Source organism: Pseudomonas sp. 8BK (assembly GCF_902506475.1).
In the GTDB taxonomy this organism is placed as follows: domain Bacteria; phylum Pseudomonadota; class Gammaproteobacteria; order Pseudomonadales; family Pseudomonadaceae; genus Aquipseudomonas; species Aquipseudomonas anguilliseptica.
The window spans coordinates 1190617-2092077 of sequence record NZ_LR733252.1 but is presented as its reverse complement, the minus strand read 5'-3'; the positions used below and the strand labels follow the sequence as shown (position 1 = coordinate 2092077).

General features: G+C 60.6%; 819 protein-coding genes, 8 tRNA genes, 12 pseudogenes and 3 riboswitches (2 of these 842 cut by a window edge). Of the genes and pseudogenes, 430 read left to right on the top strand and 409 right to left on the bottom strand.

Annotation, left to right across the window (positions count from 1 at the left end):
* The 14 genes and pseudogenes from ACIN8IBEIGE_RS09565 to ACIN8IBEIGE_RS09500 form a co-directional block, all read left to right on the top strand.
* Window positions 1-1171 carry the 3' portion of an AMP-binding protein gene (locus ACIN8IBEIGE_RS09565; protein WP_160014432.1) on the top strand. 497 nt of this gene lie to the left of the window's left edge, so the window shows 1171 of its 1668 coding nt (coding positions 498-1668); its start codon lies off the left edge, out of view; the stop codon is at window positions 1169-1171.
* Between the two features lie 68 nt (window positions 1172-1239).
* On the top strand, window positions 1240-1686 hold the full coding sequence (locus ACIN8IBEIGE_RS09560) for a hotdog fold thioesterase (RefSeq protein WP_160014431.1): 447 nt from the start codon (window positions 1240-1242) through the stop codon (window positions 1684-1686).
* 137 nt (window positions 1687-1823) lie between these two features.
* Window positions 1824-2623 (top strand): annotated as a pseudogene (locus tag ACIN8IBEIGE_RS09555) (alpha/beta fold hydrolase); the annotation flags it as partial.
* Window positions 2624-2629: 6 nt separating this feature from the next.
* The gene (locus ACIN8IBEIGE_RS09550; RefSeq protein ID WP_160014429.1) at window positions 2630-3493 is read left to right on the top strand and encodes an alpha/beta fold hydrolase; all 864 of its coding nucleotides are present in this window, start codon (window positions 2630-2632) and stop codon (window positions 3491-3493) included.
* A gap of 51 nt (window positions 3494-3544) precedes the next feature.
* Window positions 3545-4207: a glutathione S-transferase family protein gene (locus ACIN8IBEIGE_RS09545; protein WP_160014428.1), complete on the top strand. Its 663-nt coding sequence runs from the start codon at window positions 3545-3547 to the stop codon at window positions 4205-4207.
* The gene (locus tag ACIN8IBEIGE_RS09540; protein WP_160014427.1) at window positions 4204-5016 is read left to right on the top strand and encodes a DUF4892 domain-containing protein; all 813 of its coding nucleotides are present in this window, start codon (window positions 4204-4206) and stop codon (window positions 5014-5016) included. Before ACIN8IBEIGE_RS09545 ends, ACIN8IBEIGE_RS09540 begins: the two co-directional genes overlap by 4 nt.
* A 91-nt stretch (window positions 5017-5107) precedes the next feature.
* Window positions 5108-6187, top strand: a complete 1080-nt coding sequence (locus ACIN8IBEIGE_RS09535; protein WP_160014426.1) for an AI-2E family transporter — start codon at window positions 5108-5110, stop codon at window positions 6185-6187.
* A gap of 231 nt (window positions 6188-6418) precedes the next feature.
* The gene (locus ACIN8IBEIGE_RS09530) at window positions 6419-7963 is read left to right on the top strand and encodes a YdgA family protein (RefSeq protein WP_160014425.1); all 1545 of its coding nucleotides are present in this window, start codon (window positions 6419-6421) and stop codon (window positions 7961-7963) included.
* 208 nt (window positions 7964-8171) lie between these two features.
* Entirely contained in the window at window positions 8172-8261 is a 90-nt protein-coding gene (kdpF, locus tag ACIN8IBEIGE_RS09525; protein ID WP_090253391.1) for a K(+)-transporting ATPase subunit F, read from the top strand.
* Window positions 8262-8269: 8 nt separating this feature from the next.
* Window positions 8270-9970, top strand: coding sequence for a potassium-transporting ATPase subunit KdpA (gene kdpA, locus ACIN8IBEIGE_RS09520; protein ID WP_160014424.1), 1701 nt, complete (start codon window positions 8270-8272; stop codon window positions 9968-9970).
* Between the two features lie 12 nt (window positions 9971-9982).
* A complete protein-coding gene (gene kdpB, locus ACIN8IBEIGE_RS09515) occupies window positions 9983-12034 on the top strand; it encodes a potassium-transporting ATPase subunit KdpB (protein ID WP_160014423.1) in 2052 nt (683 codons plus the stop codon).
* Window positions 12035-12078: 44 nt separating this feature from the next.
* Window positions 12079-12645 carry a potassium-transporting ATPase subunit KdpC gene (gene kdpC, locus ACIN8IBEIGE_RS09510; protein WP_160014422.1) on the top strand — a complete coding sequence of 189 codons (567 nt, stop codon included), beginning with the start codon at window positions 12079-12081 and terminating at the stop codon, window positions 12643-12645.
* Between the two features lie 5 nt (window positions 12646-12650).
* Window positions 12651-15305 (top strand): sensor histidine kinase KdpD, encoded by a 2655-nt coding sequence (locus ACIN8IBEIGE_RS09505; RefSeq protein ID WP_160014421.1) that lies wholly within the window; start codon window positions 12651-12653, stop codon window positions 15303-15305.
* A gap of 10 nt (window positions 15306-15315) precedes the next feature.
* Window positions 15316-16011: a response regulator gene (locus ACIN8IBEIGE_RS09500; RefSeq protein ID WP_160014420.1), complete on the top strand. Its 696-nt coding sequence runs from the start codon at window positions 15316-15318 to the stop codon at window positions 16009-16011.
* A 234-nt stretch (window positions 16012-16245) separates the two neighbouring features.
* Here the strand turns inward: ACIN8IBEIGE_RS09500 and ACIN8IBEIGE_RS09495 are convergent, their stop codons facing one another.
* Complete coding sequence (locus ACIN8IBEIGE_RS09495) at window positions 16246-17271, bottom strand: patatin-like phospholipase family protein (RefSeq protein WP_090387806.1); 1026 nt, start codon at window positions 17269-17271, stop codon at window positions 16246-16248.
* Window positions 17272-17515: 244 nt separating this feature from the next.
* Here ACIN8IBEIGE_RS09495 and ACIN8IBEIGE_RS09490 point away from each other — a divergent pair, with 244 nt between their 5' ends.
* From ACIN8IBEIGE_RS09490 to ACIN8IBEIGE_RS09455, 8 genes are all read left to right on the top strand, one after another.
* A complete protein-coding gene (locus ACIN8IBEIGE_RS09490; protein WP_090386246.1) occupies window positions 17516-17794 on the top strand; it encodes a hypothetical protein in 279 nt (92 codons plus the stop codon).
* Window positions 17794-18402 carry a flavin reductase family protein gene (locus ACIN8IBEIGE_RS09485; RefSeq protein ID WP_160014419.1) on the top strand — a complete coding sequence of 203 codons (609 nt, stop codon included), beginning with the start codon at window positions 17794-17796 and terminating at the stop codon, window positions 18400-18402. Before ACIN8IBEIGE_RS09490 ends, ACIN8IBEIGE_RS09485 begins: the two co-directional genes overlap by 1 nt.
* A gap of 187 nt (window positions 18403-18589) precedes the next feature.
* Window positions 18590-20554: a methyl-accepting chemotaxis protein gene (locus ACIN8IBEIGE_RS09480; RefSeq protein ID WP_160014418.1), complete on the top strand. Its 1965-nt coding sequence runs from the start codon at window positions 18590-18592 to the stop codon at window positions 20552-20554.
* 117 nt (window positions 20555-20671) lie between these two features.
* Window positions 20672-21589, top strand: a complete 918-nt coding sequence (locus ACIN8IBEIGE_RS09475) for a MoxR family ATPase (protein WP_090386423.1) — start codon at window positions 20672-20674, stop codon at window positions 21587-21589.
* Window positions 21586-22542 carry a DUF58 domain-containing protein gene (locus ACIN8IBEIGE_RS09470; protein WP_160014417.1) on the top strand — a complete coding sequence of 319 codons (957 nt, stop codon included), beginning with the start codon at window positions 21586-21588 and terminating at the stop codon, window positions 22540-22542. The genes ACIN8IBEIGE_RS09475 and ACIN8IBEIGE_RS09470 overlap by 4 nt, the downstream gene beginning before the upstream one ends.
* A complete protein-coding gene (locus ACIN8IBEIGE_RS09465) occupies window positions 22539-24533 on the top strand; it encodes a DUF3488 and transglutaminase-like domain-containing protein (RefSeq protein WP_160014416.1) in 1995 nt (664 codons plus the stop codon). The genes ACIN8IBEIGE_RS09470 and ACIN8IBEIGE_RS09465 overlap by 4 nt, the downstream gene beginning before the upstream one ends.
* A gap of 73 nt (window positions 24534-24606) precedes the next feature.
* On the top strand, window positions 24607-25380 hold the full coding sequence (locus tag ACIN8IBEIGE_RS09460; protein ID WP_160014415.1) for a CHAD domain-containing protein: 774 nt from the start codon (window positions 24607-24609) through the stop codon (window positions 25378-25380).
* A gap of 107 nt (window positions 25381-25487) precedes the next feature.
* Complete coding sequence (locus ACIN8IBEIGE_RS09455; RefSeq protein WP_160016351.1) at window positions 25488-26285, top strand: acyl-CoA thioesterase II; 798 nt, start codon at window positions 25488-25490, stop codon at window positions 26283-26285.
* Between the two features lie 19 nt (window positions 26286-26304).
* Here ACIN8IBEIGE_RS09455 and ACIN8IBEIGE_RS21175 read toward each other — a convergent pair whose 3' ends face one another.
* The 3 genes and pseudogenes from ACIN8IBEIGE_RS21175 to ACIN8IBEIGE_RS09445 form a co-directional block, all read right to left on the bottom strand.
* Window positions 26305-27060 (bottom strand): methyl-accepting chemotaxis protein, encoded by a 756-nt coding sequence (locus tag ACIN8IBEIGE_RS21175; RefSeq protein WP_372240009.1) that lies wholly within the window; start codon window positions 27058-27060, stop codon window positions 26305-26307.
* Window positions 27061-27174: 114 nt separating this feature from the next.
* Window positions 27175-27336 (bottom strand): annotated as a pseudogene (locus ACIN8IBEIGE_RS21170) (HAMP domain-containing protein); the annotation flags it as partial.
* A 550-nt stretch (window positions 27337-27886) separates the two neighbouring features.
* Window positions 27887-28705, bottom strand: coding sequence for a TatD family hydrolase (locus ACIN8IBEIGE_RS09445; RefSeq protein ID WP_160014413.1), 819 nt, complete (start codon window positions 28703-28705; stop codon window positions 27887-27889).
* A 235-nt stretch (window positions 28706-28940) separates the two neighbouring features.
* On the opposite strand from ACIN8IBEIGE_RS09445, the gene ACIN8IBEIGE_RS09440 reads away from it, so the two are divergent.
* Both ACIN8IBEIGE_RS09440 and ACIN8IBEIGE_RS09435 read left to right on the top strand, forming a co-directional pair.
* Window positions 28941-30326 carry a transglycosylase SLT domain-containing protein gene (locus tag ACIN8IBEIGE_RS09440; protein WP_160014412.1) on the top strand — a complete coding sequence of 462 codons (1386 nt, stop codon included), beginning with the start codon at window positions 28941-28943 and terminating at the stop codon, window positions 30324-30326.
* A gap of 126 nt (window positions 30327-30452) precedes the next feature.
* A complete protein-coding gene (locus tag ACIN8IBEIGE_RS09435; RefSeq protein WP_090253443.1) occupies window positions 30453-30887 on the top strand; it encodes a DoxX family protein in 435 nt (144 codons plus the stop codon).
* 51 nt (window positions 30888-30938) lie between these two features.
* On the opposite strand, the gene ACIN8IBEIGE_RS09430 is transcribed toward ACIN8IBEIGE_RS09435, so the two are convergent.
* Together ACIN8IBEIGE_RS09430 and ACIN8IBEIGE_RS09425 are read right to left on the bottom strand one after the other, a co-directional pair.
* Complete coding sequence (locus ACIN8IBEIGE_RS09430; protein ID WP_160014411.1) at window positions 30939-31961, bottom strand: lipase secretion chaperone; 1023 nt, start codon at window positions 31959-31961, stop codon at window positions 30939-30941.
* Between the two features lie 80 nt (window positions 31962-32041).
* Window positions 32042-32986: a triacylglycerol lipase gene (locus ACIN8IBEIGE_RS09425; protein ID WP_160014410.1), complete on the bottom strand. Its 945-nt coding sequence runs from the start codon at window positions 32984-32986 to the stop codon at window positions 32042-32044.
* Window positions 32987-33530: 544 nt separating this feature from the next.
* Here ACIN8IBEIGE_RS09425 and ACIN8IBEIGE_RS09420 point away from each other — a divergent pair.
* From ACIN8IBEIGE_RS09420 to ACIN8IBEIGE_RS09410, 3 genes are all read left to right on the top strand, one after another.
* Window positions 33531-33839, top strand: coding sequence for a hypothetical protein (locus ACIN8IBEIGE_RS09420; protein WP_090253450.1), 309 nt, complete (start codon window positions 33531-33533; stop codon window positions 33837-33839).
* Between the two features lie 74 nt (window positions 33840-33913).
* Window positions 33914-35401, top strand: a complete 1488-nt coding sequence (pap, locus tag ACIN8IBEIGE_RS09415; RefSeq protein ID WP_160014409.1) for a polyphosphate:AMP phosphotransferase — start codon at window positions 33914-33916, stop codon at window positions 35399-35401.
* Between the two features lie 113 nt (window positions 35402-35514).
* Entirely contained in the window at window positions 35515-36699 is a 1185-nt protein-coding gene (locus ACIN8IBEIGE_RS09410; protein ID WP_160014408.1) for a thiolase family protein, read from the top strand.
* A 62-nt stretch (window positions 36700-36761) separates the two neighbouring features.
* Here ACIN8IBEIGE_RS09410 and ACIN8IBEIGE_RS09405 read toward each other — a convergent pair whose 3' ends face one another.
* On the bottom strand, window positions 36762-36971 hold the full coding sequence (locus ACIN8IBEIGE_RS09405) for a DUF6316 family protein (protein WP_090386402.1): 210 nt from the start codon (window positions 36969-36971) through the stop codon (window positions 36762-36764).
* 297 nt (window positions 36972-37268) lie between these two features.
* Here ACIN8IBEIGE_RS09405 and ACIN8IBEIGE_RS09400 point away from each other — a divergent pair, with 297 nt between their 5' ends.
* Window positions 37269-38240, top strand: a complete 972-nt coding sequence (locus ACIN8IBEIGE_RS09400; RefSeq protein ID WP_160014407.1) for a DMT family transporter — start codon at window positions 37269-37271, stop codon at window positions 38238-38240.
* On the top strand, window positions 38237-38545 hold the full coding sequence (locus ACIN8IBEIGE_RS09395; RefSeq protein ID WP_090386397.1) for a hypothetical protein: 309 nt from the start codon (window positions 38237-38239) through the stop codon (window positions 38543-38545). Before ACIN8IBEIGE_RS09400 ends, ACIN8IBEIGE_RS09395 begins: the two co-directional genes overlap by 4 nt.
* Here the strand turns inward: ACIN8IBEIGE_RS09395 and ACIN8IBEIGE_RS09390 are convergent.
* The 3 genes from ACIN8IBEIGE_RS09390 to ACIN8IBEIGE_RS09380 all read right to left on the bottom strand — a co-directional run bounded on the left by ACIN8IBEIGE_RS09390 (window position 38542) and on the right by ACIN8IBEIGE_RS09380 (window position 41689).
* A complete protein-coding gene (locus ACIN8IBEIGE_RS09390) occupies window positions 38542-39162 on the bottom strand; it encodes an NAD(P)H-dependent oxidoreductase (protein ID WP_090386395.1) in 621 nt (206 codons plus the stop codon). The genes ACIN8IBEIGE_RS09395 and ACIN8IBEIGE_RS09390 overlap by 4 nt on opposite strands.
* Window positions 39155-40549 (bottom strand): class II fumarate hydratase, encoded by a 1395-nt coding sequence (locus ACIN8IBEIGE_RS09385; protein WP_160014406.1) that lies wholly within the window; start codon window positions 40547-40549, stop codon window positions 39155-39157. Before ACIN8IBEIGE_RS09385 ends, ACIN8IBEIGE_RS09390 begins: the two co-directional genes overlap by 8 nt.
* A gap of 129 nt (window positions 40550-40678) precedes the next feature.
* Window positions 40679-41689: a DUF2804 domain-containing protein gene (locus tag ACIN8IBEIGE_RS09380; RefSeq protein WP_160014405.1), complete on the bottom strand. Its 1011-nt coding sequence runs from the start codon at window positions 41687-41689 to the stop codon at window positions 40679-40681.
* Window positions 41690-41953: 264 nt separating this feature from the next.
* Between ACIN8IBEIGE_RS09380 and ACIN8IBEIGE_RS09375 the strand changes: the two genes are divergently transcribed.
* The 12 genes and pseudogenes from ACIN8IBEIGE_RS09375 (at window position 41954) to ACIN8IBEIGE_RS21160 (ending at window position 54563) form a co-directional block, all read left to right on the top strand.
* Window positions 41954-42454 (top strand): DUF2059 domain-containing protein, encoded by a 501-nt coding sequence (locus tag ACIN8IBEIGE_RS09375; protein ID WP_160014404.1) that lies wholly within the window; start codon window positions 41954-41956, stop codon window positions 42452-42454.
* A 12-nt stretch (window positions 42455-42466) separates the two neighbouring features.
* Window positions 42467-42760, top strand: a complete 294-nt coding sequence (locus tag ACIN8IBEIGE_RS09370) for a BolA family transcriptional regulator (protein WP_090386387.1) — start codon at window positions 42467-42469, stop codon at window positions 42758-42760.
* Window positions 42761-42919: 159 nt separating this feature from the next.
* Window positions 42920-43858 (top strand): rhodanese-related sulfurtransferase, encoded by a 939-nt coding sequence (locus ACIN8IBEIGE_RS09365; protein ID WP_160014403.1) that lies wholly within the window; start codon window positions 42920-42922, stop codon window positions 43856-43858.
* A 2-nt stretch (window positions 43859-43860) separates the two neighbouring features.
* Complete coding sequence (locus ACIN8IBEIGE_RS09360; protein ID WP_160014402.1) at window positions 43861-44493, top strand: DsbA family protein; 633 nt, start codon at window positions 43861-43863, stop codon at window positions 44491-44493.
* Window positions 44486-46264 carry an ABC transporter ATP-binding protein gene (locus tag ACIN8IBEIGE_RS09355; RefSeq protein ID WP_160014401.1) on the top strand — a complete coding sequence of 593 codons (1779 nt, stop codon included), beginning with the start codon at window positions 44486-44488 and terminating at the stop codon, window positions 46262-46264. The genes ACIN8IBEIGE_RS09360 and ACIN8IBEIGE_RS09355 overlap by 8 nt, the downstream gene beginning before the upstream one ends.
* Before the next feature lie 388 nt (window positions 46265-46652).
* Window positions 46653-47735 carry a 4-hydroxyphenylpyruvate dioxygenase gene (gene hppD / locus ACIN8IBEIGE_RS09350; protein ID WP_160014400.1) on the top strand — a complete coding sequence of 361 codons (1083 nt, stop codon included), beginning with the start codon at window positions 46653-46655 and terminating at the stop codon, window positions 47733-47735.
* A 4-nt stretch (window positions 47736-47739) separates the two neighbouring features.
* Window positions 47740-48879, top strand: coding sequence for a homogentisate 1,2-dioxygenase (locus tag ACIN8IBEIGE_RS09345; RefSeq protein ID WP_160014399.1), 1140 nt, complete (start codon window positions 47740-47742; stop codon window positions 48877-48879).
* Window positions 48879-49862: a fumarylacetoacetate hydrolase family protein gene (locus ACIN8IBEIGE_RS09340; RefSeq protein ID WP_160014398.1), complete on the top strand. Its 984-nt coding sequence runs from the start codon at window positions 48879-48881 to the stop codon at window positions 49860-49862. The genes ACIN8IBEIGE_RS09345 and ACIN8IBEIGE_RS09340 overlap by 1 nt, the downstream gene beginning before the upstream one ends.
* Window positions 49852-50511, top strand: a complete 660-nt coding sequence (gene maiA, locus ACIN8IBEIGE_RS09335; RefSeq protein WP_160014397.1) for a maleylacetoacetate isomerase — start codon at window positions 49852-49854, stop codon at window positions 50509-50511. Before ACIN8IBEIGE_RS09340 ends, maiA begins: the two co-directional genes overlap by 11 nt.
* Before the next feature lie 162 nt (window positions 50512-50673).
* Window positions 50674-52134, top strand: a complete 1461-nt coding sequence (locus ACIN8IBEIGE_RS09330) for a sodium-dependent transporter (protein WP_160014396.1) — start codon at window positions 50674-50676, stop codon at window positions 52132-52134.
* A 410-nt stretch (window positions 52135-52544) separates the two neighbouring features.
* Window positions 52545-53705: pseudogene (locus tag ACIN8IBEIGE_RS21165) on the top strand (HAMP domain-containing protein); the annotation flags it as partial.
* Entirely contained in the window at window positions 53682-54563 is an 882-nt protein-coding gene (locus ACIN8IBEIGE_RS21160) for a methyl-accepting chemotaxis protein (RefSeq protein ID WP_372240008.1), read from the top strand. The pseudogene ACIN8IBEIGE_RS21165 and the gene ACIN8IBEIGE_RS21160, both read left to right, overlap by 24 nt.
* 13 nt (window positions 54564-54576) lie before the next feature.
* Here ACIN8IBEIGE_RS21160 and ACIN8IBEIGE_RS09320 read toward each other — a convergent pair whose 3' ends face one another.
* The 6 genes from ACIN8IBEIGE_RS09320 to ACIN8IBEIGE_RS09295 form a co-directional block, all read right to left on the bottom strand.
* Window positions 54577-56184, bottom strand: a complete 1608-nt coding sequence (locus ACIN8IBEIGE_RS09320) for a methyl-accepting chemotaxis protein (RefSeq protein ID WP_160014394.1) — start codon at window positions 56182-56184, stop codon at window positions 54577-54579.
* Window positions 56185-56274: 90 nt separating this feature from the next.
* Window positions 56275-57354, bottom strand: coding sequence for a metal-dependent hydrolase (locus tag ACIN8IBEIGE_RS09315; RefSeq protein WP_160014393.1), 1080 nt, complete (start codon window positions 57352-57354; stop codon window positions 56275-56277).
* Between the two features lie 126 nt (window positions 57355-57480).
* Window positions 57481-58890 (bottom strand): GntR family transcriptional regulator MpaR, encoded by a 1410-nt coding sequence (gene mapR, locus ACIN8IBEIGE_RS09310; protein WP_160016350.1) that lies wholly within the window; start codon window positions 58888-58890, stop codon window positions 57481-57483.
* 64 nt (window positions 58891-58954) lie between these two features.
* Window positions 58955-60370 (bottom strand): cytochrome c oxidase accessory protein CcoG, encoded by a 1416-nt coding sequence (ccoG, locus tag ACIN8IBEIGE_RS09305; protein ID WP_160014392.1) that lies wholly within the window; start codon window positions 60368-60370, stop codon window positions 58955-58957.
* A gap of 361 nt (window positions 60371-60731) precedes the next feature.
* Entirely contained in the window at window positions 60732-60965 is a 234-nt protein-coding gene (locus tag ACIN8IBEIGE_RS09300; protein WP_160014391.1) for a hypothetical protein, read from the bottom strand.
* Between the two features lie 214 nt (window positions 60966-61179).
* Window positions 61180-61836, bottom strand: coding sequence for a DsbA family oxidoreductase (locus ACIN8IBEIGE_RS09295; RefSeq protein WP_160014390.1), 657 nt, complete (start codon window positions 61834-61836; stop codon window positions 61180-61182).
* A gap of 221 nt (window positions 61837-62057) precedes the next feature.
* Here ACIN8IBEIGE_RS09295 and ACIN8IBEIGE_RS09290 point away from each other — a divergent pair, with 221 nt between their 5' ends.
* The 9 genes from ACIN8IBEIGE_RS09290 (at window position 62058) to ACIN8IBEIGE_RS09250 (ending at window position 69434) form a co-directional block, all read left to right on the top strand.
* Window positions 62058-63728 carry a nitrite/sulfite reductase gene (locus ACIN8IBEIGE_RS09290; RefSeq protein ID WP_160014389.1) on the top strand — a complete coding sequence of 557 codons (1671 nt, stop codon included), beginning with the start codon at window positions 62058-62060 and terminating at the stop codon, window positions 63726-63728.
* Window positions 63725-64252, top strand: coding sequence for a DUF934 domain-containing protein (locus ACIN8IBEIGE_RS09285; RefSeq protein WP_160014388.1), 528 nt, complete (start codon window positions 63725-63727; stop codon window positions 64250-64252). Before ACIN8IBEIGE_RS09290 ends, ACIN8IBEIGE_RS09285 begins: the two co-directional genes overlap by 4 nt.
* Window positions 64249-64617 (top strand): CidA/LrgA family protein, encoded by a 369-nt coding sequence (locus tag ACIN8IBEIGE_RS09280; RefSeq protein WP_160014387.1) that lies wholly within the window; start codon window positions 64249-64251, stop codon window positions 64615-64617. Before ACIN8IBEIGE_RS09285 ends, ACIN8IBEIGE_RS09280 begins: the two co-directional genes overlap by 4 nt.
* Window positions 64610-65338: an LrgB family protein gene (locus ACIN8IBEIGE_RS09275; protein ID WP_160014386.1), complete on the top strand. Its 729-nt coding sequence runs from the start codon at window positions 64610-64612 to the stop codon at window positions 65336-65338. Before ACIN8IBEIGE_RS09280 ends, ACIN8IBEIGE_RS09275 begins: the two co-directional genes overlap by 8 nt.
* 428 nt (window positions 65339-65766) lie before the next feature.
* The gene (locus tag ACIN8IBEIGE_RS09270) at window positions 65767-66612 is read left to right on the top strand and encodes a PilZ domain-containing protein (RefSeq protein WP_160014385.1); all 846 of its coding nucleotides are present in this window, start codon (window positions 65767-65769) and stop codon (window positions 66610-66612) included.
* Between the two features lie 294 nt (window positions 66613-66906).
* Window positions 66907-67320: an alternative ribosome rescue aminoacyl-tRNA hydrolase ArfB gene (arfB, locus tag ACIN8IBEIGE_RS09265; RefSeq protein ID WP_160014384.1), complete on the top strand. Its 414-nt coding sequence runs from the start codon at window positions 66907-66909 to the stop codon at window positions 67318-67320.
* A gap of 85 nt (window positions 67321-67405) precedes the next feature.
* On the top strand, window positions 67406-68308 hold the full coding sequence (locus tag ACIN8IBEIGE_RS09260) for a LysR family transcriptional regulator (RefSeq protein WP_160014383.1): 903 nt from the start codon (window positions 67406-67408) through the stop codon (window positions 68306-68308).
* 255 nt (window positions 68309-68563) lie between these two features.
* Entirely contained in the window at window positions 68564-68983 is a 420-nt protein-coding gene (locus ACIN8IBEIGE_RS09255; RefSeq protein ID WP_160014382.1) for a YciI family protein, read from the top strand.
* A gap of 31 nt (window positions 68984-69014) precedes the next feature.
* A complete protein-coding gene (locus ACIN8IBEIGE_RS09250) occupies window positions 69015-69434 on the top strand; it encodes a VOC family protein (protein WP_160014381.1) in 420 nt (139 codons plus the stop codon).
* A 52-nt stretch (window positions 69435-69486) separates the two neighbouring features.
* Here ACIN8IBEIGE_RS09250 and ggpS read toward each other — a convergent pair whose 3' ends face one another.
* The 6 genes from ggpS to phhA all read right to left on the bottom strand — a co-directional run bounded on the left by ggpS (window position 69487) and on the right by phhA (window position 77258).
* Window positions 69487-71754: a glucosylglycerol-phosphate synthase gene (gene ggpS / locus ACIN8IBEIGE_RS09245; protein ID WP_160014380.1), complete on the bottom strand. Its 2268-nt coding sequence runs from the start codon at window positions 71752-71754 to the stop codon at window positions 69487-69489.
* Window positions 71755-71850: 96 nt separating this feature from the next.
* Window positions 71851-73137 (bottom strand): MFS transporter, encoded by a 1287-nt coding sequence (locus tag ACIN8IBEIGE_RS09240; RefSeq protein WP_160014379.1) that lies wholly within the window; start codon window positions 73135-73137, stop codon window positions 71851-71853.
* Window positions 73138-73396: 259 nt separating this feature from the next.
* Complete coding sequence (locus ACIN8IBEIGE_RS09235; RefSeq protein WP_160014378.1) at window positions 73397-74731, bottom strand: DUF2254 domain-containing protein; 1335 nt, start codon at window positions 74729-74731, stop codon at window positions 73397-73399.
* Between the two features lie 100 nt (window positions 74732-74831).
* Window positions 74832-76028, bottom strand: a complete 1197-nt coding sequence (locus ACIN8IBEIGE_RS09230) for an amino acid aminotransferase (RefSeq protein WP_160014377.1) — start codon at window positions 76026-76028, stop codon at window positions 74832-74834.
* Window positions 76025-76378 carry a 4a-hydroxytetrahydrobiopterin dehydratase gene (locus ACIN8IBEIGE_RS09225; RefSeq protein WP_160014376.1) on the bottom strand — a complete coding sequence of 118 codons (354 nt, stop codon included), beginning with the start codon at window positions 76376-76378 and terminating at the stop codon, window positions 76025-76027. Before ACIN8IBEIGE_RS09225 ends, ACIN8IBEIGE_RS09230 begins: the two co-directional genes overlap by 4 nt.
* A gap of 94 nt (window positions 76379-76472) precedes the next feature.
* Window positions 76473-77258: a phenylalanine 4-monooxygenase gene (gene phhA, locus ACIN8IBEIGE_RS09220; protein ID WP_160014375.1), complete on the bottom strand. Its 786-nt coding sequence runs from the start codon at window positions 77256-77258 to the stop codon at window positions 76473-76475.
* A gap of 258 nt (window positions 77259-77516) precedes the next feature.
* On the opposite strand from phhA, the gene ACIN8IBEIGE_RS09215 reads away from it, so the two are divergent.
* The 11 genes from ACIN8IBEIGE_RS09215 (at window position 77517) to ACIN8IBEIGE_RS09165 (ending at window position 90205) form a co-directional block, all read left to right on the top strand.
* Entirely contained in the window at window positions 77517-79070 is a 1554-nt protein-coding gene (locus tag ACIN8IBEIGE_RS09215) for a sigma-54-dependent transcriptional regulator (protein WP_090386612.1), read from the top strand.
* Between the two features lie 125 nt (window positions 79071-79195).
* Complete coding sequence (locus ACIN8IBEIGE_RS09210) at window positions 79196-80269, top strand: DUF2157 domain-containing protein (RefSeq protein ID WP_160014374.1); 1074 nt, start codon at window positions 79196-79198, stop codon at window positions 80267-80269.
* Window positions 80266-81183 carry a DUF4824 family protein gene (locus ACIN8IBEIGE_RS09205; RefSeq protein ID WP_160014373.1) on the top strand — a complete coding sequence of 306 codons (918 nt, stop codon included), beginning with the start codon at window positions 80266-80268 and terminating at the stop codon, window positions 81181-81183. Before ACIN8IBEIGE_RS09210 ends, ACIN8IBEIGE_RS09205 begins: the two co-directional genes overlap by 4 nt.
* A gap of 246 nt (window positions 81184-81429) precedes the next feature.
* Complete coding sequence (gene acs / locus ACIN8IBEIGE_RS09200; RefSeq protein WP_160014372.1) at window positions 81430-83385, top strand: acetate--CoA ligase; 1956 nt, start codon at window positions 81430-81432, stop codon at window positions 83383-83385.
* 526 nt (window positions 83386-83911) lie between these two features.
* The gene (locus ACIN8IBEIGE_RS09195) at window positions 83912-84691 is read left to right on the top strand and encodes an ABC transporter substrate-binding protein (protein ID WP_160014371.1); all 780 of its coding nucleotides are present in this window, start codon (window positions 83912-83914) and stop codon (window positions 84689-84691) included.
* Between the two features lie 119 nt (window positions 84692-84810).
* Window positions 84811-85500 (top strand): ABC transporter permease, encoded by a 690-nt coding sequence (locus ACIN8IBEIGE_RS09190; RefSeq protein ID WP_090386600.1) that lies wholly within the window; start codon window positions 84811-84813, stop codon window positions 85498-85500.
* A gap of 15 nt (window positions 85501-85515) precedes the next feature.
* Window positions 85516-86214 (top strand): ABC transporter permease, encoded by a 699-nt coding sequence (locus ACIN8IBEIGE_RS09185; RefSeq protein ID WP_160014370.1) that lies wholly within the window; start codon window positions 85516-85518, stop codon window positions 86212-86214.
* Between the two features lie 10 nt (window positions 86215-86224).
* Window positions 86225-87337, top strand: coding sequence for a succinylglutamate desuccinylase/aspartoacylase family protein (locus tag ACIN8IBEIGE_RS09180; RefSeq protein WP_160014369.1), 1113 nt, complete (start codon window positions 86225-86227; stop codon window positions 87335-87337).
* Between the two features lie 18 nt (window positions 87338-87355).
* Window positions 87356-88120 (top strand): ABC transporter ATP-binding protein, encoded by a 765-nt coding sequence (locus ACIN8IBEIGE_RS09175; protein WP_160014368.1) that lies wholly within the window; start codon window positions 87356-87358, stop codon window positions 88118-88120.
* Window positions 88121-88187: 67 nt separating this feature from the next.
* Window positions 88188-89168 carry a transcriptional regulator ArgR gene (gene argR, locus ACIN8IBEIGE_RS09170; RefSeq protein WP_160014367.1) on the top strand — a complete coding sequence of 327 codons (981 nt, stop codon included), beginning with the start codon at window positions 88188-88190 and terminating at the stop codon, window positions 89166-89168.
* A gap of 167 nt (window positions 89169-89335) precedes the next feature.
* Complete coding sequence (locus ACIN8IBEIGE_RS09165; protein WP_160014366.1) at window positions 89336-90205, top strand: lipopolysaccharide kinase InaA family protein; 870 nt, start codon at window positions 89336-89338, stop codon at window positions 90203-90205.
* A gap of 75 nt (window positions 90206-90280) precedes the next feature.
* Here ACIN8IBEIGE_RS09165 and ACIN8IBEIGE_RS09160 read toward each other — a convergent pair whose 3' ends face one another.
* The 7 genes from ACIN8IBEIGE_RS09160 to gcl all read right to left on the bottom strand — a co-directional run bounded on the left by ACIN8IBEIGE_RS09160 (window position 90281) and on the right by gcl (window position 98686).
* Window positions 90281-91120 carry an ion transporter gene (locus ACIN8IBEIGE_RS09160; protein WP_160014365.1) on the bottom strand — a complete coding sequence of 280 codons (840 nt, stop codon included), beginning with the start codon at window positions 91118-91120 and terminating at the stop codon, window positions 90281-90283.
* A gap of 52 nt (window positions 91121-91172) precedes the next feature.
* A complete protein-coding gene (locus ACIN8IBEIGE_RS09155) occupies window positions 91173-92126 on the bottom strand; it encodes an urea transporter (protein WP_160014364.1) in 954 nt (317 codons plus the stop codon).
* Window positions 92127-92268: 142 nt separating this feature from the next.
* Window positions 92269-93684 carry a pyruvate kinase gene (pyk, locus tag ACIN8IBEIGE_RS09150; RefSeq protein ID WP_160014363.1) on the bottom strand — a complete coding sequence of 472 codons (1416 nt, stop codon included), beginning with the start codon at window positions 93682-93684 and terminating at the stop codon, window positions 92269-92271.
* Window positions 93681-94967, bottom strand: coding sequence for a glycerate kinase (locus tag ACIN8IBEIGE_RS09145; protein WP_160014362.1), 1287 nt, complete (start codon window positions 94965-94967; stop codon window positions 93681-93683). The genes pyk and ACIN8IBEIGE_RS09145 overlap by 4 nt, the downstream gene beginning before the upstream one ends.
* 190 nt (window positions 94968-95157) lie before the next feature.
* Window positions 95158-96048 (bottom strand): 2-hydroxy-3-oxopropionate reductase, encoded by an 891-nt coding sequence (locus ACIN8IBEIGE_RS09140; protein ID WP_160014361.1) that lies wholly within the window; start codon window positions 96046-96048, stop codon window positions 95158-95160.
* 17 nt (window positions 96049-96065) lie between these two features.
* Window positions 96066-96848 carry a hydroxypyruvate isomerase gene (gene hyi, locus ACIN8IBEIGE_RS09135; protein WP_160014360.1) on the bottom strand — a complete coding sequence of 261 codons (783 nt, stop codon included), beginning with the start codon at window positions 96846-96848 and terminating at the stop codon, window positions 96066-96068.
* Between the two features lie 62 nt (window positions 96849-96910).
* Complete coding sequence (gene gcl / locus ACIN8IBEIGE_RS09130) at window positions 96911-98686, bottom strand: glyoxylate carboligase (RefSeq protein ID WP_090253555.1); 1776 nt, start codon at window positions 98684-98686, stop codon at window positions 96911-96913.
* A gap of 338 nt (window positions 98687-99024) precedes the next feature.
* Here gcl and ACIN8IBEIGE_RS09125 point away from each other — a divergent pair, with 338 nt between their 5' ends.
* Entirely contained in the window at window positions 99025-99465 is a 441-nt protein-coding gene (locus ACIN8IBEIGE_RS09125) for a heme-binding protein (RefSeq protein ID WP_090386575.1), read from the top strand.
* Window positions 99466-99630: 165 nt separating this feature from the next.
* Here ACIN8IBEIGE_RS09125 and ACIN8IBEIGE_RS09120 read toward each other — a convergent pair whose 3' ends face one another.
* A complete protein-coding gene (locus ACIN8IBEIGE_RS09120; RefSeq protein WP_160014359.1) occupies window positions 99631-100275 on the bottom strand; it encodes a TetR/AcrR family transcriptional regulator in 645 nt (214 codons plus the stop codon).
* Window positions 100276-100490: 215 nt separating this feature from the next.
* On the opposite strand from ACIN8IBEIGE_RS09120, the gene moaA reads away from it, so the two are divergent.
* Window positions 100491-101483: a GTP 3',8-cyclase MoaA gene (gene moaA / locus ACIN8IBEIGE_RS09115; RefSeq protein ID WP_372239982.1), complete on the top strand. Its 993-nt coding sequence runs from the start codon at window positions 100491-100493 to the stop codon at window positions 101481-101483.
* 73 nt (window positions 101484-101556) lie between these two features.
* Window positions 101557-102378 (top strand): transporter substrate-binding domain-containing protein, encoded by an 822-nt coding sequence (locus ACIN8IBEIGE_RS09110; RefSeq protein ID WP_160014357.1) that lies wholly within the window; start codon window positions 101557-101559, stop codon window positions 102376-102378.
* Window positions 102379-102720: 342 nt separating this feature from the next.
* Here the strand turns inward: ACIN8IBEIGE_RS09110 and ACIN8IBEIGE_RS09105 are convergent, their stop codons facing one another.
* The 7 genes from ACIN8IBEIGE_RS09105 to puuE form a co-directional block, all read right to left on the bottom strand.
* Window positions 102721-103593, bottom strand: coding sequence for an outer membrane protein OmpK (locus ACIN8IBEIGE_RS09105; RefSeq protein WP_160014356.1), 873 nt, complete (start codon window positions 103591-103593; stop codon window positions 102721-102723).
* A gap of 82 nt (window positions 103594-103675) precedes the next feature.
* A complete protein-coding gene (locus ACIN8IBEIGE_RS09100; RefSeq protein ID WP_256665080.1) occupies window positions 103676-105172 on the bottom strand; it encodes a nucleobase:cation symporter-2 family protein in 1497 nt (498 codons plus the stop codon).
* Between the two features lie 380 nt (window positions 105173-105552).
* The gene (locus tag ACIN8IBEIGE_RS09095) at window positions 105553-106884 is read right to left on the bottom strand and encodes a urate hydroxylase PuuD (protein WP_160014355.1); all 1332 of its coding nucleotides are present in this window, start codon (window positions 106882-106884) and stop codon (window positions 105553-105555) included.
* Between the two features lie 47 nt (window positions 106885-106931).
* Window positions 106932-107435, bottom strand: coding sequence for an ureidoglycolate lyase (locus tag ACIN8IBEIGE_RS09090; RefSeq protein WP_160014354.1), 504 nt, complete (start codon window positions 107433-107435; stop codon window positions 106932-106934).
* Between the two features lie 59 nt (window positions 107436-107494).
* Complete coding sequence (gene alc / locus ACIN8IBEIGE_RS09085) at window positions 107495-108490, bottom strand: allantoicase (RefSeq protein WP_160014353.1); 996 nt, start codon at window positions 108488-108490, stop codon at window positions 107495-107497.
* A gap of 50 nt (window positions 108491-108540) precedes the next feature.
* The gene (gene uraD, locus ACIN8IBEIGE_RS09080; RefSeq protein ID WP_160014352.1) at window positions 108541-109071 is read right to left on the bottom strand and encodes a 2-oxo-4-hydroxy-4-carboxy-5-ureidoimidazoline decarboxylase; all 531 of its coding nucleotides are present in this window, start codon (window positions 109069-109071) and stop codon (window positions 108541-108543) included.
* Complete coding sequence (puuE, locus tag ACIN8IBEIGE_RS09075; protein WP_160014351.1) at window positions 109068-110009, bottom strand: allantoinase PuuE; 942 nt, start codon at window positions 110007-110009, stop codon at window positions 109068-109070. The genes uraD and puuE overlap by 4 nt, the downstream gene beginning before the upstream one ends.
* Before the next feature lie 413 nt (window positions 110010-110422).
* Here puuE and uraH point away from each other — a divergent pair, with 413 nt between their 5' ends.
* Window positions 110423-110776 carry a hydroxyisourate hydrolase gene (gene uraH, locus ACIN8IBEIGE_RS09070; protein ID WP_090253575.1) on the top strand — a complete coding sequence of 118 codons (354 nt, stop codon included), beginning with the start codon at window positions 110423-110425 and terminating at the stop codon, window positions 110774-110776.
* Between the two features lie 295 nt (window positions 110777-111071).
* On the opposite strand, the gene ACIN8IBEIGE_RS09065 is transcribed toward uraH, so the two are convergent.
* Both ACIN8IBEIGE_RS09065 and ACIN8IBEIGE_RS09060 read right to left on the bottom strand, forming a co-directional pair.
* Window positions 111072-111698: a LysE family translocator gene (locus ACIN8IBEIGE_RS09065; RefSeq protein ID WP_160014350.1), complete on the bottom strand. Its 627-nt coding sequence runs from the start codon at window positions 111696-111698 to the stop codon at window positions 111072-111074.
* A gap of 67 nt (window positions 111699-111765) precedes the next feature.
* On the bottom strand, window positions 111766-113115 hold the full coding sequence (locus tag ACIN8IBEIGE_RS09060; RefSeq protein WP_372239981.1) for an NCS2 family permease: 1350 nt from the start codon (window positions 113113-113115) through the stop codon (window positions 111766-111768).
* Window positions 113116-113283: 168 nt separating this feature from the next.
* Here ACIN8IBEIGE_RS09060 and ACIN8IBEIGE_RS09055 point away from each other — a divergent pair, with 168 nt between their 5' ends.
* Both ACIN8IBEIGE_RS09055 and ACIN8IBEIGE_RS09050 read left to right on the top strand, forming a co-directional pair.
* Complete coding sequence (locus ACIN8IBEIGE_RS09055; RefSeq protein ID WP_160014348.1) at window positions 113284-113508, top strand: hypothetical protein; 225 nt, start codon at window positions 113284-113286, stop codon at window positions 113506-113508.
* 235 nt (window positions 113509-113743) lie between these two features.
* Window positions 113744-114502 carry a GntR family transcriptional regulator gene (locus ACIN8IBEIGE_RS09050; RefSeq protein ID WP_090253579.1) on the top strand — a complete coding sequence of 253 codons (759 nt, stop codon included), beginning with the start codon at window positions 113744-113746 and terminating at the stop codon, window positions 114500-114502.
* A gap of 74 nt (window positions 114503-114576) precedes the next feature.
* Here ACIN8IBEIGE_RS09050 and guaD read toward each other — a convergent pair whose 3' ends face one another.
* The 5 genes from guaD to ACIN8IBEIGE_RS09025 form a co-directional block, all read right to left on the bottom strand.
* A complete protein-coding gene (gene guaD, locus ACIN8IBEIGE_RS09045; protein WP_160014347.1) occupies window positions 114577-115881 on the bottom strand; it encodes a guanine deaminase in 1305 nt (434 codons plus the stop codon).
* 61 nt (window positions 115882-115942) lie between these two features.
* Complete coding sequence (gene xdhC / locus ACIN8IBEIGE_RS09040) at window positions 115943-116779, bottom strand: xanthine dehydrogenase accessory protein XdhC (protein ID WP_160014346.1); 837 nt, start codon at window positions 116777-116779, stop codon at window positions 115943-115945.
* A gap of 184 nt (window positions 116780-116963) precedes the next feature.
* Window positions 116964-119360 (bottom strand): xanthine dehydrogenase molybdopterin binding subunit, encoded by a 2397-nt coding sequence (xdhB, locus tag ACIN8IBEIGE_RS09035; protein ID WP_160014345.1) that lies wholly within the window; start codon window positions 119358-119360, stop codon window positions 116964-116966.
* Complete coding sequence (xdhA, locus tag ACIN8IBEIGE_RS09030; RefSeq protein WP_160014344.1) at window positions 119353-120792, bottom strand: xanthine dehydrogenase small subunit; 1440 nt, start codon at window positions 120790-120792, stop codon at window positions 119353-119355. The genes xdhB and xdhA overlap by 8 nt, the downstream gene beginning before the upstream one ends.
* A gap of 307 nt (window positions 120793-121099) precedes the next feature.
* Window positions 121100-122239, bottom strand: a complete 1140-nt coding sequence (locus ACIN8IBEIGE_RS09025; RefSeq protein ID WP_160014343.1) for an alkane 1-monooxygenase — start codon at window positions 122237-122239, stop codon at window positions 121100-121102.
* A gap of 240 nt (window positions 122240-122479) precedes the next feature.
* Here ACIN8IBEIGE_RS09025 and ACIN8IBEIGE_RS09020 point away from each other — a divergent pair, with 240 nt between their 5' ends.
* The 4 genes from ACIN8IBEIGE_RS09020 to ligA all read left to right on the top strand — a co-directional run bounded on the left by ACIN8IBEIGE_RS09020 (window position 122480) and on the right by ligA (window position 130077).
* Complete coding sequence (locus tag ACIN8IBEIGE_RS09020; protein ID WP_160014342.1) at window positions 122480-123139, top strand: GntR family transcriptional regulator; 660 nt, start codon at window positions 122480-122482, stop codon at window positions 123137-123139.
* A gap of 12 nt (window positions 123140-123151) precedes the next feature.
* Window positions 123152-126640 (top strand): chromosome segregation protein SMC, encoded by a 3489-nt coding sequence (gene smc, locus ACIN8IBEIGE_RS09015; protein WP_160014341.1) that lies wholly within the window; start codon window positions 123152-123154, stop codon window positions 126638-126640.
* A gap of 181 nt (window positions 126641-126821) precedes the next feature.
* Entirely contained in the window at window positions 126822-127646 is an 825-nt protein-coding gene (gene zipA / locus ACIN8IBEIGE_RS09010) for a cell division protein ZipA (RefSeq protein ID WP_090386550.1), read from the top strand.
* Between the two features lie 61 nt (window positions 127647-127707).
* Window positions 127708-130077, top strand: coding sequence for an NAD-dependent DNA ligase LigA (gene ligA, locus ACIN8IBEIGE_RS09005; protein WP_160014340.1), 2370 nt, complete (start codon window positions 127708-127710; stop codon window positions 130075-130077).
* Between the two features lie 54 nt (window positions 130078-130131).
* Here ligA and ACIN8IBEIGE_RS09000 read toward each other — a convergent pair whose 3' ends face one another.
* From ACIN8IBEIGE_RS09000 to ACIN8IBEIGE_RS08985, 4 genes are all read right to left on the bottom strand, one after another.
* On the bottom strand, window positions 130132-130440 hold the full coding sequence (locus ACIN8IBEIGE_RS09000) for a TRL-like family protein (RefSeq protein ID WP_090253600.1): 309 nt from the start codon (window positions 130438-130440) through the stop codon (window positions 130132-130134).
* 252 nt (window positions 130441-130692) lie between these two features.
* A complete protein-coding gene (queD, locus tag ACIN8IBEIGE_RS08995) occupies window positions 130693-131049 on the bottom strand; it encodes a 6-carboxytetrahydropterin synthase QueD (protein ID WP_090241991.1) in 357 nt (118 codons plus the stop codon).
* A 105-nt stretch (window positions 131050-131154) separates the two neighbouring features.
* Complete coding sequence (locus tag ACIN8IBEIGE_RS08990; RefSeq protein WP_160014339.1) at window positions 131155-132288, bottom strand: catalase family protein; 1134 nt, start codon at window positions 132286-132288, stop codon at window positions 131155-131157.
* A 53-nt stretch (window positions 132289-132341) separates the two neighbouring features.
* On the bottom strand, window positions 132342-134216 hold the full coding sequence (locus tag ACIN8IBEIGE_RS08985; protein ID WP_160014338.1) for a di-heme-cytochrome C peroxidase: 1875 nt from the start codon (window positions 134214-134216) through the stop codon (window positions 132342-132344).
* Here ACIN8IBEIGE_RS08985 and ACIN8IBEIGE_RS08980 point away from each other — a divergent pair.
* Window positions 134215-134352, top strand: a complete 138-nt coding sequence (locus ACIN8IBEIGE_RS08980) for a hypothetical protein (RefSeq protein WP_160014337.1) — start codon at window positions 134215-134217, stop codon at window positions 134350-134352. The two genes, ACIN8IBEIGE_RS08985 and ACIN8IBEIGE_RS08980, sit on opposite strands and share 2 nt — an antisense overlap.
* Before the next feature lie 25 nt (window positions 134353-134377).
* Window positions 134378-134845, top strand: coding sequence for a DUF3429 domain-containing protein (locus ACIN8IBEIGE_RS08975; RefSeq protein WP_160014336.1), 468 nt, complete (start codon window positions 134378-134380; stop codon window positions 134843-134845).
* Here the strand turns inward: ACIN8IBEIGE_RS08975 and ACIN8IBEIGE_RS08970 are convergent.
* Both ACIN8IBEIGE_RS08970 and pnuC read right to left on the bottom strand, forming a co-directional pair.
* Entirely contained in the window at window positions 134813-135364 is a 552-nt protein-coding gene (locus ACIN8IBEIGE_RS08970) for an AAA family ATPase (RefSeq protein ID WP_160014335.1), read from the bottom strand. The genes ACIN8IBEIGE_RS08975 and ACIN8IBEIGE_RS08970 overlap by 33 nt on opposite strands.
* Window positions 135361-135927 carry a nicotinamide riboside transporter PnuC gene (gene pnuC, locus ACIN8IBEIGE_RS08965; protein ID WP_160014334.1) on the bottom strand — a complete coding sequence of 189 codons (567 nt, stop codon included), beginning with the start codon at window positions 135925-135927 and terminating at the stop codon, window positions 135361-135363. Before pnuC ends, ACIN8IBEIGE_RS08970 begins: the two co-directional genes overlap by 4 nt.
* A gap of 189 nt (window positions 135928-136116) precedes the next feature.
* Between pnuC and ACIN8IBEIGE_RS08960 the strand changes: the two genes are divergently transcribed.
* Window positions 136117-137187, top strand: a complete 1071-nt coding sequence (locus tag ACIN8IBEIGE_RS08960; protein WP_256665078.1) for an ABC transporter substrate-binding protein — start codon at window positions 136117-136119, stop codon at window positions 137185-137187.
* Window position 137188: 1 nt separating this feature from the next.
* On the opposite strand, the gene ACIN8IBEIGE_RS08955 is transcribed toward ACIN8IBEIGE_RS08960, so the two are convergent.
* The 5 genes from ACIN8IBEIGE_RS08955 to ACIN8IBEIGE_RS08935 all read right to left on the bottom strand — a co-directional run bounded on the left by ACIN8IBEIGE_RS08955 (window position 137189) and on the right by ACIN8IBEIGE_RS08935 (window position 140265).
* Window positions 137189-137404, bottom strand: a complete 216-nt coding sequence (locus ACIN8IBEIGE_RS08955; protein WP_160014332.1) for a DUF2970 domain-containing protein — start codon at window positions 137402-137404, stop codon at window positions 137189-137191.
* Window positions 137405-137826: 422 nt separating this feature from the next.
* Window positions 137827-138426: a hypothetical protein gene (locus tag ACIN8IBEIGE_RS08950; RefSeq protein ID WP_160014331.1), complete on the bottom strand. Its 600-nt coding sequence runs from the start codon at window positions 138424-138426 to the stop codon at window positions 137827-137829.
* A gap of 80 nt (window positions 138427-138506) precedes the next feature.
* Window positions 138507-139079, bottom strand: a complete 573-nt coding sequence (locus ACIN8IBEIGE_RS08945) for a DUF2589 domain-containing protein (protein WP_160014330.1) — start codon at window positions 139077-139079, stop codon at window positions 138507-138509.
* A 60-nt stretch (window positions 139080-139139) separates the two neighbouring features.
* Complete coding sequence (locus ACIN8IBEIGE_RS08940; RefSeq protein ID WP_160014329.1) at window positions 139140-139802, bottom strand: DUF2589 domain-containing protein; 663 nt, start codon at window positions 139800-139802, stop codon at window positions 139140-139142.
* Window positions 139803-139881: 79 nt separating this feature from the next.
* Entirely contained in the window at window positions 139882-140265 is a 384-nt protein-coding gene (locus tag ACIN8IBEIGE_RS08935) for a Mor transcription activator family protein (RefSeq protein ID WP_160014328.1), read from the bottom strand.
* Window positions 140266-140429: 164 nt separating this feature from the next.
* Here ACIN8IBEIGE_RS08935 and ACIN8IBEIGE_RS08930 point away from each other — a divergent pair, with 164 nt between their 5' ends.
* Entirely contained in the window at window positions 140430-140984 is a 555-nt protein-coding gene (locus ACIN8IBEIGE_RS08930) for a pesticin C-terminus-like muramidase (protein ID WP_160014327.1), read from the top strand.
* Between the two features lie 59 nt (window positions 140985-141043).
* Here the strand turns inward: ACIN8IBEIGE_RS08930 and ACIN8IBEIGE_RS08925 are convergent, their stop codons facing one another.
* Window positions 141044-141502: a hypothetical protein gene (locus ACIN8IBEIGE_RS08925; RefSeq protein ID WP_160014326.1), complete on the bottom strand. Its 459-nt coding sequence runs from the start codon at window positions 141500-141502 to the stop codon at window positions 141044-141046.
* A gap of 187 nt (window positions 141503-141689) precedes the next feature.
* Between ACIN8IBEIGE_RS08925 and ACIN8IBEIGE_RS08920 the strand changes: the two genes are divergently transcribed.
* On the top strand, window positions 141690-142073 hold the full coding sequence (locus ACIN8IBEIGE_RS08920; RefSeq protein ID WP_090386520.1) for a hypothetical protein: 384 nt from the start codon (window positions 141690-141692) through the stop codon (window positions 142071-142073).
* Between the two features lie 51 nt (window positions 142074-142124).
* Here the strand turns inward: ACIN8IBEIGE_RS08920 and ACIN8IBEIGE_RS08915 are convergent.
* The 5 genes and pseudogenes from ACIN8IBEIGE_RS08915 to ACIN8IBEIGE_RS08895 form a co-directional block, all read right to left on the bottom strand.
* A pseudogene (locus tag ACIN8IBEIGE_RS08915) lies at window positions 142125-142295 on the bottom strand (DUF1272 domain-containing protein); the annotation flags it as partial.
* A 22-nt stretch (window positions 142296-142317) separates the two neighbouring features.
* Window positions 142318-143313 carry a GlxA family transcriptional regulator gene (locus tag ACIN8IBEIGE_RS08910; RefSeq protein WP_160014324.1) on the bottom strand — a complete coding sequence of 332 codons (996 nt, stop codon included), beginning with the start codon at window positions 143311-143313 and terminating at the stop codon, window positions 142318-142320.
* Between the two features lie 176 nt (window positions 143314-143489).
* Window positions 143490-143759: a hypothetical protein gene (locus tag ACIN8IBEIGE_RS08905; RefSeq protein WP_108487995.1), complete on the bottom strand. Its 270-nt coding sequence runs from the start codon at window positions 143757-143759 to the stop codon at window positions 143490-143492.
* Window positions 143760-143948: 189 nt separating this feature from the next.
* Window positions 143949-144788: a hypothetical protein gene (locus ACIN8IBEIGE_RS08900; protein ID WP_160014323.1), complete on the bottom strand. Its 840-nt coding sequence runs from the start codon at window positions 144786-144788 to the stop codon at window positions 143949-143951.
* Between the two features lie 49 nt (window positions 144789-144837).
* Window positions 144838-145917 (bottom strand): patatin-like phospholipase family protein, encoded by a 1080-nt coding sequence (locus ACIN8IBEIGE_RS08895; protein ID WP_160014322.1) that lies wholly within the window; start codon window positions 145915-145917, stop codon window positions 144838-144840.
* A 196-nt stretch (window positions 145918-146113) separates the two neighbouring features.
* Between ACIN8IBEIGE_RS08895 and ACIN8IBEIGE_RS08890 the strand changes: the two genes are divergently transcribed.
* Genes ACIN8IBEIGE_RS08890 through ACIN8IBEIGE_RS08875 form a run of 4 tightly spaced genes read left to right on the top strand, consistent with a single transcriptional unit; the run spans window position 146114 to window position 148724 of the window.
* Window positions 146114-146422 (top strand): PepSY domain-containing protein, encoded by a 309-nt coding sequence (locus ACIN8IBEIGE_RS08890; RefSeq protein ID WP_160014321.1) that lies wholly within the window; start codon window positions 146114-146116, stop codon window positions 146420-146422.
* Complete coding sequence (locus ACIN8IBEIGE_RS08885; RefSeq protein WP_160014320.1) at window positions 146422-146739, top strand: PepSY domain-containing protein; 318 nt, start codon at window positions 146422-146424, stop codon at window positions 146737-146739. Before ACIN8IBEIGE_RS08890 ends, ACIN8IBEIGE_RS08885 begins: the two co-directional genes overlap by 1 nt.
* Complete coding sequence (locus tag ACIN8IBEIGE_RS08880; RefSeq protein WP_160014319.1) at window positions 146740-147408, top strand: response regulator transcription factor; 669 nt, start codon at window positions 146740-146742, stop codon at window positions 147406-147408. It begins immediately after the preceding gene.
* Window positions 147405-148724: a sensor histidine kinase gene (locus tag ACIN8IBEIGE_RS08875; RefSeq protein WP_160014318.1), complete on the top strand. Its 1320-nt coding sequence runs from the start codon at window positions 147405-147407 to the stop codon at window positions 148722-148724. The genes ACIN8IBEIGE_RS08880 and ACIN8IBEIGE_RS08875 overlap by 4 nt, the downstream gene beginning before the upstream one ends.
* A gap of 27 nt (window positions 148725-148751) precedes the next feature.
* On the opposite strand, the gene ACIN8IBEIGE_RS08870 is transcribed toward ACIN8IBEIGE_RS08875, so the two are convergent.
* From ACIN8IBEIGE_RS08870 to ACIN8IBEIGE_RS21150, 3 genes and pseudogenes are all read right to left on the bottom strand, one after another.
* On the bottom strand, window positions 148752-149348 hold the full coding sequence (locus tag ACIN8IBEIGE_RS08870) for an NADPH-dependent FMN reductase (RefSeq protein ID WP_160014317.1): 597 nt from the start codon (window positions 149346-149348) through the stop codon (window positions 148752-148754).
* 115 nt (window positions 149349-149463) lie between these two features.
* A pseudogene (locus ACIN8IBEIGE_RS21155) lies at window positions 149464-149976 on the bottom strand (methyl-accepting chemotaxis protein); the annotation flags it as partial.
* Window positions 149977-150321: 345 nt separating this feature from the next.
* A pseudogene (locus tag ACIN8IBEIGE_RS21150) lies at window positions 150322-151389 on the bottom strand (HAMP domain-containing protein); the annotation flags it as partial.
* A 497-nt stretch (window positions 151390-151886) separates the two neighbouring features.
* Between ACIN8IBEIGE_RS21150 and ACIN8IBEIGE_RS08860 the strand changes: the two are divergent.
* The 4 genes and pseudogenes from ACIN8IBEIGE_RS08860 to ACIN8IBEIGE_RS08850 all read left to right on the top strand — a co-directional run bounded on the left by ACIN8IBEIGE_RS08860 (window position 151887) and on the right by ACIN8IBEIGE_RS08850 (window position 156765).
* Window positions 151887-153206: a Na+/H+ antiporter family protein gene (locus ACIN8IBEIGE_RS08860; protein ID WP_160014315.1), complete on the top strand. Its 1320-nt coding sequence runs from the start codon at window positions 151887-151889 to the stop codon at window positions 153204-153206.
* Between the two features lie 119 nt (window positions 153207-153325).
* A pseudogene (locus ACIN8IBEIGE_RS21145) lies at window positions 153326-154102 on the top strand (cache domain-containing protein); the annotation flags it as partial.
* An 84-nt stretch (window positions 154103-154186) separates the two neighbouring features.
* Window positions 154187-155008, top strand: a complete 822-nt coding sequence (locus ACIN8IBEIGE_RS21140) for a methyl-accepting chemotaxis protein (protein WP_372240007.1) — start codon at window positions 154187-154189, stop codon at window positions 155006-155008.
* Window positions 155009-155370: 362 nt separating this feature from the next.
* Window positions 155371-156765 (top strand): pectin acetylesterase-family hydrolase, encoded by a 1395-nt coding sequence (locus tag ACIN8IBEIGE_RS08850; protein ID WP_160014313.1) that lies wholly within the window; start codon window positions 155371-155373, stop codon window positions 156763-156765.
* 36 nt (window positions 156766-156801) lie between these two features.
* Here the strand turns inward: ACIN8IBEIGE_RS08850 and ACIN8IBEIGE_RS08845 are convergent, their stop codons facing one another.
* From ACIN8IBEIGE_RS08845 to ACIN8IBEIGE_RS08780, 14 genes are all read right to left on the bottom strand, one after another.
* Window positions 156802-157440, bottom strand: a complete 639-nt coding sequence (locus ACIN8IBEIGE_RS08845) for a hypothetical protein (protein WP_160014312.1) — start codon at window positions 157438-157440, stop codon at window positions 156802-156804.
* A gap of 75 nt (window positions 157441-157515) precedes the next feature.
* The gene (locus ACIN8IBEIGE_RS08840; protein ID WP_160014311.1) at window positions 157516-158004 is read right to left on the bottom strand and encodes a DUF4442 domain-containing protein; all 489 of its coding nucleotides are present in this window, start codon (window positions 158002-158004) and stop codon (window positions 157516-157518) included.
* Window positions 158005-158095: 91 nt separating this feature from the next.
* Window positions 158096-160096 carry a PhoX family phosphatase gene (locus tag ACIN8IBEIGE_RS08835; protein WP_160014310.1) on the bottom strand — a complete coding sequence of 667 codons (2001 nt, stop codon included), beginning with the start codon at window positions 160094-160096 and terminating at the stop codon, window positions 158096-158098.
* 269 nt (window positions 160097-160365) lie between these two features.
* A complete protein-coding gene (locus ACIN8IBEIGE_RS08830) occupies window positions 160366-161961 on the bottom strand; it encodes an isocitrate lyase (RefSeq protein WP_160014309.1) in 1596 nt (531 codons plus the stop codon).
* A gap of 632 nt (window positions 161962-162593) precedes the next feature.
* Entirely contained in the window at window positions 162594-163403 is an 810-nt protein-coding gene (locus ACIN8IBEIGE_RS08825; protein ID WP_160014308.1) for a secretin N-terminal domain-containing protein, read from the bottom strand.
* Window positions 163400-164041 (bottom strand): histone acetyltransferase HPA2, encoded by a 642-nt coding sequence (locus ACIN8IBEIGE_RS08820; protein ID WP_160014307.1) that lies wholly within the window; start codon window positions 164039-164041, stop codon window positions 163400-163402. The genes ACIN8IBEIGE_RS08825 and ACIN8IBEIGE_RS08820 overlap by 4 nt, the downstream gene beginning before the upstream one ends.
* An 8-nt stretch (window positions 164042-164049) precedes the next feature.
* Window positions 164050-164475: a GNAT family N-acetyltransferase gene (locus ACIN8IBEIGE_RS08815; RefSeq protein WP_090386480.1), complete on the bottom strand. Its 426-nt coding sequence runs from the start codon at window positions 164473-164475 to the stop codon at window positions 164050-164052.
* On the bottom strand, window positions 164468-165634 hold the full coding sequence (locus tag ACIN8IBEIGE_RS08810; RefSeq protein WP_160014306.1) for a cupin domain-containing protein: 1167 nt from the start codon (window positions 165632-165634) through the stop codon (window positions 164468-164470). Before ACIN8IBEIGE_RS08810 ends, ACIN8IBEIGE_RS08815 begins: the two co-directional genes overlap by 8 nt.
* A 78-nt stretch (window positions 165635-165712) precedes the next feature.
* Window positions 165713-167083: an adenylosuccinate lyase gene (gene purB / locus ACIN8IBEIGE_RS08805; protein ID WP_160014305.1), complete on the bottom strand. Its 1371-nt coding sequence runs from the start codon at window positions 167081-167083 to the stop codon at window positions 165713-165715.
* Window positions 167084-167169: 86 nt separating this feature from the next.
* Window positions 167170-168030 (bottom strand): DMT family transporter, encoded by an 861-nt coding sequence (locus ACIN8IBEIGE_RS08800; RefSeq protein WP_256665077.1) that lies wholly within the window; start codon window positions 168028-168030, stop codon window positions 167170-167172.
* A gap of 5 nt (window positions 168031-168035) precedes the next feature.
* Window positions 168036-168656 (bottom strand): high frequency lysogenization protein HflD, encoded by a 621-nt coding sequence (gene hflD, locus ACIN8IBEIGE_RS08795; RefSeq protein WP_090253665.1) that lies wholly within the window; start codon window positions 168654-168656, stop codon window positions 168036-168038.
* Window positions 168653-169771 carry a tRNA 2-thiouridine(34) synthase MnmA gene (gene mnmA / locus ACIN8IBEIGE_RS08790; RefSeq protein ID WP_160014304.1) on the bottom strand — a complete coding sequence of 373 codons (1119 nt, stop codon included), beginning with the start codon at window positions 169769-169771 and terminating at the stop codon, window positions 168653-168655. The genes hflD and mnmA overlap by 4 nt, the downstream gene beginning before the upstream one ends.
* A gap of 60 nt (window positions 169772-169831) precedes the next feature.
* Window positions 169832-170272, bottom strand: a complete 441-nt coding sequence (locus ACIN8IBEIGE_RS08785; protein ID WP_160014303.1) for an NUDIX hydrolase — start codon at window positions 170270-170272, stop codon at window positions 169832-169834.
* Between the two features lie 125 nt (window positions 170273-170397).
* On the bottom strand, window positions 170398-172623 hold the full coding sequence (locus ACIN8IBEIGE_RS08780) for an NADP-dependent isocitrate dehydrogenase (protein WP_160014302.1): 2226 nt from the start codon (window positions 172621-172623) through the stop codon (window positions 170398-170400).
* A gap of 362 nt (window positions 172624-172985) precedes the next feature.
* Between ACIN8IBEIGE_RS08780 and icd the strand changes: the two genes are divergently transcribed.
* Window positions 172986-174242, top strand: coding sequence for an NADP-dependent isocitrate dehydrogenase (gene icd, locus ACIN8IBEIGE_RS08775; RefSeq protein WP_160014301.1), 1257 nt, complete (start codon window positions 172986-172988; stop codon window positions 174240-174242).
* Window positions 174243-174393: 151 nt separating this feature from the next.
* Here the strand turns inward: icd and cspD are convergent, their stop codons facing one another.
* Window positions 174394-174657, bottom strand: a complete 264-nt coding sequence (gene cspD, locus ACIN8IBEIGE_RS08770) for a cold shock domain-containing protein CspD (protein WP_090386463.1) — start codon at window positions 174655-174657, stop codon at window positions 174394-174396.
* Window positions 174658-174885: 228 nt separating this feature from the next.
* Between cspD and clpS the strand changes: the two genes are divergently transcribed.
* Together clpS and clpA are read left to right on the top strand one after the other, a co-directional pair.
* Window positions 174886-175248: an ATP-dependent Clp protease adapter ClpS gene (gene clpS, locus ACIN8IBEIGE_RS08765; RefSeq protein WP_090253676.1), complete on the top strand. Its 363-nt coding sequence runs from the start codon at window positions 174886-174888 to the stop codon at window positions 175246-175248.
* A gap of 29 nt (window positions 175249-175277) precedes the next feature.
* Window positions 175278-177548 carry an ATP-dependent Clp protease ATP-binding subunit ClpA gene (gene clpA, locus ACIN8IBEIGE_RS08760; RefSeq protein ID WP_160014300.1) on the top strand — a complete coding sequence of 757 codons (2271 nt, stop codon included), beginning with the start codon at window positions 175278-175280 and terminating at the stop codon, window positions 177546-177548.
* Between the two features lie 100 nt (window positions 177549-177648).
* Here the strand turns inward: clpA and infA are convergent, their stop codons facing one another.
* From infA to trxB, 4 genes are all read right to left on the bottom strand, one after another.
* Complete coding sequence (gene infA, locus ACIN8IBEIGE_RS08755; RefSeq protein WP_002553999.1) at window positions 177649-177867, bottom strand: translation initiation factor IF-1; 219 nt, start codon at window positions 177865-177867, stop codon at window positions 177649-177651.
* Between the two features lie 100 nt (window positions 177868-177967).
* Complete coding sequence (locus ACIN8IBEIGE_RS08750; RefSeq protein WP_160014299.1) at window positions 177968-178675, bottom strand: arginyltransferase; 708 nt, start codon at window positions 178673-178675, stop codon at window positions 177968-177970.
* 55 nt (window positions 178676-178730) lie between these two features.
* Window positions 178731-179411 (bottom strand): leucyl/phenylalanyl-tRNA--protein transferase, encoded by a 681-nt coding sequence (aat, locus tag ACIN8IBEIGE_RS08745; RefSeq protein WP_160014298.1) that lies wholly within the window; start codon window positions 179409-179411, stop codon window positions 178731-178733.
* A 60-nt stretch (window positions 179412-179471) separates the two neighbouring features.
* Complete coding sequence (trxB, locus tag ACIN8IBEIGE_RS08740; RefSeq protein WP_160014297.1) at window positions 179472-180422, bottom strand: thioredoxin-disulfide reductase; 951 nt, start codon at window positions 180420-180422, stop codon at window positions 179472-179474.
* Between trxB and ACIN8IBEIGE_RS08735 the strand changes: the two genes are divergently transcribed.
* From ACIN8IBEIGE_RS08735 to cysG, 7 genes are all read left to right on the top strand, one after another.
* Window positions 180391-180666 (top strand): hypothetical protein, encoded by a 276-nt coding sequence (locus ACIN8IBEIGE_RS08735; RefSeq protein ID WP_160014296.1) that lies wholly within the window; start codon window positions 180391-180393, stop codon window positions 180664-180666. The two genes, trxB and ACIN8IBEIGE_RS08735, sit on opposite strands and share 32 nt — an antisense overlap.
* Complete coding sequence (ftsK, locus tag ACIN8IBEIGE_RS08730; RefSeq protein ID WP_090386453.1) at window positions 180653-183058, top strand: DNA translocase FtsK; 2406 nt, start codon at window positions 180653-180655, stop codon at window positions 183056-183058. The genes ACIN8IBEIGE_RS08735 and ftsK overlap by 14 nt, the downstream gene beginning before the upstream one ends.
* Before the next feature lie 28 nt (window positions 183059-183086).
* Entirely contained in the window at window positions 183087-183713 is a 627-nt protein-coding gene (gene lolA, locus ACIN8IBEIGE_RS08725; protein ID WP_160014295.1) for an outer membrane lipoprotein chaperone LolA, read from the top strand.
* Between the two features lie 34 nt (window positions 183714-183747).
* A complete protein-coding gene (locus tag ACIN8IBEIGE_RS08720) occupies window positions 183748-185073 on the top strand; it encodes a replication-associated recombination protein A (protein WP_160014294.1) in 1326 nt (441 codons plus the stop codon).
* Window positions 185070-185450, top strand: a complete 381-nt coding sequence (crcB, locus tag ACIN8IBEIGE_RS08715; protein ID WP_160014293.1) for a fluoride efflux transporter CrcB — start codon at window positions 185070-185072, stop codon at window positions 185448-185450. The genes ACIN8IBEIGE_RS08720 and crcB overlap by 4 nt, the downstream gene beginning before the upstream one ends.
* A gap of 107 nt (window positions 185451-185557) precedes the next feature.
* Entirely contained in the window at window positions 185558-186838 is a 1281-nt protein-coding gene (gene serS / locus ACIN8IBEIGE_RS08710; protein ID WP_160014292.1) for a serine--tRNA ligase, read from the top strand.
* A gap of 73 nt (window positions 186839-186911) precedes the next feature.
* On the top strand, window positions 186912-188306 hold the full coding sequence (gene cysG / locus ACIN8IBEIGE_RS08705; protein WP_160014291.1) for a siroheme synthase CysG: 1395 nt from the start codon (window positions 186912-186914) through the stop codon (window positions 188304-188306).
* On the opposite strand, the gene ACIN8IBEIGE_RS08700 is transcribed toward cysG, so the two are convergent.
* The 6 genes from ACIN8IBEIGE_RS08700 to ACIN8IBEIGE_RS08675 all read right to left on the bottom strand — a co-directional run bounded on the left by ACIN8IBEIGE_RS08700 (window position 188291) and on the right by ACIN8IBEIGE_RS08675 (window position 191435).
* A complete protein-coding gene (locus ACIN8IBEIGE_RS08700) occupies window positions 188291-189277 on the bottom strand; it encodes a glycosyl transferase family protein (protein WP_160014290.1) in 987 nt (328 codons plus the stop codon). The two genes, cysG and ACIN8IBEIGE_RS08700, sit on opposite strands and share 16 nt — an antisense overlap.
* Window positions 189274-189609 carry a TusE/DsrC/DsvC family sulfur relay protein gene (locus ACIN8IBEIGE_RS08695; protein WP_090386440.1) on the bottom strand — a complete coding sequence of 112 codons (336 nt, stop codon included), beginning with the start codon at window positions 189607-189609 and terminating at the stop codon, window positions 189274-189276. Before ACIN8IBEIGE_RS08695 ends, ACIN8IBEIGE_RS08700 begins: the two co-directional genes overlap by 4 nt.
* Complete coding sequence (gene tusB, locus ACIN8IBEIGE_RS08690) at window positions 189606-189905, bottom strand: sulfurtransferase complex subunit TusB (protein WP_160014289.1); 300 nt, start codon at window positions 189903-189905, stop codon at window positions 189606-189608. Before tusB ends, ACIN8IBEIGE_RS08695 begins: the two co-directional genes overlap by 4 nt.
* Window positions 189905-190264: a sulfurtransferase complex subunit TusC gene (gene tusC, locus ACIN8IBEIGE_RS08685; RefSeq protein WP_160014288.1), complete on the bottom strand. Its 360-nt coding sequence runs from the start codon at window positions 190262-190264 to the stop codon at window positions 189905-189907. The genes tusB and tusC overlap by 1 nt, the downstream gene beginning before the upstream one ends.
* A gap of 1 nt (window position 190265) precedes the next feature.
* Window positions 190266-190658: a sulfurtransferase complex subunit TusD gene (tusD, locus tag ACIN8IBEIGE_RS08680; protein ID WP_160014287.1), complete on the bottom strand. Its 393-nt coding sequence runs from the start codon at window positions 190656-190658 to the stop codon at window positions 190266-190268.
* A gap of 108 nt (window positions 190659-190766) precedes the next feature.
* Window positions 190767-191435 (bottom strand): Bax inhibitor-1/YccA family protein, encoded by a 669-nt coding sequence (locus ACIN8IBEIGE_RS08675; RefSeq protein ID WP_160014286.1) that lies wholly within the window; start codon window positions 191433-191435, stop codon window positions 190767-190769.
* Window positions 191436-191567: 132 nt separating this feature from the next.
* Between ACIN8IBEIGE_RS08675 and ACIN8IBEIGE_RS08670 the strand changes: the two genes are divergently transcribed.
* The 9 genes from ACIN8IBEIGE_RS08670 to galU all read left to right on the top strand — a co-directional run bounded on the left by ACIN8IBEIGE_RS08670 (window position 191568) and on the right by galU (window position 197754).
* A tRNA-Ser gene (locus ACIN8IBEIGE_RS08670) sits at window positions 191568-191657 on the top strand.
* A 138-nt stretch (window positions 191658-191795) separates the two neighbouring features.
* Window positions 191796-192440, top strand: coding sequence for a UvrY/SirA/GacA family response regulator transcription factor (gene uvrY, locus ACIN8IBEIGE_RS08665; protein ID WP_160014285.1), 645 nt, complete (start codon window positions 191796-191798; stop codon window positions 192438-192440).
* Complete coding sequence (uvrC, locus tag ACIN8IBEIGE_RS08660; RefSeq protein WP_160014284.1) at window positions 192427-194268, top strand: excinuclease ABC subunit UvrC; 1842 nt, start codon at window positions 192427-192429, stop codon at window positions 194266-194268. The genes uvrY and uvrC overlap by 14 nt, the downstream gene beginning before the upstream one ends.
* A 33-nt stretch (window positions 194269-194301) precedes the next feature.
* A complete protein-coding gene (pgsA, locus tag ACIN8IBEIGE_RS08655) occupies window positions 194302-194862 on the top strand; it encodes a CDP-diacylglycerol--glycerol-3-phosphate 3-phosphatidyltransferase (RefSeq protein WP_090386427.1) in 561 nt (186 codons plus the stop codon).
* A 67-nt stretch (window positions 194863-194929) separates the two neighbouring features.
* Window positions 194930-195005, top strand: a tRNA-Gly gene (locus ACIN8IBEIGE_RS08650).
* 39 nt (window positions 195006-195044) lie between these two features.
* A tRNA-Cys gene (locus ACIN8IBEIGE_RS08645) sits at window positions 195045-195118 on the top strand.
* 112 nt (window positions 195119-195230) lie between these two features.
* A tRNA-Leu gene (locus ACIN8IBEIGE_RS08640) sits at window positions 195231-195317 on the top strand.
* Window positions 195318-195507: 190 nt separating this feature from the next.
* The gene (locus ACIN8IBEIGE_RS08635) at window positions 195508-196869 is read left to right on the top strand and encodes a UDP-glucose/GDP-mannose dehydrogenase family protein (RefSeq protein WP_160014283.1); all 1362 of its coding nucleotides are present in this window, start codon (window positions 195508-195510) and stop codon (window positions 196867-196869) included.
* Between the two features lie 45 nt (window positions 196870-196914).
* A complete protein-coding gene (gene galU, locus ACIN8IBEIGE_RS08630; RefSeq protein WP_160014282.1) occupies window positions 196915-197754 on the top strand; it encodes a UTP--glucose-1-phosphate uridylyltransferase GalU in 840 nt (279 codons plus the stop codon).
* 51 nt (window positions 197755-197805) lie between these two features.
* On the opposite strand, the gene ACIN8IBEIGE_RS08625 is transcribed toward galU, so the two are convergent.
* Window positions 197806-198228 carry a VOC family protein gene (locus ACIN8IBEIGE_RS08625; RefSeq protein ID WP_160014281.1) on the bottom strand — a complete coding sequence of 141 codons (423 nt, stop codon included), beginning with the start codon at window positions 198226-198228 and terminating at the stop codon, window positions 197806-197808.
* 83 nt (window positions 198229-198311) lie between these two features.
* On the opposite strand from ACIN8IBEIGE_RS08625, the gene gorA reads away from it, so the two are divergent.
* Both gorA and ACIN8IBEIGE_RS08615 read left to right on the top strand, forming a co-directional pair.
* Window positions 198312-199670: a glutathione-disulfide reductase gene (gene gorA, locus ACIN8IBEIGE_RS08620; protein WP_160014280.1), complete on the top strand. Its 1359-nt coding sequence runs from the start codon at window positions 198312-198314 to the stop codon at window positions 199668-199670.
* Window positions 199671-199677: 7 nt separating this feature from the next.
* Window positions 199678-200301, top strand: a complete 624-nt coding sequence (locus tag ACIN8IBEIGE_RS08615) for a trimeric intracellular cation channel family protein (RefSeq protein ID WP_160014279.1) — start codon at window positions 199678-199680, stop codon at window positions 200299-200301.
* Window positions 200302-200496: 195 nt separating this feature from the next.
* Here ACIN8IBEIGE_RS08615 and ACIN8IBEIGE_RS08610 read toward each other — a convergent pair whose 3' ends face one another.
* The 3 genes from ACIN8IBEIGE_RS08610 to ACIN8IBEIGE_RS08600 are packed head-to-tail and all read right to left on the bottom strand — an operon-like array spanning window position 200497 to window position 202796.
* Window positions 200497-200991, bottom strand: a complete 495-nt coding sequence (locus ACIN8IBEIGE_RS08610; protein WP_218579702.1) for a VOC family protein — start codon at window positions 200989-200991, stop codon at window positions 200497-200499.
* Window positions 200988-202106: an alkene reductase gene (locus ACIN8IBEIGE_RS08605; protein ID WP_160014278.1), complete on the bottom strand. Its 1119-nt coding sequence runs from the start codon at window positions 202104-202106 to the stop codon at window positions 200988-200990. The genes ACIN8IBEIGE_RS08610 and ACIN8IBEIGE_RS08605 overlap by 4 nt, the downstream gene beginning before the upstream one ends.
* A gap of 18 nt (window positions 202107-202124) precedes the next feature.
* Entirely contained in the window at window positions 202125-202796 is a 672-nt protein-coding gene (locus ACIN8IBEIGE_RS08600; protein ID WP_160014277.1) for an SDR family oxidoreductase, read from the bottom strand.
* Between the two features lie 96 nt (window positions 202797-202892).
* On the opposite strand from ACIN8IBEIGE_RS08600, the pseudogene ACIN8IBEIGE_RS08595 reads away from it, so the two are divergent.
* The 3 genes and pseudogenes from ACIN8IBEIGE_RS08595 to ACIN8IBEIGE_RS08585 all read left to right on the top strand — a co-directional run bounded on the left by ACIN8IBEIGE_RS08595 (window position 202893) and on the right by ACIN8IBEIGE_RS08585 (window position 205443).
* Window positions 202893-203789: pseudogene (locus ACIN8IBEIGE_RS08595) on the top strand (LysR substrate-binding domain-containing protein).
* A gap of 205 nt (window positions 203790-203994) precedes the next feature.
* Window positions 203995-204828 (top strand): AraC family transcriptional regulator, encoded by an 834-nt coding sequence (locus tag ACIN8IBEIGE_RS08590; RefSeq protein WP_160014276.1) that lies wholly within the window; start codon window positions 203995-203997, stop codon window positions 204826-204828.
* Between the two features lie 60 nt (window positions 204829-204888).
* Window positions 204889-205443 (top strand): YbhB/YbcL family Raf kinase inhibitor-like protein, encoded by a 555-nt coding sequence (locus tag ACIN8IBEIGE_RS08585; RefSeq protein ID WP_306109727.1) that lies wholly within the window; start codon window positions 204889-204891, stop codon window positions 205441-205443.
* Window positions 205444-205537: 94 nt separating this feature from the next.
* Here the strand turns inward: ACIN8IBEIGE_RS08585 and ACIN8IBEIGE_RS08580 are convergent, their stop codons facing one another.
* The 5 genes from ACIN8IBEIGE_RS08580 to ACIN8IBEIGE_RS08560 form a co-directional block, all read right to left on the bottom strand.
* Window positions 205538-206356, bottom strand: coding sequence for a hypothetical protein (locus ACIN8IBEIGE_RS08580; protein WP_160014275.1), 819 nt, complete (start codon window positions 206354-206356; stop codon window positions 205538-205540).
* 31 nt (window positions 206357-206387) lie between these two features.
* The gene (locus ACIN8IBEIGE_RS08575) at window positions 206388-207974 is read right to left on the bottom strand and encodes an asparaginase domain-containing protein (protein WP_160014274.1); all 1587 of its coding nucleotides are present in this window, start codon (window positions 207972-207974) and stop codon (window positions 206388-206390) included.
* Between the two features lie 31 nt (window positions 207975-208005).
* On the bottom strand, window positions 208006-208893 hold the full coding sequence (locus ACIN8IBEIGE_RS08570) for a hypothetical protein (RefSeq protein WP_160014273.1): 888 nt from the start codon (window positions 208891-208893) through the stop codon (window positions 208006-208008).
* On the bottom strand, window positions 208890-209711 hold the full coding sequence (locus ACIN8IBEIGE_RS08565; RefSeq protein ID WP_160014272.1) for a hypothetical protein: 822 nt from the start codon (window positions 209709-209711) through the stop codon (window positions 208890-208892). The genes ACIN8IBEIGE_RS08570 and ACIN8IBEIGE_RS08565 overlap by 4 nt, the downstream gene beginning before the upstream one ends.
* A 466-nt stretch (window positions 209712-210177) precedes the next feature.
* Window positions 210178-211200, bottom strand: a complete 1023-nt coding sequence (locus ACIN8IBEIGE_RS08560) for a zinc-dependent alcohol dehydrogenase family protein (protein WP_160014271.1) — start codon at window positions 211198-211200, stop codon at window positions 210178-210180.
* Window positions 211201-211461: 261 nt separating this feature from the next.
* Between ACIN8IBEIGE_RS08560 and ACIN8IBEIGE_RS08555 the strand changes: the two genes are divergently transcribed.
* From ACIN8IBEIGE_RS08555 to ACIN8IBEIGE_RS08540, 4 genes are all read left to right on the top strand, one after another.
* Window positions 211462-212379, top strand: coding sequence for a LysR family transcriptional regulator (locus ACIN8IBEIGE_RS08555; protein WP_160014270.1), 918 nt, complete (start codon window positions 211462-211464; stop codon window positions 212377-212379).
* A 174-nt stretch (window positions 212380-212553) separates the two neighbouring features.
* On the top strand, window positions 212554-213792 hold the full coding sequence (gene mexE, locus ACIN8IBEIGE_RS08550; RefSeq protein WP_160014269.1) for a multidrug efflux RND transporter periplasmic adaptor subunit MexE: 1239 nt from the start codon (window positions 212554-212556) through the stop codon (window positions 213790-213792).
* Window positions 213793-213892: 100 nt separating this feature from the next.
* On the top strand, window positions 213893-217072 hold the full coding sequence (locus ACIN8IBEIGE_RS08545; protein WP_160014268.1) for an efflux RND transporter permease subunit: 3180 nt from the start codon (window positions 213893-213895) through the stop codon (window positions 217070-217072).
* Complete coding sequence (locus ACIN8IBEIGE_RS08540) at window positions 217069-218472, top strand: efflux transporter outer membrane subunit (protein WP_160014267.1); 1404 nt, start codon at window positions 217069-217071, stop codon at window positions 218470-218472. Before ACIN8IBEIGE_RS08545 ends, ACIN8IBEIGE_RS08540 begins: the two co-directional genes overlap by 4 nt.
* Window positions 218473-218601: 129 nt before the next feature.
* On the opposite strand, the gene ACIN8IBEIGE_RS08535 is transcribed toward ACIN8IBEIGE_RS08540, so the two are convergent.
* From ACIN8IBEIGE_RS08535 to ACIN8IBEIGE_RS21135, 4 genes are all read right to left on the bottom strand, one after another.
* Entirely contained in the window at window positions 218602-219051 is a 450-nt protein-coding gene (locus tag ACIN8IBEIGE_RS08535) for a hypothetical protein (RefSeq protein ID WP_160014266.1), read from the bottom strand.
* Window positions 219052-219137: 86 nt separating this feature from the next.
* Window positions 219138-219608 carry a GNAT family N-acetyltransferase gene (locus tag ACIN8IBEIGE_RS08530; RefSeq protein WP_160014265.1) on the bottom strand — a complete coding sequence of 157 codons (471 nt, stop codon included), beginning with the start codon at window positions 219606-219608 and terminating at the stop codon, window positions 219138-219140.
* Between the two features lie 75 nt (window positions 219609-219683).
* On the bottom strand, window positions 219684-220268 hold the full coding sequence (locus tag ACIN8IBEIGE_RS08525) for a DUF6151 family protein (RefSeq protein WP_218579701.1): 585 nt from the start codon (window positions 220266-220268) through the stop codon (window positions 219684-219686).
* A 168-nt stretch (window positions 220269-220436) separates the two neighbouring features.
* Window positions 220437-220688, bottom strand: a complete 252-nt coding sequence (locus tag ACIN8IBEIGE_RS21135) for an MAPEG family protein (protein ID WP_372240006.1) — start codon at window positions 220686-220688, stop codon at window positions 220437-220439.
* 552 nt (window positions 220689-221240) lie between these two features.
* Between ACIN8IBEIGE_RS21135 and ACIN8IBEIGE_RS08515 the strand changes: the two genes are divergently transcribed.
* The 3 genes from ACIN8IBEIGE_RS08515 to ACIN8IBEIGE_RS08505 all read left to right on the top strand — a co-directional run bounded on the left by ACIN8IBEIGE_RS08515 (window position 221241) and on the right by ACIN8IBEIGE_RS08505 (window position 223989).
* Window positions 221241-221765 carry a transporter suffix domain-containing protein gene (locus ACIN8IBEIGE_RS08515; protein ID WP_160014263.1) on the top strand — a complete coding sequence of 175 codons (525 nt, stop codon included), beginning with the start codon at window positions 221241-221243 and terminating at the stop codon, window positions 221763-221765.
* Between the two features lie 60 nt (window positions 221766-221825).
* Window positions 221826-222956 carry an HlyD family secretion protein gene (locus tag ACIN8IBEIGE_RS08510; protein WP_160014262.1) on the top strand — a complete coding sequence of 377 codons (1131 nt, stop codon included), beginning with the start codon at window positions 221826-221828 and terminating at the stop codon, window positions 222954-222956.
* A 61-nt stretch (window positions 222957-223017) separates the two neighbouring features.
* Complete coding sequence (locus tag ACIN8IBEIGE_RS08505) at window positions 223018-223989, top strand: FUSC family protein (protein ID WP_256665275.1); 972 nt, start codon at window positions 223018-223020, stop codon at window positions 223987-223989.
* 133 nt (window positions 223990-224122) lie between these two features.
* On the opposite strand, the gene ACIN8IBEIGE_RS08500 is transcribed toward ACIN8IBEIGE_RS08505, so the two are convergent.
* Both ACIN8IBEIGE_RS08500 and ACIN8IBEIGE_RS08495 read right to left on the bottom strand, forming a co-directional pair.
* Window positions 224123-225451 (bottom strand): sensor histidine kinase, encoded by a 1329-nt coding sequence (locus ACIN8IBEIGE_RS08500; protein WP_160014260.1) that lies wholly within the window; start codon window positions 225449-225451, stop codon window positions 224123-224125.
* Window positions 225448-226143: a response regulator transcription factor gene (locus ACIN8IBEIGE_RS08495; protein ID WP_160014259.1), complete on the bottom strand. Its 696-nt coding sequence runs from the start codon at window positions 226141-226143 to the stop codon at window positions 225448-225450. The genes ACIN8IBEIGE_RS08500 and ACIN8IBEIGE_RS08495 overlap by 4 nt, the downstream gene beginning before the upstream one ends.
* A 174-nt stretch (window positions 226144-226317) precedes the next feature.
* Between ACIN8IBEIGE_RS08495 and dsbD the strand changes: the two genes are divergently transcribed.
* The 4 genes from dsbD to ACIN8IBEIGE_RS08475 all read left to right on the top strand — a co-directional run bounded on the left by dsbD (window position 226318) and on the right by ACIN8IBEIGE_RS08475 (window position 230528).
* The gene (gene dsbD / locus ACIN8IBEIGE_RS08490) at window positions 226318-228078 is read left to right on the top strand and encodes a protein-disulfide reductase DsbD (RefSeq protein WP_160014258.1); all 1761 of its coding nucleotides are present in this window, start codon (window positions 226318-226320) and stop codon (window positions 228076-228078) included.
* A complete protein-coding gene (locus tag ACIN8IBEIGE_RS08485; RefSeq protein ID WP_160014257.1) occupies window positions 228078-228887 on the top strand; it encodes a TlpA disulfide reductase family protein in 810 nt (269 codons plus the stop codon). Before dsbD ends, ACIN8IBEIGE_RS08485 begins: the two co-directional genes overlap by 1 nt.
* Window positions 228888-228916: 29 nt before the next feature.
* Entirely contained in the window at window positions 228917-229660 is a 744-nt protein-coding gene (gene dsbG, locus ACIN8IBEIGE_RS08480) for a thiol:disulfide interchange protein DsbG (protein ID WP_160016344.1), read from the top strand.
* Between the two features lie 118 nt (window positions 229661-229778).
* Window positions 229779-230528, top strand: coding sequence for a 3-oxoacyl-ACP reductase family protein (locus tag ACIN8IBEIGE_RS08475; RefSeq protein WP_160014256.1), 750 nt, complete (start codon window positions 229779-229781; stop codon window positions 230526-230528).
* A gap of 85 nt (window positions 230529-230613) precedes the next feature.
* On the opposite strand, the gene ACIN8IBEIGE_RS08470 is transcribed toward ACIN8IBEIGE_RS08475, so the two are convergent.
* Both ACIN8IBEIGE_RS08470 and katG read right to left on the bottom strand, forming a co-directional pair.
* Window positions 230614-231165, bottom strand: coding sequence for an ATP-dependent zinc protease (locus ACIN8IBEIGE_RS08470; RefSeq protein ID WP_160014255.1), 552 nt, complete (start codon window positions 231163-231165; stop codon window positions 230614-230616).
* A 156-nt stretch (window positions 231166-231321) separates the two neighbouring features.
* Window positions 231322-233532, bottom strand: coding sequence for a catalase/peroxidase HPI (gene katG, locus ACIN8IBEIGE_RS08465; protein WP_160014254.1), 2211 nt, complete (start codon window positions 233530-233532; stop codon window positions 231322-231324).
* A 220-nt stretch (window positions 233533-233752) separates the two neighbouring features.
* Here katG and ACIN8IBEIGE_RS08460 point away from each other — a divergent pair, with 220 nt between their 5' ends.
* From ACIN8IBEIGE_RS08460 to ACIN8IBEIGE_RS08435, 6 genes are all read left to right on the top strand, one after another.
* On the top strand, window positions 233753-233944 hold the full coding sequence (locus ACIN8IBEIGE_RS08460; protein WP_178124344.1) for a hypothetical protein: 192 nt from the start codon (window positions 233753-233755) through the stop codon (window positions 233942-233944).
* A 25-nt stretch (window positions 233945-233969) separates the two neighbouring features.
* Window positions 233970-234368: a cupin domain-containing protein gene (locus ACIN8IBEIGE_RS08455; RefSeq protein ID WP_160014252.1), complete on the top strand. Its 399-nt coding sequence runs from the start codon at window positions 233970-233972 to the stop codon at window positions 234366-234368.
* A gap of 423 nt (window positions 234369-234791) precedes the next feature.
* The gene (locus ACIN8IBEIGE_RS08450) at window positions 234792-235196 is read left to right on the top strand and encodes a hypothetical protein (RefSeq protein ID WP_160014251.1); all 405 of its coding nucleotides are present in this window, start codon (window positions 234792-234794) and stop codon (window positions 235194-235196) included.
* Between the two features lie 73 nt (window positions 235197-235269).
* Entirely contained in the window at window positions 235270-235770 is a 501-nt protein-coding gene (locus ACIN8IBEIGE_RS08445; RefSeq protein ID WP_160014250.1) for a disulfide bond formation protein B, read from the top strand.
* A gap of 317 nt (window positions 235771-236087) precedes the next feature.
* Entirely contained in the window at window positions 236088-237092 is a 1005-nt protein-coding gene (locus tag ACIN8IBEIGE_RS08440; protein WP_160014249.1) for a TRAP transporter substrate-binding protein, read from the top strand.
* A gap of 273 nt (window positions 237093-237365) precedes the next feature.
* Complete coding sequence (locus ACIN8IBEIGE_RS08435; protein WP_160014248.1) at window positions 237366-238373, top strand: DctP family TRAP transporter solute-binding subunit; 1008 nt, start codon at window positions 237366-237368, stop codon at window positions 238371-238373.
* 59 nt (window positions 238374-238432) lie between these two features.
* Here ACIN8IBEIGE_RS08435 and ACIN8IBEIGE_RS08430 read toward each other — a convergent pair whose 3' ends face one another.
* The 9 genes from ACIN8IBEIGE_RS08430 to ACIN8IBEIGE_RS08390 form a co-directional block, all read right to left on the bottom strand.
* Window positions 238433-239878 carry an efflux transporter outer membrane subunit gene (locus ACIN8IBEIGE_RS08430; RefSeq protein ID WP_160014247.1) on the bottom strand — a complete coding sequence of 482 codons (1446 nt, stop codon included), beginning with the start codon at window positions 239876-239878 and terminating at the stop codon, window positions 238433-238435.
* The gene (locus tag ACIN8IBEIGE_RS08425; RefSeq protein WP_160014246.1) at window positions 239875-242982 is read right to left on the bottom strand and encodes an efflux RND transporter permease subunit; all 3108 of its coding nucleotides are present in this window, start codon (window positions 242980-242982) and stop codon (window positions 239875-239877) included. Before ACIN8IBEIGE_RS08425 ends, ACIN8IBEIGE_RS08430 begins: the two co-directional genes overlap by 4 nt.
* Window positions 242979-246077, bottom strand: a complete 3099-nt coding sequence (locus ACIN8IBEIGE_RS08420; protein WP_160014245.1) for an MdtB/MuxB family multidrug efflux RND transporter permease subunit — start codon at window positions 246075-246077, stop codon at window positions 242979-242981. Before ACIN8IBEIGE_RS08420 ends, ACIN8IBEIGE_RS08425 begins: the two co-directional genes overlap by 4 nt.
* Window positions 246074-247300 (bottom strand): MdtA/MuxA family multidrug efflux RND transporter periplasmic adaptor subunit, encoded by a 1227-nt coding sequence (locus tag ACIN8IBEIGE_RS08415; protein WP_160014244.1) that lies wholly within the window; start codon window positions 247298-247300, stop codon window positions 246074-246076. The genes ACIN8IBEIGE_RS08420 and ACIN8IBEIGE_RS08415 overlap by 4 nt, the downstream gene beginning before the upstream one ends.
* Window positions 247301-247461: 161 nt before the next feature.
* Window positions 247462-247962: a thiol peroxidase gene (tpx, locus tag ACIN8IBEIGE_RS08410; RefSeq protein ID WP_160014243.1), complete on the bottom strand. Its 501-nt coding sequence runs from the start codon at window positions 247960-247962 to the stop codon at window positions 247462-247464.
* Window positions 247963-248104: 142 nt separating this feature from the next.
* Window positions 248105-249448, bottom strand: coding sequence for a sodium:alanine symporter family protein (locus tag ACIN8IBEIGE_RS08405; RefSeq protein ID WP_160014242.1), 1344 nt, complete (start codon window positions 249446-249448; stop codon window positions 248105-248107).
* Window positions 249449-249742: 294 nt separating this feature from the next.
* Window positions 249743-253411: a translocation/assembly module TamB domain-containing protein gene (locus ACIN8IBEIGE_RS08400; RefSeq protein ID WP_160014241.1), complete on the bottom strand. Its 3669-nt coding sequence runs from the start codon at window positions 253409-253411 to the stop codon at window positions 249743-249745.
* Window positions 253408-255135 (bottom strand): autotransporter assembly complex family protein, encoded by a 1728-nt coding sequence (locus ACIN8IBEIGE_RS08395; RefSeq protein ID WP_160014240.1) that lies wholly within the window; start codon window positions 255133-255135, stop codon window positions 253408-253410. Before ACIN8IBEIGE_RS08395 ends, ACIN8IBEIGE_RS08400 begins: the two co-directional genes overlap by 4 nt.
* Window positions 255136-255234: 99 nt before the next feature.
* Complete coding sequence (locus ACIN8IBEIGE_RS08390) at window positions 255235-255876, bottom strand: N-acetyltransferase (protein ID WP_160014239.1); 642 nt, start codon at window positions 255874-255876, stop codon at window positions 255235-255237.
* 143 nt (window positions 255877-256019) lie between these two features.
* Here ACIN8IBEIGE_RS08390 and xthA point away from each other — a divergent pair, with 143 nt between their 5' ends.
* The 5 genes from xthA (at window position 256020) to ACIN8IBEIGE_RS08365 (ending at window position 260533) form a co-directional block, all read left to right on the top strand.
* Entirely contained in the window at window positions 256020-256835 is an 816-nt protein-coding gene (gene xthA / locus ACIN8IBEIGE_RS08385) for an exodeoxyribonuclease III (protein ID WP_160014238.1), read from the top strand.
* A 104-nt stretch (window positions 256836-256939) separates the two neighbouring features.
* Complete coding sequence (locus tag ACIN8IBEIGE_RS08380; RefSeq protein ID WP_160014237.1) at window positions 256940-258322, top strand: substrate-binding domain-containing protein; 1383 nt, start codon at window positions 256940-256942, stop codon at window positions 258320-258322.
* Window positions 258323-258444: 122 nt separating this feature from the next.
* Window positions 258445-259194 (top strand): ABC transporter substrate-binding protein, encoded by a 750-nt coding sequence (locus tag ACIN8IBEIGE_RS08375; protein WP_160014236.1) that lies wholly within the window; start codon window positions 258445-258447, stop codon window positions 259192-259194.
* Window positions 259195-259341: 147 nt separating this feature from the next.
* Window positions 259342-260325, top strand: coding sequence for a TerC family protein (locus ACIN8IBEIGE_RS08370; RefSeq protein WP_160014235.1), 984 nt, complete (start codon window positions 259342-259344; stop codon window positions 260323-260325).
* Window positions 260326-260329: 4 nt separating this feature from the next.
* Window positions 260330-260533, top strand: coding sequence for a hypothetical protein (locus ACIN8IBEIGE_RS08365; RefSeq protein ID WP_160014234.1), 204 nt, complete (start codon window positions 260330-260332; stop codon window positions 260531-260533).
* A 54-nt stretch (window positions 260534-260587) separates the two neighbouring features.
* On the opposite strand, the gene ACIN8IBEIGE_RS08360 is transcribed toward ACIN8IBEIGE_RS08365, so the two are convergent.
* On the bottom strand, window positions 260588-261817 hold the full coding sequence (locus ACIN8IBEIGE_RS08360; protein ID WP_160014233.1) for an acyl-CoA dehydrogenase: 1230 nt from the start codon (window positions 261815-261817) through the stop codon (window positions 260588-260590).
* 425 nt (window positions 261818-262242) lie between these two features.
* On the opposite strand from ACIN8IBEIGE_RS08360, the gene ACIN8IBEIGE_RS08355 reads away from it, so the two are divergent.
* The 10 genes from ACIN8IBEIGE_RS08355 (at window position 262243) to ACIN8IBEIGE_RS08310 (ending at window position 273940) form a co-directional block, all read left to right on the top strand.
* Window positions 262243-263175 carry a LysR family transcriptional regulator gene (locus tag ACIN8IBEIGE_RS08355; protein ID WP_090386339.1) on the top strand — a complete coding sequence of 311 codons (933 nt, stop codon included), beginning with the start codon at window positions 262243-262245 and terminating at the stop codon, window positions 263173-263175.
* A gap of 18 nt (window positions 263176-263193) precedes the next feature.
* On the top strand, window positions 263194-263523 hold the full coding sequence (locus ACIN8IBEIGE_RS08350; protein ID WP_160014232.1) for a low molecular weight protein tyrosine phosphatase family protein: 330 nt from the start codon (window positions 263194-263196) through the stop codon (window positions 263521-263523).
* A gap of 145 nt (window positions 263524-263668) precedes the next feature.
* Complete coding sequence (locus ACIN8IBEIGE_RS08345) at window positions 263669-264070, top strand: MerR family DNA-binding transcriptional regulator (protein WP_090253868.1); 402 nt, start codon at window positions 263669-263671, stop codon at window positions 264068-264070.
* A 29-nt stretch (window positions 264071-264099) separates the two neighbouring features.
* Window positions 264100-265263, top strand: coding sequence for an isovaleryl-CoA dehydrogenase (locus tag ACIN8IBEIGE_RS08340; RefSeq protein ID WP_160014231.1), 1164 nt, complete (start codon window positions 264100-264102; stop codon window positions 265261-265263).
* Between the two features lie 103 nt (window positions 265264-265366).
* Window positions 265367-266974 carry a carboxyl transferase domain-containing protein gene (locus tag ACIN8IBEIGE_RS08335; protein WP_160014230.1) on the top strand — a complete coding sequence of 536 codons (1608 nt, stop codon included), beginning with the start codon at window positions 265367-265369 and terminating at the stop codon, window positions 266972-266974.
* A 91-nt stretch (window positions 266975-267065) separates the two neighbouring features.
* Entirely contained in the window at window positions 267066-267866 is an 801-nt protein-coding gene (locus ACIN8IBEIGE_RS08330) for a gamma-carboxygeranoyl-CoA hydratase (protein ID WP_160014229.1), read from the top strand.
* On the top strand, window positions 267863-269824 hold the full coding sequence (locus tag ACIN8IBEIGE_RS08325) for an acetyl/propionyl/methylcrotonyl-CoA carboxylase subunit alpha (protein ID WP_160014228.1): 1962 nt from the start codon (window positions 267863-267865) through the stop codon (window positions 269822-269824). The genes ACIN8IBEIGE_RS08330 and ACIN8IBEIGE_RS08325 overlap by 4 nt, the downstream gene beginning before the upstream one ends.
* A 242-nt stretch (window positions 269825-270066) precedes the next feature.
* Window positions 270067-270969: a hydroxymethylglutaryl-CoA lyase gene (locus ACIN8IBEIGE_RS08320; RefSeq protein ID WP_160014227.1), complete on the top strand. Its 903-nt coding sequence runs from the start codon at window positions 270067-270069 to the stop codon at window positions 270967-270969.
* A gap of 217 nt (window positions 270970-271186) precedes the next feature.
* Window positions 271187-273142, top strand: coding sequence for an acetoacetate--CoA ligase (locus ACIN8IBEIGE_RS08315; RefSeq protein ID WP_160014226.1), 1956 nt, complete (start codon window positions 271187-271189; stop codon window positions 273140-273142).
* 63 nt (window positions 273143-273205) lie between these two features.
* Window positions 273206-273940, top strand: coding sequence for a substrate-binding periplasmic protein (locus ACIN8IBEIGE_RS08310; protein WP_372240005.1), 735 nt, complete (start codon window positions 273206-273208; stop codon window positions 273938-273940).
* A gap of 28 nt (window positions 273941-273968) precedes the next feature.
* Here the strand turns inward: ACIN8IBEIGE_RS08310 and ACIN8IBEIGE_RS08305 are convergent, their stop codons facing one another.
* Entirely contained in the window at window positions 273969-275189 is a 1221-nt protein-coding gene (locus ACIN8IBEIGE_RS08305; protein WP_178124343.1) for a PilT/PilU family type 4a pilus ATPase, read from the bottom strand.
* Between the two features lie 143 nt (window positions 275190-275332).
* Here ACIN8IBEIGE_RS08305 and ACIN8IBEIGE_RS08300 point away from each other — a divergent pair, with 143 nt between their 5' ends.
* The 6 genes from ACIN8IBEIGE_RS08300 to ACIN8IBEIGE_RS08275 all read left to right on the top strand — a co-directional run bounded on the left by ACIN8IBEIGE_RS08300 (window position 275333) and on the right by ACIN8IBEIGE_RS08275 (window position 280864).
* Window positions 275333-275611: a peptidylprolyl isomerase gene (locus tag ACIN8IBEIGE_RS08300; protein ID WP_160014225.1), complete on the top strand. Its 279-nt coding sequence runs from the start codon at window positions 275333-275335 to the stop codon at window positions 275609-275611.
* A gap of 6 nt (window positions 275612-275617) precedes the next feature.
* A complete protein-coding gene (locus ACIN8IBEIGE_RS08295) occupies window positions 275618-275986 on the top strand; it encodes an MmcQ/YjbR family DNA-binding protein (protein ID WP_160014224.1) in 369 nt (122 codons plus the stop codon).
* A 133-nt stretch (window positions 275987-276119) separates the two neighbouring features.
* Window positions 276120-277634 (top strand): sphingomyelin phosphodiesterase, encoded by a 1515-nt coding sequence (gene sph / locus ACIN8IBEIGE_RS08290; protein WP_160014223.1) that lies wholly within the window; start codon window positions 276120-276122, stop codon window positions 277632-277634.
* A 361-nt stretch (window positions 277635-277995) separates the two neighbouring features.
* A complete protein-coding gene (locus tag ACIN8IBEIGE_RS08285) occupies window positions 277996-278706 on the top strand; it encodes an AzlC family ABC transporter permease (RefSeq protein WP_090386647.1) in 711 nt (236 codons plus the stop codon).
* A complete protein-coding gene (locus ACIN8IBEIGE_RS08280) occupies window positions 278703-279011 on the top strand; it encodes an AzlD family protein (protein ID WP_090386649.1) in 309 nt (102 codons plus the stop codon). The genes ACIN8IBEIGE_RS08285 and ACIN8IBEIGE_RS08280 overlap by 4 nt, the downstream gene beginning before the upstream one ends.
* Before the next feature lie 266 nt (window positions 279012-279277).
* Complete coding sequence (locus ACIN8IBEIGE_RS08275) at window positions 279278-280864, top strand: ABC-F family ATPase (RefSeq protein WP_160014222.1); 1587 nt, start codon at window positions 279278-279280, stop codon at window positions 280862-280864.
* Window positions 280865-280933: 69 nt separating this feature from the next.
* Here the strand turns inward: ACIN8IBEIGE_RS08275 and ACIN8IBEIGE_RS08270 are convergent, their stop codons facing one another.
* Window positions 280934-281542: an FMN-dependent NADH-azoreductase gene (locus ACIN8IBEIGE_RS08270; protein WP_160014221.1), complete on the bottom strand. Its 609-nt coding sequence runs from the start codon at window positions 281540-281542 to the stop codon at window positions 280934-280936.
* A 123-nt stretch (window positions 281543-281665) separates the two neighbouring features.
* Here ACIN8IBEIGE_RS08270 and ACIN8IBEIGE_RS08265 point away from each other — a divergent pair, with 123 nt between their 5' ends.
* Window positions 281666-282565, top strand: a complete 900-nt coding sequence (locus ACIN8IBEIGE_RS08265; RefSeq protein ID WP_160014220.1) for a LysR substrate-binding domain-containing protein — start codon at window positions 281666-281668, stop codon at window positions 282563-282565.
* A 2-nt stretch (window positions 282566-282567) separates the two neighbouring features.
* On the opposite strand, the gene ACIN8IBEIGE_RS08260 is transcribed toward ACIN8IBEIGE_RS08265, so the two are convergent.
* The gene (locus tag ACIN8IBEIGE_RS08260) at window positions 282568-283536 is read right to left on the bottom strand and encodes an alpha/beta fold hydrolase (RefSeq protein ID WP_160014219.1); all 969 of its coding nucleotides are present in this window, start codon (window positions 283534-283536) and stop codon (window positions 282568-282570) included.
* Between the two features lie 86 nt (window positions 283537-283622).
* On the bottom strand, window positions 283623-284453 hold the full coding sequence (locus ACIN8IBEIGE_RS08255) for an undecaprenyl-diphosphate phosphatase (RefSeq protein ID WP_160014218.1): 831 nt from the start codon (window positions 284451-284453) through the stop codon (window positions 283623-283625).
* A 339-nt stretch (window positions 284454-284792) separates the two neighbouring features.
* Between ACIN8IBEIGE_RS08255 and ACIN8IBEIGE_RS08250 the strand changes: the two genes are divergently transcribed.
* The 4 genes from ACIN8IBEIGE_RS08250 (at window position 284793) to ACIN8IBEIGE_RS08235 (ending at window position 289823) form a co-directional block, all read left to right on the top strand.
* Complete coding sequence (locus ACIN8IBEIGE_RS08250) at window positions 284793-286427, top strand: methyl-accepting chemotaxis protein (protein WP_160014217.1); 1635 nt, start codon at window positions 284793-284795, stop codon at window positions 286425-286427.
* A gap of 7 nt (window positions 286428-286434) precedes the next feature.
* Complete coding sequence (locus ACIN8IBEIGE_RS08245) at window positions 286435-287052, top strand: hypothetical protein (RefSeq protein WP_090386664.1); 618 nt, start codon at window positions 286435-286437, stop codon at window positions 287050-287052.
* A 631-nt stretch (window positions 287053-287683) separates the two neighbouring features.
* A complete protein-coding gene (locus ACIN8IBEIGE_RS08240; protein WP_160014216.1) occupies window positions 287684-289342 on the top strand; it encodes a nitrite/sulfite reductase in 1659 nt (552 codons plus the stop codon).
* Entirely contained in the window at window positions 289326-289823 is a 498-nt protein-coding gene (locus tag ACIN8IBEIGE_RS08235; protein ID WP_160014215.1) for a DUF934 domain-containing protein, read from the top strand. The genes ACIN8IBEIGE_RS08240 and ACIN8IBEIGE_RS08235 overlap by 17 nt, the downstream gene beginning before the upstream one ends.
* 57 nt (window positions 289824-289880) lie before the next feature.
* Here the strand turns inward: ACIN8IBEIGE_RS08235 and ACIN8IBEIGE_RS08230 are convergent, their stop codons facing one another.
* Together ACIN8IBEIGE_RS08230 and sohB are read right to left on the bottom strand one after the other, a co-directional pair.
* Complete coding sequence (locus ACIN8IBEIGE_RS08230) at window positions 289881-290870, bottom strand: YhdH/YhfP family quinone oxidoreductase (protein ID WP_160014214.1); 990 nt, start codon at window positions 290868-290870, stop codon at window positions 289881-289883.
* Window positions 290871-290895: 25 nt separating this feature from the next.
* Window positions 290896-291915 (bottom strand): protease SohB, encoded by a 1020-nt coding sequence (sohB, locus tag ACIN8IBEIGE_RS08225; protein ID WP_160014213.1) that lies wholly within the window; start codon window positions 291913-291915, stop codon window positions 290896-290898.
* Between the two features lie 210 nt (window positions 291916-292125).
* On the opposite strand from sohB, the gene ACIN8IBEIGE_RS08220 reads away from it, so the two are divergent.
* The 4 genes from ACIN8IBEIGE_RS08220 (at window position 292126) to ACIN8IBEIGE_RS08205 (ending at window position 295289) form a co-directional block, all read left to right on the top strand.
* Window positions 292126-292836 carry a histidine phosphatase family protein gene (locus ACIN8IBEIGE_RS08220; RefSeq protein ID WP_160014212.1) on the top strand — a complete coding sequence of 237 codons (711 nt, stop codon included), beginning with the start codon at window positions 292126-292128 and terminating at the stop codon, window positions 292834-292836.
* Between the two features lie 60 nt (window positions 292837-292896).
* A complete protein-coding gene (locus ACIN8IBEIGE_RS08215; protein ID WP_090255840.1) occupies window positions 292897-293208 on the top strand; it encodes an SCP2 sterol-binding domain-containing protein in 312 nt (103 codons plus the stop codon).
* Between the two features lie 208 nt (window positions 293209-293416).
* A complete protein-coding gene (locus ACIN8IBEIGE_RS08210; protein ID WP_160014211.1) occupies window positions 293417-294484 on the top strand; it encodes a phosphotransferase family protein in 1068 nt (355 codons plus the stop codon).
* A 37-nt stretch (window positions 294485-294521) separates the two neighbouring features.
* The gene (locus ACIN8IBEIGE_RS08205; RefSeq protein ID WP_160014210.1) at window positions 294522-295289 is read left to right on the top strand and encodes an SDR family oxidoreductase; all 768 of its coding nucleotides are present in this window, start codon (window positions 294522-294524) and stop codon (window positions 295287-295289) included.
* 54 nt (window positions 295290-295343) lie between these two features.
* On the opposite strand, the gene ACIN8IBEIGE_RS08200 is transcribed toward ACIN8IBEIGE_RS08205, so the two are convergent.
* Window positions 295344-295991, bottom strand: coding sequence for a hypothetical protein (locus ACIN8IBEIGE_RS08200; RefSeq protein ID WP_090255843.1), 648 nt, complete (start codon window positions 295989-295991; stop codon window positions 295344-295346).
* A 102-nt stretch (window positions 295992-296093) separates the two neighbouring features.
* Here ACIN8IBEIGE_RS08200 and ACIN8IBEIGE_RS08195 point away from each other — a divergent pair, with 102 nt between their 5' ends.
* A complete protein-coding gene (locus ACIN8IBEIGE_RS08195; protein ID WP_160014209.1) occupies window positions 296094-296879 on the top strand; it encodes a TSUP family transporter in 786 nt (261 codons plus the stop codon).
* On the opposite strand, the gene nudC is transcribed toward ACIN8IBEIGE_RS08195, so the two are convergent.
* The 7 genes from nudC to ACIN8IBEIGE_RS08160 form a co-directional block, all read right to left on the bottom strand.
* Window positions 296847-297674: an NAD(+) diphosphatase gene (gene nudC, locus ACIN8IBEIGE_RS08190; RefSeq protein ID WP_160014208.1), complete on the bottom strand. Its 828-nt coding sequence runs from the start codon at window positions 297672-297674 to the stop codon at window positions 296847-296849. The two genes, ACIN8IBEIGE_RS08195 and nudC, sit on opposite strands and share 33 nt — an antisense overlap.
* A 2-nt stretch (window positions 297675-297676) precedes the next feature.
* Window positions 297677-299356 carry a ferrous iron transporter B gene (locus ACIN8IBEIGE_RS08185; RefSeq protein ID WP_160014207.1) on the bottom strand — a complete coding sequence of 560 codons (1680 nt, stop codon included), beginning with the start codon at window positions 299354-299356 and terminating at the stop codon, window positions 297677-297679.
* 50 nt (window positions 299357-299406) lie between these two features.
* On the bottom strand, window positions 299407-300219 hold the full coding sequence (locus tag ACIN8IBEIGE_RS08180; protein ID WP_160014206.1) for a crotonase/enoyl-CoA hydratase family protein: 813 nt from the start codon (window positions 300217-300219) through the stop codon (window positions 299407-299409).
* Between the two features lie 239 nt (window positions 300220-300458).
* Window positions 300459-302717 carry an Orn/Lys/Arg decarboxylase N-terminal domain-containing protein gene (locus ACIN8IBEIGE_RS08175; RefSeq protein WP_160014205.1) on the bottom strand — a complete coding sequence of 753 codons (2259 nt, stop codon included), beginning with the start codon at window positions 302715-302717 and terminating at the stop codon, window positions 300459-300461.
* A gap of 128 nt (window positions 302718-302845) precedes the next feature.
* Complete coding sequence (gene dnaQ / locus ACIN8IBEIGE_RS08170) at window positions 302846-303589, bottom strand: DNA polymerase III subunit epsilon (protein WP_160014204.1); 744 nt, start codon at window positions 303587-303589, stop codon at window positions 302846-302848.
* Complete coding sequence (gene rnhA / locus ACIN8IBEIGE_RS08165; RefSeq protein ID WP_090386696.1) at window positions 303582-304034, bottom strand: ribonuclease HI; 453 nt, start codon at window positions 304032-304034, stop codon at window positions 303582-303584. The genes dnaQ and rnhA overlap by 8 nt, the downstream gene beginning before the upstream one ends.
* Window positions 304035-304071: 37 nt before the next feature.
* A complete protein-coding gene (locus tag ACIN8IBEIGE_RS08160) occupies window positions 304072-304833 on the bottom strand; it encodes a class I SAM-dependent methyltransferase (protein ID WP_160014203.1) in 762 nt (253 codons plus the stop codon).
* Between the two features lie 74 nt (window positions 304834-304907).
* Here ACIN8IBEIGE_RS08160 and gloB point away from each other — a divergent pair, with 74 nt between their 5' ends.
* Window positions 304908-305681 (top strand): hydroxyacylglutathione hydrolase, encoded by a 774-nt coding sequence (gene gloB / locus ACIN8IBEIGE_RS08155; RefSeq protein WP_160014202.1) that lies wholly within the window; start codon window positions 304908-304910, stop codon window positions 305679-305681.
* Between the two features lie 98 nt (window positions 305682-305779).
* The gene (locus tag ACIN8IBEIGE_RS08150) at window positions 305780-307366 is read left to right on the top strand and encodes a lytic transglycosylase domain-containing protein (RefSeq protein ID WP_160014201.1); all 1587 of its coding nucleotides are present in this window, start codon (window positions 305780-305782) and stop codon (window positions 307364-307366) included.
* On the opposite strand, the gene ACIN8IBEIGE_RS08145 is transcribed toward ACIN8IBEIGE_RS08150, so the two are convergent.
* Entirely contained in the window at window positions 307367-308791 is a 1425-nt protein-coding gene (locus ACIN8IBEIGE_RS08145; protein ID WP_160014200.1) for an HDOD domain-containing protein, read from the bottom strand.
* 168 nt (window positions 308792-308959) lie between these two features.
* On the opposite strand from ACIN8IBEIGE_RS08145, the gene ACIN8IBEIGE_RS08140 reads away from it, so the two are divergent.
* The 6 genes from ACIN8IBEIGE_RS08140 to fabI all read left to right on the top strand — a co-directional run bounded on the left by ACIN8IBEIGE_RS08140 (window position 308960) and on the right by fabI (window position 317255).
* Window positions 308960-310789, top strand: a complete 1830-nt coding sequence (locus ACIN8IBEIGE_RS08140) for an extracellular solute-binding protein (RefSeq protein WP_160016341.1) — start codon at window positions 308960-308962, stop codon at window positions 310787-310789.
* Complete coding sequence (locus ACIN8IBEIGE_RS08135; protein ID WP_160014199.1) at window positions 310786-312639, top strand: extracellular solute-binding protein; 1854 nt, start codon at window positions 310786-310788, stop codon at window positions 312637-312639. The genes ACIN8IBEIGE_RS08140 and ACIN8IBEIGE_RS08135 overlap by 4 nt, the downstream gene beginning before the upstream one ends.
* Before the next feature lies 1 nt (window position 312640).
* Window positions 312641-313714 (top strand): microcin C ABC transporter permease YejB, encoded by a 1074-nt coding sequence (locus ACIN8IBEIGE_RS08130; protein WP_160014198.1) that lies wholly within the window; start codon window positions 312641-312643, stop codon window positions 313712-313714.
* Between the two features lies 1 nt (window position 313715).
* Window positions 313716-314735 (top strand): ABC transporter permease, encoded by a 1020-nt coding sequence (locus ACIN8IBEIGE_RS08125; protein ID WP_090255856.1) that lies wholly within the window; start codon window positions 313716-313718, stop codon window positions 314733-314735.
* 1 nt (window position 314736) lies between these two features.
* Window positions 314737-316344, top strand: a complete 1608-nt coding sequence (locus tag ACIN8IBEIGE_RS08120; protein ID WP_160014197.1) for an ABC transporter ATP-binding protein — start codon at window positions 314737-314739, stop codon at window positions 316342-316344.
* A 116-nt stretch (window positions 316345-316460) separates the two neighbouring features.
* Complete coding sequence (gene fabI / locus ACIN8IBEIGE_RS08115) at window positions 316461-317255, top strand: enoyl-ACP reductase FabI (RefSeq protein WP_090255858.1); 795 nt, start codon at window positions 316461-316463, stop codon at window positions 317253-317255.
* Window positions 317256-317372: 117 nt separating this feature from the next.
* On the opposite strand, the gene ACIN8IBEIGE_RS08110 is transcribed toward fabI, so the two are convergent.
* From ACIN8IBEIGE_RS08110 to ACIN8IBEIGE_RS08070, 9 genes are all read right to left on the bottom strand, one after another.
* The gene (locus ACIN8IBEIGE_RS08110) at window positions 317373-319250 is read right to left on the bottom strand and encodes a SurA N-terminal domain-containing protein (RefSeq protein WP_160014196.1); all 1878 of its coding nucleotides are present in this window, start codon (window positions 319248-319250) and stop codon (window positions 317373-317375) included.
* 220 nt (window positions 319251-319470) lie between these two features.
* The gene (hupB, locus tag ACIN8IBEIGE_RS08105; protein WP_010490206.1) at window positions 319471-319743 is read right to left on the bottom strand and encodes a nucleoid-associated protein HU-beta; all 273 of its coding nucleotides are present in this window, start codon (window positions 319741-319743) and stop codon (window positions 319471-319473) included.
* Between the two features lie 136 nt (window positions 319744-319879).
* Window positions 319880-322273, bottom strand: a complete 2394-nt coding sequence (gene lon / locus ACIN8IBEIGE_RS08100) for an endopeptidase La (RefSeq protein WP_160014195.1) — start codon at window positions 322271-322273, stop codon at window positions 319880-319882.
* Window positions 322274-322422: 149 nt separating this feature from the next.
* The gene (gene clpX, locus ACIN8IBEIGE_RS08095) at window positions 322423-323703 is read right to left on the bottom strand and encodes an ATP-dependent Clp protease ATP-binding subunit ClpX (RefSeq protein ID WP_160014194.1); all 1281 of its coding nucleotides are present in this window, start codon (window positions 323701-323703) and stop codon (window positions 322423-322425) included.
* Window positions 323704-323815: 112 nt separating this feature from the next.
* Entirely contained in the window at window positions 323816-324451 is a 636-nt protein-coding gene (clpP, locus tag ACIN8IBEIGE_RS08090) for an ATP-dependent Clp endopeptidase proteolytic subunit ClpP (RefSeq protein ID WP_160014193.1), read from the bottom strand.
* 90 nt (window positions 324452-324541) lie between these two features.
* A complete protein-coding gene (gene tig / locus ACIN8IBEIGE_RS08085; protein WP_160014192.1) occupies window positions 324542-325852 on the bottom strand; it encodes a trigger factor in 1311 nt (436 codons plus the stop codon).
* A 127-nt stretch (window positions 325853-325979) separates the two neighbouring features.
* Window positions 325980-326064, bottom strand: a tRNA-Leu gene (locus ACIN8IBEIGE_RS08080).
* A 52-nt stretch (window positions 326065-326116) separates the two neighbouring features.
* Window positions 326117-326192: transfer RNA gene (locus ACIN8IBEIGE_RS08075), tRNA-His, on the bottom strand.
* Window positions 326193-326226: 34 nt separating this feature from the next.
* Window positions 326227-326303, bottom strand: a tRNA-Arg gene (locus ACIN8IBEIGE_RS08070).
* Window positions 326304-326574: 271 nt separating this feature from the next.
* On the opposite strand from ACIN8IBEIGE_RS08070, the gene folD reads away from it, so the two are divergent.
* Window positions 326575-327429, top strand: coding sequence for a bifunctional methylenetetrahydrofolate dehydrogenase/methenyltetrahydrofolate cyclohydrolase FolD (gene folD / locus ACIN8IBEIGE_RS08065; protein WP_160014191.1), 855 nt, complete (start codon window positions 326575-326577; stop codon window positions 327427-327429).
* A 70-nt stretch (window positions 327430-327499) separates the two neighbouring features.
* Here folD and ACIN8IBEIGE_RS08060 read toward each other — a convergent pair whose 3' ends face one another.
* From ACIN8IBEIGE_RS08060 to ACIN8IBEIGE_RS08035, 6 genes are all read right to left on the bottom strand, one after another.
* Window positions 327500-329242, bottom strand: a complete 1743-nt coding sequence (locus ACIN8IBEIGE_RS08060) for an ABC transporter substrate-binding protein (protein ID WP_160014190.1) — start codon at window positions 329240-329242, stop codon at window positions 327500-327502.
* 83 nt (window positions 329243-329325) lie between these two features.
* Window positions 329326-329598 (bottom strand): DUF2160 domain-containing protein, encoded by a 273-nt coding sequence (locus ACIN8IBEIGE_RS08055; RefSeq protein WP_160014189.1) that lies wholly within the window; start codon window positions 329596-329598, stop codon window positions 329326-329328.
* Window positions 329599-329609: 11 nt separating this feature from the next.
* The gene (locus ACIN8IBEIGE_RS08050; RefSeq protein ID WP_160014188.1) at window positions 329610-330410 is read right to left on the bottom strand and encodes a carbohydrate ABC transporter permease; all 801 of its coding nucleotides are present in this window, start codon (window positions 330408-330410) and stop codon (window positions 329610-329612) included.
* An 8-nt stretch (window positions 330411-330418) separates the two neighbouring features.
* Window positions 330419-331282 (bottom strand): carbohydrate ABC transporter permease, encoded by an 864-nt coding sequence (locus ACIN8IBEIGE_RS08045; RefSeq protein ID WP_160014187.1) that lies wholly within the window; start codon window positions 331280-331282, stop codon window positions 330419-330421.
* Window positions 331279-332391: an ABC transporter ATP-binding protein gene (locus ACIN8IBEIGE_RS08040; RefSeq protein ID WP_160014186.1), complete on the bottom strand. Its 1113-nt coding sequence runs from the start codon at window positions 332389-332391 to the stop codon at window positions 331279-331281. The genes ACIN8IBEIGE_RS08045 and ACIN8IBEIGE_RS08040 overlap by 4 nt, the downstream gene beginning before the upstream one ends.
* Window positions 332391-333485 (bottom strand): ABC transporter ATP-binding protein, encoded by a 1095-nt coding sequence (locus ACIN8IBEIGE_RS08035; protein WP_160014185.1) that lies wholly within the window; start codon window positions 333483-333485, stop codon window positions 332391-332393. The genes ACIN8IBEIGE_RS08040 and ACIN8IBEIGE_RS08035 overlap by 1 nt, the downstream gene beginning before the upstream one ends.
* 259 nt (window positions 333486-333744) lie before the next feature.
* Between ACIN8IBEIGE_RS08035 and ACIN8IBEIGE_RS08030 the strand changes: the two genes are divergently transcribed.
* Window positions 333745-335610, top strand: coding sequence for a sigma-54-dependent Fis family transcriptional regulator (locus tag ACIN8IBEIGE_RS08030; protein WP_160014184.1), 1866 nt, complete (start codon window positions 333745-333747; stop codon window positions 335608-335610).
* 347 nt (window positions 335611-335957) lie between these two features.
* Here ACIN8IBEIGE_RS08030 and ACIN8IBEIGE_RS08025 read toward each other — a convergent pair whose 3' ends face one another.
* The 3 genes from ACIN8IBEIGE_RS08025 to ACIN8IBEIGE_RS08015 form a co-directional block, all read right to left on the bottom strand.
* Complete coding sequence (locus tag ACIN8IBEIGE_RS08025; RefSeq protein WP_160014183.1) at window positions 335958-336746, bottom strand: alpha/beta hydrolase; 789 nt, start codon at window positions 336744-336746, stop codon at window positions 335958-335960.
* A gap of 75 nt (window positions 336747-336821) precedes the next feature.
* A complete protein-coding gene (cysS, locus tag ACIN8IBEIGE_RS08020) occupies window positions 336822-338204 on the bottom strand; it encodes a cysteine--tRNA ligase (protein ID WP_160014182.1) in 1383 nt (460 codons plus the stop codon).
* Window positions 338205-338266: 62 nt separating this feature from the next.
* Window positions 338267-339931, bottom strand: a complete 1665-nt coding sequence (locus ACIN8IBEIGE_RS08015) for a glutamine--tRNA ligase/YqeY domain fusion protein (protein WP_160014181.1) — start codon at window positions 339929-339931, stop codon at window positions 338267-338269.
* A gap of 306 nt (window positions 339932-340237) precedes the next feature.
* Here ACIN8IBEIGE_RS08015 and ACIN8IBEIGE_RS08010 point away from each other — a divergent pair, with 306 nt between their 5' ends.
* From ACIN8IBEIGE_RS08010 to ACIN8IBEIGE_RS08000, 3 genes are all read left to right on the top strand, one after another.
* Window positions 340238-340732: a peptidylprolyl isomerase gene (locus ACIN8IBEIGE_RS08010; protein WP_160014180.1), complete on the top strand. Its 495-nt coding sequence runs from the start codon at window positions 340238-340240 to the stop codon at window positions 340730-340732.
* Window positions 340729-341457 (top strand): UDP-2,3-diacylglucosamine diphosphatase, encoded by a 729-nt coding sequence (gene lpxH, locus ACIN8IBEIGE_RS08005; protein ID WP_160014179.1) that lies wholly within the window; start codon window positions 340729-340731, stop codon window positions 341455-341457. The genes ACIN8IBEIGE_RS08010 and lpxH overlap by 4 nt, the downstream gene beginning before the upstream one ends.
* Before the next feature lie 99 nt (window positions 341458-341556).
* Entirely contained in the window at window positions 341557-342891 is a 1335-nt protein-coding gene (locus tag ACIN8IBEIGE_RS08000) for an SPFH domain-containing protein (protein ID WP_160014178.1), read from the top strand.
* Window positions 342892-342941: 50 nt separating this feature from the next.
* On the opposite strand, the gene ACIN8IBEIGE_RS07995 is transcribed toward ACIN8IBEIGE_RS08000, so the two are convergent.
* Window positions 342942-343547: a tRNA-(ms[2]io[6]A)-hydroxylase gene (locus ACIN8IBEIGE_RS07995; protein WP_160014177.1), complete on the bottom strand. Its 606-nt coding sequence runs from the start codon at window positions 343545-343547 to the stop codon at window positions 342942-342944.
* 243 nt (window positions 343548-343790) lie between these two features.
* Here ACIN8IBEIGE_RS07995 and ACIN8IBEIGE_RS07990 point away from each other — a divergent pair, with 243 nt between their 5' ends.
* Entirely contained in the window at window positions 343791-344654 is an 864-nt protein-coding gene (locus ACIN8IBEIGE_RS07990) for a universal stress protein (RefSeq protein ID WP_160014176.1), read from the top strand.
* A gap of 61 nt (window positions 344655-344715) precedes the next feature.
* Here ACIN8IBEIGE_RS07990 and ACIN8IBEIGE_RS07985 read toward each other — a convergent pair whose 3' ends face one another.
* Window positions 344716-345192: a DUF1289 domain-containing protein gene (locus ACIN8IBEIGE_RS07985; protein ID WP_160014175.1), complete on the bottom strand. Its 477-nt coding sequence runs from the start codon at window positions 345190-345192 to the stop codon at window positions 344716-344718.
* Window positions 345193-345598: 406 nt separating this feature from the next.
* Here ACIN8IBEIGE_RS07985 and acnB point away from each other — a divergent pair, with 406 nt between their 5' ends.
* The 4 genes from acnB to alaC all read left to right on the top strand — a co-directional run bounded on the left by acnB (window position 345599) and on the right by alaC (window position 351564).
* A complete protein-coding gene (gene acnB, locus ACIN8IBEIGE_RS07980) occupies window positions 345599-348208 on the top strand; it encodes a bifunctional aconitate hydratase 2/2-methylisocitrate dehydratase (RefSeq protein ID WP_160016340.1) in 2610 nt (869 codons plus the stop codon).
* A 214-nt stretch (window positions 348209-348422) separates the two neighbouring features.
* Complete coding sequence (locus tag ACIN8IBEIGE_RS07975; RefSeq protein WP_160014174.1) at window positions 348423-349619, top strand: CmpA/NrtA family ABC transporter substrate-binding protein; 1197 nt, start codon at window positions 348423-348425, stop codon at window positions 349617-349619.
* 1 nt (window position 349620) lies between these two features.
* Window positions 349621-350199, top strand: a complete 579-nt coding sequence (locus ACIN8IBEIGE_RS07970; protein ID WP_160014173.1) for an ANTAR domain-containing response regulator — start codon at window positions 349621-349623, stop codon at window positions 350197-350199.
* Between the two features lie 138 nt (window positions 350200-350337).
* Window positions 350338-351564 (top strand): alanine transaminase, encoded by a 1227-nt coding sequence (alaC, locus tag ACIN8IBEIGE_RS07965; protein WP_160014172.1) that lies wholly within the window; start codon window positions 350338-350340, stop codon window positions 351562-351564.
* A gap of 35 nt (window positions 351565-351599) precedes the next feature.
* On the opposite strand, the gene ACIN8IBEIGE_RS07960 is transcribed toward alaC, so the two are convergent.
* Window positions 351600-351992 carry a hypothetical protein gene (locus ACIN8IBEIGE_RS07960; RefSeq protein ID WP_160014171.1) on the bottom strand — a complete coding sequence of 131 codons (393 nt, stop codon included), beginning with the start codon at window positions 351990-351992 and terminating at the stop codon, window positions 351600-351602.
* Between the two features lie 211 nt (window positions 351993-352203).
* Between ACIN8IBEIGE_RS07960 and ACIN8IBEIGE_RS07955 the strand changes: the two genes are divergently transcribed.
* The 4 genes from ACIN8IBEIGE_RS07955 to ACIN8IBEIGE_RS07940 all read left to right on the top strand — a co-directional run bounded on the left by ACIN8IBEIGE_RS07955 (window position 352204) and on the right by ACIN8IBEIGE_RS07940 (window position 356210).
* The gene (locus tag ACIN8IBEIGE_RS07955) at window positions 352204-352521 is read left to right on the top strand and encodes a transcriptional regulator (RefSeq protein ID WP_090386771.1); all 318 of its coding nucleotides are present in this window, start codon (window positions 352204-352206) and stop codon (window positions 352519-352521) included.
* A gap of 512 nt (window positions 352522-353033) precedes the next feature.
* A complete protein-coding gene (locus ACIN8IBEIGE_RS07950; RefSeq protein ID WP_256665068.1) occupies window positions 353034-354353 on the top strand; it encodes a CmpA/NrtA family ABC transporter substrate-binding protein in 1320 nt (439 codons plus the stop codon).
* 55 nt (window positions 354354-354408) lie between these two features.
* Entirely contained in the window at window positions 354409-355401 is a 993-nt protein-coding gene (locus ACIN8IBEIGE_RS07945; protein ID WP_160014169.1) for an ABC transporter permease, read from the top strand.
* A 14-nt stretch (window positions 355402-355415) separates the two neighbouring features.
* A complete protein-coding gene (locus ACIN8IBEIGE_RS07940) occupies window positions 355416-356210 on the top strand; it encodes an ABC transporter ATP-binding protein (RefSeq protein WP_090386778.1) in 795 nt (264 codons plus the stop codon).
* 84 nt (window positions 356211-356294) lie between these two features.
* On the opposite strand, the gene ACIN8IBEIGE_RS07935 is transcribed toward ACIN8IBEIGE_RS07940, so the two are convergent.
* Complete coding sequence (locus ACIN8IBEIGE_RS07935) at window positions 356295-356531, bottom strand: integrase core domain-containing protein (RefSeq protein ID WP_160014168.1); 237 nt, start codon at window positions 356529-356531, stop codon at window positions 356295-356297.
* Window positions 356532-356646: 115 nt separating this feature from the next.
* Here ACIN8IBEIGE_RS07935 and ACIN8IBEIGE_RS07930 point away from each other — a divergent pair, with 115 nt between their 5' ends.
* Complete coding sequence (locus ACIN8IBEIGE_RS07930) at window positions 356647-356916, top strand: hypothetical protein (RefSeq protein ID WP_160014167.1); 270 nt, start codon at window positions 356647-356649, stop codon at window positions 356914-356916.
* Between the two features lie 118 nt (window positions 356917-357034).
* Here ACIN8IBEIGE_RS07930 and ACIN8IBEIGE_RS07925 read toward each other — a convergent pair whose 3' ends face one another.
* Complete coding sequence (locus ACIN8IBEIGE_RS07925; protein WP_160014166.1) at window positions 357035-357325, bottom strand: hypothetical protein; 291 nt, start codon at window positions 357323-357325, stop codon at window positions 357035-357037.
* Window positions 357322-358803 carry a site-specific integrase gene (locus ACIN8IBEIGE_RS07920; RefSeq protein WP_160014165.1) on the bottom strand — a complete coding sequence of 494 codons (1482 nt, stop codon included), beginning with the start codon at window positions 358801-358803 and terminating at the stop codon, window positions 357322-357324. The genes ACIN8IBEIGE_RS07925 and ACIN8IBEIGE_RS07920 overlap by 4 nt, the downstream gene beginning before the upstream one ends.
* Before the next feature lie 46 nt (window positions 358804-358849).
* Here ACIN8IBEIGE_RS07920 and ACIN8IBEIGE_RS07915 point away from each other — a divergent pair.
* From ACIN8IBEIGE_RS07915 to ACIN8IBEIGE_RS07905, 3 genes and pseudogenes are all read left to right on the top strand, one after another.
* Window positions 358850-359137: pseudogene (locus ACIN8IBEIGE_RS07915) on the top strand (arylesterase); the annotation flags it as partial.
* Between the two features lie 58 nt (window positions 359138-359195).
* Entirely contained in the window at window positions 359196-359477 is a 282-nt protein-coding gene (locus tag ACIN8IBEIGE_RS07910) for a hypothetical protein (protein WP_090386831.1), read from the top strand.
* A 75-nt stretch (window positions 359478-359552) separates the two neighbouring features.
* A complete protein-coding gene (locus ACIN8IBEIGE_RS07905; protein ID WP_160016339.1) occupies window positions 359553-360506 on the top strand; it encodes a L,D-transpeptidase family protein in 954 nt (317 codons plus the stop codon).
* Window positions 360507-360643: 137 nt separating this feature from the next.
* Here ACIN8IBEIGE_RS07905 and oprI read toward each other — a convergent pair whose 3' ends face one another.
* The gene (gene oprI, locus ACIN8IBEIGE_RS07900; protein ID WP_090242095.1) at window positions 360644-360895 is read right to left on the bottom strand and encodes an outer membrane lipoprotei OprI; all 252 of its coding nucleotides are present in this window, start codon (window positions 360893-360895) and stop codon (window positions 360644-360646) included.
* A gap of 518 nt (window positions 360896-361413) precedes the next feature.
* On the opposite strand from oprI, the gene ACIN8IBEIGE_RS07895 reads away from it, so the two are divergent.
* Window positions 361414-361695, top strand: a complete 282-nt coding sequence (locus tag ACIN8IBEIGE_RS07895; protein ID WP_090386827.1) for a GNAT family N-acetyltransferase — start codon at window positions 361414-361416, stop codon at window positions 361693-361695.
* Between the two features lie 68 nt (window positions 361696-361763).
* Here the strand turns inward: ACIN8IBEIGE_RS07895 and ACIN8IBEIGE_RS07890 are convergent, their stop codons facing one another.
* A complete protein-coding gene (locus tag ACIN8IBEIGE_RS07890) occupies window positions 361764-362498 on the bottom strand; it encodes a phosphoadenylyl-sulfate reductase (RefSeq protein ID WP_160014164.1) in 735 nt (244 codons plus the stop codon).
* 188 nt (window positions 362499-362686) lie between these two features.
* On the opposite strand from ACIN8IBEIGE_RS07890, the gene thrH reads away from it, so the two are divergent.
* The gene (gene thrH / locus ACIN8IBEIGE_RS07885) at window positions 362687-363304 is read left to right on the top strand and encodes a bifunctional phosphoserine phosphatase/homoserine phosphotransferase ThrH (RefSeq protein ID WP_160014163.1); all 618 of its coding nucleotides are present in this window, start codon (window positions 362687-362689) and stop codon (window positions 363302-363304) included.
* Between the two features lie 129 nt (window positions 363305-363433).
* Here the strand turns inward: thrH and pabB are convergent, their stop codons facing one another.
* Entirely contained in the window at window positions 363434-364783 is a 1350-nt protein-coding gene (gene pabB, locus ACIN8IBEIGE_RS07880; protein ID WP_160014162.1) for an aminodeoxychorismate synthase component I, read from the bottom strand.
* A gap of 163 nt (window positions 364784-364946) precedes the next feature.
* Here pabB and ACIN8IBEIGE_RS07875 point away from each other — a divergent pair, with 163 nt between their 5' ends.
* The 7 genes from ACIN8IBEIGE_RS07875 to ACIN8IBEIGE_RS07845 all read left to right on the top strand — a co-directional run bounded on the left by ACIN8IBEIGE_RS07875 (window position 364947) and on the right by ACIN8IBEIGE_RS07845 (window position 375727).
* A complete protein-coding gene (locus ACIN8IBEIGE_RS07875) occupies window positions 364947-367661 on the top strand; it encodes a LuxR C-terminal-related transcriptional regulator (RefSeq protein ID WP_178124342.1) in 2715 nt (904 codons plus the stop codon).
* Complete coding sequence (locus tag ACIN8IBEIGE_RS07870) at window positions 367658-370381, top strand: LuxR C-terminal-related transcriptional regulator (RefSeq protein ID WP_160014161.1); 2724 nt, start codon at window positions 367658-367660, stop codon at window positions 370379-370381. Before ACIN8IBEIGE_RS07875 ends, ACIN8IBEIGE_RS07870 begins: the two co-directional genes overlap by 4 nt.
* A gap of 244 nt (window positions 370382-370625) precedes the next feature.
* On the top strand, window positions 370626-371060 hold the full coding sequence (locus ACIN8IBEIGE_RS07865) for a DUF6160 family protein (RefSeq protein WP_160014160.1): 435 nt from the start codon (window positions 370626-370628) through the stop codon (window positions 371058-371060).
* A gap of 88 nt (window positions 371061-371148) precedes the next feature.
* Window positions 371149-371910, top strand: coding sequence for a C39 family peptidase (locus ACIN8IBEIGE_RS07860; protein ID WP_160014159.1), 762 nt, complete (start codon window positions 371149-371151; stop codon window positions 371908-371910).
* A gap of 38 nt (window positions 371911-371948) precedes the next feature.
* Window positions 371949-372956: a transporter gene (locus ACIN8IBEIGE_RS07855; RefSeq protein ID WP_160014158.1), complete on the top strand. Its 1008-nt coding sequence runs from the start codon at window positions 371949-371951 to the stop codon at window positions 372954-372956.
* Window positions 372957-372973: 17 nt separating this feature from the next.
* A complete protein-coding gene (locus tag ACIN8IBEIGE_RS07850) occupies window positions 372974-374566 on the top strand; it encodes an outer membrane protein transport protein (protein WP_372239980.1) in 1593 nt (530 codons plus the stop codon).
* A 9-nt stretch (window positions 374567-374575) separates the two neighbouring features.
* Window positions 374576-375727: a MalM family protein gene (locus ACIN8IBEIGE_RS07845; protein ID WP_160014157.1), complete on the top strand. Its 1152-nt coding sequence runs from the start codon at window positions 374576-374578 to the stop codon at window positions 375725-375727.
* 61 nt (window positions 375728-375788) lie between these two features.
* Here ACIN8IBEIGE_RS07845 and ACIN8IBEIGE_RS07840 read toward each other — a convergent pair whose 3' ends face one another.
* The 3 genes from ACIN8IBEIGE_RS07840 to ACIN8IBEIGE_RS07830 are packed head-to-tail and all read right to left on the bottom strand — an operon-like array spanning window position 375789 to window position 378848.
* The gene (locus ACIN8IBEIGE_RS07840; RefSeq protein WP_160014156.1) at window positions 375789-376775 is read right to left on the bottom strand and encodes an alpha-L-glutamate ligase-like protein; all 987 of its coding nucleotides are present in this window, start codon (window positions 376773-376775) and stop codon (window positions 375789-375791) included.
* 4 nt (window positions 376776-376779) lie between these two features.
* On the bottom strand, window positions 376780-378306 hold the full coding sequence (locus ACIN8IBEIGE_RS07835; protein WP_160014155.1) for an inactive transglutaminase family protein: 1527 nt from the start codon (window positions 378304-378306) through the stop codon (window positions 376780-376782).
* 5 nt (window positions 378307-378311) lie between these two features.
* Entirely contained in the window at window positions 378312-378848 is a 537-nt protein-coding gene (locus ACIN8IBEIGE_RS07830; RefSeq protein ID WP_160014154.1) for an ATP-dependent zinc protease, read from the bottom strand.
* Window positions 378849-379150: 302 nt separating this feature from the next.
* Here ACIN8IBEIGE_RS07830 and ACIN8IBEIGE_RS07825 point away from each other — a divergent pair, with 302 nt between their 5' ends.
* From ACIN8IBEIGE_RS07825 to prpF, 5 genes are all read left to right on the top strand, one after another.
* Complete coding sequence (locus ACIN8IBEIGE_RS07825) at window positions 379151-379882, top strand: GntR family transcriptional regulator (protein WP_160014153.1); 732 nt, start codon at window positions 379151-379153, stop codon at window positions 379880-379882.
* The gene (prpB, locus tag ACIN8IBEIGE_RS07820) at window positions 379879-380763 is read left to right on the top strand and encodes a methylisocitrate lyase (RefSeq protein WP_160014152.1); all 885 of its coding nucleotides are present in this window, start codon (window positions 379879-379881) and stop codon (window positions 380761-380763) included. Before ACIN8IBEIGE_RS07825 ends, prpB begins: the two co-directional genes overlap by 4 nt.
* Window positions 380764-380794: 31 nt before the next feature.
* On the top strand, window positions 380795-381955 hold the full coding sequence (gene prpC / locus ACIN8IBEIGE_RS07815) for a 2-methylcitrate synthase (RefSeq protein ID WP_160014151.1): 1161 nt from the start codon (window positions 380795-380797) through the stop codon (window positions 381953-381955).
* Window positions 381956-381966: 11 nt separating this feature from the next.
* Window positions 381967-384576 (top strand): Fe/S-dependent 2-methylisocitrate dehydratase AcnD, encoded by a 2610-nt coding sequence (gene acnD / locus ACIN8IBEIGE_RS07810; RefSeq protein WP_160016336.1) that lies wholly within the window; start codon window positions 381967-381969, stop codon window positions 384574-384576.
* Window positions 384577-384686: 110 nt separating this feature from the next.
* On the top strand, window positions 384687-385874 hold the full coding sequence (gene prpF, locus ACIN8IBEIGE_RS07805; RefSeq protein WP_160014150.1) for a 2-methylaconitate cis-trans isomerase PrpF: 1188 nt from the start codon (window positions 384687-384689) through the stop codon (window positions 385872-385874).
* Between the two features lie 67 nt (window positions 385875-385941).
* Here prpF and ACIN8IBEIGE_RS07800 read toward each other — a convergent pair whose 3' ends face one another.
* The gene (locus ACIN8IBEIGE_RS07800; RefSeq protein ID WP_090387827.1) at window positions 385942-386760 is read right to left on the bottom strand and encodes a pyruvate, water dikinase regulatory protein; all 819 of its coding nucleotides are present in this window, start codon (window positions 386758-386760) and stop codon (window positions 385942-385944) included.
* 180 nt (window positions 386761-386940) lie between these two features.
* Here ACIN8IBEIGE_RS07800 and ppsA point away from each other — a divergent pair, with 180 nt between their 5' ends.
* From ppsA to ACIN8IBEIGE_RS07755, 9 genes are all read left to right on the top strand, one after another.
* Window positions 386941-389316, top strand: a complete 2376-nt coding sequence (ppsA, locus tag ACIN8IBEIGE_RS07795; RefSeq protein WP_160014149.1) for a phosphoenolpyruvate synthase — start codon at window positions 386941-386943, stop codon at window positions 389314-389316.
* 141 nt (window positions 389317-389457) lie between these two features.
* Window positions 389458-390465: an alpha/beta fold hydrolase gene (locus tag ACIN8IBEIGE_RS07790; RefSeq protein ID WP_160014148.1), complete on the top strand. Its 1008-nt coding sequence runs from the start codon at window positions 389458-389460 to the stop codon at window positions 390463-390465.
* A 155-nt stretch (window positions 390466-390620) separates the two neighbouring features.
* Window positions 390621-390812, top strand: coding sequence for a Rieske (2Fe-2S) protein (locus ACIN8IBEIGE_RS20915; protein ID WP_306109735.1), 192 nt, complete (start codon window positions 390621-390623; stop codon window positions 390810-390812).
* 30 nt (window positions 390813-390842) lie between these two features.
* Window positions 390843-391331, top strand: a complete 489-nt coding sequence (rraA, locus tag ACIN8IBEIGE_RS07780) for a ribonuclease E activity regulator RraA (protein ID WP_090255901.1) — start codon at window positions 390843-390845, stop codon at window positions 391329-391331.
* Window positions 391332-391351: 20 nt separating this feature from the next.
* A complete protein-coding gene (locus tag ACIN8IBEIGE_RS07775; RefSeq protein ID WP_160014147.1) occupies window positions 391352-392347 on the top strand; it encodes a CorA family divalent cation transporter in 996 nt (331 codons plus the stop codon).
* A 54-nt stretch (window positions 392348-392401) separates the two neighbouring features.
* Window positions 392402-392647 (top strand): CrfX protein, encoded by a 246-nt coding sequence (locus ACIN8IBEIGE_RS07770; RefSeq protein ID WP_160014146.1) that lies wholly within the window; start codon window positions 392402-392404, stop codon window positions 392645-392647.
* Between the two features lie 2 nt (window positions 392648-392649).
* The gene (locus ACIN8IBEIGE_RS07765; RefSeq protein WP_160014145.1) at window positions 392650-393465 is read left to right on the top strand and encodes a mechanosensitive ion channel domain-containing protein; all 816 of its coding nucleotides are present in this window, start codon (window positions 392650-392652) and stop codon (window positions 393463-393465) included.
* Window positions 393466-393553: 88 nt separating this feature from the next.
* Window positions 393554-394153: an RNA polymerase sigma factor SigX gene (sigX, locus tag ACIN8IBEIGE_RS07760; RefSeq protein WP_090386790.1), complete on the top strand. Its 600-nt coding sequence runs from the start codon at window positions 393554-393556 to the stop codon at window positions 394151-394153.
* 99 nt (window positions 394154-394252) lie between these two features.
* On the top strand, window positions 394253-395218 hold the full coding sequence (locus ACIN8IBEIGE_RS07755; RefSeq protein ID WP_160014144.1) for an OmpA family protein: 966 nt from the start codon (window positions 394253-394255) through the stop codon (window positions 395216-395218).
* 191 nt (window positions 395219-395409) lie between these two features.
* On the opposite strand, the gene cobA is transcribed toward ACIN8IBEIGE_RS07755, so the two are convergent.
* The 5 genes from cobA to ACIN8IBEIGE_RS07730 form a co-directional block, all read right to left on the bottom strand.
* Entirely contained in the window at window positions 395410-396147 is a 738-nt protein-coding gene (gene cobA, locus ACIN8IBEIGE_RS07750) for a uroporphyrinogen-III C-methyltransferase (RefSeq protein WP_160014143.1), read from the bottom strand.
* 284 nt (window positions 396148-396431) lie between these two features.
* Window positions 396432-398099: a bifunctional protein-serine/threonine kinase/phosphatase gene (locus ACIN8IBEIGE_RS07745; protein WP_160014142.1), complete on the bottom strand. Its 1668-nt coding sequence runs from the start codon at window positions 398097-398099 to the stop codon at window positions 396432-396434.
* Between the two features lie 239 nt (window positions 398100-398338).
* The gene (locus ACIN8IBEIGE_RS07740; RefSeq protein WP_160014141.1) at window positions 398339-399550 is read right to left on the bottom strand and encodes a NarK/NasA family nitrate transporter; all 1212 of its coding nucleotides are present in this window, start codon (window positions 399548-399550) and stop codon (window positions 398339-398341) included.
* Between the two features lie 860 nt (window positions 399551-400410).
* Window positions 400411-400857 (bottom strand): thioesterase family protein, encoded by a 447-nt coding sequence (locus tag ACIN8IBEIGE_RS07735; RefSeq protein WP_160014140.1) that lies wholly within the window; start codon window positions 400855-400857, stop codon window positions 400411-400413.
* 508 nt (window positions 400858-401365) lie between these two features.
* Window positions 401366-402055 (bottom strand): polysaccharide lyase family 7 protein, encoded by a 690-nt coding sequence (locus ACIN8IBEIGE_RS07730; protein ID WP_160014139.1) that lies wholly within the window; start codon window positions 402053-402055, stop codon window positions 401366-401368.
* Between the two features lie 428 nt (window positions 402056-402483).
* On the opposite strand from ACIN8IBEIGE_RS07730, the pseudogene ACIN8IBEIGE_RS07725 reads away from it, so the two are divergent.
* Window positions 402484-403149 (top strand): annotated as a pseudogene (locus tag ACIN8IBEIGE_RS07725) (ATP-binding protein); the annotation flags it as partial.
* A gap of 57 nt (window positions 403150-403206) precedes the next feature.
* On the opposite strand, the gene ACIN8IBEIGE_RS07720 reads toward ACIN8IBEIGE_RS07725, so the two are convergent.
* Window positions 403207-403995, bottom strand: coding sequence for a gamma-glutamyl-gamma-aminobutyrate hydrolase family protein (locus ACIN8IBEIGE_RS07720; protein WP_090378132.1), 789 nt, complete (start codon window positions 403993-403995; stop codon window positions 403207-403209).
* A gap of 325 nt (window positions 403996-404320) precedes the next feature.
* Complete coding sequence (locus ACIN8IBEIGE_RS07715) at window positions 404321-405265, bottom strand: LysR substrate-binding domain-containing protein (protein ID WP_160014138.1); 945 nt, start codon at window positions 405263-405265, stop codon at window positions 404321-404323.
* Between the two features lie 138 nt (window positions 405266-405403).
* Between ACIN8IBEIGE_RS07715 and ACIN8IBEIGE_RS07710 the strand changes: the two genes are divergently transcribed.
* Entirely contained in the window at window positions 405404-406801 is a 1398-nt protein-coding gene (locus tag ACIN8IBEIGE_RS07710) for a NorM family multidrug efflux MATE transporter (RefSeq protein ID WP_160014137.1), read from the top strand.
* On the opposite strand, the gene ACIN8IBEIGE_RS07705 is transcribed toward ACIN8IBEIGE_RS07710, so the two are convergent.
* The 5 genes from ACIN8IBEIGE_RS07705 to ACIN8IBEIGE_RS07685 all read right to left on the bottom strand — a co-directional run bounded on the left by ACIN8IBEIGE_RS07705 (window position 406782) and on the right by ACIN8IBEIGE_RS07685 (window position 411513).
* Entirely contained in the window at window positions 406782-407702 is a 921-nt protein-coding gene (locus ACIN8IBEIGE_RS07705) for an SdiA-regulated domain-containing protein (RefSeq protein ID WP_160014136.1), read from the bottom strand. The two genes, ACIN8IBEIGE_RS07710 and ACIN8IBEIGE_RS07705, sit on opposite strands and share 20 nt — an antisense overlap.
* 88 nt (window positions 407703-407790) lie before the next feature.
* A complete protein-coding gene (locus tag ACIN8IBEIGE_RS07700; RefSeq protein ID WP_090378143.1) occupies window positions 407791-408138 on the bottom strand; it encodes a NirD/YgiW/YdeI family stress tolerance protein in 348 nt (115 codons plus the stop codon).
* An 83-nt stretch (window positions 408139-408221) separates the two neighbouring features.
* Window positions 408222-409142, bottom strand: a complete 921-nt coding sequence (locus ACIN8IBEIGE_RS07695; RefSeq protein ID WP_160014135.1) for an SdiA-regulated domain-containing protein — start codon at window positions 409140-409142, stop codon at window positions 408222-408224.
* Between the two features lie 150 nt (window positions 409143-409292).
* Complete coding sequence (locus tag ACIN8IBEIGE_RS07690; RefSeq protein ID WP_160014134.1) at window positions 409293-409958, bottom strand: fumarylacetoacetate hydrolase family protein; 666 nt, start codon at window positions 409956-409958, stop codon at window positions 409293-409295.
* A 160-nt stretch (window positions 409959-410118) separates the two neighbouring features.
* Window positions 410119-411513, bottom strand: a complete 1395-nt coding sequence (locus ACIN8IBEIGE_RS07685) for an FAD-binding oxidoreductase (RefSeq protein ID WP_160014133.1) — start codon at window positions 411511-411513, stop codon at window positions 410119-410121.
* 185 nt (window positions 411514-411698) lie between these two features.
* On the opposite strand from ACIN8IBEIGE_RS07685, the gene serA reads away from it, so the two are divergent.
* Complete coding sequence (gene serA / locus ACIN8IBEIGE_RS07680) at window positions 411699-412928, top strand: phosphoglycerate dehydrogenase (protein WP_108486783.1); 1230 nt, start codon at window positions 411699-411701, stop codon at window positions 412926-412928.
* A 134-nt stretch (window positions 412929-413062) separates the two neighbouring features.
* Here the strand turns inward: serA and ACIN8IBEIGE_RS07675 are convergent, their stop codons facing one another.
* Window positions 413063-413551 (bottom strand): DUF523 domain-containing protein, encoded by a 489-nt coding sequence (locus tag ACIN8IBEIGE_RS07675; protein WP_160014132.1) that lies wholly within the window; start codon window positions 413549-413551, stop codon window positions 413063-413065.
* Between the two features lie 221 nt (window positions 413552-413772).
* Here ACIN8IBEIGE_RS07675 and ACIN8IBEIGE_RS07670 point away from each other — a divergent pair, with 221 nt between their 5' ends.
* A complete protein-coding gene (locus ACIN8IBEIGE_RS07670; RefSeq protein WP_160014131.1) occupies window positions 413773-414330 on the top strand; it encodes a DUF6160 family protein in 558 nt (185 codons plus the stop codon).
* A 20-nt stretch (window positions 414331-414350) separates the two neighbouring features.
* On the opposite strand, the gene ACIN8IBEIGE_RS07665 is transcribed toward ACIN8IBEIGE_RS07670, so the two are convergent.
* The gene (locus tag ACIN8IBEIGE_RS07665; RefSeq protein ID WP_160014130.1) at window positions 414351-414974 is read right to left on the bottom strand and encodes a 2OG-Fe(II) oxygenase; all 624 of its coding nucleotides are present in this window, start codon (window positions 414972-414974) and stop codon (window positions 414351-414353) included.
* Between the two features lie 104 nt (window positions 414975-415078).
* Here ACIN8IBEIGE_RS07665 and ACIN8IBEIGE_RS07660 point away from each other — a divergent pair, with 104 nt between their 5' ends.
* Window positions 415079-415846, top strand: coding sequence for a hypothetical protein (locus tag ACIN8IBEIGE_RS07660; RefSeq protein WP_160014129.1), 768 nt, complete (start codon window positions 415079-415081; stop codon window positions 415844-415846).
* 101 nt (window positions 415847-415947) lie between these two features.
* Here the strand turns inward: ACIN8IBEIGE_RS07660 and ACIN8IBEIGE_RS07655 are convergent, their stop codons facing one another.
* Complete coding sequence (locus tag ACIN8IBEIGE_RS07655) at window positions 415948-416880, bottom strand: alpha/beta hydrolase (protein ID WP_160014128.1); 933 nt, start codon at window positions 416878-416880, stop codon at window positions 415948-415950.
* An 85-nt stretch (window positions 416881-416965) separates the two neighbouring features.
* On the opposite strand from ACIN8IBEIGE_RS07655, the gene ACIN8IBEIGE_RS07650 reads away from it, so the two are divergent.
* Complete coding sequence (locus ACIN8IBEIGE_RS07650; protein WP_160014127.1) at window positions 416966-417574, top strand: DUF6436 domain-containing protein; 609 nt, start codon at window positions 416966-416968, stop codon at window positions 417572-417574.
* Here the strand turns inward: ACIN8IBEIGE_RS07650 and ACIN8IBEIGE_RS07645 are convergent, their stop codons facing one another.
* Window positions 417575-418360, bottom strand: coding sequence for an ABC transporter substrate-binding protein (locus ACIN8IBEIGE_RS07645; protein ID WP_178124341.1), 786 nt, complete (start codon window positions 418358-418360; stop codon window positions 417575-417577).
* Between the two features lie 34 nt (window positions 418361-418394).
* Entirely contained in the window at window positions 418395-419447 is a 1053-nt protein-coding gene (locus ACIN8IBEIGE_RS07640) for an AraC family transcriptional regulator (protein ID WP_160014126.1), read from the bottom strand.
* A 115-nt stretch (window positions 419448-419562) separates the two neighbouring features.
* On the opposite strand from ACIN8IBEIGE_RS07640, the gene ACIN8IBEIGE_RS07635 reads away from it, so the two are divergent.
* Window positions 419563-421938: a penicillin acylase family protein gene (locus ACIN8IBEIGE_RS07635; protein ID WP_160014125.1), complete on the top strand. Its 2376-nt coding sequence runs from the start codon at window positions 419563-419565 to the stop codon at window positions 421936-421938.
* 16 nt (window positions 421939-421954) lie between these two features.
* Entirely contained in the window at window positions 421955-423439 is a 1485-nt protein-coding gene (locus ACIN8IBEIGE_RS07630; protein ID WP_160014124.1) for a M20 family peptidase, read from the top strand.
* Between the two features lie 100 nt (window positions 423440-423539).
* Here ACIN8IBEIGE_RS07630 and ACIN8IBEIGE_RS07625 read toward each other — a convergent pair whose 3' ends face one another.
* The 4 genes from ACIN8IBEIGE_RS07625 to ACIN8IBEIGE_RS07610 all read right to left on the bottom strand — a co-directional run bounded on the left by ACIN8IBEIGE_RS07625 (window position 423540) and on the right by ACIN8IBEIGE_RS07610 (window position 426342).
* Window positions 423540-424133 (bottom strand): SCO family protein, encoded by a 594-nt coding sequence (locus ACIN8IBEIGE_RS07625; protein WP_160014123.1) that lies wholly within the window; start codon window positions 424131-424133, stop codon window positions 423540-423542.
* Complete coding sequence (locus ACIN8IBEIGE_RS07620; protein WP_218579699.1) at window positions 424126-424527, bottom strand: hypothetical protein; 402 nt, start codon at window positions 424525-424527, stop codon at window positions 424126-424128. Before ACIN8IBEIGE_RS07620 ends, ACIN8IBEIGE_RS07625 begins: the two co-directional genes overlap by 8 nt.
* On the bottom strand, window positions 424520-425089 hold the full coding sequence (locus tag ACIN8IBEIGE_RS07615; protein WP_160014122.1) for a hypothetical protein: 570 nt from the start codon (window positions 425087-425089) through the stop codon (window positions 424520-424522). Before ACIN8IBEIGE_RS07615 ends, ACIN8IBEIGE_RS07620 begins: the two co-directional genes overlap by 8 nt.
* A 62-nt stretch (window positions 425090-425151) precedes the next feature.
* Window positions 425152-426342, bottom strand: a complete 1191-nt coding sequence (locus tag ACIN8IBEIGE_RS07610) for an MFS transporter (RefSeq protein WP_160014121.1) — start codon at window positions 426340-426342, stop codon at window positions 425152-425154.
* Window positions 426343-426501: 159 nt separating this feature from the next.
* Here ACIN8IBEIGE_RS07610 and ACIN8IBEIGE_RS07605 point away from each other — a divergent pair, with 159 nt between their 5' ends.
* The 18 genes from ACIN8IBEIGE_RS07605 to ACIN8IBEIGE_RS07525 all read left to right on the top strand — a co-directional run bounded on the left by ACIN8IBEIGE_RS07605 (window position 426502) and on the right by ACIN8IBEIGE_RS07525 (window position 439905).
* Entirely contained in the window at window positions 426502-427467 is a 966-nt protein-coding gene (locus ACIN8IBEIGE_RS07605) for a LysR family transcriptional regulator (protein ID WP_160014120.1), read from the top strand.
* Between the two features lie 166 nt (window positions 427468-427633).
* Window positions 427634-427984 carry a hypothetical protein gene (locus ACIN8IBEIGE_RS07600; RefSeq protein WP_160014119.1) on the top strand — a complete coding sequence of 117 codons (351 nt, stop codon included), beginning with the start codon at window positions 427634-427636 and terminating at the stop codon, window positions 427982-427984.
* A 576-nt stretch (window positions 427985-428560) separates the two neighbouring features.
* The gene (locus ACIN8IBEIGE_RS07595) at window positions 428561-429235 is read left to right on the top strand and encodes a hypothetical protein (protein WP_160014118.1); all 675 of its coding nucleotides are present in this window, start codon (window positions 428561-428563) and stop codon (window positions 429233-429235) included.
* A gap of 86 nt (window positions 429236-429321) precedes the next feature.
* Complete coding sequence (locus ACIN8IBEIGE_RS07590; RefSeq protein WP_160014117.1) at window positions 429322-429849, top strand: hypothetical protein; 528 nt, start codon at window positions 429322-429324, stop codon at window positions 429847-429849.
* Between the two features lie 104 nt (window positions 429850-429953).
* Window positions 429954-430250, top strand: a complete 297-nt coding sequence (locus ACIN8IBEIGE_RS07585) for a hypothetical protein (protein WP_160014116.1) — start codon at window positions 429954-429956, stop codon at window positions 430248-430250.
* Between the two features lie 92 nt (window positions 430251-430342).
* Complete coding sequence (locus ACIN8IBEIGE_RS07580; RefSeq protein WP_160014115.1) at window positions 430343-430813, top strand: tetratricopeptide repeat protein; 471 nt, start codon at window positions 430343-430345, stop codon at window positions 430811-430813.
* 622 nt (window positions 430814-431435) lie between these two features.
* Window positions 431436-431801, top strand: coding sequence for a hypothetical protein (locus tag ACIN8IBEIGE_RS07575; RefSeq protein WP_160014114.1), 366 nt, complete (start codon window positions 431436-431438; stop codon window positions 431799-431801).
* A gap of 88 nt (window positions 431802-431889) precedes the next feature.
* Window positions 431890-432108, top strand: a complete 219-nt coding sequence (locus ACIN8IBEIGE_RS20910; protein WP_256665063.1) for a DUF6500 family protein — start codon at window positions 431890-431892, stop codon at window positions 432106-432108.
* A gap of 250 nt (window positions 432109-432358) precedes the next feature.
* Entirely contained in the window at window positions 432359-432811 is a 453-nt protein-coding gene (locus ACIN8IBEIGE_RS07570) for a hypothetical protein (protein ID WP_160014113.1), read from the top strand.
* A 182-nt stretch (window positions 432812-432993) separates the two neighbouring features.
* Window positions 432994-433305 (top strand): hypothetical protein, encoded by a 312-nt coding sequence (locus ACIN8IBEIGE_RS07565; protein WP_160014112.1) that lies wholly within the window; start codon window positions 432994-432996, stop codon window positions 433303-433305.
* Window positions 433306-433727: 422 nt separating this feature from the next.
* The gene (locus ACIN8IBEIGE_RS07560) at window positions 433728-434252 is read left to right on the top strand and encodes a demethoxyubiquinone hydroxylase family protein (protein WP_256665062.1); all 525 of its coding nucleotides are present in this window, start codon (window positions 433728-433730) and stop codon (window positions 434250-434252) included.
* 71 nt (window positions 434253-434323) lie between these two features.
* A complete protein-coding gene (locus ACIN8IBEIGE_RS07555; RefSeq protein ID WP_160014111.1) occupies window positions 434324-434797 on the top strand; it encodes an AAA family ATPase in 474 nt (157 codons plus the stop codon).
* Between the two features lie 98 nt (window positions 434798-434895).
* On the top strand, window positions 434896-435261 hold the full coding sequence (locus tag ACIN8IBEIGE_RS07550; protein WP_160014110.1) for a lysozyme inhibitor LprI family protein: 366 nt from the start codon (window positions 434896-434898) through the stop codon (window positions 435259-435261).
* A gap of 113 nt (window positions 435262-435374) precedes the next feature.
* The gene (locus ACIN8IBEIGE_RS07545; protein WP_160014109.1) at window positions 435375-435926 is read left to right on the top strand and encodes a YdeI/OmpD-associated family protein; all 552 of its coding nucleotides are present in this window, start codon (window positions 435375-435377) and stop codon (window positions 435924-435926) included.
* 125 nt (window positions 435927-436051) lie between these two features.
* The gene (locus tag ACIN8IBEIGE_RS07540; RefSeq protein WP_160014108.1) at window positions 436052-436456 is read left to right on the top strand and encodes a DUF1801 domain-containing protein; all 405 of its coding nucleotides are present in this window, start codon (window positions 436052-436054) and stop codon (window positions 436454-436456) included.
* A gap of 96 nt (window positions 436457-436552) precedes the next feature.
* Window positions 436553-437002 (top strand): NUDIX hydrolase, encoded by a 450-nt coding sequence (locus tag ACIN8IBEIGE_RS07535; RefSeq protein WP_160014107.1) that lies wholly within the window; start codon window positions 436553-436555, stop codon window positions 437000-437002.
* 234 nt (window positions 437003-437236) lie between these two features.
* Window positions 437237-439435: an OsmC domain/YcaO domain-containing protein gene (locus tag ACIN8IBEIGE_RS07530; RefSeq protein ID WP_160014106.1), complete on the top strand. Its 2199-nt coding sequence runs from the start codon at window positions 437237-437239 to the stop codon at window positions 439433-439435.
* 83 nt (window positions 439436-439518) lie between these two features.
* A complete protein-coding gene (locus ACIN8IBEIGE_RS07525; protein WP_160014105.1) occupies window positions 439519-439905 on the top strand; it encodes a hypothetical protein in 387 nt (128 codons plus the stop codon).
* A gap of 82 nt (window positions 439906-439987) precedes the next feature.
* On the opposite strand, the gene ACIN8IBEIGE_RS07520 is transcribed toward ACIN8IBEIGE_RS07525, so the two are convergent.
* The 9 genes from ACIN8IBEIGE_RS07520 to ACIN8IBEIGE_RS07480 form a co-directional block, all read right to left on the bottom strand.
* Complete coding sequence (locus ACIN8IBEIGE_RS07520; RefSeq protein WP_160014104.1) at window positions 439988-440926, bottom strand: sensor domain-containing diguanylate cyclase; 939 nt, start codon at window positions 440924-440926, stop codon at window positions 439988-439990.
* 166 nt (window positions 440927-441092) lie between these two features.
* Window positions 441093-441986: an ABC transporter permease subunit gene (locus tag ACIN8IBEIGE_RS07515; protein WP_090379180.1), complete on the bottom strand. Its 894-nt coding sequence runs from the start codon at window positions 441984-441986 to the stop codon at window positions 441093-441095.
* Window positions 441983-442864: an ABC transporter permease subunit gene (locus tag ACIN8IBEIGE_RS07510; RefSeq protein WP_178124390.1), complete on the bottom strand. Its 882-nt coding sequence runs from the start codon at window positions 442862-442864 to the stop codon at window positions 441983-441985. Before ACIN8IBEIGE_RS07510 ends, ACIN8IBEIGE_RS07515 begins: the two co-directional genes overlap by 4 nt.
* 26 nt (window positions 442865-442890) lie before the next feature.
* Window positions 442891-444033, bottom strand: a complete 1143-nt coding sequence (gene potA / locus ACIN8IBEIGE_RS07505) for a polyamine ABC transporter ATP-binding protein (RefSeq protein WP_160014102.1) — start codon at window positions 444031-444033, stop codon at window positions 442891-442893.
* Between the two features lie 112 nt (window positions 444034-444145).
* Window positions 444146-445237, bottom strand: a complete 1092-nt coding sequence (locus tag ACIN8IBEIGE_RS07500) for a polyamine ABC transporter substrate-binding protein (protein ID WP_160014101.1) — start codon at window positions 445235-445237, stop codon at window positions 444146-444148.
* Window positions 445238-445305: 68 nt separating this feature from the next.
* On the bottom strand, window positions 445306-446403 hold the full coding sequence (locus ACIN8IBEIGE_RS07495; protein WP_160014100.1) for an extracellular solute-binding protein: 1098 nt from the start codon (window positions 446401-446403) through the stop codon (window positions 445306-445308).
* Between the two features lie 158 nt (window positions 446404-446561).
* Window positions 446562-447935 (bottom strand): aspartate aminotransferase family protein, encoded by a 1374-nt coding sequence (locus ACIN8IBEIGE_RS07490; protein ID WP_160014099.1) that lies wholly within the window; start codon window positions 447933-447935, stop codon window positions 446562-446564.
* A gap of 95 nt (window positions 447936-448030) precedes the next feature.
* The gene (locus ACIN8IBEIGE_RS07485; protein WP_160014098.1) at window positions 448031-449389 is read right to left on the bottom strand and encodes a glutamine synthetase family protein; all 1359 of its coding nucleotides are present in this window, start codon (window positions 449387-449389) and stop codon (window positions 448031-448033) included.
* Window positions 449390-449432: 43 nt separating this feature from the next.
* Window positions 449433-450185, bottom strand: a complete 753-nt coding sequence (locus ACIN8IBEIGE_RS07480) for a gamma-glutamyl-gamma-aminobutyrate hydrolase family protein (RefSeq protein WP_160014097.1) — start codon at window positions 450183-450185, stop codon at window positions 449433-449435.
* Between the two features lie 276 nt (window positions 450186-450461).
* Here ACIN8IBEIGE_RS07480 and ACIN8IBEIGE_RS07475 point away from each other — a divergent pair, with 276 nt between their 5' ends.
* Window positions 450462-451838 (top strand): glutamine synthetase family protein, encoded by a 1377-nt coding sequence (locus ACIN8IBEIGE_RS07475; RefSeq protein WP_160014096.1) that lies wholly within the window; start codon window positions 450462-450464, stop codon window positions 451836-451838.
* A gap of 190 nt (window positions 451839-452028) precedes the next feature.
* A complete protein-coding gene (locus ACIN8IBEIGE_RS07470) occupies window positions 452029-453087 on the top strand; it encodes an extracellular solute-binding protein (protein ID WP_160016333.1) in 1059 nt (352 codons plus the stop codon).
* 140 nt (window positions 453088-453227) lie between these two features.
* On the opposite strand, the gene ACIN8IBEIGE_RS07465 is transcribed toward ACIN8IBEIGE_RS07470, so the two are convergent.
* On the bottom strand, window positions 453228-454592 hold the full coding sequence (locus ACIN8IBEIGE_RS07465) for an inorganic triphosphatase (protein WP_160014095.1): 1365 nt from the start codon (window positions 454590-454592) through the stop codon (window positions 453228-453230).
* 112 nt (window positions 454593-454704) lie between these two features.
* Here ACIN8IBEIGE_RS07465 and ACIN8IBEIGE_RS07460 point away from each other — a divergent pair, with 112 nt between their 5' ends.
* The 4 genes from ACIN8IBEIGE_RS07460 (at window position 454705) to argA (ending at window position 459337) form a co-directional block, all read left to right on the top strand.
* Window positions 454705-455382: a TIGR00153 family protein gene (locus ACIN8IBEIGE_RS07460; RefSeq protein WP_160014094.1), complete on the top strand. Its 678-nt coding sequence runs from the start codon at window positions 454705-454707 to the stop codon at window positions 455380-455382.
* Window positions 455383-455421: 39 nt separating this feature from the next.
* Window positions 455422-456687 carry an inorganic phosphate transporter gene (locus ACIN8IBEIGE_RS07455; protein WP_160014093.1) on the top strand — a complete coding sequence of 422 codons (1266 nt, stop codon included), beginning with the start codon at window positions 455422-455424 and terminating at the stop codon, window positions 456685-456687.
* Between the two features lie 69 nt (window positions 456688-456756).
* Complete coding sequence (gene argE, locus ACIN8IBEIGE_RS07450; protein WP_160014092.1) at window positions 456757-457935, top strand: acetylornithine deacetylase; 1179 nt, start codon at window positions 456757-456759, stop codon at window positions 457933-457935.
* Window positions 457936-458038: 103 nt separating this feature from the next.
* Window positions 458039-459337, top strand: coding sequence for an amino-acid N-acetyltransferase (argA, locus tag ACIN8IBEIGE_RS07445; protein WP_160014091.1), 1299 nt, complete (start codon window positions 458039-458041; stop codon window positions 459335-459337).
* A 201-nt stretch (window positions 459338-459538) separates the two neighbouring features.
* Here argA and ACIN8IBEIGE_RS07440 read toward each other — a convergent pair whose 3' ends face one another.
* The 3 genes from ACIN8IBEIGE_RS07440 to trpB form a co-directional block, all read right to left on the bottom strand.
* Complete coding sequence (locus ACIN8IBEIGE_RS07440) at window positions 459539-460171, bottom strand: TetR/AcrR family transcriptional regulator (protein ID WP_160014090.1); 633 nt, start codon at window positions 460169-460171, stop codon at window positions 459539-459541.
* 175 nt (window positions 460172-460346) lie between these two features.
* A complete protein-coding gene (trpA, locus tag ACIN8IBEIGE_RS07435) occupies window positions 460347-461156 on the bottom strand; it encodes a tryptophan synthase subunit alpha (RefSeq protein WP_160014089.1) in 810 nt (269 codons plus the stop codon).
* On the bottom strand, window positions 461156-462370 hold the full coding sequence (gene trpB, locus ACIN8IBEIGE_RS07430) for a tryptophan synthase subunit beta (protein WP_160014088.1): 1215 nt from the start codon (window positions 462368-462370) through the stop codon (window positions 461156-461158). The genes trpA and trpB overlap by 1 nt, the downstream gene beginning before the upstream one ends.
* Before the next feature lie 135 nt (window positions 462371-462505).
* Between trpB and ACIN8IBEIGE_RS07425 the strand changes: the two genes are divergently transcribed.
* The 3 genes from ACIN8IBEIGE_RS07425 (at window position 462506) to ACIN8IBEIGE_RS07415 (ending at window position 464821) form a co-directional block, all read left to right on the top strand.
* Window positions 462506-463393: a LysR family transcriptional regulator gene (locus ACIN8IBEIGE_RS07425; RefSeq protein ID WP_160014087.1), complete on the top strand. Its 888-nt coding sequence runs from the start codon at window positions 462506-462508 to the stop codon at window positions 463391-463393.
* Window positions 463394-463458: 65 nt separating this feature from the next.
* Window positions 463459-463674 (top strand): dodecin, encoded by a 216-nt coding sequence (locus tag ACIN8IBEIGE_RS07420; RefSeq protein WP_160014086.1) that lies wholly within the window; start codon window positions 463459-463461, stop codon window positions 463672-463674.
* Between the two features lie 148 nt (window positions 463675-463822).
* Window positions 463823-464821, top strand: a complete 999-nt coding sequence (locus tag ACIN8IBEIGE_RS07415; protein WP_160014085.1) for an LLM class flavin-dependent oxidoreductase — start codon at window positions 463823-463825, stop codon at window positions 464819-464821.
* A gap of 9 nt (window positions 464822-464830) precedes the next feature.
* Here the strand turns inward: ACIN8IBEIGE_RS07415 and ACIN8IBEIGE_RS07410 are convergent, their stop codons facing one another.
* A complete protein-coding gene (locus tag ACIN8IBEIGE_RS07410; protein ID WP_160014084.1) occupies window positions 464831-465250 on the bottom strand; it encodes a hypothetical protein in 420 nt (139 codons plus the stop codon).
* 109 nt (window positions 465251-465359) lie between these two features.
* Here ACIN8IBEIGE_RS07410 and ACIN8IBEIGE_RS07405 point away from each other — a divergent pair, with 109 nt between their 5' ends.
* Window positions 465360-466412: an aminopeptidase gene (locus ACIN8IBEIGE_RS07405; RefSeq protein WP_160014083.1), complete on the top strand. Its 1053-nt coding sequence runs from the start codon at window positions 465360-465362 to the stop codon at window positions 466410-466412.
* 63 nt (window positions 466413-466475) lie between these two features.
* Window positions 466476-466706: a DUF1161 domain-containing protein gene (locus ACIN8IBEIGE_RS07400; RefSeq protein WP_090379109.1), complete on the top strand. Its 231-nt coding sequence runs from the start codon at window positions 466476-466478 to the stop codon at window positions 466704-466706.
* A 64-nt stretch (window positions 466707-466770) separates the two neighbouring features.
* Here the strand turns inward: ACIN8IBEIGE_RS07400 and ACIN8IBEIGE_RS07395 are convergent, their stop codons facing one another.
* Both ACIN8IBEIGE_RS07395 and ACIN8IBEIGE_RS07390 read right to left on the bottom strand, forming a co-directional pair.
* Entirely contained in the window at window positions 466771-467418 is a 648-nt protein-coding gene (locus ACIN8IBEIGE_RS07395) for an HAD family hydrolase (RefSeq protein ID WP_160016332.1), read from the bottom strand.
* 14 nt (window positions 467419-467432) lie between these two features.
* Window positions 467433-467975: a gamma carbonic anhydrase family protein gene (locus ACIN8IBEIGE_RS07390; protein WP_090379106.1), complete on the bottom strand. Its 543-nt coding sequence runs from the start codon at window positions 467973-467975 to the stop codon at window positions 467433-467435.
* Window positions 467976-468147: 172 nt separating this feature from the next.
* Between ACIN8IBEIGE_RS07390 and prlC the strand changes: the two genes are divergently transcribed.
* On the top strand, window positions 468148-470196 hold the full coding sequence (gene prlC / locus ACIN8IBEIGE_RS07385; protein ID WP_160014082.1) for an oligopeptidase A: 2049 nt from the start codon (window positions 468148-468150) through the stop codon (window positions 470194-470196).
* Entirely contained in the window at window positions 470193-470468 is a 276-nt protein-coding gene (locus ACIN8IBEIGE_RS07380; RefSeq protein ID WP_160014081.1) for a YheV family putative zinc ribbon protein, read from the top strand. Before prlC ends, ACIN8IBEIGE_RS07380 begins: the two co-directional genes overlap by 4 nt.
* A gap of 67 nt (window positions 470469-470535) precedes the next feature.
* On the opposite strand, the gene ACIN8IBEIGE_RS07375 is transcribed toward ACIN8IBEIGE_RS07380, so the two are convergent.
* The 7 genes from ACIN8IBEIGE_RS07375 to recC all read right to left on the bottom strand — a co-directional run bounded on the left by ACIN8IBEIGE_RS07375 (window position 470536) and on the right by recC (window position 483420).
* The gene (locus ACIN8IBEIGE_RS07375; protein WP_160014080.1) at window positions 470536-471306 is read right to left on the bottom strand and encodes an ABC transporter substrate-binding protein; all 771 of its coding nucleotides are present in this window, start codon (window positions 471304-471306) and stop codon (window positions 470536-470538) included.
* A 209-nt stretch (window positions 471307-471515) separates the two neighbouring features.
* Window positions 471516-472130 (bottom strand): peptide chain release factor H, encoded by a 615-nt coding sequence (gene prfH / locus ACIN8IBEIGE_RS07370; protein WP_160014079.1) that lies wholly within the window; start codon window positions 472128-472130, stop codon window positions 471516-471518.
* Window positions 472130-473266: an RNA ligase RtcB family protein gene (locus ACIN8IBEIGE_RS07365; protein ID WP_160014078.1), complete on the bottom strand. Its 1137-nt coding sequence runs from the start codon at window positions 473264-473266 to the stop codon at window positions 472130-472132. Before ACIN8IBEIGE_RS07365 ends, prfH begins: the two co-directional genes overlap by 1 nt.
* 208 nt (window positions 473267-473474) lie before the next feature.
* A complete protein-coding gene (locus ACIN8IBEIGE_RS07360) occupies window positions 473475-474659 on the bottom strand; it encodes an RsiV family protein (RefSeq protein ID WP_218579698.1) in 1185 nt (394 codons plus the stop codon).
* Between the two features lie 13 nt (window positions 474660-474672).
* Entirely contained in the window at window positions 474673-476511 is a 1839-nt protein-coding gene (gene recD, locus ACIN8IBEIGE_RS07355) for an exodeoxyribonuclease V subunit alpha (protein ID WP_160014077.1), read from the bottom strand.
* 112 nt (window positions 476512-476623) lie between these two features.
* Window positions 476624-480169: an exodeoxyribonuclease V subunit beta gene (gene recB / locus ACIN8IBEIGE_RS07350; protein WP_160014076.1), complete on the bottom strand. Its 3546-nt coding sequence runs from the start codon at window positions 480167-480169 to the stop codon at window positions 476624-476626.
* Window positions 480166-483420, bottom strand: coding sequence for an exodeoxyribonuclease V subunit gamma (gene recC / locus ACIN8IBEIGE_RS07345; protein WP_160014075.1), 3255 nt, complete (start codon window positions 483418-483420; stop codon window positions 480166-480168). The genes recB and recC overlap by 4 nt, the downstream gene beginning before the upstream one ends.
* Before the next feature lie 212 nt (window positions 483421-483632).
* On the opposite strand from recC, the gene ACIN8IBEIGE_RS07340 reads away from it, so the two are divergent.
* Window positions 483633-485279, top strand: a complete 1647-nt coding sequence (locus ACIN8IBEIGE_RS07340) for a Na/Pi cotransporter family protein (RefSeq protein WP_160014074.1) — start codon at window positions 483633-483635, stop codon at window positions 485277-485279.
* 35 nt (window positions 485280-485314) lie between these two features.
* Here the strand turns inward: ACIN8IBEIGE_RS07340 and ACIN8IBEIGE_RS07335 are convergent, their stop codons facing one another.
* Entirely contained in the window at window positions 485315-485716 is a 402-nt protein-coding gene (locus tag ACIN8IBEIGE_RS07335) for a lysozyme inhibitor LprI family protein (RefSeq protein WP_160014073.1), read from the bottom strand.
* Window positions 485717-485763: 47 nt separating this feature from the next.
* Window positions 485764-486516 carry a M48 family metallopeptidase gene (locus tag ACIN8IBEIGE_RS07330; protein WP_160014072.1) on the bottom strand — a complete coding sequence of 251 codons (753 nt, stop codon included), beginning with the start codon at window positions 486514-486516 and terminating at the stop codon, window positions 485764-485766.
* A gap of 341 nt (window positions 486517-486857) precedes the next feature.
* Between ACIN8IBEIGE_RS07330 and ACIN8IBEIGE_RS07325 the strand changes: the two genes are divergently transcribed.
* From ACIN8IBEIGE_RS07325 to ACIN8IBEIGE_RS07315, 3 genes are read left to right on the top strand one after another with little or no spacing between them, the layout of a single operon-like run.
* Window positions 486858-487847, top strand: a complete 990-nt coding sequence (locus ACIN8IBEIGE_RS07325; RefSeq protein ID WP_178124340.1) for a phospholipase — start codon at window positions 486858-486860, stop codon at window positions 487845-487847.
* Between the two features lies 1 nt (window position 487848).
* Entirely contained in the window at window positions 487849-489099 is a 1251-nt protein-coding gene (locus ACIN8IBEIGE_RS07320; RefSeq protein WP_178124339.1) for a peptidyl-prolyl cis-trans isomerase, read from the top strand.
* Window positions 489096-489686, top strand: coding sequence for a hypothetical protein (locus ACIN8IBEIGE_RS07315; RefSeq protein WP_160014070.1), 591 nt, complete (start codon window positions 489096-489098; stop codon window positions 489684-489686). The genes ACIN8IBEIGE_RS07320 and ACIN8IBEIGE_RS07315 overlap by 4 nt, the downstream gene beginning before the upstream one ends.
* A gap of 102 nt (window positions 489687-489788) precedes the next feature.
* Here ACIN8IBEIGE_RS07315 and ACIN8IBEIGE_RS07310 read toward each other — a convergent pair whose 3' ends face one another.
* From ACIN8IBEIGE_RS07310 to ACIN8IBEIGE_RS07250, 13 genes and pseudogenes are all read right to left on the bottom strand, one after another.
* A complete protein-coding gene (locus ACIN8IBEIGE_RS07310; RefSeq protein WP_160014069.1) occupies window positions 489789-490814 on the bottom strand; it encodes a hypothetical protein in 1026 nt (341 codons plus the stop codon).
* 467 nt (window positions 490815-491281) lie between these two features.
* Window positions 491282-492199, bottom strand: coding sequence for an ADP-ribosylglycohydrolase family protein (locus ACIN8IBEIGE_RS07305; protein WP_160014068.1), 918 nt, complete (start codon window positions 492197-492199; stop codon window positions 491282-491284).
* 158 nt (window positions 492200-492357) lie between these two features.
* Window positions 492358-492690 (bottom strand): hypothetical protein, encoded by a 333-nt coding sequence (locus tag ACIN8IBEIGE_RS07300; RefSeq protein WP_160014067.1) that lies wholly within the window; start codon window positions 492688-492690, stop codon window positions 492358-492360.
* A 369-nt stretch (window positions 492691-493059) separates the two neighbouring features.
* The gene (locus ACIN8IBEIGE_RS07295) at window positions 493060-493482 is read right to left on the bottom strand and encodes a HEAT repeat domain-containing protein (RefSeq protein ID WP_160014066.1); all 423 of its coding nucleotides are present in this window, start codon (window positions 493480-493482) and stop codon (window positions 493060-493062) included.
* A 123-nt stretch (window positions 493483-493605) separates the two neighbouring features.
* Complete coding sequence (locus ACIN8IBEIGE_RS07290; RefSeq protein ID WP_160014065.1) at window positions 493606-493938, bottom strand: hypothetical protein; 333 nt, start codon at window positions 493936-493938, stop codon at window positions 493606-493608.
* 83 nt (window positions 493939-494021) lie between these two features.
* Window positions 494022-494453, bottom strand: a complete 432-nt coding sequence (locus tag ACIN8IBEIGE_RS07285) for a hypothetical protein (RefSeq protein WP_160014064.1) — start codon at window positions 494451-494453, stop codon at window positions 494022-494024.
* A pseudogene (locus tag ACIN8IBEIGE_RS07280) lies at window positions 494450-496000 on the bottom strand (RHS repeat-associated core domain-containing protein); the annotation flags it as partial. The pseudogene ACIN8IBEIGE_RS07280 and the gene ACIN8IBEIGE_RS07285, both read right to left, overlap by 4 nt.
* Window positions 496001-496027: 27 nt before the next feature.
* Window positions 496028-497248: a hypothetical protein gene (locus ACIN8IBEIGE_RS20905; RefSeq protein ID WP_256665061.1), complete on the bottom strand. Its 1221-nt coding sequence runs from the start codon at window positions 497246-497248 to the stop codon at window positions 496028-496030.
* Window positions 497245-500010, bottom strand: coding sequence for a hypothetical protein (locus ACIN8IBEIGE_RS07270; RefSeq protein ID WP_160014062.1), 2766 nt, complete (start codon window positions 500008-500010; stop codon window positions 497245-497247). The genes ACIN8IBEIGE_RS20905 and ACIN8IBEIGE_RS07270 overlap by 4 nt, the downstream gene beginning before the upstream one ends.
* A gap of 467 nt (window positions 500011-500477) precedes the next feature.
* On the bottom strand, window positions 500478-502568 hold the full coding sequence (gene tssI / locus ACIN8IBEIGE_RS07265; protein ID WP_160014061.1) for a type VI secretion system tip protein TssI/VgrG: 2091 nt from the start codon (window positions 502566-502568) through the stop codon (window positions 500478-500480).
* 189 nt (window positions 502569-502757) lie between these two features.
* Window positions 502758-503276, bottom strand: coding sequence for an Hcp family type VI secretion system effector (locus tag ACIN8IBEIGE_RS07260; protein WP_090443843.1), 519 nt, complete (start codon window positions 503274-503276; stop codon window positions 502758-502760).
* A gap of 302 nt (window positions 503277-503578) precedes the next feature.
* Window positions 503579-506137 carry a TRAP transporter permease gene (locus ACIN8IBEIGE_RS07255; protein WP_160014060.1) on the bottom strand — a complete coding sequence of 853 codons (2559 nt, stop codon included), beginning with the start codon at window positions 506135-506137 and terminating at the stop codon, window positions 503579-503581.
* 109 nt (window positions 506138-506246) lie between these two features.
* Entirely contained in the window at window positions 506247-507218 is a 972-nt protein-coding gene (locus ACIN8IBEIGE_RS07250) for a TAXI family TRAP transporter solute-binding subunit (protein WP_160014059.1), read from the bottom strand.
* A gap of 182 nt (window positions 507219-507400) precedes the next feature.
* Between ACIN8IBEIGE_RS07250 and ACIN8IBEIGE_RS07245 the strand changes: the two genes are divergently transcribed.
* The gene (locus ACIN8IBEIGE_RS07245) at window positions 507401-508426 is read left to right on the top strand and encodes an AraC family transcriptional regulator (RefSeq protein WP_160014058.1); all 1026 of its coding nucleotides are present in this window, start codon (window positions 507401-507403) and stop codon (window positions 508424-508426) included.
* A 30-nt stretch (window positions 508427-508456) separates the two neighbouring features.
* Entirely contained in the window at window positions 508457-508939 is a 483-nt protein-coding gene (locus ACIN8IBEIGE_RS07240; protein WP_160014057.1) for a hypothetical protein, read from the top strand.
* A gap of 25 nt (window positions 508940-508964) precedes the next feature.
* Here ACIN8IBEIGE_RS07240 and ACIN8IBEIGE_RS07235 read toward each other — a convergent pair whose 3' ends face one another.
* On the bottom strand, window positions 508965-509927 hold the full coding sequence (locus tag ACIN8IBEIGE_RS07235; protein WP_160014056.1) for an SDR family oxidoreductase: 963 nt from the start codon (window positions 509925-509927) through the stop codon (window positions 508965-508967).
* A 206-nt stretch (window positions 509928-510133) separates the two neighbouring features.
* On the opposite strand from ACIN8IBEIGE_RS07235, the gene ACIN8IBEIGE_RS07230 reads away from it, so the two are divergent.
* Both ACIN8IBEIGE_RS07230 and ACIN8IBEIGE_RS07225 read left to right on the top strand, forming a co-directional pair.
* Complete coding sequence (locus ACIN8IBEIGE_RS07230; protein WP_178124338.1) at window positions 510134-510481, top strand: VOC family protein; 348 nt, start codon at window positions 510134-510136, stop codon at window positions 510479-510481.
* Between the two features lie 11 nt (window positions 510482-510492).
* Complete coding sequence (locus ACIN8IBEIGE_RS07225; RefSeq protein ID WP_160014055.1) at window positions 510493-511506, top strand: DUF5924 family protein; 1014 nt, start codon at window positions 510493-510495, stop codon at window positions 511504-511506.
* Window positions 511507-511653: 147 nt separating this feature from the next.
* On the opposite strand, the gene ACIN8IBEIGE_RS07220 is transcribed toward ACIN8IBEIGE_RS07225, so the two are convergent.
* The 7 genes from ACIN8IBEIGE_RS07220 to ACIN8IBEIGE_RS07190 form a co-directional block, all read right to left on the bottom strand.
* Window positions 511654-512883, bottom strand: coding sequence for a nucleoside recognition domain-containing protein (locus tag ACIN8IBEIGE_RS07220; protein WP_160014054.1), 1230 nt, complete (start codon window positions 512881-512883; stop codon window positions 511654-511656).
* 157 nt (window positions 512884-513040) lie between these two features.
* Window positions 513041-514417 (bottom strand): exosortase Q, encoded by a 1377-nt coding sequence (gene xrtQ / locus ACIN8IBEIGE_RS07215; protein ID WP_160014053.1) that lies wholly within the window; start codon window positions 514415-514417, stop codon window positions 513041-513043.
* Window positions 514418-516442, bottom strand: coding sequence for a VIT domain-containing protein (locus ACIN8IBEIGE_RS07210; RefSeq protein WP_160014052.1), 2025 nt, complete (start codon window positions 516440-516442; stop codon window positions 514418-514420).
* A gap of 216 nt (window positions 516443-516658) precedes the next feature.
* On the bottom strand, window positions 516659-517117 hold the full coding sequence (locus ACIN8IBEIGE_RS07205; protein ID WP_160014051.1) for an inhibitor of vertebrate lysozyme family protein: 459 nt from the start codon (window positions 517115-517117) through the stop codon (window positions 516659-516661).
* Window positions 517118-517127: 10 nt separating this feature from the next.
* Window positions 517128-517292: a DUF1328 domain-containing protein gene (locus ACIN8IBEIGE_RS07200; protein ID WP_090379030.1), complete on the bottom strand. Its 165-nt coding sequence runs from the start codon at window positions 517290-517292 to the stop codon at window positions 517128-517130.
* A gap of 78 nt (window positions 517293-517370) precedes the next feature.
* Window positions 517371-517805 carry a PA2169 family four-helix-bundle protein gene (locus ACIN8IBEIGE_RS07195; protein ID WP_160014050.1) on the bottom strand — a complete coding sequence of 145 codons (435 nt, stop codon included), beginning with the start codon at window positions 517803-517805 and terminating at the stop codon, window positions 517371-517373.
* 90 nt (window positions 517806-517895) lie between these two features.
* Window positions 517896-518732 carry a BON domain-containing protein gene (locus tag ACIN8IBEIGE_RS07190; protein WP_160014049.1) on the bottom strand — a complete coding sequence of 279 codons (837 nt, stop codon included), beginning with the start codon at window positions 518730-518732 and terminating at the stop codon, window positions 517896-517898.
* Between the two features lie 252 nt (window positions 518733-518984).
* On the opposite strand from ACIN8IBEIGE_RS07190, the gene algB reads away from it, so the two are divergent.
* From algB to ACIN8IBEIGE_RS07175, 3 genes are all read left to right on the top strand, one after another.
* Window positions 518985-520337, top strand: coding sequence for a sigma-54-dependent response regulator transcription factor AlgB (gene algB, locus ACIN8IBEIGE_RS07185; protein WP_160014048.1), 1353 nt, complete (start codon window positions 518985-518987; stop codon window positions 520335-520337).
* Window positions 520334-522109, top strand: a complete 1776-nt coding sequence (locus ACIN8IBEIGE_RS07180; protein WP_160014047.1) for a KinB sensor domain-containing domain — start codon at window positions 520334-520336, stop codon at window positions 522107-522109. Before algB ends, ACIN8IBEIGE_RS07180 begins: the two co-directional genes overlap by 4 nt.
* 94 nt (window positions 522110-522203) lie before the next feature.
* A complete protein-coding gene (locus ACIN8IBEIGE_RS07175) occupies window positions 522204-522611 on the top strand; it encodes a DUF1330 domain-containing protein (RefSeq protein ID WP_160014046.1) in 408 nt (135 codons plus the stop codon).
* Window positions 522612-522628: 17 nt separating this feature from the next.
* On the opposite strand, the gene ACIN8IBEIGE_RS07170 is transcribed toward ACIN8IBEIGE_RS07175, so the two are convergent.
* From ACIN8IBEIGE_RS07170 to ACIN8IBEIGE_RS07160, 3 genes are all read right to left on the bottom strand, one after another.
* A complete protein-coding gene (locus ACIN8IBEIGE_RS07170; RefSeq protein ID WP_160014045.1) occupies window positions 522629-524113 on the bottom strand; it encodes a nucleobase:cation symporter-2 family protein in 1485 nt (494 codons plus the stop codon).
* 207 nt (window positions 524114-524320) lie between these two features.
* Window positions 524321-525097, bottom strand: coding sequence for an N-acetylmuramoyl-L-alanine amidase (locus ACIN8IBEIGE_RS07165; RefSeq protein ID WP_160014044.1), 777 nt, complete (start codon window positions 525095-525097; stop codon window positions 524321-524323).
* The gene (locus ACIN8IBEIGE_RS07160) at window positions 525094-525687 is read right to left on the bottom strand and encodes a MarC family protein (RefSeq protein WP_160014043.1); all 594 of its coding nucleotides are present in this window, start codon (window positions 525685-525687) and stop codon (window positions 525094-525096) included. Before ACIN8IBEIGE_RS07160 ends, ACIN8IBEIGE_RS07165 begins: the two co-directional genes overlap by 4 nt.
* A 180-nt stretch (window positions 525688-525867) precedes the next feature.
* Here ACIN8IBEIGE_RS07160 and ACIN8IBEIGE_RS07155 point away from each other — a divergent pair, with 180 nt between their 5' ends.
* Window positions 525868-527286 (top strand): DASH family cryptochrome, encoded by a 1419-nt coding sequence (locus ACIN8IBEIGE_RS07155; RefSeq protein ID WP_160014042.1) that lies wholly within the window; start codon window positions 525868-525870, stop codon window positions 527284-527286.
* A gap of 6 nt (window positions 527287-527292) precedes the next feature.
* Here ACIN8IBEIGE_RS07155 and ACIN8IBEIGE_RS07150 read toward each other — a convergent pair whose 3' ends face one another.
* The 5 genes from ACIN8IBEIGE_RS07150 to ACIN8IBEIGE_RS07130 all read right to left on the bottom strand — a co-directional run bounded on the left by ACIN8IBEIGE_RS07150 (window position 527293) and on the right by ACIN8IBEIGE_RS07130 (window position 531932).
* The gene (locus tag ACIN8IBEIGE_RS07150; RefSeq protein ID WP_160014041.1) at window positions 527293-529161 is read right to left on the bottom strand and encodes a GGDEF domain-containing protein; all 1869 of its coding nucleotides are present in this window, start codon (window positions 529159-529161) and stop codon (window positions 527293-527295) included.
* A 158-nt stretch (window positions 529162-529319) separates the two neighbouring features.
* Window positions 529320-530183 carry an endonuclease/exonuclease/phosphatase family protein gene (locus tag ACIN8IBEIGE_RS07145; protein ID WP_160014040.1) on the bottom strand — a complete coding sequence of 288 codons (864 nt, stop codon included), beginning with the start codon at window positions 530181-530183 and terminating at the stop codon, window positions 529320-529322.
* A gap of 23 nt (window positions 530184-530206) precedes the next feature.
* On the bottom strand, window positions 530207-530836 hold the full coding sequence (locus ACIN8IBEIGE_RS07140; RefSeq protein WP_160014039.1) for a thiol:disulfide interchange protein DsbA/DsbL: 630 nt from the start codon (window positions 530834-530836) through the stop codon (window positions 530207-530209).
* A gap of 153 nt (window positions 530837-530989) precedes the next feature.
* The gene (locus ACIN8IBEIGE_RS07135) at window positions 530990-531595 is read right to left on the bottom strand and encodes a cytochrome c (RefSeq protein ID WP_090378999.1); all 606 of its coding nucleotides are present in this window, start codon (window positions 531593-531595) and stop codon (window positions 530990-530992) included.
* A 46-nt stretch (window positions 531596-531641) separates the two neighbouring features.
* The gene (locus tag ACIN8IBEIGE_RS07130; RefSeq protein ID WP_090378996.1) at window positions 531642-531932 is read right to left on the bottom strand and encodes a cytochrome c5 family protein; all 291 of its coding nucleotides are present in this window, start codon (window positions 531930-531932) and stop codon (window positions 531642-531644) included.
* A gap of 247 nt (window positions 531933-532179) precedes the next feature.
* Here ACIN8IBEIGE_RS07130 and yihA point away from each other — a divergent pair, with 247 nt between their 5' ends.
* On the top strand, window positions 532180-532833 hold the full coding sequence (gene yihA, locus ACIN8IBEIGE_RS07125) for a ribosome biogenesis GTP-binding protein YihA/YsxC (protein ID WP_160014038.1): 654 nt from the start codon (window positions 532180-532182) through the stop codon (window positions 532831-532833).
* A gap of 293 nt (window positions 532834-533126) precedes the next feature.
* Here yihA and polA read toward each other — a convergent pair whose 3' ends face one another.
* Window positions 533127-535970 (bottom strand): DNA polymerase I, encoded by a 2844-nt coding sequence (polA, locus tag ACIN8IBEIGE_RS07120; RefSeq protein WP_160014037.1) that lies wholly within the window; start codon window positions 535968-535970, stop codon window positions 533127-533129.
* A gap of 217 nt (window positions 535971-536187) precedes the next feature.
* Here polA and ACIN8IBEIGE_RS07115 point away from each other — a divergent pair, with 217 nt between their 5' ends.
* Window positions 536188-536472, top strand: coding sequence for a DUF2782 domain-containing protein (locus ACIN8IBEIGE_RS07115; RefSeq protein WP_090254419.1), 285 nt, complete (start codon window positions 536188-536190; stop codon window positions 536470-536472).
* Between the two features lie 15 nt (window positions 536473-536487).
* Entirely contained in the window at window positions 536488-537438 is a 951-nt protein-coding gene (locus ACIN8IBEIGE_RS07110; RefSeq protein WP_160014036.1) for a homoserine kinase, read from the top strand.
* Between the two features lie 76 nt (window positions 537439-537514).
* Here ACIN8IBEIGE_RS07110 and ACIN8IBEIGE_RS07105 read toward each other — a convergent pair whose 3' ends face one another.
* Window positions 537515-538432, bottom strand: coding sequence for a zinc ABC transporter substrate-binding protein (locus ACIN8IBEIGE_RS07105; RefSeq protein ID WP_372240004.1), 918 nt, complete (start codon window positions 538430-538432; stop codon window positions 537515-537517).
* Between the two features lie 87 nt (window positions 538433-538519).
* Between ACIN8IBEIGE_RS07105 and ACIN8IBEIGE_RS07100 the strand changes: the two genes are divergently transcribed.
* From ACIN8IBEIGE_RS07100 to ACIN8IBEIGE_RS07070, 7 genes are all read left to right on the top strand, one after another.
* Window positions 538520-539005 (top strand): Fur family transcriptional regulator, encoded by a 486-nt coding sequence (locus tag ACIN8IBEIGE_RS07100; protein ID WP_160014034.1) that lies wholly within the window; start codon window positions 538520-538522, stop codon window positions 539003-539005.
* Window positions 539002-539808 carry a zinc ABC transporter ATP-binding protein ZnuC gene (gene znuC, locus ACIN8IBEIGE_RS07095; RefSeq protein WP_160014033.1) on the top strand — a complete coding sequence of 269 codons (807 nt, stop codon included), beginning with the start codon at window positions 539002-539004 and terminating at the stop codon, window positions 539806-539808. Before ACIN8IBEIGE_RS07100 ends, znuC begins: the two co-directional genes overlap by 4 nt.
* On the top strand, window positions 539801-540589 hold the full coding sequence (gene znuB, locus ACIN8IBEIGE_RS07090; protein ID WP_090378972.1) for a zinc ABC transporter permease subunit ZnuB: 789 nt from the start codon (window positions 539801-539803) through the stop codon (window positions 540587-540589). Before znuC ends, znuB begins: the two co-directional genes overlap by 8 nt.
* A gap of 68 nt (window positions 540590-540657) precedes the next feature.
* A complete protein-coding gene (locus tag ACIN8IBEIGE_RS07085; protein ID WP_160014032.1) occupies window positions 540658-541509 on the top strand; it encodes a PA5502 family lipoprotein in 852 nt (283 codons plus the stop codon).
* A gap of 201 nt (window positions 541510-541710) precedes the next feature.
* Window positions 541711-542718 carry a methionine ABC transporter ATP-binding protein gene (locus ACIN8IBEIGE_RS07080; protein WP_160014031.1) on the top strand — a complete coding sequence of 336 codons (1008 nt, stop codon included), beginning with the start codon at window positions 541711-541713 and terminating at the stop codon, window positions 542716-542718.
* Entirely contained in the window at window positions 542718-543395 is a 678-nt protein-coding gene (locus ACIN8IBEIGE_RS07075; RefSeq protein WP_090254404.1) for a methionine ABC transporter permease, read from the top strand. The genes ACIN8IBEIGE_RS07080 and ACIN8IBEIGE_RS07075 overlap by 1 nt, the downstream gene beginning before the upstream one ends.
* Window positions 543396-543444: 49 nt before the next feature.
* Entirely contained in the window at window positions 543445-544215 is a 771-nt protein-coding gene (locus ACIN8IBEIGE_RS07070) for a MetQ/NlpA family ABC transporter substrate-binding protein (RefSeq protein ID WP_160014030.1), read from the top strand.
* Between the two features lie 55 nt (window positions 544216-544270).
* Here the strand turns inward: ACIN8IBEIGE_RS07070 and ACIN8IBEIGE_RS07065 are convergent, their stop codons facing one another.
* On the bottom strand, window positions 544271-545140 hold the full coding sequence (locus ACIN8IBEIGE_RS07065; protein ID WP_160014029.1) for a LysR substrate-binding domain-containing protein: 870 nt from the start codon (window positions 545138-545140) through the stop codon (window positions 544271-544273).
* A gap of 110 nt (window positions 545141-545250) precedes the next feature.
* Here ACIN8IBEIGE_RS07065 and ACIN8IBEIGE_RS07060 point away from each other — a divergent pair, with 110 nt between their 5' ends.
* Window positions 545251-545676 carry a VOC family protein gene (locus ACIN8IBEIGE_RS07060; RefSeq protein ID WP_160014028.1) on the top strand — a complete coding sequence of 142 codons (426 nt, stop codon included), beginning with the start codon at window positions 545251-545253 and terminating at the stop codon, window positions 545674-545676.
* Between the two features lie 4 nt (window positions 545677-545680).
* On the opposite strand, the gene ACIN8IBEIGE_RS07055 is transcribed toward ACIN8IBEIGE_RS07060, so the two are convergent.
* The 5 genes from ACIN8IBEIGE_RS07055 to ACIN8IBEIGE_RS07035 are packed head-to-tail and all read right to left on the bottom strand — an operon-like array spanning window position 545681 to window position 549605.
* Complete coding sequence (locus ACIN8IBEIGE_RS07055; RefSeq protein WP_160014027.1) at window positions 545681-546313, bottom strand: SCO family protein; 633 nt, start codon at window positions 546311-546313, stop codon at window positions 545681-545683.
* An 11-nt stretch (window positions 546314-546324) separates the two neighbouring features.
* Entirely contained in the window at window positions 546325-547224 is a 900-nt protein-coding gene (cyoE, locus tag ACIN8IBEIGE_RS07050; protein ID WP_160014026.1) for a heme o synthase, read from the bottom strand.
* Between the two features lie 24 nt (window positions 547225-547248).
* Window positions 547249-548289: a heme A synthase gene (locus tag ACIN8IBEIGE_RS07045; protein ID WP_160014025.1), complete on the bottom strand. Its 1041-nt coding sequence runs from the start codon at window positions 548287-548289 to the stop codon at window positions 547249-547251.
* 25 nt (window positions 548290-548314) lie between these two features.
* Window positions 548315-548899 carry a hypothetical protein gene (locus ACIN8IBEIGE_RS07040; RefSeq protein ID WP_160014024.1) on the bottom strand — a complete coding sequence of 195 codons (585 nt, stop codon included), beginning with the start codon at window positions 548897-548899 and terminating at the stop codon, window positions 548315-548317.
* A complete protein-coding gene (locus ACIN8IBEIGE_RS07035; protein WP_160014023.1) occupies window positions 548874-549605 on the bottom strand; it encodes an SURF1 family protein in 732 nt (243 codons plus the stop codon). Before ACIN8IBEIGE_RS07035 ends, ACIN8IBEIGE_RS07040 begins: the two co-directional genes overlap by 26 nt.
* Window positions 549606-549693: 88 nt before the next feature.
* On the opposite strand from ACIN8IBEIGE_RS07035, the gene ACIN8IBEIGE_RS07030 reads away from it, so the two are divergent.
* A complete protein-coding gene (locus tag ACIN8IBEIGE_RS07030; protein WP_090378939.1) occupies window positions 549694-549897 on the top strand; it encodes a twin transmembrane helix small protein in 204 nt (67 codons plus the stop codon).
* A gap of 5 nt (window positions 549898-549902) precedes the next feature.
* On the opposite strand, the gene ACIN8IBEIGE_RS07025 is transcribed toward ACIN8IBEIGE_RS07030, so the two are convergent.
* From ACIN8IBEIGE_RS07025 to coxB, 4 genes are read right to left on the bottom strand one after another with little or no spacing between them, the layout of a single operon-like run.
* Window positions 549903-550799, bottom strand: coding sequence for a cytochrome c oxidase subunit 3 (locus tag ACIN8IBEIGE_RS07025; protein WP_160014022.1), 897 nt, complete (start codon window positions 550797-550799; stop codon window positions 549903-549905).
* A 12-nt stretch (window positions 550800-550811) separates the two neighbouring features.
* On the bottom strand, window positions 550812-551366 hold the full coding sequence (locus tag ACIN8IBEIGE_RS07020; protein ID WP_090378933.1) for a cytochrome c oxidase assembly protein: 555 nt from the start codon (window positions 551364-551366) through the stop codon (window positions 550812-550814).
* Between the two features lie 11 nt (window positions 551367-551377).
* Window positions 551378-552982, bottom strand: coding sequence for a cytochrome c oxidase subunit I (gene ctaD / locus ACIN8IBEIGE_RS07015; protein ID WP_160014021.1), 1605 nt, complete (start codon window positions 552980-552982; stop codon window positions 551378-551380).
* Window positions 552983-552986: 4 nt separating this feature from the next.
* Entirely contained in the window at window positions 552987-554111 is a 1125-nt protein-coding gene (gene coxB / locus ACIN8IBEIGE_RS07010; protein ID WP_160014020.1) for a cytochrome c oxidase subunit II, read from the bottom strand.
* Window positions 554112-554472: 361 nt separating this feature from the next.
* Between coxB and ACIN8IBEIGE_RS07005 the strand changes: the two genes are divergently transcribed.
* Window positions 554473-555129 carry a hypothetical protein gene (locus ACIN8IBEIGE_RS07005; protein ID WP_160014019.1) on the top strand — a complete coding sequence of 219 codons (657 nt, stop codon included), beginning with the start codon at window positions 554473-554475 and terminating at the stop codon, window positions 555127-555129.
* A 29-nt stretch (window positions 555130-555158) separates the two neighbouring features.
* Here the strand turns inward: ACIN8IBEIGE_RS07005 and ACIN8IBEIGE_RS07000 are convergent, their stop codons facing one another.
* From ACIN8IBEIGE_RS07000 to ACIN8IBEIGE_RS06990, 3 genes are all read right to left on the bottom strand, one after another.
* Window positions 555159-555887 carry a carbonic anhydrase gene (locus ACIN8IBEIGE_RS07000; RefSeq protein WP_160014018.1) on the bottom strand — a complete coding sequence of 243 codons (729 nt, stop codon included), beginning with the start codon at window positions 555885-555887 and terminating at the stop codon, window positions 555159-555161.
* Window positions 555888-556005: 118 nt separating this feature from the next.
* Window positions 556006-557064 (bottom strand): PA0069 family radical SAM protein, encoded by a 1059-nt coding sequence (locus ACIN8IBEIGE_RS06995; RefSeq protein WP_160014017.1) that lies wholly within the window; start codon window positions 557062-557064, stop codon window positions 556006-556008.
* 102 nt (window positions 557065-557166) lie between these two features.
* Window positions 557167-558105, bottom strand: coding sequence for an AEC family transporter (locus tag ACIN8IBEIGE_RS06990; protein ID WP_178124387.1), 939 nt, complete (start codon window positions 558103-558105; stop codon window positions 557167-557169).
* An 80-nt stretch (window positions 558106-558185) separates the two neighbouring features.
* Between ACIN8IBEIGE_RS06990 and ACIN8IBEIGE_RS06985 the strand changes: the two genes are divergently transcribed.
* Complete coding sequence (locus tag ACIN8IBEIGE_RS06985; RefSeq protein ID WP_160014016.1) at window positions 558186-558590, top strand: GFA family protein; 405 nt, start codon at window positions 558186-558188, stop codon at window positions 558588-558590.
* Here ACIN8IBEIGE_RS06985 and ACIN8IBEIGE_RS06980 read toward each other — a convergent pair.
* The 9 genes from ACIN8IBEIGE_RS06980 to ACIN8IBEIGE_RS06940 form a co-directional block, all read right to left on the bottom strand.
* The gene (locus ACIN8IBEIGE_RS06980; protein WP_160014015.1) at window positions 558587-560539 is read right to left on the bottom strand and encodes a DUF4105 domain-containing protein; all 1953 of its coding nucleotides are present in this window, start codon (window positions 560537-560539) and stop codon (window positions 558587-558589) included. The two genes, ACIN8IBEIGE_RS06985 and ACIN8IBEIGE_RS06980, sit on opposite strands and share 4 nt — an antisense overlap.
* The gene (locus tag ACIN8IBEIGE_RS06975; RefSeq protein WP_090378908.1) at window positions 560536-560856 is read right to left on the bottom strand and encodes a DUF2388 domain-containing protein; all 321 of its coding nucleotides are present in this window, start codon (window positions 560854-560856) and stop codon (window positions 560536-560538) included. Before ACIN8IBEIGE_RS06975 ends, ACIN8IBEIGE_RS06980 begins: the two co-directional genes overlap by 4 nt.
* Before the next feature lie 103 nt (window positions 560857-560959).
* A complete protein-coding gene (locus tag ACIN8IBEIGE_RS06970) occupies window positions 560960-561277 on the bottom strand; it encodes a DUF2388 domain-containing protein (protein ID WP_160014014.1) in 318 nt (105 codons plus the stop codon).
* An 80-nt stretch (window positions 561278-561357) separates the two neighbouring features.
* Window positions 561358-561564 (bottom strand): DUF1127 domain-containing protein, encoded by a 207-nt coding sequence (locus ACIN8IBEIGE_RS06965; RefSeq protein ID WP_160014013.1) that lies wholly within the window; start codon window positions 561562-561564, stop codon window positions 561358-561360.
* A 265-nt stretch (window positions 561565-561829) separates the two neighbouring features.
* Entirely contained in the window at window positions 561830-562045 is a 216-nt protein-coding gene (locus tag ACIN8IBEIGE_RS06960; RefSeq protein ID WP_090378900.1) for a DUF1127 domain-containing protein, read from the bottom strand.
* A gap of 381 nt (window positions 562046-562426) precedes the next feature.
* A complete protein-coding gene (locus ACIN8IBEIGE_RS06955; RefSeq protein WP_160014012.1) occupies window positions 562427-563863 on the bottom strand; it encodes an NAD(P)(+) transhydrogenase (Re/Si-specific) subunit beta in 1437 nt (478 codons plus the stop codon).
* Window positions 563863-564180 carry an NAD(P) transhydrogenase subunit alpha gene (locus ACIN8IBEIGE_RS06950; RefSeq protein WP_090378897.1) on the bottom strand — a complete coding sequence of 106 codons (318 nt, stop codon included), beginning with the start codon at window positions 564178-564180 and terminating at the stop codon, window positions 563863-563865. Before ACIN8IBEIGE_RS06950 ends, ACIN8IBEIGE_RS06955 begins: the two co-directional genes overlap by 1 nt.
* Before the next feature lie 14 nt (window positions 564181-564194).
* On the bottom strand, window positions 564195-565316 hold the full coding sequence (locus ACIN8IBEIGE_RS06945; RefSeq protein WP_160014011.1) for a Re/Si-specific NAD(P)(+) transhydrogenase subunit alpha: 1122 nt from the start codon (window positions 565314-565316) through the stop codon (window positions 564195-564197).
* 554 nt (window positions 565317-565870) lie between these two features.
* Entirely contained in the window at window positions 565871-566779 is a 909-nt protein-coding gene (locus ACIN8IBEIGE_RS06940; protein WP_160014010.1) for a LysR family transcriptional regulator, read from the bottom strand.
* A gap of 196 nt (window positions 566780-566975) precedes the next feature.
* Between ACIN8IBEIGE_RS06940 and ACIN8IBEIGE_RS06935 the strand changes: the two genes are divergently transcribed.
* Window positions 566976-568154, top strand: a complete 1179-nt coding sequence (locus ACIN8IBEIGE_RS06935; protein WP_160014009.1) for an acyl-CoA dehydrogenase — start codon at window positions 566976-566978, stop codon at window positions 568152-568154.
* 111 nt (window positions 568155-568265) lie between these two features.
* Window positions 568266-569489 (top strand): CaiB/BaiF CoA-transferase family protein, encoded by a 1224-nt coding sequence (locus ACIN8IBEIGE_RS06930; RefSeq protein WP_160014008.1) that lies wholly within the window; start codon window positions 568266-568268, stop codon window positions 569487-569489.
* A gap of 110 nt (window positions 569490-569599) precedes the next feature.
* Here the strand turns inward: ACIN8IBEIGE_RS06930 and ACIN8IBEIGE_RS06925 are convergent, their stop codons facing one another.
* Genes ACIN8IBEIGE_RS06925 through hmpA form a run of 3 tightly spaced genes read right to left on the bottom strand, consistent with a single transcriptional unit; the run spans window position 569600 to window position 572243 of the window.
* Window positions 569600-570790, bottom strand: a complete 1191-nt coding sequence (locus tag ACIN8IBEIGE_RS06925) for an NnrS family protein (protein ID WP_160014007.1) — start codon at window positions 570788-570790, stop codon at window positions 569600-569602.
* A complete protein-coding gene (locus ACIN8IBEIGE_RS06920) occupies window positions 570777-571031 on the bottom strand; it encodes a transmembrane sensor/regulator PpyR (protein ID WP_160014006.1) in 255 nt (84 codons plus the stop codon). The genes ACIN8IBEIGE_RS06925 and ACIN8IBEIGE_RS06920 overlap by 14 nt, the downstream gene beginning before the upstream one ends.
* 30 nt (window positions 571032-571061) lie before the next feature.
* Window positions 571062-572243: an NO-inducible flavohemoprotein gene (gene hmpA / locus ACIN8IBEIGE_RS06915; protein WP_160014005.1), complete on the bottom strand. Its 1182-nt coding sequence runs from the start codon at window positions 572241-572243 to the stop codon at window positions 571062-571064.
* A 174-nt stretch (window positions 572244-572417) separates the two neighbouring features.
* Between hmpA and norR the strand changes: the two genes are divergently transcribed.
* Together norR and ACIN8IBEIGE_RS06905 are read left to right on the top strand one after the other, a co-directional pair.
* Window positions 572418-573971, top strand: coding sequence for a nitric oxide reductase transcriptional regulator NorR (gene norR, locus ACIN8IBEIGE_RS06910; protein WP_160014004.1), 1554 nt, complete (start codon window positions 572418-572420; stop codon window positions 573969-573971).
* A 183-nt stretch (window positions 573972-574154) separates the two neighbouring features.
* Window positions 574155-575390 (top strand): HD-GYP domain-containing protein, encoded by a 1236-nt coding sequence (locus tag ACIN8IBEIGE_RS06905; protein ID WP_160014003.1) that lies wholly within the window; start codon window positions 574155-574157, stop codon window positions 575388-575390.
* A gap of 8 nt (window positions 575391-575398) precedes the next feature.
* Here ACIN8IBEIGE_RS06905 and ACIN8IBEIGE_RS06900 read toward each other — a convergent pair whose 3' ends face one another.
* The 3 genes from ACIN8IBEIGE_RS06900 to ACIN8IBEIGE_RS06890 all read right to left on the bottom strand — a co-directional run bounded on the left by ACIN8IBEIGE_RS06900 (window position 575399) and on the right by ACIN8IBEIGE_RS06890 (window position 579354).
* Entirely contained in the window at window positions 575399-575872 is a 474-nt protein-coding gene (locus ACIN8IBEIGE_RS06900) for a hypothetical protein (protein ID WP_160014002.1), read from the bottom strand.
* Window positions 575873-575910: 38 nt separating this feature from the next.
* Window positions 575911-578706 carry a M66 family metalloprotease gene (locus ACIN8IBEIGE_RS06895; protein WP_160014001.1) on the bottom strand — a complete coding sequence of 932 codons (2796 nt, stop codon included), beginning with the start codon at window positions 578704-578706 and terminating at the stop codon, window positions 575911-575913.
* A gap of 571 nt (window positions 578707-579277) precedes the next feature.
* A tRNA-Arg gene (locus ACIN8IBEIGE_RS06890) sits at window positions 579278-579354 on the bottom strand.
* Between the two features lie 336 nt (window positions 579355-579690).
* Between ACIN8IBEIGE_RS06890 and gabD the strand changes: the two genes are divergently transcribed.
* The 3 genes from gabD to ACIN8IBEIGE_RS06875 all read left to right on the top strand — a co-directional run bounded on the left by gabD (window position 579691) and on the right by ACIN8IBEIGE_RS06875 (window position 584142).
* Window positions 579691-581139: an NADP-dependent succinate-semialdehyde dehydrogenase gene (gabD, locus tag ACIN8IBEIGE_RS06885; protein ID WP_160014000.1), complete on the top strand. Its 1449-nt coding sequence runs from the start codon at window positions 579691-579693 to the stop codon at window positions 581137-581139.
* Window positions 581140-581315: 176 nt separating this feature from the next.
* Entirely contained in the window at window positions 581316-582596 is a 1281-nt protein-coding gene (gabT, locus tag ACIN8IBEIGE_RS06880) for a 4-aminobutyrate--2-oxoglutarate transaminase (protein ID WP_160013999.1), read from the top strand.
* A gap of 340 nt (window positions 582597-582936) precedes the next feature.
* Complete coding sequence (locus ACIN8IBEIGE_RS06875; protein ID WP_160013998.1) at window positions 582937-584142, top strand: HDOD domain-containing protein; 1206 nt, start codon at window positions 582937-582939, stop codon at window positions 584140-584142.
* Window positions 584143-584164: 22 nt separating this feature from the next.
* Here ACIN8IBEIGE_RS06875 and ACIN8IBEIGE_RS06870 read toward each other — a convergent pair whose 3' ends face one another.
* Window positions 584165-585037: a LysR family transcriptional regulator gene (locus tag ACIN8IBEIGE_RS06870; RefSeq protein ID WP_160013997.1), complete on the bottom strand. Its 873-nt coding sequence runs from the start codon at window positions 585035-585037 to the stop codon at window positions 584165-584167.
* Between the two features lie 112 nt (window positions 585038-585149).
* Between ACIN8IBEIGE_RS06870 and ACIN8IBEIGE_RS06865 the strand changes: the two genes are divergently transcribed.
* Window positions 585150-585863, top strand: coding sequence for a class I SAM-dependent methyltransferase (locus ACIN8IBEIGE_RS06865; RefSeq protein WP_160013996.1), 714 nt, complete (start codon window positions 585150-585152; stop codon window positions 585861-585863).
* Window positions 585864-585967: 104 nt separating this feature from the next.
* Here the strand turns inward: ACIN8IBEIGE_RS06865 and ACIN8IBEIGE_RS06860 are convergent, their stop codons facing one another.
* On the bottom strand, window positions 585968-588859 hold the full coding sequence (locus ACIN8IBEIGE_RS06860) for an EAL domain-containing protein (protein WP_160013995.1): 2892 nt from the start codon (window positions 588857-588859) through the stop codon (window positions 585968-585970).
* A 289-nt stretch (window positions 588860-589148) separates the two neighbouring features.
* On the opposite strand from ACIN8IBEIGE_RS06860, the gene arsS reads away from it, so the two are divergent.
* The 5 genes from arsS (at window position 589149) to ACIN8IBEIGE_RS06835 (ending at window position 595382) form a co-directional block, all read left to right on the top strand.
* Window positions 589149-590114: an arsenosugar biosynthesis radical SAM (seleno)protein ArsS gene (gene arsS, locus ACIN8IBEIGE_RS06855; protein WP_218579718.1), complete on the top strand. Its 966-nt coding sequence runs from the start codon at window positions 589149-589151 to the stop codon at window positions 590112-590114.
* Between the two features lie 61 nt (window positions 590115-590175).
* Complete coding sequence (locus ACIN8IBEIGE_RS06850; RefSeq protein WP_160013993.1) at window positions 590176-591567, top strand: sodium:solute symporter; 1392 nt, start codon at window positions 590176-590178, stop codon at window positions 591565-591567.
* Window positions 591567-592535, top strand: coding sequence for a hypothetical protein (locus ACIN8IBEIGE_RS06845; protein WP_160013992.1), 969 nt, complete (start codon window positions 591567-591569; stop codon window positions 592533-592535). The genes ACIN8IBEIGE_RS06850 and ACIN8IBEIGE_RS06845 overlap by 1 nt, the downstream gene beginning before the upstream one ends.
* On the top strand, window positions 592528-594669 hold the full coding sequence (locus tag ACIN8IBEIGE_RS06840) for an FAD-dependent oxidoreductase (RefSeq protein WP_160013991.1): 2142 nt from the start codon (window positions 592528-592530) through the stop codon (window positions 594667-594669). The genes ACIN8IBEIGE_RS06845 and ACIN8IBEIGE_RS06840 overlap by 8 nt, the downstream gene beginning before the upstream one ends.
* Complete coding sequence (locus ACIN8IBEIGE_RS06835) at window positions 594669-595382, top strand: DUF3047 domain-containing protein (RefSeq protein ID WP_160013990.1); 714 nt, start codon at window positions 594669-594671, stop codon at window positions 595380-595382. Before ACIN8IBEIGE_RS06840 ends, ACIN8IBEIGE_RS06835 begins: the two co-directional genes overlap by 1 nt.
* Window positions 595383-595420: 38 nt before the next feature.
* Here ACIN8IBEIGE_RS06835 and ACIN8IBEIGE_RS06830 read toward each other — a convergent pair whose 3' ends face one another.
* Window positions 595421-596314: a LysR family transcriptional regulator gene (locus tag ACIN8IBEIGE_RS06830; protein WP_160013989.1), complete on the bottom strand. Its 894-nt coding sequence runs from the start codon at window positions 596312-596314 to the stop codon at window positions 595421-595423.
* 236 nt (window positions 596315-596550) lie between these two features.
* Here ACIN8IBEIGE_RS06830 and speB point away from each other — a divergent pair, with 236 nt between their 5' ends.
* The 6 genes from speB (at window position 596551) to ACIN8IBEIGE_RS06800 (ending at window position 605196) form a co-directional block, all read left to right on the top strand.
* Window positions 596551-597510, top strand: a complete 960-nt coding sequence (speB, locus tag ACIN8IBEIGE_RS06825; RefSeq protein WP_160013988.1) for an agmatinase — start codon at window positions 596551-596553, stop codon at window positions 597508-597510.
* 66 nt (window positions 597511-597576) lie between these two features.
* Window positions 597577-598971 (top strand): YjiH family protein, encoded by a 1395-nt coding sequence (locus tag ACIN8IBEIGE_RS06820; RefSeq protein WP_160013987.1) that lies wholly within the window; start codon window positions 597577-597579, stop codon window positions 598969-598971.
* A gap of 68 nt (window positions 598972-599039) precedes the next feature.
* Window positions 599040-600641, top strand: coding sequence for a 5-guanidino-2-oxopentanoate decarboxylase (locus ACIN8IBEIGE_RS06815; protein WP_160013986.1), 1602 nt, complete (start codon window positions 599040-599042; stop codon window positions 600639-600641).
* A 125-nt stretch (window positions 600642-600766) separates the two neighbouring features.
* Window positions 600767-602206, top strand: coding sequence for an aldehyde dehydrogenase family protein (locus tag ACIN8IBEIGE_RS06810; protein WP_160013985.1), 1440 nt, complete (start codon window positions 600767-600769; stop codon window positions 602204-602206).
* Window positions 602207-602291: 85 nt separating this feature from the next.
* The gene (locus tag ACIN8IBEIGE_RS06805; protein WP_256665049.1) at window positions 602292-603365 is read left to right on the top strand and encodes an FAD-dependent oxidoreductase; all 1074 of its coding nucleotides are present in this window, start codon (window positions 602292-602294) and stop codon (window positions 603363-603365) included.
* Between the two features lie 28 nt (window positions 603366-603393).
* Window positions 603394-605196, top strand: coding sequence for a methyl-accepting chemotaxis protein (locus ACIN8IBEIGE_RS06800; RefSeq protein WP_372239979.1), 1803 nt, complete (start codon window positions 603394-603396; stop codon window positions 605194-605196).
* A 12-nt stretch (window positions 605197-605208) separates the two neighbouring features.
* Here ACIN8IBEIGE_RS06800 and ACIN8IBEIGE_RS06795 read toward each other — a convergent pair whose 3' ends face one another.
* Entirely contained in the window at window positions 605209-606435 is a 1227-nt protein-coding gene (locus ACIN8IBEIGE_RS06795) for an NADH:flavin oxidoreductase/NADH oxidase family protein (RefSeq protein ID WP_160013983.1), read from the bottom strand.
* A gap of 77 nt (window positions 606436-606512) precedes the next feature.
* Here ACIN8IBEIGE_RS06795 and ACIN8IBEIGE_RS06790 point away from each other — a divergent pair, with 77 nt between their 5' ends.
* The 4 genes from ACIN8IBEIGE_RS06790 to ACIN8IBEIGE_RS06775 all read left to right on the top strand — a co-directional run bounded on the left by ACIN8IBEIGE_RS06790 (window position 606513) and on the right by ACIN8IBEIGE_RS06775 (window position 609702).
* Window positions 606513-606929 (top strand): MerR family transcriptional regulator, encoded by a 417-nt coding sequence (locus ACIN8IBEIGE_RS06790; protein ID WP_090378815.1) that lies wholly within the window; start codon window positions 606513-606515, stop codon window positions 606927-606929.
* 124 nt (window positions 606930-607053) lie between these two features.
* A complete protein-coding gene (locus ACIN8IBEIGE_RS06785) occupies window positions 607054-608025 on the top strand; it encodes a hypothetical protein (RefSeq protein ID WP_160013982.1) in 972 nt (323 codons plus the stop codon).
* A 94-nt stretch (window positions 608026-608119) separates the two neighbouring features.
* Window positions 608120-608293, top strand: a complete 174-nt coding sequence (locus ACIN8IBEIGE_RS06780; RefSeq protein ID WP_167360343.1) for a hypothetical protein — start codon at window positions 608120-608122, stop codon at window positions 608291-608293.
* 95 nt (window positions 608294-608388) lie between these two features.
* On the top strand, window positions 608389-609702 hold the full coding sequence (locus ACIN8IBEIGE_RS06775; protein ID WP_160013981.1) for an FAD-binding oxidoreductase: 1314 nt from the start codon (window positions 608389-608391) through the stop codon (window positions 609700-609702).
* A gap of 188 nt (window positions 609703-609890) precedes the next feature.
* Here ACIN8IBEIGE_RS06775 and ACIN8IBEIGE_RS06770 read toward each other — a convergent pair whose 3' ends face one another.
* Both ACIN8IBEIGE_RS06770 and ACIN8IBEIGE_RS06765 read right to left on the bottom strand, forming a co-directional pair.
* The gene (locus tag ACIN8IBEIGE_RS06770; protein WP_160013980.1) at window positions 609891-611873 is read right to left on the bottom strand and encodes an alkaline phosphatase D family protein; all 1983 of its coding nucleotides are present in this window, start codon (window positions 611871-611873) and stop codon (window positions 609891-609893) included.
* An 80-nt stretch (window positions 611874-611953) separates the two neighbouring features.
* Window positions 611954-612637: a Crp/Fnr family transcriptional regulator gene (locus ACIN8IBEIGE_RS06765; RefSeq protein ID WP_160013979.1), complete on the bottom strand. Its 684-nt coding sequence runs from the start codon at window positions 612635-612637 to the stop codon at window positions 611954-611956.
* A gap of 89 nt (window positions 612638-612726) precedes the next feature.
* Between ACIN8IBEIGE_RS06765 and ACIN8IBEIGE_RS06760 the strand changes: the two genes are divergently transcribed.
* Window positions 612727-613251 (top strand): DUF962 domain-containing protein, encoded by a 525-nt coding sequence (locus tag ACIN8IBEIGE_RS06760; RefSeq protein ID WP_160013978.1) that lies wholly within the window; start codon window positions 612727-612729, stop codon window positions 613249-613251.
* Window positions 613252-613417: 166 nt separating this feature from the next.
* Here ACIN8IBEIGE_RS06760 and ACIN8IBEIGE_RS06755 read toward each other — a convergent pair whose 3' ends face one another.
* Complete coding sequence (locus tag ACIN8IBEIGE_RS06755; RefSeq protein ID WP_160013977.1) at window positions 613418-614161, bottom strand: hypothetical protein; 744 nt, start codon at window positions 614159-614161, stop codon at window positions 613418-613420.
* A 102-nt stretch (window positions 614162-614263) separates the two neighbouring features.
* The gene (locus ACIN8IBEIGE_RS06750; protein ID WP_090378798.1) at window positions 614264-615076 is read right to left on the bottom strand and encodes a helix-turn-helix domain-containing protein; all 813 of its coding nucleotides are present in this window, start codon (window positions 615074-615076) and stop codon (window positions 614264-614266) included.
* 126 nt (window positions 615077-615202) lie between these two features.
* On the opposite strand from ACIN8IBEIGE_RS06750, the gene ACIN8IBEIGE_RS06745 reads away from it, so the two are divergent.
* Window positions 615203-615631 (top strand): hypothetical protein, encoded by a 429-nt coding sequence (locus ACIN8IBEIGE_RS06745; RefSeq protein ID WP_160013976.1) that lies wholly within the window; start codon window positions 615203-615205, stop codon window positions 615629-615631.
* Here the strand turns inward: ACIN8IBEIGE_RS06745 and modC are convergent.
* The 5 genes from modC to nirB all read right to left on the bottom strand — a co-directional run bounded on the left by modC (window position 615617) and on the right by nirB (window position 621571).
* Window positions 615617-616759, bottom strand: a complete 1143-nt coding sequence (modC, locus tag ACIN8IBEIGE_RS06740) for a molybdenum ABC transporter ATP-binding protein (protein WP_160013975.1) — start codon at window positions 616757-616759, stop codon at window positions 615617-615619. The genes ACIN8IBEIGE_RS06745 and modC overlap by 15 nt on opposite strands.
* Window positions 616756-617448 carry a molybdate ABC transporter permease subunit gene (modB, locus tag ACIN8IBEIGE_RS06735; protein WP_160013974.1) on the bottom strand — a complete coding sequence of 231 codons (693 nt, stop codon included), beginning with the start codon at window positions 617446-617448 and terminating at the stop codon, window positions 616756-616758. Before modB ends, modC begins: the two co-directional genes overlap by 4 nt.
* A gap of 157 nt (window positions 617449-617605) precedes the next feature.
* Window positions 617606-618352: a molybdate ABC transporter substrate-binding protein gene (gene modA, locus ACIN8IBEIGE_RS06730; RefSeq protein WP_160013973.1), complete on the bottom strand. Its 747-nt coding sequence runs from the start codon at window positions 618350-618352 to the stop codon at window positions 617606-617608.
* 286 nt (window positions 618353-618638) lie between these two features.
* Window positions 618639-619016 carry a nitrite reductase small subunit NirD gene (gene nirD, locus ACIN8IBEIGE_RS06725; protein WP_160013972.1) on the bottom strand — a complete coding sequence of 126 codons (378 nt, stop codon included), beginning with the start codon at window positions 619014-619016 and terminating at the stop codon, window positions 618639-618641.
* Complete coding sequence (gene nirB, locus ACIN8IBEIGE_RS06720; protein WP_160013971.1) at window positions 619016-621571, bottom strand: nitrite reductase large subunit NirB; 2556 nt, start codon at window positions 621569-621571, stop codon at window positions 619016-619018. The genes nirD and nirB overlap by 1 nt, the downstream gene beginning before the upstream one ends.
* Window positions 621572-622117: 546 nt before the next feature.
* Here nirB and ACIN8IBEIGE_RS06715 point away from each other — a divergent pair.
* Window positions 622118-626182 carry a bifunctional nitrate reductase/sulfite reductase flavoprotein subunit alpha gene (locus ACIN8IBEIGE_RS06715; RefSeq protein ID WP_160013970.1) on the top strand — a complete coding sequence of 1355 codons (4065 nt, stop codon included), beginning with the start codon at window positions 622118-622120 and terminating at the stop codon, window positions 626180-626182.
* Between the two features lie 188 nt (window positions 626183-626370).
* On the opposite strand, the gene ACIN8IBEIGE_RS06710 is transcribed toward ACIN8IBEIGE_RS06715, so the two are convergent.
* The 3 genes from ACIN8IBEIGE_RS06710 to hemF form a co-directional block, all read right to left on the bottom strand.
* Entirely contained in the window at window positions 626371-626997 is a 627-nt protein-coding gene (locus ACIN8IBEIGE_RS06710; protein WP_160013969.1) for a bifunctional 2-polyprenyl-6-hydroxyphenol methylase/3-demethylubiquinol 3-O-methyltransferase UbiG, read from the bottom strand.
* 6 nt (window positions 626998-627003) lie between these two features.
* Window positions 627004-627828, bottom strand: coding sequence for a shikimate dehydrogenase (aroE, locus tag ACIN8IBEIGE_RS06705; RefSeq protein WP_160013968.1), 825 nt, complete (start codon window positions 627826-627828; stop codon window positions 627004-627006).
* A gap of 144 nt (window positions 627829-627972) precedes the next feature.
* Window positions 627973-628890: an oxygen-dependent coproporphyrinogen oxidase gene (gene hemF / locus ACIN8IBEIGE_RS06700; RefSeq protein ID WP_160013967.1), complete on the bottom strand. Its 918-nt coding sequence runs from the start codon at window positions 628888-628890 to the stop codon at window positions 627973-627975.
* A 182-nt stretch (window positions 628891-629072) separates the two neighbouring features.
* Between hemF and ACIN8IBEIGE_RS06695 the strand changes: the two genes are divergently transcribed.
* The gene (locus tag ACIN8IBEIGE_RS06695; protein WP_160013966.1) at window positions 629073-630050 is read left to right on the top strand and encodes an NADPH:quinone reductase; all 978 of its coding nucleotides are present in this window, start codon (window positions 629073-629075) and stop codon (window positions 630048-630050) included.
* Window positions 630051-630062: 12 nt separating this feature from the next.
* Here ACIN8IBEIGE_RS06695 and ACIN8IBEIGE_RS06690 read toward each other — a convergent pair whose 3' ends face one another.
* The 3 genes from ACIN8IBEIGE_RS06690 to ACIN8IBEIGE_RS06680 form a co-directional block, all read right to left on the bottom strand.
* Window positions 630063-630620 carry an L-threonylcarbamoyladenylate synthase gene (locus tag ACIN8IBEIGE_RS06690; RefSeq protein WP_160013965.1) on the bottom strand — a complete coding sequence of 186 codons (558 nt, stop codon included), beginning with the start codon at window positions 630618-630620 and terminating at the stop codon, window positions 630063-630065.
* Window positions 630621-630662: 42 nt separating this feature from the next.
* Window positions 630663-631778 (bottom strand): DNA-processing protein DprA, encoded by a 1116-nt coding sequence (dprA, locus tag ACIN8IBEIGE_RS06685; RefSeq protein ID WP_160013964.1) that lies wholly within the window; start codon window positions 631776-631778, stop codon window positions 630663-630665.
* Window positions 631779-631874: 96 nt separating this feature from the next.
* Window positions 631875-632900: a LysM peptidoglycan-binding domain-containing protein gene (locus ACIN8IBEIGE_RS06680; protein WP_160013963.1), complete on the bottom strand. Its 1026-nt coding sequence runs from the start codon at window positions 632898-632900 to the stop codon at window positions 631875-631877.
* A 152-nt stretch (window positions 632901-633052) separates the two neighbouring features.
* Here ACIN8IBEIGE_RS06680 and def point away from each other — a divergent pair, with 152 nt between their 5' ends.
* The 5 genes from def to ACIN8IBEIGE_RS06655 are packed head-to-tail and all read left to right on the top strand — an operon-like array spanning window position 633053 to window position 637585.
* Window positions 633053-633559, top strand: a complete 507-nt coding sequence (gene def / locus ACIN8IBEIGE_RS06675) for a peptide deformylase (RefSeq protein ID WP_090378757.1) — start codon at window positions 633053-633055, stop codon at window positions 633557-633559.
* A 58-nt stretch (window positions 633560-633617) separates the two neighbouring features.
* Window positions 633618-634562: a methionyl-tRNA formyltransferase gene (fmt, locus tag ACIN8IBEIGE_RS06670; RefSeq protein WP_160013962.1), complete on the top strand. Its 945-nt coding sequence runs from the start codon at window positions 633618-633620 to the stop codon at window positions 634560-634562.
* Window positions 634559-635872 (top strand): 16S rRNA (cytosine(967)-C(5))-methyltransferase RsmB, encoded by a 1314-nt coding sequence (rsmB, locus tag ACIN8IBEIGE_RS06665; RefSeq protein WP_160013961.1) that lies wholly within the window; start codon window positions 634559-634561, stop codon window positions 635870-635872. The genes fmt and rsmB overlap by 4 nt, the downstream gene beginning before the upstream one ends.
* 12 nt (window positions 635873-635884) lie before the next feature.
* Window positions 635885-637258, top strand: coding sequence for a Trk system potassium transporter TrkA (trkA, locus tag ACIN8IBEIGE_RS06660; RefSeq protein WP_160013960.1), 1374 nt, complete (start codon window positions 635885-635887; stop codon window positions 637256-637258).
* 9 nt (window positions 637259-637267) lie between these two features.
* Window positions 637268-637585, top strand: coding sequence for a hypothetical protein (locus ACIN8IBEIGE_RS06655; RefSeq protein ID WP_090378743.1), 318 nt, complete (start codon window positions 637268-637270; stop codon window positions 637583-637585).
* A gap of 19 nt (window positions 637586-637604) precedes the next feature.
* Here the strand turns inward: ACIN8IBEIGE_RS06655 and ACIN8IBEIGE_RS06650 are convergent, their stop codons facing one another.
* From ACIN8IBEIGE_RS06650 to ACIN8IBEIGE_RS06640, 3 genes are all read right to left on the bottom strand, one after another.
* The gene (locus ACIN8IBEIGE_RS06650) at window positions 637605-637877 is read right to left on the bottom strand and encodes a PilZ domain-containing protein (RefSeq protein WP_160013959.1); all 273 of its coding nucleotides are present in this window, start codon (window positions 637875-637877) and stop codon (window positions 637605-637607) included.
* Between the two features lie 68 nt (window positions 637878-637945).
* Window positions 637946-638833: a lysophospholipid acyltransferase gene (locus ACIN8IBEIGE_RS06645; RefSeq protein ID WP_160013958.1), complete on the bottom strand. Its 888-nt coding sequence runs from the start codon at window positions 638831-638833 to the stop codon at window positions 637946-637948.
* A 45-nt stretch (window positions 638834-638878) separates the two neighbouring features.
* Window positions 638879-639436 carry a DNA-3-methyladenine glycosylase I gene (locus tag ACIN8IBEIGE_RS06640; protein ID WP_160013957.1) on the bottom strand — a complete coding sequence of 186 codons (558 nt, stop codon included), beginning with the start codon at window positions 639434-639436 and terminating at the stop codon, window positions 638879-638881.
* 66 nt (window positions 639437-639502) lie between these two features.
* Between ACIN8IBEIGE_RS06640 and glyQ the strand changes: the two genes are divergently transcribed.
* The 10 genes from glyQ (at window position 639503) to ACIN8IBEIGE_RS06590 (ending at window position 649944) form a co-directional block, all read left to right on the top strand.
* Window positions 639503-640450: a glycine--tRNA ligase subunit alpha gene (gene glyQ, locus ACIN8IBEIGE_RS06635; RefSeq protein ID WP_090255151.1), complete on the top strand. Its 948-nt coding sequence runs from the start codon at window positions 639503-639505 to the stop codon at window positions 640448-640450.
* Window positions 640447-642501 carry a glycine--tRNA ligase subunit beta gene (gene glyS, locus ACIN8IBEIGE_RS06630; protein ID WP_160013956.1) on the top strand — a complete coding sequence of 685 codons (2055 nt, stop codon included), beginning with the start codon at window positions 640447-640449 and terminating at the stop codon, window positions 642499-642501. The genes glyQ and glyS overlap by 4 nt, the downstream gene beginning before the upstream one ends.
* Window positions 642502-642591: 90 nt before the next feature.
* Window positions 642592-643125 carry a D-glycero-beta-D-manno-heptose 1,7-bisphosphate 7-phosphatase gene (gene gmhB, locus ACIN8IBEIGE_RS06625; protein WP_160013955.1) on the top strand — a complete coding sequence of 178 codons (534 nt, stop codon included), beginning with the start codon at window positions 642592-642594 and terminating at the stop codon, window positions 643123-643125.
* 32 nt (window positions 643126-643157) lie between these two features.
* Window positions 643158-643931 carry a 1-acyl-sn-glycerol-3-phosphate acyltransferase gene (locus ACIN8IBEIGE_RS06620; RefSeq protein ID WP_160013954.1) on the top strand — a complete coding sequence of 258 codons (774 nt, stop codon included), beginning with the start codon at window positions 643158-643160 and terminating at the stop codon, window positions 643929-643931.
* Window positions 643932-644178: 247 nt separating this feature from the next.
* Complete coding sequence (locus ACIN8IBEIGE_RS06615) at window positions 644179-644802, top strand: CDP-alcohol phosphatidyltransferase family protein (protein WP_160013953.1); 624 nt, start codon at window positions 644179-644181, stop codon at window positions 644800-644802.
* Window positions 644803-644812: 10 nt separating this feature from the next.
* Window positions 644813-646570: a bifunctional alpha/beta hydrolase/class I SAM-dependent methyltransferase gene (locus tag ACIN8IBEIGE_RS06610; RefSeq protein ID WP_160013952.1), complete on the top strand. Its 1758-nt coding sequence runs from the start codon at window positions 644813-644815 to the stop codon at window positions 646568-646570.
* Window positions 646570-647925, top strand: coding sequence for a phosphatase PAP2/dual specificity phosphatase family protein (locus ACIN8IBEIGE_RS06605; protein ID WP_160013951.1), 1356 nt, complete (start codon window positions 646570-646572; stop codon window positions 647923-647925). Before ACIN8IBEIGE_RS06610 ends, ACIN8IBEIGE_RS06605 begins: the two co-directional genes overlap by 1 nt.
* Window positions 647915-648370, top strand: coding sequence for a hypothetical protein (locus ACIN8IBEIGE_RS06600; RefSeq protein WP_160013950.1), 456 nt, complete (start codon window positions 647915-647917; stop codon window positions 648368-648370). The genes ACIN8IBEIGE_RS06605 and ACIN8IBEIGE_RS06600 overlap by 11 nt, the downstream gene beginning before the upstream one ends.
* Before the next feature lie 10 nt (window positions 648371-648380).
* Window positions 648381-649001, top strand: a complete 621-nt coding sequence (locus tag ACIN8IBEIGE_RS06595) for a 1-acyl-sn-glycerol-3-phosphate acyltransferase (RefSeq protein WP_160013949.1) — start codon at window positions 648381-648383, stop codon at window positions 648999-649001.
* A 1-nt stretch (window position 649002) separates the two neighbouring features.
* A complete protein-coding gene (locus tag ACIN8IBEIGE_RS06590) occupies window positions 649003-649944 on the top strand; it encodes a phosphatidate cytidylyltransferase (protein WP_160013948.1) in 942 nt (313 codons plus the stop codon).
* A gap of 66 nt (window positions 649945-650010) precedes the next feature.
* Here ACIN8IBEIGE_RS06590 and gyrB read toward each other — a convergent pair whose 3' ends face one another.
* From gyrB to dnaA, 4 genes are read right to left on the bottom strand one after another with little or no spacing between them, the layout of a single operon-like run.
* Window positions 650011-652428, bottom strand: a complete 2418-nt coding sequence (gene gyrB / locus ACIN8IBEIGE_RS06585; protein WP_160013947.1) for a DNA topoisomerase (ATP-hydrolyzing) subunit B — start codon at window positions 652426-652428, stop codon at window positions 650011-650013.
* 4 nt (window positions 652429-652432) lie between these two features.
* Window positions 652433-653536: a DNA replication/repair protein RecF gene (recF, locus tag ACIN8IBEIGE_RS06580; RefSeq protein WP_160013946.1), complete on the bottom strand. Its 1104-nt coding sequence runs from the start codon at window positions 653534-653536 to the stop codon at window positions 652433-652435.
* Window positions 653537-653543: 7 nt separating this feature from the next.
* A complete protein-coding gene (dnaN, locus tag ACIN8IBEIGE_RS06575) occupies window positions 653544-654647 on the bottom strand; it encodes a DNA polymerase III subunit beta (RefSeq protein WP_090378695.1) in 1104 nt (367 codons plus the stop codon).
* A gap of 30 nt (window positions 654648-654677) precedes the next feature.
* Window positions 654678-656147, bottom strand: coding sequence for a chromosomal replication initiator protein DnaA (gene dnaA / locus ACIN8IBEIGE_RS06570; protein ID WP_160013945.1), 1470 nt, complete (start codon window positions 656145-656147; stop codon window positions 654678-654680).
* Window positions 656148-656669: 522 nt separating this feature from the next.
* Between dnaA and rpmH the strand changes: the two genes are divergently transcribed.
* The 23 genes from rpmH (at window position 656670) to ACIN8IBEIGE_RS06455 (ending at window position 677785) form a co-directional block, all read left to right on the top strand.
* Entirely contained in the window at window positions 656670-656804 is a 135-nt protein-coding gene (gene rpmH / locus ACIN8IBEIGE_RS06565; RefSeq protein ID WP_002551315.1) for a 50S ribosomal protein L34, read from the top strand.
* Between the two features lie 14 nt (window positions 656805-656818).
* Window positions 656819-657220 carry a ribonuclease P protein component gene (gene rnpA / locus ACIN8IBEIGE_RS06560; protein WP_218579697.1) on the top strand — a complete coding sequence of 134 codons (402 nt, stop codon included), beginning with the start codon at window positions 656819-656821 and terminating at the stop codon, window positions 657218-657220.
* Complete coding sequence (gene yidD / locus ACIN8IBEIGE_RS06555; RefSeq protein WP_090254202.1) at window positions 657213-657458, top strand: membrane protein insertion efficiency factor YidD; 246 nt, start codon at window positions 657213-657215, stop codon at window positions 657456-657458. The genes rnpA and yidD overlap by 8 nt, the downstream gene beginning before the upstream one ends.
* 2 nt (window positions 657459-657460) lie before the next feature.
* Entirely contained in the window at window positions 657461-659212 is a 1752-nt protein-coding gene (gene yidC / locus ACIN8IBEIGE_RS06550; protein WP_160013943.1) for a membrane protein insertase YidC, read from the top strand.
* A gap of 74 nt (window positions 659213-659286) precedes the next feature.
* Window positions 659287-660654: a tRNA uridine-5-carboxymethylaminomethyl(34) synthesis GTPase MnmE gene (gene mnmE, locus ACIN8IBEIGE_RS06545; protein WP_160013942.1), complete on the top strand. Its 1368-nt coding sequence runs from the start codon at window positions 659287-659289 to the stop codon at window positions 660652-660654.
* A gap of 625 nt (window positions 660655-661279) precedes the next feature.
* A complete protein-coding gene (gene mnmG / locus ACIN8IBEIGE_RS06540) occupies window positions 661280-663172 on the top strand; it encodes a tRNA uridine-5-carboxymethylaminomethyl(34) synthesis enzyme MnmG (protein ID WP_160013941.1) in 1893 nt (630 codons plus the stop codon).
* Window positions 663172-663819: a 16S rRNA (guanine(527)-N(7))-methyltransferase RsmG gene (rsmG, locus tag ACIN8IBEIGE_RS06535; RefSeq protein ID WP_160013940.1), complete on the top strand. Its 648-nt coding sequence runs from the start codon at window positions 663172-663174 to the stop codon at window positions 663817-663819. The genes mnmG and rsmG overlap by 1 nt, the downstream gene beginning before the upstream one ends.
* 12 nt (window positions 663820-663831) lie before the next feature.
* Entirely contained in the window at window positions 663832-664620 is a 789-nt protein-coding gene (locus tag ACIN8IBEIGE_RS06530; RefSeq protein WP_090378681.1) for a ParA family protein, read from the top strand.
* A 10-nt stretch (window positions 664621-664630) separates the two neighbouring features.
* Window positions 664631-665503 (top strand): ParB/RepB/Spo0J family partition protein, encoded by an 873-nt coding sequence (locus ACIN8IBEIGE_RS06525; protein ID WP_160013939.1) that lies wholly within the window; start codon window positions 664631-664633, stop codon window positions 665501-665503.
* A gap of 157 nt (window positions 665504-665660) precedes the next feature.
* Entirely contained in the window at window positions 665661-666068 is a 408-nt protein-coding gene (locus tag ACIN8IBEIGE_RS06520) for a F0F1 ATP synthase subunit I (RefSeq protein ID WP_160013938.1), read from the top strand.
* Window positions 666069-666082: 14 nt separating this feature from the next.
* The gene (atpB, locus tag ACIN8IBEIGE_RS06515) at window positions 666083-666952 is read left to right on the top strand and encodes a F0F1 ATP synthase subunit A (protein ID WP_160013937.1); all 870 of its coding nucleotides are present in this window, start codon (window positions 666083-666085) and stop codon (window positions 666950-666952) included.
* 115 nt (window positions 666953-667067) lie between these two features.
* Window positions 667068-667325: a F0F1 ATP synthase subunit C gene (gene atpE, locus ACIN8IBEIGE_RS06510; protein ID WP_003097235.1), complete on the top strand. Its 258-nt coding sequence runs from the start codon at window positions 667068-667070 to the stop codon at window positions 667323-667325.
* Between the two features lie 56 nt (window positions 667326-667381).
* Entirely contained in the window at window positions 667382-667852 is a 471-nt protein-coding gene (locus ACIN8IBEIGE_RS06505; RefSeq protein WP_108486385.1) for a F0F1 ATP synthase subunit B, read from the top strand.
* A gap of 15 nt (window positions 667853-667867) precedes the next feature.
* Window positions 667868-668404, top strand: coding sequence for a F0F1 ATP synthase subunit delta (locus ACIN8IBEIGE_RS06500; protein WP_160013936.1), 537 nt, complete (start codon window positions 667868-667870; stop codon window positions 668402-668404).
* A gap of 21 nt (window positions 668405-668425) precedes the next feature.
* Window positions 668426-669970, top strand: a complete 1545-nt coding sequence (gene atpA / locus ACIN8IBEIGE_RS06495) for a F0F1 ATP synthase subunit alpha (protein WP_160013935.1) — start codon at window positions 668426-668428, stop codon at window positions 669968-669970.
* A gap of 50 nt (window positions 669971-670020) precedes the next feature.
* Window positions 670021-670881: a F0F1 ATP synthase subunit gamma gene (gene atpG, locus ACIN8IBEIGE_RS06490; RefSeq protein ID WP_160013934.1), complete on the top strand. Its 861-nt coding sequence runs from the start codon at window positions 670021-670023 to the stop codon at window positions 670879-670881.
* A 30-nt stretch (window positions 670882-670911) separates the two neighbouring features.
* Entirely contained in the window at window positions 670912-672288 is a 1377-nt protein-coding gene (gene atpD, locus ACIN8IBEIGE_RS06485) for a F0F1 ATP synthase subunit beta (RefSeq protein WP_160013933.1), read from the top strand.
* A gap of 83 nt (window positions 672289-672371) precedes the next feature.
* On the top strand, window positions 672372-672797 hold the full coding sequence (locus ACIN8IBEIGE_RS06480) for a F0F1 ATP synthase subunit epsilon (RefSeq protein WP_160013932.1): 426 nt from the start codon (window positions 672372-672374) through the stop codon (window positions 672795-672797).
* Window positions 672798-672927: 130 nt separating this feature from the next.
* Entirely contained in the window at window positions 672928-674289 is a 1362-nt protein-coding gene (glmU, locus tag ACIN8IBEIGE_RS06475) for a bifunctional UDP-N-acetylglucosamine diphosphorylase/glucosamine-1-phosphate N-acetyltransferase GlmU (protein ID WP_160013931.1), read from the top strand.
* 14 nt (window positions 674290-674303) lie between these two features.
* Window positions 674304-674813: a M23 family metallopeptidase gene (locus ACIN8IBEIGE_RS06470; protein ID WP_160013930.1), complete on the top strand. Its 510-nt coding sequence runs from the start codon at window positions 674304-674306 to the stop codon at window positions 674811-674813.
* Between the two features lie 98 nt (window positions 674814-674911).
* Window positions 674912-675679 (top strand): DeoR/GlpR family DNA-binding transcription regulator, encoded by a 768-nt coding sequence (locus ACIN8IBEIGE_RS06465; protein WP_160013929.1) that lies wholly within the window; start codon window positions 674912-674914, stop codon window positions 675677-675679.
* A gap of 10 nt (window positions 675680-675689) precedes the next feature.
* A complete protein-coding gene (gene glmS, locus ACIN8IBEIGE_RS06460; RefSeq protein WP_160013928.1) occupies window positions 675690-677540 on the top strand; it encodes a glutamine--fructose-6-phosphate transaminase (isomerizing) in 1851 nt (616 codons plus the stop codon).
* Window positions 677541-677554: 14 nt separating this feature from the next.
* Window positions 677555-677785 (top strand): hypothetical protein, encoded by a 231-nt coding sequence (locus ACIN8IBEIGE_RS06455; RefSeq protein ID WP_160013927.1) that lies wholly within the window; start codon window positions 677555-677557, stop codon window positions 677783-677785.
* Window position 677786: 1 nt separating this feature from the next.
* Here the strand turns inward: ACIN8IBEIGE_RS06455 and cobM are convergent, their stop codons facing one another.
* On the bottom strand, window positions 677787-678542 hold the full coding sequence (cobM, locus tag ACIN8IBEIGE_RS06450) for a precorrin-4 C(11)-methyltransferase (RefSeq protein WP_160013926.1): 756 nt from the start codon (window positions 678540-678542) through the stop codon (window positions 677787-677789).
* Window positions 678539-678982, bottom strand: a complete 444-nt coding sequence (locus ACIN8IBEIGE_RS06445; RefSeq protein ID WP_178124336.1) for a cobalamin biosynthesis protein — start codon at window positions 678980-678982, stop codon at window positions 678539-678541. The genes cobM and ACIN8IBEIGE_RS06445 overlap by 4 nt, the downstream gene beginning before the upstream one ends.
* Window positions 678983-679069: 87 nt before the next feature.
* Window positions 679070-679267: riboswitch (cobalamin riboswitch) on the top strand.
* A 99-nt stretch (window positions 679268-679366) separates the two neighbouring features.
* Here ACIN8IBEIGE_RS06445 and cobW point away from each other — a divergent pair.
* The 8 genes from cobW (at window position 679367) to ACIN8IBEIGE_RS06405 (ending at window position 688312) form a co-directional block, all read left to right on the top strand.
* Window positions 679367-680419, top strand: a complete 1053-nt coding sequence (gene cobW / locus ACIN8IBEIGE_RS06440; protein ID WP_160013925.1) for a cobalamin biosynthesis protein CobW — start codon at window positions 679367-679369, stop codon at window positions 680417-680419.
* A 74-nt stretch (window positions 680420-680493) separates the two neighbouring features.
* The gene (gene cobN / locus ACIN8IBEIGE_RS06435) at window positions 680494-684231 is read left to right on the top strand and encodes a cobaltochelatase subunit CobN (RefSeq protein ID WP_160013924.1); all 3738 of its coding nucleotides are present in this window, start codon (window positions 680494-680496) and stop codon (window positions 684229-684231) included.
* Entirely contained in the window at window positions 684228-684497 is a 270-nt protein-coding gene (locus ACIN8IBEIGE_RS06430; RefSeq protein ID WP_160013923.1) for a hypothetical protein, read from the top strand. The genes cobN and ACIN8IBEIGE_RS06430 overlap by 4 nt, the downstream gene beginning before the upstream one ends.
* A gap of 292 nt (window positions 684498-684789) precedes the next feature.
* Window positions 684790-685803, top strand: coding sequence for an ATP-binding protein (locus ACIN8IBEIGE_RS06425; RefSeq protein ID WP_160013922.1), 1014 nt, complete (start codon window positions 684790-684792; stop codon window positions 685801-685803).
* Between the two features lie 2 nt (window positions 685804-685805).
* Window positions 685806-686492 carry a VWA domain-containing protein gene (locus tag ACIN8IBEIGE_RS06420; protein WP_160016325.1) on the top strand — a complete coding sequence of 229 codons (687 nt, stop codon included), beginning with the start codon at window positions 685806-685808 and terminating at the stop codon, window positions 686490-686492.
* Window positions 686489-687262, top strand: coding sequence for a precorrin-6A synthase (deacetylating) (cobF, locus tag ACIN8IBEIGE_RS06415; protein ID WP_160013921.1), 774 nt, complete (start codon window positions 686489-686491; stop codon window positions 687260-687262). The genes ACIN8IBEIGE_RS06420 and cobF overlap by 4 nt, the downstream gene beginning before the upstream one ends.
* A 249-nt stretch (window positions 687263-687511) precedes the next feature.
* Entirely contained in the window at window positions 687512-688072 is a 561-nt protein-coding gene (locus ACIN8IBEIGE_RS06410) for a DUF2975 domain-containing protein (RefSeq protein ID WP_160013920.1), read from the top strand.
* Window positions 688073-688081: 9 nt separating this feature from the next.
* The gene (locus ACIN8IBEIGE_RS06405; RefSeq protein ID WP_160013919.1) at window positions 688082-688312 is read left to right on the top strand and encodes a helix-turn-helix transcriptional regulator; all 231 of its coding nucleotides are present in this window, start codon (window positions 688082-688084) and stop codon (window positions 688310-688312) included.
* A 106-nt stretch (window positions 688313-688418) separates the two neighbouring features.
* On the opposite strand, the gene ACIN8IBEIGE_RS06400 is transcribed toward ACIN8IBEIGE_RS06405, so the two are convergent.
* From ACIN8IBEIGE_RS06400 to cobG, 6 genes are all read right to left on the bottom strand, one after another.
* Complete coding sequence (locus ACIN8IBEIGE_RS06400) at window positions 688419-688898, bottom strand: YegJ family protein (protein ID WP_160013918.1); 480 nt, start codon at window positions 688896-688898, stop codon at window positions 688419-688421.
* 14 nt (window positions 688899-688912) lie between these two features.
* Window positions 688913-689782, bottom strand: coding sequence for a tetratricopeptide repeat protein (locus ACIN8IBEIGE_RS06395; RefSeq protein ID WP_160013917.1), 870 nt, complete (start codon window positions 689780-689782; stop codon window positions 688913-688915).
* 159 nt (window positions 689783-689941) lie between these two features.
* Window positions 689942-691603: a precorrin-3B C(17)-methyltransferase gene (gene cobJ / locus ACIN8IBEIGE_RS06390; RefSeq protein ID WP_160013916.1), complete on the bottom strand. Its 1662-nt coding sequence runs from the start codon at window positions 691601-691603 to the stop codon at window positions 689942-689944.
* Between the two features lie 171 nt (window positions 691604-691774).
* The gene (locus tag ACIN8IBEIGE_RS06385; RefSeq protein ID WP_160013915.1) at window positions 691775-692527 is read right to left on the bottom strand and encodes a precorrin-2 C(20)-methyltransferase; all 753 of its coding nucleotides are present in this window, start codon (window positions 692525-692527) and stop codon (window positions 691775-691777) included.
* Window positions 692524-693150 carry a precorrin-8X methylmutase gene (locus ACIN8IBEIGE_RS06380; RefSeq protein WP_160013914.1) on the bottom strand — a complete coding sequence of 209 codons (627 nt, stop codon included), beginning with the start codon at window positions 693148-693150 and terminating at the stop codon, window positions 692524-692526. Before ACIN8IBEIGE_RS06380 ends, ACIN8IBEIGE_RS06385 begins: the two co-directional genes overlap by 4 nt.
* Entirely contained in the window at window positions 693143-694486 is a 1344-nt protein-coding gene (gene cobG, locus ACIN8IBEIGE_RS06375; protein WP_256665046.1) for a precorrin-3B synthase, read from the bottom strand. Before cobG ends, ACIN8IBEIGE_RS06380 begins: the two co-directional genes overlap by 8 nt.
* Before the next feature lie 94 nt (window positions 694487-694580).
* Window positions 694581-694782, bottom strand: a riboswitch (cobalamin riboswitch).
* A 69-nt stretch (window positions 694783-694851) separates the two neighbouring features.
* Here cobG and cbiE point away from each other — a divergent pair.
* The 12 genes from cbiE (at window position 694852) to ACIN8IBEIGE_RS06315 (ending at window position 708471) form a co-directional block, all read left to right on the top strand.
* A complete protein-coding gene (gene cbiE / locus ACIN8IBEIGE_RS06370; RefSeq protein ID WP_160013913.1) occupies window positions 694852-696054 on the top strand; it encodes a precorrin-6y C5,15-methyltransferase (decarboxylating) subunit CbiE in 1203 nt (400 codons plus the stop codon).
* On the top strand, window positions 696051-696770 hold the full coding sequence (locus ACIN8IBEIGE_RS06365) for a cobalt-precorrin-6A reductase (protein WP_160013912.1): 720 nt from the start codon (window positions 696051-696053) through the stop codon (window positions 696768-696770). Before cbiE ends, ACIN8IBEIGE_RS06365 begins: the two co-directional genes overlap by 4 nt.
* A 78-nt stretch (window positions 696771-696848) precedes the next feature.
* Entirely contained in the window at window positions 696849-697565 is a 717-nt protein-coding gene (locus ACIN8IBEIGE_RS06360) for a ferredoxin (RefSeq protein WP_160013911.1), read from the top strand.
* 62 nt (window positions 697566-697627) lie between these two features.
* A riboswitch (cobalamin riboswitch) is annotated at window positions 697628-697833 on the top strand.
* A gap of 297 nt (window positions 697834-698130) precedes the next feature.
* A complete protein-coding gene (locus ACIN8IBEIGE_RS06355; RefSeq protein WP_160013910.1) occupies window positions 698131-700242 on the top strand; it encodes a TonB-dependent siderophore receptor in 2112 nt (703 codons plus the stop codon).
* On the top strand, window positions 700242-701009 hold the full coding sequence (locus ACIN8IBEIGE_RS06350; protein ID WP_160013909.1) for an ABC transporter ATP-binding protein: 768 nt from the start codon (window positions 700242-700244) through the stop codon (window positions 701007-701009). Before ACIN8IBEIGE_RS06355 ends, ACIN8IBEIGE_RS06350 begins: the two co-directional genes overlap by 1 nt.
* 122 nt (window positions 701010-701131) lie before the next feature.
* Entirely contained in the window at window positions 701132-702121 is a 990-nt protein-coding gene (locus ACIN8IBEIGE_RS06345) for an ABC transporter substrate-binding protein (protein ID WP_160013908.1), read from the top strand.
* A complete protein-coding gene (locus ACIN8IBEIGE_RS06340; protein WP_160013907.1) occupies window positions 702118-703137 on the top strand; it encodes an iron ABC transporter permease in 1020 nt (339 codons plus the stop codon). Before ACIN8IBEIGE_RS06345 ends, ACIN8IBEIGE_RS06340 begins: the two co-directional genes overlap by 4 nt.
* A gap of 117 nt (window positions 703138-703254) precedes the next feature.
* Window positions 703255-703512 carry a hypothetical protein gene (locus tag ACIN8IBEIGE_RS06335; protein ID WP_160013906.1) on the top strand — a complete coding sequence of 86 codons (258 nt, stop codon included), beginning with the start codon at window positions 703255-703257 and terminating at the stop codon, window positions 703510-703512.
* Between the two features lie 55 nt (window positions 703513-703567).
* Window positions 703568-704413: a DUF692 domain-containing protein gene (locus tag ACIN8IBEIGE_RS06330; protein ID WP_160013905.1), complete on the top strand. Its 846-nt coding sequence runs from the start codon at window positions 703568-703570 to the stop codon at window positions 704411-704413.
* Complete coding sequence (locus ACIN8IBEIGE_RS06325; protein WP_160013904.1) at window positions 704404-705192, top strand: DUF2063 domain-containing protein; 789 nt, start codon at window positions 704404-704406, stop codon at window positions 705190-705192. Before ACIN8IBEIGE_RS06330 ends, ACIN8IBEIGE_RS06325 begins: the two co-directional genes overlap by 10 nt.
* A 54-nt stretch (window positions 705193-705246) precedes the next feature.
* Window positions 705247-707001: an ATP-binding protein gene (locus ACIN8IBEIGE_RS06320; RefSeq protein ID WP_160013903.1), complete on the top strand. Its 1755-nt coding sequence runs from the start codon at window positions 705247-705249 to the stop codon at window positions 706999-707001.
* Window positions 707002-707118: 117 nt separating this feature from the next.
* On the top strand, window positions 707119-708471 hold the full coding sequence (locus ACIN8IBEIGE_RS06315) for a sigma-54 dependent transcriptional regulator (protein ID WP_160013902.1): 1353 nt from the start codon (window positions 707119-707121) through the stop codon (window positions 708469-708471).
* Between the two features lie 3 nt (window positions 708472-708474).
* Here the strand turns inward: ACIN8IBEIGE_RS06315 and ACIN8IBEIGE_RS06310 are convergent, their stop codons facing one another.
* Window positions 708475-710166 (bottom strand): amidohydrolase, encoded by a 1692-nt coding sequence (locus ACIN8IBEIGE_RS06310; RefSeq protein WP_160013901.1) that lies wholly within the window; start codon window positions 710164-710166, stop codon window positions 708475-708477.
* A 600-nt stretch (window positions 710167-710766) separates the two neighbouring features.
* Here ACIN8IBEIGE_RS06310 and ACIN8IBEIGE_RS06305 point away from each other — a divergent pair.
* The 5 genes from ACIN8IBEIGE_RS06305 to ACIN8IBEIGE_RS06285 all read left to right on the top strand — a co-directional run bounded on the left by ACIN8IBEIGE_RS06305 (window position 710767) and on the right by ACIN8IBEIGE_RS06285 (window position 715630).
* Complete coding sequence (locus ACIN8IBEIGE_RS06305; RefSeq protein ID WP_160013900.1) at window positions 710767-711720, top strand: TAXI family TRAP transporter solute-binding subunit; 954 nt, start codon at window positions 710767-710769, stop codon at window positions 711718-711720.
* A gap of 155 nt (window positions 711721-711875) precedes the next feature.
* Entirely contained in the window at window positions 711876-713903 is a 2028-nt protein-coding gene (locus ACIN8IBEIGE_RS06300) for a TRAP transporter permease (protein WP_160013899.1), read from the top strand.
* Window positions 713900-714322 carry a DUF1850 domain-containing protein gene (locus ACIN8IBEIGE_RS06295; protein ID WP_160013898.1) on the top strand — a complete coding sequence of 141 codons (423 nt, stop codon included), beginning with the start codon at window positions 713900-713902 and terminating at the stop codon, window positions 714320-714322. The genes ACIN8IBEIGE_RS06300 and ACIN8IBEIGE_RS06295 overlap by 4 nt, the downstream gene beginning before the upstream one ends.
* 245 nt (window positions 714323-714567) lie before the next feature.
* Window positions 714568-715068 (top strand): GNAT family N-acetyltransferase, encoded by a 501-nt coding sequence (locus ACIN8IBEIGE_RS06290; RefSeq protein WP_160013897.1) that lies wholly within the window; start codon window positions 714568-714570, stop codon window positions 715066-715068.
* Between the two features lie 46 nt (window positions 715069-715114).
* Window positions 715115-715630: a DUF3617 domain-containing protein gene (locus ACIN8IBEIGE_RS06285; protein WP_160013896.1), complete on the top strand. Its 516-nt coding sequence runs from the start codon at window positions 715115-715117 to the stop codon at window positions 715628-715630.
* Window positions 715631-715644: 14 nt separating this feature from the next.
* On the opposite strand, the gene ACIN8IBEIGE_RS06280 is transcribed toward ACIN8IBEIGE_RS06285, so the two are convergent.
* Entirely contained in the window at window positions 715645-716391 is a 747-nt protein-coding gene (locus ACIN8IBEIGE_RS06280) for an ABC transporter substrate-binding protein (RefSeq protein ID WP_160013895.1), read from the bottom strand.
* Window positions 716392-716665: 274 nt separating this feature from the next.
* Here ACIN8IBEIGE_RS06280 and ACIN8IBEIGE_RS06275 point away from each other — a divergent pair, with 274 nt between their 5' ends.
* A complete protein-coding gene (locus ACIN8IBEIGE_RS06275) occupies window positions 716666-718333 on the top strand; it encodes a BCCT family transporter (RefSeq protein ID WP_160013894.1) in 1668 nt (555 codons plus the stop codon).
* 557 nt (window positions 718334-718890) lie between these two features.
* On the opposite strand, the gene ACIN8IBEIGE_RS21130 is transcribed toward ACIN8IBEIGE_RS06275, so the two are convergent.
* From ACIN8IBEIGE_RS21130 to ACIN8IBEIGE_RS06245, 6 genes are all read right to left on the bottom strand, one after another.
* Complete coding sequence (locus ACIN8IBEIGE_RS21130) at window positions 718891-719139, bottom strand: pentapeptide repeat-containing protein (protein WP_160013893.1); 249 nt, start codon at window positions 719137-719139, stop codon at window positions 718891-718893.
* 76 nt (window positions 719140-719215) lie between these two features.
* A complete protein-coding gene (locus ACIN8IBEIGE_RS06265; protein WP_160013892.1) occupies window positions 719216-719863 on the bottom strand; it encodes a hypothetical protein in 648 nt (215 codons plus the stop codon).
* 87 nt (window positions 719864-719950) lie between these two features.
* Entirely contained in the window at window positions 719951-720634 is a 684-nt protein-coding gene (locus ACIN8IBEIGE_RS06260) for a hypothetical protein (protein ID WP_256665044.1), read from the bottom strand.
* 79 nt (window positions 720635-720713) lie between these two features.
* Window positions 720714-721319 carry a DUF4145 domain-containing protein gene (locus ACIN8IBEIGE_RS06255; RefSeq protein WP_160013891.1) on the bottom strand — a complete coding sequence of 202 codons (606 nt, stop codon included), beginning with the start codon at window positions 721317-721319 and terminating at the stop codon, window positions 720714-720716.
* Between the two features lie 691 nt (window positions 721320-722010).
* Complete coding sequence (locus ACIN8IBEIGE_RS06250; protein ID WP_160013890.1) at window positions 722011-722721, bottom strand: 3'-5' exonuclease; 711 nt, start codon at window positions 722719-722721, stop codon at window positions 722011-722013.
* The gene (locus ACIN8IBEIGE_RS06245) at window positions 722718-724592 is read right to left on the bottom strand and encodes a DUF294 nucleotidyltransferase-like domain-containing protein (RefSeq protein WP_160013889.1); all 1875 of its coding nucleotides are present in this window, start codon (window positions 724590-724592) and stop codon (window positions 722718-722720) included. The genes ACIN8IBEIGE_RS06250 and ACIN8IBEIGE_RS06245 overlap by 4 nt, the downstream gene beginning before the upstream one ends.
* A gap of 361 nt (window positions 724593-724953) precedes the next feature.
* Here ACIN8IBEIGE_RS06245 and ACIN8IBEIGE_RS06240 point away from each other — a divergent pair, with 361 nt between their 5' ends.
* Window positions 724954-725520 carry a LemA family protein gene (locus ACIN8IBEIGE_RS06240; protein ID WP_160013888.1) on the top strand — a complete coding sequence of 189 codons (567 nt, stop codon included), beginning with the start codon at window positions 724954-724956 and terminating at the stop codon, window positions 725518-725520.
* A gap of 1 nt (window position 725521) precedes the next feature.
* On the top strand, window positions 725522-727450 hold the full coding sequence (locus ACIN8IBEIGE_RS06235; protein ID WP_160013887.1) for a DUF2207 domain-containing protein: 1929 nt from the start codon (window positions 725522-725524) through the stop codon (window positions 727448-727450).
* 179 nt (window positions 727451-727629) lie between these two features.
* Here the strand turns inward: ACIN8IBEIGE_RS06235 and ACIN8IBEIGE_RS06230 are convergent, their stop codons facing one another.
* The 3 genes from ACIN8IBEIGE_RS06230 to folE2 all read right to left on the bottom strand — a co-directional run bounded on the left by ACIN8IBEIGE_RS06230 (window position 727630) and on the right by folE2 (window position 729311).
* Window positions 727630-727866 (bottom strand): hypothetical protein, encoded by a 237-nt coding sequence (locus ACIN8IBEIGE_RS06230; protein ID WP_090378522.1) that lies wholly within the window; start codon window positions 727864-727866, stop codon window positions 727630-727632.
* Window positions 727863-728357, bottom strand: a complete 495-nt coding sequence (locus tag ACIN8IBEIGE_RS06225) for a GNAT family N-acetyltransferase (protein ID WP_160013886.1) — start codon at window positions 728355-728357, stop codon at window positions 727863-727865. Before ACIN8IBEIGE_RS06225 ends, ACIN8IBEIGE_RS06230 begins: the two co-directional genes overlap by 4 nt.
* A gap of 63 nt (window positions 728358-728420) precedes the next feature.
* Window positions 728421-729311, bottom strand: coding sequence for a GTP cyclohydrolase FolE2 (gene folE2, locus ACIN8IBEIGE_RS06220; protein WP_160013885.1), 891 nt, complete (start codon window positions 729309-729311; stop codon window positions 728421-728423).
* Between the two features lie 76 nt (window positions 729312-729387).
* Between folE2 and dksA the strand changes: the two genes are divergently transcribed.
* From dksA to ACIN8IBEIGE_RS06205, 3 genes are read left to right on the top strand one after another with little or no spacing between them, the layout of a single operon-like run.
* On the top strand, window positions 729388-729816 hold the full coding sequence (gene dksA / locus ACIN8IBEIGE_RS06215) for an RNA polymerase-binding protein DksA (RefSeq protein ID WP_160016322.1): 429 nt from the start codon (window positions 729388-729390) through the stop codon (window positions 729814-729816).
* Between the two features lie 4 nt (window positions 729817-729820).
* Window positions 729821-731026, top strand: coding sequence for a zinc metallochaperone GTPase ZigA (zigA, locus tag ACIN8IBEIGE_RS06210; RefSeq protein WP_160013884.1), 1206 nt, complete (start codon window positions 729821-729823; stop codon window positions 731024-731026).
* Window positions 731026-731670 carry a DUF1826 domain-containing protein gene (locus ACIN8IBEIGE_RS06205; protein WP_160013883.1) on the top strand — a complete coding sequence of 215 codons (645 nt, stop codon included), beginning with the start codon at window positions 731026-731028 and terminating at the stop codon, window positions 731668-731670. The genes zigA and ACIN8IBEIGE_RS06205 overlap by 1 nt, the downstream gene beginning before the upstream one ends.
* A gap of 133 nt (window positions 731671-731803) precedes the next feature.
* Here ACIN8IBEIGE_RS06205 and ACIN8IBEIGE_RS06200 read toward each other — a convergent pair whose 3' ends face one another.
* Window positions 731804-732157 carry an NADH:ubiquinone oxidoreductase gene (locus ACIN8IBEIGE_RS06200; RefSeq protein ID WP_160013882.1) on the bottom strand — a complete coding sequence of 118 codons (354 nt, stop codon included), beginning with the start codon at window positions 732155-732157 and terminating at the stop codon, window positions 731804-731806.
* 143 nt (window positions 732158-732300) lie between these two features.
* On the opposite strand from ACIN8IBEIGE_RS06200, the gene ACIN8IBEIGE_RS06195 reads away from it, so the two are divergent.
* On the top strand, window positions 732301-733293 hold the full coding sequence (locus ACIN8IBEIGE_RS06195) for a GTP-binding protein (protein WP_160016321.1): 993 nt from the start codon (window positions 732301-732303) through the stop codon (window positions 733291-733293).
* Here the strand turns inward: ACIN8IBEIGE_RS06195 and ACIN8IBEIGE_RS06190 are convergent.
* The gene (locus tag ACIN8IBEIGE_RS06190; protein WP_160013881.1) at window positions 733258-733617 is read right to left on the bottom strand and encodes a hypothetical protein; all 360 of its coding nucleotides are present in this window, start codon (window positions 733615-733617) and stop codon (window positions 733258-733260) included. The genes ACIN8IBEIGE_RS06195 and ACIN8IBEIGE_RS06190 overlap by 36 nt on opposite strands.
* 112 nt (window positions 733618-733729) lie before the next feature.
* On the opposite strand from ACIN8IBEIGE_RS06190, the gene ACIN8IBEIGE_RS06185 reads away from it, so the two are divergent.
* Both ACIN8IBEIGE_RS06185 and ACIN8IBEIGE_RS06180 read left to right on the top strand, forming a co-directional pair.
* Window positions 733730-734608, top strand: coding sequence for an alpha/beta fold hydrolase (locus ACIN8IBEIGE_RS06185; RefSeq protein WP_160013880.1), 879 nt, complete (start codon window positions 733730-733732; stop codon window positions 734606-734608).
* A 35-nt stretch (window positions 734609-734643) separates the two neighbouring features.
* Entirely contained in the window at window positions 734644-734985 is a 342-nt protein-coding gene (locus ACIN8IBEIGE_RS06180; RefSeq protein WP_256665043.1) for a hypothetical protein, read from the top strand.
* Between the two features lie 39 nt (window positions 734986-735024).
* On the opposite strand, the gene ACIN8IBEIGE_RS06175 is transcribed toward ACIN8IBEIGE_RS06180, so the two are convergent.
* The gene (locus tag ACIN8IBEIGE_RS06175; RefSeq protein WP_160013878.1) at window positions 735025-735429 is read right to left on the bottom strand and encodes a DUF3301 domain-containing protein; all 405 of its coding nucleotides are present in this window, start codon (window positions 735427-735429) and stop codon (window positions 735025-735027) included.
* A 121-nt stretch (window positions 735430-735550) separates the two neighbouring features.
* Here ACIN8IBEIGE_RS06175 and ACIN8IBEIGE_RS06170 point away from each other — a divergent pair, with 121 nt between their 5' ends.
* Window positions 735551-736084: a zf-TFIIB domain-containing protein gene (locus tag ACIN8IBEIGE_RS06170; RefSeq protein ID WP_160013877.1), complete on the top strand. Its 534-nt coding sequence runs from the start codon at window positions 735551-735553 to the stop codon at window positions 736082-736084.
* A gap of 3 nt (window positions 736085-736087) precedes the next feature.
* On the opposite strand, the gene ACIN8IBEIGE_RS06165 is transcribed toward ACIN8IBEIGE_RS06170, so the two are convergent.
* The 5 genes from ACIN8IBEIGE_RS06165 to ACIN8IBEIGE_RS06145 all read right to left on the bottom strand — a co-directional run bounded on the left by ACIN8IBEIGE_RS06165 (window position 736088) and on the right by ACIN8IBEIGE_RS06145 (window position 741945).
* On the bottom strand, window positions 736088-737626 hold the full coding sequence (locus ACIN8IBEIGE_RS06165; RefSeq protein WP_160013876.1) for a sensor domain-containing diguanylate cyclase: 1539 nt from the start codon (window positions 737624-737626) through the stop codon (window positions 736088-736090).
* A gap of 64 nt (window positions 737627-737690) precedes the next feature.
* Window positions 737691-738176 carry an acyl-CoA thioesterase gene (locus ACIN8IBEIGE_RS06160; protein ID WP_160013875.1) on the bottom strand — a complete coding sequence of 162 codons (486 nt, stop codon included), beginning with the start codon at window positions 738174-738176 and terminating at the stop codon, window positions 737691-737693.
* A gap of 81 nt (window positions 738177-738257) precedes the next feature.
* Complete coding sequence (locus ACIN8IBEIGE_RS06155; RefSeq protein WP_160013874.1) at window positions 738258-738989, bottom strand: ABC transporter substrate-binding protein; 732 nt, start codon at window positions 738987-738989, stop codon at window positions 738258-738260.
* 55 nt (window positions 738990-739044) lie between these two features.
* Window positions 739045-740424 carry a glutamine synthetase family protein gene (locus tag ACIN8IBEIGE_RS06150; RefSeq protein ID WP_160013873.1) on the bottom strand — a complete coding sequence of 460 codons (1380 nt, stop codon included), beginning with the start codon at window positions 740422-740424 and terminating at the stop codon, window positions 739045-739047.
* A 129-nt stretch (window positions 740425-740553) separates the two neighbouring features.
* Window positions 740554-741945 (bottom strand): aspartate aminotransferase family protein, encoded by a 1392-nt coding sequence (locus ACIN8IBEIGE_RS06145; protein ID WP_160013872.1) that lies wholly within the window; start codon window positions 741943-741945, stop codon window positions 740554-740556.
* A gap of 122 nt (window positions 741946-742067) precedes the next feature.
* Between ACIN8IBEIGE_RS06145 and ACIN8IBEIGE_RS06140 the strand changes: the two genes are divergently transcribed.
* From ACIN8IBEIGE_RS06140 to ACIN8IBEIGE_RS06125, 4 genes are all read left to right on the top strand, one after another.
* On the top strand, window positions 742068-742838 hold the full coding sequence (locus ACIN8IBEIGE_RS06140; protein ID WP_160013871.1) for an SDR family NAD(P)-dependent oxidoreductase: 771 nt from the start codon (window positions 742068-742070) through the stop codon (window positions 742836-742838).
* A gap of 207 nt (window positions 742839-743045) precedes the next feature.
* Complete coding sequence (locus ACIN8IBEIGE_RS06135; RefSeq protein WP_160013870.1) at window positions 743046-743699, top strand: GntR family transcriptional regulator; 654 nt, start codon at window positions 743046-743048, stop codon at window positions 743697-743699.
* A gap of 81 nt (window positions 743700-743780) precedes the next feature.
* A complete protein-coding gene (locus ACIN8IBEIGE_RS06130) occupies window positions 743781-745385 on the top strand; it encodes a tetratricopeptide repeat-containing response regulator (protein ID WP_160013869.1) in 1605 nt (534 codons plus the stop codon).
* Window positions 745382-746074, top strand: a complete 693-nt coding sequence (locus ACIN8IBEIGE_RS06125; RefSeq protein WP_160013868.1) for a sensor histidine kinase KdpD — start codon at window positions 745382-745384, stop codon at window positions 746072-746074. Before ACIN8IBEIGE_RS06130 ends, ACIN8IBEIGE_RS06125 begins: the two co-directional genes overlap by 4 nt.
* 72 nt (window positions 746075-746146) lie before the next feature.
* Here the strand turns inward: ACIN8IBEIGE_RS06125 and ACIN8IBEIGE_RS06120 are convergent, their stop codons facing one another.
* Window positions 746147-746557: an SMI1/KNR4 family protein gene (locus tag ACIN8IBEIGE_RS06120; RefSeq protein ID WP_160013867.1), complete on the bottom strand. Its 411-nt coding sequence runs from the start codon at window positions 746555-746557 to the stop codon at window positions 746147-746149.
* A gap of 134 nt (window positions 746558-746691) precedes the next feature.
* Between ACIN8IBEIGE_RS06120 and ACIN8IBEIGE_RS06115 the strand changes: the two genes are divergently transcribed.
* Entirely contained in the window at window positions 746692-747279 is a 588-nt protein-coding gene (locus ACIN8IBEIGE_RS06115) for a hypothetical protein (RefSeq protein WP_160013866.1), read from the top strand.
* On the opposite strand, the gene ACIN8IBEIGE_RS06110 is transcribed toward ACIN8IBEIGE_RS06115, so the two are convergent.
* From ACIN8IBEIGE_RS06110 to uvrD, 5 genes are all read right to left on the bottom strand, one after another.
* Entirely contained in the window at window positions 747276-747644 is a 369-nt protein-coding gene (locus ACIN8IBEIGE_RS06110; protein WP_090387646.1) for a VOC family protein, read from the bottom strand. The genes ACIN8IBEIGE_RS06115 and ACIN8IBEIGE_RS06110 overlap by 4 nt on opposite strands.
* A gap of 135 nt (window positions 747645-747779) precedes the next feature.
* The gene (locus tag ACIN8IBEIGE_RS06105) at window positions 747780-748625 is read right to left on the bottom strand and encodes a Tim44 domain-containing protein (RefSeq protein WP_160013865.1); all 846 of its coding nucleotides are present in this window, start codon (window positions 748623-748625) and stop codon (window positions 747780-747782) included.
* A gap of 104 nt (window positions 748626-748729) precedes the next feature.
* Window positions 748730-749308 (bottom strand): TetR/AcrR family transcriptional regulator, encoded by a 579-nt coding sequence (locus ACIN8IBEIGE_RS06100; protein ID WP_160013864.1) that lies wholly within the window; start codon window positions 749306-749308, stop codon window positions 748730-748732.
* A gap of 102 nt (window positions 749309-749410) precedes the next feature.
* On the bottom strand, window positions 749411-750505 hold the full coding sequence (locus tag ACIN8IBEIGE_RS06095; protein WP_160013863.1) for a TRAP transporter substrate-binding protein: 1095 nt from the start codon (window positions 750503-750505) through the stop codon (window positions 749411-749413).
* A gap of 32 nt (window positions 750506-750537) precedes the next feature.
* On the bottom strand, window positions 750538-752742 hold the full coding sequence (gene uvrD / locus ACIN8IBEIGE_RS06090) for a DNA helicase II (protein WP_160013862.1): 2205 nt from the start codon (window positions 752740-752742) through the stop codon (window positions 750538-750540).
* A 233-nt stretch (window positions 752743-752975) separates the two neighbouring features.
* Between uvrD and ACIN8IBEIGE_RS06085 the strand changes: the two genes are divergently transcribed.
* The 3 genes from ACIN8IBEIGE_RS06085 to ACIN8IBEIGE_RS06075 all read left to right on the top strand — a co-directional run bounded on the left by ACIN8IBEIGE_RS06085 (window position 752976) and on the right by ACIN8IBEIGE_RS06075 (window position 758020).
* Window positions 752976-755858 carry a bifunctional diguanylate cyclase/phosphodiesterase gene (locus ACIN8IBEIGE_RS06085; protein WP_160013861.1) on the top strand — a complete coding sequence of 961 codons (2883 nt, stop codon included), beginning with the start codon at window positions 752976-752978 and terminating at the stop codon, window positions 755856-755858.
* A gap of 74 nt (window positions 755859-755932) precedes the next feature.
* Window positions 755933-757201, top strand: a complete 1269-nt coding sequence (locus ACIN8IBEIGE_RS06080; protein ID WP_160013860.1) for an MFS transporter — start codon at window positions 755933-755935, stop codon at window positions 757199-757201.
* 144 nt (window positions 757202-757345) lie between these two features.
* Window positions 757346-758020: a hypothetical protein gene (locus ACIN8IBEIGE_RS06075; protein WP_160013859.1), complete on the top strand. Its 675-nt coding sequence runs from the start codon at window positions 757346-757348 to the stop codon at window positions 758018-758020.
* Here the strand turns inward: ACIN8IBEIGE_RS06075 and zwf are convergent, their stop codons facing one another.
* Entirely contained in the window at window positions 758021-759508 is a 1488-nt protein-coding gene (gene zwf, locus ACIN8IBEIGE_RS06070) for a glucose-6-phosphate dehydrogenase (RefSeq protein ID WP_178124335.1), read from the bottom strand.
* A gap of 111 nt (window positions 759509-759619) precedes the next feature.
* Here zwf and hexR point away from each other — a divergent pair, with 111 nt between their 5' ends.
* Complete coding sequence (gene hexR, locus ACIN8IBEIGE_RS06065) at window positions 759620-760486, top strand: transcriptional regulator HexR (RefSeq protein ID WP_090377877.1); 867 nt, start codon at window positions 759620-759622, stop codon at window positions 760484-760486.
* Window positions 760487-760576: 90 nt separating this feature from the next.
* Window positions 760577-760804: a PA3496 family putative envelope integrity protein gene (locus tag ACIN8IBEIGE_RS06060; RefSeq protein WP_160013857.1), complete on the top strand. Its 228-nt coding sequence runs from the start codon at window positions 760577-760579 to the stop codon at window positions 760802-760804.
* Window positions 760805-760863: 59 nt separating this feature from the next.
* On the opposite strand, the gene ACIN8IBEIGE_RS06055 is transcribed toward ACIN8IBEIGE_RS06060, so the two are convergent.
* A complete protein-coding gene (locus ACIN8IBEIGE_RS06055; protein WP_160013856.1) occupies window positions 760864-763053 on the bottom strand; it encodes a M14 family zinc carboxypeptidase in 2190 nt (729 codons plus the stop codon).
* Between the two features lie 330 nt (window positions 763054-763383).
* On the opposite strand from ACIN8IBEIGE_RS06055, the gene ACIN8IBEIGE_RS06050 reads away from it, so the two are divergent.
* Complete coding sequence (locus ACIN8IBEIGE_RS06050) at window positions 763384-763854, top strand: hypothetical protein (RefSeq protein ID WP_160013855.1); 471 nt, start codon at window positions 763384-763386, stop codon at window positions 763852-763854.
* 173 nt (window positions 763855-764027) lie between these two features.
* A complete protein-coding gene (locus ACIN8IBEIGE_RS06045; protein ID WP_160013854.1) occupies window positions 764028-765035 on the top strand; it encodes an Ldh family oxidoreductase in 1008 nt (335 codons plus the stop codon).
* Window positions 765036-765107: 72 nt separating this feature from the next.
* On the opposite strand, the gene ACIN8IBEIGE_RS06040 is transcribed toward ACIN8IBEIGE_RS06045, so the two are convergent.
* The 20 genes from ACIN8IBEIGE_RS06040 to ACIN8IBEIGE_RS05945 all read right to left on the bottom strand — a co-directional run bounded on the left by ACIN8IBEIGE_RS06040 (window position 765108) and on the right by ACIN8IBEIGE_RS05945 (window position 784491).
* The gene (locus ACIN8IBEIGE_RS06040) at window positions 765108-766691 is read right to left on the bottom strand and encodes an aldehyde dehydrogenase (NADP(+)) (RefSeq protein WP_160013853.1); all 1584 of its coding nucleotides are present in this window, start codon (window positions 766689-766691) and stop codon (window positions 765108-765110) included.
* 81 nt (window positions 766692-766772) lie between these two features.
* Entirely contained in the window at window positions 766773-767720 is a 948-nt protein-coding gene (locus tag ACIN8IBEIGE_RS06035; protein ID WP_160013852.1) for a dihydrodipicolinate synthase family protein, read from the bottom strand.
* Between the two features lie 139 nt (window positions 767721-767859).
* The gene (locus ACIN8IBEIGE_RS06030; protein ID WP_160013851.1) at window positions 767860-768897 is read right to left on the bottom strand and encodes a proline racemase family protein; all 1038 of its coding nucleotides are present in this window, start codon (window positions 768895-768897) and stop codon (window positions 767860-767862) included.
* A gap of 1 nt (window position 768898) precedes the next feature.
* A complete protein-coding gene (locus tag ACIN8IBEIGE_RS06025) occupies window positions 768899-769621 on the bottom strand; it encodes an amino acid ABC transporter ATP-binding protein (protein ID WP_160013850.1) in 723 nt (240 codons plus the stop codon).
* On the bottom strand, window positions 769614-770264 hold the full coding sequence (locus ACIN8IBEIGE_RS06020) for an amino acid ABC transporter permease (RefSeq protein ID WP_160013849.1): 651 nt from the start codon (window positions 770262-770264) through the stop codon (window positions 769614-769616). The genes ACIN8IBEIGE_RS06025 and ACIN8IBEIGE_RS06020 overlap by 8 nt, the downstream gene beginning before the upstream one ends.
* 10 nt (window positions 770265-770274) lie before the next feature.
* Complete coding sequence (locus ACIN8IBEIGE_RS06015) at window positions 770275-770940, bottom strand: amino acid ABC transporter permease (protein ID WP_160013848.1); 666 nt, start codon at window positions 770938-770940, stop codon at window positions 770275-770277.
* Window positions 770940-772706, bottom strand: a complete 1767-nt coding sequence (locus ACIN8IBEIGE_RS06010) for an aconitase X (protein ID WP_160013847.1) — start codon at window positions 772704-772706, stop codon at window positions 770940-770942. The genes ACIN8IBEIGE_RS06015 and ACIN8IBEIGE_RS06010 overlap by 1 nt, the downstream gene beginning before the upstream one ends.
* A gap of 25 nt (window positions 772707-772731) precedes the next feature.
* On the bottom strand, window positions 772732-773550 hold the full coding sequence (locus tag ACIN8IBEIGE_RS06005) for a transporter substrate-binding domain-containing protein (protein WP_160013846.1): 819 nt from the start codon (window positions 773548-773550) through the stop codon (window positions 772732-772734).
* Window positions 773551-773815: 265 nt separating this feature from the next.
* Window positions 773816-774580: an AraC family transcriptional regulator gene (locus tag ACIN8IBEIGE_RS06000; protein WP_160013845.1), complete on the bottom strand. Its 765-nt coding sequence runs from the start codon at window positions 774578-774580 to the stop codon at window positions 773816-773818.
* Between the two features lie 65 nt (window positions 774581-774645).
* Window positions 774646-775890: an FAD/NAD(P)-binding oxidoreductase gene (locus ACIN8IBEIGE_RS05995; protein WP_160013844.1), complete on the bottom strand. Its 1245-nt coding sequence runs from the start codon at window positions 775888-775890 to the stop codon at window positions 774646-774648.
* A complete protein-coding gene (locus ACIN8IBEIGE_RS05990) occupies window positions 775887-776123 on the bottom strand; it encodes a (2Fe-2S)-binding protein (protein ID WP_160013843.1) in 237 nt (78 codons plus the stop codon). Before ACIN8IBEIGE_RS05990 ends, ACIN8IBEIGE_RS05995 begins: the two co-directional genes overlap by 4 nt.
* A complete protein-coding gene (locus ACIN8IBEIGE_RS05985; protein ID WP_160013842.1) occupies window positions 776116-777225 on the bottom strand; it encodes an FAD-binding oxidoreductase in 1110 nt (369 codons plus the stop codon). Before ACIN8IBEIGE_RS05985 ends, ACIN8IBEIGE_RS05990 begins: the two co-directional genes overlap by 8 nt.
* Window positions 777222-778157, bottom strand: a complete 936-nt coding sequence (locus ACIN8IBEIGE_RS05980; RefSeq protein ID WP_160013841.1) for a 4-hydroxyproline epimerase — start codon at window positions 778155-778157, stop codon at window positions 777222-777224. Before ACIN8IBEIGE_RS05980 ends, ACIN8IBEIGE_RS05985 begins: the two co-directional genes overlap by 4 nt.
* Before the next feature lie 296 nt (window positions 778158-778453).
* A complete protein-coding gene (locus tag ACIN8IBEIGE_RS05975; RefSeq protein WP_160013840.1) occupies window positions 778454-778780 on the bottom strand; it encodes a hypothetical protein in 327 nt (108 codons plus the stop codon).
* Between the two features lie 182 nt (window positions 778781-778962).
* Entirely contained in the window at window positions 778963-779463 is a 501-nt protein-coding gene (locus tag ACIN8IBEIGE_RS05970) for a nuclear transport factor 2 family protein (RefSeq protein ID WP_256665041.1), read from the bottom strand.
* Window positions 779460-779771 (bottom strand): cupin, encoded by a 312-nt coding sequence (locus tag ACIN8IBEIGE_RS05965; RefSeq protein ID WP_160013838.1) that lies wholly within the window; start codon window positions 779769-779771, stop codon window positions 779460-779462. Before ACIN8IBEIGE_RS05965 ends, ACIN8IBEIGE_RS05970 begins: the two co-directional genes overlap by 4 nt.
* 11 nt (window positions 779772-779782) lie before the next feature.
* Window positions 779783-781846, bottom strand: a complete 2064-nt coding sequence (locus tag ACIN8IBEIGE_RS05960; RefSeq protein ID WP_160013837.1) for a pyridoxamine 5'-phosphate oxidase family protein — start codon at window positions 781844-781846, stop codon at window positions 779783-779785.
* A gap of 57 nt (window positions 781847-781903) precedes the next feature.
* Window positions 781904-782533, bottom strand: coding sequence for a glutathione S-transferase family protein (locus ACIN8IBEIGE_RS05955; protein WP_160013836.1), 630 nt, complete (start codon window positions 782531-782533; stop codon window positions 781904-781906).
* Between the two features lie 140 nt (window positions 782534-782673).
* The gene (locus ACIN8IBEIGE_RS05950; RefSeq protein ID WP_160013835.1) at window positions 782674-783573 is read right to left on the bottom strand and encodes a LysR substrate-binding domain-containing protein; all 900 of its coding nucleotides are present in this window, start codon (window positions 783571-783573) and stop codon (window positions 782674-782676) included.
* Window positions 783574-783576: 3 nt separating this feature from the next.
* On the bottom strand, window positions 783577-784491 hold the full coding sequence (locus ACIN8IBEIGE_RS05945; protein WP_160013834.1) for a LysR family transcriptional regulator: 915 nt from the start codon (window positions 784489-784491) through the stop codon (window positions 783577-783579).
* Window positions 784492-784667: 176 nt separating this feature from the next.
* Here ACIN8IBEIGE_RS05945 and ACIN8IBEIGE_RS05940 point away from each other — a divergent pair, with 176 nt between their 5' ends.
* From ACIN8IBEIGE_RS05940 to ACIN8IBEIGE_RS05915, 6 genes are read left to right on the top strand one after another with little or no spacing between them, the layout of a single operon-like run.
* Complete coding sequence (locus ACIN8IBEIGE_RS05940; protein ID WP_160013833.1) at window positions 784668-785168, top strand: YHS domain-containing (seleno)protein; 501 nt, start codon at window positions 784668-784670, stop codon at window positions 785166-785168.
* Between the two features lie 54 nt (window positions 785169-785222).
* Complete coding sequence (locus tag ACIN8IBEIGE_RS05935) at window positions 785223-785720, top strand: DoxX family membrane protein (RefSeq protein WP_160013832.1); 498 nt, start codon at window positions 785223-785225, stop codon at window positions 785718-785720.
* Window positions 785717-786340 (top strand): glutathione S-transferase family protein, encoded by a 624-nt coding sequence (locus ACIN8IBEIGE_RS05930; protein ID WP_160013831.1) that lies wholly within the window; start codon window positions 785717-785719, stop codon window positions 786338-786340. Before ACIN8IBEIGE_RS05935 ends, ACIN8IBEIGE_RS05930 begins: the two co-directional genes overlap by 4 nt.
* Before the next feature lie 20 nt (window positions 786341-786360).
* Window positions 786361-786648: a DUF2282 domain-containing protein gene (locus tag ACIN8IBEIGE_RS05925; RefSeq protein WP_160013830.1), complete on the top strand. Its 288-nt coding sequence runs from the start codon at window positions 786361-786363 to the stop codon at window positions 786646-786648.
* A 3-nt stretch (window positions 786649-786651) separates the two neighbouring features.
* The gene (locus ACIN8IBEIGE_RS05920) at window positions 786652-787521 is read left to right on the top strand and encodes a DUF692 family multinuclear iron-containing protein (protein WP_160013829.1); all 870 of its coding nucleotides are present in this window, start codon (window positions 786652-786654) and stop codon (window positions 787519-787521) included.
* Window positions 787518-788249 (top strand): putative DNA-binding domain-containing protein, encoded by a 732-nt coding sequence (locus ACIN8IBEIGE_RS05915; protein ID WP_160013828.1) that lies wholly within the window; start codon window positions 787518-787520, stop codon window positions 788247-788249. The genes ACIN8IBEIGE_RS05920 and ACIN8IBEIGE_RS05915 overlap by 4 nt, the downstream gene beginning before the upstream one ends.
* Before the next feature lie 164 nt (window positions 788250-788413).
* On the opposite strand, the gene ACIN8IBEIGE_RS05910 is transcribed toward ACIN8IBEIGE_RS05915, so the two are convergent.
* Complete coding sequence (locus ACIN8IBEIGE_RS05910) at window positions 788414-788671, bottom strand: hypothetical protein (RefSeq protein WP_160013827.1); 258 nt, start codon at window positions 788669-788671, stop codon at window positions 788414-788416.
* 639 nt (window positions 788672-789310) lie between these two features.
* On the opposite strand from ACIN8IBEIGE_RS05910, the gene ACIN8IBEIGE_RS05905 reads away from it, so the two are divergent.
* Together ACIN8IBEIGE_RS05905 and ACIN8IBEIGE_RS05900 are read left to right on the top strand one after the other, a co-directional pair.
* Window positions 789311-789880 carry a TetR/AcrR family transcriptional regulator gene (locus tag ACIN8IBEIGE_RS05905; RefSeq protein ID WP_160013826.1) on the top strand — a complete coding sequence of 190 codons (570 nt, stop codon included), beginning with the start codon at window positions 789311-789313 and terminating at the stop codon, window positions 789878-789880.
* A 61-nt stretch (window positions 789881-789941) separates the two neighbouring features.
* The gene (locus tag ACIN8IBEIGE_RS05900) at window positions 789942-790418 is read left to right on the top strand and encodes a nuclear transport factor 2 family protein (protein ID WP_160013825.1); all 477 of its coding nucleotides are present in this window, start codon (window positions 789942-789944) and stop codon (window positions 790416-790418) included.
* 92 nt (window positions 790419-790510) lie between these two features.
* Here the strand turns inward: ACIN8IBEIGE_RS05900 and ACIN8IBEIGE_RS05895 are convergent, their stop codons facing one another.
* Together ACIN8IBEIGE_RS05895 and ACIN8IBEIGE_RS05890 are read right to left on the bottom strand one after the other, a co-directional pair.
* On the bottom strand, window positions 790511-791191 hold the full coding sequence (locus tag ACIN8IBEIGE_RS05895; protein ID WP_256665039.1) for a GntR family transcriptional regulator: 681 nt from the start codon (window positions 791189-791191) through the stop codon (window positions 790511-790513).
* 69 nt (window positions 791192-791260) lie between these two features.
* A complete protein-coding gene (locus ACIN8IBEIGE_RS05890) occupies window positions 791261-792208 on the bottom strand; it encodes a LysR family transcriptional regulator (protein WP_160013823.1) in 948 nt (315 codons plus the stop codon).
* Window positions 792209-792397: 189 nt separating this feature from the next.
* Between ACIN8IBEIGE_RS05890 and ACIN8IBEIGE_RS05885 the strand changes: the two genes are divergently transcribed.
* The 5 genes from ACIN8IBEIGE_RS05885 (at window position 792398) to glsB (ending at window position 798329) form a co-directional block, all read left to right on the top strand.
* The gene (locus tag ACIN8IBEIGE_RS05885) at window positions 792398-793813 is read left to right on the top strand and encodes an acetyl-CoA carboxylase biotin carboxylase subunit (RefSeq protein ID WP_160013822.1); all 1416 of its coding nucleotides are present in this window, start codon (window positions 792398-792400) and stop codon (window positions 793811-793813) included.
* Window positions 793814-793829: 16 nt separating this feature from the next.
* On the top strand, window positions 793830-795638 hold the full coding sequence (oadA, locus tag ACIN8IBEIGE_RS05880; protein ID WP_160013821.1) for a sodium-extruding oxaloacetate decarboxylase subunit alpha: 1809 nt from the start codon (window positions 793830-793832) through the stop codon (window positions 795636-795638).
* Between the two features lie 321 nt (window positions 795639-795959).
* Window positions 795960-796901, top strand: coding sequence for a sodium-dependent bicarbonate transport family permease (locus ACIN8IBEIGE_RS05875; protein ID WP_160013820.1), 942 nt, complete (start codon window positions 795960-795962; stop codon window positions 796899-796901).
* A gap of 1 nt (window position 796902) precedes the next feature.
* Window positions 796903-797205, top strand: a complete 303-nt coding sequence (locus tag ACIN8IBEIGE_RS05870) for a DUF3240 family protein (RefSeq protein WP_090377816.1) — start codon at window positions 796903-796905, stop codon at window positions 797203-797205.
* A gap of 215 nt (window positions 797206-797420) precedes the next feature.
* Window positions 797421-798329, top strand: a complete 909-nt coding sequence (gene glsB / locus ACIN8IBEIGE_RS05865) for a glutaminase B (protein WP_160013819.1) — start codon at window positions 797421-797423, stop codon at window positions 798327-798329.
* 79 nt (window positions 798330-798408) lie between these two features.
* On the opposite strand, the gene ACIN8IBEIGE_RS05860 is transcribed toward glsB, so the two are convergent.
* The 6 genes from ACIN8IBEIGE_RS05860 to ACIN8IBEIGE_RS05835 form a co-directional block, all read right to left on the bottom strand.
* Window positions 798409-798747 carry a hypothetical protein gene (locus ACIN8IBEIGE_RS05860; protein WP_160013818.1) on the bottom strand — a complete coding sequence of 113 codons (339 nt, stop codon included), beginning with the start codon at window positions 798745-798747 and terminating at the stop codon, window positions 798409-798411.
* A gap of 130 nt (window positions 798748-798877) precedes the next feature.
* Window positions 798878-800233, bottom strand: a complete 1356-nt coding sequence (locus ACIN8IBEIGE_RS05855) for an 8-oxoguanine deaminase (RefSeq protein WP_160013817.1) — start codon at window positions 800231-800233, stop codon at window positions 798878-798880.
* A gap of 169 nt (window positions 800234-800402) precedes the next feature.
* Window positions 800403-800858 (bottom strand): GNAT family N-acetyltransferase, encoded by a 456-nt coding sequence (locus ACIN8IBEIGE_RS05850; protein ID WP_178124334.1) that lies wholly within the window; start codon window positions 800856-800858, stop codon window positions 800403-800405.
* A gap of 88 nt (window positions 800859-800946) precedes the next feature.
* Window positions 800947-801342: a hypothetical protein gene (locus tag ACIN8IBEIGE_RS05845; protein ID WP_160013816.1), complete on the bottom strand. Its 396-nt coding sequence runs from the start codon at window positions 801340-801342 to the stop codon at window positions 800947-800949.
* A 101-nt stretch (window positions 801343-801443) separates the two neighbouring features.
* Window positions 801444-802430: an asparaginase gene (locus ACIN8IBEIGE_RS05840; RefSeq protein ID WP_160013815.1), complete on the bottom strand. Its 987-nt coding sequence runs from the start codon at window positions 802428-802430 to the stop codon at window positions 801444-801446.
* 88 nt (window positions 802431-802518) lie between these two features.
* On the bottom strand, window positions 802519-803961 hold the full coding sequence (locus tag ACIN8IBEIGE_RS05835; protein ID WP_090377789.1) for a sodium:alanine symporter family protein: 1443 nt from the start codon (window positions 803959-803961) through the stop codon (window positions 802519-802521).
* 152 nt (window positions 803962-804113) lie between these two features.
* Here ACIN8IBEIGE_RS05835 and ACIN8IBEIGE_RS05830 point away from each other — a divergent pair, with 152 nt between their 5' ends.
* Window positions 804114-804932, top strand: a complete 819-nt coding sequence (locus ACIN8IBEIGE_RS05830; protein WP_160013814.1) for a helix-turn-helix transcriptional regulator — start codon at window positions 804114-804116, stop codon at window positions 804930-804932.
* Window positions 804933-804941: 9 nt separating this feature from the next.
* Here the strand turns inward: ACIN8IBEIGE_RS05830 and ACIN8IBEIGE_RS05825 are convergent, their stop codons facing one another.
* Genes ACIN8IBEIGE_RS05825 through ACIN8IBEIGE_RS05815 form a run of 3 tightly spaced genes read right to left on the bottom strand, consistent with a single transcriptional unit; the run spans window position 804942 to window position 806729 of the window.
* Window positions 804942-805622 carry a GNAT family N-acetyltransferase gene (locus ACIN8IBEIGE_RS05825; RefSeq protein WP_160013813.1) on the bottom strand — a complete coding sequence of 227 codons (681 nt, stop codon included), beginning with the start codon at window positions 805620-805622 and terminating at the stop codon, window positions 804942-804944.
* Between the two features lie 14 nt (window positions 805623-805636).
* Entirely contained in the window at window positions 805637-806080 is a 444-nt protein-coding gene (locus ACIN8IBEIGE_RS05820) for a GNAT family N-acetyltransferase (RefSeq protein ID WP_160013812.1), read from the bottom strand.
* A gap of 16 nt (window positions 806081-806096) precedes the next feature.
* Window positions 806097-806729 (bottom strand): FMN-binding negative transcriptional regulator, encoded by a 633-nt coding sequence (locus ACIN8IBEIGE_RS05815; protein ID WP_160013811.1) that lies wholly within the window; start codon window positions 806727-806729, stop codon window positions 806097-806099.
* A gap of 103 nt (window positions 806730-806832) precedes the next feature.
* Here ACIN8IBEIGE_RS05815 and ACIN8IBEIGE_RS05810 point away from each other — a divergent pair, with 103 nt between their 5' ends.
* On the top strand, window positions 806833-808314 hold the full coding sequence (locus tag ACIN8IBEIGE_RS05810; protein ID WP_178124333.1) for a PLP-dependent aminotransferase family protein: 1482 nt from the start codon (window positions 806833-806835) through the stop codon (window positions 808312-808314).
* 19 nt (window positions 808315-808333) lie between these two features.
* Here the strand turns inward: ACIN8IBEIGE_RS05810 and ACIN8IBEIGE_RS05805 are convergent, their stop codons facing one another.
* From ACIN8IBEIGE_RS05805 to ACIN8IBEIGE_RS05795, 3 genes are all read right to left on the bottom strand, one after another.
* On the bottom strand, window positions 808334-809119 hold the full coding sequence (locus ACIN8IBEIGE_RS05805; RefSeq protein WP_160013810.1) for an ABC transporter substrate-binding protein: 786 nt from the start codon (window positions 809117-809119) through the stop codon (window positions 808334-808336).
* A 242-nt stretch (window positions 809120-809361) separates the two neighbouring features.
* A complete protein-coding gene (locus ACIN8IBEIGE_RS05800; RefSeq protein WP_160013809.1) occupies window positions 809362-810615 on the bottom strand; it encodes a dicarboxylate/amino acid:cation symporter in 1254 nt (417 codons plus the stop codon).
* A gap of 158 nt (window positions 810616-810773) precedes the next feature.
* Window positions 810774-812201 (bottom strand): aspartate ammonia-lyase, encoded by a 1428-nt coding sequence (locus ACIN8IBEIGE_RS05795; protein WP_160016318.1) that lies wholly within the window; start codon window positions 812199-812201, stop codon window positions 810774-810776.
* 354 nt (window positions 812202-812555) lie between these two features.
* Between ACIN8IBEIGE_RS05795 and ACIN8IBEIGE_RS05790 the strand changes: the two genes are divergently transcribed.
* Window positions 812556-813461: a LysR substrate-binding domain-containing protein gene (locus ACIN8IBEIGE_RS05790; RefSeq protein WP_160013808.1), complete on the top strand. Its 906-nt coding sequence runs from the start codon at window positions 812556-812558 to the stop codon at window positions 813459-813461.
* 117 nt (window positions 813462-813578) lie between these two features.
* Here ACIN8IBEIGE_RS05790 and ACIN8IBEIGE_RS05785 read toward each other — a convergent pair whose 3' ends face one another.
* The 4 genes from ACIN8IBEIGE_RS05785 to ACIN8IBEIGE_RS05770 all read right to left on the bottom strand — a co-directional run bounded on the left by ACIN8IBEIGE_RS05785 (window position 813579) and on the right by ACIN8IBEIGE_RS05770 (window position 818009).
* Window positions 813579-814685 (bottom strand): polyamine ABC transporter substrate-binding protein, encoded by a 1107-nt coding sequence (locus ACIN8IBEIGE_RS05785; protein WP_160013807.1) that lies wholly within the window; start codon window positions 814683-814685, stop codon window positions 813579-813581.
* Window positions 814686-814794: 109 nt separating this feature from the next.
* Window positions 814795-815823 carry a histone deacetylase family protein gene (locus ACIN8IBEIGE_RS05780; protein WP_160013806.1) on the bottom strand — a complete coding sequence of 343 codons (1029 nt, stop codon included), beginning with the start codon at window positions 815821-815823 and terminating at the stop codon, window positions 814795-814797.
* Between the two features lie 297 nt (window positions 815824-816120).
* Window positions 816121-817113 (bottom strand): AraC family transcriptional regulator, encoded by a 993-nt coding sequence (locus ACIN8IBEIGE_RS05775; RefSeq protein WP_160013805.1) that lies wholly within the window; start codon window positions 817111-817113, stop codon window positions 816121-816123.
* Window positions 817114-817214: 101 nt separating this feature from the next.
* Window positions 817215-818009, bottom strand: coding sequence for a hypothetical protein (locus ACIN8IBEIGE_RS05770; protein ID WP_160013804.1), 795 nt, complete (start codon window positions 818007-818009; stop codon window positions 817215-817217).
* Between the two features lie 305 nt (window positions 818010-818314).
* Here ACIN8IBEIGE_RS05770 and purE point away from each other — a divergent pair, with 305 nt between their 5' ends.
* From purE to ACIN8IBEIGE_RS05745, 5 genes are all read left to right on the top strand, one after another.
* Window positions 818315-818806, top strand: coding sequence for a 5-(carboxyamino)imidazole ribonucleotide mutase (purE, locus tag ACIN8IBEIGE_RS05765; protein WP_090377747.1), 492 nt, complete (start codon window positions 818315-818317; stop codon window positions 818804-818806).
* A 3-nt stretch (window positions 818807-818809) separates the two neighbouring features.
* Window positions 818810-819895 carry a 5-(carboxyamino)imidazole ribonucleotide synthase gene (locus ACIN8IBEIGE_RS05760; RefSeq protein ID WP_160013803.1) on the top strand — a complete coding sequence of 362 codons (1086 nt, stop codon included), beginning with the start codon at window positions 818810-818812 and terminating at the stop codon, window positions 819893-819895.
* 53 nt (window positions 819896-819948) lie between these two features.
* Window positions 819949-820707, top strand: a complete 759-nt coding sequence (locus ACIN8IBEIGE_RS05755) for an ABC transporter substrate-binding protein (protein WP_160013802.1) — start codon at window positions 819949-819951, stop codon at window positions 820705-820707.
* A gap of 68 nt (window positions 820708-820775) precedes the next feature.
* Entirely contained in the window at window positions 820776-821021 is a 246-nt protein-coding gene (locus ACIN8IBEIGE_RS05750; RefSeq protein WP_090250808.1) for a GlsB/YeaQ/YmgE family stress response membrane protein, read from the top strand.
* Between the two features lie 34 nt (window positions 821022-821055).
* Complete coding sequence (locus ACIN8IBEIGE_RS05745; RefSeq protein ID WP_160013801.1) at window positions 821056-821589, top strand: DUF3299 domain-containing protein; 534 nt, start codon at window positions 821056-821058, stop codon at window positions 821587-821589.
* A gap of 53 nt (window positions 821590-821642) precedes the next feature.
* On the opposite strand, the gene ACIN8IBEIGE_RS05740 is transcribed toward ACIN8IBEIGE_RS05745, so the two are convergent.
* The 33 genes and pseudogenes from ACIN8IBEIGE_RS05740 to ACIN8IBEIGE_RS05585 form a co-directional block, all read right to left on the bottom strand.
* Window positions 821643-822455 carry a hypothetical protein gene (locus ACIN8IBEIGE_RS05740; RefSeq protein WP_160013800.1) on the bottom strand — a complete coding sequence of 271 codons (813 nt, stop codon included), beginning with the start codon at window positions 822453-822455 and terminating at the stop codon, window positions 821643-821645.
* On the bottom strand, window positions 822440-822832 hold the full coding sequence (locus tag ACIN8IBEIGE_RS05735) for a hypothetical protein (RefSeq protein WP_160013799.1): 393 nt from the start codon (window positions 822830-822832) through the stop codon (window positions 822440-822442). The genes ACIN8IBEIGE_RS05740 and ACIN8IBEIGE_RS05735 overlap by 16 nt, the downstream gene beginning before the upstream one ends.
* Before the next feature lie 260 nt (window positions 822833-823092).
* The gene (locus ACIN8IBEIGE_RS05730; protein WP_160013798.1) at window positions 823093-823659 is read right to left on the bottom strand and encodes a hypothetical protein; all 567 of its coding nucleotides are present in this window, start codon (window positions 823657-823659) and stop codon (window positions 823093-823095) included.
* Window positions 823631-826885: a cell wall hydrolase gene (locus ACIN8IBEIGE_RS05725; protein WP_160013797.1), complete on the bottom strand. Its 3255-nt coding sequence runs from the start codon at window positions 826883-826885 to the stop codon at window positions 823631-823633. Before ACIN8IBEIGE_RS05725 ends, ACIN8IBEIGE_RS05730 begins: the two co-directional genes overlap by 29 nt.
* A 45-nt stretch (window positions 826886-826930) precedes the next feature.
* Window positions 826931-827434: a hypothetical protein gene (locus tag ACIN8IBEIGE_RS05720; protein ID WP_160013796.1), complete on the bottom strand. Its 504-nt coding sequence runs from the start codon at window positions 827432-827434 to the stop codon at window positions 826931-826933.
* A gap of 42 nt (window positions 827435-827476) precedes the next feature.
* A complete protein-coding gene (gene tssI / locus ACIN8IBEIGE_RS05715) occupies window positions 827477-829525 on the bottom strand; it encodes a type VI secretion system tip protein TssI/VgrG (RefSeq protein ID WP_160013795.1) in 2049 nt (682 codons plus the stop codon).
* A 72-nt stretch (window positions 829526-829597) separates the two neighbouring features.
* Complete coding sequence (locus ACIN8IBEIGE_RS05710) at window positions 829598-830596, bottom strand: serine/threonine-protein kinase (protein ID WP_178124332.1); 999 nt, start codon at window positions 830594-830596, stop codon at window positions 829598-829600.
* Window positions 830597-830606: 10 nt separating this feature from the next.
* Window positions 830607-831335, bottom strand: a complete 729-nt coding sequence (locus tag ACIN8IBEIGE_RS05705; RefSeq protein WP_160013794.1) for a PP2C family serine/threonine-protein phosphatase — start codon at window positions 831333-831335, stop codon at window positions 830607-830609.
* Complete coding sequence (tssM, locus tag ACIN8IBEIGE_RS05700; protein WP_160013793.1) at window positions 831335-834874, bottom strand: type VI secretion system membrane subunit TssM; 3540 nt, start codon at window positions 834872-834874, stop codon at window positions 831335-831337. Before tssM ends, ACIN8IBEIGE_RS05705 begins: the two co-directional genes overlap by 1 nt.
* On the bottom strand, window positions 834871-835752 hold the full coding sequence (icmH, locus tag ACIN8IBEIGE_RS05695) for a type IVB secretion system protein IcmH/DotU (protein ID WP_090379577.1): 882 nt from the start codon (window positions 835750-835752) through the stop codon (window positions 834871-834873). Before icmH ends, tssM begins: the two co-directional genes overlap by 4 nt.
* A 2-nt stretch (window positions 835753-835754) precedes the next feature.
* Window positions 835755-837086: a type VI secretion system baseplate subunit TssK gene (gene tssK / locus ACIN8IBEIGE_RS05690; protein WP_090240817.1), complete on the bottom strand. Its 1332-nt coding sequence runs from the start codon at window positions 837084-837086 to the stop codon at window positions 835755-835757.
* 3 nt (window positions 837087-837089) lie between these two features.
* Window positions 837090-837572 carry a type VI secretion system lipoprotein TssJ gene (gene tssJ / locus ACIN8IBEIGE_RS05685; RefSeq protein WP_160013792.1) on the bottom strand — a complete coding sequence of 161 codons (483 nt, stop codon included), beginning with the start codon at window positions 837570-837572 and terminating at the stop codon, window positions 837090-837092.
* Between the two features lie 5 nt (window positions 837573-837577).
* The gene (tagH, locus tag ACIN8IBEIGE_RS05680) at window positions 837578-838774 is read right to left on the bottom strand and encodes a type VI secretion system-associated FHA domain protein TagH (RefSeq protein WP_160013791.1); all 1197 of its coding nucleotides are present in this window, start codon (window positions 838772-838774) and stop codon (window positions 837578-837580) included.
* Between the two features lie 19 nt (window positions 838775-838793).
* Complete coding sequence (locus ACIN8IBEIGE_RS05675) at window positions 838794-838925, bottom strand: type VI secretion protein (RefSeq protein WP_160016316.1); 132 nt, start codon at window positions 838923-838925, stop codon at window positions 838794-838796.
* Between the two features lie 434 nt (window positions 838926-839359).
* Complete coding sequence (locus ACIN8IBEIGE_RS05670; protein WP_160013790.1) at window positions 839360-840316, bottom strand: tetratricopeptide repeat protein; 957 nt, start codon at window positions 840314-840316, stop codon at window positions 839360-839362.
* Window positions 840306-843482, bottom strand: a complete 3177-nt coding sequence (locus ACIN8IBEIGE_RS05665; protein WP_160013789.1) for a hypothetical protein — start codon at window positions 843480-843482, stop codon at window positions 840306-840308. Before ACIN8IBEIGE_RS05665 ends, ACIN8IBEIGE_RS05670 begins: the two co-directional genes overlap by 11 nt.
* Window positions 843479-844321, bottom strand: coding sequence for a DUF4123 domain-containing protein (locus ACIN8IBEIGE_RS05660; RefSeq protein ID WP_160013788.1), 843 nt, complete (start codon window positions 844319-844321; stop codon window positions 843479-843481). The genes ACIN8IBEIGE_RS05665 and ACIN8IBEIGE_RS05660 overlap by 4 nt, the downstream gene beginning before the upstream one ends.
* Window positions 844306-846372 carry a type VI secretion system tip protein VgrG gene (locus ACIN8IBEIGE_RS05655; protein ID WP_160016315.1) on the bottom strand — a complete coding sequence of 689 codons (2067 nt, stop codon included), beginning with the start codon at window positions 846370-846372 and terminating at the stop codon, window positions 844306-844308. The genes ACIN8IBEIGE_RS05660 and ACIN8IBEIGE_RS05655 overlap by 16 nt, the downstream gene beginning before the upstream one ends.
* Before the next feature lie 168 nt (window positions 846373-846540).
* Window positions 846541-846999: pseudogene (locus ACIN8IBEIGE_RS21125) on the bottom strand (putative adhesin); the annotation flags it as partial.
* 103 nt (window positions 847000-847102) lie between these two features.
* On the bottom strand, window positions 847103-848614 hold the full coding sequence (locus ACIN8IBEIGE_RS05650) for a sigma-54-dependent Fis family transcriptional regulator (RefSeq protein WP_160016314.1): 1512 nt from the start codon (window positions 848612-848614) through the stop codon (window positions 847103-847105).
* A 10-nt stretch (window positions 848615-848624) separates the two neighbouring features.
* Window positions 848625-851246, bottom strand: a complete 2622-nt coding sequence (tssH, locus tag ACIN8IBEIGE_RS05645; protein ID WP_178124331.1) for a type VI secretion system ATPase TssH — start codon at window positions 851244-851246, stop codon at window positions 848625-848627.
* A gap of 6 nt (window positions 851247-851252) precedes the next feature.
* Window positions 851253-852260: a type VI secretion system baseplate subunit TssG gene (gene tssG / locus ACIN8IBEIGE_RS05640; RefSeq protein WP_160013786.1), complete on the bottom strand. Its 1008-nt coding sequence runs from the start codon at window positions 852258-852260 to the stop codon at window positions 851253-851255.
* Window positions 852224-854014 carry a type VI secretion system baseplate subunit TssF gene (tssF, locus tag ACIN8IBEIGE_RS05635; protein ID WP_160013785.1) on the bottom strand — a complete coding sequence of 597 codons (1791 nt, stop codon included), beginning with the start codon at window positions 854012-854014 and terminating at the stop codon, window positions 852224-852226. The genes tssG and tssF overlap by 37 nt, the downstream gene beginning before the upstream one ends.
* 41 nt (window positions 854015-854055) lie before the next feature.
* Complete coding sequence (locus ACIN8IBEIGE_RS05630; protein ID WP_160013784.1) at window positions 854056-854424, bottom strand: hypothetical protein; 369 nt, start codon at window positions 854422-854424, stop codon at window positions 854056-854058.
* On the bottom strand, window positions 854421-855269 hold the full coding sequence (locus ACIN8IBEIGE_RS05625; protein ID WP_160013783.1) for a hypothetical protein: 849 nt from the start codon (window positions 855267-855269) through the stop codon (window positions 854421-854423). Before ACIN8IBEIGE_RS05625 ends, ACIN8IBEIGE_RS05630 begins: the two co-directional genes overlap by 4 nt.
* A complete protein-coding gene (locus ACIN8IBEIGE_RS05620; protein WP_160013782.1) occupies window positions 855269-855778 on the bottom strand; it encodes a PAAR domain-containing protein in 510 nt (169 codons plus the stop codon). Before ACIN8IBEIGE_RS05620 ends, ACIN8IBEIGE_RS05625 begins: the two co-directional genes overlap by 1 nt.
* A gap of 9 nt (window positions 855779-855787) precedes the next feature.
* Window positions 855788-856195 carry a type VI secretion system baseplate subunit TssE gene (gene tssE, locus ACIN8IBEIGE_RS05615; RefSeq protein ID WP_160013781.1) on the bottom strand — a complete coding sequence of 136 codons (408 nt, stop codon included), beginning with the start codon at window positions 856193-856195 and terminating at the stop codon, window positions 855788-855790.
* Between the two features lie 8 nt (window positions 856196-856203).
* Window positions 856204-857679 (bottom strand): type VI secretion system contractile sheath large subunit, encoded by a 1476-nt coding sequence (gene tssC / locus ACIN8IBEIGE_RS05610; protein WP_160013780.1) that lies wholly within the window; start codon window positions 857677-857679, stop codon window positions 856204-856206.
* A gap of 24 nt (window positions 857680-857703) precedes the next feature.
* Window positions 857704-858210: a type VI secretion system contractile sheath small subunit gene (gene tssB / locus ACIN8IBEIGE_RS05605; RefSeq protein ID WP_090379617.1), complete on the bottom strand. Its 507-nt coding sequence runs from the start codon at window positions 858208-858210 to the stop codon at window positions 857704-857706.
* Window positions 858211-858243: 33 nt separating this feature from the next.
* Entirely contained in the window at window positions 858244-859806 is a 1563-nt protein-coding gene (gene tssA, locus ACIN8IBEIGE_RS05600) for a type VI secretion system protein TssA (protein ID WP_160013779.1), read from the bottom strand.
* A gap of 468 nt (window positions 859807-860274) precedes the next feature.
* Window positions 860275-861180 carry a D-hexose-6-phosphate mutarotase gene (locus ACIN8IBEIGE_RS05595; RefSeq protein ID WP_160013778.1) on the bottom strand — a complete coding sequence of 302 codons (906 nt, stop codon included), beginning with the start codon at window positions 861178-861180 and terminating at the stop codon, window positions 860275-860277.
* Between the two features lie 105 nt (window positions 861181-861285).
* Window positions 861286-862662: a TRAP transporter large permease subunit gene (locus ACIN8IBEIGE_RS05590; protein ID WP_160013777.1), complete on the bottom strand. Its 1377-nt coding sequence runs from the start codon at window positions 862660-862662 to the stop codon at window positions 861286-861288.
* Window positions 862655-863200: a TRAP transporter small permease subunit gene (locus tag ACIN8IBEIGE_RS05585; RefSeq protein WP_160013776.1), complete on the bottom strand. Its 546-nt coding sequence runs from the start codon at window positions 863198-863200 to the stop codon at window positions 862655-862657. Before ACIN8IBEIGE_RS05585 ends, ACIN8IBEIGE_RS05590 begins: the two co-directional genes overlap by 8 nt.
* 196 nt (window positions 863201-863396) lie before the next feature.
* Between ACIN8IBEIGE_RS05585 and ACIN8IBEIGE_RS05580 the strand changes: the two genes are divergently transcribed.
* Together ACIN8IBEIGE_RS05580 and ACIN8IBEIGE_RS05575 are read left to right on the top strand one after the other, a co-directional pair.
* Entirely contained in the window at window positions 863397-864497 is a 1101-nt protein-coding gene (locus ACIN8IBEIGE_RS05580; RefSeq protein ID WP_160013775.1) for a TRAP transporter substrate-binding protein, read from the top strand.
* A gap of 141 nt (window positions 864498-864638) precedes the next feature.
* Window positions 864639-865493, top strand: a complete 855-nt coding sequence (locus ACIN8IBEIGE_RS05575; protein ID WP_160013774.1) for a GyrI-like domain-containing protein — start codon at window positions 864639-864641, stop codon at window positions 865491-865493.
* A gap of 60 nt (window positions 865494-865553) precedes the next feature.
* On the opposite strand, the gene ACIN8IBEIGE_RS05570 is transcribed toward ACIN8IBEIGE_RS05575, so the two are convergent.
* Window positions 865554-865955 carry an acyl-CoA thioesterase gene (locus ACIN8IBEIGE_RS05570; RefSeq protein ID WP_090379640.1) on the bottom strand — a complete coding sequence of 134 codons (402 nt, stop codon included), beginning with the start codon at window positions 865953-865955 and terminating at the stop codon, window positions 865554-865556.
* A gap of 310 nt (window positions 865956-866265) precedes the next feature.
* Between ACIN8IBEIGE_RS05570 and ACIN8IBEIGE_RS05565 the strand changes: the two genes are divergently transcribed.
* From ACIN8IBEIGE_RS05565 to ACIN8IBEIGE_RS05535, 7 genes are all read left to right on the top strand, one after another.
* Window positions 866266-867237, top strand: coding sequence for a PstS family phosphate ABC transporter substrate-binding protein (locus ACIN8IBEIGE_RS05565; RefSeq protein ID WP_160013773.1), 972 nt, complete (start codon window positions 866266-866268; stop codon window positions 867235-867237).
* A gap of 179 nt (window positions 867238-867416) precedes the next feature.
* Window positions 867417-869702, top strand: a complete 2286-nt coding sequence (locus ACIN8IBEIGE_RS05560) for an ABC transporter permease subunit (protein WP_160013772.1) — start codon at window positions 867417-867419, stop codon at window positions 869700-869702.
* A gap of 15 nt (window positions 869703-869717) precedes the next feature.
* On the top strand, window positions 869718-871394 hold the full coding sequence (gene pstA / locus ACIN8IBEIGE_RS05555) for a phosphate ABC transporter permease PstA (protein WP_178124330.1): 1677 nt from the start codon (window positions 869718-869720) through the stop codon (window positions 871392-871394).
* Window positions 871395-871457: 63 nt separating this feature from the next.
* A complete protein-coding gene (gene pstB, locus ACIN8IBEIGE_RS05550; protein WP_160013771.1) occupies window positions 871458-872291 on the top strand; it encodes a phosphate ABC transporter ATP-binding protein PstB in 834 nt (277 codons plus the stop codon).
* 144 nt (window positions 872292-872435) lie between these two features.
* Window positions 872436-873167: a phosphate signaling complex protein PhoU gene (phoU, locus tag ACIN8IBEIGE_RS05545; RefSeq protein WP_090379653.1), complete on the top strand. Its 732-nt coding sequence runs from the start codon at window positions 872436-872438 to the stop codon at window positions 873165-873167.
* Between the two features lie 146 nt (window positions 873168-873313).
* On the top strand, window positions 873314-874225 hold the full coding sequence (locus ACIN8IBEIGE_RS05540; protein WP_090379656.1) for a response regulator: 912 nt from the start codon (window positions 873314-873316) through the stop codon (window positions 874223-874225).
* Window positions 874226-874438: 213 nt separating this feature from the next.
* Window positions 874439-875335: a peptidoglycan DD-metalloendopeptidase family protein gene (locus tag ACIN8IBEIGE_RS05535; protein ID WP_160013770.1), complete on the top strand. Its 897-nt coding sequence runs from the start codon at window positions 874439-874441 to the stop codon at window positions 875333-875335.
* Between the two features lie 140 nt (window positions 875336-875475).
* On the opposite strand, the gene ACIN8IBEIGE_RS05530 is transcribed toward ACIN8IBEIGE_RS05535, so the two are convergent.
* The 5 genes from ACIN8IBEIGE_RS05530 to ACIN8IBEIGE_RS05510 all read right to left on the bottom strand — a co-directional run bounded on the left by ACIN8IBEIGE_RS05530 (window position 875476) and on the right by ACIN8IBEIGE_RS05510 (window position 880584).
* Window positions 875476-876816, bottom strand: coding sequence for a hemolysin family protein (locus ACIN8IBEIGE_RS05530; protein WP_160013769.1), 1341 nt, complete (start codon window positions 876814-876816; stop codon window positions 875476-875478).
* A 69-nt stretch (window positions 876817-876885) separates the two neighbouring features.
* Window positions 876886-878193 carry a phosphate regulon sensor histidine kinase PhoR gene (gene phoR, locus ACIN8IBEIGE_RS05525; protein WP_160013768.1) on the bottom strand — a complete coding sequence of 436 codons (1308 nt, stop codon included), beginning with the start codon at window positions 878191-878193 and terminating at the stop codon, window positions 876886-876888.
* 53 nt (window positions 878194-878246) lie between these two features.
* Window positions 878247-878936 carry a phosphate regulon transcriptional regulator PhoB gene (gene phoB / locus ACIN8IBEIGE_RS05520; protein WP_160013767.1) on the bottom strand — a complete coding sequence of 230 codons (690 nt, stop codon included), beginning with the start codon at window positions 878934-878936 and terminating at the stop codon, window positions 878247-878249.
* 91 nt (window positions 878937-879027) lie between these two features.
* Window positions 879028-879921 carry a 4-hydroxybenzoate octaprenyltransferase gene (gene ubiA, locus ACIN8IBEIGE_RS05515; RefSeq protein WP_160013766.1) on the bottom strand — a complete coding sequence of 298 codons (894 nt, stop codon included), beginning with the start codon at window positions 879919-879921 and terminating at the stop codon, window positions 879028-879030.
* A 111-nt stretch (window positions 879922-880032) separates the two neighbouring features.
* Window positions 880033-880584, bottom strand: coding sequence for a chorismate lyase (locus ACIN8IBEIGE_RS05510; RefSeq protein ID WP_160013765.1), 552 nt, complete (start codon window positions 880582-880584; stop codon window positions 880033-880035).
* 215 nt (window positions 880585-880799) lie between these two features.
* On the opposite strand from ACIN8IBEIGE_RS05510, the gene ACIN8IBEIGE_RS05505 reads away from it, so the two are divergent.
* From ACIN8IBEIGE_RS05505 to ACIN8IBEIGE_RS05480, 6 genes are all read left to right on the top strand, one after another.
* A complete protein-coding gene (locus tag ACIN8IBEIGE_RS05505) occupies window positions 880800-880967 on the top strand; it encodes a rubredoxin (protein ID WP_090240746.1) in 168 nt (55 codons plus the stop codon).
* A 297-nt stretch (window positions 880968-881264) separates the two neighbouring features.
* A complete protein-coding gene (locus tag ACIN8IBEIGE_RS05500; protein WP_090379673.1) occupies window positions 881265-881432 on the top strand; it encodes a rubredoxin in 168 nt (55 codons plus the stop codon).
* 56 nt (window positions 881433-881488) lie between these two features.
* Complete coding sequence (locus ACIN8IBEIGE_RS05495; RefSeq protein WP_178124329.1) at window positions 881489-882643, top strand: NAD(P)/FAD-dependent oxidoreductase; 1155 nt, start codon at window positions 881489-881491, stop codon at window positions 882641-882643.
* A gap of 186 nt (window positions 882644-882829) precedes the next feature.
* Window positions 882830-883102, top strand: a complete 273-nt coding sequence (locus tag ACIN8IBEIGE_RS05490; protein ID WP_090250753.1) for an HU family DNA-binding protein — start codon at window positions 882830-882832, stop codon at window positions 883100-883102.
* A gap of 140 nt (window positions 883103-883242) precedes the next feature.
* Window positions 883243-883635 (top strand): helicase, encoded by a 393-nt coding sequence (locus ACIN8IBEIGE_RS05485; protein ID WP_160013763.1) that lies wholly within the window; start codon window positions 883243-883245, stop codon window positions 883633-883635.
* Between the two features lie 79 nt (window positions 883636-883714).
* A complete protein-coding gene (locus ACIN8IBEIGE_RS05480) occupies window positions 883715-884452 on the top strand; it encodes a hypothetical protein (RefSeq protein ID WP_160013762.1) in 738 nt (245 codons plus the stop codon).
* Between the two features lie 199 nt (window positions 884453-884651).
* Here ACIN8IBEIGE_RS05480 and ACIN8IBEIGE_RS05475 read toward each other — a convergent pair whose 3' ends face one another.
* From ACIN8IBEIGE_RS05475 to ACIN8IBEIGE_RS05465, 3 genes are all read right to left on the bottom strand, one after another.
* Window positions 884652-886058 (bottom strand): aminoacyl-tRNA deacylase and HDOD domain-containing protein, encoded by a 1407-nt coding sequence (locus tag ACIN8IBEIGE_RS05475; RefSeq protein WP_160013761.1) that lies wholly within the window; start codon window positions 886056-886058, stop codon window positions 884652-884654.
* Window positions 886059-886148: 90 nt separating this feature from the next.
* Window positions 886149-888224: an ATP-dependent DNA helicase RecG gene (gene recG / locus ACIN8IBEIGE_RS05470; RefSeq protein ID WP_178124328.1), complete on the bottom strand. Its 2076-nt coding sequence runs from the start codon at window positions 888222-888224 to the stop codon at window positions 886149-886151.
* Between the two features lie 8 nt (window positions 888225-888232).
* Window positions 888233-889159, bottom strand: a complete 927-nt coding sequence (locus ACIN8IBEIGE_RS05465; protein WP_090379691.1) for a hydrogen peroxide-inducible genes activator — start codon at window positions 889157-889159, stop codon at window positions 888233-888235.
* Between the two features lie 268 nt (window positions 889160-889427).
* On the opposite strand from ACIN8IBEIGE_RS05465, the gene ACIN8IBEIGE_RS05460 reads away from it, so the two are divergent.
* From ACIN8IBEIGE_RS05460 to nuoM, 12 genes are all read left to right on the top strand, one after another.
* The gene (locus ACIN8IBEIGE_RS05460; RefSeq protein ID WP_090379694.1) at window positions 889428-889841 is read left to right on the top strand and encodes an NADH-quinone oxidoreductase subunit A; all 414 of its coding nucleotides are present in this window, start codon (window positions 889428-889430) and stop codon (window positions 889839-889841) included.
* A gap of 10 nt (window positions 889842-889851) precedes the next feature.
* Window positions 889852-890529: an NADH-quinone oxidoreductase subunit B family protein gene (locus ACIN8IBEIGE_RS05455; protein WP_090379697.1), complete on the top strand. Its 678-nt coding sequence runs from the start codon at window positions 889852-889854 to the stop codon at window positions 890527-890529.
* A gap of 56 nt (window positions 890530-890585) precedes the next feature.
* Window positions 890586-892367, top strand: a complete 1782-nt coding sequence (gene nuoC / locus ACIN8IBEIGE_RS05450; protein ID WP_160013759.1) for an NADH-quinone oxidoreductase subunit C/D — start codon at window positions 890586-890588, stop codon at window positions 892365-892367.
* A gap of 1 nt (window position 892368) precedes the next feature.
* Window positions 892369-892869, top strand: coding sequence for an NADH-quinone oxidoreductase subunit NuoE (gene nuoE / locus ACIN8IBEIGE_RS05445; RefSeq protein WP_160013758.1), 501 nt, complete (start codon window positions 892369-892371; stop codon window positions 892867-892869).
* Window positions 892870-892874: 5 nt separating this feature from the next.
* Window positions 892875-894224: an NADH-quinone oxidoreductase subunit NuoF gene (gene nuoF / locus ACIN8IBEIGE_RS05440; RefSeq protein WP_160016312.1), complete on the top strand. Its 1350-nt coding sequence runs from the start codon at window positions 892875-892877 to the stop codon at window positions 894222-894224.
* 96 nt (window positions 894225-894320) lie between these two features.
* Entirely contained in the window at window positions 894321-897056 is a 2736-nt protein-coding gene (nuoG, locus tag ACIN8IBEIGE_RS05435) for an NADH-quinone oxidoreductase subunit NuoG (protein WP_160013757.1), read from the top strand.
* Window positions 897053-898045, top strand: coding sequence for an NADH-quinone oxidoreductase subunit NuoH (gene nuoH / locus ACIN8IBEIGE_RS05430; RefSeq protein ID WP_160013756.1), 993 nt, complete (start codon window positions 897053-897055; stop codon window positions 898043-898045). The genes nuoG and nuoH overlap by 4 nt, the downstream gene beginning before the upstream one ends.
* A 13-nt stretch (window positions 898046-898058) precedes the next feature.
* A complete protein-coding gene (nuoI, locus tag ACIN8IBEIGE_RS05425) occupies window positions 898059-898607 on the top strand; it encodes an NADH-quinone oxidoreductase subunit NuoI (protein ID WP_090379713.1) in 549 nt (182 codons plus the stop codon).
* A 9-nt stretch (window positions 898608-898616) separates the two neighbouring features.
* Window positions 898617-899126: an NADH-quinone oxidoreductase subunit J gene (nuoJ, locus tag ACIN8IBEIGE_RS05420; RefSeq protein ID WP_160013755.1), complete on the top strand. Its 510-nt coding sequence runs from the start codon at window positions 898617-898619 to the stop codon at window positions 899124-899126.
* Window positions 899123-899431 (top strand): NADH-quinone oxidoreductase subunit NuoK, encoded by a 309-nt coding sequence (nuoK, locus tag ACIN8IBEIGE_RS05415; RefSeq protein WP_160013754.1) that lies wholly within the window; start codon window positions 899123-899125, stop codon window positions 899429-899431. Before nuoJ ends, nuoK begins: the two co-directional genes overlap by 4 nt.
* Window positions 899428-901278 (top strand): NADH-quinone oxidoreductase subunit L, encoded by a 1851-nt coding sequence (gene nuoL / locus ACIN8IBEIGE_RS05410; protein ID WP_160013753.1) that lies wholly within the window; start codon window positions 899428-899430, stop codon window positions 901276-901278. Before nuoK ends, nuoL begins: the two co-directional genes overlap by 4 nt.
* 15 nt (window positions 901279-901293) lie before the next feature.
* Window positions 901294-901461, top strand: the beginning of a protein-coding gene (nuoM, locus tag ACIN8IBEIGE_RS05405; protein WP_160013752.1) for an NADH-quinone oxidoreductase subunit M. Its footprint extends 1362 nt past the window's final position; only the first 168 of its 1530 coding nucleotides appear in the window; it begins with the start codon at window positions 901294-901296; its stop codon lies off the right edge, out of view.

Genomic DNA, 901461 nt, shown 5'->3' with positions numbered 1-901461 from the left:
CCAGCTTGCCACCATCATCTATACCTCCGGTACCACTGGCACGCCGAAAGGGGTGATGCATCACTTCAGCAATTTCGGCTTCGCCGCCAGCCACGCCACTGAGCTGTTTGGCGTTGGCGAGAATGACCGGGTGCTGTCCTACCTGCCGCTGTGCCATGTGGCCGAGCGTATGTTTGTCGAACTTGCGTCGATCTACGCCGGACAGACGATCTTCTTTGCCGAGAGCCTGGACACCTTCCTCGAAGACCTCAAGCGCGCGCGGCCAACGGTGATGTTTGGCGTGCCACGGATCTGGACCAAGTTCCAGATGGGCGTCTACAGCAAGATGCCGGCCGAGAAACTGGACTTCCTGCTCAAGTTGCCGATTATCGGGCGCATCGTCGGCAAAAAGGTACTGGTCGGCTTGGGTCTGGAGGCTGTGCGCTATGCACTGTCTGGCGCGGCGCCGGTGCCTGAGGCACTGCTCAACTGGTACAAGCGCCTGGGCCTGGATGTGCTGGAGGTCTATGGTATGACCGAGAACTGCGGTTACTCGCACGTATGCCGGCCAGGCAAGTTCAAACAGGGCTGGATCGGCCAGAATAGTCCCGGCGTCGAGGTGCGGATTGCTGAGGATGGCGAAGTGCAGGTGCGCAGCGGTGCGACCATGCAGGGCTACTACAAGGACCCGGAAAAGACTGCAGAAACCATCACCCCGGATGGCTTCCTGCGCACTGGCGACAAGGGCGAACAGGATGCCGAGGGTAACCTGCGCCTGACCGGGCGGATCAAGGAAATCTTCAAGACCAGCAAGGGCAAATACGTTGCTCCGGCACCCATTGAAAACCGCCTGGGCGAGCACTCGCGTATTGAACAGGTGTGTGTGGTCGGCGATGGCATGGCCCAGCCGATGGCACTCTGTGTGCTTTCTGATGTAGGCCGCAGCGAAGCCCTCAACGGCGCGCGTGGCGAGCTGGAAAGCAGCCTGAAAAAACTGCTGGAAGAGGTCAATCAGAATCTCGACAAGCATGAGCGCCTGCAACGTCTGGTGCTGATCAAAGAGGTGTGGGCGGTGGATAACGGCTTCCTCACCCCGACTCTGAAGATCAAACGCGCGGTGGTTGAAGGCACCTATGGTGAACGCTTCGACGAGTGGACCACTCGCAGCGAAGCGGTGCTCTGGCACGAGTGATCAAGAACGTGGCCGGCATACTTGGATGCCGGCCACGTTCTGGCTGAATCGACCTTAAAGGACTGACTATGGCCCTCTGGCAGCAAACCCCGAACCTGGCTCAGCTCAATGGCTTTCTGAAAAACACCATCGGCGAGCAACTGGATATCCGCTTTGACGCCTTCGACGACGAGTCGCTGACCGCCAGCATGGTGGTCGACTCACGTACTCACCAACCCTACGGCCTGCTGCATGGCGGCGCGTCGGTGGTGCTGGCGGAAACCCTTGGCTCCACCGCCAGCCATCTGTGCATCGATAGCAGCAAGTTCTACTGCGTTGGCCTGGAAGTAAACGCCAATCACCTGCGCGGCTTGCGCAGCGGCCGGGTGACTGCGGTCGCCCGCGCGGTGCATCTGGGGCGTACCACCCATGTATGGGATATCCGCCTGAGTGGCGAGGATGGCAAGGCCAGCTGCATTTCCCGGCTGACCATGGCCATTGTGCCGTTGGGTGAGAACGGCCCGGCGCAACGCTGAGGGCCGCCCGCGCTATTCGTTGGCGGGCCTCCCATCAGCTTTGGCTATAGTGCCGTTATTCACTGGCCGTTTTGTCATTGCTGCATCTCAAGCACTGCCGGACAATCGTTGGCAACTTCCCTGATAAGCCCGCCGCCATGACCCAGTCCGTATTCTTCGCCCATGCCAACGGCTTCCCCTCGGCCACCTACGGCAAGCTGTTTGCCGCGCTGGCGCCTGACTACTCGGTGCAGCACCTGGAGCAGCATGGGCATGACCCGCGTTTCCCGGTGAATGACAACTGGAGCAATCTGGTCGATGAGCTGATCCACCACCTCGAAGCCAGCCAGCAACCGGTATGGGGTGTTGGTCATTCCTTGGGGGGTGTGCTGCATTACCATGCCGCCTTGTTGCGTCCCGAGCTGTATCTGGGCGTGGTGATGCTCGACTCGCCAGTGCTGACCCTGGCCGACAAGATGGTGATTCGCGCAGCCAAACGCTTTGGCTTTATCGACCGCATCACCCCGGCAGGGCGCACGCTGGGCCGGCGTGAGGAGTTTGTCGACCTGGCCGAAGCACGCGGCTATTTCGCCGGCAAGGGCCTGTTCCGCCGTTTCGATCCCGAATGCCTGGATGCCTATGTGCAACACGGTCTGCAAGCGGCGGGTAGTAACCTGCGCCTGCGCTTTGATCCGGCTACGGAAATCAGCATCTACCGCAGCGTGCCGCACACCAGCCCGGGCCGGCCGCAGCAGTTGAAGGTGCCGCTGGCCATGGTGCGTGGCCGCCATAGCCGGGTGGTACTGCCGCATCACGCCCATCTGGTGCGCCGCGTGCCGAAGGGCGAATACCTGACCCTGCCCGGCGGGCATATGTTTCCTCTGGAACGCCCGCAAGATACGGCGGAGTTGCTGAAAAAGCTGTTCCATCGCTGGGCCGGGCAACCCGCGAGCGAGCAAAGCGCATGAGCCTGAATTTTGAAGAAGTCCGTCTGCGCCTGCCGCATATCGAGCTGGCTGCCCATCTGTATGGCCCGGAAGACGGCGTGCCGGTGATTGCTCTGCACGGCTGGCTGGACAATGCCGCCAGCTTTTCCCGCCTGGCGCCGCTGTTACCGGGGCTGCGCATTGTGGCCCTGGATTTTGCCGGCCACGGCCATTCTGAGCATCGTCCGCCAGGCGCCGGTTACGCCATCTGGGACTATGCCCACGATGTGCTGCAGGTCGCCGAACAGTTCGGCTGGCAGCGCTTTTCTCTGCTCGGGCATTCCATGGGCGCGATCGTTTCGGTGTTGCTGGCCGGGGCGATGCCGGAGCGGATCGAACGCCTGGCGCTGATTGACGGGCTGATTCCCTACACCGGTGAGTCGGACACGGCGCCACAGAAACTCGGCGAGGCGCTCAAGGCGCAGTTGGCCCTGGCTGGCAAGAGCAAGCCGGTGTATGCCGAGTTCGACCGGGCGGTGCAAGCGCGTATGCGCGGGGTAGGGGCAGTCAGCCGTGAGGCCGCAGAATTACTTGCTCAGCGTGGCCTGATGCCGGTGCCCGGTGGTTATACCTGGCGCACCGACAGCCGCCTGACGCTGCCATCGCCGCTACGCCTGACCCAGGCCCATGCGTTGGCATTCGTGCGCAGCCTGCAATGCCCGGCCAAACTGGTGATGGCGCAGCGGGGCATGTTGCTTGCTCAGCCGAGCATCACTCAGCTGGTCGAGGGCCTGGCCATCGAGGTGGCGCAGCTGCCTGGTGGCCATCATTTGCATCTGGATGACGACGCGGGGGCGGGCTTGGTAGCAGACTGTTTCAAAGCTTTCCTGGGCGCGCCTTGACTTGGTAAAGGCAACTGGGGAAAGGTGTGGGCGATAGCCACGGAGATTCGCATGATCGACCTGTATACCGCCGCCACCCCCAACGGCCATAAAGCGTCCATCGCACTGGAAGAGTTACAGCTGCCGTACACCGTGCAGGCTTTGAGTTTCGACAAGCAGGAACAGAAGGCTGCGGCCTTTCTCAAGATCAATCCCAATGGCCGCATTCCGGCGATTGTTGACTGCGCCAATGATGATTTCGCCGTGTTCGAGTCCGGTGCCATTCTGCTGTATCTCGCCGAGAAAACCGGGCAGCTGCTGCCCAGCGACGCCAAGGGGCGCTCGCGGGTGATCCAGTGGTTGATGTTCCAGATGGGCGGGATCGGCCCGATGCAGGGGCAGGCCAATGTGTTTTTTCGCTATTTTCCGGAAAAACTGCAGGGCCCGATCGACCGTTATCAGCACGAAACCCGCCGTCTGTATGAAGTGCTCGATACGCGCCTAGGCGAGTCGCAGTACCTGGCCGATGACTACAGCATCGCCGATATCGCCACCTATCCCTGGGTGCGCATCCACGATTGGGCCGGCGTCTCAATCGACGGCCTGGAGCATCTGCAGCGCTGGATGGCTGAGCTGGCTGATCGCCCTGCAGTGCAGCGCGGCTTGCTGGTGCCGCAGCGTGAAGCAGACGGCGACAAAATCGTTAAAGCGGCGCAAGCGATGCTGATCAAATGAGCCGCCTTAATCGTTATTGCCTCGCTCTGAGTCTGCTGCTGGGCAGCGCCGTTGTCTGGGCAGATGCTGCCGGTAGCCAGGATCTGGACGTGCTGCCGCGTTTCGCCGGGAGCAAGATTGTCAGCTTCAAGGATGTTGCCGAACAGGAGCGCATTTACCCGCAAGGGGCGATTCGCCGCATCAGCGGCACTCTGCGTTACGAGCGCGAAGTGGCTGCCCAGGGCCAGTTGACCGCCGTGACCTATGAGCTGCCGCGCACTCACACGGCCAATGAGGTGTTCGCCAAGGCCCGCGGCGATCTGCAAGTCCAGGACGCCGAGTTGCTTTACTGGTGCGTGGGCCGTGAGTGCGGCTCCAGCAGCCTGTGGGCCAATGCGGTATTTGCCAATGCCACCCTGACCGGCTCGGATGATCAGCAGACCTATGCACTGCTGCGCCTGGCCGAGCCGCGTCAGGACAGCCTTCTGGCTCTGTACAGCATCACCCGTGGCAACAAGCGCGCTTACCTGCATGCCGAGTTGCTGAACGCCAATGCGCCGTTGGGGGAAGTCTTGCCGACCCCAGCCACTCTGCAGCGGCAGCTGAAAAGTACTGGAGAACTGCGCTTGGCCAAACAGGTCGAACCCAGCGCTGCCTGGGTCGAACTGCTTGCGCGCAGCCTCAAGCTCGACAGCACCCTGCGCATCGTCATCAGCGGCGCACAGGCTGAAGCCTGGCGCGATGCGCTGGTAGAACAGCGGGTGCGTGCCAGCCGTCTGGAGCTGGGTGATGCTGATGTGAGCGGCGTACAACTCAACGTGCTGCGCTAAGACGCTACTGTCGGTACTCTTGCGGTGATTAATTGATCCGGCTCTGTCCCTTGCGGCAGAGCCTTTTTGCGTTGTGCAGGGAGCTGGTTGAATGGCCAATAACGATCGTTTGCTGGTGCAGATTCTCCTACTGGTCCTGTTGGGTGCCAGCCTGTGGGTATTGGCACCGTTCTGGTCGGCGCTGTTCTGGGCTGCGGTGTTGTCGTTTGCCAGCTGGCCGGTGATGCGCGTGCTGACACGCCTGCTCGGTGGCCGTCAGGCGCTGGCTGCGGGGCTGCTAACCCTGGTTTGGACCGTGGTGGTGGCCGTGCCATTGGTGATGCTGGGCTTCAACCTTGCGGATCACATCAAGGATGTCACCGCCTTGCTCAAGGACTTTCAGGTCGAAGGGCTGCCACCGGCACCCACCTGGTTGGCTGGCGTGCCGCTGGTGGGTGAGCGCCTGGTGGGCTTCTGGATGACCATCGACCAGCAGGGCGCGGCGTTTTTCGCCACAGTGCGGCCGTACCTGGGGCAGGTTGGCAACTGGCTGCTGGCGCGCAGTGCGCAGATCGGTGGCGGCATGCTGGAATTGGCCCTGAGCCTGATTCTGGTGTTCTTTTTCTACCGCGACGGGCCGCGCCTGGCGGCGTTTGCCGAAAGCCTGTTGCAGCGCCTGATCGGCGATCGCGCCGAGCATTACCTGGAGCTGGTGGCCGGCACCGTGCAGCGGGTGGTCAACGGGGTGATCGGTACTGCCGCAGCGCAGGCGATCCTGGCCTGGATCGGTTTCACCATCGCAGGCATACCCGGTGCGCTGGTGCTTGGGATTCTGACGTTTGGCTTCAGCCTGATCATGGTTCCACCGCTGATCTGGGGCCCAGCTGTAGCCTGGTTGTTCTGGCAGGGCGAAGTCGGTATGGGTGTGTTCCTGCTGATCTGGGGTTTCCTGGTAATCAGCGGCGTCGATAACATCCTCAAGCCGTACCTGATCAGTCGTGGCGGTAACCTGCCATTGATCGTGGTGCTGCTCGGGGTGTTTGGCGGCATCCTGGCGTTCGGCTTTATGGGCTTGTTCCTCGGCCCAACCCTGTTGGCCGTGGCGTATAGCCTGCTCAGTGATTGGGTTGGTAGCCCTGTTGTAAACACCGCTGCGAGCAGCGCGGAGCCGGCGGACAAACCGCTCAGCTGAGTTCGCAGTGCAACCGTGCTGGTGTTCGAGCAGGTTGGCATTCTCGGTAAATTTCCCCCGCGGCGCCTTGGTCGCCTGTAGCCAGGGTGGTAGCCTTGCTGCGCTTCGCCGGCTGATACACGGCTTGCGCAGTCTGGCGTTGTGCGCAAGCCCGACGCCGCGCCTCAAACCGCAACAGGCGGTAGCAGGGAAGCCCCACACCTATAACGGACACGCAGGATTACTCCTCCCATGAAGAAAATTGCAGGCAGCGCCCTTGGCGCAGTTGTCGTTCTCGGCGCATTGAGCACCGCAGGCGCCTGGTACACCGGTCAGCAGCTTCCAGCGGTGCTTGAAACCTCGATTCAGCAAGCCAACCAGGATATGGGCAAAACCCTGCCGGCCCTGGGCCTCAGCGCCAGCATCGAGTTGGTTTCTCTAGAGCGCCAGCTGTTCAGCAGCAACGCGCGCTATCGCATTCAGTTTGCCGGCAGCCTGGATGGCGAATCGCCGAGCAACTTCGAGTGGTTTGTCACCGACCGCATCGAACATGGGCCTTTCCCGCTTTCGCGGTTGCAAAGCCTGAAGTTGCTGCCCGTTATGGCCACCAGCAACTATGCGCTGGAGCGCAGCCCGGAGCTGGAGAAGTGGTTCGCCGGTAGCCAGGGCGGTGCGCCGCTGCAGGGCCAGGTCAGCCTCGGTTATGACCGTTCGATGAGCGGCAACCTGCGTGTGCAGCCGCTGCAGATGGCGCTGGATGAACAGAGCCAGATTGATTTCAGCGGCCTGGAGATCGACTTCGACAGCAGCGCGAATGTCGAGAAAATCAGCGCCAGTGGCGTGATGGACAGTTTCAAGGTCACCTCAACCCTGTCCACCGATGAAAGCATGCGCCTTGAGTTCAAGGGCATGAACCTCACCAGCAACACCCGCAAGGGCACCAGCGACTTCTACCTGGGACAGAACGAGGTGCGTCTGCAGCAGATCGAGCTGCAGATTGGCGAGAGCGCGCCCATCCTGTTCAAGGATTTCGTCCAGCGTGATGAGACCAGCGAGGCCAACCAGCAGCTGTCAGCACGTTACAGCTATGACGTCGGCATGATCAGCTATCAGGGCACTGATATCGGTTCCTCGCAAATGCTCTGGACCGTGAAAAACCTCGACGCGGCGGCTCTGCAGTCGATGATCGAGCTGTACGGCAGCCTGCTGCAGAGCGGCAAGGTCGACAGTGAAAGCGGTATGCCGCAGCTGACCGACGAGCAGACTGCGCTGTTCAAGACCGATCTGGAAAAACTGCTGGCCGGCAAACCGGGCCTGGCCCTGGAAAAACTGGCGTTCAAAACCACCAACGGCGAGAGCAGCTTCAGCTTCGGCTTGGACCTGAACAAGCCGGCATCATTCGACCTGCCGGCGCCTGAGCTGGCCAAGCAGCTGATCGCTCAGCTGGATGCAAAACTGCTGGTGTCCAAGGCGATGATTGCCGATGTAATTGGCGTGCAGGCCACTCTGGCCGGTGAAACCGACAAGGAAGCGATTGCCCAGCAGGCTGCGATGGTAGGTGACATGGCCAGTGGCATGGCGGTGGCCAGCGAACTGGCGGTGGTGCAGGGCGAGGACATCAGCTCCAGCCTGCAGTACGCCAACGACCAGGTGACTTTCAACGGCAAGCAGATGACCGTAGAGCAGTTCGTCGCACTGGCCATGAGCAGCGGCGGCGGTTTGGCGGGCATGGCCCCTGAAACCCCGGCTGAGGAAATGCTGCTGGAAGAAAGCGAGGCTGAAAGCACCCTTCAGTAGCGCTTTCAGCGCTACGCCCTCAGCGTAGCCAGCGCGTCACATACGGCCAGACGACCTGTAGAGCAGGGCGCCTGGCCGTTTTTTTGCCCATGGCCTGCGATCTTTACGCTTTCTTTATGCCGGGCGGCACCGCCCGCACTCGTTCCTTTACGCCCTGTCTGCCGACAATTTGCCCCACGCGGTAGCCACCGTAACAAGGAGCAAACACATGAGCATTCTCGACGGGGTGTCCCTCGGCCTGGCCTTGGGACTTTTCATCTATTTGTTGGTTGCGCTGCTGCGCGCTGATCAGGCGTAGGAGTGCATATGCACAGTTACGATTTCACTTTGATCCTGGCGTTCTTCGTCCTGGTTCTGCTGCCGGCGCCCTTTATCGGGCGTTACCTGTACCGCGTGATGGAGGGCGAGCGAACCTGGCTCAGCCCCGTGCTGCAACCGGTTGAGCGGCTGTGCTATCGGATCGCTGGGGTCGACAGCAGCCGCGAGCAGGACTGGAAAACCTACAGCCTGGCGTTGCTGGCCTTCACCCTGATCAGCCTGCTGACGCTGTTCACCATCCTGATGCTGCAAGGCCGTTTGCCGCTCAATCCACAACAATTGCCAGGGCTGGATTGGACGCTGGCGTTCAACACCGCCGTGAGTTTCGTCACCAATACCAACTGGCAGGCGTATAGCGGCGAAGCGCAGATGAGCTACTTCAGCCAGATGGTCGGCCTGGGCGTGCAGAACTTCGTCAGCCCGGCAGTTGGCCTGGCCGTGCTGGTGGTGTTCTGTCGCGGCATCGCCCGGCGTTCGAGTAACAGCGTCGGCAATTTCTGGGTCGACCTGACCCGCGCCACGCTCTACGGCCTGCTGCCGTTCTGCCTGGTACTGGCGCTGCTGCTGGTGTGGCAGGGCGTGCCGCAGACCTTCCTCGCATACATCACCGCGCACACCATCGGTGGCACCGATCAGGTTGTGCCACTCGGGCCTGCAGCCAGCCAGATTGCCATCAAGCAGCTGGGTACCAACGGCGGCGGTTTCTTCGGCGTCAACTCGGCGCATCCGTTCGAGAACCCCACGGCCTTGAGCAACCTGTTCGAGGTGGCCTCGATCATCCTGATTCCGGCTGCGCTGCTGTTTACCTTCGGCCATTACGTCAAAGACTTGCGCCAGAGCCGCGCGCTGCTGGCCTGCATGCTGATTCTGTTCAGTGTCGGTCTGGGCGGCACGCTGTATGCCGAGCATCAGCCGAACCCGGCGTTGGCCGCATTGCCGATTGAGCAAAGCGGTTCGCTGGAAGGCAAGGAAAGCCGCTTCGGCACCACAGCCTCGGCACTGTGGGCGGTGACCACCACGGCCGCCTCCAACGGCTCGGTGAATGCCATGCACGACAGCTTCAGCGCGCTGGGCGGGATGATCCCGCTGTTCAACATGATGCTCGGTGAAGTGATCTTCGGCGGCGTCGGTGCGGGTCTCTACGGCATGCTGCTGTTTGTGCTGATTGCGGTGTTTCTCGCTGGCCTGATGATCGGCCGCACCCCGGAATACCTCGGCAAAAAGCTCGAAGCTCGCGAAGTTCGCCTGCTGGTGGCCACCTTGCTGGTAATGCCGATTGGCGTGCTGCTATTCGGCGCCCTGGCGGCCAGCCTGCTGGGCCCTGCGGCCTCGGTCACCAACCCAGGCGCCCATGGCTTTAGCCAAATTCTCTATGCCTACACCTCGGGCACCGCCAACAACGGTTCGGCCTTTGCCGGCTTTGGCGCGGGCACCCCGTACCACAACCTGATGATTGGCCTGGCCATGCTGATCGGTCGATTCGGCTACATCCTGCCGATTCTTGCGATTGCCGGCAGCCTTGCCGCGAAGAAGCGCGCACCGCTGGGCAGCAACAGCTTCCCGACCCACGGCCCGCTGTTTGTCACCTTGCTGACCCTGACCATTCTGCTGGTCGGCGGCCTGACCTTCCTGCCGGCACTGGCCCTCGGCCCGATTGCCGAGCACATGACTCTGTTTCAGGGCTTCTAAGGGAGAACCATGATGAATGCCCGTATTGAACCGGCGCTGAACAGCGCCCAGCAACACCCGAAAACCTCGATCTCCGCGTTGTGGAAGCCGGCGCTGCGCCAGGCTTTCGTCAAGCTTGATCCACGTCAGCTGCTGCGTTCACCAGTGATGCTGGTGGTCGAGCTGACGGCCGTGGTGACCACCGTGCTGTGCTTTATTCCCAGCCCACAAGTCTCCACCGGCCTGGCCGTGCAGATCGCTCTGTGGCTGTGGTTTACCGTGCTGTTTGCCAACTTCGCCGAAGCGCTTGCCGAAGGTCGTGGCAAGGCCCGTGCCGACAGTCTCAAGGCCGGCAGTCAGGGGCTGAATGCGCGCCGGCAGAAAGGCCAGCAATTCGAGACCGTGGCGGCAAGCAGCCTGTGCCGGGGCGATATCGTGCGCGTCGAGGCCGGCGAACTGATTCCCGGTGACGGCGAGGTCATCGAAGGGATTGCGGCGGTCAACGAAGCGGCGATTACCGGTGAGTCTGCACCGGTGATCCGTGAGTCTGGCGGCGACCGCTCGGCGGTGACGGGTAATACCCGAGTGGTCTCCGACTGGTTGCTGGTCAAGATCACCAGTAACCCCGGTGAGTCGACCCTGGACCGGATGATCGCCCTGGTCGAAGGCGCCAAGCGGCAGAAGACGCCTAACGAAGTGGCGCTGGATATTCTGCTGATCGGCCTGACCCTGATCTTCCTGCTGGTGGTGGCGACGCTGCAGCCGTTCGCTCGTTTTGCCGACGGCGACCTGCCGCTGGTGTACCTGGTGGCGCTGCTGGTGACGCTGATTCCGACCACCATTGGCGGGCTGCTCTCGGCCATCGGCATCGCCGGCATGGACCGCCTGGTGCGCCTGAACGTGATCGCCAAGTCCGGTCGTGCGGTGGAAGCGGCGGGGGACGTGCACGTACTGTTGCTCGACAAGACTGGCACCATCACCTTCGGTAACCGCCGTTGCAGCGCGCTGTTTAAAGCACCGGGTATCTCCGGCAAGCAGCTTAGCGATGCCGCACTGCTGGCGTCGCTGGCGGACGACACCGCCGAAGGCAAGTCGATTGTCGAATACCTGCGTGCCCTGAGCACCCTGGTGGAGCCTGAGCGCGGTGCGATCAAGTCGATTGCCTTCAGCGCTGAAACACGGCTGTCCGGCGCCGACTACAACGGCCACAGCTACCGCAAGGGTGCGGTGGATGCGGTGCTGCTGTATCTGGGGATCGAGCGCAGTGACGTACCGCCGGTATTGGCCCGTGAGATCGAGAAGATCGCCCAGAGCGGCGGCACGCCCTTGCTGGTAGCCGGTGACGGGCAGTTGCTCGGCGCCATTCACCTCAAGGACGTGGTCAAGCCGGGTATTCGTGAGCGTTTCGCCGAGCTGCGCGCCATGGGCATCCGCACCGTGATGGTAACCGGTGACAACCCGCTGACCGCTGCAGCGATTGCCGCTGAAGCGGGAGTTGATGACCTGATCGCCGAAGCCACCCCGGAGAAGAAGCTGCAGCGTATCCGCAGCGAGCAGGCCGAAGGCAAGATGGTCGCCATGTGCGGCGACGGTGCCAACGATGCGCCGGCCCTGGCCCAGGCCGATGTGGGCCTGGCGATGAATGATGGCACCCAGGCGGCGCGTGAGGCGGCCAATCTGGTCGACCTGGACAGTGATCCGACCAAATTGCTCGACGTGGTGCAGGTGGGCAAGGAGCTGCTGGTGACTCGCGGCGCGCTGACCACCTTCTCGGTGGCCAACGATGTGGCCAAGTATTTCGCCATCCTCCCGGCGCTGTTCGCCGGCATCTACCCGCAGCTTGGCGCACTCAACCTGATGCAGCTGCATAGCCCGCAGAGCGCGATTCTCTCGGCCATCGTGTTCAACGCACTGATCATCGTCGCGCTGATTCCACTGGCCCTGCGCGGGGTACGCGTGCAGGCCGCCGATGCTGCCAGCCTGCTGCGGCGCAACCTGCTGATCTACGGCCTGGGCGGCCTGCTGGCGCCCTTTGTCGGGATCAAGCTGATTGATCTGCTGTTGGTGGCCGTCGGCCTCGTTTAAGCAACCGTGGGGTGACCATCCACCCCACAAACTGGAGAATCATCATGTTTAAGCAGATCCGCCCAGCCATTAGCCTGCTGGCGTTTATGACCTTGGTCACCGGTGTGGTTTATCCCCTGACCGTTACCGGCGTGGCGCAACTGGCGTTCCCGGCGCAGGCCAATGGCAGCCTGCTGCACAATCCACAAGGCGAAGTGCTCGGTAGCGCGTTATTGGCGCAACCCTTCGAGGGCGCGCAGTGGTTTCAGCCGCGCCTTTCAGCCGCTGGTTATGCCACCGTGGCCAGCGGTGCGAGCAACCTGGCACCGAGTAACCCGGCGTTGGCCGAGCGTATCGCTGCCGATGCGCAGCGCTTGCAGGTTGAAGCTCACGGCCCAGTGCCCATGCAACTGGTGACCACCTCCGGCAGCGGTCTTGATCCGCATCTGTCACCCGAGGCTGCCCGTTATCAGGTCGCGCGGATTGCCGCCGCGCGGGGAATTCCGGCCAGCCGTCTAGAACGACTGATCCAGCAGCATGTGCAAAGCCCGCTGGTGGGGCCGCCGGTGGTCAATGTGCTGGCGCTGAACCTGGCGCTGGCCGACAATTCGCCTCCCGCACAAGCTGAGTAACCTGCATGAGTGATGCCGTACGTGCCGATGCCCTGCTCGATGAAATGCCGCGAGAAGGGCGTGGCCGACTAAAGGTCTTTCTCGGAGCGGCGCCCGGCGTAGGTAAAACCTACGCCATGTTGCAGGCGGCGCAGGCGCAGTTGCGCCAGGGCGTCGACCTGCGCGTGGGTGTGGTGGAAACCCACGGCCGTGCGGAAACCGAGGCGATGCTCACCGGCTTGCCGCAACAGCCGCAGCAGCAGTTGGAATACCGTGGCGTGACGCTGAGCGAGATGGACCTCGACGGCATTCTGGCCAAGCCGCCAAAGCTGCTGCTGGTCGATGAGCTGGCGCACAGCAATGCTCCCGGCAGCCGTCACAGCAAACGCTGGCAGGATGTACAGGAACTGCTGGATGCCGGCATCGACGTGTACACCACGGTCAACGTGCAGCACCTCGAAGCACTGAATGATCAGGTGCGCGATATCACTGGGGTGCAGGTGCGCGAAACCCTGCCGGACTGGGTGCTGCAGGAAGCCGACGAGATTCTGCTGATCGACCTGCCGCCGCGTGAGCTGCTGGAGCGCCTGCGTGAGGGCAAGGTGTATGTGCCGGAGCAGGCACGTGCGGCTATCGATGCGTTTTTCAGCCAGACCAACCTCACCGCCCTGCGTGAGTTGGCGATGCAGACTGCCGCGGCGCGGGTCGATGCCGACCTCAGTCAACGTTACCGTCAGCAAGGCCAGCAGGCACCGGCAGTGCGTGGCCGCTTGCTGGTCGGTATCGATGGCGATGAGCAGGCCGAACGCCTGGTCCGGCATGCCTGTCGGGTGGCCGAGCGGCGTCATCTGCCCTGGTCGGTGGTCTATGTGGATACCGGCGGTGAGCGCGATGAAACCCGCCTGAGTTACCTGCAAGGCGCGCAGCAGCTGGCCGAACGCCTGGGCGGCGAGGTGGTCAGTCTGCGCGGCAGCGAGGTGGCGAAAACCCTGATCGAGCATGCCCGTGAACGCCGCGCCAGCCTGATTCTGGTGGGCCGCAGTCGACAACGCTTGAGGCGTATCTGGCGCCTGGGCCGTGGCCTAGCCGAGCGTTTGCTGCAACTGGGAAAGGGCCTGGAAATCAGCGTGCTGGACACTCAGGTAAGTCATGCGCCGGCATTGTCGCAGGCGCGGCAACCGCTGGTCTGGCGTCATTACCTGCTGGCGTTGCTGGCAACTGTGTTGGCGTCCGTTGTGGCGTTGGGTCTGTCCCGCGTGCTGGAACTGCCGAACATCTCGCTGATCATGCTTGCAGCAGTGCTGATGGTGGCCGTACGCAGCAGCTTTGGGCCGGCCATGGCCTGCGCCGGTCTTTCGTTTCTGGCGTACAACTTTCTGTTTATCCCGCCAACCTTGACCCTGACCATTGACCGTCAGCAGGACGTGCTGACCCTGCTGTTCTTTCTGCTGATGGCTGGCCTCACCGGTAACCTGGCCAGCCGTCAGCGTCGGCAGTTGCAAGCCTTGCGTGAGGCGCAGCGTGAGACCAGTGCGCTGCTGGAATTGTCACGCAAACTCACCGCCGCCACTGACCGGCAGGCGGTATTGGCCGCTGCGACGCAGCAACTGGAACTCTGGCAGGACGTGGAAGTTGGCCTGTTGTCGCGTAGCCAGGATGGCCTGTGGAAAGTCGAGGCGGGCGTACAGCGCTTGCTCACTGACCAGGAACGGGCGGCGGCGGACTGGTCGTGGCAACACGATCAACCGGCCGGGCTGGGCACCGGCACCTTGCCGGATGGGCGCTGGTGGTGGTTGCCGCTATCCGGTGAAGACGGGCCGTTGTTGCTGCTCGGTATCAGCCCTAAGGATGGCAGGGCCTTGTCGGCTGAACGACGGCGGCTGCTCACAGCGCTGGGCCAGCCCCTGGCCCAGGCGCTGGAGCGCGCGCAGTTGGCCGAAGACCTGGAGGCCGCACGCCTGCACGGCCAAACCGAGGAGTTGCGCAGCGCGCTGCTGGCCTCGGTGTCCCATGATCTGCGCACGCCGCTGACCGCCATGCGTGGCTCGATCGATAGTCTGTTGGCGCTGGGTGAGCAGATTCCCCTGAGTGATCGCCGCGAGCTGCTGGAAGGCACCCGCGATGAAGCCGAGCGCCTTGATCGCTATATCCAGAACCTGCTGGACATGACCCGCCTGGGCCATGGCGGGCTGAAACTGGCGCGTGACTGGGTGGCGCCGGCAGACATTGTTGCCAGCGCACTGCAGCGCCTGCGTCCCGTGCTGGCGCCGCTGCAGGTGCAATTGCAGGTGCCGCAGCAGTTGCCACTGCTCTATGTGCATGCGGCGCTGATCGAGCAGGCGCTGGTCAATGTGCTGGAGAACGCCGCACGCTTCTCTCCGGCGCAAGGGCGGCTGGCGGTGGCCGTTGCAGCGGATGCCACGGAACTGCGCTTTAGTGTCAGTGATCAGGGGCCGGGTATTCCCGAGCATGAGCGCACGAAGATTTTCGACATGTTCTACACCGCTGCTCGGGGTGATCGCGGCGGGCAGGGTACCGGCCTGGGGCTGGCGATCTGTCAGGGCATGCTCGGTGCTCACGGCGGTCGGGTGACGGTCGGTGAGGGCCTCGACGGCCTGGGCACAAGTCTGGTCCTGCACCTGCCATTGCACACTCAGCCGCAGATGGAAGAAGAACAGTGATGGATAGCCGATGAGCCAAAACCCCGCGACCATTCTGGTCATCGATGACGAGGCGCAGATTCGTAAATTCCTGCGCATCAGCCTCACGGCCCAGGGCTACAAGGTGCTGGAAGGCGCTACGGGCCAGGAAGGCCTGGCCCAGGCTGCACTGGGCAAGCCGGACCTGGTGGTGCTCGACCTCGGCCTGCCGGATATGGACGGCCAACAGGTGCTGCGCGAGCTGCGCGCCTGGTCGCCCGTACCGGTACTGGTGCTGTCGGTGCGCGCCAGTGAGGGCGAAAAGGTCCTGGCGCTGGATGGCGGCGCCAATGACTACGTGACCAAACCGTTCGGTATTCAGGAATTCCTCGCCCGCGTGCGCGTGCTGCTGCGCTTGTCCGGCGGTGTGGAGCAGGCCAGCGCGGCGGTCAGCAGCGGCCCGCTGCAGGTAGATTTCGCCTACCGCCGGGTCAGCCTGGATGGTGTGGAAGTCAGCCTGACCCGTAAGGAATATGCCGTGCTGGCGCAACTGGCCAAGCATATCGGCCGGGTGGTGACCCAGCAGCAACTGCTCAAGGACATCTGGGGTCCGACCCACGGCGAAGACAGCCACTACCTGCGCGTGGTGGTCGGCCACCTGCGGCAGAAGCTCGGCGACGACCCCACCGCACCGCGTTTTATTGTCACCGAGGCCGGGGTTGGCTATCGCCTGCGTGAATCGGCGTAAGGCTTACGATCTGCTGCGCGTCGGCCCTGCTGCGTTAAAAGCAGGCTCGGAATGCTCATGTACAAAAGTACAGTCCGCGTGATTCGCTACGCTCACCCTTCGGGCCAGGCTGCGGCTGTTACTTCGCTTCGCTGCGTTTCTCGCCTGTTTTGACCAGCCGAAGGCTGTTACTGGCGTAGCGCCTTGCAGGGCTCTAGCTCGCGAGATCTCAAACAGTTTTGTTTAGAGCAACCCTTAACGGTCGCCGCGCTCGTACTTATCCAGCGTATCGCTGGCGATCTGCCGGCCAAGCATGATCAGCTCCGGGGCCTTGTAGAACTCGAAGAAGCGGCACACGCGCTTGGGCACGTTGATCAGGATATCTGGCGGGTAGCCGGCGATCTTGTACTGCGCCAATGAGGTCTGCATCACTTCGAAGCTCTGGTTGATCAGCTCCAGTAGGGATGCCGGGCCGCTAAGGTCGGCCACCCGCGAGCCGCTTGCAGATTTCGGCGCGGCAGGTTTGTCCAGACTGCTGCGGGTGTTCTGCTGCCAGGGGTTGATGGCTTCTGGCTGTAGTGCAGGGCTCTGGTCTTCCAGTAAAAGCAGTTCGTCATCTTCCCCTGGCTTGCGTTTGAATGAGGGCAGGCGCGAGCCGAGCGAACTCATCAGCAGGTCGAAGCGGCCCTTGAGCGCGGGTGCGCGTTCAATAGTCGGCAGTTCGTAGTGTTGCTGATGGGCCGAGTTGAGGTTGACCGCAATAATCAGGTCGCAGTGCGCGGACACTACCGGGACGATGGGCAGGGGGTTGAGCAGGCCGCCGTCGACGAGCATGCGCTTGCCTTGCACCACCGGGGTGAACAGGCTGGGGATCGCCGCCGAGGCGCGCATGGCCTGGTGCAGGCAGCCTTCCTGGAACCAGATTTCCTGCTGGTTGGTCAGGTCGGTGGCCACGGCGGTGAAGGGGATGGGTAGCTCTTCAATATTGATCTCGCCGACTATTTCGCGAATTTTGCCGAAGACCTTTTCACCGCGAATCGCTCCTAGACGAAAGCTCACATCAAGCAGGCGCAATACGTCCAGATAATCCAGGCTCTGTGTCCATTCGCGGTATTCATTGAGTTTGCCGGCTGCGTAGATGCCGCCGACCACCGCGCCCATGGAGCAACCGGCGATGCAGGCGATTTCATAACCACGGGCTTCCAGCTCCTCGATTACGCCGATGTGCGCATAACCGCGCGCACCTCCGGAGCCCAATACCAGCGCAATGCGCTTACTCATCCTGACGTCCCCCATCACTATTTATCTAGCGAACATACGCGCCGTGTCGTACGCCGCCAAGGCGCGATTTGCTAGTATCCAGCACATTCGAGTTTACCCGCTGTGGCTTGCTAGAGCGGTTGCAAGGGTGTTGGCACTTTTACCTGTTCTACGCGTCTTAGTGGCTGTATTGATGCATCGCGAATATTGACGGCGATGCGTTGTGATGCCGAGTCAATCGTCTGTCTATTGCAGGAGTCACCTGATGAAACTGTGGATCGTGTTGCCCATGCTGCTGTTGGTGCTGAGCGGTTGTGCGGGGAAAACGGCTTATCGTAACAGCTGCGCCAATCAGCTGGACGCCGCCTGGCGCGAGCTGGACCTGGCCAAGGCTGAGGGTTTCGCCGGTACGGTGAGTTACTCCAAGGCGCTGTCGCTGCTGACAGCGGCGAAAACCCAGCAGCAGTTCGAGGGGTACAAAGGCTGTACGGCGAAGTCCGAGCGCGCCCGTTTCTATATCCGTGAGTCGCGAGCAGGCCGCTGATGCAACTGGACTTCAGCACACTGCAGCCGCTAGAACGCTACCGCTGGCTGGCGTCGACCATCACCCCGCGGCCGATTGCCTGGGTTTCCACGCAATCGGCTGAGGGTGTCAGCAACCTGGCGCCGTTCAGCTTCTTCCAGGTGATCAGTGATGACCCGCCGGCCCTGATGGTCAATATCAATCACCGCGCCGATGGCGGCCTGAAAGACACTCTGCTGAACGTACAGGCCAATGGCGAACTGGTGATTCAACTGGTGTCCTTTGCCCAGGCCGAGGCGATGAATGCCAGTGCGGCAGTTTTGCCTCATGGCATCAGTGAGTTCGAGCAATGTGGCATCGCCAGCCAGCCATCGCAGCGGGTTGCGCCGCCTCGGGTGGCTGGCGCAGCTGTGGCTTTTGAGTGTCGGGTGGCGCAGGTTCAGGCTTACCCGGCAGAAAAGCCCAATTGCCATCTGATCTTCGCCGAAGTGCTGTTGGCGCATATCGACGATGCGGTGCTCAATGAGCAGGGCCGTATCGATGCGCACAAACTCGATCTGGTCGGGCGTCTGGGTGGCATGGCCTATAGCCGCACCCGCGATACGTTCGAGATGCAGCGTCCCAGCTAGCTCTGATCGCGGCTGACTCCTGTTGGGAGCGGTCGGCGTGGCAATCAAGCCAAAAGCGACCTCTGTTTAGCTGTTAGCACCACGCACCAGCCTGCTGGCTTGTCGCCAGCACGGCTGTGCTCCTATGTTGCCAACCTTGAATGCAGGCAGCGCCGGGCTGTCTTGTGGTCGTTCGGCAGGGGGAGCTATGTGGACTATGGTGCAGCGGCAGGTCGCCAGTTTGAGCACGGCGAGCAAACTGGCCTCGGGCTTTGGCATCGTTCTGGCGCTCACCGCTCTGGTGGCGGCCACCGGGTTTCTGGCACTGCGTGATGTCAGCGCGCGTTCGACGCTGCTGGAACGCATGAGCGCGATCAATAGCCAGGTCATGCAGATTCGCCGCAGCGAGCAGGATTTTGTTCTCAGTAGCGACAAGCAGCACGCCACTCGGCTGCACGAACAGGCGCAGCAGATTCTCGACGTCAGTGCTGCGCTGCAGGCGTTGTTGCCGGAGGCCGAGCGGGCCGGGCTGGATCAGGTGGCCGAGGCTATGACAGCCTATCGTGCTGCCTTCGATCGCTATGTTGAGCAGAGCGACAATATGCATCTGTCGCTGGAGGCCGCGACCTGGTTGGTAGTCAGCGCGTCCAACAGCCTTGATCTGCTCAAAGACGGTTTGGCTGAAGACGGCGTCGATCTGCTCAAAAGCAGCCAGGGCCAGCAAGGCGGTGAATCCGTGTTGCAGGCGGGGCAGATCAGTCAGGTGCATCAGCTGTTGCTGCGTGCGCTGGATCAGGCTCGTGTGTTGCTGGAACAGAGCCGCAGCAGTGGCGAAGCGATTCCGACCCGTATTCAGGAAGCCGTCGACGCCCAGCAGTTGGCCGGTGAGCTGCGCGATGCCATGGCGGACCCCGGTTATGCGGCGGTATTGGCCGAGGTGATCGGCAACGTCAACTCCTTCAATGACCGGCTGGGCGAATACACCGGATTGTTGCAGCAGCAAAAACGCGAATACCAGAGCCTGGTGCAACAGGCCGAACGCATCCTCAGCCTGGTTGATCAGGCCCACGGGCGGCAGAAGGCAAGCCTGCATGGGCAGCTGCAGGCCAGTACCTGGTTGATTGTGCTGGCCACGGCGTTGGCGCTGCTGATCGGTCTGCTGGCAACGCTGACCATCACCCTGCTGATCGTGCGCCCGCTCAAACAGGTGATCGAGCAGGCGCGGCGCATTGCCGAGGGTGACCTCAGCGTCCAGGTCGAGGTGCAGCGCGGCGACGAGATTGGCCAGTTGCAGGCGGCCATGCAGGGTATGTCCAGCAATCTGCGCGAGATGGTGGGGCGGCTGCAGGGTGGGGTGCTGCAGATATCCGCGTCTGCGCAGTCGCTGTCAGCCAGTACCGAGCAAACGCGTCTGGGCGTGAATGGGCAGAAGGTGGAAACCGATCAGGTCGCCACCGCCATGAGTGAAATGACCGCCACCGTGCACGAGGTGGCACGCAATGCCGAGGCTGCGGCGTCGTCCACCGAACAGGCTGATCACCGCGTCAATAGTGGCGTAGCGGTGGTGCAGCAGACCCTGGAGCGAATCAACCAGCTGGCCAGTGCCATGCAGATCACCACCCAGAGCATTGAGCGGCTCAGCCAGGACACCCAGCGCATCGACTCGGTGCTGGATGTGATCAAGAGCGTGGCCGAACAGACCAACCTACTGGCACTCAACGCGGCTATCGAAGCCGCACGGGCGGGTGAGCAGGGCCGTGGTTTTGCCGTGGTGGCCGATGAGGTGCGCGCCCTGGCGCGGCGTACCCAGCAGTCCACGGCGGAAATCGAAGGGCTGATCGCCACCCTGCGCGAGGGCACTCGGCGCTCTGTAGAGGACATGCGTCAGAGCGGCGCATTGGTGACGCAGACCGTGGCAGATGCCAACCAGACCGAAGGCGCGTTGGCGGAAATCGCCGCTGCAGTCAGCCAGATCTTCGAGATGAACCAACAGATTGCCGCAGCGGCCGAACAGCAGACGGCGGTGGCGGAAGAAATCAGCCGCAGCGTTACCTCGATCCGCGATATTGCCGATCAGTCCGCGTTGGCCATGGATGAGTCCGCCAACTCCAGTATTGAGCTGGCTGAGCTGGGCCGCGAGCTGCAGGGTATGGCTGGGCGTTTCCGCCTGTAGCTGTGCCTGCGATGTATGTCGCAGATGAGGTAAAAGATTCGTGAGCAAAGGTTACTTTGCTCTTTGCCGACCCCGTGCAGCCCAGTAGCATCGGTTCACTTGCATAAGGAGTGAGCGATGCGCACGAAATTAGATACCTGCCTGGAATCGATCAATCAGGTGGTACTGGGCAAGGAGGCGCAGGTTCGCCTGGCCATGACCTGCCTGCTGGCGCGCGGCCACCTGCTGATCGAGGATTTGCCCGGCATGGGTAAAACCACCCTCAGCCATGCCCTGGCCAAAGTGCTGGGCCTGAGTTTCCAGCGGATCCAGTTCACCTCTGACCTCTTGCCGGGTGACATCCTCGGCACCTCGGTTTTCGACAAGGACACCGGGCAATTTATCTTCCATCCGGGGCCAATCTTCGCCGAGCTGGTGCTCGCCGATGAGATCAACCGCGCCACACCGAAAAGCCAGAGTGCGCTGCTTGAAGCCATGGAGGAGGGCCAGGTGACCATCGAAGGCGCGACCCGGCCGCTGCCTGAACCCTTCTTTGTAATTGCCACGCAGAACCCGGTCAGTCAGGGCGGCACTTTCGCCTTGCCCGAGTCGCAACTGGACCGTTTTCTGATGCGTCTATCGCTCGGCTATCCCGGCAAGGCGGCGGAAAAGGCCTTGCTGCTGGGCGACTCGCGGCGCTCCGTGCTGCCAACCCTGCCAGCACTGCTGGATCATGCTGAACTGGCCCTGCTGCAGGCCGAAGTACCGAAGGTGCGCGCCAGCGATGCACTGATCGACTATGTGCTGCGCCTGGTCGATGCCACGCGCACCCAGCCGCAGTTCGCCTGGGGCCTGTCACCACGGGCTAGCCTGGCCCTGCTGGCAGCGGCACGAGCCTGGGCTTTCCTCGCCGGGCGTGACTACGTGATTCCCGAGGACGTACAGGCCGTACTGCCTTCGGTGGTCGGTCATCGCCTGCGTGAGCGCGCCGACCCGGCTGGGCATGGCGCCGGCAGCCTGGTGCAGTGGTTGTTGCGTGAGGTGCCGGCGCTTTGATCGCCCAGCTCAGGCCGCGCTGGAACCGCTGGCTGGCGCGGCGCATTCCGGCTGCGGCCAGCGTGCGCCTGAACCAGCGGCGGATCTTTATCATCCCCAGCCGGGTCGGCGCGGCTTTTATGCTGGCGCTGCTGTTGATGCTGCTGGCGGCGATCAACTACCAGAACAGCCTGGCCTATGGCCTGACCTTCCTGCTGGCCTCGGTATTTATCGTTGCGATTCTGCATACCTACCGCAACCTGGCTGGCTTGATCCTCAAGGCCGGCAGTGCGCCGGCAGTATTCGTCGGCGAGCCAGCTGGTTTTCGCGTGCGTCTTGAAAGCAGCCAGCGGGCGCATCAGGCTGTCAGCCTGGGCTGGCCTCCGGCTGATTTGCAGACCCAGGATGTGCCCGCGCAAGGTGTGAGCGAATGTCAGCTAAACCTGCCGGCGCTGCAGCGCGGCTGGCTGCGGCCTGGTCGTCTGCGGGTTGAGAGCCGTTTCCCCCTGGGAATTCTGGTGGCTTGGAGCTGGGTCGATCTGGATCAGCAGGTGCTGGTCTACCCACGGCCATTGCCGGGTGATCTGCCGTTGTCTGCTGGTGCCAGTGAGGATCAGGACGAAGAGGGCAGTCGGCCCCATGGTCAGGGCGTGGATGATTATCAGGGGCTGAAGACCTACCAGCCAGGCGACTCCAAGCGGCGTCTGCACTGGAAAGCCTATTCCCGTGGTCAGGGGCTGCTGGTCAAGGATTTTGCCTCGATTACCGGACGTGACCTGTATCTGGATTTCGACGCCTTGGCCGGTGATGTGGAAACGCGCCTGTCGCTGCTCTGCCATTGGGTGTTGCAGCTGTCCGAGCGGCAGCAGCCGTTTGCCCTGAGCCTGCCGGGTCAGGTGCTGGGCGCCGACAGTGGCGAGCTGCACCGCGATGCCTGCCTGCGCGCCCTGGCGCTGTTCGGGCGTGCGCCATGAGTCGGGTTACCGCGATTCCGCGCATCAGCCTGACCTGGCTGCTGGTTGCGCAGGTACTGGTGATCATTCCTCATCTGACGCACTTACCGCTGTGGATTATCGGCCTGTGGCTGGGTAGCGCAGCCTGGCGCATCCAGATTTTCCGCATGCGCGCGCGTTACCCGAATGCCTGGGCCAAGGGCGGTCTGATGTTGGCCGCAGCGCTTGGGGTGTTTCTCTCCCGTGGCAGCCTGATTGGCCTGGATGCCGGAGTGGTGCTGCTGGTCGCCGCTTTTGTGCTGAAGCTGCTGGAGATGCGCACGCGACGTGATGCACTGGTGCTGATCTTTCTCGGCTTCTTTGTGGTGGTCACCGCCTACCTGTTCGATGACAGCATGCTGATGGCGTTTTACAGCCTGCTCCCGGTAACCGCCTTGCTTGCAGCCTTGATTGGCCTGCAGCAGAGCAGCCTGGCCGCGCAACCCTGGCCGACCGCACGCCTGGCCGGCGGGCTGCTGCTGCAGGCGTTGCCGGTGATGTTGCTGCTGTTTGTCTTTTTCCCGCGTATGGGCCCGCTGTGGTCGCTGCCAGTGCCGAATGACAAGGCCACGACCGGGCTGTCGGACAGCATGGCCCCGGCGGATATCGCCGACCTTAGCCGTTCTGCAGCGCTGGCGTTTCGCGCCAGTTTCAACGGTGAAACACCGCCGCGCAGTGAGTTGTACTGGCGTGCGCTGACCCTGGATCGCTTCGATGGGCGGCGCTGGTCGCAATCCAATTACGCCGAGTTTGGCCCCGGCGCACAGTGGCAGAAACGCGGCGAGGCGCTGAGTTACAGCATCGTTATGCAGCCGAGTTCACAGCGCTGGCTGTTTGCTCTGGATGTGGCGGAGACCACGTTGGAGCAGACCCGGCAGATGAGTGATTTCCGCCTGCAGCGGCGGCAGCCAGTGGACCGCTCGCTGATCTATCAGGCCACCTCCTGGCCGCAGGCGCTACGCGAGTCGCAACCGCCTCGGGAAACCTTGCGTCGCGCCTTGCAGTTGCCGGATCAGGGCGAGCCGCGCAGCCGCGCCTGGGCTGAACAGCTCAAACGTGAGTATGCGCAGCCCGAACAGCTGGTGCAGGCGCTGCTTAGTCATTTCAACCGCGAGCCCTTTGCCTACACCCTGCGCCCGCCTGCGCTGGGGCAGAACAATATCGATGATTTCCTGTTTGAAACCCGCAGCGGCTTCTGCGCGCATTACGCCGGAGCCATGACCTATGTGCTGCGCGCGGCGGGCATTCCGGCGCGGGTGGTGGCCGGTTATCAGGGCGGCGAATACAATCCGGCGGGCAACTATGTGCAGGTGCGCCAGTTTGATGCTCATGCCTGGGTTGAGTACTGGCAGGAGGGACGGGGTTGGGTCAGTGTCGATCCGACCTTCCAGGTGGCACCTGAGCGGGTTGAAATGGGCCTGGAGGAGGCCCTGGCAGGTGAGCAGAGTTTTCTCGAAGATTCACCCTTCTCCCCGCTGCGCTACCGCAACCTCAGTTGGCTGAATGAGTTGCGCCTAGCCTGGGACAATATCAATTACGGTTGGCAGCGCTGGGTGTTGGGCTACCAGAGTCAGCAGCAACTGGAGTTTCTTCAGCGTTGGCTGGGGCGGGTGGATGCCCAGGCGCTGGTGATCGGTTTGGTCGGTGGCGGGGCGCTGCTGCTTGGTTTGCTAGCACTCTGGCTGTTCAAGCCCTGGCAGCGTGAACGTGATGTGCAGCAGCGGCTGTTTCGCCGCTTTGAGGGTCTGCTGGCGCGCCATGGCGTGCCACGTAGAACCGGAGAAGGGCCGCGTGACTATGCCGTGCGGGCATCCCAGCAGCTGCCAGCTCAGGCGCAAGCGATTAGCAATTTTGCGGCGGCCTTCGAGGCGCAGCGTTATGCCGGGCAAGAACCCTCTACCGTGCAGCTGCGCCTGCACCTGAAGACTCTCAGACGCGCGCTGCCTTGGCGGTTTACTCGTCTGGAGCCGTAGTGCCGCGACCATTGGCCACTTGTGGCTAATCATCAAGCGCATAAGCTGGGGGCGATTTCACAGGAGTGAGGCGATGCAAGGCTTGATTTATGAGGTGCCACGGCACGTACTGCGCATTCAGATGCGCTTGTTTGCCTGTCGTGAACGGTTGCGGGTGGCCACCGATGACGAGGCCCTGCACGATCTGCGTATTGCCTTGCGCCAGTTGCGCAGTCTGCTGCGGCCGTTATCTTCGGTCGCCGTCTGTGAGACCTTGCAGCTGCGTGCGGCCGAGCTGGGTCGCCTGACCGGCCCGCTACGCGACCTTGAAGTGCTGCAGAGCTATCTGCAACAGCAAGGGCTCGATAGCGCCGCACAATCCCGTTTGCCTCTGTTACATCAGGGCTATCTGCAGCTGTTGGACAGTGCACCGTTGGCTCATCTGCTCGATGCATTGGATGACTGGCCGCAGCAGTGGCGTCAGGCCGCCAGCAACGGGCAACTGCGTGGCCTGCATAAACTGGTCAGGCAGGGCTTGCGCAAGGATCGCAAGCGTCTGGCGCAGGCGCTGCTTGACCCCGCCCATGATCGTCATCGCCTGCGCTTGCTGATCAAGCGTCTGCGTTATGTCGTCGAGGCCTATCCGCAGTTGGCTGATTTGTCCGGGCGTATGCGCATGCAGCTGAAACAGGCGCAGTCAGCGTTGGGTGATTGGCACGACCATTGGCAGTGGCTGCAGCGCGCTGAAACAGAAGTGGATCTGCAGCCCTGTGTGCCTGTTTGGCGTGACGCAATACTGAGTGCCGAGCAGCAGGCTGATCTGGTCCTGCAGGCATTGACCGCAAGTTTTGCTCGTAGCAGCGGCTGAGTTGGCGGAAAAGTCGTTATACCTTCGGCGTGTTTGGCCGAAATGTCGTGTCATCTGTGCTCGCCTTTGCCCTAAGATCAGCGGCATCTTCAGTGTTCGAGGTGGTTATGGGCTTTTCCGAATTACTCCAGGCGGTGCGTGAAAACCCTCAGGCGGTGCTGATTCCTGCACAGTGGGGGCAGGGCCGCGCCAGTTTTGGTGGTCTGGTGGCGGCGCTGGTTTATGAGGCCATGCGCGCCCAGGTACCGAGCGGGCGACCGCCGCGTTCACTGGCGATTACCTTTGTCGGCCCAGCCGCGCCTGATGTGCCAGTACGCTTTGAAGTGGAAGTGCTGCGCGAAGGCAAGGCTGTCAGCCAGGTGCTGGGGCGGGCGATACAGGATGGCCAGGTGGTGACCCTGGTGCAGGGTAGCTTCGGCGCCGGGCGTGAGTCGCGCATCGCCGTGCCGGCCGATCCCGCGCCGCAAGCCAAGGCGGTGGAGGAGTGCCAGGAGCTGCCATATATCCCCAATGTCACCCCAGAGTTCACGCGTTTTCTGGCCATGCGCTGGGCGTTTGGTGGCATGCCATTTACCAATAATCCGTCGCGGGACATGGGGGGGTGGGTACGCTTGCGTGATCAAGGCAGTGCCGAACCGGCGAATGAGGCCCATCTGCTGGCTCTGGTCGACGCTTGGCCACCCGCGGTGTTGCCACACCTCAGCGCGCCGGCGCCGGGCAGCTCGCTGACCTGGACCATCGAGTTTGTCCAGCCGATGAGCGAGCTGAATACTCTCGATTGGTGCCTGTATCGTGCGCAGATCGAACATGCCCGTGATGGCTATGGCCACATCGCCGCCGCACTCTGGTCGCCAGCCGGTGAGCTGCTGGCGATTAGCCGGCAGACAGTCGTCGTGTTCGATTAATAAGCCTGTTGCGCCGGCTCTATAACTTGAGCTGGCGAATCGCCTTGTTCAGCTCGCCGGCGAGGCTGGCCAGGTCGGCACTGGTTGTCGCCGACTGACCAGTCTGGCCGACGGTCTGCTCGGTGACATCGCGGATGCGCATCACCGCGCGGTTCATCTCTTCGGCCACCTGGCTCTGCTGTTCCGCTGCCACGGCGATCTGCGTATTGCTTTCACGCATATGCGCCACGGACTCGGTGATGGCGACCAGCGCCTGACCGGCCTCACCGGCCTGTTTGACGCATTCATCGGCCTTGATCGAGCTGTCCTGCATAAAGTCCACGGCATCGCGGGTACCGCTTTGCAGGGTGTTGATCATCTGGGTGATCACGTCGGTGGAGTCCTGCACGCGTTTGGCCAGGTTGCGCACTTCATCGGCGACCACGGCAAAGCCACGGCCCATTTCGCCGGCGCGGGCAGCTTCGATGGCAGCGTTCAGAGCGAGCAGGTTGGTCTGCTCGGCTATGCCGTGAATTTCACTGACCACGCCACCGATCTTCTGGCTGTCGATCGCCAGCTGCTCGATCATCTGTGCGGTCTGCTGCACGCCGCTGGACAGCCCGGAAATCGACAGGCTCACCCGGTTGACCGCCTGTTGACCGCTGCGCGCCAGGTGCTCGGCGTTTTGTGACTGGTCGCGGGTGTCGGCCGTATGCTCGGCAATATGGTGCACGGTGGCGGACATCTCATTGATCGCCGTGGCCGCCTGTTCGGTTTCGCTCTGTTGTTCGAGCATGCCCTGGCGTACATCGCGCATATTGCCGGCCAGATGCTCGGCACCTTCATCCAGTTGCGCGGCTGACTGGGCGACGATGCCAACTACGCGCTGGTAACCGGCCTGCATGGCATTAAAGGCGCTGGCCATCTGGCCCACTTCATCCTTGCTGTCGAGCGGTACGCGGGCGCGGAGGTCACCGCTTTTTTCCACCTGCAGCATCACATCCTTGAGGGTGTTGAGGTGGCTGAGCAGAAAGCGAATCAGCAACTGCGAGGCCGCCAGCAACAGCAGCATCAATAGCGCGACGACCAGGGCGTAACTAGGGGCACGGTCGAAAAACACCTCGGGCAGGCTTGGCGCCGAGGCGGTGATGGCCAGGCGCTGACCGTCTTCGCGGACGATGACTTCGGCGCCGATCAGCCCCGCGCTGCCATTTAAATCGACCCAGCCGAGTGCGTTGGCCAGGGCGCTGCCCTGATTGTCCGGCAGGCGCGGAGCCTGGCCCGTGGCAAAGCTCAACAGGTTGCTCGCGCTTGGCAGGGACTGCTCCTGTGGCCATTGGCTTAACAGTCGGGCTTGCTGCTGCGCGGCCTGCTTGGCGGCGGCGTGATGCACCTGTTGCTCCAGATGCAGTGCGTAGAGCACCAATAGCAGTGTGGTGAAGAAGGCCACGGCATTTACGGCCCAGAATTTGTACTTCAGGGAAAGGTCGCTGATCCAATGGCCCATGCAGGTGTCTCTGTGTGAGGTGAATACTTGGCAAAGTGCCAGTAGTGTCGCTCAGCCTCACGGTGGATCTATTGATCCTTATCAACAAGCCAGCCGGCACCGCGCTACTGGACGATTAGCTGGCGACACCCTTGAACGCGGGCAGTCTGAAGAAAGCCTGCGCTGCTGCGCTGGTATGGATCGCCACCACCTGCTCGGTTTCACCACGATGCAGCGCCACTTCACGCAACACTTCAACCAGAAAGGCGGGCTCGTTACGGCCGTTCTTCGGTTTCGGCCGCAGGCTGCGCGGCAGCAGGAAGGGGGCATCACTTTCCAGCATCAGGCGGCCACGGGGTATTTCCTTGACCAGTGGGTGCAGATGGCTGCCGCGGCGCTCGTCGCAGATCCAGCCGGTGATGCCGATGTGCAGGTCCATGTCCAGGTAGTTGAACAACGCACGCTTCTCCCCGGTAAAGCAGTGCACCACGGCCGCCGGCAACTGGTCGCGGAAATGCCGCAGGATGGCCAGCAGCCGCTCGTCGGCATCGCGTTCATGTAGAAACACCGGCAGTTGCAGTTCTACCGCCAGGGCCAGTTGTTGCTCCAGCACCTGCTCCTGTTGTGGCCGTGGTGAAAAATCGCGATTGAAGTCAAGCCCGCATTCGCCCACCGCGCGCACTCTGGGATCGGCCAGCAAGGCCTTGAGCTGCGCATGGCTGTCGCTGTTCCAGCTGCTGGCATCGTGGGGGTGGATACCGGCGGTACTGAACAAATGTTCTGCGCTGTTATCCAACTGCCGGCACAGTTCCAGGGCGTGCTGGCTTTCCGTCATGCTGGTGCCGGTTAGCAGCATTTGCTGGACGCCTGCCGCATAGGCGCGAGCGAGGAGTGCTTCGCGTTGTTCGGCAAAGCTTGGATGAGTCAGATTGACGCCGATGTCGATGAGTTGCATGGTGCTACCTGCTGAATTGATTGGGCAGCATAACAGAGCTTTTTTAATAGATTAAAAGTCAATAAATACAGCCAGTTAATGCCTATATGTGATGTTGCATATGATTGCTGGCTGGCGTCCGGAGGCGGGCTGTGCGAACCTCCGCGCCCCGCGCGAGGGGTCAGTTGCCTTGTCTGCAGCCTGTTTAGCCGGGTGGCGGTGCTGATCTGTCGGACGATTCTGCCCTGGAGCCTTGATGTCGCGAGTGCTGCTCACCTGCTGCCTATTGCTGCTGTCTTGCACAGCGGTAGCGCGCGTGGCTGGCCCGCTGGAAATCGAGCAACCCAAGGCAGCCCGTGACCTGGCAAGCATTCGCAGCAGTGGTGAATTGCGCGTGCTGGTCAACCAGAGCCGCAACAGCTCGGGTGAGGTCAGAGGCCAGAGCATTGGCGTCGAATATCAGCGCGTGCGCGCTTTCGAGCAGTATCTCAATCGCAACGCGGGCGATGGCCGCACGCTCAAACTGAAGATCATCCCGCGTGCCAAGGATCAACTGCTGGCCGCCTTGCAGCGTGGCGAGGGTGACCTGGTCGCCCCCGGTGAGCTGCTGAATATGCCGCGTGGCAGCAAACTCAGCGCCAGTGCGGCGATCCGCAACAACGTGCCGCTGATCATCGTCGCCAAACAGGGTAATCGGCGTTACCAGAACCTCGAACAGCTGTCGGGGCGCAGTTTGGCGTTGCCAGCAGGCAGTGTGGCGGGTGAGGCGGTGCGGGCGCTCAATCAACGGCTGATCGACAGCAAACGCTCACCGATTGTCGTCGAGTGGGTCGACCCGAGCCTGGCGGTCGAGGATGTGCTGGAAATGGTCCAGGCCGGCATCTTCAGCGTTACGGCGGTCGAGCAGCCGATTGCCGAGCGTTGGGCCAAGGTGATGTCCAAGCTGCGCCTGGACCGTCACCTGCAATTGGCCAGTGACGGTGATATGCGCTGGTATGTGCGCCGCGACACCCCCATGCTTGGCGCGAGCATCGACCGCTTCCTCAAGGGGTATCGTGACCCGGCAGATCAGGACGCGGCGTTCCAACGTGTCTACCGGCGCCTGTACAAGGTGCATTACCCGCTGGGCCGTACCGAGCGTCAGCGCCTGGAAAAAGTCCGCCCGGTACTGCAGCGCTATGCGACTCAGCATGATTTCGATTGGCTGGCGCTGGCTGCCGTGGCCTTCAAGGAATCCACTCTTAACCCGGCCGCGCGCGGGGCCGGTGGCGCGACCGGACTGATGCAGATCACCCCGGCGGCGGCGCGCAGCGTTGGCGTGAGCAATATCGGCGTGCTGGATAACAATGTGCAGGCTAGCGCCAAGTACCTGGCGATGATTCGTCGCAACTACTTCAACAGCCCACAGCTCAACGAGCGTGAGCGCATGGCCTTTATTCTGGCCGGCTACAACATGGGCCCGCAACGAGTGCAGAGCTTGCGGGCAGAAGCGCGTCGGCGTGGTTTGAACCCCAACCAGTGGTTCTTTCAGGTTGAGCGGGTGGCGATGGAGCAGATGGGTATGGGCGTGGTCAGCTATGTGAATAGTGTGAATAAGTACTACCTTGCTTATGACCGCGAGCGCTATCTGTTGGAGCCCTAGCGCGTAGGTTGAGAATGTCGATTTATTAATTTATTCGATACTTTAAAGCGATTTTATCCGCTTTAAATATTGGTTAATTGGTTTAATCTTCGTTCCATCAACTCCCCACTACAAGGACTGCTGCATATGAACGCTCTGATCAAATCTGTTGTTGCAACTCAAGCTGGCTATGGCCTTACCGTGCTGCGGATCATCGCCGGCATTACCTTTGCCGCCCACGGTGCGCAGAAGCTGTTTGGCTGGTTTGGCGGTTACGGTCTGGAAGGTGTAGGCCAGTGGATGGAAAGTATCGGCCTGGCGCCGGGCTACTTGTTGGCACTGATGGCCGGTAGCGCCGAGTTCTTTGGTGGCATTGCCTTGATTATCGGTCTGCTGGCGCGCCCAGCTGCAGCGGTGTTGGCAGTGACCATGGTGGTGGCGATTGCCACTGTGCACCTGGCTAACGGCTTCTTTATGAGCAACAACGGTTATGAATTTGCCCTGGCACTCCTGGCGATCAGCGTCGCGATCCTGATTGAAGGTGCTGGCAAGCTGTCGCTGGACAAGCGCATCGCCGGTTAATCGACACGGCAGCAGCCAGTAAAAAGCCCACTTCGGTGGGCTTTTTACGTTTCAGGGTTGGGGCTTGTTCTGCGTCGCCAGCTGTTCGGCGGCTTCCAGGCGCAGTTGTTCGCGCTCATCGAAGTTCTCTGCGGCCAGCTGGGCAATGGCGGCGCGTTTGTCGCTGGCGCTCATGCCTGGGTTGTTCTCGATGGCGGCTTTTTCAGTGCTGTACTGGGCAATGCGTTTTTTCCAGGTTTGCCGCTGCTGATCGAGCACTTCGAGGCGCTGGGTGGCTTCGGCGCCGACCAGTTGTTGACGCAGTTGGCGGATCTGTTCCGGTTTGGCGCCGGCCGCCTGCAGTTGCGCAGTCTGTTGGCGCAGCTCGTTCTGCAGTTGCGGCAGCACGGTGTCCTGCATCTCTGCAGGCAGACTGTTGCGCAGTTGGTCAACGGCGGCGGCTTTGCCGGCATCGTCCAGCTGGCTGTTCTGCAGAATCGCCAGACGTTGCAGAGTGAACTGGTTGTAGGCCTCTTCACGGGCAAAGAATGCCTGCTGCGTTTCACTGTCGAAAATCCGCGCACGCAGTGCCTGAACGGCGGTCTCACGCTGGCGCAGGGCATCCAGATTGGTCATCTGCGGCAGGTCACGTTCGAGCAGCACCAGCTCGCGTTTGTAGTCGAGGTATTGGTTGAGCAGGACCAGGGCCTGTTCGCGGGCATTGGCCGGCAGCTCTGCGGCGATATAGGCGCGCAGCCGTTCGACGCTGGCACGCAGCGGTTCTTCACCGGCTGCGGCAAGGAAATAATCGAAGATCCGCCGGATGTCTTCGCTGATCAGCAGGTTGCCGTTGGCGTCCAGGCGAAAGATGCCATCCACCGTGGTGCCGCCAAATGAAGCGGGCAGGGGTTTTAGTGGCTCTACCTTGGCCTGCATGCCGGTCTGGATTGGTATGGCGGCCGGCTTATCAGTGCGGTGAATCGGCTGTGGCGCATCGCCGCTGAGCTGCGCGGGAATATCCACAGGTTGCAGGTACAGCGCGAGAGCCAGGCAAGCGGCGAACAACAGCGGGGACAACAGCAGAATTTTTTTCACAGGCACTCTTCAGACGGACAGACGAATTCGGCGAGGCGGGCAGAAACGCCAGGGGCTGAGGGTAGCCCCTGGCGAAGCTGTTACAGGCCGTCGTTTTTCAGGCGGTTGGCGTGCTGGCGATAGACCGTGACCGGGTCAGTCTCGAACAGGCTGGTCAGCCCCAGCGTCTGGTTGACCTCATCAAGGTGGTTCATCCGGTAGTTATCGCGGATCACCTTGCCCATGCGTGAGCTGCAGCGACCAACCAGGCCATCGTTGGCTTCGCCCTTGAACGTCAGGGCAGTGGCGCCCAGCAGCAGGTCGCTCGGGTCGATGATATTGGTCACCGGGCTGGTGCCGCTCCAGGAGTAGTAACGCACGCCATTGACGCTGTAAGCGCCTTCACCGCAGGCGCTGGTCGGAATACCCTGCGGGAACTTGGCGTTGAAGCGCGCCGCGCCCTCGCTGTTGAGCGATTCCAGCGAGCCCAGAGCGTTCTGCGGGCTGGTGCTGGAGCTGCCGGAGAGAAAGTTGATCAGCGTGCCGAGGCCATTGACGATGCCGGCCAGCAGGGTTTCCCCGGCCGAACCTGGCGGTACCTGGCGGATAAAGTCGGCTGTGGCCGAGCCTTTGTGCGGTGCACCGACGCTGGTGGCCGAGGCAATCAGGTTGGGGCTGACGGCGGCGACATAGCGGATGGTCGGGCCGCCATGGCTATGGCCGATCAGGTTGACCTTGGGTTTGCCGCTGATGGCGACAATGTCTTCTACCTGGGCCAGCAGTTCTTCGCCGCGGGCTTCCGAGGTATTCAGCTGACTAACTTCGGTGATGTACACGCTGGCACCGTCGCGGCGCAGCGCCGCCGGAATGCCGTACCAGTAGTCGACCCCGAGGATGCTGTCGAAACCGAGCATGCCGTGGGCCAGTACGACCGGGTATTTGGTTTGGGTGTAGCCGGAGGAGCCGAACCAGAAGGCATGAGTGTTGCCGGAGGCCAGTAAACCGGCGCCCAGGCAGAGGGCGAGCAGGGTTTTATTGTTGTTCATTGGTGCTCTCGCTAGGGGTTATCGGGCAGTTCAAGGCAATCCATGCAGCCAAAACGCCCATCCCGTGGCGTGTACATCAGCCTAGGGGTATTGGCAGGAAGCATGCCAGTAGCTGTAAACAGCCGTGTAGCCCTCTGCTGCGGGCGCTACATCGAAGTTGTGCGCAACCCGCAGCAGGCGCAGTGCTGCGGGTTTGTTACGGGGTGAAACGGCGCGAACCTGGATTCAGGCCCCAGATGATGGAGCAGCGGCCTGCGCGCCGGCGGCAAAAAGCCAGGCTGACAGGCTGATAAGAAGTGCTACCAATCAAAGGTTGGGGTAGTTGGGTATGGCCGCAGCCGAGCGCCTTGACAGTGTTGCGCGGGCTTCTCTAGGATGCCGACCCATGCGCCGATTTAAACAGCTACTTGCGGGGCGCCGGGTTAACTGCTGATTGCAGTGCCCTGAGAAGTACTCTTCGGAGGCTTTGAAATTCCGCTAAAGCGCTGGTTCGGTGTCGCCTCTCACCGCTGCCCAGCGGACTCAATGAGGCGGAGACATATCGATGCACTGTCCCCAACCGCTTATTCGTCTAGCCCCGATCACGTCCGGGCTGACCCTGCACAATCCGAAAATCCTCCTTGGCGGCAGCCACCAGCCGACCCTGTTGCGCTACCTTGATGGCTGGCCCAAGCGCTGGCCGGGGCCGCGTACCTTCCTGATCAACTTTGTGCATGACGGCGAATCCCTGGCGCGCTTTGCCAGCAATCATTTCGATATGGCGGTGATCCAGGCGCCAACGGCCGCGCAGCTGGATGAAACCGTGCGTCAGTTGACGCGCGTAGCCAAGCAGGGGCTGATTACCCGGCGCTGAGCGAATCCCACAACGGCTTGGCCACAGCCACTGCCGATCCGCTAGGCTCAAACGATATTGTCAGGGAGTGGGCTATGTTCGAATCCGCCGAGATCGGCCGCAGCATTGATAAAGAAACCTTTGAGGCCGAGGCCCCCGCGCTGCGCGAAGCGCTGCTGGAGGCGCAGTACGAACTGCAGCAGCAAGGGCGTTTTGCCGTGCTTATTCTGATCAACGGCATCGAAGGTGCGGGTAAGGGCGAGACGGTCAAGCTGCTCAATGAGTGGATGGATGCGCGACTGATTCAGGTCAGTACCTTCGATCAGCAGACTGATGAAGAACTGGCGCGGCCGCCGGCCTGGCGCTACTGGCGGCAACTGCCACCCAAGGGGCGCATCGGTATCTTCTTCGGCAACTGGTACAGCCAGATGCTGCAGGGGCGGGTGCATGGGCGGATCAAGAACGCCGTGCTCGATCAAGCCATCGACACTACGTTGGGGCTGGAGCGCATGCTCTGTGATGAGGGCACGCTGATCTTCAAGTTCTGGTTCCATCTGTCCAAGCAGCAGATGAAGGCGCGGCTCAAGGCACTTCAGGATGACCCCTTGCACAGCTGGCGGATCAGCCCGCTTGACTGGCAGCAGTCAAAAACCTACGACAAATTTGTACGCGTCGGTGAGCGTGTGCTGCGCCGCACCAGTCGCGATTATGCGCCCTGGTATGTGGTGGAAGGTGTGGATGAGTATTACCGCAGCCTGACAGTCGGACGCATCCTGCTCGATGGCTTGCAAGCCGCGTTGAAGGCCAAGGCGCGCCCCGTGCCCCATCCGCATGCCGCGCCGCTGACCTCCAGCCTGGATGAACGTGGGCTGATCGACAGCCTGGACATGACTCAGGCGCTGGACAAGGACAGCTACAACGAGCAACTGGTGCTTGAGCAGGCGCGGTTGTCCAGCCTGATGCGCGACAAACGTATGCGTCGCCATTCGTTGATTGCGGTGTTCGAAGGCAATGATGCAGCCGGTAAGGGCGGGGCAATTCGCCGGGTGATTGGCGCGCTCGATCCGCGCCAGTACCGCATTGTTCCGGTTGCCGCGCCGACCGAGGAAGAGCGTGCGCAGCCTTACCTGTGGCGCTTCTGGCGGCATATTCCACCCCGCGGGAAGTTCACCGTGTTTGATCGCTCCTGGTATGGCCGGGTGCTGGTGGAACGGGTCGAGGGATTCTGCAGCACTGGCGACTGGCTGCGCGCCTATGGCGAGATCAATGACTTCGAAGAGCAGCTCAGCGAAGCCGGCGTGGTGCTGGTGAAGTTTTGGCTGTCGATCGATCAGCAAACCCAGCTGGAACGCTTCAAGGCGCGTGAGCAGATCCCCTTCAAACGTTTCAAGATCACCGAAGAAGATTGGCGTAACCGTGATAAGTGGCCGCTGTACCGCGATGCAGTGGGCGATATGGTCGACCGTACCAGTACGGAAATTGCCCCCTGGACGTTGGTGGAAGCCAATGACAAACGCTTTGCCCGAATCAAGGTACTGCGCACCATCAATGAGGCGCTTGAGGCCGCATTCGCAAAAGACTGAGGCACATGGACAACAGGATGGTCGCGCATACGGCTGATGAATGATCATCGCTGAGTGAGATTGTCCGGCTTTATTCTTGTTGGCAACTCAACCCAATAACAATGAGGTGCGACATGCGTGAAGTGGTGATCGTTGACAGCGTACGGACTGGCTTGGCCAAGTCCTTCCGTGGCAAGTTCAATCTGACCCGTCCAGACGACATGGCGGCTCATTGCGTCAATGCACTGCTGGCGCGCAGCGGTATCGACCCGGCGCTGGTGGATGACTGTATTGTTGGCGCCGGCTCCAACGAAGGTGCCCAGGGCATGAACATCGGCCGTAACGTGGCCGTGCTGTCCGGCCTGGGCACCAACGTGGCCGGCATGACCCTAAACCGTTTCTGCTCCTCGGGTCTGCAGGCCATCGCGATTGCTGCCAACCAGGTGGCGTCGGGCTGCAGCGATGTCATCGTGGCAGGCGGTGTCGAGTCGATCACCATGACTCTGAAAAGCATGAACACGCAGAACCTGTTCAACCCACTGCTGCAGAAAGAGCTGCCGGGTATCTATTACCCGATGGGCCAGACCGCTGAGATCGTTGCGCGCCGCTACAATGTCAGCCGCGAAGCCCAGGACGCTTACGCCCTGCAGAGCCAGCAACGCACTGCGCGAGCGCAGGCCGAAGGCTTGTTCGACGATGAAATCGTGCCGATGCACGTGAAGTATCAAGTCGAAGACAAAGCCAGCGGCGAGAAGAGCATCGTCGACGGCATCGTCGCTCACGACGACTGCAACCGTGCTGACACCACCTTGGAAAGCCTCGCAGCGCTCAAACCGGTATTTGCCGACGACGGTTCGGTCACCGCTGGCAATGCCTCGCAGCTCTCCGATGGCGCGTCGATGACCCTGGTAATGAGTCTGGAAAAAGCCATCGAGCTGGGGCTCAAGCCGCTGGCGTTCTTCCGCGGCTTTGTTGCCGCTGGCTGCGAACCGGACGAGATGGGCATTGGCCCGGTGTTCTCGGTGCCCAAGCTGCTCAAGGCCAAGGGCCTGAGCATTGCCGATATCGACCTGTGGGAGCTTAACGAAGCCTTTGCTTCGCAGTGCCTGTATGCCCGCGACCGTCTGGAAATCGATAACGCTAAGTACAACGTCAATGGCGGCTCGATTTCCATCGGCCACCCGTTCGGCATGACCGGTTCGCGTCAGGTCGGTCATCTGGTGCGTGAGCTGCAGCGGCGCCAGCTGCGCTACGGCATCGTCACCATGTGTGTGGGCGGCGGCATGGGCGCAACCGGGTTGTTTGAAGCGGTGCGCTGATCGTCCTGCGCTAAATAAAAAACCGCGACGTGTCGCGGTTTTTTATTGGCTGGTCTTTGTGTTCAGAATGCGCGGCTTTCGATGATCTCGTTGGCCTGGATCATCCTGCGGATATAGAAGGCGATCTCGCGTTCGGCATCCGTTCGGTTGAAATAGGGACCTTCCAGAGTGCCCTCGCGGGTGGAGAAGAAGAACTGGCCGTTGACCGCGCTAACGCGTTCGCTGCGGTAGTGGGTGCCGGGGTTATGGTCGATATGGCGTTGACCGAACATAAATGAACCTCCCGCAAAGTGAGCTTCTGAGCTTCTGAGGTCAGTCTAAACGGGGTTTTTCTGGTTGCATCAAATAGCGACAAATGGTCGTTTTTGCCGAAAATCGGCATGATTTCCACGGGTTTTATATTTTTTGACGCCAGAACTTCGGCTTGATCTTGTACGGCTATCAGTACAGTTACCGTGAATAGCCGTTCATGGCTGTGGCTGTGCCGGTCTACAGGCGCGACCTAGAATGCTGCATGACCGCTCCAACTTGCATCGGGCAAAGGTTGCGGTGCTGGTTGTGAGGCGTTTATGCATATTTCTTCCGGTCGCTGGCTCTATGGTCTTTTTCTCGCGCTGCTGACTGCGGTGTTGTGGGGCGTGCTGCCGATCAAACTCAAGCAAGTGCTGCAGGTGATGGATCCGGTTACGGTGACCTGGTTTCGCCTGCTGGTTTCCGGCTCCATCCTGCTGGCCTACCTGGCGGCCAGCAAGCGTCTGCCGGCGTTCCGCCCATTAGGCAAGAAGGGCGCCTGGCTCCTGCTGCTGGCGATAGCCGGGTTGACCGCCAATTATGTGCTGTATCTGGTCGGCCTCAACCTGCTCAGCCCCGGCACGACCCAGCTGGTGATTCAGGTGGCGCCGATTCTGCTGCTGGTCAGTAGCATCTTTATCTTCCGCGAGCGCTTCAGCCTCGGTCAGGGGCTGGGTTTGCTGGTACTGCTGATTGGCTTTGCCCTGTTCTTCAACAAGCGTCTTGGCGAGCTGCTGACTTCGCTGACGGCCTACACCACGGGTGTGCTGGTCGTGCTATTGGCCGCTTTTGTCTGGGCCTTTTATGGCTTGGCGCAGAAGCAGTTGCTGACGGTATGGAATTCACTGCAGGTGATGATGGTGATCTACCTGGCCTGTGCTCTATTGCTGACACCCTGGGCACATCCGCTACAGGCGTTTGAGCTGAGCCCGCTGCAGGGCTGGCTGCTGTTTGCCTGCTGCCTGAATACGTTGGTGGCCTACGGCGCGTTTGCCGAAGCGCTGGCGCATTGGGAGGCTTCGCGGGTCAGCGCAGCATTGGCGATTACCCCGTTGGTAACCTTTACCTCGGTGGCGCTGGCTGCCAGCTGGTGGCCTGATCATGTGCAGCCTGAGCAGATCAATTGGCTGGCCTATGGCGGAGCGGTGCTGGTGGTGTTGGGGTCAGCGCTGACGGCACTTGGCCCATCGCTGCTCGCCAGTTGGAAAGCCCGTAGGAGTAGCGTGATGCCTGTAGGAGCCCTGAAATGAGCCAAGATGAACTGGCGCGAATCAACGCCAAGATACTTGCTGTCGGAGAACAATCTTTGCCGGCGGTGACCCTGCGTGATGGCAGTCGTGTCCAGACGGGCACGGTGGCCACCATGCTGCACAACATCGAACTGTATAACCAGGGTGAGCGCGGCGAGGTCGAGCGTGAGCTGGAACTGGCCGTACCTACACTTTGCCGCATTGGCCTGTTCCAGCTGTTTTCCCCGGAGGAGTGGAGCGCCAGTGAAGATAATCCCGGCCGTCGCTATGTCGGCCTGAAAGCCCGTGAGTACCTCGGCGACTAGGCTTTTACGCCCAGACTTTCCGCACGGCGCAACCAGCTCTGGCGTTGTTCTTCGCTGGAGGGGCGCACGGGAGCGAACTCGGCCAGGCGGCGGGTTTTGATGCCGCTGAAGCCGAGGATGGTACGAGTCATCTGTCGGTGCCCGGGTGCGCCGTAGATCCAGCGGAAGTACCAGGGCGGCGTATCCATGGTCACCAGCAGGTCGGCGGTGCGTCCGGTCAGCAGCTTGTCCCAGAGTTGCGAGCGGTTGCGGTACTTGAAGGCAAAGCCGGGCAGAAAGGTGCGGTCAAAAAAGCCTTTGAGCAGCGCAGGAATACCGCCCCACCAGACCGGATAGACGAATACTAGGTGTTCGGCCCAGTGGATCTGCCGCTGTGCTTCCAGCAGATCGGGTTCCAGTTGCTGGCTTTGCTCGTAGCCATCACGCAGCACTGGGTCATAGCTCATCTCTCCCAGCTTCAACTGGCGTACCACATGGCCCTTGCTGCGGGCACCCTGGGCATAGGCTTCGCCGAGGGCATGGCAGAAGCTGGTGCCCTTCGGTGTGCCGAGAATCATCAGGATGCGTTTGCCATCACCTTCCAGTGGTGTTGCGCCGCTCTTTGCCGCTTCACTCATGTTGACCCGCCTCCAGCATGTTTTCGGGACGCACCCAGGCGTCGAATTGTTCATTGCTCAGGTAACCCAGCTGCAGCGCCGCTTCTCGCAAGGTGGTGCCATCCTGGTAGGCCTGCTTGGCAATCTGAGCGGCTTTGTCATAGCCGATATGCGGGTTCAGCGCGGTTACCAGCATCAGGCCGCGCTCCAGGTGATCGGCCATTTTCACTGCGTCCGGTTGCAGGCCAGCGACGCAGTGCTGCTGGAAGTTATGGCAGCCGTCCGCCAGTAGACGTATCGATTGCAACAGGTTGTGAATGATCACCGGCTTGAACACGTTAAGTTGCAGATGGCCCTGGCTTGCGGCAAAGGCAATCGTGGTGTCGTTACCAAGAACTTGGCAAGCCAGCATCGACAGCGCCTCGCATTGGGTTGGATTGACCTTGCCCGGCATGATCGAGCTGCCCGGCTCATTGGCGGGCAAACGCACCTCGGCAAAGCCAGCGCGTGGGCCGGAGCCCAGCAACCGCAGATCGTTAGCCAGTTTCATAAGGGCCACTGCCAGGGTTTTCAAGGCGCCCGATAGCGCCACCAGCGGTTCGTGGCCGGAGAGGGCCGCAAATTTATTCGGCGCGCTGACCAGCGGCAGCCCGATCAATGCGGCCAGTTCGGCGGCCATGGCATCGGCAAAGCCCTGCGGCGAGTTCAAACCAGTGCCGACTGCCGTGCCGCCCTGGGCCAGTTCACAGGCAGCCGGCAGAGTGGCCTGGATGGCGCGTTCGGCATAGCCCAGCTGCGCGACAAAGGCCGATAGCTCCTGGCCGAAGGTCATCGGTGTGGCGTCCATCATGTGTGTGCGCCCGGTCTTGACCAGCCGCGCATGCTGTTCAGCTTGTTCCTGCAGTCCATCACGCAGTTCACGCACGGCGGGCAGCAGCTGCTGCTGCACGGCTTGCACGGCGGCGATATGCATGGCGGTGGGGAAGCTGTCGTTGGAGCTTTGCGCGCGGTTGACATGGTCGTTGGGGTGCACCGGCGTCTTGCCGCCACGGCCGTTGCCTGCCAGTTCGTTGGCCCGCCCGGCAATCACCTCGTTGACGTTCATGTTGCTTTGCGTGCCGCTGCCGGTCTGCCAGACCACCAGGGGAAATTGCTCATCATGCTGACCGGCCAACACTTCATTGGCGGCCTGCTCGATCAGCCGGGCCAGGTCTGCCGGCAACTCACCGATACGCTGATTAACCCGTGCGGCGGCTTTCTTGATCAGCGCCAGGGCATGCACCACCGGCAAGGGCATGCGTTCCTGACCGATAGCGAAGTTGATCAGCGAGCGTTGGGTCTGCGCGCCCCAATAGGCTTCATCAGGTACTTCGATGGGGCCCAGGCTGTCAGTTTCAGTGCGGCTCATGGCGGCTCTCCTGATGGTTGCGCGTGCAGCAAAGGAATTGCCAGGCCAGCAGCTGCCGCCTGGGCGTATCTCAGCTTAGGTCGCTGTGCATCAGCAGAGGTTCAACTGCCACAGGTAACTAACAGGTAACTACCAGCGGGCGCGGGTTTCACCGAGCCAGCCAAGGGCGTTGTTGACGGGTACGCGCTCACCTTCCGGGCCGCGTAAAACCCCCTCGAAATGCCCAAACCACTGCTGTGTGTCAGCATAGAACGGCCCAAGCCGACGGTAGGCCTGGTGACGCTGGCGTGGGGTGAAGGTCAGGTTGACGCTGTCAGTCGTGCTGCGCAGCTGCCAGGGTGCCAGCGGGTTGTGCGGCGCCTGGGTAATGGCAATGGGAGAGTCCATATGCTGCAGCTCGCCACCAAACCACAGGGTGTTTTCCGACAGGCCGCTGTGATCTGTCCAGCCAGCGCCGAAGTTGCCGGCGATTCCACCCGGCGCGGCAAAAGCGGCGCGGGTCCAGTGGCTGTTGAGCGGCCAGACGCCACGGCCGAAATCCAGCGAGGCAAAGCTTTGCCCGGTTACGCAGCTGTAATGCTGTTTACCCAGTTGCACGCTGCCGCTGCAGGGCAGGCCCAGCTGACGACTGGTGGCGTGAAAGCTATGTGGGCCAAGCGGAGCGACCAGGTTGACCGAGTCCAGGTGGGCAGGGCGTTGAATGTCCAGGGCGACTTGTAGCGGTTGCCCGCCAATATCCGGTGCATTGATGGTGATGCGCGTGCGCCCGGTATGTTCAGCCACGCGCAGTTGCAGGCGTGGGTGGTTGAATTCGTGGCTGGCCTGTGGCTGATCTGGCAGCTCGCAACCACGGCCGAATAGGCGGTACTGGCTGTAGGCGACGGCTTGGCCGCTTTGCAGATCAAGGAAGTAGGCGGCGGCGTAGCCCAGGTAGTCGAGGTCGGCCTGGGTGAAGGAGAGCATCCACTGCGGAGTGGTGATGCACCAATGGTTCCAGCGTTTGCGCCGGCCAAAGTGCCCGGGTATGGCGCAATCGATCATCGGCCTGGGCGACCAGCCGATGGCCTGCGGGTTGAGCAGGCCGCGGCTGTCGCATAGCGCGATGGCGGCCAAAGGCTCTGGGTGAGTGAAACTGTTCATCGACACGTCCATGTGTGTGCTGGCGCCTACCCTGTGGGCTAAAGGCGCGCTGAAGCAGAAGATGGCTTATCTCGCCGAGCATGCACACGCATTGGCCAGCTCGGCAAGTGCTGGCATTTTGGCCTTTATGCAGGCAGTGCGCCAGTGCACAGTTGTAGCGTGAGTTGATCGACGCTCTTACTGACTTGAGTGTGACCAGCGCTTGGGCACAAAATGCCGGCAATTGAGTCCAACAGCACTCATTACCTTCCTCAGGAGTAGTACATGTCACGTTTACCTGCCTTTTGCGCTGCCTTAATACTGACGTGCGGTAGTGCTCAGGTACTTGCCGATACCAAAAGCCACGCCGCCGATGCCGAGCGTTTCCTGCTGCTGGCTCGCGCCGACAAGCTGGCGGTCCCGGTCTATGCCCAGGTGCAGCAGATGTTTGCCCAGCGCTTTGCCGAGAGCAATGCGCCGCAGAGCGAGAAAGCTGTGCTGGAAACCTACCAGGCCCAGGCCAATGCAGCCCTTGAACAGGCTGTGGGTTGGGACAAGCTCAAGCCGGATATGGTCAAGCTCTACACCAGCAACTTCGACGAGCAGGAAATGAAAGACCTGATTCGTTTCTATGAATCGCCGCTGGGCAAGAAAGTCCTGGAGAAAATGCCGACACTGACCGCGCAGTCCGCGCAGCTGACCCAGGGCAAGCTGGAAGCCGCCGTACCCAAGGTCAATCAGCTATTGGCGGAAATGACCACCAAACTGACTCCAAAGAAGCCCTGAGTGACAGTCCCCATGCCGAAGATCGATTTATTGCAGGCTGCTCTGGCGAGTCTGCAGCCCCAGCAGCTTGAGGTGCTGGATGAAAGCCATATGCACAGCCGGGGGCTGGAAACCCATTACAAGGCGGTGATCGTCAGCGAGCAGTTTGCTGGCCTGAATGCGGTCAAGCGTCATCAGAAGGTCTACGCCGCTGTAGGCGAGCTGATGGGCCAGATCCATGCCCTAGCGCTGCATACCTATACACCCGATGAGTGGTCACACCAGGGCGTGGCTCCGGACTCGCCGACCTGCAAGGGCGGCCACTAACCGCATTTGCGCTGATTCTGTGGCAATTCGCCTCTACACGGCGCTTCTCAAGGACAGTAAACTGCCGCCCCCGCCGGCTCTAGGTGAACAACCTGGGCCGGCGTATTTTTTTGTATCCCGGTCCGCCCTTTACGTGGGCGACTACTGAAGGACATGCATATGACAGACAAGATCGTTGTCGCCGCGCTGTATAAATTCGTTTCCCTGCCTGACTTCCATGATCTGCGTGAGCCACTGCTGCAATGCATGCTGGATAACGCGATAAAGGGCACCTTGCTGCTGGCCGAAGAGGGCATCAATGGCACCGTCTCCGGTTCGCGCGCTGGCATCGACGGGCTGATGGCCTGGTTTGACCTGGACCCGCGCTTGGCCGATATCGACCACAAGGAATCCTATTGCGACGAGCAGCCGTTCTACCGCACCAAGGTCAAGCTGAAGAAGGAAATCGTCACCCTGGGCGTTCCCGGTGTTGACCCGAACCAGAAAGTTGGCACCTACGTCGAGCCCAAGGACTGGAATGCGCTGATCAGTGACCCTGAGGTACTGCTGATCGATACGCGCAACGATTACGAAGTGTCGATTGGCACCTTCGAGGGCGCGGTAGACCCGAAAACCAAGTCGTTCCGCGAGTTTCCCGACTACATCAAGGCGCACTTCGATCCAGCCAAGCACAAGAAAGTTGCGATGTTCTGCACCGGTGGCATCCGTTGTGAGAAGGCTTCCAGCTATATGCTCGGTGAAGGTTTTGAGGAGGTTTTCCACCTCAAGGGCGGCATCCTCAAATACCTCGAAGAAGTACCGCAGGAAGAGACCAAGTGGCAGGGCGACTGCTTCGTCTTCGACAACCGGGTGACCGTGCGTCATGACCTCAGCGAAGGCGACTACGATCAGTGCCATGCCTGCCGTACCCCGGTTTCGGTGGAAGATCGTCAGTCCGAGTTCTACACCCCAGGTGTCAGCTGCCCGCATTGCTGGGATTCGCTGCCGGAGAAAACCCGCGCCGGCGCCCGCGAGCGTCAACGGCAGATTGAGTTGGCCAAGGCCCGCAATCAGCCGCACCCGCTGGGCTACAACCCCCGACAAAACCGCGAGGCTTAAGCATGCACGCACGCCTGCTCTATGTGATGGACCCGATGTGTTCATGGTGCTGGGGCTTTGCCCCGGTGCTGGAGTCCCTCGCTGAGCAGGCTGCTGCCGCAGGTGTGGGGTTGGAACTGGTGCTGGGCGGCCTGCGCCGTGATGGCGTGGCCATTGATGCCGCCGCGCGAGTGCGTTACCTGGGTTACTGGCAGGCGGTCAATGCCAGCACCGGACAGTTGTTCAACTTCACTGCCGGTTTGCCTGAGGGGTTGGTCTATGACACCGAGCCGGCCTGCCGCGCGCTGGTGACTGCGCGCAACCTGGCCCCCGAACTGGTCTGGCCACTGGCCCAACTGATTCAGCGGGCGTTCTACACCGAAGGGGTGGATGTCACCCGCGCCATCGTGCTGGTGGAATTGGCCGAGCGCGCCGGGATTCCGCGCATCGTGTTTGCCGAAGCCTTCGACAGCGCCGCACAACGCGCCGCCACTGCCGCCGATTTCAGCTGGACCCAGGATCTGGGCATTGCCGGCTTTCCCACGCTGCTTGCTGAATGCAACGGCCAACTGGCCTTGCTGACCAACGGTTATCAACCCCTGGACGTGTTGCAGCCCTTGCTGGCGCGCTGGCTGGAGCGGGTTGCCCATGCCTGATCGGTTGAGTTGGGCGGAAGTTCGTCGGCTGGCCCTGAAGCACAAGAAGGCGTTGATCTGGGCCAACCTGGTTGCCGTGCTGGCGACCCTGTGCAGCGTGCCGATTCCGCTGTTGCTGCCGTTGCTGGTCGATGAGGTGCTGCTTAACGACGGTGATGCTGCGCTCAAGGTGATGGATAACTTTCTGCCGGCTCATTGGGAAACCGCCGCCGGCTATATCGGCCTGATGCTGGTGCTGACCCTGTTTCTGCGCGGTGGTGCGCTGATCTTCAACGTGCTGCAGGCGCGGCTGTTCGCCCGCTTGTCGAAGGACATCGTCTACCGCATCCGCATTCGCCTGATCGAGCGGCTCAAGCGGATTTCCCTCGGCGAGTATGAAAGCCTCGGCGGCGGCACCGTGACCACGCACCTGGTCACCGATCTCGATACCCTGGATAAGTTTGTCGGCGAAACCCTCAGCCGCTTTCTGGTGGCCATGCTTACCCTGGCTGGTACCTCGGCGATCCTGATCTGGATGCACTGGCAGCTGGCACTGCTGATCCTGTTGTTCAACCCACTGGTGATCTACGCCACGGTGCAGCTGGGCAAGCGCGTCAAACACCTGAAGAAGCTGGAGAACGACAGCACTTCGCGCTTTACCCAGGCGCTGACCGAGACCCTCGAAGCGATTCAGGAAATCCGCGCTGGTAATCGCCAGGGTTTCTTCCTCGGGCGTCTCGGTGGTCGGGCCAAGGAAGTGCGCGACTACGCCGTGGCCTCACAGTGGAAAACCGATGCCTCGAACCGTGCCAGCGGTCTGCTGTTCCAGTTCGGTATCGACGTGTTTCGCGCTGCGGCCATGCTCACCGTGCTGTTCTCTGATCTGTCGATCGGCCAGATGCTCGCGGTGTTCAGCTACCTGTGGTTTATGATCGGCCCGGTCGAGCAACTGCTCAGCCTGCAATACGCCTTCTACGCCGCCGGCGGCGCTTTGAGTCGGATCAACGAGCTGCTGGCGCGCAAGGACGAGCCGCAGTACCCCGGTCGCGTCGATCCGTTCAAGGGGCGCGAGACCGTGGGCATTGAAGTCAGCGGACTGACCTTCGCCTATAACGACGAACCGGTACTGGACCATCTCAACCTGAGCATCGCGCCGGGGGAGAAGGTCGCCATCGTCGGGGCCAGTGGCGGCGGCAAGAGCACCCTGGTGCAGCTGCTGCTCGGGTTGTATACGCCGCAGGCTGGAACCATCCGCTTCGGCGGCAGCAGCCAGGAAGAAATTGGCCTGGAAGTCGTGCGTGAGCATGTGGCAGTGGTGCTGCAGCATCCGGCGCTGTTCAACGACAGCGTGCGCGCCAACCTGTGCATGGGCCGCGAACGCAGTGACGAAGTCTGTTGGCAAGCCCTGCAGATTGCTCAGCTGGCCGATACCATTCGCGGCTTGCCGCAAGGCCTGGATAGCATCGTCGGCCGCTCCGGCGTGCGCCTCTCCGGTGGCCAGCGTCAGCGTCTGGCGATTGCCCGCATGGTGCTGGCCGAGCCAAAAGTGGTGATCCTCGATGAGGCCACCTCGGCCCTGGATGCTGCCACCGAATACGCCCTGCACCAGGCGCTCAACCAGTTCCTGCATGGCCGCACCACGCTGATCATCGCTCACCGCCTGAGCGCGGTTAAGCAGGCGGATCGGGTGCTGGTGTTTGACGGCGGCAGCATCGCCGAAGACGGCGGTCATCAGCAGCTGATCGCCGACGGCGGGCTCTACGCCAAGCTCTACGGTCATCTGCAGCACTGATAGCGGCAGTAGGGGGGATGACGCTTTTTTCATCCACCACTAGGCCGCGCGGTGCATGGGTGAAGCGTCATCCCCCTGCGCTCCCTGATAGAATCACACTTTTTCGCGGGTCATACCCCGGGATTTGCTGTGGGTTTCAGATAGACCAAGGCACACCTGGCAGTTAAATCGACCGCTTTGTAAATCTTTCGTTACGCGGTGCGGGTGGTTGTAGTCAGCAGGCACGCTGTTTTCCTGAGTGTATTAAAAACTTGCCGAAAGCCATGGCCAGGCCTGGAGCAGGCCGCTCTGGGCCCGCTTGTGAGCAGGGCTGCGCTCGGTTGTTATGAGGTCAGTCCGCGCCGTTGCATCGCGCAGTGGCTGATCAAAACAACAACGAGGAGGCGCAATGAACGCCGTGAACAAGATCGAACAGCACAACCCTATTGGTACCGACGGCTTCGAGTTCGTCGAGTACACCGCGCCGACCCCGGAAGGCATCCAGCAGCTGCGTGAGCTGTTCACCGCCATGGGCTTTACCGAAACCGCCAAGCACCGCTCGAAAGAGGTCTGGCTGTTCCAGCAGAACGACATCAACTTCGTCCTCAATGGCAGCCCCACCGGGCATGTGCGCGAATTCGGCCTAAAGCACGGTCCGAGTGCCTGCGCCATGGCATTCCGCGTGCAGAACGCCGCCCAGGCCGCCGCTTATGTGGAATCCCAGGGCGCCAAACTGGTCGGCAGCCACGCCAACTTCGGCGAGCTGAACATTCCTTGCGTTGAGGGTATCGGTGGTTCGCTGCTGTACCTGGTGGATCGCTATGGCGATAAGACCATCTACGACGTCGACTTCGAGTACATCGAAGGCCGCACGCCGAACGACAACGCGGTCGGCCTGAAAGAGCTGGATCACCTGACTCATAACGTCAAACGCGGGCAAATGGACGTGTGGTCGGGCTTCTACGAGCGCATCGCCAATTTCCGCGAAATCCGTTACTTCGACATCGAAGGCAAGCTTACCGGCCTGCTGTCGCGCGCCATGACCGCGCCGTGCGGCAAGATCCGCATCCCGATCAACGAGTCGGCCGACGACAAGTCGCAGATCGAGGAATTTATCCGCGAGTACCAGGGCGAAGGCATCCAGCATATCGCCCTGAGCACCGAGGATATCTACGCCACCGTGCGCCAGCTGCGGGCCAATGGCGTGCAGTTTATGGTCACGCCGGGCACTTACTACGACAAGGTCGATACCCGTGTGGCCGGGCATGGCGAGCCGACCGATGTGCTGCGTGAATTGAGCATTCTGATCGATGGTGCACCGGGTGATGACGGCATTCTGCTGCAGATTTTCACCAATACGGTGATTGGTCCGATCTTCTTCGAGATCATCCAGCGCAAGGGCAACCAGGGCTTTGGCGAGGGCAATTTCAAGGCACTGTTCGAGTCGATTGAAGAAGACCAGATCAAGCGCGGCGTGATCTCCGAGGAGTGATGCCATGAGCCGTAACTGGATCAGCTTTCCCCTGCGTGAAGGCGAGTGTTCGCGTCAGGCGCACTGCGACTTTCCTGAAGGCACCTATGAACGCGAGATGGGCCGCGAGGGTTTTTTCGGCCCTACGGCGCACCTGCACCACAAACATCCGCCGACTGGCTGGATCGACTGGCAGGGGTCGCTGCGCCCGCATGCGTTCAACTTCAATGATATTTCCAGCGAGCGTGACTGCCCGCTGGCTGCGCCGCTGACCCTGCATAACAGCGATGTGAAGCTGCGCGTGTGGAAAACCCACGGCGCCATGCGCCATCTGGTGCGCAACGCCGATGGCGATGACCTGCTGTTTATTCACGAGGGAGCTGGGGAGTTTTACTGCGACTTCGGTCACCTGAGCTACCGCGACGGTGATTACCTGCTGATCCCGCGTGGTACCGCCTGGCGCATCGAGGCCCTTGAACCGACCTTTATGCTGCTGATCGAAAGCACCGACGGCGCCTATCAGCTGCCGGACAAGGGGCTGCTCGGCCCGCAGGCGATCTTCGACCCGGCGGTGCTCGATCATCCGCGCATCGATGACGCCTTCAAGGCCCAGCAGGACGAGAACACCTGGCAGATTCGCATCAAGCGCCGCGGCCAGATCAGCACGGTGACTTACCCGTACAACCCGCTGGATGTGGTCGGCTGGCATGGCGACAACACCGTGGTGCGCCTCAACTGGCGCGATATCCGCCCGCTGATGAGCCACCGCTATCACCTGCCACCCTCGGCGCACACCACCTTCGTCGCCAATGGTTTTGTGATCTGCACCTTCACCCCGCGTCCGGTGGAGAGCGACCCCGGCGCGTTGAAGGTGCCGTTCTATCACAACAACGACGACTACGATGAAGTGCTGTTCTACCACCGGGGCAACTTCTTCAGCCGCGACAATATCGAGCAGGGCATGGTCACCCTGCACCCGTGCGGTTTCCCCCACGGCCCGCACCCCAAGGCGCTGAAGAAGGCGCAAGTCGACCCGGCGACCTTTATCGATGAGGTGGCGGTGATGATCGATACCCGCCGCGCCCTGGAAGTCGGCGAAGCCGCTGCTGGGGTGGATGTTCCCGAATACGTGAATTCCTGGCGTGCGCCGGGCAAGGACTCCTAATGAAACTCGCATCACTGAACCAAGGCCGCGACGGTGTGCTCGTCGTGGTATCGCGCGACCTCAGCCGCGCCACCAGCGTGCCGACCATCGCCGCCACCCTGCAGGCCGCTCTGGATAACTGGGCGGTGGCCAAGCCCAAGCTGGAGGCGGTGTATCAGCGCCTCAACGATGGGCTGGAAGAGGGCGCGTTTGCCTTCGATCAGGCCGCCTGCCACAGCCCGTTGCCGCGCGCCTACCACTGGGCCGATGGTAGCGCTTACGTCAATCATGTGGAGCTGGTGCGCAAGGCGCGCGGCGCCGAGATTCCGGAAAGCTTCTGGCACGATCCATTGATGTACCAGGGCGGCGCCGACTGTTTTATTCCGCCGCACAGCCCGATTCAGATGGCCGATGAGGCCTGGGGTATCGATTTGGAAGCCGAGATAGCGGTGATCACCGATGACGTGCCGATGGGCGCAACCGCTGCCGAAGCGGCTGAGCATATCCAGTTGCTGATGCTGGTCAACGATGTATCGCTGCGTAATTTGATTCCCGGCGAGCTGGCCAAGGGCTTTGGCTTCTACCAGAGCAAGCCGTCGTCGAGCTTCTCGCCCGTGGCCATCACCCCAGACGAACTGGGCGACACCTGGCGCGATGGCAAGGTGCATCGGCCGCTGGTGTCGCATATCAATGGCGCGCTGTTCGGTCAGCCCAACGCTGGCGTGGACATGACCTTCAACTTCCCGACGCTGGTGGCTCACGCCGCCAAGACTCGTCCGCTGGGCTGCGGCACCATCATCGGTTCTGGCACCGTGTCGAACTACGACCGCAGCGCGGGTTCTTCCTGCCTGGCCGAGAAGCGCATGCTGGAAGTCATCGAGAGCGGGGAGGCGAAAACTCCGTTCCTCAAGTTCGGTGATCGCGTGCGCATCGAGATGTTCGATGCCGCTGGCCATAGCCTGTTCGGCGCGATCGATCAGGCGGTGGAGCGCTATGAACACTGAGTTGACGCTCCACGGCTACTGGCGCTCCAGCGCCGCCTACCGGGTGCGTATTGCGCTGAACCTCAAGGGCCTGGCCTATCAGCAAGTGCCTGTGCACCTGGTCAAGGACGGCGGCCAGCAGCATTCGGCCGAGTATCAGGCGCTAAATCCGCAGGAGCTGCTGCCGTTGCTGGTAGACCGGGGCAACGGCGGGGTACGCATCGCCCAGTCGCTGGCGATTCTCGAATACCTCGACGAGGTGTTCCCCACGCCGGCGTTGCTGCCCAGTGATGCGGCACAACGCGCCCAGGTACGTGCCCTGGCCCTGCATATCGCCTGCGATCTGCACCCTCTGAACAATCTGCGGGTGCTGCAGTACCTGAGCGGTGAGCTGGGCGTTGGCGAGAATGCCAAGGACCTTTGGTATCGCCATTGGCTGCACAAGGGCCTGGCGGCGGTCGAGACGGGGCTGGCGGTGTTCAATGATCGCCTGTCGCTCGGTGAGCGGCCTGGATATCTGGAAGCCTGTCTGGTTCCACAGCTGTATAATGCGCGCCGTTTTAACTGTGACCTTGATGCGTACCCGCGCATCCTCGCCATGGCGGCGCGTTGTGAATCCCTGGAGGCCTTTAAACAGGCTGCGCCGGAGGTGCAACCCGACGCCCAGTGATCCTGCCGGCTTCGCCGCCGTCAGGCACAGGCGAATCCGGTTTTGCAGAGCGAGTCAGGTGGCCAGATCGGCTGCCTTCACACTCTGTGTGCCTTGCCACTCCGCCGCGCCACAAGCGCTGCGGGTTCTATTTCGTCACAGATAAAAACAAACAGGTGACGCATGACCCGTGAAAAACCGAAGAACCTCTGGCTCTCGCGCTGGGGCTTTATTCTTGCTGCAACCGGCTCCGCTGTGGGGCTGGGCAATATCTGGAAATTCCCCTACATCACCGGCGAATACGGCGGCGGCGCGTTTGTGCTGATGTACCTGGCCTGCATCCTGGCCATTGGTATCCCGGTGATGATGACCGAGATCGCCATTGGCCGCCGCGGCCGTGGCAGCCCCATCGATGCGATCGGTCGGGTGGTCAAGGAAAACAACGGCAACCCGCTGTGGAAGGCGGTCGGCGGCATGGCCATGCTGGCCGGCTTTATGATCCTGTGTTTCTACGTGGTGGTGGCCGGTTGGGCCTTTGCCTACACGGTGAAAATGCTCGACGGCTCCCTGGCAGCTACCAGCGTGGAAGCCCTTGGTGGGGTATTCGAAGCGCATAACGCCAACCCCTGGCAGCTCGGCGGCTGGAGCGTGCTGGTGGCGCTGCTGACCTTGTGGATCGTCGCCAAGGGCGTGCAGAAGGGCATCGAGAATGCCGTGCGCTGGATGATGCCGGGTCTGGCCTTGATGCTGCTAATTCTGGTGGGCTACGCCTTTACCAGTGGCGGCTTCAGCGCTGGCTTCGATTTTCTGTTTACCTTCGATGCTTCGAAAATTACCGGTGAAGCGTTGCTGGCCGCGCTGGGCCATGCCTTCTTTACCCTGAGTCTGGCCTCCGGGGCAATTCTCACCTACGGCTCCTACCTGCCGGACGGCCAGTCGGTGGCGCGCACCACCTTTGTTGTGGCCATCTGCGACACCTGCGTGGCGCTGCTGGCGGGGCTGGCGATTTTCCCGATTATCTTCGCCAACGGCATGAGCCCGAGCGCCGGGCCGGGGTTGATCTTTATGAGCCTGCCGCTGGCCTTCCAGCAGATGCCGTTCGGCACAGCATTCGGCGTGCTGTTCTTCGCCATGGTGTCGATTGCCGCGCTGACTTCGGCGATCTCCATGATCGAAGCCACGGTGGCCTACCTGAATGAGAAGTACGGTATCAGCCGCTTCAAGGCTGCAGCCACTTCCGGTGCGGTGCTGCTGGTGATCAGCCTGCTGGCGATGCTCTCGTTCAACCTGCTGGCCGGTTGGACGCCGCTGGGCAAGAACTTCTTCGACTGGCTGGATTACCTGACTTCACGCTGGATGATGCCGCTGGGCGGTATCTTCATGGTGTTGCTGGCCGGTTACGCCCTGCGCAGCGAGATCATGCGTGATGAGCTGAATCTGCCGCCGCTGGGCTATGCCCTGTGGCTGTTTATGGTGCGCTACGTCAGCCCGGTGCTGATCATGGTGGTGTTCCTGCACGCTCTGGGCTGGTTGATGTTTGACCCGATTGCCCAGTGGTACTGGATTGCTGGCGCCATCGGCCTGCTCGCTGTGCTCGGTGAAGTGCTCAGGCCACGAGTCGTACCGGTGCTCGCCGGGCGTTAATCACGCCACGTTGAGCCGCAGTAGAGAAGGGCGCACAGGCAAAAGCCGTGCGCCCTTTTTATTGGCGATGCCTGAATACCTTCTGCCTAAAGATATGCCGCTGCCTGCTGGGCTTTGTTCAACGCCAGCCTGCGATTTTTCGTCTCGCAACATGTGATGGGCTCATGGCCTTTCTTATGCTCGTCATATCCTTGGCGTGGACTTTCTGGCGATAACTCGCCATTCGCGATAAAGGATCAGCGGAAACCTGCCGATAAACCGGGTTGTCCGCAGTATTCGGCTTTTGGCTTTATCGCCCTGGTCCGCCGTCAACGGCTCTGGCTCGGGCCTTTGCGTTGTTGCCTAAACCCAGCTCAGGCCTCTGGCGCAAGGGTTGCAATAAAGCGGAGCTAAACTGCCATCAGTTGTTTATGTGCTTGCCTGGGCCGCCATCGTGCAGCCTTGCTGCGCTCGATAATAAAAACGGAGTTGTTATGTCCTCTTCTGCCGCGCGTCTGTTCGCCGATCTGTCTGTCGGAAAAAAGCTTATGTGTGGCTTCGGCCTGGTGCTGTTGCTTACAGTTGCCGTTACCGGCAGTGGCTTTCTGGCGGTGCAAGCCGTATTGGACGGGCATACCAGTACCAGTGGCTTATCGGCGATCGATGCGCAGGTGTTGCAGGCCCGCCGTGCCGAGCGTGATTTTGCTCTGCGGCAAACCAGCGAGGCTGCCGCCCAGGTGCATGAGCAACTGAACCGGGTCGGCGCGACACTTGTCCAGCAGTTGGCGGCCGCATCCCGTGCCGATCAGGCGCGTCTGAAAAGCATGCAGCAGGCCATCGACGACTATCGCCGGCAGTTCGACAGTTTTGTCGAGCAGCAGAACAATGCCCGCGCGGCGCGCACGCAGATGCGTGAAGCGGCTGGTGAGGCGCGTGATCAGTTCGATGTGATTGAGTTGGACATGTACGACGCGGTGCGTGAACTGCGCCTGGAAGGTGACAAATTGCGCGGCAGTGACCCGCTGACCCTGGCGGAAACCGCTTCGGGCCTGAGCAAACGCATGCTCGACCTGCGCGGCCATGAAAGTCAGTACATCATCGATGGCTCGGCCGAAGCCCTGGAAGAGTGGACCTATATCAACGACGACCTGCAAACCGTGGCGCGCAGCCTGATGGTCTGGCTGGACGACGATCAGAAAGGCGCCATTGAAACTGCCTTGAAGGCGCTGACCCTGTATCAGCAGGCATTCACTAATTACCAGCAGGTGCGTGGACAGAGCCAGCAGAGCGAAGTGGCCATGGTTGAACGTGCCCAGGCCGTGCTGGCGTTGGTGGATGAAGCCAAAGTTCAGCAAGAGCAGGCCATGGCCGCGGACAGCCGCCAGGCCATGCTGTTGCTCGGCGCGATGGGCATTGCTGCGGTGATTATTGGCATGTTGGCGGCGCTGATTATCTCCCGCCTGATTGTCGCGCCCCTGCAGCAGACCGTGGTGTTTGCCCAGCGCATTGCGGCTGGCGACCTGACCCACGACCTGCCGCAGGATCGCCGTGACGAGCCCGGTCAATTGATGGCTGCCATGCAGGTGATGAGCGTGAGTCTGCGCACCCTGGTTGGGCGTATTGGCGGTGGCGTCAGCCAAATTGCCGCCGCTGCCGAGCAGCTTTCGGCGATCACCGCGCAAACCAGCGCGGGCGTGCAGAACCAGAAGATGGAAACTGAACAGACCGCCACCGCCATGCATGAAATGGCCGCAACCGTGCAGGAAGTGGCGCAGAACGCCGAGCAGGCTTCTCTGGCTGCCCGCGCGGCTGATCAGGAAGCGCAGCAGGGCAATCAGGTGGTGCAGCAGGCAGTCAGCCAGATTGGTCACCTGGCCACTGAAGTTGAAGAATCCGCCGAGGCCATCGCCGCGCTGAATCAGGAAAGCGCGCGGATTGGTGGGGTGCTGGAGGTGATTCGCAATGTTGCCGAACAGACCAACCTGCTCGCGCTGAACGCCGCCATCGAAGCTGCACGGGCTGGCGAGCAGGGGCGCGGCTTTGCCGTCGTGGCCGATGAAGTGCGAGCCCTGGCCAAGCGCGCGCAGGATTCCACCGAAGAAATCGAAGGGCTGATCGCCAGTCTGCAACGCCTGGCCAAGGGTGCGGTGGAGAAGATGGACAGCAGCCGCAGCCTGACTCAGCGCACCGTAACGCTGGCGGGTGAAGCCGGCGCCGCGTTGGGTCGTATTACCCAGGCGGTAAGCACCATCGAGCAGATGAACCAGCAGATTGCCGCCGCCGCCGAAGAGCAGAGCGCAGTGGCGGAAACCATCAGTGAAAGCGTGACGCGGGTGCGTGATATCGGCGAGCAAAGCGCCAGCGCCAGCCAGCAGACCGCAGCATCCAGCGCGGAGCTGGCGCGCCTGGGGGTTGAACTGCAGGGGCTCGTGGCGCAGTTCCGCAGCTAGTCAGGAGTCACGCTCAAGTCTGAAATTGCAGCACTGCGCTCTGCATGCTGCGCGCCACGCGGTCGAGGCTTTGCGCAGCGTCGGCCAGTTCATGCACGGTGCGGCTGTTTTGCTGCGACATCTGCGCGATATGTTCGACCTGCTGCGCCACCTCGCTGCTGGCGCGGCTCTGTTCGTCGATGGTCTGCGATATCTCCTCCACCACCTCGGCCGCACGTTGTGCGCCGCCGCGGATTTCACTGATCGACTCGCCGGCCTGACGCGCCAGGGACACGCCATCGTTCACCCGAGTAACGCCGGTCTGCATACTGTTGACTGCCTGCTCGGTGCTGGTGCGGATGCGTTCTATCATCCCGGTGATTTCCTGGGTCGATTGCGCGGTGCGCGCGGCCAGGTTGCGTACCTCATCGGCCACCACGGCAAAGCCACGGCCGGCCTCACCCGCGCGCGCGGCCTCGATGGCGGCGTTCAGCGCGAGCAGGTTGGTCTGTTCGGCGATGCTTTTGATTACCTGGATAATCGAGTGAATTTCTTCCGATGATTCGCCCAGTACGGTGATGGTGGCGCTGGATTCGTTAACCGCTTCGGCAATCCGGCTCATGCCGTCAACCACACCCATGATCACCTGACCGCCGTTGCTGGCCAGGTGTTCGGAATGCGAGGAAATTTCCTGGGCATTGCGCGCGTGGCCGGCGATCTGTTCGATGTTCTGCATCATCTGCTCCATGGCCCCGGCCATGCTGCTGGCACTCTGCGACTCTTCTGTGGTGCTGCGTACGATGCTCTGCGAGGCGCCGTTAAGGCTGCGCGCGGTTTGCTGCAGCTGTTCACCTTCTTGGCGGATGCCGTCGATCATCTGCCGCAGATTGCTCTGCATGTCCGCCAGTGCCTGCTGCAGCTGCCCGGCTTCATCGTTGCTGTCGACACTGATGGTGCTGCGCAGGTTGCCCTGAGCAATGTTGCGCGCCACCCCGATGATCTTCTCCAGTGGGCGCAAGACGGCTTTCATCAACTGGGTGGTGAGCAGACAGAGCAGGCAGCAGACCAGCAGAATGCCGCCAATCAGCAACCAGGCTGCCTGTTGCACGGCAGCTTCGCCGTCGCTACGGGTTTTTGCCGAGTGCGCTTCGATCAGGCCGCTGAGGGCTTCGTTCTTTTCTTCCAGATCACCGAAGCTGGCATCGAAGGCGGCCATCTGTTGGCGTGCGGCCTGCGGGTCAGTCAGGGCCAGGTTGACGATGCCCTCGGCCTGCTGGATGTAACTGGCCAGGGCTGGCTGAGACTGGCTGATGGCCTGGCGAATATCCGCGCTGAGCGGCAGTTTGGCGTTGTCGTTGAGGGTGCGGGTAAACCATTCGCTGTGCTCGCGCAGGTCATCGCGTACCTGGGTTACCGCCGCGTTGTCGGCAGGGTCGATATAGAAGGCTGCGAGTACATCGGCGCGTAGGGCGTCATGCATCATGTCGCCTTCCAGGTGGTTGCGCAGAGCGCTGACACTCAGCTGATTTTCGTTAAGGGCGCTGGCCAGGCGGGTTTGCCCCCAGAAACCGATGCTACCCAGCAGGGTGGCTGCCAGTACGCTGATCGCGCCACAGGCGATCATTTTCTGCCGGATATTCATGGCTAGACTCCAACGGAGATAGGTTGGAATTCAGCCTAGACCATGCGCAGCATCGCTGTAGGGCCGGCCCATGCAGGTCGGCAGGTGTGGTTATGGCAAGTCGCTGCTGGCCAGCGGCACTTTACGTAACTCATCAGCCCAGGCCAGAAGCGGTACTTGCACCTCGGGCTGCCATATACGCGCCCACAGCAGCTGCAGGCGCGATACATCACCGCGTTCTATCGGCAGGCGCTGGATGTTGTCATGCACGTGCCACTCGCCGTCTTTCAGGGTGGCGAAGTCGAAGCGGAAGGGGTGGAAACCGGTCATGCCCAGGCGGATGTCGGTGACCACCAGCTGCTCGCCCAGTTGGTCATAGCGCAGCACGCCATTGGTAAACCAGGCCAGCCGCGCGTGCGCCGGCGAGTCGGCCAGGGCTGCAGCCAGGTGTGTGCCACGCGGGATGCGCGCGAGCTGCGGCGGTGCATCGTCAAACCAGCTGACCAGCGCCTCGTGGTAATCCTCACCATCGAGCACTATCACCCGCCACAGCAGACTGTTGAACGGCGTGGTGGTGCTGAAGATTTGCTGAGCTTCGATGCCCTGACGCGCCAGTTCGGTTTCCACGCGCTGCTCGGCCATGTATTTGCCGCCCAGGGTAGAGCCCAGGTACAAGGAGGAAATCAGCAAGGCTAGAGCCGGAGCCCTGGCCGCCTTGTTTTGCAGATTGTGGTCGCGCAGGCCATAAAGCAGCCCAAGGGCCACGGCGACGCAAAGAGGAATGGTGTAGAGCGGGTCGATGATAAAGATGCTCGACCAGGCGGTAGGTATGGGCGTCAGCGGCCAGAGCAGCTGGGTGCCGTAGCTGGTGAAACTGTCGAGCAGCGGATGGGTAATCAGCACCAGCCACAGGGTGATAAATAACCGCTGTGCTGAATAACCGGGGTTATGCCGGAAGCGTCGGGTCAGCCAGGTCAGAAACAGCGCAAGGCCGGTGAGAACAAACAGCGAGTGGCTGAAACCACGGTGATAGGTCATATCGGCCACGGCGTCGCCGTAATCGATGACCACATCCAGATCCGGCAATGTGCCGAGCATGGCGCCGTAAAGCAGTGCCTTGCGTCCTTGCCAGCGGCCGAGCAGTGCGCCCTGAATAGTGGCACCAAGTACCGCTTGGGTTATCGAATCCATGACTGATCTCTGAATTGAACAGGCGGCTAAATTAGCCGAGCTGCCGGCCGTTTGCTGCGAAAAATATCGAAGAAAGATTTCAGCCCATGCACCGCAAAGGCGGAGTTGGCTGAACGTAACAAGGCTCTAGAAGGAGGAAATAATCCGCCCCAGCACGGCCATGGCCTGTTCGCTCTGCGCATCCCAGGGGTGGCCGTAGTTAAGCCGTGCGCAATTGCCGAAGCGCCGGGTGGCCGAGAAGATCGGTCCTGGTGCCAGGCTGATGCCCTGGGCCAGAGCCAGTTGGAACAGGCGCAAGGCATCGACCTGTTCAGGGAACTCGAACCAGAGAAAGTAGCCGCCGCTGGGACGGGTGACCTTGGTGCTGGCCGGGAAATGCCGCGCAGCCGAGGCGAGCATCGATGCCTGCTGCGCCTCCAGGGCGTGGCGCAGCTTGCGCAGGTGGCGGTCGTAGCCGCCGTGCTGCAGGTACTCGGCCAGGGCGGCCTGGGCCGGCACGGAGGGCGAGATGGTGGTCATCAGCTTGAGCCGGCTGATCTGCTCGGCATAGCGCCCGCCAGCCACCCAGCCAACCCGATAACCCGGCGCCAGGCATTTGGAAAACGAGCCGCAGTGCATCACCAGGCCGTCGCGGTCGAAGCTTTTCACCGGTTTGGGCGGCTGGCTGCCGAAATACAGCTCGGCGTACACGTCATCCTCGATCAGCGGCACCTGATGGCGCAGCAGCAGTTCATACAGCGCGTGCTTCTTGTCATCGCTCATGCTCGCGCCGAGTGGGTTCTGCAGGCTGCTCATAAACCAGCAGGCCTTGATCGGCAGGCTGGCCAGACGCTCGCTGAGCACCTCCAGGTCGATGCCTTCACGGGGGTTGACCGGGATTTCCACCGCCTTGAGCTTTAACCGCTCCAGCACCTGCAACGTGGCGTAGAAGGCCGGTGCCTCGATGGCCACCAGATCGCCGGGTTGGGTCACCGTCTGTAGACACAGATTGAGTGCTTCCATGGCGCCGCTGGTGATCACCAGTTCTTCCAGGGGCAACATCACGCCGCTGACCATATAACGCAGGGCAATCTGCCGGCGCAGGTTGGGGTTGCCCTCGGTCATATCGGCGATCACCGCTTGCGGCGGCATATCACGCAGGCTGTGCGCCATAGCGCGGGCCAGGCGCGCCAGAGGAAACAACTGCGGGCTGGGGAAGGCCGAGCCGAATGGCACGGTGCCTGGGTCTTTGAGTGAGGCGAGGACCGAGAACACCAGCTCGCTGACATCCACTTCGGTGGTTTGCGTCGGCTGTTGGCTGGTTTCCGGTTCGGCCAGGGAATGCCGCGCCAACTCGCGGACGAAGTAGCCGGAGCGCGCGCGGGCCTGGATCAGGCCGCGGTCTTCCAGCAGGTAATAGGCTTGGAACACCGTGGATGGGCTGACCCCATAGGTACGGCTGGCGTGGCGCACCGAGGGCACCTTTTCGCCGGGAGCGAGCATGCCCGTGCGGATCAGTTCGGCAATCTGGTCGGCGAATTTCTCGTAGCGTTTCATCGTGTCCGTAGGGGCGGCCAGTGGATGACCGCACTCTACGTGGAGTTGCTTGGCCATGCGACTGTCAGCGCCCGCGCGGTGACAGAAAAACGCTCTGCGTCTGTGCCTGCTCGCTGCTATCGGCCAGGTTATGGATCGCGAAGCGCACGGGTAGGGTGCTGGTGGCGGCCTCTTCACGCTCCAGCACCACGGTCACTGGGACATCGAGGATTTCTCCGGGGTTGAGCTGCAACTGCTGCGGCGCATCCAGGCGCAGGCCGGGGCTGTCGACCAGCGCCAGAGCATAACGCTGCGGCTGCTGGGTCTTGTTGATCACCTTGAGCAGGTAGGTGTTCTCGATCTGCCCCAGTTGGTTCTCGCGGAACATGCTGCGGTCCTTGGCCGAGTCGATGGACAACATCGAACGCGCGCTCAAGGCCCAGACAAAGGCGGCAAGCATCAGCACCAGGGCTATGCCGTAGCCAACCAGCCGTGGCCGCAGCCAGTGGGTCTTGCCACCTTGCAGTTCGCGCTCGGAGTGATAGCCGACAAGGCCTCGGGCATAACCCATCTTGTCCATGATCGAATCGCAGGCGTCGATACAGGCGCCGCAGCTGATGCAGTCGATCTGCAGGCCATCGCGGATATCGATACCGGTTGGGCAGACCTGCACGCACATATGACAGTCGATGCAGTCGCCCAGGCCTTCGGCTTTGTGGTCGCTGTCTTTCCTGCGCGGGCCACGGCCTTCACCGCGCTTGGCGTCGTAGGCCACCAGCAGGGTGTCGTCATCGAACATTGCACTCTGGAAGCGCGAGTACGGGCACATGTGTACGCAGACCTTCTCGCGCAGCCAGCCGGCGTTAAGGTAGGTGGCGGCCATAAAGAACAGCAGCCACACCAGCGTACTGCCGTCCAGTTGCAGGTGCAGCAGGTCGCTGGCCAATGGGCGGATTGGCGTGAAATATCCGATAAAGGTCAGCGCCGTGAGCAGGCTGACGCCTAGCCAGATCGCGTGTTTGGCGCTGCGCCGCGCCAGTTTTTTCAGTGACCAGGGCGCAGCATCGAGCTTGATGCGCTGATTACGCTCGCCCTCGGTGACTTTCTCTGCCCACATAAATACCCAGGTCCACACACTCTGCGGGCAGGTATAGCCACACCACACCCGTCCGGCCACCACGGTGATGGTGAACAGGCCAAAGGCGGCAATGATCAGCAGCGCCGAGAGCAGGGTGAAGTCCTGCGGCCAGAAGGTCGCGCCGAAGATGTAGTAGCGGTGCTCGGCCAGGTTCCACAGCACCGCCTGACGGCCGCCCCAGTCGAGCCAGGCGGTGCCAAAGAAGATCAGAAACAACAAGCCCGCACCGTACAGGCGCAGGTTGCGATAAAGGCCAGTGAAGCTGCGGGTGTGGATCGGGCCGCCAGCCTGCGAAGGCGTCAGGCGGATAGGCTGGCGCGGGTCGATGGTCTCGATGATCTGCGCGGGAATACGTTCGCTCATTACGGGCCTCGTCGGGCTTTATCAGGCGAGGCGAATGATGCGAGCGCAGCTGTTTGGATAACAGACTCAGGTTTTCCAATAAAAAGCGGATCAGATGCTCTGAAAATTCATGGTGTGGGGGAGGCTGTGCTGAATGTTGCAGCAGGTGCATTGCCGACAGCAGTCAAGCAGCAGCCTCTGTAACGTGCTTTCTCGCTGATTTTGAGGCCGTCGTGTTTAGTGTCTACGCGGCAACGGCATGCGGCATAGAACGTTTGGCTAAGGGGCTGGCTTTAGCCAGTCCCAGTGAGCGCAACGAACGAATTGAACCACTAGTTAGGTGCTATGCACACACATATCAACTTGCTTTGAATGCGATTTTTCATTTCAAAGCCTCGTTGATCAGGCCTAACCCAAAACCTGTAGCAATTAGCAAGACGAAGTAACCAGTTGCCCTGAGGAATTTTGCACGGTGAACATTACCAGTTTCAGTAAAGAAAGTTGGCATGAACAATGAGAGCGGAATGAATCTTCCCCATTCTTTTTCGGACTTGAAATTGTTAGTTGTTTTGAATAAATGGTAAGCCGCAAATATCCAAACAACAAAAGCGGACATGCAGCATGCTAAAAACAATATTACGAATATGAGTCCGACACCGTCAGTATTCATATGCACCTAACTATTAGCTCGCGGGAGTAGCACTGGCACCGGTGGTACCAGACGAATAATCAATCCGGCTCCTGAAAGGCAGGAGTCGTTGCGCAGTAATCGATCAATTCTGCAGTTTCGCTGGTCAGCAGCTGCGATTCAGCATGCAGAGTCGCGCTACTCAGTCTTCCAGTGTTGCCAACTGTTCCAGGATGCGTGTGTAGTTTTCGACACCTTGCGCGCCGGTCACAAGGTGGCGGCGGTTGAAGATCACGGCTGGGACACCACTGATACCTTGGCTTATCCACGACTGTTCAGTCGCGCGCACTTCGTTGGCGAAGCGTTGGTCTGCAAGAACGGCCAGCGCGCCGTCACGATTTAGCCCAATCTCTGCGGCCACATCGGCCAGTACGTTGTTATCCGAGAGATTGCGGCGATGGGTGAAGTGCGCGACGAAAAACGCCTGTTTCAAGTCGTGCATGCGGCCCTGTTGATCGGCCCAATGCAGAAGCTGATGAACGTTGAAGGTGTTGTGCATGCGCATGTCGTCGGTAAAACTGAACTCGAAGCCCAGCTCTGCGCCGGCCTGCGTTATCCGTAGACGGTTCTCATGCGACTGCTCTTTGCTCGCCCCATATTTCTCCGCGAGGTGTTCGCGCAGGTTTTGTCCTTCGGGCACCATGTCGGGGTTTAGCTCAAACGGCTGCCAATGCAGCTCATAGTCGGTGCCGCTGGCTTGCAGGGCCTTTTCCAGCTGCCGGTAACCGACGATGCACCACGGGCAAACCACATCAGAAACGATGTCGATGTGCAGTTTTTTTGAGTTGAGAGTGGTCATGGACGCTTCCTCCGCGTGAATTCAATGCGTCGTAGGATAGCCCGGTGATAGGTTTCTCAGCGACCGCGTCGGGCTGAAAATAACCGATATGAATTTCCGTGCTGCGGCGTCCTGAGAGATTGACCGCAGCATCTGCTCCGTATTTTTTCGCTGAATCTGCCGCTGTTTCGGTATCAGAGCCACGGGCATAGTGCGGCCATCGACAATAGCCGAGGCCGCCGATGTACCAATACGATGAATACGACCACGCGCTGGTGCATGAGCGTGTGGCGCAGTTTCGCGATCAGGTTGAGCGCCGTATCAGTGGCGAACTGAGCGAGGAAGAGTTTCTACCACTGCGCCTGCAGAATGGTCTGTACCTGCAGAAGCATGCCTACATGCTGCGGGTGGCGATCCCCTACGGGACGTTGGCGGCACGGCAGATGCGTGCATTGGCCAATATCGCGCAGCAATACGACCGGGGTTATGGGCACTTCACTACCCGGCAGAACATCCAGTTCAACTGGATCGAGCTTGAGCAGGTGCCGGATATTCTCGAACACCTGGCCGAGGTGGAGATGCATGCGATCCAGACCTCCGGCAACTGTGTGCGCAATATCACCACTGAAGCCTTCGCCGGGGTCGCTGCCGATGAGCTGCTGGACCCGCGTCCGTTGGCGGAAATCTTGCGACAGTGGTCGACTATCAACCCAGAGTTTCTCTATCTGCCGCGCAAGTTCAAGATCGCTCTGTGCGCGGCTGAGCAAGACCGCGCGGCGGTGATGATGCATGACATCGGCCTGTACCTGTACCGCGACGAGGCAGGGGAGTTGTTGTTGCGGGTGATGGTGGGCGGCGGCTTGGGGCGTACGCCAATCCTCAGTCAGCAGATTCGCGAGGCGTTGCCCTGGCGGCATCTGCTGTCCTATGTCGAGGCGGTGCTGCGTGTGTACAACCGCCATGGCCGCCGCGACAACAAGTACAAGGCGCGTATCAAGATTCTGGTCAAAGCCCTGGGGATCGAGGCGTTCGCACGCGAGGTTGAGGCTGAGTGGCAGCACATCAAAGATGGCCCGGCCGAATTGACCCAGGAAGAGTATCAGCGCGTGGCCGATGCCTTCGTCGCGCCGGCCTATGAGCAATTACCTGAGGTTGACCTGGGCTTCGGTACTGCCATGGCGCAGAACGCTGAGTTTGCCCGTTGGGTGTCGCGCAATACCCTGGCGCACAAGGTGCCGGGTTATACCGCCGTGGTGTTGTCGACCAAACCGGGCATTAGCGCGCCGCCCGGTGATGTGACCGCGCAGCAGATGGACGTGCTTGCCGATCTGGCTGAGCGCTTTGGCTTCGCCGAGTTGCGCATTGCCCATGAGCAGAATGTTGTGCTGCCCGACATCCGTAAGACGGATTTGTATGCCTTGTGGCAAGCGGCGGGAGAGGCTGGCCTAGCAACGCCAAATATCGGCTTGCTCACGGATGTGATTGCCTGCCCGGGTGGCGACTTCTGCGCCCTGGCCAACGCCAAGTCGATCCCAATCGCTCAGGCTATTCAACAGCGCTTCGACGACCTCGATTACCTGCATGACCTGGGCGATATCAGCCTGAATATCTCCGGTTGCATGAATGCCTGCGGTCATCACCACATTGGCAACATCGGTATTCTCGGTGTCGATAAAAACGGCAGCGAGTGGTACCAGGTGACCATCGGTGGCTCGCAAGGCAAGAGCAGTGCGTTGGGTAAGGTGATTGGTCCGGCGTTCAGTGCTGAGCAGATTCCTGAGGTGATCGATGGGCTAGTGCGAACCTTCACCGATTACCGTGAAGCCGAGGAGCGCTTTGTCGATACCGTGCAGCGAATCGGCCTGGAACCGTTCAAGGAACAGGTTTATCGCAAGCAGCAGGTGAGCGCATGAACAATTTGATCAGGCTGATTGATGGTGTGCCGAGCATCGTCGAGAACGACCCTTGGTGCTTATTGGCTGACAACCTCGCGGCTTATTCTGCCACGCCGCTGATCTTGCCGCTGAGTACTTGGTTTGAACGGCAGGACGAGAGCATTTTACGGGGGGAGCGTTTCAGTCTAGAGGGCGTTTGCCTCGCGCCGGATGATGACGTGGAGAGCCTGCAAACTCATCTGCCGATCGTGCCGTTGATCGCTATCGACTTCCCCAGCTTTCGTGACGGCCGTGGCTACAGTCAGGCTTACTTGTTGCGCACGCGACTGGGGTGGCAGGGTGAGTTGCGCGCGGTAGGCGATGTACTGCGAGACCAGCTCAGCCATATGCGCCAATGCGGTTTCGATGCGTTCGCCGTGCGCGAGGATAAGTCGGTCGAGGAGGCGCTTAAAGGCTTGGCGGGCATGAGTGTGTTGTACGGTCGTTCAGCGATAGAGCCACGTCCTTTGTTTCGTCGGCGAGCTGATGGCAGCCAAGGATGATGCTCAAAGGCCTTACCTGGCTGGTCCTCCTGCAAATACTCGGAAGTCTTGTCAGTGAGCTGTTGCTACCCGCGCTGCCGGGTAGCGTGATTGGCCTACTGCTGTTGTTTGCCTATCTGCTGCTGCGCGGGCAGGTCAGTGAGCCGCTGAGCCAGGCAAGCAGCATCCTGTTGCAGTACCTGCCGTTGCTGTTTGTCGTGCCCGCTGCGGGAATCATGCTGGCCAGCGATGCACTGCTTGCTGACCTGCCGGCCATTCTCACTGCGTTGTGTCTGTCGTTACTGGTCACGTTGCCGTTGTGCGGCTGGATGATGCAGCGCCGGGCCACTCGTGTTGAGCAGCGGGAGGAGGGCCACCATGAGTGAGTGGTCGTGGTTGGCTGTGGGGCGATTGGTGGTTGATCATCCGCTATTCCCTGTTGGGCTGACGCTGCTGGCGTTTCAGTTTGCCCTATGGCTGTACCGGCGCAGCGGTTGGTTGGTGTTGCAGCCGGTGATGGTAGCCATGTTGCTGGTTGTGAGCGCGTTATTGGCCTGCGGCATGGATTACCCCACCTACCGTCAAGGGGCTGCGCCCATTGCCTTTCTCCTCGGTCCGGTGACCATCGCCCTGGCCGTCCCCTTGTACAACAACATCAAACGCATCCGCCTGCTGGCCTGGCCGGTGCTGCTGACTGTACTGGTCGGCGGCTCGTTGACGGTTACGCTGACGCTGCTGATTGCCCATGCAATGGGTGCACAACTGCCAGTATTGGCGAGCCTATCGGGTAAGTCGGTGACCATGCCCATTGCCATGCTGGCGGCGGAGCAACTCGGCGGCCTTGCTTCCCTGGCAGCGGTGTTCGTTATGCTGACCGGGGTTATTGGTACGGCATTGGGGCCTTGGTTGCTGGGCGTGTTCAAGGTGACTCACCCGGCGGCGCGTGGGTTGAGCTACGGCATCAATGCTCACGCAATTGGCACCGCACGGGCGCTGGAGGAGGGCTCCGAGTGTGGTGCCTTTGCCGCTCTAGGCATGAGTCTGCTCGGAGTAATCAGCGCCGTACTCTTGCCATTGCTGGCCGGCTGGGCGCTCGCCGGCTTGTGACATACAGTTTTAAGGTTTGGCGGAGTTGTGCGCCTGTCAGCCTTGCAAGGTACTTAGCTGGGCAGCGACCAAGCTCAATACAGCTCCAGCGCCAAGGGCAGGTTGATCCGGCTCATCGCTGGCTTCGAAGTCTTGTTCTTGGTTTTTGTGGAAAGACTTTATAGCGATTTGCTTGTTTATATGTAGACGGCCGATGACTGTTTTGGCCGTTTCCAGCTGCTTTCCACTGGCTGTGATGGGGCGACGACTGCCGGACGAGATCGGACCCGGCCAGAGGCATCCCCCATCGAGTGGTTACGAAACCTGGTGCAACTCCAGCTAAGAACACCTACTGAAGTTTTTAGTTCATGTGTTGCGTCAACGCGGTTGCGTTTCCAGCTCAAAAGGTATACTCGGAAAGCATGGACTGAATGTATGGTGTTGATTCTATGACCACCGAACGCTCCGCAGCCAACACAACAAAAGCTTTGCGACTTGAACAGATCCGAGTCGAACTTAATCAACGCTGGATTGAGCAGGAGCTCGAACGCGTTAATGAGGTTTTCTTCTCTGCACTCAAAGAGGCCGTAGAGTACTGTGAACAATTGCGTAGTGAACTTGCAAGCCAGCAACTGCTGGAGCAAGAGACCAAAGCCAAACTAACCATTGCTGACAAGTTACGCTTTAAGCTCGGTATTCCTTTTTCGTCTGCAAGTATGTCGGCAGCAGCACAACAACTATCGATAATTAGTGAGCGCATCGAGCAGCTGCAAAATGACATTCTGCTGAACAGCCCAGGCGCTAAAGCCTCCTCACCTGACACCAGTTCAAAGTTGCTCACAGCAATAGCGCAAAACGATAGGGCATTACGCCTAGCTAAAGCCAATAACAACAGCGCACGATCCGCCTGGGTAGAGGAACAACTGCAAAACCAACTCATTGATGAGCGTGTCCAATTAGACGCCCGACGTAAGCAGGTGTCTCAAACCAAAGCCGACCGCAAGGCATTGCGTTCTAACGTTGAGCTGATAGTCACAATCGAAGGCCAGCGTGGCATGTCGACAGGCGTGACCAGAGACATCTCCGATACGGGCGTATTCATTGAGTTAAAAGATGCCGACAAGATGTTCATTGAAGGTGAATTGCTTACCGTACAGGTCAAAGACCTACCTGTTGAATCGACGGCTGTTCGTGGGGTGGCGGTGCGCGTTAGCAGTAATGGTTTGGGCGTGCGCTTGATCTCCGCTAAGAACACCTTGCGCACGCATATTGAAAACCAAGATCACTCGCAGTAATCAATCCTTGCCTGTAGGTCACCCAGAACGAGAGTTCCACGTTCTGATTGCAGCTGACGACTGAAATGGCCGTTCTCAATCATTCACGACTGGCTGAAAACTACCCGTTAGAAGCTGCCGATAGCATTTGCTTTTCTGCGTCAGAGAAATTGAGCACATCAGTTGATCTGAGACTCTGCGGCGCAACGGCTAGCTCTGTTAAAAATTCTTAGGACGACTGGTAATGCGATCAGGCAACGGTCCTACGTTAGCGTTATCCTGACCCCCCCCCCTTTGCCGCACTGAAGCCCATCCATGCTGGCTATATCCAACAGCGTTCATCTGCCTGACGATGAAGTCGAACTAACCGCTATCCGTGCTCAGGGCGCGGGCGGGCAGAACGTCAATAAAGTCTCCAGCGCGATACATCTGCGCTTCGACATCCAGGCTTCCAGTTTGCCGCCGTTCTACAAGGAGCGGCTCTTGGTCTTGCGCGACAGCCGTATCACCGCTGAAGGCGTAGTAATTATCAAAGCCCAGCAGTACCGCACCCAGGAGCAGAACCGTGCCGATGCCCTGGAACGTCTGGCCGAGCTGATTCGCAGCGCCGTCAAAATCGAAAAAGCCCGCCGCCCGACCAAGCCAACCCTGGGCTCGAAAAAGCGCCGTCTGCAAGGCAAGAGCATTCGCGGCACGATCAAGGCGGGGCGCGGCAAGGTTGATTTTTAACAGCTGCTGTTGGGCTGTTCTGGGTGTTGGTTATTCATGAGGTAAATAGAGTTTTCTGAGTGGCATATTTGACTACTATGCACGAATGAAAACGACCCTTGATGAACTGCTGGCCTTTGTCAGCGTGGTGGACAGCGGCTCGATCAGCGCCGCTGCAGAGCAACTGACGCAGACTGCCTCAGGCGTCAGTCGCGCGCTTAGTCGATTGGAAGAAAAGCTCGATGTCACGCTGCTGCGCCGCACCACGCGGCGGCTGGAGCTGACGGAAGAGGGCCAGGCCTTCCTGGTTCAGGCGCGCAAGATTCTCGAGGCAGTGGAAAGCGCCGAAGAGCAGATGAAGGTGCGCCGGCAAAAGCCAGCAGGGCGTTTGCGGGTGAATGCCGCCGCGCCCTTTATGTTGCATGCAGTGGTGCCGCTGGTGGCGGGGTTTCGGGCGCAATACCCGGATATTCAGCTGGAGCTGCACAGCAGCGACCAGATCATCGACCTGCTGGAGCAGCGTACCGACGTGGCCATCCGTATCGGTGCGCTGCGCGACTCCACCCTGCATGCGCGACCGCTGGGCAGCAATCGCCTGCGTATTCTCGCCAGCCCGACCTACCTCAAGGCGCATGGCACGCCAAAAAGCGTCGAGCAGCTGAGCGGGCATAGCCTGCTCGGCTTTACCCAGCCAGACAGCCTTAACCAGTGGCCGCTGCGCCATGCGCAGGGGGATACCTACAGCATCACTCCGAGTCTTAGCGCCTCCAGCGGCGAAACCTTGCGTCAACTGGCGTTGAGTGGTGCAGGGATCGTTTGCCTGGCGGATTTTATGACTGCCGCCGACCGCGCCAGCGGCGAGCTTGTGCAGCTATTGTTGCGCGACACTGTCGAGGTGCGCCAGCCGATTCATGCGGTGTATTACCGCAACACCGCGTTGGCGTCGCGCATCACCTGTTTTCTTGATTACCTGAGCAGTCAGCTGGTTGAGTCTGTACAGACGGGCTAAGCGCTTTGCTGTTTGGGTAGCGGAGGGCTGGCCCGCGCATTGACTCAGCTAGCGCAATAGCCAAGACCGCTCCTGCCTTGTCACTGCAATCACTCGATCTGGATTTAATCCGATATTTTTTCGGGCGCCTGTCGATTTGCCATTCTGCCGTTCGACTACTTTATAGAACCCAGCTTTGGGTTTGCGGTCTGCCATTACATACCCGGACAACCCCCTGGCGGCAGGCTGATCAATCAATTACGCGAGGACAGCGGCATGCGTTTTATGGTGATAGTCAAGGCAACTGCAGATTCCGAAGCCGGCTTTATGCCCAGCGAGGAGCTGCTGACGGCGATGGGGCGTTACAACGAAGAGCTGGTTGAAGCGGGCGTGATGCTCGCCGGCGAAGGCCTGCAGCCCAGCAGCAAAGGCGCACGGGTGAAGTTCTCCGGCAGCCAGCGCAGCGTTACAGATGGGCCATTTATAGAAACCAAGGAGCTGATCGCCGGCTTCTGGATTTTCCAGGTGGCGTCTCTGGCGGAGTGTATCGAGTGGGTCAAGCGTTGCCCCAATCCGATGCCCGGCGACAGCGAAATCGAGATCCGGCAGATTTTCGAAGCCGAGGATTTTGGCGATGAATTCACCCCCGAGTTGCGCGAGCAGGAAGAACGCCTGCGTACGCGGCTTGAATCGTAAACCCCAGAAAACCGTACTAAGGAGAGTGCAAATGAAGATCCATGCCTATTTGATATTCGATGGTCAGTGCGAAGCGGCCTTTAATTACTACGCCGAGTGCCTGGGTGGCAGTCTGGGACTGATGCGTTTTGGCGAAAGCCCGGAAGCTGGCAATGTACCGGAGCAGTTTCACGACCGCGTAATGCATGTTTGCCTGACCATGGGCGACCAACTGCTGATGGCGTCCGACACCTTCCCGGGTATGCCGTATGAGGGCATCAAGGGCTGCTCGATATCCCTGCAGGTGGACAACGTGCCGGAGGCCGAGCGCCTGTACAAAGCGCTGTCGGCGGGCGGTTCGGTGCAGATGGAGTTGCAGCAGACCTTCTGGGCCACGCGCTTTGCCATGCTTACTGACCGTTTCGGCGTGAGCTGGATGATCAACTGCGATATTGACGCGCAGATGGGTTAGATGTGCAGGCTTGGCTCGGCGCAGCTGGCCTATGCAGCTGCGCCGTTGCCGCCTAGCCGACCAGCCCGAGGGCGCGGTCCAGTTGATCCTGCGGGTCGCTGACGGCGGTGAGAAATTCATCACCCCAGCGGCGGATGTCGTTGTAGTTGACGATATCGAACAGCTCACGCAGGCGTGCCTGGGCCTCCGCTTTGGGCATATTCAGCGCCACATAGCAGGTTTGCGTCATATCCACCGGGTCATGCGGGTTGGTCAGTAGCGCGCCTTTGAGCTCGGCGGCAGCGCCGGCAAACTCCGAAAGCACCAGCACGCCACGGCCATCCAGCAGGCCTTGAGCCGCGACAAACTCCTTGGCCACCAGGTTGAGGCCGTCGCGCAGTGGGGTAATCCACATCACGTCGGCCATGGCGTACCAGGCGCTGACTTCCTCAAATGGCAGGCTGCGGAAGAAGAACTGCAGCGGCGTCCAGCCAATGCGGGCAAAGCGGCCGTTGATGCGGCCCACGGCCTGTTCGATCTGCCCTTGCAGCTCGTCATAGATGGTCATTTCCTTGGCCGCCGGCACACAGACGGTGACCAGGGTGACCTTGCCCAGCAGCTCGGGGTTTTCTTCCAGCAGGCGCTCATAGGCGTTGAGCTTTTCCAGAATGCCCTTGGTGTAGTCGAGGCGTTCCACCGAGAGAATCAGTTTGACCCCAGCAAGTTCGCTACGCAGACGTTCCATCATTTCCCTGATCTTCGGTGCGGCCAGGGCGCTGCGTACTCGCTCGATATCCAGGCCCACCGGGTGGGCGCCGAGTTTGACCACGCGGTTGCCGGTATCCACGGCGGTGGTCATGCGCTCCAGGCCTACGGCGCAGCCATAGGTGATAAAGCGTGGCGCGCAGTTCTGCCTGCTGACGGTTTGCAGCGGCATCACGCCACGCGCGGCATCGACGAAGTTTTCCACCTGGCGCGGGATATGAAAGCCGATGTAGTCGCACTGCAGCAGGCTGCCGATGATCTGCCGGCGCCAGGGCAATACGTTGAACACATCCGCCGAGGGGAAGTAGGTGTGGTGAAAGAAGGCGATGCGCAGGTCCGGGCGCAGTTCGCGCAGGTAGCCGGGCACCATCCACAGGTTGTAGTCATGCAGCCAGACCGTGGCACCTTCAGCCGCTTCCAGGGCGGTGCGTTCGGCAAAGGCACGGTTGACCTTGAGGAACACCTGCCAGTCGTCCTCACGGAACTGCGCGCGCTCCCAGAAGGTGTGCAGGGTCGGCCAGAAGGCTTCCTTGGAGAAGCGCTTGTAGAAGATGTCGACCTCTTCCTTGCTCAGCGCCACGCGTGCGGCGGTCAGCTTTGGGTAGCGCTCGGCATCCACCGTGGTGTGGCTGTCGAAGGTCTCGCCGTTGTTAACGTCATGCTCGGCCCAGGCGACCCAGGAGCCGGCGCGACCGTCGCCGAAGAAACTCAATAGTGTGGGGATAATGCCGTTGGGTGAAGTCGGGCGGCGGCGTTGTAGCTTGCCATCTGCGCCACGGAACTCTTCATAGGGCAGGCGGTGGTAGACCATCACCAGATCGGCCTTGCCCGGGTCGGCGACTTGCTTGCCTTCGGCGGCGATGCCCTGTTTGCCGAGAAAGCCAAAGTGCACAAAGGCCTCAAGAATGCCGCCACACCCGGCGCGCTCGGCATGCAATACCCGCGAATATTGGCGGGTGGCCTGCAGCAGGCCGTCTTCGGATGCGCCTACACACACGCCCTTGAACTGGCCGTTGAGCATGGACAGGTCGTTGAGCGTGTCGCCAGCGGTCAGCACCTGGTCGTTGTCCAGTTCCAGCCAGTCGATCAGCGCCTGCAGGCTGCTGCCCTTGTTGACGCCCTTGGGCAGAAAATCCAGGTAGCGCTCGGCCGAATAGAGCAGATCGCAGCCCAGACTCTCTGCGACTTCCTGTAGCTCCGGGCTGGCCGCCTGTTCCGGGCTACAGAAGTACGAGCAGCGGCGCACCTGCGGTACGTCCTGGCGCTCCAGAGCAAAGCGTTCGATGGCGCTGGCAACCTGGCTGTCGCCGGGCCAGAGGGCGTCCACCGCGCTTTGCAGGGGCTGGATCGGCTGCAAGGTGTCGCCATGCACCAGGCTGGCGCCGACATCGGAGATGATGAAATCCGGTTGTGGCAGGGTCGGGTCTGCCAGCAGTGGCAGCACTGATTCCAGGCTGCGGCCAGTGACGTAAGCCAGGCGGATTTCCGGGTGGGCGGCGATGGTCTGATAGAGGCTCAGGCGATCCTTGGGATCGCCGCCGAGAAAGGTTCCATCGAGATCGGTGGCAAGTAACATGCGCTGTCTTCCTGTCCAGTTAAGTGGGTGCAGTGACGCGCCGACAAAGGCCGACGAGCTATGGGCGATTGCGCCATGGGGCGTTCGCCTCTTGGTTTACCCAGGCGTCTGCGGCGCCGGGTTGGGCGGGTCCTCATGTGAGTCAGGGGAGTCTGGGTCGTCTGTGGGCGGTGCATCGGGCATCAGTTCAAGCACCGTGTGGCTGGTACGCAGCATGGGCATAAAGTGCCCGGCGGGTGCACTGATCAGGTCACTGACATGGCGCAGGCGATACAGCGTGTAGGCCGCGAGCAGGCCGAGGGTGGCGGCGAAATACAAAGGCAGCGCCTGGGCGCCAAGGTGTTGCATCAGCAGACCGGCGAGCAGCGGGCCGCATACCGAGCCGATGCCATTGACCATCAGCAGGCTGCTGGAACCGGCGAGGACTTCATCGCTGTGCAGTTGGTCGATCAGCTGCGCCACGGCAATCGGGTAGATGGCAAAGGCCAAACCGCCCCAGATAAATATCAGCCCAAGCAGCAGGCGACCGGCCGGCAACAGGCTCATCAGCACGGCAACCACGACGGCCAACGCGACGACCCAGAACAGCACCAGGCGGCGGTCGTGTCTATCCGAATAGATACCAATCGGCCATTGCAGCAATGCGCCGCCGAGAATCGTGCTGCTCATCAGCAAACCCACGCCGGTGGCATCGAAGCCTTTCAGGCTGGCGTATACCGGCGCCATACCCCAGAACGCGCCGAGGGCCAGGCCGGATAAGCCCGCGGCGGCAATGGCCAGTGGTGCGATACCGACAATCTGGCGCAGGTTGGTGTGCAGGGTATCCGGCACACTGGGTTGAAGTTGGCGAGTCAGGGTAATGGGCATCAAGGCCGCGCTGATCAGAATCGCCGACAGCACGAACAACACGAAGTCACTTGGCGAGGCCAAGTTGAGCAGTTGCTGCGCGGCGGCCAGCGCACCGAGGTTGACTGCCATATACACGGCAAACACCTGGCCGCGCTTGTCGTTGGGTACCTGGGCGTTAAGCCAGCTCTCGATCACCATATACAGGCTGACCAACGCCAGGCCGTAGAGCACGCGCAGGCCCAACCAGACCCAAGGGTCGACGATCAGTACATGCAGCAGGGCGGTGATGGCGGCGAGGGCGGCGCAAAAGGCAAACGCACGAATATGCCCAACGCGGCGGACCAGCGGAATCGCCAGCCAGGTGCCAAGGAGAAAACCGACAAAGTACCCGGACATGATCAGGCCGAGCATCGAGGTGGAGTAGCCTTCGGCGACGCCACGCAGGGTCAGTAGAGTGTTGAGCAGACCATTGCCGAGGAGGAGTAACGCAACCCCACCGAGCAACGAGCTGATAGGGGCAATCAGGGACCACATGGCGACCTACCCTAGGGAACTATGCCGCTGAGTGCAAGCATGAAGGGTGCCAGTGCTTAGCCAGGTAACTAATTAAGTTATTGTTTTTAAATGGTTAATTTTATAGATAAACGGTCTTTTGATTTTTTCAGGTAGCGCTTGTGTGGGCACAAAGGGCGCTGAAAAGCCGTGTTGCACCAATACTGTTCGCGGCCAACGTCTAATTCTTCGCCGCTTTGCCAGGCTATCGCGAGCCGTTTGAGGGTTGCTTGTTGCTGTTTCAAGCGCTCGGTATGGCAAGCAGTGCGACAGGCTCCTGAGTTGAACCAGTCTGGTTGATCCGTTCCAGTAGTTGATTGATGGCTTGGCGATCACGGCTGTTGCTCAGATGCTGATCGGCAGTTTCCTGCACGCTGCGCACATGCCGCAGCAGATCGGTTTTCTGCGCTGCACGCAGTGGCTGGTAGAGCAGGTTCTTGAAGGCCTGCAGCAAACCGAGCAGCACACTGACATCACTGCAACCGTAGTGGCGAATGGGCCCGAACACCTGTTGCAGTAGCTCATCCAGCGAGAGTTCGTAATGCAGCAGGCGAGGCAGGTTATCGTCTGCCAGGGTGACATCCAGGTCCGGCAACGCCAGGCGCTTGCTGAACAACACGCTGAGCAGGTCGATGGCGGTAATCGCCGTGCCGGGGTCGTTGATGCCGGGACTGAGCGCCTTGACGGCGATTTCCGACATCTGTGTGCAGCCAAACAGGTAGTGGGTATGGGCGTATTCCTCTAGAAAGAAATCGAAGCAGTCGAGTAGCGCATCGCTGACTGTTGAATCGACCTCACGGTCGAGCTTGAACAGCGGCCGGCCACTCATCACGAAGAAACCGCGGTGGATCAGCACGGTCATGCGCAGATCGTGCTCGCACAGGATGCTGTTGATCGTGTTGACGTTGAGCTCTTTGAAATAACCGCTGCGTTGCGCGCAGACCTCCTGCCAGTTTTGTTCATCTGGCCAGTTGGGCAGATTGTCGATGGCGGCCAGCTTGGTTTCGCGCGCGGCGAGTTTGGCCAGGGTGGTGTGGTACAGATTGTTGAGGATGTACTCCACCTGAATCGAGCGGGAAATCGAGTGGATGAAATGCACAAACAGGCCGAGGCAGGCGATGCCCATCGCCAATGCCATCAGCACGCCGAGGCTGGGCACCTGGGTCGAGTGGTTCTGTTCAATTGTGGTGATCAGCAGCAGCGAGAAGAGGATGGTGCCGAGGTAGAAGCCCAGGGTCTTCTGATGGCTCTTGTCGCTGATCAGGCCTGGCACCACGCGTGGTGATAGCGCGGCGGCGGCATTATTGAGCACCACCATGACCATTGAGAAGCTGAACACCATCAGCGACAGGATGCCGCCGACCAGGGTGCCGAGAATCAAGCGAGCATTATCGGCATTGCGCACCAGGCCGACATCAATCTCAGCTTTGAGCGACATCATCCAGGGCTGGTACTCGATGCTCATGCTCAGCAGGCACAGAACGAAGAAGCCCGATGCGATCAGCGTCGGGTAGAGGGCCAGGCTGTGCAAGATGCGCTGGTACAGGCGAAAGGCGAAATTCAACAAGCGGGGCACGGTCGTCTCGGCGCGATGGGCGTGTGGCGACTATAGCAAGCTTGTCGGCACATGCTGCTACCTGAGCCCTGGAGCTACCGCTGCAGGGCTCAGGTAGGCGTCAGTCGCTACAAACGCGCGAAATGGCGCTGGCCAGCTGATCCAGGCGCTCGGCGTCCAACCCGGCCATATTCGCCCGGCCTGAGCCGACCATATACACACTGAACTCATCGCGCAGGCGCTGCACCTGAACCGGCGAGAGGCCGGTATAGGAAAACATCCCACGTTGCACTGCGATATGCGCAAAGCGCTCACTCAGGCCATACGGTTGCAGGGCTTCAATCAGGCCGGCGCGCAGGCTGGCGACACGCTGGCGCATGGCGTCCAGCTCGCTGACCCAAAGACTGTGCAGTTCACTGTCAGCCAGGATGTTGGCAACCACTGCCGCGCCGTGGGCTGGCGGGGTGGACCAGAGGTTTCGCGCGATAAACGCCAGCTGGCTGCGTACGTCCTGCAGCTTTGTCGCAGTCTCGGCGCAGACGATCAGTGCGCCAGTGCGCTCGCGGTACAGGCCGAAATTCTTCGAGCAGGAACTGGTGATCAGCAGTTCGGGCAGCTCGGCGGCAAACAGGCGCACGGCAAAGGCGTCCTGCTCCAGGCCGTCACCAAAACCCTGGTAGGCAAAATCGATCAGCGGCAGCAGCTCGCGAGCTTTGACCACTTCCAGCACGCGCTTCCAGTCTCGCGGGGTGAGGTCGAAACCGGTCGGGTTGTGGCAGCAGGCGTGCAGCAGCACCACGTCGCCTTTGGGTACGTGGGCGAGGGCGGCAATCATCGCTTCGACATTCAGCTGGTTGTCCGCGCCGACATAGGGGTAATGGCCAACCCGCAGGCCAGCGGCAGCAAAGATGCTTTCGTGGATTGGCCAGGTCGGGTCACTCAGCCAGATGCCACGGCCCGGCAGGCACTGAGCGATAAAGTCCGCGCACAGGCGCAGTGCACCGGTGCCGCCAGGTGTCTGGGTGGCACCCGCTCGTTCGGCCAGCAGCGGGCTGTCCACACCCAGCACCAGCTGGCTGAGCAGGCTGGCAAACAGTGGGTCGCCATGGCCGCCGATATAACTCTTGGTGGTTTCGCTTTCCACCAGCCGCTGTTCGGCGAGCTTTACCGCGCGCGGAATTGGGGTCAGGCCTTGGGCGTCCTTGTACACACCCACGCCGAGGTCGAGCTTGGCTGGGTTGCGGTCAGCGCGGTAGGCGTCCATCAGACCGAGAATCGGGTCGCCGGGTACGCTGCTGATGCTCTGGAAATGGCTCACTTGCGGCCCTCGGCATCAGCGGCCAGCACATCGGTGCGTGCGGCCATGATGAAGTCGTTACGGTGCAGGCCGCGCATCTCATGACTCCACCAGGTCACAGTGACTTTGCCCCACTCGGTGAGCAGTGCCGGATGGTGGCCGACTTCCTCGGCAATTGCTCCGACCGCGTTGGTAAAGGCCAGGGCATGACGGAAGGTGCGGAACAGGTACACCCGCTCCAGCTCCATATGGTCGCCGCGCACTTCGATATTCCAGTCCGGGATTTCGCTGATCAGTTCGGCCAGCTCTTCATCGCTGACTTTTGGTGCATCGGCGCGGCAGGCTTCGCATTGGGCTTGGGCAAGGCTCATGGGGTTCTCCTGAATATAAGATCTTGTAGGGTGGACATGCGTAGCTTGTCCACCGTGTGTGGGCGTGATGAGTGTGCCCTGCGGCATGTCCACGTTACGCCGCTTTCGGCGGAAACTTCGGCGCATGTAAACCCAGGCGCATGGCTTGCTGCGCCATGGCCATGATGTCTTCGTGGGCCAGTTCGAACAGGCGCTTGAGTTCGGGCAGTACGAAATACAGTGGCTGCAGGATGTCGATGCGATACGGCGTGCGCATGGCCTCGATCGGATCGAAAGCCAGGTGCTGCGGCGTATCGGACAGGCAGTAGAGGGTTTCTTTCGGTGAGGAGAGGATGCCGCCGCCGTAGATCCGCTGACCCTGGCTGGTGTCGAGCAGACCGAACTCGATGGTCAGCCAGTACAGGCGCGCCAGGTACACGCGCTCTTCCTTGCTCGCCGCTAAGCCGAGTTTGCCGTAGGTGTGGGTGAATTCGGCGAACCAGGGGTTGGTCAGCAGCGGACAGTGGCCAAAGATCTCGTGGAAGATGTCCGGTTCCTGCAGGTAGTCCAGCTCCTCAGGCGTGCGGATAAAGGTCGCGACCGGGAATTGCTTGCTGGCCAGCAGTTCGAAGAAGGTCTGGAAGGGAATCAGCGCCGGCACCCGGGCCACGCGCCAGCCGGTGGTGGCTTGCAGTACCTGGTTGATCTCACCGAGCTGCGGAATACGCTCATGGGGCAGGCCGAGCTGCTCGATGCCATCCAGGTATTCCTGGCAGGCGCGACCCTCGATCACCTTGAGCTGGCGAGTGATCAGGGTATTCCACACCTGATGCTCGGCCTCCGGGTAATGGATAAAGCCACTGTCATCCGGTTCGCGAGCCAGGTATTGCGTGCTCTTCATCGCTGCCTCCTGCTGGGGCTTTGTTGTTTTATTTGATTCAGAAATACGCCAGCCCGTGCGGTTATGCAGCCCAGGCCTGGATCAGATGCGGGAGGAAAGGGTCGTTATTTCGTAAAGAAATGGTTACGTGGTCGGCGGCGCGGCGAACTATCGTCTTGCTGCTGCGCTAATCTGTCACATATTCTTGACGAATAATCCGCCGCCAGTGTCGATTTTTTCGCGCAACGGCCCAATAAGAAGCCTGATCAGAGCCCTGCCATGCGTATCAAAGTCCACTGCCAGAACCGAATTGGCATCCTGCGCGACATCCTCAACCTGCTGGTCGAATACGGCATCAACGTCGCCCGTGGCGAGGTCGGTGGCGAGCAGGGCAACGCCATCTACCTGCACTGCCCGAACCTGATCAACCTGCAGTTCCAATCGCTGCGGCCCAAGTTCGAGGCGATTTCCGGGGTGTTCGGCGTCAAACGTGTCGGCCTGATGCCCAGTGAGCGCCGCCATCTGGAACTGAATGCGCTGCTCGGCGCGCTGGATTTCCCGGTGCTGTCGATCGATATGGGCGGTAGCATCGTTGCAGCCAACCGCAGCGCGGCGCAGCTGCTTGGTGTGCGGGTGGATGAAGTACCGGGGATTCCGCTGTCGCGTTATGCCGAGGATTTCGACCTGCCCGAGCTGGTGCGTGCCAACAAATCGCGGATCAATGGCTTGCGGGTGAAAGTGAAAGGCGATGTGTTTCTCGCTGATATCGCGCCGCTGCAAACCGAGCATGAAGAGAGTGATGCCATGGCCGGTGCGGTGTTGACCTTGCACCGCGCGGATCGTGTGGGTGAGCGCATCTACAACGTGCGCAAGCAGGAGCTGCGCGGCTTTGATTCGATCTTCCAGAGCTCCAAGGTGATGGCCGCCGTGGTGCGCGAAGCGCGGCGCATGGCCCCTCTGGATGCGCCATTGCTGATCGAAGGCGAAACTGGCACCGGCAAGGAGTTGCTGGCGCGCGCCTGTCACCTGGCCAGCCCGCGCGGGCAGTCGCCGTTTATGGCGCTGAACTGCGCCGGTTTGCCGGAATCCATGGCCGAAACCGAGCTGTTTGGCTACGGCCCTGGTGCCTTCGAAGGCGCGCGCCCGGAGGGCAAACTCGGCCTGCTGGAACTGACGGCCGGCGGCACGCTGTTTCTCGATGGTGTCGGCGAGATGAGCCCGCGCCTGCAGGCCAAGCTGCTGCGTTTTCTCCAGGATGGCTGCTTCCGCCGCGTGGGCAGTGACGAGGAGGTTTACCTGGATGTGCGGGTGATCTGCGCCACTCAGGTGGATCTGTCCGAGCTGTGTGCCAAGGGCGAGTTTCGTCAGGATCTGTACCACCGCCTCAACGTACTCAGTCTGCATATTCCGCCTTTGCGCGAATGCCTGGATGGCTTGCCGCCGCTGGTAGAACATTTTCTCGATCAAGCCAGCCGGCAGATTGGTTGCCCGCTGCCCAAACTCGCGCCGCAGGTGCTGGACAAACTTGGCCATTACCACTGGCCGGGTAACGTGCGTCAGTTGGAAAACGTGCTGTTTCAGGCCGTTTCCCTGTGCGATGGCGGGTTGGTCAAGGGCGAACATATCCGCCTGCCTGACTACGGCGCGCCACAGCCGCTGGGCGAGTTTTCCGTGGAAGGCGGGCTGGATGAAATTCTCGGGCGTTTCGAAAAGGCCGTGCTGGAGCGCCTGTTCCACGACCACCCGAGCAGCCGTCAGCTGGGCAAGCGCCTCGGTGTGTCGCACACCACCATCGCCAACAAGCTGCGCCAACATGGCCTTGGGAAGGAGTAGGGGCTTTAGCCGCAAGGGCTGTTCGCAGTTTCCAACCCTCTACTGGGTCAGCCCGCTGCCGAAAATTTAGCGCTAGAGTGTGCTGAAGCAGCCCCTGACCCGATGGACCCGCAGCAAGGATTGCCATGCCCAGCATAAACCGCAGTGATGCCCAGCAACGTGCCGATGAGATCGGCGTTTTCAACCGCGAATTGGCGCGCCTTGAGGCCGAGCAGGTGTTGCGCCTGAGTGACAGCCAGCGCGCCAGTCTGCATGGCTACCAGCAACGGCTGCTCAACAGCTACCTGGCGGCCTTCGATATTGATCACGACATCCAGGCCCGGCAGCTGTCATTGGGCATGCGTATCGCCTCGTTTCTTGGCGCGCTGGCGTTGGCGGCCAGTGTGTTTTTTCTGTTCTATCAATTCTGGGGTTTGTTCGGTGCCCGGAGCCAGGTGGCGATTCTGCTGACCGCGAGCATCGCCTCGTTCGGTTTGACGCTGTGGGTGCAACGCCTCGATAGCTCGGGCTACTTCAGCAAGTTGGCGGCGCTGGTGGCCTTTACCTGCTTTGTGCTGAACATCGTCATGCTTGGGCAGATCTTCAATATCACTCCCTCGAACAACGCCTTGCTGCCCTGGGCGCTCTACGCGCTGTTGCTGGCCTATGCCTGTGGTGCGCGCTTGCTACTGGCGGCCGGGCTTAGCTGTTTGCTGGCTTTTGTCGCGGCGCGAATTGGTAGCTGGGATGGTATCTACTGGCTGGGGTTTGCTCAGCGGCCGGAAAACTTCATCCTGCCGGCACTGCTGATCTTTACACTGCCACTGCTGATTGATCAGCGCCGTTTCGATGGCTTTGCCGTGATCTACCGGATATTTGGCCTGCTCGGGGTGTTTGTGCCGGTACTGGTGCTGGCGCACTGGGGGGCCGGCAGTTACTTCGACTATCCGCCTGAATACCTCGAGAATGCCTACCATATCGGCGGCTTTATCCTCGCGGCGCTGGTGATCTGGCTAGGCGTGCGCCGTGGCTGGGCGGATGTGGTGAACACCGGGCTGAGTTTCTTTGTGATTTTTCTCTACACCAAGCTGTTCGACTGGTGGTGGGAGAGCATGCCCAAGTACCTGTTCTTCCTGGTGCTGGGCCTGAGTGCAGTGCTGATTCTGCTGGTGCTGCGGCGTCTGCGTAGCCGCCATGGCTTGCTGGGAGGTGGGCAATGAACGGGGTGCGTGCACGTTATCTGGTTGCCGGCCTGGCGCTGATTGGCGTGGTCAACGCCATCGCCCTGGCGGGTGTGGCCTGGAATCGCCAGCCGCCTGAAGACAGCCGCCTGCAACTGTCCGAGCGCGAGCTTGCCGCGACCTACGCCTATTGGCGCAAGGACAACAGCAGCCTGGCGCTGCGTCTGGATTACCGCTGGCCGAGTCAAGCGGATGATGATCACTACTACCTGTCGATCAGTGCCGAGAAGATGGCGGAGCTGGGCTTCCACGTACCTACTGAACTGAACGAGCAGACAGTGCGGCGCTATCGTCGTCAGCTGGACCGTGATGCGTTGCTGGTGTTGGAACTCGATGGCCCAGCCTATCAGCGTGAAGTCGCGCTGCTGGTTGCCGCTCATGCCGAGGCTTTGCGCCTGCAGAAGTCGGTGCCGGACAGCAAAGAGCTGCGCGAGGCGGCCCAGCATGCTGCTAATGCGCTGGACTATGAGCGGCGGCGCGCCAGTCGCTTGCTGGTGGTCGATGTCGGAATGGATCAGCAGGTACTGCGCGCGCGTTACCCGGATCGTACGCGCTACGCCATTGTGCGCAGCATCATCGAGGTGCAGGCCAGCAGCGTGGCGACTGACTGGGATGGAAAGGGCGATGACCCGCGCCCGAATAACCAGCGCTGGACATGGCAGCTCGGCGGTTCGGCCGAAACCCCTGGGGTGCAGAGTCTGAATCTGCCGCAGCGCTGGCATGCGACGTTCGACAGCCTGCCGCAGCAGAATGAGCAGCTCGCAGTTGATTATCTGAGTGATCAGAAACTGTTTACTGCTGATGTTGCCTTCGGCCGGAGGCTGGAGCCCTGGTTTGTTGATTTAAGTGCTCGGCAGGTGAGCGCGCCGCAGCCTACGACCAAGGTGCAATAGCTCAACATAGTGTGATGGGCGAGAGTGGCGGCGTTCCAATCCTGCGTGGTTTGGATGCAAGCGTTTCTCCATTCCTCTCCCTGGAATGATTTGGGTGGGCGGTCAGATGACCGCCTTTTTTTTGCGTGCGATTTACCTCTGCAACCATGGTCGTAGAGCGTTAAGACCATGGTCGAATGGCTCAAAGGTGGGGGCCTGGCTACAAAATGGCGCATAGAACAACAACTACCCACTGAGGTGTTTCTGATGAGTGCTGCGTCCTTGTATCCCGTGCGCCCTGAGGTGGCGGCCCAGTCGCTGACTGATGAAGCCACCTATAAAGCCATGTACCAGCAGTCGGTGATCAACCCTGACGGCTTCTGGCGTGAGCAGGCTCAGCGCCTGGACTGGATCAAGCCGTTCACCAAGGTCAAACAGACCTCTTTCGACGATCACCACGTCGATATCAAATGGTTTGCCGACGGCACCCTCAACGTTTCCTACAACTGCCTGGACCGTCACCTGGAAGAGCGTGGCGATCAGGTGGCGATCATCTGGGAAGGCGATGACCCGTCCGAGCATGAGGAAATCACCTACCGCCAGCTGCACGAACAAGTCTGCAAGTTCGCCAACGCCCTGCGTGGCCAGGACGTGCACCGTGGCGATGTGGTGACCATCTATATGCCGATGATTCCGCAGGCGGTGGTGGCGATGTTGGCCTGTACCCGTATCGGCGCGATTCACTCGGTGGTGTTCGGTGGTTTCTCCCCGGAAGCACTGGCCGGCCGTATCATCGACTGCCAGTCCAAGGTGGTGATCACCGCCGATGAAGGCCTGCGCGGCGGCAAGAAAACCCCACTGAAAGCCAACGTTGATGACGCTCTGACCAACCCGGAAACCAGCAGCGTGCAGAAAGTCATCGTCTGCAAGCGCACCGCCAGCCCGATCAAGTGGAACCAGCACCGCGACATCTGGTACGAAGACCTGATGGCCGTGGCGTCCAGCCATTGCGCGCCGAAAGAAATGGGCGCCGAAGAGGCGCTGTTTATCCTTTACACCTCAGGGTCCACCGGTAAGCCGAAAGGCGTGCAGCACACCACTGGCGGGTACCTGGTGTATGCCGCGCTGACCCATGAGCGGGTGTTTGACTACAAGCCAGGCGATATCTACTGGTGCACCGCCGATGTGGGCTGGGTTACCGGCCACAGCTATATCGTTTACGGCCCGCTGGCCAATGGTGCGACCACGCTGCTGTTCGAGGGCATCCCGAACTACCCGGATATCACCCGTGTGTCGAAGATCATCGACAAGCACAAGGTCAATATCCTCTACACCGCACCGACCGCGATCCGCGCCATGATGGCCCAGGGTGATGCGGCGGTGGCCGGTGCCGATGGTTCCAGCCTGCGCCTGCTTGGCTCTGTCGGTGAGCCGATCAACCCGGAAGCCTGGAGCTGGTACTACAAGACTGTCGGTAAAGAGCGTTGCCCGATTGTCGATACCTGGTGGCAGACCGAAACCGGCGGCATTCTGATCAGCCCGCTGCCGGGCGCTACGGCGCTCAAGCCAGGTTCGGCGACCCGCCCGTTCTTCGGCGTGCAACCGGCGCTGGTGGACAACCTGGGTAACCTGATCGAGGGTGCGGCCGAAGGCAACCTGGTGATCATCGATTCCTGGCCGGGTCAGGCGCGTACTTTGTACGGCGATCACGACCGTTTCGTTGATACCTACTTCAAGACTTTCAAGGGTATGTACTTCACCGGTGACGGTGCGCGCCGCGATGAAGACGGTTACTACTGGATTACCGGTCGGGTTGACGATGTACTCAACGTGTCGGGCCACCGTATGGGCACCGCCGAGATCGAAAGCGCCATGGTTGCTCATCCGAGAGTTGCCGAGGCCGCCGTGGTTGGTGTGCCGCATGACATCAAAGGGCAGGGCATCTATGTCTATGTCACCTTGAATGGCGGCGAGCAGCCATCCGAGCAATTGCGCCAGGAGTTGAAAAACTGGGTGCGCAAGGAAATCGGTCCGATTGCCTCACCGGACGTGATTCAGTGGGCCCCAGGCCTGCCGAAAACCCGCTCGGGCAAGATCATGCGCCGTATCCTGCGCAAGATCGCAACCGCCGAATACGATGCACTCGGCGACATCTCCACGCTGGCCGATCCTGGCGTGGTGCAGCACCTTATCGACACTCACCGCGAGATGCAGGCTGCCTGACTTCGGTTGAAGCGCCTGTAAGCAACGCCCTGTCCGGCCACAAGCCGGGCAGGGCGTTGTGCTTTGTGTGGTGTTATCGATTTTCATCTGGGTATTTACTTGTCACTTAGGCGTAACAACGCGCACTTTTATGGGGTGTGCGGGAACGTTTTGCGCCAGGATGGCGCATTGTTCGGTGTAGCTGTGAAAATAAAAACCACCATCAGGCCGCGAAAATAAAGGCTTTGTTAAAGATGGGCGCGTTAATTGCTTTAACCAATGGTTAACTGTCTTTTCTGTCTCTGCATAAAACCCAGGGGCTGTCAATATCCTCGCTATACCCGTCCGGGCCTTTTGTAATTACTTGTCGCATTGAAGAAATATCGACTTTCGAGCTGTCGCTAGAATGCCGCTCACCCGGCTGGGGCCGTCTGGCTTCTGCGCAGCGCGCAGCTTGGCGGTGACTCACTACAATTCATGCAAGGCTGGATGCATACCCGAACAATCTCTGCCAACCGATGCCATTCCCATTCGAAGGAGTCACAAAATGAAGAAGATTGCACTTCTCGGCGCACTGGCGCTGTCCATGCTGTCGCCGCTGGCCATGGCTGAAGAGGCTAAGCCTCTGCGTATCGGTATCGAAGCGGCTTACCCGCCGTTCGCCTTCAAAACCCCTGAAGGTGCTATCAGCGGTTTTGACTACGACATCGGCGTCGCTCTGTGCGAAGAGATGAAAGTGGAATGCAAATGGATCGAGCAGGAATTCGACGGCCTGATCCCAGCCCTGAAAGTGCGCAAGTTCGACGCCGTGCTGTCGTCCATGAGCATCACCGAAGACCGCTTGAAGTCGGTCGATTTCACCAAGAAGTACTACCACACTCCGGGCAAGCTGGCGATGAAGGCCGGCACCGTGATCAACGATCCATTGGTCGACCTCAAGGGCAAGAAAGTCGGTGTGCAGCGCTCGTCGATCTACGATCGTCATGCCAGTGATGAGTTCGAGCCAGCAGGCGTTGAAGTCGTGCGTTACAGCTCGCAGAACGAAGCTTTCCTCGACCTAGCTTCCGGTCGTATAGACGCGACCCTGGCCGACGTGGTCAATATCGACGAAGGCTTTATCAAGACTGACGCAGGCAAAGGCTTCGCCCTGGTAGGCCCGGACTTCACCCAAGAGAAGTACTACGGCCATGGCGCCGGTATCGCCGTGCGCAAGGGCGACAAGGAACTGGCGGACAAGATCAGCAGCGCCATTGATGCCATTCGCGCCAACGGCAAGTACAAGGAACTGCAAGACAAGTACTTCGACTTCAACGTCTACGGCGACTGATTGAGTTCGCTCAGTCGCTTTCACTGAAAGTGGCGCAAGCTGGCTATACCCTGAAGCTTGCGCCACTTTCCCGTTGTACTCCCAGGCGCCGCCCGGCGTTTGCATGAGGTAAGCAGAGCATGCTCAACGGCTACGGCTCGACCATTCTAGAGGGTGCCTGGCTCACCCTGATTCTGGCGTTGACGTCGATGGCAGTGGCCATCGTGTTAGGGCTTCTGGGTGCGGCGTTTCGCCTGTCGCCGATCAAGTGGCTGGCGCTGCTGGGTGAAACCTACGCCACGGTCATCCGCGGGATTCCCGACCTGGTGCTGATCCTGCTGATCTTCTACGGCGGTCAGGACATGGTTAACCGTCTGGCGCCGATGCTCGGCTATGACGACTACATCGACATCAACCCCTTTATTGCCGGCGTGTTCACCATGGGTTTCATCTTTGGTGCTTACCTGTCGGAGACCTTTCGCGGGGCTTTTATGGCCATCCCCAAAGGTCAGGCCGAAGCCGGTGCGGCTTACGGTATGAGTGGTATACAGGTGTTCTTCCGCATCCTGGTGCCGCAGATGATTCGCTTCGCCATTCCTGGGTTCACCAACAACTGGCTGGTGCTGACCAAGGCTACCGCGCTGATTTCCGTGGTCGGTCTGCAGGACATGATGTTCAAGGCAAAAAGTGCTGCCGATGCCACCCGTGAGCCATTCACCTTCTACCTGGCCGTTGCGGCCCTGTATCTGGTGCTGACCAGCGTGTCGCTGCTGGCTTTGCGTTACCTAGAAAAACGTTACTCGGTCGGCATCAAAGCCGCTGATCTGTAAGCGGGGAGCGCAGCGATGATTTTTGACTACAACGTAATTCTGGAGAACCTGCCGCTGTACTTTGGCGGCGTACTGGTCACCCTGAAAATTCTGCTGATTTCCCTGGCGTGCGGTCTGGCCCTGGCCATCCCTCTGGGTTTGATGCGTGTCTCCAAGTCGGCCCTGGTCAACTTTCCGGCCTGGCTTTACACCTATGTGATTCGCGGCACACCGATGTTGGTGCAGCTGTTTCTCATCTATTACGGCTTGGCGCAGTTCGAAACCGTGCGTGAGAGCGTGCTGTGGCCCTATTTCTCCAGCGCTACCTTCTGCGCCTGCCTGGCATTTGCCATCAACACCAGCGCCTATAGCGCGGAGATTCTCGCCGGCAGCCTCAAGGCCACGCCGCATGGTGAGATCGAGGCAGCCAAGGCCATGGGTATGTCGCGCTTCAAACTGTATCGCCGCATCCTGCTGCCCTCGGCGCTGCGCCGCGCACTGCCGCAGTACAGCAACGAAGTGATCATGATGCTGCACACTACATCGCTGGCCTCGATCGTCACCCTGATCGATATCACTGGCGCAGCACGTACCGTCAGCTCGCAGTACTACCTGCCGTTCGAGGCGTTTATCACTGCCGGCCTGTTCTACCTGTGCCTGACCTTTATCCTCGTACGCCTGTTCAAACTGGCCGAACGCCGCTGGCTGGCCTACCTGGCCCCGCGCAAGGCCTGAGGAACAGAGCATGCAGCGTATCGATCATCCACTGCCCTGGGGCTGCCCCGGCACCGAACGCCGCTTGAGTGTCTTCCGCTTCGGCCAGGGGCCGTGCAAGGCTTATATCCAGGCCTCGCTGCATGCTGATGAGTTGCCGGGCATGCGCGTGGCGGTTGAACTCAAGCGCCGCTTGCGCCAGCTGGAAGCCCAGGGGCGTTTGACTGGGGTGATCGAGCTGGTGCCCGTGGCCAACCCGATTGGCCTGGGGCAGATGTTCCAGGCGACTCATCAGGGCCGTTTTGAGATGGGCAGCGGGAAGAACTTCAACCGCGATTTCTTTGACCTGGCTGCCGCCATCGTGCCGGCGCTGGAAGGCTGCCTGGGCAGTGACGGCCCGAGTAATGTGCGACTGATTCGCACGGCCATGCTCGCTGCACTGGAGGCCTTGCCTCCCGCAGGTTCGGAGCTGCAAGGCATGCAGCGCCTGTTGCTGAAACATGCCTGCGATGCCGATGTGGTGCTCGATCTGCACTGTGATTTTGATGCTGCAGTGCACCTGTACCTGCTGCCACAGCAGTGGCCGCAACTGCGCTCGCTGGCTGCACGGATGCAGGCCGGTGCGGCGCTGACCGTCGAGGATTCCGGCGGCAGCTCATTCGATGAAGCCTGTGCTTTGCCCTGGGTGCATCTGGCCCGGCAATTTCCTCAGGCGGCTGTGCCGTTGGCCTGCCTGGCAGTAACAGTCGAGCTGGGCGGCATGGCCGATACCGGCAAACCCGACGCCGAGGTCAGTGCCGAAAGCATTCTGGCGTTCCTCGCCGAACAGGGGCTGATTGCCGGTGACTGGCCCCCCGCGCCCGCCGACAGCTGCGAGGCCACGCCGTTTGATGGCGCGCAATACGCCTATGCCCCGCATGTCGGGGTGGTGAGTTTTCTGCAGCCGGTGGGTGCGCAAGTTAAGGCCGGCGACCCCTTGTTTGAAGTGATCGATCCTCTGGATGATCGCCACACAACTGTCTGTGCCGCTACAGATGGTGTGCTCTATGCGCGCGAGCGGTTGCGTTTTGCTCAGCCCGGTTTGTGGCTGGCCAAGGTGGCCGGTCGTACCCCAATTCGCCAGGGTCGCTTGCTCAGCGACTGATTCAAGAGAGTGGAAACCATGTACAAACTTGAAGTTCAGGATCTGCACAAGCGCTACGGCAGCCACGAAGTATTGAAAGGCGTGTCGCTGGCGGCCAAGGCCGGCGATGTGATCAGCATCATCGGCTCCAGCGGCTCGGGCAAGAGTACCTTCCTGCGTTGCATTAACTTGCTGGAGCAGCCTCACGGAGGCAAGATTCTGCTCAACAACGAAGAGCTGAAACTGGTGGCCAACAAGGACGGCGGCCTGAAAGCCGCTGATCCCAAGCAGCTACAGCGCATGCGCTCGCGCCTGTCCATGGTGTTTCAGCACTTCAACCTGTGGTCGCACATGAGCGTACTGGAAAACGTCATGGAAGCTCCGGTACACGTGCTCGGTATGAGTAAAAAGGACGCTCTGGAAAAAGCCGAGTACTACCTGAACAAGGTTGGCGTGGCCCATCGTAAAGACGCCTACCCGGCGCACATGAGCGGCGGCGAGCAGCAGCGTGTGGCGATTGCCCGTGCCCTGGCCATGGAGCCTGAGGTGATGCTGTTTGACGAACCGACCTCGGCGCTGGACCCGGAGTTGGTCGGTGAAGTACTGAAAGTCATGCAGGACCTGGCGCAGGAAGGCCGCACCATGGTGGTGGTGACCCATGAAATGGGCTTTGCCCGTGAAGTGTCCAACCAGTTGGTGTTCCTCCATAAAGGCGTGGTGGAAGAGCGTGGCTGCCCGAAAGAAGTGCTGGCCAATCCGCAATCCGAACGTCTGCAACAGTTTCTCTCTGGCAGTCTCAAATAACCCGCGGCAACATCTGCACGCACCCGCGCTATGCCCATAATCGCCAACAGAGCCTAAACTGCCCCCCATGAATGCCCACCGAATTGGCTTCCTGCTTTGGCCCACCACCAAGCCCCTGACCCTGGCCTTGGCGGAAGAAGCGCTGCGTGTAGCCCAGCGCGTCCACCCCGAGGTGGTCTACGAGCTGCTGTTTCTGCAGGCTGAAGCACCGCTTGAAGGTGCATGGCGGCTTCCGGGGGAGTCCTGGGTGGGCAAGCTGGAAGGCTGCCAGAAGCTCTTTCTGCTCGCCGACGAGCCACCAGGACCGATGCCAGCGGCACTCTCCGCCGCGCTCAAGCAACTGGTGCGTGGCGGTTGCGTGATCGGTGCGATTGCCGCCGGAGTCTATCCGCTGGCGCAGCTGGGCTTGCTCGATGGCTACCGTGCTTCGGTGCACTGGCGCTGGCAGGATGATTTCAGTGAGCGTTTCCCCAAGGTGATCGCCACCAGCCATCTATTTGACTGGGACCGTGATCGCCTGAGCGCCTGTGGCGGTATGGCCGTGCTTGATCTTCTGCTGGCCTTGCTGGCCCGTGACCACGGCGCCGAACTGGCCGGTGCGGTGAGTGAAGAGCTGGTGGTCGAGCGTATTCGCGAAGGCGGCGAACGTCAGCGTATTCCGCTGCAAAATCGTCTGGGCTCCAGCCATCCGAAGCTGACCCAGGCCGTGCTGCTGATGGAAGCCAATATCGAAGAGCCGCTGACCACCGACGAAATTGCTCAACACGTGTGTGTCTCGCGCCGTCAACTGGAACGCATCTTCAAGCAATACCTCAACCGCGTACCCAGCCAGTACTACCTGGAACTGCGTCTGAACAAGGCGCGCCAGTTGCTGATGCAAACCAGCAAATCGATTATCCAGATCGGCCTGTCCTGCGGTTTTTCCTCCGGCCCCCATTTCTCCAGCGCCTACCGCAACTTCTTCGGCGCCACGCCACGCGAAGACCGCAACCAGCGGCGCAGCAACAGCCCATTCGAGCTGACTTCTACGCCAATCGAACGTGGCTAGTGATCGAGCGTAAGCAGAATGCTTGTGCTAACCACTGCGCAATTGATCTTTGATGCGTCTCGTGTGGGCGGCCATTACTGGCCTGTCGCCATGTGTTCTAATGCGCGCTGAATTTCGATTCTCAGTGCGTGTTATCCAACGTAATAAACTTCTCACAAGGACGTTGCATGTTTCATCTCAAGTCGATCAGCAAAGAGTTTGTTCGGACTAAATTGCAGCGTAATCAGTTTCTGATCGCACGTGATCAGTTCTCCGGTGTCCAGGCCGCATTGCGGCGTTTCTTCGACGCACCGCAAGACTGCAAAACCCTCGATCCGCTGGAGGAAACTCGCGGCGTTTACCTGCTTGAAGGTACACAGCAGTGGGTACTCAAGTACAACCACCTGACCAGTTGGAAGAAGCAGCTAACCAATTTCTTCGGCAGAAAGAAGACTTACGGTCTGCACGACCTGACCAACGAATTTATCAATCTGCAGCGAATCAACCCTGCCGCCGACTTCGTGCCACGAGTAGCAGCCTATGGCTACCGCACGCGTAGGCTGATTTTCCTCAAAGAGGAATATTTGCTGGTGAACTTCTTCGCTGACCATTGCGATGTCGACAAGCGTTTGCAAAGTAATCCAGAGCAGGCCGAACAGCTACTGGAACAGATTTTCGAGTTGTTTAGCCGCATGCTGGCTTTGGGGTTCTGTCACCTCGACCCACACCCGAAGAATATTTTGATCGGGCCAGACCAGCAGTTGCGTCTGATTGATTTCGAGTGCTGCGCTCATCAAGTGCTGGAGCAGAATTTCGCGCTGGGTTTTCTCCATGGCTATTTCTACACCTACTGGTTTCAGCGTTTTATCAGCAAGGAACGTTATCACCACGTCAGTGATAACTACTTGCGCAGAGCCCACCCGGCGTTAAATCGCAGTGTGTTTGATCCTGTTTACCTGCGTTTTCGTGACCATAAAGTTGGACGTACTACGCGTTATTCAGTGATGACGTCGCAGCCCGCACAGCAGGCGTTCTGTGAAAGGTTGCAGGGCCGTTAGCCATTACTAAGAGTTGACTCAACGATATTTTCCCAATAAAAACCGCAGCTCGCTGCGGTTTTTATTGGCTTGGTATTACTCGGATTTATCGGCTTGCCGCGGAAACAGTGGGTTACCACAGCGGGTACAGAAGGCGGCGCCGTGTTCGTGGGTGTTTTTGGCGCAGCTTGGGCAGTCATGAATCAGCTGATCGCCGCCGCGCATGGCGTTGGCCAGTTCGGCGGTGAAGATGCCAGTGGGTACGGCGATAATCGAGTAGCCGGTGATCATCACCAGGGTCGACAGCGCCTGGCCCAGTGGGGTTCTCGGCACGATATCGCCAAAGCCGACGGTGGTCAGCGTGACTACGGCCCAGTAGATGCCCTTGGGGATACTGGTAAAGCCGTGTACGGGGCCTTCAATCACATACATCAGCGTGCCGAACACCGTGACCAGAATGGCGATACAGGCAAAGAACACAATGATCTTCTGTTTGCTGCCGCGCAGTGCTGTCAGCAGGAAATTGGCCTGGCGCAGGTAGGGGCTGAGCTTGAGTACGCGAAAGACCCGCAGCATGCGGATCACCCGGATGATCAGCAGGTATTGGGCGTCGGCATAGAAGAGGGCAAGGATGCCCGGCAGGATCGCCAGCAGGTCAATCAGGCCGAAGAAGCTGAAAGCGTAGCGCAGTGGTTTTGGTGAGCAGTACAGGCGCACCAGGTACTCGATGGCGAACAACGCGGTAAAGCCCCATTCAATACTCGCCAGCAGCCCCGCGTACTGGCTGTGCACGCTGTCGATGCTGTCGAGCATCACCACCACCAGGCTGGCCATAATGGTTAGCAGCAGATAACGGTCGAAGCGCTGCCCGCTTGGCGTATCAGTGTGGAAGATGATGCTGTACAGCTGCTGACGCAGGTTCTGCGGCGTATCCATGATGCTCTGGCTGCTCCGTGTGCGGTGTTCGCTGATAACGTGAGGAGGCAGCCTAGGGAGTTTTGTCGCGGTGATGCAAGCCTTTACCTCTGTTGGGTCGCGGCGGTGTGCAGTCGGCCGCGGCTTTGCGCAGCAGACGCTGAGTGGCACTGACCAGCCAGCAGGTGAGAATAAACGGCATGGTCAGGGCTGGCAGGCCCAGTGCACTAAAGCCGGGTTGCAGCACCAGCGCCAGGGCGATACTGAGAGCCGGTAACCAGGGGCGGCGATGCACCTGGCTGAGCGCGATGGCCGCCAGGGCGGCGTTATAGCCATACAGGCCGGTCAGCGCGCTGTGCTGCGGCAACCCCTGATACAGTGCCAGCGCCAGTCCGCCTGTTGAGCCGAGCAGTGCCCAGCAGGCGGCGCGTCTATCTGCCAGCAATAGACCAAGCAGCAGACAAACGCCGGCCAACGGCTGATCGAGAAAAATTACCTGACCCAAGCCGCGCGCCATGGCGATCAGGCTGGCCCACCAGTCGAGCGGCTGCGCCTGGCTTGGGATGACCGGTGCCAACTCAAGCTGCAGAACGGGTGCCAGCCATAACAGCAGCCAACTCAAACCAACAAAGGGGAAGGTGAAGGCAGGCAGCCACTGACGCTCGCGCATGCGCTGCATCCAGGCGGCCAGCAACAGGCTGGATGTGCCGGCGCTGACGATGATCAGCAGCGGCAGCAACACCGACCAGGCGAACTGCAGGCTGATCAGCATGCCCAGCAGCACCCCGTTATAGCCATACAGGCCAATTTCAATATCCGCCTTGGCATAACCGCGACGCTGTGCCGTCAGGGTGCTGCTCAGGCAGCCGAGCAGGGCGCCGCCAAGCAATTGCGGCGCGCCGATGGCAATCGCCAAGAGCACCAGCAAGCCGCAGGCGGGGTTGGCTTGCAGAAATATCTGGCTAAAGCCGTTGAGTAGTGCGCGAAAGCCTTGCAGGGCGTGGGTGGGGAGCGGTAATGGCGACATACAGACGAACCTGAATAAACAATCACCGGGGCGGGAATAAAAAGAGGCACCCACTGCGGGAACAGTGAGTGCCTTCAAACTGGCAAAGCCAGCGTGGGAGTGGTGTTCTGCGGCGGGTCTTGCAACCTGCCGTAGAACCGGGTCAGTGCAGAATTTCGATACGCAGGCTGTTGGTGCTGCCGGGTTGGCCAAACGGCTCGCCGGCCGTAATCACCACGGTGTCACCGGTGTTCGCCAGCCCAGCCGAGCGGGCAGTTTCCAGAGCGGTGCGGGTGACTTCCTCAACCTTGTGCAGGCGCTCGTTGACCACCGAGTACACACCCCAGGCCACGCTCAGGCGCCGTGCGGTATCCAGGCTCGGGGTCAGGCTCAAGATTGGCGCTTTCGGCCGCTCGCGCGAGGCGCGCAGGCTGGAGTTGCCCGACTCGGTGTAGTTGACCAGCGCCGCTACCGGCAGGATGGTGCTGATGCGGCGGATCGCGCAGCTGATTGCATCCGAGGCGGTGGCTTCGGCCTGCGGGCGGCTGACGTCGAGCTGGGCCTGGAAGTCCGGGCCGTTTTCCACCTGGCGGATGATCTTGCTCATCATCTGCACGGCTTCCAGTGGGTAGTCACCGGAGGCGGTTTCCGCCGAGAGCATCACCGCATCGGCGCCTTCGGCCACGGCGTTGGCCACGTCGGTGACCTCGGCGCGGGTCGGCGCAGGGGAGAAGCGCATGGACTCGAGCATCTGCGTGGCCACTACCACCGGCTTACCGAGCTGGCGGCAGGTGCGGATGATGTCGCGCTGGATGCGCGGCACGTTCTCGGCCGGTACTTCCACGCCCAGGTCACCACGGGCGACCATGATCGCGTCGCACAGTTTGGTGATCTCTTCCAGGTGAATCACCGCAGACGGTTTCTCGATCTTGGCCATCAGAAAGGCGCGATCACCGATCAGCTGGCGGGCTTCGATAATGTCTTCCGGGCGCTGCACAAAAGACAGCGCCACCCAGTCCACGCCCAGCTCCAGGCCGAAGCTCAGGTCGCGGCGATCTTTCTCGGTCAGCGGGCTGAGTTGCAGCACCGCTTCCGGCACGTTGACGCCTTTGCGGTCGGACAGCTCGCCACCGGCGATCACTTCGGTAATCACCGCGTCGCTGTGCTTGGCGGTGACCTGCAGACGCAGGCGACCATCGTCGAGCAGCAGGCTCATGCCCGGCTGCAGCGCTTCGATGATTTCCGGGTGCGGCAGGTTGACTCGATTGACGTCACCTGGGGTGCTGTCCAGATCCAGACGCAGGGTCTGACCGCGTTGCAGGTTGACCTTGCCCTCGGCAAAACGGCCAACGCGCAGCTTCGGCCCTTGCAGGTCCATGAGGATGCCGATTGGAGTGTTCAGTTGCTGCTCGACTTCACGCACCCAGTCGTAGCGCTGGGCGTGGTCGGCGTGTTCGCCGTGGCTGAAATTGAGGCGGAACAGGTTGACCCCGGCCTCCACCAGCTGGCGGATGTCATCGATGGTTTTGATCGCTGGGCCAAGGGTGGCGAGGATTTTTACTTTCTTGTCGGCGTTCATTTGGCAGGGTTCTCAAGGATCAGAATGGCGCGAAAATCGTTGACGTTGGTACGCGTCGGCCCGGTGACGATCAGTTGATCGAGGGCGGCGAAGTAGCCGTAGCCGTTGTTGTTATCCAGTTCATCGCTGCTGCTCAGGCCCAGGGCGTGGGCGCGGGCATAGCTGTCGGGGGTCATAAGGGCCCCGGCGTTGTCTTCCGAGCCGTCGATGCCGTCGGTGTCGCCAGCCAGGGCGTAGACGCCAGGCAGGCCCTTGAGGCTGTCAGTCAGGCTGAGGAGAAATTCGGCGTTGCGCCCGCCACGGCCATTGCCGCGCACGGTCACGGTGGTTTCACCGCCGGAGAGAATCACGCAGGGTGCCTTGATCGGCTGACCATGCAACACCACCTGCTTGGCGATGCCGGCATGCACCTTGGCGACGTCTCGCGACTCGCCCTCCAAATCACCGAGAATCAGCGTCGGCAAACCGGCGGCATGCGCCTTGGCCGCGGCAGCGTCGAGGGATTGTTGCGGGCGGGCGATCAGCTGGAAGTGGCTGCGGGCCAGGCACGGGTCGCCTGGTTTGACGGTTTCCGAGGCCGGGTTCTGCAGCCAGGCGCGCACGTTGGCCGGGATATCGATGCTGTAGCGGGCGAGGATTGCCAGTGCCTCGGCCGAAGTGGTCGGGTCGGCCACGGTCGGGCCGGAGGCGATCACCGTGGCTTCATCGCCCGGTACATCGGAAATCGCATAGGTGTAAACGCTGGCCGGCCAGCTGGCTTTGGCCAGGCGGCCGCCTTTGATGGCGGAAAGGTGCTTGCGCACGCAGTTCATTTCGCCAATCGAGGCGCCGGATTTCAGCAGCGCCTTGTTGACCGCTTGTTTGTCTTTCAGGCTGATGCCTGCAGCGGGCAGGGCGAGTAGGGAAGAGCCGCCACCGGACAGCAGAAAGATCACCTTGTCGGCTTCGCTGAGGTTGCTCACCAGCTCCAGAACGCGACGCGCCACGCTCTCGCCGGCGTCATCCGGAACCGGGTGGGCGGCTTCGACCACTTCGATCTTTTGGCAGTTGGCGCCGTGCTCGTAGCGGGTAACTACCAGGCCGGAGACCTCGCCTTGCCATTCCTGCTCGATCACTTCGGCCATGGCTGCAGCGGCTTTACCGGCGCCGATGACAATCACGCGGCCGCTGCGATCTTCCGGCAGGTAATCCGCCAGCACCTGGCGCGGGTGGGCGGCGTCGATGGCGCTGGCGAACAGCTCGCGCAGCAGGGACGTTGGATTGAAAGACGGATCGATGGACATGGCGATCTCTCTTGATAGGGCCGGAGCCACTTTTTATTACTGAAGCACGTTCGATTCTAGTGCGCAGCGCCCTGGGCCAAGGCGCTGCGCACTAGAATCGACCCACCCGGCAGGCAGGCCGTGACACCGCCTGCCGGACAGATCGAAAGGGTTGTTTCAGAGCGGCTGACCCCGCTCTGAAACCTGTTGCTTACTCGCCGCGGATGTTGAAGTTGGCCATGTGTTCCAGGCCTTTGATCAACGCCGAGTGGTCCCAGTTGCTGCCACCGATGGCCGCACAGGTGCTGAACACTTGCTGGGCGTTGGCGGTGTTGGGCAGGTTGAGGCCCAGCTCGCGCGCACCGGCCAGGGCCAGGTTGAGGTCTTTCTGGTGCAGGCTGATGCGGAAGCCTGGGTCGAAGGTGCCCTTGATCATGCGCTCACCGTGCACTTCAAGGATCTTCGAGCCGGCGAAACCGCCCATCAGCGCTTCACGCACCTTGGCTGGATCGGCGCCGTTTTTGGCGGCGAACAGCAGGGCCTCGGCCACCGCCTGGATGTTCAGGGCAACGATGATCTGGTTGGCGACCTTGGCCGTCTGGCCGTCACCGTTACCGCCGACGCGGGTGATGTTCTTACCCATGGCCTGGAACAGCGGCAGGGCGCGTTCGAAGGCATTCGGGCAACCGCCGACCATGATCGACAGGGTGGCCGCTTTGGCACCGACTTCACCGCCGGATACCGGGGCGTCCAGGTAAGCCGCGCCAGTGGCTTTGATTTTTTCGGAGAAGACTTTGGTGGCGGTCGGCGAGATCGAGCTCATGTCGATCACTACTTTGCCAGCGCCCACGCCTGCGGCAACGCCGTCGGCGCGGAACAGAACGTCCTCAACCTGTGGGGTGTCCGGCACCATGATGATGATGAACTCGGCTTCCTGCGCCACTTCGCGCGGGTTGGCCAGGCCGATGCCGTTGTTGCCCAGCAGGTCAGCCGGAGCCTTGTCGAAGTGCTCGGAGAAGAACAGGGTGTGCCCGGCATTCTGCAGGTTCTGCGCCATAGGCTTGCCCATGATGCCGGTGCCGATAAATCCGATTTTTGCCATGAGAAATATCCTCTGATTCAGATTGCGTTATGCGCTTTCATCCAGCCGAGGCCGGCAGCGGTGGTGGTTGCCGGCTTGTATTCACAGCCGATCCAGCCCTGGTAGCCGATGCGGTCCAGGTGCTCGAAGAGGAAGCGGTAGTTGATCTCGCCAGTGCCCGGCTCGTTGCGGCCCGGGTTGTCAGCCAACTGCACATGGTTGATCACAGACAGGTTGGCCTCGACGGTACGCGCCAGGTCACCTTCCATGATTTGCATGTGGTAGATGTCGTATTGCAGGAACAGGTTGCTGCTTGCGACCTTGTCGCGAATCACCAGGGCCTGCTGGGTGGTGTTCAGGTAGAAGCCCGGGATGTCGCGGGTATTGATCATTTCCATGACCAGCTTGATGCCCGCTGCTTGCAGTTTTTCGGCGGCAAACTTGAGGTTGTCGACAAAGGTCTGCTCGACGGTGGCGCAATCCAGACCTTGCGGGCGGATACCGGCCAGGCAGTTGATCTGCGTGTTGCCCAATACCTTGGCATAGGCGATGGCTTTGTCCACGCCAGCGCGGAATTCTTCAACGCGGTTGGGGTGGCAGGCGATACCGCGCTCACCCTTGGCCCAGTCACCGGCTGGCAGGTTGAACAGCACCTGCTCGAGTTTGTTGGCATCGAGGCGCGCTTTGATTTCTTCGGCGCTGAAATCGTAGGGGAACAGGTATTCAACACCGCTAAAGCCAGCATCGGCGGCAGCGGCGAAACGGTCCATGAAGTCCACTTCGGTGAACAGCATCGACAGGTTGGCGGCAAAACGGGGCATGGTGTGCTCCTTGTCTTGCGCAGCCCGGATAACCTATCCGGGCTACTGGTTCAGAAAGCGATTTAGTCGAGCAGCGAGATGGCAGTCGGGGCGTCAACGCCGCGCTCGGCCAGTTCTTCGAACTCGTTGACGGCGTTGATTTCGGTACCCATGGAGATGTTGGTGACACGCTCCAGGATAATTTCCACCACCACCGGTACGCGGTGCTCGGCCATCAGGCGCTTGGCTTCGGCGAAGGCGTTCTGCAGTTCGTTCGGGTCGAACACGCGGATTGCCTTACAGCCCAGGCCTTCCACCACGGCAACGTGGTCAACACCGTAGCCGTTGATTTCCGGCGCGTTGATGTTCTCGAACGCCAGTTGCACGCAGTAGTCGATCTCGAAGCCGCGCTGCGCCTGACGGATCAGACCCAGGTAGGAGTTGTTCACCAGCACGTGGATGTACGGCAGGTTGAACTGCGCGCCCACCGCCAGTTCTTCGATCATGAACTGGAAGTCGTAGTCGCCGGACAGCGCCACCACCTTGCGGCTCGGGTCGGCTTTGACCACACCCAGCGCTGCTGGAATGGTCCAGCCCAGCGGGCCGGCCTGACCACAGTTGATCCAGTGACGCGGCTTGTAAACGTGGAGGAACTGCGCGCCGGCGATCTGCGACAGACCAATGGTGGTGACGTAGCAAGTGTCCTTGCCGAACGCTTCGTTCATCTCTTCGTACACGCGCTGCGGCTTGGCCGGCACGTTGTCGAAGTGTGTCTTGCGCTGCAGGGTGCGCTTACGCTCGCGGCAGCTGTCCAGCCAGGCGCTGCGATCTTTCAGCTTGCCAGCGGCTTTCCACTCGCGGGCCACTTCCAGGAAGGCGTCCAGCGCCGAACCCGCATCGGAAACGATGCCCAGGTCCGGGTTGAATACACGGCCTATCTGCGTCGGTTCGATGTCGACGTGGATGAACTTGCGGCCTTCGGTGTAGACGTCGACCGAGCCGGTGTGACGGTTGGCCCAGCGGTTACCGATACCGAACACCAGGTCGGACGCCAGCAGGGTGGCGTTGCCGTAACGGTGCGAAGTCTGCAGGCCAACCATGCCGACCATCAGCTTGTGGTCATCCGGGATCACGCCCCAGCCCATCAGGGTCGGTACAACCGGCACGCCGGTCAGTTCGGCGAATTCCACCAGTTTGTCGGCGGCGTCGGCATTGAAGATACCGCCACCGGCAACCAGCAACGGACGCTCGGCGTCGTTGAGCATAGCGATGGCTTTTTCCGCCTGCACGCGGTTGGTGGCCGGTTTGGCCAGTGGCAGCGGCTCGTAGGCGTCGATGTCGAATTCAATCTCGGCCATCTGCACGTCGAACGGCAGGTCGATCAGCACCGGGCCAGGGCGGCCGCTACGCATTTCATAGAAGGCCTTCTGGAAGGCGCGCGGCACTTGGCCTGGTTCCATCACGGTAGTCGCCCACTTGGTCACCGGCTTGACGATGCTGGTGATGTCGACGGCCTGGAAGTCTTCCTTGTGCATGCGGGCACGCGGTGCTTGACCGGTGATGCACAGAATTGGAATGGAGTCGGCCGATGCCGAGTACAGCCCGGTCACCATGTCGGTACCTGCAGGGCCGGAAGTGCCGATGCACACACCGATGTTGCCGGCATTGGTGCGGGTGTAACCCTCAGCCATGTGCGAGGCACCTTCGACGTGGCGAGCCAGGACGTGGTCGATACCACCGACTTTTTTCAGTGCAGCGTACAGGGGGTTGATGGCGGCGCCGGGAATGCCGAACGCAGTGTCAACGCCTTCGCGGCGCATCACCAGTACGGCGGCCTCGATTGCTCTCATTTTGGCCATTGTCTTGTGCCTCGTTTGTTATCAGATTGTATACAAAACAGCTGGCTTGGATTCTATTCATGGCCTGACCTTCTGGTCAACACGTTTTGTCGCCAAGCCGCCGTCTGGCAAAAAATCTTTTAAAACAACCGTTTTAGCTGAGGTGCTTGATCTGATGCGGAAAGTGATACGCGCAACTGTATACAAAGGCTATTTATATTGTATTCGACTATTGAGTTTTTTGTTTCTGGTGGGATAGTGGTGGCGAGCTTTGGATTGCCCGGCAGCTGTCAATCGCCCTCTAGGCGGCGCAGCGCTGGGTGTTTCGTTGGATTTATTAGCCTTGAGGAAGACCCAAGATGAGTACGTTGAATCTGCAAATCGCCACCACCATCAGTAACCGCGCCCTGGCTGTCGGCCGGGAAATCTCTGCAGCACCGCTGACTGTTGCCGTACTGGATGCCGGCGGTCACCTGATCAGCCTGCAGCGCGAAGACGGCGCCAGCCTGCTACGCCCGCAAATCGCCATCGGCAAGGCTTGGGGTGCGTTGGCGCTGGGCAAGGGCTCGCGCCTGATTGCGGCCGACGCACAGCAGCGTCCGGCATTTATCGGCGCGGTTAACAACCTGGCAGACGGTCAACTGGTGCCGGCGCCGGGTGGTGTGCTGATTCGTGATGAGCGCGGCGAGGTGATCGGCGCCGTGGGTATCACCGGTGATACCTCGGATATCGATGAGCAGTGCGCGGTGAGTGCTGTGGAGTCGGTCGGCCTGAAACCAGACGCGGGTATCGCTGCCTGATAATGCGCGATTTGTGGGAGGGGCTTTAGCCGCGATATCTGCGATTAACGGCTCGCCGCTAAAGCGCCTCCTACAGGTTGCGCAGGTAATAAAAAACGGTGAATGCTTTGCGGCATTCACCGTTTTTTATTACCTCAATGGCGAAGGGCAGAGCGCTAACCCGGCTTATGCGTTGGTGACCTGCTCGGAAGGGCTGGGCTGGATTTCGTCGATCTCGCAGCCCTTGATCACCAGGCGGATGATGGTCTGCGCTGCGGCTTCGTAGTCGGCTTCATCCAGGCTGGCTTTGCCGGTAACGGTAGAAATCTGCCAGTCGAAGTCGGCGTAGGTCTGGGTTGCGGCCCAGATGCTAAACAGCAGGTGGTGCGGGTCAACCTTGGCCATCAGACCCTGGTCGATCCAACCCTGGATGCAGGAAATATTGTGTTTGGCCTGGGCGTTGAGCTGTTCGGTCTGGTCGGCAGAGAGGTGCGGCGCACCGTGCATGATTTCGCTGGCGAACACCTTGGAAGCGAAAGGCAGTTCGCGGGAGATGCGGATCTTCGAGCGGATATAGGCGCGCAGCACGTCGGCAGGCTTGCCGGGCTGGTTGAACGGCGCGGAGGCTTCCAGCAACGGTTCAATAATGCTTTCCAGCACTTCGCGGTAGAGATTTTCTTTCGACTTGAAGTAGTAGTAGACGTTGGGCTTGGGCACCCCGGCCTTGGCGGCGATATCGCTGGTTTTGCTGGCAGCAAAGCCTTTGTCGGCGAACTCCTCACTGGCTGCGCGTAAAATCAGCTCTCTGTTACGCTCGCGAATACTGGTCATAAGCCTCTTTGCTTCTGTCGAACGCCCGTCGCTGGGCAGCGCCGGGATGGTAGCACCGGCTTTACGCGGCGCTCAAGGCTTGTGGCCTGGGCTCTGGCGGGCTATCTGACTTGCAGGTCAGGTTGTTGTGTACAAAATTTAATTTTTCTGTTTTTATCTCGCCATATGCATTCATAACAAAAAGTCTCGGCTCGATGAGCTCCAGGAGACACGTAGTGAACAATCAGCTGGTTGACCCCTTCGGTCGGCGCATCACCTATCTACGGCTATCGGTTACCGATCGCTGTGATTTCCGCTGCACCTACTGCATGAGTGAGGACATGGTGTTCGCCCCACGCGAGCAGATCCTTAGCCTTGAAGAGCTCTATGCAGTGGCCGACGCCTTTATCGGCTTAGGGGTCAAACGCATCCGCATCACCGGTGGCGAGCCGCTGGTGCGCAAGAACCTGCTCAGCTTGCTGAATCGCCTGGGCCAGCGTCCTGAGTTGGACGACCTGGCCATCACCACCAATGGCTCGCAACTGGTCGAGCTGGCGCCGCAACTGCGCGCGGCCGGGGTCAAGCGCCTGAACGTCAGCCTGGATTCGCTGCAACGCGAGCGCTTTGCTGCGTTTACCCGTCGGGACAAACTCGATCAGGTGCTGGAAGGCATCGAGGTGGCGCGCGCGGCGGGTTTTCGCAAGATCAAACTCAACGCCGTGGTGCAGAAAAACCGTAACGATGACGAAGTGCTCGACTTGGTCGAGTTCGCCATGGCGCGCGGCCTGGACATCAGTTTTATCGAAGAAATGCCGCTGGGCAGTATTTCCAGCCATCAGCGCGAGCAGACCTTCTGCTCCAGCGATGAGGTGCGTGAACGCATCGAACAGCGTTATGCCCTGGTGCGTAGCAGCAAGCTGACCGGTGGACCGTCGCGCTACTGGCAGGTGGTTGGCAGCGACACCCAGGTCGGTTTTATCTCGCCCCATAGCCATAACTTCTGCGGCGACTGCAACCGCGTGCGGGTGACCGCTGAAGGCAAGCTGGTGCTCTGCCTGGGTCATGAGAATGCCCTGGACCTGAAAAGTCTGATGCGTGCCCACCCAGGTGATAGTCAGCGTCTGCGTGAGGCTCTGATGCAGGCTTTACAGTTGAAGCCTGAGCGTCATCACTTCGAGAGCGATGCCCAGGTGCAGGTGATTCGCTTTATGAGCATGACCGGTGGCTAGCCCTTAGCCGTTTCTTCACCGCCTTGGGCGGTTTCATTCGTTTCACTCTCACAATCTAAACAGGAGGTTTGCTGTGAAGCCCTTGCACGTCTGCAGTTTGTTCGCCGTTGTCTGTTCCAGCGCGGTCAGCGCTGAAAGTTATGTGATTGGTGTAGAGAAGCTGGCCTTTGCGCCGCACTACAGCATCGACGCACAAGGCCAGTATCAGGGCTTTGCCCGTGATCTGTTCGACCTGTTCGCGCAGACCAGTGGGGTGGAGCTGAGCTACAAGGTGTTGCCTGTTGAGCAGCTCTTGCCTGCGCTGCTCAGTGGCCAGGTGGATTTCAAATACCCCGACAGCGAAACCTGGGCGCAGGAGCAGAAGGCCGGCAAGACCCTGAGCTACAGTCAAGGCGTGGTCGAGTATGTCGATGGCGTGCTGGTTGCGCCGCAGCGCCATGGTCAGCCCATTGAGCAGATCAAGCGCCTGGCCATGGTCAATGGCTGGACGCCCTGGGGCTATCAGGAGCGGATTGATGCTGGGCAGATCGAACTGACCTACAGCGATGATCTGCGCCAGATGATCCGTCAGGCGCTGAAGAAGGATACTGACGGCGCTTACTTCAACGTGGTGGTGGCCACCCATTATCTGGACAACATCCGCGCGCGACCGGGCGCGCTGATCTTTGACGCGCAGTTGCCGCACAACCGTGGCAGCTTCAAGCTGTCGACCGTCAAACACGCGGCTTTTATGCAGCGGTTTGACCGCTTCCTGGTCGACCAACAGAGCGAAATTGCCGCGCTGAAAAGCCAGTACAAGGTCGAGGCCAATCTGGATGCCGAGCGCATCGGCCTGGAACAGTGGAAGCTGGATTTTATCGAGCGCAAAAAGCTCAAGGACGCCCATTCGCAGTGATGCGTTAAGACAACAAAAGCCGCTCCATGTGAGCGGTTTTTTTCTGCGTGTAGAAAGAGGCGAGACGCAATAAGAAAGGGGATGGCAACAATGCCATCCCCTTTTTGTCACAGGTTGCCGCCTACACGGCAACCCGCATCAAGCGCTTAGAACCTGTTTACGATCTCGCGAGCTAGAGCCCGGCAAGGCAAAAACAGGCAAGGAAGCGGAATGTACTGTTGTACTTGAGCAATACTCGCTTCGCTCGCCCTTCGGGTCGCGCTAAAGCGCGTTAGCCGCAAGCGGCTTCCGAGTCTGTTTTTAACGCAGCAGGGCCGACGCACAGCAGATCGTAAATGGTTCTTAGAAGTGATACTTCACCAGCGCTTGTACTGCAGTCTGATCGAAGCCATCGGTGGAGCCGTCGATTGGGCGGATGCCGTATTTGTTGTGCCACATGTTCAGCTCGGTACCGACATACAACTTACGACCTTCACCGAACAGCGCCTTGCCCGCATCCCATTTGATCTGGATCGAGGAGCCGACCGACGTCTGGGTGCCGGCATCGCTGGACGGGGCGCGCCAGTCGATATAGCCGTCGACCACAAAGTCCTGCTCGCCAATGGCGAACGGATAGGCGCCGCTTACGGTCAGCTGATAGGTGTGGCCGTTGCCCTTGTCCGATGCCTTGAAGTCATGATCGAAGAAGATGTGGTTATTGACCTTCACCGCATACAGATTGGCATTCAGGTAGGCGAAGCCTGGAGCGTTCCAGGCAGTGCCGATGCCATACAGGTAGTTTTCGGTGCCTGGGCCGCCGTTGCCTTTTTCATAGGTAAAGGCGGCGTAGACATCCTTCAGTGGACCTACGGACAGATCCTGGCCGGTCAGCCAGCTGAGGCTGACGCGTGGCGAGAACTCCATGTAGTAGAAGCTGCTTTTCTCTTTGACCTTGAGGTTGCCAAAGTTGCTGCCACGCGCCTGGCTGTTGTCGGCATCGATGTAGTCGAGGAAGAAGAAGGTGTCGCCCCAGGTCCAGCCGCTGGCGTTTTCCAGGGTGAAGGTACTTTGCGAGCGCTGCTCTTCAGCGTTGTTGTTCAGGCGCTGGAAGTTGCTGCCGTAGAGGTAGGAGAGGCTGGTGTCTTGCCAGAGGAAGGCATCGCTGGCCAAGGCTTGTTGACCGGAAAACAGTCCGGCCGCGAGGGCGATGCTATAGGGCAGGTGCTTCAGTTTCATCATGGGTTCCTTATTATTGGACTTACAAGGTTTCTTGAGCCTGCGGCGAACCGCAGGCTCAGTGAGGCAAAGAGGTGGTGGTTCAGCTGGTGCGCGGTGCCACGTTTAGTGCGTTGCGGCTGTTGTCCGGCGTATCGGTGTCACTGCCGTCCTGCGGGTTTTGCAGCACGGTGTGCAGATGGGCTTCGGGGTCGTAGTCGTTTTCTTCCAGCTGCAGGTGCTCTTCTGGCAAGAAGATGTTCAGCACAATGGCGCTGAAGGCACCGATGGTGATGGGCGAGCCGAAGATGTTCTTCAGTGCATCGGGCATCTGCGAGAGCACTTCCGGCACGGCTGCAACACCCAGGCCCAGACCCAGAGAGATGGCCACGATCAGCACGTTACGCCGGTGCAGGCCGGCCTCGGTGAGAATCTTGATGCCGGCGACGGCCACAGTGCCGAACATGATCAGGGTGGCACCACCGAGTACCGGTTTCGGCATCAGCTGCAATACCGCACCCACCGCCGGGAACAGGCCCAGCAGCACCAGGATGCCAGCGATATAGAAGGCCACGTGGCGGCTGGCCACGCCGGTCAGCTGGATCACGCCATTGTTCTGGCTGAAGGTGGTCATCGGCAGGCTGTTGAACATTGCCGCCATGGCTGAGTTGCAACCGTCGGCGAGTACCCCGGATTTGATCCGGCGCATATACAGCGGCCCTTTGACCGGCTGCTTGGAGATGATCGAGTTGGCCGTCAGATCGCCTGCAGTCTCCAACGGGGTGATCAGGAAGATCACGGCAATCGGTACAAACGCCACCCAGTCAAAATTGAAGCCGTATTTGAACGGCACCGGCACGCTGATCAGCGGCACCTGGGCCATGTTGGCGAAGTCCACCTTGCCGGTGAACCAGGCCACGGCAAAGCCCAGCGCCAGGCCGATGATCACGGCCGACAGGCGCACGACCTGCGATGGGAAACGGTTGAGGATCACAATGGTGACCAGCACCAGGCCACCTAGACCCAGGTGGTGCAGGGCGCCGAGATCCGCAGCGCCGTAGCCGCCAGCGATATCGGTCATGGCCACCTTGATCAGCGACAAGCCCATCAGGCAGATGATGGTACCGGTGACGACTGGGGTGATGACACGGCGCAGTTTGTTGATGAACTGGCTGAAGGCGATCTCGACAAAGGCTGCGCAGAAGCACACGCCAAAGATCGTCGAGAGAATTTCCTCCTCGCTGCCGCCACGGCCCTTGACGATAAACCCGGCGCTGAGAATCACGCTGAGAAAACCGAAGCTGGTGCCCTGCAGGCACAGCAAGCCGGAGCCGACCGGACCGATGCGCTTAGCCTGGATAAAGGTGCCGAGGCCGGATACGAACAACGCCATGCTGACCAGATACGGCACATGGGCGCCGAGGCCGAGGACGCCGCCGACAATCAGGGTAGGGGTGATGATGCCGACGAAGCTGGCCAGTACATGCTGCAGCGCGGCGAAGATCGCCGGGGCAAAGGCCGGGGTGTCATGCAGTTGGTAGATCAGGTCGTTGTTTGCCACAGGCGCAGCTGTGGTATCGGTGCTGTGAGTCGTGGTCATATCAGAGCCTGCCAGTTGTTTTTATACGGTCATGGGCTTGGCGAGGCTTCACGGCGCCTCTGTTCTGTACCTGGCGAGAAGTTGTCCGGCTGGTCAGAATGATTCTGACTATAGCAACTTGTTCACATCTATAAAAACAATTTATTTTAAAATTGTGCACAAAAAATGAACCGTCAGTCAGGTAGCTGAACCTGCCGTTCTGGGTTGAGATGCCCGGTTGGTTTTGAGGCTGAAAGCCAAGGGATTAGAGGCGGTTTGCATCACTGGCAGTCGCGTGCAGCGGGCTGTGGATGGCAATCAAGAAGGACGAATTGCAGCGCGGACGCTGGCGGGGGAGTCGACAGGAAAATGCCGCGCCCATGGCGCGGCATTTGGGTGGATCAGTTGAGCTGTGCGCCCTGGTCGATCCATGAGCCGATCAGCTCACGTTCTTCCTGGGTCATCTGGGTGATGTTACCCAGCGGCATGATCTGCGAAGCAACGCTTTGCGCATGGATCTTCGCGGCTTGCGCCTTGATCTGCTCTGGTGTGTCGAGGATAAAGCCGGCCGGCGGTGCGCTGAACATTGGGCTGCTGGGCGTAGCCGAGTGGCACACGCTGCAGCGTTCCTGAATCACGCTGTTGACCTGGGCAAAGTCGCCAGCGCCAGCTGCGGCTTTTGCTGGAACACTGGCCTCAGGAGCCGCTGCGGCTTCTGCCGATTTGCTGGCGGCTTCGGCCGCCTTGGCAGCAACTTCCGGATGACCGCTGATGCCCGTAGCCGGAACCGGAGCGTACTTGATCACTGCGGCTTGCGACTCCTGTGGTGCAGTAGCCTTCATGCTCGGGCCGGTGACAAAGGCCAGGCAGATCATTCCCAGTGCTGCGGCAGGCAGAGTCCAGACGTACTTGCTGCTGTCATGACGGGTGTTGAAGTAGTGGCGCACCAGTACCGCCAGCATCGCGATACCCGCCAGAATCAGCCAGTTGTACTGGCTGCCGTAGGTGCTCGGGAAGTGGTTGCTGATCATGATGAACAGCACCGGCAGGGTGAAGTAGTTGTTGTGGCGCGAACGCAGCAGGCCTTTGGCCGGCAGGGTTGGGTCCGGCGTGGTGTTGTCTTCGATGGCCTTAACCAGTGCGCGCTGCGCCGGCATGATGGTGAAGAACACGTTGCCGACCATGATGGTGCCGATGATCGCGCCAACATGGATATAGGCTGCGCGGCCGCTGAAGATCTGGCTGAAGCCGTAGGCGGCAGCGATGATCAGCACGAACAGCACGGCGCCGAGCAGAGCAGGCTGCTTGCCCAGCGGCGAATCGCAGAGGAAGTGATAGGCGATATAACCGGCAATCATCGAACCAAAGCCGATGACAATGGCCATTTCCGGGGCCAGATCAACGCCGGGCTTGACCAGGTACAGGCTCGGGTTGAGGTAGTAGACCACCAGCATCAGCGCCACGCCCGACAGCCAGGTGGCATAGGCCTCCCATTTGAACCAATGCAGGTTCTCCGGCATTTTTGGCGGGGCTAGCTTGTATTTTTCCAGGTGGTAGATACCGCCACCGTGAATCGCCCATAGGTCACCCGACAGACCTTCGCGGGGATTGCTGCGGTTGAGGTTGTTTTCCAGCCAGACGAAATAGAAGGATGCGCCGATCCAGGCGATGCCGGTGATCATATGGATCCAGCGGATACCCAGGTTCAGCCATTCAGTAAAATGCGCTTCCACAATCAGTACCTCTTTCCCAGTGCCGGCACGCCGGTGCTGGGCTTCTCTTATTGGTGGGGGGCGAGGAGCAGTTGCTCGTCGTCGGTAAAGAAATGCTCATCGCAGTTGTTGCCAGTACCACTGCGATCAACCACCAGGAAGTCATCCCGCTTTTCGATCGTCAGCACCGGGTGGTGCCAGACGCCGCGATGGTAATTAATGCCCTGCCTGCCGTTGCTGCGGAAGGCGCGGACCAACTCTGATTCAGGTGCATCGCCAACTGGCGCGACCACGATCAGAAAGGGGTTGCCGAGCAGTGGAATAAACGCCTGACTGCCCTGCGGATGGCGCTCCAGCATGCGAATGGTCAGCGGCATATCCAGGGCCTCGGCACTGAAGATGCTGATGATCGCCTTATCCTCTGGCTGTGCCGTTTCGACCGTGGCCAGTTTGTGATAGCGGCGAGTGGAGCCATTGTTGATCATGAAGAATTCGCTGCCATCGGTTTCGATAACGTCACCAAAGGGGGCGAAAGCTTCTTTGCTCAGCGGCTCGATGATCAATTTGCGCATGTTGGTCTTCTTGTTCGTTCGTTTATGCCCCTCTCCCAATGGGAGAGGGGTTTATTGGCTTACTTGGCGACTTTGCCGAACAGGCGCAGGCGGCTGATACCACCGTCCGGGAACACGTTCACCCGTACGTGAGTGATCGGGCCAAGTGCGTTGATCTGCTCGCTGAACTCATGTTCGGCGTGCATTTGCAGCTTCTGGCTCGGCAGCAGGTCGCGCCAGAACAGGCTCTGGGTTTCGATCTGGCTGTCGGTGCCGCCTTTGACGAAGGCGCCCTGAATCGAGCAGCTGTCCGGGTAGTTGCCTTTGAAGTGCAGGGTGTCGACGACGATGCGTTCGATCTCGCCCGGATGGCCGAGGGCGACGATTACCCAGTCATTGCCCGGTGTACGACGACGTGCGGTTTCCCAGCCGTCGCCCATGTTGATGCCACGGCCCGGGTTGAGGATGTTGCTCATGCGGCCGAAGTGTTCGTCCGAGCAGGCCAGGGCGCGACCGCCATTCAGTGCGGCTGCCAGGTCGATCTGCTCGTTGTCGCCAACGTTGCTCCAGTCGCGGAACGGTACGCCGTACACGCGCAGACGGGCGACGCCGCCGTCCGGGTAGATGTTGAAGCGCAGGTGGGTGAAGGCCTGGGCGTTATTGATTTCATGGTAGTGGTGGCTGTTGCCCTGCAGTTCGACGGCGCCCAGCACTTCAGTCCACTGGGTGGCGTCGGTCGGGTCGCCTTCAGCGACGAAGCAGCCTTCCAGGGACGCCGACGGCGGGAAGTTACCGGTGAAGAAGCTGGTGTCGATGTCCACCCCCTTGATCGAGCCCGGTACGCCCAGGCGGATGACCGCGCTGTCGTAACCTTCGAAGCGCTTGCGGCGCGACTCCCAGCCATCCATCCACTTGCCGTTGTCATCGAACACGCCCTCTTTCCAGACGGCCGGAGTCGGTTGGAACAGACGGTTAACGTCGGCGAACCAGTCGTCGGTGACCGAAATGGCCTTGGTGCCCAGGCGTGCGTCGGCGAGGTTGACGTATTTCTCAAAGGGTACGGCGTAAGCTTTCATGAAATGTCTGCCTTAGATGATGGCGTTGGGGAGAGCGGAGTGCTTGCGCCTTACAGCTGCTGCAAGCGGAACAGTGCGATCTTGTTGATCTCGGCCAGGGCACAGGCGAATTCCTGCTCCGGGGAGTTGTGAATCCGCTCCTCGAAGGCCGCCAGGATCTGGTGCCGATTGCTGCCTTTCACCGCCATGATGAAGGGGAAGCCGAACTTGGCCTTGTAGGCATCGTTCAGTTCGGTAAAGCGGGCGAACTCTTCTGCGGTGCATTCATGAATGCCCGCACCGGCCTGCTCCGAAGTCGAAGAGGCGGTCAACTCACCACGTACGGCTGCCTTGCCGGCCAGGTCCGGGTGAGCATTGATCAGTGCCAGCTGTGCAGCGTGGCTGGCACTGAGCAACAGATCGGCCATGCGCTGATGCAGGCCGTTAATTTCGTCGATGCTGGCGTCCGGGCTTCCGGCGTCCTGGCCCAGGTTGAAGGCCTTCTCCGCGACCCAGGGCGAGTGCTCGTAGATGTCGGCAAAGACCTTTACGAAGTCTTCACGGCTTAGGCGGGACGGAGTCAGGGTTTGAAAACGGCTCATTTCGAGCTCTCCTTGGATGGCTCTTGCAGCGGATGGGTCGCGTGCCAGTGTTTGGCGATGTCGACGCGGCGGGCGCACCAGACTTTTTCGTGGCTCTGCACGTATTCAAGGAAGCGCGCCAATGACGCCAGGCGTGCCGGGCGTCCGAGCAGGCGGCAGTGCATACCAATCGAAAGCATTTTCGGCGCGCCGGCCACACCTTCGGCATAGAGCACATCGAAGGCGTCTTTCAGGTATTCGAAGAAGTCATCACCCTTGTTGAAGCCCTGCACCTGGGTGAAGCGCATGTCGTTGGTGTCGAGTGTGTAAGGGATCACGAGGTGCGGTTTGTCCACGGTGCTGGCCGGATCCCAGTACGGCAGGTCGTCGTCGTAGGTGTCGCTGTCATACAGGAAGCCACCTTCTTCACGTACCAGGCGGCGGGTGTTCGGGCCGAGGCGGCCGGTGTACCAGCCCACCGGGTGTTCGCCGGTCAGTTCAGTGAGGATGCGAATGGCTTCGAGCATATGCTCGCGCTCTTCGGCTTCGCTCATGTTCTGGTAGTCAATCCAGCGATAGCCGTGGCTGCAGATCTCGTGGCCGGCGTCGGCCATCGCCTTGATCGCGTCCGGATGACGCTGCGCAGCCATGGCCACAGCAAAAATGGTCAGCGGGATGTTGTGTTTCTGGAACAGGTTGAGCAAACGCCAGACGCCAGCACGGCTGCCATACTCGTAGAGCGATTCCATGCACAGATTGCGCTGGCCCTGCAGCGGTTGGGCTGCGACCATTTCGGAGAGAAACGCCTCGGACTCCTTGTCACCGTGCAGGATGTTGCGTTCGCCACCTTCCTCGTAATTGAGCACAAAGGACAAAGCGATGCGTGCATCGTTCGGCCAGTGCGGGTGGGGCGGGTTGTTGGCGTAACCGATCAGGTCGCGTGGGTAGTCAGCGCTCACTGCAGTCTTCCTTCTTGCTGTTTGTGGCGGTCATTGGGCAGGCATGAATGCGTTGCACGACCGTGATGGGCTAATTGTATACAAAGTGCTTTGCATCTTGTAAATCTAAAATTCACTTATTTTGTGAAATTTTGCCTTAATGCTGAATCTGTCCGAATCGTCAGCTGTTTCTGTGCAAAAGCAGTGTTCGCAAGCACTTATGGCAAATTTATTGCCCGCTTATGGTGCGCAAAGCGGGCTTAATGAGCGGGTTATTGTGTACACTTTTTTGTAAAAGTGTCTTATTTTTGAGTTTCAACATGCTATGCTTGAGCTCAGTCGAGGCTGCTTAGCCTGATAAATCTGCCGAATTCAATAAAAGTAGAGGAGGTGCGGTGCCTGCGTTGGCTTATCTGCGTAGGTGCCCATAAGCGATGGGACGATTGACCACACACGTACTGGATGCCGCCCATGGTTGCCCGGGCAGCGAATTGAAGATTGAGTTGTACCGCGTTGAAGGGGCTCAGATGGAGCTGCTCAACAGCGTTGTCACCAACCATGACGGCCGCTGTGATGCGCCGGTGCTGCAGGGGGACGATTACCGCAGCGGGGTGTACCAGCTGCATTTCCATGCCGGCGATTACTACCGCGCACGCGGCGTCAAATTGCCAGAGCAGGCGTTTCTGGATGTCGTGGTGCTGCGCTTCGGCATCGATGCCGGGCAGGAGCATTACCACGTGCCGCTGTTGATTTCCCCTTACAGCTACTCCACCTACCGCGGTAGCTGAACCGGATGCTTGTCACCCTCTGACTCAATTTAAGAGTCCCTAGCCCGTCCACACTGCGGGCTTTTTTTTGCCTGCGATTCGGGTTGCGGCCATACACCTGGATGCAGAACGCTTTTTGTAGCCTGGAGGCATTCCGGAGAGATGTAGCGAGTGGTGAGCTACGTCTGGATCTACCTACGGACCGTGCGTCTGGGGTCAGCGTTGAGCTTCGCAGGCTCAGCGCCAACCTACTGTGCGTGGAATGCTTTTGTAGGTTGGTGCTGAGCGTAGCGAAGCCCAACAAATAAGACCCGGTCTACCTGCTTAGCAACGAAGCTGCACCTGCACCGCCGAACAAGCCCGCGCTGATGCGGTTGAACCACACCTGGCCCTTGCCCGAGCGCAGGTAGCGCGCGGCGCCCTGGGCGCTGAGGCCGTAAAACAGCTTGCAACACAGATCGAGCACCGCCCAGGTGGCGATCATCACCAGCAGCTGGCCCAGCATGGGCCGTTCAGCGCTGATGAACTGCGGCAGGAAGGCGGCAAAGAACAGAATGTCCTTGGGGTTGCTGGCGCCCAGGCCGAAGGCCTTCCAGAACATGGCGCGAAAGCTCGGATTGACTGGCTGCTCTTCGGCCGTCACCGGTTTGGCGGCCTTGCGTGATTCCTGCCAGCTCTGCCAGGCGAGGTAGAACAGGTACAGCGCGCCGACCAGCTTCAGCAGGCCGAACAGCTGCTCCGAAGCCAGTAGCAGTGCGCCAAGGCCAAGGGCTGAAGCACTCAATAAACAGATAGAAGCAGACACTCCGCCAATAAAGGCCGGGGCCGAGCGGCGCAGGTCGTAGTTGAGGCTGTTGCTGACCATCAACAGTGACAGTGGCCCCGGGATCAGAATCACCACCAGTGCAGCGCTTGCGAACAACAGCCAGGTTTCCAGGCTCATGAGCGATTCTCCAGATGCGCAAAAGCCCCGACGCGCGCGCCGGGGCTTGGTTACTCGCCGGCCAACCTTACAGGAAGGCGAACTTGGCAATAAAAATGATGCACAGAACGTACAGGCTTACCGATACCTTGTCGCGCTGACCGGTCAGCAGTTTCAGCGTCGCATAGGTCAGGAAGCCCAGGGCAATACCGTTGGCGATGGAGAAAGTCAGCGGCATCATGACCACGGTGACGATCGCCGGGATGGTGTCGGTGTGATCTTTCCAGTCGATATGCGCCATGCCGCTCATCATCAGCATCGCTACATAGATCAGTGCTCCAGCGGTGGCATAGGCGGGGATCATGCCGGCCAGCGGGGCAAAGAACATCGCGCAGAGAAACAGCACGCCCACAGCAACAGCGGTCAGGCCGGTACGGCCACCGGCAGCAACGCCTGCAGCACTTTCCACATAGCTGGTTACCGGTGGGCAACCGACCATGGCACCAACCACGCTGGAGGTACTGTCAGCCTTGAGGGCCTTGGACAGGTTCTGGATCTTGCCGTCTTCATCCACCAGGTTGGCGCGATGGGCAACGCCCATCAGGGTGCCAGCGGTGTCGAACATGTTGACGAAGAGGAAGGCCAGAATCACGCTGACCATGGCAACGTTGAAGGCACCTGCGATGTCCATGGCCATAAAGGTCGGAGCAAGGCTCGGTGGCATGGAAACCAGGCCGTTGTATTCAACCAGGCCCAGTGCCCAGCCCAGAGCGGTGACGCCGAGCATGCTGAACAGAATGGCGCCAAACACGTTGCGGTGACTCAGCACGGCAATCAGCAGAAAGCATATGGCCGCCAGGATCGCGCTCGGTTCACCGAACGAGCCCATGGTCAGCAGCGTTGCTGGGCTGTCGACAACGATGCCAGCAGTCTTCAGACCGATCAGCCCGAGGAACAGACCCACCCCCGCACCCATGGCAAAACGCAGGCTCATGGGAATGCTGTTGAGCAGCCATTCGCGGATCTTCGACAGGCTCATGATCATAAACAGCACGCCGGAGATGAATACCGCGCCGAGGGCGATCTGCCAGCTGTAACCCATTTCGCCGACCACGGTGTAGGTAAAGAAGGCATTGAGGCCCATTCCGGGTGCCAGGCCAACTGGCCAGTTGGCATACAGCCCCATCAGGAAGCAACCGATAGCTGCGCCAATACAGGTGGCGACAAAGGCTGCGCCATGGTCGACGCCGGCCGAAGCCATGATGTTGGGGTTAACGAAGATGATGTAAGCCATGGTGACGAAAGTCGTCAGGCCCGCCAGCAGCTCGGTTTTGATTGTGGTGCGGTGTTCGGTCAGCTTGAAGAAGCGGTCAAGCAGACCGGGTTTGATCAGGTCTTGCATCTGCGTCGCCTGTTGTTCTTGTTTAGCGCTTTCCACAGGGGTACTCCTCATCTCTTGTTGTGTGCCACCCAGAGCCTGTGCTGCGCACTGCTCGACTCTTGAGGTAGGTGGTGTTTTTTTGCCTTGCTGGCGTGCTTAGCTGACCTATCGGTCAAGAAATAACACTGAGGCCGATTATGATGTTGTATACAAAAAAAGCAAATAATGTTTCTGGTTAAAATTCGGTATGCACACGGTTTTTTCACCTATGGATTAGCCATGCTTTCTACGCTGTGTATCGGAGTGTTCACCAATGCAGTCAGGCAAAGCGCTTACAGCACCGTGATTGGCGGCGGTTCAGCATTATTTGCCGCTGCGTTGGTGCAGAAATGGCGAGCCGTCTTGAGCGTTGCTAAGCAGATTCTCGAACAAGAAAAAGGCTGCATATAAGCAATTATTCTGGCCACTTCGGATGAGGCGGCCGAGGAGTGCGCCTGGAAAGCGCGTGCAAATACACGTTTGCACGACCGTTATGCATTGGTAGCGGTGTACGCATTGATCACATTGTGTACAATGCAAGGGCTTTTTATTTGTGACTTTTTACTGATGTGCTGCTTGCCAGAAGGCGGGGGAGACACAGTAGAGTTGCATCAGCAACCGCCGAATCCAGATCACGCGAGCCACAATGAACGAACAATTGCAGCCCCTTAAGAAGCAGACGCGCGAAGGCAAGAGCACTCGCAGCGGGACTCAGGACGATGTCGTTTACGCCCATATCTTCGATGCCATTCTCGAGCAGCGTCTAGCTCCTGGCACCAAGCTCAGTGAAGAGGCGCTCGGTGAAATCTTCGGCGTCAGTCGCACCATTATTCGTCGTGCATTGTCACGCCTGGCCCATGAAGGCGTGGTTCTGCTGCGCCCGAACCGTGGCGCGGTGGTGGCCAGCCCGGGGGCCGAAGAAGCCCGGCAAATCTTCTATGTGCGCCGCATGATCGAGCGGGCGATTACCGAATTGGCCTGCAAGAATGCCAAGCCGGAGCAGATTGCCGCGCTGCGCCAGATGGTGATCGATGAGCGCGACTGTTTTGCCCGTGGTGACCGTGGCATGGGTATTCGCCTATCCGGTGAGTTCCACTTGAAACTGGCGGAAGCGGCCGGCAACCTGACCCTGCTGGGCTTTCTGCGCAGCCTGATTTCGCAGACCTCGCTGATCATCGCCCTGTACGAAAGCAACAGCCGCACCCATTGCTCGGATGCCGAGCATGATCAGGTGATTGATGCCATCGAAGCAGGCAATGTTGAAGTGGCCGTGGACCTGATGATGCGCCATATGGACAGCGTTGACGCCAAGCTCAATCTGGATGGCGAAACCGCCTCTGATGACCTGCACGCGGTGTTCTCGCACCTGTTGCCAGGCAGCAAGAAGAAAGCTGCAAGTCGCTAAGCAGCGTAACCACCACCACAAAAAAGCCCGCTTAATCAGCGGGCTTTTTTGTGGTGGTGGTTTATCAACCAGGCTTAGTCGCGGCGATGCACTGACTGGCCGGCGGCGAAGGTTTCCTTCACTGCGCGGTCGTCGCCTAGCATGGTCAGGGCGAAGAGTTTTTCGTCCAGGGTTTTGGCCTGTTGCATGCGGTAGCTGATCAGCGGTGTGGCGTTGTAATCGAGCACCACGAAGTCGGCGTCTTTGCCGCTTGCGAAGTTGCCAATCTTGTCGTCCAGGTACAGCGCATTGGCACCGCCGAGGGTCGCCAGGTACAGCGACTTGAACGGGTCGAGCTTCTTGCCCTGCAGCTGCATGACCTTGTAGGCCTCGTTCAGCGATTGCAGCTGGCTGAAGCTGGTGCCCGCGCCGACATCGGTGCCCAGGCCGACGCGCACGCCGTGCTCTTCGAGCTTGTTGAGGTCGAACAGGCCGCTGCCGAGGAACAGGTTGGAGGTCGGGCAGAAGGCCACGGCCGAGCCGGTTTCGGCCAGGCGTTTGCACTCGTCGTCGCAGAGATGCACACCGTGGGCGAATACCGAGCGGGCGCCGATCAACTTGTAGTGGTCGTACACATCCAGGTAGCCCTTGCGCTCGGGGAACAGCGCCTTGACCCATTCGATCTCCTTGTGGTTCTCGGACAGGTGGGTGTGCATATACAGGTCCGGGTACTCGCCCAGCAACTTGCCAGCCAGGGTCAGTTGCTCCGGGGTGCTGGTCGGGGCGAAGCGTGGGGTCACGGCGTAGTGCAGGCGGCCCTTGCCGTGCCAACGTTCGATCAGCTCCTTGCTGTCGGCGTAGCCGGATTCCGGGGTGTCGGTGAGGTAGTCCGGGGCGTTGCGGTCCATCAGCACCTTGCCAGCGATCATGCGCAAATTGAGTGCCTGAGCAGCCTCGAAGAAGGCGCCTACCGACTGCTTGTGCACGGTGCCGAACACCAGCGCGGTGGTGGTGCCGTTGCGCAGCAGCTCTTTCAGGAAAATACCGGCCACATCCGCAGCATGGGCCTTGTCGGCAAACTGCTGTTCGGTGGGGAAGGTATAAGTGTTCAGCCAATCCAGCAGCTGTTCGCCGTAGGAGGCGATCATCCCGGTTTGCGGGTAGTGGATATGGGTGTCGATAAAGCCGGGGGTGATCAGCGCGTCGCGGTATTCGGTGATTTCCACGCCCTTGAGCGTTGGCAGCAGGTCGGCGGCATGGCCGACTTTGGCCACCTGACCGTTATCGACGACCAGCACACCGTCTTCGAAATACTCATAGGATTGCTCAACGCCCACCACGGCAGGGTCGGCAATGCTGTGCAGGATGGCGGCGCGGTAGGCTTTCACTGGGCTAGTCATGTAACGCTGATCTCAATCTATGGAGTTGGTCGCTCAGGCGCGCGGGCACCTGGGCAGATAGTCAGGCCTGGCTTCGGCGAGAGGCGGGCAGCAGCTTGGCGACGCTGGGCTGGCCCTTTTTGCTCTCTTGGCCAAAGGCCGCGTTGTAAGTGGCGATTACTTCGCCGGCGATGGATACGGCTATTTCCACCGGTAACTTGCCTTTCACCTCGGCAATGCCCATGGGGCAACGCATGCGCGCGACAATGCCTGGGTCGAAACCGCGATCACGAAGGCGGTGTTCGAATTTGGCGCGTTTGGTCTGCGAGCCGATCAGGCCGTAGTAGGCAAAGTCGTTGCGCTTGAGGATTGCGGCGGTCAGCTCCAGGTCGAGCTGGTGGTTGTGGGTCATGACGATAAAGTAGCTGCCGGCGGGCATGCGTTCGATCTCGTCGATCACCTCTTCATTGACCACTTTTTCCACACCTGCAGGGATCTGCTCAGGAAACTCGCTTTCCCGCGAGTCGATCCAGCGCACCTTGCATGGCAGGCTGGCGAGCAGCGGTACCAGGGCTCGGCCAACATGGCCGGCACCGAATACGGCAATTTGCGCCTGCGGTTGGCCCATCGGTTCAAACAACAGCACGGTGGCACCGCCACAGCACTGGCCAAGGCTGGCGCCGAGGCTGAAACGCTCCAGGCGGGTGTCCTGGCTGCGGGTGCTGAGCATTTCGCGGGCCAGCTCCATCGCCTTGAATTCCAGGTGACCTCCACCGATGGTCTCGAAGATGCGGTCAGCGGTGACCACCATTTTCGAGCCGGCATTGCGCGGGGTTGAGCCGCGCTCTTCGATGATGGTTACCAGCACGCAGGGTTCGCCGCGTTGCTGCAGGTCGGCGAGGGCGCTGATCCAGCTCATTTGCTCAGCCTCCAGGAAGGCGTGGTCTGTCCGGGGCGCGGCAAGCGCCAGTTGCTCGGTGACGGATCCAGTATGGGAACGGGTATCGGTCGGGGTGTCTGGGTTTTTGGCTCGGTGTGTTTTGTCATTGTTGTACACCTGTATGTGCAGTGCCTGGGTGGGTGACCACCCAGGCGGTTTGGCATTACGCCGGTTCAACCTCTGCGGCGGCCGCCGACTTGGCGGTCTGCTGCAGTTTCTTCATTTGCTCCACCCCCCAGAGCACACGCTCAGGCGTGGCCGGGGCGTCGATCTGCGGTTGTACGCGGTAGTCAGCCAGGCTGGCCACGGCGTCCTTGATGGCACACCACACGGCGATGCCGAGCATAAACGGCGGCTCGCCGACGGCTTTGGAGTGGAACACGGTGTCTTCCGGGTTCTTGCGGTTTTCCACCAGGTTGACACGCAGGTCCAGCGGCATGTCGGCAATGGCCGGGATCTTGTAGCTGGCCGGACCATTGGTCATCAGCTTGCCCTTGCCGTTCCACACCAGCTCTTCCATGGTCAGCCAACCCATGCCCTGCACGAAGGCACCTTCGACCTGACCGATATCGATGGCCGGATTCAGCGATGCGCCGACGTCATGCAGGATGTCGGTGCGCAGCATCTTGTACTCGCCCGTCAGGGTGTCGACGATCACCTCGGAGCAGGCGGCGCCGTAGGCGAAGTAGTAGAACGGGCGGCCGGCGGCCTTGTCGCGGTCGTAGTAGATCTTCGGCGTGCGATAAAAACCGGTGCTGGAGAGCGATACCTGGCCGAAATAGGCCTTCTGGATCACTTCCTCGAAGCTCAGGAACAGGTCGCGTACGCGCACCTGGCTGTTGCGGAACTCCACGTCTTCCGGGGTGACCTTGTATTCGCGCACCAGGAAATCAACCAGGCGCTGCTTGAGGGTTTCGGCGGCGTTCTGCGCGGCCTTGCCGTTCAGGTCGGCACCCGAGGAGGCGGCTGTCGGCGAGGTGTTCGGCACCTTGTCGGTGTTGGTCGCGGTGATCTGGATGCGCGAGATGTCCACCTGCAGCACTTCGGCGACGATCTGCGCGACCTTGGTGTTGAGACCCTGGCCCATCTCGGTGCCGCCGTGGTTCAGGTGGATCGAACCGTCGGTGTAGATATGGATCAGCGCGCCAGCCTGGTTGAGAAAGGTGGCGGTAAAGCTGATGCCGAATTTCACCGGGGTCAGCGCCAGGCCTTTCTTCAATACCGGGCTCTTGGCGTTGAACGCGCGGATTTCTTCGCGGCGCTTGGCGTAGTCACTGCTGGCTTCCAGCTCGGCGGTCATCTCGTGGATAACGTTGTGCTCGACGGTCTGGTGGTAGTGGGTGACGTTGCGCTCGGTCTTGCCGTAGTAGTTGAGCTTGCGTACTTCCAGCGGGTCTTTGCCCAGGCTGCGCGCGACCGCATCCATGATCTCCTCGATGGCGACCATGCCCTGCGGGCCGCCGAAGCCGCGGTAGGCGGTGTTCGACGCGGTGTTGGTCTTGCAGCGGTGGCCATTGATGGTGGCGTTGCCGAGGAAGTAGGCGTTGTCGGAGTGGAACATTGCACGGTCGACGATCGAGCCGGACAGGTCCGGCGAATAACCGCAGTTGCCGGCCAGTTCAATCTCGATACCGTGCAGCAGGCCGTTATCGTCAAAGCCGACGTCGTACTCGACGTAGAACGGATGACGTTTGCCGGTGATCTGCATGTCTTCGACGCGCGGCAGGCGCATCTTGGTCGGCCGGCCGGTGAGGTGGGCGATCACCGCACACAGGCACGCCGGGCCGGCGGCCTGGGTTTCCTTGCCGCCGAAGCCGCCACCCATGCGGCGCATGTCGATGACGATCTTGTGCATCGGAACGCCGAGCACTTCAGCCACCAGCTTCTGCACTTCGGTGGCGTTCTGCGTCGAGGTGTAGATGATCATGCCGCCGTCTTCGGTGGGCATAACCGAAGAAATCTGGGTTTCCAGGTAGAAGTGCTCCTGGCCGCCGATATGCAGGCTGCCTTGCAGGCGACGTGGCGCAGTGGCCAGTTCGGCGCTGGAATTGCCGATCTTGTGCTGGTGGCTGTCGAGGACGAAATGCTTCTTGCGCAGCGCATCGACCACATCCAGCACCGGCTCAAGGTCTTCGTACTCGATGATTGCCGCCATGGCCGCCTTGCGTGCGGTTTCCAGGCTATCGGCACCTACGGCCAATACCACCTGACCAACGTATTCAACCTTGCCGTCCGCCAGCAGCGGGTCACCAGCCACGACCGGGCCGATGTCCAACTGGCCAGGTACGTCATCCTTGGTGATGGCAATCGCCACGCCCGGAATGGCGTAGCAGGGGCTGGTATCGATGCTGACGATACGCGCGTGGGCGCGGTCGCTCATGCGGGCATAGACGTGCAGCTGATTGGGGAACTCCAGGCGGTCGTCGACGTAGATGGCTTCGCCGGAGACGTGCTTGTCCGCGCTTTCATGTTTGACGCTCTTGCCGACGCCTGTGGTGATGTCGGCGCGGAACAGTTCGGCCAGTTCGGCCTGGCTTTTAATTACATGATGATTAGACATACGCGGTCACCCGGGTTTCGACTTCGGGAGCTTGCAGCTCGAGGAAGAATTTACGCAGCAGATTCTGTGCAGTGAGCAGGCGGTATTCCTTGCTGGCGCGGAAGTCACTGAGCGGGGTGAAATCCTCGGCCAATGCAGCGCAGGCGCGTTCGATCACGCCCGGGTACCAGGCTGCGCCTTGCAGTGCGGCTTCACAGGCAGCAGCGCGTTTCGGGATTGCGGCCATGCCACCGAAGGCGATGCGGGCGCTTTGCACCACGCCATCTTCGACGACCAGGTTAAAGGCCGCGCATACGGCGGAAATATCATCGTCCAGACGCTTGGACACCTTGTAGGCGCGGAACGCCTGATTGGCCTGATGGCGCGGCACAATGATCTTCTCGATAAATTCGGCTTCCTGACGGGCAGTTACCTTGTAATCGAGGAAGTAATCTTCAAGCGGCAGGGTGCGGCTGCTGTTGCCTTTGCGCAGGACGATCTGCGCGCCGAGGGCGATCAGCAGCGGCGGGGTGTCGCCAATTGGCGAGGCGTTGCCGATATTGCCGCCCAGGGTGCCCTGGTTGCGGATTTGCAGGGAGGCAAAACGGTGCAGCAGCTCGCCGAAGTCCGGGTAGTCCTGGGCCAGAGCAGCGTAGCAATCGGAGAGGGCAGTGGCGGCGCCGATTTCGATGCTCTCGGCGGTCACTTCGACGCGCTTCATCGCTTCGATATGGCCAACGTAGATCATCACCGGCAGTTCGCGGTGGAACTGGGTGACTTCTAGCGCCAGGTCAGTGCCGCCAGCCAGCAAGCGCGCTTCCGGGTTGGCTGCGTAGATATCGGCGAGGTCCGCCACAGTCAGCGGCAACAGGCAGCGTTTGTCGCCACTGTTAAGTTCGGCAGTATCCTGCGGGGCAATGGCTTTCAGTTGCGCGACGGTTTGCGCTTCGGCAGCGTCGAACTGGTCTGGCTGCATCTGGCAGCAGGCCTGTTCGGCGGCATCGATAATCGGGCGGTAGCCGGTGCAGCGGCACAGGTTGCCGGCCAGGGCTTCCATGGTGTCGGCCTTGTCGAAGCCGCTGCTGTTCTTCTGCAGGGCGAACAGCGACATGACGAAGCCCGGGGTGCAGAAGCCGCATTGCGAGCCGTGGCAGTCGACCATGGCCTGTTGCACACTGTGCAGTTTGCCCTGGTGCTTGAGGTCTTCAACCGTGATCAGCTGTTTGCCGTGCAGGCTGGAAACGAAGGTCAGGCAGGAGTTGAGGGTGCGATAACGCACGCGTTCGCCATCCAGCTCACCGACCACCACGGTGCAGGCACCGCAGTCGCCAGAGGCGCAGCCTTCTTTGGTTCCGGATTTGCCGACATGCTCACGCAGGTAATTGAGCACGGTGACGTTTGGGTCGAGGGCATGCTCAGTACGCAGCTCCCGGTTGAGTAAAAACTGGATCAAGGACGACCTCCAGGCACTTTATTGTTCTCGTATCAGGCTCTGCTGAAACGACTGAGCACAATGGCAAAGCGTTTCCACACGGCTTGGCATGAGGCGAATCTAGAGTTTTCTGACTTTAGGGTCAACAAATATTTGACTCTTTGGTCAGGCGATTGTCATACGATTCAGTTATGAGCGCGAAAAGCCCTGCAGCTCGGTTAAACGCTAGCCGCTTTTATGCCAAGCAGGCGCTGTAGAAAAAAAGTACAGGACATAAAAAACGCCAAGGGTGTGAGCCCTTGGCGTTTTCTTGTTGCAGTAACTGCTTTTAGGAATGGGTCAGCTGCGAATCAGTCAGTTGGTGCTCTTCACCGGCGTAGTAAGCACGTACGCGAGGGTCCATCACCGCACGCCACAGCGGTGGAAACAGCGCCAGGACAATCATCCCGGCATAGCCGTTGGGCAATTGCGGACTGTCGTCGAAATGGCGCAGCACCTGGTAGCGGCGTTTGGCATAGGCGTGGTGGTCGGAATGGCGCTGCAGATGGAACAGGAACAGGTTGGTCAGGAGGAAGTTGCTGTTCCATGAGTGCGTCGGATTGGTGCGCTCATAGCGGCCATTCTCCAGTTTGCGACGGTGCAGGCCGTAATGCTCCACGTAATTGACGATTTCCAGCAGGGTAAAGGCGATCACCGACTGCGCGACAAAGAACAGTGCGCCGAGCCAGCCGAAAGCCAGACTGAAGCCGAGCAGGAACAGAGCACTGATGGCGTACCAGGCAATCAGCTCATTGCGCCAGTGCAGGGCAGGTAGGTTCTTGCGTTTCAGCCGTTCAGCCTCAAGTTTCCAGGCGTTGAGGAAGTTGTGCTTGTAGGCATGCGGCAAAAAAGCATACAGACTCTGACCGTAGCGTGAGGAGCTGGCGTCTTCCGGGGTCGACACATGCACGTGGTGACCGCGCACATGTTCGATCTTGAAGCCGCCATAGCACACGGCAGCGAGCAGCAAACCGCCGGCGTTCTGCTCCAGCTGTGGGTCCTTGTGGATGAACTCATGGGCCACAGTAATACCGATCGCCCCGGTGACGGTGCCAACCGACAACACCCAGCCCAGCTGGCCCACCCAGCTCCAGGCTTCGTGGTTGACGAAGACCCAGCCGGCCCAGCCGAGCATGCCCAGCAGCGCGGGTACGGTGGCCAGGCTCAATAGGCGGTAGTAGCCCTGCTGCTCCATTTGCGGTACCTGTACGGTTTCATCCGGGTTAGCCGGGTCGCGGCCAATAATGAAGTCCAGCAGCGGGATAACCCCAAAGACCACCACGATGACCAGCCAGGGCCAGGCGTTAGCGTATTGGCTATTTAATGACCAGTAATAGCTCAATGGGATACCCAATACCGGGATCAACCAGAACCAGTAGCCGATGCTTTTAATGGCAAGCATCCAGTTTGAGGGCAGGCGTTCGAACATGGTGGCTCCGTACTTGTTATTGTTGGAATGGGGTGCTGGTAGGATTGTAGGACAATCTGTTTCTGTGGCCATCCCCCGGTAGCCCACCTTTTGGTTTGAAAGCAGGGCACAGGCGGCCTTGGCCCGGTAACACCCTGTGTTACACTCGCGCCCTGCGCTGTACCGCCCAAGCCAAGCCTGGCCTGGGGTTGAGACCCTTGTTTGCCCCCCCAATAGGTCAGATAGAGCCTAAGGATTATCATGACGTTCAAGGCACCGGATAGCCTCGCTGAGCAGATCGCCCATCACCTTGCTGAACGCATCATTCGTGGTGAGTTGAAGGCGCGTGAGCGGATTCAGGAACAGAAAGTCACCCAGGCGCTGAATGTCAGCCGGGGGTCGGTGCGCGAAGCATTGCTGATTCTGGAGCGCCGGCACCTGATCGTGATTCCGCCGCGCCGTGGCGCGCAGGTGGCTGAACTGACCCCGCATAACGTCAAGAGCCTGTACGCCCTGGTCATGGAGCTGTACATCCTGTTGGGCAAGGCGGTGGCGGATAGCTGGCAGGCCGAGACGGATCTCGGGCCGTTTCTGGTGATTCAGCAGCGGCTGCAGGACAGTCTGCAGCGTGAGGATATTGACGGCTTTGTCGAGAGCAGCTTTGACATCATGCGAGCTGCCTTCCCGTTCTCCAATAATCCCTATTTGCAGGAAACCGTGGAGAACCTGCTGCCGGCCATCAGTCGCACCTATCACCTGGCGCTGGAGCGGCGCAAAGGCGAGATGGGCCAGTTCCTCAATACCTTTGCTGCCTTGCTGCAGGCGATCATCGGCCGTGATCATCAGGCCATTCGTGAGGTGTTGCTGGGTTACGGTGAGCACAATTGCCAGCTGGTGCTGGCCGCACTGGCCGACGCTTAAGGAAGCCTGTCTATGCGGCTTAAGTGCATCAAACTGGCCGGTTTCAAGTCCTTCGTCGACCCAACCACAGTGACCTTCCCCAGTAATATGGCGGCAGTGGTTGGGCCCAACGGCTGCGGCAAGTCGAATATCATCGACGCCGTGCGCTGGGTGATGGGCGAGAGTTCGGCGAAGAACCTGCGTGGCGAGTCGATGACCGACGTCATCTTCAATGGCTCCAATACCCGCAAACCGGTGACCCAGGCCTCCATCGAGCTGGTCTTCGACAACTCCGACGGCACCTTGACCGGCGAATACGCCGGCTATAACGAAATCTCGATCCGCCGCAGGGTCACCCGCGACAGTCAGAACACCTATTTCCTCAACGGCACCAAGTGCCGTCGCCGTGACATTACCGATATCTTCCTCGGCACCGGCCTGGGGCCGCGCAGCTATTCGATCATCGAGCAGGGCATGATCAGCAAGTTGATCGAGGCCAAGCCGGAAGATCTGCGCAACTTTATCGAAGAAGCTGCCGGCATCTCCAAGTACAAGGAGCGCCGCCGCGAGACCGAGAATCGCATCCGCCGCACCCATGAAAACCTGGCACGTCTTACCGACCTGCGCGAAGAGCTTGAGCGTCAACTCGACCGCCTGCATCGTCAGGCCCAGTCGGCGGAGAAATACCAGGAGTACAAGGCCGAGGAACGTCAGCTCAAAGCTCAGCTCACCGCCTTGCGCTGGCAGGCGCTGAACGAGCAGGTGGGCAGCCGTGAGGCGGTGATCAGCAACCAGGAAATCAGCTTCGAAGCGCTGGTCGCCGAGCAGCGCAACGCCGACGCGAGCATTGAGCGCCTGCGCGATGGCCATCACGAGCTGAGCGAGCGTTTCAACCTGGTGCAGGGCCGTTTCTACTCGGTGGGCGGCGATATCGCGCGTATCGAGCAGAGCATCCAGCACGGCCAGCAGCGTCTGCGTCAGTTGCAGGACGACCTCAACGAAGCCGAGCGCGCGCGCCTGGAAACTGAATCACACCTGGGCCACGACCGCACATTGCTAGCGACCCTGGGCGAAGAGTTGGAAATGCTGCTGCCTGAGCAGGAGCTGACGGCTGCTGCCGCCGAAGAGTTCGCCGCAGGGTTGGAAGAGTCTGAAGCAGCCATGCAGGGCTGGCAGGAGCAGTGGGACAGCTTCAACCAGCGCAGTGCCGAGCCGCGTCGTCAGGCCGAGGTGCAGCAATCGCGCATTGCCCAGCTGGAACAGAGTCTGGAACGCCTGGCTGAGCGTCAGCGCCGTCTCACCGAGGAGCTGCAGCAACTGGCGGCTGACCCGGAAGATGCGGCGATTATCGAACTGAGCGAGCAGATTGCCGCCGGTGAAATCAGCCTGGAAGACCTGCAGCTGGAAGAAGAGCAGCAGGGCGAGCGTCTGCAGCAAATGCGCAATGACCTGCAGCACAGCGGTCAGGCCCAGCAGCAGGCACAAGGTGAACTGCAGCGTTTGAATGGCCGCCTGGCTTCGTTGGAAGCGCTGCAGCAAGCGGCGCTGGACCCAGGCAAAGGTGCCGGCGAGTGGCTGCGTGAACAGCAGCTGAGCGAACGTCCACGACTGGCTGAAGGCCTGCGCGTTGAAGCCGGATGGGAGCTGGCGGTGGAAACCGTGTTGGGTGCCGATCTGCAGGCCGTGCTGTTGGATGATTTCCAAGGCCTGGATTTTGCTGGCCTGACCCAGGGCGATCTGCGCCTGGCCAGTCCAAGCAAGGGCGGCGCGCGGGTGGCTGGCAGTTTGCTGGATAAGGTCGAAGCCAGTGTCGATCTGGCGCCCTGGTTGGCCAAGGTCAAGCCGGTGCAGAGCCTGGATGCGGCGCTGGCCGCCCGCTTGAGCCTGGCCGAAGGCGAAAGCCTGATCAGCCGCGATGGTTACTGGGTCGGCCGGCATTTCCTGCGCGTGCGCCGCGCCAGTGAAGCGGAAAGCGGCGTACTGGCCCGTGGTCAGGAGATCGAACGGCTGACACTGGAGCGCGATGAGCGCGAAGCCGCATTGGCCTTGCTGGATGAGCGCCTGACTCATCTGCGGGAAAACCAGCGGGCTCAGGAAGAACAGCGCGAGCAGCAACGCCGCCAGGCCCAAGACCTGGCCCGTCGGCTCGGCGAGCTGAAAGCCCAGCTGTCCGCCGGGCAGGCCAAGGTTGAGCAACTGATACTGCGCCGTACCCGCTTGGACAGCGAGCTGCTGGAGCTGGCCGAGCAGCGCGAAATCGAACACGAGCAGCTGGGTGAGTCGCGTTTGCAGCTGCAGGACGCCCTGGATGCCATGGCGACCGACAACGAACAGCGCGAAAGCCTGTTGGCTCGCCGCGACAGCCTGCGAGAACGGCTTGATCGCGTGCGCCAGGAGGCTCGCCAGCACAAGGATCACGCCCATCAACTGGCCGTGCGCCTGGGCTCGCTGAAAGCTCAGCATGATTCCACCCGTCAGGCCCTGGAACGCCTGGAATTGCAGGCCGAACGCCTGCACGAGAAGCGTGAGCAGCTCAACCTTAACCTGGAGGAGGGTGAAGCGCCGCTGGAAGAGCTGCGGATGAAGCTCGAAGAACAGCTCGACAAGCGCATGGCGGTGGAAGACGAACTCAAACTGGCGCGCCTGGCCCTGGAAGATGCCGATCGCGAACTGCGTGATGCGGAAAAGCGCCGCACTCAGGCCGAGCAACAGGCGCAGTTGTTGCGCGGCCAATTGGAACAGCAGCGTATGGACTGGCAGTCGCTGACCGTGCGGCGCAAGGCGCTGCAGGATCAGTTGCTGGAAGACAACTACGATCTGCATGGCGTGCTGGCGACTTTGCCAGCCGAAGCCAGCGAGAAAGCCTGGGAAGAAGAGCTGGAACGCCTGGCCGCACGTATTCAGCGCTTAGGACCGATTAACCTGGCGGCGATCGACGAATACCAGCAACAATCCGAGCGCAAGCGTTACCTGGACGCACAGAACGCTGATCTGGTGGAGGCGCTGGAAACCCTGGAAAACGTGATTCGCAAGATCGACAAGGAAACCCGTAACCGCTTCAAGGAAACCTTCGATCAAATCAACGGCGGCTTGCAGGCGCTCTTCCCGAAAGTATTCGGTGGCGGCAACGCTTATCTGGAGCTGACCGGTGAAGACTTGCTGGATACCGGCGTAACCATCATGGCGCGCCCACCTGGCAAGAAGAACAGCACCATTCATTTATTGTCCGGCGGGGAAAAAGCGCTGACGGCCCTGGCCCTGGTTTTTGCCATCTTCAAACTCAATCCGGCGCCATTCTGCATGCTCGATGAGGTGGATGCGCCGCTGGATGATGCCAACGTCGGGCGCTATGCACGGCTGGTAAAAGAGATGTCGGAAACCGTGCAGTTTATCTATATCACCCATAATAAAATCGCTATGGAAATGGCCGATCAGTTGATGGGCGTAACCATGCACGAGCCCGGTTGTTCGCGGTTGGTGGCTGTGGATGTGGAGGAAGCGTTGGCCTTGGTTGAATCATGATGGCCAGGGCGGTGTAAAGTTATCTTTCGTCGTGCTAGCTTAATGCGCATTGTTATTAGACGTGGCGTTATAACGCAGGGAAAGGCCTGATAGAACATAGGCTTGGCGTCGCGTAAAAGAATTAGCAACATGGCCGGGAAGGCCTTTTTCATCACATTTTTATCAGGGGTTAAGGTATTTCATGGAATTCGGTCTGCGCGAGTGGCTGATTGTCATCGGCATTATTGTGATTGCCGGCATCCTGTTTGATGGCTGGCGGCGGATGCGCGGTGGTAAGGGCAAACTCAAGTTCAAACTTGACCGCAGTTTTGCCAACCTGCCGGATGATGACAGTGATCCCGATCTGCTCAGCCCTCCGCGGGTTATTGATCGCAGTAATGAACCCGCTTTTGATGAGGAAGACCTGCCGTCGCTGAGCGCGCGTGAGTTAAATCGTCGCCGCAGCGGTGAGCCGCAACAAGGCGACCTTAATCTGGGTCTTGAAGAACCAGTGCCGACGCTGCTTAACCCGGTTGATGACGATGTGGTCAAACCCGTCAGTCAAAACCAGAGCAGCAATAAGGAATTGCCACCGGTTGAAGAAGTATTGGTGATCAACGTGATTGCCCGCGACGAAGAAGGCTTTAAAGGCCCGGCTCTGTTGCAGAATATTCTCGAAAGTGGTCTGCGTTTTGGCGAGATGGACATCTTCCATCGTCACGAAAGCATGGCGGGTAATGGTGAAGTGCTGTTTTCCATGGCCAATGCGTTGAAACCTGGCACTTTTGATCTCGACGATATTGAAGGCTTCAGCACCCGTGCCGTAAGTTTCTTTCTTGGCTTGCCAGGCCCGCGTCACCCCAAACAGGCGTTTGATGTAATGGTGGCTGCAGCACGCAAACTGGCCCACGAGCTGGGTGGTGAGTTGAAGGATGACCAGCGCAGCGTGATGACCGCGCAAACTATCGAGCACTACCGCCAGCGCATCGTCGAATATGAACGCAAGCAACTGACCAATAAGCGCTGATTTAACCGATGAAATACCAAGAGCAGCCACGGCTGCTCTTTTCGTTTGAGAGCACACTGCAATGACCGATGCTTCTATTGCCGCCCAGCGCATAGTGCAACTGCGCGCCGAACTGGATGGGCATAACTACCGCTATCACGTACTCGATGAGCCGAGTATTCCCGACGCCGAATATGATCGCCTGTTTCATGAGCTCAAGGCCCTGGAGATAGAGCACCCAGAACTGGTCACGGCCGACTCACCGACCCAGCGCGTCGGTAGCCTGGCGCTTTCGGCCTTCGGTGAGGTGAGGCATGAGGTGCCGATGCTTAGCCTGGGCAACGCCTTCGAAGAATCCGACCTGCTGGATTTCGATCGCCGGGTGCGTGAAGGGCTGGATTTTCCAGCAGGCGATCTGTTTGGTGGCGGTACTGAGGTTGAATACAGCTGCGAGCCCAAGCTTGATGGTCTGGCGGTCAGCCTGTTGTACCGCGATGGCCTGCTGGTGCGTGGCGCTACGCGTGGCGATGGCAGCACGGGCGAGGATATCAGCGTCAACGTACGCACCATTCGTAATGTGCCATTAAAGCTGCAAGGCGAGGGTTGGCCGTCTGTGTTGGAAGTGCGTGGCGAAGTCTTTATGTCCAAGGCCGGTTTTGAGGCATTGAATGCTCGGCAGCTGGAGCAGGGCGGTAAGACTTTCGCCAATCCGCGTAATGCGGCGGCGGGCAGCCTGCGCCAGCTGGATTCGAAAATTACCGCCAGCCGTCCTCTGGAGTTCTGCTGCTACGGTATCGGTCAGGTGCAGGGCGAGCTGCCACAAACGCATTTCGGCATTCTTGAAGCCCTGAAACAGTGGGGTATGCCGATTAGTCGCGAGCTGAAGCTGGCCAAGGGCGCCGATGAATGCCTGGCGTATTACCACAGCATTGGTGAGCGCCGCGAGTCGTTGGCTTATGAGATCGACGGGGTAGTGTTCAAGGTCAACAGCCTGGCCTATCAGCGCGAACTCGGCTTCCGCGCCCGTGAGCCGCGCTGGGCGATTGCCCACAAGTTCCCGGCGACGGAAGAGCTGACCGAGCTGCTGGATGTGGAGTTCCAGGTTGGCCGTACGGGTGCGGTTACCCCGGTGGCACGCCTGAAACCGGTCAAGGTGGCCGGCGTTAGAGTGTCTAATGCCACGCTGCATAACATGGATGAAGTGGCGCGTCTGGGGGTGATGATCGGCGATACGGTGATCATCCGCCGCGCCGGCGATGTGATTCCACAAGTGGTGCAGGTCGTGCCTGAGCGGCGCCCACTGGATGCCAGGCCCGTTCAAATCCCCGAGAGCTGCCCGGTGTGCGGCTCTCACGTTGAACGGACCCAACTGGTCAAGCGCAGCAAGGGCAAGGAAACCTTCAGCGAAGGTTCGGTATACCGTTGTGTCGGTCGCCTGGCCTGCGCTGCGCAGCTCAAGCAGGCGATCATTCACTTTGTCTCACGGCGGGCCATGGACATCGAAGGGCTGGGCGACAAGACCATTGAACAACTGGTTGATGAGCAGCTGATCGCCTCGCCGGCCGATCTCTACACGCTGAAATATGAACAGATCATCAACCTGGAAGGCTTTGCCGAGGTTTCCAGCAACAAGCTGCTGCAGGCCATTGCCGACAGCAAGCAACCGAGTTTGGCGCGTTTTATCTACGCTCTCGGTATACCCGATGTGGGCGAGGAAACCGCCAAGGTGCTGGCCCGTTCACTGGCATCTCTAGAGCGCGTACAGCAGGCCTTGCCGGAAGTGCTGACCTACCTGCCGGATATCGGTTTAGAGGTCGCACATGAGATCCACAGCTTTTTTGCCGATAGCCATAACCAGCAGGTGATTGCGGCCTTGTTGGCCAGTGATCAATGCGGTTTTCAACTGCAGGAGCAAGGCGAGCTGAGTGCCGAATTCAGTGCCAGCGCTACCCTGGCCGGGATGCTCGACAAGTTGAATATTCCATCTGTAGGCCCCGGTGGCGCGCAGAAGCTGGCGGATAAGTTTCTCAGCCTGGAGGCTGTACTGGCGGCTGACTGGCTGGATATGCGCCAGACTCTGCCCGAGAAGCAAGCCAAGGCGGTACGCGAGTTCTTCGATGTGCCAGCCAATGCACAACGTGCGCGGGCCATTGAAGCGCAGCTAAAAGCCTTTGGCATGCACTGGCACAGCGAGAAAAGAGTTATCGAAGGTTTGCCGCTAGCTGGGCAAACCTGGGTACTGACCGGCACGCTGGAAGTGATGAGTCGCGATGTGGCCAAGGAAAAGCTGGAAAGCCTGGGCGCCAAGGTGGCAGGGTCGGTTTCGGCAAAAACCAGCTGTGTGGTCGCAGGGCCAGGGGCGGGCTCGAAGCTGACAAAAGCCAGTGAACTTGGTGTGCGGGTGATTGACGAGGCGCAGTTCTTGTCAGCCTTGGCAGGCTACGGCCTCTAGAGGAGCGGGTTTTCTGTACTGCCCCCAAACAGGGTTTGGGGGCAGTCGGGCAACTTAGTTACCGGTTACGTTCACGCAGGTTTCGCCGAAGAACGGGTAGAAGCCTTTGGTGTGGTAATCAGCGGTAGCGATGGTGCCGATGTTGCCATTGGCCTTGGCGGCAGCAATGGAAGCGTCGCCTTTGTTGATCAGACCAATGATGGTGGTGGCGCAAGCAGTACCGGTTTTGTTACCGGAAGCGGTGGTGGCAGTGATCGGACCTTTGACGTCGGTGATCAGGCCAACGCTAACTGGCGACAGGCCAGAGGCGCAACCGCTGAGCAGGGTAACCAGGCCGGCAGCCAGAGCAATTTTCTTCAACATGTCGTGATTCCTTTTCGCTTATCCATAAGAAGCTTTACCCATCCAGGTAAAGTGCACCGCACCCTAAAGCAGTGCCTGGCTAATAACAAGTTCGCCTGCTTTTTTTCGAACCGGTTTCAAATTTATGAAATCTTCCGGTGGATTTTTTGCCAATCGTTGTTCTTGCGCTCAGCACAATTGGTTTGGCAATCCAATGGTGGACGGTGAGGAGCAGGGAGCTGCCTGGCGTATCGAGCAGGAGCCAGGCGAGGGTCAATCGCCGCGGTACTCGCAACCGCTGGTGCAGGTTTCGTGGATACGGATACGCGACAGCTCAGGCAGCAGCGGCTTGAGTTGCTGCCAGATCCATTTGGCCAGCACTTCACTGGTAGGGTTTTCCAGGCCGGGAATATCGTTCAGGTAGTTATGATCAAGCTGCTCATAGAGTGGCTTGAAGATCGCCTTGATCTCGGAGAAGTCACGAATCCAGCCGGTATAAGGATCGACCTCACCTTCGATATACACCGCGACCTTGAAGGAGTGGCCGTGCAGGCGTCCGCATTTGTGGCCTTCGGGGACGTGAGGCAGGCGGTGGGCGGCCTCGAACATAAACTCTTTGAACAATTCCACGGTCTTTCTCTCAGGTGGTACGCGGCTAACAGCGTGTTTAGCAAGGCGCGAATATTACCAGCTCAGCAGCTGTTAACCGAGTAGCACAGAGAATTGGATACAGTTTTATGGTTGATTACGCTCCAACCGGTAGATGCTGACAGCCTCGTAGACCGCCTTGCGCAGGCGGTTGATGCCGCCAATCGGGCGATGTTCAGGCAGCGCATGCCAGGGGTTGAAGGACAGGTTGTCACAGAACAGGTTCTGCTCGCGGCTATCAAAGTCCTGTGCCGGCACCTTGATGGTGGCGACGGTTTCGAACGGCGAAATGGCTTCGCTCCATTCAACACTGGGGTCTTCGATGGGCATGTAGTACTCCGCGTTCTGCCGCTGAACCTGCAGGGCAAAACAGGCGGGTATGCGATCCAGCGACAACTGCTGGTACAGCGCATTGCGCAGGAAATTCGGCAGGTCCTGGTTCTGTTCAGGCAGCTGGTACTCCGGGCAGGCTTCTGGTTGAGGAATAACCCGGTACTTGATGTTGTGCTCGCCCAGTTTGAATGGGGCAATGGAGTTGTAAGTGGTTGCCACCGGTGTTTCCGGGGCAGGGGACAGCGTTTTCAGGGCGATGATCAGATGGCGGATTTCCCAGGTACTGGGGTTCCAGCTGGGGAAGAAGGCCATGGCCTTTTTACCGTCGGCCTGGGCAGCGAAATTGCTTTTGTACTCGGCCACGTCACGCACGAAAAACGCTGGGTGATTAAACATCACAAAGTCCTGCTCGCTGGCGTGCTGCGGGCTTTGCGTAAGTTTTTCTCCAGGCACATCCAGCAGCTTGATCGCCATGCCGCGGGCATCGCGAGCTCGGTCGAATTGCGGGTAGGCATTACCGTTGGACAGGCGCATCCAGGCTTGCCAGGTTTTCCCTGGCTCGCTGAGCACACCGCGTTGCAAGCTGCTATCGATATCAGCACTGACGGTGACTTCGGCCTTCACGCAGCCATGAGCCTTGGCGTGAGCATCACGCAGTACCCGTGTGTTGTCACGGTGCTGTTCGACCACGCGAATGGCATCTTCGATGATGCCTTGGGTGAGCGCGGCTTCATCGGCCGGGACCTGCTCTTCAGTGGATACTGGACCGGAGAACTTCCAGCCGTAATAGGCCGCGCCGATGGCCCAGCCGCCAATAGCAATGGTCAATACGAGGGCCAGTAATTTGCCCAGTACGCGGCCAAGCCAGAGCCAGAATCGTTTAAACATGCAGTCAATTCCTTTTAATTATTCTCAGTGTGCGGTCACAGGCTACGTGCGCTTCAGTTCTGGCAAGACGGGCCGGGCGTCCACTCTTTGGCGGCCACAGGCTGTAGTTGCTGTTCCAGCGCGGGATTACCGAGAACCTTGAGGTACTCGATCAGTGCCCAGCGCTCTTCCGGTTGCAGGGCCCGGCCGATTACGCCGTCTTCACGGCATCCCGCGCGGAATTCATGGCCGCGATTGCTGTTGCCGGTGACCTGGGTATCGAAGTGGAAACCACCGGTGAATTTTTCGCTGTTGTAGCCAATCTGTTTCGGGTTGAACTCGAAATTGCCTACCCAGAACTGGGTCTGCCGCTCAGAAACCGGCGAGAGTAGCTGGAACAGGGTTGGCACCGACCCGTTATGCAGGAACGGTGGGGTGGCCCAGATGCCATCCAGCGGACGCGCCTTGTAGCCGCGTTTTTCCTGCACGCCAATCGGTAGGCCGAAACCGTCCATGCGCCAGCGTTCACGCTCGGAAATGCCAGCATCCTGATAGGCGCGGTTTTCCACATAGGCGGTGACATAGGCCAGGGCCTTGGCGCTGGAGATACTGCGCATGTCGATATCGTCCAGCGTGGCGCCAAACAGGCGCACATCCAGCTTGCTCAGCTCGGCCTTGGTCCAGCCCAGTTTGCTGATATCGAAGCGATGGTCGGCGATATTGTCCGCTGTGGTCGGGTCGGTGCCGACGATGGAGGTCGGTACCACGCGCATGCGCCACTCGGGATCGCGAGCGGGGGCAAAACGCTCATCCGGTTTCTTCGGATCAGGCGCATGGCAGTAGGCACAATTCTCGGTAAATAACGCGCGGCCACGGCTGGCCAGCAGCAGATCGACCTTGCCGAACACCTCTTCCGGCCAGGTGGGCGGCTGCAGTTGCTTGAGGGTTTCTTCCAGGGTGAACAGGTCACGCAGGCGTACGCTTGAGGGATAGCGTTCGGCTTCGGCAACCGGGTGGCCGTCGGTATTCAGCAGGCGCAGCGTGGCACCAACGCCCAGCGCTTCGCCAACGTTGCGGGCCATGGGCTGCATGGCTGAGCCGTTCCACTGGACCCAGTCGAATTTCCAGATATCCCAGACCTGCGGATAGCTCACTGGCGCATCGGCGACTCGGTAGTTGCTCGGGTCTATCGCATCACCAAAGACGCTGTTGGCAATGCGGCCGAAGGCATCGGTGCGGCCAAAGCCTTCTTCGGTTGGGTAGAGACCGCGATGCCAGTCATTGAACGCGGTGCCGAGAAGGCGATCGAGCACTACCTTGAAGTCGCGACGCAGCTGGGACTTGTGGCTGGCGTATTCATCACCGAGTACCTGTTGGGCGAAGCGGCGGAATTTAAGTGGGTTGTAGTAGGTAAAAGCCATGCTCATGCCCAGCGCCTGGCCAAAGCTGCCGCCACGCACTGTGGGTACGGTGGACGCCAGCGAATGCAGTGCCGCGCCGCCGTCGATGCGCACGGCCTGGCCCTTATAGCGCAGCTCGCCGGTGTGGCAGGCGGCGCAGCTGATATCCAGGAAATGCTCGCCACTTTCCGCATCAGCATGGCGGGCAAAGCCGACTGGCAGGTTGCCGGGGTTCAGCTGCGTGGGTTGTTGGGCGGGGTCGACGAGGAAACCGAAACGCGCAAGGTAATCCGGGGTGGCGAACTTGCTGCTGCTGAATGGCAGCTCCAGCGCGCTGAACCATTCATAACGCAGACCTTTCACCTGGGTACCCTGAGGGGTGTAGTAGTAGGTCTGGCGTTCTTCTGCGGACCATTGATCGAGGTAGTGCAGTTTGTCGGGCTGCTGATAGATCGGAAGGTTGGGGTTGGCGATGAAGTACAGGGCGACCAGCAGCCCTACCACCAGCAACAAAAGAAGCCCATACAGGGCTCGACGGAGAATGCGCATGGATACTTCCTTGTGGCGTTTTTTATTTGTTGTTTTTATGCCTATTGCCGCAGCCGATGGCAAGCAGCCATTACTACGAAACCCAGGAAATAGTCTTCTTTTAGGTCCGAAGATGGTTTTACAGTGCGGTTTATGACGAATTAATCCGCTGGAGTGAGTTCATGCATCCATTCGACGCATCGCAACCGCCTAAATTGGCGTTATTACTGGGCTATGCAGGGCTGGTGCCTTTCGTCACCGGGGCATTGGGCATCTGGGTGACGCCAGAGGGTTGGCGGGTGGTGGTTCTGGCGGCCTTGCTGGACTATGCCGCGGTGATCCTGGCCTTTATGGGGGCTATTCACTGGGGGCTGGCCATGCGCGCGGAAAATGCCGGTGAGCCCGCGCAGATTCAGCTGGGCTTATCTGTGGTGCCGCCATTGCTGGGGTGGCTGGCAATCAGTGGCGGCATGCCCACCAGCCTGGCTTTGCCTCTGTGTTTGCTGGCGTTTGGTGGGTTGTATGCCGCCGACTTGCGGGCGGTGAAACTGGGCCTGGCGCCGCAGTGGTATCCCAGCCTGCGCCGGCCGCTGACGATTATCGTCTGCCTGAGCCTGCTACTGGCCTGGGCCAGTGTGCTGCTGCGTTGAATTGAGCCAATGCGCCACTGTCGTCAGCGTCTGCTCACGGCGCTGCGCCCAGTCGCCCTGAATGCACTGCAACGGCTGTCGGTGGAGCCGCAACCAGTGCTCGCACTGTTGGTAGAACGTGAGGCGCTGGGCCAGTTCTGGCTGGCAACGCTGACCATCATCGACCCAGGGCACACCCACCGGGTTTAGTAGTAGATGCAGGTGGTAGTCGCGCTCGAGTAAGGCTTGCTCAATCCAGGCGGGGCAATCACCAAACAGCTGCTGACTCCAGAGCATATTGCTCAGCAGATGAGTATCGAGAATCAGCAGCTCGGGGCGCGTCGCTCTGGCCTGGTCTTCCCAGACCAGTTGGCCCTGGGCGATCGCGCTGATGTCGGAGTAGCAGGTGTCGCGCTGCTCACGCTCGATAAAATGCCGCACGTACTCGCCAACCAGCACCCCACCAAAAGTCGCCTGAATATGCTCGGCCAGCCAGCTTTTGCCACTGGATTCAGGGCCCGTGAGTACCAGTACCTTCATGCGCTGACCAGCGCGCGATCACGTCGCCAGGTTAGCCAGCCATTGAGCGCCAGCAGGGTAAACAGCCCATAGAGTGCTGCAGTCGGATACAGGCCTTGTTGTACAAACAGCGCCACGAAAAGCAGGTCGAGAACTATCCAGAGTGGCCAGCATTCAACGCGTTTCTGCGCCATCCAGACCTGGGCGACCAGGCTGAAGGCACTCAGTGCTGCATCCTGCCAGGGCGCGGCAGCGTCGGTGAAGGTGGCCATCAGGTAACCGAGAATAACTGTGCCAACGGCACCTATTGCTAAGCTGATCGATATGCCTTGCGGGCTAAGTCGGTTGACCTGCACGCCACTGTGGCTGCTGCCGCCACGGGTCCATTGCCACCAGCCGTAGCCCTGCAATACCGCATACACGCCTTGCAGCAGCATGTTTGAGTACAGTTTGCCGTCATAGAAGATCCAGGCGTACATCAGCACCATCAGCAAACCCAGCGGCCAGCACCAGCGGTTTTGCCGCACGGTCAGCCAGACGGCCCACACACCAAGGGCTGAAGCGATGATTTCCAGAGGCGACATAGAACACCGATGAACGAGGGCAAGAGTGGCAGCGATTGTAACGATTGTGCTGGGCGTCGTCTTGGTTGCACAGCCACGCCTCTCGCACTGGATGGCAAGTTGCTATGGCTTTGCCGATATACTCTGCGCCCCCTCAGGAGGCATGCTGTGTTCAGGTCCCTTTTAATTGCTATTAGCGCAGTATGCTTATTGACGTTTGGCCTGATAGCCCAGGCCCTTGCCGAAAACCCGCGGGTTGCAGCTAAGGCACCGGCATCGGTGGTATTTCTCAATCCGGGCTTTTCCGACGAGCCATTCTGGGTGGGCTACAGCGATTTTATGCAGGCCGCGGCCGACGACTTGGGCATGCAGCTGGAAGTTATCTATGGCGAGCGCAACCCGCCCCAGTTGCTGGAAAAAGCCCGCAGCGTATTAGCCCGCGACAAGCAGCCGGACTACCTGATATTCGTCAACGAGATGTATACCGCGCCGGAGTTGCTCAGGCTGTTTGCCGATAGTCCGATCAAGCTGTTTTCCCTGCATAGCACCTTAACGCCAGAACAGCAGCAGATAATTGGTGGCTCGCGTGGGCATTACCGTAACTGGATAGGCAGCCTGATTCCCAATGACGAGCAAGCCGGTTACTGGATGGCGAAAGCCTTGATCGCCAAGCTGAAAGGTAAACCGGGTAGCCTGCTGGCGTTTGCTGGTGTTCGGTTAACACCGTCTTCCAGCCTGCGCGAAGATGGCTTGCACCGCGCCTTACGCGAACACCCTGAGATCAAACTGCAGCAGATGCTGCAGGGCGAGTGGAAACGTCAGCGCGCCTATGAGCAAGCGCAGTTGATGCTGCCGCGCCATCCCGAAGTGCAGCTGGTGTGGTCGGCTAACGATGAAATGGCATTTGGAGTTATGCAGGCCGCAGAGGAACTGGGCAGGCAACCAGGGAAGGATATTTACCTGTCGGCGCTGAATAATTCAGATGAGGTACTGCAGGCGCGCATAGACGGCAAGCTTTGCGTCCTGGTTGGTGGACATTTCACCCTCGGTGGCTGGGCCATGGTAATGCTGCATGACTACCATGCCGGGCTGGATTTTGCCGCACGCGGCGGTAAGGATCGGGTTGATCAGCTGTTCAGCCTGCTGGATGCCAAACAGGCTGCTTACTTGAAACAGCGCCTCAAGGTACCCGGCTATGGTCTTGATTTTCGCCAGTTCAGCGCGGTGTACCATCCGCAGATCAAGGACTACGGCTTCTCCATCAAACCGTTGTTGCCATAAGTCAGACGCCTGCCAGGTGCAGCACCAGTTTGACGATGCCGAAGATCGCCAGCACAAACACGACCGTGAACAATGCGCCGAGAATGATGAAGTGGCTGGGCTTGCCGCGTGAGAAATCACGGCTACGGTTTTTTCCGCTTTGCACGCCGATCGCTGCACTCAGCACGCTTTGCAACATCTCCCATAGCGTCAGCGGTTTGTTTTCCTCTTCGCTCATGTGTTTCTCCATTACTCAGACTGACTGCTTGCTCAGTAAAGCCTAGCCGGAAGCAGGATGTTTGCCGTGGAAACGACTCCTGCTGAAGTTGCTTGAGTCCCGACCCCTAGGCTGAGATTCCATACCTAGCAAGGGGTTTCATCATGAGCAAGTCGGTAATTATCAACACCAGCGAGCAGGGTTGGCTGGATAAGGCTATCCGTATGCGCCTGGTATTTGGCGCAGTGGAATTGGTCGATGACGCGAACACTGGCGTACAGCCGGAGGATATCGAGGAGCTGCTGGAGCTGATCCAGAAACATCAAGGTCATCACAGCAGCCGACTGCGCACATTGCTGGGTGTCAGTGTCGGTCTGTGCCTGTCGTTGATGGGCCTGTGGATGATCCACGCTGCCGCCACTGATGCTGTCCCAACCAGTGAGCTATGGGTGCTGCTGGCCGGCGGCGTGTTTATGGCGTTCTTCGGTGGGTTGGGGGTGTTCTACGCTCTGGGCCAGCGCTGGAGAATCAGCGCTAGTAGCGGTGACCGGAACATGACCCTGGGCTCCGACTAAGGGTTCGGTGCCGTGGCCGCTGGTTACGGCGCTGTTTTCGTTACGCATCAGGTCTTCGAGCAAGGTTATCAAACCTGCGCAGACCAATAGCAGACCCCAGTTAAAGGCTGCTGTCTGTATATGCCGCAGCAGGCGCATCCACTCGGTCTGAGTTTGCGGTATCCAGACTATCGGCAGCATAAAACCCAATAGCGCCACCATGGCGTAAGACATCAGCCGGATAAAGGTCTGTGGTGGTGGCGATTGCTGTTGCATACCGTAGACCACTGTGGCGACCACCAGAATGCTGGCTGAGGCGGAGAGCACGAGGTCTGCGCGCGCGTGCAGCACATCGAACAGCACGGCTTCAAACTCCTTGCCTGCCGATGTATCAGGATGTAGCACCAGCGCGGCGCCGACCAGCTGCACCAGAGCGCCGCCCAACCAGGGGGCCAGCAACAGCGGATAGCGCTGCAGCAGTGCTGGCATCGCGAGACTGCGACGCCAGAACATCAGCCAGGCTATCGCGCTAAGGCTGTACACCAGGCTTATCGCCACGCTGTGCATGATCAGGGCGTGGCAGGTTGAGGCGCTGCAGGCTCGCTTTCAATCACTGCGGGGGAGGGGTTGGCCATACGAATTGGGCTGATCAGGTTGGTGTACTCCTCAATCAGCCTATGCACGGCCTCCGGAGGCTCGCAGGCCTTGAACTCCATGCTGATGGTGATTTCATCCGGATCACGTTCCTGACCCTGACGTTTTTCACGGCCAAAAGTGACAAAGAACCGCTCGCTCTGCAGCTCGCCATTCTCCAGGGCGTGGCTGGCTTTCTCGAGTTCGGTGCCGTGCATCTTGACCGAGAGGTCGACCTTCATGCTTTCCAGCCCTAGTCCACGTGGGGCGACCAGGGCGATCAGCGGAATATTCATGGTGTGTTGCTCATCCAGGCCAACCTCCACCATTTTCGCTTTCATGGGCGTGCCAAGGTCGTCCGGGTTGTAGTCAAAAAACTGATCAAACAACTTGATGTACTGCTGGGCGACCAGGTTGTGGGTCGCCGCCGCGGCTTGATGCAGGCCACGGGTGATGTGGCTCAAATCACTGGCGCTCATCGGTTCTTTTTTGCTGGAAAACAGTGCCATGGGTGAACTCCTCGCTTACTGATCTAAGGAAGACCCCGCCGAAGCGGGGTCAGGTGGTTGTTACGGAGGGGTAGTGCCGCCTTTGGCCGGAGCGGGCTTCGGCGATTCCAGCACGGCGTCAGTGGGTAGCGGATCAGTTGCCGCCGTGGCTTTCTGGGCCGGCAGCAATACGGGCTTGGTCGCCGCGTCAGTGAGGAAGTCGATCACTCGCATCAGCGCCTCAGGTGGGTCCTGGCGGGCGATCTTGGTGCTGATGGCATAACGCGCGCGGGTGTCGGTTTTGCGCGTTTGAGTCGACTTGTGGCTGACCGAACCTTTCACCGTGACACTGAATGGGCCCCAGCCGAGCTTGGCTTCGAAGCTGCCTTGACCGGCCGTTTCGCTGGTGTCCTCGGCCTGCTGGCTGATGGTCAGTTCGAAGTCGATGGAGCCTTCTTCGATGGTGATGTTGGGGTGGCTGATGGCCGCCAGCAGAGGGATGCGCATCTTTTTGGTAACGGTGCCCTTGTACACACCGTTCTCGTCGACCAGGGTTTCGTCGTAGTCGAACTGCACGGACACCGCTTTGCCATCCTTGATGCACACCGCCATCAGGAAGTCGGCATAGGCTTTGCTCGCCTGCACCTGAGCCGTGATCATGGCCTGTAATGGCCCTGAAATCATGCGGTCAAGTGGCAATGCGTTGATGACGGAACCGATCAGGCCGGTATCAATCTGGGACATAGTCAATCTCCTTATCGTATGCGCGAAATGCGCAGTCTCAGGCTATGGAGCCTCGCAGTTGAGGTTCAGCAGGAACTACTTACCTATGAGTTTCATGCTCTTGACGGCGGATGTTGCCGATCTGGCGCAGGCTCAAACCGTATTTGTCAGCCAGGGCGCTGCGTGACAGACCATCCGAGCTTTGTTGGACGATCTGCAGGTTGCGTATCTGTCGACAGAAGTGGTCGGCTTTGGGGATCTCGATAGCGATTCCGGCGTAACGCTCGATCAGAGCGTCCAGCGCTTGCGGCGGCAGGAGCAGGGCTAGCGAAGAGCGGGCAGGGTATTTGGGAATGTACTTGGGGCGGCCACCGAAGGCGCAGGTCAATCGGTATGCGCTTTCCAGACCGATACACTCGATCAGTTCCTGCAATGAGTGGGGCAATAGCTTGATGTCGACCTGTTGTAGGTCATTCTCGTCCATGGGGTCCTCCTTGTTGTCTCGTGGACTGCCAAGGATGCTAGGAATAGGACGGGTTGTTTTTTCAGCAGGAAATATCCCCCCTGAATGCGCTGGGAAATGCTTCAAGCTGATATGTATTTGCGGGCGGTGATCGACTGCCAATCCCCATCAACGGAGGATTGACCATGTCTCACTACTCGATTTACTTCAGCTTTATCGCCAACCTGGAAGGCGGCCCGGCGACCAAGGGTTATGTTCCCGACGCCGGCAATAGCCGCAGCGGGGTCACCATTGCAACGGGGTTTGACCTCGGGCAGCGTAAGCTGGCTGATCTGCAGGCGCTGGATCTGCCGGATACCTTGCTTGAGCGTTTACGTCCCTACCTTGGCCTGACTGGACAGGCGGCAGTAACGCAGCTGGCCACGCAGCCGCTGAATATCACAGCGGCAGAGGCAGAGCAGATTGATGAGGCGTACAAGGAGCCCTTTATCAATCGTCTGGCGGCGAGTTATGCCAAGTCCGGCGGCGGCGATTTTGCCCAGTTGCCAGCGCAGATGCAGACCGTGATCGCCTCAGTGGCCTTTCAGTACGGTGATCTTGCTTCGCGCACCCCTAATTTCTGGAAACAGGTGGTGGCGCATGACTGGAGTGCCGCCCATAGCAATCTGCTGAACTTTGGCGATCGCTACACCAGTCGGCGGCGTCAGGAAGCCGAACTGCTGTCCCAGGCAATGTCCTGAGCAGCACACTGCCCAGCCGTAAGGCTGGGCAGTTATGGCGTTAATTGCAGGGGTAATGATTACTGGCAGGGCTGGGCCAGCAACAGGCTGACACTGCCCATCTGGGCACTATCGGTCACCTGCGTGTGATCGGGCAGGCTGCGCCAATCCACTTTCAAGCAGATCGCTGTCAGCGGCTGTGGACCTTCAGTGCCAACCACACGTGGAGCAAAGTCGCGGCGGTACAGCGCCTGTGTGCCTTTGTCTGGCTGCACGCTGTGGGCGTCACGCAGGGTGCTGCTGACCAGCTCGGGAATCTCCTTCATGGGCAGCGTGAAGCGTGCTTGCGCACCGTCCTGATTGAAATAACCCGCGGCTCGGGTGCGCTGCCAAAGCTGTTGCCATTGGCTGCTTCCAGCCCCGCTAGCAAGGGACTGGCCATAGGCTTTGAGAGTGTCTTCAGGCAGGTTTTCCGTACTCATGGCATGGCTCAAGCCGCTGGCCAGGATCAGCAGGAAAGACAGGTTACGTATCAACATGATCAAGCTCCGGTGGGTAGTGGAGCTGGCAAAGTGCCCGGGTCACTGGCAGCTGTTCAGCGGGAAATACTGCCCATTACGGTTGACCGCCAGATCGCTGCGGAAGTATTTCCTGCTGCAGCGGAGGGTGGCAGGGCGCTGAGATAGGTCTGCCAATTGGCAGCTATTTCACAAGGAGAGACCTGATATGCCCACTCTGAATCCAGCCATCACGCTTGCAGGCAACCTGGACGACTTCAACCATGACGGTTTTGAAATCGAGGCGATGAACTTCCTTTTTGATCGTCTTGATCGCGGCAACCTGACAGTTGACGGCGATGCCCTGTACATCGGCCAGCAAGCAGTGCGCCACTACACCTGGCGCGACAAGGGGCGCAATCGCACCTGTTCGATGTTTTTCACCTACGGCAATAGCCCCAGCCATTTAACGGTCTACGGCCTGGGCAAGCACTGCGGCGACAGTGACAAGGAGTACAAGCTGTACACCTGGGTCGACAAGAAGGAGCAGCTGTATACCCTGACGCCGACGCGCAGTGACTCGCGTTTTCGCTCATTGCTAGAGCCAAACTGAAGCTGGCTAAGCGCTCCTCTGGAGCGCTTTCTATTTCGCCTCGGCAACGATGCGTCGTGGTCGCTGCAGCAATTCTCCGCTGCAGTTCGGACAGCGCCCATGCAATGTGCTGTCGACGCAGTCGCGGCAAAATGTGCACTCGTATGAGCAGATAAATGCGTCCTGACTGTCAGCCGCAAGGGCACGGTTACAGCACTCGCATTGGGCACGTAACTCCAGCATGTTGGTCTCCTGATTGTGCGGTTTAAGCGAATCGCTCGGCATATTCCTGAGGACTGACACCAAGGTGCTTGTGAAAGGTGCGGCGCAGATTTTCCGGGTGGTTGAAACCGCTCAAACGCGCCACCGTACTGATCGATGCCTGGGCGTTCTGCAGCAGGCTGCGTGCGGCTTCCAGACGTACGATTTCCACATAGCGACCTGGCCCCATTCCCAACTCCTGATTAAAAGTTCTCGATAAAGTGCGCGGCGTCATATTGGCTTGCGCGGCCAGCGCAGCCAACGACAGGTCCTCATGCAGGTGCAGCGGTATCCATTCCAGCAGGCTGGCCAGGCGTGGCACTCGGTTCGGTTCCGGAGTCAGCAGCGCACTGAACTGCGCTTGCCCGCCGGGGCGGCGTAGAAACAGCACCAGACGTTTGGCCACGGCCAAGGCAAGCGGACGACCGAGATCGGCTTCGACCAGTGCCAGCGCCAGATCAATTCCTGCGGTTACGCCCGCCGAGGTGAATATATGGCCATTACCGGCGGGGTCTTGTGGGTTATAGGTGTGCAGGCAGTCGTCACTGATCTCTACCTGAGGATGTTCTTGACGCAGGCAGTCGAGATCGGCCCAGTGCGTGGTGACGCGGCGGCCATCGAGCAGGCCGGCGGCAGCGAGAATCAGCGCACCGGAACAGACCGAGCCCACGCGCCTGATCTGCGATGTGGCGCCGCGCAGCCAGGCCAGTAGCTCAGGGTTCTGGCGCTGCGCCTTTTCCCCCCGGCCACCGGGAACCAGCAAGGTATCGATATGCGCAGGATCTACGGCGCTCCAGGCCTGTTCGGCAACCAGCTGAAAGCCGGCGGAGGTGGGCATTGCCACCGCCTGCTGGCCGAGCACCAGCAGGCGATAAGCGGCGGGCAGGCCCTGACGCTGGCGTTCGTCATTGGCGGAGGCAAACACCTGTAATGGGCCGGTCAGGTCCAGGCTCATGACATGCGGATAAAGCAGGCAGGCAATGGTTCGTGGAGCATCCATGGCGGCGTCTCGATAAGCGATGGATGCAGTCTGCGCTTAACGAGTAATTGGCAACAAGGACAATAAACCCACAGATATTGCCATTAGAGCGTCGCCAGAATGGCGAAATGGAAGGAGAGAAGGGCTCTGACAAGAGGGGCCAGTCGGCAGCTCAGAGCCCTTGTTGCAGCAGCCGATTACTCCGGCATGCTCCATGGCTCCAGGGTGAAACCTTGCTGACTGAGCTGCTCACGGGACTGCTTGAGCACGTCGGCAAATTGCACTGGATCGCTGTAGATGGTGCTGGACAGTTGCGTGCGGCCGAGCAGGCGAGTGCTGGTACGGTCGATCACACTGAGGCTGAGGTTACCAGTGCCATCTTGCGGGGCCCAGGCGACGCATTGAAAAGGTTGAAAGGCGCGGTCGGCAATCAGCAAAGCTTCGTTAAAACGCAGCGGTGCGTTCATGGGGTCGGTTTCTCCGAGGTGATCCCAAATACACAAAGGGGCAAACGGTAGATTCACGCTTGCCAGTCATATGCGTTGATGACCGAAGCTGACCGCCAAGTCACATGCTGGCGAAAAAATGCACGAAATTGTCCGATAAATCACAGTTTTAATTGTGCAAGCCGAGAAATTGGGTGAGGAAGAGGGTGGTTAGGCCTTCTCTGAGCCTTTGCAGACCGCCAGTAACTGCTGCAGATAACGAGCGACATAACGCTGAAAGCCTCGGTCATCCCAATAGCCCAAGTGGCTCAACGGGGTATGGCGCTTGTACCAGGGGCCCACTGGCATGGCGCGATCTTCGGCGACCACGGCGGCGTAATTGGGTAATGGGCGCAGCGGATAACCCAGCGGGTCTGCGGGAGCGTAGAGATTTAGCCAGCGCGCCTGCTCGGTCACCGCCTCCGTCAGGCAGTGGCCGGGGAAGCGGATCGGCACGACCGGGTCATAGGCAAAGGTAAACAGCGGGATATTGCAGCCGAAGGTGATCAGACCGCTCAGGGTTTCCAAGGCCAGAAAGGGATCCAGCGGGCATTCCTCCGCGCTATTGATGCGCTGCTGATCCCAGACGAAATTGGAGAAGATATGCCCGCCCAGTGAGTGCGCCAGCACCACCAGCGGCGTATCGGCATCGACCTTGGCACGCAAGGCGTTGAGGCCGCTGCGCAGGCACTGATGGACTTCTTCATAGGTGGTGTCGTATGCCTGGCTGACTTTGCGATAGCCACTGGCATCACCGAGAAACAGCGTGACGATACGGCGTAACCAGCGCCAGCGCACGGGTTGGTCGCGCAGTTTGTCGAGAAAAGCCAGTTGCCGCTTGTCCAGCACGCTGGCCCAGTACAGCGTCTGAAAGGCGACCTGATCGGCCTCGGCGCCGAGACGTTGACGCAATCCGGCGATCAGGCTGTGGGCGAAGACGTGCTGGCCTTCGTCGTTACGCAGGTCGGGCTGCGTGCCGATGCCGTGGATAATGGCGACTGCGAGTTTCATCCTGCCCATCCTTGGTCATGCTGCTTGGGTGTTCGGTCGGCTGTTGTCGTTAAAGGGGTTGCAGACGTTCGCCGAGGCGGCCGCTGTCGACCAGTTCGAGAAACTCGTCGCCAAGCCGCTGGCTTTCGCTCATGGCCTTACGCCAATAGCGCTCGCGGCCGGCATCATCGCCCAGATAACGACTGAAGTCCTTGCGGTCGGGGAGTTTGCCATGGGGCAGGCGCGCCAGGTAGTCGCGTGAGGGCGCCAGCAGCAACACATCCTGTAGGCGCCCGCCATCACCGCAGCGCCAGGGCATGCCCTTGTCGAACCAGCCTGGGATGACCTTGTCGGTGAAGTGCGGGTAGAGCACGATATCGTCGCCGCTGTACGGCAAGTCGAGGTGGTAGTCGAGCAGACCGCCATCGCGATAGGTGCCAGGGCCGGCACCGGGGATATCGCGGACCCCTTGCATGATCATCGGGATGGAGCCTGAGGCCAGCAATGCATGACGCAGATTGCCGCTGTCGAGTTGCAGATAGCGCGAGGGGAAGTCGCTCAGCGTCCCCAAGGGCGGTGCCAGGCGGGCATCGTGCAGAATCACTCGTTCGAAGTGCTTGGCCAGGCGCGGGCGGCCCAGCAGGTTGCTGCCAATCACCGAAGACAGCCCCAAACCGAGTGCGCCGCGATGGTCGTGTTGCAGCAAGCCATGGCTTTTCACCACAACGATATTCAAGCGGTAATGCGGGTTGCTGAGGATGTTGGCGTCGTCGTTGCCTAGCAGTTGATCAAGCATCAGGCTGCAGCTGTTCGACACCTGCGCCATGCTCACGCCTTTAGCAAAACGCTGCGAGGTATACAGCTCGCCGAGGCGACGCAGGCCCGCCGCCGCATCTGGCAAACAGGCGCTGGCGAAACGCCAGGAACCGATGGACGCACCGATCAGCGAACGCTCGCGAGGTGCGCGCTGCAACCAGTCGCCAAACAGAGCCAGATCCAGCCCTTGAATCCCCAACGCCTTCGGGCCACCCGCTGCGCCGGGCAGAATGCCGACATCAGCCGGTTGCAGGCCGTGCTCGCGAACCCGCGCTAGGGCGCGTTTTCCGGCCTTGATTGTCAAAGCAGGGGACTTGATTAATATCGCACTCATGCTGGCCTCCATCGCGCAAGGCAGCGATTATAGAGCGCTGGATTGCCAGGCCAAGCGACTTCAGCGCGTGAATGATGCGCGCGTGGGTTGGGATAAATCAGTGCCTGAGCAATGCCTTAAGCAAATTCAGCTTGAGTTAAGTCGTGTGCAGTAACTTGGACTGCGTCGAAAGCCAACTCCATGAAGGAACCTGAACATGAAAACACTGACTGCCGTATTTGCCGCTGCTGCCCTGACTCTGACTGCTGGTTTGGCTCAAGCCCGTGACCTGGGCCCGGATGAAGCACTCAAGCTGCGTGACGCCGGCACCATCCAATCCTTCGAAAAACTCAACGCTGCAGCGCTGGCGCTGCACCCAGGCAGCACGACTGAAGACACCGAGCTGGAAGAAGAGTACGGCCGCTACATCTATCAGGTTGAAGTTCGCGACGCCCAAGGCGTGCAGTGGGACGTCGAGCTGGATGCCACTAACGCACAAGTTCTGAAGAACCAACGAGACGATTGATGAACACCACTGCTTGGCTTGCACGCGCACTCCTGGCCTGCCTGCTGCTGACGTTGACGTTCAGCAGCAACGCGCGCGACCTGGATCAGGATGAAGCATTACGCCTGCGCCGCGAGGGGTTGATCATGCCCCTCGAACAGTTGTTGCAAATGGCCTTGCAGCGTCATCCCGGTGCGGTTTTGCTGGAAGTCGAGCTGGAGGAAGAGGACGGTGTACTGGTTTACGAAGTCGAACTGGTGACCGAGCAGGGCATCGTGCGCGAACTGGAACTGCACGCCAGCTCTGGTGAAGTACTCAAGGACGAGGTGGAAGACTGAATGCGCCTGCTGCTGGTTGAAGACCATGTTCCCCTGGCTGATGAGCTGCTCGCCGGTTTGACCCGTCAGGGGTATGCGGTGGACTGGTTGGCCGATGGCCGTGATGCCGCCTATCAGGGCGCGACCGAGCCCTATGATCTGATCATCCTTGACCTCGGTTTGCCTGGCAAACCGGGGCTTGAGGTGTTGCATGAATGGCGAACTGGCGGCCTTACCACTCCGGTATTGATCCTTACTGCGCGCGGCTCCTGGGCCGAACGTATTGAAGGGCTCAAGGCCGGCGCCGATGATTACCTGAGCAAACCCTTTCACCCGGAAGAGCTGCAGCTGCGCATCCAGTCCCTGCTGCGACGCGCCCATGGTCTGGCCAACCAGCCGCAACTGGAGGCGGCGGGCTTACAGCTGGATGAAAGTAGGCAGTCGGTGCAACGCAATGGCGAAGAGGTACAGCTGACTGCCGCCGAGTTCCGTCTGCTGCGCTATTTCATGCTGCATGCCGGGCAATTACTGTCCAAGAGCCACCTGGCTGAGCACCTGTATGACGGTGAAAGCGAACGCGATTCGAATGTTATCGAAGTGCATGTCAATCACCTGCGACGCAAGCTGGGACGCGAGATCATCGAAACCCGTCGTGGTCAGGGTTATCGCTTCAGCGGGGATGTTGCTTGAGGTCGATTCAACGGCGTCTGAGCCTGGGGCTGATCAGCGTATTGCTGGTTATTGGCCTGCTGTTGGCGCAAAGCAGCCTCTGGCTGTTCGATCGCAGCCTACGCGGTTATCTACAGACCACTCTGCAGGATGAAACCCAGACCCTGCTCGGCGCGATTGTACGTGGCCCCAATGGCCTGCAACTGGATGAGCGGCGCCTCAGTGCTGCGTTCAAGCGGCCTTATTCCGGCCTGTATTTCCGTATCGACCTTGACGAGCAGACCTGGCGTTCGCGCTCACTCTGGGATCGCAATCTGCATCCGGTTGCAGAAGCCGGTTTACAGGACGCGCTGGGTGACGGGCCACAAGGCCAGCAGTGGTTGGTATACCGCGCTGACTACCAGCGCTATGGCCAGCCCATCGTGATTCATGTGGCGCGCGATTACACACCGATACTCAACAGCTTCAGCCAGGTACAGAAGATTGTTCTGGGCCTGGGGATTACCGCCCTGGTGCTGATTCTGTTGCTGCAGCGCTTGATCGTCAGCCGCGCGTTGCGCCCCCTGGAACAGACCCGCCGGCAGCTGATACAGCTGCAGCAGGGCCAGCGTAGCCAGCTGGACCAACAGGTACCGCTGGAACTGGAGCCGCTGGTGGCTCAAATCAACCACTTGCTGACGCACACCGAAGACATCCTCAAACGCTCGCGTAACGCCCTGGGCAACCTCGGCCATGCGCTAAAAACGCCGTTGGCGGTGTTGGTCAGCCTGGCCACCCGTGAAGAGCTCAAGCAGTTACCGCAACTGCGCGAGAGCCTCAATGGCCAGCTGCAACAGATCGAGCAGCGTATTGCCCGCGAGCTGGGCCGTGCACGCTTAGCTGGGGAAGCCTTGCCGGGAGCGCATTTCGACTGCGCCAATGAACTGCCCGAGCTGTTTTCGACCCTGGCGATGATCCATGGCAACCACCTGGAACTGGACTGGCAGTCCGAGCCTGGGCTGCGGTTGCCCTGGGATCGTGAAGACCTGCTGGAACTGCTCGGCAACCTACTGGACAACGCCTGTAAATGGGCTGACAGCCAGGTACAGCTGCAAATCAGCAGGGTAGGAGAGGACTATCAACTGGCGATTGATGACGACGGGCCGGGGATCGACGCTGCGCAGCGCGACGAAGTGCTCAGCCGTGGCAGCCGTCTGGATGAACAGGTGGCCGGTCATGGGCTAGGTTTGGGCATCGTGCGCGATATTGTTGATGCCTGGGCCGGGAGATTGCAGCTGGCTGAAAGCCCGCTGGGTGGCTTGCGCGTAACGGTCAGCTTGCCAGTGAAGCGCACCTGAGTTCATCAGGTACGCTCAAACCAAGGCTTACATGCCGTTGGCAAATGCCGGGGTGCTCATATCGATACTGGCGCGTACCGGGCCCAAGGCCTGCGCGTACTTGACCAGAATATCCAGCTCGTAATCGATGCGTGCATGCAGACGCTGGTCGTCTTCGCTGCTTGGCTCTGGCGTGTTCAGCACCTTCTCGACGCTGCGCACGATCAGATGCTCAGGCAGGTAGCAGAGGCGGCAGTTCTTGTAGCTGGACGCGCGCAACTCGCTGATCGGATAAGCCCCGCCCACTCCCGACGAGACGCCTACCAGCAGCCCGGGTTTGTGCGCCAGCTCAGCCTTGCTGGCATAGATAAAGAAGTTCTTGATGGCCGGACAGGCCATGCCATTCCATTCAGGGGAAATGATCACCACGGCGTCGGCCGCTGCCAGTTGCTTGCTGTAAAGCCCCCATGGGCCGGTATCGTCAGCGGGCCAGAGCGGCAGCGGGGCGAGGCCCAAGTCAATCACATTGCTCTGCGCATCATCGGTGTGGCCCAACTGAATCAGACGCTGGCGCAAGAAGCGGGCGACCTTGCCCGATTGACTGTTACTGCGGCTGGAACCGGCCACCAGAGCGATATTGAGCATCGTGAACCTCGTTAATTGATAAGTCAGAAATGAAAAACGCAGGCTAACGATTGCTAGCCTGCGTCACAAGGAAACAGCCGCCAGAGTGGCGGTCCGATGGTGCCATGCCCGGTGTTTAGACGCGGAACTGGTCCATCAGACTCTGTTGATGATTGGCCAGTTTGTTCAGACCCTGGCTGATTTTTGCCGACTCATCGGCCTGGGCGGAGATCGATTCGGTGACATCCCGGATCGAGGCCACGTTGCGGTTGATTTCCTCGGCCACCGAGCTTTGCTCTTCGGCGGCGCTGGCAATCTGCAGGTTCATGTCGGTAATCACACTGACCGCCTGGCTGATACGCTGTAGCACGGCGACGGCCTGTTCCACCTGTTCGACACTGCCCTGGGCCTGGCGATGGCTGCTGTGCATGGTGCTGACCACCTCTTTGGTACCGCTTTGCAGGCCTTCGATCACCTGGCGGATTTCCTCCACCGAGTCCTGGGTGCGTTTGGCCAGATTGCGCACTTCATCTGCCACCACGGCAAAACCACGACCGGCTTCACCGGCCCGCGCCGCTTCGATCGCCGCATTGAGGGCAAGGAGGTTGGTCTGCTCGGCAATTGAGCGGATCACCTCGAGTACCGAGCCGATCTTTTCGCTGCTATTGGCCAGGCCTTCGACTTCCTGCATGGCCACGTTCATCTCATTGGCCAGCAGTTCGATGGTCGAGGTGGTTTTGCCGATCACGCTCATACCTTCACGGCTGGCATGGTCGGCGGTGCGTGCCGCTTCGGCGGCCTGGGCGGCGTTATGCGCCACATCCTGCGCCGTAGCGCTCATTTCCTGGAACGCGGTGGCCACCTGATCCACCTCACGGTATTGCTGCTGCATGCCGTCGCTGGTCTGGCTGGCGATCAGGGCGGACTGATCGGCCGTGCTGCGGGCGTCCTGCACGCTGCGTTTAACGTCAGCGATGATCGGTTGCAGCTTGTCGAGGAAACGGTTGAACCAGCTGGCCAGTTCGCCCAGTTCATCTTGCTTGGCGTATTCCAGACGGCGGGTCAGGTCGCCTTCACCGCTGGCGATATTTTTCAGCATTGCCGCTACGCCGAGAATCGGCCGGGTAACGCCCAGTGCCGTCAGCCAGATCAGCAGAATACCCACCACCCCGGCAGCCAGACCAAGCCCCAGGGACACCGCCGTACTGCGCGTGCCCATTTCATCCATTTGCGTTTCCAGGCGAGTGGCCGGTTCCAGCAGAACTTTCTCAGGCACCTCCATCAACACGCCCCATGGCTGGGACTCAGGAATCGGCAGCAGCGGTTGCAACACTTGTAGCGAACCGTCGTGGTGCAAAACTTCCGGGCGGTTGCTGGCCACTAAACTGGTCATTTCGCGGTGTTGGTCTGCGAAGGCTTTTTCCAGTTTGCCGCCCAGCAGGCTGCTGTCACGGCTGTGGCCGGCAAGCAGGCCCGCAGGGCTGATGATACTGACATGCCCGGCGCCGTCGAACAGGCCCTGATGTGCGCTGGTGCTGAGTTCCTGCAGGCTGGCCAGGCTGATATCCACACCGAGCACGCCGATCACCTTGCCGCCTTGTTCAAGCGGAAAGGCGATGCTGGTCATTAGGGTTTTTACTCCGTCAGCTTCGTCGATATAGGGATCGAGCAGGCACACCTTCTTCTGCTGCAACGGACAGCTGTACCAGGCGTTATAGGGCGCGCCGCTGATACCTGGCGTGGCGTCATTAAGGTCTGCTTCTTTCATCGCCTCTGCGCTGAGTTCGCCGTTATCGCCTTGTGCCCAGTAGATCGAGAAGCGGCCCTTGTCGTTGCTGCCGAGGTTTTCCTGATCGGCGAATAGATCATCCTTGCCGTCCAGTGCGTTGGGCTCGAACGCCACATAGATACCCAACAGGCTGCGGTTGGCCTCCAGGGCGCTGCGTACCTGACGGGTCAGGTCTTCGCGCAGGTCGAAGGCATCCAGAAAGCGTTTTTCCGCCTGTTCGCGGATAAACAGCACCTGGGTGGCGGCGCCGCGCCCGTACTGGTAGGCGTCCATAAAGTAGCGCTGCATCTGCAGTGCCTGGGACTCGCCGCGCGCCGACATGCGTAATTGCGCGGACTCCTGCAGCATGGCCGAGCTGGCCTGCTTGACCAGGTTGGCGCTGCGCGAGGCCTGGATGACCGAAGCGGAAACCAGCACCGCAACAATGGCCAGCAAGCACAGGCCGGCCAGTAGGGTGATCTTCAACTGGATGGAAAGTCGGCTGAACAGCATTTTCAGGACCTTTTTATGGCAGAGGCTTAGAGCGCCTATCGGCGCTTAGGCGCTTTTCTTTAAGTTTCACGTCAAGTAAAGCAGAGCAAGTTGCAGGCCAGCGGCAGCTTTGAAATGGCAGAGTAATCGAAATTAGCAACGCCTTGTACAGAATAATTTACGGGCGTTTTGACAGGTCAGTCCGCATTGTGCAGAGTACGCGCCCTTCGCCGAGCCGGCGCAGTATCCAGAGAAGGTCGAAACCTTCGCGGACCTATTTAAATTGCGGGAGTAAATCGATGAACGCAGTCGTTGCGGCAGTGGGGATCATGCTGATTCTCAGCTTGTGCCGTGTGCACGTGGTGGTAGCTCTGATCGTCGGCGCATTGGCCGGTGGTCTGCTTGGCGGCCTGGGTATTGAGGGTTCGCTGGCGGCCTTTAATAAAGGACTGGGCGGCGGGGCGACAGTGGCCCTGTCCTATGCCTTGTTGGGTGCCTTTGCCGTGGCGATTGCCAAATCCGGTCTGGCCCACGCCCTGGCGGACAAGGCCTTGGCCATGGTCGGCAAACAGGACGCCAAAGGCGCCGGTCTGCTCAAGTGGCTGCTGATTGCGCTGCTGTTGGCGGTGGCGATTTCCTCGCAGAACATTCTGCCGATTCATATCGCCTTTATCCCGCTGCTGGTGCCGCCACTGCTGTATGTATTGAGCAAGCTGCAGCTTGACCGCCGCCTGATCGCTTGTGTGCTGACCTTCGGTCTGATTACCCCGTACATGTTTCTGCCGGTGGGTTTTGGCGGGATTTTCCTCAATGACATTCTGTTGGCCAATGTTGCCAGCGGCGGTGTCGACACCAGCGGCCTGGACGTGACCAAGGCCATGGCGATTCCGGCCCTGGGCATGCTGTGCGGCTTGCTGGTGGCAGTGCTGTTCAGCTACCGCAAAAAACGTGTGTATGACCTGAGCAAGATCGAGCAGGCCGAGCGCGTGGATGTTGCCTACAACCCCTTGAGCCTGTTGGTTGCGGGCGTGGCGATTGTCGCGGCGTTTGTCGTGCAGCTGTGGCTGGACTCGATGATCATCGGCGCCCTGGTCGGCTTTATCATCTTCTCGGTGTCTGGTGTGGTGCGTTGGAAAGAGGCCGATGGCTTGTTTACCGAAGGCATGAAAATGATGGCGATGATCGGCTTTATCATGATTGCTGCTGCCGGTTTTGCCGAAGTGATGAAGGCCACCGGCGAAGTGAAAAGCCTGGTCGACAGCTCCGCCGAATTGATTGGCCATGACAAGGCCCTGGGTGCGCTGCTGATGCTGCTGGTCGGCCTGCTGGTGACCATGGGCATCGGTTCGTCGTTCTCCACCGTGCCCATCATTGCGGCGATTTTCGTACCGCTGGGGCTGCAACTGGGCTTTAGTCCGCTGGCCATTCTGTGCATCGTCGGCACTGCCGGTGCACTGGGCGATGCCGGTTCACCTGCCTCCGATTCGACCCTCGGGCCAACCGCCGGGCTTAACGTTGATGGCCAACACAACCACATCTGGGACAGCGTGGTACCGACCTTCCTGCACTACAACCTGCCGTTGCTGGTATTCGGTTGGGCAGCAGCTATGGTGATCTGACCGGGGCATTGCTCGTTTGCCGCGCGATAGCGCCAGACGACTCAACCTTTCAGCGGGGCTACCGATAAACCGGTAGCCCCGTTTTTATTCCGCTGTACTGCCATGCAAGGATCTGCCCGATGCGCCTTACCTTGAAATCAAAAGTCGTGCTGTTGGCACTGATACCGGTGGTGCTGTTTGCCCTGGTACTCAGTGGTGCCGCCGCCAAGGTGTTACAAAACCTGGCCGCCCAGGAAGTTGAAGAAACCCGCGAGCGCTTGCTGCAGGAAAGCCGCAACGAACTGCAGCACTATGTGCAGATCGCTCTGGGTTCGGTACAGACTCTGTATGACGGCGCCGCGCAGGGTGATATGGCCAGCCGTGAGCAGGCCGTGGCGATCCTGTCGAAGATCAAGTTCGGCAAGGACGGCTACTTCTTCGGCCACGACTCCAATGTAGTGCGCCTGTTCCGCGGCGACAGCCCGGTAGACGTCGGCAAAAGCCTGGCCGATCGCCGCGACCCGAATGGCGTGTACATCAACCGCGAACTGGTGAATGTCGCCAAGAACAACAGCTACTACGTCAATTACAGCTCGCCACTGCCGACGGATGATTCGGTGCTGGTGCCGAAAATGGCTTACAGCTATTACCTGCCGAAATGGGATATGGCCCTGGGCACGGCGATCAACCTCGACGGCGTCGAGGCGCAGATTGCCCAGGTACAAGTTGAAATCGACGAGCGAATCAGCACCATCATCACCAGCATCATGGTGATTGCTGCCGTGCTGCTGGTGATATTCGGCATTGTCGGGGTGGTGCTGAGCAACACCTTCCTGCGCCCGCTGCAGCAGATCAAGGACAACCTCGATGACATCGCCGCCGGTGAAGGCGACCTGACGCGTCGCCTGCCGATCAATGGCGACGATGAGCTTGGCCAGCTGGCAGGCTCGTTCAACCGCTTTGTCGAGAAGATCCACGGCCTGGTACGGCAGATCGTCGACATGACAGGCCAGCTGACCGAACTGGTCGGCCAGGTGTCGGCCCAGGCGCAGCGCTCGGAAGCGGCCATGGAGCGTCAGCGCCATGAGACCGATCAGGTGGCGACCGCAATCAATGAAATGTCTGCTGCCGCCCATGAAGTGGCGCAAAGCGCTCAGGGCGCAGCTGAAGCGGCGCAGAAGACCGACACCGAAGGCCAGGCAGCGAAAAAGGTGGTCGATGGCAGCATCGAGCGCATTCACACCCTGGTGCAGGACATCCGCGACAGCGGCGTATCGCTCGACACTCTCCAAAAAGACGTATCGTCGATTGTCAGCGTGCTCGATGTGATTCGCTCCATCGCCGAGCAGACCAACCTGCTGGCCCTCAACGCCGCTATCGAAGCGGCACGTGCGGGTGAAGCGGGGCGCGGCTTTGCCGTGGTGGCCGACGAGGTGCGCGCGCTGGCCAGCCGTACGCAGCAGAGCACCCAGGAAATTCAGGGCATGATCGACCGTCTGCAAAAGGGCACCCAGGATGCGGTGACCGCAATGCGCCGCTCTAGTGATGCCGGTGATGTCACCAGCGAGCAGGCCAACCGCGCCGGCACATCTCTGGATGCCATCGCGCAACTGATCGGCACCATCAACGCGATGAACGCGCAGATTGCCAGCGCTGCCGAAGAGCAAACCGCCGTGGCCGAAGAGATCAACCGCAGCGTGCACAAGATTGCCGTGGCGGTGGACAGCGTGGCCGACGAAACCCAGCAGGGCGCGCAGACCGCGCGCAACCTGGCCGGGCTGGGCGAACGCCTGGGCGCACTGGTGCGTCAGTTCCGCATCTAGCACCAGATGCAGGCACATAAAAAAGGGAAGCCTGGCTTCCCTTTTTTATTGTCACGAGCAGTGTTCTGTCGGAGCAGGCCGCAGATAACCGCAACAGCTTAAAACCCACCGCGCTATATCCAATAAATATGTAGCTCTGTGGTTGGCGAGAGTTTCTTGGACTAGCGTGCATGAATCGCCAGGCTCGCTTGAACCTTGAGCAGCGGCGACACGTTTGGGTGCGCGCAGTTACTGCTGCTTCGGCGCGGTGTATGAGCAGTCTCCAGTGGGTTCTGGGCTGATTTCGGGTGACAGCTGGAGGGGATTTGTACAACGGCTCGGGTATGTGGACCCATCGATAACAACAAGATGAGGGACTCACCATGTCTGTAGCGATAACACTTCGGCGCTGTGCTGCGCCACTGATGGTTTCGGCCCTGGTCATGCCAGTGCAGGCCGAGCAGGGCGATTACAACTTCTGGCAAACCCTGAGCAACCTGGTGGTGGCGCCGGCGGCAGATAACAAGGTCACCCCGGCGCAACGCCTTGGGCCGTACCCGCTGCTGGCCAACCCGAGCGGTTTCAACAGTGGCTTCAAACCGGCCAACTACTACGCCTGGCAAACCGTGCAGATGGCCCCGCAAACCGGCGCCGTGTGCGGCAATGGCTCGCCGTACAAATTCTTCGTCAACCGTGTGCCCAATACCCGCAACACCATCATCTATCTGGAGGGCGGCGGCGCCTGTTGGGACTACGCCAGTTGCACCGGCCAGAGCGGCATTCGCGGTGCACGCAACCCCGACGGCATTCCCAATGACTACATGAGCCTGCTCAACCCAGGTGCCAGTCTGGTCAGCCCCTTCGTGGTGCGCCTGCATCCCTGGACGCGAGTGAAAACCCAGAACTGGAATATGGTCTATGTGCCGTATTGCACCGGCGACATCTACTCCGGCGACAAGGTCGCGGTCTATGAAGATCCACAAAGCCAGCAGGCGCCGCTGATCTGGCACCACAACGGCCTGCGCAATATGCGGGCGGTGGTGGGCTGGCTGAAAGACAACCTGCCGCGCCCCACGCAAATGCTGACCACCGGTTGCAGCGCTGGCGGTGCCGGCAGCCTGACCAACTACGCACCAACCCGGCAGGACATTGCGCCGACGCGCAGCTTCCTGATCAACGACTCCGGACCGGTGTTCTCGGCCATCAGTGGCGGGGGTAACGAGGCCTATCCGTCCTTGCCATTGCAGGGTTTCATCCGCAATGCCTGGGGGCTGGATGCCGGGCCCTTGCCGTACCTGCAGTCGCGTTTGCCGGGGCTTAACCTGAACAACCTGGGCAGCATCTACCCGGCGTTGTCGAGCAACCTGGCGGCTGATCGCATGGGCCATACGCACTTTTGGAAGGATTTGAATTACTCGTCCTATTCCTATGAGCGTTTCTACCCGGAAATCATCAACGCACCGAACCAGGCCGCCAAGGAGGCGCTGATCCACGCCAAGTGGGATGTGGACACCAGCAGGCTGCGTAATGAGCTGGCCAACCTGCCGAATGTCGGCGGTTACTTTCCGCAGTACCGCGCGGTCAATGAAAGCCACTGCACCAGCATCATCGAGTTTGCCAACGCGGATATTCAGGAGCAGAACCTGCAGCTGGATGACTTCGTCAATAACGTGATGAATGGCAGCGGCCCGGTACTGGATGCCTCTGAGCAGAGCGATACCGCCGACCGCAACAAACCCTTCAACTTGCTGTACTACGCGCTCGACCAGCTGTTGTGACGCGCTGCCCGACCTGAGCAGGCGGCTCAGGTCGGGCTATTGATAATGCTGTTCACGCGCCTGCTGCAGGCGTTGGCGCAGGTATTCATCACGGCTCAAACCATCGGGGAAGCTGTTCATGCTCAGGACTTCCTCGACGATACGCTTCTCATCGGTCTTGTAACGCCGAAACTCGGCGCTGGGTGTCGCGGCCTTGGCTTCGCGCTCGGCGCTAATCGCCTTGTAGCGGGCGACCAAGGCGGCGGCCTGATCTTTCTGCGCTTGTTCATCGCCAGTGGTGAGCTGAATCAGCCCCAGCTGCAGTAACAGCGACTCACTCATGGCCAGTTCGTTGCGCTGCTCGTAAGTCTCGATCTGCTCACGCAAAGCCTCTGCCTGGCTTTCACGTTGTGCGGGGGACAGCTCGGAAGCGCCGCTGACAAAGTCGCGGTAGGCCTGATGGAACGCCAGGCGTTGCTCCTGGCTTTTCACAGCTGGGTTTTGCAGCAGCTCCTGCAACTGCGCTTCAGTAGGCATCGGTGTCGCCGGGCTAACGTCCGAGAGCACGCTTGTGACGTTGTCGGCCTGACTGGCCTGCGCAACGACCTGCGGCTCGCTCTGTAGGCGCCAATACAGCGTGCCGAGCACGGCAATCAGCACCAACCCACCACAGACTAGAAGAGGTTTTCCCTGCACTGCTATCTCCTGAATGACGCCGCACCATGCGGCGTTTTCAGCTTAGCAGGGGGTTGAAAAACCTAGGCGAGGCATTCAGTGCTTCTTGCTGACCCAGGCCCAGAGCATTTCACACTGGATCGGCTGGATGCCGGCTTCATCGGTCACGGTCACGGCAACTAGTACTTCGCCTTTCTCCTGGGTGTGGATGGCTTGAATCTGCTCGGGTGTCAGGCTGGCCACGGCGCGCAGGCTGCCGGTGGCGCGCTTGAGGTAGTCGACCTTGAGGCTCTTGATCAGCGGCAGTTTGTCATCGGGTATATTCATGCCGACCAGAAAGCCCGTGGCGGACTCAGCCAGCAGCGCCATGGCTGCGGCGTGTACACCCTTGATGTGGTTCTGCACCTTGCGCTTGTTGGCGATGCTCATCACCGCCTGCTGTTGGGTCAGCGTATGCACGCGCACCTTGGCGGTGCCGGCGAACTTCACCTGGGAGCCAAACAGCAGCGACAGCGCCGGGCTTTGCAGGGCGCTGGGCAGTTGCTGGATTTTGCCGACGATACGACTCAAGCGGTTGCTGGACATGCTGATGCTCTTTGCACAAAGGGAAGGGCATGAGTCTGTCACAGCGAAATGTGACCGGCCAGGGCTGACCGGTCACATTATTACCCGTCGATTAGAGCAACCGACGGCCGTCTTCGCGGGTGATGATCACGGTAGCCGAGCGCGGACGCTGACCGGGGCCATCAGGCCAGGTACTGAGCAGGTTGGTCGCCGTTGAGCCTTCGCCCGGGTGCTGGATATTGACGAACAGGGTGCGGAAGTCAGGGGTTGCAGTAATGCCGGTCACCTCGGCGCCCACAGGCCCGACCAGGAACCGCTTGAGTTCACCGGTACGCGGCTCGGCCACCAGCATCTGGTTATTGCCGAACGGCCCGCTGCTCAATTGGCCGCCACTCATGTCGGTCTGAATCCACAGCCGGCCTTCTTCGTCGAACCACAGTCCGTCGGGGCTGGCCAGGCGGTTATCCGCTGTCAGTGGTTTGCCGTTCGGGCCGATACTGTCGGTCTCCGGGCCTGCAAGCATAAACAGGCTCCAGGTAAACTGGCGACCGGCGTAATCCTTGCTCAGCTCACGCCAACGGATGATATGGCCGAACGCGTTGGCTGGGCGCGGGTTGGCAGCATCGGGGCTGGTCCGGGCACTGTTGTTGGTCAGAGTAAAGTACACCTCGCCATTGTCCGGGTTGACCGCGCCCCATTCCGGGCGGTCCATCTTGGTGGCGCCAACCACGTCAGCCGCCAGACGGGTATTGATCAATACTTCGCCCTGGTCGGCAAAACTCACCCCGGCTGCCTTGCAGGCTTTCTGGAATTTCTTGTCGTGTATATCCAGCGCCAGCCATTCACCCTTGCCGCTGGCAGCGAAGCGCGCGACATACAGCGTGCCTTCGTCGAGCAAACGGCCATTGCTGCGCCCTGGGCGGTATTTGTCACGGCTGACATATTTGTAGATGTACTCGTTCTGTGAATCGTCGCCGGAGTAGCACACCACCGGGCGGCCTGATTTCACCGGGGCGAACACCAGACCTTCGTGGGCGAAGCGACCGAGCGCCGTGCGCTTGATGGGCACAGACTCCGGCGCAAATGGGTCAATTTCGACGATCCAGCCAAAGTGGTTGGGCTCGTTGCGATAGTCCGCGCTGGCCGTGGTGGTCATGCGCGTGGCATCGAAACGCTCGAACTCATCGCCCTTGAGGTGATCCCAGCCGTAGCGGCTGCTGCCGCGCAGGCCGTAGCGGCTCAGTTCGCGTGGCAAGTCGGTATCGCGGCTAGCAAAGTAGCCAGCCCAATTCTCTTCGCAGGTCAGGTAGGTGCCCCACGGGGTAAAACCGTTAGAGCAATTATTCAGGGTGCCGCGGGTGGCCGTGCCTTTGGGGCTGTAGCGGGTTTTCAGCAGCACATGGCCACGCGCCGGACCGCTGATCTGCATAGGCGTGGCACCGGTAATTCGGCGGTTTCTGGCGCTCGGCAACACCGTCCATTCGCCATTCAGGCCACGGCGTACTTCCACCACTGAAACGCCGTGGGCATTGATTTCCTTACGCACTTCTTCGGCGTTGCTACGTTTGCCGGCTACCAGCGTCGGGCCATTCGCGTGCAGCAGCGGCGCGTCGATGTATTCGTGGTTGAGCACCAGCAGGCCGTGATCGCTTTTCTTGCCGCCGCGCTGGGCGTCGATCGGGAAGAAATGCATGCCGTCATGGTGCATGCCCAGTTGCTCGGCCTGATCCTGGGCGCTGTTGCTACCGTCACTCAGATAAGCCGGATAATTACCGGTAATCGGCGTACCCCAGGGGATAAAGGTGGTGGCGCGGTAACCGGCCGGTACACTGATGCTGTCTAAGCGGTTGGTCGCGATAGCCGTGAAGGGCAGCTTGCTGCGCGGTCTAAAGTGCAGCTTGTCCAGGCCTTTGGCGGTTGGCTCTGCCGCAACCGCGGCGCCAGGCATGACACTGCCGAGAAAGGCCAGGGTGCCAAGCGCTGCACCGGCGGCCAACACCTGCCGACGGCCTACGCCGTCGATCAGCTGATTGATATGCGGGTTATCGGACGCATTGCTGGGCAATTCATCGCCATTGCCGAACAGCACTGAGTTTTCATTATTGTGGCTCATGCAGGCTCCTTGGATTAATCGACGGGTGCCTGACGCTATCCAAGAAAATTGACGTAAACATGACAGCGGCTGTGCGAAAGCGCACAAAACCAGAAAAGGGGGGATTTCAGGCAAAAAAATGGCCGAGAGCCATTTTTAACGTCGCACAGCGACGGTCAGAAGAAGGGGGCCCTCATGGATGGCCGGGCATAAAAAAATCCCAGCATTTCTGCTGGGATTTTCTCAACACCCTCAACCTTGATCGTGGCCTCGGTTGAGTGAGCCGGTTCTTAGCTGAACTGGTTCATGGTGTTGTCTTTGCCGCCGGCTTTCAGGGCCGCTTCACCAGCGAAGTACTCTTTGTGAGCGTCGCCGATGTCGGAACCGGACATGTTCTGGTGCTTAACGCAGGCGATACCTTGACGGATTTCCTGACGCTGAACGCCTTTCACGTAGGCCAGCATGCCTTGCTCTGCGAAGTAACCTTTGGCCAGGTTGTCGGTGGACAGCGCGGCGGTGTGGTAGGTCGGCAGAGTGATCAGGTGGTGGAAGATGCCGGCGTTGGCCGAACCATCGCGCTGGAAGGTACGGATCTTCTCGTCAGCAACCTGAGCCAGTTCGGTTTCGTCGTACTCGACGCTCATCAGCTTGGCGCGGTCGTAAGCGGAAACATCCTTGCCTTCGGCTACGAATGCATCGTAAGCCTGCTGACGGAAGTTCAGGGTCCAGTTGAACGATGGGCTGTTGTTGTAAACCAGCTTGGCGTTTGGGATGACCTTGCGGATTTCATCAACCATGCCTTTGATCTGACCGACGTGTGGCTTCTCGGTTTCGATCCACAGCATGTCGGCGCCGTTCTGCAGCGAGGTGATGCTGTCCAGTACGCAGCGCGCTTCACCGGTGCCAGCACGGAACTGGAACAGGTTGGACGGCAGACGCTTAGGACGCAGCAGCTTGCCTTCGCGGTTCAGAACCACGTCGCCATTCTTCAGGTCGGCAGGGGACACTTCTTCGCAATCCAGGAAGGAGTTGTACTGGTCGCCCAGGTCGCCTGGCTGGTTGGTAACAGCGATCTGCTTGGTCAGGCCAGCACCCAGGGAGTCGGTACGCGCAACGATCACGCCGTTGTCGATGCCCAGCTCGAGGAATGCGTAGCGAACAGCGTTGATCTTGGCCAGGAAGTCGGCGTGAGGAACGGTCACTTTACCGTCCTGGTGGCCGCACTGCTTCTCGTCGGAAACCTGGTTTTCGATCTGGATGCAGCAAGCACCCGCTTCGATCATCTTCTTAGCCAGCAGGTAGGTGGCTTCCGGGTTACCGAAGCCAGCATCGATGTCGGCGATGATTGGTACTACGTGAGTTTCGTAGTTGTCGATCTGCGCCTGGATTTCAGCAGCCTTGGCGTTGTCATCGGCAGCGCGAGCGGCGTCCAGAGCGGTGAACAGCAGGTCCAGCTCACGGGCATCAGCCTGGCGCAGGAAGGTGTACAGTTCTTCGATCAGACCGGAAACCGAGGTTTTCTCGTGCATGGACTGATCCGGCAGCGGACCGAAATCCGAACGCAGAGCAGCAACCATCCAACCCGACAGGTAGAGGTAGCGCTTGTTAGTGGTCTTCAGGTGCTTCTTGATCGAAATCAGCTTCTGCTGACCGATGAAACCATGCCAGCAGCCCAGGGACTGGGTGTAGACGGAGGAGTCAGCATCGTACTCGGCCATGTCTTTGCGCATGATGTCGGCAGTGTACTGAGCAATTTCCAGACCGGTTTTGAAGCGGTTCTGGGCGCGCATGCGGGCCACGGACTCAGGGTCGATAGCGCTCCAGCTGCTGCCTGCAGCGGCTTTAAGGGCGGCAACGGCTTTGATGTCGTTTTGATAAGCTGACATGGTCAATCCTTCAAAGTATGTGTTTGGTTGAGCACCGACTTCCCCACTGAACACCTGTGTTGCTGGAGGTTGTTGTAGCCAACTGCAGAACGCCGAGACATCGACTTGAGACGGAATTGATCCGGGAGGAGGGTGACGAGCTAAACAGTTCGCGGGCTTCAGTTGCTGCAAATGACTGGGTCATTTGGCGTTCAGCGGATCAAAGATACCGTTGGACGACTCAACGTGCTGTGCTCGATGCGTGCTGTTGCTAAACGCTTCCCCGTCCCTCAGGACAACTTCGTTCCAGTCGCAATCTCATCGAACGGCCTTGTGGGCTTTACAACGCAAATCGGCTCTGACGGTAAGTTGGAGCGCGATCCGGAGGGCCTTTCAGCACCTCTGATTAGCGGGAGCGGGGCCATCATGCCTCTGCCAAAAGTGTTCGTCAATTATTTTGTAGTGCTTTTCGTATGACTACTACATAAATCCGAAAGCGACCGGCAAGTCAGCTTTTACGGCTCTACCCGGCGGGTTGCGGGGCTGGCCAATGGTTGCGAGGTATTTGCTTGGCGGCGGTGGTAAAGACCAGCCGACGAGTGGTTATCGACGCTGGGCCTTGGCGGCCCAGTGTGACGGATGGGCGGCAGTGGCTAGTTCACTACCTCAACTTTGACGCGCATGCTCATGTCTTCACGGCCCTGGGTCGAGCGGTGCTGCAAGAAGTCGCCTTGCTCGCCCTGGCTCTGCTCGCTGACACCGCCGATGCTGATCCACTCGCCTAAGCGTCCACTGACCCGTGTATCGGTGCTTTGTACATCGATAGCGCCGGGCTGCGACTGGCTGAGGCGGTCACGGTTGCTGCTGATATTGATATGCACCCGTTCACCGCTAAGGCTGGCGGTGACGTAGAAGCCGCGGGTGACATTGCGATACTGGGTATTGCTGTAGGGCTGGCCATAGGCATCACGCCCGCGCGTAGTCAGCGGCACGCTCTGGCCGACCTGAATCAGCGCCGGGTAGCCCTCGGTGGCCTGTACCTGCTGGGTGCCGCCGCTGCGGCTATCGGTGCTGCGGCGGATGATGCGTATTTGGTCGCGACCATTGATTTCGCCCTGGCCGATCTGCACTTCGGCATCGCCCGCGCTGATCGTGCCATCGGCGCGGTAGCCGCGATCCGACTGAAATCCCGACTCATTGGTGTCGACGCTGATCAGCAGGCGGCGCGGTTCGGTATCGAGTTGCTGCAGCAGGGCGCGCACCTCGGCAATCTTCGCCGGTTCGGCATTGACGATCAGCTGATTGCCATAGGCGTTGACCTTGCCCTCGTGACCGAGCACCGATTGCACCACGCTGAGTACCTCATCAGCCGTGCGGAAATTCAGCGGAATCACTTCGGTAGCGGCGCTGAGCGACAGACTACAACTCAACAGCGCGGCGGCGAGCAGGGCACGAACCTTCATAGCAGAAAACTCCGTAAATCAGCGTCGGTGATGCTGGTGTCCCAGGCTTGATCAAACTGTGCGCGGCGCTGGCGATTGCGGCCTGGATCCTGGTAAAGGGCATAGCCGCTGGCCTGGCCAATTTCCGGCAGGAACAGCAAGCCGCGGTCATCGGCCAGAAGAAACGCCAGCTCCTCACTAGGGTAGTCCGGGTGTAGCTTGCGGATCTGCAGGTTGGAGGACAGCCGGCGCGAAAGGCTGAGCAGGCGGTGGCCTTCTTTAACCGCACGGCTGGGGTCGCGCAGCAGAATGCGCAGTTGGTTACGTGGGCTGGCCAGCAGAAAACGCGTACAGGCATCTTGCACGCTGCTGTGGTGGTAGAGCCAGGGTTCCAGGTCGTGACTGTAGATGCACAGGCTGCGTTGCGCTTGTTGCAACAGCGCGAGGGCATGAGCACGGGCCTGTTCAGGCTGGCTGAAACGTTCCAGTGTTGCATGTGCGCCGAGGGTAAACGGCGCCGGCTCCACCTGCGGGCTATCTGGGCCGGGGTTGCCCGGATTGTGCACAGCAAAACGCCCCGGCGATTGAAACTCGATGGCGGGAAGCTCTGTAGGCTCCAGCGGCTCGGTTGCATCACTCGGGGCGTTTTCGTCATTCATCTTGGCCTCTAGGCGCTATGACGCACCATGTCTACGTGGGGGATGCCGGCGTCGAGGTATTCCCCGCTGACGATGGCAAACCCGAGCTTTTCATAGAAGGCCGTGGCATGCACCTGGGCGCTGAGCATTTGTTGCGTCAGGCCGCGTTTTTCCGCTTCCGCGATCACCGCCTGAATCAGCGCTACACCTACGTTCAGGCCGCGCCAGTCCTTGAGTACCGAGACCCGGCCAATATGCCCGTCGGGCAGCAGCCGAGCTGTGCCGATCGGGTAGTCGCCTTCCAGGGCGAGAAAATGCACAGCATCGGCGTCTTCGGCATCCCATTCAAGCTCCGGTGGCACCGCTTGTTCCGCAATAAACACGGTTTCGCGAATGCGCCGCAGATCAGCATTGTCCTTCTGCCAGTCGGCCAGACGAACGTGTACTTCACTCATCAGCAAACTCCAGGCTGCCTTGTTTGACCAGTTCAACCAACAGGTTACGCCCTTCGTCATCGGCGAGCCACGCGCCGAGGTTTTCGATATGCAGGGCATCGGCGGAGCAGACCAGTTTCAGCAGCTCACGCAGGCTGGCCGAAAGCAGGCGGCTCTGGCCACTGGCGAACAGCACCAGGTCTTCGCCAACTTCCGACCAAGCCATGCGCGCGCTGGGGTTGCGGATCAGGATCGCGCCATTTTCCAGGCCGGCGAGGAAGCCTTCTTCGTCGATCTCGATGCCGGCAATCAGCTCCGGATATTTGGGTTCGGTCATGAATTGGCCGAACCAGGTCATCAGCAGACGCTCATCGCTCATGTGTTCGGCGAGCAGAGCCTTGAGGCGATCCAGGGCGTCGCGCTGAATCTGCGTCGGGTCGCTGGTCGGCTGCGCGTCGGCGTCGCTGTAGCGCTCTTCGTCAGGCAGGAACTGGCCGAGAAAGTCGGTGAAATGGGTCAGGACTTCAGCGGCGCTTGGCGCCCGGAAGCCTACGGAATACGTCATACAGTCATCCTCAGCGGTACCACAGTGGGCCAGAAGCGGCGGCAGATAGAGCATGTCGCCGGGTTCCAGAACCCATTCTTCAGTTTTAACGAATTCGGCGAGGATCTTCAGATCCGCGTGTTGCAGCGTCGGGCTATCGGTATTGCACTGCTGGCCAACTTGCCAGCGGCGTTTGCCGTAACCCTGCAGGAGGAACACATCGTAGTTGTCGTAATGCGGGCCCACGCCGCCGCCCGGTACGGCGAAGCTGACCATCACGTCATCGATGCGCCACTTGGGCAGAAACTTGAACTCTTCCAGCAGCTCGGCCACTTCCGGAACAAACTGGTCGACCGCCTGCACCAGCAGGGTCCAGTCGCGCTCGGGTAGATCGGCAAAGGCGTCTTCGGCGAACGGGCCGCGGCGCAGTTCCCAGGGATGTGCGCCATGTTCGATGACCAGGCGCGATTCGATTTCTTCTTCCAGCGCCAGACCAGCCAGCTCGTCGGGCGAAATCGGACTCTCGAAGCCAGGGATGGCCTGGCGTACCAGCAAGGGTTTCTTCTGCCAGTAATCACGCATGAACTCACGAGCTGTCAGGCCACCCAAAAGTTGCAGCGGAGTATCAGGATTCATCGCTAAGCCCTTGAAGTCAGTAAATACCCATAAATAAAAACGCCCGGCGCAGCCGGGCGTCTGGGAGGCTGTTGCCGCTTAGATGCGCTTGGCCTGGGCGACCGCGTTGCCGATGTAACTGGCTGGGGTCAGGAGTTTCAGCTCGGCTTTGGCTTCTGCTGGCATGTCCAGGCCGTCGATAAAGCTCAGTAGCGCTTCGGGGCTGATGCCCTTGCCGCGAGTCAGCTCCTTGAGCTTCTCGTAGGGGTTTTCGATGGCGTAGCGGCGCATCACGGTCTGGATCGGCTCTGCGAGTACTTCCCAGCAGGCGTCCAGATCTTCAGCAATACGCCCCGCATTGAGCTCCAACTTGCTGATTCCTTTAAGGCTGGCTTCGTAAGCGATAACGCTGTGAGCGAAGCCGACACCGAGGTTGCGCAGCACGGTGGAGTCGGTCAGGTCGCGCTGCCAGCGTGAAATTGGCAGTTTGCTGGCCAGGTGCTGGAGCAGTGCGTTGGCGATACCCAGGTTGCCTTCGGAGTTCTCGAAGTCGATCGGGTTGACCTTGTGCGGCATGGTCGAGGAACCGATTTCGCCAGCGATGGTGCGCTGCTTGAAATAACCCAGGGAGATATAGCCCCAGATATCGCGATCGAAGTCGATCAGGATGGTGTTGAAGCGGGCAATCGCGTCGAACAGCTCGGCAATGTAGTCGTGCGGCTCGATCTGCGTGGTGTAGGGGTTGAACTGCAGACCCAGGTCACCTTCGATGAACTGCTTGGCGTTGGCTTCCCAGTCTATCTGCGGGTAGGCCGACAGGTGGGCGTTGTAGTTGCCCACGGCGCCATTGATCTTGCCCAGCAGCGGCACGGCAGCAACCTGGGCGATCTGACGCTCCAGGCGGTAGACCACGTTGGCCAGTTCCTTGCCCAGGGTGGTCGGCGACGCCGGTTGACCGTGGGTGCGCGAGAGCATCGGCACGTCGGCGAATCTGATCGCCAACTCGCGGATGGCTTCGGCTGTCTGGCGCATCAGTGGCAGCAGCACGCCGTCGCGGCCTTCACGCAGCATCAGGGCGTGGGACAGGTTATTGATGTCCTCGCTGGTGCAGGCGAAGTGGATAAATTCGCTGACCTTGTCCAGCTCAGGCAGCTTGGCGGCTTGTTCCTTGAGCAGGTATTCCACGGCTTTGACGTCGTGGTTGGTGGTGCGCTCGATTTCCTTGACGCGCTCGGCGTGCTCAACGGCGAAGTTGTCTGCCAGTTCATTGAGCACCGCGTTGGCTTCGGCTGAGAAGGGTGCGACTTCGGCAACACCTTCATGGGCGGCCAGGCGCTGTAGCCAGCGCACTTCAACCAGTACGCGGAAACGGATCAGGCCGTATTCGCTGAAAATTGGGCGCAGTGCGCTGGTTTTGCCGGCATAGCGGCCATCAACGGGGGAAACCGCGGTGAGCGAGGAAAGCTGCATGGGAGGCGTTCTCGGACAATCGGGCATTGAAAAGGGCGCATATCATACATGAAATCGGCAGCTGGATCGCGATTGGCTGCGACCGTTCAGCCGTGCTTGCTTCGAACTATCGACAGCAGGCTGGCGCTGAAAATCAGCGCCGCACCGATCAGCGAGGTCAGGTCAGGGGTTTCACCCCAGCGCAGCCAGGCAATCAGCCCGGCAAACACAATCGCCAGGTAGGCGAAGGGGCCGATCAGCCCAGGTGGTGCCAGGCTATAGGCTTTGGACATGATGATCTGGCTGGCGGTGGCCAGCAGGCCGATCACCAGCAGCAAGCCCAGTTCGTACTGAGTCATCGGTTGCCAGGCCCAGGTCAATGGGATGGCCGAGATCAGGGCGCTGAACAAGGAGAAATAGAACACGATGCGAAAAGCCGGCTCGGTGTCGCTCATCTCGCGGATCGAGACAAAGGCGAATGCAGCCAGCACGCTGGCTGCGAGGCCGATCAGGGCCTGACTGTCGAGCAGCGCCTCGCTGGGCTTGGCCACCAACAGCACACCGACCAGGCCGATGGCGGTAGTGAGCAGCATGCGCCTGGTCAGCGGCTCCTTCAGCCACCACCAGGCGATCAGCGGGGTGAGCACTGGCGCCGAATAGGTGAACAGCATGGCGTCAGCCAGCGGCAGGTGGGCAATGGCGTAGAAGAAGCAGTACATCGCCGCCAGGCCATAGGTGGTGCGCCACAGGTGAGACTTCAAGCGGTTGGTCTTGAGTGGCCCAACTCCCTTGAGCAAAACCAGAGGCATAAAGAACAGCACACCGACCAGGTTGCGAAAGAACACCACCGACTCGTTGTTAACGCTGACCGATACTTCGCGGATGCCCACGCCCATCAGGGAAAACAGCAAGGCGGAAAGCGCCAGCAAGGCAGCGCCCTGCAGTGGCTTGACCGCGCGCGTGGTCATGGGCTTCAGGACCGCAGCAGCGGGTAGAGTTCCTTGAGCAGCTTGCTGCGGCTGAACACCATCTGCCAGCGATGGCCGCCCAGCTGGCGCCACAGGCGCGCCGAACGAATGCCGGCGAGCAGCAATGCACGGATCTTCGCAGCGTTGTTGGTTTGTTGCAGATGGCGCATATCGCCTTGCACCTGAATGCGCTGGCGGAAGGTGCTGATGGTGTCCTGATACAGGCTGGCGCAGTTGGATATTACGTTTTCATGGGTGGGGCCGAAGTGCTCAACCTGCTGTTGCACCTGATCAAGGCGGCTGCCCATGACTTGCAGCATGTCGCCGCGCTTATCCAACTGACGCTCCAGTGCGAGCAGGGCCAGGGCATAACGCAGCGGATCACGCTGCAAGCTGGCTGGGTCGCGCTCCAGGGCGCTGACCAGCGCACGGTAGCCGTCACGCAGATTGAGGTCGTCACCACCGTAAACGTCCAGCGTGTCCTTCGGATCGCGCACCAGCAGACTGTTGATCATGCAGGCTACGGCCGGCTCGCCGATCTGGCCGGTACGCGCCAGCTTGTCGACCAGCACTGCCGATTCGAATACCGCGCCGAGGGCGATCAGTTGTTCTCGAATTGGATTCACGCCTGCTGCTCCCGCGCGGCCCAGGGCTCGGCGGTTTCAATCACACCGCCGCCCAGGCAGATGTCACCGTCGTAGAACACCACGGACTGGCCCGGGGTCACGGCGCGCTGCGGCTCGTTGAATACAGCGCGATAGCCGCTGGCGGTTTTCTCCAGCGTGCAGGTTTGATCGCTCTGGCGGTAACGTACCTTGGCGGTCAACTCGCGCGGCGCGCTCAGGTCAATCGGGTTGACCCAGTAAATCTCCGAGGCGAGCAGGGCGCGACTGAACAGCCAGGGGTGTTCATTACCCTGACCAACCACCAGCACATTGCGGCTCAGATCCTTGTGCAGGACGTACCAAGGCTCGTCACTGGCGTCTTTCAAGCCGCCGATGCCCAACCCCTGGCGCTGACCAATGGTGTGATACATCAGGCCGTGATGGCGGCCGATGATTTCGCCTTCAGTGGTTTCGATATTGCCGGGCTGAGCTGGCAGGTACTGCTTGAGGAAATCGCTGAAACGCCGCTCGCCGATAAAGCAGATGCCGGTGGAGTCCTTCTTCTTCGCCGTGGCCAGCTGGTACTTCTCGGCAATCGCGCGTACCGCTGGTTTTTCCAGCTCGCCCACGGGGAACAGGGTCTTGGCGATCTGCTCGCCGCCTACCGCATGCAAGAAATAGCTCTGATCCTTGTTCGGATCGAGGCCCTTGAGCAGCTCGGTGCGCCCGTCGATATCCCGGCGGCGCACGTAGTGACCAGTGGCAATCAGGTCAGCACCGAGCATCAGCGCGTAGTCGAGGAAGGCTTTGAACTTGATCTCGCGGTTGCACAGGATGTCCGGGTTCGGCGTGCGCCCGGCCTTGTATTCGGCGAGGAAGTGCTCGAACACGTTGTCCCAGTATTCGGCGGCAAAATTGGCGGTGTGCAGCTTGATGCCGATCTTGTCGCACACGGCCTGGGCATCGGCCAGATCGTCCATGGCAGTGCAATATTCGGTGCCGTCGTCCTCGTCCCAGTTCTTCATAAACAGGCCTTCGACCTGATACCCCTGCTCAAGCAGGAGCAGGGCGGAAACGGAGGAGTCGACGCCGCCGGACATGCCGACGATTAAGCGCTGAGTAGTTGGATCTGACATGGGGATACTGGGCACGGGCTTAAAAAGAGAGCGATTCTAGCAGGCGCGGAGGTGTGGCCGTTAATCGCGGATCAGGCTCAGGGGAAAACACTGGCCGTTCAGGTAGTCATCAATGCAGCGCAATACCAATTCGCTGCGCCAACGTTCGGGTTGAGCTGCCAGCTCGTCGCGGCTCAGCCAACGTGGGCCGATGATGCCGTCATCCAACGGGTGATTGGGCCGCTGCTGCAAGGGTTTGGCGGCAAAACACACGCGCTGGTAGGTGATCCCGTTACTGGGGGCGGTGTACAGGTAAATGCCGGTAACGCCAGTCAGCTCGATATCCCAGCCAGTTTCTTCGAGGGTTTCGCGCAGTGCGGCCTGCAGCAGGCTTTCGTTGGCTTCCAGGTGGCCAGCAGGCTGGTTGAACACGGCGCGGCCTTCGGCCATTTCTTCGACCAACAGAAAACGGCCCTGGTCTTCGATGACCGTGGCCACGGTGATGTGCGGCTGCCACTGCATGAAAATGCTACCTGTTATGAGAAAGGGCGATCTTACCCTGATTCTCTTTGCTCTGAATGCACAAACCCCGGCACGGGGCCGGGGCTTGTGGTGGTGCTGTGCCCGAGGGCACAGGGCGCTACGTTTTAGTTCAGCGCAGCGAGTGCAGCATTGAAAGTCTCGCTCGGGCGCATGACCTGGCTGGTCAGTTGCGGGTTGGAGCGGTAGTAGCCGCCGATGTCCACGGGCTTGCCCTGAACGGCGCTGAGTTCGGCAACGATGGTTGCTTCATTCTCAGTCAGCGTTTTGGCCAGTGGCGCGAACTGCGCTTTCAGTTCGGCATCATCGTCCTGTGCGGCCAATTCCTGAGCCCAGTAGAGCGCCAGGTAGAAGTGGCTACCACGGTTGTCCAGCTCGCCGGTTTTGCGCGATGGCGACTTGTTGTTGTCGAGCAACTTACCGGTGGCCGCATCGAGGGTTTTGCCCAGCAGTTTGGCTTTCGGGTTGTTGGTCTTGATCCCGGTTTCTTCCAGGGAAACCGCCAGGGCCAGGAACTCGCCGAGCGAATCCCAACGCAGGTGGTTTTCTTCAATCAGCTGCTGCACGTGCTTGGGTGCCGAGCCGCCGGCGCCGGTTTCGTACATGCCGCCACCGGCCATCAGTGGGACGATGGAGAGCATCTTGGCCGAGGTGCCCAGCTCCATGATCGGGAACAGGTCGGTCAGGTAGTCGCGCAGTACGTTGCCGGTCACCGAAATGGTGTCCTGACCACGAATCAGGCGCTCCATGCTCACACGAATGGCCTGGTTGTAGTCCATTACACGGATGTCCAGACCGGTCAGATCGTGTTCCTGCAGGTAGGCTTCAACCTTCTTCTGCAGTTCGCGGTCGTGGGCGCGCTCTGGATCGAGCCAGAAAATTGCCGGGGTATTGGACTGGCGAGCACGGGTTACGGCCAGCTTGACCCAATCACGGATCGGCGCATCTTTGGTCTGGCAAGCACGCCAGATATCACCGGCTTCGACTTCATGCTGCATCAGCACGGTGCCATCGGCCAACACCACGCGCATGGTGCCATCTGCATTCATTTCGAAGGTCTTGTCGTGGGAGCCGTACTCTTCGGCCTTCTGTGCCATCAGGCCAACGTTCGGCACGCTGCCCATGGTGGTGGGGTTGAACGCACCGTTGGTTTTGCAGAAATTGATCATTTCCTGATAGATGCGGGCGTAGGTGCTTTCTGGCATCACCGCTTTGGTGTCCTTGAGCTTGCCGTCCTTGCCCCACATTTGCCCGGAGCTGCGAATCATCGCTGGCATCGAGGCGTCGACGATTACGTCGCTTGGGATGTGCAGGTTGGTGATGCCCTTGACCGAGTCAACCATGGCCATTTCCGGGCGGTGGCTGTAGCAGGCGTGGATGTCATCGAGAATTTCTTCCTGCTGCGACGCTGGCAGGGATTTGATCTTGTCGTAAACGCTACTGATGCCGTTGTTCGGGTTGACGCCCAGTTCTTCGAACAGCTTGCCGTATTTGTCGAACACATCCTTGTAGTAGACGCTGACAGCGTGGCCGAACACGATCGGATGGGAGACCTTCATCATGGTCGCCTTGACGTGCAGGGACCACATCACGCCGTTTTCCTTGCAGTCCTGCAGGGTGCGCTCGAAGAAATCGCGCAGCTTGCGGCAGCTCATAAACATGCTGTCGAAGACCTCGCCTTCCTGCAGGGCGAGCTGTTTCTTGACTTCGACCTTGCCATCCTTGCCGATGAACTCGATACGCACGTCACCAGCTTTGGCCATGGTGATCGACTGCTCGCTGGAGAAGAAATCGCCGCCGCGCATGTAATCGGCGTGGGACTGTGAAGTCATGCTCCACTTACCCATGGAGTGCGGATGCTTACGTACGAAGGCTTTTACTGCGGCAGGCGCGCGGCGGTCGGAGTTGCCCTCACGCAATACCGGGTTGACTGCACTACCCAGTACTTTGCTGTAGCGGGCACTGGCGTCTTTTTCGGCGTCAGTTTGCGGGTCTTCCGGGAAATTCGGGATGTTAAAGCCTTGGGCTTGCAGCTCGGCGATTGCGCCTTTGAGCTGCGGCACCGAGGCACTGATGTTTGGCAGTTTGATGATGTTGGCGTCTGGCGAAGTGGCCAGTACGGCCAGCTTGGCGAGGTCGTCGGCGATTTGCTTGTCAGCATCCAACTGGTCGGCAAAGCTTGCAAGGATGCGCCCTGCAAGAGAGATGTCGCGTGTTTCGACGGCAATCTCAGCAGAGGCTGCGAAGGCTTCTACAATAGGCAGAAGCGAATAGGTCGCAAGGGCTGGGGCTTCGTCGGTGAAGGTATAGATGATCTTCGAGGGGGTGGACATTCTGAGTGAACTCTCTTCTTTGCTGAGCGTGCATAGCCACTCGACATGCGCAGGTAAGCGCTGAGGCCCATATGGATGAGCCAAAAGTCGAGGACTTGCCGCGGTGATGTTGGATGCACCAGTAGAGTGTTGAGCGTTTCGAGCCGTTGAAGCGCTGTAGCAGTTCGACGGTTTCAAGAGGCGGACAAGCTGTTTGAACGATCCGCGCCTTATGACCTGTTAGTCATCTGTGAAGTATACCACCGCGCTAACGCGTCGCAGAATGCCTTGGCGCATAAGACCAACGAACATATGGTTTCGCCCGATTCAAGTGGGTTACTCTGGGGCGATCTGACTGTTTTAACCACAAGACGGAGTCCAGCATGGGATACCAAAAGATCCAGGTGCCTGCCACCGGTGACAAAATCACCGTCAATGCCGATACATCCCTGAACGTACCGAACAATCCAATCATCCCTTTTATCGAAGGTGATGGTATCGGTGTCGATATCAGCCCGGTGATGATCAAAGTCGTTGATGCAGCCGTACAGAAAGCCTACGGCGGCGAACGCAAGATCTCCTGGATGGAAGTTTACGCAGGCGAGAAAGCCACTCAGGTTTACGATCAGGATACCTGGCTGCCTCAGGAAACTCTGGATGCGGTCAAAGATTACGTCGTTTCCATCAAGGGCCCACTGACCACTCCAGTCGGTGGCGGCATCCGCTCCCTGAACGTTGCCCTGCGTCAGCAGCTCGACCTGTACGTCTGCCTGCGCCCAGTGCGCTGGTTCGAAGGTGTGCCAAGCCCGGTGAAGAAACCAGGCGATGTCGACATGACCATCTTCCGTGAGAACTCGGAAGACATCTATGCCGGTATTGAGTGGAAAGCAGGCTCGCCTGAAGCAACCAAGGTCATCAAGTTCCTTAAGGAGGAAATGGGTGTCACCAAGATTCGCTTCGACCAGGACTGCGGTATCGGCGTCAAGCCGGTTTCCAAAGAGGGCACCAAGCGCCTGGCACGTAAAGCGTTGCAGTACGTCGTCGATAACGACCGCGGCTCGCTGACCATCGTGCATAAAGGCAACATCATGAAGTTCACCGAAGGTGCCTTCAAAGAGTGGGCCTACGAAATTGCCGCTGAAGAGTTCGGCGCAACCTTGCTCGATGGCGGTCCTTGGATGCAGTTCAAGAATCCGAAAACCGGCAAAAACGTCATTGTTAAAGACGCCATCGCCGATGCCATGCTGCAGCAGATCCTACTGCGCCCGGCCGAGTACGACGTAATCGCCACCCTCAACCTCAACGGTGACTACCTGTCCGACGCCCTGGCTGCAGAAGTCGGCGGTATCGGTATCGCTCCAGGTGCCAACCTGTCTGATACCGTGGCCATGTTCGAAGCCACCCACGGCACTGCACCGAAGTACGCTGGCAAGGATCAGGTGAACCCCGGTTCGCTGATCCTCTCCGCCGAAATGATGCTGCGCCACATGGGCTGGACCGAAGCGGCTGATCTGATCATCAAGGGTACAAATGGCGCCATCGGTGCCAAAACAGTGACCTATGACTTCGAGCGCCTGATGGACGGTGCCAAGTTGCTGTCCTGCTCGGCATTCGGTGATGCACTGATTTCGCACATGTAAGCAAATCAGTTACCAAAAATTGCTCGGAGCAATTTTTAACGTCGCGTAGCGACGGGCCGTAGTGTAGTCGCCATGGATGGCAGACCATAAAGAAAGGCCGGTCATATGACCGGCCTTTTTTGTGGGCGATTAACTGCCCAGGTGACTCTAATCAGACTTCAACCGTTGAGCCCTGGTGTTGCTTGACAGCGGCGGGCGCTTCACTGGCGGCAGTAGCCGCACTGATGTTTACGGCGTGGAGTCCTTTTGGACCTTGAATAATATCGAAGCTTACCGGCTGGCCAGCCTTCAGCGTTTTATAGCCGTCCATCTGGATAGCCGAGTAGTGGGCGAACAGGTCCTCATCTCGACCATCGGCCAGGATGAACCCGTAGCCTTTGGCGTTGTTGAACCACTTGACCTTACCGCTAACCATGCTGATATCCCTCTGCAAAGGACTCCATCACTGGAGTATCATCCACTTCAATTCCACGCTTTGCTTGACGGGAGTCGACAAAGCTGTGAAACCCCTTAATACCCACGCTGGGTATTCATTGTTTGTAACACCGTTTTGCCGATAGTCAAGGCAATGCTGTAACTGGCTGAGAAGCCGTTCAAACTCTGTCTAGCACAGACTATTCGCCCATCAACGAAGCTATTCAGCATGCATGCACGTAGCCAGATTCGACTAACATTCAATCAGGATCGCCCCGCAGAGCATGAGGACGATTCCTTCGGCTTAGCCGTTCAGGAATCCAAGCCTGCCCTGCAAGCGCCTCCTATGTATAAAGTGATTTTGTTTAACGACGACTACACGCCCATGGATTTCGTGGTCGAGATTCTCGAGGTGTTTTTCAACCTGAATCGAGAGATGGCGACCAAAATCATGCTGACCGTCCATACAGAGGGGCGGGCAGTGTGTGGAGTGTTTACCCGCGATATTGCTGAAACCAAAGCGACACAGGTGAATCAATATGCGAGAGAGAGCCAGCATCCGCTACTCTGTGAAATAGAGAAGGACGGTTAACGCCGGCCACTTGGGCATGAGGTGAAGCTATGTTAAATCGAGAGCTCGAAGTCACCCTCAATCTGGCTTTCAAGGAGGCTCGTACCAAGCGTCATGAATTTATGACGGTTGAGCATTTGTTGCTGGCCCTCCTAGATAACGAGGCCGCTGCCAGCGTACTACGCGCGTGCGGGGCCAACCTGGACAAGCTGCGGCATGATCTACAGGAGTTTATCGACTCCACCACACCACTGATCCCTCAGCACGATGAAGAACGCGAGACGCAGCCTACCTTGGGCTTCCAGCGCGTCCTGCAGCGCGCGGTTTTTCACGTGCAGAGTTCCGGCAAGCGTGAAGTGACCGGGGCCAACGTACTGGTGGCAATTTTCAGCGAGCAGGAAAGTCAGGCGGTATTTCTGCTCAAGCAGCAGAGCGTCGCGCGTATCGATGTGGTCAACTTTATTGCCCACGGCATCTCCAAAGTGCCGGGCCATGGCGGCCATTCGGAAACCGAACAGGAAATGCAGGATGACGAGGGCGGCGAGTCCTCTAGCTCAAGCAATCCGCTGGACGCTTATGCCAGCAACCTGAACGAACTAGCTCGTCAGGGCCGCATTGATCCGCTCGTCGGCCGCGAGTCGGAAGTCGAGCGTGTGGCGCAGATTCTTGCGCGTCGGCGTAAGAACAATCCGCTATTGGTAGGTGAAGCAGGTGTTGGTAAAACCGCGATTGCTGAAGGCCTAGCCAAGCGCATTGTCGATAATCAGGTACCTGACCTGCTGGCGGACAGCGTGGTCTACTCCTTGGATCTCGGCGCTTTACTGGCCGGCACCAAGTACCGCGGGGATTTCGAGAAGCGCCTGAAGGCGCTACTGAATGAGCTGCGCAAACGCCCACACGCCATCCTGTTTATTGATGAAATCCACACCATCATTGGCGCGGGTGCTGCCTCTGGCGGGGTAATGGATGCCTCCAACCTGCTCAAGCCCATGCTTTCTTCGGGTGAGATTCGCTGCATCGGCTCGACGACCTTCCAAGAGTTTCGCGGCATCTTCGAGAAAGACCGCGCCCTGGCGCGGCGCTTCCAGAAGGTCGATGTGGTCGAGCCTTCGGTAGAAGACACCATCGGCATTCTGCGTGGCCTGAAAGGCCGCTTCGAGCAGCATCACAGCATCGAATACAGTGATGAAGCACTGCGTGCAGCGGCCGAGCTGGCCTCGCGCTATATCAATGATCGGCATATGCCGGACAAGGCCATTGATGTAATTGATGAGGCCGGTGCCTATCAGCGCTTGCAGCCTCTGGAAAAACGCCTGACCCGTATCGACGTAGCGCAGGTCGAAGACATTGTGGCGAAAATCGCGCGGATTCCGCCTAAGCACGTCAGCAGCTCGGACAAGGAACTGCTGCGCAATCTTGAACGCGATCTCAAGCTCACGGTGTTTGGTCAGGATGCCGCGATTGATTCGCTGTCGACCGCGATCAAACTGTCACGTGCAGGTCTCAAGGCTCCGGACAAACCGGTGGGTTCCTTCCTGTTTGCCGGCCCGACGGGGGTCGGTAAGACCGAAGCCGCTCGCCAGCTGGCCAAGGCGCTAGGGGTCGAGCTGATTCGCTTCGATATGTCCGAGTACATGGAGCGCCATACCGTGTCACGCCTGATTGGTGCGCCGCCTGGCTATGTCGGCTTTGATCAAGGCGGCCTGCTGACGGAGGCGATCACCAAAACGCCGCATTGCGTATTGCTGCTTGATGAGATCGAAAAGGCTCATCCGGAAGTCTTTAACCTACTCCTGCAGGTTATGGATCACGGCACCCTGACCGACAACAATGGACGCAAAGCCGATTTCCGCAATGTGATCGTGATCATGACCACCAACGCCGGTGCTGAAACAGCGGCGCGGGCATCCATTGGCTTCACCCATCAGGACCACTCGTCTGATGCCATGGAAGTGATCAAGAAAAGCTTCACCCCGGAGTTCCGCAATCGTCTGGACACCATCATCCAGTTCGGCCGCTTGAGTCACGAGGTGATCAAAAGCATTGTCGACAAGTTCCTTACCGAACTGCAGGCGCAGCTTGAGGATAAGCGTGTCACGCTGGAAGTCAGCGATGCTGCACGTAGTTGGCTGGCCGAGAGCGGTTATGACGTGCAGATGGGTGCTCGACCGATGGCGCGCCTGATTCAGGACAAGATCAAGCGTCCGCTGGCCGAAGAGATCCTGTTTGGCGAGCTGGCTGAGCACGGCGGTGTGGTGCATATCGATATTGAAGGTGGTGAGTTGACCTTCGATTTCGAAACCACGGCGGAAATGGCCTAGGCGTAGTTTTCTTGCGCGCACAAAAACGCCCGGCATTGCCGGGCGTTTTTACTGGAACTTGATGTAACAGATGCCGGAAAACTGAGTTTTCGCTGGACTGTTAACGGGCGCGATAAGTAATGCGGCCTTTGCTCAAGTCATAAGGCGTAAGTTCAACGCGAACTTTGTCGCCAGTCAGAATGCGGATGTAATTTTTGCGCATCTTTCCGGAGATGTGCGCAGTAACGACGTGCCCATTTTCCAACTCCACACGGAACATGGTGTTGGGCAGGGTGTCGACGACAGTGCCTTCCATTTCGAAGCTGTCTTCTTTCGACATGCAGTAAAGCCCTCGGTATCCAATGAATGGCCCGGTGCAACTGGCGCCAGGCAAAAGCGGCGTGCATTGTGCCCGAAATTTGGGGTTTGCGCCAAGGGCTTCAGTTAAGACTGACCCAGCGCTGATTGACGAACAGCTCTATTGGCCTGTACTGGGTCTTGTAATTCATCTTGCGGCAGTTCTTGATCCAGTAGCCTAGATAGACCGCATGCAGCCCCAGTCGCGCCGCTTCGGCAATTTGCCAAAGGATTGCAAAGCGCCCGAGGCTGCGCCGTTCCTCGTTCGGCTCATAAAAGGTGTAAACCGCTGACAGCCCATTGGGCAGTACATCGGTCACCGCAATTGCCAGCAGGCGGTTGTTCTGACGAAACTCATAGAAGCGCGAGAAGGCCAGATCACGTACCAGAAAGGTCGAGAACTGCTCACGATTGGGCGGGTACATATCGCCATCGGCATGCCGCTGCTCAATGTAGCGCACGTACAGTGCGTAATATTCTTCGGTAAAAGCCGGGCGTACTAGGCGGACCTGGATGTCCTGATTACGTTTGAAAATGCGCCGTTGCTGGCGATTCGGACTGAACTGTGCGGCTGGGATACGTGCCGGTACGCAAGCGGTGCAACGCTGACAATGCGGGCGATAGAGGTGGTCGCCACTGCGGCGAAAGCCCATTTCTGAAAGCTCAGCGTAAACATCCGCATCCATGGGCTGACTGGGGTCGAGGAACAGGGTTGTGGCCTGCTCGTCGGGCAGATAGCTGCATGGGTGCGGTTGAGTGGCGTAAAACTTCAGGCGGGCCAGCTCAGTCATGATCGACTCTCAGGGTCGGGCTTGAGTCAAGTGTAAGCCAGGCTGGCAAACTCGCCTAGGCGACCCAGTCGGCCTGGCTCGATTGATCAAGATGCTTACTCAGGTAGCCGGCAAACTCGTCGCGGGAAATCGTCTGAGCACCGAAGCTGAGCAGGTGCTCGGTCGGCATCTGGCAATCGATCAACACAAAGCCCCAGCCTTTCAAGTGTTCAACCAGCGTGACAAAGCCCACCTTGGAGGCATTGTCTGCGCGGCTGAACATCGACTCGCCAAAGAACAGTTGCCCCATGGCCAGACCATAGAGCCCTCCAACCAGCTCGTCATCACGCCAGACCTCAACCGAATGAGCGATACCGCGTCTGTGCAGCTCCAAATAGGCATCCTGCATAGGGCTGGTTATCCAGGTTTCAGTCGCATAGCGGCGCGGCGCGGCGCAGGCGCGGATGACATCGGCGAAAGCTTGGTCGAAGGTCACCCGATAACGGCTCTGGCGCAGCACTTTGGCGAGACTGCGCGAGGTGTGCAGCTGGTCAGGCAGCAGTACAGTGCGCGGATCCGGCGACCACCAGAGAATAGGCTGGCCATCCTGAAACCAGGGGAAGCAACCATGACGATAAGCCTGGATCAAGCGTTCTGGACGCAGATCGCCACCTGCCGCTAGCAAACCATTGGGCTCGCGCAGGGCTTTATTGAGGGGTGGGAAATCCAGTGAGTCGCGTTGCAGCCACGTCAGCATGTGCAGGGCCGGGGTTGGACGGAGGAGGGCAGGGCGAACTGAGCGTCCGCCCTGAGTGAATCAATTGTCGTCGAGGAATTTCTCGACATCCAGTGCGGCCATGCAGCCGGCACCGGCGGAGGTAATGGCCTGGCGGTAAACGTGGTCGGCCACGTCGCCTGCAGCAAATACACCTTCAATGCTAGTGGCGGTGGCATTGCCTTCACTACCGCCCTTGATCAGCAGATAGCCGTCACGCATTTCCAGCTGGCCGTGGAATAGTTCGGTATTGGGTTTATGGCCGATGGCGATAAACACGCCGGCTAGCGGCAGATCTTTGCTCACACCGCTCTGCGTATCTTTCAGGCGCGCGCCGGTAACGCCCGTGTTGTCGCCTAGCACTTCTTCCAGCGCGTGGTTCCAGTGCAGCACCACGTTGCCGTTGGCCGCTTTGTCGAACAGCTTGTCCTGAAGAATCTTTTCCGAGCGCAGCTTGTCGCGGCGATGCACCAGGTGCACTTCCTTGGCGATATTCGACAGATACAGCGCCTCTTCGACAGCGGTATTGCCGCCGCCAATCACCGCTACTACCTGGTTGCGATAGAAGAAGCCATCGCAGGTGGCGCACGCCGATACACCCTTGCCGGAAAACGCTTCTTCGGACGGCAGGCCCAGGTACTGCGCCGATGCGCCCGTGGCGATGATCAGTGCGTCACAGGTGTAGGTACCACTGTCGCCTTTCAAAGTGAAAGGGCGCGACTGCAACTCGGCGGTGTGGATGTGGTCGTAGACGATCTCGGTTTCAAAGCGCTCGGCGTGCTTTTGCATACGTTCCATCAGCGCCGGGCCGGTCAGACCTTCAACATCACCAGGCCAGTTGTCCACTTCGGTGGTGGTCGTCAGCTGACCGCCGGGCTGGATACCGGTAATGATCACAGGCTTGAGGTTGGCGCGGGCAGCGTAAACGGCAGCGCTATAACCGGCAGGGCCGGAGCCCAGGATGATCAAGCGTGAATGCTTGACTTCGCTCATAAAAACACCTCATAAGCCTTTGTCACAAAAGAGAATGCATGCTCCAATTGAGCCGCACGGAAGATATTGGCGGATATGCTACACCGAAGCGGGCGAAGAGCGGGAGTCAACTGCCGTAGCTGTTTATGCATACAGCTCGGTCTGGTATCGTGCGGTTAAACCCGTACAATCGCAGCATATTTTGCCGTTAACCAATTATTCGGCGCCTCTGGCGCAGGAACAGATGCGTTTTGAAGAAATCTAGCCCAACCGCACAAGCCCCTATCTGGCGTCAGCAGCTGCCTTATCGACTCAAAGAAGGCGCGCTGATTGGCCTGGGCGCTCTTTGCCTTTATCTATGGATGGCCCTGCTGACCTACGATGCGGCTGATCCGGGCTGGACCCACACCAGCAATGTTGAGCAGGTGCAAAACGCCGCCGGCCGCGCCGGTGCCTGGTTTGCCGACATCCTGTTTATGGCGTTGGGCTATTTCGCTTATCTATTCCCGCTGCTGTTGGCGGTAAAAACCCTGCAAGTGTTCCGCGCCCGCCATCAGCCCTGGCAGTGGAGTGGCTGGCTGTTCTCCTGGCGGCTGATTGGCCTGGTCTTTCTGGTGCTGTCCGGTGCCGCGCTGGCGTATATCCATTTTCAAGCCAGTTCGAGCATGCCGGCCTCCGCAGGTGGCGCGCTGGGCGAAAGCCTGGGGGCGCTGGCGATCAACGCGCTGAATGTGCAGGGCAGCACGTTGCTGCTGATCGCACTATTTCTCTTCGGTTTGACAGTCTTCACCGACCTGTCCTGGTTCAAGGTGATGGACCTGACCGGGAAGATCACCCTCGACCTGATCGAGCTGATCCAGAGCCTGGCCAACCGCTGGTGGAGTGCGCGGGCTGAACGTAAGCAGTTGGTGGCGCAGTTACGTGAAGTTGATGAGCGCGTCAGTGAAGTTTCCGCGCCAATCGTTCTGGATCGCCGTGAGCAGGCCAAGGTCAAAGAACGCCTGATCGAGCGAGAAGAGTCGCTGAACAAACACATGAGCGAGCGGGTGAACCGCCCAGCCCCAGTGATCACGCCGCCGGCCGCCCCGAAAGCGCCTGAGCCGAGCAAGCGCGTGCTCAAAGAGAAACAGGTCAATCTGTTTGAAGACAGCGCCCTAGCCGGCAGCCTGCCGCCGATTTCGATCCTCGATGTGGCAGAGAAGGTTCAGAAGAAATATTCGCCTGAACACCTGGAAGCCATGTCGCGCCTGCTTGAGATCAAACTCAAGGAGTTTGGTGTCGAGGTTATCGTCGAGTCCGTGCATCCTGGTCCGGTAATTACCCGTTTCGAGATCCAGCCGGCGGCAGGGATCAAGGTCAGCCGTATTTCTGGCCTGGCCAAGGATCTTGCGCGCTCGATGGCGATTATCAGCGTACGCGTGGTGGAAGTGATTCCGGGCAAGACCACTGTCGGCATCGAAATCCCCAACGAAGACCGGCAGATCGTGCGCTTCTCCGAAGTGCTGTCGTCGCCTGAGTATGACGAAGCCAAGTCGCCCGTTACCTTGGCCCTGGGCCATGATATTGGCGGCAAACCGGTGATTACCGACCTGGCGAAAATGCCCCACCTGCTGGTGGCCGGTACTACCGGCTCGGGTAAGTCGGTTGGGGTTAACGCAATGATCCTGTCGATTCTGTTCAAGTCCACGCCAGAAGAGGCGCGCTTGATCATGATCGACCCGAAAATGCTTGAGCTGTCGATCTACGAAGGCATCCCGCACCTGCTGTGCCCGGTAGTGACCGACATGAAGGAAGCCGCCAACGCCCTACGCTGGTCGGTAGCCGAAATGGAGCGTCGCTACAAGCTGATGTCGAAGATGGGTGTGCGCAACCTGGCCGGCTTCAACCGCAAGGTCAAGGACGCCGAAGAGGCCGGCGAGCCATTGAGCGATCCGCTGTACAAGCGCGAAAGCATGCACGACGAAGCACCGCTGTTGAAAACTCTGCCGACCATTGTGGTAGTGGTCGACGAGTTCGCCGACATGATGATGATCGTCGGCAAGAAGGTTGAAGAGCTGATTGCGCGTATCGCGCAGAAGGCTCGTGCAGCGGGGATTCACCTGATTCTCGCAACCCAGCGCCCCTCGGTGGATGTAATCACCGGCCTGATCAAGGCCAATATCCCGACTCGCATGGCGTTTCAGGTGTCGAGCAAGATCGATTCGCGCACCATCATCGATCAGGGCGGCGCAGAGCAGCTCCTCGGCCATGGTGACATGCTCTATATGCCGCCCGGCACCAGCCTGCCCATTCGCGTACACGGCGCCTTCGTTTCTGATGATGAAGTGCACCGGGTGGTCGAGGCCTGGAAACAGCGTGGCACGCCTGACTATATCGATGACATTCTCAATGGCGTCGAGGAGTCCGGTAGTGGCTTTGAGGGCGGTAGCGGCGAGGGCAGTGGTGAAGGCAGTGAGTCCGACCCTCTTTATGATGAAGCGGTCAATTTCGTGCTGGAAAGTCGCCGTGCGTCTATTTCTGCCGTTCAGCGCAAGCTGAAGATCGGCTACAACCGTGCTGCGCGGATGATTGAAGCCATGGAAATGGCTGGCGTCGTCACCTCAATGAACACCAATGGCTCTCGCGAGGTCATAGCACCAAGTCCCGTTCGCGATTAACGCCTAGCCCGACCTTATAAGGAGTCCCATGCGCCTGATTCGCATGCTGTTGCTGACCGTACTGAGTTTTACCAACGTTGCCGCAATGGCCGACGACGAAGTGGCCGTGCAACGTCTGACCGAGTTGCTCAACCAGGCGCAGACCATTAATGCACGTTTTTCCCAGCTGACTCTCGACGGCAGCGGTACCCAGCTGCAGGAAACCGCCGGCCAGCTCGCACTGAAGCGCCCGGGTCTGTTTCGCTGGCACACCGATGCGCCGATGGAGCAGCTGCTGGTCTCCAATGGCGAAAAGGTCTGGCTGTATGACCCGGATCTGCAACAGGTGACCATTCAGACCCTCGATCAGCGTCTGACCCACACTCCGGCGCTGCTGCTGTCCGGCGACGTGTCGAAGATCCGTGAGAACTTCGACATCAGCCACAACGAGGGCGGCAATGTGGTCGATTTCATCCTCAAGCCAAAATCCAAGGACACCCTGTTCGACAGCCTGCGTCTGTCGTTCCGCAACAAGGTGCTCAACGATATGCAGCTGATCGACAGCATCGGCCAGCGCACCAATATTCTGTTCCTCAACGTGAAAATGAATGAGCCGCAGGACGATGCGCAGTTCACCTTCGATATTCCGGCCGGCGCGGATGTGATTCAAGAGTAGAAGGCTCAAGGGCAAGAGGCGTTAAACCGCAGTCATGGATCTGTTTCGCAAGGCTCCCGTTGCTCAACCCCTGGCTGCCCGGTTACGCGCAGCCAGCCTGGATGAGTACGTCGGCCAGGAGCACTTGCTGGCCCGTGGCAAACCCTTGCGTGAAGCGCTGGAGCAGGGCGCGCTGCATTCGATGATCTTCTGGGGCCCGCCAGGTGTCGGCAAGACCACCCTGGCGCGGCTGCTGGCACAGGTGTCCGATGCGCACTTCGAGACGATTTCTGCAGTACTCTCCGGGGTCAAGGAGATTCGCCTGGCCGTGGAAGTCGCGCAGCAACATGCTGCGCAATATGGCCGCCAGACCATCCTGTTTGTTGATGAGGTACACCGTTTCAACAAGTCGCAGCAGGATGCCTTTCTGCCTTACGTGGAAGACGGCACGCTGATCTTTATCGGCGCCACCACGGAAAACCCGTCATTCGAGCTAAATAACGCCTTGCTCTCACGGGCTCGAGTCTATGTGCTGAAAAGCCTGGATGAGGCCGCGCTGCGCAAGCTGGTCGATCGCGCCCTGAGCGACCCGAAGGGCCTGGGGGAACGCCAGCTGAGTCTGCCGGAAGAAAGCTTCAAGATTCTTCAGGCCGCAGCCGATGGCGACGGCCGGCGTTTGCTCAATTTTTTGGAAAACGCCGCCGACCTGGCCGAAGACGGCAGCGAGATCGGCAGCGAACTGCTGTTCAATCTGCTTGGTGATACCCGTCGGCGCTTCGATAAAGGCGGCGAAGCCTTTTACGACCAAATATCTGCGCTGCACAAATCCGTACGCGGCTCCAGCCCGAACGGCGCGCTGTACTGGTTTGCGCGCATGCTTGATGGCGGTTGTGATCCGCTGTATATCGCCCGCCGTGTGGTGCGCATGGCCAGCGAAGACATCGGCAATGCCGACCCACGCGCCCTGACCCTGTGCCTCAACGCATGGGACGTGCAGGAGCGTCTGGGTAGCCCTGAGGGTGAGCTGGCCGTGGCTCAGGCGATTGTCTACCTGGCCTGTGCGCCAAAAAGCAACGCGGTCTACAACGCCTTCAACGCCGCCATGCGTGATGCCGCCGAACATGGCTCGCAGGAAGTTCCGCTGCACCTGCGCAATGCCCCGACCAAGCTTATGAAAGAGTTGGGTTATGGCGACGAATACCGCTACGCCCACGATGAGCCTGATGCCTATGCCGCTGGTGAGGATTACTTTCCGGACACCTTCGAGCCGCGTGAGTACTATCAACCGGTGCCGCGTGGCCTGGAGCTGAAGATTCGCGACAAGCTGCAACACTTGAAAAGCCAGGATCGCAACAGCCCTCGGCAACGGAGAAAGCCATGATTCGCGTCGCCATGGCCGTTGCCCTCGGTGGTGCAGTGGGCTCTGTGCTGCGCTTTCTGGCTGCCAGCTGGGTAGTGGCGCAGTGGCCGCGGCATTTCTACCTGGGCACCTTCACCGTAAATGTCCTCGGCTGCCTGCTGATCGGTCTGTTGTCCGGCCTGTTTCTGTTGCGCAGCGACCTGCCTATTGAATTGCGCAGCGGCTTGATCATCGGCCTGCTCGGCGGTTTCACCACCTTTTCCTCATTCAGCCTCGAGCTGCTCAAGCTATTTGAAAGTGGCCGCCACAATGAGGCGTTTGCCTACCTGCTGTGCAGCGTGGTCGGCGGTGTGCTCGCGGTCTGGGGCGGTTTTGCCCTGGCACGCCTCTCTCAGTAGCCGCTAACGCCCGGTGTGGCACCCAACCCGGTTAAAGCCTTAAACTGCGCGGCATGCGCGTCATGGCCAAGGCCATGCAAACCCTTGTGATGTGTTGAGACCAGAACATGCTCGATTCCAAACTCGTTCGTACCCAGCTCCATGAAGTGGCCGAGCGCCTGGCCGCCCGTGGTTTTGTCCTTGATGTTGCCCGCTTTGAAGCGCTTGAGGCTCAGCGCAAGACGCTGCAGACCCGCACCGAGCAGCTGCAAGCCGAACGTAACAGTCGCTCCAAATCCATTGGCCAGGCCAAGCAGCGCGGTGAAGACATTGCGCCGCTGCTGGCAGAAGTGGATCAGATGGGCAGCGACCTGGAGCAGGGCAAACGTGACCTTGACAGCATTCAGACTGAACTCGACGGCCTGCTGTTGAATATCCCCAACCTGCCACACGAATCGGTGCCGGTCGGTGAAGACGAAGAGGGCAACGTGGAAGTCTCCCGCTGGGGCACGCCGCGCAGCTTCGATTTCCCGATTCAGGATCACGTTGCCCTCGGCGAGCAGCACGGCTGGCTGGATTTCGAGACCGCTGCCAAGCTGTCCGGCGCACGTTTTGCTTTATTGCGCGGGCCGATTGCGCGCATGCACCGTGCTCTGGCGCAGTTCATGATCAATTTGCACACCGGCGAGCACGGCTACGAAGAAGCCTATACGCCTTACCTGGTGCAGGCTCCGGCGCTGCAAGGCACTGGCCAGCTGCCGAAGTTTGAGGAAGACCTGTTCAAGATCAGTCGCGAAGGCGAAGCCGATCTGTACCTGATCCCGACTGCCGAGGTTTCGCTGACCAACATCGTTGCTGGCGAAATTCTTGATGCCAAGCAACTGCCGCTTAAACTGGTTGCGCACACCCCGTGCTTCCGCAGTGAGGCCGGTGCTTCCGGCCGTGATACCCGCGGTATGATCCGTCAGCACCAGTTCGACAAGGTCGAGATGGTGCAGATCGTCGAGCCGAGCAAATCCTTTGAGGCGCTGGAAAGCCTGACCGCCAACGCCGAGCGCGTGCTGCAGTTGCTTGAATTGCCATACCGCAAACTGGCGCTGTGCACCGGTGATATGGGCTTCGGCGCGGTGAAAACCTATGACCTGGAAGTCTGGGTGCCGAGCCAGGACAAGTACCGCGAGATTTCTTCGTGCTCCAACTGCGGCGACTTCCAGGCGCGCCGTATGCAGGCGCGCTACCGCAACCCGGAAACCGGCAAGCCCGAACTGGTACACACCCTCAACGGCTCCGGCCTGGCTGTGGGGCGCACCCTGGTTGCTGTGCTGGAAAATTACCAGCAGGCCGATGGCAGCATCCGCGTGCCGGATGTGCTGAAGCCCTATATGGGTGGTATCGAAATTATCGGTTAATCCGGATTTCAGTTACCTGTGACGGGGCGGCCAGTGCCGCCCCGTTTTGTTTACCCGATTGAGAGCGTGTGTCATGGATTTTCTGCCCCTGTTCCACAAACTGCAGGATCGCCCGGTACTGGTGGTCGGTGGTGGTGAAGTTGCCGTGCGCAAGGCGCGCTTGCTCAGTGATGCCGGCGCGACGCTGCGGGTAGTAGCGCCGGAGATTCGTGACGAACTGCGTGAGATGGCCAGTGCGCGTAGTGGCGAGGTGCGGCTACGTGATTATCAGTCGGCTGATCTGCAGGGTGTGGCCCTGATCATTGCCGCCACCGATGACGAGCCGCTGAATGCGCAAATCTCGGCCGAGGCCCAGGCATTGGGTATTCCGGTCAACGTGGTGGATGCACCGAAGCTGTGTAGCGTGATTTTCCCCGCCATTGTCGATCGCTCGCCTTTGATTGTGGCGATTACCAGTGGCGGTGATGCACCGGTGCTGGCACGGCTGATTCGCGCCAAGATCGAAACCTGGATTCCTGCAACCTATGGTCAGCTAGCCGGTTTGGCCAAGCGTTTTCGTGCCCAGGTCAAAGCGCTCTTTCCCGATGTGCAGCAGCGCCGGGTGTTCTGGGAGGATGTGTTTCAGGGCCCGGTGGCCGAAAGCGTCTTCGCCGGTAAACTGCAGGAAGGGCAGCGCCAACTGGAAGAGAAAATCGCCGGGATAGCCCCGCGCACCCTTGGCGAGGTGTATCTGGTTGGTGCCGGGCCGGGTGACCCTGATCTGCTGACCTTCCGTGCCCTGCGCCTGATGCAGCAAGCCGATGTGGTGCTCTACGACCGCCTGGTGGCCCCGGCCATCATCGAGCTGTGCCGTCGCGATGCCGAGCGCATCTATGTTGGCAAACAGCGTGCAGAGCACGCTGTGCCGCAGGAGCAGATCAATCAGCGCCTGGTCAGCTTGGCCAAAGAAGGTAAACGGGTATTGCGCCTGAAAGGCGGCGATCCGTTTATCTTCGGTCGTGGTGGTGAGGAAATCGAAGAGCTGGCTGCCCACGGCATTCCGTTTCAGGTGGTACCGGGCATCACCGCCGCCTCAGGCTGCGCGGCTTATGCGGGAATTCCGCTGACCCATCGTGACCATGCGCAATCTGTGCGCTTTGTTACCGGTCACCTGAAAGATGGCAGCAGCAATCTGCCCTGGAACGAGCTGACAGCCAGCAGCCAGACCCTGGTGTTCTATATGGGCCTGGTGGGGTTGCCGATCATCTGTCAGCAACTGATTGCCCATGGCCGCGCAGCGACAACGCCGGCGGCATTGATCCAGCAGGGCACCACGCAGAATCAGCGGGTGTTTACCGGTACATTGGCCAATCTGGCCGAGCTGGTGGCGGAACATGAGGTGCACGCGCCGACTCTGGTAATCGTCGGCGAAGTGGTGCAGCTACGGGAGAAACTGGCCTGGTTTGAAGGCGCTCAAGCCAGCGTCTGATTACGCGCCGCCCACAGCTGGGCGGCGCGCTCCAGGGCTTTTTCACGCGATTCGCCGAGGGCGCGCAAGGCCAAAGCCATGGTGCTGATCACGGCAAGCTGGCCGTAATCATCGGCCACTTCACCGCGCCAGAAGGCGACAAGATGGGCCGGTTCCAGCGTTTCAGGCTTGACGTGACGCAGCGGCGAAAGCGCCGGCCATTCTTCGTCCCAGTTGTCGCCATTGGCCGTGCCGTACAGGTGGCTGGTGGCGTCCGGGTTGATCTCGATTTCGCCGCCTTCACCCTTGATTACTACCGCGCTATCGCCGAGCAACTGGCTGGCTTCACGGTGCACCGCCTGATAACCCGGATGAAAGATGCTCTGCAGACCGCAACGCGCGCCCAGCGGGTTGAGAATGCGCGCCAGCGAATGAATCGGTGAACGCAGGCCGAGGGTGTTGCGCAGGTCGATCATCCCTTGCAGCTGCGGCATCCAGTCGCCCAGCGGGATAAATGCCAGCTGTTGTTGCGCCAGTGCCAGCTCAACGCCATCCCAGCTGCGGCATAGCGGAATGTGCAGGATTTCGAGTAGCTGTTCGCTGTACATGCGCCCGGCTGTGTGCGGGCCGCCGCCATGCAACAGGATGCGAATACCGCTATTCGCTAGCGCCTTGGCCGCCAGCAGAAACCACGGCAGGTGGCGCTTCTTGCCGGCATAGCTGGGCCAATCCAGATCTACCTGGATAGCAGGCGCCTGTAAGCGCGCACGCACAGCCTCGGCAAAACCGGCCATTTCCTCGGCACTTTCCTCCTTGTGCCGCAACAGCATCAGAAAGGCACCCAGCTGACTTTCTTCGGCTTGGCCGTCGAGCAGCATGCCCATGGCGTCACGGGCCTCCTCGCGGGTCAGGTTGCGCGCACCACGCTTGCCTTTACCGAGGATGCGTACAAATTGAGCGAAAGGGTGTTCCGGCGGGGTCACAAGATTCATAGACAATTGGTCGGCTTGGGCAGGCCCGCCAGCTTGGCGGCAAGTTTGGCAGGAGCGCCATTGAACAGGCGATTGAGGTTCAGGCTATTGCCTTTCTCGGGGCCGAGTTTGACGGCAATAAACTTGATCAGCGGACGGTTGGCTGGGGACAACTGAAACTCGTCGTAAAAGCTGCGCACCAGCCAGAGGATTTCCCAGTGCTCGGCACTCAGGTTGATGCCTTCACGTTGCGCCAGGGCATGCGCGCTGGCTTCGGACCAATCCGCCAGATCGACCAGATAGCCATCTTTGTCCAGCGCCAAGCTGCGACCTTCAACATTCAGCGTGCTCATAGCCAAGTGTTTACCTTGTCGTATTGGCAGCTCAGCACAACGAACGCAGGGTAATCGACCAGTACGAGGCGGGCAGGGTAAGCAAGGCCGCGCGCCTGCACATCTTCATCCAGAGCATACAGTGCGATGGCTTCTGGCATCAGTTCCAGCGCCTGACGCTGTGCGCTACCGTCCTGTAAGGCATATACCGCATCACCACAAAGCAGTAGGGCATCCTGGCAGCCGAGAATACGCAAGCAACTACTCAGACTGCTATCGGTAAAGGGCGAGTGCGAGAGTACGTGCAAGGTAGCCATCAGAGCGTAATCACCTGGTTGTAGCGGTCAATCAAAGCACTTATCGAGGAGTCATCGAGACGCTCGACAACCAGACTGCTGGAGTAATCACCCAGGCCACGCTCATCCAGGCTGCGCTGCGAGGCATACAGCGACTCGACCCCGAACATTGGCAAGGCCTGCAGATTGGCGCTGAGGTCTTTCTGCTGCAGATTGGCCGGTTGTTGCGCACCACTCAGCTGAAATACCCCGTCATCAAGAAACAGCAGGCCAATCGGCAAATCGAAGGCGCCGCCGGCCAGCGCGATATCCAGTGCTTCCCGCGCACCAGGACCGGACCACGGGGCTTGGCGGCTGATGATCAGCAGCGACTTACTCATTTCAAGGGCCTCCAAAACACACCAAGCGATCCGCCAGCTGCGTCGCTTCGTGCAGTTGGCCTAGCCCGGAAAGCTCCCAAGGCGCGCCCAGATTGGCGGCTGAGCGTGAATAACGCTGTGCTTCATCGTCATTCAACACGCCACGGCGCAAGGCTGCGGCGATACACACGACGCCATCCAGCTGCTGCGTTTGCACTAACTCACGCCATTCACGTGGCAGATCCACTTCATCCTGCGCGCAGACCACATTGCTCGAGGCGCTGTGTACGCCGTCCTGATAAAAGAACAGCCGCACGATCTCATGCCCACCTGCCAATGCCGCCTGAGCAAAGCGCAGCGCGCGGCGCGAGGAAGGTGCATGAGGAGCAGAGAACAGAGCGATGGCAAACTTCATAGCAAACCCGGCAAGCCAATTTGCCGGAATGATAAAGCCTGAGCCACCAAGATGCGCGTGGTAGGCATAAAAAAGCCCGCCGAAGCGGGCTTTTCACAGCAGCGTAAATCAGTCGTCGCTGCCCATGATGCCGAAAATCTGCAGCAGGCTGACGAACAGGTTGTAGATCGATACATACAGGCTGATGGTCGCCATGATGTAGTTACGCTCACCACCGTGAATGATTTCGCTGGTCTGATACAGAATGCAGACCGAAGAAAACAGCACAAAACCTGCGCTGATCGCCAGCTGCAGACCGCTGATCTCGAAGAAGAAGCCGGCAACCATCGCGCCCAGCAGAACAAAGAAACCTGCAGTGATAAACCCACTGAGGAAGCTCATGTCTTTGCGGGTGGTCAGTACGTAAGCCGACAGACCGCAGAACACCAGGGCTGTCATGGCGAAAGCGGAACTGACAACTTCAGCACCGTTGGCCATGCCCATATAGCGATTGAGGATCGGGCCGAGGGCATAGCCCATAAACCCGGTCAGAGCGAGGGTCGAAACCAGACCCCAGGCCGAGTTACGCAGTTTGGCAGTGAGGAAGAACAGGCCGTAAAAGCCGATCAGCACCACGAAGATATTCGGATAAGGCACATTGGCGCGCTGTGCGATGTACGCCACCAGGCCGCTGAAAGCCAGGGTGATGGCCAGCAGGCCATAGGTGTTGCGCAGGACGCGGCTGACTTCTTGCTGCTCAACCTGCGTATGGTCAAGTGCATAATTGTGTTCGTTCATGGCGACACTCCTGAAATGGCTGATGGTTCCGTGACCAAGGTCAGGCCCGATCATAGCAGAGGCAGATAGAGAGCCAATACGTAGAGTTTGACAGCGTGTTGCGTTCGGGTAAGATTGCCGCCCGCAATCGCCGGAAGCGTGGCAGAGCGGTTGAATGCAACGGTCTTGAAAACCGTCGAAGGGGAAACTCTTCCGTGAGTTCGAATCTCACCGCTTCCGCCATATTCCTCTGGCCGTCACTCTTGCGCAGCTTTATTGGCGCTTGCATTTTGACGGTTATGCGTCAAGCTGGGGTTAACAAATCTCCAGCCTTCCAACCCAACCAGCTGCTCTTGGCGGCTGATGCAAACGGGGTGTCGCTTGATCAGGGTGCTAGTTGTTGATGACCACGACCTGGTACGTACCGGCATCACCCGCATGCTGGCTGATATCGACGGTTTGCATGTAGTTGGTCAAGCCGAGTCTGGCGAAGAATCCCTGAAGAAAGCCCGCGAGCTGAAGCCCGATGTTGTCCTGATGGACATCAAGATGCCGGGCATTGGCGGCCTTGAGGCCACGCGCAAGCTGATTCGCAGCCACCCTGATCTCAAAGTCGTTGCAGTTACCGTCTGCGAAGAAGATCCGTTCCCTACGCGCCTGCTGCAGGCCGGCGCTGCTGGTTACCTGACCAAGGGCGCGGCCCTGGAAGAAATGGTTCAAGCCATCCGCATGGTATTCAGCGGTCAGCGCTATATCAGCCCGCAGATTGCCCAGCAACTGGCTCTCAAGTCGTTCCAGCCACAAAGCAGCAATTCGCCGTTCGATCTGCTCTCCGAGCGTGAAATCCAGATCGCGCTGATGATCGCCGGCTGCCAGAAGGTTCAGGCCATCTCAGACAAGCTCTGCCTGTCGCCGAAAACCGTAAACACCTACCGCTATCGCATCTTCGAAAAGCTGTCGATCACCAGCGATGTCGAGCTGGCCCTGCTGGCCGTACGCCACGGCATGATTGATGCCAGCAGCTGACGACAGTCGCGCAGCTTTCGATTCCAGCGCGTTTCTCTCCACCTGCAGCGGTCGCCCTGGCGTGTACCGCATGTTCGATGTCGACGCCAAGCTGCTCTATGTCGGTAAAGCCAAGAACCTGAAAAAGCGCCTGGCCAGCTACTTCCGCCAAAACGGGTTAGCGCCTAAGACCGCCGCGTTAGTGGGCCGCATCGCGCAGATAGAAACCACCATCACCGCCAATGAAACCGAAGCGTTGCTGCTTGAACAGACGCTGATCAAGGAATGGCGGCCGCCCTACAACATTCTGCTGCGCGACGATAAGTCGTACCCCTATGTGCTTCTATCCGATGGTGATTTCCCGCGCCTGAGCATCCACCGCGGGGCGAAAAAGCAGAAAGGCCGTTACTTTGGCCCATATCCCAGCGCCGGCGCCATCCGCGAGAGCCTCAACCTGTTGCAAAAGACCTTTCTGGTGCGCCAGTGCGAGGACAGCTTCTACAAAAATCGCACGCGGCCCTGCCTGCAGTACCAGATCAAGCGCTGCAAAGGCCCCTGTGTCGGCCTGGTAGAACCCGCTGAGTATGCTGACGACGTACGCCATTCGGTGATGTTTCTTGAGGGGCGCAGCAATGCCCTGACTGATGAGCTGTCCAGTGGCATGCAGGCTGCCGCCATGGCCCTCGATTTCGAGCGGGCGGCTGGATTGCGTGATCAGATATCACTGCTGCGCCGCGTGCAGGATCAGCAGAGCATGGAAGGCGGCACCGGTGATGTGGACGTGGTCGCGGCCATGGTCAATCCAGGCGGTGCATGTGTGCATTTGATCAGCGTGCGCGGCGGCCGGGTGCTTGGCAGTAAAAATTTTTTCCCGCAGGTGGCCATTGAGGAGGAGGGCAGTGGTGTACTGCTGGCCTTCCTTGCGCAGTACTACCTGAGCAGCCAGGAACGCGACCTGCCGAGCGAGCTGATCGTCAATGCACAACACGAAGATTTCGCCACGCTGATCGCCGCCATTGATGAGCTACGCGGCCGTGAGCTGAGTATCAGCTACCGCGTACGCGGTACCCGCGCGCGCTGGCAACAGCTGGCCGTGACGAATGCCGAGCAAGCCCTGGCGGCGCGCCTAGCTAATCGGCAACACGTTGCCGCGCGCTTTGATGCCCTGGCTCAGGCGCTGGACATGGATGAAGTACCGCAACGCCTGGAGTGCTTCGATATCAGCCACTCCAGCGGCGAGGCGACGGTTGCTTCCTGCGTGGTATTTGGCCCGGAAGGTCCGCTGAAATCCGATTACCGCCGCTACAACATCGAAGGCGTGACGCCCGGTGACGATTACGCCGCCATGCACCAGGCGCTGACTCGGCGCTTCAGCAAGATCAAGGATGGCGAAGGCAAGCTGCCGGATATCCTGCTGGTGGACGGCGGTAAAGGCCAACTGGCGATGGCCCGCGAAGTGCTCGAAGAGCTGGCGGTACCAGACTTGATTCTGCTTGGCGTTGCTAAAGGCACTACGCGCAAACCGGGCTTGGAAACCCTGTATCTGAATGACGCCGCCCATGAATTTACTTTGCCGGGCAATTCACCGGCACTGCATCTGATTCAGCAGATTCGCGATGAATCGCACCGCTTTGCCATTACTGGACACCGCGCCCGTCGTGGCAAAACTCGACGAACCTCCACTCTTGAGGAAGTTGCTGGCGTAGGCCCCAAGCGCCGGCGTGAGCTGCTCAACCACTTCGGCGGGCTACAGGAACTGTCCCGCGCCAGCATCGAAGAAATTGCCAAAGCACCAGGGATCAGTAAAAAACTCGCCGAGTTGATTTATGCGACCCTGCACAGTGAGTAGAATGCTGGCTCTCTTTACCGCCAAGTCGTGTCGATGAATATCCCCAACCTGCTGACCGTGCTCCGTGTATTGCTGATCCCGGTGTTTATTCTGCTGTTCTATCTGCCCTTCAGCTGGAGCTATTGGGCCGCTAGCGCGGTGTTTTCAGTCGCAGCGGCAACGGACTGGCTGGATGGTTATCTGGCCCGGCGTTGGGAACAGAGCACACCTTTTGGTGCTTTCCTCGACCCGGTTGCCGACAAGCTGATGGTGGCGGTTGCTCTGGTGTTGCTGGTGGCTGAGCACGCCAATCTCTGGTTGACGCTGCCTGCGGCCATCATCATCGGTCGCGAAATTGTGGTTTCGGCGCTGCGTGAATGGATGGCAGAGATAGGTGCCCGTGCGCATGTTGCCGTATCCAAATTGGCAAAATGGAAAACCGCCGCACAGATGGTTGCCCTGGTAATTTTGCTGGCCAATCCACCGACCTTTACTGCTTGGGTTGTGCTCGGTTACGCGCTGCTGATCATTGCTGCGGTACTTACCTTGTGGTCGATGGCGCAGTACCTGCTGGCCGCATGGCCACACCTGCGAATTACCGCGGAAAAGAAATAAGCTTTTTTGAATCAAGGGGTTGACGGGCCGTTCTGAAGCTATAGAATGGCGGCCGTCAGCACGACAAGCGGGAATAGCTCAGTTGGTAGAGCACGACCTTGCCAAGGTCGGGGTCGCGAGTTCGAGTCTCGTTTCCCGCTCCAATTTCAACGGACCGTTTTACACGGTCCGTTTAGTTTCAAGGCTGAGTAGCAGAGTGGTTATGCACCGGATTGCAAATCCGTGAACGCCGGTTCGATTCCGACCTCAGCCTCCAATTAGAAAAGCCTCGTAGATCACTGATTTACGAGGCTTTTTCATTTAAACTTGAAACCTTGCGAGGTATCCAAGGGCTGTATATAGTCCAAGCCTCGCAATGCAGCGCTACCGCCCGAATGGCGAAATCGGTAGACGCAAGGGACTTAAAATCCCTCGAGGGTAACCTCGTGCCGGTTCGACCCCGGCTTCGGGCACCATGTACATGATTTCAGATGTTCTTGTATGAACCTGAAATCCTCTAAAACCGGTCTTCGTGGCCGGTTTTTTTATGCCTGATTTTTGTACGCATATCTTTATTTAGGCTTGTCATCTGGATGTCGCGCGCATGTCATAACCCTGCCATCTGCTTTAGCTGCAATCGCGGTAACTCAGTGAGGAGTGCAGGCGATGCGGATTTGTGTGATCGGAGCAGGGTATGTAGGGCTGGTATCGGCGGCCTGTTTTGCCGAGATGGGCAATCGGGTGATCTGCATTGAGCGTGATGCGCAGCGTGTGGTACGGCTTGCCCGTGGCCAGTCGCCGATTTACGAGCCGGGGCTGGAGGCCATGCTGCAAACTCATTTGAGCAGCGGTCAGCTGAGCTTCAGTCGGCATCTGCATGAAGGTATCAAACAGGCCGAGATTATCTTTATCGCAGTCGGCACGCCGAGTGGGGAGGACGGCTCAGCGGACTTGTCGCATGTCCTGGCCGTGGCCGATGAACTGGGCGACCTGCTTGAGCAGAACTGCGTGGTGGTGAATAAATCAACGGTACCCGTAGGCACGGCTGAGCGTGTTGCACAGCGCATCAACGGCCGATTGAGCAAACGCGGCAAACGCTTTGCGGTGACGCTGGCGAGTAACCCGGAGTTTCTCAAGGAAGGTTCGGCGATTGACGACTTTATGCGTCCCGACCGGGTGATTGTCGGCTGCGATGAACCCGCGGGGCATGAGTTGTTACGTCGTCTGTATGCACCATTCCTGCGCAATCATGAGCGTTTGTTATGCATGGGGCTGCGGGCGGCTGAATTCAGCAAATATGCCGCCAACGCCTTTCTGGCTACCAAGATTTCCTTTATCAATGAAATGGCCAGCCTCTGCGCACGCCTGGATGTCGACATCGAGGATGTGCGGCGTGGCATCGGCAGCGATAAACGCATTGGTACCCACTTTATCTACGCCGGTTGCGGTTATGGTGGTTCCTGTTTTCCCAAGGATGTGCGGGCGCTGATTCGCTGCGCAGAGCAAGAAGGCATTGAACCGGGCATTTTGCGCGCAGTCGAAGCCCGTAACGCGCTGCAGAAAACCCTGTTGTTTCAGGCATTACGTGAGCACTTTTCCGGTTATTGGCAAGGGCGGGTGGTGGCGCTGTGGGGCCTAGCGTTCAAGCCAGGTACCGATGATCTGCGCGAAGCACCCAGCCTGGTTCTGCTTGATGCCTTGCTGGCTGTCGGCGTCACCGTTCAGGCGTGTGATCCGGTCGCGACAACAGCTCTTGCAGAGCGCTACAGCCAGGCGATTGATAGCGGTCAACTGCGTTTGAGCACGTCGCCATATAGCGTTGTTGAAGGTGCAGATGCGCTGGTGCTCGTTACCGAATGGAAGCAGTTTCGCCAGCCCGACTTCGCCCGCATTCGTGGTTTGATGCGCATGCCTGTGCTGTTTGACGGGCGTAATATCTACGATGCCATGCAGTTGGCAGAGCTGGGTTTTCTTTACCGAGGCATTGGCCGGCCCGCGCAGGGGCATTGTAAGGCCAGTGCAGCCTGATAAACTGCGCACGCAATTTTCACCCCCATTTCCTCAAGGTTTCCCATGATCAAGAAATGCTTGTTCCCTGCAGCCGGTTACGGCACCCGCTTTCTGCCAGCCACCAAGGCCATGCCCAAGGAAATGCTGCCGATCGTGAACAAGCCGCTGATCCAGTACGGTGTCGAAGAGGCGTTGGAAGCTGGGCTGACGGAAATTGCCATGATCACCGGCCGCGGCAAACGCGCGCTGGAAGATCACTTCGATATCAGCTACGAGCTTGAGCACCAGATTCGTGACACCGACAAGGAAAAATACTTGGTTGGCATCCGCCGCCTGATCGATGAATGCACCTTCTCCTACACCCGCCAGGTGGAAATGAAAGGCCTGGGCCACGCGATTCTCTGTGGCCGCCCGCTGGTTGGTGATGAGCCATTTGCCGTGGTGCTGGCTGACGACCTGTGCCTGAACCTGGAAGGCGATGCGGTGCTGACGCAGATGGTCAAGCTGTACAACCAGTTCCGCTGCTCGATCGTCGCCATTCAGGAAGTGCCGCCGGAAGAAACCCATAAATATGGGGTGATCGCCGGCGAGATGATTCGCGATGACATCTACCGGGTTAACAGCATGGTCGAGAAGCCCAAGCCGGAAGACGCGCCGTCGAACCTGGCGATCATCGGTCGCTATATCCTGACTCCGGACATCTTCGAGCTGATTGAGCAAACCGAACCTGGCAAGGGCGGTGAAATCCAGATCACCGACGCACTGATGAAGCAGGCACAGAATGGCTGCGTGATGGCCTACAAGTTCAAGGGCAAACGTTTCGATTGCGGCGGTGCAGAAGGCTATATCGAAGCCACCAACTTCTGCTTCGAAAACCTCTACAAAACCGGCAAGGCCTATTGATTAGGCACTTGACGCGGTAATACACAGCCACCTTCGGGTGGCTGTGTGCATTCAGGGCAAGGGTATCTGCTCAGCGCCAGGCCCTAACGGCTGGCCGTAGCTGAACTCCACATAGTTGCCTGCGGGGTCGCGCAGGCCGCAGTAGTAACCAACGGGGTAGGGTTCGTCACGCGGCTCCCAGACCAGACACCCTGCCACTCGTGCTCGCGCCGCGATGCGATCAACCTGTTCTCGACTTCCCAGGGCAAAGCCCAAGTGGCTGTAGTCATCCGCAGCCAATTGGCGATCTTGCCCCCCCGGCATGATCACAAAAATAAAGCTGTGTTCCTTACCCTGTTCGGCCATCCAGACAATCCGTGAGCCTTTGCCAGCGCGCTGGTGAATCACCTGCATCGCGCAGAACTGCTCGTAAAAGCTTACGCAGGCATCGAGGTCAGGCACGTGCAAGGCCAGATGAGTAAGAGTAGGGCGCATAACGACTCTCCTGTTCTGCATGGCATCAAGTTTAGGCACTGGAGCGCCTTGGGGTATGCTGGCGGCTTGTTCTGGAGGCTGAAATGACCTACGACTTCGACCTGTTTGTAATTGGCGCCGGTTCCGGCGGTGTGCGGGCTGCGCGATTTGCTGCCGGCTATGGCGCGCGCGTGGCGGTTGCCGAAAGCCGCTACCTCGGCGGTACCTGCGTCAATGTTGGCTGCGTACCGAAGAAGCTGCTGGTTTATGGTGCACACTTCGCCGACGACTTCGAACAGGCGCAAGGCTTTGGCTGGGAACTGGGGGCGAGCAAGTTCGACTGGTCGACCCTGATCAGTAACAAAAACCGTGAAATCGACCGACTCAATGGCATCTATCGCAACCTGTTGGTTAGTAGTGGTGTGACCTTGCTCGAAGGCCACGCGCGGATTGTCGATGAACACAGTGTTGAACTGGGCGGACAGCGTTACAGCGCCAAGCACATCCTGATTGCTACCGGCGGTTGGCCGCAGATTCCTGAAGTGCCTGGACATGAACATGCCATTGGCTCGAATGAGGTTTTCTTTCTTGAGCAGCTGCCCAAGCGTGTGCTGGTGGTGGGCGGCGGTTATATCGCCGTGGAATTCGCTTCGATCTTCAACGGACTGGGCGCATGCACCTCGCTGCTTTATCGCGGAGAGCTGTTCCTGCGTGGCTTCGACAAGGCCGTGCGCTTGCACCTAGAGGAAGAGTTGAGCAAGCGTGGTGTGGATCTGCAATTCAACAGCGATATCGCCCGCATCGACAAACAGACCGATGGCAGCCTGCGCGCCACCCTCAAGGATGGCCGCGTGCTTGAAACCGACTGTGTTTTCTATGCCACCGGACGCCGGCCGATGCTGGATAACCTGGGCCTGGAAAATACCCATGTGCAGCTCGATGAGCGCGGTTTTATCAAGGTCGACGAGCAATACCAGACTACGACACCGTCAATCCTCGCCATCGGCGATGTGATCGGTCGCGTACAGCTGACGCCCGTAGCACTGGCCGAAGGCATGGCGGTAGCACGACGCCTGTTCAAGCCTGAGGAATACCGCAAGGTCGACTACCGGCTGATCCCTACGGCCGTATTCAGCCTGCCGAATATAGGCACAGTCGGGTTCAGTGAAGAGCAGGCGAAGGAGGAGGGCTACAACGTCACGGTCTTCGAAAGTCGCTTCCGTCCGATGAAGCTGACCATGACCGAAAGCCCGGAGCGCACCCTGATGAAACTGGTGGTAGACGCTGCCACAGACCGCGTATTGGGCTGTCATATGGTTGGCCCGGACGCCGGTGAAATTGTCCAGGGACTGGCAGTGGCGCTTAAAGCAGGCGCAACCAAGCAGGTGTTCGATGAAACCATCGGCGTGCATCCAACGGCCGCCGAAGAGTTCGTCACCATGCGTACCCCTGTGTCCTCCTGAGGTCAGCATGGCGCAACTGTTCTATCTGGCAGATCTGTTCGGCGTTGCGGTCTTTGCCATCACCGGCGCACTGATGGCCGGGCGCAAGTCCATGGACCTGTTCGGTGTACTGGTGATTGCCATCGTTACTGCGCTTGGCGGTGGCACACTGCGTGATGTGATTCTGGACAACCATCCGGTTAGCTGGATTCGCAACGACCTGTATATCGTTGTCGCATCGCTGGCAGCCATCGCTACGGTCCTATGGGTACGTCTGACACAGCCAATCCACGAGAAAGGCCTGTTACTGGCGGATGCTTTCGGGCTGGCGGTATTTACCGTGATCGGAACCGAGGTCGCCATGCAACACAACGTGCCACACAGCACGGCAGTGATCATGGGTGTGATGACCGGTGTAGCAGGTGGGGTCATGCGCGATGTGATCTGCAATGAGATCCCGCTGATCTTCCAGAAAGAAATCTATGCAACAGCCTGCATTGCCGGTGCCCTGATGTTTATCGGCATGCGTGCGCTGGACACACCACACTGGCTAGATACCGGGGTGGCCATGCTGACTGTGCTGCTGATTCGCCTGGCGGCCATTCGCTGGCATGTTGCGCTGCCCAGCTTCCATTTATTGGATCGCGATTAGTTGCCCAGCTCGGGCTGCATCCTTCATGCGCGGCGCTTGAGACGTTCTTAATAATCCCTAGCTAGCCCGTGTAACACGATATACCAGGGCGGGTAGTTGCCGAGCGCCGACGTGGGCTCGGGCAGTTGCAGGCCGAGTGTGGTTAGGCGTGTTTCGGGAGTGTCGCGCATGGGGGCGTGCCTCTGCCGGGATGGCTCAGCCGATGTCCGGTCGCGGCATGGCTTCGCCCAGCACGATGTTCTCCGGGCGGTAGGGAACGATCAGCTCGATGGTCACGCCGTTTGGATCTTCAAGAAACAGTTGGTGCTCGCCGATCTGCGGCACGATGCGCTCGCGAAACGTCTGGCCGAGGCTAAGCAGGTGCTGCTGCGTCTCGGCCAGGTGCGTGCCGCGCAGCGAGATATGGTCGACGCAGCCACTGCCGTCGGCACTTTCCTGCTCGCCCAGGTAGGCGTGAAGCTGGCGGTCGTCGGTAGTCACGGCGACAAGGTGCAACACCGGATGGGCGCCGATGTATAGCCAACGCCCGGGGAAGCGAAAAGCCGGTCGCGGACCGTCGCTCAAGCCGATCACCCGGGTGAAGAACTCCGCCGTTTCCTCCAGGCGGGCGGTACGCAGCGTGAAGTGGTCGAGCCCCAGGATGTTGCCCGTCGGCAGGCCGGCGTCCTGGTTCTGGGCCTGCCGGCTCACAGTGCCAGCTCCTTGACCGGGAGCGCGGGATAGTCGGTATAGCCACGCGCATCGCCGCCGAACAGGCTGCTTGGCGCGAAGTCCGCCAGCGGCAGATTCTCGGCATAGCGGCGGGGCAGGTCGGGGTTGGCGATGAACGGCCGGCCGAAGGCCACCAGGTCGGCATAGCCCTTGCCCAACACCCATTCGGCGCGTGCCTGATCGTACTTGCCGGCGACGATGATCGGGCCGCGGAAACGCAGGCGGATGTCCTGGCGAAACGCCTCGGTGAACTCGGGGGCATCGTCCCAATCAGCCTCAACCAGATGCAAGTAGGCGATCTGTTTGTCGTCCAGGTAGCTGGCCGCATCGAGGATGGTCGGCAGGATATCCGGGCAGGCCATGCCACGCGCGGTGAGGAACGGTGCCAGGCGAATGGCCGTGCGCTCGGCGCCGACTTCGTCGGCCACTGCGTCGATCACCTGACGCAGGAAGCGCAGACGATTTTCCCGCGAACCGCCGTACTCATCGCTGCGCAGGTTGGAGGTGGTGCGCAGGAACTGGTCGATCAGGTAGCCATTGGCCGCGTGCACCTCGACACCGTCGAAGCCGGCGGCAATGGCCTGCCTGGCGGCGACTCGGTAGTCCTCGACGATTGCCTGTATTTCCTCGCGCTCGAGTGCTCGCGGGGTGGGGCAGGGGTGCATACCGCCCTCGCCGGTGACCGGGTCGACTTTCCAGATCGCGCCGTCGAAGGCGACGGACGAGGGCGCGACCGGAAGCTGCCCGTCATGAAAGTCCGGGTGCGACATGCGCCCGACGTGCCAGAGCTGCAGGTAGATGCGCCCCCCGGCCTGGTGCACGGCGCGGGTCACCAGGCGCCAGCCTTCCGCCTGCTCGGCACTGTGGATGCCGGGGGTGAACGAGTAGCCCTTGCCCTGTGGCGAGATCTGCGTGGCCTCCGAGACGATCAGCCCCGCGCTGGCACGCTGCGCGTAGTAGCTGGCATTGAGGGCGTTGGGCACGTCACCGGGTTGCGTGCTGCGCGCGCGTGTCATCGGTGCCATCACCAGGCGGTTGGTCAGTTCCAGGTTGCCAACGCGGACCGGGTTGAAAAGTTTGCGAGAGTCAGACATGAAGGTTTCTCCGAGGGATCAGTTGATGAGTGCGCCGCCATCGATATCGATGACCGCACCTGTCATGAAAGGGTTGTCGATGGCCAGCAGGTAGCCCTGGGCCAGGTCTTGCGGCCTGCCGACGCGGCCGACCGGCAGGTTGTTGGCTGCGCGTTGCAGCATGGCCAGGCGTGCGTCCTCTGCCATGCCGGCATAGGCTTCGCTGTCGGTCAGGCCAGGGCTGACGACGTTCACCCGCAGTGGCGCCAGCTCACGTGCCAGCACCTTGGCGACGGCTTCGAGCGCTGCGTTCATCGCCGTCTTGACGAAGGTGCCGGGCACGGCGCGGCGCGCCAGGAAGCCGCTCGTCAGCGTCAGGCTGCCACCGGCGCGCAGGTGCCGTGCGCCTACCTTGGCCACGGCCAGGCTGCCCCAGAACTTGGTGTCGAAGGCGGCCCTCGCCGTGCTCAGATCCATATCGAGCAGTTGCCCGCCCGGCGCTTGTGATCCCGCGGTGAAGATCAGGTGGTCGATAGTGCCGATGGCCTCGAAGTAGCGCTCCACGGCGCTCGGGTCGGTGACATCCAGGCCGCGGCGCCGGCTGGCCACCAGCACCCGACCCGGGCGCTCACGGAGTGCATCCGCAAGTGCCCGACCGATACCCGTATGGCCGCCGACGATGACGCTGGTGCTTTGCTCGGTGAAGTTCACGGTGCTTCCCCTTCGATGAACGATGGGGGTACCTTATGCTTTGCGCTGAAGGCTTAAAATCCAGCAATAATCAAAAAGATATTTCGGATATTACGAATGATGCTCGACCACCTGGAGCTGTTCCTGCTGATCATCGAGAAGGGTGGGCTTTCTGCAGCCGGGCGTGAGCTGGGGCTCTCTCCCGCCTCGGTGTCCGAGCGGCTGGCCGCACTGGAGTCGCACTATGGCGTGGCGTTGCTGACCCGAACCACGCGCTCGATCAGCCTGACAGATGAAGGCCGGACGCTGGCCGAGGGCGCCCGCCGCCTGCTGGCCGAAGCGGAGGAACTGGACAGCCGGGTGCGTCTTGGTGCGCAAAGCCTGAGTGGGCCGGTGCGCTTGAGTGCTCCGGTCGATCTGGGGCAGGCGCGCATCGTGCCGATTGTCGATCGCTTTCTCGACCAGCACCGCGAGGTCAGCGTCGAGCTCAACCTCACCGACGGCTTCGTCGACCTGGTCAGCCAGGGCCTCGATTTTGCCGTGCGCTACGGAACGCTGGCCGACAGCAGTCTGAAGGTCAAACCCATCGGTGAGAACCGGCGCGTCGTATGCGCCGCGCCTGGCTACCTCGAGCGCATGGGCATGCCGTTGCACCCCGATGAACTGCACGGGCATGACTGCATCGTCATGCGTTTCGGCATCAACAGTGATCACCAGTGGTCGTTTCTCGTCGACGGCAAGCCGTACTAGGTCGCCGTCCGCAGCCGGCGCATGGCCAACCATGGCGAATTGGTCAGGCGCTGGGCCCTGCAGGGCCATGGTCTGTGCCTGAAATCGGTATGGGACGTGCAGGCCGACCTTGATGGCGGACGGCTGATCGAAGTCCTGGCGCCATACAGTGCAGCACGCACGGCCCTGCAGATCGTCTACCCGGGGATGCGCAGCCAACCGCGCCGCGTACGCGCGCTGATCGAGGCGATCGCCACGGAGCTTTCCGCCGATGACAGAACCTAGCTAGAGCGAGCCATTGCCGGAGTAGGTAAGTGCCCAGGCTTGGCTTTCCGATGGCTCACCCAGTAGATTGGCAGCGCGGATAGCGTTGCAGACGGGCCCTGGTCCGCACGTCCTGCGTGATGTGCATGTGACCACTGCCTTCCGAGGCACTGCGCGGCTGCGACAGCCAATGGTGGCGAAACAAACCGAAAAGGAACTGTCCCTCGTGTCCACTCCCGTTACTGACATCGCTTCTGCGCCGGCTCAGGTCATTCGCATTTCCAGCAGCGCCAGGCATCGTGTGAGAACCCTGTCGATCCGTGAGGACCTTCTGGTGCTGGTGCGCCGTGGTCGCAAGGCGCTCATCGCACCGACCGGGACTCTCAGCGTATCGAAGAACGAAGTGGTGGTGCTGGCACGGGGAACCCAGTGGGACGTGCTCAACGATCCCGCTGACGAGTCGTGTTACGAGGCGCTGGCCTTGGCCTTTTCCGACGAACCTGTCAGGGCGGTTGCGGCGATCCTGCCGCCGGTGCAGGACGAGCTGTCCGCAGCCAGGACCATGGACCTTGACGGTGAACTGAGCGAGGTCATCGAGCGCACTGCGCTGGCCCTGGAGGCAGCGACGGTTTCTCCTTTGCTGCAGCGTCACCGGGTGATCGAGCTGTTGCTTGTCCTGGGTGAGCGTGGCGTGCGTCTCAAGCCCGTCGAGCAGATTTCCTGGGCAGAGCGTATCCGCCGGCTCATCGCTCTGCGGCCTGAAGATGACTGGAGAATCGAACGTCTCGCCGAGGTTTTCCATACCAGCGCCTCGACGCTGCGCCGACGCCTCGCTGGGTCGGGCTTTACCCTCGCCGGACTGGTCCGCGAGGTGCGCCTGGAAACCGCTCTGGTCCTGCTGCAGAGTACCCAGCGTTCCATCAACGACATCGCCCTGCATTGTGGTTGGGAGTCACACAGCCGCTTCAGTGCGGCTTTCCAGGCACGTTGGGGGTTCGCGCCTTCGGTGATGCGCCAGCGCTTGGCGCAGAATGGCTCGCATCTGGAGCGTTTGGCGTAGCGGGGCAGGTTACGCGGCGGGATCATTGCCGCCGTCGAATACTGTCAAGGAATCTCTCTGATGCGCCCTGTGATCGCTGTCGCTCTTGCTTTCGTCTGCCTGCCTGCATTGGTCAGGGCTGCAGACTTCACGCTTACCAGTTCGTCGTTCGCGGATGGGGGAACCCTGTCCGAACGGCACGTATACAGCGGCTTCGGCTGTAGTGGTGACAATCTTTCGCCGGCGTTGTCATGGAGTGGCGCGCCAGCCGGGACGAAAAGCTTCGTGGTTACCGCTTACGACCCGGATGCACCCACAGGATCGGGATGGTGGCATTGGGTCCTCTATGACCTGCCGGCAAGCACCTCGTCGCTACCTGAGGGCGTTGGCCAGAAGGCTGGCCAAGCGCTGCCGGAGGGGGCGGTACAGGGGGTCAGCGACTACGGCACGGCCGGTTTTGGCGGCGCCTGCCCGCCGCAGGGGGACAAACCGCACCGCTATGTTTTCACCGTGCACGCGTTGAAGGTGGAAAAGCTGGAGCCGCCATTGGCGAACGCCTCGCCGGCGCTGATCGGCTTCCTCGTGCATTTCAACAAGCTGGCCAGCGCAAGCGTGACGGCCACTTACGGACGTTGAGCAAAGGCCTGCACGGAATCTGTGTCCGGGATTACGCAGAGCGGTAATGGCCCAGCGACCTTTGGTCACTGGGCTTTTTGCCATGGGTGTTGGATTAAATAATCGTCACACCGGTTTCTGGGACAAACATAAAGCAGTAAAAACCGTACTCCACCAACAGCTCACGGCTATCGGTGCTGGAGACCGGCCCCTGGTTGACTTGCCAATTGGCAGTCATGGGGTTGCTGATCGGGTTGCCGGCAAAGTCGAAGTTGGTCACCTGGTCTGAACCGTCTTTCTGTGACCAACTGTCGCAAGCGCCGGATGAGTTGTCACAGCGCGCCCAGTGGTAGTCGCCCGGCCAGTTCGCATCACCTGCCGTTGAGACCATCAGCGCGACGAAGTGCCCGCCGAGGTAGCCGGCCCTTAGGCTGCCTGGCGGCTGTAGATTAGTGCCCTGCTTGCTGGACTTGAACGCAAACAGTTCTTCGAGGCTGGTGCCGACTAATTCCAGCCCGTCCTTGACTGCGTAGCTGCTGACCAGAGCCCCCAGATCGGAGAAGGGCTGTTGAAAGTTTGCGGCGGTGAGCAGGTAGCCGCTCTGCCGTCCTGGCTGAGGAAAGGTGTTTGGTGTGATGTTGCAGCCGTAGGCATAACAATTGTTATTGGGCTGGAACCGGAAAGACATGAAGTTGCCCTGGCAGTCGCCTGCGGGGTCGTAGCGACCGGCTGCCTCTCCGTATACGGTGGCAGAGTATTGGGGTACGCCAATGGTCTTCTGCTCGGGCACGCTGATTTGTACCGAAATGACCGTAGGGGCGATGTAGTGCTCGTCCGGTACCGCGCCCAGCGCTGGGGCAAGGGTGGCTTGGTGAAAGAAGTCCTGGGGCGCAATAACACCGCTGAATTTGAAAGGCCGTGCTGAGCTGTTCATGGCGTATTCCTTTTCGCTGGGTGGAGTGGGATTAAGGGTAGAGCTGGCTGGCGATGACCATGCTGGAGTAGTTGTAGACCTGCATGGTTAGGCTGTTACTTGGCGCAGAGCTCGCGTAATGGCCGCTGATAACCAGCCGCGAAGACGCACCACCGAACTGGCCGGTATCACTGGCCCAGATGGCCTGGTTGTTGCGGTTGTAGAACACCAAGTTACCGTCATCCTGCATGCGCAGGCGACCTGGCAAATCACTCGACTGGATTGTGATGGGTAGGCGCCACAGCGGCGTGTCCTGGCCGCTGGCTAGCAGTACCGGACCTTGGTCTGGGGTGTTAGTCAGGCTGGCGCTGCCATCCAGGGCGCTGATGCTCTGGTTGGGCAGCAGTTCGGCGTTGATCCGGCTGTCCAGGTAATTGACGCTGAGCATTTCGCCGGCCAGGTTGGATTGCAGCAGGGTCTGCACCTGCTGACGCGTCCAGCCATTGGTTGCGGCGGCTGCCATCAGAATCATCAACTTGGCCAGGGCGGCCATGGGCGTCATGTCCGCTGGCGCCAAGGCGCCCACCTGGGGTAACCAGGCGCCAGAGGCATAGGCGCTGTTGTTCACCGTACCAGCCAAGACCTGGGTGCAATCGACCAGGTTGACGCCACTCTGGTTGGCCTGACTCAGCGCCTGGTAGATGGCCCCGGCGCTGGGTGTGTCCGGGTTGCCAGAGGGGTAATTACCTTCGCCGTAGGACTCCAGAATGATGCCGCGCGCCCCGGCCGAAACCACAGCGTCTATCAGCGTGGCGAGAAAGGCGCTGGGTGGCGAGATGCTGTAGGGCGCGGGGAATGCGTTCAACTGAATAACCGGAAAGTTATTGATGCAGGCCGTTATCTGGTTGAGCTGGTTTTGCTGGCCGGCCAGCACGCTTGGATTCTCCAGGCTCAGACTCGCGTGCACGGGGCCGGGCAGGCAGGCGGCGTTATTGAGCGTCAGACTGATGCCATATTCGGCCAGGGCCGGGTAGTTGGGGGAGGAGAAGGCGTCGAACTGGCTAGCGTTGGTTTTAACCACGCGGTTGCCGCGATAGAGGTGGTTGTGAAAGTACACGCCCACCTCGGCAATACCGCTTTGTGCGGCCGCGACTGCGCCACAGACGTTCTGATAAGCGTCGGTGTTGAAGTTCAGGCTTAAGGCCTGGTCGCTGCTGGCCTGGTAATACAACGGCACCTGCGAGCCGGTGATGATCACCGGCTTGTTCAGCACAGCGGTGGCATAGCCATTGGCGTCGAAGCTGTTGAGCAGAAACGCCAGCGCGGCACCCGAGAAGTCCATGCTGTCGGTACCGTGGAGAATCACGAAGCCGTCGTAGGCGGCGTAATTGTCCAAGATGCCCTGGGCCATGATGCACCAATCGGTGGGTTGCAGATTGGTGCTGTCCAGAGTTTTGCTGGCCGACTCGGGGAAACTGATTTGGGTCAGATAGCCGATGCTGAGGTCAGGGAATTGCTGCTGCAGGATTGGGTTGAGCAACTGCTCACTGGCCGCAGCAAAGGCCGCGGCGCTCATAGGTGCTAACGGGTTGCCGACGCAGCTAATAGTCCCGCCGGTATTGATAATCGCGATACGCATAGGGTGCCTCCTGGCAAGTCTCGGTCGTGGCTTAACGTTGGGTCAGCAGGACCTGGCGTAGCCGCCCGAAACTGGGCGCAGTGGTGCGTTTCAGGTGCTGAGCGCTGAGACTGACCACGGGGGCCATGGCGATGGCGAAGGCAGCACCGAGCTTGAGTTGGTCGGAGAACCAGGGGGCCTCGTAAGCCGGGGTGGTCGACCAGTTCTGCCGGATTTCTTCGCTTTGCAGGTTGACGATGTTGCTGAAGGCCGTGCTGGGGTCTTGCGGGTCTTTGCGAAACTGCAGGGCGATTTCCGCCAGTTCGACCAGTTCAGCATGGGTAAAGGGCAGGCCGCCGTCACGAATCTGCACGGGGGGCTGCTCCTGGCGACGCATGATGCAGTACACCGTTTGCCCGCCGCAGGTTGGATCGCGCTGGTACAGCTGCAGGTCATAGGGTTGGTTGGTGGCCACGGCGCTGCCATCGCCGGAGTAACTCACGCCGAAATCGCCACGGTTGTCCTGCCGAGGGTCGCCCTGCAAAAGCGCCAGTTCGCACTTCACAACACGGCTGCCGAGTTGGTCGATGCGGGCTTGTAACTGGCTGGCATTGTCCTGGGCGGTGCTGTTGTCAGGAGGGTTGGCACCTTGGGCGAATACTTGCCAGCTATTGGCGTGCTGGGCGGCGATTAGGTCGAAGAAGGCGTCGATGCAGGCGGGGCTGTCGAGGTGGGCCAGGGTCAGACTGTTGCGGTCATCGAAGTTACTGACCACGGCGGTGATGATGCAGGACGTGGCACTGTCGGAGTAGGCCGTCAGCGGGGTGTCGGCCAGCATGAAGGTCTGGTAATTACCCTGGTCGACATAGAAGAACCCTTGCACGGGTGGGGCAATAGGGTTTTGGTTGGCGAGTTTGAGGCTGATGTCGACGGGGCTCATGACAGGATCTCCGGAAACAGGCTGAGGGGGTTGGTCTTCGGGTTGCCGTTGATCTGGTACTCACACTGCGCGCTGCCGGCACTGGCACTGAACAGCGCTGTGGCCTGAGTGTGAAATTCGATGCCCAGATAGTCGGTTTCACGGCAAATCGATAGCTCTGTTTCTCCGTAGTACTGGTCGCTGAGCAAGGTCTTAATGCCTTGATGGCTGGGATCGACTTGCAGAATGGTTTCGGCGCGCTGCAGGCGCAGGTAGGTGCTGTGATTGGCCGAGTAATCCACGGCATTGGGTTGTAGACGAAAATTGTTGGTTGAAACGAAAAAACCGCCCGTTCGCGTGATCAGGCGCACCGAGTCCTGGTTAAACGGGTTGGGCATGTACTCAATCAGAATGCTGATCGGCTGCGTCTTCTGGGGATCTGCCCAGCCGCTGATCAAGGAAATGTCCGGTGCCGGAAATGGCGTGTTGCCGCCTGTGTTGCGATAGAAGTCAATCAGGCTTTGCGCCGCCTCTGTGGCGCTGGTATGGCTGCTGATGCTGGCCTCGTAAGCGGCAAACAGGGCCTCGGCTTGGGCACTACTGGCGTAATAGTTGGCCGCGGTGGTGGTGTAGGTGTCGGCGGCGACAAACGCTACCCCATGGTCGTTGACACCGGCCCAGATCCCCGCGCTGCCCTGACGGGTCATGGCTATATAGCTATTTACGCCATTGCTGCCGGCCCGCACATCAGGCGGGTTGAAGGTGGTGATGGGGATCAGGTCGCATTGTTTGAAGGTGTGGATGCTGCCACCGTCAAAGACGGTTCCGATAGTGCACATAGGGAGTTCCTTTCCTGTTTGCGAGATAGGGACGAGCGCGCGCAATCGTTCTCACGCAGAGGGTGAGCCGATAAAGCGCCAGGGGTGATTTCTTACGGCGGAAATGGCTTTGGCGGTAAAGAACCGCCAAGTGGGAGCGAGAAGCAGAGGCGCGGCCTTGCGCATGGGGGACATAGCTCGAACTCCTTTTCAAGGTGCCTTGAGCGTAGTCCAGTCTGTCCGGATGCCAAGTGTTGTGTGTTGTACCTCAATGATTCTGGGCACTCCAGTGAATCAGTTTCCGCTGGCGTCCTGTATCCGTTGTAGCGGTGTGGTCGTTGATGGTTGTAGTAATTCGTTATGACATGGCCTGTCGTTTAACATAATATACATTATACGAACCACTAAGCTGCGAGCAGTGAACCCAGGATCACTCAGGATTCACCGCTCTCGCCCTAATCCGGGCTTCGTACAATGTGAGTTATGTTTAACGCGCGCCAAGATCCAGCAACACGCGGCCACGGCTTGGGCAGGTTTCCATGTAACGATGCGCTTCGACTACCTCATCGAAGCTGTACACCTTGTCGATCAACGGCTTGAGCAAACCGTCTGCCGTCAACTGATTTATGCCTTGCACAGCCTTGGCCACGGCCACTGCATCCTGCGGGATATTTAGCTCTTCCTTGCCGGTGAAGTTACCGATGCAATGCACGAAGAACTGAATGTTCTTCTGAAACGCTGCGCAGGCTGGGAATGGCGTTTCATTGCCGCCTTGCAGATCGAACAGAATCAGTCGGCCGCGCGGCGCGATAGCGTCACCCAGCAGGCACATCTGCGGGCCACCAAGCGCGTCCATCACCACATTCACACCACGGCCATCGGTCAGCTTGCTGACGCGGCTAACCAGATCCTGTTCCTCGGTGAGAATGATGTGATCCGCCCCCAGCTGCTTGAGAAAATCGCGGTCCTCGGCAAAGGCTGTCGCTGCAATGACAGTTGCGCCCAGAGCTTTACCCATTTGCACGATGTACGGGCCCCAGCAGCGGCTTGCGGCCGTTACCAACACGGTTTCGCCGGGCTGCAAACGCGCCAGCTCGCTGAAACCGAACCAACCGACCATCGACGGCAAATAGTGCACGGCGGCCTGTTGTGCGGTCAGATTGTCCGGATAACGCGCCAAGGAACTGCGTGGCAATACCACGTGTTCGGCGTAACAGGGATAACGGTTGGCACTGTGCCCCGGGAAGCTGGCTACCCGGTCACCCACGGCCAGATCGGTAATGCCATCGCCGATGGCCAGCACCACGCCGGCCAGTTCGTGGCCCAGACCTGCTGGCAATTGCGTTGGGGTATTGGCCAGGTTCTGTCGCCAGAGCACGTCGTACCAGCTGACGCCTACGGCCTCAACACCGACCAGCACTTCACCTGCGGCGGGCGCCGGTGCTTGACGCTCTTCGATCCTGAGGACATCGGCCTCACCAAATTCGTGGAAACGCACTATGCGGGACATCGCAAACCTCTTTGGTTGACCCATTCAGGTCGCGGCAACTGTTCAGCATTTCTGCGCGATACAGCGATGGCGACCTCTTATGGCCACGGACTTTATCCGGGCTTTGCCAGCAATTCCACCGCTCAGGGCTGATATTCACCATGCTTGTCGATGATGATGAGTCACCCACACATCATTTTGCCGTGCATATTGCCTGGCGACAGCATTCGGCATTAGCCTGATTCGCGCGCAAAAACGCAACCACTCCAGAATGGACACCGGATGAACCGTAACGATCTTCGCCGCGTCGATCTCAACCTGTTGATCGTCTTTGAAACACTGATGCATGAACGCAGCGTGACCCGTGCGGCGGAAAAGCTGTTTCTGGGCCAGCCGGCCATCAGTGCTGCCCTCGCCCGTTTGCGCAGCTTGTTCGATGACCCGCTGTTTGTACGCACGGGCCGTAGCATGGAGCCTACCGCCCGCGCCATGGAGATTGCCACCCTGCTCTCGCCGGCGCTGGATTCGATTTCCACGGCGGTCAGCCGTGCGGCCGACTTCCACCCAGCCACCAGCACCGCAGTGTTTCGCATCGGCCTGTCGGATGACGTCGAATTCGGTCTCCTGCCACCGCTGATCAAGCGCCTGCGCGCCGAAGCACCCGGCGTGGTGCTGGTGATTCGTCGCACCAATTATCTGCTGATGCCGGCCTTGCTGGCCTCTGGTGAGATTTCCGTGGGCGTTGCCTACACCGAAGAGTTGCCGGCCAACGCCAAGCGCAAGGTGCTGCGCCGTAGCAAACCGAAGCTACTGCGTGCCGATACCGCGCCAGGTGCACTGAGCCTGGATGATTTCTGCGCAAGACCGCACGCGCTGGTGTCCTTTGCGGGTGATCTGGGTGGTTTTATCGATACTGAACTGGAAAAGCTGGGGCGCAAGCGTCGCGTTGTACTCGCCCTGCCCCAGTTCAATGGCCTGGGCACCCTGCTTGCCGGCACCGATATTATTGCTACCGTACCGGACTACACCGCTGCTGCCTTGACCTCAGCAGGCGGCGTGCGCGCCGAAGAGTTGCCACTTCCGTCGCAAACCTTCGAGCTGCATATGGCTTGGCGCGGCGCCCAGGACAACGATCCGGCGGAACGCTGGTTGCGTTCGCGCATCCAGATGTTCTGCGGTGACCCGGACAGCCTGGAATAAACCCCGCCCTGCAACCAAAGTACGTTCAGGGCACCTTGTTCACATAGTTGAAATCGATAAAAGTCCCTTCATCATCATTCGCGATGATAGTCACCTTCGCAGCATTCGATTCGTTCCACGCCAGAGCACGCAGCAGACTCCGCCCCATCACAACACCCTAGGGCGGATACACACATGGAACAGTCCAATAACAACCGCTGGCATTTCCCCTTGGCCCTTGCCGCAGTGCTGGTCTTGAGTGCATGCGGTAAAGCGCCGGAAACTGCACAGCAGATGCCTGCTGCAAAAGTCAGCGTGGCAGCAGTCATCGAACAACCAATCAACGAATGGGATGAATTCACCGGGCGCCTTGAAGCGCCTGAATCGGTCGAGATCCGCCCACGGGTGTCCGGTTTCGTCGATCGCGTTGCCTTTGCCGAAGGCAGCCTGGTGAAGAAAGGCGATCTGCTGTTCCAGATTGATCCACGACCATTCCAGGCTGATGTCAAACGCCTGGAAGCTCAGCTGCAACAGGCCCGTGCCAGCCAGGCGCGCACGCAGAGTGAAGCCAATCGCGGCGAGCGCCTGCGCCAGAGCAACGCTATCTCCGCCGAGCTGGCGGATGCCCGCGCCAGCGCCGCCGCCGAAGCCAGAGCTGCGGTGGCCGGCATCCAGGCCGAACTGGATAACGCCCGTCTTAACCTGAGCTTCACCCGCGTTACCGCCCCGATTGATGGCCGCGTCAGTCGCGCGGAGATCACCGAAGGCAACCTGGTGAATGCCGGTCAGAGCCTGCTGACTACTCTGGTCAGCACCGACAAGGTGTACGCCTATTTTGATGCCGATGAGCGCGTGTTCCTCAAGTACGTCGAATTGGCGCGTCAGGCCGGCGGTCAGGCGCGCGATGCCAGCCCGGTGTACCTGGGCCTGTCCAGCGAAGATGGCCACCCGCACCTGGGTGAGCTGGATTTCCTCGACAACCAGGTCAACCCGCAGACCGGCACCATCCGTGGCCGCGCGGTGTTCGATAACCGTGATGGTCGCTTCACCCCGGGCCTGTATGCACGGCTGAAGCTGGTTGGCAGTGGTCAGTACGCCGCCGCGCTGATCAAGGATGAAGCGGTCGGCACCGACCTGGGCAAGAAGTTTGTCTTGGTGCTCGACAAGGACAATGCCGTGCAATACCGCGCCATTGAGCTGGGGCCGAAGCTGGAAGGCCTGCGCATCGTGCGCCAGGGCCTGGCCAAAGGCGAGAAGATCGTGGTCAACGGTCTGCAACGTGCCTTCCCCGGTGCAACTGTTGATCCGCAGAGCGTGCCGATGGCCGATGAAGCCACTCTCGCCCAACTGCTGCGCCTGCGCCAGTCGGTCGACGAGCGCGATGCGCCACGGGTCGCCAAACAGGACATCAACAACGGCAAGCCGCGCGGCTGACATGACGCCTGGGGTGCACTGCGCCCCCTACCCGACAACCTGATTCGTAGGGTGCGCGTGGCCGTTCGGGCCTGGCGCACCAGCGTCCGAGGACTTTCTGATGAACTTCTCGCAATTCTTTATCCAGCGGCCGATCTTCGCCGCTGTGCTATCACTGCTGATCCTGATCGGCGGGGCCATCTCACTGTTCCAGTTGCCGATCAGCGAATACCCGGAAGTCGTGCCGCCGACCGTGGTGGTGCGCGCCACCTTCCCCGGCGCCAACCCCAAGGTGATCGGTGAAACCGTCGCCTCGCCGCTGGAACAGGCAATCACTGGGGTGGAGGGCATGCTCTATATGTCTTCCCAGGGCACGGCCGACGGCAAGATGACCCTGACCCTGACCTTCGCCCTCGGCACCGACTTGGACAAAGCCCAGGTGCAGGTGCAGAACCGCGTGACGCGGACCATGCCGACCCTGCCCACCGAAGTGCAGCGTCTCGGCGTGACCGTCGACAAGGCCTCGCCCGACCTGACCATGGTGGTGCACCTGACCTCGCCGGACGACCGCTATGACATGCTCTATCTGTCCAACTACGCCGCGCTCAACGTCAAGGACGAGCTGGCGCGTCTGGATGGTGTGGGTGATGTACAGCTGTTCGGCCTGGGCAACTACTCGCTGCGCGTATGGCTCGACCCGAACAAGGTGGCCTCGCGCAATCTGACTGCCAGCGATGTGGTTAACGCCATCCGCGAACAGAACCGCCAGGTCGCGGCCGGTTCGCTCGGTGCGCCGCCCTCGGATGCCGGCAATAGCTTTCAGTTGTCGATCAACACCCAGGGCCGCCTAGTCAGCGAAGAGGAGTTCGAGAACATCATTATCCGCGCCGGTGAAAACGGTGAAATCACCCGTTTGAAAGACATCGCGCGCATTGAACTGGGCTCCAGTCAGTACGCCCTGCGTTCCTTGCTCAACAACAAACCCGCCGTTGCCATTCCAGTGTTCCAGCGCCCCGGCTCCAACGCTATCGAGATTTCCGATGCGGTGCGTGCACGCATGGCCGAACTGAAGCAGAGCTTCCCGCAGGGTGTGGATTTTGAGATCGTCTACGACCCGACCATCTTCGTGCGCGGCTCCATCGAGGCGGTGGTGCACACCCTGCTCGAAGCCATCATCCTAGTGGTGCTGGTGGTGATCCTGTTCCTGCAGACCTGGCGCGCCTCGATCATCCCGCTGGCTGCCGTGCCGGTGTCATTGATCGGCACCTTCGCCGTGATGCACATGTTCGGCTTCTCGCTCAACGCGCTGTCGCTGTTCGGCCTGGTGCTGGCCATTGGCATCGTGGTGGACGACGCCATCGTCGTGGTGGAGAACGTCGAACGTAATATCGGCCTGGGCAAAACCCCGGTAGAGGCCACCAAACAGGCGATGAAGGAAGTCACCGGCCCGATCGTCGCCACGGCCCTGGTGCTGTGCGCGGTGTTTATTCCCACGGCGTTTATTTCCGGGCTTACCGGGCAGTTCTACCAGCAGTTCGCCCTGACCATCGCCATTTCCACGGTGATCTCGGCCTTCAACTCGCTGACTCTGTCCCCTGCCCTGGCTGCCGTGCTGCTGAAAAGCCACGACGCGCCGAAGGACCGCTTCTCCAAGGTACTCGACAAGCTGTTTGGCGGCTGGTTGTTCACCCCGTTCAACCGCGTATTCGACCGCGCCAGCCATGGCTATGTCGGCACCGTAAAACGTGTACTGCGCGGCAGCGGCATCGCCCTCTTCGTCTACGCCGGCTTGATGGGCCTGACCTATCTGGGCTTTGCCACTACGCCCACAGGCTTTGTGCCGGCGCAGGACAAGCAGTACCTGGTCGCTTTCGCCCAGCTGCCGGATGCGGCGACCCTGGACCGCACCGAAGACGTGATCAAGAAGATGTCGGAAATTGCCGGTAAGCACCCCGGTGTGGAAAACACCGTGGCCTTCCCCGGCCTGTCGATCAACGGCTTCACCAACAGCCCGAACAGCGGCATCGTCTTCACCCCACTAAAGCCCTTTGATGAGCGCACGGATCCGTCGATGAGCGCCACGGCTATCGCGGCCGAGCTGAACGCGCAGTTCAGCGAGATTCAGGACGCCTATATCGCCATCTTCCCGCCACCCCCGGTGCAGGGCCTGGGCACCATCGGCGGCTTCCGCCTGCAGGTGCAGGACCGTGGCAACCTCGGCTATGACGAGTTGTACGTGCAAACCCAGAACGTCATCGCCAAGGCCCGCCAACTGCCGGAGCTGGACCCGATGTCGGTGTTCACCAGCTATCAGGTGAATGTGCCGCAGATCGATGCCGCCATCGACCGCGAGAAGGCCAAGACCCACGGCGTGGCGATCAGCGACATCTTCGATACCATGCAGATCTACCTGGGTTCGCTGTACGCCAACGACTTCAACCGTTTTGGCCGTACCTATCAGGTCAACGTGCAGGCCGAGCAGCAGTTCCGCCTGGAGCCGGAGCAGATCGGCCAGCTCAAGGTGCGCAATAATCGCGGGGAAATGGTGCCGCTGTCGGCCTTCCTCAAGGTCGATGCCAGCTCCGGGCCGGATCGGGTGATGCACTACAACGGCTTCCTCACCGCCGAAATCAACGGCGCGGCAGCGCCCGGTTACAGCTCCGGCCAGGCCGAGGCGGCAATCGCCAAGCTGCTTAAGGAAGAACTGCCCAACGGCATGAGCTTCGAGTGGACCGACCTGACCTACCAGCAGATTCTCGCCGGTAACAGCGCAATCTTCGTCTTCCCGCTCTGCGTGCTGCTGGCCTTCCTGGTGCTGGCCGCTCAGTACGAAAGCTGGAGCCTGCCGCTGGCAGTGATCCTTATCGTGCCGATGACCCTGCTGTCGGCCATCACCGGGGTGATCCTGGCGGGGGGCGACAACAACATCTTCACCCAGATCGGCTTGATCGTACTGGTGGGATTGGCCTGCAAGAACGCCATCCTCATCGTCGAATTCGCCAAGGAGAAACAGGAAGAAGGCATGGACCGCATCGCTGCGGTGCTGGAAGCCTGCCGCCTGCGTCTGCGGCCGATTCTGATGACCAGCTTCGCCTTTATCATGGGTGTGGTGCCCCTGGTACTGTCCTCCGGTGCCGGCGCAGAGATGCGTCATGCCATGGGCGTTGCGGTGTTCAGCGGCATGCTCGGTGTAACCTTCTTCGGCCTGCTGCTGACCCCGGTGTTCTATGTACTGATCCGCGCCTTTGTGGAGAAACGCGAAGCGCAGAAAGTGGCCCGTTTGCAGGAGGTGCAGGCATGAAGGCCCTTAACGCCAAGCCGCTGGCCCTCAGCCTGTTAACCCTGGCGCTGACAGCCTGCGCCGTCGGCCCGGACTACCAGGCCCCACAGACTGCAGATGCCCAGCTGAGCAGCGCGCAAAGCACTAGCTACGACCGTTCGCGCTTTGAAAGCAGCTGGTGGCAGCAGTTCGACGACCCGGTGCTCAACCAGTTGGTCGAGCAGTCACTCAAGGAAAACCGCCAGCTGCGCGTGGCCTTTGCCCGCCTGCGGGCGGCCCAGGCCATTCGTGATGACCTTGGCAACGATCAGTTGCCGACCATCACCAGCCGCGCCAGCGGTGAATTCGGCAAGGCCCAGCAACCCGGTGTCACCGAACAACGCGTGCGCAGCGAGCGTTACGACCTCGGCCTGGACATGCTTTGGGAGCTGGATCTGTTTGGCCGCATCCAGCGCCAACTGGAAGCCAGCGACGCCGAGCTGGACGTGGCCGCAGCGGATTACCAGCAACTGCAGGTCAGCCTGATCGCCGAACTGGTGGATGCCTACGGCAACCTGCGCGGCGCACAACTGCGTGAACGCATTGCCCGCGCCAACCTGAAAAACCAGCAGGAATCGCGCGCCATCACCGAGCAACTGCGTGAAGCTGGCGTCGGCAGCCAGCTGGATGTGCTGCGCAGCGACGCACGCCTGGCCGGCACCGAAGCCAGTCTGCCGCAACTGCAGGCGCAGCAGCAGCGTGCCAAGCACCGCATCGCCACCCTGCTCGGCCAGCGCCCGGAGCAACTCAGCGTGGACCTCTCGTCCCAGGATCTGCCCGCCATCGCCAAGGCCCTGCCGGTGGGCGATCCCGGTGAGTTGCTGCGTCGCCGCCCGGATATCCGCGCGGCCGAACGGCAACTGGCGGCTGCCACCGCCAATATCGGCGTGGCTACGGCGGATCTGTTTCCACGGGTGAGTCTGTCCGGCTTCCTTGGTTTTACCGCCGGGCGGGGCTCGCAGCTGGGTGCTTCACACGCGCAAGCCTGGGGCCTGGCGCCAACCATCAGCTGGGCGGCGTTTGATCTGGGCAGCGTGCGCGCGCGCCTGCGCGGGGCTGAAGCCGAAGCCGATGGCGCGCTGGCTAACTATGAACAGCAGGTGCTGCTGGCCCTGGAGGAATCGGCCAACGCCTTTAGTGACTACGGCAAACGCCAGCAGCGCCTGCTGGCCCTGCTGCGCCAATCTGACGCCAGCCGCGCCGCTGCCGAGCAAGCCCGGGTGCGCTACCGCGAAGGTGAAGTGGACTTTCTGGTACTGCTCGACGCCGAGCGTGAACGCCTGAGCGCCGAAGACGCCCAGGCCCAAGCGGAAGTCGAGCTGTATCGCGGCATCGTCGCCATCTACAAGGCCCTTGGCGGTGGGTGGCAGCCTGACGCCTGACTTGCTTAACGACTCTCCCCCAGGTTGGCTTGCCAACCCCTTCCCGCCCCACGGTAGTTGCTCCTTGCCGTGGGGCTTTTTTATGAATCAAACGGTCGCATCTCACCCGGGTAAACAAGGTGAACGCGCTCAATACCTTGTCATAGGGGCTTGCCTCGTGAATGAGCGTAGGCCGCTAAGCGCAATTGCAAACAGCAGCGCAAATCCGACATTGAGTAGCGCGTTTTGCCAGAAACCAGATAACAGCGAATAGGCTGTGTCGGGGATAAACCAGGCAAGCAATGACACAACGAACATCCACCATGCCTCTTTGTTGCCTCTACGCACGGGACCAAGTGCAAGAAACATCAGCACAGCGCCCCAGCCGAACATCACCGAACCCAGCACAGCATGTACCAGGCTGATATAGGCCAACGCATCAGGCCCGAATGTATTGAGGTGTGCCGCCGATGCGTAAACCAACAGACTGAATGCTTGCAGGGTAAAACCTGGCATGACCACCAGCACAAGCCCAAACAACATAAGCCCTGCGGTAGCAGCAACGAGTAAACGCCAGCAAAAAAGCTGAATACGATTCAAGGTTTCTCCAGATAGCTAATGCCCATACCGAGGCCGTAAACCCTGGTTTGTACCCAGGTAGTACAAGTATCAACTTACATGCTTAGCTAACCAGCCGCGCAGATACCACTGAGCCTCTTTTGCATAAACACGCTCAGCGGATGTTCAGGATAGTCACCGAATGCGCCGCAGGTCTGGAAGCCATGCTTTTGGTAAAACGCCAGCGCCTCCACTTGGTAAGGACCAGTTTCAAGTTGCAGCAACCGACAACCGCGCTTTATCGACTCAACTTCGAGCTGTAGCAGCACTTGGGCAGCTGCACCTTGTGCGCGGTTGGCTGGGCGTACAAACATACGCTTTAACTCTCCTGCTCCATTGCCAAGCACCACCGCAGCGCAAGCAATAGCTGCTCCGTCATTGCCTCTGGCGACCGCAAATAACACGTTGTCCTGCTCCAGTGTGGTCAGGTCCAGCGCGTAGCGGGCCTCGGCCGGATACAAAGTGTCCTGATATGCGTCCAATTCCGCGATAAGCGCAATAACTTCAGGCTGGTTTGGAGGCTCTAACTGCACGCGCATGCTGATATTCTCTGCGGTTTGAATTTGGTTAATCGCTGGATTTAGGTAACGGGAACTGGCGAGATGAGGCGTGTGCTACACGGCACTTTTCAAACGTTCTAATTCGTCAGGCTCTAATATTTTTGGAATAACCCGAGGCACACCTGAAGAATTGAACAGGGGAGATTTCTTGTATCGTCCGCTGATACGGTTTGCGGCCACGATCCAGATAAAGCGCACAATTATGCCAAAGAGCCCGCGTTGCTTTGGTTTCGGCTGACCCAATGCGGTTTCAGTATTTAGAACTGCGATATTGGCACCAAAGTCTTTATCCATTTTCTGGCGATCCAGGCAAGTATGGATAAGTCCAATAAATGATGTTTTACGGTTGGCCATCGTATTACCAATCGGCGTTGCACAGCATGCGGCATACCAGCGGAGCATACCGGCTTCACTGAGGCGGACTGCCGCCAGAAACTCTTCGCCTTGGCAGAAGCGCAGATGCTGCTGAGCTACTTGAACAATCTCGGTTCCGCCTTGGTTATCCAGTACAAAAGGTGCTTTGCCAAGAAAATGTGCAAATGCTCGGCAATCCGGGCAATAGCAGATAAGACGATTGTAAATACCAATGCTGTCGACCTGCCCTCTAACAGCACCGCATTGACATTGAATTGGATGCATAAGTATCACCACTCCTTGGCTGAGTCACAGGCCATTAGTCATTACTGATGGATCGTTCATGCTCTTGTCGTAAGTATGTCCAACTCGCAGCACTTCCCTTCGTGCTCTGAATATATCATGACCATTTAAAGCTTGACTAAATTACCTTTATACAACCCCGACTGGGTCTTATTCTTTAAAGGCAAAAATCACAAGCCCCCACAAACCGAGAGTGGCAAGAAAATTTATAGTGAACACCAAGCCGCGAATTCGTACGTTTGTGGTGAATATCTGTACACAGCTATGAGCTACACGACCCAAAATGAAAATCCACGCCAACCCGGCTGCAACAGCCGAGTCTGATTGGTTTTGAATTAATAAAATGCACGCAGCATAGAAAAATACGGGCCATTCAAACTGATTTGAAAGGTTCGCACTAATGCGTGGCTCTACAGCTGCCCAAGGGTTAGTTCCATCTGGTTTTTTACCTATTCCCTACACCTTGGGTGCACGTGCGATAGTGAGTAGCACGTAAAGAAAAGACGCGAGTGCGATGTGAGTTGCCATAGGCAGTATGAGTGGATTCAATTTATGAGCCTCTCCGGCAATACGACTAAAAATAAACAATCCAACTGTTTACTGGTGCTTTTTTTGCAGCAAGTCAAGATCATTTCGCACAATCCGCCGACTTAAAAGACTCATATGGCTAGTGAGAATAGCGACATATCCTGAATGCGGCAGAACCTACGTCTTTGCCGCCTTACTGTCTAGCCGTCCTCAAACAATTCTTCAGTAGCGCCAGCTCAACGCCAAACCTCAGTTTCGCCAAGCGCTCGGCCCTTAAAAGGTGTACCTGCCTGGCGACGCGCTGAGGCTGAGCAGTCATAGCCTGATAACGCTCTGCCACGCTGGTTTTGTGCTAGATATTTAGCTGATGGCGTTAGCCATTTTTAGAAGAGCAAAAACAATAATGGCAATGGACGGTACCCACACATGAATACAGAGCAGCACATAGCCCAGCCTAAGTCCGCCCATTGGCGCTTTAAGTTAGGTATCGCGATTATCTGTTTGATTCCGCTTTTGTGGCTTCTGGTGCCACTGGCAGCGGCAGCGGATGTGCCAGGATCCAAGGTAGCTGCGCTTTCGGGGGCGCTGTTTATCCTCAACAAGATTCTCTTGCTGCTGGTTATCGCCATCATGGGCAAGGCGGGTTTCCAGGAGCTGAAGCAGCATATCTACGGCTATATGTCTTCGATGGTGCCGAGCACTGAGGATGAGATCAGCCCGATGCGCCATCGCATTGGCTTGGTGATGTTCTGCCTGCCGTTGATTTCATCCTTTCTTGAGCCTTATATCGATGCTATCGCGCCCGGTCTGCGCCCCAATAGCTGGGCGTTGCAGATGCTTGGCGATGCGTTGCTGATTGGCAGCTTCTTCGTTCTGGGCGGCAATTTCTGGGAGAAGCTGCGCGCGCTGTTTATTCGCAGCGCGCGGGTTAGCAGCCCCGACGCTGCATGATCGACCCCGCACTACCGAGCCAACCTTGGCGCTTGCTCCATTTGTCTTACGGGAACCCTTATGTCTGATGCATTAGAAAAGCCTGACAGCCCTCCACCGGCCGATACGCCGGTTACCGCCGAAAACTCCGCACCGCCAACCAACCCGCTGCGACGTATTGCGTTGATCGTGGTGTCAGTTGCCGCCACGCTCTTTGTGCTGTCCATCCTGATGGAGCGCAGCACCCCTTCTACCTCGCAGGCGGTGGTACAGGGTTATGTGGTGCAGATGGCTTCCGAAGTGAGTGGCCGTGTGGTGGAAATTGCGGTGCTCGACAATGCTCGGGTGGAGGCTGGGCAGTTGCTGTTTCGCATTGATCCACAGCCTTACAAAATCGCCATTGCCGAAGCCGAGGCGCGCCTTGAGCAAACGGGCCAGTCGTTGGGGGCCAACACCGCATCGGTGGACGCGGCCCAGGCTCAGGTCGTGTCTGCCCGCGCTCAACGCGACAATGTGCGTGAACAAACGCGCCGGGTGATGCAGTTGGTTGAGCGCGGCGTCTATGCGCGGGCGCGCCTGGATGAAGCCACCGCGTCGCTGAATACCGCAGAGGCTGCAGTGGCCAAGGCACAGGCCGATTTGCAGCGTGCACGTCAGGAGCTGGGCCCCACAGGTACGGATAATCCTCAGTTCAAGCAGGCCCTCGCGCAATTGGAGAAGGCTCGGCTTGATCTGGTACGTACGGAGATTAGGGCACCCGCAGATGGTGTGATCACCAATCTGCAGCTCGCTGTTGGCCAGGTGGTCAACGCCGGCCAGCCCGCGCTGACCTTCATCGACGCCGGCACAGTATGGGTTTCCGCTGCCTTTAAAGAAAACAGCCTGGAGCATGTGCAAGCCGATGATACGGCCGAGCTGGTCTTCGATGTGTTGCCAGGGCGCGTGTTCAATGCGCGGGTCGAGAGCGTCGGCTGGGGCGTTGCAACGGAGGGCAGCAGCTCTTCTGCCCTGCCCTCGGTACGCAACCAGAGCGGTTGGGTACGTGACCCGCAACGCTTCCCCGTGCGCCTAGTGGTGATGGAACCTTACCCGAAAGGCCTGCGCTATGGCTCACAGGTTACGGTGGTGATTTACACCGGCGATAACCCGCTGGCGAACATGTTTGGCGTAATCACCGCGCGGCTTGTGGCGCTACTGACCTATGTCAGCTGAGGCCTTGGCAGGGCCCTCCCCGTCAATCGATCTGGCGCGTGCCAAGCGACAGGGCTTGCGTGTGGTCTTGGCCGTAACGGTGGGATTTAGCCTGAGCTTGATCCACGGCAGTGTGCTGCCCTTTCTCGCGCCGTTATTTGCCACTCAGTTTCTTCTGGCCAGCTACAACCCTCCCGGTTTACGTCAGGGCCTGGGTACTGTGTTGCTGATCTTGATGGTTGGCGCGCTGCTGATCTTCCTCACCGGCTTGCTCGGTGACCGGCCGCTGGTACTGCTGCCATTGCTCTGGCTGTGCTACTTCAGCTGCTTTTTCGCCCAGGGGCGCCAGGTAGGCGGCGCGGGACCGGCGTTGATGCTGGTGATCGCGATTGTGGTGCCGCTGCTCGACATCCTCCAACGCGACCTCGGTGAGTCGATTGTGCTGATTCTGGCCAAGGCAGTCAGCCTCGCTCTGCTACTTACCTGGGGCGCTCACGCGGCATTCCCCGATGTGGGCCAAACACAGGTAAACCCTGCAGCTGTGTCGCGCCCTGAACTGGAACGCGTAACGCGCCAGGCCATGGTCAGTGGCGTCATTCTGCTGAGCATGGTGACGCTGTGCCTGATCGACTCACGCTTGGCTACGGCGATGGTCATACCAATTACTGTCGCCTCGCTGCTCAGCCAGTTCGAACTGGGGATGAGCACCCGAACTGCTGCCGCACTGATCGTGATCAACCTGCTTGGCGGGGTTGCTGCATCCCTGGCATTTACCGTGGTCGAACTGCGGCCCAGTCTGCTGTGGGTCATCCTCAGCCTGCTGCTGGTCAGTCTGCTGTTTGCCGGCCGGGCCGTATTGGGTGCAGTGACGGGCAAAGTGTTTGGCGGCGGGCTGACGACCTTTCTGATTCTCTTTGGCCTTGGCGTTTCGCCATTGCCCGGCGAGACACCAGAGCTGTTCTCCACGCGAATTGCCTATGTGCTGTTCGCGGTTGTGTATGCCTTGTGCATGGCCAGCCTGTTATGGCCCCAGCCACGCAATACCAATTGCTAGTTGCTGTACTGCTGCTGTCAGGTGTCGCCTATACGTATGCTCTGTAGCGACGGCCTACTGCGGCTGTCTGTCGGCGGCACCGACGCGTGGTGTACTGATCCTCAAATTTTAACGGGCTCTTGGACTCCGCCTCTTAGGCAGCAACCGAGCGGGTAACCACCAGCAAATTCACACAGAGCCCATTGCCCGTGTTTACAAATTCAAGCTCGCAACCACAGCGTTCAGCAATTGCTTTAACGATAGACAGCCCAAGGCCGCTGCCCTCGCCGGTGGAATTGCGCCAGAAGCGTTCGGTCAACTGAGCGAGCTTGTCCGGGGCAACTCCAGGCCCGGAGTCGCGCACGCTGAAGCAGACCTTATCGCCGCGCAGTTGCACGCTCAAACTGACGACAGTACCGAGCGGGGTGTGGCGCTGGGCGTTGTCCAGCAGGTTGCGCAAGGCGGCAATCGCCAGAGTTGGCGGCATCGCCAAAAGGCGCTGCGCACTGGCATCGAGTAGCTGCAGTTCGATGGGCGGCTGGCCCGACTGCTGGGCGTCACCGATAGCCAACTGCACCACTTGCTCGGCGCTGTACTGCAGGTTCTCGTCAAACGGCAGCCGCCCCTCGACCCGAGCCAGCAACAGCAACTGCTCCAGGGTCTGGTGCAGGCGGTCGGCGCCGGCTTCGGCGTTGGCCAGTGCCTGGCGGGCGGTTTCGCCTTCGGTCATGCCGGCCACCTGCAGGTGGGTTTTGATCGCGGTCAGTGGGCTACGCAGTTCATGGGCAGCATCGTCGGTTAGCCGGCGCTCGCGTTCGATGGCCTGGGCGATACGTTGAAACAGCTGATTCTGGGTTGCCACCAGCGGTTGCAGCTCTTGCGGCAGACCTTCGATTTGCAGAGGCTCGATGCAGTCGGCACGACGCTGGGCCAGCGCTTGGCGGATGCGCTGCAGAGGCGACAACTCACGGCTGAGGCCAAACCAGAGCACCAGCAGGCTGCCAACCAAGGCCACCAGTACTGGAGCGGCGGCGGCCAGCAGAATGGAGCGTTTGAGCGTGTCGCGCTCATCCAGGCGGTCTGCCGTGGTTACGCGCATATCGCCTTCCACCAGGGTGAAGGTGCGCCAGGTGAGATCACCAATGGTGCGCTCATGGAAACCGCCTCCTACCGCGCCCAACGAGCTGTCCGGTGCGGCGCGGCTGCTGGCGAGGATCTCGCCACGTACCGAGCTGATCTGGCAGGCGATGCCTTCGGGAATGCCTAGCTGCTCGGTGCTGAGTGGTGTACCGCCCTCCCCCTGCTGCGGTGGCGGCAGCTGGGCGAGCAATCCCGCAACCATGCGCGCGGAAGACGCCAAGCGCTGATCGAGTGAAAGGGTCAACTGATTACGCAGATCGAACAGCATCCACACAGCGGCCAGCGACCAGAGCAGCACAAAGGCGGAACCGAGGATAAGGGTCAGGCGTAGACGCAAACTCATGAACTGTTGCTCTCGTCAGAAGTGGTTGCATGCCCGGCTGGCCCCAAGCGGTAGCCCAGGCCGCGTACCGTCTCGACAATACCGTTGCCCAGCTTGCGGCGCAGGTGGTGGATATGCACGTTGAGCGCGTTGCTCTCGACCTCACCGTCGAGGCCGTAGACCGCATCCTTCAGCTGTTCGCCGCTGAGCACTCGGCCTGGGCTCTGCAACAGCGCCTGCAGCAGCACTTGCTCACGGCGCGACAGGTCGACCGGTTGCTCGTGCAAAAACGCCTGGCAGGCCACTGGGTCGAAACGCAGCGGGCCGTGCTCGACCTGCGGGCTGGCGCGTCCGGCGGCGCGACGCAACAAAGCATGCAGGCGTGCGGCGAGTTCACGCAGGTCGAAGGGTTTGACCAAGTAATCGTCGGCGCCGTCCTGCAGCCCAGACACGCGGTCGGCGACTGAGTCGCGCGCGGTCAGCAGCAACACAGGCAGCGCCACACCGCGCTGGCGCAGGCGGCGCAGCAGGCTTAAACCGTCTTCGTCCGGCAGGCCCAGGTCCAGCACCAGTGCGTCGAACTCCACCGTGCGCAGCAGCGCCTCCGCATCGGCCGCAGTCGCGGCGTGCATCACGCGAAAGCCCTGGGCGGTAAGCCCGGCCACCACGCCGCTGGCAATCAGGGCGTTATCTTCAGTCAGCAATATGTACATGGAACCGATCCGTGGAGGAGTTTGAAGTATCCATTGTCAGGATTAAGCCGAGGTTATGCGAAGCGAGAAATGATAACCGGCGACTGCAATTTGCGCCGATTATCACATCGTTAATCCTGACTTAACCGCCAACTGCGATGCTCTGCGCCTCGACATTCACAGACGTGGTTATGCATGCGGACGTTACTACTGTTCTCTCTGATGTGGGCCTGGCTACTGCAGCCGGTACAGGCCTCCAGCTTTTCAACCAGCCCATTGCTGACGGGTAACAGCCCGCAGGCGGACTTCCTCCCTGCCGAGCAGGCGTTCGAACTTAGCGTCGAGCCGCAGGCTAATGGTGAAACCCTGCTGCGCTGGGATATCGCTCCCGGCTACTACCTCTACCAGCACCGCCTGCAATTCAACGGTCTACCCGCCGGGGTTAAGCCCGAGCTGCCGCCTGGGCTGCCGTATAGCGATGAGTTTTTCGGCGACTCGCAAATCTATCGTGAGCGCCTTGAGCTGATTCTGCCTGCCGGCAACACCGGCAGCATTCAGATTGGCTGGCAAGGCTGCGCCGATGCAGGGCTTTGTTACCCACCGCAGACCCAGCAGATTGATCTGTCCGGTAATGGCGCATTGAGCGAACCGGGCACATCCCTGGCTGAAGACCAGGCTCTGGTGGGCGGCCTGCAGAACCAGACGCTGGCCTTGAGCCTGCTGGTGTTCTTCGGCTTGGGCCTGTTGCTGGCCTTTGCGCCCTGCTCCTTGCCGATGCTGCCGATTCTCGCCGGTATTGTGGTTGGCAGCGGTGCCTCGCCGCGTCGCGGTTTGGCACTGGCCTCGGCCTACGTGGTGAGCATGGCGCTGGTGTATGCCGCGCTGGGCGTGGTCGCTGCACTGATGGGCGCCAACCTGCAAGGCCTGCTGCAGCAGCCCTGGTTGCTGGCCAGCTTTGCCGCGCTGTTCGTGCTGCTGGCCTTGCCGATGTTCGGCCTGTTCGAGTTGCAGCTGCCGGCAGCCCTGCGTGACCGCCTGGAAAACGCCGGCCGCAAGCAGCAAGGTGGCAGCCTGATGGGTGCCAGCATGCTCGGCCTGTTCTCCGGCCTGCTGGTCGGCCCGTGCATGACCGCGCCGCTGGCCGCCGCCCTGCTGTATATCGCGCAGAGTGGCGACGCGCTGCACGGTGGTCTGGTGCTGTTTGCTCTGGGCCTGGGTATCGGTACGCCGCTGGTGTTGCTGGTCACCTTGGGTAACCGCTTCCTGCCCAAGCCGGGCGCTTGGATGGACCGGGTCAAGGTGGTGTTTGGTTTCCTGTTCCTGGTGACTGCGTTGCTGGTGATCCGCCCGCTGCTGGACGAGTCGGTCTGGTTGGGCCTGTGGGGTGCCTTGCTAATTCTGCTGGCCAGTGCCCTGCTGCAACTGGCACGTCAGGTGCAGCAACACACCAGCCTGAGCAAGGCCGCTGGCGCGCTGCTGGGTCTCTGGGGCATGGCGATGCTGTTGGGTGCCGCCGGCGGTGCCAGCGATCCGCTGCAGCCGCTCAAGATCTTCACCGGCACCGCCGTTGCCGCCGCCCCGAGCGAGCAACACTTTATCGACCTAAACGAGCCGACCGCGCTGGAGCGCGAGCTGGCCGCCGCCAAGGCTGAGGGCCAGTGGGTACTGGTGGATTACTACGCGGACTGGTGTGTGTCGTGCAAAGTCATGGAGAAAACCGTGTTCGGCAACCCCGAGGTGCAGGCCAGCCTGCAGGGCGTGCGCGTGCTGCGCCCCGACGTGACCGAGAGCAACGCGGCAAGCCGCGCGCTACTCAGCCGCTTTGACGTCATGGGCCCGCCCACCCTGCTGTGGATCGGCCCGAATGGTGAGGAGCGCCGCTCACAGCGCATCACCGGCGCGGTGGATGCCGAGCAGTTTCTGCAGATATGGACGACTACCAAGGAGCGTGGTTGATGTTAACGATCAATATCGGACCGCTGGCACTCAGCACCGCCCATGTACTGTTGCTGCTCAGCCTGCTGCTGGCGACTTTTACCGGCTGGTACGTCGGTCGGCGCAGCGCGGTAAACCCCGAGAAACAGCTGTTTCGCCTGTTGCTGGTGGCCATGCTGGTCGCCCGAGTGGCGTTCGTGGCGGTGTATTTCGAGCATTACCGCGAGCAGCCCTGGCAGATGCTGGATATCCGTGACGGCGGCTTTATCGCCTGGCCTGGTTTGCTGGCCGCCCTGCTGCTGGGTGCCTGGCAGGCCTGGCGCAGGCCGGCCATCAGAAACGCACTGGCCAGCGCACTAGCCGTCGGTGTGCTGAGCTGGGGCCTGGGCAGCCTGACCCTGCACGGCCTGGAGCAAGGCACGCGCCTGCCAGAGCTTTCATTCCGCGACAGCAAGGGTGCCACGGTGGCGCTGGAGGACTATGCCGGCAAACCATTGGTGGTCAACCTCTGGGCCACCTGGTGCCCACCGTGCCGCCGCGAAATGCCGGTACTGGCCGAAGCACAGCGCAACCATCCTGAGCTGACCATCCTCTTCGTCAACCAGGGCGAAGGCCAGGGTGTGGTCAACCAGTACCTAGCGGCAGAAGCCCTGGGGCTGGACAACGTCCTGCTAGACAGCGGCGGCCGCCTCGGCCAACACGTCGGCTCCATGGCCCTGCCCAGCACCCTGTTCTACGACGCCGAAGGTCGCCAGGTCGGCAGCCACCTGGGTGAGCTATCCCGCGCCAGCCTGGCTCGCGCGCTTGAAGTATTTAACAAGGAACAGTAACCGTGAAAAAACTGCTCAATCTCCCCGTCATGCTTTCAGCATTAACCCTGCTGACCGTGCCCTTGTTGCACGCCGAAGAGTGGCCCGAGCCGATCAAAGTCGTCGAAGCACGCGGCGCCGAAATCATCCAGCGCTTCGATGCCCCGAGCGGCTTGCAAGGCTATGCCGCCCGCTACAACGGCCAGGGCGTCGCCCTTTATCTGACGGAGGATGGCCAGCACGTAGTGGTCGGCAGCCTGCTCAATGCCCAGGGTGAAGACCTCTCGCAGCAGCCGCTAGACAAGCTGGTGTACGAACCGCTGGCCAAGGAAATGCTCCGCAAGCTGGAGCGCAGCACCTGGATCGCCGATGGCAGCGCCAAGGCGCCGCGCATCCTCTATATGTTCTCCGACCCCAATTGCCCCTACTGCAACATGTTCTGGAAACAGGCGCGGCCCTGGGTCGAAGCCGGTGATGTGCAGATTCGCCACGTGATGGTCGGCATGTTGCGCCAGGACAGCGTCGAGAAGGCCGCTGCCCTGCTCAATGCCAAAGATCAGCAGGCGGCGCTGCATGAGCATGAGTCCGCCGGCAAAGCCAGCAAGCTGAAAGGTTTGAAGAAGATTCCAGTGACGATCCAGCAGCAGCTCGATAACAACCTTGGCCTGATGGCGGAGATGGGCGTAGCGGCTACGCCGGCGATTTTCTACCCGGACGAAAGCGGTCAGCTGCGCCAGCAGCGGGGGGCGCCAAGTCCCGATGTCCTCAAACAGATCATGGGGCCGCGCTCCTGATCGCAACATCGCACGCTGAGCGGTTTCGGTCGATAATCCGAGCCCCAGGCGCGTGGCAATAGATTGCTCACACCTTAGTCAGACCGACTGACTTAATTTTTTGTAAAGGAGATACACCATGACAACTACCCAAACCCTGCAAGGCAAAGTGGCTTTCATCCAGGGCGGTTCGCGCGGTATCGGCGCGGCCATCGTCAAGCGTCTGGCCGCTGAAGGCGCGGCAGTGGCATTCACCTTTGTGTCATCCGCCGAGCGGGCCAATGCCCTGGCCAGTGAAGTCACTAGCGCTGGCGGCAAGGCCCTCGCACTCAAGGCCGACAGTGCCGACGCAGCAGCCGTGCAACAGGCCATTCGCAGTGCGGTCGAGAACTTCGGCGGTCTTGACATCCTGGTCAACAACGCCGGCGTGTTAGCCTGGGGCAGCACCGAAGAACTGACTCTGGAACAGCTGGATCACACTCTGGCGGTCAACGTGCGCAGCGTGTTCGTCGCCAGCCAGGAAGCCGCCAAGCACATGGTCGATGGTGGGCGCATCATCAACATCGGCAGCACCAACGCCGACCGCATCCCGGTGGCGGGTGGCGCGATCTACGCCATGAGCAAATCGGCGCTGGTCGGCCTGGCCAAAGGCATGGCCCGCGACCTGGGCCCACGCAACATCACCGTGAACAACGTACAGCCAGGCCCAGTGGACACCGAAATGAACCCGGCCGATGGCGAAGGTGCCGAGTTCCTGAAAGGCCTGATGGCGCTGGATCGCTTCGGTAAGGCAGGTGAAATCGCCGGTTTTGTTGCCTACCTGGCCGGTCCGGAAGCGGGTTACATCACCGGGGCCAGCCTGATGATCGATGGTGGTTTCTCGGCCTAACCCCTGACTGAAACAAGGGCATGTGCAACTCGCCACATGCCCCGATCAGCTGGCAAGGCCTTCGGTAAACTCGATCAATTGCGCATCAGCTGGTCTGGGTGCAACTTGGCTGCCCTGCCGAATAGCGCACACCGGGGCTGACTGCAGCGTTGAATTCTTTCAGGGCAGATGAGCCGATCAGCAGTGGGTACTCAAAAGCGCTGCGGTCGGTCAGATTGACTTCGATGCTCTTCAGCTCATTGCCTACGCAGATGTCCATCTCGATCACCGGGCGGGCGCTGTACAGCTGTTTGTCGCCGGGCTTGCGGTCATCGGCGCGGCGTTTGATATAGCTCATGCGTGCCAGCGGCTTTTCAATGATCTGCGCCTCTTCGGCGTCTTTCATTCCCAGTTGGAAGCGCACCCACTCACCGCCATCACGTTTGAACACCTGAATATTCTTGGCGCTGAGCGAAGCGGTTTCGGCACCGGTATCGAGCTTGGCGGGCAGTTCCAGAGCCAGTTCATGCAGCGAAACCTTTTCGTGCAGGCCGTATATCTGTGGCTGGTTGGCCATCGCGCCGGTGGCGAACAGTGCGGTGCAGAGTGCAAAGGCGGTCGCTACCTGTTTGAACGGTACGCAGGCGAGGTTCGACATCAGGTGGCTCCAATAGCATTTAGAAAGTCAGGCTAAGCTAACGGCTCTGGCTGAATTCAAGCTTAATCAGGCAGTTATAAAAAACTTCGCCCTGCCATGAATGACCATGGCAGGGCGAAGTGGTTTCATCTGAGGCTGGTTAAGCCTCTGTGCGGATCACTTGAGATCGAAGCGATCCAGGTTCATCACCTTGGTCCAGGCGGCGACGAAGTCCTGCACAAACTTCGCGGGTGCATCGCTGGTGGCATAAACCTCCGCCTGAGCGCGCAGCTGCGAGTTGGAGCCGAACACCAGGTCGACCTGGGTGGCGGTCCATTTCAGGTCGCCGGTTTTGCGATCACGGCCTTCCAGCACACCTTCGCTGGCAGACTTCTGCCACTTGGTGCCCATGTCGAGCAGGTTGACGAAGAAGTCATTGCTCAGGGTTTCCGGGCGTTTGGTGAACACACCATGCTGGGCTTTGCCGGCATTGGCATTCAGCGCGCGCAGGCCGCCGATCAGTACGGTCATTTCCGGCGAGGTCAGCTCCAGCAGCTGCGCCTTGTCTACCAACAACTCGGCGACAACGCTTTCGTAACCCTTGCGGGCATAGTTGCGGAAGCCATCGGCCTTGGGCTCCAGTACCGCGAAGGAGTCGACGTCAGTCTGCTCCTGAGTAGCGTCAGTGCGGCCTGGCGCGAACGGTACCACTACATCCACACCACCCTTCTTCGCGGCCGCTTCCACCGCAGCAGAACCGGCGAGAACGATCAGGTCGGCCAGGGAGATTTTCTTGCCGCCACTTGCCGATGCGTTGAAGTCCTTCTGGATGGCTTCCAGCGCTGCCAATACCTTGGCCAGTTCGGCAGGTTGGTTAACTTCCCAGTCCTTCTGCGGAGCGAGACGAATACGCGCGCCGTTGGCACCACCGCGCTTGTCGCTGCCACGGAAGGTAGACGCAGAGGCCCAAGCGGTGTTGACCAGCTGCGCAATCGACAGGCCGGATGCCAGCACCTTGGCCTTGAGGCCTGCGATATCCTGCGCATCCACCAGGGCATGGTTGACGGCCGGAACCGGGTCTTGCCAGATCAGCTCCTCCTGCGGCACCAGCGGACCGAGGTAACGAGCACGCGGGCCCATGTCACGGTGAGTCAGCTTGAACCAGGCGCGGGCGAACGCATCGGCAAAGGCTTGCGGGTTCTGGTGGAAGTGGCGCGAAATCTTCTCGTAGGCCGGGTCCATACGCAGCGACATATCGGCGGTGGTCATCATCGGCGGATGTTTCTTCGCCGGGTCATGCGCGTCAGGGATCAAGTGCTCGGGTTTGACGTTCTTCGGCGTCCACTGGTGAGCACCTGCCGGGCTCTTGCTCAGTTCCCACTCGTAGCCGAACAGCATGTCGAAATAGCCGTTATCCCAGGTGGTGGGGTTGGGTTTCCAGGCGCCTTCAATACCGCTGGTGGTGGTGTGCACGCCTTTGCCGGTGCCGAGCTTGTTGATCCAGCCCAGGCCCTGTTCTTCCAGCGGTGCGGCTTCCGGCTCAGGACCGACCAGCGATGGGTCACCCGCACCGTGAGCTTTACCGAAGGTGTGGCCGCCCGCGACCAGGGCCACGGTCTCTTCATCATTCATGGCCATGCGGGCGAAGGTTTCACGCACGTCACGCCCCGAGGCGACGGGATCAGGGTTGCCATCCGGGCCTTCCGGGTTGACGTAGATCAGGCCCATCTGCACGGCGGCCAGCGGGTTTTCCAGCTCACGATTGCCGGTGTAACGGCTGTGCGGTTTGTCGCTGGTGGCCAGCCACTCGGTTTCCGAACCCCAGTAGGTGTCTTCTTCCGGTTCCCAGATATCCGGACGGCCGCCGGCAAAACCGAAGGTCTTGAAGCCCATGGACTCCAGGGCGACGTTACCAGCCAGGACGAACAGGTCAGCCCAGGACAGTTTGCGGCCGTACTTCTGTTTGATTGGCCAGAGCAGTCGACGGGCCTTGTCCAGGTTGCCGTTGTCCGGCCAGCTGTTGAGCGGGGCGAAACGCTGGTTGCCAGTACCAGCGCCACCACGGCCATCGTGAATACGGTAAGTGCCCGCGGCGTGCCAGGCCATGCGGATCATCAGGCCGCCGTAGTGGCCCCAGTCTGCGGGCCACCAGTCCTGAGAGTCGGTCATCAGGGCGGTGAGGTCCTTGATCACGGCATGCAGATCAAGGCTCTTGAATTCGTCGGCGTAGTTGAAGCCCGCCCCCATGGGGTCTGACTTGGCAGAATGCTGGTGCAGAATCTTCAGGTTGAGCTGATTGGGCCACCAGTCGGCGTTCTTCGGGGCGCCTCCAGTCAAGGTGTTCTTGCCGGCACCACCCGAGAACGGGCACTTCGCTTCATTGGACATGATTCTCTCCTGTTGTATTCACCTAACGGGGTGGATTCAGCTTGGTAGCTGGACTGCAAACGAGCCAATAGGATTTGGGTATGACCTTTATAGTAGTCCGGGCATATGACTCAGTGACTATAGAGTCACTGCCGTAAAACAGCTGATAAAGTGACGGGCATTGGCGTCTATTCGCGTCGAAATTCACCGTTCTAATTCACCCCTGATGAGCGCATGCACCGTGGAAAAGAACCACCAAACACCACCTGCCAGTGACGCCGACGTACTGGCCTATATGCAGCGTCAGCTGCGCTCCGGCCGAGTCAAAACCAGCGTACTGGTGAGCCTGACGCAAAAGGAATTTGCCGATGTCAGTCATGAGCGCATCGTGCAGTGCTTCAATCAGCTGGATTCTTCCCTACTCAAACGTTGAGCCTGGACAATACGAGGAGCACAGGATGAGCGCCGAGCAGTCTGAAAACATTCTGCACACCTACCTGCATGTGCAAGACGGCGGAAAAACCGAGCAAGTTGCCGTTACCGAGCAGTTCTGGAGAGACCTGGTCAGCGGCGCCAGACCTGAGTTGGATCTGGGCAGGTTGATGTCCGCCTTCAGCTTTTCGGCAAACTGGCCCAGCTGGGAGCGCCATCCAGCTGGTGAAGAGCTGGTCATGCTGCTAAGTGGCAGTGCAGTGTTGCTGCTTGAAGAAGCAGACGGCGAGCGCGAGCTACTGCTTGATACGGTTGGCAGCTACGTTCTGGTACCACAGGGTGTTTGGCATACGGCCAGAACCACACAGCCCACCACCCTGCTGTTTCTTACACCCGGTGCCGGCACTGAACATCGTCCTGCCTGACCTAGCAGGCACTGGCGCGTTCTACCCGGCACTGGAAGTAATTGAATTTGGAGCGGATGTGCACGTAGACCACGCTGGAGTCGCTGCAGTTAGCGCACGTCCTGACACTACCTGGCCGGTGCCGTAGCGAATCCAGTCATCACTGCCGTAACCGCGGACACTGGCCATTGGCATCCTACCCGCCCTGCCAGATATGCATGGCCTCGGCACTGGCTATGCCGCGAACGCGCAACGCAATGCGTGCTGCATTGGTGGATGGGTTCATCGCCAAACTCCTTTTGTACAGGGTGTGCAACAGACCCTAACCAGCTGAAATTCTGCCCGCTATGCACTTCTGGCTTTCAAACTTCAGGGCTTTTGCTCAATGCCTGGTGTGCCGTTATGCTCGCGCCACCTAATGCCTTGTGAGAGGGCGCATTACTTATGCTTGGCAAATTACTGGTGACCCTTGGCATCGTGTTTTATGCCGCGGTGGTGCCGATCTTCGAGTTGAACGATTCGCATGTCTTCAACCCCAGTTGGACGGCGCATGCGCGGTTGCATGAGGTCTGGCAGCTGGCGACCAATTGTGCAATTGGTCTGTACTCGTTCTGGTTGGTGTGGTGTAGGGGCAACCTGCGCTTGAGCAGCCTGATGACCCTCTTCGTCACCGGCGGCTTTCTCTTGGCCTATGCCTTACGTGACCTCTATGGCGGTTCAATGGTGTTATCCGATGGTTCGGAAAAAATGATCCTGGGCATCAATCTGGGCTTGTTTGCCTATTCGCTGGCGATCATCCTTGCGCTGCTGGCCCTGTATCTGGATCGTTCAAACAGGTCTGCAACTTAACTCTGTGCCACGCATCTGATACGTCGACACAGTACTGCCCTAACCAACGCGCCAGGCCCTTTCGGAGATTCAGATGTCCCGCGCCACCTCGCTCAAGCCCCTGCTCACCCTGATTACGCTCGCCTGTTTTGCCATGCTCGGCGGGGCCTTGCTGCTGCAGCATTTAGCCGGTTGGGAGCCCTGCACCCTGTGCATTCAGATTCGCCTATGGCTGCTCTGTGGTGGCGTTGTCAGCCTGCTGATTCTGGCGCTAGAAGCCCTCGGTCTGCGCTGGCTGACCTTGCCGCTATGGCCCTTGCTGTTGGCCGCTGCGGGTATGGCGGTGTATGACAACACACACCTGGTGTTGATCGAAAACGGTGTACTGGAAAGTTCCAGCTGCTCGCCGTTTCCTTTCTACGCCTTTTATCTGCCGCTGCATGACTGGCTACCCAGCGTATTTATGAGCGCTGGTGTGTGCGGGCAGAACGACTACAGCATTCTCGGTCTGTCGTTTACCCACTGGACCCTGCTCAGCGTCGCCCTTCTCTTGGCCCTATGTCTGTTTGCTGCCTGGCGCGCCGTGCGCCGCTGATCTCCGGCCGTACTCCCTCCTGCAGGTGGCGGTAAAACGCCACCCTTGCCTTCAATAAGCGGTTATTTGCCGATTTTTAACTGAAAATGGCGGCTTCTCGCCAGCCACTGTGCGTTCAATCACGGCCATTTCGCGGCTGTTACGGCCCTGCAGACAAATGGCCACTCTGGCATAGGCATTGCGATATAGCCGGAGCACTGCGCACGGCAACCCATCGTGCTGCCGCGCCAACCTGACAGCCTGCATCAGCCAGCCTGCTGAAACTTATCCTGGCACGCCGTCAACACAACAACATAAGAACAATCAGGAACAACGCTATGTTCAAGTCGATCTGCGCTATCGCCGCTGGCAGCCTGCTGCTGGCGTCTACCACGCTTCACGCGGCAACCGACAAGGGGCCAATCGTGATCAAGTTTGCCCATGTGGTTGCAGACAACACCCCAAAAGGCCAAGGCGCATTGCTGTTCAAGAAACTGGCCGAGGAGCGTCTGGGCGATAAGGTAAAAGTTGAGGTCTACCCCAACTCCAGCCTGTACGGCGATGCCAACGAGCTCGACGCATTGGCTAATAACGAGGTGCAACTACTGGCGCCGTCGCTGGCCAAGTTCGAGAAATACACCAAGCAACTGCAGGTGTTCGACTTGCCCTTCCTGTTCGATGACCTGGACGCCGTCAACCGCTTCCAGAAACGCGCCAAGGGCCGCCAATTGCTGCGTTCCATGGAAGACCACAACATCGTCGGCCTGGCCTATTGGCACAATGGCATGAAGCAGCTCTCGGCGACCCAAGCACTATTGGTGCCGGGCGACGCAGCGGGTTTGAAGTTCCGAATCCAGCCTTCTTCGGTGCTTGAGGCGCAGTTCAACCAGCTTGGCGCAACGCCGATGATCATGCCGTTTGCCGAAGTCTTCGACGCGCTGAAAAGTGGCAAGGTGCAGGGCGCGGAAAACCCCTGGTCGAACATCTACAGCAAGCAACTGCATAGCGTTCAGCCGTTTATCACCGAGACCAACCACGGTGTACTCGACTACATGCTGGTGAGTAACCCACGCTTCTGGTACGCCATCCCGCACCAGATCCGCATGCAACTGGAAGGCATCATCGACGAGGTCACCTACGAGGTAAATCGCCAGGCCGAAGCCGCCAACCAGGTCGACCGCGACCGTATCGCCGCTGCCACCGGTACCCAAGTGATCGCCCTTGACGATGAACAACGCGACGCCTGGCGTAAAGCCATGCAACCGGTATGGCAACAGTTCGAAGGCGTGATTGGTGCTGACGTGATAAAGGCCGCGCAAACGGTGAATCGCAACAAGCGTTAAGAACCTGCCCACGCTTTCACGCGCTAGAGCCCTGCTTTCAACGCAGTAGGGCCTAGGCGCAGCAGTTCGTGAGCTGGTTCTAAGACGTGCGCCATCGCACTCCACGGCTGCGCCAAGTGCAGTAACCTCCGCGCAGCTCAAACTAACCCCTTCTATCGCCCCAGGCTAATCACCCGGAGCGCTGGCAAAAAGCCGCTACGCTGAAAGTGCGTATAGCGTCTGATGATCCCGATTATTCAAGACTGCTCACCTGCCTCAACCAAGGACTCTCCTATGTTCAAGTCGATTGCTGCTATAGCCGTTGGCACCCTGCTGTTCAGTGCATTCAACCTTTGCCACGCTCAAGAACAGGAGCCCATCCTGATCAAGTTTGCCCATGTCGCCGATGAGCATACGCCCAAGGGCCAGGGTGCCTTACTGTTCAAACAGTTGGTCGATCAGCGCCTGGCAGGCAAAGTCAATGTCGAGGTTTACCCGACATCCAGCCTATTTGGCGATGACAACGAATTGCAGGCCTTGGTGAACAACGAGGTGCAACTGCTAGCACCCTCGCTGGCCAAGTTTGAGAAATACACCAAACAGTTGCAGGTATTCGACCTGCCCTTCCTGTTCGATGACCTGGAAGCCGTCACACGCTTCCAGAAGCGTGCCAAAGGCCGTCAACTGCTGCGCTCTATGGAAGCGCACAACATCATTGGCCTGGCGTATTGGCATAACGGTATGAAGCAGCTCTCGGCGACCAAGGCGCTGCAGGTGCCCAGTGATGCGGCAGGTTTGAAGTTCCGCATTCAACCCTCCAGCGTGCTGGAAGCGCAGTTCTATCAGATCGGTGCAGCGCCTCTGGCCATGCCCTTTGCCGAGGTCTTCGCTGCACTGCAGAGCGGCAAGGTGCAAGGCACAGAGAACGCCTGGTCGAACATCTACACCAAGCAGCTGCATACCTTGCAGCCGTTTATCACCGAGACCAACCACGGCGCACTTGACTACATGCTGGTCAGCAACCAGCGCTTCTGGTTTTCCATTCCTCACCAGATTCGCAGCGAGCTGGAAGCCATCATCGATGAGGTGAGTTTCGCGGTGAACCGTCAATCCGAAGAAGCCAACAGTGCAGACCGTCAGCGTATCGAGGCGTCCGGCAGCAGCCAGATCATTACCCTCACTGACGAACAACGCGCTGCCTGGCGTACCGCCATGCAACCGGTTTGGCAGCAGTTTGAGGCCGAGGTTGGCGCAGACATACTCAAAGCCGCGCAAACGGTTAACCGCAAATCCCGCGACTAATCCTCCCCTAAACCTCAAGCGTCAGTTCGGTGGTTATCCGTACTGACGCTTGAGTTCGCTTAGCGCTCTGCTTGCTCTGGCATCTCTAACTCACCCTGCCAACCACCACCCAATGCAGCGATCAGCTGCACGCTGGCGGTCAGACGGCTGCCCAGTAGGCTGAGGTTGCTGCGTTCGTTGTTCAGCGCGGTGGCCTGTACATTGACCACGCTGTTGAAGTCCACGGTACCGGCGCGGTACTGGTTCTCGATCAGGCGCAGAGACTCGCGTGCGGCATCCAGCGCTTCCTGCTGGAAAACGGCTTCCTGCTGCAGTACGCGCAGTTGCACCAGGTAGTCCTCCACCTCACGAAAGCTGTCGAGCACCGCCTGGCGGTATTGCGCCACAGTCTGATCGTAGGCCGCTTCGCTGCGTTCCAGCTCGGCACTGCGCGCGCCACCATCGAACAGGGTCAGCGCCAGCTGCGGGCCGAGCGACCAGAAATGGTTGGGCAGATCAATCCAGTCGGCAAAGCTGCTGCCACGGTAACCGCCGCTGGCAGAAATGCTCAGATCCGGATACCAGGCGGCTTCCGCAACGCCGATTTCGGCGTTGGCGGCAATAACCCGGCGCTCGGCGGCGGCGACATCCGGGCGACGCTCCAGCAATTGCGACGGCAAGGCCACAGGTATCTCGGGTAGCGCGGGTAATTGCTCGCGCACGGTAATGCTCAGTTCGCTGGGCGGTACGCCGACCAGTACGGCAATCGCATGCTCCAGCTGCGCGCGCTGCCATTTCAGGTCGATGGCCTGGGCCTGGGTGCTTTTCAGCTGGGTCAGGGCCTGGCTGACATCGGATTTCGGCACGATGCCGGCGTTGTACTGATTTTCCGTAAGTTTCAGCGAGCGGGCATAGGCCTCGACTGTGGCATCGAGCAGGCGCTGCTGATCATCCAGCACGCGCAATTGCAGGTAGTTCTGCACCAGTTCGGCCTGCAGGCTGAGTTTTAGTGCGGCCAGGTCGGCGGCGCTGGCCTCGAAGCCGGCGCGGCTGGATTCCAGCGAGCGGCGCAGCTTGCCCCAGATATCCAGCTCCCAGGCGGCATTCAGGCCCAGCTCATAACTCTTGCTGATGCCACCCGCGCTGCTCGTGGTACTGCCGCTGTTGTTGCCGCTGCCCTGACTGCTGCGAGTGGCCCCAGCGCTGCCCGACAGGCTCGGATAGAACGCCGCTCGCGCGCCGCGCACCAGGGCGCGGGCCTGGCGATACTGCGCCTCGCTGGCGGCCAGGTTCTGGTTGGAGACATTCAGTCGCTCGACCAGGGCATTCAGCTCGGAATCGCCATACAGCTGCCACCAGTTGCCACGCGCCAGCGCATCACCGGGCTGGGCCTGAGTCCAGCCTTCGATCTGTTTGAACTGCGCCGGGGTTTGCAGCTGCGGGCGCTGATAGTCCGGGCCGAGGGCACAGGCGCTTAGCGCCAGGCTCAGTGCCAACAGAGTGGGTAAGGCAACTAGTGCTTTCATAACGGGTTTTCCAGGGCAGCGTCAGTGCGCACTCCGCGCCAGCGGTTGACCCGGTGGCGCAGGCGGTCGAAGTACAGGTAAATCACCGGAGTGGTGTAGAGGGTCAACAGCTGGCTCAATACCAGCCCGCCGACAATGGTGATGCCCAGCGGCTGGCGCATTTCCGAGCCTTCGGCGCTGCCCAGCATCAGTGGTAATGCCCCGAGGATGGCGGCCAGGGTGGTCATCATGATCGGCCTGAAGCGCAGCAGGCAGGCCTGGCGAATCGATTCCTCCGGGCTCAGGTACTGCTGGCGTTCCAGCTGCAAAGCCAGGTCGATCATCAGAATGGCGTTCTTCTTGACGATGCCGATCAGCAAAAACAAACCGAGCAGTGAAATCAGGCTGAATTCGATGCTCATCAGCTGTAACGCCAGCAGTGCGCCAACCCCGGCCGAGGGCAAGGTGGAGAGAATGGTCAGCGGGTGGATATAGCTCTCGTACAGCACGCCGAGGACGATATACACCACCACCAGGGCCAGCAGGATCATCCACGGCTGGTTCTGCTGGGTTTGCTGGAAGGCCCCGCCGGTACCACCGAGCATACCCTGCACTTCGGTCGGTAAACCGACCCGGGCAACCGCGTTGTTGATCGCCGCGCTGGCCTGATCCAGGCTGACCCCTTCGGCCAGGGCGAAGCCGATATTCTCTGCGGCGAACTGGCCCTGGTGATGCACGCGATCCTCTTCCAGGCTGCGCTCCCAGCGGGCGAAGCTGGACAGCGGCACCCGCGCGCCCTCGGCGGTGATCAGCTGAATCTGGTCGAGGGTTTCCGGGTACTGGGCGAACTGCGGGTTGATTTCCATCACCACGCTGTACTGATTGAGGCTGTCGTAGATGGTCGACACCTGACGCTGACTAAACGCGTTATTCAGTACCGCGGTGATCATATTCATGTCCACGCCCAGGCGCTTGGCCATGTCACGATCGACCACCAGGCGGATCTGCTGGGTGCCTTCGGCCTCCTTGGCGTCGATATCGGTGAGCTCCGGCAGCGCGCGCAGTGCTTCGCGCACCGGCGGCAACCATTTGCGCAACTCATCGAGGTCGCCGGACAGCAACATGTATTCGGTTTCCGAGCTGCGCCCTTCCCGCCCGCCGATCTGCAGGTCCTGATCAGACATCAGAAACATCCGCCCACCCGGCACTTTCGGCACCGATTGACGCAGGCGGTTGATCACCTCCTGGCCGCTGACCTTGCGCTCGGTAACAGGCTTGAGGCGCACGATCATAAAGGCGTTGTTGATCCCGCCACTGCCACCAATAAAGCCCGCCACACTCTCCACAGCAGGGTCTTCCAGCACCGCACGGCGGTAGATTTCCATTTTCGGTTGCATGACCTGAAAGGAAAGACCGTCATCACCGCGAATAAAGCCAATCAGCTGGCCGGTGTCCTGCTGCGGCATAAAGGTTTTCGGCACGCTGACAAATAGAAAGATATTCAGCGCAATGGTCGCCAGCAGGCTGAACAGCATCAACAGCGAATGGCGCAACGCCCAGTCCAGGCTGCGCCGGTAGAACGCCAATACGCGCGTCTGCACGGCCCCGCCCCAACGCTGCATGGCGCTGGGCTTATGCTCGGCGGTTTCGACCTTGAGCCAGCGTGCGCAGAGCATCGGCGTCAGGGTCAGCGACACCAGCAGGGAAATCACGATGGCCACGGCCAGGGTGATGGAAAACTCGCGGAATAGCCGCTCGACAATGCCGCCCATAAACAGGATCGAGATAAACACCGCGACCAGCGACAGGTTCATCGCCAGCAAGGTGAAGCCCACCTCGCGCGCGCCCTTGAACGCGGCCGTCATCGGCGTTTCACCGGCTTCGATATGCCGCGAGATGTTTTCCAACACCACGATGGCGTCGTCCACCACCAGGCCAGTGGCGATAATCAGCGCCATCAGCGACAGGTTGTTCAGGGAGAAATCCAGCAGGTACATCACCGCAAAGGTGCCGACCAGCGATACCGGCACCGCCAGGGCCGGTATCAGCGCGGCGCGCCAACGGCCGAGAAAGGCGAATACCACCAGAATCACCAGCACCACGGCGATCAGCAGGGTCTGCTCGGCCTCATGCAGGGTGGCGCGAATCACCGGCGAGCGGTCCATCGCCACTTCCAGCTCGATGCTGGCGGGAATCACCGCACGCAAGGCCGGCAGTTGCTCACGAATGCCGGCGATAGTTTCGATGATATTGGCCCCGGTCTGCCGGTTGATCACCAACAGCACCGCCTGTTTATCGTTGAAGAAGCCGCTGTTGTAACGGTCCTCGACGCCATCGGTGACGCTCGCCACATCGCCCAGGCGCACGGCCGCGCCGTCCTGATAGCGAATGATCAGCGGCAGGTAATCGGCGGCTTTTTCCAGCTGATCGCTGGCCTGCACCTGCCAGTGCCGCTCGGCATCTTCCACCGCGCCTTTCGGCCGTTTGGCGTTGGCGGCACTGATGCTCTGACGCACTTCATCCAAGGCAATGCCGTACTGATCGAGCAAACGCGGCTCCAGGGCGACGCGCACGGCGGGCAAGGAGCTGCCGCCGATCTGCACTTCACCGACGCCGGTTACCTGGGCCAGCTTCTGCGCCAGGATGGTCGAGGCTACGTCGTACAGCTGGCCCTTGTTGAGCACATCACTGGTCAGCGACAGCACCATGATCGGCGCCTGCGACGGGTTGACCTTGGCGTAGGTAGGCATGCTACGCATACCGCTGGGCAGCAGCTCGCGTGAGGCATTGATCGCCGCCTGCACCTCGCGGGCGGCGGCGTTAATGTCCCGGTCCAAGTCGAACTGGATCATGATCCGCGTATTGCCCTGGCTGCTGCGGCTGTTCATCTGGCTGATGCCGGCGATGGTGCCGAGCGAGCGCTCCAGCGGCGTGGCCACGCTCGAGGCCATGATCTGCGGGCTGGCCCCCGGCAGACTGGCCTGCACGGTGATGGTGGGGAAATCCATCTGCGGCAGCGGCGCCACCGGCAGCAGGCCGAAGCTGACGCCGCCGAGTAGCAGAATCGCCAGGCTTAGCAGCAGGGTTGCCACCGGCCGACGGATAAAGGGGGCGGAGAGATTCATGGGTTGACCACAAGCCCGGCCGCGCTACGGCCGCTGATGCGCCGCGACAGACGATCGAAGTACAGGTAGATCACCGGCGTAGTGAACAGCGTGAGGATCTGGCTCAGCAGCAGCCCGCCAACCATCACCAGGCCCAACGGTTGACGCAGTTCAGCACCGGAGCCAGTGGCCAGCATCAGCGGGATCGCGCCAAACAGCGCGGCCAGGGTGGTCATCAGAATTGGGCGAAAACGCAACAGCGCTGCCTGGTAGATCGCCGCTTCCGGCTGCATGCCCTGGTTGCGTTCGGCGTCGAGGGCGAAGTCGATCATCATGATCGCGTTCTTCTTGACGATGCCAATCAGCAAGATGATGCCGATGATCGCAATCAACCCCAACTCGTTGCCGCTGATCAGCAACGCCAGCAGCGCGCCAACGCCCGCCGAGGGCAAGGTGGAGAGGATGGTGATGGGGTGGATATAGCTCTCGTAGAGCACGCCGAGCACGATATACATGGTGACGATGGCCGCCAGAATCAGCAGCAAGGTGCTCGACAGCGAGGCGCGGAAGGCTTCTGACGCGCCCTGGAAGCGCGTCTGCACCGCCGGCGGAATACCGATCTCCTGTTCGATGCGCTCAATCACCGCCACCGCCTCACCCAGCGATACGCCGCTGGCCAGGTTGAATGACAGAGTGGCCGCCGGGAATTGACCGATATGGTTGATCAGCAGGCTGGCGGCGCGTTCCTCGACCTGGGCCAGGGTCGACAGCGCGACCTGCTGACCATCGGCGGCCTTGACGTGAATCTGCCGCAGCGCCGCCGGACCGATGCTGCCGGCATTCTCGCTTTCCAGCACCACGCGGTACTGGCTGGCCTGGGTGTAGATGGTGGAAATCTGTCGCTGGCCGAAGGCGTCGTATAGCGCGTTGTCGATATCGGCAATGCTTACGCCGAGGCGCCCGGCCATGTCGCGGTCGATCTGCAGAAACACCTGCAAGCCACGGTTTTGCAGGTCGCTGGCCACGTCACGCAGCTCCGGCTGCTCGCGCAGCGCGCTGACCAGCTTGGGCACCCACTCTTCGAGCAGGCTGATATCCGGCGACTCCAGGCTGAACTGGAACTGCGTGCGGCTGACCCGATCCTCGATGGACAGATCCTGCACCGGCTGCAGGTACAGTTCGATACCGGGAATCCGCGCCAGCTGCGGGCGCAGCCGCTCAATCACTTCACCAGCGCTGCTATCGCGCTCGGCCCGTGGCGTCAGGTTGATCAGCAGGCGACCACTGTTCAGTGTCGGGTTGTCACCGTCCACGCCGATATAGGACGACAGGCTGGCCACGGCCGGATCCTGCAGTATCACCTCGGCTAGGCGCTGTTGGCGCTCGCTCATGGCGCGGAAGGAAATCGACTGCGGTGCTTCGGAAATGCCCTGAATCACACCGGTGTCCTGCACCGGGAAGAAGCCCTTTGGCACCGCCAGGTACAGCACTACAGTCAGCGCAAGGGTGCCGATGGCCACCAACAGAGTCAGTGGCTGATGCTTGAGCACCCAGGTCAGCCATACGCCGTAACGGGCGATCATGCCGTCGATCACTGCCCCGGCGGCGCGGTAGAAGCGCCCTTCTGCCTCGGGCTTTTCCGCCTTGAGCAGGCGCGCGCACATCATCGGCGTCAGGGTCAGCGACACCACCAGGGAAATCAGAATCGCCACTGCCAGGGTGATGGCAAATTCGCGGAACAGCCTTCCGACCACGTCGGCCATAAACAGCAGCGGAATCAGCACGGCAATCAACGAGATGGTCAGCGACACCAGGGTAAAGCCGATCTGCTTTGCGCCTTTCAGCGCCGCATTCAGCGGGGTTTCGCCCTCCTCCAGATGACGGGCGATGTTCTCCAGCATGACGATGGCATCGTCCACCACAAAGCCGGTGGCAATAGTCAGGGCCATCAGCGTCAAGTTGTTGATGGTGAAGCCGGCCAGGTACATCACGCCGAATGTGCCGATCAGCGACAGCGGCACGACGATGGAGGGGATGATGGTGGCCGACACCTTGCGCAGAAACAGGAAGGTCACCAGCACCACCAGGGCGATGGCCAGCAGCAGCTCATGCTGCACGCCCCTGACCGCAGCGCGAATGGTTTCGGTGCGATCAGTCAGCACGCTGACCTCGACGCTGGCCGGCAGGCCCTGGGTCAGGTTGGGCAGCAACGTCTGAATACTGTCGACCACATCGATGACGTTGGCCCCGGGTTGGCGCTGCACATTGACCAGCACCGCTTCGCTGCGGTTTGCCCAGGCCGCCAGGCGCTGGTTTTCCGCGCCGTCGATGATTTCGGCGACATCTTTCAGGCGCAGCGTGGCGCCATCCTTGTAGCCGAGAATCAGCTCGCGGTATTCGTCGACGGACTTCAGCTGGTCATTGGCATCCAGTTGCGACACCCGCGTCGGGCCGTCGAAGTTGCCCTTCGGCTGGTTGACGTTGCTGGCGGTGATCAGCGTGCGCACATCGCTGAGGTTCAAACCATAGGACGCCAGGGCCTCCGGATTGACCCGCAAACGCACGGCCGGGCGCTGCCCGCCGGCCAGGGTCACCAGGCCGACGCCGCTGGTTTGCGCGAGTTTCTGCGCCAGGCGGGTATCGACCAGATCGAACACCTGCGGCAGCGGCATGGTTTTCGAGCTGATGGCCAGAGTCAGCACCGGGGTGTCTGCCGGGTTGACCTTGTTGTACACCGGCGGCGCCGGCAGATCATTGGGCAGCAGGTTGCTCGCGCCGTTGATCGCGGCCTGCACTTCCTGCTCGGCGACATCCAGCTGCACCTCCAGGTGAAAACGCAGGGTAATCACCGAGGCGCCGCCCGAGCTGGTTGAGGACATCTGTTTCAACCCGGCCATCTGGCCGAACTGGCGTTCCAGGGGCGCGGTGACTGCACTGGTCATCACGTCCGGGCTGGCGCCGGGATACAGGGTCATCACCCGAATGGTCGGGTAATCCACTTCCGGCAGCGCCGAGACGGGCAGCAGGCGGTAAGCGATCAAGCCGCTCAGGAAGATCGCCAGCATGATCAGCGTGGTGGCGACCGGGCGCAGGATAAACAGGCGAGAGGCGTTCATTGGACGCGCGGCGCTCGTTTGCCTTCAGGCTTTGCCACTTGCGTCTGAGCGGCAACCGGCTTGTCGCCTATCACCTCGACCTTGTTGCCGGAGCGCAAACGATCAGTACCTTCCAGCACCAGACGATCACCGGCCTTGAGGCCCTGCTCGACCACACTGAGCTGGCCATCGCTGGCGCCGACACTGACCGGTGTCAGCTGTACCTTGTCTTCAGCGTCCACTACATAAGCGAAGGTGCCGCTGGCGCCGAATTGCAGTGCAGCGGCCGGCATCAGGGTGACGTTCTGCAGGGTTTTCACCCGCAGGCGCACGTTGACGAACTGGTTGGGAAAGAGCATTTCTTCGGCGTTGGCGAAGCGCGCCTTGAGCTTGACCGTGCCAGTGGCGGTGTCGATCAGGTTATCGACGCTCTCCAGCTCGCCGTCGGCCAATTTGAGCTTTTCACTGCGGTCCCAGGCCTCGACGGTTAGGGTCGCACCACTTCTCAGTTGCTGCACCACTGCCGGCAGTTCGGCTTCGGGCAGGGTAAACATCACAGCAATCGGCAGAGTCTGGGTAATTACCACCAGCGGCAACGCATCGCCGGAGCTGACCAGGTTGCCAACATCGGCCTGACGAATACCCAGGCGGCCGGTAATAGGCGCGCGAATCTGGGTGAAATCGAGGTTGAGCCGCGCAGTGGCGACATTCGCTTGTAGGCTCTTGATCCCGCCACGGTACTGATTGACCAGCGCTTCCTGGGTATCGAGGGTCTGCTTGGCAATCGACTCTTCGGTGTACAGACCGCGGTAACGCGCCAGGTCCAGTTCGGCATTGCGCAGCTGCGCCTGACTTTCCTGCAGGGCGCCCTGGGCCTGCTGTAGGGCGATTTCGTAAGGGCGTGGGTCGATCACTGCGAGCAGATCGCCAGCCTTGACCTGTTGGCCATCCTTGAACAGCAACTTGACCAGCTCACCCTCCACCCGGCCGCGCACATTCACCGTGTTATAGGCGGTGACGGTACCCAGGGCCTTGAGTTCAACCGGGAAATCGCCCTGGCTGACAGTCGCCACGCGCACCGGCACCGGGCCGCCATCACGCCAAGGTCCGCCACGCTGCGGCGCTTCCGGCGGGCTGGGCCAGAACCACCACAGCAATACGGCAAGAACAGCCAGCGCGATTGAGCCGAGCAGCCATTGGCGCGACAGATTGCGAGGACGGTTGGTGAACTGTGTATCAGACATGGCGACGATCACTTCCTTGGGGAGCGTGAACGATATGCAGTATCAGCCGGCCTGCAAAGCCTCTTTACCGCCTATTTACCTTTTCCTTACGTAACTAAATGTCTGATCCACATATGAAAACGGCCTGCAGAGCAGGCCGTTGGACACGCACTGAGCAGGTGTTACTTGAGCGCAGCAATCGCGGCGTCGTAGTTCGGCTCGTCAGCAATTTCACCGACCAGCTCGCTGTGCAGCACTTTGTCGTTTTCATCCAGCACCACGACCGCACGGGCAGCCACACCCACCAGCGGGCCGCTGGCAATGGCCACGCCGTAGTTCTGCAGGAAGTCGGCGCCACGCATGGTCGACAGGTTGATCACGTTTTCCAGACCTTCGGCACCGCAGAAACGCGCCTGGGCGAACGGCAGGTCAGTGGAAATGCACAGCACCACGGTGTTGGCCAGCTTGCTGGCACTGGCGTTGAAGGTACGCACGGAGGTGGCGCAGGTTGGGGTATCAACACTTGGGAAAATATTCAGGACTTTGCGCTTGCCGGCCAGGCTGGCCAGGCTCACGTCACTGAGGTCACCGGCAACCAGGCTAAACGCCGGCGCTTGCTGACCAATCTGCGGCAGTTGACCGGTGACTTCAACCGGGGAACCTTTGAGGGTGACTTGTGCCATGGAGACGATCCTTTTCAACGAGATTGGAGAGGGTTAACAAGTAAGGGCGCGAACCCGCCAAATGGCAAGCCCGCGCCCTCTTGAAGGGAGGCAAGCATAGCTGACCAGAAAGTCAGACTACCCTGCCTGCCCAGGCGACACATCAATTTTTTGCGAAGTGATCCTTGGTCAGCTTGACCACGATCGGGCTAAGCAACAGCAGCGACAGCAAGTTAGGAATCGCCATCAGACCGTTGAGGGTATCGGCCACCAACCAGGCGAAGTCCAGCTGGGCAATCGCACCAAACGGCACGGCTACTACCCAGAGGATGCGGAACGGCAGGATCGATTTGGTCCCGACCATATATTCCCAGCACTTCTCGCCGAAGTAGCTCCAGCCGAGGATGGTGGTAAAGGCAAACACCACCAGGGCAATGGTCAGAATATAACCACCAACGCCCGGCATCGCCTGTTCGAAGGCTGCCGCCGACAGCGCTGCACCGCTGGCACCGCTGGTCCACACGCCGGAGGTGATGATCGCCAAGCCAGTCATCGAGCAGATGATGATGGTGTCGATAAAGGTCCCGAGCATACCAATCATCCCCGAACGTACCGGGCTGTTGGTGGTGCCGGCCGCCTGAGCGATACCTGCAGTACCCAGGCCTGCTTCGTTGGAGAAGATACCGCGCGCCACACCAAAACGAATCGCCGCCATCACCGCCGCACCGGCAAAACCACCGGTAGCAGCAATCGGGGTAAAGGCGTAGGTGAAGATCATTTCAAAGGCTTTCGGGATTTCCGCAGCATTGACCACCAGCACCACGAACGCGGCAATGATGTAAGCCACGCACATAAAGGGCACCAGGGTCGCGGCAACTTTACCGATACGCTTGATGCCGCCGAGGATCACCATACCGACAAACAGCATGGTCACCACACCGGTCACCCACAGCGGAATATTGAAGGTGGTGTGCAGGGCTGCGGCCATGCTGTTGACCTGCACCATGTTGCCGATACCGAAGCCGGCAAAGCCGCCGAAGATGGCGAACGCGGTACCCAGCCACAGCCACTTCTTGCCCAGGCCGTTCTTGATCGCGTACATCGGACCGCCGACGTGTTCGCCGCGCTCATCCTTCTCGCGGTAATGCACCGCCAGCACCACTTCGCAGTACTTGGTGGCCATACCGACCAGTGCGGTACACCACATCCAGAACAATGCACCCGGACCGCCGAGGAAGATCGCGGTGGCCACACCGGCGATATTACCGGTACCGACGGTGGCGGCCAGGCAGGTCATCAGCGCCTGGAACGGGCTAATCTCGCCGCTCTCGGCATCGCCTTTCTGGCGGCCTTGCCACATCAGTTTGAAGCCTGCGCCGATCTTGCTCAGCGGCATGAATTTCAGGCGAAACATGAGGAACAGACCGGTGCCGAGAATCAGCACCAGCATGGGCGGGCCCCAGACCACGCCATTGAGTTGATTGACCAGGGTGTTGACGAATTCCATGCTCATTTCCTTATTCTTGTAGTGAACGCGAGGTGGGTAGCCTTCGCTTGTCCGATTGCCGGGTAGGCCTGGCTGTTACACAGAACGCGAGCCGGGTTGGCACGCCTGCAAACAACGGATCGGGCTATACCAGTCAGCACAACGACTGCCCGGTGATCAGCGGCGGTCAGTATATGAAGACTGTGATAGTGGTTTTCACTGTTTAGATTTCAACGCTCAGCCGTTTTGAGCGAGGCGCGCAATTTAAACGCGAATTTAATGGCTTAATCCAGCATTAACCCGCACAAACAGCCCCTAAAAATCGCGCCGGTAGAACAAATCCAGAGAACTGGCCAACCCGCTGGCAGCCTCAAGGTAGAGCCTGCGGCTCAGTTCGTAGCGCAACGCGATGGTATTCGCCGGCTCGAATACCCCCACGCCATAGCGCAGGCTCAAACGCTCGGACAGATTGCCGCTGGCCACCACGCTGGTGGTTACCCCAGAGCCTTGGGTGTCGAGCTGAAAGTCACTGATACCCAGGCCCTGCACGAGGCTATTAACCAGCGGTGCACTGCTGGCCATGCCCAGGGCCAACGCCGCTTGCGCAAGCATATTGTTGTCACCGCCGCCCTGCCCCAGCGGCCGCCCCATAACCAGGTAGGACAATGCCTGTTCCTGGCTCATCGCTGGCTCGGAAAACACCGTGCTGGTCGGTTGCGCCGCATTGCCGCTCAAGCGCAGACCGGCGGTGACATCATCCACCTGACGCACCGCCTCGATATCGAGAAAAGGCTGATCGATGGGCCCGGCAAACAACAGCCGCGCGCGGCGCACATTCAAGCGCTGGCCATAGGCGCGGAAGCGGCCCTTGTTCAGGCTCAGCTCGCCACGAGTGTCCAGATCATTGCCGATATGCACTCGACCAAGCAGCTCGGCGTCCAGGCCAAAGCCGCTAAAGGTCAGGCGCTGTTGACCAACCTCGACATCGATATCCATGGCAATCGCCGTGGCCTGTGGTTCCGTTCTATCGCGACCAATAACCTGAGCGTCACTGGAAACCTGCACGGTTGAGGGCGGCAACTCGCGCACCTCAATCTTGCCGCTGGGGATCAGCACCTTGCCGGCCAGCGACAGCTGCTCATCACGCAGGCTCAAGCGCAGATCCGGCTCGACCTCCAGCGCAGCATAGGGCTCTACCGTGACTGGTAGTCGGTTTCCCCGCAGCTGCATATCGGCCAAGAGCCCAGCGGCCCAGCTCAGCTCGCCATTCAGGCTGCCCTGCCCTTGCTCACCACTGCGCCAGTCGCCTTCCAACTGCAGCTGCTCACCCTCGATGCGCGCCTGCAGTTGCAGCTGCTCGATATTCATCGGCAGCTCAGTGCCGCTTATTTCGCCATTGACCACGCGCAGGTCGCCGTTGATCTGCGGCGCCAACAGCCCACCCGACAAGGTGCCCGTGCCATTCAGCTGCCCGGCGATACGCTCGACCATCGGCACAAACGGGCGAGCCAGCGCCAGGTCCAGGCCATTCAGGCGAAAGTTGCCGGACAGTGGCTTGCTCGCCGGGCGCGGATCAAGCTGAGCCTGCAGCGACAGTTCGCCAATGGCCGGGCCATGTAGTTCCAGCAGGCTATCGATGCGCTGCGGGCGTAACTGCGTACTCAGGCGCAGGCTGTCGTAGGCAAACTCCAGCCACTGCTGCTGATCACGAATGCGCCAGATGCCGCTACCAGCATCCAGCTCCAGGCTGCCATTCGGCCCGCTGGCCGGCAGATCCAGCTGCAGCCGACCATTCAACTCGCCTTGCCAGGCGAAATCCTTGGGCCACAGGGCCGCCAGGCTGTCCATGGGGAAGTTGCTCAGCTGGTAGTTCAGTTTGGGCTGCGGCAGCAGGCGCTGCTCTGTACCACACAGACTGGCATCGCCAGAACGCCAGCAATGCGCGCCTAGGCTGAGCTGCCCGCTGGCCAGCCGCACCAGCGTGGCCGGCTGTTGCAGGCGCCAATCCTGACCGCTGCTTTGTACCTCGCCATGGCTCAGGCTGCCGCGCCAGTTGCCCTTGTCCAGCTTGCCGGCCAGGGCCAGTTGGCTATTCAGCAGCGGGCCTTGCAGTTGCAACTCAAGGCTTTGCTGTTGCTGATCACCGGCGGCCGTGGCATCCAGGCGACCCAGTTGGGTTTCACCCAGCGCAATGCCCACTGCCTGCAGAGTGACCCGGCCGCGCTGGGCGCTGTTCAAACCGGCATCGAGTTTGAGTTGTTGTATGCGTTGTTCTGCAAAGGCCAGGCGCTGGCCTTGCAGTTGCAGCTGGCCTTGCGGTGCTTGCAGATTGCCAGCCAGATCCAGCTGGCCATTGAGCTGCCCCTGCAAACCCGGCCATAGCTGGCCCAGCCGTGGCATCGCCAGGAGCAGCTGACCGCTCAGCTGTTGCTGCAAGGCGGCCTTGCCGCTGATGCTGTTATCCCCCATGCGGATATCCAATGCACTTAGCTCGCCCTGCTCCAGGCCGCCAACGAACTTCGCCAGCAGCTTGGCCGATTGGCCGCGCAAACGACCGCTGAGATCGATATCAGCGGTAAGGTTGAGCTGCTGATTGATCAATCTTCCCGAGCTGTTGAGTGGGCCTGCCAGGCTGCCGGGCAACTCGGCCAGCCAGTAGGCCGGATCGAACTGACTCAACTGCAAACGCACATCCCAGCTCAGCTGCTCGGCAAAACCCAGGCTGACCTGGCCTTCGGCGCGGCCCTGACCGGCGTGCAGGCGCAGCTCGGGCAGATAGAGCTTCTGCAGATCGCCACTGAGCGGGCTTTGCAAGCTAAACGCGCCGGCTGGGCCATCCAGCTCGGCAGCGAAATGCCCGAGGTAGTTGCCATCCTGATAGGCCAGCTCACCCTTTAGCATCCGCAGCGCCACAGGCGCTGGTTCCTCCAGCGGATAGAGGCGCTGCCAAGGGAAGTTCTGCCAGTTGAAGCGGCTGTCCAGGCTCAGGCCCTGCTGCCAGTTCAACTCACCGCTGAGCTGTATCTGCTGTTCAGGTTCGGCGGCCAGGCTCAGATTGCTGATGGTCGCGCCGTCAGCCTTGAGCAGCCCCGCCAACGCCAGGGCAATCGGCCCCTCGGCTGCCGGCAAGCTGGCACTGCCCGTGATCTGATAACCCTCCTGCAGATCGCCTTGGGCATTCAGTTCAAGCTGCTCAAGATCCAAGGTGTCCGGCAACTCAGCGCTGGCCTTGAAGGTCGCTACCTGTATACGCAGTTGCGCCGGCAGGTGCTCCGCCAAAGGCTGCAGCCAACCGCTCAGTTCTCCGGTCAGATAGCCACTGCTGCTGGCCGAGACTTGCACCCGCTCGCGCAGTTCACCTTTGAGCTGCAGAGCCAGCGGCCAGGCCTGCTGCTCGGGCGCTGGTAATTGCAGCTGTCCGCTCAGGTGCAGCGGCCAGCTGCTCGAAGTTTGCAGCTGCCCCTGCAACGCCAGCTGCAGATCGGCAGTGTGCAGGCTGAGGTTATCAACCTGAATACCCTGGGCAGTCCAGCGCGCGGCCAGCTGCAAGCTTTGCATCTGCTCGACACCATTAAGCTGCAGGCTGTCGATCTGCACCTCATTCAGTTGCAGCGCTAGCGGCAGGCTCAGGTCCGGCAGGCTGAACGGCTCGCTGCTGGGCTGCTGATCAGCCGGGAAGACCAGGCTGATCGGCCCGCTGCGCAGTTGCTCGACACATAGGGTCAGGCGCAGCAGACATACAGGCGACCACACCAGGCGAGGCGCCATCACCTGCACGCTGTCATCGCCCTGCTGCCAGCGCAGCTGTGTCGCACTCCAGCTACCGCCCAGACGGCCAGCGAAGTCGTCGACCTGCAAACCCGGCACCTGCGCCAACAACCAGCGGCTGCCACCTTGGGTGCCCAGCAGCAGACTCAGGCTGATGGCCAACACCAGCAGCAGCCCCAGCAGGCTGAACAGACCATAACGCAGCCCGCGCTTCACAGTTCCGGCCCCATGGAGAAATGCAGGCGCACGCCGCCCTGATCATCCAGCGGATGCGCCAGGTCAAGGCGCAGCGGCCCCAATGGCGACACCCAGCGCACACCAAGGCCCACCGCGCTTTTCAGCGAGGGAATCTGCAGCGAATCGAAGGTATTGCCTTGATCGAAGAAACTCGCCAGGCGCCAGCGCTCAGTCAGGCTGTATTGGTATTCCAGGCTGCTGGTAAACAGATAACGCCCGCCAATTTTGTCGCCGGCACGGTTTTCCGGCGACAGGCTCTGGTAGTCATAACCGCGTACGCTCTGATCGCCACCGGCAAAGAAACGCAGCGACGGCGGCACCTTGGAAAACCCGTCGGATTCGGTGCCGCCCACTTGCACCCGGCCCAGCACGCGGTGACGCTGAAAGAGCGTGGTCAGGCCTTTGAGCTGAAGATTGCCGTGCAGCACATTGGCATCAGACAGCAACCCCTTGGCCGCGCCGGACAGATCGAGCTGCAGGCGATAGCCATGGTTGGGGTCGATCTGGTTATCGCTGTGCAGGTAGGAATAGCTCAGGCCCGGCATCAACAGCGTACTGCTGCCGGCATCGTCGCCCAGATCGTACTGTTCGTGCTGCCACTTCAGCGACAGCACGCGCTGCCAACCGCTGTCGAGTTTGCTGTGCCATTCCGGGCCGAAGGTCAGCAGGCGGCTGCTGCTGTCGGTATTGGCCAGGTCTTCGGCCTGATAGCCGCCGGCCACCCGCAGTTTGTCGGTCAATGGCGGATCGAGCGGCACGTCGTACCACAGGCCGACATTCTGCCGCGGCGCCGACAGCTCGAACTCCGCGCCATAGCTATGCCCTTGCGGGTTAGCCCAGTGCCGCGTCCAGTTGGCCCTGCCACGCGGGCCAACGTCAGTGGAAAAACCCAAGCCCAGGCCCATACTGCGCGGTTTGCGCGCCTGCAATTGGACCTGCACCGGAATCTGCTCAGCCACGGCACTGCCAGGGTTGGCGTCCACCTGTACCGACTCGAAATAACCACTGGAGCGCAGCGCCTGATACAGCTCGGCAATCAGCGCCGAGTCATAGGGGGTATCCGCTGGGAACGGCACCATGCGCTGCAGCAATTGCTCATCGAAGGGCGCATCGCCGACAAAACTCACGTCGCCCAGCTGATAACGCGGCCCGCTGAGATAGATCAGCTCGATATCGGCAACCCCGGCCTCGGGGTCAATTGTCAGTCGCTGACGGCTAAAGCGCCCGGCGAAGAAACCATAACGCGAGGCCTGATTCTGAATTTCGCGCTTGGCCGCATCGTAATGCCCGTGATTAAGCTGCGCACCGCGATGCAATTGCGGGTCATTGGGCGTACGAAAGGCGCGCAGTTGCGCAGCGGGCCCTTCGACGCGCACCACCACATCACGCAGACGCACCGGTTCACCTGGCTGAATGCGCACGGTCAGGCGCGGTGTTGCGCCCTCGCTTACCTCGGTGGTGATGTGCGCCTGGTAGTAACCGAGGGCCTGGGCGGCTTTTTCCGCCTGGTTTTCGGCGACCCGACGATAGCGTTGCAAGGCCTCGGCATCGCGCTCGCCCAGACTGCCGATATAGCCCTTGATATTGCCTTTCAGCGCACTGTTGGCCGGTTCAACCCGCACACGCAGCTGTGCTTCGGCCAGGGCCGTAGCGCTCAGTAGCAGAAGAAATAGCCCTGCGAGAAGGTTGGGGAAAACAGGCATGGGGGCGATGCTAGCACGAGCTCAGGGCCGACTTAGAGCACCAGCGCGGGCAAATAGTTGCGACTCGATGTGTCGGCAGACACACCGAGCAGACCGTTTTCAGGCACTGGCCTTGATCGTCAGTTGCGGGCTTGGATGGAAGAACACGTGCTCGATAATCGGGCCGATGGCCACCTCGCCGATTTCTTCGTAACCCTGACGCTTATAGAACTCCAGGTAATGTCCATTACCGGTATCCAGCACCATACCCTGGGAACTGGCGTCTTCGGCGCACCAGTTGTGCAGTGCTTCAAGCAGTTGCTCGCCAAGGTGCTTGCCCTGGTACTGCGGGTGAATGCCCAGTAGCGGCAACACGTGGTACGGCCCTGGCGGCAGGCAAGCGATCACTGCATCGTGATATTCCAGATAGCGCTTGGTGCAGCGAAACCCGGTGGTTAGCAGCATACGCATGCGCCAGCCCCAGCTTTCGGTGATGTCCATGCGTCGCTGCGGCGGGGCGATCAGCGCCATGCCGATCAGGCGGTCGTCGATCAGCAGGCCAATCGCCGGCAGATCCTCGGCAAAGTGCTGCTGCACCAGCTCACGCACCGTGGCGCGTACGCGCTGGTCATAGCCCGGCCGCTCGGCTTCAAACAGGTAGGCAAAGGTGGGGTCGTGGCGGTAGGCGTGATACAGCAGCGAGCGTGCTTCGCGGGCATAGCCACCATCGAGCATACGTACTTCGGCGAGACTGTCAGGCATCTGCGTGACCTCTGTTGTTCTTGATTTACTGGGCCTGCAGCCACGTTAGCACCGCGCACCCAGTGCCGCCACAGGCTGGCCGGCAGGGCCGCTAATCGGCTAGCATCGCGGGCTTTCCAGAGCCACAGCCAGGACTGCCGCCCATGAAGATCGTCTCCTTCAATATCAATGGCCTGCGTGCACGCCCGCATCAACTGGCCGCATTAATCGAGAAACACCAGCCGGATGTTATCGGTCTGCAGGAAACCAAGGTGGCCGACGAGCAGTTCCCCGAGGCGGATATCCGCCAGCTCGGCTACCACGTGCACTACCACGGCCAGAAAGGCCACTACGGCGTCGCCCTGCTCTCGCGCCAGGAACCGCTGAGCCTGCACAAGGGCTTTCCCGGTGATGCCGAAGACGCGCAGCGACGCTTTATCTACGGCACCTTCGCCGATGCCCAGGGCAACCCGGTAACAGTGATGAATGGCTACTTCCCGCAAGGTGAAAGCCGCGACCACCCGACCAAGTTCCCGGCAAAACAGCGCTTCTACGCCGACTTGCAGCAATTGCTGCTCAACCAGTTCAGCCCCGAACAGGCGCTGGTGGTAATGGGCGATATCAATATTTCGCCGGAAGATTGCGACATCGGTATTGGCGAGCCGAACCGCCTGCGTTGGCTGAAAACCGGCAAATGCAGCTTCCTGCCGGAAGAGCGCGAATGGCTGGTCACCCTGAAGAGCTGGGGCCTGGTCGACAGCTTCCGCCACCTCAACCCTACGGTGAATGACCGTTTCAGCTGGTTCGATTACCGCAGCCGCGGTTTCGAGGACGAACCCAAGCGCGGCCTGCGCATCGATGTGATTCTCGCCTCTCAGGCGTTGCAGGCGCGGATCAAGGATGCCGGCGTTGACTACGACCTGCGTGGCATGGAAAAGCCATCGGACCACGCCCCCATCTGGCTTGAACTGGCGCATTAAGCCTGCAATAGAGCCTTCACATAGATAAGTGACTGTCATATTACAGTCACTTTTTTGTCTTATCTTCGCGGCACTTTCACTCACCCATATAAGGTGTTTGCCGCATGCCGCGCGCCTCCTCTGCCTTCGAACGTGATACCTGGATTCGCACCGTCAGCTTTCTGCTGCTCGGCTCCATCTGCTACGCCCTGCCCTGGTCGGTATTCGCCGCCCTGCCCATCCCCAGCGATAGCAGCAGCGTGCTGCGCATTCAGGGCTCCAACACCATCGGCGCGAGGCTTGGCCCTGCACTGGTCATAGGCCTATTCGAAGAACAGGGGCTGAGCGCCATTCGCATCGAAGCTGGCGCGGCGGAAAACGAGCAGAAGATCACCGGTAAAACCGCCGATGGCCGCAGTGTGAGCATTGAAGTGGCGGCCCATGGTTCGGGCACCGGGTTTACCTCATTGGCCGACGGCAGCGCCGAACTGGCCGCTTCGTCCAGGCCGATCAAGGACAGCGAAGCCACCAGTCTGCTGAGCCTGGGCGACCTGAAAAGCGCCAGCGCCGAACAGATCATCGCTCTCGATGGCCTGGCCATTATTCTGCACCCGAGCAACCCGCTCGCCGCACTCAACACCACGCAACTGGCACAGGTATTCGCCGGGGAGATCAACAACTGGGCGCAACTCGGTGCCCCGGCCGGGGCCATCACCTTGTACGCCCGTGATGACAAGTCAGGCACCTTCGACACCTTCAAGGAACTGGTGCTCAGCGCCAACGGCAAAGCCCTGGCCGCCAACGCCAAGCGCTTCGAGTCCAGCGAAAAGCTTTCCGACTCGGTCAGCCAGGATCCTAGCGGCATCGGCTTTATCGGCCTGCCTTATATCCGCCAGGCCAAGGCGGTGGCAATTGCCGCCGGTGACTCACAACCGATGCAACCGAGTCTGACCCTGATCGCCACTGAGGATTACCCGCTGTCGCGTCGACTGTTTCTGTATAACCAGCCGGAGCTGAGCAACCCATGGGGACGGGCACTGGTGAAGTTCGCCCACAGCACGCGCGGCCAGGCGATTGTTGATCAGAACGGTTTTATCGCGCAGACCGTACAGGCGGTGAAAATCCCCGCCAACGTGCAAATGCCGGCGAACTACCAGAATCTAGCGAAGAACGCTCAACGCCTGTCGGTGAACTTCCGCTTTCAGGAAGGCAGCGCCAACCTCGACAACAAGGCCCTGCGTGACCTCAAGCGGTTGATGACCTACCTGCGCGAGCAGGACAAGCTGCGCGACAAGGTGGTGCTGGTGGGCTTCGGCGATGCCAAGGCCGACCCCGCCCGCGCCGAGCTGCTATCGAAACTGCGCGCGATGGCCGTGCGCCGTGAACTGAACAAGGGCGGCGTGATCTTTCGCGACATCATCGGCATGGGTGATGAACTGCCGGTAGCCGCCAACAGCGGCGATGACGGACGGATCAAGAACCGCCGGGTTGAAGTCTGGGTGTACTAAGCCTGCAATCAACCTCACAGAAAACCCGGCGTTGTTTACAGTAATTGCTGCATCAGGCAGTGATTAACAGCGCCGAGTGGCTAAGCTGAACAGACTTTCTCGCCTCTGTTTGAGGTTCTGCCATGCCCGCTATACCTCTGCGGCTGCTCCTGCTGCTGGCTCTGTTGCTCGTACAAAGCGCCCAGGCCGAGGTATTCCACGTGTTTGGTTCACACGATGGCTTCCCCAAGTACTTTGAGGAAGATGGAGAGGCCAAGGGCATTGTCGTCGACATCAGCAAACACTGCCTGAACCAGATGCAGGTGCCCTATCAAATCCAGCTGCTGCCATGGAAACGCGCCTACACCATGGCCGAGCGCAGCGAAGGCGGTGTCATCGGCCTGTCGATCAGTGATGAACGCCTAACTCTGTTCGACTTTTCCGAACCGATCTTCACCGAACATATCGTGCTGGTGGTGCAAAAAGGCCGCGAATTTCCCTACCAGAACATTACCGACCTGAAAGACAAGCTGATCGGCGCCACTATCGGCACCAGCTATGGCACGGCCTATGACGAAGCCGTGGCCAACGGCACCCTGACCATCGTCGGGTTCAACGACACCCGCAGCGGCCTGGGTATGCTGCAGCGTGGTCGAATCGATGCGATCCTGCTCGGTTCAAGCATCGACATCCGCAGGCTCGCCCAGAGCTGGCCTGGCTTGCATCCGGATGCCTTTACCACCTTGCCGGTGCCGTTCAAGAGCGACAGCAAGCACATGGGCATCGCCAAAGCGCTGAAAATGGGCTGGTTTCTGGAGCAGTTCAATCAGTGCCTGAAAAATGGCCACGACACCGGGATTTTTGCCCCGATCATCTACCAGTACAGCAACTGAATCCCCCGCTCCTGCGCTTGCCAAGTTCGCCAGCAAAGCCTATTGCTTAATCAGCGTGACGCCGGGCCCCTCTGGCGGCGAGCCTTCACCGTGATGTCGGAGTCACTGAGTTGATTCTCAACTTAGGCAGACATTCGAGGTGGCTCCATGGATAGCCTGGCAAGCATGCTCACCACTCCATTATTCGGCACCCCTGGCTGGTTCTGGCTGGCCTTTCTACTGATCATCCTCGGTTTGCTGATACTTGACCTCGGCGTGCTGCACCGCGACCAGCATGAAATCGAGATGCGCGAAAGCCTGTTGCTGTACAGCGGCTACTTCGGTGTTGGCATGGCCTTTGGCGGCTGGATCTGGTGGCAGCTGGGGGCAACCAAGGCGCTGGAGTTCTACACCGGTTTTCTGGTTGAGCAATCGCTGTCGATGGACAACGTGTTCGTTATGGCGGTAATTCTCAACTTCTTCGCCATCCCCCGGCGCTACCAGCACCGCGTGCTGTTCTGGGGCATTCTCGGGGTGATCGTGCTGCGCGCAACGATGATTGGCCTGGGCACGGCGCTGGTGCAGAGCTTCGAATGGGTGCTGTACCTGTTTGGCGCGTTTCTGCTGTTTACCGGGGTACGCATGCTTTCTGCTCAGGAAGAACATCACCCTGACCTCGCCCAGAACCGCTTACTGCAATTCCTGCGCAGGCATATCCGGGTGACCGAAGATATGCACGGCGGACGCTTCCTGGTGCGTCAGCCGGATAGAACGTCGGGCAAGCACCTGCTGCATGCCACGCCGCTGCTGCTGGCGCTGGTAGTGATCGAGCTGGCCGACCTGGTTTTTGCCGTGGACAGTGTGCCAGCAGTGCTGGCCATCTCTCAGGACCCTTTTATCGTCTACACCTCGAACATCTTCGCGATTCTCGGCCTGCGCGCGCTCTACTTTGCTCTGGCCGCATTGATGCACCGCTTTATCTACTTGAAGTACGCCCTGGCTCTGGTACTGATGTTTATCGGTGGCAAGATCTTTCTCCACGAAATCATCAAGGTGCCCGCCCTGCTCTCGCTGTGCATGACTCTCGGCTTGCTGGCGGGCGGAGTGATACTGTCTCTGCTGAAAACTCGTACACCCAGGCAGGAGCATTGATCGTTTGAGCTCACCGAGCATCGTTATCGAACCGCTGCTGCAGCGCGGCAAGCTACGCTGGCAAGTGCGCATGGGCAGACGCAGCCTGATTTTTCATCAGGAACAAGCCGCCCGCGCCTTCGCCGCGCAACTGCATATGCGCCTGCTTTGGCTGCAACAGAGCGCCAGTCCGGATGATGAATTTGCCCCGCCGGGAACACCTCATTAGCCACAACGCACAAGGCCCGCATTTGCGGGCCTTGTGCGTTTTCAGTGACGCGTTTTAGCGGCTGGCTTTCATCATTTCTTTCGATACGTACTTGCCGATCTCGAACTTGCCAACGGCCGCGCGATGCACTTCGTCCGGGCCGTCGGCCAGGCGCAGGGTGCGCTGCATGGCATACCAGTAGGCCAGCGGGAAGTCGTTGGACACCCCGGCGCCGCCGTGGATCTGGATCGCGCGGTCGATCACCTTCAGCGCCACGTTCGGTGCAACCACCTTGATCTGGGCGATCTCGCTGGCGGCGATCTTGTTGCCCACGGTGTCCATCATATAAGCCGCATTCAGGGTCAGCAGACGGGCCATATTGATCTCCATGCGCGAGTCGGCGATGTGATCGATATTGCCGCCCAGACGGGCCAGCGGCTTGCCGAAGGCAGTACGGTTGATCGAGCGCTCGCACATCAGCTTCAGCGCGCGCTCAGCCATGCCGATGGAACGCATGCAGTGGTGGATACGGCCTGGGCCAAGACGGCCCTGAGCAATCTCGAATCCACGGCCCTCACCCAGCAGCACGTTCTCGTACGGTACGCGGACGTTTTCGAACAGTACTTCGGCATGGCCGTGTGGCGCGTCGTCGTAGCCAAATACCGGCAGCGGGCGCAGCACTTTCACCCCCGGCGCGTCCATCGGCACCAGAATCATCGAATGCTGAGCATGGCGCGGGCCATCCGGGTTGGTCAGGCCCATGAAAATCATGATCTTGCAGCGTGGATCGCAGGCACCGGATGTCCACCACTTGCGGCCGTTGATCACCCACTCATCGCCCTGGCGTACGGCGCTGGCCTGCATATTGGTGGCATCGGAGGACGCCACGCCTGGCTCGGTCATGGCGAAGGCGGAACGAATGGTGCCGTCCAGCAGCGGCTTGAGCCACTGCTCTTTCTGCGCTTCGTTGGCGTAGCGCACCAGTACTTCCATATTGCCGGTGTCCGGCGCGGCACAGTTGAATGGCTCAGCACCGATCAACGAGCTGCCCATGATTTCCGCCAGCGGCGCATATTCGGTGTTGGTCAGGCCTGCGCCCAACTCGGACTCCGGCAAAAACAGGTTCCACAGGCCTTCGGCTTTGGCCTTGGTTTTCAACTCTTCCATGATCGCAGTGGGCTGCCAGCGGTCGCCTTGATTGACCTGTTGCTCGAACACGGCTTCGGCTGGATAGACATGGGTCTCCATAAACGCGGTGACGCGTTCACGCAGCTGCTGAACCTTGGGGGAGTAGGCGAAATCCATGATGGCTACCTTCTGACGCTGATTTTGGAGGAGTTCGGTGAAGTGGAAATGATGCTAGAACAGGGCTTAGGATTTATCTAATCTATTCTCACCGTGTATAAACATTCATCACCGATATATGATTGATTAGGGTCTGTTGCCGTTTCTTCGCGAGCTGCGTTGCTGCGCAAAATCTCGCCAGGCTAGGCGGAGGACGTAGGTAATGGTTGTTCCCTTGCCAAGTCCTCCAACAACGCATGGCGCGATTTTGCGCGCAACCCGAAGGGCCGGGCCTGTTTTAGCGCGATACTGCGTTTCTCGACACTCATTTGGAACAACCAAACTTCGTGTCTCGTGCCTTGCCTCGCGCTAAAACAGGCTCCGGCGCGGCCGCGAACGAAACGGCAACAGACCCTAATACCGACAACCTGCGGAGCGAGCGTGTAATGAATCTGAACAAGGTCGACCTCAACCTCTTTGTCGTCTTCGATGCCATCTACACCGAGGCCAATCTAACCCGCGCCGGACAGATCGTCGGTATTACCCAGCCAGCCGTTTCCAACGCACTGGCGCGCCTACGGGAAACCTTCAATGACCCACTGTTCGTGCGCACTGCCCAGGGCATGGTGCCCACGCCAATGGCGCAGAACATCATCGGCCCGGTGCGCAACGCGCTGCAGCAGCTGCGTATCTCTGTGCAGGAAAGCCGCATCTTCAACCCGGCCCAGGCCAACAAAACCTTCCGCATCAGCATGACCGACCTCACCGAGGCCATCGTCCTGCCGCCGCTGTTCCAGCGCCTGCGCCGTATGGCGCCCAATGTGAATATCGAAAGCATGCTGGCCCGACGCCGTGAAACCACCAAGGAGCTGGCCGCCGGCCGCCTGGACTTCGCTGTGGACGCGCCGTTGAATACCGACCCGCAGGTGCGCCACGTCAAACTGATGGAAGACCGCTATGTCTGCGCAATGCGCCGCGGCCATCCGCTGGCCAAGGACAAGATCACTCTGGATGAATACATGGGCCTGACCCACATCCATATCTCCAGCCGCCGCAGCGGTCTCGGTCACGTTGATCTGGCCCTCGGCCGTATGGGTATTCAGCGCAAGATCGCCCTGCGCTCGCAGCATTACCTGATGGCCACCACCGTGCTGCAAGGCACCGACATGGCCATGACCGTACCGGAGCGCTTTGCCCGCCGTAATGACCTGCATTTTGTTGAACTGCCAGTCAAAGACATGACTCCATTGGAGACCCATCTCTACTGGCACGAAAGCACCGACCAAGACCCGGCCAACCGCTGGATGCGCGAACAGATCATCGAGATTTCCCAGCAGGCCACGGCCCAGGAAAAGAAAACCCTGAAAACCCAGGCCTGAGCCTTCGGATAGCACAACATGTCACTCAAGGTTCTATTCATCTGCGCCAAGAACCGCCTGCGCAGCCCCACCGCCGAACAGGTTTTCGCCAATTGGCCTGGGGTTGAAACAGCCTCGGCCGGGGTCAACCGCGATGCCGACAACCCAGTCAACCCGGAACTGCTGGAGTGGGCCGAGTTGATCCTGGTGATGGAAAGCCGCCATCGGCGCAAGCTGGCCGAGAAATTCCGCCGCCAGCTTGGCAACAAGCCTATCTACAGCCTGAATATCCCCGACGATTACGCGTTTATGGACCCCGCGCTGGTGCAAGTGCTGCAACAGCGTGTACCTCCCTACCTTTCTAGATAAGCGCTGCAAGCCTTTATCGGATAACAGTTTTCAGCTCATAAACCCCTATCAGGTTTGATCAGCCTGATAACGCTGCACGCGCTCTGGTTGACTACAGGCTCCGGCAAGCTTACGTTAACGTAAAGGTAAACAAGAGCGCTGCCGTATGTCCGCCACCACCTATTCCATTTCCGAACTGGCCCGCGAGCTGGATATCACCACCCGCGCCATTCGCTTTTACGAAGAACAGCAGATGCTCAGCCCCGAGCGCCGCGGCCAGGAGCGTATCTACACCGCCAAGGACAAGGTCACCCTCAAGCTGATCCTGCGCGGCAAGCGCATCGGTTTCTCGCTCGCCGAGTGCAAGGAACTGATCGAGCTGTACGACCCGGTGCACGGTAATCACAAGCAGCTGCACACCTTTATGGCCAAGATCGCCGAGCGTCGCGCCCAGTTGCAGCAACAACTGCTGGACATCGAACAGATGCAACTTGAGCTGGATACCGCCGAAGAGCGCTGCCTAGCGGCTTTAGCTGAAACCGATAAAAAACAAACTGTTATCTCCTGAACTTAATTCGAACAATTACAGGTGGAACCATGAGCTATCCAACCCTCAACTTCGGTCTCGGCGAGACCATCGACATGCTGCGCGACTCGGTCTACCAGTTCGCCCAGGCCGAGCTGGCACCGCGTGCGGCGCAGATCGACCGTGATAACGAGTTCCCCATGGACATGTGGCGCAAGTTTGGCGACATGGGCCTGCTCGGCATGACCGTGGAAGAGGAATACGGCGGCACCAACATGGGTTACTTGGCCCACGTGGTGGCCATGGAAGAGATCAGCCGTGCCTCGGCTTCGGTCGGTCTGTCCTACGGCGCCCACTCCAACCTGTGTCTGAACCAGATTCGCAAGAACGGCAGCCACGAACAGAAAGCCAAGTACCTGCCCAAGCTGTGCTCCGGCGAGCATGTCGGCGCCCTGGCCATGAGCGAGCCGAATGCCGGCTCCGACGTGGTGTCGATGAAGCTGCGCGCCGAGAAGCGCGGTGACCGCTACGTTCTCAACGGCAACAAGATGTGGATCACCAACGGCCCGGATGCCAACACCTACGTGATCTACGCCAAGACCGACATCAACGCCGGTTCGCGCGGCATGACCGCGTTTATCGTCGAGCGTGACTACAAGGGCTTCTCCCGCCACCAGAAGCTGGACAAGCTGGGCATGCGCGGCTCCAACACCTGCGAGCTGGTGTTCGAGGACTGCGAAGTGCCGGAGGAGAACATCCTCGGCGCAGAAGGCGCTGGCGTGCGCGTGCTGATGAGCGGCCTGGACTACGAGCGCACCGTGCTCTCCGGCGGCCCGACCGGGATCATGAGCGCCTGCATGGACGTGGTGCTGCCTTACGTGCACGAACGTCAGCAGTTCAAGCAGTCGATCGGCGAGTTCCAGCTAGTGCAGGGCAAGCTGGCCGACATGTACGCCGGCATGAACGCCTCCAAGTCCTACCTGTACACCGTGGCCAAGGCCTGCGACCGCGGCGAGGAATCGCGTAAAGATGCCGCTGCAGTGATCCTCTACACCGCCGAAATGGCCACCAAGATGGCCCTCGACACCATCCAGCTGCTCGGTGGTAACGGCTACACCAACGAGTACCCGGCCGGCCGCCTGCTGCGCGACGCCAAGCTCTATGAGATCGGCGCCGGCACCAGCGAAATCCGCCGCATGCTGATCGGCCGCGAGCTGTTTAACGAAACCAAATAAGGCGTTTGCCTACGTAGGGTGGAAAACCGCGAAGCGTTTTCCACCAATGCCGGTGGATGGATAAAGCGCCATCCACCCTACGGATTGAACCGGAGCCAACTCGATGGCCATTCTGCACACCCATATCAACACCCGTTCGCCGGAGTTCGCTGCTAATAGCGCGGCCATGCTGAGCCAAGTGAACGACCTGCGCGCCCTACTCGCCCGTGTTCATGAAGGCGGCGGCGCCAAGGCCCAGGAACGCCATATATCGCGCGGCAAACTGCTGCCCCGTGAACGGATCAATCGCCTGCTGGATCTCGGCTCGCCGTTTCTCGAAATCGGCCAGTTGGCTGCCTATGAGGTATACGGTGAAGAGGTACCGGCGGCTGGCGTGGTGGCCGGTATCGGCCGGGTCGAGGGTGTGGAATGCATGATCGTGGCCAACGACGCCACGGTCAAAGGCGGCAGCTACTACCCGCTGACCGTGAAGAAGCACCTGCGCGCGCAAACCATCGCCCAGCAGAACCGCCTGCCGTGCATCTACCTGGTCGACTCCGGCGGTGCCAACCTGCCGCGCCAGGATGAGGTATTCCCGGATCGCGAGCATTTCGGCCGAATCTTCTTCAACCAGGCCAATATGAGCGCCATGGGCATCCCGCAGATCGCCGTGGTCATGGGTTCCTGCACCGCTGGCGGGGCCTATGTGCCCGCTATGGCCGATGAAGCCATCATGGTGCGCAACCAGGCGACTATCTTTCTCGCCGGGCCACCGCTGGTAAAAGCCGCCACCGGTGAGGTGGTCAGCGCCGAGGAATTGGGCGGGGCCGATGTGCACTGCAAAACCAGCGGCGTGGCCGACCATTACGCCGACAACGACGAACACGCCCTGGCCCTGGCCCGCCGCTCGATCGCCAACCTCAACTGGCGCAAGCTGGGCGTGCTGAACAGCCTGGCGCCAATCAACCCGCTGTATAGCGGCGAAGAGCTGTACGGGGTGATCCCGGCGGACGCCAAGCAGCCCTTTGATGTGCGCGAAGTGATCGCTCGTATCGTCGATGGCAGCGTATTCGATGAGTTCAAGGCGCTGTTTGGCACCACCCTGATCTGCGGCTTTGCGCATATCCACGGTTATCCGGTGGCGATCCTCGCCAATAACGGGATTTTGTTCGCTGAATCGGCGCAGAAAGGCGCGCACTTTATCGAACTGGCCTGCCAGCGCGGCATTCCGCTGCTGTTCCTGCAGAACATCACCGGCTTTATGGTCGGGCAGAAGTACGAAGCCGGCGGCATCGCCAAGCATGGGGCCAAACTGGTCAACGCCGTGGCCTGCGCCAAGGTGCCGAAATTCACCGTAATCATCGGCGGCAGCTTCGGCGCCGGTAACTACGGCATGTGCGGCCGCGCCTACGACCCACGTTTCCTGTGGATGTGGCCAAACGCACGGATCGGCGTAATGGGTGCCGAACAGGCCGCAGGCGTACTGGTGCAGGTCAAACACGAACAGGCCGCCCGCGTCGGGCAGAGTTTTTCGGCTGAAGATGAAGCTGCACTCAAGCAGCCAATCCTCGAACAGTACGAGCGCCAGGGCCACCCCTACTACTCCAGTGCGCGGCTGTGGGACGACGGCGTCATCGACCCGGCGCAAACCCGAGACGTACTGGGCCTGGCGCTGTCCGCCAGCCTTAACGCGCCGATCGAGCCAAGCACTTTTGGCGTGTTCCGCATGTGATTCGTGGGAGGGGCTTTAGCCGCGATGCTTTTCGCCTTGTCGCGGCTAAAGCCCCTCCCACAGAGCTAACTCATTTTTCGAGTCGAACACCATGACCGACTTCAACACCCTCGAACTGCAAACAGACCCACGCGGCTTTGCCACCCTCTGGCTTAACCGCGCGGACAAGAACAACGCCTTTAACGCCGAAATGATCCGCGAGCTGATTCTCGCCCTCGACGAGGTGATGGCCGACAAAAGCCTGCGCTTCCTGCTGCTACGCGGCCGTGGCAAGCACTTTTCTGCTGGCGCCGATCTGGCCTGGATGCAGCATGCGGCGACCCTGGACTACACCGCCAACCTCGCTGATTCACGTGAGTTGGCCGAGCTGATGCACAACCTCTATCAGCTGAAGATCCCCACCCTGGCCGTGGTGCAAGGCGCCGCTTTCGGTGGAGCACTGGGCCTGATCAGCTGCTGCGATATGGCCATCGGCGCCGTTGATGCCCAACTGTGCCTGTCCGAAGTGCGCATCGGCCTGGCACCAGCGGTGATCAGCCCCTTTGTCGTGCAGGCCATCGGTGAACGCGCGGCGCGGCGCTATGCCCTGACGGCCGAGCGCTTTAGCGGCGAACGCGCCCAGGAGCTGGGGCTGTTCGCCGAATGCTACCCGGCAGAGCAACTCGATGGCGCGGTAAACACCTGGGTCGACAACCTGCTGCTCAATAGCCCGCAAGCCATGCTGGCGAGCAAGGATCTGTTGCGCGAAGTCGGCAGCGGCGTACTCACGCCGGCGCTGCGTCGTTATACCGAGAACGCCATCGCCCGTATCCGCGTCAGCCCCGAAGGTCAGGAAGGTCTGCGGGCATTCCTGGACAAACGTCAGCCCGCCTGGCAGGAGCCACAAGCATGAGCCTTAAGCCTATCGACACCCTGCTGGTGGCCAACCGTGGCGAGATCGCCTGCCGGGTGATGCGCACAGCCAAGACCATGGGTATCCAGACCGTTGCGGTACACAGCGCTATCGACGCTGGCGCGCGCCATGTGCGCGAAGCCGATCTGGCGGTGAATCTCGGCGGCGCCAAGCCGGCGGACAGTTACCTGCGGATCGACGCGCTGATCGCTGCGGCCAAGGCCAGCGGCGCCCAGGCCATCCACCCAGGCTATGGCTTTCTCTCGGAAAACGCCGGCTTTGCCCGTGCCATCGAAGCCGCCGGATTGATCTTTCTCGGCCCGCCCGCCTCGGCCATCGACGCCATGGGCAGCAAATCCGCCGCCAAAGCACTGATGGAAGCGGCCGGCGTGCCACTGGTGCCGGGTTATCACGGCGAAGCACAGGATGTGGAAACCTTTCGTAGCGCCTCAAACACAATCGGCTACCCGGTGCTGCTCAAGGCGGCGGCCGGCGGTGGCGGCAAGGGCATGAAGGTGGTCGAGGTTGAGGGCGAACTGGCCGAGGCCCTGGCCAGCGCCCAGCGCGAGGCGCAGTCGTCGTTCGGCGACTCACGCATGCTGGTAGAAAAGTACGTACTCAAGCCGCGCCATGTGGAAATCCAGGTGTTCGCCGACCAGCATGGCAATTGCCTGTACCTGAATGAGCGCGACTGCTCGATCCAGCGTCGCCACCAGAAGGTCGTCGAAGAAGCCCCTGCGCCGGGCCTGTCGCCAGAGCTGCGCCGCGCCATGGGCGAGTCAGCGGTCAAGGCCGCCCAGGCTATCGGTTATGTCGGCGCCGGCACCGTGGAGTTTCTGCTGGATGATCGCGGCGACTTCTTCTTTATGGAGATGAACACCCGCCTGCAGGTCGAACACCCGGTTACCGAGCTGATCACCGGACTGGATCTGGTCGCCTGGCAGATCCGCGTTGCCCGTGGCGAGCCACTGCCGTTGACACAAGATCAGGTGCCGCTTATCGGCCACGCTATCGAGGTGCGCCTGTATGCAGAAGACCCGGACAACGACTTTCTGCCGGCCACCGGCACCCTGGCGCTGTACCGCGAAGCCACTCCCGGCCCGGGTCGCCGAGTCGATAGCGGCGTAGCAGAAAGCGATGAAGTCTCGCCCTTCTATGACCCGATGCTCGGCAAGCTGATTGCCTGGGGCGAAAACCGCGAAGAGGCGCGTCTGCGCCTGCTGGCCATGCTTAAGGAAACCTGCGTGGGCGGCGTTAAAACCAACCTGGCCTTTCTCAGCCGTGTTTTAGCCCACCCGGCCTTTGCCAATGCCGAGCTGGATACCGGCTTTATTCCGCGTCACGAAGCTCAGTTGCTGCCTCCGGAAACCGATTTACCGACCGAATTCTGGCACCTGGCTGCCGAGGCTTTTGTGCAAAGCGAGGCAACCCAGCCGCGCCCTGATGACCGGCATTCCCCCTGGGCTATCAATAATGGCCTGCGCCTGGGGCTACCAGCGGAGACCGACCTGCACCTGGCCTGCCACGGCGAGCGCCAGGTGGTACTTCTGCGCCCAAGTGCCCAATCGACTGTACAACTACATGGCGAATGCCTGCTGATTGAACACAACGGGCTACGCCAGCAGCATCTAGCGATTCGCCGGGGAGACAGCCTCTATCTGCACTATGCCGGCGAGCTGCGCAGCATTCAGCGCGTGGACCCTATTGCCGAAGTCGAAGCCAGCCATCAGCATCATGGCGGCCTGACCGCCCCCATGAACGGCAGTATCGTCCGGGTGCTAGTCGAGACCGGCCAGCCGGTCGAAGCCGGCACTACGCTGGTGGTACTGGAGGCGATGAAGATGGAGCACAGCATCCGCGCGCCGCAGGCCGGAACGGTCAAGGCCTTGTATTGCCGCGAGGGCGAGATGGTCAGCGAAGGTACAGTGCTGGTGGAGCTGGAAGAAGCCAGCGCATAGATGGATGACCTCTGTGGGAGGGGCTTTAGCCGCGATAACAGCGACAAAACGCTAGCCGCTAAAGCGCCCCCACAGAATAGCCACGTGTAGGGTGGACATCGCTTTTATGTCCACCAGGGCATGCACAGCGAAGGGACTTGGTGGGTGTATAAAGCGACATCCATCCTACAACCACCGCACCTCAAGCAACGCAGGATTGGGTGAGTAGCGCGATACCCATCGAAATAAACAACGAGGCAACGATGAACCTACCCAAACAAGTCCGGCTGGTCGAAGTCGGCCCGCGCGACGGTTTGCAGAATGAGAAACAGCCGATCAGCGTGGCCGACAAGGTACGCCTGGTCGATGATCTGTCTGTCGCTGGCCTCAGCTATATCGAAGTAGGCAGCTTTGTCTCACCCAAGTGGGTGCCGCAGATGGCCGGCAGCGCTGAGGTGTTTGCGCAGATTCAGCAGCTGCCAGGTATTACCTACGCCGCCCTGGCACCTAACCTGAAAGGTTTCGAAGGTGCGCTGCAAGCGGGAGTGCGCGAAGTGGCGGTGTTTGCCGCCGCTTCGGAAGCCTTCTCGCAGAAAAACATCAACTGCTCGATCAGCGAGAGCCTTGAGCGTTTTGTCCCGGTAATGGACGCAGCCAAGCAGCATGGCATTCGCGTGCGCGGTTATGTGTCCTGCGTGCTGGGCTGCCCGTATGACGGCTTTGTGCCGCCCGAACAGGTCGCCAGCGTGGCCCGCGAGCTTTACGCCATGGGCTGCTACGAGGTGTCCCTGGGCGACACCATCGGGGCCGGTACCGCTGGGGCCACTCGCCACCTGTTCAACGTGGTCGGCCGCGAGGTACCACGCAACCTGCTGGCCGGGCACTTCCATGACACCTATGGACAGGCACTGGCGAATATCTACGCCAGTCTGCTGGAAGGCATCAGCGTATTCGACAGCTCGGTCGCCGGGCTGGGCGGTTGCCCTTACGCCAAAGGGGCCACCGGCAATGTCGCAACCGAAGATGTGCTGTACCTACTTGAGGGCCTGGGCATCGAAACCGGCATTGATATGAACAAGCTGATCGCAGCCGGCCAGCGCATTTGTGCGGTACTGGACAAACCCAATGGTTCGCGAGTGGCGCGGGCCAGACTGGCCAGTGCCTAGCGGCAGGCAGTGCGTAAGGTTTTGTTTACGCACTGTAAAGTACACGCCTCAGGCTGACGGCCTATTGCCTGAGGGCGGTGCAAAGTGACTACAGCTACAGCTGATACTGATCAAAACAGCGCAGCAACTGCTCGACGCAAGCCCGCCGCCAGTCAGTAGGCTTGCCGCACCAAGCCGGCTAACAATGTCGGCATAACAAGAATGATGAGGAAGCACGATGCAACAGCCCCTGTGGACGCCTTCTGCCGAACGTATTGCGGCGACACGAATGGACAGCTTTCGCCGCTTCGTCAATCAGCGCCACAGCCTGCAGCTGGTCGACTACCCCGCCCTGCACGCCTGGAGCGTGACGCAACGTGAAGCCTTCTGGCAGGCGGTGGTCGAGTTCTTCGAGGTGCGTTTCAGTGCACAACCCGACGCCGTATTGCAGGAAGGCACGGCCATGCCCAGCGCCCACTGGTTTCCTGGCGCAACCCTGAATTTTGCCGAACACCTGCTGCGCCGCCGTGATAACCACCCGGCCCTGATCGCCATTGGCGAAGATGGCTCGCGCGAGCAACTGAGCTATGCCGAGCTGGCTGCCCATGTCGCGGGCCTGCAACGCAGCCTGCGTGATGCCGGCGTGGGTATCGGCGACCGCGTTGCTGCCTTTATGCCCAACACCTGGCAAACCCTGGTCGGCATGCTCGCCGCGACCAGCCTGGGCGCCACCTGGTCAAGCTGCTCGCCGGACTTCGGCACCCAGGGGGTAATCGACCGCTTCGGCCAGATCGAGCCCAAGGTACTGATCGCCGCCGCCGGTTACCGCTATGCGGGCAAGAACCTCGATCTGGCCAGCAAGCTCAATGAAATCCTCGAACGCTTGCCCTCGCTTGAACAACTGATTGTGGTGCCCTATTCCAATGTCCAGGCCAAAGTCGCCGACTTCCATTCGGCGGCCAAGGTGGCGTTGTGGCAGGACTTCTACCAGGCCGGCGGCGAACCCGAGTTCACTCAGGTCCCGTTCGACCACCCGCTGTATATCCTCTATTCCAGCGGCACCACCGGCGTGCCCAAGTGCATCGTGCATGGCGTCGGCGGCACTTTGCTGCAGCACGCCAAGGAGCTCGGCCTGCACACCGACCTGCACGCCGACGATACGCTGTTCTACTACACCACCTGCGGCTGGATGATGTGGAACTGGCTGGTCTCAGGCCTGGCCCTGGGCGCCACCCTGGTGCTGTTCGACGGCTCGCCCTTCCACCCTGGGGCCGAGCGCCTGATCGACCTGATCGATGCGGAAAACATCAGCATCTTCGGCACCAGCGCCAAATTTCTCGCTGCCCTGGAGAAAGCCGGTGCCAAGCCCGGCAGCACGCACAAACTGCAGCGCCTGAAAGCCATTCTCTCCACCGGCTCGCCGCTGTCCCACGAGAGCTTCGAGTACGTCTACCGCGAGATCAAAGCTGATCTCTGCCTGTCGTCGATCTCCGGCGGCACCGATATCGTCTCCTGCTTTGCCCTGGGTAACCCGGTGCTGCCGGTATGGCGAGGCGAATTGCAGTGCAAAGGCCTGGGCATGGATGTGCAGGTGTGGAGCGACGCCGGCATGCCGGTTACAGGCGAAAAAGGCGAGCTGGTCTGCGCGCAGCATTTCCCCTCGATGCCGATTGGCTTCTGGAAGGATGCCGATGGCAGCAAATTCCAGGCAGCCTACTTCGACACCTTCCCCGGCATCTGGGCCCATGGCGATTACGCCGAAATCACTGCCCACGGCGGCCTGGTGATTCACGGCCGCAGTGACGCCGTACTTAACCCCGGCGGCGTACGCATCGGTACAGCCGAAATCTACCGCCAGGTGGAAAAGGTCGAAGCCGTGCTGGAATCCATCGCCATCGGTCAGGAGTGGGACGATGACGTGCGTGTGGTGCTGTTTGTCCGCCTGCGCGATGGCATCGAACTGAGCGACGCGCTGCAAACGCAGATTCGCCAGGTCATCCGCGCCAACACCACACCGCGCCATGTCCCGACCAAGATCATCGCCGTGGCGGATATCCCGCGCACCATCAGCGGCAAGATCGTCGAACTAGCGGTACGCAACGTGGTGCACGGCAAACCGGTAAAAAACACAGACGCCCTGGCCAATCCGCAGGCGCTGGAGCTGTACCGCGATCTAGCAGAACTGCGGGACTGAAGCCGCAGAAACCCAGCCAGTACCCCTGCTGTGTCTATACTCCGAGCCAGTCGCTGCTGGAGTATTGATGTGGCTGTGCGCTGGCTCTTTTTCGCAATATTGCTGACCTCGCTGAGCCTGAGCGCAACAGCACGGGAGCCCCTGGTGCTGCATATGCCGGATGCGCCGCCGCTGACCTTCGTCAGTTTTCAGGGCGGCTACGGCATGGTCGGTGATGTGGCATTGGCCGCGATTGCCCGCGCGGGGTATCTCAGCCATATCCATGTAACCCCTTGGGCCCGTGCCCAGCAGCGGGTCAGTCGCGGGAAAAACCTGCTGATCATCCCGCTTTCGCGCACCCCGGAGCGCGAAGCGCTGTATACCTGGATCGCCCCCATTTCGCCACTTGAGCGCGCCTTCTTCAGCCTCGACGCGCCGGTGGCCAACTTTGCCGAGGCGCGTCAGCGTTACCGGCGTATTGCCGTCGGTCACGGCACTGCACAAATGGAAATACTCAAGAGCGAAGGCTTTAGCGAAACGCAGATTGTCAGCCTCAAGCTTGGCGATAATCCCGCCCGCATGCTTGAACTGGATCGTGTCGATGCCTGGTTTACCGGGGTGCCGGAAGGATTGTATCTGTGGCCACACAGCGACAATCGCTTGCAGATGAGCCCTGTGCTGGCCAGCACCGACATGTACCTAGCCTGCTCGAAAGACTGTGATGCGCAGTTGCAGGAAGATCTGCGCAAGGCCGTTGAAGCGCTACGTGCCGAAGGCATGATCCAGCGTATTCAGGACGCCTACCGGCCCGTGCATTAATGGCAGACATCCCTGTCGCCACCGGTGCTCAAATGCCTTTGCGGCCAGGGTCCTCGGGCAGTTGCTCTTCTTCAATATCTTCCAGCTTCAATTCCAGCCCCCACTCACCCGCCGACGCGGCCGGTGCCGCAGGAGTCGGAGCTGCGGCCACTGGCGCGGGGGCTGCGGCCGGCACGGAGGCTCCTGGATTGTCACGGTAGAGTTTGAGCTTGAGGCGCACGTTGTTCGCCGAATCGGCGTTTTTTACCGCTTCTTCTTCATCAATCGAGCCATCGTTGACCAGGTCGATCAGCGCCTGATCGAAGGTCTGCATGCCGAGATTTTTCGACTTTTCCATGATCTCCTTGATCTCGGAAAACTCGTTGCGCTTGATCAGGTCACGGATGGTCGGCGTGCCGAGCAGCACCTCTACCGCTGCCCGGCGCTTGCCGTCGATGGTCTTGACCAGCCGCTGCGAGACAAACGCCTTGAGGTTGTTACCCAGGTCATTGAGCAGCTGCGGACGGCGGTCTTCCGGGAAGAAGTTGATGATGCGGTCCAGCGCCTGGTTGGCGTTGTTCGCGTGTAGCGTGGAGATCGCCAAGTGGCCGGTGTCGGCAAAGGCCAGGGCATGCTCCATGGTCTCGCGGTCACGGATCTCGCCGATCAGGATTACGTCCGGCGCCTGACGCAAGGTGTTCTTCAGTGCGGCATGGAAGCTGCGGGTATCCACCCCCACCTCACGCTGATTGATGATCGACTTCTTGTGCTTATGCACGTACTCCACCGGGTCCTCAATGGTGATGATATGGCCACCGCTGTTGCGGTTGCGGTAGTCGATCAGCGCCGCCAGGGAGGTCGATTTGCCCGAACCGGTACCACCGACAAACAACACCAGACCGCGTTTCTCCATCACGGTTTTAAGTAGCACTTCCGGCAATTTAAGGTCTTCGAACTTGGGAATGTCCATCTTGATATTGCGCGCGACGATCGACACTTCGTTGCGCTGCTTGAAGATATTGATGCGAAAACGCCCGACGCTGGCAATCGAGATGGCCAGGTTCATTTCCAGCTCACGTTCAAACTCCTCGCGCTGCGCACTATCCATCACCGAGTCGGCAATAGCCGCCACCTCGCCGGCCTTTAGCGGCTCGGCGCTAAGCGCCTTGAGCACGCCATTGAACTTGGCACAGGGCGGCGCCCCGGTGGAAAGATAAAGGTCGGACCCGTCCTGGCTGGACAGGATTTTCAGCATGGCATTGAGGTCCATAACGAGATTTCCCGCAGGTTGGATTTATTACGTTAGGCCAAGATTACGCTTCGCTCTCGAGAAATTCGGCGCAAGCCAGGCTCAAGCGTTAAGCGGCTGAGAATGCTGGCACAATACGCTCATCCAAATCCGAGGAGCCCGTCATGCCGAAGGCAATGGCCCGCCATATTCTGGTGAAAACCGAAGCAGAAGCCGCCGCACTGAAAAAACGTATTGCCGCCGGCGAGGCGTTTGACGTGCTGGCGCGCAAGTACTCAACCTGCCCCTCTGGCAAGAAAGGCGGCGATCTGGGTGAGGTGCGCCCCGGACAGATGGTGCGCGCCATCGATCAGGTGATCTTCAAAAAGCCGGTACGTGAAGTCCACGGCCCAGTGAAAAGCCAGTTTGGCTATCATCTGGTGCAGGTTTTCTACCGCGAGTGATCTGTTATGACGCCCGAACATGTTGCTGCTTTCTGCCTGAATCTGCCGGGTGCCCGTGAGGACATCAAATGGGGCGGCGTAAGGGTGTTCTCGGTTGCCGAGAGCAAGATGTTCGCCCTCTTCCACCTGGGCAGCCATGACGGCTTGGCCTTCAAGGTTGATGCAGATCTATTCCTCGGCTACTGCGACCGCCCGGGCATCCGCCCCGCGCCTTATCTGGCCCGCGCACACTGGATCAGCATGGCCGCGCCTTACCCGCTCAGCGATACCGAACTGCGCGAGCTGCTGACGCGCTCCCATCAGCTGGTGGTGGCCAAACTGCCCAAACGCCTCAAGCTGGCCCTGCTGCTCGACCCGCCAGCAGCGGATTCGTAACAGCCGCGTCATGCCGCTGTAACCCGCTCAATGCAGACTGCGCTGGCGCTGGTCTAGCCCACCCACCTTTCGATCATTTTCGCGGTTAACGGTGACTGGAAGACTGGCCATTACCCTACCCGGAGGCCACCCCATGCATCGCTGCCTGTTACCACTGCTGTGTTTCAGTACGTTTGCCCTATCTGCCCCGACCTTTTCCCAGGCAAGCCCGGATGAGCAATTCAAACTGCTAGCGCATAACGTGTTCCTGCTGCCCAGCACGATAAAACCGGGCTGGGGCCAGCAACAGCGCGCGGCGCTGATCGCAGAGGCGGCGTATATCCAGGGCCAGGATGCAGTCATTCTCAACGAGCTGTTCGATAACCCGGCGTCGAATATTCTGCTCAATGGTTTGCAAAGCCAGTATCCGTTCCAAACCCCCGTGCTCGGTCGCAGCCGCACAGGCTGGGATGCGACCCTAGGCGCCTACTCGGACACTACACCGGAAGACGGCGGCGTAGCCATCGTCAGCCGCTGGCCCATCGAACAACGCGTGCAATATGTCTACAGCCAGGGTTGCGGGGCGGATTACCTGTCCAACAAGGGCTTCGTCTACGTCAAACTCAATCGCAATGGCCAGGCCGTGCATATCATCGGCACCCATGCACAGGCGGCAGATACCGGCTGCCCGGATGGCAAAGGCACAGCGGTACGTGCCAGCCAGTTTGATGAGCTGCAAAACTTCATCAACGCGCGAGGCATTAGCCTCGATGAGCTGGTGTTTATTGGCGGCGACTTCAACGTCATCAAGGACAGTAGCGAGTACCACGACATGCTCGCGCGTCTGCAGGTCAACGCCCCTGACAGCTATGCCGGCAGCGACACTACCTTTGATACCCAGCGCAACGGCATCGCCAACTACCAATACCCCAACCATGCCCCGGAATACCTGGATTACATCTTCGTCTCGCGCAACCACCGGCAACTGCCGTTCTGGCATAACCAGGCCTTGGATACCCCAGCGCCGCGCTGGACAGTCAACCTGGCGGGTGCGACCTGGCAATTTCAGGACTACTCCGATCACTCACCGGTCGCCGGCTTTACCCGCGCCGACAGCGCGACGCCAACCCGCGCCAGCAAACCGCAACAGAACCTCTATGACGAGGTGGTCTTGCAAAGCACCACCACCGGCAAAACCCTGCGCGCCGGCAGCAGCAAGGCCAACGACTGGGTGAAGATCAACGGTAACGGGCTGGAGCCGGAAAGCCTGTTCAGCCTGCGCAACTGGTACCACCCGGAGAGCTTCTGCATTCGCAGTGGCGACTACATCGAAGTCGAATCACGTCGCCACCCCGGCTATTGGCTCAACTGGTGGCTAGGCGGTGGCGGCGGTAACTACGCCTATTACATGAAGGCAGGTGACTCATCCAACCAGCTGCGCATTGAACTGCCCAACAACAGCGGCTGCCTCAAGGATGGCGATACCATTCGCCTGCGCGACCGCGACACTTTGCGCGGCAGTGATTACTACCTGCAGAACTGGGCTTCAGGCAGCTGGAAAGAGCACCTGTACCTGTGGAGCAGCTCACCCGTCAACGCCGAACAGTTCCGCGTGCACCTCAAACGCCCTGCGCACTACCCGGACTGGAGCAGCAAGCTGCACTACTGATCAACACAAGGCGGCTGCAATAGCCGCCTTTTTCATACCCCCTCCAGGCACAACCGGCTTAGTGACCAATCACCCAGCCGTCGCTTTTGCCAATCCACACTGTGCCAAGCACGACATTTGGCTATGGTCCCAGCGGCTGCACAGTCTGCCACCCTCACACAAAGGGTTTAATAAACCGCTGAGCGCTTGCCGAATCACGGCTGTCACCTTGAGTGGCTTGCTCGCAGAGCGCAAGAAAGCCGCTGCTGAATTCTGTGTTTTCCTTCACAAGGCGCCTAGGTGCATAGTTCTGCCCTGCTGCCCATTCACCCGTGAGGAACGCAGTGCATAAACAGACTAGAAACGAAGTAGAGGCTGCAAGATGTCGGACAACACCAGGCAGTTGCATGAATTCAGCCGCCAGGATGTCTGGGCGGGTTTCAAGCAACTCGTCCCTCTTTCCATTTTCGTTATCGCCTTCGGCGCAGCTTTTGGCCTGGCGGCAGTACAGACTGGATTAAATAACCCCTCGACCGTGTTGATGAGCACCCTGGTTTTCGCCGGTGCCTCACAGTTCGCCGCGCTGGAGTTGTGGGGTGTGCACATCGCCCTCATTCCGCTGGCCCTCACCGTATTTGCCATCAATGCGCGTCACCTGCTGATGGGCGCATCGCTGTATCCCTGGCTGCGCCATTTATCCCCGGCAAAACGCTATGGCGTGATGCTGGTTGCCTCCGATGCCAACTGGGCCCTGGCCATACAGGCCTTCAATCGCGGTAAACCGGGCTTCGGCCTGCTGCTCGGTGGCGGCCTTGCGCTCTGGTCATTCTGGATTTTCGGCACCTGGCTGGGCATCTATTTCGGCGGTGCCATTCATGATCCCAAAAGCTTCGGCCTGGACATGGTGATGGGGTGCTTCCTGCTGGCGATGGCCGTGGGCGGCGAGAAGAACCTGCGCCTGTTGCTTATCTGGACAATCGCCGCTGGTTCCTCGCTGCTGGCCTACTGGTATCTACCGGACAATAGCCATGTGGTTGTCGGTGCACTGGCAGGCGGCGTCCTGGGTGCTCTGTGGATGGAGAAGAAGAAATGAGTATTGCAACAACGGGGTTTGGCACGCTGATCATCGTCCTGATCATGGCGGCCGTAACACTGGCGACCCGCTGGGGTGGCGTGTTCGTGATGTCGTATGTGCCAATCAGCTACAGGGTTCAGCAGTTCATCAGCGCGATGTCCGGCTCGGTGCTGGTGGCCATTCTTACCCCCATGGCAATTGATGGCGATATGAGCGCACGACTGGCCTTGCTGACTACCGCAATTGTCATGCTGCTGGTAAAGAAACCTCTGCCTGCAATCGCAGCCGGCATACTGGTTGCGGCTATCAGCAGGCAATTCTGAAGATCGTAGCCTGCTTGCCGCGCAGAACTCGGCCGATTACGGCTGCCTCCTAGGCCGATAACCAGCCTTGGCGAACTGCCGACAAGCCGATTGGGCTTTCGGCATTGACAGGTCATTCGCCAGGGCAGCCCCTGACATGTCCTGCGGCACGGCCAAACAGCTCGAATAGACATTCCGCCCGTCCCATCTGCTGCCTTTTGTGGCCGTAAACCGCTACAATCGCGCCCCTTTCGCGCACGTGCGCCCGTTTATCTGGACCAAGATTCGTGATCTCCACCGCCAACATCACCATGCAATTCGGGGCCAAGCCCCTGTTCGAGAACGTTTCCGTGAAGTTCAACAACGGCAACCGTTACGGCCTGATCGGGGCCAACGGCTGCGGTAAGTCGACCTTTATGAAGATTCTTGGCAGCGATCTGGAGCCGAGCGCTGGCCAGGTGATGCTGGAGCCAAACGTACGCCTGGGTAAGCTGCGCCAGGACCAGTTCGCCTACGAAGAATTCAGCGTGATCGACACCGTGATCATGGGTCACGAAGAGCTGTGGAAGGTCAAAGCCGAACGCGACCGCATCTACTCCCTGGCGGAGATGAGTGAAGAAGACGGCATGAAGGTCGGTGAGCTGGAGGGTGAGTTTGCCGAAATGGACGGCTACACCGCCGAATCCCGCGCTGGCGAGCTGTTGCTCGGCCTGGGCATTCCGCTGGAGCAACACTTTGGTCCGATGAGCGAAGTCGCTCCCGGCTGGAAGCTGCGCGTGCTGTTGGCCCAGGCGCTGTTCTCCGACCCGGAAGTGCTGCTGCTCGACGAGCCGACCAACCACCTGGATATCAACACCATCCGCTGGCTGGAAAACATCCTGGTGCAGCGCAACAGCACCATGATCATCATTTCCCACGACCGTCACTTCCTCAACTCGGTCTGCACCCATATGGCCGACCTGGACTACGGCGAGCTGCGCCTGTTCCCCGGCAACTATGACGAGTACATGACTGCAGCGACCCAGTCGCGCGAGCAGTTGCTGGCCGACAACGCCAAGAAGAAAGCGCAGATTTCCGAACTGCAGAGCTTCGTCAGCCGCTTCTCGGCCAACGCTTCGAAAGCCAAGCAGGCTACCAGCCGCGCCAAACAGATCGACAAGATCCAACTGGCCGAGGTCAAGCCGTCAAGCCGCGTCAGCCCGTTTATCCGCTTCGAGCAGAACAAGAAGCTGCACCGCCAGGCCGTGATGATCGACAAAGTGGCCAAGGGTTTCGACGGCAAGGCACTGTTCAAGAACTTCAGCTTCCAGGTTGAAGCCGGCGAGCGAGTGGCGATTATCGGTCCGAACGGTATCGGTAAGACCACCCTGCTGCGCACCTTGATGGGCGAACTGACCCCGGATGCAGGTACGGTGAAATGGACCGACAGCGCGGAGCTCGGCTACTACGCCCAGGACCACGCCCACGATTTTGAAGACGATGTCAGCCTGTTCGACTGGATGGGCCAGTGGACCACCGGCGAGCAGATGATCCGCGGCACGCTGGGTCGCATGCTGTTCTCCAACGATGAAATCCTCAAATCGGTAAAAGTCATCTCTGGTGGTGAGCAAGGCCGCATGCTGTTCGGCAAGCTGATCCTGCAAAAGCCCAACGTGCTGGTGATGGACGAACCAACCAACCACCTGGACATGGAATCCATCGAGGCGCTCAACCTAGCGCTGGAGAACTACCCGGGCACGCTGATCTTTGTCAGTCATGACCGTGAGTTCGTTGGTTCCCTGGCAACCCGCATTATCGAGCTGTCGCCCAACGGCATCACCGATTTCAGCGGCACCTACGATGACTACCTGCGTAGCCAGGGCGTGATCGTCTAAACCGGCAGTAACCTGCGCCCAAGAAAAAGCCCGCTCAATTGAGCGGGCTTTTTGCTTTATGCAGTGCCATCAGGCAGTGGCGAACAGCTCTGCAACTTTCGCCTGCGCCGCCGCGAAAGCGTTGGCACGTGGCTCGTCACCGTAGGCCAGGCCTTCGGCGCGGACGATTTCGATATCGGTAATGCCAAGGAAACGCAGCACCAGCAGCAGGTAGTCTTCGTGGGCCTGACCACTTGGCTGGCCGGCGTGAATGCCGCCAGCGGTGGAAACGATCACCACCTTCTTGCCGCCCGCCAGGCCCTTGGGGCCGTTTTCATCGTAGGCGAAGGTCTTGCCGGCTACCGCCACACGGTCAATCCAGGCCTTGAGTTGAGTTGGTACGGTGAAGTTGTACATCGGCGCGCCAATCACTATGGCATCGGCCGCAAGAAACTCATTGAGGGTGCTTTCAGCCAGCTCGACCTCATGCTTCTGCGCTGCATCACGTAGCTCGGCTGGAGTACCGCCTGCCACCAGGCTGGCTGCCGACAGATGGCTCAGCGCATCGCTGGCCAAGTCGCGATAGCTCACCTGCGCTTCAGGTTCAGCCACAAGCCAGGCGTCAACTACGGCACGGCTGAGTTGGCGGGAAGCGGACGAGTCGCCAAGGATGCTGGAATCGAGGTGCAGTAATTTCATGACAATCTCCAAATTGAGATCGCCCCACGGCGATCAAGATGCTGGAGATACTATCAATGAAAGCAATAGCCGATTAGTCGGCAAAAATGCGATAGTTCGTCCTACTAATAGGACGATAAAGCCATGCACGACCTCAATGACCTGCTCTACTTTGCCAAGGTTGTGGAAGCCGGCGGCTTCGCTGCAGCCGGGCGCACCCTTGGCATCCCCAAATCACGCCTGTCGCGGCGGATTGCCGAACTGGAAAACCGTCTGGGCGCGCGCCTGCTGCAACGCACCACGCGCAAGCTGGCGCTGACCGATATCGGCGAGCGCTACCTGCGCCATTGCCAGGCCATGCTGCAGGAGGCCGAACAAGCCGAGGAAACCGTGGCCAGTCTGACCAGCGAACCGCGCGGCCGCCTGCGGGTCAGCGCACCAGGCGGTATCGCCCTGCTCTCGGAGCTGGTGGTGAGTTTTCTCGCGGCCTACCCCAAGGTGCAACTGGAGTTGATTCAAACCAACCGGCGCATCGACCTGCTCAACGAGGGCGTTGACGTCGCCTTGCGTGTGCGCAGCGCCGAGGATGAAGACCCAACGCTGATCACTCGCCGCCTGCGTCCAGCACAGGCCTTTATGGTTGCCGCACCTGCCTTGCTGCTGGAGGCCAAGATCAGCACGCCTGACGACCTATCCGCACTACCGGCCCTGGGAGCCCTGGAAGCGGACCGCAGAATTCACCTGCGTTTGCAGCATGACAGCGGACGCGTACAGGAAGTTGTGCTGGAAGCGCGCCTGGCCATTGAGGACTTCAACGTGCGCAAACACGCCGCCATAAGCGGCCTGGGGTTTACCATGCTGCCCGCGCCCCTGTGCCTGGATGAACTGGCTGTTGGCCGACTGATCCGCCTACTGCCTGACTGGACGCTGCCCGCCGCCAATCTGCAAGCGGTGTACACCCACAGACGCGGCATGCTGCCAGCCGTACGGGCGTGGATCGAACATATCAGCGAAGCCTTCAGCCGCTGGGATCAGCCGATCTAGGTTTAACGGGGAAAATGCCGAGCGAGAAACGCCAGCAGCAGCTGATTGACCCGCTCGGCCTGCTCGTTCTGAATCCAGTGTCCGCACTCACTCAGCACATGCTGCTCCAACTGGGGCACACGTTTGGGCATCTGCTTGAGAGTGTAAGCCTCCAAGGTGCCGACCGGATCCTGATCACCGAGTAGAAACAGCGCTGGCTGCTCGATCTGCCGATCCGCCAGGACCTCAGTGCGTAACCAGTTGCGCTCGAAATTGCGGTACCAGTTCAGTGCCCCGTAAAAACCGCGACCCTCGAAGGTTTTCAGGTAGTGCTCGAATGCCGCGTTGTCACACCAGACAGGCAGCGTGCCGGAGTCAAGCATGCCATCAAACAGCCCTGCCCCGGCCGGCTTTTCCTGCAGAAAGTGATCCTTGGGCACGGCCGCCGAAGTGTTGTACATCATCATGCGCAGGGTGCGAGGAATATCGGCATCCATTTCCGCCTCGGCTACGCCTGGCTGCTGAAAATGCAGGATGTAGTGAAAGCGCTCAGCGTACAGTTGACGCATGATCTCGATGGCCGGCTGCCTGGGTCGCCCACCAAACGGCACTGCCATACCGACCACAGCCTGCACCCGTTGCGGCTCAAGCAAGGCCAGGTGCCAGGCAATCGGTGCGCCCCAGTCGTGGCCGACCACACAGACCTGCTGCTGACCCAGCTGATCCATGGCCGCCTGAATATCACCGCAGATCGTCAGCACATCGTAGGCAGCCGGGTCACGCGGTGCACTGCTCTGGCCATAACCGCGCATTTCCGGGATCAGCACGCGATAGCCGGCAGCCGTCAGCGGCGCAATCTGCTGGCGCCAGGAATGCCAGCACTCGGGAAAGCCGTGCAGCAACCAGACCGGCCGCCCAGTCGCGGGGCCGGCACTGTATAGACTCAGATCAATGCCGTTGACCTGAAGGATGTGCTGCTCGATCTGATGCATATGCGCCTCCATTACCCGAGGCCACTATGACAAAAGCGCACCCGAGGGTGCGCCCTTAATCCATCTGCCGAATACAGCCTAAGCAATCAAAGCTGCGCCGTGCTCCAGTCAATCCACTGCAGCTGCCAGGTCGCCAGAATCAGCAAGCCGAAACCAATGCGGTACCAGGCAAACGCCGCATAGCTGTGCTTGCCAATAAAGCTGAGCAGCGCCCGCACCGCGATCATCGCGAAGATAAAGGAGGTGACAAAGCCAATGGCAAATACCGGCAGATCACTGACCTGGAACAGATCTCGGTACTTATAACCGGAGTACACCGCGGCACCGACCATGGTCGGCATGGCGAGAAAGAAGGAAAACTCGGTCGCAGCCTTGCGCGACAAACCGAACAGCAGGCCGCCGATAATCGTCGCACCGGAGCGTGAAGTACCCGGAATCATCGCCAGGCACTGGGCGCAACCGATCTTCAGTGCATCCTTCCAGGTCATGTCATCCACGCTCTCGGCGTGAACCAGATGCGTGCGCCGCTCAGCCCAGAGCATGATCACCCCTCCCACCACCAACGCCAGGGCTACGGTGATCGGGTTGAACAGATAATGGTGAATCAGGTCGGCAAACAGTACGCCCAGCGCCACGGCCGGCAGAAAGGCAATTAGCAGATTGGCCGTGAAGCGTTGCGCTTGTGGCTTTTTAGGCAGGCCGACAACGATGGCGAGGACCTTGCGCCGGTACTCCCATACCACTGCGAGAATCGCCCCCAGCTGGATGATGATATTGAAAGCCATCGCCCGCTCGCCGCCAAAATCAATCAGGTCGGCAACTATGATCTGGTGGCCGGTGCTGGATATCGGCAGAAATTCGGTCACGCCTTCCACAATGCCCAGTATCAGTGCCTGTACGACAACCCAAAGATCCATCCCCGCTCCTAAATACGTGCGTTATCGGGCACGAACAACAAATATGCTGATGAACTTGTGAGGGCGTCCGACCAAGCCATTCACAAAAGGTTCCTGCTGACAGAAAAAAATAATCAAATCACACACTTAACCCGCAATAGCGCAAATCCTAACAGAGAACCTGCGTATTTAATGCACGTGACACTCCCTACGAATGCACTCCACGCCTGAAAGCCCTATGTAATAGCTCGCCTACACTCTGCTTATCTGCCAATTAGCCTAAGGTCTAACGCAACCAGGTAATACTCCTGGCCTATAAGAGGCGACCCCGCGCCTAAAACAACAAGGGAGAACAACTCCATGAATAGCCTGCGCAGCCTGCCCATTAACCGTCGCCTATGGCTGATCCTGGTGGTCGCCATCGTTATGCTGATTATTCAGGGCGCATTGTTGCTCAAGCAGATCCACAGCGATCTGTACGCCGCCAAAGCCGAAAAAACTCAGCACGTGGTACAGAGCGCAGCCGGTATTCTGCAGCACTATCACGCTCTTGAAGCTGCCGGCAGCATGCCTCGCGAAGATGCACAGAAGCAGGCGATGGAGACCATCCGCGGCCTGCGCTACGCCGGCCAGGAATACTTCTGGATCAATGACCAAACCCCGGTGATGGTCATGCACCCGACCAACCCCAAACTTGAAGGCCAGGACCTCTCGGGCTTCAAGGATCCTGATGGTAAGGCGCTGTTCAATGAAATGGTCGCCATCAGCAAACGCCAGGGCGCCGGCCATGTCGATTACCGCTGGCCAAAACCGGGCGCCAGCGATCCCGTGCCCAAGGTGTCTTATGTGCAACTGTTCCAGCCCTGGGGCTGGATCATCGGTTCAGGCGTCTATGTCGACGATGTGCAGGCCGAGTTCCAGGCCCAGGCGCTAAAAGCCATGCTGATCGGCCTGGTGATTGCCGCGCTGGTCGCCCTGCTGATTGTGTTGATCGTACGCAGCATCACCCAGCCCCTGCAGCACGCCGTCAGCGCCATGGCCAATATCGCCAGCGGCGACGGTGACCTGACACGCAACCTCGACACCCATGGCAACGATGAGCTGTCTGCCCTGTCCCGTCACTTCAATGCCTTTACCGACAAGCTACGCCTGGTGATCAAGCAGTCCCTCGATTCCGCCGGCCAACTGGATACCGCCGCACGCAACCTCGGCGAGGTTTCCGGCCAGGCGCAGCAGCACAGTGAACAGCAATCGCAACAGATGGAACTGGTAGCCACCGCGATAAATGAGGTGACCTATGGCGTGCAGGATGTGGCAAAAAACGCCGAGCACGCTTCCTCCGAAGTGCACGCCGCCGAAGAGCAAGCCCTGCAAGGCCAGCAGAGCATTGAAGCAAGCCTACGGCAGATCAACGAACTGTCCGGCACCATCGACCAGGCCGTTACGGTGATTCAAGCCCTGGCCCAGGAAAGCACGCAGATTGGCAGCGTCTTGGAGGTGATCCGCTCGATTGCCGAACAGACCAACCTGCTGGCGCTCAATGCCGCCATCGAAGCCGCGCGAGCCGGCGAACAAGGCCGTGGGTTTGCTGTGGTTGCCGATGAGGTACGCTTGCTGGCGCAGCGCACGCAAAAATCCACGGCGGAAATCCAGGTGATGATCGAGCGCCTGCAAGGCAACTCGGAAGCCGCGGTCAAGGTGATCAACGACAGCAGCAAAGCCTCGCAGCTGACCATCGAGCAAGCCAGCCAAGCCGGCGCCAGTCTGACATCGATCGCCAGCGGCCTGCGCAATCTCACCGGTCTGAACGCTTCCATCGCCAGCGCGACACTGCAACAATCGCACGTGGTCGAAGACATCAACCAGAACGTCACCCAGGCAGCCAGCCTGGCCCATAACAATGCCCTGGCGGCGCAACAGTCCAGTGATGCCGGGCAACACCTAGGTCAGTTGGCCGAGCAGCTCAACCGGCTGCTTGGACAGTTCAGGGTATGAGAACGCAATGAGCGATATGGAGCACCAGGAAGTCGACCTGAGCAAACCGCAGAATCAGGACCTGATCTGGGATCTGGACAGCATCGCCCGGCGCGAGCTGGCGGAACGCTTTATCAAGCTGTTCGAGAACCGCCTGTGCGTGTACTCGGAGTCGACGCGCCAGCTGTACACCAACTACGACCTGCACTTCCCCAGCGATATGGGCCGCAAGATGGTGGTGCTGCCCAACCCCTACGCCTTCCATGACACCCTGCATGGCATTGAAGCGCATGCCGTGCGTAAAACCGGGCTATGCGTGCTGCCCGGCGTAGTTCTGCGCAAGCCTGGCTTACTGCTGACTACGATGATCAAGGAAGGCGGCCCGGCACCGAAAACCATGCCGTTCAAACCGGCGTTGGCGCAAATCATCAGCAACCAGAAGAAGGCCGGCGATATCTTCCTGCCGATCATGATGAAGGGCGACCTGCGCGAGTTCGATCAGCAGATGCCCTACATTCACCTGCACCGCCTGCAGGTCAGCCGCCTGACCCGGTTATCGACCTTCGAGCGTGACGATATTCAGCAGTCCATTACACGCAAGTTGCTTATGCTATATCGCCAAGCCGACAGCCTTAGCTGCCACTGACTACCAACCCTGCTCTGCGGACAATAAAAAAGCGGGATCAGTTGACTGATCCCGCTTTGTGCTTTAGCCGCTGCTAGGTCTTATTGCTGACTGACCCAGAACACCGCGGTGACAACGAAAATCACAATCAAGGCGAATATGGCCTTGGCATCGACCACGCTGTCAGCATTATCCGGTTCACTGTGTTCGCTCATGGACTACCCCCTCTTGTTGTGCTTATGGGTGAATCGTCTTGTGCAGTTAAGACCAGCATGGCCGCTTACTCAAGCCGTGGGGCTATGTTCAACGGCCGCCTTATCCCTTTAAGTTCTTTCCATATACTCAAACATCACTTTTGCGCATAACCCTGAGCTGGTATCTTCCTCCGGCTCCGCAGGGAGTGCGCGGCCGTGCGCGCTGATTAGCTGTGAGAGCCGGTTTACGATATAGCGAGCTAGAGCCATGCCAGGCAAAAACAGGCGAGAAAGCGCAGTGTACGAGCTGTACATGAGCATTACTCGTTTCACTCGCCCCTTCGGGGTCGCGCTGAAACGCGTTAGCCGCAAGCGGCTTCCGAACCTGTTTTTAACGCCGCAGGGCCGACGCGCAGCAGATCGGAAACGGGTTCTAAAGCCTGATAACAGGACACCCCATGTACGTATACGACCAGTACGACCAAAAAATCGTCGAAGACCGCGTCAAGCAGTACCGCGATCAAACCCGCCGTTACCTCGCCGGTGAACTGAGCGGTGAAGAGTTCCGCCCGCTGCGCCTGCAGAATGGCCTGTACATCCAGCGCTTTGCGCCCATGCTGCGCGTTGCCGTGCCGTACGGTCTGATGTCGTCCACCCAGGTGCGCATGATGGCCAAGATTGCCCGTGACTATGACAAAGGTTACGCGCATATCAGCACCCGTCAGAACGTGCAGTTCAACTGGCCGGATCTGGAAGATGTGCCTGACATTCTCGCCGAGCTGGCCACCGTGCAGATGCACGCCATCCAGACCAGCGGCAACTGCATCCGTAACACCACCACCGACCAGTTCGCCGGCGTGGCCAAGGATGAAATCATCGACCCACGCCCGTGGTGCGAGATCATCCGTCAGTGGTCGACCTTCCACCCCGAGTTCACCCACCTGCCGCGCAAGTTCAAGATTGCCGTCAACGGTGCCGTGAGCGACCGTGCCGCGATCGAGGTGCACGACATCGGCCTGGAAGCGGTACAGAATGACGCCGGCGAGCTGGGCTTCCGCGTCTCCGTCGGTGGCGGTCTCGGTCGTACGCCGATCGTTGGTAGCTTTATCAACGAGTTCCTACCGTGGCAGCACCTGATCAGTTACCTCGACGCCATCCTGCGTGTGTACAACCGCTATGGCCGTCGTGATAACAAGTACAAGGCGCGCATCAAGATTCTGGTCAAGGCGTTGACGCCTGAAGTCTTCGCCGAGCGCGTCAATGCTGAGTGGGCTCACCTGAAAGATGGCCCGACTACCCTGACCGAAGCCGAAGTCGCCCGCGTTGCAGCGCACTTTATCGACCCAAGCTACAAAGCCCTCGACGATCAGGATACCGCGCTGGCGGCCCTGGATGCCGAACACCCAGGCTTTGCCCGCTGGCGTCAGCGCAACACCTTCGCCCACAAGAAGCCGGGCTATGTCGCCGTTACTCTGTCGCTCAAGCCGACCGGCGTGGCGCCAGGCGATGTCACCGACAAGCAGCTCGACGTGATCGCCGACCTGGCCGACCGCTACAGCTTTGGCGAAGTGCGCAACAGCCACAACCAGAACATCATCCTCGCGGATGTCGAGCAGGCACAGCTGTTCACCCTGTGGGGCGAGCTGCGTGAAAACGGTTTTGCTACGCCGAACGTCGGCCTGCTGACCGATATCATCTGCTGCCCGGGCGGCGACTTCTGCTCGCTGGCCAACGCCAAGTCGATCCCGATTGCCGAAGCCATCCAGCGTCGTTTCGACGACCTGGATTACCTGTTCGACATCGGCAATATCGACCTGAACATCTCCGGTTGCATGAACGCCTGCGGTCACCACCACGTTGGCCATATCGGCATCCTCGGGGTGGACAAGAAAGGTCAGGAGTTCTATCAGGTGTCCCTCGGCGGCAGCGCCGGTCGTGACGCCAGCCTGGCGCAGATCCTCGGCCCCTCCTTCGCCGAAGCGGACATGGCCGATGTGATCGACAAGATCATCAAGGTCTATGTCGAGCGCCGTACCGAAGAAGAGAGTTTCCTCGACACCTTCCGCCGTATCGGCGTCGACCCGTTCAAGGAGCGCGTATATGCAGCGAATCATTAAGAACGGCCAGCTGGTAGACGAAAGCTGGCACCTGCTGCCCAAAGACGCCACGCTGGATGGTATTTCCAACTGCGACGACCTGATTGTGCCGCTGGCACTTTGGGTCGAGCACAGCACCGCACTCAAGGCCCGCGATGGCGGCCTGGGTGTGTGGCTGGATGCCGGTGAGGAAATCGAAGAAATCGCCGATCAGCTGGATAACTTCCAGGTTATCGCGCTGAACTTCCCGGCGTTCACCGATGGCCGCCACTGCTCCACCGCCTACCTGCTGCGCAACCGCTACAGCTACAAAGGTGAAGTGCGCGCCATCGGCGATGTACTGCGCGATCAGTTGTTCTCCTACCTGCGCGTAGGCTTTGATGCCTTCGCCCTGCGTGAGGACAAAGACCCGCTGGATGCCTTGAAAGCCTTCGAGGAGTTCAGCGAGGTCTATCAGGCTTCCACGGATCAGCCCTTGCCGCTGTTCCGCCGCCGCGCCTGATCTTGCTGGCAATGCAAAAGGCCACCCCGAAAGGTGGCCTTTTTTGTTTCTCGCGACTCAACCCAGGTTGACCAGCACCCGACCGACCTGCTTACCCGTGAGGATCTGCGCAAGCGCATCTGGCAGCTGCTCGAGCGGCACCTCGGTAACCAGTGCATCGAGGTTGACCTTCCATTGCAACGACAGCTTGTCCCACATCGACGCCTTGACAACCAGCGGTAACTCCACCGAATCGACCCCCAGCAGGTTCACTCCGCGCAGAATAAAAGGCAGCACACTGCCCTTGAAACCGACGCCAGCCGTCAGGCCGCAGCAGGCAACACTGGAACCGTAGCGCAGCGATTTGACCACGTTGAACAGGATATCCCCGCCCACGCAATCCACCGCGCCAGCCCACTGCTCCTTGAGCATCGGCTTATCGGTGCCTTCCTGTAACTCTGAACGCAGCACAATTTGCTGCGCACCTAGCGCCTTGAGGTAATCCGCCTGCTCGGCCTTGCCGGTCGATGCCGCCACGCGGTAACCCAGGGTAGTCAACAAAGCCACCGCGACACTGCCAACACCACCTGTGGCACCCGTCACCAGTACGGTGCCGGCATCCGGCGTCAGCCCGCTTTGTTCCAGCTTGTCGACACACAGTGCTGCGGTCAGCCCGGCGGTACCAAGCACCATGGCCTCGCGCAGCGACAAGCCCTTGGGCCGCTTCAGTGCCCAGCTGGCAGGAATACGAATGTATTGAGCAAAACCGCCCGAGGTGTTCATGCCTAAGTCGTAACCGGTGACGATTACCTCATCACCGACGCTGAATTCGGCCACGCTAGAGGCCTCTACCACGCCTGCAGCATCAATACCAGGGGTGTGCGGAAAGTTTCTGGTCACGCCGCGGTTACCACTGGCCGACAACGCATCCTTGTAGTTGAGCGAGGAGTATTTGACTCGAATCAGCAACTCGCCAGCGGGCAAGTCATCGATATCGCGCTGCACAATCACCTGTTCGAAATCGCCCGCTGCGCTTTCACGGGCTTGCAATGCACTGAACTTGCTCATGTTCTTCCTCTGTATGACGGATCGATTACCAGAAACGCTGCTGATTCAAACGACTCAGCCAGCTCAGAACGAAACGATCCAGCGCTACGCTGCCCGCCAGTCCAACGCGCTCCTGCAGGGTTTTCTTCTCGGCATAGTGCAAATGAAACAGCTCGGCGCTCTTGGCGCGCTCTGCCAGGTATTCGTCACTGGTCTTCAACTCATCAACCAGTTGTTTCTCCAGCGCCGCCAGGCCAAGCCAGACTTCACCCGTAGCAATCTGGTCGATGTCCAGCTGCGGCCGGTAGCGGGCAACAAAGCCTTTGAACAACTCGTGGGTGGTTTCCAGGTCTTCCTGGAACTTCTCCCGGCCCTTCTCAGTGTTCTCGCCGAACACGGTCAGGGTGCGCTTGTACTCACCGGCAGTAAGTACTTCAAAATCGATGTCATGCTTCTTCAGCAGGCGGTGCACATTAGGCAGCTGAGCAACCACGCCAATCGAGCCAAGAATGGCGAACGGCGCGGAAATGATCTTCTCGCCAATGCAAGCCATCATATAGCCGCCACTGGCAGCGACCTTGTCGATACAGACGGTCAGCGGTACACCTGCCTGCCGAATGCGCGCCAGCTGCGAAGAGGCCAAGCCATAGCTGTGCACCATGCCGCCGCCACTTTCCAAACGCAGCACCACTTCATCCTGCGGCGTTGCCATAGTCAGTAAAGCAGTGATTTCGTGGCGCAGGCTGTCGGTGGCCGACGCTTTGATATCGCCATCGAAGTCCAGCACGTAGACGCGCGGCTTGTGGATGCCAGCCTTTTTCTCCTGCTTAGCGGCCTTGGCTTCGGCCTTGCTCGCGGCTTTCAGTTGCTCCTTATCGAGCACCGCGTGCTCCATTCGCTGATGCAACTGCTTGAAGAAGTCATTGAGCTTATTTACCTGCAGCTGACCAGTGCTCTGCCGGCCCTTGCTGCGCAGTGCGGCAATCGATACCAGCACCACCAGAATGGCCACAACCAGGGTCACTGTCTTGGCCAGAAAGCCGATGTACTCTGCAAAAAACTCCACGAATTCCCCCTTGCTCCAATGGCAGCGCGCGCTCATCGGCCGCGCTGAATAGTGCCCAAGCATACCGAGGCCATGGATTGGCGGCCAGCAAACAGACCACCGCTATTCAGCGCACTCATGCAATTCAAACAAGCGTATGTTTTTACGTTGACAGCTCCTGAGCTTCCTCATACCCTCGCGAAACTTTCAACGTACCGGAATCGAGCGGACGTGGGCAGCATCTACCTGATTCGACATGGCCAAGCCTCCTTCGGTGCAGACGATTACGATGTGCTATCGCCCATCGGAATTCGCCAGGCCGAAGTGCTGGGCGCGCACCTCGCACAACTCGGCACGCGGATTGATCGCAGTGTCAGTGGTGATCTGCGCCGCCAGCAACACACCGCTAACAGCGCCTTACAGCAACTGCACGATGCCGGCATTGCCATACCGCAACTGGACATTGACCCTGCCTTTAATGAGTTCGACGCAGACGCAGTGATCCGTAGCCTGCTGCCGGGCATGCTTGGCGAAGAACCTGAAGCCCTGCATATCCTGCGTAACGGCGCGAGCAACCGTGCCGAATTTCAGCGCTTGTTCGCCAAGCTGATTGGCCGCTGGATTTCTGGCGAACACGACATGCCGGAACTGCAAAGCTGGCAAGGCTTCGTCGAGCAGGTCCAGGGCGGCCTCACCCGCCTGCTTGAGCAGGCTGACAGCAAACAGAACATTGCCGTATTCACCTCGGGCGGCACTATTACCGCGCTGCTGCACCTGATTACCGGTATCGCGCCTGCGCAGGCTTTCGAGCTGAACTGGCAGATTGTTAACACCTCACTAAGCTGCCTGAAGTTTCGCGGCAGCCAAGTGAGCCTGGCTTCCTTCAACAGCCATGTGCATTTGCAGCTGTTGAAGGCGCCGGAGCTCATCACTTATCGATGAGCTGCGGCCCACTGCACCCATCACGGGCGCTAGAAAAAACCTGAGAAAAAGGAAGAAACCATGAGCGTTGCAGACATCGTCAATACCATGCAGTCCAAATTCAACGCCGGTGCCGCTGCAGGCCTGGACCTGGTGTTCCAATTCAACATCGAAGACGGCGAAAACTACGCCCTGATCGTCAAAGACGGCACCTGCGCCGTTGAGAAAGGCGACAATGCCAACGCCAACGTGACCCTGATCATGGACACCGAAACCCTGAAAGGCATCACCAGCGGCGAAACCGACGGTATGCAAGCCTTCATGTCCGGCAAACTGCGCGCCGAAGGCGACATGATGCTGGCCATGAAACTGGGCGAGCTGTTCCCAGTTTAAGCGGCAAGGCAACTACGCTACAGAACAAACCGGAGTCCTCGACTCCGGTTTTTTTATGACTAAAAACCGAGCTTTAATGGCCAATCAGGCAGCTTGATTGGGCAGCAACACGCCCACCTATAACGGCGTGTAATCCTTGTGAGCCACAGGTTGCAGCATTAGATTAGCTAATTATCTTAGGCACCCATCATAAGCAGAAGGGATAAACATGGCGCTTACTGACCAGTCCACCCGTATCCGCGAAGGCGAAGAACTCGACGCCGCGGTCATCGACCAGTACCTCAAGGCGCATATCCCCGGTCTGACGGGCGAGCCACACATCAGCCAATTTCCGGGCGGCGCCTCGAACCTGACCTACCTGCTGGAATACCCGGACAAAGAATTCGTCCTGCGCCGCCCGCCCTTTGGCCACAAGGCCAAATCCGCCCACGACATGGGCCGTGAGTACCGCATCCTCAATCAGCTCAACGCCGGCTTCCCCTACTGCCCGAAAGCCTACGTGCACTGCACCGACGAATCGGTAATCGGTGCCGAGTTCTACGTGATGGAGCGGGTCAACGGCATCATCCTGCGTTCGGACATGCCGGCTGAACTGAACTTCAGCGCCGAGCAAACCCGCGAGCTGTGCAAAAGCTTTATCGACAAGATGGTCGAGCTGCACAACGTCGACTATCAGGCCTGCGGCCTGGGCGACCTGGGCAAGCCCGAAGGGTATGTGCAACGGCAGATCGGCGGCTGGAGTGATCGCTACGATAAGGCCCTGACCCCCGACGCCCCGTTGTGGGAACCGGTCAAAGCCTGGCTGCGCGACAAGATGCCAGCAGACCACCACAAGCCCGGCATCGTACACAACGATTACCGCTTCGATAACGTGATTCTCAACCCACAGAACCCAAGCCAGATCATTGGCGTGCTGGACTGGGAGTTGACCACCATCGGCGACCCGCTGATGGACCTGGGCAACACCCTCGCCTATTGGATCGAAGCCGGCGACTCGGCGCCGATCCAGATGATGCGCCGACAGCCGAGCAATGCACCAGGCATGCTCACCCGTCAGCAGTTTGCCGATTACTACGCCGAACGCTCGGGCATCGAAATCAAGAGCATCGACTTCTACTACACCTACGGCCTGTTCCGCCTGGCCGGCATCGTGCAGCAGATCTACTACCGCTACTTCCATGGCCAGACTCAGGACAAGCGCTTCGCGCAGTTCATTCACATGAACAAGCTGCTGGAGCAGATGAGCCTGCAGGTCATCAATAAATCGCAGCTGTAAACGGCCGAACAGGCCTCTCATAAGAAAGGAAAATCCCATGTCCAAAACCCATCTGTTCGACCTCGACGGCAAGATCGCTTTCGTCTCCGGCGCCAGCCGTGGCATCGGCGAGGCCATTGCCAAACTGCTGGCCCAGCAAGGCGCTCACGTAATCGTTTCGAGCCGCAAGATCGACGATTGCCAGAAAGTCGCTGACGCGATCATCGCCGACGGCGGCAAGGCCACTGCGATTGCCTGTCACATTGGCGAAATGGAGCAGATCAGCAGTGTCTTCGCGCAGATCAAAGAGCAATTCGGCCGTCTCGACGTACTGGTCAACAACGCCGCCACCAACCCGCAGTTCTGCAACGTGCTGGATACCGATCTGGGCGCGTTCCAGAAGACCGTCGATGTAAACATCCGTGGTTACTACTTCATGTCCATCGAAGGCGGCAAGCTGATGAAGGCCAACGGTGGTGGCAGCATCATCAACGTGGCCTCGATCAACGGCGTCTCGCCGGGAGAGTTCCAGGGCATCTACTCGGTGACCAAGGCTGCCGTGATCAGCATGACCAAGGTCTTCGCCAAGGAGTGCGCGCAGTTCGGCATTCGTTGCAACGCCCTGCTGCCAGGCCTGACCGACACCAAGTTCGCTTCGGCGCTGACCAAGAACGACGCCATTCTCAAAGTCGCCTTGCAGCGCATCCCGCTCAAGCGCGTGGCCGATCCGAGTGAAATGGCCGGCACCGTGCTGTACCTGGCCAGCGACGCCTCCAGCTACACCACGGGCGTGGCACTGAATGTGGACGGTGGCTTCCTCTCCTGAGATAGGCCATCCAATAAAAAAGGGACCCTCGGGTCCCTTTTTACTTCCTGGAATTTACTGCCAGTCTTTCAGCGCCTGCTTGGCCGCCGGATTCATCGGCTCGGCGAGCAAGCCTGCAGGTGTCAGGTTGATGCTGTACACCGCCTCATCGGCCAACGGCAGGTAAGTTACCCGGCGCGCCTGTGGGTCGAAGATAAACAGATCATGCTGGCCCAATCGCAGCCAGCGCCACAGATCAATGCCATACGGGCTGTGCGCCAGCTCGACACGGGTATGCTGGGCCAGGCTCTGCTGTTCGATGGAAAGAAAACGCCCCGAGAGTTTTTCCAGGCGATAACCTGGCTGCAAACCAATCAATTCGGCCAGGCCTTTCCACTGCAGGAAGCGCGCATCCAGCTGCCAGAGGTCGCCCTCCATGGTCAGCGTGCGTTCACGACCGCCCTCCAGCACGCTGACGCGATACAACGGGCCGTCAGCCTTGAAGCTCAATGTGGCCAGCGGTTTACCTTCAGGAATGGCTGCGTAGCTGCGCAAATCGTTGGCCAGCAGACCAATCAGCGCCGCCAGGGCGAGAAATGCTAGGCCGCAGGTACCACGCAACCAACCGAGAAACCAGTGCCGATTGAACAGGATGCGCGCCGCAACAAACGCCGCCAGTAACCCCAGCAATGCCGTTGCCCATGCCAGTCCGCCATATTGCATCGCCATGCATTCCTTATGCTTGAAATTGCCGGCATTATGCGCAGCTACCTAGCTGTAGAACAGCAAGAGAACACCACAATTAGACACAGGACGTGTTTTTCAATGGCTTTCCCGTTTGAACTCAGTGTTGACCTGACCACCCTGGCGATTCTCGCCCTGGTCGCGTTTATTGCCGGCTTTATCGATGCAATTGCCGGTGGCGGCGGCTTGCTGACCATCCCCGCGCTACTCACTGCCGGCTTGCCGCCGCACCTGGCCCTGGGCACCAATAAACTCAGCTCGACCTTTGGCTCTGCCGCCGCCAGTTACACCTTCTACCGGCGCAAACTGTTTGACCCCGGCCAATGGCGCAATGCATTGATCGGCACGGCCGTCGGCGCGCTGCTAGGCGCGGCCATGGCGCAATGGCTGCCCTCGGAGTGGTTGAATCAGCTGTTACCTGCCGTGGTGTTTGGCTGCGGACTGTACCTGCTGTTCGGCAAGACCCCGGATGCACCGCTGCTCGCCGAGGCACCAATTGCCAGAGGCCGACAGTGGCCGCAAAGCCTCAGCCTGGGTTTCTATGATGGGGTCGCGGGGCCCGGCACTGGCGCCTTCTGGACGGTCAGCAGTCTGCTGCTCTACCCGCTCGACCTGGTCAAGGCCAGCGGCGTGGCCCGCAGCATGAACTTCGTCAGCAATATCTGCGCCCTGACTGTATTTATAATCAGCGGGCAAGTGGCCTGGCTGCTAGGTGTCTGCATGGGGATGGCGCTGATGGTCGGCGCGTTTCTCGGGGCACGCACAGCGATCAAGGGCGGTTCGAAGTTTATCCGCCCGGTATTTATTCTGGTGGTACTGGCGTTGACCGCACGCCTAGCCTGGCAGCACTGGTTCGGCCTGGCCTAGACGGCGAGCCACATAGACGTCAATCAGATAACGGGCAATCGAACGCGAAGCCGGTAGTGGCGGCAGGTCATGCACACTGAACCACTGCGCATCCTCGATTTCATCGACCTGCATGACGATATCGCCACCGGCGTATTCGGCATGGAAGCCCAGCATCAGCGAATGCGGAAACGGCCAACCCTGGCTACCCAGGTACTGCAGGTTGCTGATCTCGACCCCAACCTCTTCACGAACTTCACGGGCCACGCAGTGCTCGACCGACTCCCCCGCTTCCACGAAGCCTGCCAGGGTGCTGTAGACCCCGGAAACAAAGCGCGGCGAGCGCGCCAGCAGAATCTCATCGCCGCGAGTAACCAGCACGATCATGCTTGGTGAAAGCCGTGGATAATGCTGCAGCTCACAGCGCACGCAGTGCATCGCGCGTTCGCCCGGCACATGTTGCATCGCTCCACCACAGCTGCCACAGAAACGATGCTGGCTGGCCCAGGTGCCAATCTGGGTGGCATAGCTGAGCAACTTGAAGGTATCGGCATCGCCCTGCAGCATAAATTGGCGCAGGCTTTGCCAGGCGCAGCCCGGCATGTCGAAAGGCTGGCCAAGCTCCAACAGATAGACCGCATCACCATCAAAATGGCCAAGGCCATGTTCGGCGATAATCGGCAAATCCTGTTTTTTCAGCCATTCGCGGGGAAACAGCACACCGTTGCTGTCCGCGAGAAAGTGCTGCTTGCAGTGCACGACCACCCAGCCACCGGATTGCTGATTATCGAGCAGACTGGGTTGCCAGCGTTGCATGCTCAAGCCTCCAGCGGCATGCCCAGGGCCCGCACGCTTTCTGCGGCGAGATCAAGCACGCTCGGCTGCGTTTCCGGCCGCATCACCGCACCGGCCTCGAGGTAGTACTCCAGGCTACTCAGCGCGTCGGCGAGGGTTTCCAGCATCTGCTCGGACGGCATCTGCGATGCGTCGAACATATGCTGCTGGATGTAATCGGCGCAGGCACCCACCAGCAGTGCAGCACGCTCCTGACCGAGGAACCACAATCCACCACGCACGGCTTGCAGACTGAATGGTACGTTGGAGAGGTGCATGCGCTCGCCACCCGACTCCAGGTACGCGGTAATTGCACGCTTGGCCAGAGCCAGACCGGCCTGAGCCTCATCGACCACGACGATGCGTGCTTCATTAAGCTGATGCAGGGCAAAGGACTCGGCCTCGTCACCCGGCTGCGCCTGCGCAGGCCGCGTTTCACGGCGCTCGCCGCGCTCCAGACTGGCAACCATGCCTTCAACGTACAGCACGGCATCGGCCAGCTTATGCAGCTCCTGAGGTGCTGGCGCGTGCTCCTCGCTCCAACTGGCAACGGTTTGCAGTTGGGCATTAAGGGAGTTGCCCGCCGAACTCAGGCCAACCATGCCGAGGGTCTTGCTCAGTTTGCCAAGCAAGGTATGCAGGCTATTGAGGCTGTCGCTTTGCAGGGTGCCGCGCTCAATCAGGTCGAGCATATCCTTGACGCTGTTGAGTTCTTCGCGAATCGCCGAGCTCAGCGAGCGCATGACCGCCTGACCCGGACCTGACAGGCGCTGGTATTCCTCTTCCAGCAAATGATCGGTAAAGGGCAGCGGCGTCAGGCCGAAGACTTCACTGAGAACTGCCGCTTGCGGCCCACGGGTATCCGCCAGGGCCACCAGATAGAGCAACTCCTTGAGCAGGCCCCGCGGCGCCTCGTACTGCCCATTGGCGAGCATCTGCTTGAGCTCGCGGTCAATCCGCGAGAACAGCTGCTTACGCGACTTACGCGCCAGCAGCTGACCATCGACCTGCGCCTCAACGGCGGCAGCACCGACCCAACACAGGCGACCACGTGGCTCATTGGCAAACAGGCTATCGAGCCGCGTCAGTGCACGGCCCATCAGCTTGAGACTGGCCTGCGGGTTCTGCTCGCGGATAAAACCCAGCAGCCCTACCTGATACATATGCCGCAGACGGCGCCCTTCACTTTCACGCGCGGCACCATCAACCGATGGCGGAGCGGTACGTGGGCGAGCATGGTCGAGGCGCACACTGAAAAAGAAACTTTCCGGCAAGGCAGGCTGACCACCGGCCTGACGCAGATCGTTGATTGCCGGCAGCAGGAGTTCCGGCATTTCCTGGCGATGGGCTTCAACGTTTTCCAGATAACGGCGCAGCACGTGCAATGCGTTACTCAGGGCGGAAAGCTGCACATCGCGCTCTTCACCGGCGCCGGCGGGAATATCGGTAGCCTGATCCAGCACTTCCTGGGCCAGCAACTCGGCGCCGGCCAGTTCGATCAGGTTCAGCGTGCCGCGCACCTGATGCAGGTTTTCCACGGCCTGTTGCAGCAGGCTGCCATTGTGGCGGTCGGCGATAAAGTGTTCGAGGCTCGACTCAGCCTCCTCCATGGTGGTGAACAGTTCATCGCGCACCAGATTAAGCGACGTGGCTCCAGAAACCATGAGCTATTGCGCCTCCCGCGTCGGTGATAAGAACAGATGGAAGGGCAACATCAGTCAGCGAACTCCGGTTTCTGCTTGCTCATATGAGCCGTCATGGCCACCCGTAGATCTGCCGATTGCAGCATGGCGGCATTCCAGGTGGCGATATATTCCAGGCCGTCATCGACCCGGTGATCACGCATGTAGCGAATCATTTCCTTGGTACCACGAATTGCCACCGGCGACTTACTGGCGATCTCGCGGGCGATGCCCATCACGCCATCAAGCAAGGCATCAACATCGGCATAGGTACGATTGACCAGGCCAATGCTGCATGCCTCTTCACCACCAATGGTGCGACCGGTAAAGGCCAACTCACGCATCATGCCGTCACCGATAATGCGCGGCAGACGCTGCAGGGTGCCAACGTCAGCGGCCATGCCGATATCGATTTCCTTGATCGAGAACTGCGCATCGGTCGTCGAATAACGCATGTCGCAGGCCGAGATCAGATCGATCGCACCGCCCAGGCAATAGCCTTGAACGGCTGCGAGCACTGGCTTGCGGCAATTGTCCACGGCATTGAACGAGGCTTGCAGTTCGAGAATCTTGCGCCGCAGTTTTTCGGCATTACGGCCAACATCCGGACCCAGCTGGCTACCCACCGAAGCCAGCATCATCAAGTCGATGCCTGAGGAGAAATGTTTTCCTGCACCGGAGATCACCACTGCGCGCACCTCATCGGTGTCATCGACCCAGCGGAAAATCTCGATGATTTCGCGCCAGAAGTCTGCGTTCATCGCGTTGACTTTTTCCGGGCGATTGATCACCACATGGGCGACCTTATCTGCCAACACGACATTAAAGGCTTTGTAGTCGGACACGGCAGTCATCCTCAGCTGGGGCGCAAGCGCACAATGAAAATCTTCTTATGCTAAAAATCGAGCAACTATAACAACCAACCGACAAATGTCGATGCTAGCCACTGTGACGCAGAACACGTCATCAAAGTTAAGCTCATTTTTTACTTATCGGCGATAAGCGCTTGATCTACTGAGGAAGACTGGCGGCAGCCAACGAATAACGCCGACGCCGCCAAGCAAAGCTGCAATCCAGAGCAGGATCAGACCTTGATGCAATCCACGGTGTAGACGCCTTCCTCACGTTGCAGGCCATGCACATCTGCATCGAAACCGGGGAAGCTGCGATCAAAGGTGCGGGCAAATGCCAGGTAATCGATGATCGAGCGGGTCTGCGCTGTAAAACGCTCACCCGGCATGATCAGTGGAATACCTGGCGGATAGGGCACCAGCATCACCGCAGCAATGCGGCCTTCCAACTGCTCAATCGGTACCGCCTCGACTTCACCACGCACCAACTGGTTATAGGCATCAGCCGGCTTGATCGCCACTTCCGGCAGCACCGTGTACATGCGTTTAAGCGCCTTGGCCGTAGCATTTTCACGGTAACAGGCATGCAGAGCATCGCACAGGTCGCGCAAGTCCATGCCCTGATAAAAAGTCTTACCGGCCTGGGCAATCGATGGCAACACATCACTTAATGGCAGGTTGGCGTCGTAGCTGCGTTTGAACTCCAGCAGTTCGGTCAGCAGCGTGCTCCACTTGCCCTTGGTAATGCCCATGGAGAACAGCACCAGGAAGGAATACAGCCCGGTCTTTTCCACCACTAGGCCGCGCTCCCAAAGAAACTTGCTGACCACCGCAGCCGGAATACCGCGCGCGTCCAGCTTACCGTCGGCAGTCAACCCTGGCGTCACCAGGGTCACCTTGATCGGATCGAGCAGCACGTAATCCTCGGCTACATCGCCAAAGCCGTGCCAGTCGGCTTGCGGTTGCAGCAGCCAGTCCTGGGTGACTACATCATCGGCGCCTTCGGCCTTGGCCGGCTGCCAGATGCTGAACCACCAGTCATCGCTACTGAGGTTCTGCCGCAGATTGGCCAGGGCACGGCGGAAGCTCAGCGCTTCATCGAAGGTTTCCTGAATCAGCGAGCGCCCGGCCGGGCCTTCCATCATCGCCGAAGCCACATCCAGCGAGGCGATAATGCCGTACTGCGGCGAGGTGGAGATGTGCATCATAAAAGCTTCGTTGAAGCGATCCCGATCCAGCTGACGCACACCGCCATCCTGCACATGGATCATCGAGGCCTGACTGAAAGCCGCCAGCAGTTTGTGCGTCGAGTGGGTGGTAAACACCAGCGGCGCATCTTCAGTGCGAGCAGTACCCATGCCATAACGCCCGGCATAAAACTCATGAAATGCCGCATAGGCGTACCAGGCTTCATCGAAATGCAGTACCTCAACGCTGTTGCCTAAGGTCTGTTTGATCAGCTCGGCGTTGTAGCACAGGCCGTCGTAGGTCGAGTTGGTCACCACCACCAGCTTGACCATCGCCCCGCTGCTGCTCGGCACACGCCCTCTGGCCAGCGGGCTGGCATCGATCTTGGCCTGAATCGATTCACGGCTGAATTCGCTCAGCGGAATCGGCCCGATAATCCCTAGCTCGTTGCGTTCCGGGCACAAGTAGAGCGGGATCGCGCCAGTCATGATGATCGAATGCAGGATCGACTTGTGGCAGTTGCGATCCACCAGCACCAGATCATCGCGGCCGACCATGGAATGCCAGACAATCTTGTTCGCCGTTGAGGTGCCGTTGATCACAAAATAGGTGTGATCCGCGCCGAAATTGCGCGCCGCGCGTGCCTCAGCCTCGGCCAAGGGGCCGGTGTGATCAAGCAGCGAGCCCAGTTCGGGCACCGATACCGAAAGATCCGAACGTAAGGTGTTCTCGCCAAAGAACTGGTGAAACGCCTGCCCCACTGGGCTTTTGCGATAGGCCACGCCGCCGCCATGGCCGGGCGTGTGCCAGGAATAGTTGGATTGTGCGGTGTGCTGCACCAGTGCCTTGAAAAATGGCGGCAGCAGGCAATCCAGGTAATTGCGTGCGGCGCGGGCCACCTGGCGCGCGAGGAACGGCACGGTGTCTTCGAACAGATAGAGAATGCCGCGCAACTGGTTGAGATCGACCATGGCTTCGGCCGGCGCGTTCTCGATGGTCACCTGCTCGCCCAGGGCGAAAATCGGCAACTGTGGCGCACGACGGCGAGCGATGCGGATCAGCTCGACCATGTCCTGAAGCAGGTTTTGGTTTTCACCCGCACCTTCGGCGGCGACCAGAATGCAGGCCAAGCCGTGGTGCGTGGAGGCCACGATGCGCCCCTCAGCGGAGCTGGCGGTGGAAAGAATGCTGAAGCCGTCCTGCTCCAGTTCTTGGGCGATGGCGCGTACCCGGTCACCGGCCACGGTATCGGCCTTGATGTCACGGTGCACGATCAGGACGGGGAACTTTAGGTCTTTATACATTGTGGCGTCCCTGAGAGTGACAGGCTGAACCTGCCTATCGCCTCAGGGTAGAGGCTGGCTCCGCCAGGCGGAACCCCCTTTGCGTGACGCTGTACGAAAAGGTCGCGAGTGGATAACTCGCGACGCTATCAAACCTCAGCTTTGGGCTGTTCCATCTGCACCCAGAGCGGCGGCGCGCCTGCGGATTTTTCGATAATCGCCAGACGCGCGGCATGCTCGGCAAGCTCAGCAGCACTGGCCTGGATCACCCGTGTACGCACGCGCTCGGCGGGTAGACGGCGGATCGCACTGGGCTGCTGACGGCCATTACCGTCGCCTTCCGAGCCATCGCCAGCCAGGGACAGATTGGTCTGCCCGCCGGTCATGGTTAGGTAGACGTCGGCAAGAATCTCGGCGTCGAGCAAGGCGCCGTGCAGATCACGGCCAGAGTTGTCGACGCCATAGCGTTTGCACAGGGCATCGAGGTTATTGCGCTGCCCTGGGTGGCGCTCGCGGGCCATCATCAGGGTATCGAGGATCGAGCAGTGCTCGCTGATATCAGCGCGGTCGTCCTGCTTGATCAGAGCGAACTCGTTGTTGATAAAGCCAACGTCGAACGCCGCGTTGTGGATGATCAGCTGCGCGCCCTTGATGAATTCGAAGAACTCATCGGCGACTTCCTTGAAGCGCGGCTTGTCTTTGACAAAGTCGTTGGTGATGCCGTGCACCGCAATCGCGCCTTCGTCAATCTCGCGATCAGGCTGCAGATAAACGTGAAAATGCCGCCCGGTCAGGCGCCGGCCGATCAGTTCGACACAACCGATTTCGATAATCCGATGGCCATCAGCCACCGGCATACCCGTGGTTTCTGTATCGAGCACCACACTACGCATGCTTCAACCCTCTTACTTCATCCACACCGCGATTGGCCAATTGGTCGGCACGCTCATTACCCGGATGGCCGGTATGGCCGCGCACCCATTGCCACGTCACCTGGTGGCGATTGACCTGTTCGTCCAGCGCCTGCCATAGATCGGCGTTCTTCACTGGTTCTTTGGCGGCGGTTTTCCAGCCGCGTTTCTTCCAATTCGGCATCCACTCCTGGATACCCTTCATCACATACTGCGAGTCGGTAATCAGGCGCACCGAACAGGGCCGAGTCAGCGCAATCAAGGCACAAATCGCCGCCATCAGCTCCATGCGGTTATTGGTGGTGTTGGGCTCACCGCCCCACAGCTCCTTCTCCACACCTTTGCAAACCAACAACGCGCCCCAGCCACCAATGCCAGGATTGCCCTTGCAGGCGCCGTCGGTATAGATCTCGACCTGTTCACTCATGTATCTGCAATCTCTCGCTCAATTATTCCGGCCGATGCTATTTCTGAGGTGTTTCGCGGCGACTGACTTTGGCCACCGGCATCGGCAGCAGCTTGCCCACCGGTTGCCGATTGGGCTGGCGCAATGGCCGCAGCCCCACGACCAGCTTGCGGGCCACCAGCACGTAAAAACCGCCGCCGGGAGGCTGCCAGGCCACGCCCAGTCGCTCCAGCCCAGCCAGCCGCGCCTGCCAGGCCGGCGCAGAAAGCGGCGGACGATAGCACCCGAAGCGGCGTTTCTCCAGCGCGAAGCCCAGCAGGTGCAGCCAGTCACTGACCCGATTGGGCGCAATGCAACGGGCCTGACGCAGTGCGTCGCGGGTAAATAGGCGGCGCACGCCCCAGCTACTCATCGGGTTGATTCCGACGATCAGCAGATGCCCTCCCGGCCGCACGCTGCGCGCCGCCTCACGGAGCAAACCGTGGGGCGACAGACTGAAATCCAAGCCGTGCTGCAACACCACCACATCGGCGGCATGCTCGGTGAGCGGCCAGGATTGCTCCTCACAAACAATCTCCACACCCTTGAACGGCGCGCCCAGGCGCACACTGCGCTGAATCTGCTGAGCGTCCGGCGGCATGTCGGCGGCTGGGCCGTAATGCACCAGGTAGCCACCAAAGAAGCGCGCCAGCTCTTCTTCGAGCAATTGCCGCTCCTGCTCCAACAGCAACTGCCCGAGCGGGCCTCTCAGCCAGGTGCGCGCTGCGGCGATCAGATCGAGCCATTCACTGTCTGCGTGGGCAAAAGGGTGATCGGACATAAGAAATACCTGCGTAGCCAGCACCGCCATTGCACCCTAAGATGCACCTTTGTGCCCTGCTTAGCGACCAACTGATGATAAAAATCGACGCCTTGCCTGCATTCTCCGACAACTATATATGGCTGCTCCAAGACCTGAAGCAGCGTCGCTGCGCGGTTGTTGACCCCGGTGACGCCGCGCCGGTCGAGGCCTGGCTGGCGGCCAACCCCGGCTGGCAGCTGAGCGACATTCTGATCACCCACCATCATTTCGATCACGTCGGTGGTATTGAACGACTGAAGACGGCAACCGGTGCTCGGGTATTGGGTCCGGCCAACGAAAAGATCCCAGGGCGCGACCTGGCGCTGCGCGACGGCGATCAGGCTGAAGTGCTGGGCCAGCGATTCGACATATATGAAGTACCGGGGCACACGCTCGGACATATCGCCTATATCCAGCCCGAGCAGTACTGGCTGTTCTGTGGCGACACGCTGTTTGCTGGTGGCTGTGGTCGCCTGTTCGAAGGTAACCCTGAACAGATGCACCATTCGCTCAGCCGCCTGGCTGCCCTCCCCGAACAGACTCAGGTGTTCTGTACCCATGAATACACCCTGAGCAACTTGCGCTTTGCCGCGGCTGTTGAGCCCGATAATCCGCAAATCCAGCAACGTCTGGCACAGGTCAGCCAATGGCGCGAAGCCGGACAAATCAGCCTGCCGTCATCAATTGGCCTGGAGCGTGCCACCAATCCTTTTTTACGCAGCGCACAACCGTCGGTCGGCGCCCGTATTAGCGAGCGTGAAGGGGCTGCAAGCCGCTCACCAGTGCAGGTTTTCGCTGCCTTACGTGCCTGGAAGGACCATTTCTAAACCTCGACAACCACACAAAAGACTGGTTAAAACTTGACCAACGCCATGCTGCTTCCTAGAATCGCCCGACCTTTTCGCCGGGAAGTACATCGCCGCCAATGCCTTTATCACCACGCAAGACCTTGAATTTAAAGGCATTGACACAAAGCGCTCGGACGTTTGTGGTGATCATGTGCATAACCCTGGCCGGTTGCCAGACCAGCAACCAATACCGCCCAGACAGTGACCGCGATACCGATCGCGCGGTCGGTCTCGAGCAAGAGCCGGAATGGCTCAGCAGCGGCGTGGCACCAGCCCCCGAAGAACCCAAGGACATCTGGGAACGGGTGCGCAACGGCTACCAGCTGCAAGACACCATCACCCTCAACCCGCGTATCGAGCAACAACGTCTGTGGTTCGTCAGCAACCCTACGTTTATCGAAAAAGCCGGCGAGCGCAGCAGCCCTTATATCCACTTCATCGTTGAGCGCCTGGAGCAGCGCAATATGCCGATGGAGCTGGCACTGCTGCCGATGATCGAAAGCTCGTACAACCCGCTGGCTTACTCCCATGCCAATGCAGTTGGGCTGTGGCAGTTCATCCCGTCCACCGGCCGAAACTTCAACCTACGCCAAACCAACTGGTATGACGGTCGCCGCGATGTGATGGCCTCAACCGATGCGGCAATCAGCTACCTGACTCGCCTCAAGGAAATGTTCAACGGCGACTGGCTGCTGGCCCTGGCCGCTTACAACGCTGGCGAAGGCCGCGTCAGCCGGGCGATTGAGCGCAACCAGAAGCTCGGCCTGCCGACGGACTACTGGAACCTCTCGCTGCCGGTGGAAACCCAGAATTACGTACCCAAGCTGCTGGCCCTTTCGCAAGTGGTGATGACGCCGCAAGCCTATGGTGTCAGCCTCGCTCCGATTGCCAACGAACCGTATTTCGAGAAGGTTGTGTTCACCCAGCGCATGGATCTCGCGCGCGTCGCCGCCATGGCCGACCTGGATGAAGACGAGCTGTACCTGCTCAACCCCGCATTCAAGAAAGGCATAACCCTCGACGGCCCGAAGCATCTGCTGGTACCAACCGACAAGGCCGAGCTGCTGACCGCCAACCTGTCATTGATGAAACCTCAGGAATTGGTGGACTGGCAGCAGTACCGGGTGCGCTCAGGCGACAGCCTGCACAGCATCGCCAACCGTCATCAGCTGACCGTGAACACCCTGAAGGACATCAACAAGCTCTCCAGCAACAACCTGCGTATTGGCCAGGTGTTGAGCATTCCCGCACAACCCGGTGTAGCGGCACGCGAACCGGTATTCCAGCGCAGCGTTGCACACAGCCCCCCGAGCCTGACTTATCGGGTAAAAAGCGGCGACAACCTCTGGCAGATCGCCAAGAACCACAAGGTTGCGGTCAAGGATGTGCAGCGCTGGAACAAGCTGTCCGGCAACAGCTTGCGGGTCGGTCAGGTGCTCACCTTGCAAGCCGGCAGACCCAGCAGCGGTGCAAGCGGCAGCAGCGGCAGCAGCGGCAGTGCGCCACGCCAGAGTGCGACCTATTACAAGGTGCGCCAGGGTGACTCGCTGTACCTGATCGCCAAGCGCTTCAAGGTGCCGATGAAGAGCCTACAGAACTGGAACCCCAAAGCCGGTAAGGCGCTCAAGCCAGGGCAGACCCTGACTTTGTACAGCGTCAACTGATCAGGCCTTCTTGCTCATCGCTTCCAGACAGCGCCCGGTCAACTGGGTAAAGCGCTGAAAGGCAACAAACTGCTCATGTTTCAACGCCCGCCCCGATACCCGACTGTCGGCATACAGCAGGCCGATTTCCCGAGTACCGGCCAATAGCGGTGCGATAAAGAACATGCCCTGCCCCAGGCGCTGACGAATGGGCTGAGTGACCAGCTCATTAAGGTTGTAACTGGCCGGCACGCCCATCCAGAGCGCTTCTTTATTACGCAGTGCATAACTGAAAATATGCGGCTGCTCTTGCTGCGCCACGGGCAGAACGAAGTCATGGCTCCAGCCCTCAGTGCCCTCGCCAATCACCCGCTTGGCGCGGAAACAGCTCTGCCCGTCCGCCAGCACCACCAGCATGATGCGCTCCAGCCCCGCACCCTGATGCAACCCCTTGAACAAGGTGTCGAGTACCAGGCCGAGATCGCCACGACGCGAAACCATCAGGCCGAGGTCCTGCAAGGCCTGCTGCAAAACCAGCAGATTGGGCTGCAACAGACGCGCCTTGCGCTGTTCCTGCTGTAAACGAATCTGTTCCGGGTCGGTATTGGGGATCAGCTTGCACAGCTGGCTGGCGCCGAAGGTCGCTGCCATCTTCACGGTTTCCTCGGCGCTGGCCAGCACTTGCTGCATGGCTTCCTGCGGGGTCACCCCGATAAAACTGGCCAACTGCCCTACCAGCGCCTCCATTACTGGAGTATCCCAGCCATCCAGCGCCGCCTGACTGATCTTTGCCCCCAGGGTCACAGCCTTGACGGCCGGATAATTCTGGCTGGTTGACTGATGCGCGAGGCTGACGGTGTCGCCCAGGTTCCAGCTTTTCACCAGCGCCAAACTCAGCTGGCGGAAACTGGTGCCCAGCAGCTGCATCACTACCTCATCTTCATCGACACCCGGCTGAGCCAGAGCACTGGCCAGATCATCCGCCGCATCCCCGGCACAACCCCAGAACGCCAACTCACCGACGTTATGCAGCAAGGCGGCGATAAACACTTCCTCATCATTTTTCGTCAGCACATAGCCGGCGATATTGCGCGCCTGCACGGCGGCATGAAACGAGCGTGCCAATAGTTCGGCAAGCTGATCGCGTGAGCTGCGCGCCAACAGGCCATCAATCAGACTGACCGACAGACCGATCTGCCGCACATTATCGAAACCGATCAGCACGATGGCCCGAGAAATGGTGCGGATAGGCTCTTGGGACGGGTTGTAATACACACTATTGCCGATACGCAGCACCTTGGTGGTTAAGGCCGCATCACGTAGCAGCACGTCTGCCAGTTGCTGCACAGACGATTTGTCACCCAGGGTCAAACGGTGCAGATCCTGCACCACTGAGGCCAGGGCGGGTAGTTCGGCTTGGTTGAAGCGATCGATCCATGACTGCAAACCATGGCAAGCTGTTACCAAAGTGACACCCTCATATTTTCGTGATTTCAGTGTAGTCAAAGTGCCGCTATCGGCTGCTGTCGAGCCTACCCTTTTTCCAGCCCATACAAGCTGTTAATGTGCCTGACCAGCAGCCCACAAGACGCCACGGATCGGATATTTCACTTGATACGTCCCCTCCTCTCGTTACTTCTCTGCATGGCCATCAGTTCATCTGCTTGGGCCACACTGTATAAAAGCCACGGTTACGCCCAGTTTGGCGAGTTGAAGTATCCCGCGAGTTTCACCCATTTTGCCTGGGTCAACCCGGAAGCCCCCAAGGGCGGCACGCTGCGGATGATGGCCAACGGCACCTTCGACACCCTCAACCCATACACCCTCAAGGGCAGCAGCCCGATCAGCACCGCCAACTTCCTGCAGTACGGCGTTAACGAGCTCAACGCACCGCTGATGGTCGGCACCGGCGCCTATGACCCTTCCGGTGACGAACCCGCCTCCAGCTATGGCTTGATCGCCGAATCGGTGGAATACAGCGATGACCGCAGCTGGGTGGTATTCAACCTGCGCCCCGAAGCACGCTTCCACGACGGCAAGCCGATCACCGCCTATGACGTCGCCTTCTCCTACCGTCTGCTGCTCAAAGAAGGCCACCCGCAATACCGCACCAATCTTCAAGAAGTAAAACGGGTCGATATTCTCAATCGTCACAGCATCCGTTTTGTGCTCAAGCGTGCCGGCAACTCCCTGCTGATCCTGCGCCTGGGCGAATTGCCGGTGCTGCCACAGCATTACTGGAAAGACCGCGACTTCAAGGCCACCACCTATGAGCCGCCACTGGGCAGCGGGCCCTACCGCATTACTCAGGTCAGCCCTGGACGCAGCCTGAGGTTCGAGCGAGTCAAGGACTGGTGGGGCACGAAACTGCCGGTCAACCGCGGCAAATACAATTTCGACCGGGTCGACGTGGAGTTCTACCGCGACAGCCATGTGGCTTTCGAAGCGTTCAAGGCCGGCGAATTCGACATTTATATCGAACAGCAGGCGAAGAACTGGGCCAATGGCTATCGCTTCCCGGCATTGAGCCGTGGCGAAGTGGTCCGCGCCGAGATCCCCCACCAGATCCCGACCCAGACCCAGGCACTGTTTATGAACACTCGCCGCGCGGTGTTTGCCGACCGCCAGGTGCGTGAAGCGCTTGGCCTGATGTTCGACTTCGAGTGGGCAAACCGCGCACTGTTCAACAGCTCCTACACTCGCGCTAAAAGCTACTACCCCAACAGCGAGTTTTCAGCGCGAGGCAAACCGGAAGGTGCCGAATGGCTGTTGCTTTCGCCCTACCGCAAGCAGTTGCAAGCACGCCTGTTCAGTGAGCCGTTCAGCATGCCGCAGACCGACGGCCGCGGCATCCCGCGGGAAACCTTGCGCCGCGCCCTCGGTCTATTGGCCGAAGCCGGCTGGAAGCCCTCCGGCCAACGCCTGCTCAACAGCGAGGGGCAGCCGCTGCGCTTTGAAATATTGCTGGTCAACCCGAACCTTGAACGCATTCTCCAACCCTTTACCGAGAACCTTGCCAGCATTGGCATCCAGGCCAACCTGCGCACCGTCGACCGCGCCCAATACAAGCAGCGCCTCGACCAGTACGACTTCGACATGATTCTGCTCACCCTGCCGCAAACCCTCAGCCCCGGCCTGGAACAGTCGCTGTATTTCCATTCCTCCCAGGCCAAGATCAAAGGCGGCAGGAACTACGCCGGGGTCACCCACCCGGTGGTCGACGCACTTATTGAAAAACTGCTCTCGGCACAGAGCCGCGACGAGCAAGTCGCCGCCACCCGCGCCCTTGACCGGGTACTGTTGTGGCAGCACTACAGCATTCCGAACTGGTATATCGATTACCACCGCCTGGCTTACCGCAACCGATTTGCCTTCGTCACCACGCCGCCCTACACCCTGGGCCTGCGCACCTGGTGGCTGAAATCCATGGAGAACGCTGAATGACCCATGCATTGCGCGCCCTGTTTATCCACGCCAGCAGCATTGCTCTGCTTGGTATTGCCAGCCTGGCCCTGGCCAGCCCCAAGCACGCTCAAACCTTGTATGACGAACCGCCCAAGTACCCGGCTGACTTCAAGCACTTCGAGTACGTCAATCCGGATGCGCCCAAAGGCGGCACGCTGCGCCAAGCCGGTTTTGGTGGCTTCGATAGCCTCAACCCCTTCATTTCCAAGGGCGTATCTGAAGAAAATATAGGCATCATCTACGACAGCCTGACGCGCCCCAGCCTGGATGAACCCTTCACCGTTTACGGCCTGCTCGCGGAAAAAATCGAAAAAGCGCCGGACAATGCATGGGTTCGGTTTTACCTGCGCCCCGAAGCGCGCTTCCATGATGGCCAGCCGGTCACCGCAGAGGACGTCAAGTTCAGCTTCGATACCCTGATGAGCAAAGGAGCGCCGATGTACCGTGGTTACTACGCCGATGTCGACAAGGTTGAGGTCGAAAGCCCGCAACGCGTGCGTTTTGTCTTCAAGCATGCCGGTAACCGTGAACTGCCGCTGATCGTAGGCCAACTGCCAGTGCTGCCAAAACACTGGTGGGCCAAACGCGACTTCAGCAAAAGCAATCTCGATATCCCCGTCGGCAGCGGCCCTTACAAGGTGGCTGATGTTCAAGCGGGGCGTTCAATCCGTTATGAGCGGGTCAAGGAGTGGTGGGGCCAGAACCTGCCGGTCAACCGTGGGTTCTATAATTTCGACACCCTGCAGTTTGACTACTACCGCGACAATACCGTCGCCCTGGAAGCACTCAAAGCCGGACAGTTTGATTACTGGCTGGAAACCAGCGCAAAGAACTGGGCCACCGCCTATAACACCGCCGCAGTGGCCAATGGGCAGCTGATCAAGGAAGAGATCGCCAATCGCAACCCCACAGGCATGCAGGGCTTTATCTTCAACACCCGACGTCCGTTGTTCAGTGACCGCCGTGTACGAGAAGCCCTAGGTCTGCTGTTTGATTACGAGTGGACCAATCGGCAGCTGTTCAACGGCGCCTACACGCGCACCCGCAGCTACTTCGACAATTCCGAACTGGCCTCGGCCGGCCTACCCTCCGCGGATGAGTTGAAGCTGCTGGAGCCATTGCGTGCACAGATTCCGCCTCAGGTATTTACCGACGAATATCAGCCCTCGGTTACCGATGGCAGCGGCATCATTCGTGAGCAGCAGCGCCGCGCCTATCAATTGCTGCAGGAAGCCGGCTGGCGCGTCGATGGCGACAGGATGCTCGACAGCACAGGCAAACCGGTCACCATCGAATTCCTGCTGGCGCAAGCCGAATTCGAGCGCGTTCTACTACCGTTTAAACGCAATCTGGCCGACCTGGGCATTGAACTGGTGATCCGCCGCGTCGATGTATCCCAGTACGTCAATCGGGAGCGCTCGCGTGACTATGATCTGATTGTAAGAGGCTTTGGTCAGTCCAACTCCCCAGGTAACGAGCAGCGCGAATACTGGCACTCCAGCAGCGCCGACAATCCCGGCAGCCGCAACTTTATCGGCCTGAAAGACCCGGCCGTGGACAGCCTGGTCGAGGGCCTGATCAATGCCGACTCGCGCCAGAGCCTGATCACCCATACGCGCGCCCTCGACCGCGTACTACTGTGGGGCCATTACGTGGTGCCCAACTGGCATATCAAGACCTGGCGCGTGGCCTACTGGAACCGCTTCGAGCACCCCAAAGTCAGTCCGCAATACGACATAGGCCTCTACACCTGGTGGGCCCGGGCGAAATCCCCTGAAGCGGCGGCCGACGAAGCTGCCACACAGAACACTGCCGACGTGGAGCAATAACATGCTGGCGTATATCGTTCGTCGGCTGCTGCTGATCATTCCCACGTTGTTCGGCATTCTGCTGATCAACTTCATCATCATCCAGGCCGCCCCCGGTGGCCCGGTCGAGCAGATGATCGCCAAACTGGAAGGTTTTGACGGTGCCACCAGCCGGATTGCCGGCGGCGGCGCCGAAGTCTCGGTGGCGGGTTCCAACTACCGTGGCGCCCAGGGGCTGGACCCGGAGCTGGTGGCGGAAATCGAACGCATGTACGGCTTCGATAAATCCGCCCCGGAACGCTTCTGGCTGATGCTCAGGAGCTACGCGCAACTGGACTTCGGCTCGAGCTTCTTTCGCGATGCCGAGGTTATCGACCTGATCATCGAGAAGATGCCGGTGTCGATCTCCCTGGGGCTTTGGAGCACGCTGATCATGTACCTGGTGTCGATCCCGCTAGGCATCGCCAAGGCCACCCGCCACGGCAGCGCCTTCGACGTCTGGACCAGCTCAATGATCATCGTCGGTTATGCCATCCCCGCCTTCCTCTTCGCCATTCTGCTGATCGTGCTGTTTGCCGGCGGCAGCTACTGGGACTGGTTCCCGCTGCGCGGGCTGACGTCGAACAATTTCGATGAGCTGAGCTTTACCGGCAAGCTACTCGACTACTTCTGGCACCTGGCGCTGCCCGTCACCGCCCTGGTGATCGGCAACTTCGCCACCCTGACGCTGCTAACCAAGAACAGCTTTCTCGATGAGATCAACAAACAATACGTGGTCACTGCCCGCGCCAAGGGCTTGAGCAACAACCGCGTGCTCTATGGCCATGTGTTCCGAAACGCCATGCTGATCATCATCGCCGGCTTTCCGGCGGCCTTTATCGGCATCTTCTTTACCGGCTCCTTGCTGATCGAGGTGATCTTCTCCCTCGACGGCCTTGGCCTGATGAGTTTTGAGGCCGCCATAAACCGCGATTACCCGGTGGTGTTCGGCACCCTGTTTATCTTCACGTTGCTGGGCCTGGTGGTGAAATTGATCGGCGACATTACCTACACCTTGGTCGATCCGCGTATCGACTTCGAAAGCCGGGAGGGTTGAGATGAAACTGTCGCCAATCAATCAACGCCGCTTCCAGCTGTTCAAGGCGCACAAACGCGGCTGGTGGTCGCTGTGGGTGTTCCTCGCACTGTTTTTCGTCACCCTCGGCGCCGAACTGATCGCCAACGACAAACCATTGGTGGTGGGCTACGACAACGAGCTGTATTTCCCGGTATTCAAACGCTACCCGGAAACCACCTTCGGCGGCGAATTCCCGCTGCAGGCCAACTACAAAAGCCCCTACATCCAAGAGCTGATCAAGGAAAAGGACGGCTGGATGATCTGGCCGCCGATCCGCTACAGCTACTCCAGCATCAATTACGACCTGCAAGTGCCCGCCCCCGCGCCACCCTCGGCGGAAAACCTGCTGGGCACTGATGACCAAGGCCGCGATGTACTGGCGCGGGTGATTTATGGCTTCCGCATCTCGGTGCTGTTTGCCCTGATCCTGACTCTGGCCAGTTCGGTGATAGGCGTATTTGCCGGCGCCCTGCAAGGCTTCTATGGCGGCTGGGTCGACCTGGCTGGGCAGCGCTTTCTGGAGATCTGGTCCGGGCTGCCAGTGCTCTACCTGCTGATCATCCTCGCCAGCTTCGTGCAACCGAACTTCTGGTGGCTGCTGGGCATCATGCTGCTGTTTTCCTGGATGAGCCTGGTGGATGTGGTGCGTGCCGAGTTCCTGCGTGGGCGCAACCTGGAATACGTGCGCGCAGCCCGTGCGCTGGGCATGCAGAACGGCTCGATCATGTTCCGCCATATCCTGCCCAACGCGATGATTTCCACCATGACCTTTATGCCGTTTATCCTCACCGGCGCGATCGGCACCCTCACCGCGCTGGATTTCCTCGGTTTCGGCCTGCCGCCTGGCGCGCCGTCACTCGGCGAACTGGTGGCCCAGGGCAAATCCAACCTGCAGGCGCCCTGGCTCGGTATCAGCGCCTTTGCCGTGCTCGCCCTGATGCTCAGCCTGCTGGTGTTTATCGGCGAAGCGGCACGCGATGCCTTCGATCCGAGGAAATGACATGACCGATTCCAACACCCTCATCGAAGTCCGCGACCTGGCTGTCGAATTCGTCACCGGCAGCCTGAAACAGCGTGTGCTGGAAGGCGTCAGCTTCGACATCAAACGCGGTGAAACCCTGGCCCTGGTGGGCGAAAGCGGCTCGGGCAAATCGGTCACCGCGCATTCCATCCTGCGTCTACTGCCCTACCCCCTGGCTCAACACCCCAGCGGCAGCATTCAGTACGCCGGGCAAGACCTGCTCAAACTGAACGAGAACAAACTGCGCGGCATTCGCGGCAACCGCATCGCCATGGTCTTTCAGGAGCCCATGACCTCGCTGAATCCGCTGCACAGCATCGAAAAGCAGATCAACGAGGTGCTGGCCCTTCATAAAGGCCTGCGCGGCAAAGCCGCCACCGCACGCACCTTAGAGCTGCTTGAGCTGGTCGGTATTCCCGAGCCGCATAAGCGCCTCAAGGCCTACCCACACGAGCTGTCGGGCGGCCAACGCCAGCGCGTGGTGATTGCCATGGCCCTGGCCAACGAGCCGGAGCTGCTTATCGCCGATGAGCCCACCACCGCCCTGGACGTCACCGTGCAATTGAAGATCCTTGAGCTGCTCAAGGATCTGCAGGCGCGCCTGGGCATGGCGATTCTGCTGATTAGCCACGATCTCAACCTGGTGCGGCGCATTGCCCATCGCGTCTGCGTAATGCAACGCGGGCATATCGTCGAGCAAGCCGAATGCGAAACGCTGTTTAAAGACCCGCAGCACCCTTACACACGCGAACTGCTGGGCGCCGAGCCCACGGGTGGCCCGGTCGCTCAGGCGCCTGGCAAAACCATGCTGGAAATCGACAACCTGCGCGTCTGGTTCCCGATCAAGAAGGGCTTGCTGCGCCGCACCGTCGACCATGTCAAAGCCGTGGACGGCATCAACTTCAGCCTGCCGCAGGGGCATACCCTGGGCATCGTTGGCGAAAGTGGTTCAGGCAAATCCACCCTGGGTCTGGCAATCCTGCGCCTGCTTGGCAGCCAGGGAGGTATCCGTTTCCAGGACCAAGCCATCGACCAGCTCTCGCAACACGACGTGCGCCCGCTGCGCCGGCAGATGCAGGTGGTGTTTCAGGACCCGTTTGGCAGCCTCAGCCCGCGTATGTGCGTTGGCCAGATTGTCGGCGAGGGCTTGCAGATCCACCGCATGGGCAGCGAAGCCGAGCAAGAACAGGCGATTATCGACGCACTGGTGGAGGTAGGACTGGATCCAGAAACCCGTCACCGCTATCCCCACGAGTTCTCCGGTGGCCAGCGTCAACGTATCGCCATCGCCCGCGCTCTGGTGCTGAAACCTGCGTTAATACTGCTCGATGAGCCGACCTCGGCCCTCGACCGCACCGTACAGCGCCAGGTAGTCGAGCTGCTACGCTCGCTGCAGGCCAAATACAACCTTACCTACCTGTTTATCAGCCACGACCTGGCGGTAGTCAGGGCCTTGAGCCATCAGGTGATGGTGGTCAAACAGGGCAAAGTGGTCGAACAAGGTCCGGCGGCACGTGTCTTTGCTGCGCCACAGGACATCTATACACAGCAGTTGCTGGAAGCAGCCTTTATGGCCCCAGCTGATTAACCGGCTATTGAAAAGCGTTGGCGAGGTAGCCAGCGCAAGGTAAATACAGTGATGGCCACGCAGGTAGTTCTTCAACTGCCTGCCAATCCTTGTAGACAGGAAGAGGAACAACACAAATGGGTTTTCTAAGCGGCAAGCGCGTACTGATCGTTGGCGTCGCCAGCAAACTGTCCATCGCCTCTGGCATCGCGGCAGCCATGCACCGTGAAGGCGCCGAACTGGCTTTCACCTACCAGAACGAAAAACTCAAGGGTCGCGTCGAAGGTTTTGCCGCTGATTGGGGCTCGAACGCTGATCTGTGCTTCCCTTGCGATGTGGCCAACGATGAGGAAATCGCCTCGGTATTTGAAGCCCTGAGCAAGAAGTGGGACGGCCTGGATTGCATCGTTCACTCCGTTGGTTTCGCCCCTGGTGATCAACTGGATGGCGACTTCACCGACGTCACCACCCGTGAAGGTTTCCGCATCGCTCACGATATCAGCGCCTACAGCTTCGTCGCCCTGGCCAAAGCTGGCCGCGAGATGATGAAAGGCCGCAATGGCAGCCTACTGACCCTGTCGTACCTGGGCGCCGAGCGCACCATGCCCAACTACAACGTCATGGGTATGGCCAAAGCCAGCCTGGAAGCCGGTGTGCGCTACCTGGCCGGCAGCCTCGGCCCAGAAGGCACCCGCGTCAACGCCATCTCCGCTGGCCCGATCCGCACCCTGGCCGCATCTGGCATCAAGAGCTTCCGCAAGATGCTCGCTGCCAATGAGAAGCAGACCCCACTGCGTCGCAACGTGACCATCGAAGAAGTCGGTAACGCCGGTGCCTTCCTCTGCTCCGATCTGGCCTCGGGCGTCAGCGGCGAGATCATGTACGTCGACGGCGGTTTCAACACCACCGCCATGGGCGCCATGGAAGAGTAGGATTGTCCGCGCAGGGGGATCAGCTCTTCCTGCGCCACCAGCACAGTTGCTGCCACGGATGGCAGACATAAAAAAGGCCGCTTGAATAAGCGGCCTTTTTACATTCAGCAGTATCGATCAGAAGCGCTCGATATCCGCTGTCTCTTCCAGCTGCTTGCGGAACGCAGCAAAGTCCTGCTGACCGACACGCGAGGCGAGGAAGCGGCTGTACATGGCCTTATCCTCATCCGACAGGGCTTGCTCCGGCTGGCTCACGCCATTGAGACGGATGATCATGAAATCACCATTGCTCAGGCTGATACCGGCGAAAGTCGGCTTGTCGGCTGCCTCTGGCTTGGGCATGCGGAACAACGCCTGCAGCACTACCGGCTCAACGCCTTCCTGGCTACGAGTGGCCGCCTCAACGACATTCCACCCCTGTGCAGCATCGGCCTGGGCAACCGGGGTCTGACCATCGCGCAGAGCAGCCAGCTGCTCCTCACCCTTAGCCTTCACGGCTTCGCTTGCGCGAACCTTGATCAGCTGGGCACGGATGCTATCGGCGACCTGCTCAAGCGGCAGCTGCTCAGGTTTGTTGTGCTCCTTAACGCGCACCACCACCACTGTGTTCGGGTCGAGCTCGATTACACTGCTGTTGCTGCCGTCTTCCAGCACTTCATCGCTGAATGCCGCCTGAATCACCTGGCGATTGGCAGTCAGGCCTTCAGTGCCGCCCTGACGACCGAACGCCTCAGTGGTCTTGACCTCAAGACCCAATTCCTGAGCTGGCTGAGCAAGATCCGACGCTTCAAACGCGGAGTCTTCGAGATCTTTGGAAACTTCGACAAAGCGCTGCTCAACCTGACGCGCCTTGAGATCGCGCTGCAGTTTCTCTTCCAGGCTGGCGAAGCTCGGCACTTCCGGCGCCTGGACACCCAACAGCTTGATCAGATGCCAACCGAACTCGCTGCGTACAGGAGCCGATACAGCATTCTCGTCCAGCGCATACAACGCTTCTTCAAAGGCCGGGTCATATACGCCAGGGCCGGCAAAGCCCAGATCACCGCCCTCACCTGCCGAACCCGAGTCATCGGAGACCTCTTTGGCCAGCGTGGCGAAATCTTCGCCCTGCTCAAGACGCTTCTGCACCGCGACCAGTTTGGCCTGAGCTTGTTCGTCATTCAGCTTATCGTTGACCTCAACCAGAATGTGCGCAGCACGGCGCTGTTCGGCAAGGTTAGCGATTTCGCTCTGATAAGCGCTTTGCAGCGCCTCATCGGTGACTTCAACCTGATCAAAGAAGGCATCTTTCTTCAGCTCGACGTATTCCAGCACAACCTGCTCAGGGCTCATGAACTCGCTGGCCTGAGCGTCGTAGTAGGCCTTGATGTCGTCATCGCTGAGCGTGACTGCATCCAGATCAGCTTTGAGGGTCAGTGTGGCGAAGTCGCGAGTCTGCTTTTCCAGAGCGGCGAAAGCTTGCACTTGGGCATCAGTGACAAAACCGCTGTTAGCCAGGCCTGCGCGCAACTGACCGATGAGCATTTCCTGCTCAAGCATCTGGCGGAACTGCAAGCGGCTGTAGCCCAGCTGACGGATAACCTGATCGAAACGCTCAGCGTTGAACTGACCATCGACAAGAAACTCAGGTGTTTTCAGGATCAGCTGATCCAGCGCCTGCTGCGAAAAGGCGAACTTGGCGTCTTTGGCACTATCGAGCAACAAAGTGCGCTCTACCAGGCCATTCAGGGCTGCTTCACGCAGCAGCTTCTCGTCCAGCAGGGAGGCATCGAAATCGCGACCCAACTGTTGCAGCAGCTGGCGACGCTGCATCTCGACAGCCTGGCTGAGCTCGGCAGAAGTGATCTTCTCGCCATTCACTTCAGCAGCGTTTTTACTATTACTGGTGCTGGTAAAAATGGCATCCACACCCGTCAGCGCGAGCAGCGCGACAATAATGCCGATGATGGTTTTGGCAATCCAACCCTGTGAATTGTCCCTGATGTTTTGCAGCATGCGTCCCCCAGAACGACTGTACAAATAAAGCAGTCGCGCAGTGTGGGTAAAATCCGGATAGAAGAAAGGCGCATCAGTGGATGCGCCTTCTCGTAACTGGCGAAGCGGATCGAACTCAAGCAACTGATTCGTCGTGTTCAGCAAGGTATGCCTGACTGAACACCCCGCCCCGCGTCAGATCAGCCATTCAACTGATCTGCTGGGCAAAACCGAAAGAGGCTTAGTTAACAGCGTCTTTCAGAGCTTTGCCGGCTTTGAAGCCTGGAATCTTGGCAGCAGCGATGCTGATCGGGTTACCAGTTTGTGGGTTACGGCCAGTGCGAGCAGCACGCTCTTTAACAGCGAAAGTGCCGAAGCCAACCAGTACTACGGAGTCACCAGCCTTCAGAGCGCCAGTAACGGATTCAATTACTGCGTCCAGCGCACGGCCGGCAACAGCTTTTGGGATATCAGCAGATGCGGCGATGGCATCGATCAGTTCCGACTTGTTCACTCTTAAGTCCCCTTAATTTCTGTTGAGTTTATTTCTTGCTTTTAAATGTAAGCGAAGCTGGTGCGGAGAGCCTGCCGACACGATAAGAGCCGCTTTATAACAAGGGCTCTAAAAATGTGTCAAGAAACCCCTCCGGCTAATGCGTGCTAATTCGCTCCTTGGAATCAGTCTCGCGTTTTTCATCCTTTGCAACCATGGGAGCCGCATCAGGCAAGGGCTCCGGGGCGTATTGCAGCGCAATTTGCAGGACCTCGTCAATCCATTTAACCGGTTTAATCTGCAGGTCTTGCTTAATATTCTCCGGAATCTCTTTCAAATCGCGCACATTCTCTTCCGGAATGATCACGGTCTTGATTCCACCACGGTGAGCGGCCAGCAGTTTTTCCTTCAAACCACCAATGGCCAATACTTGACCACGCAAAGTGATTTCACCGGTCATTGCCACGTCGGCACGCACAGGTATCTGTGTCAGAGCTGAAACCAGCGCCGTACACATGCCAACGCCTGCACTGGGGCCATCTTTGGGCGTCGCGCCTTCCGGCATATGGATATGAATGTCCTGCTTCTCATAGAAGTCCACAGGCACGCCCAGACTCTTGGCCCGACTGCGTACAACGGTCTGCGCAGCAGTGATGGACTCCAGCATTACATCACCGAGCGAGCCGGTCTTGATCAGCTGGCCTTTACCTGGGACTACAACTGCCTCGATGGTCAACAGCTCACCACCAACCTGGGTCCAGGCAAGCCCAGTCACCTGGCCGATTTGATCCTGCTGCTCGGCCAAACCGTAGCGATGCTTGCGCACGCCGAGGAGATGTTCGAGCGAGTCTGCCGTAACAGTGACCTGGAAGCGCTTCTCGGTGGAATGCTCCTTGACCACCTTGCGGCACACCTTGGCAATCTGCCGCTCCAAACCACGCACACCTGCTTCGCGGGTGTAGTAACGAATGATGTCGCGGATTGCTGCATCCTCAAACACCAGTTCGACCTTCTTCAGACCATTAGCCTGAATCTGCTTGGGCGCCAGATATTTGATCGCGATGTTGATCTTTTCGGCTTCGGTGTAACCCGGAAGACGAATTACCTCCATACGATCCAGCAACGGCCCCGGAATGTTCATCGAGTTGGCCGTGCAGAGGAACATTACATCGGACAGGTCGTAATCAACCTCAAGATAGTGGTCGTTGAAGTTGTGGTTCTGCTCCGGGTCCAGCACCTCAAGCAATGCAGACGCAGGATCGCCGCGCATGTCCTGCCCCATCTTGTCGATTTCATCGAGCAGGAACAGTGGGTTACGCACGCCGACCTTGGTCATCTTCTGAATCAGGCGACCCGGCATAGAACCGATATAGGTGCGCCGGTGACCGCGAATCTCCGCCTCATCACGCACACCACCAAGGGCCATGCGCACGAATTTGCGGTTAGTGGCGCTGGCAATCGATTCGGCCAACGAGGTTTTACCCACCCCAGGCGGACCTACCAGACAAAGAACCGGCCCTTTGATTTTTTTCACGCGCTTTTGCACGGCGAGGTATTCAAGGATGCGCTCCTTGACCTCATCCAGACCGTAGTGGTCGGCATCCAGAATTGCTTCGGCACGCGCCAGATCCAAGCGCACCTTACTCTGCGCCTTCCACGGTACATTGACCAGCCAATCAATATAAGAACGCACCACAGTGGCTTCAGCCGACATCGGCGACATCTGCTTGAGCTTGTTCAGCTCGGCATTGGCCTTAGTGTGCGCCTCAGCAGTCAGGCCGGCATTTTCGATGCGCTTTTTCAGCTCATCGAGTTCGTTATGGCCGTCTTCGCTGTCGCCAAGCTCCTTCTGAATGGCCTTCATCTGCTCATTCAAGTAGTACTCGCGCTGGCTACGCTCCATTTGTTTCTTGACCCGACCACGGATGCGCTTCTCGACCTGCAACAGGTCAATCTCTGCGTCGAGCAGCGCCAGCACATGTTCGACTCGCGCCTGCAGATCGGTGATTTCCAGAATTTCCTGCTTCTGCTCGATCTTCAGCACCATATGCGCGGCCATGGTGTCGACCAAGCGGCTCGGCTCATCAATACCATTGAGCGAGGCCAACACCTCGGCAGGTACCTTTTTGCCTAGCTGTACGTACTGTTCGAACTGACTGAGCAGGCTACGGGTGAAAACCTCGGACTCACGTTCGGCAGCATCAACCTCATCGATCAGCTGCACTTCAGCCCGGCAATGACCGTCGACCTCGATAAAACGCTCGATCTCGCCACGCTGCTCGCCCTCGACCAGCACCTTGACGGTGCCGTCTGGCAGTTTCAGCAACTGCAGCACAGTAGCCACAGTACCGACGCGATAGAGGCCAGCCTCATCGGGGTCATCGTCGGCAGGATTCTTCTGCGCGAGAAGCAGGATCTGCTTCTCGCCCGTCATTGCGGCCTCAAGGGCTTCAATGGATTTCTCACGCCCGACGAATAACGGAATGACCATGTGCGGATAGACCACAACATCGCGCAACGGCAGGAGAGGCAATTCGATGGTTGTCTTCATGATTTCGGCTCTACGGCGGCCATACGGCCGTAAACAGATGGGATGACCCTTAGCCCTAAGATGGGGGCAGCCCAAACAAAAAACAAGCGCTGGCGCAGCAAAAGCAAAGGGGCCCGCAGGCCCCTTGCTTTCAACATGTTACAACGCTGTTACGCGTCAGGCGCAGCCTTGGCTGGCAGCTCGTTGTTCTCATAAATGAGCAACGGCTTGGAGGTGCCATCGATAACGCTTTCATCGATAACCACCTTGCTGACGTCGGACTGCGACGGAATCTCGTACATGGTATCGAGCAGGACACCTTCAAGAATCGAACGCAGGCCGCGGGCACCGGTTTTACGCTCAAGCGCCTTGTGCGCAACCGACTTCAGCGCATCCGGACGGAATTCCAGCTCTACCCCCTCCATCTCGAACAGCTTGGCGTATTGCTTGGTCAGTGCATTCTTCGGTTCAGTCAGGATCTGCACCAGCGCCGCTTCATCGAGCTCATCCAGTGTCGCGATGACCGGCAAGCGGCCCACGAACTCAGGAATCAGACCGAACTTGACCAGATCATCAGGCTCAACGGCGCGCAGTGACTCGCCGACTTTTTTGCCCTCTTCCTTGCTGCGAACTTCGGCATTGAAACCGATTCCGCCCTTGCTCGAACGGCCCTGGATGACTTTCTCCAGACCTGAAAAAGCACCACCGCAGATAAACAGAATATTGCGCGTATCAACTTGCAGAAATTCCTGCTGCGGATGCTTGCGGCCGCCTTGCGGCGGCACAGAAGCCACAGTGCCTTCGATCAGCTTGAGCAGTGCCTGCTGCACGCCCTCACCCGACACGTCGCGGGTAATCGACGGGTTATCCGACTTGCGCGAGATCTTGTCGATTTCGTCGATGTAGACGATGCCCATCTGGGCTTTTTCCACATCGTAATCACACTTCTGCAGTAACTTCTGAATAATGTTCTCGACGTCTTCACCCACATAACCGGCTTCGGTCAGGGTGGTGGCATCGGCGATGGTGAACGGTACGTTAAGCAAGCGCGCCAGGGTTTCCGCCAGCAGGGTCTTACCCGAGCCGGTTGGACCGATCAGCAGAATGTTGCTCTTACCCAGCTCGACATCATCTTTCTTGTCGCGCTGATTGAGTCGCTTGTAGTGGTTGTACACCGCTACCGCTAGAACCTTCTTCGCACGCTCCTGACCGATCACATACTGATCAAGGATGGTGCTGATTTCCTTTGGAGCAGGCAATTTATGCGCGCTGCTCTCGGCCTGGGCTTCCTGCACCTCCTCACGGATGATGTCATTGCACAGGTCGACGCACTCGTCGCAGATAAAGACCGAGGGGCCGGCAATTAATTTGCGTACTTCATGCTGGCTTTTGCCGCAGAAGGAGCAATAAAGCAACTTGCCGTTGTCCTCGCCGTTGCGGGTGTCAGTCATTCGTTCGATCCAAATCCGATAGGCTTGCAACACAAGATGAAGGCTTATGCGGGCTTTTTCAAGCCCGCCAGAGGCCGGACACGCCGCCCCACCCTATTTTGAGTTGCTTATATTAAGCGGGGCGCTTTTCAATCACCGCGTCTATCAACCCGTATTCACGAGCAGCTTCGGCGCTCATGAAATTATCACGATTGGTATCGCGCTCGATTTCTTCCAGGGTGCGCCCACTGTGCTTGGCCATCAGCGTGTTGAGACGCTCGCGGATAAAGAGGATTTCCTTGGCGTGGATTTCGATGTCTGACGCCTGCCCCTGGAAGCCGCCCAATGGCTGGTGAATCATCACACGCGAGTTCGGCAAACAGTAACGCTTACCCTCAGCGCCAGCGGTCAGCAGGAATGCGCCCATGCTGCATGCCTGGCCAATACAGGTGGTGGACACATTTGGCTTGATAAACTGCATGGTGTCGTAGATCGACATACCCGCCGTCACCGAGCCACCCGGGGAATTGATGTACAGATGGATGTCCTTGTCCGGATTTTCCGCCTCAAGGAACAGCAGTTGCGCACAGATCAAGTTGGCCATGTAGTCCTCCACAGGGCCAACCAGAAAGATCACCCGCTCCTTGAGCAGGCGCGAATAGATGTCATAGGCGCGTTCACCGCGAGCTGACTGCTCGACAACCATAGGCACCAGGCCGCCAGCGGCTTGGATATCAGGCATTTGCTGCATAAAAGGATTGCGGGACATGCTGCACTCGCTCCCTAAATAGTCATGTCACAAATACGCATAAGCCAGCGCGGAGGCTGGCTTATGGCGTGTTCGAACGAGGTAAAGAAATCAGGCGGCTTGTGGTGCTTCTACCGGCTTGACAGCTTCTTCGTACGAGACCGCTTTATCGGTCACGTTGGCCTTCTGCAAAACAGTATCTACAACTTGCTCTTCCAGTACAACCGAACGCACTTCGTTCATTTGCTGGTCGTTTTTGTAGTACCAAGCCACAACCTGCTCAGGCTCTTGGTAAGCCGAAGCCATTTCCTGAATCATTTCGCGAACGCGGGCTTCATCCGGCTTCAGTTCGCACTGCTTGACCACTTCAGCCACAACCAGACCCAGCACAACACGACGCTTGGCTTGCTCTTCGAACAGCTCAGCTGGCAGTTGCTCAGGCTTGAGGTTGCCACCGAACTGCTGAACGGCCTGCACGCGCAGACGATTTACTTCATTGCTGATCAGTGCTTTCGGCACTTCGATCGGATTGGCAGCCAGCAGACCGTCCATCACCTGGTTTTTAACCTTGGATTTGATGGCTTGGCGCAGCTCGCGCTCCATGTTCTTGCGCACTTCAGCGCGGAAACCTTCCAGACCGCCTTCTTTCACGCCGAACAGGGCGAAGAAGTCATCATTCAGCTCAGGCAGTTGAGGTGCCGCGATGCTGTTGACGGTGACGGTGAACTCGGCAGTTTTGCCAGCCAGGTCGAGGTTTTGATAATCAGCCGGGAAAGTCGGATTGATTACGCGCTCTTCGCCCGCCTTGGCGCCCACCAGTGCATCTTCAAAGCCTGGGATCATGCGACCGGAGCCGAGAACCAGCTGAGTGCCCTTGGCCGAACCGCCCGCGAAGGCCTCACCGTCGATCTTGCCAACGAAATCGATGTTCAGTTGGTCACCATTCTCGGCAGCGCGCTCGGCGGCTTCGAAACGGGTGTTCTGCTTGCGCAGGATTTCCAGCATGTTGTCGACGTCAGCATCAGCTACGTCAGCCTGCAGGCGCTCGATGGCGATGGACTCAAAGCCACCAACAGTGAACTCCGGAAATACTTCGAAGGTCGCAACGTATTCCAGATCCTTGCCTTTCTCGAACGACTTCGGCTCAACGGCCGGAGCGCCAGCTGGATTGAGCTTCTGCTCAACAACGGCTTCGTAGAAAGTGGATTGGATCAGGTCACCCAGCGCTTCCTGACGCGCAGCATCTTCATAACGCTGACGGATCACGCTCATTGGCACTTTGCCAGGACGGAAACCAGGGACCTTGGCACGACGGGCAGTCTGCTGCAGACGCTTGTTGACTTCAGTCTCGATGCGCTCAACAGAGACGCCAACGGTCATACGGCGCTCGAGAGCAGAGGTACTTTCAACAGAAACTTGCATGGATAATCCTCGTTGCACAGACATAAGCCGGCCGCTTGCCGGCCCCTAATCAAGGGCATGCATTCTAGAGGGTCGATTTGCAGAAGTCACCCTAGATGCAGGCGGCAAACGGGAGGGAGCTAAAAGATGGTGCGGACGGAGAGACTCGAACTCTCACGCCTTGCGGCGCTGGAACCTAAATCCAGTGTGTCTACCAATTCCACCACGTCCGCGTGGTAAAGCTTTATACAAAAACGCCAGGAATTAACCTGGCGCTTTGGAATATGGGGTGGACGATGGGGATCGAACCCACGACAACAGGAGTCACAATCCTGTGCTCTACCAACTGAGCTACGCCCACCATATTGCATTTTGCTTGAGCCAAGACCGCCAAATGGCACGCCCGGCAGGACTCGAACCTGCGACCATCCGCTTAGAAGGCGGATGCTCTATCCAGCTGAGCTACGGGCGCCTATCCATCTGCAGATGCAGACTTAAAGCTTTCGGCTTCGGAAAAAACTTTGCAGCTTCGACCTTTGCCGTCTTACCCAGCTACTGGCTGTGCTCGACAAGCGGGGCGAATGTTATAGAGACCGTTTCAGGTCGTCAACAGGAAAAGTTAAAAAAATTCAGCCATTTAAAGGAGTTACGCGAAAACCGTGGCGTGCGCCTTTGCCCCACAGCACGGTCATGCGAGAATGCGCGTCCTTTTTCCATCCTTTCTTTATGGTTAACCAAGCGCAATGACCGCACAACTGATCGATGGCAAAGCAATTGCCGCCAGCCTGCGCCAGCAGATCGCCCAACGTGTCGCCGAACGACGCCAGCAAGGCCTGCGCGCACCCGGGCTGGCAGTAATTCTCGTCGGTAGCGACCCCGCGTCCCAGGTCTACGTTTCGCACAAGCGTAAAGACTGCGAAGAAGTTGGCTTTGTCTCACAGGCTTATGACCTACCGGCCACCACCGCCCAGGCCGAACTGATGGCATTGATCGACCGTTTGAATGACGAACCGAGCATTGACGGCATCCTGGTGCAACTGCCATTGCCAGAACACCTCGACGCATCTTTGTTGCTTGAGCGCATTCGCCCGGACAAAGACGTCGACGGTTTCCACCCCTACAACATCGGCCGCCTGGCCCAGCGTATGCCATTGCTGCGCCCCTGCACCCCCAAAGGCATCATGACCTTGCTGCAAAGCACGGGCGCTGACCTGTATGGCATGCACGCCGTGGTGGTTGGCGCCTCGAATATCGTCGGTCGGCCAATGGCCATGGAACTGCTGCTGGCTGGCTGCACCGTGACCGTGACCCACCGCTTCACCAAAGACCTGCCCATGCATGTCGGCCAGGCCGATATCGTCGTGGTGGCTGCTGGCAAGCCTGGCCTGGTGCATGGCGAGTGGATCAAGCCAGGCGCCATCGTCATCGACGTTGGCATCAACCGTCAGACCGACGGCAAGCTGATTGGCGATGTGGTGTATGAAACCGCCCTGCCTCGCGCTGGCTGGATCACGCCCGTACCAGGCGGCGTTGGCCCGATGACCCGCGCCTGCCTGCTGGAGAACACCCTGCATGCCGCAGAGCATCTGCACGACTGAGTGCGGCGCGAGCAAAAATAAAAAACGGCACCTTAGGTGCCGTTTTTTATGTCGCTTACAAACCCCTGCATCAGTCGCGAGCTTGCTCCCAGGATTTCAGCAGCTCGTTGTAGTTGATGGTTTCGCCCTGAGGCTTCTCGTTGGCCAGCTTGGGCTTCGGTGCTCCAGGCTGGTCCAGCCAGTACTGCGGATCGCGCGGCTCATTAAGCTTCGGCCCACACTCTCCTAGTACACCGGAACGCTCAAGGCGGCCCAACATAGTGTCCTGGGCTGCTGCAAGGCCATCCAGCGCCTCTTGTGGCGACTTGTCGCCACTGGCTGCTTCGGCAATGAATTGCCACCACAGTTGAGCCAAACGTGGATAGTCAGGCACGTTGGTCCCGGTCGGGGTCCACTGCACCCGTGCAGGGCTGCGATAGAACTCCACCAAACCACCCAATTTCGGAGCAGCGTCGGTCATGGCTTGCGAGTTGATATCCGACTCACGAATCGGCGTCAGGCCAACCAGAGTTTTCTTCAGCGATACGGTTTTCGAGGTAACGAACTGCGCATACAGCCAGGCGGCCAGGCGCTGTTTCTCCGGGGTGGACTTGAGGAAGGTCCAGGAGCCGGTGTCCTGATAACCCAGTTTCATGCCCTCCTCCCAATACGGACCTTTTGGTGAAGGCGCCATGCGCCACTTCGGCGTGCCATCTTCATTAACCACCGGCAGGCCGGCTTTGGTCATGTCCGCGGTAAAGGCGGTGTACCAGAAAATCTGCTGGGCGATGCTGCCCTGCGCCGGTACCGGGCCGGATTCGGAGAAGGTCATGCCCTGCGCTTCCGGCGGCGCGTACTTGCGCATCCAATCGACATACTTGCTGGTGGCATACACCGCCGCAGGGCCATTGGTATCGCCGCCACGGGCAACACTGGATCCCACCGGACGGCAACCGTCTACGCGAATACCCCACTCGTCCACTGGCAAGCCGTTAGGCAGCCCCTTATCGCCGCCACCGGCCATGGAGAACCAGGCATCGGTGAAGCGCCAGCCCAGGGATGGGTCTTTCTTGCCGTAATCCATATGGCCGTAGATGCGCTGGCCATCGATTTCCTTGACCTTCTCGGAGAAGAACTCGGCGATGTCTTCATAGGCCGACCAGTTGACCGGCACACCCAGCTCGTAGCCGTAGATTTCCTTGAACTTGGCCTTCAGCTCCGGACGCTCGAACCAGTCGGCGCGGAACCAGTAAAGGTTGGCGAACTGCTGGTCCGGTAGCTGATACAGCTTGCCGTCAGGCCCGGTGGTGAAGGAAATGCCGATAAAGTCCTGCAGATCGAGGGTTGGCGAGGTCACCGCCTTGCCTTCGCCCTCCATCATGTCGCTGATGGCTACCGCCTTGCCGTAGCGGAAGTGCGTACCGATCAGGTCCGAGTCATTGATATAGCCGTCGTAGATGTTCTTGTCCGACTGCATCTGGGTTTGCAGCTTTTCGACGACATCACCTTCCTGCATCAGGTCATGCTTGAGCTGAATCCCGGTGATTTCGCTGAAGGCCTTGGCCAGCACCTTGGACTCGTACTCGTGGGTGGCGATGGTTTCCGAAGCCACGCTGATGCTCATGCCGCGAAACGGCTCGGCAGCTTTGATAAACCACTTCAACTCTTCGAGTTGCTGCTCAGGCGTCAGGGTCGAGGGGTTGAACTCCTCGCTGATCCACTTTTTTGCCGCCTCTTCGTAGGCATCGGCCCAGGCTGCGCCGCTCAAGCCGGACAACGTCAGCAGGGCAGCCAGCGCCATGCTATGTCGAGTTTTGTTGTTATTGTCGAACATAGAGACCTCCATCTCAGGGTTTGGAATGAGGTAAGCGGGTCATGGTCGCGCCCAACCGGCAGGCGCAGCCAAGGCAGCCCGGCTTAACCCCAACGCATCACTGCAAACAAGCAGAATAGGGACAGCACCGAAGCTATCCAGACACTCCAATCGGTCGCGCCCACCACCAGCAGATGCAGGTAGGCACTTCCAAGCAGACCGATAAACAGCCGATCACCACGGGTGGTGCTGATCGGCAACAAACCTTTGCGCTCGATACAAGGCGAACGTAGCTCCCAGATCGTCATGCCAACCAGCAGCATGCCAATAAAGCCGAAAAACAACGCCGTCGGCAGGGTCCAAGCCATCCAATCCATCGTCGCGACTCCTATACCCGGCCCAGGGCAAAACCCTTAGCCACATGGTTACGGACAAACCAGATCACCAGCATGCCCGGCAAAATGGTCAACACCCCCGCCGCTGCCAACACGCCCCAATCAATCCCCGAGGCCGACACGGTACGCGTCATCACTGCAGCAATCGGCTTGGCATCCACCGAGGTCAGGGTGCGCGCCAGCAGCAACTCGACCCAGGAAAACATGAAACAGAAAAACGCGGTGACGCCGATGCCCGAGCCAATCAGCGGGATAAAGATCTTCACGAAGAATTTCGGGAAGCTGTAGCCGTCGATATAGGCAGTTTCATCGATCTCCTTCGGCACCCCGGACATAAAGCCTTCGAGAATCCACACCGCCAGCGGCACGTTGAACAGGCAGTGCGCCAGGGCTACGGCGATATGCGTATCGAACAGACCGATCGACGAATACAGCTGGAAGAACGGCAGCAAAAACACCGCCGGTGGCGCCATGCGGTTGGTCAGCAGCCAGAAGAACAGGTGCTTGTCACCGAGGAAACGGTAGCGGGAAAACGCGTAGGCCGCTGGCAGCGCCACCGATAGTGAAATCACCGTGTTCAGGCACACGTAGTACAGCGAGTTGAGATACCCCTCGTACCAGCTCGGGTCAGTGAAGATCACCTTGTAGTTATCTAGGGTGAAGCCGTGCGGCCACAGCGTCAGGCCGCCGAGAATCTCGGTGTTGCTCTTGAACGACATGTTCAGCAGCCAGTAGATCGGCACCAACAGGAACAGGACATACAGCCCCAGCACTACTTTTTTACGTAGGGTCATGGTCGGCCTCAGCGCGTCTTATCGTTGTGGGTCATGGCGGTGTAGAACAGCCAGGACACCAACAGGATGATCAGGAAGTACACCAAGGAGAACGCCGCCGCCGGGCCCAGGTCGAACTGACCAATAGCCATTTGCGTCAGGGTCTGACTAAGGAAGGTGGTGGCATTGCCCGGCCCGCCGCCGGTCAGCACGAAGGGCTCGGTGTAGATCATGAAGCTGTCCATAAAGCGCAGCATCACCGCGATCAGCAGCACGCTCTTCAGCTTGGGCAGCTGGATATGGCGGAACACGGCCCAGTCGGATGCACGGTCGATGCGCGCGGCCTGGTAGTACACGTCGGGAATGGCGCGCAGGCCCGAATAGCACAGCAGCGCCACCAGCGAGGTCCAGTGCCAGACGTCCATGATCAGCACTGTGACCCAGGCATCGCTGGTGTTGGAGGCGTAGTTGTAGCTGATGCCCAGGCTGTTCAGGCTCCAGCCGAGCAATCCGATGTCAGCGCGGCCGAATATCTGCCAGATGGTGCCGACCACGTTCCACGGGATCAGCAGCGGAATCGCCAACACGATCAGCACCAGCGAGGCCATGCGCCCCTTGGTCGGCATGCACAGGGCGATGGCGATACCCAAAGGAATCTCGATCAGCAGCACGCAAGCGGAGAAGATGAACTGGCGCAGCAGCGAGTCATGCAGACGGGTGTCCTGCAGCACCTGCTTGTACCAGTCGACGCCAACGAAATAGCGCGTGGAATGGTCGAAGATGTCCTGCACCGAATAATTTACCACCGTCATCATCGGCACAATGGCACTGAACGCCACCAGCAGAAACACCGGCAGCACCAGCCACCAGGCCTTGTTGTTCTGCACCTTCATGGCTGCACCTCCTGCGCTTGCGCCTCAACCAGAACGTCATCGGCGTAGAGCATCAACCACTGCGCCGGAAAGCTCAGGTAGACCTGCTGCTGCGGCACGGGCTGATCCTCCTGCAGACGCACCTTGAGCGACTGGCCATCGAGTTTCAGGGTGAGAATCTTGTAGGTGCCGAGGTCTTCGACATGCACCACCTCGCCACGCAGCGCATCCTCGTTGGGGCCATCCCAGACGTGGACGAACTCCGGGCGAATACCGACTTTCAGCTTGGCCCCAGGCCGCTCAGCCAGGCGTCGATTGAGCGCTGCCGATAACGGCAGCACGGTATTGTTGAAACGCACACCGCCGGCATAAGGCAGCACATCAATCAGGTTCATTCCGGGGCTGCCGATGAAGTAGCCAACAAAGGTATGGCTGGGCCGCTCGAACAACTCACGCGGCGTGCCGAACTGGACGATCTGCCCGCCGTACATCACCGCAATCTTGTCGGCGAAGGTCGAGGCTTCGAGCTGGTCGTGGGTGACGTAGACCATGGTGATATTGAACTGCTCGTGAATCTGCTTGAGCTTGCGCCGTAGCTTCCATTTCAGGTGCGGATCGATCACCGTCAGCGGTTCATCGAACAGAATCGCCGACACGTCATCACGCACCAGGCCTCGGCCCATGGAGACCTTCTGCTTCTCGTCAGCAGTCAGATTACGAGCGCGCTTGTGCAGCAACGGGTGCAGCTCCAGCACCTCGGCAATTTCATTGACCTTGGTGAGGATCTTCGCCTCGTTCATGCCCTGGTTGCGCAAGGGGAAAGCCAGGTTGTCGAACACCGTCATGGTGTCGTAAACCACCGGAAACTGGAAAACCTGAGCAATATTGCGCAGCTCCGGCGGTAGCGCGTTGACCACCTTGCCATCGAACTGCACCTCGCCATGGGACGGGCTGAGCAGGCCGGAAATGATATTCAGCAGAGTCGACTTGCCGCAGCCCGAAGGCCCCAGCAACGCATAGGCGCCGCCCTGCTCCCACACATGGTTTATCTCGCGAATGGCGTAATCGGCTGATTCAGTCGGCGCACGGCTGTAACTGTGGGCCAGGTTATGCAAACGGATCTCGGCCATCAGGCAACCCTCCCCAGACGGCGGCTGGGGGCCTGAATCAACTGCCCATCAGCGGCGAAGACAAACAGCTTGTGGGTAGGGATATAGATGAGGATCGGCGTGTCCACGTCGTACTCATGCACCCCCGGCAGATGCAACACCAGCACGAACTGCTCGTTGCGCACATGCAGAAAGGTTTCCGAACCACTGATCTCGGCCAGCTCGACCGTTACCGCCAGCTCCAGATCGTCATCATTGGACGGCACCAGGCCGATATGGCTGGGGCGTACGCCAAAGCGGTATTCACCCTCGGCAATACCTTGCAGGTCCGGGTTAAGCGGGAAATGCACGGTATCGGCAAAGCTCACTTCAGTGCCGCTGACGCGCCCAGGCATCAGGTTGATCGCCGGCTCCGAGAACAGCTCGGCGGCCAGCACCTGCTGCGGACGGTGATAAACCTCGGCAGTCTTGCCGCTCTGCACCACCCGCCCTTCATGCAGGATGGTGGTGGTGCCACCCAAGGCCAGGGCTTCATTGGGCTCGGTGGTGGCATAGATGGCGATGGTGTGGCGAGCCTGGAACAGCTCGCGCATCTCCTGGCGCAGCTCTTCGCGCAGCTTGTAGTCGAGGTTGACCAGCGGCTCATCGAACAGGATCAAGGAAGCGTCCTTGACCAGCGCCCGCGCCATGGCTGTACGTTGCTGCTGGCCGCCGGACAGTTCCAGCGGGTAGCGCTTGAGCAAACCATCAATGCGCAGCATCTGCGCCGTGGCATGCACTTTCTCTTCAATCAACGCCTTACTCACGCCGGCCTGGCGCAGCGGCGAGGCGATGTTCTCGAACACCGTAAGGGTCGGATAATTGATGAACTGCTGATAGACCATCGACACGTTGCGCTGGCGCACCGGCACCTGGGTCATATCGGCGCCATTCATCAGGATGCGTCCGCTGGTGGGCTTATCCAGGCCCGCCATCAGGCGCATCAGGCTGGTCTTGCCAGACAGCGTGCGCCCCAGCAGCACATTGAAGGAGCCAGGTTCGAAGCTCAGGCAGGCATCGTCGATATACAGCTGGTGATCAACGATCCGCGTGACATGCTCCAGGGTAAGTGACATGGGCCGTCCTTTTTCTTGTTATCTACCCAGCTACAAAGCGAGTTCCGTGCCAACCCCTCAAAAAAACTTAAGCCATTGATTTAAAACAACTACTACTAAAGATAAACAACATACGTAGACAGCACTGAACACTTTTGAACAGTGCACAGTGAACAACTGAACAGTCACAGCGTTGACATTGAACAGCCTTCGGCGACACTGCACAGGCCCGGCGCAGACCGTGGCCCATAACAACAAGAACCCGCACGAGAGACCTGTCATGGCTGACGCTGTCACTGCCCTGCCTCACGAGACCATCATCCAGGACTCCTGGACGCGTTGCCGTGACTACGGCCTGACCCACCAGAGCACACCGCTCTTCAACCAGCCCGAACGCGGCGAAGTCAACGCCCTGCTGGAAAGCCAACACGCTCTGGTGCACACCACCCACAAGGAAGTGCTGCCTTACTACGGCACCATCTTGGCCAACTCCAATTGCCTGATCATGCTGGCCGACCATCAGGGCCAGGTTCTGCAATCCTGGGGCGACCAACGCTTTATCGAACCGAGCCGCGCCGCCGGTTTTGTCGCTGGAGCCACCTGGCTGGAGCGCTACACCGGCACCAATGCCATCGGCACCGCCCTGAGCTGCGCCCAGGCCGTCCACATTCAGCACGATGAGCACTTCCTCAAAGCCAACCGCTTTATGACCGGCTCGGCCTCGCCGATTTTTGATGAACAACGGCAGATGATCGCGGTGCTGGATGTGTCCAGCGACAGCTACCTGCCGCCCTCGCACACTCTGGGCATGGTCAAGATGATGAGCCAGTCGGTGGAAAACCGCCTGATCCTCAACCTGTTCCAGCAGCGCTACTTCCAGCTGAGTTTCAATACCAGCCTGGACAACCTCAGCAGCCCCTGGGCTGGGTTGCTGATTTTTGATGAGCAAGGCCAGGTGGTTTCCGCCAATCGCCGTGCCGACAGCCTGCTCGGCGTGGGCCTGACCCGTGTGAATATCGAAAGCCTGTTCGACGTACCGCTGCAGCAACTGCTCAACCAGCCCGAGGCGCTGCCGTTCAACCTGCGCGCCAGCGAGCGTTTTCGCTTTCATGCGCAGATCAAACGCCCACAGCAACCCTCGCCAATCCAGGCCCGCGACTTTCGCCAAACCCAGCAGCCGCCTGCCAACGCCACGCGCACCCCATTCACCCTCGCCTCGCTCAACCTCGGCGACCCGCGTGTCGATAAAGCCGTGCGTCAGGCCGAGCGGTTACTGGAAAAGAACATCCCGATCCTGGTGCATGGCGAAACCGGTGTCGGCAAGGAGGTTTTCGTCAAAGCCCTGCACTACGCCAGCTCGCGTGCCAGCCAGGCATTTATCGCGGTCAACTGTGCGGCCATTCCCGCCGAACTGGTGGAGTCCGAGCTGTTTGGCTATGAAAAGGGCGCGTTTACCGGGGCCAACCAGAAAGGCAGCATTGGCCTGATCCGCAAGGCCGATAAAGGCACGCTATTTCTCGACGAAGTCGGCGATATGCCACTGCGCGTGCAGGCCCGACTGCTGCGGGTATTGCAGGAGCGCTGCGTACAACCGCTGGGCAGTAGCGAGCTATACCCGGTGGATATCCGCCTGATCTCGGCCACCAACCGCCCACTGCGCCAGGATGTGGAAGGTGGGCTGTTTCGCCAGGATCTCTACTACCGTATCAGCGGCCTCAACCTCGAGCTGCCGCCGCTGCGCGAACGCACTGATAAGGCCGCCATGGTCCAACGCATCTGGGAATACCACCGCGAGCCGCAGCAATGGGCGGGACTCAGCCAGGAGGTACTGAGCCTGTTCGAGCGTCACCCCTGGCCTGGCAATCTGCGCCAGCTGAGCAGCGTCCTGCAGATTGCCCTCGCCATGGCCGAGGATCAGCAGATCCGTGCAGAACACTTGCCGGATGATTTCTTTGCCGACTTGCAGCCAGCTGCTGCGCCAACAGCCGCCAGCCAGCCGCAACCGCTGGCCAGCACCAGCGCGGATGATCTGGCCAGCCAGTACCAAGCCTGCGGCGGCAATATCTCGCACCTGGCGCGCAGCCTAGGGGTCAGCCGCAACACGCTGTACAAACGCTTACGGGAATCAGGGCTGACGTCGCGCTAAAGCACGTCGTAGCCTTTGTAACACCCGGCCTGTGCCAGCCTTCGTGACCGTCCACGACCTCAACCTCACACCGCACGGCATATGCAGGAGTACCTGCAGACTCTTCTGGATGAGGCAGAAGATCCGGGCCTGGCCACCGACAAGCATCCGCTCTGTTGCCAACGCGACACTCTGCAACGTGCTGCATCAAGACGTGCTCTCGGTACCCCACTGCAGTACGCCCGCCTGCCGGGCCTATAGAACTGACTGTGGAACTTAGCCCTGCGGCCTAGCGGTTACACGTGATCACTATGAGTCTGCTCACACTCTCACGCGCATAGATCAAACAAGGCCAAGCCAGCACCGCCTTAGCCCTTACACAACGCGCCCTTAAGCAGCTCCAAGTATTCCGGGCGTTGCGATAACGAGTTATGTCCCGCTGCCGGAATAACCTTGAGCGCAGCCACACCCGGGGTGAAATGGCTGAAAAGCGCATCGGTGCTGACGCGAGGAATGACCTGATCCCGCTCCGCCGCGATCAACAGTGTTGGCACACGAATCTGCTGGGCGTACTGCCAGGACTCGAATTTATCCTTAAGCAGCCACTGCACGGGGATATAAGGGAAACGGCTCTGCGCCAGCTCCTGGATGCTGTTGTAAGGCGTAATCAGAACCAAATGGGCTGCCGGCCGCTGACTGGCAAGGCGCACCGCCACGCCAGAGCCCAAACTGCGCCCCACCACCACAGTACAAGGGTGCTGGGCATAAACCTGATCAAACAAGGCGAGCGCATCGGCCTGAATAGCCTCTTCTGTGGGCGAACCGCTACTTCCGCCGTAGCCTCGGTAATGCATCAGGTAAAGCGCATGGTCGCTGAAAGCCTGGGAAAATTCGGGCAGATTGAGGGAGACATCCTCGCCGTTGCCGCCGAAATAGATCAGGGCATTGCGCCCCTCGAGTAGCCGGGTAGAAACCAGCACCTCGGCATCTTCCATGGACAGCTTCAGCAGCGTGTTGGGATTATCGATAGCGCGGGGCTGCGGGAAGTAGATAAGCGAACGCTGGAACACCAGCAAAGCAACGCAGAGCAACACATACAAGGCCGCCGCCCAGAGCAGAAACGTAACCAAAGTTCGCGATAGACGACTGGCGCGCATTGAGTCTTCCTCTGTCTCTATAAGCCGCAAATAAACAAGCCGCTCGAAAGCGGCCTGTTTAATCCAACACCTGCCTTACTCAGCCAAACGCCAAGTAGTGCCACCCTTGCCGTCTTCCAGCACCACGCCCATGGCGGTGAGCTGATCGCGGATACGATCGGACTCGCCCCAGTTCTTCTCGGCACGGGCCTGCAGACGTGCGGCAATCAAAGCTTCAACTTCAGCAGCATCGACCTTGCCTGCAGCACCGGCCTGGAGGAAGGCTTCAGGCTCCAGCTGCAACACGCCGAGCACCCCAGCAAGTTCCTTCAAGCGCGCAGCCAACCCAGCAGCAGCCTGCACATCGCTTTCGCGCAGGCGGTTGATCTCACGCGCCAGTTCGAACAACACCGCGCAGGCTTCCGGCGAGTTGAAGTCGTCATCCATGGCCGCCGCAAAGCGCTCAACAAAGGCTTCACCACCAGCCGGTGCAACAGCGGGCAGCCCCTTGAGTGCGTTGTAGAAACGTTCCAGGGCGCCTTTGGCTTCACGCAGGCTGTCTTCTGAGTAGTTGATCGGGCTGCGGTAATGGCTGGACACCAGCAGGTAGCGCACCACTTCCGGGTGATACTTCTCCAGCACTTCGCGAATGGTGAAGAAGTTGCCCAGGGACTTGGACATCTTCTCGCCGTCCACACGCACCGCGCCGGCGTGCATCCAGGCGTTGGCGTAGAGTTTTCCGGTGGCCGCTTCGCTCTGCGCGATCTCGTTTTCGTGGTGCGGGAACACCAGATCCGGGCCGCCACCATGTATATCGAAGGTCTCACCCAGGCAGCAGGTGGACATCACCGAGCACTCGATATGCCAGCCCGGACGACCAGCGCCCCAAGGCGACTCCCAGCTCGGCTCACCGGGTTTGACGCCTTTCCACAGGACGAAATCGAGCGGATCTTCTTTGATTTCGTCCACTTCAATGCGCGCACCGATCTTCAGCTCATCGATCTTGCGGCGCGACAACTTGCCGTAGGTTTCGAACTTGGTGACGCGGTAGTACACGTCACCATTGCCGGGCGCGTAGGCAAAACCCTTGTCGATCAGGGTCTGGATCATCTGGTGCATACCGGCGATATGCCCAGTAGCACGTGGTTCCTGATCCGGGCGCAGCACATTCAGGCGTGCCTCGTCTTCGTGCATGGCGGCGATCATGCGCTCGACCAGCGCTTCAAACGGCTCGCCGTTCTCGTTGGCACGCTTGATGATCTTGTCGTCGATGTCGGTGATATTGCGCACGTAGGTCACGTCATAGCCGCGGTGGCGCAGCCAGCGAGTCACCACATCGAACGCCACCATCACCCGCGCATGACCGATATGACAGAAGTCGTAAACCGTCATGCCGCACACATACATGCGCACCTGGTTACCCACCAGCGGTTTGAAGACGTCTTTGCTTTTAGTCAGCGTGTTGTAGATCGAGAGCATCGGGGTTCCTTGGAAAACCACGGGCCAGTGCGCTGGCCCGGTCTATGACGCGTCCGGCTTGATTAAGCCCAGGAATCGCGCAGCGTAACGGTACGGTTGAAGACGGGGGCACCCGGCTTGCTGTCCTTGATATCGGCGCAGAAGTAGCCTTCGCGCTCGAACTGGAAGCGCTCTTCCGGCGCGGCTTCAGCCAGGGATGGCTCGGCACGACAACCCTTGAGCACCACCAGCGAATCCGGGTTGATATTGTCGAGGAAGCTGCCGCCCTCTTCGTCCTTCTCCGGGTTGGCGGAGCGGAACAGACGGTCGTACAGACGCACTTCACACTCAACGCTTTCAGCCGCCGGCACCCAGTGGATCACGCCTTTGACCTTACGGCCCTCGGGGTTCTTACCCAGGGTGTTTTCGTCGTAGCTGCAGCGCAGTTCAACGATATTGCCTTCGGCATCCTTGATCGCCTCATCGGCGCGAATCACGTAGCTGCCACGCAGACGCACTTCACCGCCCGGGATCAGGCGCTTGAAGCCGGCCGGCGGGACTTCTTCGAAGTCGCTGGCATCGATATAGATTTCACGGCTGAACGGCAGCACGCGTACGCCCATGTCCTGCTTGGGATGGCGCGGCAGCTCGAGATTCTCGGTCTTCCCTTCCGGGTAATTGCTGATCACCACTTTCAGCGGCTTGAGCACGCACATGGCACGGGCGGCATTGGCATCCAGGTCATCACGAATGGCGAATTCCAGCATGCCAATATCCACCACGCCGCCAGCGCGGTTGACACCAATCATGTCGCAGAAGCTGCGAATCGACGCCGGGGTATAGCCGCGACGGCGGAAGCCCGACAGGGTCGACATGCGCGGGTCGTCCCAACCATTGACGTGTTTCTCGTCCACCAGCTGCTTGAGCTTGCGCTTGCTGGTAATCGTGTAGTTGAGGTTCAGGCGGGCGAACTCGTACTGACGCGGCTGCGCCGGCACTGGCAGCTGCGCCAGGAACCACTCGTACAGCGGGCGGTGATCCTCGAATTCCAGGGTACAGATCGAGTGGGTGATGCCTTCGATGGCGTCCGACTGACCGTGGGTGAAGTCATAGCTCGGGTAGATGCACCACTTGTCACCGGTCTGGTGGTGGTGAGCATGGCGAATGCGATAGAGGATCGGGTCGCGCAGGTTGATGTTCGGCGAGGCCATATCGATTTTCGCACGCAGCGAACGAACGCCATCAGCGAATTCGCCGGCTTTCATACGAGCGAACAGATCAAGGTTTTCCTCAACGCTGCGCTCACGGAACGGGCTGTTCTTGCCCGGTTCGGTAAGATTACCGCGGTAGGCACGCATCTCTTCGGCGTTCAGGTCACAGACGAACGCCTTACCGGCCTTGATCAGCTCGATGGCCCAGGCATGCAGCTGGTCGAAATAATTGGAGGCATAACGCTCCTCGCCCGCCCACTGAAAACCCAGCCACTGCACGTCGCTCTTGATCGCGTCGATGTATTCCTGGTCTTCCTTGGCCGGGTTGGTGTCATCAAAGCGCAGGTTGCACTCGCCACCAAACTCCTTGGCCAGGCCGAAGTTCAGGCAGATCGACTTGGCGTGGCCAATATGCAGGTAGCCATTGGGCTCCGGCGGAAAACGGGTAATGATCTTCGCGTGCTTGCCGGCATCCAAGTCAGCCTGGACGATGGGACGAAGAAAGTTAGCGGCGGCGACAATTTCTGGCTTGCTCATGGGGTCCTTGGCGAGTGCGGGGCACGATTCAGAGCCTGTTCACAACCTTGCGAGCTAGAGCTAAACGGTGGCGAAAGTAGCCGAGGAAGCGGAGTTTACGACTGTAAATGAGCATTCCGAGGTGGTTTTCAACGCCGTTTAGCCAACGCGCAGCAGGTTGTGGACAGGCTCTCAGGGTAGGCCGGCTTATACAAAGCGCTTATCATAGCCGAAGCTGTCAACCCCCTGACAGGCCCAAGAACCGCTGCAATGCCCTTTGCTGGAAATTGCGCGGCTCACGGATTTATCGACAGAGCGATTACCTCCATGATCAAGCTGCACACCAACCACGGCGTTATCACCCTCAACCTGTTCGAAGACAAAGCCCCGGAAACCGTGGCCAACTTCAAGCAGTACGTCCAAGAAGGTCATTACGACAACACGGTGTTTCACCGCGTGATCAGCAATTTCATGATCCAGGGCGGCGGTTTCGAGCCGGGCATGAAGCAGAAAACCACCCGCGCCCCGATCAAGAACGAAGCCAACAATGGCGTCGCCAACAAGATCGGTACCGTGGCCATGGCCCGCACCATGGAGCCGCATTCGGCCTCCGCGCAGTTCTTTATCAATGTTTCCGACAACAGCTTCCTCAACCACAGTGCGCCGACCGTGCAAGGCTGGGGCTATGCGGTGTTCGGTGAGGTGGTTGAAGGCATGGACGTGGTCAACGCCATCAAGGCCGTTGCCACCACCAGCAAATCCGGTCATCAGGATGTGCCGGTTGATGACGTGATCATCGAGCGTGCCGAGATCGTTGAGTGATTCTACTGATCTCCGATCTGCATCTTGAACAGGAGCGCCCGGACATCAGCCGGGCGTTTCTGCATTTTCTCGAAACCCGCGCGGTTCAGGCTCAGGCGCTGTATATCCTGGGTGACTTCTTCGAAGTGTGGATCGGCGACGATGCGATAACCCCCTTTCAACGTTCGATTGCCCAGGCCCTGCGCAAACTCAGTGAGCGCGGTACACGCATCTATCTGATGCATGGCAATCGCGACTTTCTACTCGGCAAGGCCTTCTGCCGTGAAGCCGGCTGCACGCTGTTGCCCGACCCTTGCGTAATTGAGCTGAATGGCGAGCGTGTGCTGCTGATGCATGGCGACAGCCTGTGCACCCAGGACATCGGCTATATGAAGCTGCGCCGCTGGCTGCGCAACCCGATTTCGCTGTTTATCCTGCGCAACCTGCCGCTGAGCACCCGGCAAAAACTGGCGCGCAAACTGCGCAATGAAAGCCGCACACAAACGCGGATGAAAGCCAGCGAAATTGTCGACGTCACTCCGGATGAAGTGCCGCGCATCATGTCCGAGCACGACGTACGTACGCTGATCCACGGCCACACCCATCGCCCCGCCACCCATCGACTGCAAGTCAACGGCCAGGCGGCGCAGCGCATTGTGCTTGGTGACTGGGACAAACAGGGCTGGGCACTGCAGGCAGACCGTCAAGGCTTGCAGCAAAGCGCCTTCGACCTAGAACCTGTGTAAAACCTTGACGGCGCGCACAAAGCGCTGAGCGCGCCTACTTGACGGACGATTCGCCGATCATCAGCATCGGCGCCCTCAAAACGCCATCAGGGACCGATCATGCTGATCAGCAAGGAACACCTCTTCAAATACGCCATCGCCCCGGCCGCACTGGTTGCGGTGAGCTTCGTCACCTTCAACAGCGTGTTCTTCTATAACGAAGCCGGTTTTGCCACCCACGTGCGGACCATCTTCGGTGAAGAAAAAGTGGTCGACGACGTTGGCTACGCCACCAAATGGTTCGGCCGCGCCACCGCCTGGAAGAAGGCCCTGAGCGTACAGTCGGTGCTCACCGAAGCCCTGGCCATCGACGACAGCAGCGACAACGACTCGCTCGGCGCGACTATCGAAGCCTTCCCTATCGTGTTTCTCGGCAACGTCGACGCCAAGGTCGAGTCCTCCGCGCGCTTCCGCCTGCCGGCGGGCGAGCAGTTCCTGAAGATCGCCCAGGAATACCGCAACCCGGAGAACTTCATCAAAACCGCGCTGGTGCCGGCCATCAAGGAAACCCTGCAAGCCACCGCCTCGCTGATGAGCGCCGATGACTTCTATGCCGGTGCACGCAGCGAGTTCGCCGCCGAGTTTGAAAACCAGCTCAATGACGGCCTGTACCTGATCAAGCGCAAGGAAATTCGCGGCCCGCGCGGCCATCAACCGAGCCAGACCGCGATTCTGCAAGCTGGCACCGAGCAAGGCGCGTTTGGCGACAACAATGTCAGCCAGTTCGTCACCGAAAAGGTCATGGACAGCAAAGGCATCCCGGTGCGCAAGCAGCAGCAGTTCCGCAAATACGGCGTGGAAGTGGTTGAAGCGCGCATCACCAACGTCGACCCCAACCCTCAGTACAAACAGCGCATGGTCAAGGTGCAGCAAGCCCTGGCAGAGCTGGCCGTCGCGCGGCAGAACCGCCTGAAGGAAGAAGAAGAGAAGCTGCTGGTCACCGCCCGCGGTGAGAAGGAAGTGGAAGCGCGTCGCCAGGAAACCCTGCGCGACCAGATCGAGCGTACCACCCAGGCAGAAACCGAGAAGCAGCTGGCGATCATCAACGCCGAGCGTGAGAAAGGCCGCGCCGAGATCGAAAAACAGACCGCCGAACTGCTGCGTGATAAAGCAGCGATCACTGCAGACGCAACGAAAATCACCGCCGACGCCGAAGCCCATGCCCGTGAAGCGGTAATCAAGGCCGACGGCGCACTGCAGCCCAAGCTGGATGCGCTGATCGCGATCAACAAGGTCTGGGCCGAAGCTGCTGCTCAGGCACCGGTGCCGAGTGTAATGATGGGCGGCGGTAGCGATGGCGCCAGCAGCCGCCAGGATGAAATCGGCCAATTGATGGGCGTACTGGCCACCAAGGCGGCACGCGACCTGGCGCTAGACCTGAAAGTGCAGCAGTAAGCACCACACACTCACCTACAAAAAAGCGCCCAATTGGGCGCTTTTTTACTTTAGAGCGGCGGCACACCGCTGTGAAAGCGAAACTCAGTGTCTGGCGACTCGATCAGTTCGCGCTCCGCCGCCCTCACCCGTTCGATAGCCTGATCAACGTCACGGGCATCGCCATACTGATAAGCCAGCTTCAGGTAATTCTGAAAATGCCGCGCTTCGCTTTTCAGCAAACCGAAGTAGAACTTGCCCAGTTCTTCATCCAGATGCGGCACCAAGGCCTCGAAACGCTCACAGCTGCGCGCTTCGATAAAGGCGCCGACCACCAGGGTATCCACCAGTTTGTGCGGCTCGTGGGTACGCACCACCTTGCGCAGGCCCGAGGCATAGCGCGCCGCCGATACCGGGCGCAGGCCAATCTTGCGGCGCTTCATGATGCGCAGCACCTGTTCATGGTGCACCAGCTCCTCACGGGCCAGGCGCGACATGGCGTTGAGCAGATCAACGTAAGTGCTGTACTTGGCCATCAGACTCAGCGCCGTGCTGGCGGCCTTGAATTCGCAGTTCTTGTGGTCAATCAGCAAGGTCTGCTGATCGGCCAAGGCGGCGGTGATCCAGGCATCCGGTGTGCGGCAACCGAGAAACTCGTGGATTTCCGGCAGGTTCATCGGTGCACACTCAACATCGGGCTATACCCGGACTGAACGATGGTGCAACGCAGCAAATGATCGGCTTGGGCTGACAGATACATAAATTCACAAAAATGGGCGGGCTTGAGCAGTGCGGCTGCAGGGCCGCCATTATACGAATGAACACGCGAACAGCCACTCGATTGACGCCGGTCAAGCAACAAGCCAGTGGCAGCGATCTATAGTGATAAACAGTACAACCGACTGCACATGGAGATGATCATGCAAGCTATTCGCAGCATTCTGGTGGTGATGGAGCCCAATCACACGGAAGACCTGGCCCTGAAACGCGCCAAGCTGATTGCCGGCGTCACTCAATCGCACCTGCACCTGCTGGTGTGCGACAAAAAAAGTGATCACACCGGCTACCTGCGCGACCTTACCGGCTTGCTCAACAGCGAAGGTTTCAGCACCTCCAGCCAACAAGCCTGGGATGAAAACCAGCACCAGACCATCATCAACGTGCAGCAGGCTGAAGGCTGTGGCCTGGTGATCAAGCAGCATTTCCCCGACAACCCACTGAAAAAAGCCCTGCTCACCCCCGATGACTGGAAGCTGCTGCGCTACTGTCCGGCGCCAGTGCTGATGGTGAAAACCGAAAAATCCTGGGCGGGCACCGCGATTCTGGCAGCGGTCGATGTGGGTAACGCTGACAGCGAGCACCGCACTCTGCACACCAGCATCGTCAGCCATGGTTTTGATATTGCCGCCCTGGCCAAGGCCGAACTGCATGTAATCAGCGCTCACCCTGCGCCCATGCTCTCGGCTGCCGATCCAACCTTCCAGCTCAAGGAAACCATCGAAGCGCGCTACCGCGAGCAATGCAAAGCGTTTCAAGCCGAGTACGAGATCAGCGATGAGCGTCTGCATATCGCCGAAGGCCCGGCCGATGTGCTGATTCCTCAGGCGGCGCACCGACTCAATGCTGGCGTGACGGTGATCGGCACCGTGGCGCGTACCGGGATTTCCGGCGCACTGATCGGCAATACCGCCGAGGTAATTCTCGACTCGCTGGAAAGCGACATTCTGGTACTCAAGCCAGATGACATCATCACCCACCTGGAAGAGCTGGTCGCCCAGCGCTAACCCTTCTGCCGCGCAACGAAACAGCCGCCTGAACAGGCGGCTTTTTCGTTTGAAGATGGCTTCAGACTCTTATCTCAAGTCCTTCAAGCAAAAAACGCGGCGCGATGTAGCGCTCGTAATGCGCCTCGGACAGCAGAAAGAACTCGCGATCAATCGCATCGCGCAACTCCGGCAGGCCCCAGCTGCGAAACTCTGGTAGCAGCACCATGCCGTAGGCCTCCAACTGGCTGATCACTCGTGCGCCACGGGCGATCAGCTGGTAGGCCCAGCAATACGGTGACTGTTGCGGGACAAAACGGATCTTGCGCTGCTCCAGCTGCATTCGCAGACGATCAGCATCGAAAACTTCCAACTTAGCCGCCATCACCTGCACCAACAGCACTTCCAGGCGCAGCCAAACGGCACGCTTTTCCTCATCGTCATAGCCGTTCCAGTTGATCACCTCATGGTGGAAGCGCTTGCAGCCACGGCAGACCAGATCACCGTAAACAGTGGAACACAGGCCGACACAAGGGGTTTTGATACGTTGGTTGGACATAACGAAAGGCATGGGTACTGGCGGATAAGGCGGCATCTTAGCCCTTTGTCTAAGGCAGATCACCCCCAGATAAACAGGGCCTTCGGCTTAACTTTATCAAAGCTTTCCAGTAGAATTGGCCGGCCTTTTAGAGGCAGCAACGTCCGTTGGAAGCTGTTTTCAAAGCGTCACGAGCACAGTCAATCCTGCAGGTTCGATGTTGGTGCCGACCCTTGAGCCACCCTTCAAGTGTCTGCACCAGCCCTCATCCAGCCCGTCCTGCCGGCGTAAAACTTTGAAAACAGCTTCTGCAAGAAAGCAGCGCAACCTCGGCTGAGCGGCCCATAAAGCCACGAAGCGCCTGGTTTGTTGTTTTCTGGATCGCGTCCCGGACAACCCTTTGGGACCACTGATGAGGGTAATAACTGTGCTTGAAGCCTATCGCAAACATGTAGCAGAGCGTGCCGCTCAGGGTATCGTGCCCCAGCCGCTGAACGCCGAACAAACCGCAGGCCTGATCGAGCTGCTGAAAAACCCGCCAGCCGGCGAAGAAGCTTTTCTGCTCGACCTGATCACCAACCGCGTGCCGCCAGGCGTCGACGAAGCCGCCTACGTCAAGGCCGGTTTCCTCTCTGCCCTTGCCAAAGGCGAAGCCACTTCCCCACTGATCAACAAGCAACACGCTGTTGAACTGCTCGGCACCATGCAAGGCGGTTACAACATCGCAACCCTGGTTGAGCTACTCGACAACAGCGAACTGGCTGCTGTGACTGCCGAGCAACTGAAGCACACCCTGCTGATGTTCGACGCCTTCCACGACGTCGCGGAAAAAGCCAAGAACGGCAACGTTCACGCCAAAGCCGTACTGCAATCCTGGGCTGACGGCGAGTGGTTCAAGAACCGCCCGACTCTGGCCGACAAGATCAGCCTGCGCGTATTCAAGGTCACCGGTGAAACCAACACCGACGACCTGTCGCCCGCCCCAGATGCCTGGTCGCGTCCGGATATCCCACTGCACGCCCTGGCCATGCTGAAAATGGCCCGTGACGGCATCGTGCCGGACGAGCAAGGCGTCACTGGCCCGATGAAGCAGATCGAAGCCATGCGCGGCGAAGGCTTCCCGATTGCCTACGTCGGTGACGTAGTCGGTACCGGCTCCTCGCGTAAATCCGCCACCAACTCGGTGCTGTGGTTCTTCGGCGACGACATCCCTAACGTGCCGAACAAGCGCGCAGGTGGTTTCTGCTTCGGCAGCAAGATTGCACCGATCTTCTACAACACCATGGAAGATGCCGGCGCTCTGCCAATCGAATTCGACGTTTCCAACATGCACATGGGCGACGTGATCGACCTGTACCCGCATGCTGGCAAAGTCTGCAAGCACGGCACCGACGAAGTACTGGCCACCTTCGAAATGAAGACCCCAGTACTGCTCGACGAAGTCCGCGCTGGCGGCCGTATCCCGCTGATCATCGGTCGCGGTCTGACCGAGAAAGCCCGTGCCGAACTGGGCCTGGGCCCAACCGACCTGTTCAAGCTGCCTGAGCCACCGGCTGCCAGCACCAAGGGTTTCACCCTGGCGCAGAAGATGGTCGGCAAGGCGTGCGGCCTGCCAGAAGGCAAAGGCGTGCGCCCTGGCACCTACTGCGAACCGAAGATGACCACCGTCGGTTCCCAGGACACCACTGGCCCGATGACCCGCGACGAGCTGAAAGACCTGGCTTGCCTGGGCTTCTCCGCTGACCTGGTGATGCAGTCGTTCTGCCACACCGCGGCCTATCCGAAGCCAATCGACGTCACCACCCACCACACCCTGCCGGATTTCATCCGCACCCGTGGCGGCGTGTCCCTGCGTCCTGGCGACGGCATCATCCACAGCTGGCTGAACCGCATGCTGCTGCCGGATACCGTCGGCACCGGTGGCGACTCGCACACCCGCTTCCCGATCGGCATCTCCTTCCCGGCCGGTTCCGGTCTGGTAGCCTTCGCCGCTGCCACTGGTGTAATGCCGCTGGATATGCCGGAGTCGGTACTGGTGCGCTTCAAGGGCAAACTGCAACCGGGCATCACCCTGCGTGACCTGGTGCATGCCATTCCTTACGTGGCCATCCAGAAAGGCCTGCTGACCGTCGAGAAGAAAGGCAAGAAGAACATCTTCTCCGGCCGCATCCTCGAGATCGAAGGTCTGGACGAGCTGACCGTTGAACAGGCTTTCGAGCTGTCCGACGCCTCGGCCGAGCGTTCCGCTGCAGGTTGCACCATCAAGCTGCCGGAAAAGGCGATTGCCGAGTACCTGCGCTCGAACATCACCCTGCTGCGCTGGATGATCAGCGAAGGCTACGGCGATGCCCGTACCATGGAACGTCGCGCTCAAGCAATGGAAGCCTGGTTGGCCGATCCAAAGCTGATGGAAGCCGACAAGGACGCCGAGTACGCCGAAATCATCGAAATCGACCTGACCGACATCAACGAGCCGGTGCTCTGCGCACCGAACGACCCGGACGACGCTCGTTTGCTGTCCAGCGTTCAGGGCGAGAAGATCGACGAAGTGTTTATCGGTTCGTGTATGACCAACATCGGTCACTTCCGCGCGGCCGGTAAGCTCCTGGAAAAAGTCGAAGGCACCCTGCCGACCCGTCTGTGGCTGTCGCCGCCGACCAAGATGGACCAACATCAGCTGACCGAAGAAGGCTACTACGGCATCTACGGTAAAGCCGGCGCGCGCATGGAAATGCCGGGCTGCTCGCTGTGCATGGGTAACCAGGCACGCGTTGAGGCGAACTCCACCGTGGTTTCGACCTCCACCCGTAACTTCCCCAACCGTCTGGGCGATGGTGCCAACGTCTACCTGGCTTCGGCTGAGTTGGCGGCGGTTGCGGCCATCACCGGTAAGCTGCCGACTGTTGAGGAGTACATGGTCTACGCGAAGAAAATCGACACTATGGCAGCGGACGTATACCGCTACCTGAGTTTCGACCAGATCGCCGAGTTCCGTGAAGCCGCTGCAAACGCTCAGATCCCTGCTGTTCAGGTCTAAGCGTTACCCGCAACAAGAAAGCCCCGCCTAGTGCGGGGCTTTTTATTTTCCCTCGTACCCGCTTGAAGGCAGATGGCATATACCTTGCTCTGGCTTAAGCCATCAGGCCTTTCCAACGGCGGAAATGGCTAAATAGACAATGGTGTCGTTCTGATCGCAGACTGAAGTCGGCGTTTGGCACGGCACCTTTTTGTGTGGGCACAGGAAACGCACCATGAATGAGCACGACATCAGCCGCAGCGATACACCGGAAAAACCGGTACTGAATATCGGCTTTATGGCCCTCACAGACGCCGCATCGGTCATTGTGGCCGCCACCCAGGGCTTTGCTGAGAAACACGGTCTGACCCTCAATCTGCAGCGCCAGGCCTCCTGGGCCACCTTGCGCGATAAACTGCTGAGCGGCGAGCTGGATGCTGCCCATAGCCTCTACGGCCTGATCTATGGCGTGCAGCTGGGCCTGGGCGGCGCGCCAGCCACCGATATGGCGGTGCTGATGGGCCTTAATCAGAACGGCCAGAGCATCAATCTGTCGCCCGCCTTGCAAGCAGCCGGCGTGAGCAGTGGCAGCGCATTAGCGCAACGCGCGCACCAGTCTGGCGCAAAACTGACCTTCGCCCAGACCTTCCCCACCGGCACCCACGCCATGTGGCTGAATTACTGGCTGGCCAGCCAGGGTATTCACCCGCTGAGCGATGTCGACAGCGTCGTCGTGCCGCCACCGCAGATGCTCACCCACCTCAAGGCTCGGCGTATCGACGGCTTCTGCGTTGGTGAGCCCTGGAGTGCCCAGGCAGTGGATGAACAGATGGGCTGCACCTTGACCACAAGCCAGGCGATCTGGCCCGACCATCCGGAAAAAGTTCTGGGTTGCACCCGCGAGTTTGCCGAACAGCACCCCAACAGCGCCCGCGCCCTGATCATGGCGGTGCTGGAAGCCAGCCGGTTTATCGATGAAAGCGAGGAAAACCAGCGCAGCACAGCGCAACTGCTCAGCGGTAGCGAGTATGTCGATGCGCCGCTGTCGGCGATCCAGCCGCGCTTTCTCGGCCAGTATCAGGACGGCCTAGGCCACGCGTGGCAAGACGCCCATCCACTGCGTTTTCATGCAGGCGGCGCGGTCAACCAGCCCTACCTATCCGACGGCATGTGGTTTATGACCCAGTTCCGCCGCTGGGGCCTGCTGCGCGAAGACCCGGACTACCTGGTGATTGCCCGCCAGGTGCAACAACTCGACCTCTACCGCCAGGCCGCCGAGGCGCTCGGCATCGAGGTGCCAAGCGACATGCGCAGCAGCCAGTTGCTCGACGGCCAAGTCTGGGACGGCAGCGACCCGGCCGGTTACGCACGCAGCTTTGCCCTACACGCCCTGGCGGATGCATCTATCGGCGCCCAACAGGAGGGCCGCTGACATGCTGCGCATCCTGCTGATCAACGACACTGCCAAGAAAGTCGGCCGCCTGAAAACCGCCCTGACCGAGGCCGGCTTCGAAGTCATCGATGAATCCGGCCTGACCATCGACCTGCCAGAGCGGGTCGAGGCAGTTCGCCCTGACGTGATCCTGATCGACACTGAATCACCCAGCCGCGATGTGATGGAGCAGGTGGTGCTGGTCAGCCGCGATCAGCCGCGACCGATTGTCATGTTCACCGACGAGCACGATCCCGGCGTAATGCGCCAGGCGATTCAGAGCGGCGTCAGCGCCTATATCGTCGAGGGCATCCATGCCCAGCGCCTGCAGCCGATTCTCGACGTGGCCATGGCGCGTTTCGAGAGCGACCAGGCGCTGCGCGCACAACTGCAGGCCCGCGATGCCCAGCTGGCCGAACGCAAACGCATCGAACTGGCCAAGGGCCTGCTGATGAAGATGAAAAGCTGCGACGAGGAACAGGCCTACACCCTGATGCGCCGCCAGGCCATGAGCCGTCAGCAGAAGCTGGCGCAGGTGGCCGAACAGATCATCGCCATGCACGACATGCTCGGCGGCTGAGCGGGCGCACTGTTATGCCACCGCGCCGCCTGACTGTGCTGGACAGCCGGGTGGCGCGGCGCTTATCTTCGCCGCCTGGCCAGCGCACTGGCCAACGTCGCTCGGACGGTTCCGGGCGCTTACGTATCCGAGGAAAGCATGGCTGACCAAGCTTCGCGCCGCTTTGCGCGCATTGATCGACTCCCACCCTACGTTTTCAATATCACCGCCGAATTGAAGATGGCCGCGCGTCGCCGTGGCGAAGACATCATCGACTTCAGCATGGGCAACCCAGATGGCCCCACGCCGCCGCATATCGTCGAAAAGCTGGTGCAGGTTGCCCAGCGTGAAGACACCCACGGCTACTCCACCTCACGCGGCATCCCGCGCCTGCGCCGGGCCATTTCGCGCTGGTACAAGGACCGCTACGAGGTCGAGATCGACCCGGAAAGCGAGGCCATCGTCACTATCGGTTCCAAAGAAGGTCTGGCGCACCTGATGCTGGCCACCCTGGATCATGGCGACACGGTACTGGTACCCAACCCCAGCTACCCGATTCATATCTACGGCGCGGTAATCGCTGGCGCACAGGTGCGTTCGGTACCGCTGATTCCCGGCGTGGACTTCTTCGCCGAGCTGGAACGGGCGATTCGCGAGTCGATCCCCAAGCCGAAGATGATGATCCTCGGCTTCCCCTCCAACCCCACTGCACAGTGCGTGGAGCTGGGCTTCTTCGAGCGCGTGGTGGCTCTGGCCAAACAATATGACGTGCTGGTGATCCACGACCTGGCCTACGCCGATATCGTCTACGACGGCTGGAAAGCCCCGTCGATCATGCAGGTACCGGGCGCCAAGGACATTGCCGTGGAGTTCTTCACCCTGTCCAAAAGCTACAACATGGCCGGCTGGCGCATCGGCTTCATGGTCGGTAACAAGGAGCTGGTCAGCGCCCTGGCGCGGATCAAGAGCTACCACGACTACGGCACATTCACCCCGCTGCAGGTGGCGGCGATTGCCGCGCTGGAAGGTGATCAGCAATGTGTGCGCGATATCGCCGAGCAGTACCGCCAGCGCCGCAATCTGCTGGTCAAAGGCCTGCACGAGCTGGGCTGGATGGTCGAAAATCCGAAAGCCTCTATGTATGTCTGGGCAAAGATTCCCGAGCAGTACGCGCAGCTCGGCTCGCTGGAGTTCGCCAAGAAGCTGTTGCTGGAGGCCAAGGTCTGCGTCTCGCCGGGTATCGGCTTTGGCGACTACGGCGATGACCATGTGCGCTTTGCCCTGATCGAAAACCAGGACCGCACCCGTCAGGCGATTCGCGGCATCAAGACAATGTTCCGCGCCGACGGTCTGTTACCCGCCAAGAAGACCAAGGCCGACGAGTAGCAAAAATAGGGCACCTTAGGGTGCCCTCTTTCGTTTCAGCCAGAGTAATCCAGCACCGTCCAAACCTTGCTTAGACCACTGCTGATGACGCAGCCACTCTGCCCGAGTTGATTGTTGCTGTGCAGCGACATCAGGTTGGTCATGCCATCCGCCGCATCCGAGCGTTCGCTCAGCCACTGCACGCGGCCGCAGTTGGCCGTTTCAATCACATAACTGGCCGCCACGGCAGAATTCTCACTCGGCTGCCTGATCACATCCACCACCGTGCCCTGCTCTTCCACGCGCTTTCCGTCGGATACCAGCACGGCCCAAGCCAGGCCGTTCTCAATCACCAGGTAGGTGCCATTGGCCCTGGGTTGATCAAGCTGCGGCTGCGCACAGCCGGCCAAAAGACCCAACAGCACAATTGTCATCAGCATCTGTTGCATTGTTAGTGACTCCTCTGCAGTGCCTGTGGCCATTGGCTTTGCGGGCAGATGGCGCGAGTGATCGAGTAGGTGCCGGTTAAGGCCTTGGGCTTACTATTATCGAATACTGTTTATTTGTACAGTATTTTTCGATTACCCTTGGCCATGCCATCCAGCCAACCATGCCGCCCGGCAGATCGGGCCCATACAAGGCATTAACAGGAGTACCCAGATGCTCGACGTACTGCAGCTGAAACACAGCGTAAACCGCATGCCTTTGGAAAAAGTCCGGGCCACAGTCAATGAATTGCAGCTTGAAGGCATCGTTACCGAGGGTAAAACGCCGTTTTCCCGAGTGCACTTCAACACCTGTTTTGCCGAGATCGAAGCCTTGCTGCAGCGCGCCGGCTATCACCGCCAGCTGGATGTAGTCGGTTATCAGGGCCTGGCCTATGCCATGTTCGACCCCTCGCGCTGGGAGGCGGTGGAGGTGCTGCGCTGGCTCAAGGAGTTTGTCGAGGAAGCTCAGGGTAAATCGCTGTCCCGCTAAGCTAGGGCACGCAATCAACACCTGGGCGCGCCCGGCACCAAGGCGAAGCAAAAGCGCTTGGCAGCGGTTGGCCATGCACAGCATTGGCTCGCAGAATCTGTGGCAGAGCGATATGGGCCAACTTCAGGAAGACATCGCCATGAAATTTAAACTTAAAGTTATTACTAGATATAGTAAGTAACTGACTGATTTATATAGAAATATAAGCCTATTTATAAATCATTACTCGCCGTCACAGCACCATCCCAAACGCGCCGTAGCAGTCGCCAGCTAAAGCTGGCAAGCCCTTTGCTTATTCACCCTCAGGCACTAGCCAACACCCGTCTTCAGATCGCCAACGGCGGTGATCAGGACGAATTGACAAAGACGTCAAAGACACCCCGCCATTACTGGCGGCGATGTCTGCGACGTCTTTTTTCGTTTCTGGGACTTGAGGAAGCACTATGCGCAACGCCATTGCTCGCCGTTCACTACTGAAGAAAACGTTAACTGGCCTAGGCTGTGCCGCGGCCATGCTGCTGTCACCGCTAAGCCTGCAAATGGCCCTCGCCGCTGAAGCGGAGAAAGACGAGCTGAAGTTTGGCTTTATCAAACTGACCGATATGGCGCCGTTGGCCATCGCCTACGAGAAAGGTTTCTTCGAAGATGAAGGTCTGTACGTCACCCTAGAAGCCCAGGCCAACTGGAAAGTGCTGCTGGATCGGGTGATCGACGGCGAACTGGACGGCGCACACATGCTCTCCGGCCAACCGATCGGCGCCACCATCGGTTTCGGCACCAAGGCCGACGTGGTCACCGCGTTTACCATGGACCTCAACGGCAACGCCATCACCGTCTCCAATGCGGTCTGGGAGGAAATGAAGAAGCACGTGCCGATGGAAGGCGGCAAACCTGTGCACCCGATCAAGGCCGACACCCTGAAGCCGGTGATCGAGAAGTTCAACGCCGGCGGCAAGTCCTTCAACCTGGGCATGGTGTTTCCGGTGTCCACGCATAACTACGAACTGCGCTACTGGCTCGCTGCCGGCGGCATCCACCCGGGCTATTACGCCCCGCACAAAGGCGACACCAGCGGCCAGATCGACGCCAAGGCTCTGCTTTCGGTAACTCCGCCGCCGCAGATGCCCGCCACCTTGGAAGCCGGCACCATCCACGGCTACAGCGTTGGCGAACCGTGGAACCAGGCGGCCGTGTTCAAGGGCATTGGCGTGCCGGTAGTCGCCGACTACTCCATCCGCAAGAACATGTCGGAGAAAGTCTTCGGCGTATCCAAGAGCTGGGCCGACGCCAACCCGGAAACGCACAAGCGCGTGGTCAAGGCGCTGATTCGCGCCGGCCAGTGGTTGGACGCGGACAACAACGCCAACCGTCAGGAAGCCGTGGAGATCCTTTCCCGTCCCGAGTATGTCGGCGCCGACGCCAAAGTGATCGCCAACTCGATGACCGGCACCTTCGAATTCGAGAAGGGTGACAAGCGCGAGGTGCCGGACTTCAACGTGTTTTTCCGCTACCACGCCACCTATCCCTACTACTCCGATGCCGTGTGGTACCTGACGCAGATGCGCCGCTGGGGCCAGATCGCCGAAGCCAAGCCGGACAGCTGGTACCTGGAGATGGCCAAGAAGGTCTATCTGCCAGAGATCTATCGTGAAGCCGCTGCCGAACTGGTGGCAGAAGGCAAGTTCAGCGCCAGCGATTTCCCCCCGGCCGATGACGATGGCTTTCGTGCAGCGCTGACCGACACCATCGACGATGTGCCTTACGACGGTCGCAAGCCTAATGCCTACCTCGAGCAGTTCGAGATCGGTCTGAAGGGCGACACGCAGATCTAACCAGGTACTCCCGGGGCCGGCACGCCGGCTCCCTCCTAACAATGAGGATAGGACGATGAGCAATCCGAGCGTCGCCACCCCGATTACCGAAACACTGAAAACAGCTCGCAGCAGTGCGCTCTTCAAACGTTGGGCACCGACTCTGGTATTACCCATGCTGGGCATCGTCGGCTTCCTGCTGTGCTGGCAATTGCTGGCTAACAATATTCAGACCAGCCTTGGCCAATTCCCCGGCCCAGTGCAGGTCTCCGAACAGTTTTCCGGCCTGGTAAGCGCCCATTTCAAGGAGCGTGAAAAAGCTCAAACCTTCTATGAGCGCCAGGATGCGCGTAACGCCACCCTGCTGGCGAAAAACCCCGACGCCGAGATAAAAGTGCGCCCCTATACCGGCAAGCCAACCTTTATCCAGCAGATCTTCACCAGCCTCTACACCGTGATGGCCGGCTTTGTCATCGCCTCGCTGATCGCCATTCCACTGGGCATCGTCTGCGGCCTGAGCAAGAGCATCTACACCGCCATCAACCCGCTGATCCAGGTGTTTAAACCGGTATCCCCACTGGCCTGGCTGCCGCTGGTGACCATGCTGGTCAGCGCGCTGTATGTCAGCGACGACCCACTATTCGCCAAATCTTTCCTGACCTCGGCTATCACTGTGGCGCTGTGCTGCCTGTGGCCGACGGTGATCAACACCACAGTGGGCGTGGCCAGCATCGAGCAGGATCTGAACAACGTCAGTAAGGTGCTGAGCCTGTCGCCACTGTCGCATGTAAGACGCATCGTCCTGCCCGCCGCAGTACCGATGATTTTTACCGGCCTGCGCATGTCGCTCGGCACCGGCTGGATGGTACTGATCGCCGCCGAGATGCTGGCGCAGAACCCGGGCCTGGGTAAGTTCATCTGGGATGAATTCCAGAACGGCAGCTCCAACTCCCTCGGTCGGATCATGGTGGCGGTGATCGTCATCGGCCTGATCGGCTTCGCCCTCGACCGCCTTATGCTCCTGCTGCAACGCCAGTTCAGCTGGGACAAGAATGCCGTACTGCGCTAATCAGGAGACTTCCCATGAGCCATTCACACCTCGAACTGACCGGCGTCGGCATCGATTTTCCCACCGACAAGGGACTGTACCGTGCGCTGCAGAACGTCAATCTGCGTATCAACAAGGGCGAGTTCGTTTCCCTGATCGGCCACTCCGGCTGCGGTAAGTCCACCGTACTGAACATAGTCGCCGGCCTCTACAAGGCCACCACCGGCGGGGTTATCCTTGACGGCCGCGAAGTCGACGAGCCTGGCCCCGAGCGCGCGGTGGTGTTCCAGAATCACAGCCTACTGCCCTGGCTAAGCTGCTACCAGAACGTCGAATTGGCGGTTCGCCAGGTGTTCCAGGGCAAGAAATCGCGCAGCGAAATGCGCGACTGGATCGAACACAACCTGCAACTGGTGCACATGATGCACGCCAAGGACAAGCGCCCTAACGAGATATCCGGCGGCATGAAACAGCGCATCGGCATCGCCCGCGCCCTGGCCATGCAGCCCAAGGTATTGCTGATGGACGAACCCTTCGGCGCGCTGGACGCCCTGACCCGCGCCCACCTGCAGGACTCGCTGATGGAGATCCACGCCGACCTCGGCAATACCGTGATCATGATCACCCATGATGTCGACGAGGCCGTGCTGCTGTCCGACCGCATTGTGATGATGAGCAACGGCCCGGCGGCCAGTGTCGGCGAGATTCTTCAGGTGGAACTGCAGCGCCCACGTGATCGCATTGCCTTGGCCCATGACTCGCGCTACCACGAATACCGCGCCGCCGTGTTGGAGTTCCTCTATCAGAAACAGCAACGTCCGGCTGCGTGAGGCACGGATTTGCCCGTCGCGCTCCCCCTGCCAGGCGCGACGGCAAAGTGTTGTGGTCAACGAAAACTGGACACTGGTTTAGGTTTATCCGGCCAGTGATTCAGTTTCCGCTGGCGTTCTGTATCCGTTGTAACTGTGTGGCCGCTGATGGTTGTAGTAATCCGTCAGGTAACGCAGCACATCAGCCTCAGCTTGTCCTTGGCTGGTATAGCCATGCTCTGGCATCCACTCCGTTTTCAGGCTTCTGAAGAAACGCTCCATTTCCAAAACCAGGCCTGCTGCTTCGAGTTTGAAATCTGTACTGAATGATCTTCTGGTCACGTAAACACCTCATTGCTGGGCGAAGCTTAACGCCCTATCGGGGTGTCCAGAATCATTGAGCCACAACAGTAATCTCAATGCGTACAAGGTGTGTAGCCAACAGATGAGGACAAGGATGCTTTCAATTCCCGACATCGGAGCGTCACTGATTTTCCTGGCGCTTTTTGCGGCCATTCTGAAAGAGAGCTGGTGGGATAGACGCCCTTCGGTTGTCCAGAGACGAAAAGACCAACAACTTGGCAGGGCGCTAAGCCGGATTGCTGACGAGGCTGCGAAAATTCAGGCCGCTCGACAGTCGGGGTGTATCTCTCAGGAGCACTACGAAGAGTTGACAGGGCGTCTTCGGGAAAGTGAAAAAGATGCTCGTATCTGGCACCACCACTGACGCACCGGAAGGCGGCGGGGGGGACAAGCCATAGGGCCGGCTCTCATCTGAAGGGCCGACCTTTGGCATGATGTGCTCTCAGTAGTTAACTCGCACTACTGAGGCGGTGCTTGAATGGTCACACGGCTACAACTTGGGCAGCGGGTGTCGCAAGGATTTCAAGGACCTTCGCGTATTTGCCCGCCATTGTTAACTGCTCGGCCCGCTTGGATGGGGAGCGTTTAGCCTTTTTTAGGCAAGCCTGTCGTGCTGCTTCGATGCTGTTCATCAGCGCTTGATCTTCTTGGTCCCTCAGTTCCCGCTCATAGGCGTCAAGTAGTGCTCTTGCTTGTGCCAGTTCCTCGCGGGTCGGTAGGCCCTTGAGATTCACAAGAGGATGGACTGCGCTTACTGTGGTGAAGGCATTCATTGTGCTGCCCCCATAAGAGCCTGCTGAATCGCTTCGTATGCCTTCTGAATCGGAATGCCTGACCCATAGGTTCCATAGGTGATCGTCCCCGAGGAGTGCCCGGTGACCGCCTGTGCGAAAGCTACCGGAACCCCAGCGGCTTGCATGGAGGAGGCGAAGTGGTGCCTCAGGGAGTGAAGCGTTTGGTCTCCACCAGCGACAGTCCCAAGGGCCTTCTGGATGCGCAGATTAAGCACCTTGCTGGCTTTCCAAGGGGCAATACCATGAACAGAGGGCAGGGCGTTAGCCTCGACAGCCTGAAGGAATGCCGCAAGGTCGAACCCAAGGGCACCATCTACAAGCGGGACCATACGGGCGCTGTGTTTGTTCTTGATCGACTTACCTGCATCGTTTTCGTTGATGTCGATACACCAGAGCCCATCGACCTGTTTGATGTCGGCCTTAGTCAGGTAGGCAATCTCTCCGACCCGAGCCCCAGTGATGACCGCCAAGGACAGCGCCCAGCGTTCCCAGGAGTCAGCCGGTAGCGTCCCGGTGTATTCCATCAGGGTAATCGCTTGGGTCCGTGTGAACGCTTCCCGCTTGCTCTCGGCGTCCTTGGTGATCTTCAGCTTCGATGCATAAGCCTTAGCCAGCTTGTCGTTATCGACTGCCCAGGTCAGCACTGTGGTCAGCTTCTGAATCAAGTTGTTTACGGTGGACTCTGCACGACCCTCAAGGAGCTTTGCCCGAAGAGCTGTTAGGTCCTCCCGCGTGTGTTTCCTCAGGTCAGACACGCCGATGGCCACGAAGGCTTCACTGATGACCTTGAAGTTGGTCAGCATGGATTTCCGGGTGTTGTCCTTGAGGTTAATGCCACGCTCGGCCATGTAGAGGTCAGACAGCGAGTCCCAGCTAAGTGGTTCCTTGGGGGCACCTACAGATAGGGGCTGAGATATAAGGCTATGCCTATCAGTCGCTTCGCCTTCATTGAGTTGATCAATGATTCCGACAAGTTCATCCGGCTGACCACTTAGGCGAGCTTGTGCGGCCTTGAGTATCTGCTGGCCGACACCTACTGCACGCTGCTGGTCCACATTCAGAGATGCCTTAGCGCTTCCTTGAGCCAGTGCAGACCTTACTTCGTCATAAATCATGCGGTAGGCCACCAGCGAGTCATCACCGTGTGCCATCGACAGGCATTCCTCAGCGATCACGACGAGCTGCGCCTTCAGTTCGCCCCAGGTTGCTTGAGGCTTATCGAGGTGAAAGACGGCGAGAGCCCGGAGGATGTCCTTCGAGAGTTCCATTGCAGTGGTCCGGTCTGTAGTACGAAGAGAAAGGGTGAAGGTGACGAACGGTCGGCCTTTGGGGCGGAAGCGGAGGTAATAACGCCCATTGCGTCTGTAGTGCCAAGGCTTAGCCAGTTGGGTGGCCAGTTTGGGCGGGGCGTTTTCTAACAGATTTCTAACGCTTTTGGCATGCTGCTGAGTGGTCATCGTCTGGAACCCTTGAGTTTATTGGGTTCCTGTCCTTCAAGAGTGATTGCAACAAAACCTTGCGGCCATGGTGCAGGTATCTCAGCAGAACGGTGCCAAGGTGCTGATCCTTGGCATGCAGCTACCACCGAATTACGGTGTGCGCTACACCACGGCGTTCGCTGAGGTGTTCCCCAAGGTGGCGCAGGCGCATGACGCTGCCCTGGTGCCTTTCGTGCTGGAGGGCGTAGGTGGCGTGCCTTCGCTGATGCAGAACGATGGCATTCACCCCACGGCCGAGGCGCAGCCCAAGCTCTTGGAAAACGTCTGGCCGACCCTGAAACCTTTGCTCTGACAGGCTTTTCTGTACCGTGCCTTTCGGCTAATGTGGCGACCCCTCACTGGAGCCCTCAATGCCGCGTCCTGCCTGGTCCTTGCACGCCTATCAACTGATCGAGCCCGACGAGCAGCTTGACCTGTTCGCCTGCCGCGAAGTGCGTGTACATCTGCTGGCGCGCCAGCTTGAGTTGGGGCAGTTTGCCGATCGCACATTGTGCGGTGGTTTGTTGCCCGCGCAGCCAGTGTGGCGCGACCTGGATAAGACGATGCTGCGTGACAAGCGCTTGTGTCCGGCGTGCCGGGCCATGCTTGAGGCGCAGAAACGCGGTGATCGCCCAGCATTGCCAGGGCGTTGAGCTATCCAAGCAGCTGATCAATCGGTGTACAATCGTCTCCCACTTTCACCAACCATTTTCGTCAGGAATTTCCGGATGTTGTCGCGTGCCCTTGCCGTCACCCGCTGCCTGCCGCTTGCCGCTGTCTTTGCGGTAGCCTCTGCCAATGCCCTCGAGTTTCCTCTGCCGCCACCTGGTGAGGATATCGTTGGCGAAGTGCAGGTGATCAAGGCCAAGTATGAAGACACCTTTGCCGATCTGGGTGTGGTCAATGATCTGGGTTATCTGGAGATGGTTGTGGCTAACCCGGGTGTTGATCCTTGGCTTCCGGGTGCCGGTAACGAGATTATTTTGCCGACGCGCTACATTCTGCCGCCTGGTCCGCGCGAAGGCATAGTGATCAACCTTGCGGAATATCGCCTGTATTACTACCCGAAAGGTCGTAACGTGGTTTACACCTATCCACTGGGAATTGGTCGCGAAGGTTGGAGTTCGCCGGTTGCCAATGCGCGTATCACGGCCAAAACGCCGAACCCAGGCTGGACGCCGCCCAAGTCGATCCGCGAAGAGCATGCTGCCGATGGCGATCCGTTGCCGGCTTACGTGCCGCCAGGCCCTAATAATCCGCTTGGCCCATACAAGTTAGGGTTGTCGGTGCCGGGTTACCTGATTCATGGCTCCAACAAGAAGTTTGGTATTGGTATGCGTGTCAGTCATGGCTGTTTCCGCATGCTTAACCACAACGTACTGAAGCTGGCATCGATGGTTTCCGTGGGTACTTCGGTGCGCATTATCAACGAGCCCTACAAGTTCGGTCGCAGTGGCGGTAAGGTTTATCTGGAAGCGCACGCACCTTTGGATGATTCTGGTGATGCTTCGGTTGTCGATAAACACACCGCTGTAATCAATGCGCTGCTGAAAAATGATCAGTTCGCCGACCTGCGTTTGGATTGGGAGATGCTGCGCGAAGTAGTAGCTGCTGAAGACGGTTTGCCGGTTGAAATTGCTCAACCTGATCAGGCCATGGCAGCGAGTGAGCCTGCTATCTGATTTCAGTTTGTTTAAAGAGCCCGTTATGCGTAAGCGCTAACGGGTTTTTTATTGCCTGTTGAAGGGCGACATATTCTCTTGGCAATAAAAAAGCCGACCCAGAAAACTGGGTCGGCTTGTCATAGCCTTGTGAGCTATTACTTGCGGCTGGCTTTTTCCAGCATACGCAGAGCGCGCTCATTGGCTTCGTCAGCAGTTTGCTGAGCCTTCTGAGCAGCAGCCATAGCGTCATCAGCCTTACGGTAGGCTTCGTCGGCACGGGCTTGAGCGCGAGCGGCTGCATCTTCAGTTGCAGTCAGACGAGCTTCAGTTTCTTTGGACATGCTGCTGCAACCGGTAGCCAGAACTGCGGCCAATGCCAGAGCAGAGAATTTCAGAACGTTGTTCATCGTGTTCCCCTTGAGGTGGAGTTTTTCCATAAAAGCAATTTCCTGATGGTAGGAAATTAGCCGGCGTACATACTACCTGTAACTTGTAGTAAGTAAACGGAGGCAAGGCAAGCCGCCAGAGTTTTTTTCTGCTTAATGCATAGTTGGCCGCCTATTCGTCATCTTTTGGTTAAAAAACAATCAGTTCTGTGGCGTTTGGCAGTTCTTTGCGCAGTTTTTAAGAGCACTTTTCTAGCTGCGCGGATTGTTGCAGGTGGCTGATAAGTGATGCCGCAGTTTTCCACGTGTGAATTGCCAGAGGGGGTAGGGTCTACAGGCATCGCTGACAGATGCAATGCTTGGCTTGTGCGAGTGTCGAAATACCCAGCCAGGCGATCTAAGTTATTGATTCGCGTGACCTCGCAGCTTTTGGCCTGATAAGCTCGGGATAATTGCCTACAACTTAATAGGTGCAAGATGCTGTAACCCGATGGCTGCAGAAGCGAGAACGGGTTGCGCGAGTAAACAGAGGAGTTGCGATGAGCGAGGCGTTGTCCATTCACCATGACCTGGCAGGTCATCAATTCGAGACCACAGTGGATGGTGATCGGGCATACCTGGCCTATATGGATCTTGGGAAGCAAACCCTGGATATCTATCGCACCTTCGTGCCCAATTCGTTGCGTGGGCGCGGGATCGCGGCGGCGTTGACCGAGCATGCGCTGCAGTATGCCGAGCGACTGGGCTATACGGTGATTCCCTCGTGTTCCTACGTCGAACGTTATATGGTGCGCCGTCAGCGCAATACGGATAAGAGCTGAGCTGCCCGTATTAAGAAAAAGGCCAGTCAATGACTGGCCTTTTTATATCTGTCTTTATCTCTTTAACATCAGATTTTGGCAATCAGATTACCGGCGTGCAGGCCGCATTCTTTCTGTGTGGCTTCTTCCCACCACCAGCGGCCTTCGCGCTCATGCTGATTAGGCAGCACCGGGCGGGTGCAGGGTTCGCACCCGATGCTGATAAAACCGCGCTCATGCAAGGCGTTGTAGGGCAGCTCAAGCATGCGGATATAGGCCCAGACGTCTTCGCTGCTCATCTGCGCCAGCGGGTTGAACTTGTATAGGGTGTTATCCGCTGTAGAAAATGCACCATCGACTTCCACGACCGCTACCTGGCTGCGTGTGCCAGGGCTCTGGTCACGGCGCTGGCCGGTGGCCCAGGCTTTTACCGTGGCAAGCTTGCGGCGTAGTGGGGCAGTTTTGCGGATGCCGCAGCATTCACCGTGACCGTCCTTATAGAAGCTGAACAGGCCCTTTTCCTTTACGAAGGGTTCCAGTGCGGCGGCCTCCGGAGAGAGTATGTCGATGCTGATGCCATAGTGTTCGCGTACCTGGTCGATAAACCGGTACGTTTCCGGATGCAGGCGACCCGTGTCGAGGCTGAAGACTTTGACGTTCTTGTTGAGTTTCCAGGCCATGTCGACCAGCACCACATCTTCCGCGCCGCTGAAGGACAGCCACAACTCATCACCAAAATGCTCGAAGGCGAGCTTGAGAATGTCCTGGGGCGACTTGTTGGCGTAGCTTGACGCCAGCTCGGCTACATCGAAGGGGTGGCTCATCGGGCTGAATTCCTAGTTATGGTGACGTCGCGCGTCTTGTGTGGCGATGGTAGCAAAAGCCGGTTATACGACTAAATAACCAAGTGCCGTAGTAGACCTCTGATTTGGATATAAAGCTCTGCGTTGCAGAGCTTTAGGGGAGCGGCTAGAGTGCCGCCTCTCAAATAAATCCAAGCTAGGAGTGTCCTGTGGAAATCGCGTGTCTCGACCTGGAAGGCGTGTTGGTCCCGGAAATCTGGATCGCCTTCGCGGAAAAAACTGGCATCGAATCGCTGAAAGCGACCACCCGGGATATTCCGGACTATGACGTGCTGATGAAGCAGCGCCTGCGCATCTTGGACGAGCACGGTTTGAAGCTGTCCGACATCCAGGCAGTGATCGCCACACTCAAGCCGCTGGACGGCGCGGTGGAGTTTGTCGACTGGCTGCGTGAGCGTTTTCAGGTGGTGATTCTCTCGGACACCTTCTACGAGTTCTCCCAGCCGCTGATGCGTCAGCTAGGTTTCCCGACTCTGCTATGCCACAAGCTGATCACCGATGAAACTGATCGGGTAGTGGATTATCAGCTGCGTCAAAAGGACCCCAAGCGTCAGTCGGTCATCGCGTTCAAGAGCCTCTACTACCGCGTGATTGCGGCGGGTGATTCGTATAACGACACCACCATGCTCAGCGAAGCCCATGCCGGCATTCTGTTCCATGCGCCAGACAATGTGATCCGTGAGTTCCCGCAATTCCCTGCGGTGCACACCTATGAGGACCTCAAGCGCGAGTTCCTCAAGGCGTCCAATCGCGAGCTGAGCCTGTAATCAGCGCTCTATTGAAAAGCCCGCATTAGCGGGCTTTTTTGTGGCCTACCATCCATGGCGGCCACCCTTCGGGCCGTCGCTAGGCGACGTCAAAAATTTCTCCCGGAAGTTTTTTGCCTGCCGTCCAGTTCAATCGCAGAACTGTTCCAGGGTCTCCAACAGCACTTTGACCTTGGTAATTGACTCCTGGTATTCGGCTTGACTCTTGGAGTCCGCGACGATGCCGCCGCCGCCCCAGCAGCTGATCTGTCCATCCTTGGCCAGTAGACTACGGATGGCGATCGAGCTGTCCATTTCGCCGCGCACATCCAGATACAGCAGCGAGCCGCAATACAGGGCGCGGCGGGTCGGTTCCAGTTCGTCGATGATCTGCATGGCGCGGATCTTCGGGGCGCCGGTAATCGAGCCGCCGGGGAAACTGCCGGCGATCAGGTCCAGGGCATCCTTGTCGGCCGCCAGTTCGCCGGTTACGGCGCTGACCAGGTGATGCACATTGGGGTAGCTCTCCAGAGCAAAGAGTTCCGGCACCCGCACCGAGCCTACTTGGCAGCTACGCCCGAGGTCATTGCGCAGCAGGTCGACAATCATCAGGTTTTCCGCACGATCCTTCTGGCTGCCGAGCAGGGCGTCAGCCTGGGCTTGATCCTGCTGCGGATCGGCATGCCGTGGGCGGGTGCCCTTGATCGGCCGGGTTTCCACCTGGCCTGCGCTGATGCGTAAGAAGCGCTCAGGCGACAGGCTGATGATGGCACCGCCGCCCGGCAACGTCTGATAGCCCGAAAATGGCGTTGGGCAGGCGGCGCGCAAGGCCTGGTAAGCAGTCCATGGTGAGCCTTGATAGCCTGCACGAAAGCGTTGCGCAAAATTAACCTGATAGCAGTCGCCGGCCTGGATATAGGCCTGGATGCGTGCAAAGCATTGCTGGTATTCGGCTTCACTAGTATCGGCCTGGAAATGCTCCAGCAGCCTGAAGGGTTGCGGCTCGGGCGTTGTCGACGTTGCGAACAGCGCACTCAGGCGTTGGCGTTCGGCCCTGTCCAGGCTTGGGTGAAACATCAGCTGGCTGCGCTGTTGCTGGTGATCGGTAATCAGGGCCCAGGCGTAGAGTCCAAAACGGGCATCGGCCAGATTGAGGTCATCGAGAGCCTGGGCCGGCAGCTGTTCCAGCCTGCGGCCGAAGTCGTAACTCAGGTAGCCAATCAACCCGCCGACGAACGGGAGCGGATTATCTGCCGGCGGCTGGCACGTGCCGAGGCCTGCAAGGCTCTGGCGTAGGCGTTGCAGGAAAGCGTTGGCCGTTTCGTCAGGCGTCGGTGCCAGCTCTGCCAATGGCCAGGCGCTGATAAGGTCATAGCGTCCACGCTGCGCGGTCGGGCGCCCGGCATCCAGCAGCACCGCGCCGGGTGCTTGCATGACGCTGTTGAAGTAATGCGAAGGGTCTGCGTAGTAAGGCAGAGCCTGTACAAGGCAAGTAGGCATATGACAGGTTCAAGGTGCGCGGACGCCGATTGTAGAACGTCGCCAACATTCATCCTAGAGCTTGTGCGTGGGTTTACTCGGGATGCTTGGGCTCATTAGTATGGGTGGGTCCCCGGATGTTCGATGTGACTCATAAAACAATAATTACTACGGGATCAAGGCCATGGATGAAGTAATGGATCCTGCCGCTGGGAGCCTCTTGCGTGCCAAGCTGATGCCCCCCCAGGCGTCAGCTGATTATCTGGTCAGACCACAGCTGGAGTCGGCCCTGTGTGCCAATCCCCATGCGCGGGTTCTGCTGCTGGCCGCTCCGGCAGGCTTTGGCAAAACCAGCGCACTGGTTGCGCTGGCCCAGACGCGGGCGCAGAGCGGTCAGGCCGTGGCCTGGCTGTCGCTTGGCCCAGGCGACGATGAACCGTCGCGTTTTCTGCTGCAACTGATCGAAGCGCTGGCGAGCCTGCTGCCGGGTTTTGGCAGTGAAGCCCTGGCCTATCTGCAGAACACCATGCGGGTGCCGGTTTCTGCGGTCATGGAAAGCCTTTTGGTGGACTTGGCCCAGCTGGATACTCCACTGTTGTTGGTGCTTGATGACCTGCACCTGATTCAGGATCCGGAGTTGCTCAGCGCACTCAATCGTTTGATCAAATTTGCCCCTGAAGGCTTCACCCTGGCCATCGGCAGCCGCTCGCAGCCGGCACTGAACCTGGCCACTCTGCGCGCCAAGGATCTGCTGGTCGAGATCGGTGAGCAGGAGTTGCGTCTGAGCAAGGCGGAAACCCGCGATTATCTGCAGCGCTGCGGCTTGCAGTTGGATGCAGTGGCGTTTTCTGCGCTCTACAGCCAGACCGAAGGCTGGATGGTGGGTGTGCACCTGGCCAGTCTGTGGCTGCGCCATCAGCCCCAGGCAGCCGCGCAGATTGCTGATATGGGCACTGATCAGGCGGCCGTGGGCGCGTACCTGCTGTGTAGCGTGTTCGAGCAGCTGCCCGCCGACAAGCAGGAGTTGCTGCTGGCCCTGGGCGTGGCGCAGCAGCTCAGCGGTGACCTGGCCAATGCTTTGACCGGGCGGCATGACGGCCAACAGTTGCTGGAAGAGCTGGAGGCCATGCAGCTGTTTCTCTTACCGCTGGACCGCGAGCGCCAGTGGTATCGCTTCCACAACCTGTTTGCCGAGTTCTTGCGCGGTCGCCTGAAAGAGCGCGACCCCGAGCGTTTCAAACAGCTGCATTTCAACGCCAGCCTGTGGTTCACCAATCACCATATGCAGAACCTGGCCATTGAGCATGCTTGCCTCGCCGAAGACCCGGAAATGCTCGCAGCACTGGTCGATGGTTGCGGCCTGGAACTGATCAACCGCGGCCAGCTCAACCTGATCTACAAATGGCGCCAGCATGTGCCGGATGAGATTGCCGAGCGTTTCCCCGTGCTGGTACTCGCCGATGTCTGGACCCGTGCGGCTGAGCTGGGCTTGGTGGAAGCCAATCGCATGCTCGATGAACTGCTTGAGCGTTGGACGGAGGCCAAGCCTGGGGCGCCGTTGAGCGACAAGCTGTTGGCAACCCTGGCGATCAAGTCCGTCATCGCCCTGCAGAAAGACGATCTACAAACCTGCATTGCCCTGGCACGCCGGGTTGAAGTGCAGTTGGGCCAGCACACCGCCTTTCTTGAAGTGGCAATGCTGATCGTCGGTGCGCTGGCCAATGTGATGATCGGCCAACCGGATCAGGCCAAGCGCTTGCTGGCCTTGGCGCAGCAGCGCAATCACTTCCTCGAAGGGCGCTATCTGGATATGCAGCTGGCCAACGTCGAGGTGCTGCTGAGTCTGGAGCAGGGGCAGATCCGTCAGGCCGAGTTGTTGTTCGCGCAGTTGCGCGCCCGGGTCATACCCTGGTTTTCCGATCGTTCGCGGGCTCTGGCGCTGCCGACCATCACCGAAGCCCTGATCGCTTATAACCAAGGGCGCCTGGACGGTATTGAGGAGCGCTTGCGCTGGGCACTGGCCACGGTTGATGTGATCAATCCGATCGATCTGTATGCCCAGGGCATGTTGTGCATGGCCCATGTTCAGCGCATGCAGGACAACCCCAAGGATGCCTACGCAAGCCTGGTGCTGATGCAGAACCTCGCCGCACGCAATCAGTCCTGGCGTTTCTACGCCCAGGCGGTGGCCGATGAGGTGGTACAGATTCTTCAGGAACCTGCGGCGGACCGGCTCAAGCGCGCCGAACAGCGCCTCAAGACCGTGGACTGGAACAAGCTGGCCGAGCATTACCAGCATATGCGCTTCAATCCGGTGTTGTGGGTGAAGGGCCTGACCCGTATTCGCCTGCAGCAGGCGCGGGGGCATTACAGCGAAGCGCTGCATGAAATCACTCAGCTGCGCGGCATGCTGCTGGATAACTGGCATGGCCTGCAGCGGCTGCGGCTCGATCTGCTAGCGGCGCTTAGTTATCAGCGCCTGGGCTATCAGGAGCGTGCGCAAAGCCTGTTGATGCAATGCCTGATCGGCGCCGAGCGCGAAGGTGTGCGCAGTCTGTTTGTCGAGGAAGGTGAAGCCATTCGCCAGTTGCTGCAGCAACTGGAGGCTGCCGAACGCCAGCCAGCGCTGCAGGGCTTTATCCGCAGCTTGCTGGCCATCTGGCCGGGCAACAGTGCGCGGCAATCGCTGGAAGTGCTTGAGGAAGGGCTGACCGAGCGCGAGCGCGAGGTGGTCTGCCTGGCGGCTCAGGGCATGTCGAACGATGAGATCGGTCAGCAGCTTTCATTGGCCCTCGGTACGGTCAAATGGCACCTGCACAACATTTACGAAAAGCTCAAAGTGCGTAACCGCACACAAGCCATCCGCCGCGCGCGCGAACTGAGTCTTCTTGATCAATGAATAGCCAATCGAAGCCCCGTCCGGGTAAGTTGCCGTTACTGCGGACCAAACTGTTTCCTGCTGAGTCTGCCGGCCGGCCTTTATTGGCCCGTGATGCCTTGCTTGACCGGCTGTTCAAGGCCCGTGAGCAGCGCCTGATTCTGCTCAGCGCACCGGCTGGCTTCGGCAAGAGCACGGTGCTTAGTCAGTTTCGTCTGCGTTTGCTGGAGACCGGCGCGCGGGTCGCCTGGTTGTCCTGCGATGAAGCCGACAGCGAGCCACAACGTCTGCTGCATTATCTGATTGCGGCGATCGAGGCGCAGCTGCCAGGTTTTGGGGCCGGTACTGCGAGGTTGCTGCGGGATGATTTGAGCGTGCCCAATGAGGTGCTGCTGGATTCCTTTATTGCTGATCTGAAGAAGGTGCAGGGTGACCTGTATCTGATCTTTGATGATTTTCATCGGGTGCGGCATGTCGACCTGGGGCCTCTGGTCAATTACTTCGTCAAACACGTACCGGCCAATGTGCGGATGATTGGCAGCACCCGCTACAACCCGCGCTTTCTCGATGAACAGCCGGTTGTTACGCCCTGGGCGCTATGGATTAAGGCAGACGAGCTGCGCCTGACCCGTAGCGAAACTGAGGCCTATTTTCACGAACTCAAGCAGTTGCAGCTGAGCAGCACCGAGCTGGATTTGCTGCATCGGCGTACCGAGGGCTGGATTACCGCCTTGCACCTGGTGGCGTTGGCACTGGCGCGGCAGCCGGAGCGCGCTGCCTTTCTCGCTGGGCTGTCAGGCACTGAGCGCAATATCGCCGATTACCTGGCCGAGGACGTGCTTGATCATCTGCCGCAGGATCAGCAGCTGTTTCTCGATCAGACTTCAGTGCTTGATGAGTTCAATGCAGAGTTGTGCAACGCACTGACGGGGAGAACGGACGGCGCACAAATTCTCAAGCGCCTGCAGACTGCCCAGCTGTTTATCATCGCGCTGGACGAGCAGGGCGAGTGGTTTCGCTATCACCATCTGTTTGCCGAGTTCCTCCAGGGGCGCCTGAGTCGATCAGGGGATCCAACCCATCTGCTGCATGCCGCCGCACGCTGGTGTGAAAGCCATGAGCTCACTGATAAATCGGTGAAGTACGCCTTGCGTGCGCGTGACTACGCCTTCGCCGCCGAGCTGCTGGAGCGCCAGGGCGCGACACTGATTGCCGGTAATCAGGTGTACGGCATTCTGACGATCCTCAAGGATGTGCCGGCCGAGGTGATTCGCGAGCATCCGGTGTTCCAGATTTTCTACGCCTGGCAGTTGGCTTTCGAGCAGAAGTACGCCGAGGCTGAAGCGCTGATCGAGGAGGTCAGCACGCGCCTGATGCAGGGGCGTGGCAAGCCGATGCACTTTGGTCTGGCGGTGCTGTTGGCAGTGGCTCAGGTGCTCAAGGCGCTGGTACTGCTATATCAGGACAAGCTGGAGGGCGCGCTGAAGGTAGCGCGTCACTGGTTGGCTCTGGTGCCGGATGACCAGCCGATTTTCCGCGCGAGCATGTCCTGTATTCAGGCTGCGGCTTACGCCTTGTTGGGCGAGTTCGGCGATGCGGCCAAGTCGATTGCGGTGGCGCGCGACAATCTGGAGCAGGCCGATAGCGAATACCTGCATGCAGTGGTCAGCCTGATTGAGGCATTAATTTGCAAGGAGCTCGGCCAGCCCGAGCGCGGCCGCGCATTGGCGGAAAGTGCGCGGGCGCGGGTCGAGCAGGTATTTGGTCGGCGCAGCCGCGTAGGCGGACCGCTGGCCCTGGCTTATGCGGATCTGCTGTATGAGCAGGATCGACATGCGGCGATTCTCGCTGAGTTGCCACTGGCGACCACCTGGCGTGATGTGGCCACGCCGATTGAACTGATCAGCCGCGGCAAGCTGGTCATGGCCAAGGCGCGGTTCTTTGCCGGCGAGGGCGAGTCGGCCCTGGCGGAGTTGGATGAGTGGCTGGCCGGCTTGCACGGCCCAGGTTATGAGCGCGTCTATGCCCTGGGCATGAGCTGCAAGGTGCAGTTCCTGCTGTGGCTGCGTAAACCCAATGAGGCCGAGCGCACCTGTTTACAGTTGCAGCGCCATTTGGCGGTATTGCCGCCGGGTCGGTATGCCGATGCGGAAACCGTACAGGTGCTCTCTGAAGCGCGCCTGGCCTTGTCCGAACGCCGTGCCGACAAGGCGCAAGCGGTGCTTGAGGCCTGCCTGGCCAAACAGACGGCCGAGCATCAGCGGGATCGGCGCCTGCGTCTTTCCTTGTTACTTTCTGTGGCGTACTGGCGCAAAGGTAACAGCGACAAGGCTTTCGCCTTGCTCAAAACCACGCTTGAAGACGCCTGGGCAAGCGGTTACCGGCGCATGTTTCTGGACGATGCACTCTGGCTGCTACCGCTCTGGGACGCCTGGCACAGCGCCGAACCCAAGCGCACCAGCGCTTGGCAAGGGCTGGCCGAACAGCTGCGTGAACAATGCCGTCGGCTGTCTATTGATCTAGAAACTTTCGATGAAAATCAAGATGTTAGCCATCGAGAACGGGAGATTCTGCGTTTTGTCGCGGCTGGCTTGTCGAACCGTGATATCGCCCAGGCAGTGCATCTGTCAGAGGCCACGATCAAATGGCACCTACACAACCTGTTCGCCAAGCTGGGTGTGCGCAGCCGTACGCAAGCGGTTTTGAAGGGCAAGAGTCTGGGGTTGTTGAGCGAGGCCTGAGCGTTTGCTGGCGGATTTGCGCCAGATGGGCGCTCCATCCCTTGGATGGGCTGGCAGCCAGGGCTTGCACCAGTAGTTTTAGCGTCAGGACGAGAAGCATGGTGCTTCACGATTCCAAGCCTGACGCGAATAAGGAAGCAGTGTCAGACCTGGTGAGCGGCGCACGCCGCTGTAGCTGAGACGGACAGGAGTCCAGAGCAGCCTGCCGGGGACAACCCATAAGTGAACTGTGGAGACAATAACAATGAAAACCCTCAAACAACTGGCCTTGGCCACCGCTGTTCTGGCTGTTCCTTTCATGGCTCAGGCTGAGCTCAAGGCCATGGATGACACTGCTCTGGCAACCGTAACCGGTCAGGATGGCATCAGCATCTCTGGTAGCTTCAACGGCACCATCGGTAGCCTGGTCTACACCGACGGCGACACTGGCGGCGGTTCGCTGCGCATGGAAACCGTTTCCTTCACTGGCTTCAACATCGATGACAACGCTCCGGTCATGGTTGACGTGGTCACCAACGGCAGCGGTACTCAGCAGCTGCAAATCAGCCTGCCGACCATCACTGGTCAGCTGAGTGTTGGCGCCATCAAAGTTGGCGACAGCAGCGCTGCCAGCATCGGCTCCCTGGCGATCAACGACATGAACATGGCCGGCACCACCGTAAAAGTCTGGGGCCACTAAGTTCGTTTAGTTGTTCCGTGTGATGAAAAGTCTTACCGGCTTCGGCCGGTAGGACTTTTCTCTTGCCGGATAGGAGTGCGGTTGGCTGATGATCGAGATTCTGTTGGGCAGTCTGATCGGCGTGTGGGGCTTTACCGAAGCGGTGGATACCAAGCCACCGGCGCCAGGCACTGTGCATATCAATCAGCACTTGCTGCCGAATGGGCCTTTGCGTGAGACGGTGACGCTTGAGCCGATGAGCCAGTTGCAGTTTCGCAATGTGATTCGTCAGGCCTATGACTACAGCTGTGGATCGGCTGCGTTGACCTCGCTGCTGGATTATTTCCTTGGTCGTAATCTACAGGAACGCCAGGTCATGGAAGGTCTGCTGAAGTTTGGCGAGGCCGACAAAATTGTTGAGCGGCGTGGCTTCTCCCTGCTCGATATGAAACGGTTTGTCACGGCGCTGGGTTACAAAAGTGGTGGCTTTCGCGCGGCTTTTGCTGATCTCGACGCGCTTGAGCATCCGGCCATCGTGCCGATCGAATATGCCGGCTTCAAACACTTTGTGGTGGTGCGCGATGTGTACAACGACCATGTGTTTGTGGCGGATCCGGCACTTGGCAATATCAGTTTTACCCGTACGCGTTTTGAGGAAATCTGGGATCAGAACGTGCTGTTTGTGATTTTCCCCAACGGCAATGAACCTCCGAATACCCTGGCCTTGAGTGAGCAGGATTTGCGCATCATCGATGACCGCACCACCAGCTTGCTGGCATTTCGCGAGTTCCCACAGATGACCAAGTTCACCGAGAACCAGGCCACAGAGCTGGGTTCCGAGGGCGATATTCGCTATATCCGACGCAAGTAGAACGCCCGGCATAACAATAAATATTTGGGGGCTGCGCCATGAGAGTTTTGCATTATGTATGGCTGGCCATGCTGGCAGGGGCTGCCAGTTCAGCGGTGTTTGCCGACGACCCGACTTCGGTCGAGCAGGCACGTGAAGCATTGAGCAAGCAGGAAGATGACGCCGATAGCGCCAAGGCGCTGGAGGAGGTATTTCAGGCTGCGGAAAAGAGCTACACCTTGCTGAAAAAGGGCGAGCGAACCCTGACCTATGGCTTCGATTATTCGCTGCTGCGCGATACGGTTATCGAGACTGTGCGTACCGGCAACAACGTATTTAGTGTGATTGGCCAGAGCGAGGCACAGCACACCTTTACCAACTCGTTCACCTTCGACTACGGCGTCTGGGACAACCTGACCTTCAGCGTGCGTCTGCCCATGGTCGCCAAGTACGACACCGAGCGTGATTTGGATGCCTACAGCCTCGGCGATATCTCCGCCAGCCTGCGTTGGCAGCCATGGACCTCCTTGCGCGGCAAGCCGGTTACTACTCTTTACGCGACCCTGGGCTTACCAACGGGTAACAGCCCCTACGACATCAATACTGCGAGCGACCTGTCTACGGGTAGCGGTACCTACAGCCTGGGCGTAGGCGCGAATATGTCCTATGTGATTGACCCGGTCGTGTTGTTCGGCTCGGTTGGTTACACCTACAACATGCCAATCACCGGCATTGGCCAGGTACGTGGCGGTCGTTTGCTTGAAGAGGTTGACCCCGGCTCGTCATTCTCCCTGAGCATGGGTTTTGCCTATGCACTGTCCTATGACGTGTCGCTGGCGACCTCCTATCAGATGTCGCACTCGCTTAAGCCGACCTTCACCTTTGCCGACGGCGAAGCCGAGGGCCGTGGGCAGACCAGTGCGGTGATGAATTTCTCGCTGGGCTTGCGTACATCGCCGGAGCGTATCGTCAACGTCAACGCTGGTTTCGGTATGACCGAGGATTCGCCGGATGTGCTGTTGGGCATCTCCATGCCTTTGGATATCAAAGGCCTGAAGGCCCAATAGACGCGAGCGAGCACTCCATGAATATGCGAATTTCGCTGCTTGCGCAGACGATATTTTGGGCATTTGCGCTCTTTGCGGGGCAGGCCCATGCACAACTGGCTCAGAACCTGACGATTGGCAGCCCCAAGGCCATGGCGTTAGGCAATGCGGTAACGGCCGACTTTACCGGTATTGACTCTGTGCACTACAACCCGGCTGCCCTGAGCAAGCTCAAGGGGCGGCAGACAACGGTCAAATTCATCACCGGGATGATGGATATTCGTGCCGAGTTCGATGCTCCACCCGGTTACGGCAGCAGCTTTCTTGGCTTGAACAATGATCCTGTCGCCAACTCTTCCAGTCGAGCAGGGGCTGCGATGATGTACCTGCCAGGTGTAGGTGGCGCCACCGAGTTGCCGATGCTGTTTGCCCCGCTGGCAGGATTGTCGATTACGCCGCCAGGCTCCAAGCTGACCTTCGCCACCAATATGTACACACCGCAGGCGCTTGGCTTTGCCCGTGGCGATGACGATCCTGGGCGTTACCAGGGCAAGGAGCTGGTGATTCAGCGCCTGACCTACTTTTCACCCTCGCTGGCATATCAGGTTAATGATGAGCTGTCGCTGGGGTTGTCTATTGGTTTCTCCCATCAGGCTATGGCACTTAATCAGGATTTCCGCGCGCCAGGCATCCTCACCGGTTTTGTCGGGGTAGCTCAGGATGCACTGTGCCTGGTGGACAATAATCCGTTTGAGATATTTCTGAATATCTGCGGTGGTGAGCTGGGACCTTTCACCGACATTGCCAATATCGATATCGATATGCAGCAGACTCTTTCGCCCACCTGGAACGTCGGTTTCCTGTGGGAGCCAAACGACTGGTTTGCGTTAGGAGCGGTGTATCAGAGCGAGGCCAAAATGCGCTTGAAAGGGCGCTATGTAGTGGATTACTCGGAGAACTGGCAGGGTTTCTGGCAGGGGCTGGACAACTCGTTTATCGGCGCAGTGTTCAATACCCTGACACCGGACGGCTTGTTCGATAAGGAGCAGGGCAACGTCTCGTTGAACATGACCTATCCGGCGCACTTTGCCAGTGGTATTAAGTTCAAACCGCATGAGCGCTGGCAGATCAACCTGGATGTGAAGTGGACCGACTATGCGGCTTGGGACAAGTTCGAGCTGGAGTTTGATCGTCAGCTGGATATTCTCACCATCGCCAGCCTGTTCTCCCCGGAAAATGCCACCTCAACCAGTATTATTCTTGACCGGGGTTATGAATCCGTCTGGAGCTGGGCCGTAGGCGTCGAGTACCAAGTCAATGATCGCCTGAGTCTGCGTATGGGCTATGAGCCAAGACCTTCAGCCATTCCCGGCAACAAGGCCGACGTACTAGCGCCTTTGGGCGATGCCAAGCTCTATGGTTTGGGGCTGGGTTACCAGTGGGACAAGGACACAGTGATCGACCTGGGTTTCAACTATCTGGTCAGCAAGCAGGACATTCCGGCGCGCTCCAGCTGCAATCTCAACTGCTCATCCATCGACAGTATGGTGTACAACCCCTATGCCGATCTTGATGTGAAAACCAGTGTTAAGGCCTATGTACTGGCGTTGACCTACCGCACCACTTTCTAGGTTTCTGCTATGCGCGTGCTGTGGATACTGTTCGGGTTGTTAGTTTTCTTGCACGCGAGTGCCAACGGCCGCTATCTGACCTGGGTTGATGATCAGGGCAGGGTGCATAACACCTTTGTGGGTGACCGTTATGCGGCCCATCAGCGTGCGGCTGCCAGTACGATCCAGCGCAGTGATCAGGCCCGTTTACGTGATGAGGCGGGTGCTGGGAGTTGGCCGGGCAGTAAGAGCACAGGCGAAAGCAAGCGGCGCTATTTCACCTGGGTGGACGCCAGCGGCAATCTGCAGAACAGCTTCTACGCCGGCCAGCAGGTGCAGGCGGGTGGCAATGAGATTCTTCTAGGAACCGGTGAGCGCTCCAGTGCCTACATCAGCTCGGATGTGCTGGAAGGTCGTGATTTTGCCCGTGATGAGCAGGATGGCCGCTACTTCACCTGGGTTGATGAGCAGGGACGCATGCGTAACTCCAAGGTGCCGCCCAAAGGAGCCAAGGCGCCGACACCCACCCTGCACAATGTGCCGCTGACCCAGGGTAGGGAAGTGACCTTTGACACTAAACCACAAGCCTTGCCGGGGCTGGACGGGCAGCCCACTGCCGCGATGCAGGCCTTGCTGGCCGGAACTGAAGAGAAGTTTGGGGGGCGCTATCAGGAGCTAGTTGAGCGTTGCTGCGGGCAATTGAGTGAGGAAGATTTCACCCCTATCAGCGCCGATGAGCCTCGTTATGAAGAGCTAAATCGTTTTTCCCCCAGCCTGGATTTCCCCATGGGCAAGAGCTACTACGCTGCCCTGAAATTGCCACGCTCGCAGTACGACTTCGGTTTGCGTATTCGCAGCTTCGCCAACAAGCAGGTCGCCTATCCCTCTTTGTTGTTCCTCGATCAGGCCAAGCAGCCAACGCGGCTGGTCAGTGATGCGGTGTACCAGCTGCATGCGGAAACCTGGTATCGCTATGCCTTTATCGAAGGCACTGTGCCGGTAAGAGCCTCCGCCGGTGAGTACTATGTGCTGCTATTGACCACGGATGAAGATCGCAGCCTGCAAACCCTGGATAACAAACCCTTCAAGCGGCCTCTGCAGGCGCTGGCAGTCGATGAGGCTGGCATGCAGACCCATGCACACAGCGATGAAGGTGCGTTCGAATTGGCGATTGTGCGTTAGTGACTCAATCAAGCAGCCACAAAAAAGCCCGGACAAGTCCGGGCTTTTTTGTGGTGATCAATCAGATCTGTGCAATCGAGACATGGCCAAATAGCTCTTGCGAGAAGCGCACGCGTTCTTCGGCGGTTTCGACTATGCCCTTTTTCTGCAGCTCGGCGATACGCGCCTCGACTGCGTGGGCGCGGTGGGTGAGGCCGCAGTCGTTGGCGATCTGGATGTTCAGGCCGGGGCGGGCGTTGAGTTCGAGAATCAACGGGCCCTTGTCCTGATCCAGCACCATGTCCACACCGATATAGCCCAGGCCGCACAGCTCGTAGCAACCGGCGGCGAGCTTCATAAAGCCATCCCAGTTCGGCAGTTGCACGCCGTCCACCGCGTTGGTGGTGTCCGGGTGCTTGCTGATCTTGTTGTTCAGCCAAGTGCCGCGCAGGGTGACGCCGGTGGCCAAATCCACCCCGACACCGATCGCACCCTGGTGCAAGTTGGCCTTGCCGCCGGACTGACGGGTGGGCAGGCGTAGCATGGCCATCACTGGGTAGCCCATCAGCACGATGATGCGGATGTCGGGTACGCCCTCGTAGCTGATGCTTTTGAAGATCTGATCTGGGGTTACGCGGTATTCGATCAGCGCGCGGTCCCGGTGGCCGCCCAGGGAGTAGAGTCCGGTGAGGATGCTGGAGATCTGATGCTCGATCTCTTCGTGGCTGATGATCTTGCCCGAGACGGTCTTGTACTTATCTTCGAAGCGATCGGCGATCACCAGGATGCCGTCACCGCCGGCACCCTGTGCCGGCTTGACCACGAAGTCCGGGCGGTCACCGATGATGGCGCGCAGGTTATCGATGCCTTTTTCGGTATCGATGATGCCGTACATTTCCGGTACATCGATACCCGCTTCGATGGCGCGCATCTTGGTGATGATCTTGTCATCGACGATCGGGTACAGGTGCCGTTTGTTGTACTTCAGCACGTAGTCCGCGTTACGCCGATTGATGCCCATGATGCCTTTGGCTTCGAGGGCTTTCCACGTCTTGATCAGGCCGAACATGGCATTAGTCCTTGAGGAAGGCTTTGAAGCGGAACAGTTCGGTCAGGCGGTAGCCACGGTAGCGCCCCATCGCCAGCATAAAGCCCACCAGAATCATCAGTACGGCCGGGAAGGTGAAGATGAAGTAGTTCAGCTCCGGCACGCTCATCAGCAGGTGCGCCAGGGTTGCAGCGAACAGGGTGCCGATGGCCACTTTAAAGGCATGGCCGCCGCCGCGCTCTTCCCAGGTGATCGACAGGCGCTCGATGGTCATGGTCAGGATCACCATTGGGAACAGTGCCACCGACAGGCCGCGTTCAAGCCCCAGCTTATGGCTGAACAGGCTGATGGCAGCGATCAATACCACGACGAAGGTCAGTACCACTGACAGGCGCGGCAACATCTGCAGTTTTAGGTGCTCCAGGTAGGAGCGCAGCGACAGGCCCAGGGCGGTGATGATGGTGAAGAACATTATGCCGTAGCCCAATTGCATCTCGCGGAAGGCCAGGGCAATCAGTACCGGGGTGAAGGTACCCAATGTCTGCAGGCCACCGAGGTTACGCAGAACCAGGATCACCAGCACGCCGATTGGGATCATCACCATGATCATAAAGGTCTGCTGGGTCTGCAGTGGCAGGCCATACAGGCTGTATTCGAGGAAGTCGGCGTCGGTGTTTTCGTCGGTCAGTTTGGCCAGGCGAATGGCGTTCATCTCGCTGTTGTTCAGGCTGAAGCTGACTTGTGCCTGCTTGCCGCCTTCAAGCGTGACCAGGCTGTCATCGCCGATCCACCAGATCAGGCGATCAACCGGCAAGCCTTGCTCACCGCTTTCGGGGTTGAAGTACAACCAGTTTTCGCCGTTAAAGCTGCGCAGCCACAGCTCCGGACTCTGCTGGATATCGGCCGCCAGACGAATGGTGTGCACGCGTTCCATTGGTACGTGGGCGATAGACAGTAGCAGTTCGATGACCTTGGCTTTATTGGGGGTAGAGGCATCGCCGCCCAACAGCAGTTTGACGTTGTCATCATTGTCGTTATTGACGCGTTTGATGGTCTCACTGATAAAGGTTTCGACGTCCGCCGAGTGCTGGCGGATCGGCGCGAGCAGCGCTTCGGCGGCAATCTTCTCGGCGCCCTCGACCGGGATGCTGTCGCGGAAGATCGGGCCTTTGGCCTTGGCTTGCTCACCGCTGTAGCGCTTGGTCAATACCAGGCGGTAGTAGAGGGTCTGCTTGCCACTGGCGCGGCGTGCGGACCAGGTGACTTTGCGGTTGCCGTCGGCGCGATTGATGCTCACACCGTAGTTATTCGAGATAAAGCTCTCGTTCAGACTGACGTAATCCTGAGCCAGGGGCGGCACGAACATCTGCAGCTTGACCGGTTCACGTGGGCTGGCCTGAAATTCGACTTTGGCGTCGATGTTCCATAGATCATCAGTCTCGTCTTCGGTCATCGGAATACCGAGAATGAAGATCTGATAAGCCGTGATCAGAACGCCCAAACTCACTAGGAGTATGACCAGGACTTTCAGATGAAGGGTAAGAGAGCGCATGGAAGTTACTCGCCAAGGTTTGCGTCAGGGTCGCAGGCAGGTCTGCCTGCTGCGTATTTAAGACTCGGATCGACCAGCGCCGAAAAGCGTTTGAGTGCTTCGGAGCCTATCAACAACGGGTATTGGAAAGCACTGCGGTCGGTCAAGTTCACTTCAATTGTGCGCAGGCTGCTGCCCATGCACACATCCATTTCGATCACGGGCCGTGCCGTATAGGTTTTTTCTTCCTGTGGATCATAGTCGCCTGCGCGGCGTTTGATCTTGCTGATACGCGCCAGGGGGCGTTCGATCGGGCTGCTATGCGCTTCGTCGATGGCCAGGTAGAAACGTACCCAAGTCTCGCCATCACGCTTGAAGCGCTTGATGTCGCGGGCACTGAGTGATGCGGTCTTGGCGCCCGTGTCGAGTTTGGCGGCAAGTTTCAGATCGAGGTCGAATAATCGGACGTATTCATTAAGCCCATAGACTGTCTTCTCCGCGGCAAAACTCAGGCCCGGAGCAAGTAGCAGGCATAGCACAAGGATGAAGGGCTTTAGTGTCATAAGTCCTGGGGTGTGGTGTTGATGAAGGGTCGAGCAATGGCGGATGCGCGCGTTGCGGTTGGCGCTCCTGGGCTTGGAGTCTAGCAGGCAGTCAGAAATTCCTCTGCAAGCGTTAAGCAGGCGGCATTCTACCATGGGCTTTTTCAGTCGTGACAGGCGCTTATAGGCGTTTATGCAAGTAAGGTCGCGGCTGCGGGCGACTAAAGTAGCGCTGTGTACTGTCAACAATCTTATTGGTTTGTTTGACAGTAATGTGGTCTAGGCGTACTTTTTAGGCACTTAACTCGCATAGTGTCGACAATATGCTTGATGTAATTGAGCCCATCGAGTCCAGTCAGGAAGACTCGGAAACCCTTTCTGAACAGGTTTTTCGGCGGATTCAGGCCGCTATCGTCAAGGGCGAAATTGCCCCCGGCAGCAAAATTTCTGAGCCTGAACTGGCGCGCACCTATGGCATCAGCCGTGGCCCGCTGCGTGAAGCGATTCACCGCCTGGAAGGCCAGCGCCTACTGGTGCGCGTGCCGCACATTGGCGCGCGTGTGGTGTCGCTCAGTCACGCCGAACTGATCGAACTCTATGAGATTCGTGAGTCCCTGGAAGGTATGGCTTGTCGCCTGGCCGCCGAGCGCATGACCCAGGCGGAGATCGACGAGTTGCGTCAGGTACTGGACCTGCATGAGCAGGATGCTGCCTTCAAGGCGGGCGTCGGCTACTACCAGCAGGAAGGCGATTTCGACTTCCATTACCGGATCATTCAGGGCAGTGGCAACAAGACCCTGACCCAGATGCTCTGTGGTGAGCTCTATCAACTGGTGCGCATGTACCGCCTGCAGTTCTCCGCGACGCCCAATCGGCCGCGTCAGGCCTTTGCCGAGCACCACCGTATTCTCGATGCCATCGCCGACCGAGACGGCGAACTGGCCGAGTTGTTGATGCGCCGTCATATCGGCGCTTCCAAACGCAATATCGAGCGCCATTTCTCCAGCAGTACGGGCGTACACACCAAGACAGCCAAACCACGAGGTGAGTCATGAATCAGCTTTCCCCAGGCCAGCGTTTCCGTCAGGCGCTTGCCATTGAGTCGCCCCTGCAGGTGATCGGTGCGATCAATGCCAACCATGCCTTGCTGGCCCAGCGCGCAGGTTTCAAAGCTATTTATCTGTCCGGTGGCGGGGTGGCAGCCGGCTCCCTCGGTTTGCCCGATCTGGGCATCAACACCTTGGATGACGTGCTTACCGATGTGCGCCGTATCACTGATGTCTGCGACTTGCCGCTGCTGGTGGATATAGACACTGGCTTTGGCCCGAGCGCCTTCAATATTGAACGCACCATCAAGAACCTGATCAAGGCTGGCGCAGCAGCTGCGCATATCGAAGATCAGGTGGGTGCCAAGCGTTGTGGCCACCGTCCGGGCAAGGAGATCGTCTCCTGCGAGGAAATGGTCGATCGCGTGCGCGCTGCCGCCGATGCCAAGACCGACCCTGATTTCTTCCTGATTGCCCGCACCGATGCAATTCAAGCCGAAGGTGTGGATGCCGCCATCGAGCGCTGCCAGCGCTACGTGGAGGCCGGTGCCGACGGTATTTTTGCCGAGGCCGCCTATGACTTGCCGACCTACAAACGCTTCGTCGATGCGCTGAATGTGCCGGTGCTGGCCAATATCACCGAATTCGGTGCCACGCCGTTGTTCAGCCGTGACGAACTGGCATCGGTCGGCGTAGCCATTCAGCTCTACCCGCTGTCGGCCTTTCGCGCCGCCAACAAGGCGGCCGAAAGTGTCTACACCTCGATTCGTCAGAACGGCCATCAGAAAGATGTGATCGAGTTGATGCAGACCCGCGCCGAACTCTATGACCGCATCGGCTACCACGCCTTCGAGCAGAAACTCGACGCCCTGTTTGCCGCAAAAAAATAACAACGCATCAACCGGATTTGAGGAGATAAGCATGAGCGCAACCCCGGAAACCACCCCAGGCTTCAAGCCGAAGAAATCCGTGGCCCTCTCTGGCACTGCTGCCGGCAACACCGCCCTGTGCACGGTGGGCCGTACTGGCAACGACCTGCACTACCGTGGCTATGACGTGCTGGACTTTGCCAACCGCTGCGAGTTCGAGGAAATCGCCCACCTGCTGGTGCACGGCAAGCTGCCCAACGTCGCCGAGCTGGCCGGCTACAAGACCAAGCTCAAGGCCCTGCGTGGTTTGCCCGCGGCGCTGAAAGTATCCCTTGAGCAGCTGCCGCCGTCCGCCCATCCGATGGATGTGATGCGCACCGCTGTATCGGTGCTCGGTTGCGTGTCGCCGGAGAAGGACGACCACAACCACCCCGGCGCCCGTGATATCGCCGACAAGCTGATGGCTTCGCTGGGTTCCGCGCTGCTGTACTGGTACCACTTTAGCCACAACGGCAAGCGCATTGAGGTGGAAACCGACGACGATTCCATCGGCGGGCATTTCCTCCATCTGCTGCACGGCGAGAAGCCGCGCGAGTCCTGGGTGCGCGCCATGCACACCTCGCTCAACCTGTATGCCGAGCACGAGTTCAATGCTTCGACTTTCACCTCGCGGGTGATCGCCGGTACTGGCTCGGATATGTACAGCTGCATTGCCGGTGGCATCGGCGCATTGCGTGGCCCGAAACATGGCGGCGCCAACGAAGTGGCCTTCGAGATCCAGAAGCGCTACGACACCCCGGACGAGGCCGAGGCTGATATCCGCGCCCGTGTCGAGCGCAAGGAAGTGGTGATTGGCTTCGGTCACCCGGTGTACACCGTGGCGGATCCGCGCAACAAGGTGATCAAGGAAGTGGCGCGCGAGCTGTCGCTCGAGCAGTCCAACACCAAGATGTACGACATTGCCGAGCGCCTGGAAACCATCATGTGGGACATCAAGAAGATGTTCCCCAATCTCGATTGGTTCAGCGCCGTCAGCTACCACATGATGGGCGTGCCTACCGCCATGTTCACTCCGCTGTTCGTGATTGCGCGCACTTCCGGCTGGTCCAGCCATGTCATCGAGCAGCGCATCGACGGCAAGATCATCCGTCCGAGCGCCAACTACACCGGTCCCGAGGACCTGAAGTTCGTGCCGCTCAAGGACCGCAAATAATGAGCAGCCCAGTGAATATGCAATACCGCAAGCCGCTGGCTGGTACCGCGCTGGATTACTTCGACACCCGCGAGGCGGTCGATGCCATCACTCCGGGCGCTTACGCCAAGCTGCCATACACCAGCCGCGTACTGGCCGAGCAACTGGTGCGCCGCTGCGAGCCGGAGCTGCTGACCGATGCGCTCAAGCAGCTGATCGAGCGTAAGCAGGAGCTGGATTTCCCCTGGTATCCGGCGCGCGTGGTCTGCCATGACATTCTTGGCCAGACTGCGCTGGTGGATCTGGCTGGCCTGCGCGATGCCATCGCTGAACAGGGCGGTGATCCGGCCAAGGTCAACCCTGTTGTGCCGACCCAGCTGATCGTCGACCACTCCCTGGCCGTCGAATTCGGCGGTTTCGATCCGGATGCGTTTGAGAAGAACCGCGCGGTGGAAGAGCGCCGCAACGAGGATCGCTTTCACTTTATCGAGTGGACCAAGACCGCGTTCAAGAACGTCGACGTGATCCCGGCCGGCAACGGCATCATGCACCAGATCAACCTGGAGAAAATGAGCCCGGTGATCCAGGCCCGTAGCGGCGTGGCTTTCCCGGATACCTGCGTGGGTACCGACTCGCACACCCCGCACGTCGATGCTCTGGGTGTAATCGCCATCGGTGTGGGCGGGCTGGAAGCGGAAACCGTAATGCTCGGTTTGCCGTCGATGATGCGCCTGCCCGATATCGTCGGGGTCAAGCTGACTGGCAAGCGCCAGCCTGGCATTACCGCCACCGATATCGTCCTGGCCCTGACCGAGTTCCTGCGCAAGGAGCGGGTGGTTGGTGCCTGGGTCGAGTTCTTCGGCGAGGGCGCGGACAGCCTGTCCATTGGTGACCGCGCCACCATCTCCAATATGTGCCCGGAATACGGCGCCACCGCGGCGATGTTTTATATCGATCAGCAGACCATCGATTACCTCAAGCTCACCGGCCGTGAGCCGGAGCAGGTGGCCCTGGTCGAGCAGTACGCCAAAACCACCGGCCTGTGGGCGAGCGCCCTGGAAACAGCCGAATATGAGCGGGTGCTGAGTTTTGACCTGTCTACGGTGGTGCGTAACATGGCCGGCCCGTCCAACCCGCACAAGCGCCTGCCAACCTCGGCGCTGCACGAGCGTGGTATTGCCGATGAGGCCAAGTTGGCCGCCGGCAAGGTGGAAGAGGGCGAGGGGCTGATGCCGGATGGTGCGGTGATCATCGCCGCCATCACCAGCTGCACCAACACCTCCAATCCGCGTAACGTGGTGGCGGCCGGCCTGCTGGCGAAAAAAGCCAACCAGTTGGGTCTGCTGCGCAAGCCGTGGGTCAAGACGTCATTCGCGCCGGGTTCCAAGGTTGCCAAGTTGTACCTGGAAGAGGCTGGGCTGCTGAACGAGCTGGAACAGCTCGGTTTCGGCATCGTGGCCTACGCCTGCACCACCTGTAACGGCATGTCCGGTGCGCTGGACCCGAAGATCCAGCAGGAAATCATCGACCGCGACCTGTATGCCACCGCCGTACTCTCGGGTAACCGCAACTTCGACGGTCGTATCCACCCCTACGCCAAGCAGGCGTTCCTGGCCTCGCCGCCGCTGGTGGTGGCTTATGCCATTGCCGGCACCGTGCGCTTCGATATCGAGCAGGATGTGCTCGGCCATGACGCCAGCGGCAATCCGATTACCCTCAAGGATCTGTGGCCGAGCGACGAAGAGATCGACGCAATCGTTGCCTCCTCGGTGAAGCCTGAACAGTTCCGGCAGATCTATATCCCGATGTTCGATCTGGGCACTGTGCAAGAGGCCGAAAGCCCGCTGTACGACTGGCGCCCGATGAGCACCTACATCCGTCGTCCTCCGTACTGGGAAGGTGCACTGGCCGGCGAGCGCACGCTCAAGGGCATGCTGCCGCTGGCGATCCTGCCGGACAACATCACCACCGATCATCTGTCGCCGTCCAACGCCATCCTGCTGGATTCGGCTGCGGGTGAGTACCTGCACAAGATGGGCTTGCCGGAAGAGGACTTCAACTCCTACGCGACTCATAGGGGCGACCATTTGACCGCTCAACGCGCCACTTTCGCCAACCCGCAACTGGTCAACGAGATGGCCGTGGTCGACGGTGTGGTGAAGAAGGGTTCACTGGCGCGCGTCGAGCCGGAAGGCAAGGTGATGCGTATGTGGGAAGCGATCGAAACCTACATGAACCGCAAGCAGAACCTGATCATCGTCGCCGGTGCCGACTACGGGCAGGGCAGCTCCCGCGACTGGGCGGCCAAGGGCGTTCGCCTGGCGGGTGTGGAAGTGATCGCGGCCGAAGGGTTCGAGCGCATCCATCGCACCAACCTGGTGGGCATGGGCGTGCTGCCGGTCGAGTTCAAACCGGGCACCACTCGCCTGACCCTCGGCCTCGACGGCACCGAGACCTACGACATCCAGGGCGATGTGTCGCCACGCTGCGATCTGACCCTGGTGGTCAATCGTCGCAATGGCGAGGTAGTCAAAGTGCCAGTGACCTGTCGTCTGGATACCGCTGCCGAAGTGCATGTGTACAAAGCCGGCGGTGTGCTGCAGCGCTTTGCCCAGGACTTCCTCGAGGGCGCCGTCGCCTGATTACGTAGGGTGGATGGCGCTTTTGCATCCACCGTTTTCGCGCACCGATGGTGGATCGGTGAGGCGTGATCCACCCTACGGCAATTTCACTCTTCAGCCAGGACCAAACCATGGCTCATCTATCCCAGATCAGAATTCCCGCCACCTATATGCGAGGCGGCACCAGCAAGGGCGTGTTCTTCCGTCTGCAGGACCTGCCACAAAGCTGCCAGGTGCCGGGCGCTGCACGCGACAATCTGTTTATGCGGGTGATCGGCAGCCCAGATCCCTATGCTGCGCAGATCGACGGCATGGGCGGCGCAACGTCCTCGACTTCCAAGTGCGTGATCCTGTCGAAAAGCAGTCAACCGGATCACGATGTGGACTACCTCTATGGCCAGGTGTCCATCGACAAGGCCTTCGTCGACTGGAGCGGCAACTGCGGCAACCTGTCTACCGGTGCCGGGGCGTTTGCCATTCATGCCGGTCTGCTTGACCCTGCGCGCATCCCGGAAAACGGCGTGTGTGTGGTGCGCATCTGGCAGGCGAATATCCAGAAAACCATCATCGCCCATGTGCCGGTCAGCAATGGCCAGGTACAGGAAACCGGCGACTTCGAGCTGGACGGGGTGACCTTCCCGGCCGCGGAGATCGTGCTGGAGTTCCTCGATCCGTCTGATGATGGCGAGGAGGGCGGTTCGATGTTCCCCACCGGCAATCTGGTGGACGATTTGGATGTGCCTGGCGTCGGTACCTTCAAGGCAACCATGATTGCCGCAGGTATTCCGACGGTGTTCGTAAACGCCGAAGACATTGGCTATCAGGGGACTGAGCTGCGCGAGCAGATCAATGGCGACCCTGAGCAGCTGGCGCGTTTCGAGAAAATCCGTGTGGCTGGCGCCTTGCGCATGGGGCTGATCAAGACGGCGGAAGAGGCACTGACCCGGCAGCACACACCGAAAATCGCCTTTGTCGCCAAAGCCAAGGATTACGTTTCATCCAGCGGTAAGACAGTACAGGCTGCGGAAATTGATCTTCTGGTGCGTGCGCTATCTATGGGCAAGTTGCATCACGCGATGATGGGTACTTGCGCGGTGGCCATCGGTACCGCAGCAGCGATTCCTGGCACTCTGGTCAATCTGGCAGCGGGAGGCACTGCGCGTGAGGCGGTACGTTTTGGTCATCCATCCGGCACCTTGCGCGTTGGCGCGCAGGCGGCGCTGGTGGATGGGCAGTGGACGGTAACCAAGGCGATCATGTCGCGTAGCGCGCGGATCTTGATGGAAGGTTGGGTGCGTGTGCCGGGTGATATTTTATAGCGTTTATAAATGAGAAAAGGCTCGAGGTGTTCGAGCCTTTTCTTTTGATTTCAATGAGTTGTGCGGGTTACTTGAGGCGGCGTTCAACACCTTTTTCCACCAGAATTTTGGCCGAAATTTCTTCAACCGAAAAATGGGTGGAATTGATAAAGGCGATATTTTCACGGCGGAAGAGGTTTTCCACTTCACGGACTTCAAATTCGCACTGGGCGAAGCTGGCATATCGGCTGTTGGGTTTGCGCTCGTGGCGGATGGCGGTAAGGCGGTCCGGGTCGATGGTCAGGCCGAACAGTTTGTCCTTATACTTTTTCAGCGCTGTGGGCAGCTGCAGACGTTCCATATCGTCTTCGGTCAGTGGGTAGTTGGCAGCGCGAATGCCGTATTGCATGGCCATATACAGGCAGGTGGGTGTTTTACCGCAGCGCGAGACGCCCACCAGAATCAGGTCGGCCTTGTCGTAGTAGTGGGTGCGCGCGCCGTCGTCGTTGTCGAGGGCGAAGTTGACTGCCTCGATGCGCTCCATGTAATTCGAGTTGTGCCCGATGGAGTGCGATTTGCCGACCGAGTAGGAGGAGTGAGAGGTCAGTTCTTGTTCGAGTGGCGCCAGGAAACTCGCGAAAATATCGATCATGAACCCTTCAGACTTTGCCAGGATGTCGCGAATGTCCTGATTGACGATGGTGTCGAAGATGATCGGCCGCGCGCCGTCTTTCTCTGACGCTGCGTTGATTTGTTGTACCATTGCGCGCGCTTTTTCCACGCTGTCGATGTAGGGGCGCGTGAGTTTGGTGAATTCGATGGTTTCAAACTGTGCCAGCAGACTTTGGCCCAGGGTTTCGGCAGTAATGCCGGTGCCATCGGAGATGAAAAAAGCGGTTCGTTTCATTTGCACCATGGGCCTTAAGCTGAGGACGAATCTTGGCTATCATAGGCCCGCCTTTGCAGGGCCGATCTGGCCGGCATTGTTACTTATTTTCCAGGGCCAGGCCACAATCGTGCGGGCATGTGTACCGCCGAGCTTCCCCAGCCCCTTGAGCTTTTCCAACACCTTAGTGGAGAGATCACCTTGGTAGAGTACGTAGTTTCCCTCGATAAGCTCGGCAATCACGATGTTGAGCACGTAGGGGGCAAGAACGCCTCCCTGGGCGAGATGATCAGCAACCTTGCCGGTGCCGGAGTTTCGGTGCCCGGCGGTTTCGCCACTACGGCCCAGGCCTACCGGGACTTTCTCGAACTGAGCGGTCTGAACGATCAGATCCATGCCGCGCTCGATGCGCTTGATGTCGATGACGTCAACGCCCTGGCCAAGACCGGCGCGCAGATCCGCCAGTGGGTTATGGACGCTGCTTTCCCCGAAGAGTTGAACACGCAGATCCGTACCGCTTTCGCCGAAATGGCTGGCGGTAACGAGAATATGGCCGTTGCCGTGCGCTCCTCGGCCACCGCCGAAGACCTGCCAGATGCCTCGTTTGCTGGCCAGCAGGAAACCTTCCTGAACATTCGTGGTGTGGACAACGTGATCCGCGCTGCCAAAGAAGTATTCGCCTCGCTGTTCAACGACCGCGCCATTGCCTACCGCGTCCACCAGGGCTTCGACCACAAACTGGTCGCGCTGTCTGCTGGCGTGCAGCGCATGGTGCGTTCGGAAACCGGCACCGCCGGCGTTATGTTCACCTTGGACACTGAATCCGGCTTCCGTGACGTGGTGTTTATCACCGGCGCCTACGGCCTTGGCGAAACCGTGGTGCAGGGGGCGGTCAACCCTGACGAGTTCTACGTGCACAAGCAGACGCTGGAGGCTGGGCGCCCGGCTATTCTGCGCCGCAATCTGGGCAGCAAAGCCATCAAGATGATTTATGGCGACGAAGCCAAGGCCGGTAAATCGGTCAAGGTGGTCGATGTGGACCGCGCCGAACGTGCACGCTTCTGCCTGACAGATGCTGAGGTCAGCGAGCTGGCTAAGCAGGCCATGATCATCGAGAAACACTACGGCCGTCCGATGGACATCGAGTGGGCCAAAGATGGTGATGACGGCAAGCTGTACATCGTTCAGGCACGCCCTGAAACCGTGAAAAGCCGCACCAACGTCAATGTGATGGAACGTTACCTGCTCAAGGAAACCGGCACCGTGCTGGTTGAAGGTCGCGCGATCGGTCAGAAGATCGGTGCAGGCCGCGTGCGGGTGATCCATGACGTGTCCGAGATGGACAAAGTCCAGCCCGGCGACGTGCTAGTTTCCGACATGACCGACCCGGATTGGGAGCCGGTAATGAAGCGCGCCAGCGCCATCGTCACCAACCGTGGTGGCCGTACCTGCCACGCTGCAATCATTGCCCGTGAACTGGGTATTCCCGCTGTAGTCGGTTGCGGCAACGCCACCCAAGTACTGAAAGATGGCATGGGTGTGACGGTTTCCTGCGCCGAGGGCGACACCGGTTTTATCTTTGAAGGCGAGCTGGGCTTCGACATTCGCAAGAATTCGGTCGACGCCATGCCCGAGCTGCCGTTCAAGATCATGATGAACGTCGGCAACCCGGACCGCGCGTTCGACTTCGCCCAGCTGCCGAATGAAGGTGTTGGCTTGGCGCGTCTGGAGTTCATCATCAACCGCATGATCGGCGTGCACCCCAAAGCGCTGCTGAACTTTGCCGGCCTGCCGCCAGAGATCAAGGACAGCGTCGAGAAGCGCATCGCCGGTTACGATGATCCGGTCAATTTCTACGTTGAGAAGCTGGTCGAGGGCATCAGCACCCTGGCTGCAGCGTTCTGGCCGAAGAAAGTCATCGTGCGATTGTCGGACTTCAAGTCCAACGAATACGCCAACTTGATCGGCGGCAAACTTTACGAACCGGAAGAAGAGAACCCCATGCTGGGCTTCCGTGGCGCTTCGCGTTACATCAGCGAATCGTTCCGTGACTGCTTTGAGCTGGAGTGCCGTGCACTGAAGAAAGTGCGCAACGAGATGGGCCTGACCAACGTTGAAATCATGGTGCCGTTCGTGCGTACTTTGGGCGAAGCCAGCCAAGTGGTTGATCTGTTGGCCGCCAACGGTCTGGCCCGGGGGCAGGATGGCCTGAAGGTCATCATGATGTGCGAGTTGCCGTCCAATGCGATTCTGGCTGAAGAGTTCCTCGAGTTCTTTGACGGTTTCTCCATCGGCTCCAACGACCTGACCCAGCTGACCCTGGGCCTGGATCGTGACTCCGGTATCGTTGCGCACCTGTTCGATGAGCGTAATCCGGCGGTGAAGAAGCTGCTGAGCAACGCTATCCAGGCCTGTAACAAGGCTGGCAAGTACATTGGTATCTGCGGTCAGGGCCCTTCGGATCATCCGGATCTGGCGCGTTGGCTGATGGAGCAGGGCATCGAAAGCGTGTCGCTGAACCCGGATTCGGTGCTCGACACCTGGTTCTTCCTGGCCGAAGGTCAAGCGCCAGCCTGATAGCACTTTAAATCGCTGTTCAAGGGCGGGTTGATCCTGCCCTTTTTTGTGCCAGCACATACCTGTGCTACCCCCTCCGGGCCGTCGCCTGCGACGTGAAAGAATTGCTCCCGGCAATTTGTTGTACCAGAGCGAAGATAGATGCAAAGCAGCAGTGAGCTTTTCCCCGTCACCTTGATCAGTGCCGAGTTTCGGGGCGATTTGAGCGAGGATGTCTATCGTCTCAAGCCTGGTAACAGCCCGGACAGCAGTGTCGAATTGGCCCTGACCCGTCTCGGTCGTGCTGGGCATGAGCAGGTGCGTGGCGTGCCGGTGATTCTGATCCCCGGCAGTTTTTCCAACCGGCGTTTCTGGTATTCACCCAAGTGCATTGGCCTTGGGCCTTATCTGGCGCGCGCCGGTTTTGATGTGTGGATCGCCGAGATGCGTGGTCATGGGCTGTCGCCGCGCAACCGCGACTACTCACGCAACACGGTCAGTGACTACGTGCGTTACGACCTGCCGGCAATTGCCGATTTTATTTATGAGCAGAATCCGCAGAGGGCCCATTGGTTGGGGCACTCCCTTGGCGGGATCATTCTGGCGGGTGCACTCGGTGGACATTACCTGGGTGAAAGTAGGGTCGCATCTGGCGTGTTGTTCGGCAGCCAGGTCAGCCGGGTTTACTGGCCGCTGAAGGTGCCGCCGCTGGAGTGGGGCAGCCGCTTGCTGCTTAAGCGCTTCTCGGTGATTTCTGGGTCGCGACTCAAGCGCGGCCCTGAGGATGAGCCGATTGGTCTGGCGGTTGAGAGTCTGCGTTGGCACGGCTTGTTCGGCCGTTTTGGCGATGCTGAGCGCGATTGGTGGGCTGGCCTGGCTGAGGTGCGTGTGCCGGTTATGGCAGTGGCCGCGCTGGGTGATTATCAGGACCCGGCATGGGCCTGCGAAAAACTGCTGAAGCAGTTCGGTTCACCCTTGAGTGAATTTCTCTGCCTGGGTAAGAAACATGGTTTTAGCGGTGATTTTGGCCATGTTGAAATGCTCGTCAGTAAAGAGGCTCAGCGCGAGGTCTGGCCGCTGGTCGAGCAGTGGCTACGCAAGAGCCCACAGGTGGCTGCGGAACTGGAAAGCCGCGAGTTAGAAGGCAATAAAGCCGTTTCCGCCGAGTAAGCTTGCGACTAGTATCGCGTCACGTCTGCGGCGAAGGCGCGGCTGAGATGTTTATTGCTCTTGAGCGCTTGCTCAACCAGGAGGACGGCTACCGACAGGTTTTTCAGCTGCAGGGGCGTAGTCTGCTGTTGATGGTGGTCGAAGGTCGTACCTGACTGCTGGAAAACCGCTGCCCCCATCAAGGTGCAGCGCTGGATAATGCCAGCGTCACTGCTGGTGTGCTGCGTTGCCCGCGGCACGGAATTGAGTTTGACCTGGCCGGTAGCCGCGCGCTGAGTGCGCCCTGCGCCAGTCTTGTGTATTTGTCTGTGGCTTATGATGCGGACCGGGTCGGGATCGACCTGTAAGCACCCTCACACTATCCAAGGAGCTTTGCCATGCACTACATCACCCCCGATCTGTGCGACGCCTACCCGGAACTGGTCCAGGTGGTTGAGCCAATGTTCAGCAACTTCGGTGGTCGCGATTCCTTTGGCGGCGAGATCGTCACCGTCAAGTGTTTCGAGGACAACTCGCTGGTCAAGGAGCAGGTCGACCTGCCGGGTAAAGGCAAGGTGCTGGTGGTGGATGGTGGTGCCTCCATGCGCCGCGCGCTGCTGGGTGACATGCTGGCTGAAAAGGCCGCGAAGAATGGCTGGGAAGGCATTGTGGTATATGGCTGCGTGCGCGATGTCGATGTGCTGGCGCAAACCGACCTTGGCATCCAGGCCCTGGCCAGCCACCCGATGAAAACCGACAAACGCGGTATCGGTGACCTCAATGTCGCGGTGACCTTTGGCGGCGTGACCTTCCGCCCGGGTGAATTTATCTATGCCGACAACAACGGCGTGATCATCTCGCCATCTGCGCTGCAGATGCCGGAGTAGGGCGCTTGCAGGAAACTGTCATGCACCAAGGTGACAACGCGCAATGGGGGCTGGTGCACGCCTTTGTCCTCAATGGTCGGGGCGGCGCCCGCAGCATTGCCCGACAGGAACTGCGCGGCCTGGTGCTGGGTGAGCAGGAAAGTCTCTGGTTGCATTGGGATCGCGGTCATCCGCAGACGCACACCTGGCTGCGCACAGAGAGTGGCCTGAGCGGCTTTGCCTGCGATCTGCTGCTGGAAGAGAACACCCGTCCGCGTTTGCTAGCGCTGCCTGAGCAGCAACTGCTGCTGTTTCTGCGTGGTCTGAATCTCAACCCTGGGGCAGAACCCGAGGACATGGTCTCGGTGCGCATCTTTGCCGATACCCAGCGTGCTATCTCCCTGCGGCTGCGGCCGTTGCACGCAACCGAGGCCTTGATCGAGGATTTGCTGGCGGGCAGGGGGCCGAAAACCTCGGCGGAGCTGATTCTGCGTCTGGCGCATTACCTGACTGACAAGATCGAGTTGCTGGTCGGCGAGTTGTCCGAGCAGGTCGATGATCAGGAAGAGCGTGCCGATGCGTTGGAGGGGCAGGCAACTGACCATGCCGCGCTGCTGCAAATCCGCCGTCGTGCGGCCAGCTTGCGGCGTTTTCTGTCGCCACAGCGGGATATCTATGGGCAGCTCACTGCCAGCGCCCAGGCCTGGCTGGTCGGCACCGATAGCAGTTACTGGAATGAACTGAATAACCGCCTGACGCGTTACCTCGAAGAGTTGGAGTTGAGCCGTGAACGGGTCAACTTGTTGCTTGAGGCGGAAAATCGGCGCATGGATGAGCGGATGAACCACACCATGTACCGCTTCGGCATCATCACCGGGATTTTCCTGCCGATGAGTTTTCTCACCGGTTTGCTCGGTATCAATGTCGGCGGTATTCCTGGCTCGGAAAGCCCGCATGGCTTTCTGCTGGCCTGTTCGCTGATGGCTCTAGTGGCGCTGGTGCAGTGGCTGCTATTTCGTCGCTTGCGCTGGATCTGATGTGACTTGCCCTGCACTCGTCTCGTCTAGCCGACACATCCTGTGAGGTGCGCCATGCACGATCCCTTTGAAGAATCACTGCGCGATTTGCTTAAGTCGCCCACCTCGACTCACGACGACGACGCCTGTCTGCATCGTGTGCTGAAAACCGCCAATCGCCAGGTCGGCGCAGGCGATCTGTTTGCCCTGATGGGGCACTGGGCCGGCGCCCTGATGCTCGCGCTGAACAACGGCTCGGCGCATGTGGCGCCGGTCTCGCGCCGTAAAACCACCGACTCAACTGTTAATAAGGCTGACTGAGCATGGAATTTACTCAAGTTCTGGTTGACGCGATGGCCAGCGTTTGGACCCCGATTGCCGCCTTTATCCCGCGCCTGTTTGGCGCCATGGTGGTGGTACTGCTGGGTTTTGTGGTGGCCAAGTTCCTCGACACGCTGCTGTCCAAGTTGCTCGGCAAGATCGGCCTTGATCGCCTGATGGCCGGTACCGGTCTGACCAAACTGCTGAGCCGCGCCGGCATTCAGGTGCCGGTATCGACCCTGATCGGCAAGATCGTCTACTGGTTCGTGCTGTTGATCTTCCTGGTCACTGCTGCTGAGTCTCTGGGGCTGGAGCGGGTTTCCGCGACGCTTGATGTGCTGGCTTTGTACCTGCCGAAAGTCTTCGGCGCGGCCCTGGTGCTGCTCGCGGGCGTGCTGCTGGCACAACTGGTCAGCGGGCTGGTGCGCGGCGCTGCAGAAGGTGTAGGGCTGGACTATGCAAGTGGGCTGGGTCGCGTGGCTCAGGGGCTGGTGATCATCATCAGTATCTCGGTGGCGATCGGCCAGCTGGAAGTGAAAACCGATCTGCTCAACAACGTGATCGCCATTGTGCTGATCTCGGTCGGTCTGGCGGTCGCTCTGGCGTTGGGCCTGGGCAGCCGGGACATTGCCAGCCAGATCCTGGCCGGCATTTATGTGCGCGAGCTGTACGAGGTCGGGCAACAAGTGCAGGTTGGTGCGGTCGAAGGGCAGATCGAGGAAATCGGCACGGTCAAGACCACGCTGCTGACGGAAGCCGGCGAGCTGGTTTCAGTGGCCAACCGTACTTTGCTCGAACAGCAGGTAAGCAGCCGCTAAGGCCAATCCCTGTTATTGTATGCGGCCAATCCGCAGCCTGATTTACAGGCTGCGCTGGCTTATGTCCTGACTGTCGGCCCGACTCGTTTTGAATAAAGCCCACTCTGCGTCTCTGCGTTACGACCCCCGCGAACTCTCGGATGAAGAGTTGGTGGCGCGTGCCCATGACGAGTTATTCCATATAACCCGCGCCTATGAAGAGTTGATGCGTCGTTACCAGCGCACATTATTCAACGTGTGTGCGCGTTATTTAGGTAACGATCGTGATGCTGACGATGTTTGTCAGGAGGTCATGCTCAAGGTCTTATATGGCCTGAAGAACTTTGAGGGCAAATCAAAGTTCAAAACCTGGCTGTACAGCATTACTTACAACGAATGTATTACTCAATATCGCAAAGAGCGGCGTAAACGCCGTCTTATTGACGCCTTAAGTTTGGATCCGCTTGAAGAAGCGTCCGAAGAAAAGGCGCCAAAGCCTGAAGATAAAGGTGGTCTTGACCGTTGGCTGGTGCATGTCAATCCGATTGATCGGGAAATTCTGGTGCTACGTTTTGTCGCAGAGCTGGAGTTCCAGGAGATCGCCGACATTATGCATATGGGCTTGAGTGCTACGAAAATGCGCTATAAGCGCGCACTTGATCGTTTGCGCGAGAAATTTTCGGACAGTACTGAAACTTATCTTGAATAAAGCCATCTTAGCTAGCGGTTAATTCTGTTAGAATTGCCGGCTGAGTTGTCTTGTGTTTGTCAGACAACTTACTGACCACCAAGATAGGGAACATTAGTAATGAAATTGAAAAACACTTTAGGCGTTGTCATTGGCTCGTTGTTGGCCACATCCTCCCTCAGCGTTCTGGCTCAGGGTCAAGGCGCTGTCGAAGTGGAGGGTTTTGCTAAGAAGGAAATGTTCGACAGCGCCCGTGACTTTAAAAACAACGGCAACCTGTTCGGCGGTAGCATCGGCTACTACCTGACTGACGACGTTGAACTGCGTCTGGCCTACGACGAAGTGCACAACGCTCGTGGCGAAGACGGTCGCAACATCAAGGGCTCGAATACTGCTCTGGATGCTCTGTACCACTTCAACAATGCAGGCGACGCACTGCGTCCTTACGTTTCCGCAGGTTTCTCTGATCAGAGCATCGGTCAGTCCGGTCGCAATGGTCGTAACGGCTCCACCTTCGCCAACATCGGTGGTGGTGCCAAGTACTACTTCACTGACAATTTCTACGCCCGTGCTGGCGTTGAAGCTCAGTACAACATCGACCAGGGCGACACCGAGTGGGCTCCAAGCGTCGGTATCGGCATGAACTTCGGTGGCGGCAGCAAGCCGGCTCCGGTCGCCGTTGCCGCTGTTGAACCGACTCCTGAGCCAGTTGCTGCTGAAGAGCCGATGGAACTGGTGCGCGTTGAGCTGGACGTAAAGTTCGACTTCGACAAAGCCAGCGTTAAAGAAGAAAGCTATGGCGACATCAAGAACCTGGCTGACTTCATGAAGCAGTACCCACAGACCACTACCGTGGTTGAAGGTCACACTGACTCCAAAGGCAGTGACGCCTACAACCAGAAGCTGTCCGAGCGTCGCGCAAGCGCTGTTCGTGACGTGCTGGTTAACCAGTACGGTGTAGACGCTGCTCGCGTTAACGCTGCTGGCTACGGCGAATCTCGTCCGGTTGCTGACAACGCTACCGACGCTGGCCGCGCTGTTAACCGTCGCGTAGAAGCTGAAGTAGAAGCTCAGATCAAGCAGTAATTGATCTGGCTGTATAGAAAACCCGGCTTCGGCCGGGTTTTTTTATTGCCTGCCATCCATGGCGGCCACCCTTCGGGTCGTTGCTGTGCGACGTTAAAAATGATTGCCGATCATTTTTTGCCTGTAAAAAGTCCGGTTATAAAAAAGCCCGCTTGTGGCGGGCAAGGGAAACTTCGCGGAGCGCGAAGCGGTTAGGCGCTGATAGCAGCGAGCTGCATGTTCGGTTGAGCGGCGACCTCGCCAATCACCAGAATGGCCGGGCTCTTCAATTGGAAGTCGTGGGCGGCTTGTTGCATGGCCGCCAGGCTGCTGCGGCACTCGCGCTGGTGTGGCAGCGAGGCGTTCTCGATCAAGGCCACGGGCATGTCGGCGCGCATGCCGCCTGCCAGCAGGCTCTCGCGGATTTCTGCCAGTTTCGCCACACCCATATACACCACCAGCGTTGTGCCGCCCTGAGCCAGAGCGGGCCAGTTGAGGCTGCTGTCGTCCTGGGTATGCGCGGTAACCAGGGTGACTCCGCGTGCTACGCCACGAAGAGTCAGAGGTATGCCGCAATGGGTCGCTCCGGCCAGGCCTGCGGTAATACCGTTGACCATTTCCACTTCGATGCCGTGCTCGCTCAGCCAGTCGGCTTCTTCGCTGCCACGGCCGAAGATGCATGGATCGCCGCCTTTCAGGCGCACCACGCATTTACCTTGGCGGGCATAACGCAGCATCAGGCGATGGATAAACGCCTGTGGAGTGGAGCGACAACCGCCGCGCTTGCCTACCGGCACGATCTGCGCGTTGGGGCAGTGCTCCAGTACTGCAGGATTGACCAGGTCATCGATCATTACGATCTCGGCCTGGTTCAGAGCCTTGACCGCCTTGAGGGTCAGCAGCTCCGGGTCGCCGGGGCCTGCGCCTACCAGCCAGACTTTTGCGCTCATATTGATCTCCTCAGGCCTCGTGCGTCTCGGATGGCCGGCAACAAAAAAGGCGTCCCGCTAGTCACCTAGCGAGGACGCCTTTGTCCAAGTCCCGTTTTATCGGGAAGTGCAACCTTCTTCGTTGAGGCCGCGCTTTATTAAATTGTGCGATTACCAATGCAGAGCCTGTGCCAACTTGCGTAGTGTGTATTCTCAAGGCTTATCAGCAAGTTACAGCTGATTTGCGAAGTTTTTACGCACCACTTAAGGGCGTTATGCGCACTGTTGGTGCGCAGGCGGTGCTTTTAACGCAGCAGCCCGATCAGCAGGAGAAGATTCAGCAGCAGGGAAAACAACGCGACGCTGCGCCAGACCAGCAGTGGTTCGCGCTCCAGTAACGGACGTGGCCGGTTATTCAGGGATTTACGTTCTGCCTGCTCCAGGTTGAGCAGCCATTCTTCGGCGGTTTCATAGCGCTGTTTTGGTTCGGCGCTGAGGGCACGGTTGAGGCTGTCGTCGACCCAGTTGGGTAAATCTGGCCGGTAGCGGCTGGCTGGGATCGGTTGGCCGAAGCGCGGGTGCTGAAAGGCTTCAATCTCGCCGTAGGGATAATGCCCGGTAAGCAGGAAATACAGGGTAACGCCTGCACTGTAGAGATCCTGTTGCGGGCAGGGCGCTGCACCGGTAAAGGCTTCCGGAGCGATATAGCTGGGGGTGCCGGGCAGCTCGCAGGCGCCATCGCGGGTCAGGCCGGGGCAGTAGGCCAGGCCGAAATCCAGCACGCGCAGTTCGCCGTCATCGCCCCACAGCAGGTTTTCTGGCTTGATATCACGGTGCAGGATATTGCGCCGATGCAGCATACCCAGAGCCTTGATCAGCCTAGGGGCAATGTCCAGCCATTCCGGTAGCCCGAGTGGGCCGCTCAGGCGCAGGTGTTCGGCCAGGGTTTGCCCGGCGTACTCGCGCTGCACGTAATACAGATGCTGGCGTTGCGGCAGTGGATGCACTTCGGCAAAGAAGCGCCCGGCTACGCGACGCAGAAACCATTCTTCAAGCAGCAGCGCGGGGCCGGCTTGCGACTCATCGCTGCGGTTGGGCGGCAGCGTTTTCAGCAGCCAACGTCGTGCTTGGCTATCGCGCACCCGGTAGACCAGCGATTGACGCGATTCGGCCAGCAGTCGTTCGACCTGCCAGCCTTCGAAGTTTTGCCCTTCACGCAGTTTGGCCGGTAGCGGCCAGTGCTGCAGTTGCGCCAGGGTGTCGGCCAGATCGCTTTGCGGCAATGCCTCAACGCGCAGCAACAGAGCACTGGCATTGTCCTGACTGCCAGCCAGGTGCGCGGCATTGACCAGTGCACGGCTGGCGGCAGGCAAATCCTGCTCATCATGGAGGATGCGCTGGATGCCCGCGTCGCCCAGGGTGGCCCAGATACCGTCGCTGACCAGTACGAAACACTCACCTTCGCGCAGCTCGCCATCCAGGTAATCCATCACCAGATGCTGATCCAGCCCCATGGCGCGCTTGAGCACATGCTGCATGCCGGGTTGTTCCCACACATGGTCTTCGCTGAGGCGTTCGAGCGTACCGTCCAGCCAGCGATAGGCGCGGCAGTCGCCGACATGCGCCAGGGTAAAGCGTCGGCCGCGCAGGATCAGCGCGCTCAGGGTGGTCAGCAACGGCTGACCGCCGCCATTGGCTTGCAGCCAGCGGTTGTGCGCGACCAGTACGCGGTCCAGCGACTGGGTCACCGCCCAGGTTTCCGGGGTGGAGTAGTAATCCAGTGCCAGGGCCTGCAGGGTGGCACGGGCGGCCAGACCGCCGTCGGCGCATTGGCTAACGCCATCGGCGATGGCGAACAGGTAGCCCTTGCTGGCTGCCAGTGCCGGAGCCGGGGTGACCACGCGAATGGCGTCCTGATTTTCGCTGCGTGGGCCGGTGGCGCTAGCTTCGCCAAAGGTCAGTTGCAAGGCCATGCAGAGGTTCCTGGGTCGTTGGCTGAGGAAGCTCTGAGGCAAAGGCGAGGCTGGTGAGGCAGCTAAGGAGAGCCGCTGCCGACTTCTCCCGCCTTTCCTGACCAGTGCAATAAGCGCTGCCAGTCAGCCCGCCTTTGCCTCAGTGCTCCAAGGGGTTAGCGTAGGGTGGATCGCGGTTTACCGATCCACCGTTGCTTTGTGGTGGATGAATAAAGCGTCATCCACCCTGCATTCGGCAGTTACACCCGAGCTGCGGTGACTGCGGCGCTGCCCCAGGTGGCACGCCAGCGCAGCTTGACCCCGTAGAGGCCGAACCAGGCGAGTACGCCGAGGCTGGCGAACAGCCACAAGCCGAGCTGGTAATCACCGGTCTGCTGCTTGATGGTGCCCAGGCCTGCGGCGAGGAGGAAGCCGCCGATGCCGCCGGCCATGCCGATCAGTCCGGTCATCACGCCGATTTCCTTGCGAAAGCGCTGTGGCACCAGCTGGAACACTGCGCCGTTACCCGCGCCGAGACCAAGCATGGCGGTGACGAACAGGGTCAGCGCGGCGGCCGAGCTTTCCAGATTGAAGCCGACAGCGGCAATGCTCACGGAGGCTAGGGTGTACATCATCAGCAGCGAGCGGATGCCACCGATACGGTCGGCCAGTGCGCCGCCCAATGGACGCATCAGGCTGCCGGCGCAAACGCAGGCGGCGGTGTAGTAGCCGGCAGTCACCGGGCTCAGGCCGTACTGGTCGTTAAAGTAACCGGGCAGGGCGCTGGCCAGGCCGATAAAGCCGCCGAAGGTCACGCTGTAGAAAAACATAAACCACCAGCTGTCACGGTCACCCAGGGCTTTCAGGTAGTCAGCCAGGGCTTTGGGCTTGGGCCGCTCAGGGGCATTCTTGGCGAGCAGGGCGAAGATCAACAGGGTTGCCAGCAGTGGGATCAGTGCCCAGCCGAAGACATTCTGCCAGCCGAACAGCGCCGCCAGACCGGGAGCAAACAGTGCGGCCAGTACAGTGCCGGAGTTGCCTGCACCGGCAATGCCCATGGCCTTGCCCTGATGCTGCGGCGGATACCACTGCGAGGCCAGCGGCAGAGCGACGGCAAATGCGGCACCGGCAAAACCGAGGAACAGGCCCAATAACAAGGCATGTTCATAGCTGCTGATGCCAATCTGCCAGGCGCAGAACAACGCCACGATGACGATGATCTGGCCAATCAGGCCGGCGCTCTTGGGCGATAGGCGATCAGCCAGAAACCCCATCAGCAAGCGCAGCACGGCGCCGGCGAGGATCGGCGTGGCAACCATCAGGCCGCGCTGTTGCGCGGTCAGGTCCAGATCGGTGGCGATCTGCACAGCCAGTGGGCCGAGCACGTACCAGACCATAAAGCTCAGGTCGAAATACAGAAACGCGGCGAACAAGGTTGGGGCGTGGCCGGATTTCCAGAAACTTGTATTCATCGAAAACCTCATTCAGCAAAAAAGGGTCCCGGTGGGTGCGGTACGCCATGGTCGTGGACATGGCGGCCGCAACCCATCGGGGAGGTGGTGTACTTGTGGTACGCCACCCTGAGGAACAGGCTCTGTTGACGCTTCGACGCGATTGTGGCGCAACATCAACAGACCCTCCGCCGCAGCTGGGTTGAGAGAGTTATCAGCGCAAGCCCTGGATCGCAGGGCAGGTGCCAGCCCCAAACGCTGGGGCGTAAAACGCAAAACGCCGCATAAGCCGAGCGCCAGGGGCGAGGTTTATGCGACGTCTTTGTCGTTTGTTGAGCAGCCGCCATTGGCTACCTGTAACAGGGCTATAGCAAGAGCTGCGCCAACCGGGCAATCCATGGATTCACGGGGCTTTCAGCTGTTGGATAGCTGCAGCTGTGCTGCAAAAGGAGGCGCTGGCGGACGATTTGCCCTTGAATGGGGCGCAGAATCTGTTCCCGGTTCTGGCAAACCAGGTTGGGGAAGGGCAGGCCGCAATGGGCCTTGGTTCGAGCGCGTCAGCTGGTAAGCGTTAGCGCGCTGCAGCGTGACTCACTTGGTCTGGCGTCGGCGGCGATACTTGCCGCCTGGGTCGGTAAGGGAAGGGTCAGGAGGGCCAGAGCGAGTAGGTTGCTCAAGAGCCCAGCGTGGCGGACATGGCTGCGCGTGGTCGGCATAGCAATTCCCCTGCTTTTGTTGTTATGCCTAAGGCGTAGCAGAGGATGCGCCAGCTGTCACGGCAGTAGCCGAATAATTGCGCAATTAAGCTGCGATCTGCTCGTGTTGTCGCGATCAGGCATGATCAAGCGAGCAACCATCCGCTTTATGCCGGTAAACCCAGATTACTTGTCCAGCCAGTTGACCTTGCTGAATTTGCTGCTGAAAGTCGCCGGCATCTGCACCACTTTGCCCAGTTTGTAGTTGAAGAACACAAACCCGGACTTGGCCATGGCCACCAGCGCGTTGTCTGCAGGGCGGGTGATGCGGAAGGTAATGTCGCCGCCATAGGTGTTGAAGTCCATCACGCCGACTTCAAACAGCAACTGATCGCGGGCGTGGGCCTCAGCACGGTAGGTAGTGGCCAGGTCCGTGACGATGATGCCGGTGCCGTCTTCCTGGGTTTCTTCGATGCCGAACTCGAACAGAAAGCGTGCCCGCGCCTCGGAAATCATCGAGATCATCGAGTCGTTGCCCAGATGGTTGGCGGCGTTGATATCGGTCACCCGTACAGTCAGGTGGGTGCTGTAGCAGAACTGGTCTTCGGGAAACTCAAGGGTCAGGCGGGCCATGGGCAAAATCGCTGTCGAGAAAGATCGACAGTTTACCCACGAGGGGTAGACGCCATCCATGGCTGTATACGCCCGCGCCAGTTAATGCGCGAGAAAGCGGCGAATGCCCTGTAGTGTGCTGTCCACTTCCATGCGCTGCGGGCGCTCAAGGTCCAGGCGTTGCTCGAGGAAGCCGCGCATGGTCAGGGGCTGATAAACGGCATGCGCTGGGCGGTTTCCAGCAGTGGGCTGTAGTCGTAGAAATGGCTGAGCGCATAGCTGGTTCGTTCACCCGCGGCCAGCAGGATAAACAGCGGTAGCACCTACAGTAGGCGCGGCACTGGCACGCTGCGTGCCTTGCGCACCAAGCCTGCGGCCAGCAGATAGAGCGCGCCTTGGCCGGCCACTGTGGCGAGGGCAATCAAGGCAAAACCAGCGCTCGCTGGATTCCGATGAGCCCAATTAGAGATGCACGAAGCCTTGCAGCTTAAGGCGGCTGGTTTAAGCGAGGCTTAACCCAGAGACGTTTTTAACGGTGCAGGCTGTTAAGCCAGTAGAAGGTCACCCGCGCACCTTCGGTGCTAGGGCCGTAGTTATCCTGAACGTAAGCGCCGGCTTTGAAGTAGAGCAGTTGCGTGCTCCAGTATCCGCTCAGTTGCTGGTAGAAGGAGCCATTATCACCATGGCTGCTGGTGACTTTGACGCCGAGTTTGCCGCTTGGGGTGATGCGCAGCTCGTAGCTGAAGCGTTGGTTCAGTTGGATGTTTTCTGCCAGCAGGATGTTCTGTACGCCGCTGTCACCCGGACGCTTGCGCAGTAGCAGTTCGAGGCGGCCGACGCCGCGCAGATAGTGGTACTGCAATTTCAGTAGGGGATCGTTGTTGCTGCCGGGTTCGTCCTTGCTGTGGATCTGAGCGATCACGATCTTGTTCCTGCTCGGCACCTGATTGACCGTCAACACCGCGCTCAGGTAGCTGTCGGCGCTGGCGTGATACCAGTTGCTCAGGCTGCCATCGGCCTGGGTTTCACGCAGTTCGCTGCGTGGGTAGCTGGCGTCGCTGGTGCGCGAGCCGTTGACTGGTACCCAGAAGGTCACACTGTTATCGGCGTTGCGGCGGAAATACTGGCTGCTGTAACCATTGTTCAGGCGGGCTGTACTGATGGTGCTCGGCACGGGTGCGCTGGGCACGGAGAGATTCCAGGTAGTGAGGTCGAGCACTGGTGGGCCTTAGTGAAGAGGGGGGACTCCTGTTCGTCGAATATCACTGGATGAAGTTCAATCAGCCTGATCGGCGGCTAATCGTCTTTGTTGTGGCTCAATGATTCTGGACACCCCGATAGGGCGTTAAGCTTCGCCCAGCCATGAGGTGTTTGTGTGACCAGAAGATCATTCAGTACAGATTTCAAACTCGAAGCAGCCGGTTTGGTGTTGGTCCAAAACCAGGCCTGCTGCTTCGAGTTTGAAATCTGTACTGAATGATCTTCTGGTCACGTAAACACCTCATTGCTGGGCGAAGCTTAACGCCCTATCGGGGTGTCCAGAATCATTGAGCCACAACACCTATTTCGCGAATGGGAGCTTCAGATTTGAGGTTCATTTGCGTCTTCCGCTAGAAACTTCCCCAATCCTTGCATTTAACGTTAGAAATTACAGGAGGCAGCCGCCCGCAACCGGGGGAAATCACCTTGGCTCATCACGGCGTTTTATTCCTCGATGAACTACCCGAGTTTGACCGCAAGGTTTTGGAGGTGCTGCGTGAGCCCCTGGAAAGCGGGCAGATCGTGATTGCCCGCGCCCGCGACAAGGTGCGCTTTCCCGCGCGGTTTCAATTGGTTGCAGCAATGAACCCCTGCCCCTGCGGGCACCTGGGCGATCCATCCGGGCGCTGCCGCTGTTCCAGCGAGCAGATCCAGCGCTACCGCGGAAAACTCTCCGGCCCCTTGCTCGACCGCATCGACCTGCACCTCAGCGTGCCACGGGAAACCACGCGGCTGGATGCCAACGCCGAACCCGGCCCAAGCAGCGCCGAACTGGCCGCCCAGGTCGTGCAGGCCCGCCAGCGGCAACAGGCACGCCAGGGCTGCGCCAATGCCCACCTCGATCTCAATGGCGTGCAGCAGCATTGCAGCCTGCAGGGCGAAGACCGTCAATGGCTGGAAAACGCCTGCGAGCGCCTGGGCCTGAGCCTACGCGCTGCCCACCGGGTGTTGAAGGTTGCGCGTACCCTGGCCGACCTGGACAGTGCCGCGCATATCCACCGCAGCCACCTGGGTGAAGCCTTGCAATACCGCCCCAGCATCAGCGGCGCCTGAATCGCAGCCATAAAAAAGCCCCGTATGCGGGGCTTCTTTTATAGGGAGCTAGAACCCTTACTGCTCGCGGCGAGCGGCCTGCTCACGACAGGCGTCACCAAATGCCTTGAAGATTTTCACCGAATGCGGGTTCTGCGCCGCCTGCCACTCCGGGTGCCATTGCACCGCCAGGGTAAACTGCTCGGCGCCCGGCAGGTGAATCGCCTCAACCAGACCATCCTCGGCATGGGCCAGCGCCTCGACGCCCTCACCCAGTTGATCCAACGCCTGGCCGTGCAGCGAATTGACCGCAAACGGCGCATCACCCATCAACTCGGCAAACCAACTGCCGGGCAACGCCTGTACGGTATGACTGTCGGCGTACTGCACATCGACCGGATCGTCTGAATCCTCGCGGTGGTCATCAATGCCGTCGACCTCGTAAGCCTTCTGGTGAATATCGCCGCCCAGGGCCACGTTGATTTCCTGCATGCCACGGCAGATCGCAAACAGCGGCAGACCACGGGCCAATGCGCCGCGAATCAGTGGAATATCGAACAGATCGCGATCCTTATCCTGGCCCTTAGTCGGAGTCAGGTTTTCCTGGCCGTAGAGGGCCGGATCGATATTGCTGCCCGCGCCGGTCAGGTACACGCCATCGACCATCGACAGGTACTGTTCGATGTCATCGGCGCCGCAGCAGCTGGGCGCCAGCAGCGGCACACAGCCCGACAGCTCGACCAGCGGGGTTATGTATTTGTGAGTCATGACTTGATAGGCATGCCCTTTGCGCTCTTGCGCGCCCATGGACATCAGGACAACCGGTTTACGCGCGCCTGGGCGCTGTTTCGTATTGTTGTTGGACATACATCACCTTGGGGCAGCCGGGATTGGCTGCCGTTGTTGTGCAGAAGAGCTGACGGCTGTCGCGCACCTTCTGTTTTACGGCTGATTGCGCCTGTCTAAATGCCCGCCGCAGCGGCATCAGATGCGCGAGAAACGCGCATCTGGCAGTCACAACACTGAAGCCAGTCTGCCAAAGCCGTAAAATATGTCAAACAAATACGTTCAGATTGTTAAGAAATCAGACCATAAGCAGCAGGTAAATCCGCCCAACAAGCGAAGCAAGCCACTGTTTTAAAAGCATTAACCTGAGAGAGCCGGCAAACGATAGTCCAATATTTTTTACGCTTTATGCGCTGTCGTGCCAACGCACCCGATTGCCCACCCGCTCAACCGCAGGCAACTGCATCGCCGCCACATCCGCCACCAAATAATCGCGCAAGCGGCGAAAGCGCTCCTGGCCTCGGCGCGCCTTTGGCCATACCAGGTAGTAGCTGCAACCGCTGGGCACCGCGCTGGGCCATGGCAGACCGAGCCGACCCTGGGCGACATCCTCGGCGACCATCACCAGATCACCGATCGACACGCCATAGCCACGCGCCGCCGCCACCATGCCCAGTTCCAAGGTGTCGAATACCTGACCGCCCTTGAGCGGCACCTGATCGGCCAGGCCCATCGCTTGCAGCCATTGCCGCCAGTCACGGCGGTCTGGCGTCGGGTGCAGCAGTTCGGCGGCCTGCAGGCGTGGCAGATCCCAGGGCTGTTCGCTCAAGGATTCAGGCGCACAGACCGGAATCAACCATTCGGCAAACAGCTCGGTGCTCTCCCATTCCTCCGGGAAGTCGCCCTGACTAAGCAGCACGGCGCAGTCGAACGGCTCATGCAGAAAGTCCACCTTGTCCACGTCCATCCAGGCGCTGGTCAGTTGCACCTCACTGGCGCTGCTCAGGCGATAGCGCGACAGGCGCGCCAGCAGCCAACGCATGGTCAGAGTCGACGGGGCCTTCAGACGCAATACCGTGTCGTCGACACGCAGGGTGTTGCAGGCGCGCTCCAACGCCTCAAAACCATCGCGCAGCCCCGGCAGCAGCATGCGCGCGGTTTCGCTGAGTTGCAGGCTGCGGCCGCGGCGTTCGAACAGGCGGCAGGCGAAGTGCTCTTCCAGCGTGCGCACATGCCGGCTGACCGCACTCTGGGTGATCGCCAACTCTTCGGCGGCGCGGGTAAAGGAGCTGTGCCGCGCCGCAGCTTCAAAGGCGCGCAGGGCATAGAGCGGCGGCAAGCGCTGGCTCATGCTGGCAATCCATGAGTAATAGTCATGCCTATCATCGCTATTATCCTTTTGTGCTGCCACGGCTGGCTCATGAGAATAGGCGCATTCTCTGCCTGCGCGAATCACCCGGGCAAGCCTTCTGACTGAGTAGAACTCATCATGCTGCATCCGCTTCGTGACGAACTGCGCGCCATCCTGAAACTCGCCGGGCCGTTGATTGCTGCGCAACTGGCACATGTGCTGATGGTGTTTACCGACACCGTGATGATGGGCCTGCTTGGCCCTGCGACTCTGGCGGCCGGCGGTCTGGGCGCGGCCAGCTATTCCTTTGTGTCGATCTTCTGCGTTGGGGTGATTGCCTCGGTCGGCAATCTGGTGGCGATCCGTCACGGCGCGCAAGACGCCGCCGGAGTGACCCGGCTGACGCAGAACGGCCTGTGGCTCGGCTGGGGTCTGGCGCTGCTGGCCGGCCTGGCGCTGTGGAACCTCGGCCCGGCGCTGCTGTATTTCGGCCAGCAGCAGGAGAATGTCAGAGGCGGCATGCAGTTTCTTTCAACCCTGGTGTTTGCCCTGCCCGGCTATATGAGCTTTATGGCCCTGCGCGGCTTTACCAGCGCCATCGGCCGCCCTGGCCCGGTGATGGCCATCAGCATTGGCGGCGCGCTAGCCAACTTCATCCTCAACTATGCGCTGATCAAGGGCTGGTTCGGCCTGCCGCCACTGGGTCTGGCCGGCATCGGCCTGGTCACCGCCCTGGTGATGAATGTCATGGCACTGCTGCTGGCCTGGCATGTGCTGCACCACAGCGCCTACAGCCCTTATCCACTGTGGCGCGGCCTGTTGCGGCCAGTCTGGGCCGAGCTGAGAGAGCTGCTGCGCCTGGGCCTGCCGATTGGCGGCACCTATGCGGTGGAATCCGGGTTGTTTGCCTTTGCCGCGCTGTGCATGGGCGCACTGGGCAGCACCCAGCTGGCCGCGCACCAGATCGCGATCATGTCGGTGTACGTGGCCTTTATGGTGCCGGTGGGGATTTCCTACGCGGTGACCTTCCGTATCGGTCAGCACTTCGGCGCCGGCCGCCTGCTGCAGGCACGTCAAGCCGGTCGCCTGGGCCTGGGATTGGGCGCGCTGTGCATGCTTGGTTTCGCCTGCCTGTTCTGGCTGGCGCCGCACTGGGTGGTCGGGCTGTTCCTCAATCACAGTGACAGCGCCTATGCCGAGGTCGTGGGCATGGCCGTGGCGCTGCTGGCGATTGCCGCCTGGTTCGAGTTCTTCGATGGCATCCAGACCATCGCCATGGGCGCAATTCGCGGCCTCAAGGACGCCAAGACCACCTTCTGGGTCGGCCTCGGCTGCTACTGGGCCGTTGGCGCGCCGCTGGCCTGGACGCTGGCCTTTCCGCTGGGCTGGGGCGCAGAAGGCGTATGGTGGGGGCTGGCCGGCGGCCTGGCCTGCGCCGCTATCGGCCTGACCTTGGGTTTTGAGTGGAAAACCGCGCGCCTGCTGCAACCGACGGTCGCAGCCTTCACGCCACAACCTAAGCGCCTGGCTTCTTGAAGCGATAGAACAGGTTGGGCTCGCTGACCAGATAAAGCACGCCCTGGTTATCCATGGCGATGCCCTCGCCCTGGGGCACGCTGCGAGTCAGGCCATTGCGCCCACCGAGCAGTGACAGGCTGCTGATCGGCTTACCCTCGACATTCAGCTCCAGCACCAGGCGCGACTCATCGGACAACGCCAGCAGATGACCGCTGCGCTCATCAAACTGCAGGCTGGAGAGATCGCGCACAAACAACCCGGCATCGCGCTTCTGATCATCCACCACGTGCACCGCGAAAGGGCGCTGCGGATCACTCTGAGGGAAGCCGTGAATCTCGTAGATACGCATCGGGTCGCGTTCCTTGGCGACAAACAGGCGCTGCCCGGCCGAGTCATAGGCCAGACCCTCGAAGCCCTTGTTGCCATTCAGGCCGATGCCTAGCGAAAACTGCTGCGCCTGATCGGCATGCAGTTCCGTGGTGGCATCATCCACCCGCACCTTGATCAAGCGCTGCAAACGCTCGTCGGTGATCACGTACAAGCCAGGGCTGATGTACTCGACCGCTTCGGCGTCGCCAAAACCATGCAAGTCAATCCGGCGCAGCAGTTCGCCATCCAGCGACAGCTCGATCAACTGCGGCTTGTGGTTGGTCACAGTAAACAGGCTGTTACGATCCGGGTCGTAAGTCAGCGCCGAGACGTCATCATTCAGGCCTTCGATTACTTTGGCCTCAAGGTCCGCCTGATAATCCGACAACAGCATTGAGCCCTGCTGCCCGTTACCCGCCAGCTGCCATTGCTGCACATTGAACCAGGCCCGTTCAAACAGGCGGTACTCCTGAGCAAACAGACCAAGCAGCAGCAACGCCAGCACAACAAGGCTCAGCAACAGGCGCTTCAGGGTGAAATGATCTCGCATGGCGCTTCACTCTCAATAGTTACGGTTGGCACAACGGCGTCAGCCCGAAGCAGAGCCTCGGGCTGACGCGGGCGCATGATGAGGCGACTTAATTGACCAGTTCGAGGTACTCGACATCGATTTCGCGGCTGGTCAGGTCACGGTCGACTTCGCCACTGATCTTGACCACGGCCTTCTCGGAGATGGCCTGAGCGGGCCAATGCTCATCGTCGATCTCGACATTGATGGTGCCGCTGGCGTCCTTGAACTCATACAACTCATCCTGCAGGCGCTTGACGATCTGCCCTTGCAGTACCACTTGAGTGTCATCGGCGGCATCCAGCGCGGCAGCCACAGTGGTGACCTGAGCCGTGGCACCTGGGCCGGTGTAACCGGTGGCCATGGCAGCAGTGGAAAACAGTGGCGCCAGCAACAGAGCAATAGTCAGACGTTTCATGGGGTAACCCTCTAATCAGTTGGTGATGGCTCCAGAGTAGAGGGCGTAGCTGAAGCCAGGCTTAATCGGCGCTTAAGCCAAGCTTAATCCGCCGCCACCGTTTCCTTGTGCAACACATAGAACAGGTTGGGCTCACTGACGATGTAGATATTGCCGGCCGAATCCATGGTCACCCCCTCAGCCTGAGCGATGCCCTGATGCAGGCCATTCATGCCACGCGCCAGACTGATAAAGCTGACCGGCTCGCCCTGCTCGTCAACCTCCAGCAGCAGCCGCGACTCATCGGAGAGCACCAAAGCATGGCCGGTGCGGGCGTCGTAACTCAGCGAGGAAATATCACGCAGAAACAGATGCCCGGAACTCAGCGGCTCAAGGGTTCCGGCCGCGCCATCCTCTCCGGGAAACGGCAGGCTGAACAGCCCCAGCGGGCCGCGCTCCTTGCCCAGCAGCACACGCTTATTGCGCGAGTCCCAGGCAATGCCTTCGAAACCTTTGTTGCCGGCATCGATAAAGCCAAGATCGAAGGAAGCCAGATCAGCAAACTCCAGGCTGCGGGTCAGCGTGCCCAGTTTGAAGGTGGTCAGGGTGCGCTTGCGCTCATCGATAATCGCCAGGCGACCATCAGCGAGCATTTCCACCCCTTCCGGGTTAGAAAAGCCATGCAGATCGATGCGCCGCATCACCTGGCCATCCAGGGTCAGCTCGATCAGCTGCGGGTGTTTACCGGTTACGGTGAACAGCGTGTCGCTCTCGGGGCTGTAGGTCAGCCCGGACACCTCGTCACCTTCCAGCCCCTGTAGCGGTTTGCCCTGCAGCACGGCCTTATAGCCCGGCAACCAGATGCTTGCTTGCTGCTCGGCAGACCCCACCTGTTGCTGTTGGAACCAGAAGGACACACGGTCATCCCAGTGGCGATAGCTCGCCACCAGAACAACGATCAACGACAGGCACAGCAGCACAATCAACCAGCGCAGGCGCACCAGCCGGGCAATCCAGATCGACATCGCACACAACTCAGCAGAACGATGGCTTTCAGACTAGAGAGCAACCCTTAAGTTTCTGTTAAGCCGCCGGGCCAGCAGGCAACTCCAGGTGCCCATTAGCCATGCCTGACGGCTCAAATCGTGGTTCACAGGTAGTGTTTCAACGGCCGGTTAGAGCGCGCGACTGGCGAAGCAGCTGTGACCGATCAACTCCAGCACCAGCTCATCGCCCTTGTGCAGCGGGCCGACGCCCACTGGCGTGCCGGTGAGGATCACATCGCCCGGCTGCAGGCTGAAGTGCCCGCAGATATGCTGGATCATCGGCAGGATCGGGTTAAGCATGTCGCGGCTGTTGCCGTCCTGGCGCACTTCGCCGTTGATCGCCAGGCGGATGCCGATATCGGTGAGGTCTTCGACGGCATCACCGGGCACGAACGGCGCCAGCACGCAGGCACCGTCGAAGGATTTGGCGGTTTCCCAGGGGTAACCCTTGGCCTTGAGCGTGGCCTGCAGGTCGCGCAGAGTCAGGTCCAGCGCCGGGGCGAAGCCGGAAATGGCATCACGTACTTCTTCAGCGTTCGGCGTGCGCGACAGCGGCTTGCCGATCAGCACGGCGATTTCCGCCTCGTAATGCACATCCCCCTTACCTTCAACCAGGGTAAAACCGTCATCCAGCGGCACCACACAGCTGCCGGCCTTGATAAACAGCAGCGGTTCAGTCGGCACCGGGTTGTTCAGTTCCTTGGCATGCTCGGCGTAGTTGCGGCCGATGCACACCACCTTGCCCATGGGAAAGTGGATATGGGTGCCATCGACATACTGATGCTGGTAGCTCATAAGCAACTCCTGATGGGAATGCATAACGCCGCTCGTTGTGCGAGCAGGCAGCGTAGAGCGGTAACCCCGCCCTACGATCTGAATCGTTGATCGCCCATGGTGGACGAACCTTCACGGGCTGTCGTTGCGACCAAAGGTGCAGGCAACAGCCGCCACGCCATCAGAGCGGGAAGATCTTGCCTGGGTTCATGATGCCGTTCGGGTCAAACACTGCCTTGATCGCCTTCATATAACCAATCTCGGCTTCCGAGCGGCTGTAGGTCAGGTAATCGCGCTTGGTCATGCCCACGCCGTGCTCGGCGCTGATCGAGCCGTTGTACTTCTGCACGGTCTCGAACACCCACTTGTTGACCGTGGCGCACTTGGCGAAGAACTCGTCCTTGGACAGGTTTTCCGGCTTCAAGATATTCAGGTGCAGGTTGCCGTCACCGATATGGCCGAACCAGACGATTTCGAAGTCCGGGTAGTGTTCGCCGACAATACGGTCAATGTCGTGCAGGAAGGCCGGCACCTTGGAGACGGTGACCGAAATGTCGTTCTTGTACGGCGTCCAGTGACTGATGGTCTCGGAGATGTACTCGCGCAGCTTCCACAGGTTCTGCAGCTGCTGCTCGCTCTGGCTCATCACGCCGTCCAGCACCCAGCCCTGCTCGACGCAATGCTCGAAGGTGGCCAGGGCCGCTTCGGCGACTTCCTCGGTGGTGGCTTCGAATTCCAGCAGGGCGTAGAACGGGCAATCGGTTTCAAAGGCCGGCGGCACATCGCCACGGGCCATGATCTTGGCCAGGGCCTTGTCGGAGAAGAACTCGAAGGCGGTCAAGTCCAGCTTGTTCTGGAAGGCATGCAGCACCGGCATGATCGAGTCGAAGTCCGGGGTGCCGAGCACCATCGCGGTGAGGTTCTTCGGCGCGCGGTCCAGGCGCATGGTGGCCTCGACGACAAAACCCAGGGTGCCTTCGGCGCCGATAAACAACTGGCGCATGTCGTAGCCGGTGGCGTTCTTGATCAGGTCCTTGTTCAGTTCCAGCAGCTCGCCGGTACCCGTGACAACCTTGAGGCCGGCGACCCAGTTGCGGGTCATGCCGTAGCGAATAACTTTGATCCCACCGGCATTAGTGCCGATATTGCCGCCGATCTGGCTGGAACCGGCCGATGCAAAGTCCACTGGGTAATACAGGCCCTTGTCCTCGGCGAACATCTGCAACTGCTTGGTCACCACGCCCGGCTGACACACGGCGGTGCGGTCGAATTCGTTGAAGTCGAGAATCTGGTTCATGTAGTCGAACGCCACGACCACTTCACCATTGGCGGCCACGGCACCAGCGGACAGCCCGGTACGGCCACCGGACGGCACCAGCGCGACCTTGTGCTGATTGGCCCAACGGACGATGGCCTGCACCTGCTCAATGCTCTTGGGGAAGGCAATCGCCAGCGGCGCTGGGGCGAAGTGCTTGGTCCAGTCCTTGCCGTAGGTATTGAGGGAGTCGGCATCGGTGAGCACCTTGCCGGGCTCAACCAGGGTCTTCAGCTCTTCGATCAGCGCAGGGTTGGTCATCTACGGAACTCTCAAACGATTCATGGTCACCCTGAGCACGCTTCATCTGCCAGGGTAGGTGTTTCGCGGGGCTCGTATGCTAGCATACGCCCCCCGTGAATCGTGCCCCCGAGCCGATCTGCGGGCTGCGGCCGGCGGCGTTCGGCCTCTTCCCTGACACTATTTGTGGGACAACAGGTACTCCGATGAGCAAGACCTCTCTCGACAAGAGCAAGATCAAGTTCCTTCTTCTTGAAGGCGTCCACCAGAATGCAGTGGACACCCTGAAGGCCGCTGGTTACACCAACATCGAGTACCTCAAGGGCGCACTCTCCGACGACGAGCTGAAAGAAAAGATCGCCGACGCGCACTTTATCGGTATCCGTTCGCGCACCCAGCTGACTGCTGAGGTCTTTGACTGCGCCAAGCGCCTGGTCGCCGTCGGTTGCTTCTGCATCGGCACCAACCAGGTTGACCTCGACGCAGCCCGCGAGCGCGGTATCGCCGTATTCAACGCACCCTATTCGAACACCCGCTCAGTGGCCGAGCTGGTACTGGCTCAGGCCATCCTGCTGCTGCGCGGCATCCCCGAGAAGAACGCTTCCTGCCACCGGGGCGGCTGGATCAAATCGGCGGCCAACTCCTTCGAAATCCGCGGCAAGAAGCTGGGCATCGTCGGTTACGGCTCCATCGGCACCCAACTCTCGGTACTCGCCGAAGCCATGGGCATGCAGGTGTTCTTCTACGACACCGTGACCAAGCTGCCGCTGGGCAACGCCACCCAGATCGCCAAGCTGCATGACCTGCTGGGCATGTGCGACATCGTGTCGCTGCACGTGCCTGAGCTGCCATCCACCCAGTGGATGATCGGCGAGAAGGAAATCCGCGCAATGAAAAAGGGCGGCATCCTGATCAACGCTGCACGCGGCACCGTGGTCGAGCTGGAGCACCTGGCCGCCGCAATCAAGGACGAGCACCTGATCGGCGCCGCCATCGACGTGTTCCCGGTCGAGCCGAAGTCCAACGACGAAGAATTCGAAAGCCCGCTGCGTGGCCTGGATCGCGTGATCCTGACGCCGCATATTGGCGGTTCGACCGCCGAAGCCCAGGCCAACATCGGCCTGGAAGTGGCCGAGAAGCTGGTCAAGTACAGCGACAACGGTACTTCGGTGTCTTCGGTCAACTTCCCCGAAGTGGCCCTGCCGGCGCACCCGGGCAAGCACCGCCTGCTGCACATCCACGCCAACATCCCGGGTGTGATGAGCGAGATCAACAACGTGTTTGCCGAAAACGGCATCAACATCTCCGGCCAGTTCCTGCAGACCAACGACAAGGTCGGCTACGTCGTCATCGACGTCGACGCCGATTACTCCGATCTGGCGCTGGAGAAGCTGCAGCACGTTAAAGGCACGATCCGTAGCCGCGTACTGTTCTAAGTACTGCGACAACGAAAAAGGGAGGCTTCGGCCTCCCTTTTTTATATGGCCTGCCATCCATGGCGACCACCCTTCGGGCCGTCGCTACGCGACGTTAAAAATGGCTCCCGGCCACTTTTTGCACGCTGGGCTGACTATCCTTCCAGCTCTCGCAACGCCGCCTCCGCCGCCGGCAGCTCCTCTTCGCTAAACACCTGCACACCAGCACGACGCAAGGCTGCAGCGGTCACCCCTTCACCGGCGACCTTGATGCCACTGAAGCTGCCGTCATAGTTCTCCCGGTGACCGCACGAGGGGCTGCGCGCCTTGAGCAGGGCAATACGGATACCATGCTGCGCCACCAGGGCCAGAGCCTGCTGGGCGCCATCCACAAAAGCCGCCGTGACATCCTCGCCGTCCACCGTCAGCACCGGTAGCAGTCCATCAAGTACCCGCGCACCCTGACCACCGGCAATTTCCGCTGGTGCACGCGGCGTCGGCAAACCGCCAGCCACTTCCGGGCACAGCGGCACAATGCGGCCTTCCCGTTGCCAACGCTCCAGCAGGTTGAAAGGGCCGTGGGCACCACCGTCATAACGCACGCGCTGACCCAGCAGGCAGCGGCTCACCAGAATCTTCTGCATCACTCACACTCATTGGTCACTTGCCGTAACACGGCCAGGTTACTGCCTTGCATGGCCGCCGATCAAAGGGACGGGCTACCGGACAGATTGCCAAGCGCATCACGTGGACAGCATCATGCGCGCGCAACACTGGCCTATCCTTCGACGGGAAGCACCCTGGCCCGATGGCGCACGCGCCAGGCCCGGCACAGACTCTCGGCACTCTAGTCGAGGACGTTCCCATGCATCGCCCACTTCGCACTCTTGCTCTATCACTCGCTGCCAGCCTTGCGGTCTGCACCCTGCCGAGCCAGGCGGCCCTGCTGCCGATGGATAACCAGAGCCTGAGCGAGATCAGCGGTCAGGCTGGCATCAGCATCCGCGCCGACGTGCTGGCGACGATCAACCGGGTCAGCTGGAATGACGATGGCGGTAGCGCCTCGTTGCGCAACGTGAAAATCGACAATGGCTGCCTCACCCCGGCCAGCTGCCCGAATGGCTCCGGCGGCAGTTTCGCCTTCGGTGCCGCGCAACTGGGCCTGACCCTGCCGATTTTCGGCGTCAACCTGCCAACGCTGAAGATCGATGTGGTGACCAATGGCAGCGGCCAGCAACAACTGCAGCTGACCCTGCCCGACCTCACCACCATCAACGAACAGTTGGTGGCCAGCGGTATCCCGGCCCAGCGCATTCGCGTGCGAGTGGCAGCCGATATGTATGTGGGTGAAAGCCGTCTGGGCAGCATCGAGATGCGCGATATCACCGATCTGCGCGGGACTTTTAAGGTCTGGGGCCACTAAGAGCAAATCTCACAGACCTGCTACAACGGCCCATTGCCCCGGCGACGAAACCAGCCGGTCAATGACAGCCGATCACGGTTGGCCGGCAAGACCTCATGGGGCATGTCGGCGGATAGAAACACCAGCAGACTGCCCGCTTGCGGCAACACATCACGCGTTTCGCCGTTCGGCAGATACAAGCGCAGCGCGCCGCCCTGTTCGGCCTGCCAATTCTCATTGAGATAGAACACCGCGGACACTGCGCGGCGATCGTCATCGCGAAAGCGGTCCACGTGCTTCTGGTAGAACGCCCCCGGTGGATACAGGGCGAAATGCCCCTCGAAATCCTCCAGCCCCAGGTACAAGCCCTGGTTCAGCGCCACCCGCAGCTCGTCAAATACCTGCAGGTACTGATCACAGGCCTTGGCCTGCCCGGCCTCCAGCCACTGAATATGGTCGCCGCGCACCCCTTCGCGGATCTGCTGCTGCGCGCCACGGCCGACGCCGGCGGGCGCTAATGCACCTTGCGCGGCACGTTTACGGCACTCTTCGGCCAGTTCGAGGGTCAGAGAGGGGGCAATAAACTGCGGCTGCAGCGACCAACCCTGTTCGGCCAGGTCGTCAACGATGCGGGTCAGAAGTGCGCTGTGGGTATCGGTCGTCATGCCGGCGATTCTACCAGCCTGTCGACGTTTGATTCACAACCACGCCGAGCCTCGACAAGCATCGGCATGCCGCAGAAAATAGCCGCCCCTGAATGGAGTCCCGAATGCGCGCCCTTTCCGTTGTACTGACCCTGCTGCTCAGCCTGCCCGCCCTGGCTGACGATTACCTGCAGCTGTATCAGGCGGCCGGCTGGCCGCAACAGCGCATGCACTTCAGCGACGCCCTGCAGGCCGCTCAGGAACGCTACCGCAGCAGCCTGCCGCCAGCGGTGTATCAGGCGCTGGTGAATAACAGCAACCAGCGCTTTGCCGCTGCTGCTGTGGATCAACGCGCCCAACAGGGGCTGCGCAGCAACCTCGGCAACCCGACCAACGCGTTGCAGTTTTTCCAGTCGCCACTGGGGCGCAAGATTGTCGATGCCGAGCTGCTCGCTACCCGCAGCGACCAACTGGCCCGCTACGCCAACGGCCTGCCGCGCAGTGAAGCCAGCGCCACCCGCCGCCTGCTGATTCGCCACCTGGCCCAGGCGCTGCCGGCGCGGGAAGCCGGTGCCGAAGTCAGCCTGGCCCTGGCCGGTGTCGCCGCCGACAGCCTTAGCCAGATGCTCCCCGGCCTGCTCGGTGGCGACAGCGCCCAGGCCATGCTCAATGGCCAGCGCCAGCGGTTGATGGAGCAGATCGGCGCGGATCTGGACAACACTCTGCTGCACGTCTACCGCGAGCTGAGCGATCCGGAACTGGAAGAATTTGTCAGCTTTGCCCAGTCAGAAAGCGGCAAGAACTACTACCAGGCAGCGCTGGCAGCCATCCGCAGTGGCCTGGCCGTTGGCCAGAGCAGCGCAGCACTGGCTCCAGCCCCGCAAGGTATCTGAAGACGAACCCGCGTAGGTTGGTGTTGACTGGAGCGCATGACACTCCGCTCGACGATCCGTTGCAGTCGTTGGGCTTCGTCGCGTTGCGACTCAACACCAACCTACGCCAGACGTTCGGTCAAAAACTCGAAATAGCGCTGGCGCAGTGCCGGCGCTTCGTTGGCCAGGTGGTGTCGCGCCTCGGGCAGACGCAGAATCTGCGGCACGGCAAATTTATCCTGCAGCACTTCAAGGTTGTGTTGCCAGGCCACCGTCATGTCCGCCTCACCCTGAATGATCAGCGGGCTGCGTGCACTGCGCGGCGCCGCCTCGATATGCGGCACCCACTGGCTAAGCGCACCGACCCAGGCGGTCGGCAGGTTGCGCGGCTGCAGCGGGTCCTGGTGATGGATGAAGTCGATAAACTCGGCATCGCTGGAATTGACGCTGAAGCGCCGGGGAATCTCGCTGACAAAGCGCTTCATGATCCGGTAACTGAACTGCGACCAGCCCCAGGCACGCGGCCGCACCAGCGGCGCCAAGAGAATGGTTTCGCCGATTTGCGCACCTGGTGCACCGGTCAGCAGGTGGTCGATCAGAATCGCCCCGCCAGTGCTTTGCCCGCACAGGTGCCAGGGTTGCGGCAGCTCTAGCACCGCGGCTTCAGCCAGCACCGCCTGCAACACCGTCTGGTACTCAGCAAAATCGCCGATGCTGGCACGCGCGCCGCTGGACAAGCCATGCCCAGGCAGGTCGAAAGACAGCACGGCAAAGCCCATGCCCAGCGCCCACTCGATTACATGGCGGTACAGGCCAACGTGGTCGTAGTAACCATGCAGTAGCACCAACGTGGCGCGCGGCTGCTCAGGCCGCCAGGCCTGTAGCGCAATCTGATAACCGCCCGCCTGAAGCGTGCCCATACAACTGTGCGTAGCCGACGTATTGCTGAAACCGTAGAACTGCCGGTATGCCTGTTCGGCCGGTGATAGGGCAACGGCTGCGGCCAAGGGTCGCAGACTGGCAAGCAGGTTTTCCGGCTGAAACGGCTCTGGCATAAGGCTTCCATCAAACTTACGGGGTAGTCACAGACCATCCAGGGCTGTGCAATCAGGTTGCGGATATTCAGCTGTCGCGCCAGTCATGGCAAGCTGCGCGCCTGTTTGCCGAAGACCGCCGATGACTCGACCCACGCGCAAGACCCTACTCGCCAGCCTGCTGATTCTGCTCTGGGGCGCTGCCATGCTGGCCGCCTACTGGTGGTATGAAGCGCGCTACCTGCGTAGTTTCAGCGAGCAGACCGCGCTGTTCTACGGCGAACAGCTGCGTCTGCCGGATGAGCTGGCCGGCCCCGGGCCAATCCGCCTGGTGCATTTCTGGGACCCGGCCTGCCCGTGCAATGTCGGCAACCAGCAACACCTGGCCGAGCTGATCGAACGTTTCAGCCCCCAGGACGTGCGCTTTTATGCCGTGCAAAAACCTGGCAGCAGCGGCCAACTGCCCAGTACCCTGAGCGCCCTGCAACCGCTGGCTGAACTGGCCGGCAGCGTGCAGATTCCCGCCAGCCCGGCGGTAGCAATATGGGATCGCCAGGGTCAGCTGGCCTACTTCGGCCCCTACAGTGAAGGCGCCGTATGCACCTCCAGCAACAGCTTTATCGAGCCGATTCTGGAGGCGCTGATTGCAGAACGCCCGGTCAATGCCAGCAACACTCTCGCGGTAGGCTGCTTCTGCGACTGGCAGAGCCACTGACTATCTCAGGCCATCCGGGGTAAAGCGCTGAAAAATCTGCTGCGCCTCACCACTGGCCTGCAGCTGTTCGAGCTGCCGATCAAATTGCCTGACCAGACTTTCACCGCGCGGCGAACCCTTGCTGACCAGTAGAAAGAACGCCTTGGTGGCAACCAGCGGCACATGGCGCAACTGCTCATGGCCCTGATAGATACCCAACGCTAAACCGCCATATAGCGGCTCAATTTCGCTGGGGAAAAAATCGCAACGCTGACGCTGCAACATGTCCAGGTTCTGCTGGATGCTGGGAAAGCGCTTGATCGGCTCACCCAGGCCAAACGGCTGGTAGTTGTAGCCAATCACCCCGCACACCCGATAGGGCTGCAGGTTCTGCAGCAAGGCAGGCAACGGCACTTCGGCAAAGCGCTGAGCGGAATAGAACAGTCCAAGGCGCGTTTCGTAGAGGCGCGCACTGTAATGCGCGTAGGCCGCGCGCTCGGCGTTGTAGCTGGCATCCCAGGTCAGTTCGCAGCGGCCCTTTTCAGCAAAGTCCGCCAGCTCCTGCTGCACCCGCGCCCAGGGCATATAGTGCACCTCATAAGGCAACTGCAAACGCTGCAGAATCTCCAGCACCAAGGTACTGGCCGCCCCGGTCAGACGGTTGCGATCCACCTCGCCATCGGTACGCTGCCAATAGGTGTAGGGCGGCCACTCGTTGCTGTCGCCCAGGCAGATCTGCACCGGCGGCGCTGCCAGGCAGGGCTGCCCCAGCAGCGCCAACACTCCACTCGCCATCATTCGCCACATAACCGCTACCTCAGGCCTGTGTAGAAAGGCTAGATCAGTCTGACGCCGTTATGCCCACAGCCGACTGCCGGCGAAAGCCCTGTGGTGTCGCACCCTGCCAGCGCTTGAACGCGCGGTAAAACGGCGACAGCTCGGCAAAGCCACAGGCGCGGGCCACTTCACGGATGGCCAGGCCGTTGTCGAGCAGGCTCTGCGCGCGCAGGCGACGCACCTCATCGTGCAGCTGGCGAAAGCTCTGCTGCTGGTCGGCCAGCGCCCGCTGCAGGCCGCCGACGCTGTAACCCAGCGCCGTGGCGCAGCGCGGCAGGTCGCACAGCTGCACGCCTAGGTTGACCTCCAGCCAGTAACGCACGCGGTTGAGCAACTGGTTTTCCTCAAGCTCGGCCAGCTCCACTTCCGCCTGCGCCCAGAGCACCGCGAACAGCCGCGGGTTGGCGCTGCGCGAGGGCCGGCTGAGCCAGGCACGCGGGAAGATCAGCGCATCATGCGCCTGGGCAAAACGCGGCAGCAGGCCGAACAGCCGGCGGTGTTCACTCACCCGGCGCGGGGCCGGGTGGCGAAACTCCACGCCGTCGAGCGCAAAGCCGCCGTCGCTGACGCTGGCCAGCATCTTCTGCAACAGCAGCGCCAGGCACTCCATCTGCTGGCGCAACGACCCCACGCCACGGTAATTGAGATCGAAGATCAGGCGCGCCTGCTCGCCCTCCAACTCCAGGCGCGCGGCAAACCCGCCGGAGAGGATGTGCTGAAAGCGCACAAAACTCTCCAGCGCCTGACCCAGGTCGCGGCTGGCCAGCAGCAGGTAACCCACCACATCCATCGGCCGCGGCTGCATGGTTTCCCCCAGGTGCAGGCCGATGTCGGCATCACCACTGATGCCCGCCAGCGCCTGCCAGAAGCGCGGCGCATTGTCGTGATCCTCGCGGGCATTGAACAGCGGCGGCGCCAGCACCACGCCCTGATAGGCCTGGCGATAGGTGTCGGTCGGGTCCAGGCCCAGCGCCGCCAGGGCCTCGTAAAGCAGGCGGCGCAGGGTCGAGGAATGGGTCAGTGCACTGGCGATGCTGTTGTGCGGGTCGTGTTGCATAAAGGCCTCTTGGATTGACCAAAGACTTTCACTCTTGCTGTATTCGGTCAATGCCTGCACAGCCGGCAGTGCGCACAATGGCCAGGCTGATAAAACCGATAACAAGGAAAACCCCATGAAACGCACCCTGACTGCCCTGGCCCTGATCGTCGCGGCCTCTGCCGCCGGCGCTTACTGGTATATCGACAGCAAGCAGCCGCAACGCGCCGGCGAGCTGCAACTGAGCAACCTGCAGGGCGCAGTCACGGTGAATTACGACGAGCGCGGCGTGCCGCATATCCAGGCGCAGAACGAGGCCGATATGTACCGTGCGCTGGGCTATGTGCACGCCCAAGACCGCCTGTTCCAGATGGAAATCCTGCGTCGCCTGGCCCGCGGCGAGCTGGCCGAGGTACTCGGCAGCAAGCTGGTCGACACCGACCGCCTGTTCCGCACGCTGGGCATCCGCGAACACGCCGACCGTTACGCCGCCAAGCTGGACACGAATGCCCCGGCCAGCCAGGCGCTGCAGGCTTATCTGGATGGCGTAAACCAATATCAGGCCAGCCACCCGGCGCCGATCGAGTTCGATGTATTGGGCATCGAAAAACGTCCGTTCAATGTCGCCGACACCCTCAGCGTTGCCGGCTATATGGCCTACAGCTTTGCCGCCGCCTTCCGCACCGAGCCGGTGCTGACGCATATTCGCGATCAGCTGGGCGCCGATTACCTCAAGGCCTTTGACCTCGACTGGCACCCGCAGGGCGTGGTCGGTCAGCACCTCGCCGCTGGCGACTGGCAGGACCTCAACGCCATCGCCGAGCTGAGCCATGCCGCGCTGCTGGATGCCGGCCTGCCGCAGTTCGAGGGCAGTAACGCCTGGGCCATCTCCGGCAGCCGCACCGCCAGCGGCAAGCCGCTGCTGGCCGGCGACCCGCATATCCGCTTCGCCGTGCCGTCGGTGTGGTACGAGGCCAACCTGAGCTACCCCGGTTTCAGCCTGTACGGCCACCATCAGGCGCTCAATCCGGTGGCGTCGCTGGGGCATAACAACGCGTTCGCCTGGAGCATCACCATGTTCCAGAACGACGACCTTGATCTGATTGCCGAGAAAACCAACCCGGACAACCCCAATCAGGTCTGGTATCGCGGTCAGTGGGTCGAGCTGCAAAGCCGCGAAGAGCTGATCAGCGTCAAGGATGCCGAGCCGGTGCGCTTGACCATCCGCCGCTCGCCGCACGGCCCGATCATCAACAGCGCCCTCGGCGAAACCGTCGGCAGCACGCCGATTGCCATGTGGTGGGCGTTTCTCGAGACTGAGAACCCGATCCTCGACGGCTTCTATCAGCTCAACCGCGCCGCCACGCTGGAGCAGGCCCGCGTCGCTGCCGAGCACATCGAAGCGCCGGGGCTGAACGTGGTGTGGGCCAACGCCACGGGCGATATCGGTTGGTGGGCGGCAGCGAAACTGCCGCGCCGCCCGGCCGGGGTCAACCCGAGCTTTATCCTCGACGGCAGCAACGGCGAGGCGGAAAAAGACGGCTACTACCCGTTCAGCGCCAACCCGCAGGAAGAGAACCCCGAGCGCGGCTATATCCTCTCCGCCAACTACCAGCCCGTGTCGCCGACCGGCATGACGATTCCCGGCTATTACAACCTGGCTGATCGCGGCCAGCGCCTCGACGAACGCCTGCGCGACGACAGTGTGAAGTGGGATGTGCACAACAGCCAGGCCCTGCAACTGGAGCCCGGCACCGGCTACCCGCAACGCCTGCTCGCGCCGCTGGCGGCTGATCTGCGGGCTGCCGCCACTGGCAGCGAAGAGCAGGCACTGGTCGAGCAGCTGCTGAGCTGGGATGGCCAGCACCAGATCGAGAACACCGCCGCCACGCTGTTCAATCAGCTGGTTTACCAGTTGGCGCGCGAAGCCATGGCCGACGAGCTGAGCGAAGCCTTCTTCACCAACCTGCTGCAAACCCGCGTGCTCGATAGCGCCCTGCCGCGTCTGGCCGCCGATGCCAGCTCACCCTGGTGGGACAAGCGCGGCAGCAACGCCGTGGAAAGCCGCGCCGACACCGTCAAGGCCGCCTGGCAGGCCAGCCTTACCCACCTGCGCAGCACCCTCGGTGACGACAGCGCGAAATGGGCCTGGGGCAGCGCGCACACCCTCACCCACAACCATCCACTGGGCCAGCAGAAGCCGCTGGATAAGTTGTTCAACGTCGGCGCCTTTGCCGCACCGGGCGGCCACGAAACGCCGAACAACCTGTCGCAACCGGTCGGCCCAGCGCCCTGGTCGGTGGTATACGGCCCCTCGACCCGCCGCCTGATCGATCTGGCCGATGCCGGCAGCGCACTGGGCATCAACCCGGTCGGCCAGAGCGGTGTGCTGTTTGATCAGCACTACAAGGACCAGGCCGACGCCTACATGCGCGGCGAATATGTGCCGATGCACCTGGATGCCGAAGCGATCAAAGCCAACAGCCGCAGCCAGCTGATTCTGCGCCCATAAGCCAAGGAGAACGGCGATGAAACGTCTGTTACTGCTTCTGCTGATTGCTCTGCTCGGCCTGGTGGCCGTGGTGGTCGGCCGTACCCTGCTACTGCCGGCGGCCGCCTTCAACAGCGCGCCGGTCAGCCTGCCCGAAGGGCTGGATGGCCAGCGCGCTGCCGAGAGCCTGGCGGCCGCCATTCGCCTACCGACCCTGTCGCATCAGGTCGGCGCACCGGCCAGCCAACTGGCGGCCAGCAACGCCGCCTTCGCCGGCCTGCGTGAGTGGCTGGCGCAGCGCTACCCACAGGTCACCGCCAACACCGAGCCGCTCGCCACCGGCAGCCCGAGCATCCTGCTGCGCTGGCCGGGCAAGGACGCTCAATTGCCCGCTGCCCTGCTGATGGCGCATCAGGACGTGGTACCCGTCGCGCCCGGCACCGAAGAGCTGTGGACCCACCCGCCATTCTCCGGGGCGATTGCCGAGGGTTTTGTCTGGGGCCGTGGCGCCATCGACAGCAAGGGCTCGATGGTGGCGATCCTCGAAGCGGTGGAAACCCTGATCGCTCAAGGCTTCCAGCCACAACGCGATGTACTGCTGGCCTTCGGTCACGATGAAGAAATCGGCGGGCACCAGGGCAACCGGCGCATCGCCGCGCAGTTGCAGGAACAGGGCAAACGCCTGGCCTGGGTCAGTGATGAAGGCGGCTTTGTGGTGCGCGGGCAGATCCCCGGCGTCAGCCAGGATGTCGCCGTGGTCGGTATTGCGGAAAAGGGCTACGTCAGCCTGACTCTGCAAGCCAATGCCCAAGGTGGCCATTCCTCGCAGCCGCCAGCCTTTGATGAAACCGCCATCGGCCGCTTGAGCCAGGCTCTGCAACGGGTCGGCGATGCACCCTTCCAGCGCGGCTTCGACGGCCCCACCGGCGACCTGCTGGCCAGCTTCACCCCGGCGCAATCCTTCGGCTACCGATTGATCTTCGCCAACCTCTGGCTGTTCGGCCCGCTGGTGGAACAACAACTGGCCGCCTCACCAGCCGGTGCCGCGCAACTGCAAACCTCGCTGTCGCCAACCCTGCTGCGCGCCGGGATCAAGGAAAACGTCCTGCCGCCCAGCGCCCGCGCCACCCTCAACCTGCGCATCCATCCGCGCGACAGCATCGACAGCGTGGCCGCCCACGTGCGCAAGGCAGTGGCGGATGAGCAGATTCAGGTCAAAGTCATGCCCGGCGGACGCGAGCCCTCGGCGGTATCCGATGTCAGGGGCGAGGCCTATCAGCAGTTCACCGAGGTAATCCGCCAGAGCTTCAGCAACACCTTGGTCAGCCCCAACCTCACCGTCGGCGGCACCGACTCGCGTTACTACGAGCCGCTGACCGACAACGTCTTCCGCTTCAGCCCCCTGCTGATGGAGCGCGACGACCTGCCGCGCATGCACGGCACCAACGAGCGCGTGGCGATCGATACCTTGGCCAATGCCAGCGGCTTTTACTACCGCCTGCTGCAGAGCCTGGCGGACTGACTACCAGTGGCGCGCACCTCCGCCACAAGGCGCCTGGCGGCACTGCACAGAGGCGCCGCCAGACCAACGAGCAGCGGTGCTAAACAGGCCCGCTGCTCGCTCAAAATCTGAAGCTCAGTTCTCTTGCCAAGTGATCCACAGCAAACCCCGGCCGGAAGCGCCCGGCGAAACGGCCTTGCGGATCAATAATTGAAAAGGTCAGTGAATGAGCAACCGTATAGCCATCCGGCTCGGGTGAAACTGCAAACTGGATACCCAGCCTGCTGGCAAGCCGAAGCAACTGTTCCTCGCTGCCCGTCACGCCACGAAATGATGCGTCAAAGTGCCTGACAAACTGCCCCAACCCGGCCACCGAGTCGCGCTGCGGATCAACCGAGACAAAGACAAAGGCAATCTCAGCGCCATCGCCCAGCTCGGCTAAACGAGCAGCTAAGCCTGCCATCTGCGTCAACCCTGTCGGGCAGATATCCGGGCAGTGCATAAAACCAAACAACACAATGCTCCAGCGCCCCCGCAAAGACTGATGGGTAAACGCCCCCTGATCGGACTCAAGCCTGAATGACGCCAGGCTACGGGGTGCACTCAGCCACTCAATCGCTTGCGGCACAACCGGACGGGGGACGAAAAAAGCGGCTACTGCGCCCAACAGCAGCCCCAAACCGAGCAGCAACAGAGCCAGCAGCGGCCTACCCATCGGCCCGCACCTTGCCGCTTGAGTAGAGCAGCCATACCGCCAGCAAGGCGGGCAATGTCACGCCGGCAAAATCCTCCAGCAGCGATTCAGGCCCACAGATGCCCACAAGCACCTCCCATATATGGAAGAGCGCGTGGGCAACTAACCAGGCTGTCGGCATCAACCACAACAGCAGGCTGTGACGTAGGTAAATCGCCCCGTAGATAAACGCGATACCGATCAGCAGGTAGATCATGCCGATATCGCGCAGGAAGTGCTGGTTGAAGGGCCCCCGGTCCGGCACACCTGGCACCAGCCAGTACCAGGTCTCAGGCGCCAATGTCATAAATACGCCATTGCCCATGGCAGCCAGACCCAGCAGCAAGGCCAGCGATGTAATGCGCGCGTTAGACACCCCCTGCCCCCTCAGCCAATGCAGACTCACGGGTAGGCGTCAGGAACGACTCATTGACCTGAATCCGGCTGCAGGCCTTGCCATAACCCAGGGCGTATTTCAGCGCGGGATAGACCCGGTATGAGCTGATGGCAAAACCAATGGCAATCAGCCCCTTGTCCCCCCACAGAGCGCGAATCTGCTCACGCAGTTCATCGGCTTCGGGGTTATGCGCCAGAACCTGCTCAGTAAAGCGCACCACCAACACAAGCTCCGCGGGGAGGTGCTGCAAATCCCGATCAATCAGTGCGCGCACCAGTGCGGGATCAAGCCCCGCTTCTAGGGCCATGTTGACCACCAGCTGCGTACATGGCCCGCAATCATCCCAGATAATCGCGCGCAATCTCGCGGCATACAGCGGCCCTGTGGGCAATTTACCCGTATGCGCAGACATGGTTTGCAAGCCCATAAACTTCAGAAACGCACTCAGGTCAGCCTGCAGGATATCCTGCTGATAACCCACGTCGTAGTTATAACGGCGCTTAAACGCCAGCAACATCTTATTAAACGCATAACGAATCACTGCAAACACCTCATTGAGCTGAATATCATCTGTGATTTAAATGAATCACTAAAAATGAGTAATTAACGCAAGCGAAACTCAGGATCACCGCTCCATTGAAATCTTGCGCACCGCACCTCCTGAGTGCGCACCGGCTTAAACAAAACAAAGCCGCTCAATAGAAATATCAGCGCACAAATAATCAGCATGAATAAATAGCGGCCGCTTTCAAGCAGCCCAGATGCAAGCAATGGACCTGTCGCCAAACCCGCAAACGAAACAACGGCCGCTGTTGTTGCCAGTTTCCCACTAGCGTCCAGTTCTGCAGTAACAGCCAACAAGTAAGACTGCACAGCGGGCCAGGCTATAAACAACATCGCCATTGCCAGCACATAAAGAACAGGGTGTGCCGCAAAGATCAGCAGCAATGCTGCGATTGCCGAGATCGCGACGCCAAGTAGCAACCAGGGCAAACGGCCATGGCGTTTGCCAATAATCACCGGCGCCATCGCGCCTAGCAGGCCTAACAGCCCAGTGGCTGCGATGTAGACACTTACCGGCTCAGCAGCGAGCCCCGCCGCAAGCCCGATAAGACCGACATAAGCCCAGATCGCACTGGCAGCGACCTGATAAAGCAGGATTGCCAATAGCAGTAGAAATGCATGGCGATACTTACCGGATAACAATAGGCCCTGCTCACTTGAGGCATTATTAAGCGGAACTCTTGCAAATAGCAGGACAAACAACAAACTCAGCAACGCCAGGCTGGCCATTACATAAAAAACTGCGTAGGCATTAGTGGCAATCTCAAGGGCTGGTAACAGATAGATAACCAGCGCACCCACACTGAACTGGATAAACAACAAACAGCCAAAGGCCCGGTCAGGATTGCTTAAGCGAGCCAGTACAGCAAAGGCAGTACCCAGGCTGAAACCGCCAAAGAAACCGGCCACAAATCGCCAGGCAAGCATTGCTTCATAGGCATCAATTCGGGTGCTGGCAATATCCATCAATGCCAGCGCTGCCAAACCTATAAAGACTGCAGGCTGCCAACGAATTCGGCTCACCAGGAAGATTGCTGCCGTAGTACCGAGCAATCCACCATAACCGTTGAGTGCAATGATCTGCCCAGCCTCAACATCACTGAAGCCAATAGCGCCGGCGAGCGCATTAACCAAACCCGGCAGAAAATTAATATAGGAAAGTCCGGCCATGGTAATAAATGCCATGGCCAGGTAGGTAAACAGAGAGTAACCGATGCGTATATTCAACATAGCGCCTCATGAAAGTGAGTTGACTGTCGCTGGTGTTGAATTTTTATGTGGCACTTGCCAGATGAAAATATGGTCGGTCGCCCTATCAGTCGTGAATACTATTCACGAGTTCTCATGCTAGGCTCCGCCCACGGACAAACCGCATATACCTACTCGCCCATGGATAAACTGCGCTTATTAGAACTATTCCTGGCCACCCATGATGGCGGCAGCTTCGCCGCCGCCGCGAGGGTATGCGACACCGACCCTTCCACCGTCAGCAAAGCCATTGCCCGCCTGGAAGCTCAACTGCAGCTCACACTGTTTCAACGCACCACGCGGCAATTGCGTATCACCACGGCGGGAAAACACTATGCCGATACCGTACGCAAGCTGCTCCAAGACCTCGGCTCCTGCGAGGACGAACTGCGGCACCTGAATGACTCCCCCTGCGGCACCCTGCGCATCAACTCGGCGGTCTGCTACGGCCACCTCTATGTCCGGCCCTTGTTACACGCGTTCTGTCAGCGTTATCCCGCGATAAAACTGGAACTTGAGATCAATGACCTGCACCTTGATGTAATCGACAACGACATTGATATCGCCCTGCGCACCGGCTACGTGAAAGACAGCCGCCTGGTAGCCCGACGGCTCAGCCCAATGGACTTTCTCGTCTGCGCCTCACCGCACTACCTCGATACGCAAGGCACACCGCAACACGCTGATGATTTTTACAAACACAGCTGGATTGGTTTTCGGATCAAAGAAACACAACAACTCCAGCCGATATTCTTGCCGAACCGACACGGCGAATACCTTCCTTATGAGCTAGAGCGCCGACATATCACGGATGATGGTGAAGCCATGGCATACATGTGTGCAGATGGCCTGGGCATTGCCCAGCTTCCGCACTTTCTGGCAAAGCCCGGCTTGGACAGTGGCTCCCTGGTCTCGCTGTATCCCTGCTACAGACCGCCACAGCCGGACAATGGCGTATTTATGATTTATCCCAAGCGCGATTACTTGCCAGCCAAAGTCAGAGTATTTATTGAATTCATGACCACCGCGCTGGACTCTATGGGAGAAAACACCCATCACACGTGGGCAGAAAAATTAACGCCACTCGTTGAGTTTCCTCAGCGTTAATTAAAGTCGATATAGAGAACAACTCCCTATTTTCTCGAACCAGCCCCGGCATTGCCGCAACGCGAGCGCCAATAACACACGCTCGGCTCAATATACCGCGCGGCTTGAGCCTCCATACAGATGAGGGCAAACTGCCTGCAGGACACTGCCGCCAGCGGGGCACGATATGGACGTTGTAAAAAGCCTCAAACCAGGTAAAAACGGCACCAAACGCTTTCTCGAACGCTACGGCGACGACCTGATCGCCGTACGTTACCGCCACGACGCCGAAAATCAGATCAGCTACACCACCGTCGAACTGATCGTCGAACGCAAACACAAACCACCGAAAACCCGCACCCAACCGCCCAAACAACCCACGACACAGGTATTCGTACGCGTCGGCTATCACGAGAAAGAAATACAACAGGCGGTAAAACAGGCTGGAGGTAAGTGGCAGCCGGAGCAAAAAGTATGGCTGCTTAGCCAAAAAGCGGTAGTAGAACTTGGGCTGCAAGAACGGATCATCAATATCTGATGGTCAGATATAGATACGAGATAGCCAGATTTGGATACTTATGGCCAGCGATGGCAACAGTGTGCAGATATGGATATGTCGTCTAATTATAGTTAGCTACCAGCCATGACACCTACAGTACTCAACCATATCGCCGTAGAGGCTGCGCCATACAAAGCAAAAATGTATCGCACCATGCTTTTGTGCGGCGTTCTACTAGGCGCTGTACTTTTAGTCTCTTTCATACTTGAAGCGTATAACGAATATGTTTCTATAACAGCATGGGGGTCGGCAATCACACTCGGCTGGCTCAGTCTATTAACATCAGTTATTCAGTGGCATCACAAGCAACCAGAAAAGCCAGAGCCAGGTTTTCTAAAAAGGCTCAAATGCACTTGGCTAAAAATAGTTATATGGTTTCACTGCGTCATAATATCAATTTCATCCTTAATGCTTTCCTATGTTACTTTTGCTGCTCTCTTCAATATACTTTTCGGTTATGGCAGCTAACAACTGGTTCAAACCGTTCGCTTCGCTCACTGGGACGGGCTAAAGCCCGCCCCTTAACCAAACGTTAGGTACCAAGCAGGAGTACGCATGGACTGGAGATTCAACACCATCTGGTTTGATGATGTGCCAGAAGGACGAGTCGGGTTCATGAGTCCTGGTGATTATGGCAAGTTAAATTTTGAAAGAAGCTCTATAGAGTACTTGGTTTCCAATAATTTCAAATCACAGAGCAAAGACATCCAAGACCTACCCGCTGGTGATTCACTACTTTATTTAGAGCTAAACAAAGCAAACATTGAATCACTCAAAGGCATTTCCAAACTCACCAAGCTAAAGCGTTTAGAAATGCATTACTGCCTGAAACTCGGTAGTGATAAAGAGCTAGGATCACTGAAGGACACCTTGGAGTGGCTTCATATCAGCCAGTCAAAAAGCTTTAGCTATGGCGAAGGCCTGCTTAGCCTTGCAAAGCTAAAAGTGCTTTCCCTGAACAACTGCGCGCCGCTACCTAACCTGTCGTTTCTGAGCAATTTTCCAAACTTATTAGACTTCCGCTTTGTCGGAACTAATATCGAAAGCGGAGACCTTACCCCCCTGCTCAATCACCCGACGCTGTGTTCTGCCGGCTTCCTAGATAAAAGGCATTACAACCTAAAATCAGCAGAGGTAAGCTCAGCACTGGCTCAGAAAAAAGCTGGAGCTATTACTCGTGCGCACAAAGGGCAGTATGAGACATTTAGATACCTTGCAGTTGGCACCTAACAAATGGTTCAAGTCGCTCGCTTCGCTCACTCGGGACCGGCTAAAGCCGGCCCCCTTAACCAAACGTTAGCCACTACGGGTAGCTTATGGACTATCGTGACGCTATTGAAATCGCAAGAAAAGTCCCTGGCACTTTAGTCACTCGCGATGAATACGGTGGTTTCATTGTCCGGAGAGCTGACGGATCCTTGGTCGAGGGGCATGAACCTGCGAGTGATGAGATCACGCTCCTCAGGCAAGAAAATGAAAGGTATCAAAATAACTACGATGAGTTATTCGCTCAGTTAAATCAGACAAAACAAAACTACCTCACCAAATTAACCGGTCTTGAAGAAACTATTGATCAGTTGAAAAGCTCGCTGAATACTTTACAAGCAGAACATTCAAGTGCAATAAATAATCTTAAAGAGCTTGAGAAAAAACTGGCTAAGGTTAGCAATGATGAATGGGAAAGAATCAAGATAGCGGATGAACAGGCTCGCTTGGAGAATGCAAAAGCCCGAAAGGCAGAGCGGCATATTCAGCAATGCGCATGCTTAGGAGAGGTCGAGAATTGTGCTCGGTGTAACGGCCGAGGTAGTTATACCGCGGACGGCTATGGAAACCCTATCTAAAATACTCTGCGGAATTTGGCTAACAACTGGTTCAAACCGCTCGCTTCGCTCACTGGGACGGGCTAAAGCCCGCCCCTTAACCAAACGTTAGAGGCAAGCCAAGGATGAGCACCTACATCGAAACAGGACTTTCAGAGCCGAAGGCAATGGTCATAACCCTTGCCGCATATGCCCTCATGCTTTGCATGCCCCTTGCTATTACATACATAGCAACCGGACTCAAAGGCTCCTTCAAAAAGCAAGTTAAACTCTCAGCTGCAGCGCTGATTATAGTAATCGCAGGGTGCTTCGTATTTTACGGCCCAGCTATTAGCTACACTGCGTTAGCGCTAGCAACTTTCAGCCTTGGATTTTCTGTGCATCAAGTTATCAATCGCCACAAAATCGAGGAAGGCCTCTAACAATTCGCTCAACCGCCGCTCACTCCGTTCGCTGGACGTCCAAAAGCTGCGCTTTTGGCCGCCCGTTAGCTTAATCGTTAGAGGCCATTGTCATGGAAGATGCTGAGCTCAAAGCACATGATGCGTGGGACTCTGGAAATGTAAGTCTCGCTTTTGAGCTCTTCTCAGAATGTGCACGCCAAGGCTCAGAGGGTTGCATGCTGGATCTCGGATACTTCTATGATGAAGGAATCGGTACTGCTATAGATAAAAAACGGGCTATGTACTGGTATAAGAAATCTTATCGCCTTGGTAGTAGCTCTGCCGCCTCGAACATAGCCATCCTCTACCGCGAACAGGGTCGTTTCGATCTCACTGCGCAATGGTTCAAGCGCGCAATCCAACTAAATGATGGTGACGCAGAGGTAGAGCTAGCAAAGCTCTTAATTTCCGGCAAAGGCGTTCGCAAATCTTTTTCTGCCGCCAAAGAACATCTTTCAAATGCATTAATCTCAAGTAACATTACGCCAGCAGGAAAAGAGGAAGCAGAAGAGCTACTTTGCAAGGTGCAAAATGGCCTCTAACTACTGGTTCAAGTCGTTCGCTTCGCTCACTGCGGGACCGGCTAAAGCCGGCCCCTTAACCAAACGTTAGGTGCTTATATGCTGATAGCCATTCGCATAATTCTTAGCCTTACAGCTTTAATTGTCGGATTTGGTATAGCCGGTGCTGTTGGGTCATGCATGGGACAACGTAATTGCGAGTCTACGCTCGGAACTAGTTTATTTTGGGCCAGCCTTATATCGGCACCCTTCGTGATTTCAGCACTGACGTGCAATGCTCGAAGAAGCCTAACCTCAATTATAAATCTAATTTGTTTAGCAATAATTCTTGCTTACGTCTGCTTTTTGTTTTCGTCGACATCTATGCCTTGGAATTTAATTAGCACACTCAAAATCATAGCGCAGTGGAAAAGCGTTAATCACCTAGTAATTTTAGCAGGCATTCTTCCATCAATACTTATTCACACATCACTTATACTCATGTTATGTCTCGCGCCTAAAAACATCACAACTCTTACAGAACGAATAAAGAACCACAATTTACCGACCAACACCTAACAAGTGGTTCAAACCGTTCGCTTCGCTCACTGGGACGGGCTAAAGCCCGCCCCTTAACCAAACGTTATGTAGCAGAAGAATATCTATGCACTTTCTAAGGCCAACCAAAAGAAAACTTTTCACCACTGTGCTTTTTATATTGATTGGCTTTACTTTTTCAGTCGTCAGCGACCTCACCTCAAAAGCATACAAAGAATACGTCAAGAACACTCACTTCGAGGGAGAGCTTCTAGAGGAATACGAAAATATAATAAAACAAGGCCCGCTGGCGCCGCCCGTAAAAGACAATAGAATTCATGAACTCGTTAAGAAAATCCCACCAGAAGCACATAAGAAAGTTGAGCAGGCTGGGTTATTTATCCTTTGGTTTACGATTATTTCTGGGGTTTTAATTACTTACATTGGGGCTTGTATTGCACACCGCGAACCTAAACCGCGTAGTGCTACATAACAATTGGTTCAAATCGCTCGCTTCGCTCACTGGGACGGGCTAAAGCCCGCCCCTTAACCAAACGTTAGGCATAAGGCAACTCAGGCTAATGCGACAAGACTTAAGAGAGAAAATTGTCAGCGTTTGCGCGAAGAAAATACTGTCCAAAGGTGAGTCGGTTGGCGTTTCCTTTTACGCGTTCTTCGCAAACAAAAATGATGATCCAGAGCTTCTTATGGAGGCTGCCACATGGTGGATAAAAACCCACAAACTGGATCACTTCGAGAAAGCTACAAAAATAAAGCTAATGGTTGAATCCGAAAAATGATGAATTCAGCTATAACCAAACCATCAAGCAGGCGCTGAGGCGCTCCAAAATCGCAAAGCAAAAAAGCACATGAAACAGCTCAACAGCATGAGAAAGCCATTTAAAGCAAAAGCACTGTTGGCTATCGTGGCGCAACAACTTGCAGCGCCCGGCTCAAGTTCACGCCTAACAAGTGGTTCAAACCGTTCGCTTCGCTCACTCGGGACCGGCTAAAGCCGGCCCCTTAACCAAACGTTAGGCCCCATTTATTATGCATTATTCAGCACTCATCAGATCTGCTCTTTATTCGATATCTGAAATACTTGTTTTCTTTATTCCACTAGCTGTAGTTAGCATTGTTATTTCCTCGACGGAAGGAACATTACAACAAATTTTATACAGCTCTGATTGGTGGTTTATAACAGTACTGGTTTTGCTTGATGCAATTCGAGACACTTCCGATGTTCCAAGAGAATCTGTTTTGAAAGGGCTTGACCACAGGATGTACCTAACTGTTATGGGTGCAGCCGCATTAGTTGCCATGGCTTTTCTAGCATTAACTGCCATAAACTCTAGAAAACCTACTTTGCTGACACTTCCTGATTGGTATCCAATTTTTCAGTGGTTATTTTTAGCGTTTTCACTCACTGCTTCTTGGCTTCTAAAAACTGGAATTACTTATACGAAGCTCAAGCTCAAAAATGAAACTCAAGAAAAAGCCTAACAAATGGTTCAAACCGTTCGCTTCGCTCACTGGGACCGGCTAAAGCCGGCTCCTTAACCAAACGTTATACGATGCAATGTCGCCTGGGAAAGCGAGGGCGATGCAACATGATGCCCCCGCGTCAATTCAATAACCGTGTTGCACTCTGCTCCTGCAACCGCCCTTAGAAAAAGGAACATATGATGAGTAAAACTCAATCCAAACATGTATTTGCGCTGGGGGTATTGCTGACAGCGTTATCCATGACTATGTCTGGTTTTGCATCGGCGTCTGAAGAAACGGGTGCCACGCAACTTATTATCAATGATGGCAAGCAAGATCAGCTGTCCGAGGATGAAAAAGCGACCGCTGAGCCATCGGGAAAAGGTGCGGGTCAGAAAGCCGCTTCACAGGAACAACCCAAATATCCTGCTGCTGATAAAGATAAAAGTAAGCAGGATTTAAACCACACCGGCAGCCACTCGACCACCGGTGCGCATGAGCGAAACCGCTAGGCTCTGTCTGACTGAACGTGGATCAATAGGGTCACAGAAGTGGAACCGCAGAACGCCTACCGATCATTGTTTCGGGGCAGAATGCCGGAGCGTGAACTGACTGCAATCCGTGAGACACGAACAGGGCGTGGGTTTTGGGCGATGAGCGATTCAAGGCCATAATCGAAGCCAAGACTGGGCGGCGGGCTGTTCCCATGAGTCGGGGTGGGGACAGGAAGTCTGCGGAGTATCGGACAGCTAAGAATCAATGACACTAACCCCACTGATCACTGAATGGCCGGCAATCCAAATTCTCCCTGTAGCTATATATGCGTAATTACTTAAATCGTATAACAAATGGTTCAAATCGTTCGCTTCGCTCACTGCGGGACCGGCTAAAGCCGGCCCCTTAATCAAACGTTAGACTCATAGGGATCTCTTAAGTGCATTGCAACTCGAATACCATTGAAAAGCAACTTAAGATTATTCACGCCTGTGAGAAAGGCGCAACAGGCGTCTATTACGGGCATAGAATAATCGCCAAAATATTTTTTCCGAATATGGTGCCTTCACTAGACGAGATGCATCAACATGAATGCGAGCACTTTTCAATATTCGTTCAATATTTAAAAGACAAGAATATAAGCAAAGGGCTTCCACCAACACTTTGGTGCGGCGCTGGGATTATTTACGGACTCTTTGTCGGCGCATTAGGAGAGAACTCAATATGGGTTAGCACTGCGAGGATTGAGGAAATCGTAAACAAAGAGCTTGATGATGCAGCATCTTTTTTAAGAGAAAAAGAACCTGAAATATTTAAAGCTGTTTTAGAAATTCAAAAAGATGAACTACTTCACCAAAATATAGCGGCAGATAAGGCTGATTTTTCAGGCCTTAAATCAAAGATTGTCAGCAAACTGGCCACACAGTGCTCATATGCTGCGAAATTTGTTGCGGCCTGTACCTGAAGTGGTTCAAACCGTTCGCTTCGCTCACTGGGACAGGCTAAAGCCCGCCCCTTAACCAAACGTTAGGCCTAATGAAAATACTTATCTTTGGCAACTCCGGCTCAGGAAAGTCCACGCTTGCTAAGCGCCTGGTTAAAGATCGCGGACTGGCTCACCTGGACCTTGACTCAATCGTATGGGAACCCGGAAAAATTGCTGTTCCACGAGCACCAAAAGCTGTGAGCGAATCACTTCAAGCATTTCTTACCAACCATAAAACTTGGGTTATTGAGGGCTGCTACGGCGAACTCATTGAAAAAACGAAACAGCATTGCTCTGAGTTAATCTTTCTTAACCCTGGGCTTGAGATCTGTCTTGAGCACAACCGACATCGCCCATGGGAACCTCATAAGTATTCGTCTAAACAAGCTCAAGATGAAATGTTAGAGAGCTTACAAACTTGGGTTGCCGGCTACTATGAACGTCAAGATCAATGGTCGTACCACGCACACCGTCAGATTTTTGATACTTTTTCAGGCCGCAAATGCGAACGATCTGCAGGCTAATCAGCGGTTGCCTAACAAGTGGTTCAAACCGCTCGCTTCGCTCACTGGGATGGCCTGAAGCCCGCCCCTTAACCAAACGTTAGAGGGTGCTATTAGCTATGGCATGGACTCGCACAGAAAAACTAATCGCTGCACTTATATTTTTCGTGTCTGGTTCAGCTTGTGCTTTATCGCAAGCTGAATACGCTCAAAGCAGCCTTGAACGCTGGAAAGAAAATGAGCACACCATGAGTGTGAAATTCTCCCAATTACTGAAGGAGGCCGAGCAGGAACCTGGTTCGGAGGGGAAAGAAGCCCTTAAAAATCTGAAAGAAGCAAAATTGCACTGGGAAGAATTCCGACGCACATTCTGCCTTTCAATGAGCGAGACATATGGTAGCGAGTGGGAAAGTGCAAACGAGTCTGACTGTCGAGAACGACTCACAAAATCTTTCACGAGCGATATGAACCATTATGGTTATTAAGTTCAATGCACGCCCCCTCTAACAACTGGTTCAAACCGCCCGCTGCGCTCACTGGGACGGGCTAAAGCCCGCCCCTTAACCAAACGTTAGGCGTATTAGCTGGAGGAGTTGCAATGGCAACAATCGATGCGAAATCCCGATTTGAAGCAAAGCTTCTTCGTCCGGCAAAGGCTGCCGATAATACGTCGTGGGCTTTCGTAATACTGCCGAGGGACGTAAGTGAACAGCTTCCGAGGCGAGGAAGGACGACAGTTGAAGGCACAATCAATGGGCAGCATTTCCAGGCAACCCTTGAACCTGATGGTCAACTGAGCCATTGGCTGCAGGTAAGCAGAGCGCTATACGAAGCCGCAGGCGCGGTCGTTGGGGATACCGTTACGTTAGAGCTAACCCCTGTGAAAAAGGAACCCGAGCCTGACATCCCTGCAGACTTGCAGGAGGCACTTGCAGCCACTCCTGAAGCTCATAAGGTTTGGAACAATACGACGACCATCGCACGAGTAGACTGGATACACTGGATTACTTCAGCCAAACAACTTAAGACACGTGTAAAACGAATTGATGATGCCTGCGATATGCTTGCATCCGGTAAGAAGCAGGTCTGCTGTTTCGATCAGTCAGGCTACTACAGCAAGGCTTTCCGTGCTCCCGAAGCAGAAAGTTGATACATGTAAGCTGCGTTGATTACGTCTAACAACTGGTTCAAACCGCTCGCTTCGCTCACTGGGACGGGCCCATCTCCACACTCCACCAAACGTTAGCCACCGCCACTTACCACGTTGGCAAACCAATGACGACAAACATCCGAATCACATTCGCCAACTACCCACAACAAGCCCAACAGCAGCTGGAGCAAGTACGCGAGCTGATTCTGGCTATTGCGGCCGAACACACACTGGGCGGTGTCGAGGAAACGCTCAAGTGGGGCGAAGCCAGTTATTCGATCAAGGGCGGTTCGCCGATTCGAATCGACTGGAAAGCCAAACAGGCGGGTGCAATCAAGGTGTTTTTCCACTGCCAGACGCAGCTGGTGGCCACTTTCAGGGAAATCTACCCTGATGCGTTCATCTATGAGGGCAACAGAGCCGTTGTGATTCCTCTGGATGCAGATATTGAGCAAACGCCACTAAAGCATTGTCTGCTGCTGGCGTTGCAGTACCAGAGCCTGAAGCATTTGCCGTTGCTGGGCGCATAGGCTGGTTCCAGCAACCCAACTGGCAGCGTTCAATGCCTATTGCATGTTCCAACCGGGTAAACCGCCCTGTTCAACTTCAATCACTGCGAGACAAGCATGGAAGTCAGAAAATCCGCGCGTTTATTGATCGTCGATGCCGATGGTCGGCTGCTGCTGTTTAACTACAAGGACGAGCATCAGGCGCCCTTCTGGGCGACCGCTGGCGGGGAGTTGAAGGTTGGAGAAGATTACCGGGCTGCCGCCGCTCGCGAGCTGTATGAGGAAACCGGACTCAAGCTGGAAATCGGCGCGCGACTGAAAGAGCGCGATGAGGTTTACGCCGTAGCCCGTTCGGTGCCGGCAAGATGGCTTGAGCAGTACTTTCTGGTGGAGTGCCCGGCCAATACACCGGTGTTTGCCGCCGACTGGACAGAGGAAGAACAGAGCACGATTCAACAGTGGCAGTGGTGGGATCTGGCGCAGCTGCAGCAAACGCCGCCGTCACTCTTGAAACCTGAATGGCTACCCGAACTGTTGCAGCAGGTACTGCTCGCTCGTCAGCCCTAGCAGGCTGTTGAATAACTATCTGCCTTGCCATTGCGGTGTTAAAAAACAGGCCGGGCACGACGTCTCAAAATGCTCATTCACAGCTCGTAAACTCCGCTTTCGCCTGTTTTGTCTTGCACTGGCTGCCTCGCCAACGTTTTCCAACGGCCTGCCAAACCCGCACTGCGCAAGACTTCCCGCTGAAAACCCGGATAATGACCGCCATTCGTTTAGCCCGTATTCTGGTAATCCCGCATGGAAATCAAGGTCAAGTTTCTCGACAACCTCCGACTTGAAGCCAAGTTCGATGACTTCACGGTGGTGGCTGACCAGCCCATCCGCTACAAGGGCGATGGCTCAGCGCCGGGGCCGTTTGATTACTTCCTGGCCTCTTCGGCGCTGTGTGCGGCGTACTTTGTGAAGCTGTATTGCGACACGCGCAATATCCCCACCGACAACATCCGCCTGTCGCAGAACAATATCGTTGACCCGGAGAACCGCTACGCGCAGATCTTCAAGATCCAGGTCGAATTGCCGGCGGATATCTCCGAGAAGGATCGATTGGGCATTCTGCGCTCCATCGACCGCTGCACCGTGAAGAAGGTGGTGCAGCAAGGTCCCGAGTTCATCATCGAAGAAGTCGACAACCTGGATGCCGACGCCCAGGCCTTGCTGATGCCCGTGGCGGGGACCAGCACCTACATTCCCGGCAAGGACCTGCCGCTGGAAGAAACCATTGCCAATATGTCGGGCATCATGGCCAAGCTCGGCATGAAGATTGAGATCGCTTCGTGGCGCAATATCGTGCCCAACGTCTGGTCGCTGCATATCCGCGATGCGCAGTCGCCGATGTGTTTCACCAACGGCAAGGGCGCGACCAAGGAGAGCGCGCTGGCCTCGGCGCTGGGCGAGTTTATCGAGCGGCTGAACTGCAATTTCTTCTACAACGATCAGTTCTGGGGCGAGGAAATCGCCAATGCCGCGTTCGTGCATTACCCGGACGAGCGCTGGTTCAAACCGGGGCCCAAAGATGCGCTGCCGGCTGAGATTCTCGACGATTACTGCCTGGCGATTTACAACCCGGACGATGAGCTGCGCGGCTCGCACCTGTATGACACCAACTCCGGCAACACTGTGCGCGGCATTTGCTCGTTGCCGTTTGTGCGTCAGTCCGATGGCGAGGTGGTGTACTTCCCGTCCAACCTGATCGAAAACCTCTACCTCAGTAATGGCATGAGTGCCGGCAACACCCTGGCCGAGGCGCAGGTGCAGTGCCTGTCGGAAATCTTCGAGCGTGCGGTCAAACGCGAAATCCTCGAAGGCGAGCTGTGCCTGCCGGACGTACCAGCCGATGTGCTGGCCAAGTACCCGGGCATCGTTGCCGGCATCCAGGGCCTGGAAGCCCAGGGCTTCCCGGTATTGGTGAAAGACGCGTCCCTGGGCGGCGAATTCCCGGTGATGTGCGTGACCCTGATGAACCCGCGCACCGGCGGCGTGTTCGCCTCGTTCGGCGCGCACCCAAGCTTTGAAGTAGCGCTGGAACGCAGCCTGACCGAGCTGCTGCAAGGCCGCAGCTTCGAGGGTTTGAATGACCTGCCGCCGCCGACCTTTGAAAGCCAGGCGCTGATGGAGCCGAATAACTTCGTCGAGCATTTCATCGACTCCAGCGGCGTGGTGTCGTGGCGCTTCTTCAGTGCCAAGGCCGACTACGAATTCGTCGAGTGGGACTTCTCCGGTCAGGGTGAAGATTCGAACGAGCAGGAAGCCGCAACGCTGCTCGGCATCCTCGAAGAGCTGGGTAAAGAGTCCTACATGGCGGTGTACGAGCACCTGGGCGCCACGGCTTGCCGCGTCCTGGTGCCGGGCTATTCGGAGATCTACCCGGTCGAGGATCTGATCTGGGATAACACCAACAAGGCGCTGCTCTTCCGCGCGGACATCCTCAACCTGCACAGCCTGAACGATCGCGGCTTGAAATCCCTGCTGCGCAATCTGGAAAACAGCGATGTCGACGATTACACCGATATCACCACGCTGATCGGGGTCGAGTTCGACGACAACACGGTGTGGGGCCAGCTGACCATTCTTGAACTGAAGCTGCTGATCCACCTCGCCCTGAAGAAGTACGACGACGCCAAAGAACTTGTGGAAATGTTCCTGCAGTACAACGACAACACCGTCGAGCGCGGCCTGTTCTATCAGGCGTTGAACGCGGCGCTGGAAGTGCAGCTGGACGACGAACTGGAGATGAGCGACTTCGAACAGAACTTCCGCCGCATGTTTGGCAATGAGCGCATGGACGCGGTGCTCGGCTCGCTGGATGGCAGCGTGCGCTTCTACGGCCTGACGCCGACCAATATGCAGCTGGAAGGGTTGGACCGCCATCTGCGCCTGATTGAGAGCTACAAGAAGCTGCACGCGGCACGGGCCAAAGTGGCTGCGATATCGGGCTGAGCGCATCAGATGCAGGCGTCCCCGCCGCTCCTACAAGTCTCACTGAAACCACTGGCATGGCCACAACACACACGAGGGATTGTATGAACGTTGTAATAGGGAACTTCAAATGGCTGATGCTGGTGTCCGGCGTGCTTACCGCCAGTATGTTCTACGGCTTGTTCGCACCGCAGGCAGCGCTTGAGTCGATGTTTGGCACGGCGTTTAGCGGCCAGCTGGAATCCATCGTGATTCGCAGCTGGTCAGCGCTGGTTGGCCTGATGGGCGTGATTCTGATTTATGGCGCGCTGAGCGAAAAACACCGTGCTTTCTGCGCCGCCATCGCGGCAACGAGCAAGGCGATTTTCGTCACCCTGGTGCTGGTATATGGCCAGGCGTTTCTCGGCAAAGCCGCGGCGGCGATCATCATGGATTGCGTGGTGATCGCCGCCACGCTGATCTACCTGCTGGCGCTACGCATCAAGCGCTAGGCCGCATAGCGTCATGCCATCCTGAAATATCAAAGCGCAATCGTGGTGGATGGGTACAGCGTCATCCACCCTACGCTCTGGCTTATGGCACTGCGGCCAACACCGCACAGTTGCGGCCCTGGTGTTTGGCCTTGTAGAGCAGGCGGTCGACTGTTTCGAGAAAGGCCTGGGGCTGGTCAAGCGGGCCGGGCGTCAGGGTGCCGACGCCCAGGCTTAAGGTCAGCAACGGCCCGACCTGGGAATGGGCGTGCTGGATATTCTGCTCGCGGATCAACTGGCGGCAGCGTTCGGCGACCTGGGCCGCAGCCTGGGCATCGGTTTCCGGCAGCAGCAGAACAAACTCTTCGCCGCCATAGCGGGCCATTAGGTCACGCGGGCGCACGGCTGCGCCGCTCAGGGCCTGGCCGACGCTTTTCAGGCAATCGTCGCCCTGGATATGGCCGTAGTGATCGTTGTATTCCTTGAAGTAGTCGATATCCAGCAGGATCAGTGACAGCGACTGGCCGGTGCGCTGGGCGTTGCTCCACTCCACCTGCAGACGGTTGTCGAACATGCGCCGGTTGGCCACGCCGGTGAGGCCGTCGAGGTAGGACAGCTCTTCGAGCTGTTGCTGCAATTGCAGCAGCTGCTGCTCGGTCTGCTTGCGCTCGCTGATGTCGAACATAAAGCCGATCAGCGACTCCACCTCGCCGGCTTCGTTGCGCAGCACGTGCACCACATCGCGAATCCACACATAGCGGCCATCGCGAGTCAGGGCGCGGTAGTCGGCCTCATGGTCGGTGCCGGCCTGGGATTGCGACACGCAGAAAGCCACCACCGTGTCGCGGTCGTCGGGGTGCATGCGCTCGGCCCAGTCGTTGGCGCTGATCCAACTGGCCTGCGGCCAACCCAGCAGCGTCTCGATCTGCGGGCCGATATAGGCGAAGGTCATGCTGGCCCAGTCGATCTTCCAGGGGATGGCCTTGGTCGACTCCAACAGGGTCTTGTATACCGCGCTGTCAGTGCTGTTTGAATCGGTCATGGAAGCAATCCGGACGACTGATAGCTGAGGTTGTAACCAAGATCAGGGGTGGGCGCAACAACGGCCGGGATGACTGGCCAGTACTGCTGGCAGGCGCCGGATAACGCAGAGCAGAAAGCACAAGGGCCACGAATGTGGCCCTTGTGGGTGTTACGCAGGGGTGCGATCAGGCATGCACCTGGGACGGATCACGGCGGCTGTCCGGACCGGTCATCAGCGCGGCGCCAGTGGTTTCATCCATGGCCTGCTGCAGGGCCTTCTTGCGTTTCTCTTCGGCACGGTGGGCGAAGAACCACACCAGGAAGGTGGCGAATGACACTGCCAGCAGGATCAGACTGGCCACGGCGTTGATTTCCGGCTTCACGCCCAGACGCACGGCAGAGAAGACTTCCATCGGCAGGGTGGTCGAGCCCGGCCCGGAGACGAAGCTGGCGAGTACCAGATCGTCCAGCGACAGGGCAAAGGACATCATGCCGCCGGCCGCCAACGAAGGCGCAATCATCGGGATGGTGATCAGGAAGAACACCTTCCACGGTTTGGCGCCCAGGTCCATGGCCGCTTCTTCGATGGACAGATCCAGCTCACGCAAGCGCGACGACACCACCACCGCCACATAGGCCGAACAGAAGGTGGTGTGGGCGATCCAGATGGTCAGCACGCCACGCTCGGCAGGCCAGCCGATCAGCTGGGCCATGGCTACGAACAGCAGCAACAGCGACAGACCGGTAATCACCTCGGGCATCACCAGCGGCGCGGTGACCAGGCCGCCGAACAGCGTGCGGCCCTTGAAGCGGGTGACGCGGGTCAGCACGAAGGCGGCCATGGTGCCCAGCGCTACGGCGGCAATCGCGGTGTAGCAGGCAATTTCCAGCGAGCGCATCACCGAGTTCATCAGCTGGGTGTTGTCGAGCAGGCCGACGTACCACTTCACCGACCAGCCGCCCCACACCGTTACCAGCCGCGAGGCGTTGAACGAGTAGAGCACCAGGATCAGCATCGGCAAGTAGATAAAGGTCAGGCCGGCCCACAGCATGATGTTGGAGAAACTGAAACGCTTCATGGCCGACCCTCCATTTCTTTAGCTTGGTTGCGGTTAAACAGAATGATGGGGACGATCAGGATCGCCAGCATCACCACAGCCAGAGCAGAGGCAACAGGCCAGTCGCGGTTGTTGAAGAACTCCTGCCACAGCACCTTGCCGATCATCAGGGTCTCCGGACCGCCGAGCAGTTCAGGGATCACGAACTCACCGACCACCGGGATAAACACCAGCATGCAGCCGGCGATGATGCCGTTCTTGGCCAGCGGCACGGTGATTTTCCAGAAGCTGTTGAAGGTGCTCGAGCCGAGGTCAGAAGCCGCTTCCAGCAGGCTCTGGTCGTGTTTTACCAGATTGGCAAACAGCGGCAGGATCATGAATGGCAGGTACGAATAGACAATGCCGATATACACCGCCAGGTTGGTGTTGAGGATCTGCAATGGCTCGTTGATCAACCCCAGCCACATCAGGAAGCCATTGAGCAGGCCGTTGTTGCTGAGAATACCCATCCAGGCATACACGCGGATCAGGATCGCCGTCCAGGTCGGCATCATGATCAGCAGCAACAGGACCATCTGCTTGTCCTTGTCGGCACGGGCGATGGCGTAAGCCATGGGGAAACCGATCACCAGGCAGAGCAGGGTGCTGATTGTCGCCATCTTCAGCGAGCCCAGATAGGCCGCCAGGTACAGCGCATCCTCGCTGAGGAAGATGTAGTTACCCAGATTGATGATCAGGGTGAGCTTGTTTTCCGCCCAGCTGTACACGTCGGTGTAGGGCGGGATGGCTACGTCGGCTTCGGCGAAGCTGATCTTCAGAACGATGAAGAACGGCAACATGAAGAACAGGAACAGCCAGAGGAACGGCACCCCGATAACCAGGTGCCGGCCCTTGGGCATACGGCGGCTGATGCTTCGGATAATGTTCATGAGCGCAATGCCACCCCGCTATCGTCCTCCCACCAGACGAACACTTCGTCGTCCCAGGTAGGCCGTGCGCCACGCCGTTCGGCGTTGGCAACAAAGGACTGAACCACCTTGCCGCTTGGCAGCAATACGTGGAATACCGAATGGCCGCCGAGGTAGGCGATATCGTGCACGGTGCCGCGCGACCAGTTGTATTCGCAGGTCGGTTGCTCGGTGGTGACGATCAGCTTCTCCGGGCGGATGGCGTAGGTGATGCTCTTGTCCTGCACCGAGGTGCTGACGCCGTGGCCGACGTAGATATTGCGTTCCAGATCCGGGCTGGCGATCAGCGCATGGCCTTCCATGTCCTCGACCACCTGGCCTTCGAACAGGTTGACGTTGCCGATAAATTCGCAGACCAGACGGCTGGTTGGGGTTTCGTAGATGTCCACCGGGCTGCCGATCTGAGCGATCCAGCCCAGGTGCATGATGGCGATGCGCTGGGCCATGGTCATGGCCTCTTCCTGGTCGTGGGTCACCATGACGCAGGTTACCCCGACGCGTTCGATGATCTCGACAAGCTCAAGCTGCATCTGCGAGCGCAGCTTCTTGTCCAGAGCACCCATGGGTTCGTCGAGCAGCAGCAGTTTCGGCCGCTTGGCCAACGAGCGAGCCAGGGCCACGCGCTGACGCTGACCACCGGAAAGCTGGTGTGGCTTGCGCTTGGCATACTGGGTCATGTGCACCAGTTTGAGCATCTCTTCGACGCGGGCGTCGATTTCGGCTTTCGGCAGCTTGTCTTGCTTGAGGCCGAAGGCGATGTTGTCAGCCACGCTCATGTGCGGGAACAGCGCGTAGGACTGGAACATCATGTTGATCGGCCGCTCGTAGGGCGGCAGGTCGGTGATGTCTTCACCGTCGAGCAGAATGCGCCCTTCGGTCGGACGTTCGAAGCCGGCGAGCATGCGCAGCAGGGTCGATTTACCCGAGCCGGAGCCACCAAGCAGGGCGAAGATCTCGCCTTTGTTGATGGTCAGCGAAACGTCATCAACCGCGATGGTTTCGTCGAACTTCTTGGTCACACGCTCGATCTTGACCAGCACCTCTTTCGGTTGCTGATCACCCTCGAGAACCTTTTTATAGGCACTGGAAGCAACTGCCATTACCAAAACTCCCGCAAAAATTGGGTCACTGACCCGAATATAATCTGCCGCGCTTGGCGCAGCGGGCCGTACGCTCAGGCCCGGCCTGGCGTACGGGTCTTTCAGCTTCCGCTTACTGGCCCGACTTGATCTTCGACCAGGCGCGAGTCATGGCACGCTGGATCTTCGGCGGCAGCTCAGCGGAGATGTAGAGTTTGTCCAACACGGCCTGCGATGGATAAATCGAAGGATCGTTACGCACTTCCTGGTCCATCAACTCGCCGGCCTTGGGGTTTGGGTTGGCATAGCCGACATAGTCGCTTACCGTGGCGATCACTGCGGGGTCGAGCAGGTAGTTGATAAAGGCGTGCGCTTCCTTGACGTTCTTCGCATCGGCCGGGATGGCCATCATGTCAAACCACAGGTTGGCGCCTTCCTTGGGAATGCTGTAGGCAATCTCGATGCCCTTGCCCGCTTCCTCAGCGCGTGCCGCCGCCTGGAAGACGTCGCCGGAGTAGCCGAACGCTACGCAGATGTCGCCATTGGCCAGGTCACCGATGTACTTCGAGGAATGGAAGTAGGTGACATAAGGACGCACGGCCATCAGCTTGGCCTCGGCCTTCTTGTAGTCCTCTGGATTAGTGCTGCGCGGGTCGAGGCCCATGTAGTTGAGGACGGACGGGAACATCTCGTCTGGAGAGTCCATGAAGGCCACGCCGCAGGCGTTGAGTTTCTTCAGGTTCTCCGGCTCGAAGATCATGGCCCAGGAGTCGATCTCGTCGACCCCAAGCACTTCCTTGATTTTGGCCACGTTGTAGCCAATACCGTTGGTGCCCCACAGGTACGGCACCGAATACAGGTTACCGGGATCGTTGACTTCCAGTTGCTTGAGCAGCACCGGGTCAAGGTTCTCCCAATTCGGCAGCAGACTGCGGTCGAGCTTCTGGAACGCTCCCGCCTTGATCTGCTTGCCGAGGAAATGGTTGGAGGGCACCACGATGTCGTAGCCAGAACGGCCCGCCAGCAGTTTGCCTTCCAGGGTTTCGTTGGAGTCGAACACGTCATACATGGCTTTAATGCCAGTAGCCTTCTGGAAATCGGCCAGGGTGGTTTCGCCGATATAGTCAGACCAGTTGTAGACATTGACCACAGGCTCAGCGGCTTGCACGGCGCTGATGCTGACGGCGGCGGCCAGCAGGCCAGCCAGAAGTGGAGTACGACGCATAGGAGCTTCCTTATTGTTGTGGGTGAATGCGGCGGAGCAACCCGCCGCACACCGTTAGGGCTATGGCATTACTGACCCGATTTGATCTTGGTCCAGCTGCGGTTCATTGCGCGTTGCGCGTTAGCTGGCAGATCCGGGAAGGTGTAGATCTTGGCCATGGTGGCCGCGTCCGGGTAAATGCCCGGGTCGTTACGCAGTGCTTCGTCAACCAGCGGGGTGGCCGCGGCGTTGCCGTTAGGGAACTGCACGAAGTTGGTGATATTGGCCATGACTTCTGGCTTCATCAGGTAGTTGAGGAACACGTGAGCGGCTTCGACGTTTTTCGCATCGGCCGGGATGGCCATCATGTCGAAGAAGCTGCCAGCACCTTCTTTCGGGATGCTGTAGGAGATGTTCACGCCGTTCTTGGCTTCTTCTGCACGGGACTTGGACTGGTACAGGTCGCCCGAGTAGCCGATGGCCACGCAGATGTTGCCGTTGGCCAGGTCGCCGATGTACTTGGAGCTGTGGAAGTAGGAGGTCGAGGAACGGATCGAGAGGAACAGTTCTTCGGCTTTCTTCAGTTCGCCGGAATCAGTGCTGTCCGACTTGAAACCCAGGTAGTTGAGCGCAGCAGGGAGGATTTCGGTTGGCGAATCGAGGAAGGACACGCCGCAATCTTTCAGCTTGGCAATGTTTTCCGGTTTGAACACCAGGTCCCAGGAATTGACCGGGGCGTCTTCGCCCAGTGCGGCCTTGACCTTGTCGACGTTGTAACCGATACCGATGGTGCCCCACATGTAGGGAATCGAGTACTGGCTACCCGGGTCGCTTGGGTCGAGCGCCTTGAGCAGGTTCTTGTCGAGATTTTCCCAGTTTGGCAGCTTGGACTTGTCCAGCTTCTGGAACACACCGGCCTTGATCTGCTTGGCCAGGAATGGGTTGGACGGTACCACGATGTCGTAACCGGAGCTGCCGGCCAGCAGTTTGGCTTCCAGGGTTTCGTTGCTGTCAAAGACGTCGTAGACGACCTTGATGCCGGTTTCCTTCTGGAAGTTATCCAGGGTGTCTTCTGCGATGTAGTCGGACCAGTTGTAAACGTGCAGGACCTTATCATCCGCGTGTGCGGCACTCACTACAGCCCCAGCAAGGGACAACGCGAGAAGGGTTTTGCCGAATGTGTTCATGCGTACAGCTCCTGTTGTTGTAGTCGTTTCCGGAAGATGCGCAGCCATCTGCAGCACCTTCCGGTGAGCCTGACCTACGCATTGGCGCAGTCTGGCAAGGTCACACCCCGGTTGACAACATTCAGACGTAAGCATCTGAAACCAAAGATTATTAAACCTTAAACCAGCACCTCTGCAGCGGTCAGATCGAGGCATTTACGGGCCTTTTCCAGCAGCTCGTCGATCTCAGCAAAGCTGATTACCAGCGGCGGCGAAATGATCATGGTGTCGCCTACGGCGCGCATGATCAGACCATTATTAAAGCAGTGACCGCGGCAGATCATGCCAACGCCCACATCTGCGCTGAAGCGCTTGCGGCTGGCCTTGTCCTGCACCAGCTCGATGGCGCCCAACATGCCGACGCCACGCACCTCACCCACCAGCGGGTGGTCGGCCAGCTCACGCAGACGCTTTTGCAAGTACGGTGCCGTTTCTGCCTTGACCCGTTCAACAATATTTTCTTCACGCAAAATGCGCAGGTTCTCCAGGGCCACCGCAGCAGCCACTGGGTGCCCGGAATAGGTAAAACCGTGGTTGAAGTCTCCGCCCTGGTTGAGCACCTCGACGATATCGTCGCGCACGATCAGCCCGCCCATGGGGATGTAGCCGCTGGTCAGGCCTTTGGCGATAGTCATCATGTGCGGGGTGTTGCCGAAATAATCGCTGCCGAACCACTCGCCGGTACGACCGAAACCGCAGATCACTTCATCGGCGATAAACAGGATGTCGTACTTGGCGAGGATTTCGCGGATGCGCGGCCAGTAGCTGTCCGGCGGAATGATCACGCCGCCTGCGCCCTGGATCGGCTCGGCAATAAAGGCGGCGACATTCTCTTCGCCGACTTCGAGGATCTTCTGCTCCAGCTGGTCGGCGGCCCAGATACCGAACGCTTCGGGGCTCATATCGCCGCCTTCACCGAACCAGTACGGCTGGGGGATGTGCACGATGCCCGGAATCGGCAGGTCGCCCTGCTCATGCATGTACTGCATGCCACCCAGGCTGGCACCAGCCACGGTGGAGCCGTGGTAACCGTTCACCCGACTGATGATCACCTTCTTGTTCGGCTGCCCCTTGATCGCCCAGTAATGGCGCACCATACGCAGCATGGTGTCGTTGCCTTCCGAACCCGAACCGGTGAAAAACACGTGGTTCATGCCGGCCGGAGTCAGCTCAGAAATCGCCTTGGCCAGTTCCAGCGCGGGCGGCGTGGCGGTCTGGAAGAACATGTTGTAGTAGGGCAGCTCTTGCATCTGTTTCGCGGCGGCGTCTGCCAGCTCCTTGCGACCATAGCCGATCGCCACACACCAGAGCCCAGCCATGGCATCGAGGATCTTGTTACCCTCGCTGTCCCATAGGTACACGCCGTCGGCCTGGGTAATGATGCGCGGCCCACTTTCCGCCAGCTGTTTGAAATCGCTGAACGGCGCGAGGTGGTGTTCGCGGCTCATGGCCTGCCACTCGCGGGTTTTCGGGTTGGTCACTTGACTGTTCATAACGACACCTTGCTTACACAGGCTGCGCGTTGCAGCCCGATAAAAATTCTTGGCAGTGACTGGCGCAGGGATCACCCACGCCAGCCACCTGACGGTTACACCGACAGCAGCAGGAACTCACGCTCCCAGGAACTGATGACCCGCTTGTAGTTCTCGTGCTCGGCGCGCTTCACCGCGACATAGCCGCGCATAAACTTGTCGCCGAGGTATTTCTCCGCATCCTTACAGGCTTCCATGCGCTCCAGGGCGTGCTCGATGGTGATCGGCAGGCGCAGGTTGCGACGCTCGTAGGCGCGGCCCTTGACCGGCGCGCTCGGTTTGAAGTCGCCGACCATGCCCATGTAGCCGCACAGCAGCGAAGCCGCCAGCACCAGGTAAGGGTTGGCATCGGCACCGGCCAGGCGGTTTTCCACGCGGCGGTTCTGCGGCCCGGCTTCCGGTACACGCAGGCCCACAGTGCGGTTCTCTTCACCCCATTCGACGTTCACCGGCGCCGAGGTATCGGGCAGGAAGCGGCGGAACGAGTTAACGTTCGGTGCGAACAGCGGCAACAGCTCGGGGATGTATTTCTGCAGACCACCGATGTGCTGCATAAACAGTTCGCTCATGCTGCCATCCGGATTGGAGAACAGGTTCTTGCCGGTTTTGATATCCACCACGCTCTGGTGGATGTGCATCGCGCTGCCCGGCTGATCGGTAATCGGCTTGGCCATAAAGGTGGCGGCCACATCGTGCTTGAGCGCGGCTTCACGCATGGTGCGCTTGAACACGGTGATCTGGTCGGCCAGGTGCAGAGCCTCGCCGTGACGGAAGTTGATCTCCATCTGCGCCGGACCGTCTTCATGAATCAGCGTGTCGAGATCCAGGCCCTGGATTTCGCACCAGTCGTACACGTCTTCAAACAGCGGATCAAATTCGTTGGCGGCATCAATGGAGAACGACTGACGGCCCACTTCCGGACGACCGGAACGGCCCATCGGGGCGACCAGTGGGAAATCCGGGTCACTGTTACGCTTGGTCAGGTAGAACTCCATTTCCGGCGCGACGATTGGCTTCCAGCCCTTGTCCGCGTAGAGCTTGAGCACATTCTTGAGAATGTTGCGCGGCGACAGCTCGATCGGGTTGCCCTGCTTGTCGAAGGTGTCGTGAATCACCATCGCAGTCGGCTCAATGGCCCAGGGCACGAGGAATACGGCGTTCTCGTCCGGGCGGCAGAACATATCGATGTCCGCTTCGTCGAGCAGGTCGTAATAGATGTCGTCCTCGACGTAGTCGCCAGTCACGGTCTGCAGCAGCACACTCTCGGGGAGGCGCATGCCCTTCTCGTCGAGGAACTTGTTGGTCGGCGAAATCTTGCCACGGGCAATGCCGGTAAGATCGCTGATCAGGCATTCAACTTCGGTGATTTTGCGTTCTTTCAGCCAGCTCGAAAGCTGGTCTAGTTTGGTACTCATAGAGACCTCAGGGTTGGTGAGAGCCGACCTATATATAGTCGGCTCAGCGTTGCCCCGCCTTCTTCCTGCAAGCCTCACCAAAGGCCTGGAAGATGGCGAGATAATTCGGGTTGGATCGTACCTGCCATTCAGGGTGCCATTGCACCCCCAATGCAAAGCTTTTGGCACCTTCGACGGAGAAGGCTTCGATCAACCCGTCAGGCGCCAGTGCTTCTACGCGAAGGCCCGGCGCCAGACGCTGAACGCCCTGGCCATGAATGGAATTGACTTGAATCTCGTCCGGCAAGCCGATGCCGGCGAGCAGCCCGCCCGGCTGCACATGCAGCGCGTGACGCAGGCCATACTGCTGTTCTGCGGGCAGGTCACCGGGCTCGCGGTGATCCATCAGCCCTGCAACCTCGTGTACACGCTGGTGCAGCGCGCCACCGAAGGCCACATTCATCTCCTGAAAGCCGCGGCAAATGCCGAGCACCGGGATACCGGCGGCAATTGCTGCTTTAATCAAAGGAAGGGTTGTACTGTCACGCGCCGGATCATGGGCGGTGCCGGGTTCGCTGGCATCGCCAGCATAGTGGTGTGGTTCAACGTTGGATGGCGAGCCGGTAAACACCAGGCCATCGAGGTGCTGCAACAGGTAAGCCTGATCAAGCTGCTCGCCCAGTGCGGGAATGATCACTGGCATACCGCCAACCACCTGAACGATGGCCTGCAAGTATTTATCGCCTGCGGTGTGGTAGATGTTGTGCCCGATCTGCTTGGTGCAGGCACTAACGCCGATAATCGGCTGGCGCGACATGAGACACCCGTTTTATTGCTGTTATGGGTTTCGACCGAGCTTAGCCTTGTTCATTTTTTTTCACAATAGTCATGTAAAAAATTGAACACACCCGACTGAGCACCCCGGCAGGCAAGGCTTTGAGCAGGGCTGCACTGCCCTGTAATGCCCTAAAACTGGCCACCGAGCCCCCTTTTGGGGCAAAATGCGCCTCTCTTGACAGCATCTGGTGTTTAAGATTGACTCACACCCGTGCAGTTGCATGATTGATATTTTTAACAAAAAAGGTGTTGCATCATGTCGGTACCCCCGCGTGCCGTTCAGCTTAACGAAGCGAACGCGTTCCTTAAGAAACATCCTGAGGTCCTGTTCGTCGACCTTCTGATCGCAGATATGAATGGTGTGGTGCGCGGCAAGCGTATCGAGCGTGCGAGCCTGCATAAGGTTTACGAGCGCGGCATTAATCTCCCGGCTTCGCTGTTCGCCCTGGATATCAACGGCTCGACGGTGGAAAGCACCGGCCTGGGTCTGGATATCGGCGACGCCGACCGGGTCTGCTTTCCCATCCCCAACACCCTGAGCAATGAGCCATGGCAGAAGCGCCCAACCGCGCAGCTGTTGATGACCATGCATGAAATGGAAGGCGAGCCGTTCTTTGCCGACCCACGGGAAGTGTTGCGCCAGGTGGTTACGAAGTTCGACGAACTGGGCCTTACCATCTGCGCCGCCTTTGAAATCGAGTTCTACCTGATCGACCAGGCCAACGTGAACGGCCGTCCACAGCCGCCGCTGTCGCCGCTGTCGGGCAAACGCCCACAGTCGACCCAGGTGTACCTGATCGATGACCTCGACGAATACGCCGAATGCCTGCAGGACATCCTCGAAGGCGCCAAGGAGCAGGGCATCCCTGCTGACGCCATCGTCAAGGAAAGCGCCCCAGCGCAATTCGAGGTCAACCTTCACCACGTCGCCGACCCGATCAAGGCCTGCGACCACGCGCTACTGCTCAAGCGCCTGATCAAGAACATCGCCTACGACCATGAGATGGACACCACCTTCATGGCCAAGCCCTACCCCAACCAGGCGGGTAACGGGCTGCACGTGCATATCTCGATTCTCGACAAGCAGGGCAACAACATCTTCGCCTGCGACGACCCAGTGCAGAATGACGCCCTGCGCCACGCCATCGGCGGGGTGCTGGAAACCATGCCGGCCTCGATGGCCTTCCTCTGCCCGAACGTCAACTCCTACCGTCGTTTCGGCGCCCAGTACTACGTGCCGAATTCGCCGTGCTGGGGCATCGACAACCGCACAGTAGCGCTGCGCGTACCGAATGACACGGCTGATGCCGTGCGCATCGAGCACCGTGTTGCCGGCGCCGATGCCAACCCTTACCTGCTGATGTCGGCCGTACTGGCGGGCGTGCACCATGGCCTGACCAACAAGATCGAACCAAGCGCACCGGTGGAAGGCAACTCCTACGAGCAGAACGAGCAGAGCCTGCCGAACAACCTGCGCGATGCCTTGCGCGAGTTGGACGACAGTGAAGTGCTGGCCCGTTATATCGACCCGAAATACATCGATATCTTCGTCGCCTGTAAGGAAAGCGAGTTGGCCGAGTTTGAAAACTCGATCTCCGACCTCGAATACAACTGGTACTTGCACACGGTTTGATGCAACACCCAACGCCGGCCTTTGAGCCGGCGTTTTTTATGGCCTGTCATCCATGGCGGCCACCCTGCGGGCGATTTTTATTCCGCGCGTTGCTCAGCACCTGCCCATTGCTTCACGCCTCGGCGTGATGACGGACAACCTGCGCCGCGAATTCCTGCTGACGCGACATCAACCTATTCAGGAGATCTCCATGCCTCGCCTGTTTGCCTCACTGCTGCTTGCCCTGACGCCGCTGCTGGCCAGCGCCGAAGAAGTGATTCGCGTCTACAACTGGAACGACTACATCGCCCCACAGGTGCTCAAGGACTTTGAGGCCGAAACCGGCATCCGCGTGGAATACCACACCTTCAGCACCGCCGAAGAACTGCAAACGGTACTGGCCAGCGGTGAAGCCATCGATGTTGCCGTGCCGTCGCACGACGCCCTGCCGGCGATGATCAAGAACGGTACCCTGCAACCGCTGGATTTCAACCTGCTGCCCAACCGCAAGCATCTCGACAAACAGCTGCTCAGCACCCTGGTCGCCCTCGACCCGGCCAACCACCACGCCTTGCCTTATCTGTGGGGCGCAGTCGGCCTGGCGATCAACACGCCGCAGGCCGAAGCAGCCTTTGGCGGCCCGCTGCCCAATAGCTGGAGCCTGCTGTTCGATGCCGAGCAAAGCTCACGCCTGGCCACTTGCGGTATCAGCGTACTGGACGCTCCTGACGAGACCCTGACCCTGCTGCTCAATTACCAGGGCCGCAGCCTGGCGCGCAGCGCACCGAGCCGCATCGAGCGCTCCAGTCGTGTGCTGGATGGCCTGCGGCCGAATCTGCGCTATGTCGACAGCGAGCGGTATATCGACGACCTCAATCAGGGCAAGCTGTGCGTAGCCATGGCCTGGGTCGGCGACGCACTGGCCGCTGCCGATGCGGGTCAGCCCGTGCGCTTCCTGGTACCGGATGAAGGTTCGATCCTGTTTATCGACAACCTGGTGATTCCCAGCAGCGCCAAGCGCGTCGACCTGGCCCACCGCTTTATCGATTACCTGATGCAGCCCAAGGTCGCCGCACTGATCACTGCCGAAACCCTGTACCCCAGCGGCAACGCCGATTCCCGCGAGTTTCTCGACGAGGCCCTGCGCAACCAGCCAGACCTCTACCCGGACCGCGACACCAAACGCCGCCTGCACCCGCTGGAAACCCTGCCGGAAAAGCACAGTGCTACCCGCGATGCCGTATGGACGCGCTTTCGCGATGGCAGTTGAGTGAAAAACAGAGATGTGGGAGGGGCTTTCGGCTCGGGCATCCTGCTTCGCACTACCTCCTGCATCCATGCAGTCGTAGCCGCGACAAGAACAACAAGCTCGCCGCTACGCCCAGCCCCTCTTACAGAACGTTGCTGGCCTTACTTGACCAGCTGACGCCAGGCCCTTAACGAACCTATGGTCAGCAGCTGCGCCTTGCGCGCAGCCAGTACTTCCGGGTCGATGGTCTGATTGGCCAGTTCCGCCAGCTTGTTCAGTTCACCATACAGGCGGTCGACTTCCGGCACTTCCAACACCCCACGGGCCAGATGCAGCCAGACCAGCAAACGCTCAATGCGCGGCAGCTGTTCGGCGAGATCTTCCGGCTGCTGCTGATAGCGACGCAACTGCAGGGCGGCGCCTTCTTCGGCAATCAACGTCGGCAACCAGTTGCCCAGCGGCGCAGCGCCCTGGCGATTACCCCGGTTGTTGCGCTCCACCGTCCAGCTGCGGGCCAATAGCCAGCGCGACAGGTTCAGCGAGAACAGGCCCCAGCGATTGCCCTGCAGCTCAGCTGCAAACAACGCCGGGGCGTTCTTGCGCAGGCTGTCATCGTCCTGACCGGCCAGCACGCGCGGGCGCCATTCCAGCAGCAAACCATCCAGCAGTTCACGCAAACCATGGCTGCTGGCACGCGGTGCGGCTTGGCCCAGACTGCTGAGCAACGCACGCAAGCCGACCAGCTGCTCAAGCCATTCGACCAGCAAACGCCAGTGACCATTGAAACGGTACTGTTCGGCCAGCCGCTGGCTGCTGCCCAGCAGATGCCAACCCAGTGCCGCGACGCTGTCATCCAGGCTGGATTCCGCACTCAGGCTCGGTGCCGGCAGGTTCAGGCTGTAGCTGCCAGCATCGAACAGGCGATAACCACGCTCGGCCTTGCTGATATCGCAGGGCATCAGCGCCAGGTCGGCGGCCAACTCAGCGGCCAGTTCCAGCAGCGCGTCAGGCTCGCCCTGACGCAGCTCCAGCTCCAGCTCGCAGATTTCTTCTTCGCCTTCGCCGGCAATCACCTTGCCCAGGTCCAGCGCGGCTTCGATCACTACCTTGGCCTTGCCACGGCCCCAGGCGATTTCCGCCTTCTCGCGGATAAAGTCGGTGGTGAAGATCGGCACCAGCTGCTTCTTGTCCAGTTCGGCCAGAGCCACCGGCCAGCAGCTGTCATCAAGTTTCTTCAGGTCCAGCTTGGCCTTGGCCAGATACCAGTCCCACTCATTGCGTTCCGACAAGCCGGCCACGCTCTGCCCACGGGTTTTCAGGGTCTGGATAAACTGCTCGCCATCGCGGCGCACACGCAGGGCCACTTTGGCCGCAGCCAGGTCACGCTCGGGGGTGTCGAAGTACTGATTGAACAGTTCGCGCTGCTCCCAACCACTCTTGTTGCGCTTCTTCAGCAACGGGTGATCACGCAGGGCGGCCAGAGTTGCACGGCTAACCCGCAGTTTGATTTCGGTTTCTTTGTTCATGATGGTGGGGATCAACGCCTACTATGAAATTGTGACAGTCCGATTACCTGCGCTGGCGAGCCTGCGGACTGATCCGTATACTTGCCGCCTTCTTAACGCCGGGGTTCACCCTATGCCAGTCAATCCATTTGCCAGCCTGTTTGGCCGCTCACCGATTGGGCCGATGCAAAAGCACTTTGCCAAAGCCCACGAGTGCGCAGCCAATCTGGTGCCCTTCTTCGAAGCCGTGATGGTGGAAGATTGGGCCAAGGTGGAACAGGTACAACAGGAAATGGCCAGCCTCGAACATGAGGCCGATAAGCTCAAGAAAAGTGTGCGTTTGCACCTGCCCAAGAGCTTGTTCCTGCCCGTACCGCGCTCGGATCTGCTTGAGCTGCTGAGTGTACAGGACAAAGTCGCCAACCGCGCCAAGGACATCGCCGGCCTGATGCTCGGCCGCGAAATGGCTATTCCGCAGGCTCTGCAGCCACTGATGCGCGCCTTTGTGCAACGCACCGTGGATGCCAGCGCCCAGGCCCTGAAAGCCATGAACGAGCTCGACGAGCTGCTGGAAACCGGCTTTGGTGGCCGTGAAGCGGCGCTGGTCGAATCCATGGTCATGGAGCTGGAACAGATCGAACGCGACACCGACAAGATGCAGATCGAAGTGCGGCGTGCGCTGTTCAAACTGGAGAAGGACCTTCCCGCTGTCGATGTGATGTTCCTCTACAAGATCATCGAATGGATCGGCGACGTAGCCGATCGTGCCGAACGTGTCGGCAACCGACTGGAACAACTGCTGGCGCGCTAAGCGCCAGTGTCCTTTCTGGAATCTACGGATTAATTATTTATGTCTCTGATTGCGGACTACGGCCTCGTATTGCTGCTGCTTGCCTGTCTCTTCGGCTTTTTCATGGCCTGGGGTGTGGGCGCCAACGACGTGGCCAACGCCATGGGTACTTCGGTGGGCTCCAAAGCCCTGACCATCAAACAGGCGATCCTGATTGCCATGGTCTTCGAGTTCGCCGGCGCCTACCTGGCCGGCGGCCAAGTCACCGAAACCATCAAGAGCGGTATCGTCGATGCAACGATGATCAGCCCAGATCTGATGGTGCTGGGCATGATGTCGGCCCTGCTGGCCGCCGGCACCTGGCTGCTGGTGGCATCGACCAAAGGCTGGCCGGTGTCCACCACCCACTCGATCGTCGGCGCGGTCATCGGCTTCGCGGCCGTTGGCGTGTCCATGGACGCTGTGCACTGGGACGGCGTGGGCCCGATCGTGGCCAGCTGGGTAGTGTCTCCGGTGCTGTCCGGTATCGTCGCCTTCGGCCTGTTTGTCAGCGTACAGAAGCTGATTATCGACACCGATCATCCGTTCCAAAACGCCAAGCGCTTTGTGCCGATGTATATGTTTGCCACCGGCTTTATGGTCAGCGTCATGACCCTGACCAAGGGCCTCAAGCATATCGGCCTGAACCTCTCCGCCACTGAAGGCTTCTTCCTCTCACTGGGTGTTGGCGGCCTGGTCATGCTGCTGGGTATCGTCCTGCTCAGTCGGATCAAGATCGACGTCGAAGCGGACAAGAACTTCCACTACGCCAGCGTGGAGAAGGTCTTCGCCGTACTGATGATCTTCACCGCCTGCGCCATGGCCTTTGCCCACGGCTCCAACGACGTGGCCAACGCAGTCGGCCCACTGGCAGCGATTGTCGGGGTGATCCAGTCCGGCGGCGAGATGGCCGTTGGCGCCAAGTCGGCCGTGCCTGGCTGGGTATTGCTGCTCGGCGCGGTGGGTATCGTGATTGGTCTGGCCACCTATGGCTACAAGGTGATCGCCACCATCGGCAAGGAAATCACCGAGCTGACCCCAAGCCGTGGTTTCGCCGCTGAACTGGCCACCGCCACCACCGTGGTCGGTGCTTCGGCCATCGGCCTGCCAGTGTCCACCACCCACACCCTGGTCGGCGCGGTACTCGGTGTCGGCCTGGCCCGCGGTATTGGCGCACTGAACCTGGGCGTGATCGGCAAGATCTTTATGTCCTGGCTGATCACCCTGCCCGTGGGCGCCGCGCTGTCGATTATGTTCTTCTACATCCTGCGCGGTGTTTTCCTCTAAACACCCGCTGCACGGTTTTATCTGCGCAGGCGATGGCTCTATGATGGGCCTCGCTTGCGGAGATGACCAATGCCCCTGCCTTCTTTCAAAGACCAGTTCGCCGCCCTGATCGCCGCCCCGTCGGTGAGCTGCACCCAGGCGCATTGGGATCAGTCCAACCGCGCCGTCATCGAGCTGCTGTCGAGCTGGCTCGGCGACCTCGGTTTCGCCTGCGATGTGCAGCAAGTCTCCCCCGGCAAATTCAACCTGCTCGCCAGCTATGGCAGTGGCCCCGGCGGCCTGGTGCTGGCCGGCCACAGCGACACCGTGCCGTTTGACACCGCGCTGTGGCAGACCGACCCGCTCAAGCTCACCGAAGTCGACGGCCGCTGGGTGGGCCTCGGCAGCTGCGACATGAAGGGTTTCTTCGCCCTGATCATCGAAGCCGTGCAACCCTTGCTGACGCAACCTTTCCAGCAGCCGCTGCTGATTCTCGCCACCTGCGATGAAGAAAGCTCGATGTCCGGCGCCCGCGCCCTGGCGGAGGCCGGACGGCCGCTGGGCCGCGCCGCGGTGATCGGCGAGCCGACCGGCCTCAAGCCCGTTCGCCTGCACAAGGGCATCATGATGGAGCGCATCGATATTCTCGGGCAGAGCGGCCACTCTTCCGACCCGAACCTCGGCCACAGCGCCCTGGAGGCGATGCAGGACGTGATGCTGGAGCTGCGTGGCCTGCGTGCGCAATGGCAGCGCGAATACAACAACCCACAATTCAGCGTGCCCACGCCGACGCTGAACTTCGGCTGCATCCACGGCGGCGACAACCCCAACCGCATCTGCGGACAGTGCTCACTGGAGTTCGACCTACGCCCGCTGCCGGGCATGCAGCCGGAAGCCCTGCGCGCGGCTATTCGCCAGAAGCTGCAACCGTTAGCTCAGCAGCATCAGGTGAAGATCGACTTCGCCCCACTGTTCCCCAGTGTGCCGCCCTTCGAGCAAGACGCAACCAGTGAACTGGTGCGCATTGCCGAGCGCCTGACCGGGCATAGCGCCACAGCGGTGGCATTTGCCACCGAAGCGCCTTATCTTCAGCAGCTTGGCTGCGAAACCCTGGTACTCGGCCCCGGCGATATCGACTGCGCCCACCAGCCCGGCGAGTACCTGGAAATGTCACGTTTGCAGCCTACTGTGCGTCTGCTGCAACAGCTGATCGAACATTACTGCCTGCAAGCCAAACAACCTGAGTCATCCGGAGGAGAGAACGCGTGAAGCTGCCCCAACTGCGACGATAAAACCGCTGCTCTCGGCTGCCGCCTGGCGCGACTCTGCGCCCTTCCCATGCGTTCCGTATTCGACACAGGTTCTTCAAGCAATGCACGACCACGTCAACTGGCTCCGCCACGCTTCGCCCTATATCAATGCCCACCGCGACTGCACCTTTGTGGTGATGCTGCCGGGCGAGGGTGTTGCCCACCCGAACTTCGGCAATATCGTCCACGACCTGGTGCTGCTGCACAGCCTCGGCGTAAGGCTGGTGCTGGTACACGGCTCGCGTCCGCAGATCGAGGCGCGCCTGGCCAGCAACGGCCTGACCCCGCGCTTTCACCGTGACCTGCGGATTACCGACAGCCCGACCCTGGAATGTGTGATCGATGCCGTCGGCCAGCTGCGCATCGCCATCGAAGCACGCCTGTCGATGGATATGGCGCGCTCGCCGATGCAGGGCTCGCGCCTGCGCATCACCAGCGGCAACTTTGTCACCGCGCGACCGATCGGCGTGGTCGATGGCGTCGACTATCACCACACCGGCGAAGTACGGCGCATCGACCGTAAGGGCATCAACCGCCAACTGGATGAGCGCAGCATCGTGCTGCTGTCACCGCTCGGTTACTCGCCCACCGGGGAGATCTTCAATCTGGCCTGCGAAGACGTCGCCACCCGCGCCGCCATCGACCTGGACGCCGACAAGCTGCTGCTGTTCGGCGCCGAGTGCGGCCTGCTCGACGAAGCCGGCAAGCTGGTGCGTGAACTGCGCCCGCAGCAGGTGCCCGCGCACTTGCTGCGCCTGGGCAGCAGCTACCAGGCTGAACTGCTGGATGCCGCCGCCGAAGCCTGCAAGGCCGGAGTGCGCCGCAGTCATATCGTCAGTTATGCCGAAGATGGCGCACTGCTCAGTGAGCTATTCACCCGCACCGGCAACGGCACCCTGGTGGCGCAGGAACAGTTCGAATCGCTGCGCGAAGCGACCATCGAGGATGTTGGCGGCCTGATGGAGCTGATCACCCCACTGGAAGACCAGGGCATTCTGGTGCGCCGCTCACGCGAGGTGCTGGAGCGCGAGATCGAACAGTTCAGCATTGTCGAACGCGAAGGGCTGATCATCGCCTGCGCCGCGCTGTACCAGATTGCCGACTCGGATTTCGGCGAGCTGGCCTGCTTGGCGGTGAATCCGGCCTACCGCCATGGCGGACGCGGCGATGAGCTGCTCGAACGCATCGAGGAGCGCGCCCGCGCCCAGGGCCTGAAGACCCTGTTCGTACTCACCACGCGCACGGCCCACTGGTTCCGCGAACGCGGCTTTATGCCCAGCAGTGTCGACCGCCTGCCGGCTGCGCGCGCCTCGCTGTACAACTACCAGCGTAACTCGCAGGTATTTGAAAAGGCGCTGTAGGACTTACCGCTTATGTAGGGTGGGTTAGCAGCACCTGGCGCGTGACTTACGAAAGACTGCGGTAAGCGAGTGCTGAGTAACCCACCAAGCGGCATCAACCCATTTGGTGGGTTACGGCGCAGCCACATGCGCACCAGCCCTTAGCCATGTAATAAGCGCCTAACCCACCCTACGAATCTTCACAGAGATTGAAAAGGGCGCTTATAGCGCCCTTTTTGGCAGATGGGGCGGCAGATAGAGGCTGAGATAGGCATCGAACACCCGCATACCTTCCTCAGCCATACGCGGGGTGATTTCGCCGTGCAACTGCACCGAGCGCGCATAGACGCGGTCGCCCAACTCCATGGCCAGGGCGAACACATCAACATCCTCCGGCAGCTGCGGCAACGGAAAGTGGTGATCGAACAACTGCTGCATCAACTGCCCAAGCTCGATGTCGTGCTGCCGATCTGCCTGAGTCACTTCCGCCAGCCCATGCTGCGCCAGAATCAACTGGCGCGCAGCGGCATCGGCGGCGTAGATCGCCAGCATGCGCTGCTCCACTAAACGCGACAGATCACGCCAGTCACGCAGCTGCGCATGCTCGATAGGTTCCTGCAGGCAGGCGCGAAACGCGCCGTGGATATCCGCCGTCAGCCCCTCCAGCAAGGCCGGCACACTGGCAAAGAAGTGATAGACCGAAGACGGCGGAATCTGCGCGCGCTCGGCCACGCTGTAGATCGACAGGCCAGCTACGCCCTGCTCGGCCAGCAACTCACGGGCAGCGACCAGAATACCGGCGATGCGGCTCTGACTACTGGCGCGGGGTTTGCGAGCTACAGGTGAACGTGACATGGCGAGACTCTAGAGCAAGGGGTGGGCTATTGGACGCCAGGCAGCGGCCCGCTCGCAAGCTCCTCGACCATGCAGAGAGGATCAGAGCGTGTAACGTGCAGGGTGGATGACGCTGTTTTCATCCACCAATGCAGCGGTGGATGGGTGAAGCGTCATCCACCCTCCAAGCCTGCGCTTAACCACGCGCGCTGCGTACGCCTTCAGCCAGCTGGCTGCACAGACTCAGCACGCCATCCACCGCCTGCTCGTGGCTGCTGGCATTGGCGATCTGATCAATCAGCGCCGAGCCGACAACCACGCCGTCAGCCAGACGCGCGATGGTCGCCGCATGCTCCGGGGTGCGGATGCCGAAGCCGATGCACAGCGGCAGATCGGTGTGACGACGCAGGCGGGTAACGGCCTGCTCGACATGATCCAGGGTGGCCGAGCCGGCACCGGTCACGCCGGCGACCGAGACGTAGTAGACGAAACCGGAGCTGCCATTGAGCACCTTGGGCAGACGCTTGTCGTCGGTGGTCGGGGTGGTCAGGCGGATAAAGTCCAGGCCCGCCGCCTGGGCGGGATCACACAGATCAGCGTTATGCTCGGGCGGCAGATCGACGACGATCAGGCCATCGACACCGGCTTCTTTGGCCTCGGCGATAAACCGCTCAACGCCGTATTTGTGGATCGGGTTGAAGTAGCCCATCAGCACCAGCGGCGTCACCTGCTCGCCTTCGCGGAACGCGCGGACCATCTGCAGGGTTTGCGCCAGGTCCTGACCGCCTTCAAGCGCGCGGATGTTCGCCAGCTGGATCGCAGGGCCATCGGCCATCGGGTCGGTAAACGGCATGCCCAGTTCGATCACATCAGCCCCGGCTTTGGACAGGCCCTTGAGAATCGCCAGGGAGGCGTCGTAATTCGGGTCGCCGGCGGTGACGAAGGTCACCAGGGCGGCGCGGTTCTGCTGTTTCAGTTCGGCAAAGCGGGTTTGCAGGCGGCTCATCAGTGGTTCTCCTGCACGGTGTTTTCCATGTGGTGCATAACGGTCTGCATGTCCTTGTCGCCACGCCCGGACAGGTTGATCACGATCAGGTGCTCCTTGGGCAGGGTGGGCGCACGCTTGAAGGCTTCGGCCAGGGCGTGGGCGCTTTCCAGGGCCGGGATAATGCCCTCCTGGCGGCAGCAGGTGTGGAACGCAGCCAGGGCTTCGTCGTCGGTCACCGAGGTGTATTCAACCCGGCCGACATCATGCAACCAGGCGTGCTCAGGGCCGATGCCGGGATAGTCGAGGCCGGCAGAAATCGAGTGGGCGTCAATGATCTGGCCGTCGTCGTTCTGCAGCAGGAAGGTGCGGTTGCCGTGCAGCACGCCGGGTACGCCGCCATTCAGGCTGGCGGCGTGCTTGCCGGTTTCGATGCCGTAACCGGCGGCTTCAACACCGACGATCTGTACGTCTTTGTCATCGAGGAAGGGGTGGAACAGGCCGATGGCGTTGGAGCCGCCGCCGATGCAGGCCACCAGGCTGTCGGGCAGACGGCCTTCCTGAGCGAGGATCTGCTCGCGGGTTTCCTTGCCGATCACCGCCTGGAAGTCGCGCACCATCGCCGGGTAGGGGTGTGGACCGGCCACGGTGCCGATCATGTAGAAGGTGTTGTGCACGTTGGTTACCCAGTCGCGCAGCGCTTCGTTCATCGCATCTTTCAGGGTGCCAGTGCCGGCGACCACCGGAATCACGGTGGCGCCCAGCAGCTTCATGCGGAACACGTTGGCCTGCTGGCGATCGATGTCGGTGGTGCCCATAAAGATCACGCACTCCATGCCGAAACGCGCCGCCACGGTGGCGGTGGCCACGCCATGCATGCCGGCGCCGGTCTCGGCGATGATGCGCTTCTTGCCCATGCGCTTGGCCAGCAGGGCCTGACCGATGCAGTTGTTGATCTTGTGCGCGCCGGTGTGATTGAGCTCTTCGCGCTTGAAGTAGATCTTCGCGCCGCCGCACATCTCGGTCAGGCGCTCGGCGAAATACAGCGGGCTTGGGCGGCCGACGAAATCACGCTGGAAGTAGGCCAGCTCCTTCTGGAACTCGGGGTCAAGCTTGGCCTTTTCGTACTCTTCGGCCAGGTCATGGATCAGCGGCATCAGGGTTTCGGCAACATATTGGCCGCCGAACGAGCCGAACAGGCCGTTGGCGTCAGGGCCAGTGCGCAAGGAAGTCATGGCGTTCTCCTCAGAAAATTCGGGCGCGTTTGGCGGGCAGTGATGCCCGCGTCTACGGCAGTGGGCACAGGATAAAACTGTGGCGCGCGCGGCAAAAGCGATAAGATCGCCGCAACCTGTCAGGAAAACTCACAGATGAGCCACGACCTTCCACCGCTAAACGCCTTGCGCGCCTTTGAAGCAGCGGCGCGCTTGAACAGCATCAGCCAGGCGGCTAACGAACTGCATGTAACTCATGGCGCGGTCAGCCGGCAGGTGCGCAGCCTGGAAGAGCACCTGGGTGTAGCGCTGTTCAGCAAGGAAGGTCGTGGCCTTAAACTCACAGATTCCGGCATTCGCCTGCGCGATGTCAGCGCCGAACTGTTCAACCGCCTGCGCAGCACCTGCGCCGAGCTGCAGCAGGGTCAGGCCGATGCACCGTTTGTCCTGGCCTGCCCGGGCAGCCTGCTGGCGCGCTGGTTTATCCCGCGTCTGGACCGGCTTAACCGCGAACTGCCGGAACTGCGCCTGCAACTGTCCGCCAGCGAAGGTGATCTGGACCCGCGGCGCAGCGGCGTGGACGCCACCCTGTGGTTCGCCGAACCGCCGTGGCCAGCGGATATGCAGGTCTATGAATTGACTGTGGAGCGTATCGGCCCGGTGCTTAGCCCGCGTTATGCGCAGTTCGCCGCACTGCATCAGGCTCCCGCTGCTGCGCTGCTCGGTGAACCCTTGCTGCATACCAGCTCGCGCCCGCAGGCCTGGCCCAGCTGGGCCGCCAGCAACGGGCTGGATGCCAGCGCACTGAAGCTCGGCCAGGGTTTCGAGCATCTGTATTACCTGCTGGAAGCCGCGGCCGCCGGCCTGGGCGTCGCCATCGCACCGCAACAACTGGTGGCCGACGACCTGACCGGCGGTCGCTTGGTCGCGCCCTGGGGCTTTGTCGAAACCTCAGCACGCCTGTCCCTGTGGGTGCCGGCGCGGCGCCTGGATAAACGTGCGCAACTACTGGCCGAGTGGTTACGTCACGAACTGCAAGGTTGAAGCGACCGCAGGCAGAACCTTGGCGACTCAACTAGCGTTGAATCATCAACCTGTGGAGAACGCCCATGTCCGACCATCACACCTACAAGAAAATCGAAATCGTCGGTTCCTCGAAAGTCAGTATCGAGGACGCCATCGAAAATGCCCTGACCGAATGCGCCAAGTCGGTACGCAATATGGACTGGTTCGAGGTGGTAGAAACCCGCGGGCATATCGTTGATGGCAAGGTCGGCCACTATCAGGTCACCCTGAAAATCGGTTTCCGCCTGAGCAGTAGCTGACCCACACCACGGGCCGTCGCCTGCGCACGGCCCGGTTATCGCCACAGAAACACCTGCCCCTTGGAATCCGTAGAACAAGCCCCACTATCTAACTCAGGTATTGGCGCCTTGTTGCGCCTGAACATACGGATAACCCACAGGCAGCCCGATGAGCGCACTCGCACAGAGTAAATTCTCCACCCTGGACCTCGCCCCGATTCGCGATGACGGCAACGCCGCCCAGGCCCTGCACAACTCACTGGCGCTGGCGCAGCATGTCGAGCGCCTGGGCTTCGAGCGTTTCTGGGTGGCCGAGCACCACAATATGGATGGCATCGCCAGCTCGGCCACCGCCGTGTTGCTCGGTTATCTGGCCGCCGGCACATCGAAGATTCGCCTGGGCTCCGGTGGGGTGATGCTGCCTAACCATGCACCGCTGGTGATTGCCGAGCAGTTCGGCACCCTGGCCACGCTCTATCCTGGGCGCATTGAGCTGGGCCTGGGGCGCGCGCCGGGGGCCGATCACTTCACCGCCCAGGCGCTGCGTCGCGACCGCATTGGCAACGCCGATGACTTCCCGACGGATGTCGAGGAGCTGCAGCGCTATCTCGGCCCACGCACGCAGAATCAACGGGTGATCGCCATGCCCGGCAGCGATACCAACGTGCCGATCTGGCTACTCGGCTCCAGCCTGTTCAGCGCTCAACTGGCGGGCGAAAAGGGCCTGCCCTACGCCTTCGCCTCGCACTTCGCGCCGCGCTATATGCATGAAGCGATTCGCGTCTACCGCAACCACTTCAAACCCTCGGCGGTGCTCGACAAGCCCTACGTGATGCTCGGCGTACCGCTGATTGCCGCCGACACTGATGAGCAGGCCGAGTACCTGGCCACCTCGGCCTATCAGCGCATTCTCGCGCTAATTCGCGGCCAGAGCCTGGTGCAGAAACCGCCGGTGACCAGCATGCAGGGCCTGTGGCTGCCGCACGAGAAAGAGGCCGTGAGCAGCTTCCTCGGCATGGCGATGATTGGCGGCCCGGACAAGGTACGCGCGCGCCTGGAAGTACTGCTGGAACAGACCGGTGCCGATGAACTGATCTTCACCTGCGACCTATACGACTTTGCCGACCGCCTGCATGCCTTCGAGCTGCTGGCACAATTACGCGGCTAACCAGGGCCATCAAAACGTGCCGCAGCGCAACACCTGGCCGCGCGCCAGCACATTGCGCTGCTCGTCATAGAGCCAGGCCTGCGCCTTCATCTGCATGGGCCTGGCCTCCAGCCGGTAGCGCTGGCCGGACACGAAGTTGTCATGCCGCACGCGAATCTCGCAAGTCACCTGACGCGGCTCATAGGCGCCATCCAGGCCACCACCGCTGTTCACCTCGAACTGAAAGCGCGCCTGCAGTTCATGGGCACCGGCCGGCACCTGGAAGTAACGACCATCGTTGAGGCGCTGGCCATCAAGTCGGTCCGCCATCAACACGGTGCCCGCATTAGCGCGCAGCTCCACCCAGGCCTGACTCGGATCAGGCGCAGGTATGGATGAGGCGCAGGCGCTGAGCACCAGCACAGCACCAAGCAAAGCCAGATAACGCATGGGACACCTCCATAAATCGCAACAGACCTTAGCCTACGCCGATCCCGTGCTGGAGGCAGCAGCGCCGATGCGCTAGCGTGGCAGCCTGTTTACTCACGGGTACTGATCCATGTTCGACGCTCTGCTCTGGCGCTGGGTTCCGCTGGCCGCTGCGCTGCTGCTGAGCGGCTGCAGCACCCTGGATTACTACAGCCACCTGGCCGGCGGGCAACTGCAACTGCTGCAGGCGCGCGAGCCGATTGCCGAGCTACTGGAGAACCCGTCTGCCGACCCCGAACTCAAGCAACGCCTGGCACTCGCGCAACAGGCGCGGGATTTCGCCAGCGCCCAGCTGAGCCTGCCCAACAATGACAGCTACCGCCTGTACGCCGATATCCAGCGGCCGTTTGTGGTGTGGAATGTGTTTGCCACCGCAGAATTTTCCCTGTCACCTGAGCTGCACTGTTTTCCCATCGCCGGTTGCGTGGCCTATCGCGGTTTCTACAACCAGAGCCGCGCGCGCGGCTCGGCAGCACTGCTGAAACAGCAGGGCCTGGATACCTATCTGGGCGGTGTCGAGGCCTATTCCACCCTGGGCTGGTTCGATGACCCGATTCTCAACACCATGCTGCGCTGGAGCGATGAACGCCTGGTGGCGGTGATTTTCCACGAGCTGGCGCACCAGCAGTTGTATGTGGCGGATGACACCGCGTTCAACGAATCCTTCGCCAGCTTTGTCGAGCGTGAAGGCCTGCGCCAATGGCGCATCAAACAGGGGCTGCTGCCTAACGATCCGCAGGGCGAACAGCAGCGCGAGCAATTTATCGCCCTGGTGCTGGCCAGCCGAACACGCCTGCAGCAGCTCTACGCCAGTGACCTGTCGCCCACGCAGATGCGCAGCCGCAAGCAGGCTGAGATCAGCCGCCTGCGCGCCGAATACCATGCGCTCAGCACCCGCGAGTGGGGCGGCAAAGGCCGTTACGACGACTGGATCAACGCGCCGATCAACAACGCCAAGCTGTTGCCGTTTGGCCTCTATGATCAATGGGTGCCGGCTTTTGCCGCGCTGTTCGAGCAGGTTGAGCGCGACTGGCCGCGCTTTTATCAGCGCGTCGCCGCCCTCGGCAAGCTGTCCGAACGCGAACGGCATCAGGCGCTGGCCGACTTATCTCCGGGCTCTTAGAACTTACGTACCGAGCCCCACTCCAACATAAGTAGTTTCTGTGCACGCAAAAGGAGCGATGCAATGAACAAATTCACCCTGGCCGTGCTGCTTGGTCTGTTCAGCACCAGCCTATTGGCCGCGCCCAAGCCCTGCGAAGAGCTGCGCGCGGAGATTGAAGTGAAAATCCAGGCCGCCGGTGTTGCCAGCTACACCCTGGAAATCGTACCCAACGAAGACGCTCAGGACCCCAATATGGTGGTCGGCAGCTGCGACGGCGGCACCAAGAAGATCATCTACCAGAAAAACGGCTGATCGGACGTCAGCGCCCAGCTTTGTTGGGCTTCGCCGAGCTCAGCGGAGCGCGGCAGGCATCCAACTAACCCACAAACGCCTGATGCAACTCGGCCAGGCTGTGGAAGTGATAGGTCGGCGCCTCGGCCTGCAATTCGGCCAGGCTGCCAAAGCCATAGCCCACCGCTGCCGCATCCAGGCCATTACGCCGGGCGCCGATCAGGTCGTGCTTGCGATCACCGATCATCAGCGTCGCCTCTGGCGCAAGCTGTTCTCTTTCCAGCAGATGGGCGATCAGCTCGACCTTGTCAGTGCGCGTGCCGTCCAGCTCGCTGCCGTAAATCACCTTGAAGTGCTGGGCAAAGCCAAAGTGCCGGGCAATCTGCTCGGCAAATACCGTCGGTTTGCTGGTGGCGATATACAGCGTGCGCTGCTGGCTCTGCAGCAGCTGCAGCAACTCGCCCACGCCGTCGAACAGCTGATTCTCATACAGACCCACTTCACGGAATCGCTCGCGGTAATGGTTCACCGCCTGCCAGGCCGTCGCCTCGTCGAACTGGTAGGTCTGCATAAAGCACTGCAGCAGCGGCGGGCCGATAAAGTGCTCAAGCGCCTGCAGATCAGGCTCATCGATGCCCAGCTTGGCCAGCGCATGCTGCACCGAGCGGGTAATCCCTTCACGCGGGTCGGTCAGGGTGCCATCAAGGTCAAACAGGATGTTCGAGTAATGCAACGCCGGTTGAGTCATCAGCTGCCGTAACCTTCCATCAGATGCTGGTCCTTCAGCCGTACGTAGTTGTCGGCGCTGTAGCGGAAGTAACTGCGCTCCTTCTCACTCAGCTCACGCGCTTGCTTGGCCGGGCTGCCAACGTACAGATAGCCGCTTTGCAGATGGCTGCCCGGCGGCACCAGGCTACCGGCGCCGAGCATCACTTCGTCATCGATTACCACGCCATCCATGATGATGCTGCCCATACCGATCAGCACCCGATTGCCGATGTTGCAGCCGTGCAGGGTGACGTTATGGCCGATGGTCACATCGTCGCCAATATTCAGCGGGTAGCCACGCGGGTTGAAGGGGCCGGCATGGGTGATGTGCAGCACGCTGCCATCCTGGATGCTGCTGCGCTCGCCAATGCGGATGCTGTGCATGTCGCCACGGATCACCACCAGCGGCCAGATCGAGCTATCCGCGCCGATTTCCACATCGCCGAGAACCACGGCCGAGGCATCGACAAAGGCCCGCGGGCCGAGCAAGGGGGTGAACTGTTGATAAGTACGAATCGCCACGATAGAAACCTCTTAGGCTGCGTCAGACCTTGATTGTAATTAAGATGGCACCCATGTTCAGGACATGCGCGCTGTTATCTCGACGGCGGTGTCCACTCAAGCCTGTCCCTGGGAGCCTTTTGCGCCCACCGGGGTCACAGCTGCAACCCCATTCCGTTACAGGTGACCTGTCGTGACTGCCAACAACCCACTGCTGCAAGCTTTCGATCTGCCGTCTTATGCTGCCATTCGTCCGGAGCATGTCGAGCCGGCGGTGGACAGCATTCTTGCCGATAACCGCGCGGCCATGAGCCGGCTGCTTGAACAACAGTCTGGCACACCGAGCTGGGATGGCCTGGTGCTGGCGCTTGATGAGCTGGGCGCACGCCTGGGCCAGGCCTGGAGCCCGGTTAGCCACCTGAATGCGGTGTGCAACAGCCCCGAGCTGCGCGCCGCCTACGAGGCCTGCCTGCCCAAGCTATCCGAATACTGGACCGAAGTCGGCCAGAACCAGCCGCTGTTTCAGGCCTATCAGGCGCTGGCCGAGAGCCCTGCAGCCGCCGGCTTCGACGTGGCGCAGAAGACCATCCTCGAACACGCCCTGCGTGATTTCCGCCTGTCCGGTATCGACCTGCCGGCCGAGCAGCAAACGCGCTACGGCGAGATCCAGATGAAGCTCTCCGAGCTGGCCAGCAAGTTCTCCAACCAGCTACTGGATGCCACCCAGGCCTGGACCAAGCACGTCACCGACGAAGCCGCGCTGGATGGCCTGACCAATTCGGCCAAGGCGCAGATGAAACAAGCCGCCGAGGCCAAGGGTCTGGATGGCTGGTTGATCAGCTTGGAGTTCCCCAGCTATTTCGCGGTGATGACCTACGCCAACGACCGCGCGCTGCGCGAAGAGGTGTATGCCGCCTACTGCACCCGCGCATCCGACCAGGGGCCGAATGCCGGCAAGAACGACAACGGCCCGGTGATGAATGAAATCCTCGCCCTGCGTCAGGAGCTGGCCAAGCTGTTGGGTTTTGCCAATTACGCCGAACTGAGTCTGGCCAGCAAGATGGCCGAGACCACCGATCAGGTGCTGCACTTCCTGCGTGACCTCGGCACACGTGGCAAACCGTTTGCCGAGCAGGACCTGCGCGAGCTGCAAGCCTTCGCCGCAGAACAGGGCTGCAGCGATCTGCAAAGCTGGGACGTCGGCTACTACAGCGAGAAACTGCGCGAGCAGCGCTACAGCATTTCCCAGGAGATCCTGCGCGCCTACTTCCCCATCGACAAAGTGCTCAGCGGCCTGTTCGCCATCGTCGAAAAGCTTTACGGCATCCAGATCGAGGAATTGAGCGGCTTCGACACCTGGCACCCAGATGTACGCCTGTTCGAAATCAAGGAGAACGGCGCGCACGTCGGACGCTTCTTCTTCGACCTCTACGCCCGCGCCAACAAGCGCGGCGGCGCCTGGATGGACGGCGCCCGGGACAAACGCCGCGACGCTTCCGGTCAGCTGATCAGCCCAGTGGCCAATCTGGTGTGCAACTTCACCCCAGCCGCCCCCGGCAAGCCGGCGCTGTTGACTCACGATGAAGTCACCACTCTGTTCCATGAATTCGGCCACGGCCTGCACCACCTGCTGACCCGCGTCGAACACGCCGGGGCGTCCGGTATCAATGGCGTGGCCTGGGATGCGGTCGAGCTGCCCAGCCAGTTTATGGAGAACTGGTGCTGGGAGCCCGAGGGCCTGGCGCTGATTTCCGGCCACTACGAGAGCGGCGAACCGCTACCGCAGGATCTGCTGGACAAGATGCTGGCGGCGAAGAATTTCCAGTCCGGCTTGATGATGGTGCGGCAGATCGAATTCAGCCTGTTCGACTTCGAACTGCACGCCACCCACGGTGACGGCCGCAGCGTGCTGGACGTCCTCGAAGGCATCCGCCAGGAAGTTTCGGTGCTGCGTCCGCCGGCCTACAACCGCTTCCCCAACAGCTTCGCGCACATCTTCGCCGGTGGTTACGCGGCCGGTTACTACAGCTACAAGTGGGCCGAAGTGCTGAGCGCCGACGCCTTCTCCAAGTTCGAGGAAGAAGGCGTATTCAACAGCGCCACCGGTCGCGCCTTCCGTGAGGCGATCCTGGCTCGCGGCGGCTCGCAGGAACCGATGGTGCTGTTTGTCGACTTCCGTGGCCGCCCACCCTCCATCGACGCCCTGCTGCGCCACCTCGGCTTGAGCCAGGAGGCGGCATGACAGAGACCACGGCAAAACGCTTTATCGCCGGGGCGGTCTGCCCGGCGTGCAGCGAAATGGACAAGATCCAGATGTGGAATGTCGACGACGTGCCGCACCGCGAATGCGTGGCCTGCGGCTACGCCGACACCCTGGACGAGCGCGGCAACTCGGTACCACGCGAACTGCCGACGCGGGTCAATATCAGCGCGCTAAAACCCAAGGCCGCGGATCCCAAGGTGCAAGTCGTGCAGTTTTTTCCTAATCCGAAGCTGAAGAAACCGGCTGAGTGACGGCATCGCCAGGGACGGCGAGCCAACCAAGGCCCATCAGAGGGCAGCGACAAGACGGTTCACCGAGCTACTGGCTGCTCTGCACCAGCGCCCGAGACTCTATATACCCCTCTATAACTTGCTGATAAGCACCGCTGACCATAAGACGATCTAGGCCGGCATCGAACTGCGCGATGATCAGCGAGCCGCGAGGGTGATTGTGCGGCACGATCAGGTGCAGAGAACTAGTACTGATCATTTCGGCCGAGCGCTGTAGCTGGCCATTGTTGGCACCAATCAACTGCAATGCCGTATCACCGAGGCGTCGATCAGCGACAAAGAAATCATCACGGCCAATCAATACCAGCCTCGCACACTCCTTGATGCCTATCGGCGAGTGGCGTCGCACAACCCCCTGATCCAGAAATCCCTGGAGCAGAGTAGAGGGTTGCCAACCCAGCGGTATGCACACGCTCCGCCCCCGAATCTGCTCAGGATCCAAGGCCTCGATGGGATCATTACTACGACTGAAAATATGATGCTCAACCACCAGCAATGGTGCCGAGTAGATGTATTCTTTCTCTCGCTCAGGCGTGGGCACATAGGGAAAGGTGGCGTCGTACTCGCCTCGTAAAGTTTTCAGATAGCCGCGATTCCAAGGCTGCCAGTCCAGTGTGCTGTCGATATCGCTCAGCGCCAGCACCGCTTGAACAACCTGGGTGAGCATGCCCCCAGCGGGTAGCATTTTCCCGGTAAACGGTGCGTAGTCGTCCCCCGTAACCAGCCGCAGTTCCTCGCTTACCGCGCTATGACAACACAGCAGGCCCAGCAGCAGGCTGGCAAATAGTCGCGCACACATAAGTTCTTGACCTTAGCTCCAGATACGACGGCGCAGGTGATAACTCCAGAGAGTTAGCGCTTGAGTGTAGGCGACACACTTGTCATGGCTAGCCCAGTTAGGCCAGAGCAGTGCCTGGACGCCAAGAGCTGATCTTGCACAGGTAGTGGCTGTACTGCCCAAACGAGCAGCACAGCAAATGCCGGGTCTTTAAGCGAGTACCGTTCGCATCACTCGGATGTAAAACTCAAGCCACGGAAAATCCGTGCCGGGTTGCCCCTATCCACCTGATGATGAAACAGGCGCCGTTCGGCCCTCAAGTCGCCATGTGCCTGCTCCGCACGCTGACTTAGCTTTTGAGCGATCAGCATCAACGCCAGACGCTTGTTGGCGTGCTGACTGCGTTCGGACTGCACCTTGACGCTAATGCCACTGGCCACGTGAGTGGCGCGCACTGCCGAGTCCGTTGTGTTGACATGCTGGCCGCCGGGACCGGAGGAACGCAGGGTTTCGAAACGGATCTGGCTTTCCAGGTGGGTCGGCGGCGCAGCGAATCGCGCACCGCCAAAGAACCAGTTCTTGCGCCGATGCGCCGGCCGATAAGGGCTGACGCAGACCCATTGCAGCGAACCGCTCCAGGCATCCGCCAGTTGCTCGGCTGCCTCACCGCTCAGCGCCAGCAAGACCGAAAGCAAAGTTGCCGGACGTTCGCCGGCTTCCTCCTCCAGCACCCGCACCTCGACGCCCAGCTCTATGGCTTCCCCCAGCAGACACTTGAGCGCTTTGGCCACCGCCAAGGCGCATTCTTGCGGCCCTTGGGCCGCCGACAATTGCAGAAGGATCATCAGCAGCAGCCTCCCCGCGTCTTGTAGGTCAGTACCGGTTTCAGGCGTGCCAGAACCCGCAGTAAACCGGCCTCGCGCAGCGCACCGACCACCGAGTCGATGGCCTTGTAGGCTTCTGGCGCTTCCTCGTAGATCAGCGCCCGGTCAGCACAAATCACCCGGCTGCCCAGCGCCGTGCGCTCCAGTTGCTTGGCGCTGTAACGCGTAGCAAGGCGCTCCTTGCAGTCACTGCGCATCCATTTACGCCCTGCGCCATGGGCCAGAGACAACAGGCTGCGCTCGTCGGCCAGCGGCTGCACCAGGTAGCTGTAATCGCCCCGCGAGCCAGGAATCACCAGCACACCCTGATCGGACGGCGTGGCGCCCTTGCGGTGCAGCCAGCCGTCCTGAGCCGCAATATGTGCCGGCGATACCAGGTTGTGGTTGATATCCAGTAACTGTCCGCCCTCGGCACGCAGCCGTTCGAGCATGCGCCGAGCGATCAGCTGCCGATTGGCCTCGGCGAAGCGCAAGGCGCCATCGTGGCGTCCCAGGTAATGGGCGCAAGCCGCAGAGCCGGCCTCCAACCCTTGATGACCGAACAAGTCGACCTGCTCGCGCAGAATCGCCTCGCCCAGCCCACGCGAACCGCTGTGCACCAGTAACAACAGCTGCTTGCGGTCGATACCGAGGTTCGCCAGCGCTTCATCGTCGAAGCTCTGATCGAGTTCCTGCAGTTCGGCGAAGTGATTACCGCCGCCAATGGTGCCGAGGGCACGCTCATAACCGCTCGGCGGTAGACCGAAAGCCGCGATGGCCTCCTGCCAATCATCGCCAAGGGAGCCTTCGAGGCTACCAAGGCGCTTTTCCAGCTTGTCCAGATTCAGCTTGGCCACGCCAATATCGGTGCGCCATAGCGCCATGCCGCAGCCGATGTCGTTGCCGACCAAGGCCGGATACAAGCGGCCCACGGAAAAGAATGCCGCACCGACCGGATAACCGCGCCCCGGGTGCAGATCCGGCATCCCGGCGACCCGTTGCATGCCCGGCAGACGTGCGGTGGTTTCAAGTTGTTGGATCGCTTTTCCTTCGATCCAGGTGTCGTCCGCGGCGATCAAAACGATGCCGTCGGACAAATTGCGAATGCAAGTGCCCATAGTCCAATCCTGATGGGTTGAAACGAAAATAGTGGATTGGCAGGTCGAAGCAGGGCGTTGCAGAAACCGCTGTGCAGCGGTGGGGGATGCGTTAAGCCAGGCGCGACCTGCAAAGGGTAATCAGTTGCTGCATGATGTGCCTCCTTTGCTGTCGGTTAAGAGAAGGCGCGCATCCTAGGCCGATGATGCGCGCAGTGCAATACCCGCCTTAGTCCGGCAATGCCAAGCGCAATCGACCGGGATGCTTCTTGACCACCGCATAAGGCAGCACCGACCACTCAGTACCCTCGCAGGCACGTGCAACACGCGGGAAGATCGGGTCGAACACAATACCGTCCTCATTGAGGTACCAACTGGGGAAATCCCACATATCCGGGTCGGCATAGGTGCATTCAAAGTCATCGGCAGGCTCTGGCAACATCTCCGGAGCGATCCGCCGCCACTGCTCGACCAACCAGGGTGCGAGGTACCGATTACGGTATTGGGAGAACACATCGAAACTCACCGAATCTTCATCCGGCTTGCGCTCTCGCGTTTCGTGATAGTGAAAAGCGGGGCCGTCACCGACCCAGAGCAGGTCCTCCAGGCCCAGCGGTTTTCCGCTACGTACATCCAGCGTAAGCGGCGCATCACCGAAATCCGGATGAGCGCCACCGCAGTCGTAGCTGGTAAAAATGCTCAGGCTTACAACATCCGCCGACAGCAGTCGCGGCTGCACGGTTTGTAGAAACTCCCCCCCTCTACCACCCACCCCAAGCTTGCAAGCGTGATAGTCGATCACTTCCTCGCGCAAGCGTGCGCGCAACTGCTGGTTGATCGAATCCAGCTGTGCCTGGGGATAACCACTCAGCACTTCGAACATCGTCAACCCCGAAACGGGCTCCGTCCACCACTGCAACTCATGGCCCATAAACTCCTGGCGTTTGCCAGACGTTAGCGGCAACTTCTTGAGACGCAGGAACTCGTAGGGTGATGCGTCGTATAGGCGATACCAGAAGGGTTCGGCTCCCGCTGGCGGCTCCTCGATAGTCGGCTGGGTAAGCGTAACGGCCAGCCGTTTGCCCTGGGGCCCGACCCATTCGCCCTGCCACCCCTGCGGGCTGCGCTGCAAGCGCAGTTCGGGACGCGGAACGTCGTCGTACTGGTCTCGGCCTTCGACCAGACTGAGCTGCTGGCCTTGCAGTCGGCCCTCCAGGGCCAAGTCGTGGTGATGCTTGCGATAAAAGTAGCGGCCAGTGACCTGCTCGGGATCGCTTAGATTAAGCTCCATGACTATCGCCATCTTGCCCAGCATCCCGCTGTAGACCTGCGGCCCTTCAGCAGCAAATAGCGCAGGTGGAACCATGCCCAGAAAGATCGCCACTAGTCGACACCAGAACATTCCGTTGCTCACCTAAAACTCCTAGTTAGAAAAGATCGAGCTGTTCCTGCGTCATCACAGAAGCAGCATTTTCAGACATTGGTATCTCCAACCGCTCAGCCAACCCCGCCGCACGCTCGGCACGGGTGACCACGGCTTCCCCCAGGCGCGCGGGCAGGGCCCAGATTTCCACCTTGTGTTTGGCGCGGGTGATGCCGGTGTAGAACAGGCTGCGGCTGAGTAATGGGCTGGGCAATTCGGGCAGCACCAGCAGCACTTCGCTGAACTCAGAGCCCTGGCTTTTGTGCACGGTCATGGCGAAGGCGCTGTCGTGACTGGGCAGGCGCGCCGGGGCGAAGGGGCGGTAGCCATCTTCACCCTCAAAGAACACTCGCAGGCCGTACTCGGTGTGCAGGCAGAGGCCGATATCGCCATTGAACAGACCAAGTGCGTAGTCGTTCTGCCGCACCATGATCGGCCGGCCGACGTACCAGCGCTCGCGGCTGGGCACCTGACTGCGGCGTTTGATTCGTGCCTCCAGGGCTTCGTTGATCCCGGCCACGCCCCAGGCACCTTCACGCTGGGCGCAAAGCGTGCGGAAAGCATTGAACGCGGCGAAGGCCGCCGCAGGGTCGGCGCTTTTGGCGGCGTTGATATAGGGCGCATAGCCTTGATCCAGACGTTCCAGCAGATCGTTGGGCGTTGGCTGGGCATTCCAGGCCAGGTCGCTGCGGTTTTCCTTGAGCAGGTTAAGCGTGCCGCTGACGTCGCCGCCATTGATCCGCCGCGCCAGTTCGCCGATGCCGCTGTCGCCGGCAAAGCGGTGGCTGTGGGTCAGCAGCACCACGGCATCGCCCAGTTGCGAGGTCGGCTGGCTGACCGGCACCTGCTGGCCGGTGATGCGTTGTAGCTCGCTAGCAGCCTGAGCATCAAAGCCGCGACCCTCGCAGAGCTCGGCAAATACCGCGCCGGCTTCCACGGCGCAGAGTTGGTCCTTGTCACCGAGCAGAATCAGTCGCGCAGTGGGCGGCAAGGCGTCGAGCAGCTTGGCCATCAGCGCCAGATCGACCATCGACGCTTCGTCCACCACCAGCACGTCCAGCGCCAGCGGGTTGGCCGCGTGATGGCGCACCTGCGGGCTGTCGCCCCGGCTGCCGAGCAGACGGTGCAGGGTGCGCGCTTCATCCGGCAACGCGGCTTTGATCGCCTCGCTGACCGGCAGCTGAGCTTTGGCATTGCGGATCGCTTCGGCCATGCGTGCCGCCGCTTTACCCGTCGGCGCAGCCAGGCCGATGGCCAGGTGCGCGCAGCCCGGTTGCTCCAGCAAGGCCGCCAGCAGGCGCACCACTGTGGTGGTCTTGCCGGTGCCGGGCCCGCCGGAGATCACCGCCAGCTTGCGCCGCACCGCTTGCGCGGCGGCCAGACGCTGCCAGTCGGGTTGCTGCTGCCCCGCCTGTGATAAAGAGTTGAACGCGAATAGCCGAGTCAGGCTTTCACTGAGCTGGGCTTCATCCACCTCGGGCAAATCGGCGGCGCGTTGTAACAGCTGTTCGGCCAACTGCCGTTCGTAGGCCTGGTAGCGCGCGAGATAGAGGCGACTGTGCTCAAGGATCAGCGGTGTGAAAGCGCCCTCAGCGCCAACCAACGGCGATGCCTGCAACTGCGCCTGCCAGTCGCTGAGCGCCGGCAAGCGCAGTTCATGCTCCGGCCAGGGCCGCTGCCCGGCGAAACGGGCCAGCGGCAGGCAGACATCCCCTTTGTCCAAGGCCATACACAGCAGCGCCGCCGAAGCCAGCACCACCGGCGACGCCTGCGGATCAAGGCGCTGCAGGCTATCGACCAAGGCGCGCTCCAGTGGGCCAAGGGGCAGATCAGCAAGCGTCATAGTCCACTCCCGTAGGGTGGATGGCGCTTCACCCATCCACCGTTTGCCCTGGTGGATGAAAACAGCGTCATCCACCCTACGCAACACAACCCCGCCGGGTCACCCAACAGCATCAGCGCCCCTCCGCAAACAGGTTATCCAGCGCATCGAGCAGCCCATCGTTTGGGCGCGAGAAATACACCCCGCCACTCGGCATGCCGCGCAGAAACAGGTAGTAGGCGCCGCCCAGTTGCTCATTCTGGAAGTCGTCCAGACGCTGACGCAGGAAGCGCCGCAGCGCCACCAGGTAGATCAGGTATTGCAGGTAGTAATGCTCGGCGGCCAGGGCTTGCAGCAGGCGTTCGCCGCCGTAGTAGCTGGCATCCGGGCCGAGCCAGTTGGACTTGTAGTCGGCGATGTACCAGCGCCCGTCGTGCTCGAAGGTCAGGTCGATAAAGCCCTTGAGAAAGCCCTTGAGGCAGTCGAATTCAAGGCGTGCTGCCGCCTCGCGCATCGGTGCCGCCAGGCCATGGGCCGGGTCACAGAGAATCGCCCGCAGGCGCTGCACATCCAGCCCGGCCAGAGGGAAGGTAAAGCCCAGCTCGGGCAGGCGCCGGCTTGGATTAATACCAGCGAGAGTCAGACCCTGGCCATCCAGATCGGTGTCAATCACCTGCTGCAATTGCGTCAGCGCCACCGCGCTCCAGTCGCTACTAATGCCGTGGCCGCTCAGCCCCGGCTCCATCAGTTCAGCCAGCGGCGCCTTGCCCCGCGCCCAATCTTCCAGAATCGCGTGCAGGCAAGTACCGGCCCGCGCACCACGGGGAAAGGCAAAGAAGCCCGTGCCCGACTCACTGGCATCCGGCAGCACCAGGCCGTCGCGGTCCGGCGCTTCCATATGCATGCCGGCGGCCAACCCGGAGAAGCTGCCGATGCGCCAGGCGCTGTGCAGGCTGCGCTGCAAGGTGGCGAGTTGCTGCGGGGCCGGGGCGCGTTGTTCGCCGGCGGCGTTGGCCTCGCTTTCACGCAACGGTTGAAGGGCCATCTGGCCTTGGCTGCTAGCGATCAACTGTTCGACTTCTGCACGCAAACCCTGCGGGCTAAGGCTTTGCAGATGGCCGGCCAGTTCGGCCAGAGCATCCTCACCGGGCAACGCACGGCCGTGCAGCAGCCAGGCCAAGGCGCTGCTGTGCAGGCCGCTATCGCCAAGGGTGCCGTCCTTTTTCGGTTTGCAGTCCACCGGCCCCCAGTGCAGCCACAGGCGATCGCGGGCGCGGGTCAGGGCGACGTAGGTCAGGCGCAGTTTTTCGGCGAAACGCTCATGACGGGCGCGCTCGCGGTGCGTGTCGAGCTGCTCGCTACCGAGGTCCAGCAGCGGCGTGCCGTCGTCGGAGTGACAAGTGATGTCCTCGTGCTGACGCAGCAGCGCGCCGTCCCACAGGTAGGGGCAGAACACCAGCGGGTATTCCAGGCCCTTGGAGGTGTGGATGGTGACGATCTGCACCCGTTCGGCATCGCTTTCCAGGCGCAGCAAGGCGTCTTCGCCATGGGCCTCGGCACTGCGTTGGGCGTTAAACCAGGCGAGTAATTGCTCCAGACCGGGGCGTTGCAGGCTTTCGGTTTGCAGCAGCTCGGCCAGGTGCAGCAGGTTGGTCAGGCGGCGCTCGCCATCGACCAGCGCCAGCAGGCGCTGGGCCACCTGCTGCTCATCCAGCCAGACGCGGAAGGCGCGCATAAACCCTTGTTGTTGCCAGAGTTGGTGGTAGCGCTCGGCGGCTTCGCGCTCGCGGTCCCAGGCTTGAGCGTCCTCACTGCAGGCGGCCAGATCGGCGGCACTACGGCCCAGCAGACGGCTGGCCAGGGCATAACGCAATGCACCCTCGCGGCCCGGTTCGGCGTAAGCCGCGAGCACAGCGGACAGCTCATCGGCCTCTTCGCTATGCCAGACGTTTTCCTTACCCCGGCGCACGCTGGGCACGCCACGGGCGGCCAGCTCGGCGGCCACTTCGCCGGCCTGACGGTGGCTGGCGACCAGCACGGCAATATCGCCGCCTTTGAGCGGTGTGCGCGTGCCGTCTTGCTCAAAATACGCCTCGCCACGGCTGCTGGCGCCAAGCACCGCCGCAATGCGCCGCGCCGTATCCCGTGCCACCAAAGCGCCCGCTTCACCCTTGCCCAGGTAATCGTTATCCAGCCAAACCAACGCCAGCGGTGCGTCGGTTTCATCCTCAACATGCGGCAACACCAGTTGCGCCCGCACTTTGTTGCTGGCCCCGACCTGCTGATAATCCAAGCCTTGCTCGGCAAAGGGCATGGGCCGGTCGAACAGCTGATTCAGCGCGGCGATCAACTCGGGCGTGGAACGGTGGTTGGTGGCCAGGCTGTATTGCCGCGCGGCTTCGCTGCGGGCTTTTAAGTACGTGGCTAAGTCGGCACCGCGAAACGCATAGATGGCCTGCTTGGGATCGCCGACAAAACACAGGTCGCCGGCGTCCTGATAAATACGGTGAAACACCCGGTACTGCACCGGATCGGTGTCCTGAAACTCGTCGATCAGCGCCACCGGATACTGCGTGCGCAGGGTGCTGGCCAGGTGCTCGCCGCCCTCGCCCTGCAGCGCCTGCTGCAGCTTGTTGAGCAGGTCACCGAAGGCCAGCAGGCGTTGCGCGGCTTTGCGCGCAGGCAGTTGTTCGTTGAGCTGATGGATCAGGCGTACCTGCAGGTCGATCAGACGTTGCTCGGCCTCGGGTTGCGCGGCGTCGAGGGCATCGCAGAGTTCCTGCAGCGCGGCGGCCAGCGGATTGGCCGGGGCTTCGCAGCCCTTCTTGCTGGCCTTGTTCAAGCCTTCGCGGGCCAGGCGGCGATGCGCTTCGGTCTTGCTGAACAGCGCGGCGGCGTCGCTGAAATAACCGTCCAGCTCGGCCTGCCAGACGCCCAGCTTGGCTGGGTTGCACATATTGCTCTTAAAGCCATCGAAGGCTTTCAGTTGCTGCAACCAGGCCGCGCTTTCGCCCTGCCAAAGACGCTGCGCCTGCTGCCAGGCGGCGCGTAGGGCGATCATCTCACTGCGCGTACCCGGTTGCGGCTCGATGCGCAGGTACGGCTTACCCAGGTGATTGCGCAGGCGCTGACGCAGAACTTGCGGAGTGATCTTCTGCTGCACCAGAAACGCCGCCCATTCCGGCTCGGCGCTGGCCAGCTCATACCGCCAGAGGTCGGCGAGCAGGGCGTCGATAATTTCGCGATCGTCGTGGGTCAGTTCGTTGTCGAAATCGCCACCCGCTTCAAACGCGGCGTCCTGCAAGGCGCGCTGGCAGAAGCCGTGGATGGTGAAGATCGCCGCCTCGTCAAAACCATGCACCGCCAGCAGCAGACGTCGGTGGCTGGCAGCATCCGGGTACTGGGCATGCAGTTCATTGAGCAAGGAGTCGTCGCCCGGTCCCTGTTCATACACCGCCAGCAACTCGGCCAGGCGCTTGCGAATGCGTTCGCGCAGCTCGGCGGTGGCAGCGGTGGTAAAGGTCACCACCAGAATCTGGCTGACGTTGAGTTGCTTCTCCAGCAACAGGCGCGCGTACAGCGCGGTCAGGGTCCAGGTTTTGCCGGTGCCGGCGCTGGCCTCGATCAGCGAGCGGCCAGTGAAGCTGTCGTGCAGCAGGTTCAGGCTGGCGCTGCTCATGCTTCGTCCTCGTCACTGCCTTGCAGGGCGTCCAGCGCCGGGCCGTAAAGCTGTTCGGCCAGGGCTTCGAAACGCTCGTCCAGCGGCTCACGGTCGCGGAAAGCCAGAGCATTCCAGGGGTCCTGGCCTTCGCCGATCATAAAATCATTGCCTTGCCACATCACCCGCGCTTCGCTGCGCGCGGCGTCAATCGGCTCCTTGCGCCCTGGATTGCGCCATTTGCGGGCAAAACCATGGCTGCATTTGGCGAACAGCGGCAGTGGTTCACACAGCGCGCTTTTGTAGGCCTCCAGCCAAGGCTGCAGCAGCTCGCGGGCATTCGCCAGCGGGCCCAAACGCCATTCGCTTTTCGGCGAGAGCAGGCGGCTGTCGCGGCTGATATCAGGCGTGGCAGCGCAGTTAAGCAGCAGATGGCGCAGCCAGAACGGCGCCAGTTCCCAGGCACCGAGATCACGCAGGCGGTAGTCGAACAGACCCGCGCTGGTTACGCCATCGAGCCAGCCGTGGATACGCACGCCGGCCAATTCCAGATCCACCAGCAGCGGTTGCGCGGCATCCTCCGGGCGTTCGTCGAACAGAGTGGGGGCGAAGGCGCGAATCGGCCCGCGAATCTGTCCCCAATGTGCCTGGCCCAACTCGCCCACGGGCAACCAGCCGGAGGCCGCTGCCACGGCGCGCTCCTGGCGCTCGCTCCAACCGTTCTCGATGGCTTGCAACGCCAACTGACGCAGGCCGTGCTGGCTGGTCCACTCGACGCTGAAGGGCTCGTCGCCGGCCAGGGTTTCATCTGTCTGCGCCAGACGCAGGCCGAGGCGCTGCTCCAGCAGATAACGCGCGGGATGTTTGAAACAGTGAATCAACTGGCTTGGCTCGATGCAGAGCCAGTCCGCATCTGGCGCATCCAGGGCGCTGGCGAAGGGCTGCGGCGCCTCCACCGCCTGACTCAAGCGCTGCGCGGCGCGGAACCACGGCGCGGCAAAGCCGGTATGCCGGTTACCTGCAAAGTTGCCAGGGGCGAAGGGTTGCAATGGATGGTGGTGAGTAATCCGCGCGCTGGCCGGACCGTTGCCATCTATGGCGGTTAGGTCGACCACATCCAGCAGTTCGCTGACCAGCACCGAGGGCGGCAGTTCGGCGTTGCTGCGCGGGTCGCGGCCGACGTAGCTGAGGTACAGGCCGCCGCGCGCCGAGAGCAGGATTTCCAGCAGCAGGTAGCGGTCGTCCAAGCGGCGGGCGCGGTCGCCACGACGAGGCTTCTGGCTGATCAGGTCAAAGCCGGCAGCCGGCGTGCGGCGTGGCAGTGCGCCGTCATCCAAACCCAGCAGGCAGACCAGGCGAAACGGCAGGCTGCGCATCGGCACCATGGTGCAGAAGGTCACCGCGCCGGTGAGAAAACCCGAGGCGGCGCTGCCTTGCTCTAGCGCTGCAGTCAGTTGCTGACGGATCAGCGCCAGCTCGATCGGCCGCTCAACGCCCGAGGCGTCTCCCTGCTCCTTGAGCGAGGCGCAGGCCTTGGACAACAGCAACAGGGTGTCGCCGGCTTCACGCTCGTCGAACAGCTGGTCGATCAGCACTTGCAGGCCCTCGGCCCATTCGCGCAAAGGCCGTGGCCGTTGCAGGCTCTGCGCCAGGGCGGCCAGGCGCTCGACAAAACCGGCCAGACGGCCGAGCAGTTGTGCGCGGCCGCCTTCCAGCGCATCCAGCGGCCAGTTGGTACCCAACAGTGGCGCAGCCAGACCGGCCAACTGCGGCGGCGCGGCAAAGCCCAGCAGCAGGCGATCCAGGCCCTGGCGCCAGGTAAAGGCGGCATCCGCCGGCAGGCCCAGCTGCTCGCGGTGCGTTTCATCGCGGCCCCAGCGCACACCGGCGTCGCGCAGCCAGTCGCGTAGTAGCGGTAAATCCTCTGCCTCGATGCTAACGCGGCGGGCGATGGCCGGCTGTTCCAGCCAGGCGAGAACTTCCTCGGCGGCAAAGCGGCTGTCTGGCAGCGCCAGCAGATTGAGGAAGGCTTCGATCAGTGGGATTTCCGCGCGCAGGCTGCGATCGGCCAGGCTGAAGGGAATACGCGGCACGCCCTCGCGCGGGGCAAACACCGCTTCGACATAGGGTGCGTAACGCTCAATGTCCGGGGTCAGCACCACGACTTGATCGGGAGTCAGCTCGGGCTCGGCGGCAAAGCGGGCGAGCAGTTGGTCATGCAGGATTTCCACTTCGCGCAGCGGCGAGTGGGCGACGTGCAGCTCCAGCGAGCGGTCGTCTTCGCGCAGCCGCAAACGCTCATCCGACTGGCGGGTGCGCAGGCGCAGGATGTCGTTCTGCAACGCCTGCAGCAGGCTGGCGTCGTGCAGGTCAGCGTCCTCGGAATACAGGCCGATTTCCTGACTGCCCTCACTGGACGCCAGGCTGAACAGGCTGTCGAAAAAGTCGCGGCCCTGCTTGCCCAGGCTCGCCAATAACGGGTGGCCGACATCCAGATACCAATCGTCCGGACTGAGTTCAGGTTGCCTGGCCAACTCACGAATATCGCGAATCTCGCCCCAGGCTTCACGGCACGGGTTGAGGGCGAAAACAATCACCTGGGTGTGCCGCGCCAGGCCTTCCAATACCCGCATATGGTGCGGTGGCAGCGAGCTGATGCCGAACACCAATACACGCTCGGGCAGCCCGGCGATGGGCGTGGCGTCATACAGGCGGGCGAGCAGTTCTTCCAGCAAACGCGCGCGGTGCGGGTGGCCGTCACGGGTCAGCTCGCGCCACAGCAGCGCCTGCCAGGCTTCATCAGGGCCGAGGTCCTGCTGCTCATTGCGCTCCCAGGCGGCCAGCCAGTCGTCGCGATACAGCAGGTATTGGTCGAATACGTCGGCGATCTTCACGGCAAGTGACAAACGCCGCCGCTCATCGCCACCGTCCAGGTAATGCGCCAGGCGCGGCGCCTCACTCAGGTGAGCGGGCTCGCATAGCCAGTCATACAGGCGCCAGCTCAAACTGCTGGGGCTGAACGCCGACTGCTCCGGCAGTTGCCCCAGGCACAGGCGCGAGAGGTCCCAGACGAACTTGGCCGGCAGCTGCACCTCCAGCTGCATGGCAATGCCCTGCTTGCGCGCCAGCTCCAGGGTCAGCCAGCGCCCCATGCCCTGGCTCGGCACCACCACCAGCGCCGGCGCAAAGGGCTCGCGCATCGGCGTGGCGAGCAGGGTGGTGGCCAGCTCGCCAAGGGTTTCCAGGTCAGGGGCGTGATAAAGCGTCAGCATCAGAGGGAGTCGCTTCCGTTCAGTAGCGGGCAAGGTTATCAGCTCACGCAGCCTGGCGGGATTGCACGACAGGCTGTGTCGCGCGCTGGCGCGCAGCGCCAACCCCAGCTAAAGCTAAATACAGGGTCTGCGCTTCTACACGATGGGCCTTTATAACAAGTAAAAACCGCGCGTCACGCTGCAACCGGGCTGACGCGCCAGGGAGCAGCACCATGCTCACCCTGCTGAATCTGCTGTCTGCCGTCGCCTTGCTGATCTGGGGCACTCATATCGTCCGCACCGGCATCCTGCGGGTGTATGGCTCGCACCTGCGTAAGGTGCTTAGCCATAACGTCAGCAAGCGGCCGCTGGCCTTTGCCGCCGGCATCGGTGTTACCGCACTGGTGCAGAGCAGCAACGCCACTGCATTACTGGTTACCTCGTTCGTTGCTCAGGGGCTGATGGCGCTGACTCCGGCACTGGCGATCATGCTCGGCGCGGACGTCGGCACGGCGCTGATGGCCCGGGTGCTGACCCTCGACCTGAGTTGGCTAAGCCCGCTGCTGATCTTCCTCGGGGTGATCTTCTTTCTCTCGCGCAAACAGACCCGCGCCGGCCAGCTCGGCCGCGTGGCCATTGGCCTGGGGCTGATGCTGTTGGCCCTTGAGCTGATCGTCGCCGCCGCTACGCCAATCACCCAGGAGCAGGGCATCCGCGTGCTGTTCGCCTCACTGACCGGCGACCTGCTGCTGGATGCGCTGGTCGGCGCGCTGTTCGCGCTGATTTCCTATTCCAGCCTGGCCGCCGTGCTGCTCACCGCAACCCTGACCGGTGCCGGCCTGATCAGCCTGCCCGTGGCCATCGGCCTGGTGATTGGCGCCAATATCGGCAGCGGCGTGCTGGCCTTTCTCACCAGTAGCCTGCAAACCCCTGCAGGGCGGCGCGTGGCCCTGGGCAGTCTGCTGTACAAGCTGATTGGCCTGCTGCTGGTGATGCCGCTGCTCGACCCGCTGGCCAACTGGCTGGACAGCCTGAACTGGCGCCCCGAAGAGTTGGTGATCGGCTTTCACCTGCTCTACAACGGCCTACGCTGTGTGCTGATGCTGCCCACGGTCGGGCTGATGGCGCGCTTCTGCAACTGGCTGCTGCCGGATCGCCCTGATGAAAACGGCGTCGCCCGCCCGCGCCACCTCGACCCTACAGCGCTGGCCACACCGAGCCTGGCGCTGGCCAATGCGGTGCGTGAAACCCTGCGCATCGGCGACCTGATCGAGACCATGCTCAACCATCTACTGGAGGTGCTGCAGGGCGGACATACGGCACTTAGCAAGGAACTGCGCCGCCTTGATGATGATGTCGATGCGCTCTACAGCGCGGTGAAACTCTACCTGGCGCAGATCCAGCGCGAGGCCCTGAGCGACCACGACAACCGACGTTGGGCAGAGATCATCGAGCTGGCGGTCAACCTGGAGCAGGCCGGCGACATCATCGAACGCATGCTCGGCAAGGTGCAGGATCAGAAAACTGCCCAGCGTCACGCCTTCTCCGATAGCGGCCTGGCAGAGCTGGCCAGTCTGCATCAACAACTAACCGCCAACCTGCGCCTGGGCCTCTCGGTATTTCTTTCGGGCGACCAGGAGAGCGCCCGCCAACTGCTGCGCGAAAAACGCCGCTTCCGCGCCCAGGAACGTCGCTTAGCCCACGCACATGTCGGCCGTTTGCATCATCAAGTGGTGCAAAGCATCGAAACCAGCGGCCTGCATATGGAGCTGATCGCCGATATGAAACGCCTCAACTCGTTGTTCTGCGCCAGTGCCTATGTGGTGCTGGAAAGCAGCGAGACAGGGGCACTGCACAGCCAGGACATAGCGGGTGAGTAATCTGCCGTGGATTAGCCTCGGGCGAACGATGAATTCTAGCCGCCGTTATCGAGCAAAAATTCCAGTTCGACGAGCCTGTCGATGTTCAGCTCCATTGGGCAGGTGTAGTACATCGGCGAGCCAATATGCTTGCCCTGCATATCGCAATGCGCGTTGCGATAGATAAGCCAGGCCTTCTGCGCCTCCTCGAGCTGCTTGGCATCTTCCGGCGAAGCTTGTTGCAGCGTGAGGTATAGGCGCTGGTAAGTAAGGTTCATCTGTTTTTTCGCAACATCCGAAACACCCTCAGCGCAGGCTGCAACCAGGCTGTTAGTAAGCCCCTCGCTAGCCTCCAGGCAGTCATTGTAGCGAGCATCCAACTCATCGCTGCTAGCGGCATTTATCTGCGGAGCCAGTAGCAAAGAAGCACAGATCAACAGAGCGCATCGGTTATGCATGGGTAACTCCTGAAACAGATGGGGCCGCTATTGCGGCCCCTCGTCGATCACTTCTCGGCAGCGATACGCTGGCGGATATGCGCGGCGCGATCGGCCGAGCCTGGGTGGGAGTCAAACATGCTGCTGTCGCCACCGCCGAGCTGAGCCAGCTTGTCGAAGGCACTGGCCAAACCCTGCAGCGGAATGTTGCGCTGCTTCAGCAGATCAAAAGAGAAGTCATCGGCTGCGCTTTCCTGAGACTGGGAAAACTGCGCGTTGATCAGCGCCTCACCCAAATCGCCTAGTTGCGAGTTGGACAACGCCATGGCGGCACTGTTGCCGGAAGAGGCAATTGCGCCACGAGCCACCGAAGTAGCGTAGGCCGCCTGCATCGCCTTCTTGGTGTGGCCAAGGGCAACGTGACCCATCTCGTGGCCCAGCACGCCTTCCACTTCGTTGTCGTTCATCAGGTCCATCAAGCCGCTATATACACGCACGCAACCGTTGGCCATGGCCCAGGCATTGACTTCGTCAGTCAGGTAAACCTTGTAGGTGACCGGCCTCCCGTTGACCTGACTGCCGAGATTGCTGGCGATCGTCGCCAGGCGCTTGCTGTAGGTGCTATCGGCGGGCGCGATTGGCGATTGGGCATCCATCTGTACGCAGGCGTCGTCGGCCATGCTATTCACTTCAGCATCGCTGAGCGTAGCGGCCTGCATGGTTTGCAGCCCGGTGCTAAGCATGGCGTCGGGGCTCATGTTCTGACAGCCGGAAAGCAGGGTGGAAAGCGCGAGCGCGGAAAGGGTGAACTGCAGTTTCATGGTCATCGTCCTTGAAGATTGGTGCAATGGAGTAGCCGAGAGGTATCGGCGTCCCGGCCGGCGCGGCATTGTCGGTGATATGCGCAGCCCCAAAGCGAGACACAGCTCACGTTCTGCAGCTTGGCTCAGGCGGCCAATGCCTCAGCATCCAGGCGCCCTTGCGCCATAAGAACAGTGGCGCGGCCTAAAGCGCGCAATAAAGTTGGTCTATACCACCAACCCTTAGTTGGGTTGAGACAACCCGGCGCATAGACTTTAAGTTGGCGTGCGGCATTGCAACAGTTTTGCCATCAATGACCGCTAATACTGCTCAACTCCAACAACAAAAGAGCGCCTTCCCTATGAAAAACCTCACCTCCCTGGCCGTTGGTCTAGGCCTGGCTTTTAGCGCCAGCCACGCCTGCGCCTGGTCGCAACCTACACACAAGAATATCGTCAAGGACGCCCTGGCCTTCCTCAACTCGGCGCACGCCACGCCCGAGATGAAACGTGCCTACCAGTTCTACGTCGGCGCCGCCGGCAGTGAAGCCCGCGCGGGGGAAATCCTCGGCCAGGCCGCCTACGACGTCGATGACTTCCAGGACACCCGCCTGGGCGGTTGGTGGGTCGGCTACGAGCACGCGCCGGTGTATGGCGCAGCGGCCTCCATCGTCAATTACACGTCCTACTGGCACTTTATCAACATGGCCCGCCAGGGCGACGCCCACGGCAACGACCACGGCGGCTACGACTACCGCTACCGCAAGGTAGATGGCAGCTGGAGCGGCGACGTTGACTGGTACGCCATGGTTTACCTGTACAACCGCGAGCTGAAGAAAAGCGACTTCGACACCACCGAAGCGCATTACCGTCAGGGCACGTCCTCCAACTGGCAGACGCACTACGGCGACTTCCAGACGGCGGCCTTCCAGCCTATCGATAACCTGGCCAAATACTGGTTCGATCAGTTCAAGAACGCACCGTCCCTGCAAACCATCGGCTACTCGCTGCACACCACCGGTGATGTGGCGCAGCCGCACCACGCCTGGGTCACCTCAGGCAATGGTCACTCCGGCTGGGAAGGCTGGGTGGACGATCATTACTTCAGCGAAGGTCTGAACAATATGGCGGCAGTGGCCAACCGCGTCGGCAGCTATGACGCACAGAAGCCGATCCGCGATCTGTTGACCCAGACCGCCCAGGTCGCCTACCAGCGCCCCGAGCCGCTGTATGACACCAGCTACGCCACCCGCCTGCGAGTGGCCAAGGAGCTGATTCCGGAGTCCATCGCCCTCACCGTCAGCGTGCTGACCAAGGGTGCCAACACCTTCTATGGCCAGGGTGGCCTGTAAGGTGCGCGGGCTTATCCAGCGCAGTTTGCTGGTACTGGGGCTGACAGGCATCTGCCTGTCAGCCCTGGGCAGCCAGGACATGCGCATCAACGGTGAACGCCTGCCCGGCAAAAGCATCGGCCTGCTGGAGCAGGCCATGACCCGGGTCAAATTCAATACCGACCTGCGTCTGCTGCGCACTGGCCTTGCGGAAAACCACCTGCTGGCCCGCGAGGTGGAAGCCGAACTGAGCGCCAAATACAGCAGCGATCTGGATGCGCTGGTCGAACGCGAAGCCGCCAACCTGATCGAGCAGGTCTACGGCCGCCAGTTCGATCACGATGTCCGGCCCTTCCTACGCCAACCACAAGCGCTGAGCAGCGCACGGCTGCGCCAGGTGCTGACCGCGCCAACCCAAGGCGTGGTGCTCGATAGCCTGCAATTGAGCCCCCAACAACAGGCCGATGCCGCACAGGTGCAACTGATCAGTTGGCAATTCCCCGGTCAGGCCGAACAACGCCTGAACCTGCTCGAGCTGTATCAGGGCGATAACGTACAAGGCCGGGTGGAGCTGCAGCAGGGCAACCTGGTGTACCTGGCCGAACAGGTGCGTCAGCAGGCGCTACGCGACTACCTCTGGTATCAGCTCGGAGAGAAGGGATTCAGTGCGGACGAACAGGCCGGCATCCGCCAGCTGGTGCGCGACAAACTCGTTCGCCACAAATACCTACACCAGCTTGGCCTGCACAGCGACTTCCACCATGAAACCGCCAGCCTGCGCGAGCGCGCCGGCCAGGTCAGTGATGCAGATGCCGAGGCATACTACCAGCGCAACCGCCAGCTCTACCAGAATGTCGCCCAGGTGCAGGCCAGTCATATCCGCCTGGCAGACCAAGCCAGTGCCGACCGGGTGTATGCCGAACTGCAAAAAGGCCTGAGCTTCGATGACGCCGTACACCGCTACTCCCTGGCGGACAGCAAAAGCCACACGCCACCCGGCGACCTCGGCCTGATCCGCCCGCAGGATGCGCAGCTGGATTTTCTGCGCAAGACCGCCCTGCTGCAGAAAGCAGGCAGCATCTCCCAACCGATGCTGATCGACGGCGCGTTCGAGATCGTCCAGGTGCGCAGCCGTGAGGATAAGCAACTGCCGCTTAGCGACCCCAGCGTGCGTTATGAAGTCAACCAGGCCGTGGCCAAGGAGCAGCTGACCCAAGCCTTCCAGGCTCGCGTCGATACCCTGCTGGCCAATGCCAAGGTAGAAGGGCTATGAAGGCCTGGCTCGGCATCGGCCTGCTCGGGGTGATCACTGCAGTGACCATCGTAGTTGTGCGCACGCCCCAGGCCGACACCGCGCCAGCCGTTGCACCACAGCCCGCAACATCGATCAGCCAGTCCATCCGCTTACCAGAGATGCCCGCCGCGCTGCCGGTACAGCAGCCCGCTGCAATCCCAGCGCCGGCAGAAAAACCGGTGGAAGAACCGCCAAACGAAGCGCAATTGAATGCGCAGGAAGCGCAAATGCTGATCCAGCTGATGGCCGACCAAGGCGACCCGCGCAGCCCGGCCCTCGGCCAACTCAAACCCCGTCAACCCGCGTCCGCCACCCAACTGGCCGACCCGGCGCGGTACAGCGCCTTCGAAGACCAGCAAACCCGCGACCAGATCATGGCCTACGCCAGCGGCGTGCAGCAGATCCCCGCCATCCGCGAGCGCATCGAACAAGCCGCGCAATCCGGCGAACGCAGCCAAACCGAACTAGACGAAGCCCGCGCCGCGCTGGAGCAACTGGAAATGCTGCAGAGCAAACTGCAGAGGGAAAGGCCGGAGCTGCTACAGAGCCAACCAACGCTGCCCTGAAGCATTCTAAGGTGCCGAGCCTCAGCCGGCTTAAGCCCTGTGTAGAACTCATAGACTAGCGTCCATTAACGGGCCGTTAGTCTATGCGCAGTGGGCGTGAAACTAGGGCCGTTTGGTAAACGGTATATCGTAATTAAATTGCTCCCCTGTCACTTGGTTGACCACCACCATGCGTGCCTTGTAATCACCGGCTAGAAACCATTTCGGAATGAATAAGCCGTTTTGTACCGTGGCCATGCTGGCTGCCGGCTGCAAGCTCACTGAGTGGCTCTGGCGTAACGGAAACCCCGTGCCATCGGGCAAGTCGACGGTGATCCAGGTATAGAGATTCAGCGGCACGTCACCACTATTTTGAATACCACGGTAATAACTGAGGTAGCCACCATTAGCCGATACGGAGGTCGGATAACCGGGTACCAACTTGAAGGTCACTCCAATGCTCTGCGCAGGCGGAGTTTCAAGGTCGCTTGGGTCCTCATAAATCAGGACATTACTGAGTGCTGCAGCGCTTTCATTGCATTGAGTTGCCCCGCCTTTCCAAGGAGAGAGGGTCATGCGCACGCTGGTAAGGTCAGGACTACCGAAGGTGCCGCTATATACCGGATTGCCATTAATCGAAATTTCCAGCTGATCGCTCGCCGCATCCACCCGAGCCAGTACACGGTACTTCGTCTGATTGGAAAGACTGGAAAGCGTTGCTGATTTACCGAAATTGAATAGCTGGATGCTGTTCTGACCGCCATGCATGGACAGGCTACGGGCACCATAGCCTGTACTGTCCAGATGCACGTTAAAGGCACTCTCGCTGTTGTTAAGCATGCTCGGGAACATATCCCAACTGACGTAGGCCTTCGTCAGCCCTGTCGGGAGATTGAACTGGATCTGGTCATAGCTGCAGCCCGGGGCATTGAAAACCGCCCAGTTGCCCGGCTGACCCGCGAAGCCGGAACGCATCTCCACTGCGCCCATGGTTACCTGGCTAGGCGTATGCGGGGTACCGTCGATCACAATGGACTGCCCGTCGATATTCGGCGGCGAGGCAAAGCGAGCATCGTATAAAACAGCCGCGTGGGAAAGCTGGCTAAGCAGGACCAAAGAAAGAGGCGCAAGTAATGATTTTGTATGCATCGATATCATCCATGAAATGAACTTGAGTTATTGACCAAGCCTATCCGTGTTGGAGAGTTGCATTGGTTGGTGTCGTTAAAGCCGTTTAGAGCCTGAGTCGCTCTGAGCGTACTTATCGCATAAAGAATGACCAGCTGGAAGGTAGACGGAACCCTCGTGTATCCCGCTACAAGCGCACTGCAGCTCTAGACCTGACATCGCATGACCACGCGACACCTACCAGCACCGACAAGCTGCCAGCTTTCAAAATCTGGGCTGAACGCACTCTTGGTATTCGCTCCATCAATGGCTTGGATTTCCAAAGTCGTAATTGAAAAAAACAGGAAAAGGGACAGTTTTATTTATCCCTCCAAAAATAAATCTGCCCCTTTTTCCTTAAATAGGTCGATATCGCCGTAAGAGCTTCACCGTTGCCATCTTGACGTTTTCGGCAGGCAGGACAATTGGACTGTCCTTAATCCACTTCGCTAGGCCTGCCTTGCCTTGGCGGCTTGGAGCAATGCATCCGCCATGTCTTCAATCTCTGCCCTCATGTGCAACTTTGCCAGCCAATGAGTCGGCATTCCCGATTTGCCATAAAAAGCGCCGGCCAATTGACCCACTATCGCTGCGGTAGTGTCTGCATCATCGCCAAGGTTCGCAGCGTCGAGCACTGCTGACTCGAAGCTTTCCGAACGCCAAAAACACCACAACGCGGCTTCCAACGAAGCCACGCTATAGCCTGTTCCAGCGATTTGTTCGCGCGTCTTGTGCATGTACTTTCCAGACGCAATGTTTCTGACCTTGGGTTCGATAAAGCTCGTCCGCGAAGGGCTGAGAATTTCGGTCTTCGACTTGCCCGCCAAAGCTTTGGCAAGCAACTCTCCCAAGAGGCGACAGCACTCGGTCGCCTCGGGCGCGGAGTGAGTTGTACAGGAACTCGCGACCGTGAATTGGGCAATGTCTTGATCAGATGAATAGTAGAAGAGCACAACAGGTGCGAGACGCATGAGCGAGCCATTACCCGCTGTATCAGGCTCGACTGAACCTGCGAAAGGTTGATTCGTTTGTTGGTACTTCAGGAGCGCTTGCCTGACTGTATTTCCAATGTCAAAGCACTGCCCCGTCGAACTCATATACCCCCATTGCCACCAGTTGAGGTACCGCCCCATCTGATCCTTGGCATTGAAGCCGTTCTTCGCTAGCAGGCTTTCCGCGAGGCAAAGAGCCATTGATGTGTCGTCAGTCCACTGGCCCGGTACTAGATTAAATGGACCCCCTCCGACCATATCAACGAGCGGGCTGAACGTACCGCGGGGACAAAATTCCACGGATGTTCCCACTGCATCGCCGCAAGCCAAACCGAGCAAGCTGCCTGAGTAGCGATCTGAAAGGTCATCTTTCATGGTTTGGCTGAGCCGAATTATGGTGCTGCAGCATTAAGCTAAATGCGCTTTCGATGATGGGTAATAAATGAATATGGCGCAACGCTCTATTACTCGAACTTGCCGGATATTACTTCAACAGCTTGAGAAGCTTCTTTCGCTTCAATTTGGTTTTGCAATTAAACGGGCTGGTATTTTTTAATTAAGCCATTGCATTTACTAATAATGGCGTCTCGATTCTCAACGATGTTTTTGTTGCACCAGTTTGCTATAAAAGCTGCCCCCAATGAAAAAGGTACAGTGACGTGCTCATCCATAAACTCGAAGGCCATGCCATTCACATCCAGTAAATAATCCGGAATGTTTTCTATATCATCATCGTTGCTTAAATATACTCCAGACATTTCCAAGCCGACACCCTCTGATTTTAGAAGCCGATTCAGCAAAATTGGAATGTAACTATTGACCCCTAAAGATGAAGAGCCTCTAAAATCCAGCAGGCAATGGTGCACTACGCTGATTTCGTTGTGTTTCAACATATATGTTATATAGGCCTATTTGAGTCGAGCAAATAAAACATGCGTGTGTCGCGCTCGCTTGAAGAAACCTCATAAAGGTTTAGCGCGCTGGTATCTATCAGGCCGCCCCCAAAATACCCGTTTAGTCATGGCATATTCAGGTTGTCTAGGGAAACTTTGAAAAGGCCCGTTTTTTATGAAATGGCAGGTCTGTAAGCTGTATGATTACTGGGCTACATTTTTCGGAGTAGGAATTTCAGACCATTCTTAGAACTTCCTCCCTGTCGTATATGCCTCTTCCTGAAAGAAATTCATTAATACTTAGGGCGTGTGGTTCATCTAAGAATGGATTTTTCAGCATTTCTATATCTTTGCCGACTCAGCCTTACTAAAGAGTCGTTGTAGTTCAGGTTCAACTTCATCCTCGGGGATATTAGCTATGACCTCTTTGATGTAAGCGGCATATTGATGCTCTATTGGCACCTCAGCCCAATCAAGCTCGTATATGGCCATCACCTGAACGTCCAGATGCTGGGACTCTGAAAACAGTAGCTTTAATATTTCGATAGCTTTTCCCGATCTATCCTCTCCTAAAGATACCGCGCAACGCTGCTGCCAATATTCTGGTTTTAATAGTACTACCTTTTTAAGCATCTCCCATTGATCTTCTGTGAAGTCGGGAAGAATTGTTTTTGCAACTAGTTCGGGGCTGTATGCAGTCCAGTTGGATTCTTCAGAGTCCCCGATCCAAGTATTTAATTTTTCTATGATTCTATCATTGCTCATATTGTTGCCCAGCTTAGATGGCCTGAAGTGACCATGTTGTCTGGCAAGAATTAACTTCCGCTACTTTTGAACGCGATGAGTAAAGATTCATCCTTCATTGCTGTAGTCACCCTTTCTTGCGTGCTAGAAATAAAAGAACACACCGGTTTTATTTACTATGGCAATTTTTGTAAGAGAAATAATCTTCTGCAAAACCGGAAGATCGTTTTGAGAGATTTTAGCTTCTAATAATCCCAGCATGGCCTTTAGATCTTGCAGGACTTGAATACTTTCATCTTCATAATCATCAATTAATTTCCCTAAGTGATGATTTATTTCATTTATTACTCCCGAAGAAAATAACTCTTCAAATTCCGCATCATTTAGATAAATTTCTTTTAGGTCTCCAGGCAAGGATTGATCTATGTCAAGCCTGTTTAAAGCATCGATATATAACGGAACCGATATCGTCTTCATTGCCTTCATTTACATTGTGATGATACTCGCCATTACAGAGCTGGTTTCATATTTGCAATGGCTATCAGCGATTTGCGAGCCTTCTAGATTTTCCTAAAAAAGCCTTTTCCAAAAACCTGCATTTGCACACCAGATATATCTACTCTATCAATACTGTTTATTACGAATTTGGCATTGGTGTTCGAGGTTTTAAATATAGCATTGAGAAACTCAAAGTATAAATAATCCTCTATCATTCTCCCCAGAACAGTAGGAGCTTTGACTAAAAGCTTTTGAGAATCCGGATATCCTAGTTTTTGCAACTCTGGAGTCTCAGAAATCTCTTGATCCTTGTCATCACTCTTGCATTGCTCTATAAAAGAGTTTATTGCCTCATGGAAGCTTTCGGGTATTTCATCAGTTAAAACTTCGAGCCTATAAGCTATACCTTCGGGGTTTAGTTGTTCACCAAAGCCGAGTTCTCTATAGATAACTGACTCTATGCCTATTTGATTATTTTCAACTAAAAATTTCATGGCTGCGCTCCTGGTGGGATTATTACGAGTGAGCCGTCAGGATTAGCGGTAACGGATCCCGATGGAGTGTATGGCTCTCCCGCTTTTGGGTCTGCGTCACTCCTAGTACCTGAGCGTTGGAAAAACTCTTCTGGAGTTTCTATTTTCTTAATGGAGGCTGTTTCGTTCCCAGGAACAATTCGTGTCTTTTCGAGATTAAGGAAGTTCAACTCAAGGCTGAATCTCTTCTCAAGCTTCTTAAGCAACTTAGCCGCTTGATTCGCGTTCAATCCACCGAACCCGACATCAAGATCACTGCTCGCTGAATGGTTTCCGCGCACCCTGCTTCCGCCAAATACCGCGGAAGAGCCTTTCGCATGAGACTCCTCAAGTATTATTTTTGCCTGCGCTTCTGGAAGTCCAGGAATATTTTCAGAGAGAAATTTAGTCTGTTCATCAATGCCCTTAGTTTGTATTACCGTCTTCTCCGGGTAACGATCAAATAGTGATCCGGATTTGGTATCTGGGCATTGTCCCGGCACCGTATTCAATCCCAACGGATCCACCCACCCCGTCGGGTTGTTCACATACTGGTAGTTATTCAACCCACCCGCCAGCTTGATCGGGTCGGGGGTGATGTAGCTGCCGGTGTTGGGATTGTAGTAGCGGTGGCGGTTGTAGTGCAGGCCGGTTTCGGCATCGTAGTACTGGCCCTGGAAGCGCAGGGGGTTGTCGACTTCAGCGATTTCCAGTTTGGCGACGTTGCCGTAGGCGCGGTATTTCACCGACCAGAGGATCTCGCCGGCAGCGCTGGTGAGTTCCTGCGGGGTGCCGAGGTGGTCGAGTTGGTAGTAGAACGGCTCGGCCTTGGCCCCTTTGCCCTGGAGCATGGCCAGGGGGCGGAAACTGCCGGGCTCGTAGAGGTAGCTGCGGTAATGCTCTGGCGTGCTTTCGGCGATCAGGCGGTCGCCTTGCCAGAGGAACTCGCTAGTCTTGCCGTCGACGACTTTGGCGATACGCCGGCCGAAGGCGTCGTAGCGGTAGCTCACTTGGCTGCCGTCGGGCAGGCTGGCGCCGATCAGGCGGTGCTGGCAGTCGTAGCGGTAATCGGTAATCAGCCGCTGGCCGGCGCCGCGGCGTTCGCGCATCAGGTTGCCGAAGGCGTCGTAGTCGAAGTGGTGGTCGCCCTGCATCAGCAGGCGGTTGCCTTTGACGTTGACGCGGTCGTCGGCAACGGCGCTGCTTTGTGCCAGCAGGGTGCCGGCCGGGTCGTGGACGAAGCTTTCCGGAGTGTCGCCGCGCACCGCCACCAGGCGATCCAGTGGGTCGTAGTGGAAGCTCTTACTGCCTTTGCGCGAGTCGTCGATGCCGGCCAGGTTGCCGTTGGCGTCGTAGCGATAATTGCGCTGCAGCACCCGTTGCTGTTCCTGGCGCAGGCTGTGGGCGCGCAGACGGCCGTGTTCGTCGTACAGGTATTCGCTGAGCAGCGCGCCTTGCTGGCGGTACTGTTCGCGGCCACCCGCGGTGAACTGGTGGGCGGTCAGCGGCTGGCCGTTGAGGTCGATGGCGCCTCGATGCACTACTAATCGGCCTTTTTAACCCCGATGAATATTGTCGTAGTCATCGCCTTTAGGCGTGGCCTGGATGCCTTTGGCTTCCTGGCTGCGATAGTAGGCTTCGATGCTGAGGCCGGGGGCAATTTTGGATTGGATGATGCAGGGTTGTTGCTGCCAGTTGTAATCGCGGTTGCGTTTCATCGTTTCTGGCTGTCCCCGGCCCTCCCATGCACGGTAGGGCATATCGCGCCAGCGGCGCGGATCGCGCTTGCTCTGGCGGTCATGCTCGGCGGTGACCGGGTCGAGGTGGCGGAACTGTTCGAGCACCGGCAGCTCGGGTAGCGGCTGGCTTACATCCATATAGCGTTGCAGGCAGTCCCAGAAGGCCAGGGCTTCTTCCGGGGTAAGGCCCAGTGGATGCATCTTACCGCCGAGGAATATTTCGCAATCGGCATAGCGGTGATGCAACCACAGCGCCATGCCGCCACTGCCATGCGGCCCTGGGCGAAACTCCATGGTGGCGTCGAACTCATAGAACGGCGCCACGAACGGCTTACGAAAGCGCCGGGCGATGGTCACCATACCGGTTTGCCTGTTGAACTCGCTGCCATCGTATTTGAATAGGCGCAAATACAGATCCAAAAGAAAGTCGAAACCGACCACGCCCATAAAGATGGAAAGGGCCATGACCCCACACATCCATAAGAGGTCGGAGTCATAACCAGATGTGCTGTAGTTGAATGCTGTACTTAACAGAGCCGTGGCCAAGCCAGCTCCCACTTGAATCAAGTAGGACTTTAGACTCTTTCCCCAATAGAGCCAGCCACTAACTCCTATCATCAATAATCCGGGAATTACCACGAGAGAAGCTACAGTCAGCGATTTACCTATTCCTTCTGACAATACGGTGCCGACCACCATGACCCAGAAGATCCAAGGCACTGCGAATAAGGCAGCAAATTTTAAACCTGGAATCAACATAAGCAGCTTATTGAAATTCTCGAAGCGCCAGCGCTGCTGATCGCAATACAGTTCGGCATCCCCTGTACGCTCGACAAAGGTATGCTCCTTGGCCTGTAGCTGCATATCGACCATCTGCCAGGGCTGCAAGTTGGCATAGTGGCCCCAGCGCAACTGGGTGCGGCGCAGATTGTTGCGATTGGCATCCTGCCGCCATTTATGCGGCGGCTGGGCCGGAATATCGGTGGAGTCGTAGGCACTAGCCGTATAAAGGCATTGCTCTATTACGGGGGCATTCATAGTTTGCGGTAGTCGCTCTGTTCGATCAGCCAATAGGGTACGTCATCCATCACCTCGTCTTCCTTGGGTAGCAGTACTGGATTGAAAGCCGCCCATTGGCGTGGGCTCGGCTGCGGCAGGATCAGGTCGTCGTACGCCGGAAAAGGATCGCCGGCTCGGCACGCTTGATGGCTAAGGCGAAACTGCACACGCACCTTGAGGGCGTATTGACTGGTAGCCAAAGGGTTAAAGGCTGGCCGGTGCTGATGAGGCAGTACGTAGAGCACGCGACCGCCATTGAGCACGACGGCACCAAGCTTTTCCTGAGAAATGACCTTGGGCGGTCTACGCTGCCAGCCGCTGTGGTGGCCGCGCTCCAATTTAAGTTCGGACGCCCGCAGGGTAAACCCCTGATTACTGGGATATTGGCTCAGCAGGCCGGATTGCAGCTCGACTACCCAGTCCAGCGGGTCGAGGTCGCTATTACCCTGGGCTTCTGAAGCCCGCAGCTTCGCCTGATCCTCCGCGGGGGCGCGTTTCTGCCAATTTTCCAGGCGCTCGATGCGTACCTGAGGTTGGCCGATAGCGCCGAGCAGTTGCTGATAGGCAACCCTGGGGTCATTCATATGCGGCAGACGCCGCTCTTTGCCAAAAGGACCGTGCTTGATCGCCTGCTCGATTGCACCATCTACCAATAGCGCCGCAGCAACGGCGCCGCCCAGCAACAACACGATACCCGCGCCCAGTACCCAGGGACTGGCCAGCACCCCAAGAGTATAAAGCGCCCACATGGCCGCGCCGGATGCGGCAATGGCATTGGCAACGGATACATCCTTATCGCCCTGGTCGAAGGCGCGTTTGGCGTCCCAAACAAATAGTGCAGAAGTCAGTCCCATCGCCACGAATGAGCCTGCCCTTGAGACGCTGAGCCAAGTACTACCGCCCGTGCGCTTACTGAGGTTGCTTGCCCAGCGCTCCGATATCCGCGAGACGTCGAAGCGGCCCTTTTCCCATAGCGCATACCAGGGTGAGCGGACGCCTGAGCCTTCTATGATTTTTAGCGCAACGTTGTTTGAAGCGAAGAAAAGATCTGCAGATGCAGACACGTAACCAACGGTAAACCTAGCGAATTCTGTTTCCATCAAAGCCTTGGCACCGATGGTATTCACGTGCAGATTGTAAGCAGCCATCAACGTGGCGAAGAGCGGCAATACCGGCGACTTGGCGATTTGTCCTGCGCGACCCAAGTTGGCGGCGCTGAGCCGCCAGCTGTTCAACTCTTGCACCAGTGGATCGTTGGCTGGCGCGGCCACGACCATAAACCGCCCCAAGTCTTTGCTGGCGAAGCGGTTGGCTTCCGCCAGCTTGCCACTGGTGGTGGCGAGTACATTGCCGCCGCGTCCCTGCAAGTTGCCGTACAGGTAGTTCTGCCGGGTCAAGGTGGTGCGCTCGCTGGGCGTCAAGCCAAAGCTGAGGCCGCCTCCATGCACGCCCAGCACCACCATATTCTGTGCGAGGGCTTCGCCCTGGGGCATGAACTTGATCGTTTTGGCCTGGCTATGCAGTTTGCTCAGCAGACCCACAGTCGGCGTGAAGAGTCGCTGCATATCCAACTGGACGGTGGCAGCGTTGGTGCGCAGCTGCCTGAGCGTCAACAGCACAGCTTTATTCAGATGACTCAGCCATTCGTCCACCGCCAGAGCCAGGTTCTGTGTCGCGTACTGATAGTTGGCTGATTGTTGGCTCTCCAGGCCGGCGAACATTGCCAAGGAACTTATACCCAAATTCTCCGGCTTGATGGCCCGGTTTGTCGCTGCCAGCTTTGCCAGCCGTTTGGGCAGTTCTGGTAGCGCTCCATTTTGGTCGGCCAGGGCTGCACGGGTAAGCGGATGATTGGCATCCGCCAGCTGCCTGATCAGGCGCTCCACCGCTTGCGCAAGTGCGCGATCCTCGGCCTCGGTGCTGCGTGCATCGCTGCCTTGAGGGAGGCGACTGAGCATTTCCAGCATATCGATCAGCAGGCTGTAGGGTTCCAGCAAGCGCTCATCGCTGCTGTAGACCCAATCATTCCATACAGCGGTCAGTTTGCTCTGCGATAGTGCCAAGGTTCGCTTGAGCTGCCGATGAATAACCTCGCGCGCACTTTGGCGCTTGGTATGCAGCATGGTTTTCTCAAGCGCGGCCATATCGATATGCTCGCGCAGGTCAGCCAACGGCGCGTTGCTTGGCATCGACCATTGATGCAGCACTTCGGCGTAACGACCAAACGGCTGGAACGGCACCAGGGCGTTATAGGTTTGCAAGGCTTCGGTTGCAAGGCGGGACTGCTCAACCGCATGGCGCAACTCGAACAATGGGTCGTCCAACATGAAGCCGACCAGTTTTGGATAGCCGCGCAAGCTTTTTTCTGCGAGAACATCCTTGCCAGCAGGTAGCCCTGGCACCGCAGCCGGGGCGGCAGCCCCCATATGCCCGGCGAGCGCTTGCTGTTGCTTATGCAGCTCGACAAACAGCTCTTGGGGATTGAATGCGGTCATTGCCGGAGTAAAAGTCGCGGGGTCGCGCAATGCGCATTCAATATGCAAGTCACGCGACCTAAGCCCCTCGGCTTGCTTATCTATCACAACAATCGGCATCGCCTGGGTCGGCTTCCATTGCTCGCCGCCGACAACCGCCGCGGACCATGCCGGCGCTACATTCTGGCAGCGATTTTTGACCCGACCACTGCTGGCTTCCAACCAGGCGATGTACTCCCATGTCCAGGCCATCTCGCTATAGGCCATGGTGTATTGGTCGCCGACAAAACGTCCTTGCAGCAGCATGGGTACCAGCGTTAACGCCAGTGGTTTACCGACCGCTACTCGATTATCGGCGGGCTTACCCTGGGTCGCCAGCTTGCGCCATTGGGCTACATCCACGTCCGACAGGTTGCCTTGGCCGTCGCACTCCAATTCACGCCACAGTTTGCCATTCTGAAATACGTAAATGCGCCCGGGACGGGGCAGTGCGCCTTTCGGCGCCTTATCGTACTGATCATGGCCGGGCAGGCGCGCCATGGGCACCACAGCGAGAAAGGTATTCTGCTGAATTTCCGGCTCTTCTTCGTTGCTGCGCATGTCCGATTCGACAGGAATCTGCAGCATCCCACCATCGGCGCGCTCGATGTTCAGCGCCAATCGCGCACGGCGGGCATTGTCGTATTCCGCACGTTTGCGGGTGCCCTGCTTGATGGGCTGATCCTTAAGCTCGCTCATGCGTCACCCTCCGGGTCGAGCAGTTGTACTTGGCCACCCAAGGCGGGGTCGCCCCATACATCGACAATCAGTTGTTGTGGCCCTTGCTCGCCCAGGCTCGCCAGCTGCAGCAGCGGATTAATATTGGCCTTGCCGGTCTTTTCGCCGGTCGGTGCGGTATCGGCAGGTTTGGGAATAATTGGCAACACTGGCGCCGCCCCCGAACCACTCCCCGGCGCGCCGCCGGAGTTGATTTTGATGATCGGGCCGACCAGGGTGATGCCGCTGGCATCCAGCTTGATAAAGCTGCCGGCGGCTTTGAAGGTGAGTTCACTGCCGGCTTCGAGTACGACTTTCTGACCGCTGGAGAGATGGATCTCTTGGCCTGCGTTGATAAATTGGCCGGTGCCGATCTTGATGTGCTGGTTGTTGCCGACGGTAAGGTGGTCGTTGGCTTTGACCTCACTTTTGCGGTCGGCATGAGTGGTGCGGTGCTCTTCGGCTTTGAATTCGCTGTAGCTGTTGGCCTCGACGGTGTCGTGGCGTTCGTTGCCGATGCGGATTTTCTGGTCGTGCTCGATGTTTTCATCCCAGTCGCGCTCGGCGTGGATGTAGATCTGTTCGGCACCTTTTTTATCTTCGATACGCAGTTCGTTGTAGCCACCGCCGCCAGGGCTGCTGAGGGTCTTAAACAGGCTGCGAGTTTTGTTCGCCGGCAGGTCGTAGGGCACCACGTGTTCGGCGTGGAACAGGCAGCCGGTGACCAGCGGTTGATCGGGGTCGCCTTCGAGGAAGGTGATCAGCACTTCCATGCCAACCCGTGGAATGGCGATGCCGCCGTAGCGGTCGCCGGCCCAGCTCGAACTCACGCGCAGCCAGCAGCTGGTTTTGTCGTCGGCCTGGCCTTCGCGGTCCCAAAAGAATTGCACCTTGACCCGACCATATTGGTCGCAGTGGATTTCTTCACCCGCAGGCCCGGTGACCACCGCGCTTTGGCTGCCGAGAATACGCGGTTTCGGGTGGTGGAGCGGTGGTCGATACAGCACGGCCCAGGGCGTGGCGGTAAAGCGGTTGCGGTAGCCCTGCTGGAAGCCATCGCTGACTTCGGTGTGACTGGTCACCGACTCTTCCAGCACCTGCGGCTGTTTGCCTTCGTGGTGGATTTCAGTGAGCAACCAGAGGTCGTTCCAGCTGGCGCGCGGGTGCTCGGTCAGCGCCAGGAAGTGGCCGCTGACCAGCAGCGGCTGATCGCCGTCGCCCTGCGCCCGCTCAAAGTCGTGGCGATGGCGTTCGAGAATGCGCTGGCTGAGGTGTTTGCCGCGCTCGCGGTCGACAAATCGGCCGGGGTAGTCGTAATCCTCAAGGTCGGGTTTGAATGCGCTCTTGGCGTCCGCCTCCATCAGCAGCTTGGGTTTTTCGAAGTCATAGTCACGGCGGGTCACCCGGCTCGAGCGGGTTTCCACGCGCACGCCGAAGCGCTTGATCACCGGTTTGTCAGCGACCAGACCGCTGTCTTGCTGATAGGCCGTTGGCGCGAGTTTGGGGAAGGCTGTTTGGTCGTCGCCAAAGGTCAGTACGTGGCCTTGTTCGCTGTGCTGGAAGTGGTAGTGGATACCTTCTTCCTCGCACAGGCGCTGGACGAAGTGCAGGTCGGATTCGTCGTACTGCACGCAGTACTCGCGCTCGGGGTAGATCGAGCCGAGTTGGAATTGGTAGGCGTTGGCCTGAATGCCGTGCTCTTGCAGCACTTGGCTGATGATCTTCTCCACCCTCAGGTGCTGGAAGATGCGTTGGTTGGTGCGATGCGCCAGGTACGCCAGCTGTGGGCGCAAGGTCACGTGGTAACGGGTCAGGCGTTTACCAGACTCGCCTTGGGCGACGCGGTAGATCTGCCCGTGAATGCCGTGGCCGGCCTGATCGAAGGCGAGAAAGGCGGCCTGATGCAGCAGGCTTTCCAGATCCAGGTCAGGACGCTCGCTGACCAGCTCCAGTTCAAACTCGAAGGGCTGACTGATCGCCTCGCGACCGTTGAATTCGAGCACCTGTAGATCGTGGCTAACGCCTTCGATCGTCAGGCTGAAATGCGTCTGGTTGGCGGCGGCGAACATTCGTTGTTCCTCTTGTTTCGTTCCATGAATCAAACCACTGCGCATTTCTAACCCAGGCTTGGCCTGGCAGCCGTGCCTGTTCGCGATTTTGCGCGATGCCTGTCAGTGTTTGGCGACGCAGGTCTCACTAGAAACGCAGCGGCCAGGACAAGCCTGGCCGAAGCGGTATTACGCGAACTCAGCCAATGCTTAGGCGGAGATCGGGGTACGCCAGTCGTCGGAGCCGGAAGTGCCGGAGACTTCGTGGGTCCAGACGATTTTGCGGTAGGTGAAGTACACGTCTTCGAGGTGGGTGAAGTGAGCCATGCCTGGATCCTGGCAGTTCGGCATACGCGACTGCACGTCAACGATCACGGCATCTTCCAGCTCGATGGTGAAGTAGTGCTCTTGAGTACCGGTGGAGGAAGTGCGGTACCACTCCAGACGGCACTTGGACAGACGCTCACCGGAGGTCAGGGAGTTGAAGATCAGCGGCGAGGATTTGTCGAAGACTTTGGTGATCATCAGCGGCTTGTGTACGCGCTGGCCAGTCGGCTGACCGGACTGCGGATCACGCGGGATGATGACCTGGTGGTTGAAGGCTTGAACCAGGATCTGGTCTTCATGACCTTCCTGGAAGATGTTACCGACGGAGTCTTCGGTGAAGGTGCCGGCAGTGATCAGGCCTTGTTTGGTGCCTTCGAGGGACAGATACGCGGGTGTTGGCATGAGTGCTTTCCTTGCCTTGGGTCATGGATCTGCAGTGATCCGGGAACCCTCCCTATAGCGACAAACATGCCAACTAAATAAAAACCTTATAAATCAGTACGTTACGATCTAATAAAGCAAGGATCAAAACCCACTGTGCGCCAGATCACTAAAAGCTGAGCAACTTGTTGCGCAAGGCTGCGCAGGTTTCTGCTCAGCACGCTCAAAGCCAATGGCTACAAGACCTGCAGCCAAATCCCCAGAGATTTATCAACAGCCCGCTGCGCAATAAGCTGCGCAGCGGGTGGAGCGTCAGGCTCAACTCAAGCCGTACCGTTGGCCCGCCGGCGACGCTGCAACCAGACCACCAGGGCGAACAGCAGGAAGCCCGGAATCCACATCAGCTCCTTGGTCCAGCGATCCGTTGGCGCGCGCACCTTGAGGATTTCCTGATCGAACTCCAGGCCCGCTTCGGCCGCCGGGCTGCCGAAGGTGACGCTGTCGACCAGTACCTTGCCGCCCTCTTCATACGTCAGCAGGCCGAGCTTCTCCAGGCGTTCTTCACCCGTGGCACCTTCCGGCACAGGCAGCAGCAGGCTGAATTCGCGGGCGTCACCGACCGCATCCTCTCCTTTGATGCGCAGACGCAGTTGGCTGCCATCGGCCACATCACTCAGAGCCTGGGCCAGTTGTGCCGGCGGGATGTCGCGGTAAGGGTCATGCACGATGTCCATCCAGAAACCCGGACGGAACAGGGTGAAGGCCACCAACAGCAGCAGCACGTTCTCGTACCAGCGGCTGCGCACCAGGAAGTAACCCTGACTGCCGGCCGCGAAGATCAGCATGGCGACAGTGGCGATGATAAAGATCAGCACACCGTGCCAGAAATCCACATCGATCAGCAGCAGGTCGGTGTTGAAGATAAACAGAAACGGCAAGATCGCCGTACGCAGGCTGTAGTAGAAAGCCTGAATCCCGGTCTTGATCGGGTCGCCCTTGGACACCGCTGCAGCGGCAAACGAGGCCAGGCCCACCGGCGGCGTCACGTCGGCCATGATGCCGAAGTAGAAGACAAACAGGTGCACGGCAATCAGCGGCACGATCAGGCCGTTCTGCTGGCCGAGGGTGACGATCACCGGCACCAGCAGGCTGGACACCACGATGTAGTTGGCAGTGGTCGGCAGGCCCATGCCCAGCACCAGGCTGAAGATCGCCGTGAGCACCAGCATCAGCAGCAGATTGCCCATCGACAGCAGTTCGACCAGATCGGCCAGCACCAGGCCAACCCCGGTTTGCGACACCGCACCGACAATGATGCCCGCCGCCGCTGTGGCAATGCCGATGCCGATCATATTGCGCGCGCCGGCGATCAGGCCTTCACGCAGATCGATCACACCGTCCATAAACGAGCCGTGGGCATGCGTGCCATCGGTGCGCAGCCAGGTCAGCAGCGGGCGCTGAGTCAGCAGGATGATCACCAGCATCACGCTGCCCCAGAAGGCCGACAGGCCAGGGGACAGACGCTCGATCATCAGGCACCAGACCAGCACCACCACCGGCAGCAGAAAGTGCAGGCCGGAGAGCAGTACGGCGCGGGTTTGCGGCAGTTTGTCGAGCGGCGCATCCGGGTCTTCGGCAGGCAGCACCGGCACACTGGCGGCGATTTTAAGCAGGCCCAGATAGACCAGCGCCAGCAGCGCGCCGATGCCTGGCAGGGCGTATTCACCCAACGCCGGTTTGAGCCAGCCAAGGCCGTAATACACCGCCAGCGACAGGCCGCTGATCAACGCTGCACCAAAGGCGAAGCCAGTCAGGCGGCGCAGCCAGGGCTTGGGCTGATGCCCGCCCACTGGCTGCAGGCCGAGCTTGAGGGATTCCAGATGGACGATATACAGCAGGGCGATATAGGAGATCGCTGCCGGCAGGAAGGCGTGCTTGATGATCTCGACATAGGGCATACCGATGTACTCGACCATCAGAAAGGCCGCCGCACCCATTACTGGCGGCATGATCTGGCCATTCACCGACGACGCCACTTCCACCGCGCCGGCCTTCTCGGCCGAGAAGCCAGTGCGCTTCATCATCGGAATGGTGAAGGTGCCGGTGGTCACCACGTTGGCAATCGAGGAGCCAGAGATCAGCCCGGTCAACCCCGACGCCACCACGGCCGCCTTGGCCGGGCCGCCGCGGAAGTGACCAAGCATGCTGAAGGCCAGCTGAATAAAGTAATGCCCCGCGCCGGCGCGCTCGAGCAAGGCGCCAAACAGCACAAAGAGAAACACGAAGCTGGTGGATACGCCGAGGGCGATGCCGAACACCCCTTCGGTGGTGATCCACTGGTGGTTGGCCATCGCATTGAAGCTGACCCCACGGTGCGCCAGCATCCCTGGCATATAGGGCCCGGCCAGGCTGTAGACAAGGAACAGCAAGGCGATGATCGCCAACGGCGGGCCGAGTACGCGGCGGGTGGCCTCCAGCAGCAGCGGGATGCCGATACAGGCGGTGAGCATGTCCGCGGTGGTCAGGCTACCGGGGCGCAAGGCCAGCTGCTGGTAGAAGATAAACAGGTAGGCGGCGCTGGCGGCAGCGACCAGGCCCAGAGCGATATCCAGCAGCGGCACGCGGTCACGCGGCGACTTGCGAAATGCCGGGTAGGCGAGAAACGCCAGCAACAGGGCAAACGCCAGGTGGATCGAGCGGGTTTCGGTGTCGTTGAACACGCCAATGCCGAACACGAACGGCAGCGGCGAGGCGATCCACAGCTGAAACAGCGACCAGAGCAGAGCCAGGCCGGTAATCACCTGGGCCATGGCGCCGACGGGCAGACGCGCGCCGACATCCTGAGCGATCAGTTCTTCGGTGGACAGTTGCTTGTCATGCATGGGTTGAACCTGCATTCGAGAGTACGGAAACGGCAAAACCCGCAGCCTTGCAGCTGCGGGTTTGCTTATCTAGAGACACTAGCCCGTTGGGACGGGCAGCGTGGGCCGCTTACAGCCAGCCGCGCTCTTTGTAATAGCGCACTGCGCCTTCGTGCAGCGGAGCGCTGAGGCCGACTTTGATCATGTCTTCTTCTTTCAGGTCGGCAAATGCAGGGTGCAGACGCTTGAAGCGATCAATGTTGTCGAAGACCGATTTAACCAGCTGGTAAACCACTTCCGGGCTGGCCTTAGCCGAAGTGGAAAGCACCGCCTTGCCGCCAATCGATGGGGTTGGCGCGTCGTTGCCCTTGTACACGCCGCCTGGGATATCGGCCTTGGTGTAGTAGCTCTTCTCAGCCAGCAGCTTGTCGATTTCCGCACCGGTCACCGGTACCAGTACCGCGTCGGTGGTGGTGGTGGCTTCCTGGATGGCACCGTTAGGGTGGCCAACGAAGTAGGTCATCGCATCGATGTTGTTGTCGCCCAGAGCAGAAGCCTGCTCGGCCGGCTTCAATTCGGCCGCCAGGGAGAACGCTGAACGGTCCCAGCCTTTGACCTGCATGATCTCTTCCAGGGTGTCACGCTGACCGGAACCTGGGTTGCCGATATTGACGCGCTTGCCTTTGAGGTCATCGAAGCTGGCGATCTTGGCATCACGGCGGGCGAGGATGGTGAACACCTCACTCTGCAGCGAGAACACCGCACGGATGTCCTCCATGGCGCCTTCTTTCTCGAACGGCGCGACGCCCTTCATGGCCTTGAACTGGTGGTCCGACTGCATGATGCCGAAATTGAATTCGCCACTGCGGATGCCGTTGACGTTGGCCACACCGCCGCCGCTGGCTGGGGCGTTGCACTTGATGCCATGTTCAGCAGCACCGCGATTGAGGAAGCGGCAGATCGATTGACCAGCAACGTAATAAACGCCGGTCTGACCACCGGTGCCGATGGTGACGAATTGCTCTTCGGCCTGTACGGCGCTGCTCAGGGTAATACCTGCGAGTGCAGCCGACAGGGCCCATGCCAGGGATTTACCTTTCATGGGAGTTCTCCTTTTCTGTTTATTTTTGAACCGTTCGCACCTTTTGAGTGCGCCCGGAAGGACAAGAGTCTAACCGCTCAGCCACAGGTTGCACGGAGTAATCCCGGCTGCACCAGTAACCAAGTGTTTAGCTAGACGTCTTAACGCTACCGTCAAGCCACAGCTTTGGGCAGAATCAGGCTATGCCCAAGCACACACTCGACTCGCAACACACCTCGGTCAGCGCCAGCATCACCCTCGCGGTGCTGCATGCCGCCAGCCGCCTAGGCGTTGATCGTGCCCACTTGATGAGCGCCTGCGAGCTGCACGACAGCCAGCTTAGCGACCCCGATGCACGCGTGCCCTTCGCCACGCAGGAACAACTGTGGCAACACCTCAGCCGCATCGAGCATGCCGAACCCGGCCTGGCTCTGGGTTGCAACCTCGCCCCCGGCCCGTTCAGCGTGCTCGGTTACCTGTTGCAGAGTAGCCCGACCCTGGGCGATGCGCTGGCCGCCGGGCTGCGCTATCAGCGTCTGGTCGGCGAGGGCGGCGAGGTGCAATTGCGCGAACAAGGCGAGGAGCTGCAACTGCTCTATCGCCCCCTGCATCCCGAACTGCCGGCCACCCGCACCCGCGTGCTGGCGCTGATGGCCTGCTGGGTGCAGATGCTGCATCCGCTGCTGGATGACTGGCAGCTGCTGCGTGCGCAGTTTGTTCACCCAGAGCCGCCGACACTGGACAGTTACACCAAGACCTTTGCCTGCCCGCTGCAGTTTGCCGCCAGTAATTACGGCATCGTGCTGCCGCGCAGCCTGGCCAGCGCGCCGCTGATCCAGGCCAATCCGCCGCTGCAGAACCTGCTGCGCCAGCACGCCGAAGCCCTGCTTGCACGCCTGCCCAGCGAAGGGCTCAGCGCCCGCGTGGTGGCCTTACTGGGTGAGCAGCTGGCACGTGGCGAGCCGGACCGCAGTGAACTGGCGCGGCACCTGCACCTGAGCGAACGCACCCTGCAACGACGCCTGGCCGATGAAGGCTGCAACTACCAACAACTGCTTAACGACACCCGCCAGCAACTGGCCGAACAACACCTAAGCACCGGCGACTTACCCGCCGCAGAAATCGCCCTGCTGCTCGGTTACTCGGAGCCCAGCGTGTTCTTCCGCGCGTTTCGTCAATGGACCGGATTAACGCCGGGTGAATATCGGGCGCAGCAGAAAGCCCAATAACTATCTATTAAGTATCTTCAAGGGAGCAACATGGAGCTTAAAGTAGGAAACTTCACCTTCGGAAGGTGCGACAAAATTGCTGCAGAATGGATGCATCAACACGGCCAAGTTTTGCTGAAGTATTCTTTATCGATCATATTTATTTGGCTTGGCGCGCTGAAACCGCTTGGCTTGAGCCCAGTAAATGATCTGGTAACCAACACAATAACCTGGCTTCCTCCCGACATCTTTATCCCTATCCTGGGGTACTGGGAGATTGCCATCGGTATATGCCTGCTTTTCAGACCACTCCTGAGAATTGCCCTGACCCTACTGTTCTTACAGTTGTTCGGGACTATCCTGCCGTTATTTGTATTGCCTGAAGTCTGCTTTATAAAATTCCCTTATGCCTTAACTCTTGAAGGGCAATACATAATTAAAAATTGCGTGATCTTGAGCGCGGCCCTTGTGGTTGGCGGCGGCTTAAGCAAGGACAGCTCGCTGCATACCAACCAATGTGTTCAAGAAACCTAACGTGCGTTCAGGTCGCTAGCGAGAATCAAACCTGCCCTTCAATCCCCTGCGCCCGTAAAAACGCCACAAACGCTTCGCGCGAGCTATAGCGTGGGCTAAAGCCGAAGTCCTGTTTCAGCCTGCGGTTGCTCAGCACCGGGCGATAGCGCAGAAAATCCACCTGCTCCGGGCCGTAGGGGCTGAGGCCCAGGGGTTTGAGTACGCGCAACGCGGCGCGGATCAACCAGGCTGGCAGGGCGCGGTAGGGTTTGCCGAGCAGCTCGGCGATTTCCTTCAGTGACAGCGCGCCGTCGCCGGCGAGGTTGAAGATGCCGGCACTCTGCTGACGCAGGCCGCGGCAGATGATGTCCACCACATCCTGATCCCAAATGAACACGAAGCGGCTGTCGCTGCCGCGAATGCCCAGTACTGCGGACTTCTTGAACAGCTCGGTGATCTGGTTGTTCACCTGTTTGCCGAGGATGGTGCCGGGGCGCAGTATCAGCTGCTTGAGTTGCGGGTGCTGCACGCGCGCCTCGGCCAGCAGTTGCTCCACCTCACGCTTGTGCTTGGCATAGGCAAATTGAGCATGTCCGCGCAGCGGTTGGTCTTCGTCCAGCCACTCGGCATTTTGCGGGTCGTAGCCATAGGCGGCGCCGGAGCTGGTGACAATCAACTGCTCAACGCCATGGGTCGCAGCCGCCTGGATCAGCGCCTGGGTGCCGCCGACATCGATGGCATGCAGCTGTGCTTCGCTCATGCCGGGTGGCGGGGTGACCACCGAGGCCAGGTGGACGATTGCTTGCGGCTGCCAGGTGGCCACGCAGTCTTCCACGGCGGCCGGCTGGCTGATATCGAGCAGCACCGGCTCGATATTCAGTTTCATGCCCGCGCGGTTCTGCGGGCGAATATCGGCGGCAATCAGCATCCACTGCGGGTGCTGAATAGCCAGTTGGTTAAGCAGCTGCTGGCCGATATAGCCGGCTGCACCTGTGATCAAAACGCGCATTACCCTCTCCATACGCAGCGTGGCCCGAGGGCGCGAAGGCTGCGTTTCTAACGACTGTGATTCCCCATTGCAGCCTATCCAGCGGGTTGCGCGGCGGCAGTGGCAAGGCTGGCCAAACAGCGTGGCCAAAGGCGACAGATGCTTGCGCCCTGATGTGTTGGGCGCGCTATGCTCTGCGCCCGATCATTCGCCCAGGCATAGCGACCATGAGCCAAGCCGAACAGAACCTGCGTATCGACTACATCGAGTTCGCCGCCGTCGACCTGCCGCTGCTCAAGCAGTTCTATGAACACGTCTTCGGCTGGCGCTTTACCGACTATGGCCCGCACTACAGCAGCTTTACCGACGGGCGCATGACAGGCGGCTTTAGCACCGATAGCGCTGTGGGTAGCGGCCCGCTGGTGGTGATTTACGCCACGGATCTGGAAGGCGTGTGTGCCCAGGTAGCCGCAGCGGGTGGGCAGATCACTCAGGCAATCTTTAGTTTCCCCGGTGGCCGGCGCTTTGAATTCAGCGACCCAAGCGGTAATCGCCTAGCCGTCTGGTCGGAGTAATCGGACTTCCCATGCAGGCAGTGAAACAACAGGCGCTCAAACTGATCGCCCTGATTCAACGTAATCCGGGGCTGGTGGCGATCTTCGGCTTTGCCTCGGGGCTGGCGAGCTTTCTGCTGGTCGAGCGCCAGGCCGAGCTGGCGCAGGTATTGGCGCTGGTGATGCTGGTCAGCTGGTTGTGGCTGATTCTGGAAAACATCCTGCGCGAGCGCATCGCCCAAAGGTTCGGCTTCGAGTTGCCGCCGCCGTTGTTGCGCTATGCGACGCAGATGATCCACCAGGAGAGCCTGTTTTTCGTTCTGCCGTTCTTCTTTATCACCACCACCTGGAACAGCGGTCAGCTGCTGTTCAGCGGCCTGCTGGCCAGCGCGGCGCTGGTCTCGATCATCGACCCGCTGTACTACCGCTGGCTGGCGCCCAAGCGCTGGCTATTTCTCGCCTATCACACCCTGACCCTGTTCGCGGTGCTGCTCACCGCGCTGCCGATCATCTTCAAACTGACCACCCCACAGAGTTATCAATTGGCGCTGGCGGCGGCGGTGCTGCTGTCGTTTCCCTCGCTGTTCACGATCATCACCGTACAACGCTGGTGGCGTGGCTTGCTGCTGGTCAGCCTGACTCTGGCGATTGGTGCAACCGGCTGGCTGGCGCGCACCTGGGTGCCACCGGCCACCCTGTGGCTGACCGAGGTGGCAGTGGCTCAGGAGTTCGATAACCAGAACCGCGCCCCGGGCGAGAGCATCAAAGAACTGAGCGTGGCGCAACTGCGCAGCCAGGGCCTGTTTGCCTACACCGCGATCAGTGCACCGCGCGGGCTGAACGAGCGGATTTATCACGTCTGGCGCCGCGATGGCGGTGAGGTCGAGCGCATCGCTCTGGATATCCACGGTGGGCGCAAGGAAGGCTACCGCGCCTGGACCCACAAAAAGAACTTCCCTGCCGACGCCGTCGGCCGCTGGCAGGTGCAAGTGCTGACCGAGGCCGGGCAGATGATTGGGGTGCTGCGTTTTAAGGTGGTGGAGTAACCACCGACAACCCTATTTGAGATCTCGCGAGCTAGAGTCCTGCAAGGCAAAAACCGGCGAGGAAGCGGAATGTACTTTTGTACATGAGCATTCCGAGCCTGTTTTTAACGCAGCAGGGCCGACGCGCAGCAGATCGTTGCCGAACACCTACCCGAAGAACCAGTAGCAGACGAAGATGGCCGCCACCACACCGGCCAACTCGGCCAGCAGCGCGCAACCCACAGCATGCCGCACGCGCTGGATGCCGACCGCGCCGAAGTACACCGCGAGCACATAGAAGGTGGTTTCCGTGCTGCCCTGGATGGTCGCCGCAATCAGCGCCGGGAAGCTGTCGACGCCGTGGGTCTGCATGGTTTCGATCAGCATGGCGCGCGCCGCGCTGCCGGAGAACGGCTTGACCAGTGCGGTGGGCAGCGCCTCGACAAAGCGCGTATCCCAACCCACTGCTTCGACTAGCCAGCGAATGCCATCGAGACCGAACTCCAGCGCACCGGATGCGCGTAACACGCCAATCGCACAGAGCATCGCTACCAGGTAGGGCAGCAGGCTTTTGGCCACATCAAAGCCTTCCTTCGCGCCCTCAACAAACTCCTCGTATACCGCGACCTTCCTCAGCGCGCCGAGAAGCAGAAACAGCATGATGATGCCGAACAGCGTGAGGTTGCCGGCCAGCGACGACAGGGCCGCCAACGCTGTGGCCGACATAGTCGCCAGCACAGCCATAAAACTGCCGAGTAGCAGCGCACCGGGGATCAGGTAGGCCAGCACCACCGGGTCCCACAGACGCAGGCGCTGCATCAGCGCCACCGACAGCAGGCCGACCAACGTCGAGGCGCTGGTGGCCAGCAGGATCGGCAGAAACACCAAGGTCGGATCAGGTGCACCCTGCTGGGCGCGGTACATAAAGATGGTCACCGGCAGCAGGGTCAGCGACGAAGCGTTAAGCACCAGAAACAGGATCTGCGCATTCGTCGCCGTGGTGCTGCTGGGGTTGAGGGTTTGCAGCGCGCGCATGGCCTTGAGGCCAATTGGCGTGGCGGCGTTGTCCAGGCCCAGGCCATTGGCGGCGAAGTTCATGGTGATCAGGCCAAGAGCCGGATGGCCGCGCGGCACCTCCGGCATCAGCCGCGCAAACAGCGGGCCGAGCAGGCGCGCCAGGGCATCAACCAGGCCGGCTTTCTCGGCGATGCGCAGCAGCCCGAGCCAGAGGGTCAGGGTGCCGAACAGCAGCACCATCACCTCGACCGACAACTTGGCCATGGCAAACAGACTTTCGACCATGGCAGCGAATACCGCCGGATCGTCACCGAGCAACCAGCGCGACAGGCCGGCAATGGCCGCCACCACGAAAAACCCCAGCCACAGCCAATTAAGCATGCCGTATCTCCCCACCGATCAATGGTCGGGATGATAGCGCGGCTTAGTGAAGCTGGGGTGGGCTTAACCGCTATGGCGCGCTTGAGCCGCAAATCATACAACCACTAGCAATCGCCAGGCGGAGAGGGCGAAACCTTGTCCGCCGCAGCGGGCGCTTTCACAACCGCTCAGCCGTACTCACAGCTCGCCATGGCCCCACCGAGCCCCCACTGAGCGCCGACCAGTACCAAGCCGAGTTATCGCTAAAACTCTGCCCAGCGGCGTCCTCGATGTACTCGCATACACGCAGATCGACGCCATGACCACTGGCGACAAAACAGCGCTGCAAGCCGGCGCCATCACTGCGCTGCTCCAGATGGATGGCCTGAATGCGATACCCCAGACCGCGGTAGCAGTCTGCGGCCGGATGCAACTTACGCGTGGGACGAGTCACATGGCGCAGCGTGACCGCCCGCGCGCCAGCACTAAAACGGGCGATAGCACCGGGAAACTGCGCGGCGAAACGCTGCTCCACCGCCGACAAGGCCAAAGGTTGCAGTGGCTCGCCAGCGTATTGCGCTGGCCACTCGACAAAGCTGCCGTACCTTGGCTCAACAGCCGCAGGCGCTGCCAACAGCGGCCACAGCGCCACAGCCACGAACGCCGTGAGCAACACCACTTGCAACGCTGGCTGCAACGACGGCCGGCGGCCCGGCAGCCCAGGCGCCAGTGGCGCAAGCGTGACTTCGTGGGCCACACCGTTCGCCATCATATAGCGCAGCACCAGCGCACAAACGCCGATGAACACCAGCAAGCCGGTGCCCTCGTGCATCCAGCCGGGCCAATCCAGGCGTCCGGTTTCCTGCAGGATCAGCAGGCTATTACGCAGAATATTGCCGGCCAGTATCAGCACCCCGAGCAGCGGCAAACGGCGCAGTAACTGACGATCGCCCATGCGTAGCCAGGCGGCGGTGGCGAACGCAGTGAAGTAGGCGACCCAGGCCATCTGAATGCCCGAACAGGGTGCATCGACCATGATGAGTTGCCCGGACACTTCCAGCGTGCTGCCCTGGCGTAGCACCTCCAGCCCGCCGGCGCGCAGCAACCAGGCGCTGACCTCAGCGGTCAACACCCGCAGCGGATAGCCGATAAAGAACTGCAGGGACGACATGATCGGCAGCGCCAACAAGCCCAACCCCAGCCAGGCCAGCAGCGCCTGGCCCGGCGCGCGCAGCGCCAGCACCCCGGCGAACAGCGTCAGCACCGCCACTACCGCGCGCAATAACGGCGGCAAGCCTGGCACCAACCCGGCCGCCGCGCAGAGCAGCACTGTCAGCAGTAACCAGGGCAGCCGCGGCGCGGCCGATAACTGGCGGCGCTCGCGCCAGAGCATCAGCACTAAGGCAAGCAGCGCGACTATGCCGAACGGATCGTCGGAGCCATCGCTCATTCGCCGCGCGCTCCACTGCCACACCGGCCACAGCGCCAATGCCGGCAGCAGCAACCACAGCCACGCCGGCGCACGCGACCAAGCCACGGGGAGCTCGCGCATCATTTACACCTGCTCCTGGCGGGCATGCTGGCGCGCCAGCCAGCCCATGCCTAGGGCCGCAACCAGCAACATCAACCAGGCGCTCGGCTCAGGCGTACTCGACACCAGCGCACCTATTGCCTGGTTGCTCACGCCCTGGGGCAGCGGCAAAGGCTGTTTGACGCTGGCGGCAGCGGCCGGATCGGGGTTGCGCACCTGTTCGTCCACGGCGATAAACGAGGTGTAGGCCGTCAACAGGTTGTATTTCAGACCCAGGTCGAGAATCGCCTGGCTATGGGCGTAGTCGCCTTCGAGGGTTTCCTGATCGGTAAGGCTGGCGACCTTATGCCGTGCCCACAAATAGCCCAGCGCCTGATTGCTCGCGCTGGCCATCTCGGGTTTGATCGGTACCTCGACTCGATACGGCCCGGCCGCGCCACGTCCCTCCACTTGCAGGCTGCCGCGCGCCTCGCCGCGCCATTTGCCGAACACTACCAGAGGCCGCTGAGCGAACAGATCCGGCAGGGCCACGGGCTCGACGTCATAGACCTGCAAGCCAGCGAAACGCACCTGCGGATTGGCCAGCACCGGCGCATCGATCATCTGCCGAAAGCGCTCGGCCTGCTCGTCCGCCGCCGCCTCGTTGAGAACTACGAAGGGCTCGCCTTGCCCGGCCCGCGCCAGGCCTTCGATCAGCTGACGATTGACCGAGCTGCCAATACCGAAGGCGAACATATTGGCCTTGTCCAGATTGTTGCGCACCAGCTCGAAGGCCTCGCGTTCAACCGACACAAAACCATCGGTGACCACTACAAAGCTACGCGCCCGCTCGGGATCGCTCGGCACAGCCAGTGCCTTGCGCAACGCCGGCAGCAGCTCGGTGCCGCCCGAGCCCATCGTGGTGTCGAGCATACCCAACGCAGTCTCGATATTCGCTGGGGTAGCCGCCTGCGATTCATCGGCGAGCATGCTGCTACTGCCAGAGAACAACAGCACATTGAAGCTGTCGACCGGGCGCAAACGTCCGAGCAGATTCTTCAGCAGGCGCTTGACGGTATCCAGCGGGAAGCCATGCATGGAGCCGGAGATATCCACCACGAAGATATATTCGCGCGGCACCAGCATCTGGCTTTTCACCTTCGCCGGCGGCGCGATCAAGGCCAGGAAGAAGTTTTCCTCGGCGCCTTTGGACAGCAGCACGCCGCTCTCGAAAGTGGCGCCACTCAAACGATAGTCGAGGATGAAATCGCGGTTATTGCTCTGCCCCGCATCGTTGCCCAGGCTGACCCGCGCCTGACTCGGCGTGCTCTGTTGCAGTTCGATCTTGTGGCTTGGCGAGCGGATATCGGCCAACGGCACCGGTGACTGCAACTCCACCGCGAGCGAGAAAGCATCGCGCGTCGCTTCGCCCTCGGGCAAATATGGCGTGCTGACCCAGGGGCCAGCCTTGTGGCTCTCACTGCCGGCACTGCCGTTGTAGCGCGGCCCGACCACGGTAGGGAAAACGAAGCTGTAGACGCCATCGGTGGGCAGTAGCAACTCGGTATAACGCAGCTCCACGTCGACCACATCGCCGGGCAGGATATTGGCGACATTCATCTGGAATACGTTCTCGCGGTGCTGTTCGAGCAGGGCCGCGGTCTTGCCAGCGCTCTTGGCCTCTTGATACTCCTTCTGCGCCTTTTGCTTCTCGCGGATCTGCGCACGCAGCTCGCGATCGCCCAAGCGCACGGTCATGCCGTACACCGCCGCGCGGGTCGAGCCGGGAAACACATAACGCGCCTCCAGCGCCCGCGTACCCTCGTTGCGGTATTGCTGAACGACCCGCACATCGGCGATCACCCCCAATACCCGCACCTCAACTTTGGTGGCCTTGAGCGGTAAGCGATCCACTGCGGGATCGTCGCTCTGTACCGCGAAATAAGGACTTTCGCTGTGCTCGGCGGCGGATTGCTCGCTGGCCAGCGCGGGCTGCGCCAGAACCAAGGCGATCAGCAGCACAAGCCGGCGACCGATGCTGATCTTAGGAATGGATAAACAATCAAACATGGCGAAGTTCCCCGTAAGTTATGCAAACACGGGGGCCATGCTGAGGTCGCTTTGTGGTGGAAGTGTGCAGTCGTTATGGCGATTGTGTGGATTCTTGCATCCACAGATCGCCATAACGGAGCTGCGCCGCTTAGCAGGCCGTTGAAAAACCTAGGCGAGGCAGCCGAGACAAGGCAAAAACAGGCGAGGAAGCGCAGGTGATTATTCAACCACCTGCTAGTACCAGTTTGGATCGCTCTTCAGTTGCTCCTGCAGCAACTGCTGAGTCGCTTCGTCCGGCTCGCCAAGCCAGCGCAGGGTGGAGTGCTGGCTGGGTGCCCTGTCCGTCGGCAGGCCGTCGGGCAGTTGCACATAGAGTGCGTAGGCGTCGTCCTTGTCCCAGCTGAAGGCTACATAGAGGCGCTGGTTGAAGCAGTTGTGCGCTTCGCACAGCTGGCCGACCAGGTACTTGTCGCCGTCATCATCCAGGCCCTGCATGGGGCTGGCGATGCCGTTGAGGTTGATCACCCACTCCGGCAAACGGCTTTCGTCTTGCACCAGATCCTGCCAGCTTTGCTGATAAGCAGGGTCACTGGCGAGCAGTTCATTGAGGCGGAATTGGCCGTCGGTGTCTGCGGCCAAAGCCGCCGCACTGCCGCCCAGCAACAGGGCGGCAAGCAGCGTCTTGATGGTCATGAGTGCTCCTTTAGCCACGCGGACGACGGCCCATAATGAACGAGACGATAAACATCACCAGGAACACCACGAAAAGAATCTTCGCGATACCCGTGGCGGTGCCGGCGATACCACCGAAGCCCAGAACTGCAGCGATGATGGCGATAATCAGAAAGGTAATGGCCCAACTCAGCATGGCGATACTCCTTGTCTACTCAGGTGTGCGCCGCGGCGCGGTTCGACCCGGTGTGGCGTAAACCACACCGGACCGGGCTTACTGCATGGACTGTTTCAGGGTGCGCATACGGTCATGGTTGGCGCGCACCTTCGGCATTTCTACGATCAGCAGGGCCTGTACATCGGGCTCGGCGCTTTCCAGAGCATCCTCGAAGGCATGCAGGATGCGGTCTTCGGCTTCTTCCAGCTGCGCCACGTAGGTGGCTTCGGTGTCGCTGACCAGGGTCGCCTTGGTGTCGGCGTAAACCTGTCGCAGCTTGCCGACGAAGGTGCCACCGCTGGCAGGGACTTCCTGGTTGGCGGCCACTTTTACCGACAGCGCGCGGATCAGCTCGCTCTTGCTCTGCGACATGTCGCGGAACAGCACCTGCAGGCGTACGTCCTTCACTTCATCGTGGGCGTGCTGGTAGAAGCGCTGGCCGTCACGGGTGATTTCGATCAGTTCGTTAAGTTGCTCTGTTTTATCAGTCATGGTGGCTCTCCTGTGAGTTGTAGCGGCTGCCGAGTGGCAAGGCAGCCTCAGACAACAGGCCGCGACCGGCATGGCCACGGCCCGGATCCATTAGCTATCGATGCGCAGGGCATCGGCGTCGACGCCACGCACGCCACGGATGTTGCGCGCGGTTTCAATCGCCAGCTGCTTCTCGGCATTGCTCAGCACGCTGCCGCTGAGGCTGACCATGCCCTTCTGGGTGTCGACGGAAATATCCAGACCGTCGAGGTTGCGGCTGTAGATAAAGCTGGATTTCACCTTGCTGGTGATCCACGCATCGCTGATCACTGCAGCGGTGTCATCGGCCGCGTTCTGCGCCTTGGCAGCGGTACTGTTGGTGGCGCTGACGCTGAGCTGGTTGCTCACTTCACGCACGCCATCGGTGTTGGCTGCCAGACGACCAGCCAGCTCCTTGGCCTCGGCAGTCTGCGCACTACCGGTCAGGCTGACTTTGCCGTTGAGCGCGTTGACGTTGATGTCCAGACCTTCGGTGTTGCTGTTCCACAGCAACTTGGATTTCACCGTGGCCACCAGGGTCGCGTCGTCAAACCGCTGCGACAGGTTCGGCTCGGCACTGGCCTTGGCTTCAAAGGCCGGGTCGAGGGTCAGCTGGTTGTCGACCTTTTTCACCCCGTCGATACCCAGGGCAATCTGCTCGGCCAGATCGCGCTCAACATCGGTTTCCACCTTACCGGTCAGCTTGGCGCTGCCGTTCTCCACATCCACATCGATGGTGAAGGGGTTGAGGTGGCGGTTCAGGGCAAATGCGGTCCAGATCGAGCCTTCCTGGCGCGCCTCGCTCAGCTCACGGCTGGTATCGCCCTCGGCAGCATAGGCAGCGAAAGGAGCCAGGCCGATCAGGCCGGCGGTCGCAGTGGCCAGGGCCAGAGTTTTCAATTGATGCATGGCAGTTCCTCCAATGGATAACGATCAAGCAGACGGCCGTTTGTCGCCGTCGTTACTGATAGATCGCAAGTGCCATGCCAGCTTTATCTATCGATATAAGTTCATAAATATCAATACCTTACTAAAGATCAACGAAGGCGCCTGGCTTGCAGCTTGCATGATCGCCACAGAACAGCCGTGCAACTTGCACGACGCGCTGTGGACTAACCCTGTGCACGCAATGACTGGGTGCGGGACAAGAAGGAGATGGCTATGCACGCAAGCACAGAAGAACACTGTCTGGGACGCATTCTGCTGGTGGATGACGAGAGCGCCATCCTGCGCACCTTCCGCTATTGCCTGGAAGACCAGGGTTACCAGGTGAGTACCGCAAGCAGCGCGGCCCAGGCCGATGCCCTGCTGCTGCGTCAGGTCTTCGATCTATGCTTTCTCGACCTGCGCCTGGGCGCCGACGATGGCCTGGAAGTGCTGGCGCAGATGCGCCTGCAGGCGCCCTGGATGCGCGTGGTGATCGTCACCGCGCACTCGGCGGTGGACACTGCCGTGGATGCCATTCAGGCCGGTGCAGCGGATTATCTGGTCAAGCCGTGCAGCCCGGAGCAGCTGCGCCTGGCCGCCGCCAAACAGCTGGAAGCGCGCCAGCTGATCGAACACCTGGAGCGCCTGGAAGGCTATGTGCGCAAGCCCGGCGATGGTCTCGACTCGCAGAGCCCGGCGCTGATGGCGGTGCTGCAAACCGCCAAACAGGTGGCCGATACCGACGCCAATATCCTGATTCTCGGCGAATCCGGCACTGGCAAGGGCGAGCTGGCGCAGGCCATTCACCGCTGGAGCAAACGCGCGAAGAAGTCCTGCATCACCATCAACTGCCCGTCACTCAGTGCCGAACTGATGGAAAGCGAGCTGTTCGGGCATAACCGCGGCGCTTTTACCGGCGCCAGCGAAAGCACTCTGGGGCGAGTCAACCAGGCCGATGGCGGCAGCCTGTTCCTCGACGAAATCGGCGATTTTCCCCTGGCCCTGCAGCCCAAGCTGCTGCGCTTTATTCAGGACAAACAATACGAGCGCATCGGCGACCCGGTGACCCGCCAGGCCGATGTAAGGATTCTCGCGGCGACCAACCTCAATCTCGATGAGATGGTCCAGCAGGGGCGTTTTCGCGAAGACCTGCTGTATCGCCTCAATGTCATCACCCTGACCCTGCCGCCGCTGCGCGAGCGCCGCGAGGACATCCTCGACCTGGCCGAGCGTTTTCTCGCGCGCTTTGTCGTCGACTATGCACGCCCCGCGCGCAACTTCAGCGAAGAAGCGCGCGAGGCGCTGCTGAGCTACGCCTGGCCGGGCAATATCCGCGAGCTGCGCAATGTGATTGAGCGCGCCAGCATCATCTGCAGCGAAGAGCTGGTGCAGGTCAGCCACCTCGGGCTGAACGCGTCGAGCAGCCAGTGCGCGCCGCAGATCGGTGACCAGCTGAGCCTGGAAGCCCTGGAAAAAGCCCATATCAGCGCCGTGATGGCCAACAGCGAAAGCCTCGACCAGGCAGCCAAAACCCTCGGCATCGACGCCTCTACCCTGTACCGCAAGCGCAAGCAGCTCAGCCTGTGAACCTGCGCAGCCGGCTGTTTATCAGCAGTAGCGCGCTGCTCACCGTGGCTATTGTCGGGCTGCTGCTGGGGATGTTCAGCGTGCTGCAGCTGACTCAGGTGCAGAGCCAGGCGATGACCCGCAATTTGCAGATCATCGACGCCAGCCTCGGCTTGCGTCAGGAGCTGGGCAAGCAGGTGATTCTGCTGCTCGCCGAAGACCTCGACCGCGAGGCCCTGAAAGCCTCCGATCTGCAGTTCAAACGCTGGCTGCAACGGGCCGCCGCAAGTGCAACCGATGACAGCGACCGCCAGGCGATTGCCGAAGTCGAGCGTGCCTACGCCAACTTCGATGACCTGCTGGCCAAACCCCTGACCGTACGCCACGAGTTGCTGCGCAATGACAGCTTCGGCCGCGCCATCGAAGCCCTGCGTGATCGCATCAACGCGGTACAGACGCGCTACGTTGATGCCGCCGCCTACGAAGAAGCCCGCGCACGTGAGCGCGCCTGGTTGATCGCCGGCTTGCTCGGAATGATCGGCCTGGCGGTGCTGGTGATCGGCTTTGTCACCGCGCATAGCATCGCCCAGCGCTTCGGCCGGCCGATTGAGGCTCTGGCGCGGGCCGCTGACCAGATCGGTCAGGGCGACTTCCAGGTCACCCTGCCGCTGACCCCGGTGGCGGAAATGTCCGCCCTGAGCCAGCGTTTCGGCCTGATGGCCGAGGCCCTGCGCGAATTCAAGAACAGCGATGTCGAAGCATTGCAGGCCGAGCAGCAACGCCTGCAGGCGGTACTCGACAGCATCGATGACGGCCTGCTGATCTTCGATTGCGCCGGCCGGGTCGAGCACGTCAACCCGGTGGCCCTGTGCCAGTTGGGCTGGGGCGCCGAGCAGCTCGGACAGACCCTCGATGTGGCGCTGCAACGCGCCGATCTGGCCGAGCAGCTGCACAAGGTGCTGCAGGGCGAGAGCCTGGATGAGTTGCTGGACGATGTGCAGGTGCAGGTCGACGGAGAGAAACGCCTGCTCGCCTACAGCCTGTCAGGCGTCAGCCACAGTGAGGGGCGGCTGATGTGCGCGGTGATGGTGCTGCGCGACGTGACCGAGCAACGCGCCTTTGAACGCGTACGCAGCGAGTTTGTGCTGCGCGCCTCACACGAGCTGCGCACCCCGGTGACCGGCATGCTGATGGCGTTTGCCCTGCTGCAGGAGCGCCTGCAGTTTGCCGCCGAGTCCCGCGAGGCCGACCTTCTGAATACCGTGGACGAGGAAATGCAGCGCTTGCTGCGACTGATCAATGATTTGCTGAATTTCTCGCGCTACCAGAACGGCTTGCAAGCCTTGGAGCTGTCGGCCTGCGCCCTGGCGCCGCTGTTGCAGCAGACCCAGCAGCGCTTCAGCGCCCAGGCCGCCGAGCTGCAGGTCAGTCTGGCCTGCGAGGTGCACGGCGAGCTGCCGGACGTACAGATCGACCCGCTGCAGATCGAACGGGTGCTCGACAACCTGATCGGCAACGCCCTGCGCCACAGCCACCCCGGCGGGCACATCCGCCTGCAGGCACGGCAGCAGGACGAGCGGGTGGTGCTCAGCGTGGAAGATAACGGCGAGGGCATCCCCTATCGCCAGCAGACGCGGATCTTCGAGCCCTTCGTCCAGGTCAGCCGCAAGAAAGGCGGCGCCGGTCTCGGCCTGGCGCTGTGCAAGGAAATCGTCCAGCTGCATGGCGGACAGATCGGCGTGCATTCACGCGCAGGGCAAGGCGCACAGTTCTATGTGGCGTTGCCGGTTTAAGGCATCGATTACGCGCAATCAGCAAGGCTGATGCAGATTGCCTGTTGGCCGACGCATGCCGACACTGGGCGCTCCACACATGAGGAGCGCCGCCATGCCCAGCATCAACCCCAGTCCTGACCAACTGGCCGCATTCACCGCCAAGGTGGCGGATGACACGCCGCTGCTGATGCTCAACCTGCTGCGCTTTCAGGCCCAGGCCAGCTACCCCAGCGGCAGCAGCCATGCACCCTGCAGCGGCCGCGAAGCCTATACACGCTACAGCCAGACAGCGCTGCGCAAAGTGCGCGGAGTGGGTGGTGAGGTGCAGGTCATGGCCGCCGCACAAGCGGCCTTGATTGCCCCGGCGGATGAGCAGTGGGATGAACTGCTGTTGGTGCGTTATCCGTCCAAGGCGGCCTTTCTCAGCATGCTTGCCGACCCGGAGTACCGTACAGCCACCGAACACCGCACGGCCGCCCTGGCCGACTCACGCCTGATCGCCACCACTCCGCGTGAATGACGTGGTGGCCAGCCCGGCTAGTGCCCTGACGCTTCCTTGATCAGCGGCACTTCCTTGCCCTCGGCGTCGAACAGCTTGCCACCCTTGAAGTAATCGCCATCGTTGAGTGCGGCAATGTCCTGGTAACGCAGGGTACGCTCGTGGCCGGCAACAAATACCGACTGCTGGTCCGAGTTGCCGGTCTTGAAATGGTTGAAGGCCAGGTTGAGCGCAATCGCCATGATCGCCGCCGAGCTGATGCCCGAGTGGAAAATGGTTTCGAACCAGGCTGGAAAGTGATGGTAGAAGGTCGGTGCAGCAATCGGGATCATGCCGAAACCGATCGAAGTCGCGACGATGATCAGGTTCATGTTGTTGCGGTAATCGACCTTGGACAGGGTGCGAATCCCGCTGGCCGCCACGGTGCCGAACAGCACCACACCGGCACCACCCAGCACCGCCGTGGGCACGGCAGCAACCAGACGCCCCATCACCGGCAGCAGGCCGAGGGTGACCAGAATCAAACCGGCCGAGGCCACCACATAGCGGCTTTTCACCCCGGTCACGGCCACCAGGCCGACGTTCTGGGCAAAGGCACTCTGGGTGAAAGAGCCGAAGATCGGCGCAAACACGCTGGATATCATGTCCGCACGCAGACCGTTGCCCAGGCGCTTGGAGTCGACCTTGGTTTCGATGATGTCACCGACCGCGAGGATGTCCGCCGAGGTTTCCACCAGGGTGACGATAATCACGATCAGCATCGAAATAATGGCCGCGACATGAAAGGTCGGCATGCCGAAGTGGAACGGACTGGGCAGCGCCACCATCGGCCCCTCAGTCACCCTGGAAAAATCCGCCATGCCCAGGGCCACGGCTACCAGGGTACCGATGACCATGGCCAGCAGGATCGACAGGCGCGAGATGCTCGAACTGCCCAGTTTACTCAACAGCAGCACGGTCACCAGGGTCAACGCGGCCAGACCGATATTGGCCATGCTGCCGAAATCCGCCGCGGCACTGTTGCCGCCCATGGCCCAGCGCGCCGCCACCGGCATCAGCGTCAGGCCAATAACGGTGATGACAATGCCATTGACCAGCGGCGGGAAGAATTTGGTAATGCGGGAGAACACCGGCGTTATCAACAGGCCGATCAGCGATGCCGCTATCACGGCGCCGAACACCGCAGGGAGACCGCCGGCGCCGTCACTGCCGAGGATCGCAATCATGGTCGCGACACCGGCAAAGGACACCCCTTGTACCAGCGGTAGCTGTGAGCCGAAGAACGGCAACCCGAGGGTTTGCAGCAAGGTCGCCAGGCCGCCAGCAAACAGTGAGGCGGCAATCAGCAAGCCGATATCGGCAGGGGACAGACCGGCGGCCTGACCAATGATCAAGGGCACCGCAACGATGCCGCCATACATGGTCAGTACATGCTGCAGGCCATAGGCGAGGTTGGCACCGATACCAAGGTTTTCGTCTTCCGGGCGCTGCGCGGACGACGGCGTAACAGGTGAAATCGTCATGCTGAGTTGCTCGCTGTTGTTTTTGTGCGATCAATGTAGACAAACGAAAAGTGTCTTGGCTACAACCTTGTATACATTTTCAGACAAAAGAGCATCGCCAGAACGATTTTCGAATACACAGTCTAGAAACAAACATGCGCACATAAAAAACCGCCGAAACATACGCTGTTTCGGCGGTTGTTTATTACCAACGCTGCAGGCCTCGGTTTAGAGCATTGCGGCCAGTACCACCAGCAGCGCCGCCGTCTGGGCATCCGGTTCGCCGTCATAGCGAGCCGGGCGGTATTTCATCTGAAAAGCCGCGATGACATTGCGCGTGGCCTGATCCAGCTCGCCATGCAGCGGCACGGCGTAGCCCTGTCGCATCAACTGCTCCTGGAACCACTGCACGCTTGGCAGACTGGCACTAAACAGCGCCTGCTGATGTGCCACGGCACCGGCATCTGGCCAAGGCATCAGGCCGGCATCGGCAAGACGCTTCCAGGGGAACAGCGGGCCGGGGTCGACCTTGCGCTGCGGCGCGACATCGCTGTGCGCCAGGATGCTGCCAGGTGGCAACTGGTGGCGCTGCATGATGTCTTTGAGCAGCACAATCAGTGCATCGATCTGCGCCGGGGCAAAGGGCTGCCAGTAGCGACCATTGGGCCCGTCATAGAAACCCTGATTGACCAGCTCAATGCCAATCGTGGTGCCATTGAGCCAGGTACGCCCCTGCCACTGGCTGTCACCGGCATGCCAGGCGCGGCGGTTTTCATCGACCAGGCGGTAGATGGTCGGCGGGGCTTCGCCGATCAGGTAATGGCTGCTCACCTCGGTCTCGGTCAGCAGCTGCAGCGAGCGCGCCATGTCAGTGGAGGTGTAGTGCAGCACGATGTACTGCACGCGGCTGTTCTGCCCAGTGGCGGTATGGCTGTCGTCGATGTGTAAACCGCTGCTGCAACCGGCCAGCGCTAAAAGTAGAAAACTGAGGCAAAGAACTCTCATGGGCTGATATGCAACACGCTTTGCAGGTTATCCAGCAGCATATCGACGCTGAGCATGATCAACAGCATGCCCATCAGCCGCTCTACCGCGGTCAACCCGCGAGGTCCGAGAAAACGCTGCAGCAACGAGGCCTGCAACAGAATAAATGCGGTCGCCGCCCAGGCCAGCAGCACGGCGGCGTAGAGCTCCCAGAGCGGCCCATCGTGGGTATTGCGCAGGGTCATCAACACCGCCAGAGCGGAAGGCCCGGCCACCGCCGGGGTGGCCAATGGCACCAGCATCGGCTCGCCATCCGGCACATCACCCAACACCCCTTGCGGGCCCGGGAAGATCAGGCGCATGGCGATCACGAACAGGATGATACCGCCGGCAATCGCGGTTGCCTCCCGCGACAGGCCCAGGGCACTGAGCACTTTGTCACCAAAGGTAAGGAACAGCAGCAACAGTGCCAGAGCAAACACCAGCTCACGCGCGGCAACCCACAGGCGACGCTTGGCCGGCACGTTCTTCAGTGCGGCGATAAAAATGGCGATATTGCCGAAGGGGTCGGTGACCAGAAAGATCAACGCGGCGATGCCGAAAATATCCATAGCTACTCCTCAACAGATCGGCAGAGTTTAGTGCCTCTGGCAGTAGAAAACGCCTTTGATCCGGCAGAACAACCACGCTGGTCTATTGCCTAAGCAAGAGCGGATTGGCGCTGCTAGACTAATAGCTGTACAAATACGGAGATTTTGTACAGCTATTGTATCAACCAGGAGATCAACACCATGCGCGCATTGCTGTGGTTCAAACAGGATTTACGCCTTGATGACCACCCCGCCCTGCAGGCTGGCCTGACGGCAGAATGTCTGCTGCCGGTGTATGTACTGGACCCTGCGCTGCTGCAGCTCAACGAATTCGGCATGCGCCGCATGGGCGTACACCGCGCGCGCTTTCTGCTGGAAAGCCTGTTGGCGCTGGAAGGCGAATTGCGCCAGCGCGGCTCGCACCTGCTGGTAGTGATCGGCTCGGCGGAACAGGCCATTGCTCAGCTGGTTGCTCAGTTCAACCTGAACCAGGTGCTGACCCTGGAAGAAATCGCTCCCGACGAACGCGCGCAGGTGGCCCGTGTCGCTCGGCGCCTCGGTGACATTCCCCTGCAACAAGCGCCAGCCAATAACCTGCTGCGCGCGGATGAACTGCCGTTCAGCATCGAGCAACTGCCGCAGGTATTCAGCCGCTTTCGAAGCCTGGTGGAAGAGCGCCTGCAGGTGTTTCAACCACGCCATGCCCCGGATCGTCTCCCAGTGCTGCCGGATGGCGCGCTGGCGCTGCTGCAACCGTTGCCGACACTGTCACAACTGGGCCTGGGCGAACCGCTCAGTGTGCCGGCCAGTGCCTTCCCGTTCTCCGGTGGCGAACCCGCTGCGCTAGGCCGGCTGCGTGACTACCTGTGGAAAACCCAGGGCGTGCGGCAGTACAAGGAAACCCGCAACGGCATGATCGGCAGCGAGTATTCATCGAAATTCTCGCCCTGGCTGGCCAACGGCAGCCTGTCTGCACGCCGCGTGGTGGCCGAGCTACGCCGTCACGAGGCACAGTACAAACGCAACGACTCGACCCAGTGGCTGTGGGTGGAAATGCTCTGGCGTGACTTCTTCCGCTGGACCCTGCTTCGCCACGGCAGCGCACTGTTCAAAGCGGGCGGCCTGAAGGCCACCGAACGCGCGCCGCAGCAACTGGATCAACGCTTTCAGGATTGGTCACGCGGGCGCACTGGCATGCCACTGGTGGATGCCAATATGCGCGAACTGGCTGCCACCGGATTTATGTCCAACCGCGGCAGGCAGGTGGTTGCCAGCTACCTGATCAATGACCTGCAACAAGACTGGCGCCACGGTGCGGCCTGGTTCGAGGAACACCTGATCGATTACGACCCGGCCAGCAACTGGGGCAACTGGGCTTACCTGGCGGGTGTGGGCAACGATCCGCGACACAACCGAGTGTTCAATGCCCTGCGCCAGGCCCGTGAATATGATCCCGAGGCTCATTACGTCAGCCTCTGGCTACCGGAGCTACGTGATGTGCCACAGGCGCTGCGGCATACGCCTTTTCTGCTCGCGGGCGGGCATCTGCGCAGCCTCGGTTACCCGCAGCTGGACAGCATTCCGGAAAGCTGGAAGCCCTACCTGCATGCAGTGGCCTGAGCCGACCTAGCTCAGTTCAACCCGGTTGCGGCCACCGCTCTTGGCGCGATACAACGCCTGATCGGCGCGTTCGAACACCTTGTCGCTGCCTTCATCACCGGCAAAGGCGGTCAGGCCAGCCGACAGGGTGATGGTCACACGCTCACCGCGAAAGTGGAACGGGCACTGCTCGACGCCATCGAGCAAGGTTTGCAGCAGCTGACGCCCCCCTTCCAGCGGCGTCGAAGGAATCAGCAGGACAAATTCCTCACCACCAAAACGGGCAATAAAGTCGGTCTTGCGCAAACGTTTGGCCAGCTCACTGGCAATGATCTTCAACACCTTGTCACCGGCCAGGTGGCCGTAGCCGTCATTGATCCGCTTGAAGTGATCGATATCCAGCACCGCCAGCAACAACTCACCGCCGTAGCGCTTCCAGCGCGCCATCTCCAGTTCCAGGCGTTCAGTCCAGCCAGCACGATTGGGCAGGCCGGTCAGAGGATCGATCAGGGCCTTCTGCCGCTGCTCTTCGAGGTGATCGCGGAAGCTCTGCGCCTCCTGCTCCATTTCAGCGACCTTCTGGGTCAGGCTTTGCAGGCGCTGCGCCACTTCTTCCTCGTGGCCGTCACGGTGCTTCTGGTGTTCGCTGACTGTGTTGAGCAAACCCTCCAGGCGCGCTTCCAGTGATTGCTTGAGGGTCGGCAGATCAATCGCATCCTGCACGCTGGCTTGCAGGCCGCTGACCTGTTCGCGCAGTTCCTGATTAAAGGTGCGCGCGCTTTCCACCGATTCGCTATAGCCCTCATGGGCTTCACTGAGGGTAGTCAGGAACAACGCCAGGCGTTCGTTAAGCTGTTTGAGGTAACTGGCAAACTCGCGTTGGCCGCTATCGGTAACGGCCAGTACCAGCACCGCCAGATCGTCCAGCACCGACACCAGCTCGTACCAGTTCAGGCCACCCTGCACGCGTTGACGCAACGCCTCACCCTGGGGCTGATGGCGCTCCGGCAACTCCAGCTCATCGAGCAGGCCCATCAGGCTGTCGCCGATATGTGGGGCAACCGCGCTATAACCCGGCTCGGGTATCTCTGGCAGGGCGTAGGCAGGATCGCCCGAGCCCTGGAGTGCCGCAGAAGCTTCCGGCACCGGGCCGAGGCGGGGCACTGCTGCTACCGGCTGCAGCTCTGGCTCGATGGATGGCGTGGCAGCGACAGCTGCTACGGGTACAGGCGTCTCACTGCTCGGACTTATCGAAACCTCAGCAGTCTGTGGCGCGGTTTCAGGTTGGGCGATAACAGCTGGGGCGACCGCGACTGGTTGCAGCATTTCAGCTGAAGGCGGCTCGCCTGCCTCAGAGCTGCCGCTCGCAGCCTCCTTGCCGCCAAACAGACGCTGGAGAAATCCCGGACGCGCCTGGCTGGGTTCAGTCTCAAGCGCCGCCAGGGCTTGCTGTTGCAGGCTACTTAATTCACTGAGCAACGCCGGCAGTTCGCGCGGCTGGCTGGCACGTTCCTCGATGCGCTTGGCAAACTGCTTGAGGGCCTTGCGCACCTCGCGCGGCGGCTCCAGGGCGAGCAATTGATCGGTCAGGCTGGTGACCCCGGAGATGTTCTGCTCGACACGATCCTGGCGGCGCTTTTCCGAGTCCAGCACGGCCTTTTCCAGACGCGGAATCAGCGCCGAAAGGCCGGCATCGATATCGTCGCGACGCAGAATACCGCGCAGCTCCTGCATGCACTGGTCGACCGACTTGTCACTGCCTTCGGCAGCCAGCGAGCTACGCACCAAGCCGCGTCTTAGCAGATCGAGTCGGGCATCCCAGCTGCGTTCGAGTTTCTCTTGCTTTTCCAGGCTTTCCAGATACTTGCTTTTCCAGCGCTGGGCATCATCGGTCATGGTTGCAGTCCAAACGTAGAAGCTGTTTTACGATCTCGCGAGCTAGAGTCCTGCAAGGCAAAAACAGGCGAGGAAGCGAAGTTTACTGGTGTAAATGAGCATTCCGAGCCTGTTTTTAACGCAGCAGGGCCGACGCGCAGCAGATCATAAACAGGTTCTTAGGGTTCAATCAGCATAGGCGTTGCCGGCCCATACAGTGAAGTGGGCAGACGAATTTGCACCGCCACCGGCAAGTGATCGGAGATCGGCTGCGACAACACCTCACAGCGCTCCAGCGGTAGGCCAGGACTGAGCAGAATGTGATCAAGGCAGCGCTGCGGCCGCCAGCTGGGGAAGGTCGCCTCGACCTGCGGAGCAACCAGGTCAAGGTCACGCAGCGGCGAGTGCTGCAGCAGATCATTGGCATGGGTGTTCATATCCCCCATCAGCACCATGTGCCGATAGTCACTGAGCAGTTCGCGGATATAGGCCAGCTGACGGGTACGAGTACGCGCGCCAAGGGACAGATGCATCATCACCACGGCAACCGAGTCCGGCCCATCACCGATGCGCAGCAACATCGCGCCGCGGCCGGGCGGGCCAGGCAGCGGATGATCTTCCAGCAGACTGGGACGTAAACGACTGAGCACGCCATTGCTGTGCTGGGCCAGGCGGCCAAGGTTGCGGTTGAGTTGCTGGTACCAGTACGGGAAAGCACCGAGGTGCGCGAGGTGTTCGACCTGATTGACGTAGCCCGAACGCAGACTGCCGCCATCGACCTCCTGCAGGGCTACCAGATCGAAATCACCGAGCAGATCGCCAATCCGTTGCAGATTGCCGCTGCGCCCGGCATGCGGTAGCAGATGCTGCCAGCTGCGTGTCAGGTAGTGGTGATAACGCTGGGTACTGATGCCGACCTGGATATTGAAACTGAGCAACCGCAGGCTGCCATTCTGCGGCCATTCGTCCGCTGCCGCGCAACGTGGATTGACCTGTGGATCGCACAGGTCAATCGCCCGTCTGGCCGGCCAGCGCCTAAGCATTACGCGTTATCCGCGCACGCCAGTTACTGCGCGGCGCGTTCTTTGGCGATCAGGTGATCCGCCACTTGCAGGGTTTGCTGCGGACCGCCCGAACTGCTGATGTCGAAACGGTATTTGCCGTTGACGATCATCACCGGCACGCCAGATATCTGGTAAGCCATAGCGAGTTTCTTGGCCTTTTCCAGCTGGCTCTTCACGCCGAAGGAATTGTAGGTCTTGAAGAAGGCGTCCTTGTCGATACCTTCGGCAGCCAGGAAGTCTGCCATTTCTTCCGGAGTGGCGAGCTTCTTGCCCTGCACGTGGATGGCGTCGAACACTGCGGCATGCACCTTGTGCTCGGCTTTCATTGCTTCAAGGGTGATAAACAGCTGGCCGTGAACGTTCCACATGCCGCCAAACATGGCCGGGATGCGCACAAAATTGACATCATCCGGCAGGGTGTCGATCCACGGATTAATGGTTTCTTCAAACTTGTAGCAATGACCACAGCCGTACCAGAACAGCTCGACCACTTCGATCTTGCCTGGCTTGGCAACCGCAACCGGGTTATTCAGCTCGACGTACTGTTTGCCTGCCTCGATTGGCTCGGCGTGGGCGCTCAGGCCAAACAGGCTGGCGGTGACGAGAGTGGCACTGAGAATCAGATTACGCATGCGTTACTCCTTGGCTATAAACGGTGCGTGATGACGAACCGAAGTTCGACCCGCGAAGCAAACTGGGGTTCCGTGCATTGTAGCGGTGCCCATAACGAAAAAGGGTGGCCTGAGCCACCCTATTTCATTACGACATGTCGCGGTGTCAGCGGATCAATGCAGACCCTGAATAAAGCTGGATACCGCTTCGATGTCCTTGTTGCTCAGCTTGGCTGCGATCGAACGCATGATCATGCTGTCGCCGTCATTGGTGCGGTTGCCTTCGCGGAAGTCAGTCAGCTGCTTGGCGATATAGGTTGCGTGCTGGCCACCCAGTTGCGGGTAACCGGCGGCATCCAGGCCAGCGCCATTCGGCGAATGGCAACCAGTGCAGGCAGGCATGCCTTCAGCCAGTTTGCCGCCGCGGAACAGCTCGCCGCCACGCTCGACCAGTTTCGGATCGGCTGCGCCAACGCTCATCTGCTGGCTGGCGAAATAGGCGGAGATATCTTCCAGATCCTGGTCGCTGAGGTTATCCAGCAAACCGGTCATTTCCACCACAGGGCGGGCGCCGGACTTGATGTCTTTCAGCTGCTTGAGCAAGTAACGCTCGCCTTGACCAGCCAGTTTCGGGAAGTTCGGTGCAGCGCTATTACCATCGGCAGCATGGCACGCACCACACACAACAACCTTACCCTGACCGGCTTCAGCATTGCCTGCGGCATGTGCCAGGCCGGTGATGCCCAGGGTCAACAGCAGACTCACGAGTACTTTGTTCATCAGCTAATCCAATTTACGGCTAAGAGAAAGAGTTTATAAGCCGGGCTTACTCGGTCATCAACTTGATGACGGCTTGGTAATCCTCGGCCGAGCAGTCCATGCACAAGCCACGTGGCGGCATGGCACCTAAACCATTGGTGACGCTCTGTACCAGTGCATCGGTGCCTTTGGCCAGGCGCGGTTCCCAGGCAGCCTTGTCGCCTTTCAGCGGCGCGGTGGGGATCGCCCCGTTGTGGCACACCCCACAAGAGCGCGCGTAAACGGCTTCTGGGTCCTGTGCAGCCTGAGCACTCAACGACAGCATCAATACACCGGCTGCAATCAGCAAGTTTTTCATCAGATCAACCTCATCAGGGAGGGGAACGTACTGCTTTCTAGGGGCAGATGATCTAAATCGTTCCCGTGGACACTTATCCAACAGCAGGAGAAAGCGCACACAAAATCTGCGCCATTATATACTGGCGCCATTGAAACGGAAACGACGCAGCTTGCCGCGCTATGCGGCAACAGGCAGGCTGCGCGCAAATGTCGCAAGGGCATCGCGCCTGTAACGCCACCCTACGCTCGCCCTCACGGATACCCAGATGCAAGCCAAGAACCCCATTATCGGCCTGTGCCAACAGGCTACTTTCCTTATCAGCGCGGCCAAAGTTGACCAGTGCCCCGAGGATTTCGGCCATGAAGTGGCCTTTGCCGGGCGCTCCAACGCCGGTAAATCCAGCGCCCTGAATACCCTGACCCACGCCAGCCTGGCGCGCACCTCGAAGACGCCGGGGCGCACCCAGCTGCTCAACTTCTTCAAGCTCGACGAAGAGCGCCGCCTGGTCGACCTGCCGGGTTATGGCTACGCCAAGGTGCCGATCCCGTTGAAACTGCACTGGCAGAAGCATCTCGAAGCCTACCTGGGCAGCCGCGAATGTCTGCGTGGGCTGATGCTGATGATGGACATCCGCAAGCCGCTGACCGAGTTCGATATCCTCATGCTGGATTGGTCGGTTGCCAGCGAAATGCCCATGCATATCCTGTTGACCAAGGCCGATAAGCTGGCTTTTGGCGCAGCGAAGAACACTTTGCTCAAGGTGCGTCAGGATATTCACAAGGGCTGGGGGGATCGCGTCAGCATCCAGCTGTTCTCTGCGCCCAAGCGCATTGGTATCGAAGAGGCTCAGGAAGTGCTGGCGCAATGGATGCAACTGGGCGAGTTTGCCCTGCCAGATGACGAAGAAGTCGACGCCTGATTAGAGCGCTCGCTGGCTGGCAGCCATAAAAAAACCCCGAAACTTCTTATGGGGGAGGGAAGTTTCGGGGTTCAACATCTGAACCGCTAGGGCGGGGTCCAGAATCTGCCAACACTTAACACAACAAAGGAGCATCGAATGGTTGTCTAGGCCATTCGTAAGCTCTGAGTAGGTAGGCAGACGCAAAGTTCAGACGCTAGCTGTAATTAATTAGTTATAAGCAAGCTCGTATTGATACTCATACGCCTTTAGCGCCCGTCACTCGGGCGCTGCAGCGATGCTGCGACCCGACATCAATGGGCCTCATCCCAATTATCGCCCACACCGACCTCAACCAGCAGCGGTACATCTAGCGTGGCGGCATTGCCCATCAGCGGCCTGATCTGCTCACTGACCTGCGCGAGCAGATCCTCACGCACTTCCAGCACCAGTTCGTCGTGCACCTGCAGGATGACCTTGGCATCCAGGCCGGATTCACTTAGCCAGTTGTTCACGGTGACCATCGCACGCTTGATGATGTCCGCCGCCGTACCCTGCATCGGCGCGTTGATCGCGGTGCGCTCGGCGCCTTTGCGCAGCGCCTGGTTCTTCGCATGGATATCCGGCAAGTACAGACGACGGCCGAACAGGGTTTCGACAAAGCCCTGCTCGGACGCCTGCTCGCGGGTGCGCTCCATATAGGCCAGTACGCCGGGATAGCGGGCGAAATACACATCGATATAGGCCTGCGCCTGCTTGCGGTCGCAGCCGATCTGCTTGGCCAGACCGAAGGCGCTCATGCCGTAGATCAGACCGAAATTGATCGCCTTGGCGCTGCGCCGCTGATCACTGGTAACCGCCTCCAAAGGCACGCCGAACACCTCGGCAGCAGTGGCCTTGTGCACATCGCGGCCATGGCGGAAAGCGTCCAGCAGGCTCTCGTCCTTGGCCAGGTGAGCCATGATGCGCAGCTCGATCTGCGAATAGTCCGCCGCCAGCAGCTTGTAACCCTTGGGTGCAACGAAGGCCTGGCGAATCCGCCGCCCCTCGGCGGTGCGGATCGGGATGTTCTGCAGGTTCGGGTCGGTGGACGACAAGCGCCCGGTCGCCGCCACCGCCTGGTGATAGCTGGTGTGGATACGCCCGGTGCGCGGGTTGATCTGCTCCGGTAAACGGTCGGTGTAGGTGCTTTTCAGTTTGCTCAGGGAGCGATACTGCATCAGCACCTTGGGCAGCTCGAAATCCTGCTCAGCCAGTTCGGCCAGCACCGCTTCGGCGGTGGATGCCTGGCCCTTGGCGGTCTTGCTGAGCACCGGCAAACCCAGTTTCTCGTAGAGAATCACACCCAACTGCTTGGGTGAGGCTAGGTTGAACTCCTCACCGGCAATCTCGAAAGCCTGGCGCTCCAGCGCCACCAGCTTCTCACCCAGTTCGTTGCTTTGCAGACCCAACAAGTTGGCGTCGACCAGCGCGCCCTGACGCTCGATGCGCGCCAGCACCGGCACCAGCGGCATTTCGATTTCCTGCAGCACCTTGGCCAGGCTCGGCTCGGCCGACAGCTTGGCCCACAGGTGCTGGTGCAGACGCAGGGTCACGTCGGCATCTTCGGCGGCATAGGGTGCAGCCTGGGCCAGATCAATCTGGTCGAAGGTCAGCTGCTTGGCGCCTTTGCCGGCGATGTCCTCAAAACGAATATTGCTGTGATCCAGGTACTTGAGCGCCAGGCTGTCCATATCATGACGGGTGGCGGTGGAATCCAGTACGTAGGATTCGAGCATGGTGTCAAAGGCCACGCCTTGCACCGCAATCGGTGTCGAGGCATTGGCGAGGATATTGATGTCGTACTTGGCGTGCTGACCAACCTTGGCCTTGTTCGGGTCTTCCAGAATCGGCTTGAGCGCCTTGAGCACCGCGTCGCGATCGAGCTGGGTCGGCACACCCATATAAGAATGCGCGACCGGGATATACGCCGCTTCGCCAGCCTTGACCGCAAAGGACAGGCCGACCAGTTGAGCCTGCTGGGCGTCCAGACCGGTGGTTTCGGTGTCGAAGGCGATCAGCTCGGCATTGCGCAGCTTCTCCAGCCACTGGTCGAACTGCGCCTGCTCCAGAATGCACGTGTAATCGCCCAAGGCGGCCGGCGCGGGCTGTTCGGCAACGGATGTTTCGACTGCCGCCGCTGCAGCGGCCGGTGTTGCAACATTGACAGCACTGGCGCTGGGGGCCAGGGCAAACAGGTCGTCCGCCGCCGCGACTGACGCTTTGGCTGCTGGAACCGGGTTGCTGCGCAGTAACTCATCGCGCCAGGTCTTGAATTCCAGCTCGGCATACAGCTCCATCAGGGCCGGCACATCCATCTCGCCCGGGTGCAGCGAGTCGATGGCGATATTCAGCGGCACATCCAGCTTGATGGTCGCCAGCGCGTAGGACAGGTAGGCCATGTCCTTGTGCTCGGCGAGTTTGGCCGGCAGGGTCTTGGCACCGCGGATCGGCAGCTCCGGCACCTTATCGAGGTTGGCGTAGAGCACATCGAGGCCACCACCAACACCTACCAGCAAGCCCAGCGCGGTCTTTTCACCCACGCCCGGCACGCCGGGAATGTTGTCGACCTTGTCGCCCATCAACGCCAGGTAATCGATGATCAGCTCAGGACCGACACCGAATTTCGCTTTCACGCCATCGATGTCATAGACGCTACCGGTCATGGTGTTGACCAGCGTAACGTGCGGGCAAACCAGCTGGGCCATGTCCTTGTCGCCGGTGGAGATCACCACGTCGCGGCCCTCGGCGGCGCACTGACGGGCCAGGGTGCCGATTACGTCATCGGCCTCAACGCCCTCGACGCACAGCAGCGGGTAGCCCATGGCCCTGACGCTGGCGTGCAGCGGCTCGACCTGGACGCGCAGCTCATCGGGCATCGACGGGCGGTTGGCCTTGTACTCGGCGAACATTTCATCGCGAAAGGTTCCGCCCTTGGCGTCGAACACCACGGCAAACGGGCTTTTCGGGTATTGCTTGCGCAGGCTCTTGAGCATGTTCAGCACGCCCTTGACCGCGCCGGTGGGCAAGCCCTTGGAGGTGGTCAGCGGCGGCAGGGCATGAAAGGCACGGTAAAGGTAAGACGAACCGTCAACCAGAACGAGAGGGGCTTGGCTCATGAGCAGGATCAACCTTTTCGGCGGGGGCGCGGTAACAGGCCGTTTAAAAACGTAAGCGAGGCCGGCAATACCAGGCAAAAACAGGCGAGGAAGCGCAGTTTACGTGCTGTAAATGAGCATTCCGAGCCTGTTTTTAACGCAGGATTGCCAACGCAGGTAGTTTTTCAACAGCCTGTTAGAATGGCCGCACCATTGCAATCAAAGGGACAAGGTTATCATGCGCGCACTCAATCGCCTGTTGCTCGCCAGCCTGCTGGCATTCACCACCCTGGTCGCTCACGCCGAAGATCCGGTTTCGGCCGACCCGGATGTAACCATTCGCCAGGACGGCGACCGCACCATCCATGAATACCGGGTCAACGGTTTTCTCTACGCGGTCAAAGTCATCCCTAAAGGCGGCAAGCCGTACTTTCTGGTACGCGCCGATGGCAGCGATGGCAACTTCGTCCGCTCGGACAGCCCGGATATGTTGATTCCGGCCTGGGAAATTTTCAGCTGGTAAGAAGGCAGTTCTGCAATGTCGGTGTTTACCCCGCTTGAGCGCCACGAGCTCGAGGAGTTTCTCGCCCCCTATGGCCTGGGTCGCTTGCGCGACTTCCAAGGCATTGCTGCGGGCAGCGAGAACAGCAATTTCTTCGTCAGCCTGGAGCAGGGCGAATTCGTTCTGACCCTGATCGAGCGCGGCCCAAGCGCCGACCTGCCGTTCTTTATCGAACTGCTCGACGTGCTGCACGAAGCTGGCCTGCCGGTGCCTTACGCACTGCGCACTGACAGCGGTGAGGCGCTGCGCAGCCTGGCGGAGAAGCCGGCGCTGCTGCAGCCACGCCTGGCCGGCCAGCATGTGCACGAGGCCAACCCGCATCACTGCCAGGAAGTCGGCGCACTGCTGGCGCGCATCCACCTGGCCACCCGTGCACAGGTGCTGCCGCGCAAAAGTGACCGGGGCCTAGACTGGATGCTGGCCGAAGGACCGAGCCTGGCCTTACAGCTGCCCGCTGAACAACTGCCGCTGCTGCGTGATGCGCTGGCGGAAATCCACGCGCTCAAGCCACGGATCCTCGCCTTGCCGCTGGCCAACCTGCATGCCGACCTGTTCCGCGACAACGTGCTGTTCGACGGCAACCATCTGGCCGGAGTGATCGACTTCTACAACGCCTGTTCGGGGCCGATGCTCTATGACCTGGCGATCGCCTTGAACGACTGGTGCTCACAGGATGACGGCAGCCTGGACAGCAAGCGCGCGCAGGCACTGCTCGGTGCCTACGCCGGCTTGCGGCCTTTTACTGCGGCCGAAGCCGAACTGTGGCCGGCCATGCTGCGCGTTGCCTGTGTGCGCTTCTGGCTGTCACGCCTGATCGCCGCCGAGTCCTTCGCCGGCCAGGAAGTGCTGATCCACGACCCGGCGGAATTCCAGCGCCGCCTGGCACAGCGTCAACAGGTTGAGCTGGCGCTGCCATTCGCCTTCTAAGAAGTGCTAATACGTAGCGAAGCCTAACAACTCCAGAAATTCATTGGCGTTGGGCTTCGCTGCTGCGCAGCTCAACCTACAACGCCTCAAGACACCCGGCCAATTCGCCCGCCATATTCTCCAGCAGGGCTTCGTAGCCGTTTGCATCTACTGGCAAAGCGCCGCCCATGGCGTCCAGCTCGGTCAGGGTGACCGGCAGCCCGGCAGCCAGGGTTTGCGCCAGGCGCGGGCGAAACGGCGGCTCGCTGAAGACGCAACTCGGCCCAGCCTGCTGCAAGCGTTCGCGCATGGCGGCCACGTGCTGGGCGCCGGGCTGCACCTCGCCAAGCACACTGAATACCCCGGCGTGCTTAAGGCCATAGGCAGCCTCGAAGTAGTCGTAGGCTTCATGGAAAACGAAGTAGGGCTTGCCAGCCAGGCCGTTCAAGCGACTTTTCAGGCGCTGATCCAGAGCATCCAAACGCACGCCGAATGCCTTGGCATTGGCCTGATAACGCGCGGCATTGGCCGGATCGACTTGCGCCAGGTCGGTGGCGATTTTGCCGGCAATCACCCGAGCATTGGCCGGCAGCAGCCAGAGGTGTGCATCCAGGCTGCCGGGACGGTGGGCATGGTCATGCTGGTCGGCGGCATGCGCATGATCTGCGTGGTCATCCTGATGCTCAGCGCCATCACCAAAATGACGCAAGGACATACCCGGAACATCCTGCACTGCCACACTCGGCTTGCCGCGACCGGCCAGCACACGCGGCAGAAAGCTCTCCAGATCCGCGCCAACCCAATACAGCAGGTCAGCATCGCGCACCCGGCGTACATCGGAGGGACGCAGGGCGTAATGGTGCGGCGATGCGCCCGGCGGCAGCAGCACCTCCGGCTGGCCGACGCCGTCCTGCACGGCAGCGGCAATCAGCTGCAGTGGCTTGATGCTGGTCAGCACGCGCACATCGGCGCGGACCGCAAAACTCAGGGAAACGGTGATCAACAGCAGGCACACAGCCGGAAAAAGACGCAACACGGGGAACACTCAAGCGGGAAGGAACGGGTAATATAATAACGTCTCTCACCTTATTCGTCGTTGCCCATGACCCAAGCCCCGCTGGCCTCACGCCCACACGACCACTCCCACTGCGTCAGCCATGCCCTGGCCGAGGCCGAAGCCATCTGCGCGCGCCAGGGCCTGCGCCTGACCGCCCTGCGCAAACGCGTGCTGGAACTGGTCTGGGCCAGCCACAAGCCGCTGGGGGCCTATGACATCCTCGGCGTGCTGAGCGACGAAGACGGCCGCCGTGCCGCACCGCCCACGGTGTACCGCGCCCTGGATTTCCTCCTGGAAAACGGCCTGGTGCACCGCATCGCCTCGCTCAACGCCTTTGTCGGCTGCAGCCACCCGGAACACGCCCACCAGGGCCAGTTCCTGATCTGCCGAAGCTGCAATGCGGCCATTGAGCTGGAGCAGGCGACGATCAGCGACGCCATTATCAGTAGTGCGGCAGGGGTCGGCTTTGCCGTGGAAAGCCAGACGGTGGAAGTGGTCGGCCTCTGCGCAGGCTGCCAGGAGCAGGCATGAGCGATGCCCTGATCCGCCTCGCCGGGGTGGGCGTGACCTTCGCCGGACAGAACGTGCTGCAGGATGTGCAGCTCAGTGTAAAGCCGGGGGAAATCGTCACCCTTATCGGCCCCAACGGCGCCGGCAAAACCACCCTGGTGCGCGCCGTACTCGGCCTGCTCACACCCGATAGCGGTAGCGTCTGGCGCAAGCCCAAGCTGCGCGTCGGTTACATGCCGCAAAAGCTACACGTGGATGCCACCCTGCCACTCTCGGTGCTGCGCTTTCTGCGCCTGGTGCCGGGCGTCAGCCGCGCGGATGTGCAGGATGCATTGGCCGAAGTGGGCGCCGAACAGGTGATTGATAGCCCACTGCAAAGTATCTCCGGCGGCGAATTGCAGCGCGTGCTGCTGGCCCGGGCCCTGTTGCGCAAGCCGGAACTACTGGTGCTGGATGAGCCGGTGCAAGGCGTCGACGTCGCCGGCCAGGCCGAGCTGTACCGCCTGATCACCCTGCTGCGCGACCGCCACGGCTGCGGCGTGCTGATGGTCTCCCACGACCTGCACCTGGTGATGAGCACCACTGATCAAGTGGTCTGCCTCAACCGCCACGTCTGCTGTTCGGGTCACCCCGAGCAGGTCAGTTTCGACCCGGCCTTTGTCGAGCTGTTCGGCGAAGACGCCAAGAGCCTGGCCGTTTATACCCACCACCATGACCATGAGCACGACCTGCACGGTGCGGTAGTTACTGAAACGCCTGCGGGCCTGAGCATCAAAGGCCCGGTAAAACCGCATATTCACGGAGATGGCTGCAAGCATGGCTGATTTTCTGCTCAACGCCCTGCTCGCCGGCCTCGCCCTGGCGCTGGTTGCCGGCCCTCTGGGTTCCTTTGTGGTGTGGCGGCGCATGGCTTATTTCGGCGACACCCTGTCACATGCCGCGCTACTCGGCGTGGCCCTCGGCCTGATGCTCGACGTCAGCCCGACCCTGGCGGTAACTGTCGGCTGCGTGCTGCTGGCGGTGCTGCTGGTCACCCTGCAAAGCCGCCAGCCGCTGGCCTCCGACACCCTGCTCGGCATCCTCGCCCACAGCACCCTGTCGCTGGGCCTGGTGGTGCTGAGCTTTATGCAGGATGTGCGCATCGACCTGATGGGCTATTTGTTCGGCGATTTGCTGGCGGTCGGCCCAACCGATCTGGCCTGGATCATCGGCGGCAGCGCCCTGGTGCTGGTGTTGCTGGCACTGCTGTGGCGGCCGTTGCTGGCGATTACCGTGCACGAGGAACTGGCCAAGGTCGAAGGCCTTCCGGTGGCGGCAATTCGCCTGAGCCTGATGCTGCTGATCGCCGTCGTGATCGCCGTGGCGATGAAGATTGTCGGCGTGCTGTTGATCACCTCGCTGCTGATCATTCCCGCCGCTGCCGCCCAGCGCCACGCGCGCACGCCTGAGCAAATGGCCTTCGGCGCCAGCCTGCTGGGCATCGTCGCGGTGTGCGGTGGGCTAAGTCTGTCGTGGTTTCAGGACACACCGGCCGGCCCCTCCATCGTGGTCAGCGCTGCGGCGTTGTTTCTACTGAGCTTTGCCTTGCCACGGCGCACCGCCTGAAAGATTGGTGATGCCTCCGGGCACAGTGTAAACTTGCGCGTTTTTTGCACAATTCGAGACGCGCAGTCATGAAATCGTTCGTTTTCCGTGGATTTGCCCTGAGCCTGGTTCTGTTGCTGGCCGGCTGCCAGAGCGCGCCGCAACCGGCCAACCTGCCGGTGGATGACCTGGTCAGCGCCTTTCGCCAGCTCGACCAGAGCCTGGCCAGCGGCGACCTGAGCAGCGCCGAAAGCCAGCTTGGCAGCCTGCAGCAACGCGCTGCCGGCGATACCCGCCTGGAGCAATACCAGCGCCAGCTCGCCGAAGCCCATCTGCAACAGGGTCAGAAAGCCCTGCAGGCCGGTGATCTAGATAACGCCACCAAAGCCCTGAGCCGCGCGCGCAGCCTGATGCCGCAGGCACCGGCGCTGACCACTGGCCTGGATGGCGCCATCGCCCAGGCCCGCGAAGCCGAACTGGCCGCCGCCGAACGGCGCCGTCGTGCCGCTGAGCAAGCGGCCACCCAGGCCGAAGCCACCCGTCTGGAACAAGCACGCCAGCTGCGCCTGGCGGCCGAGCGTCAGGCCGCCGCGATTCAGGCCACTCAACTGCCGAATACCCCGCCAGTCGAAGAGTCCGTACCAGCCAAACCGCAGGCCCGGCTGATCGACCCGACCGCCGCCAGCAGCGTGATCGGCATGCCGATGCTCGACAATCAGGACAACGAGCGCTTGCGCAGCCTGCTCGATGGGGTGGCAGCGGATATGATCGCGTTCAATTGCGTGGTGCGCATCGAAGTGCGCCAGGCCAAGGATTTCCCCTGGGTCGCCTCCCTGCTCAATGCACGGATCAAGCGCCTGGACCCGAGTTTCAGCCCGCGCATGAGTCAGGTGATCAAGCCCGCTCAGGTGCCGCAGCTGGTGCTTAGCCCGCAGCGTTAACCACGTTGCACTGCGATCACGACCGGGCTTGCCCGGTCGTTTGCATTGGCGCTGGCTACACTGCCCAGAGCAGTCAGCCAGTTAATGCAATTTAGCTATAACCATAGGTCTACAAAGATTTTTGCGACCTAAACAGCGCCGGGTAGACTAGCCGCCGTTTCGGCCTACCCGGCAGCCCGAAAAACCCAAAAGGTTTATTCCGTGATCAATTTTCACCAGGTCCACAAGGCGTATCGCGTCAGTGGTCAGGACATCCCCGCGTTGCAACCGAGCGATCTGCAGATTGCCCGGGGCGAAGTGTTCGGCATCATCGGCCATTCCGGCGCCGGCAAAAGCACCCTGTTGCGCCTGATCAACCGTCTGGAGCAGCCCTCCGGCGGGCGTATCGAGATTGACAGCGAAGACGTCACCGCGCTCGATGCCACAGGCCTGCGGCGCTTTCGTCAGCAGGTCGGGATGATTTTCCAGCACTTCAATCTGCTGTCATCGAAGACCGTCGCCGACAACGTCGCCCTGCCACTGAAGCTGGCCGGTGAGTTGCCGCGTAGCGCGATCAATGCCCGCGTGACGGAGTTGCTGGCCCGCGTCGGCCTGCAGGATCACGCCAACAAGTACCCGGCGCAGCTTTCCGGCGGACAGAAACAGCGCGTCGGCATTGCCCGCGCCCTGGCCACCGAGCCAAAGATTCTGCTGTGCGACGAGGCCACCAGCGCCCTCGACCCGCAGACCACCGCCTCGGTATTGCAGCTGCTGGCCGAGATCAATCGCGAGATGAACCTGACCATCGTGCTGATCACCCACGAAATGGACGTGATCCGCCGCGTGTGTGACCGCGTGGCCGTCATGGATGCCGGCGTGATCGTCGAATCCGGCCCGGTGGCCGAGGTGTTTCTGCACCCGCAGCACGCCACCACCAAGCGCTTCGTGCAGGAAGCCGAGCAGATCGACGAGAACGAGCAACGCGATGATTTCGCCCATGTGCAGGGCCGTATCCTGCGCCTGACCTTCCAGGGCGAAGCCACCTACGCGCCGCTGCTGGGCACCGTGGCCCGCGAAACCGGGGTGGATTACAGCATCCTCGCCGGGCGCATCGACCGCATCAAGGACACCCCCTACGGCCAGCTGACCCTGGCCCTGACCGGCGGCGACCTCGATGCCGCGCTCGCGCGCTTTGCCGCCGCCGACGTGCATCTGGAGGTGCTGCGCTAATGGAAGCCTTATTGACTCGCCTACTCCCCAATGTCGATTGGGCGGAAATCGGCTACGCCAGCCTGGACACCCTGAGCATGCTCGGCGGCTCCATGTTGTTTACCGTGCTGCTCGGCCTGCCGCTGGGCGTGCTGCTGTTTCTCACCAGCCCGCGGCAGATGTTCGAGCAGAAGGCCTTCTACGGCTTCCTGTCGCTGCTGGTGAATATCCTGCGTTCGGTGCCCTTCGTGATCCTGCTGATCGTGATGATCCCCTTCACGGTGATCGTCACCGGCACCTCGCTGGGCGTCGCCGGGGCCATCCCGCCGCTGGTGGTCGGGGCCACACCGTTCTTCGCGCGCCTGGTGGAAACCGCGCTGCGTGAAGTCGACCGCGGCATCATCGAAGCGACTCAAGCCATGGGTGCCACTACTCGGCAGATCGTGGTCAACGCCCTGCTCCCCGAGGCGCTGCCCGGCATCATCGCCGCGATCACCGTGACCGCGATTACCCTGGTGTCCTACACCGCCATGAGCGGCCTGATTGGCGGCGGCGGCCTCGGCGACCTCGCCGTACGTTACGGCTATCAGCGGTATCAGCCGGACGTGATGGCGGTGACGGTGATCCTGCTGCTGGTGCTGGTACAGATTCTACAAACCGTCGGCGACAAGCTGGTGGTGCACTTTTCTCGCAAATAAACAGCCGGCGACTACCCGTCGCCAACCCCGATCCCACAAGGAGTTAGTCATGAAAAAACTGATCGCCGCAGTCGCTGCCCTGGCCGCGTTCTCCGCCCAGGCCGAAAGCCTGAGCGTCGCCGCCACTGCCGTACCGCACGCAGAAATCCTCGAGTTCGTTAAGCCGGCCCTGGCCAAGGAAGGCGTTGAACTGAACATCAAGGTGTTCACCGACTACGTGCAGCCGAACGTGCAGGTGGCCGAAAAGCGCCTGGACGCCAACTTCTTCCAGCACCAGCCGTACCTGGATGAGTTCAACAAGAGCCGTGGCACCGAGCTGGTCAGCGTGGCCGGCGTGCACGTAGAGCCTTTTGGCGCCTACTCCAGCCAGCACAAAACCCTGGCCGACCTACCACAAGGCGCCAACGTGGTGATCCCCAACGACGCCACCAACGGCGGCCGAGCCCTGTTGCTGCTACAAAAGGCCGGCGTCATCACCCTGAAGCCGGAAGCGGGCATCCTCGCCACACCGAAAGACATCGTCGAAAACCCGAAAGCCATCAAAGTGCGTGAGCTGGAAGCGGCCACTCTGCCGCGCGTGCTAACCCAAGTCGACCTGGCGCTGATCAACACCAACTACGCCCTGGAAGCCAAGCTCAACCCAACCAAGGATGCGCTGGTCATCGAAGGCAGCGACTCGCCGTACGTCAACATCCTGGTGGCGCGTGCGGACAATAAGGACAACGCCGCCCTGCAGAAGCTGGCCAAGGCACTGAACAGCGCCGAAGTGAAGGCCTTTATCGCAGAGAAGTATCAGGGCGCTGTGGTCCCAGCGTTCTAAGACGCCGCGTTAGCCGCATCCTCTACCAAACCCCGCCCAGTGCGGGGTTTGTCGTTTAGGGCCGGGCAGCAGCTTCGCGCAGGCACTCCAGCAGGCAGTCCAAGGCCGGCTGACGCTGAGCGCGGCGCAGCACGGCGACCAGTTCGCGGTGGAAAGTCAGCTCGCCCAGCTCGATCACCCGTAACTGCGTCGGACGCTGCAGCCACAGACCGGCACGCGGAATCAGCGAGACGCCAAGCCCGCACTCGACCATCCGCACGATGGCCTCCAACTCATCCAGTTCCAGCGCTTCCTGCACCGTCAGGCGCTGCTCGCGGAGGAACTGATTGACCCGCCGACCGCCGAACGAACGCCGGTCGTAACGCACGAATGGCTGCTCGGCGAGGATCTGCAACGGGTCATCCGCCGTCACGCTGAGCGGGGTGATCAGCACAAAGGGCTCGCGCGCCAAGCTGATCTGCAGCAGCTCCTTGGGCAATTCGAACGGCGGCTTGATCAGCAGCGCCAGGTCCAGCTCACCGGCATCGATCTGATTCAGCAGATTCAGCGACACGCCCGGCACCAGCTTCAGCTCGACCCGTGGCGCGGCCGCACGAAATCGCGGCAAGGCCTCCGGCAGCAATCCAGTCTGTAGCGTGGCAATCGCACCGACCTTGAGCTCACCCTGCCACTCGGCCGCGCTGGTCGGCAGGGCCATCTGCGCATACAACCCAAGCATCTGCTCCGCCAGCGGCAAAGCATGCCGACCGGCCGCATTGAGCACCGCCGCACGCCCACTGCGCTCGAACAAGCGAACGCCCAGCCCCTGCTCCAGTACGCGCATCTGTGCGCTGACCGCCGACTGAGTCAAGCCAACCTGCTGCCCAGCCGCTGCAAAGGTGCCATGCCGCGCCACCGCCACAAAGGTTTTCAATTCGCGCAGCATCGGCGCCTCGATTGATCAATTTTATTGGTGCTTGCGAGCAAGGATATTCGCTTTTCATCAGTAACGCTGCTGCTGAGAATCCGCAGACCGTAACCTGAAGGATCTCAACCATGGCGCTCGCACCCTTTCACCTGGCAATTCCCGTCTACGACCTGGCTGCCGCACGGCATTTCTATGGCGAGGTGTTCGGCTGTGCCGAAGGCCGCAGCAGCGACCACTGGGTGGATTTCGATTTCTTCGGCCACCAGTTGGTGATCCACCAGGCACCGAAAATGGCGCATCAGGAAGCCGCGCACAGCAACCCGGTGGACGGCCACGACGTGCCGGTGCCGCATTTCGGTGTGGTATTGGGCTGGGAGGATTGGCAAACGCTGGCGGCGCGGCTACAGGCCAAGGGCACGCAGTTTGTGATCGAACCCTATGTGCGCTTCCCCGGCCAGGTTGGCGAGCAGGCCACGCTGTTCCTGCTCGACCCCTGCGGCAACGCCCTAGAGTTCAAGGCGTTCAAGGACATCAGCCAGCTATTTGCCAAATAGCTGCTTAGGGCCGGTCGAGTAGGCCGGGAAGCTGCGCGACCAGCTTGGTGTTGTTGATCGGCGCGCGGATAAAACCGCGCTGCTTGCCGTCTGGGCCAATCAGCACCAGGTTGCCGCTGTGATCGACGGTGTAGTTTTCCTTGCTGGTATCGGCCGGGATAAACGGAATGCTGACGCCATTGGCCAATTTCTGAATGGTTGCCTCTTCGCCGGTCAGGCCGATAAAGCCCGCATCGAAGTAATCCAGGTACTTCTTCAACTGCTCCGGCGTATCACGGTGCGGATCCACCGTAACCAGCACGATGCGCAGTTTGGCCAGGGTTTCCGGCGGCAGCTGGCCTTGCAGTTGGCGCAGTTGGGCAAGGGTGGCCGGGCAGATATCCGGGCAGAAGGTATAGCCGAAGAACAGTAGGCTCCACTGATCCTTGAGCTGATCCACCGCCACGGTCTGGCCATCCTGATTGGTCAGGCTCAGCTCCGGCAAGTTGCGGCTCTGTGGCAGCAGGACGATGCCGGCATCGAGCAGCACGGTGGGGTCACCCTGGCCCTTGCTGGTCAGCACCTTGTTGACGGTCAGGCCCAGTACCAGGGCGACGATGGCAACGAGAACAAAAACGGTGATCTGGGTTCGGCTCATGGCACCAACGATTACAGGTTTAACAGCAGATAGTGATCGACCAGCAGGGCGATAAACAGCGCGAAAAGATACCAGATGCTGTACTTGAAGGTGTTGATTGCCGCATGCGGTTTGCTGTCACGGTACAGCACCACTGCCCAGTGCAGAAAGCGCCCGCCCAGCAGCACGGCGCAAGCCAGATAGAGCAGCCCGCTCATATGGATAGCGTAAGGCAGCAGAGTCACGGCAAACATCACCAGGGTGTACAGCAGGATATGCACCTTGGTGTAGTGCTCGCCGTGGGTCACCGGCAGCATGGGGATATCGGCCTTGGCGTATTCCTCCTTGCGGTGGATGGCCAGGGCCCAGAAGTGCGGCGGCGTCCAGGCGAAGATGATCAGCACCAACAGCAGCGGTTCGGCGCTGATATGCCCGGTAACCGCGACCCAGCCCAGCAGCGGTGGCGCTGCGCCAGCCAGCCCGCCGATGACGATATTCTGCGGCGTAGCACGCTTGAGAAAGCCGGTGTAGAGCACCGCGTAGCCGAGCAGTGAGGCCAGGGTCAGCCAGGCGGCCAGCTCGTTGGTAAAGGTCAGCAGCAAGGCCATGCCGGCCACCGCCAACAGCAAGGCGAAGCCCAGCGCCGCAGTCGGCGACAAGCGCCCAGCCGTCACCGGCCGTTTGTGGGTACGCGCCATGATCGAGTCGATACGCCGATCGACCACATGGTTGACCGCCGCCGCCGCACCGGCGCACAGGCCGATACCCAGGTTGCCAAAGATCAGCACCTGCCAGGCGACCCCGGCACGGGTGGCGAGAAACATGCCGACCAGGGAGGTGATCAGCATCAGCACTACCACCCGCGGTTTGGTCAGCTCCAGATAATCGCGCCACGTGGCGTGGGCTTGCTGTACGCGCACTAGAGTAGCCATAAGGTCTCTCCTCGATTGTTCTGGTTATTTGCCGGGCAGCGCGGCGAAACCGATGGACGTATCTGTCGCAGGGGATGCCAGCCGTGCAGGGCTGCGCAACCGGTAATTGGTCAGCACCAGTGTCAGCAGCAGCGCCGCACCGCCGAGGTTATGCGCCACGGCCACCAGCAACGGCAGATGAAACACCACATTGCTGATGCCCAGACTGATCTGCACCGCCAGCGCCAGCACCAGCAGCCCGGCCAGGCGCGCCAGGCCATGGCGCTTGAGTTGCCAGGCCAACAGCAGCAGCACCAGGGTGACCAGCAGCGCGCCGATACGGTGAGTCATATGGATGGCGGTACGGGCATCACTGTCGAGTTGGCCACCGAGGTAGTTGGGGCCGATATGCTGGGTCAGGTGAAAACCGTTGGCGAAGTCCATCGCCGGCCACCATTCGCCATGACAGGTGGGCAGATCGACGCAGGCGACAGCCGCGTAATTGCTGCTGACCCAGCCGCCGAGGGCGATCTGCCCGATCACCAGCAGCAGGCCGAGCGCCGCCAGGCTGCGCAGCCGCGCCGGCAGATAGGCCAAGGCGGCCACCTTGCCGGATAGGCGCAGGGTTAGAAGAAACAACAGACTGAGGGTGGCAAAGCCGCCCAGCAGATGCGCCGTAACGACTTGCGGCCAGAGTTTGAGGGTCACCGTCCACATGCCAAAGGCGGCCTGCAACGTCACCAGGCCTAGCAAAAACAGCGGCAGCTTGAGTGGCTGTCCCTCCTCGCCACGGCGGCGCAAAGCCTGTACAGCCAGGCCGAGAATCACCAGCCCCAGAGCGCCGGCAAAATAGCGGTGAATCATCTCGTACCAGCCCTTGGCCACTTCCACCGGCGCTTCGGGGAAGCGTGCCTCGGCCAGGGTCTGTTTATGCTCGCTCATCGGTACGCCGATAAAGCCGTAGCAACCCGGCCAGTCCGGGCAACCCAGGCCGGCGTGGGTCAAGCGGGTATAGGCACCGAGCAGCACCACCACAACCGCCAACAGCGTGGCGAACAGGGCAAAACGGTAACCGGGCTTGCTCATCATCAGTCCTTAGCCGTGGGCAGCATTAACCAATTTGCGAGATTTTCAGCAGATGCCGCAGATCGTTGAGAATCGCCTTGCCCTTGCTAGTGGTGTCATAACGCAGCACCAGATTGCCGTGCGGATCAATAATCCACAGCTGCGCGCCGGAGGCGGAGCCGGCCGTCTTGCCGTAGGCCTCCAGTTGCAGCTGATAGCGCGCCAGCTGCGGGTATTCACGGCGCAGCTGGGCGTCATAGTCGCCAGCGAGAGGTTTGGCAGAGGCCAGGCCATGGGCGGCACGGCCGACATCCCGGTTGAGGCCGATATGCACCTGGCGGGCGAGAAACACCAGCTCCTTGCAAGCCGCATCGCAGACATCCGGCACGGTCACCAGCAGTTGCCAGCGCTGCTCATCGACACCAAGCACACCGAGGTCGGCGCGGGTCTGCCCGGTGCCGATCAGTTCGCCGTGGTAGCTGCGGGTTTCCGGCACCCAGAAGCGCCACTGATACATGGCGCTGGCGAGGATCATCGGGCCTATGACCACGGCCAGAATCAGGATCAGTTGCAGCCGTCCACGGCGCCGCTGGCTGGGCGACCCTTCAGGCAGGGCGATGGCTGGGTTCATGGCGAGTCTCCCGCGCGTTAGATAGACCTAAATAGATAAACAGGCAGAGCAAGGCCGCCGCCAGGGCGAACCATTGCACGGCGTAACCCAGGTGCTTATCAGGGCTCATAGCAATAACCGGCCAATCGCTTTGAAATGACGCGGGGCCCGGCTCGATCCGTACTTCATAGCTCAGGCCCCCGCGCCCCAGTTGCTGCCACAGGGCGTCCGGCTTGACCTCGCTGACCACCTGCGGCCAGCCTGCGGTCGGTTGCGCACCCTGCAGCTGAAACGCTTCACCCAGCGGTACATACACCGTGGCCTGCAGACGCAGCGGGGTATCCGGGGTAGCGAAGGTTGGGCTGATGCGCCGGTCCGGCCAAGGCAGCCAGCCGCGATTGAGCAACAGCCAGAGACCGCTGGTTTGGTCATAGAAGGGTTGCAGCACTTCAACGCCGACCTTGCCGTCGCGGGTGCGGTTGTCCAGCAGCAAGGTATGCCGCGCATCGAAGAAGCCCTGCAGCTGCACGCGCTGGTACGCCGGATTGGGCTGGCGCTCCAGTTCATCGATGCTGATCGGTGCGGCCAGTTGCTGGGCCTGGTGTGCGGCCAGCAACTGGCGCTTTTCTTCGGCCCGCGCCAGCTGCCAGAAACCCAGGGCGATCAGGCAGGGAAACAGCAGCAGCACCAGTACGCAGGGCAGCCAGCCAGGACGGAAGGCGCTCATAGCAACCGTCCTGGAGCCCTGAACAAGCTGGCTATACTGCAGCTGAAGCGCATTTCCCTTCCCCCGAAGTTCCGCTTGGGAGTCACGCATGCTCAAAGCCGCGATCGTCCTGTTACTACTGGCTACTCTGGTCAGCCTGTTCAGTGGCCTGTTTTTTCTGGTCAAGGACGAAGGCCGCACCTCACGGGTGGTCAACGCGCTGACTGTGCGCGTGACCCTTACCGCACTGACCGTTGCCCTTATTGCCTGGGGCTTCTACAGCGGCCAACTGGTCACACATGTCACCTGGTAACCGCGTCACAGCACATAAACGAAGACAAACAGACCAATCCAAACCACATCCACAAAGTGCCAATACCAGGCCGCCGCCTCGAAGCCGAAGTGCTGCTCGGGGCTGAAATGACCACGGATCACCCGAATCAGCATGATGCTCAGCATCAGCGCCCCCAGGGTCACGTGGGCACCGTGAAAGCCAGTGAGCATAAAGAAGGTTGCGCCGTAGATGCCCGAGCCGAGCGTCAGACCCAGTTCGGTGTAGGCATGGATGTACTCCTCGACCTGCAGTACCAGAAAGGCGATGCCGAGAATCACTGTCAGTGCCAGCCACAGAGTCAGCGGTTTGCGGTGGTTCTTGCGTAACGCGTGGTGGGCAAAGGTCAGGGTGAAGCTGGAAGTGACCAGCAGAATGGTATTGATCAGCGGCAGACCCCAGGCGCTGATGGTGCCACTGGGTGCCGGGTAGAGCTTCGGATCAGGCGTGTTGAGCAACGGCCAGCTGTACTCGAAGCCCGGCCAAAGCATGTTGGCGATGCCCTTGTCGCCTTCCCCACCGAGCCAGGGACCGGCCCAGGTGCGCACGTAGAACAACACTCCGAAGAACGCGGCAAAGAACATCACCTCGGAGAAGATGAACCAGCTCATGCCCCAGCGGAATGAGCGATCCATCTGCGGGCTGTACATGCCGGAGCGGCTTTCCTTGATCACATTGCCGAACCAACCGAACAGCATATAGGCGAGAAACAACCCACCGATAAAGAAGATCAGCGGGCCGTTGGAGTCGGCACGATCGGCCTTCATATCGTTAAACCAGGTGCCTACGCCGTACACCGAAAACAGCATGCCCAGGGTGGCGATGATCGGCCACTTGCTCTGGGCCGGGACGTAATAGCTTTCGTGAGTTTCGTGACTCGACATTTATTGTTCTCCTTATGGAGCCGTCGCTTGTGCCACCGGCGGTTTGCGCACGGTGATATCAAACAAGGTGTAGGCCAGGGTCAGGTGGCGAACATCTGCCGGTAAGTCTCTATCGACGATAAAGCGCACCGGCATTTCGATACGCTCACCGGGTTGCAGTACCTGCTGGGTAAAGCAAAAACACTCGGTCTTGTGAAAGTAGGCAGCGGCTTTGGACGGCGCCACGCTGGGAATTGCCTGGGCGGTCATCGGCTTATCCGTAGGGTTGTAGGCGACAAACAGCATCTGCGTGCTTTCACCCGGATGCACCAGAAGCTCGTCGGCCTGAGGACCGAACTCCCAGACCATCTCAGCTGCATTGGTGGCGAGAAACTGCACCCGCACCTGGCGCGACTCATCGGTGCTTTGCAACCCGGCCTCATAGGCCCCGGCGGTTTTGCCGTTGATACCAAAGGCCTGGCACATCACGTCATAGATCGGCACCAGAGCGAAGCCGAAGCCGAACATGCCGACCACCACCAGTAAAAGGCGGATAACCAGACGGCGAGTCGACAGGGCTTCACTCATCGGTCGGCTCCCTATTTCACTTCAGGCGGCGAGGTGAAGGTGTGATAGGGCGCAGGCGACGGCACCGTCCACTCCAACCCTTCGGCACCATCCCAAGGCTTGGCTGCGGCGGGCTTGCCGCCACGAATGCACTTGATGACGATAAACAGGAACAGCAACTGGGTGGCACCGAACATAAAGGCGCCAATGCTCGACACCATGTTGAAGTTGGCAAACATCATGTTGTAGTCCGGAATGCGCCGCGGCATACCGGCCAGGCCGACAAAGTGCATCGGGAAGAACGCCAGGTTCATGCCGACGAAACTCATCCAGAAATGCAGCTTGCCGAGGGTCTCGTCATACATGTGCCCGGTCCATTTAGGCAGCCAGTAATAGGCTGAGGCAAAGATGCCGAAGATCGCTCCGGGCACCAGCACGTAATGGAAGTGCGCCACCACGAAGTAGGTGTCGTGGTACTGGAAGTCCGCCGGGGCGATGGCCAGCATCAGGCCGGAGAAACCGCCGATGGTGAACAGGATGACGAAGGCCACCGAGAACAGCATCGGTGTCTCAAAGGTCATCGAACCGCGCCACATGGTGCTGGCCCAGTTGAACACCTTCACCCCAGTCGGTACGGCAATCAGCATGGTGGCGTACATAAAGAACAGTTCGCCGGTCAACGGAATGCCGACGGTGAACATGTGGTGCGCCCAGACGATAAACGACAGAAAGGCGATGCTCGCCGTCGCATAGACCATCGAGGTGTAGCCAAACAGCGGCTTGCGGGCGAAGGCAGGAATGATCGAGCTGACGGCGCCGAAGGCCGGTAGGATCATGATGTACACCTCGGGATGGCCGAAGAACCAGAACACGTGCTGGAACAGCACTGGGTCACCGCCACCTGCAGCGCTAAAGAAGCTGGTGCCGAAGTGGATGTCCATCAGCATCATGGTCACGCAACCGGCCAGCACCGGCATCACCGCAATCAGCAGGAAAGCGGTGATCAGCCAGGTCCAGACGAACAGCGGCATCTTCATCAGGGTCATGCCGGGGGCACGCAGGTTAAGAATGGTGGCGACCACGTTGATCGCGCCCATGATCGAACTGATGCCCATTAGGTGCACGGCGAAGATAAAGAAGGTCACCGACTCCGGCGCGTAGGTGGTCGACAGCGGCGCATAGAAGGTCCAGCCGAAGTTGGGCCCGCCACCTTCCATGAACAGCGTACTGACCAACATGCCAAAGGCGGCCGGCAGCAGCCAGAAACTGAAGTTGTTCATCCGTGGCAGGGCCATGTCCGGCGCGCCAATCATCAGCGGAATCATCCAGTTGGCCAGACCGACGAAGGCCGGCATCACCGCACCAAAGACCATGATCAGGCCGTGCATGGTGGTCATCTGGTTGAAGAACTCCGGCTGCACGATCTGCAGGCCGGGTTGAAACAGCTCGGCACGAATCACCATGGCCATGCTGCCGCCCAACAGGAACATGGCGAAGCTGAACCACAGGTACATGGTGCCGATATCTTTGTGATTGGTGGTCAACACCCAGCGCATCAGGCCCTTGGCCGGGCCGTGGTGATGGTCATGTCCGGCATGACCGTGGCCAGCGTGGCCCGGATCGATCACTGCACTCATGTCCTTACTCCTGAGCCTGTTTGAACGCGAGGATGTCTTTCGGCGTGACCATGTCGCCTACCGCATTGCCCCAGGCGTTGCGTTCGTAGGTGATGATCGCGGCGATATCGACTTCCGAGAGCTGCTTGCCAAAAGCGGCCATCGACGTGCCCGGCTTGCCGTTGACCACGATACTGATATGCCCTTTTGCCTCACCCTTGGCGATGGCCGAGCCTTTGAGTGCCGGGAACATCGGCGGCAGGCCTTCACCGGTTGGCTGGTGGCAGGACGCGCAGTTGGTCTGGTAGGACTTCTCGCCACGCGCCATCAGCTCGTCCATGGTCCACTCTTTAGTAGTCAGCTCACGTTCGGCCGCCGCGGCGGCCTTGCGCTCGGCGAGCCAGGCGGCGTAGTCCTCTTTCGACTTGACTTCAACCACCACAGGCATAAAGCCGTGATCCTTGCCGCACAACTCGGTGCACTGGCCACGGTAGATGCCTGGCTCGTCGATACGCGTCCAGGATTCGTTGATAAAACCGGGGATAGCGTCCTTCTTCACCGCAAGTGCCGGCACCCACCAGGAGTGAATCACGTCGGCGGCAGTGATCAGAAAGCGCACTTTGGTGCCGACCGGCACCACCAACGGCTCGTCCACCTCGAGCAGGTAGTGCTCACCCTTGGTAGCCTTGTTGTTGATCTGATCCTTGGGCGTGGTCAGGTTGCTGAAGAACTCGACATCTTCACCCAAGTATTTGTAATGCCATTTCCATTGATAGCCCGTGACCTGAATATCCAACTCGGATTCGCTGGAGTCGTAGATATCGATCAGGGTCTTGGTCGCCGGTATCGCCATCAGCACCAGAATCACCAACGGCACGACCGTCCAGAGGATCTCGACCGTGGTGCTTTCATGGAAGTGCGCAGGTTCCTGGCCCGTCGAGCGACGGTGGACGAGCATCGACCAGAACATCGCGCCGAACACGATCACGCCAATCACGACGCAGATCCAGAAGATCGTCATGTGCAAGTCAAATACTGAGCGGCTGACCTCGGTGGCACCCGGCGTCATGTTGACGCCCCAGCTGGCGTGCGCCGAGCTGAATACCAGCCACAACAGGAGGCCCATCCAGACTCGTGGATGTCGCATCATTGCGGGTTCCCCTTGATTGTTCTTGTTATCCCGCCGAATCGCTCAGTGGCTAATTCTTCGCACATTTCACGGTGAAAATGCCTGCGAAGACTGTCCATGCCGCAGTCGATTCGGAGTTATCAGGTACTGCCTTTCGAATTCGAGTATAGACACGGACTTGCACCTGGCAACGCGAAAGCCGAAATGAACAACAGACTACAAGGCACGCGCTAGAGACCGCGGCTGGCGCGGGATAGGCAGGGGCGGCGAGTGCGGCATATAGCCGACTCGCATAACTGTTTAATAATTATGACAATCGAGTCTTAGCCGAGGCGTTCAGCCAGCTAAGGTTCTCGCCCATGTCCTCATTTCAGGAGCAGTCATGAACATCGCCGCTTTGCACGCACTGATCCAGCGTGCGCACCAGCACGAAGCCAGTACGGGTCACCTGGCCAGCCAAATGCAGGCCCACATGGGCCAGTTGCATCCGTCTATCCGCCTGCCCAACGAAGACACTCAAGGTGTGCTGCAGCGTTTTGTCAGCGCCTATATCGAGCAGGTGCCGGAACTGTTGCAAGCCGCTCATCAGGTATCGCAGGAAGCGGGGATCGAGGCGCAGATCAAGCCGGTACTCAAGGTTGCCGAGCAGTTTTTCCTACAGCCACCAGCGCTGATGGCCGGTCACGAAGGGCTGGAGGGATTGCTGGATGAGGCTTATCTGGCCCATCGTCTGGTCGAAGAAGTGAATGATCGCTACATCACCCACCTGGGCGCACCGTTGATTCCGCTGGATACCACGGTGGCCAACCTGATCGCCCACCAGCTGATCGGCGAAGCCTTCGCCAACCAGTTGGATGAGGCGGTACACCATGCCGTCGACGGTATGCTCGACGTTACCAGCTTTGCCAAGGACTCGGTGCAGGCCTACCGCGAGCGCCTGCACAACCCACAAACCGACGCGGCCTGGCAGCGCTGGCCGTGCCTGTCGCGGCAGCTCGGGGTTGAGCTGCAGCTGGATGAAACCCGCGCGGCGGGTTAGCAGGCCTTAACCCCTCGCGCGTTTGCCGACTAGCTGCTCGGCAGATAGCGCGCGCGCGGGGTGGCCATCGGCAGTGGGCCGTCGCCGATCAGGCGGAATTCGCCTTTCTCCGCGTCGTAAGCCTTGATCTCGCTGGTTTCGATGTCATACACCCAGCCGTGGATAAACAGCTGGCCGCTGGCCACGCGTGCCGCCACCGACGGGTGGGTGCACAGGTGATTGAGCTGGGCTACCACGTTCTCCTCGGTGAGAATGCCCAGCCTGTCATGGCCTTCGCAGCCGCAGTTCGCCTCGACCACCTTGAGCGCCACTTCGCTGTGGCGCAGCCAGGCCTTCACCGTCGGCATGCTCTCCAGGGTTTCGGGGGCCAGCACGGCCTTCATCGCACCGCAGTCAGAGTGGCCGCAGACGATGATGTGTTGCACGCCCAACGCCAGCACCGCGTACTCGATGGCAGTGGATACCCCACCCATCATCTGCCCGTAGGCCGGCACCACGTTGCCAACGTTACGGTTGACGAACAGGTCGCCCGGCGAGCTCTGAGTGATCAGCTCTGGCACCACCCGCGAGTCGGCGCAGGTGATAAACATCGCGCGCGGGTTCTGTGCGGTGGCGAGCTTTTTGAACAGTTCTTCCTGCTGCGGAAAGATTTCGCTGCGAAAGCGCTTGAAACCATCGACGATGGTCTGCAGGGCTTCTTCGGCACTCTCAGTGCCTGTGCGCCCTTGCAGCGGAATCAACTGATGCTTGTATGGCATGTTTGCGACCTCTGAACCTGAAAAAACCTGCTAAAGCGACAGCCAAGCAGGCTGGCAAGTCACATGCCAAGTGTTACTGCCTCGAACCCTGACGGCAACCTTTAACGGTGCCTGCCCGTTAGAGCAGCGCAAGCTGACCACCCGGCGGACAGAAGCGCGTGCAGTCCAGGTTAAACGCTTCGCGTCGATTCAAGCCCAGGCGCTTGCTGGCCAGGGAAAAACGTTGCGCGAGCAGTTCTGCAAACGCCCCTTCACCACGAAAACGCTGACCAAAGCGGCTGTCATACAGCGCGCCGCCACGGCTCTGCCGAATCAGGCTCAGTACATGCTCGGCGCGCTGCGGATAGTGCGCCTGCAACCACTCCTCGAATAACGGCGCCACTTCACGCGGCAGGCGCAACAGCATGTAATTGGCACTTTGCGCACCAGCCTCCTTGGCAGCCGTCAGCAAGTGCTCCAGTTCCATGTCGTTGATCATCGGGATCATCGGCGAGCACAGCACACCGACCGGAATACGCTTGTCACGCAGTACGCGAATCGCCCGCAGGCGCGCTGCCGGCGCAGCGGCGCGCGGTTCCATGATGCGTTTGAGTTCGTCGTCCAGAGTGGTCAGGCTGATCATCACCCCCACCAGACGCTGCTGCGCCAGTTCAGTGAGCAGATCGAGATCACGCAGAATCAACGCACCCTTGGTGACGATAGTGACTGGGTGACGGTAGTCGAGCAGTACCTTGAGGCTGTTGCGAGTCAGCAGGTGCTGACGCTCGATCGGTTGATAAGGATCGGTGTTGGAACCCAGGTTGATCGGCGCGCAGACATAGCCAGGCTTGCTCAGCTGCTGTTCAAGCAGGGCCACGGCATTGGTCTTGGCGATCAGCTTGGTTTCGAAATCCAGCCCTGGCGACAGGTCCCAGTAAGCGTGGCTGGGCCTGGCGTAGCAATAAATGCAGCCATGTTCACAGCCGCGGTAGGGATTGAGCGAGCGGTCAAACGGCAGGTCCGGAGACTGGTTGCGGGTGATGATGCTTTTCGCGGTTTCACTGCGCACCTCGGTCGCCCGGCTGGGCGGCACCTCCTGCAGCCAGCCATCGTCAGTGGCGATAATGCGCTGCGAGGCAAAGCGGTTATGCGGATTACTGGCGGTACCGCGACCGCGTGGGGGCAGAGAAACGGACATGGGCTGGCTCCATAAATTACTGTATATAAATACAGCAATTTATCTGCATCACCAAGCGCCAGCCGTCCGCCTGCCCCGCCCCGCCCCGCCCCGGGATATGAATCAGCCCGCCACCAGTAGCAACAACAGCGGCAAACTGGCCGCCGCCAGCAAGGTCTGCAAGGTGATGATGCCGGCCATCAGTTGGCTGTCACCGCCCAGCTGCCGGGTCAATACATAGGCCGTTGGCGCGGTTGGCAAAGCAAAGAACAGCACCAACACGGTGCTTTCCATCGCCGGCAACTGCAGACCATAGGCCACCGCCCAGGCCAGCATCGGCATGCCCAGCAGGCGCAGCAGGCTGTTCCACCCCAGGGCCGGAATCTCGCCGCCCAACTGTTCAGGTTTCAGCGCCGCGCCAACGCAAAGCAGACCCAGCGGCAGGCTGGCCGCAGCCAGCAGACTGAGCAGCCGGTCACTGCCGCCCGGCAGGCCAAGGCCACTGAGGTTGACCAGCGCACCGCCCAGGCAGGCAAGGATCAACGGATTCTTCAGGATCGGCAGCAACAGGCTGCGCGCACTGACGCCACGCTCGGCGGTCAGCGACCAGACTGACAGCACATTCACCGTCGGCACCATCAGGGCGAGCATGATGGCCGCCAAAGTCAGGCCTTCCTGGCCGAACAGGCTGCCCACCGCCGCCAGGCCGAGGTAGGTGTTGAACCGCAGAATGCCTTGGCTGAACGCGCCAAAACGCCCCGCTGGCCAGCCCCGTACGCGTCGCACCAGCAACAGTGCCAGCCAGGCGATACCCAGCGCCAGCAGCACGGCCAAACCCAGGCGCGGTAACGCCGGATTATCCAGCGGCGCGGTTGCCAGGCTGCTGAACAGCAGCGCCGGGAACAGCATGAAATAGTTCAGCCGCTCGGCACCCGGCCAGAACGCCTCATTGGGGAACGTCCAGCGGCGCAGGTAATACCCGGCGACGATCAAGGCAAACAGCGGCCACAAGGCCAACAACAGCTCCAGCACGGCAACCTCCAGCCACAGGCAAGCCGCCATCTTGAGCAGGCGCAGGGGGTGACGCAAGATCGACGTCGGGATTAGGCTGGTTTATCTGACCGTCACGACGAGAACGCCCTATGTCTGCTTTCCATCAAGGCGGTTGCCACTGCGGGGCCATGCGCTATCAGTTCGCGGCGCCACTGCAGGACATCGCCCACTGTCATTGCAGCATCTGCCGACGCAGCACGGGTGGCATCGTCACCACCTGGATCACCGTGCCGCTGGCGAGCTTTCACTGGCTGGCCGGCATGCCGCGCGAGTACGCCTCATCTTCCAGCTGCACGCGCTATTTCTGTGGGCAATGCGGCGCACATCTGGCGTTGTTCACCCAACTCAGTCCGGAAACCCTGGATGTGACCGTCGCAACGCTGGACGCACCGGCGCAGGCCCCGGCGGATCGGCATATCTGGGTGCAAAGCCGTCTGCCCTGGCTGCACCTCGACCCGCAGTTGCCCGAAGAAGATCAGGAACTCATGGACTAGGGCAACTGCAGGCCGCCGCCGGCTTTGTGCAGGGCGCGCAGATGCTTGCCCAGTTGTGTCAGGTTGGTTTCAGTGGCTTGTAGCTCGGCCAAACGAGCCGGCTCCAGCAGGGTGCGCACTTCCTGGTCGAGGTTGTCGCTGAGCTGACGCAATTGCTGCTGCCGCGCCTGGCTCTCGGTTTCCAGTCGTTGCCATTCGGCGCGCTGCGGCAGGCCGTAGCCGCCTTCAAGCAACTCCGCCGGGCGACTGAGAAAACCGCTATTGGCGAGGATCTGCTGCAACGCGCCACCGGCCTTGTTCAATGTGGGGTCAACGCCATCTCGGCCGCTGAGGTAGCGGCGCTTAAGCTCATCCTGAGCCAGTAACAGTTGTCGGCGCAGTGCCGCCTGTTCGAGCAGCAGCAGGGCTGCGCTGGTACGCAGATCGGCCCGGGCGAACCAGGGTTGGCGCTTTTCGGCTGGCTGGGCCAGCCAGTCCTCGACTTGCGTCTGCTCAATCGGCAGCTGCGCCTGCAGCACACTGAACATGGCCTGGTAACGGTCACGGAACGAGTCGAAGCGATAGCCCAGTCGCAACGCCTCGGCAGCGTCAGCCAGTACGCTGCGGTCGGCCAGATCGCGCGCCACCAGGGTGTCGAGCAGGCCGTTGGGCATGATGCTGTCGAGCGCATGCAGGCGCGGGTGCTGGCTGCCGCTGCGCAACAACTTGAGGGTTTCCACGGCGCAGTTGTTGGAGATAAACCAGTAGTTGCCGTCGTAGCTCCAGTGCTGCTCGGCGGCGCGGGTAACCAGTTGCTCCAGCTGGGTGCGGTCCAACTTGAGCGGCACCGAGGCCAGGCTGCGCAGCTCGACCTTGGTGTATTCCTCGATCACCTGCTCCAGCGGCAGGACGAACAGCCGCGACTGATACACACCGGTCAGACCATCCCAGCTGGACAGCTGCACATCGCCGACAAAGGCGCGGTAGGACAACACCAGATGCTCCTGCAAATCCAGCCGGCAATCCGGCCCCAGCGGCCGCCCAGGCGCACAGATGACCAGACGCAGCATGCTGTGGCCCCAGCGGCTGGCCAGCGCGTCGTTGGCTTCGGCCAGCAGGTAATCCACCTGATAGACCCGCTGCGGGTCGATGCTGCCCAGCGGCTGGCGCGCGAAGTCGCGCCCGGCATTCAGGTAGGCCAGACCTTCGGCACAGGGCTGCTGATTTGCCGGCGTCCAGGCGAAGTGCGCGCTCAGGTAGCGCGCCAGAGAGGGACGGCGACAGGCGTAGCTGGGGTCGAGGAGGAAATACTCCATGTTGACCGCGAGAAACTCGCGCGGGTTGCTCAGCTCGTAGCTATCCGGACTGCGCGCGACCTGATGATTGTCCGGCTCGCGCGCACCACGCCGGCCGACCTGCTGTGGCCAACCGGCCAGGTCGAGCAGTAGCGGATCATCGCTCAGGGTGAAGCGCCGCGCCGTTTGCCCGCGGCAGTGATCCGGTAGGCCAACAGCCCCCAAAGTCTGCTCGCGCCGCCGACACTGGCGTTGCAACTGCCGCTCTGCCTGCGGCCAGAGCAGGGCGCGGTCATATAGATGAGTGATTTCATGCAGCACGGTCGCCAGCAACTCTCGGCGCACGCTGCCATGGGGTCGATTGGTCAGGGTGGTGGCGCTACTGCCGTCGCTTAACCCAGGCAGCAACGCGGCATTCAGTTCGATGCCGCTAAACCGCCCAGCGCGGCCATACACCTGCGCAGGCAGATTGCGCCAGCGCACGCTGACATGGCGATCGAGTTGCTGTTTGAGGCGTGGCGGCAACGCGGCCAAGGCATCTTGCAGCAGTTGCTGGCTAGCCTGGCGCTCAGCAGAGCTGAGTTCGGCGTCCGTGAGCTGCAAGCGCAACTCGGCCTGGCTGCAGGTGCTGGCCAGTAGCGCAAACCCGAGCAGCCAGGTACGCGGCCAACTCACAGCGCCAAAATGGCTTCGGCCAGTACCAGGTCGGAGGCGCCTCGCGCCTCAGGCACTTGGCTACGAATGGTGCCGATGGCCGCTTCCAGCTGGGCGCCACGGATCTGCCCTTGGCTGGCGACAAAGCTGGCTGCATCATCACGCGCCGCCAGCACGACCTTCGAATCACGGATAGAGGTTGTGGTATCCGAAGTGAAATCCAGGGTGCGATCCAGCGCGCGCACAATAATATTGCTGGTCGCCACCAGGGTTTGCGCCTGTGCGGTGGCACTGAGCAGTACAGCCGCGACCAGGGTGCTGAGCAAGATAGGGCGCATTGCATCTCCAAAGTTCAGCCATTATGTCGGTTGGACCGGCTTAGACGGGCAGTGTGCCACACAGTTCCGCCAGCGCTTCTGGCTAAGCGCTGGCGGTGTGCGCTCAAAGGCTGAGGATTGCCGTCGCCAACTGCATATCGTCACCTTGCAGCGTCGGCACCTGCTGACGGATATGCTGCAGAGCGGCCTCCAGACGCACCCCACGGATGTCACCCTGACTGGCAACAAACGCGGCGGCGTCATCGCGCGCGGCCAACACAATCTTGTCATCGGTAAAGGACGAGGACACATCAGAGCTCGCTTCCGAAGTTGCCCCGACGGCCCCGACCACTGCATCGGTGGTAACCACAAAACTGGTGGCGCTTGCCGTGCCTGCCAGCGCCAGTAGTGCAGCGAGGCTCAAGGTCTTTATCACATTCATATCCACACTCCTGTAAATGGCCTGACAGACAGGCTGGGTTCAGTGTAGACCCCGGTTGTACGGGTTGGTTGCCCAGCTGCTTAGCGCCAGAACGGCTTTGCCAACTCGGCCTGACGCTGCGCCTCGGTGATGCCTGCGTCGGCCAGCTGACGGCTATCGAGGCGTGCCAGTTGCCTGCGAGTATGCAAATTGCGCTGCCAGCTACAGAGCGCGGCATAGGCGCGCAACCAGATTGGGTGATCCACCTGAGTGTTTTGCGAGGGTTGATGCTTGAGCGTGCGTTCCATGGAGCAATTCCTTGTCAGAGACGAAAGAGGGCAACCTATGGTGCGCGGAAGCGGAGGGCAGGGTCAGAGACAGCACCTGAAAATTGTTATGGCGCAGTAAGCTTTTTACAAGAACTGTACCGTTCAACAGCACTGCAGACTGTTGCAGCCAGGCAACTGCTTCAGCACTTTCCACAGCACATAAAAAGAAAACCCCAGCACGCAGGGCGCTGGAGCTTTCAAAAATCCCATAAAGGGAGGAGCAGAAATTGGTGCCTGGCAGCAGTTAACGCCAGAAAGGCTTGCTCAGTTCAGCGTGACGCTGTGCTTCGCTGATACCGGCATCTGCAAGCAGGCGGGCGTCCAGGCGAGCAAGCTGGCGGCGGCTAACAACGCGGCGCTGCCATAGCAGAACAGAAGCCAGCATGCGCAGCGGCAGAGCGCTGGAGCCGGTGGATTGGCTGTGATCGAAAAACAGGTCGGAACTGAGGGTACGTTCCATGGTGGTCATCCTTCCGCTTGTGGCGGGTCAGTGGTGTGTTGCGATGGGAGAATTATTGCCGTTGCCCCCACTTCGCTGTAGCCACAGCTGAATGAAATTGCAGCACAAATAGATAGTTTGCTTTGTAACTGTTTAGCCTGTTTTGCATTCAACTGTACCGGCCATAAGTGCTTTAGCCTAAAAACCATACCAAAACAGATAAAAGCACTACTTATATAGCCAAAACTCAGTGAATCTATATAGGTACAGTTGCAAATTGCACTTATGTGACAGCTGACCTGTTTTTCAGATTTTCCTCTGGAAAAAACACTTTTCTGATCGAGCAGACAGAAAAAAGCCCGGCTAGCAAGCCAGGCTTTTTCTACAACGCAGCGGTGAGGTTTAGTCGACCGCTTTAACCATATCTTCGATGACCTTCTTGGCGTCGCCGAAGACCATCATGGTCTTGTCCAGGTAGAACAGTTCGTTGTCCAGGCCGGCGTAGCCGCTGGCCATCGAGCGCTTGTTGACGATCACGGTCTTGGCTTTGTAAGCCTCGAGGATCGGCATGCCGGCGATCGGCGACTTCGGATCGTTCTTCGCGGCCGGGTTGACCACGTCGTTGGCGCCCAGCACCAGCACCACGTCGGCCTGGCCGAACTCGGAGTTGATGTCGTCCATCTCGAACACCTGCTCGTAAGGCACTTCGGCCTCGGCCAGCAGTACGTTCATATGGCCAGGCATACGACCGGCAACCGGGTGGATCGCGTACTTAACAGTCACGCCACGGTGGGTCAGCTTTTCCGCCAGCTCCATCAGTGCGTGCTGAGCACGGGCCACCGCCAGGCCGTAGCCCGGAACAATGATCACGGTGTCGGCGTTGGTCAGCAGGAAGGCCGCATCGTCGCTCGAGCCAGACTTGACCGGACGAGCTTCCTTGGCACCGGCAGGACCCGCTTCTTCAGCCGCGCCACCGAAACCACCGAGGATCACGTTGAAGAACGAACGGTTCATCGCCTTGCACATGATGTACGAGAGGATCGCGCCGCTCGAGCCCACCAGCGAACCGGCGATGATCAGCATCGAGTTGTTCAGCGAGAAGCCGATACCGGCCGCTGCCCAACCCGAGTAGCTGTTGAGCATCGACACTACAACCGGCATGTCCGCGCCGCCGATCGGGATGATGATCAGCACGCCGATGACGAAGGCCAGCGCCAGCAGGATGGCGAAGGCGGTGATATCACCGGTGAAGGTGTACACCAGGCCCAGACCGAGAATCGCCAGGCCGATGGCCAGGTTGACCCAGTGTTGGCCCTTGAACTGTACCGGTGCACCCTGGAACAGGCGGAACTTGTACTTGCCCGAGAGCTTGCCGAAGGCGATCACCGAACCGGAGAAGGTGATGGCACCGATGGCCGCACCGAGGAACAGCTCCAGACGGTTACCCGCGGGGATTGCATCACCCAGAGCAGCAACGATACCCAGCGACTGCGGCTCAACCACTGCAGCAATGGCAATGAATACCGCGGCCAGGCCGATCATGCTGTGCATGAAGGCGACCAGTTCCGGCATCTTGGTCATTTCCACGCGCTTGGCCATGATCGAGCCAGCGGTACCGCCGACCAGCAGACCGACGATGACATAGCCAATGCCTTGGGTGGCGATTTCCGCACCGAGCTTGTAGATCAGGCCAACGGTGGTGAGCACGGCAATGCCCATACCGATCATGCCGAACAGGTTGCCGCGACGCGACGTGGTTGGGTGCGACAGACCTTTGAGCGCCTGGATAAAGCAGATCGAGGCGACGAGGTAGAGAACAGTGATCAGATTCATGCTCATCAATGCTTCTCCACTGCAGCGGCTTTCGGCGCTTTCTTCTTGAACATTTCCAGCATGCGCCGGGTTACCAGGAAGCCACCGAACACGTTAACCGCAGCCAGAGCCACCGCCAGGGTGCCCATGGTCTTGCCCAGCGGGGTCACGGTCAGCGCGGCCGCCAACATGGCGCCGACGATGACGATGGCGGAAATCGCGTTGGTCACTGCCATCAACGGGGTGTGCAGGGCCGGTGTCACGTTCCACACCACGTGGTAGCCCACGTAGATGGCCAGCACGAAGATGATCAGGTTGTAGATGCCGTCAGAAATCATATCCATGAGCGGTGCTCCCCTTAGCCGTTAGTGCGCACGACGTTGCCGTCACGGCACATCAGGCACGCGGCGACGATGTCGTCTTCAAGGTTGAGGTGGAACTTGCCTTCGCCGTCGATAACCAGCTTGAGGAAGTCCAGCAGATTGCGTGCGTACAGCGCCGAAGCATCAGCCGGCACCAGGGCCGCCAGGTTGCTGTGGCCGACGATGGTCACGCCATGCTCAACCACCACCTGTTCAGCGACGGTCAGCGGGCAGTTGCCGCCTTGCGCTGCAGCCAGGTCGATGATCACCGAGCCTGGTTTCATTTCCGCCACGGTGGCGGCATGCAGCAGGGTCGGCGCCTTGCGGCCTGGAATCAGTGCAGTGGTGATGACGATATCAGCCTGCTTGGCGCGCTCATGCACCGCCTTGGCCTGACGCTCCATCCACGACGCCGGCATCGGACGGGCATAGCCGCCCACGCCTTGGGCGCATTCGCGCTCTTCATCGGTCTCGAATGGCACATCGACGAACTTGGCGCCGAGCGACTCAATCTGCTCTTTCACCGCCGGACGCACGTCCGAAGCCTCGATCACCGCACCCAGGCGCTTGGCCGTGGCGATGGCCTGCAGGCCAGCTACACCCGCGCCGAGAATCAGAATACGCGCGGCCTTCACGGTACCGGCAGCGGTCATCAGCATCGGCATAAAGCGCGGGTAGTGGTGCGCGGCCAGCAGCACGGCCTTGTAGCCGGCGATGTTGGCCTGCGAGCTGAGCACGTCCAGGCTCTGCGCACGGGAGGTGCGCGGGGCAGCTTCCAGAGCGAAGGCGGTCACGCCGCGAGCATTGATGCGCGCGATGGTCTCGTTGCTGAACGGATTGAGCATGCCCACCAATACGGCACCGGCTTTCATATGGGCCAGCTCAGCATCGGTTGGGGCAACCACTTTCAGCACCAGATCGGCAGCAAAAGCAGCAGCATCGCTGCCGATAGCCGCGCCAACCGCTTCATAGGCGCTGTCCGGAATGCTCGCGCTAACGCCAGCACCGGTCTGAACAGTCACCTGATGGCCTTGGCCGATCAGCTTCTTGATGGTTTCGGGAGTTGCGGCAACGCGCGTCTCACCAGCATGGGTTTCGAGAGGAACACCGATGTGCACTTCAATTCTCCTGCGTGATCTTTTTGGTGAACCGGCGCACTGCGGGTGGCACGCGGGCATTGGGGAGGATCAGCACAAACCCGCTCAGGCTGCAGTTGCACGATTGCGGGGCGCGGCATTTTGCAGGCGATAGCCATAGCCTTCAAGGCGTTATGAAGTAAAACCTTGTGATAACTACAAGTCACTGCATGACCTTACAGGCAGCTAATTCCTGCCAGCCCTTTTGGAGCAAGGCCTGTGGCGCATTCGCCGCAGCAAAATGCTGCTTGTGCATTCCTGAGACAAATACAGCGCCATCAGATCAACGGCGCCGCCAGCTTTTACGAGATAAACCGCTGTTTCATTGGGCTGCAGCGACGATTGTGTGCAAAAAATGCAACACGCAGCGCCCATCAAATGCAGAGCAGGTGTAGCCACCCAGATAGCTGACTACGGGGTCAACATAACTCCGGCGCGCACTCTAGGCGGCCTGTCTCGCGAGGTAAAGGTTTTTCCGACAAATTGCCGCCGAAGCTTTGACGGCCTTTTCCGCCAACAACCTGACAAGCCGTTGTCTATTTCAAGCCATGGGCCAGGGCATAGGCATGGGCCTCACGTACCAACCAGTCGCGCAGCAGCAACAGCGCCGCCGATTCCAGCTTGCGCTCGGGGATCATCAGGTAATACGCCTTGTCAGTCGGCAGACTGAGCGGCGAGGCAATCACCAAGCGACCTTCATCCAGCTCACGACGAATCAGAAACGGCGGAATCAGCGCCACACCCATCTCATGCATGGCTGCCTGGGCCAGCATGGAGAACAGCTCATAACGCGGCCCGGCCATATCCCGCGCAGTATTCAGGCCCTGGGCGTTGAACCACTGACGCCAGGCATAAGGCCGCGTGGTCTGCTGCAACAGCGGCAGGCTGGCAATCTGCTCGGCACTCAGCGCAGCCCGATCAGCCAGCAAGGCCGGGCTGCACACCGGCATCGGGTTTTCGCCCATCAGCAGATGCGCCTGGGTGCCGGACCAGTCGCCATCGCCGAAGTACACCGCTGCGTCGAACTCGGTATCGGCAAACAGGAAGGGCCGCGTACGGTTGGTCAGGTTGACCGTGATCTCGGGATGCAGGCGCTGAAAATCCTTCAAGCGCGGCAGCAGCCACTGCGTACCGAAGGTCGGCACCACCGCCAGCTCGATGTTCATCGCACCTTGCTGGCCCATCACCGCCAGGGTGTCACGCTCCACTGCGTCGAGCTGACCGGCCACGCGTCGCGCGTAGGACTGCCCGGCCTCGGTGAGCACCACGCCACGGCGTGAACGGCGAAACAGCTCGATATTAAGAAAGGCCTCCAGCGCGGCAATCTGCCGGCACACCGCACCCTGGGTCAGGCTCAACTCCTGCGCCGCCTTGGTAAAACTCTGGTGCCGAGCAGCGGACTCGAAGGCAATCAGGGCGGCGGTGCTGGGAATCTTGCGGCGCATCTGTGCATCACCCTCACTTAGAGCTATTAAATAGACCGATTAAAGCTATCTCGAAGTGAGCAAATTGCACAACTGCGTGCGCAATACTCGTTTGCCTGCCTGCCACAAGCCGCCTAGGATCAATCCACTCACCGGCGAGCGCAGCGCGGCTGCGCAGATACCCGCCCTCTCACTGTCAGATTTCGAGGTTTTCGCGATGGCCAAGGCAAGCTTCAACTGGATCGACCCGCTGCTGCTCGACCAGCAACTGACCGAGGAAGAGCGCATGGTGCGCGATAGCGCCCAGCAGTTTGCCGCCGACAAGCTGGCCCCGCGCGTGCTGGAAGCCTTCCGCCATGAGCAGACCGACCCGAAAATCTTCCGTGAGATGGGCGACACCGGCCTGCTCGGCGCCACCATCCCCGCCGAATACGGCGGCAGTGGCCTGAACTACGTGTGCTACGGCCTGATTGCCCGGGAAGTCGAGCGCATCGACTCCGGCTACCGCTCGATGATGAGTGTGCAGTCGTCGCTGGTAATGGTGCCAATCTTCGAATTCGGCAACGAAGCGACCAAGCAGAAATACCTGCCCAAACTGGCCAGCGGCGAATATATCGGCTGCTTCGGCCTCACCGAGCCGGATCACGGCTCCGACCCAGGCTCGATGATCACCCGCGCGAAGAAGGTCGACGGCGGCTACCGCCTGACCGGCGCAAAAATGTGGATCACCAACAGCCCGATCGCCGATGTATTCGTGGTCTGGGCCAAGGACGATGCCGGCGAGATCCGCGGCTTTGTGCTGGAAAAAGGCTGGCAGGGCCTGAGCACCCCGGCGATTCACGGCAAGGTCGGCCTGCGCGCGTCGATCACCGGCGAAATCGTCATGGACAACGTGTTCTGCCCGGAAGAAAACGCCTTCCCCGACGTGCGCGGCCTGAAAGGCCCGTTCACCTGCCTCAACTCCGCCCGCTACGGCATCAGCTGGGGCGCGCTGGGTGCGGCCGAGTTCTGCTGGCACACCGCGCGTCAGTACACCCTCGACCGCAAACAGTTCGGCCGCCCGCTGGCGCAAACCCAGCTGATCCAGAAGAAACTCGCCGACATGCAGACCGAGATCACCATGGCCCTGCAAGGCTGCCTGCGCCTCGGCCGGATGAAGGACGAAGGCACCGCAGCGGTGGAAATCACCTCGATGATGAAACGCAACAGCTGCGGCAAGTCCCTGGATATCGCCCGTATGGCCCGCGACATGCTCGGCGGCAACGGCATCAGTGACGAATACGGCGTGGCCCGTCACCTGGTCAACCTGGAAGTGGTGAACACTTATGAAGGCACCCACGACGTCCACGCGCTGATCCTTGGCCGCGCGCAGACCGGTCTGCAGGCGTTTTTCTAACGCCCATCCGTAGGGTGGATGACGCTCTGTTCATCCACCTTCTCTATCGCCTGGTGGATGGATAAAGCGCCAGCTGCGCGCCCCGATCCACCCTACGCAGGAATCTTTGCCATGCCCGGCGCCCTATCGCATATCCGCGTTCTCGACCTGTCCCGCGTACTCGCCGGGCCCTGGGCCGGGCAGATCCTTGGTGACCTCGGTGCCGAGGTGATCAAGGTGGAGCGCCCCGGTAGCGGCGACGACACCCGCCACTGGGGCCCGCCCTATGTGAAAGACGCCGAGGGCAATGACTCGCGCGAGGCGGCCTACTTCCAGAGTGCCAACCGCAACAAGCAGTCGGTGACCCTGGATTTCACCCAGCCCGAAGGCCAGCGTCTGGTGCGCGAGTTGGTGCAGAACTGCGATGTGCTGCTGGAGAACTTCAAGGTCGGCGGCCTGGCGGCCTATGGCCTCGACTACGCCACGCTAAAAGCCATCAACCCACGGCTGATCTACTGCTCCATCACTGGCTTCGGGCAAAACGGGCCCTACGCCAAGCGCGCCGGCTATGACTTTATGATCCAGGGCCTCGGAGGACTGATGAGTCTGACCGGTAAACCCGACGGAGAGGAGGGCGCCGGCCCGATAAAGGTCGGCGTCGCCCTCACCGATATTCTCACCGGCCTGTACGCCACGGTCGGTGTGCTGGCAGCACTGAATCAGCGCGAACAATCCGGCCTCGGCCAGCATATCGACGTCGCGCTGCTCGACGTGCAGGTGGCCTGCCTGGCCAACCAGGCGATGAATTATCTGAACACCGGGGTCGCGCCCAAGCGCCTGGGCAACGCCCACCCGAATATCGTGCCCTACCAGGATTTCCCCTCGGCCGATGGCAACTTCATCATTGCCGTGGGTAACGACGGGCAATTCCGCAAGCTTTGCGAGGTTGCCGACCTTACGGCTTTGGCCGACGACCCGCGTTTTTCTTCGAACAAGGACCGCGTCGCGCATCGCGCCGAGCTGATCCCGCTGCTGCGCCAAGCCACGGTGTTCAAAACCACTGCCGAATGGGTGACGCTGCTGGAGGCCGCCGGCGTGCCCTGCGGGCCGATCAACGACCTGGCCCAGGTATTTGCCGACCCGCAAGTACAAGCGCGCGGCCTGCGCCTCGACCTGCCCAACAGCCTCGGTAGCACCACCCCGCAAGTGGCCAGCCCGCTGCGTCTCTCCGAAACCCCGGTGCAATACCGCAACGCGCCACCGCTGCTCGGCGAACACACCGAGCAGGTGCTCACTTGCCACCTGGGGCTAAACGCCGAGCAGATCGCGGCACTGCGCGAAGCGGGCGTGCTCTAAACCCAAGGTAAATGTGCCGCACTGCCGGATCATGTGGGAGGGGCTTTAGCCGCGATGCGTTCCGCGCCTTCCAGCCCTGCGCGGCTAAAGCCCCTCCCACCGACATGACGTTAACCCGGCTGCCCATCCACCCGCGCGGTGCAGAACATAACCGCGTAATGACGCACAAACAGGGCAAAGGCCGTGATCCACAGCAAGCTAGACAGGCCCAGCCCTGCAGCCGGGGCAAACAGCACCAGCAGCACCCGCGCGATAACCGCCAACTGCAGGCTGGCAAACGCCCACCCCATGGCTACAGGCGGCTGCAACGGCCGGCCGGTATGACCGAGGCTGACCCGCGCGAGCATCGCCAGAACCGCCCCGCCGACCCCACCCAACGCCAGGGCGTGGTAAGCCAGGCTGACGTTGTGCAGCCAACCGATATGCCAGGCCGCCAGAGTCAGTAACGCCAGCGGTAGCCAGGCATAGGCCAGGTGCAGTGACCAGAGCAGCGGCACCCGCCAGATCCCGCCGTTGTACCAGTGCCACAGGCGCAAACCGTGCAGCGCAGCCAGGGCCAGCAACAGCGGCAACATCCATAGCGACGGTTGCATGGCCAGGCCACAGGCAAACAGCAGCGCCAGGCTGAACGACAACAGCAGCACCAGCAGATCCAGCCGCGGTCTTGGGCTCGCAGGCGCAATCTGGTTGAGGCCGCGCTGGGTAAATAACGGAATCACCCGCCCGCCGATGATGCTCACCAGCGCCGCGATCAGCCATAAACCGGCCAAAGCACCGCGCCGCTGCAAACCATCATCACCCAGCGCCAGGCCATACAGCAGCAGCCACTCGCAGCCGGCCATCAGCAACAGCACAGCCACCAGCGGGTAATTGCGCCACTGGCGTACCGCCCATAGCTGTCGCCCAAGCAACCACACCAGCAGCGGTAGAAAGGGCAGTTGCAGCGCCAGCAGCACAGGCAATGGCGCACCGAGCAGCCAGGCCAGCCGCGCCAGTAACCAGAGCGCGAATAACCCCGCCAGCGGCCAGCCACTCAGCCCCGACCGGCCCGTCCAGTTCTGCACGGCGGTGAGCAAAAAGCCGGCGATGATCGCCACGGCAAAACCGAACGGCAGCTCATGCCGGTGCCAGGCCAGGCTCCCACCCACCGGCTGCCAACCCGGCAGATAGCCAAGCAGCACGGCCGCCCACAGGCCAATCGCCAACGCGGCAAACAGCGCGCCACCGAGAAAAAACGGGCGAAAGCCCAGCCGCCACAGTGGCGCAATGGCCAGTTCCTGCTGCCGATCACGCAACTGCACAGCAAGACTCCTGTTGCTTGCGCAAATGCTGCTGCGCGGCCAGGCGCAGCACATAACCGAGCTTGAGCAGGCCAGGGCCGATGATGGTCAACGAATGCGCCGTGACCAGGCTGCCCATGCTCAACTGCGCCTCCAGGCCATAGGCACCCAGCAGGCCGCTGAGCAACAGCAGCACGCCGACCAGCAGCATGCGATTCGCCAGTTGCAGTGCCCGTGCGGGGCACGCCAGATAAGCCAACATAATCACCTCCCAGGCTGCTAAGCCTCTGTTTTAGCTATCCAGCGCGCTGGCTGGGCCAAAGAACTCGTAATGACTCTGCGCCGCCGGCACACCGAGGCTGTGCAGATGGCGTTTGACCTGCGCCATAAACGGCTTGGGGCCGAGGAAGTAGGCATCCAGATCACGCTGCTCGGGCAACCATTGATCCAGCTGCTCCAGACTGAGCAGGCCTTCAGCATCGGCCTCATCGCCCACACGCGGCTCGCTGTAGCACACGTAATGGCGCAGCTGCGGACGCTCGGCGCGCTGCGCCTCAACCCAGTCGCGGAAGGCATGCACCCCGGCGTGGCGCGCGCAGTGGATAAAGTGGATCTCACGGCCACTGTCACGTGCGGCTTCCAGCATGCTCAGAGCCGGGGTGATGCCGACGCCTGCGCTGATCAGCACCAGCGGCTTGGCGGACTCGCGCAGCACGAAATTCCCCGCTGGGGCGAACAGCTCCAGGCTGTCGCCGACCTGCAACTGGTCATGGAGGTAATTGGAGACCTTGCCGCCCACCTCGCGCTTGACGCTGATGCGGTACTCGCGGCCATTGCCCAGGGCCGACAGCGAGTAGTTGCGGCGCTGCTCGCCGCCGTCCAGCAGCAGACGCAGGCCGATGTACTGACCGGGCTTGAAGGCCGCCAGCGCGCCGCCGTCGGCCGGTGCCAGGTACAGCGAAACGATCTCTTCGCTTTCCTGCACCTTGCGGCTCAGGCGGAAACTGCGCGCGCCGCGCCAGCCACCCTCGGCATTGGCGTTGGCGCTGTAAGCCGCCTCTTCGGCACCGATCAGGATGTCCGCCAACTGCCCATACGCCACGGCCCAGGCATCGATCACCGCATCGGTGGCGATCTCCTCACCCAGCACTTCACGAATCGCCCGCAGCAGGCAGCTGCCAACAATCGGGTAATGCTCGGGCAGGATCTGCAGCGACACATGCTTGTTGACGATCTGTCCTACTAGCGGCGCCAACGCCTCCAGCCGGTCGATATGCCGGGCATACATCAGCACCGCATTGGCCAGGGCACGCTGTTGCCCGCCGCTGGCCTGGTGAGCCTGATTGAACAGCGCGCGCACCTCGGGGTACTCGCTGAGCATCATCTGGTAGAAGTGCCGGGTCAGGGCCTCGCCACCGTTTTCCAGCAGGGGTACGGTGGCTTTGATCAGAGTGGTTTGGGCAGGGGTCAACATAGTGCTTCCTCGTCAGGGCGACACACTGCACTTGCGCAGCGCTTCGGTTCATATCACCCTGACTATTACAGGAAGCATGCCAATTATTTTATTCATATAAATCATAGACTTATAAATACTTGTGTCTTTATGACAGCAAGCATTCCGAGTCTTTATGACAGCTAGCGTGTCCTTATGACAGCAAATCCACTGCTTACCGCCCTGATCCCGCTGGTCGCCGATCTGTCCCGCGAGCTGCCAGAAGCCGAACGCTATCGCCGCCTGCTGCAGGCGCTGCGGCAGCTGCTGCCATGCGACGCCGTGGGGCTGCTCAAGCTCGATGGCGATGTGCTGATTCCGCTGGCTGTGGAGGGCCTGAGTACTGACACCCTCGGCCGGCGCTTCAAGCTCGACGAACACCCACGTCTGCAGGCGCTGTTGGCGCAACGCGGGCCAACCCGTTTTGCCACCGACTGCGAGATGCCCGACCCCTACGACGGCCTGGTCGACGGTCATCGCGGTCACCTGCCCGTGCACGACTGTCTCGGTTGCCCGTTGTATGTGCAGGATCAGCCCTGGGGCCTGCTGACCCTCGACTCGCTGGATCCGGCGAGTTTCGGCCGGGTCGATCTGGACAACCTGCAGGCCTTTGCCAGCCTGGCTGCCGCCACGGTGATGGCCAGCGAACGGATCAACGCGCTGCTGCAACGCGCCGAGGATCAGCACCAACTGGCCGAGGCCTACAAACAGGCCGCCGGCCAGCAACGCCCGCGTGAGCTGATCGGCCAGAGCGCCATGCACAAGCGCCTGGCGGCGGAGATTGCGCTGGTCGGCAACAGCGAGCTGAGCGTGCTGATCAGCGGCGAAACCGGGGTCGGCAAGGAGCTGGTCGCCGAAGCCCTGCACGCCGCCTCGCCGCGCGCGGCCAAACCACTGATCAGCCTCAACTGCGCGGCGCTGCCCGACAACCTGGTGGAAAGCGAACTGTTCGGCCATGTACGCGGCGCCTTTACCGGCGCGCACAACGAGCGACGCGGCAAGTTCGAATTGGCCGATGGCGGCAGCCTGTTTCTCGATGAAATCGGTGAGCTGCCGCTGGCCGCGCAGGCCAAGCTGCTGCGCGTGCTGCAGAGCGGCCAGCTGCAACGGGTGGGTGCCGATCAGGAACAGCGGGTCAACGTACGCGTGCTGGCCGCCAGCAACCGCGATCTGGCTGAGGAAGTCCGTGCCGGGCGTTTTCGCGCCGACCTCTATCACCGCCTCAGCGTCTACCCGCTGAAAGTCCCGGCCCTGCGCGAACGCGGCCGCGATGTGTTGCTGCTGGCCGGCTACTTCCTCGAAGAAAACCGCGCCCGCCTGGGACTGCGCAGCCTGCGCCTGACCGCCGACGCACAAGCCAGCCTGCTGACCTACAACTGGCCGGGCAACGTGCGCGAACTCGAACACCTGATCGGCCGCGCTGCGCTCAAGTCCTTGGCCGATTGCAGCGAGCGCCCGCGCATCCTCAGCATCGACAGCCCCCATCTGGATTTGCCGAGCAGCCAAGCCGCAACAGCACTTGCTGCTCAAACTACAACCGAGCCGTACAACGGGCTGCCGCTGCGCGAGGCCCTCGACACCTACCAGAAACAGCTGATCAGCCAGACACTCGAGCGCCATCAACATAAATGGGCCGCCGCCGCCCGCGAGCTGGGCATCGACCGCGCCAACCTGATCCGCCTGGCCAAGCGCCTGGGTCTGCACACTTAATCCGCGATTAGCCTGCGCCGCACCACACAACGGCGGTTACATGGCTAACGTTGAAGGCAGGGTGGCGCTCGCTCGATGAGCTATGTTGAAAATCCACGCCACCAATAGGCAACAGCCATTTGCTGCGCACTGCACCAGAGACAGCTAATAGCTCGCACCCAGCCGCTCCCAGTGGAGAGCTCCATGGACGGTGAAGCCAAACCAGACCGCATCAAAGTCGACGCTGCACAACTGACAGTCGGCATGTATGTGGTCGAGCTGGACCGGCCATGGACGGACACCACGTTCCTCTTTCAAGGTTTTCGCATTCGTCAGCAACAGGACATTCGCCTGCTGCAGGAAGTCTGCCGCTACGTCTGGGTGGATGCCCGGCAATCCGTCACCGAGTATGATCAGGTCACGGCCAATATCGCCCAACCCGAAGCCCTGCAACCCGCCATCGCCAAAGTCGACTTCAACCTGGAAATGCTCCAGGCCGCCCCCAGCTGGAATGCTGCGCGCGAAGAGTCGTTACGCATTCTGCAGGCGGTCAAACTGGGCCAGGAGCTGGATGTCGAGGCGGTCAAAGCCGTCATCAAGGACTGTGTCGAAAGCATCCTGCGCAACCCGGCCGCCATGCTCTGGCTGGCGCGCATCAAGAACAGCGACGAATACACCGCTGAACATTCGCTGCGTGTATCCATTCTCTCGATTGCCCTGGCCAAAGAGCTGGGGTTGCCGGTCTATCAGCTTGAGCAGATTGGCGTGTGCGGCATGCTCCACGACGTCGGCAAGATCAAGGTGCCCAACGAAATCCTCAACAAACCCTGCGCACTGACCGCCGAAGAGCAGTGCATCATGCAGAGCCACGCCGCCGAAGGCCGCAAGCTGCTGATGAGCAACCAGCAGGTCACCGCCGCCACCGTCGACGTTGCCTACTCGCACCATGAGCGCCTGGATGGCCAGGGTTACCCACGCGGCCTGAATGCCAGCAAGATCCCTTACTTCGCCAAGATCATCGCGGTGGCCGACAGCTATGACGCCATCAACAGCGACCGCGTGTACAGCAAGGGAAAGTCCAGCCTGGAGTCACTGCGCATCCTGCTGGAAGCGGTCAACAGTCATTTCGATGAAGAGATTGTTGACTGCTTTATTCGTATGGTTGGCATCTACCCGCCAGGGGAAATCGTCGAGCTGACCAATGGCGAAGTCGGCATCATCATCGGCTGCCCACCTGGCAACAAGCTCAAACCCAGGGTGCTGCGTGTGCTCGACGGGCAGAAGCAGGCCTGCAAGGAAAGCATCATCGACCTGGGCAAAACTGCCAGCGACCCCAGCGGCAAACCCTACCGCATCCACGAAGTACACAGCAGCGGCGCCTTCGGCATTCATATAGACGATTACCGCAGCAAGGGACTGATTGTCCCGACGCATTTATAGCGCAGCAGTTATAAACCCGTGCGGCCCGCCGGGCACACACCCAGAGCCGTCAGTTCGTCCAGCGGCACGCCACCGGACAGGTACTCCTGGCAGCTTGCTGGAGGCGCAGCAGGCGGCGCAGACACCTCCACAACCACCTCGCCGACCACACTCGCCTGCAGCGTGCCGCCGAGGCGCAGAAAGGCTCGCGCCTGACCGCGTTGCAGCCAGACACCTTCATTCTCGATGGCAGCCAGGCGTATGCCACCCGGCAATTTCGCGTCGAACTCAACCCGCTGCGCGGCCGCCTGGCCGATGCTAAGCAACGCCCAACCGCCGCCATTGCCCTGGCGAAACAGACCATGCAACTGCCAATGCTCGAGGCCCGTCAGAGGCTTTGCCGAAGGCAGTATCCATGGCAAATCGGCAGGCAGCAGATCACTCGGCAGCTGCACCGCGCCAGCCGGAAAAGTCAGACACAGCCCCAGCACCGTAAGGCTCATAGCAACCCCGGAGCGCCGGGGGATTACGCGGCACTCGGTCATAAGCTCGGCACGGTGTCTCGCCGTTGTGCGTAGTCGATAAAGCTCACCAGATTGCGGCTCTTCAGCAACGGCAGCAGCGCGTGGTCATTCAGCGAAAAGCCAAACCACTTCTGATTGGCCCCACCGGTACAGCCGTACAGGATCAGCTTGCCGCGACCATTGGTGAGGAAGCCCTGGGACAGGTCCACACAGCGCTCGGCGTACTTCAACTGGGGCAGAGCAGTAAAGTCCCAGGCTTGTGTATCGCGCTGCGCATCGCAGTCGCTGAGGCTGATGTCATTGGTTGCCGTCAGGCATTTGCTCGGCTGTGCAACGCTGCGAATACGCCCGCTGGCATCGACCAGCCACTGCTCATCAGCAGCACCGGTGCACTGCGCCTTGGCCGCTACGTAGGGGCTCCACACACCCTCCTTCAGCTCCGCGCGTACACAGTTGCCATTGCTCATGGTGAAGCTTTGCGGCGCAGGAAGCAGGGGGCGCTGATCAAACTGCAGGGTTAGCAGCAGCGCGTCGAGGGCGGTGCGCGCGGCATCGCTGCTCGCCAGTTGCGCGCCATGGGCATCCAGCCAGCGGTTCAAGCGTAGGGCACGCTCCTCCTGACTTTTCAGGCGCTGCATCACCTGCTGAGCGGTCGCCGACAACCCCTCCGCTTGCTCGGCATAGCTGTCATAGAGCAGACGAGCGTCGCCGGTTAAGGCCAGTACAGGCTGATTGGCGATCGCTTCCAACGCCGCCTGCAGCTTCGGCCGCTCTTCGTTGAACAGCGCCTTGAAGCGCTCCTCACGGCCCACCACAACGGGAGCCGGCATGGCGGGCAGGCCCTGGGCAATAGCGAGGCTGGCCAGATCAACCGGGCTGTCACCCGGCGCTTCGCGGCACTGCAGGGTAGCCGCCAACGGCCGCTCGGCCTGCGCCAGGTTGATATGCAGCTTGTTGGCGTTGCTGCCCATGCGCAGTGGCGCAACGGCGATGCGCTGGCTGGCACCGCCGACAAAATCCACGGTCAGCCAGCACTGCTTGCTGGCCGCAGCGTCATTGGGGGCAGGCAGGTCATACACCTGGCCCCAGTTACCACGCAGCGCCGGGTAGAGCACGCCGCTGTTGGCCACCGGATCATAGCCGCCGAGAATAGTGAACACCGGCACCCCGAACAGACGCGGCTTGCGGTAGTTGCCATCGGCGCTGTTGTACCAGACCTGACTCGAGCTCGGCACCTTGGGCTGGATGGTCTCCATCTTGCGCGTGTCAGCGTCCCACTTGCGGTAGCCGGTGGGCGAGTCAGCGGCCCAGACCGCACGATTATTCAGGTTGGGCTGAATCCAGTTCTTGGTGCTGTAGCCGGTGTAATGCGTATAGCTGGACAACGCACTGGTGAAGTCACCGCCGGACATGGCATCAGGCGCAAATGCATAGGCATCGGCAAACACCGGCGTACCACTCATGGCCGCGCTCTTGTTGCGCGCCCAGAGCAGGTTGGCACGCATGCGCTTGCGGTAGGCGATATAGCCCCAGCCACTGTCGTGATGATGCACGGCCCAGAAATAGTTGCCGTCTTTCTCGCCCGGGTAATGGCCTATGCCGTAGTGGTGGCCGATTTCATGGCTGAACTCATTACCCACCGAGCTATAAAGCGTGAGGATGCCATTGCCGCCGCTCAAACCATGGCTCTGTATGCCATTGGCATAATTACCGGCGGCATGATGCGCCACCGCGCTCTGCGTCAATTGCGGTTGCTGCTGGCTGATCATGCCCGCACTGGTCACGCCCCAGTTGGCCAGATTGATCCCGGTGCTGAAGGTCGATTTAGCGGTGTTCTCACGCATATCGCCGCTGTAAACATCGCCGTTCAGCGCACTCGCCGTGTCATAGATAACACCGCTGCCGACCATCACCCGATCCAGCTTTACGTCTTCGTAATAGCTGGCCACCAGACGGGCCACAGGCACAGTCTGGAAGTACTCGGTAGCGGCCTGGGCAGTGCGTGCGCGAAACCAGTGACCATTACCGGTAGGCGGCGTGGTCAGCATGCCCACGCGAATCGACTGCACCACCAACTCGGCCGGCGCGGCAAAATCGAAAGCCGCTGCGCTGCGCTCGCCACGCCGCCCGCGCTCATCGATAACCTGCAGGCTCAACCCCGGCCGGACCCAATCCCAAGGCAGCACAGCGGACCAGGCGCGCCGTGAATAGACCACATCAGGGCGGCTATCGGCCCCAGTGCGATCCGCCCTAGGCAACCGGTCCGGCTCGCTCAGTAACAGTTCACCCTTGAGATCACCGTCCACCGTCACCTGCACACGCAGCTGTTGCGGCAGCGGCTCAGTCGGCAGCGGGGTGACCAGCAAAAGTGCCTCACGCTCGCTGGTTAGGCGTGGCATGTTCTTCGCCTCGTTACCCTGCGGATCGACCGAATGGCTCTGCACGAACTGCAGCATGGCCGCCAGATCACCCGTCAGATCATTGCGCACCGGGCGCGGCTGGCCATCTGCAGCAACATCGTAAAAGCCCTGCGCATTGACCTCATCAACCACCGCAGCGGACGGCTCGGGGAAGGTCTCAGCAGGCGGTGGCGTAACCACCGGCGGCTCTACTGGAGGTGTCACTGGCGGCGTGACGGGCGGCTCCACGACCGGTGGTTCGACGGGCGGCGTAACCACGGGAGGCTCAGTCGCCGGCGGACGACTGCCAGTGTTATTACCGCCGCCATTGCTGCTTCCACCACCACCGCCACCCAGATCCAGACAGCCTGTCAGACTAAACAGCGCCAGCAACAACAGACTTACACGAAGCATGATTTCTCAACCTTATTCAGGAGAATCGTAATAACGGCCACACAGTCGCCCAGGCCGCGCCGAGGCAGTTCGACATATGGGCAATCGTCATGAAATAGGCAGAAGTAGCGGGCTAGAACACGCGGGAGCGGTAACCCCTGAAAAACTCGAAACATGCGAGCGGCTCGATATGGTTTCGCGCGTCCATGCACTCGATAGTTTTTCTATGCGCCGCCACCTGAAAAAGGAAATCGGCATAAGAGAGCGCGCGAGCATAATTAAAGCTGCTAAGTAGGTCAGTTTGCTGAATGATCGCTGTGATAGTTCTCACACATTCAGCCCCGGCCAATGGCCACACCATCGGTGTGCGAGGTGCGTCGGAAATATCAAGAAGCCGAGCAGCTACTGAGTCGGATACCGGGGAGCCGAAACGTTCTTTTCTCGGGGGACGACGTGGCGAGGATCGAAGGGGATAGGCTTTGTTGAAATCAGCCCGCATAAAGGTGCGGCACCGACTAAGGCTTATGCGGGACGCAGGGTGGACAGCAAACAAAAAAGCCCCAGGTTTTCACCTGGGGCTTTCGTTTATATATGGCGCACCAGGCGGGATTCGAACCCACGACCCCTGCCTTCGGAGGGCAGTACTCTATCCAGCTGAGCTACTGGTGCAGCGCGGGCGCAATCATACGCATCTCGCTGGCGGGCGTCCATGCTGCCGCCTTGTTCGTGATTCTGCACGCAAAGCGACTGCTAGCTGTCTATTCGTATAAACCCCTTGAATAAGGGCAATAATCCGTTAATTTTTTCGAACAGGCTATTGCCCTTTACCCCTCTTGACCCTAGGATTCGTTTGAGATTTCAAACGCTCTTGCTGAAATCGTGCGTGCCGCGTCCTGCGCCCGCCAATCGGCAGCATGAGCCCAGCAGATCAAGCCCAGCTGCACTGCAGTGTGGCCATTCGATGACACGTACCGATGCCAGGGTGTCGGAATTTAGGAGACTGCCATGCAACTGAAAGACACCCAGCTGTTCCGTCAGCAGGCTTATATCGACGGTACCTGGCTGGACGCTGACAGCGGCCAGACTATTAAGGTCAACAACCCGGCCACCGGCGAAATCATCGGTACAGTGCCGAAGATGGGCGCAGCGGAGACCCGTCGCGCAATCGAAGCTGCTGACCGCGCCTTGCCGGCCTGGCGTGCCCTGACCGCCAAAGAGCGCTCGAACAAACTGCGCCGCTGGTTTGAACTGCTGATCGAGAACCAGGACGACCTCGGCCGCCTGATGACTCTGGAGCAGGGCAAGCCGCTGGCCGAAGCCAAGGGCGAGATTGCCTACGCCGCTTCCTTTATTGAGTGGTTCGCTGAAGAAGCAAAGCGCGTGTATGGCGACGTGATCCCTGGCCACCAACCGGACAAGCGCCTGATCGTGATCAAGCAGCCGATCGGCGTCACTGCCGCCATCACCCCGTGGAACTTCCCGGCGGCGATGATCACCCGTAAAGCCGGCCCGGCCCTGGCCGCCGGTTGCACCATGGTGATCAAGCCCGCGTCGCAGACGCCGTTCTCCGCCCTGGCCCTGGTTGCTCTGGCCGAGCGCGCCGGCATTCCGAAAGGCGTGCTGAGCGTAGTGACCGGCAGCGCCGGCGAAGTCGGCGGTGAGCTGACCAGCAACCCGATCGTGCGCAAGCTGAGCTTCACCGGCTCGACCGAAATCGGTCGCCAGCTGATGGCCGAATGCGCCAAGGACATCAAGAAGGTCTCGCTGGAACTGGGCGGCAACGCGCCGTTTATTGTGTTCGACGATGCCGACCTGGATAAAGCCGTCGAAGGCGCGTTGATCTCCAAATACCGCAACAACGGCCAAACCTGCGTCTGCGCCAACCGCCTGTACATTCAGGACGGTGTGTACGACGCCTTCGCCGAAAAACTGGCCGCCGCCGTGGCCAAATTGCAGATCGGCAACGGTCTGGATGAAGGCACCACCACTGGCCCGCTGATCGACGACAAGGCTGTGGCCAAGGTGCAGGAACACATCGCCGATGCCCTGAGCAAAGGCGCGCGCCTGCTCGCTGGCGGCAAACCGCATGCCTTGGGTGGCAGCTTCTTCGAGCCGACCATTCTGGTCGACGTGCCATCGAGCGCTGCGGTGGCCAAGGAAGAAACCTTCGGCCCACTGGCGCCGCTGTTCCGCTTCAAGGACGAGGCCGAAGTGATCGCGATGTCCAACGACACCGAGTTCGGCCTGGCCTCGTATTTCTACGCCCGTGACCTGGGTCGTGTGTTCCGTGTGGCGGAAGCCCTGGAATACGGTATGGTCGGCGTCAACACCGGTTTGATCTCCAATGAAGTCGCACCGTTCGGTGGTGTGAAGGCCTCGGGCCTTGGCCGCGAAGGCTCGAAGTACGGCATTGAGGACTACCTGGAAATCAAATACCTCTGCCTGGGCATCTAACCCTGGCGAAGTAGCAGTAACCCCGCCGAAGACGCACGAGAGCGCTGCGCCTTCGGCTTTATATGGACATAGCTGTGGCCGGGCGTGCTGTGACAGTCGATCATCGAATACTGCCAAGCCGCCGCCGGCGACACATCCTTGAACCACGCCGAGATTGACCGGCGAATGAGGACATCATGAGCAAGACCAACGAATCTTTGATGCAACGCCGCACCGCTGCCGTTCCGCGCGGCGTGGGCCAGATCCACCCGATCTTTGCCGAGTCGGCAAAGAACGCCACCGTAACCGACGTTGAAGGCCGCGAGTTTATCGACTTCGCTGGCGGCATCGCCGTGCTCAACACCGGCCACCTGCACCCGAAAGTGGTGGCAGCGGTGCAAGAGCAGCTGACCAAACTGACCCATACCTGCTTCCAGGTGCTGGCGTATGAGTCGTACGTTGAACTGTGCGAGAAAGTTAACGCACGCGTGCCAGGCGACTTCGCCAAGAAGACCCTGCTGGTCACCACCGGCTCCGAAGCGGTGGAGAACTCGATCAAGATCGCCCGCGCCGCCACTGGCCGCGCTGGCGTGATCGCCTTCACCGGCGGCTACCACGGTCGCACCATGATGACCCTGGGCCTGACCGGCAAGGTCGTACCGTACTCGGCCGGCATGGGTCTGATGCCTGGCGGCATTTTCCGCGCCCAGTACCCGTGTGAACTGCACGGCGTGAGCAGCGATGACGCAATCGCCAGCATCGAGCGCATCTTCAAGAACGATGCCGAGCCACGCGACATCGCCGCGATCATCATCGAGCCGGTGCAGGGCGAGGGCGGTTTCTACGTCGCGCCGAAAGATTTCATGCTGCGCCTGCGCGCACTGTGTGATCAGCACGGCATCCTGCTGATCGCCGACGAAGTGCAGACCGGCGCAGGCCGCACCGGCACCTTCTTCGCCATGGAACAGATGGGCGTCGCCGCCGACCTGACCACCTTCGCCAAATCCATCGCCGGCGGTTTCCCGGTGGCGGGCGTGTGCGGCAAGGCTGAATATATGGACGCCATCGCCCCAGGCGGTTTGGGCGGCACCTACGCCGGCAGCCCGATCGCCTGCGCCGCGGCCCTGGCGGTGATGCAAGTGTTCGAGGAAGAGAAGCTGCTGGATCGCTGCAAAGCAGTGGGCGAGCGGCTGGTCACTGGCCTCAAGGCCATCCAGGCCAAGCACAAGTCCATCGGTGATGTACGCGCCCTCGGTGCGATGATCGCCGTCGAACTGTTCGAAGGTGGTGACCTGCACAAGCCAAACGCCGCACTGACCGCCGCTGTAGTGGCCAAGGCGCGCGACAAAGGCTTGATCCTGCTGTCCTGCGGCACCTACGGCAACGTGTTGCGCGTACTGGTACCGCTGACCGCCGAAGACGCCCTGCTCGACAAGGGCCTGGCGATTATTGCCGAGTGCTTCGACGAGCTGGCGTAAGCACACCGCGTTAACCCGGCAGTAAAAAAGACCCGCTTAGGCGGGTCTTTTGCTTTCGGCGATTGAGTAGGCCATAGAACTGATAGCCAAGCGTTATCGGAAGGCAATAATCCATAGCCTGCACCACACACCCTGGGACGGCCTTAGCTGCCTCCTCTGCTGCGCTTTGTAGGACAACCAGACCGCTCTAGCACGGCCTGTTCAGGTCGCATAAGAAAGTTGACGAGTTGTTCAGCACTTCGTCGGCCGAAGCTGGTTTTAAAGTGGCCAGCCCGTACACTGCGCGCCGTCACATCGCTGACGCCATTATTTTGCCATCACGCTTTTCCCTGAGGTTTTCATGACTGCCCTGGCCAAGGCTCCGGAGATTCTGATCGCCGAAGCAGACCCCTGGACTGCCGATCTGCTCGTGCAACTGGTACTCGATGTGCGCACCGATGCGCGGATTATCCGGGTCAGCGATGGCGACGCCGCACTGGCCAAGTGCAAGCGCCGCCTGCCGGCGCTGGTGATTGCCGATGGCGACCTGCCGGGCCTGGATGGTCTGGAACTGCTGCGCCAGTTGCGCCGTCATCCACGCACTCCGGCGCTGCCGTTTATCCTGATCAGCAGTCGCCTGGATGCCAGTAGCGTGCGCGCCGCGCGCCCGCTGGCACCGGACGCCTACCTGGCCAAGCCGTTCAATGCCGAGCAACTGCGCCAGCGCCTGCTCGGCATTCTCGGCAGCGCCGCCGCCAGCGAGACAGCGGTTGCAGCCCCCTTGCTGGTCGACAGCCTGGATGATTACCTCAATGCGGTGCGCGAAGAAGGTCAGGGCGCGCCGTTGCTGGCCTCGGTACGCGATTCGGTGAGCCAGTGCCTGAACGGTGACGACAGCGACCTGCGCGAGCTGGAAGAGGTGTTTGCCCGTGACCCGCAGATCACCGCACGACTGATCGCCGCCGCCAACAGTGCCGCGCAGCACCAGGGCGCACCGTGCCAGACCCTCAGCCAGGCGCTGCCGCGTCTGGGCCTGGCGCGCACGCTGAATCTGGTATTGGGCATGGCTGTGCAACGCAATGCGCTGCTCAGTGACCCACGCCTGGCCGAGCTGGCCAGCAGCGCCTGGGACAGCGCCCAGCGCAGCGCCGAACTGGCCCGCTGGTTGGCAGGCGAACTGAATCTGGATGCCGAGTTGTGCTTTACAGCCGCACTGCTGCACAACATCGGCGAGCTGGCCTTGCTGCGCAGCCTGCAGGACTGGCAGGACGCCGGCGGCACCCTGCGCGATGAGGACATCCACAACAGCTTCCAACAACGCGCGGCCAGCTTCGGCTCGGCGTTGCGCATCCGCTGGCGCCTGCCGTTTGGCCTGCGTGAGCTGATCGCGGCATTCTACAACCTCGGCAGTGGCGTATTTAGCCGCGAGGCGCTGGTGCTCAACCTGGTCTGCCAGGTGCTGCGCCTGCGCAGCAACCAGTCGCCCAAAGAGCTACGCGATGAGCGCTGTGTGCGCATGCTGCGCCTGGACCTCAGCCTGTTGGAACGCATCCCGCTGGCTGCCTGACAGCTGCCACAGCGAACACTGATCAGGCCAGGACCTCGGCCAGCAGATCGAAGACGATACGGATACGCCGCGCCGTGCGCAGCTCGCGGTGGGTAACCAGCCAGATTGGCAGTTGAAAGGGGGCGACATCCTCCAGCACACGAACCATGCCCGGGGTTTCCCGCGCGATCTCCTCCATGATTGCGCCGATGCCCAGGCCCTGGCGGACCATTTCCCAGTAGGTGACGGAGTTATCTGCGTAGCTGCGAAAATTCGTGTTATTCAGCAGCAGGCCTTGGCCGTGCAGGTGCTGCAGGTAATGGCCCGTGCGGTCCAGGCCGATAAAGTCATGCTGCAAAGCCTCTTCGGCAGTACGCGGTAGGCCATTCACGCGTACCCAGCTTTCGGATGCATAAAAACCGGCGGAACTCTGCCGCACCAAACGGCCAATCAGCTCCGGTTGTTCGGGACGCGCATGGCGGATGGCGATGTCGGCCTCACGGCGCAACAGGTCGCTGAACCCGTCCGAAGCGACCACCTCGACCTGGATGCCGGGGGCTGCCTGGCGGATATGCAGAAGAATCTTCGGCATCAGGTACGCCGCCACCGCGTCGCTGGTGGCGACAGACACCACGCCCGCCACTTCTTCCGAGCGCACGGTTGCGGCCAGGCCCAGTTCATGCGCCGCCGCGCCCATCACCCGCGCATGGCCCAACAACTCCTGCCCGGTGCTGGTCAGCGCCATGGCTTTGCCAATCCGCTCAAACAGCGTCACCCCCAGCGCCAGCTCCAGGGCTGCGACCTGGCGACTGAGAGTCGGCTGCGACTGCCCGAGCTTACGCGCGGCCGCTGACAGCGAGCCGGTTTCCGCCGTCTCGAGAAAGGCACGCAACTGATTCCAATCGACCTTATCCATACGCGAATGCATATATTGTCTGCAATTTATCGCAATACCCCATGGTGACTCGCAAGGATAGCATCCGCTCTATGTTGGCTATCGCCTTACATCCATGCACAGGACGCGCACCATGCACTCACCCATCACCTCTACCAGCGACCATGGCTCTGCAGCTGCAATACCGGCTGCCATGGCCGACAAGGCTCGCTTCTGGAACCGAATTGCACGCAAATACGCGAACGATCCGATTGCAGATCCGGCCGGTTACCAGCGGACCTTGCAGCGCGTACAAGCCTTGCTGTCTACGCAACATGAGGTGCTGGAAATCGGTTGTGGCACAGGCACTACCGCCCTGCGTCTGGCGCCTGCTACGCGGCGGCTGGTGGCCACCGACGTGGCCGAGCAGATGATCGCCATCGCCGGCGAGAGGCTCGCCCGCCAACCCATGCCACAGCTGCACTTCAGACTGGCCGACGCCGACGCGCCGGTGGCCGAACAGGGTGCCTACGATGCCGTGCTGGCGTTCAACCTGCTGCATCTCGTGACGGACCTGCCGCAGACGCTGAATTCAGCCATCAATGCCTTGAAACCTGGCGGCTTGCTGATTTCGAAAACACCGTGCCTGAATGAGATGAACCCACTGATTCCCAAGCTGGCGCTGCCGCTGATGCGCGCCTTCGGCAAAGCGCCGCCTGTACTGTGTTTCGACGCCCACCAGTTGCAGGCGGCCATGACCGCGCAAGGTCTGCAAATCCTGGCCGTCGAGCGCCATGGCAGCAAGAGCAGAGATTGGCGGGTGTTTATCGTGGCGCGCAAGCCCGATGCCCCGACATTAGCGGCCTGAACAACGCTGCCTAGCCCGCCCTAACCATTGCCAGCAGAAAACCACTAACTGCGGCACCTACTACTCAGCCTGCAGTCATGCCGAACGCATCCAGTGATGCACTATCAAGGGCGGTCAAGAACCAGCTGCATCTGCACTTCACCCTGGGCGCTATCGGCCAACTGAGTCAGCGGCTGCGGGTGGCCGAGGAAGTAACCCTGGGCATAGTCGAGCCCCAGCCCGCGCACACAGTCGAGGGTGGCCTGGGATTCGACAAACTCGGCCACGGTGCTCAGGCCCAGCTGGTTGGCAATCTGCTGCATCGAGCCAACCATGGCCTGGTTGATCGGGTCGTTCTCCAGCCCGCTGATAAAGCTGCCGTCGATCTTCACGATATCCAGCGGCAGGTGGCGCAGGTAAGCGTAGGAGGCGAAGCCGCTGCCGAAGTCGTCCAGCGCCACTTTCAGGCCCAGGCTGCGCAGCTGTTTGATCCACTGCGATGACACCCCCAACTCGCCAAGGGCGACCATCTCGGTCACCTCGATGCACAGCTTGTGCGCCGGCAGGTTGTGTCGCAGCAGCTCGCTGTGGAGCATCTCGTGGAAGTGCGCGTTGAGCAGCGAGCTGGCGGTCAGGTTGAAATTCACCTGTTGCAGTTGCTGCACATGCCGCGGGTTATCCGCTAGCCATTGCAGCAGGCGCATCACTACCCAGCGGTCGATGGCACCGAGAAAGCCATAGCGCTCCGCCGCGCCGAGAAATTGCCCGGGGCTGACCCACTCGCCGCTGAGCGGGTCGTGGTAGCGCAGCAGCACTTCATAACGCAGGCCTTCGCTGTTGCCCTGCAGCGCCACCACCGGCTGATAGAACAACTCGAAGTGGCCCAGCTCGATGGCCTCGCGCAAACGGGTGATCCATTGCAGCTGGCGTTGATGTTCCAGCAGCACGCCATCGGCGGGGTTGAACTGCTGCACGCGGTTACGGCCCAGGTGCTTGGCCAGCTGGCTGGCGCTATCGGCCCAGTTCAGCGCGGTTTCCCAGTCGCTGACGCCGCTGCCCAGCTCCAGCAGACCGATGCTGGCCTGCACACGAAACGGTCGGCCCTGCCAGCTGAAAACGAATTGCTCGACGCAATGGCGCAGGTTTTCCGCGTGCTCCATCGCCACGTCGGTGTTGATCTCACGCAGCAGCACGGCGAACTCATCACCGCCAATACGTGCCAGCTCGGCATGCCGGGGCAGGTGGTGGCGCAGGTGGCTGGACAGCTGACGCAACAGCTGGTCGCCAGCCGAGTGACCACAGAGGTCGTTGACCTGCTTGAACTGATCCAGGTCCAGGCTCAGCAGGTGACTGAAACGCCGCACACCTTCGCCCTTGAGGCTTTCACGCAGCAGACGCTCGAGTTCGCGGCGATTGAGCAACCCCGTCAGCGAGTCATGTGCGGCCAGGTACTGCAAACGCTCTTCCAGGGCACGGCGTTCGCTGAGGTCGACCACGATGCCTTCGATGCAGTCCTGGGTCGGGCGCAGATGCAACGACAGATAGACCCAATGGCTCTGCCCGTCGAGCCCATGGATCTGGCACTCCTGGCTGATCGCCGGCTGCTCGTTGTGCAACTGCGCTACATGCTCGGCCCATGGCTCGGCGCCCAGCAGCTGCTGCATGGACAGCGCAGTGCTGCCGGGATTAAGCCCAAGCAAGGCGGCAAAACTGGGGTTGGCCTCGATCAGGGCGCCGCTGCGGGTACAGCGGAAAATCCCCTCACCGCTGCTGCTGAACAGCGCCTGGTATTGCTCCAGGTTGCCCAGCGCCTGGGCCTTGCTGTGCAGCAGGGCGCGGCGGATCTGCTCTAGCTGTTTGTCGAGAATGCCGCCAAACAGCAACATGCTCAGCACCGGCAGGTAGGCGTGCATGTAGTTGAAGCCCGGCGGCAGCGGAATCAGGCCACTGCGCCCCAGCGGCACCAGCAACATCAGCAGCAGGGCCGAGCTCCAGCACAGCAGGTAGCCAATGGCGTAAGGCCGGCGCTGGCGCACGCCGAGGATCAGCAGCAACAGCTGGAACGCCCCGTTGAGCAGAATCAGCACGTTCAGCGTCTGATAGGAGCGGAAGTGTCCATAGCTGACCATGGTCCAGCCGCACACCAGCAGGGTCACGGCAAACAGCGCATTGCGCAGCTGGCGCACACGACCCAGGTCAAGTTTCAGCGAGCTGGCGAGGAACAGGCTGCTGAAAATCAACATACCGGGGTTGGCCAGATTGGCCATCTGGGTCGACAGCCACACCCACTGCGGCGCCAGCAGGCTGGTAACGCCATGCAGGCTGGCGTTGTACAGCGCCACGCTGGCCACCGTCAGGCAGAACCACACCAGCTGCGTCTCGCGCAGAGCGCTGTATTTCACCAGAAAGAACAGGGTCAGGCTGAGCAGCGCCCCCAGCAGCAGGCCGCTGCGCATCCAGTGCTCGGCCAGCAGCAGCGGGCTTTGCTCGGCCGCCACCAACTGCATCGGCACACTCACTGCCGAGCCACTTTGCACCCGCAGTAACAACGTATGCGGACCTTCGCCAAGGCGCGGCAGGTTGAGCAGAAAATGCGGCGACGGCGCGCCACGCAGAAGGAAATCGCGGTGGTCACCGCTGTAGAAGGGCGCGATCAGCCGTTCACGGTCATACAGCCAGACTTCGATATCGTCGAGAAAGGGCCGGTCGATCATCAGATCGAGGCGTTCGGCCACCGGCGCATCGAGACGAAACGCCAGCCACCAGGCGCTGGCCGAATAGCCCAGGCGCGGCACGCCATCAATCCGCCGGCCCTCGCTGGCGATGCGCTGCTGCACCTCGGCAGCGGTCAGATTGCCGCTGGGGTCTTCCAACACCAGGCTCGCGGGAACCTCCACCGGCTGCTTGAGCTGCTCGCTGCTGAGCACCAGCAATGGCAGCTCGGCGGACGCCTGGGCGCTGCCCAGGGCAAAGCAGAGCAGTGCAGCCAGCAGTGGAAGGTTGAGCAGACGGTGCATCCTAGCGCCTCAATAAACTGCGAGGTGCGCCAAGGCTCAGGGTGAACACCGCTCGCCGGCTTGGCGAGTTGACGCCCGGGAATTCTAGCTGAGAACTGGCAATTTGATTGCGCTGACGGTCTCACTCGGGGCCGGTCACAGAATGCCCAGGTTGCACACGCCGAAACGATTCTCCAAGACCAATCCGTAACAAAAGCGCTCAGGCAGTCTCTATAGTGGCTACAGACGAACACGCAGCACGCAAAGCGTTGCCACGTCGCCAAGCAACAAGGAGCCAACCGTGCACGCCATGCTTCCCCTGCTCGACCAACTGGCCTTCCCGGCCATCCGCCGCGGCCAGCTGGAAGCGCTGCAGATCAACCTGACCTATCGCTGCAACCAGCGCTGCCTGCATTGCCATGTGAATGCCGGGCCGACCCGCACCGAGGCCATGACCGACGACAGCCTGGCCCTGCTGCATCAGGTGATCGACGCGCACCCGGTGCATACCCTCGACCTCACCGGCGGCGCCCCGGAAATGCACCCGCGCTTTCGCGAGATCGTCAGCCACGCGCGCCGCGAAGGCCTGCGGGTGATCGACCGCTGCAACCTGAGCATCTTGAGCGAGCCCGGTTATGAGGACCTGGCGCCGTTTCTTGCCGCGCAGGGCGTGGAAATCACCGCCTCCTTGCCCTGTTATTCACGCGATAACGTCGACAAGCAGCGCGGCGATGGCGTGTTCGATGCCAGCATCAAGGGCCTGCAACAGCTCAACGCCCTGGGCTATGGCCAGCAGGGTAGCGGCCTGATCCTCAACCTGGTGTACAACCCGCAAGGCCCGAGCTTGCCGCCACCGCAGACGGCGCTGGAAGCCGATTACAAAAGCCATCTGGCCGAGGACTTCGGCATCGTCTTCAACCACCTGCTGTGCATCACCAACCAGCCGATTGCGCGCTTTGGCAGCACACTGGTCAGCAAAGGCCAGTTCAACGGCTATATGCAGCTGTTGCGCGACAGCTACCGCCCGGAAAACCTCGAACCGCTGATGTGCCGCAGCCTGGTCAGCGTCGACTGGCAGGGCTACCTGTACGACTGCGACTTCAACCAGATGCTTGATCTGCCGCTGCAGCTGCCTGAACTGATCGGCCGCGATCGGCCGCATCTGCGCGATCTGCTCGGTGCAACACTGGCCGGCAACCCTATCGTCACCCGTGATCATTGTTACGCCTGCACTGCCGGCCAGGGCTCCAGCTGCGGTGGCGCGCTCAATGACTGAACCCGTGGTGTGCACAGCACACCCTACAGCGGCGATATAACCCTCAAACAAGGATCGATCCATGCAACCGACCAGTCTGACCGGCCTGTTCTTCTGGGGTTTTCTTGTGGTCTACGGCGCGCTGATGCTGGCTCTGGCCCCCCGCGCCGTGACCCTCGGCGGTTTTTTCAACGGCGAGGACAAGCAGGGCCACAGCGCCAGCCCGTGGCTGATCACCTCGAGCATCTTTATCAGCTGGATCTTCGCCAAATCGGTGACCAACGCCGCCAACCTGGGGGCGACTTACGGCCTGGTCGGCGGTCTGGCCTATGCCATGTACTGGCTGTCGATTCCGCTTACCGGCTTTGTTATCTACCGCCTGCGCCGACGCTTTGCGGCGACCGGCCTGGTGAGCTTTCTCAGCAGCCATTACGGCCGTGGCGCGGCGCTGGCGTTTTCCGCCGCGATTCTGATTCGCCTGTTCAACGAGGTGTGGAGCAACACCGCGGTGGTCGGCGGCTATTACGGCGACTCGGGCAGCTTCGAATTTATTGCCTCGGCGTTGTTGTTTACCGCCGTGACCCTGGCCTACAGCCTGCGCGGCGGCTTGCGCAGCTCGATCCTGACCGACGCGGCGCAGGCGGCGATCTTCGTGATTGCCTTGGTTTGGGTGCTTGGTCTGGTGCTGCCGCAGCATTCGCCCAGCGAGCTGGCCAGCACCAGTCACTGGGCACTGAATGCCGGCGTCGACCTGCTGCTGGTCGCCGGCCTGCAAGCCTTCAGCTACGGTTTCCATGACCCGGTACTGACCGACCGTGGCTTTATCAGCGAAGAGAAGGCCATGCGCCGCTCCTTCGTGATCGCCGGTGTGCTCGGCTTTATCGCCATTCTCGCCTTTAGCCTGATCGGCGTGCATGCGCAGCTGGTGGGCATTGCCGCCTCGGACAATGTGCCGGCCGCCCTGGCCAAGAGCCTGGGTATTGCTGCTCTATTGATCATGACCGTGGTGATGGTCTCCGCTGCCGGCTCGACCCTGGACTCGACCTTCTCCAGCCTGGCCAAACTGGCCGGGCGCGAACTGCCAAAACTGGCCGGCCGCGACCTGGGGCAGAAGGCCATCGGCGTGGGCATGGCGGTGATGGTGGTGTTCGCCCTGCTCGGCAACCTGCCGATGATCGCCGGCACTGACATCCTCAAGGCCACCACCATCAGCGGCACCATGGTGATCGGCCTGGCCCCGGTATTTGTCCTGCACGGCCTGACCACTCCGACCCGGCAGGGCTTTCACCTGAGTTTCTGGACCGGCCTGGGCCTCGGCGTAGCCCTGACCCTGAACTGGATTCCGCAAAGCTGGGCTATCGGCGACGGCAAATACGCGCTGCTGCTGGGCACCAATCTGTATGGCCTCGGGCTCTGTGTACTCGGCTATCTGCTGCCCGGCTGGTTGCTGCAGCGCAAAGCAGGAACAGCCTGATGCGCGCCGGCCGCGACTGTCCGCTGGACTACCGCCTGACTGCGGATGCCTTTCGCGGCGAGCCGCTGTTCGACTGCGCCGTGCTCTATGTGGTTGGCGGCCTGTATGGCAATCGCCAGGCCCTGGCGGCCGTCCAGCGACGCGTGGCCACCGAACCCGCAGCACGCGTGGTGTTTAACGGCGACGCCCACTGGTTTGACCGCGACCCCGAGATTTTCCAGCAGATCGAGCAGGGCCTCAGCGCCCATCTGGCCCTGCGCGGCAATGTCGAAACCGAGCTGGGCCGAGCCGATGACAGTGGCGCAGGCTGCGGCTGCGCCTACCCAATGGAAGTGGACGATGTGGTGGTCGAGCGTTCCAATGCCATTCAGCAGGAATTGAACCGCAGCGTGCAGGGCTTGCCGGGCATGGCCGAGCGCCTGGCATCACGACCCAGCACGGCGCTGGTCAGCGTGGCCGGACAGCGCGTGGCGATCAGCCATGGCGACGAGCAATCCCTGGCCGGCTGGAGCTGCTCGCGGGCATCGCTCAGCGACTCCGCGCGCCAGCAGCAACTGGATGCCTGGTTCGTCGCGAACAGCGTGCAGGTGTTGGCCACCAGCCATACCTGCTCGGCCGTGGCCTTGAACCTTGAGCACGGCGCGCTGATCAACAATGGCGCGGCTGGATTGCCGAACTTTGCCGGCGGTCGCTATGGCCTGCTCAGCCGCATCGCCAAAACGCCGCACCCGGCAGCGTTGTACCGCTGCCAGCGCGATGGTCTGTTTATCGAAGCCTTGCCGCTGAGCTACGACCACCCTGCTTTTCTCGCCGACTTCGACCGCCAGTGGCCTGCCGATAGTCCGGCGACGTTGTCCTACCGTACACGGGTGCTCGGCCAACTGAGCGATCGCCCCGAACACGCCCTGCTGAACGGTTTCAGCCTGTGCCAAAGCCTGTGCGCCCTGGAGGCGCTTACTGATGAATAGCCGCAAACTGGCCCTGATGGGCCTGATCCTCGCGCTGCTGGGCAGCTTTTTTGTCTTTGATATTGGCCAGTACCTCAATCTGGAGGCGCTCAAGGCGCAGCAGACGGCGCTGAATGCCCAAGTGGCCGCGCAGCCCTGGCTCGCGGCAGGTCTGTTCTTTCTCGCTTACGTCGCGGTGACGGCACTGTCGCTACCCGGCGCGGCCTTGATGACCTTGCTGGCCGGCGCGCTATTTGGCCTGTTGCAGGGTTTTATCCTGGTGTCCTTCGCCTCGACCCTGGGCGCGACGCTGGCCATGCTCAGCAGCCGCTTTCTGCTGCGCGATTGGGTGCAGAGCCGCTTCGGCCAGCGTCTGGCTGGCATCGACAAGGGTGTGGAGCAGGAAGGGGCGTTCTACCTGTTCACCCTGCGCCTGGTGCCGCTGTTCCCGTTCTTTCTGATCAACCTGGCCATGGGCCTGACCCGACTGCCGGCACGCACCTACTGGTGGGTCAGCCAGCTCGGCATGCTGCCCGGTACCCTGGTGTATGTGAACGCCGGGCGTGAACTGGGCCAGCTGGAGTCGCTGGCCGGCATCCTCTCGCCAGGGCTGCTCGGTGCCTTTGTCCTGCTCGGGGTGTTCCCGCTGATCGCACGCAAGCTGCTTGGCCTGATCCAGGCACGGCGGGTGTATGCCGGCTGGCACAAACCGAAGACCTTCGACCGCAACCTGCTGGTGATCGGCGCGGGTGCCGGTGGCCTGGTCAGCGCCTATATCGCGGCGGCGGTAAAGGCCAAGGTCAGTCTGATCGAGAAGCACCAGATGGGTGGCGACTGCCTGAACACCGGCTGCGTGCCATCCAAGGCGCTGCTGCGCTCGGCCAAGCTGGCCAACGAGCTGAAAAAGGGCGCGGCGCTGGGCTTTACCGGCGTGCAGGGCTCGGTGGATTTTCCGGCGGTGATGGAGCGGGTGCAGCGGGTGATTGCCGACATCGAACCGCATGATTCGGTGGAGCGTTACACCGGCCTGGGCGTCGAGGTGATTCAGGGCGAAGCGAAAATCCTCTCGCCCTGGAGCGTGGAGGTCAACGGCCAGACCCTGACCAGCCGCAACCTGATCATCGCTGCCGGCGCACGGCCACTGGTGCCGAAGATTCCCGGCCTGGAGCAGGTACAGGCCTACACCTCGGACAGCATCTGGAGCCTGCGCCAGCAGCCGCGCTGGCTGCTGGTGCTGGGTGGCGGGCCGATTGGCTGCGAGCTGGCCCAGGCCTTCCAGCGCCTTGGCAGCCAGGTGATTCAGGTGGAACTGGCCGAACGCCTGCTGCCCCGCGAGGACGCCGATGCCAGCGAGCTTGTCTTGAACAGCCTGCGCAACGACGGCGTGGATGTGCGCCTACAGCACCGCGCCGAGCGTTTCGAAGTGGTGGATGGCGAGCAGCGCATGATCGCCCGCCGTCTGGATACCGGCGAGGAGGTGTGCATTGCCTTCGACGGCCTGCTGCTGGCCCTCGGTCGGGTGGCCAATGTCAGCGGCTATGGCGTCGAGGAGCTGGGCCTGGCGTTACGCCCCAACGGCACCCTGGAGGTCGACGAGTACCTGGCCACGCGCTTCCCCAATATCTACGCGGTCGGTGATGTCACCGGGCCTTACCAGTTCACCCACGTGGCGGCGCACCAAGCCTGGTATGCGGCGGTCAATGCACTCTTCTCAGGTTTCAAGCGCTTTAAGGTGGATTACCGGGTTATCCCCGCCTGCACCTTTACCGACCCCGAAGTCGCCCGCGTCGGCCTCTCCGAAGGCGAAGCCAAGGCGCAGAACATCGCCTATGAGGTGACCCATTACGGCATCGACGACCTCGATCGGGCGATTGCCGATGAAGCAGCCCACGGCTTTGTCAAAGTGCTCACCGTACCGGGCAAGGACCAGATTCTCGGTGTAAGCATCGTCGGCGAGCATGCCGGGGAGCTGCTCGCCGAATATGTACTGGCGATGAAACACGGCCTGGGCCTGAACAAGATACTCGGCACCATCCACAGCTACCCGACCATGGCCGAGGCCAACAAGTATGCTGCCGGCGAATGGAAGCGTGCCCATGCTCCGCAAGGCCTGCTGCGCCTGGTCGAGCGTTTTCATAGCTGGCGCCGCAGCTGATGCGCGGGTTACTGCTGGCCCTGCTGGTGCTGACGCCGCTGGCCCAGGCCGAGAACCCACTGACGCCCTGGACAGCTGGCCCGCCCAGCGGCGAATGGTCAACACCCTGGCGCCTGGCGGATATCCCCAAGCTCAAACCCTCCGTGCGCACGCTGGTTGAGCAGGACGGTCAGCCGGTGCTGCGCATTCAGGCCGATGCGGCGGCGGGCGGCCTGCTGCATCCGCTGGACCTGCCCGGCGATCAGCCCTGGCAACTCAGCTGGCAATGGCGCACCGAGCAGAAGCTGGACCAAGCACGCTTCGCCACCCGCGAAGGCGACGACTACGCCGCGCGGGTCTATGTGCTGCTGGATTACCCGCTGGACTCGCTGAGTTTCGTTACCCGGCAAAAGCTGCGCCTGGCGCGCACCTTCTTCGACCCCGACCTGCCGGCGGCGACCCTCAGCTACGTCTGGGATAACCGCCAGGCACCGGGCAGCCATGCCCGCAGCGCCTACACCGAGACGGTGGAAATGCGCGTACTGCGCGGCCCGGAAGCGCCGCTGGAGCAATGGCTCAGCGAAAGTCGCAATCTGACAGCCGATGCCACTGCCGCCTTTGGCAGTGCACCGCGCAGAATTCTCGGCGTGGTGTTTGCCGCCGACAGCGACAACACCGGGGAGTCGGCCGAAAGCTACTTCGCTGCACCACTGTTGCAGCGCGCAGCGCCTTAAATCAGGCGAAGCCAGAAGCCTGAACCCCTCAACGCCTATTAGCCTGGATTAAGTTGGGCCTTGAGCAGGTCGCGGAAGGTTTGAATCAGCGCTTCCCGCGAGCGACCGCGGCGCAAAATCAACGAGAAGGGTGCCTGATAGCCAAAGGTCGCCGGCAGCAACACCTTGAGCCGGCCCTGCTCGACCCAGGGTTGCGCGTAGTGCTCCGGCAGGTAACCGATATAGGCGCCGGACAGCACCAGAATCAGCTGCGCTTCCATCGACTCCACCGTCGCCGCGCTGTGCTTGAAGCCGTGCCGGGCCAGTTCCGCCTGGCTCCAGTAGCCGCGGCCGACCATGCGCTGCTGGGCGATCACCTCCTCGGGGATGCGCCGCTCGGCAAACAGCGAATGGCGCTCGCTGCAATACAACCAATGCTGCTCGCGGTACAGCGGCTGGTAGACCAGGCCATTCATCCGCGTGGAGAACGCACCGATGGCCAGGTCCAGGCGGTTATCCAGCACCGCCAGTTGCAGTTCGTAAGGGCTAACCACCGACAGGTGCAGGTGCACGCCCGGATGCTCCTGGCTGTAGGCACCTATGACCTCGGGCAGGGGCAGGGCCGGGTCGCTGACCGTAGAGTCCAGCACGCCGAGGTTGAGGGTGCCGCGCAGTTCGCCCTTGAGCGCCGCCGAGTAACGCTCAAAGCCTTCCAGTTCACCGAGCAGGCGCAGGCACTCCTGATGAAACAGCTCACCTTTGCTGGTCAGGCTAAAGCCGCCGCGGCCGCGATGACAGAGACTCAAACCCAGCTGGCTTTCCAGCTGGCTCATATAGGTGCTGATCGCCGAGGTGGATAGATTGAGTTCCTGCTGCGCGGCGGCGAACCCCTGGTGGCGCACCACGCTGGCGAAGATGCGCAGCAGCTTGAGATCGGGTAGGGCTTGGCTCATCGGCGTATCCGCGTGACCGTGAATCGTAGGATGGGTTAGCCGCGCAGCGGCGTAACCCATCACAGCGCCAGCATGGATATCGCTGCGCCCAACCTGCGCGGCCCGACCCATCCTACAGAGGCGGCTATTAGTTTAGAAATTTCTGAACTAAGTTTTTGCCTTCAGCGATTTTTCCCCGCGCCATCCTGTCCAACAATCCGGCCCAACAATTACTACAACAACCATGAGGCCCTGCCGTGGACAAGATTCTGCACCAGCCCCTGGGCGGCAACGAGATGCCGCGCTTCGGGGGCATCGCCACCATGATGCGCCTGCCGCATATCCAGACGCCCGATGAGAAACGTCAGCTGGATGTCGGCTTTGTCGGCGTACCGCTGGATATCGGCACGTCGCTGCGCTCCGGCACACGCTTCGGCCCGCGTGAGATTCGCGCCCAGTCAGTGATGATCCGCCCCTACAACATGGCCACCGGCGCCGCCCCCTTCGACTCGCTGAATATCGCCGATATCGGCGATGTAGCGATCAACACCTTCAATATGGCCGAAGCCATCCGCATCATCGAAGAGGCCTACGACGAGATTCTCGAGTACGGCATCATCCCCCTGACGCTGGGCGGCGATCACACCATCACCCTGCCGATTCTCCGTGCCATCAAGAAGAAGCACGGCAAGGTCGGCCTGGTGCATATCGACGCGCATGCCGATGTGAATGACCATATGTTCGGCGAGAAGATCGCCCACGGCACCACCTTCCGCCGCGCGGTGGAGGAAGACCTGCTCGATTGCGACCGCGTGGTGCAGATCGGCCTGCGCGCCCAGGGCTATACGGCCGAGGACTTCAACTGGAGCCGCAAGCAGGGCTTCCGTGTGGTTCAGGCCGAAGAGTGCTGGCACCAGTCGCTGGCCCCGCTGATGGAAGAAGTGCGTGCCAAGGTCGGCGGCGGCCCGGTATACCTGTCCTTCGATATCGACGGCATCGACCCGGCCTGGGCCCCCGGCACCGGCACCCCGGAAATCGGCGGCCTGACCACCATCCAGGCCATGGAGATCATCCGTGGCTGCCATGGCCTGCAGCTGGTTGGCGGTGATCTGGTCGAGGTCTCGCCGCCCTACGACACCACCGGCAACACTTCGTTGCTCGGTGCCAATCTGCTCTACGAAATGCTCTGCGTCTTGCCAGGCGTGCAGCAGCGCTGAACCTGGCCATTATCCAATCCGGGCGCAATAGCGCCCGGGCACTACAACAATAAATAGGGTGCCACGATGAACTCCGAACAAAGCATGCCGCTGCTGGATGACCAGCCGCCCGCTCACAGCTCCTACAACCTGCGCCAGCTGCTGATCTTTCTGATCCCCTCGCTGCTCGGCGTGCTGCTGTTTCTCACCCCGATCGTCTACGAGGACAAAGTCACCATCGGCCTGGGTGTGATGGCCGATGCCCTGAAGACTGGTCTCAGTGCCTGGCTGCCGGCCATCGCCACTGGCCTGCTGCTGTTTTCCGCGGCCCTCGGCCTGTTCGCCAGCGCGCTCAAGCCCAAGTGGCTGACCGCACGCCCGACACTTAACGAGATGTTCAACCTCAGCCCGCTGTGGCTTGGCCTGCGCGTGCTCGGCGCGGTATTTGCCGCCATGACCTTCTGGCAGTTCGGCCCGGAGTGGGTGTGGAACGCCAACACCGGCGGCGTGGTGCTGAAAGACCTAGCTCCGGTGCTGATCACCTTCTTCATGGTCGCCGGTTTGATCCTGCCGCTGCTCACCGACTTTGGCCTGATGGAATTCTGCGGCACTCTGGTGCGCAACGTGTTCCGCAAGGTCTTCGGCCTGCCAGGCCGCTCGGCCATCGACGCCATTGCCAGCTGGCTTGGCTCGGGCACCGTCGGCGTGCTGATCACCGCACAGCAGTACCAGAAGGGCTTCTACAGCGCCCGCGAAGCGGCGGTGATCGCCACCAACTTCTCGGTCGCCTCGATTGCCTTCAGCCTGCTGATCACCAGCTTTATGAAGCTCGACCACCTGTTCGTGCCCTTCTACCTCACCGTGGTGGTGGCGGGCCTGGCGGCGGCGATCATCACCCCGCGCATTCCGCCGCTGTCGTGGAAGAAGGACGAGTACGTCGCCGGCGTCGGCAAGCAGATCAAGGAAGACGTACCGGCCGGCACCTCGCTGCTGCGCTGGGGCGTAGTGCAGGCGGTTAACCGCGCCAACGCCAACCCGTCGCCGGCGCAGATGGTCAAAGTCGGCGTGCATAACGTAGTGGATATCTGGCTCGGCCTGCTGCCGCTGGTCATGGCCATCGGTACCGTGTCCCTGGCGATTGCCGAATACACGCCGATCTTCAACTGGCTGTCGGCGCCGATCGTGCCGCTGCTGGAGCTGCTGCAACTGCCGGAAGCCGCCAAGGCCGCGCCAGCCATGCTGGTAGGCTTTGCCGATATGTTCCTGCCGGCTGTACTGGGCAAGGGTATCGAAAGCGAGTTGACCCGTTTTGTGGTGGCCTGCGTGTCACTGACCCAGCTGATCTACATGTCGGAAGTCGGCGTGCTGATCATCAAGGCCAAGCTGCCGCTGAACATCCTTGAGCTGTTCGCCATCTTCATCATCCGCACCCTGATTACCCTGCCGATCATCGCGCTGATGGCGCACTGGATCGTTGGCTAAAGCCTCGCAGGCGGGCCGAGGAAACTCGGCCTGCCTTGTGCCAACCCGGCCTGCGCAAAGGAAACTCTATGACCACCTGCGGCGAATTTCTCGTCAAACAACTCGAAGCCTGGGGCGTTGATACCGTCTTCGGAATTCCCGGCGTGCACACCGTCGAGCTCTATCGCGGCTTGCCCAGCAGCGGCATCCGCCACATCACCCCGCGCCACGAACAGGGTGCCGGCTTTATGGCCGACGGTTATGCCCGCGTCAGCGGTAAACCAGGGGTGTGCTTTATTATCACCGGCCCGGGCATGACCAATATCCTCACGGCCATGGGCCAGGCTTACGCCGACTCGATTCCCATGCTGGTGATTTCCAGCGTCAACGAGCGCAAGCGTCTCGGCCTGGGCAAAGGCTATCTGCACGAACTGCCGAACCAGCGCGCGATGACCGCTGGCGTCACGGCCTTCAGTCACACCCTGATGAGCGTCGAGGAGCTGCCACATGTGCTGGCCCGCGCCTTCGCCGTATTCGAAGGTGAGCGCCCGCGCCCAGTGCATATCGAGCTGCCACTGGACATCATTACGGCCGACGCCAGCCATATGCGTGTACAGGCAAAACCGAGCATCCAGCGCCCAGCGCCCAATCGCACGCTGATCCGCGAAGCCGCGGCCATGTTGAAAACCGCCAAGCGTCCGCTGCTGTTGCTCGGCGGTGGCTGCGTCAGCGCACAAGCTGAGGCCCGCGCTCTGGCCGCCGCGCTGGATACGCCCACCGCGCTGACCATCAATGCCAAAGGGCTGCTGCCACCCGGCCACCCACTGCTGCTGGGTAGCAACCAATCGCTGGTGCCCGTACGCCAACTAGCGCTGGAAGCCGATGTGGTGCTGGCGATCGGTACCGAGCTGGGCGAAACCGATTACGACGTGGTCTTCGATGGCAACTTCAAGCTCGGCGGCGAACTGATTCGTATCGATATCGACGCTCAGCAACTGCACCGCAACTTCAGCCCGAGCTTGGCGATACAGGGCGATGCGCGCCTGGCCATGCGCATGCTGCTGGCCGAATTCAACCCCGCCGAGCTGCGCGAGAACAGCCCTGGTGCGCTGCGCACCGCTGCGGTCCAGGCCCAGCTGAGCGAAGACTTCAGTGGCTGGGCGCATTACCGCCAGCTGTTCGCTGCGGTGCTCGATGCGCTACCGGATGCGCGCTTTGTCGGCGACTCAACCCAAACCGTTTACAGCGGCAATCACCTGATCGAGCTGGACGGCGCACGGCGCTGGTTCAACTCCTCCACCGGTTACGGCACCCTCGGTTACGGCTTGCCGGCCGCCATCGGCGCCAAGCTGGCCGAGCCAACGCGGCCAGTGATTAGCCTGATGGGCGACGGTGGCATCCAGTTCAGCCTGCCTGAACTGGCCAGCGCAGTTGAAGCCCAGGTCGGCATCATCGTGCTGCTGTGGAATAACAGCGGCTATGGCGAGATCAAGCGCTACATGGAGCGCCGCGACATCACCCCGATTGGCGTGGATATCTACACCCCGGATCTGCTCGCCATCGCCCGCGGCTTTGGCTGCATGGCCGAACGCGCTCGCGATCACGCACACCTGAGTGAACTGCTGCGTGACGCGCCAAGTGACCGCCCGCTGATTATCGAAGTGCTGGAGGCCACCCCGTTCCATCCCTGAACCACCGATATCAGTCGCGGCTAAAGCCCATCCCACAGAAGCGCGCCCATGTGGGAGGGGCTTTAGCCGCGACCTTGTGTACGCATACTCCCCCTTCCGTCCTTAAAAGCCGTTCAAGGTGATGCATGACTGCCCAACTGTTTATCGACGGCGTCTGGCAAGCCGCCAGCAGCGCCAGCCAATTGCCTGTATTCAACCCCAGTAACGGCGAACAGATCGCCAGCGTCGCGTGCGCCTCGGCCGTCGATGTCGACCTTGCCATACAGGCGGCGCACCGGGCCTTGCCGGCCTGGAGTCAGCGCCCGGCTCGGGAACGAGCCGACTATCTGCGTGCCTTCGCCGCAGAAATTGAGGCGCGCAGCCAAACACTGATCGCATTACAAATGCGCAACAGCGGCAAACCACGGCATGAGGCAGAAGTGGATATCTGCGATGCCATCTCCACCTTCGCCTATTACGCCGACCTGGCCGACTGCCTGGATGCCCGGCAGAACGCCGCCGTGGCCCTGCCGGACAACAGCTACCAGGCCTTTACCCGCCTGGAGCCGCTGGGTGTGGTCGGGCTGATCGTGCCGTGGAACTTTCCCCTCGTCACCAGCGCCTGGAAGCTCGCCCCGGCACTGGCCGCAGGCTGCTGCGTGCTGCTCAAACCCTCGGAGCTGACTCCACTGATCGAGCTGCAACTGGGCGAGATCGCCGCCGCCATCGGCCTGCCGGGGGGGGTGTTCAACCTGCTGCCGGGCGATGCCACTACCGGCGCCGCACTGGTCAACCATCCGCAGATCGCCAAGCTGTCGTTTACCGGCAGTAACGCGGTGGGCCGCAAGGTGATGCAAGCGGCCGCCGCACGCACCCTGCCAGTGGCCCTGGAGCTGGGCGGCAAGTCGCCGATCCTGGTATTTGCCGACAGTGACCTGGACCAGGCGGTGCAGTGGATCATCGCCGGCATCTGCTGGAACGCCGGGCAGATGTGCTCGGCCACCTCGCGCCTGCTGGTCGAGGACAGCATCGCCGACGCGCTTCTGGATCGGTTGGCCAGCGCCATGGCCACGCTCAAGATCAGTGCCCCGCATGACGCTAATTGTGAAATGGGCCCGATGACCAGCCAGGCACAGCTGCATAAGGTACTGGAGTATTTCGCTATTGCCGAACAGGAGGGCCTGCACTGCCTGGCCGGCGCGCAACAACTGCCGGGGCCGGGTTGGTTTGTCGCGCCCACGCTCTATGCCGATGTGCCGGCTGAGAGCCGTCTGTGGCGCGAGGAAATCTTCGGCCCAGTGCTCTGCACCCGTCGCTTTAGCGATGAGACCGACGCCGTTCGCCAAGCCAATGACTGCGACTTCGCCCTGGCCGCCACCGTGGTCAGCGCCGACCGTGATCGCGCCTTACGCGTCGCTGCGGCCTTGGAGGCCGGGCATGTGTGGATCAACTCGGCGCAGATGATTTACCCACACACCTCCTGGGGCGGCGGCAAGGCCAGCGGTATCGGCCGCGAGCTAGGGCCATGGGGCTTGTCGGCGTTTCAGCAGGTCAAACACATCACCCTGCCCAGCGCGGACAGTTAAATCGAAACAACCTGATGGGCGACAGCCGCGCGCTTAAGTCTTTACCATGCGGGCTCTGTCTCAGCGCAACCCATGGAAGCCCTGCGTGACTCATCACTATGACCTGCTGTTAATCGGCGCCGGCCACGCCCACCTCGGGGTACTGCGGCGCTGGGCGTTGGTCGAACGACCGCCGGGGCGGATCGCCCTGCTCAGCGCCGGGCCGGTGGCCTGGTATTCCGGCATGCTGCCGGGGCTGCTGGCTGGACGGCATCGCCCGGAGGATTGCCAAGTCGAGCTGCAGGCACTGTGCCGCGCGGCCAAGGTCGAGTTGCTTATCAGTCCAGTGGAAAGCCTCTCTGCCGCCCAGCAGCAGGTGCAACTGGCTGACGGACAAACCCTCAACGCCAGCTGGCTGTCGCTGAATGTCGGCGCCCAGATTGCCACTCCCGAGCAACACGGGGATGCGATGCATCTGCTGGCGGTAAAACCCTTCGATAAGTTCCTGACTGGTTGGCAGCAATGGCAAGCCATGCCAGAGCCCATGGCGATTCTCGGCGGCGGCGCCGCCGGGGTCGAGCTGGCGCTGGCCTTGGCCGGAAAGGTGCCGCAGCTGGCGCTGTTCTGTGCCGGTCATCTGCTCGATGGTTTGTCTGCGGGAGTGCGCCTGCGCGCCCTCGGCCATCTGCGTCAGCGCGGTGTATGGGTGCGTGAGGATTGCCCAATCAGCCGCATCGAGAACGACTGCCTGTTCAGCGGCGACGAGCCAGTCTGGCGCGGCCAGCGGCTGTTGCTGGCCAGTGGTGCCAAGGCTTTTGCCTGGCCGGCCCACAGTGGCCTGGGCTGCGACGAGAACGGCTTTGTATTGATTGCCCCGACTCTACAGAGCTACACCCACCCGACGATTTTCGCCGTGGGTGATTGCGCCAGCCTGCCCGGTGCACGCAAGAGCGGGGTGTACTCGGTACGCCAGGGTCCGGTGCTGGCGAATAACCTGAATGCTGCACTGCGCGGCCTGTCGCTCAAGCGCTACCGCCCACAACGACAGAGCCTGGCGCTACTCGCCACCGGCGACGGCGGGGCGTTGCTGGATTGGCATGGGCACAGCGCCGGCGGGCGACTCTTTGGGCGCTGGAAGGACTTTCTCGACAAGGGTTTTATCCAGCGTCATCGTCTTTAAGCACTGAGCCACCTGCGACCAAAGTGCCATGGCCCTAAGCCGCCATGGGTGCTCGAATCAACCTCCCACCAAAGGTTGGCCGCAGGGAGCGTCACCCGCTATGGTCTATAGATTCGCCGACAGCGGCCGATTGCCTACCCAGGCATATCCAGCCGCGCGCACACAGGTTCCAGCAGGCATGGCCCGCCCACTGCAAAGCGGCGCGCCACAGGCAGTTTCTGGTGTTGGTTCGACCAGAATAAAAATAATGAGGTTTGTCATGCGCTCTGCGTTTATTACCTATCCCAAGGCCTGCCTGCTGCATGCCATCGGGCTGGCCGGGTTGATGGCGGTCTATCAGCAGATCCAACTGCCCTGGTTTATCAGCATTCCGTCCTTTCTGCTGCTGGCCCTATGGCCCTGGCTAGGGCCGTGGCAGCGCCAGCATGAAGAGCTGCCAGCTTCCACCGATGCGCCGCACGCGTCGTTCAGCGCCCTGAGCCAGAACCTGTCGCGACACACCTGCCACAACGCCCTGGCCGCCGCCGAAGTGGCCCACGCCGCACAGCAGCTGGCCGGTAAACTGCAATCGCAGCTCAGTGCCACCGAGCAGATCAACCAGGCCGCCGAGGCCATCACCCATACCGAACAGGACAACGCCCAGCGCGCCGAGCAAACCCTGCTGGCGGCGCAGAGCGTGCGGCAGAACAGCAGCAGCGGGCAGCAGGAACTGCGCCAGGCGATCGATGCCATGCAACACCTGAGCGCGCAGACCGCCACCAGCCGTGAGCTGATCGATGGCCTCAGCAGCCGCACCGAGCAGATCGAAAAAGTCACCCAGGTGATCCAGTCGATTGCCAGCCAGACCAACCTGCTGGCGCTGAATGCCGCCATCGAAGCCGCCCGCGCCGGTGAGCTCGGCCGGGGCTTTGCCGTGGTTGCCGATGAGGTGCGCAACCTCGCCGGACGCACCAGCAGCGCCACCGAGGAAGTCGGGCAGATTGTCAGCGACATTCGCCAGCAGAGCACGGCGGTGGTCAACCATATGCAGCAGCAGGCCGAGCAGCTGACTCTGGCCGCACAGCAGGTCAAGCGCACTGGCGAACAACTGCAGGGGATTGCCGAACTGGCGGTGGACGTGGAAAGCCAGGTCAGCCAGATCGACAGTGGCACCCGACAGAACCACGAACGCCTGGCCGAACTCTCGGTGGCGGTCGGCCAGTTGCGCGGCGATGTCGGCGACAGCGAAGGGCAGACTCGCCAACTCAGCAGTGCTGCCGAGCGCTTAGTCACTCAGGCCGAAAGCGTCAGCGAACAGCTCGCCGAAGTCGGCCTGGATGACTACCACCAGCGCATCTACGACCTCGCGCGCGGCGCCGCGGCGCAGATTGCCGCGCAGTTCGAAGCGGACCTGCACAGTGGCCGGATCAGCGCCAGCGACCTGTTCGACCGCCACTACCAGCCGATTGCCGGCAGCTTCCCGGCCAAGTACAAGACCCGCTTCGACAGCTATGCCGATCAGGTGCTGCCGGCCATTCAGGAGCCGCTGCTGAGCCAGCACGAAGGCCTGGTGTTCGCCATCGCCTGCACCGCCGAAGGCTATGTGCCGACCCATAACAACGCCTTCAACCATCCGCCCTGCGGCGACCGCGCCGTGGACACCCTGAGAAGCCGCAGCAAACGCCTGTTCAACGACCGCACCGGCATCCGCTGCGGCCGCCACCAGAAGCCGCTGCTGCTACAGACCTATATGCGTGATACCGGCGAGTTGATGCACGACCTGTCGGTACCGATCATGGTTCAGGGCCGGCATTGGGGCGGCTTACGTCTGGGCTACAAGCCGGAGCCCTAAACCCGCACTAAATCAGCCCGCCGCCATCAGGCGTTTGTACTGACGGGTGCGCCGCGCGCTTTTCAGCTGCTCCAGCAACAGTGCGCGCAGCGGTGAAACCCCGGCGTGGGTGTGCTTGCCCAGGCTGAGCTGGCGCAGCTGGAATTTCACCACCGCCATATAGGCCAGAGAGGCCAGCGCCTTGTGCTTCCAGCGAATCGCCGGCAGTTCGGCACTGCTGGGCTGCCCGGCCTGCCACTGTTTGGGCAGCGCCGGGTTGATCGCCAAAGCCGTAGCTATCCCGGCCATGGCCACGCCGCTGGCCAACACCTGCTCGACCACTGGCAAACGCCGGATACCACCGGTGACCATCACCGGCATCGTCGCCACAGCGGCAATCTCACCGGCAAACTCGAGAAAGTAGGCCTCACGTGCCAGGGTGCGGCCGTCACGCGCATCGCCCTGCATGGCCGGCGCTTCATAACTGCCGCCGGACAGTTCGACCAGATCAACCGCCTGTTCATTGAGCAGCTGCACCACGCGCTTGGCATCAACCGCATCGAAGCCGCCACGCTGGAAGTCCGCCGAGTTGAGCTTGACCGCCACACAGAAGTCCGCTGCCACCACCGCGCGCACCGCCTTGACCACCTCAAGCAGCAGCCGCGCGCGGTTCTCCAGGGAGCCGCCCCAACTGTCCGTGCGTTTGTTGCTGATGGGCGAAAGAAACTGGCTCAGCAGATAGCCGTGCGCCGCATGGATCTGCACGCCGGTAAAGCCGGCCTGTTCGGCCAACTGTGCGGTGCGCGCAAAGCGCTGAATCAGGTCCTGAATTTCCACCTCATCCAGCGCCTTGGGCAGCGGGAACATCTTCGACAGGCCGCCCAGCTCCAGGGCCACGGCCGAGGGGGCGACGGTCTGCTGGCCAAGGTTGGCCTGCATCTGCCGGCCGGGATGATTGATCTGCATCCACATCTGCGCACCCTGGGCGCGGCCGATACGTGCCCACTCGCGAAATTTGTCCAGCTGGCGCTCGTCTTCCAGTACCACGCCGCCGGGGCCGGTCATGGCGCGGCGATCGACCATCACGTTGCCGGTCAGCAGCAACCCGGCGCCGCCTGCGGCCCAGGCCTGGTAAAGCCGCAGCAGCTCGGCGGACGGGCCCTGGCTGGCGTCGGCGAGGTTCTCTTCCATCGCCGCCTTGGCGATGCGGTTGGGAATGTAGGTCCCGTTTGGCAGTTGCAGCGGTTGGAAGGCAGTCATGGCGTACTCCAGGGTAGCGGGAGTAGCAAGGCTAAGGTTAAAGTCAACTTTAAGGTCAATACCCCGGAGCACAGATTATGAAAATTGGTGAACTGGCCAGCCGCAGCGGTCTGGCTGCCTCGCGTATCCGCTTCTACGAAGCCAGCGGGCTGATCAGTGCCCAGCGTCAGGCCAACGGTTATCGCAGCTATACGGAACAAACACTGCAAGCCCTGGGCATTATCAGCTGCGCCCAGCAGACCGGTTTCAGCCTGGAGGAAATCCGCCGCCTGCTGCCCGATGCCAACGCCGAGGGCTGGGCGCATGAGCAGATGCTCGACAGCCTGCAACGCAAGGTCGTCGAGATCGAGGCAATGCAACAGCGTCTGGCGCAGAACAAGGCGCAGCTGCTGAACATCATCGCCACCATCGAGAACAAACCAGAGGGCATGCCCTGCACGGAAAACGCCGAGCGGGTGCTCGCCAATCTGCGTGACACGCGCGCCAGTCAGTAGGTCCATACCTGCCGTCTGCTGCCGGCGGAAGCCGCTAGCCGCGCGCCTATACTCAAGCCACAGGGGGAATAACTTCAGCACTCCATTGGAGTAGGGGCTGGTACCCAGCAGGCGGAGGCTTGCCATGTCGAGTCCGCGCGTCGTTCTGCTCGCCCTGCTGCTGGCAGTGGCGAGTTGTGCCAGCAATCCGCCGATTCAGGTAAGTGCGAGCACCTGGCAGCAGGTCGACCGCGACATCAGCGTGCTGTCACGCAGCGCGGCGCAGCAGGCGCGCGAGCATGCCCTGCTGTCGATGGAGCAGTGGATGGACCTGGTCTACCAACAGACCGACGAGGAATTTATCCCCTGGTTTTCCGGCTACTGGACGCAGCAATGGATGGGCATCAAAGTTTCCTGGTACCGACTCAGTAACGGCGGCGCGAAGGAGCCCAGCGTCAGGCGCCTGGCCTTGTACCTGCAGGAGCAATACCGCGAGCGCGTGCTGGAACCGGTCGCCGAGACCGACGACCCGCAGCAGATCATGGCGCGCAGTACCTGGCTCTACCTTCAGCATCTCGATGAAAACCTGCCGCGCATTGCGCAACAACATGACCTGCCACGCGAGCAGTTCCAGCAGCGCCTCAGGGCCATCCCGGCCATCACCCAGGCACCCGGCGCATCGCTGTATGAACTGCTGCACGCAGAACCGCTCACCGAGTTGCCGGCTTATAGCGCCTTTATCGAACGCATCCGCAACGCCCCGCGCGGCCTCGGCGACTGGTCGGCGGATCCTGGAATTTCCGCCGTGGCGCAACAGACCAGCGAGCGTCTGATCGACGACCTCGCAGTCAGCGGCGCAGCCGGTGCCGTATCCGCGCTGATCGGCGGCCCGGCCGGCACCACGGTGTCCCTCGGTGTGGCGCTGTTTACCGCCGTCTCGCGGGAAAGTACCCGGCCAGCCAGCGAGGCGCAGCTGCGCAAGAACCTCAACGAAGCCTTCGATGATGAGTGGCTGGAGCTGATGCGCAGCACCGAGCATGGCGTGCTGGCCGGCGTGCATCAACTGTCCGGGCAGATCGAGCGCGGCCTCAGGGTACCGTTTCGCTATCAACCATAAGCCTGACCCGCCCCCTGATTGTTTAGCCAGCAGCAACCTGAATATGTGAAAAACACGATTTAACCAACAGTCACCGGCGTGCGAGTCTGCCCGCATGAGTGAATCGATAGCCAATCTGCGCCGCACCTTCCGCTTCTGCCTGCACAGGGCCGAGCGGAGCTTTGGCCTGGATCGACTCAATCCGCTATTGGCGGAGATCCTCGCCTTCTGGGCCCTGTGGCATTGCCGCCACGCGCGCCCGCCGGATGCCCTGAGCCTCTCGCGCTAATCACTTCAGCCGCCTGCCTACGTCCGTGCTGCCTGCGCCTGGCGCGAGCTGACGAACCGCTGCCTGCATCGCTATCCGTACTCAGGAACCGCCTTATGAACGCCGCCATCAAACCCGTAACCCCCGCCGCTGTACGTTGCCCGTCCTACTACAGCGCCACCCTCAATGAAGAAACCGACTACCCGACCCTGCAAGGCGAGGTCAGCGTCGATGTGGTGATCATCGGTGGCGGTTTTACCGGCGTGGCGTCTGCCGTGGAGCTGGCCGAGCGCGGCCTCAAGGTGGCGATTGTCGAAGCCAACAAGATCGGCTGGGGCGCCACCGGGCGCAACGGCGGGCAGGTCACTGGCAGCCTGTCGGGCGATGCGGCAATGACCAAGCAGATGCGCAACACCCTCGGCGAGGAGGTGGAAGATTTTATCTGGCACCTGCGCTGGCGCGGCCACGAGATCATCAAGAACCGCGTGGAGAAGTACGGCATTCAGTGCGACCTCAAGCACGGGCACCTGCATGCGGCGATGAAGCCCACGCATATGCAGGAGCTCGAAGCCACCTACGCCGAAGCGCAGCGCCGGGGCATGGGCGCTGACGTCACCCTGCTCGACCGCGCCGGGGTGCGCAGCCACCTGGCCAGCGACCTGTACAGCGGCGCCCTGAAGAACACCCGCAACATGCACCTGCACCCGCTGAACCTGAGCATCGGCGAAGCCAAGGCCGCCGCCAGCCTGGGCGCGCTTATTTTCGAGCACTCCGAAGTGCTGGAGATTGTGCATGGCGCCAACCCGGCGGTGGTCACCGCCCAAGGCCGGATCAACGCCAAGCAGGTGCTGCTGGCCGGCGACGTGTACCACAAGCTGGAGCCGAAAAAGCTCAAGGGCATGATCTTCCCGGCCATGGGCGGCATCGTCACCACCGCGCCGCTGGGCGAGCTGGCGAAGGAAATCAACCCGCAGGACCTGGCCGTGTACGACTGCCGCTTCGTCCTCGATTACTACCGCATGACCGCCGATGGCCGTCTGCTGTTTGGTGGCGGCTGCAACTATTCCGGACGTGATTCACGGGATATCGCCGGCGAGCTGCGCCCCGGCATCGAGCAAACCTTCCCGCAGCTCAAGGGCGTCGACATTGATTTTCAGTGGAGCTGCGCCATGGGCATCGTGATCAACCGCATCCCGCAGCTGGGCAAGCTCTCGGACAACGTCTGGTACTGCCAGGGCTACTCCGGCCACGGCATCGCCACCACCCACATCATGGGTGAAATCATGGCCAACGCCCTGACCGGCACCCTGGGCCACTACGACACCTTCGCCGCCTGCAAGCACATCAAGGTGCCGCTGGGTGATGTGTTCGGCAACCCGATGCTGGCGGCAGGCATGTGGTACTACCAGATGCTGGAAAAGCTGCGCTAAGACTCCCGCGGATCTGCTGCGCGTCGGCGATACGGCGTTAGAAATGGCCCCGGGAAGCCGCTTGCGGCTAACGCGCTTTAGCGCGGCCCGAAGGGCGAGTGAACGAGTACTGCTCATTTACAACCCGTAAACTCCGCGTCCTCGGCCATTTCTGCCTTGTCTCGCTCTAGCTCGCGAGATCCGAAATGCTAGTCCGCTCGACTGCAACTGAGTACGGCTTGGCTGGCCGGCGCCTTATCGCGATCATCGACAAACGCCACCGCCGGCGAGCCATCGGCATTCAGCTGGTAGATCGCACTGGGCTGGCCTTGCTCGTTGAAAAACACCTGACCCAGCCCCGCACCATTCCACAGACGTTCGCCGGCCTTGCTGCGCGAGGGGATGCGCGGTTTGACCTGCATACGCCGGCGCGTGGTCAGCCAGTTGAGCGGTGACCAGGGCGCATACAGCCAGCGGTTGAGGCGGTCAAACCAGTCGAGCAAGCGTGGTGGGAATTCGTTTTTCAAGCCGCTGCTGGTGATCTGCCAAAGCTTCGGCCCGCGTTTGCGCTGGCGGATCAGCACCTCGTAGACAAACGAGTAATGCACATCGCCGGAGAGAATCACGTAGTTACCCGGCGTGCGCGAGTGGCGGAAGATGTTCAGCATCACCTGCGCCGCGCCCCGGTGGGCCATCCAGTTTTCCGCGTCGACCATCAGCGGATGGCCGGCCCAGCTGAATACCTTCTGGATGGTCTCGATCAGCTTGACGCCGAACATCGGCGCCGGCGATACGATGATCGCCGACGGATGATCAAGCAGCTCCTGCTGAAACTCGCACAGCGCTTCCCAATCCAGCAGACCGGACGGCCGCTTGAGGTTGCGCTCGCTGCGCCAGCGCCGGGTGCGGGTGTCCAGCACCACCAGCGCCGGTGTGCTCGGCAGAACGAATTGCCACTGGTGATAACTCAGCAGGCTGTCGATCAGCGCGTCCTGCGGCTGACTGTCCATGTGGTTGGCAGCATCGCGGCCCTCGGTCATCGCGCGGATCATCTGCAATTGCTCAGCAAACACATCCGGGTTATTGCCCCAGCCCTGGCACAGCAGGTAGGCGATCAGCGCATTGCCGATAATGCGCTTGGAAAACGGGTGGCCGTAGGCGGTTTCTTCCCACTGCGCGGAAAGGTTCCAGTCATCGGTGATGTCGTGATCGTCGAAGATCATCAGCGTCGGCAGGTGGGCGAGGGCGCGGGCGACCTGGCCCAGACCGCCGCGAAAGGCTTCGATGCGCTCACGCTCGGCCTGATAACGCGGCACTTCCTCGGCGCTCAGCGCCGGTATCTCGGCATCCAGCAAGGTCCATGGCGTCGGCGACCAGACCAGCAGGTACATGGCCAACACTTCGGCGCAGGTCACCAGGTGGTTGTCGGCGCTGCTGGTGGTGAACACCGGCTTTTCCACGCCGCCGAAGAAGCGCTCGCGCAGGGTTTCATTGCTTTTCAGCGCCGGCAGCAGCTCGGTGCGCTGGTAGTAGCTGGCCGGGTGCTGGTACAGCGCCGTGCTGTCATCGACCACCGCACCTTGCAGATGCTCGCCGAACAAACCCAGGCGCTCGATCACCTGATGAATCGCCCGCAGCAGCGGCCCGCTGACATCGTCGGCGTAGATCTGATCGCCACTCATCAGCAGCAAGGCCGGGCGCTGCTCGGGCGCATGTGCTTCAGCCAGCAGACGGTCAGCGCAAAGCAAACCATCGGCCGCAGGGTGATGCGGCTTGCGGCAAGAGCCGTGCAGCAGATGATCCAGCTGCGCGCGCAGGACGAAATTGGCCTGGGTCGCGCCGTCGTACAGCAGGTGCGGCGCCCAGTCAGCGATACCCAGCGCGGCCTGATCCGGCTGTTCGATCAGCAGGTCGTAGTCGATCTGCACTTCGCAGGGCAGCGGTGCGTCCAGTTTCAGATCAATCAGGTGGATAAACGCCTGCTCACCCATCTGGATAACCTGGCAGCTGTCACCTTGCAGCGGCAAGCGCTGTGCCTCGGCTGCGTCGCCATGGCTCAGCTGCAGGCTCAACGTCAGCGGCCTGCTGCCGACCAGCCAGAGCACCAGGCGCTGCGCCTCCATGCGGCGCAGCAGCGGGCCGGCCAGCACCAGGGGCAGGTCAGCAGGAGCAACAGCGGGGGCGGTCGGCATCAGGGCGTCGTGCTCTATCAATGAGTGTTCGGTAATAGAGCGCCATTCTGCGCCAGAGGTTCAGTCTTTGCAGCCGCTGCCTACTGCGCCGCCTGACGCAAGCGCGGCAGATCGAGCAGCTCGATCTCGCCATAGGTCAGACGCAGAATGCCTTGGGCTTCCAGCTCCTTGAGGATCTGGTTGGTGGTCTGCCGGGAGATCGCCAACATCAGCGCCAACTGCTCTTGCGGCAAGTGCAGCACCCGGCGCGGCTCGCCCTCGCCGTAGTTTTCCGAGATCAACAGCAGGCGCCGAGCCAGGCGTGGGGCGGCGGGCAGCAGGCTCATTTCTTCCAGGGCGATAAATGCCAGGCGCAGTTTCTGGCTCATCAGCAAGGCGAAATCACGCCAGTACTGTGGTTGCTGGGCAAGCAGCGCCAGTAGCGGCGCCTGCGGCACCAGCAACAAGGTGGTGGGCCCTTCGGCAAAGGCATCGTGGGTGCGTGGCTGGCCATCGAACAGCGAGATTTCGCCAAACCAGTAGGGCGGCTCGACCAGGGTGAGCAACGCTTCCTTGCCGGTGGCACTCACGGCACCAATGCGCATGCCGCCCTCGACCACCGCATACAGGCCACAGGGTTTGTCGCCCCGACGAAACAGCACCTGCCCGGGCGCCAGCTGTTGCACCTGGGCAGCCGCCAGCAGCGCCTCCTGCAGCGCGGCGGGCAGGGCGCTGAACCAGTGGCCCTGACGCAGACGCGCCTGATAGCTATGGGCGCTACTCATCGCCGGCAGCCTGTTTGTCGGCTAGCTGACAGAGCACTGCGTGGGCGTGGGTTCATGCTGGCCACCTGTCTTGCATGAGGAAAATAATAATGAAAACCCTGGTTGATCATCTGGCTCAATACGCGGCCTATCACCGCGACCAACGCAATATTCTCAGCCACTTTATCGGTATTCCACTGATCGTTGTGGCGGTGGCCGTGCTGCTATCACGCCCCGGCTTCGAGCTGCTCGGCCTATGGCTGTCCCCCGCGCTGCTGGTGGCCGTGGCGGCGGGCGTGTTCTACCTGCGCCTGGACCTGCGCTTCGGCCTGCTGATGGCACTGCTGTTGCTGCTCAGCCTGTGGGCAGCGGCCGGCCTGGCCGTGCAATCGACGGCGCTGTGGCTGAGCAGCGGCATCGGCCTGTTCGTGATCGGCTGGATCATCCAGTTTGTCGGCCATTACTACGAAGGGCGCAAACCGGCGTTTGTCGACGACGTGATGGGCCTGGTCATCGGCCCGCTATTCGTCGCCGCCGAAGCGGCCTTCCTGCTGGGCCTGCGCAAAGAGGTTGAACAGGCCATCGTCGAACGCGCCGGGCCGACCTGTATTCGTGAGAAGAAAGCCACTGCCTGAACTACTAGGCCGCCATCGGCGGCCTCCTAGAACCGATCCGGGTCTCGCGAGCTAGAGCGAGACAAGGCAAAAATGGCCGAGGGCGCGGAGTTTACGACTGTAAATGAGCAGCCCGAGGCCATTTTTAACGCAGTATCGCCGACGCGCAGCAGATCCATGACAGACCTCAATACATCGCCATCCATTGCGTGGTCAGTGAGCGGGTATGGCGATACACGGTGATCGGCGCAAATGGTCGACCCGAGGCGCTCTGCAGGGCGCTGCTCTGGCTATTGAGGTCAACCAGCGCGGCCTTGAGGTAATCCCAGCGGGTTTTCAGTTTGCCGATCTGCGGGTCGGCCTTGCCGTCCAGCGCGGCCAGTTGCTCATCCACCGACGGCACGATCTTGCGTTCATCCTGACCGAGGTAGGTGTCGGGCTGCTCGCGAGCGGTTTCGAAATTGCCGAAGTAGGCGCGGCTGAGGTACTGCACTGAGAGGTATTCAAGCTTGGCGGACAGTTCGCTGTCATCCGGGCCGGCCAGCTTGCGGGTTTCCTCGAGCACACCGAGCAGAGCCTTGCTCAGGTCCTCGGGGTAGCGCCAGGGCATGTCATCTTCACTCGGGCCGAAGGCTACGCCACGACGAATCTGCACCACCAGTTCCTGATGAGCGCTGCGCAGGGCATCGCTGTTTTGCGGCAGGCTCTGCACCGCAGCGGCCAGGGCCTGCAGATCAGTTTCCAGGGCGTCCTGGTGTTTCTTTTGGAAACCCTCTCCGCGTAACAGCATCAGGCTGCTGGTAACCCGACTGGCCTGCACCTGAACCTGTTCCTGGGGGGTCACGGCCTGGGCAAAGGTCAGCGGCGAGAGACCGCTCAACAACCCGATAACCGCGAGCAATAGCGAGCGAGACAGCGTTGTAGAACGCATACGAGGTGTGCTCCTTATTATTTTTGTGAGCAGTGCTGAACCAGGTCAGCTTATACAATCGCGCGCCACAGGGTACTGCACTGAATACTGGAGAAAAGCAGCCTAAAGAGTGATTTCGTCGGAAAGATGCGTCGATTCGGCCAAGTCACGCAGGTACTGCGCGCTGAAGGCATCGGCCGGGAAGAAGGTTTCCAGCGCCAGTTCCGCCAGGGTGATGTCGTTGGCGGTGCCGAATACCGTGGTCGTGCCGATCAGGCTGATCACGCCCTGCTCGCTGACAAACTGCAACGGCATCAGCACCGTGTCGCTGTCGAACTGCGCGGGTGCCGCCGGCCCCGGATAGGCGTTCAGCTCATCCCATAACGCTTGCAGCTGAGCATCACCGCTGGCCTGAAAATCGCGCTGCAACCGCGCCAGCAGGTAGGCGCGCCACGCGCCCAGGTTGACGATGCGCGGCGCCAGGCCACCCGGATGCAGACTCAAGCGCATCACATTGATCGGCGGTACCAGCAGCTCCGGGGCCAAGCCGAGCAGAAAGGGTGCCACGGCGCTGTTGGCCGCCAGCAGGTTCCAGTGGCGGTCAATGGTCAGTGCCGGGTAGGGCTCATGGGCCTTGAGCAGCAGTTCGATGGCGGTTCGCGCGGCGGCCATGGCTGGCTCGGACAGCTCATGCTGAGTAAACAGCGGTGCATAGCCGGCGGCGCTAAGCAGCCTATTGCGCTCGCGTAGCGGAATATCCAGCTGCTCGGCGAGCAACAACAGCATCTCGCGGCTGGGCTGGGCGCGCCCGGTTTCGACGAAACTCAGGTGGCGGGTGGAAATATCGGCCTCGCAGGCGAGGTCGAGCTGGCTCAAACGACGATGCTGACGCCACTGGCGCAGCAGGGCCCCGACGGGCTGGCTTTGGCTGTTCATGGGCAGCGAAGATAAACCAGCGAGGTCAATTCAGCCATTACCTGCGAGGTAATCGACGCGACGCGCGGATCGGCGAAATCTAAGGGCCAACCCGCCATTTCGGCGGTCCTTTGTGGAGACTTCACCATGACCACCTTGCAACCTTCGCTGTTACTGCGCCGCGCCCTGCTCGCCGATGGGCTGGTCGGTGTGGCCACTGCCGCACAAATTCTGCTGCTGGCAGACTGGCTCAGCAGCCTGCTGGCTCTGCCGCGTGAGCTGTTGATCGGCGCGGCCCTGGTGCTGCTGCCGCTGGCGACCTTTCTGCTCTGGCTGTCGCGCCGTGAAAGCATGTCGCGGGCGGCGGTCTACAGCGTGCTCGGCCTGAATGCACTGTGGGTGCTACACAGCGGGCTGTTACTGCTCAGCGGCTGGATCGCACCAAACCTGCTCGGCTACGCCTTCGTGATCGTCCAGGCCATTGCCGTGCTGGTATTTATCGAGCTGGAGTGGCTTGGCCTGAAACGCTCGCAGGTCGTGCCCAGCGCGTTCACCCAGGCATCAGTGGGTGCTTAACAGTGACACCGACTTGACCTGCGCCCACAGCAACTGCTCGCGCTGGATCTGCAGGCGGTCGAAGGAGTAACGGGTGATGCGGGCGATCAGCTGCTCGCCACCCACCTGCACACGCACCAGCACATGGGCCTGCTCGGCGACCTTGATCCAGTCCAGCACCCGTGCCGGCAACAGGTTGAGCACGCTGCTGTCCTCGGCCTGTTGCAGGCTCAGGCTGACATCGCGCGCCTTAACCTTGATCCGCACCGACTGGCCCAACGGCAGCGACCCGTGGGGTAAGCGCAGGTTGATCTGGCTATCCGGCAATTGCAGGTAGAGCAGCCCGTAGGCCTGATCATGCGCGGTAACCACACCGTCGACCACCGCTTCGGCATCGTCCTCAAAAACAAACGGCAGGTCGGCGCGCAGCAGGGTTTCCTTGAGCGGGCCGCTGGCGCTGACCTGGCCGTCCTCGAGCAGCACCAGGTGATCGGCCAGGCGCGCCACTTCATCCGGCGAATGACTGACGTAGACAATCGGAATTTCCAGTTCCTGATGCAGGCGCTCCAGGTAGGGCAGCACCTCCTGTTTGCGTTTGAGGTCGAGGGACGCCAGCGGCTCATCCAGCAGCAGCAAGCGCGGGCTGGTCAGCAGAGCGCGGGCGATACCGACGCGCTGCTGCTCGCCGCCAGACAGCTTGTCCGGCAGGCGCTCCAGCAGATGCTCAATGCCAAGCAATTCCACCGCCTGCTCCAGGGCAATCCGCCGCTGCGCTGCGGGGATGCGCTGCAAGCCGTACTGCAGATTGCGCCGCACCGTAAGGTGGGCAAACAGGTTGGCATCCTGAAACACGTAACCCACGGCGCGTTGATGCGCAGGGACGAAGATGCCCTGGGCGCTGTCCTGCCATAGCTCGCCGTTGACCTGCAGGCAGCCTACGCTCGGCTGGTCCAGCCCGGCAAAACAGCGTAAGCAACTGGTCTTGCCCGAGCCGGAATGACCGAACAGCGCGCTGACCCCGCGACCGGGCAGGTTCAGCTGAACATCCAGGGTAAAACCTGGGTGTTCAACCTTGAAACGCGCTTGGATTTCACCCGCCCCAGCAACTGTGCGGATCGCCGGATTGCGCCGTGCCAATGGCCAGATCATTGCCACACCCGCGTACTGCTGCGCCCGCTGCTTCGTCCAGAGTAGAGCGCCAGCAGCACGATAAAGGAGAACAGCACCATGCCGCCCGCCAGCCAGTGGGCCTGGGCGTATTGCATGGTTTCCACATGGTTGTAGATCTGCACCGACGCCACCTGGGTCTTGCCGGGGATATTGCCGCCGATCATCAGCACCACGCCGAACTCACCCACGGTATGGGCGAAGCCGAGAATCGCAGCGGTGACGAAACCCGGCCTAGCCAACGGCAACACCACCGTAAAGAACGCATCCCAAGGCCCGGCACGCAGCGTCGCCGCCGCTTCCAGCGGGGCAAGGCCAATCGCCTCGAAGGCGTTCTGCAGCGGCTGCACGACGAAGGGCAGGGAGTAGAACACCGAGCCGATCACCAGCCCGGTAAAGGTAAATGTCAGGGTGCCGAGGCCGAGGCTCTGGGTCAGCTGACCGATAAAACCGTGCGGCCCCATGCTCACCAGCAGGTAGAAGCCGATCACCGTCGGCGGCAGCACCAGCGGCAAGGCGACGATGGCGCCAATCGGCTGCTTCCAGCGCGAGCCCGTGCGCGCCAACCACCAGGCAATCGGCGTACCGATCAGCAGCAACAACAGGGTGGTCAGCGATGCCAGCTCAAGCGTCAGCAGTACCGCGGCGAAATCAGCTTTGCTCAGTGGCATCGCAACAGCCTTTTTAGAACCTGTTTTACGAGCTAGCGAGCTAGAGCTCTGCAAGGCAAAAACAGGCGAGGAAGCGGAGTTTACGAGCTGTAAATGAGCATTCCGAGCCTGTTTTTAACGCAGCAGGGACGACGCGCAGCAGATCGTAAACGGGTTCTTAGAGTTGGTAGCCGTAAGACTTGATGATCTTCGCCGCCTTCTCGCCTTTCAGGTACTCGGTCAGGGCTCCAGCGGCCGGGTTATGTTCGCCCTTCTTGAGGATCAACGCATCCTGCTTGATCGGCGTATGCATCTGCGCCGGCACCATCCAGGCCGAGCCACTGCTGAGCTGGCCATCCTTGTACACCTGCGACAGCGCAACAAAGCCCAGCTCGGCGTTGCCGGTGGCAATAAACTGATGCGCCTGGGTGATGTTCTGCCCTTCGACCAGCTTGTCCTTGACCGCCGCACTCAGGCCCAGCTTGTCCAGCACTTCGGTGGCCGCCAGGCCGTAAGGAGCGGCTTTCGGGTTGGCGATCGCCAGATGTTTGTACTGATTGGCCTTGAGCACTGCGTCGCTGCCATCCAGATAACCCGGCTTGGCAGACCACAGCACCAGGCTGCCAACTGCATAGGTAAAGCGCGAACCGCTGACGCCCAGGCCTTCGCTGTCGAGCTTGGCCGGGGTGCTTGCATCGGCACTTAAAAACACCTCGAACGGCGCACCGTTCTGAATCTGTGCATACAGCTGGCCAGTGGCACCGAAGGAGGCGAGCACGCTGTGCCCGGTGTCTTTCTCGAACTCGGTGGCAATCACCTTCAGCGGCGCGGTGAAGTTGGCGACCACTGCGACCTGCACCTGCTCAGCCAGGGCATGGCTGCTGAAAATCAAGGCGGCGAACATCACCGCGATACGAACTTGCATGGATAACTCCTGAGTGTGCCGCCGCTGGCAACGGCTGTACTGTAGACGCTGATTCGCCGGGCTACTCTACCCTCGCTATATCTCACGATATACAGCGATTTGCGCAATAAACCACTTAGCAAAGCAACAAAAACAGGGCTGCCGAGATAATCGACAACCCTGCTACGCAGGCATCAGCGCTGCGGGCTGAGGTGCATAAAGCCAATTACTGACTCAATAGTCAAGTAACGCTCTATTCCGCTCGCATGCCGAGACTGACTGGCGTCAGCCCCGCTCGCCCATCGCCTTAGCTCAGCCCGATCTCCACCCGGTCGCCCTGCAAGCGTACCGGCCAGGTGCGCAGTTGCTGCTCCGGGTATTCCAGGCAGCTGCCGTCTTCCAGGCGGTAGTGCTGTTTGTACAGCGGCGCGGCGATCACCAGGTCGCCAGCCAGGCTGCCGACGATGCCGCGACCGATGACGTTGGCGCCGGACTTGGGGTCGCGGTTATCGACGGCATACAGCTGTTTGCCGCTGGTCTCGTCTGGCAGATAGAACAGCGCCACCTGGGCGCCGTCGACCCAGGCGACCACACCGGAATTGGCCACCAGATCGGCACGGCTGCACAGAGCGTGCCATTGCACGCGGGTTTGCTCGACTGTTGCGGTTGCGCTCGACTGGCCCATCAGACCACCTCCTCGGCTGGAATAAGTTGCAGTTCGGCGGCGCTGATCGGGCGGCGCTGGCCGCGTTCCTCGACAAACTGGATATCCGGGTCGCCACCCTTTTCGTTGACGAAGGTGCGGAAGCGCTTGAGCTTCTCCGGGTCCTTCAGGGCGTTGGCCCATTCGCACTCGTAGCGGTCGATCACCAGCTGCATCTGCGCTTCCAGTTCGGCGCCAAGACCCAGGCTGTCGTCGATGATCACTTCCTTGAGGTAATCCAGGCCGCCTTCCAGCGACTCGCGCCACACCGAGGTGCGTTGCAGGCGGTCGGCGGTGCGCACGTAGAACATCAGGAAGCGGTCGATGTAGCGGATCAGGGTGGCATCATCCAGGTCGGTGGCGAACAGCTCGGCGTGGCGGGGACGCATGCCGCCGTTGCCGGCGACGTAGAGGTTCCAGCCGTTCTCGGTGGCGATCACGCCGACGTCCTTGCTCTGCGCCTCGGCGCATTCGCGGGTGCAACCGGAGACGGCGAACTTGATCTTGTGCGGCGAGCGCAGGCCCTTGTAGCGGTCCTCCAGCAGCAGCGCCATGGCCACGCTGTCCTGCACGCCGTAGCGGCACCAGGTGCTGCCTACACAGCTTTTCACCGTGCGCAGCGACTTGCCGTAGGCGTGGCCGGTTTCGAAGCCGGCGGCGATCAGTTCGGCCCAGATATCCGGCAGTTCGTGCAGCTGCGCGCCGAACAGGTCGATGCGCTGGCCGCCGGTGATCTTGGTGTAGAGGTCGTATTTCTTCGCCACCGCGCCGATGGCCAGCAGGCCGTCCGGAGTGATCTCGCCACCGGGAATACGCGGCACCACCGAGTAGGTGCCGTTCTTCTGCATGTTGGCCATAAAGGTGTCGTTGGTGTCCTGCAGCGGCACCAGCGCCGGGTCGGTGATCGAGCGGTTCCAGCAGGATGCGAGGATCGAGCCCACCGCCGGCTTGCAGATGTCGCAGCCGACATGGCCGCGGCCGTGCTTGGCCAGCAGTTCTTCGAAGCTCTCGATGCCTTCAACGCGGACGATGCCATACAGCTCCTGGCGGGTGTAGGCGAAGTGCTCGCAGAGGCTCTTGTCCACCACCACGCCACGGGCGGTCAGCTCGTGCTCGAACACCTGCTTGAGCAGCGCCGAGCAGCCGCCGCAACCGGTAGCAGCTTTGGTGCAGGCCTTGAGCCCGGCGAGGTCGCCGCAACCGCCGTCGATGGCGGCGCAGATCGCGCCCTTGCTGACGTTGTGGCAGGAACAGATGGTCGCAGTGTCCGGCAGCGCATCGGCGCCCAACGCCGGGGCGCCTTCGCCTTGCGGCAGGATCAGGCAGGACGGGTCGGCCGGCAGCTTGATGCCGTTCTGCACGTACTGCAGCAAGGTGTCGTAGTAGCTGTTGTCGCCGACCAGCACGGCACCGATAGCCTGCTTGCCGTCGGCCGATACGACCAAGCGGCGGTAGCTGGCGTTGGCTTCGTCGATAAAGCGGTAGCTGCGCGAGCCGGCAGTAGCGCCGTGGGCATCGCCGATAGAGCCGACGTCGACGCCGAGCAGCTTGAGCTTGGTCGACATGTCCGCGCCCATGAACGGCTCGCTGTCTTCGCCGCACAGCTGGGTGGCAACGCTGCGGGCCATCTGGTAGCCCGGAGCGACCAGGCCGAAGATGCCGCCGTTCCACGCCGCGCACTCGCCGATGGCAAAGATAGCCGGGTCGCTGCTGCGGCACTGGCTGTCGATGGCCACGCCACCGCGCGGGCCGAGTTCCAGACCGCACTGCTTGGCGATGGCGTCCTGCGGGCGGATGCCGGCGGAGAACACGATCAGGTCGGTCTCAAGGAACTCATCCCCAGCGAAGTTCATCCGGTAGCGGTATTCGCTGCCCGGGGTGATCGACTGGGTGCCGCGCGACAGGTGCACGCTGACGCCCAGGGCTTCGATCTGCGCCTTCAGCGCCAGGCCGCCGTGGTCATCCAGCTGCACCGGCATCAGCCGTGGGGCGAATTCCACCACATGGGCTTCCAGGCCCAGGGACTTCAATGCGTTGGCCGCTTCCAGGCCGAGCAGGCCACCGCCAACCACTACGCCACGGCGCGCGCTCTTGGCGGCGGCCTGAATGGTGTCGAGGTCGGCCAGGGTGCGGTAGACCAGGCGCGAATCGCCTTCGGCGCCTTCAATCGGCGGCACGAACGGGTAGGAGCCGCTGGCCAACACCAGCTGGTCGTAGGGGAAGCTGCCTTCGGCGGTGATCACTTCACGACGCTCGCGATCGATCTCCAGCACCGGCACGCCAAGGTGCAAAGTGACCCCAGGCGTCTGGTACAGCTCAACCGTGCTGAGCGCCAGGGATTCGGCATCACGGCCGGTGAAATACTCGGAGAGGTGCACGCGGTCATAAGCGCGCAGCGGCTCTTCGCTGAACACCTGCACGCGGTACTGCGCCAGCGCGCCACGCTCGATCAGTTGCTCGACGCAATGGTGGCCGACCATGCCGTTGCCGATGATGATCAGCCGTTGCTGGTCTGTGGAGGTATCTGTGCTGTTCATGGCATTTCCCGGCCGAAGCTCATCAGGTTTTTCTGCGGCAATAAAAAAGGCGCCTGAAACCTTGCGGTTTCAGGCGCCTTTGCCTGTTCTGTGCGGTGCCTGCGAGTGGCACCTGATTACCCATTGCCTAAAGAGGCTGACGATCGCCATTGATCGAATGGGCGGCCCGAATGTGGCGGGCTCGCTGAGGCTCATGCAGCGCCTGTGCCAGTTTCCCCACAGCGACCTGCGGCCCGCATTGCAGCAGGCTACAGGCGCAGTTGCAGGCTCACCTGCCCGGCGCGATAAAGACCCAAAAAGAGGCGAGCATAGGTCTATGCGCCCCATTATGAGTCGCTTCTCGGTAGACCTTTATCTCCCGCACACACCTCGCCAGGCCTTGCCGCGCGGGCATTCAAGCCGCCCTTGCGAACCCTGGCGCGTGCCTTGCTATAGACCCACCCAGGTAATCAACGCTGATTGCCCATCCACGACAAAGACGCCGTGCCACTCCCGTTTCGACGGAGGGTTGCATGGCGTTTTGCGTTTCAGGTGCAGGAGAGGGGTGTGGCGAACAAAACCGTGCGAAGTGTCTGTCCCTATTGCGGCGTCGGCTGCGGCATCGTCATGCACGTGGAAAACGGCAAGATCGCCAAGGTCAGCGGCGATACGCAGCATCCGAGCAACTTCGGCCGCCTGTGTACCAAGGGCAGCACCTGCGCCCAACCGCTGAACGAATCCGGCCGCATGCAGCACGCCTACCTGCGCAGCGAACGTAGCCGCAATCCTGGGCAAATCACCATGACTAGCGCCATCAGCGCCGCCGCCGCCCGCCTGCGCGCGATTCTCGACGAACACGGCCCGGACGCCATTGCCCTGTATGTCTCCGGGCAGATGTCACTGGAGGCGCAGTACCTGGCCAACAAGCTGGTCAAGGGCTACCTGGGCAGCAACCAGATCGAATCCAACTCGCGCCTGTGCATGGCCAGCGCCGGCAGCGGCTACAAGCTGTCGCTGGGCGCCGACGGCCCGCCCGGCTCGTACCAGGACTTCGACCGCGCGGATGTGCTGCTGGTGATTGGCGCAAATATGGCCGACTGTCATCCGATCCTGTTTCTACGCCTGATGGCACGGGTAAAAGCCGGCGCCAAGCTGATCGTCGTCGACCCCCGGCGTAATGCCACGGCGGACAAGGCCGACCTGTTTCTGCAGATCAACCCGGGCAGCGACCTGCTGCTGCTCAACGGCCTGCTGCACCTGCTGCACAAGAACGGCCACACCGATCCGGGCTTTATTGCCGAGTTCACCGAAGGCTGGGAGGTCATGCCGGACTTCCTTGAGAGCTACACCCCCGACTACGTCGCCGCCCATACCGGGCTCAGCGAAGCAGCGATCCGCCAGGCCGCACGCTGGATCGGCGAAGCCGGCGAGTGGATGAGCTGCTGGACCATGGGCCTCAACCAGAGCACCCACGGCACCTGGAACACCAACGCCCTGTGCAACCTGCACCTGGCCACCGGCAAGATCTGCCGCCCCGGCAGCGGACCGTTCTCCCTTACCGGCCAACCCAACGCCATGGGCGGCCGCGAGATGGGCTATATGGGCCCCGGCCTGCCTGGCCAGCGCAGCGTGCTGGTGGACGACGACCGCGCCTTTGTCGAGCAGATCTGGGGCGTGCCGGCCGGCACCCTGCACACCCGCCTGGGCGGCGGCAGCGTGACGCTGTTCGAGGACCTGGCAGCCGGCAAGGTCAAGGCCTGCTGGATCATCTGCACCAATCCGGTGGCGAGCATGGCCAACCGTAGCAAGGTAATCGAAGGGCTGAAGGCCGCCGAACTGGTGATCGCCCAGGACGCCTTTCTCGATACCGAAACCAATCGCTACGCCGACATCCTCCTGCCCGGCGCGCTGTGGGCCGAAACCGAAGGGGTGATGATCAACTCCGAACGCAACCTGACCCTGATGCCGCAAGCCGTCGAGCCGCCCGGCGAGGCCATGGCCGACTGGCGGATCATCGCCGAGGTGGCCTGCGCCATGGGTTTTGCCGACGGCTTCAACTACGAATCGGCCGAGCAGGTGTTCGAGGAGATCAAGCGCTTCCACAATCCCAAGACCGGCTACGACCTGCGCGGCGCCAGCTACCCGCGCCTGCGCCAGACGCCGCTGCAATGGCCCTGCGCCAGTGAGGAGGGCGACGGGCGCATGCCGCTGCGCTACATCAACGACGGAATCAGCCAGCATCTGCACATTCGCGAAGATGGCAGCACGCCGCGCCTGGCCTTTGCCACGCCCAGCGGCAAGGCGCAGTTCTTCCCGCGCCCGCACCTCGACCCGGCGGAAATGCCCGATGCGGACTTCCCCTTCGTGCTCAACACCGGGCGCCTGCAACACCAGTGGCACACCCTGACCAAGACCGGCAAGGTCGCCACGCTGAACAAGCTCAACCCCGGCCCCTTTATCGAAGTGCACCCGCAGGACGCCGCCGCCCTCGGCGTGCGCGACCGCGACCAGCTGGAAGTCCGCTCGCGGCGTGGCCATGCCGTGCTGCCGGTGCAGATCAGCGACCGCGTGCTGCCCGGCGGCTGCTTTGCGCCGTTCCACTGGAACGATGTGTACGGCGATAACCTGGCGATCAACGCGGTAACCAGCGACGCCATCGACCCCATCTCGCAGCAGCCGGAATTCAAGTTCTGCGCCGTCAGCCTGCGGCGTATCGAGCTGATCGCCCATCAACGCCTCGATACGCCCACCGCCGAGGCAGTCGACAGCACTCGCCTATCTCACCAGCCCGAGGAACTCGCGATGTCGAGCATCGAAACCTTTGCGGCCCTGGTCGGCGTAGATTGCAGTGCACCGCCGCCCCTCAGCGAAAGCGAGCGCACCTATATGGCCGGCTATATCAGCGGCTTGCGCAGCAACCCCGGCGGCGGTGTACCCAGCCTGCCAAGCCAGGCGCCCCTGGCCGAACCGACCCGCCTGTGGCTCGACGGCATGCTCGCCGGGCTATTCAGCCGCGTCGCACCCGCGGCACTGGCAGCGACCCCTGCAGTAACCCTGCTGTGGGCCTCGCAGACCGGCAATGCCGAGGCATTGGCCGAACGCCTGGCCGCGCACCTGAACGAAGCCGGGATTGCCGTGGCACTAAGCTGCATGGCCGATTACCCACCGCAGCAACTGGCCAGCGCCGGCTCGGTGTTGCTGCTCAGCAGCACCTTCGGCGACGGCGATGCACCGGACAACGGCCAGGCCTTCTGGAACGCCCTGCAGACCAGCGACCTGCGCCTGGAAAATCTGCGTTATGCGGTACTGGCGCTTGGCGACCCCAACTACGAGCAGTTCTGCCAGCACGGCAAAAACCTCGACCGGCGTATGGCCGAACTCGGCGCCACGCCGCTACGGCCTTGCCTGGATTGCGACAGCGACTTCGACGACGCTGCAGCGGCCTGGCTAAGCGAGCTGCTACCACTGCTGCGCCCGGCGGCAACGGCAGTTCCTGCACACAGCGCCGCTTCACCTGAACCCGTCAGCACGGTGAGTAAAACCCAGCCGCTGCCAGCGCGCCTGGCGCTTAACCTGCGCCTGAACGCGGAAGGCGCGAGCAAGGACACCCGTCAATTCGCTTTCGCCCTGGGCGACTCCGGCCTGGCCTACGAAGCCGGCGATGCCCTCGGCGTATGGCCGCGCAACTGCCCGGAGCTGGTCGAGGAAGTGCTCGAACTGGCGCACCTGGACGGCGAACAACTGGTCAACGTGGCCAAGGTCGGCGAACTGCCGCTGCGCGAGGCGCTTAGCTGCCATTTCGAAATTGCCCGACCGAGCAACGAGGCCCTCGCCCTGGTCGCCGAACGCAGCGCCAACAGTGAGTTGCGCAGCCTGCTTGGCGAGCGCAAGGCGGAGTTAAAAGACTGGCTGTGGGGCCGCCAACTGGCCGACGTGCTGCAGGCCTACCCCGCTGAACACTCGGCTGACGAACTGCTGGGCAGCCTCAAGCGCCTGCAACCGCGCCTGTATTCGATCTCATCGAGCCCCAAGGCGCATGCCGGCGAAGTGCACCTGACCGTTTCCGCCGTGCGCTACGGCAAGCGCAAGGGCGTGGCCTCGACCTTTCTCGCCGACCGTGCGGATAACCGCGAAGTGCCGCTGTTTGTGCAGAGCAACAAATACTTCCGTGTGCCACCGGATGGCGACGTGCCGATGATCATGATCGGCCCCGGCACCGGTGTGGCGCCGTTCCGTGGCTTCCTTCACGAACGCCGCGCGCGCGGCGATACCGGCAAGAACTGGCTGTTCTTCGGCGAGCAGCATGCCGCCAGCGACTTCTACTACCGCGACGAGCTCACGGCGATGCAGCACGACGGCCTGCTGACCAACCTCAGCCTGGCCTTCTCCCGCGATCAGGCGCAGAAGATCTACGTGCAGGATCGTATTCGCGAGCAGGGCGCCGAGCTGTGGCGCTGGCTGGAGGAGGGTGCGCAGCTGTATGTCTGCGGCGACGCCAACCGCATGGCCAAGGATGTCGAGCAGACGCTACGGGATGTGGCGCGCGAGCACGGCGGTTTGAGCGAGGAAAAAGCCGCCGAACATATCCGCCGTTTGGCCGAGCAGAAACGCTACCTGCGCGACGTGTACTGAGTAGGGTGGATCACGCTTATCGATCCACCATTGCGGTGGACGTGAAAAGCGACGTCCACCCTACGAACTGAGCCAGGCTCTGCGACAGTTTCGTAGCCTGGATAAGCCGAAGGCGCAATCCGGGTATCACGGCATCGCCGGACCCCGCTCCCGGATTACGCTGCGCTAATCCAGGCTACAGCTAAGCGTTAGCTGCGCCGCCATACGCTGGCCAACCAGGGCTGCTGCTCGCGCGGCAAGCCCGCCGGCCGGTAGTAATGCTCCAGCTCGCTAAAGCCGGCGGCGTTAAGCAGCACGCGCCAGTTGGCCAGGTCGTGATAGGCGCCGTAGCGTTCGCCATTCCAGCCTTCCTGGTTCTCACCACGGGGGTTGGAGCTGAACAGTACGCCGCCGGGTTTAAGGGTGGCATGCAGCTGCTTTAGCACCCGTGGCAGTTCCTGGCGGGGAATATGAAACAGCGAGGCATTGGCGAACACGCCGTCGAAGCGTTCAGGCGGCAAATCGAGGGCGAGAAAGTCCTGCTGCCAGGCCTCGCAGCCACTGTCGACGCGAGCCATTTCGACAAAGCGCGAGCAACCGTCCAAACCGACAGCGGTGTGGCCCATGGCACTAAAGGTGCGCAGATCGCGCCCCGGCCCGCAGCCGAAATCGAGAATCTGGTAGGGCGCAGTGGCCTGAATATGTGCGAGCAGGGCAGCGATATTCTGGCTGACATCGTGGTCGCGGGTGCCCTCGCGAAAGCCTTCGGCACAATCCTGATAATGGCGCAGGGTTAGCGCGCTGATCTGCGCCAGTTCATTCGGGCTCAGCGACATACGCGCTTAACCCTCGGCCAGCAGGCGGCGCAGTTCGGCCAACACCGGGGCGCTGGCTGGACGCACATCGCGCCACAGAGCAAAGGCTTCGGCGGCTTGCTCGACCAGCATGCCGAGGCCATCCAAAGTGCGCGCCGCGCCCTGCTCGGCAGCCCAGCGGTTAAAGGCCGTCAGCTGCTTGCCGTACATCATGTCGTAGCACAGGGTATGCCCCGGCTGGATCAAGCTAGGGGCAATCGGTGGCAACTCACCGGCCAGGCTGGCCGAGGTGCCGTTGATGATCAGGTCCACCGGTGCATCGATCCAGTCATAGCCGCTGGCAACCACAGGGCCCAGGTCGGCGAATTCGCGGGCCAGTTGCTCAGCCTTTTCCACCGTGCGGTTGGCAATCACCAGCGCTACCGGCTGCTCGCCCAGTAGCGGCTCCAGCACCCCGCGCACCGCACCGCCCGCGCCGAGCAGGAGGATGCGTTTGCCCTTGAGGGTTACCCCGGCATTCACCGTCAGATCACGCACCAGGCCGGCGCCGTCGGTGTTATCGCCAAGCAGGCTGCCGTCGGCCAGCTTCTTCAGGGTATTTACCGCACCGGCGCGTTGAGCACGGGCGCTGAGCTGATTGGCGAGTACAAACGCTTGCTCCTTAAACGGCACGGTGACATTCGCCCCCAAACCTTCGGCAAAGAACGCACGGGCAAATCCAGAGAAATCGTCCAGCGGCGCGAGCAGCGCTTCATAGCTCAGCTGCTCGCCGGTTTGCTCGGCAAACAGGCGATGAATCAGCGGCGACTTGCTGTGGCCAATGGGGTTGCCGAATACGCCATAGCGGTCCATCAATAATCCTCTTTGAAATTTGCCTTCAGCGCGTCGCGAGCGACGGTCAGGCAAGGCGAGAGCAGGCGAGGAAGCGGAGTTTACGAGCTGTAAATAAGCATTCCGAGCCTGCTCTCAACGCAGCATGGCCTAGCGCAGCAGCGATCAAGGCAAATTTGCGAGCCAATCGCGATCGGTCAGAAAATACTCGGTCAGGCGTGCCTCTTCGCTGCCCGGCTCGGGCTTCCAGTCGTAGCCCCAGCGCACATGAGGGGGCAGGGACATCAGGATCGATTCGGTGCGCCCGCCGGATTGCAGGCCGAACAGCGTGCCACGGTCAAACACCAGGTTGAACTCAACATAGCGGCCCCGGCGGAAGGCCTGGAACTCACGCTCGCGCTCACCATAGGGGGTCAGCTTGCGGCGCTGCACGATGGGCAGATAGGCCGCGATATAGGCATCGCCGATGGCGCGCATAAAGGCGAAGCTGGTGTCGAAATCCCACTGATTCAAGTCATCGAAAAACAGCCCGCCAATGCCACGCGGCTCGCCGCGGTGCTTGAGGTGGAAGTAGCGATCACACCACTCCTTAAACTTCGGATAGACCTCGGCACCGAACGGCGCGCAAGCGTCATGGGCGACCTGGTGCCAGTGCCGGCAGTCTTCGTCATTGCCGTAGTAGGGCGTCAGGTCGAAGCCGCCACCGAACCACCAGACCGGCTCCTCACCTGCTTTCTCGGCACTGAAGAAGCGCACGTTGGCGTGGGAGGTCGGCACATAGGGGTTTTCCGGGTGGATCACCAGCGATACGCCAAGGGCCTCGAAGCCGCGTCCGGCCAGTTCCGGCCGATGAGCGCTGGCTGAGGGCGGCAGACTGTCGCCGAACACATGGGAGAAGTTCACCCCGCCCTTTTCGATCAGCGCACCGTTCTCCATCACCCGCGTGCGGCCGCCACCGCCGGCTGGCCGCTGCCAGGCATCCTCGAAGAATTCGGCACCACCATCTTCGGCTTGCAGGGTAGTGCAGATACGGTCTTGCAGATCCAGCAGGTAGGCTTTGACGGCCTCAGTACGGTCACTCACGGCGGCACCTTGAAAACGGGTAAGGCCAGGCGGCACGTAGCCGCAGGGAAAAATGGGCGGCCAGCATAACACCTGCCACCCCACGGCCGCAGTTGACGGCGGTCAATGCAGACGATTGGATAACGGCACTTTTACGCCCCTGCGGGCATCATCCAGACATGCAATCGCTGAGGAACCTGAAAATGGCCACGCGTATCCAGTTCAGCCGCCATGGCGGCCCGGACGTTCTCGAATACACCGACTACAGCCCCGTCGCCCCCGGTCCTAATGATGTGCGGGTACAGAACCAGGCGATCGGCCTGAACTTTATCGACACCTATTTCCGCAGCGGTCTGTATGCGCCGCCAGCGCTGCCGTCCAGCCTTGGTACAGAGGGTGCGGGTATCGTCGAGGCGGTGGGCTCAGCAGTGAGCGGCTTTCAGGTGGGCGACCGCGTGGCCTATGCCACCGGACCACTAGGCGCCTATAGCGAACTGCATGTGCTGCCGGCCGAGAAGCTGGTGAAGCTGCCGGATGCAATCAGCTTCGAGCAAGCCGCCGCAGTGATGCTCAAGGGCCTGACCGTGCAGTATCTGCTGCGTCAAACGTTCCCTCTGCAAGGCGGCGAAATCATTCTGTTTCATGCCGCTGCCGGCGGGGTCGGCTCCTTCGCCTGCCAGTGGGCCAGGGCGCTTGGGGTCAAGCTGATCGGCACCGTCAGTTCCGCCGAAAAAGCGGCGCGAGCCAAACAGCAGGGCGCCTGGGCGACCATCGATTACAGCCATGAAAACGTCGCCCAGCGCGTGCTGGAACTGACCGATGGCAAGAAGTGCCCGGTGGTCTACGACGGCGTAGGCAAGGACACCTGGGAAACATCGCTGGATTGCGTGGCGCCGCGCGGCCTGCTGGTCAGCTTCGGCAATGCGTCGGGCGCCGTAACCGGCGTCAACCTGGGCATCCTCGCGCAGAAAGGCTCACTGTTCGTCACCCGCCCGACCCTGGCCGGCTACGCCGATACGCCGTCTCGTCTGCAAAGCATGGCGGACGAACTGTTCGCCATGATCGCCAGCGGCCAGCTGCAGGTGGAGATCAGCAACCGCTATACACTCAAGGACGCCGCGCTAGCACAAACTGCCTTGAGCGCGCGGCAGACCACCGGTTCGAGCATTCTGCTGCCCTAGGCTGGGTTATGGTCAGGACGCCCTGACCACATCACCGCTGATCAGATCGCGAATCAGGCTGGGGTTCTTGCGGCCGCCCAAAGCTCCACCCAGCACCGCATCCAACTGACCGGGGAAGTACTGTTCGACCCGCAAACGCGAACGCGCAGAAGGACGGCCAGCCGGATTGGCCGAGGTCGACACCAGCGGTCCGGTCAGGCGACACAGCGCCTGCACCTGCGGATGATCACTGACGCGCAGGGCCACGCTGTCGTGCTGGCCGCTGATCCACTCGGGCAAGCGGTTCTGGTGCGGCACCAGCCAGGTATTGGGGCCGGGCCAGCTGCCGGCCAAGCGCGCCAGCCAGATTTCCGGCAGATCATCGAGAAGAAAGTCGAACTGTTCGATATCGGCGGCGACCAGAATCAGGCCCTTGTGCACCGGCCGATCCTTCAGCGCCAGCAAGCGCTCTACCGCCTCGTCATTCCAGGGATCACAGCCCAGCCCCCACACCGCCTCGGTCGGATAGGCAATCACGCCGCCATTGCGCACCACCCGTGCGGCTTGCTGTATCTGCCAGTTGCTAACCATTCACTGCTCTCCACTGAACACCTGGCGGGCAGTGTATCCAAGCTAAAGCGCGCGGCCCACCCAGCGGCCATTTTCACAGGCCACCTGACCGTCCAGTTCCAGCTCTGTCAGCGCCGCCAGCACTTCGGCCAGCGGTAAGCCACTGGCCACTACCAACGCTTCGCTGCTATGCGGCGCAGCATGCAACAGGGTCAGTAGAGGATGGCTGGGCTGCTCTGGTCTGCGAGCGGCGTGGGTGGGTGGCTGCGCCTGCCAGCCACGCAAGGCCTGCAGAATGTCTTCGATACTTTCCACAAGCGTCGCTCCTTCGCGGATCAGCTGATGACAGCCGCGCGCGCCGGGATGATGGATCGAACCGGGAATCGCATAGACCTCGCGGCCCTGTTCGGCGGCCAAACGTGCAGTGATCAACGAGCCGCTGGAAGGGCTGGCCTCCACCACCAGCACGCCCACGGAAAGACCACTGATGATTCTGTTGCGCCGCGGAAAATTGCTCGCCTGAGGCGGACAATCCAGCGGCAACTCGGACACCAGCGCACCACCACGGGCGACGATATCGGCGGCAAGTTTCTTGTGCCGCGCCGGATATAAACACTGCAAGCCGGTACCAAGCACCGCGACCGTCTTGCCATTGGCATCCAGTGCGCCCTGATGGGCCGCGCCATCGATACCCAAAGCCAGACCGCTGGTAATCACAAAGCCGCCACCAGCCAGGCTGCGAGCAAAGCTCTGCGCCGTATCCAACCCTGGCCGCGATGCGCGCCGGCTACCGACCATGGCCAGTTGCGGCTGCTCCAGCAAAGTCGGGTCACCTGCAACAAACAGCAACGGCGGTGCATCCGCCAACTCAGCCAGCAGCCCCGGATAAATCGCCTCATCCCACATCAACAAATGATGCGTATCGACGTCCAGCCAGGCCAGACTCTGCGCTGCGCGTTCACGCACCTCAGCGCTACGCCGCGCTTCACTGCAGGCCTGCGGCAAACCCAGGGAACGCCAGGCACTGGCCGGCGCGCTGAGCGCGGCAGAAGCACTGTCGAAGGCACTGAGGAGTTTGCGAAAGCGCCGGGGGCCCAGCTCCGGCAAGCAGTGCAAGCGCAGACGCGCTTCCAGTTCAGCGGGAGAGATAACAGGGGAAATAGCGGAAAGTTGCGACATGCGGATCATCCTTGATCGGTCGCGCCGCACGGCGGCAGGATGATGGCCAAAGAGGCACACCATAAAAAAGCCCCGCATTTGCGGGGCTTTTCGGTTTTACGGGTTACGCACTTTATCCAGAATCGCCAGCGAGCGGGACGCTCCCAGCACCAGACCATAGCTGAGCTTGTCGTAGGTGCGGAACACCATCAGCAGGCCCGAACGCTCGTCCGGAATCTTCACCGACTCACCGGTTACCCGGTCACGTACGGTTTCACCGGTTTTGTAGATCGCCAGCACGTTGCCTTCGGTCAGACCGTCGCGGGCGCCCTTGTTGATGGTGACCACATCGAACTGACCGATCTGGGTCACGCCACGCGGCACATCGAGGATCACACCATTGACCTCGCCAGCCGGTTCACTCGGCATAAAGGTCGAGTTGATCGCACGCTCTTCAGTAGCAAACAGACGGTCGCCAAGGCGAACTTCCTGAGTCGAGCGGCTGAGCAGCATAGTGCCGACATCGCCTTCCTCGGCAACGATCTCACCCGAGCCGATGTCGTCGGCGTTGATTCCGAGGAACTCCTTGGTCTCAGGGTCCGTGTAGGTTTTGCCCTGGCGGAAGATGCCGTAAGCCGGCGCCGACTCATCAAAGGCACCACGGGCATACACACGATCACCAGCACCGCTAACAACGCGCTCGGCGTTGCCGGCCACGATATAGGGCGCGCCCTGGAACTGCTCAGGGGTATCAACGATGCGGTTGCTCAGCAGGAAGCTGTTGATCGCCTCCAGGGGAATCGCCGGAATGGCTTCGGCCATTGGCGTGCTGCGCACCTGCGGCGACAGTTTGATGGTGCCGCGCGACTCACCGCGGTTGAGCATCAGGCGTGGCTGACCATCGATATACACCAGGCTGAGCTGGTCGCCCGGATAGATCAGATGGGGGTTTTCCACCTGTGGGTTGGCGTGCCAGATTTCTGGCCACTTCCACGGCTGGCTGAGAAATTTACCGGAGATATCCCAGAGGGTATCGCCCTTGACCACGGTATAACGGTCTGGGTGACCGTCCTTAAGTTGCACTTCGGCCTGGGCCAAGCCACTTGCCGCAAGCAGCAGCAGGGCGAGTAGTGATTTCCTCATGCGGTGAATCCCTTTATTATGTGTCTTCACGTGGAGCGCCCTAGCGCCGCTACAAAACCCAGTCGTGCTGCGGCGTGAAGCCGTTTTTCAATGCTGCTCATCATCTTAGCAGCGGATTTTGACTTTATTCCACAAGTGCATCACAAACGCATATGGCGATCCTGAATATCCTCGAATTTCCCGATCCGCGCCTGCGCACCATCGCCAAGCCGGTGGACGTGGTCGATGACGCCTTGCGTCAGCTGATCGATGACATGTTTGAAACCATGTACGACGCCCCGGGCATAGGCCTGGCCGCGACGCAGGTCAACGTGCACAAGCGCCTGGTGGTGATGGATCTGTCCGAAGACAAGTCCGAGCCACGGGTGTTTATCAACCCCGAGTTCGAGCCGCTGACCGATGAAATGGATCAGTACCAGGAAGGCTGCCTCTCGGTGCCGGGCTTCTACGAAAACGTCGACCGCCCGCAGAAGGTCAAGATCAAGGCGCTGGACCGCGATGGTCAGCCCTATGAGCTGATCGCCGAAGGCCTGCTGGCCGTGTGCATCCAGCACGAATGCGACCACCTTAACGGCAAGCTGTTTGTTGATTACCTGTCTAATCTCAAACGCGACCGGATCAAGAAGAAACTGGAAAAGCAGCACCGCCAGCAGGCTTGAGCCACACCTTGCAAAGGCTTGCTACGGCAAGCCTTTTCCTTTCTAGCAGTGAGAACCCATGTCTGAGTCTTTGCGTATTGTCTTTGCCGGCACCCCGGAATTCGCCGCCGAACACCTCAAGGCCTTGCTCGACACGCCCCACCAGATCATTGCCGTGTACAGCCAGCCGGATCGCCCGGCCGGTCGTGGGCAGAAGCTCACACCCAGCCCGGTCAAGCAGCTCGCTCTGCAGCACAACATCCCGGTGTACCAGCCGCAGACGCTGCGTGATCCCGCCGCCCAGGCCGAACTGGCAGCGCTCAATCCCGACCTGATGGTGGTGGTGGCTTACGGCCTGATCCTGCCGCAGGTGGTGCTGGATACGCCGCGTCTGGGCTGCATCAACAGTCACGCCTCTTTACTGCCGCGTTGGCGTGGCGCTGCGCCGATCCAACGCGCGGTCGAAGCTGGTGATGCCGAGTCCGGCGTCACCGTGATGCAGATGGAAGCCGGCCTGGATACCGGGCCGATGCTGCTCAAGGTCAGCACGCCCATTTCTTCCGAAGATACCGGTGGCAGCCTGCACGACCGCCTTGCCAGCCTCGGGCCACAAGCAGTGGTTGAAGCCATCACTGGCCTGGCCGATGGCACGCTCAAAGGCAAGCTACAGGACGACAGCCTGGCGACCTATGCACACAAGCTGAACAAGGATGAAGCGCGCCTGGACTGGAACCGCCCAGCCACTGAGCTGGAGTATCTGGTACGCGCCTTTCACCCCTGGCCGATCTGCCATAGCACGCTAAATGGTGAAGCGATCAAGGTGCACGCCGCTACTTTGGGTGAAGGGCAAGGCCAACCCGGCACTATTCTCGCTGCCGATAAATCTGGCCTGACCGTGGCCTGTGGCGTAGGCGCATTGCGTCTGACCCGCCTGCAGCTGCCCGGCGGCAAGGCACTGAACTTCAGTGATCTGTATAACAGCCGCCGCGAGCAGTTCGCTCCTGGCTTGGTGCTGGGAGCATGAACCCACGTCTCGCCGCCGCTCGCGCCCTGGCCAGTGTGCTGGCTGGCAAGGCTTCACTGGGCAGCAGCCTGCCGCCGTTGCTGGATAAGGTCGAGCCGCGTGACCGTAGCCTGGCCCAGGACCTGGCCTTTGGCACCGCGCGCTGGCAGCCACGTCTGGCATTGATCGCCGAAAAGCTGCTGCAAAAACCCTTCAAAGCGGCCGACCGCGATATCGAAGCACTGCTGCTGATCGGCCTGTACCAGCTGTTCTACAGCCGTATTCCCGCCCACGCCGCCATCGGTGAAACGGTGGCCTGTGTCGACAAGCTGAAAAAGCCCTCGCTCAAGGGCCTGCTGAATGCCTTGCTGCGCAACGCACAGCGCGATGGCGAAAGCATTATTGCCAGCCTGGAACGCGACCCGGTGCTGCACACCGCCCACCCACGCTGGCTGCAAAAAGCCCTGAAAGCCCAATGGCCGGAACACTGGGAAAACATCTGCGCAGCCAACAATGCCCACCCACCTCTGATTCTGCGGGTCAACCGTCACCTCGGCAGCCGTGATGATTACCTGGCCGAACTGCGCCGCGTCGGCTTCGAGGCCGAGCCCTGTGCATTCAGCCGCGACGGTATCCGCCTGCTGCAGGCCTGCGATGTCACCACCCTGCCGGGCTTTGCCGAAGGCCGCGTCAGTGTGCAGGACGAAGCGGCGCAACTGGCCGCCGAACTGCTCGATCTGGCCCCCGGTCAGCGCGTGCTGGACGCCTGCGCCGCGCCCGGCGGCAAGACCTGCCATCTACTGGAAGCCGAACCCGCACTGGCCGGCGTTGTGGCCGTGGATCTGGAAGAAAAACGCCTGGTGCGCGTACGCGAGAACCTCAAACGCCTGGGCCTTCACGCCGAGCTGATCGCCGCCGATGGCCGTGATTTAGCTGCCTGGTGGGACGGCAAGCCGTTCCAGCGCATCCTGCTCGACGCGCCCTGCTCGGCCACCGGGGTGATCCGCCGTCACCCCGATATCAAACTGACCCGCCAGGCCGATGACATCCCCGCCCTGGCCAAACTGCAGGGCGAGCTGCTGGATAGCCTATGGCAGACTCTGGAAGTGGGCGGCATCCTGCTCTACGCCACCTGCTCGGTGATGCCCGCAGAGAACAGTGACAACATCGCCGCGTTCCTCGCCCGCACCCCCGGTGCTCGCGAGCTGGATATCGGCGGCCCGTTCGGTGTGCAAACGCCCCACGGCCGCCAGCTATTCCCGCAAGAAGGCGGCCATGACGGCTTCTACTATGCCAAGCTGATAAAAGTCGCCGCGACTCCCCGCGGCTAACGGAGCGATCCTGTGAAGATCATCATTCTCGGTGCAGGCCAGGTCGGCGGCACCCTGGCGGAACACCTGGCCAGTGAAGCCAACGACATCACCGTGGTCGACACCGACGGTGACCGTCTGCGTGACCTCGGCGACCGCCTGGATATTCGCACCGTACAGGGTCGTGGCTCGTTCCCCACAGTGCTGCGCCAGGCCGGTGCGGACGATGCCGACATGCTGGTGGCGGTGACCAACAGCGATGAAATCAACATGATCGCCTGTCAGGTGGCCTACAGCCTGTTCCACACTCCGACCAAGATTGCCCGGGTGCGTGAAGCGGCCTACCTGACCCGCAGCGGCCTGTTCAGCAACGAGTCGATCCCGGTCGACGTACTGATCAGCCCCGAGCAGGTGGTGACCAACTACATCAAGCGCCTGATCGAATACCCCGGCGCCCTGCAGGTGATCGACTTCGCCGAGGGCAAGGCCCAGCTGGTGGCAGTCAAGGCCTACTACGGCGGTCCGCTGGTCGGCCAGCAGCTGCGTCAGCTGCGCGAACACATGCCCAATGTCGACACCCGCGTGGCGGCGATCTTCCGCCGCAACCGGGCGATCATGCCGCAAGGCGACACGGTGATCGAAGCCGACGACGAAGTGTTCTTTATCGCCGCCAAGGCACATATCCGCGCGGTGATGAGCGAAATGCGCCGCATGGAAGACAGCTACAAGAAGGTGGTGATCGCCGGCGGCGGGCATATTGGTGAGCGTCTGGCCGAGGCCATCGAGAGCCGCTACCAGGTGAAGATCATCGAGATGAACCCGGCGCGCTGCCGCTACCTCTCGGAGACCCTCGACAGCACCATTGTGCTGCAGGGCAGTGCCTCGGACCGCGACCTGCTGGTGGAAGAAAACATCAGCGACGCCGACATCTTCCTGGCCCTGACCAACGACGACGAAGCCAACATCATGTCGTCATTGCTGGCCAAACGCCTCGGCGCGCGCAAGGTGATGACCATCATCAACAACCCGGCCTACGTAGACCTGGTGCAAGGTGGCGAAATCGACATCGCCATCAGCCCGCAGCTGGCCACCATCGGCACCCTGCTGACCCACGTGCGTCGTGGTGATATTGAAAGCGTGCACAGCTTGCGCCGTGGTGCGGCCGAAGCTATCGAGGCGATTGCCCATGGTGATGCCAAGTCGAGCAAGGTGGTCGGCCGCATGATCGAAGACATTGCCCTGCCGCCGGGTACCACCATCGGCGCAATCATCCGCAATGAAGAAGTGCTGATTGCCCACGACGACACGGTGATCGAATCCGGCGACCACGTGATTCTGTTCCTGGTCGACAAGAAGTACATCCGCGATGCCGAGCGCTTGTTCCAGGTCGGCCTGACCTTCTTTTAGGAGTTGCCCATGAGCACCGAAGCCCTGGAAAAGATGCTGGCCAAAGGCATGGACAACGCCCTGCTGCGCTTCGGCCTGGGCAAGGGCTATCTGGATACGGCGGAGTTCGCTCGCGCGGCGGAGCATTTGCAGCGCTGCGTTGAGTTCGATGCGCAGTATTCAGCCGCCTGGAAGCTGCTCGGCCAGGCGCTGAACAAGCAGGGGCTCAGCGCCGAGGCGCGAGACGCCTGGACGCAGGGCTTGCGAGCGGCAGAAGATAAGGGCGACAAACAGGCGGGGAAGGAAATCAGCGTATTTCTCAAGCGCCTGGACAAGCAGGCTCACTAGTCCAGAAAAAGAGCCCGGACTACTCCTCGGTTTGCACAAAACGTAGGCCAACTCCCAGAGCTTCAACGCGTACCACTTCGAGCATGAGAATCGGCGCTTCCATCGGCAAGCCCTGCACCTGGCCTTGCACCTGCTCGCCCATGGCCAGTACGTTCTGCGCCTGGTCTATCAGCACATAGACGCCGCATTCGGAAATATCCCGGGTGGTGACCAGCAACTCGCCATGCAGCGGATGATCGATACGCAGGCGTACCTTGAGAGGGGTGCGGACATTCTTTCGACTATTGCTCATGCGCCGTCCGTCAGAGTGGATTCCCCCAGCCTAGTCGAGAGCAGGCTTCGCCTGCAACTCAGCCTCATTCAATACCACTTGGCCTCGCCGGCAGGGCGCTTTTTGAAGCGCTTCATGTTCCACATGTATTGGCTGGGCGCCTGCTGCACCTGCTTTTCAATGCCATGGTTTAGAGCGCCCACGGCAGCCTCAATGTCCTCGCCATAGAGCGCTTCCGGCGCCGCTTCAATCACCACCCGATAACCACTACCGTCGTCCAGGCGCAGGGCGTGCATAAAAACGGCTTCCGCCTTGCGATCCTTTACCAAAGACGGCACAAACTTGCTGGTCAACGCGGGGACACCGAAGAAGGGCACAAAAACCCCACTCGAAAGACTCGGTTCTGGATCAGCGGCAATCCCCGCTACACCGCCCTTACGCACCTGTTTGATCAGGCTGAGGATGCCTTCCTTGGTCGACGGTGCCAGGCTGTTTCCCAACTGCACACGTTGTTTGACCAGCAGGTCGTCGACCGCCTGTAGCTTGATAGGGCGGTACAGAATGATCGGTTTGCACAGTGAGCACACGTATTGCAGCAGCACTTCCCAGTTGCCCAGGTGGCTGCTGATCAGCACCACACCCTTACCGCTGGCCAGGGCATCCTGCAGCACGTGCATGCCCTCAACCTGTTTGATCAGCCCCAGCGTCTTGTTCGCAGGCCAGATCCAGGCGCAGGCGCTTTCAGTGAGGGTTTTACCGATATCACGCAGGCTTTCGCCCACCAGCCGTTCGCGCTGCTCGGCCGGCAGATGGGCAAAGCAGGCGCCCAGGTTGATCCGGGTAACATCACGGGAACGGTTCGGCAGCTTCCACATCAGCCAGCCAATCGCCGCGCCCACAGCCTGCACGGCGCGCCAGGGCAACAAAGCGAATAAACGCAGAAAACCCACCACCAGGGCACCTTTGAGCTTTTCCACAGGCAACTCCAGCCGATCAAAAGGCGCTTATTGTAACCACCCGAGCTAGCGGCTGGTCAGTTGTGCGTAGCGGTCACAGTTGGTGGTGTGATCCATGACCATGCCAGTGGCCTGCATATAGGCGTAGCAAATGGTCGGACCGACAAAGGTAAAGCCGGCCTTTTTCAGCGCCTTGCTCATCGCCTCGGCTTCAGCGGTTACTGCCGGCACCTGGTCGCGTTCGCTGAAGTGGTTGATCTTCGGCGCGCCGCCAACAAACGACCAGAGCAGCGTCACCGGATCCTCCAGCTTGAGCCAGGCCTGAGCGTTCTTGCGCACGGCCTTGAGCTTGAGGCGGTTGCGGATAATCCCGGCGTCCTGCATCAGGGTTTCTTCGATGTACTCGTCAGTCAGTGCCGCCAGGCGCTGCACATCGAAGCCGAACAGCACCTCGCGGTAGCGCTCGCGCTTCTTCAGCACGGTGATCCATGACAGGCCGGCCTGGAAGGCTTCGAGCAGGAGTAATTCAAACAGCACGTTAGGGTCGCGTTGCGGCACGCCCCATTCTTCGTCGTGATAAGCCTGGTACAACGGGTCGTCAGAGCACCAAGAGCAGCGTGGCATGCGGGTTTTCCTGAGCTTCGGTATACTCGCGGACTTTCTGAAGCCGCCAAAGTACGGGTGAAATTTGTGAGCCAGACTACGCCTGCCGTGCGCACCTTCCAAGACTTGATCCTCGCCCTGCAACAGTACTGGGCCGAGCAGGGCTGTGTGGTGTTGCAGCCCTACGATATGGAAGTTGGCGCGGGCACCTTCCACACCGCCACGTTTCTCCGTGCCATTGGCCCAGAGACCTGGAACGCCGCCTACGTGCAGCCTTCCCGCCGTCCGGCTGACGGCCGTTACGGCGAAAACCCCAACCGCCTGCAGCACTACTACCAGTTCCAGGTGGTCTTGAAGCCGAACCCGGAAAACTTCCAGGAGCTGTACCTGGGCTCGCTGAAAGCCATCGGCATCGACCCACTGGTGCACGATATTCGCTTCGTTGAAGACAACTGGGAATCGCCGACCCTCGGCGCCTGGGGTCTGGGCTGGGAAATCTGGTTGAACGGCATGGAAGTCACCCAGTTCACCTACTTCCAGCAGGTCGGCGGCATCGAGTGCTACCCGGTAACCGGCGAGATCACCTACGGCTTGGAACGCCTGGCCATGTACCTGCAGGGCGTGGACTCGGTGTACGACCTGGTGTGGACCGACGGCCAGTTCGGCAAGGTCACCTATGGCGATGTGTTCCACCAGAACGAGGTGGAGCAGTCGACCTACAACTTCGAGCACGCCAACGTCGAAAAACTCTTCGAGCTGTTCGACTTCTATGAAAGCGAAGCCAACCGCCTGATCGAGCTGGAGCTACCGCTGCCAACCTACGAGATGGTGCTCAAGGCCTCGCACACCTTCAACCTGCTGGATGCGCGCCGGGCCATCTCGGTGACCGCGCGTCAGCAATACATCCTGCGTGTGCGGGCCCTGGCCCGTTCGGTGGCACAGAGCTACCTGCAAGCGCGGCGCAAACTCGGCTTCCCGCTCGCCACCCCCGACCTGCGTGATGAAGTACTGGCCAAGCTGGAGGCAGCAGAATGAGTACCCGTGATTTCCTGGTTGAACTGGGCACCGAAGAGCTGCCACCGAAAGCCCTGAAAACCCTGGGTGAGGCCTTCCTCGCCGGTATCGAAAAGGGCCTGAAAACTGCTGGCCTGAGCTATGGCCAAGTACGCTATTACGCTGCGCCGCGCCGTCTGGCCGTGCTGGTGGAACAACTCGCGACTCAGCAACCGGATCGCACTGTCAACCTCGACGGCCCGCCCGTTCAGGCGGCGTTCGACAAAGACGGCAACCCGACTCAGGCAGCACTGGGCTTCGCCAAGAAGTGTGGCGTCGAGTTGAGCCAGATCGACCAGAGCGGCCCCAAGCTGAAGTTCAGCCAGAGCATTCCAGGCCAGGCCGCGACCGGCCTGCTGCCCGCCATCGTCGAGACCTCGCTGAATGAACTGCCGATTCCCAAGCGTATGCGCTGGGGTGCACGCAAGACTGAATTCGTCCGCCCAAGCCAGTGGCTGGTGATGCTGTTCGGTGACGAGGTGATCGACTGCGAAATCCTCGCCCAGCAAGCCGGTCGCGTTTCCCGTGGCCATCGCTTCCACGCCAACCACGAAGTGCGCATCAGCGCGCCGGCCAACTACGCCGAAGACCTGCGCAGCGCCTATGTGATTGCCGACTTCGCCGAGCGCCGCGCGCAGATCATCGCCCGAGTCAATGAACTGGCTGCAGCAGAGCAGGGCAGCGCCATCGTGCCGCCGGCGCTGCTGGATGAAGTCAGCGCCCTGGTCGAATGGCCGGTGCCGCTGGTCTGCTCGTTCGAGGAACGTTTCCTTGAAGTGCCGCAGGAAGCGCTGATCACCACCATGCAGGACAACCAGAAGTACTTCTGCCTGCTCGATGGCAACGGCAAGCTGCTGCCGCGCTTTATCACCGTGGCCAACGTCGAAAGCAAAGACCCGGTGCAGATCATTTCCGGCAACGAGAAGGTGGTGCGTCCGCGCCTGACCGACGCCGAGTTCTTCTTCAAGCAGGACAAGAAACAGAAGCTGGAAAGCTTCAACCAGCGCCTGGCCAACGTGGTGTTCCAGGCCCAGCTCGGTTCGGTCTACGACAAGGCGCAGCGCGTCTCCGCCCTGGCTGGTTTTATCGCCGAGCGCATCGGTGGCGACGCCACCCGCGCCGCACGTGCCGGCATCCTCTGCAAGTGCGACCTGGCCAGTGAAATGGTCGGCGAGTTCCCGGAAATGCAGGGTATCGCCGGTTACTACTACGCCAAACACGATGGCGAAGCCGAAGACGTGGCCCTGGCGCTGAACGAGCAGTACATGCCGCGCGGCGCCGGCGCGGAGCTGCCAAGCACGCTCACCGGTGCTGCCGTGGCCCTGGCAGACAAGCTGGATACCCTGGTCGGCATCTTCGGCATCGGCATGCTGCCCACCGGCAGCAAAGACCCCTATGCCCTGCGTCGCGCTGCGCTCGGCGTGCTGCGCATCCTGATCGAAAAGCAGCTGGATCTGGACCTGGTTGAAGCCGTCGGCTTTGCCATCGCCCAGTTCGCCGACAAGATCAAGGCCGATGGCCTGGCGCCACAGGTGCAGGACTTTATCTTCGACCGTCTGCGCGCGCGTTATGAGGACGAAGGCGTCGACGTGGCCGTGTACCAGGCTGTGCGCGCGGTCAGCCCGACCTCACCGCTGGACTTCGATCAGCGCGTGCAGGCCGTGCAGGCCTTCCGTGCATTGCCGCAGGCGGCCGCTCTGGCTGCAGCGAACAAGCGCGTGTCCAACCTGCTGAGCAAGGCCGAAGGTCAGGTCGCGGCGAGCGTCGAGGCCCATCACTTCGACAACCCCAGCGAGTTCGCCCTCAACGCGGCCATCCAACAGGCCGAGCATGCAGTACGGCCGCTGGCTGAAGCCCGTCAGTACAACCTGGCGCTGAGCCAGCTGGCCAATCTGCGCGAGCCGGTGGACGCCTTCTTCGAGGCCGTACTGGTCAACGCCGAAGACGCTGCCGTACGGGCCAATCGTTATGCACTGCTGGCCAAGCTGCGTAGCCTGTTCCTCGGCGTCGCTGATATCTCGGTACTCGGCTAACGCCTGCCGCGAGTCCGATGGGCTGCACGCAGCCCATCATCACCTTTACCGGCGTGCGGCCATCACCGCGCGCCGGTTACGGATTACCGCATGAAACTGCTGATTCTCGACCGCGACGGCGTGATCAATTACGACTCCGACGCCTATATCAAAAGCCTCGCCGAATGGATTCCGCTGCCCGGAGCCATCGAAGCCATCGCGCGACTGTCACAAGCCGGCTGGACGGTAGCCGTGGCCACCAATCAATCCGGGGTTGCCCGCGGCTATTACGACCTGGCCACCCTGGAAGCCATGCACGCGCGCCTGCGTGAGCTGGTGGCGGCGCAGGGCGGCGAGCTAGGGCTTATCGTGCATTGCATCCACGGCCCGGATGAAGGCTGCGCCTGCCGCAAACCGAAACCCGGCATGCTCGAACAGATTGCTGCGTACTATGGCGTGGCACTCAAGGGCGTCTGGTTTGTCGGAGACAGCAGCGGTGACCTGACAGCGGCCAGCGCCGTCGATTGTCAGCCAGTTCTGGTAAAGACCGGCAAGGGCGAACGCACCCTGGCGAAAGGATTGCCAGCGGGCGCCCTGATATTCGATGATCTGGCGGCGGTTGCCGATCAGCTTCTCCACTTATAAAGCAGGCTCTGCCTGCGACGGTAAAAGCTCTCATGTCGACAGTGCAGACCCTCAGAACCTTCCTCTTCTATCTGCTGCTGGCTTCCAGCTCGTTCTTCTGGTGCACCCTCAGCGTCTTCGTCGCGCCCTTTCTGCCGTTTCGTGCACGCTACCGCTTTGTCGTGCAGAACTGGTGCCGCTGCGGCACCTGGCTGGCCAAGGTGGTGGTCGGCATCAACTACGAGATCAAGGGCCTGGAGAATATCCCCGATAAGCCCTGCGTGATCCTCGCCAAACACCAGAGCACCTGGGAAACCTTCTTCCTCTGCGGCTACTTCGAGCCGCTGAGCCAGGTGGTCAAGCGCGAGCTGCTGTATGTGCCGTTCTTCGGCTGGGCGATGGCCATGCTCAAGCCCATCGCGATTGACCGCAGCAACCCCAAGGCGGCCCTCAAGCAGCTGGCCAAACTCGGCCACAAACGTCTGGGGCAGGGCGCCTGGGTTCTGGTTTTCCCGGAAGGCACACGTATTCCACCGGGCCAGATCGGCAAGTTCAGCCGCGGCGGTGCATCCCTCGCGGTGAATGCCAACCTGCCAGTGCTGCCGATTGCCCACAACGCCGGTGAGTTCTGGCCCAAGCAGGGCTGGCGCAAGACGCCCGGCACCGTTCAGGTGGTGATCGGTCCACTGATGTACGCCGAAGGCACAGGCCCACGCGCCATCGCTGAACTCAATGACCGCGCCTTTGCCTGGGTCAGTCAGGCACAACGCGATATCGGCTCGCTGGATGCGCAAAGCCAGCCGCTGGAAACCCAAGCGCCGGCTTGAGCAATTGTGGATAAGCTGTGCACCAAATGGCGTCAAAGTGCCATCACGCAATGTAAGCAGTTGATTTAACGAGAATTACCGCCTGGAACGAACTATCAGGCGATGGGGGATAAGTTTCCCCCATGACGCACAGGTAGCTGCCAACCAGCAAATCCGGGCGTTTGCGCACAGTCTTATCAGCCTGCGCGCCAGGCAAAGCGGCTAAGCTGGATCGACGTGCCCAAGCAGCGAAAAGGAATTCTTCGCCATGCTCTCCATTTACCAGCTCAAGCCGGCTTTTCAGAACCTCCTGCGCCCGGGGGTCAAGCGCCTCTACGACAAAGGCGTGACGGCCAATCAGGTCACCCTGTTCGCCGCCGTGGTTTCCGTGCTGCTCGGCACCCTGCTGCTGGCCTTGCCCGAGCACACCTGGCTGTTCGCCCTGATCCCACTGTGGATGATTCTGCGCATGGCGCTGAACGCCGTCGACGGCATGCTCGCCCGCGAGTTCGGCCAGCAATCGCGGCTCGGCGCCTACCTCAATGAACTCAGCGACCTGATCGCCGACAGCGCGCTGTTTCTACCCTTCGCCTTGCTCCCCGGGGTCTCGCCGCTGCTGGTCGTGCTCGTCGTGCTGCTAGCCCTGATCAGCGAGTACGCCGGCGTACTCGGGCCCATGGTCGGTGCCTCACGGCGTTACGACGGGCCCATGGGCAAAAGTGACCGTGCCTTCTGCTTTGGCGTGCTGGGCGCTGGCGTGGCCTGCGGGTTGCTGTCTGCCGCTTGGCTCAACGGCCTGCTCGCGGTGATTCTCGCCCTGTTGCTCTACACCCTCTATAACCGCGTACGCCAGGGTCTGGCCGAAGCGGCGCAATCAACTGATTCGAAATAAGGATGTCTCGATGCGCGAAGCCCAAGAATTCAGCTTTACCACCCATGACGGCGTAGAGCTGTTCTACCGCCACTGGCCGGCCAGCAATCCTGACGCTTGCGCACCGAAGCGCGCAGTGGTGATGTTCCACCGCGGTCACGAACACGGCGGGCGCATGGCCCATCTGGTCGATGAACTGGAGATGGCGGATTTCGACTTTTTCGCCTGGGACGCGCGCGGCCATGGCCTGTCGCCAGGTGAGCGCGGCGATAGCCCGAGCTTCGCCACCAGCGTGCGCGATGTGCAGACCTTTATCGATCACATCGTCTACAGCCACGGCATACCGGTGGAGGATATTGCGGTGCTGGCGCAAAGCGTCGGGGCGGTGGTGGTCGCCACCTGGGCGCATGATTATGCGCCGAAGATCCGCGCCCTGGTGCTCGCCTCGCCTGCGTTCAAGGTCAAGCTCTACGTACCCTTTGCCCGGCCAGGCCTCAAGTTGATGCGCGCACTGCGCGGCAACTTCTTCGTCAACAGCTATGTGAAGGCCAAGTACCTCAGCCATGACCCGCAGCGAATTGCCTCCTTCAATAACGACCCGCTGATCGCCCGGCCGATCTCGGTAACTATGCTGCTGGGCCTGTATGACGCCGCCGAGCGCGTGGTGGCCGATGCCCAGGCGATCCAGATTCCCACCCAGCTGCTGATTTCCGGCGCCGACTTCGTGGTGCACCGCAAACCCCAGCAGCAATTCTTCGAGCGTCTGGGCAGCCTGCGCAAGGAGCTGCACATTCTTCCCGGCTTCTTCCACGACACCCTCGGCGAGCGCGACCGTAGCCACGCCCTGAGCCGCGCCCAGCGCTTTCTGCTGCGCTGTTTCGAAGAGCCGGTAACACGCCCCTCCTTGCTTGATGCCGACCGCCTGGGCGTGACCTGCGCCGAATCGGAAAGCCTAGCCGCACCGCTGCCACATAACTCCCTCGGCGACCTTTACTGGCGCGCCACCCGTGCCAGTCTGCGGCTCGGCAGCAGTCTGGCCGACGGGGTGAAACTGGGTTTCGACACGGGTTTCGATTCCGGCAGCACCCTGGATTACGTCTACCGTAACCAGCCCAGCGGCAAATCACATATCGGCCGGCTGATCGATCAGAACTATCTCAACTCCATCGGCTGGCGCGGCATTCGCCAACGTAAGCTGCACGCCGAAGAGTTGCTGCGCCTGGCGATGGGCAAGCTGCGCGAGCAAGGCCGTGGCGTGCGCATTGTTGATATCGCCGCCGGCCATGGCCGCTATATCCTCGAAGCCCTGGAAGGGATGGAGCAGAAGCCAGACTCAATCCTGTTGCGTGATTACAGCGATATCAATGTGCGCGACGGCGGCGCCTTGATCGAACAAAAAGGGCTGAGCAATATCGCCCGCTTCATCAAAGGCGATGCCTTCGACCGGGCTGACCTTGCGGCACTGGAGCCCAAACCGACTCTGGCGGTGGTCTCCGGTTTGTATGAGCTGTTCGGCAGCAACCAGATGGTTGGCGGCTCGCTCGCCGGGCTGGCGGCAGCCGTCGAGGAGGGCGGTTATCTGGTGTACACCGGGCAGCCGTGGCACCCACAGCTGGAGCTGATCGCCCGCGCCCTGACCAGCCACCGCGGCGGCGAAGCCTGGGTGATGCGACGGCGTAGTCAGGCGGAGATGGATCAGCTGGTCGAGGCCGCAGGATTTCGCAAGATCACCCAGCGTATCGACGAGTGGGGCATCTTCAGTGTCTCCCTGGCGCAGCGGGTGTCCTGATGGCGGAAGTTAGCCTTAGCCGCGAAGCCGGATTGTGGAAGCGCGGCGTGCTCTGGCTGCTGCTCTTGGCGCCACTGTTCTTCGCCAGCTACAGCTTCGCCAACTGGCTGAGCGCACAACGCGACGACGTCGGCACCCTGGTGTTTGCCTGGGAAAGCCAGATGCCGCTATGGCCGTGGACTATTGTTCCTTACTGGTCAATTGACCTGCTTTATGGATTGTCCTTTCTGCTGCCGGCCACCCGGCGGGAAATGGATCGCCACGGCCTGCGCCTGCTTAGTGTGCAAGTGCTGTGCATTGCCTGCTTTCTGCTCTGGCCGCTGCGCTTTACCTTCGAGCGGCCCGAACTGGATGGTCTGTTCGGCGGCATGTTCGACGTGCTGATGGGCTTCGACAAACCCTTTAACCAAGCGCCTTCTCTGCATATCGCCCTGCTGGTGGTGATCTGGGTGATGTTCGCCCGGCATACCCATGGCCTGTGGCTGCGTGGCCTGCTGCACGGTTGGATGGCCCTGATCGGCGTGTCGGTGCTAACCACCTGGCAGCACCATTTTATTGATGTGCCCACCGGGGTTCTGGCCGGCTGGCTGTGCGTCTGGTTGTGGCCGCTGCAAGGCCGTAGCCCACTGCTGGCCTGGCAGCTGACCCGTGACACGCAGCGTCTGCGCCTGAGCTTGCGTTACAGCCTGGGTGCAGCGCTGCTCAGCGCCTTGGCGGTAAACCTGAGTGGTTCCTGGTTATGGCTGCTCTGGCCGGCGTTCTCCTTGCTGCTGGTGGCGCTCAACTACCTGCTGTTCGGCGCGGCGGGTTTCCAGAAGGCCGCTGATGGTCGGCTGAACAGCGCCGCAACCTGGTTGCTCGCGCCCTACCTGGCCGCAGCCTGGCTTAACTCACGACTATGGACCCGCGCTCAGCCGCATGCCGATGAGATCGAACCGGGTATTTGGCTGGGGCGCATTCCGGCGCCAGGGCAGGCCGAGCAGTTCCAGGCCCAGCTCGATCTGTGCGCCGAGCTGCCAGCCAGAGCTCAAGCCAAGGCCTATCGCTCGTTGCCGCTGCTCGATCTCTGCGTGCCCGGTCCAGCTGACTGCCTGGAAGCTGCGCAGACCATCGAGGCGCTACGCAGCCATGGCAACCTGCTGGTCTACTGCGCCTTGGGCTATTCACGCAGCGCCACGGCAGTAGCCGCCTGGCTGCTGCACAGCGGACGTTGCAAGGACGTGACCGAAGCGCTGGCACATCTGCGCCGAGCGCGGCCTCAGGTGGTCTTGAGCGACGCTCATCAACAGGCGCTGCACGGCATGCTGGAACTCAGCAGCCGCTCTATGCCAGCAGGAGCCGCCCATGGCTACTGAAATGCAGCTGTTGACCGTGGCCAGTCTGTTGCGTCGGGGTAGGGCGCTGGATCAGCTGTCCAGCGCGCTCAACCTGGTCGCCCTACTGATCGGCCTGGCGCCGTTACTCGGCATCCAAGCACAACCACTGACGGCACTGTTCTGCGCGCTGCTGCTGATACTGGGTCTGGGCCAGAAATACTGGGCGCTGCGCGTGGCGCTGGATGCCGAACTGTTCCAGCAGCTTGCCAGTCGGGTCGATCAGTTAGCCGTGCACACCGCCGAGCTCGACCAAACCCTTGCCCAGCTCAAGCTGCAGTCGGTTAAGCCGTCTGCGCGCAGCTGGGAGGAACGTAGCCTCGGTGCGTTGCGCCTGTTGCGCCAACAGGCGCTCTGGCTACTTGCGCAACTGCTGTTGGCCGTATTGATCGTGCTGGGCCTGCCCTGGTTTTCAATTACTGGATAAGGAGTCGTCCATGCTCGCGTCCATCACCGCCTTCGTTATCACCTCGGCTGCGCGTCTGCTTACCGGCGCCCGCGCGCTGTGGCTCGGTTGCACGCCACAACCTGTGCAACGACTGTATTACGCCAACCACAGCAGCCACGGCGATTTCGTCCTGCTCTGGGCATCGCTGCCCGATGAACTGCGGCGCCGTACCCGACCGGTAGCCGGCGCGGACTACTGGCAGCGTGACGGCGTGCGCCGCTACCTGATCAATAAAGTATTCAACGGCGTACTGATCGACCGCGAGCGCGCCACGCCACAAGCCAACCCACTGCAGCCGATGCTCGATGCCCTGGATCAAGGCGACTCACTGATCCTCTTTCCCGAGGGCACGCGCAACCTGGAGGACGGCTTGCTGCCGTTCAAGAGCGGCCTGTACCACCTGACCCGGCTGCGTCCCGAGATCGAACTGGTGCCGGTGTGGATTGCCAACCTTAACCGGGTCATGCCCAAGGGTAGGGCGTTGCCGTTGCCGCTGCTGTGCACCCTGAGCTTCGGCACGCCGCTGGAACATATGGAAGATGAAAGCAAGCAGGCGTTCCTCGAGCGCGCCCGTAACGCCTTATTGGCCCTAGCACCCGAGGAAGCTTGAGATGGATAACAACACCCTGCTGCTGTTCGCCGGTATCGGAGCGCTGTTGCTGCTCGCCTCGGCCATCGGCTATTTCCTCAAGTGGCGCAGTGGCGGCAGCGCCAACCCGGTAATCGACAATCTCAATGCGCGGATCAACGCCTGGTGGGTCATGGTGTTGGTGATCGGCATTGCCTTTCTGTTCGGCAACCTGGGTGTGATTCTGCTGTTCTACTTCGTCTCGTTCTACGCCCTGCGCGAGTTTATGACCCTCACGCCAACGCGGCGCAGTGACTACCCGGCTCTGGTGGCGGCCTTCTACTTCGCCCTACCCATGCAGTACCTGCTGATCGCCCTGGACTGGTACGGCCTGTTTGCCATCTTTATACCGGTGTATCTGTTCCTGCTGCTGCCGATCCTGGCCTCCCTGGGCGGCGATACCACGCGCTTTCTCGAACGTGCGTCAAAGGTGCAGTGGGGGCTGATGATCGCGGTGTACTGCATCTCCTCGGTTCCCGCGCTGCTGACCCTGGACATACCGGGCTATGAAGGGCGCAACCTGCTGCTGATCGCCTGGCTGATCATCGTGGTGCAGCTGTCTGATGTGCTGCAGTACGTCTGCGGCAAGTTGTTCGGCAAGCACAAGATCGCGCCACGTTTATCGCCGTCGAAAACCGTCGAGGGCTTTGTCGGCGGCGTCAGCCTGTCCTGCCTGGTCGGCGCGCTGCTGTGCTGGATCACCCCGTTCAGCTTCTGGCAGGCTGCCTTGATGGCCCTGACCGTCAACCTGCTGGGCTTTGCTGGTGGCCTGGTGATGTCGGCGATCAAACGCGATCGCGGGGTAAAGGACTGGGGCCATATGATCGAAGGCCACGGCGGCATGCTCGACCGCCTCGACTCGGTGTGTTTCGCCGCGCCGATCTTCTTCCACTTCGTGCGCTACTGGTGGGTGCCATTGGCTTGAGCCGAGCGGAATAAAAATGCCCCGGATATCCGGGGCATTTTTTTGGCTGATACGAACGGTGGCTGATCAGAAGTCCAGGTTGGACACTGCCAGAGCATTGGTCTCGATAAAGTCCCGACGCGGTTCAACGGCATCGCCCATCAGGGTGTTGAAGATCTGATCGGCAGCGATCGCATCTTCGATACGCACCTTGAGCATGCGGCGTACTTCCGGGTCCATAGTGGTTTCCCAGAGTTGATCCGGGTTCATTTCACCGAGACCCTTATAGCGTTGAATGCTATGGCGCTTGGTACTTTCCGCCATCAGCCAGGCCAACGCGTCCTTGAAGGTGGTTACGGCCTTCTTGCGCTCGCCGCGCTGCACGTAGGCACCTTCCTCCAACAGACTGTTGAGTTGGTCGCCCAGGCTGGTAACGGTCTTGTAGTCATTGCTGGCGAAGAAGTCGCGGTTGAAGATGATGTAGCTGGAAACCCCATGGGATACCAGTTCAACCTGCGGCAACCAGATATGACGCTCCTGGTCTTCGTGCAGGCTGGTTTTGTACACCAGGCCGGACTTTTCCATCCCCTTGAGGCGCGCATCGAGCAGGCCCAACCATTGCTGCATGGCAGCTTTATCGGCCAGTTGCTCGGCTTCCACACGCGGGATGTAAACGAAGTGTTCGGTGAGCTCCAGCGGGTACAGACGCGACAAACGGTTGAGGGTCTTCATCACCAGACGGTAATCGTTGACCAGACGCTCCAGCGCCTCGCCAGACAGACCTGGCGCGCTTTCGTTGACGTGCAGGCTGGCGTCTTCCAGGGCCGACTGGGTCATGTATTCATCCATGGCCTCGTCGTCCTTGATGTACTGCTCCTGCTTGCCCTTCTTGACCTTGTACAGCGGCGGTTGGGCGATGTAGATGTAGCCGCGCTCGACCAGCTCAGGCAATTGACGGAAGAAGAAGGTCAGCAACAGGGTACGGATGTGCGAACCGTCGACGTCGGCATCGGTCATGATGATGATGTTGTGGTAGCGCAGCTTGTCGATGTTGTACTCATCGCGGCCGATACCACAGCCCAGGGCGGTGATCAGGGTGCCGACCTCCTGGGACGAAATCATCTTGTCGAAACGCGCTTTCTCGACGTTAAGGATCTTGCCCTTGAGCGGCAGGATGGCCTGGGTCTTGCGGTTACGGCCCTGCTTGGCAGAACCGCCCGCGGAGTCCCCTTCCACGATATAGAGTTCGGAAAGGGCAGGGTCTTTCTCCTGGCAGTCGGCCAATTTGCCTGGCAGCCCGGCGATATCCAGGGCGCCTTTACGGCGGGTCATTTCACGCGCCTTACGCGCAGCTTCACGGGCACGCGCAGCGTCGATCATCTTGCCGACCACGGCCTTGGCTTCGTTGGGGTTTTCCAGCAGGAAGTCGGAGAAGTACTTGCCCATTTCCTGCTCGACCGCAGTTTTTACTTCGCTGGAAACCAGCTTGTCTTTGGTCTGCGAGCTGAACTTGGGATCCGGTACTTTAACCGAAATAATCGCGGTCAGGCCTTCACGGGCATCGTCACCGGTGGTGGCGATCTTGTGCTTCTTGGCCAGACCTTCCTGCTCGATATAGGCGTTCAGGTTACGTGTCAGCGCCGAACGGAAACCGGCCAGGTGAGTACCACCATCGCGCTGCGGAATGTTGTTGGTGAAACACAACAGGTTCTCGTTGAAGCTGTCGTTCCACTGCAGGGCGACTTCGACACCGACACCGTCGTCACGCTGCACGGTGAAGTGGAATACCTGGTTGACCGCAGTCTTGTTGTGGTTGAGGTATTCAACGAAGGCACGTAGGCCTCCTTCGTACTTGAACAGCTCTTCTTTGCCGCTGCGTTCATCCTTGAGCAGGATGCCCACGCCGGAGTTGAGGAACGACAGTTCGCGTAGGCGCTTGGCCAAAATATCCCAGCTGAAGTGGATATTGGCGAAGGTCTCTTCGGACGGTTTGAAGTGGATCTGCGTACCGGTGGTGTCACTGTCGCCCACCGTGGCAATGGGTGCTGTGGGCACACCATGCACATAGGTCTGTTCCCATATCTTGCCACTGCGGCGGATGGTCAGAACCAGTTCCTTAGACAGGGCGTTAACCACGGAAACACCCACGCCGTGCAGACCGCCGGAAACCTTGTAGCTGTTGTCGTCGAACTTACCGCCGGCGTGCAGGACGGTCATGATCACTTCAGCGGCGGAAACGCCTTCTTCCTTATGCACATCGACCGGAATGCCACGGCCGTTGTCACGCACGCTGATCGACTCATCCGGGTGGATGGTAATGGTGATTTCGCTGCAATGCCCAGCCAAGGCCTCGTCAATCGAGTTATCGACCACCTCGAACACCATGTGGTGCAGACCGCTGCCATCGTCGGTATCGCCGATGTACATACCAGGCCGCTTGCGTACGGCATCCAGGCCCTTGAGGACCTTAATGTTATTGGAGTCGTACGTTTGGTTTTCGCTCATGCCTTCACTCCCGGTGGTCGTGGGTCTGGGTAATGCCACCATGTTCCACGTGGAACATGGCAACTGGCGTATCCGTGCGCCAGCCTTCCCTCAACAATTCATGGTCTACACAGGTGATAAACACCTGGCAGTGCAAGTCTTCCAACAATCGGCACAACGCACGACGGTGCTGTTCATCCAGTTCTGACGGTAAGTCATCCACCAGATAGATGCATTGGCCGTGCTTGGCCTGATTAACTAAATGGCCCTGCGCAATGCGCAGAGCACATACAACTAATTTCTGTTGGCCGCGCGAGAGTATCTCGGCGGCATTGTGCGCACCCAGGCGCAACCTTAAATCGGCGCGCTGTGGGCCAGCCTGGGTATGACCCAGTTGCTGATCGCGGGAGAGGGTAGAGGCAAGCACTGTATTCAGCTCGCGCTCTTTGTCCCAGCCGCGGTAGTAACTGAGAGTCAAACCTTGCAGGTCAACCAGCTCATTCAGGGTTCGTTCGAAAACCGGTTTCAGGGCCTGAATATAGGCACGCCGATAACCATCAATTTCGTCGCTGGCCAGGCACAACTCACGGTCCCAGGCCGCCTGCGAAGCGGCGTCAAGTGTACCATGCCGCAGCCATGAGTTCCGCTGACGCAGGGCCTTCTGCAGCCGCTGCCAGGCCGGCAGAAAACGAGGTTCCACGTGGAACACTCCCCAATCGAGGAACTGCCTACGAATCTTCGGTGCGCCTTCAAGCAGACGGAAGCTGTCCGGATTGATCAGTTGCAGCGGCAAGGTCTCAGCCAGTTGCGCAGCACTGCGCGCATTCTGCCCATCGATACGAATCTGAAACTCACCCTGACGATCCCGCGAAATGCCCAGACTACTTTGCCGACCATCAGACATCTGCACCTGACCAAAAATCGTGCAGGCGAGCTGATCGTATTGAATGACCGGAAGCAGGCGAGTGCTGCGAAAGGAGCGAGCCAGACCCAGCAGATGAATGGCTTCCAGCAAGCTGGTTTTACCACTGCCATTGTCGCCGGAGAGGATGTTGATACGCGGGGAGGGAGAGAGGGTCACCGGGTGCAGATTACGCACCGCGGTGACGGTAAAGCGAGTAAGGGACATTCAGCGGTTACAGACGCATCGGCATAACGACATAAGAGGAGTCGTCGTTGTCAGCTTCCTGCACCAGGGCACTGCTGTTGGCATCGGAGAGAATCAGACGCACCTGGTCGGTGGTCATTACGCTCAGCACATCGAGCAGGTAGCTGACGTTGAAACCGATTTCCAGCGAACTGCCGTTGTAGTCCACAGCGATCTCTTCTTCCGCTTCTTCCTGCTCAGGGTTGTTGGCCTGAATTTTCAGCAAACCGGATTCCAGCTGTAGGCGAATACCGCGGTACTTTTCGTTGGACAGAATCGCGGTACGGCTGAACGCTTCGCGCAGGCCCTGACGATCGGCAACCACCAGTTTGTCACCACCACGTGGCAGTACACGCTCATAGTCAGGGAATTTGCCGTCGACCAGTTTCGAGGTGAAGGTGAACTCGCCGGTGGTGGCGCGAATATGATGCTGACCAAGAACGATGCTGACGCTGCCGTCCTGTTCGGTAAGCAGGCGAGCCAGTTCAAGAATACCCTTGCGCGGCACGATGACCTGATGGCGTTCAACCTGCTCGATCGCTGCTTCCATCGAACACATGGCCAGACGGTGACCGTCGGTGGCAACTGCGCGGAGGATGCCGGTCTGTACTTCCAGTAGCATGCCGTTGAGGTAATAACGCACGTCTTGCTGGGCCATGGCAAAGCTGGTGCGTTCGATCAGGCGACGCAGCCGACTTTGTACCAGGCTGAAGGTCAGCGAGCCTGGGCCTTCTTCAACAGTCGGGAAATCATTGGCGGGCAGGGTGGACAGGCTGAAACGGCTACGGCCGGCTTTGACCAGCAGCTTCTGCTCGTCGATACGGATATCGATCAGCGCATCAGCCGGCAAGCTTTTGCAGATGTCCATCAGCTTGCGGGCGGGTACGGTAATCTCACCCGGCTGCGCAGGCTCTTCCAGGGTGACGCGACCGACCAGCTCGACTTCCAGGTCGGTGCCGGTTAGCGACAGCTGCTGGCCTTCGACCACCAGCAGCACGTTAGAGAGAACCGGCAAGGTCTGACGGCGTTCCACGACGCCGGCGACCAGTTGCAGAGGTTTCAACAAGGCTTCGCGTTGAATGGTGAAATGCATGGTCTAGTCCCTTGCCTAGTGGAGTGCGTATTAGGTTGTAAGCGTACGCAGCAAATTCTTATAGTCCTCGCGGATGTCCGCATCGGATTCCTTAAGTTCAGCAATCTTACGGCATGCATGCAATACCGTTGTGTGATCGCGGCCGCCGAAGGCATCACCAATTTCCGGCAGGCTGTGGTTGGTCAGTTCTTTCGACAAGGCCATGGCCACCTGACGCGGGCGCGCAACAGAACGCGAGCGGCGTTTGGACAGCAGATCAGAAATCTTGATCTTGTAGTACTCGGCGACCGTGCGCTGAATATTGTCGATACTGACCAGCTTGTCCTGCAGGGCCAACAGGTCCTTGAGCGATTCGCGGATCAGCTCGATGGTAATGTCACGGCCCATGAAGTGCGAGTGGGCGATAACACGCTTCAAGGCACCTTCAAGCTCACGCACGTTGGAGCGAATACGCTGGGCAATAAAGAAGGCGGCATCGTGTGGCAGATCGACTTTGGCCTGGTCGGCCTTCTTCATCAAAATCGCCACGCGGGTTTCCAGCTCAGGCGGCTCGACGGCAACCGTCAGGCCCCAACCGAAACGTGACTTGAGACGCTCTTCCAGACCTTCGATTTCTTTCGGATAGCGGTCACTGGTGAGAATCACCTGCTGCCCACCTTCGAGCAAGGCGTTGAAGGTGTGGAAAAACTCTTCCTGGGAACGCTCTTTCTTAGCGAAGAATTGAATGTCGTCGATCAGCAGTGCATCCACCGAACGGTAGAAACGCTTGAACTCGTTGATCGCATTCAGCTGCAAGGCCTTGACCATGTCCGCGACGAACCGCTCGGAATGCAGGTACACCACCTTGGCATTCGGGTTCTTCGCCAGCAGATGATTACCCACCGCGTGCATCAAGTGAGTCTTACCCAGACCAACACCACCGTAAAGGAACAGTGGGTTGTAACCGTGCTTGGGGTTGTCTGCCACCTGCCAGGCCGCTGCGCGGGCCAGCTGGTTGGATTTACCTTCAACGAAATTATCAAAGGTAAAGGTACGGTTCAGATAACTGGTGTGCTTCAGCCCGCCTTCAACCTGCACCGTACGCTCAGTGCGTGCCGGCGCCTGCTGGCTGGCCGCACCTGCCATTGGATCAAAGCTGGCGCGCGAGGGTTCTGCCTGCACGGCCGCAGATGCAGATGCAGTCGCTGCAGCAGGTGCAGGCATGCTCGGCGCCGCGGACGGGGTACTGACAGCTGCCGCGCGCGGTGCCGAACTGCGTTTGCTACCTATTAATAAGGAGAGCGCAGGAACCAGACCATTGGTCCGTTCAGTCAGTAGCTCAAGCAAACGGCTGAGATACTTCTCATTAACCCAGTCGAGGACAAAACGGTTCGGCGCATAGACACGAAGCTCGTCGCCTTCGGCTTCGACCTGCAGTGGACGGATCCAGGTGTTGAATTGCTGAGCAGGCAGCTCATCGCGCAGAAGCTCGACGCACTGCTGCCAAAGTTCCACAGACACGGACATCCCCTAAATCGCAAGGCGCGAGGCAAAAAACAGCCGTCATTGTAGCCGCCGAGGCTTGAGTTATCCACATGTAAGCTTGCTTATGAGCAAGGAAAATCAACGTGTTATTGACGTTAGTGGCTTATAACGCAAGGCGGACAAAGGCTGTGGATAACCAATCATAAGCTCACGGGATAACCCAGGGTAAAACCCGGTGGAAAACCCTACTGTGGGTAAAACGGCATTCCATCCTCAGCTTGTGGACGGGTTCCACACAGTTGCAGCACGCCTTTTCGACAGACTTACCCTTGGCTGAATAGCCCTAACCTGTTGGCCTTCAAGCACTTATGCACAGATCGATGACCAGCTAATAGCTACTAACATCACTAAACATCTTTAAATATTCTCTTCTTTATATTTCTTTATTCAGGAAAAGCCTGGTTGGAAATTGACCTGACCCTTGGGTTTCTCTAGAATTGCCGGTCTCTTAAAACGGGGGCCATTCCGGCCCGTAGTCGACCACCCAGGTACCGCACCATGAAACGTACTTTCCAACCCAGCACTATCAAACGCGCTCGCACCCACGGTTTCCGTGCTCGTATGGCCACCAAGAACGGCCGTGCTGTCCTGTCGCGTCGCCGCGCCAAGGGCCGTAAGCGTCTCGCCGTCTAAATTTCGGTCTTGTGGTGAGTCGAGACTTCAGTCGGGAAAAGCGTCTGCTAACCCCCCGACAATTCAAGGCAGTCTTCGACTCCCCTAGCGGCAAAGCTCCGGGCAAAAATGTCCTGCTGCTGGCGCGCAACAACGAACTTGATCACCCCCGACTGGGATTGGTGATCGGCAAGAAGAGCGTCAAGCTCTCTGTTGAGCGCAATCGTCTGAAACGTCAGATCCGCGAATCGTTCCGTCTCAATCAGGACAACCTGGTGGGATGGGACATCGTGGTGGTTGCGCGTAAAGGCCTTGGTGATCTTGAAAATACCGAACTGGCTCGCCAGTTTGGCAAACTCTGGAAACGCCTCGAACGCAGTAAGCCAAGCCCGGAAGCCGTCGCAACATCTGGGGTGAACGACAGTCCCCATGCGTAAACTGGCTTTGCTTCCTATCCAGTTTTACCGCTACGCCATCAGCCCCTTGATGGCCAGTCACTGTCGTTTCTACCCAAGCTGTTCTTGCTACGCGCTTGAAGCCATTGAACATCATGGCGTCATGCGCGGTGGCTGGCTGACCTTGCGTCGGCTTGGCCGCTGTCACCCGTGGAATCCCGGTGGCTATGACCCGGTTCCCTGCGTGAAAACCTCCCGTTCCTCTTCGATGGCCGAATAATCATGGATATTCAACGCTCGATCCTGATCGTCGCCCTGGCAATCGTGTCCTATATGATGGTTCTCCAGTGGAACCAGGACTACGGTCAAGCTGCCCTGCCGACAGAAATTGCCGCGACCAGCAGCACCGTACCCGGCTTGCCGGATACCACTGCCAACACTTCAACTCCAGCTGGCAGCGACGATATTCCGAGCGCCACCCCGGCTGTTGAGCCCAGCGCCATCAGTGCGGCACCGGCTGCAGCCAGCGATGAGCTGATTCGGGTGAAGACCGATGTGCTGGATCTGGCCATCGACCCGCGCGGTGGTGATGTGGTGCAACTGCGTTTGCCGCAGTACCCGCGTCGTCAGGATCGTCCGGATGTGCCGTTCCAGTTGTTCGACAACGGTGGCGAGCGCACCTACCTGGCGCAGAGCGGTTTGATTGGCAGCAATGCACCGGACAAATCCAGCGGTCGTGCTCTTTGGAGCAGCGAACAGAAGAGCTATGAGTTGGCCGACGGTCAGGACCAACTGCAGGTTGACCTCAAGCTCAGCGAAAACGGCGTCAATTACATCAAGCGCTTTACCTTCAAGCGTGGTCTGAACGCTGAATGTGCAGCCAAGGACCAACAGCAGAAGAAACCCGGCTGCGTTGATCCTTCGTCCTATCAGGTGACTGTCAGCTACCTGATCGACAACCAGAGTGGTCAGGCCTGGAGCGGCAATATGTTTGCCCAGCTCAAGCGTGATGGCAGCGACGATCCGTCCTCCACCACCGCTACTGGCACGGCGACCTACCTCGGTGGTGCACTGTGGACCAGCGAAGAGCCGTACAAAAAAGTGTCGATGAAAGACATCGACAAACAAGCCTTCAAAGAAACTGTTCAAGGAGGCTGGGTTGCCTGGCTACAGCATTACTTCGTCACTGCCTGGATCCCAAGCAAAGACAGTACTAACCAAGTACAGACCCGCAAAGACAGCCAAGGTAACTACATTGTCGGCTTTACCGGCCCGGCCATTCAGGTTGCTGCCGGCGCTCAGGGTGAAACCAGTGCAATTCTGTATGCCGGCCCGAAGCTACAAGGCCATCTGAAGACTCTGTCTCCAGGTCTTGAGCTGACTGTCGACTACGGCATTCTGTGGTTCCTGGCTCAACCGATCTTCTGGCTGCTGGAAGTTATCCACAACCTGCTCGGCAACTGGGGCTGGTCGATCATCATGTTGACCGTGATCATCAAGCTGATCTTCTTTCCGCTGTCCGCTGCCAGCTACAAATCCATGGCGCGCATGCGTGCCGTTGCACCGAAACTCGCTCAGCTGAAAGAGCAGCACGGTGACGATCGCCAGAAAATGTCCCAGGCGATGATGGAGCTGTACAAGAAAGAGAAGATCAACCCGTTGGGCGGCTGCTTGCCGATCCTGGTGCAGATGCCGGTATTCCTCGCACTCTATTGGGTGCTGCTGGAATCCGTAGAAATGCGCCAAGCACCGTGGCTGCTGTGGATAACCGACCTGGCGATCAAGGACCCGTACTTCATCCTGCCGATCATCATGGGCGCGACCATGTTTATCCAGCAGCAGCTCAACCCGACGCCGCCGGACCCGATGCAAGCCAAGGTGCTGAAAATGATGCCAATCATCTTCACCTTCTTCTTCCTCTGGTTCCCGGCTGGTCTGGTGCTGTACTGGGTGGTCAACAACGTCTTGTCCATCGCTCAGCAGTGGTACATTACGCGCAAGATCGAAGCCGCAACCAAGGCCGCAGACGCCTAGCGGTGATTGCTTCTAAGCTGTAACAAACGCCCCTTTTCAGGGGCGTTTTGCTATGTCGTATTCAGGAGAAGCGCATGCCCCCCGTTGTTGAAACCATTGCCGCCGTCGCTACTGCCCAGGGTCGGGGTGGCGTTGGCATCGTGCGTATTTCCGGGCCGCTGGCCGGCACATTGGCGCAGGCGATCTGCCAACGCGAGTTGCAGCCGCGTTACGCCCACTACGGGCCGTTCTACGCCGACGCCAAGCAGGTACTGGATGAAGGCCTGGCCCTGTACTTCCCCGGCCCCAACTCCTTTACCGGCGAAGACGTGCTGGAACTGCAGGGCCACGGCGGGCCAGTGGTGCTCGATCTGCTGCTGCGTCGCTGTGTACAACTCGGTGCACGCCTGGCACGCCCCGGCGAATTCAGCGAGCGCGCCTTTCTCAATGACAAGCTCGACCTGGCCCAGGCCGAGGCGATTGCCGACCTGATTGAAGCCAGTTCCGAACAGGCCGCGCGCAATGCCCTGCGCTCGCTGCAGGGCGAGTTCTCCCGTCGTGTACATGGCCTGACCGAGCGGCTGATCAGCCTGCGTATCTACGTTGAAGCCGCCATCGACTTTCCCGAAGAGGAAATCGACTTTCTCGCCGATGGCCACGTACTCAGCCTGCTCGAGGGCGTGCGTGCTGACCTTTCCGGTGTGCTGCGTGAGGCCGGCCAAGGGGCCCTGCTGCGCGATGGCATGACCGTGGTGATCGCCGGCCGCCCCAATGCCGGCAAGTCCAGCCTGCTTAACGCCCTGGCCGGGCGCGAAGCGGCCATCGTCACCGAAATCGCCGGCACCACCCGTGACGTGCTGCGCGAACATATCCACATCGATGGTATGCCACTGCACGTAGTGGACACCGCCGGCCTGCGTGATACCGAGGATCAAGTTGAACGCATTGGCGTCGAGCGTGCGCTGAAGGCTATTGGCGAAGCTGATCGTATTCTTTTGGTTGTCGATGCTACGGCACCGGAAGCCGACGATCCCTTCGCTTTATGGCCGGAGTTTCTCGACCAGCGGCCTGATCCGGCCAAGGTCACCCTGATTCGCAACAAGGCTGACCTGTCTGGCGAGTCGGTGGTACTAGAGGTGTGCAATGACGGCCACGTGACCATCAGCCTGTCGGCCAAGTCGACTGAAGGCCTGGATCTACTGCGTGAACACCTGAAAGCCTGCATGGGTTACGAGCAAACCGCCGAGAGCAGCTTTAGCGCGCGCCGGCGTCACCTGGAGGCACTACGTCAGGCGGCCGCTCACCTTGAGCATGGTCATGCCCAGCTAACCCTGGCCGGCGCAGGCGAACTGCTCGCCGAAGACCTGCGCATGGCTCAGCAGAGCCTGGGCGAAATCACCGGTGCATTCAGTTCCGATGACCTGCTGGGGCGAATTTTTTCCAGCTTCTGTATCGGTAAATAGGCAGGACGGCGCACGCCGTCTCACCTGTCAACACATCGCCTAACCCATCAGCTGCACGATATTTCTGATGGGTTGCGGCGCATCTAATCATGCCTGCATCCGCAATACCCTCTCTGCGTCTAATCCCTCCTGCCCCCTGAAGTCCCAACTAATGCCGTTCGGGAAGGTCTTCGCCTGGGCGAAATAGGTACGGCCAAGCAATTATTTATCCACCTAAGCCCTGTGGAAAACCCAGCCTAAGCCCTGCCTATAACCCGGTGATAAAACGGAGGATAACCGCACCTGTGGATAACTGCAGTTTTCACCCACAGCTTGCGTACGGCAACTGAACAGGCAGATGGCAGGATCAGCACAGACTTTTTAAACGCTGAAAGCCTTTAATTCATTGACCTGCAGCAATCTATCCACAGAAAAGCCGTTGCTAAGTAATAAACATATAAACAAGGCTTTATAAAAATTCTCTCTTTTATTCTTTATTAACCGAGCGACTTACACACGGCCAAAACCAACTGGCTATTTTTTGTGCAAAAGGCTTCTTTCACACCAGCTAAATCCCTATACTTGCCGCCTTTCCCGCTTTTCAACCCAAAAAGCCCCCCATTTCTCAACAGGCACGAGGTGCGTGGTGGATTTCCCTTCCCGTTTTCAGGTGATCGTCATCGGCGGCGGTCATGCCGGTACCGAAGCTGCGTTGGCAGCTGCACGCATGGGGGTAAAAACCCTGCTGCTGACCCATAACGTGGAAACACTCGGGCAGATGAGCTGCAACCCGGCGATTGGCGGAATCGGCAAGAGCCATCTGGTCAAGGAAATCGACGCCCTCGGCGGCGCCATGGCTGAAGCCACCGACAAAGGTGGTATCCAGTTCCGTGTGCTAAACAGCCGCAAGGGCCCTGCGGTACGCGCCACTCGCGCCCAGGCTGATCGTGTGCTGTACAAAGCTGCGATTCGCGAAACCCTGGAAAACCAGGCCAACCTGTGGATATTTCAGCAGGCAGCTGATGACCTGATCGTCGAAAACGACGAAGTCAAAGGCGTTGTCACCCAGATGGGCCTGCGCTTCCTCGCGGATTCCGTGGTGTTGACCACTGGCACCTTCCTCGGCGGACTTATCCACATAGGCCTGCAGAATTACTCAGGCGGTCGCGCTGGCGACCCACCTTCGATTGCCTTGGCACAACGTCTACGCGAGCTGCCGCTGCGCGTCGGTCGCCTGAAAACCGGTACGCCGCCCCGAATCGATGGCCGTTCGGTGGATTTCTCGGTGATGACCGAACAACCCGGCGACACGCCAACCCCGCTGATGTCCTTCCTCGGTCGCGCCGAACAGCAACCGCGTCAGGTCAGCTGCTGGATCACCCACACCAATGCGCGTACCCACGAAATCATCGCGGCTAACCTCGACCGTTCGCCGATGTATTCCGGAGTGATCGAAGGGGTCGGCCCGCGCTATTGCCCGTCGATCGAAGACAAGATCCACCGCTTTGCCGACAAGGACAGTCATCAGGTATTTATCGAGCCCGAAGGCCTGAATACCCATGAGCTTTATCCGAATGGCATTTCCACCTCGCTGCCGTTCGATGTGCAATTGCAGATCGTGCGCAGCATCCGTGGCATGGAGAACGCACATATCGTGCGGCCCGGCTACGCCATCGAGTACGACTACTTCGATCCGCGTGACCTCAAGTACAGCCTGGAAACTAAGGTGATTGCCGGGTTGTTCTTCGCTGGGCAGATCAACGGCACCACCGGTTACGAAGAAGCCGGTGCACAAGGTTTGCTCGCCGGCTGCAACGCCGCGCTGCGCGCTCAGGGCAAGAACAGCTGGTGTCCGCGTCGCGATGAGGCCTATATCGGTGTACTGGTCGACGACCTGATTACCCTGGGTACCCAGGAGCCGTACCGCATGTTCACCTCGCGCGCCGAATACCGGCTGATCCTGCGCGAAGACAACGCCGACCTGCGCCTGACCGAGAAAGGCCGCGAGTTGGGACTGGTCGATGATGTGCGTTGGGCCGCGTTCGAAGCCAAGCGCGAAGCCATCGTGCAGGAAGAACAGCGCCTGAAAAACACCTGGGTACGTCCGGGTACGCCTCAGGGTGATGCGATTGCCACCCACTTCGGCACGCCGTTGACCCACGAATACAACCTGCTCAACCTGCTGGCTCGCCCGGAGATCGATTACGCCGGATTGATCACCATCACCGGTGGTGGCGCGCAGGATCCGCAGGTGGCCGAACAGGTCGAGATCAAGACCAAGTACGCCGGTTATATCGATCGCCAGCAGGACGAAATCGCCCGTCTGCGCGCCAGTGAAGACACCAAGCTGCCACTCGATATCGACTACGCGGGGATTTCCGGGCTGTCCAAGGAGATCCAGCACAAACTCGGCAACAGTCGCCCGGAAACTCTAGGCCAGGCCTCGCGGATTCCCGGCGTTACCCCGGCGGCGATTTCCCTGCTGCTGATCCATTTGAAAAAGCGCACTGCCGGTCAGCAGTTGGAGCACAGCGCCTGATGTCGTTGGTTACTGCCCGTCACGCCGAAGAACTGAGCCAGGGCGCTCTTGAGCTGGGTGTCGAACTCAGCGCGCAGCAGCACGAACAGTTGCTGGCCTACCTGGCCCTGCTGATCAAGTGGAACAAGGCCTACAACCTCACCGCAGTGCGCGATCCGAATGAAATGGTTTCGCGCCATCTGCTCGACAGCCTGTCCGTGGTGCCTTTCGTCTTTGATGCTGGGGATAACTGGCTGGATGTGGGCAGTGGCGGCGGCATGCCGGGGATTCCCCTGGCCATCCTGTTTCCCGAGCGGCAGTTCACCCTGCTTGATTCCAACGGCAAGAAGACTCGCTTCCTGACTCAGGTGAAGCTGGAGTTGAAACTGGCCAACCTGCAAGTTATCCACAGCCGCGTCGAAGAGTTCCGACCAGACGTGCCGTTTGCCGGTATCTGCTCGCGGGCGTTCAGCTCACTGGAAGATTTCAGCAACTGGACTCGCCATTTGGGCGATGGCAATACCCAGTGGCTGGCGATGAAGGGGGTACATCCGGATGACGAGTTGCAGGCGCTGCCAGCGGACTTTCGTCTCACCGCCACGCATGTACTCAAGGTTCCCGGTTGCCAAGGTCAGCGCCATCTGTTGATACTGCGTCGCTCGGTTTAGGGGGAACGCAGCATGGCTAAGGTATTCGCAATCGCTAACCAGAAAGGCGGCGTGGGCAAAACCACCACCTGCATCAATCTGGCTGCCTCGCTGGTGGCGACCAAGCGCCGTGTGCTGCTGATCGACCTCGACCCCCAGGGCAACGCGACCATGGGCAGCGGTGTGGATAAACACGGCCTGGAGCATTCGATCTACGACGTGCTGATCGGCGAGTGCAACCTGGTTGAGGCCATGCAGTTTTCCGAGCACGGCGGCTACCAGCTACTGCCGGCCAACCGCGATCTGACCGCCGCCGAAGTCTCGCTGCTGGAAATGAAAATGAAGGAAAGCCGCCTGCGTTATGCACTGGCGCCAATCCGCGAGAATTACGATTACATCCTCATCGACTGCCCGCCGGCGCTGTCGATGCTGACGATCAACGCCCTGGTCGCTGCCGACGGGGTGATTATCCCCATGCAGTGTGAGTACTACGCGCTTGAGGGCTTGAGCGACCTGGTCAACAGCATTCAGCGCATTGCTGAACTGTTGAACCCCAAGCTGAAGATCGAAGGCCTGCTACGCACCATGTACGACCCGCGCATCAGCCTGACCAACGATGTGTCGGCGCAGCTCAAGCAGCACTTCCCAGACCAGCTCTACGACGTGGTCATCCCGCGTAACGTGCGCCTGGCAGAGGCGCCAAGCTTCGGCATGCCGGCGCTGGTGTATGACAAGCAATCCCGTGGTGCCATTGCCTACCTGGCGCTGGCCGGCGAATTGGTACGCCGCCAGCGCGCAAGTGCCCACACCGCAACCGCATAAGGAAATACCCATGGCTGTGAAAAAACGAGGACTGGGACGCGGTCTGGATGCCCTGCTGGGCGGCACCAGTGTCAGCGCCTTGCAGGAAGAGGCCGCGCAGGTCGACAGCCGTGAACTGCAGTACGTGCCCCTGGACCTGATCCAGCGCGGTAAATACCAGCCGCGCCGCGATATGGACGTCACCGCTCTGGAAGAACTGGCGCAGTCGATCAAGGTCCACGGCGTGATGCAACCGATTGTGGTGCGGCCGATTGGTGAAGGACGTTTCGAGATCGTTGCCGGTGAGCGCCGCTGGCGTGCCAGTCAGCAGGCTGGTCTGGACAAGATCCCGGCCATGGTTCGCGAGCTGCCTGATGAAGCCGCCATTGCCATGGCGCTGATCGAGAACATCCAGCGTGAAGACCTCAACCCCATCGAAGAAGCCATGGCTTTGCAGCGGCTGCAACAGGAGTTCCAGTTGACTCAGCAGCAGGTCGCCGATGCGGTGGGTAAGTCGCGGGTGACCATCAGCAACCTGCTGCGCCTGATTGCCTTGCCGGAAGAGATCAAAACCCTGCTGTCCCATGGCGATCTGGAAATGGGTCATGCCCGTGCCTTGCTCGGTTTGCCGGCCGAACAGCAGACCGAAGGTGCGCGACATGTTGTCGCACGCGGCCTTACCGTGCGCCAAACCGAAGCACTGGTACGCCAGTGGCTGAACAGCAAAGAGAAGCCGGCAGCGGTGGTTAAAACCGATCCTGACATTACCCGCCTGGAACAGCGCCTGGCTGAGCGCCTGGGCTCGCCGGTGCAGATCAAGCATGGGCAGAAAGGCAAAGGTCAGTTGGTGATCAGCTACAGCTCGCTGGACGAACTTCAGGGTGTACTCGCCCACATTCGCTGAAACAATTGAGCGTGTAGCGACTAGTCGGAAATCACTACCCGACAGTTGAATGGGGGGGGAAGCGCCCCTATACTCTGCGCGCATTTCGTCGGCACAAAGTATGCCAAGTTATTGATTTCAGGTGCCGACGCCCGAGTTCAGCTTTCAGGAAAACAAGATGGACGTTCGCACGCCGAATCGCCTGCCCTTCCATCGCCTGGCTGTTTTCCCGGTTTTGCTGGTGCAACTGTTGCTGTTGCTGCTCATGGCCCTGGTGTTGTGGCAGTGGCAAGGCGCAGTGGCTGGTTACTCCGGGTTGTGTGGCGGCCTGATTGCCTGGTTGCCGAATCTGTATTTTGCCCACAAGGCGTTCCGTTTCAGTGGAGCGCGGGCTGCTCAAGCCATCGTCCGGTCTTTTTATGCCGGTGAGGCGGGCAAACTGGTTTTAACGGCAGTGCTGTTTGCACTGACCTTTGCAGGTGTGAAACCTCTGGAACCGCTGGCGGTATTTGGCGTGTTCTTCCTGACCCAGTTGGTCAATTGGTTTTCGCCCCTGCTGATGAAAACAAGACTTTTAAGACCTTAGCGCTCGAGGGATATATGGCAGCAGCAGAAACCGCTTCGGGTTATATCCAGCACCACTTGACCAACCTGACCTACGGTCAGCACCCGGTCAACGGCTGGAGTTTCGCCCACAACGCAAAAGAAGCTCAGGAAATGGGCTTCTGGGCATTTCACGTAGACACCCTGGCGGTGTCTCTCGTGTTGGGCCTGTTCTTCATCCTGCTGTTCCGTGCCGCTGCTAAACGCGCCACTTCCGGGCAACCGGGCAAGCTGCAGAACTTCGTTGAAGTCCTGGTCGAGTTCGTTGACGGCAGCGTCAAAGACACCTTCCATGGCCGCAATGCGCTGATCGCACCGCTGGGTCTGACCATCTTCGTCTGGGTCTTCCTGATGAACTTTATGGACCTGATCCCGGTAGATTGGTTGCCAATGCTGGCGGCAAAAATCTCTGGCGACCCGCACCTGTACTTCCGTGTCGTACCGACCACTGACCCGAACGCCACTCTGGGCTTGGCCCTGTCGGTATTCGCCCTGATCCTGTACTACAGCATCAAGGTCAAAGGCATCGGCGGTTTCATCGGTGAGCTGACCCTGCACCCGTTCGGCAGCAAGAACATCGTGGTTCAAGCCCTGCTGATTCCGGTCAACTTCCTGCTTGAGTTCGTCACCCTGATCGCCAAGCCGATTTCCCTGGCACTGCGTCTGTTCGGCAACCTGTATGCCGGCGAACTGATCTTTATCCTCATCGCTATCATGTTCGGCGGCGGTCTGCTGCTGGGCGCGCTGGGTGTTGCCCTGCAGTGGGCGTGGGCGGTGTTCCACATCCTGATCATCGTGCTGCAGGCGTTCATCTTCATGATGCTGACCATCGTCTACCTGTCGATGGCGCACGAAGACAACCACTAAGAGCGCTCCGGCGCTCGCAGTGGACGCCCGCAAGGGCAACCAGAAGTACCGATTTGCTTTACTGCTTTACCTTAGAAAACCTTAACCAATACGACATAAAAAGTCGGGAGGAAAGATGGAAACTGTAGTTGGTCTGACCGCTATCGCTGTAGCACTGCTGATTGGCCTGGGTGCCCTGGGTACCGCAATCGGTTTCGGCCTGCTGGGCGGCAAGTTCCTGGAAGGCGCTGCGCGTCAGCCGGAAATGGTTCCGATGCTGCAAGTGAAAATGTTCATCGTCGCTGGCCTGCTCGACGCCGTGACCATGATCGGTGTTGGTATCGCACTGTTCTTCACCTTCGCGAACCCCTTCGTTGGTCAAATCGCAGGCTAATCCACTCGTTTTCGAGTGAATTGGTTTGATGGACAACGAACGAGCGAGGTGTTGGCGTGAACATTAATGCAACCCTGATTGGCCAGTCCGTTGCCTTCTTCATCTTCGTGCTGTTCTGCATGAAGTACGTGTGGCCTCCGGTCATTACGGCTTTGCAAGAGCGTCAGAAGAAGATCGCAGATGGCCTGGATGCTGCTAGCCGTGCGGCTCGTGACCTGGAGTTGGCCCAAGAGAAAGTGGGTCAGCAACTGCGCGAAGCCAAAAGCCAGGCAGCCGAGATCATTGAGCAAGCCAAGAAACGCGGTACTCAGATCGTCGACGAAGCCCGTGAACAGGCCCGTGTCGAAGCTGACCGTGTGAAGGCTCAGGCTCAGGCCGAGATCGAGCAGGAAATCAACGGTGTCAAAGACGCGCTGCGTGCCCAACTGGGTAGCCTGGCCGTTAGCGGTGCCGAGAAGATCCTGGGCGCATCTATCGACCAAAACGCGCATGCGGAGCTGGTTTCCAAACTGGCAGCCGAAATTTAAGCGAGGGGCGCGATCATGGCAGAACTGACCACGCTGGCCCGACCTTACGCTAAGGCTGCTTTCGAGTACGCCCAGGCCCACCAGCAACTGGCCAATTGGTCAGCCATGCTCGGCCTGGCTGCAGCGGTGTCGCAAGACGACACCATGCAGCGCGTGCTCAAGGCTCCGCGTTTGACGTGTACAGACAAGGCCACCACCTTTGTCGAGGTGTGTGGTGACAAGTTCGACGCCCAGGTACGCAATTTCATTCATATCGTCGCTGAAAACGATCGTCTGGCCCTGTTGCCACAGATCGTTGAGCTGTTCGACCTGTACAAGGCCGAGCAGGAGAAGTCGATCGATGTGGACGTTACCAGTGCCTTCGCATTGAGCGATGAACAGCAAGACAAACTCGCCAAGGTTCTCAGTGCACGGCTCGGCCGAGAAGTGCGTCTGCACGCCGCGGAAGATGCCACCCTCATCGGTGGTGTTGTGATCCGCGCCGGCGACCTGGTTATCGATGGCTCAGTTCGCGGCAAAATCGCGAAGCTGGCCGAAGCATTGAAATCTTGAGTTTGAAGGGGCAGCAGAGCTATGCAGCAACTCAATCCTTCCGAAATTAGTGAAATCATCAAGGGGCGTATCGAGAAACTCGATGTCGCCTCTCAAGCCCGTAACGAAGGCACCATCGTGTCCGTCTCCGACGGTATCGTGCGCATTCACGGTCTCGCCGATGTGATGTACGGCGAAATGATCGAGTTCCCGGGCAGTGTCTACGGTATGGCGCTGAACCTGGAGCAAGACTCCGTCGGTGCCGTAGTGCTGGGTGCTTATACCACCCTCGCCGAAGGCATGAGCGCCAAGTGCACCGGTCGCATCCTCGAAGTTCCGGTTGGTCCGGAACTGCTGGGCCGCGTCGTTGACGCACTGGGCAACCCAATTGACGGCAAAGGCCCGCTGAACAACGTCGCTACCGACGCTGTTGAAAAGGTTGCGCCGGGCGTGATCTGGCGTAAGTCGGTCGACCAGCCGGTACAGACCGGTTACAAGTCGGTTGACGCCATGATCCCGGTTGGCCGTGGCCAGCGTGAGCTGATCATCGGTGACCGTCAGATCGGTAAAACCGCTCTGGCCATCGACGCCATCATCAACCAGAAAAACAGCGGCATTAAGTGCGTCTACGTAGCAGTTGGTCAGAAGCAATCGACCATCGCCAACGTGGTACGCAAGCTGGAAGAAAACGGCGCGCTGGCTAACACCATCGTTGTCGCGGCTTCCGCTTCCGAATCCGCTGCACTGCAGTTCATTGCACCGTACGCCGGTTGCACCATGGGCGAATACTTCCGCGACCGCGGTGAAGACGCGCTGATCGTTTATGACGATCTGTCCAAGCAAGCAGTGGCCTACCGCCAGATTTCCCTGCTGCTGCGCCGTCCGCCAGGCCGTGAAGCCTACCCAGGCGACGTGTTCTATCTCCACAGCCGCCTGCTGGAGCGTGCTTCCCGCGTTTCTGAAGAGTACGTTGAGAAGTTCACCAATGGCGCTGTGACTGGCAAAACCGGTTCCCTGACCGCTCTGCCGATCATCGAAACCCAGGCGGGCGACGTTTCCGCGTTCGTTCCGACCAACGTGATCTCGATCACCGACGGTCAGATCTTCCTGGAATCGGCCATGTTCAACTCGGGTATCCGTCCTGCGGTCAACGCCGGTATTTCGGTATCCCGCGTGGGTGGTGCTGCACAGACCAAGATCATCAAGAAGCTCTCCGGTGGTATCCGTACCGCTCTGGCTCAGTACCGTGAACTGGCGGCTTTCGCCCAGTTCGCTTCTGACCTGGACGAAGCCACCCGTAAGCAGCTTGAGCACGGTCAGCGCGTTACCGAGCTGATGAAGCAGAAGCAATATGCGCCGATGTCGATTGCTGACATGTCGCTATCGCTGTATGCCGCCGAGCGTGGTTTCCTGGTCGATATCGAAGTTGCCAAGATTGGTGCATTCGAGCAGGCCCTGATTGCTTACTTCAACCGGGATCACGCCGCATTGATGGCGAAGATCAACGAGAAGGGTGACTTCAATGACGACATCGATGGCCAGCTGAAAGCCGGTATCGAGAAGTTCAAGGCCACCCAAACCTGGTAAGCCGCAGTGGGGACCGCGAGGTCCCCGCTTGCTAACCCGATAGGTGTCAAATGGCAGGCGCAAAAGAGATTCGCAGCAAGATTGCGAGCATCAAAAGCACGCAGAAGATCACCAGCGCCATGGAAAAGGTGGCGGTCAGCAAAATGCGCAAGGCACAAATGCGCATGGCAGCTAGCCGTCCCTACGCGGAGCGTATCCGCCAGGTTATTGGTCATCTGGCCAACGCCAACCCGGAATACCGTCACCCGTTCATGATCGAGCGCGAAGTTAAGCGTGTAGGTTATGTCGTGGTGAGCTCGGACCGTGGTCTGTGTGGTGGTCTGAACACCAACCTGTTCAAGGCTCTGGTCAAGGACATGGCGAGCAATCGCGAGCAAGGCGTGGAGATCGATCTCTGCGTGGTTGGCAGCAAGGGTGCGGCGTTCTTCCGCAACTTTGGTGGCAACATCGTTGCTGCGATCAGCCACCTGGGCGAGGAACCGTCGATCAATGATCTGATCGGTAGCGTCAAGGTTATGCTCGATGCCTACCTCGATGGTCGCATCGATCGTTTGTCCGTGGTCTCGAACAAGTTCATCAATACCATGACGCAAAAGCCGACAGTGGAGCAGTTGATTCCGCTGGTGGCCGATCCGGATCAGGATCTCAAGCATCACTGGGATTACCTGTACGAACCCGACGCAAAACAGCTGCTCGATGGCTTGATGGTGCGTTACGTGGAGTCGCAGGTGTATCAGGCGGTGGTTGAGAACAATGCGGCTGAACAAGCGGCCCGGATGATCGCGATGAAGAACGCCACCGACAACGCTGGCGATCTAATCAAAGACCTGCAGTTGGTTTACAACAAGGCACGTCAGGCAGCGATCACCCAGGAAATTTCGGAAATCGTCGGCGGCGCTGCCGCGGTTTAAGCACGGTTCAAATATTCAGAGGAACCAAAGATGAGTAGCGGACGTATCGTTCAAATCATCGGCGCCGTTATCGACGTGGAATTCCCGCGTGATCAAGTGCCGAGTGTTTATGAAGCGCTGAAAGTAGACGGCGCCGAAACCACCCTGGAAGTTCAGCAGCAGCTGGGCGACGGCGTGGTACGTACCATTGCGATGGGTTCGACCGAAGGCCTCAAGCGTGGCCTGAATGTCGGCAGCACTGGCGCAGGTATCCAGGTACCGGTTGGGGTGAAAACCCTGGGCCGTATCATGGACGTGCTGGGCAACCCGATCGACGAAGCTGGCCCGATTGGCGAAGAAGAGCGTTGGGGCATTCACCGTGCCGCACCGACCTACGCCGAGCAAGCTGGCTCCAACGAGCTGCTGGAAACCGGCATCAAGGTTATCGACCTGGTTTGCCCGTTCGCCAAGGGCGGTAAAGTCGGTCTGTTCGGTGGTGCCGGTGTAGGCAAAACCGTAAACATGATGGAACTGATCCGTAACATCGCCATCGAGCACAGCGGTTATTCCGTGTTCGCCGGTGTGGGTGAGCGTACTCGTGAGGGCAACGACTTCTACCACGAGATGAAGGACTCCAACGTTCTCGACAAGGTAGCCCTGGTTTACGGTCAGATGAACGAGCCACCAGGCAACCGTCTGCGCGTAGCACTGACCGGCCTGACCATGGCCGAGAAGTTCCGTGACGAAGGCCGTGATGTTCTGTTCTTCGTGGACAACATCTACCGTTACACCCTGGCCGGTACAGAAGTATCCGCACTGCTGGGTCGTATGCCTTCCGCGGTGGGTTACCAGCCGACCCTGGCCGAAGAAATGGGCGTTCTGCAAGAGCGTATTACTTCGACCAAGACCGGTTCGATCACCTCGATCCAGGCCGTATACGTACCTGCGGACGACCTGACCGACCCAAGCCCGGCGACCACCTTCGCCCACTTGGACGCCACCGTTGTACTGTCCCGTGACATCGCTTCCCTGGGTATCTACCCAGCGGTCGATCCACTCGACTCGACGTCGCGCCAGCTGGACCCGATGGTTATCGGCCAGGAGCACTACGACACCGCTCGCGGCGTGCAGTACGTACTGCAGCGCTACAAAGAGCTGAAGGACATCATCGCGATTCTGGGTATGGACGAACTGTCCGAAGCAGACAAGCAACTGGTATCCCGTGCTCGTAAGATCCAGCGCTTCCTGTCCCAGCCGTTCTTCGTGGCCGAAGTCTTCACCGGTTCGCCAGGCAAGTACGTTTCCCTGAAGGACACCATTGCCGGCTTCAGCGGCATTCTGAAAGGTGACTACGATCACCTGCCAGAGCAGGCGTTCTACATGGTTGGCAGCATCGAAGAAGCTGTCGAGAAAGCGAAGAAACTGTAATCACCCGTGCGCCCGGCAACGGGCGCTTACGGTCTGCCGATACGCGTAGTAGTGTGTAGGCAGATCGATACGTGAGGTTAGACATGGCTATGACAGTCCATTGCGACATCGTCAGCGCAGAAGGCGAGATCTTCTCCGGTCTGGTCGAGATGGTGATTGCGCACGGTAACCTGGGTGATCTCGGTATCGCTCCAGGCCACGCGCCGCTGATCACCGACCTCAAACCGGGTCCGATTCGTCTGGTCAAGCTGGGTGGCGAAGCCGAGGTGTTCTACATCTCCGGCGGCTTCCTCGAAGTTCAGCCGAGTGTGGTGAAAGTTCTCGCCGATACCGTGCAGCGTGCTGCCGATATCGATGAAGCTGCTGCTCAGGAAGCCCTCCGGGCTGCCGAGAAAGCCTTGAATGAGAAAGGCGCGGAGTTCGACTACGGTTCCGCTGCTGCTCACCTGGCCGAGGTCGCGGCTCAGCTGCGTACCGTTCAGCAGTTGCGCAAGAAGTTCGGCGGTTAATTCCGGCGCTTCATCGCAAACGAGTAAAAGGGTAGCCTTGGCTACCCTTTTTCTTTGCCTGCTGTTTTTACCTTTTCAGTTGGCCGGGCTAGGGATTTAGCCCGCCTTCGTCTGCCTGGAATCTGCTCTTATGTCGCTCGATATCGTTATTCTCGCCGCCGGCCAAGGTACCCGCATGCGTTCCGCCTTGCCGAAAGTCCTGCATCCTGTGGCTGGCAAAGCCATGCTTGGCCATGTGATCGACACTGCCCGCCTGCTGAAACCGCAAGGCATTCATGTGGTGATCGGGCATGGCGCGGAACTGGTGCGTGAGCGACTGGCAGCGGATGACCTGAATTTCGTGCTGCAGAGCGAGCAGCTTGGCACTGGCCATGCTGTGGCCCAGGCCTTGCCGGCATTGAGCGCCGAACGTGTGTTGATTCTTTACGGCGATGTGCCGCTGATCGAAGTGGAAACCCTGCAGCGCCTGCTGCAACAAGTCAGCGAGCAACAGCTTGGTCTGTTGACCGTTAACCTGAACGATCCAACCGGCTACGGCCGCATCGTCCGCGATGAGCAGGGCGTGGTGAAGGCCATCGTCGAGCACAAGGACACCAACGCCGAGCAGCGTCTGATACGTGAAGGCAACACCGGCATCCTCGCCGTACCGGGGAAAAAGCTGGGCGACTGGCTGGGTCGTCTGTCCAACAGCAACGCCCAGGGCGAGTACTACCTCACCGACGTGATCGCCATGGCTGTCGCCGACGGCCTGGTCGTCGCCACCGAGCAGGCGGCTGACGAGATGGAAGTGCTGGGCGCCAATGACCGTATCCAGCTTGCGCAACTGGAGCGCCACTACCAGTACCGCGCCGCGCGCCGTTTGATGGTGCAGGGCGTGACCCTGATCGATCCGGCGCGTTTCGACCTGCGTGGCGCAGTCACGGTAGGCCGTGATGTGTCGATCGATATCAACGTGATCCTCGAAGGCCAGGTAGTGATCGAAGATGGTGTGCAGATTGGCCCGAACTGCGTGATCAAGAACTCGGTCCTGCGCAAAGGTGCCATCGTCAAAGCCAACAGCCATCTGGAAGGTGCCGAAGTGGGCGAGGGTGCCGATTGCGGCCCGTTCGCCCGCCTGCGTCCGGGTTCTGTGCTGGGCGCTCGCGCCCATGTGGGTAACTTCGTCGAGTTGAAGAACGCCAAAATGGGCGAGGGCGCCAAGGCCGGCCATCTCTCCTACCTGGGGGATGCCGAGATCGGTGCGCGAACCAACATCGGCGCCGGTACTATCACCTGCAATTACGACGGTGCCAACAAGTTCAAAACCGTGCTGGGTGAAGACGTGTTTATCGGCTCTAACAGTGCCCTGGTTGCCCCGGTGACTTTGGGTGATCGCGCAACCACCGGCGCTGGGTCGGTGATTACCGGTGACGTGCCGGATAACACCCTTGCTGTCGGCCGCGCCAAGCAACGCAATATCGAGGGCTGGAAGCGCCCGACCAAGAAGAGCTGATGGAGTTGGCAAGGATGCCGTTACGCAAACGCTGGATAATCCCAGCGCTGTTTCTGGTCTGGGCCGTGCTGCCGGAATGGCCGCAAATCCCGGTGCAGGGCGCCAGTAACCGGGACTGGCATCCGCGCACCTTCTGGTTTGAACCCTGGGGTCGCTCCGGCGTACACAAGGGTATCGATATCTTCGCCAAACAGGGCACGCCAGTGCTTTCTGCCAGCTATGGCGTGGTGCTGTTTCGCGGTGAGCTCACGCAGGGCGGCAAAGTCGTGCTCGCCCTGGGGCCGAAATGGCGCATGCATTACTACGCTCATCTAGACACCATCGACGCCTACCCGGGCCAGCCGTTGCTGGCGGGCAGTCAGCTGGGCTCGGTGGGCGATACGGGTAACGCGCGAGGCAAACCGGCGCACCTGCATTACTCGATTGTCAGCCTGTTGCCGCTGCCTTGGCGGGCGGACGAGTCGACCCAAGGCTGGAAGAAGATGTTCTATCTGGATCCTAACCAGCACCTGCCGACCCGTTGAAATGGCTTGGCAAACATCGCCAGATGTCGATTCCCGCTTGACGGACAAGCTTCATTAGGTTTTGATTCGCGCCATTATCTTTCGAATCGAAACTTAGCATGTCGAAACGCAACACTCCGCAACGTCGCCATACCATTCTTGCCCTGCTCGCCGAGCAAGGTGAGGTGAGTGTGGATGAGTTGTCGAAAGCGTTCGCCACCTCGGAAGTGACCATTCGCAAAGACCTCGCAGCGCTGGAGAAGAACGGCCTGCTGCTGCGTCGCTACGGCGGTGCAGTGCCGATGCCGCAGGAACTGATCAGCGATGTCCAGCCGATCTCTCAGTACAAGCAGGCCATCGCTCGCGCGGGTGTGGCGCGGATTCGCGAGCATGCGCGGATTATCATCGACAGCGGCACCACCACCGCGGCGATGATCCCGCAACTCGGTCACAAGCCCGGCCTGGTGGTGATGACCAACTCGCTTAACGTCGCCCGCGCCATCAGCGAACTGGAGCATGAGCCGGTGTTGCTGATGACCGGCGGCACCTGGGATCCGCATTCGGAATCCTTCCAGGGCCAGGTCGCCGAGCAGGTGCTGCGCTCGTACGACTTCGACCAGCTGTTTATTGGTGCCGATGGCATCGACCTGAACCGTGGCACCACCACCTTCAATGAACTGCTCGGGCTGAGCCGGGTGATGGCTGATGTCGCCCGCGAAGTGGTGGTGATGGTCGAGAGCGACAAGATCGGCCGCAAGATTCCCAACCTGGAGCTGCCCTGGAGCAGCATCCATACCCTGATAACTGACGAACGCCTCAGCCCCGAGGCCCGTGAACAATTAACCGAGCGCGGCATCAAGCTGATCTGCGCGGCTGTTGAAGCTTAAGGAGAGAACTATGTGTGGCATCGTAGGTGCTGTCGCCGAACGCAATATCACCGCCGTGTTGGTTGAAGGCCTCAAGCGCCTGGAATACCGCGGCTATGACAGTGCCGGTGTGGCGCTGTTGACTGATCATAACGTTCTCGACCGTCGTCGCCGTGTGGGCAAGGTCAGCGAGCTGGAAAGCGCCTTGAGCGAGGAGCCGCTGGCCGGCCGTCTGGGCATCGCCCACACCCGCTGGGCCACCCATGGTGCGCCGAGCGAGCGTAACGCCCACCCGCATTTCTCCAGTCATGACTTGGCGGTGGTGCACAACGGCATTATCGAGAACCACGAAGAACTGCGCGCGGAGCTTAAGGGTCTGGGCTATGTGTTCAGCTCCGACACCGACACCGAAGTGATAGTGCACCTGCTCGACCATATCCTCAAAACGCAGACGGATCTGACGGCCGCGCTGAAACAGGCGGTCAAGCAACTGCACGGTGCCTACGGCCTGGCGGTAATCAGCAGCAAGCAGCCGGATCGTCTGGTCGCCGCGCGCAGTGGCAGCCCACTGGTGATCGGCCTGGGTCTGGGCGAAAACTTCCTTGCCTCCGACCAGCTGGCTCTGCGTCAGGTCACCGACCGTTTTATGTACCTGGAAGAAGGCGATATCGCCGAAATCCAGCGCGACAGCGTGCAGATCTGGGATGCCGCCGGCCAGTCGGTGACGCGCGAGAGCGTGCAGTACCACGAAGGTGCCGAAGCCGCCGACAAGGGCGAGTACCGCCACTTTATGCTCAAGGAAATCCATGAGCAGCCCAAGGTGGTGCAGCGTACCTTGGAAGGTCGTCTCGGCACTGACCACGTGCTGGTCCAGGCCTTTGGCCCGCAGGCTGCCGAGCTGTTCGCCAAGGTGCGCAACGTGCAGATCGTCGCCTGCGGCACCAGTTACCACGCAGGTATGGTCGCGCGTTACTGGCTGGAAGGCCTGGCCGGCATTCCTTGCCAGATCGAAGTGGCCAGCGAGTTCCGCTACCGCAAGGTGGTGGTACAGCCGGACACCCTGTTTGTCAGCATCTCCCAGTCCGGTGAAACCGCCGACACCCTGGCCGCGCTGCGCAATGCCAAGGAGCATGCGCCTGGCATGGGTGGCTACCTGGCCAGCCTGGCGATCTGCAACGTCGGCATCAGCTCGCTGGTGCGTGAATCCGACCTGACCCTGCTGACCCAGGCCGGCCCGGAAATCGGCGTGGCCTCGACCAAGGCCTTCACCACCCAACTGGTGGCACTGATGCTGCTGACCCTGGCCCTCGGGCAGGTGCGCGGTACCCTGGATAAAGCCCTGCAAGCCGAGCTGGTGGAAGAGTTGCGCCGCCTGCCGACCCGCCTGGGCGAAGCCCTGGCCATGGACAGCGTGGTGGAGAAAGTCTCCGAGCTGTTCGCCGAGAAGCACCACAGCCTGTTCCTCGGTCGCGGCGCGCAGTACCCGGTGGCGATGGAAGGCGCACTCAAGCTCAAGGAAATCTCCTATATCCACGCCGAAGCCTATCCGGCCGGCGAGCTCAAGCACGGCCCATTGGCGCTGGTGGACAGCGACATGCCGGTGGTCACCGTGGCGCCGAACAACGAGCTGCTGGAAAAGCTCAAATCCAACCTGCAGGAAGTGCGTGCCCGTGGCGGCGAGTTGGTGGTGTTTGCCGATCAGCAGGCCGGCATGAGCAATGGCGAGGGCACCCACGTGGTGAACATGCCGCATATCCACGACGCCCTCGCGCCGATCCTCTACACCATTCCGCTGCAGCTGCTGTCCTACTACGTCGCCGTGCTCAAGGGCACCGACGTTGACCAGCCGCGCAATCTGGCCAAGAGCGTAACGGTTGAGTAAGCAGGCAACAGCTGATGCGTCGTGAAGACATAAGGAGCAAGCAGGCTCAGGGCTTGCTCCTGGATATCCATGTCATCGCCAACCCGTCTAATACGCGGGAGTGGATCGTGCTGCTGAAGAAAGGCGCGGGCACCAGCTTTTTTCTGGTCGATGAGCAGGAGCAGGTGGAGTCCTTCGCCGACCTCAATGGCCTGATCGAAGAGCTGCGCCTGCTCGGCATCAAGGGCGCGGAGATTCATCTCTAAGCTAGTCGTCCGCTGATCTGAACAGATGACGATGCTTGGCGTTGTACAGCGCCGAGTCGGCGAACTGTTCGGCGTGCAGCACGCGGCCGACGAGGATCAGCGCGGTACGGCGAAAGCCCTTGGCGCGCACCTGTTCTTCAATGGTCGCCAGGGTGCCGCTAACCCAGTCCTGATCCGGCCAGCTGGCGCGATGGACCACGGCAATCGGGCAATCCGCACCGTAATGCGGCAGCAGCTCAGTGACGATCTTGCTCAGGTGCACCACGCCCAGGTGGATGGCCATGGTTGCGCCGTGGCGGGCCAGGTCGCCCAGGGCCTCGCCCTCGGGCATGTTCGACTTGCTCGCGTAGCGCGTGAGGATCAGCGTCTGTGACACCTCGGGCAGGGTCAGTTCGCTTTCCAGCAGGGCAGCGCACGCCGCAGTGGCCGTCACCCCGGGGATGATCTCGAAGGCGATGCCCAGCCGGCGCAGGTGGCGGATCTGCTCGCCAATCGCGCCGTACAGCGAGGGGTCGCCGGAGTGCACGCGGGCCACATCCAGGCCTTTGCCGTGGGCCTGGCGGATTAGTTCGATGATTTCATCCAGGTGCAGCTCGGCGGTGTTGATCACCTGCTCAGCGCTATGGTCTTGTAGTACGGCCTCGGGCACCAGCGAGCCGGCATAGAGAATCACCGGGCAGCTGCGCAGCAGGCGCTGGCCCTTGACGGTGATCAGCTCGGGGTCGCCGGGGCCGGCGCCGATAAAGTAGACGGTCATGAGACATCCTTGGGTGCAATCGACGCCAGTGCACAGGTGGCGCTGGCGTTGCGGGTTTTTTCGCCGAGCAGACGTGCCGGTTGGCCGCCCAGGCGTTCGGCCAGGGCCAAGGCGCAGGGTTCGGCGACGGCGGGGTTGCCGGTGGTGGCCAGGGTAAGCGATGAGCCTTGCACGCGGTGCTGATAGGGCTGCAGTTCTTCTGCGCTGAAGCAGTTCAGCTGCAGACCCAGGCGCTGAGCCAGTGCCAGCAGGCCCGGCTCGTCGCGTTTATGCGCGATGCTGGCCAGCCCCGCCAGGTTATCCACAGTCAGGCCATACGCCTGCAGGCTGTGAATCAGCAATGTGGATAAATCTTCAACGCTGCAGCCGCTGCGGCAGCCAAGCCCGGCAACCACTTGAATGATGGCCGCGGGACGAGTATCGGCAGGGCTGGGCATCATCTAATAGCGCTCGGTGTGTGCGGCGGCGTAGCTCACCATGGCGGCCGGCAGTGGTCAACCGCGATTGACCGGCCGCCATGGCCTGCGTAGCCTTGTCGCGTTCGAGGTTCTTCGTGGGCATGCCCATGAAGCTAAGAGGGAACAGGGTGAATGCCCTGGCTGCCCCCGCAACTGTGAACGGTCCAAAGCCCTTCGATACACCACTGCCGTACGGCGGGAAGGTAGAAGGGTGGCGCAACGCGCAGACCGTGAGCCAGGAGACCTGCCTCGCCATGTTTTCGACAACCGGGCGGGGTGATCCGGTGGTGTTGGCTGACGCCCCGTGGCTGTCATGTCTGTGCCGCCTCCTGCTCGTCTTTCTTTCGACGCCATGCAGGACTCGCCATGCAAACCCTCGCCAAACTTCCCGTCACCATCGTTACCGGCTTTCTCGGCGCCGGCAAAACCACTCTGTTGCGTCATCTGCTGACCCATGCGGAGGGGCGGCGTATCGCGGTGATCGTCAACGAGTTCGGCGAGCTTGGCATCGATGGCGAAATCCTCAAGCAGTGCTCCATCGGGTGCAGCGAAGAAGAAGCCAACGGGCGCATCTTCGAACTGGCCAACGGTTGCCTGTGCTGCACCGTGCAGGAAGAGTTCTTCCCAGTGATGCGCGAGCTGGTGGCGCGGCGTGGCGAGCTCGACCATATCCTGATTGAAACCTCCGGCCTGGCCCTGCCCAAGCCGCTGGTGCAAGCCTTTAACTGGCCGGAAATCCGCAACGCCTGCACCGTCGATGCGGTGATCACCGTGGTCGACAGCCCCGCCGTGGCTGCCGGCACCTTCGCCGCCTTCCCCGATCAGGTTGATGCGCAGCGCAAGCTCGACCCCAACCTCGACCATGAATCGCCGCTGCATGACTTGTTCGCCGACCAGCTGGCCAGCGCCGACCTGGTGATTCTCAACAAGGCCGACCTGCTCGATGCCGCCGCCCTGGCTGCGGTGCGCACTGAAGTGGCGGAAGAGCTGCCGCCGGCGGTGAAAATCATCGAAGCCCATGGCGGCGAGCTGCCGCTGGACGTGCTGCTGGGCCTGAACTGCGAGACCGAGCTGCATATCGAGGGCCGCAAGACCCACCATGACCTGGAAGGCCATGAGGACCACGATCACGACGAATTCGCCTCGTTCCACGTGGAACTGCCCGAAGCCGAGGAAGCCCGTTTGCTGCAAGCGCTGAAGGAGGCGGTCAGCAAACACGGCATCCTGCGCATCAAGGGCTTTGCGGCGATTCCCGGCAAACCGATGCGTCTGCTGCTGCAGGGCGTCGGTCAGCGGTTCGACAAACACTTCGACCGCACCTGGCAGGCCGATGAGCCGCGCATCACCCGCCTGGTGGTGATTGGCCAGACCCTGGATCAAGCCGCCATCGAAGCCGAACTGCAAGCAGCGCTGGCCTAAATAGGTGGGAGGGACTTTAGCCGCGAGCCTTATAAGGCCTGTCGCGGCTAAAGCCCCTCCCACGGTGAATTGCCATGCATCTATTGCGCACCCAGCCCGGCAGCCAGCTGCCGCTCGACAGCATTGCCGATCTCGGCCAGACCCCGGCCGAGCTGGTGATTCTCTGTACCGGCGATTCGCACCTGTCGCTGCTGGCCGAAGCGGCGCGCCAGTTGCCGGCGGACTACCCCAGCCTGCGCCTGGCCAGCCCGGCGCAGCTGAGCAATCACGCCTCGGTGGACTTCTACGTCGAGCAGGTGCTGCAGCACGCCAAAGTGATTTTGATCTCGGTGCACGGTGGCGTCAGTTACTGGCGTTACGGCATCGAGCGGCTGGTCGAACTGGCCGAGCGCGGCGCGCGGGTGATTATGGTGCCGGGCGACGACAGCCCTGATCCCGAGCTGATAGGCCTCAGCAATGTCGATAGCGAGTGCGCCCACAGGCTCTGGCAGTTTCTGCGTCAGGGCGGCGCGGGTAATGCGCTGCAACTGTTTAACTGCATCGCCAGCCAGTGGCTGCAGCGTGACTATGCCTGGGTAGAACCGCAGCCGCTGCCGCGCGTGGGTCTGTATCACCCGCAGTTGGCCAATCCGAGCCTGGCCGATTGGCAAGCCAACTGGCAGGCCGATGCGCCGGTGGCGGCGCTGCTGTTCTACCGCACCCAGGTGCAGGCGGCGAATACCGGGTTTATTGATGTGTTCTGCCAACGCTTGCAGGCTCAGGGCCTTAATCCGCTGCCGATTGCCGTGGCCAGCCTCAAGGAGGCCGCCTGCCTGAGTCAGGTCGAGGACTGGCTGGAGCAAGCCGATGCCCGCCTGATTATCAATACCACCGCCTTTGCCCTGTCCAACCCGGAAGCGCCAAGCGCGCGGCCTTTTAGGCGCGATATCCCAGTGCTGCAGGCCATCTGCGCGCTGGATAACCACGAACAGTGGCAAGCCAATGCCCAGGGCCTGGGTTCGCGTGACCTGGCCATGCATATCGTGCTGCCCGAGCTGGATGGCCGGCTGATTACCCAGCCGATCAGCTTCAAGGGCCTGGCCTGGCGCAGCGAGCGCAGCCAGAGCGATGTGGTCTGTTACCAGCCGCACCTGCCGGGCATGGATTTCGTCGCCGAGCTGGCGCGCAACTGGATGGCCCTGGCGCACAAAGCCAACGCCGATAAGCGTATCGCCCTGATCCTCGCCAACTACCCGACCCGCGACGGCCGTATCGGCAATGGCGTCGGTCTGGACACCCCGGCGGCGGCGCTAAATATTCTCAAGGCGCTGCAACAGCAGGGCTATCCGGTTGAAGGCTTGCCCGATAGCGGCACCGCGCTGATCCACCAGCTGCTTGGCGGCGTGACCAATGATCTGGACAGCCTCGACGCACGTCCCTGCGCCCAGAGCCTGGCGCTGGACGAGTATCTGGCGTTCTTTCACAGCCTGCCGGCAGCCAACCAGCAGGTGGTGCGCGAACGCTGGGGCGAACCGCAAAGCGACCCGATGTTCCGCGGCGGTCGGTTGATGATCGCCGGCCTGCGCTTTGGTTTTACCTTTGTCGGCATTCAGCCGGCGCGCGGATATCAGCTGGATGCGGCGGCGGTGTATCACGACCCCGATCTGGTACCACCGCACGGCTATCTGGCGTTTTATTGCTGGATTCGTGGGGCATTTGCGGCGAACGCCGTCATTCACGTGGGCAAACACGGCAATCTGGAATGGCTGCCGGGCAAGAGCGTCGGCCTGTCCGCGCAGTGCTGGCCGAGCGCGATTCTCGGCCCGCTGCCGAATATTTACCCCTTTATCGTCAACGACCCGGGCGAGGGCGCGCAGGCCAAGCGCCGTACTCAGGCGGTGATTATCGACCACCTGATGCCGCCGCTGACCCGTGCCGAAAGCTACGGCCCGCTGCGCGATCTGGAGCGCCTGGCCGACGAATACTACGAAGCCAGCCAGCTCGACCTGCGCCGCGCCGCCGAGCTGCGTGGCGAGATTCTGCTCAAGGTGCGCGAGGCCAGCCTCGACCGCGAGCTGGGCCTGCAACTCAATGAAGACCCCAACAGTTGGCTGCCGCAGCTGGATGCCTACTTGTGTGACTTGAAGGAATCGCAGATCCGCGATGGCCTGCACGTATTCGGCGAATCACCGGCCGGCACCCTGCGCCGCGACACCCTGCTGGCGCTGCTGCGCATTCCCCGTGGCGACGGCCAGGGCGGCAACGCCAGCCTGCTGCGCGCCCTGGCTCGCGATCTGCAGCTGGGTTTCGATCCGCTCGACTGCGACATGGCTGCACCCTGGCAGGGACCGCGCCCGGCGCTGTTGCAGCGCCTGAGCATCGAGCCTTGGCGCAGTGCCGGTGATACCCGTGAACGCTTGGAAATACTGGCCTTGCAGCTGATTAGCGCGGCGGATTTTGCATCCGTTGGTGTGGAAAGTAGCCAGGTGCTGCAGCGTTTGCGTGAACAGATCGCACCGCTGCTGGATGCCTGCGGCCCGGCTGAGATGCACGGCCTGCTCGCGGCGCTAAGCGGGCGCTTCGTGCCTGCCGGGCCGAGCGGCGCGCCGAGTCGCGGGCGGCTGGATGTGCTGCCCACCGGGCGCAACTTCTATAGCGTCGATGTGCGCAACCTGCCCACGCCGACCGCCTGGCGCATCGGCGTGCAGGCGGCGGATCGCCTGCTTGAACGGCATCTGCAGGACCACGGCGACCACCTGCGTCAGCTTGGCCTGTCGATGTGGGGCACGGCGACCATGCGTACCGGCGGCGACGATATGGCCCAGGCTTTGGCGCTGATGGGGGTGCGTCCGGTGTGGCAGGCCGGCAGCCAGCGCGTCGAGCGTTTCGAGACGCTGCCGCTGGCGCAGCTCGGCCGCCCGCGGGTGGACGTGACCCTGCGCGTGTCCGGCTTCTTCCGCGATGCCTTTAGCAACCTGATCCGCCTGTTCGATGATGCGGTGCAGGCGGTGGTTGATCTCGATGAGCCGGAAGAGATGAATCCACTGTCGGCACGGGTCTGGCGCGAGTCGCTGACCTTGCAGGACAGCGGTCTGGATGAACACGAGGCACGCAAACAGGCCGGCTGGCGGGTGTTCGGCTCCAAACCGGGGGCCTATGGCGCGGGCGTGCAGAACGCCATCGAAGAACGCCTGTGGCAAACCCGCGAGGATCTGGCCGAGGTCTATCTGAACTGGGGCGGCTACGCCTACGGCAGCCACAGCGAAGGCACCCCGGCGCGGGCGCAGTTCGCCGAACGCCTGGAACAGATGCAGGCGGTGCTGCACAACCAGGACAACCGCGAGTACGACATCCTCGATTCCAATGACTATTACCAGTTCCAGGGCGGCATGCTCGCGGCGGTGGAATGCCTGCGCGGGGCCAAGGTGGCGAGTTATCACGGCGACAACAGCCAGCCCGATACCCCGCGCATCCGCACCCTGAAGGAAGAACTCAATCGCGTGGTGCGCGCTCGCGCGGCCAACCCCAAGTGGATCGAGGGCATGAAGCGCCACGGCTATAAGGGTGCGTTCGAACTGGCGGCGACCATCGACTACCTGTTTGCCTTCGACGCCACCAGCGAACTGGTCGACGACCACCAGTACGCGCTGCTCACCGATGCCTACCTGCTCGACAAAAGCACCCGTGACTTTATCCAGCAGCACAACCCCGGCGCCCTGCAGGATATCCTCGAACGCCTGCTCGAAGCCCAGCAGCGCGGCCTCTGGCAGCACCCCGGCGAGTACCGCGAAGCGCTGGAAAACCTGCTGATTGATAGCGAGGAGGGTGTGTGAAAGAAACACTGGCCCGAATACGAGTCTGGTGGAAGCGCCCGATTACCCGACGTGATCGGGTTCGTTCGGCCGGCATCGGTGCCATGGCTGGCATCTGGATCGGCCTGCTGGCGTTCATTCTGTTTGACGGTGGGCCGGCGAGCCTCACAGAGCTGGGCATCTGGGTTTTGTTTGGTGCAATAAGCTGCGCCGGGTTGGCTGCCTTGTTTCCCCGGGTTCTCGGGATCGTCCTGTTTCCACTGAGCATATTTGGTATCGGCAACTGAACATGGCGCACAACGGATCGGCTGTGGGAGGGGCTTTCGGCTCTGGCGTCCTGCTTCGCTCTACCTCCTGCATCCATGCAGTTGTAGCCGCGAGCTTGTCGCCGCTGAAGCGCCTCCCACGGCAAGTGCATGAGCCCGTAGCCCGGATGCCATCCGGGCTACGTTCTGGAAAATCTGCTGATCGACAGCGAAGAGTCGTAGGGTGGATGGCGCTCTATCCATCCACCCAAACACCGCCCTGGTGGACGAGAAAAGCGTCGTCCACCCTACGCAAACCTGATGGACTGCAACCATGACCGATAGCCACTTTCCCCTCGCCGCCGTGGTCGCCGCCGATGACCTGAAACTGGCGCTGTGCCTGGCGGCCATCGATCCGGCGATTGGCGGTGTGCTGATCGAGGGACCGCGCGGCATGGCCAAATCGACCCTGGCCCGTGGCCTGGCCGATCTGCTGGCCAGCGGCACCTTTGTCACCCTGCCGCTGGGCGCGAGCGAGGAGCGCATCGTCGGCACCCTCGATCTCGACGCCGCGCTGGGCGAGGGTCGCGCGCAGTTTTCCCCCGGTCTGTTGGCCAAGGCCGATGGCGGCGTGCTGTATGTCGATGAGGTCAATCTGCTGCCCGATCATCTGGTCGACCTGCTGCTGGATGCCGCCGCCAGCGGGGTCAACCATATCGAGCGCGACGGCATCTCCCATCGGCATGCCGCGCGTTTTGTGCTGATCGGCACCATGAACGGCGAGGAGGGCGAGTTGCGCCCGCAACTGCTCGATCGCTTCGGCCTTAACCTGGCCCTGGACGCCCAGCCGCAGCCTGCCCAGCGCGCGGAGATCGTCCGCCGCCGGCTGGCCTTCGATGCCGACCCAGAGGCCTTTCTGCAGCGCTGGCAGGCGCAGCAGGATGAACTGCGTGAACGCTGCCAGAGCGCCCGTGCGCGGCTGGCGGAAATTCCCCTGGATGACGCCGCCCTGGAGCAGATCAGCCAGCGCTGCTTCGCTGCCGCGGTGGATGGCCTGCGCGCCGATCTGGTCTGGCTGCGCGCCGCCCGTGCGCATGCCGCCTGGCGCGGCGTCGAGCGGATTGAAGCGGAGGATATCGACGCGGTGGCAGACTTCGTGCTGCGTCACCGTCGCCGGCATAACCCGCCGTCTGCCGCGCAGCCGCCGCAACCCCAATCCGAATCGTCACCCAGCCACGATAAGCCCAGCGAGCAGCCCCGAGGCGAAGGCCAGTGGGGTGAATTACCCGCCCAGGCACAGAGCCTTGGCGTCAGGCGTGAACCGCCGCGCTGGACAAAAAAGCCCTAGGCATCCGCCCGCGCACAGCCCCAGGCGCGGATGCCCGGGCCGCACCCGGCATACTGGGCAATGGTCGTAACGGCGCCAGTCGCAGTGGCGCTGCGGGCCGTATCGACTGGCCGGCGAGCCTGCTTAAAGGCCGCCCGCGCACTCGACAGGATTTGCTGTTGCGTCCGCGCAGCGCCAAGCCGGCGGAACTCTGGCTGGTGATAGTCGATGCTTCGGCTTCGACCCGCCGCCATGGCGCGCTAAGCAAAGCTAAAGGCCTGCTCAGCGAAGTGTTCGAACAGGCACGCCGCCAGCGCGCGCGCCTGGCCTTGCTGCATGCCACCGGCCGTCAGGCGCAATGGTTCTGGCAGGGGCAGAAAGCCTCCCGGGCCTTGCAAGATTGGCTCGCCGAGCTGGGCGCGGGCGGCGGCACGCCGTTGCTGGCGGCCGTGCAGCAGGCCGCCGACTGGCAGGCGCGGCGTCAACGTCTGCACCCGGCCGAGCGTCAGCGTTTACTGATCATCACCGATGGCCGCCTGCGCGACTGGCCGGCGTTAACCCCGAGCGCCTGCCCGGCGCTGCTGGTGGATATCGAAAGCGCGCCGATCCGCCTCGGCCGCGCGCGCCAATTGGCCGCCGAGTTGGGCGCCGACTACCGACATATCGATTCGCTGCCGATACTGGCCGGCAGCCTGGAGACCACTTTATGAAAACCCTGTTGATTATCGGCATCGGCGCCGGCGACCCGGACTACTTGACCGTGCAAGCGATCAACGCGCTCAACCGCACGGATGTGTTCTTTCTGATGGATAAGGGCAGCACCAAGGACAGCCTGATCGGCCTGCGCAAGACCATCTGCGAGCGCTTTATCCAGGGCCGCGACTACCGTTTTGTTAGCGCCGATTGCCCGGAGCGGGTGCGCGATGTGCCCGACTATCGCGGCAGCGTGGTCGATCTGAATCAGGACAAGCAGCAGGTGTTCGAGGGCATGATTCGCGAGCAGATGCGCGACGGCGAAACCGGCGCCTTTCTGGTCTGGGGCGACCCGGCGCTGTACGACAGCACCCTGCGCATCGTCGAGCAGATCGTGAACAACAGTAGCGAGCAAATCGAATACGAAGTGATCCCCGGCATCACCAGCCTGCAAGCCCTGGCGGCCAAGCATAAGGTCTGTTTTAACAGCATCGGCCAGGCCTTCCAGATCACCCCAGCGCGGCGCCTGGCCGAAGGTGGCTTTCCGGAAGGGTTGGACAGCGTATTGGTAATGCTCGACGCCCAGGACACCTACCAGCGCTTTGTCGATCAGGATATGCAGATCTACTGGGGCGCCTATATCGGCACCCCGGATGAAGTGCTGATCGCCGGGCCGCTAAGTGAGGTCGCTGACACCATCCGCACTCGCCGTGCCGAATTGCGGGAGCAGCATGGGTGGATTATGGATAGCTACTTGCTGCGGAAACTGGCGAAGGAGAGGGCTTGAGGGCTTGGTGGGCAAGCAAAGTGTTGTCCCCGTGGTTATTTGCTGGAGTCGGCCAAGAGTTGATCCTTGAGCCTCTCTTTTCTTATCAGAAGGCCATTATCCGCCTGTGTATCCAGGTCATCACTGTCTGAAGGGATTGAGCTCGTATGGACTAGACGGCGATTAATAAAACAAAACGTGTATTTATTATTGTTTTACGATAATTACTTGTGTATTTTTGCGCTCTACATCCACTGGTGAGGTGAAAATATGCCCCTTAATCGTCTTGCTCAATTTAGCCAGCGCATGGCTGTACTAACGCTGCTGTTCATAGCTGGCATGCTTGCCTTAAATGCCGCGCTGTGGATTTTTCCGATACTGGGGTCAAGCGATGGATTGGGAGCAGGGTTTTCAATAAGTGGAGTGATGCTCACCCAGCTTGCGGTAAAGGTCGAAATGCTCGCATGGTGGCAAATTTTAGGGGCGATTTTGATATCCAGCGTGCCTTTAATCGCCTTGGCCAGCGGCCTGAATCACCTGCGTTGTCTATTTCAGGGTTATTCCCGTGGCGAGTACTTTTCCATCAGCGCTGCAGTTCACTTAGGGAAAGTTGGGCGCGGGGTTATTCTTTGGGTGGTTTCAAGTTTTGTATGTACGCCTCTATTAAGCATTCTTGTCACCTTGCATGCGCCCCCCGGCCAACGTCTTTTCACCATCAGCTTTACATCCGCAGATTTTGTCGCACTTTTCCTTGCAGGGTGTATTGCTGTGATAGCACGGATTCTGGTGCGTGCGAGTGAAGTCGACTCTGAAAATCAAGCTTTTGTGTAAGGCCAGTCAATGCCAATAATTATTGAGTTAGATGTCATGCTGGCAAAGCGTAAGGTCAAGTCAAAAGACCTTGCAGCAGCGATTGGCATCACTGAACAAAACCTTTCCTTGTTGAAACAAGGGAAGGTCAAGGGCGTGCGCCTTAATACACTTGAAGCGATTTGCAGCTATTTGAGCTGCCAGCCTGGTGACCTGTTGGTGTACCAACAGGAGCCACAGGTTTTGGTCGATCCTGCCTAGCTCTTAGGATGGGTTGGGCGCAGCAATACCCATGCTGCTGCCAGCCCACGATCAGTGAACCGTCAAAACCCTCGATGGGTATCGCAGGCTTCAGCTTTTCTGGTCCTCAGCAATCAAAACCATGCTGGCTGCGGTAGTACTCCACCTGTTCGGCTGGCATGTTTTTAAACAGCGCACAGATGGTGAAGCTACCGACCTGGCGGCCGTTTTTCAGGTAGCCCCAGTCGGTGATCTGCTCGCGGGTAAAGCGCAGTTGCTGGCCCCAGGTCACGCTTTTGACGACGCGTGGCTCGTTGGCCACGGTGCCGATAAAACCCTGCTCAAGTGCGCGGAAGGGCGTGATCCAGAAAGTTTCTATGCCGTTGCTGTCTTCGGCCATGACCTGAACCTTAAAGTCACGGGTATTGGCCGGCGGTTTGGCGGCCAGTGCCAGGAACTCGGTCAGGCCTGCCTGGGCCTGGCGCACGGCAGCTGAGACGGCAGGGTCCTGGCGGTCAGCGGTGACCACTTCATTGGTGTCGCGCGCGCTGGCGTGGAATGTAGTCAGGCCCAGTGCGAGCAGAGGAGCGATAAGGAAGGGGCGCATGCTGATTCCTTTCGTTAGTAGCTTGCCTGCTGTTCTGTGGCTTCCAGTTCTACGTCCGGGCATTGGGCGGTTTCATCGATCATTTGCCGCTTGCCCCAGTTTTCCAGGCGGGTGTACCAAGGTAAATCGCTGTCATCCAGTCGCGCTTTGGCCTCTTCACTGCCGTTGCTGGCGGCCAGTTCCAGCCACAGTCGCTGTTGGTCGCGATTGACGGCTACGCCAGTGCCGGTGCTGTAGGCCTCGCTCAGGCTGAATTGTGCAGGGGCATGGTTGTTCTGTGCGGCTTTGCAGATCCAGTAAAGCGCTTTGCTGTCGTCGCTGCTGAAGTGCATGGCGCGCTCATCGCCCTCGGCGGCAAACTCCACACCGCTGTCACGGCTCCAGTACAGCTCACCCAGCAGGTATTGGCTTTGGATGTCACCCTGATTGGCCGCTTGTTCAAACCAGTGCATGGCTTGGTAGCGCTCATCCTGATCACCGGGGTTGTCTAGATAGTCGATGCCCAGCTCAACCTGAGCCAGCACCAAGCCTTGTTCGGCTGCCTGGTTTAGCCAGCGTTTGCGCTCGGAGTCGTCACCCGGCAGAAGTTTGTCGCGGTAGAGCATGGCGATCTCAAATGCCGCGCGGGCAACCCCTTGCTCGGCGGCTTTGGCGTACCAGCGTTCACTCTCGGGGTAATCCTGCTGGGTGTAAAACTGATAGCCCATATTGAACTGGGCACAGGCATCCCCGGCACTCGCCTGCTGCACATGTTCCTGGATGTTGTCGTCGTCTGATTGATCAAGTGTGATTGGACACTGCTTGATCGCTGCCTGACTGCTGAGTGTGCAGAGCAGCAGGGCGCTGGCGAGCAGGGTGGCGGTGAGCCTGAGGGTGGGTAGCATGCCAATCATCCTTGATGAGGTAACCCGAGCCTGATGCGTCCGGGGCAAATAAACAGTGATGGTTACCTTAGTGACTCATCGTCAAACAAGACAAGTTATGCCTGGCTGGGCTGTCGATTAATCGTCTTTTTGCAGGCGTGCCGAGGCAGTGGTTCCGGCCTATATCTGTGGATAACTTCGTGGCGTATACATCCACTCGCCACCGTCTGCACGCGGGAAGCGGCAGGTTTGGCTGGAGCCGATGATGACCAGAGTGCGCATATCGACCATCTCTGGCGTCAGTTCGCCGAGGGTGAGAGTACGCAGGGTTTCGCCGGGGCGGCCGATATCGCGGCCGAGTACCACCAGGGTGTCCGGGGTGCGTTGCTGGCGGATGATTTCCAGGGCAGCGCCGAGCTGCCAGGGGCGGGCCTTGGATATGGGGTTGTAGAAGGCCATCACCAGGTCGGCGGCGGCGGCGTGGGCCAGGCGCTTTTCGATAATCGCCCAGGGCTTGAGGTTGTCCGACAGGGAGATCAGGCAGAAGTCGTGGCCCAGCGGCGCGCCGGCCTTGGCGGCGGTGGCCAGCGCGGCGGACACGCCGGGAAATACCTGTAGATAGACCCGTTGCCATTCGGCGTCGCCCGACTCGTGCAGAGCTTCCAGCACGGCGGCGGCCATGGCGAACACGCCAGGGTCGCCGGACGACACCACCACCACGCGTCGGCCGCTGGCGGCCAGCTCAAAGGCATGGCGGGCGCGCTGCATTTCTTCGCGGTTATCGGTGCAGTGGCGCATCTGCTCCGGGCGCAGTGGGCCGGCCATATTGATATAGGTTTCGTAGCCGAGCAGGTCCTGCGCTTCATCCAGCGCCTGGCGCGCGGCGGGCACCATAAATTCGGCGGCACCGGGTCCTAGGCCGATCACGGTCAGGCGGCCACGGGGGCGGCCGAGCTGGCTGGCGTCGATGGGCGCTGCGGCCAGCAGCAGACGCAGATTGGCGTGCTGGCTGTGTAGCGGCGGCAATTGCGTAGCGTCGTCGATAAAGCGCAGCGGTAGGTTGAGCTGCGTGGCGGCGGCGTGCAGTTCGGCGTTGGCCATCAGCTCTGGCGCGGCCAGCAGGCAGGCCAGGCTTTGCGCGGCCAGGTTGCTGGCATGCAGCGCCTGCTGCAGCTCGCTAAGCAAATCGGCGCTGGCGCGTTCGACCCACACGGCTACTTGTTGCGGGTGAATCAATAGCTCATCGGCGTTGGCTGTGCGGCTGTGCGGGCTGATCCGAATCACCCGCTCGGCGCTGCTATCCACCGGCAGCTTGGCCTGGGCCAGCCAGGGCGCGTCGCCTTCGATGCGCACGGCCTGGCCGCCGAGCAGGTCGCTGACAAAGCCTTTGCCGTGCTCAAGATCGGCCAGCACATAGCCGGCCGGCGGCTCCAGCAGGCAGGTGCCGAAGCGCAGCTCGCCGCTGGTGGTGATCGCCGCGCTGACCTCTAGGTGTGCCGCAACTTCGCGCGCCATACGGTTGACCCCGCCCAGCCCGCCGAGCAGCGGCACTACGGCGCTGCCATCTTCGGCCACGGCCAGCACCGGTGGTTCGCGGTCCTTCTCGCCGAGCACGGCAGCCAGGCTGCGGATGACGATGCCGGCGGCGCACAGCACGATCAGCGGCGTACCGGCGCGGTAGAGCGTGCGCAGGGTATCGCCGAAGTCTGTGTAGGTTTGCTCGACGTCCGCCACCCGGCCACTCAAACCATGGATCACGGCCTGTGGATAAAGGCCCTGGATGCGTCGTGCGCAAGGCAAGGCGGAGGGGCCGAGGATGATGATGGCGGGGGCGGCGGTCATAAGTTGTTCCGTGATTGGCGTAGGAGCGGCCTTGGCCGCGATCAGTCCTGTAGCCCGGATGTAATCCGGGGAACCGCGATTCTTGGGTGTGTGGGTAGGGTGGATGACGCTTTTTTCATCCACCAATCGCGGTTGGTGGATGGGTGAAGCGTCATCCACCCTACGACCGTTTTAACCGCGCCATTTCTCTCCGGGAATCACGATCATCGAGAAGTACGGCGAGGACATCGGTTCCACCTCATCCAGCGGCACGATGCGTTGGTTGCCCATGGTCGCGCGTTCGACGTAGTGGGCGCGCTGGTCGATGCCCAGCTCCTGCAGCACACGGCGGACCTTGTCGAAGTTGCGCCCCAGCTTCATCACCACGGCGGCCTCTGCATCTTTCAAGCGCTGCTTAAGCTCGGCTTCGGGCAGCACGCCGGAGAGCACGCTCAAGGATTGGTTGCGGTACACCAACGGGGTGCCGAGCACCGAGGCGCAGCCGAGCATGGAGCACACGCCGGGCACCACTTCCACGTCGTAACGGTCGGCCAGGCGGTCGTGCAGGTACATATAGGAACCGTAGAAAAACGGGTCGCCTTCGCAGATCACCGCCACGTCCTGGCCGGCGTCGAGCCGGGCGGCGATCTGCACCGCGCAGGTGTCGTAGAAGTCGCTGATCACATCTTCATAGCTCAGCGGCGCGGCGAGCTTTTCCGTGGTCACCGGGTACACCAGCGGCAGGCGCTGCTGAGTGTCGGTCAGGTGCTGCTCGATAATGCCGAAGGCGTTGCCGCCCTGGCCCTTGTTGGCTTTGGCCTTGGCCACAAAGTAGCCGACCACCGCCGCCGATTGCAGCAGACGCAGGGCCTTGAGGGTGATCAGCTCCGGGTCGCCGGGGCCGACGCCGAGGCCGAGCAGGCGGCCTTTTTGCACACTCATCACTCCACCTCCGTGGCCAGGGCGTTGACCGCCGCCACCGCCATAGCGCTGCCGCCGCGACGGCCGCGCACGATTACATAGGGCACGCCACGGCTGTCTGCGGCCAGGGCGTCCTTGGATTCCGCCGCGCCGATAAAGCCCACCGGCATGCCGATAATCAGCGCCGGTTTCGGTGCGCCGGCGTCGAGCATTTCCAGCAGATAGAACAGCGCGGTGGGCGCGTTGCCGATCACCACCACGCTGCCTTGCAGATGCTCACGCCAATGTTCCAAGGCGACTGCCGAGCGGGTATTGCCCAGTGCGCGGGCCTGCTCAATCACGCCATCGTTATGCAGGGTGCAGATCACCGGGTTATTCGCGGCCAGGCGTGGACGGGTGATGCCTTCGGCGACCATCCGCGCATCGCAGAGAATCGCCGCACCCTTGGCCAGGGCGGCGCGGCCGGCAGCACCGGCGCCGGGGGAGAAGTGCAGATCCTGCACCACATCGACCATGCCGCAGGCGTGGATAACCCGTACAGCGAGCTTTTCCAGATCAGCCGGAATGCTGCTGAGATCGGCCTCGGCACGGATGGTGGCGAAGGACTGACGGTAGATTTCCTGGCCGTCGCGGATGTACTCAAGCATCGCTGTTTCCTGTTGCGCAGTGGGCGGCGAACCAGTCGCCGGCCTCGTCGATAGTCATGGCGCTGGCCAGCAGTTGGCCGAAACCGGCCACCTTTGGCGTGCGTTGATAGAGCTGGTAATGCCCGGTGCTGCTGGCCAGCAGGGTAAAGGGCGCGGTATGCGCGGCGGCGCAGGAACGTGGGCAGGCGCTGATATGCAGCTGTGGCCGCGCCGTGCTGGTGCGCAGGTGTTCGGCCAGGCGTAGGGCATCGGCCTTGCTGTCGGCCAGGCCCTTGGCGCAGGCGCTGGAGCCGGTGCAGGCGATCAGATGGCTTAAGGGTTCCTGCGCATCGGTGAGCAGGCCCAGTTCGGCCAGCTTGTGCAGCAACTTGTCTGCCGATGGCTCGGGGATATTCGGCAGCAGCAGGCCCTGCCAGGGCGTCAGGCGCAAGCTGGCATTGCCATGGTGCTCGGCCAGTTCGGCCAGGGCTTTGAGTTGCGCGGCGTCGATCCGGCCCAGACGCGCGGCGGCGGCGACCATGCACAGGCCGGCATGCTGCTGTGGATAAATGCCCATCGGCGCGCGTTGACTAACCAGCGCGCGTCGCCAATCGGTCGGCGGCGCTTGCACGGTAAAGGGCAGGTGCGTTTGCAGCTGTTGCAGCAGCTGGCTGGCTGGAACCACGCTTAGCAGCTGGCGCATCCGGTTGTGTTTGCTGCCAGCCCGCTGGAGAAACAACATCAGCAGTTGTTCCACCAGCTGCACGGCTTGCTTAGCGTCGACCACGCCCAGCGGCTGGTCACCCGGGCAACCGGCCAGGCCAAAGGCCAGTCGGACTGGCGAGCCGGGCAGGGCACTAAGCCAGATATCGTGGGGGTGTTCGAGCATGGCCAGGGCTTCGCCGCCGTCCAACTGCAGGGCGAACTTGGCTGACAGCCGATGCAGTTCCGGGGTGTTTTGCAGCAGGTCGAGCAGCGCGGTGGCCAGCGGGCGGGTATCGAACAGGGCGTGCGGATCGATGCCGGCAGCGGGGCTTATCAGCAGATTGCGCACATCGTCGGCAGCCGGGTTACTCGGGCCGAGGCCGGCAGCCAGCAGGCGCTCGATCAATTCGACCTGCTGACCAGCCAATACGCCACGAATCTGCAGATTGCTGCGGTTGGTCAGCTCCAGCAGACCGCTGGCGCAGCGCTCGGCCGCCTCGGCGATGGCCCTAGCCTGTTGGCTGTTAAGCACGCCGCCGGCCAGCTTGACCCGGCAGATGCCGCCGTCCAGCGCCGGAACGATACGCAGCAGACCGGGGCACGCAGACGGGCGTGGGGCGGGCAGATCAAAGGTGGCAGCAAGGTCGCGCAAAAAGGATCACCAGCACAAAGACGCGGCGACCGAACCAGCGAAATCCACCCACAGGGGATTTCATGGCATCGGTACACCCCGCCCGATGTTGGCACTCGCGACCAGCGTCGTCGGCAGGTCTCCTGGCTGACAGGTCATCATCTGCTGCGGCCTTCCCGGTTTCCCAGTGGCGCAGTTGCGGCAGACTCGCTGTTTACAGTTGCGGGGGCAGCTCGGTCACGATCAGCGGATCGCTCCGGATTCCCTCTTAGGCCCTATGCACAGTGGCGGTGGGCACCGACGAAGGCTGTATTATGCCCGCTTTGCGCGCAGGCACGACAGCCAGCTGGTCGGGCGACGCGCTAATGACGGTTTGAGGAAAGCGCATGACGGCCTGGTTAACCCTGGTAGGCATTGGTGAAGACGGCTATGCCGGCCTGGGTGAGGCGGCGCGCCGGGCGCTGGGCGAGGCGCAATGGATTGTTGGCAGCCCACGGCAGCTGGCGCTGTTGCCCAGCGATCTGGCGGGGCAGCACGAACTCTGGCCCAGCCCCTTTAGCCTGGAGCCGGTGCTGGCGCGGCGCGGGATGCCGGTGTGCGTGCTGGCCAGCGGTGACCCGTTGTTCTACGGGGTTGGCGCAAGCCTGGCGCGGCAGCTGCCGGCTGAGGAGTTGCGGGTGTTTTCCGCACCGTCTTCGGTGTCGCTGGCCGCCGCCCGTATGGGCTGGCCGTTGCAGGACGTGACCGTGCTGTCGCTGGTGGCGCGGCCGTTGGCGGCGCTGCAAGCGCAGCTTTTCCCCTGCGCGCGGTTGCTGCTGTTAAGCAATGACGGCGACAGCCCGGCGGCCGTTGCTGAGCTGCTGCGTGAACGCGGTTTTGGCCCCAGCCGGCTGACCGTGCTGGAGCATCTGGGCGGCGATCAGGAGCGACGCATCGACGGTCTGGCTAGCGACTGGGCGCTACCGCTCGCCGCCGATCTTAATCTGCTGGCGGTTGAGTGCGTGGCGGGTGCCGATGCGCGCTTGCTGCCGCTGACTCCGGGTTTGCCGGACGAGGCCTATCGGCACGACGGCCAGCTGACCAAGCACGACGTGCGCGCCATCACCCTGGCGCGCCTGGCGCCGCAACCGGGCGAACTGCTCTGGGATGTCGGCGCCGGCTGTGGCTCCATCGGCATCGAGTGGATGCGCGCGCACACCAGCTGCCGAGCGCTTGCCATCGAGGCCGATGCCGGCCGTCAGGCGCATATCCAGCACAACCGTGATGCCCTCGGCGTGCCCGGCCTGCAACTGGTCGCTGGCCGTGCGCCCGAAGCACTGAGCGGACTGGCTGCGCCCGATGCGATCTTTATCGGCGGCGGGGTGACTATCCCCCGCGTGCTGGAGCAGTGCTGGGCCAGCCTGAAACCAGGCGGGCGGCTGGTGGCCAATGCCGTGACCCTGCAAAGCGAGGCGGCGCTGGTGGCCTGGCGCGAGCAGGTGGGCGGCGAGCTGACCCGCATCAGCGTGGCTCAGGCGCAGCCGTTGGGCGGTTTCGACACCTGGCGCAGCGCCTTGCCGATCACCCTGCTGGCGGTGCGCAAGCCGTGAGCCCGCGCATCCTGCTGCTCGGCGGTACCACGGAGGCGTTGCGTCTGGCGCGCCGTTTAAGTCCAGAAGCTATCTACAGCCTGGCCGGGCTGGGCCGAGTGCCGGATGACTTGCCCTGTCAGGTGCGCGTCGGCGGCTTTGGCGGGGCGGAAGGCTTGGCGACGTTTATCCGCGAACAGGGCGTCGAACTGCTGCTCGATTTGACTCACCCCTATGCCGCGCAGATCAGCGCTAATGCCGCCTGCGCCGCCGAGCTCAGCGGGGTTGCCTGCTGGGCGCTGCGCCGCCCCGGTTGGCAGGCCGGCGAGGGCGATGACTGGCGCGAGGTGGATGACTGGGCCGGGCTGATCGAAGCGCTGGTGCCGTTTCGCCGTCCGCTGTTGACCCTTGGCCGCGAGCCGCTGGAGCATCTGCATGAGATTCCCCTGCATCAGCACTGGACCGTGCGCTGCCTGACGGCGCAGCAGGCTGTGCCGCGTGCCGAGATTATCGGTGCACGCGGGCCGTTCGCGCTGGACGAGGAGCGCGCGCTATTCGCCCGCCTGGGCACCGATGTGCTGGTCAGCAAAAACAGCGGCAGCCAGTCCACTGAGCCGAAACTGCAGGTGGCGCGGGAGTTGGGTTTGCCGGTATTGCTGCTGCGCCGGCCCGAGTTGCCGAGCGTCGAGCGCGAGTTTGCCAGCCTTGAAGCACTGGCTGAGGCGCTGCAGTTGTAGGGCGAGTTGGCCGCCGAGCGGTTGCCCCCCAAGGCAAAAAATCCCCTGTTAGACTGCCGCCCCGTTTTGGAGGCCCCCATGACCACGCCCGTTTCCCCTTACGCCCGCATTCTGTTTGTCGGCCCTGACCTTGCCGAGGGCTCGTTTGCCGAGCTGCTGCGCCGCCGTCTGGCTGAGCTTCGCGGGGAAGCGGCGCTGGCCGATATTGTCGATACCAGCGCAGGCTATTCGCCGCTCTGGCAGCGCGTGGCCGAGGGCGAGCGGCCGCTGCTGGTGATCGATCTGGAGCCGCAGAGCAGCAGCCCGCACCTCGATTGGCTGCGCAGTGAACTAAGCCGGCAGGCCAATCCTGAGCAGCTGTTTGTCGTCAGTGCCATTGGCCAGGCCGACGGCTTGCCGGTGGAGGTCGCCTGCGCACTGATCGAACGCCCCGAGCTGCACCTGCCCTGTGTCGGTGTGGCCGCCGTGCCGGGGCATCACGCCTGGTCGCAGATTCCGCCGCATGCTCAGCGCCTGCTGCTGTGCAACGGCCCGCGCTGCACCCGGCGCGGTGCGCTGGACCTGTGGAAAACCCTGCGTCAGCGTCTCAAGGCTGCCGGCAAGCTGGAGTGCGAGGGCGGGGTGCATATCACCCGCACGCAGTGTCAGTTTCCCTGTGATCTGGGCCCGACGGCCAGCCTCTATCCGGCCGGCGAGTGGTTCCGTGTGCGTGATGAGGCCGAGCTGATCCGTCTGGTCGATGAGCGCCTGGTGGCCGGCCGTCCAGTGCCTGAGCTGCGCATTGATCAGGGCTGAAAAGACCACTGTAGAGCCTTTCGGTAACAGCTAAAAACTTGACGCGGATCAGCCTGAATGGTCATATCCGCGCCGTTTCAGGTGTCTCACGCCGCCGTGCGTGAGGTTAAACGGGAAGTCGGTGCGCCCTTTGGGCCAGTCCGACGCTGCCCCCGCAACGGTAAGCGAGCGACGTCATCACGATGCCACTGTGCAGTTTTTGCATGGGAAGGCGATGACGTCATGACCCTCGTAAGCCCGGAGACCGGCCTGATTCTTAGAACCTGTCTACGATCTGCTGCGCGTCGGCCCTGCTGCGTTAAAAACAGGCTCGGAATGCTCATGTACAAAAGTACACTCCGCTTCCTTGCCTCTTTTTGCCTTGCATTGCTCTAGCTCGCGGAATCGTAAACAGGTTCTTAGGGATTTTGGCCGCTGCGTTGATCACGCCGCGGCTACCCCAACTGTTTGGCAACCCGCGGTGGGCGGGCGTTGACGCCGATCGTGGGTGCCTGTGCGCCCGTGTTTTGCTGTTGCGCGTTTCCATCGGGATTGCCGTGCCTTTTCCCTTTGCGATGGAAGCATCATGGCGCGCTATCCCCTGTCTCAACTCTCTGTTTCCCTTGCCCTGTTCCTGGCCGGTACGGCTGTGGCGGGCGAATCTCCGGTCAATCTGCCGGCCACGACCGTGCAGGCCAAGGTTGCTGCGGAGGGCGAAAGCGATCTGCATACGCCCACCAGCAGCGGCTCGCGCCTGGGCCTGACGGCTCTGCAAACCCCGGCCAGCACCAGCAGCCTGAGCGGCGCGCAGGTGCGCGGGCGCAACAACCTCAGCGTACAGGACGCGGTCACCCGCACCCCCGGCATCAGCAGCATCGGCAGCCCCGGCAATGGCGGCACCGCGCTGTCGGCGCGTGGCTTTACCGGGCACAGCGCGACCATGCAGCTGTACGACGGCACCCGCCAGTATGTCGGGGCCGGCACCGTGACCTTCCCGGTCGACACCTGGTCGGTGGAGCGCGTTGACGTGCTGCGTGGCCCGGCCTCGGTGCTCTACGGTGAAGGCGCGACTGGCGCGGTGATCAACGTGGTGCCGAAAAAGCCCTTTGCCGGTGCCATCAGCAACCAGCTGCGCCTCGGCTACGGCAGCGATGACCGCCGGCAGGCCGCACTGGACAGCGGCGGCTCGCTGACCGATACGCTGAGCTACCGCCTCAACCTCAATCAGCAGGCCAGCAATGGCTGGGTCGATGACGGCGAGTCGCAGAGCCAGGCGCTCAGCGCCGCCCTGCGCTGGGATGCCAGCGATGCGCTGAGCTTTACCCTGTTCCATGATCAGGGCGATCAGGACCCGCAGCGCTACCTGGGCACGCCGCTGGTCGCCGGCCACTACCGCGAGAGCCTGCGCGAGCGCAATTACAACGTCGATAACGCCGAGGTTCGCTACAACGACCAGATCACCCGACTGGTCAGCGACTGGCGGATCAATGACGCCCTGACCGCCAGTAACCAGCTCTACTACATCAAGACCCAGCGCTACTGGCGCAATGCCGAGTCCTACCGCTGGCAGCCGGGCGATCAGGTCAAGCGCAGCGACTTCTACGAGATCAAGCACACCCAGGAGCAGGTCGGCGATCGCCAGACCTTCACCCTGGAACACGCCCTGTTCGGCCTGGATAGTCGCACCGTGGTGGGCGTGGATTACAACCGCATCCACTTCGCCCGTCAGCACGATTTTTCCAGCAGCTTCACTGACAGCGTGCCGCTTGCCGGCAGCGGTGGCGGCCAGTATCAGAGCACCGATCCGCTGGGTTATGGCCCGCGCGAGCGCAACCTGGCGCGGCAGTTCTCGCTGTTCGCAGAGAACCGCACCCAGCTGACCGACCGCCTGTCGCTGGTCAGCGGTGTGCGCCGCGATCAGGTGCATATCCAGCGCGACAACCTGCTCACCGACAGCAGTGCCGACCGCAGCCTGACGGGCGATAACTGGCGCGCCGGGGTGGTCTTCGAGGTTACGCCCGAGCTGTCGCTGTACGGCCAGTACGCCACCAGCACCGAGGGCGTGAGCAACCTGCTGACGCTCAATCCGACGCAGCAGCAGTTCGACCTGAGCGAGGCCAAGCAGACCGAGATCGGCCTCAAGCAGGCGTTCTGGAATGGCCAGGGCGAATGGACGCTGGCCGCTTACCATATCGTCAAGGAGAAGCTGCTCAGCCGTGCCACCCCGACCGCGCCGACCGAGCAGATCGGCCAGCAGTCATCCGATGGTCTGGAAGCCACTCTGGAACTGGCGCTGGGGCAGGGTTGGCAAGTGTCGGCCAACGCCGCGTTGGTGCGTGCCGAGTACGACGACTTCCGCGAGGCCGGTGGTGACCGCAGCGGCAATCGGCCGACCAACGTGCCACGGCGCACCGCCAACCTGTGGTTGAGCAAGGCGCTGAGCGAGCAGGTGCAGGCCGGTATCGGCGCGCGTTATGTCGATGCGCGCTACGCCGACACGGCGAACACTGTGACGTTGCCGAGCTACACCGTGGTCGATGCCAATATCGGCTGGCAGGTGCAGGCGGACGTGCGCCTGGGCCTGGAGCTGAACAACCTGTTCGACCGCCAGTACGCCACCACCGGCAGCAGCGATGGCCAGCAGTGGTACCTGGGCGCGCCGCGTTCGTTGTTCGTCACTGCCGATTACCGTTTCTGATGCCGCGCTTGCAGATCAGCGAGCTGGCCTGGTCGCCCAACGGCGAGCAGGCCTTGCTCGACGGCATCGAGCTGGCGGTGGGCGATGGTCAGCTGGTCGGTCTGCTCGGTCCCAATGGCAGCGGCAAGACCAGCCTGCTGCGCTGCGCCTACCGCTTTCAGCGGCCTGATCAGGGCCGTGTCGAGCTGGACGGCGAAGCGCTGTGGAGCCGTTCGCCGCGCTGGTGCGCGCAGCGGGTGGCAGTGGTGCTGCAGGAGTTTCCCCAGGACTTCGGCCTCACCGTGGCCGAAGTCGCCGCCATGGGGCGCACGCCGCACAAGGGCCTGTTCGATGGTGATGACCAGGCCGATGTTGCCCTGGTCGAGGAGGCACTGGCGCGGGTGGGTTTGACTGAGCACAAGCGCCAGGCCTTCGCCCATCTCTCCGGCGGCGAGAAGCAGCGCGTGCTGCTGGCTCGCGCGCTGGTGCAGCAACCGACGCTGCTGATCCTTGATGAGCCGACCAATCACCTCGACCCACGCTACCAGCTGGAGCTGCTGCGGCTGATCAAGACCCTTGGCCTGGCGACCCTGGCCAGCTTCCACGATCTCAATTTGGCAGCGGCCTTCTGCGACCGCCTGTATGTGCTCGACCACGGCCGCGTGGTGGCCAGCGGTACCCCGAATGAGGTGCTGACGGAAGCGCTGCTGGCCGAAGTGTATGGCGTGCAGGCGCTGGTCGACCGTCATCCTCTCGCGGGGCACCCGCGTATTACTTGGATAGTTTGATGAATACTGGCGAATACACTGGCTCTACCCTAGAGCAACTTGAGCGGCATAGCGTCTATGAGTCGCGGCTAAAGCCCCTCCCACAAATGTGTGTTGCCGTTGTGGGAGGGGCTTTAGCCGCGATGGGTCAACGCTGGTCGCTGGCGAAGCAAAACGCCGCCCGGCCCCTCCCATATTTACTGCTGGTGCTGGGACTGGTGTTTGCAGCCACCCCGGCGCTGGCCGTCACGGTCACCAGCTGCGACCGTCAGCTGAGCATCGCGCAACCGCCGCAGCGCGCCGTCAGTCAGGACATCAACCTGACCGGCATGCTGCTGGCCCTCGGGCTGAAATCACGAATGGTCGGTTACAGTGGTATCAGCGCCTGGAAAACCCCCAACCCCGAGCTGATGGCGCAGCTGGCCGATTTGCCCGAGCTGGCGGCGCGGCACCCGTCGCTGGAGAACCTGCTCAATGCCGAAGCGGATTTCTTCTTTGCCGGCTGGAACTACGGTATGCGCGTCGGTGGTGAAGTCACCCCGGCCAGCCTGGCGCGATTCGGCATCCCGGTGTACGAGCTGAGCGAGTCCTGCGCCCACGTCATGCCACGTCGGGTGGCCAGCCTGGAGGATGTCTACAACGACCTGCACAACCTCGGCCGCATCTTCGCCGTCGAGCCGCGCGCCGAAGCGCTGGTGCAGGGCATGCAGCAACGGGTGGCGACGGTACGCGCACGTCTGGCCGACAGCGGCCCGGCGCCACGGGTATTTCTCTACGACAGCGGCGAGGAAAGCCCGTTTACCGCCGGCCGCCTGGCCATGCCACAGGCGCTGATCGAGGCCGCTGGCGGGCGCAATGTCATGGATGAGCTGGCCGCGAGCTGGGTGCGGGTCGGTTGGGAAGCGGTGATCAGCAGCGATTCCGAGGTGATTCTGATCGTCGATTACGGCGAGCGCAGCGCGGCGCAGAAGCGTGATTTCCTGCTGCAACACCCGGCCCTGCAGGGGCTGACGGCGATCCGTGAACAACGCTTTGTGGTGCTGCCCTACCTGGCGGTGACGCCGAGTCTGGAAAACGCCGCCGCCATCGAAACCCTGGCCGCCGCGCTGCACCCGCAGGCGTTCGCCCAATGATTCGCAGCCCGCGCGCCTACCGCCTGTTGCTGCTGGTGCTGGCCTTGGCGTTGGCCTTGTCCTGCGCCGCATCCCTGGGTTTTGGTGCCGCACCGGTGCCCTTGCCGCACGTGCTGGAGATCCTCGGCCAGCGCCTGTTTGACCTGCAGCCGGCGCAGGCGGTGAGCCGCGCCCAGGACAGCATCGTCTGGCTGATCCGCGCGCCACGGGTGGTGCTCGGTGCGCTGGTGGGGGCCGGCCTGGCGCTGGTCGGCACGGCGCTGCAGGCGGTGACGCGCAACCCGCTGGCCGATCCGCATCTGCTCGGGGTCAGCTCCGGCGCGGCGCTGGGTGCGGTGATTGTGGTGCTCTATCTGGGTGAATTTGTCGGCCTGCTTAGCCTGCCGCTGGCGGCCTTTGTCGGTGCACTGGTGAGCATGCTGCTGGTGCTGGCGATTGCCAGTCGCGGTGGTCGGCTGGAGAGCGACCGCCTGCTGCTGGCCGGGGTGGCGGTGTCGTTTGTGATGATGGCGGCGAGCAACCTGCTGCTGTTTCTCGGCGATCACCATGCCGCCAGTTCGGTGATCTTCTGGATGCTCGGCGGCCTTGGTCTGGCGCGTTGGGAACTGCTGTGGTTGCCGGCGCTGTGCTTGATGCTGGCCCTGCTGCTGTTGCTCGGTCTGGCGCGGGCGTTGAATGCGCTGATGGCCGGCGAACACAGCGCGGTCAGCCTGGGCCTGGAACCGCGCCGGGTGCGCCTGCTGGTGTTTGTCTGCGCGTCGCTGCTGACCGGGGTGCTGGTGTCGCTAAGCGGTGCCATCGGTTTTGTCGGACTGATCCTGCCGCATGTCGCGCGCTTTCTGGTGGGCGCCGAGCACCGTCGCCTGCTGCCGGTGAGTGCGCTGCTCGGCGCGCTGTTTCTGGTCTGGGTGGATGTCGCCGCGCGCACCCTGATGGCACCGCAGGACCTGCCCATCGGCATCGCCACGGCGGCGATTGGCGGGGTGTTTTTCGTGCTTTTGCTGCGTCGGCGCTGAACGACTAAAGTTTTTTTCAGCGCGGCTGTAACGCCTGTTCGTCTCGTCGCTCTAGTTAAATGCCGGCACACAAACCCCTTTTCGCCCGGCCAACCCAGATCACCCGAGGATACGCACATGACCATGAAATCCACCGCTGCTACTGGTGCCGCCATTGCCTTCGCTGCTGCTGCCATGTTCGCCGGCATGTCCGGCACTGTCGTCGCAGCTGAAGAAGCCAAGGTTCACTGCTACGGCGTCACGTCCTGCAAAGGCCAGAATGACTGCAAGACCGCCGAAAACAGCTGCAAAGGTCAGGCTGTCTGCAAGGGCCACGGCTTCAAGGCCATGACCCAGGCCGAGTGCGATGCTGCTGGCGGTACTGTCGGCGAGTAAGTGAGCCGGGGCAGCCGCGTGCGGTTGCCCCGCATCACCCTGCAAGGAGCCAGCAATGAATGCTCAACGCGGCAATCTGGGCTTTGGCCTGGGCCTGCGCAGCACCTATTACCAAGCCATTCTCGAGCAGCAGCCGGCGATCGACTGGTTTGAGATCGTCTCGGAAAATTACCTGGTAGAGGGTGGTAAAGCCCTCTACTTCCTGGATGCCATCGGCGAGCAGTACCCGCTGGTGATGCATGGTGTGTCGCTATCGATTGGCGGCCCGCATGAGCTGGATCGCGACTACTTGCGCCAGCTCAAACACCTCGCCGCGCGCGTGCAGCCGGCGTGGATCTCCGATCACCTGTGCTGGAGCCAGGGTAATGCCCACCAGTTGCATGACCTGCTGCCGCTGCCCTACACCGAGGAGAGCCTGCAGCATGTGGCCGCGCGGGTGCGCCAGGTGCAGGACGTGATCGAGCGGCCGCTGGTGCTGGAAAACGTCTCCAGTTACCTGCGCTGCGCCGATGATCAGTTCAGCGAATGGCAGTTCCTCGCCGCGCTCAGCGAACTGAGCGGCTGCGAGCTGTTGCTGGACGTCAACAACGTCTACGTCAGCGCACGCAACCATGGGTTCGATGCCTGGGAATTTATCAGCAGCTTGCCCAAGCAGCGTATTCGTCAGCTGCACCTGGCGGGCCACAGCGATTACGGCAGTTACCTGATCGACACCCATGATCAGCCGGTCAGTGATCCGGTCTGGCAGCTCTATCAACGCACCCTGCAGCACCTCGGCCCGGTGTCCACACTGCTGGAGCGCGATGATCATTTCCCCGATCTGGATGTGCTGCTCGACGAGCTGAACACTGCGCGCCGGTTTGCCGCCCAAGCGCTGCAAGGCACACCGCAATGCGCCTGAGTGACTGGCAGGCGCAGGTGCAGGCCTACCTGCTCAATCCCGATGTCCAGCCCAACCCGGCACTGCAGGCCAGTCTGCTGGGCAGCGCGGCGCTGAGTGCCGAACAGGGCCTGGCGATTTACCACAACGCCTACCGCGCGCGCCTGCTGGAAGCCTTGCGTGGTGATTATCCGGCGGTACATGGCTGGCTCGGTGACGAGGAATTCGATGCTCTGGCCCTGGCCTATCTCGATGCGCACCCCTCGCAGCATTTCAGCCTGCGCTGGTTAGGCGCAAAGCTGGCTGACTTTATCGACGACTACCTGATTCCCGCGCAGGCCGCGCCACTCAGTGAGCTGGCACGGCTGGAATGGGCCTTTACCCTGGCCTTTGATGCACCGGAAGGCCAGCCCCTGAGCCTGATGCAGATGGCCGAACTGCCGGCCGAAGCCTGGCCGACCCAGCAGGTCCGTCTGCTGCCGAGTGTGCAGTGGCTGGTGTGCCGGCATAACAGCCTGGCGCTCTGGCGCGCATGCAAGGAGCAGGGTGACTTCCCTGGCAGCCAGCCACTGGTTGCGACAGAGACCTGTGTGGTCTGGCGTGATCAGTTGATTACCCGCTACCGCAGCCTGGCGGCCGATGAAGCTGCGGCATTGCAGGGCATGGCCGTGCACGGCTGGAACTTCGCCGAGTTGTGCGGCGAGCTGGCGCACCTGGGTGAACAGGCGCCGGTGCAGGCGGTAAGCTGGTTGCGTCAGTGGCTGGCGGACGGCCTGCTGCAGCGCTTCTATCCGGCCTGATCGCGGCAGGCGTTTTGCCTTACCATGCCGGCTCCGCCTTGTTGCGAGCCGTGCATGTCTGCCTTTCTGCTGCGTTACCGCGTTGCCCTGATCGTCCTGCTGATTCTCCTCGGCCTGCTGGCGAGCATCTGGCTGGCCGGGCGTTATGCCGAGCAGCGCGCCTGGCAGACTCGCAGCCTGGAGGCGCGCGGGCAGTTGCAGTTGTATGCGCAATCAATTCACACCCTGGTCGAGCGCTTCCGCTCGGTGCCCGAAGTGCTGGCGCTGGACAGCGATATCAAGTCACTGCTGCGCGCACCGACGGACAGCCTGCTGCGCAGCAAACTCAACGAACGCCTGGAGCAACTCAACAGCGCTGCCGGTTCCAACGTGCTGTACCTGCTCAACGATAAAGGCGAAACCCTGGTGGCCAGCAACTGGCGTGACTGGAGCAGTTTTGTCGGCAACAACTACGCCTTTCGCCCATATTTTCAGGATGCTGTGCGTCAGTCCTCCGGGCGTTATTTTGCGGTGGGGGTGACCACCGGCATCCCCGGCTATTTCCTCTCCCACGCGGTGCGTGATGACGACGGCACGGTGCTCGGCGTGCTGGTGGTCAAGTTGGAGCTGGAAGAGCTGCAACGCGAATGGGCCAGCCAGCCCGGCGTGCTGTTGGTGGCCGACAGCTATTCGGTGGTGATCCTCAGCAACCGCCCGGCCTGGCGCTTTCTCGCCCTCGACAGTTTGAGCGAGCAGGTCCGCGCCGAGCTGGTGGAGGTGCGCAAGTACGCCGAGCAGGCGCTGCAGCCGCTGGCCAGCACCCTGCGTCGGCAGATCGACAGCGACAGCCAGTGGCGCCGAGTACAAGGCCCGGATGGCCCGCGCGATTACCTCTGGCAGCGCCAGGCTCTGGGTGACGAAGGCTGGACCCTGCACCTGCTGCACGAGCCGAAAACCCTGCTCGACAGCGTGCGCAGCTACCGCCTGGCCGCCGCCGGGGTGTGGATGACCCTGGCGTTTCTGCTGCTCTACCTGGCCCAGCGGCGCAAGACTCAGCGCTTGCAGGCCGGTATTCGTGAGCGCCTGGAGCTTGAGGTGGCACTGCGCACTGCCGAGTTGCGCGAGGCTCAGGAAGGCCTGGTGCACGCGGCGAAGATGGCGGCGCTGGGGCAGATGTCGGCGGCCATGGCCCATGAAATCAACCAGCCGCTGACCGCCATGCAGATGCAGCTCGGTAGTCTGCGTCTGCTGCTCGATAGCGGTCGCCAGGACGATGTGCGCGAAGGGCTGCAGCGTATCGACGGCCTGCTGCAACGCATTGCCGGGCTCACCGGCCACCTGAAAACCTTTGCCCGCAAAAGTCCGGCCGGCCTGAGCGAGCGTCTGCGCCTAAGCGATGTGCTGGAGCAGGCCCTGCAATTGCTGGCGCCGCGCCTGCGCAGCGAACAGGTGCAGCTGCACAGCGAGATCGACCCGGAGGCGCGGGTGCTGGGCGATGCCATTCGCCTGGAACAGGTGCTGCTCAATTTGCTGAACAACGCCCTGGATGCCATGGCGGACAGCACCGTGCGGCAGTTGCAGATCCGCATCGAGCGCCAGGCCGAACAGTGCCTGCTGAGCATCACTGACAGCGGCGGCGGTATCGCCAGCGAGGCGCTGGAGCATGTGTTCGAGCCGTTCTTTACCACCAAGCCGGTGGGAGCCGGATTGGGCCTCGGCTTGGCGGTGTCCTACGGCATCGTCCGCGAACTGGGCGGCAGCCTGGAGGCGGCCAATGCTGAGCAGGGTGCAATCTTTACCCTGCGCCTGCCCGCTGCGCCGGATGCGTAGGGTGGATGGCGCTGTATCCATCCACCAAGGCTGCCACCGCTGGTGGATGTAAAGAGCGACATCCACCCTACAGATGCACCGTGGCATTACACTGCCGCCGATTGATCAGGAGGTGATATGACCGGGCACGTAATAGTCGTCGATGATGAAGTGGCAATCCGCGAGGCGGTGCAGCAGTGGCTGGAACTGTCCGGCTTCAGCGTGCACAGCTGCGCCACGGCGCAGGCCGCGTTGGCACTGGTCGAGCGTGATTACCCCGGCATCATCATCAGCGATGTGCGCATGCCTGGCACCGATGGCCTGCAGCTGCTCGACAGCGTGCTGGAGCGCGACCGCGACCTGCCGGTGATTCTGATCACCGGGCATGGCGATGTGCCGATGGCGGTGCAGGCACTGCGCCAGGGCGCCTATGACTTTATCGAAAAGCCCTTTACCCCCGAACGCCTGCTCGACAGCGTGCGCCGCGCCCTGGACAAGCGCCGGCTGGTCTGTGAGAACCGCCAGCTGCGTCAGCAGTTCGCCCTCAAGGACCATATCGAAGCGCAGCTGCTGGGCGTGTCAAAGCCGATGGAAACCCTGCGCCGGCAGATCCTCGAACTGGCCGGCACCTCGGTGAATATCCTCCTGCGTGGCGACACCGGCAGCGGCAAGGAGCGGGTTGCGCGCTGCCTGCATGATTTCAGCAACCGTGCCGGCAAGCCGTTTGTCGCGCTGAACTGCGCGGCGATTCCCGAGCACCTGTTCGAGAGCGAGCTGTTCGGCCATGAAAGCGGCGCCTTTACCGGCGCCCAGGGCAAGCGCATCGGCCGTATCGAGCATGCCGACGGCGGCACGCTGTTTCTTGATGAGGTGGAAAGTCTGCCGCTGGCCCAGCAGGTCAAACTGCTGCGTGTGTTGCAGGAGAAGACCCTGGAGCGCTTGGGCTCGAACAAGAGCATTCGGGTCGACTTGCGGGTAATCAGCGCGGTCAAACCAGACCTGCTCGATGAGGTCAAGGCCGGGCGTTTCCGTGAAGACCTCTACTACCGGCTGAACGTCGCCACCCTGCGTATTCCGCCGCTGCGCGAACGCCGTGAAGACATTCCGCTGCTGTTCGAACACTTCGCCAATCAGGCCGCGCAACGCCATGGCCGCGAGATGCCGAGCCTGCCGCCTAGCGAGCTGACTCGGCTGCTGGCGCATGACTGGCCGGGCAACGTGCGTGAGCTGATCAACGCCGCCGAACGGCATGCCCTGGGCCTGAGCGGCGGGGTGGAGAGTGGCGATGGTCTGCCGGTGCAATCGCTGGCCGAACAGATGGAGGCCTTCGAGGCGCAATGCCTGCACCGCGCCCTGCAGCACTGTCAGGGCAATATCGCCGAGGTGATGGCGCTGCTGCAGCTGCCACGCCGCACCCTCAACGAGAAGATGCAGCGCCACGGTCTGCTGCGCAGCAGCTATCGGCCAGCCGGCAGCAATGACGAAGAATAGGGCCTACTCGTCGCTATTCGCGTACTTGCGCTGTCCGGCCAGGTATACCGCCTGCACCTTGATCTGTTGCAGGTCGGTGGTCGCGACCTGGTAGGGGTTCTGGTCGACGATCAGCAGATCGGCCCACTTGCCTGGCTCCAGGCTGCCGGCCTGTGCTTCGATACGTAATTGATAAGCACCGTTGATGGTCATCGCCCGCAGCGCTTGGTGAATATCGATGGCCTCGGCCGCGTTGAGTGTGCGCCCGGAGCTCGTGGTGCGGGCGATCGCTGTTTGCATCAGGCTGAACGGGTTGGCTGGAAACATCGGGCTGTCTGCATGCAGGGTCGGGCGCATGCCCTGCTCGAAGGCGCTGCGCACCGGCAATACCTGCTGCGCCATGCGCGAACCGATGATCGAGTCTTCCAGCGCGTCGCCGTAATACAGAATGTGATTGATGTGGAAGGACGCGCTCACGCCCATTTTGGCCAGCGGTGCAATTCTGTCCGCAGGTAGCTCCACACCATGTTCCAACCGCAACACCGGCAGCTGGCCGGTAAGTGGACCTGCCGTCTTGATCACCTGAGTCACGGCGCGTGCTGAAGCATCGCCCTGGCTGTGGATCGCGACTTGCCAGCCATCTGCCGTGTAGCGCTGAATTTTTGCCTGCATCTCGGCCTGACTGAACATCGCCTCGCCATGGCTGCCCGCAGCGATACCCAGGCTGCTGGCCAGTGGGCTGGCGAGGTAGGGCGAGCTGGTGAACATGCTGCCGGTGTAGGGCGAGCCGTCGTGCCAGAGTTTGACGCCGAGTACACGGAAATAAGGATCGTCGTAATCGGGTTTCTCGGGCAGATATTTCAGTTCATCTTCGACCAGATAAAAGAACTGGCGGATGCGCGGTTGCAGGTTATCCGAGGAGATAAAGCGCGCCATCAGCGGTGGGACGTTGAAGCCCAGTGAAGCGACCGAGGTGAAGCCGTTGGCCACCAGGTTGTCGAGCACGGTTTCATAGCGATCAAGCAGCTTCCAGGGTGATTTAAGGTCGTGCAGAAGCGGCTGTGCGGCACGGTTTTCCGCGATAAAGCCGGTTAGCTCGCCGCTGCTGTCACGCTGGTAGTAGGCGCCATCACCCGGGTCGGGAGTGTTCTTGTCGATGCCGGCCTCGGCAAAGGCGCGGGAGTTGGCCCAGAACGAGTGCAGGGTTTGTGACACCAGTAACACCGGGTTATCCGGGGCGATTTGGTCCAGTGTCTGGCGCATGGGTACGTCCAGGTCCGGAGTGAGGATTGGGTCGATTCCGCCGGCATACACCCAATCACCTTTCTCAGCGTTGGCCACGGCCTGTTTCAGAGCCGCCCAGACATCAGCGTTGTGCGTATGAGTAAAGCCAGAAAGGTCCGCTGCACCGTTAAACACCGCGCTCAGGGTCGGATGCTCATGGGCGGCGATAAAGCCGGGCAATACGCTGCTGCCCTGCAGGTCGATGATCTCGGTACGGGCGGTTTGCAGGGCCAGTATCGTCGTGTCGCTGCCAACGGCTTGGATCACTCCATTACGTACGGCAAGTGCTTCGAGCACCTGGTCCTGCGGGTTGACGGTCAGCACGTTGCCGCCGTGCAGGATCAGGTCCGGGCCATCATCAGCCGAGCAGCCAGTTAACAGCGCACAGAGAACGAAGAGACGACTCAGGTACAGCAGGCCAAACCTGGGCATGGGCGTATTTCCTTGGTCAGCCATGCTGGTTCTTCAGGCATCGGCTGGGGGCTTACTCACGAGTGAGGAGGTTGTGCTCAGCCATCCTAGTGACTTGAGCGTTATCGCTGACCGCGAACCGTGGAAATGGCCAAGAAGGGCGATGATCTGGCAGAAAAGGCCTGTAAACGCGTGAGCACTGCCGTTGAGCAATGGGTATGTGAATCGGCTGTTTTCCGCCTATAGGGTTTTCGGCATTGGCGGATTTTCGCTTGTTACCGCAGTTAGGATTGTCGTACGTTGTGATGAAGCCGCTCTAGCGCGGGCTTTTCTTTCACTGGCACGGCATCTGCTATAGCTCTTGTCAGCCAGGCACTCGATTGCCTCGGCCTCTATAAGAAAGACAAGAGGTGAATCCCATGCACTGCCCCGCAGCATCTGCGCGCCTGTCGCGTCCGCTATCAACTGCCCATCTCTTGTGCGCTCGGCTCAGGCCGCGCGTGAGCCTCTGCTCCTTTTCGCCATTGCGTTAGTCCCGGTGCTGCACCGCCACCTGGGTGGCGCGCAGCGTCTACAGTGAAAACCTCTGCATAAAGCCATAACAACGACGGAGATTCTTCCATGCGAATGACCAAACGATTCAGCCTGTTTGCTGCTGCCGCAGCCTTTACCGCGAGCACCGCGGTACTCGCCGCCCCGACCTTTATCAATATCCTGACCGGCGGCACCAGCGGTGTGTATTACCCGATTGGTGTGGGCCTGTCGCAGCTGTATAGCAACGGCATCGAAGGCTCGAAGACCTCGGTACAAGCGACCAAAGCCTCGGTGGAAAACCTCAACCTGCTGCAAGCCGGTCGTGGTGAGCTGGCGCTGGCGCTGGGTGATTCGGTGGCCGATGCCTGGAATGGCGTGGAAGACGCCGGCTTCAAGGCGCCGCTGAAAAAACTGCGGGCGATTGCCGGCACCTACCCGAACTACATCCAGATCGTCGCCAGCAAGGAATCCGGCATTGCCACCCTGGCTGACCTGAAGGGCAAGCGCATCTCCGTTGGCGCGCCGAAATCCGGCACCGAGCTGAATGCCCGCGCCATCTTCAAGGCCGCTGGCCTGAGCTATGAAGACATGGGCAAGGTGGAGTTTCTGCCGTACGCCGAGTCGGTCGAGCTGATCAAGAACCGTCAGCTGGATGCCACCCTGCAGTCCTCGGGCCTGGGCATGGCGGCGATTCGCGACCTGGCCGCGACCCTGCCGATCACTTTCGTTGCCATCCCGGCGGAGATCACCGCGAAGATCGACAACGCCGCCTACCAGGCTGCCGCGATCCCGGCCGGCACCTACGACGGTCAGGATGCCGATGTACCGACTGTGGCCATCCAGAACATCCTGGTCAGCCATGACGGTGTGTCCGAGGAAGTGGCCTACCAGATGACCAAACTGATGTTCGACAACCTTGAGCGCCTGGGCAACGCCCACTCGGCGGCCAAGGACATCAAGCTGGAAGGCGCGGCCAAAGGTCTGCCGATTCCGCTGCACCCAGGTGCCGAGCGCTTCTACAAGGAAGCCGGCGCACTGTAAGGCTGCTGAAGGGTTGCAGGTGTAGGTTGGCGCTGTGCGCAGCGCCAACCTCTCCGGACACGAGCTAGAGCTGCGAATAAAACCGGCGTGCAGGCCACGGCAGGTTTTGTTGGCGACTCTTGCGCTATCGACGTTGTAACGAGGGTGTAACCTTCATGAGTGAGCAAAACCAAGGCCTCGCCGCCAACCCCAGCGAGTGGCCGAAAGCGCTGTTTTATGTCGCGCTGCTGTTTTCCATTTTTCAGATCATCACCGCGGCCTTCCACCCGGTATCCAGCCAGATTCTGCGTGCGGTGCATGTGGGTTTTCTGCTGCTGGTGGTGTTTCTCTGCTTTCCGGCCCGGGGCAAGGGCCAGCCCTGGCAGCCGATGGCCTGGCTACTGGGCCTGGCCGGTATGGCCACGGCGTTTTACCAGTGGTATTTCGAAGCCGATCTGATTCAGCGCTCCGGTGACCTGACTCAGAGCGACATGGTCGTCGGCCTGGTGCTGATCGTGCTGGTATTCGAAGCCGCGCGGCGGGTGATGGGCATTGCCCTGCCGCTGATCTGCGCGCTGTTTCTGGTCTACGGCCTGTTCGGTCAGTACCTGCCGGGCGACCTGATGCACCGTGGCTATGCCATCGACCAGATCGTCAACCAGCTGGCGTTCGGTACCGAGGGACTGTACGGCACGCCGACCTATGTATCGGCCACCTATATCTTCCTGTTTATCCTGTTCGGCGCCTTCCTCGAACAGGCGGGCATGATCAAGCTGTTCACCGATTTCGCCATGGGCCTGTTCGGCCACAAGCTCGGCGGCCCGGCCAAGGTCTCCGTGGTGTCGTCGGCGCTGATGGGCACCATCACCGGTTCGGGCGTGGCCAACGTGGTTACCACCGGCCAGTTCACCATTCCGCTGATGAAGCGTTTTGGCTACAAGCCGGCGTTCGCCGGTGGCGTGGAAGCCACCTCGTCGATGGGCAGCCAGATCATGCCGCCGATCATGGGTGCGGTGGCCTTTATCATGGCCGAGACGATCAACGTGCCGTTCTTCGAGGTGGCCAAGGCCGCGCTGATTCCGGCCATGCTGTACTTCGGCTCGGTGTTCTGGATGGTTCACCTGGAAGCCAAGCGCGCCAACTTGCAGGGCCTGCCGAAAGACCAGTGTCCGAATCCCTGGGCGGCGATCAAAGAGCGCTGGTACCTGCTGATTCCGCTGTTCATCCTGATCTACCTGCTGTTCTCCGGACGCACGCCGCTGTTCTCCGGGATGGTCGGCCTGGCGCTGACCGCCATCGTGATTCTTGGTTCGGCGATCATCCTGCGGGTGTCGTCCAAGGCCATGCGTTTTGCCTTCTGGATTGCCCTGGGCGTGCTCTGCGCCGGTTTCTTCCAGCTCGGCATCGGCGTGGTGTTTGGTGTGGTCGCGCTGCTGGTGGCGGTGTGCTGGTTTATCAAAGGCGGCCGCGACACCCTGACGATCTGCCTGCACGCGCTGGTGGAAGGTGCACGGCATGCCGTGCCGGTAGGCATTGCCTGCGCCCTGGTGGGGGTGATTATCGGCGTGGTGTCGTTGACCGGGGTGGCCTCGACTTTTGCCGGCTACATCCTGGCCATCGGCCAGGACAACCTGTTCCTCTCGCTGGTGCTGACCATGCTCACCTGCCTGGTGCTGGGCATGGGCATCCCGACCATTCCCAATTACATCATCACCAGCTCGATTGCCGCGCCGGCACTGCTGGAGCTGGGCGTGCCGCTGATCGTGTCACACATGTTCGTGTTCTATTTCGGCATCATGGCCGACCTCACCCCGCCGGTGGCGCTGGCCTGTTTTGCAGCCGCACCGATTGCCAAGGAAAGCGGCCTGAAGATCAGCCTGTGGGCGATTCGCATTGCCGTAGCCGGCTTCGTGGTGCCGTTTATGGCGGTGTACGAGCCGGCGCTGATGCTGCAGGGCGATAGCCTGTTGGCCACGCTCTATGTGGTGCTCAAGGCCCTGCTGGCCATCGGCATCTGGGGTGTGGTGTTTACCGGTTACCTGCAGGCCAAACTGAGCTGGTGGGAGCGCGCGCTGGGTTTTGCTGCCGGCGCCAGCCTGATTCTGGCTACGCCGATGAGTGACGAGATTGGCTTCGCCCTGGCGGCGCTGTTTATCGCTCAGCACTTCTGGCGTGCGCATCGCGCCGAGGTAGCGGCGGCGTGATTGGTTTGTGCCTGGGTCTGGCGGGCGCGGTATGGGCAGAAGTACCCACGCCGAGCTTTACCCTGGCCTGGACACACACCATCGAGAAGATTCGTTGGGAAGAGGATTACCGCGTGACGCCTGAGGGGTTGCTCCTCGGCGAAGCGCGGGTCAAGGGTTCCGGGGCCGGTATGGAGATTCCAGACGGCGCCGAACTGCGCGAGGGCAGCTGGCATTACCAGCGTCAGCTACCCCCCTTGCAACCACTGCGTTTGGGGCGAACCCCCGAGGCAGGGGATTATCAACTGTGTTTCAACCAGCGTTGTCACTCGATGAGTGAATGGCTCGGCCCGCCACAAGCGACCCAGCCGGCGTTGGAACTCTGGAGCTGTGAGCAAAGCTCCCCGGCCGCTTCGGCGGCAGGCCAGGACGACCGCTAAGGCGACGTCTGCTCCCGGGCCACAAGCCCTGGTGTAAAAAGAGGAGAACCCCCATTTGGCGATGCCGGTGGGGGTTTTGTTCATATGTAGGTTGGTGTTGAGCGCAGCGAAGCCCAACATGCCTGGCTGGACGTGTTGGGCTTTGTCGCTGTGCTCCTTAACCCAACCTACCGTGCTTCGTCGTTACACTTCTCAACGGAGCGCCGCGCTACCCAATCTACCCCGCCATCCCAAGCAGGAAGCCGATGAACACCATCACCTATTACCTGGACATGCAGCACCCCGAGCATATCCGCGCCAAGCCGCTGCCGGCCGACCTGAGCGTGGTGGAATGCCAGCTCAAACAGTTTCAGCTCAACCGCTTTCTCTACCAGCTGGTCGGCGAGCCCTGGCAGTGGACCGACAAACTCAGCTGGACCGACGCGCAGTGGCGCGCGCTGATCGAGCAGGCCAATCACCGCACCTGGGTGGCCTATCACCAGGGCGCCATTGCCGGCTATTACGAGCTGCTGCGCGATGCCGACGGTGCGGTGGAGATTCTCTATTTCGGCCTGGCCGAGGCCTTCTTCGGCCAGGGGTTTGGCGGCCCATTGCTCACTCACGCGCTGCAGTGCGCCTGGGCCTGGCCCGGCACCACCAAGGTCTGGGTGCATACCTGCAGCCTTGATCACCCCAGCGCATTGGCCAATTACCAGGCGCGCGGCCTGCGGATCTACCGTGAAGAGGTCGAGGCGGACGTTTCGTAACAAGGTCTACGCTTGCAGGGTCGCCCACTTATTTCAGGAGCTGCTTATGCGCCGCGCCCTCCGTAATCCCATGCTACTCAGTCTCTGCCTGCTGCCTGCTCTGGCCAGCGCGGTGGATATCCAGCCCGGCCTCTGGGAAATCAGCTCGAATAATATGCAGGTCGGCGGCCAGGCGGTGCCGGGGATGGAGCAGATGCTCGAGCAGATGAAAAACCTGCCGCCCGAGCAACGCCAGATGATGGAGCAGATGATGGCCCAGCAGGGCGTGCAGCTGGGCGACAAGGGCGTGCGTATCTGCATGAGCGAAGCGCAGATCAAGGCCCAGCAGATCCCCATGCAAGACCCCGAGTCCGGCTGCAGCAATGAAGTGACTGAGCGCAGCGACCAGCTGTGGAAATTCCGCTTCAGTTGCCCCAACGGTGAGGGCGAAGGCGAGACGCGCTTTGTCAGCGACAAAGAGTTCACCTCAACGGTCAACGGCACCTTCGACGGTCAGAGCAGCAGCATGCAAAGCCATGCGCGCTGGGTGGCGGCCGATTGCGGAACCTTGCAGCCGCAGTAAGCCGTCGAGGTGAGTTACTGGCCGTTAAGCGGGTCGCTGATGCCGTGGCGGTCTTTTAGTGCTTGCACCAGCTCGGCCTGGCTGGTGAGAAAGGCGTCGAACTGTTCGATCACCTCGGGGTGGCTGATGCTGGAAAGGAAGTAGTGGTCATCCTGATAGGGCAGTTTGGGGTCGAACACCAGGCCGCTTCCGGCGCTGTTATAGAGTTGATGACGGACCACTTGCGGGTTGAGGTAAACGCCGTCGACGCGGTCGCTCATGGCCATGGCCAGCAGCGAGTCGATCTGGTTGGCCTGGATCAGCAGGATCTTGCCCGCCTTGATGTCATTCAAGTAAGGCCAGGGGGTAAAACCGCGCTGGGTGCCGAGGCGGCGCAGGCGCTCTTTGCCCTGGCCGAGAAACCGCGGTTTGACCAGCACACCATCGATGGCAGGTGCCGCCGCCTGGCTGTAATGCAGGGTGTGGCCTTGTTTCAGATCGCCATTCCAGCGCGGGTTGTCCGGGTATTTGAAATCCACCCGGTTGTTGAGAAAGTCGCTGAGCAGGCGCCTTACCGGCAGTGGCTGGTAGATAAATTCATGGCCCTGGTGCGCCGCAAAGGCGTCGAGCAGGTCGCGGCCATAACCCAGATACTGACCATCCTGCACGTTGGAGTAAGGCAGGTAGGGCTGCAGTTCGACCCCGATCTTGAAGGTCTCAGCCTGTGCCGACGACAACAGCTGGAATGACAGGCATGCCAGCAAGGGCAGCAGGAGTCTCATGAGCGGCATCTCGCGCAATGACTGTATGGCCTAGGCCAACCATAGCTAATTGCTCGCCTTTGCGTGAGATTTAACGCTGATTAAATCTGACCCGATACGCCCAAGACCCACCCATAAAATGTCTGCAATGGCCGCCAATACTGGCTTTGCGCCTGCACGCATCACCTATGGCTGTTACCCTGTACCCCGCAGCCGCTGGTTAGGCGGCTGTACGAGTAGGGCAATCCCGTCCTCGTGCGCGTAATGCGTGCCACACGCCAAAGGAGCATTCCATATGGAAAAAGACCCTTCGTCTGACACGACCCCGCAACCAGAAGCGGCAATTCTGGACGGCATCCCCGCCCCTTCGGGCGAGGCTAATCTGATCGACACCGACTACGTCATCGGTCAGGACAACATCAAAGGGCAGTTCTCTTTCGCCCTCGACATCCACGGCAAGGTTTTCAGCATTTCGGCACTGACCATTGTGCTGTTTGTGGTGCTGACCCTGGCCTTGCAAAACCAGGTGGAGCCGTTGTTCAGCGCCATGCGCGGCTGGCTCACCCATCACCTGGCCTGGTTCTTCCTCGGTTCGGCGAACATCTTCGTACTGCTCTGCCTCGGCCTGATCATCTCGCCACTGGGCAAGGTGCGCCTTGGCGGTATGGATGCCACGGCGGACTACAGCTACGCCGGCTGGTTCTCCATGCTGTTCGCCGCCGGTATGGGTATCGGCCTGATGTTCTACGGTGTGGCCGAGCCGATGTCGCACTTCTCATCCGCCATGGGCGGGGTCAGCGTCGGTGAAGACGGCTTACGCACCGACTGGGCGCCCCTGGCAGGCGCCGCCGGTGATGCCGAAGGTGCTGCACGCTTGGGTATGGCGGCGACCATCTTCCACTGGGGCCTGCACCCCTGGGCGATCTACGCCATCGTCGCCCTGGCGCTGGCGCTGTTCTCCTTCAACAAGGGCCTGCCGCTGTCGATCCGCTCGATCTTCTACCCGATTCTCGGTGAGCGCGTATGGGGCTGGCCGGGGCATATCATCGACATCCTCGCGGTGTTCGCCACCCTGTTCGGCCTGGCCACCTCCCTCGGCCTGGGCGCGGAACAGGCAGCTGCCGGTCTGGACAAACTGTTCGGCATCGCCGCCACAGACGCGAGCAAGGTACTGCTGATTATCGGCATCACCGCGATCGCCCTGGTGTCGGTACTGGCGGGTTTGGACAAGGGCGTCAAACGCCTGTCCGAGCTGAACATGGGCCTGGCCATTCTGTTGCTGCTGTTTGTGATCATCGCCGGGCCGACCCTGGCCATCCTCACCGGTTTCTTCGACAACCTCGGCGCTTATCTGCAGCACCTGCCGGCGCTGTCCAACCCGGTCGGTCGTGAAGACGCCAACTTCAGCCAGGGCTGGACGGCCTTCTACTGGGCCTGGTGGATCAGCTGGTCGCCGTTCGTGGGCATGTTTATCGCCCGCGTCAGCCGTGGCCGCACTGTGCGCGAATTCCTGATCGCCGTGCTGCTGGTGCCGTCGCTGGTGTCGGTGCTGTGGATGACCGCCTTTGGTGGCACTGGCATCAGCCAGCTGGTCGGCGATGGCTTTACCGGCGTGCAGGACGCCGCGCTGGAGCTGAAACTGTTTGCCATGTTGGCGGAACTGCCGTTGGCGGAGATCAGTTCGTTTATCGGCATCGTGCTGGTGATCGTGTTCTTCGTCACCTCGTCGGACTCCGGCTCGCTGGTGATCGACACCATTACCGCTGGCGGCAAGGTCAACGCGCCTGTGCCGCAGCGGGTGTTCTGGGTGGTGATCGAGGGCATCATCGCCATCGCCCTGCTGCTCGGCGGCGGCCTGGTGGCCTTGCAGGCCATGGCGGTGTCGACGGGGCTGCCGTTTACCCTGGTGCTGTTGGTGGGTTGTATTTCGATCGTCAAAGGCTTGATGAGCGAACCGCGCTGACCGCTGTTGGTAGGTAGTACAAGAGCGCGCCTTTGGGCGCGCTTTTTTATGCCCGGGGTTTGTATGGGCTGGCGCCTGTAGGAGCGGGTTTGCCCGCGTTGCTTTGTTTTTCACCCCTCTCCGTGAAGCGGGAGAGGGGCTGGGGGAGAGGGCGTTTTTGCTGTTCGGCACACCTGTGGGAGGGGCTTTAGCCGCGACGCTTTGCCGTCGTTGTTCGGCATTGCACCGCATGTGCTGATGTTTCGTGTTGCGCCCCCTCGGGCGCCTCACTTTTCTTTGCTCGTGCAAAGAAAAGTAAGCAAAAGAAACACGCCCCGACATCCGGGTCTCGCTGCGCTCGACTTCCCTCCCTCCGGCACTGCTCCGGGGGCCGGCGTACATGGGCCATCCCTGGTCCATTACGCCTCTCGCCGCATCCATGCGGCTCGTCCCCCTACGCAGTGCCTGCGCTCGGCCTTCTGACGGGGGATTTGGCGCGCGTCTGAACATTTGGAGTTAATAAACTGGAAAACTAAAAGCGAACGGCAAAAGTCGCGCTCGCTCTCATATGTGACTTGCTATACGCCATATACGCGAAGCAATTCAGTCACAAGAATACCGTTGATCAGCATGCCATCTAGCTTGGCGTCAGTGATTACAACATTGCTCAAGTCGACATTGTGGAATGTGGCACCTGCTAACGAAACGTCGGAGAACGACGAGCCCGCAAGGTTAACGTCAGTGAAGCTAGAAAGTTTCAGGTTGACGTCTTTAAAGCTCGCTTCGGCTAATGAGACGGACTCAAATTTCGATGAGTTTATAGTCATTGTTAGCTCTCCATGCTTGGAGTCTAGCGATTACGCTAAGGGGCGGCGGAGCGAAGTGAGCGCTCTGATCGCATTGTTAGAAATCCTCGCTACGTCTTTGTTTCCGATAGGCAGGAATAAAAAGTTTTAGATAGACATCAAGAAAGAGATTCTGCTTTGCGATTTCATAGATCATATTCGTAAATACACTATCCCGCTCTGTGTCTTGATCTTTCAGTACTTTAAGGGTTACGCCAGGTGCTCTGTACTTGACGATTATATTAGTTGGCATGTTTGCAAGCAAAATATAGCCGCTTAGCTCGTCTCCTGGATTGAGGAATTTGGCTTCAACAGTTAATGACCCGTCATCATTCCAGCTAACAATAGTGTCTTCCAATGTGCTGGCATTGAAATTTGTATCGGGAGTACAGCCGCCAAAAATATCGGTATCACTTCCTGTCTCAATGGTAAGTTTTATATCTTCTAAAACAGAGTTGCCAGTGTTGGCAATGTAGTAATCTACGTGACTGGCTGTTTTTGCTGCTCGGCCCGCCACGAATAGCTCGATAGAGTCTTGTAACCTATCATGCACGCTGATTAATTGTTTCGGCTTTGAAAGGAGAACTGATAGCTCCTTTCTTTCCTTTGTTTTTTGCTTAATGCCTAGCGTTAGAGCAGCCGAAATGATTGCGCCAGCTACAGCTCCACTTATTGCGAATAGGCCATTAATAATTTCTGGCTGCATACGAATTCTCGACTTCTACATTTGGGTACGGGGCTGGATTTAGTCCGTCCTGAGTGAGCGAAGCGGACTACTTGAATTTATTAGGAATTACCCCATTTCTGCAAGATACTTTTCAGTTAATACACTGCTTCTTACCCATACGCATGATAGCTCAATAAGGGTTTTAAGATCCTTGATGTCTTTATTTTCCCACTTCCTTACATAGTGAGTTTCATCATTGCCTAACCATGCAGCGCGTTGCGCACAGGTTTTAAGATTAACATCTTCTACGTGGTTATTAATTACCGCGCCGAGCAAGGAGGTTTTTATGCTCTCTTCCTGTTCAGGTTTTTTATGAATGCAATAATCTTTAATTAAGAATTCGAGTGCTTTTCTATAACCAACACCTGCTATTTCATTCAATTGAAATGTTTCAGCAGCGCAAGCTTGTTCATAAATTGCTTTAAAGGATGCTGAAATTTCTTCTACTTCCGGAGGTATTTTTGGAGCTAAATATTTTTGTGGTATCGACTGCTTAAAATGGAAAACACCAACTTTAGCTCCGCCGGATTGAGTAAGCCTTCTTTCATATTGCCCTATAAACATGCTTTGGCAGCTTCTGTGAGTGCACTTAAAGGCAATTTCTAACAATGTTCCATTGCTCGATGAATTTCCATTTAAAGTTGCCTCTAGAACTTTTGGGTTAAGTGCGTGGTGACACTGAGGGCATATGTCTGGAGGGAAGTCATATTCTACATTGTTGCCGCCATCCGGGTTTATATTGCTTGGCATATAACTCTCCTTTTATTTAACGTTTGATTAAGGTACGGGCTTTAGCCCGTCCTAGCGAAGTGACCGATTTATAACGTTTTTAGATTTTGGCTGGCTTTCTGGCCATGAACTGATTGAATTTTTCGCTGAGAACAAAGACATACTCGCAAATAGCTTCAGCAAAATCTAATAAGTCTTTGGCGTCTTCTTTTGATATTTTTTCGTCTGAAGCGTGCGCGCCAATATTTCGGTGTTTTCGGAGCTCATCACTCCACTGATAGAGTCTCTCATCAATTACGCCCTTTGATTTCAGTTCTTCCAGTCCTTTTGCGAGCGTTCTGCTTGAAGTGTTGTGATGTTTGCACACTGCTTCTAATGTTCGCCCACTCATTACTACTGATGCGCTATATGCTCTGGCTTTATAGCAAAGCCTTGCTTCAGTTAGAGAGTTTCTTGCGATATCGGGAATGCTCCAGTCAATGTGGCTGTCTTGCTTAGGCCACAGCCTGAATGCATCAGACCATTCGTGTTTGTCCGAGCTTATTTGGATCAGCTCTGCCCCGCCAAGTAGAGAGTTGTTGCAAACTGGGCATTGAAGAAGAACCGCCTTAAATGGAAATGGGTCTTCATTAGGGTCATAAGATTCGTGCTCACCCTTTAAAACGCCATCTACCTTTGACTCGCAATACGAGCATTCAATGATCATGATTTAAACCTAAGTGTTGATTATGCGGCTCGTATGTCGCGACATGTGTCGCATAAACTTCCTAGTCGTTGGCTAAGTCCATGTCTGCCTTGCAGGTGTTCGTAGCAACGCGACAGCACTTAGAGGTAAACGCGACATGATGGCCGGTAAGCCCGAGCTACTGGCGAAATGCTGGCCGGCTTGAGCCAGAAGCTAGTGCATTCATGCTTAGACTGTCCATGACGGCAGCTGAAACAGAATTACAGTCAGCTTTTGCCTTTGCTTTATCAGCCACAAAAACATCAGCCGCGCGCCAAATCCCCATCAGGAGGCCGAGCGGAGGTGTTGCGTAGGGGGACGAGCCGCATGGATGCGGCGAGAGGCTTAAAGGGCCAGGGATGGCCCTTGTAAGCCGGCCCCCGAAGCAGCACCGGAGGGAGGGAAGTTGAGCGCAGCGAAACCCGGATGCAGGGGCGCATTCTCTTTGGTTACTTTCTCTTGTGCGCAGCAAGAGAAAGTGACGCGCCCGAGGGGGCGCAACCAGAAACATCAGCACACGCAATGCAATGCCGAACACGAAAAGCGCCCTCTCCCCCAGCCCCCGCTCTGCGCCCCAGTCCTTCGCAGAGCTCAGGCCGCTCCAGCGGGCGAAGCAGTGCTTCGCTTTTCCCGCTTTCGCCCCGTAAACGGGAGAGGGGAGCAAAGCGCGCTCTTAGCTCCACAATTCCCCAACCGGCGTATCCCCCGAATACCGCGTCGCCACCTGCGCCTGCAGCAACTCGGCGGTGGCCAGCGCATCGGTCAGCGCATGGTGTGCCTGGTAGAGTGGCAGGTTGTAACGCAGACGACTGTCGGCCAAACGAATCGACACCGGCTGGCGGCCCAACAAGCGGCCCAGCCAGCCGGGCTGACGCTTGGGATACAGACGCGCCTCCAACTGCATGGTGTCGATCACCGGGAATTGCAAACCCTCACCGAGTTGCTGACGCAACGCCTGGTCGAGAAAGCTGCGCTCGATATTGCGGTAGTGCACCACCATCACCTTGCCGGCCATGACGGTCAGCAGTTCGTCGAGGATCTGCCCCAAACGCGGCGCATGGCGGATATCCGAGTGGGTGATGTGGTGGAAGGCCACCGATTCGCCGCTCAGCTCGCTGGCCGGCTTGACTACCCAGTAACGCGCCGCGCCGCAGCGGATACGTTGCAGGTTGAAGGGCAGCAGGCCGAGGCTGACGATGGCGTGCTGGCTGGCATCCAGGCCGGTGGTTTCCACGTCCAGGGCCAGCAGCGGCACCTCTTGCAGCGGGGTGTCGGCGGTTACGCAGCCGGCCTGGTAAAAGGCTTGCAGACGTAGGTCGCGGGCGTTGGCGGCGAGTTCGCTAAAGCGCGCGGCCCAGTCCTGCTGCGTGGCGGGCGCCTTCACAGGCTTTTTCCCGGTTGTGCGGGGTAGCGAAAGCGCAGGAATTTCTGCGCGTTGCTAATCACCCCAAAGGCTTCCTTGAGGTTGTGCCGATCACTGGCGGAGACTTTTTCCGGTTCGATGTAGTTGTTCGGCTGCGCGCCGTCGGCTGCGGCCATGGCCTGGTGGCGGGCGCGTACCAGGCTGAGAAACTCCAGGGCGTAGCGCAGCTGGCTGATGGCTTCGGGCTGCAGCAGTTTGGTTTTGCCGATGGCGTCGAGGCGCTCCAGGGAGTTCTGCGCCTTGCTGCCGCAGGCCAGGGCGTGCACGCGGATCAGATCGGTGAGCGGCGCGGTGCCACGGCCCTTGAGATTGATGATGTTTTTCTGCTGGCCGTCGGTTTCCATCACAAAGGTGCGGAAGAAGCCCAGCGGCGGCGTGCGGTTGAGGGCGTTGCGCGCCAGGGCCGCGAGGAAGGCCGGGTTGCTGCTGGCCTTCTGCGCAAGCAGGTCTTTGAGGTTTTCCACCAGTTCGATCTCGCCATACACGCCGTCGAGGTCGAAGAAGATGCAGCTGTGCAGCAGGGTCTGCGGCTTGGGTTTATCGATCCACTGCTGGAAGTAGCCGCGCCAGACACTCAGCGGCTGCCGCCACTGGGCGTTGCTGGCCATGATGCCGCCCTTGCAGTAGCTGTAACCGCAGGCGGCCAGGCCGTCGCTGACGAACTGGGCGAGGGCGGCGAAGTAGGCGTCGTGCTGCGCCGGGTCGAAGCGGTCATCGAGCACCAGGGCGTTGTCCTGATCGGTGACCAGCAGCTGTTCGTCGCGGGCCATGGAGCCGGCGACCATAAAGCAGTAGGGCACCGGTGGCGGGCCGAGTTGCTGTTCGGCCAGTTCCAGCAGGCGCTGGGTAAAGGCGCGGCCGATACCGGCCATGGCGCTGCCGACCATATGCGCGGTGGCCTGCTCGTTGACCATGCGCACGAAGGTGCCGCGCAGGTCCGCCAGCAGGCTCTGCAGGCCGGCGACATTCGGCTGGTTGAAGATCGAGTTGACCAGGTACAGGCTGCTCTGCGACTCGTAGCGGATGATGTCGCTGAGATTGATCAGGCCAATCGGCCGGCGCCGCTGCACCACCGGCAGGTGATGGATGTTATGGCGCAGCATGCACAGCATGGCCTCGAACACGCTGTCATCGGCCTGCACGGTGAAGGGCTCGGGGGTCATCACCTGGCTGACCGCTGTGCTGCTTGCAAGCCCGGCAGCGAGTACACGGGTGCGCAGGTCGCGGTCGGTAAGGATGCCGACCATCGCCGCGCCGGGCGCATCGCCGTCGACAATCACCAGGGATGACACGCTCTGTTCGGTCATCAGCTGGGCGGCCTGTTGCACGGGTGTATCCAGGCTGACGCAGACCGGCTGGCGGGAGATCAGTTTGCGCACCTTGAGCTGGATCAGCTCGCTGGCCTGGCCCTGGCTTTCCACTGCGGATTTCAGCCGCGACTGGCCTTCGGCCTCGACGAACTCGGCAAAGCCGTCGTGCTCTTCGCACAGCTGGGCGAACAGGGTGGCGGGGATAAAGTAGATCAGGCTGTCTTCAATCGCCCGCGCCGGAAAGCGCACCTTGTTGCTGCGCAGCAGGCCGGCCTGGCCGAAGATATCGCCTTCGCTCAGGCGGTTGTACAGCTCGCCGTTGCGCCGGTAGATTTCCACCGCGCCGCTGCGTACATAGTGCAGCTCGTGAATCGCCGCGCCGTACTGGAGAATGTCGCTGCCGGCTTTGAAGTAGGTGACTTCGACCTGCCGGGCGATGGCGTCGAGGTTGTCCTCGGGCAGCGCATCGAAGGGCGGGAAGCGCTGCAGGTGATCGCGGATTTCCAGTAACTCGATCTGCATGGGGTGCCTCGCAGTGGCTGGCACTAGAGGATACGGCGATTGCCGGGTGCTGTCCGCCTTGCTGGCGTTACCGAGTGTGGCGCTGCGTGTGAGCGGGTGTGAAGTTGATCCGCTCGCTGGATCGCCACGGCTATGCTGAGTGCGTAATGCTCGGCCCTTTGTAGGGGCTGGCCAAGCCCGCGATTGGGCGGGTAGGTTGGGTCGGGCGGCGCTCCGTTGAGGAGCAACGCGACGAAGCCCAACAAGAAAGGTCAGGGTCTGTTGGGCTTAGCTGCGCTCAACGCCAACCTACGATTGATCACCTCACCAGCCGCAATTTAAACAGCGCTGTTTTTAATGATCGGCGACTCAAGGAGTGGCTATGCAAGGGGCGGGATTCTGGGTGGTGCTGGCGCTGTTGTTGGCGCTCGCTGGTTTGACGATTTATTACTACAACCGCCTGGTGTTCAACCGTGCGCGGGTGGCCGAGGCGTGGAGCGGTATCGACGTGCAGCTCAAGCGCCGCGCCAGCCTGATTCCGGCGCTGGTCGAATGCGTGCGTCAGTACATGAGCTACGAGCAGGGCGCCTTGCAGGCGCTGGTGCAGGAGCGTACGCGTGCGGTGCAGCTGGCCGATTCGCCACCGGGTGCGCGGGGCCCGGTAGAGGCGCATCTGGGTACGCAGCTGCGCCAGTTGTTTGCCTTGATCGAGGATTATCCTGCGCTCAAGGCCGATGGTCAGTTCCTTGATCTGCAGCGCAACATCAGCGAGGTCGAGGAGCATATCCAGATGGCTCGGCGTTATTACAACGGCGCGGTGCGCGAGTTGAATGTGCTGGTGGAATCGGTGCCGAGCAATCTGGTGGCGCGGCCCTTTGCCTTTACCCAGGCCGAGTACTTCAGCCTGGATGACCCGCGTGACGTCCAATCGCCAAAAATGGAGTTTTGACATGCTGCGAGTGCTGCGTTTTGCCCTGTTGAGCCTGTGCCTGCTGCCGCTGTGGGCAGCAGCAGCCGAGGTGATTGAAGACTTTGCCGTGACCCTGCAGGTGCAGGCGGACGGCAACCTGCTGGTGACCGAGCGGATTACCGTGCAGGCCGAAGGTGAGCAGATCAAGCGCGGGATCTACCGCGATCTGCCGGTCAGCTACAGCTTGCCCCTGGGCCTGTTGCAGAGCAGCCCGATCACCCTGCTTGGGGTGAGCCGCGACGGCCAGGCGGAGCGTGTGCGGGTCGAGCAGAACGGCAGCTGGGTACGCTATTACCTCGGCTCGGCCGACCATCTGCTGCAGCCAGGGCGCTATCAGTACGAACTGCGTTACCGGGTTGAGCGCCAGCTGTTGCACCACAGCAATACCGACGAGCTGTATTGGAACGTCACCGGTAATCAGTGGGTGTTCCCGATTCTTCAGGCCTCGGTCGAGGTCAAGCTGCCGCCGGGTGCGCGGATGGGTGATGTGGCCGCCTATACCGGGGCAGGTGGTGAGCAGGGCAAGGCCTATGAGGTGCTCGAACAGCGTGACGACTACCTGCGCCTGGCCACCAGCCAAGCCTTGCCGGCCTACCACGGCCTGACGGTCGCCGTGGATTGGCCAGCCGGCCTGGTGGCGCGGCCGGGTGTAATGCAGCGCCTGGGCTCGGTGCTGTTGGATAACCTTGGCCTGTGTCTGGGTGCGCTGCTGCTGGTCGGTCTGGTGATTTTTTACCTACGCGCCTGGGACCGGGTCGGCCGTGACCCGGAAAAAGGTCTGATCATTCCTCTGTTCGAAGCCCCGCGCGGCATGAGCGCGGTGCAGGCCGGCTACCTCTGGCATCGCGGTTTCAAAGGGGCTTATCAGGATGCGCGGGCGTTCAGTGTGTGGCTCACCGATATGGCCATACGCAAGCACCTGCATCTCGAAGACAAACCGCGTGGTGGCGGTTTTAGCCTGGCCCGCGGCACGGGTGAGCGCGCCGACTTTAGCGAGGGTGATCGCGACCTGCGCAAGCGCCTGTTTCCGGCCAACAAGGAAGGTATCGCCCTGGAGATTGGCAGCGACTACGAGCCGCGCCTGGCCGATGCCGTGGCCGGGTTGCACACTCAACTGCAAACCCAGGGCAAGGCCTGGTTCAGCAATAACCGCGGCATCTGGACCTGGGGCCTGATCTGGGCGGTGGTTGGTTGCCTAGTGATGGTGCTGACCGGCGCGCGTGGCGAAGACGATGTGGCCGCCGGCCTGGCGGGTGTGGTGTTCACCCTGGGCTTTGGCGTGCCGTCGCTGTTTGTGCTGTACATGGCCTGGAACCAGCCCAGTTTGGGCAAGCAGATCGGCCTGGGCCTGGCGGGCTTGATGTTTGTCTGGCCGGTACCGATTGGCTTGTGGATGCTCAGTGATGCGGCGTCGGTGCCAGCCTTGCTGCTGCTCTGCGTCTATGTGCTGGTGGTGGTGCTGTTCTATCACCTGCTACCGGCGCCATCGGTTGAAGGGCGGCGTTTGCTCGATCAGCTGGAAGGCTACCGTGACTACCTGCAACTGGCGGAAAGCGACGCACTGGCCCTGGCCGGCAATGCCCCGGCGATGAGCATTGCGCTGTACGAAAAACACCTGCCTTACGCCATGGCCCTCGGCGTGGAGGACAAGTGGAGCGCGCGTTTCAGCGCGGCATTGGCCAATGGCCTGATCGATCCGGCGCAGCGTGACTATCAACCGGACTGGTACCACAGCCGCAGCTCATTCAGCACACCACTGGCGATGAGCGCTGCTCTGGCTGCTGGCCTGAGCAGCGCCACGGCACTGGCTTCATCGCCACCGTCGAGCAGTTCCTCGGGTGGCGGCGGTTCATCCGGCGGCGGTTCGTCAGGTGGTGGCGGCGGTGGCGGAGGCGGAGGCGGTTGGTAGAGCGCTCTTGTGGGAGGGGCTTTCGCCTCGGGCATCCTGCTTCGCGATCCACAGGGATGTGGTGCATGCCGCAAGCCGGCCGGGAGCCGGCGCGGCGCTACCTCCTGCACCCATGCAGTCGTAGCCGCGATTAACGGTAGTCGCGGCTAAAGCCCCTCCCACACATGGCATCAGCAACACTAGGGCTTGCGGGTTTCCTGCAGCTTGGCCAGCAAGGCTTCGCTTTTTTCCAGCTGCTCGGCTTCGCTGAGCTGCGGGTTTTCCAACACGCTGTCGAGCTGTGCGATCAACTCGCTCTGCCGGTTGATTCGCTCATCGAGTTTTTCCAGCTTGCGCTGGTTGTGCCAGCTCCACAGCGCCAGGGCGCAGGCTGCCAGCACCACGGCGGTCAGCACGATAATCGTCAGGGTGTTCATCGCCGCTCCAGAGTTTTGCCCATCAGCATGCGCGGCAACATAACAGCGCCGCGTGTCACCGTCTGTGCCTGCTGCACAGAAAATCCCTGGCTGGCAAAAAACGCCTGGGCCACCAGGCTGGCTTCGGTATGCAGCGTGTGCACACCAGCCTCCCGCAGGCGTTGTTCGGCAGCGGCATACAAGGCGCTGGCGACACCTTGGCGGACATGGCTGGGCGCGCAGTACAGCAGGTCGATATGCCCATCCAGGCTAAAGCCGATAAAACCAGCTATAGCGCCGCCATCTTCGGCGATAAGTAACTCAAGTGGGGCCAAACGAGTTTGCCAGGCGGGCATGTCCGCAACCTCTGGCGCCCAGGCCTGACGCTGCGCGGCGTTGTAGTGCGGGGCGGTCAGCTGATTGACCGAGGCTTGAAATAACGCGACCAGGGCGGGTAGATCCTGGGGTTGGTAGGCCCGTAAGTTGAACGCGGCGGACGGCTGGGGTGTCATCGAGTGGTCTGCAATTGGGTTTACCGGGCAGGTTAGCGCCGCGTATGGGCCCGGTAAATCGCTTCAGCGCCAGTTCCAGCGGCTGACGGCGACGGCATCGTGAGCGTGCAGGCTTTCCGCGTGCACCACGCGCAGCTGAAAGGCGCTGAACGCCAGTTGTTTACGCAAGGCGCTGTGCAGGCGGCGAGCGGCGTCTTCGCAGAACATCAGGTTTTGTCCGTTGGCCAGGGCAAAGGCCTGCTCATCGGCGCGTTTCACCGCAGTCTGCACGGCGGTGCCGAGGGCCTGTTCGGCGGCGTCGATCAGCTCAACCAGCGGCAACTCCGCGCTGTCGCTGTGCAGGCGCACTTGCAAAGTGGCGTAGCTGCGCTGGCTGTGCGGCGTGGCGACTATACCCTGGGGCGAGCCGAGCCAGGCCAGCAGTTGTGCGTGGTCCAGCGGCTGGTTGGCGAAGTCCTCGATAAAGCGCTGCTGAATCAGCTGGCGCGCCAGGGCAGCGGAGCACGGGCAGGTCGAGGAATAGGCTACTTCTACCTGCAGTTCCACGTGAAACCCCCATAGATCCTGGCGTGCACGCACTTCGAAGGGGTAGGACTTCCACCCGGCGAGGGGGCTGACCAGCGTTGGGCGACTAAGCAAGGCCTCGCCACGCAAGGCAATGGACGCCTGTTGTGACAGGTCCTGGTGGCTGTCCAGAAACTCGTTCAGCAGCTGCCGCAGCGTCGTCGTGCTCAGTTCGCAGTGTTCCAGCCCATGCAGCGCCAGATATAGGCGCGAAATATGAATGCCGCGGGCATTGCCATCATCCAGGCTGACCCCGATATCGGCGTGGACCTGGATGCGTTGCCCAGCCAGGTTGATCGGCAGCGCGATGCTCTGCATGCCTACCCAGTCAAGCGTCTGTGGGTTGGCAGGCGCTTGTGTGGCTATGTCGGGCAAAGTCAGTGCGTTCATCAGAAATCAGCCGCTCGGTGAAGGATTTAAATGTTATGTTATAACAAGTAAATTACAAAGCCAGTTAATCCTGATGATGACCGAAACACCACTCACCCACGCCGAACTGCTCGCTCAGCCGGCGGATGACTATATGAACGCCGCGCAGCAGCAGTTCTTCCGCACGTTGCTGCTCAGCCAGCGTGATGAACTGCAGAACCGTATTGCCGAGGAGTTCGAAACCCTGCGCGAACGCGAAACCAGCAGCGACCCCGCCGACATTGGCAGCGCCGAAGAGCAGCGCCAGTGGCAGCTGCGTCTGCTGGAGCGGGAAAAGAGGCTGCTCGACAAGATCGATGAAGCCCTCGATCGCCTGGCCCGTGGTGAGTACGGCTGGTGCGTGGAAACCGGCGAGCCGATCGGCCTCAAGCGCCTGCTGCTACGGCCCACTGCGAGCCTGTGCATCGAAGCCAAAGAGCGTCAGGAACAACGTGAAAAACACCTGCGCCACGCTGATGGAGACTGAAACCATGACCAATCGCCTTCCTGTAACCGTGCTGTCCGGCTTTCTCGGTGCCGGTAAAAGCACCCTGCTCAATGCCATTCTGAAAAACCGCCAGGGCTTGAAAGTGGCGGTAATCGTCAACGATATGAGCGAGATCAATATCGATGGAAGCGAAGTTCAGCGTGATGTCAGCCTGAACCGCGCTGAAGAAAAGCTAGTGGAAATGAGCAACGGCTGCATCTGCTGCACCCTGCGCGAAGACTTGCTGGAAGAAGTCGGCCGCCTGGCCCGTGATGGCCGTTTCGACTATCTGCTGATCGAATCCACCGGGATCAGCGAGCCGCTGCCGGTGGCCGAGACCTTCACCTTCCGTGGCGAAGACGGCCAGAGCCTGGCCGATGTAGCGCGCCTGGACACCATGGTCACGGTGGTCGACGGGGTGAACTTCCTGCGCGACTTCCACGAGGCCGAAAGCCTGGCCAGCCGCGGCGAAACCCTGGGTGAAGAGGATGAGCGCTCAATCACCGACCTGCTGATCGAGCAGGTGGAATTCGCCGATGTACTGTTGATCAGCAAGATCGACCTGATCAGCAGCCATGAGCGCGAGGAGCTGATGGCCATTCTCAAGGGCCTGAATACCCACGCCGAAATCGTGCCGATGGCCATGGGTGCGGTGCCGCTGGAGAAGATCCTCAACACTGGCCGTTTCGACTTCGAGCGCGCCGCCCAGGCGCCGGGCTGGCTTAAGGAGTTGCGTGGTGAGCATGTGCCGGAAACCGAGGAGTACGGCATTGCCTCCAGCGCTTACCGGGCGCGCAAGCCGCTGCATCCCGAGCGCTTCTTCAACTTTATCAACCGTGAATGGAGCAATGGCCGTCTGCTGCGCAGCAAGGGCTTCTTCTGGCTGGCCAGCAAGTATCAGGAAGCCGGCAGCTGGTCCCAGGCCGGCGGTCTGATGCGCCATGGTTTTGCCGGGCGCTGGTGGCGTTTCGTACCTAAGGCGCAATGGCCGACCGACGAAGAAGGGCTGCAGGCGATCATGAAAAACTGGCAGGCCCAGACCGGCGACTGCCGCCAGGAGCTGGTATTTATCGGCCAGAATATCGACTTCGCTCGACTGACCGCCGAGCTGGATGCCTGCCTGCTCACCGAGGCGGAAATGGCCCTCGGTGTTGATGCCTGGCGCGCGCTGCCTGACCCCTTCGGGCCCTGGCATGAGGAGGCCGCCTGATGCTGGCGCCTGTACTGCGTCAACCGTTGCAGCAGGTTCGCAGCGAGCAGATTGATGTATTCGGTGAGGTGCTGCGTGATGAGGTCAACCTGGCGCTCTGGCAGCGCCAGCTGCCCGCGCCGATCAGCGATTTTGCCAACGCCCTGTTAGCCCAGGGCGAGGCGCTGGGCCAATCCATGGTGCTGGAGTTGGCCAGCCCGGAGAGCGAGCCGAGCCTCAGTGGTCTGGTTGATGGCTATAGTGATCTGTCGGGCCAGGCGGCCTTTTTGCAGGATGTCAGCTGGCTGGTCAGCGCTTTTGCCTGCCTGTTCGACGCCACACGTATCGGCCTGCGCCTACGCATTCTCGACAAGGCCATGTGCCCGCGTTTTCACGTTGATCATGTGCCGGTGCGCTTGATTACCAGCTATGCCGGGATAGGCAGTGAATGGCTGGAAGAGGGCGTGATGGCGCGCCGTCGCCTTGGCGATCCGGCGGCTGAGCCCGATGATGCTGCGCTGATCAAGCGTGCCGAGAGCGGGCATGTGCTGCTGGCCAAGGGCGAGAAATGGATCGGCAACGAGGGCGGCGGGCTGATTCACCGCTCGCCGCAACCGCCGGCCGGTGAGCGGCGCTTGTTGCTGACGCTGGATTGGCTGGCCTGAATTCAGGCAAAAAAATAGGCTGCGCAGACAGCAGCCTTAAGCACCAGAAAGGCACACCGGCGCGTGACCCGGCATGCAGGGGTGAGGTACCCAAGGCCACTAGAACATAGACGGGGTTACGTTTTGATGACGGCTAGCGCGCCATCCACACGCCCTTGCTCTGCTGCTCGCAGAAGGGCTTGAGATAGGTGGCGTCGCTGGCAACGCCGTAATAATGCACATCCTGCTTATAGGGCGTGCCGCCGACTGTTGAGTTGCGGCACACACCGAAGGAACCCATTGGGCACTGCTCGACAAACTCCACCTCTACTTTCTGCCCTTTTAGCTGCGGCTGGCAGAAACCAGTGCGGAATAGGTTGGGTGGGATGCTGCGGTTCTGCTGGCATACCTTCACATCCAGGCGCTCAGCCTGGCTATGCACCACACAGGCTTCACCCCAGGCCAGGCCGGACAGTGCGAACAGGCTCAGCAGCAGAAAAACACGCATCAATTGACCCTCTGAAAATATGCCGGCGACTCTAGCATGCTGTTTTTAATCAGTCTGCGTAGGGCCGCATCCTCCGACGCTGTACGCCGTTAGAATGGCCGCAGCTGAAATCTTCCTCTCGATGGACAGTGGCCGCACCGATCATGCTGAACAATATCCCTACCCATGTCATTGCCGGGCCGCTCGGTGCCGGCAAGACCAGCCTGATCCGTAATCTGCTGGCGCAGCGCCCGGCTGATGAACGCTGGGCGGTGCTGATCAACGAGTTCGGCCTGGTTGGCCTGGACGCCGCCCTGCTGACCAGCGATGACGACGGCATTGCCATGGGAGAAGTGGCGGGCGGCTGTCTGTGTTGCGTCAACGGCGTGCCGTTTCAGGTTGGCCTCAGCCGCCTGCTGCGTAAGGCCAAACCGCATCGCCTGCTGATCGAGCCATCCGGCCTCGGTCATCCCCTGCAACTGCTTGAGCAGCTGGGCGCCGCGCCCTGGGCTGGCGTGCTGGCGGTGCAGGAGCCGTTGCTGGTGCTGGATGCTCAGGCCCTGACGGCAGGTGAAGCGCTGCCGGAGAGCCAGCAGGCGACGCTTGGCCGCGCCGGCTTGTTGCTACTGAACAAGGCCGAAGGGCTGGATGATGCGAGCAAGTCGCGCATCCAGGCGCAGTTGCCGCCGCGACCGATCTACTGGACCCGTCAGGGCGCATTGCCGCTGGCAGCGCTTCCCGGCGTTAACGCCCAGGCCGATAGCCACGATGCGCTGGATAACCTGCCCACGGCCGCGGCGCCATTGCCGCAACTGTGGCGCAGCCCAAGCGAGCCGATCTGCCAGGTGCAACAGCAGGCAGAAGGCTGGAGTATCGGCTGGCGCTGGCACCCCAGCCAGCAGTTCGACCTGCTGCGGGTGCAGCAGTGGCTGAGCGGCTTGCCCTGGCGCCGTGCCAAGCTGGTGTTGAATACCAACGCCGGCTGGCTGTCCGCCAACGCTCTCAACGGTGCAGCGCTGCACTGGCAAAACAGCGAATGGCGTAAGGACTCGCGGCTAGAGCTGATCTTCAGCGAGGCGCAGGAGGTGTCGGCGTTGCAGGCCGGGTTTGCCGCCTGTGTATTAGCGCCAGAGCATTTCGGCCAGGCTGCCAAATAGCAGAATCAGCACGGCCAGGGCGCTGAGACGTAAAGCCTGGGGTGAGACGAGCCACTGCAGCACCTGCTGTTTGGGGGCTTCGCGCAGTGCATGCCACTCTTGATGGAACACCGGGTCGATGCGCAGGGCAAATATTCTGTCGCGGTACAACAGGTGACGTGCGTGGCGCATCTGGCTGTAAAGCGGCAGGCGAATGGCAAAGTGCAGTTCGCCGTCTGCGGCGCGTCCCATGGCCAGTACATGGCAGTCGATGCCGGCGCTGCTGAGCTGTTCTTGCAGGTGCTCGATAAAGCCGGCGTGGCTGGATTCCAGTAAAACAAACACCCTGACGTCCTCCCTGATAGGTTTGCGCTCAGCATGCCGGAGTCAGATAGAACTGACGAGTCGTCAGGTTACGCTGATAATTCCGCTTAATGAATTCACGCAAGGCACGCCCATGCACCTTCTTCCCTGGTCCCACGACAGCCGCGCCGGCTTTACCATGCGTGGCTGGTATACGCCGCCTACGGGCAAACCTGTGTTGCATTTTCTGCATGGCAACGGCTATTGCGGGCGAGTGTATACGCCAATGCTGGCGCTATTGGCCGAGGATTTCGACCTGTGGTTGTGCGACGTGCAGGGCCATGGTGAGACTGATCACGGCGGGCGTTTCCATGGCTGGAACCGCAGTGCCGAGCTGGCGGTAGAAGCGTTTACCGCCGGTCGCGAGCGCTTTGCCGATGCCCCGGCTTATGCGTTGGGCCACAGTTTTGGCGGGGTGCTGACCAGCCTGATGCTGGCCCAGCAGCCACAGTTGTTTCAGCGCGCGGTGTTGCTCGATCCGGTGCTGTTCAGCCCGGCGATGATCGGGGTGATGGCCTTGTCCGATGTGGTCGGCTTAAGCCGGCGCACCACCCTGGCCAGCAAGGCGCTCAAGCGTCGCAGCAGCTGGCCGGATCGCGCCGCCGCCCACGCGGCACTGCATGGCCGTGGAATGTTCCGCGGCTGGACCGAAGAGGCCTTTTCCGCCTATATCCAGCATGCATTGAAGGACAGCGACAAGGGCGCCGAGCTGCGCTGCCGGCCGAGCCGCGAGGCGGATATCTTCAGCTCATTCCCCAAGCGCCTGTGGCCGTCGCTGGGCAAAGTCACCACCCCGACCCAGGTGCTCTATGGCGAGGGCAGCTACCCCTTTGTGGCCAAGTCGGTGGCCCGTTGGTGCGCCAGCAATGGGCATGTCAGTGGCCATGTAGTGCCCGGCGGGCACTGCTTTATGCAGGAGCAGCCGGAGGCCGCTGCAGCGCGTGTTAGCGACTTTCTGCTGCAGCGTGGCTGAGCATGCAGGCCGCGACTCGGGAGGACGTCTGGTTGATGTTGTCCGATCTGTGGCTGGATACCGAGCTGGATCAGCGCTGGCTGGCAGGGATTGCTGATGTGTTGCGGCGTAGCGGCCTGAGCAGGGCGCAGCTGGAGGCAGTCTTGTTGTATGAAGTGGCCCCCGTGGTCTGGCTCAATCACTGGAACTTTACCGGTGTGTGGGGCGGCTTCGATTCGCAGTGGTTGCTCGCCGGTTGCCGGCGCAACCAGCAGCGCGGGCGTTGGCATCGCTACAAATGCCGGCTGTTGCGCTGGCCGATGACCTACGGCTGCCAGAGTGAATGGCAGCAGATTCTCGGGTACTTGGCCGAGCCACCTGCGGGCAGTACGACTTAGCGCTTTGGCAGTGCGCCTGTGGTGAGTGAGGCGGTGTTTTCAGTGACGCGGGCTGCTGTCGTCGGGCAAATGACGCTGGCTGCGCCACTGCTCCATTTCAATCACCTGGGCACTGTCTGCCGGCGGTTCGCGGAAGGGGTGGGCCGCCAGTTCGATACGCCCCACCTGCTTGCCGAATATGACGATGCTGCCGGCGTGGCGCTGCTCACCGGTGACCGTGAATTCGAAGCCATACACTCGCGCCAGGCGCTTGCGTCCGCGCGCATCGGGCAACAGGGCGAGCCGGCGTAGGGCAACATTGCCATCGAGTAACTCCACATCGGCCTTGGCGCAGTGCTGCTGCACCAGGGTCAACGCGCGCTCACGCAGACCATGGGCATGCCATAGCCAGGCGCACGCGGTGGCGAACAGCATCAGCAGAAATACATCGAAGAGGTCGATCATGGCGGCTCCGGTGGCAGAGTGCAGAGCTTAACCGATTGCCGCACAGTTCTTGGTGCTGGGCTTGTCGCCGTTAAGCAGTTGCTTTAGCGTCCGCGCACGCCAATCCGAAAAGGAATTTCCCATGCAGTGCCCTGCCTGCCGTACCACCCCGTTGCAACCCACCAAGCTGGATGACGGCCTGCTGGCCCACGGCTGCCCACAGTGCTCTGGCGCTCTGGTGGCCTTGTTGTATTACCGTGATTGGGCTGAGCGTCAGCCGCAGAACGATGAGCCGCAGGCGCAAGTTGCCGTCGAGGCGGCCAGCGAGAGCCAGCAGGCCCTGAGCTGCCCAAAATGCGCCAAATTGATGAGCAAATTCCAGATCAGCGGCACCCACGGCAACCGCCTGGATCTGTGCAGCAGCTGTGATGAGGCCTGGCTGGATAACGGCGAATGGCAACTGCTCAAGGCGCTGGAGCTCAGCCACAAGATGCCGAGCATCTTCACCGAAGCCTGGCAGCGCAAGGTACGCCAGCAAGCCTCCGAGGAGGCGCGTCGGCAGCGCTTCACCCGCCTGGTCGGGGAGGAAGCCATTGCCCGCGCGGACGATATTCGCAGCTGGCTGAAGGACCACCCGCAGCGGCGCGAGCTGCTGTTCTATATCGGTCACGAGTGACCGTCATTCCTCTGGAGCAATACGGTTACGCCCTTGCGCTTTGGCGTTGTACACCTGGGTGTCGGCGCGCTGTAGCAGCTGCTCCAGGGTTTCATGCGGACGGCTGCTGGCCAGGCCGATGCTGACGCTGATGCTCAACGGGCCTTGAACCGTGTCGATGGGGTGCGTGTGCAGGTCGCCGCGCAGGCGTTCCAGGCGCTGTTGCGCGGCGTTGAGGTCGCTGTCGGGGAGGAGGATGACGAACTCCTCACCACCAAAGCGGGCGAACAGGTCGGTGCTGCGCGCCTGCTGGCGGCACAGTTCGCTGAATGCCACCAGCACCTGATCGCCGACGGCATGGCCGTACTGATCATTGACCTGTTTGAAGTGGTCGAGGTCGAGCATCGCCAGGCACAGCGGTGTGCCTTGGCGCTGGCTGCGCTGCAGTTCGTGTTCGGCGCGTTGCTGAAAGGCGCGGCGGTTGAGCGCGTTGGTCAGCGGGTCGGTGGTGGCGAGCTGGCGCAGCTGTTCTTCCAGGGCCTTGCGCTGGCTGACATCGCGGATTTCGGCAACCTGCTGCTGGGCTTCGGCCAGGCGCGCGATGCTCAACTCGGCGGAGAACGGCTGGCCGTCAGCGCGTTGGGCAAGGAGGTCGTGGGGACGGCCGTCGGCCTGTTGCAGCAGGTCGCTGAGCGGCTGTTGGCTGCTGCTGTCGAATAGCCGCGATAGCGGTTGGCCGAGCAGTTGTTCACGGGTTTGCGCAAACAGCTGTTCCAGCTTGGGGTTGCTGTCGATGATGCGTTCGCCGTCGAGCACCATCACTCCGGCGTTGCTCACGCTCATCAGACGTTCAAAGCGCTCGGCGTTGGCGGCCGCCTGCTGGGCGTTGCGCTGGCTGTCGGCGAGGATGCGGCGCATGGTCAGCAGCACCAGGCCGACCAGAGCCATAAGCCACAGGGGAATGCCGAAGTTGTAGGGCAGCAGGTAGCTTACCGAGCGCGTGACGTCGTCATGGACGATGCCTTGCAGGCCATCGTGCAGGCCAATCACGCCGCGCAGCAGGGTGACCAGGGCATAACCCAGCAAGGCGATGGCGACAAACTGGCAGACACCGCGCAGTTCCACCTCGCTGGGTGCACACCATAGCGCCCAGCAGGCCTGCAGCGGCAGTAGGCCGCCAATGGCGGCGTACAGGGCGACGAGGTATTCCGAGTTGATGGGGCTTAGCCACCAGTGCCAGCTCAGGACCAGGCTCATCAGCCCGGCGCTGGCGGGGACGGTCCACCAGGGCAGTGGCTGGCCGAGAAAGCGGAACACACCGAGCAGGATGAGCGCCTCTCCGGCTAGTTGCAGGGCATTGCCGAGAATGTTCAGCAGTTTGCTGCCACTGACCATAAATCCCATAAACAGCAGGATGCCGATGATCAGGGTCCAGCTGCCCAGCATCCACAGGCCGGGGCCCCGGTAGGGGCGGGAGAAATACCAGAGTCCACTGCAGGCTATGGCGCTCGCCAGCATCAGGTTAAGACCCAGCAGCATGGGGGAAAAATACAGGCTTTCCATGGCCTTACTCGGTGTTATGCGCAGGGCGCGATTGTGCCGGGGACGTGTGTGGTTGTCTGCTCGCTCAGCTTTTTTCTTCGTTCAGCGCCTGGTAACGCTGTTGCAGTTCGTGGCGGATCTGTCGACGCTGCAGGGCCTGGCGCTGGCGGCGTTCAGCGTCGGCGGTGGCAGGCTCGAGGGCGGGAATCGGCGCGGGTTTACCGTGCTCATCCACGGCCACCATGGTGAAGAAGCAGCTGTTGGTGTGGCGCACGGAGCGTTCGCGGATATTTTCCGTGATCACCTTGATGCCGACTTCCATTGAGGTGCGTCCGGAGTAATTGACCGAGGCGAGAAAGGTCACCAACTCGCCGACGTGGATCGGCTCGCGGAAGATCACCTGGTCCACTGACAGGGTCACCACGTAGCAGCCGGCATAGCGGCTGGCGCAGGCATAGGCGACTTCATCGAGGTATTTGAGCAGGGTGCCGCCGTGCACATTGCCGGAGAAATTGGCCATGTCCGGGGTCATCAGTACGGTCATCGTCAGCTGGGCGTTTCCGGGTTCCATAGCGGGCTCTGTGCGGGGATTTGCCCAACCATAGCAGCTGGCGTGTGCCGTTGGCTGCGTTTAAGGCAGCTTGGCGCTGCGTTAGGGCAGGTTGAACTGCTGGCGCAGCTGGCTTAACTGCGCGGCTTCCTCGAGTAGAAAACGGTCAAAGCGTTTGATCAGTTCGGCGTGTTTGTAGCTGCTCAGGTGGAAGCTGGTGTTGACCTGGGGTAACTGTGGGTCGAGCTGCACGTGTGCGGCGTCGAGGCCCAGTTGGCGCAACTGGTGCTGCACCACCTGTGGGTTGGCGTAGATGGCATCCAGGCGGTTGCGCTCGAGCATGCGGATCAGGCTGTGGATATCCTGAACTTCCACCAGTTCTACGCCGCTCTTGGCCAGGACAGGCTGCCAAGCCTCGGCGGTAAAGCCACGGACGATGCCCAGGCGTTTGACCACAGCCAGGCCCTTGCCCAGTCGCTCAGGGCGGACCAGGGTGGCGTCGACAACCTGCACCACCGGCTGGCTGTAATACAGCGTCTGGCCATCGCGGGCTTCGCGCGGCCAGGCTGGGTTGTCGGGGAACAGCAGGTCGAGGTTCTGCTCGCTGAGCAAATTGCGGTACAGGCGGTTGACCGGTTGCGGGCGCAGTTCCAGCTCAAGGCCTTCGCGCTTGGCAAAGGCTTGCAGCAGGGCGATGCAGTAGCCATCGAAGCCCTGACCCTCTACTGCGCTGTAATAGGGGTAGTAGTCGTGATTCTCCAAGCCCACGCGCAACGGTTCGGCCGTTGCGAGTGCGCTGTACAGCCAGCAGGCCAGGATAATGCAGAGGCGCATGGGCCACTCCAGGGTGCTCCGAATCTGTACAGCGTAGCTGGTGGCACTTCAGCCGTCAGGCATGGGTCAGGTACCAGCGCCAGTCCTGCTCGCCGACTTCACCGACGAACTGGCGGAACTCTTCCCACTTGATCGCCAGGAAGATCTTCAGGAAGTCCTCGCCCAGGGCCTCCTTGGCCCAGGCCGACTGTTCCAGGTTACGCAGCGCGGTCAGCCAGTCGGTCGGCAGGGTTTCGCGAGCCTGCTCGTAACCGTTGCCGATGATCTCCTCGCCCGGATCGATCTGCTCGCGAATGCCCTTGTGGATACCCGCCAGGATCGCCGCGGCGGCCAGGTAGGGGTTGGCATCGGCGCCGCAGATGCGGTGCTCCACATGGCGGCTCTTGGCCGGGCCGCCGGGTACGCGGAACGACACGGTGCGGTTGTTCACGCCCCAGCTCTTGGCCAGCGGCGCGTAGCTGTTGGCCTGAAAGCGGCGGTAGGAGTTGGCGTTGGGGCAGAAGATCGCCAGCGCGTCGTTGAGCGTGGCCATCATGCCGCCGATGGCGTGTCTTAGGAGCGTGCCGGGCCCGCCTTCAAGGTCAGAAAGTTCCGAGGCCATCAGGTTGTTGCCTTCAGCGTCCGCCAGGCTGACGTGCATATGCATCCCGCTGCCGGCCAGGTCGCCAAATGGCTTGGCCATAAAGCAGGCCTGCAACCCGTGCTTGTTGGCCACGCCCTTGACCAGGCGCTTGTAGCGCACGCCTTCATCCACCGCTTGCAGCGCGTCAAAGCGGTGCTCCAGGGTCAGCTCCAGCTGGCCGGGCGCGTATTCAGAGATCGCCGTGCGCACTGGCAGGCCCTGTACTTCGCAGGCGGCGTAGAGGTCGTTGAGGAAGGCTTGCTGCTGCTCCAGCTCCAGTACGCCATACACCTGCGGTGCCTGCGGGCGCACGCCGTTGGCTTGCAGCGCCGGCTGCGGACGGCCGTTGGCGTCGCGGGTCTTGTCCAGCAGGTAGAACTCCAGCTCCACCGCCATTACCGGGTGATAGCCATCGGCCTTGAGCGCGTCAATGGCGCGGATTAGCACATGCCGCGGATCAGCGGGCGCGGCCGGCAGGCCCTGGGTCGGGTGCATGCTTACCTGCAGCTGGCCAGTGGGCGTGGCACGCCAGGGTTGCAGGGTCAGGCTGCCGGGCAGCGGGTAGGTCCAGCAGTCGGCATCGGCGACTTCCCAGACCAGGCCGCTGGCCTCGACGTCCTCGCCCTGGATGGTCAGCGAGAGGATGGAGCTGGGCAGCGGGCGGCCGTTCTCGAAGATTGGCAGCAGCTCATCGCGGTGCAGCAGCTTGCCGCGTGGGATGCCGTTGGCGTCGATCAGCATCAGCTCGATCAGGCGCACCTCGGGGTGTTGCTCGAGGAAGTCGCGGGCTTCCTGGGGATGGGCGAATTGCATGGTGGTGTCTCACCTAGTGGGCACGCTGTGCCCTGGGCGTAGGGTGGATGGCGCTTTATCCATCCACCGGGGTCTTGAATGTCGGTATGGCCTGTTGGTGGATGAAAAGAGCGTCATCCACCCTACGGGTCACTCGCGGGCGCCGGGGATGGCCAGCAGCTCGGTGATGGCCTGGTCGAGCATGCTGATCAGCTTGTCCACATCGGCCTCGGTGGTGCTCGGGCAGCACAGGGTCATGTTGTGGAACGGGGTGATCAGGATGCCGCGGTTGATCAGGTACAGGTGGATGGCCATCTGCAGCTCATCGTGGAAGGCGGCTTCGGCCTCGGCGCCGCTCTTCGGCGACACCGGGCAGAACTGGAACTCGCTGCGCGCGCCCAGTTCGGTGACCGACCACTTCAGGTCATGTTTGTTGATCAGGCTGCGGAAACCATCGGCCAGGCGCTTGGCCAGCGGCAGCATGTGGTTGTAGGCCGCCGGGGTCATCACCTGCTCCAGGTTGGCGCGCATGCAGTGCATGGCCAGGGCGTTGGCCGACAGGGTGGTGCCCATGCCGCTATGGCCGTGGCCATGGCTGTTCTCGCTGGCGCGTTGGCGCGCGGCGCTCATCGCCTCGGCCATCGCCGCGCTGCAGCCGAAGATGCCGCAGGGCACGCCGCCGGCGATCGGCTTGCCGACCACGAAGAAGTCCGGGTCGAGGTTCCACAGTTTCGTGCAGCCGCCGATGTCGGTGGAGATGGTGTGGGTCTCGTCGATGATCAGCAGCGCGCCGTACTTGCGGGTCAGCTCGCGGCACTTCTGCATAAAGCCCGGCTCGGGCAGGACCATGCCGATATTGGTCATCGCCGGCTCGCAGAGCAGGGCGCAGACGTCGCCTTGGGCCAGTGCCGCTTCCAGGGCCGCGACATCGTTGAACGGGATCGAGCGGCTGTACTGGGTCAGGTCATAGGCCTGGCCAACCAGGCCGGAGCGCGGCACGGTCTCGCCGTCGCGGTAGCGCACCATCACGTCGTCGACGGTGCCGTGGTAGCAGCCGTCGAACACCAGCAGGGTCTTGCGCTGGGTGATCTCGCGCGCCCAGCGCAGCACATAGCGATTCGAATCTGTTGCTGTGGCAGTGACCTGCCAGAACGGCAGGCCGAAGCGCGCGGCCAGCAACTCGCCGCAGACCACGGCGTCCTCGCCCGGCAGCATGGTGGTCAGGCCGTTGTTGCCCTGCTCACTGATGGCCTTGGCGATCGGATCCGGCGAGTGGCCGAACATGGTGCCGGTGTCGCCCAGGCAGAAGTCGATGTGCTCATGGCCGTCGACGTCGTAGAAGCGTGCGCCCTTGGCCCGTTCGACGAACAGCGGCACCGGGGTCGACCAGTCGGCCATCCAGTGCATCGGAACGCCGCCGTACAGGGAGTTGCGCGCACGCTCGGCCAGAGCCACGGATTTCGGGTTGCGCGCGATAAAACGCTCACGCTCGCGCTGGGCGAAGGCTTCTACGGCGGATGGGCTGATACCACTGGCAGTCATGTTGAACACCTCGTTCGAATATCTGCACATGCTATTTTGTGATCACAAAAAACTCAAGCGTTGGTTTAATACCGCTTTATTGCTAAATTATCGCCATATTTGTGATCACAGGATGCTGCGTAATGGACTTTCAGCAACAGGTCGCGCTGATCAGCGGCGCGGGCAGTGAATCGGGTATTGGCCTGGCGATCGCCCGTCGTCTGGGTCGTGCCGGGGCGCGGGTGCTGCTGACTGCCAGCAGTGCGCGGGTCGAGCAACGCGTCGCCGAGTTATGCGCTGAAGGTATTCAAGCACGGGGTCGCGCCGCTGACCTCACCGATGAACAGCAGGTCGGTGAATTGCTCGACTGGGCGCAGGCGCAGTGGGGGCAGATCGACATTCTGGTCAACAACGCGGGCATGGCCATGCAAGGCAGCCCTGAGCCATTCGCCGAGCTGGCGGACATGGATTTGATGACGTGGAACCTGTCCATCGCGCGCAATCTCGGTACGGCGTTTCTGCTCACTCGCGCGGTGCTGCCGGGCATGCGGGCGCGCGGTTACGGGCGCATCGTCAATATCAGCTCGACCACCGGCACCCGCGGCAGCAACCCCGGCGAGGCGGCCTACAGTGCAGCCAAGGCCGGTATGCTCGGCCTGAGCATGGGCCTGGCGCTGGAAGTGGCCAAGCAGGGCATCACGGTCAACAGCGTGGCGCCGGGCTGGATTGCCACCGGTTCGAGTACCGAAGAAGAGCGCCATGCGGCGCAATACACGCCGATGCGTCGCGCCGGGCGGCCAGAAGAAGTGGCTGCCGCCGTGGTCTTTCTCGCGTCGCCCGAGGCTAGCTATATCACTGGTGAAGTGCTGGTAGTGGATGGTGGCAACTGTCTTATTGAAAACAAGGCCCCCTGAGCGTTTCTGCGTCGGTCAGGCGTTGTTGCAGGAAGGCTCGAAAATGCTCATTGACTGCAGTCAACTCCGCTTTTCAAGCCTCCCTGCGCCTAGCCTGCCTCTAGCAGAACCTCTCAGGTCAATTTCTAAACATCGGAGAATTACATGCGCAACTGCTCGCTGACCCTCGCTCAACTTCCTGCACCACCGGCGCGTGGGTGATTGACCATGGCCGACAATCTGCAGGAACAGCTCTACCAACGTATTCGTGAAAGCCTGCTGGCGGGGCGCTTCCAGCCTGGCCAGCGCTTGAAAATCCGTGACCTGGCGGCCGAGTGGGGCACCAGCCCGATGCCGGTACGCGCCGCTTTGCAGCGTCTGGTGGCCGAAGGCGCGCTGGAAGGCGAGCCACAGCGCTCGGTGCGCGTGCCGCCGATGACCCGCGAGCGCTACGAGCATATCTTCCAGGTGCGCCTGGGCCTTGAAGGCCTGGCTGTGGAACTGGCCACCCCGCGCCTGACGCCCGCCGATCTGGCCGCATTGCGCGACTGCGTGGCGCGCATGGATCAGGCCATCGAACAGCGGCAGATCCAGGCGTACCTGAATGCCAACAGCCAGTTTCACCTGCACCTCTACAGCGCCTGCGGCAACCCGGTGTTGCTGCGCTCAATCGAATCGCTGTGGTTGCAGGTCGGGCCCTTCTTCAACCGCCTGTTCACCGGCGCCGACCTGTCGCTGCGCCTCAATGACTTTCACGAAGAAGCCTTTGTCGCCATCGAAGCCGGTGATGCCAAGGCCGCGCGCCACGCCATGGAGCAGGATCTGCAGTATTTCGCGCGCTTTCTGCTCAACCTGCTCGACCTTGAATCCGGCCAACGCTGAACTGACTCTGACGCGCTGGCAGCAGGTGGGCCGGCAACTACACTGATGCAACTCCGACCCTGCAGTGCAAGGATTCTTTCGATGCTGGATTACGGCAACAAGCGCTTTCTGATTGTCGATGACTTCTCCGACTTCCGCAGCTCGGTCAAGGCCATGCTGCGCGACCTCGGCGCGCGCGATGTGGACACCGCCGACCGCGGCGAAGAAACCCTGACGCTTTGCCGCAACAAGCGCTACGACATCATCCTGCATGACTACAACCTGGGCGGCGGCAAGAACGGTCAGCAGGTGCTGGAAGAACTGATCGCCGGCAAGCTGATCAGTCATCAGTGCATCTTCGTCATGGTCACCGCCGAAAGCAGCCAGGCCATGGTGCTTAGCGCCCTGGAGCACGAGCCCGATGCCTACCTGACCAAACCGTTCAACCGCGCCAGCCTCGACCAGCGCCTGGACAAGCTGGCCGAGCGCAAGAACGCCCTCAAAGGAATTCTCCAGGGCCTCGACAAGCAAGACTCGGCTGCTGTGCTGACGGCTTGTAACGAGCTGAGCCAGCAGGACAAACGCTACCTGCCGCTGTGCCAGCGTTACAAGGCCGGTGCCCTGCGCGAGCTGGGGCGTAACGATGAACTGGAGCAGTTGCTCAATAGCGTGCTGGCCGAGCGGCCGCTGCCCTGGGCGCAGATTGCGCTGGCCAGTCTGTTGCACAAGCGCGGCGAGTTGAGCCGCGCGCAGACCCTCTATGAAAAGGGTTTGCAGCTGTTCCCGATGATGCCGGCACTGTATGACGGCCTGGCCGCCGTGCTGTTGGCCCAGGGTGAGAGCCAGCGCGCCCAGCAAGCCCTGGAAGATGCCGTGAAGCTCGCGCCGCTGGCGATCCGACGGCAGATGCAACTGGGCAAGCTGGCCTTGGATAACCAGGACTATGACAGCGCTGGTAAGGCCTACCGCCAAGCCATGGAACAGGGCCGCACCTCCAAGTTCAAAAGCCCGGAAAACTACCTCGGCCTGGCCCAGGCGATCACCGCCCAGGCCGGTGATGGCGCGCTCGACAAGCGTCTGCAGATCGAGGTCAACCAGGCCCTCGGCGAGTTGGACAAGACCTACGCCAATGACCCCAATGTGCAGGTGCGTTCACGCCTGGCCCTGGCCAGCAGCCTGAATAAATCCGGGGAACCCAAGCGCGCCGCGCAACTGGCCGCCGAAGCCGCCGCCGCGATGGAAAAGCTGCCGCAACTGTTTGCCGCCGATACCGCCCTCAGCGTCGCCAGTCAGTTGCGCGCGCTGGGCCAGACGGAGGCCAGTGATGCGTTGTTGAAAAGCTGTGTCGAGGTCTACGGCGACGATCCTCAGGTGATGCAGGGCGTGGCTCGGCAGACCGACAACGCCGACATTCTCTCCGGCGGCAAAGAGGCCGTTGAGCTCAACCGCCAGGGCGTACGCTGCTACCAGCAGAAGCAGTTCGACGAGGCGCTCAGGCTTTTCCGTCAGGCCTTTGCCCTGCAGCCGAAAAACATCAGCATCGCCCTCAATACCGCGCAATCACTGCTGCAATCGGCGGGCGGCGAAATGTCGCCGGCCCTGCTGGACGAATGTCGATGCTGCCTGGAAGTGGTCAGCCAGATGCCCGAGACCGATGCCCGGCATGCGCGCTACCTGCAACTGCAGCGGCGGGCGTCCGGCCAATGAATGATTCCCCAGGCGGACTGGATTTCTCCACGGTGATCGCCTCCACCGTGCACGACATGAAAAACTCTCTGGCCATGCTGACCCGCGCCCATGCGCAGTGGCAGGCGCAGCTTCCGCCGGAGCAGCAACAGGCCAGCGAGCAGGGGGTGATCGAGTACGAGTTTGCCCGCCTCAACGGCATGCTGGTGCAGCTGCTCGGCCTGTATAAGCTCGGCGTCAACCAGCTGCCCATGCGCCCCGGTTATCACGAGCTTGAGGATTTTCTCCAGGCGCAGCTGGCGCGGCATTTCGAGGTGCTGCAAAGCCGGCAGATCAGCGCCCGCTGCGAGGTGGAAAGCTTCGATCTGATGGGTTTCTTCGATGAAGAACTGCTCGGCTCGGTGGTCGCCAATATCATCACCAACTCCATCCGCTACGCCCACAGTGCCTTGCTGATCCGGGCCTGGGAGGAAGGCGGCCAGCTGGTGCTGGCGATCTGCGACGACGGCCAGGGCTACCCGCAGGAGATGCTCAACCAGCAATCCAACTACGTCCTCGGCCTCAAGCACAGCACCGGCAGCACCGGCCTGGGCCTGTACTTCGCCGGCCGCATCGCCGAACTGCATGAGCGCAATGGCGTGCGCGGCCATATCGAACTGGCCAACGGCGCGCCGCTGGGTGGTGGAGTGTTTCGGATTTATTTGCCTTGAGGGGCGATTGCCCCTGAACCGCTGAACTAAGGTGGTCAACTCGGTACGAGCTGGCCACCCTTGCGCTGAGCCTCAGCTTTCCAGCCAGACGTCGCGCACCCAGTGCCAGACCGATTCCCAGCTTTCGTCTTCGTTGATTTCGGTGGTTTCGGCTTCCCACAGCAGCACGGTGCCGTCTTCTTCCACCACGTAATAGTTGCCGTGGTCTTCACACAGCGGTACGAACTCGCGCGGCACGCCGAGCGACCAGGCGGTGGCGGCGACTTCCGGCAGGTAGGTATGCGATTGCGGGTCGCTGGCGGTAACCGGTTCCAGCCGGCCATAGACCACATCGCTGACCTGCAGCAGATATTCGCGCAGGCCGTAGGGCAGGTGGATAAGGATCTGCTCCTGGATTTCCACCAGGGTTTCTTCTTCCGGCAACTCCAGCGGGACGGGCACCGGCTCGTTGAGTTCGCGCAACTGTTCGATGACTTCTTCCACGGTGTCTGCCTCATTTATTACGGGGTATACGGGAGCGTCTTATACCCTAGACGGGTCTAAGCAAAAAGCTGGCACAGTGCTATTGTGCAGATGAACAGTGCGTCAATTTTTGAACGTCATAAGTTGGTCGGGTCATGAGCAATCAAACACAAGAGTCCGAAGACGGTGCACTCAGCGAAGAAGAGCGGATACAGCTGCTGACTACCGCTGGCAAGCGCAACCGCCTGTTTATCCTGGCGCTGGCCGGGGTACTGGGTAGCCTGATGCTGGTTTCGGTTGGGCTGAATATCCACAGCGCGTTCAGTGCCGGCGACGAGCCGCGTATTCATGCGCTGGAACAGCAGATCCTGCAGCTTGAACAGCAACTGGCAGTGCAGCAGACCGCGTTGAGCAACCAGGAAGAACTGCTGGCCAGTCAGCAGGCATCGCAGCTGACGGGAATGTTCGAGCGCGCGGAGAACCCGGATAGCATCGCTGAAGTGAGCAAAGTGCTGCAGGCTCAGGAGCGTGATTACCAGCAGGTAATGCAGGGCCTGAAGGTCGGTATGCGTGACCTGGCCAATATGCTGCCAGGCTCGCGCAGCTGGCTGGCGCATTACGAAGAAGCGATTGATCGTGCCCAGCTCAACAGCCGCAAACGCAGTGAAGATATCCAGGCCTGGAGCGACAAGGCCCAGCAGCCTGCCCCGGCGGCCAAGCCGCCAGGTAAGAGCGTCAACTAGCCCATGTGGTAGAAGGCCAGCTTGTTGCCATCCAGATCGCGGAAGTAGGCGCCGTAGAAGCCTGGTATGCGTTCGCCAGGTTTGCCTTCACAGCTTGCGCCCAGCTCAATGGCCTTGGCGTAGAGTTTGTCCACTCCTTCGCGTGAGCCGCCGGGCAGGGCGATCATCTGGCCATTGCCTGGGGTAGGCGCTTGCTTGTCATAGGGCAGGCAGACGGCAAACATCGGCTGACCCTTGGCGATGCCGTAAAAGGCGATGCGGCCCATATCCATGACCATCTTGGCGCCCAGTTCAGCCAGCAAGGGGGTGTAGAAGGCCTTGGCTTTTTCCATGTCAGTGGTGCCAACCGTGGTGTATCCGATCATTGCACAGTCCTCGCGTTGGGTAGGTTCGAGCGGTTCAGATTGCACCTTGAATGGAGCGCGCGCCAGTCCATACATGTGCTGAATGATGGATAAAGAAAACCCGGGGCTTGCCCGGGTTTTTTATTGCAGCAGGTATTAACCGTTCTGGCGGATACCGGCAACCAGCCATGGCTGGTTGTCACCGACGGCACGTTCCAGGCGCCAGCTTTCGCTGAACACTTCGCCCTGGTCAAAGCGCGAGGTCTTGGCCACGCCGGTAAAGGTCAGAGTAGCGACGGTCTTGTCGCTGAGATCGTCAACGCCATCGAGTTGCACATCAAGGTTGTCAACGTAGGTGGACTGGAAGCCATCGCCCAGCTCGGCACGTTCACGGCTGAGGAATTCCAGCAGCTGCGGGGTGACGAACTCGCCGATCTTGTCCATCTCGTTGGCATCCCAGTGCTGTTGCAGACTGAGGAAGTGCTCGCGACCGGCGTTGACAAAGTTCTGCTCGTTGAACCAGGCCGGAGCGTTGATCACTGGTTTGATTGCGGCTGCGGCGCTGCTGCCGCCGAAGATCGAGGCTGGAGCCGCTGGCATTTCACGCTGCATCGGCGCGCCGTTGGCCGTCGCCGGGCTTGCTTGCTGACGGCGGGCGGCGAGGAAGCGGAACAGCAGGAAGGCGATCAGGCCGAAGATCAGCATGTCCATGATCTGCAGGCCTTCAAAGCCGTCGCCCATAAACATCGAGGCCAGCAGACCACCTGCGGCCAGACCGGCCAATGGGCCCAACCATTTCGATGCACCGCTGGCTGCGGCAGGTTGACGACCGGCGGCCGCCGGGGCAGCGGATTGTTGGGCCGGCGCCTGGCGAGCCTGGTGGCTTGGTGCAGAACCGAAGGATTTGCCGCCGCCCAGACGTTTGGCTTCGGCGTCGAAACTCATGGTGGTCAGTCCCAGGCTGAGGAACATGGCCAGGGCGATGCTAAGGAAGCGCTGCATGGTTAGCTGTCTCTTGGTGATTGGATCTACGCGCGGCATCTTGCCCGGCAAGATCGCCGCTGGCTAGCCATAGAATGTTTCCGGCTTTTGCCCATGTGCCTTGGTCAGCGGCGCAGCAGCATTAGCAGCGGTCCGCAGCGTAACTGCCGGCGCAGCAGGGCGCGGAAGTCGGCGGGGTCTTGCTCGGGGTGGCGTAGCCAGTGGATAAAGCAGCGCAGGTAGACGCCGGTGAGCAGGCTTTCCTCGGCGATGCGGCACAGGTGCAGGGTTTCCCGCTGCGCTGCTTCGCGCCACCACTGCACGGTGCGGCTGATGCGCAGCAGGCCGCCAATCTGCAGGTGGATATGTCCCGGTTCGAGTTTGTACAACAGCATCTGTCCGCTGACTGCGCGGTGCGCGGCCAGGCTGTCGAGCCAGGCAATCAGCAGCTCTTCCAGGCGTTTGGCCGGCTCCAGCGTCAGCAGGTCGGCGCCAGTGCCGCGCGCCAGTAGCGCCTGGTCGGCGCGGTCGAACCAGGCTTCGACCAGTTGATCCTTCTCGCGGTAATGCGCGGCGATGGCGTCCAGGCCCACACCCAGATCGGCAGCCACATCGAACAGGTGCAGGCGCTCCCAGCCGCAGACATCGGCCAGTTGCAGGGCGCTATCGAGAATCTGTGCTGCAGAGACAGTTGCGCGTTTCATCGGCTCACCTCGCCAAGCAGTATGGGCGGCGAGTGCGGCAGGGCCGACCTGAAACGACAAACGGAACCCGAAGGTTCCGCTTGTGGTGGTTGCTGCCGGCTGTCAGCGCCAGTTGTACAACTCTTTCTCCGACAGCTGGTGCATCTGGCTGACCTGGGCCTGGAAGGCCTGCATCGAGGCCCAGATGCGCCCGTTCAGCTCGCTCTGCGCGGCCAATTCGCCGAGTACCACTTCAGACTCGCGCTGCATGGCAGCGAGCACTTCGTCGGGGAAGCGCTTGAGTAAGGTGCCTTGCTGCTTGAGCTGATCCAGGGCCATGGCGTTGTGGTAGACGTAGTCGTCGAGCATGTCCTGGTTGGCGGCGCGGGTGGCCTCTGTGAGGATGGCTTGCAGGTCGGCCGGCAGGCTGTCGAGGGCTTTCTGGTTGATCAGCAACTCCAACACGGCCTGTGGCTCTTGCCAGCCGGGGTAGTAATAGAACTTGGCAGCTTTGTGCAAGCCGAAGGCCAGGTCGTTATAAGGGCTGACCCAGTCGGTGGCGTCGATGGCGCTGGTCTGCAGGGCGGTGAAGATCTCGCCGCCTGGCAGGTTGACGGTGGTCGCACCAAGTTTGCTCAGCACTTCGCCGCCCAGACCTGGCATGCGGATTTTCAGACCCTTGAGGTCATCCAGCGAGTTGATTTCCTTGTTGTACCAGCCGCCCATCTGCATACCGGTATTGCCTACCGCCAGCGGCTTTACGCCGAACGGTGCATAGGCTTCCTCCCACAGCGCCTGACCGCCGCCCTTGCTCAGCCAGGCATTCATTTCGCTGGTGGACAGGCCGAACGGCACGGCGGTGAAGAACTGCGCCGCCGGCACCTTGCCTTTCCAGTAATAGGCGGCGCCGTGACCCAGCTCGGCAGTGCCGCGTGACACGGCGTCAAACACCTCCAGCGGCGGCACCAGCTCGCCACCGGCATACACCTTGATGGTCAGGCGGCCGTTGCTCATGGTCTTGACCCGCTCGGCCAAACGCTCGGCGGCGGTGCCCAGGCCAGGAAAATTCTTTGGCCAGGCGGTGACCATTTTCCACTGATAGCTTTCTGCTGCAGGTGTTGTTGCTGCTGCTTGCGGTTCGGCAGGTTCTTCCTTGCAACCGCTCAGGCCGATGGCGGCGAGCAGGGCGCTGGCAAGCAGCAGAGGGCGGCGGATCATGGCGGCTCCTTATTGTTTGAATAGATTGTCGATTACAGCGCCTGCAGCTTGGCATAGCTGAGCATCAGCCATTTGCTGCCTTCGCTCTCGAAATTCACCTGTACCCGCGCCTGGGCGCCGGAGCCTTCGAAGTTGAGGATGGTGCCTTCGCCGAACAGCGAATGCTGCACGCGCTGGCCGAGGCTGAAGCCGGTGTCCGGTACGGCGCTGCCGGCGAACAGACTGTCACCGCTCATGCTATTACCGCCCATATTGCGGCTGACCGCACCGAACGGCCGGCTGACGCTATTGGACAGGCGCACTTCCTGAATCAGCTGCGGCGGAATCTCGCGGACGAAGCGCGACACCTTGTTGTAGGTCTCGTTGCCATACAGACGTCGGGTTTCGGCGTAGGTGATCACCAGCTTGCTCATGGCGCGGGTGATGCCGACGTAGGCCAGGCGGCGTTCCTCTTCCAAACGGCCGGGTTCTTCCAGGCTCATCTTGTGTGGGAACAGGCCTTCTTCCATGCCCACCAGAAATACCTGGGGAAACTCCAGGCCCTTGGCGCTGTGCAGGGTCATCAGCTGCACGCTGTCCTCGTTTTCCGCGGCCTGGGTGTCGCCGGCTTCCAGCGAGGCGTGGGTCAGAAAGGCCTGCAGCGGGCTGAGTTCGTCGTCTTCGTTGTTCTCGAAGGTGCGCGCGGCGCTGACCAGTTCCTCAAGGTTCTCGATGCGCGCCTGGGCTTTTTCGCCTTTTTCGGCCTTGTGATAGGCGATCAGCCCGCTCTGCTCGATCACCGTCTGGGTCATCAGGTGCAGCGGCATGCTCAGCGCCTTGGCCGCGAGGTTTTCGATCAGTTCGATAAACCCGGCCAGCGCGCTCGACGCGCGGCCTGGCAGGGCCTTGGCGGCGACCATCAGGCGAATCGCTTCCCACATAGACACATCATGGGCGCGCGCGTATTCGCGGATGGTTTCGACGCTCTTCTCGCCGATACCGCGCGCCGGCACGTTGATCACGCGCTCCAGCGCCGCGTCGTTGCCGCGGCCGTCGAGCAGGCGCAGGTAGGCCATGGCGTTCTTGATTTCCGCGCGTTCAAAGAAGCGCTGGCCGCCGTAGATGCGGTAGGGGATCTTCTCGCGCAGCAGGGCTTCTTCCAGCACCCGCGATTGGGCGTTGGAGCGATACAGGATGGCGATTTCGCTGCGCTTGAGGCCGTCCTTGCGCAGGGCGTCCTCGATCGACTCCACGACATAACGCGCTTCGTCGTGCTCGTTGAACGCCGAGTACAGGTTGATCGGCTCTCCGTCGCCGTCTTCGGTCCACAGTTCCTTGCCCAGGCGCCCCTGGTTGTTGGCGATCAGCGCGTTGGCGGCCTTGAGGATGCCGGCGGTGGAGCGGTAGTTCTGCTCCAGGCGGATCACTTCGGCGTCGGCAAAGTCATCGGAGAACTGCTGGATGTTCTCGATCTTCGCCCCGCGCCAGCCGTAGATCGACTGATCGTCGTCGCCCACTACCATAAGGCTGTCGCCGCCCTTGGCGAGCATACGCAGCCAGGCGTACTGCACGGCGTTGGTGTCCTGGAATTCGTCGACCAGGATATGCCGGAAGCGCCGTTGGTAATGCTCCAGCAGGCCCGGTTTGTCCCGCCACAAATCGAGGGCGCGCAGCAGCAGTTCGGAGAAGTCGATCACTCCAGCGCGGGCGCAGGCCGCTTCGTAGGCTTCGTAGATCTTCAGCATGGTGGCGAGAAACAGGTCGCCGCCGGGCTGGATGTTCTTTGGCCGCAGGCCTTCATCCTTCTGCCCGTTGATAAACCATTGTGCCTGTTTCGGCGGCCAGCGCTGCTCATCCAGGCCGAGGTCGCGGATTACCCGCTTGACGATGCGCTGTTGGTCGTCGGAATCGAGAATCTGGAAGTTTTCCGCCAGGCCGGCTTCCTGCCAGTGCGCGCGCAGCAGGCGGTGGGCCAGGCCGTGGAAGGTGCCCACCCACATGCCGGCCGGGCTGTGTCCGAGCATCTGTTCGATGCGGTGGCGCATCTCGGCGGCGGCCTTGTTGGTAAAGGTCACCGACAGAATGCTGTGCGGCGAGGCATTCTCGATCTGGATCAACCAGGCAATGCGGTGCACCAGCACGCGGGTTTTCCCGGAGCCGGCACCGGCCAGCACCAGTTGGCGGCCCACGCGCGCGGCGACGGCCTGGCGCTGGGCATCGTTAAGAGAGGCAATCAGGAGTTCGGGGTCATTTTGCATCGCGGCATTCTAGGGGGCTGCGCCAGGCAGGGCAAACCAGGGTATGACCTGGATTGGCCCAGGGGTTGTAGCGGGCGACTGGTGAGTCAGCTCGGCAGCGTAGACGCGCTGTGGCCGCACTCACCGAAAGTTGGGTATTTGTACTGTGAATTAGCGCACGTCTGGCTTGGGCGAAGCGTCTAGCTCGCGTATGCTGCGCCGACGTTTAGGCAACCACTATAAGAAAATCGCCTATGACCGCATCGACTTCATCCGCTGGCGCCAACGGCTTCAAGCCGACTTCCGGGCGGGAAGTGGCTCAGCTATTCGCCACAGACATCGCCGCCGAACGCACCCGCATGCTCTATCAGGGCTCGCAGGTGCCGACCCTGTTTATGCTGCTCAGCGGCGTGGTGTGTGCCTTCCTGTTATGGAGTGGGCTGCCACATGCGTTGCTGATCGGTTGGTCGATCTGGCTGGTGGTCCTCGCCATGCTGCGCCTGGTGCAGGTGCGCGCCTTCAACAATGCCTTGCCCAGCCGTCAGGCCGAACGCCATTGGCGTCGTCTATTTCTGCTCGGCGCAGGAGCTTCCGGGTTGACCTTGGCGTTTGCCGCCATCGCCCTGGTGCCGGCGGATGTGTTCTACCTGCAGGCAGTGGTCTATGGCCTGATTGCTGCGGCGATTCTCTCGGCCAGCGTGGCCTATGCCATCAGCTTTACTGCCTTCCTCAGTTTTGCCTTGCCCTGTCTGCTGCCTTCGGTGGGCTATCTGCTGCTCAGTGATAACCCGCTGCAGCGCGGCTGGGGCCTGCTCGGCAGTATTCTGCTGCTGGCCTTGCTGGTGGTGGCCTGGCAGGTCAACCGCCTGGTGCAGCGCAGCCTGCTGCAGCGTTTTCATAACCAGGCGCTGATCAGCAACCTGGAGCACGCCAAGATGCAGGCCGAAGGGCTGAATGGCGAGCTGGCGCATGAGGTGGAGCAGCGCCGCCGCGCCGAGCGCGAATTGCGCCTGGCCCATGGCGAGCTGGAAATGCGTGTGGCCGAGCGCACCCTGGAACTGGATGAAACCACCTACGCCCTGAGCAAGAGCCGTGCGCGCCTGACCCTGGCCATCGAAGCCAGCGAACTGGGCCTGTGGGACTGGGACCTGCAGAGCGATGAAGTGCATCACTCGCGCCTCAAGGAAATCTTCGGCCTGGAGCCGGACGAGGTAAAGGTGATGCTGCGTGACCTCAAGCCGCGCCTGCACCCCGATGATCTGCCGGTACTACGCCGCGCGCTGGTCGAGCATATGAAGGGGCGTAGCGACGACTATCAGGTCGAGTACCGTATCCAGCACGCGGCTGGCCACTGGGTGTGGATTGAAGACCGTGGTCGTGCGGTCGAACGCGACGCCGAGGGGCGCGTGCTGCGCATGCTCGGCACCCGCCGCGACATCAGCGCGCGCAAGGTGCAGGAGCAGCAGCAGCAACTGGCCGCCACTGTGTTCGAGGCTGCCAGTGAAGGCATCGTGATTCTCGACCCGGACTACCGGCTGCTGTCGGTCAACCAGGCCTTCAGCGACGTGACCGGTTATCGCCAGGATGAAGTGGTCGGCAAAAGCGTGATCAGCCTGATCAGCAGTGGTGACAGCCGCCGGCAGTACCAGATGATTCGCCTGGAGCTGGAAAACAGTGGCACTTGGCGCGGTGAGCTAATCGAAACGCGCAAGAACGGCGAGCTGTATCCGCAGTGGCTGCAGCTCAACGTGGTGCGCGATGCGCGGGGCAGCGTCAGCCATATCGTCGGCTTCTTCGCCGATCTGTCGTCGCGGCGCGAGGCCGAAGAGCGCCTGCGCTACCTGTCGCACTACGACGAACTGACCGGCCTGGCCAACCGCAGCCTGTTCAAGGAGCGACTGCACGAGGCCAGCCAGCGGGCAAGGCAGGGCGGGCGCAGCATCGCCCTGCTGCATGTCGACCTGGACCGCTTCAAACTGCTTAACGACAGCCTCGGCCATGAAGTGGCCGATCAGCTGCTGCGCCAGGTCAGCCGCCGTCTGACTCAGGCTGTGCCGGAAGCCGACACTCTGGCGCGCCTGTCCGGCGACGAATTCGCCATCCTGATCGACTCCTACGGCAGCCTCTCAAGTCTCGCGCGCCTGGCCAGCCGTCTGCTGAGCAAACTGCGTGTGCCGATGACCGTGGGCGGCCATGAGCTGGTGGTCAGCGCTTCCCTGGGCATCAGCCTGCTGCCGGATAACGCGCGGGAGATTTCCGCCCTGGTAAGCCAGGCCAATATGGCCATGCAACATGCCAAGCACCTGGGCGGCAACACCTTCCAGTTCTTCACCGACAACCTGCAAGCCTGCACCCTGGAGCGCCTGCAGCTGGAAAACCAGCTGCGCAAAGGCATCAACGAAGGCCAGCTGGAGGTGTTCTACCAGCCCAAGTTGTGCCTGGCTTCCGACAGCCTCAACGCCGCTGAGGCGCTGGTGCGCTGGCACCATCCGGAGCTGGGCTTGGTGCCTCCGAGCGATTTTATCGGCCTGGCCGAAGAAACCGGGTTGATCGGCGCCATCGGCGAATTCGTTCTGCGTCAGGCCTGCCTGCAGGCGCGCGCCTGGCAGGTGCAAGGGCTGTCGCAGATTCGTGTGTCGGTGAACCTTTCGGTGCATCAGCTGCGCCAGGGCAATCTGCTCAGCCTGGTGCGCCAAGTGCTCGATGAAACCGGCCTGGCCGCGCAGTACCTTGAGCTGGAACTGACTGAAAGTCAGCTGCTGGACAACGTCGAAAGCGTGATCAGCACCTTCCAGCAACTGCGCGACCTGGGCGTCAAACTGGCGATCGATGACTTCGGCACCGGCTATTCCTCGCTCAGCTACCTCAAGCGCTTCCCGGTGGATTACGTAAAGATCGACCAGACCTTTATCCGCGACCTCACTCCAGGTAGTGAAGATGCCGCGATCACCCGCGCGATCATTGCCATGGCCCACAGCCTGGAGCTCAAGGTGGTCGCCGAGGGTGTGGAAACCCAGGCGCAAATGGACTTCCTCAAGAGCCAGCGCTGCGACGAGATTCAGGGCTACCTGATCAGCAAACCGGTGCCGGCCGAACAATTCGCCCAGCTGCTGCGCGAGCAGGTCGACAAGTTCTAATTGCCGGGCCGGCCGCTTGTCTGTCGCCGGCCGGGTCGCTACTGTCGCGCTTTCGCTGATTTGCAGGATGCTCCATGCAGCCCACTTCTTCCGCCGCCGCGTCTCGCCCGGCCAATGCGACCCTGATCCTGCTGGCCTCGCTGTATTGCGCCCAGGGATTGCCCTCGGGGCTGCTGGCCCATTCGCTGCCGGTGTTGCTGCGTCAGCACGGCGTTGATCTGGCTTTGATCGGTCTGCTCAAGTTGCTGGCGTTGCCCTGGCTGCTCAAGGTGCTCTGGGCACCGTGGGTGGATCGGCTGGCTTCGCCGCGGCTGGGCCATCATCGTGGCTGGATTCTGCCGTTGCAGCTGGGTGTTATCGCGGTGATTGCGAGCCTGGCGCTGATGGATTCCGAGCGGCTGTTCGACAGCTATTTCTTTGTACTGATTGGCCTGTTGCTGCTGGTCAATCTGGCGGCCTCGACTCAGGACATTGCCACTGATGGCCTGGTTGTACGCCTGCTGCCAGAGCGCTGGCGTGGGCTAGGCAACAGCCTGCAGGTGGGCGGTTACAAGGTCGGCATGCTGGTCAGCGGCAGTGGCTTGCTGCTGGCGATGGATGCGCTGGGCTGGAACCTGAGTGTGGCGCTGGTGGCGGGGCTGCTGGTGCTGATGACGCTGCCGATCTGGCGCTTTAACGAGCGGCGCGAGTTGCCGTTTCAACCCGCGCAGGCGGAGCCGGCCGGGCCCGGGCTGTTGCTGCGACATTACCGTGGCCTGTTGCTGCAGCCCGGCATGCTGTTCTGGCTGGCGGTGCTGCTGAGCTTCAAGCTGGGCGATGCGCTGGGTTCGCCGATGATCAAACCGATGCTGGTGGATCAGGGCTGGAGCAATGCCGAGCTGGGCCAGCTGACCCTGATCAGCAGCCTGGCCGGGATCGCCGGGGCGTTTCTCGGCGGCCTATTGTATGCGCGTATCGGCGCGTTGCGCGCGTTGCTGCTGTTCGGTCTGTTGCAGGCGTGCGGGATCGCGGCCATGGCTGTGCTGGTAAGTGCCGGCGGCAGCATCGGTCTGGTCTATCTGGTGGCGTTGTTCGAGCAGACCGCCGATGGCATGTCCACGGTGGCGCTGTTCGCCGTGATGATGCGTCAGTGTCGGCCCGAGCATGAGGGCGCGGACTTTACCCTGCAGGCCAGTGTGCAGCTGCTGCTGGCCGGGCTGGTGGGTGCCACCAGCGGCTGGTTGGCCGAGCAGCTGGGCTTTGCCACGCTGTTTGTCAGTGCTGGTGTGTTGGGGCTGCTGGCGCTGCCCATTGTGCTGCTGTACTTCTGGCGTGGCGCTCGGCCGGCGGTCAGCGCCGCATAAAGCGCTGGCCGCCAGGTGTTTCCTCTATTCCCACCTGCGCCGGGCGCTGCCTGCCCGGCGGGTGCGCAACCGGAGCAAAGATGGCTGCCTTTGCGCTGCGGGCGGGCAATCCTGCGGGCCTGTCCGGATTGAATCGAGGTGCGTATGCGCAAACCCGCGAGCCTGAGTGTCGGCCTGCGCCTGCTGTTGGCGTCCCAGGCCATGGCCCCGTTGAGCGTCAAGCTGGGGCTGGTGCAGCAACTGGGCGCGGAGAAGGCCGCGCTGTTGGCGCCGCATATGCCGCCGGGGCAATTGCGTGAGCTGATCATGGCCATGCCCATCGAGTTTGCCGCCAAGGTGACCACCCACCTCGACCCGCGGCTGATCCTCGATACCTACCTGAGCCTGCCCGACAGCCTGCATCTTGAGGTGGCGCGCCAGCTCTGCGCCGATGGTGCCTTTGCCACGGCGGCGCTGTATGCCGAGTGCCTGTCGGCCAAGCAGATCAAGGTGCTGATCTACGGCATCAACGATGTCGACCATGTGCTGCAGATTGCCCGGCATATCGTCGATATGCCGCTGATCAGCGAAAGCCTGCGCAGTTTCTCCACCGGTTATTTGTGCAAACTGACCGAAGCGGCGGTGGCGGATCGCAATCTGCCGGTGGCCGCCCAGGTGCTGGGTGGCTTGTCACTGGCGCGGCAGGCGGATGTCTGCGCCGGATTGCAGCCGGCGACCCTGCGCAAGCTGTTGCCGTTGCTGCTGTTGATCAGTGGCGATGGTTTGCGCAAGCAGTTGCCGGAGGCCGTGCTGCAGGTGTTTGAGCAGCAGTTGGCTTAGTTATTCCATCCACTGCCGTTCATGGCGCTCCAGCAGGTTGCTGGCCTGCTCGGGGCCGTCGCTGCCGGCCGGGTAGGGCCGCGGGCTCTGGTAGTGCTGGTGCCAGCCCTTGATGATCGGGTCGACCCAGTTCCAGGCCGCTTCGACTTCGTCGCGGCGCATAAACAGCGTCGAATCGCCTTCGATCACGTCCAGCAGCAGGCGTTCGTAGGCGTCCCAGCGGCGCTGTTTGTGGAAGGCGTCGGCCAGGTTGAGATCAAGCTCCACCGGCTGCAGGTGCATGCCTTTGCCTGGGCTCTTGCCCATCAGTTGCAGGCTGATGCGTTCTTCCGGCTGCAGGCGAATCAGCAGGCGGTTGGCTTCGCCGCCGCCGAACAGCTGGTGCGGTACCGGTTTGAACTGAATAAGGATTTCCGACGTCTTGTGCCCCAGGCGTTTGCCGGTGCGCAGGTAGAACGGCACGCCGGCCCAGCGCCAGTTGTCGATTTCGGCCTGCACGGCGACAAAGGTTTCGGTGTCGCTGTCATTGTCGACGTTCTTCTCGAAGTAATAGGCCGGCACTTCCTGGCCTCCGATCTTGCCGGCGGTGTACTGGCCGCGCACGGTCTTGTCCTGCACGTCGAGGCCGGTGATGGGTTTCAGGGCTTCGAGGATTTTCACCTTCTCGTTGCGCACTGCCTCGGCGTCGAAACGTACCGGCGCTTCCATGGCCACCAGGCAGAGCAGCTGCAGCAGGTGGTTCTGGATCATGTCGCGCATGGCACCGGCTTTTTCGTAGTAGGCGCCGCGATTTTCCACGCCAAGGGTTTCGCACACGCTGATCTGCACGTGATCGATATGCCCGGCGCGCCAGACCGGTTCGAACAGCGCGTTGGCGAAACGCAGGGCCATCAGGTTCTGCACCGTCTCCTTGCCCAGGTAATGGTCGATGCGGAACACCCGTGACTCATCGAATACCGCGCCGATGGCGGAGTTGATCGCCTGCGCCGACTGCAGCGAATGGCCGATGGGTTTTTCCAGCACGATGCGCGCCTTGGGGCCGGCCAGGCTGGCGATCTTCAGGTGCGAGGCGATGTCTTCGAACAGATCCGGCGCGGTGGCCAGGTAATAGATGCGCACGCGCTCGGGGTCGTCGCCCAGGCGTTTGCCCAGGCGGCCGAAATCGGCGCTCTGGCTGGCGTCCATGGCGAAGTAGTCGAGGCGCGCGGCGAAGCTGGCCCAGGTGTCGTTGTCGAAGTCGTTGCGCGCCACCTGGGCGCGGCAATGGCGTTCGGCCAGGGCCTGAAAGGCTGTGCGGCTATGGGCGCTGCGGGCCAGGGCGAGAATCCGCGTGTCACCAGGCAGACGACCCGCGCGATGCAGGTGGTAGAGCGCTGGCAGCAATTTATGCAGGGCCAGGTCGCCGGTGCCGCCAAACACCAGCATGTCGCAGGGAATGCTCAAGGTGGGAACTCCGACTCGGTTTAACCGTGCGAGGGCGGCGGCCATGTAGTATAACTACAAGACCACTACAACCCGTCTTACGCCGATCATAACCGAGTCATGACTCCAATGCGGCGTGCTAGATGGATTCGTTAGCCAAATGCCGAGCCTAAACCTGTGAACCTGTTGCAGCACATTGCCCAGTCGCGTCATCTACTCCGCAAATCGGAACTCAAGGTCGCCGACCATGTTCTGCTCGACCCGGCCTCGGTCATGCACAGCTCCATGGCCGAGCTGGCGCACAGCGTTGGTATCAGTGAGCCGACCATTGTGCGTTTCTGCCGGGCGATTGGCTGCACCGGTTTTCAGGACCTCAAGCTCAAGCTGGCGCAGAGCCTGGCTGCTGGAGCCAGTTTCGGCCAGTTCGCCATCCATGAAGACGATTCGGTGGCAGACTTCAGCCTGAAGATCTTCGACACCACCCTGCATACCCTGATCGAGGTGCGCGAAAAACTCGACACCCAGGCCCTGCAGCAGGCCATTGCCGCCATCGCCAATGCCCAGCGCGTGGAGTTCTACGGCTTTGGCGCATCCGGCGCAGTGGCGGCGGATGCCCAGCACAAGTTCTTCCGCCTGCTGCTCACGGCCGCAGCCTATTCCGACCCGCATATGCAGGCGATGAGCGCGGTGACCTTGAAGCCCACCGACGTGGCCATCTGCATCTCCCAGTCCGGGCGCTCCAAGGATTTGCTGATCACCGCCAACCTGGTGCGTGAAACCGGTGCGACCTTGATCACTCTGTGCCCGAGCCAGACGCCGTTGGCTGACCTGGCCACGGTCAATCTGGCCATCGACGTGCAGGAAGACACCGAAATCTACACCCCGCTGACCTCGCGTATCGCTCACCTGGTGGTGATCGACGTGCTCGCCATGGGCGTGGCGATGGCCCGCGGCCCAGGCCTGGTTAACCACCTCAAAAGTGTCAAGCGCAGTCTGCGCAGCCTGCGGCTGTCGCCCAAGGCGCATAAGAGCAGCGAAGACTGATTTCATCGCCACGTTATCGCGTGGCCATCAAAGCGTCATATCCAGGGCCGATGCTGGTACTCCCCTTATTCAGCTTGGGAGCTACCCCCTATGTCTGGCTATCTGGATAAACCGCAGTCCCACGAAAACAGCGACGCCAAGGCCCGGCGCAAGCTGCAGGATCAGCGCCGCATGGAATACCGCCGCGCGATTGAAAGCTATGCCGAGCAGCGTCAGCTGCAGCATGAGTTGATCGATTTTCCGGAGTTGATCGCGACCAGCTACCTGCACAGTCTGCAGGTGGGGTCGAAGAAGGATGCATCAGCGACGGCGCGCTGAGTGCGCGAGGGCTGGAAGCGAACCTGGAGCCGCATAAGGCGGCTCCAGGTTGCCAGGCCTTACTCGATATTGACGGTGTAATCCTCCACTTCACCGTAGTTGAAGGTGCCACACGGCACGGGCGCGGTGTTGTAGCGCATGGCTACCCGCAGGCGGGTTTTCCCGGTGGCGGCGCCTGCAGGGATCACCAGGTTGCCATTCACCACCGTGCTGAGCGCGCGTGCGGAGGTGAACAGTTCTTCACCCGCATCGGTGAAGTCGCCGTCCTTGTTCAGGTCGATCCAGACCTTCCAGTATTCGTTGTACGCCGTGCCGGCAAATTGCGGCGTCAGGCGCAGGCTGTTGCTGCCCCGTTGCAGGTTCACCACCTGGCCGATCCGCGGCTCGGTGAAGTCGCTGTAGGTGCTGGCGGCTGAGCTGCGGGTAAAGCTGCCGAAGCTGACCTGGCTGATCCACTCATCGTTGGCATTACCGCTGGCCGCGCTGCAGTAGTTTGGCTGCGGCGTACTGCTGCCGATCACTAGAAATGCCGCCGAGACCGCACCCCAGGTGCCGGACGCATCCCGCGCGCGGACATATACGGTGTGCTTGCCGGGCTGCAGCCCAGTGGTAGCGATGCTGCCGGTCAGGCCTTCGGTCTTGCCGTTGAAGCTGCCGTCCAGGGGTTGCAATGGCATCGCCTGAGCGCCTGACTCCCAGGGCGCCTTGTCGATGTAGTACTCGGCGGCGGTGACGTTCTGCGTCGGCTCGGTGCCGTTGCGGGTGCTGAAGCGCAGGTCACTCGCGGTGGCACTCAGCGTAACCAGAGTGCCGGCCGGCACGCCGCTGGACGCATTACCACTCAGCGCAAGGTTGCTGATATCCGGGCCGCCCGGGGTGACATAGGGCGTACGGACAACCTTGGCTGCATAGATCAGGGCTGGCAGGTTCTTCGGCTTGATAGTGTTCTGGTAGACCGAACAGCTCTGGAAGAACTGCGTGCCCAACTCGAAGGTGTAGGCAGCGACACCCAGCTCGCCATAGCTGACCCCATCACTGGTGCCGTCGGTCGGGTAGAGTCCGATGGACTGCTGTGGCGAATAGCCATTGAACAGGGCGAATTTGCGTCCCAGGGTCTGCAGCGCAGTGCCGTTGGGTGCGGCCTGGCTGGTATCGCCCCACGGCCATAGCACCAGTTCGCTGTAGCTGTGGATATCCAGGTGGATGCCGCTGGTATCACTTGGCGCTGCGTCATTCTTGCCGGGGCCGCGACGGTCCGGCCAGAGGCTGCGCACATAAGCTTCCAGAGTCTGGATTTCCGGCTCGGAGCCGGCGCTTGGGCCACGGTAGGTGTCATTGCAGGCACTGCCGCTGGAGCCTTGGCCGTTGGTGCTGTTCCAGCCGAAGGTGAAGTTGCGGTTGAGGTCGGCGCCGCGGCTGTTGCTGTTGGCGCCGCAATAGTTCTGGTTGGCATTCTTGCGCCAGGACAGCCCGGTTTCGGCTTTCTTGCGACCGTCCGGGTTGGTCTGCAGCATCAGATGGACTTCGTGGTGATCGAGAATCCAGGTGGCGTCGGCATCGGTGCCGTAGCCGTTGACCAGCCAGCGGGCGAAATCCAGCACCAGCGGTGCGGTGGTGTATTCGCGGGCATGGATGGCGCTGTTGATAAACAGCTTGGGTTTATTGCCGGTAATGGCTTTATTGGTCAGCTTGAGCACACCGATGTCGTGTCCACCCTGGCCGTTGAGTTTTTCCCAGGACTGGCCAACCAGCAGCCACTCGGCGATGCCGGGAAACTGGCTGGCCATGTCGCTGGCCACGCTGTAGGTGCTTTCCAGGGTTTCATAGCAGGCGTAGCCGGGGATGCTGGCCAGGCTTGCGTCGCTCATCGCCGTGGCGCTTTTCAGGCTGCGCTGTTGCAGGCGATTCTGGATCTGCGTGAGGACTTCATTGCGCTTGGCAATAAACTCGGTGGCCGGTGCGAAGGTAAAACCGAAGGCCGTGAGTTTCTCCTGTTCTTCTTCGGTCAGCTCCATGATCAGGTAGCCCTGTTCATAGTGCGATTCAAGTAATTGACCATGGAAGCTGATGGCCGCTTTGCGGGCAATGTCTTCGTTGGGGAAAAACGCCTTGTACACCTGGTTGGCGGCTTTTTCCTGCTCCAGCAGCATAAAGTCTTCTTGGGGTTGGGCGTGTGCCTGAACCGTGTTGAGCATGCAGAGCGCGGTGATGCTGGCACTGATGGCGAGGGTTAACTTCCGCTTTCTCATTCTTGAGATTCCTATCCTTCACTTATTGTTTGTCCGCCCCTGGTAAGGAACGGTGTGTTTTTTGCCCCCTTGTGGAGGGCGAGGGATGTTTGGCAGTGGAAGCTCTTGATGCCGAATGCGTTGGCGCTACTGCATGCCCCTGAACATCTTGTTATGGGAGGCTGGCCGATCTGGTACAAGAGTGCAAAGGAACTTAGAAGGCGCTTGGCTGGCTGTCAATTTCTTCGTAGATCGCTGTCGTTTTTCGTATTTTCACGACATATAGCCGACACGATGTTCGTAAAAATGATGGCTACTAGCTATGTATGGCAACCGTGTAAGGAGGGATTTATGCAAGGAATCAATGGATTGCGGATCGGCATGTTGCTGCTAACCCTCGGGTTGGCCTTGGGCTGTGCTTCAGGCGGAGCCCAGCAGCAGGCAGGCGCTGATAAGGGGTACGCGATGGCGGCCGAGTGGACGCAGCTGCGTCAGGCCAAGGGGCATTTTGCCGGGGGCGAATGGCGCGAGGATCTGGATGCCTGGCAGGGGCGCAAGCACCAGCTGATGCAGACGCTGGCCGCAGAGGTGCTGGCTGCGCATAGCGATACGCCGGCGGTGCTGGCGCTGTTGGGTGAACCTGATGCCAAAGTCACGATCGAGCAGGCGGACTACGCCGACTGGCAGCGCCGCACGGAGTGGCAGGGCAGCCCAGGGCCGCTGCTGTGGAGTTATCACTGGCGCGGCCAGCATGATCAGATGCTGGTGGCCCTCAGCGAAGGGCGGGTCAGTGCGGTGGGCTGGTTATATGCCTGGGAGTAGCGTCGCAGCCAATCACCTGAAGCACAGTCGCAACCTGCAACCTGCAACCTGCAACCTGCAACCTGGGCTGTAGTGGGCTGTGCCGTATTCGGCATAGGGCGCGGGCAAAGCGATCAAGTCACCGACAACGCGCTGGGCCACTCTGGGCTTAATTGACCCGAAGGAGGCTACGGATGTTGCGATTGACCCTGGAACAGGCCGAAGAACTGGCGCAGTCGATTCTGCGTCGGCACGGCTTCAGCGAGGCCTATGTGCGGGCCATCGGCGCTACGCTGCTGGCCGGCGAGCGTGATGGCTGCACCTCCCATGGCCTGTGGCGTCTGCTCGGCATAGTGCAGACGCTCAAGGCCGGCAAGGTCGAGCCTTGCGCCGATCCGCAGCTGATCGACCAGGCCCCTGGGCTGGTGCGGGTGGATGCTCGGGGCGGGTTTTCCCAGCTGGCCTTTGCCGCTGGCCTGCCGCTGCTGGCGGACAAAGCCCGGACCAACGGTATCGCGGCCCTGGCGATCAATCACTGCGTGCACTTTTCCGCCCTCTGGGTCGAACTGGAGGCGCTGACCGAACTGGGGCTGGTGGCCTTGGCTTGTAACCCGACCCAGGCCTATGTGGCCCCGGCCGGTGGCAGCCGCCCGCTGTTCGGCACCAATCCCATTGCCTTTGGCTGGCCGCGTGTTGGCCAGCTGCCCTTTATCTTCGACTTTGCCACCAGCGCCACCGCCCGGGGGGAGATCGAACTGCACCGCCGTGCTGGCCAGCCCTTGCCACTCGGCTGGGGGGTGGACCAGCAGGGGCAGCCCTGCAGCGATGCCGCCGAGGTGCTGGATAACGGCGCCATGCTGACCTTCGGCGGGCACAAGGGCTCGGCCCTGTCGGCCATGATCGAGCTGATCGCAGGGCCGCTGATCGGCGATCTGACCAGCCTGGAGTCCAGCGTCCATGACGCGGGCAGCAAGGCCTTGCCCTACCACGGCGAATTGCTGATTGCCCTGGATCCGCAGCGCTTTCTTGGCGGGCAGGCCACCCAGCATCTGGCCCGCGCCGAGGCGCTGTTTCTGGCCATGCAGGCGCAAGGCGCCCGCCTGCCCTCGCAGCGCCGTTACGCCGCCAGGGCGCACAGCCTGGCCCATGGGGTGGAAATCACGCAGACGCTGTACGACGACCTGCAGGCGCTGCTGGATTAGTAGATCGCCATAAAAAACCCGGCCGAAGCCGGGTTGAAATCACAGACGCCGCCTATCCGTGCCGACACGAAATCAGAGCAGCGGCGCCCGTGTGCGTTGGCCGTCCACCAGGCGTTCGAGGCCCAGCGGGTTGGCGTTTTGCAGGGCCTTGGGCAGCAACTCATCCGGATAGTTCTGGTAGCACACCGGGCGCAGAAAACGCTCGATGGCCAGGCTGCCCACCGAGCTGCCGCGGGCATCCGAGGTGGCTGGGTAAGGGCCGCCGTGCACCATGGCATCGCAGACTTCCACACCGGTTGGGTAGCCATTGAGCAGCAGGCGTCCGGCCTTGTGTTCCAGCAGCGGCAGTAGCGTCGCACACTGGGCAAGATCCTCCGGCTCGGCGATCAGGCTGGCGCTGAGCTGGCCGTGCAGGGCCTGCACGGCGCGTTGCAGCTCATGCAAATCGGCCACCTCGACCAGCACTGTGGTTGGACCGAAGACCTCCTCCTGGAGCAGCGGGTCGCCCCCCAGCAGCAGACTGACATCGGCCTGGAACAGCTGCGGCCAGGCCTGGCGCCCTTGCTGTGGCTGGCCGGCCAGATGGCGTACGCCGGGGTGGTGGTGCAGTGCAGACACGCCTTTCTCGTAGCTGGCCAAGGTGCCGACGTTCAGCATGGTCTGTGCCGGTTGATCAGCCATGTGAGCGGCGAACTCGCGGGTAAAGGCGCCGAATGCTGGTGAACTCAGGCCAATGATCAGACCTGGGTTGGTGCAGAACTGGCCGCAGCCCAAGACCACCGAGGCGCTCAGTTCGCTGGCGATCTGCTCGCCGCGGGCCTTGAGCGCCGCCGGCAGGAGGAGTACCGGGTTGATCGAACTCATCTCGGCAAACACCGGGATCGGCTGCGGCCGCGCGGCGGCCATGTCGCACAGGGCGCGACCACCCTTTAGCGAGCCGGTAAAGCCGACCGCCTGGATCGCCGGGTGTTTGACCAGCCACTCGCCAACCCCGCCGCCGTAGACCATGTTGAACACCCCGGCTGGCATGCCGGTGGTCTCGGCGGCACGGATGATCGCCTGCGCCACCAGCTCGGCGGTGGCCATATGGCCGCTGTGGGCCTTGAACACCACCGGGCAGCCGGCGGCCAGGGCTGCGGCACTGTCGCCACCGGAGGTGGAGAAGGCCAGGGGAAAGTTGCTGGCGCCGAACACTGCCACGGGGCCGACGCCGATCTGCCATTGGCGCAGATCGGCCCGGGGCAGTGGCTGGCGCTCGGGCTGGGCGCGGTCGATGCGCGCGCCGAGGAAGTCGCCGCGGCGCAGCACACGGGCGAACAGGCGCAGCTGGCCGCTGGTGCGACCGCGCTCACCCTGAATACGCGCAGCTGGCAGGGCGGTCTCGCGGCAGACGATGGCCACGAAGTCATCGCCGAGAGCATCGATCTGCTCGGCGATGGCGTCGAGGAACTGGGCGCGCTGTCCCGGGCTCAGCTGGCGGTAGGCCGGGTAGGCGGCCTCGGCGGCGCGGGCGGCGGCGTCCACCTCGGCCTCGCTGGCCTGGTGGAAACTGTAGGGCAGGGCCTCGCCGCTGCTGGCGTCGAAACTCTGCAGGATGATCTCGCCGGTGGCGCTGCGGCCGCCGGCGATAAAGTTGTGGCCGGTGATGGCGGGCATTGTTAGCTCCTGTTGTGGCCTGTTCGGTTGAATGCGGCAGATCGGCCGGATGCAGGTGAGCACCCGGCCGCAGCACGGTGATCAGGCGAGGTTGTGCTCGGCCGACCAATTGGCATACCACTGGCGGAACAGCCGGTACTGGGTCTCGGCGTAGTGGCGCTGGGCATCGCTGAGCGCATCGCTTGGATTGAAGTGCAGGCTGTATTCCGCGTCGCCGCCCAGCACCATCAGGTGCTTGTAATAAAGAACCAGGTCGCAGCCCTCGTCGAAAGACGACAGCACGTTGAGCGCCTCGGACAGCTCCAGGGCGCGGCGCCGGGCGATGGCGTCGCCCTTGGCGGCCTGCTTGCTCAGCTCCACCAGTTGCAGTACTTCGCGCGGCAGGACGTTGCCGATGCCGGTGATGGCGCCGGTTGCGCCGCAATTGACGAAACCATGCATCACCTGGGTATCGACGCCGGCCATCAGGATCACCTGGTCATCCTGTGAGGTGATGTGCTCGGCGGCGTAGCGCATGTCGGCGGCGCCGCCGAACTCCTTGAAGCCAATCAGGTTGGGATACTGGCGACGCAGCTTGAAGAACAGCTCGGCGCGGGTGGCGAAGCCGTAGTACGGGCTGTTGTAGATCACCGCCGGCAGCGTTGGCGCTGCTTCGAGAATGGCGGCGAAGTGCGCTTCCTGGGCGGCAGGCGACGCGCCACGGGACAGCACCCGGGGGATGACCATCAGGCCGTGGGCACCAACCTTGGCGGCGTGGGCAGCGTGGGACACGGCCTCGCGGCTGTTCACCGCGCCGGTGCCGACGATGGTCGGGATGCCGGCCGCCACCAGGCGCGCAACCCCTTCCTGGCGTTCGGCCTCGGTGAGCAAGGGCCAGTCGCCCATGGAGCCGCAGTAGACCACGGCACTCATGCCGGCTTCGATCAGCTCGCGACCCTTGCGCACCAAGGCGTCGAAGTCCGGCTTGCGCTCGGCGGTGCAAGGTGTCATCAGGGCGGGGATGGTGCCGGTGAAGATGTTGCTGCTCATGCTGTTGCCTCCTGGGCAGATTAAACGTATTTCGTATACGAAGATAAAGGGGCGTTATCGGCCCTTGTGTCCATCGGGTGGGTCTGGGCCCGGTTTATCGCGCCGCTGGGGCGGTGGTGATCAAATCGTAGAAAACAGTTTATGGCGTGGGCTCGACCGGCCAGGTATCGGAGAGCCGATAGCCCTCGGGCCAGGGGTCGTCCGGGTCGAGCAGGTGCTGGTGGGTACCGGTGATCCAGGCGCGGCCACTGATGCAGGGGTGAATCGCCGGGCGACCGGCCACCTCGGTGAGGCCTTCGATATGGCAGTGGAACTGCGAACCGATAATCGAGCGGCCGATAAAGGCCTCGCCCACCTGCAACTGGCCTCGCCTCTGCAGAACCGCCATGCGTGCCGAACAGCCGGTACCGGTAGGCGAACGGTCGACCTTGCCGGGGCGGATCACCACCGCGTTGGCGGCGCTCAGAACGCCGTTCAGGCGCTCCAGCGGGCCGGCCAGTTGGCAGAAGGAGATATGCGCCCAGTCCGGGTTCTGCGGGTGGACGAAGCCCAGTTGTTCATTGGCCGCACGGGTGATCTTCAGTCCGCTGGCGGCCAGGTCGGCGGCTTCGTCGGCGCTCAGGGAAAAGCCTAGGGCGCGGGCATCGGCGATGACGAAGCTGTCGCCGCCGTAGGCGGTGTCGACCTTGAGCGTGCCCAGGCCTTCGACTTCGAGCATGGCGTCCAGGCGGTCGGCGAAGGACGGCAGGTTGTGCACCTGCACCCGCTGCACCTTGCCGTCGCGACACTCGGCCAGCACTTCGATCAGCCCGCCGGGGGCTTCCAGGCACAGCCGGGTGACGGGTTCCTGCATCGGCAGGATGCCTGTTTCCAGCAGTACGGTGGCCACGCACAGCGAGTTGGAGCCGGACATCGGCGGCGTGTCGGCCGGTTCCATGATGATCCAGGCCATCTGCGCCCGTGGATCCTTGGCCGGCAGCAGCAGGTTGACGTGGCGGAACACGCCGCCGCGCGGCTCGTTCAGCACGAAGTTGCGCAGGCGCTGGTCCTCGGCGATCCAGCGCGACTGGGCCCACAGAGTGTTGCCGGGTGGTGGGGCGACGCCACCGACTATCACGTCGCCCACTTCGCCTTCGGCGTGGCAGCTGACTATATGAATGACCTTGCTCGAGCGCATATCAGAGTACCGATCTGAGGAAGTCGGCGGTTTCCGCCATCTGCGGGTTGCCGATCACCTGGTCGGGCGAGCCGATCTCGTGCACCAGGCCATTGCGGAAGAAGGCCACGCGATCCGATACATCGCGGGCGAAGCGGATCTCATGGGTCACCAGGATCATGGTCATGCCGTCTTCGGCGAGCAGGCGCATGGTGTCCAGTACCTCACCCACCAGCTGCGGGTCGAGGGCGCTGGTGGCTTCGTCGAACAGCATGTAGTCCGGGCTCATGGCCAGTGCGCGGGCGATGGCCATGCGCTGCTGCTGGCCGCCGGAAAGCTTGCCGGGGAAGACCTTGAGCTTGTCCGCCAGGCCCACATGGGTCAGCTGCTTGACCGCCATGGCCTCGGCCTCCTGCTGGCTCAGGCCGAGCACCTTGCGCGGCGCCAGCATCACATTCTCCAGCACGGTCAGGTGCGGGAAGGCGTTCCACTGCTGAAACACGATGCCGATCTTCTGCCGCAGTTTGTTCAGGTCGGTGCCCGGGGCATGCACCTCGGTGCCGTCGACGCGGATGCTGCCGCGCTGAATCGGTTCCAGGCCGTTGATGCACATCAGCAGGGTGCTCTTGCCGGAGCCGGAGCCGCCGATGATCGACACCACCTCGCCCTTGTTCACCGTCAGGCTCACGCCCTTGACCACTTCCAAGTCGCCGAAGGACTTATGCACCTTGTCGATTTCAATCATTTTCCTGCCACCTTTTTTCCAGACGGTTACCCAGCTGGGCCACCAGCAAACTCATGAGGTAATAGATAAGGCCGGCGATGCAGAGCACCAGCAGCGGTTCCTGGATGCGCGTGACCACGCTTTGCGAGGTGCGCAGCAGTTCGAAGATGCCGATCCACATGACCAGGGCGGTGTCCTTCATCACACTCAGCACCAGGTTCAGCCAGCCGGGAAAGGCCACCCGGGTGGCCAGGGGCAGGACCACGAAGCGTAGGTCCTGCCAGTAGCTCATGCCCAGGGAGCGGGCGGCGCGGCGCAGGTTGGCCGGCACCGCCTGGATGCCGCTGCGCACGATCTCGCTGCAGAAGGCGGCGGCGTAGATGCCGAGCACCAGGCAGCCGACGGCAAAGGCACTGATATCCAGGCCGGCGATGCTTTTCAGCGAGTTGAACAGGACGAACTGGATCAGCAGCGGCACGCTGCGAAACACGTCCAGCACCCAGGCCAGCGGCAGGCTGGCCCGTGGCAGGGCGGCGCGCAGCAGGCCACAGAGCACCCCGGACAGGGTGCCGATAAGCATGGCGGCGGCGGTCAGCTGCAGGGTCACCCAGGCGCCCTGGAGCATAAACAGCAGGTCGCTGGCGGTCAGACTGGTGGAAAACATGCTGTGGCCCTCAGTAGCGGAACAGCCGCCAGGCCATCAGCCGGGCGCTGAGCACAATGGTCTTGGCGATCAGGTAATAGAGCACCGCCGCCAGGGCGAAGTACTCGAAGGTGCGGAAGGTCTTGACGTTGTAATCCTGGGTCACCCCGGTGAGGTCGTCGTTCAGGCCGACTATCACCCCCAGCGAGGTCATCAGCACCGCCCAGACCATCTGGTTGGACAGCGGGTGGAAGACGATGCGCAGCAGCTGCGGGATGATGATCAGGCGGTAGGCCTGGAAGGCATTCATGCCCAGCGAGCGCGCCGCGCGCATCTGCGTATCGGGCACGGCTTTGAGGCCGCCACGAAAGTTTTCCGCCAGGTAGCCGGCATTGTTGAAGGTGATGCCGGCCAGCAGCGCCAGCCAGGAGCTGACATGCAGGCCGAAGGCGCCCAGGCCGAAGTAGAGGACGTAGATCTGGAACAGCGAGGGGGTGTTGCGTGCAATCGACACCCAGGTTTCGGCGAATCCGCGCAGCAGCGGGTTGTGCTGCTGGCGCAGAAGGGTCAGCAGCAGGGCGATCAGGGTACCCAGCAGCATCGACAGGGCGGCGGTCTCCAGGGTCACCCAGGCGCCATTGAGCATATCCGGCAGGGCCTTGAAGGCGACGCGCCAGTGGAAGCTGTAATCGAACATCAGTGACTCCCGTGGGGTTGAGGGTTGCCCAGCCAGGCAGGCACCGCCCTGGCGTTGCGCCCGCTACAGGCCGCTTCCACGCAGGCGGTGAGGCTACCGAAGTGCACCTGGCGGCCCACCAGGCCTGGGGCGTAATGGGCGTACTTGCCGGAGTTGGTCATCAGGGTACGGGCGCCGGGCGGCACCACCGGCTCGCCGAGCATGCACCAGCAGGTGTCGGTGATCAGGCGTGCGCCGAAGCGCTCCAGGGTGGCCACATGGCCGGCGGCCGCGGCTTGTTCGTGCACGGCGCGGCCGCAGGTCACCACCAGGGTGGTGTCCGGATGGCTGTGGTGGCCTTCGCAGAGCTCGGCCAGGCGCGCCAGTTCGGTGGCTGAGCAGTGCGGGTTGCCCAGGGCCACCAGGCTGACCTCAGCCGACTCGGCGCTGTTGAGCCCCCGCCAGCTTTCCAGCAGTTCATCGAGGGTCACCCGCAGCTGCCGGGCCGGCGCCTGGCCGCCGAGCGCGCTGGCCTCATCCGGTGCCTCGGGGGTGATCCCGGCGATATGGAACATGGGCGCTGCCGAGGTGGTGGCAAAAGCGGCGCCAAAGGCTTTGAGGTCGTCGCTGCTGGCAGCGCTGTGCTCCAGGCCCGTGAGCAGCGGGATGCTGCGGCCGGCGAGCAGGCCCACGTGGTAGCCGAGCAGAGGCCAGAAGCTGTCGTCCGGCTCCTGCGGGTACTGCACTTCGACCAGCAGGGTTGCGCGGCGGCCCTCGTCCAGATGCGCCCCGCAGCGCGGCGCGCGGCCGGTCAGGGCGATGCAGATATCCAGGTAATCCGGGTACTTCAGGGTGCGCGCACCCAGCACGCTGTTGGCGTACACCACAGCGTTGGACTCGGCCCAGACGATCTGCTCGCCTAGTGCCGGCGTGCTGTCCAGCAGGTAGGGCGCGCAGGTGAAGCTGAGTTGAGCGCCCATGGCCATATAGACATCGCCCAGCGCGCTGGCTGGCTCGCCGAAGCTCGGTTCGATGCCCAAGGCGCGCCAGCGCCGCTGGTCCACCGAGATGGCGTTGAGGGTGGTGGGTACGCAGACTTGCGCACCCCATTCGCGCAGTTGCTCGGCGAAGCGCAGGCAGGCCGGGCCGGTGTAGATGCAGCCGTCGATATGCGCCTGGCTGATATCCAGCAACTCGCTGGCGCCCATCAGTTCGGCCATGCGCAACACCAGCTGCATGGCCACCTGGGCCGCCTGGCCGTATTCGCCGGCGAGCAGGGCACGGTCGCGCGCATTCAGCGACAGCGAAGTGCGAGGCCCATCGGTTCTCGCCATGGGCTCGGCGCTCCAGGGGCTATCCGGCGCGTCGACAGCCAGCAGCTGCTCGCCATCGATGCGCACGCTGGCCCCGGCATGTGGCTCAAGGTCGGCGAAGGCGGCGTGGCCGATGCACAGCACCGGCAGCTGCACGTTAAATACCTGCTCGGCGACCAGCGCGCCGAGGGTGAGAATTTCATCGGGTTCGGCCAGCACCAGCGCCGCCGGTGCCGGGCCGTTGAGGATCAGTTCCAGCAGGACGCTGCTGCCGGTGCAGGAGCCGCGTCCGCTGGGAATGGCCAGTACGCGCCCGGCCAGGGATTGCCCGCTCAGCGGGTGGTGTCGATCGATCACCTCCGCGCTGAACGGGTCGACGCCACCCCAGAAACTCAGGCCCTGGTTGGCCCAGAGCAGGCTGCCCTGACCGCGACCCTCCACCAGACTGCGGCCCTTGATTCTTGTCATCGTCATTTAGATCGCTCCCGGGCGCGCTCGATCAGTAGTACACGCCAGGCACGGTCAGGCTGGCCGGGCTGATCTCATCGCCCACCCACTTGGCCCACAGCTCGTGGTAACGGCCGTTGCGCACCTGCTGGTTGACGAACAGGTTGAGGTAGTTGAGCAGGCCGTATTCGTTGCGCTTGGCCGCCAGGGATACGTAATCGACCACATAGGGCGCGTCACCGACGACCTTCAGCCCCTTGTACTTGCCGGACTTGAGGGTGGCGGCGGCCACGGTGTTGGTCACCACGGTGGCGTCGATATGGCCCTGGGCCACGGCGAGGATGGTGTCGTTCTGGTTCTGGTAGGCGCGGAAGCTGCCGCCGCCCCAGCCCTTCACGTCCTTCTCCAGGGCAATGGCTTCGTAGGTGCCGCTGGTATTGCCAACCGGACGCCCCTTGAGATCGGCGTAGCCGTTGATGCCGGTGTCCTCGCGGGTCAGCACCACCATCTGGAAGGCGAAGTAGGGCATGGTCATGCCCACGGTCTTGGCCCGCTCCAAGGTGTCGGAGGTGGAGGCGACGATAACATCGGCGCGGCCCGATACCAGGGCCGGGATGCGGTCGGGGAAGGGCGTTTCGACTACTTCGGCCTTGACCCCGAGCACGCCGGCCAGGTCGTTGCAGTAATCCACATCGAAGCCGGCAGGCTGGTTCTGTTCGTCGCGAAAGCCCATCGGCGGGAAGTCCAGGGTCACGGTGCAACGCAGCTTGCCGGAGCCGACTATGTCGTCGAGCTTGTCGGCATGGGCGTTACTGATCAGGACGCTGCTCAGAAGGGCGCAGGCTGCTGCGGAAATAAGCTGGTTTTTCATGGGTATCTCTCTTCTCTCGTGCGTGTGGCAGATTAGGAGTGATGCTTTGGTATTACGGATTTCGTATACGATATTAAATATGCGAATGGCGTGCCATTTCTCCAGGTTGGCCCTGGCGTTGAGCTGCAAGGCGTTTAACTCGGGGTGTGTGCGGCCTTGATAAGGCGCGTGGCCGAACTGCCGCAGGGGCGTGGCTGTGGATTGGGGTGACGCGGGTGTTACCTAAGGGAGCGGGCCGTGGCGAGATTGCACAATGCTGAGGCACTCAACGTTGCTGCAGGGACTCGCGGTACTGGCTGGGGGACAGCCCGGTGTGCGCCTTGAACTGACGGCTGAAGGCGCTGTGGTCGGTGTAGCCGCAGCGCAGGGCGATCTCGGTGATGGCCAGGTCCTCTTCCAGCAGCTGGGTGGCGGCACCGAGACGGGCCTTGTGGATCATCTGCCGCGGGCTGAGCTGGAAGATGCGCTGGCAGTGGCGTTCCAGTTGTGCCACGGACAGTCCGGCGATGGCGGTTAGTTGATCCAGGCTGATCGGTTGCGCGAAGTGCTGGCGGATATGCGCGTCAACCGCCGCGACCTTGGGGTAGGCCGGGTGCTGAGCGTTGGCGTGGGGCAGATCGCAGGACACCCCGGCCATGCCGATGATGGCGCCCTGGGTATCGCGCAGGGGCAGCTTGTGGGTCAGGCACCAGCCGGGCTGGCGGCCGGGGTAGAGGTGCAGTTCCAGCTGGTTGTCGAGCCGCTGGCCGGCGCTGAGCACCTGCAAATCCTGGGCGGTATAGAGTGTGCCCAGGCGGGTGGGGAAGACTTCCTCAGCCGTGCGTCCGAGCAGTTGCTGCTTGTCCTTGCAGCCCAGACGTTGCACCAGGGTCTGGTTGAGCAGCAGGTAACGGGCCTGGCGGTCCTTGATAAAGAACACCACCCCGGCCAGGGCATCCAGCAACGGTTCGATGGCGTGCAGGCTGGTCACCAGGCTGGTGATATCGACGGCATTGGCAGAGGGCAGCAGGTGCAGGGGGTTACTGGGCATGGGCAGGCTCCGCGGTTGCCGGAGGATAAGGCCTGACCGCTGCCCTGAACAGGCAGCGGTCGGCGTTACTCGCGTTGCCCCAGTTGCAGCAGGCTGTCGATACGCGCGGGGCTAAAGGGTGGGCGCGGGGTCGGCGCTTGCCAGCCGAACAGAACTTGGGCAGCACCGCCGCAGATCCGGCCCTGGCAGGTCCCCATGCCGCAGCGGCTGGCCAGTTTGGCCTGGCTCCAGCTTTCATGCTCGGCCAGGGCGGCCAGCGGCACGTCCTCGCAGCGGCAGATCAGGGTGTCCGGGCGGGCCAGTTGCTGCACCTCTTCGCCCAGGGCGAAGGCATCGCTCAGCGCCGTGGCAAAGCCCTGCCAGCGTTCGCGCTGGGGCCATAGACGCTGCGCCGCCGCCTGTTCATCGACTGCGGCATGCCCGGCGATGGCGCCTTCCACCAGGGCCTTTTCGCTGCCGCCGAATCCCGTGCATTCGCCGGCGGCATAGACGCTCTCCAGGCTGCTGGCCTGCCAGGCATCCACGGCGATGGCGTTCGCCGTAATCTGGCAGCCCAGGGCCTGGCCCAGCTGGGTATTGGGGATCAGGCCGAAGCCACAGGCCAGGCGCTCGCAGGCGATTTCTTTGATCCGCCCGTTGATGCTCAGGCGCAGCGCCTCCAGGCGGCCGTCACCCAATGCTTCGAGCACATGGCTGTTGGCCCGATAGCCGCGATGCAACAGGCTAAACGCCTGCAGCAGCTTGTGCGGCCAGCGCGGCAGTTGCGCGGCAAAGCCGACCAAGGCAGCCCAGCCGGTCTGCTCGGCGATATGCAGCACGCGGGCGCCGTTCTTTTGCGCGGTGGCGGCGCTGGCCAGCAGCAGCGGGCCGCTACCGGCAATCACCACACGCTCGCCAGCCACCGGCAGGCCGCCCTTGATCAGCGCCTGCAAGCCGCCGGCGCCGGTTACCCCGGGCAGGGTCCAGCCGGGGAACGGCAGCAGCAGTTCGCGGGCACCGGTGCAGAGAATCAGCTTGTGATATTCGATCACCCAGCCGCGCTGGGGGTCTTCCACCAGCAGCGCCTTGGGCCCGGCCTGGGCGATTACCCGGGTGCTGCTGAGCAGCTCGATATTGCTCTGTGCGGCGATGTGCTGGCGATAACGCTTGGCCCCATCCGGCAGCTGGGCCTGGGCGCCGTCACGCCAGATCTGCCCGCCGGGCAAGGGATTGTCATCGAGCAGGGCGATACGCGCGCCACTCGGCGCCGCCGCCAGGGCGGCGGCCATGCCGGCGGGACCGGCACCGATAATCAGAATATCCACCTTCATGCTCGGCTCTCCACGCGCATGCCGTCGTGGCACAGGGTCTGGCAGGCCAGGCGGAGTTGGCCGTCGATCAGCACCCGGCATTCCTGGCACACGCCCATGCCGCAGACGGGGGCGCGGCGCTGACCGTTGATCGAGGTGCGGCTGCTGCCGTCGCCACCGAGCAGCAGTGCGGCGGCCACCGTGGTGCCGGCGCAGACCTTGAGTGGTTTTCCATCGAGGATCAGTTCAGGCATGCGCGGCGGCTCCGAGAAAACGTTGCGGCAGGTAGGCGTGGGCTGCCAGCGGCGGCGTCTCGCCAAACAGCTGGGCGACCAGCAGAGCGGCGCTGCCCGGTGCCGTGGTGACGCCCAGGCCCTCATGACCGACCGCCAGCCACAGGCCCGCACGTTGCGGGTGTTCGCCGAGTAGTGGCAGGCCGTCCGGGCTGGCGGCGCGCAGGCCGGTCCAGGCGCGGATGGCATTGAGGCTGGCCAAGCCGGGCATATAGTCCACCGCGCGGCGCAGCATTCTGGCCAGCATCTGCGGCTCCACCTCCGCGTCTGTGCTGTCGAACTGGCGCGAGGCCCCGATCAGCAACTGGCCGGTTGGTCGCGGCTGGATATTCGCCGCCACCGAGGGGCCACTGCTGTTGTGCGCGCTGCTGACATAACCGAGCTCCACCAGGGTGTGGCTGATCCGCCCGGGGTAGCGGTCGGTGATCAGCAGGTGACCTTTCTTTGGCGTGATCGGCAGCTCCGGGCAGAGTGCGCCGGCCTGATTGCCTGCGGCCAGGATTACCGCCTCGGCGCGCAACCAGGCACCGCTGGCGAGACGCACGCGGTTGCCGTCGATCTCGACCGCATGGCCCTGGCGGCGCTCGATCAGTGGGTGGTCGAGCAGCCAGCGCGCCGCATTGGGCGCGTAAAGAATGCCGTCGCCACTGACCTTGAGCGCGCCGTGCAGGCCCTGGCGCAGCTCGGGTTCGGCTGCCTGCAGGGCGCTGGAACCGAGCAGCTGGCAGTCCAGGCCATGTTCGCTCAGCGCCAGGCACTTGGCCTCGGCCACGGCCATTTCCTCGGCATTGGCCGCCAGCCACAGCGTGCCGTTCTGCCGGTAGGCGCAGTCTTCGGGCATTTCGCCGGCCCAGTCGCGCCAGCGCTGCAGCGAGTATTGGCACAGCGCCAGCTCGGCCGGGTTATCGTCCAGCACGATCAGGTGGCCCATGCCGGCGGCAGTGGCGGCCGGCAAACCGGCGTCCAGCACCAGCACGCGCTGGCCGCGCCGGGCCAGCTCGCGGGCGCAGGCGGCACCGACTATGCCGGCACCGATAACGATAACGTCGCCGCCATCGCTCACAGGCGAATGCCCCAGGCGAAGGGGTCGTCGGCCTCGATCAGCAGGGTGGCTTCGGCACTCAGATGGGCGCGGCCGCGAATGGTTGGGATGATGCGACCGCCATCGGCCCACTGGAAGCTGGCCTCAAACTGGCTGCCGATCACGCTGGCCTGACGCCAGATCTGTCCGGGCTGCAGCTTGCCGTCGGCGGCCAGGCAGGCCAGCTTGGCGCTGGTGCCGGTGCCGCAGGGCGAGCGGTCGTAGGCCAGGCCGGGGCAGAGCACGAAGTTACGGCTATCCGCCACATCGTCATCGGCGAACAGTTCGATATGGTCGATCAGGCCGCCGTCATCACCGCGCAGGCCTTGATCCTCAAGGGCCTGCTGCACGGCCGCGGCATAAGCGGTCAGGGCTGGCAGGTTGTCGCCGGCTACGCGCAGACCATGTTCGCTGATCAGAAAGAACCAGTTGCCGCCCCAGGCGATATCGCCGACCACTCGGCCATAGCCCGGCACCTGCACCTCGACCGCCTCGCGATAACGGTAGGCCGGCACATTGCGCACGCTAACCGAGCGATCCTCATGCAGCGTCGCCTCGACTGTTCCAACGGGTGTCTCGATCTTGTGCAGGCCGGGGCCGATCCGCCCCAGATAGGCCAGGGATGCCACCAGGCCGATGGTGCCGTGGCCGCACATACCCAGGTAGCCGCTGTTATTGAAGAAGATCACACCGGCACAGGCGTCGGGATCGACCGGCTCGCACAGCAGGGCCCCGACCAGCACCTCGCTGCCCCGTGGCTCCAGCATGCAGGCGCTACGCCACTGGTCGAAGCGCTCAGCCAGCACCCGTCGGCGCTCGGCCATGCTGCCGTGGCCAAGATCGGGAAAACCGTCGAGAACCAGGCGGGTCGGTTCGCCGCCGGTGTGCGAGTCGAGAATCTGGATACGTTGCATGCTGTGCTGCTCCCTGAACCCCTGAAGATGCAGCAAGGGTGCCGCCGGGAAGGGGCCGGCGGCTTGATGGATTTAACTCAGTGTGATGACGAAATCGGCACAGCTCGAAAGCCGGCAGGTGGGGCAGCGGGCTGGGGTGCTGTTGGTGCAGAGGGGTGGGAGGCAGCCGATTGCCATTTCTTATGGCAGGCAGCTTTCGGCCAATAGCAGTCAGATAGAGAATAAAAAGCTCCCGGTCTGGAGGGCTTTGAGCCAGTTGAGCAGAGGATATTGGTTCACAATCGTGGATATGTTTTTCAGTGCTGCGAGCCCAACTGGGAAACCTCCGTGCGAAGTGCTTTAGGCAGTCGGTTGCGACGTACTTCGTGGATTTGGCCCTGCTCATCCTCAACCAGATAGGCCGTGCCGCTTTGGCCAAGGCCCTGCTGAACCTTTTCGCCACTCATGTAGCCGATACCGGCACCGATCAGCGCGCCGACCGGGCCGCCTGCAGCGCCGCCGAGCAGGACGCCCACACCGCTGCCAAAGACTGCTCCGGCGCTGTTGTCTTCTGTGGTGCCGACGATTTCGGCGGCATTGGCCAGGGGGGCGATCAGGGCCAGGGCAAGCAGGAATTTTTTCATGGTGCAGTTCTCCGTAAGGCGATGTGAGGGGCTGTTCAGCCGACGGAGATAGGCTCTCAAAATGCTTATTCAGCATGAATAACCATGATCAGCACTGCTTAATTTCATAAATGGAAATAGAACAGGCATGAAAAAGCCCTCCGAAGAGGGCTTTCCACAACGACCGGTGCGCTGAGAGGTATTTAGAGGCCGAGCTGGCTCAGGCCGGGATGCTCGTCGGGGCGACGGCCTTGCGGCCAGTGGAACAGTCGCTCGTCATCGCGAATCGGTAGGTCGTTGATGCTGGCATGGCGTACCTGCATCAGTCCGTGCTCGTCGAACTCCCAGTTTTCGTTGCCATAGGAGCGGTACCACTGGCCGTTCTCGCCTTGCCATTCGTAGGCAAAGCGCACGGCGATGCGGTTGTCGTTGTGCGCCCAGAGCTCCTTGATCAGACGGTACTGCTGTTCGCGTTGCCATTTGCGAGTCAGGAAGTCGCGGATCTGCTCGCGTCCGCGCGGGAACTCGCTGCGGTTGCGCCATTGGCTGTCGGCGGTATAAGCCAGCGCCACCCGCTCGGGGTCGCGGCTGTTCCACCCATCCTCGGCCATGCGCACTTTCTGCGCGGCGGTTTCACGGGTAAAGGGCGGGAAGGCGGGCGTGCTTCGGGATGCATGGGGAGGCTCCTTAGGTGAGAGGTTCAAACGCTGCCGGCGGTTTCGATGACCAGCACCCGCGCCACCCCGACCGGGTGGGCCACGTGCTCGGTGCCGCGACTGGCATAAAAGATGTCGCCACAGTCGAGCAGGCTCTCATGCTCCTGCCCCTCGCTGCGGTAGTGCATGCGCACCTGGCCATCGAGCACGACAAAGACTTCCTCGCCGTCGTTGATGTGCCAGCGGTAGGGCTGGTCGGTCCAGTGCAGGCTGGTGGTGATGCCGTTCATGCTGGCGATGTCGAGCGCGCCCCAGGCACGCTCGGCGGTAAATTCCCTGCTGCGGATGATCTTCATCGGTGAAACTCCTAAAGGTCGAGGACCAGTGGCTGAGTGCCGTCCTTGCCAGCGGCGGGCACGGCACAGCAGATCAGCGCCTCACCCTCTGCCGGCAGGTTGGCTGGTGGCTGCGGGTAGGTCACCTGACCGCTGACGATGCGTGTGCTGCAGGTGCCGCAGGTGCCGCCCCGGCAGCTGAACTCCGGTGTCAGGCCGCGGCTCTCGGCCAGCTCCAGCAGGCTGCCGCTGCCGGGCAGCCAGCGTGCCTCCTTGGCCGAGTGCTCGAACAGCACGGGCACCGGGGTGCTGGCCGCCGGTGGCCAGTCCTGTGCCGGGCCGGCCAGATCGGGACGCCGCCTGAGGCTGGAGGGACCAAAGGTTTCGGCATGCAGGCGGCTGTCGCTGATGTTCAGCCCGCGCAGGCCGTCATACAGGTCCTGGGTAAAAGCGGACGGCCCGCACAGCACGAAGTCATAGTCGTCGAAAGGCAGCACGGCCTTGAGCAGCGCCACATCGATGCGCCCGTGCAGGTCGAAGTCCAGGCCCTCGTGCAGTCCAACCTCGGGCTGGCTGAGTACGCGCAGCCAGTGCAGGGTGTCGCCGCTCTGCTGCTGCAGCTCGTGCAACTCGCGGCTGAAAGCCAGCTCAGCCTGCTGGCGGGCGCTCTGGATCAGCCAGACCGTGCGGCACCGGCGCAGCCGGCGATTCTGGTAGGCTACTTCGCGCAGCATGCTCAGCAGCGGGGTGATGCCCACCCCGGCGGCCAGCAGCACCAGTGGCCGGCGCTGCTCGGGATCAAGCACGAACTGGCCCTGCGGCGCCTTGGCCTCCAGCAGACTGCCGACCTTGATCTGCTCATGCAGATAGCCGGAGGCCAGTCCGTCGCGCTTCACACTGATGCGCAGGAATTCATCGGAAGGTGCGCTGGACAGGCTGTAGGTGCGGATGACCGGGTGCGCTTGGCCGGGAATCGTCAGGCGCAGGGGCAGGTGTTGCCCCGCCGAGAACGCCGGCCAGCCCCCGGCATCGCCAGGCTGCAGATAGAACGAGCGGATGCTGGCGCTTTCCTCGACGACCCGGGCCACCCGCAGGGGCCGCCACTGATCGCGCAGCGCCTGCGCCTGCAGTCGGGCCTCGGCCTGCGCCCAACTGCCAGTCATCAGGCTGTTGGGCGAGTAACTCTGGAAATCCCAGCGCAGCGCCAGCGCGCCGCACCGGCGGACCACCTGTTCGACCTGCACATGCCAGAGGCGCTCGGCACCCTGGAAGGCGCGGATGTCATCACCCTCCAGGGTCAGCTCGGTGCGTCCGCTGATCTGCAGCAGATCGCCGGTGGCGAAGTCGATGAACAACAGGCCGGCCTGCGGGTTGAGCAGCAGGTTGCCGAGGGTGTTGAAGTGCAGGTTGCCGGCAAAGTCCGGGATGCTCAGGCGGTTGCCCTGTACCCGCACGAAACCGGCCTGGCCGCCACGGTGGGAAACGTCCACCGCCAGCCGACCATCCTCCAGAGTGGTGTAGCTGGCGACGAAGAAGGTGTCGGCGTCGGCAATCATCTGCTGGGCCGCCTGATCCAGATGATCCAGTTGCTCGGCCACCACAGCCGGCTGCGGCTGGCTGACCGGCAGCAGGTGCTGGCGCAGCTGGATGTATTGCGGGCAGTTGCCGAACGCCTGATCCACGGCGATGCCCAGTCCGCGCGCATCACGTCCGACCACTTGGCCGTTCAGGCGATTGCGCCGGCGGCTGTGCAGCTCGATGCCGAGTAGGCCGACCGCCGCGCCCTCCTGCAGCGCTTGCGCCGCCGGATCGCCCACGCCGAGCGGACTATCCAGCCGCAACAGGCGCGGCTCAGGCGAATGGGCGAAGCCGGCCGGGCCTTCGATGATGCTGGCCCAGGGGTGCCCTTCGGCATCGACCGAGCCCAGCAGCACGAACGGCAGCTTCTGGTAGAAATCGCGGTGCTGGTCGGGCATATGGTCGCGGATCACCCGCCGGCCGAATTCTTCCATGCGCTTGGCCACGCCCACGCGTTCCTGCAGCTGCTTTTCCCCGGCATGCCAGGGCGACTGGGAGGGCGGTAGTGGGTTGGTCATGGCAGGGCTCCGCTGAGTGAAGGAGACCTGCGCGGCTCCAGACCGCGCAGGTGAGGCTCAGGCGCTTTGCAGGCCGACGGCGGTGCGCTGCATTGGCACGAAGCCCGGCAGTGCTTCGATACGGGCCAGCCAGGCACGCACCTGCGGGTAGTCGGCCAGCGACACATTGCCCTCGGGAGCGTGGGCGATATAGGTATAGCTGGCTACATCGGCCAGGGTCGGCAAGTTACCGGTCAGGTACGGACGGCTGGTCAGTTCCTGTTCGATTACCTTGAGTAGGGCATGGGAGCGGGCGATGGTCGATTCGGCGTCATAGGGTGCGCCAAACACGGTGATCAAACGGGCGGTGGCCGGACCCGAGGCAATCTGCCCGGCGGCGACTGACAGCCAGCGCTGCACCTGGGCTGCTAGCAACGATTCCTTGGGTAGCCATTGACCGCTGGTGTCGTACTGCTTGGCCAGGTACACCAGAATGGCGTTGGAGTCAGTCAGTACCACGCCGTTGTCATCGATCACCGGCACCTGGCCGAAGGGGTTCATGGCCAGAAACTCGGCCGACTTGTGCGCGCCCTTGGCCAGATCGACGAAGACCAGTTCGGTCGGCAGATTCAGCAGCGAGAGGAACAGCTCCACACGGTGGGCGTGGCCGGAGAGCGGATGACGGAAGAGTTTGATCGGCTTGGACATGGTGGACTCCGTAGTTGGCTAGGTGAAACAGCGGCACCGGGCGTGCCGTGTTGTGGGAGCCATACTGAGTCATCGAGCCAAATCGCAGAATCGCCAGAATCGACAATCCATTGTTACGCGAAATGAAATGAACCTGTCGTTCAGCGCAGCGCCGGGTGTTCGCGCAGACGGCTCACTGCAAAATCGACAAAGCTGCGCACCCGCGCCGCAGCGCGCCGGCCTTCGCGGTAGACCACGTGCACCGGCAGCTCCGGCAAGCCGAATGTCTGCAGTACTTCGACCAGCTCGCCCCGCTGCAGGCGCTCATGCACCTGATAGCTCATGCAGCGGGTCAGCCCGCCATTGGCGCAGGCCGCGTGAATTGCCGCCTGATTGGTGGTGCAGCTCAGCCGGGGGCGCAGCGGATAGTGGCGGATGGCATCGCCGACCTGAAAGCGCCATTCGCTCAGCCGCGCGTCGGCACTGGAGTGAATGATGCGGTGCTGCGCCAGTTCCTCTGGATGCGCGGGGGTGCCCTGGCGCGTCAGATAGAGCGGACTGGCGCAGACCACGCGGCGGATCTGTCCGGCTTTCAGGGCAAACAGCGAGGAGTCGGGCAGGGTGCCGGCGAGGATCGCCACATCCACGCCTTCCTCATGCAGGTTCGGCTGGCGGTCCAGATAGCGGACATACAGCTGTACCTCGGGATACTGCTGCAAGTAATCGAGCAGGATGGCCGGCATCAGCTCCTGCCCGAACAGCAGCGGCACGCTCACCGTCAGATGGCCGCGTGGCTGGCTGTGCAGGCCACTGGCCGAGGCATCAGCCTCCTGCAGCTGAGCCAGGATGCGCTGGCAGTCGGCGGCAAAGCGTTCACCCGCCTCAGTGAGTTGCACGCCGCGGGTGCTGCGTTGCAGCAGCGCCAGGTTAAGCCGGGCCTCCAGGGCGTCGATTGCTCGGGTCACGGTCGGCGCGGAGAGTTCCAGCTGGCGTGCGGCGGCGGCTAGACTCAGGGTCTGGCTGACCGCGAGGAACACCTGCATCTGCTGCTGGCGGTCCATGCCTTAGTGCTGCCTGTGCGGATTGAGCGCCGGGTCCTGGCTCAGGCGCTGTTCGCAGAAGTCGACAAAGGCCCGCACCTTGGCCGCCACCTTGCGCCCGCCCTGATACACCACATGCACGGGCAGTGGCGGCTGCTCGAAGTCCTGCAGGACGATCTCCAGCTCGCCGCTGGCGACCTTGGCCGCCACCTGATAGCTCAGCACCCGGGTCAGGCCCCAGCCCAGTGCGGCCGCATTGATGGCCGCCTGGTTGGCGGTGACCACCAGCCGCGGTTGCAGGCGCACGCTGAGCGGGCTGCCGTTGTCCTCGAACTGCCAGTCGCTGAGCAGCTGGCTGCTGGCCGAGGCCACCACCTGCATCTGCTGCAGTTGTTCGGGGTGAGTCGGCCGGCCATGTTTATCGAGAAACGCCGGGGAGGCGCAGATCACGCGGCGCACTTCACCGACCCACAGCGCATTCAGGCCGCTGTCGGGCAGGTTGCCGATGCGTACCGCCACATCGATGCCTTCATCGACCATGCTTACCACCCGGTCTACCAGCAGCGCGCGGACCTGTACGGCCGGATACTGCTCCAGGAAGTCGACCATCAACGGGGTGACAAACAGTTCGCCAAACAACACGGGTGCCGTGAGCGTCAGCTGGCCACGGGGCATGGCATGGCTACCGGCTGCAGACTCTTCGGCCTCTTCCAATTCGGCGAGGATTCGTCGGCAGTCCTCGGCATAGCGCTGGCCGGCCTCGGTGATATGCACGCTGCGGGTGGTGCGGTTCAGTAGCAAAGTGCCGATGCGTTCTTCCAGTGCCGCCACTGCGCGGGTCACGCTGGGCGGCGACATGTTCAGGCGGCGGGCGGCGGCGGCAAATCCCTGTTCCTCGGCCACGGCGAGAAACACCTGCATTTCCTGAAAGCGGTCCATATCAGGCTCCCAATGTGAAGCCACAGTCTGCGTGGTTAATTACAGATTCTGCAATAGAGCTTTGCCAGTTTGGGCTGTTCTTGTTTTTTCCTTGGGTTTCTACAGTGCGCTCACGTCGGACTTAACGGGTTCTGACGTTCACCCACTGCTCAACTGATCCAGTAAGGAAAACCACGATGAACCTGAAGAACTCCTTTATTGCTACTTCCCTCGCTGTTGCTCTGGCCACCGGCGGTGCCGCGCTGCTGACGGCCACCAGCAGCTTTGCCTACGACGAGGCCTCCACTGCCTCGATCAACGTTGATGCCGGCCAGGTGATCCTCAAGGGTTACGACACCGTGTCCTATTTCCAGGGCAAGCCTGCCATGGGCGACAAGCGTTTCGCCGTGAAGCATGAGGGTGCCACCTACTACTTCGCCTCGGCCGAGAACATGAAGACCTTCCAGAGCGATGCCGCGCATTACGTGCCGCAGTTCGGTGGTTTCTGTGCCATGGGCGCGGCGCTGGGCAAGAAGCTGGATGTCGATCCGAGCCAGTACAAGGTGGTCGACGGCAAGCTGTACCTGAACGTCAACGCGGACGTGTTCAAGAAGTGGTCCGAGGACGTGCCGGGCAACATCGCCAAGGCCAACGCCAACTGGCCGTCCATCAAGGACAAGGCCCCCAGCAGCCTGTAAGCCTGCCGCCCCTGTCGGCGATTGCCGCCGGCAGGGGCTATCCGGAGAAATGATATGACTGTCCGAACCCTATCCACACGCTGCCGGGCGCTGGGCCGCGATGCCCTGTTGCTGCTGGCCCGCATCACTCCAGGGGCGCTGTTCTGGCAGTCCGGCCGGACCAAGGTCGAGGGCTGGCAGCTTAAGGAGTCGACGCTCTATTTGTTCCAGGAGGAATACCGCCTGCCGCTGATTGATCCGGCACTGGCCGCCGGGCTCGCCGCCTTTGCCGAACATCTGTTGCCGATCCTGTTGCTGCTTGGGCTGGGCACGCGCCTGGCGGCTGCTGGCCTGCTGGGCATGACGCTGGTGATTCAGCTGCTGGTCTACCCCGATGCCTGGCCCACCCACGGCACCTGGGCGGTGGCGTTGCTGTTGCTGATCGGGCAGGGCGGCGGACGTCTGGCGCTGGATCACGGACTGCAGCGCCTGTGGCGGCGTCGCCAGTGCGTCAGCCAGAACCCCTGCGCTGGTCATGCCGACCCGGAACAATGCCTGAGGGCACCGCAATGATAGAGCTTTACAGTGCCAACACCCCAAACGGTCTGAAAGTGCCCATCGCCCTGGAAGAGCTGGGTGTCGAGTACCGCCTGATCAAGGTCAACCTGAGCCAGGGTGAGCAGAAGCGCCCGGCGTTTCTGGCGCTCAATCCCAATGGGCGGATTCCTGTGCTGGTCGATCTCAACGGCCCCGGCGCGCAGCCGCTTAACCTGGCCGAGTCCGGCGCCATTCTGTTGTACCTGGCGCAGAAGCACGGTGACTTGCTGCCGGTTGATCCGCGTGAGTACCAGCGCGCCATGGAATACCTGTTCCTGCAGGTGGCCAGCGTCGGGCCGATGTTCGGCCAGGCTGGCTGGTTCCTGCGCTCGGCTCCGGAGCCGGTGCCGCTGGCCATCGAGCGTTACCGCAACGAGTCGCTGCGCCTGACCGCTCTGCTAAACGAGCGTCTGGCGGAGGTGCCCTGGCTCGCCGGCAGCAGTTACTCGATCGCCGACATCATGCATTTCAGCTGGCTGCGCATTGCTGACTATGCCGGCGTCGATCTGAACCAATTCCCCCATGTCCGTGCCTGGGTTGAACGCATCAGTGCCAGGCCCGCCGTGCAACGGGCGCTGGCCCGTCTGCAGAACTGACCTTCTCTGAGGAGTAACTTATGCAAACGCTCAATACCTGTCTGGCCCTGTCGCTGGCCAGTGCCTTGTTCGCCGCGACCCAGTCCGCCAGTGCCGCCGACGCCCCGGTCAATGCCGGCAAGGAAAAGTGCTACGGCATCTCGCTGGCCGGGCAGAACGACTGCGCCGCCGGCCCTGGTACCTCCTGCGCGGGCACCTCGAAGATCGACTACCAGGGCAACGCCTGGAAGCTGGTTCCGGCAGGCACCTGCCTGCATATCGAGACGCCGTTCGGCAAGGGCTCGCTCGAGCCCGTACAACGGCCTTGATCCATGAATAGTCTTGCGCTGCGTGGCGGGGCCGGTGTGGCGTTCAAACCGGTGCATTTCGATGCTCTGCTGGCCAACCCCGAGCGCGTCGACTTTATCGAGGTACATGCGGAAAACTATTTCGGCGAGGGCGGCCTGCTGCATGCGCAACTCGCGGAGCTATGCCGGCACCTGCCGCTGTCGGTGCATGGCGTGGGGCTTTCGCTGGGCGGCGTTGACCCGCTGGATGCAGTGCATCTGCAACGCCTGCGCCGGCTGTGCGAGCGCTACGAACCCCAGCTGGTGTCTGAGCACCTGGCCTGGTCCGGGAATGCCGGCCAGTATCTGGGCGATCTGCTGCCACTGGCTTACAACGCGCCCACGCTGCAGCGGGTGAGTTCGCGAATACAGCAGGTACAGGAGGCCCTGGGCCGTACCATCCTGATCGAGAATCCGGCCGTTTACCTGCGCCTGGATGAGTCCGACATGAGCGAAGTGGAGTTTCTCCGTCAGCTCTGTCGGGATACCGACTGCGGCCTGCTGCTGGACCTCAATAACCTGCTGGTCAGCTGCCATAACTGCGGCGGCAGTCCGGACAGTTACCTCAAAGCCTTACCGCCTGAACGAGTAGGGGAGCTGCACCTGGCCGGCTACACCCGTATACCGATCGGCGACGGCACGCTGCTGATCGACGATCACGCCAGTGCAGTGGCCGATGACACCTGGGCTTTATATGTGCAGTGGCTGCTGCAGGCCGGCCCACGCCCTAGTCTGATCGAATGGGACCGCGAGTTGCCCGCCTGGGGCACCCTGGCAGCCGAAGTCGATTGCGCTCGTGCTCTGCAGCAAAGTCCCTATATGCCGCCCTGTGCCTCCCGAGAGAAACTCGCATGACGCCCATTGCACTGGAAGAATTTTCCCAGGCAGTGCATAACGCCGATGCCGTGCCACTGCATCTGGGCGAGTGTGGTGAGGGTGCCTTTGCCCAGCGTTTTGCCATTTACCGCAACAACGTCCGAGTCTCCCGCACGGAGGCCCTGCGTCAGGGCTTTCCGGTGTTGGCGCAGTTGCTCGGGGCGGACTATTTCACCGCACTGGCGGCGGTGTTTATCCAGCAGCATCCACCACGCTCGGCCGCGCTGCATGAGTATGGGGCTGAGCTGGCCAACTATATCGCCCGCTTTCAGCCCTTGAGTGCGCTCGGTTATCTGGCCGACATTGCCCGTCTGGAATGGGCCCGACTGTGTGCCTTCCATGCGCCAGATACGCCTGTACTGAATATTGCGGAGATGGACTTGGCGACCCTGACCGACAGACTCGGACAGCCCCTGCGCTGGCATTCCTCGGTGACACTGCTGCGCTCGGATCATCCGTTGTACCGTTTGTGGGCCAGTCAGCAAGGGGGCACACCAGCACCTACCGCCCAGGACTGGCCGGCGGAAAATGTACTGGTTTGGCGGCATGGGTTATTGCTGCGCACCGAGCCGCTCGATGCGGTGAGCTGTGAGCTGCTGCAGATGGCTACCCAGCCAAACCGCTTGCTTGCCACGCTGGCCGAACATCCGGAGTGGCTTAGCCGGCTGATACAGCTGTTGCACTGGCAGGTGTTCTTGGCCGAATGAGTTGATCACGGATTTTGCTGGAGAGCAGGTCCGGTCGCGCGCAGACGAGCAGACCTTCTATGAGTGATAGTGGGGAGATGGCTGTCGTTTCAGACCTGAAATTGATCCCATAAGTAAAAAGCCCCTGAGCGGATTTCCGCTCAGGGGCTTGTGGTTGGCCAGGCTCAGGCTTTGCGTATCAGTCGTACGCGGTCGGCACCACCTTCAGCCACATCAATATGACGTTCAAGCCAGTAGCGGCGGCTGCGTTCGCTGCCATCTTCGGCCAGTTTTTGCAATTTATTGACGCTGGTATGAGGTGGGGTGTGCTGCAGGCGCTCACTGCCGTCGGCCGCAAAAGACTGGCCGCTGCCGAGGTTTACGAGGCTGCCGAACAGCAAGGCCGTGGCGAAGAGTCGATGCTTGCGATGAAGGTTATGCATGATGAGTTCCTCAGGTAGGGTGCCGTTATCGGCAGTGAGGAAAGTCTCTCAGCTCTAGTTGTTTGCAAGAATAGATGCTTTTTGAACTTTACTATTGCTAAAAATGGAATTAATGAACAGCCACCAAGATGTTGCAGATTACAAATTCAGCTCTGCAGATGAGCGGCAGGTTTAAGTGACTCTGTTTTGCACACATGAACGCGTAGATTCACGACGAAAACTCGGCCGGTCGGTAGTCGGCTGTCTCGCTTGGATACGGGCTTTACAGGCACTGATTTCTGACGCATCAGGCGACTGCTTATGGCCGATTACTGCCGGTGACGACGGGCAGCCATCAGCCAACTAAGCGGACGTTCGGAGCGGTGGAGTAACGCAACTTCCTCCCCGCTTGGCCTTAGCTGATCCGAACGAACACCCGTCGGTCGCTCACGCTAGATCGCTTTCTCATGGGGTTCGATGAAGAAATCGCAGCCAGATCCCAAGCCTGGCCCGAATCTGCAGCACCTATAGACCAATTTAGGGTCGCGCCCCATTAGCTATCCGCCTACCTCCGTTCACCTGGGGCTTCGAATGATGCTTGATTATGGAGAACGATCGTTCTACCTTGGGTGCGTACACAAACAGCTATTGGCCCGCCCCATGAACAAAGCGACTGCAGATACCCGAGAAAAAATCCTAGCGACCGCCGAGCAACTGATTTATCAGAACGGGATTCATGCCACAGGCATGGACCTGTTGGTGAAGACTTCAGGTGTCGCCCGGAAAAGTATTTATCGCTACTTCATGACCAAAGACGATATGGCAGAGGCGGTTTTGAAGGCGCGCGATGTACGTTGGATGTACTGGTTCAGGACTGAATGCGACAAGGTGGATACTCCCCAGGGTCGCATCCTGAATATGTTCACTGTGCTCAAGGGTTGGTTCGAGTCGGAAGGGTTTCGTGGTTGTGCGTTCATCAATACGGCAGGTGAAGTGGGCGACCCCAATGACCCCATTCGCCAGCTCGCCAAACTGCACAAGCAGAAGCTACTCGATTACATACTCGAATTGACCGAGCAGTTGAATATCGAGCAACCGCGCGCGCTCGGCAAACAGTTGCTGGTACTCGTGGAGGGCGCAATCACCATGGCCCGCGTGATGGGTGATTACAGCTCCGCCGATAGCGCAAGGGACGTTGCGCAGTTGCTGCTGGAACAGGCCTCGCAATAAGGGCCTGAGTTTTAAAAGCGCTAACTCAACTTATCTATCCAACTTACCTGGAGGCACTATCATGTCCAATGCCCAAACTCGCCCGCCATTTCCTCCTTTCACTCGTGAAACTGCGATTGAGAAAGTGCGGCTCGCTGAAGATGGCTGGAACAGCCGCGATGCCGAGAAGGTCGCGCTCGCCTATACGCTGGACACCAAATGGCGTAATCGTGCCGAGTTCGCTACCAACCGTGAGGAAGCCAAAGGTTTCCTCGCGCGCAAATGGAAGAAAGAGCTGGATTATCGGCTGATCAAAGAACTCTGGGCCTTTACCGACAACCGTATTGCCGTGCGTTATGCCTACGAATGGCATGATGACTCAGGTAACTGGTTTCGCTCTTACGGCAACGAAAACTGGGAATTTGAAGCAGATGGTTTGATGCAACGCCGGTTCGCCTGTATCAATGACATGCCTATCAAGGAAAGCGAGCGCAAGTTCCACTGGCCGCTGGGGCGTCGTCCTGATGACCACCCAGGCCTGACAGAGTTGGGTCTGTAAAACACCTACCCCCCCGGATCTTTTGGCCGTTTGCTGCCCGTCACCCTTCTCGGACCCAAGACAAGCCTGTCCGCCTGTAATGTGCTCCCGGCTCAGCCTGGCGTTAGCCGGTTGGGCAGGTGTGCATAGAGGGTCTGGCATACGCCATTGATATGCTCGGCGATCAGCGTGGAGGCGCGGTCGGCATCCCCGGCGCGGCAGGCGGCGATGATCTCGCGGTGCTCCTGATCGGCGCGCTGTTTGCCCTCGGACAGGCTCATCTGCATGCGCAGGTAGCGCTCCAGCTTGTCGTGAATAGAGCGGATCAGGTTGAGCAGGAAGGGCCGCTGCGCCGGCTCGTAGAGGCAGGCGTGCAATTGCCAGTTGAGTTCGGCCCAGCGGCCGACATTGTCCTCGCCGAGAAAGGCGGCGCAGATGCGCTCGGCTTCGCCGAAGGTGGCCTCGTTCATGTTCGGTACGGCCAGGCGAATGGCTTGCACTTCCAGCAGCACCCGCACCTCGAACATCTGCGCCAGTTCCGGCTCGGAGATGCGCGTCACCACCGCGCCCTTGTTGCGCTGAAACAGCACCAGGCCTTCGGCTTCCAGGCGTTTGAGCGCCTCGCGCACGGGGATCTTGCTTACGTTGAACAGCTTGGCGATATCGTCCTGGCGAATCGGCTCGTCCTCGGCGAAGTGCCCGGAGACTATGGCCTCGCGCAGGTGGGTGGCGATTACCTCCGAGGCGGTCGGGGTAATGCCGAGGTTGGGCGCATTGAACTTGGGTAGGGGCACGCTGGTGTACCGGGCGGCTGGACGGGCGCGAATATCATATACGCAATTCCCTGCCGGCATGGCAGGGGCTTATCGCCCCGCCGGCTCGACGAAACGCTCAGCCAGGGCATTGATCAGGCTGCGCTGATCGCGCACGAAGGCGAAAAACGCCTGCGCCACCGGTGACAGGTATTTGCTGCGCGGGTGCACCAGGCACCAGCTGCGCAGCAGCGGCAGCTCGGCCACTGGCAGCTCGCGCAGGGCGCCGCATTCCAGTTCGCGGCGCACCGCGTGACGCGGCAGCAAAGCCAGGCCAAGGCCGGCGATCACCCCTTCGCATTGGCCTTCCATGGAGCCGACTTCCAGGGTCTGGGCGAAGTGCGCACGTTTCTGATGGCAATACTCCTCGCAGGCCTGACGTGTGCCGGAGCCGGCTTCGCGGATCAGCAGCGGAGAGGCGGTGAGGTCCTGCAGGCTCAGCGGCCCCTGCGTGCACAGCGGGTGATCGGGCGGTGCCACGGCGATGATCGGGTTATTAAGGAAGGGCAGAAACTCCAGATTCATATCCGTCGGCACGCGCGACATGATTAGCAGGTCATCGCGGTTGGCGTTCAGGCGCTTGAGCGCCTGGGTGTGATTGGTGACCACCAGCTGTAAGTTGACTTCCGGGTATTGCTGACGAAAAGCGGCGAACAGGTGAGGAACGAAGTACTTGGCGCTGGACTCGATGGCCAGGCTCAGTTGTCCCTGCAGTGAGCCTTGCAGGTCGGCCAGCTGCATGTCGAGGCTCTCCAGGCGGCCGAAAATATCCGCACTGGCGCGTTGCAGCGTTTCAGCAGCCTCGGTCAGGTAGAGCTTTTTGCCAACATAGTCGAACAGCGGCTGGCCGATCAGCTCCTCCAGCTGACGAATCTGCAGGCTGACCGCTGGCTGGGTCAGGGCCATTTCCTCTGCTGCGCGGCTGTAGGAGAGGTGGCTGCACACCGAGCGAAACACCTGAATCTGACGAAATGTCATACGTAACAAAGACTTACGCACGATAAGTACCTGTGTTGAGGAGACGTTCAGGCTCAACTATAAGCTTTATCTAATGACTAACCCAATAATTATTGATTTTGGTTAATCGCCAAGCCGGCGTAGCGTGAGTGCCTGACCGCTTCAGCTGCTGCGGTCACACGTCGACCGTTTTTGTCGGTTGCCTGCTCACGTGATCGAGGATGCTGGCTCGTGATCAAGAAAATTCTGATAGCCAACCGCGGTGAGATTGCCGTGCGTATCGTGCGGGCCTGTGCCGAAATGGGCATTCGTTCGGTCGCAGTGTATTCCGATGCCGATCGTCAGGCGCTGCACGTCAAGCGTGCGGACGAGGCCCACGGCATTGGTGCCGATCCGCTGGCCGGTTATCTGAACCCGCGCAAACTGGTCAATCTGGCGGTGGAAACCGGCTGTGATGCGCTGCATCCCGGTTATGGCTTTCTCTCGGAAAACGCCGAACTGGCGGACATCTGCGCCGAACGTGGAATCAAGTTTATCGGCCCGAGCGCGGAAGTGATCCGCCGCATGGGCGACAAGACCGAAGCACGGCGCAGCATGATCAAGGCTGGCGTGCCGGTCACCCCAGGCACTGAAGGCAACGTGGCCGATATCGCCGAGGCGCTGAGCGAGGGTGATCGCATCGGTTACCCGGTGATGCTCAAGGCCACTTCCGGTGGTGGCGGTCGTGGTATTCGTCGCTGCAACAGCCGTGAGGAACTGGAGCAGGCGTTCCCGCGGGTGATCTCCGAGGCGACCAAGGCCTTCGGCCGTGCCGAGGTGTTTCTCGAGAAGTGCATCGTCAACCCCAAGCATATCGAGGCACAGATCCTTGGCGACAGCTTCGGTAATGTGGTGCACCTGTTCGAGCGCGACTGCTCGATCCAGCGGCGTAACCAGAAGCTCATTGAAATCGCCCCCAGTCCGCAGCTGACCCCTGAGCAGCGCGCCTATATCGGTGACCTCGCCGTGCGCGCCGCCAAGGCGGTGGGTTACGAGAACGCCGGCACCGTGGAGTTCCTGCTCGCCGAGGGCGAGGTGTACTTCATGGAGATGAACACCCGGGTGCAGGTGGAGCACACCATCACCGAAGAAATCACCGGCATCGATATCGTCCGCGAGCAGATCCGCATTGCTTCGGGCCTGGAGCTGTCGATCAAGCAGGAAGACATTATCCACCGTGGCTATGCCCTGCAGTTCCGCATCAACGCCGAAGACCCGAAGAACAACTTCCTGCCCTCGTTCGGCAAGATCACCCGCTACTACGCCCCCGGTGGCCCCGGCGTGCGCACCGACACGGCGATCTACACCGGCTACACCATTCCGCCGTATTACGACTCCATGTGCCTGAAGCTGATCGTCTGGGCGCTGACCTGGGAAGAAGCAATGGATCGCGGCCTGCGTGCGCTGGACGACATGCGCGTACAGGGGGTGAAGACCACCGCCGCCTACTACCAGGAAATCCTGCGTAACCCGGAGTTCCGCAGCGGTCAGTTCAACACCAGTTTCGTCGAGGCGCACCCGGAGCTGACCGAGTACTCGATCAAGCGCAACCCGTCGCACCTGGCCATCGCCATCGCCACCGCCATTGCTGCCCACGCCGGCCTGTAGGGGAAGGAATCAGATCATGAGTAAAAAAATTACCGTCACCGATACCATCCTGCGTGATGCCCACCAGTCGATCATCGCCACGCGCATGCGCCTGGACGACATGTTGCCGATCTGCGCCAAGCTCGATCAGGTCGGTTACTGGTCGCTGGAAGTCTGGGGCGGGGCGACCTTTGATTCCTGCGTGCGCTTCCTCAAGGAAGACCCGTGGGAGCGTCTGCGCAAGCTCAAGGCAGGTTTGCCCAACACCCGCCTGCAGATGCTGTTGCGTGGGCAGAACCTGCTTGGTTATCGCCACTACAGCGACGACGTGGTACGCGCTTTTGTGGCCAAGGCGGCGGTCAATGGCGTCGACGTGTTCCGCATCTTCGATGCGATGAACGACGTGCGTAACCTGCGCGTTTCCATCGAGGCGGTGAAGGCTGCAGGCAAGCACGCCCAGGGCACCATCGCCTACACCACCAGCCCGGTGCACACCGTCGAAGCGTTCGTGAAGCAGGCCAAGGCGATGCAGGCAATGGGCATCGACTCCATCGCGATCAAGGACATGGCCGGTTTGCTGACGCCCTACGCCACCGCCGATCTGGTGCGCGCGTTGAAGGCGGACGTCGACCTGCCGGTGTTTATCCACAGCCACGACACCGCCGGCATGGGCTCGATGTGCCAGCTCAAGGCCATCGAAGCCGGTGCCGACCATATCGACACTGCCATCTCCAGCTTCGCCTGGGGCACCAGCCATCCCGGCACCGAGTCGATGGTCGCCGCGCTCAAGGGTAGCGAGTTTGACACCGGTCTGGACCTGGCACTGATCCAGGAGATCGGCCTGTACTTCCATGCCGTGCGCAAGAAGTACCACCAGTTCGAAAGCGAATTCACTGCCGTGGACACCCGCGTGCAGGTCAACCAGGTGCCGGGCGGGATGATGTCCAACCTGGCCAACCAGTTGAAAGAGCAGGGCGCGCTGAGCCGCATCAACGAAGTGTTTGCGGAAATTCCACGGGTGCGTGAAGACCTCGGTTTCCCGCCGCTGGTCACCCCGACCTCGCAGATCGTCGGCACCCAGGCGGTATTCAACGTGCTCGCTGGCGAGCGCTACAAGACCATCACCAACGAGGTGAAGCTCTACCTGCAGGGCCGTTATGGGCTGGCACCGGGCAAGGTCAACGAGCAGCTGCGCAAGCAGGCGATTGGCAGCGAAGACGTGATTGAAGTGCGCCCGGCCGATCTGCTCAAGCCGGAAATGGCCAAGCTGCGCGAAGAGATCGGCAGCCTGGCGCAATCCGAAGAAGACGTACTGACCTACGCCATGTTCCCGGATATTGGGCGCAAGTTCCTCGAAGAACGTGCGGCCGGCACCCTGACCCCGGAAGTGCTGCTGCCGATCCCGGAAGCCGGCGGCGTGGCCCCGGCCGGTGGCGAAGGCGTGCCGACCGAGTTCGTCGTCGATGTGCATGGCGAAAGCTACCGCGTCGACATCACCGGCGTTGGTGTGAAGAGCGATGGCAAGCGCCACTTCTACCTGTCCATCGACGGTATGCCGGAAGAAGTGGTGTTCGAGCCGCTGAACGATTTTGTTGCGGGTGCCGGCGGCAAGCGCAAGCAGGCCAGTGCGCCGGGCGATGTCAGCACCAGCATGCCGGGCAATATCGTCGATGTGCTGGTCAAGGTCGGCGACACGGTTAAAGCCGGTCAGGCAGTGCTGATCAGCGAAGCGATGAAGATGGAAACCGAAGTGCAGGCGCCGATTGCCGGCACCGTGAAGGCGGTGCACGTGGCCAAGGGCGACCGGGTCAACCCGGGTGATGTACTGGTGGAAATCGAAGGTTAACCTCGGAAGCCCCGGCTGTTTGAACAGGCATTTGAATGGCTTTTTTGGGGCTTCTTTTTACACCGCCGGCGTGGCTCATTCGCTGCGCCGGCAAGGGTTTTGGGCCAAGTGCATAGGTACTTGTTGCCTGAGTCCCCTAGGAGCCTTACGGCTCCTTTTTTTCGGTTATGCCCCGCTGCGCAGGGGCCTGCTGTTCTCAGCAGGAAACTGGGCAAAACTGCGGGTATCAGCACAACGCGTGGTGGGGGCATGACCTTTTATTCGAGCAGGTGGTGACGCGGCAGGCGTCTCAATAGCAGTTCAATACGGGAGCAATGCGCGGTGAGTCTGGATCCTGTGGTGCTGTTCTTTGTCTTCGGTCTGTTGGCCGGTCTGCTGAAAAGCGAACTGAAACTGCCGCCGGCGTTGTATGAAACGCTATCGATCATTCTGCTGCTGGCGATTGGTCTGCACGGCGGCGTGGAGCTGGCCGAGCAGGCCAGCTGGCAGTTGCTCGGCCAGGCGGCCTGGGTGCTGGGTCTGGGCGTGGCGTTGCCGTTGCTGGCCTTTGCCGTGCTGCGTGGCCTGGGTTTCGATCGGGTCAACGCTGCGGCGGTGGCGGCGCACTATGGCTCGGTCAGCGCCGGTACCTTCGCCGTGGTAGTGGCCTACATGCTGGCCAAAGGCATCGAGTTCGAAAGCTATATGCCGCTGTTTGTCGCCATTCTGGAAATCCCGGCGATTCTGGTCGGCATCCTGTTGGCCAAGGGTATTGCTCGCGATACCGATTGGGGCGAGCTGGGCCGGGAAATTTTCCTCGGCAAGAGCATCATGCTGCTGCTTGGAGGCCTGATCATCGGTGCGATTGCCGGCAAGGAAGCGATCAAACCGCTGGAGCCGTTCTACACCAGCATGTTCAAGCCGGTGCTGGCGCTGTTTCTGCTGGAGATGGGCCTGATCGCTTCCGGTCAGCTTGGCTCGCTCAGGCAGTTTGGTCTGCGGCTGCTCGGTTTTGCCCTGCTGATGCCGTTGTGCGGTGCGTTGATCGGCGCGCTGCTTGGCCGCTTTATGGGCCTGAGCCTGGGCGGCACCGCCGTGCTGGCTACACTGGCGGCGTCGGCGTCCTACATTGCCGTGCCGGCGGCCTTGCGTCTGGCCTTGCCTGAGGCCAACCCGTCGCTGTCGCTGACGGCGTCGCTGGGTATCACCTTTCCCTTCAATATCATCGTCGGCATCCCGTTGTACCTGATGCTGGCCGAACAGCTGATGGCCTGGGGGCTCTGAAATGGACGCGCATATCCGCACCCTGCTTACCGTGATCTGCGAAGCGGCGCTGGAGAAGAAGCTGGTGGCTGACCTGGAGCAGCTCGGCGCACCAGGCTGGACCATCTCCGATGCCCGTGGCCGGGGTGGGCGCGGCGTGCGCAGCGCCGGCTGGGACACCGAAGGCAATATCCGCGTGGAAATCATTTGCACCCGCGATGTTGCCGAGCGTATTGCTGGCCATCTGCAGGCGCGTTACTACGCCAATTTCGCCATGGTCTGCTACCTGGCCCAGGTGGAAGTGCTGCGCGCGGAAAAGTTCTAGCGGACGCGCGGCGGTAAGCCGCGGCTTTGTGGGTGGATGACGCGTTATCCATCCACCAAACTGCGACGGTGGAAGAGAAAAGCGTCATCCACCCTACGAGCCCTAGACAGAGAATTCAGGCATCCGGGAAGCCATTGCGGTGTGATCCGCTGTGCCGGGTGGGCGTCTACCTGCCATCGTCCGAGGCGCGCTCGGACCTTGTGGCGAGCCTGAACATGCAAGCGCTGTTGAATGAAATTCTCGATCAAGTCCGTCCGCTGATCGGCCAGGGCAAGGTGGCCGATTACATCCCGGCGCTGGCCGATGTGCCGGCCAACCAGCTGGGCATTGCGGTGTACAGCAACGACGGCGAGCTTTATTGCGCCGGTGATGCACACACGCCGTTCTCCGTGCAGAGCATTTCCAAGGTGTTCAGCCTGGTGCAGGCCATCGAGCATTCCGGCGAGGATATCTGGCAGCGTCTGGGCCATGAGCCGTCCGGCCAGCCGTTCAATTCGCTGGTGCAGCTGGAGTTCGAGCGGGGCAAACCGCGCAATCCGTTTATCAATGCCGGCGCCCTGGTGATCTGCGATATCAACCAGTCGCGCTTTGCCGCGCCGGTGCTGTCGATGCGCGACTTCGTGCGTCGATTGGCCGGCAACCCCGAGGTGCTGGTGGATAACCGGGTGGCCGAGTCGGAGTACCAGCACCGTGCGCGCAACGCGGCTGCCGCCTATCTGATGCAATCTTTCGGCAATTTCCACAACGATGTGGAAGCGGTGCTACGCAGCTACTTCAGCTACTGCGCGCTGCGCATGAGCTGTGTCGACCTGGCGCGGGCCTTCTGCTTTCTGGCCAACGATGGCTTCTGCAAGCACAGCGGTCAGCAGATCCTCAGCGCGCGGCAGAGCAAGCAGGTCAACGCGATCATGGCTACCAGCGGTCTGTATGACGAAGCCGGTAATTTCGCCTACCGCGTCGGTCTGCCGGGCAAGAGCGGTGTCGGTGGCGGCATCGTCGCCGTGGTGCCGGGGCGTTTCAGCGTGTGCGTGTGGTCACCGGAGCTGAACGCCGCTGGCAACTCCCTGGCCGGAATCAAGGCGCTGGAACTGCTTAGCGAGCGGATTGGCTGGTCGGTGTTTTGACGAGCACGTAGGAGCGGGCTATGCCCGCGATCGCCTTTCGTGGGCATAGGCTAGGCGCCCCCGCCGCTCCTGCAACTGATCAATCGGCCATTGGTTCCGCCGATTCGTCGGGTGCGGGGGCCTCTTCCTCGGTCTTTTTACAGATGCCATTGCCACCCTGTTTACCGGTGTAGGAGACCATCGGCGAGCCGTCGGCCTTCAGGCTGATAGAGAGGGTTATTCCCTCACCCTTGGCCTCGAAGAACTGCTCGCTGAGCTTGTGCAGAACAAGCGGCTTGTCGTTGACATACACCGGGCCACCGGCCTCGGCGCGCACGCTCAGGTCGCTTGGGCACGTGACCTCAAAGGCCGGCAGGTTGGCGGCATGGGCCATGCCGCTGGCGGTTAACAGGGCAATCAGGGTTGGCAGTCTGTTCATGCTGTGGCTCCAGGCAGGGCGACGGGCTAGGCCGCCACTGTTAGCGGCGGCCGGAATAATCAACTAAGCAGCCGCCTGTGGCCTTGTCCAACTGCTGTGGGATTTGCCCGATCAACTGCCGGGCCCACTATCAGCCGGCGATCAGCTCCTTGGCCGCCTGACGGTGATCGGCGATCAGCTTGGCCACGTCGAGGCCTTCGATCTGCCCGTCAATCACCCGCCACTGGCCGCCGATCATCATCCGGTCGGCCTTGTCGGCGCCGCACAGCAGCAGCGCGGAAATCGGGTCGTGGCTGCCGGAGAAGCGCAGCTCGTCCAGTTTGAAGAAGGCCAGGTCGGCCTGCTTGCCCACGGCCAGTTCGCCAATATCGCTGCGCCCCAGCAGCTTGGCCGAGCCCTTGCTGGCCCAGCCCAACACCAGTTCCGGGGTGATCTTTTCGGCACCGTAGCGCAGGCGCTGGATATACAGGGCTTGGCGCGCTTCGAGGATCATGTTCGAGGCATCGTTGGAGGCCGAGCCGTCCACGCCGATGCCGATCGGCGCGCCCGCAGCTTCCAGGTCGAGGGTCGGGCAGATGCCCGAGGCCAGGCGCATGTTCGAGCTTGGGCAATGGCAGATGCCGGTGCCGGCTGCACCCAGGCGGGCGATCTCATCCGGGTTGAAGTGGATGCCGTGGGCCAGCCAGGTGCGCGGGCCGAGCCAGCCGACGCTGTCCAGATAATCCACGGTGCGCAGACCAAAGCGCTGCAGGCAGAAGTCCTCTTCGTCGAGGGTTTCCGCCAGGTGGGTGTGCAGGCGCACGTCCAGCTCCTCGGCCAGTTCGGCGCTCTGGCGCATGATTTCCTGGGTCACCGAGAACGGCGAGCAGGGCGCCAGGGCGATCTGCACCTGGGCGCCGTCGCCGCGCTGGTGGTAGTCATGGATCAGCCGTTGGCTGTCGGCCAGGATCACTTCACCCTCCTGCACGGTCTGCTGCGGCGGCAGGCCGCCATCGGCTTCGCCCAGGCTCATGGAACCGCGGGTGAGCATGGCGCGCATGCCCAGTTCGCGCACGGCTTCGACCTGCACGTCGATGGCGTTTTCCAGGCCGCCGGGGAACAGGTAATGGTGATCCGCCGCCGTGCTGCAACCGGACAGCAGCAGTTCGGCCAGGGCCACTTTACTGGCCAGGGCGAGTTTCTCGGGCGTCAGGCGTGCCCACACCGGGTAGAGGGTTTTCAGCCAGGGGAACAACGGCTGGTTGACCACAGGGCCCCAGGCGCGGGTGAGGGTCTGATAGAAGTGGTGGTGGGTGTTGATCAGGCCCGGCAGCACCACATGCTCGCGGGCATCGAAGGTGCGGTTGCACGGCTGCGACGGCTGTTGGCCGGCCTTGAGCAGCTCGACGATTACACCGTCTTCAATCACCAGGCCGCCGGCGGCGTCAAGGGTGTTGGCAGTAAAGATGGCGAGGGGGTTTTTGATCCAGATACGTGTAGCAGCCATTGAGTTGGCTCCTCTGAAGTTGGGTTCAGGTTAGCCAGCTCAGTGTTTACCCTGTCTGCTGATCCAGGTGCGCGGCCGGCGCAGGTGGCCGGGCGTGGCGCAGAAGATAGCGCCGTAATCTGCCTGCGACAAGCCCGTCGGGCGAATTTTCTGACCAGAAGGTCAGCGTTTAGAACAGCTTGCGGTACTGGATAAATCCCGAGCGCTCGGCGATGCGCTCATACAGCAGCATGGCCTTGCTGTTGCTCTCGTGGGTCAGCCAGTAGGTGCGCGAGCAGCCGTGGGCCTTGGCTTCGCGGTAAACATGCTCGATCAGCTGACGGCCGGCACCGCTGCTGCGGATGTCCTTGGCGATAAACAGATCCTGCAGGTAGCAGTAGTCGCCGCTGGTCCAGGTCGAGCGGTGGTAGATCCAGTGCACCAGGCCAATCGCCTGACCGTCATGCCAGGCCAGCGCGGCGTGCATCGGCTCGGCCGCGTCAAGGAAGCGCTGCCAGGTGATGTCGCTGGTCGCGGCGGCAATCTCGGTCATATAGAAGCGTTGATAGCCCTGCCACAGCGGGAGCCAGGCAGCATGGTCGGTGCTGGTGATCGGACGGATCTCGACGGGAATGCGCACGGGCATGGCGGCAACCTCCTTGGCGTCATTAGCTGGGTTACAGGTGTTGCAAACAGGGTAGATGGTTTGACCCTGTTTGCCGCCATTCAGTCCATTAGTGTGTGGCGCGGTAGTCCTTGATCAGGCTGACCAGGTCTTCACGCGAGCATTCGGCCGGCAGGTGGCTGCTCAGGTCATAGCAGCGCTGACCGAAGCCCATGGGCCAGTAGATGATGCTGTAGGGCGGCCAGAAGATCGACACCACGCGAAAGCGTGTACGCAGCTTGCCTTCGGACAAGGTTTCACCGGTGGCACTGGTTAGCCGATACGGCACGCCAGCGGTGCGGTTCCAGAAGAACGGGCGGGTTTTCACCAGGCCTTGCGGGTGCTGTTCGGTGCGTTGGTTGACGCTGATGGTGCTGTGCTCCGGCAGCTTGAACCAGGCCTTGGTGGAGCAGCCGGTGATGGTCAGCGCGAGCAGCAGAAACGTGGCGAGGCGAAGCGACGACATGCAGAACGTCCTTGTAGGTCGGATGGTTGATGGTCTGTAGGTTGGCGAGCGGGCTCGCCGGGGGCGCGACTATAGCTGCTTGCACGTCGGCAAGCAGCTACTTATTCGGCCCGTTCACCACACAGATCCACGGCAAACCAGCGCTCCACCTCGGCCTGATTCAGGCCCGCGCCAAGCAAGGCGAACAGCTTGCCCAGCGCCGCTTCGCGGGTCATGCCGCCGGCGGAAATCAGCCCGGCGCTGGCCAGTTGGCTGCCGGCGGCATACACGCCGAATTCGACATGGCCGTGCGGGCACTGGCTGATTGCGGCCAGCACCACGCCACGTTCATGGGCGGCCTTGAGTACGTCGAGCAGTTCGGTGTCGGCAGCCGGGCCCGTGCCGCTGCCGTAGCACTCCAGCAGCAGGCCTTGCACGCCGCTGTCGAGCAGGGCGCGCAGGTGGCTGGCCTGGATACCGGGATAGAACGGCTGCACGGCCAGATTGACCGGCTGACGCGGCTGGCGGTAGTCGATGCTCGGCGGAATGCCCTCGGCACGTAGGCTCTGGCGCTGGCGCGGTAGCACGTGAAAGGCATCGAAGGCATCGCTGCGCAGCTTGCTGACCCGCGCACCATGCAGCAGCTCACCGTTGAAATACAGGTGCACGCCCGGCGTGACGCCGGCCTGCAGCGCGCGCATGGCGCCGAACAGGTTGCCCCAGGCATCGCTGCCCTCGGCACCCGCCGGCAGCATCGAGCCGCTGAGAATCACTGGTACGGGCAAACCCAACAGCAGAAAGCTCAGGGCGGCAGCGCTGTAGGCCAGGGTATCGGTGCCGTGCAGCAGCAGCACGCCGTCGCAGCCGTCCTGCTCTATAGCGGCGCGAATCGCCGCGACCATCGCCAGCCAGTTGCTCTGGTTCATATTGGCGCTGTCGATTGGCGGCAGCAGCTCGCGGAAGATCCATTGCGGCAGTGGCTGGGACTCCAGCGCTTGCTGGCGGTGCAGGCGTTCATCGAAGCCGGACGCTGGGGCCAGGCCGGCGGCGCTCATTTGCATACCGATGGTGCCACCGGTGTAGAGCACCAGAAGATTGCTACAACCCATCAGGGGTCTCCGTACTTTCATTGTTCTTATAAGAAAACAGGGGGCCAAGCCCCCTGTTTATTACAGCTGATGCAGCATTAGCAGGGACTTAGCGCTGATGCACGCTGTTGCCAATTTCCGCATGGTTGGCCGGGGCGTTTTGCGCCGCGTTAGGCCATGCAGCTGGGTCGAGGTCCAGATCAGCGAAGTTCTTCGCATCGAACACTGGCGACTCTACACCCGCCTTGATCTGGCTGTCGTAGTCGCGCATCAGGCGCAGACCAACCTTGAACAGCAACGCCAGGGCAACCAGGTTGCAGATGGCCAGCAGGCCCATGGTCACGTCGGCAAAGGCGAACACCGTACCCAGATCCTGTACCGAACCCCAGAGTACCAGAGCCACCACCAGCAGGCGGTAGACCACCACTGGGCCACGCTTCTTGCTGAAGAAGCCCAGGGCGTTTTCACCCAGGTAGTAGTTGTAGATCAGGGTGGTGAAGACAAACAGCAGCAGCGCGACGGTGACGAACACCCGGCCCCACTCACCGACCACGCTGGCGACGGCAGTCTGGGTCAGTACGACGCCGGCCATCTCGGTGCCTGGCTGATACACGCCCGACAGCAGGATGATCAGCGCGGTGCAACTGCACAGGATGATGGTGTCGATAAATACGCTGAGCGACTGCACGATGCCCTGGGCGGCCGGGTGCTTGACCTCGGCCACAGCGGCGACGTTCGGTGCACTACCCAGACCGGCTTCGTTGGAGAACAGGCCGCGTTTAACACCCATCAGAATGGCCGCGCCGATACCGCCGGCAAAGGCAGGCTCCAGACCGAAAGCGCTCTTGAAAATCAGCGCCAGAGTGGCCGGGATAGCGTCGACGTTGCTGCCGATCACGAACAGCGCCATGGCGATGTAGGAGAAGGCCATCACCGGCACCAGTACGTCGGCGAACTTGGCGATGCGCTTGATGCCGCCGAAGATGATCAGGCCGATCACTACGGTGAGGATCAGGCCGCTGACATAGGTCGGCAGGCCGAAGGTGTCATGCATCGAACTGGCCACGGTGTAGGACTGCACGGCGTTGAAGCCGAAGCCGAAGGTCACCAGCAGCAGGATCGACACCACAATGCCCAACCAGCGCTGGCCGAGGCCGTGCTGGATGTAGAAGGCCGGGCCACCGCGGTAGGTGCCGTCGTCTTCACGGCGCTTGTACAGCTGCGCCAGGGAACATTCGAAGTAGCTGGTGGCCATACCGACCAGGGCTACGACCCACATCCAGAAGATCGCGCCCGGGCCACCGAGCATGATCGCCACCGAGACACCGGCGATGTTGCCGGCACCGACGCGGCCGGCTACCGACAGCATCAGCGCCTGGAACGAGCTGAGCTGGCCAGGCTGGCGCTGGAAGGCTTCGGCGAAGATGCGGAACATGCTGCCGAAGTAACGGAACTGGACGAAACGCGAGGCGAGGGTGAAGTACAGACCCAGGCCGATCAGCATCACGATCAGGAGCTTGCTCCAGATCAGGTCGTTGAGAATATCGAGCATGGCAGTGAGGTCTCTCTTGTTGTTTTGTGAAGGAAATATGGGCGGGGCCGAATGGTTGAGCAGACGCGCGCGCGGTGCAATTTCGCGGGTGGCGGCGAACTGATGCGAGTTGATGCTAGAATCGCGCCGCTCGCATCACCAGGAAAACTGCCATGCCCGACCATCTAGGGCCCAATCTAAAGCTGTTGTGCGGCCATTACCGGTCGATCGCCGAGGTTTGCCGCAAGCTCGCGATCAATCGCGCCCAGTTCAACAAATACCTGAGCGGACAGAGCCGACCAACGGCCTATAACCTCAAGCGCATCTGCGACTTTTTCGGCGTCGAAGCTTACGAGCTGAGCCTGCCGGCCGAGCAATTTGCCGACCTGATTGGCGCGCGCACGCCAGGCCAGGATGCAGGTGCGCGCAGCGACGCGCTGATGGAACTGCTCAAGCCGCTGCGCGCGCATGCCGGCAACCTGTCGCGCTACTGCGGCTACTACTTCGAATACTCCAACTGCATGTCGGTGCCGGGCACCGTGCTGTTATCGCTGGTGCATCTGTGGGAGGAGGACGGTGACTTTCTCTTCGAGCGCCAGGAGCGTCAGGAGCGCTCCGCCAGCGCTGATGTGCAGGGCGAAGACTGGGTTCGTTGCCGTTACCTGGGCGCCGCTTTCCAGCTGCAGGACCGGCTGTTTCTGATGGACTATGAATCGCTGACCCTCAACGAGATGAGCCAGACCATCCTGATTCCCAGCTACAAGAGCCGCATCACCCGGCTTAACGGCCTGAAAACCGGGGTTTCCAGCGGTGATCGGCGCAGCCCCGCCTGCACCCGCGTGGTCTGGGAATACCTGGGCACCGAAATCAACCGCATCAGCGCCTACCGCCAGGTGCGCTTGTACCGCCCGGATGATCCGCGAATTGATGATGATGTGCGCCGGCGCCTGTCGGTAACCCCGCTGAAGAACGGCCTGTTCGAGATCGAGTAGGCCGCGGTGCTATGACCGCAGGTCCTCTAGGCGCTGTTTCTGCTGGCCGTCGGCGCTGAAGTTGTCCGCCGCCAGCCAGCGTCGGAACGCCGCCTCGCAGCCTGGCCACTCGCTGTCGAGGATGGCAAACCAGGCGGTGTCGCGGTTACGCCCTTTGACCACCATATGCTGACGAAACAGCCCTTCATAGCTGAAACCCAGACGTTTGGCCGCGCGCATCGAGCGGGCATTTTCGGCGTTGCACTTCCATTCCAGGCGGCGATAGCCAAGTGTGCCGAGCGCCAGCTTGGCCAGCAGGTACACCGCCTCGGTCGACGCCGGGCTGCGCTGCATGGCACGGCCAAAAGCGATATGGCCGATCTCGATACAGCCATCCTTGGCTGCAATACGCAGATAGCTCAACAGGCCGACCGCGCGCTGCTGGCGCAGGTCGATCACGCTGAAGAACAGTGGATCGCGACTGGCGGCATGGCCGCTCAGCCAGGTATCGAACGCGGTGCGTTCGCTGAATGGACCATAGGGCAGGTACTCCCAAAGCAGCGGGTCGCTATCCGGGCCTTGCAACGCCTGCCACAGATCGTCGCCATGGCGTGCCGGGTCGAGCGGTTCGAGGCGTACATACTGGCCGTCCAGGGGTTTATGGGCCGGGGTGGGCACGGGCTGCCAGTTGTGTAGCGGTTGCTGGGGCATGCGGCGGCTCCTGTTCAGAACTGTTTGCGGTATTGGATAAAGCCCGAGCGCTCGGCGATGCGGTCGTAGAGCTGGCGGCCTGGGTAGTTGGTCTCCTGGGTCAGCCAGTGCACGCGGCTGCTGCCGGACGCCTGGGCCTGAGCATAGACATGCTCGATCAGCAGGCGGCCGATGCCGCCGCCGCGTTGATCGGCGCCGACAAACAGATCCTGCAAGTAACAGCTGTGTTCCACCGACCAATTAGTGCGGTGGAAGATCCACTGCACCAGCCCCACGGGCTGACCGTCGCGCCAGGCGAGGGCGGCATGGGTCGGCTCGCTCGGGTCGAGAAAGCGCTGCCAGGTCATGGCGCTGACCTCGCTGGGCAGCTCGCTCTGGTAGAAGTGCAGATAGCCCTGCCACAGCGGCCACCAGGCTGCGTGATCAGCAGGGCTGACGGGGCGGATTTCGATGCTCATAACGGTCTTCCTTGGGTTAGTGATCAGTACTGATGTGCGCGGCCAGCTCGCGGTCGCGCGGGTCATGGCTGGCGTGCAGGCCCTCGCGTACGCCGGCCTGGTCGGCCTGGCTGCGGTTCTGCCCGAGCTTCCATTTGCCCTCCAGGCGTTCGATGGGCAGGGCGAAACCGACGATGGCGCGCAGCATGCTGTCGATGTACTCGCGCGGTGCATCGCTGACTGCCCATGGCTGCGGGCGCTCGGCTTCATGCAGTGCGCCGAGGCGGCTGACCAGCTGCAGCAGGCGCTCGGCGTCATCGAATACTTCAGCGCGGCCATGGGCCTGCACGCTGATGTAGTTCCAGGTCGGCACCACCTTGCCGTGCTCGGCCTTGGCGGCATACCAGGACGGGCTGATATAGGCCTCCGCACCTTGAAAGATCACCAGCGCCGGGCTGCCGTCTACCAGGTCGCGCCACTGTGGATTCGCTCGGGCGAAGTGGCCGTACAGCGTGCCGTAGGGGCCTTCATCGGTCTCCAGCAACAACGGTAGATGGCTGGCGAACAAGCCGTTTGCGCCATGGCTGACCAATGTCGGCAGGCGCGTGGCGCGTATCTGCTGATGCAGTGTGGCGAGGTCGTCCTGGCGAAAGGCGGCGGGCGTGTACATGGCTGCTTCTCCGAAACGGGACCTGAACTGATGGAGCCATGCTAGGCCGCAGATTGGTCTGTTGTAAGATCCATTTTCTGCGACTTTTATGGAGCCAATCGGTATGACCATTTCGCTCGCCGCGCCGCTGCCGGTCGATCTGTCCGGCATCCGGCTCGATCCGCAGCAGGGCCTGGCGCGTCAGCTGTATCAGGCGCTGCGTGAGCGCATCCTCGATGGTCGTCTGCAGCGCCGCACGCGCCTGCCGGCCAGTCGCGACCTGGCGAACCTGCTGGGCATTTCGCGCAACACCGTGACCCGCGCCTTTGATCAGCTGTATGCCGAGGGCTATATCGAGGGGCGCGTCGGTGCCGGCACTTATGTGGCCGAGTTGAGCGCGGCGACGCGGCCGGTGCCCGCGCCCCAGGCGCAGCCGAGCGATGCTCCGCAGAGTGCGGCGCTGCAGCTGTTGCAGACGCACCATCTGAACCCGCCATTGAGCGGAGCACCACGGGCTTTTCGCGTCGGTGTGCCGGCCTTTGATCTGTTTCCCTTCGAGACCTGGGCGCGGTTGTCCGCGCGTTTCTGGCGCAAGCCATCGCCGGCCCGCCTGGGCTATGGCGACCCGGCGGGCGACTGGCAGCTGCGCGAGTTGATCGCCGCCTACCTGCGCAACAGTCGCGGCCTGCACTGCGATCCGGCGCAGATCGTCGTCACCAATGGCGCGCAGCAGGCCATCAGCCTGTGCGCGCAACTGCTGGTCACGCCGGGCGCACGGGTGGCCGTGGAAAACCCCGGCTACCGTGCCGCCGGCCATGCGCTGGCGATTGCCGGGGCGCAGCTGTGTGGCGTGGCAGTGGATGGCGAAGGCTTGGATGTTCCGGCACTGACGCAGCTTGAGGACTGTAGGCTGGTCTATGTCACGCCCTCGCACCAATACCCGACCGGCGTCACCCTGTCGTTGGCGCGGCGTCTGCAGTTATTGGAATGGGCCGAACGGCATAACGGCCTGATTATCGAGGACGACTACGACGGCGAGTACCGCTACAGCGGCACGCCGCTGGCGCCCCTGGCGGCGCTCGATCGCCAGGGCCGCGTGCTCTATGTCGGCACCTTCTGCAAGATCGCCTTTCCGGCGCTGCGCCTGGGCTACCTGGTATTGCCACCGGCGTTGGCCGAAGCCTTTGCCCAGCGTCGCGCGCTGGATATGCGCCATTCGGAAATCGGCACCCAGGCGGTGATGGCCGAATTTATCGCCGCCGGGCACTTTCAGCGGCATATCCGCCGCATGCGCACGGCCGCCCGCAGTCGCCGCGATGCGCTGTTGGCCGGCTGGCCGGATTCGGTGCCAGGCTGTGCGCCGCTGCCGGTGGTGGAAGCGGGGCTGCACCTGTGCGTGCGGGTAAGCAGCCTGGCCCGCGAGCGCGAGCTGATCAGCGCCGCCGAGCGGGTTGGTGTGGAGATGACAGGGTTAAGCAGTTATTGGCTGCCCGACAGCCGCACGCCGGAAGATCAGCGCGCCGGGCTGGTGCTGGGGTTTGCTGCGGTGCCCGAAGCGCAGATCGATGAGGCATTGACCGCGTTGCGTCGCGCCTGGCTGCTATAGCGGCCAGGCGCGGTTGGCTTCAGCACAGCTCGGGGTTTTTCGCGCAGCTGCCGTAGCCTTCGCTGCGCATCTGTTCCAGGGCGGCCTGCAGGCGTTCGACCACTTCGTCCGGGGTGTCTTTGTTCAACGCCAGGTACAGCTGCGAGGTTTCAAAGCTGAGTACGGTTTGCAGGTCATCGACGCCCTGCTCTTTGGCATAGACGCGCCACACTGGGTCGGAAGTGGCCCACAGGTCGATCTGGCCGCGTTGCAGCTTGCGGATATTTTCCTGGTCACGCAGGGCGTTCTGCGGGGTGAAACCCAGGCGTTCCAGGTGCTGGCTGACCGCGGCACTCTGATAGGCGCCGACGCGGTAGGCCTTGGCCTGTTCCAGGGTGCTCAGTTGCGGGTGGCTGCCTTTACGGCCGACCAGCACGCTCTGGTACTCGGCGATGGGCCCGACCCACTTGAACAGCGGCTTGCGCGCCTCGCTCATGGAGGTGGAGAACAGACCGTGGTTGGCGGTGGTCATGGTCTGTTGGTAGATGCGATCCCAGGGGAAGCGCAGGGTCAGGCTGTAGTCGATGCCGGCGCGTTTGAACATCTCGCGCACGGTGTCGGCGCTGATGCCCCGGATATTGGCATCGCGGGCGAAGTTCTTGCCGTGCTCGGCCATGTTGAACGGCGGGAAGTTTTCCGTCAGCAGCACCATCTTGTAATCGGGCGGCAGGGCCGCCTGGCTCAGAGGGCTGAACAGCAGGCTCAGCAGCAGAGCGGTGAGGCCGCTGCCGCGTTTGTTCCAGAGGTATTGAAGACGCTGCAACATGGGGATTTTCCCTTTTTCTTGTTGTGTGGGGCGGTATCGCCGGCCGCCCTTGTAAGGCGAGCCGGCGATGCCGCGGGTGTTGCTATAAGAAAGCCCGCTTGGTCAGCGCGGTGGCGAGGGGGTGTGTGCCGACACGGGACGTCGTCACGGCGCTGACCAGGCGGGCTGTTCGGTGCCAGGGAGCGCAGGGGTTGCCTGCTGCCGCCTGCTGTAGTCACTGGCATGGTCTTGCTCGGTTGCTATTACTGCGCGTTGTCGCTGTTGTAGATGTCGCGATCCAGCTCCTTCTCGCTGCTGCCGACCAGGGTGGTGGTCATCAGGTCGCCGGCGACGTTGACCGTGGTGCGCGCCATGTCGAGGATGCGGTCGATACCGGCGATCAGCGCCACGCCTTCCAGCGGCAGGCCGACCGAAGTCAGCACCAGGCCGAGCATGATCAGCCCGGCGCCGGGCACGCCGGCGGTGCCGACCGAGGCCAGGGTGGCGGTGAGGATGATCATCAGGTACTGACCGGCATTCAGGTCAATGCCGAAGGCCTGGGCGATAAACAGCGCCAGTACGCCTTGGTAGATGGCGGTGCCGTCCATGTTGATGGTCGCCCCCACCGGTAGCACGAAGCCGGCCACGCCCTGCGACACACCGAGGTTCTTGCGCGCGCACTCAATCGATACCGGCAGGGTGCCGGCGCTGCTTGAAGTGCTGAAGGCCACGGCCAATGCCGGTGCCACACCCTTGAAAAAGCGCAGCGGGCTGAGCCGCGCCAGCACGCTGACCAGGCCGCCATACACCAGCAGCATATGGGTGATGCTGGCCAGGTAGATCACCCCGATCACACTCGCCAACGGCAGCAGCACTTCGATGCCGTGGGAGGCCACCACGCCGGCGATCAGCGCAAAGACGCCGATCGGCGCGCAGCGCATCACCAGGTCGGTGAGCTTGTAGAACACCTCGGCCAGGCTGTCGAACAGCTTGACTGCCGGTGCAGCTTTTTCGCCGATCAGGTTCATGCTCACGCCCAGGGCGATGGCGAACACGATGATCTGCAGGATATTGCCCTCGGCAAACGCCGCCACCGGATTGGTCGGTACCAGGCCGACCAGGATCTGCACCAGCGAGGGAGCCTGCTTGGTTTCCTGTACGCCGCTGGCGACCATGTGCATGCCTTCGCCTGGGGAGAACAGGGCGCCGAACAGCAGGCCGATGCTCACCGCAAAGGCGGTGGTGATCAGGTAGATGGCGATGGTCTTGACGCTGATGCGGCCGAGTTTGGCGCTGTCGCTCATGGCCGTGATACCGGCCACCAGGGAGACGAACACCAGTGGCACGATGAGCATCTTGATCGCGTTGAGGAACAGCGTACCGATGGGCGCCAGTACCAGGGCGTCGGCCTTGAACAGCACGCCGGTCAGTACGCCGAGGCCGAGGCCGATAAGGATTTGTTGCCACAGCGGCATGCGCCGCAAAAAGCCTAGGGAGGAGGTGGTGCTCTGACTCATGGTTATCACCCGGATTATCGTTTTTGTGGGGCCGTCTATGCGGCCTTGAGCGGTGCCGCCCGGCAGGCGAGGGCGGAAGGCCAGTTACCCATGATCTGGGCGCTGGTTACAAAAACGCGCCGTTCCTTGCGGAGACGGCGCGTGTAGTGCCCTGGGGATCAGCCAGCCAACAGAGGGACGAGGCGTGGGGCGATCATGTTCTCGGGGCGCAGGATGTCGGCCAGTTCGGCGTCGCCCAGCAGCTTCTCCTCGCGCACCAACTCCAGTACGCCGCGACCACTTTCCAGCGCCACCTTGGCAATGCGCGTGGCGTTTTCGTAGCCGATATAGGGGTTGAGGGCGGTGATCAGGCCGATGGAGTTTTCCATCAGTTCACGGCAGCGCGTTTCGTTGGCGGTGATGCCGTCGATGCACAGCTCACGCAGCATATCCATGGCGCGGGTCAGCAGACGGATCGAGTCGAAGATCTTGTAGGCGATCAGTGGCTCCATCACGTTCAGCTGCAGCTGGCCACCTTCGGCCGCCATGGTCAGGGCCAGGTCGTTGCCGATTACTTCGAAGGCCACCTGGTTGACCGCTTCCGGAATCACCGGATTGACCTTGCCCGGCATGATCGAGCTACCCGGCTGGCGCGGCGGCAGGTTGATTTCATTGATGCCGGTGCGTGGGCCGCTGGAGAGCAGGCGCAGGTCGTTACACATCTTCGACAGCTTCACCGCAGTGCGCTTGAGCATGCCGGAGAACAGCACAAAGGCGCCCATGTCCGAGGTGGCTTCAATCAGGTCGGCTGCCGGGGTCAGTGGGTGGCCGCTGATGATCGCCAGGCGTTTGACCGCCAGCAGTTGGTACTGCGGATCGGCGTTGATCCCGGTGCCAATCGCGGTGCCACCCAGGTTCACTTCGGTGAGCAGGGTCGGGGCGAGCAGCTTGAGGTGCTGCAGGTCTTCACTCAGGGTGGTGGCGAAGGCGCGGAACTCCTGACCGAGGGTCATCGGCACGGCATCCTGCAGCTGGGTGCGGCCCATCTTCAGTACGTGGCTGAACTCCAGCTGCTTTTTAGAGAGCGACTGGATCAGCTTGTCCAGAGCAGTGAGCAGGCTGTCGTGGCCGAGCAGCAGGCCCAGGCGGATGGCGGTGGGGTAGGCGTCGTTGGTCGACTGCGCCATGTTCACGTCGTTGTTCGGGTGCAGCTGCTTGTAGTCACCTTTCTCGAAACCCATGGCTTCGAGGGCAATATTGGCGATGACTTCGTTGGCATTCATATTGGTCGAGGTACCAGCCCCGCCCTGGATCATGTCGACCACGAACTGGTCGTGGAACTCGCCTTGAATGATGCGTGCGCAGGCAGTGCTGATCGCCGTGTGCTTGGCGGCAGACAGGTGGCCCAGCTCGCGGTTGGCGTCGGCGGCGGCCTGCTTGACCATGGCCAGGGCAACCACCAGTTTCGGGTAGTGCGACAGCGTCACGCCAGACAGGCGGAAGTTCTGCACGGCGCGCAGAGTCTGAATGCCGTAATAGGCGTCAGCAGGAACGTCGAGGGTGCCGAGCAGGTCTTTTTCAAGGCGAGTAGATGCAGCAGGGGACATGATCAAGGTTATCTCAGGAAATACGGCATATGCCGCGATGGCCCGTAGGTTAGGGGCTGCAGCTTGATGCTGGCCAATGCTGTTAAGCACTGGGTCATGCATAATCGGCATAATGTTGGCGTGACCGCGGTGTGGCGGCAAACGTAGGGTGGGTTAGCCGCTTGCGCCATTGCCACCTCTCACGCCACTTGCGACGCGGCGTAACCCACCACCGGCGCAACGCAGTCGACCGTTTGCAGGGTTATGCCCTATAGGCCGTAGGGTGGATGACGCTTTACCCATCCACCACAACCGAATGCTGGCTGGGCGGTGGATGAAAAGCGCGTCATCCACCCTACAAAAACAGGAGTGACGATGAACCTCGAAAGCAAATGGCTGGAAGACTTTGTCACCCTGGCCGCCACTCGCAGCTTTTCCCAGGCGGCGCAGAAGCGCTTTGTCACTCAGCCGGCGTTTAGTCGGCGTATCCGCAGCCTGGAGAGCATGCTCGGCCTGACCCTGGTCAATCGCGCCTGTACGCCCATCGAGCTGACCGAATCCGGCCAGCTGTTTCTGGTCACGGCACGCAGCATGGTCGAGCAGCTTGGCGAGGTGGTGCGTCACCTGCATAACCTCGAAGGCCAGCAGGGCGAGGTGATGCAGATTGCCGCCGCGCACTCGTTGACCCTGGGGTTTTTCCCGGAATGGATCGCCCGCCTGCGCCGTGAAGGGCTGCCGTTGACCACCCGCTTGGTGGCGACCAACGTTGGCGAAGCGGTGCATGCGTTGCGTGAAGGCGCCTGCGACCTGATCCTCGCCTACTACGACCCGGACGCTGCATTGCAGATGGACCCGGAAATCTTCCCCTCGCTGCACCTGGGCCGCACGGAAATGCTGCCGGTGTGCGCGGTGGGCGAAAACGGTGCGCCGTTGTTCGACCTTAACAACGGCCAGAGCGTGCCGCTGCTGGCCTATAGCGCCGGGGCGTTTCTCGGTCGCTCGGTCAACCTGTTGCTGCGCCAACGGGCGTTGCGCTCGACCACGGTGTACGAAACGGCGATGGCCGACAGCCTGAAAAGCATGGCCCTGCAAGGCATGGGCGTGGCCTGGGTGCCGAGGTTGAGCGTGACCGCCGAACTGGCCCGGGGCGAGCTGGTGGTGTGCGGCGATGAACAGTGGCAGGCGCCGCTGGAAATCCGCCTGTACCGCTGCGCACTGGTGCGCAAGGCAGCGGTACGTTTGCTGTGGCGCAAGCTGGAAAGCGGCGAAGTGGGCCGCTAAAGCTGTCGCAGCGCTTGTAGGAGCGGGCTTGCCCGCGAATCCAGGGCAGCAGAGAAACATCGCGGGCATGGACTGGGCGTCCCCGCCGCTCCTACGGGGTTGCAGTACCAGCTGCCATCAGGTGCCCGACTTGATGGTGTTCCACACTCGTGTACGCACGCGTTCGATCTTCTGTGGCAGCGGCTGCAGCACGTAAAGGGTCTTCTGCGCTTCGGCGGTTGGGGTTAGGCCGGGGTTGTCGCGGATTTCTGCCCCCACCAGCGGCATGCCGTCCTTGTTCGGGTTGGGGTAGCCGAGGAAGTCGCTGACCGGCGCAATCACCTTGGGGTCGAGCAGGTTGTTGAGGAACTCATGGGCCTCGGCAACGTTCAGGGCGCTTTTCGGGATGGCGAAGGAGTCGTACCACAGCGGCGCACCTTCCTTGGGCAGACGCCAGTCGACCACCACGCCGTTGCCGGCTTCCTTGGCGCGGTTGGCGAACTGGTAGAAGCTGCCGGAATAGCCGATGGCCACGCAGATGTCGCCGTTGGCGATATCGGTCATGTACTTGGCCGAGTGGAAGTAGGCCACGTGGGGGCGAATCTTCAGCATCAGCGCGCTGGCTTTCTCGTAGTCCTCGGGCTTGCTGCTGTTGGGGTCCAGACCCAGGTAGTGCAGGGCAATCGGCAGGATATCGCCGGGCGAATCGAGCATGGCCACGCCGCACTGCTTGAGCTTGCTGATGTTCTCTTCCTTGAAGATCAGATCCCAGCTGTCCACCGGCGCATCGGCGCCGAGCACGGCCTTGACCTTGTCCGGGTTGAAGCCGACCAACACGGTGCCGTACATGTAAGGCACGGCGTACTGGTTGCCGGGGTCGTTGGCGGTCATCAGCTGCAGCAGGCCGGGGTCGAGGTGCTGCCAGTTCGGTAGCTTGCTCTTGTCGAGCTTCTGGAATACGCCGGCCTTGATCTGGGTGTCGAGGAAGGTGTTGGTCGGCACCACCAGGTCGTAACCGGAGTTGCCGGTGAGCAGCTTGGCTTCCAGCGCTTCGTTGGTGTCGAACACGTCCCAGGTCAGCTTGATGCCGCTTTTATCCTGAAACTCTTTGGGCACCGCCGGCAGCATATAGTCGGCCCAGTTGTACACGCGCAGCTCACGCGGCTTCTCTGGCGTTTGCGCCTGGGCCGCAGTGGCCAGCAGGGTTGCGCCGCAGATGGCGAGGAGGTGTTTGATTGTTTTCATCGTTTTCACCCTTATTAGACGTTTTGAAATCTGTAGGGTGGATGGCGCTTTATCCATCCACCAGAATCAGCGGCAGCGTTATCGGTGGACGAGCAGAGCGTCGTTCACCCTACCGGCCTTCGAAACCTTCCAGCACGTTGACCGCGTTGACGCCGATGGCTTCCACCGCATAACCGCCTTCCATAACAAACAGTGTTGGCTTGCCGAGGGCGGCGATGCGCTTGCCTATGGCCAGGTAATCCGGGCTGTCGAGCTTGAACTGGGAAATCGGGTCGTCCTTGAAGGTGTCCACGCCCAGCGACACCACAATCACTTCAGCACCGTATTCGGCAATCCGCTGGCAGGCTTCATCCAGCGCGGCGCTCCACACTGCCCAGGGGCTGCCCATGGCCAGCGGGTAGTTGAAGTTGCAGCCTTCACCGGCGCCAATGCCGCGTTCATCGGCGTAGCCGAGGAAGAACGGGAACTCCTCGGCCGGATCGCCGTGGATCGAGGCGAACAGCACATCACTCCTCGCATAGAAAATGTCCTGAGTACCGTTGCCGTGGTGGTAGTCGACATCGAGGATCGCTACCTTCTTGTGGCCCTGATCGAGGAATGCCTGGGCGGCGATGGCGGCATTGTTCAGGTAGCAGTAGCCACCCATCAGCTCGCCGGCCGCGTGGTGACCTGGCGGACGGCACAGGGCAAAGGCGCTATGGGCACCCTTGGCGATCTCGGCCTGGGCACTCAGCGCCACCTGCGCGGCACTGTAAGCCGCCTGCCAGGTGCCGGCGGTAATCGGTGCGCCGCCGTCGAAGCTGTAATAGCCGAGCTGGCCATGCAAATCGTTCGGGATGACCTGGCGCAGGGTGCGTGCCGGCCAGGTGAAGGGCAGCAGGTCGCCGTTGCCCTTCTGCGCCTGCCAGCGCGCCCAGGCGCCCTTGAAGAAGTCCAGGTAGGCCGCGCTGTGGATGCGCTCGATTGGTGCCAGGCCGAAGTCCTGCGGCGGACGCACCTCGCCGAGCTGGCGATGCTGGACGCGCGCCAGGATATGGTCGGCGCGTTGCGGTTTCTCGAAGCAGGGCATCAGCTGGCCGTCGATCAGCTCGCAGCTGCCGTGGTGCAGGTGATGGTCGTCGCTGTAAAAGGTCAGCATGCAGGTGGCTCCCAGGCTTGTTGTTCTGGTTGCCATTGTTCGCCCGTATGGCGCTGTGAAAGAACGCTGACAACGGCCAAAAGGGGATCGAAATGGCCAGATTTTACGGCCGGAGCGATTGTTATCCTCGCGCAGCGATGGGCCGCAGGGATGACAGCCTTACATTGCGCGATCGCCGTGGTATGTCGTGGGGGCGCATTAGCGGCGAGTTTTTCTCAGGTCGCGGCTGACGCCCATCCCGCAAACACCATCCCCCTATGTCTTGTTGGGCTTTGTCGCTTTGCTTCTCAACCCAGCCTACGCGCGAAAGCGGCTCGGCGGCACGCCGCTCCAGCGCTGGAAGGCATGGCGGAAGCTGGCCGTTTCGCTAAAACCGAGGTATTCGGCAATCCGATAAATTGGCCAATCCTCCTGGCCGAGCAGGGTTTTCGCCCGCTCGAAACGCAGCTCGTCGAGCACTTCCTGATAGTGGGTGCCCAGCTCCTGCAGGTGCCGGCGCAGAGTGCGCGGCGAGCAGTGCATCTGCTGCGCCAGCTGTTCCAGGCCTGGAGGTGCGGTCAGCTGTTCGGCCAGGAGCTGGCGGATGCGCGCGAGCCAGGCCTGACGGGTGTTGAACTCGCTATTCTGCTTGCGGCAGCGTTCGAGCATTTCGCGGTGGGTCACCGCATCGGCCAGCGGTAGAGGGTGTTGTAGCCAGCTGGCGGGAAAGGCAAAGGCATTGCGCGCGGCATCGAATTGCAGCGGGCAGGCGAAGCTGTGCGGGTAGCGTGCGCTGTAGTCCGGCTCGCTGTAGCGAAACTGCGCCGCGCTGAGCGGCAGGGATTGGCCGAGCAGGTCGTCGCTGATCAGCTTGAGCGAGGCCAGGCACATCTCCAGGTTGAACACCTCCAGCGCTGGCGCGTACTGGTAATCGCTGGCGCTGACCCAGGCCAGCTCGCCTTCAAGGTGCATATCCAGCTTGAAGTAGGTGCCGAGCAGCGCCGGGTACTGCAGCATCAGCCGCCAGGCGTCACCAAAGGTGGCACTGGAGAGCGCGGCGTAACCGACCATGCCATAGGCCGACACATGCATGCGTCGGCCCAGCTCCAGGCCCAGATCACTGCGCAGCAGCAGGGCATTGGCGCAGACCTGCAATTCCTGAGTGCGGGTGATGCGCGTGTCGGCGCAGGCCAGATCAGTCGCAGCAATGCCGCTGCCGGCCAGTAGCTGCTCGGTCAGTTCGGGTTGCGTGGCAAAGACTTCCAGGATCAGCGAAACCACATGCAGGGTGGTCAGGTGGGCGTGCAACATCGGGGCAACCGCAACAGTTCAGAATGCCTGAATGACGCAAGAACTATGCCGCGGCACCGCAGCAGTCCGGGGCTGTCCGGACCGCTGTGGTCTAGTCAGAGTTAACGATTACGCAGGAAGGCGTTGATAAAGTCGCCCTGATTGGGTGCTTTCTCGTGGGTAGTGAACAGCAGGCCGGCATCGCCCTCGCGCAATTTGAGTTCGGCGTCAAAGCTGCACTGCACGGTTTTCAGCTGCTCGGCCTGGGCTTTGAACTCCGTGCTGCTCTCGCACAAGCTGGCCATCTGGCGGACCACTTCGCCGCAGAAGCTCGGCACGCCAAGACGCTTGAGTTTGTCGTCGTCGAGGGCTTTCCAATCCACCGCGGTGGTCAGTGGCGTACCGCAGCTCTGCGATGCGTCCTGGTCAATCTGTTGCAGCTGCTGGGTGAAGTCGGCCACGCGCTTTTCCCGGTCGAAGCGGCTCAGCTTGTCCTGAATGCCTTTCTTCTTCTGCTGCTCATAGAGTGCCAGCAGATTGGCCGGCTTGGCTTCTTTGCTCTTGGCTTCATCGAAGCCCAGTTCGAAACCGTCGGTATTGGGCAGATAGAGCTGGAAGCGCTCGCCACCCCAGCCCTGGCGCTTGACCAGCATGTTGTAGGCGCTGCCATTGAGGGTGGTGGTGTAATCGCGATCATCATTGCCACGGTCTTTGATCGTGGTCAGCAGTACCACCTCATCCAGTGGGTGATTGATGCCGCTGACCTGAACCAATGCCTGCGTGTCATCGCTGCTGGGTGCAACAGTGACGCTGATGCCTTTGCCGGCACCGAATACTTGCGGGTATTTGGCCAGTTCGAGGGCGCTGGCGTTGAGGGTGAACAGCGAAGCGGCGAGTAGCAGTGACAGCCTTGTCATGGTGGTGTCCTTGTTGGGTTAAAAGAACGCCAAGTATAGCCATGCCTCTGACAGCGATTTGTGCGCCAGGTCTGCTCGTGGTGTTCGCCTTGCGCTGCGTTGACCTGCCGCCTGACAGCGCGGCGAGCGGTCCGCGACAAACGGCGCGCCGGGGTGCACGCCAGCCCAGGCTTTACGGTATACTGCGCGGCCTTTGGCGGCCCGCACCGCCATAATTCATACACTAACAAGCCACGCCTGGTTTCCAGCGTGGCTTGTTAGTTTCTGCAGCGCCTACGGGCACTTGATGAAGAAGAGGCACGACGATGAGCGCACTGGTTGGCGTGATCATGGGCTCCAAGTCCGATTGGTCCACCCTTAGCCACACCGCCGAGATGCTGGACAAGCTGGGCATTGCGTACGAAGTGAAGGTGGTTTCCGCCCACCGCACCCCGGACCTGCTGTTCCAGTACGCTGAAGAAGCGGAAGGCCGTGGCATTCAGGTGATCATCGCCGGTGCCGGCGGCGCAGCGCATCTGCCGGGTATGTGTGCGGCCAAGACCCACCTGCCGGTACTCGGTGTGCCGGTGCAATCGGCCGTGCTCTCGGGCGTCGATTCGCTGCTGTCGATCGTGCAGATGCCCGCCGGTATTCCGGTCGCCACCCTGGCCATCGGCAAGGCCGGCGCCGTCAACGCCGCGCTGCTCGCCGCGAGTATCCTCGGTCACCAGCATCCGCAGTTCCATGCTGCGCTCAAGCAGTTCCGCCAGGAACAGACTGAAACCGTACTGGACAATCCGGACCCGCGTGAGGCCTAACCCATGAAAATCGGCGTAATCGGTGGCGGCCAGCTGGGCCGCATGTTGGCCCTGGCAGGCACACCGCTGGGGATGAACTTCGCCTTTCTCGACCCCGCGCCGGATGCCTGCGCGCAAGCGCTAGGCGAGCATATCCGCGCCGATTACAGCGATCAGGCTCACCTGCGCCAGCTGGCCGATGAAGTTGACCTGGTGACCTTCGAGTTCGAAAGCGTGCCGGCCGAGACCGTAGCCTTCCTCTCGCAGTTCGTGCCGGTGTATCCGAGCGCCGAAGCCCTGCGCATCGCCCGTGATCGCTGGTTTGAAAAATCCATGTTCAAGGACCTCGGCATTCCCACCCCGGATTTCGCCGATATCCAGTCGCAAGCCGATCTGGATGCCGCCGTGGCTGCCATTGGCCTGCCCGCGGTCATGAAGACCCGCACCCTGGGCTATGACGGCAAGGGCCAGAAGGTTCTGCGCAAACCAGAAGATGTGGTTGGCGCCTTCGCCGAGCTAGGCAGCGTGCCGTGCATCCTCGAAGGCTTTGTACCATTTACTGGCGAAGTATCGCTGGTGGCGGTGCGCGCCCGTGATGGCGAAACGCGCTTCTACCCGCTGGTGCACAACCGTCATGACAGCGGCGTACTGGCGCTGTCCATTGCCAGCACCGATCACCCGCTGCAGGCGCTGGCCGAAGATTACGTCAGCCGCGTGCTGACCAAGCTCGATTATGTTGGCGTGCTAGCCTTCGAGTTCTTCGAAGTCGATGGCGGCCTGAAAGCCAACGAAATCGCCCCGCGCGTGCACAACTCCGGGCACTGGACCATCGAAGGCGCCGAGTGCAGCCAGTTCGAAAACCACCTGCGCGCCGTCGCCGGCCTGCCGCTGGGTTCGACTGCCAAGGTCGGCGAGAGCGCGATGCTTAACTTTATCGGTGTGGTTCCGCCGGTGGAGCAGGTAATCGCCATCGACGACTGTCGCCTGCACCACTACGGCAAGGCCTTCAAGGCCGGCCGCAAGGTCGGCCACGCCACCCTGCGCTGCGAGGATCGCGCCACCCTGGACCAGCAGATCGCCGTGGTCGAGGCGCTGATCGCCAAGGCCTGATCTTCGCTTTGTGACTAAGCTCTTGCGTACTGGCCATACACAAGAGCCTTGTCATGAAGTACCTGTTGCTGCTGTCTTTGTTGTACCTGCCGTTTTGCCATGCCGAACAGGTATTGCGCGCGGATTACCGTGAGCGCCCACCGGAGATGCAGGCCCTCGACTCACTCCCTGTCGGCCCGCTGATCGAAGTGCTGGACACGGCCGCGCAACGCGTCGGCGCGCGTATCGAATGGCGTTACGCGCCTTTTGTACGCAGCCTGGAAGATCTTAAATCCGGGCGTATCGACCTCGTGCCGCGTGTGCTCTTCACTGCCGAGCGCATGGACTACGTGCACTTTCTGCCGTCCATCGGCACTCAGCGCAAAAGCATCCGCTTTATCGTCAAGGCCGGGCAACAGGCCAGCCTGCGTAGCTATGCCGACCTGCAGGGCAAGGTGATCGGGGTCAAACGTGGTACCGCCTACTTCGATCAGTTCGACGGCGACAACAGCCTGCGAAAAAGCTTGGCTACCGACGACTACCTGCTGGCTGGGATGTTTCGCGCCGGGCGCTTGGATGTAATGGTGGTGCTGGACGCCGAGGCTATCGAAGCGCAGTTCCACAAAATCGACTTCCGCGACTACAGCTATGCCGAGTACCAGTACGAGCAATCCGTCGGTAATTATTACGGTGCGTCGATGCGCCACTATCGGGGCGCGAAAGCGCCCCTCTACGAACAGCTAGGTCAGGCGCTGCGTGGCATGCGCGAAAGCGGCGAGGTGGCCCGCATCTACCATCGCTACGGCGTCGTACCGCCAGAGACCGAAGAGTAGCGAACTGCCAGCTTTTCCCGTGGTCAGATCAACGGTCGTGAATCCCACCGTCCATTCAGGAGGCTCGCATGAGCATTATTGGCATCATTTTTATCGGCCTGATCGTCGGTCTGATCGCGCGTTTTATCAAACCCGGCAACGACAGCATGGGCTGGATCATGACCATCCTGCTCGGCGTTGGTGGCTCGATTGCCGCCACCTATGGCGGCCAGGCGCTGGGCATCTACAAGGTGGGCGAATCCGCAGGTTTTATTGGCGCAGTGATCGGTGCTGTGGTGCTGCTGGTAATCTACGGCGCAGTCAAAAAGGGCTAACACCCTTTCACTCAGCTGCTTGGTGAGCCTGTCCATGCGTTATCTGCTGTTACCCCTGCTGTTTATCAGCGCCCTGGCCTGCGCCGAACTGCCGGAAACCGACTGGCTTGAGCTGATGCCGCCGGAAGATCGTAAGGCCCTGGAAGACATGCCCGAGATCAGCCACGACGGGCAGGAGATGGAAAGCGGTTTCTACAACCCCGGCGGCCTCAAACAGCAGGACCAGAGCCTACCGGCAGTCATGTACTCCAGCAAAACCGTCGCGGCCTTCGACGGCAAAGCCATCCGCCTGGGTGGCTACCCGGTACCGCTGGAAACCGACAGCGAGGGCCACAGCACACTGTTCTTCCTGGTTCCCTACCCCGGCGCCTGCATCCACGTTCCGCCACCACCTCCGAATCAACTGGTACTGGTGCGCTACCCCAGAGGCATCGAACTCGAAGACATCTACGCCCCACTGTGGGTAAGCGGTACGCTGAAGGTCGAACAGGTCAACAACGAGTTGGCGGATGCGGCGTATGCCATGGAGGCGGAGTTGGTGAGGGTGGTTGAGGAAAGCGATCTGTAAGTGTCATGTGCCGAAGTCTTCCGGCACTTCTCGCGCTTCAGCTGATAGTCGTTTCAGTTGGCCTGGATGGCGCGTCGCAACTCCGCCGCTGTCAGGCGTTTCAGCGTGTGCGTGGCGGGGTTCGTCTCCACATCCAGCGCCAGCGGCGTGGTGCCGTCCGCGTCATACACGAAATAGGCATTGCCGCTGCTTACTTCATAAGTTTTCCCACTCGCAGTCGCTATGGTTTTCGGGGTCGCACTCAGCAGTACGTCGAGCGAGTCGTAACGCAGCACTAAGTCGACCTCGCCCAGTCTGCCAACGGGGGCGTCGACTACTTGAGAGGGCTCGGCCACCACTGATTGCAGAGACACAGCGTTTGAGGCGTCGATCCACTTGTTCGAGTAGGCGAAAGTCAGGTCCTGGTACTCGCTCGACAGCGGTTTATCCAGATTACATACGGCCTTGCGAATGGATGCGCCATTCTGGCCACTGCGGATATTGCCGTACACGCAATCGATGACGGGGGCTTTGTTCTTGAGCGCGAGGGTATAAAAGACTTCGAAATGTGTGTTTGATCCGGCGTTCTCGTAGGTCAACGCGGGAGCACCGTTGAACGAGACCAGGGCTCTGGACGTCTGGCCGGCGTAGCCAACGATATCTGCAAATACTTTGGTTTCCGTTCCCCAACTGATCGTCAATTCACCGGTTTTCATATCCGCCCGGTAGGTTTCAGTGTTGCCACTTCTATCGAAGGTGAGGGGCTTTGCCTGTGCTTGTGCGGGGGTAGCCAGCACAAGCATTAGCAGAAGAGCCCTTGGAATAACGTAGAGCAAAGCGACGTCTCCATCAGTAAAAACGAGATCGTATGTCAGCGGTTTATGCACGTTTCATATTCTGTAGCGAACGATGTATCGAAAGTTAGTTCTTCAGGCTCCTCTACATCGCCTGAAATATTTAATAGTTGGCGTTGGGTCACGTTGTACTGAACCCAGCCGATAGTGCCAGTACCGTTCGTATCGAAGAGCAGTTTCGCCATTACGCTGTCGCCGGTGTCATTGTCGATCAGTAAGTTAGTTTTCTCCTTGGTTACGTATTTAAACGGAAAGTTACTGCTTCTCACTAGCTCGGTTAGATATCCATAGCAAGAGCCCTCTTCTAGATTCGACTCCGCCGTGAATGACTCTTCTGCTGGTTGATTGGCGCATGCAGAATTACCAAAAAATGCGAGAAGGAATAGGATTGAACACAGAGTTCTATTCATTCTTGTTGGCCTCAAACGTCACTGACGTAACGGGTTTAATATCTCCTAAATGTTTTTGTATGTGGACTGAATCGTTGTACTCGTCGAGTGCCAGCGAGCTCAGTTGTCGTTGTGTTCGCTAATATAAGAAAAGGGGACGGATTATTTTGCCAATAAATATGTCCCATTTTCATTTGAAGAAACCGACCTGTAATGGTTATGTGCCGTCGGTCTTACGGCACATCGTTACCCTAAATTTGCTCCAGATACGCGATTAATATTTATTGCGGTGCTTCATATTGCAGTTCTTCTAGCCCATTTTCTGTGAGATATGAAAGGCGGAATATATGGTCTTCGAGGCTGCTGTCATCGACGACGTCCAGTAAGTTGGAATCATTCAGGTCTGGGGTTATTTCATGTAAGGGCTCATCGCTATTGTCGAACATACGATAGAAGAGCACAGACTTAGCACCCAGGCTCATTACCACTTCACGCTCATTATCAGTCGCTTCCACCAGCGGGAATGGCCCACCCAAGTGGCCTCCGAGTTTGTAGGCGTAGGTTGCTGAGCATGCAGTGCCGCAACCGAAAGTGAGTAGGAAAATGTGTGCTTCATAGCTTGCTGATGCTGGAGGGGCAGGGTAGTTAAGTACCTTTTCTTCCGTATTACCATCGTTGACGGAAATCGTGCACTGGGTGGCTTTGGCTACGGTCGAGCATTGGCTTTCGATCCGCCATTCGCTGTCTGGGATTTCGAAGCTTTCCGAGTAACTCTCGGCAGAGCATATGTTCGCCGCTGAAATAGACAGAACCAGTAAGCTAGCCTTTATAGAATCTGTAATCGTCATCGCTGACTCCTGGCGGATTAGGGACACGTTTTGAACTGATAGCGAAAGATGGTGTTTCTGGGTAGACACTCGGTTTTTGGACATGTAACTGCGCCTGAGCCCTTGGGCTGTAGTAGTTGAGTGCCTCTGGTAGTACGTTCGCATTTGCTGGTGCGTTCATGACCTCTTCTGCAGCTTTCTGGCAATCATCCCATGCCTGTCCGACAGGGTTGTGAATGGCCTTATAACCATGAGGGTCATGCTTTTTACTCCAGCAAGTAAATTGCAAGCGAGCAGTAACCACACTACGGTAGGTGCTGCCCCAAGTTCCTTTCATTAGACGGTTGCGAATAATCCACCCGACAGCAACTTTAGAGGCGTAGCTCTGCCCGCGGGCTTCACCGTAAATGGTCCTGGCGAGGTACATGAGTTCGGAGTCAGCTACTTCGCCGGTGTTCATACTCAAGCTATCTATTAGCCCTAACGGGTGGAAGTGGTGTATCTGCTTAGGCAACGCTACTTGCATCGCCCCCGCCAGCTCATCCCAGAACACCAGATTATCGATACGTTCCTTTTCATGGCGAAGCACTTCCGGGACATCCTTGAGTAACTCGTCTAATCGCTGCCATTTAGGGGCTGATGATTTTGCTTGCCATTCGGTCGGATGGTAGCCAATCAGTTTCGACCAACGGTCGCGGAACTTGCGATTTTTCAAGGCAAGGGATATTTCGTCAGCAGTGACCTTGTCATCCTTGTTGCCGAGTTGGTCAATTTTTAGATAAAGGTTCTGAAAGAAATCCGGCATTTCCTTGGGGTCGAGAAAGCCGTCGGCGTTATCGTTGCTTTCCTTGATAATTTGGAAACCTAATTTTTCCCTATCATGCTGACTAATGATTTCCCCGTCAGCCTTTGCTATATAGCCATCCACCGGGGTGGTGGCGCTGTTGACTTTGATCGGGTACCACTCTTTGCTGTCTGGGGCTTTGAACAACTTTGTCTGGTTCGCAGCAATCAGGTAGTTCTCGTTTATGACCAGTCCGCTGGGTGTAAACGTCGGTACCTCTGCAGTACCACCTTTGTTGTAAATGGTCTTGCCCTTGGTAACGCGTAAGTATTGTTTGCCGTCCTTCAATCCCGCCGGGTTCTTCAGGAATGCTTCCAGATTGGGGTCAGTAGAGAACAGCTCTACGTGAACCTGATGTCGGCTTTTCACCCCGCCTTTGGCGCTGGCGAGCGTCTCGTAGAGACCGAGGTAGCCAACAGGATCACCTGCTTTGATTGGGATTGTGCAGGTGACGACAGAGTCGAAGTCGCTTGGATCATCGGGTTTCAACTCCGCTACATTTGCATCAATAGCGACCCATACGGGGCCTGCCGGACACATTGGAGTGTCCCAGAATCCTCCGCTAACAATTGTGCAAGGGGCCATGATTTGCGGGCGGCCTGCCTGAATGACTCGCTTTACTGTGCCTGTGGCGTACTCCAATACGGTATTTTCTGCAAGCAAGCCGATTTTTTTATCGACCGGGTCTTCTGGTTTATTGAAGGCAGGAACTCGTTTTTTCAGTTGAGCTTTGACTTGGCCTTTCCAGTAGGTGGGACGAACGCGTTTTTGTGGTGGGATTTCTTCCGCATAGTGCTCGTCTGCCTTGCCTGGTTCCGTCTTGCTGATGGCCATCCAGACCACGTCACCTGCTTTGGCTGTTTGTACACCGCTCTTCTTCACCCCCTTGCTGAGAATCTTTATCTGAGCCAGTTCATAGGTAGCGGTATCACCGGGCTTTATCTGATGCCCGGATGTGGCTGAGATCAACTCGAATTCCGCCCCACTCTCAATCTGCCCTAGTACGGTGCCAGTAAGGTTTGCTTCCTTGCGCACATTGCGGCCCTTGGCCTTTACCTTGAACCGGCGCTGACTCTCGCCATTCTGTAACGGGTAATGCTCAAAAGGCAGCAGATGCATATACAGGCTGAAGAATTCAAGTTTGTTGGTTTCTGGCTTCTTGTCTTCTGCTTTCGCTTCAGCTGGGGGCGCAGGCGTTACATCCTTGAAGATGGCTTGCTTGTTTCGATCCTTGAGGATCACATCTTTCTTGTCGAATGCGGCGAACCAGATTTCGCTCGTTGCGGCACGAGTTACCGGATTACCAGCTCGATCTTTACCGGGCAATGCAGCCTTGATCGTGGCCAAGGCGAAACGCATATCTTTGGTGTCATGGATTTTGAGAATCTGCAGCTCTGTGCCTGCCGGCATAAGCGCTTCGAAGTTACCCGTATTACCCAGGACTGTGCTTGCGATATCGCGTCCATAGCGCGAGCTGGTAAGTTGTACTGTTTTACCTACCCACTCGATTTTGGCAACTGGTTTGCTCTCCGCCGGACGCTTCTGCGACTCATAGGTGTGGCGAACCAGGCAGAAAGACGTGGAGTAGCGCAGGTTGTCGCAGCTTTGTTCGCCCATGAATGTGGACGATAGATAATTCTTGTTCAGCCGGTAAGCGACCACTTCGCCATCTGCCATGCAGCGCACGGCCTGTTTGAGCTTAGCGTGTGGCATGCTGGAATCGCTGAAGTGGATGCCGCCATGCCAGAAGCCATGGTTGCCTAGCAGGTAGTGACCCGAGCTTTCTTTCTCCAATTCTTTGTACAGCTCGTCCAGGGTGTAATGGCTGCCGTCGGCTTTGCGTACGGGAAACTGATATTTCTTGTCATCGGTTGGTGAGGTATTTGACGGCCATGTACCGGGTTTTATATTGCCATCCACGATGTCTTTTATATATTTTTCGAACTGTGTCCGCTCAAGTTCGGCATGTGTATGTATTGCGTATGTTGGTTTGCCTTCGCCATCTGTCCTGTACTGAATGCCTATGGGTTGCCCATATTCTACGTATTGTCCATCTTTGACCTTGAAGTTTGTGTCTAAATGAAGGACTTGCCCAAGAAGGTCGTCGTATTTTTCGGTGCTATATATTTTGACTGTGCCGTAAGATTTAAAGGTCTTTACAAAGCCTGCGACAGGGCATGGAACATCGATAGACTTGTTGCTACCATTAACAAGTAAAACAAAATCTTTTTTTACCAGTCTACGGCCGCCTGGCTCATTTGTTCTGATTTCTTCTAGATGCCCGTCAGTTTCGTCATACTCACGCTTTGGCTCTCTAGCTTTTGATGGATGGTGTTTCTCCAAATCATCATAGGATTTGACCGGCTCAATACCATTTGTTCCGCTCTCTACTATTGTGTACATGCTAATTCCTTGTCGCTTTGTGCAACTACGGTCTTGTAATGATTATTAAATTCCGCACGCTTCTCCAAGAAGCTGTAATTTATATTTTTCCCCAGAAACGTTTAATTCGGCTTCTGCTATCCGGTCATGTGACTCTCGGTATTCACTGTAATTGCTTTTTTTAATCACATTAATTTGTAGGGATAGGTTTTCTTTTTTGTCTTTGTAGATCGAATTTTCTTTGTGTCTGGTTGTTAGAGACAGTTCGGTGAGTTGGTTGTTGTGCTTCACGTATATGTATTTTTCATCTATCTCTACCATTAACGTTTCGGCATCCTTAATGGATTCAGTATTACTTTTTTCTATGTAGCTGCACGTCCATACGCCAGGCGTGTCATGCTGTTGCTCTTGAAATGCGCGAATGGCTTCCTTGTACTCAAAGATTTGAAGCTCATTTAGTGATTTGCTGCTGCAAGCGGTGCTGGACAGTAATATACTTATTAGAAGAATGAATTGAGGTGTTTTTTTTATTAAACTACTTTTTCTGTGTGTCTGATGGTTTATGTTCATCTGGGTTTGCTCGTTAAACACTTGGTATTAGTTATTAAGTGATTATTCGGAAAACAGAAAGAATGTTTGCGGCTGCTTTTCTGTCTTTTGCAGTGAGTTCACCAGCGCCTCATCCAGCAAATTCCCCGCCTTATCGCTATCCGCCGCGCCTGGCAGCACCGGTGGTTTGATCTTGATGCCTGAGCCTTTACCCGGAGCACCGCCGGCGTTGATTTTGGCTTGTGGCCCGACCAGGGTGATGCCGCCGGGGTCGAGTTTGATAAAGCTGCCGCCGGCTTTGATCGTCAGTTCGACGCCGGCTTCGATGACCATCTTTTGCCCGGCTTTGAGGTGGATTTCGCGGCCGGCTTTGGTCAGTTGCGCGGTGCCGAGTTTGATGTGTTGGTTTTGCCCAACGGTGAGGTGGTCGTCGGGTTTGACTTCGACTTTGCGCTCGGTTTTCACCGTGAGGTGTTCTTCGGCTTGCAGCTCGGTGTAGCTGTTGGCTTCGACGGTGTCGTGGCGTTCGTTGCCGACGCGGATCTTTTGGTCGTGCTCGATGTTCTCGTCCCAGTCGCGTTGGGCGTGCAGGTAGATCTGTTCGGCACCTTTCTTGTCTTCGATGCGCAGCTCGTTGTAGCCGCCACCGCCCGGTGTGCTGAGGGTTTTGAACACGGTGCGGGTCTTGTTTGCCGGCAGGTCGTAGGGCACCACATGCTCGGCGTGGTATAGGCAGCCGGTGACCAGCGGCTGATCGGGGTCGCCTTCAAGGAAGGTCACCAGCACTTCCATGCCGATCCGTGGAATGGCGATGCCACCGTAAGCATCGCCGGCCCAGCTGGAGGCCACGCGCAGCCAGCAACTGGTGGTGTCGTCGGCCTGGCCTTCACGATCCCAGAAGAACTGCACCTTGATCCGGCCGTATTCGTCGCAGTGGATTTCCTCGCCTGCTGGGCCAGTGACTACAGCCGTCTGGCTGCCTAGAACTCTGGGCTTCGGATGGGCAAGCGGCGGGCGGAAGGGCACGTCCCAGGGGGCGGCGATAAAGTGGTTGCGGTAGCCCTGCTGGAAACCGTCGCTGGCTTCGGTATGGCTGGTGACGGACTCTTCCAGCACCTGCGGCTGTTTGCCCTGGTGAATCACCTCATGCAGCAGCCAGAGGTCGTTGTAGTCCTGGCGCGGGTGGTCGGATATTTCGAGGAAATGCCCGCTGAGCAGTTTCGGTTGATCGCCACGCCCCTCGGCCAGGCGGTAGTCGGCGCGGTGGCGTTCGAGGTTGCGCTGGCTGAGGTGCTTGCCACGTGTACGGTCGACAAAGCGGCCGGGGTAGTCGTAATCCTCAAGGTCCGGCAGCGGCTTGGCCTCGGGGTCACGATCCTCCTTGAAAGCGGCTTCCATTAGCAGGCGTGGCTGTTCGAAGTCGTAATCACGGCGGGTGATGCGGCTGGTGCGGGTTTCCAGGCGCACGGCGAAGCGTTTGATCACCGGCTCATCGGCGGTCATGCCGTTGTCTTGCAGGTAGGCGGTGGGTTGGCCGAGTTTGCCAAACGCAGTCTGGTCATCACCAAAGGTCAGTACGTGGCCCTGACTGCTGTGCTGGAAGTGGTAGTGAATGCCTTCCTCCTCGCACAGACGTTGGATGAAGTGCAGGTCGCTCTCGTCGTACTGCACGCAGTAGTCGCGCGTGGGGTAAACCGTGGGGCCGAGCAGGAACTGGTAGCCGCCTTCGACGATGCCGTGCTCTTGCAGGACCGTGGCGACGATTTCGGGCACCGTCAGGTGCTGGAAGATGCGCTGGTTGGTGCGCAGGGCCAGGTAGCTCAGCTGCGGCACGATGCTCAGTTTGTAGCGGGTCAGGCGCTTGCCGGATTCGGCTTGGGCGACCTGATAGATCAGGCCGTGAATGCCTAGGTCATCTGGGGTAAAGGCGAGGAAGGCGCGCTGATGCAACAGGCTTTGCAGATCCAGCTCGGCGTTCTCGCTGATCAGTTCCACCTCGAAACGATAAGGCTGACTGATGGCTTCGCGGCCGCTGAACTCGAGCACTTGCAGGTCGTGTTCAAGACCTTCGATGCTTAGGCTGAAGTGGGTTTCATTGGCCGGGTTGAACATAGTCATTTCCTTGTTAAAAGATCATCCATTGCTGTTGCTAGGTGCCGTTGGGCTTCGTACCTCAGCGCCAACCTACGAGTTGCGCCACAGCCAGCGCCGCCAACCGCTGGGCGTGGGTTGGCGAAATACTTCGAGCAACTGTGCGCAACTGATATTGCGCTGCGCTTCATCGAACGCCAGCGCGGTACGCACAGCGGGCCAGCAATGCGTCGGTAACTGCTCCGGACGCTGCAGCTGCTTATCCAGCTCCATGACCTTGGCCTGTTTGGCGCTTTGCCGGCTGAACGGATGGCGTCCACTGGCCAGTTCATACAGTACGCACGCCACGGCATAGACATCGGCAGCGGCGGTGAGCGGCGCACCGTCTAGCAATTCCAGGGCGGCGTAGCGCGGCGTCCAGGCGGTGAAGCGGTTGCGGCACAGGCGCGGCAGGCCAGGCAGCAGACCTTCCACGGGCTGGCCGAGACCATAATCGAACAGGCGCAGGCCGTCTTCGGCGAGCATCACATTGCTGGGCTTCAGGTCGCCATGCAGCACGCCGAGGCTGTGTGAATAGCTCAGGGCATCGAGCAGAGCGATGGCGATTTCCTGCAGTTCGCTCCAGGGCAGGCCTTCGGGGCGTTCGCTAAGTAACTGGTCGAGGGTCAGGCCCTTGAGCAGCTCCAGGGTGAGGAAGGCGCGCTGGCTTGGCACATCCACCTCGAAGCCGAACAGGCGCACTACATGCGGGTGATTGAGCCGTGCGGTGAGGGCGAACTCGCTGTACAGCAGCGCGTTGGCATCCGGGTACTCGGCGAAATCATCGCTGAGGGTTTTCACGGCCACATAGGGCTCGGGATCACCGAACTGTTCGCGCAGCAGATCACGGGCGCGATACACCGCCCCCATGCCGCCGACGCCGAGCAGGCGCTCGATCTTGTAGCGGCCGCCGAGCACTTCTGGCAGTTCGCTGAGTACTTCACGCGGGGCTTGCGTTGCCGGTTTGGCGGCAGTCGCAGCCAGGGCGAAGTAGGTCAGGTCGCTGGCCGGGCTGCTGGCCAGCGGCAGTTCATCGAGCAGCTGTTCACTCATCCATGAGCCCTCATCGGCGAATCACCACCGCACTCAGGTTGTCCCGCGCCGGGCCGTCGAGGGCCTGCTGGAACAAGCGGTTCAGTGTGAGTTGCGGTGACGGCAGGTTTAGCGCTGCGCCGAGGTCGTCGACGGACACGCCTTGGTACAGGCCATCGCTGCACAGCAGAAAGGCATCGCCAGGCAGCACATCCAGTTCGAGAATTTCCAGCTTCAGCTCGTCACTGGCACCGATGGCGCGGGTCAGCGCGTGCGCCGCCGGATGCCGAGCAGCTTCACTGGGGCTCAGTTGCTGTTCATCGATCAGTTGCTGCAGCAGCGAGTGATCGCGGCTGAGCTGATACAGCCGACTGCCGCGCCACAGGTAGCAGCGGCTGTCTCCGGCCCATACGCAGGCGGCACGGTCGCCTTCGATCAACAGCGCCACTACCGTGCTGCCGATCACCGGGTCGGGATGGGCGGCGGTAACCGTCAGCTCCTGACCGAGACGCCGGTTCAGTGAGTGCAGGCGCTTGCGCAGTTCATCCAGACGTTGCGGCAAATCGCCTGCGCTCGGCTCGGCCAACTGCTCGACAATCAAGCGGCTGGCCAGGGCACCGTTCTGGTGCCCGCCCATGCCGTCGGCAACCACCCACAGGCCCTGCTCTGGCAGGGCCAGAAAGGCATCTTCGTTGCGCGCCCGCACCTTGCCGTTGTCGGTGCGCGCAGCGCTGCGCCAGAGGTTGGCAACCTCCTGCATCAGAGCGTGGCCGGCAGTTTGAAGCTGCGCAGCTGGTCGAGGTCAAACGGGTTCGGCGAGCGCTGGCTGTGCAACAGGTAGTTAGCACGCAAGCCACCCAGGTCGGCCTTGAGCATCAGCACGTCACGACCACTGTGGTAGTCCACGCTCATCAGGTCGAGCAGACGGAACAGCGACCAGGGGCCGGTGTTCTTCTCGATCCCCACCTTGCGTCCACCGAGCTCTTCCACAACCAGGCTGGTGCGTCCTTCATTGGCCTCGGTCGGCCAGCTGAAGGCGGTCTGCACGATAGGTCCGTGGCGGTATTCCATCTGCTGGTTGCCGAAACGGAAATCGGCGCGGCCCAGGCTGGAATCCAGCGAGTAGGGCTCGAGCTTGAACAGCACTTTCGGCTCGTTGGGATTCTCGGCAAAGAAGCTGCGGCGGATAGTTTGCGCATGGCTCATCTGCAACAGGAACTCGCGCGACAGCGGCAGGCCACGGCCATCCATGCGGCGCAGTTGATACTGGCCGGCGGTGCCACTGACGAAGGGCTTGAGATAGCTGTCGAAGAAGCGCTCGGCAATACCCTGAGCCTTGAAGAACTCGCGGAAGTCGGCAATCGCCACATCGCTTTCGCTGTGCGCGCTGAACGGATAACGCTGCTTCAACGAGCCATCGTAAGCGGCATAGAGCTCGCTCTTATAGCGTTGGTTGAGGTAGTGGTAGGCGTCGTTGAGCACCAGCATCCAGCTGTCTTCGGCGAGCAGGCCGAGCCAATTACCAACCGGTTGCGGCAGGCGCGCGGCACTGCTGCGTACCTGGTTGATCGCATCACGCTGGCCGCCCATGCGCGCCTTGGCCAGCTCGAACGCAGCCTGCTCCGGTGCGCTGGCGTGGGCCAGGCTGGCCAGTTGCAGTTGCAAGGCATCCAGCGCTTGCATGCTGGCCGCCAGCTCAGCCCCGGCACCGCCATTTTCATCAAGCAGGCGGTGCAGCGGTTCGAAGCGGCGCTCCAGGGTTTTGCGCGCGGTGTCCGGCAGGTTTTTCACTAGGGCAGCCTGCGCCTGTTCGGCGGCAGCACCGGCCAGTTTGGCAACCTTACCCAGCTTGCCCTTGGCGCCTTTCAGGGTGTCGGCTGCCGCGCCAGCATCATCCGCCGCTTCGGCCATGCCTTTGAAACGGGTGTTGTCACGCACTTCGACCAACAGCTGCAGCAGCGGTGAGTTGGCCGCAGTGAGGCTGGAAAGCTGCAGAGCGCCCTGATTGGCGCTGCCGATCGGGTCCAGCGACAGCTGCGCGATGGCCTCACCCCAGTAGTTGGCGTAATCGCGGAAGTACAGCTGTTCCATCTCCACCAACAGGCGGCTGAGGTCGCTGCTGCTGAGGGTGTCGCTGTCGCCCAGTACCCAGTTATCGCGCAGCAGTTCGCGTACCAGGTCGGCACCCTTGGCGGTAAAGGTTTTCTGGTAGCCAGCCTGGGTATAGAAGCCTGGAATGGCGTAGTCGCTGCCGACAAATACCCCGGCTTGTGGACCGAGCCTCTGGCTCAGACGGTACTCCGGCAGGCTGCGGGCCTGGTCGCGGAGCATGCGATACACCACATTGGCCAGCGATTCGCTGCGCAGGATCTTGCGCGCTTCGGCGACCAGTGGCGCGTTGAGCGAGTAGGGCGTAAACGACTCGGACAGCAGGCGGTCAAAGTGCTCGTTGAGGCCGCGCTGACCGACGCTGTTGCCGGCATAACGCAGCGACCAATCGGCTGCCAGCCACTCTTGCAGGAAGGCTTTGTCGCGGCGCTCCTCGAGGTTGAGCATGAGGTAAGCGCGCAGGCTGTTGAGCAGGCGCTCACGGTCATTGAGGTTGGCGCGAACCTGGGCTTCCAGCTGACGGCCAACACGGCTTAGCAGCAGGTTTTCCAACTCGCCACGGTAGGCCCGCTGAACGGTCGGGTCGGTTTTTTCACCCTGATACAAACCACCGCGTTGCAGATAGGAGGCTTGATCCACCGGTGGGAACACCTGAGTGGCGGCGTAGCTGTGATCCAGCGCCTTGAGAGTGCGCAATGCATCGTCTTGCGCACTCAGGCTCTCGTGTTGCTGAGTCAGTTGCTGAGCGAGATCGCGCAGTTGTTCCAGGCGGCCGTGGTTACCGGAAAAACCATTGGCCCAGACCACACCAAACACACCGAGCACGACCAGGGCCGTGGCGTACATGGCGCGCTGGCCCCAGTCGATACGACGCACTTCTTTTTGATCCAGCCCGGCCAGGTCGGCCTCGGGGAAGATCACGCGGTTGAGCACATGATTGATAAAGCGTGCGCGGCCGCTGCGGAAGGTCGGCAGGGCGCTGCTGGAGAGGCCTAGGTTGCGACCAATGCTGCTGGTGCTTGCATCGAGTTGGTCATTCAGTTCCGGTGCGCTGGTCAGGTAGAAACCACGCAGCTGGCTGGCGCGCTGATAACGGTTGCCGCTGAACGCCAGCTCGCTGAACAGGCACAGACGCTCGCCCAGCAGGCCGAGTTGGTGCGGGAAATCGAGGATGCGGCCACGGCGCTGGGTGTCGCGCTCCTGGTGCATGCGCAGGATCACCTGGCTGTTGAGGCGGCGCAGCAGCTCTTCGAATTCCTGACGGATTACCTGTACATCGGTGGCGTTCTGCTCCTTGCGGAAGCTGGCGCCGAGCACCTGATCGCTTTCTTCACGTGACAGCTGATCGAAGAACTCATCGAAGCCCAGCACCTTGTCGGCCTTGCTCAGTACCAGGTACACCGGCACGTTGGCGCCAAGGCGCTGATGAATATCCTGCAAACGCTGACGAGTCTGACGCGCGAGGTTTTCCAGTTCGACTTCGCTGCCGCCTTGCAGGTACTCGACGGGGATATTCACCAGCACGCCATTGAGCGGGCGCGCGCGGCGTTTGCGCAGCAGGCCGAGCAGGGTTTCCCAGGCGCGGCCGTCGATGGCCGGGTCAGGCTGGGTCAGGTAGCGCCCGGCGGTGTCGATCAACACGGCGTGGTCGGCAAAGTACCAGTCGGCGTAGCGCGTGCCGGATACGTCCTTGGTCAGGCGTTGCTGGTCACCACGGTTGAGTGGGAAGTCCAGGCCGGAGAAGTCCAGCAGGCTGGTTTTACCGCTGCCTTGTGGGCCGAGCAGCATGTACCAGGGCAATTCACTGCGCCATTTTTCGCTGCGGCCACGGTACAGGCTGGAGCGTTTCAGGGTATGCAGCGCCTGCTTGAAGCGATGGCGCAACTCCATCTGTTCTTCATTGATCAGGCCTTCACGGCGCAGGCGCTCTTGGGCGTCGGCGTCATCCTCTTCGGCCTTCTTGCGGGCGGTGGCCTTCCAGCTGGCGAACACCATGGCCAGGCCCCAGATCAGGAACAGCAGGCTGATGCTCAGCAAGCGGCTGGTGGCCGATTCCCAGAACTTGTAATCATTGACCGCCAGCAGCGGGCCGACGAACCACACCAGCAGGGCCAGCACCAGTACCAGGCACAGGCTCCAGACCCAGGTCTTGCGGAAAAAAGCGGCTAACTTGCCGAAGAAACTCTTCATTTCGTCTCATCCATGAATACACCCGCGGACGGGTCAAGTTGCTCGTATGGCTGCAAAATTGTTTCGCGTTGCTCGCCCAGTACCCAGGCAAAACCGCCATACATCACTACCAGGCAAACCACTGTGAACAGTGCCACCAGCCACCACGGCACGATGCGCACTAGGCGTCGGCGGGTGTCTTTCAGGCCCTGCCAGTGCGGCGAGACTTCGCGCGGTACGTCGCCGCGCATCTGGCGGATCTGCCGATAGAGGCTGTCGCGCACCGCTTCCAGTTCGAGCATGCCGCGTGGCAGAACGCGGTATTTGCCCTCGAAACCGAGCGACAAACACAGGTACATCAGCTCAAGCATCGGCAGGTGCTTGACCGGGTTGCGCGACAGGCGCTCAAGCAGCTGGAAGAACTTCTCACCACCGAAGGTCTCGTTGTGGAAGCTCGACAGCAGGCTCATCTGCGACCACGTACTCTCATTGCCCCACGGCGTGGTCACCACGGCTTCATCGACCACGGTGCAGAGCACGTAACGGGCGGCCATCACCTGGCTGCTTTCCGCACCCTCATGCAGGGCGCGGTGCTCGAACAGCTTGATGGCGCTGGACAGACGTTGGTTGAGCGCATGCATGTCTTCACTGTCGAAGCTGTGCTTGAGCCGCACGACTTCCGAGAGCAGGTTGGCGGCGGCAGCCACCAGCGGATTGAGGCTGATATTGAAGCTCTCGGCCGGGCGCAGACGTGCGGCGTAGATCATCCGCTCTTCCAGCTGTTCGAACTTCGGCGGTGCGGCAAAATCGGTCAGCGGGCTGTGCGCTGGGGCATCACCTTTACGGTTGAGGATGACGGTTTTGTCGTCCTGGCCGTATTCCATTTCCTTGGTAGTCATCGTCAGTTCCTGATCGCCCAGAATTTCATCTCAAGCCCGGAGAACTCGCCGGACACGTGGAAAGCGAAGCCGCCGGAGCGTTCCAGTTGCGCCAGGTCTTCGGAGCCCAGTTCCAGGGCGAAGTAGGTTTTGCCCGAATGGAAGGGAATCTGCCGTGGCGCCACGGGCATCGGTTTGACCTTGATCCCCGGCAGGTGCAGGTTGACCAGTTGGCGGATCTGCTCCACTGGGCCGACCTTGAGGTGCGCCGGCAGGCGGTTACGCAGCTCTTCCGAGTCGCACTGGGCGCTGGCCGCGAGGACGAAGGTGGAGGTGGCGAGCAACTTGTGGTCGTGCAGCGGCGACACTTGAATGCCGTACTGACGCTGTTGCAGGAGCATTTCGATAGCGTGCTGCTCCAGCACCATCGACAGCACTTGGCGAATCGCATCCATCAGCTTGCGGAAACTGGTGCCCTGATCGCTGTGCAGGTAACGGCCTTCCAGGCGCGGGCGTTTGATCTCGCTGGAGAAGGTCGCCAGCTCGCCGAGCAGGCCGAGCAGCTCGCGGTAGATCTGCTCCGGGTGCACCTGTTCGATGCCCAGGTAATGCCGCAGCACCGGCTCGAAGCGGTTGATCAGCTGCAGCATCATGAAGTCGCCGACTTCCGCACCGCCGACCTTGCCGGTGGCGCGAATCCGCTCGGCGAGGATGTCACCGCGGTGGGCGAGCATGCTGATCACTTCCTTCAAGCAGCTGAGCAGGTAGCCGGAGGCCTGGAAGTTGACGTAGGTGGGGATGAACTCTGGATCAATGCTGATCACCCCGTCCGGGGTGGTGTCGAGCACGTCGCACAGTTGCAGTTTGACGTAGGCCTGGTCGCTCTGGTGTTCACCCAGCAGCAGGCGGAAATCCGGGCGGCCGCAGCTGACTTGGCTCGACGCGCTGTCGCCGGCGTTGGAATCGGCCACTTCTTCATCGAATGCGGTGAAACGTGCCAGTACGTCCTGCTGTTCCGGGCGGCGGCTCTCGATATGGTTGCCGGTGACCAATGGCAGGGCCAGGTACACCGGGGTGTTGCCGGTATTCGGTGGCACGTCGAGGGCCAGTGGCTCGCGCTCGGCACCGATATCGAACAGGGTGCCGTCGGGCAGGATGCCGCTGGCCTTGCTCACCACCAGTTTGCCCATGTTGAGGAACTGGCGGTCGATCTCCAGCTCGAAAAAGCCCCAGGCGTAGCTGTCGAGTTTCTGCGTGCGGGTTTTCAGCTGGTAATCGTAGTAACGGTCGTTCTGCTGGAAGTGCTGCGGGCGCAGCAACATACCTTCCTGCCAGACCACTTTATGCATGGCCATGGCTTAATCCTCGTCCTTGTTGGCTTTATCCGGGGCTTGGATGCCTTTGGCATCCAGCGTCAGCACGCTGTAGTTGTGCTCTTTTTCCTGCAACACAATCACTGTGCGCCAGTTGCTTTCTGGTAGGTCGCGGTAAGCGGCTAATACACCGACATAGCGGCTGCCAGGCTGTACCGAGAGTTTCAGTTTGCGCTGCTCGCCAGGACGCAGCTCCAGCTCTTCGAGCACCACCATGTCCGGCGACAGGGCTTCTTTCGGGCGCTGATACAGCGAAAAGAAATCGGCCGTTTCAAACGACACCGGGTGCTTCAGCTCGACCAGGCGCAGGACGATCGGTGAAGGGCGGCCATTGAGGTCCGGGTTGAGTTCGTCCCGGCCGTTCAGGGTCAGGTCGAGTTTGGTCATGTCCGAATAGGGCGACAGTGCGGCGCAGCCGGTCAGGCCGAGCAGGGCGGCCAATAGGGCCAGGGGGAGCAAGCGGTACATGGAAATCATCCTTGAACGTCGTTGTTAAGAGTGGCGATCAGGCGAACCTGCTCTTCATAGGTGCGGGCAAAGTCGCGGGCGAACAGGCGGTCGCTCCAGTCGTCGTTCTGTTCCAGCGCGCTGTGCAGGCGGCGGTAGGCACGCCAGCGGCTACCCGCGGTGGCGATCAGCGGCTTACGCCCTTCGCGCTCGAAACGCAGGCTCAGCTGTTCCGGCGACAGTTGCTCGAACATGCCTTTGACCGCCGCGCGGCTGGCGGCGAGCAGTGCCACCTGGTGCGCCTGCAAATCCCGGAAACTGCGACTGATGGTTTGCTCGGCGCTCAGTTGCCCAGCCTTGCCGCCACGCAGCAGCGCGCTCAGCGCTTCACTGCTGTCTGCGGTGTGTTTGAGTGGGTTGTTGCCGGCGCTCTGCACCGTGGTCAGGGCCAGGCGCAGCTCGTTTTTCAGTTCGCTGCGGGTGCGCAGGCTCTGTTGCAGGCTGCCGACGCTCTGCTTGAGTAGCTTGGCGGCATTCAGCGCCAGCGCTTCGCGGGCGTCATCGTCGAGGTCATCCAGCTTGACCCCGAGTGCTTCGCCGAATTTTTCCCAGAAGCTCAAAGGCAGACGCACCGGTTCCGGCGCGGGCTTGGGCTGCGTGATTACCGGCGGTGCAATCAGCTCCGGCACCAGCAGGTTCTCTTCATCGATCTGCGCGTAGTCGCGTTGCTGGGCATGCACGTTGTGCGGCTGCAACACGGCCGTCAGGTCATCAACTTGGGCGTACACACGCTCCTGCTGATCGAGCGCAGTCATAGGGTCAAGATCAAGAAAGGCATCGTCCGGGATGATGCTGCCAGCAGGCTGCGAGCGGCCGATATCGCCGGCGAACAGCGCCGGGTCCTGAATCAGCCGCGCGCGCAGCTCAAAGTCACCGAAGCAATACACGCTGCCGTGCTCGATACGCTGGGCCTCGCCCTTGCGCAGGCTGGCGCCACTGTCTTTCAGCTGAATACCGTTGCTGCTGGTATCGGTCAGGAAGAAGGAGCCATTGCGATAGCTCACCTCGGCATGCCGGCTGGACAACACGCGCTTGCGATCCGGGATCACCCAGTCGCATTCCTCCGCCCGACCAATAATGCCGCCGGCCTGCTTGAAGGTTTTGGTGGTCAATAGACCTGGCACGAACTGCTGTGCACTGACCACATCGAAGACCAGTTCCATGGTTGTTAACTCCTTGCGGTCAGTTGCCGCGTTTCACTGCTTGCGGTTCGCCCAGGGGGCGGTATTCGTCGTCGCTGAACTTGTAATTGCCGCTGCAGGCAGAGAGGCTCAGGGCTGCGAGAAGAACGAGGGCGTAATAGCGTTTAGGCACGCGGATTTCCTCCTTGAAAGCGTGAATGGCAACGGTAGTCACCGCTGTAGTGGCAAAGTGCTGCTTGTGGGCGGGCATTGAAATGCAAGACAGAGCCTTGTCAGGTGACCTGGTTCATAAAAATGGTGGATGAGCGCCAGAAAATGGGAGCTGTGACCGCAGTGCTTGTGTTGATCTTCACCGCTGCACCTCCTGTGTTTGCAGGCTTACCAACCCGGTGAGCGAGATCAGTGGTAAACCAATGGCTATTTGTCATTTGAGCGTCGTGCTCCATTCCTTGACCCCGCTGTTTAAGCCTCAGTTTTGCTTGTCGGCTTGAAATTGATCAGATTTTAAGTGGCCAAACTTCCGTTGTTTGTTGCTGGTAGTCCGTTATTAATAAAAACATGCATTAATGCTTTATTAATATTGCTTTGCCATCAACAGATTAGATATTAAAAGCCAAGCTTGGGGACGTGGAATGAAAGTGGTGGATGAGTTTTCTTCCATTCATGGAAAAACTTTTCGCCCTCAGCCTTTTGCTCGGCAGTTAGTTCGTCTTCGAATGTGTCGAGTATCCAGCTAGTCTTTGCTTTACCTAGCGCATCTCGCCTGAAAAGTAGTAAGCCATACGCCATAGCCTTATTGGGCGTGTACTCGGGGTTTTGATATATGTCAGTTCGGCCTTTGTGAATTGTTTCTAGTGCTAACACACAATCGGCATGACTGGTTAATAAACACTTCTCTAACCATTTTTTCGATTCAATATAGTTTCCTGCTCTATTTAGTCTTAACGAAAGAAGCGACATAGCTTTGGGGTTGCCTTCCTCTGCTGACTTTCTGAGAATTTTTTCGCCCTCACGGGTTAATTTCGTTTTTCCTGTTTCTTGTGTCCTCGTTTCGCTCAGTATTAAGTCAGCGAGAAAATATCCAGCTTCATGATTGCCGGCGTCTGCAGCCTTTTTTAACCAGTCTCTGTCGCCCGTTAGATAGTAGAGGGCATGCATAGCTACATTATTTCCGCTCTGTGCCTGTTCCTGTGCTAGGTCTTTGGCCCTACTCTTCCAATAGGCTCGATCTTTTTTACAGCTGACTTGTAGTGCCGCGCAGAGATCATCGCTCTTTGAAAGGCGTATCATCGCAAAGAGGTCGTTCTGTTCGGCTGCAGCTTCATACCATTGCTGAGACTCTTCCGTCATATAGCGATTAGAAAGTCTCAAGATTTCCGCTAAATAATACTGCGCTTCACTGTTTCCGGTTTTAGCTGCATTTCTAAGCGGCTCTTGTGAGTTAATCCAGTCGTGTTGGTTGTATAACGTGAAACCTCTACTTAAGTCGGCGTTTTCTTGGGCGGCGATCGCTGATAAGCAAATTGCGCTTAGCATTATGAGCCGGAAAAGTTTATGGCGCATTTCGGTCTCTATTTGTCTTAAGTATGTCGAATGAAGTTTTTAGGTGAAGTGTTAGTGCTGTTTTTAACTGTTTGAAATTGGCTTGGCTGGTTAATGCTTCCAAGCTTTTACCGGGGTTACGCATAAATTCTTCTAGTGCGGATAAATTTTCTTTAGCCTCCACAAGTTTGTCATCAGAGTGGCTCGCATCAATACTCATCCGCTCAAGCGCTTTTTGAAAGAGTACTTGTGCCGGGTTTGGGTCAAGTTCACTAAAGCGCTTTCCGCTAGCGTTACCGGCTGTCCACTCCAAGCAGCGAGCGATGGCGATTTGCTGGAAGTCACTTGCTTGCTGGGTCGAATATGTATCGGGTTCAGTTTGCCCATCACTCTGTATATTGAAACCACGGGGCTCGCTGCTCAGCGTATAAAGCAACGGCCCCAGCGTTTCCGGGGGCATACCTAGGAACCATTGGCCTACGGCTTCACGGTTAATTTCGTTGACCAGGGTGTAGGCGATTTGCCCGGCGCGTTTACTGGGGTTGCCGACCACTTCATCAATCAGTGAGTCGAGTTTGGTTGCCAGTAACGCACTAAATTCGGAGACGTTGGCCAGGGTAAGGGTGCCGAACAAGGTTATTTTGCTGAGGTAGTTAAAGGCGTTTTCATCGATCCAGTCGATACGGCGGAAGTTGTTACGCATCAGCACCCGGCGATACAGCATCAGCAGTTGTTTAATGCCTTGGTAGTCCAGCTCGAAGCTGTAGGCGCCTTTGGCACCTGGGCCGAAGAACACTGAGGCCTTAATGCTGAACATCAGCTTGCCGCCAATAAGCCCCACACGGAAGTCGAACTCACGGCCAATGCCGACCCCCAGGGAGCCCTCTGCCATAAATGCGCTAAGTGTTTGCCAGCTGGCTTCTTTCTTGTCATCCAAGTTTGGGCTGAGGATTAACGCATCCAGTGGCGGCTTCCAGTGCAGGCCACCTTTGATGGTGCAGCCAACCTGCGCGCCGGCAAACAGTTTGATGCTGGCGGCTTGTCCTTCGCGCTGGCCGAAATCCACTCCGCTGATGCTAGGGCGACCATTGTTATCAACTTCCAGCACGACCTCGCGGGCGAGCATCAGGCTGACTCCGGCAAACCCCCAGGCGACCACGCTATAGCTCAGGTAGAAATGCCCGATGGGTTGGCTGGCTTCGGTGCCCTCTGGTGTGTTGAAACGCAACGTGATGGCAGAGGCTTCAGCTTTTTTAGGTATTTCGATGTTCACCAAGTCGACTTCGCCGCGGCCAATATCGACGGTCATGCCGAGGGCGGCGGATGCCAGGGTGCGCTCCTTGAGAATCTTCGGGGAGTCGTCGATGCCGGATGCCTCAACAGATGAGGAGGTTTCCATCCACTCCGTGCGGGTGGTGAGTGCATCCAACTCGGCGGCGGGTATTACTTGCGGTGATGCCGTGCGGACAATCGCGTTAACGTTGACTTCGCTGGCATCCATCCCCAACAGGCGGACAAACTGGGCTTGATAGGAGGTGTCGAACAGCCGCAGTTGTTGCCGGGTCGAGTCCTCGAAAATCATTTGTAAGAGCTTCTTGCCCCAGGTTGCTGCCTGGCTTTCCAGGCTTTTTACCTGCCAGCCACTTTCTTGCAGGTAGTTAAAGAAATCATCGGCGATAAACAGGCCGTTCTTGTCGAACCATCTTGGGTCTTGTTCTTCAAGAGGGATCGCGCCCTGGCGTTCAAGAAACGCAGAAAAGATGGCGTCCGGGTCGGCTCGATAGAGTGAGGCGAAGCGTGCGGTGCGTGCGTGATCCTTTTTAAGGGTCGCGGCCAGTTCAGGGTCACTTTTGTTGGCCAGGTCATACAGGCTGAGGTGGGCCAGTGGACGCGTTATGGAGGCAAGGGAGAACTCGCGTAAGGGGATGTCGTCATTACAGACACTGTCCTGATGGCGCATTTCGTAGCTGTGGGTGTCCCACAGCAACTGACGCGTTGGACGCATGCGCTGCATGTTGGCATCCGCTTGCTGTCGTAGCCGGTCGAGAATGGGCTGTAGCTCGGCAATTTTTGCCCGCTGTTTACTTAATAGTTCGGAGGGGGGCGGTGAGTAGCCACCTGTGGCTTTGACGAATCTATCGAAGCGTTCTTCGGCGTCGTTTATGGCCTCTTGCTTCTTCTTGTAGGCCTCAAGGTAATCCTTGTATTCCTTCAGGCCGCTGGCCATATCGCTATTGCTACACAGGGCGAACTCTGGTGTCGCGATACCTAGGTTCGCAAGGGCGATGATGGGCTCGATATAGCCACCTAGGCGGTACTCGACGAGGTAGTCGTAGCGCGCGCGAAAGTCTTCCAGTGCCTGGCAATCCAGTGCGCCGCTCTGGCACGACTCAATGACCTTGCGGTAGGCGTTGAGTACATCCCAGACAGGCTGATACTCATTGGTGAGGCGGTTGTATTCAGTGAAGTCGATACCCCTGACTTTCGCCATAAAGCTGTTGTAGGCCTGCAGCGCTTCGCGCACTTGAACTTCACGCAGGCCGTACATTTTCTCGTTTTCGATATGAAAACCGACGCCCTTGGCGATGCTGTAGCCTTTGCTGCGCAGCTTGCCGCGCTTAAGGTGCAGCTTGCGCAGACGTTCACGGCGATCACGTAGTGCGCTGTGTAACTCGGCGCGCGCGTCTCTGAGTTCTGCCAGGTAGGGTTTCTGGGCGTTAATGCCGCGTTGGCTCAGCACTTTTTGCTCGGCCGCATCGTAACGCTGCAACACGCGCGGTTCATCGGCTGCAATCTGTTCTTTTAGGCTGCGTATCTCTTCTTCGATGGCGTCATAGTGCTGCTGGTCTTCTGGGCTGAGGAAAACATACGCATCGATTGGGATAAACGGTTCATGCAGACCATGCTGGGCAAGGGCTTGGTTGCGCGCATCGCGATCCTTCAGCACGGCTGAGGCACTTAGTTCGTTGGAGCACTCGATCAGTAGCGTTTGCAAGCGCTCAGGTAGCAACCAGAATTTGCGTTGGCCGGTGACATAGGCGATATCGGCAAAGGCTTTCGGTGAGCATGCTGGGGCTGCGTCGTCGGAGAACACGCTTTGGTCGGCCGTTATTCCGCGGGCGATCTGCGGCAAGGGAATTGGGTTGGCTTTGCAGCTGTTCGCTGGGGAAGTGGACGTTCCTGTCATGTCAGCGTTTCCAATTTTTCGAGTTTCTGGAGTAGGGGCAGATCACTGCGCAGAATCGACATAGTTGTGTCTTGCTCCTGCAGCGGCTGTTTATTCAGCAGCAGTAACAAGCGTTGTAAGTGCCTAGCCTCATCGACTCCGTGAGTGCTCAGCAGTTGCAGGTTATCGATAACTCTGCGGATTTCCGCTTGGCTAAGCGGGTTTGCAAATGCTGTTGTGTGGTGTGACAACCAATAGAGCCAACGGACTTCTTGGTGCAGCTGCAGTTCATGGCTCCCCAGCGTCAGTTGTTGAGTGGTGGCAGCTTGCGTTGTTTGTGGGCGTTGCCATTGCAGCCAAGAGTTCTCTGAACCGATAAGCGCGTTGCCGGGTGTAAACACTCGGCTCCATGGGCCGAAGAGGTTTGCTTGGTTATTTTCGTCAAACGATAAAGCCAGTGCGCTCCACAGCCGAGGGTCGTAAAACCGGCAGAGGCTTTCGCCGTGGGTCGTGCTGTTTACGGTCAGCAGCGATTGCGCATGACTGAAGGCATCCTCTGCCGTTTGGTTGGACTGGATGGCTATGCCAGACAGTCGGTCATGGCAAAGCTGAGCGGCAAGACTCTCGACCTGACTATTGGCTTGGGCCGAAATCCAGACAGGGCTGCTATCGATTAAGGCTGCATAATCGCTGCTCTGGAAGAGCATGCGAGTTTCGATAGCGCCTTCTGCCTGATAGAGCTTTTCCAGTGCTTGGGGGTGGAGCACCCGATCTAGGATGAAGTACACCTGACCCTCTGCGTGCCACTCTTCAGGTGTGGACTGGGGCAGGTCTTCAAGCGTTGTTAGCCACGTATGCATGGGCAATCCTTACGGCTACAGGCGCCGTTACTTTGCTTGCCACAACGTGAAATGAGCGGCTGACTGCGGTGAGTACTGAGGATAAAGGCCCCTGGGGCTATCGGTTGCAGTAGCTCCCCAGCCTTATCCGCATCCGCCGCCCCCGGAATAATCGGCAGCACAATGCCGATCCCAGTGCCCACGCCCGGTGCGCCGCCGGAGTTCATCTTGATGGTTGCGCCGCTGAGGGTGACGCCGCTGGGGTCGAGTTTGAGGAAGCTGCCGCCGCCGCTGGCGGTGAGTTCCATACCGGCGTCGATCACCACTTTGCTGCCGGCGTAGTAGTGGATTTCGTTGCCGGCTTCGACGAATTGGCCGGTGCCGACTTTCACATGCTGTTTTTGCCCGACGGTTAGGTGGTCGTTGCTGCGGGTTTCCACTTTGCGGTCGGCGTGGGTGGTGCGGTGTTCTTCGGCCTGGAATTCGCTGTAGCTGTTGGCTTCGACCGTGTCGTGGCGCTCGTTGCCGATGCGGATTTTCTGGTCGTGCTCGATGTTTTCATCCCAGTCGCGCTCGGCGTGGATGTAGATCTGTTCGGCACCTTTTTTATCTTCGATACGCAGTTCGTTGTAGCCACCGCCGCCAGGGCTGCTGAGGGCCTTAAACAGGCTGCGAGTTTTGTTGGCAGGCAGTTCGTAGGGCACTACATGTGCGGCGTGGTACAGGCAGCCGGTGACAAGGGGGTGATCAGGATCGCCTTCGAGGAAGGTCACCAGCACTTCCATGCCGATACGCGGAATAGCGATAGCGCCATAGCGGTCGCCAGCCCAGCTGGAGCTGACGCGCAACCAGCAACTGGTGGTGTCATTGGCTTGGCCTTCACGGTCCCAGTGGAATTGCACTTTGACCCGACCGTATTGGTCGCAGTGGATTTCTTCACCGGCGGGCCCCGTGACTACGGCCGTCTGGCTGCCTAGAACTTTGGGCTTTGCATGCTTAAGTGCGGGGCGGTGCAGCACGTCCCAGGGTGTGGCACTGAAGCGGTTGCGGTAGCCCTGTTGGAAGCCGTCGCTGGCTTGGGTGTCGCTGGTGACGGACTCTTCCAGCACCTGCGGCTGTTTGCCCTCGTGGTGGATTTCCGTCAGCAGCCACAGCTGGTTCCAGTCGCTGCGCGGGTGGTCGCTGAGGTTGAGAAAGTGGCCGCTGACAAGCAGCGGCTGGTCGCTTTCACCCTGGGCTAATTCGTAATCGCTGCGATGACGTTCGAGGTTGCGTTTGGCCAGGTGCTTGCCACGTTCACGCTCAACAAAGCGGCCGGGGTAATCGTAGTCTTCCAGGTCGGGGCTGAACTCACTGGTAAAAGCTGCTTCCATCAACAGTTTGGGTTTTTCGAAGTTGTAGTCGCGGCGGGTGACGCGGCTGGTGCGGGTTTCCAGGCGTAAGGCGAAGCGCTTGACCACCGGCTCATCGGCCACCAGGCCTGTGTCCTGCTGGTAGGCCGTTGGCGCCAGTTTGGGGAAGACGGTTTGGTCATCACCGAAGACCAGTACATGGCCTTGCTCGCTGTGCTGGAAGTGGTAATGAATGCCTTCTTCCTCGCACAGGCGCTGGATAAAGTGCAGGTCGGACTCGTCGTACTGCACGCAGTATTCGCGTTCTGGGTAGACGGTCTGGCCGAACTCGAACTTATAGGCGTTGCTCTGGATGCCATGTTCTTCGAGCACCTGGCTGATGATTTTTTCCACCGTCAGGTGCTGGAAAATACGTTGGTTGATGCGGTGCGCCAGGTACGCCAGTTGCGGGCGCAGGGTGACGTGGTAGCGGGTTATACGGTGCCCGGAGTCGCCTTGGGCGATGCGGTAGATCAGGCCATGAATGCCGCCGCCATCGGCTGTGAACTCTAGGAAGGCGGGCTGATGTAGCAGGCTTTCCAGATCCAGGTCAGGGCGTTCACTGATCAGCTCGAGTTCGAATGCAAAGGGTTGGCTGATGGCCTCGCGGCCTTTAAATTCAAGTACTTGCAGATCGTGGCCGAGACCGTCGATGGCCAGGGTAAAGCGGTTTGGCGCCAGGCTTGTGGCAAGGTTGGCGGCGTTGCCGGTCAAGGCGCGAACGACTGCGGAGGCCGATACCGCACTACTTCTGGCATTGGCTGTAACAGCCTCAGTCGGCGGCTGGGTCGTCGCGGCCGGAGCAATATGGGTTGCGGGCTTGGGGTGAAAAAGAAAATTACGGCAAAACACACAGTGGATTTCGTCGTACTGCAGGCCGTGTTTGCTCAACTCGCTGAATACATCGCTCAGCGCGATGGTGCTGTTCTGCAACAACAGGGTCGGAGTTTTGCGATTACGCACGGTGAGGATGTCGACGCCTTCGAGCTTGGCACCGTAGGCAATGCTCGAGTACTGGTCGTCGCTGTACTTGGAAACCAGGTAGTTCCGTGTGGATTCCCCCGGTCCTTTCTGTTCGTGAGGCGCGATTTCACCGCGCATCACCTTGCCCAGGCCGGGGTCTTGCAGAGTTTTACCGTCCGGGCCATAAAACACCAGCGAGGTGTTGGCGGGCACGTTCAAGTGCATACCAGGCATGTAAGCGCCATGGCTGGTGATGATCAGTTTCTTGCTTGGCTGCCCAGAGGACTTCTGGAACAGATAGAAATGTTCGCCGAGAGCGGTTGCGTTCGCTGGAGTAGGTTTCACGCGAAGACTCCTACATGACCACGTTGCGGCTGGACAAGCACAGCGCTGACGGGATTGACGTAACTCTGATTGGCGGCGTTGAACATGCTCTTCTCCTTAAGCCTTACACGTCAGCCGGGCTGATACTCAGCCGCTGCATGCGGTACAGCAGGGTGCGGCGCGGCAGGCCCAGTTCGCAGGCGGCGCTGGTCTGGTTGCCACGGTTTTTGCGCAGGCAATCGAGCAGCAGGCTGCGCTCGACACGCTCCATGCGTTCGCGCAGGTTCATACCACTGTCATCCGGGCTGCTGTCCTGACGCAGGTTGAAGTACTCGGGCAGTAGCTCGCCGCCTTCGCACAGCAGCACCGCACGTTCGACCATGCCTTTGAGTTCACGCACGTTACCGGGGAAGGCGTAACTGGCCAGTTGGTCCAGTGTGCGGTCGGCCCAACGGCAAGGGTTGCGTTGCAGGAAGGCGCTTGCCTTGTCGGCAAAGTGCCGTGCCAGGGTGAGGATGTCTTGCTCACGTTCGCGCAGGGCCGGCAGCTCGATAGGGAACTGCGCCAAGCGGTAGAACAGGTCTTCACGGAAGCGACCTTCTTCGACCAGGCTGCGCAGGTTGTGGTGAGTGGCCGAGACGATGCGCACGTCGACTTTGTGCGTGCTGGTTGAGCCGAGCGGGCGCACTTCGCCTTCCTGCAAGACGCGCAGCAGTTTGGCTTGCAGGCTCAGCGGCATATCGCCGATTTCATCGAGGAACAGCGTGCCGCCATTGGCCGCATCGAACAGGCCCTGATGGTCGCGGTCGGCGCCGCTGAACGCGCCTTTGCGGTAGCCGAACAGTTCACTTTCCAGCAGGTTCTCTGGCAGCGACGCGCAGTTCTGCACCACAAAGGCTTTGCTGCGGCGGAAGCCGCAATCGTGAATCGCGCGGGCGACTAGCTCCTTACCGGTGCCGGTTTCACCCGCCAGCAATACGCTGACAGGGTTGTGCAGCACTTTGCTGATCAGCTGATAGACGCTGCGCATCGCTGGGCTGTCGCCAATCAGGCCATAGCCGCTGGCGCAGGGCGTACTGACCACAGCGACCGGCTGCTCGTCGCTCGGAGCGCGCAGGCGTTGCAGCAGGTGCAGTTGGGCGACCACAAAACTGCCCAGCTGGCCAAGCGAGTCGGCAAAGCCTTGCAGCTCCCGCGAGCGCTGGCTGGCAATCAGCAACAGGCCGGTGACGCCTTTCTGCTCATCCAGAAGCGGTTGGCACAGCAAGCTGCGCCAAGGCTGTTGCGCCTCGGGGAGGAAGCCGGTCTGGTGCAGGTTGCGGTCCAGCTCATTGAGGCTCAGCGTCTGGTTCTGGCACAGGCAGTACTGCAGCAGATGTTCGCCGTCGTAGTCGCTGGACAGGCTGGCATCCGCACGCGGTTGCAACAGGCCGTCCTGCCATTCGGCGGACAGCGTCAGGCGTGTGTGGGTGTCGTCGAGCAGGTACAGCTGGCTCAGTTCGCTGCCGGACAGCTGTGCGGCACTTTCCACCAGGCCGCCGAGCAGAGCGTCGCTAGTGGACGCGCGCGCCAGCGTGGCGAAGCGTTGCAACAGCGCTTCGGCATAGCGCAGCGGCTGCGGCACCTGACTGAACATCAGCGACACGTTAAGCGAACTCACAGACCACCGATCCTTCGCCGTCCAGGGTGGCGTGTACGCGTTGCAGGCTTTCGCCGTTGGCCATGGCGTCGAGCAGGCGGTCGACCACCAGCGGTTGCAGGTGTTGGTCAATCAGGTGATCGATCAGGCGTGCGCCGCTGTCGCTGTGGCTGCAGCGCTCTGCCAGATTCTCCAACAGGGCAGGCGCGTAGCTGAACTGCAATTGGCGACGTTGCAGGCGCTCAGCGAAGCGCTCCAGCTTGAGGCCGACCAGTTCGTTGAGCACTTCGCCGTTGATCGGGTAGTACGGCACCACGCGCATGCGGCCGAGCAGTGCCGGCTTGAAGTGCTGGGTCAGGGTCGGGCGAATCGCTTGTTCAAGGTCTTCCGCATCCGGGCGCTGGCCGCCCTGGCAGAGGCTGGCGATCCGCTCGCTGGCCAGGTTGCTGGTCATCAGGATCAGCGTGTTGCGGAAGTTGATCTCGCGACCTTCGCCGTCGTTGGCCACGCCCTTGTCAAAGATCTGATAGAAGACGTTCATCACGTCCGGGTCGGCTTTTTCCACTTCATCGAGCAGCACCACCGAGTAGGGCTTCTGCCGCACGGCTTCGGTGAGCATGCCGCCTTCGCCGTAGCCGACGTAGCCGGGCGGTGCGCCGATCAGGCGGGAGACGGTGTGCTTCTCCTGGAATTCGGACATGTTGATGGTGGTAAGGAAGCGCTCGCCGCCGTACAGCAGATCGGCCAGGGCCAGGGCGGTTTCGGTCTTGCCGACGCCGCTGGGGCCGACCAGCAGAAACACGCCGACCGGTGCATCGGCGCGATTGAGGCCAGCGGCGGTGGCACGCATCGAACGGTCCAGGGCGGCGATGGCTTGCTCCTGACCGCGCACGCGCAGGCCGAGGTCGCGGGCGAAAGTCAGCACTTTGCTGTTGTGCTCGCGGGCCAGCTGGCTCAGCGGCACGCCGGTCCAGTGGCTGATCACTTCGGCCACCAGGCGCGGGCAGACTTCGAAACTGACCAGGCGCTCATTCACCTGAGTACTGGCCAGCTCGGCTTGCACGGCGCGCAGTTCGTCTTCCAATTGCTCCAGCGGCACGGCCTGGTCGTCGTTGTCTTCAGGTTTGGCTTCGGCTTCGCTCGGGTTCTGGCGCAGGCTGGCGCACTGCTTGCGCAATTCCAGCAGACGTTCGGCCAGTTCGCGCTGCACCGACCAGCGGGTTTCGATCTGCTCAAGTTCAGCGCGGGCCTGGCTCAGGCGCGCTTCGAGCTGTTCGAGGATTTCGCTGTCGATCTGCAAACCGGCTTGTTTGTCGCGGCCCATGGCTTCGCTCTGCCGTTCGCCTTCGGCAATTTCACCGCGCAGACGCTCCAGTGCCTCCGGTGCAGCGGCCAGGCTGATGCGCACGCGGGCGCAGGCGGTGTCGAGTACATCGACGGCCTTGTCTGGCAGCTGGCGGCCAGCCAGGTAGCGCGCCGACAGTTCGGCGGCGGCGACTACGGCGTCGTCACGCAGATAGATGCCGTGGCTCTTCTCATACACCGGAGCCAGGCCGCGGAGGATGGTCACGGCCTCTTCGACTGTTGGTTCGTGCAGTTGCACGGGCTGGAAGCGCCGAGCCAGGGCCGGGTCCTTCTCGAAGTACTTTTTGTATTCGCTCCAGGTGGTGGCGGCGATGGTGCGCAGCTCGCCACGCGCCAGGGCAGGCTTGAGCAGGTTGGCCGCGTCGCCGCTGCCGGCCTGACCGCCGGCACCGATCAGGGTGTGGGCTTCATCGATAAACAGGATGATCGGCTTGGGCGAGCCTTTGACCTCATCGATCACGCCTTGCAGGCGGCGTTCGAACTCGCCTTTGACACTGGCGCCGGCTTGCAGCAGGCCGAGGTCCAGGCACAGCAGTTCGACACCCTTGAGCGCGGCGGGTACCTCACCAGCGGCGATGCGCAGGGCCAGGCCTTCGACGATGGCGGTCTTGCCGACACCGGCTTCACCGACCACGATCGGGTTGCTTTTACGGCGGCGGGCGAGGATGTCGATCATCTGGCGGATCGCGCCGTCGCGGCACAGCACCGGGTCGAGCTTGCCGTCACGGGCCTGCTGGGTGAAGTTGTGGGTAAAGCGCGAGAGGTTTGACTCGCCACTATTTGCGGGTTTGCCGACGGCAGTTTGCGGCTGCTGGGCCAGGGCGAATTCGCGCAGGCGCTCGGCATTCAGCTTGGCTAGCAAGGGTTGGTAATGGCTGCCGGCATAGCGCATTGGGTTGCGCAGCAGGGCGAGGATCAGCGCGGCTTCATCAACCTGGCTCTGGCCGAGCTCCAGGCTGGCGACCAGCAGAGCATCCTGCAGCCATTGCACCAATTCGGTGGCAAATACCGGGTTGCGCGACTCACTGTGTTCGCCACGCGGTTGTAGGGCGCGGGCCAGCTCGCCGGCGTCCACTTCGGCATCCTGCAGGGCGCGGGGCAGCAAGCCTTCCGGGCGCTCAAGCAGGCCGAGCAGCAGATCTTCGACGAGAATCTTGCTGCCGCCGCGAACCACGCAGCGCTCGGCGGCGCATTCCAGGTCATGTTTGCTGGCCGCGTCGAGGGCTTGCACCAGTTGTTGTAAATCGACGTTGATCATCTTCATCAATCCTTAATGAGCTTTGCTGCCGAGGGTGACCACGCCGTCGGCGTTGTCACGCCCCAGCCAAGTGGTCCAGCCCAGCAGGCAGGGGTTGTCCGCGCCGAGGCGCAATTCGCGTATTTCGTCCTGGCGCAGTTCCAGGCGGATGTCGTAATCCAGCGGGTCGCGCAGGGTGAAGCGCACCAGCGCGCAGAGCGGTTGGTAGCCGCTGCCGATGGGCAGAAATTCATGGAAGCGATCCCAGTTCAGCTGGCGTACATGGATGCGGAACTTGCCGCCGCGGTCACGCACGAACTCGCCGAGCACCAGGCTTTCACCCAGTTGGCTGTTGGCCAGGCCGAGGCGGTTGCGCTGCTCACCGAGGATTTCCACCTGACGCTCCAGGCACTGCTCGATATGCAGGTCGGCATGCTTGAAGTAGTAACGCAGCACCGACTCGATCAGCGCCGCCGAGTGGGCACGCAGACTGAGCAGGCCCAGATAAGGCAGCAGGCGCTTCCAGTTCAGCTCCTTGGCCTGGCGAATGGTTTCCCCGCCTAAGCCGATCAGGGCAAACAGGTGTGCGGAGAACGCGTCGACCGCGCCGCTTTGAAAGCGGGTGTGGTAGCGGTATTTCTGCCAGGTTGGCAGCAGCAGACGCTGCAGGCGGTTGTTGAACAGGTCGAGGAAGTCGCGGGTTGGGTTGCCATCTTCACTGTCCCCCAGCGCTTGCTCAGCGTAGAACGCCGGCAGGGGTGAGCCAGCACCAAACAGGCTGACCAGGTTGATGCGCAGGCGCGCGCGCAGCTCGCCGTGCTCTTCAAAGAACTGCACGCGATCAATATCGCTACCGGGGAACCCCATGCTCGGGTTGGCCTGCAGTTCCAGTCGCTGATACAGCGCTTCTTCATCCAGTTCAGGATGAGCGGCGTGCAAGCGTTCCAGCACCAGCTGCACACCCTGAAACAGGCTGTACTCGCGGATGCCCCGGCTAAGCCGGTTTAGAGCAGGGGCTGTAGCCCCATGCGCGGCGTCCATTGGTACACCTCTCCCTGTGTGCTCTGTACGCGCAGCTCGTGGTACGAGTTCAAGCTGGCATACAGGGCGAAAAATTCATTGAGTACGGTGGCGAAGAGAAACAGGTCACCCTCGCCGACATAACCCTCGGGGTTGATCGTCAATTGCGTACGTACACCGCGCACCGGCAGGCCGCGATGCAGTCGGTCGACGTGCTGGTGGCTGATGCTTTTCAGGCCGTCGAGCAGGCGCTTGCTGACCTTCTCCGCGTGCTGGTCGTAGTAGCGCGGCAGGTCGTAGGTTTCGAGAATTACCTTGAGCGCCTCGACGTTGGCCAGCGACAGGTAGTTCAGCGACATGTTGCTGATCAGTTTCCAGAGAAAGTCGCGGTGTAACGGCGGCGCGTAACTCGGCGTGACTGCGCTGATATTGCGGAAGGTGAGAAACTCCGGGGTGTCCTCGCAGGGCATGCAGATATCACCGAGGCCCAGCTGACGCGGCAGGTTCTGGTTGGTGCAGGTCAGCTCGATGGACAGGGTTTCATGCTGATCAAGGTTGCGTAGGCCGAAGCTCAGGTAGGTTTCCAGGCCGTCGCCCAGTAGCGACGGTTGCTGGCGCACGCTGTAGTGCGGGCGCGCCAGGGGCACGTCGAAGCTGGCGTCATGCTCGAAGGATTCGAACGGCACGTACTCTTCGTAACCCTTGCCGCCAGGCTTCCAGCCGGTGACGCGATCCACCGAGAACACCCCGCAATGCTCGGAGTCGAGTTCCGATGGCAGCAGCAGGTATTGATCCTGCTTGCCGTCGAGGCGAATCGGGATGGCGTCGTGGGCGAACAGGTTGACCACCGGTGTGCAGTACAGGCGCACGTTATCCAGGGTCGGGCGGATACGTTGCACGCCGGCCTTGTGGATATCAAAACGCAGTTCGATGCCGCGCGCCTGTTTGAGCACGTCTTCGGGCACGCGCTTGAGCGCATCCAGGCCGAGCAGGTCGACAAACAGGAACTTGTCCTGGAAAGCGAAGTATTCCTGCAGGTAGCGATAGCCGCGGAAGGTATTCAGCGGGTAGGGGATCAGCGCCTGATCTTCGGCAAAACCGACAGGTTGGACATTGCTGCTGGGTAGGCTCAGGGCATCCAATGGACGGCCGAGGGTGTCCTGCAGTGGTTTGCCCGCGGCATCGAGCAGCACCAGCTGTATACCGCCAAGGTGGCGCAACAGGCTGAGGTACAACAGCTGGCTGATATAGCGCTCGCCAGCCAGGTGTAGGCGCAACTGCTTGAGGTTGAGTTCGCCAAGGTGGCCATCAGCGGTCATGCCGAGGCGCAGGCTGAGCATCGCACCAGCGCCCTTGATCGAGTAGTCCAGGCCATTCAGTGCCAGTGGTAGCACCTCGGTGGCAAAGGCGGTGCGAAAACGGCAGGTCACGCCCTGGATCGGCTTGGATTCCACAGGCGTATGGCGTGGCACCAGCAAGGCACCGCCCGACCGTTTGAGTGGGTCGAACTGCAACATGCTGAACGCCGGCAGCGGGCGCATATAGTTCGGCCACAGCAGATGCATCAGCGAATGTGTCAGCTCCGGCAACTCGTCATCAAGCTTCTGCCGCAGACGCCCGGTCAGAAAGGCAAAACCTTCCAGCAGTCGCTCGACATCCGGGTCACGCCCGCTCTGCCCAAGAAACGGCGCCAACGCCGGGCTGCGCTCAGCAAACCGCTTGCCGAGTTGGCGCAGGGCGGTGAGTTCGCTCTGGTAGTAGTGGTTAAAAGACACGACTCAGTCCTTGATTCGGGTGGCTGTTGGTGAAAAGGGGTTCATGTACTCTTTCCGGCCAGAGCCAGGCGTGCTGCCGCGTAGATGGCCGCCAATGTCAGGACTCCCGACAAGCCGGCGAAGAACAGTGCTCGCAAAGGATGTTGCGGCAGCAAGTAGATAAGGTTCGCTATTACCAATGCACTGGTCAGGGCGATCTTTACTTTCACGCTTGTTGTGAGGGTGATCAGGCCATTGACCAAGACAAAGGCGACGAAAATAAGCTGAACCGCTAAACCTAATGCGACCCCCCTGGATAACGGGGAGCCAAAGAGAAATGTATAGGCCTGGAAACCCAGGCTAGTGGCTAGCGGGAAAAGCAGGCATGCCGCGGCGTGGCATGCAAAGGCGATAAGTTTTTGCCGACTCATTTCTTCCACTCTCCGAACTTGGAGAGAGATTCTGTGGATATGGATTGTTGGAGATACTGCATAGATCCTGGCTGGAATACAGAGCTCACCTGTTCGACCGTGCGGGCACCGCCTCGCGTAGGCACCACTTTCTGGGTGATAACCAACTGGAAGTTTTCGGAGGCCCAAAGCGCCCCGCGAAGCACCATGTAATTGTCGTATTCATTGCTTGGATCGCTACTTGGAGCGAAAGGATTGCCGTCTCCATATTCCATCCCAGTCCGCACTGTTTTGCTGATCGCGGCGGGTTTGGCGCGTAGCTCTTCGAAATACTTCCTGAAGGTGTCGGCCGCGAATGGTATCTGTCCGACGCCATCGGTCCAGTAGGGGTATTTATCGACCATAACCATCAGGAAACCGGCACCGCCGTCCGAGTTGCCTTTCCAATCGCCAGGGAGTCCTTTGGCGAAGCTGATCGACCACCGATCTATGGTGGCGAAGTCGATAATTTGCTTCCAAGTGAAGTGTTTGTACGCGGAGTGAGCTTCCGAACCAGGCTTGGATGAATCCGGGTGCTGCCATATCAGCTCTCGATATTTGTCCGCCAACGGTTCGAACCACTGAATTTTTTCCGAGTACAGCTTGTCGGCCGTAATGATGCGGAAAGGCTTTTCGCCCTGAGTCGGCCGCACAGCAAACAGGGGAAATCCGTTTTTGCGCGTAATCAACCATGCAGTGGGAACTTTGATCTTCGGTGGTTCTTTGTCCTTGCTTGGCGTGCTTTCGGACTGCACCTTGAGCTCGGTTTTACCTTCCTTTGTTACGAAGGTATGGGTGACCCCGTCGAGAGTGATGAGGGTTTCCATCAGTCCTCTCCAGAGATGTAGAGCGTAAGAGCTTCTTTCTTTCCGCCGGTGTAGATGCTGCCAGTGATGCCGGCTTCTGCTGTGGAGCCTTGCTTGGTAATTCCGCTCTCAGACACTATGCGGTAGGCGAGCCCTTTTAAGGGCTGACCGCCCTCTGCTTCGAGGGAAAACAGGCGGTCGAATCCTTCTGCAATAGTCAGTGGCGCCGGCGCTGTAAATGCCGCCCCACCCCCACTGGTCCCGATAATCACCGTCCCCGAACCCGCCACAACCGGATTGCCGTGATTACCCACAGTGCCCACCGTGGTAGCTGGCTTACCGTTGATCAGTACATTGCTGATCACGTTACTGGCCAAGGAGCTGCCGCAGGCAGTTGGGTCGTCTTGGCGTGCGGCGGACAGGTTGTCGAACAGCACGTTGGGTGAGCCAACGGTGATTGGATTCTTGCTGTGGCCAGGAAGCGGACAGACAGTGGGGTCGCTGACGCGGGCGGCGGGTTTACCGGACATGGGCTCTCCTTAATTGACCTTGACCTGTCCGCTGCCATCCAGGCGCGCGGAGAAACTGACTTGGCGTTTAAAGCCGTCCACTTCCAGCAGGCCTTCGATGGCAAAGGCCAGGCTCAGCGGGTTGTTGTCGCGGGGCAGGGAAATCACCCGCACTTCGCTTAAACGCGGTTCGTACGCTTCGATAAAGCGTTCGATGGCGATACGCGCCTGCTGCAGCGAATCGTGCAGCGACAGACGCATATCGTTGAGATCGGGCAACCCGTAGTCGGGCAGCGTTTGCACGCTGCCCGCCCGGGTGCTGAGCATTTTCGCCAGGTGGGTAGCCACCGATGCCATGGCGGCAACCTCGCGGCTCCAGCCAGCACGCTGGCTGGCTTCACCGCCGAGGCGTTCGAATAGGCTTCCGTACCCGGCCATAAGGATGCTTATTCCTTGTCCAGTTTGCCGACGAGCGACAGGGTGAAATCGGCACCCATGTACTTGAAGTGCGGGCGCACGTTGAGGCTGACGCGGTACCAGCCCGGCTCACCATCAACATCACTGACGATGACCTGAGCGGCGCGCAGCGGACGACGGCTGCGTACTTCGGAGCTTGGGTTTTCCTGGTCGGCAACGAACTGACGGATCCACTTGTTGAGTTCCAGCTCCAGGTCGGTGCGTTCTTTCCACGCGCCGATCTGCTCGCGCTGCAGCACTTTCAGGTAGTGGGCCAGACGGTTGATGATGAACATGTACGGCAGCTGGGTGCCGAGCTTGTAGTTCAGTTCAGCGGTCTTGCCTTCTTCGCTGATGCCGAAGAATTTCGGTTTCTGTGTCGAGTTGGCGGAGAAGAACGCGGCGTTGTCGCTGCCCTTGCGCATGGTCAGGGCGATAAAGCCTTCTTCGGCCAGTTCGTATTCACGACGGTCGGAGACCAGCACTTCGGTCGGAATCTTGGTTTCGATTTCGCCCATGCTTTCGAAGTGGTGCAGCGGCAGGTCTTCTACTGCACCACCGCTCTGCGGGCCGATGATGTTCGGGCACCAGCGGAACTTGGCGAAGCTGTCGGTCAGCTTGGAGGCGAAGGTGTAGGCGGTGTTGCCCCACAGGTAGTGCTCGTGGCTGTTGGCGACGTTCTCTTTGTAGACGAAGGTCTTCACCGGGTTGTCTTCCGGATCGTACGGGTTGCGCAGCAGAAAGCGCGGTACGGTCAGGCCGACGTAGCGGGCATCTTCCTGCTCGCGGAAGCTCTGCCATTTGGCGAACTGCGGGCCTTCGAAGTGATCCTTCAGATCCTTCAGGTCCGGCAGACCGGTGAAGCTTTCCAGGCCGAAGAATTTCGGGCCGGCAGCGGCGATAAACGGCGCGTGGGACATGCTGGCGACACTGGCAACGTATTGCAGGGTCTTGACGTCCGGAGCGCTCGGGTCGAAGAAGTAGTTGGCGATCAGTGCGCCGACCGGCTGGCCACCGAACTGGCCGTATTCGGCGGTGTAGATGTGCTTGTACAGGCCGGACTGCATGATTTCCGGGCTGTCCTCGAAGTCATCGAGCAGATCTTGCTTGGAGGCGTTGATGATCTCCAGCTTGATGTTTTCGCGGAAGTTGGTGCGATCCACCAGCAGCTTGAGGCCGCGCCAGGAGGATTCCAGCGCCTGGAATTCGGCGTTGTGGAGGATTTCGTCCATCTGCCGGCTGAGCTTGGCGTCGATCTCCGCGATCATGCGGTCGACCATGGCCTTTTTCACCGGCTCATTTTCGTTCTGCGGCTTCAGCAACTCTTCGATAAAGGCCGACACGCCACGCTTGGCGATGTCATAGGCTTCGTCGTCCGGAGTCAGTTTGGTCTCGGCAATGATGCGGTCGAGGATGCCGAGGTCGGCGGCGCTGCGACCGCTTTCTACTGCTGCACTAGTGCTCATGAATTAGCTTCCTTGTTAATTGAATCAGGAGTCCAGCTTGCCTTGGGCAGCCAGGCCGAGTTCGCCGAGTACGCGGTCACGCGAGTCGTCGTCAGCCAGCACGCTTTCGATGGCCTTGCGGAAGGCTGGGGCATTGCCCAGTGGGCCTTTCAGAGCCACCAGGGCGTCGCGCAGTTCCATCAGTTTTTTCAACTCAGGGACCTGGTCGACGACATTGGCCGGGTTGAAGTCCTTCATCGAGTTGATGCGTAGCTGCACGGCCATGTCGTCGCCTTCAGCGTCGTCCTGCAGACGGTTAGGCACGGCGAAGGTCAGGTTGAGTTCCTGCTTGGCCAGCACTTCGTCGAAGCTGTTCTTGTCGATGCTGATCGGCTTGCGGTCTTCGATCTTGCGATCGTCGGCGCGCTGGGTGAAGTCACCCAGAACCATCAGTTTCAGTGGCAGTTCGATCTCTTCCTGAGCACCGCCAGTGGCGGGTTTGAAAGTGACGTTGATGCGTTCCTTGGGGGCTACCGAGCCTTCTTTGGCCATGGTCATTCTCCGTTACGGTTATGGCCCGAGGGCCTAGTCCAGTACCACTTCAAGATCGAGGTGGCACAACCTGCGGTAGATCTCTTCCTTGCTTTCACGCACCGCGTGGTTCTGCGGCAACAGCTCACAACAGCTGTGCAGCATGCGCAGTACGTCCAGGGCGAGATCGGGTTCCCAGTCGCCGAGGCCGGTGGCCTGTAGCGTCTGGTCGAGCGATTCGAGTTGGGTCTTGGCCAGTTCGTATTTCTTTGCGCTGTAGCACAGGCGCGCCAGGGTCAGCTGCCAGAAGAAGCGTTCACGGCCGCCGCGCGCCTTGGCCAGGCCGAGCTTAAGTTGCTGCACGGCGGATTTCAGACCGTCCTTGCGCAGCTTGGGCAGGGTTTCCTGCAGGGCGATATCCCAGGCCGGCAGGCTGTTGCCGTCGTTGGCGACTGGGGCGTTTTCGCTGACCGGCGCCTGTACATGAGGCATTACGTGGGAGCTGAGCCAGGCTCGGGTCTGTGCATCGGCGAAGGCGCTGCCGTCGTGGAAGCGCAGTTCTTCCAAGCCGCTCATGCGCTGCATAAACAGTGCGAGCTGGATTTCCACTTCACGCATCGCCTGCTCGGCGTCCAGTTCGTGCAGGCACTGCCAGACGAGATGCTGGCCGTCGAGCCAGAAGGGCGCGCGGGCGATGCTGGCTTCCAGGTCGACCAGCAGGTCGGCGTATTGGCCGTTCTGGTAGCGCTCCTGATAGCTGGCCAGCTTGTCGGCAGGCAAGCCGCGCAGCGCGGTGATCTGTTCGGCGTTGCGTTCCGGCAGGCTGTCGATGGGCAGCCAGAGCAGGGTGCGCGCCAGGCGCAGGGCGCGCAGGTCGCTGGCTTTCTGTTTCAGCCAATAGGCGCAGAGCGGACGGGCTTGGTCTTGCAGGCTGCGTAGGCTCTTGTGCGCTTCCTTTTCACTTTCCACTGGTGCGCCAGGGGTGAGCATCTGGCTGGCGGCCTGTTTGACCTGGGCAATCGCCGCGCCGACGGACCCGGGCTCCGGCTGACCCTGGCTGGCGCGCTTGACCAGCTCATCCAGGCGCCGGCACAGCGGCAGCAGCAGTGGTGCATCCTCGCCCAGGTGCTCGGCCAGGCAGGCTTCCAGAGCGCGCAGTTGCTCGGCCAGGCTGCGGAACAGCGCCAGTTGTTCGCCAATCGGTACATGTTCGGCCAGCGCCTGCTCCAGGCGAGGAATCAGCCAGCTGATGGCGGCGGCGCGGGTGCGCGGTTTGCGCGGATGCAGCTCGACCCAGTGGTTGAGGCACAGGTAGTGCAGCAGGCTGAAACCGGCTTGCAGGCCGGGGAAGGATTCACGCTGGTAAAGCCCCCAGATCAGCCAGGCGGCAACGCGCAAATCCTTGGAGTGGGCGCTGAGCAGTATCTCGCTGTTTTCGCGGACCTTTTGCCAGTCGATCGCCGCCGTTTCGTGCAGTGCGGTGGCCTTGCCCAGCTCGTTTTCGAGAACTTCATATTCCGTGGAATAACGCACGTCATTACCGGCAAAGTTCCCTTCATTTATAGGAAGTTTGGCCAGCTCTAAATAATGAGCAGTGAGTTTGTTTGAATAGGTCATTCCATGACTCGATTATCGCTGCGAGTAACTTCGGAGAAGCCGGTGAAGCTTGCGAAGATCATCTTGCTGCGCTGTGGGTGCGCAAGAAGTTGCGCACTTAAATGTGCAACAAGTTGCGCACGTCCTAGTGAGGTGGGCATCCTAGCCCTATGAAGAGTGTCGGACAACCGTTGAAAGTGTGAAATATGTAACAGTGAGAGATATTCGGCGATTATTAACTGGAACGATAGTTCCTAAAAATTATGAGTGTTTCGTCACAATAAGATGGGTCTGAAAAGTTATGTAGGGATATGGCTCTATATATGTAAGTAATTGCTTACTGGCAAATTAGTGGCGCGTCACAGAAGTTGTCTGATTACTGCAAGTTAGTGTGACGTAGTGCAGGTTCTGCCGGGTTGGCCTGTGACCGCTGTGCTACGGCCGAGCCCGGATGGGCTCGGCGCGGGGAGGGGGTAAACCGTTGGTCGGTTAATCGCGGCAGGATTCGGCCCAGAGACTCACATCGAGCTGATGCTGCTCACCCGTCGCCAGCACACGGATATCGTCCAGTACGTTGGCGTGCTCGATACACAGCATGCCAGGCCAGGCATTAGCGGCGAATTGCGAGAGGCGTTGCGCCTTGTCGATCCAGGGGTTCCACAGTACGGCCGAGTTTGAGCCACTGCTGTGCAGTTGGATGCGCCGCCGCCAGGCGCGGTCAAGGATGCTCAGCTGCGCCGGAGTGTCCAGGTAGATGCGGTCGGTCTCGCCGCTGAATGTCAGCAGGCCGTCCTGCTGGCGTTGCTGCCAGTCTTCCAGGGTTTCGATATAGCGGCAGCCGTGCAGGCCTTCGACCGCGACGTGACGGATATCGCTGACGGCAAAGTAGCTGTGCAGCGCCTGGCTGATGGCCAGCGGCGTTTCGCCCAGGTTGCGGCTGCTCAGTTGGATATGCAGGCGCTCATCCAGGCGAATGCTCAGGCGCAGTTCGGCGGCGTGGGGCCAGTCGATCAGTGGTTGGGTGGCGCTGTTGTAGACGAATTCCAGCTGGACGCCATCATCGTGCTGATCGATGCCTTGCAGCTGCCAGTCAAGGTTGCGTGCCAGGCCGTGGGCGGGTGCAGTGTCGGGCTGCAGGTGCATGCTTTGTATGGCCTGCGGGTTGCGTTGCAGGCTGCCAAACCATGGCCAGCACACCGGCACGCCGCCGCGCACGCCTTGGCCGCGCTTGTAGGCCGCTTGCTCGCTGAGCCAGATCAGCGGCGGCTGGTCATCTTCCTGATAGCTGAGTATCTGCGCGCCTTGCTGGCTGATCAGCAGTTCGCGGGCACCAACCCGTGCGCGCCAGCAGGTCAGCTCATCCAGCTCAAGGCGTTCAACGTGGGATCTGGCCATCGGTGTACTCGTAGAGATAGGGATTAAAGAAGGCTATTGGAGCCCAGCTTGCGCGCAGAAAGCAAAACGCCCGTCAGTGACGGGCGTTCTGGGCTGGAGTCAGGCTTACTTGCCGTAGACCTGTTCCGGCAGCCAGGTGATCAGCCCGGGGAACTGGTAGGCAATTACCAGCAGCAGGATTTGGATCAGGATAAACGGCAGCACGCCTTTATAGATGGTGCTGGTGGGTACCGAGGCCGGGGTGACCCCGCGCAGGTAGAACAGCGCAAAGCCGAACGGCGGAGTCAGGAAGGACGTCTGCAGGTTCAGTGCGATCATCACGCCCAGCCATACCGGATCCAGGCCCATGGCCAGCAATACCGGACCGACAATCGGCACCACCACAAAGGTGATCTCGATAAAGTCGAGGATAAAGCCGAGCAGGAAGATCACCACCATCACCAGGAAGAACGCACCGAGCACGCCGCCAGGCAACTGGGCAAAGATGTCCTCGATCATCGCTTCACCGCCGAAGCCGCGGAACACCAGGGAGAACAGCGAGGCGCCGATCAGAATGAGGAACACCATAGCGCTGATTTCGGTGGTGCCGTAGGCCACTTCGCGCAGCTGGCCGAAGTTCAGCTTGCCCTTGTAGAAGGCCAGTAGCATGGCACCAAGGGCACCGAGTGCAGCGGCTTCGGTGGGGGTGGCGTAACCGGCGAGGATCGAGCCGAGCACCGCGCCGATCAGCAGCAGCGGCGGTACCAGGGCGTTGATCAGCTTGCCCCATTCGATCGGGCCCAGCTCTTCCTGCGGCAGCGCTGGCAGCTTCTTCGGCTGGAAGATTGCCACGCCGATGATGTAGGCGATATACAGCCCCACCAGCAGCAGGCCAGGTAGCAGCGCACCGACGAACAGGTCACCGACCGAGACGGTTTTGGGCGAGAAGATGCCCATCTTCAGCTGCGCCTGTTGGTAGGCGCTGGACATCACGTCACCCAGCAGCACCAACACGATGGACGGCGGAATGATCTGCCCCAGGGTGCCGGTGGCGGCCAGGGTGCCGGTGGCAATCGCCGGGTCATAGCCACGGCGCAGCATGGTCGGCAGGGCCAGCAGGCCCATGGTCACCACGGTGGCGCCAACGATACCGGTGGAGGCCGCCAGCAACGCGCCGACCACGCACACAGAAATTGCCAGGCCGCCGCGCAGCGTGCCGAACAGTCGGGACATAGATTCCAGCAGGTCTTCGGCGACCCTGGACTTCTCCAGCATCACCCCCATAAACACGAACAACGGCACCGCCAGCATGGTCTGGTTGTTCATGATGCCGAACAGGCGGTTGGGCAGGGCGCTCAGGTAGCCGCCATCGAAGGTGCCAGTCAGAATGCCGATGCCGGCAAACAGCAGCGATACGCCGCCCAGGGTGAAGGCCACCGGGTAGCCAGCCATCAGGGCCGCGCAGATGCTGATAAACAGCAGAATCGCCATCAACTCAGCCATGCTTCACCTCCGCGCCCTGCAGGCGGCCGGTGAGGATATTGGCGAATTTGATCAAGTCGGAGATTCCTTGTAGTGCCAGGCTGACCACCAGCACCAGGATGATGCTCTTCTGCAGGTAGACGAATTTCAGGCCGCCCGACTCGCTGGAGCCTTCCAGGGTTGCCCAGGAATTGCTGACGTAATCCCAGCTGGCCCAGCCGAGGAACAGGCACACCGGCAGCAGAAACAGTAAGGTGCCGAGACTGTCGACCAGGGCTTTACGTTTGGCGCTGAACTTCTGATAGAAGATGTCCACGCGCACGTGGCCGTTGCGTTGCAGCACCCAGGCGGCAGCGCCCATGAATACCAGCGCGTGGCTATACAGCACGGCTTCCTGCAGGGCGGTGGCGCCGATGCCGAAACCGTAACGCAGGATCACCACTATGGCAGTACCGAGGACCAGAAACAGGGTCAGCCATGAGCAGGCTTTGCCGAGGTGGGAATTGAATGAATCGATCAGGCGGGCAAGGCCGAGCAGCAGAGGCGGTTTATCGGACATTATGAGTCCTTATGGTTATGGGCTTTGTGGGCAGGCAGGCCGGCGATTCTAGGCAGGCCCGGGCACGTGCGGCAATGGCACTACAACTTTAGTCGTATCCGCTAGGCTTGAGAGTCACTTACCCCTATGTTACTCAGGCGCGGTGGGTCCGCAGCGATCCTGTGGTCAGACCACTACAACAATAAAGGAGCTTTGCATGAAACGTCGTCAAATTCTCGCAGCAGCAGGCGTAGGCCTTGCAGCCACGGCACTGGCCGGCTGCAAACAAGAGGCTGAAACCGCTGGTAAGCCCCAAGAAGGCGCGAGCAGCCAAACCTTCAACTGGAAAATGGTTACCTCCTGGCCGAAGAACTTCCCCGGCGTAGGTGTCGGTGCCGAGCGCTTCGCCAAACTGGTTGATGAAATGAGCAACGGCCGCTTGAAGGTCAAAGTCTATGCCGCTGGCGAGCTGGTGCCGGCACTGGAAGTATTCGATGCAGTGAGCCGCGGTACCGCCGAGATGGGCCACGGCGCGCCTTACTACTGGAAAGGTAAAGTACCGGCCGCGCAGTTCTTCTGCGCTTCGCCATTTGGCCCCAATGCTCAGGAAATGAACGCCTGGCTGCACCGTGGTGGCGGTATCGAGCTGTGGGAAGAGGTGTACAAGCCGTTCGGCGTGCTGCCGATGGCCTGTGGCTCCACCGGCGTGCAGACTGCCGGCTGGTTCAACAAGGAAATCAACTCGGTTGAGGACTTCCAGGGCCTGAAGATGCGCACCCCAGGTCTGGGCGGCGAAGTGCTGACCAAGATGGGTGGTACCGTGGTCAACATGCCGGCCGGTGAGATCTTCACTGCGCTGCAAACCGGTGCCATCGACGCCACCGAGTGGATCGGCCCATACAACGACCAGGCCCTGGGCCTGCACAAAGCCGCCAAGTATTACTACACCCCGGGCTGGCAAGAGCCGAACGTCACCTTCGAGCTGGATATCAACATCAAGGCGTGGGAAACCCTGCCGGCGGATCTGCAGGCCATCGTTCGCGCCGCCGCGCGTGATGTGAACGGCGACATGCTCGACGATTACAACGCGAAGAACATGGAAGCCCTGGAGCAGCTCAAGGGCGAGGGCGTGGAAGTGCGCCGTCTGCCGGACGAAGTGCTGGCCAAGCTCAAGGAAGTGGCCGCCGAAGTGGTCGACACCAGCGCCGCCGCCGATCCAGTAGCAAGCAAGGTGTGGGCGCAGCAGAAGGCTTATCTGCAGCGTCTGTACGAATACGCCGAGCTGAACGAGAAGGACATCTACAATATCCGCGGTTAATACCCGGGGCTCCAAGGAATGCCGGCTGATGCCGGCATTCTGCGTTTCTGGCACAGGGAAAAGCGCAATCCGGGTTAACCGGGGCCGTTTAAGGTCGTTCTACACCGTGGCGATCGCCGCGGTGCGAACAGGGAGCCATGTATGAAGGTCGTCACTCGTCAACGTTATGCCGTCGCATTGCAGCAGGTCCTCGACTGGCTGTTGGCGCATCTCGACGAGCCGATGGATTTCTACCGCCTGGCCGACGAGGCCTGCCTTTCGCCGTTCCACTTCCACCGCGTGTACCGCGGGCTGACCGGCGAAACCCCGCAGGACACCCAGCGGCGCATGCGTCTGCACCGGGCCGCGGTGGCCTTGTGCGGATCGTCGCAAGGCATTGCTCGGCTGGCTCGCACGGCCGGCTATGGCAGCGTGCAGGCCTTCAGCCGCGCTTTCCGCGAGGCCTATGGCGAAGCGCCCACGGCGTACCGGGCGCGCACGCAGGCGGTGGCTCCCCTGACTTTCCCGCCCTTTCAGGAGCATACAAACATGTATCAGGTGGAAATCCGTACCCTCAGCCCACAATCCGTCGCCGCCATGGCTCATTGCGGCAATTATCAGGCTATTGGCGAAACCTTCGAACGGCTCAACGCCTGGGCCGCAGGCCAAGGGCTGGCGGTCGCGCAGAGTCGTTCATTCGGCATCTACTATGACGATCCGCTGTCGCAGCCGGTCGCGGCACTACGCGCGGACGCCTGTATCGAAGCGCCCGATAACCTGATGCTGAGTGCGCCGCTGCGCCGTCTGCAGACCCCAGGCGGGCGGTGTGCGGTGCTGGAGTTTGTCGGGCCCTACGCCGAGCTGGATCAGGCCTATCACTGGCTATATAGCCAATGGCTGCCAAATTCCGGCGAGCAACCCGGAGAAGCACCCTGCTTTGAGGAATATCTGAATGACGTGCGCAGTGTGCCGCCGGCCCAGTTGCGCACGGCGATTTGTATTCCGCTGGCGGGTTAGTTCACTTCAATCATGCTCGGAGCGGGCTATGCCCGTTCCGATGCAGCCCTTCGCTCGGTTTCAGCTGCGCTTGGGCACCGGGCGCGTGCGGCCGCTGCCGTCGATGGCAACAAACACGAATACCGCCTCGGTGACCTTGCGCCACTCGCTGGACAGCGGATCGTCGCTCCACACTTCGACCAGCATCTGGATCGAGCTACGGCCGACTTCCACGGTTTGCGTATAGAAGGACAGCTGTGCGCCAACCGCTACCGGCACCAGGAAGGCCATGCGGTCGATGGCCACGGTGGCTACGCGGCCGCCGGCTACCTTGCTGGCCATGGCGGTGCCGGCCAGGTCCATCTGCGACACCAGCCAGCCGCCGAAAATATCGCCAAAACCGTTGGTTTCACGTGGCAATGCGGTGATCTGCAAAGCCAGGTCGCCTTGCGGGATGGGGTCTTCCTGTTCGAAATCGTGCATCGGATAGGCTCGCGGCGCGGTTGTTGTTATTGGCGCGGTGCAGGGCTTGGCGGTGGCGGCGAGTCAGGCTCTGCGGCTATCGCGGGTCGGCCCAGCAGGCCCGCGGGAGTGCGGGCGCAGCGAGTATAGCGACTCGGCAGTCGCAGGGCGACCATGGCACTTGGCCGCCTGGGCTTTGCACCTCAGTCATCGACTGCAGCAAAACATGGGTTGCGTTCATCTAACTGTCACATTGCTTACATACAGTCGTCATGCGGCCTACAGATACTTGGCCCCGTTCAATCCAACACTAGTCTGCTAGGAGTAAGGCATGAAACTTAAGCGTTTGATGGCGGCCATGACTTTTGTCGCCGCTGGCGTGGCTACCGCCACTGCGGTTGCTGCTGTCGATCCGGCTCTGCCGAGCTACACCAAAACTTCCGGCGTGTCGGGCAACCTGTCCAGCGTTGGTTCCGACTCCCTGGCCAACCTGATGACTTTGTGGGCTGAAGAGTTCAAAAAGGAATACCCGAACGTCAACATCCAGATCCAGGCCGCCGGCTCGAGCACCGCGCCGCCCGCTCTGACTGAAGGCACTGCCAGCATGGGCCCGATGAGCCGCCCAATGAAGGATGCCGAGATCCAGGCGTTCGAAGAGAAATACGGCTACAAGCCGACTGCCGTACCGGTGGCCATCGACGCCCTGGCGGTATTCGTGCACAAAGACAACCCAATCAAGAGCCTGGACATGGCTCAGGTTGACGCGATCTTCTCCAGCACCCGCCTGTGCGGTGGTGCTACCGATATCAAAACCTGGGGTGATCTGGGCATGACCGGCGAGTGGGCGGCCAAGCCGATTCAGCTGTTCGGCCGTAACTCGGTATCCGGCACTTACGGTTACTTCAAAGAAGAAGCCCTGTGCAAAGGCGACTACAAGGCTAACGTCAACGAGCAGCCAGGTTCGGCTTCCGTGGTGCAGTCGATCTCCAGCACCATCAACGCCATCGGTTACTCGGGCATCGGCTACAAGACGTCCAGCGTGAAGACCGTGCCGCTGTCGAAGAAAGGCGGCGAAGCTTTTGACGCCAACGAAGAAAACGCCCTGGCTGGCAAGTTCCCGCTGGCTCGCTTCTTCTACGTCTACGTCAACAAGGCGCCGAACAAGCCACTGAGCCCGCTGGACGCCGAGTTCGTCAAGTTGGTGCTGTCCAAGCAAGGCCAGGAAGTGGTCGTGAAAGACGGTTACATCCCGCTGCCAAGCAAAGTGGCGGCGAAAACCCTGAAGGAGCTGGGCCTGGAGTAATCCGGGTATAGGCAAGGACGCCACGTAAGCCGCACGCCCGCCTTCGTTTACGACAGGCGGGCGTTGCTTTGTCAAAGCGCTGTAACTTTTCTGTCACATAGGCCGGCTAGAGTTAGCGCCTCGTATAGCGACAGAAATCACTATGGCGCGCTCATGGCTGCGCAGAGACGCTCTTACCTATGAATGACTTGGCTAGTGAAACCATGACCGCCACCTCCAAATCCCTTGGGCTGGACTTCAACACTCCGGCCCTGCAGCGCAAGCGGCGTATCCGCGCGCTGAAAGATCGTTTCGCCCGCTGGGCCGTATCCATCGGTGGTATGGCCGTACTCGGCGCCATCACCCTGATCTTCTTCTACCTGGCCTACGTGGTGCTGCCGATGTTCCAGGGCGCAAGCCTGGACGCTCGCAAGCCGGTGCAGGTCGCCTGGTTGAATGAAGCTGCCGCGCCACTGCTGCTGACTCTGGAAGAACAGAATCAGATGGCCATGCGCCTGGACCAGAGCGGCAAGGTGCAGTTCTTCGATGCGAAGAAGATGCAGCCGCTGAGCAGTGTGCAGCTGCCGATCCCGGCGGATGTGCGGATTGCTTCGGTCGGCCAGGATCAGCCGGGCAGCAATCGCGTCGCCCTGGGCCTGTCCAACGGCCAGGTGCTGGTGTTCCAGCATGTCTACAAACTCAGCTACCCGAATGATGTGCAAACCATCACGCCGAGCATCGAGTACCCGTTCGGCGAGGCGCCGATCGAGCTCGACCCTCAGGGTCGCGAGCTTGATCACATGGGCATCAGTCTGAACAGCGGCACGCTGATGCTGGCTGGCTCCACCGGCACCGAGCTGCACGTGCTGAGCCTGGGCCGCGAAGAAAACCTGATGACCGGTGAGGTGACCCTCAGCGAAGAGCGCGTGGCTCTGCCGCAGATCGCCGAGCCGATCAAGGCACTGATCATCGATCCGCGTCACCTGTGGCTGTATGTGGTCAATGGCCGTGCCACGGCCGATGTGTTCGACATGCGCAGCAACAGCCTGAACGGCCGCTACAAGCTGCTGGAGGACGGCAAGCTGGAAGTCAGCAACGCCACCTCGCTGCTCGGCGGTATCTCGCTGATGATCGGCGACAGCAGCGGCGGCATCGCTCAGTGGTTTATGGTGCGTGAAGCAGACGGCAAGGCCGTGCTGAAATCCATCCGCAGCTTTCAGCTGGCCGGCAACCCTATCGTGCAGATCCTCCCGGAAGAGCGCCGCAAGGGCTTCTTCGCCCTGGACGCCAAAGGCAACCTGGGTATCTTCCACAGTACTGCGCACCGCACCCTGCTGGTTGAGCCAGTTGCTGACGGTCAGGCCCTGGCTGCTCTGTCGCCCCGCGCCAACCGCGTGCTGGTGGAGAGCGATGGTCAGCTACAGCGTTTGATCATCGACAACCCGCACCCGGAAATCTCCTGGAGCTCGCTGTGGGGCAAGGTCTGGTACGAGAACTACGACGCACCCGGCCACGTCTGGCAGTCGACCTCGGCCAGCACCGACAACGAACCCAAGCTGAGCCTTGCGCCGCTGGCCTTCGGTACCCTGAAAGCCGCGTTCTACGCCATGCTCCTGGCCGCCCCGCTGGCCATCGCCGCCGCGCTGTACACCGCCTACTTTATGGCCCCGGCGCTGCGTCGCAAGGTCAAGCCGGTGATCGAGCTGATGGAAGCGCTGCCGACGGTGATTCTCGGCTTCTTTGCCGGTCTGTTCCTTGCGCCTTATGTGGAAGGTCATCTACCGGGCATCTTCAGTCTGCTGATCTTTACCCCGATCGGCATTCTGCTGGCCGGTTACCTGTGGAGTCGCCTGCCGGAGTCGATTCGCCTGAGCGTGCCAGATGGCTGGGAGTCGGCGCTGCTGATTCCGGTGATCCTGCTGGTGGGCTACTTGTCGTTGGCTCTTAGCGGCCATCTTGAGAATTTGCTGTTCGACGGCAATATGCGCATGTGGCTGAGCAACGACCTGGGCATTCCGTTCGACCAGCGCAACGCTCTGGTAGTCGGCCTGGCCATGGGCTTTGCGGTGATCCCGACCATTTACTCGATCGCCGAAGACGCCGTGTTCAGCGTGCCGAAGAGCCTGACCTTCGGCTCCCTGGCCCTGGGTGCCACGCCCTGGCAGACCCTGACCCGGGTGGTGATCCTCACCGCCAGCCCAGGCATCTTCTCGGCGGTGATGATCGGTATGGGTCGCGCCGTTGGTGAAACCATGATCGTGCTGATGGCCACCGGCAACACCGCGATCATGGACATGAACATCTTCGAAGGTCTGCGCACCCTGGCCGCCAACGTGGCGGTGGAAATGCCCGAATCGGAAGTCGGTGGTACCCACTACCGCGTGCTGTTCCTCTCGGCGCTGGTGCTGCTCGGCTTCACCTTTGTCATGAACACCCTGGCGGAGCTGGTGCGCCAGCGTCTGCGCGTCAAGTACGCCTCGCTCTAAGGCTTGGGAAGGTATATGTCCGTGAAACAGAACAACCTGAAAACCTGGTTCAAGAGCGGTACGCCGTGGATCTGGATGAATGCCGGCGCGGTGTCGATCGCGGTGATCATGACCCTGGGTCTGATGATGGTGATTGCCGTGCGCGGCCTCGGCCACTTCTGGCCGGCGGATATCATTGAGGCCGACTACCAGATCCCTGGTCAGCAAGCCAAGGTGATGGCCGGCGAGGTCACCCAGATCGAGGAAGTGCCACGTGCGCGTCTGGCGGCTTCCGGCTTGCCGGTGACTGCCGAGGGCGGCGAATTTATGACCCGCGAGCTGTTCAAGGTGGGTAACCGCGATGTGTATGGCGCGGACTTCACCTGGGTGGTCGGCGAATGGCTGAGCAACCTGCGCACTCCGGAAAACCTTACGGCGCTGGAGCGCCGCGAATGGGGCAACTTCTACGGCTACCTGGTCAACGTCAAGGAAAGCGGCGAACTGGTTGCTGAAGGCGACGCCAGCTGGCCCGCCCTGCAAGAGCGACTTGAGCGCGTCGAGCAGCTGCACAAGCAACTGGTGCGCCTGGAGAAGAAGGACATCGGCCGGATCAACGCCGGCCTGGAACGCATCCGTCTGCAAACCCGCAAGCTGGAGCTGCAGGGCAAGCTGGACGAGGTTGCCCAGGCCGAGCTGGACGCCGAGCGTGCGCAGTGGGACGCCGAGTACAAGGTGCTGGAAACCGAGCTGATCGCCCTTAATCAGGCGTTCAACCGCGACAGCGTCACGCTGAAGACTGTCGATGGCCGTGAAGTAACCATCAGCCTCGGTAAGGTGGTGCGCGCGTTCCAGCCAAATGCCATGGGCCTGGGCGACAAGTTCGGCTTCTACCTCGCCAAACTGTGGGAATTTGTCAGCGACGACCCGCGTGAGGCCAACACCGAAGGCGGTATCTTCCCGGCGATCTTCGGCACCGTGATGATGACCCTGATCATGGCCGTGATCGTTACCCCGTTCGGTGTAGTCGCGGCCATCTACCTGCGTGAGTATGCCAAGCAGGGTCCGCTGACTCGGGTGATCCGTATTGCGGTCAACAACCTGGCCGGCGTGCCGGCCATCGTTTACGGGGTGTTCGGCCTGGGCTTCTTCGTCTATGTGCTGGGCGGCTCGCTGGACCGCCTGTTCTTCCCGGAAGCCGCACCGGCGCCGACCTTTGGCACGCCCGGTCTGCTGTGGGCTTCGTTGACCCTGGCGATCCTCACTCTGCCGGTGGTGATTGTGGCCACCGAAGAAGGCCTGGCGCGGATTCCACGGGCCGTACGCGAAGGCTCCCTGGCCCTCGGCGCAACCAAGGTGGAAACCCTCTGGCGCGTGGTGCTGCCCATGGCCAGCCCGGCAATGATGACCGGCCTGATCCTTGCCGTGGCCCGCGCCGCCGGTGAAGTGGCACCGCTGATGCTGGTGGGGGTGGTCAAGCTGGCCCCGAGCCTGCCGGTGGATGGTAACTACCCGTACTTGCACCTTGATCAGAAGATCATGCACCTGGGCTTCCACATCTACGACGTCGGCTTCCAGAGCCCCAACGTCGAGGCCGCGCGGCCGCTGGTGTACGCCACCGCGTTGCTGCTGGTGTTGGTCATCGTGGTGCTGAACATGTCAGCGGTTTATATCCGCAACCACCTGCGCGAGAAGTACAAGGCGCTGGATCACTAATCATTGCGCCGCGGCCCGCTGGCCGTGGCGGCTCAACGTATTTGTTAGCGTAGGGAGCATCCCATGCAGCACGAAGCACACACACACGGTATCGACATGGCCGCCCTTGGTCGTGACCGCCAGGGCCTGAACATGGCCAACGAGCGTGTGGCCATCGACGTCCCCGGTCTGAATCTGTACTACGGCGAAAAGCAGGCGCTGTTCGATGTGCAGATGACTATCCCCAACCAGCGCGTGACGGCCTTTATCGGACCAAGCGGTTGTGGCAAGTCGACCCTGCTGCGCACCTTCAACCGGATGAATGATCTGGTCGACGGCTGCCGCGTAGAAGGCGAAATCAACCTCGACGGCAAGAACATCTACCGCAAGGGCGAAGACGTCGCCGAGTTGCGTCGCCGCGTCGGCATGGTATTCCAGAAGCCCAACCCGTTCCCCAAGAGTATTTACGAGAACGTGGTCTACGGCCTGCGCATCCAGGGCATCAACCAGAAGCGCGTGCTTGATGAAGCGGTGGAATGGGCACTGAAAAGCGCCGCACTGTGGGATGAGGTGAAGGATCGTCTGCACGAGTCGGCACTCGGCCTGTCCGGTGGTCAGCAACAGCGTCTGGTGATCGCCCGTACCGTGGCGGTGCAGCCGGAAGTGCTGCTGCTCGATGAACCCTGCTCTGCGCTGGACCCGATCTCGACACTGAAAGTCGAAGAGCTGATCTACGAACTGAAATCCAAATACACCATCGTCATCGTTACCCACAACATGCAGCAGGCGGCGCGGGTCTCGGATTACACGGCGTTTATGTACATGGGCAAACTGATCGAGTTCGGTGATACCGATACGCTGTTCACCAACCCGGCGAAGAAACAGACAGAGGACTACATCACCGGTCGTTACGGCTGATGGGCATGTCAGAGTGCGCTGGACTGCGTCGGCGGAACTTGCCGTACTAACTTGTACTGTCTGCGTTCCGCCTCCTTGCCCAGCACCCTCTGCCAAAGCCCATCCTAAGCAGAGACGTTATTCGGTTAATTCAAGGGTTTGCACATGATCAACAAAGAAAACCTTACCCAGCACATCTCCCAGCAGTTCAACGTCGAGCTGGAGGAGGTGCGTAGCCACCTGCTGGCCATGGGCGGCCTGGTCGAAAAGCAGGTCAACGACGCGGTTACTGCACTGATCGATGCCGACTCCGGCCTGGCTCAGCAGGTGCGCGAGATCGATGACCAGATCAACCAGATGGAGCGCAATATCGACGAGGAGTGCGTGCGCATTCTTGCCCGTCGTCAGCCGGCCGCGTCCGACCTGCGTCTGATCATCAGCATCTCCAAGTCGGTAATCGATCTCGAGCGCATCGGCGACGAAGCCACCAAGATCGCTAAGCGCGCCATCCTGCTGTGCGAAGAAGGCGAAGCGCCGCGCGGCTATGTCGAAGTACGGCATATCGGTGATCAGGTGCGCCGGATGGTCCAGGAAGCGCTGGACGCGTTCGCCCGTTTTGACGCCGACCTGGCGCTGTCGGTGGCGCAGTACGACAAGACCGTCGACCGCGAATACAAGACTGCACTGCGTGAGCTGGTGACTTTCATGATGGAAGACCCGCGCTCGATTTCGCGCGTGCTCAACATCATCTGGGCCCTGCGTTCGCTGGAGCGCATCGGCGACCACGCGCGCAATATCGCCGAACTGGTGATCTACTTGGTACGCGGCACCGACGTGAAACACATCGGCCTGACCCGCATGCAGGAAGAAGTGCAGGGCACCAACAAGGGCAACTGAGTCGGCTGTTACGGGCGGTGTTGACGCGCCGCCCCGTACGGCGCTGCATGGCAAAGATGCACCTGATCGCGACATATGGTGCATTTCGGTTGGCCTTTGGCCAGTAGCCGTGACTATGCTTAAGGCCATTAGAACAGGAGTGGCCGATGAGCAAAGTCAGCGTGCTGGTAGTGGACGACGCAACCTTTATCCGCGATTTGGTGAAAAAGGGGTTGCGCGATCACTTCCCAGGCATCCAGATCGAAGAAGCCGTCAACGGGCGCAAAGCCCAGCAGATGCTGACGCGCCAGCCGGTCGACCTGATTCTCTGTGACTGGGAAATGCCGGAAATGTCCGGCCTGGAACTGCTTACTTGGTGCCGCGAACAAGACAGCCTGAAAATCGTGCCGTTTATCATGGTCACCAGTCGCGGTGACAAAGAGAACGTGGTGCAGGCGATTCAGGCCGGCGTTTCCGACTTTATCGGCAAACCTTTTTCCAACGAGCAGCTGATCACCAAGGTGAAGAAGGCCCTCAGTCGTGCCGGCAAGTTGCAGGCGCTGATGTCCAGCGCACCGCCGAAAATGCTCAGCAGCGGCGCCTTTGCCAACGACTCTTTATCTGCACTGACTGGCGGCAAGGCCGATGTGGTCAAGCCTGCAGCAGGGCCTGCCGTGCAAGCCGCTGCGGCCTTTGCCGGCAAACCTGCTGCCAAAGCACCTGCATCCAGCGCGCCTAGCGGCCGTGGTCAGGGCCAGTTGCGTTTGCCTGGCGGTGCCACCATGTCCTGCGTGATCAAGGCGCTGAGCCTCAAGGAAGCACTGCTGGTGGTCAAACGCACCGAGGTACTGCCGCAGGTGCTGGAAAGCGCCGTGCTCGATCTGGAGCAGGGCGAGGCGGCGGAAACCGCACGGCTCAACGGCTATCTGCATGCCGTCGCGGCGTTCGAGCCAAAACCCGATAGCGAGTGGCTGCAACTGACTTTCAGATTCGTCGACCGCGATCCGCAGAAGCTCGACTACATATCCCGACTGATCGCACGCGGTACCGCGCAGAAGCATTTTAGCCCCGGCGCGTAGGGCGACGCTGCGCATAGCGCCAGCCTATCCGCAACTCCCCGCTATGTGTTTCACGCAGGCCGAAGTCTGGGCGCCATCCGGGGAAACTGGCGGCATATGCCGACCGGTGGCGGTGAGCCGGTTCACAGCCTGACCCATGGTGCCTCGCACGGTGGCGGTAGCGCTGCTAATCTCAATGGTCCGGACACAGCACATCATAAGATCCGAGTCGTTATGCTAGGGCGTTTGATACTTCTCTGCAGTTTGTTGACCCTTGCCGGCCAGGCAGCGGCGTTGACTATTTATAAGTACACCGATGCCAACGGCGTGGTCACCTATACCGACCAGGCCGCGCCCGGTGCGCAGGTGTTCGTGTTTCGCGACCGCATGGTTGAGCGCCTGGACAACCAGGTAAAGCTGGAAACCAAGAAGCACGAAGCCGGTGAAACCCTGTTGGTACGCAACGACCTGCACGCCCCTGTGCAGATCGAACTGCGCCTGGAAGCCACTGACAACGTCACCGGCGTGCCGAACAAGCCGATCAGCTGGGTGCTGCCGCCGCGCAGCAATATCCGCCTGGCTACCCTGGCCCCGCGTGATGCCAGCAAACCCATGCGTTATACGCCCAAGCTGCGTTACGCCATGGGCGATCCGCGCCTGCTGCCGACGCAGAAGAGCTATCCGCTGCCGTGGCGCGGCGGCCCGTTTCGCCTGACCCAGGGCGCCAATGGCAAGTACAGCCACTTCACCCCGAAAGGCCGTTACGCCATGGATATCGCCATGCCCGAAGGCACGCCGATTGTCGCGGCCCGCAGCGGCATTGTGGTGAAAACCGAGAATCGGCAGAGTGGACGCGGCAACAACCCGGCCGGCAACTATGTGCGCATCCTGCATGACGACGGCACCATGGGCGTTTACCTGCACCTGATGAAGGGTTCGGTGGCGGTCAGCGAGGGTAGTCGTGTGCGCGCCGGCAGCCTGCTTGCGCGCTCTGGCAATACCGGCAACAGCACCGGCCCGCACCTGCATTTTGTGGTGCAGCGCAATGTCGGCCTGGCGCTGGAGTCGATTCCTTTCAACTTTGCCCAGCCGGTCAATAGCCTGCCTAACTTTGCCGTTGGTGGGGAATAGGCTGGCTTGGTCGCATGCCCATGCGGGTCGTAGGTTGGTCGGGCGGCGCTTCGTTGAGGAGCCGCACGACGAAGCCCAATGCAGCTGACTAGCAGCTGTTGGGCTTCGCTACGCTCGGCAGCAACCTACGCCCACCTCTCTCAATCCAGCTTAAGCACTTTGGCTAGGACAATCTTCGGGCCTTTCATCTTCTTGACGATGATCCGTAGGCCGTCGACTTCCAGCACTTCCTCTTCTTCGGGCATGCGCTTGAGGGTTTCGTAGATCAGCCCGGCGAGGGTTTCCGCTTCGACGTGATCGAGGTCGACGCCGAGCAGGCGCTCGACCTTGGCCAGTGGTGTGTCGCCACGCACCAGCAGTTTGCCCGGCTGGTAGGCGAGGATGCCGCGTTCGGCCTTGCGGTGTTCGTCCTGAATATCGCCGACCAGCGCTTCCAGCACGTCTTCCATGGTCAGGTAGCCGATGACTTTGCCATCGGCTTCTTCGACCAGGGCGAAGTGCGAGCCGCCGATGCGGAATTGCTCCAGCAAGGTGGACAGCGGCATATGCCGGCTGACGCGCTCGATGGGGTGCATCAGCTCGGCCAGTTTCAGTGCCGAGGGCAGCATTTCCAGCAAGGAGAGGTGCAGCAGCAGGTCCTTGATATGCAGCACGCCGACGTATTCACCGCTGTTGTCGTCATAAATCGGGTAGCGGCTGTATTTATGCCGGCGGAACACGCCGAACACTTCATCCAGCGCGGCGTTCAGTGGCAGCGACACCAGGTCTTCGCGGGAGTTGGCCCAGTCCACCACTTCCAGTTCGCCCAGTTCCACCGCCGAGGCCAGCACACGCATGTCCTGATCGCTGGGGTCGCTGGCGCGGCTGGAGTGCAGGATCAGCTTGAGCTCATCACGGCTGTAATGGTGCTCATGGTGCGGCCCCGGCTCACCCTGACCGGCGATGCGCAAGATGGCGTTGGCACTGGCATTGAGCAGGAAGATCGCCGGATACATGGCCCAGTAGAACAGGTACAGCGGTGCGGCCGTCCACAGCGACAGCAGCTCGGGTTTGCGAATGGCCCAGGACTTGGGCGCCAGCTCGCCGATCACGATATGCAGATAGGAAATGATGAAAAACGCAGTGAAGAAGGCGATGCCATGCACCAGTTTCGGCGACTCGATGCCAATGGCCCCAAGCAGCGGTTCGAGCAGGTGGGCAAAGGCCGGTTCGCCGACCCAGCCGAGGCCGAGTGAGGCCAGGGTGATCCCCAGCTGACAGGCTGAGAGGTAGGCGTCCAGCTGGTTGTGCACGGTACGCAGGATATGCCCGCGCCAACCGTTCTGGGCGGCCAGGGCATCCACCTTGGTGGCGCGCAGTTTGACGATGGCGAACTCGGCGGCGACGAAGAAGCCGTTGAGCAGAACCAGAAACAGGGCGAAGAGGACAAGGCCGAAATCGGCGAAATAGCTGTTGGCGGCGTAACTCGTGGAGGGGTCCATACAGGGTTCGGGTAGTGGATGACCGCTAAAGGGTGGAGGTTGCCAGCGGGCTTTGCAAGTAGGACGCGGCTACTGGCCGCGTTTGACAACCTGTTGGCTGGAGAAGTGACAGGTAAAGGTGCTGCCTTTACCCAGGCTGCTGACGATCTCCAGGCGTGCACGGTGGCGCAGCAGCACATGCTTGACGATGGCCAGGCCCAGACCGGTGCCGCCGGTGTTGCTGGCGCGACTGGAGTCGACCCGGTAGAAGCGTTCGGTCAGGCGCGGCAGGTGCTTGGCCTCGATACCCAGGCCGCTGTCCTGCACGCTGAGGTGTGCGCCCTGCTCATCGCCCCACCAGCGCACATGAATCTCGCCTTCGTTCGGGGTGTATTTGACGGCGTTGAACACCAGGTTGGAGAAGGCACTGCGTAGCTCGGTTTCGCTGCCCTTGAGCTTGAGGTGCGGGTCGGCTTCCAGGCTGATGCGGTGATGACGCTCGCCGGACAGCGCCTGGGCATCGTTCTTGATGCTCAGCAGCAGCAGGTCGACGGCCACCGGCTGGTTATCCGAGGGATAGTCGGTGGCTTCCAATTTAGCCAGCAGCAGCAGGTCATTCAGCAGGTTCTGCATGCGTCCGCCTTGCTGCTGCATCTGCTGCAGGGCGCGCAGCCAGCGTGGATTCACGTCTTCAACGTTATCCAGCAGGGTTTCCAGGTAGCCGGCGATCACTGTCAGCGGGGTGCGCAGCTCATGCGAGACGTTGGCGACGAAGTCCTTGCGCATCTGTTCCAGCTGATACAGGCGGGTGATGTCGCGCACCAGCATCAGGTGTTCGCGGTTGCCGTACTGGGTGATATGGAATTGCAGGCGCAGGCGGTCGCTGACCGGCGAGGGCAGCTCCAGCGGCTCGTTGTAATTGTGGTTCTCGAAATACTCGATAAAGCGCGGGTCGCGCACCAGGTTGGTGATCTGCTGGCCGCTGTCCTGCGGGGTTTTCAGGCCCAGGAGTTTCTCCGCGGCGATGTTCCACCATTCCAGGTTGCCGTCGCGGTCGAGCATGATCACCGCATCTTTCAGCGCGGCGGTGGACTCCTGCACGCGGTCGATCACCGCCTGCAGGCGGCCACGGACTTTCTGGTCGCGGCGCTGCAGGTGATAGATGCTGTCGAATACTTCGCCCCACAGGCCATAGCCATCGGGCGGCGCTTCGTCACCCTGGCGGGTGCGCAGCCATTTGTGCAAACGCAGCAGCTGGCTCAGGTGCCAGCCAAGGTAACCAGCCAGGCCGAGCACCAGCGCCCAGGCATATTCGCCGGTGATCAACCCGAGCAGCAGGCAGACACCGACCAGCAGCAACAAACGACGTATCAGGGGGCCGCGCCAGTCTTGATTCAATTCACACTCATCCGCCAATCAATCCATGCTTGCCTGGTGCCGCAGAGCTTAAGTCAGCTCTTGGTGGAGAAACGGTAACCCGTGCCGCGTACAGTCTGCACCAGATTCTCGTAGACCTCGCCCAGGGCTTTGCGCAGGCGGCGGATATGCACGTCGACGGTGCGCTCTTCGACATATACGTTGCCGCCCCAGACCTGATCAAGCAGCTGGCCGCGGGTGTAGGCGCGTTCCTGGTGGGTCATGAAAAACTGCAGCAGGCGGTATTCGGTGGGGCCCATTTCGGCGGGTTTGCCGTCGATGGTCACGCGGTGGCTGATCGGGTCGAGCAGCAGGCCGCCGACTTCGATCGGCCCTTCGCTGTCGGTTGGGCCGGCGCGGCGCAGCACGGCCTTGAGGCGGGCGACCAGTTCACGCGGCGAAAACGGTTTGGTGATGTAGTCGTCGGCACCGACTTCCAGGCCCTGGATCTTGTTGTCCTCTTCGCCCTTGGCGGTGAGCATGATGATCGGGATATCACCGGTCAGCTCATCGCGCTTGAGGCGGCGCGCCAGTTCGATACCGCTGGTGCCGGGGAGCATCCAGTCGAGCAGGATCAGATCGGGTTTGCGGTCGACGATGATGGCGTGCGCCTGCTGGGTGTTCTCCGCTTCCAGGCACTCGTAGCCGGCCATTTCCAGGGCCACGGCGATCATTTCACGGATCGGTGCTTCGTCATCGACGATCAGGATATTCTTGCCAACCATGGATCAAGCCTCGGGTCATCTCGCTGTAATGGGCTGCATTAGATAACGGAATTATTGCAGCGATATGACAGCTGCGCGGCAAGCCACCTTTCTACCCGCGCAGCGCGTAGTCCAGAACCAGGCCGATAAAGATCGCCAAGCCGGCCCAGTGGTTGTGCAGAAAGGCATTGAAGCAGGCCATCGGCTTGCGGTTGCGGGTCTTGTGATACTCCCAGGCAAAGCAGCCGGCGGCGGCCAGCAGGCCGAGGTGGAAGTACAGGCCCAGCTCGAAGCGCGCGGCGGCCAGCAGCAGGCAGAGCAGCGCCAGGCCCTGGAGGATGACGATGATCAGGCGGTCGGCATCGCCAAACAGAATGGCGGTGGAGCGCACGCCGATCTTCAGGTCGTCCTCGCGGTCGGCCATGGCGTAGTAGGTGTCGTAGGCCACGGTCCATAGCAGGTTGGCGATATACAGCAGCCAGGCTTCCGGCGGCAGGCTGCCGGTTTCGGCGGTAAAGGCCATCGGCATGCCCCAGGAAAATGCCGCTCCGAGCACCACCTGTGGATAGAAGGTATAGCGCTTCATAAAGGGGTAGCAGGCGGCCAGGGCCAAACCGCCGAACGACAACCAGATGGTGGTGGCGTTGGTAAACAGCACCAGCACAAAGCTCAGTGCCACCAACACGGCGAACAGGATCAACGCCTCACGCGGTTTGATCTTGCCGCTGGCCAGCGGGCGGGCCTTGGTGCGGCTGACGTGGCCGTCGAAGTTGCGGTCGGCGTAATCGTTGATCACGCAGCCGGCGGCGCGCATCAGGATTACCCCGAAGACGAAGATCAGCAGGTTCTTCACGCTCGGCACGCCTTCGGCCGCCACCCACAGCGCCCACAGCGTCGGCCACAGCAGCAGGTAGATGCCGATGGGCTTGTCCAGGCGCATCAGCTGGATAAAGTCCCAGGCGCGTGGGTGCAGGCGATTAAGTGAATGCAGCAGGCGGGTATACATCGAGCGCGTCTCCATGCGAGGTGCGGCTGATTATACGGAGGGCGTAGGGTGGTTCACGTTTTATCGATCCACCAGTGTGGCTGCAAGGTTGATGTAAAAACGACATCCACCCTACGACTCGATGTCAGCTGCGGCCCAGAACTCAGGAAGGAAGACCTCGGCCACCAGCACGCCCAAAGCCCCACGGCTAAAACACGAACGCCGCGCCCACAGACGCTCGCTGCAGGCTTCCGCTGGCAGCCACGGTGCCGGGTAGCGGCACACCTGCAACTCACCACGATCGAAGGCACGGTCGCTGAACAGCAACTCCCCCAGCGAGCGGCTGCCGAGTTGGTCCAGCGCTAGGCCGGATCCTTCCAGGGCGCTACGCGCCGCCACGCTGCGGGCAAATACCCAGGGCTGGCCGTGACCGCGCAGGTACACCTCGCGCACCCAGCCCTGGCTGCCGCCGACCACGCCCAGCGCGCTGCACTCATCGCTGCGCAGGCGCTGCCAGCCTTCCTGCAGCGGGGTGACGCTGAAACCATTGGCCGACAGAGCGGTGAGTCGCCGTGTCAGCGAGTCTTCATTGAATAGCCAGTCACGCACCGCCGCCGTGGGTGCGGGATGCAGTTGGCTGGCAGTCAGCCAGCGCGGCGGATGGGCGAGGGCGGCGTGGGGCACGAGCTGGTTTCACCGTAGGCAGAGGCGCGCGAGTCTAGCATGGGCATTACGTCTGGACAGATGGCGCAAGGCGCGTCGATTGGCCGCTACGTCGGGCAGAACCCGACTTTGGTTGGCCTCGATGACGGGCTATTCATCGTCCGGCGGCTTGGCGCACATGCACATATACGGTAGTTTCCCCGGCGCAATAGCCGTGTGATCCGCCTGAGGTAGTTATGAAGAAGTGGCAATGTGTAGTCTGTGGACTGATTTACGACGAGAGCCAAGGCTGGCCTGATGAAGGCATCGCCGCCGGCACGCTCTGGCAGGATGTCCCGGAAGACTGGCTGTGCCCTGACTGTGGCGTGGGTAAGCTGGATTTCGAAATGATCGAAATCGGCTAAGACCCGTCCCCGATCTGCTGCGCGTCGGCGCTGCTGCGTTAAAAACAGGCTCGGTAAGCCGCTTGCGGCTAACGCGCTTTAGTGCGGCCCGAAGGGCGAGTGAAACGAGTAATGCTCATTTACAGCCGTAAACTCCGCTTTCTCGCCTGTTTTTGCCTTGCGTCGCTCTAGCTCGCGAGATCTGAAACAGGTTCTAAGTAGATACTGCTCTAGGCGGCGACCCAAGGGTCGCCGTTTTGTTTGGCGAGTGCCCATACTCAATACCCCGAACGAGCTGAATTAAGCAGCGAGGTGGTTATGCGTAAGTGGCAATGTGTGGTGTGCGGGTTTATCTATGACGAAGCCCTCGGCCTGCCCGAGGAAGGCATCGCCCCTGGCACGGCCTGGGAAGATATTCCCGCCGATTGGCTGTGCCCCGATTGCGGCGTCGGCAAGCTGGATTTCGAGATGATCGAGATCGCCTGAGCCGCGTCAGCCCTGAAATCTATTACGGCCGCCGCAGTGCGCGGCCTGTGTGAGGAATGAGCATGAGTGCACCTGTCGTCATCGTCGGCACCGGCCTGGCCGGTTACAACCTGGCCCGTGAATTTCGCAAGCTGGACAGCGAAACTCCGCTGCTGTTGATCACTGCTGACGACGGGCGTTCGTACTCCAAGCCGATGCTCTCTACCGGTTTTGCCAAGAACAAGGACGCCGATGGCCTGAGCATGGCCGAGCCGGGCGCCATGGCTGATCAGCTCAAGGCGGAAATTCGCACCCATACCCGCATCAGCGGCATCGATCCTGGCCACAAGCAACTGTGGATCGGCGAAGAGGCTGTGCCGTACCGCGACCTGGTGCTGGCCTGGGGGGCCGAGGTGATTCGCGTACCGGTGCAAGGTGATGCCGATGATGCGATCTTCTCGATCAATGACCTGGAGGATTACGCGCGTTTTCGCACTGCAGCTGCCGGCAAGCAGCGTGTCCTGCTACTGGGCGCCGGGCTGATCGGTTGTGAGTTTGCCAATGACCTGAGCCTGGGCGGCTATCAGGTCGAACTGGTCGCCCCTTGCGAGCAGGTGATGCCTGGTCTGCTGCATCCGGCTGCCGCCGCCGCGGTTCAAGCTGGCCTGGAAGGGTTGGGGGCGCGTTTTCACCTCGGTCCGGTGTTGGCCAGCCTGAATCACAAAGGCGATGCACTGGACGCGCACCTGTCCGATGGCACCCTGATCGAGTGTGACCTGGTGTTGTCAGCTGTGGGTTTGCGCCCGCGTATCGAACTGGCTGCCGCTGCCGGGCTGGCGGTCAATCGCGGGGTGGTGGTCGACCGCCAGCTGCGCACCTCTCACGCCAATATCTACGCCCTGGGCGACTGCGCTGAGGTCGATGGGATCAACCTGCTCTATGTCATGCCGCTGATGACCAGCGCCCGTGCCCTGGCGCAAACCCTGGCCGGCACCCCGACGGCAGTAAGCTACGGGCCGATGCCGGTGACGGTTAAAACCCCGGTCTGCCCGCTGGTGGTGTCGCCGCCACCGCATGGCCTGCAGGGCGAGTGGAGCGTTGAAGGCAGCGGCGCCGACATCAAGGCGCTATGCCATGACAACACTGGTGCGCTGCTCGGTTATGCCCTCACCGGTACGGCCGTGCAGGATAAATTGGCCCTGAATAAGCTGCTGCCTGCACTTTTGGCCTGAATGGCGGCCGTTCTGTCGGATATGCCACAAAATTGCCTGGTTTAACTGTCGGACAAGACTGGCGCAGGGCCCAATGGCATGCCATCCTCCCTCAGTCTGCCGCAGCCTAGAGCTGTTGCGGCGCCTTGGTATCTGCTCGCGCAGAGCAGCCCGGACACAACAACAAAAAACCGTAAAGAGGCATTTATGCGTAAACCGGAACTCGCCGCCGCCATCGCCGATAAGGCGGATCTGACTAAAGATCAGGCAAACCGTGTACTTAACGCGGTACTCGAAGAAATCACCAACGCACTGAACCGCAAGGACAGCGTCACCCTGGTGGGCTTCGGTACTTTCGTACAACGCCACCGCGGTGCTCGCACCGGTAAAAATCCGCAAACCGGTGAGCCGGTAAAGATCAAGGCCAGCAACACCGTCGCCTTCAAACCGGGCAAGTCCCTGAAAGACGCGGTCAACTGAGTCCTCAGGCCCGGGGCCTTTGGCCTCGGGCTGCACCATCCCGGCCAGCGTGTTCACGCCCTTCTTTCAGCCGGATGTAGTCCCTGCCGCAAACCGCTACAATGCGCCGCCTTTTCCCTACCCTTTGCGAGGCCTCGCGCATGAAATTCCGTTTTCTTCTGTGGATGCTGGGCCGTCTGATGGCCAAGGCCAGCCGTGAAAATCCGGCATTCCAACAGCAACTGGTTGACCGCGATATGGTCTTTCAGCTGCATACTCTGGACGGTAAAGTCGCCCGTCACTTCATCGTCAAAGACCAGCGCATCACCAGCAAGCGCGGCCCGGCTACTGAGCCTGCCTTCGCCCTTGGCTTCAAGGATGCCGCCTACGGCTTCGCCACCATGAACGCGAAAAACAAGCAGCTGGCGTTTATGCAGGGCATCCAGAACAAGGATATCCAGATCCAGGGCAACCCCGCGTTGGTGATCTGGTTCCAGGGGCTGACCAAATACCTGATGCCGAAAAAGAAAGACGCTGCCATAAAAGCTGCCTGATTCGCAGCAGTGCGCGCCAGGGCTGGCCTGCGCGCACTGCATTCGCTAGGCTGGGCATAGCCCTAGTGAGAGTTTGCCCATGCGTCTGCTGCTGAGTGCCCTGCTGTTTTCCACCTCCGTTGCCCATGCCGCGCCCCCCAAAGCCGAAGCCTTTGCGCCGTTATTCGAGCTGGCCGGCATCCGTTTGCTCTGTGAGCAGAGCGCACCGCTGGTGCAGCGTGGTCTGAGCGATAAACAGCAAGCGCAGTTGGCCAAGGTGTTTGCCGCTGATGCTCTGTGTCTGGACTTGGCTAAGAAACTGACCGGCAAGCTCGATCAAACCCAGCTGGAACAGGCCAAGAACTTGCTGGAAAGCCCGCTGGCGCAGGGCTTTACCGCTGCCGAGCGTTCTGTGGGCGAGGGCGGTGCAGAAGGCTTGGCGGCCTATCGCAAACAGCTGGGCGAACGCCCGCCGCGTGAGGAGCGTATGGCTCTGGTGCGGCGCCTGGATGCCGCCGCGCACACCACCACCCTGGCCACCCTGTTGCGCTATGAAGTCGGCAAGACTCAGGCATTTCTGGCCCTGCAGGGCCGTGGTGAAAGCATCGACGAGAAGGCCCTGAGCACTCAGACCAAGGCTCAGGAAGACGCGCTGCGGGCCTCCAGCGCCGAAGCGGTGGAGTCTTTTATGCTGTATGCCTATCGGCAGATGCCCAGCGAAAAACTGGCCGAATATGCTGCCCTGTATGAGCAGCCAGCCGTGGCGCAGTTGCTCGATGGTAGCGCGCAGGTGCTGCCGGAGCTGTTCGCCGCACGACGCGCACAGCTGAAGAAGTAATCGTTCGACTGAAACGAAAAAGGGGCCCGTAGGCCCCTTTGTGTTTTCTGCAGCTTTAGCAGGCTGTTGAAAAACTACCTGCGTTGCCATCGCGGCGTTAAAAACAGTCTCAAAATGCTCATTTACAACTCGTAAACTCCGCTTTCTCGCCTGTTTTTGCCTTGCGCTGGCTGCCTCGCCAACGTTTTTAAACGGCCTGCTAGTGCGCGGGATGGAATTGCGCGGCCAGTTCGCGCAGCGCGACTTCAGCCACCAGCACCTTGCTTACGGCTTCTTCGGCTTTTTCCCGGCTGATGCCGAGGTTGTCGAACAGGCTTTGCGGAATCTCGCTCTGCGGGCCGGCACCGATGCCGCGATTGCGCAACAGGCTAACCGACAGGCACACCAGGTTCGGGTAGGTGGCGTGGGGGCCGGTGTATTCAGGGTCGTGCTGGAAGCGCAGGGCGCTGGCCAGTTCTTCCGGCATATCCCAGTAGCGCATCAGCCAGGCACCGATCTGCTCGCGGCTGATGCCGAGCAGATGCTGCTCGATATAGCTGTGTGACAGGTGCGGGTTGACCTCCAGATGGCGGCAGATCAGCGAGAAATGCGGTGGAAACACGTGCGCCAGCACCAGATAGCCGAAGTTGTGCAACAGGCCGGCGAGGTAGGTCAGGCCGGCTTCCGGACGCTGCGCGCGCGGGATGGCGCGGGTCAGGCCCTCGATCACCGCAGCGCTGTAGATCGCCTGTTGCCAGTACGGTGTGGCCTGTTGCGGATGATCCTTGGGCAGGCTCAGGGTTTTGCCCAGGGCCAGGCCGAGGGCCAGGTTGATCACTAGGTCGAAGCCCAGCACGCGGACGATGGCGTCCTCCACCGAGCGGATCTTGCCGGGTGCCGCGTAGTAGGGCGAGGCGGCCCAGCTGACCACCTGGGCGGCCAGCGCCGGGTCGGTTTCGACCACGCCGGTGATGTCATCCACGGTGGCATCCGGGTCGACACGCAGCTTGATGATCTTCTGCGCAGTTTCCGGCAGCGGCGGAATTTCGATGGTTTCTTCCAGGCGTTGCTGGATGCGCCGCGCGGTAAAGGCCTGCACCGCCAGGGTGATCTCGGCGCGGTCGTCGTCCGGGCGATTGAGGTTCAGGCGGATATTGCTCAGCGGCTCGCCGAAGCGCGCGGCGCTGGCCTTGCTCAGCAGGGTTTTGAAAGCGTCGGTGCTTAGCTCCAGCAGCACGCCGCGCTGGCCGGACTCGATATACAGACTCGGCACCTGCAGCAGGCGCTCGTCATACAGGCAGGGCGAGCTGGTCAGCGGTGGCAGGCCAGGCAACACCTTCAGGCTGTGTTTGCCGAGCATGCGCTCCAGGCGCTCTGGCTTGACTGCGGTCAGTTGGCGGCCGGTCAGTTCGGTCAGGCGATTGAGGTCGAGCAGCTGGCTCTGCGGATAGAGCACCAGTAGCGCGCCCACGGCGTCATCCAGCAGTACCGCTTGCAGGCGTTGAGCGGCTGGCAGGCCGGGCATGTCGCGGCAGACTTGGTAGGGCAGGCCGAGCTTCTCCAGCAATTGCAGAATCACCGCTGGCGGGCGCGGAGCGGTGTCGGGAGCAAGGGCAAGTTCGGTCATGACGGTATCCAGCAGAAGTAGCAATACCCCGAGTATAAACAGCGGGATGAGTAAAATGCGGCGCAGGCGACGGTTGCACTGTGCGCTGGCTCACACTTGCCCGTATTGTTGGCCATGCCGCAACCAGCGTTCAAGTAGCGGGCTGACATGTTGCGGCCAGTGCTCCAACAACGCTTGCGCGGCATCGCGCACTGACGGAAGTAAGTCAGCATCACGCATCAGATCGGCCACCTTGAACTGCAGCAAGCCGGTCTGACGGGTGCCGAGCATCTCACCGGGGCCGCGCAGCTCCAGATCCTTTTCGGCGATAACGAAGCCATCGCAGGTCTCGCGCATGATTGCCAGGCGCTCACGGCCCAGCTGCGATAAGGGCGGGTGATAGAGCAGCAGGCAATGGCTGGCCGCGCTGCCACGGCCGACCCGGCCACGCAGCTGGTGCAGCTGGGCCAGGCCCAGGCGCTCCGGGTTTTCGATAATCATCAGGCTGGCATTCGGTACGTCGACGCCGACCTCGATCACCGTGGTGGCCACCAGCAGCTGCAGCTGGCCCTGTTTGAACTGGTCCATCACCGCGGCTTTTTCCGCCGGTTTCATGCGCCCGTGAATCAAGCCGACATTCAGCCCGCCGAGCGCCGCCGATAAATCCTCGAAGGTGGTTTCCGCGGCCTGGCAGGTCAGCTCTTCGGATTCTTCGATCAGTGTGCAGACCCAGTAGGCCTGGCGCCCTTCGTTACAGGCCAGGCGCACCCGTTCGACCACTTCCAGGCGGCGGCTGTCGGCGATCACCAGGGTGTTCACTGGGGTACGGCCGGGCGGCAGCTCGTCGAGGATCGAGGTGTCGAGGTCAGCGTAGGCACTCATCGCCAGGGTTCGCGGGATCGGCGTGGCGGTCATGATCAGCTGGTGCGGGCACATACGTCCGCCGATGCCTTTCTGCCGTAGGGCCAGGCGCTGCTGCACGCCGAAGCGGTGCTGTTCATCGATAATCACCAGTGCGAGTTTCTGAAACTGCACTTCATCCTGAAACAGCGCATGGGTGCCGACCACCATGGGTGCGCCAGCGGCGATCTGCTCCAGGGCGCTGGCACGGGCCTTGCCCTTGAGCTTGCCGGCCAGCCAGGCAACCTCCAGGCCCAGCGGGGCCAGCCATTTGCTGAAGTTGATGAAATGCTGCTCGGCAAGAATCTCGGTGGGGGCCATCAGCGCTACCTGATAACCGGCTTCCAGCGCCTGCAGTGCGGCAAAGGCGGCGACCACGGTCTTGCCGGCACCCACATCGCCCTGCACCAGGCGCAGCATCGGCTCGCTCTGGCTGAGGTCGTAGGCGATTTCCGCGCCGACCCGTTGCTGCGCACCGGTGGGGGTAAAGCCCAGGTTGGCGAGGTATTGCTGCGGCAGCGTTTTCGCAAGGGGCAGCGCCGGGGCCTGCTGCGCACGCACGCTTTCGCGCAGACGCTGCAGCGACAGTTGGTGGGTCAGCAATTCCTCGAAGGCCAAGCGGTGCTGGGCCCAGTGACGGCCTTCGGCGAGTTCTTCCAGATCGGCATCCGGCGGCGGTCGATGCAGATAGCGAATCGCCTGATCCAGTGGGCTGAGCTGGTAATCGTCGGCCAGTTCGCGCGGCAGCCAATCCGGCAAGCTGTGCGGCCCAAGACGCGCCAGGGCCTGCTCGCTGAGTTGGCGCAGGCGCTGCTGGGTCAGGCCCTCGGTGGTCGGGTAGATCGGCGTCAGGGTCTGTTCCACGGCAATCGGTTCGCTGCCGGACAGCGCACGGTATTCCGGGTGGTAGATCTCCAGGCCCGACGAGCCAGGGCGCACTTCACCGTAGCAGCGTACCTGGGTACCGCGCTTGAGGCCTTCCTTTTGTGCCTGGCTGAAATGGTAGAAACGCAAGGAGAGGGTGCCACTGCCGTCCTGCAGGCGTACCAGCAGGCTACGCCGCCGACCCATGACCACATCGGCGCCGGCGACTATGCCTTCCACCACGGCGTCCTGACCGGGGCGCAGCGCGCCAATCGGCACGATGCGGGTGCGATCCTGGTAACGCAGCGGTAGGTGGAACAGCACATCCTGCAGGGTTTCCAGGCCGACCTTGGCGAGCTTTTCGGCCAGGGCCGCTCCCACGCCTTTCAGCGCGGTCACAGAAACCGCGGCCAGTTCGGTCATGGTCTGTTTTAGCTGCTCTTGGGCAGTGGTTTGGCCACCGAGCACAGGCGAATCGAATCGGTCAGGACTTCGATGGCATTCGGCCGTGGGAAGCTGGCGCGCCAGGCGATGGCCACGGTGCGGAACGGCGTCGGCGGACTGAGTGGGCGTACTTCGATCACGCCGGGAGCATAGTGGTGGCTGTCGACGGCAGAGAACGGCAGGATCGATACGCCGAGGCCCGAGGCGACCATGTGACGGATGGTTTCCAGCGAGCTGGATTCCACGGTGGTGTGCTTGGCGCTGTCTTCGCCGCCCTTGCGCAGGGTCGGGCAGGCTTCCAGCACCTGATCGCGGAAGCAGTGACCTTCACCGAGCAGCAGCAGGCTCTTGTCATTCAGCAGCTTGCTGTCGATGGTTTTCATCGCGGCCCAGGGGTGACCGGCTGGCAGCAGGGCGTAGAACGGCTCGTCGTACAGCGGCTTGGTCAGCACATCGGCTTCGTGGAACGGCAGGGCGATGATGATTGCGTCCAGCTCGCCATTGCGCAGCTTGTCGCGCAGCACGTGGGTAAAGTTTTCTTCGATATACAACGGCATCTGCGGCGCGACGCGGTGCAGTTGCGGAATCAGATGAGGGAACAGATAAGGGCCGACGGTGTAGATCGCACCGATCTTCAGGGGGGCGGCCATCTGGTTCTTGCCGGCCTGGGCCAGCTCGCGAATGCCCTGGGCCTGCTCCAGCACTTTCTGCGCCTGGGTGACGATGCCTTCACCGACCGGAGTCAGACGCACTGCGCTCTTGCTACGTTCGAAGATCAGTACGCCCAGCTCATCTTCGAGCTTCTTCACCCCCACCGACAGCGTCGGCTGGCTGACATGACAACGCTCGGCGGCGCGGCCGAAGTGCTGTTCCTGAGCGAGGGTGACTATGTAGCGCAGTTCGGTGAGGGTCATAGTCTTTATCCATTGAGATGCAGCCAAGCATAGCGGCTGTATTCAATGGAACCAACTGTTGATGCGCTTCAGCCCCCGTGGCTGAGGAGGCGAAGCGGTTTTGGCGATTGGCTACGCTTTAATGTCGCTTTGTGAACAGAAAATAATTAGTTACTAAAGCGATGTGCGCATAGAATTGCGACCATACTTTGCGAGCGACCCAGGCCGGGTTTTGCGCTCGCCACAATAAAATTATACAAGCCGTTCCTTTCACCCAAGGAGTACCGGCATGCCTGATGCGGTAACGACCATGTCCCATAACTGGGCTTTTGCTGTGTTCCTGCTGGGAGTCTTCGGGCTCATTGCGTTCATGCTTGGGCTGTCCAGCCTGCTGGGTAGCAAAGCCTGGGGTCGCAGCAAGAATGAGCCCTTTGAGTCTGGCATGTTGCCCGTCGGCAGCGCGCGTCTGCGCCTGTCAGCCAAATTCTATCTGGTCGCGATGCTCTTCGTGATCTTCGACGTTGAAGCCCTCTTTCTCTTCGCTTGGGCAGTTTCGGTACGCGAAAGCGGCTGGGCTGGGCTGATCGAAGCTACAGTCTTTATAGCAATTCTGTTGGCAGGTCTTGTCTACCTTTGGCGGATCGGGGCGCTCGATTGGGCACCTCAGGGCCGTCGCGAGCGGCAGGCGAAGCTAAAACAATGAGGCTTTGGCGATGCACTACAAACTTACTCGGATCGATCCGGATGCGCCCAATGAGCGCTATCCGGTCGGCGAGCGGGAGACTGTTTCCGACCCGCTGCTAGACGATCAAGTCCACAAGAACATCTACATGGGCAAACTTGCCGATGTACTCAATGGCGCAGTGAACTGGGGGCGTAAGAACTCCTTGTGGCCGTACAACTTCGGCCTGTCCTGCTGCTATGTGGAAATGACCACCGCCTTTACTGCGCCGCATGATGTGGCCCGGTTTGGTGCGGAAGTGATCCGGGCCTCCCCACGTCAGGCGGACTTCATGGTCATCGCTGGCACCTGCTTTATCAAGATGGCTCCGGTCATCCAGCGCCTGTACGAACAGATGCTGGAGCCCAAGTGGGTGATCTCCATGGGCTCCTGCGCCAACTCTGGCGGCATGTACGACATCTACTCGGTGGTCCAGGGGGTCGACAAGTTTCTGCCGGTCGACGTTTATATTCCCGGTTGCCCGCCGCGTCCCGAGGCGTTTCTGCAAGGCTTGATGCTGCTGCAGGAATCCATCGGTCAGGAGCGTCGGCCGTTGTCCTGGGTGGTCGGTGATCAGGGTGTTTACCGTGCCGACATGCCTTCGCAGAAAGAACAGCGTCGCGCCGAGCGCATCGCCGTGACCAATCTGCGTAGCCCCGACGAAGTGTGAGCCTGGGCTCGACTGAGCCCGCCTACTGACGCCGTTGACCGATAGCGACCGAGACCATGACTGCAGACAGCATTCTGTCCATACCGCCGTACAAGGCTGACGACCACGATGTGATCGTCGAACTGAATTCCCGTTTTGGCGCTGACGCCTTTACCGCACAGAGCACCCGTACCGGCATGCCGGTGCTGTGGGTGGCCCGCGAGCGGCTGGTCGAGATCCTGACCTTTCTGCGCAACCTGCCGCGCCCCTACGTGATGCTGTATGACCTGCATGGCGTCGACGAGCGTCTGCGCACCCAGCGTCGTGGTCTGCCGGATGCGGATTTCACCGTGTTCTATCACCTGATGTCGCTGGAGCGGAACAGCGATGTGATGATCAAGGTCGCCCTGTCCGAACGCGACCTCAATCTACCCAGCGTCACCAGCATCTGGCCCAACGCCAACTGGTATGAGCGCGAAGTTTGGGATCTATACGGCATCCACTTCAGCGGCCACCCGCACCTGACGCGGATCATGATGCCGCCGACCTGGGAAGGTCACCCACTGCGCAAGGACTACCCGGCGCGTGCCACCGAATTCGATCCGTTCAGCCTGACCCTGGCCAAGCAGCAGCACGAAGAAGAAGCGGCGCGTTTCAAGCCGGAAGACTGGGGCATGAAGCGTGGTGGCGAGCATGAGGACTATATGTTCCTCAACCTCGGCCCCAACCACCCTTCGGCCCACGGTGCCTTCCGTATCATTCTGCAACTCGATGGCGAAGAGATCGTCGACTGCGTGCCGGAAGTCGGCTACCACCACCGTGGTGCCGAGAAGATGGCCGAACGGCAGAGCTGGCACAGCTTTATTCCCTACACCGACCGTATCGATTACCTCGGTGGGGTGATGAACAACCTGCCGTACGTGCTGGCCGTGGAAAAGCTCGCGGGCATCACCGTGCCGCAGCGGGTCGACGTGATTCGCATCATGCTGGCCGAGTTCTTCCGCATCACCAGCCACCTGCTGTTCCTCGGTACTTACATTCAGGACGTCGGTGCGATGACCCCGGTGTTCTTCACCTTCACCGACCGCCAGCGTGCCTACAAGGTGATCGAAGCCATCACCGGCTTCCGCCTGCACCCAGCCTGGTACCGCATCGGCGGCGTTGCTCACGACCTGCCGCGCGGTTGGGATCGTCTGGTCAAGGAATTCGTCGACTGGCTGCCCAAGCGCCTCGACGAGTACGAAAAAGCCGCACTGAAGAACAGCATTCTCAAGGCACGAACCATTGGTGTGGCGCAGTACAACACCAAGGAAGCGCTGGAGTGGGGCACCACCGGTGCTGGCTTGCGGGCGACGGGCTGCGACTTCGACCTGCGCAAGGCGCGGCCGTATTCCGGCTACGAGAACTTCGAGTTCGAAGTGCCGCTGGCCGCCAATGGCGATGCCTATGACCGTTGCATGGTGCGTGTGGAAGAGATGCGCCAGAGCATCAAGATCATCGACCAGTGCCTGCGCAATATGCCGGAAGGCCCGTACAAGGCCGATCACCCGCTGACCACGCCGCCGCCGAAAGAGCGCACGCTGCAGCATATCGAAACCCTGATCACCCACTTCCTGCAGGTTTCCTGGGGGCCGGTGATGCCGGCCAACGAAAGCTTGCAGATGATCGAGGCGACCAAGGGCATCAACAGCTACTACCTGACCAGCGACGGCAGCACCATGAGCTACCGCACGCGCATTCGTACGCCGAGCTTCCCGCACCTGCAGCAGATCCCCTCGGTGATTCGCGGCAGCATGGTCGCCGACCTGATCGCGTACCTGGGCAGTATCGACTTCGTTATGGCTGACGTGGACCGCTGATATGAGCCAGACAACCCTGATTCAAACCGACCGTTTTGCTCTGAGCGAAACCGAGCGCGCGGCCATCGAACACGAGATGCACCACTACGAAGACCCGCGCGCGGCGTCGATCGAAGCCCTGAAGATCGTGCAGAAGGCCCGTGGCTGGGTGCCGGATGGCGCCGCCGATGCGATTGGCGAAATCCTTGGTATTCCCGCCAGCGATGTCGAAGGCGTAGCCACCTTCTATAGTCAGATTTTCCGTCAGCCAGTGGGCCGTCACATCATCCGCGTATGCGACAGCATGACCTGCTATGTCGGTGGCCATGAGTCGGTCGTCGCTGAAATGCAGAAACAGCTCGGTATCGGCCTCGGCCAGACCACCACCGACAACCGCTTTACCCTGCTGCCGGTGTGCTGCCTGGGCAACTGCGACAAGGCCCCGGCGCTGATGATCGACAACGACACCTTTGGCGACGTGCAACCTGGTGGCGTGGCTCAACTGCTGGAGGCCTATCAATGAGTGGTATGAAAACGCTGACCTCCATCGGCCCAGCCAACCGCATCACCCGCAGTGAAGAGACTCATCCGTTGACCTGGCGCCTGCGTGACGACGCCCAGCCGGTATGGCTGGAGGAATACCAGGCGAAGAACGGCTACGCCGCCGCACGCAAAGCCCTGAGCGAAATGGCCCAGGCCGATATCGTGCAGACGGTGAAAGATTCAGGCCTCAAGGGCCGTGGTGGTGCCGGCTTTCCCACCGGGGTGAAGTGGGGCCTGATGCCTGCCGACGAATCCATGAATATCCGCTACCTGCTGTGCAACGCGGATGAAATGGAGCCCAACACCTGGAAAGACCGCATGCTGATGGAGCAACTGCCGCATTTGCTGGTGGAGGGCATGCTGATTTCCGCCCGTGCGCTGAAAGCCTATCGCGGATACATCTTTCTGCGCGGCGAATACGTCGATGCCGCGGCGAACCTGAACCGCGCCATTGAAGAAGCCAAGGCCGCCGGCCTGCTCGGCAAGAACATCCTCGGCAGCGGTTTCGATTTCGAGCTGTTCGTCCATACCGGTGCCGGTCGTTATATCTGCGGTGAAGAAACCGCACTGATCAACTCCCTCGAAGGTCGCCGCGCCAACCCGCGTGCCAAGCCGCCGTTCCCGGCAGCCGTCGGCGTATGGGGTAAGCCGACCTGCGTCAACAACGTCGAAACCCTGTGCAACGTGCCGGCCATCGTGGGTAACGGCGTGGACTGGTACAAGAGCCTGGCCCGCCCGGAGAGTGAAGACCACGGCACCAAGCTGATGGGCTTCTCCGGCAAGGTTAAAAACCCCGGCCTGTGGGAACTGCCCTTCGGCATCAGCGCCCGCGAGCTGTTCGAGGACTACGCCGGCGGCATGCGCGATGGTTACAGGCTGAAGTGCTGGCAGCCTGGTGGTGCCGGCACCGGTTTTCTGCTCCCCGAGCACCTGGATGCGCTGATGTACGCCGGCGGTATCGGCAAGGTCGGCACGCGCATGGGCACCGGCCTGGCGCTGGCGGTGGACGACAGCATTAGCATGGTTTCCTTGCTGCGCAATATGGAAGAGTTCTTCGCCCGTGAGTCCTGCGGCTGGTGTACCCCGTGTCGCGACGGCCTGCCGTGGAGCGTGAAGATTCTCCGTGCCCTGGAGCGCAAGCAAGGCACGCAGCAGGACATCGACACGCTGCTCGGCCTGGTCAATTTCCTTGGCCCCGGCAAGACCTTCTGTGCTCACGCACCGGGTGCGGTCGAGCCGTTGGGCAGTGCGATCAAGTATTTCCGTTCGGAGTTCGAGGCTGGCGTGGCCAGCTCGGCGGCTTCGTCAGCGACGGGGCAGTTCGTTCCCGCGTAAAAAAATGGCGCTCTGGCGGCCACTGACCTGGCCCCGCAGCACAACGTGATTCCATTAGCCAAGCCCGCTTCGGTGGGCAAAGAAGAAACCTGAACCATGGCCACTATCCACGTAGACGGCAAAGATTTCGAAGTCGATGGGGCGGACAACCTGCTGCAGGCCTGCCTGTCCCTCGGTCTCGATATCCCTTACTTCTGCTGGCACCCGGCGCTCGGTAGCGTCGGCGCCTGCCGCCAGTGCGCGGTCAAGCAGTACACCGATGAAAACGATACGCGCGGGCGCATCGTCATGTCGTGCATGACGCCGGCCACCGACAACACCTGGATCAGCATCGACGATGAAGAATCCAAGGCGTTCCGCGCCAGCGTCGTCGAGTGGCTGATGACCAACCACCCGCACGACTGCCCGGTGTGCGAGGAGGGCGGCCATTGCCACCTGCAGGACATGACGGTGATGACGGGCCACAACCAGCGCCGTTATCGCTTCAGCAAACGCACCCACCAGAACCAGCAGCTCGGCCCGTTTATCTCTCATGAGATGAACCGCTGCATCGCCTGCTACCGCTGCGTGCGCTACTACAAGGATTACGCCGGCGGCACCGATCTTGGCGTGTATGGCGCGCACGACAACGTGTACTTCGGCCGGGTCGAAGACGGCGTGCTGGAAAGCGAGTTCTCCGGCAATCTGGTCGAGGTCTGCCCGACCGGTGTGTTCACCGACAAGACCCACTCCGAGCGCTATAACCGCAAGTGGGACATGCAGTTCGCCCCAAGCATCTGCCATGGCTGCGCCAGCGGCTGCAACACCAGCCCAGGCGAGCGCTATGGCGAACTGCGGCGCATAGAAAACCGCTTTAACGGTGATGTGAACCAGTATTTCCTCTGTGACCGTGGTCGCTTCGGCTACGGCTACGTCAACCGTACGGATCGTCCGCGCCAGCCGCTGCTGGTCAATAAAGATGGTGGCGAGAAGCTCGGCATCGACGCCGCGCTGGACAAGGCCGCCAAGCTGCTCAAGGGCAAGCGTGTGATCGGCATCGGCTCGCCGCGCGCCAGCCTGGAAAGCAACTTCGCCTTGCGCGAGTTGGTCGGCGAGGCCAACTTCTACTCCGGTATCGCCGCTGGCGAGCTGGAAAATATCCGCCTGATCCGCGACATCCTGCAGAACGGCCCGCTGCCGGTACCGACCCTGCGTGAAGTCGAGCTGCACGATGCGGTGTTTATTCTCGGCGAAGACCTGACCCAGACCGCTGCACGCATGGCCCTGGCCCTGCGTCAGGCGGTCAAGGGCAAGGCCACTGAAATCGCCGCCTCGATGAAGATTCAGGACTGGCACATGGCGGCGGTGCAGAACGTTGCACAGGACGCGCTGAACCCGCTGTTTGTCGCCAGCGTTACCGCGACCCGCCTGGATGATGTGGCCGAAGCCTGCGTGCATGCCGCGCCGGCCGATCTGGCGCGTATCGGTTTTGCCGTGGCCCACGCCATCGACCCGAGTGCCCCAGCTGTCAACGGCCTGGACGAAGAAGCTGCCGAACTGGTGCAGCTGATCGCCGACGCGCTACTTAAGGCCAAACGTCCGCTGATCGTCTCCGGTGCATCTCTCGGTGAAAAGAGCCTGATCGAGGCCGCGGCGAATATCGCCAGCGCGCTGAAAAATCGTGAAAAGAACGCCTCCATCAGCCTGGTAGTGCCGGAAGCCAACAGCATGGGCCTGGCCCTGCTTTTGGGTGAAGAGTGTGGGGAGAGATCCGTCGATGCGGCGCTGCAAGCGTTGACGACTGGGCAGGCCGATGCCGTGATTGTGCTGGAGAACGATCTGTACCGCCGTGCCGATGCGGTCCAGGTTGATGCCGCATTGGCGGCCGCCCAGCTGGTGATCGTCGCTGACCATCAGCACACCGCCACTAGCGAAAAAGCCCACTTGCTGCTGCCGGTGGCCAGCTTCGCCGAAGGCGATGGCACCCTGGTTAGCTTCGAAGGCCGCGCTCAGCGCTTCTTCCAGGTGTTCGAGCCGAGCTACTACGACGCCAATATCCTGATTCGTGAGGGCTGGCGCTGGCTGCATGCCCTGCACAGCACCATTCAGGGCAAACCGCTCGACTGGACCCAGTTGGATGCAGTGACCACGGCTGTCGCCGCGAGCAACCGCCAGTTGGCGCGTATCGTCGACGCGGCACCCAAGGCCTCGTTCCGCATCAAGGGCCTCAAACTGGCCCGTGAGCCGCACCGTTACAGCGGTCGCACCGCCATGCGTGCCAATATCAGCGTGCACGAGCCGCGTCAGCCGCAGGACCAGGACTCGGCCTTTGCCTTCTCCATGGAAGGCTATGCCGGCAGCCAGGAAGATCGTCAGCAGATTCCGTTCGCCTGGTCGCCAGGTTGGAACTCGCCGCAAGCCTGGAACAAATTCCAGGACGAAGTTGGCGGCCACCTGCGTGCAGGTGATCCCGGTGTGCGTCTGCTGGAAGCCAAAGGCGCAGTGCTGCCCTGGTTCAGCGTCCCGGCCGCCTTTAACCCGGCGCCGGGCACCTTGCAGGCCGTGGCCTTGCATCACCTGTTCGGCAGCGAGGAAACCTCGGCCGGGGCCGCGCCGCTGCAGGAGCGTATCCCAGCGCCTTATGCAGTGCTGGCCAAGGCCGAAGCGGATCGCTTGGGCGTAAATGACGGTGCGCTGCTCAGTCTGACCGTCGCCGGACAGACCCTGCGCCTGCCATTGCAGATCACCGAAGAGCTGGCCATTGGTGTGGTCGGCTTGCCAGTCGGTTTGGCGGGCATGCCTGCGCTAATCGCAGGTATCGTGGTCACTCGCATTGAGGAGGCCGCGCAATGAGCTGGCTGACCCCCGAAGTGCTGGATGTGCTGATCGCGGTGCTCAAGGCTATCGTGATTCTGCTGGTGGTGGTGGTCTGCGGCGCGTTGCTGAGTTTTGTCGAGCGCCGTCTGCTGGGCTGGTGGCAGGACCGTTACGGCCCCAACCGGGTCGGCCCGTTCGGCATGTTTCAGATCGCAGCTGACATGATCAAGATGTTCTTCAAGGAGGACTGGACGCCACCGTTCGCCGACAAGTTCATCTTTATCCTGGCGCCGATGATTGCGTTCTCCGCCATGCTGATTGCTTTTGCGATCATCCCGATCACCCCAACCTGGGGCGTAGCGGACCTGAACATCGGCATCCTGTTCTTCTTCGCCATGGCCGGCTTGTCGGTGTACGCCGTGCTGTTTGCTGGCTGGGCCAGTAACAACAAGTTTGCCTTGCTCGGTGCATTGCGCGCCTCGGCGCAGACGGTGTCCTACGAGGTGTTCCTGGCGTTGGCGCTGATGGGCGTGGTGGCGCAGGTTGGCTCGTTCAACATGCGCGATATCGTCGATTACCAGGCCGAGAATCTGTGGTTCATTATTCCGCAGTTCTTCGGTTTCTGTACCTTCTTTATCGCTGCCGTCGCCGTGACCCACCGTCACCCGTTCGACCAGCCGGAAGCGGAGCAGGAGCTGGCTGACGGTTACCACATCGAATATGCCGGGATGAAATGGGGCATGTTCTTCGTCGGCGAATACGTGGCCATCGTCACGGTGTCGGCGTTGCTGGTGACGTTGTTCTTCGGTGGCTGGCACGGCCCGTTTGGCCTTCTGCCGCAGATTCCGTTCTTCTGGTTTGCCCTGAAGACCTGCTTCTTCATCATGATCTTCATCCTGTTGCGCGCTTCGATTCCGCGCCCACGGTATGACCAGGTTATGGCCTTCAGCTGGAAGTTCTGCCTGCCGCTGACCCTGATCAACCTGCTGGTGACCGGCGCACTTGTGCTGGCCGCGGCCCAGTAAGGAGAACCACCGAATGTTCAAATACATATGGGATGTGCTGGTCGGCACCGGCACCCAACTGCGCAGCCTGGCGATGGTGTTCAGCCATGGCTTTCGCAAGCGTGACACTCTGCAGTACCCGGAAGAAGCGGTGTACCTGCCGCCCCGTTACCGTGGCCGCATCGTGCTGACCCGCGACCCTGACGGCGAAGAGCGTTGCGTGGCCTGCAACCTGTGCGCAGTAGCCTGCCCGGTGGGTTGCATCTCGCTGCAGAAGGCGGAAACCCCGGATGGCCGCTGGTATCCGGATTTCTTCCGCATCAACTTCTCGCGCTGCATCTTCTGCGGCCTCTGCGAAGAAGCCTGCCCGACCACGGCGATCCAGCTCACCCCGGATTTCGAGATGGGCGAGTTCAAGCGCCAGGACCTGGTGTACGAGAAGGAAGACCTGCTGATCAGCGGCCCGGGCAAGAACCCGGACTACAACTTCTACCGCGTCGCCGGTATGGCCATTGCCGGCAAGCCGAAAGGCGCGGCGCAGAATGAAGCTGAACCGATCAACGTCAAAGGCCTGCTGCCCTAAGGAGGGGACATGGAATTCGCGTTCTACTTCGCCGCCGGTGTGGCGGTGGCATCGACGGTGGGGGTGATCACCAACACCAACCCGGTGCATGCCTTGCTCTATCTCATCGTCTCGCTGCTGGCGGTGGCGATGACTTTCTTCGCCCTCGGTGCGCCCTTTGCCGGTGCCCTAGAGATCATCGTCTATGCCGGCGCGATCATGGTGCTGTTCGTCTTCGTGGTGATGATGCTCAACCTCGGTCCGGCGGCGGTCGAGCAGGAGCGCCAGTGGCTGAGGCCCGGTATCTGGTTTGGGCCGGCGCTGCTTTCGGCGCTGCTGCTGGGTCAGCTGCTGTATGTGTTGTTCGAGTCGCCCAGTGGCGCAGCGCTGGGTTTGCAGACGGTTGATGCCAAGGCGGTGGGTATCGCGCTGTACGGGCCTTACCTGCTGGTGGTGGAGCTGGCCTCGATGCTGCTGCTCGGCGCACTGGTCGCGGCGTATCACCTCGGCCGTCACGATGCCAAGGAGCCAACCGCATGAATGCGATTCCCATGGAGCACGGCCTGGCACTGGCCGGCGTGCTGTTCAGCCTCGGCCTGATTGGCCTGATGGTGCGGCGCAATATCCTCTTCGTGCTGATGAGCCTGGAAGTGATGATGAACGCCACCGCCCTGGCCTTTATCGTAGCCGGCAGCCGTTGGGCTCAGCCTGACGGCCAGGTGATGTTCATTCTGGTGATCACCCTGGCGGCCGCCGAAGCCAGTATTGGCCTGGCGATCCTGTTGCAGCTGTATCGCCGCTTCAACACCCTCGATGTCGACGCTGCCAGCGAGATGCGCGGATGAACCTTCTATTCCTGACCTGTGTATTTCCGCTGCTGGGCTGGTTCCTGCTGGCCTTTTCGCGCGGGCGTTTCTCCGAAAACCTCTCGGCGCTGATCGGCGTGGGCTCGGTGGGCCTGTCTGCCCTGACTGCGGCCTGGGTGATCGTGCAGTTCAACCTCAATCCGCCGGCAAATGGCGTGTTCACCCAGGTGCTGTGGCAGTGGATGAGCGTGGCCGGTTTTGCGCCGAGCTTCACCCTCTACCTGGATGGCCTGTCCGTGACCATGCTCGGCGTGGTGACGGGTGTGGGCTTTCTGATCCACCTGTTTGCCAGCTGGTACATGCGCGGTGAAGAGGGCTACTCGCGTTTCTTCGCCTACACCAACCTGTTTATCTTCAGCATGTTGCTGCTGGTGCTGGGCGATAACCTGCTGCTGCTGTATTTCGGTTGGGAAGGTGTAGGGCTGTGCTCCTACCTGCTGATCGGCTTCTACTTCAAGCACACGCCGAACGGCAATGCAGCGCTGAAGGCCTTTATCGTCACCCGTATCGGCGATGTATTCATGGCCATCGGCCTGTTCATCCTGTTCCTGCATCTGGGCACCCTGAATATTCAGGAGCTGATGGTGCTGGCACCGCAGAAGTATGTGGAAGGCGACAGCTGGTTGTGGATTGCCACGCTGATGCTGCTCGGCGGAGCGGTGGGTAAATCCGCGCAGCTGCCGTTGCAGACCTGGCTGGCCGACGCCATGGCTGGTCCGACCCCGGTTTCTGCGTTGATCCACGCGGCGACCATGGTGACGGCGGGTGTTTACCTGATCGCCCGTACCCATGGCCTGTTCCTGCTGACCCCGGACATTCTCGAGCTAGTCGGCATCGTCGGCGGTGTGACCCTGGTGCTGGCTGGTTTTGCCGCGCTGGTGCAGACCGACATCAAGCGCATCCTCGCCTATTCGACCATGAGCCAGATCGGTTACATGTTCCTCGCCCTCGGCGTGGGTGCCTGGGATGCAGCGATCTTCCACCTGATGACCCACGCCTTCTTCAAGGCTCTGCTGTTCCTCGCTTCCGGTGCGGTGATCAACGCCTGTCACCACGAGCAGAACATCTTCAAGATGGGCGGCCTGTGGAAGAAACTGCCGTTGGCCTACGCCAGCTTTATCGTCGGCGGCGCGGCCCTGGCGGCGTTGCCGCTGATCACCGCCGGTTTCTACTCCAAAGACGAAATCCTCTGGGAAGCCTTTGCCAGTGGTCATCAGTGGTTGCTCTATGCCGGCCTGGCGGGCGCCTTCTTGACCTCGATCTACACCTTCCGCCTGATCTTCATCGCCTTTCATGGCGAGCAGCAGACCGAGGCCCATGCCGGTCACGGTGTGGCTCATTGGCTGCCGCTGGTGACGCTGATCGTGCTGTCGACCTTCGTCGGTGCGCTGATCAGCCCGCCGCTGGCCGGTGTGCTGCCGCAAAGCGTCGGGCATGCCGGCGGTGAGGCCAAGCACAGCTTGGAAATCGTCTCCGGAGCCATCGCGATCATCGGCATCGTCCTGGCCGCGCTGCTGTTCCTCGGCAAGCGCAGTTTCGCCACGGCGGTGGCGCAGAGTGCGCCGGGGCGCTTCCTCTCGGCCTGGTGGTTCGCCGCCTGGGGCTTCGACTGGCTCTACGACAAGCTGTTTGTGCAGCCCTACCTGCTGCTGTGCCGGCTGCTCGGGCGTGATCCGATCGACCGCAGCATTGGCCTGATTCCGCGTCTGGCGCGAGGTGGCAACGCCTTGCTGGCCAGCAGCGAGACTGGTCAGGTGCGTTGGTATGCCACTTCGATTGCCGGGGGCGCCGTGCTGGTGCTCGCCGTCCTCCTGTTTCTGAATTAAGGAAAATAGCCCGTCATGATTCTGCCCTGGCTAATCCTGATCCCCTTTATTGGCGGCTTGCTGTGCTGGCAGTGCGAGCGCTTCGGCAGCACCTTGCCGCGCTGGATCGCCCTGCTGACCATGGGCCTGCTGTTCGGTCTGGGTCTGTGGCTGTGGGCCACCGGCGACTTCAGCCTGGCCCCG

Coding starts and splice junctions, on each gene's coding strand:
- ACIN8IBEIGE_RS09560 (WP_160014431.1), top strand. CDS start 1,240: ATGGCCCTCTGGCAGCAAACCCCGAACCTGGCTCAGCTCAATGGCTTT.
- ACIN8IBEIGE_RS09550 (WP_160014429.1), top strand. CDS start 2,630: ATGAGCCTGAATTTTGAAGAAGTCCGTCTGCGCCTGCCGCATATCGAG.
- ACIN8IBEIGE_RS09545 (WP_160014428.1), top strand. CDS start 3,545: ATGATCGACCTGTATACCGCCGCCACCCCCAACGGCCATAAAGCGTCC.
- ACIN8IBEIGE_RS09540 (WP_160014427.1), top strand. CDS start 4,204: ATGAGCCGCCTTAATCGTTATTGCCTCGCTCTGAGTCTGCTGCTGGGC.
- ACIN8IBEIGE_RS09535 (WP_160014426.1), top strand. CDS start 5,108: ATGGCCAATAACGATCGTTTGCTGGTGCAGATTCTCCTACTGGTCCTG.
- ACIN8IBEIGE_RS09530 (WP_160014425.1), top strand. CDS start 6,419: ATGAAGAAAATTGCAGGCAGCGCCCTTGGCGCAGTTGTCGTTCTCGGC.
- kdpF (WP_090253391.1), top strand. CDS start 8,172: ATGAGCATTCTCGACGGGGTGTCCCTCGGCCTGGCCTTGGGACTTTTC.
- kdpA (WP_160014424.1), top strand. CDS start 8,270: ATGCACAGTTACGATTTCACTTTGATCCTGGCGTTCTTCGTCCTGGTT.
- kdpB (WP_160014423.1), top strand. CDS start 9,983: ATGAATGCCCGTATTGAACCGGCGCTGAACAGCGCCCAGCAACACCCG.
- kdpC (WP_160014422.1), top strand. CDS start 12,079: ATGTTTAAGCAGATCCGCCCAGCCATTAGCCTGCTGGCGTTTATGACC.
- ACIN8IBEIGE_RS09505 (WP_160014421.1), top strand. CDS start 12,651: ATGAGTGATGCCGTACGTGCCGATGCCCTGCTCGATGAAATGCCGCGA.
- ACIN8IBEIGE_RS09500 (WP_160014420.1), top strand. CDS start 15,316: ATGAGCCAAAACCCCGCGACCATTCTGGTCATCGATGACGAGGCGCAG.
- ACIN8IBEIGE_RS09495 (WP_090387806.1), bottom strand. CDS start 17,271: ATGAGTAAGCGCATTGCGCTGGTATTGGGCTCCGGAGGTGCGCGCGGT.
- ACIN8IBEIGE_RS09490 (WP_090386246.1), top strand. CDS start 17,516: ATGAAACTGTGGATCGTGTTGCCCATGCTGCTGTTGGTGCTGAGCGGT.
- ACIN8IBEIGE_RS09485 (WP_160014419.1), top strand. CDS start 17,794: ATGCAACTGGACTTCAGCACACTGCAGCCGCTAGAACGCTACCGCTGG.
- ACIN8IBEIGE_RS09480 (WP_160014418.1), top strand. CDS start 18,590: ATGTGGACTATGGTGCAGCGGCAGGTCGCCAGTTTGAGCACGGCGAGC.
- ACIN8IBEIGE_RS09475 (WP_090386423.1), top strand. CDS start 20,672: ATGCGCACGAAATTAGATACCTGCCTGGAATCGATCAATCAGGTGGTA.
- ACIN8IBEIGE_RS09465 (WP_160014416.1), top strand. CDS start 22,539: ATGAGTCGGGTTACCGCGATTCCGCGCATCAGCCTGACCTGGCTGCTG.
- ACIN8IBEIGE_RS09460 (WP_160014415.1), top strand. CDS start 24,607: ATGCAAGGCTTGATTTATGAGGTGCCACGGCACGTACTGCGCATTCAG.
- ACIN8IBEIGE_RS09455 (WP_160016351.1), top strand. CDS start 25,488: ATGGGCTTTTCCGAATTACTCCAGGCGGTGCGTGAAAACCCTCAGGCG.
- ACIN8IBEIGE_RS21175 (WP_372240009.1), bottom strand. CDS start 27,060: ATGCTCGAACAACAGAGCGAAACCGAACAGGCGGCCACGGCGATCAAT.
- ACIN8IBEIGE_RS09445 (WP_160014413.1), bottom strand. CDS start 28,705: ATGCAACTCATCGACATCGGCGTCAATCTGACTCATCCAAGCTTTGCC.
- ACIN8IBEIGE_RS09440 (WP_160014412.1), top strand. CDS start 28,941: ATGTCGCGAGTGCTGCTCACCTGCTGCCTATTGCTGCTGTCTTGCACA.
- ACIN8IBEIGE_RS09435 (WP_090253443.1), top strand. CDS start 30,453: ATGAACGCTCTGATCAAATCTGTTGTTGCAACTCAAGCTGGCTATGGC.
- ACIN8IBEIGE_RS09425 (WP_160014410.1), bottom strand. CDS start 32,986: ATGAACAACAATAAAACCCTGCTCGCCCTCTGCCTGGGCGCCGGTTTA.
- ACIN8IBEIGE_RS09420 (WP_090253450.1), top strand. CDS start 33,531: ATGCACTGTCCCCAACCGCTTATTCGTCTAGCCCCGATCACGTCCGGG.
- pap (WP_160014409.1), top strand. CDS start 33,914: ATGTTCGAATCCGCCGAGATCGGCCGCAGCATTGATAAAGAAACCTTT.
- ACIN8IBEIGE_RS09410 (WP_160014408.1), top strand. CDS start 35,515: ATGCGTGAAGTGGTGATCGTTGACAGCGTACGGACTGGCTTGGCCAAG.
- ACIN8IBEIGE_RS09405 (WP_090386402.1), bottom strand. CDS start 36,971: ATGTTCGGTCAACGCCATATCGACCATAACCCCGGCACCCACTACCGC.
- ACIN8IBEIGE_RS09400 (WP_160014407.1), top strand. CDS start 37,269: ATGCATATTTCTTCCGGTCGCTGGCTCTATGGTCTTTTTCTCGCGCTG.
- ACIN8IBEIGE_RS09395 (WP_090386397.1), top strand. CDS start 38,237: ATGAGCCAAGATGAACTGGCGCGAATCAACGCCAAGATACTTGCTGTC.
- ACIN8IBEIGE_RS09390 (WP_090386395.1), bottom strand. CDS start 39,162: ATGAGTGAAGCGGCAAAGAGCGGCGCAACACCACTGGAAGGTGATGGC.
- ACIN8IBEIGE_RS09385 (WP_160014406.1), bottom strand. CDS start 40,549: ATGAGCCGCACTGAAACTGACAGCCTGGGCCCCATCGAAGTACCTGAT.
- ACIN8IBEIGE_RS09380 (WP_160014405.1), bottom strand. CDS start 41,689: ATGAACAGTTTCACTCACCCAGAGCCTTTGGCCGCCATCGCGCTATGC.
- ACIN8IBEIGE_RS09375 (WP_160014404.1), top strand. CDS start 41,954: ATGTCACGTTTACCTGCCTTTTGCGCTGCCTTAATACTGACGTGCGGT.
- ACIN8IBEIGE_RS09370 (WP_090386387.1), top strand. CDS start 42,467: ATGCCGAAGATCGATTTATTGCAGGCTGCTCTGGCGAGTCTGCAGCCC.
- ACIN8IBEIGE_RS09365 (WP_160014403.1), top strand. CDS start 42,920: ATGACAGACAAGATCGTTGTCGCCGCGCTGTATAAATTCGTTTCCCTG.
- ACIN8IBEIGE_RS09360 (WP_160014402.1), top strand. CDS start 43,861: ATGCACGCACGCCTGCTCTATGTGATGGACCCGATGTGTTCATGGTGC.
- ACIN8IBEIGE_RS09355 (WP_160014401.1), top strand. CDS start 44,486: ATGCCTGATCGGTTGAGTTGGGCGGAAGTTCGTCGGCTGGCCCTGAAG.
- hppD (WP_160014400.1), top strand. CDS start 46,653: ATGAACGCCGTGAACAAGATCGAACAGCACAACCCTATTGGTACCGAC.
- ACIN8IBEIGE_RS09345 (WP_160014399.1), top strand. CDS start 47,740: ATGAGCCGTAACTGGATCAGCTTTCCCCTGCGTGAAGGCGAGTGTTCG.
- ACIN8IBEIGE_RS09340 (WP_160014398.1), top strand. CDS start 48,879: ATGAAACTCGCATCACTGAACCAAGGCCGCGACGGTGTGCTCGTCGTG.
- maiA (WP_160014397.1), top strand. CDS start 49,852: ATGAACACTGAGTTGACGCTCCACGGCTACTGGCGCTCCAGCGCCGCC.
- ACIN8IBEIGE_RS09330 (WP_160014396.1), top strand. CDS start 50,674: ATGACCCGTGAAAAACCGAAGAACCTCTGGCTCTCGCGCTGGGGCTTT.
- ACIN8IBEIGE_RS21160 (WP_372240008.1), top strand. CDS start 53,682: ATGGCTGCCATGCAGGTGATGAGCGTGAGTCTGCGCACCCTGGTTGGG.
- ACIN8IBEIGE_RS09320 (WP_160014394.1), bottom strand. CDS start 56,184: ATGAATATCCGGCAGAAAATGATCGCCTGTGGCGCGATCAGCGTACTG.
- ACIN8IBEIGE_RS09315 (WP_160014393.1), bottom strand. CDS start 57,354: ATGGATTCGATAACCCAAGCGGTACTTGGTGCCACTATTCAGGGCGCA.
- mapR (WP_160016350.1), bottom strand. CDS start 58,890: ATGAAACGCTACGAGAAATTCGCCGACCAGATTGCCGAACTGATCCGC.
- ccoG (WP_160014392.1), bottom strand. CDS start 60,370: ATGAGCGAACGTATTCCCGCGCAGATCATCGAGACCATCGACCCGCGC.
- ACIN8IBEIGE_RS09300 (WP_160014391.1), bottom strand. CDS start 60,965: ATGTCCGCTTTTGTTGTTTGGATATTTGCGGCTTACCATTTATTCAAA.
- ACIN8IBEIGE_RS09295 (WP_160014390.1), bottom strand. CDS start 61,836: ATGACCACTCTCAACTCAAAAAAACTGCACATCGACATCGTTTCTGAT.
- ACIN8IBEIGE_RS09290 (WP_160014389.1), top strand. CDS start 62,058: ATGTACCAATACGATGAATACGACCACGCGCTGGTGCATGAGCGTGTG.
- ACIN8IBEIGE_RS09285 (WP_160014388.1), top strand. CDS start 63,725: ATGAACAATTTGATCAGGCTGATTGATGGTGTGCCGAGCATCGTCGAG.
- ACIN8IBEIGE_RS09280 (WP_160014387.1), top strand. CDS start 64,249: ATGATGCTCAAAGGCCTTACCTGGCTGGTCCTCCTGCAAATACTCGGA.
- ACIN8IBEIGE_RS09275 (WP_160014386.1), top strand. CDS start 64,610: ATGAGTGAGTGGTCGTGGTTGGCTGTGGGGCGATTGGTGGTTGATCAT.
- ACIN8IBEIGE_RS09270 (WP_160014385.1), top strand. CDS start 65,767: ATGACCACCGAACGCTCCGCAGCCAACACAACAAAAGCTTTGCGACTT.
- arfB (WP_160014384.1), top strand. CDS start 66,907: ATGCTGGCTATATCCAACAGCGTTCATCTGCCTGACGATGAAGTCGAA.
- ACIN8IBEIGE_RS09260 (WP_160014383.1), top strand. CDS start 67,406: ATGAAAACGACCCTTGATGAACTGCTGGCCTTTGTCAGCGTGGTGGAC.
- ACIN8IBEIGE_RS09255 (WP_160014382.1), top strand. CDS start 68,564: ATGCGTTTTATGGTGATAGTCAAGGCAACTGCAGATTCCGAAGCCGGC.
- ACIN8IBEIGE_RS09250 (WP_160014381.1), top strand. CDS start 69,015: ATGAAGATCCATGCCTATTTGATATTCGATGGTCAGTGCGAAGCGGCC.
- ggpS (WP_160014380.1), bottom strand. CDS start 71,754: ATGTTACTTGCCACCGATCTCGATGGAACCTTTCTCGGCGGCGATCCC.
- ACIN8IBEIGE_RS09240 (WP_160014379.1), bottom strand. CDS start 73,137: ATGTGGTCCCTGATTGCCCCTATCAGCTCGTTGCTCGGTGGGGTTGCG.
- ACIN8IBEIGE_RS09225 (WP_160014376.1), bottom strand. CDS start 76,378: ATGAGCCTTGCCCAAGCCCAATGCGAAGCCTGCCGCGCCGATGCACCA.
- phhA (WP_160014375.1), bottom strand. CDS start 77,258: ATGAAGAGCACGCAATACCTGGCTCGCGAACCGGATGACAGTGGCTTT.
- ACIN8IBEIGE_RS09215 (WP_090386612.1), top strand. CDS start 77,517: ATGCGTATCAAAGTCCACTGCCAGAACCGAATTGGCATCCTGCGCGAC.
- ACIN8IBEIGE_RS09210 (WP_160014374.1), top strand. CDS start 79,196: ATGCCCAGCATAAACCGCAGTGATGCCCAGCAACGTGCCGATGAGATC.
- ACIN8IBEIGE_RS09205 (WP_160014373.1), top strand. CDS start 80,266: ATGAACGGGGTGCGTGCACGTTATCTGGTTGCCGGCCTGGCGCTGATT.
- acs (WP_160014372.1), top strand. CDS start 81,430: ATGAGTGCTGCGTCCTTGTATCCCGTGCGCCCTGAGGTGGCGGCCCAG.
- ACIN8IBEIGE_RS09195 (WP_160014371.1), top strand. CDS start 83,912: ATGAAGAAGATTGCACTTCTCGGCGCACTGGCGCTGTCCATGCTGTCG.
- ACIN8IBEIGE_RS09190 (WP_090386600.1), top strand. CDS start 84,811: ATGCTCAACGGCTACGGCTCGACCATTCTAGAGGGTGCCTGGCTCACC.
- ACIN8IBEIGE_RS09185 (WP_160014370.1), top strand. CDS start 85,516: ATGATTTTTGACTACAACGTAATTCTGGAGAACCTGCCGCTGTACTTT.
- ACIN8IBEIGE_RS09180 (WP_160014369.1), top strand. CDS start 86,225: ATGCAGCGTATCGATCATCCACTGCCCTGGGGCTGCCCCGGCACCGAA.
- ACIN8IBEIGE_RS09175 (WP_160014368.1), top strand. CDS start 87,356: ATGTACAAACTTGAAGTTCAGGATCTGCACAAGCGCTACGGCAGCCAC.
- argR (WP_160014367.1), top strand. CDS start 88,188: ATGAATGCCCACCGAATTGGCTTCCTGCTTTGGCCCACCACCAAGCCC.
- ACIN8IBEIGE_RS09165 (WP_160014366.1), top strand. CDS start 89,336: ATGTTTCATCTCAAGTCGATCAGCAAAGAGTTTGTTCGGACTAAATTG.
- ACIN8IBEIGE_RS09160 (WP_160014365.1), bottom strand. CDS start 91,120: ATGGATACGCCGCAGAACCTGCGTCAGCAGCTGTACAGCATCATCTTC.
- ACIN8IBEIGE_RS09155 (WP_160014364.1), bottom strand. CDS start 92,126: ATGTCGCCATTACCGCTCCCCACCCACGCCCTGCAAGGCTTTCGCGCA.
- pyk (WP_160014363.1), bottom strand. CDS start 93,684: ATGAACGCCGACAAGAAAGTAAAAATCCTCGCCACCCTTGGCCCAGCG.
- ACIN8IBEIGE_RS09145 (WP_160014362.1), bottom strand. CDS start 94,967: ATGTCCATCGATCCGTCTTTCAATCCAACGTCCCTGCTGCGCGAGCTG.
- ACIN8IBEIGE_RS09140 (WP_160014361.1), bottom strand. CDS start 96,048: ATGGCAAAAATCGGATTTATCGGCACCGGCATCATGGGCAAGCCTATG.
- hyi (WP_160014360.1), bottom strand. CDS start 96,848: ATGCCCCGTTTTGCCGCCAACCTGTCGATGCTGTTCACCGAAGTGGAC.
- gcl (WP_090253555.1), bottom strand. CDS start 98,686: ATGGCCAAAATGAGAGCAATCGAGGCCGCCGTACTGGTGATGCGCCGC.
- ACIN8IBEIGE_RS09125 (WP_090386575.1), top strand. CDS start 99,025: ATGAGTACGTTGAATCTGCAAATCGCCACCACCATCAGTAACCGCGCC.
- ACIN8IBEIGE_RS09120 (WP_160014359.1), bottom strand. CDS start 100,275: ATGACCAGTATTCGCGAGCGTAACAGAGAGCTGATTTTACGCGCAGCC.
- ACIN8IBEIGE_RS09105 (WP_160014356.1), bottom strand. CDS start 103,593: ATGAAACTGAAGCACCTGCCCTATAGCATCGCCCTCGCGGCCGGACTG.
- ACIN8IBEIGE_RS09100 (WP_256665080.1), bottom strand. CDS start 105,172: ATGACCACGACTCACAGCACCGATACCACAGCTGCGCCTGTGGCAAAC.
- ACIN8IBEIGE_RS09090 (WP_160014354.1), bottom strand. CDS start 107,435: ATGCGCAAATTGATCATCGAGCCGCTGAGCAAAGAAGCTTTCGCCCCC.
- alc (WP_160014353.1), bottom strand. CDS start 108,490: ATGAAAGCTTACGCCGTACCCTTTGAGAAATACGTCAACCTCGCCGAC.
- uraD (WP_160014352.1), bottom strand. CDS start 109,071: ATGAGCCGTTTTCAAACCCTGACTCCGTCCCGCCTAAGCCGTGAAGAC.
- uraH (WP_090253575.1), top strand. CDS start 110,423: ATGGGACGATTGACCACACACGTACTGGATGCCGCCCATGGTTGCCCG.
- ACIN8IBEIGE_RS09065 (WP_160014350.1), bottom strand. CDS start 111,698: ATGAGCCTGGAAACCTGGCTGTTGTTCGCAAGCGCTGCACTGGTGGTG.
- ACIN8IBEIGE_RS09055 (WP_160014348.1), top strand. CDS start 113,284: ATGTTTCTGGTTAAAATTCGGTATGCACACGGTTTTTTCACCTATGGA.
- ACIN8IBEIGE_RS09050 (WP_090253579.1), top strand. CDS start 113,744: ATGAACGAACAATTGCAGCCCCTTAAGAAGCAGACGCGCGAAGGCAAG.
- guaD (WP_160014347.1), bottom strand. CDS start 115,881: ATGACTAGCCCAGTGAAAGCCTACCGCGCCGCCATCCTGCACAGCATT.
- xdhC (WP_160014346.1), bottom strand. CDS start 116,779: ATGAGCTGGATCAGCGCCCTCGCCGACCTGCAGCAACGCGGCGAACCC.
- xdhB (WP_160014345.1), bottom strand. CDS start 119,360: ATGTCTAATCATCATGTAATTAAAAGCCAGGCCGAACTGGCCGAACTG.
- ACIN8IBEIGE_RS09025 (WP_160014343.1), bottom strand. CDS start 122,239: ATGTTCGAACGCCTGCCCTCAAACTGGATGCTTGCCATTAAAAGCATC.
- ACIN8IBEIGE_RS09020 (WP_160014342.1), top strand. CDS start 122,480: ATGACGTTCAAGGCACCGGATAGCCTCGCTGAGCAGATCGCCCATCAC.
- smc (WP_160014341.1), top strand. CDS start 123,152: ATGCGGCTTAAGTGCATCAAACTGGCCGGTTTCAAGTCCTTCGTCGAC.
- zipA (WP_090386550.1), top strand. CDS start 126,822: ATGGAATTCGGTCTGCGCGAGTGGCTGATTGTCATCGGCATTATTGTG.
- ligA (WP_160014340.1), top strand. CDS start 127,708: ATGACCGATGCTTCTATTGCCGCCCAGCGCATAGTGCAACTGCGCGCC.
- ACIN8IBEIGE_RS09000 (WP_090253600.1), bottom strand. CDS start 130,440: ATGTTGAAGAAAATTGCTCTGGCTGCCGGCCTGGTTACCCTGCTCAGC.
- ACIN8IBEIGE_RS08990 (WP_160014339.1), bottom strand. CDS start 132,288: ATGTTTAAACGATTCTGGCTCTGGCTTGGCCGCGTACTGGGCAAATTA.
- ACIN8IBEIGE_RS08980 (WP_160014337.1), top strand. CDS start 134,215: ATGGATACTTCCTTGTGGCGTTTTTTATTTGTTGTTTTTATGCCTATT.
- ACIN8IBEIGE_RS08985 (WP_160014338.1), bottom strand. CDS start 134,216: ATGCGCATTCTCCGTCGAGCCCTGTATGGGCTTCTTTTGTTGCTGGTG.
- ACIN8IBEIGE_RS08975 (WP_160014336.1), top strand. CDS start 134,378: ATGCATCCATTCGACGCATCGCAACCGCCTAAATTGGCGTTATTACTG.
- ACIN8IBEIGE_RS08970 (WP_160014335.1), bottom strand. CDS start 135,364: ATGAAGGTACTGGTACTCACGGGCCCTGAATCCAGTGGCAAAAGCTGG.
- pnuC (WP_160014334.1), bottom strand. CDS start 135,927: ATGTCGCCTCTGGAAATCATCGCTTCAGCCCTTGGTGTGTGGGCCGTC.
- ACIN8IBEIGE_RS08955 (WP_160014332.1), bottom strand. CDS start 137,404: ATGAGCGAAGAGGAAAACAAACCGCTGACGCTATGGGAGATGTTGCAA.
- ACIN8IBEIGE_RS08950 (WP_160014331.1), bottom strand. CDS start 138,426: ATGCCAGCACTGCTGCAGCGCTATCCGCTGTTGCTGGCCCCCTGGTTG.
- ACIN8IBEIGE_RS08945 (WP_160014330.1), bottom strand. CDS start 139,079: ATGGCACTGTTTTCCAGCAAAAAAGAACCGATGAGCGCCAGTGATTTG.
- ACIN8IBEIGE_RS08940 (WP_160014329.1), bottom strand. CDS start 139,802: ATGTCCCAGATTGATACCGGCCTGATCGGTTCCGTCATCAACGCATTG.
- ACIN8IBEIGE_RS08935 (WP_160014328.1), bottom strand. CDS start 140,265: ATGGACGAGAATGACCTACAACAGGTCGACATCAAGCTATTGCCCCAC.
- ACIN8IBEIGE_RS08930 (WP_160014327.1), top strand. CDS start 140,430: ATGTCTCACTACTCGATTTACTTCAGCTTTATCGCCAACCTGGAAGGC.
- ACIN8IBEIGE_RS08925 (WP_160014326.1), bottom strand. CDS start 141,502: ATGTTGATACGTAACCTGTCTTTCCTGCTGATCCTGGCCAGCGGCTTG.
- ACIN8IBEIGE_RS08920 (WP_090386520.1), top strand. CDS start 141,690: ATGCCCACTCTGAATCCAGCCATCACGCTTGCAGGCAACCTGGACGAC.
- ACIN8IBEIGE_RS08910 (WP_160014324.1), bottom strand. CDS start 143,313: ATGGATGCTCCACGAACCATTGCCTGCCTGCTTTATCCGCATGTCATG.
- ACIN8IBEIGE_RS08905 (WP_108487995.1), bottom strand. CDS start 143,759: ATGAACGCACCGCTGCGTTTTAACGAAGCTTTGCTGATTGCCGACCGC.
- ACIN8IBEIGE_RS08900 (WP_160014323.1), bottom strand. CDS start 144,788: ATGAAACTCGCAGTCGCCATTATCCACGGCATCGGCACGCAGCCCGAC.
- ACIN8IBEIGE_RS08895 (WP_160014322.1), bottom strand. CDS start 145,917: ATGAGTGCGATATTAATCAAGTCCCCTGCTTTGACAATCAAGGCCGGA.
- ACIN8IBEIGE_RS08890 (WP_160014321.1), top strand. CDS start 146,114: ATGAAAACACTGACTGCCGTATTTGCCGCTGCTGCCCTGACTCTGACT.
- ACIN8IBEIGE_RS08885 (WP_160014320.1), top strand. CDS start 146,422: ATGAACACCACTGCTTGGCTTGCACGCGCACTCCTGGCCTGCCTGCTG.
- ACIN8IBEIGE_RS08880 (WP_160014319.1), top strand. CDS start 146,740: ATGCGCCTGCTGCTGGTTGAAGACCATGTTCCCCTGGCTGATGAGCTG.
- ACIN8IBEIGE_RS08870 (WP_160014317.1), bottom strand. CDS start 149,348: ATGCTCAATATCGCTCTGGTGGCCGGTTCCAGCCGCAGTAACAGTCAA.
- ACIN8IBEIGE_RS08860 (WP_160014315.1), top strand. CDS start 151,887: ATGAACGCAGTCGTTGCGGCAGTGGGGATCATGCTGATTCTCAGCTTG.
- ACIN8IBEIGE_RS21140 (WP_372240007.1), top strand. CDS start 154,187: ATGACAGGCCAGCTGACCGAACTGGTCGGCCAGGTGTCGGCCCAGGCG.
- ACIN8IBEIGE_RS08850 (WP_160014313.1), top strand. CDS start 155,371: ATGTCTGTAGCGATAACACTTCGGCGCTGTGCTGCGCCACTGATGGTT.
- ACIN8IBEIGE_RS08840 (WP_160014311.1), bottom strand. CDS start 158,004: ATGTCCAGCAACCGCTTGAGTCGTATCGTCGGCAAAATCCAGCAACTG.
- ACIN8IBEIGE_RS08835 (WP_160014310.1), bottom strand. CDS start 160,096: ATGAGCCACAATAATGAAAACTCAGTGCTGTTCGGCAATGGCGATGAA.
- ACIN8IBEIGE_RS08830 (WP_160014309.1), bottom strand. CDS start 161,961: ATGTCAGCTTATCAAAACGACATCAAAGCCGTTGCCGCCCTTAAAGCC.
- ACIN8IBEIGE_RS08825 (WP_160014308.1), bottom strand. CDS start 163,403: ATGAAGGTTCGTGCCCTGCTCGCCGCCGCGCTGTTGAGTTGTAGTCTG.
- ACIN8IBEIGE_RS08820 (WP_160014307.1), bottom strand. CDS start 164,041: ATGAATGACGAAAACGCCCCGAGTGATGCAACCGAGCCGCTGGAGCCT.
- ACIN8IBEIGE_RS08815 (WP_090386480.1), bottom strand. CDS start 164,475: ATGAGTGAAGTACACGTTCGTCTGGCCGACTGGCAGAAGGACAATGCT.
- ACIN8IBEIGE_RS08810 (WP_160014306.1), bottom strand. CDS start 165,634: ATGAATCCTGATACTCCGCTGCAACTTTTGGGTGGCCTGACAGCTCGT.
- purB (WP_160014305.1), bottom strand. CDS start 167,083: ATGCAGCTTTCCTCGCTCACCGCGGTTTCCCCCGTTGATGGCCGCTAT.
- ACIN8IBEIGE_RS08800 (WP_256665077.1), bottom strand. CDS start 168,030: ATGACCACGCGCGCGGTCAAGCCACTGCAGGGCGCTGCCTTGCTGGCG.
- mnmA (WP_160014304.1), bottom strand. CDS start 169,771: ATGTCAGATCCAACTACTCAGCGCTTAATCGTCGGCATGTCCGGCGGC.
- ACIN8IBEIGE_RS08785 (WP_160014303.1), bottom strand. CDS start 170,272: ATGCAGTGGCAGCCGCACATCACCGTGGCCACGGTCATCGAAGACCAG.
- ACIN8IBEIGE_RS08780 (WP_160014302.1), bottom strand. CDS start 172,623: ATGTCCACCCCCTCGAAGATCATCTATACCTTCACCGACGAAGCCCCA.
- icd (WP_160014301.1), top strand. CDS start 172,986: ATGGGATACCAAAAGATCCAGGTGCCTGCCACCGGTGACAAAATCACC.
- cspD (WP_090386463.1), bottom strand. CDS start 174,657: ATGGTTAGCGGTAAGGTCAAGTGGTTCAACAACGCCAAAGGCTACGGG.
- clpS (WP_090253676.1), top strand. CDS start 174,886: ATGCATGCACGTAGCCAGATTCGACTAACATTCAATCAGGATCGCCCC.
- clpA (WP_160014300.1), top strand. CDS start 175,278: ATGTTAAATCGAGAGCTCGAAGTCACCCTCAATCTGGCTTTCAAGGAG.
- infA (WP_002553999.1), bottom strand. CDS start 177,867: ATGTCGAAAGAAGACAGCTTCGAAATGGAAGGCACTGTCGTCGACACC.
- ACIN8IBEIGE_RS08750 (WP_160014299.1), bottom strand. CDS start 178,675: ATGACTGAGCTGGCCCGCCTGAAGTTTTACGCCACTCAACCGCACCCA.
- aat (WP_160014298.1), bottom strand. CDS start 179,411: ATGCTGACGTGGCTGCAACGCGACTCACTGGATTTCCCACCCCTCAAT.
- ACIN8IBEIGE_RS08735 (WP_160014296.1), top strand. CDS start 180,391: ATGATCAAGCGTGAATGCTTGACTTCGCTCATAAAAACACCTCATAAG.
- trxB (WP_160014297.1), bottom strand. CDS start 180,422: ATGAGCGAAGTCAAGCATTCACGCTTGATCATCCTGGGCTCCGGCCCT.
- lolA (WP_160014295.1), top strand. CDS start 183,087: ATGCGCCTGATTCGCATGCTGTTGCTGACCGTACTGAGTTTTACCAAC.
- ACIN8IBEIGE_RS08720 (WP_160014294.1), top strand. CDS start 183,748: ATGGATCTGTTTCGCAAGGCTCCCGTTGCTCAACCCCTGGCTGCCCGG.
- crcB (WP_160014293.1), top strand. CDS start 185,070: ATGATTCGCGTCGCCATGGCCGTTGCCCTCGGTGGTGCAGTGGGCTCT.
- serS (WP_160014292.1), top strand. CDS start 185,558: ATGCTCGATTCCAAACTCGTTCGTACCCAGCTCCATGAAGTGGCCGAG.
- cysG (WP_160014291.1), top strand. CDS start 186,912: ATGGATTTTCTGCCCCTGTTCCACAAACTGCAGGATCGCCCGGTACTG.
- ACIN8IBEIGE_RS08700 (WP_160014290.1), bottom strand. CDS start 189,277: ATGAATCTTGTGACCCCGCCGGAACACCCTTTCGCTCAATTTGTACGC.
- ACIN8IBEIGE_RS08695 (WP_090386440.1), bottom strand. CDS start 189,609: ATGAGCACGCTGAATGTTGAAGGTCGCAGCTTGGCGCTGGACAAAGAT.
- tusB (WP_160014289.1), bottom strand. CDS start 189,905: ATGGCTACCTTGCACGTACTCTCGCACTCGCCCTTTACCGATAGCAGT.
- tusC (WP_160014288.1), bottom strand. CDS start 190,264: ATGAGTAAGTCGCTGCTGATCATCAGCCGCCAAGCCCCGTGGTCCGGT.
- tusD (WP_160014287.1), bottom strand. CDS start 190,658: ATGAAGTTTGCCATCGCTCTGTTCTCTGCTCCTCATGCACCTTCCTCG.
- ACIN8IBEIGE_RS08675 (WP_160014286.1), bottom strand. CDS start 191,435: ATGAACGAACACAATTATGCACTTGACCATACGCAGGTTGAGCAGCAA.
- uvrC (WP_160014284.1), top strand. CDS start 192,427: ATGCCAGCAGCTGACGACAGTCGCGCAGCTTTCGATTCCAGCGCGTTT.
- pgsA (WP_090386427.1), top strand. CDS start 194,302: ATGAATATCCCCAACCTGCTGACCGTGCTCCGTGTATTGCTGATCCCG.
- ACIN8IBEIGE_RS08635 (WP_160014283.1), top strand. CDS start 195,508: ATGCGGATTTGTGTGATCGGAGCAGGGTATGTAGGGCTGGTATCGGCG.
- galU (WP_160014282.1), top strand. CDS start 196,915: ATGATCAAGAAATGCTTGTTCCCTGCAGCCGGTTACGGCACCCGCTTT.
- ACIN8IBEIGE_RS08625 (WP_160014281.1), bottom strand. CDS start 198,228: ATGCGCCCTACTCTTACTCATCTGGCCTTGCACGTGCCTGACCTCGAT.
- gorA (WP_160014280.1), top strand. CDS start 198,312: ATGACCTACGACTTCGACCTGTTTGTAATTGGCGCCGGTTCCGGCGGT.
- ACIN8IBEIGE_RS08615 (WP_160014279.1), top strand. CDS start 199,678: ATGGCGCAACTGTTCTATCTGGCAGATCTGTTCGGCGTTGCGGTCTTT.
- ACIN8IBEIGE_RS08605 (WP_160014278.1), bottom strand. CDS start 202,106: ATGTCTGACTCTCGCAAACTTTTCAACCCGGTCCGCGTTGGCAACCTG.
- ACIN8IBEIGE_RS08585 (WP_306109727.1), top strand. CDS start 204,889: ATGCGCCCTGTGATCGCTGTCGCTCTTGCTTTCGTCTGCCTGCCTGCA.
- ACIN8IBEIGE_RS08580 (WP_160014275.1), bottom strand. CDS start 206,356: ATGAACAGCTCAGCACGGCCTTTCAAATTCAGCGGTGTTATTGCGCCC.
- ACIN8IBEIGE_RS08575 (WP_160014274.1), bottom strand. CDS start 207,974: ATGCGTATCGCGATTATCAATACCGGCGGGACTATTAGCTGCGTCGGC.
- ACIN8IBEIGE_RS08570 (WP_160014273.1), bottom strand. CDS start 208,893: ATGAGCCCCGTCGACATCAGCCTCAAACTCGCCAACCAAAACCCTATT.
- ACIN8IBEIGE_RS08565 (WP_160014272.1), bottom strand. CDS start 209,711: ATGTGCACTATCGGAACCGTCTTTGACGGTGGCAGCATCCACACCTTC.
- ACIN8IBEIGE_RS08560 (WP_160014271.1), bottom strand. CDS start 211,200: ATGTCCCGCATAGTGCGTTTCCACGAATTTGGTGAGGCCGATGTCCTC.
- ACIN8IBEIGE_RS08555 (WP_160014270.1), top strand. CDS start 211,462: ATGAACCGTAACGATCTTCGCCGCGTCGATCTCAACCTGTTGATCGTC.
- mexE (WP_160014269.1), top strand. CDS start 212,554: ATGGAACAGTCCAATAACAACCGCTGGCATTTCCCCTTGGCCCTTGCC.
- ACIN8IBEIGE_RS08545 (WP_160014268.1), top strand. CDS start 213,893: ATGAACTTCTCGCAATTCTTTATCCAGCGGCCGATCTTCGCCGCTGTG.
- ACIN8IBEIGE_RS08540 (WP_160014267.1), top strand. CDS start 217,069: ATGAAGGCCCTTAACGCCAAGCCGCTGGCCCTCAGCCTGTTAACCCTG.
- ACIN8IBEIGE_RS08530 (WP_160014265.1), bottom strand. CDS start 219,608: ATGCGCGTGCAGTTAGAGCCTCCAAACCAGCCTGAAGTTATTGCGCTT.
- ACIN8IBEIGE_RS08525 (WP_218579701.1), bottom strand. CDS start 220,268: ATGCATCCAATTCAATGTCAATGCGGTGCTGTTAGAGGGCAGGTCGAC.
- ACIN8IBEIGE_RS08515 (WP_160014263.1), top strand. CDS start 221,241: ATGAATACAGAGCAGCACATAGCCCAGCCTAAGTCCGCCCATTGGCGC.
- ACIN8IBEIGE_RS08510 (WP_160014262.1), top strand. CDS start 221,826: ATGTCTGATGCATTAGAAAAGCCTGACAGCCCTCCACCGGCCGATACG.
- ACIN8IBEIGE_RS08500 (WP_160014260.1), bottom strand. CDS start 225,451: ATGAGTTTGCGTCTACGCCTGACCCTTATCCTCGGTTCCGCCTTTGTG.
- ACIN8IBEIGE_RS08495 (WP_160014259.1), bottom strand. CDS start 226,143: ATGTACATATTGCTGACTGAAGATAACGCCCTGATTGCCAGCGGCGTG.
- dsbD (WP_160014258.1), top strand. CDS start 226,318: ATGCGGACGTTACTACTGTTCTCTCTGATGTGGGCCTGGCTACTGCAG.
- ACIN8IBEIGE_RS08485 (WP_160014257.1), top strand. CDS start 228,078: ATGTTAACGATCAATATCGGACCGCTGGCACTCAGCACCGCCCATGTA.
- dsbG (WP_160016344.1), top strand. CDS start 228,917: ATGCTTTCAGCATTAACCCTGCTGACCGTGCCCTTGTTGCACGCCGAA.
- ACIN8IBEIGE_RS08475 (WP_160014256.1), top strand. CDS start 229,779: ATGACAACTACCCAAACCCTGCAAGGCAAAGTGGCTTTCATCCAGGGC.
- ACIN8IBEIGE_RS08470 (WP_160014255.1), bottom strand. CDS start 231,165: ATGTCGAACCTCGCCTGCGTACCGTTCAAACAGGTAGCGACCGCCTTT.
- katG (WP_160014254.1), bottom strand. CDS start 233,532: ATGTCCAATGAAGCGAAGTGCCCGTTCTCGGGTGGTGCCGGCAAGAAC.
- ACIN8IBEIGE_RS08455 (WP_160014252.1), top strand. CDS start 233,970: ATGAGCGCCGAGCAGTCTGAAAACATTCTGCACACCTACCTGCATGTG.
- ACIN8IBEIGE_RS08450 (WP_160014251.1), top strand. CDS start 234,792: ATGCTTGGCAAATTACTGGTGACCCTTGGCATCGTGTTTTATGCCGCG.
- ACIN8IBEIGE_RS08445 (WP_160014250.1), top strand. CDS start 235,270: ATGTCCCGCGCCACCTCGCTCAAGCCCCTGCTCACCCTGATTACGCTC.
- ACIN8IBEIGE_RS08440 (WP_160014249.1), top strand. CDS start 236,088: ATGTTCAAGTCGATCTGCGCTATCGCCGCTGGCAGCCTGCTGCTGGCG.
- ACIN8IBEIGE_RS08435 (WP_160014248.1), top strand. CDS start 237,366: ATGTTCAAGTCGATTGCTGCTATAGCCGTTGGCACCCTGCTGTTCAGT.
- ACIN8IBEIGE_RS08430 (WP_160014247.1), bottom strand. CDS start 239,878: ATGAAAGCACTAGTTGCCTTACCCACTCTGTTGGCACTGAGCCTGGCG.
- ACIN8IBEIGE_RS08425 (WP_160014246.1), bottom strand. CDS start 242,982: ATGAATCTCTCCGCCCCCTTTATCCGTCGGCCGGTGGCAACCCTGCTG.
- ACIN8IBEIGE_RS08420 (WP_160014245.1), bottom strand. CDS start 246,077: ATGAACGCCTCTCGCCTGTTTATCCTGCGCCCGGTCGCCACCACGCTG.
- ACIN8IBEIGE_RS08415 (WP_160014244.1), bottom strand. CDS start 247,300: ATGTCTGATACACAGTTCACCAACCGTCCTCGCAATCTGTCGCGCCAA.
- tpx (WP_160014243.1), bottom strand. CDS start 247,962: ATGGCACAAGTCACCCTCAAAGGTTCCCCGGTTGAAGTCACCGGTCAA.
- ACIN8IBEIGE_RS08405 (WP_160014242.1), bottom strand. CDS start 249,448: ATGGAATTCGTCAACACCCTGGTCAATCAACTCAATGGCGTGGTCTGG.
- ACIN8IBEIGE_RS08395 (WP_160014240.1), bottom strand. CDS start 255,135: ATGCCTGTTTTCCCCAACCTTCTCGCAGGGCTATTTCTTCTGCTACTG.
- ACIN8IBEIGE_RS08390 (WP_160014239.1), bottom strand. CDS start 255,876: ATGCCTGACAGTCTCGCCGAAGTACGTATGCTCGATGGTGGCTATGCC.
- xthA (WP_160014238.1), top strand. CDS start 256,020: ATGAAGATCGTCTCCTTCAATATCAATGGCCTGCGTGCACGCCCGCAT.
- ACIN8IBEIGE_RS08380 (WP_160014237.1), top strand. CDS start 256,940: ATGCCGCGCGCCTCCTCTGCCTTCGAACGTGATACCTGGATTCGCACC.
- ACIN8IBEIGE_RS08375 (WP_160014236.1), top strand. CDS start 258,445: ATGCCCGCTATACCTCTGCGGCTGCTCCTGCTGCTGGCTCTGTTGCTC.
- ACIN8IBEIGE_RS08370 (WP_160014235.1), top strand. CDS start 259,342: ATGGATAGCCTGGCAAGCATGCTCACCACTCCATTATTCGGCACCCCT.
- ACIN8IBEIGE_RS08360 (WP_160014233.1), bottom strand. CDS start 261,817: ATGGATTTCGCCTACTCCCCCAAGGTTCAGCAGCTGCGTGAACGCGTC.
- ACIN8IBEIGE_RS08355 (WP_090386339.1), top strand. CDS start 262,243: ATGAATCTGAACAAGGTCGACCTCAACCTCTTTGTCGTCTTCGATGCC.
- ACIN8IBEIGE_RS08350 (WP_160014232.1), top strand. CDS start 263,194: ATGTCACTCAAGGTTCTATTCATCTGCGCCAAGAACCGCCTGCGCAGC.
- ACIN8IBEIGE_RS08345 (WP_090253868.1), top strand. CDS start 263,669: ATGTCCGCCACCACCTATTCCATTTCCGAACTGGCCCGCGAGCTGGAT.
- ACIN8IBEIGE_RS08340 (WP_160014231.1), top strand. CDS start 264,100: ATGAGCTATCCAACCCTCAACTTCGGTCTCGGCGAGACCATCGACATG.
- ACIN8IBEIGE_RS08335 (WP_160014230.1), top strand. CDS start 265,367: ATGGCCATTCTGCACACCCATATCAACACCCGTTCGCCGGAGTTCGCT.
- ACIN8IBEIGE_RS08330 (WP_160014229.1), top strand. CDS start 267,066: ATGACCGACTTCAACACCCTCGAACTGCAAACAGACCCACGCGGCTTT.
- ACIN8IBEIGE_RS08325 (WP_160014228.1), top strand. CDS start 267,863: ATGAGCCTTAAGCCTATCGACACCCTGCTGGTGGCCAACCGTGGCGAG.
- ACIN8IBEIGE_RS08320 (WP_160014227.1), top strand. CDS start 270,067: ATGAACCTACCCAAACAAGTCCGGCTGGTCGAAGTCGGCCCGCGCGAC.
- ACIN8IBEIGE_RS08315 (WP_160014226.1), top strand. CDS start 271,187: ATGCAACAGCCCCTGTGGACGCCTTCTGCCGAACGTATTGCGGCGACA.
- ACIN8IBEIGE_RS08305 (WP_178124343.1), bottom strand. CDS start 275,189: ATGGACCTCAATGCCATGCTGAAAATCCTGTCCAGCCAGGACGGGTCC.
- ACIN8IBEIGE_RS08300 (WP_160014225.1), top strand. CDS start 275,333: ATGCCGAAGGCAATGGCCCGCCATATTCTGGTGAAAACCGAAGCAGAA.
- ACIN8IBEIGE_RS08295 (WP_160014224.1), top strand. CDS start 275,618: ATGACGCCCGAACATGTTGCTGCTTTCTGCCTGAATCTGCCGGGTGCC.
- sph (WP_160014223.1), top strand. CDS start 276,120: ATGCATCGCTGCCTGTTACCACTGCTGTGTTTCAGTACGTTTGCCCTA.
- ACIN8IBEIGE_RS08285 (WP_090386647.1), top strand. CDS start 277,996: ATGTCGGACAACACCAGGCAGTTGCATGAATTCAGCCGCCAGGATGTC.
- ACIN8IBEIGE_RS08280 (WP_090386649.1), top strand. CDS start 278,703: ATGAGTATTGCAACAACGGGGTTTGGCACGCTGATCATCGTCCTGATC.
- ACIN8IBEIGE_RS08270 (WP_160014221.1), bottom strand. CDS start 281,542: ATGAAATTACTGCACCTCGATTCCAGCATCCTTGGCGACTCGTCCGCT.
- ACIN8IBEIGE_RS08265 (WP_160014220.1), top strand. CDS start 281,666: ATGCACGACCTCAATGACCTGCTCTACTTTGCCAAGGTTGTGGAAGCC.
- ACIN8IBEIGE_RS08260 (WP_160014219.1), bottom strand. CDS start 283,536: ATGCATCAGATCGAGCAGCACATCCTTCAGGTCAACGGCATTGATCTG.
- ACIN8IBEIGE_RS08255 (WP_160014218.1), bottom strand. CDS start 284,453: ATGGATCTTTGGGTTGTCGTACAGGCACTGATACTGGGCATTGTGGAA.
- ACIN8IBEIGE_RS08250 (WP_160014217.1), top strand. CDS start 284,793: ATGAATAGCCTGCGCAGCCTGCCCATTAACCGTCGCCTATGGCTGATC.
- ACIN8IBEIGE_RS08245 (WP_090386664.1), top strand. CDS start 286,435: ATGAGCGATATGGAGCACCAGGAAGTCGACCTGAGCAAACCGCAGAAT.
- ACIN8IBEIGE_RS08240 (WP_160014216.1), top strand. CDS start 287,684: ATGTACGTATACGACCAGTACGACCAAAAAATCGTCGAAGACCGCGTC.
- ACIN8IBEIGE_RS08235 (WP_160014215.1), top strand. CDS start 289,326: ATGCAGCGAATCATTAAGAACGGCCAGCTGGTAGACGAAAGCTGGCAC.
- ACIN8IBEIGE_RS08230 (WP_160014214.1), bottom strand. CDS start 290,870: ATGAGCAAGTTCAGTGCATTGCAAGCCCGTGAAAGCGCAGCGGGCGAT.
- ACIN8IBEIGE_RS08215 (WP_090255840.1), top strand. CDS start 292,897: ATGAGCGTTGCAGACATCGTCAATACCATGCAGTCCAAATTCAACGCC.
- ACIN8IBEIGE_RS08210 (WP_160014211.1), top strand. CDS start 293,417: ATGGCGCTTACTGACCAGTCCACCCGTATCCGCGAAGGCGAAGAACTC.
- ACIN8IBEIGE_RS08205 (WP_160014210.1), top strand. CDS start 294,522: ATGTCCAAAACCCATCTGTTCGACCTCGACGGCAAGATCGCTTTCGTC.
- ACIN8IBEIGE_RS08200 (WP_090255843.1), bottom strand. CDS start 295,991: ATGCAATATGGCGGACTGGCATGGGCAACGGCATTGCTGGGGTTACTG.
- ACIN8IBEIGE_RS08195 (WP_160014209.1), top strand. CDS start 296,094: ATGGCTTTCCCGTTTGAACTCAGTGTTGACCTGACCACCCTGGCGATT.
- nudC (WP_160014208.1), bottom strand. CDS start 297,674: ATGCAACGCTGGCAACCCAGTCTGCTCGATAATCAGCAATCCGGTGGC.
- ACIN8IBEIGE_RS08185 (WP_160014207.1), bottom strand. CDS start 299,356: ATGGTTTCTGGAGCCACGTCGCTTAATCTGGTGCGCGATGAACTGTTC.
- ACIN8IBEIGE_RS08175 (WP_160014205.1), bottom strand. CDS start 302,717: ATGTATAAAGACCTAAAGTTCCCCGTCCTGATCGTGCACCGTGACATC.
- dnaQ (WP_160014204.1), bottom strand. CDS start 303,589: ATGCGTAGTGTGGTGCTCGATACAGAAACCACGGGTATGCCGGTGGCT.
- rnhA (WP_090386696.1), bottom strand. CDS start 304,034: ATGAGTGAACAGGTCGAGATCTATACCGACGGCGCCTGCAAGGGCAAT.
- ACIN8IBEIGE_RS08160 (WP_160014203.1), bottom strand. CDS start 304,833: ATGTCCGATCACCCTTTTGCCCACGCAGACAGTGAATGGCTCGATCTG.
- gloB (WP_160014202.1), top strand. CDS start 304,908: ATGATAAAAATCGACGCCTTGCCTGCATTCTCCGACAACTATATATGG.
- ACIN8IBEIGE_RS08150 (WP_160014201.1), top strand. CDS start 305,780: ATGCCTTTATCACCACGCAAGACCTTGAATTTAAAGGCATTGACACAA.
- ACIN8IBEIGE_RS08135 (WP_160014199.1), top strand. CDS start 310,786: ATGACCCATGCATTGCGCGCCCTGTTTATCCACGCCAGCAGCATTGCT.
- ACIN8IBEIGE_RS08130 (WP_160014198.1), top strand. CDS start 312,641: ATGCTGGCGTATATCGTTCGTCGGCTGCTGCTGATCATTCCCACGTTG.
- ACIN8IBEIGE_RS08125 (WP_090255856.1), top strand. CDS start 313,716: ATGAAACTGTCGCCAATCAATCAACGCCGCTTCCAGCTGTTCAAGGCG.
- ACIN8IBEIGE_RS08120 (WP_160014197.1), top strand. CDS start 314,737: ATGACCGATTCCAACACCCTCATCGAAGTCCGCGACCTGGCTGTCGAA.
- fabI (WP_090255858.1), top strand. CDS start 316,461: ATGGGTTTTCTAAGCGGCAAGCGCGTACTGATCGTTGGCGTCGCCAGC.
- ACIN8IBEIGE_RS08110 (WP_160014196.1), bottom strand. CDS start 319,250: ATGCTGCAAAACATCAGGGACAATTCACAGGGTTGGATTGCCAAAACC.
- lon (WP_160014195.1), bottom strand. CDS start 322,273: ATGAAGACAACCATCGAATTGCCTCTCCTGCCGTTGCGCGATGTTGTG.
- clpX (WP_160014194.1), bottom strand. CDS start 323,703: ATGACTGACACCCGCAACGGCGAGGACAACGGCAAGTTGCTTTATTGC.
- clpP (WP_160014193.1), bottom strand. CDS start 324,451: ATGTCCCGCAATCCTTTTATGCAGCAAATGCCTGATATCCAAGCCGCT.
- tig (WP_160014192.1), bottom strand. CDS start 325,852: ATGCAAGTTTCTGTTGAAAGTACCTCTGCTCTCGAGCGCCGTATGACC.
- folD (WP_160014191.1), top strand. CDS start 326,575: ATGACCGCACAACTGATCGATGGCAAAGCAATTGCCGCCAGCCTGCGC.
- ACIN8IBEIGE_RS08060 (WP_160014190.1), bottom strand. CDS start 329,242: ATGTTCGACAATAACAACAAAACTCGACATAGCATGGCGCTGGCTGCC.
- ACIN8IBEIGE_RS08055 (WP_160014189.1), bottom strand. CDS start 329,598: ATGGATTGGATGGCTTGGACCCTGCCGACGGCGTTGTTTTTCGGCTTT.
- ACIN8IBEIGE_RS08050 (WP_160014188.1), bottom strand. CDS start 330,410: ATGACCCTACGTAAAAAAGTAGTGCTGGGGCTGTATGTCCTGTTCCTG.
- ACIN8IBEIGE_RS08045 (WP_160014187.1), bottom strand. CDS start 331,282: ATGAAGGTGCAGAACAACAAGGCCTGGTGGCTGGTGCTGCCGGTGTTT.
- ACIN8IBEIGE_RS08040 (WP_160014186.1), bottom strand. CDS start 332,391: ATGGCCGAGATCCGTTTGCATAACCTGGCCCACAGTTACAGCCGTGCG.
- ACIN8IBEIGE_RS08035 (WP_160014185.1), bottom strand. CDS start 333,485: ATGTCACTTACCCTGGAGCATGTCACGCGGATCGTTGATCACCAGCTG.
- ACIN8IBEIGE_RS08030 (WP_160014184.1), top strand. CDS start 333,745: ATGGCTGACGCTGTCACTGCCCTGCCTCACGAGACCATCATCCAGGAC.
- ACIN8IBEIGE_RS08025 (WP_160014183.1), bottom strand. CDS start 336,746: ATGCGCGCCAGTCGTCTATCGCGAACTTTGGTTACGTTTCTGCTCTGG.
- cysS (WP_160014182.1), bottom strand. CDS start 338,204: ATGCTCTCGATCTACAACACGCTGACTAAAAGCAAAGACGTCTTCAAA.
- ACIN8IBEIGE_RS08015 (WP_160014181.1), bottom strand. CDS start 339,931: ATGAGCAAGCCAGAAATTGTCGCCGCCGCTAACTTTCTTCGTCCCATC.
- ACIN8IBEIGE_RS08010 (WP_160014180.1), top strand. CDS start 340,238: ATGATCAAGCTGCACACCAACCACGGCGTTATCACCCTCAACCTGTTC.
- ACIN8IBEIGE_RS08000 (WP_160014178.1), top strand. CDS start 341,557: ATGCTGATCAGCAAGGAACACCTCTTCAAATACGCCATCGCCCCGGCC.
- ACIN8IBEIGE_RS07995 (WP_160014177.1), bottom strand. CDS start 343,547: ATGAACCTGCCGGAAATCCACGAGTTTCTCGGTTGCCGCACACCGGAT.
- ACIN8IBEIGE_RS07990 (WP_160014176.1), top strand. CDS start 343,791: ATGCAAGCTATTCGCAGCATTCTGGTGGTGATGGAGCCCAATCACACG.
- ACIN8IBEIGE_RS07985 (WP_160014175.1), bottom strand. CDS start 345,192: ATGTCCAACCAACGTATCAAAACCCCTTGTGTCGGCCTGTGTTCCACT.
- ACIN8IBEIGE_RS07975 (WP_160014174.1), top strand. CDS start 348,423: ATGAATGAGCACGACATCAGCCGCAGCGATACACCGGAAAAACCGGTA.
- ACIN8IBEIGE_RS07970 (WP_160014173.1), top strand. CDS start 349,621: ATGCTGCGCATCCTGCTGATCAACGACACTGCCAAGAAAGTCGGCCGC.
- alaC (WP_160014172.1), top strand. CDS start 350,338: ATGGCTGACCAAGCTTCGCGCCGCTTTGCGCGCATTGATCGACTCCCA.
- ACIN8IBEIGE_RS07960 (WP_160014171.1), bottom strand. CDS start 351,992: ATGCAACAGATGCTGATGACAATTGTGCTGTTGGGTCTTTTGGCCGGC.
- ACIN8IBEIGE_RS07955 (WP_090386771.1), top strand. CDS start 352,204: ATGCTCGACGTACTGCAGCTGAAACACAGCGTAAACCGCATGCCTTTG.
- ACIN8IBEIGE_RS07950 (WP_256665068.1), top strand. CDS start 353,034: ATGCTGCTGTCACCGCTAAGCCTGCAAATGGCCCTCGCCGCTGAAGCG.
- ACIN8IBEIGE_RS07945 (WP_160014169.1), top strand. CDS start 354,409: ATGAGCAATCCGAGCGTCGCCACCCCGATTACCGAAACACTGAAAACA.
- ACIN8IBEIGE_RS07940 (WP_090386778.1), top strand. CDS start 355,416: ATGAGCCATTCACACCTCGAACTGACCGGCGTCGGCATCGATTTTCCC.
- ACIN8IBEIGE_RS07930 (WP_160014167.1), top strand. CDS start 356,647: ATGCTTTCAATTCCCGACATCGGAGCGTCACTGATTTTCCTGGCGCTT.
- ACIN8IBEIGE_RS07925 (WP_160014166.1), bottom strand. CDS start 357,325: ATGAATGCCTTCACCACAGTAAGCGCAGTCCATCCTCTTGTGAATCTC.
- ACIN8IBEIGE_RS07920 (WP_160014165.1), bottom strand. CDS start 358,803: ATGACCACTCAGCAGCATGCCAAAAGCGTTAGAAATCTGTTAGAAAAC.
- ACIN8IBEIGE_RS07910 (WP_090386831.1), top strand. CDS start 359,196: ATGCCGCGTCCTGCCTGGTCCTTGCACGCCTATCAACTGATCGAGCCC.
- ACIN8IBEIGE_RS07905 (WP_160016339.1), top strand. CDS start 359,553: ATGTTGTCGCGTGCCCTTGCCGTCACCCGCTGCCTGCCGCTTGCCGCT.
- oprI (WP_090242095.1), bottom strand. CDS start 360,895: ATGAACAACGTTCTGAAATTCTCTGCTCTGGCATTGGCCGCAGTTCTG.
- ACIN8IBEIGE_RS07895 (WP_090386827.1), top strand. CDS start 361,414: ATGAGCGAGGCGTTGTCCATTCACCATGACCTGGCAGGTCATCAATTC.
- ACIN8IBEIGE_RS07890 (WP_160014164.1), bottom strand. CDS start 362,498: ATGAGCCACCCCTTCGATGTAGCCGAGCTGGCGTCAAGCTACGCCAAC.
- pabB (WP_160014162.1), bottom strand. CDS start 364,783: ATGCCTACTTGCCTTGTACAGGCTCTGCCTTACTACGCAGACCCTTCG.
- ACIN8IBEIGE_RS07875 (WP_178124342.1), top strand. CDS start 364,947: ATGGATGAAGTAATGGATCCTGCCGCTGGGAGCCTCTTGCGTGCCAAG.
- ACIN8IBEIGE_RS07870 (WP_160014161.1), top strand. CDS start 367,658: ATGAATAGCCAATCGAAGCCCCGTCCGGGTAAGTTGCCGTTACTGCGG.
- ACIN8IBEIGE_RS07865 (WP_160014160.1), top strand. CDS start 370,626: ATGAAAACCCTCAAACAACTGGCCTTGGCCACCGCTGTTCTGGCTGTT.
- ACIN8IBEIGE_RS07860 (WP_160014159.1), top strand. CDS start 371,149: ATGATCGAGATTCTGTTGGGCAGTCTGATCGGCGTGTGGGGCTTTACC.
- ACIN8IBEIGE_RS07855 (WP_160014158.1), top strand. CDS start 371,949: ATGAGAGTTTTGCATTATGTATGGCTGGCCATGCTGGCAGGGGCTGCC.
- ACIN8IBEIGE_RS07850 (WP_372239980.1), top strand. CDS start 372,974: ATGAATATGCGAATTTCGCTGCTTGCGCAGACGATATTTTGGGCATTT.
- ACIN8IBEIGE_RS07845 (WP_160014157.1), top strand. CDS start 374,576: ATGCGCGTGCTGTGGATACTGTTCGGGTTGTTAGTTTTCTTGCACGCG.
- ACIN8IBEIGE_RS07840 (WP_160014156.1), bottom strand. CDS start 376,775: ATGTTCGGCCTGATCAAGACGTGGAAAGCCCTCGAAGCCAAAGGCATC.
- ACIN8IBEIGE_RS07835 (WP_160014155.1), bottom strand. CDS start 378,306: ATGCGCTCTCTTACCCTTCATCTGAAAGTCCTGGTCATACTCCTAGTG.
- ACIN8IBEIGE_RS07830 (WP_160014154.1), bottom strand. CDS start 378,848: ATGACACTAAAGCCCTTCATCCTTGTGCTATGCCTGCTACTTGCTCCG.
- ACIN8IBEIGE_RS07825 (WP_160014153.1), top strand. CDS start 379,151: ATGCTTGATGTAATTGAGCCCATCGAGTCCAGTCAGGAAGACTCGGAA.
- prpB (WP_160014152.1), top strand. CDS start 379,879: ATGAATCAGCTTTCCCCAGGCCAGCGTTTCCGTCAGGCGCTTGCCATT.
- prpC (WP_160014151.1), top strand. CDS start 380,795: ATGAGCGCAACCCCGGAAACCACCCCAGGCTTCAAGCCGAAGAAATCC.
- prpF (WP_160014150.1), top strand. CDS start 384,687: ATGGCTCATCTATCCCAGATCAGAATTCCCGCCACCTATATGCGAGGC.
- ACIN8IBEIGE_RS07800 (WP_090387827.1), bottom strand. CDS start 386,760: ATGAAACGAACCGCTTTTTTCATCTCCGATGGCACCGGCATTACTGCC.
- ACIN8IBEIGE_RS07790 (WP_160014148.1), top strand. CDS start 389,458: ATGCAAAGCAGCAGTGAGCTTTTCCCCGTCACCTTGATCAGTGCCGAG.
- rraA (WP_090255901.1), top strand. CDS start 390,843: ATGCACTACATCACCCCCGATCTGTGCGACGCCTACCCGGAACTGGTC.
- ACIN8IBEIGE_RS07775 (WP_160014147.1), top strand. CDS start 391,352: ATGCACCAAGGTGACAACGCGCAATGGGGGCTGGTGCACGCCTTTGTC.
- ACIN8IBEIGE_RS07770 (WP_160014146.1), top strand. CDS start 392,402: ATGCACGATCCCTTTGAAGAATCACTGCGCGATTTGCTTAAGTCGCCC.
- ACIN8IBEIGE_RS07765 (WP_160014145.1), top strand. CDS start 392,650: ATGGAATTTACTCAAGTTCTGGTTGACGCGATGGCCAGCGTTTGGACC.
- ACIN8IBEIGE_RS07755 (WP_160014144.1), top strand. CDS start 394,253: ATGAAATTGAAAAACACTTTAGGCGTTGTCATTGGCTCGTTGTTGGCC.
- cobA (WP_160014143.1), bottom strand. CDS start 396,147: ATGAGCGCAAAAGTCTGGCTGGTAGGCGCAGGCCCCGGCGACCCGGAG.
- ACIN8IBEIGE_RS07745 (WP_160014142.1), bottom strand. CDS start 398,099: ATGGCCTTGCAACTGACCTTTGGCGAAGCTAGCGCCACCGGCCCACGC.
- ACIN8IBEIGE_RS07740 (WP_160014141.1), bottom strand. CDS start 399,550: ATGAATACAAGTTTCTGGAAATCCGGCCACGCCCCAACCTTGTTCGCC.
- ACIN8IBEIGE_RS07735 (WP_160014140.1), bottom strand. CDS start 400,857: ATGGCCCGCCTGACCCTTGAGTTTCCCGAAGACCAGTTCTGCTACAGC.
- ACIN8IBEIGE_RS07720 (WP_090378132.1), bottom strand. CDS start 403,995: ATGTCCAACAACAATACGAAACAGCGCCCAGGCGCGCGTAAACCGGTT.
- ACIN8IBEIGE_RS07715 (WP_160014138.1), bottom strand. CDS start 405,265: ATGAGCCAGCGCTTGCCGCCGCTCTATGCCCTGCGCGCCTTTGAAGCT.
- ACIN8IBEIGE_RS07710 (WP_160014137.1), top strand. CDS start 405,404: ATGCTGCATCCGCTTCGTGACGAACTGCGCGCCATCCTGAAACTCGCC.
- ACIN8IBEIGE_RS07705 (WP_160014136.1), bottom strand. CDS start 407,702: ATGCGAGATCATTTCACCCTGAAGCGCCTGTTGCTGAGCCTTGTTGTG.
- ACIN8IBEIGE_RS07700 (WP_090378143.1), bottom strand. CDS start 408,138: ATGAAACGTCTGACTATTGCTCTGTTGCTGGCGCCACTGTTTTCCACT.
- ACIN8IBEIGE_RS07695 (WP_160014135.1), bottom strand. CDS start 409,142: ATGTCGATCTGGATTGCCCGGCTGGTGCGCCTGCGCTGGTTGATTGTG.
- ACIN8IBEIGE_RS07690 (WP_160014134.1), bottom strand. CDS start 409,958: ATGAGCTACCAGCATCAGTATGTCGATGGCACCCATATCCACTTTCCC.
- ACIN8IBEIGE_RS07685 (WP_160014133.1), bottom strand. CDS start 411,513: ATGACCAACCCTGCGCTGATCGAAGAGCTGAAGACCCTGGTTGAGCCC.
- serA (WP_108486783.1), top strand. CDS start 411,699: ATGAGCAAGACCTCTCTCGACAAGAGCAAGATCAAGTTCCTTCTTCTT.
- ACIN8IBEIGE_RS07675 (WP_160014132.1), bottom strand. CDS start 413,551: ATGCAGAAGATTCTGGTGAGCCGCTGCCTGCTGGGTCAGCGCGTGCGT.
- ACIN8IBEIGE_RS07670 (WP_160014131.1), top strand. CDS start 413,773: ATGCATCGCCCACTTCGCACTCTTGCTCTATCACTCGCTGCCAGCCTT.
- ACIN8IBEIGE_RS07665 (WP_160014130.1), bottom strand. CDS start 414,974: ATGACGACCGATACCCACAGCGCACTTCTGACCCGCATCGTTGACGAC.
- ACIN8IBEIGE_RS07660 (WP_160014129.1), top strand. CDS start 415,079: ATGCGCGCCCTTTCCGTTGTACTGACCCTGCTGCTCAGCCTGCCCGCC.
- ACIN8IBEIGE_RS07655 (WP_160014128.1), bottom strand. CDS start 416,880: ATGCCAGAGCCGTTTCAGCCGGAAAACCTGCTTGCCAGTCTGCGACCC.
- ACIN8IBEIGE_RS07650 (WP_160014127.1), top strand. CDS start 416,966: ATGGCAAGCTGCGCGCCTGTTTGCCGAAGACCGCCGATGACTCGACCC.
- ACIN8IBEIGE_RS07645 (WP_178124341.1), bottom strand. CDS start 418,360: ATGTGGCGAATGATGGCGAGTGGAGTGTTGGCGCTGCTGGGGCAGCCC.
- ACIN8IBEIGE_RS07640 (WP_160014126.1), bottom strand. CDS start 419,447: ATGCAACACGACCCGCACAACAGCATCGCCAGTGCACTGACCCATTCC.
- ACIN8IBEIGE_RS07635 (WP_160014125.1), top strand. CDS start 419,563: ATGAAACGCACCCTGACTGCCCTGGCCCTGATCGTCGCGGCCTCTGCC.
- ACIN8IBEIGE_RS07630 (WP_160014124.1), top strand. CDS start 421,955: ATGAAACGTCTGTTACTGCTTCTGCTGATTGCTCTGCTCGGCCTGGTG.
- ACIN8IBEIGE_RS07625 (WP_160014123.1), bottom strand. CDS start 424,133: ATGGGTAGGCCGCTGCTGGCTCTGTTGCTGCTCGGTTTGGGGCTGCTG.
- ACIN8IBEIGE_RS07610 (WP_160014121.1), bottom strand. CDS start 426,342: ATGTTGAATATACGCATCGGTTACTCTCTGTTTACCTACCTGGCCATG.
- ACIN8IBEIGE_RS07605 (WP_160014120.1), top strand. CDS start 426,502: ATGGATAAACTGCGCTTATTAGAACTATTCCTGGCCACCCATGATGGC.
- ACIN8IBEIGE_RS07600 (WP_160014119.1), top strand. CDS start 427,634: ATGGACGTTGTAAAAAGCCTCAAACCAGGTAAAAACGGCACCAAACGC.
- ACIN8IBEIGE_RS07595 (WP_160014118.1), top strand. CDS start 428,561: ATGGACTGGAGATTCAACACCATCTGGTTTGATGATGTGCCAGAAGGA.
- ACIN8IBEIGE_RS07590 (WP_160014117.1), top strand. CDS start 429,322: ATGGACTATCGTGACGCTATTGAAATCGCAAGAAAAGTCCCTGGCACT.
- ACIN8IBEIGE_RS07585 (WP_160014116.1), top strand. CDS start 429,954: ATGAGCACCTACATCGAAACAGGACTTTCAGAGCCGAAGGCAATGGTC.
- ACIN8IBEIGE_RS07580 (WP_160014115.1), top strand. CDS start 430,343: ATGGAAGATGCTGAGCTCAAAGCACATGATGCGTGGGACTCTGGAAAT.
- ACIN8IBEIGE_RS07575 (WP_160014114.1), top strand. CDS start 431,436: ATGCACTTTCTAAGGCCAACCAAAAGAAAACTTTTCACCACTGTGCTT.
- ACIN8IBEIGE_RS20910 (WP_256665063.1), top strand. CDS start 431,890: ATGCGACAAGACTTAAGAGAGAAAATTGTCAGCGTTTGCGCGAAGAAA.
- ACIN8IBEIGE_RS07570 (WP_160014113.1), top strand. CDS start 432,359: ATGCATTATTCAGCACTCATCAGATCTGCTCTTTATTCGATATCTGAA.
- ACIN8IBEIGE_RS07565 (WP_160014112.1), top strand. CDS start 432,994: ATGAGTAAAACTCAATCCAAACATGTATTTGCGCTGGGGGTATTGCTG.
- ACIN8IBEIGE_RS07555 (WP_160014111.1), top strand. CDS start 434,324: ATGAAAATACTTATCTTTGGCAACTCCGGCTCAGGAAAGTCCACGCTT.
- ACIN8IBEIGE_RS07550 (WP_160014110.1), top strand. CDS start 434,896: ATGGCATGGACTCGCACAGAAAAACTAATCGCTGCACTTATATTTTTC.
- ACIN8IBEIGE_RS07545 (WP_160014109.1), top strand. CDS start 435,375: ATGGCAACAATCGATGCGAAATCCCGATTTGAAGCAAAGCTTCTTCGT.
- ACIN8IBEIGE_RS07540 (WP_160014108.1), top strand. CDS start 436,052: ATGACGACAAACATCCGAATCACATTCGCCAACTACCCACAACAAGCC.
- ACIN8IBEIGE_RS07535 (WP_160014107.1), top strand. CDS start 436,553: ATGGAAGTCAGAAAATCCGCGCGTTTATTGATCGTCGATGCCGATGGT.
- ACIN8IBEIGE_RS07530 (WP_160014106.1), top strand. CDS start 437,237: ATGGAAATCAAGGTCAAGTTTCTCGACAACCTCCGACTTGAAGCCAAG.
- ACIN8IBEIGE_RS07525 (WP_160014105.1), top strand. CDS start 439,519: ATGAACGTTGTAATAGGGAACTTCAAATGGCTGATGCTGGTGTCCGGC.
- ACIN8IBEIGE_RS07520 (WP_160014104.1), bottom strand. CDS start 440,926: ATGACCGATTCAAACAGCACTGACAGCGCGGTATACAAGACCCTGTTG.
- ACIN8IBEIGE_RS07515 (WP_090379180.1), bottom strand. CDS start 441,986: ATGAAGCGTTTCAGTTTCTCCAACATCATGCTGTGGGCCGGCCTGACC.
- ACIN8IBEIGE_RS07510 (WP_178124390.1), bottom strand. CDS start 442,864: ATGCCCAAGGGCCGGCACCTGGTTATCGGGGTGCCGTTCCTCTGGCTG.
- potA (WP_160014102.1), bottom strand. CDS start 444,033: ATGGCAGTTGCTTCCAGTGCCTATAAAAAGGTTCTCGAGGGTGATCAG.
- ACIN8IBEIGE_RS07500 (WP_160014101.1), bottom strand. CDS start 445,237: ATGCGTCGTACTCCACTTCTGGCTGGCCTGCTGGCCGCCGCCGTCAGC.
- ACIN8IBEIGE_RS07495 (WP_160014100.1), bottom strand. CDS start 446,403: ATGAACACATTCGGCAAAACCCTTCTCGCGTTGTCCCTTGCTGGGGCT.
- ACIN8IBEIGE_RS07490 (WP_160014099.1), bottom strand. CDS start 447,935: ATGAACAGTCAAGTGACCAACCCGAAAACCCGCGAGTGGCAGGCCATG.
- ACIN8IBEIGE_RS07485 (WP_160014098.1), bottom strand. CDS start 449,389: ATGAGTACCAAACTAGACCAGCTTTCGAGCTGGCTGAAAGAACGCAAA.
- ACIN8IBEIGE_RS07480 (WP_160014097.1), bottom strand. CDS start 450,185: ATGTCGCGCCAGCCGATTATCGGCGTTAGTGCCTGCACCAAGCAGATC.
- ACIN8IBEIGE_RS07475 (WP_160014096.1), top strand. CDS start 450,462: ATGTCGGTACCCCCGCGTGCCGTTCAGCTTAACGAAGCGAACGCGTTC.
- ACIN8IBEIGE_RS07470 (WP_160016333.1), top strand. CDS start 452,029: ATGCCTCGCCTGTTTGCCTCACTGCTGCTTGCCCTGACGCCGCTGCTG.
- ACIN8IBEIGE_RS07465 (WP_160014095.1), bottom strand. CDS start 454,592: ATGAACAAAGAAACCGAAATCAAACTGCGGGTTAGCCGTGCAACTCTG.
- ACIN8IBEIGE_RS07460 (WP_160014094.1), top strand. CDS start 454,705: ATGCCAGTCAATCCATTTGCCAGCCTGTTTGGCCGCTCACCGATTGGG.
- ACIN8IBEIGE_RS07455 (WP_160014093.1), top strand. CDS start 455,422: ATGTCTCTGATTGCGGACTACGGCCTCGTATTGCTGCTGCTTGCCTGT.
- argE (WP_160014092.1), top strand. CDS start 456,757: ATGCCCCTGCCTTCTTTCAAAGACCAGTTCGCCGCCCTGATCGCCGCC.
- argA (WP_160014091.1), top strand. CDS start 458,039: ATGCACGACCACGTCAACTGGCTCCGCCACGCTTCGCCCTATATCAAT.
- ACIN8IBEIGE_RS07440 (WP_160014090.1), bottom strand. CDS start 460,171: ATGTCACGTTCACCTGTAGCTCGCAAACCCCGCGCCAGTAGTCAGAGC.
- trpA (WP_160014089.1), bottom strand. CDS start 461,156: ATGAGCCGCCTGCAAACCCGCTTTGCCGAACTGAAACAGCAGAACCGC.
- trpB (WP_160014088.1), bottom strand. CDS start 462,370: ATGACTTCCTTGCGCACTGGCCCTGACGCCAACGGCCTGTTCGGCTCG.
- ACIN8IBEIGE_RS07425 (WP_160014087.1), top strand. CDS start 462,506: ATGAGCCACGACCTTCCACCGCTAAACGCCTTGCGCGCCTTTGAAGCA.
- ACIN8IBEIGE_RS07420 (WP_160014086.1), top strand. CDS start 463,459: ATGTCCGACCATCACACCTACAAGAAAATCGAAATCGTCGGTTCCTCG.
- ACIN8IBEIGE_RS07415 (WP_160014085.1), top strand. CDS start 463,823: ATGAGCGCACTCGCACAGAGTAAATTCTCCACCCTGGACCTCGCCCCG.
- ACIN8IBEIGE_RS07410 (WP_160014084.1), bottom strand. CDS start 465,250: ATGCGTTATCTGGCTTTGCTTGGTGCTGTGCTGGTGCTCAGCGCCTGC.
- ACIN8IBEIGE_RS07405 (WP_160014083.1), top strand. CDS start 465,360: ATGTTCGACGCTCTGCTCTGGCGCTGGGTTCCGCTGGCCGCTGCGCTG.
- ACIN8IBEIGE_RS07400 (WP_090379109.1), top strand. CDS start 466,476: ATGAACAAATTCACCCTGGCCGTGCTGCTTGGTCTGTTCAGCACCAGC.
- ACIN8IBEIGE_RS07380 (WP_160014081.1), top strand. CDS start 470,193: ATGACAGAGACCACGGCAAAACGCTTTATCGCCGGGGCGGTCTGCCCG.
- ACIN8IBEIGE_RS07375 (WP_160014080.1), bottom strand. CDS start 471,306: ATGTGTGCGCGACTATTTGCCAGCCTGCTGCTGGGCCTGCTGTGTTGT.
- prfH (WP_160014079.1), bottom strand. CDS start 472,130: ATGATCCTTCTGCAATTGTCGGCGGCCCAAGGGCCGCAAGAATGCGCC.
- ACIN8IBEIGE_RS07365 (WP_160014078.1), bottom strand. CDS start 473,266: ATGGGCACTTGCATTCGCAATTTGTCCGACGGCATCGTTTTGATCGCC.
- recD (WP_160014077.1), bottom strand. CDS start 476,511: ATGACGCTTGCTGATCTGCCCCTTGGCCCACTGGAGCGCGCCTTGGTC.
- recB (WP_160014076.1), bottom strand. CDS start 480,169: ATGAGCAGCGCCAGCCTGAACCTGCTGCACGACAGCTTCACTGGCCGC.
- recC (WP_160014075.1), bottom strand. CDS start 483,420: ATGCTGACGCTTTATCACGCCCCTGACCTGGAAACCCTTGGCGAGCTG.
- ACIN8IBEIGE_RS07340 (WP_160014074.1), top strand. CDS start 483,633: ATGCTCACCCTGCTGAATCTGCTGTCTGCCGTCGCCTTGCTGATCTGG.
- ACIN8IBEIGE_RS07335 (WP_160014073.1), bottom strand. CDS start 485,716: ATGCATAACCGATGCGCTCTGTTGATCTGTGCTTCTTTGCTACTGGCT.
- ACIN8IBEIGE_RS07330 (WP_160014072.1), bottom strand. CDS start 486,516: ATGAAACTGCAGTTCACCCTTTCCGCGCTCGCGCTTTCCACCCTGCTT.
- ACIN8IBEIGE_RS07325 (WP_178124340.1), top strand. CDS start 486,858: ATGAAAAACCTCACCTCCCTGGCCGTTGGTCTAGGCCTGGCTTTTAGC.
- ACIN8IBEIGE_RS07315 (WP_160014070.1), top strand. CDS start 489,096: ATGAAGGCCTGGCTCGGCATCGGCCTGCTCGGGGTGATCACTGCAGTG.
- ACIN8IBEIGE_RS07310 (WP_160014069.1), bottom strand. CDS start 490,814: ATGCATACAAAATCATTACTTGCGCCTCTTTCTTTGGTCCTGCTTAGC.
- ACIN8IBEIGE_RS07305 (WP_160014068.1), bottom strand. CDS start 492,199: ATGAAAGATGACCTTTCAGATCGCTACTCAGGCAGCTTGCTCGGTTTG.
- ACIN8IBEIGE_RS07295 (WP_160014066.1), bottom strand. CDS start 493,482: ATGAGCAATGATAGAATCATAGAAAAATTAAATACTTGGATCGGGGAC.
- ACIN8IBEIGE_RS07290 (WP_160014065.1), bottom strand. CDS start 493,938: ATGAAGACGATATCGGTTCCGTTATATATCGATGCTTTAAACAGGCTT.
- ACIN8IBEIGE_RS07285 (WP_160014064.1), bottom strand. CDS start 494,453: ATGAAATTTTTAGTTGAAAATAATCAAATAGGCATAGAGTCAGTTATC.
- ACIN8IBEIGE_RS20905 (WP_256665061.1), bottom strand. CDS start 497,248: ATGAATGCCCCCGTAATAGAGCAATGCCTTTATACGGCTAGTGCCTAC.
- ACIN8IBEIGE_RS07270 (WP_160014062.1), bottom strand. CDS start 500,010: ATGGCCTATAGCGAGATGGCCTGGACATGGGAGTACATCGCCTGGTTG.
- tssI (WP_160014061.1), bottom strand. CDS start 502,568: ATGTTCGCCGCCGCCAACCAGACGCATTTCAGCCTGACGATCGAAGGC.
- ACIN8IBEIGE_RS07260 (WP_090443843.1), bottom strand. CDS start 503,276: ATGCCAACACCCGCGTATCTGTCCCTCGAAGGCACCAAACAAGGCCTG.
- ACIN8IBEIGE_RS07255 (WP_160014060.1), bottom strand. CDS start 506,137: ATGCATGACAAGCAACTGTCCACCGAAGAACTGATCGCTCAGGATGTC.
- ACIN8IBEIGE_RS07250 (WP_160014059.1), bottom strand. CDS start 507,218: ATGAAAGGTAAATCCCTGGCATGGGCCCTGTCGGCTGCACTCGCAGGT.
- ACIN8IBEIGE_RS07245 (WP_160014058.1), top strand. CDS start 507,401: ATGCCCAAGCACACACTCGACTCGCAACACACCTCGGTCAGCGCCAGC.
- ACIN8IBEIGE_RS07240 (WP_160014057.1), top strand. CDS start 508,457: ATGGAGCTTAAAGTAGGAAACTTCACCTTCGGAAGGTGCGACAAAATT.
- ACIN8IBEIGE_RS07235 (WP_160014056.1), bottom strand. CDS start 509,927: ATGCGCGTTTTGATCACAGGTGCAGCCGGCTATATCGGCCAGCAGCTG.
- ACIN8IBEIGE_RS07230 (WP_178124338.1), top strand. CDS start 510,134: ATGAGCCAAGCCGAACAGAACCTGCGTATCGACTACATCGAGTTCGCC.
- ACIN8IBEIGE_RS07225 (WP_160014055.1), top strand. CDS start 510,493: ATGCAGGCAGTGAAACAACAGGCGCTCAAACTGATCGCCCTGATTCAA.
- ACIN8IBEIGE_RS07220 (WP_160014054.1), bottom strand. CDS start 512,883: ATGCTTAATTGGCTGTGGCTGGGGTTTTTCGTGGTGGCGGCCATTGCC.
- xrtQ (WP_160014053.1), bottom strand. CDS start 514,417: ATGATGCGCGAGCTCCCCGTGGCTTGGTCGCGTGCGCCGGCGTGGCTG.
- ACIN8IBEIGE_RS07210 (WP_160014052.1), bottom strand. CDS start 516,442: ATGTTTGATTGTTTATCCATTCCTAAGATCAGCATCGGTCGCCGGCTT.
- ACIN8IBEIGE_RS07205 (WP_160014051.1), bottom strand. CDS start 517,117: ATGACCATCAAGACGCTGCTTGCCGCCCTGTTGCTGGGCGGCAGTGCG.
- ACIN8IBEIGE_RS07200 (WP_090379030.1), bottom strand. CDS start 517,292: ATGCTGAGTTGGGCCATTACCTTTCTGATTATCGCCATCATCGCTGCA.
- ACIN8IBEIGE_RS07195 (WP_160014050.1), bottom strand. CDS start 517,805: ATGACTGATAAAACAGAGCAACTTAACGAACTGATCGAAATCACCCGT.
- ACIN8IBEIGE_RS07190 (WP_160014049.1), bottom strand. CDS start 518,732: ATGCATCAATTGAAAACTCTGGCCCTGGCCACTGCGACCGCCGGCCTG.
- algB (WP_160014048.1), top strand. CDS start 518,985: ATGCACGCAAGCACAGAAGAACACTGTCTGGGACGCATTCTGCTGGTG.
- ACIN8IBEIGE_RS07175 (WP_160014046.1), top strand. CDS start 522,204: ATGCCCAGCATCAACCCCAGTCCTGACCAACTGGCCGCATTCACCGCC.
- ACIN8IBEIGE_RS07170 (WP_160014045.1), bottom strand. CDS start 524,113: ATGACGATTTCACCTGTTACGCCGTCGTCCGCGCAGCGCCCGGAAGAC.
- ACIN8IBEIGE_RS07165 (WP_160014044.1), bottom strand. CDS start 525,097: ATGAGAGTTCTTTGCCTCAGTTTTCTACTTTTAGCGCTGGCCGGTTGC.
- ACIN8IBEIGE_RS07160 (WP_160014043.1), bottom strand. CDS start 525,687: ATGGATATTTTCGGCATCGCCGCGTTGATCTTTCTGGTCACCGACCCC.
- ACIN8IBEIGE_RS07155 (WP_160014042.1), top strand. CDS start 525,868: ATGCGCGCATTGCTGTGGTTCAAACAGGATTTACGCCTTGATGACCAC.
- ACIN8IBEIGE_RS07150 (WP_160014041.1), bottom strand. CDS start 529,161: ATGACCGATGATGCCCAGCGCTGGAAAAGCAAGTATCTGGAAAGCCTG.
- ACIN8IBEIGE_RS07145 (WP_160014040.1), bottom strand. CDS start 530,183: ATGCTTAGGCGCTGGCCGGCCAGACGGGCGATTGACCTGTGCGATCCA.
- ACIN8IBEIGE_RS07140 (WP_160014039.1), bottom strand. CDS start 530,836: ATGCGTAATCTGATTCTCAGTGCCACTCTCGTCACCGCCAGCCTGTTT.
- ACIN8IBEIGE_RS07135 (WP_090378999.1), bottom strand. CDS start 531,595: ATGAACAAAGTACTCGTGAGTCTGCTGTTGACCCTGGGCATCACCGGC.
- ACIN8IBEIGE_RS07130 (WP_090378996.1), bottom strand. CDS start 531,932: ATGAAAAACTTGCTGATTGCAGCCGGTGTATTGATGCTGTCGTTGAGT.
- yihA (WP_160014038.1), top strand. CDS start 532,180: ATGCAAGCCAAGAACCCCATTATCGGCCTGTGCCAACAGGCTACTTTC.
- polA (WP_160014037.1), bottom strand. CDS start 535,970: ATGAGCCAAGCCCCTCTCGTTCTGGTTGACGGTTCGTCTTACCTTTAC.
- ACIN8IBEIGE_RS07115 (WP_090254419.1), top strand. CDS start 536,188: ATGCGCGCACTCAATCGCCTGTTGCTCGCCAGCCTGCTGGCATTCACC.
- ACIN8IBEIGE_RS07110 (WP_160014036.1), top strand. CDS start 536,488: ATGTCGGTGTTTACCCCGCTTGAGCGCCACGAGCTCGAGGAGTTTCTC.
- ACIN8IBEIGE_RS07100 (WP_160014034.1), top strand. CDS start 538,520: ATGACCCAAGCCCCGCTGGCCTCACGCCCACACGACCACTCCCACTGC.
- znuC (WP_160014033.1), top strand. CDS start 539,002: ATGAGCGATGCCCTGATCCGCCTCGCCGGGGTGGGCGTGACCTTCGCC.
- znuB (WP_090378972.1), top strand. CDS start 539,801: ATGGCTGATTTTCTGCTCAACGCCCTGCTCGCCGGCCTCGCCCTGGCG.
- ACIN8IBEIGE_RS07085 (WP_160014032.1), top strand. CDS start 540,658: ATGAAATCGTTCGTTTTCCGTGGATTTGCCCTGAGCCTGGTTCTGTTG.
- ACIN8IBEIGE_RS07075 (WP_090254404.1), top strand. CDS start 542,718: ATGGAAGCCTTATTGACTCGCCTACTCCCCAATGTCGATTGGGCGGAA.
- ACIN8IBEIGE_RS07070 (WP_160014030.1), top strand. CDS start 543,445: ATGAAAAAACTGATCGCCGCAGTCGCTGCCCTGGCCGCGTTCTCCGCC.
- ACIN8IBEIGE_RS07065 (WP_160014029.1), bottom strand. CDS start 545,140: ATGCTGCGCGAATTGAAAACCTTTGTGGCGGTGGCGCGGCATGGCACC.
- ACIN8IBEIGE_RS07060 (WP_160014028.1), top strand. CDS start 545,251: ATGGCGCTCGCACCCTTTCACCTGGCAATTCCCGTCTACGACCTGGCT.
- ACIN8IBEIGE_RS07055 (WP_160014027.1), bottom strand. CDS start 546,313: ATGAGCCGAACCCAGATCACCGTTTTTGTTCTCGTTGCCATCGTCGCC.
- cyoE (WP_160014026.1), bottom strand. CDS start 547,224: ATGGCTACTCTAGTGCGCGTACAGCAAGCCCACGCCACGTGGCGCGAT.
- ACIN8IBEIGE_RS07045 (WP_160014025.1), bottom strand. CDS start 548,289: ATGAGCAAGCCCGGTTACCGTTTTGCCCTGTTCGCCACGCTGTTGGCG.
- ACIN8IBEIGE_RS07040 (WP_160014024.1), bottom strand. CDS start 548,899: ATGAACCCAGCCATCGCCCTGCCTGAAGGGTCGCCCAGCCAGCGGCGC.
- ACIN8IBEIGE_RS07035 (WP_160014023.1), bottom strand. CDS start 549,605: ATGAGCGCCTTCCGTCCTGGCTGGCTGCCCTGCGTACTGGTGCTGCTG.
- ACIN8IBEIGE_RS07030 (WP_090378939.1), top strand. CDS start 549,694: ATGCTCAAAGCCGCGATCGTCCTGTTACTACTGGCTACTCTGGTCAGC.
- ACIN8IBEIGE_RS07025 (WP_160014022.1), bottom strand. CDS start 550,799: ATGTCGAGTCACGAAACTCACGAAAGCTATTACGTCCCGGCCCAGAGC.
- ACIN8IBEIGE_RS07020 (WP_090378933.1), bottom strand. CDS start 551,366: ATGAGTGAAGCCCTGTCGACTCGCCGTCTGGTTATCCGCCTTTTACTG.
- ctaD (WP_160014021.1), bottom strand. CDS start 552,982: ATGAGTGCAGTGATCGATCCGGGCCACGCTGGCCACGGTCATGCCGGA.
- coxB (WP_160014020.1), bottom strand. CDS start 554,111: ATGATGCGACATCCACGAGTCTGGATGGGCCTCCTGTTGTGGCTGGTA.
- ACIN8IBEIGE_RS07005 (WP_160014019.1), top strand. CDS start 554,473: ATGAACATCGCCGCTTTGCACGCACTGATCCAGCGTGCGCACCAGCAC.
- ACIN8IBEIGE_RS07000 (WP_160014018.1), bottom strand. CDS start 555,887: ATGCCATACAAGCATCAGTTGATTCCGCTGCAAGGGCGCACAGGCACT.
- ACIN8IBEIGE_RS06995 (WP_160014017.1), bottom strand. CDS start 557,064: ATGTCCGTTTCTCTGCCCCCACGCGGTCGCGGTACCGCCAGTAATCCG.
- ACIN8IBEIGE_RS06990 (WP_178124387.1), bottom strand. CDS start 558,105: ATGGCGGCTTGCCTGTGGCTGGAGGTTGCCGTGCTGGAGCTGTTGTTG.
- ACIN8IBEIGE_RS06985 (WP_160014016.1), top strand. CDS start 558,186: ATGTCTGCTTTCCATCAAGGCGGTTGCCACTGCGGGGCCATGCGCTAT.
- ACIN8IBEIGE_RS06975 (WP_090378908.1), bottom strand. CDS start 560,856: ATGCGCCCTATCTTGCTCAGCACCCTGGTCGCGGCTGTACTGCTCAGT.
- ACIN8IBEIGE_RS06970 (WP_160014014.1), bottom strand. CDS start 561,277: ATGAATGTGATAAAGACCTTGAGCCTCGCTGCACTACTGGCGCTGGCA.
- ACIN8IBEIGE_RS06965 (WP_160014013.1), bottom strand. CDS start 561,564: ATGGAACGCACGCTCAAGCATCAACCCTCGCAAAACACTCAGGTGGAT.
- ACIN8IBEIGE_RS06960 (WP_090378900.1), bottom strand. CDS start 562,045: ATGGAACGTACCCTCAGTTCCGACCTGTTTTTCGATCACAGCCAATCC.
- ACIN8IBEIGE_RS06955 (WP_160014012.1), bottom strand. CDS start 563,863: ATGAGCATGAATCTGATCACTGTTCTCTACCTCGTCGCCTCGATCTGC.
- ACIN8IBEIGE_RS06950 (WP_090378897.1), bottom strand. CDS start 564,180: ATGGATATGATTTCTGACGGCATCTACAACCTGATCATCTTCGTGCTG.
- ACIN8IBEIGE_RS06940 (WP_160014010.1), bottom strand. CDS start 566,779: ATGCGCCGCAAGATTCCCAGCACCGCCGCCCTGATTGCCTTCGAGTCC.
- ACIN8IBEIGE_RS06935 (WP_160014009.1), top strand. CDS start 566,976: ATGGCCAAGGCAAGCTTCAACTGGATCGACCCGCTGCTGCTCGACCAG.
- ACIN8IBEIGE_RS06930 (WP_160014008.1), top strand. CDS start 568,266: ATGCCCGGCGCCCTATCGCATATCCGCGTTCTCGACCTGTCCCGCGTA.
- ACIN8IBEIGE_RS06920 (WP_160014006.1), bottom strand. CDS start 571,031: ATGTTGGCTTATCTGGCGTGCCCCGCACGGGCACTGCAACTGGCGAAT.
- hmpA (WP_160014005.1), bottom strand. CDS start 572,243: ATGTTGACCCCTGCCCAAACCACTCTGATCAAAGCCACCGTACCCCTG.
- norR (WP_160014004.1), top strand. CDS start 572,418: ATGACAGCAAATCCACTGCTTACCGCCCTGATCCCGCTGGTCGCCGAT.
- ACIN8IBEIGE_RS06905 (WP_160014003.1), top strand. CDS start 574,155: ATGGACGGTGAAGCCAAACCAGACCGCATCAAAGTCGACGCTGCACAA.
- ACIN8IBEIGE_RS06900 (WP_160014002.1), bottom strand. CDS start 575,872: ATGAGCCTTACGGTGCTGGGGCTGTGTCTGACTTTTCCGGCTGGCGCG.
- ACIN8IBEIGE_RS06895 (WP_160014001.1), bottom strand. CDS start 578,706: ATGCTTCGTGTAAGTCTGTTGTTGCTGGCGCTGTTTAGTCTGACAGGC.
- gabD (WP_160014000.1), top strand. CDS start 579,691: ATGCAACTGAAAGACACCCAGCTGTTCCGTCAGCAGGCTTATATCGAC.
- gabT (WP_160013999.1), top strand. CDS start 581,316: ATGAGCAAGACCAACGAATCTTTGATGCAACGCCGCACCGCTGCCGTT.
- ACIN8IBEIGE_RS06875 (WP_160013998.1), top strand. CDS start 582,937: ATGACTGCCCTGGCCAAGGCTCCGGAGATTCTGATCGCCGAAGCAGAC.
- ACIN8IBEIGE_RS06870 (WP_160013997.1), bottom strand. CDS start 585,037: ATGGATAAGGTCGATTGGAATCAGTTGCGTGCCTTTCTCGAGACGGCG.
- ACIN8IBEIGE_RS06865 (WP_160013996.1), top strand. CDS start 585,150: ATGCACTCACCCATCACCTCTACCAGCGACCATGGCTCTGCAGCTGCA.
- ACIN8IBEIGE_RS06860 (WP_160013995.1), bottom strand. CDS start 588,859: ATGCACCGTCTGCTCAACCTTCCACTGCTGGCTGCACTGCTCTGCTTT.
- arsS (WP_218579718.1), top strand. CDS start 589,149: ATGCTTCCCCTGCTCGACCAACTGGCCTTCCCGGCCATCCGCCGCGGC.
- ACIN8IBEIGE_RS06850 (WP_160013993.1), top strand. CDS start 590,176: ATGCAACCGACCAGTCTGACCGGCCTGTTCTTCTGGGGTTTTCTTGTG.
- ACIN8IBEIGE_RS06845 (WP_160013992.1), top strand. CDS start 591,567: ATGCGCGCCGGCCGCGACTGTCCGCTGGACTACCGCCTGACTGCGGAT.
- ACIN8IBEIGE_RS06840 (WP_160013991.1), top strand. CDS start 592,528: ATGAATAGCCGCAAACTGGCCCTGATGGGCCTGATCCTCGCGCTGCTG.
- ACIN8IBEIGE_RS06835 (WP_160013990.1), top strand. CDS start 594,669: ATGCGCGGGTTACTGCTGGCCCTGCTGGTGCTGACGCCGCTGGCCCAG.
- ACIN8IBEIGE_RS06830 (WP_160013989.1), bottom strand. CDS start 596,314: ATGAGCCAAGCCCTACCCGATCTCAAGCTGCTGCGCATCTTCGCCAGC.
- ACIN8IBEIGE_RS06820 (WP_160013987.1), top strand. CDS start 597,577: ATGAACTCCGAACAAAGCATGCCGCTGCTGGATGACCAGCCGCCCGCT.
- ACIN8IBEIGE_RS06815 (WP_160013986.1), top strand. CDS start 599,040: ATGACCACCTGCGGCGAATTTCTCGTCAAACAACTCGAAGCCTGGGGC.
- ACIN8IBEIGE_RS06810 (WP_160013985.1), top strand. CDS start 600,767: ATGACTGCCCAACTGTTTATCGACGGCGTCTGGCAAGCCGCCAGCAGC.
- ACIN8IBEIGE_RS06800 (WP_372239979.1), top strand. CDS start 603,394: ATGGCCCTAAGCCGCCATGGGTGCTCGAATCAACCTCCCACCAAAGGT.
- ACIN8IBEIGE_RS06795 (WP_160013983.1), bottom strand. CDS start 606,435: ATGACTGCCTTCCAACCGCTGCAACTGCCAAACGGGACCTACATTCCC.
- ACIN8IBEIGE_RS06790 (WP_090378815.1), top strand. CDS start 606,513: ATGAAAATTGGTGAACTGGCCAGCCGCAGCGGTCTGGCTGCCTCGCGT.
- ACIN8IBEIGE_RS06785 (WP_160013982.1), top strand. CDS start 607,054: ATGTCGAGTCCGCGCGTCGTTCTGCTCGCCCTGCTGCTGGCAGTGGCG.
- ACIN8IBEIGE_RS06780 (WP_167360343.1), top strand. CDS start 608,120: ATGAGTGAATCGATAGCCAATCTGCGCCGCACCTTCCGCTTCTGCCTG.
- ACIN8IBEIGE_RS06775 (WP_160013981.1), top strand. CDS start 608,389: ATGAACGCCGCCATCAAACCCGTAACCCCCGCCGCTGTACGTTGCCCG.
- ACIN8IBEIGE_RS06770 (WP_160013980.1), bottom strand. CDS start 611,873: ATGCCGACCGCCCCCGCTGTTGCTCCTGCTGACCTGCCCCTGGTGCTG.
- ACIN8IBEIGE_RS06765 (WP_160013979.1), bottom strand. CDS start 612,637: ATGAGTAGCGCCCATAGCTATCAGGCGCGTCTGCGTCAGGGCCACTGG.
- ACIN8IBEIGE_RS06760 (WP_160013978.1), top strand. CDS start 612,727: ATGAAAACCCTGGTTGATCATCTGGCTCAATACGCGGCCTATCACCGC.
- ACIN8IBEIGE_RS06755 (WP_160013977.1), bottom strand. CDS start 614,161: ATGCGTTCTACAACGCTGTCTCGCTCGCTATTGCTCGCGGTTATCGGG.
- ACIN8IBEIGE_RS06750 (WP_090378798.1), bottom strand. CDS start 615,076: ATGAACAGCCAAAGCCAGCCCGTCGGGGCCCTGCTGCGCCAGTGGCGT.
- ACIN8IBEIGE_RS06745 (WP_160013976.1), top strand. CDS start 615,203: ATGACCACCTTGCAACCTTCGCTGTTACTGCGCCGCGCCCTGCTCGCC.
- modC (WP_160013975.1), bottom strand. CDS start 616,759: ATGATCTGGCCATTGGCACGGCGCAATCCGGCGATCCGCACAGTTGCT.
- modB (WP_160013974.1), bottom strand. CDS start 617,448: ATGCCACTGAGCAAAGCTGATTTCGCCGCGGTACTGCTGACGCTTGAG.
- modA (WP_160013973.1), bottom strand. CDS start 618,352: ATGCAAGTTCGTATCGCGGTGATGTTCGCCGCCTTGATTTTCAGCAGC.
- nirD (WP_160013972.1), bottom strand. CDS start 619,016: ATGGGCCAGTCGAGCGCAACCGCAACAGTCGAGCAAACCCGCGTGCAA.
- nirB (WP_160013971.1), bottom strand. CDS start 621,571: ATGAACAGCACAGATACCTCCACAGACCAGCAACGGCTGATCATCATC.
- ACIN8IBEIGE_RS06710 (WP_160013969.1), bottom strand. CDS start 626,997: ATGTCGCTGAGCCCGAATGAACTGGCGCAGATCAGCGCGCTAACCCTG.
- aroE (WP_160013968.1), bottom strand. CDS start 627,828: ATGGACCGCTATGGCGTATTCGGCAACCCCATTGGCCACAGCAAGTCG.
- ACIN8IBEIGE_RS06695 (WP_160013966.1), top strand. CDS start 629,073: ATGGCCACGCGTATCCAGTTCAGCCGCCATGGCGGCCCGGACGTTCTC.
- ACIN8IBEIGE_RS06690 (WP_160013965.1), bottom strand. CDS start 630,620: ATGGTTAGCAACTGGCAGATACAGCAAGCCGCACGGGTGGTGCGCAAT.
- dprA (WP_160013964.1), bottom strand. CDS start 631,778: ATGTCGCAACTTTCCGCTATTTCCCCTGTTATCTCTCCCGCTGAACTG.
- ACIN8IBEIGE_RS06680 (WP_160013963.1), bottom strand. CDS start 632,900: ATGAGGAAATCACTACTCGCCCTGCTGCTGCTTGCGGCAAGTGGCTTG.
- def (WP_090378757.1), top strand. CDS start 633,053: ATGGCGATCCTGAATATCCTCGAATTTCCCGATCCGCGCCTGCGCACC.
- fmt (WP_160013962.1), top strand. CDS start 633,618: ATGTCTGAGTCTTTGCGTATTGTCTTTGCCGGCACCCCGGAATTCGCC.
- rsmB (WP_160013961.1), top strand. CDS start 634,559: ATGAACCCACGTCTCGCCGCCGCTCGCGCCCTGGCCAGTGTGCTGGCT.
- ACIN8IBEIGE_RS06655 (WP_090378743.1), top strand. CDS start 637,268: ATGAGCACCGAAGCCCTGGAAAAGATGCTGGCCAAAGGCATGGACAAC.
- ACIN8IBEIGE_RS06650 (WP_160013959.1), bottom strand. CDS start 637,877: ATGAGCAATAGTCGAAAGAATGTCCGCACCCCTCTCAAGGTACGCCTG.
- ACIN8IBEIGE_RS06640 (WP_160013957.1), bottom strand. CDS start 639,436: ATGCCACGCTGCTCTTGGTGCTCTGACGACCCGTTGTACCAGGCTTAT.
- glyS (WP_160013956.1), top strand. CDS start 640,447: ATGAGTACCCGTGATTTCCTGGTTGAACTGGGCACCGAAGAGCTGCCA.
- gmhB (WP_160013955.1), top strand. CDS start 642,592: ATGAAACTGCTGATTCTCGACCGCGACGGCGTGATCAATTACGACTCC.
- ACIN8IBEIGE_RS06620 (WP_160013954.1), top strand. CDS start 643,158: ATGTCGACAGTGCAGACCCTCAGAACCTTCCTCTTCTATCTGCTGCTG.
- ACIN8IBEIGE_RS06615 (WP_160013953.1), top strand. CDS start 644,179: ATGCTCTCCATTTACCAGCTCAAGCCGGCTTTTCAGAACCTCCTGCGC.
- ACIN8IBEIGE_RS06610 (WP_160013952.1), top strand. CDS start 644,813: ATGCGCGAAGCCCAAGAATTCAGCTTTACCACCCATGACGGCGTAGAG.
- ACIN8IBEIGE_RS06605 (WP_160013951.1), top strand. CDS start 646,570: ATGGCGGAAGTTAGCCTTAGCCGCGAAGCCGGATTGTGGAAGCGCGGC.
- ACIN8IBEIGE_RS06600 (WP_160013950.1), top strand. CDS start 647,915: ATGGCTACTGAAATGCAGCTGTTGACCGTGGCCAGTCTGTTGCGTCGG.
- ACIN8IBEIGE_RS06595 (WP_160013949.1), top strand. CDS start 648,381: ATGCTCGCGTCCATCACCGCCTTCGTTATCACCTCGGCTGCGCGTCTG.
- ACIN8IBEIGE_RS06590 (WP_160013948.1), top strand. CDS start 649,003: ATGGATAACAACACCCTGCTGCTGTTCGCCGGTATCGGAGCGCTGTTG.
- gyrB (WP_160013947.1), bottom strand. CDS start 652,428: ATGAGCGAAAACCAAACGTACGACTCCAATAACATTAAGGTCCTCAAG.
- recF (WP_160013946.1), bottom strand. CDS start 653,536: ATGTCCCTTACTCGCTTTACCGTCACCGCGGTGCGTAATCTGCACCCG.
- dnaN (WP_090378695.1), bottom strand. CDS start 654,647: ATGCATTTCACCATTCAACGCGAAGCCTTGTTGAAACCTCTGCAACTG.
- rpmH (WP_002551315.1), top strand. CDS start 656,670: ATGAAACGTACTTTCCAACCCAGCACTATCAAACGCGCTCGCACCCAC.
- yidD (WP_090254202.1), top strand. CDS start 657,213: ATGCGTAAACTGGCTTTGCTTCCTATCCAGTTTTACCGCTACGCCATC.
- yidC (WP_160013943.1), top strand. CDS start 657,461: ATGGATATTCAACGCTCGATCCTGATCGTCGCCCTGGCAATCGTGTCC.
- mnmE (WP_160013942.1), top strand. CDS start 659,287: ATGCCCCCCGTTGTTGAAACCATTGCCGCCGTCGCTACTGCCCAGGGT.
- rsmG (WP_160013940.1), top strand. CDS start 663,172: ATGTCGTTGGTTACTGCCCGTCACGCCGAAGAACTGAGCCAGGGCGCT.
- ACIN8IBEIGE_RS06530 (WP_090378681.1), top strand. CDS start 663,832: ATGGCTAAGGTATTCGCAATCGCTAACCAGAAAGGCGGCGTGGGCAAA.
- ACIN8IBEIGE_RS06525 (WP_160013939.1), top strand. CDS start 664,631: ATGGCTGTGAAAAAACGAGGACTGGGACGCGGTCTGGATGCCCTGCTG.
- ACIN8IBEIGE_RS06520 (WP_160013938.1), top strand. CDS start 665,661: ATGGACGTTCGCACGCCGAATCGCCTGCCCTTCCATCGCCTGGCTGTT.
- atpB (WP_160013937.1), top strand. CDS start 666,083: ATGGCAGCAGCAGAAACCGCTTCGGGTTATATCCAGCACCACTTGACC.
- atpE (WP_003097235.1), top strand. CDS start 667,068: ATGGAAACTGTAGTTGGTCTGACCGCTATCGCTGTAGCACTGCTGATT.
- ACIN8IBEIGE_RS06500 (WP_160013936.1), top strand. CDS start 667,868: ATGGCAGAACTGACCACGCTGGCCCGACCTTACGCTAAGGCTGCTTTC.
- atpA (WP_160013935.1), top strand. CDS start 668,426: ATGCAGCAACTCAATCCTTCCGAAATTAGTGAAATCATCAAGGGGCGT.
- atpG (WP_160013934.1), top strand. CDS start 670,021: ATGGCAGGCGCAAAAGAGATTCGCAGCAAGATTGCGAGCATCAAAAGC.
- atpD (WP_160013933.1), top strand. CDS start 670,912: ATGAGTAGCGGACGTATCGTTCAAATCATCGGCGCCGTTATCGACGTG.
- ACIN8IBEIGE_RS06480 (WP_160013932.1), top strand. CDS start 672,372: ATGGCTATGACAGTCCATTGCGACATCGTCAGCGCAGAAGGCGAGATC.
- glmU (WP_160013931.1), top strand. CDS start 672,928: ATGTCGCTCGATATCGTTATTCTCGCCGCCGGCCAAGGTACCCGCATG.
- ACIN8IBEIGE_RS06470 (WP_160013930.1), top strand. CDS start 674,304: ATGCCGTTACGCAAACGCTGGATAATCCCAGCGCTGTTTCTGGTCTGG.
- ACIN8IBEIGE_RS06465 (WP_160013929.1), top strand. CDS start 674,912: ATGTCGAAACGCAACACTCCGCAACGTCGCCATACCATTCTTGCCCTG.
- glmS (WP_160013928.1), top strand. CDS start 675,690: ATGTGTGGCATCGTAGGTGCTGTCGCCGAACGCAATATCACCGCCGTG.
- ACIN8IBEIGE_RS06455 (WP_160013927.1), top strand. CDS start 677,555: ATGCGTCGTGAAGACATAAGGAGCAAGCAGGCTCAGGGCTTGCTCCTG.
- cobM (WP_160013926.1), bottom strand. CDS start 678,542: ATGACCGTCTACTTTATCGGCGCCGGCCCCGGCGACCCCGAGCTGATC.
- ACIN8IBEIGE_RS06445 (WP_178124336.1), bottom strand. CDS start 678,982: ATGATGCCCAGCCCTGCCGATACTCGTCCCGCGGCCATCATTCAAGTG.
- cobW (WP_160013925.1), top strand. CDS start 679,367: ATGCAAACCCTCGCCAAACTTCCCGTCACCATCGTTACCGGCTTTCTC.
- cobN (WP_160013924.1), top strand. CDS start 680,494: ATGCATCTATTGCGCACCCAGCCCGGCAGCCAGCTGCCGCTCGACAGC.
- ACIN8IBEIGE_RS06425 (WP_160013922.1), top strand. CDS start 684,790: ATGACCGATAGCCACTTTCCCCTCGCCGCCGTGGTCGCCGCCGATGAC.
- cobF (WP_160013921.1), top strand. CDS start 686,489: ATGAAAACCCTGTTGATTATCGGCATCGGCGCCGGCGACCCGGACTAC.
- ACIN8IBEIGE_RS06410 (WP_160013920.1), top strand. CDS start 687,512: ATGCCCCTTAATCGTCTTGCTCAATTTAGCCAGCGCATGGCTGTACTA.
- ACIN8IBEIGE_RS06405 (WP_160013919.1), top strand. CDS start 688,082: ATGCCAATAATTATTGAGTTAGATGTCATGCTGGCAAAGCGTAAGGTC.
- ACIN8IBEIGE_RS06400 (WP_160013918.1), bottom strand. CDS start 688,898: ATGCGCCCCTTCCTTATCGCTCCTCTGCTCGCACTGGGCCTGACTACA.
- ACIN8IBEIGE_RS06395 (WP_160013917.1), bottom strand. CDS start 689,782: ATGCTACCCACCCTCAGGCTCACCGCCACCCTGCTCGCCAGCGCCCTG.
- cobJ (WP_160013916.1), bottom strand. CDS start 691,603: ATGACCGCCGCCCCCGCCATCATCATCCTCGGCCCCTCCGCCTTGCCT.
- ACIN8IBEIGE_RS06380 (WP_160013914.1), bottom strand. CDS start 693,150: ATGCTTGAGTACATCCGCGACGGCCAGGAAATCTACCGTCAGTCCTTC.
- cbiE (WP_160013913.1), top strand. CDS start 694,852: ATGACGGCCTGGTTAACCCTGGTAGGCATTGGTGAAGACGGCTATGCC.
- ACIN8IBEIGE_RS06360 (WP_160013911.1), top strand. CDS start 696,849: ATGACCACGCCCGTTTCCCCTTACGCCCGCATTCTGTTTGTCGGCCCT.
- ACIN8IBEIGE_RS06355 (WP_160013910.1), top strand. CDS start 698,131: ATGGCGCGCTATCCCCTGTCTCAACTCTCTGTTTCCCTTGCCCTGTTC.
- ACIN8IBEIGE_RS06350 (WP_160013909.1), top strand. CDS start 700,242: ATGCCGCGCTTGCAGATCAGCGAGCTGGCCTGGTCGCCCAACGGCGAG.
- ACIN8IBEIGE_RS06345 (WP_160013908.1), top strand. CDS start 701,132: ATGGGTCAACGCTGGTCGCTGGCGAAGCAAAACGCCGCCCGGCCCCTC.
- ACIN8IBEIGE_RS06340 (WP_160013907.1), top strand. CDS start 702,118: ATGATTCGCAGCCCGCGCGCCTACCGCCTGTTGCTGCTGGTGCTGGCC.
- ACIN8IBEIGE_RS06335 (WP_160013906.1), top strand. CDS start 703,255: ATGACCATGAAATCCACCGCTGCTACTGGTGCCGCCATTGCCTTCGCT.
- ACIN8IBEIGE_RS06330 (WP_160013905.1), top strand. CDS start 703,568: ATGAATGCTCAACGCGGCAATCTGGGCTTTGGCCTGGGCCTGCGCAGC.
- ACIN8IBEIGE_RS06325 (WP_160013904.1), top strand. CDS start 704,404: ATGCGCCTGAGTGACTGGCAGGCGCAGGTGCAGGCCTACCTGCTCAAT.
- ACIN8IBEIGE_RS06320 (WP_160013903.1), top strand. CDS start 705,247: ATGTCTGCCTTTCTGCTGCGTTACCGCGTTGCCCTGATCGTCCTGCTG.
- ACIN8IBEIGE_RS06315 (WP_160013902.1), top strand. CDS start 707,119: ATGACCGGGCACGTAATAGTCGTCGATGATGAAGTGGCAATCCGCGAG.
- ACIN8IBEIGE_RS06310 (WP_160013901.1), bottom strand. CDS start 710,166: ATGCCCAGGTTTGGCCTGCTGTACCTGAGTCGTCTCTTCGTTCTCTGT.
- ACIN8IBEIGE_RS06305 (WP_160013900.1), top strand. CDS start 710,767: ATGCGAATGACCAAACGATTCAGCCTGTTTGCTGCTGCCGCAGCCTTT.
- ACIN8IBEIGE_RS06300 (WP_160013899.1), top strand. CDS start 711,876: ATGAGTGAGCAAAACCAAGGCCTCGCCGCCAACCCCAGCGAGTGGCCG.
- ACIN8IBEIGE_RS06290 (WP_160013897.1), top strand. CDS start 714,568: ATGAACACCATCACCTATTACCTGGACATGCAGCACCCCGAGCATATC.
- ACIN8IBEIGE_RS06285 (WP_160013896.1), top strand. CDS start 715,115: ATGCGCCGCGCCCTCCGTAATCCCATGCTACTCAGTCTCTGCCTGCTG.
- ACIN8IBEIGE_RS06280 (WP_160013895.1), bottom strand. CDS start 716,391: ATGAGACTCCTGCTGCCCTTGCTGGCATGCCTGTCATTCCAGCTGTTG.
- ACIN8IBEIGE_RS06275 (WP_160013894.1), top strand. CDS start 716,666: ATGGAAAAAGACCCTTCGTCTGACACGACCCCGCAACCAGAAGCGGCA.
- ACIN8IBEIGE_RS21130 (WP_160013893.1), bottom strand. CDS start 719,139: ATGACTATAAACTCATCGAAATTTGAGTCCGTCTCATTAGCCGAAGCG.
- ACIN8IBEIGE_RS06265 (WP_160013892.1), bottom strand. CDS start 719,863: ATGCAGCCAGAAATTATTAATGGCCTATTCGCAATAAGTGGAGCTGTA.
- ACIN8IBEIGE_RS06260 (WP_256665044.1), bottom strand. CDS start 720,634: ATGCCAAGCAATATAAACCCGGATGGCGGCAACAATGTAGAATATGAC.
- ACIN8IBEIGE_RS06255 (WP_160013891.1), bottom strand. CDS start 721,319: ATGATCATTGAATGCTCGTATTGCGAGTCAAAGGTAGATGGCGTTTTA.
- ACIN8IBEIGE_RS06245 (WP_160013889.1), bottom strand. CDS start 724,592: ATGCAGATCGAGTTACTGGAAATCCGCGATCACCTGCAGCGCTTCCCG.
- ACIN8IBEIGE_RS06240 (WP_160013888.1), top strand. CDS start 724,954: ATGCAAGGGGCGGGATTCTGGGTGGTGCTGGCGCTGTTGTTGGCGCTC.
- ACIN8IBEIGE_RS06235 (WP_160013887.1), top strand. CDS start 725,522: ATGCTGCGAGTGCTGCGTTTTGCCCTGTTGAGCCTGTGCCTGCTGCCG.
- ACIN8IBEIGE_RS06230 (WP_090378522.1), bottom strand. CDS start 727,866: ATGAACACCCTGACGATTATCGTGCTGACCGCCGTGGTGCTGGCAGCC.
- ACIN8IBEIGE_RS06225 (WP_160013886.1), bottom strand. CDS start 728,357: ATGACACCCCAGCCGTCCGCCGCGTTCAACTTACGGGCCTACCAACCC.
- folE2 (WP_160013885.1), bottom strand. CDS start 729,311: ATGAACGCACTGACTTTGCCCGACATAGCCACACAAGCGCCTGCCAAC.
- dksA (WP_160016322.1), top strand. CDS start 729,388: ATGACCGAAACACCACTCACCCACGCCGAACTGCTCGCTCAGCCGGCG.
- zigA (WP_160013884.1), top strand. CDS start 729,821: ATGACCAATCGCCTTCCTGTAACCGTGCTGTCCGGCTTTCTCGGTGCC.
- ACIN8IBEIGE_RS06205 (WP_160013883.1), top strand. CDS start 731,026: ATGCTGGCGCCTGTACTGCGTCAACCGTTGCAGCAGGTTCGCAGCGAG.
- ACIN8IBEIGE_RS06200 (WP_160013882.1), bottom strand. CDS start 732,157: ATGCGTGTTTTTCTGCTGCTGAGCCTGTTCGCACTGTCCGGCCTGGCC.
- ACIN8IBEIGE_RS06195 (WP_160016321.1), top strand. CDS start 732,301: ATGCTGAACAATATCCCTACCCATGTCATTGCCGGGCCGCTCGGTGCC.
- ACIN8IBEIGE_RS06185 (WP_160013880.1), top strand. CDS start 733,730: ATGCACCTTCTTCCCTGGTCCCACGACAGCCGCGCCGGCTTTACCATG.
- ACIN8IBEIGE_RS06180 (WP_256665043.1), top strand. CDS start 734,644: ATGTTGTCCGATCTGTGGCTGGATACCGAGCTGGATCAGCGCTGGCTG.
- ACIN8IBEIGE_RS06175 (WP_160013878.1), bottom strand. CDS start 735,429: ATGATCGACCTCTTCGATGTATTTCTGCTGATGCTGTTCGCCACCGCG.
- ACIN8IBEIGE_RS06170 (WP_160013877.1), top strand. CDS start 735,551: ATGCAGTGCCCTGCCTGCCGTACCACCCCGTTGCAACCCACCAAGCTG.
- ACIN8IBEIGE_RS06165 (WP_160013876.1), bottom strand. CDS start 737,626: ATGGAAAGCCTGTATTTTTCCCCCATGCTGCTGGGTCTTAACCTGATG.
- ACIN8IBEIGE_RS06160 (WP_160013875.1), bottom strand. CDS start 738,176: ATGGAACCCGGAAACGCCCAGCTGACGATGACCGTACTGATGACCCCG.
- ACIN8IBEIGE_RS06155 (WP_160013874.1), bottom strand. CDS start 738,989: ATGCGCCTCTGCATTATCCTGGCCTGCTGGCTGTACAGCGCACTCGCA.
- ACIN8IBEIGE_RS06150 (WP_160013873.1), bottom strand. CDS start 740,424: ATGCAATTCGCCCATCCCCAGGAAGCCCGCGACTTCCTCGAGCAACAC.
- ACIN8IBEIGE_RS06145 (WP_160013872.1), bottom strand. CDS start 741,945: ATGACTGCCAGTGGTATCAGCCCATCCGCCGTAGAAGCCTTCGCCCAG.
- ACIN8IBEIGE_RS06140 (WP_160013871.1), top strand. CDS start 742,068: ATGGACTTTCAGCAACAGGTCGCGCTGATCAGCGGCGCGGGCAGTGAA.
- ACIN8IBEIGE_RS06135 (WP_160013870.1), top strand. CDS start 743,046: ATGGCCGACAATCTGCAGGAACAGCTCTACCAACGTATTCGTGAAAGC.
- ACIN8IBEIGE_RS06130 (WP_160013869.1), top strand. CDS start 743,781: ATGCTGGATTACGGCAACAAGCGCTTTCTGATTGTCGATGACTTCTCC.
- ACIN8IBEIGE_RS06125 (WP_160013868.1), top strand. CDS start 745,382: ATGAATGATTCCCCAGGCGGACTGGATTTCTCCACGGTGATCGCCTCC.
- ACIN8IBEIGE_RS06115 (WP_160013866.1), top strand. CDS start 746,692: ATGAGCAATCAAACACAAGAGTCCGAAGACGGTGCACTCAGCGAAGAA.
- ACIN8IBEIGE_RS06110 (WP_090387646.1), bottom strand. CDS start 747,644: ATGATCGGATACACCACGGTTGGCACCACTGACATGGAAAAAGCCAAG.
- ACIN8IBEIGE_RS06105 (WP_160013865.1), bottom strand. CDS start 748,625: ATGCAGCGCTTCCTTAGCATCGCCCTGGCCATGTTCCTCAGCCTGGGA.
- ACIN8IBEIGE_RS06100 (WP_160013864.1), bottom strand. CDS start 749,308: ATGAAACGCGCAACTGTCTCTGCAGCACAGATTCTCGATAGCGCCCTG.
- ACIN8IBEIGE_RS06095 (WP_160013863.1), bottom strand. CDS start 750,505: ATGATCCGCCGCCCTCTGCTGCTTGCCAGCGCCCTGCTCGCCGCCATC.
- uvrD (WP_160013862.1), bottom strand. CDS start 752,742: ATGCAAAATGACCCCGAACTCCTGATTGCCTCTCTTAACGATGCCCAG.
- ACIN8IBEIGE_RS06085 (WP_160013861.1), top strand. CDS start 752,976: ATGACCGCATCGACTTCATCCGCTGGCGCCAACGGCTTCAAGCCGACT.
- ACIN8IBEIGE_RS06080 (WP_160013860.1), top strand. CDS start 755,933: ATGCAGCCCACTTCTTCCGCCGCCGCGTCTCGCCCGGCCAATGCGACC.
- ACIN8IBEIGE_RS06075 (WP_160013859.1), top strand. CDS start 757,346: ATGCGCAAACCCGCGAGCCTGAGTGTCGGCCTGCGCCTGCTGTTGGCG.
- zwf (WP_178124335.1), bottom strand. CDS start 759,508: ATGGCCGCCGCCCTCGCACGGTTAAACCGAGTCGGAGTTCCCACCTTG.
- ACIN8IBEIGE_RS06060 (WP_160013857.1), top strand. CDS start 760,577: ATGTCTGGCTATCTGGATAAACCGCAGTCCCACGAAAACAGCGACGCC.
- ACIN8IBEIGE_RS06055 (WP_160013856.1), bottom strand. CDS start 763,053: ATGAGAAAGCGGAAGTTAACCCTCGCCATCAGTGCCAGCATCACCGCG.
- ACIN8IBEIGE_RS06050 (WP_160013855.1), top strand. CDS start 763,384: ATGCAAGGAATCAATGGATTGCGGATCGGCATGTTGCTGCTAACCCTC.
- ACIN8IBEIGE_RS06045 (WP_160013854.1), top strand. CDS start 764,028: ATGTTGCGATTGACCCTGGAACAGGCCGAAGAACTGGCGCAGTCGATT.
- ACIN8IBEIGE_RS06040 (WP_160013853.1), bottom strand. CDS start 766,691: ATGCCCGCCATCACCGGCCACAACTTTATCGCCGGCGGCCGCAGCGCC.
- ACIN8IBEIGE_RS06035 (WP_160013852.1), bottom strand. CDS start 767,720: ATGAGCAGCAACATCTTCACCGGCACCATCCCCGCCCTGATGACACCT.
- ACIN8IBEIGE_RS06030 (WP_160013851.1), bottom strand. CDS start 768,897: ATGCGCTCGAGCAAGGTCATTCATATAGTCAGCTGCCACGCCGAAGGC.
- ACIN8IBEIGE_RS06025 (WP_160013850.1), bottom strand. CDS start 769,621: ATGATTGAAATCGACAAGGTGCATAAGTCCTTCGGCGACTTGGAAGTG.
- ACIN8IBEIGE_RS06020 (WP_160013849.1), bottom strand. CDS start 770,264: ATGTTTTCCACCAGTCTGACCGCCAGCGACCTGCTGTTTATGCTCCAG.
- ACIN8IBEIGE_RS06015 (WP_160013848.1), bottom strand. CDS start 770,940: ATGTTCGATTACAGCTTCCACTGGCGCGTCGCCTTCAAGGCCCTGCCG.
- ACIN8IBEIGE_RS06010 (WP_160013847.1), bottom strand. CDS start 772,706: ATGACGATGACAAGAATCAAGGGCCGCAGTCTGGTGGAGGGTCGCGGT.
- ACIN8IBEIGE_RS06005 (WP_160013846.1), bottom strand. CDS start 773,550: ATGAAAAACCAGCTTATTTCCGCAGCAGCCTGCGCCCTTCTGAGCAGC.
- ACIN8IBEIGE_RS06000 (WP_160013845.1), bottom strand. CDS start 774,580: ATGCCCAGTAACCCCCTGCACCTGCTGCCCTCTGCCAATGCCGTCGAT.
- ACIN8IBEIGE_RS05995 (WP_160013844.1), bottom strand. CDS start 775,890: ATGAAGGTGGATATTCTGATTATCGGTGCCGGTCCCGCCGGCATGGCC.
- ACIN8IBEIGE_RS05990 (WP_160013843.1), bottom strand. CDS start 776,123: ATGCCTGAACTGATCCTCGATGGAAAACCACTCAAGGTCTGCGCCGGC.
- ACIN8IBEIGE_RS05980 (WP_160013841.1), bottom strand. CDS start 778,157: ATGCAACGTATCCAGATTCTCGACTCGCACACCGGCGGCGAACCGACC.
- ACIN8IBEIGE_RS05975 (WP_160013840.1), bottom strand. CDS start 778,780: ATGAAAAAATTCCTGCTTGCCCTGGCCCTGATCGCCCCCCTGGCCAAT.
- ACIN8IBEIGE_RS05965 (WP_160013838.1), bottom strand. CDS start 779,771: ATGAAGATCATCCGCAGCAGGGAATTTACCGCCGAGCGTGCCTGGGGC.
- ACIN8IBEIGE_RS05960 (WP_160013837.1), bottom strand. CDS start 781,846: ATGACCAACCCACTACCGCCCTCCCAGTCGCCCTGGCATGCCGGGGAA.
- ACIN8IBEIGE_RS05955 (WP_160013836.1), bottom strand. CDS start 782,533: ATGTCCAAGCCGATCAAACTCTTCCGTCATCCGCTCTCCGGCCACGCC.
- ACIN8IBEIGE_RS05950 (WP_160013835.1), bottom strand. CDS start 783,573: ATGGACCGCCAGCAGCAGATGCAGGTGTTCCTCGCGGTCAGCCAGACC.
- ACIN8IBEIGE_RS05945 (WP_160013834.1), bottom strand. CDS start 784,491: ATGGACCGCTTTCAGGAAATGCAGGTGTTTCTCGCCGTGGCCGAGGAA.
- ACIN8IBEIGE_RS05940 (WP_160013833.1), top strand. CDS start 784,668: ATGAACCTGAAGAACTCCTTTATTGCTACTTCCCTCGCTGTTGCTCTG.
- ACIN8IBEIGE_RS05935 (WP_160013832.1), top strand. CDS start 785,223: ATGACTGTCCGAACCCTATCCACACGCTGCCGGGCGCTGGGCCGCGAT.
- ACIN8IBEIGE_RS05930 (WP_160013831.1), top strand. CDS start 785,717: ATGATAGAGCTTTACAGTGCCAACACCCCAAACGGTCTGAAAGTGCCC.
- ACIN8IBEIGE_RS05925 (WP_160013830.1), top strand. CDS start 786,361: ATGCAAACGCTCAATACCTGTCTGGCCCTGTCGCTGGCCAGTGCCTTG.
- ACIN8IBEIGE_RS05920 (WP_160013829.1), top strand. CDS start 786,652: ATGAATAGTCTTGCGCTGCGTGGCGGGGCCGGTGTGGCGTTCAAACCG.
- ACIN8IBEIGE_RS05915 (WP_160013828.1), top strand. CDS start 787,518: ATGACGCCCATTGCACTGGAAGAATTTTCCCAGGCAGTGCATAACGCC.
- ACIN8IBEIGE_RS05910 (WP_160013827.1), bottom strand. CDS start 788,671: ATGCATAACCTTCATCGCAAGCATCGACTCTTCGCCACGGCCTTGCTG.
- ACIN8IBEIGE_RS05905 (WP_160013826.1), top strand. CDS start 789,311: ATGAACAAAGCGACTGCAGATACCCGAGAAAAAATCCTAGCGACCGCC.
- ACIN8IBEIGE_RS05900 (WP_160013825.1), top strand. CDS start 789,942: ATGTCCAATGCCCAAACTCGCCCGCCATTTCCTCCTTTCACTCGTGAA.
- oadA (WP_160013821.1), top strand. CDS start 793,830: ATGAGTAAAAAAATTACCGTCACCGATACCATCCTGCGTGATGCCCAC.
- ACIN8IBEIGE_RS05870 (WP_090377816.1), top strand. CDS start 796,903: ATGGACGCGCATATCCGCACCCTGCTTACCGTGATCTGCGAAGCGGCG.
- glsB (WP_160013819.1), top strand. CDS start 797,421: ATGCAAGCGCTGTTGAATGAAATTCTCGATCAAGTCCGTCCGCTGATC.
- ACIN8IBEIGE_RS05860 (WP_160013818.1), bottom strand. CDS start 798,747: ATGAACAGACTGCCAACCCTGATTGCCCTGTTAACCGCCAGCGGCATG.
- ACIN8IBEIGE_RS05855 (WP_160013817.1), bottom strand. CDS start 800,233: ATGGCTGCTACACGTATCTGGATCAAAAACCCCCTCGCCATCTTTACT.
- ACIN8IBEIGE_RS05850 (WP_178124334.1), bottom strand. CDS start 800,858: ATGCCCGTGCGCATTCCCGTCGAGATCCGTCCGATCACCAGCACCGAC.
- ACIN8IBEIGE_RS05845 (WP_160013816.1), bottom strand. CDS start 801,342: ATGTCGTCGCTTCGCCTCGCCACGTTTCTGCTGCTCGCGCTGACCATC.
- ACIN8IBEIGE_RS05840 (WP_160013815.1), bottom strand. CDS start 802,430: ATGGGTTGTAGCAATCTTCTGGTGCTCTACACCGGTGGCACCATCGGT.
- ACIN8IBEIGE_RS05835 (WP_090377789.1), bottom strand. CDS start 803,961: ATGCTCGATATTCTCAACGACCTGATCTGGAGCAAGCTCCTGATCGTG.
- ACIN8IBEIGE_RS05830 (WP_160013814.1), top strand. CDS start 804,114: ATGCCCGACCATCTAGGGCCCAATCTAAAGCTGTTGTGCGGCCATTAC.
- ACIN8IBEIGE_RS05825 (WP_160013813.1), bottom strand. CDS start 805,622: ATGCCCCAGCAACCGCTACACAACTGGCAGCCCGTGCCCACCCCGGCC.
- ACIN8IBEIGE_RS05820 (WP_160013812.1), bottom strand. CDS start 806,080: ATGAGCATCGAAATCCGCCCCGTCAGCCCTGCTGATCACGCAGCCTGG.
- ACIN8IBEIGE_RS05815 (WP_160013811.1), bottom strand. CDS start 806,729: ATGTACACGCCCGCCGCCTTTCGCCAGGACGACCTCGCCACACTGCAT.
- ACIN8IBEIGE_RS05810 (WP_178124333.1), top strand. CDS start 806,833: ATGACCATTTCGCTCGCCGCGCCGCTGCCGGTCGATCTGTCCGGCATC.
- ACIN8IBEIGE_RS05805 (WP_160013810.1), bottom strand. CDS start 809,119: ATGTTGCAGCGTCTTCAATACCTCTGGAACAAACGCGGCAGCGGCCTC.
- ACIN8IBEIGE_RS05800 (WP_160013809.1), bottom strand. CDS start 810,615: ATGAGTCAGAGCACCACCTCCTCCCTAGGCTTTTTGCGGCGCATGCCG.
- ACIN8IBEIGE_RS05795 (WP_160016318.1), bottom strand. CDS start 812,201: ATGTCCCCTGCTGCATCTACTCGCCTTGAAAAAGACCTGCTCGGCACC.
- ACIN8IBEIGE_RS05790 (WP_160013808.1), top strand. CDS start 812,556: ATGAACCTCGAAAGCAAATGGCTGGAAGACTTTGTCACCCTGGCCGCC.
- ACIN8IBEIGE_RS05785 (WP_160013807.1), bottom strand. CDS start 814,685: ATGAAAACAATCAAACACCTCCTCGCCATCTGCGGCGCAACCCTGCTG.
- ACIN8IBEIGE_RS05780 (WP_160013806.1), bottom strand. CDS start 815,823: ATGCTGACCTTTTACAGCGACGACCATCACCTGCACCACGGCAGCTGC.
- ACIN8IBEIGE_RS05775 (WP_160013805.1), bottom strand. CDS start 817,113: ATGTTGCACGCCCACCTGACCACCCTGCATGTGGTTTCGCTGATCCTG.
- ACIN8IBEIGE_RS05770 (WP_160013804.1), bottom strand. CDS start 818,009: ATGACAAGGCTGTCACTGCTACTCGCCGCTTCGCTGTTCACCCTCAAC.
- purE (WP_090377747.1), top strand. CDS start 818,315: ATGAGCGCACTGGTTGGCGTGATCATGGGCTCCAAGTCCGATTGGTCC.
- ACIN8IBEIGE_RS05760 (WP_160013803.1), top strand. CDS start 818,810: ATGAAAATCGGCGTAATCGGTGGCGGCCAGCTGGGCCGCATGTTGGCC.
- ACIN8IBEIGE_RS05755 (WP_160013802.1), top strand. CDS start 819,949: ATGAAGTACCTGTTGCTGCTGTCTTTGTTGTACCTGCCGTTTTGCCAT.
- ACIN8IBEIGE_RS05750 (WP_090250808.1), top strand. CDS start 820,776: ATGAGCATTATTGGCATCATTTTTATCGGCCTGATCGTCGGTCTGATC.
- ACIN8IBEIGE_RS05745 (WP_160013801.1), top strand. CDS start 821,056: ATGCGTTATCTGCTGTTACCCCTGCTGTTTATCAGCGCCCTGGCCTGC.
- ACIN8IBEIGE_RS05735 (WP_160013799.1), bottom strand. CDS start 822,832: ATGAATAGAACTCTGTGTTCAATCCTATTCCTTCTCGCATTTTTTGGT.
- ACIN8IBEIGE_RS05730 (WP_160013798.1), bottom strand. CDS start 823,659: ATGACGATTACAGATTCTATAAAGGCTAGCTTACTGGTTCTGTCTATT.
- ACIN8IBEIGE_RS05725 (WP_160013797.1), bottom strand. CDS start 826,885: ATGTACACAATAGTAGAGAGCGGAACAAATGGTATTGAGCCGGTCAAA.
- ACIN8IBEIGE_RS05720 (WP_160013796.1), bottom strand. CDS start 827,434: ATGAACATAAACCATCAGACACACAGAAAAAGTAGTTTAATAAAAAAA.
- tssI (WP_160013795.1), bottom strand. CDS start 829,525: ATGTTCAACCCGGCCAATGAAACCCACTTCAGCCTAAGCATCGAAGGT.
- ACIN8IBEIGE_RS05710 (WP_178124332.1), bottom strand. CDS start 830,596: ATGAGTGAACAGCTGCTCGATGAACTGCCGCTGGCCAGCAGCCCGGCC.
- ACIN8IBEIGE_RS05705 (WP_160013794.1), bottom strand. CDS start 831,335: ATGCAGGAGGTTGCCAACCTCTGGCGCAGCGCTGCGCGCACCGACAAC.
- tssM (WP_160013793.1), bottom strand. CDS start 834,874: ATGAAGAGTTTCTTCGGCAAGTTAGCCGCTTTTTTCCGCAAGACCTGG.
- icmH (WP_090379577.1), bottom strand. CDS start 835,752: ATGACTACCAAGGAAATGGAATACGGCCAGGACGACAAAACCGTCATC.
- tssK (WP_090240817.1), bottom strand. CDS start 837,086: ATGGCCATGCATAAAGTGGTCTGGCAGGAAGGTATGTTGCTGCGCCCG.
- tssJ (WP_160013792.1), bottom strand. CDS start 837,572: ATGTACCGCTTGCTCCCCCTGGCCCTATTGGCCGCCCTGCTCGGCCTG.
- tagH (WP_160013791.1), bottom strand. CDS start 838,774: ATGGAACTGGTCTTCGATGTGGTCAGTGCACAGCAGTTCGTGCCAGGT.
- ACIN8IBEIGE_RS05670 (WP_160013790.1), bottom strand. CDS start 840,316: ATGCGCCATAAACTTTTCCGGCTCATAATGCTAAGCGCAATTTGCTTA.
- ACIN8IBEIGE_RS05665 (WP_160013789.1), bottom strand. CDS start 843,482: ATGACAGGAACGTCCACTTCCCCAGCGAACAGCTGCAAAGCCAACCCA.
- ACIN8IBEIGE_RS05660 (WP_160013788.1), bottom strand. CDS start 844,321: ATGCATACGTGGCTAACAACGCTTGAAGACCTGCCCCAGTCCACACCT.
- ACIN8IBEIGE_RS05650 (WP_160016314.1), bottom strand. CDS start 848,614: ATGTTCAGTCAGGTGCCGCAGCCGCTGCGCTATGCCGAAGCGCTGTTG.
- tssH (WP_178124331.1), bottom strand. CDS start 851,246: ATGAAGATGATCAACGTCGATTTACAACAACTGGTGCAAGCCCTCGAC.
- tssG (WP_160013786.1), bottom strand. CDS start 852,260: ATGGACGCCGCGCATGGGGCTACAGCCCCTGCTCTAAACCGGCTTAGC.
- ACIN8IBEIGE_RS05630 (WP_160013784.1), bottom strand. CDS start 854,424: ATGAGTCGGCAAAAACTTATCGCCTTTGCATGCCACGCCGCGGCATGC.
- ACIN8IBEIGE_RS05625 (WP_160013783.1), bottom strand. CDS start 855,269: ATGGAAACCCTCATCACTCTCGACGGGGTCACCCATACCTTCGTAACA.
- ACIN8IBEIGE_RS05620 (WP_160013782.1), bottom strand. CDS start 855,778: ATGTCCGGTAAACCCGCCGCCCGCGTCAGCGACCCCACTGTCTGTCCG.
- tssE (WP_160013781.1), bottom strand. CDS start 856,195: ATGGCCGGGTACGGAAGCCTATTCGAACGCCTCGGCGGTGAAGCCAGC.
- tssC (WP_160013780.1), bottom strand. CDS start 857,679: ATGAGCACTAGTGCAGCAGTAGAAAGCGGTCGCAGCGCCGCCGACCTC.
- tssB (WP_090379617.1), bottom strand. CDS start 858,210: ATGGCCAAAGAAGGCTCGGTAGCCCCCAAGGAACGCATCAACGTCACT.
- tssA (WP_160013779.1), bottom strand. CDS start 859,806: ATGACCTATTCAAACAAACTCACTGCTCATTATTTAGAGCTGGCCAAA.
- ACIN8IBEIGE_RS05595 (WP_160013778.1), bottom strand. CDS start 861,180: ATGGCCAGATCCCACGTTGAACGCCTTGAGCTGGATGAGCTGACCTGC.
- ACIN8IBEIGE_RS05590 (WP_160013777.1), bottom strand. CDS start 862,662: ATGGCTGAGTTGATGGCGATTCTGCTGTTTATCAGCATCTGCGCGGCC.
- ACIN8IBEIGE_RS05585 (WP_160013776.1), bottom strand. CDS start 863,200: ATGTCCGATAAACCGCCTCTGCTGCTCGGCCTTGCCCGCCTGATCGAT.
- ACIN8IBEIGE_RS05580 (WP_160013775.1), top strand. CDS start 863,397: ATGAAACGTCGTCAAATTCTCGCAGCAGCAGGCGTAGGCCTTGCAGCC.
- ACIN8IBEIGE_RS05575 (WP_160013774.1), top strand. CDS start 864,639: ATGAAGGTCGTCACTCGTCAACGTTATGCCGTCGCATTGCAGCAGGTC.
- ACIN8IBEIGE_RS05570 (WP_090379640.1), bottom strand. CDS start 865,955: ATGCACGATTTCGAACAGGAAGACCCCATCCCGCAAGGCGACCTGGCT.
- ACIN8IBEIGE_RS05565 (WP_160013773.1), top strand. CDS start 866,266: ATGAAACTTAAGCGTTTGATGGCGGCCATGACTTTTGTCGCCGCTGGC.
- ACIN8IBEIGE_RS05560 (WP_160013772.1), top strand. CDS start 867,417: ATGAATGACTTGGCTAGTGAAACCATGACCGCCACCTCCAAATCCCTT.
- pstA (WP_178124330.1), top strand. CDS start 869,718: ATGTCCGTGAAACAGAACAACCTGAAAACCTGGTTCAAGAGCGGTACG.
- pstB (WP_160013771.1), top strand. CDS start 871,458: ATGCAGCACGAAGCACACACACACGGTATCGACATGGCCGCCCTTGGT.
- phoU (WP_090379653.1), top strand. CDS start 872,436: ATGATCAACAAAGAAAACCTTACCCAGCACATCTCCCAGCAGTTCAAC.
- ACIN8IBEIGE_RS05540 (WP_090379656.1), top strand. CDS start 873,314: ATGAGCAAAGTCAGCGTGCTGGTAGTGGACGACGCAACCTTTATCCGC.
- ACIN8IBEIGE_RS05535 (WP_160013770.1), top strand. CDS start 874,439: ATGCTAGGGCGTTTGATACTTCTCTGCAGTTTGTTGACCCTTGCCGGC.
- ACIN8IBEIGE_RS05530 (WP_160013769.1), bottom strand. CDS start 876,816: ATGGACCCCTCCACGAGTTACGCCGCCAACAGCTATTTCGCCGATTTC.
- phoB (WP_160013767.1), bottom strand. CDS start 878,936: ATGGTTGGCAAGAATATCCTGATCGTCGATGACGAAGCACCGATCCGT.
- ubiA (WP_160013766.1), bottom strand. CDS start 879,921: ATGTATACCCGCCTGCTGCATTCACTTAATCGCCTGCACCCACGCGCC.
- ACIN8IBEIGE_RS05505 (WP_090240746.1), top strand. CDS start 880,800: ATGAAGAAGTGGCAATGTGTAGTCTGTGGACTGATTTACGACGAGAGC.
- ACIN8IBEIGE_RS05500 (WP_090379673.1), top strand. CDS start 881,265: ATGCGTAAGTGGCAATGTGTGGTGTGCGGGTTTATCTATGACGAAGCC.
- ACIN8IBEIGE_RS05495 (WP_178124329.1), top strand. CDS start 881,489: ATGAGCATGAGTGCACCTGTCGTCATCGTCGGCACCGGCCTGGCCGGT.
- ACIN8IBEIGE_RS05490 (WP_090250753.1), top strand. CDS start 882,830: ATGCGTAAACCGGAACTCGCCGCCGCCATCGCCGATAAGGCGGATCTG.
- ACIN8IBEIGE_RS05485 (WP_160013763.1), top strand. CDS start 883,243: ATGAAATTCCGTTTTCTTCTGTGGATGCTGGGCCGTCTGATGGCCAAG.
- ACIN8IBEIGE_RS05480 (WP_160013762.1), top strand. CDS start 883,715: ATGCGTCTGCTGCTGAGTGCCCTGCTGTTTTCCACCTCCGTTGCCCAT.
- ACIN8IBEIGE_RS05475 (WP_160013761.1), bottom strand. CDS start 886,058: ATGACCGAACTTGCCCTTGCTCCCGACACCGCTCCGCGCCCGCCAGCG.
- recG (WP_178124328.1), bottom strand. CDS start 888,224: ATGACCGAACTGGCCGCGGTTTCTGTGACCGCGCTGAAAGGCGTGGGA.
- ACIN8IBEIGE_RS05465 (WP_090379691.1), bottom strand. CDS start 889,159: ATGACCCTCACCGAACTGCGCTACATAGTCACCCTCGCTCAGGAACAG.
- ACIN8IBEIGE_RS05460 (WP_090379694.1), top strand. CDS start 889,428: ATGCCTGATGCGGTAACGACCATGTCCCATAACTGGGCTTTTGCTGTG.
- ACIN8IBEIGE_RS05455 (WP_090379697.1), top strand. CDS start 889,852: ATGCACTACAAACTTACTCGGATCGATCCGGATGCGCCCAATGAGCGC.
- nuoC (WP_160013759.1), top strand. CDS start 890,586: ATGACTGCAGACAGCATTCTGTCCATACCGCCGTACAAGGCTGACGAC.
- nuoE (WP_160013758.1), top strand. CDS start 892,369: ATGAGCCAGACAACCCTGATTCAAACCGACCGTTTTGCTCTGAGCGAA.
- nuoF (WP_160016312.1), top strand. CDS start 892,875: ATGAAAACGCTGACCTCCATCGGCCCAGCCAACCGCATCACCCGCAGT.
- nuoG (WP_160013757.1), top strand. CDS start 894,321: ATGGCCACTATCCACGTAGACGGCAAAGATTTCGAAGTCGATGGGGCG.
- nuoH (WP_160013756.1), top strand. CDS start 897,053: ATGAGCTGGCTGACCCCCGAAGTGCTGGATGTGCTGATCGCGGTGCTC.
- nuoI (WP_090379713.1), top strand. CDS start 898,059: ATGTTCAAATACATATGGGATGTGCTGGTCGGCACCGGCACCCAACTG.
- nuoJ (WP_160013755.1), top strand. CDS start 898,617: ATGGAATTCGCGTTCTACTTCGCCGCCGGTGTGGCGGTGGCATCGACG.
- nuoK (WP_160013754.1), top strand. CDS start 899,123: ATGAATGCGATTCCCATGGAGCACGGCCTGGCACTGGCCGGCGTGCTG.
- nuoL (WP_160013753.1), top strand. CDS start 899,428: ATGAACCTTCTATTCCTGACCTGTGTATTTCCGCTGCTGGGCTGGTTC.